Annotated in this window: 838 protein-coding genes, 6 tRNA genes, 3 rRNA genes, 17 pseudogenes and 1 riboswitch (1 of these 865 running past the window's edge); of the genes and pseudogenes, 464 read left to right on the top strand and 400 right to left on the bottom strand. The window is 68.5% G+C overall.

The features are described from left to right. The 3 genes from EDD27_RS38820 to EDD27_RS38810 form a co-directional block, all read right to left on the bottom strand. Entirely contained in the window at window positions 1-192 is a 192-nt protein-coding gene (locus tag EDD27_RS38820) for a hypothetical protein (RefSeq protein WP_127936814.1), read from the bottom strand. Window positions 193-330: 138 nt separating this feature from the next. Then, window positions 331-579 (bottom strand): AAA family ATPase, encoded by a 249-nt coding sequence (locus tag EDD27_RS38815; protein ID WP_127936813.1) that lies wholly within the window; start codon window positions 577-579, stop codon window positions 331-333. Between the two features lie 509 nt (window positions 580-1,088). Then, complete coding sequence (locus EDD27_RS38810; RefSeq protein ID WP_127936812.1) at window positions 1,089-1,496, bottom strand: nuclear transport factor 2 family protein; 408 nt, start codon at window positions 1,494-1,496, stop codon at window positions 1,089-1,091. A 63-nt stretch (window positions 1,497-1,559) separates the two neighbouring features. Between EDD27_RS38810 and EDD27_RS38805 the strand changes: the two genes are divergently transcribed. Further along, window positions 1,560-2,129: a TetR/AcrR family transcriptional regulator gene (locus tag EDD27_RS38805; protein ID WP_164903986.1), complete on the top strand. Its 570-nt coding sequence runs from the start codon at window positions 1,560-1,562 to the stop codon at window positions 2,127-2,129. An 81-nt stretch (window positions 2,130-2,210) separates the two neighbouring features. Continuing rightward, window positions 2,211-2,645, top strand: a complete 435-nt coding sequence (locus EDD27_RS38800; protein ID WP_127936810.1) for a GNAT family N-acetyltransferase — start codon at window positions 2,211-2,213, stop codon at window positions 2,643-2,645. 46 nt (window positions 2,646-2,691) lie between these two features. Here the strand turns inward: EDD27_RS38800 and EDD27_RS38795 are convergent, their stop codons facing one another. From EDD27_RS38795 to EDD27_RS38775, 4 genes are all read right to left on the bottom strand, one after another. Then, entirely contained in the window at window positions 2,692-3,243 is a 552-nt protein-coding gene (locus EDD27_RS38795) for a DinB family protein (RefSeq protein ID WP_127941251.1), read from the bottom strand. 92 nt (window positions 3,244-3,335) lie between these two features. Next, window positions 3,336-4,085 (bottom strand): DUF2071 domain-containing protein, encoded by a 750-nt coding sequence (locus tag EDD27_RS38790; protein WP_164904263.1) that lies wholly within the window; start codon window positions 4,083-4,085, stop codon window positions 3,336-3,338. 199 nt (window positions 4,086-4,284) lie between these two features. Then, a complete protein-coding gene (locus tag EDD27_RS55965; protein WP_206641846.1) occupies window positions 4,285-4,626 on the bottom strand; it encodes a VOC family protein in 342 nt (113 codons plus the stop codon). Window positions 4,627-4,889: 263 nt separating this feature from the next. Further along, window positions 4,890-5,498, bottom strand: coding sequence for a TetR/AcrR family transcriptional regulator (locus tag EDD27_RS38775; protein WP_127936808.1), 609 nt, complete (start codon window positions 5,496-5,498; stop codon window positions 4,890-4,892). Window positions 5,499-5,569: 71 nt separating this feature from the next. Between EDD27_RS38775 and EDD27_RS38770 the strand changes: the two genes are divergently transcribed. Continuing rightward, a complete protein-coding gene (locus EDD27_RS38770; RefSeq protein ID WP_127936807.1) occupies window positions 5,570-6,817 on the top strand; it encodes an FAD-dependent oxidoreductase in 1,248 nt (415 codons plus the stop codon). A 47-nt stretch (window positions 6,818-6,864) separates the two neighbouring features. On the opposite strand, the gene EDD27_RS38765 is transcribed toward EDD27_RS38770, so the two are convergent. Then, window positions 6,865-7,680, bottom strand: coding sequence for a class I SAM-dependent methyltransferase (locus EDD27_RS38765; RefSeq protein WP_127936806.1), 816 nt, complete (start codon window positions 7,678-7,680; stop codon window positions 6,865-6,867). Between the two features lie 844 nt (window positions 7,681-8,524). Here EDD27_RS38765 and EDD27_RS38760 point away from each other — a divergent pair. After that, a complete protein-coding gene (locus EDD27_RS38760; RefSeq protein WP_127936805.1) occupies window positions 8,525-9,370 on the top strand; it encodes an NAD(P)H-binding protein in 846 nt (281 codons plus the stop codon). Window positions 9,371-9,942: 572 nt separating this feature from the next. Here EDD27_RS38760 and EDD27_RS38755 read toward each other — a convergent pair. Next, window positions 9,943-10,920, bottom strand: a complete 978-nt coding sequence (locus EDD27_RS38755) for an L-threonylcarbamoyladenylate synthase (RefSeq protein ID WP_127936804.1) — start codon at window positions 10,918-10,920, stop codon at window positions 9,943-9,945. 316 nt (window positions 10,921-11,236) lie between these two features. Beyond that, window positions 11,237-11,878: a carbonic anhydrase gene (locus EDD27_RS38750; RefSeq protein ID WP_127936803.1), complete on the bottom strand. Its 642-nt coding sequence runs from the start codon at window positions 11,876-11,878 to the stop codon at window positions 11,237-11,239. A 217-nt stretch (window positions 11,879-12,095) separates the two neighbouring features. On the opposite strand from EDD27_RS38750, the gene EDD27_RS38745 reads away from it, so the two are divergent. Continuing rightward, window positions 12,096-12,323 (top strand): hypothetical protein, encoded by a 228-nt coding sequence (locus EDD27_RS38745; protein ID WP_127936802.1) that lies wholly within the window; start codon window positions 12,096-12,098, stop codon window positions 12,321-12,323. Between the two features lie 114 nt (window positions 12,324-12,437). On the opposite strand, the gene EDD27_RS38740 is transcribed toward EDD27_RS38745, so the two are convergent. Next, window positions 12,438-13,385: an NAD(P)-dependent alcohol dehydrogenase gene (locus tag EDD27_RS38740; RefSeq protein ID WP_127936801.1), complete on the bottom strand. Its 948-nt coding sequence runs from the start codon at window positions 13,383-13,385 to the stop codon at window positions 12,438-12,440. Window positions 13,386-13,471: 86 nt separating this feature from the next. Between EDD27_RS38740 and EDD27_RS38735 the strand changes: the two genes are divergently transcribed. Then, the gene (locus EDD27_RS38735) at window positions 13,472-14,143 is read left to right on the top strand and encodes a TetR/AcrR family transcriptional regulator (protein WP_127936800.1); all 672 of its coding nucleotides are present in this window, start codon (window positions 13,472-13,474) and stop codon (window positions 14,141-14,143) included. A 24-nt stretch (window positions 14,144-14,167) separates the two neighbouring features. Here the strand turns inward: EDD27_RS38735 and EDD27_RS54860 are convergent, their stop codons facing one another. Continuing rightward, entirely contained in the window at window positions 14,168-14,575 is a 408-nt protein-coding gene (locus EDD27_RS54860) for a hypothetical protein (protein WP_164903388.1), read from the bottom strand. 195 nt (window positions 14,576-14,770) lie between these two features. Then, window positions 14,771-15,406 carry a TetR/AcrR family transcriptional regulator C-terminal domain-containing protein gene (locus tag EDD27_RS38725; RefSeq protein ID WP_127936799.1) on the bottom strand — a complete coding sequence of 212 codons (636 nt, stop codon included), beginning with the start codon at window positions 15,404-15,406 and terminating at the stop codon, window positions 14,771-14,773. A gap of 178 nt (window positions 15,407-15,584) precedes the next feature. Here EDD27_RS38725 and EDD27_RS38720 point away from each other — a divergent pair, with 178 nt between their 5' ends. The 4 genes from EDD27_RS38720 (at window position 15,585) to EDD27_RS38705 (ending at window position 21,030) form a co-directional block, all read left to right on the top strand. After that, a complete protein-coding gene (locus EDD27_RS38720) occupies window positions 15,585-16,424 on the top strand; it encodes an NAD(P)H-binding protein (RefSeq protein WP_127936798.1) in 840 nt (279 codons plus the stop codon). Between the two features lie 34 nt (window positions 16,425-16,458). Beyond that, the gene (locus EDD27_RS38715) at window positions 16,459-17,259 is read left to right on the top strand and encodes an aminotransferase class IV family protein (RefSeq protein WP_127936797.1); all 801 of its coding nucleotides are present in this window, start codon (window positions 16,459-16,461) and stop codon (window positions 17,257-17,259) included. A gap of 103 nt (window positions 17,260-17,362) precedes the next feature. Further along, window positions 17,363-19,207: an ABC transporter ATP-binding protein gene (locus tag EDD27_RS38710; protein ID WP_164903985.1), complete on the top strand. Its 1,845-nt coding sequence runs from the start codon at window positions 17,363-17,365 to the stop codon at window positions 19,205-19,207. Then, window positions 19,207-21,030 carry an ABC transporter ATP-binding protein gene (locus EDD27_RS38705; protein ID WP_127936796.1) on the top strand — a complete coding sequence of 608 codons (1,824 nt, stop codon included), beginning with the start codon at window positions 19,207-19,209 and terminating at the stop codon, window positions 21,028-21,030. Before EDD27_RS38710 ends, EDD27_RS38705 begins: the two co-directional genes overlap by 1 nt. A 98-nt stretch (window positions 21,031-21,128) precedes the next feature. On the opposite strand, the gene arsM is transcribed toward EDD27_RS38705, so the two are convergent. From arsM to EDD27_RS58435, 3 genes and pseudogenes are all read right to left on the bottom strand, one after another. Continuing rightward, complete coding sequence (arsM, locus tag EDD27_RS38700; RefSeq protein ID WP_127936795.1) at window positions 21,129-22,352, bottom strand: arsenite methyltransferase; 1,224 nt, start codon at window positions 22,350-22,352, stop codon at window positions 21,129-21,131. 11 nt (window positions 22,353-22,363) lie between these two features. Further along, a complete protein-coding gene (locus tag EDD27_RS38695; RefSeq protein ID WP_127936794.1) occupies window positions 22,364-22,699 on the bottom strand; it encodes an ArsR/SmtB family transcription factor in 336 nt (111 codons plus the stop codon). Window positions 22,700-22,753: 54 nt separating this feature from the next. Continuing rightward, a pseudogene (locus EDD27_RS58435) lies at window positions 22,754-24,844 on the bottom strand (NB-ARC domain-containing protein); the annotation flags it as partial. A 216-nt stretch (window positions 24,845-25,060) separates the two neighbouring features. Between EDD27_RS58435 and EDD27_RS38685 the strand changes: the two are divergent. Beyond that, window positions 25,061-25,456 (top strand): YciI family protein, encoded by a 396-nt coding sequence (locus EDD27_RS38685; RefSeq protein WP_241564487.1) that lies wholly within the window; start codon window positions 25,061-25,063, stop codon window positions 25,454-25,456. Beyond that, the gene (locus EDD27_RS38680) at window positions 25,453-26,094 is read left to right on the top strand and encodes a maleylpyruvate isomerase family mycothiol-dependent enzyme (protein WP_127936792.1); all 642 of its coding nucleotides are present in this window, start codon (window positions 25,453-25,455) and stop codon (window positions 26,092-26,094) included. Before EDD27_RS38685 ends, EDD27_RS38680 begins: the two co-directional genes overlap by 4 nt. A 175-nt stretch (window positions 26,095-26,269) precedes the next feature. Here the strand turns inward: EDD27_RS38680 and EDD27_RS38675 are convergent, their stop codons facing one another. The 5 genes from EDD27_RS38675 to EDD27_RS38655 form a co-directional block, all read right to left on the bottom strand. Further along, a complete protein-coding gene (locus tag EDD27_RS38675) occupies window positions 26,270-27,733 on the bottom strand; it encodes a glycoside hydrolase family 6 protein (RefSeq protein ID WP_241564486.1) in 1,464 nt (487 codons plus the stop codon). A 179-nt stretch (window positions 27,734-27,912) separates the two neighbouring features. After that, the gene (locus tag EDD27_RS38670) at window positions 27,913-28,362 is read right to left on the bottom strand and encodes a PIN-like domain-containing protein (protein WP_127936791.1); all 450 of its coding nucleotides are present in this window, start codon (window positions 28,360-28,362) and stop codon (window positions 27,913-27,915) included. Continuing rightward, window positions 28,343-28,996: a DUF433 domain-containing protein gene (locus tag EDD27_RS38665; RefSeq protein ID WP_127936790.1), complete on the bottom strand. Its 654-nt coding sequence runs from the start codon at window positions 28,994-28,996 to the stop codon at window positions 28,343-28,345. Before EDD27_RS38665 ends, EDD27_RS38670 begins: the two co-directional genes overlap by 20 nt. Before the next feature lie 169 nt (window positions 28,997-29,165). Continuing rightward, window positions 29,166-31,253, bottom strand: coding sequence for an NAD-dependent DNA ligase LigA (ligA, locus tag EDD27_RS38660; RefSeq protein ID WP_127936789.1), 2,088 nt, complete (start codon window positions 31,251-31,253; stop codon window positions 29,166-29,168). A 106-nt stretch (window positions 31,254-31,359) separates the two neighbouring features. After that, entirely contained in the window at window positions 31,360-36,840 is a 5,481-nt protein-coding gene (locus EDD27_RS38655; RefSeq protein WP_127936788.1) for an ATP-binding protein, read from the bottom strand. A gap of 298 nt (window positions 36,841-37,138) precedes the next feature. On the opposite strand from EDD27_RS38655, the gene EDD27_RS38650 reads away from it, so the two are divergent. The 4 genes from EDD27_RS38650 (at window position 37,139) to EDD27_RS38635 (ending at window position 41,130) form a co-directional block, all read left to right on the top strand. Beyond that, entirely contained in the window at window positions 37,139-38,581 is a 1,443-nt protein-coding gene (locus EDD27_RS38650) for an ankyrin repeat domain-containing protein (RefSeq protein ID WP_127936787.1), read from the top strand. 148 nt (window positions 38,582-38,729) lie between these two features. Beyond that, window positions 38,730-39,206, top strand: coding sequence for a hypothetical protein (locus EDD27_RS38645; protein ID WP_127936786.1), 477 nt, complete (start codon window positions 38,730-38,732; stop codon window positions 39,204-39,206). A 125-nt stretch (window positions 39,207-39,331) separates the two neighbouring features. After that, window positions 39,332-40,036, top strand: coding sequence for a ThuA domain-containing protein (locus tag EDD27_RS38640; protein WP_127936785.1), 705 nt, complete (start codon window positions 39,332-39,334; stop codon window positions 40,034-40,036). Beyond that, window positions 40,021-41,130 (top strand): Gfo/Idh/MocA family protein, encoded by a 1,110-nt coding sequence (locus EDD27_RS38635; RefSeq protein ID WP_206641845.1) that lies wholly within the window; start codon window positions 40,021-40,023, stop codon window positions 41,128-41,130. The genes EDD27_RS38640 and EDD27_RS38635 overlap by 16 nt, the downstream gene beginning before the upstream one ends. Window positions 41,131-41,138: 8 nt before the next feature. Here the strand turns inward: EDD27_RS38635 and EDD27_RS38630 are convergent, their stop codons facing one another. After that, on the bottom strand, window positions 41,139-42,635 hold the full coding sequence (locus EDD27_RS38630) for an FAD-dependent monooxygenase (protein WP_241564485.1): 1,497 nt from the start codon (window positions 42,633-42,635) through the stop codon (window positions 41,139-41,141). A gap of 322 nt (window positions 42,636-42,957) precedes the next feature. Between EDD27_RS38630 and EDD27_RS38625 the strand changes: the two genes are divergently transcribed. The 3 genes from EDD27_RS38625 to cpt all read left to right on the top strand — a co-directional run bounded on the left by EDD27_RS38625 (window position 42,958) and on the right by cpt (window position 44,402). Continuing rightward, the gene (locus EDD27_RS38625; protein WP_127936784.1) at window positions 42,958-43,254 is read left to right on the top strand and encodes a WHG domain-containing protein; all 297 of its coding nucleotides are present in this window, start codon (window positions 42,958-42,960) and stop codon (window positions 43,252-43,254) included. A 92-nt stretch (window positions 43,255-43,346) separates the two neighbouring features. After that, window positions 43,347-43,751 carry a hypothetical protein gene (locus tag EDD27_RS38620; protein WP_127936783.1) on the top strand — a complete coding sequence of 135 codons (405 nt, stop codon included), beginning with the start codon at window positions 43,347-43,349 and terminating at the stop codon, window positions 43,749-43,751. A 105-nt stretch (window positions 43,752-43,856) separates the two neighbouring features. Further along, window positions 43,857-44,402: a chloramphenicol phosphotransferase CPT gene (gene cpt, locus EDD27_RS38615; protein ID WP_127941244.1), complete on the top strand. Its 546-nt coding sequence runs from the start codon at window positions 43,857-43,859 to the stop codon at window positions 44,400-44,402. A gap of 207 nt (window positions 44,403-44,609) precedes the next feature. Here the strand turns inward: cpt and EDD27_RS38610 are convergent, their stop codons facing one another. Beyond that, entirely contained in the window at window positions 44,610-45,536 is a 927-nt protein-coding gene (locus EDD27_RS38610) for an esterase/lipase family protein (RefSeq protein ID WP_127936782.1), read from the bottom strand. 85 nt (window positions 45,537-45,621) lie between these two features. Next, window positions 45,622-48,276: an AAA family ATPase gene (locus EDD27_RS38605; protein WP_164903984.1), complete on the bottom strand. Its 2,655-nt coding sequence runs from the start codon at window positions 48,274-48,276 to the stop codon at window positions 45,622-45,624. 247 nt (window positions 48,277-48,523) lie between these two features. Between EDD27_RS38605 and EDD27_RS38600 the strand changes: the two genes are divergently transcribed. Beyond that, the gene (locus tag EDD27_RS38600; RefSeq protein WP_206641844.1) at window positions 48,524-48,979 is read left to right on the top strand and encodes a lamin tail domain-containing protein; all 456 of its coding nucleotides are present in this window, start codon (window positions 48,524-48,526) and stop codon (window positions 48,977-48,979) included. Window positions 48,980-49,109: 130 nt separating this feature from the next. Here the strand turns inward: EDD27_RS38600 and EDD27_RS38595 are convergent, their stop codons facing one another. Beyond that, window positions 49,110-49,802 (bottom strand): alpha/beta fold hydrolase, encoded by a 693-nt coding sequence (locus EDD27_RS38595; protein WP_127936780.1) that lies wholly within the window; start codon window positions 49,800-49,802, stop codon window positions 49,110-49,112. Then, on the bottom strand, window positions 49,784-51,043 hold the full coding sequence (locus tag EDD27_RS38590) for an MDR family MFS transporter (protein WP_241564484.1): 1,260 nt from the start codon (window positions 51,041-51,043) through the stop codon (window positions 49,784-49,786). Before EDD27_RS38590 ends, EDD27_RS38595 begins: the two co-directional genes overlap by 19 nt. Window positions 51,044-51,091: 48 nt before the next feature. Here EDD27_RS38590 and EDD27_RS38585 point away from each other — a divergent pair, with 48 nt between their 5' ends. The 3 genes from EDD27_RS38585 (at window position 51,092) to EDD27_RS38575 (ending at window position 52,837) form a co-directional block, all read left to right on the top strand. Continuing rightward, on the top strand, window positions 51,092-52,078 hold the full coding sequence (locus tag EDD27_RS38585) for an ArsR/SmtB family transcription factor (protein WP_127936778.1): 987 nt from the start codon (window positions 51,092-51,094) through the stop codon (window positions 52,076-52,078). A 112-nt stretch (window positions 52,079-52,190) separates the two neighbouring features. Beyond that, the gene (locus EDD27_RS38580) at window positions 52,191-52,439 is read left to right on the top strand and encodes a type II toxin-antitoxin system CcdA family antitoxin (RefSeq protein WP_127936777.1); all 249 of its coding nucleotides are present in this window, start codon (window positions 52,191-52,193) and stop codon (window positions 52,437-52,439) included. After that, window positions 52,436-52,837 (top strand): DNA-binding protein, encoded by a 402-nt coding sequence (locus EDD27_RS38575; RefSeq protein ID WP_127936776.1) that lies wholly within the window; start codon window positions 52,436-52,438, stop codon window positions 52,835-52,837. The genes EDD27_RS38580 and EDD27_RS38575 overlap by 4 nt, the downstream gene beginning before the upstream one ends. Window positions 52,838-52,887: 50 nt before the next feature. On the opposite strand, the gene EDD27_RS38570 is transcribed toward EDD27_RS38575, so the two are convergent. The 9 genes from EDD27_RS38570 to EDD27_RS38530 all read right to left on the bottom strand — a co-directional run bounded on the left by EDD27_RS38570 (window position 52,888) and on the right by EDD27_RS38530 (window position 63,729). After that, window positions 52,888-53,463: a hypothetical protein gene (locus EDD27_RS38570; protein ID WP_127936775.1), complete on the bottom strand. Its 576-nt coding sequence runs from the start codon at window positions 53,461-53,463 to the stop codon at window positions 52,888-52,890. A 113-nt stretch (window positions 53,464-53,576) separates the two neighbouring features. Then, window positions 53,577-54,215, bottom strand: a complete 639-nt coding sequence (locus EDD27_RS38565) for a response regulator (protein ID WP_241564483.1) — start codon at window positions 54,213-54,215, stop codon at window positions 53,577-53,579. After that, window positions 54,212-54,979, bottom strand: coding sequence for a sensor histidine kinase (locus EDD27_RS58990; RefSeq protein ID WP_241564896.1), 768 nt, complete (start codon window positions 54,977-54,979; stop codon window positions 54,212-54,214). The genes EDD27_RS38565 and EDD27_RS58990 overlap by 4 nt, the downstream gene beginning before the upstream one ends. 1,206 nt (window positions 54,980-56,185) lie before the next feature. After that, window positions 56,186-58,051, bottom strand: a complete 1,866-nt coding sequence (locus tag EDD27_RS38555; protein WP_127936773.1) for a hypothetical protein — start codon at window positions 58,049-58,051, stop codon at window positions 56,186-56,188. Between the two features lie 2 nt (window positions 58,052-58,053). After that, complete coding sequence (locus EDD27_RS38550) at window positions 58,054-58,884, bottom strand: carbohydrate ABC transporter permease (protein WP_127936772.1); 831 nt, start codon at window positions 58,882-58,884, stop codon at window positions 58,054-58,056. Then, window positions 58,874-59,815 carry a carbohydrate ABC transporter permease gene (locus EDD27_RS38545; protein ID WP_206641843.1) on the bottom strand — a complete coding sequence of 314 codons (942 nt, stop codon included), beginning with the start codon at window positions 59,813-59,815 and terminating at the stop codon, window positions 58,874-58,876. Before EDD27_RS38545 ends, EDD27_RS38550 begins: the two co-directional genes overlap by 11 nt. Window position 59,816: 1 nt before the next feature. After that, window positions 59,817-61,082 carry an ABC transporter substrate-binding protein gene (locus tag EDD27_RS38540; RefSeq protein ID WP_127936770.1) on the bottom strand — a complete coding sequence of 422 codons (1,266 nt, stop codon included), beginning with the start codon at window positions 61,080-61,082 and terminating at the stop codon, window positions 59,817-59,819. Between the two features lie 20 nt (window positions 61,083-61,102). Continuing rightward, window positions 61,103-62,707 carry an FAD-dependent oxidoreductase gene (locus EDD27_RS38535; protein WP_206641842.1) on the bottom strand — a complete coding sequence of 535 codons (1,605 nt, stop codon included), beginning with the start codon at window positions 62,705-62,707 and terminating at the stop codon, window positions 61,103-61,105. 8 nt (window positions 62,708-62,715) lie between these two features. Continuing rightward, window positions 62,716-63,729 (bottom strand): LacI family DNA-binding transcriptional regulator, encoded by a 1,014-nt coding sequence (locus EDD27_RS38530; RefSeq protein ID WP_127936769.1) that lies wholly within the window; start codon window positions 63,727-63,729, stop codon window positions 62,716-62,718. Window positions 63,730-63,950: 221 nt separating this feature from the next. On the opposite strand from EDD27_RS38530, the gene EDD27_RS57190 reads away from it, so the two are divergent. Continuing rightward, window positions 63,951-64,964, top strand: coding sequence for a glycoside hydrolase family protein (locus tag EDD27_RS57190; protein WP_127936768.1), 1,014 nt, complete (start codon window positions 63,951-63,953; stop codon window positions 64,962-64,964). Window positions 64,965-65,234: 270 nt separating this feature from the next. Here EDD27_RS57190 and EDD27_RS38520 read toward each other — a convergent pair whose 3' ends face one another. Both EDD27_RS38520 and EDD27_RS38515 read right to left on the bottom strand, forming a co-directional pair. Beyond that, entirely contained in the window at window positions 65,235-65,789 is a 555-nt protein-coding gene (locus tag EDD27_RS38520; RefSeq protein ID WP_127936767.1) for a cysteine dioxygenase family protein, read from the bottom strand. A gap of 13 nt (window positions 65,790-65,802) precedes the next feature. Then, window positions 65,803-66,450, bottom strand: a complete 648-nt coding sequence (locus tag EDD27_RS38515) for a dihydrofolate reductase family protein (RefSeq protein WP_127936766.1) — start codon at window positions 66,448-66,450, stop codon at window positions 65,803-65,805. Window positions 66,451-66,557: 107 nt separating this feature from the next. On the opposite strand from EDD27_RS38515, the gene EDD27_RS38510 reads away from it, so the two are divergent. After that, window positions 66,558-67,424, top strand: a complete 867-nt coding sequence (locus EDD27_RS38510) for a LysR family transcriptional regulator (protein ID WP_127936765.1) — start codon at window positions 66,558-66,560, stop codon at window positions 67,422-67,424. 208 nt (window positions 67,425-67,632) lie between these two features. On the opposite strand, the gene EDD27_RS38505 is transcribed toward EDD27_RS38510, so the two are convergent. After that, window positions 67,633-68,088 carry a hypothetical protein gene (locus tag EDD27_RS38505; RefSeq protein WP_127936764.1) on the bottom strand — a complete coding sequence of 152 codons (456 nt, stop codon included), beginning with the start codon at window positions 68,086-68,088 and terminating at the stop codon, window positions 67,633-67,635. Window positions 68,089-68,816: 728 nt separating this feature from the next. On the opposite strand from EDD27_RS38505, the gene EDD27_RS38500 reads away from it, so the two are divergent. Then, window positions 68,817-69,659, top strand: coding sequence for an aminoglycoside adenylyltransferase domain-containing protein (locus EDD27_RS38500; protein ID WP_127936763.1), 843 nt, complete (start codon window positions 68,817-68,819; stop codon window positions 69,657-69,659). 298 nt (window positions 69,660-69,957) lie between these two features. Next, complete coding sequence (locus EDD27_RS55955) at window positions 69,958-70,104, top strand: hypothetical protein (RefSeq protein ID WP_206641841.1); 147 nt, start codon at window positions 69,958-69,960, stop codon at window positions 70,102-70,104. Between the two features lie 626 nt (window positions 70,105-70,730). Here EDD27_RS55955 and EDD27_RS38495 read toward each other — a convergent pair. The 3 genes from EDD27_RS38495 to EDD27_RS38485 are packed head-to-tail and all read right to left on the bottom strand — an operon-like array spanning window position 70,731 to window position 72,119. After that, window positions 70,731-70,946 (bottom strand): hypothetical protein, encoded by a 216-nt coding sequence (locus EDD27_RS38495; RefSeq protein WP_127936762.1) that lies wholly within the window; start codon window positions 70,944-70,946, stop codon window positions 70,731-70,733. A 14-nt stretch (window positions 70,947-70,960) separates the two neighbouring features. After that, window positions 70,961-71,173, bottom strand: coding sequence for a hypothetical protein (locus EDD27_RS38490; RefSeq protein WP_127936761.1), 213 nt, complete (start codon window positions 71,171-71,173; stop codon window positions 70,961-70,963). 10 nt (window positions 71,174-71,183) lie between these two features. Continuing rightward, window positions 71,184-72,119, bottom strand: coding sequence for a YncE family protein (locus EDD27_RS38485; RefSeq protein WP_127936760.1), 936 nt, complete (start codon window positions 72,117-72,119; stop codon window positions 71,184-71,186). 243 nt (window positions 72,120-72,362) lie between these two features. Here EDD27_RS38485 and EDD27_RS38480 point away from each other — a divergent pair, with 243 nt between their 5' ends. Next, on the top strand, window positions 72,363-72,770 hold the full coding sequence (locus EDD27_RS38480) for a hypothetical protein (protein WP_127936759.1): 408 nt from the start codon (window positions 72,363-72,365) through the stop codon (window positions 72,768-72,770). 222 nt (window positions 72,771-72,992) lie between these two features. After that, window positions 72,993-74,489, top strand: a complete 1,497-nt coding sequence (locus tag EDD27_RS38475) for a hypothetical protein (RefSeq protein ID WP_127936758.1) — start codon at window positions 72,993-72,995, stop codon at window positions 74,487-74,489. 33 nt (window positions 74,490-74,522) lie between these two features. Here the strand turns inward: EDD27_RS38475 and EDD27_RS38470 are convergent, their stop codons facing one another. The 3 genes from EDD27_RS38470 to EDD27_RS38460 all read right to left on the bottom strand — a co-directional run bounded on the left by EDD27_RS38470 (window position 74,523) and on the right by EDD27_RS38460 (window position 75,879). Next, window positions 74,523-74,738: a hypothetical protein gene (locus tag EDD27_RS38470; RefSeq protein WP_127936757.1), complete on the bottom strand. Its 216-nt coding sequence runs from the start codon at window positions 74,736-74,738 to the stop codon at window positions 74,523-74,525. A 207-nt stretch (window positions 74,739-74,945) separates the two neighbouring features. Beyond that, window positions 74,946-75,461 (bottom strand): aspartate carbamoyltransferase, encoded by a 516-nt coding sequence (locus EDD27_RS38465; RefSeq protein ID WP_127936756.1) that lies wholly within the window; start codon window positions 75,459-75,461, stop codon window positions 74,946-74,948. Continuing rightward, window positions 75,451-75,879 carry a MarR family winged helix-turn-helix transcriptional regulator gene (locus EDD27_RS38460; RefSeq protein WP_127936755.1) on the bottom strand — a complete coding sequence of 143 codons (429 nt, stop codon included), beginning with the start codon at window positions 75,877-75,879 and terminating at the stop codon, window positions 75,451-75,453. The genes EDD27_RS38465 and EDD27_RS38460 overlap by 11 nt, the downstream gene beginning before the upstream one ends. A 155-nt stretch (window positions 75,880-76,034) precedes the next feature. On the opposite strand from EDD27_RS38460, the gene EDD27_RS38455 reads away from it, so the two are divergent. Beyond that, window positions 76,035-76,868 (top strand): TIGR04222 domain-containing membrane protein, encoded by an 834-nt coding sequence (locus EDD27_RS38455; protein WP_164903983.1) that lies wholly within the window; start codon window positions 76,035-76,037, stop codon window positions 76,866-76,868. A 440-nt stretch (window positions 76,869-77,308) separates the two neighbouring features. Here the strand turns inward: EDD27_RS38455 and EDD27_RS38445 are convergent, their stop codons facing one another. Beyond that, window positions 77,309-78,265, bottom strand: coding sequence for a hypothetical protein (locus EDD27_RS38445; RefSeq protein ID WP_127936753.1), 957 nt, complete (start codon window positions 78,263-78,265; stop codon window positions 77,309-77,311). A gap of 129 nt (window positions 78,266-78,394) precedes the next feature. Here EDD27_RS38445 and EDD27_RS38440 point away from each other — a divergent pair, with 129 nt between their 5' ends. Next, the gene (locus tag EDD27_RS38440) at window positions 78,395-79,495 is read left to right on the top strand and encodes a sensor histidine kinase (RefSeq protein ID WP_241564895.1); all 1,101 of its coding nucleotides are present in this window, start codon (window positions 78,395-78,397) and stop codon (window positions 79,493-79,495) included. Beyond that, entirely contained in the window at window positions 79,435-80,064 is a 630-nt protein-coding gene (locus EDD27_RS38435) for a response regulator (protein ID WP_127936751.1), read from the top strand. The genes EDD27_RS38440 and EDD27_RS38435 overlap by 61 nt, the downstream gene beginning before the upstream one ends. 211 nt (window positions 80,065-80,275) lie before the next feature. Here the strand turns inward: EDD27_RS38435 and EDD27_RS38430 are convergent, their stop codons facing one another. Together EDD27_RS38430 and EDD27_RS38425 are read right to left on the bottom strand one after the other, a co-directional pair. Continuing rightward, window positions 80,276-81,058 (bottom strand): Yae1 family protein, encoded by a 783-nt coding sequence (locus tag EDD27_RS38430; protein WP_241564482.1) that lies wholly within the window; start codon window positions 81,056-81,058, stop codon window positions 80,276-80,278. A gap of 62 nt (window positions 81,059-81,120) precedes the next feature. Continuing rightward, window positions 81,121-81,708 carry a TetR/AcrR family transcriptional regulator gene (locus EDD27_RS38425; protein WP_127936750.1) on the bottom strand — a complete coding sequence of 196 codons (588 nt, stop codon included), beginning with the start codon at window positions 81,706-81,708 and terminating at the stop codon, window positions 81,121-81,123. Between the two features lie 132 nt (window positions 81,709-81,840). On the opposite strand from EDD27_RS38425, the gene EDD27_RS38420 reads away from it, so the two are divergent. Continuing rightward, on the top strand, window positions 81,841-82,818 hold the full coding sequence (locus tag EDD27_RS38420; RefSeq protein WP_241564481.1) for a hypothetical protein: 978 nt from the start codon (window positions 81,841-81,843) through the stop codon (window positions 82,816-82,818). Between the two features lie 37 nt (window positions 82,819-82,855). Here EDD27_RS38420 and EDD27_RS38415 read toward each other — a convergent pair whose 3' ends face one another. Then, window positions 82,856-84,646, bottom strand: coding sequence for an ABC transporter ATP-binding protein (locus tag EDD27_RS38415; RefSeq protein WP_127936748.1), 1,791 nt, complete (start codon window positions 84,644-84,646; stop codon window positions 82,856-82,858). A 43-nt stretch (window positions 84,647-84,689) separates the two neighbouring features. After that, complete coding sequence (locus EDD27_RS38410; RefSeq protein ID WP_241564480.1) at window positions 84,690-86,279, bottom strand: ABC transporter transmembrane domain-containing protein; 1,590 nt, start codon at window positions 86,277-86,279, stop codon at window positions 84,690-84,692. Between the two features lie 276 nt (window positions 86,280-86,555). Here EDD27_RS38410 and EDD27_RS38405 point away from each other — a divergent pair, with 276 nt between their 5' ends. After that, the gene (locus EDD27_RS38405; protein ID WP_206641840.1) at window positions 86,556-89,390 is read left to right on the top strand and encodes a SpoIIE family protein phosphatase; all 2,835 of its coding nucleotides are present in this window, start codon (window positions 86,556-86,558) and stop codon (window positions 89,388-89,390) included. Between the two features lie 164 nt (window positions 89,391-89,554). After that, on the top strand, window positions 89,555-90,175 hold the full coding sequence (locus EDD27_RS38400) for a hypothetical protein (RefSeq protein ID WP_127936746.1): 621 nt from the start codon (window positions 89,555-89,557) through the stop codon (window positions 90,173-90,175). 1 nt (window position 90,176) lies between these two features. Here the strand turns inward: EDD27_RS38400 and EDD27_RS38395 are convergent, their stop codons facing one another. Beyond that, complete coding sequence (locus tag EDD27_RS38395) at window positions 90,177-91,229, bottom strand: BtrH N-terminal domain-containing protein (protein WP_127936745.1); 1,053 nt, start codon at window positions 91,227-91,229, stop codon at window positions 90,177-90,179. Between the two features lie 409 nt (window positions 91,230-91,638). Between EDD27_RS38395 and EDD27_RS38390 the strand changes: the two genes are divergently transcribed. Further along, window positions 91,639-93,810: a DUF6055 domain-containing protein gene (locus EDD27_RS38390; RefSeq protein WP_206641839.1), complete on the top strand. Its 2,172-nt coding sequence runs from the start codon at window positions 91,639-91,641 to the stop codon at window positions 93,808-93,810. Here EDD27_RS38390 and EDD27_RS58030 read toward each other — a convergent pair. Together EDD27_RS58030 and EDD27_RS38380 are read right to left on the bottom strand one after the other, a co-directional pair. Then, window positions 93,807-93,932, bottom strand: coding sequence for a hypothetical protein (locus EDD27_RS58030; RefSeq protein WP_277750785.1), 126 nt, complete (start codon window positions 93,930-93,932; stop codon window positions 93,807-93,809). The two genes, EDD27_RS38390 and EDD27_RS58030, sit on opposite strands and share 4 nt — an antisense overlap. A gap of 177 nt (window positions 93,933-94,109) precedes the next feature. Next, on the bottom strand, window positions 94,110-94,919 hold the full coding sequence (locus EDD27_RS38380) for a hypothetical protein (protein ID WP_127936744.1): 810 nt from the start codon (window positions 94,917-94,919) through the stop codon (window positions 94,110-94,112). 206 nt (window positions 94,920-95,125) lie between these two features. On the opposite strand from EDD27_RS38380, the pseudogene EDD27_RS38375 reads away from it, so the two are divergent. Next, window positions 95,126-95,410 (top strand): annotated as a pseudogene (locus tag EDD27_RS38375) (isocitrate/isopropylmalate family dehydrogenase); the annotation flags it as partial. A gap of 51 nt (window positions 95,411-95,461) precedes the next feature. On the opposite strand, the gene EDD27_RS38370 reads toward EDD27_RS38375, so the two are convergent. The 4 genes from EDD27_RS38370 to EDD27_RS38355 all read right to left on the bottom strand — a co-directional run bounded on the left by EDD27_RS38370 (window position 95,462) and on the right by EDD27_RS38355 (window position 98,493). Further along, the gene (locus EDD27_RS38370; protein WP_127936743.1) at window positions 95,462-96,196 is read right to left on the bottom strand and encodes a WD40 repeat domain-containing protein; all 735 of its coding nucleotides are present in this window, start codon (window positions 96,194-96,196) and stop codon (window positions 95,462-95,464) included. Window positions 96,197-96,317: 121 nt separating this feature from the next. Next, window positions 96,318-96,758, bottom strand: a complete 441-nt coding sequence (locus EDD27_RS38365; RefSeq protein ID WP_127936742.1) for an anthrone oxygenase family protein — start codon at window positions 96,756-96,758, stop codon at window positions 96,318-96,320. A 77-nt stretch (window positions 96,759-96,835) separates the two neighbouring features. Then, window positions 96,836-97,306, bottom strand: coding sequence for a PPOX class F420-dependent oxidoreductase (locus EDD27_RS38360; protein ID WP_127936741.1), 471 nt, complete (start codon window positions 97,304-97,306; stop codon window positions 96,836-96,838). Window positions 97,307-97,377: 71 nt separating this feature from the next. Next, window positions 97,378-98,493, bottom strand: coding sequence for a hypothetical protein (locus EDD27_RS38355; protein WP_127936740.1), 1,116 nt, complete (start codon window positions 98,491-98,493; stop codon window positions 97,378-97,380). 462 nt (window positions 98,494-98,955) lie between these two features. Here EDD27_RS38355 and EDD27_RS38350 point away from each other — a divergent pair, with 462 nt between their 5' ends. The 3 genes from EDD27_RS38350 (at window position 98,956) to EDD27_RS54850 (ending at window position 100,186) form a co-directional block, all read left to right on the top strand. Continuing rightward, entirely contained in the window at window positions 98,956-99,270 is a 315-nt protein-coding gene (locus EDD27_RS38350; protein WP_127936739.1) for a hypothetical protein, read from the top strand. Window positions 99,271-99,369: 99 nt separating this feature from the next. Then, window positions 99,370-99,924: a YceI family protein gene (locus tag EDD27_RS38345; RefSeq protein WP_127936738.1), complete on the top strand. Its 555-nt coding sequence runs from the start codon at window positions 99,370-99,372 to the stop codon at window positions 99,922-99,924. 121 nt (window positions 99,925-100,045) lie between these two features. Further along, window positions 100,046-100,186, top strand: a complete 141-nt coding sequence (locus EDD27_RS54850) for a hypothetical protein (RefSeq protein ID WP_164903982.1) — start codon at window positions 100,046-100,048, stop codon at window positions 100,184-100,186. A gap of 16 nt (window positions 100,187-100,202) precedes the next feature. Here the strand turns inward: EDD27_RS54850 and EDD27_RS38340 are convergent, their stop codons facing one another. Together EDD27_RS38340 and EDD27_RS38330 are read right to left on the bottom strand one after the other, a co-directional pair. Then, on the bottom strand, window positions 100,203-100,658 hold the full coding sequence (locus tag EDD27_RS38340) for a hypothetical protein (RefSeq protein ID WP_127936737.1): 456 nt from the start codon (window positions 100,656-100,658) through the stop codon (window positions 100,203-100,205). 216 nt (window positions 100,659-100,874) lie between these two features. Continuing rightward, window positions 100,875-101,600, bottom strand: coding sequence for a phytanoyl-CoA dioxygenase family protein (locus EDD27_RS38330; protein WP_206641838.1), 726 nt, complete (start codon window positions 101,598-101,600; stop codon window positions 100,875-100,877). Between the two features lie 205 nt (window positions 101,601-101,805). Between EDD27_RS38330 and EDD27_RS38325 the strand changes: the two genes are divergently transcribed. Together EDD27_RS38325 and sigJ are read left to right on the top strand one after the other, a co-directional pair. After that, the gene (locus EDD27_RS38325) at window positions 101,806-102,618 is read left to right on the top strand and encodes a hypothetical protein (protein ID WP_127936734.1); all 813 of its coding nucleotides are present in this window, start codon (window positions 101,806-101,808) and stop codon (window positions 102,616-102,618) included. A gap of 89 nt (window positions 102,619-102,707) precedes the next feature. Continuing rightward, complete coding sequence (sigJ, locus tag EDD27_RS38320) at window positions 102,708-103,601, top strand: RNA polymerase sigma factor SigJ (protein ID WP_127941238.1); 894 nt, start codon at window positions 102,708-102,710, stop codon at window positions 103,599-103,601. A gap of 116 nt (window positions 103,602-103,717) precedes the next feature. Here sigJ and EDD27_RS38315 read toward each other — a convergent pair whose 3' ends face one another. Next, on the bottom strand, window positions 103,718-104,344 hold the full coding sequence (locus EDD27_RS38315; protein WP_127936733.1) for a GNAT family N-acetyltransferase: 627 nt from the start codon (window positions 104,342-104,344) through the stop codon (window positions 103,718-103,720). A 52-nt stretch (window positions 104,345-104,396) separates the two neighbouring features. Beyond that, on the bottom strand, window positions 104,397-105,635 hold the full coding sequence (locus EDD27_RS38310) for an MFS transporter (RefSeq protein WP_127936732.1): 1,239 nt from the start codon (window positions 105,633-105,635) through the stop codon (window positions 104,397-104,399). A gap of 218 nt (window positions 105,636-105,853) precedes the next feature. Here EDD27_RS38310 and EDD27_RS38305 point away from each other — a divergent pair, with 218 nt between their 5' ends. From EDD27_RS38305 to EDD27_RS38295, 3 genes are all read left to right on the top strand, one after another. Next, entirely contained in the window at window positions 105,854-108,358 is a 2,505-nt protein-coding gene (locus tag EDD27_RS38305) for a polysaccharide lyase family 8 super-sandwich domain-containing protein (protein ID WP_127936731.1), read from the top strand. Between the two features lie 22 nt (window positions 108,359-108,380). Then, window positions 108,381-109,748 carry a serine/threonine protein kinase gene (locus tag EDD27_RS38300; RefSeq protein WP_164903981.1) on the top strand — a complete coding sequence of 456 codons (1,368 nt, stop codon included), beginning with the start codon at window positions 108,381-108,383 and terminating at the stop codon, window positions 109,746-109,748. A gap of 125 nt (window positions 109,749-109,873) precedes the next feature. Then, window positions 109,874-111,094: a cytochrome P450 family protein gene (locus EDD27_RS38295; RefSeq protein WP_127936729.1), complete on the top strand. Its 1,221-nt coding sequence runs from the start codon at window positions 109,874-109,876 to the stop codon at window positions 111,092-111,094. A 70-nt stretch (window positions 111,095-111,164) separates the two neighbouring features. Here EDD27_RS38295 and EDD27_RS38290 read toward each other — a convergent pair whose 3' ends face one another. Beyond that, a complete protein-coding gene (locus EDD27_RS38290; protein WP_127936728.1) occupies window positions 111,165-111,578 on the bottom strand; it encodes a hypothetical protein in 414 nt (137 codons plus the stop codon). A 218-nt stretch (window positions 111,579-111,796) separates the two neighbouring features. Between EDD27_RS38290 and EDD27_RS38285 the strand changes: the two genes are divergently transcribed. Further along, window positions 111,797-112,855 (top strand): sigma-70 family RNA polymerase sigma factor, encoded by a 1,059-nt coding sequence (locus EDD27_RS38285; protein WP_127936727.1) that lies wholly within the window; start codon window positions 111,797-111,799, stop codon window positions 112,853-112,855. 67 nt (window positions 112,856-112,922) lie between these two features. Beyond that, a complete protein-coding gene (locus EDD27_RS38280; RefSeq protein ID WP_127936726.1) occupies window positions 112,923-114,341 on the top strand; it encodes an MFS transporter in 1,419 nt (472 codons plus the stop codon). 32 nt (window positions 114,342-114,373) lie between these two features. Here EDD27_RS38280 and EDD27_RS38275 read toward each other — a convergent pair whose 3' ends face one another. Beyond that, window positions 114,374-115,261 carry an NAD(P)-dependent oxidoreductase gene (locus EDD27_RS38275; RefSeq protein ID WP_127936725.1) on the bottom strand — a complete coding sequence of 296 codons (888 nt, stop codon included), beginning with the start codon at window positions 115,259-115,261 and terminating at the stop codon, window positions 114,374-114,376. Window positions 115,262-115,418: 157 nt separating this feature from the next. Here EDD27_RS38275 and EDD27_RS38270 point away from each other — a divergent pair, with 157 nt between their 5' ends. Beyond that, window positions 115,419-115,772: a winged helix-turn-helix transcriptional regulator gene (locus EDD27_RS38270; RefSeq protein WP_127936724.1), complete on the top strand. Its 354-nt coding sequence runs from the start codon at window positions 115,419-115,421 to the stop codon at window positions 115,770-115,772. 61 nt (window positions 115,773-115,833) lie between these two features. Beyond that, on the top strand, window positions 115,834-116,385 hold the full coding sequence (locus EDD27_RS38265; protein ID WP_127936723.1) for a hypothetical protein: 552 nt from the start codon (window positions 115,834-115,836) through the stop codon (window positions 116,383-116,385). On the opposite strand, the gene EDD27_RS38260 is transcribed toward EDD27_RS38265, so the two are convergent. The 6 genes from EDD27_RS38260 to EDD27_RS38235 all read right to left on the bottom strand — a co-directional run bounded on the left by EDD27_RS38260 (window position 116,357) and on the right by EDD27_RS38235 (window position 119,958). Next, entirely contained in the window at window positions 116,357-117,016 is a 660-nt protein-coding gene (locus EDD27_RS38260) for an HAD family hydrolase (protein WP_127936722.1), read from the bottom strand. The two genes, EDD27_RS38265 and EDD27_RS38260, sit on opposite strands and share 29 nt — an antisense overlap. Window positions 117,017-117,093: 77 nt before the next feature. After that, the gene (locus tag EDD27_RS38255) at window positions 117,094-118,056 is read right to left on the bottom strand and encodes an alpha/beta hydrolase (RefSeq protein WP_127936721.1); all 963 of its coding nucleotides are present in this window, start codon (window positions 118,054-118,056) and stop codon (window positions 117,094-117,096) included. Next, window positions 118,053-118,268, bottom strand: coding sequence for a ferritin-like domain-containing protein (locus tag EDD27_RS58985; protein WP_206641837.1), 216 nt, complete (start codon window positions 118,266-118,268; stop codon window positions 118,053-118,055). The genes EDD27_RS38255 and EDD27_RS58985 overlap by 4 nt, the downstream gene beginning before the upstream one ends. Continuing rightward, entirely contained in the window at window positions 118,261-118,500 is a 240-nt protein-coding gene (locus EDD27_RS38245; protein WP_127936720.1) for a hypothetical protein, read from the bottom strand. The genes EDD27_RS58985 and EDD27_RS38245 overlap by 8 nt, the downstream gene beginning before the upstream one ends. Window positions 118,501-118,740: 240 nt before the next feature. Then, the gene (locus tag EDD27_RS38240) at window positions 118,741-119,178 is read right to left on the bottom strand and encodes a cupin domain-containing protein (protein WP_127936719.1); all 438 of its coding nucleotides are present in this window, start codon (window positions 119,176-119,178) and stop codon (window positions 118,741-118,743) included. Window positions 119,179-119,202: 24 nt separating this feature from the next. Then, window positions 119,203-119,958 (bottom strand): SDR family oxidoreductase, encoded by a 756-nt coding sequence (locus EDD27_RS38235; RefSeq protein WP_127936718.1) that lies wholly within the window; start codon window positions 119,956-119,958, stop codon window positions 119,203-119,205. 380 nt (window positions 119,959-120,338) lie between these two features. Between EDD27_RS38235 and EDD27_RS38230 the strand changes: the two genes are divergently transcribed. Further along, window positions 120,339-121,244: an RNA polymerase sigma-70 factor gene (locus EDD27_RS38230; RefSeq protein WP_338324683.1), complete on the top strand. Its 906-nt coding sequence runs from the start codon at window positions 120,339-120,341 to the stop codon at window positions 121,242-121,244. 31 nt (window positions 121,245-121,275) lie between these two features. Here EDD27_RS38230 and EDD27_RS38225 read toward each other — a convergent pair whose 3' ends face one another. Continuing rightward, window positions 121,276-122,490, bottom strand: coding sequence for a low temperature requirement protein A (locus EDD27_RS38225; RefSeq protein ID WP_127936716.1), 1,215 nt, complete (start codon window positions 122,488-122,490; stop codon window positions 121,276-121,278). Between the two features lie 332 nt (window positions 122,491-122,822). Between EDD27_RS38225 and EDD27_RS38220 the strand changes: the two genes are divergently transcribed. From EDD27_RS38220 to EDD27_RS38210, 3 genes are all read left to right on the top strand, one after another. Next, window positions 122,823-123,824, top strand: a complete 1,002-nt coding sequence (locus EDD27_RS38220) for a TIGR04222 domain-containing membrane protein (protein WP_164903980.1) — start codon at window positions 122,823-122,825, stop codon at window positions 123,822-123,824. A gap of 245 nt (window positions 123,825-124,069) precedes the next feature. Next, window positions 124,070-127,522, top strand: coding sequence for a DNA-directed RNA polymerase subunit beta (gene rpoB / locus EDD27_RS38215; RefSeq protein ID WP_127936714.1), 3,453 nt, complete (start codon window positions 124,070-124,072; stop codon window positions 127,520-127,522). 352 nt (window positions 127,523-127,874) lie between these two features. After that, window positions 127,875-129,332 (top strand): MDR family MFS transporter, encoded by a 1,458-nt coding sequence (locus EDD27_RS38210; RefSeq protein ID WP_241564478.1) that lies wholly within the window; start codon window positions 127,875-127,877, stop codon window positions 129,330-129,332. A 141-nt stretch (window positions 129,333-129,473) separates the two neighbouring features. Here EDD27_RS38210 and EDD27_RS38205 read toward each other — a convergent pair whose 3' ends face one another. The 3 genes from EDD27_RS38205 to EDD27_RS38195 form a co-directional block, all read right to left on the bottom strand. Next, the gene (locus tag EDD27_RS38205; protein WP_206641835.1) at window positions 129,474-130,199 is read right to left on the bottom strand and encodes a DUF899 family protein; all 726 of its coding nucleotides are present in this window, start codon (window positions 130,197-130,199) and stop codon (window positions 129,474-129,476) included. 82 nt (window positions 130,200-130,281) lie between these two features. Next, on the bottom strand, window positions 130,282-131,514 hold the full coding sequence (locus EDD27_RS38200) for an RNA polymerase sigma factor (RefSeq protein ID WP_127936712.1): 1,233 nt from the start codon (window positions 131,512-131,514) through the stop codon (window positions 130,282-130,284). Further along, complete coding sequence (locus EDD27_RS38195; RefSeq protein WP_127936711.1) at window positions 131,511-131,846, bottom strand: YciI family protein; 336 nt, start codon at window positions 131,844-131,846, stop codon at window positions 131,511-131,513. The genes EDD27_RS38200 and EDD27_RS38195 overlap by 4 nt, the downstream gene beginning before the upstream one ends. 124 nt (window positions 131,847-131,970) lie before the next feature. Here EDD27_RS38195 and EDD27_RS58025 point away from each other — a divergent pair, with 124 nt between their 5' ends. From EDD27_RS58025 to EDD27_RS38175, 6 genes are all read left to right on the top strand, one after another. Continuing rightward, complete coding sequence (locus EDD27_RS58025) at window positions 131,971-132,105, top strand: hypothetical protein (RefSeq protein ID WP_277750784.1); 135 nt, start codon at window positions 131,971-131,973, stop codon at window positions 132,103-132,105. A gap of 115 nt (window positions 132,106-132,220) precedes the next feature. Then, entirely contained in the window at window positions 132,221-132,487 is a 267-nt protein-coding gene (locus EDD27_RS58980) for an acyl-CoA thioester hydrolase/BAAT C-terminal domain-containing protein (RefSeq protein ID WP_127941236.1), read from the top strand. Window positions 132,488-132,607: 120 nt separating this feature from the next. Further along, a complete protein-coding gene (locus EDD27_RS38185; protein ID WP_127936710.1) occupies window positions 132,608-133,600 on the top strand; it encodes a magnesium and cobalt transport protein CorA in 993 nt (330 codons plus the stop codon). Continuing rightward, window positions 133,597-133,728, top strand: a complete 132-nt coding sequence (locus EDD27_RS58020; protein WP_277750783.1) for a hypothetical protein — start codon at window positions 133,597-133,599, stop codon at window positions 133,726-133,728. The genes EDD27_RS38185 and EDD27_RS58020 overlap by 4 nt, the downstream gene beginning before the upstream one ends. Before the next feature lie 94 nt (window positions 133,729-133,822). Next, the gene (locus EDD27_RS38180; RefSeq protein WP_241564477.1) at window positions 133,823-134,923 is read left to right on the top strand and encodes an ATP-binding cassette domain-containing protein; all 1,101 of its coding nucleotides are present in this window, start codon (window positions 133,823-133,825) and stop codon (window positions 134,921-134,923) included. Further along, the gene (locus EDD27_RS38175) at window positions 134,920-135,756 is read left to right on the top strand and encodes an ABC transporter permease (RefSeq protein ID WP_127936709.1); all 837 of its coding nucleotides are present in this window, start codon (window positions 134,920-134,922) and stop codon (window positions 135,754-135,756) included. The genes EDD27_RS38180 and EDD27_RS38175 overlap by 4 nt, the downstream gene beginning before the upstream one ends. A gap of 2,028 nt (window positions 135,757-137,784) precedes the next feature. On the opposite strand, the pseudogene EDD27_RS57185 reads toward EDD27_RS38175, so the two are convergent. The 3 genes and pseudogenes from EDD27_RS57185 to EDD27_RS38160 form a co-directional block, all read right to left on the bottom strand. Beyond that, window positions 137,785-138,954 (bottom strand): annotated as a pseudogene (locus EDD27_RS57185) (BTAD domain-containing putative transcriptional regulator); the annotation flags it as partial. Beyond that, on the bottom strand, window positions 138,951-139,877 hold the full coding sequence (locus tag EDD27_RS38165; protein WP_127936708.1) for a PrsW family intramembrane metalloprotease: 927 nt from the start codon (window positions 139,875-139,877) through the stop codon (window positions 138,951-138,953). The gene EDD27_RS38165 and the pseudogene EDD27_RS57185, both read right to left, overlap by 4 nt. Window positions 139,878-140,037: 160 nt before the next feature. Then, window positions 140,038-141,417 (bottom strand): CHASE3 domain-containing protein, encoded by a 1,380-nt coding sequence (locus EDD27_RS38160; protein ID WP_164903979.1) that lies wholly within the window; start codon window positions 141,415-141,417, stop codon window positions 140,038-140,040. Window positions 141,418-141,524: 107 nt separating this feature from the next. Between EDD27_RS38160 and EDD27_RS38155 the strand changes: the two genes are divergently transcribed. Next, window positions 141,525-142,178: a response regulator gene (locus EDD27_RS38155; protein ID WP_127936706.1), complete on the top strand. Its 654-nt coding sequence runs from the start codon at window positions 141,525-141,527 to the stop codon at window positions 142,176-142,178. Here EDD27_RS38155 and EDD27_RS38150 read toward each other — a convergent pair. Next, window positions 142,156-142,521, bottom strand: coding sequence for a response regulator (locus EDD27_RS38150; protein ID WP_241564476.1), 366 nt, complete (start codon window positions 142,519-142,521; stop codon window positions 142,156-142,158). The two genes, EDD27_RS38155 and EDD27_RS38150, sit on opposite strands and share 23 nt — an antisense overlap. A 176-nt stretch (window positions 142,522-142,697) precedes the next feature. Between EDD27_RS38150 and EDD27_RS38145 the strand changes: the two genes are divergently transcribed. From EDD27_RS38145 to EDD27_RS38130, 4 genes are all read left to right on the top strand, one after another. Beyond that, window positions 142,698-144,212, top strand: coding sequence for an MFS transporter (locus EDD27_RS38145; RefSeq protein ID WP_127936704.1), 1,515 nt, complete (start codon window positions 142,698-142,700; stop codon window positions 144,210-144,212). A 63-nt stretch (window positions 144,213-144,275) separates the two neighbouring features. Further along, window positions 144,276-144,803 carry a DUF6069 family protein gene (locus EDD27_RS38140; protein WP_206641834.1) on the top strand — a complete coding sequence of 176 codons (528 nt, stop codon included), beginning with the start codon at window positions 144,276-144,278 and terminating at the stop codon, window positions 144,801-144,803. Window positions 144,804-144,937: 134 nt separating this feature from the next. Beyond that, on the top strand, window positions 144,938-146,329 hold the full coding sequence (locus EDD27_RS38135) for a cytochrome b (RefSeq protein WP_127936703.1): 1,392 nt from the start codon (window positions 144,938-144,940) through the stop codon (window positions 146,327-146,329). After that, the gene (locus tag EDD27_RS38130; protein WP_127936702.1) at window positions 146,326-147,429 is read left to right on the top strand and encodes an NAD(P)/FAD-dependent oxidoreductase; all 1,104 of its coding nucleotides are present in this window, start codon (window positions 146,326-146,328) and stop codon (window positions 147,427-147,429) included. The genes EDD27_RS38135 and EDD27_RS38130 overlap by 4 nt, the downstream gene beginning before the upstream one ends. A 173-nt stretch (window positions 147,430-147,602) precedes the next feature. Here EDD27_RS38130 and EDD27_RS38125 read toward each other — a convergent pair whose 3' ends face one another. Further along, window positions 147,603-148,292 carry a DUF899 domain-containing protein gene (locus tag EDD27_RS38125; RefSeq protein ID WP_127936701.1) on the bottom strand — a complete coding sequence of 230 codons (690 nt, stop codon included), beginning with the start codon at window positions 148,290-148,292 and terminating at the stop codon, window positions 147,603-147,605. A gap of 230 nt (window positions 148,293-148,522) precedes the next feature. Between EDD27_RS38125 and EDD27_RS54845 the strand changes: the two genes are divergently transcribed. Then, window positions 148,523-148,690 (top strand): STAS domain-containing protein, encoded by a 168-nt coding sequence (locus EDD27_RS54845; RefSeq protein WP_164903978.1) that lies wholly within the window; start codon window positions 148,523-148,525, stop codon window positions 148,688-148,690. A gap of 162 nt (window positions 148,691-148,852) precedes the next feature. Next, window positions 148,853-149,200, top strand: a complete 348-nt coding sequence (locus EDD27_RS38120) for a hypothetical protein (protein ID WP_127936700.1) — start codon at window positions 148,853-148,855, stop codon at window positions 149,198-149,200. Between the two features lie 184 nt (window positions 149,201-149,384). On the opposite strand, the gene EDD27_RS38115 is transcribed toward EDD27_RS38120, so the two are convergent. From EDD27_RS38115 to EDD27_RS38105, 3 genes are all read right to left on the bottom strand, one after another. Next, the gene (locus EDD27_RS38115) at window positions 149,385-150,386 is read right to left on the bottom strand and encodes an acyl-CoA desaturase (protein WP_127936699.1); all 1,002 of its coding nucleotides are present in this window, start codon (window positions 150,384-150,386) and stop codon (window positions 149,385-149,387) included. A gap of 19 nt (window positions 150,387-150,405) precedes the next feature. Next, on the bottom strand, window positions 150,406-150,717 hold the full coding sequence (locus EDD27_RS38110; RefSeq protein WP_127936698.1) for a UBP-type zinc finger domain-containing protein: 312 nt from the start codon (window positions 150,715-150,717) through the stop codon (window positions 150,406-150,408). A 227-nt stretch (window positions 150,718-150,944) separates the two neighbouring features. Beyond that, on the bottom strand, window positions 150,945-151,850 hold the full coding sequence (locus EDD27_RS38105) for a YhjD/YihY/BrkB family envelope integrity protein (protein ID WP_241564475.1): 906 nt from the start codon (window positions 151,848-151,850) through the stop codon (window positions 150,945-150,947). Window positions 151,851-152,247: 397 nt separating this feature from the next. Here EDD27_RS38105 and EDD27_RS38100 point away from each other — a divergent pair, with 397 nt between their 5' ends. Next, window positions 152,248-153,969, top strand: a complete 1,722-nt coding sequence (locus tag EDD27_RS38100; protein ID WP_206641833.1) for a SpoIIE family protein phosphatase — start codon at window positions 152,248-152,250, stop codon at window positions 153,967-153,969. A gap of 965 nt (window positions 153,970-154,934) precedes the next feature. Here EDD27_RS38100 and EDD27_RS38095 read toward each other — a convergent pair. Further along, window positions 154,935-155,528 carry a DUF5994 family protein gene (locus EDD27_RS38095; protein WP_277750782.1) on the bottom strand — a complete coding sequence of 198 codons (594 nt, stop codon included), beginning with the start codon at window positions 155,526-155,528 and terminating at the stop codon, window positions 154,935-154,937. An 862-nt stretch (window positions 155,529-156,390) separates the two neighbouring features. Between EDD27_RS38095 and EDD27_RS38085 the strand changes: the two genes are divergently transcribed. Further along, on the top strand, window positions 156,391-157,362 hold the full coding sequence (locus EDD27_RS38085; RefSeq protein ID WP_127936694.1) for a LysR family transcriptional regulator: 972 nt from the start codon (window positions 156,391-156,393) through the stop codon (window positions 157,360-157,362). Between the two features lie 271 nt (window positions 157,363-157,633). Here EDD27_RS38085 and EDD27_RS38080 read toward each other — a convergent pair whose 3' ends face one another. Beyond that, window positions 157,634-158,113, bottom strand: coding sequence for a MarR family winged helix-turn-helix transcriptional regulator (locus EDD27_RS38080; protein WP_127936693.1), 480 nt, complete (start codon window positions 158,111-158,113; stop codon window positions 157,634-157,636). A gap of 46 nt (window positions 158,114-158,159) precedes the next feature. Here EDD27_RS38080 and EDD27_RS38075 point away from each other — a divergent pair, with 46 nt between their 5' ends. The 3 genes from EDD27_RS38075 (at window position 158,160) to EDD27_RS38065 (ending at window position 160,902) form a co-directional block, all read left to right on the top strand. Beyond that, window positions 158,160-159,050, top strand: a complete 891-nt coding sequence (locus EDD27_RS38075) for an LLM class flavin-dependent oxidoreductase (RefSeq protein WP_127936692.1) — start codon at window positions 158,160-158,162, stop codon at window positions 159,048-159,050. A 290-nt stretch (window positions 159,051-159,340) separates the two neighbouring features. Continuing rightward, a complete protein-coding gene (locus tag EDD27_RS38070) occupies window positions 159,341-159,484 on the top strand; it encodes a hypothetical protein (RefSeq protein WP_206641832.1) in 144 nt (47 codons plus the stop codon). Between the two features lie 248 nt (window positions 159,485-159,732). Next, window positions 159,733-160,902, top strand: coding sequence for an alpha/beta fold hydrolase (locus EDD27_RS38065; protein ID WP_206641831.1), 1,170 nt, complete (start codon window positions 159,733-159,735; stop codon window positions 160,900-160,902). Between the two features lie 131 nt (window positions 160,903-161,033). On the opposite strand, the gene EDD27_RS58015 is transcribed toward EDD27_RS38065, so the two are convergent. The 4 genes from EDD27_RS58015 to EDD27_RS38050 form a co-directional block, all read right to left on the bottom strand. Beyond that, the gene (locus EDD27_RS58015; protein ID WP_277750781.1) at window positions 161,034-161,159 is read right to left on the bottom strand and encodes a hypothetical protein; all 126 of its coding nucleotides are present in this window, start codon (window positions 161,157-161,159) and stop codon (window positions 161,034-161,036) included. 22 nt (window positions 161,160-161,181) lie between these two features. Further along, window positions 161,182-161,844, bottom strand: a complete 663-nt coding sequence (locus EDD27_RS38060) for a DUF1345 domain-containing protein (RefSeq protein WP_127936691.1) — start codon at window positions 161,842-161,844, stop codon at window positions 161,182-161,184. Between the two features lie 275 nt (window positions 161,845-162,119). Beyond that, a complete protein-coding gene (locus EDD27_RS38055) occupies window positions 162,120-163,331 on the bottom strand; it encodes a M14 family zinc carboxypeptidase (RefSeq protein WP_127936690.1) in 1,212 nt (403 codons plus the stop codon). 8 nt (window positions 163,332-163,339) lie between these two features. Further along, on the bottom strand, window positions 163,340-164,377 hold the full coding sequence (locus tag EDD27_RS38050) for a M14 family zinc carboxypeptidase (protein ID WP_164903977.1): 1,038 nt from the start codon (window positions 164,375-164,377) through the stop codon (window positions 163,340-163,342). Between the two features lie 896 nt (window positions 164,378-165,273). Here EDD27_RS38050 and EDD27_RS38045 point away from each other — a divergent pair. From EDD27_RS38045 to EDD27_RS54840, 10 genes are all read left to right on the top strand, one after another. Then, window positions 165,274-166,479: a M14 family zinc carboxypeptidase gene (locus tag EDD27_RS38045; protein ID WP_127936688.1), complete on the top strand. Its 1,206-nt coding sequence runs from the start codon at window positions 165,274-165,276 to the stop codon at window positions 166,477-166,479. Between the two features lie 199 nt (window positions 166,480-166,678). Beyond that, window positions 166,679-167,176 (top strand): Rossmann-fold NAD(P)-binding domain-containing protein, encoded by a 498-nt coding sequence (locus EDD27_RS38040; RefSeq protein ID WP_206641830.1) that lies wholly within the window; start codon window positions 166,679-166,681, stop codon window positions 167,174-167,176. Window positions 167,177-167,374: 198 nt separating this feature from the next. Further along, a complete protein-coding gene (locus EDD27_RS38035) occupies window positions 167,375-167,596 on the top strand; it encodes a thiomuracin/GE37468 family thiazolyl RiPP peptide (RefSeq protein ID WP_127936687.1) in 222 nt (73 codons plus the stop codon). Window positions 167,597-167,674: 78 nt separating this feature from the next. Beyond that, window positions 167,675-170,224, top strand: a complete 2,550-nt coding sequence (locus EDD27_RS38030) for a lantibiotic dehydratase (RefSeq protein ID WP_127936686.1) — start codon at window positions 167,675-167,677, stop codon at window positions 170,222-170,224. A 1-nt stretch (window position 170,225) separates the two neighbouring features. Continuing rightward, window positions 170,226-171,095 (top strand): thiopeptide-type bacteriocin biosynthesis protein, encoded by an 870-nt coding sequence (locus tag EDD27_RS38025; RefSeq protein ID WP_164903976.1) that lies wholly within the window; start codon window positions 170,226-170,228, stop codon window positions 171,093-171,095. Further along, a complete protein-coding gene (locus EDD27_RS38020; RefSeq protein WP_127936684.1) occupies window positions 171,092-172,438 on the top strand; it encodes a SagB family peptide dehydrogenase in 1,347 nt (448 codons plus the stop codon). The genes EDD27_RS38025 and EDD27_RS38020 overlap by 4 nt, the downstream gene beginning before the upstream one ends. A gap of 20 nt (window positions 172,439-172,458) precedes the next feature. Then, window positions 172,459-174,198: a YcaO-like family protein gene (locus EDD27_RS38015; protein WP_127936683.1), complete on the top strand. Its 1,740-nt coding sequence runs from the start codon at window positions 172,459-172,461 to the stop codon at window positions 174,196-174,198. Between the two features lie 82 nt (window positions 174,199-174,280). Then, window positions 174,281-176,125 (top strand): TOMM precursor leader peptide-binding protein, encoded by a 1,845-nt coding sequence (locus tag EDD27_RS38010; RefSeq protein WP_164903975.1) that lies wholly within the window; start codon window positions 174,281-174,283, stop codon window positions 176,123-176,125. Beyond that, window positions 176,122-177,783 carry an ABC transporter ATP-binding protein gene (locus tag EDD27_RS38005; protein ID WP_127936681.1) on the top strand — a complete coding sequence of 554 codons (1,662 nt, stop codon included), beginning with the start codon at window positions 176,122-176,124 and terminating at the stop codon, window positions 177,781-177,783. Before EDD27_RS38010 ends, EDD27_RS38005 begins: the two co-directional genes overlap by 4 nt. A gap of 147 nt (window positions 177,784-177,930) precedes the next feature. Next, window positions 177,931-178,176, top strand: a complete 246-nt coding sequence (locus EDD27_RS54840) for a hypothetical protein (protein ID WP_164903974.1) — start codon at window positions 177,931-177,933, stop codon at window positions 178,174-178,176. 191 nt (window positions 178,177-178,367) lie between these two features. Here EDD27_RS54840 and EDD27_RS38000 read toward each other — a convergent pair whose 3' ends face one another. The 5 genes from EDD27_RS38000 to EDD27_RS37980 all read right to left on the bottom strand — a co-directional run bounded on the left by EDD27_RS38000 (window position 178,368) and on the right by EDD27_RS37980 (window position 183,005). After that, entirely contained in the window at window positions 178,368-179,354 is a 987-nt protein-coding gene (locus EDD27_RS38000) for a YihY/virulence factor BrkB family protein (protein WP_127936680.1), read from the bottom strand. A gap of 134 nt (window positions 179,355-179,488) precedes the next feature. After that, a complete protein-coding gene (locus EDD27_RS37995; RefSeq protein ID WP_127936679.1) occupies window positions 179,489-180,118 on the bottom strand; it encodes a DUF3618 domain-containing protein in 630 nt (209 codons plus the stop codon). Beyond that, window positions 180,115-180,552 (bottom strand): phage holin family protein, encoded by a 438-nt coding sequence (locus tag EDD27_RS37990; protein ID WP_127936678.1) that lies wholly within the window; start codon window positions 180,550-180,552, stop codon window positions 180,115-180,117. The genes EDD27_RS37995 and EDD27_RS37990 overlap by 4 nt, the downstream gene beginning before the upstream one ends. A 345-nt stretch (window positions 180,553-180,897) precedes the next feature. Further along, complete coding sequence (locus tag EDD27_RS37985; protein ID WP_127936677.1) at window positions 180,898-181,641, bottom strand: hypothetical protein; 744 nt, start codon at window positions 181,639-181,641, stop codon at window positions 180,898-180,900. After that, window positions 181,638-183,005 carry an alpha/beta fold hydrolase gene (locus tag EDD27_RS37980; RefSeq protein ID WP_127936676.1) on the bottom strand — a complete coding sequence of 456 codons (1,368 nt, stop codon included), beginning with the start codon at window positions 183,003-183,005 and terminating at the stop codon, window positions 181,638-181,640. The genes EDD27_RS37985 and EDD27_RS37980 overlap by 4 nt, the downstream gene beginning before the upstream one ends. A gap of 112 nt (window positions 183,006-183,117) precedes the next feature. Between EDD27_RS37980 and EDD27_RS37975 the strand changes: the two genes are divergently transcribed. The 3 genes from EDD27_RS37975 (at window position 183,118) to EDD27_RS37965 (ending at window position 186,842) form a co-directional block, all read left to right on the top strand. After that, the gene (locus EDD27_RS37975; RefSeq protein WP_127936675.1) at window positions 183,118-184,176 is read left to right on the top strand and encodes a sensor histidine kinase; all 1,059 of its coding nucleotides are present in this window, start codon (window positions 183,118-183,120) and stop codon (window positions 184,174-184,176) included. Then, complete coding sequence (locus EDD27_RS37970) at window positions 184,173-184,811, top strand: response regulator (RefSeq protein ID WP_127936674.1); 639 nt, start codon at window positions 184,173-184,175, stop codon at window positions 184,809-184,811. The genes EDD27_RS37975 and EDD27_RS37970 overlap by 4 nt, the downstream gene beginning before the upstream one ends. Window positions 184,812-185,045: 234 nt before the next feature. Then, entirely contained in the window at window positions 185,046-186,842 is a 1,797-nt protein-coding gene (locus EDD27_RS37965; protein WP_241564473.1) for a glycosyltransferase, read from the top strand. A gap of 177 nt (window positions 186,843-187,019) precedes the next feature. Here EDD27_RS37965 and EDD27_RS37960 read toward each other — a convergent pair whose 3' ends face one another. Then, a complete protein-coding gene (locus EDD27_RS37960; protein WP_127936673.1) occupies window positions 187,020-188,501 on the bottom strand; it encodes an alkaline phosphatase PhoX in 1,482 nt (493 codons plus the stop codon). 107 nt (window positions 188,502-188,608) lie between these two features. Here EDD27_RS37960 and EDD27_RS58975 point away from each other — a divergent pair. The 6 genes and pseudogenes from EDD27_RS58975 to EDD27_RS58010 form a co-directional block, all read left to right on the top strand. Beyond that, a pseudogene (locus tag EDD27_RS58975) lies at window positions 188,609-188,728 on the top strand (hypothetical protein); the annotation flags it as partial. A gap of 15 nt (window positions 188,729-188,743) precedes the next feature. Next, a pseudogene (locus EDD27_RS58970) lies at window positions 188,744-189,178 on the top strand (arsenate reductase ArsC). A gap of 78 nt (window positions 189,179-189,256) precedes the next feature. Further along, window positions 189,257-189,598, top strand: coding sequence for an ArsR/SmtB family transcription factor (locus EDD27_RS37950; RefSeq protein ID WP_127936672.1), 342 nt, complete (start codon window positions 189,257-189,259; stop codon window positions 189,596-189,598). 14 nt (window positions 189,599-189,612) lie between these two features. Next, on the top strand, window positions 189,613-190,695 hold the full coding sequence (gene arsB / locus EDD27_RS37945) for an ACR3 family arsenite efflux transporter (protein WP_127936671.1): 1,083 nt from the start codon (window positions 189,613-189,615) through the stop codon (window positions 190,693-190,695). Beyond that, on the top strand, window positions 190,688-191,086 hold the full coding sequence (locus EDD27_RS37940) for an arsenate reductase ArsC (protein WP_127936670.1): 399 nt from the start codon (window positions 190,688-190,690) through the stop codon (window positions 191,084-191,086). Before arsB ends, EDD27_RS37940 begins: the two co-directional genes overlap by 8 nt. 106 nt (window positions 191,087-191,192) lie before the next feature. Next, window positions 191,193-191,318 carry a hypothetical protein gene (locus tag EDD27_RS58010; protein ID WP_277750780.1) on the top strand — a complete coding sequence of 42 codons (126 nt, stop codon included), beginning with the start codon at window positions 191,193-191,195 and terminating at the stop codon, window positions 191,316-191,318. A 507-nt stretch (window positions 191,319-191,825) separates the two neighbouring features. Here EDD27_RS58010 and EDD27_RS37925 read toward each other — a convergent pair. The 6 genes from EDD27_RS37925 to EDD27_RS37905 all read right to left on the bottom strand — a co-directional run bounded on the left by EDD27_RS37925 (window position 191,826) and on the right by EDD27_RS37905 (window position 195,799). Beyond that, window positions 191,826-192,203, bottom strand: a complete 378-nt coding sequence (locus EDD27_RS37925; RefSeq protein WP_127936669.1) for an ArsR/SmtB family transcription factor — start codon at window positions 192,201-192,203, stop codon at window positions 191,826-191,828. 31 nt (window positions 192,204-192,234) lie between these two features. Beyond that, the gene (locus tag EDD27_RS37920) at window positions 192,235-193,461 is read right to left on the bottom strand and encodes an MFS transporter (protein ID WP_127936668.1); all 1,227 of its coding nucleotides are present in this window, start codon (window positions 193,459-193,461) and stop codon (window positions 192,235-192,237) included. After that, entirely contained in the window at window positions 193,458-193,727 is a 270-nt protein-coding gene (locus EDD27_RS37915) for a hypothetical protein (protein WP_127936667.1), read from the bottom strand. Before EDD27_RS37915 ends, EDD27_RS37920 begins: the two co-directional genes overlap by 4 nt. Before the next feature lie 14 nt (window positions 193,728-193,741). Beyond that, window positions 193,742-195,145: an FAD-dependent oxidoreductase gene (locus EDD27_RS37910; protein ID WP_206641829.1), complete on the bottom strand. Its 1,404-nt coding sequence runs from the start codon at window positions 195,143-195,145 to the stop codon at window positions 193,742-193,744. Window positions 195,146-195,177: 32 nt separating this feature from the next. Further along, a complete protein-coding gene (locus tag EDD27_RS54835) occupies window positions 195,178-195,315 on the bottom strand; it encodes a hypothetical protein (RefSeq protein ID WP_164903973.1) in 138 nt (45 codons plus the stop codon). A gap of 142 nt (window positions 195,316-195,457) precedes the next feature. Beyond that, a complete protein-coding gene (locus tag EDD27_RS37905; RefSeq protein WP_241564472.1) occupies window positions 195,458-195,799 on the bottom strand; it encodes an ArsR/SmtB family transcription factor in 342 nt (113 codons plus the stop codon). A 57-nt stretch (window positions 195,800-195,856) separates the two neighbouring features. Between EDD27_RS37905 and EDD27_RS37900 the strand changes: the two genes are divergently transcribed. Further along, entirely contained in the window at window positions 195,857-196,924 is a 1,068-nt protein-coding gene (locus EDD27_RS37900; RefSeq protein ID WP_206641828.1) for a flavin-containing monooxygenase, read from the top strand. 398 nt (window positions 196,925-197,322) lie between these two features. Here the strand turns inward: EDD27_RS37900 and EDD27_RS37895 are convergent, their stop codons facing one another. The 3 genes from EDD27_RS37895 to EDD27_RS37885 form a co-directional block, all read right to left on the bottom strand. Continuing rightward, window positions 197,323-198,243 carry an aminoglycoside phosphotransferase/kinase family protein gene (locus EDD27_RS37895; protein WP_127936665.1) on the bottom strand — a complete coding sequence of 307 codons (921 nt, stop codon included), beginning with the start codon at window positions 198,241-198,243 and terminating at the stop codon, window positions 197,323-197,325. 571 nt (window positions 198,244-198,814) lie between these two features. After that, the gene (locus EDD27_RS37890; protein ID WP_241564894.1) at window positions 198,815-199,600 is read right to left on the bottom strand and encodes a class I SAM-dependent methyltransferase; all 786 of its coding nucleotides are present in this window, start codon (window positions 199,598-199,600) and stop codon (window positions 198,815-198,817) included. After that, window positions 199,600-200,532, bottom strand: coding sequence for an alpha/beta hydrolase (locus tag EDD27_RS37885; RefSeq protein WP_206641826.1), 933 nt, complete (start codon window positions 200,530-200,532; stop codon window positions 199,600-199,602). Before EDD27_RS37885 ends, EDD27_RS37890 begins: the two co-directional genes overlap by 1 nt. Before the next feature lie 613 nt (window positions 200,533-201,145). On the opposite strand from EDD27_RS37885, the gene EDD27_RS37880 reads away from it, so the two are divergent. The 9 genes from EDD27_RS37880 (at window position 201,146) to EDD27_RS37840 (ending at window position 207,121) form a co-directional block, all read left to right on the top strand. Continuing rightward, on the top strand, window positions 201,146-202,147 hold the full coding sequence (locus EDD27_RS37880) for an acyl-CoA desaturase (RefSeq protein WP_127936664.1): 1,002 nt from the start codon (window positions 201,146-201,148) through the stop codon (window positions 202,145-202,147). A 3-nt stretch (window positions 202,148-202,150) separates the two neighbouring features. Next, the gene (locus EDD27_RS37875; protein ID WP_127936663.1) at window positions 202,151-202,447 is read left to right on the top strand and encodes a LysR substrate-binding domain-containing protein; all 297 of its coding nucleotides are present in this window, start codon (window positions 202,151-202,153) and stop codon (window positions 202,445-202,447) included. A gap of 200 nt (window positions 202,448-202,647) precedes the next feature. After that, complete coding sequence (locus EDD27_RS37870) at window positions 202,648-202,932, top strand: GlsB/YeaQ/YmgE family stress response membrane protein (protein ID WP_127936662.1); 285 nt, start codon at window positions 202,648-202,650, stop codon at window positions 202,930-202,932. 55 nt (window positions 202,933-202,987) lie between these two features. Then, the gene (locus EDD27_RS37865) at window positions 202,988-203,239 is read left to right on the top strand and encodes a hypothetical protein (protein WP_127936661.1); all 252 of its coding nucleotides are present in this window, start codon (window positions 202,988-202,990) and stop codon (window positions 203,237-203,239) included. 143 nt (window positions 203,240-203,382) lie between these two features. Further along, window positions 203,383-204,006 (top strand): hypothetical protein, encoded by a 624-nt coding sequence (locus tag EDD27_RS37860; RefSeq protein ID WP_206641825.1) that lies wholly within the window; start codon window positions 203,383-203,385, stop codon window positions 204,004-204,006. A gap of 533 nt (window positions 204,007-204,539) precedes the next feature. Continuing rightward, entirely contained in the window at window positions 204,540-204,953 is a 414-nt protein-coding gene (locus EDD27_RS37855; RefSeq protein WP_127936660.1) for a hypothetical protein, read from the top strand. 296 nt (window positions 204,954-205,249) lie between these two features. Continuing rightward, on the top strand, window positions 205,250-205,510 hold the full coding sequence (locus EDD27_RS37850) for a hypothetical protein (protein WP_127936659.1): 261 nt from the start codon (window positions 205,250-205,252) through the stop codon (window positions 205,508-205,510). 138 nt (window positions 205,511-205,648) lie between these two features. Beyond that, a complete protein-coding gene (locus EDD27_RS37845) occupies window positions 205,649-206,893 on the top strand; it encodes a PP2C family protein-serine/threonine phosphatase (protein WP_127936658.1) in 1,245 nt (414 codons plus the stop codon). Between the two features lie 51 nt (window positions 206,894-206,944). Then, window positions 206,945-207,121: a globin family protein gene (locus tag EDD27_RS37840; RefSeq protein ID WP_206641824.1), complete on the top strand. Its 177-nt coding sequence runs from the start codon at window positions 206,945-206,947 to the stop codon at window positions 207,119-207,121. 130 nt (window positions 207,122-207,251) lie between these two features. Here the strand turns inward: EDD27_RS37840 and prfH are convergent, their stop codons facing one another. The 3 genes from prfH to EDD27_RS55945 form a co-directional block, all read right to left on the bottom strand. After that, entirely contained in the window at window positions 207,252-207,914 is a 663-nt protein-coding gene (gene prfH / locus EDD27_RS37835; protein ID WP_127936657.1) for a peptide chain release factor H, read from the bottom strand. Then, on the bottom strand, window positions 207,911-209,071 hold the full coding sequence (locus tag EDD27_RS37830; protein ID WP_127936656.1) for an RNA ligase RtcB family protein: 1,161 nt from the start codon (window positions 209,069-209,071) through the stop codon (window positions 207,911-207,913). Before EDD27_RS37830 ends, prfH begins: the two co-directional genes overlap by 4 nt. A gap of 284 nt (window positions 209,072-209,355) precedes the next feature. Beyond that, a complete protein-coding gene (locus tag EDD27_RS55945; RefSeq protein ID WP_127936655.1) occupies window positions 209,356-209,760 on the bottom strand; it encodes a hypothetical protein in 405 nt (134 codons plus the stop codon). Window positions 209,761-210,097: 337 nt separating this feature from the next. On the opposite strand from EDD27_RS55945, the pseudogene EDD27_RS58965 reads away from it, so the two are divergent. Further along, a pseudogene (locus EDD27_RS58965) lies at window positions 210,098-210,271 on the top strand (TipAS antibiotic-recognition domain-containing protein); the annotation flags it as partial. A gap of 12 nt (window positions 210,272-210,283) precedes the next feature. On the opposite strand, the gene EDD27_RS37810 reads toward EDD27_RS58965, so the two are convergent. Further along, window positions 210,284-210,679, bottom strand: a complete 396-nt coding sequence (locus EDD27_RS37810) for a MerR family transcriptional regulator (RefSeq protein ID WP_127936654.1) — start codon at window positions 210,677-210,679, stop codon at window positions 210,284-210,286. Window positions 210,680-210,728: 49 nt separating this feature from the next. Here EDD27_RS37810 and EDD27_RS37805 point away from each other — a divergent pair, with 49 nt between their 5' ends. Beyond that, window positions 210,729-211,778, top strand: coding sequence for an aldo/keto reductase (locus tag EDD27_RS37805; protein ID WP_127936653.1), 1,050 nt, complete (start codon window positions 210,729-210,731; stop codon window positions 211,776-211,778). Window positions 211,779-212,339: 561 nt separating this feature from the next. On the opposite strand, the gene EDD27_RS37800 is transcribed toward EDD27_RS37805, so the two are convergent. The 15 genes and pseudogenes from EDD27_RS37800 to EDD27_RS37730 form a co-directional block, all read right to left on the bottom strand. Continuing rightward, entirely contained in the window at window positions 212,340-213,521 is a 1,182-nt protein-coding gene (locus tag EDD27_RS37800; RefSeq protein ID WP_127936652.1) for a M24 family metallopeptidase, read from the bottom strand. A 47-nt stretch (window positions 213,522-213,568) separates the two neighbouring features. After that, window positions 213,569-213,726: pseudogene (locus tag EDD27_RS37795) on the bottom strand (ferredoxin); the annotation flags it as partial. 319 nt (window positions 213,727-214,045) lie between these two features. Further along, window positions 214,046-214,606, bottom strand: coding sequence for a hypothetical protein (locus EDD27_RS37790; protein WP_206641823.1), 561 nt, complete (start codon window positions 214,604-214,606; stop codon window positions 214,046-214,048). 355 nt (window positions 214,607-214,961) lie between these two features. Further along, complete coding sequence (locus EDD27_RS37785) at window positions 214,962-215,852, bottom strand: hypothetical protein (protein WP_127936651.1); 891 nt, start codon at window positions 215,850-215,852, stop codon at window positions 214,962-214,964. Window positions 215,853-216,354: 502 nt separating this feature from the next. After that, window positions 216,355-217,632: an NAD(P)/FAD-dependent oxidoreductase gene (locus tag EDD27_RS37780; RefSeq protein ID WP_127936650.1), complete on the bottom strand. Its 1,278-nt coding sequence runs from the start codon at window positions 217,630-217,632 to the stop codon at window positions 216,355-216,357. Window positions 217,633-217,725: 93 nt separating this feature from the next. Continuing rightward, window positions 217,726-218,670: an RNA polymerase sigma-70 factor gene (locus EDD27_RS37775; RefSeq protein WP_127936649.1), complete on the bottom strand. Its 945-nt coding sequence runs from the start codon at window positions 218,668-218,670 to the stop codon at window positions 217,726-217,728. A 99-nt stretch (window positions 218,671-218,769) separates the two neighbouring features. Then, window positions 218,770-218,952, bottom strand: a complete 183-nt coding sequence (locus EDD27_RS37770; RefSeq protein WP_127936648.1) for a hypothetical protein — start codon at window positions 218,950-218,952, stop codon at window positions 218,770-218,772. Between the two features lie 269 nt (window positions 218,953-219,221). Then, window positions 219,222-219,665, bottom strand: coding sequence for an HIT family protein (locus EDD27_RS37765; protein ID WP_127936647.1), 444 nt, complete (start codon window positions 219,663-219,665; stop codon window positions 219,222-219,224). Between the two features lie 173 nt (window positions 219,666-219,838). After that, complete coding sequence (locus EDD27_RS37760; protein WP_127936646.1) at window positions 219,839-220,258, bottom strand: pyrophosphohydrolase domain-containing protein; 420 nt, start codon at window positions 220,256-220,258, stop codon at window positions 219,839-219,841. A 480-nt stretch (window positions 220,259-220,738) separates the two neighbouring features. Then, window positions 220,739-221,923, bottom strand: a complete 1,185-nt coding sequence (locus EDD27_RS37755; RefSeq protein ID WP_127936645.1) for a glycoside hydrolase family 64 protein — start codon at window positions 221,921-221,923, stop codon at window positions 220,739-220,741. 275 nt (window positions 221,924-222,198) lie between these two features. Further along, window positions 222,199-222,807 (bottom strand): hypothetical protein, encoded by a 609-nt coding sequence (locus EDD27_RS37750; RefSeq protein WP_127936644.1) that lies wholly within the window; start codon window positions 222,805-222,807, stop codon window positions 222,199-222,201. Continuing rightward, window positions 222,800-223,366 (bottom strand): hypothetical protein, encoded by a 567-nt coding sequence (locus tag EDD27_RS37745; protein ID WP_127936643.1) that lies wholly within the window; start codon window positions 223,364-223,366, stop codon window positions 222,800-222,802. Before EDD27_RS37745 ends, EDD27_RS37750 begins: the two co-directional genes overlap by 8 nt. A 132-nt stretch (window positions 223,367-223,498) precedes the next feature. Beyond that, entirely contained in the window at window positions 223,499-224,149 is a 651-nt protein-coding gene (locus EDD27_RS37740) for a LacI family DNA-binding transcriptional regulator (RefSeq protein WP_127936642.1), read from the bottom strand. A gap of 425 nt (window positions 224,150-224,574) precedes the next feature. After that, window positions 224,575-225,264 carry a hypothetical protein gene (locus tag EDD27_RS37735; protein WP_127936641.1) on the bottom strand — a complete coding sequence of 230 codons (690 nt, stop codon included), beginning with the start codon at window positions 225,262-225,264 and terminating at the stop codon, window positions 224,575-224,577. A gap of 1,117 nt (window positions 225,265-226,381) precedes the next feature. After that, a complete protein-coding gene (locus EDD27_RS37730) occupies window positions 226,382-226,999 on the bottom strand; it encodes a hypothetical protein (RefSeq protein ID WP_127936640.1) in 618 nt (205 codons plus the stop codon). 654 nt (window positions 227,000-227,653) lie between these two features. Here EDD27_RS37730 and EDD27_RS37725 point away from each other — a divergent pair. The 4 genes from EDD27_RS37725 to EDD27_RS37705 all read left to right on the top strand — a co-directional run bounded on the left by EDD27_RS37725 (window position 227,654) and on the right by EDD27_RS37705 (window position 233,006). Continuing rightward, a complete protein-coding gene (locus EDD27_RS37725; protein WP_127932211.1) occupies window positions 227,654-228,958 on the top strand; it encodes an IS256 family transposase in 1,305 nt (434 codons plus the stop codon). A gap of 397 nt (window positions 228,959-229,355) precedes the next feature. Then, window positions 229,356-230,549 carry a YVTN family beta-propeller repeat protein gene (locus EDD27_RS37720; RefSeq protein ID WP_127936639.1) on the top strand — a complete coding sequence of 398 codons (1,194 nt, stop codon included), beginning with the start codon at window positions 229,356-229,358 and terminating at the stop codon, window positions 230,547-230,549. Window positions 230,550-231,216: 667 nt separating this feature from the next. Next, window positions 231,217-231,774 (top strand): DUF4365 domain-containing protein, encoded by a 558-nt coding sequence (locus EDD27_RS37710; protein ID WP_164903971.1) that lies wholly within the window; start codon window positions 231,217-231,219, stop codon window positions 231,772-231,774. Beyond that, window positions 231,771-233,006, top strand: a complete 1,236-nt coding sequence (locus tag EDD27_RS37705; RefSeq protein WP_127936637.1) for a hypothetical protein — start codon at window positions 231,771-231,773, stop codon at window positions 233,004-233,006. The genes EDD27_RS37710 and EDD27_RS37705 overlap by 4 nt, the downstream gene beginning before the upstream one ends. Before the next feature lie 611 nt (window positions 233,007-233,617). Here EDD27_RS37705 and EDD27_RS37700 read toward each other — a convergent pair. Further along, a complete protein-coding gene (locus tag EDD27_RS37700; protein ID WP_127936636.1) occupies window positions 233,618-234,223 on the bottom strand; it encodes a hypothetical protein in 606 nt (201 codons plus the stop codon). 257 nt (window positions 234,224-234,480) lie between these two features. Here EDD27_RS37700 and EDD27_RS37695 point away from each other — a divergent pair, with 257 nt between their 5' ends. The 7 genes and pseudogenes from EDD27_RS37695 to EDD27_RS37655 all read left to right on the top strand — a co-directional run bounded on the left by EDD27_RS37695 (window position 234,481) and on the right by EDD27_RS37655 (window position 246,660). Further along, window positions 234,481-235,113 (top strand): hypothetical protein, encoded by a 633-nt coding sequence (locus EDD27_RS37695; protein ID WP_127936635.1) that lies wholly within the window; start codon window positions 234,481-234,483, stop codon window positions 235,111-235,113. A gap of 193 nt (window positions 235,114-235,306) precedes the next feature. Continuing rightward, complete coding sequence (locus EDD27_RS37690) at window positions 235,307-236,773, top strand: ATP-binding protein (protein ID WP_206641821.1); 1,467 nt, start codon at window positions 235,307-235,309, stop codon at window positions 236,771-236,773. 64 nt (window positions 236,774-236,837) lie between these two features. Then, window positions 236,838-239,615 (top strand): Z1 domain-containing protein, encoded by a 2,778-nt coding sequence (locus EDD27_RS37685; RefSeq protein ID WP_206641820.1) that lies wholly within the window; start codon window positions 236,838-236,840, stop codon window positions 239,613-239,615. Next, window positions 239,612-240,622 carry a PD-(D/E)XK motif protein gene (locus EDD27_RS37680; protein WP_127936634.1) on the top strand — a complete coding sequence of 337 codons (1,011 nt, stop codon included), beginning with the start codon at window positions 239,612-239,614 and terminating at the stop codon, window positions 240,620-240,622. Before EDD27_RS37685 ends, EDD27_RS37680 begins: the two co-directional genes overlap by 4 nt. After that, window positions 240,615-242,639 carry an AIPR family protein gene (locus EDD27_RS37675; RefSeq protein WP_127936633.1) on the top strand — a complete coding sequence of 675 codons (2,025 nt, stop codon included), beginning with the start codon at window positions 240,615-240,617 and terminating at the stop codon, window positions 242,637-242,639. The genes EDD27_RS37680 and EDD27_RS37675 overlap by 8 nt, the downstream gene beginning before the upstream one ends. A 318-nt stretch (window positions 242,640-242,957) precedes the next feature. After that, window positions 242,958-244,850, top strand: a complete 1,893-nt coding sequence (locus tag EDD27_RS37670) for a DNA cytosine methyltransferase (protein ID WP_127936632.1) — start codon at window positions 242,958-242,960, stop codon at window positions 244,848-244,850. A 410-nt stretch (window positions 244,851-245,260) separates the two neighbouring features. After that, window positions 245,261-246,660, top strand: a pseudogene (locus tag EDD27_RS37655) (IS3 family transposase). A 12-nt stretch (window positions 246,661-246,672) separates the two neighbouring features. Here EDD27_RS37655 and EDD27_RS58960 read toward each other — a convergent pair. The 4 genes from EDD27_RS58960 to EDD27_RS37635 all read right to left on the bottom strand — a co-directional run bounded on the left by EDD27_RS58960 (window position 246,673) and on the right by EDD27_RS37635 (window position 249,984). Beyond that, window positions 246,673-246,879: a PDDEXK family nuclease gene (locus tag EDD27_RS58960; RefSeq protein WP_127936631.1), complete on the bottom strand. Its 207-nt coding sequence runs from the start codon at window positions 246,877-246,879 to the stop codon at window positions 246,673-246,675. A gap of 241 nt (window positions 246,880-247,120) precedes the next feature. Continuing rightward, window positions 247,121-248,059 carry a protein NO VEIN domain-containing protein gene (locus EDD27_RS37645; RefSeq protein ID WP_127936630.1) on the bottom strand — a complete coding sequence of 313 codons (939 nt, stop codon included), beginning with the start codon at window positions 248,057-248,059 and terminating at the stop codon, window positions 247,121-247,123. A 76-nt stretch (window positions 248,060-248,135) separates the two neighbouring features. Beyond that, window positions 248,136-248,765 (bottom strand): hypothetical protein, encoded by a 630-nt coding sequence (locus EDD27_RS37640; RefSeq protein WP_127936629.1) that lies wholly within the window; start codon window positions 248,763-248,765, stop codon window positions 248,136-248,138. Window positions 248,766-249,249: 484 nt separating this feature from the next. After that, window positions 249,250-249,984: an XRE family transcriptional regulator gene (locus EDD27_RS37635; protein WP_127936628.1), complete on the bottom strand. Its 735-nt coding sequence runs from the start codon at window positions 249,982-249,984 to the stop codon at window positions 249,250-249,252. 143 nt (window positions 249,985-250,127) lie between these two features. On the opposite strand from EDD27_RS37635, the gene EDD27_RS37630 reads away from it, so the two are divergent. The 3 genes from EDD27_RS37630 to EDD27_RS37620 all read left to right on the top strand — a co-directional run bounded on the left by EDD27_RS37630 (window position 250,128) and on the right by EDD27_RS37620 (window position 251,570). Further along, window positions 250,128-250,472 carry a hypothetical protein gene (locus EDD27_RS37630; protein WP_164903970.1) on the top strand — a complete coding sequence of 115 codons (345 nt, stop codon included), beginning with the start codon at window positions 250,128-250,130 and terminating at the stop codon, window positions 250,470-250,472. Window positions 250,473-250,484: 12 nt separating this feature from the next. Then, complete coding sequence (locus EDD27_RS37625; RefSeq protein ID WP_277750779.1) at window positions 250,485-250,937, top strand: GntR family transcriptional regulator; 453 nt, start codon at window positions 250,485-250,487, stop codon at window positions 250,935-250,937. 165 nt (window positions 250,938-251,102) lie between these two features. Continuing rightward, window positions 251,103-251,570, top strand: a complete 468-nt coding sequence (locus EDD27_RS37620) for an HD domain-containing protein (RefSeq protein WP_241564471.1) — start codon at window positions 251,103-251,105, stop codon at window positions 251,568-251,570. Here the strand turns inward: EDD27_RS37620 and EDD27_RS37615 are convergent. Continuing rightward, a complete protein-coding gene (locus EDD27_RS37615) occupies window positions 251,538-252,014 on the bottom strand; it encodes an NUDIX hydrolase (RefSeq protein WP_127936624.1) in 477 nt (158 codons plus the stop codon). The two genes, EDD27_RS37620 and EDD27_RS37615, sit on opposite strands and share 33 nt — an antisense overlap. 3 nt (window positions 252,015-252,017) lie before the next feature. Then, entirely contained in the window at window positions 252,018-252,758 is a 741-nt protein-coding gene (locus tag EDD27_RS37610) for a helix-turn-helix domain-containing protein (RefSeq protein ID WP_127936623.1), read from the bottom strand. A 151-nt stretch (window positions 252,759-252,909) separates the two neighbouring features. On the opposite strand from EDD27_RS37610, the gene EDD27_RS37605 reads away from it, so the two are divergent. Both EDD27_RS37605 and EDD27_RS37600 read left to right on the top strand, forming a co-directional pair. Continuing rightward, window positions 252,910-253,116: a hypothetical protein gene (locus tag EDD27_RS37605; protein WP_127936622.1), complete on the top strand. Its 207-nt coding sequence runs from the start codon at window positions 252,910-252,912 to the stop codon at window positions 253,114-253,116. Further along, window positions 253,113-253,304, top strand: coding sequence for a hypothetical protein (locus EDD27_RS37600; protein ID WP_127936621.1), 192 nt, complete (start codon window positions 253,113-253,115; stop codon window positions 253,302-253,304). Before EDD27_RS37605 ends, EDD27_RS37600 begins: the two co-directional genes overlap by 4 nt. Here the strand turns inward: EDD27_RS37600 and EDD27_RS37595 are convergent. Then, entirely contained in the window at window positions 253,264-253,629 is a 366-nt protein-coding gene (locus EDD27_RS37595; RefSeq protein ID WP_127936620.1) for a GntR family transcriptional regulator, read from the bottom strand. The genes EDD27_RS37600 and EDD27_RS37595 overlap by 41 nt on opposite strands. A gap of 107 nt (window positions 253,630-253,736) precedes the next feature. On the opposite strand from EDD27_RS37595, the gene EDD27_RS37590 reads away from it, so the two are divergent. From EDD27_RS37590 to EDD27_RS37560, 8 genes are all read left to right on the top strand, one after another. Continuing rightward, window positions 253,737-254,066, top strand: coding sequence for an SCO3933 family regulatory protein (locus EDD27_RS37590; protein ID WP_164903969.1), 330 nt, complete (start codon window positions 253,737-253,739; stop codon window positions 254,064-254,066). Beyond that, window positions 254,059-255,378 (top strand): FtsK/SpoIIIE domain-containing protein, encoded by a 1,320-nt coding sequence (locus EDD27_RS37585; protein WP_127936619.1) that lies wholly within the window; start codon window positions 254,059-254,061, stop codon window positions 255,376-255,378. Before EDD27_RS37590 ends, EDD27_RS37585 begins: the two co-directional genes overlap by 8 nt. A gap of 20 nt (window positions 255,379-255,398) precedes the next feature. Then, on the top strand, window positions 255,399-256,061 hold the full coding sequence (locus EDD27_RS37580) for a DUF2637 domain-containing protein (protein ID WP_127936618.1): 663 nt from the start codon (window positions 255,399-255,401) through the stop codon (window positions 256,059-256,061). 20 nt (window positions 256,062-256,081) lie between these two features. Continuing rightward, window positions 256,082-256,423, top strand: coding sequence for a hypothetical protein (locus EDD27_RS37575; RefSeq protein ID WP_127936617.1), 342 nt, complete (start codon window positions 256,082-256,084; stop codon window positions 256,421-256,423). A gap of 18 nt (window positions 256,424-256,441) precedes the next feature. Continuing rightward, window positions 256,442-256,603, top strand: a complete 162-nt coding sequence (locus EDD27_RS54815; protein ID WP_164903968.1) for a hypothetical protein — start codon at window positions 256,442-256,444, stop codon at window positions 256,601-256,603. Window positions 256,604-256,819: 216 nt separating this feature from the next. Then, a complete protein-coding gene (locus EDD27_RS37570; RefSeq protein ID WP_127936616.1) occupies window positions 256,820-258,202 on the top strand; it encodes a replication initiator in 1,383 nt (460 codons plus the stop codon). Then, window positions 258,199-258,390 carry a helix-turn-helix transcriptional regulator gene (locus EDD27_RS37565; RefSeq protein WP_127936615.1) on the top strand — a complete coding sequence of 64 codons (192 nt, stop codon included), beginning with the start codon at window positions 258,199-258,201 and terminating at the stop codon, window positions 258,388-258,390. Before EDD27_RS37570 ends, EDD27_RS37565 begins: the two co-directional genes overlap by 4 nt. 14 nt (window positions 258,391-258,404) lie before the next feature. Then, complete coding sequence (locus EDD27_RS37560) at window positions 258,405-259,751, top strand: tyrosine-type recombinase/integrase (protein ID WP_241564470.1); 1,347 nt, start codon at window positions 258,405-258,407, stop codon at window positions 259,749-259,751. Between the two features lie 816 nt (window positions 259,752-260,567). On the opposite strand, the gene EDD27_RS37555 is transcribed toward EDD27_RS37560, so the two are convergent. From EDD27_RS37555 to EDD27_RS37545, 3 genes are read right to left on the bottom strand one after another with little or no spacing between them, the layout of a single operon-like run. Next, window positions 260,568-261,194, bottom strand: a complete 627-nt coding sequence (locus EDD27_RS37555) for a hypothetical protein (RefSeq protein ID WP_127936613.1) — start codon at window positions 261,192-261,194, stop codon at window positions 260,568-260,570. Further along, window positions 261,166-263,298 carry a hypothetical protein gene (locus tag EDD27_RS37550; RefSeq protein ID WP_127936612.1) on the bottom strand — a complete coding sequence of 711 codons (2,133 nt, stop codon included), beginning with the start codon at window positions 263,296-263,298 and terminating at the stop codon, window positions 261,166-261,168. The genes EDD27_RS37555 and EDD27_RS37550 overlap by 29 nt, the downstream gene beginning before the upstream one ends. Beyond that, window positions 263,295-263,528, bottom strand: coding sequence for a hypothetical protein (locus EDD27_RS37545; protein WP_127936611.1), 234 nt, complete (start codon window positions 263,526-263,528; stop codon window positions 263,295-263,297). The genes EDD27_RS37550 and EDD27_RS37545 overlap by 4 nt, the downstream gene beginning before the upstream one ends. Before the next feature lie 790 nt (window positions 263,529-264,318). On the opposite strand from EDD27_RS37545, the gene EDD27_RS37540 reads away from it, so the two are divergent. Continuing rightward, window positions 264,319-265,386: a hypothetical protein gene (locus tag EDD27_RS37540; RefSeq protein WP_127936610.1), complete on the top strand. Its 1,068-nt coding sequence runs from the start codon at window positions 264,319-264,321 to the stop codon at window positions 265,384-265,386. Window positions 265,387-265,451: 65 nt separating this feature from the next. Here EDD27_RS37540 and EDD27_RS37535 read toward each other — a convergent pair whose 3' ends face one another. After that, window positions 265,452-266,234 (bottom strand): carbohydrate kinase family protein, encoded by a 783-nt coding sequence (locus EDD27_RS37535; protein WP_164903967.1) that lies wholly within the window; start codon window positions 266,232-266,234, stop codon window positions 265,452-265,454. Window positions 266,235-266,438: 204 nt separating this feature from the next. On the opposite strand from EDD27_RS37535, the gene EDD27_RS37530 reads away from it, so the two are divergent. Continuing rightward, the gene (locus tag EDD27_RS37530; protein ID WP_241564469.1) at window positions 266,439-266,669 is read left to right on the top strand and encodes a CopG family transcriptional regulator; all 231 of its coding nucleotides are present in this window, start codon (window positions 266,439-266,441) and stop codon (window positions 266,667-266,669) included. 125 nt (window positions 266,670-266,794) lie between these two features. Here EDD27_RS37530 and EDD27_RS37525 read toward each other — a convergent pair whose 3' ends face one another. From EDD27_RS37525 to EDD27_RS37515, 3 genes are all read right to left on the bottom strand, one after another. Further along, window positions 266,795-267,823 carry a hypothetical protein gene (locus tag EDD27_RS37525; RefSeq protein WP_127936607.1) on the bottom strand — a complete coding sequence of 343 codons (1,029 nt, stop codon included), beginning with the start codon at window positions 267,821-267,823 and terminating at the stop codon, window positions 266,795-266,797. Continuing rightward, window positions 267,820-268,365: a hypothetical protein gene (locus EDD27_RS37520; protein ID WP_127936606.1), complete on the bottom strand. Its 546-nt coding sequence runs from the start codon at window positions 268,363-268,365 to the stop codon at window positions 267,820-267,822. Before EDD27_RS37520 ends, EDD27_RS37525 begins: the two co-directional genes overlap by 4 nt. Before the next feature lie 534 nt (window positions 268,366-268,899). Next, window positions 268,900-268,972: transfer RNA gene (locus EDD27_RS37515), tRNA-Arg, on the bottom strand. Window positions 268,973-269,888: 916 nt separating this feature from the next. Here EDD27_RS37515 and EDD27_RS37510 point away from each other — a divergent pair. Continuing rightward, window positions 269,889-270,950 (top strand): M15 family metallopeptidase, encoded by a 1,062-nt coding sequence (locus tag EDD27_RS37510; RefSeq protein WP_127936605.1) that lies wholly within the window; start codon window positions 269,889-269,891, stop codon window positions 270,948-270,950. A gap of 104 nt (window positions 270,951-271,054) precedes the next feature. On the opposite strand, the gene cpaB is transcribed toward EDD27_RS37510, so the two are convergent. From cpaB to EDD27_RS37495, 3 genes are all read right to left on the bottom strand, one after another. Beyond that, on the bottom strand, window positions 271,055-271,666 hold the full coding sequence (gene cpaB, locus EDD27_RS37505; RefSeq protein WP_127936604.1) for a Flp pilus assembly protein CpaB: 612 nt from the start codon (window positions 271,664-271,666) through the stop codon (window positions 271,055-271,057). Beyond that, window positions 271,663-272,469 carry an S-methyl-5'-thioadenosine phosphorylase gene (locus EDD27_RS37500; RefSeq protein WP_127936603.1) on the bottom strand — a complete coding sequence of 269 codons (807 nt, stop codon included), beginning with the start codon at window positions 272,467-272,469 and terminating at the stop codon, window positions 271,663-271,665. Before EDD27_RS37500 ends, cpaB begins: the two co-directional genes overlap by 4 nt. Before the next feature lie 90 nt (window positions 272,470-272,559). Continuing rightward, a complete protein-coding gene (locus EDD27_RS37495) occupies window positions 272,560-273,108 on the bottom strand; it encodes an alpha/beta hydrolase (RefSeq protein ID WP_127936602.1) in 549 nt (182 codons plus the stop codon). Window positions 273,109-273,149: 41 nt separating this feature from the next. On the opposite strand from EDD27_RS37495, the gene EDD27_RS58955 reads away from it, so the two are divergent. Next, on the top strand, window positions 273,150-273,326 hold the full coding sequence (locus tag EDD27_RS58955) for a hypothetical protein (RefSeq protein ID WP_421917407.1): 177 nt from the start codon (window positions 273,150-273,152) through the stop codon (window positions 273,324-273,326). Between the two features lie 62 nt (window positions 273,327-273,388). Here the strand turns inward: EDD27_RS58955 and EDD27_RS58950 are convergent. The 3 genes and pseudogenes from EDD27_RS58950 to EDD27_RS37480 form a co-directional block, all read right to left on the bottom strand. Further along, a pseudogene (locus EDD27_RS58950) lies at window positions 273,389-273,481 on the bottom strand (FmdB family zinc ribbon protein); the annotation flags it as partial. Between the two features lie 69 nt (window positions 273,482-273,550). Beyond that, window positions 273,551-275,056 carry a potassium/proton antiporter gene (locus tag EDD27_RS37485; RefSeq protein WP_127936600.1) on the bottom strand — a complete coding sequence of 502 codons (1,506 nt, stop codon included), beginning with the start codon at window positions 275,054-275,056 and terminating at the stop codon, window positions 273,551-273,553. Between the two features lie 23 nt (window positions 275,057-275,079). Continuing rightward, window positions 275,080-275,649: a 5-formyltetrahydrofolate cyclo-ligase gene (locus EDD27_RS37480; protein ID WP_164903966.1), complete on the bottom strand. Its 570-nt coding sequence runs from the start codon at window positions 275,647-275,649 to the stop codon at window positions 275,080-275,082. A gap of 24 nt (window positions 275,650-275,673) precedes the next feature. On the opposite strand from EDD27_RS37480, the gene galU reads away from it, so the two are divergent. The 7 genes from galU to EDD27_RS37445 all read left to right on the top strand — a co-directional run bounded on the left by galU (window position 275,674) and on the right by EDD27_RS37445 (window position 280,246). After that, complete coding sequence (galU, locus tag EDD27_RS37475; protein WP_127936598.1) at window positions 275,674-276,576, top strand: UTP--glucose-1-phosphate uridylyltransferase GalU; 903 nt, start codon at window positions 275,674-275,676, stop codon at window positions 276,574-276,576. Continuing rightward, window positions 276,563-277,750: a molybdotransferase-like divisome protein Glp gene (gene glp, locus EDD27_RS37470; protein WP_127936597.1), complete on the top strand. Its 1,188-nt coding sequence runs from the start codon at window positions 276,563-276,565 to the stop codon at window positions 277,748-277,750. The genes galU and glp overlap by 14 nt, the downstream gene beginning before the upstream one ends. Further along, on the top strand, window positions 277,747-278,226 hold the full coding sequence (moaC, locus tag EDD27_RS37465) for a cyclic pyranopterin monophosphate synthase MoaC (RefSeq protein WP_127936596.1): 480 nt from the start codon (window positions 277,747-277,749) through the stop codon (window positions 278,224-278,226). Before glp ends, moaC begins: the two co-directional genes overlap by 4 nt. Then, window positions 278,226-278,705 carry a MogA/MoaB family molybdenum cofactor biosynthesis protein gene (locus tag EDD27_RS37460; RefSeq protein WP_127936595.1) on the top strand — a complete coding sequence of 160 codons (480 nt, stop codon included), beginning with the start codon at window positions 278,226-278,228 and terminating at the stop codon, window positions 278,703-278,705. The genes moaC and EDD27_RS37460 overlap by 1 nt, the downstream gene beginning before the upstream one ends. Before the next feature lie 48 nt (window positions 278,706-278,753). Then, a complete protein-coding gene (locus tag EDD27_RS37455; RefSeq protein WP_127936594.1) occupies window positions 278,754-279,407 on the top strand; it encodes a GNAT family N-acetyltransferase in 654 nt (217 codons plus the stop codon). A gap of 123 nt (window positions 279,408-279,530) precedes the next feature. Then, complete coding sequence (gene sepX, locus EDD27_RS37450; protein ID WP_127936593.1) at window positions 279,531-280,124, top strand: divisome protein SepX/GlpR; 594 nt, start codon at window positions 279,531-279,533, stop codon at window positions 280,122-280,124. Window positions 280,125-280,172: 48 nt separating this feature from the next. Continuing rightward, window positions 280,173-280,246 (top strand) — tRNA-Ala (locus tag EDD27_RS37445). A gap of 134 nt (window positions 280,247-280,380) precedes the next feature. Here EDD27_RS37445 and EDD27_RS37440 read toward each other — a convergent pair. Both EDD27_RS37440 and EDD27_RS37435 read right to left on the bottom strand, forming a co-directional pair. After that, window positions 280,381-281,920: pseudogene (locus EDD27_RS37440) on the bottom strand (ISKra4 family transposase). A 117-nt stretch (window positions 281,921-282,037) separates the two neighbouring features. Continuing rightward, the gene (locus EDD27_RS37435; RefSeq protein WP_127936592.1) at window positions 282,038-282,583 is read right to left on the bottom strand and encodes an ATP-binding cassette domain-containing protein; all 546 of its coding nucleotides are present in this window, start codon (window positions 282,581-282,583) and stop codon (window positions 282,038-282,040) included. Between the two features lie 312 nt (window positions 282,584-282,895). Between EDD27_RS37435 and EDD27_RS37430 the strand changes: the two genes are divergently transcribed. Both EDD27_RS37430 and EDD27_RS37425 read left to right on the top strand, forming a co-directional pair. After that, window positions 282,896-283,489, top strand: coding sequence for a HEAT repeat domain-containing protein (locus EDD27_RS37430; protein WP_127936591.1), 594 nt, complete (start codon window positions 282,896-282,898; stop codon window positions 283,487-283,489). 1,403 nt (window positions 283,490-284,892) lie between these two features. Next, window positions 284,893-285,963: a hypothetical protein gene (locus EDD27_RS37425; RefSeq protein ID WP_127936590.1), complete on the top strand. Its 1,071-nt coding sequence runs from the start codon at window positions 284,893-284,895 to the stop codon at window positions 285,961-285,963. 935 nt (window positions 285,964-286,898) lie between these two features. Here EDD27_RS37425 and EDD27_RS37420 read toward each other — a convergent pair. Next, the gene (locus EDD27_RS37420; RefSeq protein WP_127936589.1) at window positions 286,899-288,257 is read right to left on the bottom strand and encodes a hypothetical protein; all 1,359 of its coding nucleotides are present in this window, start codon (window positions 288,255-288,257) and stop codon (window positions 286,899-286,901) included. A 387-nt stretch (window positions 288,258-288,644) separates the two neighbouring features. Here EDD27_RS37420 and EDD27_RS37415 point away from each other — a divergent pair, with 387 nt between their 5' ends. Both EDD27_RS37415 and EDD27_RS37410 read left to right on the top strand, forming a co-directional pair. After that, window positions 288,645-289,232 carry an RNA polymerase sigma factor gene (locus tag EDD27_RS37415; RefSeq protein ID WP_127936588.1) on the top strand — a complete coding sequence of 196 codons (588 nt, stop codon included), beginning with the start codon at window positions 288,645-288,647 and terminating at the stop codon, window positions 289,230-289,232. Beyond that, a complete protein-coding gene (locus tag EDD27_RS37410) occupies window positions 289,225-289,977 on the top strand; it encodes a hypothetical protein (RefSeq protein ID WP_127936587.1) in 753 nt (250 codons plus the stop codon). The genes EDD27_RS37415 and EDD27_RS37410 overlap by 8 nt, the downstream gene beginning before the upstream one ends. 317 nt (window positions 289,978-290,294) lie before the next feature. Here the strand turns inward: EDD27_RS37410 and EDD27_RS54810 are convergent, their stop codons facing one another. Beyond that, window positions 290,295-290,798 (bottom strand): site-specific integrase, encoded by a 504-nt coding sequence (locus EDD27_RS54810; protein ID WP_164903965.1) that lies wholly within the window; start codon window positions 290,796-290,798, stop codon window positions 290,295-290,297. Between the two features lie 342 nt (window positions 290,799-291,140). Continuing rightward, entirely contained in the window at window positions 291,141-291,587 is a 447-nt protein-coding gene (locus EDD27_RS58945) for a ClpX C4-type zinc finger protein (protein WP_421916400.1), read from the bottom strand. A gap of 100 nt (window positions 291,588-291,687) precedes the next feature. Here EDD27_RS58945 and EDD27_RS54805 point away from each other — a divergent pair, with 100 nt between their 5' ends. The 5 genes from EDD27_RS54805 to EDD27_RS37375 all read left to right on the top strand — a co-directional run bounded on the left by EDD27_RS54805 (window position 291,688) and on the right by EDD27_RS37375 (window position 295,314). Continuing rightward, window positions 291,688-292,689, top strand: a complete 1,002-nt coding sequence (locus EDD27_RS54805; protein WP_164903964.1) for an alpha/beta hydrolase domain-containing protein — start codon at window positions 291,688-291,690, stop codon at window positions 292,687-292,689. Between the two features lie 248 nt (window positions 292,690-292,937). Then, the gene (locus EDD27_RS57160; protein ID WP_421916398.1) at window positions 292,938-293,396 is read left to right on the top strand and encodes a site-specific integrase; all 459 of its coding nucleotides are present in this window, start codon (window positions 292,938-292,940) and stop codon (window positions 293,394-293,396) included. A 108-nt stretch (window positions 293,397-293,504) separates the two neighbouring features. Beyond that, a riboswitch (guanidine-III (ykkC-III) riboswitch) is annotated at window positions 293,505-293,565 on the top strand. 13 nt (window positions 293,566-293,578) lie between these two features. After that, on the top strand, window positions 293,579-294,457 hold the full coding sequence (locus tag EDD27_RS37385; protein WP_127936585.1) for an MBL fold metallo-hydrolase: 879 nt from the start codon (window positions 293,579-293,581) through the stop codon (window positions 294,455-294,457). Next, a complete protein-coding gene (locus EDD27_RS37380; protein ID WP_127936584.1) occupies window positions 294,454-294,774 on the top strand; it encodes a PhzF family phenazine biosynthesis protein in 321 nt (106 codons plus the stop codon). Before EDD27_RS37385 ends, EDD27_RS37380 begins: the two co-directional genes overlap by 4 nt. A gap of 165 nt (window positions 294,775-294,939) precedes the next feature. Continuing rightward, window positions 294,940-295,314 (top strand): hypothetical protein, encoded by a 375-nt coding sequence (locus tag EDD27_RS37375; protein WP_127936583.1) that lies wholly within the window; start codon window positions 294,940-294,942, stop codon window positions 295,312-295,314. A 90-nt stretch (window positions 295,315-295,404) separates the two neighbouring features. Here EDD27_RS37375 and EDD27_RS37370 read toward each other — a convergent pair whose 3' ends face one another. Both EDD27_RS37370 and EDD27_RS37365 read right to left on the bottom strand, forming a co-directional pair. After that, complete coding sequence (locus EDD27_RS37370; RefSeq protein ID WP_206641819.1) at window positions 295,405-295,590, bottom strand: hypothetical protein; 186 nt, start codon at window positions 295,588-295,590, stop codon at window positions 295,405-295,407. 154 nt (window positions 295,591-295,744) lie between these two features. Then, window positions 295,745-296,470: an aminoglycoside phosphotransferase gene (locus tag EDD27_RS37365; RefSeq protein ID WP_127936582.1), complete on the bottom strand. Its 726-nt coding sequence runs from the start codon at window positions 296,468-296,470 to the stop codon at window positions 295,745-295,747. A 266-nt stretch (window positions 296,471-296,736) separates the two neighbouring features. Here EDD27_RS37365 and EDD27_RS37360 point away from each other — a divergent pair, with 266 nt between their 5' ends. Continuing rightward, entirely contained in the window at window positions 296,737-296,949 is a 213-nt protein-coding gene (locus tag EDD27_RS37360) for a hypothetical protein (protein WP_127936581.1), read from the top strand. 175 nt (window positions 296,950-297,124) lie between these two features. Here EDD27_RS37360 and EDD27_RS37355 read toward each other — a convergent pair whose 3' ends face one another. Then, window positions 297,125-297,652, bottom strand: a complete 528-nt coding sequence (locus EDD27_RS37355) for a GNAT family N-acetyltransferase (protein ID WP_164903963.1) — start codon at window positions 297,650-297,652, stop codon at window positions 297,125-297,127. Between the two features lie 252 nt (window positions 297,653-297,904). Here EDD27_RS37355 and EDD27_RS37350 point away from each other — a divergent pair, with 252 nt between their 5' ends. Next, window positions 297,905-299,287 (top strand): hypothetical protein, encoded by a 1,383-nt coding sequence (locus EDD27_RS37350; RefSeq protein ID WP_127936579.1) that lies wholly within the window; start codon window positions 297,905-297,907, stop codon window positions 299,285-299,287. Between the two features lie 318 nt (window positions 299,288-299,605). Here the strand turns inward: EDD27_RS37350 and EDD27_RS54800 are convergent, their stop codons facing one another. Further along, a complete protein-coding gene (locus EDD27_RS54800) occupies window positions 299,606-299,764 on the bottom strand; it encodes a hypothetical protein (protein WP_164903962.1) in 159 nt (52 codons plus the stop codon). Window positions 299,765-299,780: 16 nt separating this feature from the next. After that, a complete protein-coding gene (locus EDD27_RS37345; RefSeq protein WP_127936578.1) occupies window positions 299,781-300,353 on the bottom strand; it encodes a dihydrofolate reductase family protein in 573 nt (190 codons plus the stop codon). A 72-nt stretch (window positions 300,354-300,425) separates the two neighbouring features. Here EDD27_RS37345 and EDD27_RS37340 point away from each other — a divergent pair, with 72 nt between their 5' ends. Next, complete coding sequence (locus tag EDD27_RS37340; RefSeq protein ID WP_127936577.1) at window positions 300,426-300,998, top strand: TetR/AcrR family transcriptional regulator; 573 nt, start codon at window positions 300,426-300,428, stop codon at window positions 300,996-300,998. 186 nt (window positions 300,999-301,184) lie between these two features. On the opposite strand, the gene EDD27_RS37335 is transcribed toward EDD27_RS37340, so the two are convergent. Together EDD27_RS37335 and EDD27_RS37330 are read right to left on the bottom strand one after the other, a co-directional pair. Beyond that, window positions 301,185-301,355: a hypothetical protein gene (locus EDD27_RS37335; RefSeq protein WP_241564468.1), complete on the bottom strand. Its 171-nt coding sequence runs from the start codon at window positions 301,353-301,355 to the stop codon at window positions 301,185-301,187. A gap of 260 nt (window positions 301,356-301,615) precedes the next feature. Next, window positions 301,616-302,044, bottom strand: coding sequence for a hypothetical protein (locus EDD27_RS37330; protein WP_127936575.1), 429 nt, complete (start codon window positions 302,042-302,044; stop codon window positions 301,616-301,618). Between the two features lie 14 nt (window positions 302,045-302,058). Here EDD27_RS37330 and EDD27_RS37325 point away from each other — a divergent pair, with 14 nt between their 5' ends. The 3 genes and pseudogenes from EDD27_RS37325 to EDD27_RS58430 all read left to right on the top strand — a co-directional run. Next, window positions 302,059-302,898 carry a prephenate dehydratase gene (locus tag EDD27_RS37325; RefSeq protein ID WP_127936574.1) on the top strand — a complete coding sequence of 280 codons (840 nt, stop codon included), beginning with the start codon at window positions 302,059-302,061 and terminating at the stop codon, window positions 302,896-302,898. Window positions 302,899-303,105: 207 nt separating this feature from the next. After that, on the top strand, window positions 303,106-303,399 hold the full coding sequence (locus EDD27_RS55935) for a hypothetical protein (RefSeq protein WP_206641818.1): 294 nt from the start codon (window positions 303,106-303,108) through the stop codon (window positions 303,397-303,399). A gap of 525 nt (window positions 303,400-303,924) precedes the next feature. Further along, window positions 303,925-304,383, top strand: a pseudogene (locus EDD27_RS58430) (nSTAND1 domain-containing NTPase); the annotation flags it as partial. Window positions 304,384-305,153: 770 nt separating this feature from the next. Here the strand turns inward: EDD27_RS58430 and EDD27_RS37310 are convergent. Further along, a complete protein-coding gene (locus tag EDD27_RS37310) occupies window positions 305,154-306,074 on the bottom strand; it encodes a cyclase family protein (protein ID WP_241564467.1) in 921 nt (306 codons plus the stop codon). A gap of 312 nt (window positions 306,075-306,386) precedes the next feature. Here EDD27_RS37310 and EDD27_RS57155 point away from each other — a divergent pair. The 5 genes and pseudogenes from EDD27_RS57155 to EDD27_RS37285 all read left to right on the top strand — a co-directional run. After that, window positions 306,387-306,654: pseudogene (locus EDD27_RS57155) on the top strand (transposase family protein); the annotation flags it as partial. Between the two features lie 252 nt (window positions 306,655-306,906). Further along, window positions 306,907-307,554 carry a hypothetical protein gene (locus tag EDD27_RS37305; RefSeq protein ID WP_164903961.1) on the top strand — a complete coding sequence of 216 codons (648 nt, stop codon included), beginning with the start codon at window positions 306,907-306,909 and terminating at the stop codon, window positions 307,552-307,554. A 265-nt stretch (window positions 307,555-307,819) separates the two neighbouring features. Beyond that, window positions 307,820-308,182 carry a WD40 repeat domain-containing protein gene (locus EDD27_RS37300; protein WP_127936573.1) on the top strand — a complete coding sequence of 121 codons (363 nt, stop codon included), beginning with the start codon at window positions 307,820-307,822 and terminating at the stop codon, window positions 308,180-308,182. A gap of 115 nt (window positions 308,183-308,297) precedes the next feature. Then, window positions 308,298-308,741: a hypothetical protein gene (locus tag EDD27_RS37295; RefSeq protein WP_127936572.1), complete on the top strand. Its 444-nt coding sequence runs from the start codon at window positions 308,298-308,300 to the stop codon at window positions 308,739-308,741. A gap of 69 nt (window positions 308,742-308,810) precedes the next feature. Continuing rightward, window positions 308,811-310,210 (top strand): annotated as a pseudogene (locus EDD27_RS37285) (IS3 family transposase). A 465-nt stretch (window positions 310,211-310,675) separates the two neighbouring features. Here the strand turns inward: EDD27_RS37285 and EDD27_RS37280 are convergent. Further along, window positions 310,676-310,924, bottom strand: coding sequence for a hypothetical protein (locus tag EDD27_RS37280; RefSeq protein ID WP_127936571.1), 249 nt, complete (start codon window positions 310,922-310,924; stop codon window positions 310,676-310,678). A 362-nt stretch (window positions 310,925-311,286) separates the two neighbouring features. On the opposite strand from EDD27_RS37280, the gene EDD27_RS37275 reads away from it, so the two are divergent. The 5 genes and pseudogenes from EDD27_RS37275 to EDD27_RS37260 all read left to right on the top strand — a co-directional run bounded on the left by EDD27_RS37275 (window position 311,287) and on the right by EDD27_RS37260 (window position 314,354). Then, a complete protein-coding gene (locus EDD27_RS37275) occupies window positions 311,287-312,051 on the top strand; it encodes a DUF899 domain-containing protein (RefSeq protein WP_127936570.1) in 765 nt (254 codons plus the stop codon). A gap of 221 nt (window positions 312,052-312,272) precedes the next feature. Next, window positions 312,273-312,329: pseudogene (locus EDD27_RS57150) on the top strand (hypothetical protein); the annotation flags it as partial. Window positions 312,330-312,402: 73 nt separating this feature from the next. Then, window positions 312,403-312,783 carry an MmyB family transcriptional regulator gene (locus EDD27_RS37270; RefSeq protein WP_241564890.1) on the top strand — a complete coding sequence of 127 codons (381 nt, stop codon included), beginning with the start codon at window positions 312,403-312,405 and terminating at the stop codon, window positions 312,781-312,783. A 263-nt stretch (window positions 312,784-313,046) separates the two neighbouring features. Further along, window positions 313,047-313,676, top strand: a complete 630-nt coding sequence (locus EDD27_RS54790) for a DUF6069 family protein (protein ID WP_164903960.1) — start codon at window positions 313,047-313,049, stop codon at window positions 313,674-313,676. A 177-nt stretch (window positions 313,677-313,853) separates the two neighbouring features. Next, a complete protein-coding gene (locus EDD27_RS37260; protein ID WP_127936568.1) occupies window positions 313,854-314,354 on the top strand; it encodes an ATP-binding protein in 501 nt (166 codons plus the stop codon). Window positions 314,355-314,381: 27 nt separating this feature from the next. Here EDD27_RS37260 and EDD27_RS37255 read toward each other — a convergent pair whose 3' ends face one another. Together EDD27_RS37255 and EDD27_RS54785 are read right to left on the bottom strand one after the other, a co-directional pair. Beyond that, complete coding sequence (locus tag EDD27_RS37255; RefSeq protein ID WP_127936567.1) at window positions 314,382-315,335, bottom strand: aminoglycoside phosphotransferase family protein; 954 nt, start codon at window positions 315,333-315,335, stop codon at window positions 314,382-314,384. 5 nt (window positions 315,336-315,340) lie between these two features. Then, the gene (locus tag EDD27_RS54785; protein ID WP_164903959.1) at window positions 315,341-315,571 is read right to left on the bottom strand and encodes a hypothetical protein; all 231 of its coding nucleotides are present in this window, start codon (window positions 315,569-315,571) and stop codon (window positions 315,341-315,343) included. Window positions 315,572-315,846: 275 nt separating this feature from the next. Here EDD27_RS54785 and EDD27_RS37245 point away from each other — a divergent pair, with 275 nt between their 5' ends. Both EDD27_RS37245 and EDD27_RS37240 read left to right on the top strand, forming a co-directional pair. Beyond that, the gene (locus tag EDD27_RS37245) at window positions 315,847-316,488 is read left to right on the top strand and encodes a class I SAM-dependent methyltransferase (RefSeq protein WP_127936565.1); all 642 of its coding nucleotides are present in this window, start codon (window positions 315,847-315,849) and stop codon (window positions 316,486-316,488) included. Then, entirely contained in the window at window positions 316,489-317,505 is a 1,017-nt protein-coding gene (locus EDD27_RS37240) for a BUD32 family EKC/KEOPS complex subunit (RefSeq protein ID WP_127936564.1), read from the top strand. It abuts the gene before it with no gap. 15 nt (window positions 317,506-317,520) lie between these two features. Here the strand turns inward: EDD27_RS37240 and EDD27_RS37235 are convergent, their stop codons facing one another. After that, window positions 317,521-318,003 (bottom strand): Lrp/AsnC family transcriptional regulator, encoded by a 483-nt coding sequence (locus EDD27_RS37235; RefSeq protein WP_164903958.1) that lies wholly within the window; start codon window positions 318,001-318,003, stop codon window positions 317,521-317,523. Window positions 318,004-318,095: 92 nt separating this feature from the next. Between EDD27_RS37235 and EDD27_RS37230 the strand changes: the two genes are divergently transcribed. Continuing rightward, complete coding sequence (locus tag EDD27_RS37230) at window positions 318,096-319,124, top strand: alcohol dehydrogenase catalytic domain-containing protein (RefSeq protein WP_127936562.1); 1,029 nt, start codon at window positions 318,096-318,098, stop codon at window positions 319,122-319,124. A 110-nt stretch (window positions 319,125-319,234) separates the two neighbouring features. Here the strand turns inward: EDD27_RS37230 and EDD27_RS37225 are convergent, their stop codons facing one another. Together EDD27_RS37225 and EDD27_RS37220 are read right to left on the bottom strand one after the other, a co-directional pair. Further along, window positions 319,235-319,813, bottom strand: a complete 579-nt coding sequence (locus EDD27_RS37225) for a nitroreductase family deazaflavin-dependent oxidoreductase (RefSeq protein ID WP_241564466.1) — start codon at window positions 319,811-319,813, stop codon at window positions 319,235-319,237. Window positions 319,814-319,826: 13 nt separating this feature from the next. Then, window positions 319,827-320,420, bottom strand: a complete 594-nt coding sequence (locus EDD27_RS37220; protein ID WP_127936560.1) for a DinB family protein — start codon at window positions 320,418-320,420, stop codon at window positions 319,827-319,829. 35 nt (window positions 320,421-320,455) lie between these two features. On the opposite strand from EDD27_RS37220, the gene EDD27_RS37215 reads away from it, so the two are divergent. Then, window positions 320,456-320,959 (top strand): NUDIX hydrolase, encoded by a 504-nt coding sequence (locus EDD27_RS37215; protein ID WP_127936559.1) that lies wholly within the window; start codon window positions 320,456-320,458, stop codon window positions 320,957-320,959. A 33-nt stretch (window positions 320,960-320,992) separates the two neighbouring features. Here the strand turns inward: EDD27_RS37215 and EDD27_RS37210 are convergent, their stop codons facing one another. The 3 genes from EDD27_RS37210 to EDD27_RS37200 form a co-directional block, all read right to left on the bottom strand. Continuing rightward, window positions 320,993-321,583, bottom strand: a complete 591-nt coding sequence (locus EDD27_RS37210; RefSeq protein WP_127936558.1) for a hypothetical protein — start codon at window positions 321,581-321,583, stop codon at window positions 320,993-320,995. Continuing rightward, complete coding sequence (locus EDD27_RS37205; protein WP_127936557.1) at window positions 321,580-321,855, bottom strand: hypothetical protein; 276 nt, start codon at window positions 321,853-321,855, stop codon at window positions 321,580-321,582. Before EDD27_RS37205 ends, EDD27_RS37210 begins: the two co-directional genes overlap by 4 nt. 94 nt (window positions 321,856-321,949) lie before the next feature. Next, complete coding sequence (locus tag EDD27_RS37200; RefSeq protein WP_164903957.1) at window positions 321,950-322,363, bottom strand: MmcQ/YjbR family DNA-binding protein; 414 nt, start codon at window positions 322,361-322,363, stop codon at window positions 321,950-321,952. A gap of 154 nt (window positions 322,364-322,517) precedes the next feature. Between EDD27_RS37200 and EDD27_RS37195 the strand changes: the two genes are divergently transcribed. Then, window positions 322,518-323,243 carry a neutral zinc metallopeptidase gene (locus EDD27_RS37195; RefSeq protein WP_164903956.1) on the top strand — a complete coding sequence of 242 codons (726 nt, stop codon included), beginning with the start codon at window positions 322,518-322,520 and terminating at the stop codon, window positions 323,241-323,243. Window positions 323,244-323,305: 62 nt separating this feature from the next. Further along, entirely contained in the window at window positions 323,306-324,265 is a 960-nt protein-coding gene (pip, locus tag EDD27_RS37190) for a prolyl aminopeptidase (RefSeq protein WP_127936555.1), read from the top strand. A gap of 150 nt (window positions 324,266-324,415) precedes the next feature. Here the strand turns inward: pip and EDD27_RS37185 are convergent, their stop codons facing one another. Beyond that, a complete protein-coding gene (locus EDD27_RS37185; RefSeq protein WP_127936554.1) occupies window positions 324,416-324,910 on the bottom strand; it encodes an Lrp/AsnC family transcriptional regulator in 495 nt (164 codons plus the stop codon). A gap of 113 nt (window positions 324,911-325,023) precedes the next feature. Between EDD27_RS37185 and EDD27_RS37180 the strand changes: the two genes are divergently transcribed. Beyond that, the gene (locus EDD27_RS37180; protein WP_127936553.1) at window positions 325,024-325,476 is read left to right on the top strand and encodes a DUF2000 domain-containing protein; all 453 of its coding nucleotides are present in this window, start codon (window positions 325,024-325,026) and stop codon (window positions 325,474-325,476) included. Window positions 325,477-325,482: 6 nt separating this feature from the next. On the opposite strand, the gene EDD27_RS37175 is transcribed toward EDD27_RS37180, so the two are convergent. Continuing rightward, on the bottom strand, window positions 325,483-326,103 hold the full coding sequence (locus tag EDD27_RS37175) for a LysE family transporter (RefSeq protein ID WP_127936552.1): 621 nt from the start codon (window positions 326,101-326,103) through the stop codon (window positions 325,483-325,485). A 38-nt stretch (window positions 326,104-326,141) separates the two neighbouring features. Beyond that, window positions 326,142-326,921, bottom strand: coding sequence for an AraC family transcriptional regulator (locus EDD27_RS37170; protein WP_127936551.1), 780 nt, complete (start codon window positions 326,919-326,921; stop codon window positions 326,142-326,144). Between the two features lie 229 nt (window positions 326,922-327,150). Between EDD27_RS37170 and EDD27_RS37165 the strand changes: the two genes are divergently transcribed. Both EDD27_RS37165 and EDD27_RS37160 read left to right on the top strand, forming a co-directional pair. Then, entirely contained in the window at window positions 327,151-327,741 is a 591-nt protein-coding gene (locus EDD27_RS37165; RefSeq protein WP_127936550.1) for a TetR/AcrR family transcriptional regulator, read from the top strand. Beyond that, a complete protein-coding gene (locus EDD27_RS37160; protein WP_127936549.1) occupies window positions 327,738-328,385 on the top strand; it encodes a haloacid dehalogenase type II in 648 nt (215 codons plus the stop codon). Before EDD27_RS37165 ends, EDD27_RS37160 begins: the two co-directional genes overlap by 4 nt. 3 nt (window positions 328,386-328,388) lie before the next feature. Here EDD27_RS37160 and EDD27_RS37155 read toward each other — a convergent pair whose 3' ends face one another. Continuing rightward, window positions 328,389-328,874, bottom strand: coding sequence for a VOC family protein (locus EDD27_RS37155; RefSeq protein WP_127936548.1), 486 nt, complete (start codon window positions 328,872-328,874; stop codon window positions 328,389-328,391). 85 nt (window positions 328,875-328,959) lie between these two features. On the opposite strand from EDD27_RS37155, the gene EDD27_RS37150 reads away from it, so the two are divergent. From EDD27_RS37150 to EDD27_RS37135, 3 genes are all read left to right on the top strand, one after another. Then, window positions 328,960-329,919 carry a helix-turn-helix transcriptional regulator gene (locus EDD27_RS37150; RefSeq protein WP_127936547.1) on the top strand — a complete coding sequence of 320 codons (960 nt, stop codon included), beginning with the start codon at window positions 328,960-328,962 and terminating at the stop codon, window positions 329,917-329,919. A 177-nt stretch (window positions 329,920-330,096) separates the two neighbouring features. Then, window positions 330,097-330,513 (top strand): YciI family protein, encoded by a 417-nt coding sequence (locus tag EDD27_RS37140; RefSeq protein ID WP_127936546.1) that lies wholly within the window; start codon window positions 330,097-330,099, stop codon window positions 330,511-330,513. After that, the gene (locus EDD27_RS37135; RefSeq protein WP_479680945.1) at window positions 330,510-331,757 is read left to right on the top strand and encodes an RNA polymerase sigma factor; all 1,248 of its coding nucleotides are present in this window, start codon (window positions 330,510-330,512) and stop codon (window positions 331,755-331,757) included. The genes EDD27_RS37140 and EDD27_RS37135 overlap by 4 nt, the downstream gene beginning before the upstream one ends. On the opposite strand, the gene EDD27_RS37130 is transcribed toward EDD27_RS37135, so the two are convergent. Further along, on the bottom strand, window positions 331,749-332,348 hold the full coding sequence (locus EDD27_RS37130) for a class I SAM-dependent methyltransferase (RefSeq protein WP_127936545.1): 600 nt from the start codon (window positions 332,346-332,348) through the stop codon (window positions 331,749-331,751). The two genes, EDD27_RS37135 and EDD27_RS37130, sit on opposite strands and share 9 nt — an antisense overlap. Before the next feature lie 45 nt (window positions 332,349-332,393). Between EDD27_RS37130 and EDD27_RS37125 the strand changes: the two genes are divergently transcribed. Then, window positions 332,394-332,822: a MerR family transcriptional regulator gene (locus tag EDD27_RS37125; RefSeq protein ID WP_127936544.1), complete on the top strand. Its 429-nt coding sequence runs from the start codon at window positions 332,394-332,396 to the stop codon at window positions 332,820-332,822. A gap of 248 nt (window positions 332,823-333,070) precedes the next feature. Here the strand turns inward: EDD27_RS37125 and EDD27_RS37120 are convergent, their stop codons facing one another. Both EDD27_RS37120 and EDD27_RS37115 read right to left on the bottom strand, forming a co-directional pair. Then, window positions 333,071-334,003 carry a DUF5996 family protein gene (locus EDD27_RS37120; RefSeq protein ID WP_127936543.1) on the bottom strand — a complete coding sequence of 311 codons (933 nt, stop codon included), beginning with the start codon at window positions 334,001-334,003 and terminating at the stop codon, window positions 333,071-333,073. A gap of 13 nt (window positions 334,004-334,016) precedes the next feature. Further along, window positions 334,017-334,808 carry an MBL fold metallo-hydrolase gene (locus EDD27_RS37115; RefSeq protein ID WP_127936542.1) on the bottom strand — a complete coding sequence of 264 codons (792 nt, stop codon included), beginning with the start codon at window positions 334,806-334,808 and terminating at the stop codon, window positions 334,017-334,019. 46 nt (window positions 334,809-334,854) lie between these two features. Between EDD27_RS37115 and EDD27_RS37110 the strand changes: the two genes are divergently transcribed. Then, the gene (locus EDD27_RS37110) at window positions 334,855-335,250 is read left to right on the top strand and encodes a MerR family transcriptional regulator (RefSeq protein ID WP_127936541.1); all 396 of its coding nucleotides are present in this window, start codon (window positions 334,855-334,857) and stop codon (window positions 335,248-335,250) included. Here EDD27_RS37110 and EDD27_RS37105 read toward each other — a convergent pair whose 3' ends face one another. Next, the gene (locus EDD27_RS37105; RefSeq protein ID WP_164903955.1) at window positions 335,251-336,453 is read right to left on the bottom strand and encodes a hypothetical protein; all 1,203 of its coding nucleotides are present in this window, start codon (window positions 336,451-336,453) and stop codon (window positions 335,251-335,253) included. A gap of 113 nt (window positions 336,454-336,566) precedes the next feature. Continuing rightward, window positions 336,567-338,207, bottom strand: coding sequence for a dolichyl-phosphate-mannose--protein mannosyltransferase (locus tag EDD27_RS37100; RefSeq protein WP_127936540.1), 1,641 nt, complete (start codon window positions 338,205-338,207; stop codon window positions 336,567-336,569). Between the two features lie 77 nt (window positions 338,208-338,284). Between EDD27_RS37100 and rsmI the strand changes: the two genes are divergently transcribed. Together rsmI and EDD27_RS37090 are read left to right on the top strand one after the other, a co-directional pair. After that, window positions 338,285-339,124, top strand: a complete 840-nt coding sequence (gene rsmI / locus EDD27_RS37095; RefSeq protein ID WP_241564464.1) for a 16S rRNA (cytidine(1402)-2'-O)-methyltransferase — start codon at window positions 338,285-338,287, stop codon at window positions 339,122-339,124. An 8-nt stretch (window positions 339,125-339,132) separates the two neighbouring features. Beyond that, window positions 339,133-340,722 (top strand): dolichyl-phosphate-mannose--protein mannosyltransferase, encoded by a 1,590-nt coding sequence (locus tag EDD27_RS37090; protein ID WP_127936538.1) that lies wholly within the window; start codon window positions 339,133-339,135, stop codon window positions 340,720-340,722. Here EDD27_RS37090 and EDD27_RS37085 read toward each other — a convergent pair. Further along, window positions 340,658-342,205, bottom strand: coding sequence for a hypothetical protein (locus tag EDD27_RS37085; protein ID WP_241564463.1), 1,548 nt, complete (start codon window positions 342,203-342,205; stop codon window positions 340,658-340,660). The two genes, EDD27_RS37090 and EDD27_RS37085, sit on opposite strands and share 65 nt — an antisense overlap. 99 nt (window positions 342,206-342,304) lie before the next feature. Here EDD27_RS37085 and EDD27_RS37080 point away from each other — a divergent pair, with 99 nt between their 5' ends. The 4 genes from EDD27_RS37080 (at window position 342,305) to EDD27_RS37065 (ending at window position 347,608) form a co-directional block, all read left to right on the top strand. Next, window positions 342,305-343,525, top strand: coding sequence for a glycosyltransferase family 2 protein (locus tag EDD27_RS37080; protein WP_206641817.1), 1,221 nt, complete (start codon window positions 342,305-342,307; stop codon window positions 343,523-343,525). Window positions 343,526-343,979: 454 nt separating this feature from the next. Next, complete coding sequence (gene metG, locus EDD27_RS37075; RefSeq protein ID WP_127936537.1) at window positions 343,980-345,761, top strand: methionine--tRNA ligase; 1,782 nt, start codon at window positions 343,980-343,982, stop codon at window positions 345,759-345,761. 5 nt (window positions 345,762-345,766) lie between these two features. Beyond that, window positions 345,767-346,621 (top strand): TatD family hydrolase, encoded by an 855-nt coding sequence (locus tag EDD27_RS37070; protein WP_127936536.1) that lies wholly within the window; start codon window positions 345,767-345,769, stop codon window positions 346,619-346,621. Between the two features lie 78 nt (window positions 346,622-346,699). Continuing rightward, complete coding sequence (locus EDD27_RS37065) at window positions 346,700-347,608, top strand: resuscitation-promoting factor (RefSeq protein WP_164903954.1); 909 nt, start codon at window positions 346,700-346,702, stop codon at window positions 347,606-347,608. 5 nt (window positions 347,609-347,613) lie between these two features. Here the strand turns inward: EDD27_RS37065 and EDD27_RS37060 are convergent, their stop codons facing one another. Together EDD27_RS37060 and EDD27_RS55925 are read right to left on the bottom strand one after the other, a co-directional pair. Further along, entirely contained in the window at window positions 347,614-348,816 is a 1,203-nt protein-coding gene (locus tag EDD27_RS37060; protein ID WP_164903953.1) for an FG-GAP repeat protein, read from the bottom strand. Next, on the bottom strand, window positions 348,813-350,705 hold the full coding sequence (locus tag EDD27_RS55925; RefSeq protein ID WP_338324681.1) for a serine/threonine-protein kinase: 1,893 nt from the start codon (window positions 350,703-350,705) through the stop codon (window positions 348,813-348,815). Before EDD27_RS55925 ends, EDD27_RS37060 begins: the two co-directional genes overlap by 4 nt. 46 nt (window positions 350,706-350,751) lie before the next feature. On the opposite strand from EDD27_RS55925, the gene rsmA reads away from it, so the two are divergent. Next, window positions 350,752-351,612, top strand: a complete 861-nt coding sequence (gene rsmA / locus EDD27_RS37050) for a 16S rRNA (adenine(1518)-N(6)/adenine(1519)-N(6))-dimethyltransferase RsmA (RefSeq protein WP_206641816.1) — start codon at window positions 350,752-350,754, stop codon at window positions 351,610-351,612. Window positions 351,613-351,857: 245 nt separating this feature from the next. On the opposite strand, the gene EDD27_RS37045 is transcribed toward rsmA, so the two are convergent. After that, window positions 351,858-352,436 carry a TetR/AcrR family transcriptional regulator gene (locus tag EDD27_RS37045; protein WP_127936534.1) on the bottom strand — a complete coding sequence of 193 codons (579 nt, stop codon included), beginning with the start codon at window positions 352,434-352,436 and terminating at the stop codon, window positions 351,858-351,860. 59 nt (window positions 352,437-352,495) lie between these two features. Here EDD27_RS37045 and EDD27_RS37040 point away from each other — a divergent pair, with 59 nt between their 5' ends. Together EDD27_RS37040 and EDD27_RS37035 are read left to right on the top strand one after the other, a co-directional pair. Beyond that, window positions 352,496-353,641, top strand: coding sequence for an FAD-dependent oxidoreductase (locus tag EDD27_RS37040; RefSeq protein ID WP_127936533.1), 1,146 nt, complete (start codon window positions 352,496-352,498; stop codon window positions 353,639-353,641). A 182-nt stretch (window positions 353,642-353,823) separates the two neighbouring features. Then, on the top strand, window positions 353,824-354,615 hold the full coding sequence (locus tag EDD27_RS37035; RefSeq protein ID WP_127936532.1) for a C40 family peptidase: 792 nt from the start codon (window positions 353,824-353,826) through the stop codon (window positions 354,613-354,615). A 312-nt stretch (window positions 354,616-354,927) separates the two neighbouring features. Here the strand turns inward: EDD27_RS37035 and EDD27_RS37030 are convergent, their stop codons facing one another. After that, window positions 354,928-355,146 carry a hypothetical protein gene (locus EDD27_RS37030; protein ID WP_127936531.1) on the bottom strand — a complete coding sequence of 73 codons (219 nt, stop codon included), beginning with the start codon at window positions 355,144-355,146 and terminating at the stop codon, window positions 354,928-354,930. Window positions 355,147-355,691: 545 nt separating this feature from the next. Here EDD27_RS37030 and iscB point away from each other — a divergent pair. From iscB to EDD27_RS37015, 3 genes are all read left to right on the top strand, one after another. Further along, window positions 355,692-356,999: an RNA-guided endonuclease IscB gene (gene iscB, locus EDD27_RS37025; RefSeq protein ID WP_241564462.1), complete on the top strand. Its 1,308-nt coding sequence runs from the start codon at window positions 355,692-355,694 to the stop codon at window positions 356,997-356,999. A gap of 100 nt (window positions 357,000-357,099) precedes the next feature. Continuing rightward, window positions 357,100-358,002 carry a 4-(cytidine 5'-diphospho)-2-C-methyl-D-erythritol kinase gene (locus EDD27_RS37020; RefSeq protein ID WP_127936529.1) on the top strand — a complete coding sequence of 301 codons (903 nt, stop codon included), beginning with the start codon at window positions 357,100-357,102 and terminating at the stop codon, window positions 358,000-358,002. Window positions 358,003-358,816: 814 nt separating this feature from the next. Beyond that, window positions 358,817-360,667 (top strand): ABC-F family ATP-binding cassette domain-containing protein, encoded by a 1,851-nt coding sequence (locus EDD27_RS37015; protein WP_127936528.1) that lies wholly within the window; start codon window positions 358,817-358,819, stop codon window positions 360,665-360,667. Between the two features lie 350 nt (window positions 360,668-361,017). On the opposite strand, the gene EDD27_RS37010 is transcribed toward EDD27_RS37015, so the two are convergent. Continuing rightward, a complete protein-coding gene (locus EDD27_RS37010; protein ID WP_127936527.1) occupies window positions 361,018-361,521 on the bottom strand; it encodes a MarR family winged helix-turn-helix transcriptional regulator in 504 nt (167 codons plus the stop codon). Between the two features lie 57 nt (window positions 361,522-361,578). On the opposite strand from EDD27_RS37010, the gene EDD27_RS37005 reads away from it, so the two are divergent. From EDD27_RS37005 to EDD27_RS36995, 3 genes are read left to right on the top strand one after another with little or no spacing between them, the layout of a single operon-like run. Next, complete coding sequence (locus EDD27_RS37005; protein ID WP_241564461.1) at window positions 361,579-362,349, top strand: trans-aconitate 2-methyltransferase; 771 nt, start codon at window positions 361,579-361,581, stop codon at window positions 362,347-362,349. Further along, a complete protein-coding gene (locus tag EDD27_RS37000; RefSeq protein ID WP_127936526.1) occupies window positions 362,346-362,693 on the top strand; it encodes a VOC family protein in 348 nt (115 codons plus the stop codon). The genes EDD27_RS37005 and EDD27_RS37000 overlap by 4 nt, the downstream gene beginning before the upstream one ends. Window positions 362,694-362,733: 40 nt before the next feature. Continuing rightward, window positions 362,734-364,224, top strand: coding sequence for a CYTH and CHAD domain-containing protein (locus EDD27_RS36995; protein WP_241564460.1), 1,491 nt, complete (start codon window positions 362,734-362,736; stop codon window positions 364,222-364,224). Window positions 364,225-364,379: 155 nt separating this feature from the next. Here EDD27_RS36995 and EDD27_RS36990 read toward each other — a convergent pair whose 3' ends face one another. The 4 genes from EDD27_RS36990 to EDD27_RS36975 form a co-directional block, all read right to left on the bottom strand. Beyond that, entirely contained in the window at window positions 364,380-365,222 is an 843-nt protein-coding gene (locus EDD27_RS36990; protein ID WP_241564459.1) for an NUDIX hydrolase, read from the bottom strand. Further along, complete coding sequence (locus EDD27_RS36985; protein ID WP_127936525.1) at window positions 365,215-367,275, bottom strand: RNA degradosome polyphosphate kinase; 2,061 nt, start codon at window positions 367,273-367,275, stop codon at window positions 365,215-365,217. Before EDD27_RS36985 ends, EDD27_RS36990 begins: the two co-directional genes overlap by 8 nt. A 108-nt stretch (window positions 367,276-367,383) precedes the next feature. After that, window positions 367,384-368,253 carry a TetR/AcrR family transcriptional regulator gene (locus EDD27_RS36980; RefSeq protein ID WP_127936524.1) on the bottom strand — a complete coding sequence of 290 codons (870 nt, stop codon included), beginning with the start codon at window positions 368,251-368,253 and terminating at the stop codon, window positions 367,384-367,386. An 82-nt stretch (window positions 368,254-368,335) separates the two neighbouring features. Beyond that, on the bottom strand, window positions 368,336-369,274 hold the full coding sequence (locus EDD27_RS36975) for an acyl-CoA desaturase (RefSeq protein ID WP_127936523.1): 939 nt from the start codon (window positions 369,272-369,274) through the stop codon (window positions 368,336-368,338). A 277-nt stretch (window positions 369,275-369,551) separates the two neighbouring features. On the opposite strand from EDD27_RS36975, the gene EDD27_RS36970 reads away from it, so the two are divergent. The 12 genes from EDD27_RS36970 (at window position 369,552) to EDD27_RS36915 (ending at window position 380,985) form a co-directional block, all read left to right on the top strand. Continuing rightward, a tRNA-Gln gene (locus EDD27_RS36970) sits at window positions 369,552-369,623 on the top strand. A 124-nt stretch (window positions 369,624-369,747) separates the two neighbouring features. Then, on the top strand, window positions 369,748-371,193 hold the full coding sequence (gene glmU, locus EDD27_RS36965) for a bifunctional UDP-N-acetylglucosamine diphosphorylase/glucosamine-1-phosphate N-acetyltransferase GlmU (protein WP_127936522.1): 1,446 nt from the start codon (window positions 369,748-369,750) through the stop codon (window positions 371,191-371,193). Then, window positions 371,190-372,167, top strand: a complete 978-nt coding sequence (locus tag EDD27_RS36960; protein ID WP_127936521.1) for a ribose-phosphate diphosphokinase — start codon at window positions 371,190-371,192, stop codon at window positions 372,165-372,167. The genes glmU and EDD27_RS36960 overlap by 4 nt, the downstream gene beginning before the upstream one ends. 101 nt (window positions 372,168-372,268) lie before the next feature. Further along, window positions 372,269-372,895: a 50S ribosomal protein L25/general stress protein Ctc gene (locus EDD27_RS36955; RefSeq protein ID WP_127936520.1), complete on the top strand. Its 627-nt coding sequence runs from the start codon at window positions 372,269-372,271 to the stop codon at window positions 372,893-372,895. Between the two features lie 145 nt (window positions 372,896-373,040). Next, entirely contained in the window at window positions 373,041-373,625 is a 585-nt protein-coding gene (pth, locus tag EDD27_RS36950) for an aminoacyl-tRNA hydrolase (protein ID WP_127936519.1), read from the top strand. A gap of 109 nt (window positions 373,626-373,734) precedes the next feature. Beyond that, window positions 373,735-375,174 carry a sugar transferase gene (locus EDD27_RS36945; RefSeq protein ID WP_127941209.1) on the top strand — a complete coding sequence of 480 codons (1,440 nt, stop codon included), beginning with the start codon at window positions 373,735-373,737 and terminating at the stop codon, window positions 375,172-375,174. After that, complete coding sequence (locus EDD27_RS36940; RefSeq protein ID WP_206641815.1) at window positions 375,174-375,938, top strand: 3'(2'),5'-bisphosphate nucleotidase CysQ; 765 nt, start codon at window positions 375,174-375,176, stop codon at window positions 375,936-375,938. The genes EDD27_RS36945 and EDD27_RS36940 overlap by 1 nt, the downstream gene beginning before the upstream one ends. Window positions 375,939-375,957: 19 nt before the next feature. After that, window positions 375,958-376,872, top strand: coding sequence for a sulfate adenylyltransferase subunit CysD (cysD, locus tag EDD27_RS36935; protein WP_127936517.1), 915 nt, complete (start codon window positions 375,958-375,960; stop codon window positions 376,870-376,872). Then, window positions 376,872-378,134 carry a sulfate adenylyltransferase subunit CysN gene (cysN, locus tag EDD27_RS36930; protein WP_127936516.1) on the top strand — a complete coding sequence of 421 codons (1,263 nt, stop codon included), beginning with the start codon at window positions 376,872-376,874 and terminating at the stop codon, window positions 378,132-378,134. The genes cysD and cysN overlap by 1 nt, the downstream gene beginning before the upstream one ends. A gap of 93 nt (window positions 378,135-378,227) precedes the next feature. Further along, complete coding sequence (locus tag EDD27_RS36925; protein ID WP_241564458.1) at window positions 378,228-379,133, top strand: sulfotransferase; 906 nt, start codon at window positions 378,228-378,230, stop codon at window positions 379,131-379,133. After that, the gene (locus EDD27_RS36920) at window positions 379,130-380,107 is read left to right on the top strand and encodes a glycosyltransferase family 2 protein (protein WP_241564457.1); all 978 of its coding nucleotides are present in this window, start codon (window positions 379,130-379,132) and stop codon (window positions 380,105-380,107) included. The genes EDD27_RS36925 and EDD27_RS36920 overlap by 4 nt, the downstream gene beginning before the upstream one ends. A gap of 119 nt (window positions 380,108-380,226) precedes the next feature. Beyond that, window positions 380,227-380,985 carry a WecB/TagA/CpsF family glycosyltransferase gene (locus tag EDD27_RS36915; RefSeq protein WP_127936515.1) on the top strand — a complete coding sequence of 253 codons (759 nt, stop codon included), beginning with the start codon at window positions 380,227-380,229 and terminating at the stop codon, window positions 380,983-380,985. Here the strand turns inward: EDD27_RS36915 and EDD27_RS36910 are convergent. The 6 genes from EDD27_RS36910 to EDD27_RS36885 are packed head-to-tail and all read right to left on the bottom strand — an operon-like array spanning window position 380,969 to window position 387,452. Continuing rightward, complete coding sequence (locus EDD27_RS36910; protein WP_127936514.1) at window positions 380,969-381,868, bottom strand: sulfotransferase; 900 nt, start codon at window positions 381,866-381,868, stop codon at window positions 380,969-380,971. The genes EDD27_RS36915 and EDD27_RS36910 overlap by 17 nt on opposite strands. Next, complete coding sequence (locus EDD27_RS36905) at window positions 381,865-383,142, bottom strand: lipopolysaccharide biosynthesis protein (protein WP_241564456.1); 1,278 nt, start codon at window positions 383,140-383,142, stop codon at window positions 381,865-381,867. Before EDD27_RS36905 ends, EDD27_RS36910 begins: the two co-directional genes overlap by 4 nt. Continuing rightward, window positions 383,130-383,984: a sulfotransferase domain-containing protein gene (locus EDD27_RS36900; RefSeq protein WP_127936512.1), complete on the bottom strand. Its 855-nt coding sequence runs from the start codon at window positions 383,982-383,984 to the stop codon at window positions 383,130-383,132. Before EDD27_RS36900 ends, EDD27_RS36905 begins: the two co-directional genes overlap by 13 nt. After that, a complete protein-coding gene (locus EDD27_RS36895) occupies window positions 383,981-384,877 on the bottom strand; it encodes a hypothetical protein (protein ID WP_127936511.1) in 897 nt (298 codons plus the stop codon). The genes EDD27_RS36900 and EDD27_RS36895 overlap by 4 nt, the downstream gene beginning before the upstream one ends. Continuing rightward, complete coding sequence (locus EDD27_RS36890) at window positions 384,874-386,139, bottom strand: O-antigen ligase family protein (RefSeq protein ID WP_127936510.1); 1,266 nt, start codon at window positions 386,137-386,139, stop codon at window positions 384,874-384,876. The genes EDD27_RS36895 and EDD27_RS36890 overlap by 4 nt, the downstream gene beginning before the upstream one ends. Beyond that, window positions 386,136-387,452, bottom strand: a complete 1,317-nt coding sequence (locus EDD27_RS36885) for a Wzz/FepE/Etk N-terminal domain-containing protein (RefSeq protein WP_127936509.1) — start codon at window positions 387,450-387,452, stop codon at window positions 386,136-386,138. The genes EDD27_RS36890 and EDD27_RS36885 overlap by 4 nt, the downstream gene beginning before the upstream one ends. 374 nt (window positions 387,453-387,826) lie before the next feature. Between EDD27_RS36885 and EDD27_RS36880 the strand changes: the two genes are divergently transcribed. Then, window positions 387,827-388,816, top strand: coding sequence for a glycoside hydrolase family 26 protein (locus EDD27_RS36880; protein WP_241564455.1), 990 nt, complete (start codon window positions 387,827-387,829; stop codon window positions 388,814-388,816). 51 nt (window positions 388,817-388,867) lie between these two features. On the opposite strand, the gene EDD27_RS36875 is transcribed toward EDD27_RS36880, so the two are convergent. From EDD27_RS36875 to EDD27_RS36865, 3 genes are all read right to left on the bottom strand, one after another. Then, window positions 388,868-389,752, bottom strand: coding sequence for a sulfite exporter TauE/SafE family protein (locus tag EDD27_RS36875; RefSeq protein WP_241564454.1), 885 nt, complete (start codon window positions 389,750-389,752; stop codon window positions 388,868-388,870). 85 nt (window positions 389,753-389,837) lie between these two features. Beyond that, on the bottom strand, window positions 389,838-391,052 hold the full coding sequence (gene cysC / locus EDD27_RS36870; protein WP_127936508.1) for an adenylyl-sulfate kinase: 1,215 nt from the start codon (window positions 391,050-391,052) through the stop codon (window positions 389,838-389,840). A gap of 71 nt (window positions 391,053-391,123) precedes the next feature. Then, entirely contained in the window at window positions 391,124-391,843 is a 720-nt protein-coding gene (locus tag EDD27_RS36865; protein WP_127936507.1) for a class I SAM-dependent methyltransferase, read from the bottom strand. Window positions 391,844-391,904: 61 nt separating this feature from the next. Here EDD27_RS36865 and EDD27_RS36860 point away from each other — a divergent pair, with 61 nt between their 5' ends. The 17 genes from EDD27_RS36860 (at window position 391,905) to EDD27_RS36780 (ending at window position 407,565) form a co-directional block, all read left to right on the top strand. Next, a complete protein-coding gene (locus EDD27_RS36860; protein ID WP_127936506.1) occupies window positions 391,905-392,267 on the top strand; it encodes a cupin domain-containing protein in 363 nt (120 codons plus the stop codon). A gap of 94 nt (window positions 392,268-392,361) precedes the next feature. Then, window positions 392,362-395,850, top strand: coding sequence for a transcription-repair coupling factor (gene mfd, locus EDD27_RS36855; protein WP_127936505.1), 3,489 nt, complete (start codon window positions 392,362-392,364; stop codon window positions 395,848-395,850). 30 nt (window positions 395,851-395,880) lie between these two features. Continuing rightward, entirely contained in the window at window positions 395,881-396,483 is a 603-nt protein-coding gene (locus tag EDD27_RS36850; RefSeq protein WP_127936504.1) for a SurA N-terminal domain-containing protein, read from the top strand. A gap of 6 nt (window positions 396,484-396,489) precedes the next feature. Then, window positions 396,490-397,431, top strand: coding sequence for a nucleoside triphosphate pyrophosphohydrolase (locus EDD27_RS36845; RefSeq protein ID WP_127936503.1), 942 nt, complete (start codon window positions 396,490-396,492; stop codon window positions 397,429-397,431). A gap of 126 nt (window positions 397,432-397,557) precedes the next feature. After that, window positions 397,558-398,835, top strand: a complete 1,278-nt coding sequence (eno, locus tag EDD27_RS36840; RefSeq protein ID WP_127936502.1) for a phosphopyruvate hydratase — start codon at window positions 397,558-397,560, stop codon at window positions 398,833-398,835. A 67-nt stretch (window positions 398,836-398,902) separates the two neighbouring features. Next, window positions 398,903-399,319, top strand: coding sequence for an FtsB family cell division protein (locus tag EDD27_RS36835; protein ID WP_127936501.1), 417 nt, complete (start codon window positions 398,903-398,905; stop codon window positions 399,317-399,319). Further along, window positions 399,309-399,797: a DUF501 domain-containing protein gene (locus EDD27_RS36830; protein WP_127936500.1), complete on the top strand. Its 489-nt coding sequence runs from the start codon at window positions 399,309-399,311 to the stop codon at window positions 399,795-399,797. Before EDD27_RS36835 ends, EDD27_RS36830 begins: the two co-directional genes overlap by 11 nt. Then, window positions 399,788-400,735, top strand: a complete 948-nt coding sequence (locus tag EDD27_RS36825) for a Ppx/GppA phosphatase family protein (RefSeq protein WP_127936499.1) — start codon at window positions 399,788-399,790, stop codon at window positions 400,733-400,735. Before EDD27_RS36830 ends, EDD27_RS36825 begins: the two co-directional genes overlap by 10 nt. 172 nt (window positions 400,736-400,907) lie before the next feature. Beyond that, window positions 400,908-402,059 carry a hypothetical protein gene (locus EDD27_RS36820; RefSeq protein ID WP_127936498.1) on the top strand — a complete coding sequence of 384 codons (1,152 nt, stop codon included), beginning with the start codon at window positions 400,908-400,910 and terminating at the stop codon, window positions 402,057-402,059. 112 nt (window positions 402,060-402,171) lie between these two features. Then, window positions 402,172-402,966: a uracil-DNA glycosylase gene (locus EDD27_RS36815; RefSeq protein ID WP_127936497.1), complete on the top strand. Its 795-nt coding sequence runs from the start codon at window positions 402,172-402,174 to the stop codon at window positions 402,964-402,966. Window positions 402,967-403,061: 95 nt separating this feature from the next. After that, window positions 403,062-404,378: an NAD(P)/FAD-dependent oxidoreductase gene (locus tag EDD27_RS36810; RefSeq protein WP_127936496.1), complete on the top strand. Its 1,317-nt coding sequence runs from the start codon at window positions 403,062-403,064 to the stop codon at window positions 404,376-404,378. A gap of 78 nt (window positions 404,379-404,456) precedes the next feature. Further along, on the top strand, window positions 404,457-404,969 hold the full coding sequence (locus EDD27_RS36805; RefSeq protein WP_127936495.1) for a glycine cleavage system transcriptional repressor: 513 nt from the start codon (window positions 404,457-404,459) through the stop codon (window positions 404,967-404,969). Window positions 404,970-405,040: 71 nt separating this feature from the next. Continuing rightward, window positions 405,041-405,616, top strand: coding sequence for a peptide deformylase (locus EDD27_RS36800; RefSeq protein WP_338324680.1), 576 nt, complete (start codon window positions 405,041-405,043; stop codon window positions 405,614-405,616). Window positions 405,617-405,665: 49 nt separating this feature from the next. Continuing rightward, window positions 405,666-405,738, top strand: a tRNA-Leu gene (locus tag EDD27_RS36795). A 171-nt stretch (window positions 405,739-405,909) separates the two neighbouring features. Further along, the gene (locus tag EDD27_RS36790; RefSeq protein WP_127936494.1) at window positions 405,910-406,701 is read left to right on the top strand and encodes a Bax inhibitor-1/YccA family protein; all 792 of its coding nucleotides are present in this window, start codon (window positions 405,910-405,912) and stop codon (window positions 406,699-406,701) included. Between the two features lie 168 nt (window positions 406,702-406,869). After that, the gene (locus EDD27_RS36785; protein WP_127936493.1) at window positions 406,870-407,103 is read left to right on the top strand and encodes a DUF4287 domain-containing protein; all 234 of its coding nucleotides are present in this window, start codon (window positions 406,870-406,872) and stop codon (window positions 407,101-407,103) included. A 54-nt stretch (window positions 407,104-407,157) separates the two neighbouring features. After that, entirely contained in the window at window positions 407,158-407,565 is a 408-nt protein-coding gene (locus EDD27_RS36780; protein ID WP_127936492.1) for a PPOX class F420-dependent oxidoreductase, read from the top strand. Window positions 407,566-408,038: 473 nt separating this feature from the next. Here EDD27_RS36780 and EDD27_RS36775 read toward each other — a convergent pair whose 3' ends face one another. From EDD27_RS36775 to EDD27_RS36765, 3 genes are all read right to left on the bottom strand, one after another. Next, the gene (locus EDD27_RS36775; protein ID WP_127936491.1) at window positions 408,039-409,256 is read right to left on the bottom strand and encodes an acetyl-CoA C-acetyltransferase; all 1,218 of its coding nucleotides are present in this window, start codon (window positions 409,254-409,256) and stop codon (window positions 408,039-408,041) included. A gap of 66 nt (window positions 409,257-409,322) precedes the next feature. Beyond that, on the bottom strand, window positions 409,323-410,669 hold the full coding sequence (locus tag EDD27_RS36770) for an outer membrane protein assembly factor BamB family protein (RefSeq protein WP_127936490.1): 1,347 nt from the start codon (window positions 410,667-410,669) through the stop codon (window positions 409,323-409,325). Window positions 410,670-410,784: 115 nt separating this feature from the next. Further along, window positions 410,785-411,768, bottom strand: coding sequence for an SGNH/GDSL hydrolase family protein (locus EDD27_RS36765; RefSeq protein ID WP_241564453.1), 984 nt, complete (start codon window positions 411,766-411,768; stop codon window positions 410,785-410,787). Between the two features lie 128 nt (window positions 411,769-411,896). Between EDD27_RS36765 and EDD27_RS36760 the strand changes: the two genes are divergently transcribed. Further along, a complete protein-coding gene (locus EDD27_RS36760) occupies window positions 411,897-413,270 on the top strand; it encodes a cystathionine beta-synthase (protein ID WP_127936489.1) in 1,374 nt (457 codons plus the stop codon). A gap of 3 nt (window positions 413,271-413,273) precedes the next feature. Here the strand turns inward: EDD27_RS36760 and EDD27_RS36755 are convergent, their stop codons facing one another. Then, entirely contained in the window at window positions 413,274-414,131 is an 858-nt protein-coding gene (locus EDD27_RS36755) for an NAD(P)-dependent oxidoreductase (protein ID WP_127936488.1), read from the bottom strand. Window positions 414,132-414,193: 62 nt separating this feature from the next. Here EDD27_RS36755 and EDD27_RS36750 point away from each other — a divergent pair, with 62 nt between their 5' ends. Then, entirely contained in the window at window positions 414,194-417,436 is a 3,243-nt protein-coding gene (locus EDD27_RS36750; protein WP_241564452.1) for an ATP-binding protein, read from the top strand. Here EDD27_RS36750 and EDD27_RS58425 read toward each other — a convergent pair. Beyond that, a pseudogene (locus tag EDD27_RS58425) lies at window positions 417,356-417,952 on the bottom strand (sensor histidine kinase); the annotation flags it as partial. The gene EDD27_RS36750 and the pseudogene EDD27_RS58425 sit on opposite strands and share 81 nt — an antisense overlap. A 622-nt stretch (window positions 417,953-418,574) precedes the next feature. On the opposite strand from EDD27_RS58425, the gene EDD27_RS36740 reads away from it, so the two are divergent. Together EDD27_RS36740 and EDD27_RS36735 are read left to right on the top strand one after the other, a co-directional pair. Next, on the top strand, window positions 418,575-418,772 hold the full coding sequence (locus tag EDD27_RS36740; RefSeq protein WP_127936486.1) for a hypothetical protein: 198 nt from the start codon (window positions 418,575-418,577) through the stop codon (window positions 418,770-418,772). A 124-nt stretch (window positions 418,773-418,896) separates the two neighbouring features. Next, window positions 418,897-420,036 (top strand): cystathionine gamma-synthase, encoded by a 1,140-nt coding sequence (locus EDD27_RS36735; RefSeq protein ID WP_127936485.1) that lies wholly within the window; start codon window positions 418,897-418,899, stop codon window positions 420,034-420,036. A gap of 65 nt (window positions 420,037-420,101) precedes the next feature. Here EDD27_RS36735 and EDD27_RS36730 read toward each other — a convergent pair whose 3' ends face one another. Together EDD27_RS36730 and EDD27_RS58005 are read right to left on the bottom strand one after the other, a co-directional pair. Next, entirely contained in the window at window positions 420,102-420,542 is a 441-nt protein-coding gene (locus EDD27_RS36730; protein WP_127936484.1) for a hypothetical protein, read from the bottom strand. A 10-nt stretch (window positions 420,543-420,552) separates the two neighbouring features. Then, a complete protein-coding gene (locus tag EDD27_RS58005; RefSeq protein WP_277750776.1) occupies window positions 420,553-420,678 on the bottom strand; it encodes a hypothetical protein in 126 nt (41 codons plus the stop codon). A gap of 139 nt (window positions 420,679-420,817) precedes the next feature. On the opposite strand from EDD27_RS58005, the gene EDD27_RS36725 reads away from it, so the two are divergent. After that, window positions 420,818-421,234, top strand: a complete 417-nt coding sequence (locus tag EDD27_RS36725) for a DUF6292 family protein (protein WP_241564451.1) — start codon at window positions 420,818-420,820, stop codon at window positions 421,232-421,234. A gap of 187 nt (window positions 421,235-421,421) precedes the next feature. Here the strand turns inward: EDD27_RS36725 and EDD27_RS36720 are convergent, their stop codons facing one another. Continuing rightward, the gene (locus EDD27_RS36720; RefSeq protein WP_127936482.1) at window positions 421,422-421,790 is read right to left on the bottom strand and encodes a transposase; all 369 of its coding nucleotides are present in this window, start codon (window positions 421,788-421,790) and stop codon (window positions 421,422-421,424) included. Between the two features lie 288 nt (window positions 421,791-422,078). After that, window positions 422,079-423,476 (bottom strand): hypothetical protein, encoded by a 1,398-nt coding sequence (locus tag EDD27_RS36715; RefSeq protein ID WP_127936481.1) that lies wholly within the window; start codon window positions 423,474-423,476, stop codon window positions 422,079-422,081. Window positions 423,477-423,790: 314 nt separating this feature from the next. Between EDD27_RS36715 and EDD27_RS36710 the strand changes: the two genes are divergently transcribed. Together EDD27_RS36710 and EDD27_RS36705 are read left to right on the top strand one after the other, a co-directional pair. After that, the gene (locus EDD27_RS36710) at window positions 423,791-424,135 is read left to right on the top strand and encodes a 2'-5' RNA ligase family protein (protein WP_127936480.1); all 345 of its coding nucleotides are present in this window, start codon (window positions 423,791-423,793) and stop codon (window positions 424,133-424,135) included. A gap of 107 nt (window positions 424,136-424,242) precedes the next feature. Further along, window positions 424,243-424,587 carry a YbaB/EbfC family nucleoid-associated protein gene (locus EDD27_RS36705; RefSeq protein ID WP_127936479.1) on the top strand — a complete coding sequence of 115 codons (345 nt, stop codon included), beginning with the start codon at window positions 424,243-424,245 and terminating at the stop codon, window positions 424,585-424,587. A 38-nt stretch (window positions 424,588-424,625) separates the two neighbouring features. On the opposite strand, the gene EDD27_RS36700 is transcribed toward EDD27_RS36705, so the two are convergent. Together EDD27_RS36700 and EDD27_RS36695 are read right to left on the bottom strand one after the other, a co-directional pair. Beyond that, complete coding sequence (locus EDD27_RS36700; RefSeq protein ID WP_127936478.1) at window positions 424,626-425,540, bottom strand: WXG100-like domain-containing protein; 915 nt, start codon at window positions 425,538-425,540, stop codon at window positions 424,626-424,628. Window positions 425,541-425,592: 52 nt separating this feature from the next. Further along, window positions 425,593-425,973 carry a hypothetical protein gene (locus EDD27_RS36695; RefSeq protein ID WP_127936477.1) on the bottom strand — a complete coding sequence of 127 codons (381 nt, stop codon included), beginning with the start codon at window positions 425,971-425,973 and terminating at the stop codon, window positions 425,593-425,595. Window positions 425,974-426,512: 539 nt separating this feature from the next. Between EDD27_RS36695 and EDD27_RS36690 the strand changes: the two genes are divergently transcribed. After that, window positions 426,513-426,818 (top strand): DNA-binding protein, encoded by a 306-nt coding sequence (locus EDD27_RS36690; RefSeq protein ID WP_127936476.1) that lies wholly within the window; start codon window positions 426,513-426,515, stop codon window positions 426,816-426,818. Between the two features lie 6 nt (window positions 426,819-426,824). On the opposite strand, the gene EDD27_RS36685 is transcribed toward EDD27_RS36690, so the two are convergent. From EDD27_RS36685 to EDD27_RS36670, 4 genes are all read right to left on the bottom strand, one after another. Next, window positions 426,825-427,292 (bottom strand): GNAT family N-acetyltransferase, encoded by a 468-nt coding sequence (locus EDD27_RS36685; RefSeq protein WP_127936475.1) that lies wholly within the window; start codon window positions 427,290-427,292, stop codon window positions 426,825-426,827. Window positions 427,293-427,324: 32 nt separating this feature from the next. Further along, window positions 427,325-429,283, bottom strand: coding sequence for a vWA domain-containing protein (locus EDD27_RS36680; protein ID WP_127936474.1), 1,959 nt, complete (start codon window positions 429,281-429,283; stop codon window positions 427,325-427,327). Between the two features lie 94 nt (window positions 429,284-429,377). Beyond that, window positions 429,378-430,130, bottom strand: a complete 753-nt coding sequence (locus EDD27_RS36675) for a hypothetical protein (RefSeq protein WP_127936473.1) — start codon at window positions 430,128-430,130, stop codon at window positions 429,378-429,380. A 62-nt stretch (window positions 430,131-430,192) separates the two neighbouring features. Then, window positions 430,193-431,590 (bottom strand): sigma 54-interacting transcriptional regulator, encoded by a 1,398-nt coding sequence (locus EDD27_RS36670; RefSeq protein ID WP_206641813.1) that lies wholly within the window; start codon window positions 431,588-431,590, stop codon window positions 430,193-430,195. Window positions 431,591-431,761: 171 nt separating this feature from the next. Here EDD27_RS36670 and EDD27_RS36665 point away from each other — a divergent pair, with 171 nt between their 5' ends. Both EDD27_RS36665 and EDD27_RS36660 read left to right on the top strand, forming a co-directional pair. After that, entirely contained in the window at window positions 431,762-432,937 is a 1,176-nt protein-coding gene (locus EDD27_RS36665) for an FIST signal transduction protein (RefSeq protein ID WP_127941201.1), read from the top strand. Between the two features lie 7 nt (window positions 432,938-432,944). Further along, window positions 432,945-433,904 (top strand): ROK family protein, encoded by a 960-nt coding sequence (locus tag EDD27_RS36660; protein WP_127936472.1) that lies wholly within the window; start codon window positions 432,945-432,947, stop codon window positions 433,902-433,904. A 55-nt stretch (window positions 433,905-433,959) separates the two neighbouring features. Here the strand turns inward: EDD27_RS36660 and EDD27_RS36655 are convergent, their stop codons facing one another. The 5 genes from EDD27_RS36655 to hppD form a co-directional block, all read right to left on the bottom strand. Further along, window positions 433,960-434,661, bottom strand: coding sequence for a hypothetical protein (locus tag EDD27_RS36655; protein WP_127936471.1), 702 nt, complete (start codon window positions 434,659-434,661; stop codon window positions 433,960-433,962). After that, the gene (locus EDD27_RS36650; RefSeq protein WP_127936470.1) at window positions 434,658-435,269 is read right to left on the bottom strand and encodes an RNA polymerase sigma factor; all 612 of its coding nucleotides are present in this window, start codon (window positions 435,267-435,269) and stop codon (window positions 434,658-434,660) included. Before EDD27_RS36650 ends, EDD27_RS36655 begins: the two co-directional genes overlap by 4 nt. A 73-nt stretch (window positions 435,270-435,342) precedes the next feature. Beyond that, a complete protein-coding gene (locus EDD27_RS36645) occupies window positions 435,343-436,749 on the bottom strand; it encodes a M1 family metallopeptidase (protein ID WP_206641812.1) in 1,407 nt (468 codons plus the stop codon). 46 nt (window positions 436,750-436,795) lie between these two features. Beyond that, on the bottom strand, window positions 436,796-437,236 hold the full coding sequence (locus EDD27_RS36640) for an RDD family protein (RefSeq protein ID WP_127936469.1): 441 nt from the start codon (window positions 437,234-437,236) through the stop codon (window positions 436,796-436,798). 34 nt (window positions 437,237-437,270) lie between these two features. Then, window positions 437,271-438,380 carry a 4-hydroxyphenylpyruvate dioxygenase gene (hppD, locus tag EDD27_RS36635; protein WP_127936468.1) on the bottom strand — a complete coding sequence of 370 codons (1,110 nt, stop codon included), beginning with the start codon at window positions 438,378-438,380 and terminating at the stop codon, window positions 437,271-437,273. 103 nt (window positions 438,381-438,483) lie between these two features. Here hppD and EDD27_RS36630 point away from each other — a divergent pair, with 103 nt between their 5' ends. Continuing rightward, a complete protein-coding gene (locus EDD27_RS36630) occupies window positions 438,484-438,969 on the top strand; it encodes an Lrp/AsnC family transcriptional regulator (RefSeq protein ID WP_127936467.1) in 486 nt (161 codons plus the stop codon). Window positions 438,970-439,177: 208 nt separating this feature from the next. Then, complete coding sequence (locus tag EDD27_RS36625) at window positions 439,178-441,196, top strand: transglycosylase domain-containing protein (RefSeq protein WP_241564450.1); 2,019 nt, start codon at window positions 439,178-439,180, stop codon at window positions 441,194-441,196. Window positions 441,197-441,231: 35 nt separating this feature from the next. On the opposite strand, the gene EDD27_RS36620 is transcribed toward EDD27_RS36625, so the two are convergent. Then, window positions 441,232-443,232, bottom strand: coding sequence for a thioredoxin domain-containing protein (locus EDD27_RS36620; RefSeq protein ID WP_206641810.1), 2,001 nt, complete (start codon window positions 443,230-443,232; stop codon window positions 441,232-441,234). A 234-nt stretch (window positions 443,233-443,466) separates the two neighbouring features. On the opposite strand from EDD27_RS36620, the gene EDD27_RS36615 reads away from it, so the two are divergent. Further along, complete coding sequence (locus EDD27_RS36615; RefSeq protein WP_127941198.1) at window positions 443,467-444,615, top strand: hypothetical protein; 1,149 nt, start codon at window positions 443,467-443,469, stop codon at window positions 444,613-444,615. On the opposite strand, the gene EDD27_RS36610 is transcribed toward EDD27_RS36615, so the two are convergent. From EDD27_RS36610 to mca, 3 genes are all read right to left on the bottom strand, one after another. Continuing rightward, entirely contained in the window at window positions 444,616-444,903 is a 288-nt protein-coding gene (locus EDD27_RS36610) for a GNAT family N-acetyltransferase (RefSeq protein ID WP_127936465.1), read from the bottom strand. It lies immediately after the preceding gene. Next, the gene (locus EDD27_RS54780) at window positions 444,904-445,068 is read right to left on the bottom strand and encodes a hypothetical protein (protein WP_164903952.1); all 165 of its coding nucleotides are present in this window, start codon (window positions 445,066-445,068) and stop codon (window positions 444,904-444,906) included. It lies immediately after the preceding gene. 67 nt (window positions 445,069-445,135) lie between these two features. After that, complete coding sequence (mca, locus tag EDD27_RS36605; RefSeq protein ID WP_421917347.1) at window positions 445,136-445,999, bottom strand: mycothiol conjugate amidase Mca; 864 nt, start codon at window positions 445,997-445,999, stop codon at window positions 445,136-445,138. 157 nt (window positions 446,000-446,156) lie between these two features. Here mca and EDD27_RS36600 point away from each other — a divergent pair, with 157 nt between their 5' ends. From EDD27_RS36600 to EDD27_RS36545, 12 genes are all read left to right on the top strand, one after another. Next, a complete protein-coding gene (locus EDD27_RS36600) occupies window positions 446,157-446,576 on the top strand; it encodes a DUF4307 domain-containing protein (RefSeq protein WP_127936463.1) in 420 nt (139 codons plus the stop codon). A 108-nt stretch (window positions 446,577-446,684) separates the two neighbouring features. Further along, the gene (gene greA, locus EDD27_RS36595) at window positions 446,685-447,185 is read left to right on the top strand and encodes a transcription elongation factor GreA (protein ID WP_043628806.1); all 501 of its coding nucleotides are present in this window, start codon (window positions 446,685-446,687) and stop codon (window positions 447,183-447,185) included. A gap of 131 nt (window positions 447,186-447,316) precedes the next feature. Then, a complete protein-coding gene (locus tag EDD27_RS36590; RefSeq protein WP_241564449.1) occupies window positions 447,317-448,465 on the top strand; it encodes a C40 family peptidase in 1,149 nt (382 codons plus the stop codon). 71 nt (window positions 448,466-448,536) lie between these two features. Further along, complete coding sequence (locus tag EDD27_RS36585) at window positions 448,537-449,058, top strand: hypothetical protein (RefSeq protein ID WP_127936461.1); 522 nt, start codon at window positions 448,537-448,539, stop codon at window positions 449,056-449,058. A gap of 248 nt (window positions 449,059-449,306) precedes the next feature. Then, window positions 449,307-451,109, top strand: a complete 1,803-nt coding sequence (locus EDD27_RS36580) for a phosphoenolpyruvate carboxykinase (GTP) (RefSeq protein ID WP_127936460.1) — start codon at window positions 449,307-449,309, stop codon at window positions 451,107-451,109. Between the two features lie 147 nt (window positions 451,110-451,256). Then, the gene (locus EDD27_RS36575) at window positions 451,257-452,261 is read left to right on the top strand and encodes a TIGR04222 domain-containing membrane protein (protein ID WP_127936459.1); all 1,005 of its coding nucleotides are present in this window, start codon (window positions 451,257-451,259) and stop codon (window positions 452,259-452,261) included. A 104-nt stretch (window positions 452,262-452,365) separates the two neighbouring features. Continuing rightward, entirely contained in the window at window positions 452,366-453,280 is a 915-nt protein-coding gene (locus EDD27_RS36570) for a TIGR04222 domain-containing membrane protein (protein ID WP_127936458.1), read from the top strand. Window positions 453,281-453,482: 202 nt separating this feature from the next. Next, a complete protein-coding gene (locus EDD27_RS36565) occupies window positions 453,483-454,298 on the top strand; it encodes an MbnB/TglH/ChrH family RiPP precursor modification enzyme (RefSeq protein ID WP_127936457.1) in 816 nt (271 codons plus the stop codon). Beyond that, on the top strand, window positions 454,295-454,750 hold the full coding sequence (locus EDD27_RS36560; RefSeq protein ID WP_206641809.1) for an SCO6045 C-terminal-like domain-containing protein: 456 nt from the start codon (window positions 454,295-454,297) through the stop codon (window positions 454,748-454,750). Before EDD27_RS36565 ends, EDD27_RS36560 begins: the two co-directional genes overlap by 4 nt. A gap of 131 nt (window positions 454,751-454,881) precedes the next feature. Then, window positions 454,882-455,376: a hypothetical protein gene (locus tag EDD27_RS36555; protein ID WP_241564448.1), complete on the top strand. Its 495-nt coding sequence runs from the start codon at window positions 454,882-454,884 to the stop codon at window positions 455,374-455,376. Window positions 455,377-455,431: 55 nt separating this feature from the next. Continuing rightward, the gene (locus EDD27_RS36550; protein WP_127936455.1) at window positions 455,432-456,193 is read left to right on the top strand and encodes an isoprenyl transferase; all 762 of its coding nucleotides are present in this window, start codon (window positions 455,432-455,434) and stop codon (window positions 456,191-456,193) included. A gap of 206 nt (window positions 456,194-456,399) precedes the next feature. Then, complete coding sequence (locus EDD27_RS36545; RefSeq protein ID WP_277750775.1) at window positions 456,400-457,719, top strand: PhoH family protein; 1,320 nt, start codon at window positions 456,400-456,402, stop codon at window positions 457,717-457,719. On the opposite strand, the gene EDD27_RS36540 is transcribed toward EDD27_RS36545, so the two are convergent. From EDD27_RS36540 to EDD27_RS36530, 3 genes are read right to left on the bottom strand one after another with little or no spacing between them, the layout of a single operon-like run. After that, entirely contained in the window at window positions 457,720-458,217 is a 498-nt protein-coding gene (locus EDD27_RS36540; protein WP_127936454.1) for a hypothetical protein, read from the bottom strand. Between the two features lie 5 nt (window positions 458,218-458,222). Continuing rightward, window positions 458,223-459,599, bottom strand: coding sequence for a sensor histidine kinase (locus EDD27_RS36535; protein WP_241564447.1), 1,377 nt, complete (start codon window positions 459,597-459,599; stop codon window positions 458,223-458,225). 32 nt (window positions 459,600-459,631) lie between these two features. Continuing rightward, a complete protein-coding gene (locus EDD27_RS36530; protein WP_127936452.1) occupies window positions 459,632-460,306 on the bottom strand; it encodes a response regulator transcription factor in 675 nt (224 codons plus the stop codon). Window positions 460,307-460,683: 377 nt separating this feature from the next. Between EDD27_RS36530 and EDD27_RS36525 the strand changes: the two genes are divergently transcribed. Next, on the top strand, window positions 460,684-461,292 hold the full coding sequence (locus tag EDD27_RS36525) for an aggregation-promoting factor C-terminal-like domain-containing protein (protein ID WP_127936451.1): 609 nt from the start codon (window positions 460,684-460,686) through the stop codon (window positions 461,290-461,292). 108 nt (window positions 461,293-461,400) lie between these two features. Continuing rightward, a complete protein-coding gene (locus tag EDD27_RS36520; protein ID WP_164903951.1) occupies window positions 461,401-463,371 on the top strand; it encodes a glycosyltransferase family 2 protein in 1,971 nt (656 codons plus the stop codon). Here the strand turns inward: EDD27_RS36520 and EDD27_RS36515 are convergent. From EDD27_RS36515 to EDD27_RS36495, 5 genes are read right to left on the bottom strand one after another with little or no spacing between them, the layout of a single operon-like run. Then, window positions 463,364-464,506, bottom strand: a complete 1,143-nt coding sequence (locus tag EDD27_RS36515) for an alpha/beta hydrolase family protein (RefSeq protein WP_127936449.1) — start codon at window positions 464,504-464,506, stop codon at window positions 463,364-463,366. The two genes, EDD27_RS36520 and EDD27_RS36515, sit on opposite strands and share 8 nt — an antisense overlap. After that, window positions 464,507-465,502, bottom strand: a complete 996-nt coding sequence (locus tag EDD27_RS36510; RefSeq protein ID WP_127936448.1) for an alpha/beta fold hydrolase — start codon at window positions 465,500-465,502, stop codon at window positions 464,507-464,509. It lies immediately after the preceding gene. Beyond that, window positions 465,499-466,773, bottom strand: coding sequence for an MFS transporter (locus EDD27_RS36505; RefSeq protein ID WP_127936447.1), 1,275 nt, complete (start codon window positions 466,771-466,773; stop codon window positions 465,499-465,501). The genes EDD27_RS36510 and EDD27_RS36505 overlap by 4 nt, the downstream gene beginning before the upstream one ends. Window positions 466,774-466,804: 31 nt before the next feature. Further along, a complete protein-coding gene (locus tag EDD27_RS36500; RefSeq protein ID WP_241564446.1) occupies window positions 466,805-468,718 on the bottom strand; it encodes a helix-turn-helix domain-containing protein in 1,914 nt (637 codons plus the stop codon). Then, window positions 468,718-469,470 (bottom strand): 3-hydroxybutyrate dehydrogenase, encoded by a 753-nt coding sequence (locus tag EDD27_RS36495; RefSeq protein WP_127936446.1) that lies wholly within the window; start codon window positions 469,468-469,470, stop codon window positions 468,718-468,720. The genes EDD27_RS36500 and EDD27_RS36495 overlap by 1 nt, the downstream gene beginning before the upstream one ends. A gap of 240 nt (window positions 469,471-469,710) precedes the next feature. Here EDD27_RS36495 and trpD point away from each other — a divergent pair, with 240 nt between their 5' ends. Then, on the top strand, window positions 469,711-470,778 hold the full coding sequence (trpD, locus tag EDD27_RS36490; protein ID WP_164903950.1) for an anthranilate phosphoribosyltransferase: 1,068 nt from the start codon (window positions 469,711-469,713) through the stop codon (window positions 470,776-470,778). A 10-nt stretch (window positions 470,779-470,788) separates the two neighbouring features. Here the strand turns inward: trpD and EDD27_RS36485 are convergent, their stop codons facing one another. From EDD27_RS36485 to EDD27_RS36475, 3 genes are read right to left on the bottom strand one after another with little or no spacing between them, the layout of a single operon-like run. Beyond that, window positions 470,789-472,174, bottom strand: a complete 1,386-nt coding sequence (locus EDD27_RS36485) for a class II fumarate hydratase (protein ID WP_127936444.1) — start codon at window positions 472,172-472,174, stop codon at window positions 470,789-470,791. A 60-nt stretch (window positions 472,175-472,234) separates the two neighbouring features. Continuing rightward, window positions 472,235-474,103: a serine/threonine-protein kinase gene (locus EDD27_RS36480; RefSeq protein ID WP_127936443.1), complete on the bottom strand. Its 1,869-nt coding sequence runs from the start codon at window positions 474,101-474,103 to the stop codon at window positions 472,235-472,237. A 35-nt stretch (window positions 474,104-474,138) separates the two neighbouring features. Beyond that, window positions 474,139-475,248 (bottom strand): serine/threonine-protein kinase, encoded by a 1,110-nt coding sequence (locus EDD27_RS36475; RefSeq protein ID WP_127936442.1) that lies wholly within the window; start codon window positions 475,246-475,248, stop codon window positions 474,139-474,141. Window positions 475,249-475,905: 657 nt separating this feature from the next. On the opposite strand from EDD27_RS36475, the gene EDD27_RS36470 reads away from it, so the two are divergent. After that, window positions 475,906-476,100 (top strand): DUF5999 family protein, encoded by a 195-nt coding sequence (locus tag EDD27_RS36470; protein ID WP_127936441.1) that lies wholly within the window; start codon window positions 475,906-475,908, stop codon window positions 476,098-476,100. Between the two features lie 150 nt (window positions 476,101-476,250). On the opposite strand, the gene EDD27_RS36465 is transcribed toward EDD27_RS36470, so the two are convergent. The 3 genes from EDD27_RS36465 to EDD27_RS36455 all read right to left on the bottom strand — a co-directional run bounded on the left by EDD27_RS36465 (window position 476,251) and on the right by EDD27_RS36455 (window position 480,057). Then, window positions 476,251-477,903 (bottom strand): fumarate hydratase, encoded by a 1,653-nt coding sequence (locus EDD27_RS36465; RefSeq protein ID WP_127936440.1) that lies wholly within the window; start codon window positions 477,901-477,903, stop codon window positions 476,251-476,253. Between the two features lie 73 nt (window positions 477,904-477,976). After that, window positions 477,977-478,774 (bottom strand): AAA family ATPase, encoded by a 798-nt coding sequence (locus EDD27_RS36460; RefSeq protein ID WP_206641808.1) that lies wholly within the window; start codon window positions 478,772-478,774, stop codon window positions 477,977-477,979. Window positions 478,775-479,130: 356 nt separating this feature from the next. Beyond that, the gene (locus EDD27_RS36455; protein WP_127936439.1) at window positions 479,131-480,057 is read right to left on the bottom strand and encodes a DMT family transporter; all 927 of its coding nucleotides are present in this window, start codon (window positions 480,055-480,057) and stop codon (window positions 479,131-479,133) included. Window positions 480,058-480,125: 68 nt separating this feature from the next. Between EDD27_RS36455 and pdxR the strand changes: the two genes are divergently transcribed. Beyond that, on the top strand, window positions 480,126-481,589 hold the full coding sequence (gene pdxR, locus EDD27_RS36450; RefSeq protein WP_127936438.1) for a MocR-like pyridoxine biosynthesis transcription factor PdxR: 1,464 nt from the start codon (window positions 480,126-480,128) through the stop codon (window positions 481,587-481,589). Here pdxR and EDD27_RS36445 read toward each other — a convergent pair. Then, a complete protein-coding gene (locus tag EDD27_RS36445) occupies window positions 481,531-482,697 on the bottom strand; it encodes an MFS transporter (protein ID WP_127936437.1) in 1,167 nt (388 codons plus the stop codon). The genes pdxR and EDD27_RS36445 overlap by 59 nt on opposite strands. Before the next feature lie 108 nt (window positions 482,698-482,805). On the opposite strand from EDD27_RS36445, the gene EDD27_RS36440 reads away from it, so the two are divergent. Next, entirely contained in the window at window positions 482,806-483,390 is a 585-nt protein-coding gene (locus EDD27_RS36440) for a TetR/AcrR family transcriptional regulator (RefSeq protein WP_127936436.1), read from the top strand. A 5-nt stretch (window positions 483,391-483,395) separates the two neighbouring features. Here EDD27_RS36440 and EDD27_RS36435 read toward each other — a convergent pair whose 3' ends face one another. Together EDD27_RS36435 and EDD27_RS36430 are read right to left on the bottom strand one after the other, a co-directional pair. Next, window positions 483,396-484,079: a DUF998 domain-containing protein gene (locus EDD27_RS36435; RefSeq protein WP_127936435.1), complete on the bottom strand. Its 684-nt coding sequence runs from the start codon at window positions 484,077-484,079 to the stop codon at window positions 483,396-483,398. Between the two features lie 57 nt (window positions 484,080-484,136). Next, complete coding sequence (locus EDD27_RS36430; RefSeq protein WP_127936434.1) at window positions 484,137-484,934, bottom strand: SDR family NAD(P)-dependent oxidoreductase; 798 nt, start codon at window positions 484,932-484,934, stop codon at window positions 484,137-484,139. A 74-nt stretch (window positions 484,935-485,008) separates the two neighbouring features. Here EDD27_RS36430 and EDD27_RS36425 point away from each other — a divergent pair, with 74 nt between their 5' ends. After that, a complete protein-coding gene (locus EDD27_RS36425; RefSeq protein WP_127936433.1) occupies window positions 485,009-485,560 on the top strand; it encodes a TetR/AcrR family transcriptional regulator in 552 nt (183 codons plus the stop codon). A gap of 54 nt (window positions 485,561-485,614) precedes the next feature. Continuing rightward, the gene (locus EDD27_RS36420) at window positions 485,615-486,265 is read left to right on the top strand and encodes a DUF1707 SHOCT-like domain-containing protein (RefSeq protein ID WP_127936432.1); all 651 of its coding nucleotides are present in this window, start codon (window positions 485,615-485,617) and stop codon (window positions 486,263-486,265) included. A 53-nt stretch (window positions 486,266-486,318) separates the two neighbouring features. Here the strand turns inward: EDD27_RS36420 and glpX are convergent, their stop codons facing one another. After that, window positions 486,319-487,347 carry a class II fructose-bisphosphatase gene (gene glpX, locus EDD27_RS36415; RefSeq protein WP_206641807.1) on the bottom strand — a complete coding sequence of 343 codons (1,029 nt, stop codon included), beginning with the start codon at window positions 487,345-487,347 and terminating at the stop codon, window positions 486,319-486,321. 218 nt (window positions 487,348-487,565) lie between these two features. On the opposite strand from glpX, the gene EDD27_RS36410 reads away from it, so the two are divergent. Together EDD27_RS36410 and EDD27_RS36405 are read left to right on the top strand one after the other, a co-directional pair. Next, window positions 487,566-488,174 (top strand): TetR/AcrR family transcriptional regulator, encoded by a 609-nt coding sequence (locus EDD27_RS36410; RefSeq protein ID WP_127936430.1) that lies wholly within the window; start codon window positions 487,566-487,568, stop codon window positions 488,172-488,174. 11 nt (window positions 488,175-488,185) lie between these two features. Further along, window positions 488,186-488,716 (top strand): DUF4245 domain-containing protein, encoded by a 531-nt coding sequence (locus tag EDD27_RS36405; protein ID WP_127936429.1) that lies wholly within the window; start codon window positions 488,186-488,188, stop codon window positions 488,714-488,716. 110 nt (window positions 488,717-488,826) lie between these two features. Here the strand turns inward: EDD27_RS36405 and ychF are convergent, their stop codons facing one another. Further along, window positions 488,827-489,903 carry a redox-regulated ATPase YchF gene (ychF, locus tag EDD27_RS36400; protein ID WP_127936428.1) on the bottom strand — a complete coding sequence of 359 codons (1,077 nt, stop codon included), beginning with the start codon at window positions 489,901-489,903 and terminating at the stop codon, window positions 488,827-488,829. A 79-nt stretch (window positions 489,904-489,982) separates the two neighbouring features. Between ychF and EDD27_RS36395 the strand changes: the two genes are divergently transcribed. Further along, window positions 489,983-491,239, top strand: coding sequence for a DNA recombination protein RmuC (locus tag EDD27_RS36395; RefSeq protein WP_127936427.1), 1,257 nt, complete (start codon window positions 489,983-489,985; stop codon window positions 491,237-491,239). Window positions 491,240-491,300: 61 nt separating this feature from the next. Next, a complete protein-coding gene (locus tag EDD27_RS36385) occupies window positions 491,301-491,777 on the top strand; it encodes a DUF6542 domain-containing protein (RefSeq protein ID WP_164903949.1) in 477 nt (158 codons plus the stop codon). Here EDD27_RS36385 and EDD27_RS36380 read toward each other — a convergent pair. Both EDD27_RS36380 and EDD27_RS36375 read right to left on the bottom strand, forming a co-directional pair. Continuing rightward, window positions 491,774-492,217 carry a nuclear transport factor 2 family protein gene (locus tag EDD27_RS36380; RefSeq protein WP_127936424.1) on the bottom strand — a complete coding sequence of 148 codons (444 nt, stop codon included), beginning with the start codon at window positions 492,215-492,217 and terminating at the stop codon, window positions 491,774-491,776. The genes EDD27_RS36385 and EDD27_RS36380 overlap by 4 nt on opposite strands. Window positions 492,218-492,388: 171 nt before the next feature. After that, window positions 492,389-493,357, bottom strand: a complete 969-nt coding sequence (locus tag EDD27_RS36375) for a 4-hydroxy-3-methylbut-2-enyl diphosphate reductase (protein ID WP_127936423.1) — start codon at window positions 493,355-493,357, stop codon at window positions 492,389-492,391. 100 nt (window positions 493,358-493,457) lie between these two features. On the opposite strand from EDD27_RS36375, the gene EDD27_RS36370 reads away from it, so the two are divergent. The 3 genes from EDD27_RS36370 to EDD27_RS36360 are packed head-to-tail and all read left to right on the top strand — an operon-like array spanning window position 493,458 to window position 495,980. Then, window positions 493,458-494,360, top strand: coding sequence for a DUF8129 domain-containing protein (locus EDD27_RS36370; protein WP_127936422.1), 903 nt, complete (start codon window positions 493,458-493,460; stop codon window positions 494,358-494,360). 26 nt (window positions 494,361-494,386) lie between these two features. After that, the gene (gene xseA, locus EDD27_RS36365; protein ID WP_127936421.1) at window positions 494,387-495,598 is read left to right on the top strand and encodes an exodeoxyribonuclease VII large subunit; all 1,212 of its coding nucleotides are present in this window, start codon (window positions 494,387-494,389) and stop codon (window positions 495,596-495,598) included. Between the two features lie 25 nt (window positions 495,599-495,623). Beyond that, entirely contained in the window at window positions 495,624-495,980 is a 357-nt protein-coding gene (locus EDD27_RS36360; RefSeq protein ID WP_127936420.1) for a VOC family protein, read from the top strand. 36 nt (window positions 495,981-496,016) lie between these two features. On the opposite strand, the gene EDD27_RS36355 is transcribed toward EDD27_RS36360, so the two are convergent. After that, window positions 496,017-496,619 (bottom strand): TetR/AcrR family transcriptional regulator, encoded by a 603-nt coding sequence (locus EDD27_RS36355; RefSeq protein WP_127936419.1) that lies wholly within the window; start codon window positions 496,617-496,619, stop codon window positions 496,017-496,019. Between the two features lie 81 nt (window positions 496,620-496,700). Here EDD27_RS36355 and EDD27_RS36350 point away from each other — a divergent pair, with 81 nt between their 5' ends. Then, window positions 496,701-497,114: a nitroreductase family deazaflavin-dependent oxidoreductase gene (locus EDD27_RS36350; protein ID WP_127936418.1), complete on the top strand. Its 414-nt coding sequence runs from the start codon at window positions 496,701-496,703 to the stop codon at window positions 497,112-497,114. A 101-nt stretch (window positions 497,115-497,215) separates the two neighbouring features. Here EDD27_RS36350 and EDD27_RS36345 read toward each other — a convergent pair whose 3' ends face one another. Next, window positions 497,216-497,458 carry an exodeoxyribonuclease VII small subunit gene (locus EDD27_RS36345; RefSeq protein WP_164903948.1) on the bottom strand — a complete coding sequence of 81 codons (243 nt, stop codon included), beginning with the start codon at window positions 497,456-497,458 and terminating at the stop codon, window positions 497,216-497,218. Between the two features lie 229 nt (window positions 497,459-497,687). On the opposite strand from EDD27_RS36345, the gene EDD27_RS36340 reads away from it, so the two are divergent. The 11 genes from EDD27_RS36340 to EDD27_RS54775 all read left to right on the top strand — a co-directional run bounded on the left by EDD27_RS36340 (window position 497,688) and on the right by EDD27_RS54775 (window position 512,680). Next, on the top strand, window positions 497,688-498,014 hold the full coding sequence (locus tag EDD27_RS36340) for a hypothetical protein (protein WP_127936416.1): 327 nt from the start codon (window positions 497,688-497,690) through the stop codon (window positions 498,012-498,014). Window positions 498,015-498,639: 625 nt separating this feature from the next. After that, on the top strand, window positions 498,640-499,359 hold the full coding sequence (locus EDD27_RS36335) for a conjugal transfer protein (protein ID WP_241564445.1): 720 nt from the start codon (window positions 498,640-498,642) through the stop codon (window positions 499,357-499,359). Between the two features lie 81 nt (window positions 499,360-499,440). Next, window positions 499,441-499,686, top strand: a complete 246-nt coding sequence (locus EDD27_RS36330; protein ID WP_241564884.1) for a hypothetical protein — start codon at window positions 499,441-499,443, stop codon at window positions 499,684-499,686. A 55-nt stretch (window positions 499,687-499,741) separates the two neighbouring features. Further along, on the top strand, window positions 499,742-502,834 hold the full coding sequence (locus EDD27_RS36325) for a TcpE family conjugal transfer membrane protein (protein WP_164903947.1): 3,093 nt from the start codon (window positions 499,742-499,744) through the stop codon (window positions 502,832-502,834). A gap of 47 nt (window positions 502,835-502,881) precedes the next feature. Continuing rightward, the gene (locus tag EDD27_RS36320) at window positions 502,882-505,359 is read left to right on the top strand and encodes an ATP-binding protein (RefSeq protein ID WP_127936412.1); all 2,478 of its coding nucleotides are present in this window, start codon (window positions 502,882-502,884) and stop codon (window positions 505,357-505,359) included. After that, the gene (locus EDD27_RS36315) at window positions 505,356-507,590 is read left to right on the top strand and encodes a type IV secretion system protein (protein ID WP_127936411.1); all 2,235 of its coding nucleotides are present in this window, start codon (window positions 505,356-505,358) and stop codon (window positions 507,588-507,590) included. The genes EDD27_RS36320 and EDD27_RS36315 overlap by 4 nt, the downstream gene beginning before the upstream one ends. Before the next feature lie 2 nt (window positions 507,591-507,592). After that, window positions 507,593-508,213, top strand: a complete 621-nt coding sequence (locus EDD27_RS36310; protein WP_127936410.1) for a hypothetical protein — start codon at window positions 507,593-507,595, stop codon at window positions 508,211-508,213. Next, window positions 508,213-509,307 (top strand): C40 family peptidase, encoded by a 1,095-nt coding sequence (locus EDD27_RS36305; protein WP_127936409.1) that lies wholly within the window; start codon window positions 508,213-508,215, stop codon window positions 509,305-509,307. The genes EDD27_RS36310 and EDD27_RS36305 overlap by 1 nt, the downstream gene beginning before the upstream one ends. Window positions 509,308-509,320: 13 nt before the next feature. Continuing rightward, entirely contained in the window at window positions 509,321-509,722 is a 402-nt protein-coding gene (locus tag EDD27_RS36300) for a (deoxy)nucleoside triphosphate pyrophosphohydrolase (RefSeq protein ID WP_127936408.1), read from the top strand. A 79-nt stretch (window positions 509,723-509,801) separates the two neighbouring features. Beyond that, window positions 509,802-511,325, top strand: coding sequence for a hypothetical protein (locus tag EDD27_RS36295; RefSeq protein WP_127936407.1), 1,524 nt, complete (start codon window positions 509,802-509,804; stop codon window positions 511,323-511,325). A gap of 74 nt (window positions 511,326-511,399) precedes the next feature. Continuing rightward, window positions 511,400-512,680 (top strand): hypothetical protein, encoded by a 1,281-nt coding sequence (locus EDD27_RS54775; protein WP_164903946.1) that lies wholly within the window; start codon window positions 511,400-511,402, stop codon window positions 512,678-512,680. A 94-nt stretch (window positions 512,681-512,774) separates the two neighbouring features. Here the strand turns inward: EDD27_RS54775 and EDD27_RS36280 are convergent, their stop codons facing one another. The 7 genes from EDD27_RS36280 to EDD27_RS36250 form a co-directional block, all read right to left on the bottom strand. Beyond that, window positions 512,775-513,527: a succinate dehydrogenase/fumarate reductase iron-sulfur subunit gene (locus EDD27_RS36280; protein ID WP_127936404.1), complete on the bottom strand. Its 753-nt coding sequence runs from the start codon at window positions 513,525-513,527 to the stop codon at window positions 512,775-512,777. After that, window positions 513,524-515,425: a fumarate reductase/succinate dehydrogenase flavoprotein subunit gene (locus tag EDD27_RS36275; RefSeq protein ID WP_127936403.1), complete on the bottom strand. Its 1,902-nt coding sequence runs from the start codon at window positions 515,423-515,425 to the stop codon at window positions 513,524-513,526. Before EDD27_RS36275 ends, EDD27_RS36280 begins: the two co-directional genes overlap by 4 nt. Window positions 515,426-515,437: 12 nt before the next feature. Then, window positions 515,438-516,226 (bottom strand): hypothetical protein, encoded by a 789-nt coding sequence (locus EDD27_RS36270; protein ID WP_127936402.1) that lies wholly within the window; start codon window positions 516,224-516,226, stop codon window positions 515,438-515,440. 191 nt (window positions 516,227-516,417) lie between these two features. Further along, window positions 516,418-516,867 carry a response regulator gene (locus EDD27_RS36265; RefSeq protein WP_127936401.1) on the bottom strand — a complete coding sequence of 150 codons (450 nt, stop codon included), beginning with the start codon at window positions 516,865-516,867 and terminating at the stop codon, window positions 516,418-516,420. Next, on the bottom strand, window positions 516,860-518,005 hold the full coding sequence (locus EDD27_RS36260) for a sensor histidine kinase (protein WP_127936400.1): 1,146 nt from the start codon (window positions 518,003-518,005) through the stop codon (window positions 516,860-516,862). Before EDD27_RS36260 ends, EDD27_RS36265 begins: the two co-directional genes overlap by 8 nt. Further along, complete coding sequence (locus EDD27_RS36255) at window positions 518,002-519,135, bottom strand: PP2C family protein-serine/threonine phosphatase (RefSeq protein ID WP_127936399.1); 1,134 nt, start codon at window positions 519,133-519,135, stop codon at window positions 518,002-518,004. Before EDD27_RS36255 ends, EDD27_RS36260 begins: the two co-directional genes overlap by 4 nt. Before the next feature lie 34 nt (window positions 519,136-519,169). After that, window positions 519,170-520,099: a LysR family transcriptional regulator gene (locus EDD27_RS36250; protein WP_127936398.1), complete on the bottom strand. Its 930-nt coding sequence runs from the start codon at window positions 520,097-520,099 to the stop codon at window positions 519,170-519,172. 133 nt (window positions 520,100-520,232) lie between these two features. Between EDD27_RS36250 and EDD27_RS36245 the strand changes: the two genes are divergently transcribed. From EDD27_RS36245 to EDD27_RS36235, 3 genes are read left to right on the top strand one after another with little or no spacing between them, the layout of a single operon-like run. Next, window positions 520,233-520,982, top strand: a complete 750-nt coding sequence (locus EDD27_RS36245) for a succinate dehydrogenase cytochrome b subunit (protein ID WP_127936397.1) — start codon at window positions 520,233-520,235, stop codon at window positions 520,980-520,982. Next, complete coding sequence (locus EDD27_RS36240; RefSeq protein ID WP_127936396.1) at window positions 520,979-522,901, top strand: fumarate reductase/succinate dehydrogenase flavoprotein subunit; 1,923 nt, start codon at window positions 520,979-520,981, stop codon at window positions 522,899-522,901. Before EDD27_RS36245 ends, EDD27_RS36240 begins: the two co-directional genes overlap by 4 nt. Further along, on the top strand, window positions 522,898-523,638 hold the full coding sequence (locus EDD27_RS36235; RefSeq protein WP_127936395.1) for a succinate dehydrogenase/fumarate reductase iron-sulfur subunit: 741 nt from the start codon (window positions 522,898-522,900) through the stop codon (window positions 523,636-523,638). Before EDD27_RS36240 ends, EDD27_RS36235 begins: the two co-directional genes overlap by 4 nt. A gap of 43 nt (window positions 523,639-523,681) precedes the next feature. On the opposite strand, the gene EDD27_RS36230 is transcribed toward EDD27_RS36235, so the two are convergent. Then, a complete protein-coding gene (locus EDD27_RS36230; protein ID WP_127936394.1) occupies window positions 523,682-524,179 on the bottom strand; it encodes a hypothetical protein in 498 nt (165 codons plus the stop codon). Between the two features lie 362 nt (window positions 524,180-524,541). Here EDD27_RS36230 and EDD27_RS36225 point away from each other — a divergent pair, with 362 nt between their 5' ends. The 3 genes from EDD27_RS36225 (at window position 524,542) to EDD27_RS36215 (ending at window position 526,751) form a co-directional block, all read left to right on the top strand. Next, on the top strand, window positions 524,542-524,886 hold the full coding sequence (locus EDD27_RS36225; protein WP_206641805.1) for a hypothetical protein: 345 nt from the start codon (window positions 524,542-524,544) through the stop codon (window positions 524,884-524,886). Between the two features lie 81 nt (window positions 524,887-524,967). Beyond that, window positions 524,968-525,546: an RNA polymerase sigma factor gene (locus tag EDD27_RS36220; RefSeq protein ID WP_241564444.1), complete on the top strand. Its 579-nt coding sequence runs from the start codon at window positions 524,968-524,970 to the stop codon at window positions 525,544-525,546. Further along, a complete protein-coding gene (locus EDD27_RS36215) occupies window positions 525,543-526,751 on the top strand; it encodes a CU044_5270 family protein (RefSeq protein ID WP_127936393.1) in 1,209 nt (402 codons plus the stop codon). Before EDD27_RS36220 ends, EDD27_RS36215 begins: the two co-directional genes overlap by 4 nt. Before the next feature lie 22 nt (window positions 526,752-526,773). Here the strand turns inward: EDD27_RS36215 and EDD27_RS36210 are convergent, their stop codons facing one another. After that, on the bottom strand, window positions 526,774-527,184 hold the full coding sequence (locus tag EDD27_RS36210) for a hypothetical protein (protein ID WP_127936392.1): 411 nt from the start codon (window positions 527,182-527,184) through the stop codon (window positions 526,774-526,776). A 21-nt stretch (window positions 527,185-527,205) separates the two neighbouring features. After that, window positions 527,206-527,451 (bottom strand): hypothetical protein, encoded by a 246-nt coding sequence (locus tag EDD27_RS36205; protein WP_127936391.1) that lies wholly within the window; start codon window positions 527,449-527,451, stop codon window positions 527,206-527,208. A gap of 342 nt (window positions 527,452-527,793) precedes the next feature. Between EDD27_RS36205 and EDD27_RS36200 the strand changes: the two genes are divergently transcribed. After that, a complete protein-coding gene (locus EDD27_RS36200; protein ID WP_127936390.1) occupies window positions 527,794-528,981 on the top strand; it encodes an RtcB family protein in 1,188 nt (395 codons plus the stop codon). 6 nt (window positions 528,982-528,987) lie between these two features. Here EDD27_RS36200 and EDD27_RS36195 read toward each other — a convergent pair whose 3' ends face one another. Continuing rightward, on the bottom strand, window positions 528,988-529,977 hold the full coding sequence (locus EDD27_RS36195; RefSeq protein WP_206641804.1) for a LacI family DNA-binding transcriptional regulator: 990 nt from the start codon (window positions 529,975-529,977) through the stop codon (window positions 528,988-528,990). Window positions 529,978-530,297: 320 nt separating this feature from the next. On the opposite strand from EDD27_RS36195, the gene EDD27_RS36190 reads away from it, so the two are divergent. From EDD27_RS36190 to EDD27_RS36175, 4 genes are read left to right on the top strand one after another with little or no spacing between them, the layout of a single operon-like run. After that, window positions 530,298-532,016 (top strand): discoidin domain-containing protein, encoded by a 1,719-nt coding sequence (locus EDD27_RS36190; protein WP_241564443.1) that lies wholly within the window; start codon window positions 530,298-530,300, stop codon window positions 532,014-532,016. Window positions 532,017-532,024: 8 nt separating this feature from the next. Beyond that, window positions 532,025-532,843: a DUF1996 domain-containing protein gene (locus EDD27_RS36185; RefSeq protein ID WP_127936388.1), complete on the top strand. Its 819-nt coding sequence runs from the start codon at window positions 532,025-532,027 to the stop codon at window positions 532,841-532,843. A 52-nt stretch (window positions 532,844-532,895) separates the two neighbouring features. Then, window positions 532,896-533,465, top strand: a complete 570-nt coding sequence (locus EDD27_RS36180) for a DUF305 domain-containing protein (RefSeq protein WP_164903945.1) — start codon at window positions 532,896-532,898, stop codon at window positions 533,463-533,465. Beyond that, window positions 533,452-534,132, top strand: a complete 681-nt coding sequence (locus EDD27_RS36175; protein WP_127936386.1) for a phosphotransferase — start codon at window positions 533,452-533,454, stop codon at window positions 534,130-534,132. The genes EDD27_RS36180 and EDD27_RS36175 overlap by 14 nt, the downstream gene beginning before the upstream one ends. Window positions 534,133-534,135: 3 nt before the next feature. Here the strand turns inward: EDD27_RS36175 and EDD27_RS36170 are convergent, their stop codons facing one another. The 6 genes from EDD27_RS36170 to EDD27_RS36145 all read right to left on the bottom strand — a co-directional run bounded on the left by EDD27_RS36170 (window position 534,136) and on the right by EDD27_RS36145 (window position 542,031). Continuing rightward, on the bottom strand, window positions 534,136-534,942 hold the full coding sequence (locus EDD27_RS36170) for an NAD(P)H-binding protein (RefSeq protein ID WP_127936385.1): 807 nt from the start codon (window positions 534,940-534,942) through the stop codon (window positions 534,136-534,138). A 90-nt stretch (window positions 534,943-535,032) separates the two neighbouring features. Next, window positions 535,033-535,653, bottom strand: a complete 621-nt coding sequence (locus tag EDD27_RS36165) for a phosphotransferase (protein ID WP_127936384.1) — start codon at window positions 535,651-535,653, stop codon at window positions 535,033-535,035. Between the two features lie 48 nt (window positions 535,654-535,701). Continuing rightward, window positions 535,702-536,382: a respiratory nitrate reductase subunit gamma gene (gene narI / locus EDD27_RS36160; protein ID WP_127936383.1), complete on the bottom strand. Its 681-nt coding sequence runs from the start codon at window positions 536,380-536,382 to the stop codon at window positions 535,702-535,704. Beyond that, entirely contained in the window at window positions 536,379-536,933 is a 555-nt protein-coding gene (gene narJ / locus EDD27_RS36155; RefSeq protein ID WP_127936382.1) for a nitrate reductase molybdenum cofactor assembly chaperone, read from the bottom strand. The genes narI and narJ overlap by 4 nt, the downstream gene beginning before the upstream one ends. Continuing rightward, a complete protein-coding gene (gene narH, locus EDD27_RS36150) occupies window positions 536,930-538,534 on the bottom strand; it encodes a nitrate reductase subunit beta (protein ID WP_127936381.1) in 1,605 nt (534 codons plus the stop codon). Before narH ends, narJ begins: the two co-directional genes overlap by 4 nt. After that, window positions 538,534-542,031: a nitrate reductase subunit alpha gene (locus tag EDD27_RS36145; RefSeq protein WP_127936380.1), complete on the bottom strand. Its 3,498-nt coding sequence runs from the start codon at window positions 542,029-542,031 to the stop codon at window positions 538,534-538,536. Before EDD27_RS36145 ends, narH begins: the two co-directional genes overlap by 1 nt. A gap of 45 nt (window positions 542,032-542,076) precedes the next feature. On the opposite strand from EDD27_RS36145, the gene EDD27_RS36140 reads away from it, so the two are divergent. The 4 genes from EDD27_RS36140 to EDD27_RS54770 all read left to right on the top strand — a co-directional run bounded on the left by EDD27_RS36140 (window position 542,077) and on the right by EDD27_RS54770 (window position 547,491). Then, window positions 542,077-543,240 (top strand): MFS transporter, encoded by a 1,164-nt coding sequence (locus EDD27_RS36140; protein WP_127936379.1) that lies wholly within the window; start codon window positions 542,077-542,079, stop codon window positions 543,238-543,240. A gap of 86 nt (window positions 543,241-543,326) precedes the next feature. Further along, window positions 543,327-545,195, top strand: coding sequence for an ABC transporter ATP-binding protein (locus EDD27_RS36135; RefSeq protein WP_164903944.1), 1,869 nt, complete (start codon window positions 543,327-543,329; stop codon window positions 545,193-545,195). Window positions 545,196-545,198: 3 nt separating this feature from the next. Next, window positions 545,199-546,956: an ABC transporter ATP-binding protein gene (locus EDD27_RS36130; protein ID WP_127936378.1), complete on the top strand. Its 1,758-nt coding sequence runs from the start codon at window positions 545,199-545,201 to the stop codon at window positions 546,954-546,956. Between the two features lie 46 nt (window positions 546,957-547,002). Continuing rightward, complete coding sequence (locus EDD27_RS54770; RefSeq protein ID WP_164903943.1) at window positions 547,003-547,491, top strand: hypothetical protein; 489 nt, start codon at window positions 547,003-547,005, stop codon at window positions 547,489-547,491. Window positions 547,492-547,506: 15 nt separating this feature from the next. On the opposite strand, the gene EDD27_RS36120 is transcribed toward EDD27_RS54770, so the two are convergent. Continuing rightward, on the bottom strand, window positions 547,507-549,579 hold the full coding sequence (locus EDD27_RS36120; RefSeq protein ID WP_127936377.1) for a S9 family peptidase: 2,073 nt from the start codon (window positions 549,577-549,579) through the stop codon (window positions 547,507-547,509). Window positions 549,580-549,745: 166 nt separating this feature from the next. Here EDD27_RS36120 and mshB point away from each other — a divergent pair, with 166 nt between their 5' ends. From mshB to EDD27_RS36105, 3 genes are read left to right on the top strand one after another with little or no spacing between them, the layout of a single operon-like run. Further along, on the top strand, window positions 549,746-550,651 hold the full coding sequence (gene mshB / locus EDD27_RS36115; RefSeq protein ID WP_127936376.1) for an N-acetyl-1-D-myo-inositol-2-amino-2-deoxy-alpha-D-glucopyranoside deacetylase: 906 nt from the start codon (window positions 549,746-549,748) through the stop codon (window positions 550,649-550,651). Between the two features lie 11 nt (window positions 550,652-550,662). Next, window positions 550,663-551,079 (top strand): DUF6113 family protein, encoded by a 417-nt coding sequence (locus tag EDD27_RS36110; protein WP_127936375.1) that lies wholly within the window; start codon window positions 550,663-550,665, stop codon window positions 551,077-551,079. Window positions 551,080-551,096: 17 nt separating this feature from the next. Beyond that, window positions 551,097-551,591: a flavin reductase family protein gene (locus EDD27_RS36105; RefSeq protein ID WP_241564442.1), complete on the top strand. Its 495-nt coding sequence runs from the start codon at window positions 551,097-551,099 to the stop codon at window positions 551,589-551,591. A gap of 167 nt (window positions 551,592-551,758) precedes the next feature. Here EDD27_RS36105 and EDD27_RS36100 read toward each other — a convergent pair whose 3' ends face one another. Then, window positions 551,759-552,679, bottom strand: a complete 921-nt coding sequence (locus EDD27_RS36100) for a hypothetical protein (RefSeq protein ID WP_127936374.1) — start codon at window positions 552,677-552,679, stop codon at window positions 551,759-551,761. Between the two features lie 75 nt (window positions 552,680-552,754). On the opposite strand from EDD27_RS36100, the gene EDD27_RS36095 reads away from it, so the two are divergent. Then, window positions 552,755-553,180, top strand: a complete 426-nt coding sequence (locus EDD27_RS36095; protein WP_127936373.1) for a hypothetical protein — start codon at window positions 552,755-552,757, stop codon at window positions 553,178-553,180. A gap of 54 nt (window positions 553,181-553,234) precedes the next feature. Here the strand turns inward: EDD27_RS36095 and EDD27_RS36090 are convergent, their stop codons facing one another. The 9 genes from EDD27_RS36090 to EDD27_RS58940 all read right to left on the bottom strand — a co-directional run bounded on the left by EDD27_RS36090 (window position 553,235) and on the right by EDD27_RS58940 (window position 566,566). Continuing rightward, window positions 553,235-554,074: a hypothetical protein gene (locus tag EDD27_RS36090; protein WP_127936372.1), complete on the bottom strand. Its 840-nt coding sequence runs from the start codon at window positions 554,072-554,074 to the stop codon at window positions 553,235-553,237. A gap of 87 nt (window positions 554,075-554,161) precedes the next feature. Then, complete coding sequence (locus tag EDD27_RS36085) at window positions 554,162-556,651, bottom strand: penicillin acylase family protein (protein ID WP_127936371.1); 2,490 nt, start codon at window positions 556,649-556,651, stop codon at window positions 554,162-554,164. A gap of 201 nt (window positions 556,652-556,852) precedes the next feature. Next, entirely contained in the window at window positions 556,853-558,208 is a 1,356-nt protein-coding gene (cysS, locus tag EDD27_RS36080) for a cysteine--tRNA ligase (protein WP_127936370.1), read from the bottom strand. 38 nt (window positions 558,209-558,246) lie between these two features. Next, window positions 558,247-560,097, bottom strand: a complete 1,851-nt coding sequence (locus tag EDD27_RS36075; protein ID WP_127936369.1) for a sigma factor-like helix-turn-helix DNA-binding protein — start codon at window positions 560,095-560,097, stop codon at window positions 558,247-558,249. Window positions 560,098-560,144: 47 nt separating this feature from the next. After that, a complete protein-coding gene (locus tag EDD27_RS36070) occupies window positions 560,145-561,968 on the bottom strand; it encodes a UvrD-helicase domain-containing protein (protein WP_127936368.1) in 1,824 nt (607 codons plus the stop codon). 4 nt (window positions 561,969-561,972) lie between these two features. Further along, window positions 561,973-564,147, bottom strand: coding sequence for a hypothetical protein (locus EDD27_RS54765; RefSeq protein WP_164903942.1), 2,175 nt, complete (start codon window positions 564,145-564,147; stop codon window positions 561,973-561,975). Window positions 564,148-564,372: 225 nt separating this feature from the next. Then, on the bottom strand, window positions 564,373-565,149 hold the full coding sequence (locus EDD27_RS36060) for a class I SAM-dependent methyltransferase (RefSeq protein WP_127936367.1): 777 nt from the start codon (window positions 565,147-565,149) through the stop codon (window positions 564,373-564,375). A gap of 101 nt (window positions 565,150-565,250) precedes the next feature. Continuing rightward, on the bottom strand, window positions 565,251-566,318 hold the full coding sequence (locus tag EDD27_RS36055) for an ABC transporter substrate-binding protein (protein WP_241564441.1): 1,068 nt from the start codon (window positions 566,316-566,318) through the stop codon (window positions 565,251-565,253). 11 nt (window positions 566,319-566,329) lie between these two features. Then, complete coding sequence (locus tag EDD27_RS58940) at window positions 566,330-566,566, bottom strand: putative acetyltransferase (RefSeq protein WP_127936366.1); 237 nt, start codon at window positions 566,564-566,566, stop codon at window positions 566,330-566,332. A 105-nt stretch (window positions 566,567-566,671) separates the two neighbouring features. Between EDD27_RS58940 and fdxA the strand changes: the two genes are divergently transcribed. The 3 genes from fdxA to EDD27_RS36035 all read left to right on the top strand — a co-directional run bounded on the left by fdxA (window position 566,672) and on the right by EDD27_RS36035 (window position 568,901). After that, window positions 566,672-566,998, top strand: coding sequence for a ferredoxin (fdxA, locus tag EDD27_RS36045; RefSeq protein WP_127936365.1), 327 nt, complete (start codon window positions 566,672-566,674; stop codon window positions 566,996-566,998). 92 nt (window positions 566,999-567,090) lie between these two features. Next, on the top strand, window positions 567,091-568,161 hold the full coding sequence (dapC, locus tag EDD27_RS36040) for a succinyldiaminopimelate transaminase (protein WP_127936364.1): 1,071 nt from the start codon (window positions 567,091-567,093) through the stop codon (window positions 568,159-568,161). A gap of 77 nt (window positions 568,162-568,238) precedes the next feature. Continuing rightward, window positions 568,239-568,901: a DUF4178 domain-containing protein gene (locus EDD27_RS36035; RefSeq protein ID WP_164903941.1), complete on the top strand. Its 663-nt coding sequence runs from the start codon at window positions 568,239-568,241 to the stop codon at window positions 568,899-568,901. A 44-nt stretch (window positions 568,902-568,945) separates the two neighbouring features. Here the strand turns inward: EDD27_RS36035 and EDD27_RS36030 are convergent, their stop codons facing one another. Continuing rightward, complete coding sequence (locus EDD27_RS36030) at window positions 568,946-569,755, bottom strand: hypothetical protein (RefSeq protein ID WP_127936363.1); 810 nt, start codon at window positions 569,753-569,755, stop codon at window positions 568,946-568,948. Between the two features lie 44 nt (window positions 569,756-569,799). Between EDD27_RS36030 and EDD27_RS36025 the strand changes: the two genes are divergently transcribed. The 6 genes from EDD27_RS36025 to EDD27_RS36000 all read left to right on the top strand — a co-directional run bounded on the left by EDD27_RS36025 (window position 569,800) and on the right by EDD27_RS36000 (window position 574,928). Further along, window positions 569,800-570,633, top strand: coding sequence for a 2,3,4,5-tetrahydropyridine-2,6-dicarboxylate N-succinyltransferase (locus tag EDD27_RS36025; RefSeq protein WP_127936362.1), 834 nt, complete (start codon window positions 569,800-569,802; stop codon window positions 570,631-570,633). Continuing rightward, on the top strand, window positions 570,633-571,703 hold the full coding sequence (dapE, locus tag EDD27_RS36020) for a succinyl-diaminopimelate desuccinylase (protein WP_127936361.1): 1,071 nt from the start codon (window positions 570,633-570,635) through the stop codon (window positions 571,701-571,703). The genes EDD27_RS36025 and dapE overlap by 1 nt, the downstream gene beginning before the upstream one ends. Before the next feature lie 464 nt (window positions 571,704-572,167). Continuing rightward, window positions 572,168-572,965 carry an LOG family protein gene (locus EDD27_RS36015; protein ID WP_127936360.1) on the top strand — a complete coding sequence of 266 codons (798 nt, stop codon included), beginning with the start codon at window positions 572,168-572,170 and terminating at the stop codon, window positions 572,963-572,965. Between the two features lie 11 nt (window positions 572,966-572,976). Continuing rightward, window positions 572,977-573,561 (top strand): LOG family protein, encoded by a 585-nt coding sequence (locus EDD27_RS36010; protein WP_127936359.1) that lies wholly within the window; start codon window positions 572,977-572,979, stop codon window positions 573,559-573,561. A gap of 81 nt (window positions 573,562-573,642) precedes the next feature. Further along, the gene (locus tag EDD27_RS36005) at window positions 573,643-574,380 is read left to right on the top strand and encodes a hypothetical protein (RefSeq protein ID WP_127936358.1); all 738 of its coding nucleotides are present in this window, start codon (window positions 573,643-573,645) and stop codon (window positions 574,378-574,380) included. A gap of 29 nt (window positions 574,381-574,409) precedes the next feature. Further along, window positions 574,410-574,928, top strand: coding sequence for a DNA-3-methyladenine glycosylase I (locus EDD27_RS36000; protein ID WP_241564882.1), 519 nt, complete (start codon window positions 574,410-574,412; stop codon window positions 574,926-574,928). Here EDD27_RS36000 and EDD27_RS35995 read toward each other — a convergent pair. Genes EDD27_RS35995 through EDD27_RS35985 form a run of 3 tightly spaced genes read right to left on the bottom strand, consistent with a single transcriptional unit; the run spans window position 574,888 to window position 578,663 of the window. Continuing rightward, window positions 574,888-577,101, bottom strand: a complete 2,214-nt coding sequence (locus EDD27_RS35995; RefSeq protein ID WP_127936356.1) for a polysaccharide lyase 8 family protein — start codon at window positions 577,099-577,101, stop codon at window positions 574,888-574,890. The two genes, EDD27_RS36000 and EDD27_RS35995, sit on opposite strands and share 41 nt — an antisense overlap. Window positions 577,102-577,113: 12 nt before the next feature. After that, window positions 577,114-577,890: an enoyl-CoA hydratase-related protein gene (locus tag EDD27_RS35990; protein ID WP_127936355.1), complete on the bottom strand. Its 777-nt coding sequence runs from the start codon at window positions 577,888-577,890 to the stop codon at window positions 577,114-577,116. Beyond that, window positions 577,887-578,663: a PaaX family transcriptional regulator gene (locus tag EDD27_RS35985; RefSeq protein WP_127936354.1), complete on the bottom strand. Its 777-nt coding sequence runs from the start codon at window positions 578,661-578,663 to the stop codon at window positions 577,887-577,889. Before EDD27_RS35985 ends, EDD27_RS35990 begins: the two co-directional genes overlap by 4 nt. A 180-nt stretch (window positions 578,664-578,843) precedes the next feature. On the opposite strand from EDD27_RS35985, the gene EDD27_RS35980 reads away from it, so the two are divergent. Beyond that, window positions 578,844-579,011, top strand: a complete 168-nt coding sequence (locus tag EDD27_RS35980) for a DUF3117 domain-containing protein (RefSeq protein WP_020545024.1) — start codon at window positions 578,844-578,846, stop codon at window positions 579,009-579,011. Window positions 579,012-579,092: 81 nt separating this feature from the next. After that, window positions 579,093-580,505: a leucyl aminopeptidase gene (locus tag EDD27_RS35975; RefSeq protein ID WP_127936353.1), complete on the top strand. Its 1,413-nt coding sequence runs from the start codon at window positions 579,093-579,095 to the stop codon at window positions 580,503-580,505. A 159-nt stretch (window positions 580,506-580,664) separates the two neighbouring features. Here EDD27_RS35975 and EDD27_RS35970 read toward each other — a convergent pair whose 3' ends face one another. Further along, the gene (locus EDD27_RS35970; protein ID WP_127936352.1) at window positions 580,665-581,303 is read right to left on the bottom strand and encodes an O-methyltransferase; all 639 of its coding nucleotides are present in this window, start codon (window positions 581,301-581,303) and stop codon (window positions 580,665-580,667) included. 186 nt (window positions 581,304-581,489) lie between these two features. Here EDD27_RS35970 and sigE point away from each other — a divergent pair, with 186 nt between their 5' ends. The 5 genes from sigE (at window position 581,490) to EDD27_RS35945 (ending at window position 586,032) form a co-directional block, all read left to right on the top strand. Then, window positions 581,490-582,122: an RNA polymerase sigma factor SigE gene (gene sigE / locus EDD27_RS35965; RefSeq protein ID WP_127936351.1), complete on the top strand. Its 633-nt coding sequence runs from the start codon at window positions 581,490-581,492 to the stop codon at window positions 582,120-582,122. A gap of 1 nt (window position 582,123) precedes the next feature. Next, window positions 582,124-582,645, top strand: a complete 522-nt coding sequence (locus tag EDD27_RS35960) for an anti-sigma factor family protein (protein ID WP_127936350.1) — start codon at window positions 582,124-582,126, stop codon at window positions 582,643-582,645. An 861-nt stretch (window positions 582,646-583,506) separates the two neighbouring features. Continuing rightward, on the top strand, window positions 583,507-584,697 hold the full coding sequence (locus tag EDD27_RS54760) for a S1C family serine protease (RefSeq protein WP_164903940.1): 1,191 nt from the start codon (window positions 583,507-583,509) through the stop codon (window positions 584,695-584,697). 554 nt (window positions 584,698-585,251) lie between these two features. Then, window positions 585,252-585,614 carry a sec-independent translocase gene (locus tag EDD27_RS35950; RefSeq protein ID WP_127936348.1) on the top strand — a complete coding sequence of 121 codons (363 nt, stop codon included), beginning with the start codon at window positions 585,252-585,254 and terminating at the stop codon, window positions 585,612-585,614. Between the two features lie 28 nt (window positions 585,615-585,642). Beyond that, on the top strand, window positions 585,643-586,032 hold the full coding sequence (locus tag EDD27_RS35945; RefSeq protein WP_127936347.1) for a hypothetical protein: 390 nt from the start codon (window positions 585,643-585,645) through the stop codon (window positions 586,030-586,032). Here EDD27_RS35945 and EDD27_RS35940 read toward each other — a convergent pair. After that, a complete protein-coding gene (locus EDD27_RS35940; RefSeq protein WP_241564440.1) occupies window positions 586,029-586,919 on the bottom strand; it encodes an EamA family transporter in 891 nt (296 codons plus the stop codon). The two genes, EDD27_RS35945 and EDD27_RS35940, sit on opposite strands and share 4 nt — an antisense overlap. A 159-nt stretch (window positions 586,920-587,078) precedes the next feature. Between EDD27_RS35940 and EDD27_RS35935 the strand changes: the two genes are divergently transcribed. Beyond that, window positions 587,079-588,287: a magnesium transporter MgtE N-terminal domain-containing protein gene (locus tag EDD27_RS35935; protein WP_241564439.1), complete on the top strand. Its 1,209-nt coding sequence runs from the start codon at window positions 587,079-587,081 to the stop codon at window positions 588,285-588,287. Continuing rightward, window positions 588,277-588,747 carry a DUF1003 domain-containing protein gene (locus EDD27_RS35930; protein WP_127936345.1) on the top strand — a complete coding sequence of 157 codons (471 nt, stop codon included), beginning with the start codon at window positions 588,277-588,279 and terminating at the stop codon, window positions 588,745-588,747. Before EDD27_RS35935 ends, EDD27_RS35930 begins: the two co-directional genes overlap by 11 nt. Here the strand turns inward: EDD27_RS35930 and EDD27_RS35925 are convergent. Next, window positions 588,728-589,192, bottom strand: a complete 465-nt coding sequence (locus EDD27_RS35925) for a MarR family winged helix-turn-helix transcriptional regulator (protein ID WP_127936344.1) — start codon at window positions 589,190-589,192, stop codon at window positions 588,728-588,730. The two genes, EDD27_RS35930 and EDD27_RS35925, sit on opposite strands and share 20 nt — an antisense overlap. 162 nt (window positions 589,193-589,354) lie before the next feature. Between EDD27_RS35925 and EDD27_RS35920 the strand changes: the two genes are divergently transcribed. The 3 genes from EDD27_RS35920 to EDD27_RS35910 all read left to right on the top strand — a co-directional run bounded on the left by EDD27_RS35920 (window position 589,355) and on the right by EDD27_RS35910 (window position 593,135). Further along, on the top strand, window positions 589,355-590,491 hold the full coding sequence (locus EDD27_RS35920) for an Mrp/NBP35 family ATP-binding protein (protein WP_127936343.1): 1,137 nt from the start codon (window positions 589,355-589,357) through the stop codon (window positions 590,489-590,491). Between the two features lie 336 nt (window positions 590,492-590,827). After that, complete coding sequence (locus EDD27_RS35915) at window positions 590,828-591,796, top strand: HpcH/HpaI aldolase/citrate lyase family protein (protein WP_127936342.1); 969 nt, start codon at window positions 590,828-590,830, stop codon at window positions 591,794-591,796. 112 nt (window positions 591,797-591,908) lie between these two features. Further along, window positions 591,909-593,135: an RNA-guided endonuclease InsQ/TnpB family protein gene (locus EDD27_RS35910; protein ID WP_127936341.1), complete on the top strand. Its 1,227-nt coding sequence runs from the start codon at window positions 591,909-591,911 to the stop codon at window positions 593,133-593,135. A gap of 33 nt (window positions 593,136-593,168) precedes the next feature. Here the strand turns inward: EDD27_RS35910 and EDD27_RS35905 are convergent, their stop codons facing one another. Both EDD27_RS35905 and EDD27_RS35900 read right to left on the bottom strand, forming a co-directional pair. Continuing rightward, window positions 593,169-593,714 carry a DUF6529 family protein gene (locus EDD27_RS35905; protein WP_127936340.1) on the bottom strand — a complete coding sequence of 182 codons (546 nt, stop codon included), beginning with the start codon at window positions 593,712-593,714 and terminating at the stop codon, window positions 593,169-593,171. Then, window positions 593,711-594,406: a hypothetical protein gene (locus EDD27_RS35900; protein WP_127936339.1), complete on the bottom strand. Its 696-nt coding sequence runs from the start codon at window positions 594,404-594,406 to the stop codon at window positions 593,711-593,713. The genes EDD27_RS35905 and EDD27_RS35900 overlap by 4 nt, the downstream gene beginning before the upstream one ends. 100 nt (window positions 594,407-594,506) lie before the next feature. On the opposite strand from EDD27_RS35900, the gene EDD27_RS35895 reads away from it, so the two are divergent. After that, on the top strand, window positions 594,507-595,484 hold the full coding sequence (locus EDD27_RS35895; RefSeq protein ID WP_164903939.1) for a CPBP family intramembrane glutamic endopeptidase: 978 nt from the start codon (window positions 594,507-594,509) through the stop codon (window positions 595,482-595,484). Window positions 595,485-595,950: 466 nt separating this feature from the next. After that, window positions 595,951-598,923, top strand: coding sequence for a sialidase family protein (locus tag EDD27_RS35890; RefSeq protein WP_164903938.1), 2,973 nt, complete (start codon window positions 595,951-595,953; stop codon window positions 598,921-598,923). A 3-nt stretch (window positions 598,924-598,926) separates the two neighbouring features. On the opposite strand, the gene EDD27_RS35885 is transcribed toward EDD27_RS35890, so the two are convergent. After that, the gene (locus tag EDD27_RS35885) at window positions 598,927-599,322 is read right to left on the bottom strand and encodes an NUDIX hydrolase (protein WP_127936336.1); all 396 of its coding nucleotides are present in this window, start codon (window positions 599,320-599,322) and stop codon (window positions 598,927-598,929) included. A gap of 74 nt (window positions 599,323-599,396) precedes the next feature. Here EDD27_RS35885 and EDD27_RS35880 point away from each other — a divergent pair, with 74 nt between their 5' ends. The 3 genes from EDD27_RS35880 (at window position 599,397) to EDD27_RS35870 (ending at window position 601,838) form a co-directional block, all read left to right on the top strand. Then, window positions 599,397-600,023, top strand: coding sequence for a DUF6758 family protein (locus EDD27_RS35880; RefSeq protein ID WP_164903937.1), 627 nt, complete (start codon window positions 599,397-599,399; stop codon window positions 600,021-600,023). Window positions 600,024-600,063: 40 nt separating this feature from the next. Then, complete coding sequence (locus tag EDD27_RS35875) at window positions 600,064-600,780, top strand: MBL fold metallo-hydrolase (RefSeq protein ID WP_164903936.1); 717 nt, start codon at window positions 600,064-600,066, stop codon at window positions 600,778-600,780. Window positions 600,781-600,932: 152 nt separating this feature from the next. After that, window positions 600,933-601,838 carry a RecB family exonuclease gene (locus tag EDD27_RS35870; RefSeq protein WP_206641802.1) on the top strand — a complete coding sequence of 302 codons (906 nt, stop codon included), beginning with the start codon at window positions 600,933-600,935 and terminating at the stop codon, window positions 601,836-601,838. Window positions 601,839-601,845: 7 nt separating this feature from the next. On the opposite strand, the gene EDD27_RS35865 is transcribed toward EDD27_RS35870, so the two are convergent. Continuing rightward, window positions 601,846-602,757 carry an oxygenase MpaB family protein gene (locus EDD27_RS35865; protein WP_127936335.1) on the bottom strand — a complete coding sequence of 304 codons (912 nt, stop codon included), beginning with the start codon at window positions 602,755-602,757 and terminating at the stop codon, window positions 601,846-601,848. Window positions 602,758-602,770: 13 nt separating this feature from the next. Continuing rightward, window positions 602,771-603,661, bottom strand: a complete 891-nt coding sequence (locus EDD27_RS35860; protein WP_127936334.1) for an alpha/beta fold hydrolase — start codon at window positions 603,659-603,661, stop codon at window positions 602,771-602,773. A 656-nt stretch (window positions 603,662-604,317) separates the two neighbouring features. Between EDD27_RS35860 and EDD27_RS35855 the strand changes: the two genes are divergently transcribed. After that, window positions 604,318-604,692 carry a hypothetical protein gene (locus EDD27_RS35855; protein ID WP_127936333.1) on the top strand — a complete coding sequence of 125 codons (375 nt, stop codon included), beginning with the start codon at window positions 604,318-604,320 and terminating at the stop codon, window positions 604,690-604,692. Between the two features lie 141 nt (window positions 604,693-604,833). Here the strand turns inward: EDD27_RS35855 and ku are convergent, their stop codons facing one another. Next, window positions 604,834-605,715 (bottom strand): non-homologous end joining protein Ku, encoded by an 882-nt coding sequence (gene ku / locus EDD27_RS35850; RefSeq protein ID WP_127936332.1) that lies wholly within the window; start codon window positions 605,713-605,715, stop codon window positions 604,834-604,836. 47 nt (window positions 605,716-605,762) lie between these two features. Here ku and ligD (EDD27_RS35845) point away from each other — a divergent pair, with 47 nt between their 5' ends. From ligD (EDD27_RS35845) to EDD27_RS35825, 5 genes are all read left to right on the top strand, one after another. Next, window positions 605,763-606,677 (top strand): non-homologous end-joining DNA ligase, encoded by a 915-nt coding sequence (ligD, locus tag EDD27_RS35845; RefSeq protein WP_127936331.1) that lies wholly within the window; start codon window positions 605,763-605,765, stop codon window positions 606,675-606,677. A gap of 4 nt (window positions 606,678-606,681) precedes the next feature. Next, window positions 606,682-607,560 carry a non-homologous end-joining DNA ligase gene (gene ligD, locus EDD27_RS35840; protein ID WP_127936330.1) on the top strand — a complete coding sequence of 293 codons (879 nt, stop codon included), beginning with the start codon at window positions 606,682-606,684 and terminating at the stop codon, window positions 607,558-607,560. A 44-nt stretch (window positions 607,561-607,604) separates the two neighbouring features. After that, a complete protein-coding gene (locus EDD27_RS35835) occupies window positions 607,605-607,814 on the top strand; it encodes a hypothetical protein (protein WP_127936329.1) in 210 nt (69 codons plus the stop codon). Between the two features lie 149 nt (window positions 607,815-607,963). Then, window positions 607,964-608,584 carry a TetR/AcrR family transcriptional regulator gene (locus EDD27_RS35830; RefSeq protein ID WP_164903935.1) on the top strand — a complete coding sequence of 207 codons (621 nt, stop codon included), beginning with the start codon at window positions 607,964-607,966 and terminating at the stop codon, window positions 608,582-608,584. A gap of 88 nt (window positions 608,585-608,672) precedes the next feature. Next, the gene (locus tag EDD27_RS35825; RefSeq protein ID WP_127936327.1) at window positions 608,673-608,903 is read left to right on the top strand and encodes a DUF3107 domain-containing protein; all 231 of its coding nucleotides are present in this window, start codon (window positions 608,673-608,675) and stop codon (window positions 608,901-608,903) included. 297 nt (window positions 608,904-609,200) lie between these two features. Here EDD27_RS35825 and EDD27_RS35820 read toward each other — a convergent pair whose 3' ends face one another. After that, complete coding sequence (locus tag EDD27_RS35820; RefSeq protein WP_127936326.1) at window positions 609,201-609,842, bottom strand: ferritin-like fold-containing protein; 642 nt, start codon at window positions 609,840-609,842, stop codon at window positions 609,201-609,203. A 360-nt stretch (window positions 609,843-610,202) separates the two neighbouring features. Between EDD27_RS35820 and EDD27_RS35815 the strand changes: the two genes are divergently transcribed. Continuing rightward, entirely contained in the window at window positions 610,203-612,203 is a 2,001-nt protein-coding gene (locus tag EDD27_RS35815; protein ID WP_206641800.1) for a DEAD/DEAH box helicase, read from the top strand. Window positions 612,204-612,279: 76 nt separating this feature from the next. Here EDD27_RS35815 and EDD27_RS35810 read toward each other — a convergent pair whose 3' ends face one another. After that, window positions 612,280-613,053 carry a dioxygenase family protein gene (locus EDD27_RS35810; protein WP_127936324.1) on the bottom strand — a complete coding sequence of 258 codons (774 nt, stop codon included), beginning with the start codon at window positions 613,051-613,053 and terminating at the stop codon, window positions 612,280-612,282. Window positions 613,054-613,336: 283 nt separating this feature from the next. Then, window positions 613,337-614,557, bottom strand: coding sequence for a S8 family serine peptidase (locus EDD27_RS35805; RefSeq protein ID WP_127936323.1), 1,221 nt, complete (start codon window positions 614,555-614,557; stop codon window positions 613,337-613,339). 708 nt (window positions 614,558-615,265) lie between these two features. Here EDD27_RS35805 and EDD27_RS35800 point away from each other — a divergent pair. Continuing rightward, window positions 615,266-615,679, top strand: coding sequence for a cupin domain-containing protein (locus tag EDD27_RS35800; RefSeq protein ID WP_127936322.1), 414 nt, complete (start codon window positions 615,266-615,268; stop codon window positions 615,677-615,679). A gap of 4 nt (window positions 615,680-615,683) precedes the next feature. Then, a pseudogene (locus EDD27_RS58935) lies at window positions 615,684-615,794 on the top strand (NAD-dependent epimerase/dehydratase family protein); the annotation flags it as partial. 583 nt (window positions 615,795-616,377) lie between these two features. Here EDD27_RS58935 and EDD27_RS57140 read toward each other — a convergent pair. Then, complete coding sequence (locus EDD27_RS57140; RefSeq protein ID WP_164903934.1) at window positions 616,378-617,118, bottom strand: glycosyltransferase; 741 nt, start codon at window positions 617,116-617,118, stop codon at window positions 616,378-616,380. Window positions 617,119-617,175: 57 nt separating this feature from the next. Here EDD27_RS57140 and gmd point away from each other — a divergent pair, with 57 nt between their 5' ends. From gmd to EDD27_RS35770, 4 genes are all read left to right on the top strand, one after another. Then, on the top strand, window positions 617,176-618,198 hold the full coding sequence (gmd, locus tag EDD27_RS35785) for a GDP-mannose 4,6-dehydratase (protein WP_127936319.1): 1,023 nt from the start codon (window positions 617,176-617,178) through the stop codon (window positions 618,196-618,198). Then, window positions 618,195-619,436, top strand: coding sequence for a class I SAM-dependent methyltransferase (locus EDD27_RS35780; protein WP_127936318.1), 1,242 nt, complete (start codon window positions 618,195-618,197; stop codon window positions 619,434-619,436). The genes gmd and EDD27_RS35780 overlap by 4 nt, the downstream gene beginning before the upstream one ends. A 3-nt stretch (window positions 619,437-619,439) precedes the next feature. Then, window positions 619,440-620,372, top strand: coding sequence for a GDP-mannose 4,6-dehydratase (locus tag EDD27_RS35775; protein WP_127936317.1), 933 nt, complete (start codon window positions 619,440-619,442; stop codon window positions 620,370-620,372). 100 nt (window positions 620,373-620,472) lie between these two features. After that, window positions 620,473-621,915 carry a hypothetical protein gene (locus EDD27_RS35770; RefSeq protein WP_127936316.1) on the top strand — a complete coding sequence of 481 codons (1,443 nt, stop codon included), beginning with the start codon at window positions 620,473-620,475 and terminating at the stop codon, window positions 621,913-621,915. Window positions 621,916-621,975: 60 nt separating this feature from the next. Here EDD27_RS35770 and rfbB read toward each other — a convergent pair whose 3' ends face one another. The 3 genes from rfbB to EDD27_RS35755 form a co-directional block, all read right to left on the bottom strand. Beyond that, window positions 621,976-622,977 carry a dTDP-glucose 4,6-dehydratase gene (rfbB, locus tag EDD27_RS35765; RefSeq protein WP_127936315.1) on the bottom strand — a complete coding sequence of 334 codons (1,002 nt, stop codon included), beginning with the start codon at window positions 622,975-622,977 and terminating at the stop codon, window positions 621,976-621,978. Next, complete coding sequence (locus tag EDD27_RS35760; protein WP_127936314.1) at window positions 622,974-624,041, bottom strand: glucose-1-phosphate thymidylyltransferase; 1,068 nt, start codon at window positions 624,039-624,041, stop codon at window positions 622,974-622,976. Before EDD27_RS35760 ends, rfbB begins: the two co-directional genes overlap by 4 nt. A 126-nt stretch (window positions 624,042-624,167) precedes the next feature. Further along, window positions 624,168-624,617, bottom strand: coding sequence for a GtrA family protein (locus EDD27_RS35755; protein WP_127936313.1), 450 nt, complete (start codon window positions 624,615-624,617; stop codon window positions 624,168-624,170). Between the two features lie 89 nt (window positions 624,618-624,706). Between EDD27_RS35755 and EDD27_RS35750 the strand changes: the two genes are divergently transcribed. The 3 genes from EDD27_RS35750 (at window position 624,707) to EDD27_RS35740 (ending at window position 627,948) form a co-directional block, all read left to right on the top strand. After that, complete coding sequence (locus EDD27_RS35750) at window positions 624,707-625,708, top strand: glycosyltransferase family 2 protein (RefSeq protein ID WP_127936312.1); 1,002 nt, start codon at window positions 624,707-624,709, stop codon at window positions 625,706-625,708. A gap of 303 nt (window positions 625,709-626,011) precedes the next feature. Further along, entirely contained in the window at window positions 626,012-627,166 is a 1,155-nt protein-coding gene (gene rffA, locus EDD27_RS35745; RefSeq protein ID WP_127936311.1) for a dTDP-4-amino-4,6-dideoxygalactose transaminase, read from the top strand. After that, entirely contained in the window at window positions 627,166-627,948 is a 783-nt protein-coding gene (locus EDD27_RS35740) for a GNAT family N-acetyltransferase (RefSeq protein ID WP_127936310.1), read from the top strand. Before rffA ends, EDD27_RS35740 begins: the two co-directional genes overlap by 1 nt. A gap of 367 nt (window positions 627,949-628,315) precedes the next feature. Here the strand turns inward: EDD27_RS35740 and EDD27_RS35735 are convergent, their stop codons facing one another. Next, window positions 628,316-628,696 carry a hypothetical protein gene (locus EDD27_RS35735; RefSeq protein WP_127936309.1) on the bottom strand — a complete coding sequence of 127 codons (381 nt, stop codon included), beginning with the start codon at window positions 628,694-628,696 and terminating at the stop codon, window positions 628,316-628,318. Between the two features lie 409 nt (window positions 628,697-629,105). On the opposite strand from EDD27_RS35735, the gene EDD27_RS35730 reads away from it, so the two are divergent. Further along, on the top strand, window positions 629,106-631,454 hold the full coding sequence (locus EDD27_RS35730; RefSeq protein WP_127936308.1) for a hypothetical protein: 2,349 nt from the start codon (window positions 629,106-629,108) through the stop codon (window positions 631,452-631,454). 17 nt (window positions 631,455-631,471) lie between these two features. On the opposite strand, the gene EDD27_RS35725 is transcribed toward EDD27_RS35730, so the two are convergent. Both EDD27_RS35725 and EDD27_RS35720 read right to left on the bottom strand, forming a co-directional pair. Further along, complete coding sequence (locus EDD27_RS35725) at window positions 631,472-633,055, bottom strand: DUF2142 domain-containing protein (protein ID WP_127936307.1); 1,584 nt, start codon at window positions 633,053-633,055, stop codon at window positions 631,472-631,474. A 64-nt stretch (window positions 633,056-633,119) separates the two neighbouring features. Beyond that, window positions 633,120-635,459, bottom strand: coding sequence for a hypothetical protein (locus EDD27_RS35720; protein ID WP_127936306.1), 2,340 nt, complete (start codon window positions 635,457-635,459; stop codon window positions 633,120-633,122). A gap of 240 nt (window positions 635,460-635,699) precedes the next feature. Between EDD27_RS35720 and EDD27_RS35715 the strand changes: the two genes are divergently transcribed. Next, the gene (locus tag EDD27_RS35715; protein WP_127936305.1) at window positions 635,700-638,033 is read left to right on the top strand and encodes a hypothetical protein; all 2,334 of its coding nucleotides are present in this window, start codon (window positions 635,700-635,702) and stop codon (window positions 638,031-638,033) included. Between the two features lie 244 nt (window positions 638,034-638,277). Here the strand turns inward: EDD27_RS35715 and EDD27_RS35710 are convergent, their stop codons facing one another. The 7 genes from EDD27_RS35710 to EDD27_RS35680 all read right to left on the bottom strand — a co-directional run bounded on the left by EDD27_RS35710 (window position 638,278) and on the right by EDD27_RS35680 (window position 647,351). Then, on the bottom strand, window positions 638,278-639,042 hold the full coding sequence (locus EDD27_RS35710; protein ID WP_127936304.1) for a class I SAM-dependent methyltransferase: 765 nt from the start codon (window positions 639,040-639,042) through the stop codon (window positions 638,278-638,280). Between the two features lie 233 nt (window positions 639,043-639,275). After that, window positions 639,276-640,535, bottom strand: coding sequence for a nucleotide sugar dehydrogenase (locus EDD27_RS35705; protein WP_127936303.1), 1,260 nt, complete (start codon window positions 640,533-640,535; stop codon window positions 639,276-639,278). Between the two features lie 214 nt (window positions 640,536-640,749). Beyond that, window positions 640,750-642,015 carry a lipopolysaccharide biosynthesis protein gene (locus EDD27_RS35700; protein WP_164903933.1) on the bottom strand — a complete coding sequence of 422 codons (1,266 nt, stop codon included), beginning with the start codon at window positions 642,013-642,015 and terminating at the stop codon, window positions 640,750-640,752. Then, window positions 642,012-643,901, bottom strand: coding sequence for an asparagine synthase (glutamine-hydrolyzing) (asnB, locus tag EDD27_RS35695; RefSeq protein ID WP_127936301.1), 1,890 nt, complete (start codon window positions 643,899-643,901; stop codon window positions 642,012-642,014). Before asnB ends, EDD27_RS35700 begins: the two co-directional genes overlap by 4 nt. Then, window positions 643,889-645,031: a glycosyltransferase gene (locus tag EDD27_RS35690; protein ID WP_241564881.1), complete on the bottom strand. Its 1,143-nt coding sequence runs from the start codon at window positions 645,029-645,031 to the stop codon at window positions 643,889-643,891. Before EDD27_RS35690 ends, asnB begins: the two co-directional genes overlap by 13 nt. A gap of 191 nt (window positions 645,032-645,222) precedes the next feature. Continuing rightward, entirely contained in the window at window positions 645,223-646,047 is an 825-nt protein-coding gene (locus tag EDD27_RS35685) for a class I SAM-dependent methyltransferase (RefSeq protein ID WP_127936299.1), read from the bottom strand. Further along, on the bottom strand, window positions 646,044-647,351 hold the full coding sequence (locus EDD27_RS35680) for an O-antigen ligase family protein (protein WP_164903931.1): 1,308 nt from the start codon (window positions 647,349-647,351) through the stop codon (window positions 646,044-646,046). Before EDD27_RS35680 ends, EDD27_RS35685 begins: the two co-directional genes overlap by 4 nt. Window positions 647,352-647,859: 508 nt before the next feature. On the opposite strand from EDD27_RS35680, the gene EDD27_RS35675 reads away from it, so the two are divergent. From EDD27_RS35675 to EDD27_RS35655, 5 genes are read left to right on the top strand one after another with little or no spacing between them, the layout of a single operon-like run. After that, window positions 647,860-649,050 carry a glycosyltransferase gene (locus EDD27_RS35675; protein WP_127936297.1) on the top strand — a complete coding sequence of 397 codons (1,191 nt, stop codon included), beginning with the start codon at window positions 647,860-647,862 and terminating at the stop codon, window positions 649,048-649,050. Further along, window positions 649,047-650,042: an NAD-dependent epimerase/dehydratase family protein gene (locus tag EDD27_RS35670; RefSeq protein ID WP_127936296.1), complete on the top strand. Its 996-nt coding sequence runs from the start codon at window positions 649,047-649,049 to the stop codon at window positions 650,040-650,042. Before EDD27_RS35675 ends, EDD27_RS35670 begins: the two co-directional genes overlap by 4 nt. 15 nt (window positions 650,043-650,057) lie before the next feature. Beyond that, window positions 650,058-651,047 (top strand): NAD-dependent epimerase/dehydratase family protein, encoded by a 990-nt coding sequence (locus EDD27_RS35665; RefSeq protein WP_127936295.1) that lies wholly within the window; start codon window positions 650,058-650,060, stop codon window positions 651,045-651,047. After that, window positions 651,044-652,078: a glycosyltransferase family 4 protein gene (locus EDD27_RS35660; RefSeq protein ID WP_127936294.1), complete on the top strand. Its 1,035-nt coding sequence runs from the start codon at window positions 651,044-651,046 to the stop codon at window positions 652,076-652,078. Before EDD27_RS35665 ends, EDD27_RS35660 begins: the two co-directional genes overlap by 4 nt. A 4-nt stretch (window positions 652,079-652,082) precedes the next feature. Beyond that, complete coding sequence (locus EDD27_RS35655) at window positions 652,083-653,453, top strand: tyrosine-protein kinase domain-containing protein (protein ID WP_164903930.1); 1,371 nt, start codon at window positions 652,083-652,085, stop codon at window positions 653,451-653,453. 356 nt (window positions 653,454-653,809) lie between these two features. Here the strand turns inward: EDD27_RS35655 and EDD27_RS35650 are convergent, their stop codons facing one another. Together EDD27_RS35650 and EDD27_RS35645 are read right to left on the bottom strand one after the other, a co-directional pair. After that, window positions 653,810-655,609, bottom strand: a complete 1,800-nt coding sequence (locus EDD27_RS35650; protein ID WP_127936292.1) for a DUF4012 domain-containing protein — start codon at window positions 655,607-655,609, stop codon at window positions 653,810-653,812. Between the two features lie 14 nt (window positions 655,610-655,623). Next, window positions 655,624-655,974: a hypothetical protein gene (locus EDD27_RS35645; protein ID WP_127936291.1), complete on the bottom strand. Its 351-nt coding sequence runs from the start codon at window positions 655,972-655,974 to the stop codon at window positions 655,624-655,626. A gap of 302 nt (window positions 655,975-656,276) precedes the next feature. Between EDD27_RS35645 and EDD27_RS35640 the strand changes: the two genes are divergently transcribed. Beyond that, a complete protein-coding gene (locus tag EDD27_RS35640; RefSeq protein ID WP_127936290.1) occupies window positions 656,277-657,029 on the top strand; it encodes a hypothetical protein in 753 nt (250 codons plus the stop codon). Window positions 657,030-657,360: 331 nt separating this feature from the next. Here the strand turns inward: EDD27_RS35640 and EDD27_RS35635 are convergent, their stop codons facing one another. The 5 genes from EDD27_RS35635 to EDD27_RS35615 form a co-directional block, all read right to left on the bottom strand. Further along, complete coding sequence (locus EDD27_RS35635) at window positions 657,361-657,660, bottom strand: hypothetical protein (RefSeq protein WP_127936289.1); 300 nt, start codon at window positions 657,658-657,660, stop codon at window positions 657,361-657,363. A gap of 526 nt (window positions 657,661-658,186) precedes the next feature. Further along, complete coding sequence (locus EDD27_RS35630; protein ID WP_127936288.1) at window positions 658,187-658,516, bottom strand: hypothetical protein; 330 nt, start codon at window positions 658,514-658,516, stop codon at window positions 658,187-658,189. 348 nt (window positions 658,517-658,864) lie between these two features. After that, window positions 658,865-659,785, bottom strand: coding sequence for a helix-turn-helix transcriptional regulator (locus EDD27_RS35625; protein ID WP_127936287.1), 921 nt, complete (start codon window positions 659,783-659,785; stop codon window positions 658,865-658,867). 394 nt (window positions 659,786-660,179) lie between these two features. Further along, window positions 660,180-660,566: a hypothetical protein gene (locus EDD27_RS35620; RefSeq protein ID WP_127936286.1), complete on the bottom strand. Its 387-nt coding sequence runs from the start codon at window positions 660,564-660,566 to the stop codon at window positions 660,180-660,182. Window positions 660,567-661,058: 492 nt separating this feature from the next. Beyond that, a complete protein-coding gene (locus EDD27_RS35615; RefSeq protein WP_127936285.1) occupies window positions 661,059-661,412 on the bottom strand; it encodes a hypothetical protein in 354 nt (117 codons plus the stop codon). 363 nt (window positions 661,413-661,775) lie between these two features. Between EDD27_RS35615 and EDD27_RS35610 the strand changes: the two genes are divergently transcribed. The 9 genes from EDD27_RS35610 (at window position 661,776) to EDD27_RS35570 (ending at window position 671,738) form a co-directional block, all read left to right on the top strand. Then, complete coding sequence (locus EDD27_RS35610) at window positions 661,776-662,675, top strand: alpha/beta fold hydrolase (protein ID WP_127936284.1); 900 nt, start codon at window positions 661,776-661,778, stop codon at window positions 662,673-662,675. A gap of 47 nt (window positions 662,676-662,722) precedes the next feature. Then, entirely contained in the window at window positions 662,723-663,904 is a 1,182-nt protein-coding gene (gene moeZ, locus EDD27_RS35605; RefSeq protein ID WP_127936283.1) for an adenylyltransferase/sulfurtransferase MoeZ, read from the top strand. A 48-nt stretch (window positions 663,905-663,952) separates the two neighbouring features. After that, the gene (locus EDD27_RS35600; protein WP_241564437.1) at window positions 663,953-664,669 is read left to right on the top strand and encodes a hypothetical protein; all 717 of its coding nucleotides are present in this window, start codon (window positions 663,953-663,955) and stop codon (window positions 664,667-664,669) included. Between the two features lie 20 nt (window positions 664,670-664,689). Then, window positions 664,690-665,898: a S8 family serine peptidase gene (locus EDD27_RS35595; protein WP_241564436.1), complete on the top strand. Its 1,209-nt coding sequence runs from the start codon at window positions 664,690-664,692 to the stop codon at window positions 665,896-665,898. A 56-nt stretch (window positions 665,899-665,954) separates the two neighbouring features. After that, window positions 665,955-666,857, top strand: coding sequence for a hypothetical protein (locus EDD27_RS35590; RefSeq protein WP_241564435.1), 903 nt, complete (start codon window positions 665,955-665,957; stop codon window positions 666,855-666,857). Continuing rightward, window positions 666,833-668,014 (top strand): S8 family peptidase, encoded by a 1,182-nt coding sequence (locus EDD27_RS35585; RefSeq protein WP_241564434.1) that lies wholly within the window; start codon window positions 666,833-666,835, stop codon window positions 668,012-668,014. Before EDD27_RS35590 ends, EDD27_RS35585 begins: the two co-directional genes overlap by 25 nt. A gap of 98 nt (window positions 668,015-668,112) precedes the next feature. Continuing rightward, window positions 668,113-668,472: a hypothetical protein gene (locus EDD27_RS35580; RefSeq protein ID WP_127936282.1), complete on the top strand. Its 360-nt coding sequence runs from the start codon at window positions 668,113-668,115 to the stop codon at window positions 668,470-668,472. Next, entirely contained in the window at window positions 668,460-668,783 is a 324-nt protein-coding gene (locus EDD27_RS35575) for an MGMT family protein (protein WP_127936281.1), read from the top strand. The genes EDD27_RS35580 and EDD27_RS35575 overlap by 13 nt, the downstream gene beginning before the upstream one ends. A 207-nt stretch (window positions 668,784-668,990) precedes the next feature. Further along, on the top strand, window positions 668,991-671,738 hold the full coding sequence (locus EDD27_RS35570; protein WP_127936280.1) for a CDP-glycerol glycerophosphotransferase family protein: 2,748 nt from the start codon (window positions 668,991-668,993) through the stop codon (window positions 671,736-671,738). 201 nt (window positions 671,739-671,939) lie between these two features. Here the strand turns inward: EDD27_RS35570 and EDD27_RS35565 are convergent, their stop codons facing one another. After that, window positions 671,940-672,533, bottom strand: a complete 594-nt coding sequence (locus tag EDD27_RS35565; RefSeq protein WP_127936279.1) for an NUDIX hydrolase — start codon at window positions 672,531-672,533, stop codon at window positions 671,940-671,942. A gap of 178 nt (window positions 672,534-672,711) precedes the next feature. Here EDD27_RS35565 and EDD27_RS35560 point away from each other — a divergent pair, with 178 nt between their 5' ends. Together EDD27_RS35560 and EDD27_RS35555 are read left to right on the top strand one after the other, a co-directional pair. Beyond that, a complete protein-coding gene (locus EDD27_RS35560) occupies window positions 672,712-675,855 on the top strand; it encodes an ATP-dependent helicase (protein WP_127936278.1) in 3,144 nt (1,047 codons plus the stop codon). Next, a complete protein-coding gene (locus EDD27_RS35555) occupies window positions 675,849-679,127 on the top strand; it encodes an ATP-dependent helicase (protein WP_127936277.1) in 3,279 nt (1,092 codons plus the stop codon). The genes EDD27_RS35560 and EDD27_RS35555 overlap by 7 nt, the downstream gene beginning before the upstream one ends. Here the strand turns inward: EDD27_RS35555 and EDD27_RS35550 are convergent. Genes EDD27_RS35550 through EDD27_RS35535 form a run of 4 tightly spaced genes read right to left on the bottom strand, consistent with a single transcriptional unit; the run spans window position 679,087 to window position 684,346 of the window. After that, window positions 679,087-680,157, bottom strand: a complete 1,071-nt coding sequence (locus tag EDD27_RS35550; protein ID WP_127936276.1) for a type III PLP-dependent enzyme domain-containing protein — start codon at window positions 680,155-680,157, stop codon at window positions 679,087-679,089. The genes EDD27_RS35555 and EDD27_RS35550 overlap by 41 nt on opposite strands. Beyond that, the gene (locus EDD27_RS35545; protein WP_127936275.1) at window positions 680,154-681,713 is read right to left on the bottom strand and encodes an IucA/IucC family protein; all 1,560 of its coding nucleotides are present in this window, start codon (window positions 681,711-681,713) and stop codon (window positions 680,154-680,156) included. Before EDD27_RS35545 ends, EDD27_RS35550 begins: the two co-directional genes overlap by 4 nt. Then, complete coding sequence (locus EDD27_RS35540) at window positions 681,714-683,207, bottom strand: IucA/IucC family protein (RefSeq protein ID WP_127936274.1); 1,494 nt, start codon at window positions 683,205-683,207, stop codon at window positions 681,714-681,716. Then, entirely contained in the window at window positions 683,204-684,346 is a 1,143-nt protein-coding gene (locus tag EDD27_RS35535) for an ATP-grasp domain-containing protein (RefSeq protein ID WP_127936273.1), read from the bottom strand. Before EDD27_RS35535 ends, EDD27_RS35540 begins: the two co-directional genes overlap by 4 nt. 150 nt (window positions 684,347-684,496) lie before the next feature. Between EDD27_RS35535 and nudC the strand changes: the two genes are divergently transcribed. Further along, on the top strand, window positions 684,497-685,471 hold the full coding sequence (nudC, locus tag EDD27_RS35530; RefSeq protein ID WP_127941180.1) for an NAD(+) diphosphatase: 975 nt from the start codon (window positions 684,497-684,499) through the stop codon (window positions 685,469-685,471). A gap of 29 nt (window positions 685,472-685,500) precedes the next feature. On the opposite strand, the gene EDD27_RS35525 is transcribed toward nudC, so the two are convergent. Both EDD27_RS35525 and EDD27_RS35520 read right to left on the bottom strand, forming a co-directional pair. Beyond that, entirely contained in the window at window positions 685,501-685,749 is a 249-nt protein-coding gene (locus EDD27_RS35525) for a mycoredoxin (protein ID WP_127936272.1), read from the bottom strand. A gap of 112 nt (window positions 685,750-685,861) precedes the next feature. Beyond that, entirely contained in the window at window positions 685,862-686,767 is a 906-nt protein-coding gene (locus tag EDD27_RS35520) for an alpha/beta hydrolase (RefSeq protein WP_241564433.1), read from the bottom strand. Window positions 686,768-686,910: 143 nt separating this feature from the next. Between EDD27_RS35520 and EDD27_RS35515 the strand changes: the two genes are divergently transcribed. The 5 genes from EDD27_RS35515 to EDD27_RS54755 all read left to right on the top strand — a co-directional run bounded on the left by EDD27_RS35515 (window position 686,911) and on the right by EDD27_RS54755 (window position 690,964). After that, window positions 686,911-688,956, top strand: a complete 2,046-nt coding sequence (locus tag EDD27_RS35515; RefSeq protein WP_206641798.1) for an ATP-dependent DNA helicase UvrD2 — start codon at window positions 686,911-686,913, stop codon at window positions 688,954-688,956. 112 nt (window positions 688,957-689,068) lie between these two features. Further along, the gene (gene tesB / locus EDD27_RS35510) at window positions 689,069-689,938 is read left to right on the top strand and encodes an acyl-CoA thioesterase II (RefSeq protein ID WP_127936271.1); all 870 of its coding nucleotides are present in this window, start codon (window positions 689,069-689,071) and stop codon (window positions 689,936-689,938) included. 127 nt (window positions 689,939-690,065) lie between these two features. Next, a complete protein-coding gene (locus EDD27_RS35505; protein ID WP_127936270.1) occupies window positions 690,066-690,329 on the top strand; it encodes a hypothetical protein in 264 nt (87 codons plus the stop codon). Between the two features lie 127 nt (window positions 690,330-690,456). Continuing rightward, window positions 690,457-690,726 carry a WhiB family transcriptional regulator gene (locus tag EDD27_RS35500; RefSeq protein WP_043630546.1) on the top strand — a complete coding sequence of 90 codons (270 nt, stop codon included), beginning with the start codon at window positions 690,457-690,459 and terminating at the stop codon, window positions 690,724-690,726. A gap of 73 nt (window positions 690,727-690,799) precedes the next feature. After that, window positions 690,800-690,964, top strand: coding sequence for a hypothetical protein (locus EDD27_RS54755; RefSeq protein ID WP_164903929.1), 165 nt, complete (start codon window positions 690,800-690,802; stop codon window positions 690,962-690,964). A 611-nt stretch (window positions 690,965-691,575) separates the two neighbouring features. On the opposite strand, the gene EDD27_RS35495 is transcribed toward EDD27_RS54755, so the two are convergent. Beyond that, on the bottom strand, window positions 691,576-692,178 hold the full coding sequence (locus EDD27_RS35495) for a hypothetical protein (protein WP_127936269.1): 603 nt from the start codon (window positions 692,176-692,178) through the stop codon (window positions 691,576-691,578). A gap of 69 nt (window positions 692,179-692,247) precedes the next feature. Here EDD27_RS35495 and EDD27_RS35490 point away from each other — a divergent pair, with 69 nt between their 5' ends. Continuing rightward, window positions 692,248-692,877, top strand: a complete 630-nt coding sequence (locus tag EDD27_RS35490; RefSeq protein ID WP_164903928.1) for a TetR/AcrR family transcriptional regulator — start codon at window positions 692,248-692,250, stop codon at window positions 692,875-692,877. Between the two features lie 37 nt (window positions 692,878-692,914). On the opposite strand, the gene EDD27_RS35485 is transcribed toward EDD27_RS35490, so the two are convergent. Together EDD27_RS35485 and EDD27_RS57135 are read right to left on the bottom strand one after the other, a co-directional pair. Continuing rightward, a complete protein-coding gene (locus tag EDD27_RS35485) occupies window positions 692,915-694,249 on the bottom strand; it encodes an ABC1 kinase family protein (protein ID WP_127936267.1) in 1,335 nt (444 codons plus the stop codon). A 63-nt stretch (window positions 694,250-694,312) separates the two neighbouring features. Further along, on the bottom strand, window positions 694,313-695,929 hold the full coding sequence (locus EDD27_RS57135) for a ThiF family adenylyltransferase (protein ID WP_241564432.1): 1,617 nt from the start codon (window positions 695,927-695,929) through the stop codon (window positions 694,313-694,315). Window positions 695,930-696,378: 449 nt separating this feature from the next. On the opposite strand from EDD27_RS57135, the gene EDD27_RS35475 reads away from it, so the two are divergent. Further along, window positions 696,379-696,894 (top strand): M48 metallopeptidase family protein, encoded by a 516-nt coding sequence (locus EDD27_RS35475; RefSeq protein ID WP_164903927.1) that lies wholly within the window; start codon window positions 696,379-696,381, stop codon window positions 696,892-696,894. Next, window positions 696,891-697,475 carry a hypothetical protein gene (locus tag EDD27_RS35470; protein ID WP_127936266.1) on the top strand — a complete coding sequence of 195 codons (585 nt, stop codon included), beginning with the start codon at window positions 696,891-696,893 and terminating at the stop codon, window positions 697,473-697,475. Before EDD27_RS35475 ends, EDD27_RS35470 begins: the two co-directional genes overlap by 4 nt. A gap of 130 nt (window positions 697,476-697,605) precedes the next feature. Here EDD27_RS35470 and EDD27_RS35465 read toward each other — a convergent pair whose 3' ends face one another. From EDD27_RS35465 to EDD27_RS35455, 3 genes are read right to left on the bottom strand one after another with little or no spacing between them, the layout of a single operon-like run. After that, window positions 697,606-698,601, bottom strand: coding sequence for an endonuclease/exonuclease/phosphatase family protein (locus EDD27_RS35465; RefSeq protein ID WP_127936265.1), 996 nt, complete (start codon window positions 698,599-698,601; stop codon window positions 697,606-697,608). A 31-nt stretch (window positions 698,602-698,632) separates the two neighbouring features. After that, window positions 698,633-699,193: an NUDIX hydrolase gene (locus EDD27_RS35460; RefSeq protein WP_127936264.1), complete on the bottom strand. Its 561-nt coding sequence runs from the start codon at window positions 699,191-699,193 to the stop codon at window positions 698,633-698,635. Beyond that, window positions 699,190-700,497 (bottom strand): zinc-dependent metalloprotease, encoded by a 1,308-nt coding sequence (locus tag EDD27_RS35455; RefSeq protein ID WP_164903926.1) that lies wholly within the window; start codon window positions 700,495-700,497, stop codon window positions 699,190-699,192. Before EDD27_RS35455 ends, EDD27_RS35460 begins: the two co-directional genes overlap by 4 nt. A gap of 79 nt (window positions 700,498-700,576) precedes the next feature. Here EDD27_RS35455 and EDD27_RS35450 point away from each other — a divergent pair, with 79 nt between their 5' ends. The 10 genes from EDD27_RS35450 (at window position 700,577) to EDD27_RS35405 (ending at window position 712,410) form a co-directional block, all read left to right on the top strand. After that, a complete protein-coding gene (locus EDD27_RS35450) occupies window positions 700,577-701,650 on the top strand; it encodes an NAD-dependent epimerase/dehydratase family protein (RefSeq protein ID WP_127941175.1) in 1,074 nt (357 codons plus the stop codon). A gap of 17 nt (window positions 701,651-701,667) precedes the next feature. Then, the gene (locus EDD27_RS35445; protein ID WP_127936263.1) at window positions 701,668-702,093 is read left to right on the top strand and encodes a molybdenum cofactor biosynthesis protein MoaE; all 426 of its coding nucleotides are present in this window, start codon (window positions 701,668-701,670) and stop codon (window positions 702,091-702,093) included. A gap of 10 nt (window positions 702,094-702,103) precedes the next feature. Then, entirely contained in the window at window positions 702,104-703,147 is a 1,044-nt protein-coding gene (locus EDD27_RS35440) for a YlbL family protein (protein WP_127936262.1), read from the top strand. A gap of 129 nt (window positions 703,148-703,276) precedes the next feature. Beyond that, window positions 703,277-706,207: a UPF0182 family membrane protein gene (locus EDD27_RS35435; protein WP_127936261.1), complete on the top strand. Its 2,931-nt coding sequence runs from the start codon at window positions 703,277-703,279 to the stop codon at window positions 706,205-706,207. A gap of 54 nt (window positions 706,208-706,261) precedes the next feature. Then, window positions 706,262-706,338 (top strand) — tRNA-Met (locus EDD27_RS35430). A gap of 110 nt (window positions 706,339-706,448) precedes the next feature. Beyond that, a tRNA-Met gene (locus EDD27_RS35425) sits at window positions 706,449-706,525 on the top strand. Window positions 706,526-707,156: 631 nt separating this feature from the next. Further along, a complete protein-coding gene (ltrA, locus tag EDD27_RS35420) occupies window positions 707,157-708,407 on the top strand; it encodes a group II intron reverse transcriptase/maturase (protein ID WP_277750825.1) in 1,251 nt (416 codons plus the stop codon). A 296-nt stretch (window positions 708,408-708,703) separates the two neighbouring features. Then, window positions 708,704-709,171, top strand: a complete 468-nt coding sequence (locus EDD27_RS35415) for a group II truncated hemoglobin (protein WP_127936260.1) — start codon at window positions 708,704-708,706, stop codon at window positions 709,169-709,171. A 9-nt stretch (window positions 709,172-709,180) separates the two neighbouring features. Further along, window positions 709,181-711,745, top strand: coding sequence for a sensor histidine kinase (locus EDD27_RS35410; RefSeq protein WP_127936259.1), 2,565 nt, complete (start codon window positions 709,181-709,183; stop codon window positions 711,743-711,745). Continuing rightward, the gene (locus EDD27_RS35405; RefSeq protein WP_127936258.1) at window positions 711,742-712,410 is read left to right on the top strand and encodes a response regulator; all 669 of its coding nucleotides are present in this window, start codon (window positions 711,742-711,744) and stop codon (window positions 712,408-712,410) included. Before EDD27_RS35410 ends, EDD27_RS35405 begins: the two co-directional genes overlap by 4 nt. Before the next feature lie 4 nt (window positions 712,411-712,414). Here EDD27_RS35405 and EDD27_RS35400 read toward each other — a convergent pair whose 3' ends face one another. Together EDD27_RS35400 and EDD27_RS35395 are read right to left on the bottom strand one after the other, a co-directional pair. Further along, complete coding sequence (locus tag EDD27_RS35400; RefSeq protein WP_127936257.1) at window positions 712,415-712,606, bottom strand: hypothetical protein; 192 nt, start codon at window positions 712,604-712,606, stop codon at window positions 712,415-712,417. A 166-nt stretch (window positions 712,607-712,772) separates the two neighbouring features. Then, on the bottom strand, window positions 712,773-713,171 hold the full coding sequence (locus tag EDD27_RS35395; RefSeq protein ID WP_241564431.1) for a hypothetical protein: 399 nt from the start codon (window positions 713,169-713,171) through the stop codon (window positions 712,773-712,775). A 555-nt stretch (window positions 713,172-713,726) separates the two neighbouring features. On the opposite strand from EDD27_RS35395, the gene EDD27_RS35390 reads away from it, so the two are divergent. The 3 genes from EDD27_RS35390 (at window position 713,727) to rrf (ending at window position 718,848) form a co-directional block, all read left to right on the top strand. Next, window positions 713,727-715,248: ribosomal RNA gene (locus EDD27_RS35390) — 16S ribosomal RNA — on the top strand. 298 nt (window positions 715,249-715,546) lie between these two features. Further along, a 23S ribosomal RNA gene (locus tag EDD27_RS35385) occupies window positions 715,547-718,648 on the top strand. An 83-nt stretch (window positions 718,649-718,731) separates the two neighbouring features. Continuing rightward, window positions 718,732-718,848: ribosomal RNA gene (gene rrf, locus EDD27_RS35380) — 5S ribosomal RNA — on the top strand. Together the 16S, 23S and 5S rRNA genes form the textbook arrangement of a ribosomal RNA operon. A 65-nt stretch (window positions 718,849-718,913) precedes the next feature. On the opposite strand, the gene EDD27_RS35375 is transcribed toward rrf, so the two are convergent. Then, on the bottom strand, window positions 718,914-719,366 hold the full coding sequence (locus EDD27_RS35375) for an Lrp/AsnC family transcriptional regulator (protein WP_127936255.1): 453 nt from the start codon (window positions 719,364-719,366) through the stop codon (window positions 718,914-718,916). A gap of 127 nt (window positions 719,367-719,493) precedes the next feature. Between EDD27_RS35375 and EDD27_RS35370 the strand changes: the two genes are divergently transcribed. Both EDD27_RS35370 and EDD27_RS35365 read left to right on the top strand, forming a co-directional pair. Beyond that, window positions 719,494-720,381, top strand: a complete 888-nt coding sequence (locus tag EDD27_RS35370; RefSeq protein WP_127936254.1) for a phenylalanine 4-monooxygenase — start codon at window positions 719,494-719,496, stop codon at window positions 720,379-720,381. A gap of 33 nt (window positions 720,382-720,414) precedes the next feature. Then, the gene (locus EDD27_RS35365) at window positions 720,415-721,329 is read left to right on the top strand and encodes a serine hydrolase (RefSeq protein WP_241564430.1); all 915 of its coding nucleotides are present in this window, start codon (window positions 720,415-720,417) and stop codon (window positions 721,327-721,329) included. Here the strand turns inward: EDD27_RS35365 and EDD27_RS35360 are convergent. Genes EDD27_RS35360 through EDD27_RS35340 form a run of 5 tightly spaced genes read right to left on the bottom strand, consistent with a single transcriptional unit; the run spans window position 721,298 to window position 725,715 of the window. Continuing rightward, complete coding sequence (locus EDD27_RS35360; RefSeq protein ID WP_127936253.1) at window positions 721,298-722,023, bottom strand: response regulator transcription factor; 726 nt, start codon at window positions 722,021-722,023, stop codon at window positions 721,298-721,300. The two genes, EDD27_RS35365 and EDD27_RS35360, sit on opposite strands and share 32 nt — an antisense overlap. Then, window positions 722,023-722,850, bottom strand: a complete 828-nt coding sequence (gene pstB, locus EDD27_RS35355) for a phosphate ABC transporter ATP-binding protein PstB (RefSeq protein WP_206642253.1) — start codon at window positions 722,848-722,850, stop codon at window positions 722,023-722,025. Before pstB ends, EDD27_RS35360 begins: the two co-directional genes overlap by 1 nt. Window positions 722,851-722,882: 32 nt before the next feature. After that, the gene (gene pstA, locus EDD27_RS35350; RefSeq protein WP_127936251.1) at window positions 722,883-723,773 is read right to left on the bottom strand and encodes a phosphate ABC transporter permease PstA; all 891 of its coding nucleotides are present in this window, start codon (window positions 723,771-723,773) and stop codon (window positions 722,883-722,885) included. After that, window positions 723,773-724,711, bottom strand: a complete 939-nt coding sequence (pstC, locus tag EDD27_RS35345) for a phosphate ABC transporter permease subunit PstC (protein ID WP_127936250.1) — start codon at window positions 724,709-724,711, stop codon at window positions 723,773-723,775. The genes pstA and pstC overlap by 1 nt, the downstream gene beginning before the upstream one ends. After that, window positions 724,711-725,715, bottom strand: a complete 1,005-nt coding sequence (locus EDD27_RS35340) for a PstS family phosphate ABC transporter substrate-binding protein (RefSeq protein WP_127936249.1) — start codon at window positions 725,713-725,715, stop codon at window positions 724,711-724,713. Before EDD27_RS35340 ends, pstC begins: the two co-directional genes overlap by 1 nt. Before the next feature lie 146 nt (window positions 725,716-725,861). On the opposite strand from EDD27_RS35340, the gene EDD27_RS35335 reads away from it, so the two are divergent. Then, the gene (locus tag EDD27_RS35335) at window positions 725,862-726,335 is read left to right on the top strand and encodes a low molecular weight protein-tyrosine-phosphatase (protein ID WP_127936248.1); all 474 of its coding nucleotides are present in this window, start codon (window positions 725,862-725,864) and stop codon (window positions 726,333-726,335) included. Then, a complete protein-coding gene (locus EDD27_RS35330) occupies window positions 726,322-727,107 on the top strand; it encodes a fructosamine kinase family protein (protein WP_127936247.1) in 786 nt (261 codons plus the stop codon). The genes EDD27_RS35335 and EDD27_RS35330 overlap by 14 nt, the downstream gene beginning before the upstream one ends. 28 nt (window positions 727,108-727,135) lie before the next feature. Here EDD27_RS35330 and EDD27_RS58420 read toward each other — a convergent pair whose 3' ends face one another. Further along, window positions 727,136-728,179, bottom strand: a complete 1,044-nt coding sequence (locus EDD27_RS58420) for a TetR/AcrR family transcriptional regulator (RefSeq protein WP_206641797.1) — start codon at window positions 728,177-728,179, stop codon at window positions 727,136-727,138. Window positions 728,180-728,242: 63 nt separating this feature from the next. Between EDD27_RS58420 and EDD27_RS35320 the strand changes: the two genes are divergently transcribed. Next, window positions 728,243-730,012: a right-handed parallel beta-helix repeat-containing protein gene (locus EDD27_RS35320; protein WP_127936246.1), complete on the top strand. Its 1,770-nt coding sequence runs from the start codon at window positions 728,243-728,245 to the stop codon at window positions 730,010-730,012. Window positions 730,013-730,085: 73 nt separating this feature from the next. Here the strand turns inward: EDD27_RS35320 and hisN are convergent, their stop codons facing one another. Continuing rightward, window positions 730,086-730,877 (bottom strand): histidinol-phosphatase, encoded by a 792-nt coding sequence (gene hisN / locus EDD27_RS35315; RefSeq protein WP_127936245.1) that lies wholly within the window; start codon window positions 730,875-730,877, stop codon window positions 730,086-730,088. Window positions 730,878-730,967: 90 nt separating this feature from the next. On the opposite strand from hisN, the gene EDD27_RS35310 reads away from it, so the two are divergent. Together EDD27_RS35310 and EDD27_RS35305 are read left to right on the top strand one after the other, a co-directional pair. Continuing rightward, on the top strand, window positions 730,968-731,429 hold the full coding sequence (locus EDD27_RS35310; protein ID WP_127936244.1) for a DUF4442 domain-containing protein: 462 nt from the start codon (window positions 730,968-730,970) through the stop codon (window positions 731,427-731,429). Window positions 731,430-731,497: 68 nt separating this feature from the next. Beyond that, a complete protein-coding gene (locus tag EDD27_RS35305) occupies window positions 731,498-732,274 on the top strand; it encodes a hypothetical protein (RefSeq protein ID WP_127936243.1) in 777 nt (258 codons plus the stop codon). A 2-nt stretch (window positions 732,275-732,276) separates the two neighbouring features. Here the strand turns inward: EDD27_RS35305 and rsgA are convergent, their stop codons facing one another. Next, window positions 732,277-733,353: a ribosome small subunit-dependent GTPase A gene (rsgA, locus tag EDD27_RS35300; RefSeq protein ID WP_127941172.1), complete on the bottom strand. Its 1,077-nt coding sequence runs from the start codon at window positions 733,351-733,353 to the stop codon at window positions 732,277-732,279. A gap of 345 nt (window positions 733,354-733,698) precedes the next feature. Next, a complete protein-coding gene (aroA, locus tag EDD27_RS35295; protein WP_206641796.1) occupies window positions 733,699-734,991 on the bottom strand; it encodes a 3-phosphoshikimate 1-carboxyvinyltransferase in 1,293 nt (430 codons plus the stop codon). A 139-nt stretch (window positions 734,992-735,130) separates the two neighbouring features. On the opposite strand from aroA, the gene EDD27_RS35290 reads away from it, so the two are divergent. Beyond that, the gene (locus tag EDD27_RS35290) at window positions 735,131-735,877 is read left to right on the top strand and encodes an SOS response-associated peptidase (protein WP_127936241.1); all 747 of its coding nucleotides are present in this window, start codon (window positions 735,131-735,133) and stop codon (window positions 735,875-735,877) included. Window positions 735,878-736,033: 156 nt separating this feature from the next. Then, window positions 736,034-736,366 carry a TraR/DksA family transcriptional regulator gene (locus EDD27_RS35285; RefSeq protein ID WP_127936240.1) on the top strand — a complete coding sequence of 111 codons (333 nt, stop codon included), beginning with the start codon at window positions 736,034-736,036 and terminating at the stop codon, window positions 736,364-736,366. A 53-nt stretch (window positions 736,367-736,419) separates the two neighbouring features. Here EDD27_RS35285 and EDD27_RS35280 read toward each other — a convergent pair whose 3' ends face one another. Further along, window positions 736,420-737,160: a class I SAM-dependent methyltransferase gene (locus tag EDD27_RS35280; protein ID WP_127936239.1), complete on the bottom strand. Its 741-nt coding sequence runs from the start codon at window positions 737,158-737,160 to the stop codon at window positions 736,420-736,422. A gap of 233 nt (window positions 737,161-737,393) precedes the next feature. Here EDD27_RS35280 and EDD27_RS35275 point away from each other — a divergent pair, with 233 nt between their 5' ends. From EDD27_RS35275 to EDD27_RS35245, 7 genes are all read left to right on the top strand, one after another. After that, window positions 737,394-737,999: a sigma-70 family RNA polymerase sigma factor gene (locus EDD27_RS35275; RefSeq protein WP_127936238.1), complete on the top strand. Its 606-nt coding sequence runs from the start codon at window positions 737,394-737,396 to the stop codon at window positions 737,997-737,999. Then, the gene (gene rsrA / locus EDD27_RS35270) at window positions 737,996-738,262 is read left to right on the top strand and encodes a mycothiol system anti-sigma-R factor (protein ID WP_127936237.1); all 267 of its coding nucleotides are present in this window, start codon (window positions 737,996-737,998) and stop codon (window positions 738,260-738,262) included. The genes EDD27_RS35275 and rsrA overlap by 4 nt, the downstream gene beginning before the upstream one ends. 10 nt (window positions 738,263-738,272) lie before the next feature. Further along, entirely contained in the window at window positions 738,273-739,214 is a 942-nt protein-coding gene (locus EDD27_RS35265) for an NAD-dependent epimerase/dehydratase family protein (RefSeq protein WP_127936236.1), read from the top strand. A 226-nt stretch (window positions 739,215-739,440) separates the two neighbouring features. Next, window positions 739,441-740,793 carry an HD-GYP domain-containing protein gene (locus EDD27_RS35260; RefSeq protein WP_127936235.1) on the top strand — a complete coding sequence of 451 codons (1,353 nt, stop codon included), beginning with the start codon at window positions 739,441-739,443 and terminating at the stop codon, window positions 740,791-740,793. A gap of 35 nt (window positions 740,794-740,828) precedes the next feature. Next, on the top strand, window positions 740,829-742,082 hold the full coding sequence (locus tag EDD27_RS35255) for an HD-GYP domain-containing protein (RefSeq protein ID WP_241564429.1): 1,254 nt from the start codon (window positions 740,829-740,831) through the stop codon (window positions 742,080-742,082). Window positions 742,083-742,225: 143 nt separating this feature from the next. Further along, window positions 742,226-743,584, top strand: a complete 1,359-nt coding sequence (locus EDD27_RS35250; RefSeq protein ID WP_127936233.1) for an acetyl-CoA carboxylase biotin carboxylase subunit — start codon at window positions 742,226-742,228, stop codon at window positions 743,582-743,584. A 32-nt stretch (window positions 743,585-743,616) separates the two neighbouring features. Further along, a complete protein-coding gene (locus EDD27_RS35245; RefSeq protein ID WP_127936232.1) occupies window positions 743,617-743,829 on the top strand; it encodes a biotin/lipoyl-binding carrier protein in 213 nt (70 codons plus the stop codon). On the opposite strand, the gene EDD27_RS35240 is transcribed toward EDD27_RS35245, so the two are convergent. After that, on the bottom strand, window positions 743,819-744,199 hold the full coding sequence (locus tag EDD27_RS35240) for a thioesterase family protein (RefSeq protein WP_164903925.1): 381 nt from the start codon (window positions 744,197-744,199) through the stop codon (window positions 743,819-743,821). The genes EDD27_RS35245 and EDD27_RS35240 overlap by 11 nt on opposite strands. 266 nt (window positions 744,200-744,465) lie before the next feature. On the opposite strand from EDD27_RS35240, the gene EDD27_RS35235 reads away from it, so the two are divergent. Further along, a complete protein-coding gene (locus EDD27_RS35235) occupies window positions 744,466-746,049 on the top strand; it encodes a serine/threonine-protein kinase (RefSeq protein ID WP_127936231.1) in 1,584 nt (527 codons plus the stop codon). 3 nt (window positions 746,050-746,052) lie between these two features. Here EDD27_RS35235 and EDD27_RS35230 read toward each other — a convergent pair whose 3' ends face one another. From EDD27_RS35230 to EDD27_RS35205, 6 genes are all read right to left on the bottom strand, one after another. After that, window positions 746,053-747,744: an acetolactate synthase gene (locus EDD27_RS35230; RefSeq protein WP_127936230.1), complete on the bottom strand. Its 1,692-nt coding sequence runs from the start codon at window positions 747,742-747,744 to the stop codon at window positions 746,053-746,055. Between the two features lie 41 nt (window positions 747,745-747,785). Further along, on the bottom strand, window positions 747,786-748,562 hold the full coding sequence (locus tag EDD27_RS35225; protein WP_127936229.1) for a DUF4097 family beta strand repeat-containing protein: 777 nt from the start codon (window positions 748,560-748,562) through the stop codon (window positions 747,786-747,788). Further along, window positions 748,559-749,215, bottom strand: a complete 657-nt coding sequence (locus EDD27_RS35220; protein ID WP_127936228.1) for a response regulator transcription factor — start codon at window positions 749,213-749,215, stop codon at window positions 748,559-748,561. The genes EDD27_RS35225 and EDD27_RS35220 overlap by 4 nt, the downstream gene beginning before the upstream one ends. After that, complete coding sequence (locus tag EDD27_RS35215) at window positions 749,206-750,366, bottom strand: sensor histidine kinase (RefSeq protein WP_127936227.1); 1,161 nt, start codon at window positions 750,364-750,366, stop codon at window positions 749,206-749,208. The genes EDD27_RS35220 and EDD27_RS35215 overlap by 10 nt, the downstream gene beginning before the upstream one ends. Window positions 750,367-750,457: 91 nt before the next feature. Next, window positions 750,458-751,171, bottom strand: a complete 714-nt coding sequence (gene bioD / locus EDD27_RS35210) for a dethiobiotin synthase (protein WP_127936226.1) — start codon at window positions 751,169-751,171, stop codon at window positions 750,458-750,460. Between the two features lie 153 nt (window positions 751,172-751,324). Then, entirely contained in the window at window positions 751,325-752,044 is a 720-nt protein-coding gene (locus tag EDD27_RS35205; protein WP_127936225.1) for a GntR family transcriptional regulator, read from the bottom strand. Between the two features lie 541 nt (window positions 752,045-752,585). On the opposite strand from EDD27_RS35205, the gene EDD27_RS35200 reads away from it, so the two are divergent. Beyond that, entirely contained in the window at window positions 752,586-754,064 is a 1,479-nt protein-coding gene (locus tag EDD27_RS35200) for a PAS domain-containing sensor histidine kinase (protein WP_127936224.1), read from the top strand. 37 nt (window positions 754,065-754,101) lie between these two features. Here EDD27_RS35200 and EDD27_RS35195 read toward each other — a convergent pair whose 3' ends face one another. Then, entirely contained in the window at window positions 754,102-754,356 is a 255-nt protein-coding gene (locus tag EDD27_RS35195) for a WhiB family transcriptional regulator (protein ID WP_127936223.1), read from the bottom strand. 278 nt (window positions 754,357-754,634) lie between these two features. Beyond that, window positions 754,635-755,600: a diacylglycerol/lipid kinase family protein gene (locus EDD27_RS35190; RefSeq protein ID WP_127936222.1), complete on the bottom strand. Its 966-nt coding sequence runs from the start codon at window positions 755,598-755,600 to the stop codon at window positions 754,635-754,637. Between the two features lie 135 nt (window positions 755,601-755,735). Between EDD27_RS35190 and EDD27_RS35185 the strand changes: the two genes are divergently transcribed. Both EDD27_RS35185 and EDD27_RS35180 read left to right on the top strand, forming a co-directional pair. Continuing rightward, window positions 755,736-756,119, top strand: a complete 384-nt coding sequence (locus tag EDD27_RS35185; RefSeq protein WP_127936221.1) for a hypothetical protein — start codon at window positions 755,736-755,738, stop codon at window positions 756,117-756,119. Window positions 756,120-756,245: 126 nt separating this feature from the next. Next, window positions 756,246-757,640: an IS4 family transposase gene (locus EDD27_RS35180; RefSeq protein WP_206641400.1), complete on the top strand. Its 1,395-nt coding sequence runs from the start codon at window positions 756,246-756,248 to the stop codon at window positions 757,638-757,640. A gap of 16 nt (window positions 757,641-757,656) precedes the next feature. On the opposite strand, the gene EDD27_RS35175 is transcribed toward EDD27_RS35180, so the two are convergent. The 3 genes from EDD27_RS35175 to sodN form a co-directional block, all read right to left on the bottom strand. Beyond that, window positions 757,657-758,436 carry an RNA polymerase sigma factor SigF gene (locus tag EDD27_RS35175; RefSeq protein ID WP_020544159.1) on the bottom strand — a complete coding sequence of 260 codons (780 nt, stop codon included), beginning with the start codon at window positions 758,434-758,436 and terminating at the stop codon, window positions 757,657-757,659. A gap of 17 nt (window positions 758,437-758,453) precedes the next feature. Then, window positions 758,454-758,879: an ATP-binding protein gene (locus EDD27_RS35170; RefSeq protein ID WP_127936220.1), complete on the bottom strand. Its 426-nt coding sequence runs from the start codon at window positions 758,877-758,879 to the stop codon at window positions 758,454-758,456. A gap of 128 nt (window positions 758,880-759,007) precedes the next feature. Continuing rightward, window positions 759,008-759,409, bottom strand: coding sequence for a superoxide dismutase, Ni (gene sodN / locus EDD27_RS35165; protein ID WP_127936219.1), 402 nt, complete (start codon window positions 759,407-759,409; stop codon window positions 759,008-759,010). Window positions 759,410-759,426: 17 nt separating this feature from the next. On the opposite strand from sodN, the gene EDD27_RS35160 reads away from it, so the two are divergent. Continuing rightward, entirely contained in the window at window positions 759,427-759,801 is a 375-nt protein-coding gene (locus EDD27_RS35160) for a S24 family peptidase (RefSeq protein WP_338324679.1), read from the top strand. Window positions 759,802-759,830: 29 nt separating this feature from the next. On the opposite strand, the gene EDD27_RS35155 is transcribed toward EDD27_RS35160, so the two are convergent. The 4 genes from EDD27_RS35155 to EDD27_RS35140 all read right to left on the bottom strand — a co-directional run bounded on the left by EDD27_RS35155 (window position 759,831) and on the right by EDD27_RS35140 (window position 762,800). Continuing rightward, entirely contained in the window at window positions 759,831-760,256 is a 426-nt protein-coding gene (locus tag EDD27_RS35155) for a CGNR zinc finger domain-containing protein (RefSeq protein WP_127936217.1), read from the bottom strand. 101 nt (window positions 760,257-760,357) lie between these two features. Then, entirely contained in the window at window positions 760,358-761,101 is a 744-nt protein-coding gene (locus EDD27_RS35150) for an amino acid ABC transporter ATP-binding protein (RefSeq protein ID WP_127936216.1), read from the bottom strand. Then, window positions 761,098-761,976 (bottom strand): amino acid ABC transporter permease, encoded by an 879-nt coding sequence (locus tag EDD27_RS35145; protein WP_241564427.1) that lies wholly within the window; start codon window positions 761,974-761,976, stop codon window positions 761,098-761,100. Before EDD27_RS35145 ends, EDD27_RS35150 begins: the two co-directional genes overlap by 4 nt. After that, a complete protein-coding gene (locus tag EDD27_RS35140; protein WP_127936215.1) occupies window positions 761,931-762,800 on the bottom strand; it encodes an ABC transporter substrate-binding protein in 870 nt (289 codons plus the stop codon). The genes EDD27_RS35145 and EDD27_RS35140 overlap by 46 nt, the downstream gene beginning before the upstream one ends. A gap of 272 nt (window positions 762,801-763,072) precedes the next feature. Here EDD27_RS35140 and EDD27_RS35135 point away from each other — a divergent pair, with 272 nt between their 5' ends. Then, window positions 763,073-764,263 (top strand): NAD(P)-dependent malic enzyme, encoded by a 1,191-nt coding sequence (locus tag EDD27_RS35135; protein ID WP_127936214.1) that lies wholly within the window; start codon window positions 763,073-763,075, stop codon window positions 764,261-764,263. Between the two features lie 225 nt (window positions 764,264-764,488). Next, window positions 764,489-765,847, top strand: coding sequence for an NsdA family TPR-like regulatory protein (locus EDD27_RS35130; protein ID WP_127936213.1), 1,359 nt, complete (start codon window positions 764,489-764,491; stop codon window positions 765,845-765,847). Between the two features lie 89 nt (window positions 765,848-765,936). Here the strand turns inward: EDD27_RS35130 and EDD27_RS35125 are convergent, their stop codons facing one another. From EDD27_RS35125 to EDD27_RS35115, 3 genes are all read right to left on the bottom strand, one after another. Next, window positions 765,937-767,430: a trypsin-like serine peptidase gene (locus EDD27_RS35125; RefSeq protein WP_127936212.1), complete on the bottom strand. Its 1,494-nt coding sequence runs from the start codon at window positions 767,428-767,430 to the stop codon at window positions 765,937-765,939. Window positions 767,431-767,606: 176 nt separating this feature from the next. Further along, entirely contained in the window at window positions 767,607-769,118 is a 1,512-nt protein-coding gene (locus EDD27_RS35120; protein ID WP_127936211.1) for a trypsin-like serine peptidase, read from the bottom strand. A gap of 434 nt (window positions 769,119-769,552) precedes the next feature. Then, a complete protein-coding gene (locus EDD27_RS35115; protein ID WP_127936210.1) occupies window positions 769,553-771,079 on the bottom strand; it encodes a trypsin-like serine peptidase in 1,527 nt (508 codons plus the stop codon). A 1,031-nt stretch (window positions 771,080-772,110) separates the two neighbouring features. Here EDD27_RS35115 and EDD27_RS35110 point away from each other — a divergent pair. Further along, the gene (locus EDD27_RS35110) at window positions 772,111-773,667 is read left to right on the top strand and encodes a hypothetical protein (RefSeq protein WP_127936209.1); all 1,557 of its coding nucleotides are present in this window, start codon (window positions 772,111-772,113) and stop codon (window positions 773,665-773,667) included. Window positions 773,668-774,121: 454 nt separating this feature from the next. Here EDD27_RS35110 and EDD27_RS35105 read toward each other — a convergent pair whose 3' ends face one another. Continuing rightward, on the bottom strand, window positions 774,122-774,895 hold the full coding sequence (locus tag EDD27_RS35105; RefSeq protein ID WP_127941169.1) for a transposase family protein: 774 nt from the start codon (window positions 774,893-774,895) through the stop codon (window positions 774,122-774,124). A gap of 1,731 nt (window positions 774,896-776,626) precedes the next feature. After that, window positions 776,627-777,406, bottom strand: a complete 780-nt coding sequence (locus EDD27_RS54750) for a hypothetical protein (protein ID WP_164903924.1) — start codon at window positions 777,404-777,406, stop codon at window positions 776,627-776,629. A 703-nt stretch (window positions 777,407-778,109) separates the two neighbouring features. On the opposite strand from EDD27_RS54750, the gene EDD27_RS35100 reads away from it, so the two are divergent. Both EDD27_RS35100 and EDD27_RS35095 read left to right on the top strand, forming a co-directional pair. Next, a complete protein-coding gene (locus tag EDD27_RS35100) occupies window positions 778,110-785,621 on the top strand; it encodes an RHS repeat-associated core domain-containing protein (RefSeq protein WP_164903923.1) in 7,512 nt (2,503 codons plus the stop codon). 148 nt (window positions 785,622-785,769) lie between these two features. Next, the gene (locus EDD27_RS35095) at window positions 785,770-787,173 is read left to right on the top strand and encodes a WD40 repeat domain-containing protein (RefSeq protein WP_127936207.1); all 1,404 of its coding nucleotides are present in this window, start codon (window positions 785,770-785,772) and stop codon (window positions 787,171-787,173) included. A gap of 170 nt (window positions 787,174-787,343) precedes the next feature. Here the strand turns inward: EDD27_RS35095 and EDD27_RS57115 are convergent. The 7 genes and pseudogenes from EDD27_RS57115 to EDD27_RS35050 form a co-directional block, all read right to left on the bottom strand. After that, window positions 787,344-788,478 (bottom strand): annotated as a pseudogene (locus EDD27_RS57115) (IS1634 family transposase); the annotation flags it as partial. 549 nt (window positions 788,479-789,027) lie between these two features. Further along, on the bottom strand, window positions 789,028-789,285 hold the full coding sequence (locus EDD27_RS35080; protein ID WP_127936204.1) for a hypothetical protein: 258 nt from the start codon (window positions 789,283-789,285) through the stop codon (window positions 789,028-789,030). Next, window positions 789,285-789,605: a DUF6247 family protein gene (locus tag EDD27_RS35075; protein ID WP_127936203.1), complete on the bottom strand. Its 321-nt coding sequence runs from the start codon at window positions 789,603-789,605 to the stop codon at window positions 789,285-789,287. The genes EDD27_RS35080 and EDD27_RS35075 overlap by 1 nt, the downstream gene beginning before the upstream one ends. Further along, a complete protein-coding gene (locus EDD27_RS35070; protein ID WP_127936202.1) occupies window positions 789,602-789,835 on the bottom strand; it encodes a hypothetical protein in 234 nt (77 codons plus the stop codon). The genes EDD27_RS35075 and EDD27_RS35070 overlap by 4 nt, the downstream gene beginning before the upstream one ends. A gap of 791 nt (window positions 789,836-790,626) precedes the next feature. Continuing rightward, window positions 790,627-791,790 (bottom strand): trypsin-like serine peptidase, encoded by a 1,164-nt coding sequence (locus EDD27_RS35060; RefSeq protein WP_127936201.1) that lies wholly within the window; start codon window positions 791,788-791,790, stop codon window positions 790,627-790,629. A gap of 208 nt (window positions 791,791-791,998) precedes the next feature. Continuing rightward, entirely contained in the window at window positions 791,999-793,099 is a 1,101-nt protein-coding gene (locus EDD27_RS35055; protein ID WP_241564879.1) for a trypsin-like serine peptidase, read from the bottom strand. 291 nt (window positions 793,100-793,390) lie between these two features. After that, entirely contained in the window at window positions 793,391-794,512 is a 1,122-nt protein-coding gene (locus EDD27_RS35050) for a trypsin-like serine peptidase (protein ID WP_127936199.1), read from the bottom strand. Window positions 794,513-794,796: 284 nt separating this feature from the next. Here EDD27_RS35050 and EDD27_RS35045 point away from each other — a divergent pair, with 284 nt between their 5' ends. The 6 genes from EDD27_RS35045 (at window position 794,797) to EDD27_RS35020 (ending at window position 799,860) form a co-directional block, all read left to right on the top strand. After that, window positions 794,797-796,236, top strand: coding sequence for an acetyl-CoA synthetase (locus tag EDD27_RS35045; RefSeq protein WP_127936198.1), 1,440 nt, complete (start codon window positions 794,797-794,799; stop codon window positions 796,234-796,236). 81 nt (window positions 796,237-796,317) lie between these two features. Beyond that, window positions 796,318-796,587 (top strand): DUF6364 family protein, encoded by a 270-nt coding sequence (locus tag EDD27_RS35040; protein ID WP_127936197.1) that lies wholly within the window; start codon window positions 796,318-796,320, stop codon window positions 796,585-796,587. Further along, complete coding sequence (locus tag EDD27_RS35035) at window positions 796,574-796,999, top strand: type II toxin-antitoxin system VapC family toxin (RefSeq protein WP_127936196.1); 426 nt, start codon at window positions 796,574-796,576, stop codon at window positions 796,997-796,999. Before EDD27_RS35040 ends, EDD27_RS35035 begins: the two co-directional genes overlap by 14 nt. A 46-nt stretch (window positions 797,000-797,045) precedes the next feature. After that, complete coding sequence (locus EDD27_RS35030; protein ID WP_127936195.1) at window positions 797,046-797,942, top strand: hypothetical protein; 897 nt, start codon at window positions 797,046-797,048, stop codon at window positions 797,940-797,942. Between the two features lie 33 nt (window positions 797,943-797,975). Further along, complete coding sequence (locus EDD27_RS35025) at window positions 797,976-798,932, top strand: zinc-binding dehydrogenase (protein ID WP_127936194.1); 957 nt, start codon at window positions 797,976-797,978, stop codon at window positions 798,930-798,932. 76 nt (window positions 798,933-799,008) lie between these two features. Then, window positions 799,009-799,860 carry an oxygenase MpaB family protein gene (locus EDD27_RS35020; protein ID WP_127936193.1) on the top strand — a complete coding sequence of 284 codons (852 nt, stop codon included), beginning with the start codon at window positions 799,009-799,011 and terminating at the stop codon, window positions 799,858-799,860. Window positions 799,861-799,874: 14 nt separating this feature from the next. On the opposite strand, the gene EDD27_RS35015 is transcribed toward EDD27_RS35020, so the two are convergent. From EDD27_RS35015 to EDD27_RS34995, 5 genes are all read right to left on the bottom strand, one after another. Next, on the bottom strand, window positions 799,875-800,615 hold the full coding sequence (locus EDD27_RS35015; RefSeq protein WP_127936192.1) for a PadR family transcriptional regulator: 741 nt from the start codon (window positions 800,613-800,615) through the stop codon (window positions 799,875-799,877). Continuing rightward, window positions 800,612-801,415, bottom strand: coding sequence for a DUF4097 family beta strand repeat-containing protein (locus EDD27_RS35010; protein WP_127936191.1), 804 nt, complete (start codon window positions 801,413-801,415; stop codon window positions 800,612-800,614). Before EDD27_RS35010 ends, EDD27_RS35015 begins: the two co-directional genes overlap by 4 nt. Window positions 801,416-801,510: 95 nt before the next feature. After that, window positions 801,511-801,690 carry a DUF6104 family protein gene (locus tag EDD27_RS35005; protein WP_127941168.1) on the bottom strand — a complete coding sequence of 60 codons (180 nt, stop codon included), beginning with the start codon at window positions 801,688-801,690 and terminating at the stop codon, window positions 801,511-801,513. A 223-nt stretch (window positions 801,691-801,913) separates the two neighbouring features. Further along, window positions 801,914-805,552: a multifunctional oxoglutarate decarboxylase/oxoglutarate dehydrogenase thiamine pyrophosphate-binding subunit/dihydrolipoyllysine-residue succinyltransferase subunit gene (locus tag EDD27_RS35000; protein WP_127936190.1), complete on the bottom strand. Its 3,639-nt coding sequence runs from the start codon at window positions 805,550-805,552 to the stop codon at window positions 801,914-801,916. A gap of 204 nt (window positions 805,553-805,756) precedes the next feature. Then, entirely contained in the window at window positions 805,757-806,401 is a 645-nt protein-coding gene (locus EDD27_RS34995; protein WP_127936189.1) for a B3/B4 domain-containing protein, read from the bottom strand. 66 nt (window positions 806,402-806,467) lie between these two features. Here EDD27_RS34995 and EDD27_RS34990 point away from each other — a divergent pair, with 66 nt between their 5' ends. Then, the gene (locus EDD27_RS34990; RefSeq protein ID WP_164903922.1) at window positions 806,468-807,034 is read left to right on the top strand and encodes a winged helix-turn-helix domain-containing protein; all 567 of its coding nucleotides are present in this window, start codon (window positions 806,468-806,470) and stop codon (window positions 807,032-807,034) included. Next, a complete protein-coding gene (locus EDD27_RS34985; RefSeq protein WP_127936187.1) occupies window positions 807,031-808,326 on the top strand; it encodes an MFS transporter in 1,296 nt (431 codons plus the stop codon). Before EDD27_RS34990 ends, EDD27_RS34985 begins: the two co-directional genes overlap by 4 nt. Here the strand turns inward: EDD27_RS34985 and EDD27_RS34980 are convergent. After that, window positions 808,262-809,170: a glutathione S-transferase family protein gene (locus EDD27_RS34980; RefSeq protein ID WP_241564426.1), complete on the bottom strand. Its 909-nt coding sequence runs from the start codon at window positions 809,168-809,170 to the stop codon at window positions 808,262-808,264. The two genes, EDD27_RS34985 and EDD27_RS34980, sit on opposite strands and share 65 nt — an antisense overlap. Before the next feature lie 46 nt (window positions 809,171-809,216). On the opposite strand from EDD27_RS34980, the gene EDD27_RS34975 reads away from it, so the two are divergent. The 8 genes from EDD27_RS34975 to EDD27_RS34940 all read left to right on the top strand — a co-directional run bounded on the left by EDD27_RS34975 (window position 809,217) and on the right by EDD27_RS34940 (window position 818,374). Beyond that, window positions 809,217-810,281, top strand: coding sequence for an MBL fold metallo-hydrolase (locus EDD27_RS34975; RefSeq protein WP_241564425.1), 1,065 nt, complete (start codon window positions 809,217-809,219; stop codon window positions 810,279-810,281). Between the two features lie 60 nt (window positions 810,282-810,341). Beyond that, window positions 810,342-811,214, top strand: coding sequence for an SDR family oxidoreductase (locus EDD27_RS34970; RefSeq protein ID WP_127936185.1), 873 nt, complete (start codon window positions 810,342-810,344; stop codon window positions 811,212-811,214). A gap of 276 nt (window positions 811,215-811,490) precedes the next feature. Further along, window positions 811,491-812,648, top strand: coding sequence for an ROK family transcriptional regulator (locus EDD27_RS34965; RefSeq protein ID WP_127936184.1), 1,158 nt, complete (start codon window positions 811,491-811,493; stop codon window positions 812,646-812,648). 17 nt (window positions 812,649-812,665) lie between these two features. Next, window positions 812,666-814,150 (top strand): sugar ABC transporter ATP-binding protein, encoded by a 1,485-nt coding sequence (locus tag EDD27_RS34960; protein ID WP_127936183.1) that lies wholly within the window; start codon window positions 812,666-812,668, stop codon window positions 814,148-814,150. Beyond that, entirely contained in the window at window positions 814,150-815,157 is a 1,008-nt protein-coding gene (locus tag EDD27_RS34955) for an ABC transporter permease (protein WP_127936182.1), read from the top strand. The genes EDD27_RS34960 and EDD27_RS34955 overlap by 1 nt, the downstream gene beginning before the upstream one ends. Further along, on the top strand, window positions 815,154-816,200 hold the full coding sequence (locus tag EDD27_RS34950; protein WP_127936181.1) for an ABC transporter substrate-binding protein: 1,047 nt from the start codon (window positions 815,154-815,156) through the stop codon (window positions 816,198-816,200). Before EDD27_RS34955 ends, EDD27_RS34950 begins: the two co-directional genes overlap by 4 nt. A gap of 11 nt (window positions 816,201-816,211) precedes the next feature. Beyond that, window positions 816,212-817,366, top strand: a complete 1,155-nt coding sequence (locus tag EDD27_RS34945) for a Gfo/Idh/MocA family protein (RefSeq protein WP_127936180.1) — start codon at window positions 816,212-816,214, stop codon at window positions 817,364-817,366. Between the two features lie 3 nt (window positions 817,367-817,369). Next, window positions 817,370-818,374 (top strand): sugar phosphate isomerase/epimerase family protein, encoded by a 1,005-nt coding sequence (locus EDD27_RS34940; RefSeq protein ID WP_127936179.1) that lies wholly within the window; start codon window positions 817,370-817,372, stop codon window positions 818,372-818,374. 66 nt (window positions 818,375-818,440) lie between these two features. Here the strand turns inward: EDD27_RS34940 and EDD27_RS34935 are convergent, their stop codons facing one another. Genes EDD27_RS34935 through EDD27_RS34925 form a run of 3 tightly spaced genes read right to left on the bottom strand, consistent with a single transcriptional unit; the run spans window position 818,441 to window position 820,212 of the window. Further along, on the bottom strand, window positions 818,441-819,529 hold the full coding sequence (locus EDD27_RS34935; protein WP_127936178.1) for a Zn-dependent alcohol dehydrogenase: 1,089 nt from the start codon (window positions 819,527-819,529) through the stop codon (window positions 818,441-818,443). A 42-nt stretch (window positions 819,530-819,571) separates the two neighbouring features. Next, window positions 819,572-819,763, bottom strand: coding sequence for a ferredoxin (locus EDD27_RS34930; RefSeq protein WP_127936177.1), 192 nt, complete (start codon window positions 819,761-819,763; stop codon window positions 819,572-819,574). After that, window positions 819,760-820,212, bottom strand: a complete 453-nt coding sequence (locus tag EDD27_RS34925; protein WP_127936176.1) for a pyridoxamine 5'-phosphate oxidase family protein — start codon at window positions 820,210-820,212, stop codon at window positions 819,760-819,762. The genes EDD27_RS34930 and EDD27_RS34925 overlap by 4 nt, the downstream gene beginning before the upstream one ends. 85 nt (window positions 820,213-820,297) lie before the next feature. On the opposite strand from EDD27_RS34925, the gene EDD27_RS34920 reads away from it, so the two are divergent. Beyond that, entirely contained in the window at window positions 820,298-820,930 is a 633-nt protein-coding gene (locus EDD27_RS34920; protein ID WP_127941167.1) for a class I SAM-dependent methyltransferase, read from the top strand. Window positions 820,931-821,100: 170 nt separating this feature from the next. Here EDD27_RS34920 and EDD27_RS34915 read toward each other — a convergent pair whose 3' ends face one another. From EDD27_RS34915 to EDD27_RS34900, 4 genes are all read right to left on the bottom strand, one after another. Continuing rightward, entirely contained in the window at window positions 821,101-822,057 is a 957-nt protein-coding gene (locus tag EDD27_RS34915) for a DUF1702 family protein (RefSeq protein ID WP_241564878.1), read from the bottom strand. Window positions 822,058-822,211: 154 nt separating this feature from the next. Continuing rightward, a complete protein-coding gene (locus EDD27_RS34910; protein ID WP_164903920.1) occupies window positions 822,212-823,261 on the bottom strand; it encodes a glycoside hydrolase family 15 protein in 1,050 nt (349 codons plus the stop codon). Continuing rightward, complete coding sequence (locus tag EDD27_RS34905) at window positions 823,258-823,968, bottom strand: class I SAM-dependent methyltransferase (protein WP_206641794.1); 711 nt, start codon at window positions 823,966-823,968, stop codon at window positions 823,258-823,260. The genes EDD27_RS34910 and EDD27_RS34905 overlap by 4 nt, the downstream gene beginning before the upstream one ends. Then, on the bottom strand, window positions 823,968-825,215 hold the full coding sequence (locus EDD27_RS34900; protein WP_127941165.1) for a glycosyltransferase family 4 protein: 1,248 nt from the start codon (window positions 825,213-825,215) through the stop codon (window positions 823,968-823,970). The genes EDD27_RS34905 and EDD27_RS34900 overlap by 1 nt, the downstream gene beginning before the upstream one ends. A gap of 232 nt (window positions 825,216-825,447) precedes the next feature. Here EDD27_RS34900 and EDD27_RS34895 point away from each other — a divergent pair, with 232 nt between their 5' ends. Then, complete coding sequence (locus tag EDD27_RS34895) at window positions 825,448-826,473, top strand: GDP-mannose 4,6-dehydratase (RefSeq protein ID WP_127936174.1); 1,026 nt, start codon at window positions 825,448-825,450, stop codon at window positions 826,471-826,473. A 144-nt stretch (window positions 826,474-826,617) separates the two neighbouring features. Here the strand turns inward: EDD27_RS34895 and EDD27_RS34890 are convergent, their stop codons facing one another. After that, window positions 826,618-827,457: an AraC family transcriptional regulator gene (locus tag EDD27_RS34890; protein ID WP_241564424.1), complete on the bottom strand. Its 840-nt coding sequence runs from the start codon at window positions 827,455-827,457 to the stop codon at window positions 826,618-826,620. 239 nt (window positions 827,458-827,696) lie between these two features. On the opposite strand from EDD27_RS34890, the gene EDD27_RS34885 reads away from it, so the two are divergent. From EDD27_RS34885 to EDD27_RS34875, 3 genes are all read left to right on the top strand, one after another. Continuing rightward, on the top strand, window positions 827,697-827,918 hold the full coding sequence (locus tag EDD27_RS34885) for a hypothetical protein (RefSeq protein WP_206641793.1): 222 nt from the start codon (window positions 827,697-827,699) through the stop codon (window positions 827,916-827,918). A 60-nt stretch (window positions 827,919-827,978) separates the two neighbouring features. Next, window positions 827,979-828,389, top strand: a complete 411-nt coding sequence (locus tag EDD27_RS34880; protein ID WP_127936173.1) for a DUF2000 domain-containing protein — start codon at window positions 827,979-827,981, stop codon at window positions 828,387-828,389. 85 nt (window positions 828,390-828,474) lie between these two features. Beyond that, window positions 828,475-829,314, top strand: a complete 840-nt coding sequence (locus tag EDD27_RS34875; RefSeq protein ID WP_127936172.1) for a DUF559 domain-containing protein — start codon at window positions 828,475-828,477, stop codon at window positions 829,312-829,314. A 183-nt stretch (window positions 829,315-829,497) separates the two neighbouring features. On the opposite strand, the gene EDD27_RS34870 is transcribed toward EDD27_RS34875, so the two are convergent. Continuing rightward, window positions 829,498-830,703: a cytochrome P450 gene (locus EDD27_RS34870; RefSeq protein ID WP_241564423.1), complete on the bottom strand. Its 1,206-nt coding sequence runs from the start codon at window positions 830,701-830,703 to the stop codon at window positions 829,498-829,500. Between the two features lie 344 nt (window positions 830,704-831,047). On the opposite strand from EDD27_RS34870, the gene EDD27_RS34865 reads away from it, so the two are divergent. From EDD27_RS34865 to EDD27_RS34835, 7 genes are read left to right on the top strand one after another with little or no spacing between them, the layout of a single operon-like run. Next, the gene (locus EDD27_RS34865) at window positions 831,048-831,893 is read left to right on the top strand and encodes a fumarylacetoacetate hydrolase family protein (RefSeq protein ID WP_127936171.1); all 846 of its coding nucleotides are present in this window, start codon (window positions 831,048-831,050) and stop codon (window positions 831,891-831,893) included. Further along, entirely contained in the window at window positions 831,890-833,191 is a 1,302-nt protein-coding gene (locus tag EDD27_RS34860; RefSeq protein ID WP_127936170.1) for an L-fuconate dehydratase, read from the top strand. Before EDD27_RS34865 ends, EDD27_RS34860 begins: the two co-directional genes overlap by 4 nt. Further along, window positions 833,188-833,922 carry an SDR family NAD(P)-dependent oxidoreductase gene (locus EDD27_RS34855; RefSeq protein WP_241564422.1) on the top strand — a complete coding sequence of 245 codons (735 nt, stop codon included), beginning with the start codon at window positions 833,188-833,190 and terminating at the stop codon, window positions 833,920-833,922. Before EDD27_RS34860 ends, EDD27_RS34855 begins: the two co-directional genes overlap by 4 nt. A 15-nt stretch (window positions 833,923-833,937) precedes the next feature. After that, on the top strand, window positions 833,938-834,966 hold the full coding sequence (locus tag EDD27_RS34850; protein ID WP_127936169.1) for a sugar ABC transporter substrate-binding protein: 1,029 nt from the start codon (window positions 833,938-833,940) through the stop codon (window positions 834,964-834,966). Continuing rightward, the gene (locus EDD27_RS34845) at window positions 834,967-836,448 is read left to right on the top strand and encodes a sugar ABC transporter ATP-binding protein (RefSeq protein ID WP_127936168.1); all 1,482 of its coding nucleotides are present in this window, start codon (window positions 834,967-834,969) and stop codon (window positions 836,446-836,448) included. It begins immediately after the preceding gene. 5 nt (window positions 836,449-836,453) lie between these two features. Then, complete coding sequence (locus EDD27_RS34840) at window positions 836,454-837,434, top strand: ABC transporter permease (protein ID WP_127941160.1); 981 nt, start codon at window positions 836,454-836,456, stop codon at window positions 837,432-837,434. Window positions 837,435-837,480: 46 nt separating this feature from the next. Then, entirely contained in the window at window positions 837,481-838,413 is a 933-nt protein-coding gene (locus EDD27_RS34835) for an aldo/keto reductase (protein ID WP_127936167.1), read from the top strand. A gap of 370 nt (window positions 838,414-838,783) precedes the next feature. On the opposite strand, the gene EDD27_RS34830 is transcribed toward EDD27_RS34835, so the two are convergent. The 7 genes from EDD27_RS34830 to EDD27_RS34800 all read right to left on the bottom strand — a co-directional run bounded on the left by EDD27_RS34830 (window position 838,784) and on the right by EDD27_RS34800 (window position 845,514). Further along, a complete protein-coding gene (locus tag EDD27_RS34830) occupies window positions 838,784-839,242 on the bottom strand; it encodes a GNAT family N-acetyltransferase (protein WP_206641792.1) in 459 nt (152 codons plus the stop codon). 30 nt (window positions 839,243-839,272) lie between these two features. Next, the gene (locus EDD27_RS34825) at window positions 839,273-840,220 is read right to left on the bottom strand and encodes a DNA polymerase ligase N-terminal domain-containing protein (RefSeq protein ID WP_127936166.1); all 948 of its coding nucleotides are present in this window, start codon (window positions 840,218-840,220) and stop codon (window positions 839,273-839,275) included. 60 nt (window positions 840,221-840,280) lie between these two features. Next, complete coding sequence (locus EDD27_RS34820) at window positions 840,281-840,961, bottom strand: FadR/GntR family transcriptional regulator (protein WP_127936165.1); 681 nt, start codon at window positions 840,959-840,961, stop codon at window positions 840,281-840,283. A gap of 25 nt (window positions 840,962-840,986) precedes the next feature. Beyond that, window positions 840,987-842,015, bottom strand: a complete 1,029-nt coding sequence (locus tag EDD27_RS34815; RefSeq protein WP_127936164.1) for an MBL fold metallo-hydrolase — start codon at window positions 842,013-842,015, stop codon at window positions 840,987-840,989. A gap of 37 nt (window positions 842,016-842,052) precedes the next feature. Then, complete coding sequence (locus tag EDD27_RS34810) at window positions 842,053-843,168, bottom strand: steroid 3-ketoacyl-CoA thiolase (RefSeq protein ID WP_127936163.1); 1,116 nt, start codon at window positions 843,166-843,168, stop codon at window positions 842,053-842,055. 43 nt (window positions 843,169-843,211) lie between these two features. Continuing rightward, on the bottom strand, window positions 843,212-844,207 hold the full coding sequence (locus tag EDD27_RS34805) for a sigma-70 family RNA polymerase sigma factor (RefSeq protein WP_127936162.1): 996 nt from the start codon (window positions 844,205-844,207) through the stop codon (window positions 843,212-843,214). A 365-nt stretch (window positions 844,208-844,572) separates the two neighbouring features. Then, window positions 844,573-845,514 (bottom strand): NADP-dependent oxidoreductase, encoded by a 942-nt coding sequence (locus tag EDD27_RS34800; RefSeq protein ID WP_127941158.1) that lies wholly within the window; start codon window positions 845,512-845,514, stop codon window positions 844,573-844,575. A 77-nt stretch (window positions 845,515-845,591) separates the two neighbouring features. Here EDD27_RS34800 and EDD27_RS34795 point away from each other — a divergent pair, with 77 nt between their 5' ends. Next, entirely contained in the window at window positions 845,592-846,554 is a 963-nt protein-coding gene (locus EDD27_RS34795; RefSeq protein WP_127936161.1) for a GlxA family transcriptional regulator, read from the top strand. A 132-nt stretch (window positions 846,555-846,686) separates the two neighbouring features. Here EDD27_RS34795 and EDD27_RS34790 read toward each other — a convergent pair whose 3' ends face one another. Further along, window positions 846,687-847,340 carry a TetR family transcriptional regulator gene (locus EDD27_RS34790; protein WP_127936160.1) on the bottom strand — a complete coding sequence of 218 codons (654 nt, stop codon included), beginning with the start codon at window positions 847,338-847,340 and terminating at the stop codon, window positions 846,687-846,689. 187 nt (window positions 847,341-847,527) lie between these two features. Here EDD27_RS34790 and EDD27_RS34785 point away from each other — a divergent pair, with 187 nt between their 5' ends. From EDD27_RS34785 to EDD27_RS34755, 7 genes are all read left to right on the top strand, one after another. After that, window positions 847,528-849,129, top strand: coding sequence for an AMP-binding protein (locus tag EDD27_RS34785; protein ID WP_127936159.1), 1,602 nt, complete (start codon window positions 847,528-847,530; stop codon window positions 849,127-849,129). After that, window positions 849,129-850,154 carry an acyl-CoA dehydrogenase family protein gene (locus EDD27_RS34780; protein WP_127936158.1) on the top strand — a complete coding sequence of 342 codons (1,026 nt, stop codon included), beginning with the start codon at window positions 849,129-849,131 and terminating at the stop codon, window positions 850,152-850,154. The genes EDD27_RS34785 and EDD27_RS34780 overlap by 1 nt, the downstream gene beginning before the upstream one ends. Then, window positions 850,154-851,308 (top strand): acyl-CoA dehydrogenase family protein, encoded by a 1,155-nt coding sequence (locus EDD27_RS34775; protein ID WP_127936157.1) that lies wholly within the window; start codon window positions 850,154-850,156, stop codon window positions 851,306-851,308. Before EDD27_RS34780 ends, EDD27_RS34775 begins: the two co-directional genes overlap by 1 nt. Beyond that, the gene (locus EDD27_RS34770; protein ID WP_241564421.1) at window positions 851,305-852,246 is read left to right on the top strand and encodes a bifunctional MaoC family dehydratase N-terminal/OB-fold nucleic acid binding domain-containing protein; all 942 of its coding nucleotides are present in this window, start codon (window positions 851,305-851,307) and stop codon (window positions 852,244-852,246) included. Before EDD27_RS34775 ends, EDD27_RS34770 begins: the two co-directional genes overlap by 4 nt. Then, entirely contained in the window at window positions 852,243-852,644 is a 402-nt protein-coding gene (locus EDD27_RS34765; RefSeq protein WP_127936156.1) for a MaoC family dehydratase, read from the top strand. Before EDD27_RS34770 ends, EDD27_RS34765 begins: the two co-directional genes overlap by 4 nt. Continuing rightward, the gene (locus EDD27_RS34760; protein WP_127936155.1) at window positions 852,641-853,804 is read left to right on the top strand and encodes a lipid-transfer protein; all 1,164 of its coding nucleotides are present in this window, start codon (window positions 852,641-852,643) and stop codon (window positions 853,802-853,804) included. The genes EDD27_RS34765 and EDD27_RS34760 overlap by 4 nt, the downstream gene beginning before the upstream one ends. Window positions 853,805-854,011: 207 nt before the next feature. Then, on the top strand, window positions 854,012-854,890 hold the full coding sequence (locus EDD27_RS34755; protein ID WP_127936154.1) for a sigma-70 family RNA polymerase sigma factor: 879 nt from the start codon (window positions 854,012-854,014) through the stop codon (window positions 854,888-854,890). A gap of 5 nt (window positions 854,891-854,895) precedes the next feature. On the opposite strand, the gene EDD27_RS34750 is transcribed toward EDD27_RS34755, so the two are convergent. Continuing rightward, window positions 854,896-856,377 (bottom strand): RNA polymerase sigma factor, encoded by a 1,482-nt coding sequence (locus tag EDD27_RS34750; RefSeq protein WP_127936153.1) that lies wholly within the window; start codon window positions 856,375-856,377, stop codon window positions 854,896-854,898. A 265-nt stretch (window positions 856,378-856,642) separates the two neighbouring features. Here EDD27_RS34750 and EDD27_RS34745 point away from each other — a divergent pair, with 265 nt between their 5' ends. Genes EDD27_RS34745 through EDD27_RS34725 form a run of 5 tightly spaced genes read left to right on the top strand, consistent with a single transcriptional unit; the run spans window position 856,643 to window position 860,586 of the window. After that, a complete protein-coding gene (locus EDD27_RS34745; RefSeq protein WP_127936152.1) occupies window positions 856,643-857,701 on the top strand; it encodes an ABC transporter ATP-binding protein in 1,059 nt (352 codons plus the stop codon). Next, entirely contained in the window at window positions 857,694-858,374 is a 681-nt protein-coding gene (locus EDD27_RS34740) for an ABC transporter permease (RefSeq protein ID WP_127936151.1), read from the top strand. The genes EDD27_RS34745 and EDD27_RS34740 overlap by 8 nt, the downstream gene beginning before the upstream one ends. A gap of 28 nt (window positions 858,375-858,402) precedes the next feature. Next, on the top strand, window positions 858,403-859,095 hold the full coding sequence (locus EDD27_RS34735) for an ABC transporter permease (protein WP_127936150.1): 693 nt from the start codon (window positions 858,403-858,405) through the stop codon (window positions 859,093-859,095). A gap of 38 nt (window positions 859,096-859,133) precedes the next feature. Continuing rightward, window positions 859,134-860,063, top strand: coding sequence for an ABC transporter substrate-binding protein (locus tag EDD27_RS34730; protein WP_127936149.1), 930 nt, complete (start codon window positions 859,134-859,136; stop codon window positions 860,061-860,063). 40 nt (window positions 860,064-860,103) lie between these two features. Next, the gene (locus tag EDD27_RS34725) at window positions 860,104-860,586 is read left to right on the top strand and encodes a flavin reductase family protein (protein ID WP_241564420.1); all 483 of its coding nucleotides are present in this window, start codon (window positions 860,104-860,106) and stop codon (window positions 860,584-860,586) included. Here the strand turns inward: EDD27_RS34725 and EDD27_RS34720 are convergent. Then, window positions 860,565-861,107 carry an SDR family NAD(P)-dependent oxidoreductase gene (locus EDD27_RS34720; RefSeq protein WP_127936147.1) on the bottom strand — a complete coding sequence of 181 codons (543 nt, stop codon included), beginning with the start codon at window positions 861,105-861,107 and terminating at the stop codon, window positions 860,565-860,567. The two genes, EDD27_RS34725 and EDD27_RS34720, sit on opposite strands and share 22 nt — an antisense overlap. Window positions 861,108-861,213: 106 nt before the next feature. On the opposite strand from EDD27_RS34720, the gene EDD27_RS34715 reads away from it, so the two are divergent. Further along, entirely contained in the window at window positions 861,214-863,925 is a 2,712-nt protein-coding gene (locus EDD27_RS34715) for an ATP-binding protein (RefSeq protein WP_127936146.1), read from the top strand. A gap of 85 nt (window positions 863,926-864,010) precedes the next feature. Further along, window positions 864,011-865,807 (top strand): DJ-1/PfpI family protein, encoded by a 1,797-nt coding sequence (locus EDD27_RS34710; RefSeq protein WP_127936145.1) that lies wholly within the window; start codon window positions 864,011-864,013, stop codon window positions 865,805-865,807. On the opposite strand, the gene EDD27_RS34705 is transcribed toward EDD27_RS34710, so the two are convergent. After that, window positions 865,804-866,790, bottom strand: a complete 987-nt coding sequence (locus EDD27_RS34705; RefSeq protein ID WP_164903918.1) for a helix-turn-helix transcriptional regulator — start codon at window positions 866,788-866,790, stop codon at window positions 865,804-865,806. The two genes, EDD27_RS34710 and EDD27_RS34705, sit on opposite strands and share 4 nt — an antisense overlap. 92 nt (window positions 866,791-866,882) lie before the next feature. On the opposite strand from EDD27_RS34705, the gene EDD27_RS34700 reads away from it, so the two are divergent. Further along, window positions 866,883-867,614 carry an SDR family oxidoreductase gene (locus tag EDD27_RS34700; protein WP_127936143.1) on the top strand — a complete coding sequence of 244 codons (732 nt, stop codon included), beginning with the start codon at window positions 866,883-866,885 and terminating at the stop codon, window positions 867,612-867,614. 171 nt (window positions 867,615-867,785) lie between these two features. Here the strand turns inward: EDD27_RS34700 and sppA are convergent, their stop codons facing one another. Continuing rightward, window positions 867,786-869,483 (bottom strand): signal peptide peptidase SppA, encoded by a 1,698-nt coding sequence (sppA, locus tag EDD27_RS34695; protein WP_127936142.1) that lies wholly within the window; start codon window positions 869,481-869,483, stop codon window positions 867,786-867,788. 85 nt (window positions 869,484-869,568) lie between these two features. Between sppA and EDD27_RS34690 the strand changes: the two genes are divergently transcribed. Then, window positions 869,569-871,008, top strand: a complete 1,440-nt coding sequence (locus tag EDD27_RS34690; protein ID WP_241564419.1) for an AAA family ATPase — start codon at window positions 869,569-869,571, stop codon at window positions 871,006-871,008. A 396-nt stretch (window positions 871,009-871,404) separates the two neighbouring features. Here the strand turns inward: EDD27_RS34690 and EDD27_RS34685 are convergent, their stop codons facing one another. Continuing rightward, window positions 871,405-872,763 carry a S8 family peptidase gene (locus EDD27_RS34685; RefSeq protein ID WP_127936140.1) on the bottom strand — a complete coding sequence of 453 codons (1,359 nt, stop codon included), beginning with the start codon at window positions 872,761-872,763 and terminating at the stop codon, window positions 871,405-871,407. 177 nt (window positions 872,764-872,940) lie between these two features. Next, the gene (locus tag EDD27_RS34680; protein ID WP_164903917.1) at window positions 872,941-874,221 is read right to left on the bottom strand and encodes a S8 family peptidase; all 1,281 of its coding nucleotides are present in this window, start codon (window positions 874,219-874,221) and stop codon (window positions 872,941-872,943) included. Between EDD27_RS34680 and EDD27_RS54740 the strand changes: the two genes are divergently transcribed. Beyond that, complete coding sequence (locus EDD27_RS54740) at window positions 874,220-874,531, top strand: hypothetical protein (RefSeq protein WP_164903916.1); 312 nt, start codon at window positions 874,220-874,222, stop codon at window positions 874,529-874,531. The two genes, EDD27_RS34680 and EDD27_RS54740, sit on opposite strands and share 2 nt — an antisense overlap. A gap of 165 nt (window positions 874,532-874,696) precedes the next feature. Here EDD27_RS54740 and EDD27_RS34675 read toward each other — a convergent pair whose 3' ends face one another. Together EDD27_RS34675 and glgB are read right to left on the bottom strand one after the other, a co-directional pair. Next, complete coding sequence (locus tag EDD27_RS34675) at window positions 874,697-876,598, bottom strand: S8 family peptidase (protein ID WP_127936138.1); 1,902 nt, start codon at window positions 876,596-876,598, stop codon at window positions 874,697-874,699. Between the two features lie 98 nt (window positions 876,599-876,696). Next, window positions 876,697-878,850, bottom strand: coding sequence for a 1,4-alpha-glucan branching protein GlgB (gene glgB / locus EDD27_RS34670; protein ID WP_127941156.1), 2,154 nt, complete (start codon window positions 878,848-878,850; stop codon window positions 876,697-876,699). 196 nt (window positions 878,851-879,046) lie between these two features. On the opposite strand from glgB, the gene EDD27_RS34665 reads away from it, so the two are divergent. Further along, window positions 879,047-879,271, top strand: coding sequence for a hypothetical protein (locus tag EDD27_RS34665; RefSeq protein WP_127936137.1), 225 nt, complete (start codon window positions 879,047-879,049; stop codon window positions 879,269-879,271). Here EDD27_RS34665 and EDD27_RS34660 read toward each other — a convergent pair. Next, a complete protein-coding gene (locus EDD27_RS34660; RefSeq protein WP_127936136.1) occupies window positions 879,268-882,357 on the bottom strand; it encodes an AfsR/SARP family transcriptional regulator in 3,090 nt (1,029 codons plus the stop codon). The genes EDD27_RS34665 and EDD27_RS34660 overlap by 4 nt on opposite strands. A gap of 59 nt (window positions 882,358-882,416) precedes the next feature. Here EDD27_RS34660 and EDD27_RS34655 point away from each other — a divergent pair, with 59 nt between their 5' ends. Further along, on the top strand, window positions 882,417-883,274 hold the full coding sequence (locus tag EDD27_RS34655) for an NAD(P)-dependent oxidoreductase (protein ID WP_127936135.1): 858 nt from the start codon (window positions 882,417-882,419) through the stop codon (window positions 883,272-883,274). Here EDD27_RS34655 and EDD27_RS34650 read toward each other — a convergent pair. The 3 genes from EDD27_RS34650 to EDD27_RS34640 all read right to left on the bottom strand — a co-directional run bounded on the left by EDD27_RS34650 (window position 883,265) and on the right by EDD27_RS34640 (window position 888,471). Further along, the gene (locus EDD27_RS34650; RefSeq protein ID WP_127936134.1) at window positions 883,265-884,602 is read right to left on the bottom strand and encodes a maltokinase N-terminal cap-like domain-containing protein; all 1,338 of its coding nucleotides are present in this window, start codon (window positions 884,600-884,602) and stop codon (window positions 883,265-883,267) included. The two genes, EDD27_RS34655 and EDD27_RS34650, sit on opposite strands and share 10 nt — an antisense overlap. Window positions 884,603-884,605: 3 nt before the next feature. Beyond that, entirely contained in the window at window positions 884,606-886,306 is a 1,701-nt protein-coding gene (gene treS / locus EDD27_RS34645) for a maltose alpha-D-glucosyltransferase (RefSeq protein WP_127936133.1), read from the bottom strand. 71 nt (window positions 886,307-886,377) lie between these two features. Next, window positions 886,378-888,471 (bottom strand): alpha-1,4-glucan--maltose-1-phosphate maltosyltransferase, encoded by a 2,094-nt coding sequence (locus EDD27_RS34640; protein WP_127936132.1) that lies wholly within the window; start codon window positions 888,469-888,471, stop codon window positions 886,378-886,380. 244 nt (window positions 888,472-888,715) lie between these two features. On the opposite strand from EDD27_RS34640, the gene glgP reads away from it, so the two are divergent. Continuing rightward, complete coding sequence (gene glgP, locus EDD27_RS34635; RefSeq protein ID WP_127936131.1) at window positions 888,716-891,298, top strand: alpha-glucan family phosphorylase; 2,583 nt, start codon at window positions 888,716-888,718, stop codon at window positions 891,296-891,298. 20 nt (window positions 891,299-891,318) lie between these two features. Beyond that, complete coding sequence (locus tag EDD27_RS34630; RefSeq protein ID WP_127936130.1) at window positions 891,319-892,215, top strand: MurR/RpiR family transcriptional regulator; 897 nt, start codon at window positions 891,319-891,321, stop codon at window positions 892,213-892,215. On the opposite strand, the gene EDD27_RS34625 is transcribed toward EDD27_RS34630, so the two are convergent. The 5 genes from EDD27_RS34625 to EDD27_RS34605 all read right to left on the bottom strand — a co-directional run bounded on the left by EDD27_RS34625 (window position 892,178) and on the right by EDD27_RS34605 (window position 897,747). Then, window positions 892,178-894,094, bottom strand: a complete 1,917-nt coding sequence (locus EDD27_RS34625) for an N-acetylmuramoyl-L-alanine amidase (protein WP_127936129.1) — start codon at window positions 894,092-894,094, stop codon at window positions 892,178-892,180. The genes EDD27_RS34630 and EDD27_RS34625 overlap by 38 nt on opposite strands. Window positions 894,095-894,227: 133 nt before the next feature. After that, window positions 894,228-895,226 (bottom strand): CU044_5270 family protein, encoded by a 999-nt coding sequence (locus EDD27_RS34620; RefSeq protein WP_127936128.1) that lies wholly within the window; start codon window positions 895,224-895,226, stop codon window positions 894,228-894,230. Further along, window positions 895,219-895,725 carry an RNA polymerase sigma factor gene (locus tag EDD27_RS34615; protein ID WP_241564418.1) on the bottom strand — a complete coding sequence of 169 codons (507 nt, stop codon included), beginning with the start codon at window positions 895,723-895,725 and terminating at the stop codon, window positions 895,219-895,221. Before EDD27_RS34615 ends, EDD27_RS34620 begins: the two co-directional genes overlap by 8 nt. 164 nt (window positions 895,726-895,889) lie before the next feature. Further along, window positions 895,890-897,032, bottom strand: coding sequence for a helix-turn-helix domain-containing protein (locus EDD27_RS34610; protein WP_127936126.1), 1,143 nt, complete (start codon window positions 897,030-897,032; stop codon window positions 895,890-895,892). After that, window positions 897,025-897,747 (bottom strand): hypothetical protein, encoded by a 723-nt coding sequence (locus tag EDD27_RS34605; RefSeq protein WP_127936125.1) that lies wholly within the window; start codon window positions 897,745-897,747, stop codon window positions 897,025-897,027. The genes EDD27_RS34610 and EDD27_RS34605 overlap by 8 nt, the downstream gene beginning before the upstream one ends. Window positions 897,748-897,888: 141 nt before the next feature. Between EDD27_RS34605 and EDD27_RS34600 the strand changes: the two genes are divergently transcribed. The 3 genes from EDD27_RS34600 (at window position 897,889) to EDD27_RS34590 (ending at window position 900,201) form a co-directional block, all read left to right on the top strand. Continuing rightward, entirely contained in the window at window positions 897,889-898,701 is an 813-nt protein-coding gene (locus EDD27_RS34600; protein WP_206641790.1) for a hydroxypyruvate isomerase family protein, read from the top strand. A gap of 50 nt (window positions 898,702-898,751) precedes the next feature. Beyond that, the gene (locus tag EDD27_RS34595; protein ID WP_479680935.1) at window positions 898,752-899,678 is read left to right on the top strand and encodes a 2-hydroxy-3-oxopropionate reductase; all 927 of its coding nucleotides are present in this window, start codon (window positions 898,752-898,754) and stop codon (window positions 899,676-899,678) included. Between the two features lie 85 nt (window positions 899,679-899,763). Continuing rightward, window positions 899,764-900,201: a PaaI family thioesterase gene (locus EDD27_RS34590; protein ID WP_127936123.1), complete on the top strand. Its 438-nt coding sequence runs from the start codon at window positions 899,764-899,766 to the stop codon at window positions 900,199-900,201. 117 nt (window positions 900,202-900,318) lie between these two features. Here EDD27_RS34590 and EDD27_RS34585 read toward each other — a convergent pair whose 3' ends face one another. Then, the gene (locus EDD27_RS34585; protein WP_127936122.1) at window positions 900,319-900,726 is read right to left on the bottom strand and encodes a hypothetical protein; all 408 of its coding nucleotides are present in this window, start codon (window positions 900,724-900,726) and stop codon (window positions 900,319-900,321) included. A gap of 86 nt (window positions 900,727-900,812) precedes the next feature. On the opposite strand from EDD27_RS34585, the gene EDD27_RS34580 reads away from it, so the two are divergent. Beyond that, on the top strand, window positions 900,813-901,511 hold the full coding sequence (locus EDD27_RS34580) for a helix-turn-helix transcriptional regulator (protein ID WP_127936121.1): 699 nt from the start codon (window positions 900,813-900,815) through the stop codon (window positions 901,509-901,511). A gap of 58 nt (window positions 901,512-901,569) precedes the next feature. Here EDD27_RS34580 and EDD27_RS34575 read toward each other — a convergent pair whose 3' ends face one another. Next, window positions 901,570-903,585 carry a CehA/McbA family metallohydrolase gene (locus EDD27_RS34575; protein ID WP_241564417.1) on the bottom strand — a complete coding sequence of 672 codons (2,016 nt, stop codon included), beginning with the start codon at window positions 903,583-903,585 and terminating at the stop codon, window positions 901,570-901,572. Window positions 903,586-903,670: 85 nt separating this feature from the next. Here EDD27_RS34575 and EDD27_RS34570 point away from each other — a divergent pair, with 85 nt between their 5' ends. Then, window positions 903,671-904,360 (top strand): rhodanese-like domain-containing protein, encoded by a 690-nt coding sequence (locus EDD27_RS34570; protein ID WP_164903915.1) that lies wholly within the window; start codon window positions 903,671-903,673, stop codon window positions 904,358-904,360. On the opposite strand, the gene EDD27_RS34565 is transcribed toward EDD27_RS34570, so the two are convergent. Further along, a complete protein-coding gene (locus tag EDD27_RS34565) occupies window positions 904,357-904,659 on the bottom strand; it encodes a Fe-S cluster assembly protein HesB (RefSeq protein ID WP_127936119.1) in 303 nt (100 codons plus the stop codon). The genes EDD27_RS34570 and EDD27_RS34565 overlap by 4 nt on opposite strands. A gap of 94 nt (window positions 904,660-904,753) precedes the next feature. Here EDD27_RS34565 and EDD27_RS34560 point away from each other — a divergent pair, with 94 nt between their 5' ends. From EDD27_RS34560 to EDD27_RS55910, 8 genes are all read left to right on the top strand, one after another. After that, a complete protein-coding gene (locus EDD27_RS34560; RefSeq protein ID WP_127936118.1) occupies window positions 904,754-905,410 on the top strand; it encodes a hypothetical protein in 657 nt (218 codons plus the stop codon). A 33-nt stretch (window positions 905,411-905,443) separates the two neighbouring features. After that, window positions 905,444-906,217: an enoyl-CoA hydratase/isomerase family protein gene (locus EDD27_RS34555; protein ID WP_127936117.1), complete on the top strand. Its 774-nt coding sequence runs from the start codon at window positions 905,444-905,446 to the stop codon at window positions 906,215-906,217. 76 nt (window positions 906,218-906,293) lie between these two features. Beyond that, window positions 906,294-906,665: a hypothetical protein gene (locus EDD27_RS34550; RefSeq protein ID WP_206641789.1), complete on the top strand. Its 372-nt coding sequence runs from the start codon at window positions 906,294-906,296 to the stop codon at window positions 906,663-906,665. After that, a complete protein-coding gene (locus EDD27_RS34545; RefSeq protein WP_241564876.1) occupies window positions 906,662-907,861 on the top strand; it encodes a DUF6395 domain-containing protein in 1,200 nt (399 codons plus the stop codon). The genes EDD27_RS34550 and EDD27_RS34545 overlap by 4 nt, the downstream gene beginning before the upstream one ends. A 224-nt stretch (window positions 907,862-908,085) precedes the next feature. Continuing rightward, the gene (locus EDD27_RS34540) at window positions 908,086-908,928 is read left to right on the top strand and encodes a M55 family metallopeptidase (protein ID WP_127936115.1); all 843 of its coding nucleotides are present in this window, start codon (window positions 908,086-908,088) and stop codon (window positions 908,926-908,928) included. A gap of 14 nt (window positions 908,929-908,942) precedes the next feature. Beyond that, window positions 908,943-910,502, top strand: coding sequence for a flavin monoamine oxidase family protein (locus tag EDD27_RS34535; protein ID WP_241564416.1), 1,560 nt, complete (start codon window positions 908,943-908,945; stop codon window positions 910,500-910,502). Window positions 910,503-910,561: 59 nt separating this feature from the next. Further along, window positions 910,562-911,074, top strand: a complete 513-nt coding sequence (locus tag EDD27_RS34530; RefSeq protein WP_127936114.1) for a YbaK/EbsC family protein — start codon at window positions 910,562-910,564, stop codon at window positions 911,072-911,074. Between the two features lie 121 nt (window positions 911,075-911,195). After that, window positions 911,196-911,224, top strand: partial view of a serine/threonine-protein kinase gene (locus tag EDD27_RS55910; protein ID WP_206641788.1) — the 5' portion only. It continues 1,933 nt past the right edge of the window; 29 of the gene's 1,962 nt are visible here — the first part of the coding sequence; its start codon is at window positions 911,196-911,198; the stop codon falls past the right edge of the window.

Raw genomic sequence — 911,224 nt, 5'->3', positions numbered from 1 at the left:
TCAGGCGAGCACCCACGCACGAGCGAGCGCGGCCTTGCCACGCTTGCTCAGCGCGTTGGGCCGAGTCTGGGAGACAAGGCTTTCCTTCGGCCCCTTGAGTCCTTCGCCGGGAAAGGTGAAAGCGTCGCCGGTGTCGGCGTCGCGTTCGAACCAGACCTGGCGACGGGCCTGTCCACCGGGGTATGCATGCAACCACTCTGTCTCGACCTGCTGGTCGGAGACTTCGAAGCCATAGACGTACCGGTCACCGCCGAGAACGATGTCGACCTCAAAGGGGAGGTGTCCGTGCGGGCGCGCGGGTCGAGTTCGTACGGCTCTCGGGGGATGCCGTCAAGGGCGGACCAGCCGTGGACGGGAGTTGAGGACGGCCTGCCGCATCCAGCGGATGGCATGCAGGACGTTTGACTTGCCGGATGCGTTTGAGCCGTAGATCGCGGTCGCCGGCAGGTAGGCGAGGTCCGGGTCTTCAGCGAGACCGGCAGGGCGCCTCGCCCCCTGGTTGAACTTGCTCGCCGCCAGCCAGATCTCGAACTCGTCGCGAAACGATCTGTGGTTGGCTCCTCTGAACCTAAGCAGCATCACTCGCCCTCTAGTCCATAATCTGGATCCGTTCCAGGCGAGTCCATGCAGGTTTTCTACACGGATGGCCCTGCTAGGGCGGTGCCGCTCCCTGGCCGACCTCACGATGCAGAGCGGCTATGAATGCGCCTGAGCAGCCCCGGGCTCTCCGACACCCCGCTTGCGTCCGAGCCCACAAGGGAAAGGGACAACGGCGCAGTCGGCGACCGGCCCGGGCCCGACGTATCCGTCGGCAGCCACGCGTCCACCCGCTCGCGCAACCGCCCGTCATCCCCTGCCACGGCCCGGACCTGCCCGTTCGCCGCCTCACCGTCGCCGCGGAGGGCGGCGCCGGCGCGCGGCTCCGCAGTCCGCGCGAGCTCTTGAATGGCCTCCGCCGGCATCTCGCCGATGCGCTGCCCGTTCTCGTGCACAGTTACCTTTGTCGCACCCTGCGGCCGCGCACCAGCACACCGAGCCGCTTGTCCCTCCTCGTCACCGGGGGATGCGAGGTATCGACATGGTGGCGTTCAACCCGCCATCGGAGCCAGGGCCTCGTGCCAGCGCGCGGTGTCGGTGTACTGGTGCAGCCAAGAGATTCGTCCATCGGTGACGCGCCAGAGGTGGACGAACTCCGCTTGGTACGCACGGCCGGTGGCTCGTGCGGTGCCTCGGTAGTGTCCGGTGACCACGACGATCCCATCGGCGGTCTCGTGCCAGGTCTCATCGAAGGGTGCGGTGTCGTACTCGGCGAACACCGCGCCCCAGACCCGGACGAGCGTCTCCTGCGGCCCCTGGAACGTGCCTCCGGCACCGCACGGCATGCCGGGGGCGGTGTGGGCCTGGAACTGCGGATGGAGGAGGGCGAGGATGCCGGCGCCGTCGCCTGCTTGGGCGGCGCTGTAGAAGCCTTGGACGACCTCGGATGCCGTGCGCATTGTCACCCCTTAATAGAGGCAATATTCTAGAATGCCTTCACTACTATCATAAGGAGGCGTCTGGTGGGAAGGCCGGCCAAGTTCAGCCACGACGAGATCCTCGATGCGGCACTGGCCATCACGGCCGAGGATGGACTCGGCGCTGCCACGATGGCCGCTATCGCCGCCAGAGTCGGTGCTCCGACTGGATCGCTGTATCACCGATTCGGTTCCCATGACCTCTTGCTGGCCGCCTTGTGGACACGCACCGTACGGAGCTTTCAGCGCGGGTTCGTCGACGCCTTGGTCGCCGGTGACGCTGAGATGGCCGCCCTGCACACACCTAAGTGGTGCCGGCAGCATCCCGCCGAGGCCGCGTTGTTGCTGCTTCATCGCCGTCAGGAGTTGGCCGCGAGGTGGCCTGCTGAGCTCGGCGAGGACCTCGACACGGTGAACACACAGGTTTCGGACGCGCTGAGCTCCTTCGCCGCCCGGCCTCCCGGCGTCGATCTCGAAAAGCTGATCTTCGCCACGGTCGATGTCCCCTATGGTGCGGTCCGACGCTATCTGCTGGCGGGGCGCCCGCCGCCGCTGCTGGTCGATGAGCTGATCACATCCGTTTGCCGTGCAGTCCTCCCGCTGTCAGAGGCATGACAGCCGCATTCGAGATCGGAAGATCAGTGGTGAGTGGCGGCTTGATGTCGCTCGGCACGGAGCACGGCCTACGCTTTCCGCATGGAGATCCGCGTCAGGAACCCCGAGGACAAGGAAGCTTGCGTTGAGGCGCTCGCCCAGGTCCAGGCGGCCGACCGCTATCCCGTGGACTGGCCGGACGATCCTTGGGGTTGGCTGACGCCGGCCGACCTGACATCTGCCTGGATCGCGATCGAGCTGGGCACCGTACTTGGCCATGTGGGTCTTACCCGGGACGCCGAGATCGTCCGCCTGTTCGTGACCCCGGCAGCACGAGGGCGCGGTTTGGCCGCTCAACTCCTCGACTCGGTCCGCGCCGCTGTACGCGGGCCACTAAGGCTGGAGGTGTCCTCTGAGGGCAAGGCGGCCATCGCCTGCTACGAACGGTCCGGCTGGCGCAGGGTTGGCAGCAGTCGCGCTGACTGGGTCAACGCGGCAGGGGAGCCCGCTCTGCTGCACCACTACGTGAGCCCGTAGACCCGCGTTCAGACGTCGGTAGAGGCGTGTACCCACATCGAGTGGGCTATTGCCCTACCCGGCCGTCGATGCATTCGCGCAGCAGATCGGCGTGCCCGCAGTGGCGGGCGTACTCCTCGATCCGGTGAACCCACAGCTCCCGGACAGCGATGCCGTCCTTACCCACCCGCGCGCCCAGATCCGCATACTCGGCCAGCGCGGCATCGGTTGCCGCCTGTTCGCGAGCAAGATCGGCGAATGCGCCGTCGACCAGCGCCTGCTCCGCAACGGCTTCCTCGAAGTCGGCATCACGGGCTCCGTACAGCTTCGGTGCTGGCTCTCCTGGCAGAATCCAATTGCGCCAGTCTCGCTCCACCTCGGCAAGATGGCGGAGCAGACCCAGCAAGGACATGGTCGACGGTGGCACCGACCGGCGCGCCAGTTTCTCCGGATCCAACCCCTCGCACTTCATCTGGAGGGTCAGTCGATAGTCCCTCAAGAAGTCCTGCAGCGTCGCCAACTCACCGTCCGGGCTGACTCCCTCTCTGTTGCGAGGATCCTCGTCGGGGTCCGCCCACATGTCGGGGTAGACGCTGGCCTGGCTCCACCGCTCCGGCATGTCGCTCACCGTGCTCACTATGCGGAGCAGTGGCTCGACATGCAAGCGAGTTTCCAGGCCTGCCAGCCGCGCTCCTCGACTCGGGCGGGTCGTTAGGTGTGGTGGAGCGCAAGAGGTCCGGGTTCGGCCGGGCCTGAGTCCATGGCCGGTAGCGGACGCCAGGTGACGGGGACTTCGCGCATGACGAGCGCGCAATCCAGAGTCGCGCTCCCCTTCGGCAGGCTGTCGAAGAACGACGACTGCGCCGACACGATTCGGCAGGCGTCCAGCTGCCAGGCGCTCGCGCGCAACTCCATGCCCTCGAGTGCCCCCGCGGCCGTAGGAGAGTAGCCCTTGGCCCCGCGCTCGAAGAAAATCGATGCCTGTTGCAGGTTGTCGAAGAGCTTGCTGCCACGCAGTTCGGGGGTCACCTCGACGGAGACGTCCACTCGGGTGTCTCCGCTGTGGGTGGTGTAGGCGACGTGCAGCTCGCCGGGTGTCTCACGGACCTCGAACACGGCCCGGCCGTGCTCACCGGGAAAGAGACGTCCGCCGGCCCAGGTGTTGAACAGGGAGGCTGTGTCGCGGCGTGGTATGTAGACGCCGGTCTCGACTCCGTCGGGACCGTCCCACTCGACGGCGATGCGGTGGGCGGCGTTCTCACTGCGCAATCCAACCGCCTTCGGCGCCCAGCTCGGCCGTACGTCTCCCAGGCGCAGCAGGCAGATGCCTGCGACGGCATGGTCGCGCACGAGCTGGGGGCGAAGCCCACCAGGCAGCAGGCGGGCGGCGACCTCCGGCGCCAGCCGGTAATTCACCAGGAGACGGCGCTCGACAACGCTGGACAGACGAGGCTGCCTCATACTTCCGCACCTTCCTAAAAGGCCACGCCCCTTGGTGTGGCGTAGGACGATCTGCTCGGGACAGACAGCGCTGAGGAAACGGCCGACGCAGATGGCCAGCCGCTCCTCGGCTACGGTACCGTCGCGGCGCTCGGTGACCAACGGCTCGCCGCCAAAGGTAGCGTGCTGTGATCACGGGGCCGATGGCCGCCAGGACCGGTCAGCGGTCACAGATCAGGAGGATGTTGCCGTCGGGATCCCGCACCGTGAAGTAGAGACACGTGTCCGGGTCGCCCTCGATGGGGGTGGGTTCCAGCCCGGCGGCAGCGAGCCGCCGCGTGGCTTCGACATCGTCGACATTGAAGTTGTGGGTGCTGAACGGCAGACCGGGTTCGGCTTGGATGCCGCTATCGGGCCCCATCAAGGTCAGTGTCGCGCCGGGCCGGCCGCCGGCTAGGTTCGCCGACCACTCGTTCACACTGACCGTCTCGAAACCGAAGGTGTCCGCGTACCACAGGGCCGCCGCCGCTGGATCGGCGACCGGCAGGAACGCCGTGCCCACGCGCGGCGCGCTGGCGGTGGGCAACTGTACGAGGACGAACTCGTTGTGGCAGAGGTCCTGGACGTGGCACACGCGGGCTCCGTCCGCCTCGTAGGGGGATACCGAGACGTGGACGCCGGCCTTGCGCGGCGTCCCACGCCGCGGCCCTTGGCGGCGATGGGCACACAGCGGGCAACCTGATCCGGAAAGTAGAGCCGCGCGCCGACGGGAGCGTCGGCGGGGACAGTGGCAGGCCCAGAGTCTGCCGTGTCCTCCAGCGCTGATCATTGAGGGGCGGGAGGTGGCTGGCGGTAGCCGGTGACGGTGGCGAGGATCGCGTCGCGCCAGCGGGCCTCCGCTTGGTCGGGCGTGCCGAGGTGGCCTTGGAGTTCGAGGGTGGCCAGGCCGTGGACCAGGCCCCAGAGGTGCTGGCCGACAAGCCGGGGGTCGCGGCCGGGCAGGTGTCCCGCGTCGGCGAAGCGCTGGAGTGCCTGGACGACGCGGGTGAGGCTGCGGCGGGCCAGCCGGGCGTCGTCCCCGATGGGGCGGAAGCCGGGCACGGCGCCGCTCATGAACAGGCCGTAGAGGTTGGGCTCCTCCAAGGCGGCGGCCCGATACGCGAGCGCGAGTGCGGTGATCTCCACGAGCGGGTCCTCGTGCTCGGGAACGGCCTCGTGGTGGCGGCGCATGGTTTCGGCGGCCTGCTGGTAGAGCGCGCGGAGCAGGCCCTCCTTGTCGCCGAAGAGGCTGTAGACCGCCCGCGTGGTGGTCTGGGCCTCCTGGGACACCCGCCGGACGCTCACCCCGGCCGATCCCTCGGTCGCCAGCAGATCGCCGGCCACCGCCAGCAGCGTGCGGCGGGTCTGCTCGTCGTGCGCGCGTGGGCGTCCCATGCTGGACAGCCTATCGCAACGCTGTTACGTTACAGCGTAACGAAACAGCGTGACGAAACCGGGAGAGCGTTATGGACTACGACGTCGTCATCGTGGGAGCGAGCATCGGCGGCTGCACCGCCGCGATCCTGTACGGCCGGGCCGGCCTACGCGTCGCGCTGCTGGAAAAGCACCGCAACATCGGCACTGCGAAGCGGTTATGCGGCCACTTCCTGCTCGGCCGCGCCCAGGCCCCGCTGCAGCGGCTCGGCCTGTGGGACGACATGGTGGCCACCGGCGCGGGCACCGGTGACCTCTCGATCCGGACCGAGTACGGGTGGACGGACCGCTCCCGCGTCGACGCCCCGCCGTTCCTCAACGTCAGGCGTACCACCCTCGACCCGATCCTGCGTGGCCGCGCCGCCGCCAGCGGGGTGGACCTGCTCCTCGGCCGTACGGTCACGGGCCAGCTCACCGAAGGACGCCGCGTGACCGGCGTCCGCGCCAGGCTGCTCGACGGCACCGAGGAAACCCACACCGGCCGCCTGGTGGTCGGTGCCGACGGCTACCGTTCCAAGGTCGCCTCGCTGGCCGGCGTGCCCGAGCGGTTCACGCCGAACGGCCGCGCGTTCTTCTACACCTATTACCGGAACGTCCGGCACACGCTGCCCACCCCCGCCGTCGTGTGGTGGAACGACCGGGACTGGGTGGTGCTCGGCCCCACCGATGGCGGGCTGACCGAGGTGGCGGTCATGCCCGCCAAGGACACCCTGCCCCCGGACCTGACCGACCACGCCGCCTACATCGAGCGCTACGTCGCCTCGCTGCCCGACGCCCCCGACCTGACCCGCGCCGAACGCGCCGCCAAGGTCGTCATCGCCCCCGACTACCCGCTCATCCGCCGCCACCCGGTCCCCGCGCCGGGCCTGGCCCTGATCGGTGACGCGGCACTGACCGCCGACCCCACCCCCGCCCCCGGCTGCACCTGGGCGCTGCTGTCGGGCCAGTGGCTCGCCGACGCCACGGCGCCGGCCCTGCTCGCCGGCGACGACCCGGCGGCGGCACTGCGCCGCTACCGCCGGGCCCACCGCGCCATCGAGCGCGAACACGCGTTCATGCGGGGCGACGCGGAAGCCGGCCCGCCCAGCGCGGTGCAACGCCTGCTCCGCGAGGCCGCGGTCCACGATCCGGAGGTGTCCCGACGCCTGGCGCTGGTCGGGATGCAGGTCGCCCCCACCACGTCCCTGCTCAATCCGGCTCTGGCCGCCCGAGCCCTGCTCGTACGCCATCGCAGCCGCCGACGCTCCGCCGGTCGGGCAGGCCACGCGCCTGCCGTATGACCGATGAACGAAGGCGATCTGTCGTCCATGGGCCCCGTTCCCGTGATTCAGAGGGGCTTGTCGTATGTCGATGAGCGCCCGTACTGCCAGACGAATTCCAGCCACGGCGGGGCCACCCCGGTGAAGTGTGCCCAACTGCCCGGTTCCGCACCGGGGTAGTCACCTCGGACCTCAGAAAGGAGCGTCAGCATGAAGCCTTCCCCGATCAGGCTGTTGACTATCCGGCTCAGTGTCTGCGTGTACTCCCTGGGCTCGTGGATGCGGCGGCCGGCCGGTTCCCGGCCGTAGACCCAGTCCTGGTCGGGATAACAGGTCGCGGCCTCGTCCGTGTAGGGCTGCTTCAGCGTGTACCCTTCCCCATTCCAGGAGTCGTGGGTGAGCCCGGCGAAGAACGGGTTGGCGCACATCAGGTAGTAGTAGCCGTCTTTTTTGACGACTCTCGCTACCTCGCGGAAAACGATCCGGGAGTCCGGGACGAAGGTCAGCGAATACGGATGCCAGACCAGATCGAACGAGGAGTCGTCGAGGGCCGACAGGTCCCGCATGTCTCCTTGGACCGTGCGGATGCCGACGCTGTAGTGCTCGGCGGCCAAGCGGTCCCGCTCCAGCTGCCCGGACGAGATGTCGAGAACCGTCACGTCGGCTCCGAGCAGAGCGAAGGCCGCAGACTGCTGCCCGCCTCCTCCCGCCAGGCAGAGCACCTTTCGGCCCGCCAGGTCGCCGGGGATGCCCAGCCTCTCCAGGCCCAGATAAGCCCGAGCCTCCTCCGCGTCCAGGTCGAGCATGGGACGGGTGAACAACGCGTCCGCCTCCACAAGGGCTTCCCAGCGTTCCACGTTGTAGTGATAGACCTCGTCCTGCATAGCGAACACCCTCTCTGCCGCCCAACGGCCGGGACGAGCCACACGATCTTCCTATCGACTGAGGGAAAGGCTCAACTGATTTGCCGTGGTGAGGAGCGTCGAACATACCGCCGCTATACCGCCGCTCGGCGTGCCCACACCAGCGAACCTTTCTTGGTCACCGCAACGGTGTATCGACGACGTCGACCACCACCGTCGGCACCCCGCATCGGCCAGCAAGCCGGCCAGTCGCCCGGTCCCACCCCGGCATCCAATACCGGAGATGCCGACTCCTCTCCCAGCCGGGCCACGACCATCGGATGCACGTCTCCGGTCCTGCCCCGAACCTGGCCGTCGCCAGCCGATTCGCACCTTACCGACCCGTCATGATCACATTCGTGCTGTGAGCTGGTCTTTCACGTGGCGTGCATGTCCGCGACGAAAGTCAGGTGCAGGCGTTCCCTCACCGGCCAGGAGGTCCAGGCTGACGACCGCTTCTGCACTTGATCCGCAGACCACGCAGCGTCTGGCGTTCATCCGCGTCAAGCGAACTACATAGCTGGTCAGCCGCTTGAAGGTCGTTAATCACCCCGGGCCGCTTCGGCCGATTCCATGGTGGACGTTGGAAAAAATCCTCGAGGATTGTCTCCTTTTTGAGAAAAGCGCATGTCAGAGGATCTGATGGCGCTTTCAGGTCACGGCGCGAGCCGCCGTTGGCCGCCACTTTTTCGCAGGTCACAGCAGAATGTGAACGTAATGTTCGCATTTGCCAGAAAATGAGGTGAATGGCAAGAATGGGGCTGATCCGCGCCGATCCCCGAACAGGGGCTTCCTTGGGGCGCGAAGAATCACAAAGGAGCCGACGATGCCGATTCTGGTCACGGGAGCGACGGGGACGGTCGGGTGCAGCCTCGTCCGGCAACTCCTTGAGGCGGGGCAACAGGTGCGGGCGCTGACCCGAACTCCGGAGAAGGCGGCGCTGCCGCCGGAGGTCGAGCTCGTACGGGGCGACTTCGGCGACCCCGCGAGCCTCGTCCCGGCATTGCGCGGGGTCGAGCGGATGCACCTGGTGGCCATCGACGGCTACGGGCCGCTCACGACCGGCGCAGAGATCATCGAACTGGCGGAGCGGGCCGGGGTGCGACGGCTCACCCACCTAGGCCACAACGACCCCAGCGCTCCCGACGACGACCCGATGGAGGCCGATCACCGGGCACTGCATCGCGTCATCGAGGGCTCCAGCCTGGAATGGACCCACGTGTTCCCGGGCGAGTTCATGGCCAACGCCCTGGACTGGGCGCCCTCCATCCAGGCCGAGAGCGTAGTGCGGGCACCGTTCGGCGGCTGGACCAACGCGATGGTGCACGAGGCCGACATCGCCGCGATCCTGACGGCTGCGCTGCTGGAGGAGGGCCACGCCGGCCACACCTACTGGCCCACCGGGCCGGAGCCCGTACGGAGGGCGGAGGCGGTGCGTCTCATCGGGGAGGCGATCGGGCGGGAGGTCCGCTTCATCGAACTGACCGGGGAACAGGCCCGCGAGGAGTGGAGGGACGCCTACCCGCCCGAGGTGATCGAGTGGTTCCTGCAGCTGGGCGACTCCCTGAACGACGCCGAGGTGCCGATCTCGCCGGATGTGGAGAAGGTGACCGGCCGCCCCGGGCGCACCTTCGCCCAGTGGGCCGTCGACCACGCCGACGACTTCCGGTGAGGCCGCCGTGACCGTCCTGGTGACCGGCGCGCGGGAATATCGGCCGCCATGTCGTGAAGGAACTGCTGGCCCGCCACATCTCCGGGGTGCGCGCCCTGACCCGCCGCCGCCTGGCACCCGCCCTGGACGGGCTCGAGCTGGTGTTTCTGTTCCCAGTGCCCGAGACCGTGGCGGAGATCGTCGATCTGGCGGCAGCGGCGGGCGTACGCCGCATCGATGTGCGCGCCGCCTCGGTGGTTCGCGCTCCCCACGGCCACTTCTGCCACCCGCACGTCCACCCGCCGATGTCGCCGCCGTGGCAGTGTCGGGCCTGCTGGAACGGCGACACGTCGGCGCCATCCACACCGTCTCAGGCCCCGAGGCGCTCACCCAGGTCGAGCAGGCACGTGGCCGGCCCCGCCGTGCACCGGCCGGTGACGGCGGTACTGATCCATCGGCGGGCGGCGGCACTTGTCGTATGCGGCGAGCAGATCGGGGACGTCAACGCGCGGGGACGGCACGCGTGCGCGAGCGGGGTCGGACGCGGATCCGGTGGGCGCTCCGGCAGGAACATCGAACGGCGTCGGTGCTGGTCACTTGGAGGGCCGAGGCCCCGCGGCGCGGCGGAGCCGGTTGGCGATCGCGAGTCCCAGCCCCTCCTCCACCGGCAAGGACGCGACGATGAGGTCGCACCCCCGCTGGTCGAGCTCGCGCAGGAACCCGTACAGCCCGCGCGCGTAGGCGGCCATCGAACCGGGGACCGCCACCAGGGCGTGCGCCTTGACCGCAGCGTCGGCGAGGGAAGGGGGAAGAAGGACGCCCACCTGGTGCCCTAGCTCCTGCGCGAGCTCCGCTTCGGCGACCACCTTCTCCGGCTCGACGAGGACGACCCGCGCACGCGGCGCGTAGTGTGACGGATGCTGGCCCGGCACCCGAACGCGGCTCGTCGAGTGGACCGCAAGCGGACACCCCAGCACCGCTTCGAGGTCCTCGCGCGTCACCCCGCCGGGCCGAAGGACGCTTGGGGCCTCGCCCGTGGCGTCGACGATGGTCGACTCGACGCCGACCTCGCAGGGGCCGCCGTCCAGCACGAAGTCGACGGCATCACCAAGCTCTGCACGGACGTGGTTCGCCGTGGTGGGGCTGACCGAGCCGAAACGGTTGGCGGACGGGGCCGCGACTCCGCCGCCGAAGGCTGACAGCAGCGCGAGTGCGACCGAGTGGTCGGGCACGCGCACGGCCACCGTCTCCAGGCCACCAGTCGCTTCGAGGGGCACCCGGCGGCCGCGCCGCAGGACCAGCGTGAGTGGCCCCGGCCAGAAGCGTTCGGCCAGCAGGCGCGCCGTCGCGGGCACGTTCTCCACCCAGTCGTCCAGGTGCTCCGTGCCGCCGATGTGGACGATCAGCGGGTGGGAGGGCGGGCGCCCCTTGACCTGGAAGACGCGCGCGACGGCGGCGGAGTCCTCGGCGTCGGCGCCCAGACCGTAGACGGTTTCGGTCGGGAAGGCCACCAGGCCTCCGGCGCGCAGCACACCGGCCGCCTTCTCGATGTCAGTGGTTCTTGCCGTCACCCTCGCAATTCTCTCACTGTTCCGCTCTCCACATTTGCGTGGTCTCGTCGGCGCATGACGACGAGACCAAGGCCGACGGCACAGCGTGAGCCCGGACGCACGGAAGCCGGCACGGCGGCACCGAGGGAACACCGCCAGCACGGCCCGGCTCAGCGTAGAACCCGCAGGCCCTACCCCGGCTGGCCGGTCACCGCCGGGCGTCGCCTGGTGCGAGCATGCAGGTCCCCCTCCCGTTCAGGGGCCAGCGCACTGCGGTCTGCTCGTCCAGCAGCGCGCGGGCCGGCTCGTACGACAGGCGGGCGGCCGGCAGCGGGTTTCACCGTGCGGAGGCAGCAGCCCTGCTCAGGCCATGGGAGGCGACCAACTGCGCACTGCCGTCGGCCAGCCGGTAGGACAGGCCCGCTACGGCGAGGCGGCCGGCGCCCACCCGCTCGGCCAGGACGCGGGAGCGGTCCAGCAGCAGGTCGACGGTGTGCCGGATGTGCTCGTGGAGGATCTCCTCGGCCTGGTCGCGTCCGGCGGCGCGGGCCGCCAGCACGCTCGGGGTCACCCGCTCGACGACGTCACGGACGAAGCCGGCGGGTGCCCTGCCGCCGTCGGCGGCGGCGCAGGCAGCCGCGATGGCCCCGCACGAGTCATGGCCCAGGACCACGATCAGCGGGCAGTCCAGCACGCTCACCCCATACTCGATGCTGCCCAGCACCTCCGAACCGACCACATGCCCGGCCGTGCGGACCACGAACAGATCACCCAGTCCCCGGTCAAAGATGATCTCCGCGGCCAGCCGGGAATCGGAGCACCCGAACAGCACCGCGAAGGGACTCTGAGCCGGTGCGGTCTCGGCGCGGCGTGCGGCGTCCTGGTTGGGGTGCTCCAGCGAGCCGGTGACGAACCGCTGGTTGCCGTCCAGCAGCGTCTCGAAGGCATCATCGGGAGTCGACGTCAGTATCCCAGTCATAGCCGCAGGCTATTGGTATCGGGCTACGTCCGGCCGAGTAGAAACGCGCGGCCAGGTCCACGGACGGCGGCCGGCCGCACTCGTCCACCGGCATGCACATGGTCACACGTTCTGGTGTGCAGGGATCTTCATCAGGGATGGCAGAGGCGGGCAGCGGGTAGAACGCTGGGGCGTCGCTCCCCGCTGGCAGTGAACGAGGGATGAGGTCTGTATGGGCATGGCTGCTGTACCGGGCACGCCGGCGGGGGATGAATTGGAAGTCGCGCTGGCGGCGCTGGTTCGCGCTTATACCGACGCGGTCACCGTGGCGACGGGGAGGTCGGCGGCCGTCGATGTGCAGGCCGCTCTCGCCGGCGCGGCGCGGATCGGTGACCTGCTGCGGCAGTTGGAGGCAGATCTCGCCAGGCAGCGCAGGATGCTGGTTTGGGCTTCTGTAAGAACGTGATCTGGTCGGCGGCCGGGTCCGGCGGGGAGCTGAGGGGCATGTGCCAGGTCTGTCGGCTGTACAGCAACCTCGCCGAGACGCTGGTGACGGCCCCAGGGATTGGCATGCCGTGGGCTATGGGCGTACGACGATGTTGCCGACCTTGTGGCCGCTGTCGACCCGGCGGTGAGCTTCTGCGATGTCGTGGAGGCCGTAGACCTTGTCGAGCACGACGGTGATCTTGCCGTCGGCCACCAGTTGCAGCAGAAGCTCGAAGTCCCCGACGCGCTCGGGTGCGGTGCCGGTGACGACGTTGCCGCGGGCGCGGATGTTGTCGCCCAGGCCCGCGACGGCCAGCAGCAACACGCCGTTCGCGGTCAGCAGGTGCCGGCCGGAGGCGATCGAGAGGTTGCCGACGGTGTCCAGCACCACGTCGAACCGGTCGGTGGTGCCGGCCAGATCGTCGTTGGTGTAGTCGATGATCCGTTCGGCTCCCAAGCCGGCCACCAGCGGGACATTCGCCTTGCTGGTCACACCTGTGACCGTCGCGCCAAGGTGCTTCGCCAGCTGGACGGCGTTCGTGCCGATCGCGCCTGACGCACCGTTGACGAGCACGGACGTGCCGGGGCCCACCGACGCCTTGTCCCGTAGGAAGAACAATGCCGTCGAGCCGCCGAACAGCAGCCCGGCCGCATCCTCATGGCTCACTTTGGACGGCTTCCGCGCGAGCTTCTTCGCCGGCGTCGCCACGTATTCGGCGTGCGCGCCCAGCTTCAGACCGGTCATGCCGCATACTTCGTCACCTGGTGCGATGCCACGTACGTGCGGGCCGACGGCCTCGACCTCCCCGGAGAAGGCGCTGCCCAGAACCTTGCGCCGCGGCCGGAAGACGCCGAAGATCAGCCGCGCGAACACCGCGAATCCCGCGGGGAACCGGGCTCCGCGGATGCGGGAGTCGGCCGAGGTGACCGCCACCGCCTTGACATGTACCAGAACCTCGTCGGCACGTGGTGTGGGTTGTGGAATCTGCGCGACGCGTACGACGTCGGGTGGGCCGTACCTGTCGATGACTGCGGCCTGCATGGGCCACTCCTTACATGTGTAAGTTTTCGCTCGAATGATAACCTTACCCCTGTAAGTAAACAAGTCCCATCCGAAGGGCTTCCCGCATGCCTCGGCGCCCAGTGCTCAGCCACGACCGCATCATTGACGCCGCGGTACGGGTCGCGGACCGTGGCGGCCTCGTCCAGGTCAGCATGCGCAACGTGGGCAAGGAGCTCGGCGTCGAGGCGATGTCGCTCTACCACCACCTCGCCGGCAAGGATGCGTTGCTGGACGGGCTGGCGAACTGGATCTTCAGCCAGATCGATCTCCCTGACCCTCGGCAGCCGTGGCGGCAGGCGATGATTGACCGCGCCGCGTCGGCCCGCGCCGTCCTGTCGAAGCACCCGTGGGCACTGGGACTCATCGAGTCGCGTCGCTCTCCGGGGCCGGCTCTGCTCCGGCACCACGACAGCGTGCTCGGCTGCCTGCGCCGCAACGGCTTCTCGATCGCGCTGGCGGCACACGCCTTCTCCGCGATCGACGCCTACATCTACGGCTTCGTGCTGACCGAGCTCAACCTGCCCTTCGACGCCGACGAAGGCGTCGACGAGTTCGCCGGGGAGATGCAGCAGCGGCTGCCGGCTGACGTCTATCCGCATCTGGCAGAGATGCTCGCCGAGCATGTGACGCATCGGGACTACGCCTTCGCCGACGAGTTCGAGTACGGTCTCGACCTCATCCTCGACAGCCTCGAAGCACGCTTGGCCGGCCATGAAGCGCCGAGGAGTCGATACTGACCTCGGTGACGGCGCGGATGAGCGTCAGGGCTCCAGCCAGAAGCGTGCCGCCAATTGGCTCGCCAGGTCGGCAACGGGGATGCTGCCGTCGATCACGATGGTGTCGAGGCCATGGTGAGCAGCTTGCCTGCGTACCTCGTCATCCCAGAGGGCATCCCGCGCCAGGCGTTTGACGAGCATGGTCTCCGGATCGTGGTCTCCCCAGTTGGCCCGCGCGCGGGCGGGGTCCGCGTAACGAGCGGCGAGCGCGTCTCGCCGGAATCGGGGTGTGGGCAGGAGGAAGACGGCTTGTACGGGGTCGCGCAGCAGCGGGCTCTGGGCCGGTCCGCACCGTCCATGCCGCCGCGTCGGCCCGCACCGCGTACGTCCGGTCCGGCGAGCCGGCCAGGATGTCGGTGAAGTACTCGCCCATTCGGCGACCTCGTACGCCACGAAACCTTGAGCAGCTCGTCGATGCCGTCGATGGCGAGGTCGTGCGGGACCGGCGCGACCGGCTCCCCGGTGCCGAGCTCGGCGTCGATGCGGTGGACGACCGTTTCCCGCCATCCGCCGGATCCAGAAGCCGACGGTCTGGTCAGGTGCGTACCAGGTGCCGGCCGCCAATGCTTACGGGTGGTCAGCCCTTATTCAGGGCGCGTAGCCGTGCAGGAAGGCGCGTACGCCCGCGGTGACCGTCTCGTCGATCTCCTCGGCACTGGGCTCGTCCACGCGCGACGTCAGCCCGGCGGCGACCAGCAACATCAGATGCAGCGCCGCCCGCTCCGCATCGGCGATCTCGAGCAGCCCGCGCTCGCCCATGGCCGCCAGATACCCGGCGAGTTCCCGGCGGACCCGCCGCGGCCCGGCCTCCTGCCAGGCCTCGACCGCCTCGTCGGGGATGTGCCCGACCTCGGCGTTGACCTGCCGTACCAGTGCGAAGTGCGCCGCGAACTCCGGCCGCGGCGCCACCCACTCCCGCCCGAACTCGATCAGATCGGCTTCTACGTCCACGACCTTGCGCAGGTGACGCTCGATGATCGTGGAGTCCGCGGCGGCCACCCGGGCGGCGCTCTCATGGATGACGGTCAGGAACAACTCGGCCTTGTCCGTGAAGTGGTTGTAGATCGTACGGGTGGACACCCCGGCCGCGGCGGAGATCGCGTCGATGCTGGCGCGGGTGTAGCCGTCGCGGGCGAACACCGTCAGCGCGCCCTCCAGGATCGCCCGCCGCTTGTCCGCAAGCCCGCCACGCGGACGCCCCGTTGTCCCGGCCTGCCTGCCCATGGCGATCCCCTTGCCATCATTGTTTCACCCATTGCCATGCATGCTTTACTTTACGTGGTTGTCGGTCCACAACAATGCCACAGGGTGAGACCGACGCGATTACAATCGCCGCCGTCGCGGGCGCGCTGGCTACCCTGGCGGTCGGGCTCGTCCGGGCTCCGTGAAGATGGAGGCTCATATGATCTTGGTGTCAGGTGCTACCGGGAACGTCGGATCCGAGCTGGTCGACGCACTGGCCTCGACCGGTCAGCAGGTGCGGGCACTCGTCCGCAACCCGCACGGCCTCGCCCTCCCGACGGGCGCCGAACCCGTCACCGGCGACCTGAACCAGCCAGAGAGCCTGGTCAAAGCGCTCGACGGCGTTGAAGGGTTATTCCTCCTGTCGGGCTACGCGGACATGCCGGGGCTGCTGGCCCGCGCACGTGAGGCCGGGGTGCGTCACGTCGTCCTCATGTCCGGCGGCTCGGCCGCGCTGGAGGACCTGGACAACGCCGTGTCCCGTTACATGACGCTCTCCGAGCGGGCCCTGCGGGAGTCGGGACTGCCCTGGACGATCCTGCGGCCCAGGTCCTTCATGTCGAACGCGTTCCGTTGGCTTCCGCAGCTCGAGGCCGGTGACGTGGTGCGGGTGCCGTTCGCGGACGTGCCGGTCGCGGCCATCGACCCGTATGACATCGCGGCCGTCGCGGCACACGCACTGGTGAACGGCGGGCACGAGGGCCGGATATACGAGCTGACCGGCCCCCGCGCGTTGCTGCCCGCCGACCAGGTCGCGATCCTCGGCCAGGTGCTCGGCAGGGACCTGCGGTGCGAAGGCCTGACGAACAGCGAGGCGCGGGCGGAGATGGAAGCGGGCATGCCGGTCGAGTACGTCGACGCGTTCTTCCAGTTCTTCGTGGACGGCACGCTCGACGAGTCCGAGGTCCACCCGACAGTGCAGGACGTGCTCGGACGGCCGCCGCGGACGTTCGAGGAATGGGCGCACGCACACGCCGACGCGTTCCGCACGGCAGGTTGACCTTCATACCGGTGTGAAGGCTTAGCTTCGCCGCATGACCTATGTTGTGCACCGCAACGGCCGTGCGGCGAGTGCCGAGGAGCTGGGACCGTTCGCCTTCGCGGGCTACGCGCATTTCACCGCCATGCAGGTGCGTGGTGGCCAGGTGCGGGGGCTGGACCTCCACCTGGAGCGGTTGCGATCCGCTTCCGTCGAGTTGTTCGGCCAGGCGTTGCCCGACGATCGGGTGCGGGCATGCCTCCGGGCGGCACTCCAAGCCGGCCCGGCTGATCTCTCGCTGACGGCCACGGTGTACTCCCCAGCGGGTGAGTTCACCGTGGCAGGAAAGGACGTGGAGCCCGAACTGCTCGTACGCACCGGACCGGCCGCCTCCGGCCCGCGCGGGCCGCTCGCGCTGGCGGCGGTCGAGCACGAACGGTTCCTCCCGGCTGTGAAGCACGTCGGAGAGGGGGCCAAGACGTACTTTCTCCGCCAGGCCGTCCTGCAGGGGTACGACGACGCCGCCTTCGTCGACCGCCGGGGCCGGCTCAGCGAGGGATCGATCTGGAACCTTGCCTTCTGGGACGGCGCCGCCGTGATCTGGCCCGACGCCGAGATGCTGGGCGGCACCACGATGGCCATGGTGCGCCGGCAGCTGGATCGCCTCGGCGTGCCCCAGCGCGTCGAGCAGGTCACGCTCGCTGACCTGCCGGCGCTGGCCGGGGCCGTGGTCATGAACTCATGGACGCCGGGAGTGGCGGTCCATCGGATCGGCTCCGTGGCCTTGCCTGATGCGCCGTCTTTCGTACAGCTGCTGCACCGGGCCTACCAGGCCGAACCGCTCACGGCGCCGTAGCGTCGCCGGCCCGAGGCCGGGAGAAAACCGTTGGGAAACTGTCGGTGGGCGGTGATAGAAAGCGGGGTCGAACGTTCGCCTAGCCGCATCGGGGGCGGTACCTGTGACTGCGACGGCCAGCACGTCCGAGTTCTCCGTTTCCGGACCGCCGTACAACCGGCGTGGGCCGGTGCGCTGGCTCTGGTCCCACCTGCGGCGCCATCCGCTCGCCCTGCTCGGGTTCCTCGGCGGGTCGGTGGTCATGACGGTGCTCAACGCCATGGTGCCGCAGCTCACCGGTGACGCCTTCGACGCCGTGCTGGGGGAGCGCGGCGAGCCGATGGACGCGCTCGGGCTCATCGCGCTGGCGCTGCTGGCGATCGTGATCGCCCGGGGCGGGTTCGATCTCGTGGCGCGGATGTCCAGCGAGGTCCTGGCCAAGCGGCTGGAGCGGGACGCGCGTGACGAGCTCTACGTGAGCCTGCTGGGCAAGAGCCAGACGTTCCACAATCGGCAGCGGGTCGGCGATCTGATGGCCCGGGCTGCCAACGACATCCGGCAGTTGTCCATCATGATCACGCCGGGCCTCGATCTGATCGTGGACTCCGGTCTCACCGGGATCGTCCCGCTGTTCTTCATCGCCGCGATCGATCCGCGGTTGCTGCTGGCGCCGGGGGTCTTCGCGGTCTTCTTCGTGATCGCGCTCTGGCACTACATGAGGCAGCTCAACCCCGTGGCGACCCGGATGCGCGAGGAGTTCGGGGATCTCAACGCCGGTCTCAACCAGGCGGTGCGGGGCATCGAGGTGATCAAGGTGACCGCGCAGGAAGGGCAGGAGCGGCTGCGCTTCCGGGCCAACGCACGGCGCTATCGGGACTCGTTCGTACGGAACGGGCTCGTCCAGGCCCGTTACCTGCCGACTCTGCTGTTCTCCCTGGCGATGGCGGGCGCGTTGTGGCACGGGCTCTATCTCCAAGGCATCGGGGCGATCACCCTCGGGGAGCTCGTGGCGTTCATGGGGCTCATGGGCATGCTCGGGTTCCCGACGCAGATGTCGATCTTCACGTTCTCGTTGATCCAGATCGGGATCGTGTCGTCGCGCCGGATCCTCAGCATCATCACCTCAGAGAGCGAGATCGAGCAGCGGGTGGACGGGCATGCCGCGCCGATCACCGGGGAGATCGTCTTCGAGGACGTCACCTTCGGCTACGAGGAGGACGGCGACCCTGTGCTGCGCGGGGTGACGTTCACGGTGCGGCCGGGTGAGACGGTCGCGATCGTCGGCGAGACCGGGTCGGGGAAGAGCACGCTCACCAAGCTGGTTCCGCGCATCTACGACGTCACGGCCGGGCGGATCCTGGTCGACGGGGTCGACGTGCGGGACTGGGACCTGGACTCGCTGCGGTCGCAGATCTCCACGATCGAGCAGGACATCGTGCTGTTCTCGCGGTCCGTGACCGAGAACATCGCCTTCAGCATGGGACAGCGGGCCGATCAGGAGGCGGTGGTCAGGGCCGCGGAGGACGCGCAGGCCGCCGAGTTCATCAACGAGCTCGACGAGGGATACGACACCGTCATCGGGGAGCGGGGCGTCACCCTCTCCGGCGGGCAGCGGCAGCGGCTGGCCATCGCGCGGGCGTTGCTGACCGACCCCGCCATTCTCGTGCTGGACGACTCCACCAGCGCCATCGACTCGGCGACGGAAGACAAGATCCAGCAGGCCATCGGGCGGATTCTCGAAGGGCGGACGACTCTGCTGATCACTCACCGGCTCTCGCAGATCCGGTGGGCGGACAAGGTGCTGCTGCTCAGGCGCGGCCAGGTCGTCGACTTCGGAACGCATGACGAGCTGATCGCGCGAAGCCGGCTCTACCGGCGGGTCTTCGCTCATTACGACGAGGTCGAGCTGGGTGACGAGGTTCAGGAAGCGGAGCCTTCCATGGCCGGTGAGCAGGGAGGGGTGCGCTGATGGGCTTCCTCATGGACGGCCTCGACGCCGAGGACTACGACCGCACGTACAACGACAGGGACCTGCTGCGCCGCATCGTGTCGTACTTCCGGCCGAAGCTGGGGACGATGATCCTCGTCGCCACGATGATCGTGCTGGTGTCGGCCAGTCAGGCGGCCATACCGGCGCTGGGCAGTCTGGCGGTCGACGCCATCGCGGGCGGCACGATCGACCAGGTGGGGTGGATGCTCACCGCGGGGATCCTCCTCACCGGAGCGCTGTCCTGGGTGTTCAACTTCGTCCGGCAGAAGTACAGCGCTCGCGTCACCGGCGATGTCGTGCTGCGTCTGCGGGAGGACGCGTTCGACGCGGTGCTGGAGCGGGACCTGTCGTTCTACGACGAGACGCCGTCCGGGAAGATCGTCAGCCGGGTGACGTCCGACACCGACGACTTCGCCACCGTGTCCACGCTCACGATGGACCTGATCAGCCAGGTGCTGATGGTGGGCTTCGTCACGGCGCTGCTGTTCGCGCGGAGCGTGGAGCTGGCTCTGCTGACGTTGATGATGGTGCCGATCGTGGTGGGCATGGCGCTGGTGTTCCGGCGGATGGCCAGGATCAGCACGCGCAGGGCGCAGCGGTCGCTGAGCCGGGTCAACGCGAACCTGCAGGAGACCATGGGCGGGATCGCGGTGGCCAAGAACTTCCGGCAGGAGCGGCAGGTCTACGAGGAGTTCCGGCCCATCAACCGGCAGAGCTACCAGGTGACCCTCAGACAAGGATTCGTCTTCTCCACCATTTTCCCGGTGTTGTTCACGGTGGCCGGGCTCGCGACGGTCGTCCTGGTTCAGCTGGGTGGCGAACGCGTGCTGGCGCGCGGGCTGACCGCCGGCGACTGGTACCTGTTCCTGCAGGGTGTCGCCCTCTTCTGGTTCCCGTTGACCTCCATTGCCGCGTTCTGGTCGCAGTTCCAGCAGGGATTGTCGGCGTCCGAGCGGGTTTTCGCGCTGATCGACGCGCCGCCCCGGGTGGTGCAGAACGATCCGCAGCCCGCCGGGAGGCTGGCGGGGCGCATCGAGTTCCAGGGCGTCACCTTCGGCTACGATCCCGGCAATCCCGTGCTGCGTGACTTCAACCTCGTCATCAAGGCCGGCGAGACCGTGGCGCTCGTGGGTCACACCGGGGCCGGCAAGTCGACGCTCAGCAAGCTGATCACGCGGTTCTACGAGTTCCAGGAAGGGCGGCTGCTGATCGACGGCCAGGACATCCGCAGCCTGGAGCTGGGCAGCTACCGCCGGCAGATCGGTGCGGTGCCGCAGGCGCCGTTCCTGTTCAGTGGCACGGTCGCCGACAACATCCGCTATCCGCGGGCAGAGGCGACGGATGAGGAAGTACGCGCGGCCGCGGCCGCCGTGGGCGGTGGCGACTGGATCGACGCCCTGCCCAACGGGCTGGAAACAGATGTGGGGGAGCACGGGCGGGCCCTGTCCATGGGGCAGCGGCAGCTCGTCGCGCTGGCGCGGCTGCTCATCCAGGATCCGGCGATCGTGGTGCTGGACGAGGCCACGGCGAGTGTGGACCCGCTGACCGAGGCGCAGATCCAGGAAGGGCTGGACCTGGTGCTGGCCGGGCGGACCTCGATCGTCATCGCGCATCGGCTGTCCACGATCGAGCATGTCGATCGGATCATCGTGCTCGATCACGGGCGGATCGTGGAGGAAGGCGACCACGGGACGTTGCTGGCGCGCGGGGGGCGTTACTGCGAGGTCTACAACACCTACTTCCGGCATCAGTCGCCGAACTACCGGGCCGGGACGGGGTTCGTGTCCGTCGGCGAGGACTGATCGCCGCGGGTCGGCGGCAGAAGGTGGGGTAGGCCCGCAGGCCCGTGATGCGGGCGGCGCAGGAGCAGCGGGACATGCGGTGCCCCACCGACCGCCGGTCAGTGCGATGGGCTGCGTCGTTCCACGAGGATGACGTCGCGCCAGCGGCCGTGGTGGCGGCCGATGCGTTCGCGGGTGCCCACGATGCGAAAGCCCAGTGCCCGGTGGAGCGCGAGGCTGGCCGCGTTCTCCGGGAAGATGCCGGACTGCACGGTCCACACGCCGGCGTCCTCGCACCCGGCGAGGAACGCCGTCAGCAGCGCCTTGCCGATGCCGTGCGCCTGACAACCGGGATGGACGTAGACGCTGTGCTCGACCACCCCCGCGTACACCGGCCGCGCCGACACCGCCGAGCCGGCCACCCACCCCACGACCTGCCCGGTCGCGGTGTCGACCGCCACATATCGCAACTGCGGCAGCCGGGCCGCGGTGAACCCCTCCCAGCTCGGCGCCGTCGTCTCGAAGCTGGCCTGCCCGGTGTCCAGCCCTGCCTGATAGATGGCCAGCACCTGGGAGGCGTCCGCATCCCGCATCGGCCGGATCTCCAGCCCTGGACCGGCGGCCGGTTTGGCGGCGTGGACGATCGCCGAGTGCACGCCGTCCCCGTGATCGGCGGTCAACGTGATCTCCACCCCGACGAACCCGGCCGCGGCCAGCAGCCCTCGATAGTCCGCCACCGACAACGCCCCGGCCACGCAGCCGATACGCCGCTCCGCCGCCTCTCGCCGCTCCGGATCGACCTCGCCGTCAGTGACCACGTCGCTGACGCCGAACCGGCCGCCCGGCCGCAACACCCGGAAAGCCTCGGCCAGGACAGCGGCCTTGTCCCCGGACAGGTTGATCACGCAGTTGGAGATGACCACGTCCACGGATCGGCCGGGCAGCGGCACGTACTCGATGACGCCCTGCAGGAACTCCACGTTGGCCACGCCGGCCTGCTCGGCGTTCCGCCTGGCCAGCGCGAGCATGTCAGGGCTGGCGTCCAGCCCGTACGCCTTCCCGGCCGGGCCGACCCGGCGCGCCGACAACAACACATCGATCCCGCCACCGGAACCCAGGTCCAGCACGGTCTCCCCGGCACGCAGCCCGGCCACGGCGACCGGGTTGCCGCACCCCAGGCTGGCGCGCACCGCGGCCTCAGGCAGGGTGCCGGTGTCGTCATATCCGGCGGCGCCGAAGCAGCCCTGCTCGAAGTCGTCCGGCCCGCAGTCGGCGACGACCCGTCCGGCGGCGGCCGCCCTGGCCAGGCGCGAGTAACGGTCGATGATCTCGTCGTGAGCCATCACGGTCTCCTTCAGTCGCAGGTGGGCGCGGCCGGAACCGGTTTGCCCATGACCACGTCGGCGGCGGTCGGGAAGCAGCTCACGCAGGCTTCGTTGATCCGGTAGAGGCTGGACGTGCCCTGCCGTTCGACCAGCACGAACCGCACTTCGGCCAGGATCTTCAGGTGGTGCGACACGGTGGACTGCCCCACCCCGGAGGCGGCCACGATCTCGCCCACGCTCATCGGCGTGCGCCGCCGCGCCAGCAGCGACACGATCTGGATCCGCGTCGCATCCGCCAGCGCCTTGAACCAGCCCGCGTACTCTTCAGCCTCGGCCCGTGCCAGAGGTCCCTTCTCGGTATCCATCGACAATCGACGATAGTCGATTAATCTGGGAAGGGGAAGAGCGGCTGGGGATCGTCACGGGATCTGCACGGACGGGACTCCCGCGTCGATGTCGGAGTCGAGGGCGCCGATGGCGGCGATGAGCTCGCTCAGCCTGGCCCGCGCGGCGGCGGCCGACGCCTCACAGTCGCGTTCGCTGTGCACCACGGCCACCTGGAGCAAGGCGCGGGCCTCCCAGAGGGGCGCGCCGATGGCCTGCGCCAGCTCCTTGGCTCGCCGGAACCTGTGCAGCGCCACCTCGTAGTCGCCGAGCGACCGGCTTGCCGCGCCGAGCGCCAGCCACGCTTTGACCTCGATCAGCGGCTCACCCATCGCGCTCGACAGCTCGATGGCCTGCTGGAGGTATTCCTCCCCGGCGGCGTGGCGATCCCGCTCGAGGTGCAGATAGCCGAGGCCGTAGCGGGCGTAGGCCTCGGCCCGTAGGTCATCGAGGTCGGTGACGGCGGAGAGCAGGTCGGTGAACGCCTGCTCCGCCTCGTTCAGCCGTCCCGAGGCGAGCAGCAGCTCGCCGATCCGGTAGCCGATCTCCGGATCGTGCTGGTACGGGCGGATGGAGCCGGCGTGGTAGACGTCGAGCAGAAGTTGGCCGAGCTGGCGCAGTACGAAGGTCTCCGCGCCCTCGTCACCTGCCTCGCGTACCGCGTCGAGGGCGTTCTCGCACTGCTCGACCGCCTCGGCGTACAGGCCTCTCATGCCTGCTGTGAAGGCGGCCACCGAGCTCGCCAGTCCCCAGCCGTGCCGGTCGTCGCACCGCTCGAAGAGCTCCAGGGCTTCGTCGACGGCGGCGGCCGCGGGGCCGTAGCGGTGGCGGTAGGCCTCCAGCAGGCCGATCCCGGTGAGCAGGGCCGCGCAGCCGCGGGCGTTGCCGGCGATGCGGGTGGCGACGAGTGCGACCCGATGTGTTTCTTCCCATTCGTCGTAGTGTCCGCGGGTCTGGAACAACGACAGAGCGCTCATGGCCAGGTCCCAGCACAGCTCGTCCAGGCCCAGCGCGGCGGCTTGGCGGACGGCGGCGACGATGTTCGCGCGTTCGACCTCGTACCAGGCCAGGGGTTCGGTGTCGACGATATCGGCACCTGGGGGTTGCCAGCGGGCGGCCGTGCCGTGCAGGACCGCGTAGTCGCCGCCGTAGACGGCCCGTGTGCCCGTTCGACCAGCGCCAGCCAGCCGCCGAGGACGCGGGAGCGCCTCGGGCTCCCCGAGGTCACGCGCGTGATCGCGGACGAGGTCGTGGAAGCGGTAACGCAGGGGCCCGGTCGCCTGGAGGAGCTGGGCCGCGACCAGGCTGTCGAGCAGCTCCGATGTTCCGCCCGCGGCGAGTGCGACCCAGCCGGGGATCTCCGGGGTGTCGGCGTGCGCCAGCGCGCACAGCAGCCGGAACGCGGCCGGGTCGAGCCCTTCGGCGGACAGCGCGACGCAGCTGCGTACCTCCAGGTCGCCGTGCTCGTCGAGTCGCTGCCGCTCGTCCCTGAGCCGCTCCACCATGTCGCCGATCCGCCATTCGGGGCGGGTGGCGAGCCGGGCGCCGGCGATCCTGAGTGCCAGCGGGAGGTTCCCGCAGAGCTGTACGAGCTCGTCCGCGGCCTGCGGCTCGGGCGACAGCCGCTGCGCGCCGGCGACCTTGGCGAGGAGGCGCATGGCCTCGCTCGTCTCCAGCTCCTTCAGGTCCAGGCGGGCGGTGCTGGGCAGGGTGGCCGGCTCGGATCGGCTGGTGACCAGCACGGCGCACTCCACACCGCCGGAGAGCAGGGGACTGACCTGCGCCTCGTCAACCGCGTCATCCAGCACGATCAGCACGCGCCGCCGCGCCAAGCACTCCCTGAACCTGGCCGCGCGTTCGGCCACGCGGTCGGGGAGGTCCTGGGGCGGTTCGCCGAGTGCACGCAGGAACTGGGCGAGCACGTCCCCGGGCGGCACACGGCGATCTCGTACGTCACGCAATGCGGCGAACAGCTGGCCGTCGGGGAAATGTTCCAGCAGGCGGTGGGCGACATGCACGGTGAGGGCGGTCTTGCCCACCCCGGCCGGGCCTGTGACGACGATGACGGGCGTGGCGCGCACGGAACGGGGCGGCAACGCCGCCTCCAGCGTGGATATGGCCTCGTCCCGTCCGGTGCAGTTTCAGCCGGCGGATGGGTCCCAACGTGATCCACACCGTCACGCCGCTGGGCAAGGCTCTGCTGATGGGGATTACCGCGGTACGGGGGCCGTTCACCAAGGGGTAGCGAGCGGGCGGCTGAGTTTTTCTCGCGGGAGGATGTCGAAACCCGGCCTCGGGCTCCGACCACCGGTCAAAGGCACCACGAACGTGAGGGAGCAGCCGTGCGTTACCTGCTGATGATCTACACCAACGCCCAGAGCTGGGGCCATCCCGCGTTCCTGCGTACCCCTGAGGCCCTCGCCATGCAGGAAGACGAGCGCGCCGCACTGACGGCGCAGGCCGAAGCCCTGATCCAGGAGATCGTGGAGTCCGGCGAGCTCGTCGGCGGCGAAGCGCTCGCCGACCCGGCGGACACCAGGACCATACGGGTACGCGGCGGCGCCCCCGTGGCCACGGACGGACCGTTCGTCGAGGCCAAAGAGCACCTCGCCGGCTACTTCGTCGTCGACTGCGAGAGCACCGAACGGGCGGTGGAGATCGCGGCCCGATTCCCCGACGCCCGTTTCGCGGCCGTGGAGGTCCGCCCCGTCATGAGCTCCTCCGGGGAGGAAATGTGAACGAGGACGAGATCTTCGCCGCTGTCACGGCCGAACGACTCAGCCTGGCGGCCTTCCTCGACGATGTGGCGGACGACGAGTGGGCGAAAGCGTCGTTGTGCCCGGGCTGGACCGTGCACGATGTGCTCGCCCACCTGACGGTGGTCACGCACGCGTCGCGTTTCGACGTGTTCAAGGGCATCGTCCGGGCCCGTGGCGACATCAACCGCCTGATCGCCGACCAGGCGCGCCGCCGGGCCGCCAGGTTCGAGCCGGCGGAGCTCGCCGGCCAGCTCCGGGAGGCCGCCGCGTCCCGCCGCCACGCGATCGCCACCACCGTCTGGGAACCGCTCGTGGACATCCTGGTGCACGGGCAGGACGTGGCCCGCCCGCTGGGCCGCGTACGTGAGATGCCGCCCGACCGGGCGGCCCCGGCGCTCACCCACGTCGTCAGGAAGACGTCGTTCTTCGGCGCGCGCGAGCGTTTCGCGGGCCTGCGGCTGATCGCCACCGACGCGGACTGGTCGGAGGGGGAGGGGACGGAGGAGGTCAGGGGGACGGCGGGCGAGTTGCTGCTGGCGGCGACGGGTCGCGCCGCCGCCCTCCAGGGCCTGTCCGGCCCCGGCACCGCCCTCCTCTCCCACCGCCTCCAACCTTGACTGCACGCTTCGCCGTCGATGGGTGCCGAGTCCTCAAGCGCCATCGACCGAGTGGCGCCTGGTTCGTCGGGCGCCATCGACCGAGTGGCGCCCAGTTCCTCGGGAGCCGTCTATCAAGAGGGAGGGGCGCTCGGTCCTCAGGAGCCGTCTATCAAGGGGGAGGGGCGCTCGGTGCTCAGGAGCCGTCGATCAGGCGGATGGCGATGGCCGGGCTGAACTGGCCGGCGGGCGTGTTCGGCGCGATGCCGCAGTTGCCGTCCGAGTCCCCGGGCACCTTCACCCACAACAACATCTCGGTGCCGCCACCGCCGTCCACCTGCGTGGGGGCGCCGAGCTTACGCCCGGCCGGGTTGCACCACTCGCCGTTGGAGCCGTTGCCGTTGCGGCTGGTGTCGATCACCCACTTCGCGCCGCCGCCCAGTGAGGAGCTGACCGACGAGGCATAGGTGGCCGACTGGACGGTCGGGTAGTAGTTGGAGACGTTCACCGCGAAGCCGCGGATGTTGCCGACGCCCGCGTTCTTCAGCCGAGACGCCATCGTCCCTGCCGCCACCCAGCCGGCGTTCCCGGCGTCGAGGTAGGCCCAGGCGTTGGGGGCCTTGTCGCGGAACTGCTGGGTGGCGTACGTCAGCATGCGGTTGCGCGCCTGGATGGCGGTGTCGTCCATGCAGCCGAAATCGCCGAGCGAGTCGGGCTCGATGATGACGACCGCCGGACGGTTGCCGATCCCGGAGGCGAACGCGGAGATCCACGTCTTGTACGCCGACTCGCTGCCCGCCCCGCCCCCGGAGTGCCCGCCGCAGGCGTCGCGGCCCGGGATGTTGTACGCCACCAGGACCGGCAACTTGTCGGCCGAGTCCGCGGCGGCCACGTACGTGGAGACCGCGGCACGGACGTCCCCGCTCCAGCCCCCGAACCAGCGGGCCATCGGCTTGGACGAGATGGACGCCTTGATGCGGGCCGCCCTCGCGTCACCACTGTTGTTCCGCACCCAGATCGCCGGGTTGGAGTCGGGGTCGATGTAGAAGCCGCTGGTCATGGCGAGTGGCCCGGATCCCGGCTTCGGGGTGGTGGTGGCGGTCGGCGTGGGCGACGGGATGGTGGTCTCCGTCAAGGAGACGTTGTCCACGTGGAAGGTGAAGCCGGCGTTCTTGCCGAGCTGGAACGACACTTGCCCGGCGGACGTGCCCAGGCTGGAGGTGAAAGGAAAGCTGAAGCGCTTGCTCGCCGTCGTGAGCGAGATCGTCTTGGTGAGGGTTCGGGTGTACGGGGAGTCCGCGAGCTGCACGGTGGTCACCGCGCTGACCGCAGCGGACGCCGAGGCGTCGAACGAGAGCGTGTACGACTTGCCCTTGGCCAGGGCGATGCCGTTCTGACCGATCATGGCGTCCCACGGGTTGGCGGTGCCGCCCGTCACGTTGACGCGCAGCCGCCCGGCCTCCACGGCCATCGCCGTGTTCGCCGACTTCCACCAGGGCGCGGTGCCGGCGGCGAAGGTACCGTTCACCACGAGCTGGGGCGCCGCGCCGGCGGAGTCCACCGACGTCCGGGGCACCGCGACGGCGGGCCCTGCGGCGGCCGCCGATAACGCTGTCACCGCCGAGGCCGTGATCGCCGCCATGCGGGTTAACGATCGCACGTCATGCGTCCCTTCTGGGCTTCCAAAACCATCCGGGTGATCCAATATCACAGAGATTCGCGGCATTCGCGGTGGTTTGTGGAAACCCAGAGCCTCGGACGTGGCGGTGGCTCGCGTAGGCGTTCGGTGGGCGTCCATGAAAATCTGGCGAGCTGCTGGGCGCGCGTGGTCGCGCACCCTTACAAGATCGAGGGCCAGAACTTCGGAGGTGTTTTAGCCGGATCGATAAAACGCATGCGGCTGACGGTAGTTGGATCAACACCGCGCAGGGTGATCAACCGCTGGCCATCGGACTCCTCCAACAAAGCCAGGGCGCCAGGCAAACCAGCCGAGACGGTTGCGACCGCGACGCCCATCCCGACCAGTCCAGGGTGCTTATGCGGGTACTCGATCCGGTGGATGCCCGAGGCGGCGATGGCCGCCACCTCCCGTGGGCGCTGCATCTGCCGCCCGTCGTTGGTCAGGATCACATCGAATCCATCAGCCGCTGCCAGGGGATAAAGGCTCTCGTCGCGCGTTCCAGACCAGCCGTCGAGTTCGAGCAGGTGCACGATCTCATGGTTGAGGAGGAATGTGGTGAGAATCCGGTGCAGAGGCTTGGGGACGTTCTCATCCAGCAGCAGCCTCACGCGGCTCCTTGGGGGGTTCATAACTGTCGACGTAGTCAGCGAAGTCCTTGGCGTCGAGCGCAGCGGATGGCGTCACACTCGGGAAGTAGTCGGATATCCGCTCGGCCGGTATCCCGTCGCGCAACAACGCGGCGACCTCGTCGTAGGGCACTCGCGTACCTTCGATCACCGGGATTCCGCCCCTGACAGCCGGATCCACGGTGACGTGGTCGCGAGGTCGAAGCAAGTCGGGGATGTGCCGTCCATCGCGGTAAAAGGGGCGTAGGACGTCGACCAACTCGTGAATGACCACGTTGGCCTTTCGGCGCACGAGGTCGATCGCCTGCCCCGGCTCTACGAGATAGATCGTCGAGCCGTCGGCCACCAGACGGTAAGCCGACAGGTGCTCACGCTCCTGCAGACCGTCACGAAGCGTGTCCAGGGCGCGCCGGATCTTCTGCAGTGAGGTGTCATTGCGCAGCTTCACGCAAGTGCGCAACGCCACCACGTCACGGAAGGAGTAGAGAATCGGACGAGTGTGAGAAATTTCCGGCACGAGCACGGCTCCACGACTTGCGCTGGCCTTGCGCCAGTGTGCGAGCTGGCGAAGCGTGGCACCCGACAGCGCCGCAGCAAGCTTCGGACTATAGGACACCGGCTCCGCCCCCCTCCCCTGGTGTGAGAACTCGTCTCGCGGCCATCATCGCAAAGATCTTCCCGCTGTACAGTGCAAATACTCTGCCGCACCGCCACTCGGACACGACCGCGGCCAGCGGCGCCCAGCACCCGAACGCAGCGAACAAGAATCGCGTCGATGGTTTCCGTCAGAGGAATGCGCTGACCTGCGAGGCGAACTCCTCCGGGCTCACGATCCGAACCCCCAGCGTCTCCGCCTTGGTGCGCTTGGAGCCTGCCTTTTCCCCCGCCACCAGCATCGACGTCTTGGCCGACACGCTGGAGGATGCCTTGCCGCCCGCCCGTTCGATCAGCTCGTTGACCTCGTTGCGGGACAACGACGCCAGCGGGCCGGTCATCGCGCCGGTCACCACCACCGACATCGAGGCCAGCGGCAGCCCGATCGGTGCCGGCTCACCCTCGGCCGGCGGCGTGGCACCGGGCTCGGCGGGTGGCATGGCGCCCGGCTCCGTCATGTTGACCCCGGCCTGGACGAGCTTGTCGATGAGCGGGGCGAGCTCGATCAGCTCGGTCACCACGACCGGCGCCTTCTCCGGGCCGATGCCTTCCACCTGCTGGATCGCCTCCGCGTCGGCCGCGCGGATGGCGTCCATCGTGGCGAAGTGGCGGGCGATGCGGCGGCTCATCGAGCGGCCGGTGCCGCGGACGCCGAGTGCCGCGAACACCCTGCTGAGCGGCCTCGCCTTGGCCTGTTCGATGGCCGCCAGCAGGTTGTCCGTGCTGGTCTCGCCCATGCGCTCCAGTCCGAGCAACTGGTCGCGGGTCAGGAAGAACAGGTCGGCGAAGTCGGAGATCAGCCCTGCGTCGAGGAACTGCTTGATGCGGTTTTCTGCCAGTCCTTCGATGTCGAGCTGGTCGCGGCCGACCGCGTAGATGATGGACGCGATCGCGCGGCAGGCGCGGCCGCGTACGCACCGCCAGCGTTCCTGGGAGCTGTCGATCGCGTCCCCGCAGGAGGGGCAGGCCTGGGGGATCGGGATCGGCTGCTCGTCGCCGGTGCGCAGGTGCACGACCGGCGCCTCCACCCGTGGGATCACGTCGCCTGCCTTGTAGACGGTCACGCTGTCGCCCAGCATCAGGCCGCGGCGGGTGATGTCGGCGACGTTGTGCAAGGTGGCGTACGTGACGATGCTGCCGTCCAGCTCGACCGGCTCCAGCACGGCACGCGGGGCGATGACGCCGGTGCGGCCGGTGTTCCACTCCACGCGGAGCAGCTTGGTGATCTTCTCGGTGGCGGGCAGCTTGTAGGCGACCGCCCAGCGCGGCGCCCGCGAGCTGAACCCGGCCTCCGCCTGGTCTGCCGCGAGGTCACACTTGATCACGATGCCGTCGATGCCGAACGGCAGCTCGGGACGGGCCGCCGCGATCTCCCCGATGCGCTCCTGCACCCGCTCCAGGGTGTCGGCGACGATGCCGGCGACCGGTGTGGCGGCGGTGGTCTGCACGCCCTGCCCGGCGACCCAGTCCATGATCTGGCTGTGCGGCAGCTCGCGCAGCGATGTGGCGAGGTCGGACTGGTCGTCCGGCGACGGCACGACGCCGTAGCCGAAGAACGTCAGCTCGCACACGTAGGGCCGCTCCCGCGTGCGCAGCGTGCCCGCGGCGGCGCTGCGCGGGTTGGCGAACGTGGTGCCGTCGTGCGCCTGCCGCTTGGCGCAGGCCTCCTCGAACTGCGAGGCGGTCATCATGACCTCGCCGCGCAGCTCCACCGTGACTGCGTCGGCCAGCCGGTCCGGCAGGCCGACGATGGTGCCGATGGCATGCGAGACGTCCTCGCCCGCGTTGCCGTCGCCGCGCGTGACGAGCTGCGTCAGGCGGCCGTGCCGGTAGCGGGCCGAGATCGCCAGCCCGTCGAGCTTGGGCTCCACACTCCACACCGTGACCGGCCGGCCGAGCCTGCGCTCCAGCCCGGCCGCCCAGTCGGCCAGTTGCTCGGCCCCGAAGACGTTGTCCAGGCTGAGCATCGGCACCGTGTGCGGCACGTCGCCCACGACGGCCCCGCCGGCCACCTTGCCCGTCGGCGAGGACGGCAGCACCGCCTCGGGGTGGGCCTCCTCGTACGCCTGGATGCCGCGGACGAGCCGGTCGTAGGCGTCGTCGTCGAGCGTGGAGGTGCCGTCGGCGTAGTAGGCCGCGGCGGAGTCCACGGCCAGCTGAACGGCCTCGGCGTAGGCCGTGTCGTCGGCCAGGACAGTGATGGGCGGCGTCTCGGTCATGAAGCCATCATGCCGTGAGCCACCGACAATTCCAGCGCCAGCAAAACGGGTCCTGAACTGCGGCGCGAAGGCGCCACGGCGACGTTCTCGCCGTGGCGCCTCGCGGTCAGCGCAAGTGGGACTCGATGGCCTCGATGATCCGTGGCCGCATTTCCGCGGCCCGGATGACGGCGTCCACGGAGCCGACCTCAACAGCGCGCCGGATGTTGTGCACCCGGTCGAACTCCATGGCCACCTCGCCGAGCTTCTCCGCGCGGACCGACGACCGAAGCTCGTCGAGCTCCGCGGTCAACGCTGCGCGGTCGGCGCCCGAGGCGGCCGCGACCCGGGCCTCCAGGTCCACCACACGCGGGTCGGCCGCGGTGCGGGCGTTGACGTCGCCGGAGAACACCACCGCGGCGGCGGGAGCGCCACCGAGCACCGAGGCGAACGAGCCTTCCAACGCGAGCACGGTCATGTTCGGGTTCAGCGCCTTCGAGAACACCACGAACGCTCCGCCGTGGTACCGCGAGATGACGCAGAACACGATGGGCCCACGGAAGTTCACGATCGCGCGCCCGATCTCGGCGCCGTACTCCAGTTGCAGCTTCCGCATCGACTCCGGTGAGCCGTCGAAACCCGAAAGGTTCGCCAGCACCACCAGCGGCCGGTTGCCGCTGGCCGCGTTGATCGCCCGCGCTGCCTTCTTCGACGACCGCGGGAAGAGCGTGCCCGCGGTGTAGGTGTCCGGGCCGTCGGTCGGCGGGAAGCCGCGCCGCGGCACCGACCGTGACTCGATGCCGAGCAGGCACACCGGCATGCCGCCGAGATGCACGTCCTGCACCACCGCGGTCTCCGCGTCGGCCATGCCCTTCCAGCGTTCGAGCACCGGATGGTCCTGGTCGGAGAGCGCCCGCATCACGGTACGGATGTCGAACGGCTTCTTGCGGTCCGGGTTGGCCGTGGCGGAGAAGATCTCGCCGACGGTGGTGAAGTCGCTGCCCTCCATCGCGTGCGGGAAGCCGGAGATGTCGCGGTCGACGGGGTCGGTCGTCGTCGCCCGCCGCGGCGCCTGCTCGCCGGGGGCGACGTACGTGTGGTCGTAGTACGACATCAGCAGGTCCCGCGCGGCGGTGAGGTTCGGCGCCCAGTACTGCGCCTGCCCGTTCGGGCCCATCACCCGGTCGTAGCCGCCGATGCCGAAATTGTCCTCGGCCGACACGCCACCGGAGAAGTCGAGCGACTGCTTGCCGGTGAGCACCATCGCCGAGTCCGGCGTCATGACCAGGATGCCCTTGGTGTGCATGAGCATCGTCGCCTCGGCGTTCCAGTACGGCTGCGCGCCGACGTTGATGCCCGCGACCACGATGTTGATCTCACCACCGCCCTGGGTGAACTCGACGATCCGCTTGAGCGCCGCGGCCACCCAGTCCATGTTCTCCGTGCCCGACGTCATGGAGATCCGGGCGCCGGCGGACAGCGCGTACCACTCCAGCGGCACCCGCATGCGCTCGGCCAGGTCCAGCGCGGCGATCACGCGGCGGCATTCCGGCTCCGACAGCGCGCCGAGCGACTTCGTCGGGTCGCCGAGCAGCACGACCCTGGTGACCCCCTCCGGGTGCCGCCGGGTCGGCGTGGTGACCACGCCCGCGACGATCGCCGCGGTGTTGCGCCCCTTCGGCCGGTCGACCGGCACCAGCGCGTTGTCGTCGTCGAGGTCGTGCTCGGCGAAGTCGCCGAGCAGACCGGTCAGCTCGTACGGGTACACCGTGTTGCGGCTGCTCGCGCGCAGCACCTTCAGCCGGTAGTCGTCGAGCGGCTCGACCGGCTCGTTCGACGGCTCGCCGACGGTCAGCTCGGCTCCGCCGGTGGCGTCGAAGGCGATCCGTACGGCGATCTTGGTCAGCTCGCCGGTCGTCCTGTCCCGCTGCCGCGCGATGAACAGGATCTCCTCCAGCCCGGCGCCCACGGTCGTCGGTCGTACACGCCTGGCGATCATCTCCATCTCCGCGCGGGTGATGACGCTCGGCGGCCAGACGTAGACCACGATCCGGTTGGTGTTGAAGCGTTTGGCCGCCGGCCGCCGCGACTGCGCCCGGCGGATCGAGTCGAGGCAGGAGGCGACGGTGTCCTCGATCGTCGGCAGCGCGACCAGCCTGCCGTCGTGCTCGCGCAGCTCGGTCAGGTCGCGCACCTGCGCGAAGGCGACAAGGCGGTCGTCCGACGGGTTCTCCCGCGCCACGCACTGGAAGAGGTAGACCTCCTCGTCCGACGACGGCAGCCGGGTGAGGTCGAACTTGCTCAGCCGCTCCAGCTGCATCCGCTCTGCGATGAACGGGTGCAGGCCGCGGATCAGCCGCTCCTCCGTCATCCCGGTGGCCGACGGGCGGAACGTGAAGTGGTGGTGCATCACCGCGCCCCGGCTGCCCGCGACGGTGGCGGTGACCCTGCGGACCTGGTCGGGCAGCGGGTGGGCGCTGACGACCTCGTGCAGCGCGGCCGCCATCGCGTCGGAGTCCTCCGGCTGGTTCTCCCAGGCGAGATAGATGTCGGCGACGATGGCGTCGTCACCGTTCGCCAGTCCCGCGAGCCCGCGCAACGCGCTCCCCAGCGCTTCGAAGCTCACCGCGGAGGAGACCACGCAGGAGCCCGCGCGCTCGGCGACCACGAACGTGCAGCCCGCGACCTCGCGGGTACGGACGCCGGTGAGACCCTTGTTGCCGTAGTACCGCCGGGTCAGCACTTCCAGCATGACCGCGTTGTCCAGGTCTTGGCGGACGAGCCGCTGGCCGAGCAGCCGAACCAGCGGCTCCGTGGTACGCACCATCTCGGCGATGAGCTCGGCACGGTCCGGCGCGTCCGGGTGCGCGTCCAGGTGACGCAGATGCTTGCGTACGCGGGCGTAGACGCGGGCGCGGTTGCGGCGCAGCAGCGGCTGCGCGAACCAGGCGAACACCACGCCGCGCGCGAGGTCGGAGACCACGGGGAAGCGGACCTGCGTCGCGGCCAGCAGCCGCTCCAGCGCCAGACCGGCGGGCTCGCGCAGCGTCTCGTCCGGCGGCGGCTCCCGCAGCCACGCGCGCAACAACGTCGCGACGACCATGGCGTCGGCGGACGCGCGTTGCTGGGCGAGGAAGATCCGGAAGACCGCGGCCTCGAGCTCCGGTGAGCGCTCCAGCTCGGTGACGCCGTAGTGGCCGAGCGCCTTGGCGAGCTTGGCCTGGAACGACTCCGGCAGCCCGGCGCGTTCGACGTCGAGGCTCTGCAGGTAGGTGTGGAAGAACTCGCGGGCGCTGTGCACATGCTCGTCACCGCCGCCCTCCTCGCCCGCAGGCCGGTTGCGGCTCAGCTCGGCGAGGTCGGCGAACGCCTCGACGAGTCCGATCTCCTCGGCCAGCGGCCGGTGCCCGTCCTGGTCGGCGGCCCGGCGCGCGGCGAGGTAGTCGTCGAGCACCCGGCGGTCGTCGTGCGGGTCGACGTCGAAGCCCAGCAGCAGGCCGCGCAGGTCCTCCAGGCCGCGCGCGGCGCGCTCCCGCGCCGAGATCCGCCCGTCCGCGGCGGGCAGGTCCAGCTGGACGGACCCCACGGCCGAGGTGTCCTTCGCCGCGGCGTCGCCGTCGGCGAGCGGCTCCAGCCGCAGCAGCGGCGCCCCAGTCTCCACCTGGGTGCCCACGGACACGGCACATTCCTTCAGCCGCGCTTTGAACGGCGCCCGCAGCACCGTCTCCATCTTCATGCTCTCCAGCACCAGCACCGGCGCGCCCGCCTCGACCTCGGCGCCCACCGCCAGCGGCATGGCGACGACCAGCGCGGGCGCCGGTGAGCGGACGACGCCGCCCTCGTCGCGGCTGACCCGGTGCGTGACGCCGTCCACCTCCACCAGATGGATCGGCCCGTGCGTGCCGGTGAGCAGGCGGTACCGGGCGCCGTTGACGGTGATCTGCCCGGTGTGCCGGTCGAAGCGGTCGAGCTCGACGTCGGCGGTACGGACGTCGCCACCCGCTTCGATGCCGACGCGGAAGCGATGCGCGCCGATCCGCGCGACGCGCACGCGGTAGCCGACGCCACGCAGCTTCAGGTCCAGCGGCCGGCCGCTCTTGTGCTGCACCTGCGGGCGCCCGCCGAACGCCGTGGACAGCAGCCGCTGCCGCTCGACGCGTTCCTCCTCCTCGTACGCCTCGATGGCGGCGGCCGCCAGCGCGACGGCGGAGTGCCGGTGCGAGACCAATCTCCGGGCCCCGCCCAAGCCCTGGCCGCGGACGCGGTCGATCCAGCCGGTGTCCGCGCTGGCGTCGATCACCTCGGGCTGGTCGAGCAGGTCGAGCACGAAGCTCTTGTTCGTCGCGCCGCCCTCGATGATCACCGTGGTCTGCGCCATCGCGCGGCGCAGCCTGCCCAGAGCCTCGTCGCGGTCGCGGCCATAGGCGATGATCTTCGCGATCATCGAGTCGAAGTCGGCCGGGATGGTGTCACCCTCGCTGACTCCGGTGTCCACGCGGATGCCCGGTCCGGCGGGCAGGTCCAGCCGCGCGATGCGGCCAGGGGAGGGCGCGAAGTCGCGGTCGGGGTCTTCGGCGTTGAGCCGGGCCTCGATGGCGTGCCCGCGCTCCACCGGAGGCTCCCCTTCGAGCCTGCCGCCGGACGCCACCCACAGCTGCGCCTTGACCAGGTCGAACCCGGTGGTGACCTCGGTGATCGGGTGCTCGACCTGCAGGCGGGTGTTGACCTCGAGGAACGCGAACAGCTTGTCGCCGGGATGGTAGAGGAACTCGACGGTCGCCGCGCCCCGATAGCCGACCGCGACGGCCAGCCGTTCGGCCGACGCCTTGAGCTCGGCCGTCTGTACAGGGCTGAGCACCGGCGACGCCGACTCCTCGATGACCTTCTGGTTGCGTCGCTGCACCGAGCAGTCGCGGACGCCGAGCGCCCACGCGGTGCCCTCGCCGTCGGCGATCACCTGGACCTCGACGTGCCGGGCGCCGGTGACCAGGCGCTCCAGGAACACGATGCCGCTGCCGAACGCCCGCGCGGCCTCCTGGCTGGTGCGCTCGTAGGCGTCGGCGAGCTCGTCGTCGTTCGTGATCACGCGGATGCCGCGCCCGCCGCCGCCCGCGGTCGCCTTCAGCATCAGCGGGTAGCCGATCTCGGCCGCCGCGGCCAGGGCCGCGTCCAGGGTCTCCACCGCGCCGCGGCTCCATGGCGCGACCGGCACGCCGACCTCCTCGGCGATCAGCTTCGCGCCGATCTTGTCGCCGAGCTTGCGCATGGCCTCCGCGCTCGGTCCGACGAAGGTGACCCCGATCTTCTCGCACAGCTCCGCGAACGCCGGATCCTCCGCGACGAAGCCCCAGCCGACCCACGCGGCGTCGGCCCCGGTCTCCACCAGCGCGCGCTCCAGCACCTTCAGATCGAGGTACGGGCGCGCGGAGGCGGGACCGAGATCGTAGGACAGGTCCGCCTCGCGGACGAAGGTGGCCGTGCGGTCCACGTCGGTGTGCAGTGCGACGGTTTCGATCGGTGTCCCGGTCTCCGCGGAGATGTCCCGTACGGCGTGGATGAGCCGCATAGCGGCCTCACCACGGTTGACGATGGCGACACGAGTGAACACCCGACCGAGCCCTCCTGCAGACAACGATGTACGCGCCGCGAGACGGCGGCCCCCCGGCAGTGTCCACTTTTCCGTCTCCGGGGCTTGCGGCGCCATGTCGCAGACCGTGAACGCTACCCGGCTCCAGTTGTGGGAATACCACCAAAACGCCATCGGCGTATGCTTGATGGCGTGCGCCCAGGGCGCCACCGGTCCGCGGGAAGGGCAAAGCCCACCTGACACTCGTCGAACGACGCGCGCTTACCTCTTTTCCGGCCTGATCAATGCGGACGCCAGGCCAGACGGAAAGGAGGCCCTCGTGCCGATCCATCGCCTGCCCGACAACCCCAGCCTCGAACGGCTCCGCAAACAGGCCAAGACACTCCTGCAGTACGTGAAGGCGGGAGTTCCCGAGGCGCTCGGGCTCGTCACCGAGTTCCATCCCCGGCCGCCGGGGACGCTCAAGCTGTCCGACGCGCAGCTCGTCACCGCCCGCATGTACGGCTTCGCGAGCTGGCCCAGGCTGAAAGAGCACATCGGCACCGTCGAGCGCTACTCGCGGTCGCCGCACCGCGTCGCCCCGAGCGAGGAGCTGCCGGAGGAATTCCTGCGGCTCGCCTGCCTCACCTACGGCTCGGACCACCCGGACCGGACCGGGGAGGCCGACCTGCTGCTGGCCCGGCACCCCCAGCTCGCCACCGCGAACGTCTTCACGATGGCGGCCACCGGCTCGGCCGACGCACTGGCTGCCGCGCTGGCCAGTGATCCCGGGCTCGCCCGGGCGCAGGGCGGGCCCTTCGGATGGGAGCCGCTGCTGTACCTGACCTACGCGCGTCTCAAAGCTCCCGGCCGGTACGTGCCGGCGGCCCGGCTCCTCCTCGACCACGGCGCCGATCCGAACGCCGGATTCCTGTGGGACGGGCTGACCTCGCCGTTCACCGCGCTCACCGGCGCCTTCGGCGGAGGAGAGGGCGACCAGCCGCCGCATCCGCAGGGCCTGGCGCTGGCCAGGCTGCTGCTGGAGGCCGGAGCGGACCCCAACGACAGCCAGACCCTCTACAACCTCGGGCTCGGCGGCTCCTTCTCCGACGACACCACTCACCTCGAGCTGCTGCTGGAGTACGGCCTGGGCCGCGGCGAAGGCGGGCCGTGGCATGCCCGGCTGGGTCCGACCCTGCAGTCCCCGCAGCAGCTGATGCGGGAGGAACTGGCCACCGCCGCCCTGCGCGGCGGCCCGCGACGGGCCCGGCTGCTTCTCGCACACGGCGCACCAGCAGACGGACTCGGCGGCCACCCGGCGTTCGGCGGACGCACACCGTACGAGCTCGCCCTGCTGAACGGGCACACCGAGGTCGCGGAGATCCTCGCCGCGGCAGGCGCCTCGGCGGCGCTGGATGAGATGGACGCGTTCAAAGCCGCCTGCATGCGGGCCGACGCGGAAGCGGTGGCCGGGTTCGGCCCGGACGTGCAGGCGCGAGCGCTCGCCCGCTCCCCGGAGCTGATCAACACCGCGGCCGGGCAGCGCAAGCCCGCGGCGGTGCGGCTGCTCGCCGGTCTCGGCTTCGACGTGAACCACCGTCGTCGATCCACTCCGCTGCACGAGGCCGCCTGGAACGACGACGTGGAGACCGCCAGGACATTGATCGAGCTCGGCGCCGACCTGACCATCAAGGACGCCGAGCACGACTCGACCCCGCTCGGCTGGGCCGAGTACGGCGGCAAACACCGCGTGGCCGCATACCTGCGAAACCTCTCGGGGTAGTGCGAGACCGAAATATAGGTAGTTGTCGGCCGAAACCGGTCCCTGTGGTTCTTGTCCGTGAGAACATGACCACGGTTGGCGATCATGCCAACCTGCTGTCATGACCGCGGTCAGGCTCCCGCCCGGCCGCCTTGAGAAGGATGAACGCATGCGAAAGTCAGCGAAGGTCCTTGCCGCGGCCACCCTGTTCGCGGCCGGCACGGTCCTCGCCCACCCCGCCCCCGCCATGGCCGCCGCCTACACTCCAGAGGCCGCGTGCGCCAAGGAATCAGGGCGTGGCGGATGGACGCACGTGAAGGACAACAGGAGGACGCTGAAGAACGGGCGATCCACCTGGGGGTACGTCTATCTGATGTGGAACCGCGGCCTGCAGAAGAACTGCGTCACGGTGATCAAGACCGCCTACGCCGGGACGCCGACGTACACGCAGGCGATTCTCCACGTGCAGGGCGGTGGCGCCTATCGGGATCCGGGCACGCTCACCAAGAAGAAGTACCGCTACTACGCCGCTGCGATCGGTTACGGCAAGGGTGAGTGCGTGGACTTCGAGGGCCACACCACGGACACCCGCAGGGACTACGGGATCGCCTCGGCCAGGCGCGGCAAGTTCATGAACTGCGGCTGACACCAAGATCGTACGGCCCGGATCGAGCCACCCGGCTCGATCCGGGATGGTCTGCCCCGCTTGAGATCCCCTATGCCGGAGATGCGACGATCGGATCCGTTGACTCCTGAGGGATAGGCGAAAGTATGACAGGCGACCAGGGCCGTAAGGCTCTCGTGGTGCGGGGCGGCTGGGAAGGGCACGCCCCGGTGGAGGCCACCGACCTCTTCGTTCCCTTCCTCGAAAAGAACGGGTACGAGGTGCACCGGGCCGACTCCCCGGCACCGTACGCGGACTCCGCGTTCATGTCGGACATCGATCTCATCGTGCAGTGCTACACCATGGGCACGATCGAGGGGGAGGAGCTGCGCGGGCTGGAGGCCGCGATCCGGGCCGGCACGGGAATGGCCGGCTGGCACGGCGGCATCGCCGACTCCTTCCGCAACTCCTCCGACTACCTGCACCTCATCGGCGGACAGTTCGCCTGCCATCCGGGCAAGGACCCGGCCGAGCGGGAGGGCTCGCAGGCCGACAACTTCGTGCCGTACACCGTGAACATGCTGCCCGCGGCGAGCGACCACCCCATCACCGCGGGCATCGGGGACTTCGACCTGGTCACCGAGCAGTACTGGGTGCTGACGGACGACTACATCGACGTGCTGGCGACGACGACGCAGAAGGTCCGCCCGTGGGACCCGTGGCACCGGGAGGTCACCTCGCCGGCGATCTGGACCCGCCGCTGGGGCAGCGGCCGGATCTTCGTCACCACCCCTGGGCACAGCCTGGACGTTCTGCGGAACGACAGCGTACGCACGATCATCGAGAGAGGAATGTTGTGGGCCAGCCGATGAACGTGGGCGTCGTCGGATGCGGCGCCATCTCGGCCCAGTATTTCCAGACCATCGACCGGCTGCCGCAGGTGCGGCTGGTGGCGGTGGCGGACCTGGACCTTGACCGGGCCCGGGAGGCGGTGCGCCCCTACACGGGCGTCGATGTGCTGACCGTGACGGAGCTGATGGCGGATCCGCGCGTCGACGTCGTACTGAACCTCACCGTTCCCGCCGCCCACGCCGAGGTCGCGCTCGCCGCGATCGCCGCGGGCAAGCACGTCTATTGCGAGAAGCCCCTCGCGGCGACGGCCGCGGACGCCGAGCGCATCCTGCGGGCGGCCCAGGACGCCCGGATACGGGTGGGCTGCGCGCCGGACACGGTGTTAGGGACAGGAACGCAGACCGCCCGCAAGGCCATCGACGACGGCCTGATCGGCAGACCCGTCGCGGCGACCGCGACGATGATGACCCCCGGTCACGAGCGCTGGCACCCCAACCCCGACTTCTACTACGTCCCCGGCGGCGGCCCGCTCCTGGACATGGGCCCCTACTACATCACGAGCCTGGTGACCATGCTCGGACCGGTGACGGCGGTCATCGGCGCCGCCAACCGCACACGCGCCAAGCGCACCATCGGCTCGGGCCCGCGTCGCGGCGAGGAGATCCCGGTCACCGTCGACACCCACGTCACCGGAGTGCTCATGCACGCCTCGGGGGCACTGTCCACGCTGGTGATGAGCTTCGACGCGGCCGCCACCAGGGCGCCGCACATCGAGGTGCACGGCGAGCAGGGCTCGCTCGTCGTCCCCAACCCGAACCACTTCGACGGCCCCGTCCAGGTGTCGAGGATCGGAGAAGAGGGCTGGCGCGACCTTCCCGTGTCGGCCGGCTACCTCGAGGCCGGGCGCGGCGTGGGCCTGGCCGACTTCGCCGCGACCCCGGCGGGTCATGAGCCGCGTGCGGGCGGGTCGCTGGCCTTCCACGTGCTCGACGTCATGGAGTCGCTGCTGGCGTCGGCGCACTCGGGGGCGGCGGTGACGATCGCGAGCACCTGTGAACGGCCCCGGCCCGTGCCCGTGCCGACCTCGCCAGGAGACATGTCCTCGTTCACGTAGTGCAGGGATCACACCCGCTGGGAGAGGGGGCCCGCCCAAGTGGTCAGCGCGGCTCGGAGAGCTGCCGCGTCGTCCGGCTTCTCCGTCGCCCAGCAGAAGTAGCCGTCGGGACGGACGAGCGCTGTGGTGCGACGGCGGTCGCTGGTCCAGTGGGCGCGTACGACGTGGTCGGGAAGGGCCGCGTCGGCCTCCTGCCCGGCGGGTGTGATCAGTACGAACTTGCCGCCGCGCTGCAGCTTGTTCAGCCGTCCCTCGGCCAGCCGCACGTCGGGGGCGCGTCGTCCAGTGAGCTTGTGGGCGCCGCGCGGAGTCCGGTAGGCGATGCCGATGCCGGAGATCATGGCGGCCGCCTTGTCGGCCAGCGGGCGGACGTTGCTGAGGATGGTTCCGGCCGCGGCGCGCAGCAGCCGGGCGGCGGGCCCGTGCAGCAGCGCCGTGCGCACCAGCGTCCCGCTCATCCGCAGCACGAGCTTGCCGACGGCGTGCCGTTCGGCTTGGTAGGTGTCCAGCAGCCGGTCATCGGCCCCGTCCCGCAGCACCGCCACCAGTTTCCAGCTCAGGTTGGCGGCGTCCTGCAGTCCGGTGTTCATGCCCATGGCGCCTGCGGGGGAGTGCACGTGCGCGGCGTCACCGGCCAGGAAGACGCGGCCGACGCGGTAGGCGGGCGCCTGCCGCTCGTCGCTGTGGAAGCGGGACTTCCAGCGGACGTCGGTGATGCCGTAGTCGGTGCCGAAGTTGAGTCGCAGCAACTCCTTGATCTCCTCGACGTCCAACGGCGCGTCGTCGGGCAGTTGGTGGTGCCGGTTCCAGCCGGTGAGCCGGTAGGTGTTGTCGCCCATCTCGGTGAGCAGCGCGAACCCGTCGGGGACGGCATTGACGGTGAAGGGCCGGTCCGGTGCCCGGTCGAGCTTGAGGTCGGCCAGGATCAGCGAGCTGAGGATCGATTGGCCGGGGAAGGGCAGGCCGATCGCGTGCCGGATGGTGCTGTGCACGCCGTCGGTCCCGACCAGGTAGGAGGCGCGGTACGTGGAGTGCGGGCCGTCCGGGTCGGCGTCCCTGCCGGCGACCGCGCGGGCCGTGACACCGTTGGTGTCCTGGTCCACGCCGACGACCTTGGCGTCGTAGACGAAGGTGACCCCGGCGTCGCGCGCGCGGCGCTCCAGCACGCGCTCCACTTCGTACTGCGGAATGAACAGGACGTACGGGTAGCGGCTCGGCAGGCGGGAGGGGTCGAGTTGAAGCCGCTCGAACAGGGCCAGCCGGTCGATGGGATGTCCCATCTTGACGACCTCGTCCGCGATCCCGCGGGCGTCGAACTGTTCCAGGGCGCGGGCGTGCACGACCAAGGCGCGGGACAGGTTGCTGATCTTGTGCGGACGGGCCTCGAGAAGGGTCACGGACAGACCTGCCTCCGCGAGGTCCCCGGCGAGCAGCAGCCCGGTGGGGCCGGCTCCTACGACCAGCACGTCGGTGGTGTGCGGGGCGCTGGGCGACATTTCGGCCATGATGGCCTCCTTGCGTGAAGGTCAACGCATGTTGGTCAACGTCTGTAGGCATAACGTAAAACGCCCTCCCGTCGGTGTCAACACGCGTTGGCGTAACTCGCCGGCTCTGGCTGCGTCCGGAGGATGCCGCCGCCATCCCTGACGACGAGTTCCGCGACCTGATCCGCGCCGCCTTGCACGATTGGCACGCAGTCTCGCCGGCAGGCCGGCTCAGTCAGCCTCGGGTCGCGGTGATTCTCAGGGAGGTAGGCGTGATGCGGCGGCGTCCGACCAGGAAGTCGCGGAGGCGTTGCAGGATGCCGTGGCGGCGGAGGAAAGCCGCATGGACCGCCGCGGGGACCTTCTGCCCGACGTCCTCGGCCAGGGCCGGCAGATCGGCTCCTCGCGGGGTGCCGCGGGAGGTGCTGGGGACGACGGCGACCTGGGGATTGCGGTGGACGCTAGCACCCGGCTGGACACGCTGCACCTGGTCGTGCTGGGCTGGGCGGCAGTGCACGGGCTGGCGGTGCTGTGGCGCGACGGCCCGCTGGCCGACCAGAACGAGGGCGCGGACCCGTACGAGCTGAGCCGGGCGGTGCTGGGCACGCTCGCCGCAGCGCTGCAGGCCCGACCCTCCTGAGAGGACGATTTTCCGCGCTGCCTTGAGGACCGATGAGTTTTCCCGCTGGCGGCGGTCTGTAGAGACAACCACTCACCCTGAAGGAGACGGCGATGACCAAAGACCCAGCACTGCAGGCCCTGGACAGGCTCGTCGGCACCTGGAAGATCAGCGGAGGGCACGACGGAACCGTGACCTACCGCTGGCTGAACGACTTCTTCCTCCAGCAGGACGTCCAGCTGGGCGACACGCACGGCTTCGAGATCATCGGCCGGGAACGGACGCTGATGGCCGAGCCCAGCGCCGACATCAAATCCCGCTACTACGGCGACGACGGCAGCACCCTCGACTACACCTATGAACTCGAGGGCGACACCCTCACCATCTGGGCGGGTGAGCGGGGTTCGCCCGCCTACTTCGAGGGCACCACCTTCAGCCCCGACGGCCGCCGCCTCACCGGAGCCTGGGTCTACCCGGGTGAGGGCGGCTACGACTCCAACGCCGAGCGCGTCGAATAGGACTGTCTCCGGCGGCCAGGCACCTCCGAAGACGGCAGGGCGACGCCAGAAGAAAAGCATTTTCCCGGGCTTGGGCACGGCCTCTAGTGTGGTGCGGTGGCTCAAGTGATCGTTCTGAACGGCGGCTCCAGCTCGGGAAAGTCGGGCATCGCCCGCTGTCTGCAGGCCGTCCTGCCGGATCCGTGGCTTGCCGTCGGCGTCGACTCGTTCATCGAGATGATGCCCGCGTCCATGGAGGGGTCAGACGCGGGGATCCAGTTCGCGCCTGATGGCGGGGTGATCGTCGGTCCGGAGTTCCGGAGGCTGGGAGACGCGTGGATGGAGGGCGTCGCCGCAATGGCCCGTGCGGGCGCTCGGATGATCGTGGATGACGTCTTCCTCGGTGGAGCAGCGTCCCAGGAGCGGTGGCAGAAGGTTCTTGCCGGTCTGGACGTGCTGTGGGTCGGTGTCCGGTGCGAGAGCACGGTCGCGGCAGGCCGCGAGATCGCCCGGGGGGATCGGGTCCAGGGCATGGCGGCGTTGCAGGCGGAGGTGGCTCACCAGGGCGTGATCTACGACCTGGAGGTGGACACCACACATACCGAGGCCCTGGTATGCGCGCAGAAGATCGCCGCCCACCTGCGGGGCCAGGCACAGACTCCTCGCCCCTGACCGGCGGCTCCATGTCAGATGTCCGTCCTGGCGTGATCGGATTCGCCGCGCAGGACGCAGAACGAGCTCGTAGGCGTCAGCACAGTCGATGGCCACGTTCTGCACCTGAGAAACCATGGTCATGATCTTGCCCGAACGCGAGTCGGCCCGCCATGGAGAGCCGACCGGCCGGGGCGGGGCGCGTCCCGGCCGGCCGTACGGGCCGCGCTAGTAAAGCATGTGGTTGTAGAGGCCGTACATGCCCTGGACGAGCGGCGGGTTGTAGTAGCCGCTGCCGCGGTCGTCCAGGTTGCGCCACACGGCGTCGAACGCCGTGGCCTTCTCGGTACGCATCTCGGTGTGGGTGATGGTGTCACCGTCGGAGGCCTTGTAGTAGACGGCGGCATGGCTGACGTCGCTGTCCCAGCCCTTCACCGCCGACTCCCCGGAGACCGTGTCGTCATAGCCCGAGCCGAGCAACGTGTAGTCGGTGCCCATCTCCGACGACTTCAGCCCGCCGAGCCACGACAGGAAGCCGCTGCCCTCCCGCATGTCGCTGCACTGCTCGTGCGTGAGCGCACACGCCTCCAGCACGCCGCTGATCCCCTTGTGCGGGGTGCCGAGGGTGACGATGTCCTCGATGTACAGGTACGGCGGCCAGCCGCTGGGCCACGCGGCAGTGCCCACATCGGCGAGCGAGGCCAGCTGGGGCAGGTCGGTGGCGGACACGGCGGCACCATACCTGCGCACTCCCTCGATCGCGGCCCGGGAGACGAGCCCGCCCATCGAGTGGGCCATGATGTCGATCCCGACACCGCGGCCGGACCAGTAGTAATAAACCGTCCAGGCGAGTTGGCGACCGACTTCCTGGATACGGGTGTCGGTGGTGCCGTCGACCTTGACGTCGCAGTTGGTGGCGCCGGTGTAGTAGCCGAAGGTGTAGACATTGGTCCAGCCGTTGGCGGTCAGCAGATCCTTGGCGGACTTCCAGCCGCCGGCGCAGTTGACGTCGGCCTCCCGATCGAAGCCGTGGACCAGCAGGGTGATACGTTTCCCGTCGGCTCTGCCGGGGGCGGCGTGCGCGGGTTGTCCGGTGACGGCCACGACGGAGATGGCGAGAATGAGGGCAATGCCGAGTCTGCGTAACTTGTGCATGCGCACTCCATTCGGTGGGGTGGCTGCACCGTACTTCGCAGACGATCATGCCCGTATCCGCCGGCATGACCTAGATCCGCGTGCGCTACTGGGGTGCCATATCCGTCATCACGCCGGCCAGCTCCTCGCGTGAGCCGATCCCGAGCTTCCGGAACGCGTTCGACAGATGATGACCGACCGTCCGCGGGCTGAGGAACAGCCGCGAGCCGATCTGCCGGTTCGACAACCCGGCGGCTGCCAGCAGCGCGACCTGCCGTTCCTGCCCGGTGAGGAGCTCCGCCCGCCGCCCTCCGGCCAACGGAGCCGCGACACCGGTGGCCTCCAGTTCCGCGCTCGCCCGCGCCCGCCACGCGCCGGCCCCGACCTGGTCGAACAGTTCCAGAGCCATCCGTAGCTGCCGGCGGGCGTCGCCGCGGCGGCGTTCTCGCCTGAGCCACTCGCCATAGAGCAGGCGCGTACGCGCCGTCTGGAACGGCTGATCCGCCGCGAAGCCGAGCGCCTCCTCGAAGTGGAGGGGGCGGTTGGCCGTGATGGCCTTGAGGCGGGCGGCGACGGACGCCGCCCACGGCCGATTCACCGCCGCGGCCCAGTCCTCGAACCCGCCCGCCGACTTCTCGGCGGACTGCCCGCTCCGGACGGCCGCCTCCACCAGGTCAGGCGCCGCGAACAACCCCACGACGGCGTGTTTGGCCGACACCTCCATGAGATGCACGCGGGCCTGCTCCCAATGGCAGGCGGCCAGGTGATGGAGGCCGACGGCCCACGCGGCGATCGCCTGCACGGAAGGCACATCCCGGCTCGCCCGTACGGCAAGATCGAGACAGGACGTGGCATCACCGCGCACGGCGGCCAGCCACGCCAGCACACCGCTGATCTGCCCGGCCCGGTGCTGCTGCTGGGTGTCACCCGAGACGGCCAGCGCCTCCTGCGCCGCCGCGGCCGCTTCCGCGTGCTGGCCACAGAGCATCTGGGCCTGGGCCAGCAACGCCAGCGCGTCCGGCAGCACGCCGATCCACCCGCCGTCACGGCAGCGGGCCACGAACCGCGTGGCCAGGTCGCGGGCCGTACGCTCATCCCCGGCCATCAGGCTCAGCGACGTGGCGAGCGGCAGCATGTCCGGGCCGGCGGCGAGCCGCACGGCCGCCGTACGCAGGTCGGCCAGGTCCGTGACCGGGTCGCCCTCGATGAGCCGGGTGACCGTGGCCATGCCACGCGCCTGGACCCGCAGCATCTCGGAGGCGGGCGGCAGCGCGAGAGCCCGCAGCCCGGCCTCGGCCTCCCGAGCGATCGCCGCGGAACCACCGACGGAGGCGGCGCGGATCGCGTCGCACAGCAGCTGCCCGGCCACCTCCGGGTCGGCCACATGGCGCGCCCCCTCGACCAGACGGCGGGCCGCGTGACTCGGATGGCCGCGTTCGCCAGAGGTCCAGGCGCTGACCCGGGCCAGCCGCGCCGGGTCCGCCGACTCCTCGACACGCGCGGCCATACGTTCCACCCGGGGGAGCTGCCCGGCGTGCATGGCCTGCTCGGCGGCGGACAACAACAGTTCGGTACGCCGGCCGGGCACCGCGGTGAACTCCGCGGCCCGCTCGAACGCGGCGGAGGCAGCCGCCGCATCTTGCTGAAGCTGAGCCCGTACGGCCACGCCCGCCAGCTCTTGGCTGACCTGCTCGTCGGGCGCCGGCCTGCCGGCCGCCCGGTGCCAGGCCCGCCGATCGGTGTGGCTGTCGTCGAGAGCCTCGGCCAGCGCGAGGTGCGCGGCCTGGCGGCGGAAGTAGGGAGCGGCGTGATAGGCGGCGCTGCGGATCAGGGGATGCCGGAAGCTCACCACGCCGTCGGCCGTCACGTGGATCATGGTGGCGCGCTCGGCCGCCGCCAGGTCCGCCGCCTCGCAGCCGAGCTGCTTCGCCGCGCGCAGCAACACGGCCAGCTCCCCGGTGTCATCGGCGGCGACGACCAGCAGCGCGGTCTGGGTGGCCTCGGGAAGCGCGGCGATCTGCTCGTGGAAGGCCCGCTGGACCCTGCGGGTCGGCGCCCCGGCGTCCACGTAGGACGGCAACGCGCCTAATCGGCCCTCCCGCTGCCGCGGCGTGAGCTGCGCCGACAACTCCAGCAGAGCCAGGGGGTTGCCCTGCGCCTCGGCGATGATCCTGCGGCGTACCTGGGGCGGCAGGTTCTCGCCCAGCAGCGCGGCCGCCGCGTCTTCGCCGAGCCCGTCCAACGCCAGCTCCGCGATGCCGTACGCGGGCCCGCCGCCGCGACCGGCGAAGATCATGGCGATGCCCTCGGCATGCAGCCGCCTGGCCGCGAACGTCAACGCGTCCAGCGACGTACGATCCATCCACTGCGTGTCGTCGATCAAGCACAGGACCGGCTCGTCACCCAGCTCCGACAGCAAGGTCAGCGCGGCCAGGCCGACGAGGAACCGGTCGCAGATCGCCGACGTGGCCAACCCGCAGGCACTGCGTAACGCGATCGCCTGCCCGGTGGGAAGCTTCCCGACCTGACTCAGCACCGGGCGGATCAGCACCTGGAGCGCGCCGAACGGGATGGCCGCCTCCGACTCCACTCCGCGCGTGCGCAGCACCCGCCAACCGGTTGCCTGGGACTCCGCGTAGTCGAGCAGCGCCGACTTGCCGATGCCCGCGTCGCCTGTGACGAACAGGGCCCCGCTACGACCGGCCTCCGCACGGCCGAGCACACGATCGATCTCCCGCTGCTCATCGAGCCGCCCAAGCACGACATCCAGTATGGAGGTAGACAACGGTCAAGGCGCTAGTTAGATGCCTCCGCCCGGCGCCACCTGCCCGGATTCGGGGGTGTGGCTGATCCGGCGTTCGATGACGCGACAGCCGGCCCGCGTGACGCCGAGGGCCGCTGGTGAGGCATCTGTGTCCACAGGGACAGTGTCTCCGCGACAACCTGATCTCGGTACAGGTCGTCTCATCTCCTGACATTCCACGCCTTTGGCTCCACAGGAGATCTACGTGCTCAAACGCCTCGTCCCCGCCGCTGCTGCCGGGGCCGCCCTGCTCGCCTCACTACTCGCCGCGCCCGCGCAGGCCGCCGCCACGCCGGTGGTCATGTTCACGAAGGTCTACTTCGACTCCCCCGGCAGTGACCGAGGCGGCAACACATCCCTGAACGGCGAGTACGTGGTGTTGAAGAACACCACAAGCAAGAGCATTCAGATGGAGCGCTGGATCCTCCGCGACAAGACCGGGTACCGCTTCACCTTCCCGCGTTTCACTCTCAAGCCAGGCAAGTCAGTGACCGTCCGGTCGGGCCAGGGCACGAACTCCTCCACCACCCTGTTCTGGCAGCGCAAGTGGTACGTGTGGAACAACACTGGGGACAACGCGGGCATCTACCGGGGCTCCGACCTCAAGAAGATCGACACCTGCTCATGGGGAAGCGCCGGCGACTGGACCAACTGCAAGTAGCCGTACAACACGAAGAAGCCCCCCACCCTCGAAAGGGCGGGGGCCCCTTGGCCGAAGCCGGCGCAGGAGGCGCACTCGACCGCATGACGCCGCCGCTAGAGTCCCCGCGCCGGACGCGCGAGGGCGATGATCACGTGAGACCGGCCGCGAAGTCCGTGAGGGTGCGGGAGAACAGCCCCGGGTGCTCGAGGTTCCACAGGTGGCCGGCGTCGGGCACCAGGCGCAGCTCCGCGCCGGGGACGGCGGCGGCGATCCGCCTGGCGTGGGCGATGTTGGGCCTGTCCTTCTCGCCGCTCAGCACCAGGGTCGGCACGCCGATCTCGCCCAGCCGGGGCAGCAGGTCGAGGCCGCCCAGCTCGCGCAGCCCGGCCAGCAGGGTCTGCTTGCCGGCCCGGCGCAGGTCGTCCACGGCGGTGGCCACGCACTCAGGGCGGCCGCCCGAATACATGCCCTTGAACATCCCGACGAGCACGTCGGCGGGCAGCAGCCCCATGATGGCCCGCTGCACCGCGTCCGCACTGGACGGCCTGGCGGAGGCTCCGGAGACGATCAGCCCGGCCAGCCGTTTTTGGACGGCCAGTGCCGTCAGCAGGGCGATGGTGCCGCCGCCGGAGATGCCGACCAGATGCACGGGCTCGGGCTGCTCGTTGATCACCTCACTGATGGCGGCGGTGGCGCGGTCAAGGGTCAGTGGGCCGGGAGTGTCGCCGTGGCCGGGCAGTTCGGGGGCGATGACCCGATGCTCGGCGCCGAGGGCGTCGATCTGGGGTTGCCAGGCGCGGGGCCCCGATCCGAAAGCATGGATCAGTACGAAGGCCGACATGGCTGCTCCAAGTCTTGAGGTGCGGAAATACGTTGACCGGCGCCGGACATGGTGCGCCTGCGGATCGGGCCCGCGATGAGGAGCGCGCCCACGGCCGAGAGAGTACCGACGAGGCCGATGACGCTCCACAACACCTCCGGCCCCAGCGGGAGCAGCGCGGTGCCGAGCACCGGCGCGACGACCGCGCCCGCCGCCCAGCTCATGCCGGAGACGCCGGCGTAGGTGCCCTGCCGTTCCGCGGGTGCGAGTGCCGCCACGATCGTGGGCCCTGTGCCCGCGATGATGATCTCCCCGGCGGTCCAGATCGCCACCGTGAGCGCGAGCCCGCGCACGTCGTGCACGAGCGCGGTGAGTGCGAAACCCGCCGCCACGAGTGCGGTGCCGGAGGCCAGGACGCGGCAGGGATCCCGCCGCGCCAGCCACGCTCCGGCCAGCGGCTGAACGGCGATGATCAGGATGCCGTTGAGCGCCATGGCCAGGCCGAAGTGTGTACGGCTGATGCCCTGCTCGGCCATGGCCAGCGGAAGGGTGGTGAACGCCTGGGCGTACAGCACGCCGTAGGCCATGGTCACGGCGCAGACGGCGAGCATCAGCCGGTCCCGCCGTACCGCTCGCAGGCCCGCGGCCGGCGTGGGTCCGGCGCTGGGGCGGGACTCCGGCACGGTACGCCACACCACGGCGGCGAAGGCCACCGCGACGGCCGCGTTCACGCCGAAGATCGCGTGCGTGCCCTGATCGGCGAGCCGGCCGCCCACGACCATCGCGACGGAATAGCCGAGGTTCACCGCCCAGAAGAGCAGCCCGTACGCCCGCGGGCGCAGCGCGTACGGGACGAGGTCGGCCACCATCGCCTGCGAGGCCGGACGGTACGACTCGATGGTCAGCCCGAGCAGGAACGCGGTCGCCGCCACGACGGGGAACCCGCTCGCGGCGCCGAGGCCGACCATCGCGGCGGAGGCGGCGAGCATGCCGCCGGTGAGCGTGACCCGGCGGCCGAGCCGGTCGGCCAGCCAGCCGGCGAGCACATGGGACAGCAGCGAGCCGGCGCCGAAGGCCGTCATGACGGCCCCGGCCTGCGTGAGCGTGAAGCCCTGGACCTGGACCAGGTACACCGACAGGAACGGCTGCACGATCGCGCCGGTGCGGTTGATGACGGTGCCGAGCCAGAGCATCCAGAACGGGCGCGGCAACGACAGCGGGCCCGGGGGTGCCGGGGAAGGCCGCGAGGTGAGGACTGCCATGGCGTTCATGGTTGACCCGGGGACCTGGAACCCCTAAATGTTTAATCCGTGGCTGAATCCTCGTCATCCTCGTTCGCCGAGTTCGACTTCACCTCTGTCGACCTCGCCAGGGTGAGGTTCGCCTTCTCGCCGGTGTCGGAGGCGGTCGCGAGCCTGCGCGTGCTGCAGGACCCCAGCCGGCAGGCGATGCACCTGCCGTGGATCCGGGCGGTCCGTCCCCGGCTCGCCGGGCTGGATCTGCGGCTGCTGTTCGCGCTGGTCCCGCTCGGCCCGTACTTCGCCGACTTCCTGACGCCCCCGCCCGCCACCCCGTTGCCGGACATCGCCGCCGAACTGGACCTGATCGGCGCGACCGGCCTGGACGAGGCAGCCTCCGAGGCCCGGCGGCTTCCCGGCGCCGACAGCCCGGTCGTGCGGGAGTTCCTCGACGACCCGGCGGCCGGTGTCGACCGGGCGGTCGCCGAGCTGCGTCTCTACTGGGACGCGGCGATGGACAGGTTCTGGCCGCAGATCCGCGGGCTGTTCGAGTCGGAGGTGCTGCGCCGTTCCCGGCAGCTGGCACGTGACGGCGCCGGGTCGATGTTCAACGACCTGCACGAGAACATCACCTGGACCGAGGGCCGCCTTCGCGTGCGGACCCGTGCGTGGCGGCGCAGCGGGCCGATCAGCGGCGACGGCATGATCCTGATCCCGAGCGTCTTCCACTGGCCGGACACGACCGTGATGGCCGAGCCGTACCAGCCGAACCTGGTCTATCCCGTGCCCGGCGTCGGCACGATCTGGTCGCAGGGGGCCGTGCCCACCCCCGATGCGCTGGACGCCCTCATCGGAAGGACCCGAGCCCGGATCCTCGTCACTCTCAGCGACGCGGCCACGACGACCATCCTCGCGCGGCGGCTGGCCATGGCGCCCGGCGCGGTCAGCCAGCACCTGGCGGTGCTGCGACGCAGCGGCCTGATCACGCGCCGCCGCAGCGGTCGCGAGGTCTTCTATGAACGCTCTCAGCTGGGCGACACACTCTGCGCCTCCTCTTGAGAGCCACCGTCGCATGGGAGTACGGCCCAACCGGAGCCTAGCCATGCAGACTGAGCTCGGCGGCGCTACGGCTGGAGCAGCACCGACGTGCATACCGGAGTATGCTTGCTTCATGGCGGATACGACACGTATCACGGTGACACTGCCGAGTGACCAGGTCGCCGAACTCAGGAAGCTCACTGACAACGTCTCCGCCTATGTCGCAGAGGCGGTGGCACGCCAGCTGCGGCACCAACTCCTCGGCGCCGACCTGCTGCGTCACCAGGAGGAGCACGGGGAGTTCACCGAGGAGGAGCTGGCTCAGGCTCGTTCCAGGATCTTCGGGGCGGCGGATCCCGGGGGTTCGGCGGGTGCGGCGTGATCGCACACGTCGAAACCGTCGTCCTGGATTCCCAGGGGCTCTCCGCCTGGATCGCGCAGGACCGCAAGATTCTCGCGATGTTCCAGGTGTTCCATACCATGGGTGCCGATCTCGTCATCGGCGCCAACACCATCGTGGAAGTCAGCCACGCGCGGGTGAGCATGCCTCGGCTTCAGTGGGTGCTCTCCCGCGTCAAGGTTGAGCCGGTGTCCGAAGTGGCGGCGAGGGTGGCCGCGAGTATGCTCCAGGCCGCAGGTCTGCACGGTCACAAATACGCGATCGACGCGACGGTCGCCGAGGTGGCGCTGCGCCAGCGAGGTCCGGTGGCCATGCTGACCTCCGATGTCGACGACATGGCCCGGCTGTGCGGCGACCGTGTCCGGCTCATCGGCATCTGAGCGAGCAACGCCGCATCCGTCCCGTCGAGCGACCACAGAACCAGACGTGGTCAGCTGTGGTGCTGCCAGTCCGTGGCGTGCGGGGCCGCAGGCTCCGCCGCGCGCATCTGCCTCAGCAGGAACGCGGCCAGCACCGCCCAGGTGACCACCTCCACCAGCACCCCGGGATCGCCCAGCGCCAGGGTCAGCGGCAGCGTGGCAGGCAGGGCGACCGCGACGGCGCGCGGGATCCGCCTGCCCTTGAACGCTCCGACGGCCATCAGCACGAGCCCGAGCAGCCAAGCGACCAGCCCCGGCGTGAACAGGGTGAACAGCACCTCCGGCGGATTGTCCCCGCGAACGAAAGTCACGACGACGGGCACCGCGAGCAGCGCGTGGCCCAGGGCGTAGAGGCCGGCGCCCATGTCGCCGAGCCGCCCCCAGCCGCCGGGCCCCGTGTGGGCGGCTCGCAGGTCAAGCACGGCGAACACCGCCGCGACCAGGTAGAGCGCGTATGAGCCCTCGATCAAGTAGTCGGCGAACGTGACGAACGGGATGTTCTGGTGTCCCGTGGCCAGCTGGGTGACGCCGAGCGTCAGCGCCGCGGCGGCGGCGGTCAGCGGTGCGACAGCACGCGTGGGAAGCATGGGGTTTCCTCTCAGAAACTCAGAAGGAAGTCGTTCGTTGCGACCCCAGAGTGCTGCCGGCGCGTTCCCGTCCAGCAGAGCGTTCGTTCCCGTTGCGCCGGGCTGCCGTCCCGTCAGCCCGGGATCGCACGGCGAGCGGTCGCCACCGCCGCCGCCCGGTCCGGCAGCCCCAGCTTGGCCAGGATCGCCGAGACCGTGTTGGCCACCGTCTTCGGGCTGACGCCCAGGCGCGCCGCGATCGCGTGATTTCCCAGCCCATCGCGGATCAGGCCGAGCATCTCGTACTCCCGGTCCGTGAGCTCGGGGAACGGCCGCGGCGAGGTCCTGGGCGGCGCGTGCAGCAGCCCGATCACCGCCTCGGCGACTCCCGCACCGAACACCGCCTGCCCCCGCGCGGCCGCCCTCACGGCGGCCACCACGTCCTCCTGGCTCGCGTCCTTCAGCAGGTAGCCGCGAGCGCCCGCGCGTACGGCGGCCAGCAGCGACAGGTCGTCATCCGACATGGTCAGCATCACCACGAAGGGGGCAGACGGCTCGGCGGCCAGCCGGCGGGTGGCCTCGATCCCGTCCATCACGGGCATCGCGATGTCCATCAGCACCACGTCGGGGGCATGCTCGCGTACCGCCACGAGCGCCCGCGCCCCGTCCTCGGCCACGGCGACGACCTCCACACCGTCCACCGTCGACATCAGCGCGCGCAGACCGTCCCTGACCAGCGGGTGGTCGTCGGCGATGAGTAGCCGGATGCTCACCAGTCCTCTCTCTCCTGAACAGGGATGACAGCCCTGACGACAGTGCCGCCTCGCGGGCCGGCGCCGATGGAGAAGGCGCCGTCGAGTTCCTCGACTCGTTCGCGCATCGACGTCAGACCGATGCCGGGACCGGTCCGTTCGGGGATGCCCGTGCCGTCGTCGGCCACCTCGATCTCCAGCGTGCCGCCGCAACGGCGGAGCCGTACCGCGCAATGGGCGGCGGAGGCGTGCCGCGCCGCATTGGTGAGCGCCTCACGAACGACGTGGTATGCCGCCACTTCCACGGCCGCGCCCAGTTCCGCAACACCGTCGGCGTCGATCGACACCTCCATGCGCAGCCCCAGCGCGGTCTGCTCCACGGCCTTGACGATGCCGAGCTGCGCCAGCTCGGGCGGACGCAGCCCTCTGACCAGGTGGCGTACCGACTGGCCCGCCTCGCCCACCTGGGCGCGGATCTCGCCGATCAGCGTGAGCGCCCGCCGCGGGTCCTGCTCCAACGCGTTACGCGCGGCGTCAGCGGTGAAGCCGATCCCGGCCAGCACGGGGCCCAGCCCGTCGTGCAGGTCCCTGGTGATCCGCCTGCGCTCCTCCTCCCGCGTGGTGACCAGCTGCAGCCGGGAGTGCTGCAGCGCGGCCGCCCGGTGCGCGGCGGCCAGCGCGGCGCCCGCCTGGAGCGCGATCTGCTCCAGCGCCCGCACGTCGTCGCCTCCTGCCACGTCCAACCGGCCCAGCTCCTCGCCCTGGAAACGTAGCGGCACCGACATGGTGATCTGCGCCGGCTGCCCGCGTTCCACGCTCTTCAGCGGCTCCTGTTCCGGGCCGAGGCGGACTCGCGTGTACGGCGTGCGCAGCGCCTCGGCCGCCGCGTCCGCGACCACGGCCAGGATCTCGCCGGGCGCCGAGGCCTCGGCCAGCCTGCCGGCCAGCCGCGACTGGATCTCAAGGGGATCGCCGTGTCCGCCGTACAACATCCGCCCCGCCGCTCTGGCCAGCCACCGGCGCACCGGCTCCACCGCGATCGCGACGGCGCCGGCGGCCACGGCCGCACTGGGCCCTGCGTCCAGCAGGGCGCTCGCCCCCGCGAGTACGGCGGCGTACAGCCCCACCATGAGAGCGGCGAGCAGGCCGTACGTGAGGAAGCGGCGCAGCAGCGGCCCGGTCTGGTAGAGATCGTGCCTGAGCATGGCCACGGCGATGCTCACCGGCAACGCGAACATCCCCGCCAGCGTCAGCGGCAGCACGTACGGCGGCACCACCGACGGGGCGAACACGCTCGCCACGAAACACACCGCACCGACGCAGATCCACAGGAGCTGCAACCGCCGCTGCCCCCGCGCGCGGACCGTCCGGACGATGAGCCCCACCGCGCAAGCCGCCGCGATCAGCACCAGCACCACCAGGACCGGCGCCAACGCCCCCATGACGGGCCGCAGCGCCCCCAGGCCCAGCGGGTTGCCCTCCTCCGGGGCGAAGGCCACCAGCAGGGTGAACACAGCCGTCGCGACCGCGCTGACGTACACGACGGGACGCCAGCGCCGGCCCGGCAGCTCACCGTCGGGGACGTGGAGCAGCAGCACGGTGCACACCACGAGCAGCGGCGGCGCCCAGACCCACCGGGCGACCCAGACCGCCCACGCGGCAGGATGTGCCTCCGCCGCGTACGCGACGGCACTGAACACCGCCAGCAGGCACAGCGGGCCGACCACGCCGCCCTGCCGCCGCGCAACGAGGTACGCCCCCAGAGGGACGAACCCGAGCGCGATCGCCACGTCCTCCAGGTGCTCGCCCGAGGAGCCGCCCAGGATGATCAGCACGCAGGCCAGCCCGAACACGGCCCAGGCCAGGGCGGCACGCATGGGCCCTCCTCGATCGCCTCAAAGTCGACCCATCATAGGTGCCCCTGATCAGTGCGTTGCCGCTCAGATGTCACGCTCCAGGACCGGTTGTCCGGACCCTGATCCCGGCCCGCGTCATCCCATGATGACCGTGAGGTCGAACGTGCCTTGGTGAGGGATGCGGAGGGCGTGGAAGCGGCGGGCGCCGTCGCGGAAGTAGCGCACGGTGCCGGCCGCCAGGATCGCCTGCAGCGGGGTGCCCCAGCGGAAGCGGATCGTGGTGCCGCCCCGGCGGAGGTCGAAGCCGTCGGCGGTGGCGCTGGTCGAGCCGCCGAACGCCGCCTGTGTGCCGTCGGTGAAGGTGAGGACGTCCGTGGGGTGGAGGACGAGAGGGATCTGCTCGGTGGCGGCGGCGTTCGCCGTGACGGTGCGCCGGATCGTCCGGCGGGCGACGAGGACGTCCGTGGTGACGTTCGCGTTGCCGTAGCGGATGCCGAAGGCGGCGGGGGCCTGACCGCCCGCCCACTCGCTGCCACCGGGGGCGCCGTGGAAGTAGGTGGCGGGCAGGGGGCCGTTGGAGTCGGGCGCCTGGCCGGGGAAGACGGTGGACCAGCAGGCGTGGTTGTTGTCGTTGAGCCCGCAGATGATCGTGCCGGCTTCGGGGTGCCACAGGAAGGTCAGGCCGGTGCGGCTGCGGGAGGCGCGGCGGCCGAAGTAGCCGCCCAGGTACAGGCCGGGCTTGCGGACGTACAGGAAGTCCTGTCCGCTGTCCCTGCGCAGTTCGACGAAGTTGTCGGAGCGCAGGTAGGGCAGGTCCGCGATGGCGTCGGCTCGCTGCTGTCTGCTGGGGAACCGCTCGTCGTAGAGGCCGTGGGTGAGGATGCGCGGCGAGGTGTCCTGCTTGGCGAGCGGCGTCACCGGCTCGGTGGAAGCGGCCCAGGCGGCGCGCGCCTCGGCCAGGTCCTCGCGGGCGGTCATGAACGCCGACAGCAGCGGCACCTGGTGGGTGAACGTCCAGTTGAGCGCGGTCCTGTCGGGATCGGGCCGGACCTCGTCGTACCAGCGGGTGCTGGTGCGGGTGGAGGGGGCGACGTTGACCATGTATCCGGCGCCGTCGGGCTCGCGCAGCAGGTTGTAGGCCAGGAAGCCGGTGAAGGCGCGGGCCATGTCCACCAGGTTCGGGTCCGGGTTGTGGTGGTAGGCGTCGGCCAGTTCGGGGAGCATGACCTCGAAGTTGTAGTTCATGTCGTGGCCGCGCTCCTCGTAGAAGAAGCCGACGGGGCTCACGCCGGTCGCGGCGATCCGGGCGAACGCCTCGGTCAGGCCCGTGGCCAGCGTGGGGTCGGGGTCGAGCTTGAGCGCGAGCGCGGCCCCGGCCAGGCCGGAGGCGGTCTGGTTGGCGAAGTAGAGGGGTTCCTGCCAGACGGTGCGGTTGGCGGGGTTCAGGAACCAGGTCATGGCCGTACGCAACGCGGCGGTGAGCTGGGCCTGCCGGGCGGGCAGCACTCCGGCCGAGCGCAGGATCCGCAGGGTCTTGGCCAGGTAGCCGATGCCGAACCCGGTGGGGGCCAGGCCGTGCTCGTTGCGGCTGTACTCGGGGAAGGAACCGTCGGAGTGCTGGAGCGACAGGTAGTGGCCGAGCGCCGCGTCGAGCGCGGCCAGCAGGCTCGCGTCCCCGGCGTACGGGTTCCACGGGCGGGCGTTGGCGTAGAACCAGGCCAGCGTGAAGACGTGCTCCTGCACGCGGGCGTTGTACGACGCCGACGGCGTACGCCACCAGCCGCCGGCGAAGAAACCGCTGTCGTCCATGTCGTTGACCATGGGCGCGAGGGTGGCCAGGTACGGCGCGAAGCGCTGCTCGTGGGGGGCGAACAAGGCGCGGTTCAGGGTGGGCAGCGGCGCCAGGTCGGGGACTTCGGCGGATGCGGTGCCGGGGAAGAGCACGGGGGCGGCCACCGGGAGCAGGGCGGTGGCGCGGAGCAAGGTGCGGCGGGAGAGCATGGTCAGCCTTTCAGACCGGTGTGCGCGAGCCCCTCGATGAACTGCCGCTGGGCCAGCACGAAGACGACCAGGATGGGCAGGGCGGTCATCGTGGCGGCGGACAGCTGCACGTTCCACAGGGGCGAGCCGTAGGCGTCGACGAACTGGGTGAGCGCCTGCGGCAGGGTGAACTTCGACGGGGTCGACAGGAACACGATCGGTTCGAGATAGAGGTTCCACGAGTGCAGGAACGTGAAGATGGCGACGGCGCCGAGCGCGGGCCTGGCCAGCGGCAACGCCACCCGGCAGAAGGTGCCGAAGCGGCCGAGCCCGTCGACCCTGGCGGCCTCCTCCAGCTCGCCGGGCAGCGTGATGAAGAACTGCCGCATGATGAACGTCGCCAGCACGCCGGGCGCGCCCAGGATCGGCACCAGGATCAGCGGCCAGTGCGTGTCGGTCGTCCCCGCCGTGTGGAACATCTGGAACAGCGGGACGATCGTCACCTCGCTGGGGATCAGCAGGCCGACGAGCACGACCAGGAAGAGCACGTTCTGGCCGGGGAAGCGGATGCGGGCGAAGGCGTAGCCGGCCATCGCGGCCACCGCCATCGTGCCGACGGTCACCACCGCGGCGATGTAGAGACTGTTGAGGTACTGCTGCCCGAACGGCTGCAACTCGAAGACCCGGCCGTAGGTGGAGAAGTCGAACCTGGAGGGCACCAGCGAGGGCGGAAACGCGAAGATGTCGCTGATCGGCTTGACCGACGAGGTGACCATCCACCAGGTCGGGAAGACGAACGGCACGCACAACACGCACAGCAGCGCGTACAACGCGAGCTTGACCCTACGACTCATGGAAGACCCACCTCCGGCGCAGCCGCCACTGCAGCAGCGTCAGCGCCGCGACGATCAGGAACAGCAGGACCGACAGGGTGGCGCCGTAGCCGAGGTGCCGGAACTGGAAGGCCTGCTGGTACAGGTAGTAGACGAGGACGGTGGTGGACATACCGGGTCCGCCCTGGGTGAGCACGGCGATCTGGGCGAACACCTGCAGCGACCCGACCACGGTGATGATCGAGGTGAGCAGGATCGTCGGGCTGATCAGAGGCACCGTGATGCGCAGGAACCGGGTCCAGGCGCCGGCGCCGTCGAGCTGCGCCGCCTCGTACAGCTGGCGCGGCACGCCTTGGAGCGCGGCCAGGAACAGGACCATGTTGAGCCCCACGTTCTTGACGACCTGGACGACGACGACCGACAGCAGGGCGGTGGTCTCGCCGCGCAGCCAGTTGGGGCCGTCCACGCCCGCCACGCCGAGCAGGCCGTTGACGCCGCCGTCCTGCTGGAGCAGGAACTGCCAGACGATGGTCCAGGCGACCAGCGACACCAGCACCGGCGAGAAGAACAGCGTGCGGAAGAACGTGGTGCCGCGCAGCCGCTGGTCGAGCAGGATGGCCAGAGTGAGGGCGAGGGTGAGGTTGAGCACGACCAGGCCGACCGAGAAGAACGCGGTGCTGGTCAGCACCTGTCCCATGTTCGGGTCGGCGAGCAGCTTGGCGTAGTTGTCGCCCCCGACGAACTCGAACGTGCCCGCCAGCACGTTCCACTCCTGGAGGCTGTAGTAGACGACCAGGCCGAGCGGCAGCAGGACGAACAGCGCGCTTCCGGCGAGCTGCGGCGAGATCATCAGGTAACCGACGAGGGCGTCGCGCCGGGGGATGGTCCAGAAGTGGCGGGGCCGGGTGGCGGCGCGCTCGGCCACCCGGTTGCCGAGATCCGTCACCGTCACGTCATCCGCCCAGCAGCGGCTGGATCTTCGCGCACACGCCGTCCAGCACCGCCTTGACGTCGGCATCCGGCTTCCACAGCGGGTCGAGTGCGGCCCTGGCGGTCTGAGCGAGCTCGGCCTGCCCCTTATGGCTGGGCTTGACCACACCCTTCTCGATGCCGTCGATCACCACTTCCTGGAGCTGATCGCCGTTCAGCATGGGGCTGGTCTTGGCCATGGTGTCGGCTGTCAGCAGAGAGCTGCGCGCGGGCGGGAAGTACGCGGCGAGCTTGGCCGAGTTGGCCACGTTGGTGAAGTAGGCGAGGAAGTCGGTGGCCTGCTCGGCCCTCGGCGACTTCTTCAGCACGCCGATCCCGGCCTGGCCGATGACCGCGTACTCGCCCTTCGGCCCAGCGGGCAGCGGCACCAGGTCCCACTTGAACGTCGCGTCCTCCAGCATGGCTGCGCGGGAGATCTGGGCAACGGCCATCGCGGTGTCGCCGGAGAAGAAGTCGACGGCGGTGCCCGGCCCCGGCATGGATTTGTCGGTGAAGATCGCCTTGTGCATGAACGTCATGGCTTCGACCATCTCGGGCGCGTTGAACTGGCACGTGCTGCCGTCGTCGCTCCACGCCTTGGCACCCCAGCCCTGCCAGACGGTGGCGAGGTTGTCCCAGGCCTTGTAGTCGAAGTTGAGGATGGTCAGGCCGTTCTTGCCCTTCGCCGCCACGGCCTTGTTGATCTCGTTGGCGTGCTCCCAGTCCCACTGGCCGGCCTTGATCAGCTCGCGCGGCGTTTTCTGGCCCGCGGCCTTGACCAGGTCGGTGTTGACGAAGACGCCGAAGGGCGAGGTGGAGAACGGGTAGGCGTACAGCTCGCCGTCGCGCTCCCACAGCCGGGTGGCGGCGGGGACCAGCTCGCCGGCGTTCTCGACCTTGCTCTTGAGCGGGACGAGGGCGCCGGAGCCGACGAAGTCGGGGGCGGAGTTCTCGAGGATCCATGCCAGGTCGGGGGCGTTGCCGCCGGCGATCTGCGTGGTCAGCGTGGTGGTGTAGTTCTCGAACGGGATCGGGTCGAAGGTGATCTCGCCGACCTGCGGGTGGGACTTGCGGTATTCGGCGGCGATCTCGTTGAACAGCTTCAGGTGGGCCTCGTTGGAGGTCCAGATCGACATGCGCAGCGGCTGCGGGCCCTGCGCGGCAGGCGCGGCGTCGCCGCCGCCGCCGCAGGCGGTGACCGTGAGGAGGGCGGTCAGCGTGAGGGCCGCCAGCTTCCCGGATGCTTTCATGGGGGGTTCTCCTTCTGGCGTCAGTAGCCGGTGACGTCGGGCCAGCGCAGCTCCACGCCGTCGCGGACGAGCCGGTGCTGGTAGTCGGCCAGGAGCCGGCCGTCCGCGCGCACGGCGTGCGGCGTGGTGGCGCGGTCCAGGCAAAAGGCGGCGAGCGCGCCGGCCGCCTCGCCGACGTTCCACTCCACCGGGTGCAGGCGGTAGGCGCCGTTGGTGATGTGGGTGGTGCCGATGTTCTTGCAGGCGGGCAGCAGGTTGCTCATCCGCTGCGGGATCAGTGCCCCGAGAGGGATCTCGAACGGGGAGCAGGCGACGTCGATGTAGTTGTCGCCGCCGGTCGACGGGTGCAGGTCGATGCGGTACATGCCCACGCCCACGGAGTCGTGATAGGAGACGGCGCCCTTATCGCCGCGTACCGCCACGGACAGGTCCTGTTCGGTGACGGTGGTCAGGGCCCGGACGCGCCGGGACTCGCGGATGTAGGGGGCCTGGGCGAGCCCGTCGGCGCCGCCGGTGACGTCGCCGCGCAGCCGCAGGCCGGGGTAGCCGGTGCCGCCGTCGTGGCGAGGGGCCTCGGTCTGCAGCCAGTACAGCACCGACATCGACAGCTCACGGGCCGCCGCCAGGTGCCGATCGGCGTCCGGCACGTCGATGACCGGCCCCTCCAGGTAGTCGATCATCGGCCAGTTGACCAGCGCGATGTCGCTGTCGTACGCGCTGGGCAGGAAGTTGTCACGGGCGGCGATCCTGCGGAACGTCCACAGGTTGCCGTCGCCCGGGTTGACCCGCTGATCAGCCTCCACCAGGCGGGGGTCGTCACCCGGGTTCGGGGTGAAGGAACGCTCCACGATCTCCAGCGTCCGCGGGTTCGGGCAGCGCCACGACAGCAGCCGGTCGCCCCAGAAGGGCGGCTGGTAGGCGCGCCAGAAGTCGTACGAGGCGGGCTTGTCGACGGTGTGGTCGCCGTCCACGTGGTCGATCGCGAAGCACACGGACACGGCCTGCATGTTCATCGGCTGCGCCGTCGCCGGGGCGCTCGGCTCGCCGGTGTCGCCCTGCGACTCGAACCCGGTCACGTACTCGGCCCCGGTCAGCGGCAGCAACTCGCCGGTCTCGGTGGCGTCCAGCACGTACGGCGCCACCGCGATGACCTCATCGCCCCCGTCGCGGTGCGCTAGCCGCACGGCCGTGACGCGATCGCCGTCCACCTCGGCCCCGACCGGCCGGTACGGCTGGAGCACGCGCAGCCTGCCCGACCCCCGGTACGGGGCCAGCATGGCCTCGATGACCGCGACCGCGACCCTGGGCTCATGGCATAACTTGCTGACGTGCCCGGCGCCCGGGTTCAGCTCCCGCCACGCCCGCGCCCGCTCGGTCAGCGGGTAGTGGTCGCGGTAGTAGCGCCGGATGCCGTCGCGCAGCGCGCGGTAGCTGGCCGTGACGCCGAACCGCTCCACCCAGGTGTGCTCGTCCGGCGGCACCGCCTGGCTGGTGAGCTGGCCGCCCAGCCATTCGTACTCCTCGGTGAGCACCACCGATCGCCCGGCCCGCAGCAGGGCCAGCGCGGCGGCCACGCCGCCCAGCCCGCCGCCGACGACGAGCGCGTCTGCCGATATCTCAACCACGTGGGGGGTTACCTCTCCTCATGTACGGGTGCCAGCGTCGATCCCTCGACCAGCTCGCACACCAGCAGTTCCTGCGGGATGCCGCCGCGTTCCAGCACCCGGGTGAGCAGCTCGACGGCCCTGCGGCCCATCTCCCGCCGGGGGATGCGGAACCCGGCGAAGTCGATGTCGGTCGACACCGGCCTGGTGGGCGCGCCCAGCGCGACGATGGACAGGTCGCGCGGCACGTCCAGCCCGCGGACCTTGGCGGCCTCGGCGATGGCCACGCCGTCGGCCAACTCCTCGGCGAAGACCACGGTGGCGCCACAGTCGAAGAGCCCGTCCGCGGTGGTCAGGTGCAGCCCTTCGACACCGGTCGCGGCCACGCCTTCGGTGAAACCACGCAGCCGGTCGGCGTAGGACTCCGGGCCCTGCCCCGCTCCGACATAGGCCATCCGCCGGTGCCCGAGCGCCGCAGCCCGCTCGACCAGCGCGCGCACCGCCGGCGGGTAGTCCGCTCCGACGTACGGCACCGGCCCGCCCGCGTCGTCGCGGCGGCCGACCGAGACGAACGGAATGCCCTCGGACAGCAGCCTGGACAGATCCTCCCGGTCGATCGTCCGGCCGAGCAGGACGCATCCGTCGGCCAGCCTGATCCGGCTCTCCGCGCTGAAGATCCGCCGCCGCTCCCCCTGCTCCACCTTGGCGCTGGTGAACAGCAGAAGGTCGCAGCCCGCCTCCTCGGCGCACTCCTCGATCCCGACCAGGAACGGGTGGTAGAAGTCGGCGCTTTCCGCGGGGAAGACAGCCTCGTAGGTGAACACGCCGTAGATGCGGTTGCGCCGTTCGACGAGCCGGCGCGCCGCGGGGTCGGCCACGTACCCGGTCTCCCTGATCACCTGAAGCACCCGATCGCGGGTTTCGGGCGAGATCCGCACCTCGCCCTCGGCCCTTCCGTTGAGCACCAGGGACACCGTCGTCTGGCTCACTCCAGCCATGCGCGCGATGTCCTGCTGCGTCAGCCGCCGCCCTGAAGCAGTCACAGTGCGTATCACCCGTCGTGTCGATAATGCGTATTAGTTCGGTCATTGTGTGACCGGAGATAACGGGACGTCAAGAGATAATCGCTGGGTAATTCGTATTAGCAGCGGTATGGCTTGCCCTGGTCATGACGACGTACAGTGACGCCAACGGGCGACGGTGTGTCGAAGGCCTTGCCGGCTCTCACGGTGCCCCATCGCCTTTCGCGACCAGGATCGGAGGCATGTTGACCATCCATCAATCAGGCCGGGACTCACGTCCGCTCACCCGGCGCGGCGTGTTATCCGGCGCCGCGACTCTGGGCGCCGCGACCACCGCCGGACTCGTCGCCCGGCCCGCCCCCGCCGGGGCCGCCGCCCAGCCGGCGGGTCTGCCGGTGTTCCGATACGTGCGGGACGCGCTCGCCCTTCCCCTGCACTACAACCGCACTGGGGAATTCATCTTCCCCTGCATCCGAGGGGTGTACGACAAGCTCAGCAACCCGCGCTCGCGCTACTACCTCTACTACGCCCCTCATGAGAACCCCGGCGGCATCTGCGTGGCCTTCAGCGACACCTTGGAGGGTCCGTTCCGCGACTACAGCGGCAACCCGATCATCGACAACCACCTGCCCACCACCACGGTCAGCCACGTGTCCTCGCCGCACGTCACCTGGGACGGCTCCACCAGGCAGTTCTTCTGCTACTTCCACGGCGAGAACTTCACCACCCGCGTGGCCCGCTCCACCGACGGCATCGCCTTCACCGACGAGACCCCCATCCTGAGCACGCACCTGGTGTCCGGCACCTCCGAGACCTCCTACGCCCGGGTCTTCGAGCATTCCCTTCCTGGCCGCGGCAACAAGTACGTCATGGTCTTCATGGGAGTGAAGAACGGCCGCCGCATCTTCTACGGCTGGTCCCCCAACGGCTGGGACGGCTGGCAGTTCAGCCAGGAGCCGCTGGTCAACCCCGAACCCGACGGCGTGACCGACATCTCCGGCCCGACCCTGGTCAAGCGCAACGGCACCACGTATGTCGCGTACCACGGCAACGACGGCAACATGCGCATCACCGAGGTCGGCAACGCCTTCGACAAGGAGGTCCACCTCGGCGTCCTCCACTCCCCGATCGCCTCGGACAACGGCCGCGTGGCCGCGCCGTCGTTCGGCACCCAGGACGGGATCGAGTACATGTTCTACGAAGCCGGCCCTCGGCTGCAGGCCCGTATCTGCATCGCCCGCGCCGTTCCCGCCTGACCTGTCTGCATGTCCGGCTCGGCTGGCGCCGCCGCCCAGAGAAGAGCAGAACCGGCGAATCCGGCCGGCGGCGCAACCGTGCCCCCACCACGAGACCAGGGCCGCTCGAGGGAGGGCCCTCCCCCGAGATGTGGACACATTGAGTGCCGGATAACGGAGATCCGGAGACAAGCTCGGCAGGTGGGGCCAGACGACGTCCGTAGGTGAGGCCGCTCGCCATCCGTGGAACCAAAGGCTGCCACGCAAACCAAGGGGAAGGGCCGGGCTCCCTCATTCGCCTGCCGGGCTGTCCCAGCCAGAGACGAACCATCGGACTGCTCCAGTGGCTGGATCGTACAACCGCCGGTTGATGGTGCCGATGTTGCCTCCGTAGACGTGGATCCCGACGGTGGGCTCGTCGCCGACGGCCGCGACGGCGTGGACGTCGTCGTCGGTCGTACAGCACACGGTGACCTGCCCGCGTTCCCACACCTGCTCACCGGCAGGCGTCAGGGCTCTGCCCGGCTCAGACGCCGCGGGCTTGACGTAGCGGAACTCCCGTTCGGCCCCCGCGTAGATTCCGACGACACCCCATGTCTCGTGTCCGTGCACGGGTGTGCGTTGACCTACGTTCCAGACGACAGACGCAAGTGACCAACTGTCGTCGGGGGCGATGTAGAGCGGGTACGTGACATGACGCTCGTCCGACGGCCGGGTGACCTCCGGGGGAAGCCGGTAGTCGCTGGCCAACAGAGCGGACAACCGGGCCGCGACCTGCTTCGTGATCTCGTACTCGTCGTCGATGCTGCGGACCAACGACGCCACGTCTTCGATGAAGATATCCAAGGTCTGCCACCCATCACCGGCTCTTGGCCGTGAACGTCAGATGGGTGACACCAGAGGGCGTCGAGACCGCCTCGATGTCGTATGCCTCCTCCAGCGACTCCAGGCCGTCCCAGAGCCGGACACCGCGGCCGAGCACGATCGGGACCTGTACCAGGTGCATGTGATCGACCAGCCCCTCTGCGAGGAAGTCGCGTACCACCGAGGGCCCGCCGCCGAGACGCACGTCCTGGCCACCGGCCGCCTCGCGGGCCCTCTCGAGCGCCTCGGCGGGTGAGGCGTCCAGGAAGTGGAACGTGGTGCCGCCCTCCATCTCGATCGATGGCCGCGGCCGGTGGGTGAGCACGAAGACCGGCGTATGGAACGGCGGGTTGGCGCCCCACGCACCCTTGTAGCCGGGGTCGTCCTGCCAGCCAGGCGGGCCGAACTTGCCGGCGCCCATGATCTCGGCGCCGATGCCGGCACCGTGCATCGCAGCGAACGCGTGGTCGGCGCCGCCACTGCCGCCCCGGCCGCCGCCCATCTCATGCCAGAACCGGGTGGCGAACATCCACTCGTGCAGGCGTTCGCCGGCGTGCCCGAACGGGGCGTCGGGGGCCTGACCGGCGCCGGTAGCGAAGCCATCGAGCGAGATCGCGAAATTGTGAACTCGTACGTCGGACATCAGAGTGCTCCTTCGATGGTGAGCTTCCTGGTGGACACCAGCATGACCCAATAGATTTATGACGTCTAATGCTAATATTTCGGCAATTACATCGATATTCTCGATGAATGCTCAACCTGATCCATCTCAAAGTTCTGGCCGCGGTGGCGCGACATGGGTCCGTGACCGAAGCGGCAAAAGAGCTGCACTACTCGCAATCGTCAGTCAGTCACCACCTGGCGCGTTTGGAAGCGGCCACTGGCGCCAAGCTCGTTCAGCGTGTCGGTCGTGGGATCCGATTGACCCCGGAAGGGCAACTGCTGGCCATCCGGGCCACCGAGATAGTGGGACGGGTCAACGCGGCCGCCAACGAGCTGGCAGCACAGGTCGGCTTGCAGGCCGGGCGAGTCCGACTGGCCGCCAACGCGTCGGCATTGAGCACGATCGTGCCCAAGGCGGCCGCCACGCTGGCCCAGGCACACCCGGGACTCGAGCTGATCCTGATCGACCGGCACCCGGTCGAAGCGCTACAGATGCTGCGACACGGTGAGATCGACATCGCACTCATCTTCCGGCACGCCGACGCCCCATTCGAAGAAGAAGAGGGATTCCGCCTCGTCCACCTCGGCGACGACCCGATCTACCTCGTAAGCCGGCGACCCGACGACAGCATCGCCAACCATCGCCACTCCGCCTGGATCGGCGGTTGCGAACGGTGCCAGAACGAGGTGATCACCGTGTGCCGGCAAGAAGGCTTCACCCCACGCGTCGCATCACTCAGCGACGACATGGTGGTCGTGCAAGCCCTCGTCGCCGCCGGCAAAGGCGTCACCATCCTGCCCGGACTCGCGCTCCAAGCCCACCGCCGGCCCGACATCCACACCACCGAACTCACCGACTTCCCCCGCCGGCTCTACGCCGTCACCTACGGCGAACCACCGGACTCGCCCGCCATCGCCGCCGTGCTGGCGACTCTTACCGAGGCGGCCGCGTGAGCGATGTCGAATGCGCTGACGACGTCCCTCCACTGACGATCAGGGCCCCAACCGTGAGGTCGTCGGAGTGTCCTGCTTCCAGCCGTGCCCCTACTGCCGCTACTTCGCCACCCGCCCCTGGCGATCGGGGAGAGAAGGGAAACCGACCGAGAGCCATCTCGTGATCATCGGCTGATCATGAGATGGCTCTCGGCGCGCACTTGGGTCGTCACATCTTGAAGTGGGTCCAGCCCGCCCGCCACGCTCCGTAAGTCTTGGGACCTGGCGGGTAGCAGCCGCCGGAGTGGCACAGCGCAGTGCTCTTTATCAGACGGCTTACCTTTCCGGATTCGGCGCCGTAGAGGACACTTTGCCATTGCCATTGCTTCGAACCCGTCGAGTACCGTTTCGTGCAGAATTCCTCGACGTGCGCGACGATGAAGGACCGCTCCCGCGAGTAGCTGATCATTCGGTCGGGTGTTGGCTTTACATTCTTGACAAATACCGTGTCGTATTTGCGCCGGGAAATAGCGAGGTTATATGTCCTTGTCTTGGCGCCCTTTGTGCAGGTCTGGCCCTTCCATTTCCAGTACAGGAAGTACGGAGGAGATGCCGCAGCCGACACCGGAGTGGCTGCCGCCACGCCGGTGGCGAGCATAAATGCCGCCAAGCCGATGCCCAGCACTCTCGCCCACTCCTGCCGAACTCGCGTGCTTTGTAACGCGGTTGGCCTCGACATTTTCTTTTCCCTCCTCGTGTGATGTGAATAAAGCTAACTGTAGAGACCGTGAGTATGTTCTGGGTATATCGAAGCATCCGGGGTCGAGGAACGAAGGGACTGTCATTACGGATATCCAGGATCGTCAGGCAGGGACGGTCCTGCGCAAGCCGCGCCCGGCCAGCGGCTCCTCGAACTCGTCGCTCAGAACCACGGCTTGACCGAGCACGACCAGGCAACCGCCACGATCTCAGCACCGACCAAGGACTGATCCTGTGGTTCGACCCGAGCTCAGCCCAGCACGGCGCCTGGGAGGGGAGCATGTGGCCCTTCGCGCGCCGGGAGCGCTGAACGCGGGCCGCAGGACCGTCTTGAATCGCGCGTACCTAAGAATCGCGATCTAGCCCAGTACAGTGTGGCGGGGGGATGGCCTCGTAGAGGTGGACCTGGGACTGGTCCACGCCGAGCAGGTCCTTGCCAACCTCGAAACTCTCCCTCCACTGGCCGGCGCAGACCGGCCGCGGCGATCATGTGGGGCACGATGGGTCCGGCCTGCGGCGTACGGAGCAGCAGTGGAAGGGGCCAGCTCTCCGATGCTTCCAGGACCAGCAGGAAGTGGGCCGGGCTGGCCGAGGCGTTGTGCGGCGCGTCTGATCGGTTCAGCCTCGCCGCTTGGTTCTGGGAGCCTGTGTCGCATGCTTCCAGACGATGTGGCACGCGCGGTTTCCCATTACCTGTCCGTGGCCGATCGGCTGCTGCCCGAGCGGATCCGCGGTTTCTACGTGGTCGGCTCGGTCGCGCTGCGCGCCTGGCGGAAGGGGCGCAGCGATATCGACTTCGTCGCGGTGGTGGACGGCGACCTCGCCGAGCGGGACATGCGTCGGCTGGCGCTCCTGCACAAAGTAGGCAATCTGCCGGCGGCCTGGCAGGCCCTGGTACGGGCCCGGCCGAACATCCCGGGCACGCTGAACGGGGTATTCGTCGCGGCAGGCGACCTGGGCAAGCCGGTCACCCAGATCCGCCCGCTCGCCTCGCACAGCGGGCCGCGGTTCCGGCGGCGCCACGGGTTCGAGGCGAATCCGGTGGTGTGGAAGGTCCTGCTGGAAAAAGGCGTCACGGTACGGGGTCCGGCTCCTGACGACCTGGGCCTGGACCCGGAGCCGGGCAAGCTGCGCGAGTGGAATCTGCGGCAGCTGCATGGGTACTGGGCCACCTGGGCCGACAACGCGCTGTCGGGCAAGCCTCGGCGTAAGCCGCTGCTGCCGGCCCACCGGGTGGCCATAGCCGCCGCGTTGTCTCCTCCCCGGCTGCACCACACGATCGTGACGGGAGAGGTGATCTCCAAGGAGGCCGCGGCCGAGTACGCGCTGGGTACCTTCGAGGCACGCTGGCATCCTTTGATCCGTCTGGCACTGGCCCATCGTCTCGGAGTGCCGGCGTCCGCCGATGCTTCTGTGAGCGATCCGCGCCGGTTGCCTCGCCTGGTGGGCGAGTTCATCCGCGACGTGATCGCGAGCGCGGACCGGCAGCGATCATGACGGGTTCCCATCCCATGGCTGGCCGGCGGTTCCAGGCGATCGTCAGAGCGGACAGGCATCACGCGGCGGGGCAGGTGGTGTCCTCGCCTGGGGTACTTAGGTACCAGGTATACAAGGGAGTGATGGGTACGACCGCTGCTCCGAAGCGGACCGTGCGCGGCTCCTGGTTGCGACGGGCGAGATTGTGGTCCACTCACAGGAATCCCTGGGCGCGGCCCGCGACCGCGTCCCAGGCCTCCGGGACTCCGTGACGGCGGTAGAGCCGTGCGTCTGAGGCAACCGACCGTAGGCTCGCCTCATGACAGAGGAACTCTTCAAGGACGGCAAGCTCTCCGGCGAGGGCGAGGGCGAGGGCGAGGGCGAGGGCGAGGGCGAGGGCGAGGGCGAGGGCGAGGGCGAGGGCGAGGGCGAGGGCGAGGGTTCTACTTCCGGAACGGCCAGGTAAAGGCCAAGGGCAGGCTACCGATCCGGTCAGATTCGAACCCCTGACCCTTCGATGCGAAGCAATGAGGATCGATGCATGACTTCAGCCCCGTTCGCACCCATCCATCCTATACGGCTCCGGATTTGGCTCCCCTTCGGCCTCTCGGTCAATCACGGCTGCTGCGATCGGCAATTTACAGCGGCTCGCGCTTGTAGAAGAGCCAGTACCCCTTGGGTACAAGGGGAATGGCTCGCACGCACTTATAAGTGTTGTAGTAGGTTTTTCCGTGAGCCAGGCAGCTCGATTTAGTCTTGAACCTTATTTTGGACTTGTACCAGGAATCAGCGTGCGCCGTTCCCGACGGTGTGCCCGTGGCTGACGCTGCGCTCGCGGCCGACACTGCGCTCGTGGCCGTGAATATGGCCAGGCCGGCGAGGGCTGCCACCGAAATTCGGCGAAGCATTTGACTCCTCTTGATTCTGAATACTGATGCCGAGCTGCCGGACCGCATGAGCGATGACCGACACAAATGAACATTACAGATGTGCGGTATATCGGCGGTATGTCTGGTCGCCACGAGAGGCTGTGATGCAGCAAAGGAGACCGGGGAGTGGGTGACGTACAGCAAGACGAGGTACGTGCCGAGCTCAGGGCAAGGACAGTGCGATGAGGGCAGCTGCGCCGAAGAGCAGCGTGGCGGGGATCTGCGCGGCTTGGAGTTGCGGTTGGCGCGGTAGATCGCTCACGAACGCGACGACAGTGATGGAGATCGCGCTGGCGACCAGCGCAGGCCACGAGTCCACCTCGAGCAGCTCCAGCAGTTCCATTGCCACCAGGGATACGCCGAGCAGGATCCAGACCACGTTCGGTCTGCCCACTATCGCGTGGCCAGGTAGATGAGGGCGGCGAGGAATACGACAAGGGCCTGGCCGCGGCCGTCCTCCATGCTCAGAACCGACAGCACCATGGCCAGCAGGCGCACCAGGTTGGCCATCGGTGTGCGATGAACGTCAGCACATTGCTCATCGACAACCTGCGTGGCTGCGAGGTCTCGGCAGCGTTGTTGATGGGCGTGGAGGGCGTCTGCCATGACGCTGAGGTTACGGGCGGCGGACGATTGTCGTGTACGTGTCGAGAACGCGCATGCCCTCGTTCACCCTGCGCCAGCGGTAGGTCGCGGCGTTCCTATGGGGTTTGCCGAACACTCTGGTCAGGAGATCGAGGTGATTCGCCCGGTCCCAGACCAGTCGCAGGGCGTATTCGCCGGCCGGGAGCTTTGTGGCGGATCCGGTCGATGCCCCGGTGGCGATGTCCCGGAACCGGACGTAAGACGTGCCGCCGGTGCGGTCGATGTAGGCGACGGTGGTGCCGCCCATGCGCAGTGGGCCGGCCAGGTCTGAGGGCTGTGTACCGCGGCGTACCTCGGCCCAGGTCTCGGCCGAGTAGACCACGACCTGGACTGGATGGCGACTGGCGAGATCGTCCCACTGACAGGCGAGCAGATACTTGTTGTCCGGGCTGAAGGACAGGTGCATCCGCGTGGGGAACGTGTGCTTTTGCCCGGTGACGGTGTCCACCACCCGGGGCTGCGTGCCGGTGGTTTTCCAGGGGTTGGGGGAGATGATGGCGAAGCGGCCACCGGGGGAGAGGCTGAGCCATTGGATGTCGGGCGACCATTTCTCTCCGGGCACGGTGCGGACCTTGCCGGTGGTCACGTCGCGGACGAGGAGGGCGTCGTCGCTCAAACGGTAGTAGGCCACCATTGATCCGTGCGGTGACTGGCCGATCGGTGCGGGGGGCGAGGTGCCGGGCCGGAACATCCTCGCTTCCGGTAGGCGCAGCACCCGGCCGCTTCGCAGCCATAGCCGCCACGGGGCGCAGTGTTCGTATTCGTCGTACTTCCTCTTTCCCGGGCACGTGGAATCGGCATGGCGAAGGTAGTCTTTCCGCGCGACGCCGTACGCTGTCGGCTGCAGCACCGTGACCAGCAGCGGGACCGTGGCGATGAGAAGGGTTAATCGTCGAGCCGGCGTCATCGCAGCCCCTGATTGTCTGAGGACAGATGGGTCTCGATTATGCATGGCAGGTGCCCCCGATCCCGATGTCGCTCCACCTGCGATACCGGATCCAATGGCACGCGATACCGCCCGCACGTATGGCTCCTCCAGCCGAGGACATAGAGCGCGCGCGCCGCAGCCTCGCTCGGCATCGACCCCGACCGCGCCGCCCAACTCCTCGGCGTCACCCAGCACCACGCCGCCTCCTGACGGTCGCCGCCCGTGCCAGCCGCCCACACTTCCGGAGCATTTGGCCGCGTCCTCGACACTTCCGCGCTCGCGCAAGCGACCACCGGCAAAAGCATCTACGCTCGCACCCTCATCGAGCTCGCGCTCGCCTCCGGTGCCAACACGCTCCTCATCCCCGTCACCGCCTACATTCAGGCCCTCGCCGAGATTCCGCAGGATTTGCGTTGGACGCCGATGCTGCTCACCACCAGCCCCGGCGTACACCTCGACCTCATCGAGGACCGCGAGAAAGCACACGAGATCGCCGACCTCGGCGCCTCCGACCCCGCGCTCGCGCACGTAGCCTGGTGCGCCCTCCAATACGGTTGGCCGCTCGTCACCGACCGGGGTCCTGAGCTCCTGCGGATCTCGCCCGATCTGCACATCGAAGCGCTGCCTTGAACCGACCAGGGCATCAGTCATGACTGCCACCATCGTGCCGCACGACTGCAAGCAGTAGCTTCATCCTCCATTGCGGCAAGCCGACGACGCCGGCATCTACCGGCCCCGTCGGGTTCAACCTTTGCAGCGAACATCAACTGGCTGACGTCTTCGACTCACGGTCACAAGCCGATCAGGAAAGTCGCACGACACCGCAGCAAGATCACCACTACAGTGTCGCGAATGGTACGGAAGTGGCGGAAGACCAGCCCCTCGATCTACCAGCACCTGCGTGACGGCGGCGGCGAGGACCTGCCTGACGAGGCCGGGAGGCCGGGGCCGAGGTGGGCGCCGGGCGCGCAGGACGGCGTGCTGATCTACCACTGGGGCGGCCAGGCCGACGAGGAGGAGCTGCGGCGCCTGTCCGCGGCGATCGCGACGCTCAAGCCCGGCACCGTACGCGAGGCGATCGGGGAGGCCCGGATCGTCGCCCTGGTGGACTCCCTGCTGTCCGAGGTCCGTTCCGCCGATCTGGACCCCAACGGAATCTACGACCTCGGGTACGCACTGGCCACCGAGTCGAGCGAGCGGGAAGCCGTCAAGCTGGGGATCGCACTGCTGGGCCTGTTCGACGCCGCCCACCACCGCGACGAGCTCATGACGCTCGGCCGGCACGACGAGTTCACCCTGTTCGCGTTGATCGCCCTGAGCAACACCGAAGGCGACGCGACCGCCGACCTGTGGGCGCTGGCCAGGGAGGTGCACGGGTGGGGGCGCATCCACCTGGTCGAGCGCTTGGCCCAGGCGCCCGATCCGGCCGTGCGCGAGTGGATCGTGCGCCAGGGTTTCCGCAACGCCGTGATGACCGGCTACCTCGCCGGAACGGCCGCCGAAGCCGGCGACCTCGCCGGCAGGCTCGCCGGGGCGCCCGACGACGAGCTGCTGGAGGCAGCGGGCGAGATCCTCACGACACTTACCGAGGAGGGCGGGCCATTCGCCGGCATGGCCGGCTACCAGGAGGGCAGGCGGGCGGCCGAGCTGTATCTCGGCCACATCGACGCCCGCACCCGCGGCTTCGGCCCCGCCGAGCGGCCTGACGTCGGGGGCCTTCGCCACTTTCTGTACGTTCACGCCCTGCGCGGGTACGCCGCCGAGCACTGGCCCGAGCTACTGCCGCAGTGCGAGGAGATCCTGACCCGCCCGGTCTGGGCCGAGCTGGCGCCCAGCGCCCTGGCCACCGCAGATGACGACTTCGCGTTCGGCCGTGCCGTACAGGTGTGCGAACTACTGGGTATCCCGACTTCCGAGGCCCTGCGGGAACGCCTGCGCGCCGAGCCGTACGGCGACGCGCACTGGCACGCCCTGATGCGGCAGGCGACACCGCAGAACGTGGACGAGGTTCTCACGCTGGCCGCAGAGCTCCTTCCACTGGCCGAGATCGCCTCCGGACCGGGAGAGGAGGACGGGTTCGGCCCGCGGTTCCGCGCCCACCGCGCCCTCGACATGCTCCTGCAGAGCCTGGACGCCTGGCCGGGACGCGGCTGGCCGCTGATCGCCGCCGGCCTCGTCAGCCCCGTCGTCCGCAACCGTAACCTGGCCATTCGCGCGCTGGCCGCGTGGGACCACGCCACGCTGCCGCCCGAAGCGCGCGCCGCGGTGGCAGCGGCCCTGCACGCGGAGCCGGATTCCGCGGTACGCGAGCGCCTCGAGCGCCTGCACGAGGGGCGCCCGCAGCCGTAGTCAGGGGATTCGCGCGAGTCGCCGGAGGTCCGTTCAGCCGCGGGAGCCGCGGCGCCGTACGATCGCGTCGCTGATCTGGCGTGCTGCTTCGAGCTCGGGCGCCACCCAGCGCAGGCCGGTGTCACCCACCTCCGCCGGCTCGGCGATGGCCTGAGGCAACGGCTCCTCATCCAGGCCGGCCCGCCACGTCGCCGGGTCCGGTCGCTCCGGCAGGTGCTGGAATCGATGGTTCCGCGCCTTGTCGCTCATGTTAGAGATGACGGCCCTGAGCCTCCTGGAGTTCCTCGCCGGATCATGAATTCCCTCGCACACCCACAAGGCCCAGGTTCGAGGAACTGTTCACCAACCACGTCCTAAACGGTACGGGAGTAAAGTATACCACAGGTTGGCAATGTGCCCCTTTTAGGTATCTTCTGAGGGTGGCCTGCGAGGGCGGACGTGCCCCTCAAGCGGGCTTTATCCGTGTTCGGCGTGCTGCCCGTGGTCGGAGACCTGGGCGTCGAACCAGGCGTGCAGCGCCTTCACCAGGGAAGGTTCGGAGGTCGTGTAGGTGATCTGGGCTCCGGCGGGGTGCTCCGCGTAGCGGATGTCGACCTGGTCGTGGCCCTGTTCGAGCTCGCGCAGGCCGGGCATCTCGCCGCCGTGGATGGACGCCGGGTCGCCGTAGTCGCCCCTGCTGAAGCCCGCGGCCTCCTTGGTCAGGTGCTCGCGAATGAGCTTGACCTGCTGTGCGTCGACGGGGTCGTCGGCGGTGACGGTCTGCAGACCGCCGGTGGCCGACTTGGTGAAGCGGTGTGTGGTGCGCTCCAGGTCGAACGGCATCACTTGCTGACTCTTGGCCGCGATCTCTGCCTGACGGGCGGCCTGTGCCTGCGGCCGGTCCTGGCCGACGAACACGTATCCGGCCGACGCGACGGCGATCGCTGCGACGCCGGCCAGCAGCAGCGGGATGCGTCGATTCTTAAGGGTCATCTATTGCCTCCGTGAGGATTTCCAGGGCGTGCAGGACGCCGGTGCGCTCGTTCTCCGGTACGCGGTCCAAGACCGCGGCAAAGCGGGCCGCTCTCGCCTTGGCCAGTTGCTCCGCGGCGTTCCTTCCGGCGGCGGTGAGCTGGACCAGCACGCCGCGCCCGTCGTCCGGGGCCGGGATGCGCTCGGCCCAGCCTCGGTTGATGAGCTGGGTGACCAGGCGGCTGGTGGTGCTCTTCTCCAGGCGCAGCCGCTGCGTCAGCTCGCTCTGCCGCAGTGCGCCGTCCCTGGCCAGCTCGCCCAGTGCATGCGCTTCCGAGACCGGGATGGGTCGGCCGCAGGGGGTCTGGTCAGGCTGGTGGAGGCCGAAGGCGCGGACGAAACGGCCCACGGCTTCCTGAAGTTCACGCTCATCCGCCATGGTTCGACCATACAACCATCTTGTTGTATGGCACAACTAGATGGCTCCAGTGGAACGGGTTTCTCCACGTGCTCGTCGACCGGGCAGATGGGCAGGGCGCGTGGTCGGGGCAAGGGTGCCGCGCTGACGCCCTCAATGGGTATCAGGGGTGTGTGATGCTCGTCGCTGCCGTTGTGATCGGCTCGTTATTCCTGCTCTTATGGCTGTACGTGGCCGTGCTCTACGCGCAGGGGCTCTGGGCGCTCCGCGGGGCCAAGCGAGCCGCTTCTGCTCCGAATCGGCTTTCCCCGTACGAATTGGCGTGGATGGCCGGGTGGGGCCGTCGGGTCGGCGAAGCCGTGGTGGCCGGTTTGATTGATCGTGGGGCCGTCGGGATCTCTCGGGCTGGAACGGTCACCGCGGTCAGCGGCGCCGTTGTGGACGACCCCATTGAGCGGGCGGTCCTCGGCCTTCTGTCGATGGGGCCCGTTCCGGTATGGGAACTGCTTCCCCAAGTGGCGAAGGCCGAAGAGGTGGTCTCGCTGGGTGCCCGCATGGCGAAGCGAGACCAGGGCCCGCCGGAGAGGATCTTTGACCGGGTGCATCTCCGGGGGAGACGGATCGTTGATCACGTCGAAATGATCAACGCTGTGCTCATGATCGGTCTGGTCCTCGACGTCCTGGTTCTCGTTGCCGGACTGTTCGCTTTGGCGGTGCCTGAGGAACGGGAGACGACGGCAGGGTTCGTCCTTTTTGCCCTAGGCTTCGCGGCTTTGGCTGGAATCTCCTTCTTCTTGCTGGAACGCCTCGATGGCCGTGGCAGGTCGATCGAGCGGAGGGTGAGGGATTGTCGCTACTCGTGGATCCATCAGCATGACAATGGGGAAGGGGGGCCGCGCGTGGCCTATGCCGTGGCGGTCGGCGGGTTCGATCGGATCGAGGATGCCGAGTTGCGCCAGGCGCTGATGGCCGTCCCGCCGCGCCCGCCGTCTCTGCCGCGTTCGCAATAGCCGGTCGACAGCCGCCGTACCTCTGCCAGCTGTTCTCGCGGAGAGAAGGCTCCGCCAGCGAGCGCAGCATCCCAGGCAGGGCCTCAACGAGATGGCCCCGGCGTCGGTGCTGAAGGCTGTCACGTTCACCAGGTGAAAGGACTGCCAGCGCCTGGGCGAGCCGGCCTGCCGCCACTCGCGCCACCCAGTGAGGCGTCGAACAGCGCCCGCTGCTGGAAGGCGATCAGGAAGGTCTCCGCCGCGGCCTGCGGCACCACATTCCGGACCTGCCGTGGTCGCCCATTCCCTCGCTGTGGCCGACGCGGTGCGAAAGGCGGGCGGTTTCGTCGTCGCCGTGCGGGTCGAGCGGCCAGGTGTTGCGGAGCAGCCACCGGGCACATCTTCCCGCGTATCGCTACTGTCTGCACGACCGCCGAGGTCCTCGCAGCCCTGGACTGAGATCAGTGCTTACGGCGCTGGTGGTACGAGACGGCGGCAGTCGCAAGTGCGGCGCCCCAGATCGGCCAGAAGCATTCCGGTAGCCAGGCACCCCATTCGGCCAGCGCGAACCGGCCGGCGATGGTCCACCTGACATAGGTCAGCCCGGCCACGGTGACGATGATCGAGACGAATCCGGCGGGCACGACGGCCAGCAGCGGCGGCACCCGCCGGCCGCTCAGCACTGGCAGCCAGCGCGGGAAGACCTCGCCCCACCGCTGGGTCAGCCCGAGGGTGAGCACGCCGCCGAAGGCGCCGAAGGTCGCCAGGTACGCCCCGAACAGCCACAGGCCGTCCTCGCCCTCGGCCAGGAACTCCTGGCTCACGCCGAGCGGAATGCCCAGTGCCCATGCCCACCGGGTCACGCAGTACAGCAGCGGCACCGCGATTGCCACGTACACGGCCCGGCGTCCTCGCTCAGGGGTGAACCAGTTCCTGTAGCCCCGGCCGCGGGCCAGCGCCGCGGCGGCCAGCAGCAGCCCGCCCACTACGCACACCAACTGGTTGAGCACCGGCCATGGCCAGGCGTCGGCGAAGGTGGCGCCGCCCAGGCTCCAGCCGAAGACCGGCGCGATCAGCAGCAGCGGCGTGTAGGCGACGCCCATCATGAGCCTGGAGTCGGGGATCACCAGGATCAGGATGGCGGCGATCGGCCAGGCCAGGAACAGCGGGACCTTACTGTCCCTCCTGGCCGTCAACGCCGGCGCCGTCACGGCGGTCAGCAGCGCGAAGGCGGCGATCCACCAGCCGAAACGCGGTGCCGTGCCGGCCAGGATGGACAGCACCCGGTCCGGGTCGGGGTCGGAGGGGCCCCAGGGGTAGCCGGGCATGCCCAGCGCCCACGCCGCGCCGAGTACGCCGTAGGCCAGCGCCCACAGCGCCGCCGCATAGCCTCGCAGGTCAGAGGTGATGGTTCTCATGTGATCAGCGTCGCGGGGCGGCGGATTGCCGGGGAGATGCCGTTCGGCACTGCTTGCCGCCGGTGAACGTGCCGTTCGGCACGTGGGGGAGGCTCTGAAGAGGGGCGTATCGTCGCTCGGGTGAGCGTGATGCCGGTCATTGTTGCCGTCGTGTCGGTGGTGGTCGCTGCCGCGGTGGCGGCCACGGCGTTGTTGCGGCCGGGCTTCAGGGCGCGCCTGCCTGTGGCTACTTGGGCGGTCGCGGCTCTGTCGCTGGCCGTCACGTTGGTTCACGTCGTCGGTGGGGCGCCGTTCCAGCCGGGGGTCGACGTGCTCGGGATGGCCGAGAGTGCCGTTCTCATGGTGCTGGTCGGCCTGGTGATCCGGTACGCGCCGCCGCGGTCGGCCGTACCGGCTGCGCTCGTGGCCGGTGTGGCGGCGGCGGTGTGGATGCTCCGCGTCTTCACCCCGGCCTCGCCGTTGGAAGGGGTGGGTGTGTGCGCGTTCTGGGGGCTGGGCGTGCTCCTGGCCGCCGGAGTGGGCGCCTACCTGCGCTTTCTCGACGTACGGCAGGACCGCGCGGTGGCCGATGCCCGCACCGCCCTGCGGTTGCGGCTCGCCAGAGACCTGCATGACTTCGTCGCCCACGACATCAGCGAAATGGTGGCGCACGCCCAGGCAGGCAGCGTCGCCGGCGATCCGCGGCAGGCACTCGAACGTGTCGAAGCCGCAGGTCAGCGGGCCATGTCGATGCTGGACCGTACCCTGGACATGCTCCACCACGAGCAGCCCCGCACTCTCGTCAGTGACCTCGGCAGCGTCCGCGAAGCCGCCGAACGTTTCTCCGCCGCCGGTCCTGCGCGCGTCCACCTGAGCATGGACACGGCTGTGACGGCTCCGGCGGAGACCGCGGCGCTGGCGTACCGGATCCTGATCGAAGGACTGACCAACGTCCGGCGGCACGCCCCTCAGGCCAGTCGAGTGGACGTCGGCATCCGTGACACAGGCGGCGTCCTGGAGGTCGCGATGACGAACAACGGCGTCAGCCGAGCCCGGGGCAGCCGGCGCGGCGGGTCGGGGCTGGCCGGACTGGCGGCGCTCGTCCAGGCGCAGGGCGGCGAGCTCGTCACGCGGGCCGTACCGGACGGGTGGTCGCTGACCGCCCGACTGCCGCTGGCACAATCGCCCGAGTGGTCACCCGAATCCTCATCGCCGACGACCAGGAAGGCATCCGCAGCGCCTTCCGGCTGATCCTCGACGCCCAGCCCGACATGACGGTGGTGGCCGAGGCCGCCGACGGACGTACCGCGATCGACACCGCCAAAGCGATCCGGCCTGACGTCGTGCTCGCCGACATCCGCATGCCCGGAGCCGACGGCATCGAGGTGACCCGCGCTCTCGCCGGGACCGGCATTCGCGTGGTGATCGTCACCACGTTCGGGCTCGACGAGTACGTCCACGCGGCCCTGGGGAACGGCGCCGACGGGTTCATACTCAAACGCTCCGGTCCGACGCTGCTCATCGAGGCCATCCGGGCCGCGATGAACGGTGACATGCTCATCAGCCCACAGCTCACCGTCCGGCTGCTCCGTGAGCGCGGCCTGCCACGCGAGATGCCGAACGTCGTGCTCACCGAGCGCGAAGACGAGATCGTGGCCATGGTCGCGTACGGTCAGACCAACGCCGAGATCGCCGCGGAGCTCTTCCTCTCGCCTGGCACCGTCAAGAACCACATCGCGTCCATCCAGCGCAAGACCGGTGCCCGGAACCGCGTCGCCATCGCCGCATGGGCCTGGGCCACCGGCAGAGCCGAACCATGAACTACGGCCCTGAGGCGGTGAACGCTGTCCAGTCGGCGCGGGTCATGGCGTACATGCGGGCGGGCGAACCGTCGCTCCCAGGGGACCAGCGCCAGACGGGGAAGTGAGCAGCTCTCGCACAGAGCCGGAGCCTGCCGCTTGCACGCGCACGGCTCCGGCCTCAGCGGCGGACGCTGCTCGCCTCCGTCGGCGACGGGGCTCTGGCGTTGCGCTAGTGGGGTTGTCCGTTCGGTTCGTTGAACAGGTCTTGGAGGGTCTCGGCGGTGGCTGCGCGGGTGGCCCAGGTTTCGAGTTGGGCGAGGTTCGTGCAGGTGGTGATCCGGGTGGTCGTGTCGTCCGGGACGTCCAGGCCGCGGGCGGCCAGGACGAGCAGCAGCAGCCTGGCGGCCTCCTCCGCCTTGCCGTCCGCTCTGCCCTCGACCCTGCCTTCCGCTATGCCCTCCGCTCTCCCGATGGTTTGGCCGTCTTCGAAGCCGCGGCCGTAGTGTTCGCGGGCGACGGGGTTGTAGGCCGGCCATGCGGTGGGCGTCATGATCTCCCTGAGGGATCGGATCTCGGGCGCGGACTCGCTGTAGTCGGTGATGGCCGGGATGTTGTCCGTCTCCAGCACCTGGGCCTGGAGGCGGTAGCCGGTCAAGCCTGAATCGATGGGCTGCGCATAGTGGGCGGCTATGGCGCGGTCGGGGCAGATGACCAGGGTCGTGACATCGCAGCCCAGCCGCAGCCACAGGGCGGCGGCATTGCGGGCGAGCTGCCGGGGAGCCTTGGACTTGTCCTGCTGGACCTCCACGATGATGGCGTGTGCGGGGGTCTGCGGTTTTCCCAGGACAATGACCAGGTCTGCGTCGATTTCCCCCGACGGGCGGGCGTTCTGCAGGCAGACGGGTGGGGTGGCGGGGAGTTCGACGCCTAGGAGATCGCGCAGGATGTCCACCGCCAGTCGAGGGCGGTCACGGAACAGCTGGAGGAGGCTGTCGTGTTGAGGGGAGGGCATGCCACTCATTGTCACATGGCGAGTACGGAAAGTGATATTGATTCGACTGCGGAAGGTCGTGTTCAGCTCTGGGTGGGGCCGCGGCCGCGTACCAAGGGCAGGTACACCTCGTCGATGATGTCGACGAGGACGTCGTCGGGTACGGACGGGGCGCCACGGGTGACGTACTCGTTGCGTAGCAGCGCGATCGGGATCGTGGCGACCCTGGGGTGGAGGGCCTCAGGTGGGGCCTCGCCGCGGGCCACCGCTCGGTCCAAGAGCGTCAGCCACATGTCGCTTCCGCCGTCGTTGGCGTGCTCGTGGATCTGTGTTCGCAGGTCGGGGTCGTCGCCGATGCTGGACAGCAGGCTGCGGAGTATCTCCCCGTAGGGGGAGGACCAGGTGCCGTTGGCGCGGCGTAGGAGCTCCAGAGCGTCGTCGCGTAGCCGGCCGGTGTCGGGAAGCTCCACGTGTGTCCGGGCCAGCTGTCGGTAGGCGGCGACGGCCAGGGCGGCGCGGTTGGGCCAGCGGCGGTAGATCGCATTCTTGTTGGTGCCGGCGCGGGCGGCGACCTTGTCCATGGCCAGGCCGGGGTAGCCGGATTCGATGAGCTCGTCGGCCGCGGCCTGAAGGATGGCCTGCTCGACCTCGGCTCCGCGCCGTCTGATCATTCTGCTCCTTCTCCTCTGGGGTACTCATCGTACCGGATTCGGGGTACGGTACGTACCGTACCCGCATTGGAAGGAGGCCTTGCGATGCGAGGCAAAGGGATCGCGTACGACACCGGATTCATCAACGCGGGGGTGAGCACGCGTGAGCACTTCGTCCCCGACGTCGTCCGGCGGGAGATGCGGGTCATCCGCGATGACCTGCACTGCACCGCGGTGCGCATCACCGGCGGGGACCCGGATCGGCTGGAGATCGCCGCCCGGCACGCCGCCGATGCGGGGCTTGAGGTCTGGTATTCGCCGTTCACCTGCGGCTTGACCCCCGACGAACTGCTCGTGCTCATCGCCGACTGTGCCGAACGCGCCGAGCGGCTGCGCCGGGAGGGAGCCGATGTCGTGCTCGTCACCGGGTCCGAGATGAGCCTGTTCAATGTCGGGTTCCTGCCCGGCGAGACCCTGGAGGAGCGGCTTGGCCTGATGGCGGCGCCGGAGCGGCTGCGTGAGGCGCTGCCGCTGGTTCCCGGTCGCGTCAATGACTTCCTCGGCAAGGCTGTCGCGGTGGTGCGCGAGCGGTTCGGCGGGAAGGTCAGTTACGCGTCGCTGCCGTTCGAGGGGGTCGACTGGACGCCCTTCGACATCATCGCGAGTGATGCGGGATATCGGGCCCCTGAGATCGCCCACCGGTTCCGGGATGACATCCGCGCGTTCGTCGCGCAGGGCAAGCCTGCCGCGGTCACCGAGTTCGGCTGCGCCACTTTTCGTGGTGCGGCTGATCTGGGCGGGCGTGGCGCGTCGATCGTCGAATGGGGCGAGGATGGCAGGGCTGTGCGGGTGAACGGTGATTACGTTCGAGATGAGCGCGAGCAAGTCGCCTATCTGCGCGAAGTGCTGGACGTCTTCGAGGCCGAAGGTGTCGACACCGTGTTCTGGACGGCGTTCGCCAGTTATCACCTGCCGCATCGCGATGAGGCCCGCGGGGATCTCGATATGGCCAGCTATGGGGTGGTCAAGGTGCTGGAGGGCCGGCTCGGCGAGGCTTACCCGGACATGCCGTGGGAGCCCAAGGCCGTCTTCGAGGTTCTCGCCGACCGCTACCGGGGAGGTTCGTCGTAATGCTCACCGAGGATGTCGAGATGTCACCCTGACGCCGTCAGCCGGAAGGGTGATTACGCGCTCGATCTGCTCGGTCGGGTACGGCGTGGTCCCCGTGCCAGGATCGCCACAGCGCCGCGTACGTCCCCCCGGCCGCCACCAGCTCCTCATGTCCACCGAGCTCCACCACCCGCCCCTCCTCCATGACGGCGACCCGATCCGCGTCACGAGCCGTCTGCAGCCGGTGCGCGATGGCGATCACCGTCCGGCCCTCCAGGACGGCGGCCAGCGCCCGCTCCGTATGCCGCGCCGTCCGCGGATCCAGCAGCGCGGTCGCCTCGTCCAGCACCAACGTGTGCGGGTCGGCCAGCACCACCCGGGCCAGGGCGAGCTGCTGGGCCTGTGCTCCGTCCAGCCGGAAACCGGCGGCTCCCACCTCCGTGTCGAGGCCGTCCGGGAGCTCGTCGATCCACTCCCAGGCGCCCACGGCGGCGAGTGCCGCCCGCAGTTCGGCGTCGCCGGCCGAGGGGGACGCGATCAGCAGGTTGTCCCGCAGCGTGCCGAGGAACACATGGTGCTCCTGGGTGACGAGGACGATCCGCCGTCGCAGCTCGGCGGGGTCCACGTCGCTGATGGGAACCTGCCCGACCGTCACCGTCCCGGTCCGTGGCTGGTCGATGCCTGCCAGCAGCCGCCCCAGCGTCGTCTTCCCGGCTCCCGACGCCCCCACGATCGCGAGGCGTTCCCCTGGCCGCACCACCAGGTCGACTCCGTGCAGCACATCGTCGCCTCCCTCGTACGCGTACCGCACCCCCGCCACCTCGATCAGATCGCCGTCGGGCACCGGACGGTCCCGGGGAGGGAGCACCGGCGAGGGCACCTGGCCGAGTCCTTCGACGCGGGCGAAGGAGGCGCCGCTGCTCTGTAGCTGGTCGATGCGCAGCAGGATGGTGTCCACTGGCTGGGAGAGTTGCCGGAAGTACAGCGCGGCGGCGATGACCGCGCCCAGGCTCATCAGCCCGCGCTGGTGCAGCACGGCACCGGCCAATAAGACGCCCACCACGGGGATGGTGTAGGACACGTCCACGATCGGGAAGAGCACGCTACGCAGGAACAACGTCCGCGTCCTGGTGCGGCGGCACGTCTCGATCGCAGCGCGGCAGACCGCGATCCGACGCTCCCGCAGCCCCAGCGCCTCCACCGTGCGTGCCCCGGCGGCCGTGGCCGTGAGCTGCTCCGCGAGGGCCGAGTTGGCCTCACCTTCAGCCAGGTACGCCGGCAGCGCCCGCCGCAGATACCACCGCACCGCGAACCAGATCCCCAGCAGCCCCACCAACCCGATCCCGCCGAGCAGCGGGTCGAGCACGAAGACCGCGCCCAGGATGAGCAGCGCCTGCACTCCGGCGATCAGCACGTCGGACCCGGCGTCGCGCACGGTCGTGCCCACCGCCACCACGTCGGTGGTGCCGCGCGCGGTCAGGTCGCCCGTGCCGGCCCGCTCGATCACCGAGGCGGGTACGGCGAGCGCCCGGTCGGCGTACTCCTCCCGCACACGCGCCAACGTGCGCTCCCCGAACCGGTGCCCGACATAGCTGGCAAATCGCGTCAGGAGGAGCTGGGCCAGCGCGAAGACGAGGATCCCGAGCGCCAGCCGATCCACCGTGCCGACCCCCGCACCGGCCTTGACCTCGTCGATGATGCGGCCCAGCAACCACGGCCCGACCAGCCCTGCCCCGGCGGCGAGCGCGTTGAGGGCGAGCATGGCGGCGAAGGCCCGGCCGTCCTGCCGGATCAGCCGCACCATGGCGCGGCGCACCTGGGACGGCGCGGCTACAGGCAGCGCCCTCATGACGCCGCCGACGCGTGGCGCACCTGACCGGCCACGGGCGCTCTCATGACGCCGCCATGCCGCGCGACACCAGCAGCCGGTAGCCGGGATGACCGGCCAGGAGGTCGCGATGGCTGCCTGTCGCCGCGACCGTCCCGTCCACCAGGTAGTAAACGGTGTCCGCCTGGTCGAGCACGAGCGGCGACGTGCTGGTGACGACCGTGGTACGGCCCGATCGTGCGGCGCGGAGCCGGCCCGCGACGGCCGCCTCCGTGTGCGCGTCCACCGCCGACGTGGGCTCGACGGCCAGCAGCGTTTCCGGATCGGCCAGCAGCGCCCGCGCCAGGCGAACGCGCTGCCGCTGGCCGCCCGACAGGTTGCGGCCCTGCGGATCGATGGGGGAGTCGAGCCCGTCCGGCAGCCCGCGCACGATGTCCTGGGCCACCGCCGCGTACAGGGCCCGATCGATGGCCTCGTCGCCGGGGTCGCCCTTCCCTGAGACGACGTCGCGCAGCGTGCCGGCGAACAGGTCCGCCTCATGGTCGGCGACGAGGATGCGTTCCCGCACCCGCGTGAGATCGATCTCGTCGAGGCGGATCCCGCCCCACGTCGCGGCCCGCTCGGCGAAGGCGAAGCGGCCGAGGCGGCCGAGGCGGTCGACCACCGCCGCCGACTCCGCCGGCCGGGCGCTGACCAGCGCGGTCAGCTTTCCTGAGGCGATCTCCACCCCGGACTCCGGATCACACAGCGGGGCCGCCGTCGACGGCCCGTCGGCGTGCCCGCTCGCGGCCGGCGTCAGGGACAGGAACTGGACGACCCGGCGCGCGGCGACGAGTCCGCGGCTGAGGTCGTACCCGCCCTCGATGAAGAACGAGACCGGCACCACCAGCACGGCGGTGTACCCGTAGACCGCGACCAGCTCGCCGACCGTGATGTCGCCCTGGACGGCCATCCGCGCCGCCAGCCACGTCACGGCCCCGATGAACAGGGTGGGCAGGCCGACGCCGAGCGCCTGGATCCAGCTCGTCACCGCCCCGACCCGGTAGCCCTCCGCCCGTAACTCCTGGGAACCGCGGCGGTAGCGCTCGGCGTACACGTCCTTGCCGCCGAGCCCGTTGAGCACGCGCAGCCCTCCGGCGATGTCCACGAAGCGGGCGGCGAGGGCGCCCTGCCGCGTCCGGTATGTCGTCTCCACCTTGCCGAGCCGGCCCAGCAGCGGCCCCGCCAGCAGCACCAGCAGCGGTACGCCGGCCAGCACCACCACGGCGAGCAGCGGCGAGACGGTCAGCAGCAGCACGGCCACGACGATGTACGCCAGGACGGCCCCGACGCCCGGGCCGGTGATGGTCAGCGTCTGGGCGATCACCGTGACGTCGGCGAACCCGATCGTGACGACCTCCCCGGCCGTGACCTTGCGCGACAGCGCCGCGCCCAGCCGGGTGGCGTGCACGACCACGGCCTCGACGGTGCGGAAGGCCGCGTGCATGCGCACCCGGGTCATCGTGCGATGCCGCATGATGCCCAGCCACGCGTTCACCACCCCGACGCCCAACAGCGCCGCCGCCCACCCCGCCAGCGCGGGCCGGCGCCCGGGCGTCAGCCCGTCGTCGATGGCGCGTGACAGCAGGTACGGCGGCAACGTCAGACCCACCATCCACGTGGTCCCCAGCACCGCCCCCGCAGCACACCGGCCACGCTGGGTGCGGACCAACCACCAGAGGTATCGTCCCGCGCTACGAAAGTCCGGTTTGCCCGCCTCCATGATCCGCAGTCTAGTAAGCCGCCCCGCGAGGCCTTCCCGGACAGGGATGTGTCTCCCATCTGGTGATTGACAGCCATTCGCTACCATGAGTCGAGGTTGCTGTTTCGCCGGTGCCGTGATCGGCGCGGACACCGTACTTCTTCTGTCGCGACACGGGGGGCGAAGAGGATGGCGATAGACGACGCCTTCGCAGCCGTGTCGGAAGAGGAACGGCTGCGGATCCTCGCCGCCGCCTGCGCCGGGCTCAGCGACATCGAAGTCCTCCAGTACGCGCTGGACCAAGCGGTCGCCGACCTGCACGCGCTGAGCGGCATGGTGCATTGGCGCGGCCCCGCCGGCAGTCAGGCGTTGCGCCTGGTGGTCGCCGCCGGGTTGCCTCCGATGGACCTGTCGGCGCAGGAGGACATACGTTCTGCGATCTCCCGCGCGCTGGACGACGGGGTGCTGACGTACCTGCCCGTCACGCTCGATACCGGCAGGACCCACACCGTGATGCTGACGGCGGTCCCGCTGAGCGGCACCTCCGACACCTCGCTCGGCGTCCTGTCCGTGCTGACCGACGGGCCGGCCGAACCACCGAGCGAGCGGCGGGCGTTCCTCCAAGCACTGGCCTCCTGGGTGACCGAGCGATGCCGCACTCCTGAGCCGGGCGCGGGCCCGTCCCGCCTGTGGCAACCAGGCCACCTCGAGCAGGCGATGCCGGCGGTCAAGATCGGATCCTGGGAATGGGACATCCGGACCGGTGAGGTGTACTGGGACGGACCCGCGCTGAAGGTGATGGGCATCGACCCCGCCGCCACCCCGCACACCATCGACTCGTGGGCGAACATCGTGCACCCGGAGGACCTGCCCACGGTGATGGCCGCGGTCGAGGAGGCCGTTCGCGCCAAGAGCCTGTACGAGATGGGCTACCGCGCCTGCCGACCGGACGGCACCTTCGGCTGGATGCACGCGCGCGGCCGCGTGATCCTGGACGACGACGGCGAGCCGGTACGCATGGTCGGCACGATCTGGGACACGACGGAGGGCCGCGTCGCCAGAGAATCGGCCGCCCGCGCGCTGCAGTACATGCGCGACGCCTTCGTCATGGTGGACAGCAAATGGCGGATCATCTTCGCCAACCTCGACGGCGAACGCCTCCTGGGCGGCACCGACCTGCACGGCCAGGAGTTGTGGGACCTGGTCGCGGGCGAAGTGCCCGACTTCCGGGCCCGATGCCTCAGAGCCGCCGCCGACCGCACGCCCGCCGGCTTCGACCTGCAGTGGCCGACCGATCAGCGGTGGTACCACGTACGGCTGGTGCCGGTGCCGGACGGCCTGACGTTCTACTTCGCCGACGTCACCGAGGAACGCCTCCGCGACGCGGAACGCGCGGCCGCCGAGCGCGCCACCGCCGAGCGGGCCGCCTGGACTCAGGAGCTGACCCGTACGTTCGGCGAGGCAGTGAGCGCGCGAGACGTGATGCGGGTGATCACCGAGCGGGTCCTGCCGCCCTTCGCCGCCACCGGACTGCTGATCGTCACGGTCGAGCACGATCACCTGCACATCGTCGGAGCCGTCGGCCATCCTCCCGGCTTTCTCCGCCGGATCGAGCAGCACGCGCTCGCCGACCGTTCCGTCCTCACCGACGTGCTCCAAACCGGTGTGCCGGCCTTCATCGAAAGTCGTGACCAGTGTCTGGACACCGACCTCCTCGAGGCCGACGCGGGCATGAACGCCTGGGCGCTGCTCCCGCTCGTGGTTCCCGGGCACCCCGGCGGCTGCTGCGTGATCTCCTTCGAGCGTCCGCACCCGTTCACCGGCGAGGAACGCACGCTGCTCACCGCGCTGAGCGGGCTGATCGCCCAGGCCCTGGCACGGGCCCGCATGTACGACGCGGAGCATGCGCGCGCCGAGGAACTGCAGCGTCTCCTCGTCCCGCACGACCTGCCGTCGCTGCCCGGCGTCACCGCCGCGGTCCGCTACCTGGCGGCCGGCGCCCCGGAGATCGGCGGAGCCTGGTACGACGTCATCTCGCTGTCCGCGGAGCGGGTGGCTCTCGTCATCGGCGACGTCAAAGGGCACGGCGTGCCGCAGACGGCCACCATAGGACGGCTGCGTACGGCCGCGCGCACTCTCGCGGGCCTTGAGCTGCCCCCCGACGATCTCCTCGTCCACCTCAACGACCTGGCCAAAGAGCTGGGCGACCACATCAACGTCACCTGCCTGTACGCCGTGTACGACCCCACCAGCGGCGACTGCGCCCTGGTCAACGCCGGGCATCCACCGCCCGCCGTCGTCCACCCCGACGGCACCGTCCAGGTCCTGGACACCTCGCCCGACCTGCGGCTCGGCACCGCGGAGCCGCCCTTCAGCACGGTGGAGCTTCGCCTGCCCGACGGCGCGCTCTTCGTGCTCTACACCGACGATCTGATCGAGTCCGGGACCCGGGGCATGGACGACGGCATGGCCCGGCTCACGGGGCTCCTGGCCGGTGCTCCCTCTCGATCCCGGAGCGATCTGGATCGGCTGTGCGACGACGTCGCCCACGGCATGCGGCCCGTACGCCAACCGGCCAGCGACGGCGCCGCCCTGCTCATCGCCCGCACCCAACGGCTGGCAGCCGAGGACGTCGCCTCCTGGTTCTTGCCCGAGGACCCGATCGCGGCCGGCCAGGCCCGCGATCACGTACGGGAGCAGCTCGCCGACTGGCACCTGGACGACCTGGTGCCGACCACCGAACTGATCGCCAGCGAGCTGGTCGCCAACGTCATCCGCCACGCCAAGGGCCCGATCCGGCTCCGCCTGCTCCGCAGCCGCACCCTCGTGAGCGAAGTCTCCGACGGCAGCCAGACCACGCCCAGGATCCGCCGCGCCGCCGCGATGGACGAAGGCGGTCGCGGGCTGCAACTCGTCGCCGCCGTCTCCCAGCGATGGGGGACCCGCTTCACCGCCGACGGCAAATGCATCTGGGCCGAACAGCCCCTGCCACCCACTGAACCCGCCGGGCACGCGCAACGTTAACCGGTCATCCGGATGGAGCGCATGCAGGGGGCACGATGTCTCGTAAGGCAGCGGCGGGCTTGATGCTTCTTGCGGCGCTCGGAGCCGCCGGTTGCGGCTCTACCCCGCCCACCGGTACGGCCTCCGCGCCGGCTGATCCGACCGTCAAATGCCATGACCATGACGTGCCGTTACGGGTGCTGGAGAAGCCAAGACCGGCAAGCGAGCTCGGGCCGACCGGCCGGGAGGCGTTGAAGGGGGAGGAGGTCCGGCGCATCGACGATCTGCCCACCTGGACGATCGTCGAGGAGAGCGACACGCGGCTGGCGCTCATCAGGGAGCTCGACGAACCACAGGCGGAACGTCAGGGGCTGGTGTTCACGCACGAGTTCCTGGCCGTCGAGCGGTTCGGCAGTCCCGGCCCGGACGGCCGGCCCGGCTGGCACATGAGGTCGTCGGGCCGCTGCGATCTACGGAAGGATCTCGGAGAGCTGGGCGTGGCGGATGTGACCCTCGACCCCGCCGCGCGGCCCGCCAAGGCGGCGCGGGAGGTCCGGCTGCTGGTCACCGAGCGGGCGTGCGCGAGCGGGCAACGTGCGGACGGCCGCGTACGGCTGGCCGGCATGGAGACGACGGCGACGGAGATCCGCCTGATCATCGGCGTGGCCGAGGCCTCCGGGGCGGTCCGGACCTGCCAGGGCAATCCGCCGACGCCGTTCACCGTGCGACTCGACGAGCCACTCGGCGACCGGGTGCTCGTCGACGCGTCGATCCATCCGCCACGGCGGATCCCCGCAGGCGGGTAGATTACCGCCCGTCCGGGTCGGTCAGTTCGCCCAGCCCTTCGACGGCCACTCGCAGGACCTCCACCCCCGCCTCCTCCAGCCGCACGGCCTCCGCGACGAGCTCGGCCAGTTCGGGGAACGACGTGCGGGCGGCGGCCACCCGCGACCACTGCTTGCCCGCCTCCCGGTAGACGGCCGCGGCCTCGGCGTGGCCGGTCTCGGCCAGGAAGTCGGCATACAGCGGGCGGGTGGCGCCGGGCGCGGTGTACTCGACCTCCAGGCAGTCCCGCAGCCGGTCCAGCACCGGCCCGGGATCGTTGCCGAACCGGCGGGTCCAGCCCTGCTTGCCGGTGGTGTCGGCGAGCTGGGCGGCCAGCTTGCGCATGCCCGACAGCCCGAAGTTGACGTCGAAGCTGTTGCCCAGCACCGGACCGGTCAGCTTGGAGACGGTGTCCCTGATCGCGCCCGTCACGTCGGGCGCCCCGGTCGCGGGACCGGTGACCTCGATGAGATGGTGCTTGGACTTCTTGATGGCCGACCAGGCCGCCATGAAGCCGGCCAGCGGCAGCTCGGCCGGCTCGTCGTCGTGCACGTGAACGGTGTCGCCGCTGAGGCCGGTCACCACGACATCGACCGGGTCGGGGAACGGCAGGTCCGGCCGCCAGGGCAGCTGGAAGCGGCCGACCCGGCAGATCGGCTGCCGGCCGGCGGCGAGCGCGGCCCGCAGGTGACGCTCGGCGACCTTGGGGGAGCCGGTCTGGCGGCTCTCGTACGGGATGCCGGCCCTGTCCAGCGCCCGCGGGATCATCGGCTCGGGATGCGCCTGGGCCACGATCGTCAGCATGGGGGCGTGGCCGGCGTACTCGAAGACGAAGTACATGAACCCGATGCCGCCGCCGAGCCCCAGCAGCATGGCCTCGGAGCAGCCGCCGCCCAGCACGCGCCGCAGCAGCGCCGACTCGTGGTGGTGGCGCTCGGCGCGGCCGGCCACGTGGCGGTGGGCGGTGGTGTAGGACTCGCCGGTCTTGGCCATGCGCTCGCGGACCCGGCGCTTGAGATGCTTGTGGTCGGTCATATCGCTCCCGAGGCGGCCTCGCGCGAAGGACCCACGCTCCGGCTGCGCGACCCGCCGTCCGAAGAGAACCGACACGATCGAAGGTGTCGCCCCGAGGACATCGATCCCCTCTGCCTTCGCGTGCGCCGCGTGGCGTGGGCACGCGGTCAGAAGGTCAGGCGCAGGACGGCGCCGCCTTTACGTTACCGTACGGGCGGGCACGCCGGTGGCGTGTAACTTTCACTCCCGCCGGGCGGTGCCGCACAGCTCACGACGCCGCACATTGACCGGTGAAGCACGCCGCCTTGACATCGCCAGTCGGCGTCTCGACACTCGGAGCCGCCTTGCTATGTGACATACCGATGGCGCAGCGCACAGGCATGTTAGCGCTACCAGAAACCTGGCCTTCCACAGTTGCGGAGGTTCTGCAGTGAGACGATTGCGGGCGGCGACGGTCGCCCTTGTCATGCTCCTCAGCGCGTTATTCCTGGCCCCGCCGCCGGCCTCGGCGACCGGCGCGCTCCTCGCCAAGACGGTCTACATCCCCTCCCGCTGGCAGAGCACCGGCGAGGTGCCGTGGGTGCCCGAGCGTACGAAGGAGTCGGCCAACTTCATCCTTCTGTGGGGCGACCGGTCGGGCACCGACCCGCGCAACGCGCCCACGCAGTACCGCTTCGACCCCGACAACATCCTCAGCCAGCTGGAGAGCCTCTACACCTTCTACGTGAACACCATGAAGTTCACGCCGGAGACCGGCCTCCTGGCCCAGCACAAGATCATCGTCATCATCACGAGGACCTGGTCGAACGCCCCCCTCGACGCGTGGGCGACAGGCGGATCGACCGACGGCAGGGTCGGCGTCATCAACATCGCCCCCGGCGCCGCCCAGCCCGGGTCCTGGGGCCTGGCCCACGAGCTGGCCCACGTGTTCCAGAACTACACGTTCCTCGGCCGGTCCGGATACGGGTTCACGCATCCGAGCGCCGGGACGTTCTGGGAGGCGAGCGCCGAGTTCATGGCGATGCAGGTCTACCCGAAGACGGCCGCGGGCGACCTCACGAGATTCATCCGCACGGAGAACCTCGCCTACAGCAGCAGCCGTCACCACTACGGCGCCTGGATGCTCGCGCAGTACATCAAGGACCGCGACGGCCTGGCCATGTTCAACCGCATGTGGAACGAGGCCAGGAACACCGAGCATCCGCTGGAGACCTACCGCCGCATCGCCGGCATCGACCAGGCCGAGCTCAACCGCCGCCTCGGCGAGTACGCCCAGCGCAACGTGACCTGGGACTACTCCAACCGGGCCGACTTCATGCCGTTCATCAACAGCCTCTATCCGTTCGTCACCGCCTACAACGGCGTCAACGTGGAGGCGGTCAACGCCTCGGCCGGGCACTTCCGCATCTCCGACGCCCTCGCACCCTCCGACTACGGCTACAACAAGATCCGCCTCGTGCCGAGCAGCGACGGCGCCCTCATCCGGATGCGCTTCCGCGGCCACGTCAACTCCACCGCGCAGTCGGGCTGGTCGTACGGGTTCGTCGCGGTCAGGAACGGCGTCCCGCGCTACGGCCCCATCCACAGCTCCTCCAACGGCGAGGTGACCTTCCAGACCCAGCCGGGTGAGAGGGACGTCTATCTCGTGGTGCTCGGCGCCCCGGGGACCGTGCACAAGTACGCCTACCTCGACGGCTACCCGAAGAACTACCGCTACCCGTACCAGTTCCGCCTGCAGGGCGCCACGCCGTGGGGCTTCGAGCCGGGTCATGTGAAGCCGCCCGCGCCGGGCAACGGCCACTGGCACTCCAACGGCGGCGGCTGGGTGGACAATCGGGCCAACGTGGCCGCCACCGCCTATGTCGGTCCGCGTGCCGCCGTGTACGGCAACAGCACGGTCAGCGGCAACGCCCGCATCGAGGACCTGGCCTGGGTGAACAGCGGCGCCACGGTCGGCGGCAGCGCCGTGGTCAAGAACAGCGCCCTGGTCCAGGGCGGGGCCAACCTCAGCGGCAACGTGGTCATCGGCGGCGACGCCGAGCCGGCCACGGCGTGCGGCTCGGGGACGTACCTGATGTTCAACCCCGACCGGCGCTGCGACGGCGGCCCGGGGGAGACGGACGTGAACCCGCCGCACCCGATCTTCAGCGACAACGACCTGGCCTTCGGCACCGGCGGCGGGGATCCCACGCCGACGCCCGTCAACCTGGCCGCGAACGCCACGCCGTCGGCCTCCTACACCTCGCCGTGGGAGACCGTCGCGGCGATCAACGACGGCGCCGTGCCCAGCCCGCGCTGGGGCACCTGGCCCGAGACCGGCACCCAATGGGCCGAGCTGACCTGGTCGTCAGCACAGACGATCAAGTCGGCGGAGGTCTACTTCTTCGACGACGGAGGAGGGGTGCGGGTCCCCGCCTCGTGGAAGCTGCAGTACTGGAACGGCAGCGCGTACGTCGACGTGGCCAACCCGAGCGGATACCCGATCGCGGCCGGGGCCTACAACCCGGTCACGTTCACCGCGGTCAGCACCACCCGGCTCCGGGTCGTGCTGCAGAGTGGCCAGGCCTCGGTCGGGCTGCTGGAGGTACGCGCCTTCGGCTAGGCGAGCCGAAGGCCGGCGGGCCGCATGATCGCGGTGGCGAGGCTCTGGACGAAACGCATGATCAGAGCCTCGAGAAGAACCAGGGCGGCCTTGGCGAGCAGCGAGGCCAGGAACTCGGACAACTCTCTACCTCACGGGGGTGTGAAACTTCTACTTAAGGCATATTTCGGTAGAAAGATGTACATATGGGTATGATCAATATATCTATTTGGTGAACAGTCGGTGACCATTGCGCGCCCGGGCCGCTGAGAATGATCGCGGCCCGGGCGCGTCACATGCACGCGCGGCCGTGTGGCGCGCTACTTCTTGCCAGTGGTGCCACTGGACGCCGACGCGGTCCTGCTCGCGGCGGTCTTGCGCCCACCGGTGGTGCCGGCCTTGCTGCCGCCGGTCGTGCTCGTCTTGCGCCCACCGGTCGAGGCGGTCTTGCTGGTGGTGCTCGTCTTGCGCGCTCCGGTGGTGGCGGCCTTGCTGCCGCCGGCCGTGCTCGTCTTCCGCCCACCGGTTGAGGCGGTCTTGCTGGTCGTGCTCGTCTTCCGCTCGCCGGTCGAGGCGGTCTTGCTGGTGGTGCTCGTCTTGCGCGCTCCGGTGGTGGCGGCCTTGCTCCCGCCGGTCGTGGTCGTCTTCCGCTCGCCGGTGGTGGCGGCCTTGCCGCCGCCCGTTGTGGTGGGCCTGCTCCGTGAGGTCGTCGTCCCTCTCGTGGAGGCGGTGGCCCGGGTGCTCGGTTCCGGCCGGGCGGCCGGTGTGAAGCCCGGGCGCGCGCCGGCCTGCTGCTGGCCCCGCCGTCGTTGCGCGATGATCGTTCCTGCCCCGATGGCGGCCGCGACCGGCCACTCGACCACGCCCAAGACCGCCATGGCGCCGAGCGCCCCGTAGTAGGCGATCTTCTCGGGCGGCGGGAGGAACGTCCGGGCAATGTCAACGTAGTGGCCGAGCTCCTGCCTGCTGACGCGCGGCATCGCCATGTGCGGCATCTGCATACGCGGCATCTCGACGTGTGGCATCCGGAGTTCGGGCGGACGGACCTCGACGCTGAGCATCGGCAGGTCCAGCGTGAGCAGCTGAGGCGCCTTACCGTTGCCGCGTGCTCGCGTCTGGGTGGCGTTCATAATCCCTCCTGCACGATGTAGACCTTCCTGTCCCCCTTTCCGCCGACTGTCCCCTTATTCCGGATTATAGAGATTTGGGGATTTCTGTACGCGGACTCACGGGCCGCCGGCGTCACGGCTTCGGCGGCCGGTCCGCCTCTTCCAGGGCCTCGACAGCCCGGTGCGTTCGGCCGTCGACCTCATGATCGTCCGAGAACACCGAAGGCGCCAACGGCATCGTGCACACGATGCCCTTCTGGGACGAGCTGGTCAGGGAGCGGGCGGCCGCCCATCTGGACGTGCGCTGGGACCAGGAGCACATCGACGCGCTCTGCGCCAAGCTGGTCCTGGAACCGGCGCGGTTCGACGTGATCGTCGGCTCGAACCTGTTCGCCGACATTCTGAGCGACCTGGCCGCCGCGGTCCCGGGCAGCATCGGGATCGCCCCGTCCGCCAACCTCAACCCAGAGCGGGACTTCCCGTCGATGTTCGAGCCCGTGCACGGCTCCGCGCTGATCAAGCACCGCTCCGTCGCGCCGGCCGCGATGGGCGCCGCCCGCACGTCAGCCGCGGGAGCTCAGCGACCAGGCGTTGCCGACCGGGGAGAAGGCCACGTTGTGAATCTGGTAACCGGCCGCGCCGAACTTCTTCATCTGCTGGAAGCATTCCTCGTCGATGTTGCGCGCGTAGAACGCGTTCCCGGCGATGACCGTCCACCCGCCGGTGTAGGGGAAGGCCACCCGCGTGATGCGACGTCCGCCCCGCGACATGGTGCGCATCCGCTGGTAGCACTCCTCGTCGATGTTGCGGGCGAAGAAGCCGTTCGTGGCGACCACGACCCAGCTGTTGCCGCCCCCGGGCGGGAAAGCGACGTGCATGACCTGCTGGCCGCTCTTGTAGTAGGCGAGGATCTTCCGGTAGCACTCGTCGGGGATGTTGCGGGCGTAGAACGTCTTGTCGCCGGTGATCACCCAGCTGTTGCCGCCCCCTGGGGGGAACGCGACGCAGTGGATCCTGTTTCCGGCGGCGATCAGCTGCTTGAGCTTGGAGAAGCACTCGTCCGGGATGTTACGGGCGAAATATCCGCCGTTCTGGGTCACGATGACCCAGCCGTTGGACGGCGTGAACGAGAACGAGGTGATGCCGGCGGACGCCATCTTGCCCATCCGCCGGTGGGCCTCGTCCGGAATGCGGCGGTTGAAGAAGCGGTAGCGGGCGGCCGCCTCCGCCGTACCGGTCAATCCCAGCGTGGCCAGGCCCGCGGCGCCGGTCAGGGTGAAGAACCCCCTCCGGTCCAACGCGGGGCCCTGGCGAAATCGCGAACAGTGCACGCATGGTGTCTCCCAGTGAACGATCAGACATGGGAGCTAGTTTGGCCGAATTTGAGGGATAGCGCCAAGATTTTGGCTGATTTGTACGCTAAACCACAGTCGTCAGGCCGATCGCGACCAGGACGAGGCTGATGAAGGACGCCACGGCACGCAGCGTGTTCCAGGCCGTCCACCTCGGCGAATAGTCCTTCCACGACATGGTTCCGGCGTTGAGCGCGTTGTTCATCGGCACGTTGATCGCCACCGTCACGAGGAACGAGCCGGCGAAGTTGACCGCGGCGGCGGAGAAGAACCACAGGGCGGCCGGAGCCTCCCCGAGTAACCCCGCCACCAGCGCCGCGAGCGGCGCGCCGAGGAACGGGATGTAGAGCCACGGGTTGAGGATCTTCTGATTGACACTCCGCATCGCCTCTTCGGCCTGGGCGGGCGCGATGGCGTTCAGACCCGGCATCACGGACATGGAGAAGGTGTAGAAGAGACCGGCGATGGCGGCGTGCAGGGCGAGCGTGAGCAGAACGAGTATCAGCATGCTCACATGGTGACGCTCAGCGGATGAGACGGTCCATGCACAGCCCGCTCACCCGCATAAGCGACCGTCTACGTGTGTCAGTCCCCCGACACCAGGCGGGCGGGGAAACCGCCGGTCGCGATCGGCCCCCAGCGGTCAATGTGGATGCGGATCAGCGACTTGTCCTGACGCCGCATGGCGGCGCGGTATTCGTCCCAGTCCGGGTGCTCGCCGGCGATGCACCGGTAGTACTCGACGAGCGCGTCAAGGGCCTCCGGCATGTCCAGCACTTCCGCGTGCCCGTCGACCTGCACGTACGGGCCGTTCCAGTCATCGGACAACACGCAGATCGACACCCGGTCGTCGCGGCGGGCGTTGCGTGCCTTGGCGCGGTCGGGATAGGTGGAGACCACGATCCGGCCGCCCTCGTCGACCCCGCAGCTGACCGGCGACAACTGCGGCCGACTGTCCGCACGGGTCGTCGACAGCAGGCCATGGTGCCTGAGGCGGAGAAACTCGAGAAGTTCGGGCAGGTCGACGCGGCGTGCGGTCGCGATGTTCGGAGCCATCTGGTGTGCCTCTCGGTCAGATCCGGTCAGCTCACGACCTTATCGAGCGCGGAGCCGGTCACCGACGTGAGCTACAGCAGATGGCTGCGGCGAGCCGCCGCAGCCCGGCGGACCTCGGTGAGAAACGCTTCGGTGCGACGAAGTCGCGGCGGATCACCGTCCGGTTCCCTGCCGCTGAAGGTGTCCGCATAGTGCGTGTACAACGCCCAGCAACTGTGGATGCCGGTCAGGAGGTTCTCGAGGAGGTCGAGGGCCGGGCGGGTGGGATTGATCGGACTTATGGGCAGATAGACCGACTCGAGACCGAGGTTGAGTTCGGGGTGGTTGTCGTGGGCCTTCGAGATGAGGTCTTCGGCTGCGGAAATACGGTGCTTGGCCTGGGCGACGCCGCGCAGGTGGCCTTCGGCGACGTGCAGGGCGTTGCGGATCATCGGCATGACCGCCTGCCAGGGCGAGGAGCCCGCGTTCATCGCACCGATGATCTCGGCGAGGCTGTCCCTGGCTGCGGCTTTGACCCGGTCGACCTCGGTGAGGAGCCGCGCCGGGTGGAGGCGGCTCTGGCCGGCGATGGTGACGGCCGCGGCGTGCAGCCAATGAGCGGCGGCGACGGCGGCGGCCGTGGGCTCGATCTGCGTGAACAGCTCTTCCGCGCCGAACGGATGCCGGTGGAGTATGGCGTCAGCCTGGGCGACCTGGAGCGGTGAGGCGTCCTCGCGGCTGAGGACGACGGCCTGCCGGGCCCGCGCCCTCAGATCGCCGAGTTCGGCTTGTTCGATGGCGGCCAGTTCGGCGGCGACCTCGGTGATGATACGGGCTGTTACGCGGGGCGCGCCGAGCGCGTGCAGGCTGCGGCCGACGCGGTAGGCGATCTTTTCGACCCCGGTGGCCGAGGAGGCATCGTTGACCGGCCGATGGTGTCTGGTCAGAGCCGGTACGACAACGGTGAAGGCATCACGTTCTCGCCGGCGGTACCAGCCGATGCTGCCCGGCCCGTGCTGGTCGGCGGCACTGGCTGGATGGGTGTAACAGCGCCAGCAGGCCTGTGACAGCTCCGTCAGGCAGGTGGCAAGGCGGAGGGCGTTCGGTCCCGGGGGAAGCTCGGCCACGGTGGTGGCGACCTCGCCGATGCCGGTGCTCCAGTAAGCGATGAGCGCGTTACGGACTTGGTCAACGGCGTACCGGGTCACGCGGGCTCCTTGTGTACAGAGGTGGGGGAGCGTGATGCCCGTGCTCAGGATGCTCGATCCGCCGCAATACTGGAGGCCGTTTTTACGTTTTGCGGATCCCTGATCAGCGCTTTTGCGGGGAAATGCGCCAAAACTTTTGCACAGGGAAAGCGAAGAAGGCGCTCGCCGGCCGAGTGAGGGTGCTGGCCATGGCCCTGGCGCTGGGCCCTGGTCCCAGTCCCGTTCCGGGATGGCTTTCCTCCCCCGAAAAGACGGTCGGGAACGGGACGCAGCGGGATGTTCTCCGACCGATGCACCACTACCGCGGCGAAGAAATCCACACCCGGCCGCTCCGGCGTCGGTGGCGACGAGCGATGATCACTTGCCACCATGTGTTCGCAGACCGTGGGAACCGAGGTCGCCCCCCTCTGGCCCGGACTCCCGTCCAGCAACATCCAAAGGTAGGGGTGCGTGAACGTAGAGGTGGAGATCCTCGACTTGAAGCTCCGGGTGAAAGAGCTCGAGTCGAGCACGGGACCGAACGGCGTCAACACGGCCATCGGGATCGCCGTCGCTCAGGCGATAGCCCAGATCGCGTATACCCGAGCCGAGATCACCCAAGACCTGGCGGCTCTCGGCGACGAGATCGCAGGTCTGCGCCGGCAGGTGAACGAACAGATCACGCCTACTCGGTCCGATGCGCTGGAACAGTACGCCACCCTCCGGAGCGACCTGAACCACCTGAAGCTGAGGCTCGATCGGCTGCTGGACAAGGAAGGCGCTCAGCGCCGGCAGTGAAGCGTTCGCGGGGTCGGGTGACGGGGCGACGCCGGACGACTTCTGACGTCCTGGCGCGCCCAACGGCGGGTCCTCACGACTGATGGCTAGCCTGGAAGAGTGAGCATTACCGCTGGTAGCTACACACTGGGACCCGAGTCCGGCCGGCTCCTCGTCAAGACGACCCGTACCGGGCTCGGCGCGAAGGCCGGCCATGATCTCACTCTCGAGGTCACCCGCTGGCGCGGCGACGCCACGATCGACCCCGCCGCTCCGGCCGAGTCGTCGGTGACCGTCGAGGTCGACGCCGAGTCGATCGAGGTGCGCGAAGGGACCGGCGGTATCAAGCCGCTGACCGGCTCCGATCGTGGCGAGATCGAGAAAATCATCCGGGAGAAGATCCTGCACACCGATCGCCATCCGACGATCAACTTCCGGTCGACCCGGGTGGAGGGAACCGAGGAGTCGTTCCGCCTCGAAGGCGATCTCGCCCTCGTCGGTGTCACGCAGCCCGTCATCGTGCGGGGCTCGCTGACCGACGGCCGTGTCCAGGGCTCGGCGGTCGTCCAGCAGTCCCGATGGGGGATCCGGCCGTACTCGGCGTTGTTCGGCGCGCTCAAACTCAGCGACGACGTCGAGGTCCAGTTCGACCTCGGCCTCATCGGCCCCGCGTGACCGATGCACCCACCCGAACTCCCGTGACGTACGCTAGGCGTACCCCCTGTGAACTGCGCAAACGCCTGCCCTGGCGCGCGGTGCACGGGCGTCCCCGCCGATCCCCCGAAGGAAGGCCCCCATGAGCGAACACGTCCACGTCCGGGTGAACAACGGCCTGGCGGTCACCGAGAGCGGAGAGCTGGTCGAGGAGTACGGCTGCCGGTGCGGCACCACCTGGACCCGCGTCCACCGGGCCGACGAGGGCCGTCCGGAGCACTGACCGGACAACGTCCTCGTCAACGACGTGGACGTGACACCCTTCCCCCAAACCGAGCTCGACCGACTGTGGCCCAGGGATTTCCCGACCGGGGCGCTCTCGAGCCCTCCCAGGCGAAGCGCTCGCTCCAGAAGAAGCCGGGGACCGTCACAGGGCTCAGCTCCAGCACCGTCGTCAGTTCGCCCACCGCGTTGTAGTCGGTCTTCGCGTCGTAGCGGACCGTCCTCCGGTGATGCTCGGCATTTCGGACCGACGGCCGGAAGCGGCGATGGCTCCAAGCACCCATCTGGTAACCGGTGATGCGCAGCTCCAGCATGCCGGTTCGCGGTTCGCGCCAGAAGAACCGGTAGGAATCGAACTCGAAGACGTTGCCGCGCATCCACCAGCCCGCGCCATCATCGCGGATGGCCAACCACTGGGCTTCCATATCGTTCGGGTAGATATGGACGGTGGACCAATACCCCACTGCCTCCATGCCTGCACGGTACGGCCCGCGCCCGGGACGAGGAACCGCCCAACTCGCGACATTCGTCTCTGGTGCCGTGACCGGAAACCTTCCCCGGCACAGGCGTCACCGGCGCAGCGCGAGGCGTTCCATGAGGCGCCGGTAGCGCTGGACGTCGGTTTTGCGTAGATACGTCAGCAGCCGGCGCAACCGGTTTCGGCGCACGCCGGTCACGGCACTGGACGATCAATCGAGGACGGCGCGTGCCAGGGCGGTGCCCTCGCCCGGTGAGACCGGCGCGGTCAGGAACACCGGCGCCTGGGCCATGAACCGCGGCCGCGTCCCGCGGTGCTCGTCCGCCGCGTGCACGGTCAGCGGGTGCACGAGGAAGATGTCACCCGGCTGCCCGGTCGCGTGCGTCACCGGCCGGTCCTTGGAGGCCGTGTCCAGCAGCGGCCCCGCCTCGAACGGGTCGAGCACCTGCTCGCCCAGCACGCGTACGGCGTCACGATGCGAGCCCACCCTGATGCGGGTCGCCGCGTCGTCGTCGCCCACCTCGGACAACAACACGAGCAGCAACATGGTCTCCGGCCGCCCGGACACGGCCCACGATCCGTCGGGCCTGGCCACGGAGGCGTCGATGTGCCAGCCCCGATCGTCGGCCGGCGCAACGCGGGGGAACCGGATCGGCATGTTGCCGAGGGACCCGCGCGGCACCCACCCACCAGGCCCGGCCAGCTCGTCCAGCGCCTGATGCAGCCGCGAGCTGCGCATGAACTCCCCGAAGGGTCCTTGGCCGGTCAGGTCGGCGGCCCACACGACGGGCCGGTCCCAGCTGGAGGGATCGTCGGGCGACAGGCCGATCTGCTGCCACACCAGCGCCCTGGCCGCGTCCCCGACCTCGCGCGGCACGGCGGCCTCCAGCTTGACGAACCCTTCGGCGACGAACCGGTCGACGTCCACGACACTCATGCGAGTCACCATAACGACGCCGTCCACCGGTTTTCGTACGCACCACTTCTCGGTGCGCTCCCTATGACACGTTCGCGGCGACAGTCAGAGAACGGGGGAGTCTGGTCCTCGCGTCCACCCGACGCGATCGTCCAGCGGCGCCTTCGATGGTGCCTGGTCCCGTGATCCTGGACTTCGGTTCGGCTTCTCGGTGACGATTGGCCGTATGGCCCGATTACACGGCGAGGTCGTCGTCGCGGCACTGCCGCGGGGCTGGGTCGAGGAGTACGTACGCGCCATGCTCGACCACGCCGCCAGCTTGACCCTGGACGACGACGGATGGATCCAGGGCGATGAGGACCTCGCCGACGTCACCCTCGTCGAGGGCAACCACCTGACCGCCGGCGCGCGTTACCAGCGGCACACCGACCCGGCGGACGGCGCGGCCGGGAACGGCACGACCAGCGAGATGGTGCTCACCTCGTGGGAGCGCAGGAGAGAGGTGAGCGCGGACATCACCACCTGGCATCCCAGCAACGACAGGACCACCTGGACGGTGCGGCTGCGCAACCCCGACGCGCTGGAGACCGTCGTGGTCGGCGGCGCCCATCACGCCGGCAAGCGCTATCACCGGTTGTCGTGGATCATCCGGATCGATTGCCGCCGATGGTGGCGGCTGGCGGAGGCCCGCGGGTCACGAGGCGAGAACGCCCCGGTGACGGCCCAGCTCCGCCATCGGCTCGCGCAGGGACGACTGGAGGTGAGCCCGGCGGCCGCGGATGGCGGGACGTGGCGGCTCGGCCTCACGCTGGCCGTGCGGGGGCGCGGCTGGCTCCGGCCGTTCGCGGCGGTCGGTCTGCTGTTCGGGCGGCGCGCGCTGGAGAACAAGTTCCGCGAGATGATCGAGGAGGCCGCCGAGGGCTGGAATGAGGAGATCTCCCGGCTGCGGGAGCTCGATCCCCGCGAGGCGGACCTCTGGCTTGCTCAGCTGCAGGCCATGCGATCGCAGCTCGACCGCCGGAACGAGGAAGACGATTGACGTCACGTGCCGCCCGGCGCGCTTCGTGTCACCTTTTCCCGTTGTGATCCGTCAGTGGTATGAGACAGCTGAGGAAAGGGAACGTGACCGTGAAGCCCCATGACTTTCTGGCCGTCGAGTTCGAGAGCCACCGCCCCCATCTCAAGGCGGTCGCGTACCGCATGCTCGGCTCGCTGACGGAGGCGGAGGACGCCGTCCAGGAGGCGTGGCTGCGGCTCGCTCGCTCGAACGCCGACGACATCGACAACCTTGAGGGCTGGCTGACCACCGTGGTCGGCCGCGTGTGCCTGGACATGCTGCGTTCCAGGAAAGTGCGGCGGGAGGACCCGCTGGAGGACCGTCTGCCGGATCCGGTGGTCAGCCGTGATGACGCTTCCGATGCCGGCGATCCGGAGCAGCAGGCGCTGCTGGCCGACTCGGTGGGGCTGGCGCTGCTGGTGGTGCTGGAATCTCTGACGCCGGCGGAACGGCTGGCGTTCGTGTTGCATGACATGTTCGGCCTGCCGTTCGAGGAGATCGCCCCCATCGTGGACCGGACGCCCGCGACGGCCAAGAAGCTCGCCAGCCGGGCGCGGCAGCGCGTCCGTGGTGCCGCCCCGAGCCCCGACCCGGATCTGGCCGATCAGCGCCGGGTGGTGGACGCGTTCATGGCCGCCGCCCGCGGCGGCGACTTCGACGCGTTGCTGGCCGTCCTCGATCCCGACGTGGTGCTGCGCGTCGACGGAGGTACGCTCGCCGGCGGCATGAAGATCGTCCGCGGTGCTGCGGCCGTGGCCGGCGGAGCCAGCACTTTCCACCGCACAACCGCCGTCGTCGGCCACCCCGCGCTGATCAACGGTGTCGCCGGGCTGATCATCACCAGCGACGGTCAGCCGATCTCCGTCATGAGCTTCACCATCGCCGACGGCAAGATCGCCACGATCGACATCCTGTCCGACCTCGACCGCCTGTCCGGCCTGGACCTGGCCGACGTCATCGGCTGACATGGGAGGACTTCCCCGTCGACGGTTGCCCGCCCACGTCGCCCACACCCGAGTTCCCGGATGCCCGCGTCAGGACAGTCGGCAGAGAGATCGGCGCCCGCGCTGGTGATGGAGCCCTAGCCGTGGCGAGAAAGCAGGACTTCGGCTCCCACCGGTACGTATCCGGCTGCGAGGAAGGCCCGGACGCTGGCCGCGTTACCCGGCGCCACCTGCGCCCACACGGGCTCCGGGACCAGGCGACGGGCGGACGCGGCCAGGATCCGGCCCACTCCGCGGCCTCGGTACGCGGGCTCGACCTCGACCGCGACCTCCCACCGGCCCGCCACCCCGCGCCCGATGGTGAGCAGGCCGCCCTGGCCGGACCACACGCGTACGGAATCGCGATACCTGCGGGCACGTGCCACTCGCGGATGATCGCTGCCGGTGATCTCGTCCAGCGGGACCGGGGGAGACCCCGGGAGCGACTCGGCAAGGGCCAGCAGGTCGACGGAGCCGATGCTCCGTCCTGTCTCCTCCGCCAGGGCCTGCAGGAACGGCGGGCCGAGAGGCGCCGACAGGTGGCCGGCGGGGAGCCGATCACGGATCCAGTCCGGATCGACGTCAGCGAAGATCACGGAGTGCGCGGTGAAGGCGATGACTCCGAGGTCGCGGGGGGACGGCTGCGCCAGGATCGTCACGTTGCCGTCGGCGTCGGGCATGCGCCCGAGCTGCACCTCGCTGAGAAGATCCGCCAGCGTTTCCATGCTCACATTCCAGCACGGACCCACACGACCTGGCGCAGCACAAAAGCCGCGGTCACGCGCGCTCAGGGTGCCGCTGCCGTACGGGTGTGGCCAGCGCGACCAGCGCCAGCAGCAGGCAGGACGCTCCGGCGAAGATGAACACCGCCGTCGCGCCATGACGTGCGGCGGCCCAGCCGAGGGCGGCCGCGCCCACCGGCCCGAGTGAGAAGTGGATCGTCCAGAAGGCCGACGTGACCCGGCCCAGCAGGTGTGCGGGTGTCACCTGCTGGCGCAGCGACATGGAGCAGATGCCCGCCAAGCTGACGCACGCCAGATAGAGGGCCATGATGGCGGCCACGCCCCAGACGGAGCCGGCCAGCCCGAGGCCGAGAATGGCCAGCCCCGACACGACCTGCGCCCCGATCCACAACGGCCCGAACCCGAGCATCCGCCGCATCCGGGCCACCAGCATCGAGCCGACCATCGTGCCCGCCGCCCCGACTCCCAGCACGACACCCACCACGGAATCCGGCTGGCCGAGGTCGTGCTTGAGCCGGTAGATGACGATGTCCGTCAGCCCGAGCGTCATGAAGATGAAGAACGACAGCAGGATGGTCAAGGTGCGCAGCACCGGGTGCCGGAACAGGAACTCCGCCCCCGCCAGCAGTTCCCGCCACGGCCGTCGGCCGGGAGTGGGCTCGACGGGCTCGACGACGTATCGGGAGGCGCGGGTCAGCAGGACACCGACCGCGGACAGGCCGAAGCTGGCGGCGTTGAGGGCGATCGCGGCGGTCGGGCCCAGGTGGCCGCTCACCACTCCGGCGAGGCTGGGGCCGAGGATGCCCGCCGCGGCGGCGGTGGCGTAGAGCATGCCGTTGGCCTCGGTGACCCGGGTCTCGCCGGCCAGGCCGCGGACCGCGGCCACGTACGTGACCTGGAAGAGCATGCCTACGGCCGCGGCCATCGGCAGCACCGCGTACAGGAGCCAGACGTGCTGACCGAACACCCAGACCACCGGGATCGTCGCGTACAGGACGAGCCGGATGACGTCGCAGGCGACGAGCAGCCGGCGCCGGTCGAACCGGTCGGCGAGCACGCCCGCGAACACCCCGGCCGCCACCGACGCCGCCCCCGACACGCCGGTGAGCAGCCCCATCTGGGCGACCGAGCCGGTGACGTTGAGGACGAGGAGGGGCACCGCGATGAGCGCGAACGAGTCGCCCGCCACTGACAGCGTCTGCGCGCACCAGAAGACCAGGAAGTCACGGTCCCGCCACAACGAGCCGGTCGCCGGCCGTGTGTCAGCCTTCATCGGCCACGGACAAGATCACGTGGCAAGGCTATCCGTCCCGGTCCACGCCGCGCCTCCCATTTTCCGGCCGCCGCGACGCCAGGCGGGCCACCTTCGCGTCACGGACGCGAAGGGCTCAAGCCGGCGCCGCGGAAACGGGTGCTCCGCGGATCCTGGGCTGACAAAAGTAGATCATGTAGGGTGAGCCCGCGCATATCCCCAACGCCTGGGAGCCCGCCGTGCCGCACTTGTCTCGTCGCCAGGTTCTCTCCCTGCTCCCCGCCGCCGGCCTGCTCGCCGTAGCCTCCCCCGCGCGTGCCGCGGCAGGGGTCGATCACGCGCGGCTGCTCGCCAACACCGTGGCGATCTTCGCGGGAACCGCGGACGTCAACGCCCGGCCCGAGGTCGCGGGCAAGCTTGCCGCCATCGTCAGGACCGCCAGGCAGCGGCTGACCGCCATGGACCAGGCCGGCGACGGCGAGCTGTTCGCCGGCCTGAAGCTCGGCACCGACGACGTCAACCTGCGGCTCGCCTACCAATACCTGTACGAGATCGCGCTCGCGACCCGCACGCCGGGCGGCGAGCTCAACGGCGACACCGCCGCCCAGGGAAGGGTCGTCAACGGCCTGCAGTGGTTGCACGAGCGCTACTTCGCCGACCAGTCGGCGGGCTACTACGGCAACTGGCACAACTGGGAGATCGGCATCCCGACTCACGTCAGCAGAACGCTGGTCCTGCTGGCCGAACGGGTGCGGGAGGAACGGCCCGAGCTGGTGGCGACGTACATCGCCTCCATGGACGCCTACCTGCGCAACGGCAAGGACGGCGACATCGACCTCGACTCCCGCTTCCACACCGGGGCGAACCTGGCCGACATCGCCGCCAACCGGATCCTGCAGGGCGCGCTGACCAGCGACGACGCCCGCGTCGGCAAGGCCATCTCCGACCAGGCCACCGTCTTCGCCACGATCGACCCCTACAACCTCCAGCACGGCGTCACCGACGGCTACTACCGCGACGGCTCCTTCATCCAGCACCACTCGGTCGCCTACACCGGCTCCTACGGTCGGGCCCTGCTGACCCGCGTCGTGCAGACCCTCAAGACGCTCGAAGGCGTGTCGACCGGTGGCGGCTCGGACCTGCCGGGCGTGGTGTACCGCTGGATCGCCGACGGCTTCGCCCCGCTGATCTTCGAGGGCTGGATGATGGAGATCGTCAAGGGGCGGGCGGTCTCGCGTACCACGACCGGCTACGCCGACGTCGGGACGATCGTGGAGGCCATCGCCGACCTGGCCGACCACGTCGAGGACCCCGGCGCTCTCGCCCTGAAGAAATACGTCAAGTTCCTGCCGGCCGCGGACACGGCCGCCTTCGTCTCCCCCGTCAGCATCGCCCGCTATGCGGCCATCCGCGCCGATTCCGCCATCCCGGCCGCCGACCTGAATCCGCCCGAGCGCTGCCTGGCGTACAACGCCATGGACAGGACCGTCCACCGGCGCCCCCGCTACGCCTTCGCCCTGGCGCGCAGCTCGGACCGGATCAGCAAATACGAGTACATGAACGGCGAGAACCTCATGCCCTGGTTCCAGGGCGACGGCGCGTACTACCTCTACCTCGCGGGCGAGGACCAGCGCGAGGTCTTCGGCGTCGACTACTACACGGCCGTCTCGCCGTACCGGCTGGCTGGGGTCACCGCGCCGGTGGAGGAGCGGCGCACGGTGCCCGAGCTGTACGGCCGGTTCTGGTACGAGAACCCGGGCCACCCGCTGAACTTCACCTCCTCCTCGCAGTCCCAGAACACCTACGTGTACTTCCCGCGCGCCGGGAACGCCTTCTCCGGCGGCGCGACGCTCGGCGCGTACGGCGCGGCCGGCATGGTCCAGTCCGACGACGCCGCCTACACCGCCAAACAGGCGGGCATCCTGCCCGACGACTTCGTCGCCTACCGGAACGCCCGCGCGACCAAGTCCTGGTTCCTGCTCGACGACGAGATCGTGGTGCTGGTCGCGGACGTCTCCGGACAGGGCGGCCGCGCCGCGGTGACCACGGTGGACAGCCGCATCGCCGCCCCCGGCGACGCGGTCGTGCTCACCGGCGAGCGTTGGGACGGCGGGGCCTGGCAGGCGGGCGACACCACGCCGCCGCGGTGGCTGCAGTACGCCAACGGCACCCGGCGTACCGCGATCGGCTACGCCTTCCTCACCAGGCAACCCGTCGCGGCCGGGCTGGAGACGGTGACCCGCAGCCGCAGAGTCGTGCGTACGGCCAACCCCGACACCAGCGTGACCAAGAACGTCTTCACCGCCTCGGTCACCCACCCCGCCACCGGCGACCTCCCCGCCCTGGCCTACGCCCTGGTCCCGAACGCGACCGAGGGCCGCCTGCGCGGCTACGCGGACGGCCCGCTGACCGTCCTCGCCAACAACCGGCACGTGCAGGCGATCAAGCACAAGACCCTCGGGATCGTCGCCGCCAACGTCTTCACCGACGGCCCGCGCCACGCCGGGCACCTGCTCGTCGACGGCCCCGCCTCGGTCATCGTCCAGTCAGGCGAGCGCACGGTCGTCGCCCTGTCCGACCCCACGATGAAACGTGACCGCGTCTCCGTCGTCCTGCACGGCACGTCCCTCCGCGTCGACTCAGCCGACGAGGGGGTGACGGTACGGCGCGTACCGGGCGGCACCCTGGTCCAGGCCACGACCCGCCACGCCTACGGCCGCACCTTCACCGCCACCCTCCGCTGAATTCACGATGGTCGGAATCCATATGGACGGGGTGCAAGCGTTAACCGGGGCGGATCCCGCGCAACTGGGGGAGTACGCCCTTGTCGGTGTGCTGAGCCGAGGCCGGCAGTCGGCCGTCTACCTGGGCCGCTCGGCGAACGGATATGCGGCGATCAAGCTGCTGCCCGCGGCCGATGCCGAGACGCAGCGCGCGGTGGCCGCCGCGCAGCAGGTGACGGAGCCGTCAAGCGCGCGTGTGCTGACGGCCGGAATGTACGGTGACCGGCTCTACGTGGTCAGCGAATACGTGCAGGGGGTGCCCCTGGCGCAGGTGATCCGCCAGGAAGGCCCACGTGACGCCGGTCAGCTGCACTGGCTGGCGACCACCACGATGGCCGCGCTGGCGGCGATGCACCGGGCGGGCATCGCCCACCTGGACTTCAGCCCCGCCATGGTGTTACTTGGCCCCGAAGGGCCGAAGGTGATCGGTTTCGGGATCCCGCGGCCGCCGGAGCCGGGCTTTGTGCCCGCGTACCTGTCGCCTGAGCAAGTGGCAGGTCACCCGGCGGGACCGGCGTCCGACCTGTTCTCCTGGGCCGTGACGATGATCTACGCCGGGACCGGGATGTCCGCTTTCGGCGAGGACAGCGTGGCCGCCGTGTCCCATCGGGTCCTGCACACCCCCGTGGACCTGTCGCGGATGCCGCCGCCACTCCAGCCCATCCTGGACCGATGTCTGGCCAAGCAGCCCGAATACCGGCCGACCGCGCAGGAGGTGCTGGCGTTCCTGCACGGAGCAGTGCCGGGCCGGCCCGACTTCGCCGGGCCGCCGCCCGCTTATGCCCCATCGCCCGCTTATGCCCCGCCGCCTGCCTATGCCGGACCTCCTGCTTATGCCGCAGCGCCTGTCCCGTCGAAGAGCTCGACCGGCCTGGTGGTCGGGCTGACCGCCGGGATCGTGATCTTGCTCGCGGCGGGTGCCACCGCTGTGGTGCTCCTGCTCAATCAGCGGCAACCGGAACCGGTCGCGGTCGCCACCCCCAGCGCCGTCGTGGCGACTCCGCCAGCCGGGCGCGTCTCGGTGGCCGGCCGGTGGACCGGCACGTACCTGTGCAACCAGGGCAAGACCGCTCTTGAGCTCACGATCAAGGAGACGTCGTCGGACGAACTGGAGGCCGTCTTCGCCTTCGAGGCCGACCCCAGCAACCCCGGCGTGCCCTCCGGCTCCTTCGCCATGAGCGGCCGGCTGGACGGACGGGTCCTGGAGCTGAAGGGCGAGCGCTGGATCGACCGGCCGGGCGAGTATGTCATGGTCGACCTGCGCGCGACGCTCACCCAGGACCGACCCTCCACCATCAAGGGGACCATCCTGGCCGGGGGTTGCAGCACCTTTGAGGTCGAGCGGTCCTGACGTCCACGGCGAGACCGCATGAACGCCAGGTAGCGATCACATTACTGATCTTCGTGTGGTGTTGATCGAAGATCACAACCGATATGTGATGAGATCACCTACCGGCTTCCTCCCCAAGGGGTCTCATGGCAACGAACCTCCCCTCCTTCCCCGCCGCGGACGAACACCCGCTCGACACCTGCATCCGGATACGGGAGATCGCTCCCGTGGTCGAGGTGGAATTCCCAGGGGGCGTGCCCGCCTACCTGGCGCTGACCCACAAGGCCGTACGCGAGATCCTCGCCGGGGACAACAAGACCTTCCTCAGGGCTCCCGAACACTGGCCTGCTCTCTACGACGGATCGATTCCCGAAGACTGGCCGCTCCGCGCCATCATTCAGGGAGGTCACCTGTCCACCGTGGACGGAGGCGATCACAAGCGGCTGCGCAGCCTGGTCGGCAGGGCGTTCACACCGGCCCGGGTGCAGGCCATGGAGCCGCGGATCCAGCAGATCGTCGATGGGCTGCTGGATGACGTGGTGGCCGCAGGCGACGGCGTCGACCTGGTCCCCGCCTTCACCGAGGCGCTGCCGATGTGGGTGATCTGCGAGTTGTTCGGCGTGTCGGCCGAGGACCGGCTGCGGCTGCGGAACTGGACCTCCACGCTGCTGGCGCACACCACTCCGCCGGAGGTGGCGTTCGCCACGCAGAACGACCTTCAGGCCTTCCTGCACGATCTGGTGGAGCGCAAGCAGCGGGAGCCGGGCGAGGACCTCACCTCCGGCCTGGTTCAGGCCCGCGACGAGGGGGACAAGCTCACCACCGACGAACTGGTCGGCGTGTTGTGGCTCATGCTCGTCGCCGGCCACGAGACCACCGTCCACCTGCTCGGGCACGCCATCGTGGCGCTGGCACAGAACCCCGGCCAGCTCGCGCTGGCCAAGGCCGAGGACCGGTGGGCCGACGTGGTCGAGGAGACCCTGCGCTACCGCCACTCGGTGATGATGACCAGCTTCCGTTTCACGGCCGAGGACGTGACCATCGCCGGGGTGCACATCCCCAAAGGCAAGGCGGTGGGCGTGGTCTACCAGGCGAGTGGCATCGACCCGGCGGAGTACGGCGAGAGCGCGAACCAGTTCGACCTCACCCGCGAGCAGACCGGACATCTCGGCTTCGGCCACGGCCCCCGGTATTGCATCGGGGCGCCGCTGGCCCGGATGGAGAGCCGGTTGGCGCTGGCCTCGCTGTACCGGCGGCTGCCGGGGCTCAGCCTCGCGATCGACCCCGACGACATTGCGTACTCGCCGTCGTTCTTCACGATCGGCCCGCTGACCTTGCCGGTCAACCTCGGTATCGCCAATCCCTGACGTGCAGGCGTCCGGCCCGGCGGCCCCACGGTCGCCGGGCCGCACCTGGGCGCCTACCGCCCGCGGCTCGCTAGCAGCTCTTGACCCGGGTCACGGAATACGGCTTGTAGACGGCGGCGTAGAACTTCTTCTTGCCCTTGGTCTTGGCGTTGACCGTCATGCAGCGGTACTTGGCGGCCTGGTCGCCGACCGAGCCCTTCCTCACGAACTTGATCCGGACACTGACCCTGTGGCTGCAGTGGTTGTTGAAGTAAATGGTCACACTGGTGTTGCCCTCACCCCAGGAGTAGTTGGCGAACTGGTTCCTGGGCTTGGAGCACCTGACGCTGTCACGCTCGACATAGGCTCCTGCCGACGCGGAGGCAGCCTTGGTCACGGTGGTGGCCACACTGGCCTGTGCGGAGGCGGTCGTTGCCGGGGCCAGCAGCAGGCCGGCCGCCGCGGCAGGTACGAGCAGAGCGGATGTGAGCTTCTTGCGTTCCATACTTCAACCTCATGACGCGATTGGATCTTGACGGACCACCATAACGGGCATCCCAATAACGGGTAAAGTTTGGGCCCCAACCATCCCCTTGCACGTCTGAGCCTGGGTCGCCGCTGATCGCGAGCCCATCCACCAGCACAAACACCTCCTGCGACCACTTTCCGGCACCGGTGGTGTCCATCCATGTGAGATGGACCGCAGGAGAGCAAGGAGCCAACATGCGAGGGATCCCGCCGCAAACCGACGCCTCGGCCCCTGCCCAGCGCTCGGCCGAAGATCTGCTGGCTCTGGCGCGGGGAGGAGATGGTGAGGCGTTCCGTGAGATCGTCGAGCCATACCGACGTGAGCTCCAGGTGCACTGTTACCGCATCCTCGGCTCCGTGCAGGACGCCGAGGATCTGCTGCAGGAGACGTTGCTGGCGGCATGGCGCGGGATCGGCGGCTACGAGGAACGCGCGTCGCTGCGGACGTGGCTCTACCGCATCGCGACCAACCGCTGTCTCAACGCACTGCGCGCCGGCGCACGTCGTCCGCATCCGGCCTACCGACCGGAGGTCCCGTTGCCCGAGCCGTCGCACCGCCGAGCGGAACCGAGCTGGCTGGAGCCGTACCCCGATGTGCTGCTCGACGAGATCGCCGACCACATGCCCGGACCGGAGGCGCGATACGAGGTCAGGGAGTCGGTGTCGCTGGCGTTCCTGGCGGCGCTGCAGCAATTGCCGCCGAGGCAACGGGCCGTATTGGTGCTCCGTGACGTCCTGGGGTTCCGGGCCGTCGAGGTGGCGAACATTCTCGACACGACCGAAAACGCGGTGACCAGCGCCCTGAAAAGAGCACGGAGTGCGCTGTCGCATGAGCTCCCGGGTCCCGACCGGGAGAGCGCCCCGCTCCCGAACTCGCCACAAGAGCGTCGGATCGTGGCGGATTTCAGCCGCGCATTCGAGGCCGGAGATGTCGATGCCATCGTGGCCATGCTGACGAACGACGCGTGGCTGACCATGCCGCCACTGCCGCTGGAATACCAGGGCGTGGACGCCATCTGGCATTTCCTGGCTACCGTCGCGCTACGCGACGGCCGCCGACACGTGCTGATCCCGACGCGGGCGAACGGCCAACCGGCATTCGGCTACTACATACGTGACCCGCGGACGCCGATCCTGCACGCACACGGAGTGCTCCTGCTGACCCTGGCCGGCAACCGGATCAACGCATTGACGCGATTCCACGACAACGCACTTCTGACGATATTCGGCCTTCCGCGATCGCTACGCGGCTGATTGTCCGCCCGCTCATCCAGCGACCTTTTGAGCAGAAGGAGAAACCGTGAATACCGACAGAGGGCGGATGACGTCCAAGCAGGCATGGGTGTTAGGGCTTGCTTCGCTCGCGTCGTTCATGATGGCCCTGGACAGCCTGGTCGTGACGACGGCACTGACCACCATCCGGCAGGATCTGACGGCATCGGTCGAATCACTCGAGTGGGTCGTCAACGCCTACAACCTGACGTTCGCGGTCCTGCTCTTGACCGGAGCGGCACTGGGGGACCGGTTCGGCCGCCGCCGAATGTTCGTCGTCGGGCTGGCCGTCTTCACCGTCGCATCGGCGACCTGCGCGCTGTCGCCGGACATCGGCACCCTGATCGCGTCCCGGGCGTTGCAGGGTGTCGGTGCGGCGATGGTGCTGCCGCTGTCGCTGACCCTGATCAGCGCGATGTTCACGCCGCAGCGGCGAGGCAAGGCGATGGGGCTGTACCTGGGCTTCACCGGTCTGGCGACGTTCAGCGGCCCGTTCATCGGCGGCGTCATCGCCGAAGGGCTGGCCTGGGAGTGGATTTTCTGGCTGAACCTGCCGATCGGGATGGTCGCGATCCTGCTCACGACGCGGCGCGTCGACGAGAGCGTCGGACCGAACAACAGGTTCGACCTGGGCGGGGTCGTACTCGTGACCTTGGGCGCGTTCGGCATCGTCTGGGGTCTGGTCCGCGGAAACGCGGCAGGCTGGGGCAGCGCGGAAGTACTGAGCGCGCTGGTGCTCGGTGTCGCGCTGGTAATTGCCTTCGTGCTCTGGGAACGACGGACGCTGGCGCCGATGTTGCCGATGCGGTTCTTCAGGTTGAGGGCGTTCGCCACGGCCAACCCGGCGAACTTCTGCGTATTCGCATCGCTGTACGGCACGCTGTTCTTTCTCGCGCAGTATTTCCAGACTTTGCTCGGTGACGGGCCGCTCGCTGCCGGCCTGCGATTGATGCCGTGGACCGCGACGCTGATGGTGTGCGCGCCGATCGCCGGCAGGCTGGCCGACAAGTACGGCGAACGGACGTTCGTGGTCGGCGGGCTGCTGCTCCAGACCGCCGGCATGGGCTGGATCGCCATGGTCTCCGACGCCGACACGGGCTACCTCGAACTGCTGCCCGCGCTGATCCTCGGCGGGGCCGGACTGACCATGGCCATGCCCGCGGCGCAGAAGGCGGTGGTCGGAGCGGTGCAACCACGAGAGATCGGTCAGGCGTCAGGCGCCTTCATGATGCTACGGATCTTTGGCGGGGTGTTCGGTGTCGCGGTCACGGTTGCCGTCTTCGCGAGTACTGGGGGATACGCGTCAGCCGAGGAGTTCCGTGAGGGGTTCGCGGCGGCGATGGGCGCAGTCACCGCATTCGCGTTCGTCGGCATGCTCGTGGCACTCGGCATACCCGGCAAAAGACCGGCTGCCGTGGCGGCACCGCCGCAGGCGACAAGCGTCGTACATCAGGGTGAAAGTGCCTAGCCCGCTGATCCAGCTCCGCGCGGCTCATCGACTCATATCGATGAGTTGAGCCTGAGCACTTCGGTGAGGGCGGAGATGCTGTGGTCGCCGTGGCCTGCCTCAGCCGCCCGCCTCACCAGGTCGTGCAGGGGCGCCAGCCAGGTCGTGTCGACGTTCGTCTCTGTGGCCAGGTCCGCGTCGTGGGCTGCCCCGGCCAGGAAGAGGTTCACGGAGGAGGCGGCGTCGGTGTAGTCACCGCTGTCGATCTCCTTGGCATACATCGGCAGCAGGGACTTGATCATGTCCAGCCACTTGCCGGCGAACCGCACCATGGAAGCTGCCTCAAGCCCGCGTGCCTGGACGGCGGCGGCGCCCTGGAAGAAGCCGACGAGTGCGGGCAGCAGCATGGCGCCCACCGCCATCTCGTACAGGGCGGCGAGGTCGCTCTCGTCGCCAAGGTGGACGGTGTCGCCGCCCAGCACCTTCAGGGTCGTCTCGAACTCCTCGAAGACCGTCTTGTCGCCGCTGTAGTACAGCAGGGTGTCCGGCGCCCCGACGGCCGAGGGCACGTTCTTGACCGCCCCGGCCAGGAACCGGGCGCCATGACCTATGGCCCAGGCAGCCGTCTCCCGGGCATCGGCCGGGGAACCGCTGTTGAGGGTGACAAGGGCCTGCCCACGCAGCGACGCGACGGCCGGCCGCAGCGCCAGCCGGGTGTCATCGAAGGTGGTCAGGCACGTGATGACCAGCGGACTTGCCGCCACCGCGTCCTCGATGGCCTCCGCATGCTCGGCTCCCATGGCGGTGAGGGGCGCGGCTTTGGCGGCGGTCCTGTTCCAGACAGTGGTCGGGTGTCCGGCCTTGGTGAAGGCCTCGGCCAGTGCCCTGCCCATCGAGCCCAGCCCGATGACGGTCACCGGTGTCGCGTTCTTCCCGGTCATATGCATACTCCAGCCACAGAGATAAGGAGGTGAGCGTGCTGCCGCGCAAACCGTCGTGGTCTTGGCGCGGCGCCTGCTCCATGCTGACTGGAGCACCGACATTCTCTCAAGTACCGACAATTTCGCCATGTACTGACAAAAATGTGAGTATGGGCTGATGAAGAAGACAAGGAAGCGGGCATTCACCTGCGGGCTCGACGCTGCCATCGCCGTCATGGGAGGCAAGTGGAAGGGACTGATCCTGTTCGCGCTCCAGGATGGTCCCCTGCGCTTCGGGGAGTTGCGGCGCGCGGTCCCCGGCATCAGCGAGCGGGTGCTGATCTTGCAGTTGCGGGAGATGGAGGCCACCGGGCTGCTGCATCGTGAGGTGTATCACCAGGTTCCGCCGAAGGTGGAGTACTCGCTCACCGACTTCGGCCATTCGCTCAACACCGCAATGGCGGCGCTGGGGGAGTGGGGTGAGGAGCACATCGAGCGCATCGAGGCCATCGACTGGGACCAGGTCGGGTGAACTGGCGCGTCTACTGCCGGGAAAGCATGGCCGGCAAATGTTTTGTGGTGGAATATGCCGCATGGAGCGGGCGAGGCAGCTGGTCGGCGAGATGCTTCTGTACTATTACGTAGTAGTTGTCCTGCTCACGGGCATATTCCTGGCCTTTTTCTACACGCCCGACGGCCAGATGGTGCCATACACCGGCAGCTACGAGCCGTTGCGGGGGGTGCCGATGAGCGCCGCCTACCAATCCGTCCTGGGGATCAGCTTCGACGTGAGCGGCGGCCTGTTCATCCGGCAACTCCACCACAGCTCCTCGGTCCTGCTTGCGGTGGGCACCCTCATCTGGGCCATGCTCGGCCATTTCCGGTACGTACCCGCCCTGCTCGGCCTGGGCTTGGCCCTGCTCGGCGCACTCGCCGGCTACGGCTCCGCCGACGACCTGCTGTCCGGCACCGTCCTGGGCAAGATCCCCATCGTCCTGTGGTACGGCCTGCACGTGCTGACCGCCCTGGCCCTGGCCGCCACGCTGGTGATCTCTTCGCGCCGGGAGGCCGCTCGCCGGCCCAGAACACCGGCTTTCGTGGCACTGAGCGTCGCTCTCACCGCGCTCGTGTTCTTCTGGCGATGATGGCGATCGCCTCGACAGCGTCGGTGACCACATAATCGGCATGGTGTTCATCGCCGGGCCACGTTCCCCGGTCGATCCAAATGGTTCGTAAGCCTGCCGTACGGGCTCCTTGGATATCGGCGATGAGATTGTCACCGACCATCCAGCCGCCACCGTTCAGAGTGGCGCCACATCGCTGAGCGGCTATCTGGAACAGGCCGAGCTCGGGCTTGCTGACCCCTTCAGCCCCGGACACGGCATAACCGTCGATCACGTTGGCCAGACCGGTTCGCTGCAGCTTCCCGAGTTGGTTGCCGAGTGCGCCGTTCGTGACGATGCCCACCCGCCACCCCCGCGCCCTCAGCTGTGCCAGGCCGGCCAGCACACCTGGGTAGCACTCCACGAGATCCGGCATACGTCTCCGACAGGCGGCCAAGAGCTCTTCCACCGACTCGGCCAGCGAGTAGCGCGCACGCACCTCGGCGAAGAAGAGGTCTCGGCGCGGGTGCACGTGACGATCCAGGGCGGCGAGCCAGGCCACTTCCTCAGGTCCCAACCGCCGCTGCTCGGCGAACTCCGTGGCCCATCGCAGGAAGGCGGCATCGAGGTCAACGAGCGTTCTGTCAAGGTCGAAGAGAGCGAGGGGCTGCACGGTCTCCACCATAAAGATGCGCCAGCCGACCGGGCCGGCCCGCGATCACCCCGGCGGCTGAGGGACGGGCTGCTCGCTCATGAGTTGGCCTTTCCGGTGTTGAGGGCGGTTTTGAGTACCTCGATGGCCTGGGCGGTGGCGGCGCGGGAGGCTTGGGTGTCGCGGACGGGGTTGAGCATCATGAAGTCGTGCAGGGTGCCGTTGTAGCGCACGCTGGTGGTCGGGACGCCGGCCGCGGTGAGCTTGCGGGCGTAGGCCTCGCCCTCGTCGCGCAGCACGTCGTTCTCGTCGACGATGACGAGGGCCGGCGGTAGCCCGGCCAGGTCGTCGAGGGTGGCGCGCAGCGGTGAGGCGGTGATCTCCGCGCGCTGGGCGGGGTCGGTGGTGTAGGCGTCCCAGAACCAGGCCATGGCGTTGGCGGTCAGATGCGGGCCGTTGGCGAACTCGCGGTAGCTGTCGGTGTCCTGGGCGGCGTCGGTGACCGGGTAGTACAGCGACTGGTGCACGAAGGTCACGTCGCCGCGCCGTTTGGCCATGATGGTCAGCGCGGCGGTCATGTTGCCGCCGACCGAGTCGCCGGCCACCGCGAGGCGGGAGGCGTCCAGGCTCTCCTCGGCGCCGTGCTTGGTGATCCACTGCGCGGTGGCGTACGCCTGCTCGATCGCCACCGGGTAGCGGGCCTCGGGCGAGCGGTCGTACTCCACGAAGACCAGCGCCGCGCCCGCGCCGACGGCCAGCTCGCGGACGAGGCGGTCATGGGTGCCGGCGTTGCCGAGGACCCACCCGCCCCCGTGGACGTACAGGACGACGGGCAGCGTCCCGGCCGCCCCTGCGGGCTTGACGATGCGCACCCGCACGTCGCCGACCTCGGCCGGGACTGTGATCCACTTCTCGTCCACCTCGGGCAGGCGATCGGGGGCGGTCTGGACGTCGTCCAGCAGCTTGCGGGCGCCGTCGACGCCCAGCTCGTACAGGAGCGGTGGCTTGGACGTCGCGTCGGCGAACTCCTGTGCCGCCGGCTCCAGGACGTGTCTGCTCATGATGTGCTTCCTTTGTTCGTGGTTTCCGGCCGTTCGATACGGAGGAACGTCTCGAGTGCTTCCGGGCCGAAGGGAACGAGCGACAGCTCCAGGGAGCGGTCGCCGTGGGGCAGGGGGCCGGGGATGTGGCGGCTGCATCTGGCTCGCTTCGGCTCTGGAGACAGGCGAATTCCATGGGCGCGAGGTGGGGTCCGGGCCGGCGTTTCAGGCATTTCCCGTGCGAGGTTCGTCGGGACGGGAGTCGCCCTCCAGCGCCTCGACGGCGTCGAGCAGACCGCGCAGGCCGATCTCCTCGCGTTCGACGTCCGTCGGATCGAACAACCAGTCGGTGATCGGCAGGTCGGCGGCCTCCTCGGGGTGGCTCGACTCGGCCAAGGTGATTTCCGCCTCGACCTCGATCTGGAGTTCGTACAAGGAGTCGTTGTCGCCGGTGGGAGTGCTCATCTTTCCTCCATGCGTGTCTTGGGCGGATGTCCGGCGGGCCGCCGGCTGACCGCGTGGATCGCCCGCAGGCGGATCTGCCCACGTCCAGCAGCCTGATTCCAGGTGACAGCTCGCACGCCTCGGCCAGCCAGGCCAGTGCGGCCGGACTCGCACTGCCGCGACAGGCGGCGGGTATGGCGTGCCGCTCCCCGAGCTCGGCCAATGGCCGTCGTCGCCGTCCCCGTAAGGGGCCGTCCGCGCTCAGGACGCGCGCGGGGCGCGGCGGTCCTTGCGCTGGGCGAGCTCTTCCTCCTCCACCAGGGTGAGCATCGGCTTGCCCGGTTCGCACAGCATCGTGACGGTGAAGCGGAGCGGGATGTCGTCGCGGTTGTTGCCGTCCTGGTAGTGGATGACGTCGCCGCCCGGCTCCCAGAACGCCTCCCCGGCGCGTACGACCCGCTCCGGCTGGCCCTCGATCTCCAGCAGCATCTCGCCTTCCACGACGTAGCCGAAGGCGGGACCGGAGTGCCGGTGCGGCGGCGTGCCGGGGTCGCCGGGCGGGTACTCGATGACGACGGTCATCGCGTGCGCCCCCTCGGGGATGAACGGCGGCTCGGCCTCCTGCAGCATGGTGAGCGCCGTCTGCCAGGCGGTTGATCTCGGCTTGGCCCCCGTGGCCGCCGGGTCGATATCGGGCATGGCACTGCCTTTCGTGAGAGTGCGTTACTTTCCGGCGGCGTTCTGGCTGAGCCAGTCGCGGTAGCGGATCTGCCCGAGGGTGGCGCCGTCACCGGGCACCAGCGTGCGCTCGCTCGGCACGCTGCCGAAGTAGCGCGCCTGCGGGTCGGTGACCACCTCGCGCGGGTCCCCCCAGGCGGCCAGGGCCTCACGGAAGAACTCGTCCATCCTGAACTGCTCCGGCCCGCCCACCTCGACCCTGCCGTTCAGCGGCGACCCCACCGCGACCCGGCCGACCGCCTGAGCCACGTCGTCACCCGCCATGGGCTGGAAGAGCACGGGCGCGATGTGCACCTTGCCGTCGACCGTGGACTGGTCCGCGATGCCGCGGATGAACTCGAAGAACTGCGTCGCGTGCACGAGCGAGAACGGGATGGACGACTTCTCGATCAGCTGTTCCTGAGCGATCTTGGCCGCGAAGTAGTCGTTCTCCGGCAACCGCTCGGTGCCCACCACGGACAGCGCGACATGGTGGCCGACGCCCGCCGCCGACTCTGCCGCGAGCAGATTACGGGTGGAGGTCGTGAAGAACTCCATTACCGCGGCCCGCTCGAACGACGGGGAGTTCGACACGTCGATCACCGTGGACGCACCGGCCAGCACTTCGGCCAGCCCTTCACCGGTGAGCGTGTTGACTCCGGTGTTGGGTGACGCCGCCACCGCCTCGTGACCGTGCTCTCCGAGCTTCGTCACGAGTTTCGACCCGATCAGGCCGGTCCCGCCGATTACCACGATCTTCATGACATAACCTCCTGTCCGCCGGGGCTCTTGGTGGCCAACCGGTCGCCAGCTAAGACAGGGCAGCCTCTCGGCCTGTGACAGCCTCAGCGAAATCTTTTCTGTGAGCCTCTCTTCGGCCTTTCCTCCCCCGGCTTGTCTCTGCTCGCGCACGCCTGCGAGCAAAGGACTCACCTGCGGATACTCGGCAATGACGTCATCTCTTGGCCCCGTACCGCCCCGGTGCCCGCCACCGCGGGAGAACCGGCACTCCTGTGGAGATCTCCCGGGATTGTGACCTGCCGCCGGCCTGTTCTGGCTGCTCAAGGGGTAGGCGGCAGGGGCCGGTCCAGGAGGAGGTCCGGCCGGTGGGATCATCGAGGGGCAGCGGGGACAGGGGGCCAATGGCGATGGCGGTGGCGGATGCCGAATCGGGCGGTCCGGGAGGTCTCGAGCAGGCCGCGGAGGTTTTCGCCGGGATGCGGCCTCGCCTGTTCGGGATCGCGTACCGGATGCTGGGCAGCGCCACCGAGGCCGAGGATCTGGTGCAGGACGTCTGGCTGCGCTGGCAGGGCTATGACCGCACCACGGTGGACAACCCGGCCGCGTTCCTCGCGACGACGATCACGCGTCTGGCCATCAACGCCGCTCAGTCCGCGCGCGCCCGCCGTGAGACCTACGTCGGCCCATGGCTGCCCGAACCCGTCGACACCAGCGCGGATCCGCACCTCGGCGCGGAGCGGGGTGAGGCTCTGGAGTTCGCGGTCCTGCTTCTGCTGGAGAGGCTTTCGCCCACAGAACGGGCGGCGTACGTGTTGCGGGAGGCGTTCGAATACCCCTACCGGCAGATCGCCGACATCATCCAGCTCAACGAGGCGGCCGTACGCCAGCTGGTCAGCAGGGCCCGCAAGCGCGTGCTCGTCGAGCGTCGTGCACCCGTGAGCAGATCGGAACAACGCAGGCTGCTGGCGGCCTTCATCACCGCCGCCCGCTCCGGCGACCTGAAAGCCCTGGAAGAGCTCTTCGCCGAGGACGTGATCAGCTACTCCGACGGCGGCGGCCGCGTGCGCGGCGCCTCCCGCATCCCCGTGGTGGGGGCGTCGCGGCTGGCGAAGGTCATCAGGGCGTTCTCGGGCAGTTTCTGGACCGGGGTCGAGGTGGCGTGGGCGAGCACGAACGGTCAGCCCTCCGCCCTGCTGAGCCGCGACGGAGAGGTGTTCGCGGTCATCACGGTCAACGCCTCGGAGCAGGGCATCGACCAGGTGTTGTGGATGCTGAACCCGGCCAAGCTCACCGCTGTGTCCGTCTGACGGGCCGCAGGGCTGATGCTCGGTCTCGTCCTTACGACTCGCCGGAGCTTTCGGATGCCGCGTCATGACCGCGTATTCCGGCGCGGGCCCCACCGGCATTGGTCGCGATCGTCGCGGCGACCAGCAGGACGCAGATGGCTGCGATCGATGCGACCACCCCGGCCACCCCGATCCAGGGCGACGCGAGCGGCAGCAACAAGATGCCGGTGACGCCGGCCAGAACCGCGCCGGGATGGATGACGCGGTCTGCGACGACGAGCGTGTGCACCGCCCACAGCAGGGTGAGATACAAGCCGACCGGGATCGCGACGGCGTAGCCGAGTGCCGGCGGTGACGCCTCCACCTCGTGCCCACTCTGCTCGACCGCGACTTCGAGCCCGGCGCCGAGCGCCGCGAGGGCCGCGAAGATGCCGTAATGGCCGTACCCCCACAGGTAGGACCGGTGCCGGCGGTCGCTGAGACCTTCGCCTGCCTGTACGAGGAAGTACAGCCACCAGTGGGCGAACAGCAGCACGAGACCGGAGACGGCGATGACGACGAAGGGACTGCTGACCTCCCCTGCTTCGAGCGCTCCCTCGACCCCTCTGCTCACGGCGAGGACGCTCTCGCCGAGCAGGATGATCGTGAACAGTCCGTAGCGCTCGGCGATGTGGTGCGGGTGCCACGTGGTGGGCCTGGCCCGCTCCGCCCACCGTGGTACCGCGAGTTCCAGGACGACCAGGCAGGCGAAGAACGGCAGCGCGGAGGATGAGGGCAGGATCCCCGTCTCTACGAGGAAGAGTCTCAGCACCCATGCCACCTGCGCGATGCTGATGCCGGCGGCGTAACGCAGCGCGGTGCGACGACGCGTCCGATCTTCGAGCCCCGCCCGCAGCCATTGGCCGACGAGCCCGATCCTCATGATGAGGTAGCCCAGCGTGACGACGCCGAAATCAGCGTGGCCGGCCGCCGCGGGCACACCGACGGCGAGCACCAATACGCCGCCCATCTGCACCATGGTCAGCAGCCGGTAGGGGACATCGTCGGTGTCGTAGGAGGAGGCGAACCAGGTGAAGTTCATCCACGCCCACCAGATCGCGAAGAACACCTCCAGGAACGGCACGAGCCCGGCGAGGCCGTGACCGTCGGCGATGCCGTGCGCGAACTCGGCGGTGACGGCCGCGACCGCGACCACGAAGGTGAGGTCGAACAGCAGCTCCAGCTGGCTCGCAACGCGGTGCGGCTCGTCGATGGCACGCGCGCTCATCCGGACTCGGATCTGCATTCTGATGCTGCTGGCTGTCGGCAAGGGTCCCGCTCCTGTCGCTCCGTGAGTCGTTCTTTTCGAAGGACAGGACAGGACTGAGGGCCGACCTGTGACAACGAGGGCCCAAGAAACCCAAATCAGCCGACACAACGCCGCGAGTGCTGATCGCCGACATCCGGCCCAGTCGCGCACGCTCGCCAAGATCAGGGTACGGTCGGGTCGCGGACCGATCCCCGGCGCGTAGCCCTCGGGCGGGTGCCCGGAGCGGTGCGGAACTCACCCCGTGCCGCCGATCGTCCACTGGACATCGGGGGCTTTCGATGGGGGTGCGCATGGCCGAAACGCTGCTGCTGGTGCTGTCCGTCGTCCTGGCCTGGCTCGTGTGGATGACGATCCGGTCCTTCAGCGAAGAACACCGCTGGCTCGCCGAGCTGCCCCACGAGGTGGGTGACGATGAGATCGGCGAGATCGGGCCGTACGAGCTCGCCTATCTGGCCGGCGGTGCGCGCCGGACGGTCCACACGGCCCTGGCCGTGCTGCTGCAGGCCGGCAGGATACGGATCAGCAACACAGGCAGAGTCACCGCGGTGGCCGACGCCGATCTGCCCGCTGCTCCGATCGCCGAGCCGGCCGGCGGCCCGATCATTGAGCCTTCCGGCGGCCTGATCATCGAACCGGTCGAGCGGGCCGTCATGGAAGTGCTCGATCGCGCCGGGAGCTGCTCAGCCGACGATTTGGTCCGGCTCGTTGCCGCAGGCCCGGAAGCGGCCCGCGTCCGCGCCGAACTGGCGCGTCAGGGCCTGCTGATCCCCGAGGGCGCACAGCCCCACATCCGGCGCACGCTGGACCGCATCCGGATCTTCTCGATCGCGGCGATCGCGGGTTGCGTGGTGACCCTGGCGCTGGTCGTCGCCGGGGTCGCGGCCTTCGAGGTGCGTACGATCGGCGCCATAGTGATCGCCGCTGCCGCAGGTGCCATCGGATGGCTCAATCACCCCACTTATCAGCAGGAAGTGCGGAGCCTGCCCTTCGTCCTGCTCACGGAACAGGGCCGCCACCTGCTGTCCTCGGCCCAGCGGCAGCACGGCACTCCCCCCAAGGGACCCTCCAAGCTCGTCGCGGCCGCCACGGCCTTCGCGGTGGCGGTGAACGGCCTGCGCGGGGGCGGAGATCCACGCCTCTCACTGCTGTCGGACTCCGACGGAGACCGGGCATCCGGCTCGGGATCATCGTCCGGCTCCGCCCACGATGGCGGATACAGCTGCTCGAGCAGCGCGTCCAGCTGCTCCAGCGGTGGCGGATCGAGCTGCTCGAGCGGCGGCGGCTCCTTCTGATCCTTCGCGAACCGGAGATCGGAGGACACGCGGGCGGCGTTTGGGGATTGACAAACGGGGCGGCGTACGTCATCATGAAAATGCGACCCGGGGAGATGGGTCTGCGTAAGCGTGGACAAATTCAGTCGGAACGAGTACGCTCGTGCTTCCACGCTGCCTTTTGCGACCCGCGATGCTTGCTCACGTTGCGAGGTTGTCTGGCGTGCGTGTAGTCAGTCCGCCGCGAGCCCTCGGAAGGACATCTGTTGGCAGCCTCGCGCAACGCCTCCGCCGTACCCGCTGGTCCCCGTCGCGTGTCATTTGCGCGCATCCAGGAGCCTCTCGAAGTTCCTGACCTTCTCGCTCTGCAGACCGAGTCTTTCGATTGGCTGCTCGGAAACGAGAAGTGGAAGGCCCGGGTAGAGGCGGCTCGTCAGGCCGGGCGCAAGGACGTCCCGACCCAGTCGGGCCTCGAAGAGATCTTCGAAGAGATCAGTCCGATCGAGGACTTCTCGGGGACCATGTCCTTGTCGTTCCGCGACCACCGCTTCGAGCCGCCGAAGTACTCCGTAGACGAGTGCAAAGACAAGGACATGACCTTCTCCGCCCCGATGTTCGTGACGGCGGAGTTCATCAATAACACCACTGGTGAGATCAAGAGCCAGACGGTGTTCATGGGGGATTTCCCGCTCATGACGCCGAAGGGCACGTTCATCATCAACGGCACCGAGCGTGTCGTGGTCTCGCAGCTGGTCCGTTCGCCTGGCGTCTATTTCGAACGTAATGTCGACAAGACGTCGGACAAGGATCTGTACGGCTGCAAGGTCATCCCGTCGCGCGGTGCGTGGCTGGAGTTCGAGATCGACAAGCGCGACAGCGTCGGTGTGCGCATCGACCGTAAGCGCAAGCAGGCCGTCACCGTGCTTCTTAAGGCACTGGGCTGGACCAGCGATCAGATTCTCGAGCGTTTCGGCCAGTACGAGTCGATGCGGGCCACCCTGGAGAAGGACCACACGGCCGGCCAGGATGACGCGCTGCTGGACATTTATCGCAAGCTGCGGCCGGGTGAGCCGCCGACCAAGGAGTCGGCGCAGACCTTGCTGGAGAATCTCTACTTCAATCCCAAGCGGTATGACCTGGCCAAGGTGGGCCGCTACAAGATCAACAAGAAGCTGGGTGTCGACGCGGAGATCACCCAGGGCACGCTGACCGAAGACGACATCGTCGCGATAGTCGAATATCTGGTGCGGCTGCACGCCGGTGAGGAGTCGGCGGGCCTGCCCCTGGAGGTCGACGACATCGACCACTTCGGCAACCGGCGGGTACGCAGCGTCGGCGAGCTGATCCAGAACCAGGTCCGCCTGGGCCTGGCCCGTATGGAGCGGGTCGTGCGTGAGCGGATGACCACGCAGGACGTCGAGGCGATCACGCCGCAGACCCTGATCAACATCCGCCCGGTCGTGGCGTCCATGAAGGAGTTCTTCGGCACTTCGCAGCTGTCGCAGTTCATGGACCAGACCAACCCGCTGTCCGGTCTGACGCACCGGCGGCGTCTGTCCGCGGTGGGGCCGGGCGGTCTGTCGCGGGAGCGGGCGGGCGTGGAGATGCGTGACGTGCACCCGTCCCACTATGGCCGGATGTGCCCGATCGAGACCCCCGAGGGTCCGAACATCGGCCTCATCGGCTACCTCGCCTGTTTCGCCCGGCTCAACGCTTTCGGGTTCCTCGAGACGCCGTACCGCAAGGTCGTCGACGGCAAGGTGACCGAACAGATCGACTACCTGACCGCCGACGAGGAGGATCTGTACGTGATCGCCCAGGCGAACTCCCCGCTGTCGGCGGACGGCGGGTTCGCCGAGCAGCGGGTGTTGGTCCGCACGAAGGGCGGCGAGTTCGAGTACGTCCGCTCGAACGAAGTGCACTACATGGACGTGTCGCCGCGCCAGATGGTGTCGGCGGCGACCGCGATGATCCCCTTCCTGGAGCACGACGACGCCAACCGGGCACTCATGGGCGCGAACATGATGCGCCAGTCGGTGCCCCTGCTCAGGAGCGAGGCGCCGCTGATCGGCACCGGCATGGAATACCGTGCCGCGACCGACACGGGCGACATGGTCAGCGCCGAGAAGGCGGGCGTGGTGGAAGAGGTCTCCGCCGACTACATCACGATCTCGAACGACGACGGCACGAGCACGACATATCGGCTGGCGAAGTTCAAGCACTCGAACCAGGGCACGAGCTTCAACCAGAAGCCCATCGTGGCCGAGGGCGACCGGGTGGAGGTCAACCAGGTCATCGCCGACGGCCCGTGCACCGACAAGGGTGAGATGGCGCTGGGCAAGAACCTTCTGGTGGCGTTCATGCCGTGGGAGGGCCACAACTACGAAGACGCGATCATCCTGTCGCAGCGGCTGGTGCAGGACGACGTGCTGTCCTCGATCCACATCGAGGAGCACGAGGTCGACGCCCGGGACACCAAGCTGGGCCCGGAGGAGATCACCCGGGACATCCCGAACGTCTCCGAGGAGGTGCTGGCCGACCTGGACGAGCGGGGCATCATCCGCATCGGCGCCGAGGTCGTGCCCGGTGACATCCTGGTCGGCAAGGTCACCCCGAAGGGTGAGACCGAGCTGACGCCGGAGGAGCGGCTGCTGCGTGCGATCTTCGGTGAGAAGGCCCGTGAGGTCCGTGACACCTCGCTGAAGGTGCCGCACGGCGAGCAGGGCAAGGTCATCGGGGTGCGGGTGTTCTCCCGTGAGGAGGGCGATGAGCTTCCTCCGGGCGTCAACGAGCTGGTCCGCGTCTATGTGGCGCAGAAGCGTAAGATCACCGATGGTGACAAGCTGGCCGGCCGGCACGGCAACAAGGGTGTCATCTCCAAGATCCTGCCGGTCGAGGACATGCCGTTCCTGGAGGACGGCACCCCGGTCGACATCATCCTCAACCCGCTGGGCGTGCCCGGCCGGATGAACGTCGGCCAGGTGCTGGAGACCCACCTCGGCTGGATCGCCGCCAGAGGCTGGGACATCTCCGGCATCCAGGAGGCCTGGGCCGACCGGCTGCGCGAGAAGGGCTTCGAGAGGATCGAGCCGCGCACCAACATAGCCACGCCCGTCTTCGACGGCGCCACCGAAGAGGAGATCATCGGGCTGCTCGACAGCACCGTCCCGAACCGTGACGGGGATCGGCTGGTGCAGCGCAGCGGGAAGGCCCGGCTGTTCGACGGTCGCAGTGGTGAGCCGTTCCCCTATCCCATCGCGGTGGGCTACATCTACATCCTCAAGCTGCTCCACCTGGTCGACGACAAGATTCACGCTCGGTCGACCGGCCCCTACTCCATGATCACCCAGCAGCCGCTCGGTGGTAAGGCCCAGTTCGGTGGGCAGCGCTTCGGTGAGATGGAGGTGTGGGCGCTGGAGGGGTACGGCGCCGCCTACGCCCTGCAGGAGCTGCTGACCATCAAGTCCGACGACGTCCTCGGCCGCGTGAAGGTCTACGAGGCCATCGTCAAGGGCGAGAACATCCCCGAGCCCGGCATTCCGGAGTCCTTCAAGGTGCTCATCAAGGAAATGCAGTCGCTGTGCCTGAACGTCGAGGTGCTCTCCAGCGACGGCATGTCCATCGAGATGCGCGACACCGACGAGGACGTCTTCCGCGCCGCGGAGGAGCTCGGTATCGATCTGTCCCGGCGTGAGCCGAGCAGCGTGGAAGAGGTCTGAGCGCGTCAGGCCTTCTGCGCGACGGTCACGATAGCCATCCGGGGCACCTCCGCCAGGAACAGGCCGTCCCGCCGGTACACGACCGGCTGGGACGGCGTGGCGACGTCCACGTGTGGCCGGTGTTCACGCAGGCCAGGTAGCGATACGGGTGCTCCTTCGCATGACCTGGAGGTCGTCGGCCGTCGGCGAAAACCGGGTGACATGTCGCATCGCTTGCCGGAATGCTGGGCTCGGTCGATGAGTTCTGTCGGTGCTGACAGTCAGTATGTGCATGACGAGGACTACTTGCGAGACCGACGGCTGGGATGCCAGCCATGACCACGTTGTACATGACAATCCCGATCGAGGTGCCGTGCCCAGCCCACAGCTTGACTCACCCGCCAAGTCCGAGGCGGCCGTTCCAGGTCGCACCCCGGCCGTGATCCGGCTGCTCGTGCTCGCCACATTCGTGGTCATCCTCAATGAGACGATCATGATCAATGCGATCCCGAGGTTGATGGACGCGCTGCACATCACCGAGCAGACCGCCCAGTGGCTCTCGACCGCCTTCATGCTGACCATGGCCGCGGTCATCCCCATCACCGGGTGGTTCCTCCAGCGCGTGTCCACCCGCAGCGCATACACCACCGCGATGATCCTTTTCCTGCTCGGCACGGCGTTGGCCGCCATCGCGCCGTCGTTCGAGATACTGCTGGGCGCCCGCATCATCCAGGCGTCCGGGACGGCCGTGATGATGCCGCTGCTGATGACCACGCTGATGCAGGTGGTGCCCGAGTCCGACCGGGGCCGGGTGATGGGCAACGTCACGCTGGCCATCTCGGTCGCGCCCGCAATGGGCCCGGCCGTCTCAGGGGTGATCCTCCAGTTCGGGTCCTGGCGGCTGCTGTTCGCCGTGGTGTTCCCCATCGCCGCCCTGATCGCCTGGCGCGGCCTGAAGCAGCTCAAGAACGTCGGAGAGCCCCAGTTCAGCACCATCGACTGGTTCAGCGTGGCAACCGCCGCAGCCGGTTTCGGCGGCCTGGTCTACGGGCTCAGCCAGTTCGAGGGCCGGGACGTCGGCGTTGCCTCGGGAATCGTGGTGGCGGGCCTGATCGCTATCGCCGTCTTCGTGGTCCGCCAGCTGTCGTTGCAGAAGCGCGATGTGCCGCTGATGGACCTGCGCACCCTGCTCCACCGCACCTACACGGTCGCGCTGATCCTGATGTCGGTGGCCTTCATGGCGATGCTCGGCTCGATGATCATGCTGCCGCTGTACCTGCAGAACGTCCGTGGGCTCAGCGCCCTGGAGACCGGACTCCTCGTGATGCCGGGCGGCCTCGCGATGGGACTGCTGGGTCCGACCGTCGGCCGACTGTTCGACAAGTTCGGCGGCCGCGTTCTGGTGATCCCCGGCGCGATCGGGATCATGCTCGCGCTCGTCGGCTTCACCCAGGTCACGATGACCATGCCCTACTGGCAGCTTCTCGGCCTGCACGCGCTGCTGATGGTGAGTCTGGCCGCGACCTTCACCCCGGTGTTCACTCTCGGGCTCGGAGCGGTTCCTCCGCACCTCTACTCCCACGGCAGCTCGATCCTGAGCACGCTGCAGCAGGTCGCCGCGGCCTTCGGCACCGCGCTCGTGATCACCGTGATGGGCGCGCGAGCCGATGCCCTGAGATCCGCAGGAGTCACCGAGGTGGTCGCCAACCTCGACGGCATGCGGCTGGCCTTCATCATCGGCGCGGTGCTGTCCGTGGCTGTGGTCGTCACCGCCCTGCTCCTGCCGGCCCGGGCGGACAACGCCGCCGAGCTCGAGGAAGCCACGGCGTAGCTCGCGTGCTCCCAGCGCACGCGGGGAACGGTCCTCGACGCGCCTCGCAGCGTCAAGCTGAGCCGGGACTGAGCATTCGAAAAGGGCTGGCCGCCGGACGGTGGCCAGCCCTCCGTACTGATGGTCGGTGTGCCCCTTCTGTCAGTGTCCGCCGGTGAGGTCGTCGGAGCGTCCGGCTTCCAGGCGGGACCACTGGGCGGTGGGACGTCCGTTGGTGCGGGAGTAGTCGCCAGTGATCTGCGGCCAGCCGTCGGGCGAGTCCTCCCACGGCTCTTGCCGCCCGTACACGGTCCTGTCCAGCAGGCCGTAGGTCTGGTCCATCACCTCGACGCCGCGGCCGGTGGTCCAGTAGGTCTCGAAGACCCGGTCGCCCTGCCGCAGGTAGCACGCCAGCATGAACGGGCCGCGCCCCGCCATCAGCGCGTCGATGGACTCTGCCGCGGAGTACCACGGCACGTCCCAGCCCATGAAGTCGCGGTAGCGGACGCTCTCCTCGTACGGGCCCTGGCACAACGTCGCGTAGGTGACGCCGCGCGCGTGCAGGTAGGACAGCTCCCGGACCTGGCTGTTGAAGAACGTGCAACCCGCGCACTGCTCAGCGGCCGGGTGGCCGGTGTGCCACATGTGGAAGTACGCGATCAGCTGCCGGCGGCCCTCGAACACCTCGAGCAGCGTGACCGGACCGGTCGGGCCGATCAGCTTGGCGGCGGCGTCGACCTCCACCATCGGCAGCCGACGGCGTGCGGCCGCGATCGCGTCGCCTTCGTGGGTGTGCGCCTTCTCCCGGATCCGCAGTGCGTCCAGTTCGGCCTGGTAACCGGCCCGGTCTGCGATCTTGGGGGCTTGCGCGGTGGTGTCGATGTTCACGATCTTTCCCTTCGACTCCGGTGGACTTTCGCTCCACCGACGAAGGCGGCCGGACCACATCGACATCGGCTGAAGAAAATTCTCAAAGTTCTTCGAGCCGGCTGGTCAGGTAGCGGCGCTCGGTCTCGGTCGGTGCCAGCTTCAGGGCTTCCTCGTACGCCGCCTTGGCTTCCCCTGTACGACCGGCGCGGCGCAGCAGATCGGCCCGGGTCGCGGGGAGCAGGTAGTAGCCGGCGAGCCGGCCGGACGCCGTCAGCCGGTCGACCATGGCCAGACCGGCCGGGATGCCGTCGGCCATCGCGACCGCCACGGCGCGGTTGAGGTCCACGACCGGGGACGGCGCCAGCCGGGCCAACTCGGCGTACAGGCTCGCGATCTGCGGCCAGTCCGTGCCCGCCGCGTCCGGCGCCGTGGCGTGGCAGGCGGCGATCGCGGCCTGCACCTGATAAGGCCCGGTACGCCGCATGACCAGCGCCTGGTCGAGCAGTGCCACCCCCTCGGTGATCAGCGCCTGGTTCCATCGGGATCGGTCCTGGTGCTCCAGGGTGACCAGCACGCCGTGGTCGGTACGCGTCGGACGCCGGGCCTCATGCAGCAACATCAGTGCGAGCAGTCCGCGTGGCTCGGGTTCGTGCGGCATCAGCCGGACCAGGACACGGGCCAGGCGAATGGCCTCCGCCGTCAGCGCCCGGCGTGCGTCCTGCTCGTCGTAGCCCTCATTGAAGATCAGGTAGAGCACCGCGAGGACGCCGGCCAGCCGCTGCGGGAGGAGCTCGGCAGACGGTACGCGGTACGGGATGCCGGCCTCGGCGATCTTGCGCTTGGCGCGGACCAGGCGCTGGGCCATCGCGGGCTCGGCGGTCAGGAAGGCCCGGGCGATCTCGGCGGTGGTCAGGCCGGCCAGCGTACGCAGGGTGAGCGCGACCCGGGCCGCGAACGGCAGCGCCGGATGGCAGCAGGTGAAGATCAGCCGCAGCCGCTCGTCCGGGATCTCCTCCACCGGCGACTCGTCCGGGTCGTCGGCCGGCACGGCGAGCCGGCGCAGCTTGGCCGCACCGGCGGCGTCGCGGCGCAGCCGGTCGATCGCGCGGTTGCGGGCGGTGGTGGTGAGCCAGGCGCCCGGGCGGCGCGGCACACCGTCCCGCGGCCAGGTGACCAGTGCGGCGGCGAACGCGTCCTGCGCGCAGTCCTCGGCCAGGTCCCAGTCGCCCGTCAGCCCGATCAGGGTCGCGACCACCTGACCCCACTCGTCCCGGAACGCCGCATCGACGGCCGCCCGGACCCGATCGTCTGCGCTGTCGTTCGGCGAGGTCATTCCCAGACGGGGCGGATCTCGACGCCGCCCCAGCGTGCGTACGGATGACCCGAGGCGATCGCGATCGCCTCGTCCAGGTCCGCGCACTCGAGGATCACGAGGCCACCGACGAAGTCCTTGGTCTCCGCGAACGGTCCGTCCGAGACCAAGGTCTCACCGTCACGGACCCGGACCGTGGTCGCGTCCACCACGGGACGCAACCGTGCGCCGACGAGCATGCCGCCCCGCCGGTTCACATCCGCCACCCACGCCTGGTGCACCGGATCCGCCTCAAGCTCCTCGTTGCTCGGCGAGACCGTCTCGTCGTCACAGATCAGCAGCACGTACTTCATGCGCTCGATTCTGCCTGACCAGCATTGTCAGCCGGGAGAGCTGCGGAGTCACCTCAGTCGCGCTCGATGCCCAACTCCCGAGGCCCTTGAGGGGCGAGCTGAGGCACAGGCCATAGTCCCTGTGGTGGAGACATACATGGCGGTCTCTCCGGGGGCTGAGGTCGGGGTTCTGGTGCTGACCGGGTCCAGCGGTCGGATCGATGCGGAGCGCTGCGACCTGCTGGCGCAACACGGCGTGACCGCACTGTCCATCCGATGACGGCAAGGCACTTCCCTTCACCTCATATCCGGCGGAATGGCCCGATCACGGACCGCCCACGTCCTTCCGTGCCTTCTACGAGCGCGGTCTCGCTGCCGCTCCACCTGAAGCGGCGATCCCGCTGGAGCGGGCCCGCGCTGACGTCCTGCTGGTCGCGGGTGCGGACGATCAGATGTGGCCGTCATTGGCGTTCGCCGAGGCACTTGCGAAACGTCGCGAGGTCCGCATTGTCAGTCATCCTTCAGCGGGACATCGGCCTCGCTTCCCGGGTGAGCTTCCTGCGCAGCCGTCGCCGTCGTACCTGTACGGAGGGTCTTCTGCGGCTGATGCGGCCTTGGGAGCGGCGGCCTGGCCGCACAACCTCGCCATGCTGAGTTCATGACGGGCTTCCCAAAGCAGACCGGCAGCGCCCGGGTGCCCAACGCCGCTGCGGCAGTGAGTATGGCGTGAGGGCCGGCCGGAGGAAATCAGCAGACTCGCCGGATCCGTCACAATGCCTGATGTGATTGTGGACAAGGCGGTCTACTGCAACGGCGTACGTGAGACCATCACCGGCGACATCAGCGACGCCTTCAACGCAGCCCGCGCCAGAGGCGACTGTTTCCTGTGGATCGGCCTGCACGAGCCCACCCAGGAGGAGTTCGACCTGATCACCAGCGAGGTGAAGCTGCACCCCCTGGCGGTCGAGGACGCCATCCACGCCCACCAGCGGCCCAAGCTCGAACGCTACGACGACACCTTGTTCGTGGTGCTCAAGACGCTGCTGTACGTGGACGAGACCTCCGACATCGAGGTCGGCGAGATCAACCTGTTCCTGGGCGGCGACTTCGTCATCAGCGTCCGCCACGGCCAGGGCAACCCGCTGGCCGGAGTGCGCCGGCGCATCGAATCCGACCCCGACCTGCTGGCGGCCGGACCCGCCGGGGTGCTGTACGCGATCTGTGATCAGGTCGTCGACACCTACTCCCGCATCTCCCATGAGGTCGAGCACGACCTCATCGCGTTGGAGCGGCGCGTGTTCAGCGGGGAGTACGCCGATGTCACCGAAGACATCTACTCCCTCAAGCGGGAGGTGCTGGAGTTCCGCGCCGCCCAAGATCCTCTGGTGCCGGTCCTGGAGGAGATCGTCAAGGGCCGGGTGGAGTTGTGCACGGTCGCTCGTGACCAGTTCCGCGACGTGCTGGACCACCTGCTTCGGGTCGACGCCCAGGTTGACGAGCACAACGAGCTGCTGACCAGCGCCTTGAGCGCGCACCTGGCCCTGGTGGGCCGCGAGCAGAGCGCTGCGGCCATGCAGCAGAACGCCGACATGCGCAAGATTTCCTCGTGGGCCGCCCTCATCGCCGTACCCACCATGATCGCCGGGATCTACGGCATGAACTTCGACTACATGCCCGAACTGCACTGGCTGCTCGGCTATCCCTTAAGCCTGACCGTCATGGTCATCGCCGTGATCATCGTGCACCGGCTGCTGCGCAAGAGCGGGTGGCTGTGAAGACTCCGAAGTCCTCCCGCCGCCGGCCGTCCCTGAACAGGCTTCTGCTGGCCGCAGTCGTGGCCTGGATCGCCGTGCTGACCGTCATCATCCTGCTCGATCCCCGCGGCGCCGGCCCCGCGCCATGAAGATCCGGCCGCCGACGCGAATGCCGGCCCGTCCCGCATAACGACCACCTGGTCGGCGTAGGTCTCGGCCTGGTCGAGGTGGGCGAGCCTTTCGGTGAGCGGTGAAACCGATGCCGAAGTCGTGAAACCAGGTCGAGGGCATCGTGAAACCTCGGCCGCCGAATGTGAAGCCATGAGCATCACAGAACATGACAGCGCCGGGGGCCGGCTCGCACTCTCCGGGCGAGCCGACCTCGCAGTCCGTGCTGAGGCGTTGGTGAAGTCGTTTGGCGATCAGCGTGCCGTCGACGGGATCGACCTGGCTGTGCGCCCTGGTGAGATCTTCGGCGTTCTCGGGCCGAACGGTGCCGGCAAGACCACCACGCTCCGCATGCTGGCCACCCTGCTGAAGATCGACGCCGGTCGTGCCGAGATCTTCGGTGTCGACGTGGCCGGCAATCCGCACGTGATCCGGCAGCTGGTCGGCGTCACCGGACAGTACGCGTCGGTCGATGAGAACCTGACCGCGCGCGAAAACCTCTGGCTCTTCGGCCGGCTGCAAGGGGTCGCCTCTGCGCGCGCCCGGCGGATCGCCACCGAGTTGCTCGGCCGGTTCGGCCTGGAAGAGGCCGCGGACAAACCGATCGCGCAGTTCTCCGGCGGCATGCGGCGGCGCCTCGACCTGGCCGCCAGCTTGATCAGCAAACCACCGCTGATCTTTCTGGACGAGCCCACCACCGGTCTTGATCCGCGCACCCGTGGCCAGATGTGGGAGACCATTCGCGACCTGGTCGCCGACGGCTGCACGGTGCTGCTGACCACGCAGTACCTCGACGAGGCCGACCAGCTCGCCGATCGGATCGCCGTGATCGACCACGGCCGCAAGGTGGCCGAGGGAACCCCTGATCAGCTCAAGACCACGGTCGGCAACTCCACCCTTCAACTGCTGCTCGCCGAACCGGGCGAGGTGCCCGCTGCCGTGGAGGTCGTTCGGCGCGTCCTCCGCTCCGACCCGGTTCTCAGCCCGGAGCAGGGCCGGCTCAACGTCGCTCTCGACCAGGCCGACCTGGCAGCCGACGTACTGATCGCGCTGCGGACCGCCGGGGTCTCGATCTCCTCGGTGAGCGTGGCCAAGCCCAGCCTGGACGAGGTGTTTCTTGCCCTCACCGGCCACGAAGCCGGCGACAACGAGACCGACGCGAAGGAGAACCGATGAGCACCACGATCGCACCTGCCCGCGAGACCGTGCGGGCGGCGGACCGTGTGGAGGCCGCCCGGCCGCATGTCTCCATGCAGGAGACGTTCAGCCAGACCCTCACGATGGCGTGGCGGGCTCTCAGGAAGATGCGCCGCAATCCAGAGCAGTTCTTCGACGTGGCGCTGCAGCCCCTCCTGTTCACCGCGATGTTCGCCTATATCTTCGGCGGCGCCATCGCTGGTGACGTGGAGAGCTATCTGCCGCTGATGATTCCGGGCATCCTCGCCCAGACCGTGCTGACCACGTGCATGGCCACGGGGACGCAACTACGCGAGGACATGGAGAAGGGGGTTTTCGACCGGTTCAAGTCGTTGCCGATCGCCCGGGTCGCGCCGCTGGCCGGTCCGATGGTGGCCGACCTGCTGCGGTACACGATCGCGGCGACCCTGACCTTCGGCATGGGTCTGCTGATGGGTTACCGGCCCGGCGGGGGAGCGCACGGTGTGCTCGCCGCGATCCTGCTGGCGATTTTCACCGGCTGGTCGCTGGCGTGGGTCTTCACCTGGGTCGGCACGATTGCCCGAAGCGCCCAGGCCGTGCAGGGCATCTCCATGATGATCCTGTTCCCGCTGACGTTCCTGTCCAACGCCTTCGTTCCGATCGAGACCCTGCCGGACTGGCTTGCCGGCTTCGTCCGGATCAACCCGGTCTCACACCTGGTCACGGCCGCTCGTGACCTGGCCAACAGCGGTCTCGTCAGCGGAGCGGTGGCCTGGACGCTCGTGGCCTGCCTGGTCGTCATCGCGATCTTCGCGCCGCTGTCGGTGCGCAGCTACAAGCGGCACATCTGACACCTTCTCGACGAGCCTGCGTGCCTCGTCGAGAAGGTCCGCGCCACGCCGATCGCCGTACTGGGCGCGCACGGCGGCGATCATCCCGGGCGCGGCCTCTTCGGCGTACGGTTCGATCCGCTCGAAGGACATGCTGGGCATGTGGTTGTAGGCGAACCGCTCGGCCAGCACCAGCAACCTGACCGCGTCGCCGGGCGCCATGGCACCGCGCAACAGCCCCCAGACGCCGAAGGCGAAAAGCATCGACCCCCACACCGGGTAGTCGAGGGAAGGGCTTCCCGCGGACAGCACGTCGTTGGCACGGACCGAGGCACAGGAGTGAAACAACTCTTCGCCGTACGAGAGGTCTGCCGGCCCGGCGTGGTAGGCGTGCGCCGTCAGGGCGCGTGCCTCGGCGGTGACCACCCACGGCTCGAATCCTGTCTGCGGCATCCCGGGCAGGCGCATGTCACGTGCCCGTTCTACGGCCAAGCGGTATTCCGCCAGAGCGTCGGCGGTCTGGCCGCGGGCGAGGGCGAGTTCGGCGGCGCACAGCGGGACGATCGCCAGCCCGCCGAGGACCGCCTCGCTGTCGCTCATCCGAGAGATCTCCATGAGCTCGGCTTCCGCGGTCGCAAGGTCGCCTTCGGCGAGCGCGGCCACCATCAGCACTGACCGTAGCTGAGTCTCGTCGTCCGTGGCGCCGAACCGGCTCAGAACCGGAAGGGCGGTGCGCGCGTGGCCGACCGCCCGCCGGTGGTCGCCGAGCCGCATGAGCAGGTGCGCCAGTATGGCATGCAAGGTCGCCGCGAACCACGGTCCGTCGTCCTCGCGTATCAGTGCCAGAGCTCGCTCGGCTGCCGCGACTGCCCCTGCCGGGTCGCCCGCGTTCTCCAGGATGTGGGATCTCATCTGCGCCGCCATCAGCGCTACGTCACGGTCGGCGCTCCTGGAGAGTTTCTCGAGCCGGTGGTGGAAATCGGCGCCTTCGGATGGGTCGCATGCGAGCATCACCGTAGCCATTGCCGCGATGCGGGTGTCCGTTGTGTCACGGACGGGCAGCCTGCTGAGCAGGGCGGCCAGTCCCTCGTCGCGATGGTCGGTGAGGACCATGATGTTCATGAGAGCGACCAGCAGGGCCACCCGGGTCACGTCTTCAAGCTCTGGCGGCGGATACCAGTCGGTGACCGCCTGCGTGATCGCCTCTCTGAGGGTGATGATCCTGGGGTGGTCGCCGCGGACTGTCCACAGCGCACCTACTCCGGCCAGCAGTTGGACCGCCGTGGCCGGGTGGGGCTCACCGAGCGCCTGGCGGAGCAGCTCGGCCAGGTTGCTCTCCTCGGCCCGCAGCGCGTCGACGGCCGCGAGCTGGGAAGGGCCGAACAGCACGGCGCCGTTCTCCAGGGCGTAATCCGTTGCCCAAGCCCGTTGCGCCGCCCGCGCTGTCTCATCGTCGCCGGCCTCCAGCAATCGCATCCGGCCGAACTCCCTGACCGTCTCCAGCATCCGGTAGCGAAGGCCGTACCTGGTCTCCCGGACGGTCAGCAGGGACTGCTCGGTCAGTGCCTGTACGGCATGCAGAGCGTCGGCCCCCAGCACGTGCTCGGCAGCGGCCAGCGTGAAGCCGTCGCCGAAGAGCGAGAGCCAGCGCAGGGCCCGCTGTTCCGGATCGTTCAGCAGGTTCCAGGACCAGTCGATGACCGCGAGGAGCGTCTGGTGCCGGTCGGGAGCGCTGCGATTCCCGCCGCGCAGCAGGGCGAACCGGTCCGCCAAGCGCCGCCCGATCTCCTCCACGGACATCACGCGCACCTTGGCCGCGGCCAGCTCGATCGCGAGCGGCAGCCCGTCGAGCCGGGTGACGATCTCGACGGCCGTCTTCTCATCGATCCGCACATCGGGGCGTGCGGCTACGGCGCGCTGCCGGAACAGCTCCACGGCGTCGCCGGGCCGCAGCTCGCCCAGAAGGTAGACCCGCTCGGCGGGGATCGACAAGGGGGCGCGGGAGGTGGTGAGCACCCGCAGGTCACGGGTGGTGGCGGTGAGGAAGGCGACCAGGTCGGCGACGGCCTCGATCACGTGCTCGCAGTTGTCCAGGATGAGCAGTGCCGGCGCCTGGTTGAGGTGCTGGGCGATCCGGGTGCGAACGTCGGCGCGTTGTTCGGGGGTGAGGACGCGCCGCCCGCTGACCGAGTCGCGAACCCCGAGCGCCGAGCCGACCTCGCCGACCACGCCCTCGGGTGAGGAGACACCGACGAGCTCGACGAAGTGGGCGATGGGTTGCGCGGCGTTCCTGCCCACCACGTGGGCCAGCCGCGTCTTGCCCAGCCCACCCGGACCGATGATGGAGAGCACCCGGTTGTTCTGCAACAAGGCCTGGATCGCGCGGATGTCGTCGTCGCGGCCGAGCAGCGAGGAGCCGTCGAACAGGATGCCCTCGCGGACCGGCCGATCTGCGGCCAGCAATCCGGCATGGACGCGGGCGAGCTCGGGCCCGGGATCTGTGCCGAGGCGCTCGGCCAAGCCGGTGCGATAGCGCTCGTAGCGTTCCAGCGCCGCGGCCGCCCCGCGTACCGCGGCCTCGCTGCGCAGCAGGCATGCGAGCAGTTCTTCATCGTACGGTCGTACAGCCACTGCCTGCTCCAGCAGGGGCAACGCGCCTGTGTGGTCGCCGCTGCTGCCTCGCGCGACGGCCAGTACGTGGCGCGCCTCGGCCAGCTGTCCGGCGGCGACGGCCATCAGGTCGGCAAGGGGGCCGGTGGACGTCGCCAGGCCGTTCGCCGCAAGGTCTATCGCCTCTTCGGCGAGACGCTGCGCGACGGCGGCCTCGCCCTCACCCAGCGCTCTACGCGCTCGTTGCACCAGATCGCCGAGCAGAAGCGCGTCCACTTGATCGTCCGGAAGCCCGAGCCGGTAACCGCGCGCCGTCCGCACCACGGCGTCGGCGCAGGTCGCGGCCCGAGTCCGGGAGACCACCACTTGCAACGCCTTCGTGGGGTTGGCCGGCGGTTCGTCACGCCACAGCTCCTCGATCAACCGCCGGTCACTGGTGCCTGATCGTCCGTGCAGCGCGAGCACCGCCAGCAGGGTCTGCGCACGGTCGCCGACCACGCGCGAGCCTCGCCAGCGGACGCCGTCGAGCAGGATCAGCACCGGAGCCACACACCCCAGCTTACGGGGCGGGTTCCGACGGCATGATCGGACAGCATGCCCGCCCGTCATCGGCGGAGCGAGAGCGACCGCAGCAGGAGCAGGGCAAGACCGATCAGCCCGTCCAGCGCCAGCAGGGTCCAGCTCACCACTGTGAACAGGTGCACCTGCGGCTGGGTGACGCCGGGCAGCTCGCCCAGTCGGGTGATCGCCGCCCACTGGGCCTTCGTACCGGTAAGGAACAGCGTCAGCCACACCGCCACGACCTGCGAGGCATCCCACAGGGCGTGCAGCAGGACCACCACGACGTACCAGCCGACGACTGGAGGCCGCAGCCGGGGCCGCCCGCTGCGGCTGCGCGAAGCGGTCGCGAACAGGGCGCCGCCCAGCAGCGCGGTCCACAGGCCGTGCCCGACCGGGGCGAGCACCGCGCGCAACGCCTCGGTCTCGACCAGGTTGAGCAGCGACAGGCCGCTGGAGGTGAACAGCGCGTTGAAGGCGTACCCGGCGCTTTCGAACGCGGCAAAGCCGAAGCCCACGGCCGCGCCGAGCACCATGCCGTCGCGTGCGGTGTAGAAGGGCAGGCGGCGGGCGATCAGCCATAGTGCGGCCAGCTTGACCCCTTCCTCGATCATCCCGATCACGAGGTACGTCCAGCCCGACACGTGCGTCAGCAGGGTCGACTCCAGGAGCGAGGCGCCCAGCACGCCCAGCACGCCGCCGTAGACGAACGCGGAGAAGACGCGCTGGGCGGTGACGACCGCGTCGGCGCGCCGGAAGGCGAAGGTGACGAACGTGACGGGAACCAGGAAGCTGCCGACCAGGATGATGGTCGGAACCAGGTTCTTGTTTTGCGTGACGAACGTGACCACCACGGTCGCCACCCACAGCACCAACCCCCCGAGGAAGATCCGGATCCAGCCGGGGCCGGGCTGTGGTCGCCTGATCCAGGGGTGGGGCGCAACCTCGGTGGAGGTGGTGGGCAAGAGGTTCATGGCGTGCTCCTTTCGGGGGGGTGCCCCGGGGCTTTCACCAGGATGTGCGCCGTCGGCCGGATTGTCGTCCCGGCCAGCGGCCATCCCGGATACCGGCTGGCTGGAATCCTGGCGTCCCGGTCAGCTGCGGGGGACGGGGAGGTCGGCCCTGGTGTCCCGGTCAGCGGCCGGGGACGGGGAGGTCGGCGTGCAGCGTGGTGCCCTGGGTGGGAGGGCTGAGCAGGGTGAACGTGCCGCCCAGCGCCTCGACGCGGTCGGCGAGCCCGATGAGCCCGGATCCTTGGCCGGCTACAGCGCCGCCAACGCCGTCGTCCTGCATCTCCAGCCGCAGAACGCCCTCATCCAGATGCGCCCGAACCATCGCGTACGTCGCGCGGGCGTGTTTGGCCGTGTTGGTGAGCGCCTCGGAGACGACGTAGTAGGCGGCCACCTCCACGGGTTCGGGCAGCCGGTCCGCCACGTTCACCTTGAGCTCGACCGGCACAGGGCTGCGGCGGGCCAGCGCCTTCAACGCCGGGCCCAGTCCGGCCTCGGTCAGGATCGCCGGGTGGATGCCGTGGGAGATCTCGCGCAGTTCGTCGACCGCCTCCCTCAGCCCGTCGGCCAGCTGGTCGAGCGGTTCGCCGAGTTCCGGCCGGTCCGGCGGCAACGTGGCCTGGGCGGCGCGCACGTCCAGCACGAGCGAGACCAGCCGCTGCTGGATGCCGTCGTGCAGGTCGCGTTCGATGCGGCGGCGGGCCTGGTCGGCGGAGGTGACGATACGCGAGCGGGAGGCGGCCAGCTCCTCCCGCTGGCGGGCCAGGGTTTCCGCCATCGTGTTGAAGCCGCGTTCGAGCACGCCGATCTCGCCGACGCCGCGCTCGGGCACGCGTGCCTGGAGCTCGCCGGCCGCCAGCCGCGCGGCGGCTCCGGCAACGCGGCGCACCGGGAAGACCACCGCTCGGGTGAGGTAGCCGGAGTAGGCGCCGATCAGGGCGACCGACGCGATCAGGCCCGCCACTCCCACGGCGATCGCCCGGCGCGCCGCCGCGTCGGTGCGCTGCCGCTCGGTCCTGGTCAGCGACCGCGCGGACGCCACCAGCTCGTCGAAGTCGCCGCGCATCGCGTCCACCCGGCGTTTTCCCTCCAAGGTCGCCGGCACGGTCGCCGCGGCGCCCTCGCTGGAGGAGCCGCGGCGGAGGGCCGCGACCAGAGGGACGGAGTAGTCGTTGATGTAGGAGCTGCCCGCGGCGGTGATCTCCCTGGCCAAGTCCTGCTGGGCGGGGACGTCGGCCACCAGCCGCTCCAGCGCGCTCGCCCGCCCCGGGAAGACCGCGATGGCGTCGCGCCACGGCTGGAGGAACTGTTCCTGGCCGGTGAGGGCGAAGCCGCGCTGGCCCGTCTCCATGTCGATGATCAGACGTTCCAGCCGGTTGGCCATGGTCATGACCTCTGCGGAGCGTTGCTCGCGGAGCTGGGCTTGGCGCAGGTCGGAGATCGAGGCCAGCAGGACGGCGAACGCACCGCCCACGATGAGCGCGAGCACGGCTCCCGTCGCCACGGCACGCAGTGTCAAGCCATGACCGGCGTTGCTCGCCGGCCGCGGTGCCCGGCCGACGCCCATGGCGGGAGTGTACCGGCCGCCGGAGAGGGTCCGATAATGCTGGTGTGACCAGTACTGGAGTGGTTCTCGCCGACGACGACGTATTGCTGCGCGAGGGGCTCGCCAGCCTGCTGCAGCGTTCCGGCCTGGACGTGGTCGGACAGGCCGGCGATGGCGAGCAGCTGCTGGAGCTGGTACGCGAGGCCCAGCCGGCGCTGGCGATCGTGGACATCCGCATGCCGCCGACCAACACGGTCGAAGGGCTGCAGGCGGCCGCCAAGATCCGGGAAGAGCATCCCGAGGTCGGCATCCTGGTGCTGTCCGCGCACGCCGAAGCCGAGCACGCCATGCGCTTGCTGGCCAGCGGCGGCGGCATCGGTTACCTGCTCAAGAGCCGGGTCACCGACGTGGAGGAGTTCGTCGACACAGTACGGCGCATCGCCAGGGGCGGCTCGGTCGTCGACCCGGCCCTCGTCCAAGAGCTCGTGTCGGCCCGGCGCCGCGACGACCCGCTGGACGTGCTCAGCGCCAGGGAGCGAGAGGTGCTGGCTCTGATGGCCGAGGGCCGCTCCAACGCCGGCATCGCACGTCGGTTGTGGGTGACCGAGGGCACGGTGGAGAAGCACGTACGCAGCATCCTCACCAAGCTGGGGCTGACCGAGGCCGACGACGACCACCGGCGGGTGCTGGCCGTCCTCACGTTCCTCGATGCGCGCTGAGCAGTTCACGGATGGCCGGCCCGGACAGCCCGGACTTGGACAGGAACCCGATCGCACGGCTCGCCTCGACCAGGTGCACTAGGTCGTCCGCGTCCCGGGCCGAGATCATGATGACCGGGACGCCGTCCAGCCGGTCCGCAACGTCGAAGCCGCTCTCCTCACCCAGCCCGATGTCGACCAGCGCCACGTCGGGCCGCAACGCCGAGACCAGCGCCCCCGCCTCGGACCCGGTGCTGGCCACGCCGACGACCCGGACGCCCTGCAGCTCCAGCAGCCGGCACGCGGCCTGCAGGAACCGCCGGCTGTCGTCGACGATCAGGCAGTGCAACTCCACGGTTCTCACGCTGCCACCGCACCGCGCGCCGGGCATTCCCGCCAGCAGGTATCCGGGCGGTCAGGCCATCCGGTAGCGGAAGTTGGGTGCTGGCGGTGACGACTCCTTCCGCCTCGCTTGCTGGGATTGGTGACGTCTGGGCGACCGGCACGGACGGTCGCGTGAAGCCGTAGAGGAGTCACATCATGACAGCGACGGCTGATGCTTCATCCGGAGTGATCCGCAGCCTGGTTCCGGCGCGACTGGATCGATTGCCGTGGACGTCGTTCCACACCCGGCTCGTGGTGGCGCTCGGCGTGGCATGGGTGCTCGACGGTCTGGAGATCACCATTGCCAGCTCGGTGACGGGGGTGTTGAGCCAGCCCGGCACGCTGGACATGTCGGCGACCGCCGTCGGGGCCATCGCGACCGTCTACCTTGTCGGCGAAGTGGTGGGCGCCCTGGTCTTCGGACGGCTGTCGGACCGGCTGGGCCGTCGCAACCTGTTCACCGTGACGTTGCTGGTGTACCTGGTCGGCAGCGGTCTGACCGCGTTCACGCTGGGGCACGGCACCGGCTGGATCCTCTACCTGTTCGCCACCCGCTTCATCGCGGGCATGGGCATCGGCGGTGAGTACGCCGCGATCAACTCGGCGATCGACGAGATGATTCCCGCCACGTACCGGGGCCGGGTCGACATCGGCGTCAACGGAACCTACTGGGCCGGCGCCATCCTCGGCACCCTCGGCACGCTGGTGCTCCTGCATTCGCTGTCCCCCGCGATGGGCTGGCGGCTGGCGTTCCTGCTCGGCCCTGTCCTCGCGGTCGTCGTGGTGTACGTGCGGCGCAACCTGCCGGAAAGCCCTCGCTGGCTGCTCATGCACGGCCGCACGGCGGAGGCGGAGCGCACCATGGCCGCCATCGAGGCACAGGCCGGCATGCCCCGCGGCCTGCCGCCGGTGGACGACAGCGGCGCGATTGAGGTCAGGCCGAAGCCGGTCGGCTACCGTGCCCTGCTGCGGGTGCTGTTTGTCGATCACTGGCGGCGCTCCGTGCTGGGCGCCACCTTGATGATCACCCAGTCGTTCCTGTACAACGCGATCTTCTTCACGTACGCGCTGGTGCTGACCCACTTCTACGGGGTGCGCGCCACTGACGCGCCGATCTACCTGATCGGGTTCGCGGCGGGGAACCTGCTCGGCCCGCTCACCATCGGCCGGCTGTTCGACACCATCGGCCGCAAGCAAATGATCGCCGGCACCTACCTCGTGTCCGGCGTGCTGCTCGCGATCACCGCCGTCCTCTTCGACCACGGCGTCCTGACCGCGGCCACCCAGACCGCGGCATGGTGCGTGATCTTCTTCTTCGCGTCGGCCGGCGCCAGCGCCGCCTACCTGTCGGTCAGCGAGATCTTCCCGCTCGAGGTGCGGGGCCAGGCGATCGCGGTGTTCTTCGCCATCGCGCAGTGCTTCGGCGCGGTGGGGCCCGTGCTGTACGGGCACCTCATCGGCACCGGTTCCGACCCGTCCCGGCTGTTCGCCGGCTACCTCATCGGCGGCGCCGTCATGGTGGTCGGTGGTGTCGTCGAGATCCTGCTCGGGGTCCGCGCCGAACGCCGGCCGCTGGAGGCGGTGGCCCGCCCGTTGTCCGCGATCCCCGGCACGGCGGTGCCGAGGGCGGCGGGCGCGACGACCACCTTCTCCCCGCGCCGCGAGGACTAGCCTGCGCCGCCGAAACGAGCCGTGAAGCCGTGTCGGCCACGTGACCTGTGGAAGGAGACCCCGATGACCATGCCCGACCCCACCAACGGCATCGACGGCAACGGCGTCGACTACGCCCCCAGGCCCATCTGGCCGGACGCACGGCTGATGTGGACGGGGGGCGCGGCCACCGCCCTGGTGGCGGCCCTCATCGTGCTGGTCGGCGTGCTGTTCACTCGAGGAGTGCTGGGCATCCCGGTGCTGGCTCCGGAGCGCGCCGGGGTTTTCGGCGACTCCACCACCATCACCTATGCGGTGTCCGCCGCAGCGGCCGCCTTCCTGGCCACGGCGCTGCTGCACCTGCTGCTCATCGCGGTCCCCAGCCCGTTCTCGTTCTTCGGCTGCATCGCGGCGCTGGGCACCCTGGGGGCGGTCATCGGCCCGTTGACCCGGGACGCCCTGCTGGACAGCAAGATCACCGCCGCTGTCATCAACCTCGCCGTGGGCGTCGCGGTCATCTCGCTCCTGTCCGGCGTGGCACATAGCGCGCTCCAGCGTGCCGGTTCCCGCCGCCCGCCCGGCTCGCACGCCGATGGGCGCGGCCGCTGGTGACAAGGCGAGGTCGCATCAGCCCCGGCAAAGGACCCGACGGTAGTGACGCGAATCACCGTCACCAACGCCTCATCGTTGTCACACTCCCCGGCCCGATTCCGTCATGTGAGTGAGGCAACGTTAGGGGGCGCCAAATGCGTTCGTTGTTGGCCAAACGCCGCTCGTTTCAGTTCTCCCACTGGTCGTTCATGTTCGCCGAAATCGCCGTCTGGTCGTTCGTCGTTCTGGCGGTGACCGGGGCGGTGCTGATGGTGTTCTACAACCCCAGCATGTCCCAGGTCACCTATGACGGCTCGTACGGCCCGCTGCGCGGGCTCTTCGTCAGCGAGGCCTTCGACTCGACCATGCATCTGAGCCTGGAGGTGCGCGGCGGACTGCTCATCCGCCAGATGCACCACTGGGCGGCGCTCGTCTTCGTGGCGGCCGTCGTGTTGCAGCTGCTGCGTATGTTCCTCACCGGCGCGTTCCGCCGCCCGCGCACCGGGCAGTGGCTGATCTGGGTCACGCTGCTGGCGCTGGGCATGGCCGCCGGCGAAACCGGCAACGCCCTGCCTGACGACATGCTGTCGGGTGGGAGCCTCTGGCTGATCATGTCGGTCGTGCAGTCCATCCCCGTGGTGGGCACCTGGGCGCTGTCGGTCCTGTTCGGCCCGGACTTCCCCGGTGACCGGGTCATTCCGGTCATGTACGGGGGGCACCTGCTGGTCTCGGCCATCATTGCCGCGCTGCTGATCGCCCGTGAACTGCTGGTGCGGCGGCACGGCCACTCCCGGTTCATCGCCTCGCTGCCGGCGCAGCGGAGCGCGCGCCCGACGATGGCGCTCGCGACGATCGGCATGCTGATCATTCTCGGGTTCGGGTTCCAGATTGCCCCTATATGGCTGTACGGCCCTGCCAAGCCGACGCATATCTCAGCGGGCTCGGTTCCCGACTGGTACATGGGGTTCCTCGACGGCGCTCTCCGGATCATGCCCGCGTGGGAGCTCACCCTCGGGGACTACACGCTCAGCCTCGCGGTCCTCGTTCCCACACTGGTGATACCCGGGGTCTTCTTCACCGCCCTGGCCGCGTACCCGATGGCCGAGCGCTTCCTCCTCTCGCGACGCAGCCGCCGCGACGTGCTGGGCCGGCCCAAGACCACGAGTCGCATGGCCCGCGAGACGCTCGCGCGTGACCTGCTCGATCGGCCACGCGAGACGCCGGTGAAGACGGCCATCGCGGTCGCCGGAGTCACGTTCTACGGCCTGCTGTGGGCGGCCGCGGCCAACGACCAGATCGCCCACCAGTTCCACCTCACCGTCGATGCTGTGACGATCTTCTTCAGGTTCGCCGTGGTCATCGGTCCCCTCATCGCCTTCGTCATCACCCGGTGGATCTGCCTCGCACTTCAGCAGACCGACCACCACGTGGCCGAGCACGGAGTGGAGACCGGGATCATCATGCGGTCCCCGGACGGCGGGTTCCACGAACGGCTGGCGCCGGTGCAGCAAGAGCGCCGGGAGCCGGCGATCACCTCGGGGAGATGACAGTGACACCGAACAGGCCACAGGTTGTGATCGTCGGAGCCGGGGTCGCCGGATACCAGGCGGCGCGTACCCTGTCGCGCAGGGTGGGAGACGGCGCGGAGATCGTGCTGGTCAACCCGACCGGTGTCGCGCTGCATCCGGAGCTGCTCCCGCAGGTGATGATGGGCGTCCTCAGCCCGGATCGGGTGAGCGTGCCGCTGGCCGAGACGCTGCCGGGTGTGCGGGTGGTGCTCGGCACGGTCACCCACATCGACGCCCACGCCCAGCGCGTGCTGTACGACGGCGGCGTGCTGGACTACGACCGGCTGATCGTCGCGGCAGGAGGCGTGAGCGAAGTCGCCCAGGTCTCCGCGGTCTCGGCGCACAGCGTCGGCTTCCACAACGTCGGCCAGGCCCTCCATCTGCGCGATCACATCCACCGGCAGCTTTCCCTGGCCGCCGCGAGCACCGATCCCTTCGAACGCGCGGCGCACTGCACGTTCGTCGTGCTCGGCGCGGGATACGCGGGTACGGCGGCGGCCTCGGCCGGGCAGGCGCTGTCCCAGTCGATCGCCGGCCGCGACCCGCGGTTACGGGAGCAGCCGATCCGCTGGATCCTGGCCGATCCCGCCGAGTGGCTGCTGCCTGACATGCGGCACCGCCTGTCCAGGACCACGGCACGGATGCTGCGGTCGCGGGGCGTGGAGGTCCGGACGCGGACCTCGCTCGGTCAGGTCACCTCCCGGGGGCTGCGGCTCACCGACGGCGAGTTCATCCCCACCCGCACGATCGTGTGGAGCTTCGGGGTCCGCCCCGATCCACTCGTGACCAACCTCGGACTGGCGGCCGAGCAGGGCAGGATCAGGGTGGACGAGCACCTCGCCGTGCCCGGCCATCCCGAGATCTACGCCTGCGGCGACGTGGCCGCCGTGCCCGACCTCACCAGGCCCGGCAAGATCACCCCGATGAGCGGGCAGCATGCCTTGCGCCAAGGCATGCTGGCGGGCAGCAACGTCGCGGCCTCCATCGGGTACGGCTCGCGCCGGCCGTACCAGCACAGGATCCACGACTCCATCGTGGACCTGGTCCGGACGCCGGAGCAGTTGCTGCGTGTGGCATGAGTCGCCAGCCCCTACGGCGGTCACCGGTCTGGGACCGATCCGCGGGAGCGGGCGGCGGTGCGTTACGGACGGCGCTTGGCCGGATGCCGGTCGAGGTGACCGGGGAACATGCGCTCCCAGAGCCCATTGCGGGCATCTTCCTCTGGTCCGCTCGATGAGCCAAACAAAGGTCCCTAGGCGGTATCCGGGCCGTAGAGCGCGGCGATGTCCTTGGAGGTGGCCCACCGGCTGTAGGTGGGCGACTGCGGCCAGCCGTCGGGCGAGTCCTGCCACTCCTCCTGCCGCCCGTACGGCAGCAGGTCGATCAGCGCGAAGGTGTGGCTGAGCTGCTCGGTGCCCCGGCCGTTGGTGTGCCAGGTGCGATACACGGTGTCGCCATCGCGCAGGAACACGTTGACGGCGAAGCCTCCGCCGGGCGGCGCGCCGACGTCGGTGCCGAACGGGCTGTTCGCGGTGGAATACCAGGCCATCTTGTTCCCGACCCGCCGCTTGTAGGCGAGTGCTTCGTCGATCGGACCCTGGGTGACGATGACGAATCGGGCATCGTGGTTGTCCAGGAAGTCCAGCCGGGTGAACTGCGAGGTGAACCCGGTGCAGCCCGGGCACTGCCACTCCTTGCCAGGGAACCACATGTGGTTGTAGACGATCAACTGCCTCCTGCCTTCGAAGATTTCCGCCAGCCGAACCGGTCCGTCCTCGCCCTCGAGGGTGTAGTCCGGCATCCTCACCATTGGCATGCGGCGGCGCTGGGCGGCGATGGCGTCGAGTTCCCGGGTCGCGGCCTTCTCCCGGGCACGCAGTGCTTCGAGCTGACGCTGCCAGGTGTCAGCGTCGACGACGGGTGGTAGCGCGTTTGTGCTCATGGTCCCTCACTGATCATGTGCGCAGCTTGCAGTGCACAGGGGTAGACCCGGCCCGGTCGTCGAATTCATCGGTGGCCGGCCGATCCGATCGCGAAATCCACGGAACGAGAGCGCACACACCGCGGCGGGCAGGTCGGCATGCGTGTCCTCGGCCTCCAGGCCGCCCTGCGGTGCGCGGCTCCTGGGCGACGCGTGCGCGTCCGTTCCTCACTCCTCCGATCGGAGATTTCATGACCATCATCGACGCATCGCCTCTGGGCGTGGCGGGGCCATCGGCTCCCACCACCGTTCATCTGTCGGGCGAGATCGACATCTTTACCAGTGAGGCATTGCGCCGCTGGTGGCGTGAGCCGGCCGAGGTCGACGACGGCCGTTCGGTCACGGCTGCCGGGCAGTGAACTGGCGCGTGTGGGCGCTCAAGCGGCCTCCCGCAGATCGTGTACGCGGGGACGGAACCGGTACGATCGTGAATCCGGGCCACTCAGGCTCCGGGCGTTCTTGTGGCGCAGCCGCCCAGCGGCGTGTGCCGGTCGACGCACTATGTGAGAGCGAGACACAACATGAGTAGTGCTCGCAAAACCGATGACCATGCAGGCGAGGCACCCGCCCGGCAAAGTGGGACCGACGAGCGGGCCGAACACGCGGCCAACGCACAGTGGCTCAAAGACAACCCGAACGCGATGCCGCAGGTGGGCGCAGGGCGTTGGGCCGTGTACGACCGCGCGGGCCACCTGTGCGGCCACCTCGTCGGCGACGGTCCCACCCGCGATACCCGCTTCACGGCGATCGCCGCGGCGAACGAGTGGATGCCCCAAGATGCGCGGGGCGGCTCCGGCATCACCCTGCACGACGCGGGAGCCCACCTCCTCGACGCCGCTGCGCGTGGCAACCTCGATGACGAGACGTGACGCAGAACCTGCTCGGCAGGACCGAGCGCTGCCGATGCGGCTACGCAGCCAGATCTGACGCTCCGGGCCTCGATGCAGGGGGCAGAACCACCGCTTCTACTGCGGCGTACTCGTCATGGAGTCTGGGCCCGCCATTAGGCCAACTGGGACAGTCAGCCTGATGGCGATGGGACAGGGGCATCGGTCAGTCTGCGCCGGGTGCGCGGGCTTGTGATGGCAGGGTGGTGCGGCGGCGTTGGATGCGGTCGGGGTCGGGCCAGTGCACGTCGCTGGCCCAGCCCAGTCGTTCGAACAGGCGGATCGCGGCGGCGGCTGGGTCGGTTTGGCCGTGTTCGAGGCCGTGGCGGGCGCAGGTGGGTTCGCTGTGGTGGCCGTTGTGCCAGCTTTCGCCGAAGGACAGCAGGGCCAGTGGCCACAGGTTGGTGGAGCGGTCGTGGCGGCGGGTTTTGAAGGGTCTGCTGCCGATGAGGTGGCAGAGGGAGTTGACGCTCCAGGTGATGTGCTGGAGCAGCGCGATGCGGATCAATCCGGCCCACAGGAAGGCGGTGAGGCCGCCGTACAGGGTGCTGGTGATCGCCCAGCCGGCGAGGAACGGCAGCGCCAGTGACAGCGTGCACAGCGCGGGGAAGGCGCGGGTGATCCGGGTCATGGCGGGGTCGGCGAGCAGGTCTGGGGCGTAGCGTTCGGCCGGTGTTCGGTCGTCGGTGAACAGCCAGCCGGTGTGGGCGTGGGCAAGCCCCCGAAGCTGCCCGCGCAGGCCGGTGCCGTACCGGTAGGGAGAGTGCGGGTCGCCCGGCTGGTCGGTGAAGGCGTGGTGGCGGCGGTGGGTGGCGACCCAGCCGATGAGGTTGCCTTGGAAGCTCATCGACCCGGCGATGGCCAGGGCCACGCGCAGCCATGGCCGGGCGGTGAAGGAGGCATGGGTGAGCAGCCGGTGGAACCCGACCGTCACGCCCAGCCCGGTCACCACGTAGAAGCCCGCCGCCAGCAGCAGATCGGTGAACGCGACTCCCTGCCCCCACGCCAGGAAGATCGCGACACCGAGCGCGAGGAACGGCAGGATCACGATCGCCGCCGTCAGCGCCACCACGGCCCGGCCGGCCGTCACGTGTTCTTCTGCCCCGGGGAACGGTGAGGTGCCGTCGTAGTCCTGACGGCGTTCTACCTGTTGTACGGAGATAGTCATGAAAGCTCTTTCGTCTCGCTCAGACAAGTCGCTGGTGCACATAGCACCAACGCCAGGTCGAGCCCGGGTCCAGGACGGCGACCACCGGGTGATCGGTTTCCTCGTAGTGAGCCTTGGCGTGGCCGCCCTGCGAATCGTCGGAACAGGCCACCCATCCGCAGGTCAGGCACATCAGCAACCGCGTCCAGGTGCGGCCGAGGGCCAGACACCCCTGGCATTCGGGTAGACCGTGCTCCACGGCCGGAAGCAGGTCGACGTGATTGCATCGCGGTGCCTGACCATTCAGGCCGGCGCGCGCGGTGGTATTTGTCTCTTGTGCGTCCAGGGTCATCACGACCCCCTCACGGTGACAGCGACGCAAGCTGCGCCGACTGGTCATGCACCAGTCAAGGCGATCGGCCAACCGGCGGAAACGCCCAATCACAGCAAGCTCCATCACCAATCGCGATAGCCAGACTCTGGCATGGGGCGTTCTGCGCGATCTGAGGCGTCAGGGGCTCCGGCAAGCGAGGCGCGGGGACCGGCTCGGCACGCCATGGGGTAGGAGATCCCGGAGGTTCAGGGAGAGGCGCGTTGGGCGGCCAGATCGGTGACGTCCCCGGCTGCGCTGGTGGCCGCCAGAGCCGCGGCGAACAAGATGAGCTGATTGACGACTTTGAGAAACAGGAGCATACCGGCGGCGCCGGCGACGACCTGGTATGCCGGGTTGGCCGCGGTGAGATTGACGTAGACCTGGCCGAGGGTTTTGAGGATCTCCATTCCGACGGCGATGACCAGCGCCGGGCCGATCACGCGGCGCAGCGGCAGCCGTAACCGAGGCGGCGCGGTCAGCAACGCCATGGCCAGCAAGGTATTGACGCCGAAGCCCAGCACGAAGACGGCGGCGGTGAGCACCCATTGGGCTGGGAGGGCGTTCACACCCACGGTGAGCACGGCGAACCAGGTCAGCAGCCGCTCGGCGGCGAAGGCGATGGCGAGTGACAGAGCGAGCAGCAGGCCGAGCCCGGCCACCACGCCCAGGTCGATGAGCTGGCGCAGGAAGAAATTGCCCGGATACTCCTCCAACCGCCAGATCGCTCTGCTGGCTGAGCGCAGGGTGTCCATCCAGAACAAACCCGTCAGCGGCAGGACGATGAAGGCCACCACGCCGGCGGTTCCCCTGGCGTCCCGCAACGCCTGGACGTCCAGACGCGGGAAGTTCTCGCTCAGGTAGCGCTGCACCGCTGCCAGCACGGTCGGGTCGTCCAGGACGCGACCGAGCATCGCGAAGGCCAGCAGGGCCAACGCGAACGTGGCGAAGAAGGCGTAATACGTGAGCGCGGCCGACAACCGGCCGCCATCGGCTTGGTCGTAGCGAACCACGGCGCGCACCAGATGGTCCAGCCAACCATGACGCTCGCGGGCGCGCCGCCAGCCCACTGCCATTCTCCTGGCCGACCGCCGGATCGGCCCGGTGGCGCTCATGATGAGATGTCCCCTTTCGCGGCGTTGGCACGGGTATTCAACGGGAAGACACCATCGTGGCGCATACCGCGGTCGCATCAGCCGCCGGTTGTTCACCGCCTACCCGTTCGCCGGTGACTGGTTGCGGATGTCGAGACTGCCCGGACTCAGCCGCAGAGGCTGGCCGTCGCGATCCCCGCCAAGCGTTCCACGTGTTCCGACCGCATCCGGGAAGTACGTTCTGCGCTGGTAGCTTTCATGAGGATGGCGGCAGTCCGGTCGCGCGAGGCCGGACGACGGGCGCATGCGGTGGCAGGGGCATCGCAGCGTCGCCGGACACGGCGGCTCCCCGACGTACGTCGGAGGTCTCCGGTCGGCAGCGCACGCCTACAGCGGAAGGAACGGCATGGTCCGGAACATGGCTGGTGGCCAGGGCCGACGGTGGGCGACGCGGCCAGAGTTCTGGCGGGAGATGTTCGACCACCTGGGCGCAGGGCTGGCCGTGCTGGACCCTTCCGGCCGAATTGTCGCGGTCAACCTCGCAGCCGAAGAACTGCTGGGGCGCACCGCGTCGGCGATGATGGGGAAGGACTTTCACAACCTGCTGCACCGCCACACGGACGGCGCCGCCATTCCGGATGAGTGGTGCCGGCTGCGCATAGCACTCACCCGCCGCAGGTCGTCCTACGCCGAGATGGACAGCTTCCTGAGCGGTGACGGGCATCCCATCCCCGTCACATGGTTCAGCGCTCCTGTGATCAGGAACGGCCGCGTGCTCGGCACGACCGTGCTGTTCGCCGGTGACGCGACCGGGGGTGAGACGGAGGAGGGCCTTACAGCGCATGTGATCGCCCTGGAGGACCTCACGAACCGGCTGACCTTGGCCGCGGAGATCGCCACAGCCCTGGCCCAGACCCTGGACACCGAGGAGGCCATCGCCCGGCTGGGCCCCCTGTTGGTGCCGCGCCTGGCCGACTGGCTCGCCATCGACCTGCGCAGGGACGAGGGAATCCGAAGGGTGGCGGTGGTCGGTCCAGAAGGCCGTGACCTGGATCAGGAAGCGTGGCAGGGCCCGCTCCCGCCATTGGACGAACACTCCCGTTCTGCTCTGGCACGGGTGTTGCGCGGCGGCGAGCCGGTGCTGCTGGGGCCAAGGGAGATCGCCACCCCGCCCGACTCACCGCTGGCGGCCGTCCAAACCGGATTCCTCCAGGCACTCGGCGCCTCCTCGGTGGTCATCGTGCCCTTGGGTACCGTCCGGCAGGTCACGGGCGCCCTCACCCTGGCCCGTACCGACGATGCCCGGCCCTTCGACGCCACGGAAGTGGCCCTGATCGGCGACATCGGCCGCCGCGTCGGTCTGGCCATCGACAACACCCTGCTGTTCGGCCGCCAGCGCGAGATCGCCGAGGCCATGCAGCGCAACCTGCTCATCGCCGTCCCTCAGCCCGGCCGGCTGCGCATGGCCGCCCGTTACCAGCCCGCCGCGCCCGGCTCCCAGGTAGGCGGCGACTGGTACGACGCCTTCCCCCTGCGTGACGGCGCCACCGCGCTGGTCATCGGCGACGTCATCGGCCACGACCTGGCCGCCGCGGCAGGCATGGCCCAACTGCACGGCATGCTGCGTTCCCTGGCCTGGGACCGGATGAAACCGCCCAGCGCCATCATCGACCGCCTCGACGAGGCCGTCCCGGTCATCACCAACGTCGCTCTGGCCACCGCGATCTACGCCCGCGTCGAAGGTCCGGAGGAAGGGCCCTGGCAACTGCTATGGACCAGTGCCGGTCATCCTCCGCCCCTCTTGGTCACCCGCGAGGGACGCGCCGAATACCTGGAACAAGGACAGGGCCTGCTGCTGGGCACCGGCCTGGGGGTCATCGGCCGGCCGGACGCGACGGCGCCCCTGCCTCCCGGTTCCACCCTGCTGCTCTACACCGACGGCCTGGTCGAAGTGCCCGGCACCGATTTGGACACCGGTCTGCATGGGCTCCGCCGCCATGCCGCCGCCCTTGCCCGCCATCCCCTGGAGGACTTCTGCGATCAGATCCTCGCTCGCATGCCCCCTGGAAACACCGATGACATCGCCCTTTTGGCCTTGCGCGTCCCGACCGGGCGCCCGCTTCGGCCTGGTGGATCGTGAGGTCGGGATGGCTGCGCTGGAGCTCGCGCAGGATCAGCGGCATGGTGTCGTAGCCGGCGTCGATGATGCCTGCCCGGAGCGGCGTCCTGGCTCAGCCGCCCCGTGACCGGGCATGACGACTGAACCGTTGATCTTGCCTTGGTGATCAGTCACGGCGGGGCAAGTCGACACACCGGCTGACTGCCTGCTTTCGGATCCTCAGTAGGCGTGTGAGCGACGAAGGCCCTCCACTAACCGGGTAGCCCCGGCCCAGGCGATCGCCGGACTCTTATCGCTGTCAGGGGGACGACCACGAGACTTGTCGCACCCGACAAGGGGCAATAGGATAAAAATGTCTAATTTCCTCCACTTTTAGCCAATATTTCCCCGCAAGGAAGGCGTTGACGTTGCGATGACCGTGGCCGAATGGCTGGAGATTCATGTGGAGGACTAAGTGGCAGATGTAGACGTATGGATGTATGTGCTGTCCAGCGTGGAAGGCAACCAGCAGCGGGTAACGGTTCACCTACGCGGAGGGCAGTCGCTTAAAGGGGCTGTCGTCGAACTGGACCGTTCTCGCAGCACTGTCGTGCTCGACGAGTACGCGCATGGATCCGCTTTGACACGACACGAATCTCCTGTGCACACGATCCTGTTGACAGCGGTTCAAGCTGTCACGGTCCATAAGCAGGAGTAGGCAGTGGACCGGCTCCATATGCGTCCCTGCGGCGAGATGTGCGCCTCGAACTGGACGCGCGGTTGAGCGTCGGCACCCTAGGTTCGCTGGAGCGGGTTCGTGACCCCGCATCGCGGGTCAGGCCCCGATCGCGCCTTGCACCCCGAGCAGCACGCCCAGTCTGCCGGCACTGCAGAAGGTGACCAGGGACAGGTCCAGGATGAGCCGACTGGTGCTGTAGCTAGATCGGTCCGCCGCCAGACCGGGCGGTGCCTGCACCGCCCGGTCCGGCCGGCAGGCGGCACGTGGGTTATGCCGGAGCTGACGGCCGTCTGACGGAGGACGACGGTGCCTCCTGCCCGGTGACCGCCCCTCCCTCGTTCTCCCAGCGGGCCGAGCTGTGGGCGGCCGTCGCGCGGGGAGCGGGGTCAGGCGGCAGGTGCGCGAGGGTGAGGATGGCGTCGACGGTCAAGCCGGTGGTGTCCTGGGCGGTGAGCTTGAGCGTGGCCTCGGCAGGGCCGGCGGCGGTGTCCGGCGGGATGACCAGCAGGACGACCGGCTCGGCGGCCGCGAAGATGAGAGTGATCAGGCGAGGGTCGGCGTGGCGGAACCAGCCGACCCGGACCTGGCGCCCGCGTGCCGGGATACGGCGCGGGATGCGCTGCCACGCGTCCTGGTGCACGCCGATCCGGAGCATGACCCGATCAAGCAGCCGGTCCACGGCGGGGATGAGGCCGGCCAGCTCGGCGGCCGCGTCGCGGGAGTGAGGCCACCAGGCTCCGTCCACCACGGCTCGCCGATCCAGAACCGGGTGGAGACTGAGCCGCAGCGCGGAATCGACCTGAGGGAGCGCGGATGAGGCGGCGCTGAGCGGCGTAGGTGGAGAAAGAAGTGTTGGCGTCATGGTCGCCTGACCTGTCCAGGCCCCTCGAACGGGACCGGTAGCGGTGGTTCGCCGTGGGCGACGCCGACCTGAATGCCAACGCTCGAAAAGTCCTCGGTGCCTTCACCATACCTCGCCACTTCCGAATGGCTTCCGGAAACACAAGCCGGTCGCGAGCCGTGACGCTCTCCACCCCCACGCCGCCGTCCTGTCCGGCTACACCGCCGCGCTCGAGCACGCCTCGCTGGCCGGCTCCACCAAGACCAAGTACGCCTCCCGGCTACGCGGCTGCCTGGCCTGGCCGGCCGACCGGCCAGACAGCCGCCCGCGCCGTGGACAGCGACCCGAGCACCGATCCGGTCGCGACCACCGGCGCGGTGCGCGACTTTCGCCGCCACCTGAAAGCGGCCGCCACGCCCACAACACCATCGACACCTACCTGCCGGCCCTGGATGACGATCCTGGGCAGGTGCCCCTGGTGGACGCCGGCGAAGGGAGCCGGCCGTGTCGGAAAATGTCACACTGCTCATACGATCCCGCCTGGTGGGCGGTGAAGACGTCTCCGTGATGAGCGGCGACTTCGACGGGGAGCCGGAGGCGGTCCGACATACCCTGATATTGGCCAGCAGGACGGTGTCCTCGGCAAACCCCTCCCGGTGTCCGATGATTGTCCGGCTGCGGGTCGCCGATGAAGGCGCAATTCCTCGTGATGACGCAGTTCTACCCCGCCCCGACCGGTGCCGCCCTCCAGGTGTACGAGCGTGGACATCGTGCACGAACGAGTAACGCCAACGCTCCTCCAAGGGCCCGCACTCCACGAGGCACCTAGAGTGGTGGAAGACGGCCTGGTTGGGCGCCGCCCAGGCAGGAAAAGGTGGCAGGCATGGAGTTACGTCAGCTGCGCTATTTCGTGACGCTGGCCGAAGAGTTGCATTTCGGCCGAGCTGCGGCCCGCGAGCACATCGTGCAGTCCGCGCTGAGCCAGCAGATCCAGCGGCTGGAGCGCGAGCTGGGAGTGCGACTGCTGGATCGCAGCACCCACCACGTCGATCTGACCCCGGCGGGCGCCGCTTTCCTCATCGAGGCGCGCCAGATCCTCGATCACGTGGGCCGGGCCGGGCAGGCCGCACGCAACGCCGTCGCGTCAGCGCCCACGCTGCGCGTCGGCATCATCGACGCCGGTTACGACACCATGCCGCAGATCCTGCGCGAACTCCAGCGCAGCCATCCCGACATCACGATCCATCAGGTCGAAGCAGGCACTCCCGAGCAGTACCGGCAACTGGCCGACGGCCGCCTGGACATCGCCATCGGACCTGCTTCTCAGACCCAGGCCGAGGTGGCGTCCAAGCTGATCAGGCTCGATCCGCTCGGTGTGCTGGTGCCCGACGACCACGACTTCGCCGACCTGGACGGCGTACCCGTCGCCGCCCTCGCCGGCGAACCCCTGCTGCTCGGTGAGGAATCCCAGACGCCGGAGCTCAACCAATTCGTCCTCAAGCTGTGCCGTTCGGCAGGGTTCGCGCCCACCATCTACGAGGGAACCGTCGAGAGCACCCGCGCCGCCGCCGACCTCGTCTCCCAGCACCGCTGCGTGCACTGCATCCCCTCCTCCTTCCACACCTCCAGCCGGCCCGGCACCACCTGGCGGCCCCTGATCGAACCTGCCATGCACTACCCATGGTCACTGTTGTGGCACGACGCCAACCCCTCTCCCCACATCACCGCCCTCATCAACAGCGCCGGACAACTCGCCGAGCGACTCGGCTGGTTGGAATCCGTCGCCCTGCCCACCGGACCAACGCCCAGCGAAGGTGCTCCGACAGCCTCCAGTCACAGCGATGAGGCTGTCTGACGCGCCGATTCCAACCGCTGTATGTGCCACGAAGCCCTGCGATCGGTTCTGGAGATGGGTCCTTCCCGGATCGCCTGTTTCCGTACGGCACGCGTAGATGTCGGCTCAAAGTGACCCGGGCGCCGGCCAGTCACGCCCAACCATCCCGCAACTCATCGACCTCCTGGATCTCCTCGACGTCGATCCACAAGACCTTCGCTGAAAATCGCTCATGTGCGAAAACGGGGTTGGCGAGAAGGCCGCCCGCCACCGCCCACCGCGGTATGCGTCGCTACCGCTCCATCCCCGACGCGCCGTCAGGGACCAGGCGGGCCAGCACGCTCTCGGCTATGGTGCCGAGGGCATCGAGCTGCTCGGCGGACAGCATGTCGATGAAATGCCGCCGGACGGACTCCACGTGCAAGGGTGCGGCCTTCTGGATCGTGCGCAGTCCGTCCTGGGTCAGCACGACGACGGCGCCCCTGGCGTCGTTCTCGCACTCCTCGCGGGCGACCAGCCCGCGCTGCTCCATCCGGCTGATGTGGCGCGAGAGCCGGCTCTTGGACCAGAGCATCCGGTCGGCCAACTCGGTGAGCCGTCGCCGGTGCCCCTCTGACGAGGTCAGCGCGGACAGCACGTCGTAGTCGGGCATGGACAGTCCCGAGTCGGCCAGCAGGTCGCGGCCGACCTCGGCGTCCAGCAGCAATCGCATCCGCCGGTAGCCGATCCAGGCGCGAAACTCGGCGTCGTCCAGCCATCTCGGCTCAGGCATGCCTCTACCTTAGCGGATTTAGTTGACATGTAACTAACTTGGCTGCTTGGGTTTACATGTAAACATCCAGGACGAAGGGCCGACGGTTATGCGCATGTTCGGGCTGGGCCTGTCCACTTCGGCCGCGCAAGGCGCGGATCCGGTGGGCGACGCCAGGCTGGCCGAGGAACTCGAGTTCGATTTCGTGTCGGCTTCCGACCATCCCTGCGGCGCCGAGCCGACGTACGAAGTGTGGACGCTGCTCACCTGGGTCGCGGCCGCCACCTCACGCATCCAGGTGGCCACCAGGGTGCTCGGCATGCCGTACCGGCCACCCGCGATGGTGGCGAAGATGGCCGAGAGCCTGCACCGGTTCTCGGGCGGCAGGCTCATCCTGGGCCTCGGCGGCGGCTATTCTGATGACGAATTCCGGGCCTTCGGGCTCGGCGTGCCCTCGCCGGCGGAGAAGGTCGACGGCATGGTGGAGGGCATCCACATCATCCGCGGGCTATGGTCGGAGCCCGCCTTCACCTTCCACGGCAGCCGATATCACACCGAGCGTGCCGACCTGGAGCCCAAACCCGACCGGCCGATCCCCATCTGGCTCGGGACGTACGGCAAGCGCGCTCTGGAGGCCACCGGGCGGCTCGCCGACGGATGGATCCCGTCGTACGGATTCGCGCCGCCGGAGCAGGCCGCAGTCCTGCGAGAGCGGGTCCTAGCCGCTGCCGAGGCGAGCGGAAGGACGGTGACCTGCGTTTACAACGTTCCGGTTCACGTGGGGGAGTCCCAGGTGTCGGAAGGAGTGGTGTCGGGGAGCGCCGAGGAGGTGGCCGAGCGGCTGCTCACGTTCTCCGGGCTGGGGTTCTCCTCGATGAACCTCATGCCTGTGGGGGACTTCAGGCAGCAGGCGGAGCGCCTGGCGTCGGACGTCGTTCCCATCCTCCGCTCGTCATAGCGACTGCCCTGCGCTCCACACTCCTCGCACTTCCGCGGAGGTCCTTTGAGAGGAGAGGAAGGGCTGGGGAGCGCCAGGGACCCATAAGGGCTGACATGCCACGACGCGGCACGTGCGGATAGCGGGGCTAGCGGTGGACGGCATGACCGTGGCCTCGTCCATGTCGAGTCTGCGTGCGAGCCGGTACGGGCGTCGTGGAGGAGTGCTGCCGTGGGTCCTGCTGGTCGTAGCGCGGCCGGGAGGCCGAGCTCGCCGCCGATCCCCAAGCCCTTCAGGACTACCAGGACGACGTGGCACGCGGGGCGATCCCGCCGCTGCCGGTCTGGGCGGGCGAGGCCCTTGACCTCATCACCGACATGCCCTCGGCGGAGGATCTGGTCACCGCGATGGCCACCCAGGCCGAGGGCGCACTGATCCGAGCGGGACGCCGCTGACCCACCAACCGTCAGCGCCGTTCCGGCTCGTACGTCACGTGCCGCGGTGAAACTACGGCGTCGCCCTCGGTCCTGTGCCCCCGCGCCTGCCGGTGATTCGGGCGGGCCTCCAGGGCGGGCGAGGCCGAAATTTGACCGAAAACCTCCGCCCCTAAAGGTAAAAATTTCGGTCTGTCGCTATGCCATGACTCGCATGGACCGTTAACGTTACCGAAACTTTGGTGCGCCTATGACCGAAGTAAGGAGGGATGGGCGAACGCCCTGTCACGATGTTGAACATTCTGTCGTTGTCCTCAGTGGCATCTGCTTTCACCCCCATCACCCGCCTTGGGGCCGGTGTGCTCCAGGCGGGGACGCAGGTCGTCGAGAAGGTCTGCGACTGGGCGGGCGGACTGCCGGCTGCGGTGCTGGCGATGCCCGCACCACTGGTGAACCGTGGCAGGGCCATTCCGCCTGTGGCTCCCTCCGCTACGGGATCTTTTGTGGAAGTACGCCCGCCCGGTCTGGCCACGATGACCGCGGCGTACGAGCGGCGCGGAACCGGTGAGCCGGTGGTCTTGCTGCACGGCCTCGGGTCGAACCGGCAGGCGTGGGACGCGGTGGTGCCGTTGCTGACGGTCGAGCGCGACGTGATCACGGTAGATCTGCCGGGCTTTGGCGAGTCCCCCGATCTGCCCGACGGTCAGCCCCGTGACCTCGCCACCCTGGTGGCTGGGCTGGGCGCGGTGTTCACCGCTCTTGGGCTGGAGCGGCCGCACGTGGTCGGGCATTCCCTGGGCGGGCTGATCGCGTTGCGGCTGGGCCAGGCCGGTCTCGCCCGCAGCGTGACCTCGGTGGCCCCGGCCGGATTCTGGAGCCAGACCGAGCGGTGGTACGCCTTTGCCATACTGACAGCGGCCCGTCAGATAGCGCGCCTGCCGGAGCCGATCACGGCATGGCTCTCGCAGTCGATCCTGGGGCATGCGGTCTTGACCGGCACCCTGTACATGCGTGCTGACCAGTCCGCGCCGGAGGCGGTGGCGGCGTCGTTGCGTGCACTGCGCCAGGCGGTCGCGTTCCAGGCCACCATGCGCGCCGGACGTGCACGGGACCTGTTCGCCGGGGACATTCCCGACGTCCCGGTGACCATTGCCTGGGGCACAGCCGATCGTGTGCTTCCGGCGCGCCAGGCGGCGCGTGCGGCAGCGATGATCCCCATGATGCGGATGGTGTGGCTGCCTGGATGCAGCCATGTGCCGATGAACGACGCGCCCCAGCTGGTCGCGCAGGTCATCCTGCAAGCCACCGCCCCAAGCTCCACCGCCGAGCGGCGTGGCGCGGACTCCAAGCCGGAGATTGCCATCCCCCGCCAGTCGACGGGCATTTCCTCATCGGCCCGCCACGCGCGTTCCGCGGTTGATGGCTACACGGGATCATGAAACTGTGGCATTACCTATGAAAACGCGGATATAGGGCGGGCGCTGGGGCGGCCGATGGCTCGTTCGGCCCGCGACGCGTGCGCACGTCCTGCGCGAATAGGAGGCGGCCGCGGACAGGAAGCGTGCCCACGTCACCCCATCGCGGTCCGCACGTCGGGGTCGGCCAGCCTCGCCGCCTCGAGCGCCTTGGCCACTGTCCAGCCGTCGGTCGGGTCGCGCCGCCGGGTCGCCGGGCCGGACGAGGTCAGCACCCGCATGCCGCAGCCCGCCATCAGCAGATCAGCGGCTCAGACCCGCGATGAGGTTGATGGCAAGGGCGACGATGACCGTGCCGAACAGATACGACAGCAGGGCCTGGCGCAGCACGGCGGAGCGGAACTCGGACGTGCGCAGTTCGGTGTCGGAGACCTGGAAGGTCATCCCGACGGTGAAGGCCAGGTAGGCGAAGTCGGTGAACCGCGGCTGGGTGGCGGGGTCGCTGTGGTGGAAGTCGATGCCCTCACCACCACTGGAGTAGTACAGCAGCGCGTACCGCAGTGTGAAGATCGTGTGCACGACCGCCCACGAGGCGACCACGCTGGCGACTCCAAGCGCCACATGCAGCAGGAGCGCGGTGCGGGTATCGGCCTGCACGATCATGTAGCCGACCGCCGCCAGGCTGGCCACCGCCGAGACGACCACCGCCACGTCCGCACCCGCGCGGGTGGGATCTTCCCGATCGACGTCCGCGGCGGTCGCGGGGCCGTCGAGCCTGGCGATCCGAGTCCACGTGACCGCCAGGAACGCCACTGCCGCCGCGTCCCATCCGATCAACGGCACGTAGTGCAACGGCACGAATGCCGCGGCGACGACCACGGCCAGGAGGCCGGTGGCGGCAGCGGTCAACGCGCTTCGCCGTACCGAGGCGCCGAGCAGCTCTGGTACCCGCCTGTGCAGCATCATCGGGTCGCCCACCCATCCTTCCCACCTGCCGCATTCCACGTTATGCCGTGCCGGAGCGCTCCGTCCGTGCTCGGTGCGGTGGTCGATGAGATGGGACAACGTGGGGAACGACTACAACTTTGCCCTGCCCGCCGGGCACATTCACGGCAAGGACTCGGGGCACCGAGAGCCGCGGCCAGGCCGGCCGCCGACGGTCCGGATCGGTGGTTCCATCGCTGAACGCCGGGCTTCCGTCAACCCGTGGCCGTGTCCACGCGGTGCCCTTCGCTACACGCCTACTCCTGGGTCTCCGGAATGTCGTCGTACCGGACGGGGTCGATCTGGTTCACCGCACCGGTGCCCACGGCCTCGATGATGCCGTCGAGTCCGTTGGCGACCGTCTGAACCAACTGCCCGCGCTGCTTGGCGCCCCAGGTCTGGGTCTGTCCCCGTACCTCGAACAGCACGGTGCCGGAGCCGTTGAGCGCGAACGAGCCCAGCCCGGTGCCCGGCAGGTCGATGTCCTGCGGGTAGAGGGTCAACGAGCCGAACGGCGACTCGCCGCGGACCGACAGGGCGTCGTACGCCGCCAGCGTGAGCTGCTTGGAGTAGTCGAGGCGGTAGCCGCGGTTGTACTCCTGGTGGTTCTCCACGTCGACGAACTTGCCCGACAGCGACATGGTCACCTGATTCTCACCACTCTCGTCGAGGTCACAGGGGCCTTGGTGGTGCAGGTCGAGGTAAGTGTCGACGGCGCCGAACTCCGCCTTCAGCGACTTGTACAGGTCCCTGATGGCCCGCGACTCTGGATGGATGTACCAGCCGGGCTCGGATGAGGAGCCGGGGAAGTCCGCGGCTCGCGGCACGTAGTTCAGGTCCGGGTGGTAGTCCCGGTTGACGTCGAAGCCGGGGCGCGTCGCGTAGTCGTCTCCCGACCGCGGTTCGGTGTAGTAGTTCCAGGCCGGCCGCGCCCCCGCCAGCTGCGGGAAGTCCGCGACGACCTCCGCCCAGGTGCGGTCGTTGCCGCGCCGGTCGAGCTCTGCTCCGTCCGGGTTCATCTTGGGTACGGCGACCAGCGTCACCAGCGACCGCAGGCGCTTGGCCTCCGGCGTGCCGGCTGTCATGGTGCGCAGCAGGGAGAGCACGGCGTCGGTGCCGGTCTTCTCGTTGCCGTGGATCTCGCTGGTGATCAGTACGACCTTGGGCCCGGTGCCGGTCCGCGCGGCCCAGATCTCACGTCCGCGGTTCGACGTACCGACCTGTGTCACGTCAAGGACGTCGGAACGCTGCGACTCGAGCCGCTGGAGCTCTTGGCCCAGCTCGGCGTGGCTCGTCCAGGCGGATGCGCCGGTGTCCCCGGTGGACGTGCCGCAGTGTGCGTTCGCGGGCTGGGCGGCGGCGGGTGGCGCCAGCGGCAGGGTCGAGCCCACCAGGGCCGCCACCGCCAGGCCCACGCCGGCCAGCTTCGGCGCCACGGTGCCGTACGTGGTTCGATTCCTCTTCGTCATGGCGTTGGTCACTCCTCGTCGTCCTGGTCGATCGGCTCGCCGCGGCGCGGAATGGTGTCGGCGACCGCCGGGTCGACGGCGGCGAGGCTGCCGTCGGCGGCGGCCTGGAGCAGGGCGGCCATGGAGGCGTAGGCGGTGCGGATCAGATAGCCACCGGACTTCTGGCCGATGCCGCCGCGCAGCTCGATCAACAGGCTCGCACTGCCTTGCAGGCCGAAGGAGTTGCGCGCGATGCCCGGGAGGGAGTCGCCGGGGTAGAGGCTGACGTTGGCGAAGCCGTACTGCTGCAGCGAGGTGTGCACCACGGCCGCCACCCGCTTGCTGTCGGCGACGACCTGTGGTGCCACCCCGGGGTTGGTGGGCCACAGGACCGAGGTGGTGTCCAGGGAGCCGTCGGGCTGGCGGTAGCTGCCCTGGTGGTGGTAGTCCACGGTGATGTCCGGCCGCCACGAGCGCACCATCCGCTGGATCGCGGCCGCCTCCGGCACCGGGTTGGCCTCGGGGGACATCGCCGGGTCGTGGTAGCGGTTGATGTCGAATCCCACCCCGGGCGCGCAGAAGGCGCCGGAGCAGTCCGGATCGACGTTCTGCCGCTGGAACCGTTCGGTGCCGTCGGGGTTCGCACGCACGACGACGCGAAGCGTCACGTCGTCGAGCACGTCAGTGGCCCATGTGGCCTGTGAAGCGCCGATTCGCTCGAGGAGTTGCAGGGCCGCCTCCGTGCCCAGTGGCTCGTTGCCGTGCTGCTGCGTGATGTAGAGAACCTTGGTCGGTCCGGTGCCGACCGTCGCGGTCCAAATGTCGCGGCGTTCGTGCGTCTTCCCGATCGACTCGACGTCGATCGCGCCCTTGGAGCGCTGTTCCAGGTGTTGCAACGCGGTGGTGAGCTCGTCGTAGGTGTGCAGGCGCTGGAGAGAGACCTGCTGCGCGTCCTGGATCCAGGGACCTCCCGGCGTCGTACGATCGGCGGACGCCGTGGCCGTCCCCCATATCGTGAGGCCCAGGACGGTGGCCAGGACAACTGCTGCCCGTCGTTTCCTTAACACAAAAGGTCTCCTTTTCCGGTGTACGTCTGTCGCGGCGAACACGGTTTCAGGGCGCACTCCACCGCCACTCCAGGTCATGAAGTTCCGGCGCATGAGAAAACCCGATCCCGCCGACATGAAATCGCCCTGGCGGAGGCGAGAGAAAGGGATCAGTGAACGAACACTGCCTGCTCCTTGCGCCGCTGCCGTAGCCGGTGGCCGCTGAATGGATATGGACCCGATAGGGCCGTGAGCGTCGGGGTCACCCCGGCAAGGCGACGCAGAATAAATCGTCCTTCCTTCGTGCTTGCCGCAACACGACCGGCGCCGGTCGCCATGACTCTTGTAACAAACACAAACGAGCATGACAAGTGTCACGCTCGGTGTCCGAATGGGGCCGTACAGTCATCTTCCGGGGCGGCTCTGGGGTGTTCCGCCAGGCGTCGGCACAGGTGAAGGAGGTCGTCTCGGCCGCCACCAACCCCGCCGATCTCCCAACGTCGCGACGCCAGAGAGCTCGGCAAAGGGCAATAACCGTCATGACCATAATGACATTTCGGACATGTCGTTATGGCGTCACCTAGGCCTCCACCTCGCCCATCCGACACAGCCGGCCGACGACGCGCGAGACATGCTGATGAGGCCGCAGCGGCACAGCCGTAATCACCGATCCGATGCCGGCCCACCTCGACGTGCCGAGGACCGCCAAACACCCAGGAAACTGACAGCATTCCAGCCTTGTTCCTGGGCCGGTCGCCGTGGAAACGTCACTGGTGACTTGTCCGCGAGGGATACCGGTTACCCTTGGCGGGCCTGGCTGATTTATGCGAGGAGCAGTAGTGCATCTGCGCAAGCGGTTTCCAGGAAAAGCCGAGGGAAACGCGGGAAGCCCGTCACCGAGATTCATCAGTGCCCGGATGAGCAGGCTGGCCGCCGCTATCGCGGTGGCTTTGACCGCGTCAATCGTCACTATCCCGCCCGCGAGCGCGCTGGCCGCAGAAGGCCCGGGAAACTGCAAGATCCAGGAGGACCCCTCCTGGTCTGGCTGGTCCAGCCATGAGCAGGTCGGCGAAGCGCTGGCGCAGATAGAGCGAACCAGCGGCGGACGCGTCGACGTGGAGGCCGTGGGCCACTCCTCACAAGGGCGGGCGCTGTGGGCGGCCCGCGTCGGGACCGGTGACCGAGTCCTGCTGGTGACGTCGGCGATCCACGGCAACGAGCGCACCGGGACCGAGGCACTTCTCGCGATCCTCAAGGACCTCGGCAGCGGCGGCGACGCGCGGACGAGGCAGCTGCTCGAGGACATCACGCTGGTCGCGATGCCGATGGTCAACCCCGACGGCGGCGAGCTCAACCGGCGCATCAACGTGCTGTCGTGGGCCGACACCGTGGCCGCGTTCCCGCAACTGCAAGGCGCTCCCGCGGCCTGGTACCACAGCCTGCGCGGTGACGGGATCGACCTCCCGGGCTACGACCTCAACCGGGACTTCAACCCCGATCTCGACTACGTGCCGCGGGCCGCGGATCTGCCCGGCAAGGACACCGACGCGGGATTCTTCCTGACTCCGGAATCGCGCGCGATCCGCGATGTGTACGTCGGCCTGCGCCAGGAAAAGGGCGCCGTGGACGCCTACATCGACCTGCACCACATGGGACCGTGCGATCGCCTGACCGGCGGACCCCAGGACGGCGACCTCATCACCTTCTCACTGGACTACCCGCCCCTCGGCGTACAGGACGGCGCCGCCTACAAGGCGCAGTGGCCGGCGCTGGACCAGGACAAGTCACGCCGTTACGCGCTCTCGGTCTACAACGGGCTGATCGAAAAGTACGGCGCGCAGTCGCCCCTCGCAGCCGTCGGCCGCTACTTCCACCCGGACGCGCGCGAGTACGCCGGCCAGGGCCGATCGGCGTTCGCTCTGAACGGCACCGGCACCGTCCTGTTCGAGGTGCGCGGCCAGCAGGACGATCTGGGCCAGAACCACAAGGGCATGTTCGTCGACTCGGTGCGAACCGGGATCGAGTCACTGATGAACGGACTGGCCACCGGCGGCGTCGACACTCTGGACGGTGACGACTTCTTCGGCCTGCCCGACTACGGCTGGGACACCACCGCCGACTGATCCGTCACCCGTTCGGTGCGACACCGCGCAGCCGCAGGACACAATGTGTTCTGCGGCTCCGCCCTTTCGCCGGCCTGCGTAGTAGAGAGGTGTGCGCCTTCCATGTGCCGCGACACGCGAGTGCGGACTCTGCGCGGGCCTTCCCTGGGGGGCTGATCGAGGAGCCGACTTCACCTCGCAAGACCTCGTCATCCTGCTCATGGCCAACGCCGGTGTCATGGCCGCCACCGGCGACGCAGCGGCCAACAGCTGGCGCCGGCTCGTCGGGCACATGTTCCGCGCCTTCGCCTCCGGGGGCGCCCCCATCCCACCGATTCCGGACGCGCCCACGTCTGCCGCCCTCTACCGAGCCGACCTGCGACGGCTGACCGCCGGCACCGCTTCCTACAGCGACAGCAAACTGTGGGTCACCGCTCTCGCGCTCGCCATCGCGTCCCGGTGGAAGGGAACCTCGAGCCATGTGGTCGACCCTGGGTGGGTCCCCACGCGTATGGGCGGCGCCGGCGCACCGGATGACCTGACCGCCGGGCACCAGACACAGGTGTGGCTGGCCACCCACCATGACGTGACCCCGGGCACCGGCGGCTACTGGTACCACCAGCAGGTGCAGACACCACACCCCGCAGCGCAAGACGAAGATTTCCAGGCTCGCCTCATTCAAGTCCTGGAGAGCCACACAGGCGTCCCGCTCGACTGACCGCGACCCTGCACTCAGATCGGAGCGGGTCGTTTGGTCGCCACCTTCGATCTGCGCGCGTGGTCGTCGCGCCAGGACATCGTCGTACGGCGAGCTGGCTGCAACCGCCGCCATAGGCCCGACATACCTCGGACATACCGCCGCGCCCTAACGTCGACAGTGCGTGATGTCGCATTCCGTCAGGAGAAAGGGGTATCGATGCCGCCTACCCAGACACTCGACTTCGATGTGCATGATCTTCCAATGGACGTGTTCGACCTCACCGTCAGCGGGTTGGAGGTGCAAACACTCACGCTGGGCCGCGGCATGGACGTGGTCGCGTCCTGCTGCGGACCCACCCGCTGTTACGTCTGCTGCAGTGGCTGCGGGTGTGCAGATGACCCCTACTCGGTTCCTGACCTCGATGAGGAAGAAGAGTAGCGGATAGTGCCTGCGGGCCGTCTTCGGAGCGAGACGGTCCGCAAGCATGGGCGCGATGGTCATCGAGGGAGGTGAAAGGTGATCGTTCCTCCGTTGATCCGGCTGGCAGGAATGCCGTCGGTCGTTCTACGAGAGCTGCGCTTTCACGAGGTGGGACGGGCCGTGGAGGATCGGCTCGCGCTGCGTCGATGGGTGGAAGCCGAGGGCGGAGCACTGAGCGACGAGCTGTACAAGGTGATCGCAAGCATGGCCGAAGAGCCTGCGAAGCCGCTCCTCGTCGGCCTGCGGCGGGCCTTCTACCAGGTGCGCAAGCCCACCGCGCGCGAGTGGAACCCGGCGACGCGGGAGCTGCTCGGCCGCGACCTCGCCGACCGGGTGCACCGCTGGCTGGCCGCCTGCGACCAGTGGCGCGGCGGCGGGCACAAGCTGGAGGAGCTGATCAGATCGGAGACGGCTGTCAGAGAGTCCCGGCTGCGGGAACTCGCGTCCGCCCCGGCCTTCCGGCGAGCGCTCTTGCAGGCCAGCTCCGCTCTCTCGGCAGACCTGGAGAAATGGCTGGCCGACCCGAGCCGGGACACCCGGCGGCTGGCGCCTGCACTTGCCAAGTACCTGTCCCGGGCCACGGCGAAGACCAGCCCTTTCAGCACGTTCATGGTGGCGGGACTCGGCACATGGACGGATGACGGCGCCGCGGTCCGCCAGTGTGCCGGGGGATTGCGCAGCGCTCGAGGCGTGCTCGAGCTCGGCCATGGCGCGCGGTCAGACCTGCACGCCGCTCTGGTGGCCAGCGAACGGGTACGGCGCGGCATGATCGTCCGCGTCAATCCCAGCGTGGTCGCCGCGGGTGACCGGCTGCGCTTTCTGGGTCATCCCCCGCAGGAGCCGATGATCACGACTGATGGCACACCGGCGATTCGTGCCTGTCTGAAGCTGATCCACGACGAGGGCGTGATCACCTTCGGTGACCTCGCCGGCAAACTGGCGGCGACGGGAAACGCCCAGCCGGCACAGGTCAACGCCTTCCTCGAGCACCTCGTCGAGATCGGCTTGCTGCAGATCGTGCCGCAGCCCGACGGGCAGATCACCACGCCGGGCGAGGTGGGGCACTGGCTGCGGTCGCTGGGTGAGGAGTTCGCGGAGGAGAGTTCACTTCTTCAGGCCGTCAGCGAGGCCGTGCGCTCCGCCGTACCGATCGAGGACGTCGAGCGGCATCAGGGGCGGCTGAGTACGGCACGCCGCGCGCTGGCGAGCCTATCCGTCCATCTGGGGCAGCCGATCGCGCTGAACGGGAGCCTGACCTTCGACGTAGCCGTGACCGCGCGGCCCTTGGCCGAGTGCAGCCGCCGCGCGTGGCGGCCGGTGCTGGCCGACCTGCAGGTCATCCGCCGCTGGCTCGCGTTGTTCAGCGCCGGCCAGGACTTGAAGATCGCTCTGGACACCTGGTGGGGGCAGCGCCCCGGCGCTCATCGACGGATTCCCTTCCTGGACTTCTACCACGAGGTCATGAAAGAGGTCGCCGGCGGTTCTCTGGCGGGGAAGGAGATCGGCCGGCTGTGGCATTCGGCCCGAAGCCGGCGGGCAAGTGCGTTCGGCCGCATCCACGAGTTGCATGCCCTCCGCGATGCCGCCGCCGGTGTTCTGTGGCGGGACGCCGATCCCGATGGGGTCGTCAGCATCGATGCCCGCGAGTTGACCGACGCGGTGGCCGGGTTCCCCCCGTGGCTGGACGATCTGCATTCGGTGGCGGTGTACGGACAACCGCTGATGGACGAGGCCGGCCCCGTGTTCGTGGTCAACAACGTCTTCACCGGATACGGCAAGGGCCACAGCCGCCTGGACCATCTGGTCGGCGATCGCACGGAGCCGTGGGCACAGCCCTCCGGTGACTATCCGGTGTTCGCCGCGCTCGGCGGGTCCCTGGGGACCTCGTTGAATGTCCGGGAGCCCTGTGCGCCGTACGAGATCGCCTATCCGTGGCACGGGGACGTGCGCCCGGGTGTCCGCCGGATCGATCTGCGCGACCTGTGGGTGGAGCGGGATCACGCCCGCGAGCTGCTACGGCTGCGGTCAGGGAGCCTCGACCGGCAGATCTGGCCGCTGCATCTCGGCATGAGCGCCCCGTGGACGCTGCCGCGTGCGGCGCAGTTGCTCGTCAGGGCGTTCGGGGAAGAACCTCCCCTGCCGATCATGAGCATCGCGCCGCGCGGGCACTGGACGGCGCTGCCCGAGGTGAGCGTGATCCCGAGGGCGCGCGTGGGGCGCGTGGTGGTGCGCAGGGCGAGCCGCAAGATGGCGCCGGCGAACGTCCCCGCGCGGCGGGCGGGCGAGCGGATGGCTGAATACATCGTACGGCTGGCCGCATGGCGGAAGGGCTCCGGAATTCCGGAAAGGTGCTTTGTGAAAGGCCTCGCCAGAAAGCGTTCCTTCGCCCGGTCGAGCGAGCACAAGCCGCTCTACATGGATTTCGCCAACCCCTTCCTCCTGCAGGCCTTCACCGAGTTCCTGCGACAGCCGCACGACGCGGTCGTCTTCGAGGAGGCGCTGCCCGATCCGATGTCGGCGCACGAGAACTACGGCGGGGCCCACGTCATGGAGATGGTGATCGATGTCGCGGCGTGGAGCGCTTGACATGGGCCACGACGAGTGGGTGAGCGCGCACATTTTCTACCACGGCGATCAGGATCCCGTGATCGTCTATCTGATTCGCCTGATCGTGGAGGAACTGGCGGACGGGGGAGCTCGCCCGGACTTCTTCTTTCTCCGTTACTGGGAGGGAGGACCGCACGTGCGCCTGCGCGTGCGCGCGGAGCCGCGCGACTACGACCGGGTCCGCCGCGTCATCGAGGCGAGGTGCCGCACCTTCTTCCGCTCCTGCCCGTCTGCCGACGCGATTCGTCAGGAGGAATACGAGAAGACAGCCGCTCTGCTGGCCCGTGGGGAGGGGATGACGGACTTCGCTCGCGAACTGGCGCCGAACAACTCCGTATCGTTCATCCCTTACCGCAGGGAATACCCGCGCTACGGGCGAGCCGCGATGGCGGCGGTGGAAGCGCACTTTGTGGATTCCAGCAGGATCGTCCTGAACATGCTCTCGGAAGGGGCCACCCCCAAACAGCGGGTCACCGCCGTCGTGGCGATGTACCTCATCGCCTGGCTTCGGCTCGGGAGAACAGCTGAGATCGCGCCGCTGGATGCGGATTATGCCGACCTCTTTGCGCGGCAACGTGACGTGCTGCTTCCGCTGGGCCGGCGCATGCGCGCGCTCGTCGACCATACGCATCAGATATCGCTGGACGACGGCCTGGCGGGCTGGTCACGGACGATGGCGAGGCTGCGGGAGGCCTTGGAGGCAGACCGCCGGCGACTACCCGGGGTGATGACGACGTGCGCACACCTCGCGGCGAACCGCCTGGGCGTGGATCTTGTCTCCGAACGGTATGCCTCCTCCTTGGCCGCGCGAACCGTCCTGGAACTGTGTGAGGAAGAGCAGCTGGCATGACGTCACAGATCGAGGAAAGCGTCAGGATTCGACCAGGTGTGGCCGGGGGTGTCGCTCCCGACAAGTCCTACTACCTGCTCAGCTGGCCGTACAGCACGGGGCTTGGCCGCTTGAGCACGGAGCAGCAGGCATTGCTGCATCGGCTGAGTCAAGCGTCCGTCCCCGTGAAAGAGCTGGCGGAGCTGGATTTCGAAGCCCACCTGAGCCTGCTGCGGGTCGGCGGATGGCTGCACGTCACCGTGACCTGCGACGGGCGGGACCTCTACACCGTGGAACCGGAGGGTCCCGAGGACTCCCGCGTCGGCGAGACGCCTGCGGACCTTGCGCTGTCGCGGTTCGCGATCGCCCGCAGGGACGGAACTGGGGTGGTCCTGGAGTCCCCGCGTTCATGGTGTCGTGTGCGGCTGCATGACTCCCGTGCCCTGGCCTGGCTCGGACCGTCGCGGCTGGCCGATGATGACGTCCCGGCCCTCCGCAGACTCCGCCGCGACCTGTGGGCCTGCGGCTTGGCGGTCCTCCAGGCCGACGACGAGGACGATCGGCTGTCGACATCTCAGTGGCAGCCGCACGAGCTGTGGTTTCATCATCGCAGCCGCACCCACCTGCCCGAGGTCCCGCACGGCAAGAGCGCGTGGGCGGCTGGGAGATTCGCCGCGCCGGCGGCGCATCGCGAGCCGTTCGACGGCGAGGTTGTCGATCTCGCCCGGCCTGACCTGAGTCGCCTGCGTGCCGGCGACCCCAGCCTGACCGCCGCGCTGGAGCAGCGGCGCTCGATCCGCAGGCACGACGACGCGAACCCGCTGACCGCAGCGGAACTCGGAGAGTTCCTCTACCGTTGCGCGCGAAACCGGGATGTCTACCGCAGCAACGGCGTCGACCACGTGAGCCGGCCCTATCCCGCCGGCGGAGCCATGCACGAACTGGAGATCTACCCGGTGATCTGGAAGGTCTCCGGGCTCGAGCAGGGGCTTTATCACTACGATCCGCAGCACCATCGGCTGGAACGGATCTGCGGAGCCACACTCGAGGTGCGGCGGCTCCTGCGCGCCGCTGCCGCGTCGGCGGCGGCCGACCAGGAGCCCCAGGTGCTCCTGGTGATCGCGGCGCGGTTCGGGCGGGTCATGTGGAGCTACCAGTCGATGGCCTATTCGCTGATCATGAAGCACGTCGGTGTCCTCTTCCAGACGATGTACCTGGTGGCAACCGCGATGGGGCTGGCGCCCTGTGCGCTGGGCGGAGGGGACGCCGCCGCGTTCGCCGCGGCCACCCGCCTGGACGCAATGGAAGAAGGCACGGTGGGCGAATTCGCGCTCGGCTCCGTTGTCCGGGGGGCAGGACGGTGAGGCTGCGGTTGCGGTTGCGGTTGCGCGACGACGTCTACATGGCCGCGACCGACGACGGCGTTCGTGTTCTCACGCATCGCGGACTGGCGCGCATCGACGGGACATCGATTGGGGAGTGGATCGAACGGCTGACGCCGTTTCTCGATGGCGGGTACACGATTGAGGACCTGACCGCTGGGTTACCGCCCGATAGAGGGGAAGCGGTGAAGCGGGTCATCGAGCTCCTGCGGACCTGTGACGCAGTCCAGGAGGTACCACAGCGGGATGACGACCGGGAAGCCCGCTACCTCGAACGCGCCGTGGTGATCGCGGGCGTCGAGCCGATGCTGGAGCCGCTGGTCCGGGCCGCGTCGGTGTCCGGCTTGCGGAACATCACGGTGATGAGACCGGATGCCTTCGATCCGCCCGAGGGCACCGAAATAGTGTTCTACGCTGGCGACGGGCTGACGGCCCTGCCGCTGCAGCGTGCCTGCGCTCAGCGCGCGATTCCGCTCGCCCTGATGGTGCACACCGGTGATGCCATCTGGCTCCTCCCGCCCGGGACACCGGGGTGGGACCACGCCAGACGCCGCATGGGCGCCGCGGCGGCGCAGGCCGGCACACCACCGGTGGGAGCGGCCGCACTCCTGGTCCATGCCGTCTTCCGCGCGCTGACGGGCGCCATGCCGCCCGCCGAACGCGGACGCCTCGTCCGGATCGAGCAGGGCACGTGGACGCGCACGTCGCACTCATGCCTGCCCCATCCCTTCGCTCGAACGGCATCCGTACGCTCGCGCGAGGAGTTCCTTCAGCAGGTGCGGGACCTCTTGGCGGGCGAGCCCTTCGACCACGCGTCGTTCCTGCGCAGGATCGCACCCTGTAACGACGAGTACCTGGGAGTCTTCACCCTCACCGAGGTAGAAGAGCCGCAGATACCGCTGAACCTCTGCCGTGCCGTACTGCCGGATGGGGAAGCCGAGATCGGCGCCGGGTTCGGCCATGACGCCGCGCGCCGCGACGCCGTGCGCAAGGTGCTGGCCGTCTACGGAGCGCGCACGGTGGATCCCCGGCGGCTGGCCGGATCCGACGGACGTCCGCTGATGGACGCCCAGGCCGATCCCGACGCCCGTCCGAAGCGGTCGCGGACGGCCTTCCAACGCGGTTACGTCTGGGGATACGAGATCGACGACCCGGAGAAGGCGCGGTTGCTGCCGGCCGCCGACGTGTTCGGGAGGGACCGGGCCGGGCTCGCGGCCGGTGATGACTGGGAGCGCGCCGTCGGCCGGGGGCTGGCCGATCAGTGCCTGCAGATGACCATGGCCGGCCTTGCATCGCGATCCGAGCCGTTTCCCCGGATCGACGTCACAGCGGTCGATCTGCACGAGGAGGGCCGGAGATGCCGGGACATCCTCACCCGGCTCGATGGGCTGCCTGAGGTGTACGACCTCACCGGTCCACTCGGTGTCCCGACCTTCGCATGTTGCTCCGGGGAGGTCACGATCGGCTACTTCACCGACCTGGATCCGGCTGAGGCACTCGGGGAGGGGCTGAGGTCCGCGCTACTGCGCCTGCAATCCACCGGGTACGGCGAAGCGGAACCGCTGCCCGATCGGCTCCGTGGCCCATGGCGACGGACCTCGACTCCGGCCACAGACATGACAGCGGTGGTGTCGCGGCTACGTGCCCGGAGGCGTGTGGCGATAGCCATACCTCTCGATCATGATCCGGAAGTAGCCGCGATCATGCCGTATCTGACACGGGTGGTGGTGCGTGATGCGTGAGGTGGCGCTTGTCGGGATCGGGATGATACGCGATGCGATCGCCGCGGAACTCGCGGACGGCTGGCACGTCAGCTGTCACGACATGGCACCGGTATCCGGCCGTCCGTGTCTGCTGATCGCGGCTGACGACAGCTGGAACACCGCTCGCACGGCGGAGATGCGGGCGGCCGCCACCGCACTGGCGGCGCCCTGGCTGCGCGTCCGCGTGGAGCTTGGTCAGGTAGTGATCGGCCCCCTGGAAACCCCGGGCCAGGCGGGATGCGTGTCCTGCGCCGAGCGGCGACGGCGCCGCGTCCGTGCCGACCAGGAGGGGCATCGGGCCATCTGGCGGCGGCATGGCCAGGTGCTGCGTGAGCGCCCGTCGTCATGGCTCACCCGGTTGAGCGCCGCACTAGTGGCGGAACTCGTCGCAGCGGAGGCGGCGCTGCTGTCCGAGGGCGGCTCCCCCCACACCCGCCAGGCATTCTTCCGGGTGAATCTGGAACGCCTCGACGTCAGCTTGCACCCGTTTCTGCCCGATTCGTTCTGCGGCATCTGCGGCGACGCGCCGGCAGACACCGCCCAGCTGGCCGACCTGGTCCTGGAACCCCGGCAGATGTATCGCGAGGGGAGTTTCCGAACGCGAGACGTCGCCGAAGACCTGGAAGAGCTGTACGTCGACGCCGAATGCGGCTTGATCGGCTCGATCTCGGAGTGGACGGCAGGCGGACTGGCCGTCACATCGGCCACGGTGGGTGGGCGCGGCGGGGGCGAGGTGGTCGGCTACGGGCGGGCGGAGACCCGCGCCGCCAGCAGGCGCATCGCCGTGCTGGAAGGGCTCGAGCGGTACGGCGGAGCTCCGGGCGCCCGCAGGCCGACAGTGCGCGCGAGCTTCGCCGAGGTCGCCGATCACGCACTCGATCCGCGAACTCTCGGCCTCTACCCCCCGGAACGGTACCGCTTGCCCGGCTTCCGGTATCGGCCATTCGACGTGAACGAGACCTACACCTGGGTGTGGGGATACTCCTTCGCACGGGAAGCTCCGATCTTGGTGCCAGAGGCCTGCGCCTACTACCAGCACGGGTACGGGCACGAGCACGAGCTGATCTACGAGATCTCCAACGGATGCGCGCTCGGCGGCTCGCTGGAAGAGGCGATCCTGCACGGCATTCTGGAGGTCGCCGAGCGGGATGCCTTCCTGCTGACCTGGTACTGCAGGATGCCCGCTCCGCGCATCGAGCTGGCCGCGGCCGCCGATCACCGGCTGCAGCTGCGGCATGCGTCGCTGGAGGCGGAGACCGGGTATGCCGTCTCCTTCTACGACATCAGCGTCGAGCAGCGGATCCCCTGCGTATGGGCCATGGCCGTGAACCCTCGCGACGACGGCCGTCCGGCGACGATCTCCGCAGCCGGGTCCAGCCCGGATCCCGAACGCGCCATGGCCAACGCGCTGGCGGAAGTCGCGTCCAGCATCGTTCCCGTGGCCGATCTGTACGCCCGGAACGCGGATCGGGCGCGGCAGATGGTGGCCGATCCCCGGCTCGTCGAGGAGATGGACGATCATGCCCTGCTCTACGCGCATCCAGCCGCGGCGCGGCGGCTCAGCTTCCTGACCGAATCGTCCGGACGCCGCAAGCCGGCTGACATCGCAGTCCCGGAAGCCTTCACCGGTACCGATCTGACGGGCGTTCTCACCGATACGGTCCAGCGTTACTTGGACACCGGGCTCGATGTGATCGTGATCGAGCAGACCGGCTCCGAGCACCGGGCCGGCGGGTTCGCCTGCGTGAAGGTACTGATTCCCGGCACTTTGTCTATGACCTTCGGGCACGACAACCGCCGGGTGGACGACCTGCCGCGGCTGCTGACCGTGCCGCGGCTGCTCGGTTACCGCGACCGGGATATGACGCCCGAAGAGCTCAACTCCGACCCGCACCCCTTCCCATGACGGCCGCGTTCGTGGTCCGGCGCATGCTGACGTGGTTTCGTCCCCATCGGTGGCGCGTGGTGACCTCCCTGCTCATCGTGGTGATCTCCGTGCCGTTGGGGGTTGTCAATCCGCTGCTGACCCGCACGGTCATCGATCAAGGCCTGCTCCGCGGCGACGTCACGCTGCTGACGCTGTTGTGCGCGCTCATGGTCGTGCTGGGGATCGCGAACAGCGCTCTGGCCGTCGGCAACGTGGCACTCACCAACAGCATCGGTCAGCGGGTGACAGCCACGCTGCGCGCCTCCGTGTACGGCCGCGCCCAGGCACAGGAGTTGGACTTCTATACCGAGGAAAGCAACGCTGAGGTGCAGGCCCGGCTCGTCAGCGACATCGACGGAGTTGATCGGTTCGTCACCAACACCATGCAGCAGGCGCTGGCCTCTTCGACCGCGCTGGCCGCCGCGGGTATCGCGATGCTGGTGCTGAGCTGGCCGCTGGCCCTGCTCTCCTTCGCCTTGGCGTACGTGCTGGCGCTGCTCAACCACCGCTTCGCAAAGAGGCGACAGGACCTGGCCCGGCAGCGGCAGCGGCACATCACCTCGGTACTGCGTTTCGCCGCCGAGGACCTCAATCTGGGTGGGATCATCCTGGGCAGGACGCTGCACCGCACGAGGTGGCAGCGCGAAAGATTCACCGACGTGTGCCGACAGCTGAGTGAGATCACAGTTCGGCAGCGCGTGGTCGGCGCGACCGCCTATGTGATCACCGGCGTGTCGTTCGCCTGTGTCCCGCCCCTGGTGTTCTGGCTGTCCGGTACATCGGTCACCGGGCTGAGCATCGGAACCGTGATCGTCATGGTGATGCTGCAGCTACAGCTGTCCCAGCCCATCCAAGCGCTGCTCCAGTTGTCCAGCGGCCTCCACGTCTCGCTGGCCAAGTTCGAGCGCGTCATCGAGTACCTGGACATGCCGGCGCCAATGGCCGTGGACGGCGGCTCGGCCGTCCTCGCTCCGAGCGCCGGGGTCAGCGTGACCCTGCGCGATGTGGGCCACTCCTACGGCGCCGGCGGGCGTACCGTGCTCAGCGGGATAGACCTGGAACTGCCTGCCGGATCGGTGACGGTCGTGCGCGGGCGCACGGGATCGGGCAAGAGCACGCTGGGGTTGGTCATGGCCGGCCTCCTCCGTCCGGCCGCGGGAACCGTCCACGTCGATGGCGCCGGCGGTGCGGAACTGCGCGATGTGGCCACGATCGTCCCGCAGCACACCACCCTGTTCGACGCATCGATCCGGGAGAACCTGATGTTCGCCCGCGACGACGTGACGGAGGAGGACATCGCCCGGGCGATCGCCGCCGTCCGGCTGGACGATCTGGTGGCGAAGCTGCCGTGCGGCCTCGACACCCCCATCGGCGTGGAGGGGCATCAACTGTCCGGCGGCGAGCGTCAACGACTGGCGGTGGCCAGGGCGCTGCTTGCCAGGTGGCAAGTACTCATCGTCGACGAGATCACCAGCGCCCTCGACGGCGTCACCTCGGACGAGGTCTACGACGGCCTTCGAGCGTACTGCCAGGGGAGAACTCTGGTGATCATCGCGCACCGGCTTCCGCGCATCCAGCCCACAGACCGCGTGGTGGCGATGGAACAAGGACGCATCATCGAGAGGTGCCGGGCATGAAGGACGTTTCGATCATGAGGTGGTGGCCAGCCGGTCGGAATGCGGGGCTTCTTACAGAAGGACATCTCGAAGAGCTCGGCGGAGGTCTTCAGGCGGTGGCCCCCGTCGCCCTTGATGTTGTTTCACCGCTGACTGAAAGGAAGTAGCGTGAAGATTTTCACCCAAGCAGGCGTGCTCTGCTTCATGCTCGTCGCCACGGTTCTTCCCGTGACCGCGGCCCATGGTGCGACGGCGCCGCCTGCCGCGTCGTCCCTGTCCACGCCGATGTGCCCGGAAGAGGCCCCCGAGGGTGGGGAGTACGTGAGGACCGTCTACGCGTGGCCGCCCTACGATGTCTACCGAGTCCCGGAGCCTGGTGGAACCTATAGAACTGTCAACGTGTACTGCAGATGACCCGTGTGCCGGGGAACGTGTTTCACGCTCCCCGGCACATAATGAGCAGCCACTCCGAAACGGATCGAGCCGCGCGGTGCCGACGGAGTCCGCTCCCAGCATCCGCTGAAGGCCTTTCCAACTGACGGCACCGGAGATCACTACGGCGAAGTTTGTCAACGTTTGTGGCTATTGAGGCGCCTAGTGAGTTCTCACCTTTGGTCGTGGTCGTCGAATTTGCGGGTGTCGCGTGGCTGAACGTAGGGCTCTTGCTCTTCGGGGTGTCCGCCGGCGATGGCGCGGCCGCGTTCGAGTTCGGCGTTGAGTTCGGCGCCCAGCAGGATGGCGATGTTGGTGATCCACAACCACACCAGGAAGATGATCACTCCGGCGAGGCTGCCGTAGGTCTTGTTGTAGGAGCCGAAGTTGGCGACGTAGAAGGCGAAGCCGGCGGAGGCGACCAGCCATATGGCCAAGGCGAGGACGCCGCCGGCGGTGACCCATCGAAATCCGCGCTTGGCGTTGGGTGAGGCCCAGTACAACAGCGCGAACAGGAAGCTGATGACCAGCAGCAGGATCGGCCACTTGGCGATGTTCCATGCGGTGACCGCGGCTGAGCCGAGTCCGAGGATGCCACCGACGCGCTGGGCCAGCGGCCCGGAGATCACGACGGCGATGGCGCTGGCCGACAGCAGCACCAGGGTGAGCAGGGTGACGGCGATCCGCAGCGGGATCGTTTTCCAGACGGGCCGGCCTTCGGGGACGTCGTAGATGGCGTTGGAGGCGCGCATGAACGCCCCCACATATCCCGACGCCGACCACAGGGCGACGGCCAGACCGGCAAGAGCCATCAGGCCCGCGCCGCCCTGCCCGCGCTGCAGTTCTGTGAGCGCGTTGGTGAGCACCTGCTTGACCGCCCCGGGCGCCAGGTCCCCCACGTTGGTGATCAATGATTGCGACACCGACGTGCCGCCCACACCGACCAGGGAAACGACCACCAGCATCGCCGGGAAGATCGACAGCACGCCGTAGTAGGTGAGCGCGGCCGCCCAGTCCGACAGGTTGTCGTCCTTGAACTCGACGAAGGTGCGCTTGACCGCACCCCACCACGAGGTTTTCGGCAGCTCGGTCGGCGTATCCGGGGCGTCGCCGCCGGCCGGTCTGCCCGGCCGGTCGGCGGCGTTGGGGCGCTTGCTCATGACTGTGCGCTTTCGCGGGCTTTACGCCGGTCGTCGCCCGGCCGGCGTCCGGTCGTCTTGCGCACATTAGCTGCGCCGGCGCATTGAACAGCGGCCTTCCCCAGCCCGAAGAGGGTCCCCTGCAGCATGGCGGCTCACCCCACTCCGGCGTGTCGGCGGGCCCGGCGCCGGCGCAGCCGCCCGAGCACGAGCAGGACGATCGCCGCGGCTGCTGCCCCCTGAGCCCTGGGTGTGGCGGCCAGTGACGCGGCGGCATGGCGTGCCTTGGCGGCCAGGTCGGCGGTCATGACCGTGCCGGCGAGGTCGGTGGCCTTGTGGCGCACCTGGGCGCTGCTTTGCCGAGCGGTGTGCACCGCTCGCTGCCAGGGGCTCTGCCGACGGGCGCGGCGGCGGCGCAGCCACGCCGCGCCGGCGACGGCCCCTGCGGCGGCGATGCCGGTGGCGGCGGCACCGCGACGCATCGTCGGCGTGGTGTCGGAGGTGATCGCTCGAGCCTTGGCCGTGAACTCGCCGGCCTTGGTCCGGGCTTGGGTTCCGGCCTGCCGGGCCCGTGCGCCCAGGTTCGCCTTGACCTGCTCGGTCTTGTCCTTGGCGCGGGTCTTGACGTCGGCCTTGGCGGCCAGTGCCTCCACGGTTTCGGCCAGATGCTCGCGCGTCTGGTCGATATCGGTACGCAGTTCCTCGCGGGAGTCGGCCGGCTCATCTTTCTGAAGCGGCCTGGCTGTGGTCGGCTCGCCGGTGATGTGAGATCCGCTGGTGGTCATCGTCGTGCTCTTTCCTTGATCTCAGTCACGTCTTGCCTGGTGCTGTCGATCGCCTGCTCGGGCAGCGGCGGCATCGCGTGGGTGACCTGTGTGCGGCCGGTCAGGCCCAGCACCGCCGCCACGGCCAGCAGCACCACAGCGGCGATCAGCGCCGCCACCCACGCCGGCATGACCAGCGTCAAAGCGGCGATCACCGCAGCCAGCAGGGCGGCCGCGCCGTAGAGCGCGACCAGAGCGGCCGCGCCCAGCAACCCGGCCCCCAGGCCGGCGTACCGGCCCTTGTCCTTCATCTCGGCGGCCGCCAGCCGTATCTCCTGGCGCACCAGCACCGAGACCTGCTCGGAAGCCTGTTTGATCAGCTCACTGACCGGCGGCGACTCCTGCTTCCGGACAGTCCCGGGCCCGCCGTCGGCAGGCGGCTGCACCGTACTCATCGCCGCTCCTCTCCTTGCGGTCGGGATTTGGCGCCTTTTCGCACCACTGCCCTCAATCGCCTACAGCATGTGGCGATCAGGACGACAGCTCCCGCACGCTCATGAGCGCGGATTCAGTGCGGAATCCGAAGCCGATAGGCCCGTCCGTTACCGATCGACTGTCGGCTCCCACGCGATGAGTCCCGGGCGTGGCCAGAGCGCCGGCCAATCCGTCGAAACGCCTTCCTCCTGGCCGCCGCCCTCGCGACAAGGCCATCGTCGACGAGTCCGCCGCCCGCGCCGGTTTTGCCCCGTGCAGGCTGCTGGTGATGGCGATCTTGCAACCGCGGGGTCTGCGGCTGGTATCTAGGTGTGTGGGAAGGCCTGTCCTGTTGAGAGCCGTTCGATGAGGGTTCGTACGGCCTCTTTCCCGCCGTTCGTCCCTACCCAACGACTCACCTGGCAGGCGGCTTTGGCGTACAGCTGAGGATCCGCTGACGCCGCGCGCAGCCAGTCGGCGAGCGTGGCCGGGAGGGGTTCGCGGGAGTCGAGCAGACAGCGGTCGCCGGTTGGGGCGAGGTATCGGGGGTCGTTGCTGACCAGGACGGCGAGGCCCTCATCGAACCACTGCGGGACTTGGCCGTCACCGAGGCGGGCGTGGAGTTCCACGTGGGTCAGCTCGTGTGAGGCGATCACCGGATCGACGCCGCGCGGGGACAGCATCACCGCCCGATTCAGTACGGCGATGCCGCGTTCGCGGCCGCCGCCGATCCTGCGGTAGCAGTCGTCGGTCAGGCACACCAGGACGTCCGGAGAGCTTCTCCGCCCTGCGAAGAAGTCACGCACTCGCTTGTCGGCCTGCTCGATGACCTGGATCACACGCCGGCGTTGGGCCTGCGGCAGGCCCGGTTCCACGTACAGGCCGGGGCGCAGCCGCTCCAGGCCATAGCACCCGGGGCAGGTGGTGGCCACGACGGAAGGGAACGCGATGGCCGTCCCCACCGCGGCGGTGGTGAGGAAGACCACGGTGACGGCGGCCGCGATCCACCAGCGTTTCCTGTGGCGGCGTGGTGGCCTGCGGGGGTTCGTGGCCCGCCTCCGTCGGATCAAGGGCACGTGGTTCCCCGGAGGGGCAGCCGGCGCTCGGTGACGTACCTGCTGACGTGGTCGATGACACAGGGGTTGGCCATCGCGCCGAAGAGGTTGTGGCCGGGGCCGTCGTGTTCGATCACGCGGCTGCCGGGGATCTGCTCGACCACCCGGCGGGTGGAGTCATAGTCCTGCCAAGTGCCTGCGCCCAGGAGCGGCGGCAGCGTACGGGGCATCGGCGTGGGCGGGTTGGTCACCGGGGTCGGCCAGCCGGCGCAGGTGAGTGGCAGGTGCCAGGCGAGGGCGAAGGAGGCGCCGGTGTTTGGGGCGATGGCGCGCAGCCGCTTGACCGTGCGCGCGACGTTCCGCTGCTCGGCGGGGCGCGGGAGGTCCACGCATTCCTTGTACCCACCGCCGGGGGCGCCGGGGTAGGGCTGCCGGCTCGACAGCGCGAAGCCGGAAGCGTCGCCGGCCTCGGCCGCCGTGATGGCCGCCACGAAGTCGCCCCAGCTTGCGGGGCCGGGCCGGAGCTTGAGGAACGCGATCGCCTGCAACTGTGTGCCGTCGAAGCGGGCGTCGGCTTTCGGGGCGGGGATCGGCTCGCGGTTGGCCTTGGCAATGAGCGCCCGCCAGCGTTTCTCCGTCCCGGCGGGCGCCCAGGCGAAGAACCGGTCCATGAACCGCTCGGTCTCGCGCGCCACGGCGTCGAGTTCCCGTTCCCAGTTGCGGAGGCTGTGGTTTCGGGTGCCGTCGATGTAGATCGTGCGCACACGGTCGGGGAACAGCCGGGCGTAGGACTGCGCGATCGTCCCCCCGTAGGACAGGCCGAGGAAGTTCATTTTGTCCTCTCCGAGCGCTTTGCGGATGGCGTCGGCGTCTCGGGCGTCGGCGGAGGAGTCCATATGGTCGAACAGCTCCGGATCGGTGTCGCGGCACTTGTCGCCCCTGGCCTTGTTCGCCGCGGCGAGCCGGTCGAACCCGGCCTGGTCGGCAGGGAACGCCGGGGTGCGCACAAAGCCCCAGTCGCACTGCAGCACCGCGCCGCTGAGCCCGGGATAGCCTCGCGGGTCCCAGGTCACGACATCCATCGACGTACGGATCTTGTCGAAGATCTGGGTGCGTGAGCCCAGCGACGCGATCTGGTACCCCTGAGGGCCGCCGAAGTTGACCAGCACGGATCCCTTCTTGGCACCGGTGGCGGGCAGGCGGGCCACCTTCAGGGGGATCTTGCGGTCGCTCTTGGGCGACAGGGCGACGGGCAGGTCCGCGCACTGGAGCTCGGGCGCACCCGCGATGGGGCAGGCGCTCCACTGGAGAGACGGCTGCGGCGTCGGGGCGCTGACTGGTGTCGTGAGCACGGCCAGCGCCATGAATGTCTTGAGCATGCGCAGAACACTAAGAGCGCGGACAGCCGGGATCTGCCGCCGAAAGTCATCGATGACTGTTCACCAAAGTTGACTATGAGTGCCACGAAACGCAACGAGTAAGGTGAGGCGTATGTCCAGGTATGCGCTTGTCGCCGCGGTCGTGGTCGCGGACACGGCGCTGCTGTGGCTGGACGGGACGGGGGGATGGGCGCTCTCCGCGTACGCCATGGCCGCGGCGCTCACCATGGCGGCGATGAACCGCCTGCCGTTCGTGGCCTTCCTCACGGCGCTGGCGCTCGCGGTGCTCACCGGCGGGTCGCTGGCCTTGCTGATCTGCACCGGCTTTCAGGCCGGGCACCGCATCTCCGCACGCAGAGATGTGGTGGTGACGGCGTGTGCCCTGAGCGCGTACGTGTGCGTTCTCCTGCTGGCCGTGGAGCGCTCACCCGGCGCTCAGGAGGTCTGGATCACCTTGGCCCGCGTCGTCATGCTGACAGCGCTGCCGTTGCTCGCCGGCCGGTACGTGGCCCAGGAGCGCGAGCACCTGCGCCGGGAAAGTGCCCTCATCGCTGAACAGGAGCGGCTACGCGAGCGGCTGCGCATCGCCCATGACATGCATGACTCGCTCGGCCATCTGCTCAGCCTGGTGTCCGTGCAGGCCGCAGCGCTGGAGGTGGGCCCTTTGCCCCTCGACCAGCAGCGGGCGGTGGGCGCCCTGGCGGGCACCGCCCGTGCCGCCGCGGCGGAACTGCACGAGGTGGTCAACGCGCTACGCAGCCATGATGCTCCCGGCCTGGACAACATCGACGATCTCGTCGCACGGTCCCAGGCAGCGGGGGCCATGGTGACGATCGAGACGTCCGGCGAGGCCGTCCCGCTCACCGACCCGAAGGCGTCCCACGCCGCCTACCGGGTCGTGCAGGAAGGGCTGACCAACGCGGTCAAGCACGCGCCCGGCACGCCGATCACCGTGTCGCTCGACTGGCAGCCCGACGCTCTCCTGGTCTCGGTGGCGAACCCGGCGCCCCGCCGTCCCTCCTCCTCCGTCAGCGGCGGTAGCGGCCTGCAGGGGCTCACCGAACGCATCGCCGCGGCTGGGGGTCTGCTTCAGGTCCACCCGGGACCGCGGGAGTTCCGGCTCGTCGCGATGCTCCCGCTGGTGCCGGCCCTCGCGGTGGCCGCCACGTGATCAAGACCTTGATCGCTGATGACGAGCCCCTCATCGCCGCCGGCATCCGCACCGTCCTGGAGTCGGCCGGGGACATCGAGGTGGTGGCCGTCGCGCGCGACGGACGCGAGGCGGTGCAGGCCGCCCGCCGACACCACGTCGACGTCGCCCTCCTGGACATCTCGATGCCGGTGATGGACGGCCTGGCCGCAGCGGCCGAGCTGACAGGGCCGCGGGTGGTGCTGCTCACCGCTTTCGGCAACGAGGACAACGTACGGCGAGCGGTGCGGCAAGGCGTGTCCGGGTTCGTCCTGAAGGCGTGCACCCCCGAGGAGTTGATTCGCGCGGTCCGTGCCGCTCACGCGGGGCAGGCGTACCTCTCGCCGGCCGTGGCGCGCCAGGTGCTCGACATGGCAGCGCCGGGCGGCGACGAGCGCGGACGCGACGCCGTCCGCCGGTTGGCCACCCTCACCGCACGCGAAACCGACATCCTCGCCCTGGTGGCTCAGGGCCTGTCCAACGCCCAGGTCGCCCGGCGCGTCCACATGACCGAGGCCAGCGTCAAGACCTACGTCAGCCGCATCCTCGCCAAACTGAACTGCACGAACCGGGTACAGGCGGCCCTGCTGCTGCGCAATGCGCCATTTTCGAACTGACGCTCATGGCCCCCGCTTCTGGCGCATTCGTGAACGGCCGGACAGTTTCTGCGTGGTTGCCGAGGCTGAAATAGCCGTGATACCTGCGCTGGCACATGCGCGCGTCTGGCGCCGAACCGCCTGACCCGGCACCAGCGATCAACTTCGTCATCGCTGCCGGCTCCGGCGTCGAGCACACGCCCAGCCGTTCGGATCCTCATCAGGATCTCATGTGCCGTTCCCTACCGTGCCTGCATGCGGTCGAGCACAGCGAGGTTCCATGTCCCGATCTCCGTTGCGCTCCTGGCTCTCGGGGTGGTGGTCGGGTTCGCCTCCCGCACGCCCGCGTGGACCGCGGCGGACGCGAGCGTGAGCGGGGCGGTGCAGTCGGTCCGCGGTCCGTGGACCACCGCGGTGGCGCAGGTGCTCGACGTGGCGTTCGGCAACGTCGCGGGTGCGTTCCTGGTGGCCGCTCTCGTCGCGGCGGCCGCCGTCGGACGCTCGCGCGCCGTCCGGCGGGCGCTGGCGGCGATCGTCGCGGGGTGGGGCGTCAGCCTGGTGGTCAAGGTCCTGGTGGACCGGCCCAGGCCGGCGGCGTCGCACGCGCTGGTGCAGGGGCTCGGCCCGGACAGCTTCCCCAGCGGCCACGTGTGCCTCACCCTGTCCGTGGCCGTCGCGATCGCGCTGCTGACCAGGAAGACCCGCTGGCATCGGCCGGTCGTCGCGGCGGGCGGCCTGCTCGTGATCGGGCAGATGCTGGCGAGGGTCTACCTCGGCGCGCACTACCCCACGGACGTCCTCGGCTCGGTCATCGTGACCCCGGCCGCCATCCACCTGGCGACGAACGCCCGCAGGCTGGGCCCGTTCCTGCTCCGGGCGGCCGACCGCCGCAGGGCCCGCCGGGCCGGTCCGCCCAGCACACGGCAGGTGACGATCCTGCTGCTGCACGCGTACGGCATGGGCGGCACCATCAGGACCGCCTTCAACCTCGCGAGCTCCCTGTCGGCCGACCACGACGTGGAGATCGTCAGCGTCGTCAGGGCCAGGGAACGGCCCTTCTTCCCGGTGCCGCCCGGCGTCCGCGTCACGTTCCTGGACGAACGCCCGCCGCGGCGCCGCGTGCCGCGGCTGCTGCGCAGCAGGCTGATCCCGCGGGAGGAGACGGCCTACGACAGGTTCGACCTGCGTACCGACCTCACCCTCCTGCGCTTCCTCCGCGGTCTGCGCACCGGCGTGCTGATCACCACGCGTCCCGGGCTCAACCTGGCCGCCGCCCTGCTGACCCCGCCCGGCGTGATCACCATCGGGCAGGAGCACACCGGCTTCAGGTCGCACAAGCGCGCAGTCCAGAAAATGATCACCCGGAGGTACGGCAGGCTCGACGCGCTCGTCACCTTGACCGAGGCCGACCTCGGCGCCTACCGCGCGGCTCTGGGCTCCCGCGCGCCCCGCCACCTGCTGCGCATCCCCAACGCCGCGCCGCCCGTCAGCGGCGGGCCGTCGCCCCTGACCGCCAAGAACGTCCTCGCCGTCGGCCGCCTCACCAAGGTCAAGGGCCACGACCTCCTCCTGCGGGCGTGGGAGCAGGTCAGCGTCTCACATCCCGGGTGGACGCTGCGCATCGTCGGATCGGGAGCGGAGCGGACCCGCCTCCAGTCGCTCGCTGGGGAGCTCGGGCTGGACTCGGCCGAGCTGCCCGGCTCGTCGCGCGACGTCGGCGCCGAGCTCGACGAGGCCTCCCTCTTCGTGCTCAGCTCCCGCCGCGAGGGCTTCCCGATGGCCGTCCTGGAGGCGCTGAGCAAGGGCGTGCCCGTGGTCGCCTTCGACTGCCCGCACGGTCCCGGCGAGCTCATCACCCACGGGCACGACGGGCTGCTCGTCCCGCCACGGGACGTCGACGCCATGGCCGCGGCGATCGGCCTGCTCCTCGACGACGAACACGAGCGCCACCAGATGGGGGAGGCGGCGCTGCGTACCTCCGAGCGATACGACCGGGAGGTCATCGGGAGACGGTGGGCCGCGCTGCTGGCCGATCTGGAAGCGGGCCGCTGAGCACCGCCGGATCGGAGTTTCACGGTCGCCGCCTGGCTCAGGTGGAGCGACAAGGACGGGAGCTACTCGGTGTTCGAGCAGATGGGCACGCATCAGGCGCCCTTCTTGCTCGGCAACGACCCCGTGTGCGGCTTGGCGGTGGGCCGACCGGCTGGTCGGCCCACCGCCTCGGGCTGCCTACAGCGGTCCGCGCCGCCAAGGGCCGCGGATGGCGTAGGTGCGGCCGGGCGGCTCCAGTGCGGTGGTGCTGCCGAGGGCGTTGACGAACATCGTCGAGCCATCGGGGCTGAAGCAGGCGCCGGCGAACTCGCTGTCGTCGCTGATGTTGACGGCGAACTCGAACGGCTGGCCGCCCGGGTCCAGGCCGATCAGCCGGTTGACGTTCTCCAGACCGGGCGCGAGCGGGTGCGGGTCGGCGTCGGCGTCGGAGGCGTCGTCCTCGCACAGGACGATGCCGCCGCGCGGGCTGAAGGTCAGGTTGTCCGGCGAGTCGAGTTCCTTACGCCCCGGCGACTCATACACCAGCACCAGCGTGCCGCCGTCGCGGCGGCTGGGGATGTACTGCCAGACCTGGCCGTAACCCTCCACGTACCCGTCTGCGCCTGGCGCGTCGCCGTTCTTGGCGTCGCCGCCGCTGGTGGAGTTGAAGAAGATGCTGCCGTCGCCGTACCAGCAGCCTTCGAGGCGGTTGAACTTGGCACCGCCCTTGGCCAGGCCCTGCTGGGTGCAGGTCTTGGCGCCGTTCTCCAGGTCCGGGTCGGGGTCGTCGATACGCACCCATTCGACCGGCAGGCGGGCGCCCATCTTCTGCCCTTCGCGGCAGTCGTAGCCGTCCCGGCCCTTGATCTTGAGCATCTCCAGCACGCCGCCGGCGGCCAGATTGCGCGGGTCCGTGGGGCGGAAGCGGTAGAGCCCGTTGGGCTTGCCGGAGTCGTCCTCGGTCTCGTACACGTAACCGGTGCGCGGGTCGACGGCGACGGCCTCGTGGGAGAAGCGGCCCATGGCCTTGAGGGGCTGGGAGGCGGCGGGCTTGCCGGGCTGCGGGCCGTCCAGCGGCACTTCGTAGATGTAGCCGTGCTTTTGCTTCCAGCCCTGCTTGGGGCCGGCCGTGGTCTCTTCGCAGGTCAGCCAGCCGCGCTGGTGCAGCATCATGCCGCCGGCGCAGTTGACGATGGTGCCGTTGAGGCTGACGAAGTGCCGGAGCACCTCGCCGCTGCGCAGGTCCACCTCCAGTGTGGTGGTGCCGGCGACGCCCAGTTCGTCGTAGCGCTCGGACCCTTCCACGTACACGCGGCCGGTCGGGGAGCCGGGCGTGGTGCGTACTTCGTGGTTGCGGATCAGGCGGACAGTGTCACGGCGGGTGCCGGGGAAGGCGGCCATGCCGTCGTGGGCGATGGGGGTGGCGACGCCGTCGGTCATGGGCGTGCCGGTCTTGCCGAGGACGATGTAGGTGAATCCTTCAGGCAGCGCGAGCAGTTCCTCGCCGGTGTTGCGGGACTTGGTGCGGCGCAGCTCGCCATAGCCGACCTGGCCGGGGTGGAAGTCAGAGCGGCCGGCCTCGGCCCAGGCGGCGTGCGCGCCGAGTGTGTTCATCGCGACGCCGGCGGCCAGCGCGCCGCCTGTCGTGGCCAGGAAGGATCTGCGGTCAACGGAATCCATGATGATTCCCCTTACGAGGGTGCAAAGAGCGACTCGATCCTCCATATATAGACAAATTTCTATGTGTCTGTCTGGTGATCGCCTGATGAACAAGGCTTGATGTCCGGATGTCGTGGTCTGCCGGGCGGTGTTACGCCCGGCGAGCCAGTGGCGGGCCGCACGACCAGTTCGCCACCAAGGCGGCAGTCGCCAACTTCCTGCCGCTGCTCGCCGAACGGTTCGCCCGCCAGCGCCTGCACGCCCTGGCCAGGGTCGAGGGCCATCACGACGGTCGTCCGATCGTGCTGTTCCTGTGCGTACACAACGCCGGGCGCTCCCAGATGGCGCTCGGCTTCTTCACCGAACTGGCCGGCGAGCACGCCGTCGGCTGGTCGGGCGGCTCGGAGTTCGCCTCTGAGGTCAACCCCGCCGCGATCGCCTCGATGGCCGAGCGCGGCATCGACATCTCCCGCGAGTACCCCAAGCCGTGGACCGAGGAGATCGTCCGCGCCGCCGATGTCGTGATCACCATGGGCTGCGGCGATGCCTGCCCGGTCTAACCCGGCAAGCGCTACCTGGACTGGGAGCTGGACGATCCGGCGGGCAAGACGGTGGCGGAGATCCGCCCGATCCGCGACGAGATCGAGCGCCGCGTCCGCGCCCTCCTGGCCGACCTCGAAGTGCCGGCGAGCAGCTGACCCTGTCGCGAGCACGGATAGATGTCTGTCAATATAGACGGTGGCCGACATCGGCCGGTATCTATGCATGGAGCGTGAATGGACCTGCTCGAACTTCTGGAGTGCAGCCCGCCGCTGGCCCGCGAGCCATTCGACGCCGACCAGGCCGCAGGCGTGGCTCGCGTCTTCAAGGCGCTGGGCGATCCTGTACGGCTGCGCATCCTGTCGATCGTGGCCAGCCGCGAAGGCGGCGAGGCCTGCGTGTGCGACATCACCGATGCCTTCGAGCTGTCCCAGCCGACCATCAGTCACCACCTGAAGGTGCTCAAGGACGTCGGCCTGCTCACCTCCGAACGGCGCGCCTCCTGGGTGTACTACCGGCTCGTTCCCGACACGCTCGCCGAACTGTCAGCGCTGCTCAACACGCCCGCCACGGTCTGAGGCTAGGAAGCTGGATGCCGTCCACAACTGTCACGACCAAAAGTTCAGGCGTGATCGGCGGACTGTCCACGCTGGATCGATTCCTGCCGGTGTGGATCGGGCTGGCGATGGCCGCCGGACTGCTCCTCGGACGGCTGGTGCCCGGCCTGGACACGGCGCTGGAAGCGGTGAAGATCGGCGAGATCTCGCTGCCCATCGCGCTGGGCCTGCTGCTGATGATGTATCCGGTGCTGGCCAAGGTCCGCTACGACCGGCTCGACACCGTCACCGGCGACCGCCGCATGCTGCTGGCGTCCCTGGTGTTGAACTGGATCGTCGGCCCGGCCCTGATGTTCGCGCTGGCCTGGGCCCTGCTGCCGGACCTGCCCGAATACCGCACCGGGCTGATCATCGTCGGCCTGGCCCGCTGCATCGCCATGGTCCTCATCTGGAACGACCTGGCCTGCGGCGACCGCGAGGCCGCCGCCGTCCTGGTCGCCCTCAACTCCATCTTCCAGGTCATCGCCTTCGGCGCGCTCGGCTGGTTCTATCTGGAGATCCTGCCCGGCTGGCTCGGCCTTTCCCAAGCGGCGCTGGACGTCTCAATGTGGGACATCGCCCAGTACGTGCTGATCTTCCTGGGAATCCCCCTCGCTGCCGGATACCTGTCCCGCAAGCTGGGCGAGAGGTCCAAGGGCCGGGAATGGTACGAGACCCGCTTCCTGCCGAAGATCGGCCCGATCGCGCTGTACGGGCTGCTGTTCACCATCGTCATCCTGTTCGCCCTGCAAGGGCACACGATCAGCGAGCGTCCATTGGACGTGGCCCGGATCGCGCTGCCGCTGCTGGCGTACTTCTTCCTCATGTGGGGCGGCTCGTTCCTGGCCGGGCGGGCCATCGGCCTTCCCTATGACCGCACCTCCACGCTCGCCTTCACCGCGGCCGGCAACAACTTCGAGCTGGCCATCGCCGTAGCCGTCGGCGTGTTCGGCGTCACTTCGGGGCAGGCGCTGGCCGGAGTGGTCGGCCCGCTCATCGAGGTGCCTGTCCTGGTCGCCCTGGTTTACGTCAGCCTGTGGGGGCGGCGTCTGTTCAGCAAGGAGCCCGCTGATGCCTAGTGTCCTGTTCGTCTGCGTGCACAACGCCGGCCGCTCCCAGATGGCCGCCGGGTGGCTCTCCCACCTGGCCGGCGACCGCATCGAGGTCCGCTCGGCCGGATCCGCGCCCGCCGACCAGATCAACCCCGTCGCGGTGGAGGCCATGCGCGAGGTCGGCATCGACATCACCGCCGAGCGGCCGAAGGTCCTCACCGTCGACGCTGTGCAGGCCTCGGACGTGGTCATCACCATGGGCTGCGGCGACGCCTGCCCGGTCTTCCCCGGCAAGCGCTACGAGGATTGGAAGCTCGACGACCCGGCGGGCCAAGGTATCGAGGCCGTCCGACCGATCCGCGATGAGATCCGTACCCGTATCGAGCAACTGATCAAAGAGCTGCTCCCCTCCGGCTGAGGACGGCGACGAAGGGACAGGCAGGTGGCGTGGCCCCGGCGACCCACGCGATCGCTCCCATCGCCCCGGCCGGGGTCTTCGCGCCGACACCGCCTGCCGCGCCGCCATGACCGCGATCGATGAGGACACCGCCTACACCCACCTGCAGATGGCCGCCTGCTACCTGGGCAAGATGACCGCACTGCAGGAGCATTTCGCCCAGCAGGCCGCCACCCAGTCTGTCGCCTCTTGAAACTGGGCCTTCGTTTGCGGGGAGGCGGTCAGGTCGCACCGGCCGGACAGCAGCCACACGGTGGCCACCAGCAGGCGGGCCGCTGCCACAAGGGTGTCCGGCTGGACGCGGTCGGGGGTTTCGGCGGGGGTCTGGTAGCCGGGCATGCCCATGCCGATGCCGATCGCGGCCAGTCCGGCCCGTCGCTCCAGGCGCTCGCTGTGGTGTGAGGCGGGCGAACATCGGTTCGGCCTTGAGCGCTCCCCGGTCGCGGGCCTCACGTACGGGTGGGACAGCGACGATGTCGCCCAGGTCACCGATGCCGGGTGCGGTTTTCGCCAGTCTGGGCTGCTTTGTGGCGGCGGGTGGCCAGGTCGCACAAGGCGCGGCCGTCTACCTCGTCAGGGAGTAGGCGGGGCGGGCGCAGAGTGGTCCAGGTGGTGTGCGCGCAGGTGCAGGTGGTAGCCGACGGCCAACCCCGCCTGGCCACCGCCGATGACCAGGACCTCGACCACGCGGGTTCATCGGTCATACGGGGGTGAGCTCCAGCTCACCCGGCCTGCCGAGCGCGGACTCGGTGAGCGGCGCGAACAGGGCGCCCAGCTTGTTCACCGCCTCGGGGATGATCCGGTAGTAGACCCAGGTGCCTCGCCGTTCGCCGTCGATCAAGCCCGCTGTACGCAAGACCTTGAGGTGGTGCGAGATCGTGGGCGCCGTCAGGTCGAAGGCGTCGGTGAGGTCGCATACGCAGGCCTCGCCTCCGGCGTGGGAGCCGATCATCGACAGCAGGCGCAGTCGTACCGGATCGGCGACGGCCTTGAGCATGACCGCCAGCTCGGCGGCGTCGGTCTCCGACAGCGGCTCGCGCGCGATCGGCGCGCAGCACTGGATCGTGACGGCGGTCATCCTGCACCCCTTACTTCGACATCTATCGAAATCATACGCGATGGTAGGCGACCAAGGCCAACGCGGCGATCATGCAGGCGGCGGCGACCGCGCCCATCACCCAGACGTAGCCCACCGCTTGGGCGAGCGCGACCGCTCCCAGCGGAGCGAGGGCCTTGTCGGTGACGGAGAAGGCGGCGATACGGCCGGACAACGAGGCGTAGGCGGCGGTGCCGTACCGGCCGACCAGCAGGTGTGGCAGGGTGATGGAGGCGATGCCGAAGCCCAGCCCGAATCCCAGCACGCAGCCGATGGCGCCCTGGACCGTGTGCCCGACCAGCGGTAGCAGCAGGACGGAGACGCCCTGCAGGGCGAAGATCGCGGCAGCGATGAGTGCGGCGGGCAGCCGGCGTTGCAGGCCGGTGGTGAGCAGGCGTCCGGTCACCGACAGCACCCCCAGGAGTCCGGCCAGCGTGGCGGCCAGGACGGGGGAGTGCCCGAGGTGGATGAGGTAGGTGATGAGCAGCACCGCCATGACCGCCGCCGCGCCGCCGTTGGCGGTGAAGGCGAGCACCAGCAGCCAGAACGGCCGTCGGCGGGTGGCGGACTTGACGATGCCGGCCCGCTGTTCTGCTGTGGCGGGCTCGTGCTTGGTGTGGATACGGCGGCGCAGGACGAGCGCGTGCAGCGGGATCGCGGCCACGCCGTAGATCAGCGCCAGGACGACCAGAGCCTGGCGCCAGCCGTACCACTCCACCAGCAGCCCGGTGAGCGGCAGGAAGATCGAGGAGGCGAAACCGGCAACGACAGTGAGCGCGAGCAGGGCGCCTGCCCGGACAGGGCCGTCGAACCAGCTGACGATGACGGCGAAGGCCGACTCGTAGAGCACCATGGCGCAGGCGATGCCCATCGCGGCGAACACCGCGTACAGCTGCCACAGGCTCTCCACTCGCGACCAGGCCAGCACGGCAGCCGTGCCGAGAATCGATCCGGCGGTCATGAGGCCACGGCCGCCGCGGGCATCGAGCCGGCGGCCGACCAGCGGCGCGCACAGGGCGGCGATCAGGATCGACAGGGTGAGCGCCGCGGCGATCTGGGCGTTGGTGGCGTGCAGGTCGCGGGCCATCGGCGCGAGGAAGACGGAGAAGGCGTAGTAGAGCACGCCGTACCCGATGGTCTGGGTGACGGCCAGTGCGGCGACGATCCGCCGGCCGTGGCCGGAACGCGGCTGACCGCCGCCCCTGGTTCCTGGGGCGGCGGTCTCGGTGGTGGAGCTCACTCCGGCTCGCTGGAGCACGAGATCAGGCGGCGGCCGTCCGCGGTCGTCGTCCACTCGTCTCCCGTTTCGGCGATGAAGCCCTGGACCTCCAGCCGCCAGGCCAGGGTGCCGGCCATGCGGGCGATGGCCGGCGCGAAGCCCGGGTTGGTGCTGGATCGCCGGGCGCTGACCAAATGGTGGCCCAGCTCTTCGGTGTGCAACCGGCCGTGGTCACAGATGAGGCGCAAGGCCTCCTTCTGGGCGGCGGTGGGATATCCGTCTGACATGTCCATCCCTGCTTTCAGCCGCAGCAGCTGCCGTCGCTGGAGGCGCCGACGGTGGCCAGCGGCAGCGGGGTGGCCAGCAGGCCACCGCTGATCCCGGTGGCCAGGCCGACACGCTGCTCCTGCGCTTCGGCGAGGTTGGAGGAGCACACGCCGGTCTCCGGCAGGTCGAGCTGTCCGTCGCGGGCCGCCTCCCAGTCGCCCGCGATGGCCGCGACAACCGAGCGGACCTGCTCGTAGCCGGTGGCCATCAGGAACGTCGGGGCACGGCCGTAGCTCTTGACGCCGACGGCGTAGTAGCCCGGTTCGGGGTGGGCCAGCTCATCGACGCCGTGCGCGGGCACGGTGCCGCAGGAGTGCTGATTGGGGTCGATCAGCGGGGCCAGCTGCCGGGTCGAGCCGAGGATCGGGTCCAGGTCCAGACGCAGCTCGGAGGCGATGGAGTGGTCCGGGCGGTAGCCCGTCGCGGCCACGATGCGGTCCACCGTGACGGACTGCTCAGCGCCGGACGGGTCACGGCTGACCACGCTCACGCGGTCACCGCTTCGGGTGATGGAGTGGGTGAAGAAGCCGGTCAGCAGCTGAATGCGCCCTGACTCGACGTGGGCGCGTAGGCGGGTGCCGAGCGCGCCACGGGCGGGCAGCGCGTCGGCCGCGCCGCCGCCATAAGTACGGCTGGCGCTGCCCGCGCGGATCGCCCAGGTGATCTGAGCGTCGTAGAGCTGCGCGAGGGCGAGCAGGGTGGTGGCGGCCGAGTGACCGGCGCCCACGACCAGCGTGTGCTTGCCCTCGTAGGTTTCACGGTCGGCGCCGAGCACGTCGGGCAGGGCGTGGTCGACCAGCTCGCCCGCCTCCGCCTCGCCGTACGCGGGCAGGCCGCTGGCACCCAGGACGTTCGACGTGAAGTAGGTGCCGGAGGCGTCGATGATCGCGCGGGCCTGCAACTCCTCACCGCCGTCGAGACGGATCAGGAACGGGACGTCTTCGCGGCCGTTGGTCCGGACCCGGTCATAGCCGAGGCGGCTGATCGCCGTCACCTTGGTGCTGAGCCGTACCTTGTCCCCGAACAGCTTGGCCAGCGGAGCGAGATAATCAGAGATCAGCTCGGCGCCGGTGGGCAGCCACTCGGGGTCCGGTTCGCTCCAGCCGTCGGCCTCCAGCAGGCGCTTGGCGGCGGCGTCGATGTTGAACTTCCACGGGCTGAACACCCGGACGTGCCCCCACTGCGCGACCGAGGCGGCTATCTGCTCGCCGGCCTCCAGGACCAGGAAGTCCACGCCGCGCTCGGCCAGGTGCGCGGCGGCGGCCAGACCGACCGGGCCCGCGCCGATGACCACCACCGGCAACTCGCCGGCCTCGATCCTGCTCATGGGCTGCTCTGCCTCCAGGGGCGCAGTGGTGCCGCAGCATCCGTCACTCATGGTTGCCTCACTCGCATTCGGTCGTCGGGTGGCTAGCGGAGCATCAGGCTCGTGGTGCGGGCACGATCGAGCGCGGCGCCGGCCCGGCAGGCCGCGTCGCAGACCTCGCCGCGGATCTCGTCGAACGTGACGGTGGTGTCACGGCGGAACCGGCGCAGTAGAGCACGCATCGCACATCTCCTGTTTAGATGATTTTCGAAGTAATAGGCAGCATGCCCCACTGATTAGAGATCTGTCAAATTAGATGGGAGCCTAAGTTGCCGGGACGCCGGGTCGGCGCGAGCCTGATCGAGGGATTGACCTGGTCCGGGCCTATCCGCACCCGCCGGCGAACGGGCCGTCCCCGGGAGGGCAGCACGCCTGCAGGGCATCCTGCAGATCCGTCAGAGCGCGTCGCACGCCGTCGGGATTGGCGCGGTAATGGACGGTCTTCCATTCGCGCCGCGCGGTGAGCACCCCGCCGTCGCGGAGTGTCGCCAGATGGGTGGAGGCGGCCGACTGGGCGAGCGAGAGCCGCTCGGCCACCTCGTTGACCGTCAGCTCCACCCCGCCCTCAAACAGGAAGAGGATCTGCTGGCGGGTGTCGCTGGCCAGCGCCTTGAGAAAGCCGCGGGCCGCGTCCGTCAGCTGGATCCCGTTGGTCGCCATCTCCATAGGATGACTCTACACCATCGTATTGTCATTTCAGGATTTGACGATACGATGCGGCGCATGGACACCATCGTCATCGGCGCGGGCCAGTCCGGCCTCGCTGCCGCCCTCGCGCTGCGCGAACTCGGACGTACCCCCGTCATCCTGGAAGCGGGCGACCAGCCGACCGGCTCCTGGGCGCACTATTACGACAGCCTCGCCCTGTTCTCACCCGCCCGCTACAGCACCATGCCCGGCCTGGACTTCCCCGGCGACCCCGACCACTACCCCCACCGGGACGAGGTCGTCGCCTACCTGAAGCGCTACGCCGACAGCCTGGACGTGGAGATCCGTACCGGCACGCGCGTCAGCGCGGTGGAAGCCGACGGCGCAGGCGGGTTTCTCGTGCACCCCTCAAGCGGTGACACCCTGCAGACCATGGGTGTCGTGGCCGCCAGCGGCTCCTTCGGCAACCCGTACCTGCCCGCTCTGCCCGGCCAGGACGGCTTCACCGGCCAGGCCCTGCACGTGGCCGATTACCGCAACCCCAAGCACTACGCCGGGCAGCGCGTCGTGGTGGTGGGCGGCGGCAACTCCGCCATCCAGGTCGCCTACGAACTCGCCGAGGTGGCCACCGTCACGATCGCCTCCCGGCAGCCGATCCAGTTCATGCCGCAGATCGTCGGCGGCAAGGATGTGCACTACTGGCACACCACCACCGGCTTCGACTCGCTGCCGCCGGAATGGCTGGCCCGTATCGCGACCGGCACGCTGGTGATGGACACCGGCGACTACGCCGCCTCGCTGGAGTCCGGCCGGATGGACCGGCGGCCGATGTTCACCGGCTTCGACGGCGACCGGATCATTTGGGCCGACGGCGAGCGTGAAGCTGTGGACACGGTCATCTACGCCACCGGCTACCGCCCTCACCTGGACTACCTGCAGCCGCTCGGCGCCCTCGACGACACCGGGCTGCCGCTGCACGCCGGCGGCCTCTCCACCACCCACTTGGGGCTGGGTTACGTCGGGCTGGAGTTCCAGCGCTCCTTCGCCTCCAACACCCTGCGCGGGGTGCACCGCGACGCCGCGCACGTTGCCGCGCCGGTCGCCGCGTACGCGAGCAAGGCGCTGGCCGCCTACGGCCTGTGACATGGGATCCCCGCTGGTCACCCTCGCCCTGGTCGTGCTTCTGCTGGCGACCATGCTGACGTCGGCACCTCGCTGACGGCCGCAGGGTTCGCGGTGTTCTGCGCCGCCCGCTCGCCCTTGCCGTGCTGGGCCTGCTCGCGGTGCCCGCCTGGAGCCTGGCCGCACCTTGTTGGGGCTTTGGTCCAGGCGACGGCCCCAACCTGGTCTGTGAAGCATGTGGCCAGGAGATCGTCACCGAGGCGAACGACTGCGGCCTGCCATGGCACGGGGTGAGGCTCTTCCCCGGCACGGTGCTTGGCGCACTTCCGGCTCCCGCCCCCGGACCGCATCCGCCGCAGGCACGATAAACGTCACAAACGCCGGTAGCCTGGGCGGTGGCGCAGGGTTGGGTGATGGTTTCAGGCGTTCGCTCGGCGGAGGCGTTCGGCTGCTTGTGTCCAGAGTGCTTTGCCGGACACTGCGGTGTAGCCGTGGAGCGCTTCCCACCGGATGTCGTGGGCTGCCGGCCACAGGCTGGCCGCCCACGCGATCTGCTGCTCTTCGGCGGTGAACACGCGGGCCCGAGCGTCCTGATAAGCGGCCAGGAACGCCTCGGTACTTTCGATCGGCGGCAGGGTAGCCGGTCCCAGCTTGGGGAACACCGCACTCGCAGCTCCCACCAGGGCAGCCTCCGGTTGCCATGCCAGGCTGTCCCAGTCGTGCACCGTCCACACCTGTTGGTCGTGCCACCGGAGGTTGTGTGCCTCGAAGTCGGCGTGGCCCAGCATGCAGGGCAGGTCAGCGGCTAGCATCCGCCGACGGGCCCTGTCGGCTGTGTCCATGACGTAGGTGGGTACGAATCTCTGGTCCATTCCGTCGAGTGACTCGATCGACGGCCACAGCCCGGGGTCGGTGTGATCCCACCGCACCCAGCGCGGATTCGGCAGCGGCGGCGTGACGGTGAGGTCCGCCAGTGCGGTCATCAGCCGGGCGAAGACCTCTGCGTAGCGCACGGCGATGTCCGGCGCGTCTCCGCGCAACACCTCTCCTCCAGGGCGGAATTCCTCCGCGTGCACGGCCAGGGGACCGACACCGACGACCGGCGTGAGTGGGCGAGCGCAGGGGAACCCGTTCTCGGCCAGCCGGGCCTGCGCTGTAACACATGACCCCGCCCGGCCGTCGTCGCCGCGGGCCTTGACCACGACGTCCGTACCGCCGGCCAACCGGAGACCGAACACCGTCGACATCGATTGTTGCCGGAACAGCACGTCGGCGGGTTGGTCCCCGAGATGGTCCAGACACCACGCCGGTAGCCAGTCCGGCAGATCGTCAAACGGCACAGTGAAACTGTGCCATAGGCGCCTGAACGCGCCGGATGTCGCCTGAGCCGCAGTATTGGGAACCGAACTCGCTCGGTGAAGACGGGTGTCCCGTCTGCCTGTGCGGTGGAGCCCGGAGCCTTCACCGGGGCCCGCCCTCATACGGGGGCCCGGCGGTCGCGACTTCAGCTAATGGCGTGGTCTGCGGCTATCTGACACTATCAGCCGCTAACTTTGTCCTGACATTTCGCTGTACTGAACCTGCGTTCCGGTTTCGGCCCGGGCGAGGCCGCGGGCTGATCGTTTACGAGTCAATGTGCTCGGCGCGTCGGAGGAAATGCCCAATGCCAGCAAGCCCCATCACTAATCGCGATAGCAGACTTGGCATGGGGTTCGCTCCGTCGGCTGGCGAGCCGGCGTGCGCGCCTAGCCTCGTTCCGCACGTCACCACGACTGGCCCGCGTTCCTCCGCCACCTGCCCCACTTCGGCGCAGGTCCCTGAGGGACAGAGCCGGTCGTCGCGGGCAGTGGCGGCGCCGATCAGCCATGGTGCCGGGAGGCCCGTGCCGCGCGACATGCGCGGAATACGGGCCTAGCGGTACCCGCGTACTGCCCAGGCACGAGCCGTGAGGGCGATCGATCCGTCAGGCCGGGCGGGCAACCGTCGGCGCAGCATGTCTCGCAGAGCGGCCTTGCGGTCTTCGGGGAGTGATCCGACGTAGCCGGGCGCCGGAGCCTGTCCGCCGAGGAACGGCGCCCAGTAGTCGTCGAAGTCCCGGAACACGGTCGGCACCTCGATTGCCTCGACGACCACGTCGGCCAAACCCGCGCCGGCCCACAGCTCGCGCAGCGGCTCCGGCCGGCACTGCGGGAACCGCCGCCCCTCGTCCAGCGGCGCTGCCGCGGGGTCGAGGGCGGTGGCGGCATCCCAGAAGTGCCGTAACATCTCCATCCCCTCGGCGTAGTCCCACACATAGGCGGCGACTGTCCCGCGGGACGTCGCGACGCGCGTGAATTCCGCCATGGCACGTGCCGGCTCAGGTACGAAGTTGAGCACCAGCCCGCTGACCACTACGTCGAACCGGCCATCCGGGAAGGGCAACGCCATGGCGTCGCCGGTCTCGAATCGCGTTCGCGGATCGGTGATCTGGGCGCGGGCGTACCCGACGAGACCCTCAGAGGGGTCGACACCCGTCAGCTCGACGGGGTGAGCGGCGGCCAGCACGGTGGCGGACAGCGCGCCGGTGCCGCAGCCCGCGTCCAGCCAGCGTCGTCCGGCCGGAACGGCGAGCCAGGACACGAAGGAGGCGGCGACACGGCGGCTCCACCGGCCCATGAAAGAGTCGTAGGCGTCGCCGCGGGCCCACACCTCGTGCATCACGGCGCAAGAATACGCCCGCCGCCGATGGGAGCGGCCTCAGCGGCGGCTACGTTCGCCAAGACCCCCAGGCCTGTGCCCGTGTCCACGCCTACGGCGTGTCTGCCCGGCTTCTGGTATGTCTGGCGGCGTTTCGGCCGGCCCAGTGGACGGCGTGGTCCGCGACTCGTTCCCATTGGGGGGCGCCGACGGCGAAGTGCGGCATCCGGGCGAACTCCCTGGTAGTCGGTGACCGCGCGGGACCTGCGGTAGCGCTGGTACGTCGCGCGGACCAGCGTGGCGGGGACGGTGTGGTCGGCGCCACCGGCAATCAGGAGCAGCGGGGCGCGGGTGTCATTGCTCACGTCCACCCTGGTTGCGGGATGCCGTCGCAGGTTGGCGGCGGCCGCCTGGAACAGTGGCCGGCCGGGGGCGGGGACGCAGTAGCGCTGGTAGATCACCCCCGACTCGTGTGGGGTCAGGGTGTTGGTGAACGCGTAGTGGAACTGCCTGGGGCTCAGCGCCACGGCTCTGGTGCGGTTGGCGGGGTTGACCAGGGCCGGCAGGGCGGCGCGCAGACTGCTGAGCGGCAGCCGCAGCACACCCTTGATCGGAGCGGGGTGGATCGCGACGCCGGCGGCGCCCAGACCCCGGTCCAGCAGGATCTGGACGATCAATCCGCCGAAGGAGTGGCCGATGATGATGGGCGGCTGGGCCTGCTCGCGGACGACGGTCTCGTAGAAGTCGGCCACCTCGGTGACGCCCAGGCCGTTCATCACCTCAGGATTCTTGCGCAGTGCTTCGACCTCGATCTCCATGCCCGGCCAGGCCGGCGCGAGTACCTGGTGCCCGAGTTGGGTGTAGCGCTCGATCCAGTGCTCCCAGGCGCGTGGGGTCAGCCAGAGTCCGTGGATGAGGATGATGGGAGGCTTGGTGCCGGTGTCTTCGGTCATGGGGTCCTCCTGAGAGGTTCATTGGGCGGGGAGCCGGCAGCCGCGGACGTTGTGGGGGATGCGCCGTGGCGGCCGTAGCGCGGCCCACCGGCGGAGTTTCCCGGTCCGAGCGGGTTCACCCCGGCGTCCCTCCAGCGCACATGAGCCCGCAGTAGAAGGAAACGGGCAGTTTGCGCGCAGCTCATCTCCGTAGCTGATAACCGGACACTCTGCGATTGCTGCCCCGCAACGGGCAGACCGACGTGGCTAGATCGGGACTGAAACAGGGGCCGGCTCTTCGGCCGGGCCGCCCGCGGGTGCTCGGACAGACTAAAGATCGGGAGTGTTCGGCCCGGCAACGCGCCGCCAGGCCTGCTATCGCGGCCGGTGATAAGCCTTGCTGGGATCGCGTGTTTCCGCTGGCTCGCCCAGCACATTGACTAGAGAGTGACCAGCCGGCGCATCTTGCGTCGCTGTCGTCGAGAGGGGTCGTGATGACCCTGGGCGCGGAAGGAACGAAGGCAGGCGCGCGGGGCGGCCACGCCGGCGTTCATCACCGGGCGACCTCCCACCCCTGTGCGGCGTTGGTGCCATGTGCACCGGCGGACCGTACGGATGAGACGAAGGAGGCTTCATGCCTGTTTCTGAACAGCCGGTGAAAGACCGGCAGGACTACGACGGCGCATCGCCGTTCCCCGGGGCAGAAGAACACGTGTCGGCCGGCCGGGCCGTGGTGGCGCTGACGGCGGCGATCGTGATCCTGCCGTTCCTCGCGCTCGGTGTCGCGATCTTCCTGGCGTGGGGGCAGGGAGTCGCGTTCACCGATCTGCTGCTGGCCGCGGGCTTCTACGTGGTGACCGGGCTGGGCGTGACGGTCGGGTTCCACCGGCTGCTCACCCATGCCTCCTTCACCGCCCGGCCATGGCTGCGCGTGGCCCTGGCCATCGCCGGGTCGATGAGCTTCCAAGGCAACCTCATCGGCTGGGTCGCCACCCACCGCCGCCACCACGCCTTCACCGACCAGCCGGGCGACCCGCACTCTCCCTACCGGTACGGCACCGGCCTGCGCGGGCAGCTTCGGGGGCTTGCCCACGCCCACACCGGCTGGCTGTTCACCGACGACCGAACACCGGCCGAACGCTACGCCCCAGACCTGCTCGCCGACCCCGCCATGACCCGGATCACCCGCGCCTTCCCCGCGCTGTGCACGCTGTCACTGGCGCTGCCGTTCCTCGCCGGCTGGGCGATCACCAGCACCCTGTACGGCGGCCTCACCGCCTTCCTGTGGGCCGGATTGATCCGCATCGCGCTGCTCCAGCACATCACCTGGAGCGTCAACTCCCTCTGCCACCTCATCGGCAGCAGACCCTTCAAAACCCGCCGCCACGACCGCTCCACCAACCTGTGGCCACTGGCCCTGCTGTCCTTCGGCGAAAGCTGGCACAACGGCCACCACAGCGAACCCACCTGCGCCCGCCACGGCCTCGAACACGGCCAAACCGACCCAGCCGCCGCCGCGATCCGCCTGTTCGAACGACTGGGCTGGGCCAGCGACGTGCACTGGCCCGACCCCGACCGCATCCAACGCCGCCGCACCACCCTGCCATCACAAGCCCACGCACCCGGCGCAGACTGACCGATGCCCCCCACGCTGCGTGTCGGCATCATCGACGCCGGCTACGACACCATGCCGCAGATCCTGCGCGAACTCCGGCGCAGCCATCCCGAGATCACCATCCATCAGGTCGAAGCGGGCACCCCCGAGCAGTACCGGCAACTGGCCGACGGCCGCCTGGACGTTGTACTCCAGCACCGCTGTGCACTGCGTCCCCTCCTCGTTCCGCACCTCCAATCGGGCGGCTCGGCTGGCTGGAACCCGTCTCGTCGCCCCGGGGCAACGCCCGGGCGAAGGCGCTCCGACAGCCACCAGCCGTAGCGATGATCAACCTCGCTGTCCGCGTCACGAAGCCCTTTGATCGGTTCTGGAGATGGATCCTTCCCGGATCGCCTGTTTCCGTACGGCACGCACGGGTGTCGCCTGGAGGTGAACGAGTTCGACCACACGGCCCCCTGCTTCGACCGGTCCGGAAGACCGATCCCATGCAGACATCGATGCACCGCCAGAGGAGCTCGGCCATGGGCATCATCGCTTGGATCATCCTCGGACTGGTCGCCGGGGCGGTGGCCAGAATGCTGGTCCCCGGCAAGGACCCGCAAGGTATGGTCATCACCTCCGCGCTCGGCATCGCCGGGGCGCTGCTAGGTGGCTTCGTCGCCACCCAGGTGTTGCACGTCTCGGGCATCCAGGGATTCTTCGACCTGTCCACCTGGCTCTGCGCCATCGTCGGCGCGGCAGTCCTGCTGCTCGGCTACCACCTGATCAGCGATCGGCGTTCGAACCGCCAGGCCGGCCGCCGATGACCTCGCCCAGCACTCCCGGGCGTTCACGCTCCTGCCGCGGCAAAGGTGCTGCGTGATGCCCATAGGCGGAGCCCTCACGGTGATCGCCTTCGGTGCCATCCTCGCCTTCGCCCTGGCCGACAGCTCGGTGGGCGGCTTCGACCTGCGCATCATGGGCATCATCCTGATGCTCGGCGGCGCCCTCGGGCTCCTGCTGCCCCTGCTGCTCCGCAACAGACCACGCCCGCGCTGGTCGACCGCCCGCAGCCGCCAGGACGTCATCGACGACCGACCGCCACCCAGTACAGGAGATTCGCCCGGCGACTGACGCCGGGCAAAGGCGCGGCGGCAGGCCTCCCGGCGGCCGCCGGCTCTGACCAGCGCAGGACGTTCAGAGCACAACCCGCTGTTCTCCCGCGCTCCGGCCCTCGGCAGGAGGCGAGAGGGCGGCGCCGACTCGCGGAGGCGGACATGCCCACCATGACCACAATCGTTGCCGTCGCTGCGGCGGCGATCGTGATCGCGGCCATCGGCTTCGTCGTGGTGCAGCAGCGCTGGCAAGGCACTCGCCGGCGCGTCGACCCCCAACCCGCCACGAGCGAACGTGACAACAGCGGCGGGGCCGAGCGGGAACTACCCTCCCGGCAGGGGCGGGCCGCCACCCTCGACATCAAGCCGCTCACCACCGAGTCACAGCAGACCTATGCCCAGGGCTGGACCACGCTCCAGAAGCAGTTCGTCCACGCGCCAGGCCCTGCGGTCACTGAGGCCGATCGGCTGGTCACGGCCGCCATGGCCGAGCGTGGATATCCCACCGAAGACCTCGAACAGCAGCAATCGGACTTGCCGGTGATGCACGGCCGCACGCTGCACCACTACCGCCAGGCCCACGAGATCAGCGGGCGCGTCGCCCAAGGCGATGCCTCTCTCGAGGACCTGCGGCAGGCAATGGTGCACTACCACGTACTGTTCCAGGAACTCCTCGACAACACTGACGAACACCGCCACCCTCGACCGCCGACCGAGCCCGCGACGACCGACCAACATCGCAGGGAGAATCCTGAAACGGCTCGCGAAAAAGGTGACTCGACATGAACACGCGCAACGACGATAAATCCACGGGATTTGAATTTCCGGGATCGCGGTCATATCGAATCCGCTCTCCCCGTGAACACAGCGTGAGAATTTTGGCCACATTGGACCATAATTACGCCATGCGGGTCTGACCTGGTGTAATCCTGTCGTCGCCGATGGGCAAGGGGTTGGAGCGCAAGGTGGTGATGCCGCGGCATAGGGGTTTGGCCGCATGCTGGCATATCTGTTGTCAAAGGTGTATGCATAGAGGGTGCCTTACAAAATACGGGCAGCAAGGCACGCGTTTGGACTCTACGACTGGAATCGATCGGCCTTGCGGGGACGGTAGGTCCCAAAGTCGGGCAGATCCCGATGGTCTGCCGATCCATTTACTGGCTTGGCTCTTGACGGATCAGCTATGCCATCCTTTGCCTGAGGAAGGCCGCCTCGATCAAAGCGGTCCGGGCCCTTAATGGCTTTCCTGAGCTTCCTGCCGGCAAATGGGACACGAGGCTTGACGCTCCAGCCCGGAGGAGGCCGGTATGGCCACGGATGTGAAAATCGTACGACTCTATGTCTCCAGCGTCGCCAACGGCACGGTGGACGACACCCCCAACGAGGTCGGCGGGAACCCGCGTTCACCGTTCCATCTGATGCTGCAGGCCGACGCGAGCGACTCAGCCGGTGACAACAAGGTCAACTACCGGCTCATCATCAGCGCCCGCTCGACCTCGGGCAACACCACCACCTTCGCTACCAGAGTCCTCAACGAGCAGGCCGGCGTCCCCGGCGATGACTGGAGATCGGTGGGCCCGCAGGCGAATAACAACGGCTACGTCAAGCAGTCGACCTACACGATCAACGCCGCCGACTTCCAGGCCAACGGCCTGTACGAGTTCGTCGCCGTACTACGCCTCGGCGACGGCAGCGTATCCACCGCACGCAGCAACGAATTCTTCATCAGCTGACCCAACAGGCGGCGGGCTCTCCGGGGCCCGCCGCTCGCCGCGTAGGTCAGCCCAGCGACCTGCCGCGGCCGTGGCCCTCATCGCGGTCGGCAGGAGCGCGGGCCTGGACGAGAAGCCCGCCGCTCACCTAGGCCGGCACACCTTCGTCGCCCAGCTGGTCCGGCGGTGAAGATCTGATCACCGTGAGTCCGCTTGCAGATCGAAGCCAAGGCGACCGCGGCTCAGAACCCCCCGCTGCCTACATGGTTCGACGCTGGGCAGGTGCTCCTTGCGGATTCTGGCGAAAGGAGCCGGCCGTGTCGGAGAACGTCGCGTTGATCATTCGATTCCGCCTGATGGGCGGTGAAGACGTCTCCGTGATGAGCGGGGACTTCGACGGGGAGCCGGAGGCGGTGGCGGCGATCGCTCGTGCTGTGGACGAGCGGCGCAGCCTGGTGTTGATGCGGGCGAGATACGACCGTGAAGCCGACGTGCACGGCGTGGTCATCAACCTCGCCAATGTGGTGTCGGCCCGTGTGTCGAAGACAGACAGCGCCGAGGCGGGCCAGTACCTGTAGCGGGCGTGCTGCCCCACCATGACCTGACATTGGCCAACCGGACGGTGTCCTCCGCCACCCGCGCAAAAAGGAGGCCGGTGTCGGGTCAAAGCCGGATGCCGGCAGCGAGGGAATCTAGTACGGGGGAACCGATCAGTCATGACGGGACGTGTGCCGGAGAGCCGCAAGGTTGTGGTGGACCGGTCAGAAGGCTTCGGCGAGCGGCTGCTGGGGCAGTTGCTGGACCGGGCTCACGCTATGCCACCACAGCTCATCGCTCCGCTGGTGGCGGAGGAGGTGCGCAGGATCGGTGGCCGGGATGTGTCGATCCTGCTGCAGGACTATGACCAGGTGATGTTGGTGCCGCTGCCGGGCAGGGGGCTCAAGGGCGGCGATCCCCTGCCCATTGACGGGACATGGGCAGGTGAGGCTTTTGTCAGCGAGACGAGGGTGGAACATCCGGTGGCCGACGGCATCCGGATGTTCCTGCCGCTGCTTGACGGCAGTGACGAGGTCGGGGTGATGGCACTGACCCTCAGCAGGGTCGACGACGACGACCGCCGATTGCTGCGACGGCTGGCCGGCCTGGTCGCCGATATGCTCGTCACGAAGAACAGCTATACAGACCAGTTCTTCCGGGCACGGCGCCGCGAGCCGATGAGCGTGTCCGCGGAGATCCAGTGGTCGCTGTTGCCCCCGTTGTCCATGGCCATCCCGCAGGTCGCGGTCGCCGGAATCATGGAGCCCGCCTACGACGTCGCCGGGGACAGCTTGGACTACGCTCTCAACGACGAAATCCTGCACATGGCCGTCATCGACGCGATGGGCCATGGCCTGAACGCCGCCGTGCTGGCGACCGTGGCCATTGGCGCCTACCGGCACGCCAGGCGGGCCAACGTCGGGCTTGCCGAATTGTACGAATTCATGGATACCGCCATCAACGAACAGTTCGGCCCCGACCAGTTCGTCACGGCACAGATGGCGCGTCTGGACATCGGGTCGGGTTCCTTGGAATGGGTCAACGCAGGGCACCCGGCGCCGTTGCTGATCCGCGATAACAGGGTCATCGAGGCGTTGGAGGGTGCGGGCACCCTACCGGTCGGCTTTGGCGGTGCCGCCCCGCAGATCAACACGCGCCAGCTCGTGCGTCACGATCGGGTGCTGTTCTACACCGATGGTCTCGTCGAAGAGCACGAGAGCGGCGGTGAGCAGTTCGGCGAAAAACGTCTGATCAACACCATCGAGCACGTCGGGCCCATGACGAGAACCGTGCAGCAGATGGTACGAAGCCTTTCTCACACACTGATGCGCCAGAGGAAGGGGACGACAACTGATGACGCGAGCATCTTCCTGGTCGAATGGTGCGGCGGGACCGCCGACCACCTCGCCGAGGTCAACATCTGACCGGTTGACGTCCGTCGTGCGCATGCACAGCGGCAACGGCCGCACGAGGAGATGGATCGCCGCGCGATCGCCTGCTTCGACCAGGCTCTCGAGGACGTGGGGCTGACCACGGGGGAGCCGCTCCGGCAGGTGTTGCACGACTCCTTCGCCTGGGCCACCACCCCGGCCATGGCCCGTTGTCCGGAGTCCGCGGACGACGTACCGGAGGGCCTGAGCATCCCCCGGTAGTCATGGGACGGCCTGCGAGGCTGAGTCGCCTGCTTTCTCACACCGGATCGAAGTACATCCGCCGGCTGGGCCGGGAGAACGACCGTCGCGGCGTTTCCGCACGGGCCCGCACTTACGCAAGGGCCGCGACTCACCGCCGTCGCCGGCGCGTCGGCACCTGTGGAGTCTGGTCCTGTTCCGGTGCCTCGGGGCGTTCGACGCGGGTGGGGTTGCCGCGTACGAGTTCGTCATGGATGCGCCGGCGGGCGGCGGTGACGGCGCGCTCCGCCACCTCGTCGCCGTGCTCGATACGCTCTCGCAGCAGCCGCAGGGCGATGCGGCGGTTGAGGCTGAACTGCCGCTCGGTGTCGACCACGATGACGATCCCGGTGGGGCGGTGGGTCGCTCGTACGGCCGTGCTGGCTTTGTTGCGATGCTGGCCGCCGGGGCCGCCGGTGCGGCAGGCGACGATGTCGACGTCTGCTTCCGTGAACGTCGTGCGCGGGGTGTCGACCTGGCACGGTTGGGCGATGACGTACCAGTTCTTGCGGCCGGTGCCGGCACGGTAGGGGCTGGGGGCATGCCAGCACAGGGTTCCGGTCCACGAGGCGGCGAACGCCTCGGCGCCGGCTCCGGTGATGCGAATGAGGACCGACCGGTAGGTGCCCGGCCGGTCGCCGGGAACGGTGTCGGCCCGGTGGGTCTCCAGATCCTGCTGGGTGGCGTCGGCTTCCAGGCGGTGCAGCAGCCGGGCCAGGGCCCAGGCGCACTCCTGCGGGCCGCGCCCGGCGGACAGGAGCAGGTGGACGCTCACGACCGCCCCCGCTTACGGCGGTGCTCCCGGTGGTCTCTCTGGTCAGCGGTCTTGTACGTGACCAGCGGGATCGTGGTGGCCACGGGCGTGGCCAGGTCATGGTGGACGAGGTCGTCGATCACTTGCTCGATGCGTTTGTAGGCCGTGGGCGCCTCCTCGAACAGCAACTGCCGGTCGCCACACACCACCAGCGACCCCATGGGCGTGCGGCGCAGCTCCTCGACCGTGTGCTTGGCCTTTCCCCGGCGCAGGGCGTCCGCACGGGACATCTTGCGGCCCGCGCCGTGGGCCACGGAATGGCCGGCGTCCGGCCCGGCGTGGCCTGCCACGAGGTAGGACGGGGTGCCTCGCGTACCGGCGATGAGCACGTCACGGCCATCACCCGGCGCCGCCCCCTTGCGGTGCAGGTAGATGCCGTCGCGGACCTCGACCAGGTTGTGGCACTGGTCGACGATCGGCTCGGTGGGCTCGGCCCCCAGGGCATGGGCGACCCGGGCGGCCAGCAGCCGCCGGTTGAGCGACCCCCAGCGTACGGCCTGGTCATGCATCGCCAGGTAGGCGCCGGGATCAGGGGCAGGGCCGGCGCCGTGCACCTCGGTGTGCGCCCGCAGGATCCGCTCGCCCAGCCCTCGGGAACCGCTGTGGACGATGAGCACCAGGTCGCCGGCGTCGAGCCCGAGCCGGCTCGCGTGCTCCGGCTCGAAGACGCTCCCGATCCGCGCCAGCTCCACGAAGTGGTTGCCCCGGCCGACCGTCCCGAGACCCTCGACGTGACCTGCGGGGATGTCGCCCTTCACCACGGCCCAGGCGGGATCGTCGGCATCCTGCTCAGGGTCCAGTGCACGATCGAGATCGGGGAAGCGGGCGGCGAGCTTCTCGGGGATGGCGCGCTTGAGCTTGATGGGGAACACGGCGATGCCGCAACCGATGTCGGAGCCCACCAGGAACGGGTAAAGGACGGTCGACGTCATGGCGGCGCCGATGGGGGCGCCCTTGCCGGGGTGCAGGTCGGGCATGGCGGCGACGTGCATCATGCCGTCGAGGGCGGCCACCTGGTGGCACTGCGCGACGGCATCGGACTCGATCCAGCTCGTGGGGGAGGCGAACACGGTGACCGTGGCCGCAGCGGCCGGAGGCGGGGAGTGTTGCTGAGACAAAGACGCTCTCTTCGCTGAACAGGATGTGGGCATGCGGCAGCACGGCGGCGAGTGAGCGCCGTGGCATCTCGAAATGCTCGAAATAGCGGTGCTGTCCGTCAGAGCCTCATGGACACCACATTCCCCGAGCCCACCACGCGAGGCAAACGATTTTCGGCCGGACCCCGATCGAAGAGCCGAACCCCGACCGCGTGAATGGGCCGTCCCGTCACCGTTGATCGTGCGCACGCCGTCGTGTCACAGGGGTTCGAAGCGGACCTCTGTGACACGAGGCTGACATCCCATCAGGCGGCGTCGAGAGCCGCGGTGATCTTGCGGGCCATCTCGGCCATGGTCGGGCTGGGCTCGCTCTTCTGGCCGTGGCCGGCGGCCTCGATGGCGACGAGAACGGTGCGGCGGAAGTTGTCGGCCTCGGCAGCATCCAGCTGCTGGAGCAGGGTCATGGAGGCGGTCAGGGCGGGCAGCACCTGGTCGGCGAGGGCGGCGGTGGTCTTGCTGTCGTACAGGCCCTTGGGCGCCTTGGTGAGCACGTGCCCGACGACGCCGGTGGCGGAGGTCAGGGCGATGGAGGCCTGGGTGGCGGCCTTGTGCGGGGAGCCGGCGGCGCCGGCGGCGGTGATCAGGGAGACGGCGCCCCAGGCGGCGGTGCGGAGGGTGTGCTGGTCCTGCTCGGAGAGGGTGATGGCCATGATGGTGTGCTCCTTTGTGAGAGGTGGGTTCGCTGGTGCCCGGTGGCCCTGGCCTCGTGGCCGTGACCGCCGCGCCGTTCATGGCATTTACGATCGCCGACCCCTCTGATATCGGGCCGTCGCCGTGCTGACGCGGCCGCTGACACGGCACGCATGGCCGGCGCTGGAACCCCACCGTGCCGACGTCAGACCTGGCCGCCTCCGTGGATTTCTGGACCCGCGGGCTCGGCTTCATCGACTTGTTCACGGTCCCCCGGCCACGTCACGCACCTTCGACGGTTGGCGTGGTTGATGCGGTCGATCGCATGATCGAAGCCGCGGGCGCCGTGACCGGTGGGGCGACACACCTCAACGGGTGCAGTACGCCGAACGCGCCCCGGGCATGACCCCCGAGGACTGGCAGCAGATCGCCGACAACATCGCGACGCTCGAGCACGACCTGGCAGCAGCCAAGCGCGCCGGCGTCAGGCCAGGTAGCGCCGAAGCCAACGCTCCGGCGGAACGACACAGGGCCTCCATAGGCTTAGGGCGCACAATCTGTGACGTTGTCCCGCAAACCCAGACGGCCCTCGTAGACGGCCACCTTGTGGGTGATCAGCTTGAGGCACTCGTTGAGTTCATGCATCTGGGCGAGCACCCGTTCCCGATGTTCGCGCAACACCTCCAGCCGTTCCACCTCGTTGCCTTGGCCCGCCCTGACGAGCTCGGTGTAGCGCCGGATGTCGGTCAGGGGCATGCCGGAGGCCCGCAGCCGAATGCAAACGCCCAGCCAGTCGACGTCACCCTCGCTGTAGACCCGGTGCCCTGCGGTTCCCCGCCGTACCGGCTGGGCCAGCAGCCCCTCCCGCTCGTAGAACCGGAGTGTGTGCACGCTGAGCCCGGTGCGCTCGGCGACCTGGCCGATGCTCAAACCCGACATGTGGCCCAGTTTGACCTAGAGTCGGCTCTAGATTCTACGGTTCCGAAGTATGAGATATCGCATCCTCGGCGGCACTGGTATCGAGGTCAGCACCCACTGCCTCGGCACCATGATGTTCGGCTCGGCCGGCAACCCCGACCACGATGACAGCATCCGCATCATCCACACCGCCCTCGACCACGGGATCAACTTCGTCGACACGGCTGACATGTACTCGGCGGGCGAATCCGAGGAGATCGTGGGCAAGGCGCTGCAGGGCCGGCGAGACGAGGTGGTGCTGGCGACGAAGGTGCACTTCCAGATGGGGGAGGGGCCCAACCGCAGCGGCAACTCGCGGCGTTGGATCATGCGCGAGGTCGAGGCGAGTCTCAAGCGGCTGCGCACCGACTGGATCGACCTTTACCAGATCCACCGCCCCGACCACCGGACCGACATCGAGGAGACCCTCTCCGCACTGACCGATCTGGTACGGCAGGGCAAAATCCGGGCCTTCGGCAGCTCGGCCTTCCCGGCGCACGAGACGGTCGAGGCCTACCACGTGGCCCGGCAGCGCGGCTTGTACCGGTTCCGCACCGAGCAGCCGCCGTACAACATCCTGGCCCGCGGCATCGAGGGCGACGTCCTTCCCACGGCGCAGCGGCTCGGCATGGGCGTGCTCACCTACAGCCCGCTGGGCTGGGGGTTCCTGACCGGCCGTTACCGCAGGGGGCAGCAGGTCGACATGTCGCGGGGCCGCGCCGCGCGCGCGCCAGAACGGTTCGACCCGTCTATCCCGGTCAACGCAGCCAAGCTGGAGATCGTCGAGGAGCTGGTGAAGCTGGCGGACGAGCTCGGCTGCACCCTGCCGGCGCTGGCCGTCGCCTTCGCCGCGTCACACCCGGCGGTCACCTCGGTCATCCTCGGCCCGCGCACGATGGAGCAGCTGGACGGCTTGCTGAAGGGCGCCTCGCTGATGCTCGACGACACCGTGCTCGACCGGATCGACGAGCTCGTGCCGCCCGGCACCAACGTCTACCACCCTGTCGGCCTCTGGAGCCCCGCGCCCCTGACCGACCCCGCATTGCGCCGCCGCCCGCTCGGTGACCGTGCCGCGAGCTGACCCAGAAATGAAATATTGGCGGAGGTGACCATCTGCAAACGGGCAGGTGACTTTGTCGGACATCACGATCTTCGGCACTGCGAGTGGCAGAGCACGCGGATCGCTCGGATCGGGAGGCGCGGCCATCCTGCTCCAGGAATACGCAGGGTTCTCCTCCCGACGCTGGCCATATCGACGTGCTGATCGAGTCCATGAGAAGGAATGGGTTCACGCCGGTCGACTGCATCCGTGCGGTCATCGACCTGCTGGGCTGCTCGCTGGCGGAGGCCACGAAGCTGGTCGCCTCCAACCCGGCGTGGAGCGACTTGCACAGACGAGCCGGAGGGCGGAACCGTGTCCTGATGACGCCGGCTTCCCTGGCGGAACTACGGGCTGTCGTGCGCGGCGGCAGGCTTGGGATACGACGCAGATCTGCGATGCCCGGGTCGCCGCCGCCACCGACCTCCGGTCGGGCGCTCAGCTCCGTGGCAACGGGGGAAAGAACCTACAGGCCATCGCCGTGGCTCGATAGACCAGCGGGTGGGGGCGTGGGGCATACGTACGGGATGGTGGTGTACTTGTTCAACGAGGGTCGGAGGTGATCAGCTCGGGACCGGAGTCGGTGATGATGACGTCGTCCTCGTAATTGGCGTCGCCGACCGAAGGCATGGCGATCCTGCGCTCCAGCGCCAGACACATACCGGCCTCGAGTCGCTCGCTCGCGTCAGGTCCGTCCTCGGTCACCCAGGGCGGCTCGAACGACAACCCGAGCCCGTGCCCCCAAGCCCCTCCCATCTCCGATCCGGGAAGCCCGTGATGGGCCACGAACTCCGACCGTTCGAACACCTTCTGGCAGCGCCGCGCCACCTCCCCGATCGGTCGCCCTGGCCGCAGCATCTCGATCCCGGCATGCACGCTGTCGCGCACCGCGTCCAGCAGTCGCCGCTGCTCCGTTGTCGGTTCCGTGCCGACGATCCAGGTACGGGCGAGATCGAACAGGTAACCGTGCACCGACCCGTACAGGTCGATTCTGAGGAGATCGCCTGCGGACAGCCTGCGGTCGGCGGAGTAGGGGGCGGGGCCGGAGGCGGCGAAGGTGTGGGACTCGGCACCCGACGAGATACCCATCCCGTAGTAGGCGCCGCCGGCCCGGACGATCTCGGCGATCGCAGCCGCTGCCACCTCGGCCTCCGTGGTCCCAGGCGTGGCCGCGTCCTGAGCGGCCGCCATCGCCCGCTGGCCGAGTGCTCCCGAGGCGCGCAACAGGCTGAGCTCGGCCGGGCTCTTGATCCTTCGCACCTGCCGGGCCAGATGGTCGGCGTCGACCAGGTCGTGTCCCGGCAGCGTCGAACGCAGCCTGCGCCACCAGGACGCGGCCATCGCCTCGCACCCGATCAGTCCGACCGTGCCCACCGGTATCGAGGCCCTGATCTGTTCGGCGAGCGCGTCCACGAGATCGGGGGCGGTGCGCACCGGGGCGGCTGGGCGCGGCTCCTGGACCGCCCGGACATCGGTCAGCAAGAGCGCGGGGCCGTCCACGGGGAGCACCACGGCCGCGTGCCCCTGCGCCCGCCACCGCCCGGGAGCGTCAGGGACGAACGGCTGGTGCTGGTAGAAGCCCGTGAGGTAATAGACGTCGGCGTAATGGTCCTGCGTCGATCCGCCTCTCGACCAGGCCACGACCCCTTGGAACCCGGCTCGCGCGGCCAGGCGCCGCATCGCGATTTGCCGCTGCTCGTACTCTTCGCCACCGATCCCCAGCACACTGGATCCTTGCCCAGCAGCGCGGCACCGTCACGCGGGCCAGCCGCCTAGTGGCCCTCGCCCTGCGGCAGCAGGAGGGCGACCACCGGGTGGTCCTTGTCGATCCTCCCGACCTTCGAGGCGTCTCCGGGCGAGCCGAGGTCTCGAAGAACTCCACGTTCGGCTTGTAGAAGTCCTTCCACTGCTCGGGAAGATCGTCCTCGTAGGATGTCCAGGACGTCCACGCCAGGCTGCGCGATGACGTAGGTCACCTCGAGCTCCTTCTTCTCCGCACCATGGCATCTCTAGGCACAGATCACGGTTCTGATCAGCGCCCGTGTCCGGCCTCTTGCCCGCGACGGTCCGGGGCCAGGTGTGGGTCAGGGCCGCTGTGCGGGCCGGAGAATCGCCTCCAGGTCTTCGAGGTGGGCCAGGGTATCGGCGAGCTTGTCGCACTCGGCTTCGGAGAGGGGAGCGGTCGTTGTCGGATACCGATGGGAGGAGCGATCGCCTGCGCCCCTCACCGTGCTGTGTCGGAGACCGGCCTACCGTGCCGCCAGTGCGCGAAACTGCTTCTGCGCGTAGAAGACCGATCCGGTCAGCAGGACCATACCCGACAACACGCCGCTCACGAACGGCACCCACTCCACGGCCCGCGTCCACACCATGACGAGGCCGGCGAGGCCCAGCACCGTTAGCCCGATCCCGGGGATCAGGATGCTGACCGCCCGCCAGACTGGCCAGAGCGCGACGAAGTGCACGCCGACGATGAACGCCGTCCAGGCCACGCCCGCCTGCGCCGCCCATCCCAGCAGACGCAGAACCTGGATGCCGCCGAACAGGGCGACCGCTTCAAGCGCGACGATCACCATATATTTGCGGCTGAACATCCCGCCACGAGCCTCTCCGCCGGCCTCGCCGGTGTCCGTCCCGCCCTTGGTCCGCCGCATGGCGATGAACCACATGACGATCACGCCCGCGAGTCCCAGGCCCGCGAGCCAGCGGAGAACCGTACCAGCCACGGGTGCGAGCGGCGCGTTGGCGTTGACGGCCACGAAGACCATTCCGAAGACGGCGCCGATCAGCACTCCGTTCAAACGTTGCATGATCAGAATCGTAGCGGGGGCGCCACCGTGGCCTGTCTCGGGATGACCACCGAGGACTTCTCCCAGGGTGACAATCTTCCGCTTGCCGGCAGCCACTGTCCGACGTCCAGCTGGGCAGGGCGGTGAGTTGACGGGCGCGCTCTGTGCCCGGCATGCGTCATGGTAGAGCTGCCGCTGCAGGGCGACCACGGCTGCACTCGATCAGGAGCGCCGGGCTGAGCGAGGACAACAGCAGAGAATCTGGACGCTGGGCCGCCACCGCCAGCTCGTCGATGAACGCGCCTGATCATCGCTGGCGAAGGCGGTCCGGCGCCAGTTGCCGATCAGGCGGCTTTGTGTGGTGGTAGTGGTGTCGCTATTCAGCCGAACGGAAGCTCAGGTCGATAAGGTCGCTGGGGCGAGGCAGTGTTCCGGTCAGGGATGACGCAGCGGCGACCAGAGCGGGGCGCGGCGCTACGACGCGGCCGGCACGGGCAGCGGTGTGCGAATACTGGCTGAGGACAGCGGCTTGTCGGCCACTGGAGAGTGGCCAGTTGGTGTGGAGCATGAGGGCCTGGCCGAGGTCGTCGAGGCGGAACCTCCAGCTGATCTTCGTGTGGCCGGCGGCTGTGAGGGATCGGCCGCCGATCACCGCACGGAAGGTGGGTGAGACGGCGTGGAGTTCCTTGAACGTGATCGTTCCCTGGTAGTAGGTGGCCTTTTTTCGGGGGCCGTACTTAGAGGGGCGCTTGGCGGTCGCCTTGGCCAGCAGCGTCTTCAGCGTGGCGGGTTCGAACAGATTGATCAGCTGATCCCCGTAGGCGGCCGTCGCGGCGCTTCGCGTGCCCGCCTCTGCCCACGTCTTGCCTTCCGGGATGACCGGCTCGTACAGCTTGCCGGACCGGTAGAGCCGCCCATTGACTGTGATCGAACGGTTGGGCTGCGCCTCTGCGGCGACCTTCTCCGCGTTCCAGTGGCCTTCCGCTATCTGGTCCTGCATGCGGCGGTGAGGGCGCAGGGTGCGGGTCACGTCGGCGGCGCCCACGCCGGCGCCACCGAGGCGAACGGTGCCTCGCTGTTCCACGGCGAAGATCTCCAGATCGTTGGCCAGCAGGCCGCCTAGTTCCACCACCCGTACGGCGTGTTTTTTGGCGATCTGCCCTCTGAGACCCACGAGAGGGTCGACGGCGGCCTGGGCGGGCGCCGACGAGGTGAGCGGTAAGGCGAAGATCGTGCCTGAGGTGGCAAGGGCGGCCCGGAGTCTCATGCGCGCTTTTATCATGATCGGAAAGTATCCTAGGTCCGCGGTACGGCGCGGGGCCGGACCGTGGCGAGCCGCGCCGACGCCGGGCCTGCCGTCAGCCGGCGAGCCACTCCCCGATCCGGTCCCCGTCGTCCTCGCCGCACACGCGCAGCACCCGGAGCAGCAACGCGCGGGAGGCAGTGGGCGGGAGCCCCTGCCTGGCGAACCAGTCGCCGATCGTGTTGTGCGCGCCCCGGCAAGGGCCCGAGCAGCCGAGTCAGAGCCATGTCAGGAACGGCCCGTCACCAGCAGGCGGCACGGCAAAAGGGGGCCGCAGCCGGCAATCGGCCGGTCTTCGATCAAGTGCATGCCCGTCGTCTGGACCAGAAGAGGCCACCCGCTGCGCTCAGAGCGCCGCCACCAGCGTCGCCGGGGTGCGGTGGGTGTACGTCGGCGTAGACGAACAGCCCGTCCGGGTCAGGGCACGGGTGATCTCTGCCAGGCCGGCGGGTACGTGTTTCGTGCTCTACGCCAGCGCCTTGACGGCCGAGCCCGCCGCGGCGTGCTCCCACCTGACGCGCCGGCGCCGGGTCGGCAGCCGGAGCGTCGGGTTGGCGACGCCCCACGCGGCTCCCTTACAGATCAGTTCCTTGTAGACAGCGGCGAGCCGTCCGGTCAGGACCGCCTGCACGGCGCGGTCGTCGGCGGTGACGTACTGGATCAAGCCCTCCTTTCGTCCCAGTGAGATGCACTGGTTGAAGTAGCGGATCGGCGCGTTCGGGAGCTTCCCGCCGGACAGGCGCGCCGCGATCGCGTCGGCGGCCTGCCACGCGGTCGGCATTCCCGAGGCGCACGACATCCGCAGCGGCTTGTCCCCGGGGCCCATCACCATGGCCGCGTCGCCGACGGCGTACACGTCCGGGTGCGAGACCGAGCGCATGGTCCCGTCGACCACGATCTGGCCGGTGTCGGTGACCTGTAGGGCTGTCGCCTTCGCAATCGGGTGGACCGCGAAGCCGGTGGTCCACACGGTGACCGCGGCTGGGATGGCCTTGCCGTCGGCGGTGGCGACGCGGTCGGCTTCGACGCCGGTGACGACGGCGTGCTCGTGCACGGTGATCCCGAGCTTGCCGAAGACCTTCCGCAGGCGCTCGCGGCCCTGGGGCGAGAGCCAGTCGCCGAGGCCGCCGCGGGCAGCGAGGGCGACGTCGAGGTCTGGGCGGGCTTCGGCGATCTCGGTCGCGGCCTCCAGGCCGGTGAGGCCGCCGCCGACGACGACCACGGTCTGCCCGGCGTCGAGGCGGGCCAGGCGCTCGCGCAGCCGGAGTGCTCCGGGGCGGCTGGCGATCTCATAGGCGTGCTCGTCGGTCCCGGGGACGCCTTGGGCGTTCCAGCCGCTGCCGAGGGCGTAGACGAGCGTGTCGTAGGCGAGTTCTTCGGCGCCGGACCCGGGCGCGATCAAGCCGGCGCCGGACCCGGGCGCGATCAAGCCGGCGCCGGACCCGGGCGCGATCAAGCCGGCGCCGTTCGCGTCGATGACGGCGACGGTCTTACGGTCGGCGTCGACGCCGGTGACCTTGGCGTGCCTCAGTACGACGCCGGTGCCTGCGAACATCTCGCTCAATGGCCGGGGCTTGAGGTCCTGGCCGGCCGCCAACTGGTGCATGCGGACGCGCTCGACGAAGTCGGGCTCGGCGTTGACGAGGGTGATGGTGACATCCTCGCGGTGGAGCCGCTTGGCGAGGCGGCCGGCGGCGAAGGCTCCGGTGTATCCGGCTCCGAGGACGACGATGCGGTGCCGCATTTCCTTGCTCCTGTCTTTCGCGGGTTCGCCACTTGAACCGGACGGCCCGTCGTTTCCTGACAGGAACGCGATGTGAAGCACCTCACACAGCGATCAGAAGGCGTGGAACAGGGGCTCCCCGTGGTCGGCGGCCGCCCAGCGCACGGTCGCGCGTTCGAGCTTGTCGGGGTTGACCTGGCTGCGGAACGCGGCGATGCCCTCGGCGGTGACCTCCAGGCACATGACGCCGACGACCCGGCCGTCCACGACGGCCACGACAGCGGGGTCGCCGTTGGCGGTCCAGGCGTATATCGCGGGCGTGCCGCCGGCAATGGCGCGCTTGGCCTCGCCGGGTTTGAACAGGCCCCAAAGGAACCTCGCGACCGCGACAGCGCCCTCGAACGCCTTGGCGCGGGCCGGGACCTTCCCGCCGCCGTCGCCGATCGAGATGGCGTCCTCGGTGAGCAGGCGCACGAGCGGCTCGGTCTGGCCGCTGGTGGCGGCCGCCAGGAACTCCTTGACGATCCGTCGGGCGGCGGCCTCGTCGATTTCGGTGCGGGCCTTGCCGTCCGCGACGTGCTTCTTGGCGCGGTGGAAAATCTGCTGGCTGGCGGCCTCGGTGATGTCGAGGATCTCGGCGATCTCCCGATGCGGGTAGTCGAAGGCCTCCCGCAGCACGTAAACCGCCCGCTCGCTGGGGGAGAGGCGCTCCATGAGGGTAAGGACCGCGTACGAGACCGATTCGCGCTGCTCGGCGGTGTCGGCCGGGCCGAGCATCGGGTCGCCGGCGAGCAGCGGCTCGGGAAGCCATTGGCCGACATAGGTCTCGCGGCGCGCCCGCGCGGAGGTGAGCTCGTTGAGGCACAGGTTGGTGAGGACTTTCGTCAGCCAGGCCTCAGGGACCTCGATGCGGTCGACGTCGGCGGCCTGCCAGCGCAGGAACGTCTCCTGCACGGCGTCCTCGGCCTCCCCGGCGGAGCCGAGCAGGCGATAGGCAATGGCCTCCAGGCGTGGCCTGGAGGCCTCGAACCGGTCGACGTCGTCCGCGGTCAACGGCATGGCCCGATCCTAGCCAGTGCGGCGCATTGGGAAATGATCTGGTCACCCGGATATCTTCCGCCGGCCGACGAAGACGCCATCGGCCCTGTGCCACCGCTCTTACCCGCAGCCCTCGGTTCCGGATCCGAGTTTCTCGAGCCCGTATTCCGACCACAGTCTCAGCTCCCGGATCAGGCACCTCTGGTCGATCACCTGGCTCACCCCCGGCATCCGCGCCAGCCGGCGGCGCGGGGATTCCAAGCCGGCCTTGGGCCGCATCGACAGCCGGTACGACTCGGGCATGTCCCGACACCTTGGTGGCCGAGATGAGCGCTTCGTTGTCCGCGAACGCCTCGACGAAGTTCCGGTACGCCGTCGCCTGGTCTTCGTACTCGTACGATTCGAGCCCGGGGATCCGCTCGATGAGCGCGCGGCGAAGTACGAGGACTATCCGCAGCGCGCCCAGACCAACGTCGATGCCATCGGCGAAGCCGTGGACCGGACAATGACCCGGCAACGAGATCGGACCCGAGGATTAGGGCGAATGGACCATCTGCACGCGCGCCTGCTGGCTAGGGGGTGAGTGCGGCGCGCAGCCGCTCCGCGTAGGCGCGGCGGCGGTCGGCGGGGAGCCAGTCGGGCTGCGGGGGCGTGCCGTAGAGGTCGTCGCCGGGATAGCGGGGGAAGAGGTGCTGGTGGAAGTGCCAGACATCTTGGTTGCCGGCGGGCTCGTTGTGCTGGCGGGTGGAGACGCCCGCGCAGTCGTAGGCGGTGCGCATGGCGCGGGCGAGTAGTCGGGTGGCGTCGAAGATCGCGTGGCCGTCGGCGGCGGGGAGGTCGTAGAGGTTCTCGTGATGGGCGACGGGGATGATCAGCAGATGTCCCGCGTTCCGCGGCCACCAGCGGGGGCAGATCATCGCGAAGACGCGCTCGTCGCGGTAGACCACGTCGGGTTCCCGATCCGGGGTGAGGTGGCAGAACGGGCAGTGGTAGTCGGCGGGTTCGTGGTTGTGCACGGGGCGCCTCCCTGGCTGGTCGTCGGCGTCCGTGGAGTCTAGTTTCGGCGAGGCTCGCTGCGTTTTGCGCCCCGAAGGGGTGTGGGGAACTTCGCGGGTGACCGGCCACGAACCCCGCAGCCGACGACCCCGCGGCACCTCCGCGAACCTTGGTCGGACGTCGCGCCAAGCGCTCAGGAACCGGTCGACGGCCACTCGACGAGGTCATCGAGGATCGGTGGTTGGTAGCTGGGGCCTTTGAGTACCTTGCCGTCGGTTCGGCGGAGGACTCCGCCGTCCGCGTCAAGCTTGCTCATGTTGGACCGATGGACCTCGACGAAGACGGCCGGCAGGTCGATCCCCAGCGCATCTGCGGCGCCGTAGGTGACGTAGAGGACGTCGGCCAGTTCCTTGGCTACCGCCTTGTATGCGGTGAGCGGGTCGTCGCCGGTTTGCAGGGCCTTCGCGAGGTTGGTGAGGGCCTCGGCAGCTTCGCGCGCTTCTTCGACCAGCAATGTCCGGCGGTGTTCCGCCAATTCGGGGCGTTCGGCCTTGGCCTCACCGTCGAACACCTCGCGGAACTCAGCGACTCGTCGCATCGGCTCATGGTCCATGCCCGGACCCTAAGCGCTTCGCGCGACGTCCGATCAAGGTTCGCGGAGGTCCTGGTTGGCCGTGCTGCATGACGACGGTCAACGGGGAGTGCGAGCCAGGGGAAAGGCCGAGGACTTCGCCGCTGCCCTGCTGCTGCTCAAACACCCGCACGGCAACCGGCCCACGCCATCGCGCGGCGACCGAGGCGTCGACGTACGCGTCTGGAATCCCGACGGATCGCCTCAAAGTTGATGATTGCTGCATTTGGTGCAGCCTGGTGTCTGGAAGACGCAGACCATATTCGGTCAATCGGCCAGCCAATCCGCTGGCAGGCGAGGAACACCGGATAGGCCCGCGGCCCGCATACTGGGCTACTTCAGAGCGACCGGCATGCTCGACGCTCCTGTCTGGCAACCCCAGGTCTCGGAAGGCCGGCAGCACGATCGCCGCCGGCCTTCCGAGTTCACCGGATCAAGCGCCGTCACGGAGGTCGCCCTGAATCAGAACGAGGTCAGGGTGACGTACGCCTCGATGGGGTTTCCGTCGTGAACGAGCGACTCGAAGCCGCCGACGTCGTCGAAGGCGAACGCGTATGCCTTGCCGTCCACCATGTGGTTGTGGATCTTCCGCGCGTAGTGGTTGGTCACCACGTCCTGGTAGAACTGGCTCGCATCGGTGCTCGGCTGGGTGGAGATACGGTCCAGGGTCGTCCGGTTGAGGGCTGCGCACAGGGTGCGGGCGATCGGGCCGACGACCTCGTCGTTGGGGGCGTGGAGATTGCCGTCGCAGCCGAAGACGTTGGAAGTGCTCGGCTTCTGGAACGTGGCCACCGTCTGGCCGGCGCCGTTGGTGAACACCATGGCGTTGCCCTGGGTGCGGCCGTAGAAGCGCGTGCTGGGCTGGTTGCTGAACGGGATCACCGTCAGGGTCCTGGTGCGGTAGGCATCCCACGCCTTGGTGATGTAGCTGTCCATGATGGTAGGGCTGAGGACTCCGGCATCGATTCCTTTGCCCGGCGCGAGCGCCCTGATACGCAACCCGTCGGAACGGGTGTGGATGAGGCTGGCCCACCCGCCGGGCTGGTTCTTGATGGCGTCGAGGAGCCGGTTACGTCCATTGCTGACCAGATGGCCGGTGTTCTTCACGGTGCCGTTGGCGCTCTTGACCCCGACCGCGTGCGGCACGCTGAACATGTCCACCTGCGAGCTGTTGAGCCACAGGCCGCCGTCGTTGAGCGTGTACTCGCTCCAGTCGAACAGAATGTTGCGGTTCGGGTCGGACGGATTCCACGGTGCCGGCTGCACCAGCCCCGTCGGAGTCAGGAAGAACCTGATCTTTTCGCCGAACGAGAAGTAGATCCGGCCGGAGAGCTTCGGGATCTGGATGGTCTTGGTCTGCCCGTTGCCCGGTCCCGGAATGGACACGTCAGGAGCGGGGCTCGGCGGGATGCTGCCGCCGCTCCATTCCCGGAACTGGCCGTTGGCGTCCGCGTAGCCGAGCCGGCGGGTGGTGAGGCTCTCCCCGAGCACGTAGATCCATACCGCTTCGCCGCGGCCCGAGGTGTTCTTGATGGTCAACGGGATGGTCTGCGGCACCGCCGCGAGGGCGTCATGCGGGGCGAGGAGCAGTGAGCAGAGGAGCATGAGCGCCACGGCGAGAGCGCGACTCTTCAGGCTGGAGAACATTTCACTCCCGGGGGGTGGAAGAGTGAGAGAGCGCTCTCTCATTGAAACGTCCTGACAGATGAAGTCAAGGCCCAATGCGCGGCCAGACACTTTTCTCGGCGGAAGAGCGCTCTCTAGCCGGAGGCGGTCCTCGGCTGGTCCGGCTCATTGGCAGTGAGAGTCGGCCTTAAGACGCTGAAGGGCTTTGGGTCGCGCACTTCAGCTGGGACACCGCCTGTGCGGCGAACGTCCCGTTCCTGGAAGGAAGGAAGGGGTCGCCGAGGGCGACGTGCTCGCTACATCACCGTCGGCAACGGGACGGTGTAGAGGCTTCTCTTCTCGCCCAGCCATTCGCTGTCGATGAATCGGCCGCTCATGCGCCCGGTGAGGAAAAGATAGATCTCCAGGCAGGTCCGTCCGTGGTACTCCGGTTCGGTGATCCAGGATCCGGAGTGCACGGCCTCCGGCATCGCTGGCCGGCCGACTTCCCGGAGGTAGGGCTCGACCATGGAGCCGGGGTCGGCGATGACCTCTCCGTACCAGCGTTGGGTCGCCCAGGCGGTAGTGACGCCGTCGCCGTAGAGGAGGTCGTGGACCTGGGCGTCCATGGTGTGGATCTGGAGGAAACGCAGGCCCGCTTCCACCAGGCCCGTGGTCACCGGCGGTGGGCCGCTGATGGTGAGGGCGTGGGTCCAGCCGTCGGAGTGAGGGCCGGCCCAGATGCGTTCGGTGAAGGCCATCGGCCGGTAGTGGGCCATGGCGGTGGCGAGGTCGCAGTCCTGGCGGGAGGTGAGATCCGCGCCGAGCAGGGCGGCCACGGCCTCGGTGTCGCCCGACTCTACCCAGGTGCCGGTGAATCCGCGGCCCAGTCCCGCGCAGAGCAGGAACTCCCACTGGTCATTCACGGGGCCATGCCCCGTCCGGGATGCGGCAGAGCAACCCTGGCGTGGTGAACCAGGTGTCGTCGATGAACCTGCCGGTCGTGTATGCCAGCGCGGCGAGGTAGAAGTTCATCTCCCGGGCGATGCCAGAGGAACCGACGAGACCTGCTCCCTCCTGCCTGGGGCGGTCCCAGTGTTCTGCGGGGATGTCCTGCCACTCGCCCCCGTTGACGTAGACCGGTTCGCTGACTTCGCCGAGGTCCTCGTCGTAGGACAGGTAGTAGGCCCGGCCGCCGGGTTGCGGGAGCGAGTCGAGGGCCCACCACAGGGACGATCCGGACAAGGTGAAGATCCTGACCCAGCCGGGGCTCTGGTCGGCCACCCACATGACGTCCTGTTGTGAGTGGGGGTGATGCCATCGCCGCGCCTGGTTCAGGTTGCAGGGGAGTGTCTCCTCCTCCGCTCGCAGCGCGGTGACCACCGCGCGGTGGTCGAGCGCCTCGACCCACGAGCACACGAACGTGCTCGCCAGACCTCGCTCCTCGAAATACGACCACTGGTCGAATTTGTCACGCTCCGTCATCACGCTCCCATTCGATGTACTAGAAGGCCGAGGCGGCCGCCGACCGGGGCCGACGGCCCCCAACTATGCCCTGACCGAGAAACGATTTCCGCAATGTCGCCAGAGATGCACAAGTGCATACCGCCCATACGCTCACAAAACGCCATCTGGCTTCCAGTTGTAGCCGATGACGGCCGTCATCGTCGGCGCGGCGTCCAGGAGCTCCCGGAGTGCGGCCCGGCCTGCGCCGACCGTGTGCTCGCTGGCGACGATGGCGCACTCCACCCCGAGTTCGGTGCAGGATCGTTGGACGGCGTCGGCGAAGCGGACGGCTGCGCCGATCCCGCGCACGCCCTCCTCGTACGGGGCGTTGAGCAGGCCGATGGTCCGGTGTCCCAGGCTTGCGAGATGCTCGACCGCCAGGCGCGCGATCTGATCGAAGTCGGCGTCGACGTAGGGGATCTGGCCGGGCTCGCTGGTTCGGCCGATGAGCCCGACGGGGATGCCGGCCTGTTTGAGGAAGTCCACGCGCTTGTCGGTGAGGGTGACCTGCATCAGCAGGAACCCCTGAATGAGTCCGGCCCGGGCCAGCTGGCGCAGCTCTTCCATGTCGTCTTGCCCCGTTGTCCAGAGGACGACGTGGAAGCCCCGCGCGCGGGCGGCCTCGGTGGCGGCCAGGACGTACTCCAGGTCGGAGCCGACGATCGTCCGAGGCTGCGAGGGGAAGACGATCGCGATGATGCGGCTGCGGCCACCGGCGAGGGCGCTGGCCATGGCGTTGGGGGTGTAGCCGAGCTGCTCCATGGCGTCGAGCACCTTACGGCGTGGTGCCGTTGCCGAACGCGTTCGAGCGAGGTGCTGTTCGGCGGCGCGGCTACGAGCGTGCGCATCTGGAGGCGGGGGCTGCCGGGATCCGTCGCGGCGAGCTGCAGGTGCCGCCGGAGGGTGGCCGCCTGGAGCGTCGCCTGACCCCCACACTCCTCACACGTGGGATCCCACACCCCCCACGTGGGGGCTGTGGGGGTCCCACAGCATGTCGACCTGCGTATTCACCCATCCCGTGGGGTCGTGGGGGTTACGCGGACGCCCGGCTGGGGGAGTCTTGTGGCCCTTCGGACCCCCACGGGGAAAGCCCCACCGGCGAGCCCCCGGGCCGTACCAGACCGCACCGGGCCCCCTACCCGGGACGAGCCGCCGTCGATCATGCTCCTCCGTGCCGTGGCCACCGGTCAAGGGCTGGACTCGACCTTGACCACCTCGCAGTCGCTCACCCGGTCGAGATTGCCGGTGTCCACCGTCACCACGTCCTTGCGCAACTCAATACCCCCACCGCAGTCCACGGTGTCGGCATCGTTCGCATCCCGGATGCTGACGTCGATCGTGTCGGAGTTTAGGCCGCTAAAGACCGTGTCAGGCCCCTGGCCGGGGTTGATGGTGTCGTGACCTGAGCCGCCCTCGACGGTGTCGGCGCCGAATCCGGTGCGGATGATGTCGTCGTTGGTGCCGCCCTCGGCCCGCACGGGCAGCGAGATCGTGCTGGCGTCCAGGAAGTCCTGCTTGTCCCGTAGCAGCGCGGTCACCCGGGTGATGAAGGACTGGCCGGTGGTGGGATTGAATACCTTGCACTGAATGACCTTCCGCGGTGCCGGGAAGGTCTCCTCGATCTGGTCGCACAGCGGGTCGATCGAGGTGGTCATCCGGAACACCACACCGCCCCGCAGCTCGCGGAAGACGATGCTGTTCGCGGCTCCCGGCGTGATCTGGATCTGATTGGTCTGTCCGCTGTCGGCGGTAAAGGTGATCGTGGTCCCGCTGAGCGTCAGCTCCCCGGTTACAGTGATCGCGTGTGCGGGGCTGGCCGTGGCCAGCAGCGTGCCGCCAACAGCGAGTGCGCCGGCCAGCTTGGGAAAGAGCGCCATGATGCCTCCTGCCGTCGAATGAGTTAGAGGGCACGCTCACAGCGATCGCGGGAAACGTCTGCGTACAACTCCACAGCAGCTCGGTCACCTCTAGCACGGCGAACGGGCGCGGGATGTGCGTTGTCACTTGTTCGCCCCCAGGGCCTTGCCCATGTCTTTGACGGCCTGGCGGCCAACGCCGGCGGTCATCTTCATGGCCTCGGCCACTCCGTCGGCAGGCTTCACCGCATATGGCATCGTCGTCGGAAAGGGCGCGCTCGTGGGGCAGACGGGCCTGTACTGCGCGTACAGCCACGTGACGGTGTACCGCGATGCCTCCGGCTACAGGATTTGGAACCGAGAATAGAGGAGCAAGGAGTAGCGTAGAGGGCTTGATCGCGGTCTTATAGGGCGGTCCAGCCATCCCTCGCCAGAAGGGGCTGTCTCCGTGAGACGACTATCGGCAATCGCTGCGATGCTCGTTGCGGCCGTAAGTTTAGTGGCCTGCACCGCAGACGCCCGCCGAAGCGGATCATCCGCGGCCGCTCCGCCTGAACCGTGCCCGTCGGACAAGGTATGCCACGCCATTATTGGCACCGACCCGGCCATCGCTGTATATCAGGGGGAGTTCTACTCCACCTTGATGCCGTTGGCGGCACGGCTTGAGTGGGTGGAAAATGAGTCCTGTCTTGTGGTAACGAGACACGGCGATCACTATCGGCAATTCAGGACGCTAGTTCCTCTATGGCCCGAGGGTACGAAACCGGTCCGAGCACCAGACGGCAGACGAGGCATCGAAATTCCCCACGTTGGACCGATCTTCGAGGGTGCATTATTTACGGCGGGCGGCACAGATTATCCGCCTAATCTCAAACCACCCGTCCCTCGGATCTCTACTCTTACCCAACCGCCTGGCGCGTGTACCGCCCATGACGGATTTTTCGTCATCGAACCGTCTGCGATCAGGCGTTTGGAGAGTTAGTCACGCGGGCCCTTTACGCCAGATGCGGCGCATGGCGCCTCCTGGCCGTAGGAGTACGTGATGCGACCGTCCTGCCGCACGACGACGGCGGGCCCGCTCCCCGGGCGACCCCGGACAAGCCCGCCTGCCATCACCGCTATGCACGAGACCTGCCTCCTACCGGTAGGCGTCGACCAGGTCGTCGCTGTAGGGGTCCCGCCCAGGTCCGGTAACGGCGGGCGCCAAGATGGAGGCCTTCACGTCCCAGCTGTACCGAGTGGCGGCGGTAGCTCCGCGCAGCCGGTACCCGTCGCCTGTCCGCCAGACGGTGATGACCGTCACCGGCACGCCTGTGTGGTTGGTGTGGACGCCCCACATGAAGGAGATCTTGCCGACCTGCGGGTCGAGCCGGCCGCCGAGCATGTCGCGGAACGGTTTGGAAGCGCGGAACAGCGCAGCGAAGGTGGCCGTGCCACGGTAGGCCCAGGTCTTGTTGACCCGACGACCGTCAGCATCGTAGTGCGCGGGGCCGGCCCGGTTGATGGTCGCCGTCCTGACGAGGAACTTCAGGGTGCCGATGTCGAAGGGGTCGATGATCTGGTCGCCGTAGAGCGCCGCGCCGCCGGGTGTCTTGCCGAGCGTGCGCCACCCGGTGCCGCTGCCGTAGGCGGGCCCCGAGACGTAGTAGCGGCCCTGACCGTGCGTGTCCGGTGCGCCGCCGATGCGATCTTGACCTGGTCGGCCGCCCGTTGGTCGCCGTTGGCGGCGTCCTCCTCCAGGAACCGCAGAGCGCATTCGGAGGTGGTCACCTGACGTTTCATGTCGGCGGCCACCACGCCACCGCGGCCCAGCTTGGCCAGACCCGGTCACCACGGGCGCGTCGGCCCGCCGCCCGCACTCCCTCGTCGGTAACGCCTCTACGCGCGGATCCTCCGGCCATCCCGCATCAGTTCGTTGATAGAGCTTCACCGCGGCGCCCTTGCTCTGCAGGCGCTTCACCGCAGCCACCACATCTACCGCAGTTGCCTGCGCAGGGGCAGGCAGCGCGGTCAGTGTGAGCACGATCGCTGATATAGCTTGTCATCTCATGGCTGGCGATCATGCCATACCACTCGATGCGGGCATCTCGGACACCTGTCTGGCAGATAGCGATGGCTCGAAGGCTGGTGGACCGTCGTCATCAAGTCGGTGTTTGACCATGAGCGTCTCGGCCTTAAGGGGCAGGCCGAACGCCGTCGCCGAGAACTGCCGAACCGGTATGGGGCTCATTGTGTGGCCGAGCCACTGCACCTTCGCCTCAGGGCGTCTCCACGCCAGTGTGGCAGTCCACCGGAAGGAGATCCAATACCCGTACCAATGCGCTTGGTGAATGACCAGAATAGGACTCTGCCATGTAACCCGGGACTGTACGGTCTTCGGTGTAACTCCTGATCAAGGAGAACGCACCTGATGAGTACTGTGATCCAGGCATCGACGGAGATCGACCTGGAGGACGCCGCGGTGGCGCGTAAGAAGTCGGAGAGCTCGACGGATCGGGAGCTGGTGGCCAGGCTGGTCGACCAGGCGCGAGCCGAAGGGGTGGAGCTGGTCGGTGAGAACGGGCTGCTGGGCCGGCTGACCAAGCTGGTGCTGGAGTCCGCTCTCGAAGGCGAGATCACCGACCATCTCGGCTACGACAAGCACGAGCGCGCTGGCAGCGAGACAGGCAACTCGCGCAACGGGACCCGGTCCAAGACCGTCATCACCGACGTCGGCCCGGTGGAGATCACCGTCCCGCGGGATCGGGACGGCAGCTTCGAGCCGAAGATCGTGCGTAAGCGGCAGCGGCGCCTGTCCGGCGTCGATGAGATGGTCATCTCGCTGGCCGCCAAGGGCCTGACCACCGGCGAGATCTCCGCGCACCTGGCCGAGGTCTACGGCGCCGAAGTCTCTAAGCAGACCATCTCCACCATCACCGACAAGGTGCTGGACGGCATGGCCGAGTGGCAGAACCGGCCGCTCGACGCCGTCTACCCGGTGATCTTCATCGATGCCATCCATGTGAAGCTGCGGGACGGCCAGGTGGCCAACCGGCCGGTCTACGTGGCGATGGCGGTCACCGTCGATGGCGAGCGCGACATCCTCGGCTTGTGGGCCGGCGACGGCGGCGAGGGCGCCAAGTTCTGGCTGCACGTGCTGACCGAGATTAAGAACCGTGGCGTCGCTGATGCGCTGATGGTGGTCTGCGACGGGCTCAAGGGGCTGCCGCAGGCCATCGAGACCGTCTGGCCGCAGGCCGTCGTCCAAACGTGCGTCGTTCACCTGCTGCGTGCCTCGTTCCGGTATGCCGCCCGCCAGCACTGGGACGCCATCGCCAAGGCGCTCAAGCCGGTCTACACCGCGCCGACCGAGGCGGCGGCGCTCGAGCGGTTCTATGAGTTCGCCGAGGTCTGGGGCGGTAAGTATCCGGCGATCGTGAAGTTGTGGGAGGACGCCTGGGCCGAGTTCGTGCCCTTCCTCAACTTCGACACCGAGATCCGCCGGGTGATCTGCTCGACCAACGCCATCGAGTCGGTCAACGCCCGTATCAGGAGGGCGGTCAAGGCCCGCGGCCACTTCCCGAACGAGCAGGCCGCGCTCAAGTGCGTCTACATGGCGATCATGAGCCTGGACCCGACCGGCAAGGGCCGCAAACGCTGGATCACCCGCTGGAAGGCCGCTCTGAACGCCTTCGCCATCACCTTCGAAGGCCGCCTGACCCCGACCACCCGATAGATCAAGTCAAGATCGAGATACACCGATCACTGGACAGACCCTGTAACCCATCCGACGAGATCACAAGTGCCTTCGCCGTGCTGCCGCCCGTCGCGACAGTGTAGCGATTTCATCCGCAATGCGATTCCCCGGCCGTGGTCAACTCCACATCGATCGCGGCTGCCAAAATGCCGCCAATCCGAGGAATGGATCAAGTTAGCGGATACGAGCACCAAGTCAGCGAGCCGCTGCCTAGAGAGGTCTGCCCTGCGGGTTAAACAGGACCCCTGGTCATCGTTGATAGGGGGGTGCCGTGCTTAGGCGCTTGATGGCAAACATCATGGATCGTCACCATGTCGGAGTACCTGGTCGATCTCATGCGCGCGGGTGGCCTCGTATTCGGCTCATCCTGGTCGCGATGGCCATCGTGGCTGGCCTGGCACCGCCGATGGCGGTGACTACTCCAGCGGCGGCCGTCGCACGGTTCCGGCAGCTCGCCTACGTGTCCAATGTCTTCTCAAATACCGTGTCGGTGATCAATACTGCCACCAACGCCATCATCGCCACCATCCCCGTCAGCGACCAGCCCAAGGGAGTGGCGATCACCTCCAATGGCGCCCGCGTATACGTCACCAACCAGGAGTCCGATGACGTGGCGGTGATCAGTACTGCCACCAACGCCGTCATCGACACCATCCCCGTCGGCGACCGTCCCCAAGGAGTGGCGATCACTCCTGATGGCACCCGCGTCTACGTAGCCAACGCCTTTTCGGATAATGTGTCGGTGATCAGTACCGCCACCAACGCCGTCTCTCACACCATCACCGTCGGCACCACTCCAGTCGCGGTGGCGATTACCCCCGATGGCACCCGTGTCTACGTCACCAACGGCAACTCGGATAATGTGTCGGTGATCAGTACCGCCACCAACACCGTCATCGACACCATCACCGTCGGCGATGGTCCCCAAGGAGTGGCGATTACCCCCGATGGCACCCGCGCCTACGTCACCAACGCCGACTCGGATGATGTGTCGGTGATCGACACCGCCTCCAACACCGTCATCGACACCATTACTGTCGGCGACCATCCCCTAGGAGTGGCGATCACTCCTGATGGCGCTCGCGCCTACGTAGCCAACGCCTTCTCGGATGATGTGTCGGTGATCGATACTGCCTCCAACGCCGTCATCGACACCATCACCTTTGGTGATGGTCCCTTCGCGGTGGCGGCCACCCCCGATGGCACCCGCGTGTACGTCACCAACAACTCCTCGGATGATGTGTCGGTGATCGATACTGCCTCCAACACCGTCATCGACACCATCACTGTTGGGGACGGTCCCGAAGGGGTGGCCATCGGGACCGTCATCGACACCATCACTGTTGGGGACGGTCCCGAAGGGGTGGCCATCGGGCGTGTCGTCAGGGGAGCCAGGCCCGGCCCCAAGATCAAAATTAGGGGGCCAGTGGGCCAGCAGAGCCAAGACCAGCGTCATAGCCAGGGTCATAGCCAGCGTCATAGCCAGCGTCAAAATCAGGACAGTAAGGTGATCATGGTGGTCGGGCAACGTTCGCACGATCGCCATGGCGCCGCTGAGTCACGCTGGTAGGCAGATGGGCGCCGCGCCAAGGTAGTTCGGGACCCCGGCTCAGGGATCGAGTACGAGTGGTCCATGCCCGTGTGCACATCAGGCCGTGCGCACGTATTTGGCACGATCAACCGTAGACGATAAGAGACAGCCGGACAGCACCGGACGCATGAAGAAGCCCTTGACTGGCGTTCCCGCTGGTCAAGGGCGCTTTCCTGCTGGTCGGACCTGGTGCCCCCGGCAGGATTCGAACCTGCGGCACCCGCTTTAGGAGAGCGCGGGTTGTACGGCTCGTCTGCGTTGTCTGACCTGCGAAAACAACTTGTCCAGCCCGCCGGGCAGGAAAGATCATCCCGCGCATGTCCCCCGCAGGGCGGGGTGCAATAAGGACCTCTTGTTCACAAGGGAAAGGCAGGCCCATCTAATAGCTCACCGCCCTGCTCGGGCGGTAGTTGCGAATCGCGGGAATGTGATTGTTGGACAGTGTTGCCGTACAGCATCCATCCGACGTCAGTCTTAGATCGGACCGCGTCGGGACACGGCCCCAGTTCTCCCATGCCAGACATGGACCTCCATCAGGGCCGCTGAACCCTTCGGCCGGCGGCTCTTGTCCAGTTTCGGACAAGATCTCGTTGACCAGCCGGCAAATCTGATACACCTGCAGTTGTCCTCATCTGAAGGGAAGCGGGTGCTTTCGACGTCGGAGCAGTGGGGCGAGCTGTACACCCCCAAGGGAGCTCCCTATGGCTCGATGCATCAGACGCAGTGCAAGGAACAGTTCAGTCTGGCATTCACTCACGCGATCACTGCGGCTGCCCGCTGTAAGATCTCTGACCTGCGGGTGGACGACGAGTGCGTCGACTTCACAGTACGGCAGGTAGCGAACCATCGACGGCACTCGACCGCGATGGTTGACGTGCAGATGAAATGCACCGAACAGGACGTGCTGAAGGACGATGGTATCCATTGGCAGCTCGATCGCGATCACTACGAAGCGTTACGTGACCCCCTTACCTACAACCGCAAGATCCTTGTCGTGCTTCTCGTACCTCACTTGCTACAGAGCTGGCTTGAGATGCGGGAAGACGGCATGCTGCTGCGGAGGATCGCATACTGGGTATGTCTTGAAGGTGCGGAACCCATCGAGACTCAGTCAAAAACCGTGATCCTTCCCAGGGAAAACATCTTCAACGTCGAGCAACTTTTGGAGATACTTCAGCGTGTAGGCGATGGAGGCAGACCATGAACGGCGTGCACGAGTTCGCTGCTCGGCCGTTGGTGCTCACTGAAGATCTGTCGCCCTCAGCGGTCGAAGCCTTTCTCCGGGTCCGCGGCTGGCAGCAGATTCAGCACCGGGATGGCCTCTTTTCGATCTGGGAATCAGTTGCTCAAGACGCGAGCGTCATGCTCCCGTACAACAACTCCTACCGAGACTTCAAGGCCCGCCTACGGGATGCCTTGTACACAATCGCTGACGTGTACAAGATCAAAACCGGCGAGGACCTTGCACTAGAGATCGCAAGCGCCCGTAGCGACATCCTGCTGCTGAGAGCGGACCAGGAAACCTTGGACGGCTCCATCCCCCTGAGTGAAGCGCAGAACCTTCTCGCAGGGGTCAAGCTAATGCTCACGGCAGCCGCGTGCAGTGCCATCAGACCGCGCGCAAGCAACCGAGGCCGTCGGCCATCGGCTGTCAACGAGTTCATGACGGAAGAAGTCCGCATGGGGCATACCATGCGAGGGAGCTTCGTCCTAACCATCTTCGCCCGCCATGACGAATCACGGACAGAGGAACTGCCCGCGCCGGCAAGTAACGGAGATAGGACGATCCAAGCTGGAGCGGCGTCAGCACGGGAACGATCAGATGGGTTGACAGCTTCACAACCTGAAAAGCTGGCACCAACGTCAGCAGAACAAGCCATCCTAGGAACATACACACGACGTGTCATGACAACACTGGCATCTGGGCTGGAGGCGGCCTGCGAACTGCTTGCCGACTCTCCCGAAGTCGAACTCGATGACGCAATTCAACGTGGTGCTAGCGAAGAACTTATACGCTCCCTCGGCACGATGACCGTCCATCCCGGCATACGGGCACTAGACATGTCGTTCCGCTGGTCTCCCATCCAGCCTCGCCCGGATGTCGCAAGCCGTGTAATTGTACGTCGCCCCAACCCTCAACGCATTGAGAGGATCCGCGAAGATCTTCGTGCACAACCAGTTGTGGAACAGGACGACCTACTTGGCCACGTCATCCGTCTTGAGCGGGCGGAAGGCCGGACAGGAGTCGTAGTTATCGATGGCCACCTAGGCAGAACGCGTCGACGGGTCAAGATGCGTTTGTCGGGCCAGGATTACAGGACCGCTATCCGGGCTCACGATGAGCAGCGTGCGATTCTCGCTAGAGGCACAGTCACCCTCGAAAATCGCTCTTGGTGGCTGACTGGAGCGGTAACAGTCCGGCTCCCCCTAGAGTGACGCGTCTTCAAGGGGAGGCGAGCCCGGTCAGCCCGTTAATCCGGCTTGAAGCCAGACTCAATCCGCGCCCAACTCACACTCCGAGCTTCAGGGGCTCCGTTCGACGACCGTCCGAGGCCATCCAGGACCGTTGTTAGCAACCACGTTAGAAAGATCGCCCGGTTCGACACGGCATCCGGTGGCAATGCCCGACGAAGGAGGGCTGCGGCAGCCGATCGCCCTAGCCCGCTACGGCGAGGACCGAAGTTAGCGATCGTAACGGCCTCAGCCGAACACTTCATTACGAGTAAAGCGGAGGACCCTGGTCGAGGGCTGGCGCTGCTGCTCAACAGTGCGGCGCCGTACGGGACGATCAGGTTGCGTGAGACGGCGTTGCTGTACTTCCCTGCTGTAAGGCAGACCACAGCAACCCGCTTATCCGGTGGCCGACCCGGAGCGCAGGGCCGCCCAAGCCCCGAGCACCGGAAGCGGCGCGGCGTGCGCCACGAGGCGCTGTTTGACGGTGCGAAGGTGAAAGCCCTTCGCTGATGGCCCCTAGTAGCGGGTCGTGTGAAGTGGGAAGCAGCCTGATCCCGGAGTCGCGGGTGAGGGTGGGAGCAGCCTCGACGATGTCAGGGCGTGCCGGACTGCCAGACGGTGCCGGCTTGGTCAACGAGCGGAAAAGGTGTACGTGAGGAACCAGTGGTATAACGCCCTTCGAAACCCTTCCCGGGACGTCCGATGAGAGCTGACCCGGCGAGCAGTACGGCTTGGGGTTTGAGGCTGGCGGCTTCGTCAATGAGCTGGTCTGCCTGCGCGACGAAGGGGATGCCGGAATCGTTAACGAAGGCGATCACACCTCCACCCTCATAGGTCTCAAGTCCTTCGGAGTTGAGAACCGAGGCCGTCCCGTCGGACACCACGGCAAGGCGTTCGGAAACCTCCGAATTGCCCACCGCTTCGTTCGCGATGTCCGTTCGCAGGCCCTGAGCGACGGCCAAGGGTTCGCCGAGAGACTTCACATCATCGAGCCTATCGACGTTCCCGCGGGTCGAGGCGCAGTTGCTGAGCTGTACTCGGTCGGCTCTCTCGATGATGGCGCGCCATCCATGGACCAGGGCAGTGCGGTGGTGGGGGAGTTCCACCCACGTGACGGCCTGGCCGTCCCACCTCGATGGGCTGCTCGATGCCGGGCAGCGCTTGGACGTCGTCGACTCCTGCTTCAGGCCGGCGCGCACCTCCACAGGCTGCGTGGCGGTCAGGCCAGCAGCGCATCGATGACCGGTCCGATGCAGGCATGGGTGACCGCGCGAGTGATCCGCTTGGCCTCTTCGCTCCGTGAGGGGACGCGGATGATAGCCCAGAGCATCCATTTGCATGCTCTGAGTTGCCGACGGGGTGGAACCCCCCAAGCTTTCGTCACATTAGGGAAGCCAGGTAATCGGAGGTCCTGGAATGGGTGCCCCAAGCAGGCTCCTTACCCCAAGATATCTCTATGATTCCGCGATACGACGTGGAGCCGATCGTTGAGATCGACATCCAGCAACTCAAGGTTCCCGACGCCGAAGATGTAGCGGACGGATTCGTGTACGTTCACGAGTACGAGCCGTTGGTTCCAGTCGGCTGGGCAGAGGTCTTGGAGTGCTTGGAGTTCGAAGACCACTGGCTGACCACCGCCGACGCGGAAGCGGACAGTCCAGCCGAGTTCGACAAGATCATGGACCAAGCGGAGTCCGGGGACGAAGATGACATTCCCGACGGGCCCCTGCAACTGCTGGACCTAGGTGTTGCCGGATTGTCGTTGGCGCTGTGCGCTGCTGGTTGCGTCACGTTCTGCTCATGTAGGGCTCATAATGACCACCGAATAAATACCTGGACGCATCCACAGGTGGGGTTCGCGGCTGACGCAGACCGAGCGCTGATTGTTGCGAGGCTCGCCCGTGAGATCGGATGCGGGCTCGGAAATGCAGTCGATCGCCGCTACCTCGTTGCTTATGCTTCTTCCCTCTCAGAGACAACGGCGCTCGCAAAGGCGATCTATGACAGTCGAGCCGACTTCGATGCTCTTCCTCCACCGGGTTGGTTCGCCGGGCTGGAGAGAATCAGGAGAGAGCGAGATTGGTACTAACCGGCGAACGAGGTCGGCCATCCGGATAGGCTCCCCGTCATGGACACCTGTCATGTCAGTGAGGGCGCTACTGGAACGTTACAGGAGGGGCAGTGCCGTCTTTGGCTGGTTGGCGGAGCGAGAAATTCGGATGGCTATGGCCGGGTACAGTGCGTCGCGGGAGCCTGCAGCCGGAAAGGTGGCGCGCGGAATCGTGACACCTGATTTCGACATCGCGGCCCCCGATCCGGCTGGAATGGTGGCATCGCTGAGTTCTCTCGGCTATTCAATCGAGGCAGCCGTTGCAGATCTTGTTGACAACAGCATCTCGGCCAAGGCCGGACAGATTGACGTGGTGTTCACCTGGGGCGCTGAGAACTCCTGGGTTGCTGTGATCGACAATGGTGAAGGCATGGCCCTCACTGACTTGATCACCGCGATGACTCCTGCTGCTCGCGGACCCGCCTCGGAGCGAACTGCAGAGGATCTCGGCCGGTTCGGAATGGGGCTGAAGACTGCCTCGTTTTCTCAGGCACGCCAGCTGACCGTGACCAGTGCCAATTACAGTGGTGAATGGCATACGCGCACCTGGGACCTAGACACAGTCGAATCCACGCGGGAGTGGCGCCTACTGCACAACGCTGACCTGAAGACTTTGGAGATCCTTGACCAGCTGCGTGAAGGTCTTGTGGCTGGCACGGTTGTGCTCTGGAGACGACTCAATGGCTACGGGTCCGATGAAATGGACGTCGACCAGACCGCCCAGCAGCAGTTCTACGATGAGGCGACCCGGGTAAAACGACATCTCGAGATGGTGTTTGCCCGGTTCCTTAAGGACGTGGACCTGCGGATCCAGGGACAGAGAGTCCAGCCGTGGGACCCCTTCCTTTCAGGACACCCCTCCGTACAGCGCGTCCCCGCGGAGGCTCTTCCCCTCGCGCACAGCACCGTGAAGGTTGAGGCATTTGTGTTGCCCAGCGCCCAGAAGCTGTCCAAGGAGCAGTACGACGCAGCAGGCGGGCCGAATGGTTGGCTGAACCAGCAGGGCTTCTACGTGTACCGGAGGAACCGACTGATTCTCGCGGGTGATTGGCTCGATCTTCGAGGGCTGCGCCAGGAGGAGAAATACAACCTGGTTCGGATTTCCGTCGACGTCCCTGCTGAACTTGATGCGGAGTGGAGTGTGGACGTCCGCAAGTCGAAGGTCGTACCCCCAGTGGCCCTTCGGCGACATCTACGGCGCATCGCACTGCGCGCCCGCGAGCAGGGAGCGGATGTGATCCGGCACCGGGGACAGATCGCGGCGCGCCAACATGGCAGGACATTCGTCTACCCGTGGAGGGTCGACAAGCTGGACGGAAGAATCAAGTGCCGGATCAATCGTGAGCACCCTCTTGTCCGTGAGACGCTGCGGACTTCCGAGGAGCGCAGCGCAACTGTGAAGGCGTTGCTGACGCTCCTCGAAGAGACCGTACCGGTCGAAGCTCTACGGGTGATACACGAGGCGGATGCGGCCGACGACCCCGAGCCGTTTGGCGGGAAGCCGAACGAGACCCAGGAGGCCGTCGCAAGCGAACTGTTCGCTGCACTGGTCAACCAGGGCAAGAGTCCCGAAGAAGCCAACGCGATGCTCCGAGACATGGATCCGTTCAACCGCCTGTCGGGCTTCTGGAATCAGTGACCCAAAATGTCACCGGCGGCGCCTAGGCTCGCTCCAGACCCGCCGGCTGTGCAAGGAGGAAGTTGTGAGCACCAGTGAGCAGACCCTCACCGATGCGCTTCGCGTGGTCCGAGCTCTCCTGCCGGTTGACCGGCACGCCACGGACGAGGAAGTGATGTCCGCGGTCAGCAAGGTTCACCCGCTCTTCCCTGGTCTCGACCAGCGGGCGCTTTTGCGCAGAGTGGAAGAGCTCGTTGCAATCTTCCAAGAGGACTCAACGGGCATCGCTGATGATGACGACACGCACACGCCGTGGCTCCCTGATGCAAAAGCATCCCGCAACTGGGAGTTCTGGGAGCGGTACAGGGACTACCTGGAGAATGTGGAAGGACTTCCTCCCGAAGTTGTCCGAGTGCTGAATAGATCCACTGACGAGGTCTTGGGCGAACTTGAGGACCCGACTTCAGTAAATGGATGGAAGCGAGCTGGCTTGGTCATCGGCCAAGTGCAATCTGGCAAGACCGGCAATTATATAGGCCTAGCCTGTAAGGGCGCAGATGCTGGCTTCAAGTTGATCATTATCCTGGCAGGTATTCACAACGACCTTCGCAGTCAGACGCAATTGCGGATTGACCAGGGCTTGTTGGGATTCGACACCCAGTTCCAGAAGCGGTACGACGAGGACGCGACCCGGTATATCGGGGCAGGCGCCATGTCGCACACAAAACGTCTGGGAATTGGCTCGCTAACTGATAGTACAGAGAAGGGCGACTTCACTCGGCGCAAAGCGCAACAGCTTAATTTTCCCTTGGGTCACTTCCCGGTAGTGCTAGTGATTAAGAAGCACCGTAGCATCATCGAGAACGTCCGGAAATGGCTGGTCGATGTACACGGGACGAAGGACGAGGCCACGGGTAAGGACGTCATCCGTGAACTGCCGCTCCTATTGATCGACGACGAGGCCGACCACGCGGGGATCGACGTCTCCAAAGACGCCGAGACCGACCCGTCGAAAGTCAACGGTGAGATCCGGAAACTGGTCCACTCTTTCGAGAAGGCGGGCTATGTCGGGTACACCGCGACCCCTTATGCGAACATCATGATTGACCCGGATACGGACCACCCAGAGTTCGGAAAGGATCTGTTCCCCGGAAGTTTCATCCGTGTGCTCCAGCCTCCGTCCAACTATTTCGGACCAGAGCGGGTCTTCGGGCTGACCTCCGACGATCCTGAGGAGGACGGCATTGAGGCGTTGCCCGTGACACGGTCCATCAAGGACTCCCAGACCTGGATGCCGAGCAAGCATAAGTCCAGCTGGCGGGTTCTCGATCAGTTGCCTCCGTCGCTTCGTGAGGCAGTGAACGCCTTCCTGCTCGCATGCGCCGCCCGTCGGGCTAGGGGGATGGAGACTGTGCACAATTCGATGCTTGTGCATGTGACCCGGTTTACTGCCGTCCAGCACCAAGTGCGCGATTTGATCGACGATCATGTTCGGCTTCTCGGCGACAGCATGAAGGATCGCTACAGCGTCGTCGCAGCTCAGCGGCTTACGGAACTTCGTGACTTGTGGGATAGGGACTTCATGAGCACGACCAAGGCTTTCCCCACCGACCAGGTCCAGGACGTCTCCTGGACCGAAGTTGCCGAGCACCTGCTCCCTGCTGCCCAGAAGATCCAGGTGCGCGCCGTCAACGGTGCCGCCAAGGATGCCTTGGAGTACTACGAGAGCCGCAAGACCGGTCTGTCAGTGATTGCTGTGGGCGGTGAGAAGCTGTCTCGCGGCCTAACTCTCGAGGGCCTGAGCGTCAGCTACTACCTTCGTACGGCACAGGCGTACGACACTCTGCTCCAGATGGGCCGGTGGTTCGGCTACCGCCCGGGTTACGAGGATCTGTGCCGGCTTTACACGACCGAGGCGCTGAAGAAGGCCTACATCGAGATCACCCAAGCGACGGACGAGCTTCGCCGAGAGGTCGAGGAGATGTCCGCTCTTCGGGCCAAGCCCAGCGAGTTCGGGCTGAAGGTCAAGTCCTCGTCCCTTGGCCTGACGATCACGAATCGGCCGAAGATGGGAGGTGGCACCCCGGTTAGGTTGAGCTATTCGGGTGACCACCCCGAGACCGTGATGTTCGATCTCAAAAAGGGTGCTCCGGAGAAGAACCTGGCTAACCTTGTGAGCTTCGTTCGCAGGCTAGACGACGTATGTGTCCCCGTCATGGATGGCGGAAGCATCGTGTGGAGAAGTATTTCCGCGGAGGATGTCGCCCTGTTCTTGGATGGTTACCAGCCGGACAAATACGCCCACCGCGTTCGGCCAGGCTATATCTCAAAGTACATTCGCCGGTGTGACCAGGTTGGCGAACTTGGGAACTGGACAGTGCGCCTGGTGGGAAGGGCGGATGCAGAACACGTCGCGCAGATTGGCGGCTATAACATTGGGTTGATCAGCCGGAGTCCATACCCGGGTACCGATCCACTCAACGAAGGCCGTCTGAGGATCCGACGACTCATTAGCCCCGCCGACGAGCACAGAGATCTTACCAAGACGCAGAAAGATAGGGCGCTAGAAAACCACAAGCGCTGGGCAGCAGGGAAACTCGACAAGAAGGGCAATCCGATGAAGGTGCCCACAATTCCTCTTGATGGGTTCGTCCGGGAAGTGCGCACCACGGACCAAGGGCTTCTCCTGATTTATCCAATCGCGTCGGAGTACAAGGATGCCCAAGTGCCTCTCGTGGGTTACGCGTTCAGCTTTCCGAAGTCCCTCAAGCACAGGAAGACTGAGTACGTTGTTAACCCCACCTGGCTTAAGGAACAGTCTCTCCTCGATGACGAGGAAGCTGAAGAGGAGGCTGAGGGTTGAGCATCACCGAAGACGACTGGTTGGGTCTTTCGACTCCGCAGGGCGCTCCTGGCCGTTCAATGCTGAGGCTCCACCCAGAATCTCCGCATGAACTGCACATCGTGGTGACCTATCCGGACCGCCAGCGCATGCTTGTGCTCGATACCAGCGAGGCCGCATACGAACGTGCGGCGAGTGCGTACGGAAAATTACCCCGAACCAAGGGCTTGGAGATCAGCTTTTTTCGATTGAACCGCCAACACTACGAGCTTCGGATCGCATTAACCTCCGATGGGCTCAAGGGTGTATTCACGACGCTGGTGACTGATATCGCCAACGCGATCAGTGTGAATCCTGACAACAATACTGCCGTCATGGCGGCAATCAATCAGTTTGAGCGTTGGCAGAACCTAATGCGGAGCGTCGGAGAGGATGGCCTTAGTGTGGAAGGCCGTCGCGGCCTTTTTGGAGAACTCCTGCTGCTACGCGACTATTTGATCCCCGCACTCGGTCCTGCCGACGCTGTCCTTTCCTGGACAGGGCCCACGGGTACCAATCAGGACTTCCAGCTTTCGGGATGTGCCCTAGAGGTGAAGGCCACATCCGCTCGGGCATCTTCGGAAATCTCGATCGCGAACGAACGGCAGCTGGACGATACCGGCGTCGATTACCTCATCCTGGTCCTCGCGATCCTTGACGAGCGCCGCGGGGGAGTCGGCACTAGCCTCAACGCGATGGTGGAAACTACCAGGCAGGCGATTCCAGGCACGGCAAGTCGGTCAGATTTCGACGATCGTCTGGTTCAGGTAGGGTACTTCCCCCAGCACCGCGATCGCTACGACGAACCGAGATATACCCTCCGAGAGATCAGATTCTGGTCCGTACGAGACGATTTCCCCCGCATTATGGAAGCAGAGCTCAGAGCTGGCGTGAGCACCTGCAGCTATCGGATCCAGACCGCAGGTCTCAACAGCTTTCTTCTCAACACAGACGATGTACGTGCGCTGATCGGACGGACCGATGACTGAGGTCGCCTTGGAGGACTTCGCCCGAGGCTTGGTTGCCAACGTGCTAACCACCGCAGAGGCAGAGGACACCACCGCGCCGGAAATGTTCACGCAGCTGATGTTGGATGACCTTGAGGTGGCCGGAGAGATCGAGAACCAGTTCCTTGCATACCACAAAGCACACGGGCTAGAGATCCACGGCTTTGGCAGCAACAAGACTCTCAGTAGCCTGGACTTGGTGGTCACGGAGTTCAGACAGATTCCGCTGATGGACAAGCTCACCAAGGCCCAGAGTGACGCGGCGTTCAAGCGACCTCTTCAGTTCCTGCGCAAGCACAAGGACATCAAAGAAGCCTTCGATGAAGCCAGTGACGTCCATGATTTGTGTGTGGGGGTTGAGAAGGCGCTTGCCGAAGCATCTAGGATCAGGGTCTTCCTGCTCACTAACTGCATCAGCACGTCAAAGGCCCCGGCTCCGTCGTTGTTCGACGAACTCGAAGTAACCTACGAACTGTGGGACCTGCGCAGGTTCCACCGTTTGGCTAGCTCTGGTGCTCAGAGTGAGCCGGTGGTCGTCGAGTTCGAGCGGCCACTGGCCTGCCTCGCGGCGCCGGCGCCGGCGCCGGACCTGGCAGTGGTGCTCAGCGTCGTCCCAGGCCAGGTGCTGGCTGACCTCTACCACGAGTACGGTACGCGGCTTCTGGAATTGAACGTCCGGTCATTCCTGCAGACTCGCGCCAAGGTCAATGGCGGTATTAGAAAGACGTTGCTAGGATCCCCCAAGTGGTTCCTGGCCTATAACAACGGCATCACAGCCACCGCTTCTCAGGTCGACTTCATTCGTAGTGATGATGGGCATCACGCGATTAAGCGTATTTATGGGCTTCAGATCGTCAACGGCGGTCAGACCACAGCATCGATCTACTACGCGCACTCGCGTGACAAAGCAGACCTTTCCGAAGTTCACGTCCAGATGAAGCTCACGGTACTTCCTGAATCTAGGCTAAGTGAGGTTGTGCCAGAGATATCCAAATACTCCAATACTCAAAATGCAGTCACGCTAGTCGATTTCAGCTCTAATAACCCTTTCCATGTCGCCGTGGAGCGGGTGACCAGGACTCTCTGGGCCCCGGCCGCAGACGGTAGCGGCGTTGAAACCCGCTGGTTCTACGAGCGGGCTCGGGGCCAGTACACTGACGCCGAAGCCAAGGCGCGAACCCCCGCCAACAGGAGGAAGTTCAAGCTGCAGCATCCCACCAAACAGAAGTTCAGCAAAACCGACCTAGCCAAGTACATTCATTGCTGGGAAATGCTTCCTCATTTGGTCAGTCGAGGTGCACAGAAGAACTTCTCGGAGTTCATGATCAAGCTGGAGGTTGCCGTAAAGGCTGACCAAGTGCCTCGTGTCGACGTTCGCTACTGCCAGCGCCTGATAGCAAAAGCGAAGCTGTTCAAGGATATCGACAGGATCGCCCAGCGGCACCAGGCCGGCAGCAACAAGAGTTTCGTCACCGCCTACACTATGTCGCTCCTGGTCAAGGCAACCAACCAGCGTTTGGACCTTGACCGGATCTGGCGTGAACAGGGCGTGTCGCCTGCGCTGGCCGCTGCGGTCGAGGGCCTTGTCGACAGAGTTATGGCAGTTATCAACAACCCCCGTGGTGGCAACCACTCCGGAGAGTGGGCCAAGAAGGCCGAGTGCTGGGAACGCGTGTGTCGGATCCACTGGTCTGTGCCCGCAGATCTTGAGGCTGAACTACTACCAGAACCTGTGATTGACCCGGTCGGACCCTCGCCCGAGTCCACCGATGAGATGGACCTTCCAGAAGAAGTTGTGCTTGTCGGGGAGATCGCCCCGGAGGAGTGGTTCTCCATCCAACGCTGGGCGAAGGAGACCCAAAGCCTCACTCCTGATCAAAGACAGCGGCTCGCGGTGGTTGGTCGCCGCCTTCAGAACGGAGAGCCGATCAGAGTTGATGTCGCGGTCGAGGCCCTCAAGCTGCGTGCCATGGCCATCAGTGCTGGCTTCCACGCGTAGGAGCGGAGGCCGAGCCCTCGCTGGTTGGCTGAGGTGGGCATCCGATATATCTTGAGGCCGACCCGTAGGGTTGACTGAGATCAGGCCTCGGCCTTCGAGGTTCATAACGATGCGCTATCCTGTTCGATCTAGTGCTCGATGGGCAGATACGCTTGATCCAGAGATACCGTTTGGACCTTCACAGCACGGCCGGTACGTTCTGACTTTCCTGTGTTCCAGGAGGCGGAAGTACTGCCTGGTGCGGGAGAATGCTTGCCGCGACTGGGGAGTCTGTGTTCTCCTGGTGGTCATCAGGGGAGTTCGGTGCAAGGAGGTCAGGTGTCGTTCTACGGGGTTAAGCTGCATCGCAGCGATATCCTCCAGCTCCCCGTACCAGAGGACGCCTGTAGCGAGGAAACTTTCGCTGAGTGGTGCGCCAAGCGACTAGCTGCCGGGGAACGACTCGCGGTTGATCTCTTCTCCGGCGCTGGCGGCTTGAGCCTCGGGGTGGAGGAGGCCGGTTGGACCGTTGCCGCTGCCGTCGACTATGACCAGCGCGCGCTTGAAACACACCGCGCGAACTTTCCAGGACTCTCCCTTGCGATCGATCTCTCCGATATTGAGGCGCGAGCGAAGCTCGTCGAGCTACTCAAAAGGACCACTATCGACCTCGTGGCGGGAGGGCCTCCCTGCCAGCCGTTCAGTCGTGCGGGGCGCAGCAAGATCCGCAGCCTGGTAGAGGCAGGGCGCGACCCTCACGACGCGCGTAAGGAACTGTGGCGTGCCTTCCTCGAGGTTGTTATAGCGATCAAACCACGGGCCGTCCTGATGGAAAACGTGCCGGACATGGCCTTGGGCGATGACTTCCAGGTCGTACGCAAGATCGTCGAAGACCTCGAGGACGCAGGATACTACAGCGATGTCCGTTTCGTGGACGCCTGGAAGTACGGCGTCCCTCAACACCGTAAGCGACTCATCGTGCTGGCCCGAAACGATCATCATGAGTTTCCATGGCCAGAGCCAGGGGCCAAGGTAACGGTGCGCGACGCGATTATTGATCTTCCACCGCTACCGGAGGACTATCCTGTTGGCGATCGGCTTATGTCATACGAGGGCGCCGAACGCGCTTCTGGATTCGCTCAGCGAATGCGAAGCAGCCCAGAGTTGGACGCTGGCATAGTTTGGGACCATATGACCAGACCGGTCCGACCTGATGATCTAGAGATCTTCAAGCTGATGGACCATAAGACTCTCTACTCAGCCATTCCCGCAGAGCTTCGTAGATACAAGGCTGACACTTTCAACGACAAGTATAAGCGACTGGATTGGAACGACCTTAGTCGCTCCATCACCGCGCACATTGCAAAGGATGGCTACTGGTACATCCATCCGGAGCAACATAGAACGATTACTGTGCGGGAGGCGGCGCGGATCCAGACGTTTCCTGACCACTTCCGCTTTGCTGGTACCAGAAGCGACGCCTTTCGTCAGATTGGCAACGCCGTGCCCCCTGAGCTGGGAAAGGCGGCAGCCCACGCTATCAACCCTGAAAATACGCAGCAGGCAACACTTTTTTCGTCCCCCAACCGATGGGCTCTTCTTCATAAGGCTTTGTCGGATTGGGCAATGGAGCAACGCCAAGGGGAAAACTGGTTTAATTTCCCAGGCCCAGAGGTAACTCCGGCGGTTGCTGTTGTGGTAACTCTGCTCAGTCTCGGTGGCAGACTGGACATACGGGGCTTGGCTCAAGTTATCGAGCCTTTCAAGGGGTTGAAGAAGCTCACCCAAAAGGAATACCGGACTCTGCTTAAAGCTGTTGATGACCCGCGAGTTGAGCGGCGACTGGAACGCCTTTCTAAGTTGACGGCGATGCGTAACGTCTGGAATGACCCTGCTGACTTGGCGGAGGAGCTAGATTTGCCGCCAGCGGAAGAGTCTCTGCTGACCTTGCTCAGCAACCATGACATTATGCTCACCTCACAGCTCTCTCTACGTGTTGCCGCTAGAGTGGCCGGCAGTAAATCTGATCAGACCAATCGACTTACTGACGGCCGAGTCGACCTAGCCAGGCTAATCGGTGGCGGCGAGGCGGCGCCTCTTCGAATGGCAGCACTTCGTCTCCTGGGTACTACTACATGTCTTCCACAGGAACCGCTATGCATGACATGCCCATTGTTTAATATGTGCGTCTTTGCGAAGCAAGAGCGGCCGGGTACATCAACGCTTTGGTAGTTAGACACTACTCAGTTCAGTCAGGCGAGATATCTGCTCCCCGGGCTTCATGTGCTACACGCTCAGCAGCGAGCGTGACATCTCGCCTGATCTCGCATTCCCATACGCGTAGCACTCGCCATCCCGCCTCTTCGAGGAGGGCGTCGTTGCGGCGGTCTCTAGCGCGGTTCGTTTCGATTTTTTGGTGCCACAGGTCGGCATTTGGTCCTTTGAACTGTGCGGGTGAGTGGTCGGGGCAGCCATGCCAGAAACAACCGTCGACAAACACCGCAAGTCCCTCTCTGTCAGGGTTTGTTGAGACTGATGTGACTACAGTTCATCTGACTGATGAGGGTGAGTAAGGATCTCAACGAACCGTGAGCATGAGACTGGCCGAGCGTTCCCCGGCGTCGATCGCCGATGATGGAGCAATGAGCTCGGGTAAGGGCAAGCAGGGGCCACGCGCGGACCGGCCGCGGCGGCGGACGTTCACGCCCGAGTACAAGCAGGCGATCTTGGCCGAATACGACGCGCTGACCGAACCGGGCGCGCGGGGCGCGCTGCTGCGGCGGGAAGGGCTGTACTCCTCGCATCTCGTGGAGTGGCGGCGGGCGGCCGAGGCGGGAGCGCTGGACGGCCTGGCCAAGGGCGGCAAACGCTCGGGCAAGAGCGGCGAGCAGGCCGAGCTGGAGCGGCTGCGGCGCAAGGTGGAAGCGCTCGAGGCCGAACTGGCCCGAAAAGACGCGGCGTTGGATCTGGTGGGAAAAGCACATGCGCTCTTGGAGACGCTCTCCGAGAGCGCGGCCTCAAAGCCGAGGTCGAACAGGCGATAGGCGAGGTCTTCGCTGACCTGGAAGCCGTCACCTCGACCAGCGCGGCGTGCGCGCTGCTGGGCAAGTCGCGGGCCAGCCTGTATCGCCAACGCGCCCGGGCCAGTGGCCCGCCGCGTAAGCCCGGCCCCGTCGAGCCGCCGCCCAACGCGCTGACGCTCGACGAGCGTGAGCGCGTGCTGGCAGTGCTGACCGAGCCGCGCTTCGCCGACAAGGCAGTCGCGCAGATCTGGGCCGAATTGCTGGACGAAGGGGTCTACCTGGCCTCTCAATCGACCATGTACCGGCTGCTGCGCGAGCAGGGACTGGTGCGCGAGCGGCGTCGGCTGGCCGCGCATCCGGCTTATGTCAAACCCGAGTTGGTGGCCCATCAGCCGAACGACGTGTGGAGCTGGGATATCACCCGCCTGCCCGGCCCGACCCGCGGCACCTTCTACCAGCTGTATGTGATGCTCGATATCTTCAGCCGTTACCCGGTGGGCTGGCGGCTGGAGGCGGCCGAGGACGCCGCCATCGCCGAGCGGTGGATGGCCGGACTGATCACGGCACACGGCCGGCCCAAGGCGATCCACGCCGACCGGGGCAGCGCGATGACGTCCAAGAACGTCGCTCAGTTACTGGTGGACCTGGGGGTGCAGCGCAGCCATTCCCGCCCGCGCGTGTCCAACGACAACCCCTATTCGGAAGCCCAGTTCAAGACGCTGAAGTACCGCTTCGACTTCCCCGAGCAGTTCTCCTCGATCGAGCACGCGCACGCCTGGTGCACCGATTTCTTCGACTACTACCGGCACGAGCACCGTCATGCGGCGCTGGGGCTGCACACCCCGGCCTCGGTCTACTTCGGCACCGCCGGGCAGATCCAGCTCCAGCGAGCTCAGGTTCTGGCCGCGGCCTATGCGGCCAATCCAACGCGGTTCGGCCGACCGCCGACCCCGCCCCCTATGCCCACCGCGGCGTGGATCAATCCACCGACCCCACAAGCGCTCATAGCGTCCACATAGCAAGAGACTGTCTCAAGATCCTTGACAGGTACCGAGTCTCCAGCGTGGGAGAACAAAGTCCGGCTTACATTGCGCAACCAAGCTCGGATGAAGCCTGAACCTCAGTCCGAGAGCGTGTACAGCGCGGCGTAGCGACAACTCTGGTCGTGTGTTACGTGTCTGTCGTCCCCGGAGATGCGCGCCCTTCTCGGTCGCCTTCCATGACCTCTTGCCTGTCATAACACCAATTCTGGCAGCTACGTAATCATTGCGGCGGCTGCCCGCGTCGCTTCGGCCGGCCTGCGCACCAGGCGGCCATCGATCAGGACGACTCGGCTGCCCTGCCCCAGCGGCCTTCTGGGGGTTCGGTCAGGCGCGGCATGGGCATGGGGGCGGCGAGCAGGTCGATGCTGGCGAGCACGGTGCGGAGGCCGTGGTTGAGTATTGAGATGGCCGTTCAGTGGTTGTGTGCGGACCACACTCACTCTGAGTGCGTGGGCATCTCCGCTGGAAGCGTGTACCGATAGCGGGTTGCGCTGAGGTTATCGGCTGCGGGTTGCCAGTTCCACCAGACGCGCAATCGGCCGTCTCTGGGGAGGGGCTGGCTGTCTTCATAGGCGAGATTGATCTTGTCCACCACGACCAGGATCGTGCAGATGCCGTCGGCATTGGCCACCTCGTTGGCGGTGAGCTCGACCGAACCTGGGCTGGTGGTTGATCCCTTCACCTCAACTCGAAGTTCTTTGGATCCCTTGGTGATGTGCAGATCGTACGATCTCTGGGCTCCTACATCTCTCACGGTGTAGCCCAGACTCTCGAAGTGTTGGGTCGCGCGCTCAACAGCATGGCGTTCAACTGCCTGGCGGATCTTAGCGTCCTGCATGAAGTGGTGGTGGCGTGGCGAATCCTGGATGGCTTCGGCCGGCGATCCCGCCATGGCTTTGCCTGAGTCCTCATTGGAGTGGAGGGCGGTTGCTAGCGCGGCTTCGAGTCGGCTTGCGTTTGCCGAAGTAAATCCAGGGACTTCTACCCGAAGGCGGATTCTCTTGCTGTTGTTGCCCTTCTTGACCGTACCGGGCGGTTGCGCGATCGGGCCCTGAGCAGATGTGAGCCGTAGGCGGAGTTTCTGAATGTCTTCGCCAGCGAGAGGTATGGGTACGGCTACGAGCCGGCGATCGCTCTCGGAGAGGCTGAGGCGCTGAGTGTGTCGGCTGTCCACGAACGAGTCCAGGAGCGTGGCGTCGAGACTCTGTAAGCGTGTCAAGAGCAGGGTGAGCCCCTGGATGTAGTCAGGGTTTCTGGCGGGTCGCCCCTGCGCTGCTCCACTGGAGCTACTCAGGATTAGAGCGAGGTGGTGGCCGTCTGGAATCACGAAGTACTCGGCTTCGATCCGGCGTCCTTTGTCGTCGTATGGAATCACGCAGCCACCATGTCAGACGAACACGACAAATGCTGGTGTGCCCGGTTGGCTAACAGCTTACATGAACCCGACCCCATCAGTCCGGGAGGAACTCCTCCAGGCCTTCGCGCCACGTAGGTGCCGGAAGCTCCTCGAATGCCGCCTTTCTCTCGACGATCATTTTGGCGAGTTGGTGGCAGTGATCGACAGAGGGGGCCCCGATGGCGAGATCGCCGTACTCGCTGGTGTAGAGGCAACAGCCAGCGGCGAGCACCAGTTCCGCGAACAAGGAGGCGCGATTACGGTCAAGCACGACCCCGACGTGGGGATGTGGGTGATGGTGCCGAGAACCTGGCACGCGTCCGCGGCAGGAGGTGTAAGTGGTGGCCCCAGCAGCAATGATCGCCATGACTAGGCCTGCCACCCCTAGGTCTAGGCCCTGGATGTATACGAAGTAGCCGTCGTCCTCGTTCTCCCATGCCTCGTCGGTAAATGCTTCCAACGCTGCCTCGAATCCCTCCCCGTCGTCCGCCTGCCCTGCGCGGTCTAGGGCGGTACGTTCGATCTCAAGGGTGTACTCTGCGTCCTCCCATGTCACGTCGAAGAGGGGCGTGTACTCTCTGTTGAAGCCATGAGCGCAGAACGTGGCAACATCCTGTGCGGTGACCTCGGGGAGCCTTTCGGCGTCATAGTCGACGTAGCATCCAACGTCGAATTCGGGGACCACTCCTAGACCTCCACCGTCAAGCACTGCCCAGGGGATGATGGTAGATGCTGTGATCAGCTATATCGAGCTGTTCTATCTCCTTCGAGGGAGTTAATCGCCCACAAGGATTTAATCGCCCAGAAGGCGGGGGTGCGTACGATTTCAGACTGGCGGGTTTGCGCTTGGGACTGTCCGGCTCGTCACGTAAATCTGCGAGTGGTTGGCTGAGGCAAATCGATTCCCACCTCCCCGACCTCGCTAGTCCCAGCACAACCTGGCGTGCACCTGGGCGAACTGCCTGATGGCTGATCATGGAGTGGGTGCACTCGTGAAGTAGCGCGGGCGATGCGGGCCGCGACCGGCCGAAGAGCCGCAGCGCGGCCCGCGATCGCCCGAAGGCGCGGGACGCCGCAAGGCGGCATGCGCCTTGATCACGTACAGATAAGTTGCTTTCTGATCTCGGGCTCCCTGGCGATCTTGGCCCCTCCGTCTGGCTGCTGGCTAATCAGACCCGGTGGTTGGACCTCTTGGCACCGGCCCATACGTGCTCGAAGCTGCCCAGGTAGGTCGATGCGGATGCCTCCTGTTCCGTGGCGTGGAGGTGGAACACAGGGGCTTGGGCTGCCGGTGTGCCGTAAGCGTGGCTATTGACCAGCAGATCGGCATCTGCCCGGTAGATCGAGTTGTAGAGCACGGTTTGGTGGAGGCGGATCTCCACGTTGGCGATGCTCATGAGGGGCCGGTACAGATTCAAGGCGTTTCTGACCCGGGCGGCCATAACGGTGGTGCCGATGGCTTCGTCAACGCCTCGCGCCGCGACTGCGGGGGCGTCAGGATCGCCGAGTAGGACGCGCACTTGGACGCCCGATCGGGCTTGATCGGCCAACAGGCGGATGATGCCGGTGTCCTCGGCGAGGAAGAGGCCGCTGTAAGCGAGGATGCCGATCTCGTGCCTGGCCGACTGGAAGAGCTGCCGCCATGTGGTCCGGGGGACCGTCCAGCGGTGCGGGTAGACGGCCTGGAGCTCGTCATTGAATGGGCGACGTTGGCGGACGATCTCAGGCCAGAGTTCGGTTTCGTCGATATGGAGGAGGTCGGCGATGGCCCAGCGGTGCCGTGGGTACGGTAGGCGGCCCTTGAGCCAGCGGTGCACGGTCTTGGGGTCTACATCGAGGTGTGCGGCGACGTCCGTGGGCTGAAGGCGGGCGTTGATGAGGGCGTGGCGAAGGTTGTCGTTCATGCGCACCTCCCGCGTAACCAGGCGTTCTGCCTGGACGTTAACACGAGACGTCCCTAGACGTCCCTGAGTTGCGGTGTAGAGGTTCCGCCACACGGGCGAATCTCGACCTACACAGTCCGTGACAGCGAAGGGACAGCTCGGTCATGACGAGCATGAGAGAACGGCAGTACGCCTATGCCCAGCGCGCGCTCACCGCGCTGGGGGATGAGCTTACGAAGCGCGACGTCCCGGCGGCCCTCGTCGTGGCCCAGGACGGTCGGCCCGGCCTGGACGTGACCGACAGTCGGTGGCGGGTCCGCCGCGTCTTCGTCCACCCGGAGTTCTGCTGGTTCTACTGGGGCGACCAGAGCGACGAGCGGGTCACCTGCCTGCGCCGCGGCGCGGCCGTCGAGCGGATCGCGCAGGCCGCGCGGGACGGCTGGCACGAGGGCGAGCAAGGCGAACTCCGCATCGACCTGCGCCGCATCGCCGATGCCTACCGGACCTGAGACATATCGACAGTGAAGAGGTGGCTGACCGGTTGGCGGATCTTCACCCAGATCGTTGACCGGCTTCGAGAACGGATCACGATGAGCATGTATCCGAAGGGTTCGATGCTGCCGTCTGAGGCGGCGCTGTGCGCGGAGTTCGGAGTCGCGCGCAACACGGTCCGGCGGGCGCTGGCCGTGCTGGAGGACGAAGGGCTGATTCTGACCATCCCCGCGAAAGGCCGGCTGGTCCTCGGCGGCGACAAACCGAAGGATGAGCCGTACCTATACCAGGCGATCGCACGGGAGCTGCGCGGCGAGATCGAACGCGGAGAGCTGGCGCCCGGCTCGACGCTGCCCAGTGAGTCGCAGCTGCGGCGCACGCATGGAGTGTCGCGAAGCACGGTCCGGCAGGCGCTTGTGGTGCTGGAGCGGGAAGGGCTGATCGTGTCGGAGCACGGGCGAGGGCGGTTCGTGCGCCGGTGAGACGTCCTGGGACGTCCCGGCGGATGCTCTGGATCAAATCCGGCATCCTGTGCCTATCGTGAACATGTGGGACAAGCTGAATGGGCTCATGACCTCGCCAAAGACCTGTTGGAGACGACGTTGCCGCGGCGCTGGGCGCACACCCAGGGGGTAGCCGCCCGCTCCGTGTCACTGGCGGGCATCCTTGGCGACGAGGCCGACACCCTGACCGCCGCCGCCTACCTGCACGACATCGGATACGCCCCTGATCTAGTCGCGACCGGCTTCCATCCCCTCGACGGTGCGCGCTATCTGCGCGATGTCCACCAGGCCGACGACACGCTCTGCCGCCTGGTCGCACATCACTCCTGCGCGGTGAACGAGGCCCTTGAGCGGTCCCTGTTCACGGACCTGACGGAGGAGTTCGACGAGGAACGGCCGGAGCTGGTGCAGGCGCTCACCTACTGCGACATGACAACCGGCCCGGACGGACGGCATCTCGACGTCACAGAGCGCCTAACCGAGATCCATTCCCGCTACGGCCCCGATCATCTGGTCAGCCGGTCCATCACTGCTTCGACGCCGTGCATTTTGTCTGCTGTACGGGCGGTGGAGGCGGCGCTAGCCGATGTGCGGCAGGGCGGTGCCGGCTAGGTAGTGCTCGATGCGCATCCGCATCGAGCGGTCCATCTGCAGTTCGGTGACCTGCTCGCGCGGCATCCAGCGGACCTCGCGAGACTCATCGCTGGGCGTCGGTCTTCCGCTGATGGCCCGGCCCGTCAGAACGATCGAGAACTCCTGGCGGGCCTCGCCGTTGGAGGTGTAGAGGATGACGTGCCGGGGGTCGCTGTACGTGCCGACCAAGCCCGTGATCTCGCAGACGATGCCGCTCTCTTCGCGCGTTTCCCGGATAGCGGCCTGCGGGATGGACTCGCCGAGATCGATCGCTCCGCCGGGAACGGCCCAGTTGCCGTTGTCGCTGCGGCGGATCATCAGGATCTCGTCCGCGGCGTTGGTGACGATGACGTTCACGGACGGGACCAGGCTGTTGGGCGCTGGGGCGTCAGGGTCGTCGTAGTAGTCGATCCGCTTGGCCATGGCTCACGACCCTACCGGCCGCGCGCCGTCCCAGACGCGCTCGAAGCTCTCGGCGTAGGTGGCGACCATGTCTCCGCCGACGACCTTGCGTAGATGGAGGACCGGCGCGTTCCCGGCCGGGACGCCGTAGACGTGGGTGTTGATGAGGAACTGATCGTCGGCGCGATAGATCGAGTTGTACAGCACCGTGGCATGTAGCCGGAACTCGATGTTCGCGCGTCCCTGTAGGGGCCGGTACAGGACGAGGACGTTGCGAATCTTGGCGGCCATGCCGTCGTCGATGCCCTCGTCCTTGCCACGCTGGGCCACCTCGGCGCAGTCCGGATCACCCAACAGGATGCGCACCCGGACCCCGGCGTCTGCTTTCTCGCCGAACATGCGCACCAAGCCCGTGTCGTCAGCGAGGAACAACCCGCTGTAGACCAGCACGCCGATCTCCTCAGACGCACTCGCGAACAGTCGTCCCCACACGTCCCTTGGGACCGCCCAGCGGTGTGGGTAGACAGTGACGATCTCGGACTCTGAGGCTGCCGCGACCTGTTCGCGGGTCAACGCCTCCGGCCAGAGGTAGGTCTCCTCAGTGTCGAGGTAGGAAGCCACCGCAAATCGGTGCTTCCGGTACGGCGCACGGCCCTTGGTGATCCACCGCTCGACCGTTTTGGGGTCAACCTGGATCGCGTTGGCCAGGTCGGTGATGCTCACGCCCTTTTGTAGGAGGGCGGCACGTAGCCGTTCGTTCGCCATCTCACCTGCTCCGGGGACGTCCGGGGACCTGGCCATCGTAGGCCGGACGTCTTGAACATGTCCCGTCGTGTAGTGATCTCGTCCTAACTCTCCGTCGCAATCTTGGTGTCACACAGCAACACCGAAGCGACCGAAAGGAGAGGTGATCACCATGAATCACGACATCTACCCCGAGCCCACCTGCGCGTGCGGGGCACTGCTCAACGAAGGGCGGGAGCTCTGCCGCAAGTGCCGGGCCCGGGACCGCTGGCTCAAGAAGCAGGCGGGCAAGCGCAAGGGTGGTAGGCGGCGTGGCGAGACCCGCCGTCCGCCGCGGGCTCCTCGCGGTCTGGCCGCGGCGGGGGTGATCTGGTCATGACCACGATCCCGCTGATCATCGCCGGAGTCCTTGGCGTCACTCTGCTGGTGGGCTACACCATGGTCCTGGTCGGCATCCGCCGCGAGGACAAGGCTCTGAGCCTGCGTCAGCGTCCGAACGGGGCGTCTGCGTCGCTGGCGCGGAAGGTCACCGGCTGCTACGCCCGGAACGGCGTGTCGTGGACGTAGCCAACTGCTCCTCGACACGTGCCAAGCGTTCCGACAGGTCGCGAACGGCAGAGCGGAGCTCGGTCACCTCGCTCGCCAGGTCGCCGGCGGGTGCCGCGTCGGTGTCGCGGACGAACACTCCCTTGCCCTGCTGGCCGATCACCAGGCCCTCGTTACGCAGGATGCCGACGGCCATCTTCACCACCGACAGCGAAGCGTCGTACTGCTCGGCGAGTTGGGCGGTGGACGGCAAGGGAGTGCCGGGCGCGAGAGAACCGCCGCGGATCTGCGCTCGGAGATCGTCGGCGATCTGGAGGTAGCCGGGCCGCCCGGTTTTCTCGACCATCGCAGTCCATCACACCACGAAATAACAACCAAGCCAACCGAGAGGACGTTGACAACTGAGCTAACTAGGTTAACTATGTTGGCTAGGACGAATAAGGAGGTCAGAGTATGCGTTCCGTTCCCATCCCTGTGGATGTCAGCAAGCTCGCCATCACCTGCGTCAAGGCCCCGCGTCCGCGGGTGCTCAACCGCGACACCGGTGAGATCAAGACCGACAAGAACGGCAACACCGTCTTCGAGGTCACCGTCTCGGTAGAGGACGAGTTCGGCCGGATCGAGCTCGTCAAGATCGCCACCACCGGAGAGCCGCCCATCGGCGTCGGCGATCAGGTCAACCCGGTCGGCCTGCTCGGCTACGTCTGGGAGATCGCCGGCCGGTGGGGCATCAGCTACCGCGCCTCGGCCCTGCTCCCCGTGCGGGAGAGCGCCGATGCGTGACGCGCTCGTCCTGCTCACAGTCCTGGCCGCTGTCGCGGCCGGGCTGTGGGCCTGGCGCCGCTGGCATCCCGGCTCGTTCTGGCTGGTGGTCGGCTACCCGATCACAGCCCTGTCCGTACTCGCCTCCTGGCGACGGGTCGCCCTCGGCTGCGGGCTGACCAAGAAGCGGCAGCGCTTCTGGTTCACCACCGTGCCCGGCATGGTCGCCTCCACCGGCGTCGTACGCGTCAAGCGCCGCTTCCAGCGCATCGCGGTGGACACCAAGCCGTTCATGTGGCTGCCGCTGCCCACCCGGCACGGCTGGCGCGTCACCCTGCACACCCTGGAAGGCCAGACACCCGGCGACTACGCTGACGCCGCCGAACGACTCGCGCACTCCTGGGGCGTGCACGCCATCCGCGCCTCCTCGCCCCGGCCCGGGCGAGTGGTGCTGATGGCCACCATGCATGATCCGCTCGTCAAGGTCGATCACCTGCCCGCCTCGACGGACCTGCTCAAGGTCATCGTGGGACGACTGGAGAACGGCAAGCCGTGGACCATCGACTTCCAGACGGTGCCGCACTGGCTGAACGCGGGCGCGACCCAGTCCGGCAAGTCGAATCTCGCCAACGCTCTGATCGTCGGGCTGGCTCCACAACCCGTGGCCTTGGTCGGCTTCGACCTCAAAGGTGGGGTCGAGTTCACGCCCTACAGCCCGCGCCTGTCCGCGCTGGCCACCTCGCGCGCCGAGACGGTCACACTGCTGGATGACCTCGTCGGCCTGATGGTCGATCGCATGGGGCTATGCCGCCAGGCAGGCGCCCGCAACATCTGGCAGCTCCCGCCCGGCATCCGTCCGATCCCGATCGTGGTCCTGGTCGACGAGCTGGCCGAGCTGTACCTGATGGCCGACAAGAGGGAAAAGGACGAGATCGCCAAGACCTCAACCGCGCTGCTACGGGTGGCACAGCTCGGGCGGGCGTTCGGCATCTACCTGTTCTGCTGCGGCCAGCGGATCGGTTCCGATCTCGGCCCCGGCGTCACCGCGCTCCGGGCTCAGTGCTCGGGCCGGATCTGCCACCGGGTCAACGACCCGGAGACCGCCACCATGACCCTCGGCGACCTCGACCCGGCCGCCCTGGTCTCCGCTCGCGCCATCCCTGCCGAGACACCCGGCGTCGCCATCGTCGCTGGCCAGGACGGTCAGTGGTACCGCGCCCGCTCCTTCTACGTCACCGAGCAGACCGCCGAACACGCCGCCCGTACCTACGCCCATCTCGCCCCGTCGTGGGACGAGATCACCACCCACCTACCCGAATCCGTCAACGCCTGAAGCCTGAAGGGAGGGCAACGATGCGACGCTTGGCCTGCTGGCTGCTGGACACCGGCCCGGTTCTCGTCCTGGCCATCATCGCCGGTGCCGGATCGTTCACCCACATCCGCGACACCGCCGCCGAGCACGGCCAGACCGGCTGGATGTCCTGGGCCGTCGCCGTCTGCATCGACCTGACCTGCGTCATGGCCGCCCGCGAACGCCAACGCGACAAGAAGACCCGCAGAGGCCGGCGCGGTCTCGCCTCATGGCCCGTCCTAGTCCTGGTCGGCGGAATCGTCCTTTCGCTGGCCGCCAACCTCGCCCAAGCCGCCCCAACCGTCTGGGGCTGGATCACCGCCGCCACCCCGGCGGGCGCCTTCCTGCTCGCCGTCTCGATGCTCGAACGCCGCGCATTCTACGCCCGTCCCGAAACAACAGAGATCCCGGAAGTCTCGTCCTCACCCGTCCTGACACCGCCCGCCGTTCCGGAACTCGTCCCCATCGACGAGCAGGACGAGGACGACCGCCAGGACGACCAGCAGGACGGTCCCGCACCGGCACTCGTCGACTACGCCCGCCGTGTCGCCGACGAACACCACGCCAAGCACGGCAAGCCCATCACCCGCGACGCCCTACGCGCCCACCTGGGCGTATCCAATCAACTCGCCTCGGACCTGCTCCGCACGCTACGTACCGCCTAACGCAGAAGGGAGATCACCCTATGACCCGCAACCGCCGCACTGACCTCATCAACGGCCTACTCGACCTGGCCGCCTTCCTGGAGGCTCACCCCGAGGTGCCCGTCTCCTCTCACGTTGCCGTCCACCACTTCCCCGAACACAACAACGACACGGACATGCGCGCCGAGATCGACCAGATCGCCGCCTGTATCGGCTCCCGCATCGAGTTCGAGGACTCCCAGTACGGCCACTACGTCACCTCGGTCTGCTTCGGGCCGGTGGAGTACCGGGCCGTGGCCGTCCCAACCGCCGCCCGCGCTCGCCACGCCGCCGAACGAAGCTACTGGGGCTGCATCGAGCCCGATCCGGCAGCCACCACCTGACCAGCAGGAGAAACGACCATGCGCATCCGCCTCGACGGCACCCGTGCCGAAGTCATCGACGCCCTGTTCCGCCTGCGCCTGAACTTCACCGTCATCGGCGCCTCACGGCTCTATCCCGACCGCGCCAGGCCCTCCCATTGGCGCATCTACCTCACCACGACACCGCGCCCAAGGAGGTGAACAGCCCTTGATCGAACTTAGCCACTACCGCTGCTGCACCTGCACCGGAACCGGCCTGGACAACGACCGCAATCGCTGCCGCGACTGCGACGGCACCGGTATCGACAACCACGGCGCATAACGCGCAGCGCCCCCGGCCTGGCCGCACATCCGCCAAGACACACGCCAGGTCGGGGGCCATCCCCTCACCCGAACGAGTGAAAGGAGGCTTCCATCTTGCCCGCATGCACCACCAACCCGCACGTCCTCGCGGGTGTCATCGCCCGACTCAACGCACCGGACTACGACCGGTGGGCCGCCCAGATCCGCGCCACCGGCGGCTGCCGCCAGCCCATCCACCTACGCGGCAAGGTCGAATACCACGACCGCGCCACCGGCCGGCTCCTGCACCGCTACACCACCCGCCACGAACCCGACGGAATCCTCCGCCTGCCCTGCAAGACCCGCCGCGCCTCCCGCTGCCCGGCCTGTGCCGAGATCTACCGCGCCGACACCTACCACCTCATCCGCGCGGGCCTCATCGGCGGCAAGGGCGTACCCGAGACTGTCACCGCACATCCCACACTGTTCGTCACCCTCACCGCGCCAAGTTTTGGAACGGTCCACTCACGTTGTGAGAAGAACGGCAAGGTCCTGCCCTGCCACGCCCGCCGCAACCCCGAAACCTGCCCACATGGGCGTGTCATGTCCTGCACAGCCAAGCACCGCCCCGACGATCCCCACCTTGGCGAGCCGCTGTGCCCGGCCTGCTACGACTACACCGGTAGCGTTCTGTTCAACGCTCTGGCGCCGCTGCTGTGGAAGCGCTTCGCCGACTCCCTCCGTCGCCGCCTGGCCAAGGTCGGTGGGCTGACCCTGAAGGACCTCCGCGAACACCTCACCGTCTCCTTCGCCAAGGTCGCCGAATACCAGCGCCGCGGCGTTGTCCACTTCCACGCCGTCATCCGTCTCGACGGGCCCGGCGGCCCTGCTGCACCACCACCTCCTTGGGCCACCATCGACGCCCTGACGCAAGCCGTGCGACACGCTGCTCAGGTTGTTAGCGCCCTTGTGCCCGCCATCGAGGACCAACCCGCCCGCCTCCTCAAGTGGGGCCAACAGCTCGACATCCGCCCCATCACCCTGAACGGGGATCTCACCGAGCAGGCCGTCGCCGGCTACATCGCCAAGTACGCCACGAAAGCGGCCGAGTGCGTCGGCACCCTCGACCGCCGCATCAACCCCCTCGACAACCTTGACGCGTTCAAGCTTCGTGAGCATCCCAAACGTCTGATCGCCGAGTGCCTGCGCCTCGCCGCCATCGAGGACCTGGCTGAACTTCGCCTTGCCAACTGGGCCCACATGCTCGGGTTCCGCGGCCACTTCTCCACTCGATCCCGCCGCTACTCCACCACACTGGGCGAACTCCGCGCCGCCCGAGAACAGCACGCCCGCGACCACGAGATCACCACAGGCCGCCTGCCCCTCTTCGAGGAGGACACCGTCCTCGTGATCAGCGAATGGACCTATGCAGGCAAGGGCTACAGCCTCGGAGACCAGATCCTCGCCGCAGCAATAACGGGAACCCCCGTCTCGCACATGGCGGGAGAAGCCCGATGAGTCGCTGTGACGAGCTGCTGACCGTCGCTCAGGTTCTCGACGAGTTGGGTGGGGTTTCCCGTCGCACCTTCTACCGCTGGCGCGAGCTCGGTCGCGCGCCGGTGTGCGTACAGCTGCCCAACCTCGAACTCCGCGTCTGGCGGAGCGACCTCATGGCCTGGCTCGACTCGCGGCGGGAGGCGAAGTGAAGACGACCTACGACGTGAAGCTCGGCCAGATCCAGCAGCGCACCGACCGCGGCACGTCCGCCTACATTGCCCGCTGGCGGGTTGCTGGCAAGCAGAAGTCGAAGAGTTTCCGGACCAAAGGGCTGGCCAACGCCTTCATGTCCGACCTGCGTCAGGCGACAAAGACGGGGGAGGAGTTCGACGTCGCCACCGGCCTGCCGGTATCGATGCTCGCCCCCTCGGCTTCCGGTCCATCGTTCCTCGAGTTCGCTCAGGCGTACGTGCTCCGGCGCTGGAACACCTCAGCGGCCCGGACCCGTGAAACCGACGCGTACGCGCTCCTGACGCTGGTCCCTGCCCTGGTGGCCGCCGCGCCGCGCCGCCCGGCCGCTGAGGAACTGCGTGAGGTCCTCAAGCTTCACGTTCTTCTCCCAGAGAGCAGGCGGGCCGAGCTGACTGCGGCCCAAGCTGCGGCGTTGAGCTGGCTAGAGAGAGCGTCCCTTCCGCTGTCGGCGCTGGGAGAGGCGCAGGTCCTGCGTACGGCGCTCGACGCCATCTCGGTGACCTTCGCTGGTGCTCCGGCGGGCGCGAACACGGTTCGGCGTAAGCGCTCCATCCTGCATCACCTGCTGGAACATGCGGTGGAGCAGAAGGTGTTCAGCAGCAACCCGTTGGACGAGATCAAATGGACGGCACCGAAGGCAGCCACGGTCATCGATCCTCGCACGGTGGTCAACCCGGCCCAAGCACGGCACCTCCTCGACGCTCTGCCCAAGGTGGGCCGCAAGCGAGGTGCGCGGCTGAAGGCGCTGTTCGCCTGCATCTACTACGCCGCCCTTCGCCCGGAGGAAGCGGCCGATTTGCGGCTGCGGAACTGCACGTTGCCCGAGTCGGGTTGGGGCCTGATCGTCTTGGAGAAGGCCCGGCCTCAGGGAACGAAGCGCTGGACCAACTCTGGCGAGACTCACGAGTCGCGCGGCCTGAAGCACCGTGCGGACAAGGAAACACGAGAGATCCCGAGCCCGCCCGTCCTGGTCGCCATGCTCCGCGAGCACATCACCGAGTACGGCACCGCCAAGGACGGCAGGATCTTCCGCACCGGCTCAGGCGGCTCCTACTCAAGCTCGGCCTACTCCTACGTCTGGCAGGAGGCTCGCAAACTCGCCCTCACGCCGGAACAAGTGTCCTCGTCGCTGGCTGCCCGGCCGTACGACCTCCGCCACGCGGCAGTCTCGCTCTGGCTGAACGCAGGCGTCCCGGCCCCCGAGGTCGCCAAGCGCGCCGGTCACAGCGTGGACGTGCTCCTACGCGTCTATGCCAAATGCATCGACGGCCAGCAAGAGCACATCAACGGCAAGATTAACAACGCCTTGGATACATAGGTCACGCTTATCCACCTTCGGCCCTGGCCCGGCCAGGGCCGATTCACTTTCCCCTGCTCACTACGCCGCGTCGATCCCGCTAAACGCCGACACGCTGCGCCACGCTGACATGCACGCGCAGCGAGAAAGGAGGACCATGCACGAAGACCACGACCACCCCACCCCGTCACCGGAAGAGCTCCGCCCGCTGCGGCGACCACCGTATGGCATGCCGCTTCGGTCTCGGCGCCACACCGCATCGGACTCTCTCCCCTGGCGAACGTACTCAACCCCAGCCCCGCCAAAGAGGTCGACTATGCGCAACCGGGATCTTCTGACCCGGCCGGCGCTTATCGCAGGCTTCCTGACGTGCGTAGGCTTCGGCATCTGGTCGAGTGCATGGGGGACAGACAGCGCCTCACCTCGAACAAACGCCGCGATGCCGACGCCACGGTTGAGCGTTGCTGAACAGTCGTTTCTGCTCACGTCGCCGTCGCCGTCTACGCCTCGCACGCCGTCCCCCTCGGCGACGCCCAGCTCAAGTCCCAAGGTGTCGAAGGGCAGGACGATATCATCGGTGAACCGTCATCGGTCAGCGACCTCCGCCGCGCCGCGTAAGCGTCCGGAGAACGTCCCGGCGGCCCCGCGCAAGAAGGCAACCACTCGCGTTGATCGTTTGGAAGAGCCGAGGCGTATCGATCGGGAGGCCAGCGACAGGAAACGAGTGGCGCCGCTGATCGCCGCGAAGTGCGACGAACTGTTCCCGCCTTCCCGCCCTGAGTTCCGCGTCCGTAACCACGCATGCCACCTGTTTTACGGATAGCGCGTTAACGTCTGTCAGTTCGGCTTCGGGGTGCATTTGTGGAGTTCGCCGTACCGGTTGCGGGCGATGCTGAGCAGTTGCGTCAAGTCGCTCACCGGGTCACGTCCCTTGGCCACCTCGGACAGGTCGACGCTGATCCACGGCCGCTGGGCGCCGCACCGGAACAACATCATGGTGTAGTACGGGTTGGTGCGTGGCAAGCGGCCGGTGTACGCGATGAGTCCCGTGCCGAGATCCGCTGGCAGCGCGGCCAGTTGATGCTCGCCGAAGTTCTTGCGTGCCAGGTCCATGGTGCTGTCGCCGTCCCGCACCGACCACACGACGGAGAGCCGGGTGTATTCATTGCGAAGTGTGCATATCCCGTGGGTTGCCGGTACCCCGCTCTTGTCCTCCTGCAGCGGGAGTGTGAGGCCGCTGATCGTGCGGACCGCTTGTTGCGGGAGGAAGTCGCACCAGTAGGGCGGGGCGTCGGTAACCGGACTGGCGATGGTCTTGTTGTCCGGGCTCGGCGATGATGGCGAACCAGTGCCGGTGCAACCGGTCACCATCGCGAAGATAAGGACCAGTCCGGTGCCGGTGCCAGCGATATGCCTGACGGTTGGAGGCTTCATGTCAGTACTTGTTGATTCCCAAATTGCCATGCACGGTGTCCGTTGCCGTGTTCATGGTGTCATGCAAGTTACTTGTGATCTCTTCGATGTCGGTGTACCGTCGTGCCCATTTCATGAACTGATCAAATGTCACCGGATCGGCGACAATTTCCTGTATGGGCTTGATGGTAGGCGGATGACCGCCAGTGACGAAGCGGGTGTTCTCGGCGGCCCTCATGGCGGCGCGAGGCCAATCCCCGGCAGCGATCTTCGCGCTAGTGATGCCGCTCTTCATCAGCCACACGATCATCTCGTTTTGGTTGTTGGCGGTATTCAAGGCCTCGCCTGATGTGACGCCTAGTTTGATCATGCGTTCGGCGGCTAATGCAGCAAGTTTGTCGAACCCTATCTCGGCGCCCTTCTCTGCGACTTGCCCGCCGATCTCTCCCGCTACCTTGGTGCCAAGCTGTCCGGTCGGTCCTACTAGGAAGGCAAATGCAGCATTAATTGTGTCTTTCGCATCTTTTCTGGCCTGCTCATCGCTCCATGCGTTGGCGAGTAAGGCCAGCCTGCGGGCCTCCACCAGGTGTCCGAAGACTCTGGCCTCTGGACGTAGTGCAGAGTCCACCTCTTTCCCGCCGTTCGCCTTGAAGGAGTCGTTGATCGTCTCAAGCATGTGTGCTGCTTCGGCGGCCTGAAGTTCTGTGGCGGCGTCTCTGTCGCCGCTGACCAGTACGAGCAGTCGATCCATGTCGGCCTTGTTGATCTGTCGCTTGTCGGGCCCTAGGAAGCCCCCGCTCTTGGTCTCGTATGTGCCGTAGACCTGATCGATATGGGCCGCCAAGGCGCTGCCCATGGGATGCCTGAGGAAACTCAGCTGATCGAACAGCTTCCGATCGGTAATGGAGAGTTTCCCACTGCTATCCGCTGCGAAGACCTTCTTGGCCTGTTCCTTGAGGGTGTTCACTGCTTCCGTGGTCAAGGCCAGCGAGACGGGGTCCCTTCCGACCAGCGCCTTCCGCAGCGCCTGCCCGAACGGGTCGGTGTTGCCATGGAACTGAAACGCGCCGAGGCGATCGGTCAGCATGTAGGACAGAACCGACTGCTTCCATCCGGCCGGCTTGTGATTCAGCAGGGCCTGTGAGGCCTTCGCGTCGCTAGCCGCCGCATGGAACAGGTCGTCGATGACCGCCGAGCCGAGCCGTTTTCGTGACTCGTCGACAGGCTGCTTCGCGGACCCCATCGAGGGCGTTCCGGGAGTCATCCATTGGGTGACGCCGAGCACGGTGGCGAGGTCCGCCATGGGCATCTGTTTGCTGCCCAGAGCGCTCCCGATTGCGTCTTTGGACGCCTTCCAGCGGTCCTGGAACTTCTCCTTCTCGAAGACGATGGCGTCTCGTCCGACAACCTGCATGAACTTCTCGGAGAACGGCGGCTTGCCCTCGCTTGCCCGCCAGATCAGTGCCTGCGCCTGATATCCGTAGTAGGAGACGCCGTTCACCTTGAACTCACTGCGCCCGTGCTTGACCAACTCGTTGAGGAAGCAGTCGTCCATGTACGCGGGATCGCGGGGATTGGTTCCCTTGGCCAGTGCCGTGGCGAGTAACCGCATCGCCTCCCGGGCTTCCTTGGAGGTCTGACCAGCGTTACCCGCTGAGGCCGCGGCACGCAGTTGAGCGGCGATCGCGGCCGGCACTTCCGTCACCCCCTTGGCGCCGAGCTGGGAAAGGAACGCCTTGACGAACCCGGCGTCTCGCGCCTTCGACGCGTACGCCTGCAACTGCTTCAACGCGTTCTTGTCCCCGGCCGCCGCGGCCTTGGCCGCTTTGGCTGCGGCCGCGCCGTCGAGTATCCCTTGAGCCTGGGGGAGCGAATCCGGGACCGCGATGAGGGTTCCCGTCGCTACGGGCGGCCCGATGGAGATCTTGAGTCGTTCCATCTCCCGGACGATGCGCTGCCGTTTGCGTAGGTCTTCGGCTTCCTGGCCGACCTGCGCCGCGAGTTTCCTGATCCGTTCCGCTGGAGCGGTGTCCAGCCCTGCACCGTTCAGCTCCCCGTATAACAGCGAGGCAAGCTCCTCGATTTGCATGGCGGCAGCCGTGTGACGTGCGACCAGGGTGTCGAACTCCGGCAGTTTGACTCCGGTGAAGCTCATTTCGCCCTCGCCAACTCGTCCTTGGCCATGGTGACGGCCTGGGCCAGCATCGCGCGCAACTCACGCTGGCTTCCGTGAACTGTGTCACCGAAGCGGTTCCCGCTTGGCCCAACCCATGCTTCGGCTTCCATCAGCGTGCTGGAGGCATGCAGGGCCCACCAGTTGTCGTCGGACAACTTCTGGATGCGTAACATCGCTGCCTGCATCGCCTCGCGATCAAGACCAGGCATGCCGATCTCTCCTCGTACGGCTCTCAAGGCCCCCAACCGACGATAACCCCGCCAGAGTCGATTGCAGCGGTAACCAACTAATTCGCGATTCTTCCCGCAAAGTCGACCCAAACGAAGGGTCCCGTACGTACACGCATGAAGAGCTCTGCACGCTGGAGCCGGTTCGGTTTGATGGACGCCTGATCTCTAGAATCTTCACTGCGAGTCGGCGCCTCGCCCAAAGGAACGCGATCTCACCCGCTCTATCGTCGAAGCAAGCGACGACGGGAAGGGAGGGGGCGACGTGAGGACAGTACGTGACCAGCGTCAGCGGGTCGGACGGTCACCGCAAGGCTGAGGTCAAGCCGCCTTCGCCCAGAAACTCGCCTGGCCAACCTTCTGGTTCTCCAAGATGGACAACGGTCGGGCTGCCGCTAGACCAGATAAGAGTGGTGGGGCAACTCGCCGAGGTACTAGGGGTGGAGGTCGCGAGCTGACCGGTCAGCCGCACAGGCGCGAGTCCGAAGAACTTGACTCGGGGTACGCGGCTGTCCCAGCCTGTGCCTCCCGCTGCACAGGCCACCTGCCGAGCGGGGTGATCCTGCCGCCGTCGGGAGAGCCCAGGACGTGGCAGGAACTGGAGGCGAACGTTCGCGGGGCCCAGCAATTTAGCCAGGATGTCAAGTTCATCGCCCCGGGCGAGGTGCAGTCCAGTATCATCACCGACCCCAGTGTGCGTATCCACACATTGGCCCCACGCGTCAGGTAGTGCCGTGGGGCTACAGCATCTTGCCTGCATTCGAGTTCAACGGTGACCGCGAGGTATCTCTTCTACAGCAATCACATATGTGCTAATAAGGATGTCGGCCTTACCGGCTGCAGGAGGAGAGGATGTCATATGCCAACAGGTCGACCCTTCCAGGTCTCGTACAATGCGACAGCCTTCGACGCGAGCGTTTATCCGAGTGGCCTTTTAACGTTTACTGCTGATCATCTCGCCCACGCGTTGTTTGTCACGGGCCGCGCGCCGGGCGATAGAGTCAGGTATGGCTTTGCTTCGGTATGGGAATGGCTTCATCGTACCGCAATCATTCCCGCCTATATCCGTAGGAGAACCGTCAACAGTCGGCTTGTTAGATCCAGCTTGGCTCTCGAATTAGATCGTTCCGAAAAGGGGGCTATCTCGTACGCGCTTGGCCAGGCAATGACGGGCGTTTTTAGCGAACAGGTCCTCCTCGTTCCCTTTCTAATGCACGTCGACCGATATGCGCATCGTTATCGTGCCACCTTCGCCGCAACACGTAAACGCGCTGATCTATTTGGAAGAAGGGCGTCCGGATGGGTAGTTGCAGAGGCGAAGGGAAGGTCGGGAGATATGCCAAGCGACCTCCAGGACAAGCTCGTTGCCCAGAAACGGTCAATCAAATCTATTGGTGGAATTCCCCCAGAAGTGGCTTACGGATGCGTCGCTTCTTTCCCGAAAGGCCAATACAGTCGTGATTCGCTTCGCGTCGACGCGTTCGATCCCATCGACAACGAGGTTGAGGCGATAGACTTAGTCGTAGATCTCAATCAATTCATTCTGACTTACTATGAACCGTTCATGGCAGCACTCGCCTTCGGTGAGACTGGCGAATCTGACGACATCTTTGTGAGTGCTCTCTATAGGCAATTCGGGATTCGTTTAGGGGTGCTGCGCCCGATAGTAAACCGGGTTAGGCAAGCTACTGACGGGGAGCTGTCCGGGCTCTACGACGACATCCTCCAGATCCTCGCAAACAGGGAGGAGTATGCGCCATTTTCTTTTCTCGATGGAACGACAATTGAAACGGATTGGGAAGAGGCTCTTGCCTTGAATGACTGGGAGTATTACCGGTAGCTTACCGTTGGCTTAATCTTCTTGGCGCAAGCCCCTTGTCCGATTGGGCGGAACAGCTCGATCTCTCACTGAAGTTTGGTCGGCATGGACGATCTCTCCTGGACGGATGCGGCGGCCCAGGCCAGCCCGAGATGCACGCCTTCGACCAGCGTCTTTCCGTTGCCGACCTCCCAAAGCAGGCCTGCGGCGAAGGCATCACCCGCACCAGTCGCGTCCACCACATCTGCGGGAATGGCTGGGTAATGAGCGCTCTTGCCGGATGAGTAGACGGTGACCCCGTTTGCGCCTTCCGTCATGATGGCGATGGTCTTGTCGGGGACAGCGGTGAAGTCGTTACGGGATCCGATCAGGTACTGCATGGCGGGGATTGTGCCTGGCGGTACGCTCGTGATCAGCGCTCCTGCAACGGCCATGGCTTGGGCTGCGGCGGTGAACGTGTCGTGCCAGGCGGCAAAGTAGACGATGTCTCCGGGCGCCATGGCTTGTGTGGGGATCGTGATGGTGTGAAGCAGGTCAGGGTGGATGCCGATGATGGTGCGTTCGCCGTTGGGCTCCACGAGCAGAACCACGGTGGACGTGCGTCCCTCCAGGACCTGTACCTGCCCGACATCGACTCCGGCAGCCGTAAGCAAATTGATCATGTTCTGGCCGGCGGTGTCGGTTCCCACGTAGCCGATCATGTGGACGCGTCCGCCGGCCTGGCTAAGCGCGACGGCGACATTGGCTCCGGTTCCGCCTGGGCGCTCGGCAGTCTCGCTGGCTTGAACGAAGTGACCACTTGCGGGGAGGTGGTCAACGTACAGGGCGAGGTCCCACGCGATGGGGCCGATGATCCAGAAGTCAGGCATAGGCTGCCTGACGCAGAGCGCAAGCGCACAGCCTCTCGGCGAGCGCATCCAGCGACACCGGAAACGCGACCTTCGGCGCCCGGATGCTCACCGAGTCTTGGCGGCAGCTCAGGACGCCTGCGACGATTGCAGCCACAGCCTCAGTGTCCCCGGCCAAGGCAGATCACATACCGCACGGCGAGTATGGCGACGAGGACGGTAACGGTGACGATCCCGGAACTCCTTGACGAGATCCGCGCGGAGGTGGGGAAGCGTGGCCTGTCGCGGTACGTCGCCGAGGCGTTGCGTTTCAAGCGTGAGCGGGACCGATTGGTGGAGCTGGTGCACTGGCTTGAGGGAGAATACGGCCCAGTTTCTGATGACGAGCGCGCGGCAGCGATCGAGAAGTTGGAAGAGCTCGATGTTGAGCACGATCGCAGGCGGGTCATCACATGAACCGGAAGAGCAACGAAGTGATGAACGCTCTGCTACGCGCCGACTGGATCGCTCCTCAGGATGTTCGAAACCGTCCGTTGCTCACGGGCGCCAGACCTCGCCGAGCAGGGTTCTGAGCCCTTGATTTACGAGCTGGACGTCGACTGCCAGCGTGAGTACCTATCCGCTCGGCGCGGCTCGCCCGTCCAGTCATCCTTGAAAAGTCGACCGTCGAGAACATCGAGGAACAGGCCCGCTTGATCTTCCTGGAAGTGGATCTTCCCCTCTCCGTCGAGCAAGGAACCGATGTCGATCGTATGAAGGTCCATGACCTTGCCCAGTCGGTTGAGGTCCAACCTGATCTCCGCTAGGCGCTCCTGCAGCCTATAGAGTCGCGCGGCAAAGGAGACTCGCTTCTTGGATGCTGCGAGCAGTGCTGTCTTGGCATCCTCGGTGATGCCGATGCTCTCCTCATCGAGGATCTTGGCGACGGTATCCACATATTTGGGAACGTCTTGCAGAACGATATGCACGTCCGTAAAAAGGGTCTTCAGGTGCTGCCCACTGAACGCGGCAAGCTGATCTGCGGTGAGGATCATGTCGATGAGATCATCGATGACCATCGCAGGGTCCGCGATCCGCTTCAAGGTGTCACCGTAGCCAAGCCATTTCAGGCCGGGCTTGAACACTTGACGTGGGTTTGTCTTACGAATGAAGTGAACCCAGGTGTCATCGGCCTGCTGCCATGCGACCGAGTAGAAGAGGGTGGGGGTGAACTCCGGAAGCTCGTGCGGATCCAGTATGTCTAGGACACCGACATCCCGGAGTGCACGAATAAGAGCAGCCGTTCGATCTTGATTGTCGTCCTCTGGCGTCAGGTCAGCCTTCTTCCCCCTAGAGGGCTTCTCTGGCTGTTCTGGTATCTCATCTAGGTCGAGTAGGAAATATTCCTCTCCCAGCTCAAGCTCGGCATTCGGCTCGTACGAGCGTGCATTACCTGCCCGTACGCGTTCCAGAGCATGCAGGGACAACTCCCAGAGTGGCTCGTGTAGATCTTCATGGATCACGACCCTCCTCGCCTCCATGTCCCGCCGCCCCTTGCGTCGTCCGAGCACCAGGTAGGGGGTGCCATCAAGAGTGATATCGCCAACTGCTCTGGGCTCATCGGGGGTCATTCCCCAATGGTGCCATATGTTGAGACAGTAACGTGCACTCCGAGCGCCACTGCTACATGTACACTTTCTCCGACTTTGACCGGTTTGCGTGATACGAGAAGGGTGTCTCGGCCATTGAGGGCAACGCGAGAGACGCGCCAGCCGAGGACGTAGAGTGTCGGATTTACGACTCCAAGATTCGATTTGAGGAAGATCACGAAGGCGGTGGCAAAGTATAGAAAGTAAGCAATCCCGTCACCCCATCCGCTAGGCAGTTCGGAAAGGAAGGGAAGGAGGTATGTCGCTAGATAGCCCGAGACCGCGTTGCCCTGATCTTCGACGTTGGTCACCTTCATGCGCGCAGTTGAGCGCTTCCGGGCGCTGCGGACCATCCTCCAGCCATCAACGGCGCCCGCTACGGCGAGGATGGACAATGAGGCAGTCCACCACCAATGCGGTGCGCTCCTGGCGGCGAAGATCCCGATGAGTGGGGCGTAGGAGACAATAAATAATCTTGCCTTGGTTCCCCAAAGCCCTTGTCCGTCCGGTCCCTCGATCATCATGAACCTACATTAGAACTTACGTACGACATTTTCGGCCGCGTCCGCCTCTTGTGTCAGAGTGCGTATTTCCGCGCCACTCACCCGTAGCATCCCAGGATCGGTCGTGTCCTCGTGCACCGTGCCTCGGGCAACCGCCAGCCGTAATGTCCTGGCCGTCGGGGACGATATGGGATGTACCGAGCGGTCCTAGGACCTGATGATCTGTTCCACCGTTCCTCCTGGGGGCGCACAGGTGCGTCGCGCAGCGGTCTCGTTGGGTTTCCCAACCGGTGAGCATGCCGCCGACCATGGCAATGGCCATCCCAGCGCGGCTGCGCGGAGTGTCCCTTGGGGTGAGCTTCTCTGACCGCGCCGGACTGGCCCACGAAACCATTGACCTGGGGAAATGCCATCAAGATCATCCCTCATATGTCCCCAGATCATGGTCCTACGGCTGCATGCGGGTGCCCTTGGCGACCTACGAGGGCATGGGAAGCAAAAGACCTGCGGCCGAAAAACCGCAGGCCAGAGGCTGAAATGCCTGGTAGAGAAGAGTGCCCCCGGCAGGATTCGAACCTGCGGCACCCGCTTTAGGAGAGCGGTGCTCTATCCCCTGAGCTACGGAGGCGGACTCCCGTAAGCCTAGCGAAAGTCTGGCACTGCGTGGGACGTAGGTCTGGGATGAGTTTGGCGGGGTGGGTTATGGGTGCTCTGAGCTGCGGTAAAGGCATGACAAGTGATCAGATTCGCTATCGACGACCGCGGATAGCGTCTGCCTGTGACCAGTAGGCGGTACAGGCAGGTGCGGCGGCGGCCCGTCGTGTTGTTCGGGGCGTTGCTGGCGCCGGCGATCCTTGCCGGGGGATTGCTGGTGGGCCAGGTGCAGGGGCTTGAGGATGGTGTCGCGTCCGCTGGCATGGCGGGTGGTGGCGGTGCGGGGAGAGGGGTGGCGTTCGGGCCGAGGCTTGTGCCTGCGCCGGCTCGTCCCGCTAGGGCGTATGAAGGAGCTGTGCCGGCGCCTGTGAGGGTGGTGGCGAAGGGGCCTCGGGGTGGGGAGCCTGAGGTCGCTCCTGAACATGGTCCGCGGCCTGGTGTTGAGGAGCCCTATACGCCTGCTCCTGTGCGGTCTTGGGGCGGGTGTCCGGGGGAGTGGGTGGACACCTGGTTGTGGGAGGTGTGCCGGGAGGAGGAGCAGGAAGGCGTGCTGGGGTTCGCTGAGAGGTTGGTGTCTGGGCTTTGAGGTCGGTGTTCCCGGGACGTGGTGTTGTACGGCCTCGCGGGAGTGAGGGGCGTTTTGGGGGTTGGGTGGTTGGTTGTGCCGGTCGAGAAGCGGGGGCTCCAGGTGATGGGCTGGGGTGACGATGTGGCTGGTTGTGGGGGGTGGCTGTACAAAGTGGGTTGTTTGTCTCATAGCAGCTCTCCGGAGTTCGGTCCAGACACTCAGAGGGCTGTAGTAACGTGCGTGCCTGACCCAGGTAACGAGTTTGCATACGGAGGAGTCGAACGTGCCAGCACCACGATCAGCGGGTCTGATCGCGGTAGTCATGGCGGTGGTGGCTTCTCTGCTGGTGCCTCCCGCAGCGGCCCAGGCTCACGTTCAGGGCCCGATGGATTGGCTGGTCCAGGGCCGGGGGTGGCGGGATCCGGGGAATCTGCGTGAGCTGAGGAAAGAAGCCGAGCGGTCTGCCAAGGAGCTCGAGGAGGCCACCAAGGCCCTTGAGAAGCGGCGGAGCACCATCGCGGCCTCCGAGAAGGAGCTCAAGAGCAAGTTGACGGCGCTGCAGGAGCTGGAGCGGCGGCTTGCGGTGATGCGGCAGCCCGTGTCGCAAATGGTGGAGTTGCTGTACGAGCAGCCGATCGCGGGCGGTGGGGTTTTCCCGTTCATGACCGAGGGAGCGGATCAGCGGACTCTGCGGGCGCTGACCGATGCCACCCAGATCGTGGCGGTACGGCAGCAGGCCGTCGAGCAGACCAGTGCGCTCTACAAGGAAGCGGAGCGGCTGGTGGCCGAGGCTCAGGAGCTTCGGGCGGGGAATCTGCTGGCGGAGGCTCAGATGGCGGCCGAAGTCGATACGTTGCGGCAGCGGTCGGACAAGATCGTGAAGTCGCTGACCGCGGCGCTGGTGAAGCTGGGTATCAAGATTGACAAGGTGGGGCGGGCGGCGCTGGGCTGTGATCCGTTGCGGGCGGCGACGGCCGGCGACTATCCCAACGGGCTCATCCCCAAGGGCATGCTCTGTCCATTGCAGCAGAAGGGGTTCAGCCTGAGGGCCGACGCCACCATCGCCTTCGTCAGCTTGAACGAGGCGTATCGCAAGCGGTTCGGGAAGCCCATGTGCGTGACCGACGCTTACCGGAGTCTGGCTGAGCAGCAGTCCATTTACTATCGGCGGCCGGGGTTCGCCGCCGTGCCGGGGCGGAGCAACCACGGGCTCGGGCTGGCTGTGGACCTGTGCGGCGGGGTGGAGAGAGCCGGTTCCGCCGAGTTCGTGTGGATGGAGAAGAACTCCAAGAAGTATGGATGGTTCCATCCGTCCTGGGCCTACAGCAGCCCGTTCGAGCCGTGGCATTGGGAGTATGACCCCAAGATGGATTCGCTTCTCTGAGCTTTCCGAGCTTTCCGAGCTTTCCCGAGCCTCACTGAATCTCGTCGCGCTTCTCATCAGACGGGGTTACTCGCCTGCTGCACAGAAGGCGCGTAGTTGGACGATTACGGGCTGCCGGAGTCCGCGATTATGGTGATCGATAGGCGGGCGTGTGCTTGGGCGGCTGCTAGTTCGGCCGCCTGGGTTGAGGTTGTGGCCAGGACGATAAGGGTGCCGTTGCTATTGCTGCTGTTCTCGTCGGCTTGACGTTGGGCTGCGGCTGTGATCACGCTTACGTCTTCTGCGATGGTGCGGGCCGGGTGGGCTTCTTCCCAGGCCGCCAGGACGTTGATCCTGGAGCCGGGGGAGAGGAGTCTTGCCGCGGCGGGGTCGGAGATGCGTACGGGGGTCGCGACCATGCCTGGTGGCAGGCGATAGGAGTCCAGGAGGCGGGCGTCTGTCAAGGGCTCGCCTCTGCGCATGGGAGAAGTCAGGTAGCGGCCGGCGGCGGCTGTGGTCGTGCGTACGGCGCCGTCTGGCGGGTGGTTGAGGGGGACGGGGCGGAGGTCCGAGGGGGTCAGCGGGCCGGGGGGCAGGTCGCGGGTCGCCACCAGGACCGTGGTGGGCGGTGGGGACGGGCGGGTGGCGATGTAGGCGGAGATGACGGCTATGGCGGCTAGCGTCGCCGCCACGAGGCGGCGGCGACGGCCGTAGCGACTCAGCCAGGATTGGATCACGGTAGGTCGAAGGGGAGCTTGAGTCCGTCCAGCGCCGAGCCACAGGGGCAGGTGCGCTCTGCGGGCAGGGCTTCTACGGTGTCGGCCACCAGAGTGCGCATGCGGGTGACGTTTTGGGCGAAGAACTCCAGGACCTCGTCATGCGTCACGCCCTGGCCCGCCTCCACCCCGGCGTCGTGGTCGGTCACCAGGCAGAGCGACGTGTAGCACAGAGCCAGCTCGCGGGCCAGGACCGCCTCGGGGAAGCCTGTCATTCCGACGATCGACCAGCCGTTGCCCGCGAACCACTGGGACTCCGCCCTGGTGGAGAACCGTGGGCCTTCGATCACCACGAGCGTGCCGCCGTCGACGGTCTGCCAATCGCCCGATTGGGCCGTTCGTACGGCCACCGCTCGGCCCGACGGGCAGTAGGGGTCGGCGAAAGAGACGTGGACTGCGCCGTCGATGTCGTAATAGGTCTGGACCCGTCCTGAGGTGCGGTCCACCAGTTGGTCCGGGATGACCATGGCGCCCGGGCCGTACTCGGCTTGCAAGGACCCTACGGCGCTCGGCGCTAGCACCTGGCGGACGCCCAGGGAGCGCAGGGCCCAGAGGTTGGCCCGATAGGGGATGCGGTGCGGGGGGAAACGGTGATCGCGGCCGTGCCGGGGAATGAAGGCGACGGAGCGCGAGCCGATGCGTCCGATCGTGACGACGTCGCTCGGTGGACCGTAGGGGGTGGTCAGCTCCATCTCCTCGGCGTCGTCGAGGAGTGAGTAAAAGCCTGAGCCACCGATGACACCTATGTCTGCGCGAATGACCATGGCGCCGAGAGTAGTCGGATCGGCGATGATCGAGAATGGGCCGAATGTCGTTCTGTGGATAAAAGCCGGCTCATTCGCGAACGGTAAGACCTACTGCCACACGACGTCGTCCAGGAAGGTCTCGATGGCCGTCAGCACCTGACCGAGCACGTCGGCGGTGTCGCGTAGCGGTCCAGGCACCATCATGCCGTGGTTGGCATCAGCGACCTCGAGGACGTGCGGCGTCAGCTCGCGTGCGAGGGCCCCGTCCCAGTACCCATCCGCGGTGCCGCCAATGAGGAGGAACGGTTGCGTGGCGCGGCTCAGGGCCTCCGCGCACGCGGGTTTCGTGAGCAGGGGCGTCAGCCAGACGGCCGGAAGGGCACGCGCGGCCGCCACGCCGGCCCCGTACGAGCCGAGTGACTTGCCGATCAGCAGGGGCGTCACCGCGGGCAGCTTCTCCACGACGGACGTCACCTGATCGTGGACCCAGTCCCAGCTCTCCACGACGGGGCGGTCGTCCGGTGGCGTCCACGAGATCAGCTCAAGGTCCGCGCCACGGCGGACTGCGGCAGCGCTCGCGTACGCCAGCAGGCCTGCCTGCGGGCCGTAGTTGCCGCCGGGGATGACGACCGCGTGCCGGTGTGATCCGCCTCCCATGGGGCGAACGCTAGCTCAAACCAGGGCGCACCGAACACCCGGTGCGCCCGAGGGCTCAGCTGGAGGCGGCGGCGGGTGCCGCGGCCGGGGTGGAGGAGCTGGAGGAGTCCGAGGAGGAGGACTTGCTCTCCGAAGACTTCGACGATCCGTCGGAAGACGACCCGTTGGAGGACGACGAAGACGAAGAAGAGGACGACGTGCGGTTGTCGGTCCGGTAGAAGCCGGAGCCCTTGAACACGATGCCGACCGCGGAGAACACCTTCCGCAGGTTACCCTGGCAGCTCGGGCACACCGTCAACGCGTCGTCGCTGAACTTCTGAACGACCTCGAGCTGCTCACCGCAGTCGTTACAGGCGTACTGGTAAGTCGGCACGCGGCTCCTCCTTCAGAATTTGGCACTCGAGCGTTGCGACTGCTAATGGTAACCGATCCGGTCAAATAGCTATTCCAACCCCCGCTCCCCGTACCAACCAGCGAGCTTGCCGCTGCGGCTGACCGCGCGCAAGCGGCGTTCGACCTGGTCGCGGCAGGCGGCGGTGGTGACGATGAGGAGCTGGTCGTCCGCTCTGACCCGGGTGGTGCTGGTGGGCACGAACGATTTGCCGTCGCGCACGATCAAGGTCACCTGGGCGCCCGCGGGGAAGCGCAGCTCGAAGATCTCCACGCCGTGCAGGCGTGACCCGGGCGGCACGCGTACCTGCAGCAGGTCCGCCTTGAGCTCCTCCAGCGGCGCCGCCTCCACCGCGAGGTCGTGTGCCTCGCCTGGAGCGGCGACTCTGAGCAGCCGGGCCACGAACGGCAGCGTCGGGCCCTGGAGCAGGGTGAACACGATGACGATCACGAAGACCTGGTTGAAGATCTCCTTGGAGCCCTCGACGCCGGCCGCCCAGGGAATGGTGGCGAGCACGATCGGGATCGCGCCCCGCAGCCCTGCCCACGACAGGAACGCCTGCTCGCGCCAGTTCGCCCAGCCTTGCCGCAACGCCCACGACAGCAGGGAGCTCACCAGCACGGAGAGCGGGCGGGCCAGGAGCACCAGGACGGTGCCGGTGATCAGGCCGGGTATGACGGCCGACGGCATCTCCTTGGGGCTGGCCAGCAGTCCCAGCATGACGAACAGCCCGATCTGGGCCAGCCACGCGGCGCCCTCCGCGAAGCCCCTGGTCGCCGCCCGGTGCGGCAGCCGCGAGTTGCCCAGGATGAGCGCCGACAGGTAAACGGCCAGGAAGCCGGAGCCGTGCAGCAACACGGCACCGCCGTACGAGACGAAGGTGAGCGCGAGCACGGCGATCGGGTAGAGGCCGGAGGCGGGGAGCGCGACGCGGCGCAGTGCGTACGCGCCGGCCGGGCCGATCGCGAGGCCGACCGCCGCGCCGATGATCAGCTCGACGGAGGTCTCCAGAAGGAACGTTCCGACCGTCGGCGACGAGTTCGCCGCCCCGCTGAGCAGCACCACGGCGATCACGGTCGGCGCGTCGTTGAAGCCCGACTCCGCCTCCAGGACGCCGGCCAGCCGCGGCGGCAGCGGCAGTCGCCGCAGGACGGAGAAGACGGCCGCCGCGTCCGTGGAGGCCAGCACCGCGCCGAGGATCAGCGCCGCGTTCGGGGGGAGCCCGAGCAGTCCCAGTGCGGTCAGTGCCACCACGACGATGCTGACCGTCACGCCCACGGTCGCCAGCACCAGGGCCAAGGGGACCGAACGCCGCACATGGGACCAGTTGGTGGTGAGCCCGCCCTCGGCCAGGATGACGGCCAGTGCGGTGAGGCCGATTTCCCGCGCCACGTGTGGGTTGTCGAAGAGGATCCCGAAGCCGGATTCTCCCAGCAGCACACCGAAGCCCAGGAACACCAAGAGGCTGGGCAGGCCCATACGATGCGCGATGCGTACGGACGCGATGGCCGCGATGACAATGACAGCACCGATAAGGAGCCAGACATCAAGCGTCATCTGGCCCCCTCTCGTACTTTCGTTCACATAAGACTAGTGAGTCCCGCCGGTGTCATGGCATATCGGACTCGTCGATCGTGCGGCTCCGCGGGGATGCCGTCGATCAACTCGCCGTCATGCAGCAGGGCCACCGTGGGAACGTTCGGGCCGACCCTGGCCAGGGCACGATCGTACGAGCCGCCGCCGCGGCCGAGCCGCACCCCCGTACGCCGGTCGACTGCCAGTGCGGGCACGATCACCAGGGCGGCCGTGCGGATGGCGTCGACGCCGCGGCGTGTGTCGATGGGCTCCATGATCCCGAAGCGACCCGGTGCGAGCGTGTCTGGTCCGTCGTAAACTGCCCAATCCAGGTCATAGTCCTCGCGGAGCACGGGAAGGATCACCGTGGCGCCGTGTTTCCAGAGAGCGAACACGAGCCCGTGCGTTTCCGGCTCCACCCCCGTCGACCAGTAGCAGGCCACCAGACCGGCCATCTGAACCCACGGCTGCTCCAGCAGCGTTTCGCGGACCTTGATGGCGTTTGCCCGCAACTGCTCGGGGGAGAGTGAGCTACGCGCCGCGTTCAGCTCGCGGCGCAGGTTGAGCTTGTCCACAGGTCCCTCCACTAGGGTCTACTCATGGCTGACTTCGACCCTGTGACGAAAGCCGTCGTGCCCGCCGCGGGTCTGGGCACCCGGTTCCTCCCGGCGACCAAGGCGACACCCAAGGAGATGTTGCCCATCGTCGACAAGCCCGCGATCCAGTATGTCGTCGAGGAGGCCGCCTCCGCCGGGCTGCTCGACGTGCTCATGGTCACCGGCAAGAACAAACGCTCCATCGAGGACCATTTCGACCGCGCGTTCGAGCTGGAGGAGGCCCTCGAGGCCAAGGGCGACGAGCACCGGTTGTCCCAGGTGCGCGAGCCGGCCTCGCTGGCGACGCTCCACTACGTCCGGCAGGGCGAGCCGAAGGGGCTCGGCCACGCGGTGTTGTGCGCCAAGCAGCACGTCGGCGACCATCCCTTCGCCTGCCTGCTCGGCGACGACCTGATCGACCGGCGCGACGCGCTGCTCAAACGCATGATAGAGGTACGCGACACGTTCGGCGGCAGTGTGATCGCGCTGATGGAGGTGCCCAAGGAACAGGTCTCGCTGTACGGCGTCGCGACCATCGAGGCCACCTCCGAGGATGACGTCGTGCGGGTGACCGATCTGGTGGAGAAGCCGCCGGTCGACGAGGCGCCGTCCAATTGGGCCATCATCGGGCGTTATGTGATCGATCCTGCGGTGTTCGAGGTGCTGGAGAACACTCCGCCTGGGCGCGGGGGCGAGATCCAGCTCACCGACGCGCTGCGCACGCTCGCCGGTCGCGGGTCCGGCGAGGGCGGGCCGGTGCACGGGGTGTTGTTCAGGGGGCGGCGGTACGACACGGGAGACAAGCTCGACTACTTGCGGACCGTGGTGAAGTTCGCGGCGGATCGGGAGGATCTGGCGGGGGAGTTCGTGCCGTGGTTGCGGGAGTTCCTCGATGAAATCGGTTGACGCGCATCTGGCCGAGATCCTGGCCACCGTGCGTCCTCTGGCGCCGCTGGAGCTCGAGCTGGAGCAGGCGCTGGGGGCCACGCTGGCCGAGGAGGTGTCGTCGCCGGTGCCGCTGCCGCCGTTCGACAACTCGGCCATGGATGGCTATGCCGTCCGGGCTTCGGACGTTTCCGAAATTCCGGTTACGTTGCCGGTGATCGACGACGTGGCGGCCGGGTCCGTCGAGCTGCGGGCCGTGGGGCCGGGGCACGCCGTACGCATCATGACCGGGGCTCCCGTTCCGGCCGGCGCCGATGCCGTGGTGCCGGTCGAGTGGACGAACGGAGGGACGGTCTCCGTGACGATCGACCGTCCCGTCCAGAAAGGCAATGCGATCCGCCGGGCGGGCGAAGACGTCCAGGCCGGTGATGTCGTGCTCAAGCCCGGCACGGTGATCGGCGCGGCGCAGCTGGGGATCATCGCCGGGGTGGGACGGCGGCGTGTGTGGGCGCGGCCGCGGCCTCGGGTCGTCGTCATCTCCACGGGCGCCGAGCTGGTGGAGCCGGGCGGGCAGCTCGCTCCCGGACAGATCTGGGATTCCAACAGCTTCACGTTGACGGCCGCGGTGCGGGAGGCGGGCGCTGAGGGCTTCCGTGCGGGCTCCGTGGGGGACGATCCCGCGGTTCTGCTCGACCGGCTCGACACGCACCTGGTGCGGGCCGATGCGATCATCACCAGCGGCGGGGTCTCGATGGGGGCTTACGAGCCGGTCAAGGAGGCTCTGTCGCCGCTGGGCACCGTACGTTTCGAGAAGGTCGCCATGCAGCCGGGGATGCCGCAGGGGTTCGGCGTCCTGGGAGAGGACCAGGTGCCGATCTTCGCCCTGCCCGGCAATCCGGTGTCGTCTTACGTCTCTTTCATGCTGTTCGTACGCCCTGCGCTCGACAAGATGCGCGGGCTGCCCGGCGGCCTGCCGGAGGCGGTGACCGCGTACGTCACGAGTGCGCTGCGCTCGCCCGCGGGGCGGCGGTCGTACCTGAGGGGCGTGCTCGCCTCTGACGGCACCGTCTCGCCGGTGCACGGGCAGGGCTCCCACCAGCTGGCCGCCCTGGCCTCCGCGAACGCGCTGATCGTGGTGCCCGAGGACGTGACCGAGGTCCCCGGCGGCGCCGAGGTGGAGGTGATCCGGCTGTGAGCGAACTGACACATATTGACGAGACGGGTGCCGCGCGCATGGTGGACGTGTCCGCCAAGGACGTATCCGCGCGTAGTGCCGTGGCCACCGGGCGGGTGCTGCTGTCGGCCGAGGTGGTCGCGCTGCTGCGGTCGGGGGAGGTGCCCAAGGGCGACGCGCTCGGGGTGGCGCGCATCGCGGGGATCATGGGGGCGAAGCGTACGCCCGACCTGATCCCGCTCTGCCATCCGATCGCGTTGCACGGGGTGAAGGTCACGCTGGACGTCGAGGACTGGGGCGTGGCGATCACCTGCCGGGTGAAGACGGCCGACCGCACCGGTGTGGAGATGGAGGCGCTGACGGCGGTCTCGGTGGCGGCGCTCGCCCTGATCGACATGGTCAAGGCAGTGGATCCGGCCGCGGTGATCACCGATGTGCGGGTGGAGGAGAAGCTCGGCGGGAAGACCGGCCGCTGGACGAGGGAGCCGGAGGGCTGATGCGGGCACTGGTGATCACCGTGTCGAACCGGGCGTCCGCCGGGGTTTATGCGGATAAATCAGGACCGTTGCTGGTCGAGCTGCTCCGCGACGACGCCGGGTGCGAGACCGTCGACGGCCCACTGGTGGTGCCGGACGGCGAGCCGGTCGAGGCGGCGCTGCGCAAGGGGCTGGCGGACGGCTACGACGTCATCGTGACCACCGGGGGCACCGGACTGACGCCGATGGACCTGACGCCGGAAGTGACCGCCCGGGTGATTTCCCGCGAAATTCCCGGCATCGCCGAAGCGATCAGGATGGCGAACCGGGACAAGGTGCCGGCATCCGTCCTGTCCCGCGGACTGGCTGGGCAGGCAGGCGACACGTTGATCGTGAATTTGCCCGGATCATCCGGTGGCGTACGCGATGGCGTGGCCGTACTCGCCCCGATCCTGCGGCACGCGGTCGACCAGATCCGGGGCGGCGATCACCCACGCTGACGGGGATTCGGAAACGCGCGTGGCGGCATCATGCCCGATGGGGGGATGATGAGAGATGTGGATCGACTTCGTGGCTGGCCGGTGGCCCTCAACGAAGGCCCGGTAGGCCTCCGGCCGCTGCGGCTGAGCGACGTACGCGTGTGGCGTGAGACCAGGCTGCGCAATGCGGACTGGCTGCGCCCTTGGGAGCCGAGCAATCCTGAGACACCGCTGTTCAGGACCGGGCTCGGCCCCTACATCTCTATGGTCGGCACCCTGCGGCGCGAGGCCAGGCAAGGGCTGGCGCTGCCGTGGGTGGTCACGTACGAGGGGCGCTTCGCGGGGCAGCTGACCGTGGGCGCCATCGTGTGGGGATCTGCCCGTTCCGCCCAGGTCGGATACTGGATCGACGGTTCCCTGGCCGGCCGCGGGATCACCCCCACAGCCCTCGCCATGGCCGTCGACCATTGCTTCTTCACCACCGGATTGCATCGTCTGGAGGCGAACATCCGCCCCGAGAACCAAGCCAGCCGTAGGGTGGTTGAGAAACTCGGATTCAGGGAAGAAGGCATTCGGCGTCGCCAACTCCACATTGACGGAGCCTGGCGCGACCACATTTGCTACGCGTTGACCGTCGAGGACGTGCCCGGCGGGCTGCTCGTACAGTGGCGTCGCGCCCGCGAGTCGGCCGCTCGCGGGGGGTCTCCCGTCGAAGAGGTTTGACGATCTCGCGACACACCGCACCGAATGCTCGTCAATCAGAACACGCGGTCTTACGGTGCGTGACGTGAGCAGATTGAAGACGCAACGAAGTCACACGCGTCTTCGTGCTGCCCGGAGGTGGTCGTGAGCAGCGTCCTCCTCTATCTCGCCATCGTCGTGATGTGGTTGTGCGTCCTCATTCCGATGTGGTTGCGCAAGGACAAGACGAACCTCGCCGAGCTGGCCGAGCTCGAGGAGTACTACACCGGTGAGCACCCGCTGCCCGATCTCGACAACCTGGAGCCGTCGAGCTCCTCGGAGGGCTCCGATGAGGACGACGGCGCGCCGCCGGAGGTCGAGAAGGTCGACGTGCGCCAGTTCCGCCTGCGGCGCCGCGCCATCATCGTCGCCCGCCGACGCCGGCTGCTGTTCTTCACCGCGCTGCTGGTGCTCGCCTCGGTCATCACGGCCGCGGTCCAGATGATCCCGTGGTGGGGGGTGGCGCCGTCCGTCGTCATCATGCTGGCGTACATGGGCTTCCTGCGGGTCGCCGTAAGCGTGGACAGGGAACGCCGGGAACGCGCCCGCCAGGCGCGCGCCGAGCGGCTCCGGCGGGCACGCCGGCGCCGCCAGGTCGTCGAAGAACCGCCGGCCGAGGTGATCGACCTCACGTCGCTGCACGGGGACGTCCTGTTCGACCAGTACGCGGAGCCGCCCAAGCGGGCGGTGGGGGATTGATCGGTGGCGCGAGGACCCTCAAAGGTTTGCTAATCTGGTCGAGTCCTTGGGGATGTAGCGCAGTCCGGTAGCGCACTTCGTTCGCATCGAAGGGGTCAGGGGTTCGAATCCCCTCATCTCCACCCAGGGCCGTTCTTGAAACGGCTGGACTGAGGTTGACGGGATCCCGTCTGATCATCGAGATCAGGCGGGATCTTGTCGTTTCAGGCGTTTCCGAATCGGGTTGGGTGCGGCTCTCCTGAAGTGAGCCTGTCGGTCAGGTTGTGAGGGCGTATCCGTCCTGGTAGCGGGTTTGGTGGACACGGTCGTGTTGTTGGGCGAGGTGGTAGCGCCAGTAATCGTCGAGATGACCGTTGGCGGTCAGCGCGCGGAGCTTCAACACCGCTTCGGCTCCGGCTAGGCCCCATCTGGCTCCGGCCAGGTCGAATCTGTCGGCGATCAGATGCCGGCAGGCGCCTTCGATCACGCCGGTCGCGATCGGCCATCCCGCTTCGAGTGCTTGGTCGTAGCGCAGGTGTTCGGCGTTGTTGGTCAGGTAGCGGATGCAGGCGTCGATGCCGTCGCGGCGCCGGGAGGGTAAGGCGGTGGCTTGGGCGGTCAAAGCCGTGACGACATGGTCGGTGTGCCCGGCCAGCAGCGCCAGGGCGTGGGCGGCGACCCAGTCCTCGGCGGCCGGAGCGGCGGGCGGGTGCAGGCTCCAGGCCGCGGCCCACAACTTTTCGATCACATGGACGAAGTCGATGACGATGTGCACGGCTATGCCGCGGCGGGCGGCCTCGGCGGCAATCAGATCGAGCTGGTGCCGGGCTCCGTCGACGAGCACGACCCAGGGACGGGCATAGGCAGGGTCGCGGGCTTCGGCATGGTCGAAGACCTTGGCGATCACCGTACCGGGGCCGGTGATGATGGAGCCGCACAGCCACTTGCGCTCCGCGCGTGGCCTGGGCCGCAGCCGGCGCTGCCCGCCGCGTCCGCCGGGGACGGCGATCACATCATGGGGGCGCCGGGCGGCGGGGTCGGCGTCGTAGACCACGCCGAGGGTGGCCATCCGTTTGCGTGCAGGCTTCTCCCTCGAGGCCAGCCGGGTGCGGAAGGTCGCCCTGGCGCGGGCGGCGGCCTTGGCGGTCGCGGGCCGCAGCGCCTCGGGGCGCATCGCGATGCCCTTGGCGTCCACGCTGATCGCCAGCACCGTGCAGGCGGTGCACGGCAGCAGAGTCTGCGCGGCGTAGAAGGCGTCAACGTCGGCCGCCGCCCCGGCCACGAGCTGCTCGATCTGCCGTTTGCCGATCACCTGGCCGCAGCGCGCGGTGATCGCCGCGTGGGCGGTGTCGAACGAGCCACGCACTGCTTCGATCACCGCCAGTTTCGCCAGCCCGGCCGAGTGCCGCACCGCCGGCAACGACAGCACCGCGTCCGCCGGATAGAGGTTGCCGACGTTCGGGGCGCGCCAGGCGCATCGCGTGACCCTCACCGTTCCCACCACAGTGGCCAGCAGACGGTGATGCCCCATCGCCACCCGCCCTCGCACCACGCCGTCGGCCCCGGTCACCGTCAAGGCCGACCTGTCATGTCGGGTGCGGTGCACCTGCTGCCGCTCGCGCAACGCCCGCAGGTCAAGGTGCGCCTGCAGCAGCTGGCGTTGCAGCTCACGCCCCTGCTCGACGATCGTGTCCTCCAGCTGATCATGCGTCAGCGACGCGCTGCGCAGCGGTGAGCTGTCCGATCAGACAGTTGAACGTGTTCCTCGCCTCCGCAAAGACGTCAGCGGTGACGTCTGTGTCGTACGGTGCCTGCACAGGGCTCTTCTTTCATTCGGGCGCGATTTGGTTGGCACCTTCGAACCTGACGACGGAAGAGCCCCGCCACAATCACCTGCCCGGTGACGAGGTAGACGACGGAGCGATGCCGTCGACTCACCCTCCATCGACCTGCCCGGCCACCTCGCGCGCCACCGATTCGGTCACCGTGAACAGCCCCGGTCCCTCTTCCCGCGCCCACCCGCGTTCCACCAGCCGCTTGAGCTTGGACCGCAACCCTTCCCGCTTGGCGGCCTCATCCGGCAACCCCATCGCCACCGCGATCTGCCCGGCCCGCAACGCTCTACCGGCCTCAACCATGATCTCCACGGCGTCCCGGTACGCACGCGGCAACACCGCCACCGTCATGCCCGCCTGCCACGGCGGCACCGTCACCACCCCCATCGTCGACGGCTGCACCTGCACCGATGCGGCCACGCCGGCCGCATCGACGACCTCGGCGTCGCGGGCGGGCTCGTGGACCAGCTGGGCTGCATCGCCCAAGATCTCCTCCACCGTCTCCCGCGTGATCACCAGGCGTGACAACCGGCCCTGCTCGGCCTCCAGTTGTGACTCCAACGCGGCGATCTGCTCCCGGATCCCCTCGATCCGCTGCCGGGCCACAGCCTCCCGCCGCGCCAACTCCTCCAGCAACGAACCCACCGTCACCACCGCCTTACACGCCTGCACCCACGGTAGAAGGCGGTTCCCCGATCAAACAGTCGTGATCACAAAAGCCCAGCTCAGACACTCGCTGAGGACGAAGTACATGCATACCGGACACGCCCCGGAGGACGCCGAGAACATCGAGAGGGTGGGCAGGATTCGCGGGATCTCCCCGCAAGGTTGGCCACCGCAAGGCTTCTTGTCCTGGTTGACCGATATTGGCGGCGCCAACTAACGTCTAGTTTCGATTTGTGATCTTGAGGCAGGACGGCTGAGGCTGACGCCTTGACGTTGAAGGGTGCTCCTGGGATGTATGAGGGCAATCGCTTGGTGCTTCGCTACATCCCTGGCGTGGAGCAGGCGACAAAGCTGGCGGTGGCCGCGGACTGGACCCTGCTGTGGGACAACGCCGGTAAGCCTTACCGGCGGCACACCCACGAACAAGAGTGGGGCGTTCGCCGTGGCCTTCACGTCAGGCTGTTGTCTGACGAATTGAGCGATATGTGCGCCCTCTCGGTTCTAATGGAAGACCGAGCGGCCGGAGCCGAGTTTGAGAGGCTCCTCATCGAACACCTCAACCCGCTTACGCGCCAAGAACTGTTGGAGCCCATCATCTCGCGGATCGACCCGAGCGAGCGAATGATGAGGCTGATGCGTCTCGTCCTGGGGGCGCCCGCATACTACGACCAAGAGTTCTACGAGCCGATAGCTCAACTGGCCGAGGACCCTGACCCACGCGTGCGCGACGCCGTGGTGCTCGCCTGCGGATATCTCGAGTGGTTCCAACTGCGTGCCATTCTACGACGCATGGCTGACCAAGATCCACACCCTGAGGTGCGGCGAGACGCCATGAACACGCTGGTCATGCGCGACAACACCAACGTCCCTCCAGTCCACCCTTGAATGGACGTTGACCGTGGCGAGTTCGTGGCAATCTGTCGGCCGAGGCGGACAGGCGAGCCAGCGCGGCGAACCCGGACGGGAGAGGTCGCATCCGCGCCCGCGCAACCCGCCGCCAGAGCCGAGACGTGCTCACTTATGATCACTCCGCTCCCTCAAAACGAGCCACACCCAACGAGGACAGGGCCGCTTCCGAGGCGCAGTGCTCTGCTCACGGAGTCGAGCTCGCCAAGCGCAGGCTGAGCCGGTCACGGGGCGGGGTTACGGCATGCCTCCGGCGGGGGTGCTCCGGCTCCGGGGCGGCCAAGATCACGGCGTGCAGCGGTGGAGTGGTTGCGGTGGAAGCCTGCCCGCCTGCCGTCATCCCAGGACAAGCCCTAGCAGACCAGCCGCGGGGCCGCCTCCGCTCCATCACGGCCGTGACACCAGGCGCGCGGCCGGGCAGCCCCGCGGCTGGCCCGCTATCCCTGCGGGTGGGACGACGGCAGACGGGCAGGCCAGAGGGTGTGTTGGGCTCGTAGCAGCCCTATAGATGCCCTTAGTGCTGACAAGGTCATTCCGCAGCCGCCGCAGGCGTCCGGGAGATGGTCTTCGACCTGATCCGGATTCTCGACCATGGCCAGGCCCGCGCCGGGGGCTCCCGGCTGGCGGCCCCGCTTCTTCCCGTTCTTGACCGGCGGCTTCTTGTCCGGCCGGACGAAGGTGTCGCTGGAGGGCGGTAACGAGGAGTTCCCGGGTTGCGGTCCAACCGGCGTGCCAGATTGGCGACCTTCGTGGTCAGCCGGTCGACCGTCTCATCCAGCCGTTCGATCGTCTGTCGCTGGGTCTCGATCGTGGTCATCTGCCGGACCACCAAGGCCGCCAGCTCGTCGTATGACGGGCGGCGATCCGGGGTCTTCGGCACCCGAAGATCATCCCACCTCGTGGGCAGCACCCACGCCATCATGATCTTGAACTTCTGAATGCTTACCAGAAGGCCGCCTTTGTTACTCATCAGCCAACGCGTCGCCGGCACACGGACGATGAATTATGGCCTCGACAGGTAGAGGATTAAGGATATCCTGTTTGTGCGGAAACGTCCGTTGATTGCCCATTGATTCGTCTGCAATCCAAGCATCGGTCTACTCGCTGAGCGGCGACGATGCGTCACCCCCAATCTTCGCCGGGACGCTTGCTGACTCCAAACAGGGCGTACTGACTCCAAAATTCTGATCGAGTGTTGCGTTCTCTTGGAGCCCCTGCTTATGGTTGCCCTCGCATCAGCCCCATGGGCATTACAGACACCAAAACAGGGAGTGGGCGCCTGAATCACGCGCGTAACGTAGTTCCGCAAGCCACGAGCGGGGAGCCGGTCAAGCAAACCCCGCCCGTGGCACATCATCCGATGCAATGAGGAGTCTAGCTTCATGGCGTTAAAACGTCTTCAACTGCTGCTCACAGTCGCATCCGTTCTGCTGACGGTCATCGTCCTCGCTCCCCCCGCAGGTGCTGCGCCTGAGCAATCCGTGGCGCGGATCAAGCTCGACGAGGCGGGCGTCAAGGACATCACCCAGACACCGGAAGGTCAGACGGGAGTCACCTCCTTCCGGCAGCGGGCCACGACGAGTGACGACCCATCGATGAAGAGGGCTGCGCCTAGCATCCAGGCGCAGAGCTTCCGCGTGCTGAAGGTCGACCTACCGCGATGGGCAACAACCGGCAAGAGCGTTTCGACGAATAGCGTGCCGACCATGACCGTGGTCGCTCCGGCCGACGTTCCTCTGTCAGACATGACTGTGGTCGTTGCCAAGGGTGCGGGCTCACCCGTTGCCTCGCACCCTGAGGTGAGTAGCACAAAGCCCGATTCGATCTGGACGGACCTCGAGGTCAACATCACGCCTCCACCAGTGGATTCTGGTGAGGAATCAGGCAAGGCCTCGGTGGCGGCAGATACCTATCCCTACACCTATCATCACAACTGCTTCGGGCGTCAATACGATCCCTCCTGGGGCTCGCTGGCATGGTTCGACGTGTGCTGGGAGTTCACCATCCAGAAATACGACGGGAACCCCGACTGGAATTACTACTCTCGCTACCACTTCGGCACATGCAAGACCGAAACCAACATCCTCATGTATAAGTGTGGAATTGGCGGAGAACGCAACGGTGGCGGCACCATCAGCGGATGGAGAGGCTGGGCGCCAAAGCAGGACACGACCAGTAACTGTCGACAAATCGGCATCAGCGTACCCCTATACGGCGGCCTCTCAATGTCAGGGTCGTACAATCACTGCGAGAGGAGCGACATAATCAAGTACGACGCTCCTGCAACGTTCAGCCACTACTGGACATCCGGCGGCAACGCGATCCATAGCGATGATCGCGCCGTCGAGTATCAGGTTTCATGGTACGTACCCCAGGGCGGCGCAGGAGCCACCTTCCGAGCATGGAGCCCGATGGAGGTCTACCAGAACCCATGCGCCCCCGAGACGTGCTAACGAGGGCTTAGTCGAGCGAGAGAGCAGGCGACACCGGCGATGAAGACAACAGTCATCCTGACACTATTGGCGGCGGTCGTCGCCTGCTCAGCCCCGATGGACCCCGACCTAACTAAGCCTGTGCGCGAAGAGGAGGCAATTCAGCTATTCCACGACATTACTACTGCAGCTGAATCTGAAGATGTCAACGCCCTGTGTGGCTCATTCGCAGCAAGCGACTCCAACTGCAGTAGGTTCGTTGAAATAGCGCGCCGCAACTGCCTTCATCCCGGACGCACACCAAAATGGACTGAGTCCAGGCAAATTCCGCTCAAGAATGGCCCCCATGGCTGGCTACTGGTCCTGAAGGGCACTACGCGAGAAGGAACGCCTTTCACAAGTGACTTTGTCGTAGTTCGAGGACCAGACAGCAGTGTCAAGGCGCTAACCCCGATCTATTGGACCGGGGTTAAGCTGGAGAACAATCCCAACACCCCGTCCCAAGTGCAGGCTCCGGTCCCGTATGCGTGTGGACAGCGTGGGTAGGGCCCGGGCGGAGGCTAGTATCCCGTCATATTTCCGAGCTTCTGAGAGGATGCGGGTCACATGGCTGGCGCACAGCGATCAGAGGTTTGACTAGCCAAAGCACCAGATCACAAGATCGGCAGGTCTGCTTCACACCGAAGCAATCAGAAGGCGCCACGAATCCCCGTGCTGAGTGACAAAGTGAGTGACATCAGAGGTGCTCGGGGAGACCCATGGGTGCACTACGATGCACACGAACGGACGGATTGACCTGGCAATACACAAGGTGGAGCGATCAACTCGAATGCTTCGCATCGAAGGGGTCAGGGGTTCGAATCCCCTCATCTCCACCAGGGGCCGTTCTTGAAACGGCTGGACTGAAGTTGACGGGATCCCGTCTGATCATCGAGATCAGGCGGGATCTTGTCGTTTCAGGAGGTTCCGAATCGGGTTCGTCCTGGTTTGGGAGCCGCGGAGCAGGTGTCCTGGAAGGCGCGGGTGGTGTCAGGGCGCTGGTGGAGGTCGGAGTTCGCGTCGCTGGGCATGGCGATGCCGGCTCCGGGCTGGGTGGTGCGACAAGGTGATCTGAAGTGCGGGTTATGGGACGGGCGGTGGCCTGCTGCGGCCCGTGAGCGGTGTGCGGTCGATGTGCTCTGCTGGGATCTGGAGGATGTCGGCGGGTGTGTCGGGCTCGTCTGGGGGCTGATGGGTGTGGCGCCACTGGTCGAGGAAGTGGTCGTTGGCGACGGTGACGAGCAGGGCGACCAGGATGGTCTGGGCGACGCGGCCGTGGGCGAGCCGGTTCTTGGGATCCCCAGGTCGAGGTCGTGGCCTTTGAGACGGCCGTTCAGCCCCTCCGTCATCGCCCTGGCAGGGGAGTACGTCCCTCGCCACGAGGGGCTGAGGTAGGGCAGATCCTGGCGGAACTTGTCGAGGTGGCCGAGGTCGTCCTTGCGGACGGTGATGGTGTGCTGTTGGCAGATCCTCGGCAGTTCGCCGGTCTTGTGGTCAGGCTGTGGGGGAAGAATGCGAGGTTTGGCCGCGGGGTGGGCGGCTCGTTGCCGGGTGTGGGTGAGGTTGACCGCGGTGGGCCGGTTGGGTCCGTGCTGGTGGAGGCGGTCGAAGCGGGGGCAGGTCAGCGATGGGGAGGTGCCTGCTGCCGGGCACTGGAAGCGGACGGTGCCGTCTGCGTTCGGGCTCTGCTTGAGGCGCAGCAAGTACGGCTCTCGCGCGCTGATGAGCGCGGTGAGTTCGTCCGAGGGTGCGCGGATGGCGGTGTCGGCCAGGCCGGTGGTGGCCTGGGCGAGCCGGTCGGGGATCAGCGGGCAGGCCAGGCCGCCGTCGATGAGCAGGGCGCCGTGGACGCTGCCCTGCACGCCTCGTTGATCCACTTTGTAATCGAGGGCGAGCCGGTAGCCGAGCTCTCGTGCGGGCTGGGCGAAATGGGTGCTCTGTTGGTCGGTGTAGGCACGGTCGACCACGGCGAATGCTGCGGGCAAGCCGAGTGTGGGCAGGGGTTTGAGGGTGGTGATGGCGTTGGCGCCGATGCGTTTGTGTGGAGTGTCGAGGACCAGGCCGAGCGCCAGTTGCGGAAAAGATCCGGAAACCGAGCGGGTGCGGGCGGCGACGGTGAGGGTGGCGCTGTAGCCGTACTCGGGCGGGCCGTCTCCGGCCGAGTGGTGCCAGCCTGCGGTGATCTCGGTGGAGGCGATCAGTTCTCCGGTGGAGCGACGGGTTCGGGGTGGGCGGGCGAAGACCGGGTCCAGCAGCGATGCTTCGCCCAGCGTCATGCCCGACCTCCACATGCTGGCGCCGTGCGTAACCCGCATAATTCTGTGATTGCAAAGAGTCACATGGCGCCTGCAAATCGTAACTGTAGATGGCTTTGCGGCTCGCGTGAAGAGACACATCTGCAATCGGTCCTTCCACCACCGAGCACAGCTCTCCCTGCGCGACTACAGACCCGCCGGATGCCTCGACAACCACTCACTATGTGCTGCCCTGTGTGCCGCCAGGCGTCATGGCATTGCTGACCTCAAAGACTGCAAGATCCCTTCAGTACCTCAGCAACGGCGCCGACGATCAACCAGCGGCAGATGCCCGTGAACACTCAAGCCTCTTGTGACAAGACACAGATGACATCTCGAAGGGGGTCCAGTGCCGAAAATAGATCATCTATGGTGACAGACACGTCACCGCTGGTGGTGGACTCCGAGATCATCACAAGTTCCCTCGATGATCCGGAGCAGTTCGCCGCCCTGTTCGACCGCTACGCCGCAACGCTTTACAGGTACATCTCCTTCCGGCTCGGCCCAGAACTCGCCGAGGACCTCGTCGGAGAGACGTTCCTGATCGCATTCCGCAGGCGCCACGCGTACGACATCTCCTACCGCGATGCCCGGCCCTGGCTGCTGGGCATCGCCACCAAGCTCATCACCGGCCACCGCCGGACCGAGGTCAGCCGCTACCGTGCGCTGGAGCGGCAGAGCCCGGCCCAGCCCGTTGAGGGACCAGAAGAGGCGATCACTCGTGATCTGACCGCTCAAGGGTCGCGGACGGTCCTGCTGAACGCGCTCGCGCTGCTGTCGCGAGGCGACCGGGACGTCCTGCTCATGGTCGCCTGGAGCGACATGACGTACGAGGAAGCGGCCCGCGCGCTCGGCATCCCGGTCGGCACGGTCAAGTCACGGCTCAATCGGGCCCGGCGCAAAGTCCGCCACACCCTGGGTGGAGTCAACCCGTTGGAGGAACACGATCATGGATGAACTGAAGACGCTCATCAAGGAACTGGAGCATGAGCCGCCCCACTCCCTGGCCCGGCAACGACTCCGGCTCGCTCAGGAGGCGACTGCGGCACCGCGCGATCGGCGCTGGAGGAGGCTGCTTCCGTTCGGTCAGCACACTCGGCTGGAACAGCCGCTCCTGAGCGGGCGGCGGCTCGCGATGGGTGCAGCCGTGGCGGCGGCCGTCGCGGCGGGCGTGGCCGTGCCTTCCTTACTCGGTTCCGCCAAGCCGGCCTATGCCCTGACGAAAAACCAGGACGGATCGATCAACCTCAAGATCTACGATTTCCGGGACCCGGAGCACCTCGAGAAGGAGCTGAAGGATTGGGGTGTGCCGGCTGACATCACCTACCTGCCCCTCGGCAAGCGCTGCGGAAACAACCGGGCGCCCTTCCTCAAGGGCGACGACTTCGGCGCGACCAAGGAGGAACTGTCGAGCAGTGATGCCGCCGCGCAAGCCAGGCTTCGGGAGAGACTGCGAAAGTCGATCTCTTACCAGGCGATTCGCCCGCAAGATGGCATCACCATCTACCCCCGCCACATTCAGCCGGGCCAGATCGCGATGATCGAGGTCATGGAAAATCCGGTCACGCCCACGGTAGAGCGTCCCGGGGTCGCCTGGCAGTTCAGCGGGCGGCTGACGACCGGGCCCATTGAGCCGTGCAAGGTCGTGGCGGACCCCTCGGCCAACGACATCGGCCACGCCACACCACCGCCCGGCAGTTGATCCGCACCCCGCGCCGTGGGACCCGGGCGGAAACCCGCCGGCGCGGGAAGCATTTCCGATAGGTACGGCCGTGGGGCGGACCACCCGGCCAAGACACAAGCCGCACTGACTCCGCCCCACTGGTCAGGCCCGGCCCGGGAAACGATCAGCGGCTGTCCGGGAAGCGATCTTCCATGGCCTGCCTCTACCGCAGGTCATGCATACTCGTGAACGCCCCACCAGGAAGATGCAGGTGAGAAGGGTCTTCGGAGGGGGGCCCTTTTCTCATGTCTGGAAGTCGATGGGAGTCAATCGGGGAGCCATCTCACTCGGACTCTCTACCTGTGTCCGCTGTCGCCGAAGATGGTGTTCATGGTCTGGGCATCTTTGGTGATCACCGGCCGGAGCTGGTGCCGGTCGACGGCTTCTGTGACGCTGGTGCCCGCGTGCCCGACGAGATCGGCGATGGTCTCGATGGGTATGCCCTGGTCACTCATGATCGAGACGAACGAGTGACGCAGTTCGCGGGGACTCCAGGCGGTTCCGAGTCCCGCTTGTTTGGTGATCTTGCGGAATGCCCGCCGCACGTTCGAGGCGTCCAGTGGAGTGCCGACGTTCGTGCAGAACACAAGGTTGTGATCTTGCCAAGCCTCGCCCGCCTTGAGCTTCTGAGCGGCTTGGCCTACGTGATGCTGCCGGAGGGCCTGAGCCGCCAGCTTGGGCAGCTCCAGCGTGCGGCGTGACTTGCGGGTCTTGGCACCACCTCCTTCTCGGTCTGGGCGCCACACGTAGATGGCGAACCGCTTGTGCTTGAATCCCCTCCCTCGGTGACTGGTCGCCACTGCTTGAGGTCCGGTATCCAGGCGACGACGTGATCCCAGCGCAGCGCGCGGGCTTCCTCGGTGCGAATCCCCGTGGTGAGGCTGACTACCACGTAGGCGTGGGGTTCGGACGACTCGGCGGCCTGGCGACGCCGGGCGGGCCTTGTGTCCAGGCGCAGCCCGTCGACCGCCACCCTGCCGATCGACGTACCTGGCGGTTCCGGCCACGACGGTGCAGGTGGCCGAGTCCTGGTGGTTGGCCGGATCTGGCTGGCAGGATGGCGCGCTTGCCTCGGTGGTTCGGCCGCTCGCGCGTGTCACCGGCGGCCGCACCGTCGAGTGGCCTCCAGGCGAGTCGGCGCGTCAACCGGCCTGGTCGCCGTCTGCGACGTCGGCCGCGAACCGGTCCCACGCGGCCTGGCGCGACACCCCCAGAGCCTCGCCGATCCTGGCCCATGTCACCCCGCGATCCCGCAGCAGCCGCACCCACGCGCGCAGGTCACGCTCGGCCTGCTCCACCGTGAAAGCCTGGCGGGGGAGCATGGCCAGCATGTCCTCGTCGGACATGCCGGTCAGATACTCGTCCGTGCGGGGATCAGGGCCGCGGTGCACACGCTGCGGGTCACCCTCCGCCGGGGGCGGGGTGGCGGCGATGACCTGGTTGCACAGGTCCACGCAGGCGTCGCAGATGTAGACGCCGGGGCCGGCGACCACCCTGCCGGCCTCGGCATGTGGCTTGCCGCAGAACGAGCAACGGGTCATCAGGTCGTCGGTCGAGCCTACGGGGCGAATACGTCTGCTGCGCGTCACCCAACGATCATCCCATCGGCCAGTTGTCAGCCCAGCCTTGACAGAGATCGTCTGTCAAGGACAGGCTGACACCGAATGATCTCCCCGAGAGGACATGCCCATGCACACCTCCCCGCCCGACCTACGACCCTGCCGCGGTGGCAGCGGCCGACCCTTCGACGCCAGCCGCGCAGCAGACGTCCCCCACGGCTACATCGAGGAAGAACACCTGCTCAGCGGCACAGCCACCGCCTACCGCGACGACCCCGCCGAACCGGGGCAGGTCGGCGTACGCGCCCACGCCCCGTACGTCACCCGCATCCTCACCCGCACCCCCGAGCCACGAGAGCGCTTCAACGGCACCGTCGTGGTGGAATGGTTCAACGTCTCCGGCTTCATGGACGCCGGCGTGGAATGGCTCTACACCCACACCGAACTGATGCGCGGCGGGTACGCCTGGGTCGGCGTCTCGGCCCAGTGCGCCGGCGTCACCGGCAGCGAACTGCCTCCCGATGGAGCGGCGCCGGGAGGACTCAAGGCCTGGGACCCCGACCGGTACGGCACGCTGCACCATCCCGGCGACGACTACTCCTACGACATCTTCTCCCAGGCCGGGCACGCCATTGCCGAACTGTTCCCGGGCGCACGGCTCATCGCCGCAGGCCTGTCACTGGCCGCCTACCAGCTCACCACCTACATCAACAAGATCGACCCCATCGCCCGCGCCTACCACGGCTACCTCGTCCACAGCCGCATCGGCCCTGCCTCTCTGCTCGAGCTCCCCGACCCACCCCAGATGGACCCCCGGCCGGTGCCGTTCCGCGACGACCTCGGCAACGCGCTCGGCGGCATCCGCACCCCCTGGATGGACGCGCCGACCGCCGTACTGACCGGAATCAGCCCCAACGACGGCCTGATCGAAAGACTCTTCGGCCAGACCATCCCCTTCACCGACGCCACCCTGGCCCGGCTCTACCCGGGCGGCGCCGACGACTACCTGGCGGCCTTCGGTACGGCCACCGACGCCGCGGTCGCCAAAGGCTTCCTGCTGGAGGCCGACACCAACGAGATCAAAGCCCTCGCCACCGCCGCGTACCAGGCCGCCCATGGCCGAATCCCGTAAGAGGTTGTTTTCGACCTGACGCAGAAGCTGCGCGAGGGCGGCCGGATCATCAACGTCCACTGCCTGGAAGCAGATGGCCGCTCTCCTGGAGGAGGCGGGCGAGGATGCGCTGGTCTCGGTGGTGACCCCGGCCGGCGGCGGGCGGGCCCGGCTGTCGGTGGAGAAACTCGGCGCTCTGGGCGAGAGCGAGTCTGTTCGAGACCGCCTATGTCTGCGGCGCCTGCGCCTCCGAAGTCTGCGGCCTGTACGTGGAGGACCTCGACCTGCGCCTGGACGACGAACACGTCCGCATCCACGGCAAGGGCGGCAGCGTGCGCACCGTCCTGTTGGACGACCGCGGCTACGTCGCCCTGCTCAAGCGCTACCTGGCCCGCGCCGGTTACACCGCCGGGCCGCTGTTACGCGCCTCGATCAACGGCCGCGGCGGGCCGCTGTCACGGCGGGCGAACCTGTTCCCGGACGCGACGCCGGTGCAGGTCCGCCACCCGCTCGCCGAGGGTGATGAGGATGATGCGTCGTGGCCGTGGTTGCCGGGGCAGGTGCTGGGCATGGTCGCCCAGGGTGAGTGGAAGATCGTGGTGACCGATGACCGCCTGGTGGAGGGGTTGGACGCCGATGGGAACCCGGTCTACCCGGTCTGCCGCCGCGCGGCCGAGGCGATCCGTCTGCGATGGCTCCCGCGTTCAGCCGTTCCCTCGGTGCCTTGACGGGCCCGGCCCGTCAGATCGCGGTCTGCTGGTCGTGGTCGCGGAGCATGCGCAGGACGGTTGCGCGAAGAGTAGTTGATCGCTGTCGTGGTACTGTCGCCGCGGAAGCCTGTAAGCGCTTGCCCCGGACGAGATGTGCGCCGTACCCGGCCTGCTAAGACGACGCACTCGAAGGAGCCGTCATGGATGCAGGCATACCCCTGATCGATTTCACTGGAGTGACTCCACAGCCTTGTGCGCTGGATGTCCGGTGGATTCACGGCTCACCGTCGGCCAAGCACAACACCGATCCGGACATCCAGGTCCACGCGTACGACGAGCACACGTTCATCTTGCGGCAGAACATGGCGATCAACTATGAAGCGCCGTTCTTGTTCCTGCTGTTCGGAAACGCACGGGCGGTGTTGATCGACACCGGCGCCACGGCATCCGCCGAGTTCTTCCCCTTGCGCCGGGTGGTCGATGAGCTCGTCGCCGGCTGGCTCGCCCGCCACCCCCGGGAGGAGTACCACCTGCTGGTGCTGCACACCCACCCGCATGGCGACCACGTCGCCGGCGACGATCAGTTCACCGACCGCCCCGATACCACGGTGGTCGGCGCGGACCTGGTCACCGCCTGGGAGTTCTTCGGGTTCAGCAAGGATCCCGACGCCGTGGCGCAGGTCGACCTGGGAGGCCGTGTGTTGGAGTGCCTGGCCACCCCGGGCCACCACGAGGCGGCGGTTACGTTCTACGACCGATGGACCGGGTTCCTGCTCACTGGCGACACGGTCTACCCGGGCCGTCTCTACATCCAGGACTGGCCGGCCTTCGCCAAGACCATCGACCGCCTGATCGACTTCTCCGACCGCCGACCGGTCACCCATGTGCTCGGCTGCCACATCGAGATGACCCGGCAGCCAGGCGTGGACTACCCGATCCGCACCACCTACCAGCCCGACGAGCCCCCACTGCAGATGACCACCGCGCATCTGCACGAGATCCGTGCGGCGATCAAGGAGATCGGCGGCCGGCCCAGCCGGCGTGCCTACCCCCTCTTCATCCTCTGGCCAAACGCATGAGCCGCACGAACGCATCGGACCTCCTGCCCGATGCCACGTCGTCCCCGGCCGCGATGCCTATGGGCCGGCCGGTGACGCTGCCGCACCGGACCTCCGTCGTGTTCGGCTCGGCCTTCGTCGACGCCCGCGATCCGCATAACGGGCTCGGCAACCCCTTCGCCGTCGTCATGGGCGCGGATGTCGGGGCCTGGGACGTGGGACAGCGCCAGGCGCTGGCCCGCCGCACCGGTACCCCCGAAACCGTGTTCATCGACGCGTCCGCGAACCGTGCGGGCCGGGCGGCCCTTACGGGTACGAGCTCAACCTCACTGTCCTGACCCCGACCGGCAGAGCACTCGGCGTGTGCGCCCACGGCTTCATCGGCGTGGCACACACGCTCGCCGAGGCCGGGCTCACCAAGCCAGGCCAGGACCTCCTGATCACCACGTCGGCCGGAGGCTCCGCACGCGCTTCGCTTCCCGTCACCCAAGCTGACCATCGAGGTGACACCCGCCACCTTCGCGCGACTGCGCCGGGAACTGGACAATCTGAACTACGACCGGTTGATGACCCTGCAGCGCGAGCTGGACATCAACGGAATCCACCTGTTCTGCCGCAACAGAACGACATCGCTGCCCGAACACGTGATCCAGGTGAACGCGTACCTCGGCCGGAGCCTCGTCGTGGACCGGGCCACCGGCGTCTCGAGCGCGGCCCAGGTCAGCGCCGACCCGCACGTCAGCGACGGCCAGGAGCTGCAGATCGCCCAGTACACCCAGGCCGGCCACTCGGCGGTCCTCACCCTGACCAAGGGGAAGAGCCGCAACGTGTACGTGGGTGGCGCCGCGGTCCTAGTCGACCACCGAACGCTGCAGTGAGCTGAGCAGTCAAACCCGTCCGCGTCTATCTCGTAACGAGCTCTCCACCCGGGGCGCCGGCAACGAAGCAGTGCCGGCGCGGGCCAGGTTTCACGGCTCCAGGCGGGTGAGGTCGAGGCGGGCCAGCCGGTCGGGGTCGGACAGGATGTCGATCGCGGCGATCTTGCTGTCGGAGATGGTGAAGCTCATGACTGAGATCAGCTGACCGTCGATGGTGTTGACCAGGCCGGCCAGGCCGTTGACGAGCGCCGGGTGGGTGACGGCGCTGGTGGCCATGCGCGTGGAAGGTGGCGGCCTGTCCGGCCACGGCCGCGGCGCCGCGGATGACCTTCATGCCGCCGGTGAGCAGGCCGCCGTCGGCGCGTGGCACCCCAGATAACGATCGTAACGGTCGACCTCGGCATCCCTACCGCGGGCCCAGTGCCGAGGGTCAGGTGTCGAAGTGATGATCTGCGTGCATTCGCTCCTCTACCAGGTGGATGACACGTGCGAAGCGTGCCAGCTCCTCTTGAGGGATTGTCTTGCCCGGGCCTTCGAAGATGGCCGAGGTGGCCAGCCGGAAGATCAGCGCCCTGACAAGCATCTGGAGCCCATGGCGGCCGGGAAGCACGTTGTCGATGAGTTCTGGCTCCGCATGGTGGTAGAGGAGGCCGTCGGCGACGATGATGGCTTCGGCATACCCAACCGGCCGCCAATACGGCGAGAAGTCGATCACGGCAGGCGGTTGCCCCGGCTGCAACAGCACATTCCCAGTAAGATCCCCGTGCACGAGCTGGCTGGGTGCGTCCACGGGACGCTGGAGCTCCTGCAACGTCGCCAGCAGCCCGTCGGTGTGAGCCAACGCCACCGAACTGACCTCACCCCACGCGATGCGGTCGGCCACCGCCCAGGGATGCTGACGCCGATCAAGCAGGTCGGGCCGGGGCAAATGGCGCAATGCCCGGTGAAAGGCCCTGCCGGCAGCTATCAATGTCGCCCACGCGCCGGCAGGCCCCTCCTGGCCCTCCACGAACTCAAAGGCCGCCCAGCCGGCTACGACATGGTTTCCGTCGTCTGCACGATAGGGCCGGGGAACTCGGAACTCAGTCGAGGAAGTCAGGCCTGCGAACACATCGGCGCACCATTCGGCCTCCTCCGTGTTGTCCACCGGCTTCAAGACCGCGTTCCCGACACGGAAGCTCTCCCCCTGGCCGCCAGCAAGAGGGCGAGGTGCTCCCGTGAGGCGCAAGGCTGCGAGCACGCTTGCCGGGGGCTCGGTCATTCTCAACGTCATAGCGGACAGAGTGTCGGATCGCTAACTCGTCAGGCGCCTGGATTTCTAGTGCACGCCGTGAGCCATCTGGTTGACCAGTTGGGCGAAGTGCAGATAAGCAGCCGCCCCCGGACGCGCCGCCCCCCGGACGAACAGCCAGGAGCCCCGTCATGACCACGCTCGAACGCACCCTTGCCAAAGCCCTCACGGAGATCGTCATCAGGCTTGATCTCAGCGAAGACGACGCCATCGCCGAGGCCTCGATGCAGCTGCTGGAGCCGATGATCGCCCCTCTGCAGGACCTGTCCGAGCAGGACCGGCAAGTCCTCGCCGAACCGATCAACCAGTGCGCGTGGAAGGAAACCGACCCTGGCGGCAGCTGACGGCCTGGGAAACGCCCGAAACCCTGGGTCACCTGGTATGAGGAAACATCTTCAGGGTGATCTTCTGGGGTCGCCCCCGCTCCGGCGGGGTTCGGTCACCTCTGGACGATCCACCCGCGCCGCAGCCGCGGCCACCTACTTGCCTTACGTGCCATAGTGCCGCTGCGGGCGGTCGTTAAAGACGACGCTCCATCCACAGCGAACTGATGTACTGACCGTTCTTGAGGGCGTACTCGTGGAACGTCCCGACCTCTGTGAAGCCGAACTTCCGATGCAACGCGACCGATGCATCGTTGGGCATGGCGATGCCTACGACGGCCACATGGATCGGCTCATCGGCAATGCTTTCAAACAGCGCCCGATACAGCGACGTTCCCACCCCCAAGCCCCGGCAACTGGCATCGATCGCGACGCTGAGCTCGACCGTCTCCCGGAAGGCATCGTGATCCCGGTAGCGCTGACTGCAGGCATAGCCCACCACCTGACCGTCTCGTCGAGCCACGAGCAGTCGGTAAGGGCCAGCGGAGGAGAACCGTTCGAACCAGGCGCGCCGCTCATCCACCTTGGTCGGCCGGGCGTCGAAAGACGCGATCGAATTCGCCGCCACATCGTTGAGGAGGTCGACAATTCCAGGGAGATCAGTCTCATCCCCGATCGCCACCTCAACAGGACCTGAACCGTCAAGCGCGCGCACAATGTTCATGAGCCACATTTCTATCAAACCGGTCTGCCTCGCAACCGCCGGAGTTCAGCCCGCCCGCACACCATCAACGAGAAGGCGGCGGGAATGCTCTCATCTCTCGCAGCTACCGTCTGGGAAACGATCACCTCCCTTCCGGGAAGCGAGGTTCGGGCATGACGTTGTCAGACGGCATACGACCTGGTTCAGGCAGGTCAGGCAAGAGAATCCCACGACAGGGAGAACTCGCGCGCGGAAGATCGCGTCAAAGCAGGAATGAGCTCCTTGCGTGTGTTCGTGGCGGCTGCCCTCATCGTCCTCGGCGCTGGATGCGGCGGCAACGTAGCGAACCCCCGGCAGGCTCATCCGGCGCCCACTCCAGGCCAGGCCTCCGCGGCGCTGCTTCTCCCGGACAGTCCAGGAGATCTCCATCTGGAGCAGCTGGTCACATCGGAGGCCGAGCAGGATCCGGTCACGGCGTACGCGGAAGGCGCCACCCTCGGCGTCAGGACGCTGGCCGTCCTCGTGACAGCGTCGGAGGACTGGGAGCAGCCGTACGGTGGAAAGCCGGTCAAGCTCGACAAGCACGAGGCGACCATGGGCGGATCGGGACAGCACCGCTGGATCACCTGGCCGGTAAGGTCGAGCGAGGACTTCGAGTCGTTCGCGGTGCTGGGCCACGGGTTGTCGGAGGCCGAGCTGATCAGGGCGGCCAACGGAGTGGCAGAGGATCTGCGGCGGCCCCGGATCGACGCCGCGCATCTGCCGCAGGGGCTGGACCTCGTCAAGACCGGTTCGCTGCCGATCGGCAACTGGCAGGCGGAACTCGGCGGAACCGAGCAGGTCTGGACCAACCGGCGGGCGCGAGCCAGGCTCTCCGTCAGCCAGCTGCCCGGCGATGCCGGCATGGGGATTCTCGCCGGCGCCACGGTCTCGGGAGAGCCTCGGGAGATCCGTGGCACCACCGGCCTGGCGGGTGGCGACCTGCTGTCCAGCGGATCGCTCAGGATGGACTGGGTGCACGAGGATCCGGCCCTCATGATGCCCAAGGTCCGGCTCTGGCGGGAGAACGGCATCATCGTCAAGGTGTCCGCGCTGGGTCTGGCCGACGAGGTGGTGGACGCGTTCGTACGAGATCTGCGCCCGGCCGGCCCCGAAGCCGTCGAGCGGGCGCGTGACCAGATCCTGGAGTACCCTCCGGACCTGCTGTTCCCGCCCACCGACGATCAGAACCGTCCCTTGCGTGTCGTCACGCACGGCAGGAACGCCGAACGGGCCTGGGCCATGAGCGCCGGACTGCAGGGAAGAACCTTCACGTGGGACTTCCGCGTGCTCTCCCGCCGAGCCGAGATCGTCGACGGTGGCGGTGGGAGCTTCGAACCGTGGAAGCCGGAGTACGGCCGGGTGCCGCTGATGATCATGCGTGACGTGATGGAGCTCGGCCTGCCCAGCGACAACGTCCTCGTCGGCTTCGCAGGGACCGGGGTGAGGAAGGTGCGCATCAGCTACTCGGACGGCACCTCGGCAGGGCTTCCGCTCGGTCCGGTGGGTCCGGGCGGCGTCCGCTGGTTCTCCGCCGAGGTGAGGTCCCGCTCGTTCAAGCTCTCCGCCGAGATGAAGGACGGCAAGGTCACCGACTCCGTACGGCGCCTCCCTTGAGCTGCCTGATCACAGGTGCAGGACAGGGAGTGCCTCTCCAGCATTCGCCGCGGGAGACGCTCGAGCCCACGCGGCTTTTGATCGCCGTGTGCGTTTCGACCTCGGACTTCGGCTGCGCACAGCTTTCTGTCGGGAAACGATCACTCCCGGCCTGGGAAGCGATCAATCACCCCTCGGTTCATCGGCAGGTCAAGACCACTCGTGAACACCCCGGACCGAGCCGTTCTTGAGACGGCTGGACTGAGATTGACGGGATCCCGTCCGATCGATTGATCGGACGGGATCTTGGTCGTTGTGGTGGGTGGGGCGCCGACTCGCTCAGTACCCGCTGCGGCGAGGGGCGGCGGTCGGACGGCGGGAGGGATTGGTCCGGCCCGTGGGCTTGAGGTCGCGCGCCGGGTGCTCGTGCCGGTGCGGCGATCGGGCCTGGCGGTTGATCTCGGACTGGTTGTTCAAGGCTGAGAGTTTGATATGCATGCTTCCTCCTGCGGTTCTAAGCCCTGGTGAGCCAGGTGACCTGGGCGCCGTTGTCGAAGGACTCGCGCCGGGTGGGGGTGAACAGGGTGGGGCGGAACTGTCCGGAGAACATGGGGATGCCCGTGCCCGCCACCACGGGGTAGCTCTTGAGGATGATCTCGTCGATCTCCGGGAGCAGGGAGGCGGCGAGCTTGCCGCCGCCGCAGAGGTAGATGTCCATGCCGGTGTCCTCGGCCTTCAGCCGCCGGATGAGCTCGATCGGGTCGCCGGTCTCCACCTGCACCGTGGGGTCGTCGATCGTCAGCGTGCTGGAGACGACGTACTGGCGCAGGTGGGAGTACGGGCTGGTGGTGGGGACGTCCAGGGCCGGCTCGTAGGTGCCGCGGCCCATCACCAGCGTGTCGAAGACCTTGTTGGGCACGCCCTCGAGGCCGACAAGCTTGCGGACGTGGGTGGGGAGCGTCTCGGGGTAACGGTCGTTGATCCAGGCGGCCATCTGGTCCGACACGGGGTAGAAGTCGAACTCAGCGTTGGGGCCCGCGATGTAGCCGTCGAGCGAGACGCCGACGTAGTAGACAAGCTTTCGCATACCGATCAACTCCCGATGTAGTACTCTGCTTGGAGTGGTCAAAACGTAGTACTACAGACGGAGTGGTGTCAAGTGCGGAGAAATCCCGAGCGGCGGCAGGCGCTGATCGACGCGGCCATCGAGGTGCTGGCCAGGGAAGGAGCGCGGGGGTTGACCTTCCGGGCTGTCGATGCGGAGGCGGCCGTGCCCCCGGGCACGGCCTCCAACTACTTCGCCAACCGCGACGACCTGTTCACCCAGGTCGGCGGACGCATCTACGAGCGGTTGCTGCCCGACGAGGCCACGATCGCCCGCAGCCGGGAGGGCGTGCAGGACCAAGCCCGCTATGCCGAGCTCATGCACGAACTGGTGGATCGGGTCTCCGCCTTCAACTCCGGCTACCTGGCCCTTCTCGAGCTCCGGCTGGAGTCCACCCGGCGCCCCGAGCTGCGCGCCGTGCTGACCAAGCGCATCCGCGAGGACATCGACGCCAACATCGGCTACCACGCCGCCTCGGGTCTGCCCGGCGACGCGACCTCGGTGGTGCTCCTCTACCTCGCTCTGAACTGGCTCATCGTGGAGCGGCTGACGCTGCCCGACATCTTCACCGAGCAGGAGATCCACGAGTTGGTGGACGCCGCCGTACAAAGATCGCTGAATGCCTGACGTGTAAGGCCACCCGAGGGTTCCGGAAAACGATCATCTCCTGCGCGGGAAGCGATCTTCGGACACTCCTGATCCGCCAGGTCATCCGCTCTCGTGAACACCCCACCCCAGGTCAAAGGCCACGTCCAGTGATCGGAAGTGGCCTTTTTGATCTCTGGGTGACAAACTGGGTGACATGTCGGCGGGCTACGCGTCCGTGATGTCGTCGAAGATGCGGTCCATGGCCAGCGCGCCGGTTTGGATCACGGGCCGGATCTGGCGTCGATAGACAGTCTCGGTCACGGTTGTGCTGGCGTGTCCGCACAGCTTTGCGATTTCGTCTATGGATAGGCCGCCGTCGTCGGAGAGCAGCGACACGAAGCTGTGTCGTAGCTCACGTGATGTCATGCGTCTGCGTAAATGCCCTTGATACCTCTGATGGCGATGCGGAATTCACGCCGTACGTTGTGAACGTCAAGAGGTGTGCCGATACGGCTGGTGAGGACGAGCCCGTGTTCCTTCCAGCGTTGACCAGGCTCAACATTGCAGGAATGGTCCGGGACGCCTAGATCTTCCGCGGCTTTCGACGGTGATGGCGAAGGCGTTCAGGGACGCTTTCCCGCGCGTGGAGATTGGGCTCAAATGCCGAGCAGGTAGCGACAGAGAGCCTCGTCGAACGGGCAGCACCGGTGGTGGTGAAGGGCGGCGAGGAAGGTGCGTTGGGCCTGGGTCAGCACGCTGTGTTCGGCGAGCGGTTGCGGAAAGGCCAGTTCGACGAAGGGGTCCAGGTCGTTGCTGTAGTCCAGGGTGAAAGAGAGGGTGGTCAGGCCTAGCGCGGCGGGCAGGACGGTCTCGAAGTCGTCTGCGCGGTCGGCGAGGGCGAGGGCGAGATCGCGGTGGAGCCAGCCTTCCTGGCCGGGTAGGTGGCCGGAGAACCAATGGTCTGCTTCGTGGGGGTTCTGGAGTGCCGCGACCAGTTCACCGGTGACGACTAGTAGAGGGCGGTGTCCACGCTGACGAGCCTGGGCGGGGACCGGGCCGTCGCCGGCCAGCCGCGCCCGCTGCATGGGAAACTGCTGGGGTGACCGCACGACGTATCGCCTACCAGGGCGAGCCCGGCTCGAACTCGCACCTGGTGTGCAAGCACCACTACCCTGACTGGCACACGGTGCCGTGCGCGTCCTTCGAGGACGTCTTCGCGGTGGTGGAGAACGGGGAGGCCGAGCTGGCGATGATCCCGATCGACAACTCGATCGCCGGCCGGGTCGCCGACATCCACCACTTCCTGCCGACCTCGGACCTGTACATCATCGGCGAGCACTTCCTGCGCATCCAGTTCAACCTGATGGCGCCGCCGGGTGCGACCCTGGACACGATCAAGGCCGTGCACAGCCACGTGCATGCCCTCGGACAGTGCCGCCGGATCATCCGCGAGCACGACTTGGTGCCGGTGATCGCCGGTGACACCGCCGGCGCTGCGCGCGAGGTGGCCGAGGCGGACGACCCGACCCAGGCGGCGATTGCGCCGCCGCTCGCGGCGGAGATCTACGGCCTGCACATCCTCGCCCGCGACGTCGAGGACGAGGAGCACAACACCACCCGGTTCGTGGTGCTCAGCCCGGACTTCGTGCAGGCACCGCGCGGCGAGGGCCCGGTGGTCACCTCGTTCGTCTTCAACGTCCGCAACCTGCCGGCCGCGCTTTACAAGGCGCTCGGCGGATTCGCGACCAACGGCATCAACATGACCAAGCTGGAGAGCTACATGGTCGGCGGCCACTTCGCGGCCACCCAGTTCCTCGCCGAGGTCGACGGCCACCCCGAGGACCCCGGCCTGAAGAACGCGCTGGAGGAGTTGGCGTTCTTCACCACGGACGTGAAGATCCTCGGGGTCTACCCGGCCGACCCGTTCCGCGCCGACTGAGTCTCGAGACGGGCGCCAGGGCGCCCTCCTGAACCACTGTCTCTTCGGCGGGCTGGGCTCTGCAGGATCGGGCCGCATCCGGAGGCGCCACGCCCGTGGCGGGATCCGGTCGCGTACGGCGCCGACCGCCGGATCCTGTGCGGGGCCGGATCGTGTGAGGACGGTGTCTCCGCGCGGAGTCACGGCGTCCAGGTCGCGGCGGATGCCGTGGGTGAAGAAGTGCAGTCCGGGCAGGTCGTCGGCGTCGACGGCGGACAACCACGCGTGCGGGTTCTCGGCCGTGCCGGTCAGCGCGGTCATCAGCTGGGCGAGGGCACCACGTCAGCCTGGTTCGGCGGGCGGGCCGGAATCGGTAACCCGCTGCGGGGCGCGCCCAACACCGTGCTGCTGCCGCACCTCGGGTACGTCACCGAGGCCGGGTATCGCTCGATGTACAAGCAGGTCGTCGTAGACGTCGCGGCCTGGCGGACTGGGTCCCCGATGCGGGTGCTGACGGCCTGAGCGCGCGCTGGAGGGGCGGATTGGGGCTTGCGGGATGTATGCGGGAGGATCGGGCGGTGCACGGGAACGAGGAGAGGCGCCTGCGGGTGACGCTGCTCGGCACCCTCGAGGTGCGCCGCGGCGACGCCGTGGTGGCCGTTCCCGGCGCCCGGCTCCGCGGCCTGATCGCACGGCTGGCGCTGGCCGGCGGCCGGCCGGTCGAACCGGGCGTCCTGGTCGATGCACTGTGGCCGCAGGAGCTCCCGGCCGACCCGGCGAACGCGCTGCATTCGCTGGTCTCCCGGCTGCGCCGGCTGCTCGGCGAGGCCGGCGCGGTCACTCAGTCCGAGGGCGGCTACCGCCTCAGCGTCACGGAGGACGACGTTGACGCGCTGCGGTTCGAGCGGCTGGCCGCGCACGGCCGTGACCGGCTCCGGGCCGGCGATCCCGGGGCGGCGGCCGGGCTGGTGGGCGAGGCGGTCGCGCTCTGCGGCGAACCGTCGGTGATCGCCGCGGTCGCTCCGGCGGTCGCGACGCGGCTGGCCACTGCGCGAGCGCCACCTGCGCCTGCTGCAGTCGCCGGCTCCCGCTCCCGAGGCGCAGCGCGAGGCGCCCGCGAGCAATCTGCCCGCCGCCCTGACCAGCTTCATCGGGCGCGACGACGACCTCGCCCGGATCGACACGCTGCTCGCCCGCGGGCGCCTCGTCACGGTGGTCGGGCCGGGCGGGGCCGGCAAGACCCGGCTCGCGGTCGAGGCGGGCCGCCGCCACCGCCACGAGTACCGCGACGGCACCTGGCTGGTCGATCTGGCCGCGGTCACCGAGCCGGCCAAGGCCGGCGCGGCGGTGCTGGCCGCGATCGGGCTGCGCGGCGCCGCGCTCTTCGAGGCCTCCGGCCGGATGCGAGCCGAGGGCAGCGAGCTGGACGTGCTCGCCGACCAGCTCAACGGCCGGGAGAGCCTGCTCGTGGTGGACAACTGCGAGCATCTGATCGACGCCGTCGCGCACCTGATCGCAGCGCTGCTGCCGCGCTGCGCCGGGCTGCGGGTGCTGGCGACCAGCCGCGAGCCGCTCGCGATCGACGGCGAGGCGCTGGTCCCGCTCGGCCCGCTGGCGCTGCCGGGCCCCGACGACGGCCTCGAGGACATCCGCCGCAGCGCGTCAGTGCGCCTGTTCACCGAACGGGCCGCGGCGGTGCGCCCCGGCTTCGACATCGACGAGCAGACGCGCGCAGACGTGGTCCGGCTGGTGCGCGGCCTGGACGGCATGCCGCTGGCGCTGGAGCTGGCCGCGGCCCGGCTGCGGACCCTGTCGCCGGCCGAGCTCGCCGCCGGGCTGTCCGACCGGTTCCGGCTGCTCATCACGGGCAGCCGGGCCGCGGCACCGCGGCACCGCACGCTGCGCGCGGTCATCGCCTGGAGCTGGGATCTGCTCGGCGAGAACGAGCGTACGGTGGCCGAGCGGGTCTCGGTCCTGCCCGGTGGCGTGACGCTGGAGTCGGCCACTGCGGTCTGCGCCGGCACCGCAGTGCTCCCGGGCGAGGTCCTCCAGCTGCTCGCCGCCCTGATCGACAAGTCGCTGCTGCAACTGGCGCCCGACGCGGGCCGCTACCGGATGCTCGAGCTCGATTGCGAGGAAAAGCCCGACCGGGCCAGCGCCGACGATGACGACACGCCGCCTGGTTCCCGACCAGCACGGCGTGTCCTCACCGACCACGACCGCGTTCCAGGTGCGGGCCGGTCCTTCATGGCGTCGCACCCCCTCGTGAACCGCGGTCAGAATGTGGCGATCGGGTTGACCGGGCTGCCGGACGTACCGGCGAAGCGGACCGGCGCGACTGCGAGGTGGAAGTCCCACTGGCCGAGCTCGGCAGCCGTCGTCGCGCACGCCTCCAGGTCGCAGTTGTCGAGCATCCACAGACCCATAGCGACGAGGCTCACGGCGTGAACCGGCATCAACACGTCTTCGTACCCCGACGGCTGAACGTCCTGGGGGGTGTCAGCGCCGATCAGCGCAACCTCCCGTTCATGCAGCCACGGCAGGCAGGACGCGTGCCAGCCGGCCTGCGTGAAACCGCTGACCGCACCGGTCTCGTGCCGGACGCGGCCATAGCCGGTCCGCAGGAGTACCGCATCGCCGGATCGCACCCGCACACCCTGGCGACGCTCGGCCTCCTCGAGATCGTCGGGAAACACACCCTGCCCCGGTTCCAACCACGGCACATCGCGGACCCTCGCAATGTCCAGCAGGACACCACGCGTGATGATCCCGTTCGCCGCCGCCGTGACGGCCGCCCACGCCGATCCCGTTGCGGCGTCGACCAGCGAGTGGGACCGTCCGTTGTACATCGCGCCGTCCCAGAAGATGTGGCACGGCGAGTCGACGTGGGTGAGGGTGTTGCCGTGGAACGTGATGCCGAGCCGCTCGGACGAAAAGCCCCAGCGCCGGTCGTTGTGGAATCCGGGCACCGGCATGTCCTCGGCACCCGGCATGTCGGCGGCGCACGGGCACGTCGTCGTCGACCGCTCCATGTCTTCCGGTACGGCAACCTCCCATGCGCACGACACGCTCCTGCCGTGGCGCACGGCCCGCGCCGCCGCCAGCCGGACGTCGTCGGTGATGTGGTTCAGAGTGCCGAGCTCGTCGTCGTCGCCCCACCGACCCCAGTTCGACAGCGTGTTGAAGTACCCGAGCACGTCGTCCTGTGTGGGCATCGGTCGCCCTGCCGTCATCCCAGCATCGACTCCTCCGGTCACGTGGTTCGAGGCACCGCAGGCAGGGTATCCCGCCCTCTCCTTTGACATGACCTCGCCGGGGCCGGAGAGACGGTGTGAGCAACCTCATCCAACCCCCGGCGAGGCCCATGTCAATCCCCATCCGCCTCGGCGATCTCCCCACCCGTTACGCGCAGAACTTCTGGGTTGGCGCTGAGAACGGTCTTTGCAAAGAGATCAAGTTCAAGCGAGAGGCTTCACTTGTCGTCCGGTATCGCCCATACCGCTCTGATCACGCTCACCGACCTGGGATACGAGGGTGCCCGGGAGATGTTCAGGATGTCGTTCAAGAAGCCCAAGGGCGGCCGGCTCACCGAGCCGCAGCGCGCGTTCAACCAGCTGCTCCTGCGAGGCATCCATGGAATCGGCGAACGGGCGAACACCCTGCCCAAGACCTCATTCAAAAGCCCTGCGCCGAGTCAGCCCCGACCCGAGCCGGATCACCCAGATCGCCGCCGCAGCCCTCGTCCTGCTTCAACTGGAGTACGGACGGACCGTGTAAGGCAATCACCTACCGCCATGAGCAGTTACAGGGAAAGGTTCATAGTCGATGAGGGAAACTCCGGGGGCCTCGAACCAATGGTCGTGTAGTGGCATCCAACAAGATCACAGCGTCAGAAGGGACTCATGTGATCATCTGGTTGAGCGGCACCTTCGGGGCAGGCAACCATGTCACCGTGGATGGGCCTTTCGCTAGGCGACCGGGCCTGCGCATGACGCAGGGTGCCCTCGCAGCCGTGAGCGTGTCCCAGGCATGGTGATCCGCAAACGCGCCCCACGCTCCACGCAGCGAATCGACGTGACCTGCCTTCCCGAAGACGTCGTGGCGCTCATCGACGCCCTCGAGCCTGGTGAGAACTTGGTCCTCACGCGTGACGGCGCGTCGATCGCGACCATCTCCAGCACCATTGACGTGGTCCAAGGCGCCATCGTCGATCGCGACGCGCCAGATGAGGCCAACGATCAAGCACCGATCGACTACGAGAGCGTGACAGTCGTGGCCACCGCGATGGAGCTGTCGACCGCGGCTCGGGTTGCGCTATCCACCCAGCTCGGGGCGGACTACGTAGTGCTCGATATGCATGCGGCCCCCGCGACGACCGATGTGCTGCTGGTACCTCCAGGCAGCCCGCAGTTGATCGCAGCGCTCCGATCGATGTTCCCGAAAGCTCGCGTCATCGTCACCGAAATCGAGGACCACGAACTCGGAGTTCAGTACCACGGCCCGGTCCGACGACTACTTGACGCCGGCGCTGATGCCTATCTACCTCCGGCGACCCTCCCACTCCTGGCCAGGCAGCTTGACTACACACTGAATCAAGGGCGCGAGATCGCTGGCGGGGCCGCGACACCACTGCAGATCGCACCGACCGTGGAGCCGGCAGATCCAGACGACGAATGACCCGCGCCTCTACGCTGGACCGTCGGGTGGCGGATCACCGAAGCCATAGGAGTTCCGGGCCACCGTGGGTGGCCGGCTTTCAAGCAGCGACGACAGGGCCAAGGCGGGTGGGGCCAAATCTCGTCGGCCGAAGTTTTGGCGATCACGGAGGTAGGGCCACCGCTCGCTGGTATTCGGGGCCAAGAGTCACCCGTGGAATCGGGGCATCACACCTGATGCGTCAAGAGCCCGACCATGAGACGGCCTCCGTCTCACCCGAAGGACGATGCGCAGGCCTCTGGCCCTGCCGCAGATCGCGGACACGGCATCGATCAATGCTCTTGTCCCTTACCCGCGGGGCGAGCTACTTGCCACCGTCGCCAGGGAAGGCGAGTTCGGCATCCAGCTTTGGGACTGGCGGGGATATCAGCGGATCGCCTCACCGATCAGCTTCAACACCCAGTCCGTGCCGGCCGTGGCATTCAACCGGACCGCTCTTCTCCTCTCATCCGCCGACGGGTCCTTACGCGAGATCACCGTCGATCCCGGCACTGCCGCCGCCGTGATCTGTCACCGGGACGGCGGTCTCTCCCCTGCCGAGTGGCAACAACACATCCCAGAAGTGGCCTGTCAAAAGACCTGCCACTGACGATATCCCCGCGAGAAACCGGGACCGTTTCCCAAGGGTTGCGGTCTGCGGGTTAGCTTCACGGCATTGATGGTGGGCCGATGTGCCTGATTCCGTCATAGGGCAAGATCGCCCCATGCGCGTGACTCGCAACCCGCTTGTCCTGCTCTTTACCGGAGCCGTCGGACTCGCCTCGCTTCTGACGTTCGTTGAGGTGAGCACTCCCGGCCTGTCCTACTGGGCATTGGTGCTGGCGCTGTACTGGCTGGCACTCGCCAGCGCCTGGCTCGCACGGGTGTTGGTTCCTGGTGCGGGTCGGCGGGCGTGGGCGCCCTGGATGTTCGTCCCACTCGCACTTGTCCTGGGCACCGTGCTGCTGGTCAAGGTCGACGCGCCCCTTCACGCGCGCTTCGTCCTGTCGGAGCCGAGCCTGGAGCGCTACGCCCGGTCAGTACGCACGGACTATGACAGCAATCGATGGTGGGGCCTGTACTGGGTGGACGACGTGGAGAAGCCCTCTCTGTCAGGGTTTGTTGAGACTGATGTGACTACAGTTCATCTGACTGATGAGGGTGAGTAAGGATCTCAACGAACCGTGAGCATGAGACTGGCCGAGCGTTCCCCGGCGTCGATCGCCGATGATGGAGCAATGAGCTCGGGTAAGGGCAAGCAGGGGCCACGCGCGGACCGGCCGCGGCGGCGGACGTTCACGCCCGAGTACAAGCAGGCGATCTTGGCCGAATACGACGCGCTGACCGAACCGGGCGCGCGGGGCGCGCTGCTGCGGCGGGAAGGGCTGTACTCCTCGCATCTCGTTGAGTGGCGGCGGGCGGCCGAGGCGGGAGCGCTGGACGGCCTGGCCAAGGGCGGCAAACGCTCGGGCAAGAGCGGCGAGCAGGCCGAGCTGGAGCGGCTGCGGCGCAAGGTGGAAGCGCTCGAGGCCGAACTGGCCCGAAAAGACGCGGCGTTGGATCTGGTGGGAAAAGCACATGCGCTCTTGGAGACGCTCTCCGAGAGCGCGGCCTCAAAGCCGAGGTCGAACAGGCGATAGGCGAGGTCTTCGCTGACCTGGAAGCCGTCACCTCGACCAGCGCGGCGTGCGCGCTGCTGGGCAAGTCGCGGGCCAGCCTGTATCGCCAACGCGCCCGGGCCAGTGGCCCGCCGCGTAAGCCCGGCCCCGTCGAGCCGCCGCCCAACGCGCTGACGCTCGACGAGCGTGAGCGCGTGCTGGCAGTGCTGACCGAGCCGCGCTTCGCCGACAAGGCAGTCGCGCAGATCTGGGCCGAATTGCTGGACGAAGGGGTCTACCTGGCCTCTCAATCGACCATGTACCGGCTGCTGCGCGAGCAGGGACTGGTGCGCGAGCGGCGTCGGCTGGCCGCGCATCCGGCTTATGTCAAACCCGAGTTGGTGGCCCATCAGCCGAACGACGTGTGGAGCTGGGATATCACCCGCCTGCCCGGCCCGACCCGCGGCACCTTCTACCAGCTGTATGTGATGCTCGATATCTTCAGCCGTTACCCGGTGGGCTGGCGGCTGGAGGCGGCCGAGGACGCCGCCATCGCCGAGCGGTGGATGGCCGGACTGATCACGGCACACGGCCGGCCCAAGGCGATCCACGCCGACCGGGGCAGCGCGATGACGTCCAAGAACGTCGCTCAGTTACTGGTGGACCTGGGGGTGCAGCGCAGCCATTCCCGCCCGCGCGTGTCCAACGACAACCCCTATTCGGAAGCCCAGTTCAAGACGCTGAAGTACCGCTTCGACTTCCCCGAGCAGTTCTCCTCGATCGAGCACGCGCACGCCTGGTGCACCGATTTCTTCGACTACTACCGGCACGAGCACCGTCATGCGGCGCTGGGGCTGCACACCCCGGCCTCGGTCTACTTCGGCACCGCCGGGCAGATCCAGCTCCAGCGAGCTCAGGTTCTGGCCGCGGCCTATGCGGCCAATCCAACGCGGTTCGGCCGACCGCCGACCCCGCCCCCTATGCCCACCGCGGCGTGGATCAATCCACCGACCCCACAAGCGCTCATAGCGTCCACATAGCAAGAGACTGTCTCAAGATCCTTGACAGGTACCGAAGATCCCCGGGGGAGCGAGGTTCATGGTGACCTCGCTCACGATGGATTGGAAGAGCTACGGCTTCGCCTACATCCCGGATCGGGCACCGGATCCAGAAGAGGGAAGGTATGAGCACTTCAAGGGCCCTTGGTATATCTGGACCGAGGGACCCTGAACCTGTCAGATGCATGACCTCTCGGTTCCACGCCGATGTGTGCCGTGCGCAGAGCGCTGTCAGTACCTTGAAGGTGCTGATCAGCTGGGAAACGCGATAGCGCGCCGCCCTGCATCCGTTCACGCAAGCAGACGGTTGCGAATCTCGATCGCGCCCCGGAAGCAAGCAGAATAGAGCCGGTTTCCGGGGGCGTCGCCGTTGCGCAGCCTGGGGTCAGGTATGGCCAGAAACTGGCACCTCGACAACGACCGCCAGTGCGGGGCCGACGCAGCCCCTCACGGACCGGCTGCATGAGCGTCGGGAGCATGCCCGCGGGCGAAGGCCGCCTGCGGCAGGTTCGCCATGTGCTCGCCGTACTCCTGCGGAGTCCAGCCCCGGTCGACGAGCAGCCGCTCCGATACGGTCCAGGACATCAGGCTCCACAGCATGTCGACTGCGGTCTCCAGGGTCCACGGGGTGGCCAGTCTGCGCTCGTCGGCCAGCCAGGACAGGAGCCGGGTGCAGCCGCGGCGCCAGTTGTCCATCGTGGTCTGATCCACTCGGCGGCGTCGGGGTCGGTGTAGCGGGCTCGTTCCACCGCCGGGGAGACGGCCATGATGCGCGGGTGCATCCCGGCCATGTGGTGGGCCCACTTGCGTAGCGCGGTCACTGCGTCGGGGCTGTTCCACACCTGGTTCAGGAGGAGCCGATGTCCTCGGCGGCGCCCAAAGTGGCGGTACAGCTGGGCCGGCAGGTCGCTGCATGAGGCGAAGTGCAGGTAGAGGGCGCGGGGGAGACGGATCGAGGGTGTCATCAAACGTCCGTGCCACCCGGCGGGATCGTGGTCGGTAGAGCCCGCCACGGGCTCTACCGATGATTTCTTGCGAGCTGCCGGGTCAGTACGGCCATGACTGATGTGAACAAGCCGCCGATCGTCTCCCGCCAGGATTGGCTGGCCGCAATCGACACCCTGCGCGTCCGGGAGAAGGCGCACACCCGCGAGGGCGACGCGATCGCCGCCGCTCGGCGACGGCTGCCGATGACCGAGGTGGACCCATCGGCCCCGGTCGTCGGAGGCAAGGGGCACGTCCCCCTGATCGATGTCTTCGAGGGGCGCAACCAGTTGTTCGTGTCGTATCACATGTGGCACGACGGACACACCGCCGCCGACCAGTGTGAGGGCTGCACCTTCTTCACCGGCCAGGTCCGCGAACTGTCCTATCTGCACCAGCGTGACGTCACCTTCGCCGTCTTCTGCCAGGGCCCCTACGAGGAATCCGACCGCTACCGCCGCTTCATGGGCTGGGACATGCCCTGGTACTCCGTACCCGACGAGTCGCACGAACGACTCGTCGCCGGCCGCCACTTCGGGATGAAGGCGAGCTACCTCCGCGATGGGGACCGCGTCTACGAGACGTACTGGACCACCGGCCGCGGCGTCGAACCCATGGCGCCGTCCTACGGCATCCTCGACATGACCGTCTACGGACGGCAGGAGACTTGGGAGGACTCCCCGTCCGGCTGGCCGCAGCCGTACGAGACACTCGGCCAGCAGTTCCGCAAGGACGGACGGCCGACCGCGCAATGGGCACGGATCGCCGCCGGCCACGACGACGACCTCCACAGCGGACAGCCAAGCACGGGCACGGGCAGCTCAGGCTGCTGCTCGTGAACCCAAGCCCGGACTCAAAGAGCGGCACTCAAGGAGGCGACCACAAGTGAAGCTTTGAAACGCTTGTTGATGGGCTGGTGCCGCCTGCGTGGACGGTGTTCTGTCGGTGCCGTAGGGCATGATGCCTCCGGACACCCGCCGACGCGAAGGACACCATTGGCCCGCCTGCTCCGCTACGGAGGTTGAAAGGTTAAGGTCTCGCGGCGTGGGCGCTTGAGACCATGCTGACGGCGCATGAGCCGTACCCGGCGGTGGTGGTCGACCGCCTCTGGAACGTGCTGCTGGGCAACCGCGCCATGGGGATCCTCATGGACGGCATCCCCGCCGCACCTGCTGGAGCCGCAGCCGAACGTGTTCCGGCTCGCGCTGCACCCCGACGGGCTGGCCGGGCGGCTGGCCAATCTGGGAGAGGTACGGGAGCTCTTCCTCGAACGGCTGTCCCGGCAGGTCAACGCCACCGGGGACGCCGAGCTCCAGGCGCTCCACGAGGAAGTGTCCCGCTACCCCGCCCCCGGCGACGTGCACGACCACTCGTCGCGACACCAGCCGAGCCCGATCCAGGTGCCGTTGAGAATCCGTACACCGTCCGGCGAGCTGGCGATGTTCAGCACCATGGCCACCGTCGGCGCTCCGGCCGACGTGACGCTGTCGGAGCTGGCGATCGAGCTGTTCTATCCCCTCGACGACTTCACCGCCAACGCCCTCCGCGTTATGCCGCTTGATGGTGTTTGAGCCGGTCCTTCACGCAAGGCGCGCGCTGCTGTGGCTTCGGCCTGGACCGTCCACGCAGGTCGAAGCCATCCTCGGTGTTGAGCCCAGTTCGTTCAGCCGTCGACGAGGATCGGGTGGTGGGGTGGGCCGTCGGCGAAACGACCGGCCAGCAGTGGGGGCGGCCTCGGCGGCTGTGGGTGCGCACAACGGCCCTCCCTGCCTCTTGACTGCGCGTGTAAGGTTCTCGGAGTGCCTGACCAGCATTCGCGACAGAGGTGATTCGCATGTCCTATCCCTCCCATGATCGCTATGATCACCGTCCACGATCGGCCAGGCCGTCGGTAAATCCGGCGCGGGTGTGGGGCGGCGGCGTGGCCGCTGCCGTGGTGGCCGCCCTGATCGTGGTGGTCGGGGTCATGATCAGCAAGAGGCTTCTGGGCATCCGCGTCCTCACCCCCGATGGGGCTTCCGCGTACGGCAGCGCGGCGACCACGGGATATGCGATCTCGGCCGCCGCTGCCGCGCTCGTCGCCACGCTGCTGCTCTACATCCTCATGCTGTCGACGCCGGAGCCGACCAAGTTCTTCGGCTGGATCGCCGGGCTCTTCACCGTCCTGATCACGATCCTGCCGTTCATGTACGATGCCGATCTCATCGATCAGATCGCCACGGCAGCCATCAATCTCATCATCGGCATCGCCATCGTCTCGCTCCTGGCGTCGATCGGGCGCACGGCTCTTGAGGAGATACCGGATCCGCAGCCGTACCCGTACGAGCAGCCCCGCGGACATGACGTCCGCGGATACGAGCCCCGTGGGTACGAGGCCCGGGGATATGAGCAGCGCGGATACGAGCGGCCCCGTGAGCACGAGCAGCGCGGGTACGAGCGCCGAGACTACGACCCCTACGACTGAGCAGCAGCAGCATCCTCCGCCGGCGTTCTTGGGTTCGGTCACGCCGGGCCTACGTACGTAGGTCCCCGAAATAGGTACCTATATGGGGAGTTCTCACGTCTCGTCGTGGCAGCTCACCGAGGCACTCTTGAGAGTGAGGGATCAGCCTCACTCGAAGCGAGGGCCTTAAGAACACCCATGTACCAGCATCAGCTCAGCACTCAGCCGGCCGACGATGTCCGCCGCGAGGGCGCCTCCGCCGAGGGCGTGTCCTTCGATGGCCGGAAGGTCTCGTGGTGGCTCTCGACCGACCTCCGCTCGGTGCGCAGGGCGCGCCGGCTGGCTCGGGAGACGCTGGTCGAGTGGGGCTTCGACGACCAGGTGGAGGTCGCCGAACTGCTGGTGAGCGAGCTGGTCGGCAACGCGCTCGATCATGCGCGCGGGCAGGTCGGACTCAGCTTCTCCGCTGATGACGGGCTGCTGCGGTGCGTGGTGGAGGACGAGGATCCGGAGCTGCCGTGCATGCGTACCGTTGACGAGGACGCGGAGAGCGGGCGCGGGTTGTTCCTGGTCGACATGCTCTCCAATCGCTGGGGTGCGGTTCCCACCGCGCAGGGCGGGAAGGCCATCTGGTTCGAGCTGCCGGCATTCGCCGACGCCGAGGTCGAGATGCTGGACGCTCTGGCGGTTGCCGCCTGAGTCCGGGGCTTTCGCGCCGGCTCGCGCTCACCACCGCTCCTGCAGCCAACGCAGCGAGGCCCCGGCGAGGGCGATCATCATGTTCAGCAGATGACGATCCGCCCCTGGCCCTGCCGTGACGGCGGTACGGAACAAGAACCCGGCGTGCAGCACCAACAGCTCGTCGATCTGCCCCTGAGCGAGATGACGGGTGAGCGGATGAGCGTCGGCGAGCGGCTGCGGATCCACACCGCTCAGGCGCGCGCTCGACAACACCGTGACGACGTCGCAGTAGGGCGCTCCCACCCACGCATGCGGCCAATCGACCACGACCACACGGTCCGCGTTCATCACGATGTTGAACGGATACAGGTCCCCGTGAAGCAGGGTGTGCCCGGCGAACGGTGACATCGCCGCCGCCTCCACCGCGATCAGGTCATCGAGATGGTCCGCCGCCCACGGCGCCAGCGCCGCCAAAGCGTCGCGCTCGTGGCGAGGGGTCAAGGCCGGCCATCCACCCAGCCGCGGCCGGTTCAGGACCTCCTCATCGATAGGGGACGGCGTGAGCAGCGACGCCAACTCGCCGACCGTCTCCAGGACCCGCCGCAGTTCCTCGCCGCGCCATGGCTGGGCGGGAAGACGACCGGCGATCTCCTCGAACGCCAGGGCGATCCAGTCGCCGTCGTCGTACGTGCCGAGCAGGCGCGGCACCGGGGCCTGCGGGGGAAGCCGCGCTGAGATCGCCGCTTCCCGGCGGTGAAACCCTGCCACCGCGGGTGCCCGCGCCGACTGCGCGGCCTTGACGAAGGCGCCTCTGCCGTCCGCCAGTCGCACGCGGGCGGCCAACCCTTCCGAGAAGCCGCCCGGCTGGTCGATCGTGGCGATCACCTTGGCGCCGAGCAGCCGCTCGACACCTGCCATCACTTCGGAGGGCAAGGCGTCCCACGCGAGCCTCCGGCCGCCGGTGGCACGCGGCATCTCCATACCCGATGGAACGATCATTCCGTTCACGTCCTTCCCGTTGCGGAGGTCGACGGATTCTGGCCGGAACCGGGCCTGACCCGCCGCCAGATCGGGTAGCCGATCGCGGTGAGCGCGGCGAACAGGGGCGCGGCGTGCCCGAAGCCGACTTCGGCGAGCAGCAGGTCCAGGACCGGCGTCAGCATCGTGAGGCAGATGACGCACCGCGGCGGTGCGGGAACGTCGAGCCGCGCTTTCCCCAGGGGGTACGTTTCCACGGTTTCGCCACCGACAACCCGGCCTGGAAGGCGATCGCCGACGCCATGAGCACCGTGGCGAAGAGCAGACCGGCATCGGCATCTCGTACGCCCTCCGCCGGCGCCGTGAGCCTCGGGCTGAGGAGGAAGATGGCCGCGTAAGTGCGGCCGTCAAGTGTTGATCTTCGTCCAGCCGGAATTGACCTGCGGCTCGTCGCCGGAAATGGCAGCATGATCCGGTGATGACCACGTGGGACGAGGCGTTCGCGAACCGATATGAGGAATGGTCGGCGCACATGACGGCCGACGTCGCGTTCTATGTCGATCTCGCACGCGAGACGGACGGGCCGCTGGTCGAGCTCGCGGTCGGCAACGGGCGGGTCGCGATCCCGGTCGCGCGGGCAACCGGCCGGCGGGTCATCGGCATCGACGTGTCGCCGGCGATGCTCGCCCAAGCCCGTACCCGGGCGGCCGAAGCAGGAGTGGAGCTCGACCTGCGTGCGGCCGACATGCGTGACTTCGCGGTGGACGAGCCGGCGGCGCTGATCTACTGCCCGTTCCGATCGCTGCAGCACCTGCCGACCTGGGCCGACCGCCGCCGCACCTTCGAACGTGTCGCCGCGGCCCTCCGGCCGCGGGGACGCTTCGCCTGGAACGCCATCGCCTTCGACCATCGCATTGCCGCGCGGCTCGACGGTGAGCACCAGGACGAACCCGTACCGCACACGATCCGTCATGCCGTGGGCGACAACCGTATCGACATCGTCCTCGACGACGGCGCGACGAGTTCCTTCTGGTGGGGGACGAAGAACGAGTGGCTCGGGCTGATCGACGTCGCCGGTCTTGAGCTGGAGGCGCTCTATGGCGGCTTCGCGCGCGAGCCGTTCACCGAGGAAAGCCGCGAGTACGTGTTCATAGCCCGCCGCCGGGAGCCGTGAATGTCGCACGCGCTACGCCTGGCCGCTTACCAGGCCGTTTCCACCCGACTGGCGCTGCTCAGCGACCGCCAGATCATCGACCTCGTGAACGCGGCCACGCCGCACGGCGCCGGCATCGGCGGCAGATCGGCGGAGCTGGAGGTCGACGGCAGGCAGGTCTTCGTCAAGCGGGTGCCGCTGACGGACCTTGAAACCCGGCCGGAACATCTCCGCTCGACGGCCAACCTCTTCGACCTGCCCACCTTCTACCAGTACGGCATCGGCTCGGCCGGGTTCGGGGCCTGGCGGGAGCTGGCGACCCACACCATGACCACCAACTGGGTCCTCGGTGACATCTACGACGGCTTCCCGCTGATGTACCACTGGCGGGTCGTGCCCGATTCCCCTCCGGTGGGCTTCGCCGACGAGTTCGGGGGCGTGGAGGGGGCGGTCGAGCACTGGGAAGGCTCCCCGGCCGTGCGCGAGCGGCTTGAGGCCATCGGCCGGTCCTCGCTCAGCTTGGTGCTCTTCCTCGAGCACATCCCGCAGACGCTGGCCGCATGGCTGCGCGACCATCAGGACGGCGACACGTACGCATGGGCAGAGCGGGCTCTGGCCCGCGGGACCGCCTTCATGAGCGCCAACGGGCTCGTCCACTTCGATGCTCATTTCCACAATGTCCTGACCGACGGCCACCGCATCTATTTCGCGGACTTCGGGCTCGCGCTCTCTTCTCGATTCGACCTCTCGGCAGGCGAGGCCACGTTCCTGTCTGATCACCTTGCCTACGATCAGCACTACACCGCGGCTCATCTTCTGCGTTACCACCTCCCTGGTGGCGCTCACGACCAGGCGTTCCTCCGCGACTGGATCGCGGGCGACACGCGGCCCGCGCACGTCCCGTCCGCACTGGCCGCGATCATCGACCGGCACGCCAGGACGGCTCTCGTCATGAACGACTTCCACCAACGCCTCATCACCGAGACCAAGCACACGCCGTATCCGGTCGGCGAACTCAAGCGGGCTGCAGAACAGTGACCATGAACGCTCACGTCACTGTGTGACCCAGGTGGTGACGTCGACGTCGCGCGGGTTGACGAGTTCGGAGAGCACGACAGAGGACGTGGTCTCGCCGAGCGTGCCGAGCTCCTCCAGCACCGTTTCGAGATGGCGGGCGTCGCGTACGGCGATCGTGAGCTCGTAGCAGTTCTGGCCGGTCACATGGACACAGGACAAGACGCACGCTGTGGTCAGCAGGCGTTGGCGTAGGTGATTCGCGTCCTTCGTGGAACGGTAGCGGGGGCGCAACGCGACGCGGACCTGGAGGCCGAGGCCGAGCCGGGCCAGATCGAGATGCGCGGTGTAGCCCTGGATCACGCCGCTGTCCTCGAGCCGGCGGAGTCTCTCGGCGACCGCCGATCGGCTCAGGGACACACGCCGGCCCAGTTCGGCGAGGCTGGTCCGGGCGTCGCGAGTGAGCTCGCGGATGATTTTCATGTCAATGGGGTCGACAACCGGCGGTTCGTCGGTGTTCACGGCTGAAAGTCTCCACATCGATGGTCAAAGGCGCTGTACGCCTTCACTTTGGCATGTCCCGAAGGTGGCTGCGGGGCATAGCGTTCCTGGTCATGAAGGCGACTGTTCTGCAGGGCGTGGGTGACATCCGGCTGGTCGAGGTGCCTGATCCGGTGCTTCGCGAGCCCACTGACGTGCTGGTGCGGGTACGGCTGGCGGCTGTGTGCGGGTCCGATCTGTGGCCGTACCGAGGGCTTGAATCCTTCGCGCCCGGCGATCGGATGGGGCACGAGTGGATCGGGACCGTGGAGGAGATCGGGCCGGAGGTCGTACGGCTGCGGAAGGGGGATCTCGTGGTGGCGCCGTTCGCGTTCGCGGACGGCGGGTGCCCGGCGTGCCGGGACGGCCTGCCCACTTCCTGCCGGCGCGGCGGGTTCTGGGGTGGAGCCGACGACGGGGGGCAGGCAGAGGCGGTACGGGTGCCGTTCGCCGATGCGACCCTGGTCCCCGTCAGGGCCGACGTCGATGACGATCTGGCTCGGAGGTTGTTGCCGTTGACCGACGTCATGGCGACCGGGCACCACGCCACGGTCCTTGCCGGGGTCGTGCGCGGTGGGACGGTCGTGGTGATCGGCGATGGCGCGGTGGGCTTGTGCGCGGTTCTGGCCGCGCGGCGGGCCGGGGCCGAACGCATCATCTCCGTCGGTCGGCATGCCGAGCGTGCGCCGTTGGCCCGGCGCTTCGGCGCCACCGACACCCTCCACGCCGACGATCCGCAGACCGCCCCGCTGATCGTCGAGCGCACCGGCGGCGGCGCCGTTTCGGTGGCCGAGTGTGTCGGCGGGCAGTCGGCGCTCGACCTCGCGCTGGCGGTGGCGCGTCCCGGCGGCACGATCGGCTCGGTCGGGGTGCCCAACGGCGTCACCCGGGTGGATCTCTACCGGTTCTTCCGGGCCAACGTCGCGCTGCGTGCGGGTGTGGCGCCGGTCCGGGTCTATCTCGACGCGCTCATCGATGACGTGCTCGCCGGGCGGCTCGATCCATCGCCCGTCTTCACCGCGGAGGCGGCCTTGGCCGGCATCGCCGACGCTTACCGGGCCATGGACCGACGCCAAGCGATCAAGGTGGCGGCCAGGCCGTGAAGTGTTCCTTGGCGATGACCCCGTGCGCGCCGGTCGTCCGGTCCACGACCTGCGACACCTCGAAATTGGCGGCCGCGGACAGGTGGGCGTGGGCGACGGCGCGGTAATGCTTAGCGGGCGTCCGGAGAGAGGCGGAAGACGCGTAGCTCGCGGCCGGAGCGGTCGGTGTAGCCCTGGTAGAGCGGCCAGAAGCGGATGAGGGTCTGCCAGGCCTGCTCGCGTTCGGCGTCTGTCAGCAGGGCGGCCGTCACGGGGATCACACGGCCCTGGAAACGCACCGTGGCCTGTGGGGTCTTCAGGAGGTTGCCGCTCCAGGCGGGATGGTGCTCCCTGCCGAAGTTGCTGCCCACCACGAGGAACGTGCCACCGTCCTCGGGCCAGCAGGCCAGCGGGGTCTCGCGGGGCTGCCCCGACTTGCTGCCGGTCGTGGTGAGCAGCAGGTGGGGGATCATCTGGTCGCCCATGAGGGCGCGGCCGCCGGTCAGCCGGTTGACGAGGCGGTCCAGGGGCGGCACGATCTTGGGCGCGACCAGGGCGAAGCCCCTCGTGCCCGCGAGCCACTGGAAGAACGGGCGCAGCGCGGTGCTGACGCGTGCCTTGAACCCGCCGCTGGACTGCTGCTGCTCGACCACGGTGACCTCACGTCCGGATCCGGTAGGCGGTGGTGACGGGGCCAGGATAGTGCCCAAGCAAGCGATTGGTCTACCTGGTCTCGCCGGCCTTCCGCGCCGCCTGCTCCAGACGGTTCCGGTACGTCTCCCACCACGTCTCATCCCTGGACGGCAGGTTGCCGTTGTCCGCGCGTAGTCCGGCGGCGCCGTCGATCATCTCTCTGACGATGTCGGCGTGGCCGGCATGGCGGTTGGTCTCGGTGATCACGTGAATGAGGATCCGGTGCAGGGTGGCCTCGCGGCGCTCGGCCGGCCACCAGGCGACTCGACCGACGGCGTCCAGGGGCAGCTCGTTGATCGTGGCGTCCGCGTGCGCCCAGGCCCGGTGGTACAGCGCGATGATCTGCTCGCGGGACTCGTCGGCCGTCGCCCACATGTCCGCGTTGGGCTCCGCGTCCTCCTCGAACCAGGGGAGCGGCTCGCCGGACGGGCGGTCGAAGACGTCGCCGAAGTAGCCGAACTCGACGCTGGCCACGTGCTTGATCAGGCCGAGGAGGTTGGTGCCCGTCGGGGTCATGGGGCGGCGGACGTCGTACTCGGAAAGGCCGTCGAGCTTCCATAGCAGGGCATCGCGGGCGATCTGCAAATAGCGGTGGAGGTCGGCTTTGGGGTCCGATACGGTCATGCGGATCATTGTGTCAGTTCGGGGGATTGGGCTTTATGCGAACGCGACGGGGTGCCCGGATCGTGCTGCTCGATCGTGATGAGCGGGTCCTTCTGATTCAGCACCGGAACGACGGCGCCATCGTGGTGCCGGGCTCGCCCGTACGGGATCTGTTCTGGATCCCGCCCGGTGGAGGTGTCGAAGAAGGAGAGGACTTCCTCGACGCCGCGCGGCGGGAGCTGGTGGAGGAGACCGGGCTGACGGACGTCGAGTGGGGCCCGTGCCTGTGGATTCGGGACGTTCAGGTGACGTGGAACGGGCGGCCGGTGCACAAACAAGATCGGTACTTCCTTGCCCGGTATCGCGGCAGTGCCGATGACGTCAGCCGTGCCCGTTTGGATCCGGGCGAACAGGAACTGATCATTGAGCTGCGATGGTGGTCCCTGGAAGATCTGGCCGGTGCCGACGGGGAGGCGTTGCGGCCTCCAGGGTTGCCCGAGTTGCTCGCCGACGTGCTGGCGGGACGGCTGCCGGATGGGCCACGCGTGCTGCGTGCGTGAGGACGCGGCACGGCAGGCCGCGGTCCCCAGCGGTCAGCGGCGGTGCCACATGGCGTTGAGGCGGTGCGCGGTCGCCTGGTACGCCTCCTCGACCGCCGGCGTGAGCACCACGTCCGCACCCGGCCCCGCGGCGGCCAGGCACTCGCGCAGCACGATGGACTCGGCCGTGTCGGCGAGGTCCAGCAGGCCGCTGATGCTGGCGGCGGCGGCGACCAGATCCGTGCCCGACAGATTCGAGCCGCCGGCCTCCAACGCGTCGCGTACCACGCCCGCGCGCACCGCGCCCATGCCGAGCGCGGCGGCGGCGGCCGACAGCGTCGCCACGTCGAGCGGGTCGACGTCCACCAGGCGCAGCGGGACGTGCTCGGTCCGGCCGCCCGGCGCGTACAGCCGGCCCGCGAGCCTGGAGGCCGCGGCGCGCTGTCCCTGTGTGGGCCCGAGCGCTCGCCACAGTCGGCGCAGTGCGGTCAGCGCCGTGCCGTTCGCCAGCGGGCCGGGCAAGGTGGCGCCGTCGTCCTCGGCGGCCTTCAACGTCAGCAGCAGTCGCTCCAACTCCTCGATCGCGCGGGCCAGGTCCTCGCCCAGGTCGGGCACCAGGACCACGCGCGGGCCCAGAGCTGTCATGCGCCCCTCCGGGTGAGGGCGGGGACGGGCGGGGCGCTACCAGGCCCGGAGGTGGGGGCGGGCGAGTCGCCTCTGGGCTGGGGCGTGCGTGCGGGCCTGACGTCGATGGGCCGGGAGGGAGCGAACCGGAGGTTGCCGGGCAGCGGGGCGTGGGCCGAGTGGGCGTCGCGGGGTGAAGGCGGGGCGAGGCCGGTGGCTAAGTGCGTGCGAGCCTCGACGGCAGCGCCGACCGGCGCGTGCGCCGGGGACAGCGGGTGCTGAAGGGGGGTCACATTCGCGAGGGTACGCCGCACCCCGGGCGTTCGCCGGTTACTGCGATGAAATGTGATTGTTGCTCCTGTTTGGCGCCCGCATCGGAGACCACGCTCAGTGGTCGTGCGCCCGATCCGGGTCTGCGTGCTCGGCGTCGTACGCCGCCACGGCGCGCTTGCCCGCGGTCATCCGCCACGCCTGCTCCAGCAGCGCACCGATCTCCGCCCAGTCGGGCTCGACGTCATGCAGGTCGACGCCGACCCACGACTTGACGTAGGCGGGCCGGAAGTAACGTGCCGGGTCGGCCGCCATCAGCGTCTCCAACTCGCCCGGCGGCGCCTTCACGGCCAGCGTCAGCCGCCCGTCCCCGTGGTGGTCGATGAGCAACCAGGCGATCCGCTTGCGTCCCAGCATGAACCCGACGTGCCCGAACGAGTCCTCGGCGACCACCCCGGGCAGCCCGCCGGCCAGCTCGGCCAGCCGATCACGCACCCGCTCGACGTCCGCATCCGTCCACCCGCCTGCCATGCCAAGCAGCCTAGAACCCGGCACCGACAATACGCTGGCCGAACGGATCGAATTGGACCTGGCACTCTTGACCGCCGGGGCCCTATTCTCACGCGTCGTGAAACTCTTAAAAAGCGCGGCATTGGCGTGCGTCCTGACGGCATCTATCGCGGTCATGGCCCCCACCGCGGCGGCGGCGTACCCCGTGAAAGACCCCAAGCTCACCAAGAACCCGCTCTACGAGGCAGGTGCGCTGCCGACGACCACGTGCGCGGAATCGGAGCTCAAGCGCAACAATCTCACGTTGGCCCGCGCCTATCTGGACGCGGTCGTCGCCTGCCTGGAAACGGCGTGGGAGCAGCATCTCACGAACGCCGGCCTGAGTTACGAGAAGGTCAAGGTCCGGCACATGAACCGGATCCCCAAGAACTACTGCGGTTTCGACGTAGGAAAGGAGGACTCCCAGGCGTGGTACTGCGGCCGTAATGGCACGCTGGTCTTCCAGCTCGGCAAGGGATGGCTCGACAACCCTTACGACCTGTGGCTGTTCAACACGGCGTCCTCCTTGTACGGCTACCACGTGCAGAAGCTCGTCGGCATCTCCGCCGCCTACGACAAATTGCGCTATCGCAACAGGACGGAGTACGACGAGCAGGAGCGTCGCCAGAGCCTGCAGTCCGAATGCCTCGGTGGCGTCTTCATGAAGAGCGTGTGGCCGATCGAGGGCAGGACCACGAACGACTGGAACGAGTTGCTGGACATCGTCCAGGGTGACGAGCCCGGCGAGAGGCGTTGGTTCGGCAAGACGTCCACCGTCAAGTCGTGGATGAGGCGCGGGTTCGCCAGCGGCGATCCGGGCTCCTGCAACACCTGGGCCGCCCCGTCGTCCAAGGTGGCGTGAAGGCGGATCATGTAAGGGCTAATATAAGTGCTGTTATATCCCTGTGGAGAGGAGCCGTCCGCTTGTATCCCCCGATTGAGCCGTACGACCACGGCATGCTCGACGTCGGCGACGGCAACCTCGTCTACTGGGAGGTCTGCGGCAACCCCGAGGGCAAGCCCGCGCTCGTCGTGCACGGCGGGCCGGGCTCGGGCTGCTCGGTCAACATGCGGAAGACGTTCGACCCGGAGCGTTACCGGGCCGTCCTGTTCGACCAGCGCAACTGCGGCCGCAGCCGGCCGCACGCCAGCGACCCGGCGACCGACCTGACGGCCAACACCACGCACCACCTGATCGCCGACATGGAGCTGCTCCGTGAGCACCTCGGCATCGACAAGTGGCTGTTGTACGGAGGCTCGTGGGGCTCGACGCTGATCCTCGCCTACGCGGAGGCGCATCCCGAGCGGGTGTCGGAGATCGTCATTCCCGCCGTGACCACCACCCGCCGCTTCGAGATCGACTGGCTCTACCGCGGCGTCGGCAGGTTCTTTCCCGAGGAATGGGAGCGGTTCAGGCAGGGCGTGCCGGAGGCCGACCGCGGCGGTGACACGTTCGCCTTGCTGGCGGCGTACTCGCGGCTCCTGTCCGATCCCGACCCCGGCGTCCGCGCGAAGGCCGCCCGCGACTGGGTCACCTGGGAGGACGCGGTGATCTCCCTGGAGACCAACGGCAAGCCGAACGCCTACAGCGACCGGCCCGACGACGCCGTGATGGCGATGACGCGGATCTGCTCCCACTACTTCTCCAACGGCGCCTGGCTGGAGGAAGGCGTGCTGCTGCGCGAGGCCGGGCGGCTGGCGGGCATCCCCGGCGTCCTCATCCACGGCCGCCTGGACCTCGGCGGACCGCCCGACACGGCGTGGCACCTGGCCCGGGCGTGGCCGGACGCCCGGCTGATCGTGGTGGACGACTCCGGGCACACCGGCAGCGAGACGATGCGGAAGGAGATCTTCGCGGCGCTGGACGCCTTCGCCGATCGCTGACCATGTGTGGAACTCCGCGGCTCGCGATCATCTGAGGGCTTGAGGACGGCGCCCGGTGACCATCGCCTCGCCGTCGGTCGATGCCGTACGGGAGCCGCGGGTTCGCACGATCATGACCGTAACCGCGCCGCCCATTCGGCCACCACCCATTTAACGTTTCCGGCCCGTACGGCGGCCGGAAGGCGCCTGCGGCGGGAGCACCTCGACCGACGTCTTGCGAATGTGGTCGTAGACCAGCGAGGTGCGCACGTCGGCGATGTTTCGGTGGCGCGCGACGTGGTCGAGCACGAAGTCGCGCAGGTGGCTCGCGTCACGCACGGCCACTTGGATGATGAAGTCGTCGCCGCCCGACACGACGAAGACGGCGAGGGTCTCCGGCAGGGCGGCGACGTAGTCGCGGAAGCCTTCGACGGCCTCGCGGATCTTGGGGTGCAGCCGCACGTTGATCAGCGCCTGGACGGGGCGGCCGATGGCGTCGAGGTTGACCTCGGCGTGAAAGCCCTCGATCACGCCGTTCACGCGGAGCGAGCGGACGCGTTCCAGGCAGGTCGAGGGCGCGATGCCGATGCGCTCGGCGAGCTCGCGGTTGGTCTGGCGGCCGTCGCGCTGCAGCTCGACGAGGATCGCCGTATCAAGTTCGTCCACGAGCCCATCCTCCCACCGATCTCCGAATTTCCTTCGGTATTTGTCATTCTCTGTTGGCGGAATGACGGCGTCGATGTGACTCTTCTGTCAGAACTTCGGAGAAAGGACCGTAGATGAGCGTGCTCGCCGAGCTTGACCGCCGCACCGATCTGCCCACCAAGAAGTTGCCGGTCAAGTGGGTGATCGTCATAGACCGCGACCTGCCGCGCGGGTTGCAGGCCAACGCCGCCGCCTGCCTGGCGGCCTCCGTCGGGGTGGCGGTGCCCGCGATCGTCGGATCGGGCGGCGTGGACGGCTCGGGGGTCCCGCACGCGGGGCTGCCGTGGACCGGGTGCGCGGTGCTGGCCGCCCCGGCCGCGATCGTGCGCCGGATCAGGAACGACGCGGCCGCCGAGGCGGATCTGATCGTCTCCGACATGGCCGACATCGCCCAGCGGGCGGACGTCTACGACGACTATCTGGCCGCGCTGGCCCGTACCGAAGATCTCTCTTACTATGCGGTCAGCCTGTTCGGGCCGCGCCCGGTCGTGGAACGTCTCACCGGGCGGCTCCCGCTCCTGCGCTGATCGCCCTCAGGGCGCGGCCAGGCGGGCGGCCGGCAGGGCGGCGAAGACGATCAGGGACAGCCCGCAGGCCGCCTCCAGGAGGCGTACCGCGAGGGGCGGCAGCGCCCGGCGCAGCAGGGCGATGAGGCCTGCGGAGATGAAGCACCAGGCGAGGGAGGAGGTCATGAAACCGGTGAAGAAGACGGCGAGTCCGGTCAGGTCCGCGTCCTGCCCCAGGACGGCGCTGACCGCCCCGGCCGCCCCCGACCAGTAGACGACGTTCCAGGGGTTGCCGAGCGACATGGCCGCGCCGACCGCGAGCGCTCCTCGCCCTGAACGGTCGCCGGAAGCCGTCTCGGCACGTGGGAACGCGGCGTCACGCAGGGCCGTCACCCCGAGCCAGCCCAGCAGCAGGCACCCGGCCACCGTCAGCGGGACACGCAGTGCAGGCACCGCGAACAGCGCCCCGACGCCGGCCAGCCCGAGCAGCGCCCACACGGCGTCACCCGCCAGCGACCCGACCTGCACCGCGAACGCCGGGCCGAACCCGCCGCGCACGCCGCGCCGCAACGACTCGCTGAAGACCGCACCCGGCGCCGCGTTGAACAACAAGCCGATCCAGAGGGCCAGCACGAAGATCTCGGACATGACAGTCAATCTGGCGGTCGCAGGCCCCTGGAGTCTTGTCAGATGTTGATGCGGCGGTAGCGGCCGGGGGTGACGGCGTACGCGGCCGTGAAGTGCCGGTGGAAATGTGCCTGGTCGGCGAAGCCCAAGGCGTGCGCCACGTCGGCCACGGGCTCGCCGCGCCGCAGCCGCCGGCGCCCCTCCGCCAGCCGCGCCTGCAGGTGCCACGCGTACGGCGGGCAGCCCGTGGCCCGGGTGAACGAGCGTATGAGGTGCTCACGGGACATCCCGGCGTCCTCGGCCAGACCGGCCACCGACGGCGGGCTGGACAGGTCGGCGCGGAGCCGGTCGAGCACGGAGGCGATCCTGGCGTCGTCAAGGGTGCTGTCGCCGGCCCGGCCCGTGCCGGCCAGGTCAAGCAGGCGCAGCAGCACCAGGGTCAGGCGTTCCTCGATCAGTGCCGGATCGCCGCCCGGCAGGTCCCTGACCGCCCGCAGCAGCTCGGCACGGAGCGGGGCGGAGCGGACGACCGGGCGCTCGAAGTCCACCGGCGCGCCGCCGGTCAGCGCGGTGAGCGCGGCAGGCGGAACGTACCAGCTCACGCAGGTGAACGCCGTCCCGTCGGGCGTCCGCGTCGTGCAGGACTGGACCTGGCCGGGGTTGTAGACGGTCACCTCGTCCAGGTCCACCTCGAACGAGGCACGGTCCAGGCGTACCGCCTCGCGGCCGCACAGGTTGGTGCTGATCACGTAGTCGTCGTGGCTGTGCCGGGGGAACCCGCCGGACGCCGGTCTGACGACGGCCAGCTGCGTGCCGTTCACGTCCCTGACCTGCTGCATATCGGAAAGGTTAGGTCATATGCGTACGCGTTCGTCCTGGCTGACCGCGCCCGCCGCGACCTCGTCGAAGGAGGGAGCGGCGACCGGCGAGCGCGGCGACGCCGCCGCACCGGCCGTACGTCGGCGATCCGGCCGCTGACCGTGACCCGGCGACCGGCCCGTCCCCTGGCAGGGGCGGACCGAGGGTTGTGCTATCTTGGAATGGTCGTTCCAAGATAGGAAAATGTCGATGCCGGACGTGAAGCACTTCGACCCCGATGCCGTGCTGGAGCAGGTGGAGCGCCTGTTCTGGCAGCGCGGCGCGGCCTCCACGGGGATCGCGGAGGTCGTGGCGGCCACCGGGCTCAGCCGCTCCAGCCTGTACGCCACCTTCGGCGGCAAGCAGCAGCTCTACGTGCGGGCGCTACGCCGCTACGTCGAGCGGCGCTCGCAGCCGGTCTTCCAAGCCCTGGCAGGCGACGGACGCGGCCTGGAGGCCGTCGAGGGCTTCTTCGGCCGGCTGATCGAGGACCGGTGCTCCGGCGAGCACGCCCGCTGGGGATGCATGGTCTCCAACGCCCACGCGGGCGGGGAAGGCGGCGATCCCGAGGTGCGTGACGTGCTGGACCAGCACCAGCGCCGGCTCCGTACCGCGATGCGCGCGGCGCTGGAGAGCGCGAGCCTCCGCCCGGGGCTGGACCTCGACGCCGCCGCCGAGATGCTCGCCCTGCTGGCCTACGGGGTCAATCTGCGCTCGCGGGCCGGCGCGGACGCGGCCGACCTGCGGCGGGGCGTGTCCGCCGCACTCGACATGCTGAGAAACCACGAGGAGCAAAGATGACCAGACCGCAGGCCGTGATCTTCGATGTGAACGAGACGCTCACCGACATGGAGCCGCTGCGGGCCAGGTTCGAGGACGTCGGACTGCCCGGCCACCTCATGGACACCTGGTTCGCGAGCGTGCTGCGTGACGGCTTCGCGCTGGCGGCGGCCGGCGGGTACGCCGAGTTCGCCAGGATCGCTCATGACGTGCTCAGGGGGATGAGCCTGGAGGACAAGGCGATCGGCCATGTGCTGAGCGGGTTCGCCGAGTTGCGGGTGCATCCCGACGTGCCGGAGGGCATGCGGAAGTTGCGCGAGAGCGGCATCCGGCTGTTCACGATGACCAACGGTGCCGCCGCCATGACCGAGGGCATCCTGCGCCGCGAAGGGCTGCTGGACCTGGTGGAGGCCAGGCTGGACGTGAGCGGCCCAGGGGTGTGGAAGCCCGCCCGCGCGGCCTACGAGTACGCCGTCGGCCAAGCGGGCGTGCGCCCCGAGCAGGCGGCCCTGGTCGCCGTGCACCCCTGGGACATCGACGGCGCCCAGCGGGCCGGGCTCGTGGGGGCGTACCTGGACCGGCGCGGCACGCCGTACCCCAGTGTGCTGAGCGCCCCGACCGTGTCCGCCCCCGATCTGCGGGCCCTGGCCGATCTCTGGAGCTGACCGTCACGGCCTGCCGGGGAAGAAGTCCGCACCCTGGACGTACTCCATCGCCTTCGTGAACTCCGGGTCGCTCATGCGGCGCTCCCACTCCTCCGGCGAGACGTCCTCGATGTGGGTCTGGATCCACCACAGGTTCCCGAACGGGTCCCGGACCCGGCCCACCAGGTCGCCGAAGGCCAGGTGCGTGACCTCCGTGACCGATGTGCCGCCCGCCTCGACGGCCCGGCGGTGGGTGGCGTGGGCGTCGGGCACGTACAGGCGGAGGAAGCCCGGCGTCGGCGGCCAGTCCGGCTTCGCGTCGAACAACATCACGATCGCGTCGCCGATCCGCACCTCCGCGTGCCCGATGCGGCCCTGGTCGTCGGTGACGCGGCCCAGCTCCACGGCGTCGAAGGCGCTCTTGATCCAGTCGATGAGCCCTGCGGTGTCGTGCGAGATGAGCCATGGCGTCACGGTGGTGTAGCCCTCGGGGATCGGCTTGAAAGTCATGTTTTCCTCCCGGAAAGTGCGATGCCATCACGCTATTCCGGATGTAGGTCAGAACCTGACCTACATGGCACGGCATTCTGGATTCATGAGTGAATCCCGCCTCCTCAGCCTCCTCTCGCTGCTCCAGACCCCGCGCGAGTGGTCCGGCGGCGAGCTGGCCGAGCGGCTCGGTGTCAGCCGCCGGACGATCCGGCGCGACATCGAGCGCCTGCGCGACCTCGGCTACCCGGTCGAGGCCAGCATGGGCGCCGACGGCGGCTACCGGCTGGTCGCGGGCAGGGCCATACCGCCGCTGCTGCTGGACGACGAGGAGGCGGTGGCCATCGCGGTCGGCCTGGCCACCGCGGCCAGGCATCCGGTGCAGGGCATCGAGGAAGCGTCGGTACGGGCTCTGGCCAAGCTGGAGCAGGTGTTGCCGTCCCGGCTGCGGCACCGGGTGCGATCCCTGGGCGGCGCGACCGTCCCGCTGCCTGCCGTCGAGACACCCGAGGTCGATCCCGAGCAGCTGACCACGCTGGGGACGGCGGTGGCGAACCGGGAGCGGGTGCGATTCGCATACCGGGCCAACGACGGAGTCACCCGTACGCGCCTGGTGGATCCGCACCGGCTGGTGGTGGCCGGGCGGCGCTGGTACCTGCTCGGGCACGACCACGAGCGCGACGACTGGCGGATCTACCGCATCGACCGCATCACAGACCTGCGCGCGACCGGCGCCAGGATCGTGCCGCGGGAGCCGCCTGCCGAGGACGCCGCCGCGTACGTGCGGGACAAGCTCTACTCGACGGTCCCCACCTACGAGGCCGTCGTCACGCTGCACACGCCCGTCACGGAGGTGATCAGGGGAATGGGCGAGGTCACCCCGGTCGACGAGCGGACCTGCCGGCTACACATGCACGGTGACACCCTGGACTGGCTGGCGTTCCGGCTGCTCGCGCTGGGGTGCGAGTTCGAGGTGCACGAGCCGCCCGAGCTCGTCCCGCACCTGCGCGCGCTGTCCGCCCGCCTCAGCCGAGCGGCCGGTCGGCCAGGAACTCCAGCACCATAGGACTGGCGACCACACGGAACTCCTCGAAGTACGCGCGGCGCACGTCCTGCACGGCCGGCACGTCGGCTACACGCCTACGATCCTGCCAGGCAGGAAAAAAGTTCCGGCATGAGGTCCGGTCCGCCGTCCCGGCTCCGACGTCCCTCGTGAAAGCCACGCAAGAGAGGACCACCAGCCATGAAGTACATGATCCTTTCGTACGCTTCCCAGCGGGACTACGAGGCCATGGCAGGCAAGGACACCGGCCTGCCCGTCTGGTCGGAAAAGGACCTGGCGGCCATGGGCGAGTTCATGACGACCGTCAACAAGGAGCTGGAGGAGTCAGGCGAGCTGGTCGAGACCCGCGGCCTGACCGCGCCCGTCCACACCCGAAGGGTCGGTGCCCGCGACGGTCAGCCGTTCGTCACCGACGGGCCGTACGCCGAGACGCAGGAGGTGCTGGCCGGCTACTGGATCGTGGAGTGCGAGAGCATCGACCGGGCCACCGAGATCGCCGCCCGCCTGGGGCAGTGCCCGTACCCGGGCAACGCCTACGACAACGCCTACGCCGACATCCGGCCCATCGCCGAGGCGGCCGACGACATGGGGTTCTGATCGACGACACACGGGACGAGGACCTGCTGCGCGAGCTGGCGCCGCAGGTCCTCGGCGCGCTCGTCCGGCGTTACGGGCATTTCCCCACCGCCGAGGACGCCATGCAGGAGGCGCTGCTCGCCGCCGCCGCGCAGTGGCCCGAGGAAGGCCGGCCGGAGGACCCGCGCGCCTGGCTGATCACGGTCGCCTCGCGCCGGCTGACCGACCTGCTGCGCAGTGAGCAGGCACGCCGGCGGCGGGAGGACGCCGTGGCGGCGTGGACCTTGCCCGGCGACTGGCTCGCGCCCGCCGCCGACCAGCCGGTCGCCGCTTCGGACGACACGCTCGTGCTGCTGTTCATGTGCTGCCACCCGTCACTGACGCCGTCCTCCCAGATCGCGCTCACGCTCCGCGCGGTCGGCGGCCTCACCACCGCGGAGATCGCCCGGGCGTTCCTGGTGCCCGAGAGCACGATGACGCGCCGCATCACGCGGGCCAAGCAGCGCGTCAAGGACAGCGGCGTGCGCTTCCGGCTGCCGAGCGAGGCCGAGCGCACCGAACGACTCGCCGCCGTGCTGCACGTGCTCTACCTGATCTTCAACGAGGGATACGCCAGCACGTCCGGGCCCGACCTGCAACGTGCCGAGCTGGCCGCCGAGGCGATCAGGCTGGCCCGTATCGTCCACCGGCTGCTGCCCGGCGACGCCGAGGTGGCCGGGCTGCTCGCGCTCATGTTGCTCACCGACGCCCGCCGCCCGGCCCGCACCGGTCCCGACGGCGCGCTGATCCCGATGGCGGAGCAGGATCGCAGCCTGTGGAACACCGCCCAGATCGAGGAGGGGATCGCGCTCGTCACCGGGGCACTTGCTCGGGGGAGGGTGGGGCCGTACCAGCTGCAGGCGGCCATCGCGGCGGTGCACGACGAGGCGCCGAGCGCGGAGGAGACCGATTGGCCGCAGATCGCGGCGCTGTACGAGCTGCTCATGCGCATGTCAGGCAACCCCATGGTGGCGCTCAACCACGCCGTCGCCGTGGCCATGTCCCAGGGGCCGACCGCCGGGCTGGCCCGGCTCGAACGGCTCCGCTCCGACGAGCGCATCGCCGCGGACCACCGGATGTACGCGGTCAGGGCGCACCTGCTGGAGATGAGCGGGGACCACGCGGCCGCGCGGGAGGCGTACGAGGAGGCGGCGCGGCGCGCCATGAGCCTCCCGCAGCAGCGCTACCTCCACGCCAGGGCCGCCCGGCTGAAGGGCTCAGACTGACCCCGCTTGTGCCGTGAACGCCGTCAGGCTCTTCAGTTCGTGCCGCTTCACCTCGGCGAACAGCTCCGACAACCCTTCCTGGATCCGCGCCAGCTTGTCCTCGGGCAGGCGCAGCGTGCGGGCGATCCTGGACGGGTCGCGGCCGCCGTGCCAGGCGATCACCGCCCGGCCGCCCGGACGGGTGACGCGGCGCACCTCCCGCAGGCCGTCCATCAGGTCCGGCCAGAGCGCCACCGTGTTGACCGTGACCACGCAGTCGAAGCTCGCCTCGGGGAAGCCGGTGTCGGACGCGGTGCCCAGCCGCAGGTCGGCGCCGCCCGCCCGGCGAGCCGCCTGCTCCCGCATCTCGGGCGAGGGGTCGACGCCGCAGACCCGCCCGGCGCCGGTGCGGGCCAGCAGCCTGATGAGCGCGCCAGGGCCGTATCCCACCTCCAGGACGTGCTCGCCTGGCCGGATGTCCAGCAGGGACAGGACCTCCTCCTGCCGGTTGGTATAGAGCATGAACCACCCCGCCATCCGGCCGAGCAGACCTGACGGCGAGGCGAAGGGCGAGTTGACGGGGCCGCCCGTGACCCACGATCTGGTAGCCATAGCTCCACCAAAGCGGTTCAAGCCGACTTGAGGTCAAATGGGGACATGGACCTCGTTCCCATCGGTGAAGCTGCCCGCCTCCTCGACATGAATGCCTCCGCGCTGCGTTACTACGAGGAACGCGGCCTGGTCGCCCCCGTCACCCGCAGCGGAGGCCGTCGCATGTACGGCAGGCAAGAGCTGCGGCGGCTGGCCTTCGTCCGGACGATGCAGCAGCTCGGCATCGCGCTGGACACCGCCGGGGCCGTGCTGGACGCGCCGGGGGAGCAGTGGCGCGCGGCCGCCGCCGAACAGATCGACGTGCTGGGGGAGCTCATCAACCGGGCCAAGACCGCGCAGTATGTGTTACGGCACGCGATCGAGTGCCCGGCCGAGCATCCCGCCCAGGAGTGCGAGGTCTGGATCGGCCTGGTGGACCGGCTCGTCGAGGGCGATACGTTCGCGCAGCTCGCCGCGGAGCACAGGCCGGAGTGAGCGCGCACCCCGGGAGACCCTCGCGGATCCCCCGGAAAATTGTGCGGCGCGGCGGGGAATGTTCCGCCGGGGGGTGTGGTTACATAGATCGTGGCCGGTGTGTCCAGTGTCCCCGGGCCTCACCTATTGCCTTCGCGGACTACCGTTCGGCTGGAGCCGCGTTGTGCCTTTCGCCGAGAGGCGACCTGCACACCGGTACGCACTCGTTGAGCGCCCGCCCTCCCCGGAGGGCGGGCGTTCTCGTGTGTTCATGCCTTCGCGTAGTAGGGGTCCGTCACACCCCCGGGGCAGGCCAGTGCCTCCGTGTCGAGGCCGGTCAGCCGGGCCCCAGCCTGGTAGGCGCTGTCCAGGAACTCCAGCACGCTCGCGACCGGGTCACCCATGGCGCGAACGTCGTCGTACCGTAGGACCGCCAGGTGGGTGCCGCGTGAGGTGATCCACTCGGCCTGGGCAGGCCGCAGCGGCTCCCGTTCCAGCCCATCGGGCTCCGGCGCGGTGTAGGAGTAGAACGCCGGCCACGGCCGCTCCTTGTCCCCGAACCAGAACCCCGAGCTGATGACCTCCCAGCTGTAGGCCTCACGCGTCACCGCGTCGGCCTCCGGCGGGACCGGCACCGCCCGCCCGGTGAACCGGGTGACCGCGATGTCGAAGGTGTGCCAGAAGTGGTGCACGGGGCTGGTCTTTCCGGCGAAGTCGGCGGCGAACCGGTCGAGCAACTGCGCGACCTGGGACAGGATCCGCCAATACCGGTTGATCAGCACCGGGTCGTAGCGCGCGTGCACCGTGTCCTCGGGGAAGGGCGTGTCGTCCCCCAGATCGAACGGCACCGCCCAGATGTCCGGCCGGATCCCCAGCTCCGCCAGCGTGTCGAACAACCGCTGGTAGAACCCGGCCACCGACTGCCCGATCAGGCTGAACTCCGCACTGCGGCCGTCGAGCACGTCCACCACCAAGCGGTGCCGTACGAGGTCGAAGTCGATGCTGAACAGCGGTTGCTCGCCCAGCCCGCCCATCGGCCGCGCCGTCAGCCCGCGCCCGGTCGGATGAAACGGCACCTGCCACCAGTGGTTGCGCCGGTTGCTCGACACCAGCCGGATCTTGCCGACGATCTGCGCGAACCGGTGAAAGGTCTCTTTAGCCTCGGCCCACTCCGCGAGCGGCATGGCAGGGAAGAGTTCCATGAGGGCATGGTAGCTACACTGCGTGATCGGCCAGCTCCCAGGGGTCGTGCGCGGACATGACGACCACCCCGTGGTCGTGGACGAGCGAGCGCAGGCGTTCCTGGCTCGACACGCGGCGCTCCGCGTCGACCTGCGAGTCCAGCTGCACGACGTCGAACAACGGATGGGACTGCGGATCCTTGGCCAGCTCACCGTGGTAGAAGTACGCGTCACCGGCGTGCAGCAACCACCGGTCGCCGTCGTGGACCGCCACCCCGGCGTGCCCCTCCGTGTGCCCTTCGAGCGGCACGAGCAGAAACTCCTCCGGCAGGCCTGTGAGAGGCCGCACGCCCTCCACGTCCAGCCACTGGGTGCCCGTGCCGGGGTAGGTGACCCAGCGCGGCCCGTGCGCCCAGTGGCCGGTCCGGTAACGGCGGTTCGGCGCCTGCGCGAGCGCGGCCTTCACCTCCGCCTCCATCACGTGCACCTGCGCATCCGGGAAGTCGGGCAGACCGCCGCTGTGGTCCACGTCCAGGTGAGTGAGCACGATGTGGCGCACGTCGCTGGGGTCGTGGCCGAGCGCGGCCACCTGCCGCACGGCGGTCTCAGCAGGCGCCAGCACCGGCCCGACGAGCTCCGTCCATTCGTGTTCCAGCAACTCGCCGGGGCGGGTCACGTCGTCCATGCCGAGCCCGGCCTCCACCAGCACCAGCCCGGAGGAAGGGGTCTCGATGAGCAGGGCGTGGCAGACCGCCGGCGCGGCCGGGCCGCCGTCGAGGGCGGGGATCTCGCGCATGGAGCCGAGATTGAGATGGTGAATTCGCATGCGGCTAGACTGCGACTTGAAGCGCGGTTCAAGTCAAGGGAGCCGGATGGACACGTTGCTCGACATCGGCGAGGTGGCCAAGCGCAGCGGGCTGGCCGCGTCCGCGTTGCGGTTCTATGAGCGCAAGGGCCTCATTCAGGCAGACGGACGCAACGGGCTGAGGCGGGCATACCGGCCGGAGACGCTGGAGCGGCTGGCACTGATCACCTGCGCTCGCGACGCCGGGTTCACGCTCTCCGAGATCGCCGCCTTCCTGCGCGCCAGGCCGTCGGACACGCGGCTGCGCGAGCACCTGGCGGCCAAGGAACGCGAGGTGGACGCGCGGGTCGCGCAGCTCACCCGGCTGCGCGACAGTCTGCGCCACGCGGCGGTCTGCGAGCACGACCCGCTGGTCGAATGCCCCGAGTTCAAGCGGGCCGTGCGAAGCGTTCCAGAAGGTTGATCAACCAGAGCTCGTGCGCCGGCCCGAGCTGACGTACTTGCGTGGGCGCAGAGCGTGGGTGCGCAAGGCCGCCAGGGCGGCGAGCTGCCCCGGCCGGTCCATGCGCACCACCAGCTCGTCGCTGAACGCCAGCCCGAGGGCAGTCAGCTGGGCGACCAGGTCAGCCACCGGCGCGGCGACGTCCTGCGGGCCCGCGGCCGGATGCCAGCCCTCGCCGCCGACCACCTCCGCGACCCGCTCGTGCAGCTTGGCGGGGGACATCAGGGTGCCGTCGGCGAGCAGCATGAGCGCGGCCTCCCTGGCCGACACCTCGAAATCGTGCTCGCCCTTCGCCAGCAGCAGCCTGGTGACCGCGGACCACATGGCCTCGGGTGACTTCAGCAGCCGCTTGCCGTAGTCGGTGATGACGAGTTTCGCGCCGTCGCGGCTGATCGCGCCGAGCTCCCGCTCGGCCAGCTCGCGCAGCCTGAGGGCCTCCGGCGACGGCGCCAGCCGCAGCGGCAGCGTGCCCTCCCTGGCCGCCAGGGACAACAACCCGTGCAGGGCCGGCAGGGGCTGCGGGGTCACGGGGGCGTGCAGGCGCACCTCGAACGGCTGCGCCAGCTCCCGCCTGGCCGGGCCACGGCCCAGCACCCAGCGGTTGAGCCGCTCACCGTGCACCCGGTTGAGCCAGCTGTCGCCACCCAGCTCGGCGCGCGGCTCGGTGAGCCAGCGACGGGTCAACGCGGCCCGGTCCACCGTCTCGCCGGAGACGATGGCCAGCTCCAGGGCCGCGGAGCAGGCGACGTGCGCGCCGAGCTCCTCCGGCCCCATGATCATGCTCCACTGGAGTTCCGGCACGTCGGGCGGGAGCACGCCCGTGGCGTCGAGCGCCTGCTGGTAGGCGCTGGTGCCCGCGTCCTCGCCCTCACTGGCGTAGGTGCGCAGGATCTGAACGGTCGTCGGGGACACGCACAACGCGGCGTAACGCTCCATCCCACCCAGCTGGAGCAGCCGCCCGAGCGAGCGTGCCAGTCGCTCGTGGTCGCCGCCGACCTTCAGCGGCAACGTGTACCAGAGGAACTCGCAGACATCGAGCTGGGTCACCGTCTCCAGCGGCTCCCCACCCGTCAGCCAGCCGACAGCGGTCCTGGCGTCTTCGGCCAGCTCCGGGTGAGAGCGCTCCAACTCGGCGAGAAGGGCGGTGACATCCGGTGCACTCATGCCTGGAAGTTTGCCGTATCGACCCCTGGCCTGACGATGACCGAATCCGGTCCGTATTGGGTCTAGCACAGTGACTACCCTAAGAAAGCACTATAAGACAGACGGTAACCGGCTCAGATCCATCGTTTTTCGAACAACATGCGGGCCTTCCACTCGACGTAGGGGATCAACTCGGCGGACAGGATCGGGTGCAGCCACCAGAAGTTGATCAACGCTAGCAGGGCGAAGGCGCCGACGACGGCGGCTCCGAACGTACGCCGCGCCGGGACCGCCCACGGCTTCATGGGCGGAGGCGTGGCAGGCCCGATCAGCAGCCCGGCGCACAACGTGATGGCCAGCACCATGAAAGGCACCATCGGGATGGCGTAGAACAGGAACATCGTGCGGTTGTCGGCAAACGCGAAGTAGAACCACGGCAGCCAGCCCATCGCGTAGGCCAGCAACACGGCCCCGGCCCGCCAGTCCCGCGAGGAGACGTAGTAGGCGATCAATGCCACGAGCGCCGCCACCGCACCGAACCAGATCACCGGCGTCCCGACGCCCAGCACCGCCTCCGAGCAGTCCTTGACGCCGCAGGCGTTCTGCTTGCCCTCGTAGTAGAAGGCGACCGGGCGCAGCAGCAGCGGCCACTGCCACGGCTCGGACATGTACGGATGCGAGGTCTCCAGGCCGCTGTGGAAGGTGAAGACCTGCCACTGGTATTGGATCCACGACCGCATCGAGTCGAAGACGAAGAAGAGCGGATTGCCCGCCGAGGTGGCCTGCTCCCAGTTGCGCCCATAGCCCTTGTCCGTCGCGAACCAGCCGATCCAGGTCGCCATGTACGCCACGAACGGCACGATCCCGAACGCCAGGATCCCCTGCGGCAGGTCCTTGTTGAACGCGCCCGCGTACGGATGCCGCAACCCCACGGCCCGCCGCGCCCCGAAGTCCCACAGCAGCGACATGATCGCGAACGCCACCGCGAAGAACAGCCCCGACCACTTGACCGACATCGCGAAGGCCAGGCACACACCGGCCGCGAGGCGCCACGGCCGGGCACCCAGCCACGGCCCCTGCGGCGAGACGGGGGAGTTCTCATACCAGGTGACCAGCCGCTCCCGCGCCTGGTCCCGGTCCACCACCAGGCACGCGAACGCGGCCAGCACCCAGAACATCAGGAAGATGTCCAGCAGCGCCGTCCGCGACAACACGAAGTGCAGCCCGTCCAGCGCCAGCAGGAGCCCGGCGAAGCAGCCCAGCAGCGTCGAGCGGGTCATCCGGCGCGCCACCCTGGCCAGGACGAGGATGGACAGCGTGCCGATCACCGCCGCGCTGACGCGCCAGCCGAACGGGTTGAGCCCGAACACCCACTCGCCCAAGCCGATCATCCACTTGCCCAGCGGCGGGTGCACCACGTAAGAGGCGCATTTGTCGAGCGTCTCCTGCGTGCACGACTGCCAGATGTTCGAGTTCCCGGCCAGGATCGCCTTGTCCGCGTCCTTGATCGTGACGCGCTCGACACCCCACGTGATCAGCGAGAACGAGTCCTTCATGTAGTACGTCTCGTCGAACACCACAGCCTTGGGATGGCCGAGGTTCATGAAACGCAGGACCCCGCCGAACAGGGTGACCAGTAGCGGGCCGATCCATCCCCACATCACGCTGCCACGCATGGGAGGTATGACCCGATCGCGCACGGACCGAGTCGGAGGCAGGCTTTCGCCGGCCTCCGATGTCTCGTAGGCCTGGTACGGGGAATCGGTCACCGCCATTCGGACATCGTACGGGGCCCAAGACGATAGGTAAGTCGAAACACGGTCTAATTCGGGTGCCCTGCCACAATGGGCAGGTGGCAGAAGACGGCAGGTTGGTGCTGGCAGGGGCCCCCATAGGTCAGGCGGGTGACGTCTCGCCGCGGTTGCGCGAGGTGCTCGGGAGCGCCGACGTCGTGGCGGCCGAAGACACCAGGCGGTTGCGCAGGCTCGCGGCCGAGCTGGACGTCGAGATCACCGGCAGGGTGGTGTCCTACTACGACCAGAACGAGGCCGCCCGGGCCCAGGAGCTCCTCGAGACGCTCAAGGAGGGCCGCACGGTCGTGGTGATCACGGACGCGGGCATGCCGGGCGTCTCCGACCCCGGCTACCGGCTGACCCGCCTCGCCGTCGAGGCGGGCATCAGGGTGACCGCGTTGCCCGGGCCGAGCGCCGTCACCACCGCGCTCGCGGTGTCCGGGCTGGCCAGTGACCGGTTCTGCTTCGAGGGGTTCCCGCCGCGCAAGTCCGGCGACCGGGCCCGCCGCCTGGCCGCGCTGGCGGGAGAGGAACGCACGATGGTCTTCTTCGAGGCCCCGCACCGGCTGGCGGACTCGCTGGCGGCCATGGCCGAGGCGTTCGGGGCGGACCGCGAGGCCGCCGTGTGCCGTGAGCTGACCAAGACGTACGAGGAGGTCCGCCGGGGCGCGCTCGGCGAGCTGGCCGGGTGGGCGGCCGCGGGCGTCAAGGGCGAGATCACGATCGTGGTCGCCGGTCACGTGGCCGTCGCGGGGGAGCAGGACCCGGACGAGCTGGTCGCCGAGGTGGACCGCAGGGTCGCGGAGGGCGCGCAGCGCAAGCTGGCCATCGCCGACGTGGCCAAGGAGGCAGGCATCCCCAAACGAGAGCTGTATGACCTGGTTCACAAACGCCTATAGTGCGCATCGTGAAGAACAGGGGGGTTTCCCCGCAGCGGCTTGTCCCGCCGTTCCCGGAATCCGCCTTGCTGGGCTGGTTGGGGCCGCTCGTGGTCGCGCTGTTCGGCGGGATCCTGCGCTTCGTCAGGCTCGGCGAGCCCAAGGCCGTGGTCTTCGACGAGACCTATTACGTCAAGGACGCGTACTCGCTGCTCAGGTACGGCGTCGAGCGGGCCATGCTGGGCGACGCCAAGGACCCTGTCGCCGACAAGCGCCTCATCACCGGCAACCTGGACATCTTCCGGCAGTGTCCTGAGCCCGGCGACTGCGCCTCGTTCGTGGCGCACCCGCCGCTGGGCAAGTGGATGATCGGCGCGGGCGAGTGGGTGTTCGGCATGAACCCGTTCGGCTGGCGCTTCGCCGCCGCCCTCGTGGGCACGCTCTCCATCCTCATCCTGGCCAGGGTGGCGCGCCGGATGACCCGCTCGACGCTGCTGGGCTGCCTGGCCGGGCTGCTGCTGGCCCTGGACGGGCTGCACCTGGTGTTGTCGCGGACGGCGCTGCTGGACATCTTCCTGATGTTCTGGGTGCTGGCCGGCTTCGCGTGCCTGGTGGCCGACCGGGACTGGGCGCGGCGGCGGCTGGTCGACTGGTACGAGAGCGCGCCCATCACCGAGCTCGGCCCGCGGCTCGGGGCCCGGCCGTGGCGCCTCGCGGCCGGGGTGTGCCTGGGCGCGGCCTGCGCGGTCAAATGGTCAGGGATCTTCTTCCTCATCGCGTTCGCGGTGCTCAGCCTCATGTGGGACCTGGGGGCCAGGCGGGCGCTGGGGTTGCGGGAGCCGTACCGGGGGGCGTTGTCGTACGACCTGCCCGGCGGCCTGGCCGCGATGGCCCTGGCGCCGGCCGCGGTGTTCCTGGCGAGCTGGACGGGCTGGTTCGCCACCGCCGGCGGCTGGGGCCGCAACTGGGACCGGGCCACCTCGCCCGGCAACCCGTTCTTCTTCGTCTTCGACTCGATGCGGTCGTGGTTCGCGTACCAGAGCCAGGTGCTCGGCTACCACAGCGGCCTGCACGAATACCACCCCTACATGTCGGAGCCGTGGTCGTGGCCGCTGCTCTTGAGGCCGGTCTCGTTCTACTACCCGTCGAACCTGCCGCCGTCGGCGTGCGGGGCCGACCAGTGCTCCCAGGCCGTGCTCGGCGTCGGCACCCCCGCCCTCTGGTACGGCGCGCTGCTCGCCCTGCTCGGCCTCATCGTCTGGTACGTGTCCTCGCGCGACTGGCGGGCCGGGGCCGTGCTGCTGGCCTTCGGGGCCGGCTGGCTGCCGTGGTTCTACTACGCCATCGCCGACAACCGCACGATGTACCTGTTCTACATGATCCCCGTGGTGCCGTTCATGGTGCTGGCGGTCGTGCTGATGGCGGGACTGGTCCTGGGCAAGGAGAGTGCGCCCCCGGCCCGGCGGGCGGTCGGGGCCGCGGCGGTGGGGGCGTTCGCGCTCATCGTGCTGATCAACTTCTGGTGGCTCTACCCGGTGCTGACCGCCGAGACGATCACACAGGCAGAGTGGTGGTCTCGGATGCTGATGCGCTCTTGGGTGACCGCCGCGCCCAAGTGACGCCCTTGCGCAGCGTGATGGCCGCGGCGATGCAGGCCAGGGGGACGGCCGGAAGCACATAGCGGTAGTCGAACTCGGCCGTCGCCGCCGGAGCCAGCAGCAGGCCGACCGCGCCCAGCCACGGCAGCACCACGGGGCCGCCGAACTTCCGCCAGCGCACGACGATGCCGTACAGGCCGATGAGCAAGATCCCGCCGAGCATGATGCCGCGCAGGTAGAACACCTTCTGGTAGCCGCTCATGATGTCGGCCCACGGGTGCACGATGCGCGTCTCCGGCGGGCCCTGCTCGTAGCTGAACGCGTCGGTGTCGGTCCTGCCGCCGGCGTACGACGACCACTTCGGCAACCGCTTCGGCTGGCCGTTGTCGTCGAGCTCCACATACGGCTTGAACTGGTACATGCCGTACGTCGACGGGTCCGGGAACATCGGCCGCGACCAGTGGAACGAGCGGAAGAAGTCCCGCGCGACCACCTTCAGGTAGTCACCGGGCTGCGACATGATCGCCCGCGTGGCGAACGCGCTGGCGGCGTCGTTGGTGATCTCGCTCCACTTCTTCTGGATGCCCCACCGGTGCAGCACCTCGCCGGTGCCCGTGCCGTCGCCGTTGCCCTGGCCCCACAGGTACCACTGCGCGTAGTCCTTGCGCTGGCTCACCGGGTCGTTGATGCACAGGAGCAGCAGCTGGACCTCTTTGTACTTGTCGATGTTCATCTTGCTGCAGTCGGCGAAGATCGCCGTGCGCATGTAGAGGATGAGGCCGTCGCTGTTGGTCATCGCGAACTTGCCGTACGCCGAGGCGAACCAGCCCATGTACGCCATCACCGGGATCGCGCACGCCGTGATCACCGCCGCGATCGGCCGCCAGCCCGTTCGCTTGACCAGCAGATAGAGCACCACCAACGCCAGGATCGGCAGGCCGATCGAGCGCGTCAGCCAGGTCAGCGCCAGCAGGAAGCCGACGACCGCGCCCGCCTGCCACGACAACCGCCGCTTCCACAACACCAGCGTGATCACGGCCACCACGAGCAGCGTGAACATGCTGTCCGACATCACCAGCTGCTCGAGCTGGATCTGGTAGGCGTCGAACAACACCGGCGCCGCCGCCAGCGTGGCGCCCCACTTCGGCAGGCCGAACTTGATCCGCAGCAGCGCGTAGATCAGGCAGGCCGTGGCCAGGCCCATGAGGTGTTGCGTGAGCGTGACCAGCGCGAAGCTGTGGAACGGCTTCAGCAGCATCAGCCAGAAGCTGTAGCCGTCCGGCCTGATCGGGTGCGGCCGCGGGTGCAGCGCCACAGAGACGTACTCGTAGGAGTCGTTGAACCACATGGCCGGGCCGTAGCCGAGCATGGTGATGAGCCGCAGCACGGCGCCCACGCCGAAGGCCGCGGCGAACACTCGATGCCGGCGCAGGAACGACAGCCAACGTGCTGCCCGGCCAGGAGCGGAGTGGTCCACAGGGGTAATCTCCGCGACGCTCACCATGCTGTAAAGAATGCCAGTCGTTTTTGGGTCTTGACCCGAACACCTCTGGGCACAGGGCATGATGGTTCACTGGAACAGCCTTAACTGAAGGGTAGACACGTGGAACTGACGGTGGTCATGCCCTGCCTCAACGAGGCGGAGACCGTGGAAGTCTGTGTGCGCAAGGCACTGGCGTGCATGGAGGAGCACGGCATCGAGGGCGAGGTCCTGATCGCCGACAACGGCAGCACGGACGGCTCTCAACAGCTTGCCCGCGACGCCGGCGCCCGCGTGGTCCACGTCGAGGAAAAGGGCTACGGCAACGCCCTCATGGGCGGCATCAGGGCAGCACGCGGCAAATTCGTCATCATGGGCGACGCCGACGACTCCTACGACTTCACCTCGCTGCTGCCGTTCGTCGAGCAGCTGCGTGACGGCGCCGACCTGGTCATGGGCAACCGGTTCAAGGGGGGCATCGCGCCGGGCGCCATGCCGCCGCTGCACCGCTACCTGGGCAACCCGGTGTTGTCGTTCGTCGGCCGGCTGTTCTTCCCGTCGGCGATCGGCGACTTCCACTGCGGCCTGCGCGGATTCAGGCGCGACTCGATCCTGAAGCTGCAGCTGCAGACCGGCGGCATGGAGTTCGCCTCCGAGATGGTGGTCCGCTCCACGCTGGCCGGATACGACGTGCGCGAGGTGCCCACGACGCTCTCGCCCGACGGCCGCTCCCGCCCGCCGCACCTGCGCTCCTGGCGCGACGGCTGGCGCCACCTGCGCTTCCTGCTGCTCTACAGCCCGAAGTGGCTGTTCTTCTATCCCGGCGTGCTGATGATGATCATCGGCCTGGTGGCGGGCACCGCGCTGACCTTCGGTCCCGTGGAGATCGGCGAGCTCGCCTTCGACGTCGACACCCTGGTCGGGTCGTCGGCGCTGGTGGTGATCGGCTTCCAGGCGGCGCTGTTCGCGCTGTTCACGAAGGTCTACGCGGCTGAGGAAGGATTCCTTCCGGAATCACCCAGGATCCGGAAGATCATCGACATCGTCACCCTGGAGAAGGGCCTCGTGGTCGGCGGCCTCCTGGCGCTGGCCGGCGTGGTGGGCCTGGTGATGTCGCTGGCGCACTGGCAGGTGCGGAGCTTCGGCGAGCTGAACCCGCGCGAGTCGCTGCGCCTGGTGGTGCCGTCGGCGACAGCCTTGATCATGAGCTTCCAGACGATCTTCGCCTCGCTGTTCGTCAGCATCCTCGGCATCCGGCGCGCCCGCGAAACCCCTACCGACCGGGCGGCCGCCGCCGCCGAGGAGGCCGCTGAAGCGATCTCCCGCGAAAGATCAAAAGCATAACAATCTTTTACGCGGTGCCGTGGCCCGGCCAGTCGCCGCCGGGATCTCGCGAGGAAGATCAAAGGCGTCAACCATCCTTTACGCGCTGCCATGGCCGGCCATCCGCCGTCTCTGGCTCGCGTCTGTCCAGGGAAACGGCCTCTGACCGGTCAGTGGCGCACCACCGTAACGACGCGCCCTGTTGACCGGCTTCCATGGCTCACCCTGGCCGCCGTGGCATCGCGCCGGTCTCCACCGCACGACGTCCCGCCGACGCGGCGCCCGGTGAACCGGTCGTGTGCGTATCGGGCCCACTGGGACCACGGAGTCGGTTAACGTGGGCTCGCGTAACGGCGGGCCACCGGTGAAGGGTCAGAGGCCGTTCCCCTGGAGGGCCATCAGCCGAAGTGCGGCGGGTGGCAAGCCACGGCACCGCGTAAACAATGATGAACTTTGAGTCCCTTAGGCTAAGACCATGTCGCAGCACATTTTGACCGCCGTTGCGTGGCCGTATGCCAACGGCCCCCGTCACATCGGGCACGTTTCCGGGTTCGGCGTGCCGTCCGACGTCTTCAGCCGCTACCAGCGGATGGCGGGCAACAAGGTGCTGATGGTCTCCGGCACCGACGAGCACGGCACGCCCATCCAGGTGCAGGCCGACAAGGAAGGCGTCAGCGCCAAGGAGCTGGCCGACCGCTACAACCGGGTCATCGCCGAGGACCTCACCGGCCTGGGGCTGTCCTACGACCTGTTCACCAGGACCACCACGAAGAACCACTACGCCGTCACGCAGCAGATCTTCAAGGGTCTCTACGACAACGGCTACATCTTCCCGAAGACCACGATGGGCGCGATCTCGCCCTCGACCGGCCGCACGCTGCCCGACCGCTACATCGAGGGCACCTGCCCCATCTGCGGTTACGACGGCGCGCGCGGCGACCAGTGCGACAACTGCGGCAATCAGCTGGACCCGATCCAGCTGATCAACCCGAAGAGCCGCATCAACGGCGAGACGCCGACGTTCGTCGAGACCGAGCACTTCATGCTCGACCTGCCCGCCTTCGCCGAGGTGCTCGGCACCTACCTGCAGTCCAAGCAGGGCGAGTGGCGGCCCAACGTGCTGAAGTTCGCCCTCAACCTGCTCGGCGACCTGCAGCCGCGGGCGATCAGCCGTGACCTCGACTGGGGCGTGCCGATCCCGCTCGACGGCTGGCGCGACCAGCCCAACAAGCGGCTCTACGTGTGGTTCGACGCGGTCATCGGCTACCTGTCGGCCTCCATCGAGTGGGCCAGGCGCTCCGGCGACCCCGACGCCTGGCGCCAGTGGTGGCAGAATCCGGACGCCCGCAGTTACTACTTCATGGGCAAGGACAACATCGTCTTCCACGCCGAGATCTGGCCGGCGATGTTGTTCGGCTACAGCGGGCAGGGCGCCCGCGACGGCTCGCCGGGCTCGCTCGGCGGGCTCAACGTGCCGTCCGAGGTGGTCTCCAGCGAGTTCCTGACGATGGAGGGCAGGAAGTTCTCCTCCTCCCGCCAGATCGTCATCTACGTCCGCGACTTCCTCGCGCGCTACGACGCCGACGCGCTGCGTTACTACATCGCGGTCGCCGGGCCGGAAAACCAGGACACCGACTTCACCTGGCAGGAGTTCGTCAACCGCAACAACGGCGAGCTCGTCGCGGCCTGGGGCAACCTGGTCAACCGGTCGATCTCGATGGCGGCGAAGAACTTCGGCGCCGTGCCCGAGGCGGGCGACCTGACCGACGCCGACCGGGCGCTGCTGGAGCGCTCACGCAACGCGTTCGGCCCGGTGGGCGCGGAGCTCAACAGGTCCAGGTTCAAGAACGCGATCACCGAGGCGTTCGACGTGGTCCGCGAGGCCAACAAATACCTGGCCGACCAGGAGCCGTGGAAGCTCAAGGAGGACCCGGAGCGGCAGAAGTCGATCCTGCACGTCGCGCTTCAGGTGGTCGATGACGCCAAGACGCTGCTCACGCCGTTCCTGCCCAACTCCTCCAACAAGGTCTTCGCCATGCTCGGCGGCGAGGGCGTCTGGTCGGGCATGCCGGAGATCCACGAGGTCGACGAGGACGGCGGCGAGCCGTACCCGGTGATCACCGGCGAGTACGACGGCGCGGCCCGCTGGGAGCACCGGCCGATCAAGCCGGGCACGCAGCTCGCGCCGCCCGTGCCGCTGTTCAAGAAGCTCGACCCGAAGGTCGTGGACGAGGAACTGGCCCGGCTGGCCGAGTGACCCACGTGAGCAAGCTTCCCGCTGCCCCTGAGCCGCTCGCGGCACCTGTGTTCGACAGCCACTGCCATCTCGACGTCATGGTCGGCGACCGGCAGGCCTCGTCGGTCGACCCGGTGGCGCAGGCCGCTCAGGCGGCCGCGGCCACCGTGCGGAGCATCCTGGAGGACGCCAGGGCGGTCGGCGTGACCAGGCTCGTGACGATCGGCTACGACCTGAAGTCCTCCCGGTGGAACGCGGAGACGGCGGCCGCCCAGGAAGGCGTCTACGCGGGGGTGGCGATCCACCCGAACGAGGCGCACGAGGCGACCCCCGAGGTGCTGGCCGAGATCGAGGCGCTGGCCGGGCGGCCCGAGGTCAGGGCGGTGGGGGAGACCGGGCTCGACTACTACCGCGACTGGGCGAGCAAGGACGACCAGCACGCCAGTTTCCGCGCGCACATCGAGATCGCCAAGCGCACCGGCAAGGCCCTGGTCATCCACGACCGGGACGCGCACGACGACGTGCTGAAGGTGCTGGCCGAGGAGGGCGCGCCGGACAAGGTGGTGTTCCACAGCTTCTCCGGCGACGCCGAAATGGCGAAAAAGTGCGTCGAAGCCGGATATTTCATGTCGTTCTCCGGGCCGGTCACCTACAAGAACGCCGCCTACCTCCGCGAGGCCGCCGCCACGGCGCCCCTGGAGCTCATGCTGGTCGAGACCGACGCGCCCTACCTGCCGCCGGTCCCGCACCGCGGCAAGCCCAACGCCCCCTACCTCATCCCCCTCACCCTCCGCTGCCTCGCCGAGGTCAAAGGAATCCATCCGGATCGGTTGTGCGAGGCGATCAACGCCAACGGAGTCACGGTCTTCGGCGCGTGGTGACCCATGTTTCGGTGAAACCGCGGATGCCGGCGTACGGTCACGGTTAGCGTTCGGGCGGTCACTTATCGGAGGTGGTCCGTGCGAGGCAGGAGGCGTGCGCCACGTCCGCCGATCCCGTGGCGTTCCCCGTGGACGCCGGTGGTGTGCCTGGCGGGCGCCCTGGCCGTGGGGACCCTCGTGGCGGTGTCGTACCTGGCCAAGGACGTGACCGTGGTCGTCGACGGGCGGCCGATGGCGGTCCGCGGCTTCGCCGGCTCCGTCCGCGACGTGCTCGACGAGGCCGGCGTCCAGCTGAGCTCCGGCGACGTCGTACGCCCTGGCACGGAGGACGAGGTCGCCGACGGATCCAGGATCGAGGTGCGCCGCGCCCGCCCCCTGGTTCTGACCCTGGACGGCCGCACCACCAAACACCTGGTCACCAGCACGAACGTCGGCGACGCGCTCGCCGAGCTCGACATCTCCCCGGCGGCCGGCAAGATCTCCGCGCCCCGCGACGAGGCGGTGCCGCTGTCGGGGATGTCGCTGACCGTCTACACCAGGCGCAAGGTGTACGTGGTCGCCGGCGCCACCCGCGTCGCCTCCAGCACCACCGCCCGCACGGTACGCGAGGTGCTCCGCAGGAATCGCATCACCCCGAACGACGGTTACGCGGTGAGCCCGCCGCTCGGCAGCTTCCCCAAGGACGGCACGGTCATCACGGTCACCCCGCTCCGAACCACGCCGATCCAGCCGGACGTCCTGAGGCTGAACTGGGCGGCGCTGGCCACATGTCTGTCGGGCGGTGACCCACTCGCCTACAACCCGGACGGGCCGTACTACGGCATGTACCAGTTCAGCCTGCCCGTGTGGAAGGCGGTCGACGGCATGGGCCTGCCGACCGCCTGGCCGGTGGAGGAGCAGACCTACCGGGCCCAGCTTCTCTATCAGCAGGTGGAGGGCAAATGGCGGGGGCCATGGCCGAGCTGCGGCGACCGCCTGCTCACCTGACGCCGCTACCCCGCCACGCTCACCCCGAAGTCGGCCCCCCTCTGCGGCTGGAGCGGCTCAAGGCTCTCGGCGTTCCGCCCGGCCACCGCGACCTTCCCGTACGGTTGCGCGTCCGGCTGTCCCACGAACAGCTTGTTGCCGCTGAAGGCCACCGACCAGCCGAACAACCCGTCGCCGGTCTGCAGCTTCCGGTCCTCGGCGGTGCCCTTCCACGACACGATGCGCACGCCGCCGCCGTACGGGGCGCCGATGGCCAGCCGGCCATCCGCCGAGGCGGCCAGCGAGAACCCGAACGCCTGCCTGCCACCCTGCGTCACCGTCCTGATGGGCTTCCTGGCGGGATCGAGCAGTTGCACGGAGCCGGGTCCAGGGGAGCTGATCGCGTAGCCGGAGCCTTCGGAGTACGCCACCGCGTAGCCGTACCTGTCACCGGAGGCGTTGGTCGGCGAGTCCAGCTTCAGGCTGGTGATCTGGGGTGCGAACACGTCGTCGATGAACACGGCCGAGCCCGAGTCGATCTTGCCCGCCTCGATCTGACGGCCCGCGCCGTCGTCGTTCTCGTACGGCACGCCGACGAGCAGCGCGTTCTTCGGCCCGAACGCCATCGACCAGCCGAACTGGTCGCCCACCTCGCTGTTGCCGCGCACGTCGACGCTCTCCTGGCTGATCCTGCGCAGCTCGCCCGGGCCCCTGCGCACATAGATCGCGCCCACGTCGATGAGCCGTCCCTCGTCCTCGTACGGTGCGCCGATGGCCACCAGGTCGCCTCGGGCCGCCAGCGACCAGCCGAAGTGCGCGAACCGCTGCGGCTGCGCGGCCGTCAGGCGCTGCGGAGGCTTTGCGCCGCCGCCGTAGACCACGTACGCGGCCCCGGCGTCCTCGACGCCGTCCACGTCCGCGTACGGGACGCCGACCACCACGTCGGCGCACGCGTCGCCGTCGACCTTGGCCAGGCGTACCGCCCAGCCGAAGGCGTCGCCCCTGATCAGGCCGGGCACGGCGACCGGGACGACCTTGCCGCCGGACACGACGTGCACGGCACCCTTCTGCTCGTCCGCGAACGGGTCACCCACCACCACGTCGTCGACGCCGTCACCGTCGAAATCGGCGGCCCCGGCGCAGGCAGCCGCGGCGGCCGGAGCGGCGGCGGTGGCCGGCGTCAAGCCGACCGCGAGCACCAGCGCAATGAGCGCCTCCCGGAACCTCACAGCGCCACCTCGATCTGCTTGCCGTTCTCGAGCATGGTCGCCGTCAGCTTCACGGGCTTGCGGTAATTGGCCAGGTCGAACACGAAGGCGCTGTCCACGCGGGCGCCCGGCAGGAGGGCCGGGGGCAGCGTGACGGCGGCAGGGTCGTGCTCGCCGCCGCGGTCGTCGACCATGGTGACCACGGGCTGGATCAGCACCTTGCGCTCGCCGCCCGGGTTGAGCATCGTCCAGCGGATCACGCAGAGCTGGCCCTGCGTCGCGGTCTTGCCCTCGTACTCCTTCAGGCCGCACTCAGGTGCGGCCGCCACGATCGCGATCGGGTCGTCGAAGTTGTCCCCCAGCGGGAACCTCCGGCCCACGTCGTTGGGGCTCGCCGTCGCCGTGGCGCCCTGGGACGGGTTGCCGGCGGTGGTGACCGTGTTCCGGCCGGATGTGACGATCAGGACGGCCACGGTGACGACGATGGCCAGCACGGCCGCCGCGGCGGCGATGAGCCACCGGGTGCCCGAGGTCCTCGTGCCTCCCAGGGTGTCCGGCTCGCTCGGGAGCAGCTCCGGCGTGATGCGGGTCGACCGGTCGCCCGGCTGGGTATCGGTGGCCGGTCGCCCGGGCAACGACCCCCGCGGCTCCTGCGGTCTGGGCTGCGACGCCGCCGCCTGCGCCCCTCGCCCGTGCGCCCCCGGCTGCTGGCCGGGCGCTCCATTCTGGGCTCGACCCTGGGCGGGCCAGCGGGCCAGCTCCTCCTTGGCCGCTTGCTCCTCCCTGCGCGCCAACTCCTCGAACGACGCCGCATCCGGCCGCGCCGCACCGGGCGCCGCACCGGGCGGCGGCCCGCCGGGCACTGCCACACCTGGCCCGCCGACCGCGCCAGGGGCGACGTCGGGCCCGCTGGGCTGCGCCGACTTCCCCATGGTGTCGCTCGGCGGCGGAGTCGTGAACGTCGCCGTGACGTCAGGCTCGTTCACCACGTTCTGCGGCGGCTGCCAGTCGCTGAGCATCTCGGTCGCGACCAGGGTCGGCGGATTGACCGACGGCGGCGGCGTATTGCCTCCCACCAGCGCGATCAGCAGATCCTGCGCGGTCGGACGCGAGGCGGGATCCATCGAGGTGGCCTGTCGTGCCAGCTCGTTCAGCGGCGCGGGCAGCGCACCCAGCTCCGGGGAGGTGTTCAGCACACGGTGGGCCATCGTGATGGGGTCACCGCGCCCGAACGGATGCCGCCCGTTGCCCGCGTACGCCACCAGACAGCCCCATGCGAAGATGTCGGCCGCCGGGCTGACCATCTCCCCGCGTACCTGCTCGGGCGCCCACCACCCTGGACTGCCCAGTAACTCACCGGAAAGCGTGAACCCCGTCTCCCTGTCGAGCGCCCTGGCGATGCCGAAGTCGATCACCCGCGGCCCCGACAGCGAGAGAATCACGTTGGCGGGTTTGAGATCCCGGTGCACCAGACCCGCCACGTGGATCGCGGCCAGCGCCGCCGCGACCCCCAGCGCGACGCCATGGAGCGGTCCCGGGTCCAGAGCCCCATATTTCGCGATCTGATCGGACAGCGGGGTGCCCGCGATGTACTCGGTCACCATGTACGGCCGGCCGTCGCCGGTGTTGCCGTTGTCCAGCACCTGAGCGGTGCAGAACGACGCCACCCGGCGAGCGTTCTCGACCTCCCCATGGAACCTGGCCGCGAACCCCTCCTGGTTGGCGAACTCCGCCTTCACGACCTTGAGCGCGACAAAGCGCCCCGTCGGCGCACGTGCGAGGAAGACAGTCCCCATGCCGCCTTCGCCGAGCCGCCCCAGCAGGCGGTACGGCCCGATCTCCCGCAAGTCCGTCGGGCGGAGCGGCGCGGCGCCCGTTGGCTCCATGAGGGACGTCCCTTCCTGTTCCACGCCATCCTCTCCTTTGGTCTCCCCATCCGCCATCGCAGGTTCTTCGATGCGGGAGACTGATTGGATGATGAGGCTGTTGGGCCCTGCAGAAATACGTATTTTGGCGAACAAGCTAGATCTTCGTCCCACAAAAAAGCTAGGCCAGAACTTCGTGATCGACGCCGGAACGGTCCGGCGCATCGTCCGTGTTGCCGAATTGTCACCGGACGACGTGGTCATCGAGGTCGGGCCGGGGCTCGGCTCGCTCACCCTTGCCCTGCTGCCGTCGGCCGCGCACGTGGTGGCCGTCGAGATCGACCCGGTCCTCGCCACCCAACTCCCCATCACGGTCGCCGACCGCGGCCCGTCCGACAATCTCACGGTCGTCAACGCCGACGCCATGAAGATCTCGCCTGACGACCTGGCCGGTCACGTCCCCACGGCCCTGGTCGCCAACCTCCCGTACAACGTGGCCGTCCCCGTGGTGCTCCATCTCCTGGAGGTGCTCCCGTCCCTGCGCAAGGGCCTGGTGATGGTGCAGTCCGAGGTGGCCGACCGCCTCGCCGCCGGACCGGGATCCAAGGTGTACGGGGTGCCGTCGGTCAAGGCCGCCTGGTACGCGGACGTACGCCGGGCCGGCCCCGTCGGCCGTACCGTCTTCTGGCCCGTCCCCAACGTCGACTCGGGCCTCGTCTCCCTCATTCGCCGCGAACCGCCTGCCACGACGGCTTCGCGCGAGGAGGTCTTCTCCGTGATCGATGCCGCGTTCGCCCAGCGCCGCAAGACCCTGCGCGCGGCTTTGGCGTCGTGGGCGGGCAGTCCGGCCGAGGCGGAGAACGTCCTCAGGGCGGCCGGCGTGGACCCATCGGCCCGCGGCGAACAGCTCGACATCACCGCCTTCGCCCGCATCGCCGAGCACCGCCCCTGAGCCAGGCCGTCGCCCAGAAGATGGCACCCCACACCACCGACCCGCCGGCCTCCCGGCTCTCGCAGAGTCCCGCTGGGAATCACTGCCGCTATGACTGTTCGCGGGCCATACACGGGGGCAAGCGGTCGGGTCCTGCCGGCGGGGCGGTGCCGGATGAGGGCGCCCGGCAGCGGCCGGGATCGCCGATTCAGGAGTGTTCGGGCAGGTAGAGGCGCCGGTTCGGCAGCCCCGGCACGGCAGCCGGGTCAAGGCCGCCGCTGAACGTCTTCGCCACAGCCGTACACGATGACCTGAACCACATTCCGGACAACGTCCCTGCTGACGCTCCCTGGCGGCGCGCTGACCAGAGTGAAAAGCGCACCCCCATAGAGCGCGATCATGGCCGGGATCTTCTCGCCTGGGATGGTGAGGCCGAGTTTGTCGTGGTGCCCAGCGGTGACGTGCAACGCCGTGTCCTGCAGGCCCGCGAGCACCGAGGCGAGCACCGGCCGGCGCGCGGCCTCCAGTTGCAGTTCGAAGATCGCCAGATAGCGGTTGCGCAGGGTGGTCGCCGCGGTGAGCAGCGATTCCGTCAGCAGGTCGACCAGCGTCGAGGGCTGCTCGACGGCCCGGTCGGTGTCGGCGTGATGCAACTCGGCGATGCGCTCCGCGGCGGCCACCAGCAGCGCTTCCCGGCTGCGGAAATAGTTCGAGGCCGTTCCCGGCGGAAGGTCCGCTTGCTTCTCCACCGCGCGGTGGGTCAGCCCATGCACGCCTGAGGACGCCAGCAGCTCGATGGCGGCATCGGTCAGGGCTCGGCGACGGGCCGGATTGGTGGGCGGCATGCGGTCATGCTACCAATAGCCGTACTAGTACGATCGTAGTGAATCAGCGAGGAGGTCTCATGAGGATCGTGGTGGTCGGTGCCGGGCTCGGAGGCGTGGCGGCCGCGGTGGGGCTGCATCGCCTGGGGCATGAGGTGACGCTCTTCGAACGGGGCGCCGAGCTCAGGGAAGCCGGCACGGGGATCGTGGTCATGCCCAACGGGCTTCGCGCGCTGGACGCGCTGGGGCTGGCCGAAGACGTTCGCGGGCACGTCATGCATGCGACCCGCGGGGGATTGCGGGACTGGCGCGGACGGCCGCTGCTGGTCACCGACTTGGTCGAAGCGCAGCAGGAGGTCGGGACGCCCGCCATGATCGACCGACCGGAACTGCACCGCGCGCTACGCACCCCGCTGCCCTCCCACCTGGTCCGGACCGCGACCCCGGTCGAGCGCCTGGAGCCCGACCCTACTGGGGTCACCGTGATCAGCGACGGCAACCCCGTCGCGAGAGCGGACGCCGTGATCGCGGCCGACGGTATCGGCAGCAAGCTGCGCGAACAGCTTTTCCCCGGCCACCCCGGGCTGCGGCGGACCGGTCGGATGGACCTGCGCGGCATGTTGCCCCGCCCTCCCGGCGTGGCAACAGACCTGCTCGCCAGCCAGTTGGTCGACCGCCGCAGCGGGGCGATGTTCGGCCTGTTCCCCGTTGGCGAGGACCGCCTGTACTGGTTCACCGACTCCGATCTGCACGGCACGCCGCCCGGCCCGGAGGAGGCGCGCCGGCAGATGCTGTCGCTGATGGCCGACTGGCACCCCCTCGTCCCAGCGCTGATCGAGGCCACCCCGCCCGCCGACATCTACGTCGACCCGATCAGCCGCCTGGCCGAACCCCTGCCCTCGTTCGCGGCCGGCAGGATCGCGCTCCTCGGCGACGCCGCACACGCCATGTCACCGGACCTCGGCCAGGGTGCCAGCCAGGCCTTCGAAGACGCGGCCGCACTAAGCCGCCACCTGATCGGCGCCGAGCCGGCAGACATCGTCCAGCGGCTCCTGCGCTACGACGCCGAGCGCAGACCCAGTGCCAACCGCATGATGCGGGCGGCTGCCCGGCAATCGCGGCTGACCTCCCAGACCGGCATCGCCGCGTGGCTACGCGACACGTTGCTGCGCGCCATTCCGTCCCGACTGGCCACCCGGCAGCTTGCCGCCCTCTGGCGCGCCTAGTAAGCCGGTGACAACTTCGCGATCACGGCTGGGATTTGGGCTGGTAGCCCCAGATCAACCCGCTGATTGTGGATAAGCGCTCGTTCTCCACAGAATCACGTTCGGCCCCATGACGCCCCGCCTCCCCACACGATTCTGGCCTTCCTCATCCACCCGCTACGGCGGATCCAGGAAGGCTGACCATGACCAACCGTCTTGCTCTTCTCTCGCTCACCTTCACAGGCGGGCTCTTCGTGACCTTTGCGGCGATCCCCACCACAGCGGTCCGCGCCGCGGCCCTGCCCACCCCCGCTGCAACCCCCTCCAAGGACGCACAGCCCGCACTGTGGGGCCCAGGACTCCGGTTGGAGCCGCGGACGTGGCCCCTGACCGCGCTACCACCCATGTGGCCCATGCACGCGGCACCCGCCACGTGGCCCCTCGCCGCACTACCGCTCGCCGAGGCCCAGACCGCCCTGCCCGGCACAGCACCCCAGTCCGCATTCCCCACCGCAGGCCCTCGCATCGCACCGCCCACCACGGCAGCCCAGTCCCCGTTCCTGCAGAAGCCCAAGCGGAAGACCACCAAGGGCCAAATCGCCGCCTCCGCCGCCCTCGACCAACTGGGCGTCTCCTTCTCCTGGGGCGGAGGCTCCGCGAAGGGCCCCACCCTCGGCATAGGCCGAGGCGCGCACACAAGAGGCTTCGACTGCAGCGGCCTGACCCTCTATGCCTGGGCCCAGGCAGGCGTGACCCTGAGCCACTACACGGGCGCCCAGTTCCGCCAGGGCCGCAGGATCGCGCCCGGCTCCCGCCGCGTCGGCGACCTGCTCTTCTTCGGCGGCGGCACAGGCGACCCCACCCACGTGGCGCTCTACTTGGGACGAGGAATCATGATCCACGCCCCCAAGACCGGCGATGTGGTCAAGAAGACAAACTTCCTCAGATCGCCCTACTATCGCGCCACCTTCCGAGGCACCGTACGCCCAGGCTAACCGCCCGCCACCCGGGCACACGCTTTGACAAACCCCGGGACCAGCGCGGCCAGAAGCTCCTGATCTTCGTCGCGGGCGAGGTGGCCCCCACCCGCCATAGCTTCGACGAGCGCCTCCGCATCCACATCCCGCGAGTGGCAGACCACCGCCGCTGTCACGAACGCAGACTCGCTCGGATGGAGATCACGCACCCGGCCAGCACGATCCATCGGGGGTCCACCGGATATTCGGGCACCAGTCCCTCGGTTCCATCACCGGTGAGGTTCCGCAGGCCATCCCGTGAAACGCTCAAAGGCGAGGAGCCCAGCGTATTCAGACCCCCAAGGGCGTCGAAGCAGATGACGACCAGCCGATCCCGTACCGATTACTTGCGGCCGCCGCGGGCTCGAGTTCCACGCCGCAGTCCCGATCGGCGGTGACCGCCAGCCCATCGGGCACGACGGCGATCGCAGCGCGCACCTTGGCGGCCGTGCCGACCAGGCTGCCGTCGTCATCGACGTCGATCCGCCCCCTCCTGCCTGCGTCTGCCATGCCGGCGCGCAGTCGCGCCCTTCGCCAGCCGTTTCCCCGTACGCGACCCTGGGGCCTGCCACTGCGCGACCTCGGCAACTCGCTCGGACAAATGACCGCCAATCTGACTCTCCGTGTTGGGGGATTGATCGTTTCCCACGTCATCCTTCAAGAACACCATGTCAGAGCCGCGTGCCCCGATAACATCACGTCAGAGCCGCGTGCCCCGATAACATCGAGTCACTCGCTCCCCGGCCTGTAGGTCGGGGCCTGTCCCGCTGAACCGGGGCGGACCGGAGTGACCAGATCCAGCCACCATGCATAAGGAGGTGACCTTGGTGGCTACGTTGGACACACGTCAGCAGATCCACTTCGCCGTGCTTCCTCAGCGGCGGACTCTGGAATCCGCGCCTGCAGACACTCCTGGAGCAGGGACGAAACGGGGCGCGGAGGCCTTCGGGCAGCGGAGTGTCCGACATGGTCGAGGGGAGACCCGCCACGCCTCACCTGACGCGGCGAGCGTCACCCCCGCAAGGGGAGAAGCCGGTCGTGAGACCGCACCCCGCGTGTTCGCCCTGGCCTCCGACGGCACGCCGCTGGATCCCTGCCATCCCGCCCGTGCCCGCAGGCTCCTGAAGGCGGGGCGGGCGGTGGTGGCCCGGCACACCCCGTTCGCCATCCGGCTGAAGGACCGCTCCGCCGAGCAGTCCGAGATCCAGGGTGTGGAGGTCTCCCTGGACCCGGGCAGCCGGCACACCGGCATGAGCTTGTTCCGCGCCCACGACGGCACCCGATACGGCCTGTTCGGCATCCGGCTCGATCATCGCGGCGGTAAGATCCGCGACAAGCTCGCGGCTCGGACCGCCTACCGCAGGCGTCGTCGCACCGCGAACCTGCGCTACCGTGCCCCCCGGTTCGCCAACCGCACCCGCCCGGACGGCTGGCTCCCACCGAGCCTGCGGCACCGCGTGGACACCGTCATAAGCTGGGTGCAGCGACTGCGCCGCCTCGCCCCGATTCGGGCGCTCCACGTGGAAACCGTGCGCTTCGACACTCACGCCCTGCCCGCAGGCAGGCCACTGGAGGGCACCGGGTATCAGCACGGCACCCTGCATGGTTATGAGACCCGCGAATACCTGCTGACCAAATGGGGGCGGGCCTGCGCCTACTGCGGAACGACCGGCACCCCACTGAACATCGACCACATCCAGCCCCGCTCCCGAGGCGGCTCGGACCGGATCAGCAACCTGACCGTCGCCTGCATGCCGTGCAACCAGGCAAAGAACAACATGCCGGTCACCGACTTCCTAGCAGGCCGCCCGGCCGTCCTGGCTCGGATACTTGCTCAGGCCAAGGCACCGCTGCGAGACGCCGCCGCCGTGAACACCACCCGCTGGGCGCTGTATACGGCGTTGACGGCGACCGGCCTGCCCGTGCGCTGCGGCAGCGGCGGCCGCACCAAATGGAACCGGCACCGCACCGGCGCCCCCAAATCCCACACCCTGGACGCCCTCCACGTGGCCGATCTCGACCGTGTCGCCTCCTGGCCAGGCCGGGTACTGGTGATTGCCGCCACCGGGCGGGGCTCCTACTGTCGGACAGCCACCGACAGGTTCGGCTTCCCCCGGCTGCGCCTGCCCCGCACGAAGCAGATTTTCGGGTATCAGACCGGCGATCTCGTACGCGCGATCATAAGGAAAGGCAAGCACCCCGGGTCCCACACTGGTCGGGTTGTCATCCGCACCTCCGGTAGCCACACCGTGCAGACCGCCAGCGGCCCTATCAAGACCTCGCACAAGCATCTCCGCCTGCTCCAACGAGCAAACGGCTACGCCTACACCACCAAGAAGGAAGAACACCGGTGCGCATCCTGACGGCGGTTCAGCTGGCAACAAACCGCCTTTCCCTCCCCTGCTACCCGGGAGTCTGTTTCCTCTACGGCCCGAAGGCCGGCGTATTCACGGAGAAGGTCCGATGAGTTCGGTGACCGTACGCGTGCCCGCGAAGGTCAACGTGCAGCTTTCTGTCGGCCCGCTCAGGGAAGATGGCTTTCACGACCTGGTCAACGTCTTCCACGCAGTGTCGATCTTCGATGAGGTGGTGGCGAAGGAGTCCGAGTCGATCACTGTGTCGGTCAAGGGGAAATGGTCCGACCAGGTGCCGGTCGACGACAGCAACCTGGCGATCCGGGCCGCTCGCGCACTTGCCAAACACGCGGGACGCACCTACGGCGCCGAACTGATCATCCAGAAGGACATCCCGGTCGCGGGCGGGATGGCCGGCGGCAGCGCCGACGCCGCCGGGGCTCTCGTCGCCTGCAACGAGCTCTGGGGGCTGGGCCTGCCCTTCGACGATCTCATGGAGATCGCCGGAGACCTCGGCAGCGATGTGCCGTTCTCCCTGCTCGGCGGTACCGCCGTCGGCACCGGACGGGGCGAGCAGCTGAGCGAGCTCCCCACGGGCGGCACGTTCCACTGGGTGTTCGCCCTGGCGAACGGCGGCCTCTCCACGGCCAGCGTCTACGCCGAATGCGACCGGCTCCGCGCCGCCGAGGGCGCCGAGGTCCCGTGGCCCCAACTGAACGACTCGCTCATGGAGGCTCTGGGCACCGGCGACGCGTACGCCCTGGGCGCCCACCTGAGCAACGACCTCCAGCCCGCCGCGCTCAACCTCCGCCCGGAGCTGGCGCCGACCCTGGACGCCGGCCGTCAGCACGGGGCCCTCGGCGCGATCGTCTCCGGGTCGGGTCCCACCTGTGCCTTCCTGGCCATCGACGCCCTCCACGCCCGCGACCTGGCCCTCAGCCTGACCACCACAGGCGCCGCCCACACCGCCGTCCCCGCCCACGGCCCCGTCCGCGGCGCCACCCTCGTCTAACTGGCTCAGCCACTCTCAACGGTCCAACCCACCCGCCTGTTCAACCCATGTCAACCCGGCCTCGTTTCGCCGCGTCAGGGCGCCAGCCGGGCCGCCGTGTACGGGCGCCGCGTCAGGGCTGCCGTGTACGGGCCGCCGCGTTAGGGCGGCTGCGTTAGGGCTGCCGTGTCAGGGCTGCCGTGTCAGGGCTGCCGTGTCAGGACTGCCGTGTACGGGCTGCCGTGTCAGGGCGCCGGTCCGGGCCGTCGTGTCGGGGCGCTGCGTCGGGCCGCTGGGTCAGGGGGCTGCGTCGGGCCGCCGTGTTGGCAGCCGGTGCCGTTTCGGGGCATGTGCTTGGCCTTGTCGGTCTGCCATGCCTACGGGCCCAAGCCGCTGCTCAGCGACGTGTCCCTCGGCTGTCGGCCTGGGATGCCGTTCCGGCGTTGCTGCCTCGGCTGTGTCGGCCTGGGGCGCCGTTTCGGCGTATCTGCCGTGCACTGCGGTGCTGTGCCTGGCGTGCGGTGCCCTGTCGGCGGTGCCGTGCTTGCCGCGATGCGCTGGCCTGCCGCGTCGGTGCGGCAGGGGCTCTTGGCCGTCGGCCCGGTGCGGCTCCCGGCGGTGGAAGCGCTGGGCGGTGCGTTGGCCTGCCGTGTCGGTGCGGCAGGGGCTCTTGGCCGTCGGCCCGGTGCGGCTCCCGGCGGTTCGAAGCGCTGGGCGGCATGTGGGGTGCATGCGGCGTGCGGGCGGCGGACGGGCGGGCGGTGTGCGGCGGGCGTGCGGGGGCGTGCGGCGGGCGGGCGGCGCGTGGACCGGGAGCCTATACCCTGGGTAAGTCATGAATCTGGTCAATCTTGAGTCGGTCTCCCATGCCTACGGGCCCAAGCCGCTCCTCAGTGACGTGTCCCTCGGCGTCGAGGCAGGCGAGCGGATCGGCGTCGTCGGGCGCAACGGGGGCGGCAAGACGACCCTCATGTCGGTCATCGCCGGCGACGTGCGCCCCGACACCGGGCGTGTCACGCACACCCGGGGCCTGCGGGTCGGTTTCCTGTCGCAGCAGGACACGCTCGATCCGGCCGCGGCCGTGCGGGACATCGTCCTGGGCGCGATGGCCGAGCACGAGTGGGCCGGTGACCAGCGGGTCAGGGAGATCCTGGCGAACCTGATCGGGGACCTCGATCTCGACGCCAAGAGCGGCGAACTCTCGGGAGGCGAGCGCAGGCGTACGGCCCTGGCGCAGCTGCTCATCGACGACCATGACCTGATCATGCTGGACGAGCCCACCAACCACCTCGACATCGAGGCGATCGCGTGGCTGGCCGGGCACCTGGCGGCCAGGAAGAGCGCACTGCTGGTGGTGACCCACGATCGGTGGTTCCTCGACGCCGTGTCCACCCGCACCTGGGAGGTCGTGGACGGGCGCGTCGAGCGGTACGAGGGAGGCTACGCCGCCTACGTGCTGGCCAAGGCCGAGCGGGAACGCATCGCCCAGGCCGCCGAGGATCGCCGCCAAAACCTCATGCGCAAGGAGATCGCCTGGTTGCGACGCGGCCCGCCCGCCCGGACATCCAAGCCGAAGTTCCGCATCGACGCCGCCCAGGCGCTGATCGCCAACGAGCCGCCGCCGCGAGAGACCGTCGAGCTGATGAAGTTCGCCGCGGCCCGGCTCGGCAAGACCGTCTACGACCTGGATGACGTCACCCTGCACGCGGGCGGGCCGGCCACCGGGCCGCTGGTGCTCGATCGGTGCACGTGGCAGTTCGGGCCGGGCGACCGCATCGGTCTGATCGGCGTCAACGGGTCAGGGAAGTCGTCGGTGCTGCGGCTGCTCGCTGACACGCTCAAGCCCGACTCCGGCCGCGTGGTCAGAGGCAAGACGGTACGCCTCGCACACCTGTCCCAGGAGCTGACCGACCTCGATCCGACGCGGCGGGTGCTGGAGTCGGTCGAGGAAGTGCGGAAGTACCTCCAACTCGGCAAGAGGGAGTGGACCGCCTCCCAGCTCCTCGAACGCCTGGGCTTTCGCGGCGAGGCGCAGTGGAAGGTCATCGGCGACCTCTCCGGCGGCGAACGGCGCCGGCTTCAGCTGCTCAGGCTGCTCATGGACGACCCGAACGTCCTGCTGCTCGACGAGCCGACCAACGACCTCGACATCGAGACGCTCAACGAGCTGGAAGACCTGCTGGACGGCTGGCCGGGCACGCTCATCCTGGTGAGCCACGACCGCTACTTCCTGGAGCGGGTGGCCGATCGCTGCGTCGCACTGCTGGGCGACGGCAAGCTGTCGCTGCTGCCCGGCGGGGTGGACGAATATCTGGAGCGGCGCGCGGCGGGCACCGCCTTGACCGCACGTCTCGGCACCGCCACGGTGTCTCTCGGCGGCCTGTCCGGTTCCGTCGATGCCGGCAGAGGACCGGGGACGACGTCGACCGGGACCTCAGCGTCCGATCAGGCGCCGTCCGGGTTGTCGGCGAGGGAGGAGCGGGAACTCCGCAAGGAGCTCAACCGCCTGGAACGCCAGCTCGACAAGCTGACCGACCAGGAGGCCCGCCTCCACACGGCCATGGCGGAGGCTGCCAGCGATTACGCCAAGCTGGGCACGCTGGACGCCGAACTACGCGAGATCACGGCCCAGAAGGACACGATCGAGTCGGAGTGGCTCGAGCTGGCCGACCGCCTCGGGGACTGACCATATTTTCGACTTGTCCATGGGTCGCCCAAGCGACCGTCGGCCTGCTCCCGAGGCGGCCAAGCGATCGTCGCCTCGCCTGTGGCGCGCCCAAGCGACGGTCGCTCCAGCAGCCGCCGCTCTGTCAGTGAGCCGCCGGTCAAGTGGCGGGGCCAGTGAGCCGGCGGTCAAGTGGCGGCCCTTACCCCGACGGCCACCGCTTCAGCGAAGACGACGGCCAAGAATGCGCTCGTAACGGTGAGAACCCGTGAGCCTTCACGACCGGCCATGACAGACGGCAACGTTCTACGGCGCGTGCGGTGACGCTGGGCGACCGTAAAAAAAGAAAGACCACACGGGGAAGAAAGAGATCAGGGGGAGTCGAAGGGTGCGAGGAGCGTGCGGAGGAGGGAAGAGAGGGTGCGCTGATCGTCCAGGTCGAGCCCGGACAGGAGATCGTGCTCCCGCCTGAGCAGGTCGGCGAAGGCGGCGTCGACCCGGGCCAGCCCCGTGTCCGTCAGGGACACCAGCACGCCGCGCCGGTCCTCGGGATCGGGACGCCGCCGGACGAGCCCGGCCTGGGCGAGGCGGTCGATGCGGTTGGTCATGGTCCCCGAGGTGACGAGGGTGGCGCGCAGCAGCGCCCCAGGGCTGAGCTCGTACGGCTTCCCGGCCCGCCGCAGCGCCGTCAGCACGTCGAACTCCCATGGCTCCAGACCATGCTCGGCGAACGCGGCTCGCCGGGCACGGTCGAGATGCTTGGCGAGTCGTGACACTCTAGAGAGCACCTGGAGCGGCTCGACGTCAAGGTCGGGGCGTTCCGCTCGCCAAGCCGCGACGAGGCGGTCGACCTCGTCTCTCGGATCCTCCGTCATGACACAGAAGTGTACTGTCTTGACATCGAGATATCTCTCTCGATATCAATTATCTTCATGTCAAGAGATATCTGGGACCCGGTGACCTACGCGGTCTATGCGGACGAGCGGTCGCGGCCGTTCATCGAGCTGATCTCCAGAGTGGGGGCGGTCAATCCCGATTATGTCGTGGACGCCGGCTGCGGCAGCGGTGAACTCACTGTGGAGCTGGGCAATCGCTGGCCCAACGCGACGATCGAGGGCTTCGACTCCTCGCCCGCGATGATCACCAAGGCGCGTCAGCTGAAGTCCTCTGCCAGGTTCGCGGTCGCCGACGTGGCGACCTGGCGGCCGGACCGGCCCATGGACGTGATCGTCTCCAACGCCGTCCTGCAGTGGGTGCCCGCGCACCGAGACGTGCTGGAGCACTGGATGGAGGGGCTGGCCGCGGGCGGCTGGCTGGCTTTCCAGGTGCCGGGCAACTTCGACGCGCCGAGCCACGTCGCGATCCGCGAGCTGTGTGCCTCGCGGGCCTGGTCCGACAAGCTGAGCGACGTCACCAGGGCCAACCCGGTCGATGACGCCGCCGGCTACCTCGATCTGCTCAACCAGGGCGGCACCCAGGTGGACGCCTGGGAGACGACGTACGTGCACGTGCTCCAGGGCGAGAACCCCGTGCTGGACTGGGTGTCCGGCACCGCCCTGCGCCCGATCTTCGACCGGCTCGACCCGGACGAGCAGCGGCGGTTCAAGGCCGATCTGGCCGGGCCGCTCGCCGAGGCGTATCCGGCCAGGCGTTACGGCACTCCGTTCCCGTTCAGGAGGGTCTTCGTGGTGGCCCAGAAATGATCAAAGCGCTGCATCACGTCCAGCTCGCCGCGCCCAAAGGCAGCGAGCCGCTGCTCAGAGACTTCTACGTGGGCGTGCTCGGCCTGCGTGAGGTGGCAAAGCCGCCGAAACTCGCCGAACGCGGCGGCGCCTGGTTCCGGGGCGACGGCGTGGAGGTCCATCTCGGCATCGAGGACGACTTCAGGCCCGCGCGCAAGGCCCATCCGGCCTTTCTGGTGGACGACCTCGACGCGTACGCCGCCAAGCTGCCTGACGCGGTCCCCGATGACCTTTTGCCGGGTTATCGGCGCCTCTATGTCTCTGATCCGGTCGGGAACAGAATCGAACTCCTGCAATTAGTGTGATGTTTACCTTGTGGTGGCATCATTGTCCGAAATCGGACGCATGCGAGGTGCAGTGGGCATCGAGATCGAGGACAAGTTCGACGTTCCTCAGGAATACGTGATCCCGGATCTGAGTGGTCTGGCCGACGTCGTGGGCCCGAAGAGTTACCAGCTCGTGGCCCTTTACTATGACACGCCCGACCTGCGGCTGGCCGCCCGAGGCGTCACGCTCAGGCGACGACGAGGCGGCGACGACGCCGGCTGGCACCTGAAACTGCCCAAGGCCAAGGGCGTGCGCCAGGAGATCACCCATCCGCTCACTCGCAGCACCAAGATCGTGCCTCCGGAACTGGCCGAACTCGTCCGCGCCTACACCAGGGGCGCCGATCTCCAGGTGGTCGCCGAACTGGACACCCGCAGGACCGTCACAGTCCTGCTCGACGGGGAGACCAAGCTGGTCGAGATCGCCGACGACCGCGTCAAGGGCACCGACCACAGGGTCGAGGACAAGGTCGTGCGCTGGCGCGAGGTCGAGGCCGAGCTGCTCGACGACACCCGCCAGGCGCTGCTGACCAAGGTCGGCAAGCGGCTCAGGAAAGCCGGCGCCACGCCGTCCGGCAGCGCCAGCAAGCTGGCCAAGCTGCTCGACCCCACCCCGCCGGCCAGGGCCGCCACCGTGCCGGGCTCGGCCGGCGAGATCGTCGTCAACTACCTGGCGAGCCAGGTGTCCGCACTGCTCTCGCAGGATCCACGGGTACGCAGGGCCGAGGACGACGCCGTGCACCAGATGCGCGTGGCGTGCCGCCGGCTGCGTAGCGCGATGAAGGCGTTCAAAACCGTCGTCGTCGACACCGGCGAGCTCCAGGAGGAGCTGCAGTGGCTCGGCAACGTGCTCGGCGAGGCCCGCGACCTGGAAGTGACCAGGGCCCGCTTCGCCAAACTGCTCGCCGGCGTGGCTCCCGAGCTGATCATCGGCCCGATTCACACCAGGCTCGGCTGGGACCTGCACAAACGCGAAGAAGAGGCGTACGAGCGGATCAAGGAGACGCTCAGCGGCGACCGCTACTACGCCCTGCTCAACGCCCTCGACGAGCTCATCGCCGAGCCGAAGCTGGGCAAGGCGGCGGCCAAGCCGGCGCAGGAGCGGCTCAGCGCCATCGCGGCGGCCGGCTGGAACAGGGTGACCAGGGCATACGACTTCGCCCAGGCCATCGAGGACCTCGAACGCCGTGAGATCGCCATGCACGACGTGCGCAAAGCGGCCAAACGCGCTCGCTACACCGCCGAAGCGCTGCAACCCACCCTCGGCAAGGACATGGCCAGGCTGGCAAAGCTGGCGGCGGGCATCCAGGAAGTACTGGGGACGCACCAGGACGGCGTGGTCGCACAGGAAACGTTGGCGAAGGAGGCGGAGAGCGCCCGTCAGGCAGGTGAGGACACCTTCACGTACGGGCTGCTGGTCGGGATAGAACGCAACATCGCAGACCGGGCACACGCCGACTTCCCCAGGGTATGGGCGGAAACTGTCAAAGCAGCGGGGAAGCTTCTGTAACCGGATCCCCCGTGTAAACGCGGGGGCTTTCACATGTACCGCGGCGCGGTGTACCGCGCCACCTTCGCCTCAAGGAGGGCATCGCCAGGGAACGCAGCCGGTCCGGTACGAGTTCTGGCTGGCCGCCGGATGTGAGCCGGGATCGCTGCGAAGCGTCAGGCCGCGTAGCGCTCCACGCTCACGACCTGCCCGCCCGTCTTGTGCAGCACGGCGAACGCGCCCTTGCGCAGGTGCACGTCCTTGCCGCTCAGCGCATGGATCAGCTCAGGCAGCACCTTGCCGTGACTGCACACGGCGGCGGGCACCGTGATCTCCCTGACCAGGGCCGGCGTCTTGTGCGGGTCCTGGCTCTCCTCGCTGAGCAGCGGCTCGATCCTGATCTCGCCATCGAGCGCGGCACCGTACGGTTCCAGCGTCTGCATGCAGCGGGCGCTGGGGGAGCTCACCAGCACCTCCGGCCGGTACGCGGGCAGCGCGGTGGCCAGGGCGGCCGCCTGGGAGCGGCCGTCGGTGTCCAGCGGCCGCAGCGCGTCGTCGCCGGTCCACTCGTTCCTGGAGCCGGCCGAGCCGTGCCGGACGAGGACGAGAGGAACGGTCTCGAGCGGCGCCACGGCCAGGGCTCGCAGCAGGCCCGCGTCCCATTCGTACGTCAGCAGCGCCTTGGCCTCCTCCAGCGGAAGCCAGCGCAGCTCGTCCACTTCATCCCCGGGTGTAAATCCGTCGTCGGCCACCGCCCGTGCCGTCCAGTAGTCGACCCGCTTGAGCCGGCCCCTGCTGATGTAGTGGACGGGCGGCAGGGCACGGCCGAGCGCGACGGTCATGCCGGTCTCCTCGCGTACCTCGCGGAGGGCGGCGGCGATCACGTGTTCCCCGGTCTTCAGCTTGCCCTTGGGGAAGGTCCAGTCGTCGTAGGTGGGTCGGTGAATGACAGCGACTTCGGGGCTGCTCTCGGCGCCCCTCCAGACCACGGCTCCGGCGGCGCGGAGCAGGTCAGTCATCAACGGTCCTCCAGCGGCGCGTACTGATGAGATGGCTCTGCAGGTCCTCGCCGTGATGGCGGGCCCATGTGCCATCGGAGTTGAGCCACCACGCGTTCGTGGTCTCGGCCATGGCCTGGTCCATCAGCTCGATGAGGTAGGCCTTGTGCTGCTGCGACGTCACCTTGACCAGGGCTTCGACGCGGCGATCGATGTTCCTGCGCATGAGGTCGGCGCTGCCGATCCAGATCTCGGGCCGCCGGCCCAGGCCGAACTCGTACACCCGGGAGTGCTCCAGGAAGCGCCCCAAAATTGACCTTACGCGGATATTTTCGGACAGGTCTGGGATGCCGGGTCTGAGGATGCAGATGCCGCGCACCAGCAAATCCACCGGGACGCCCGCCCGGGACGCCCGGTAGAGCGCGTCGATGATCGGCTCGTCCACCAGCGAGTTGGTCTTGATCCGGATCCTGGCGGGGCGGCCGGCCTGCTGATGGGCGATCTCCCGCTCGATCCTGGCCACCAGCCCGCTGCGCATGGAGTGCGGCGCGACCAGCAGCCTGCGGTAGGCGGAGTGGTTGGAGTAGCCGGTCAGGTGGATGAACAGGTCGGTGACGTCCTCGCCGACCAGCGGGTCCGCCGTGAGCAGGCCGAAGTCCTCGTACTGCCGGGCGGTCTTGGGGTTGTAGTTGCCGGTGCCGATGTGGCAGTAGCGGCGCAGCTCGCCCGAGGGCTCCTGGCGGACGACGAGCGCGAGCTTGCAGTGCGTCTTGAGGCCGACGACGCCGTAGACGACGTGGCAGCCGGCGCGCTCCAGCTTCCTGGCCCAGGAGATGTTGGCGTGCTCGTCGAAGCGGGCCTTGATCTCCACGACCACCACGACCTGCTTGCCCGCTTCGGCCGCGTCGATCAGGGCGTTGACGATGGGGGAGTCGCCGCTGGTCCGGTAGAGGGTCTGCTTGATCGCCAGCACCCTGGGGTCGTCCGCGGCCACCTCGATGAAGCGCTGCACGCTGGTGGCGAACGAGTCGTACGGGTGGTGCAGCAGCACGTCGCGCTCGCGCAGGACCGCGAAGAGGTCGTCCTCGGCGCTGATCACCTCCGCCGGCACGAACGAGCGGTAGCTGAGCTCGCCGCGCTCCAGGTCGGCGATGGCGTGCAGGCCGGACAGGTCGAGCGGCCCGGGCAGGCGGTAGATCTCGTGCGGCGCCAGCTCCAGCTCCTCCACGAGCGGGGCCAGCACCTCGGGCGTGATCGTGTCCTCGACCTCCAGCCGCACGGGCGGGCCGAAACGCCGCTTGAGCAGCTCCTTCTCCAGGGCCTGCATGAGGTTCTCGGTGACGTCCTCGTCGACGTCGAGGTCCTCGTTCCTGGTGACGCGGAACACGTGGTGCTGGAGGATCTCCATGCCCTTGAAGAGCTGGCCCAGGTGGGCCGCGATCACGTCCTCGAGGGGGACGAACCGGTCCTTGGACGCCTGTACGAACCGGGGCAGCTGCGAGGGGACCTTGACCCGCGCGAAGACCGTGTGATCGGTCGCCGGGTTGCGCACCAGCACGGCCAGGTTGAGGCTCAGCCCGGAAATATAGGGAAACGGGTGTGCGGGGTCCACAGCCAACGGCGTAAGGACCGGTCGGATCCGCTCCCTGAACAGCTTGCGCAGCTCCGTGCGCTCCTCGCGGCCCAGATCGTCCCACCGGACGATCTCGATGCCCTCGCCCGCCAGCTCCGGGGAGATCTTGTCGTGGTAGACCGCCGCATGCCGCCTGGCCAGCTCGTCCGCGATCCCCGCGATCCTGACCAGCTCCTCGCGCGGCTTCAATCCGCTCTTGGTGCGCAGCAGCAGGCCCGTCGCCATGCGCCGCTTGAGTCCCGCCACCCGCACGCGGAAGAACTCGTCCAGGTTGCTCGCGAAGATCGCCAGGAACCGCACCCGCTCCAGCAGCGGGAGCGCCGGGTCTTCGGCCAGCTCCAGCACCCGCTCGTTGAACTGGAGCCAACTCTCCTCGCGATTGAGAAAGCGCTCCTGTGGCAGCGGCAGGTCGTTAGGGGATTGCAGCGGTTCGGCGGACATATGACCTATATTGCCCTTATTGGTTGAACAGAACGTTAACGGAGTAGCAACGGCGCGATCCAGTCGGTCATTCCCGTCCGGCCGTCTTCGTCACGTACGTTCAAGATTTCACTCGGGCTGATCCACCTGTTCAAGGCGCGCTGCCCGCTCCGCCAGCCTGGCCTCCCGCTGGCGGATCTTCTCCTCACGCTCACGGGCCTTCTCGGCTTCCTTCAGCAGCCGCTCGCGCTCTTTCAGCTCGCGCACCCGAACCTTCTCGGCCTCCTTCAGCTCGCGCTGGCGGATCTTCTCCGCCTCCTTCGCCTCCTTCTCGCGGACCTTCTCCAGCTCGCGCAGTTCCCTTTCGGTTGGGCGCGGTTTGGGGGGCGCGGCGGAGTGCTCGCGGCTGATCGCGGTGATCGTGGGGTTGGCGTTGAGCCCGGTCAGGCCGTTCCATGCCAGGTTGACGAGGTGGGCGGCCACCTCCTCGCGGCCCGGCTTGCGGACGTCCAGCCACCACTGGCCGGTGAGGGCCACCATGCCCACCAGCATCTGCGCGTACATCGGGGCGAGCTTGGGGTCGTAGCCCCGGGAGGCGAACTCGTCAGCCAGGACGTCCTCGACCTGGCTGGCGATCTCACTGATCAGGCTCGCGAAGGTGCCGGTGCCCGAGGCGGCGTGCGAGTCGCGCACCAGGATGCGGAAGCCCTCGCTGCTCTCCTCGATGTACTGCAGCAGCGCCAGCGCGGCGCGCTCCAGTTTGATGAGGGAATGGGACGCCGCGAGGGCATCAGTGATCATCGTGAGGAGCTTTTGCATCTCGCGGTCGACGACGACCGCGTAGACGCCCTCTTTGCCACCGAAATGCTCATATACCACGGGCTTCGACACCTGTGCGGTAGCTGCGATTTCCTCGATAGAGGTCCCATCGAACCCCTTCTCCGCGAAGAGCGTTCGGCTGATGCGAATCAGTTGCTCTCGTCGCTCGCTCCCGGACATACGCCTGCGAGATCGGGGTTCTTGGGTCACGGTCTCCATAATGACGGCCACGGATCCATGACCGCTCATCGAGCTATTGTCGTCAAGCAACGCGCTTCGCCGCCAGGCGCTCCGGCGTCGGCCAGCGGACGTCGTACGCCCAGCCCAGCTTCTCGAAGATCCGGATGAGGCCGGCGCTCAGGTCGATCTGGCCCTTGAGCGCGCCGTGCCGGGCGCAGGTCGGGTCGGAGTGGTGCAGGTTGTGCCACGACTCGCCGAAGGACGGGATGGCCAGCCACCACACGTTGCGGGACTTGTCGCGCACCTGGAAGTCCTCCTCGCCGAAGACGTGGCAGATGGAGTTGATCGACCAGGTCACGTGGTGCAGCAGGCCGATGCGGACGAGGGTGCCCCAGAACAGCGCGGTCAGCGCGCCCTGCCAGGACCAGGTGATGAGCCCGCCCAGCACGCCGGGCAGCACCATCGAGGCGACCGCGATCGGGCCGAACCACTTGTGCAGCTTCTGGACGTCCGAGTCCTTGCACAGGTCGGGCGCGTACTTCTCCCTGTTGGTACGCTCGCTCTCGAACAGCCAGCCCATGTGGGCATAGAGCAGGCCCTTGGCCATGTTCTTGAAACCAGGGCCGAAGCGCCACGGCGAGTGCGGGTCGCCCTCCTTGTCGGAGAACTTGTGGTGCTTGCGGTGGGTGGCCACCCAGTCGAGCACGGACATCTCCAGCGACAGGCTGCCGGCGATGCCCAGCGCGATCTTCAGCGGCCGCTTGGCCTTGAACGAGCCGTGCGTGAAGTAGCGGTGCAGGCCCACGGTGACGCCGAGGCCGGAGACCATGTAGAAGACGAACGCGATCGCGATGTCCGTCCAGCCGAGCCCCCATCCCCACGCGAGCGGCACGGCGGCGGCGATCGCGATCAGTGGCAGTCCGACGACCAGACCGAAGATGATCAGTTCTGCGCGGGATTTCGGCTCGGGTTCGAAGTCGGGCTTCGGGGTGGGTGCGGATCGCTCGGCGGTAACGGTCATGGGCGACCTCCAACGACATGTATGAGGATGAATGTCCAGTCTACGCAACCGTAACCTACGCCATCGTAAGTAAGGAAGACCTAAGAAGCGATGTGACGAATGTGACGGTTCCCTGAACAAGGTGAGTGGGGTTCATGGCTTGCCCCTTTAAGGTCCGCCTGTTATGGGGAGTGCCCGCTGCCACCTGCGGAGTTCCGGCGTGGCGGTAATTACGGGCGCGCGCCGGGGTCCGGGCTCGGTATCGTAGGGGGGTGTCGGACATCACCTGTCCGATCTGTCCCGGATCGTCTAATCGGCAGGACAAGTGGTTTTGGTCCACTTTGTAGGGGTTCGAGTCCTCTTCCGGGAGCTTTGAGGTTGTCCCTGCGAGAATGTTTCGGGTGCGGCCAGGTATCCTCACGGTGTCGGGAGGGTAGCGGTGCGGTAGCCGCACCAAATGCCCTGATCCGTCCAGTCACAGGGAGCCTCAGTCCGTGAGTGTGCCGCGCCCGGCAGCCGTCGTCGTCCTCGCCGCGGGCGAGGGCACCCGGATGAAGAGCCAGACCCCGAAAGTCCTGCACGAGCTGTGCGGCCGCGCTCTGGTGGACCACATGCTCGCCGCCGCCCGCGACCTGCAGCCCGAGCGGCTCATCGTCGTCATAGGCCACGCGCTCGAGCAGGTCGGCGGACATCTGGCCGCCACCAGCCCGGACGCGCGCGCCGTCGTGCAGCGGGAGCAGCGCGGCACCGGCCACGCGGTCCGCACCGTGCTCGAAGAGGTCGGCACGATCTCCGGCACCGTGCTGGTCACGTACGGCGACGTGCCGCTCCTGCGCACCGAGACCCTCGCCGCGTTGCTCGAACGTCATGCCGCCGACGGCAACGCGGTCACCGTGCTGACCGCCGAAGTGCCCGATCCGACCGGCTACGGGCGGATCATCCGCGACGAGAACGGCGCCGTCCTGGAGATCGTCGAGGAGAAGGACGCCACCGCGGAGCAGCGCGCCGTCAAGGAGATGAACTCCGGCATCTACGCCTTCGACGGAGAGTTGCTCGCCGACGCCGTCAAGCGCGTGTCCACCGACAACGCCCAGGGCGAGGAATACCTCACCGACGTCCTGGCCATCCTGCGCGGCGACGGTCACCGGGTCGGCGCCTGCGTGGCCGGCGACCACGTCGAGGTCGAGGGCGTCAACGACCGCGTGCAGCTCGCCGCCGCCCGCAAGGTCCTCAACCAGCGCCTGCTGGAGGCCCACATGCGGGCCGGCGTCACGATCATCGATCCGGCCGCCACGTGGATCGACGTGGGCGTGCGGATCGCGCCCGACGTCGTCATCCATCCCGGCACGCAGTTGCACGGCGACACCGTCATCGAGACCGGCGCCGAGGTCGGCCCCGCCACCACGCTCACCAGCACGCGCGTCGGCGAGCGGGCCGTCGTGCGCAACGCCGTCTGCGACCACGCCGAGATCGGCCCCGAGGCCAATGTCGGTCCCTACGCCTATCTACGGCCAGGCACCGTGCTCGGGCACAAGTCCAAGGCCGGCACGTTCGTCGAGATGAAGAACGCCAAGGTCGGCGACCGCTCCAAGGTGCCGCACCTGACCTACGCGGGCGACGCCACGATCGGCGAGGACGCCAACATCGGCGCAGCCACCGTCTTCGTCAACTACGACGGGGTCAACAAGCACCACACCACCGTGGGCGACGGCGTGTTCGTCGGCTGCGACACCATGCTCGTCGCTCCGGTGACCGTCAACGACGGCGCCTACACGGCGGCGGGCTCGGTGATCGTGGACGAGGTGCCTCCGGGCGCGATGGGAGTGGCGCGGGCACGGCAGCGCAACATCGAGAAATGGGTCTTGCGCAGGCGCGCGGGCACGAAGTCCGCCGCGGCCGCCGAGCGGGCGCTGGCGCGCAAAGAGGAGAAAGAACAGTGACGAGCATTAAGCAGCCCGGGGAGAAGAACCTCATGCTCTTCTCCGGGCGGGCCCACCCGGAGCTTGCCGAGGAGGTGGCCAGGCACGTCGGCGTCTCCCTCACCCCGACCAAGCTGATCGACTTCGCCAACGGCGAGATCTACGTCCGCTTCATGGAGTCGGTGCGCGGCTGCGACGCCTTCGTGATCCAGAGTCACACCGGCCCCATCAACAAATGGATCATGGAACAGCTCATCATGGTCGACGCGCTGAAGCGGGCCTCCGCCAAGCGCATCACCGTGGTCATGCCGTTCTTCGGCTACGCCCGCCAGGACAAGAAGGGCCGCGGCCGCGAGCCCATCACGGCCCGGCTGATGGCCGACATGTTCAAGACCGCGGGCGCCGACCGGCTCATGTCGATCGACCTGCACACCTCCCAGATCCAAGGCTTCTTCGACGGCCCGGTGGACCACCTGTTCGCCATGCCGGTCCTGGAGAGCTACCTGAAGAACAAGCTCGACCTGGAGAACACGACCGTCGTCTCGCCCGACACCGGTCGCGTGCGCCTGTCGGAGCGCTGGGCCGACACGCTCGGCACGCCGATGGCGTTCATCCACAAGCGCCGCGACCTCGACGTGGCCAACCAGGTGAAGGTCAACGAGGTGGTCGGGGACGTACGCGGGCGTACCTGTGTGGTGATCGACGACATGATCGACACCGCGGGCACCATCTGCAAGGCCGCCGACGCCCTCTACGAGCAGGGCGCCACCAACGTGATCACCGCCGCCACCCACGCGGTCTTCTCCGACCCGGCTGTGGACCGGCTGAAGAACTCCAGGATCTCCGAGGTCATCGTCACCAACACGCTGCCGTTGTCGCAGGCCAACAGGTTCGACAAGCTGACGGTCCTGTCCATCGCGCCGCTCATCGCGCGGGCCATCACCGAGATCTTCAACGACGGCTCGGTGACGAGCTTGTTCGAGGGTGACACCTGACAGCGATAGACTGAACCGGTTGCGCTCGTAACGCCTTCCGCTAGGGCGGGTGAGGGTGAGCGCGCACCGCACCGATCCCCAATGCATCCCTAGGAGATGTCGTGTCTGAAGTACGTATCGCCGCCGAACCGCGCACCGCGTTCGGCAAGGGCGCCGCTCGCAAGATCCGCCGCGCCGACAAGGTGCCCGCCGTTCTCTACGGGCACGGCATCGACCCCAAGCACCTGACCCTGCCCGGCCACGAGGTGCTGCTCGCGCTCCGTACGCCCAACGTGCTGATCCGCCTCAAGGGTGAGGGCGTGGACGAGCTGGCCCTGCCCAAGGGCGTGCAGCGCGACCCGATCAAGGGCTTCGTCGAGCACGTCGACCTGCTCCTGGTCAAGAGTGGCGAGAAGGTCACCGTCGAGATCCCGGTCACCACGGTCGGCGACGTGCACCCCGACGGCCTGCTCGACCTGCAGCTCGTCGCGGTCGCGGTGGAGGCCGAGGCCACGCACATCCCGACCGGCGTCGAGGTCAACGTCGAGGGCCTGGAGGTCGGCACCGCCGTCACCACCGCCCAGCTCCAGCTCCCGCAGGGCGCCACGCTGGCCGCCGACCCCGAGACCGTCGTCGTCCAGATCATCGCCAAGCCGGTCGAGGCTCCCGAGGAGGCCGAGGAGGCCGCCGAGGCCCCGGCCGCCGAGGCTGCCGCCGAGGGCGAGACCGCCGAGGCCGCGGCCGAGTAATGGAAAACCTGCCAGTCGGACTGCCGCTACGGTCGTAACCAGCGACGAGCGTGGAGCGGCAGGCCGACGCGCAGGTTTTTATCACATACCCCGTGCGGGGCGGCCGGCATTCGGCCGCCCCGTTTTCGCGACCGAAGGGGAGCGCATGGAGCGCTGGCTGATCGCCGGACTGGGCAATCCGGGGCCCGAATACGCCGGCAACCGGCACAACGCCGGATTCATGGTGCTCGACGAGCTGGCCGCCAGGGCCGGCGGGCGGTTCAAAGCGCACAAGAGCCGGGCCGAGGTGTGTGAGACCCGAGCCGCCATCCTGGCCAAGCCGCTGACGTACATGAACCTGTCCGGCGGGCCCGTCAAAGCGCTCTCCGACTTCTACAAGATCGGCCCGGAACGGCTGATCGTCGTGCACGACGAGCTCGACGTGCCGTACGGCGCGCTGCGTGCCAAGCTCGGCGGCGGCGACAACGGGCACAACGGCCTCAAGTCGATCACCAAGGTCCTCGGCACCCGTGACTACCTCCGCGTCCGGTTCGGCATCGGGCGCCCGCCCGGCCGCATGGACGCCGCCGGCTTCGTGCTCAGGGACTTCGCCACCGCCGAACGCAAGGACCTGCCTTTCCTCGTCGACCGGGCCGCCGACGTCGTGGAGTCGCTGATGGCCCGCGGCCTGGAAGCCACACAAAACGAGTATCACCGGGCTGATCTGCACATTTCCGGCCCTCCACGCTGATCCCCGCATACGTTCTTTCGCCGGTCGGCCGCTTGACGCATCGCTACCATCGGTGACTGTCCGCTCATGGAAGGTCATCTTGGAGGCGCGTGTGCGCGGTGTGGGACTCATGCCCGTCGGCCATGTGGTCTCGTGGCAGGTCGGGCCACGCACTGCTGCCTGGATCCGTGCCTACCGCCTGCGTGCCGTGGCGGCCGATCTGTGCGGCGCCGGCATCGGGTCCGCCGTGGCCTTTTTGGTGCGGTTCGGCGAGCTGACGCCGTACGCGCTGCCGTACCTGCTGGTCAGCCTGGCGCTGCCGGTGGTGTGGACGTGCGCGGTGGCGCTGAACCGGGCCTATGAGCCGCGCATGATCGGCATCGGCTCCGAGGAGTTCCGCAGGATCCTGCAGTGCGGCGTGGCGCTGACCGCCGGCACCGCCATCGGGTCCTACCTGACCAAGACCGACGTCGCCCGCGGCTACGTCGTGCTCGCGCTGCCCCTCGTCACGCTGCTCACGCTCGTCCTCAGATACGCGCTGCGCCGCTCGCTGCACCGGCGCAGGGCGGCCGGGGCGTGCATGCGCAAGGTCGTCGCGGCCGGTCACACGGCCTCGATCGCCGAGTTGGTCGAGCTGTTCCGCAAGGAACGTCACCATGGCATGGACGTCGTGGCCGCCTGTGTGCCGGAGCTCGTGGAGGCCGCGCTCGGGGAGCGGGTGGCCGGGGTTCCGATCGTCGGCGACCTCAGCGACGTGCCCCTCGCGGTGGCGCAATGCGACGCCGACACCGTGGCCGTGCTGGCCTGCCCCGAGATGGACGGTCAGGCGCTGCGGCGGCTGGCCTGGCGGCTGGAGCGCACGCACACCGAGCTCGTCGTGGCGCCCGCGCTGATGGACGTGGCCGGGCCGCGCACCATGATCAGGCCCGTCGCCGGGCTGCCGCTTCTCCACGTGGAGCATCCTGAGCTGGCCGGGGCCAGGCAACTGGTCAAGAACATCTTCGACCGGCTGGTCGCCGTCGCGCTGCTGGCGCTGCTCGCACCCGTGCTGGCCGCGCTGGCGGTGGCCGTGCGCGTGACGAGCCCCGGACCCGCGTTGTTCCGGCAGACCCGGGTGGGCAGGGACGGCCGGCTGTTCACGATCTTGAAGTTCCGCACCATGAGGCGCGGGTCGGAGCAGCAGAGGATCACTTTGGTCAGTGACCGTGACGGGGTGCTGTTCAAGATCCGGAACGATCCAAGGGTCACGCCGCTCGGCGCGCGGATGCGCCGCCACTCGCTCGATGAGCTGCCTCAGCTCATCAATGTCGTGCTCGGCCACATGTCGCTGGTGGGGCCCAGGCCGCCGTTGCCGGAGGAAGTGGCACAGTACGGTGACGACGTGCGCAGACGGCTGCTCGTACGCCCTGGGCTGACCGGACTGTGGCAGGTCAGTGGTAGATCTGACCTATCTTGGGAGGAATCCGTACGTCTCGACCTGCGTTACGTGGAGAACTGGTCCCTCACGCTGGACTTGCAGATCCTGTGGAAAACCTGGTCGGCCGTCGCCCGCGGGCAAGGAGCATATTGATGACGATTCGCGACGACCACGCGCTCGCCGCAGACCTGGCGAGCGACGCGGGCGAGCGGCTGCTGCGGATCCGGGAGCGCCTGGGGTTCGGCGACGCGCCCGCGCTCAAGGCGGAGGGCGACCGGGCCTCCCACGTCTTCCTCATGGAGGCCCTGGCCCGGCTGAGGCCCTCCGACAGCGTGTTGTCGGAGGAGGCCACCCGCGAGGAGCGGCTCGACCCGCGCAGGCTCACGGCGGACCGGGTGTGGATCGTGGACCCGTTGGACGGCACCCGTGAGTTCTCCGAGGAAGGCCGGGCCGACTGGGCCGTACACGTGGCGTTGTGGGAGCGCGGCAAGCTCAGTGCGGGCGCCGTGGCGCTGCCCGCCCAGGGCCGCACGCTGACCACCGCCGAGCCGCCCAAGCCGCCCGCCCACGCCGGGGGCCGTTTCCGGATCGCGGTCAGCCGCACCAGACCGCCCGAGTTCGTCCAGAAATTGGCCTACCTTGCAGGCGCCGACCTGGTGCCGATCGGCTCCGCCGGGGCGAAGATCTCCGCGGTGCTCACCGGCGAGGTCGAGGCCTACGTACACGCCGGCGGCCAGTACGAATGGGACTCGGCCGCACCCGTCGCCGTCGCCCTTGCCGCAGGGGCGCACGCGAGCCGAATCGACGGCTCAGAGCTCACCTATAACCAAGCCGACCCGTCACTACCAGATATTCTGGTTTCCCTACCGGAGCTGGCGACATCTCTGCTCGCCGGGATTCGGGACCTGCACCGCTGAAACGCCGGAGGAAGCACCCATGCTCCAGCGCGACTACACGACGTCGCAGCTTGACGTGCTCGAAGCCGAGGCCATCCACATCATGCGCGAGGTGGCCGCCGAGTTCGAGCGCCCGTGTCTGCTCTTCTCCGGGGGTAAGGACTCGATCGTCATGCTCCGCATCGCGGAGAAGGCGTTCTGGCCCGCGGCCATCCCGTTCCCCCTCATGCACGTCGACACCGGCCACAACTTCGACGAGGTCATCGAGTTCCGCGACCGCCGCTCGGCGGAGCTGGGCGCCCGCCTGATCGTGGCGAGCGTTCAGGACTCGATCGATCAGGGCCGTGTCGTGGAGGAGACCGGGCGGCGCGCCTCGCGTAACCGGCTGCAGACCACCACGCTGCTGGACGCGATCGAGGAGCACGAGTTCGACGCCGTGTTCGGCGGCGCCCGGCGGGATGAGGAGAAGGCCCGCGCCAAGGAGCGCGTGTTCTCCTTCCGCGACGACTTCGGCCAGTGGGATCCGAAGAACCAGCGCCCGGAGCTGTGGAACCTCTACAACTCGCGCATCCGCAAGGGCGAGCACATCCGCGTCTTCCCGCTGTCCAACTGGACCGAGCTCGACGTCTGGGACTACATCAGGCGCGAGGGCATCGAGATCCCCTCCATCTACTTCGCCCACACCCGCAAGGTGTTCGAGCGTGACGGCATGCTGCTGCCCGACTCCGACGTCGTGCAGCGCGGCGACGACGAGCCGCTGTTCGAGGCCGTCGTCCGTTACCGGACCGTGGGCGACATGACCTGCACCGGCGCCGTGCAGTCCACGGCCGCCACGGTCGAGGAGATCATCGAGGAGATCGCGGCCACCAGGATCACCGAGCGCGGGGCCACCAGGGCCGACGACCGCTCGTCCGAGGCCGCGATGGAAGATCGGAAGCGAGAGGGTTACTTCTAATGGACATTCTTCGCTTTGCCACAGCGGGAAGCGTCGACGACGGCAAGTCCACCCTCATCGGACGGTTGCTCTTCGACTCCAAGGCGATCTTCGAGGATCAGCTCGAAGCCGTTGAGCGCACCTCGCGCGACCGGGGCACCGAATACACCGACCTGTCGCTGCTGACCGACGGGTTGCGGGCCGAGCGGGAGCAGGGGATCACCATCGACGTGGCGTACCGCTATTTCGCGACGCCGCGCCGGAAGTTCATCATCGCCGACACGCCCGGCCACATCCAGTACACCCGCAACATGGTCACCGGCGCCTCCACGGCCGACCTGGCGATCATTCTCATCGACGCCCGCAAGGGCGTGCTGGAGCAGTCGCGCCGGCACGCGTTCCTGACCTCGCTGCTGCGCGTGCCGCACCTGGTGCTGGCCGTCAACAAGATGGACCTGGTGGACTACTCGCGGGAGCGGTTCGAGGAGATCAGGGAGGAGTTCACGGCGTTCGCGTCCAAGCTGAACGTCTCCGACCTGACCTTCATCCCGATCTCCGCGCTCAACGGCGACAACGTGGTCTCCCGTTCGGAGAACATGCCCTGGTATCTGGGCACGTCGCTGCTGCACCACCTGGAGAACGTGCACATCGCCTCCGACCGCAACCTGACCGACGTGCGCTTCCCCGTCCAATACGTCATCCGTCCCCAGCGCGCCACCGACCAGGCCTTCCACGACTACCGGGGCTACGCGGGGCAGGTCGCCGGCGGCGTGCTGAAGCCGGGCGACGAGGTCGTGCACCTGCCGTCGGGCCTGACCACGCGGATCGCCTCGATCGACACGTTCGACGGTCCGGTGGAGGAGGCGTTCGCGCCCATGTCGGTCACGCTGCGCTTCGAGGACGACCTCGACATCTCGCGCGGCGACATGATCGCCCGGCCCAACAACCAGCCGCACGTGGCGCAGGAGCTGGAGGCGATGGTCTGCTGGATGGCCGACGGGGTCAAGCTGACGCCGCGCTCCAAGCTGACCATCAAGCACACCACCCGTACGGCCCGCGCTCTCGTCCGCGACCTGCACTACCGGCTCGACGTCAACACCCTGCACCGGGACGAGGAGGCGAGCTCGCTCGGCCTCAACGAGATCGGCCGGGTGTCGTTGCGGGTCACGCAGCCGTTGTTCGTGGACGACTACGGCCGTAACCGGCTCACGGGCGGCTTCATCTTGGTGGACGAGGCCACGAACGGCACGGTCGGCGCCGGCATGATCATGGATGTCCGCTGAACGGTAGATCTTTTCACTCTTCTCTTACCCGCTGATTACTCTCCGCGATAGGGTCTTCGCGTTCCGTGTTCACGAACGCGAAGGCCCTCTTCTGTGATCGACCGCGTAACCACCACCCGGGTCATCTACCTGGGCGGCTTGGGCCGAAGTGGCACCACGCTGCTCGAGAGGCTCCTCGGCGAGCTGCCCGGCGTGGTCGCGCTCGGAGAGGTGGTGCACCTGTGGGAGAGGGGAGTGCTCGCACAGGAACTTTGCGGGTGCGGTGTGCCCTTCCCCGCCTGCGCCTTCTGGCGACAGGTCGGCGAGCGTGCGTTCGGCGGTTGGGCGAGCGTGACGGCGCACCGGGTCCTGATGCTCAGGCACCGGGTCGACCGCACCCGCCGGATCGTCCGCATCGCACATCGTGACCTGGCCGAATACGCGCAGGCGTACCGGCTGGTCTACGCCGCGACGGGCGCCGCGGTCGTGATCGACTCCAGCAAGCACGCCTCGCTCGCCTGGTGCCTGGTGGCGAGCGGCATGGACGTCCATGTGGTCCACGTGGTCAGGGATCCGCGGGCCGTCGCCTACTCCTGGGGCAAGGCCGTGGCGCGCCCGGAGGACGGGCGGCCCATGACCCGCTGGGGGCCTGCCCGCACGGCGCTGCACTGGACGGCGCAGAATGCCGCGCTGGAGCTGCTCGCGCGCCGCGGGGCCCGCGTGACGACGGTCCGCTACGAGGACCTGCTCGCCGCCCCCGAGCGCACGCTCGCGGCGCTGGTCGGCGAGCTCGGGCTGGCCGCCGCGGTCCCCGGGCTGCCGTTCGTCGACGGCCGGACCGCCTGGCTCGGGCCGTCGCACACGGTCTCCGGCAATCCGATGCGCTTCCACGTGGGGCGGGTGGAGCTGCGGCGGGACGACGCGTGGGCGACGGGGCTGCGTGATGGTGACCGGCGGGTGGTCGACGCGCTGACGTGGCCGCTCAGGCATCGGTACGGATACACGGAGGCGGCCGGGTGACGCGGCTGCCATCGGTGGGCGTGGTGATCCCCACACGCGGCGACCGCCCCGGCCCTTTGCGTGAGGCCGTCGAGGCCGTGCTGGCCCAGGACTATCCGGGGGAGCTGTCGGTGGCCGTCGTGGCGGACGGCACGACGGTGCCCGGCGCGGACGCTTCGGATGCGGTCTGCGAGGGTGCGGCGCGCGCGTGTGCGGCGACGTGCCTGGAGGTGGCGCGGCAAGTGGACGGTGCGGTGGCCGGCGATCGCCATCGCACACGCGTCCTGCCGAACACACGCACCCCTGGGCTTCCAGGGGCCCGCAACACCGGCATCGCCGCCTGCGACACCGACCTCGTCGCCTTCTGCGACGACGATGACGTCTGGCTGCCGGGCAAGCTCACCGCCCAGGTCCGGGCGCTCTGCGACGACGGCGGCGAGTTCGCCAGCTGCGGCATCGCGGTCGAATACGGCAGCCGCCGCGTGGCCAGGCTCGCCGGCGCCTGCTCCATCACCACGGGCGATCTCGTACGGTCGCGCATGGTGATGGTCCACTCGTCGACGTTCCTGTTCGAGCGCGGCGCGCTGTGGGCCGACGAGAGCGCGCCCGCAGGCCAGAACGAGGACTGGGACCTGGCGCTCCGAGCCGCCAAGCGGCGGCCGATCGCGCACGTGGACCGGCCGCTCGTCCGGGTGCGCTGGGGCGGATCCCACTACGTCGCCCGCTGGGCGGATCGCATTGCCGGGCTCGACTGGATGCTCGCCCGGCACCCCGAACTGGCCGTGGACCCGCGCGGCGCGGCACGGGTCTACGGTCAGCTTGCCTTCAGTCATGCCGCACTGGGGCACCGGCGCGAGGCCGCGCGCTGGGCCGTCCGCACGTTCGCGGCCCGGCTGACCGAGCCCCGCGCGCCGATCGCCCTGGCGGTGGCGGCCGGCCTCGTCTCCGCGCCGACCGTGCTCACGATGCTGCACAACCGAGGACACGGCATTTGACCGCCCCGCCTCCAGAGCTTCCCACCTCAGCCCTTCCGTCCGTTGCCACGCACCAGGTCTCGTCGTCGTGGACTGGTCCGGGCGCGGGCGCACCGGCTGGGGCGCCCGCGGGTGGGCGGGTGCAGGTCGGCGGGGTCGGGGTGGACGCGGTCACTGAAGAGCAGGTGGTCCAGTGGGTGGCCGCCGCGCTGGAGGCGGGCAGGGGCGGCCGCATCGTCACCCCGAACATCGACATCTGCCGCATCGCCGCCACCGACCCCGCGCTTCAAGACCTGGTGTGCTCGGCCGACCTCGCGGTGGCCGACGGGATGCCGCTGGTATGGGCGGCACGGCTGCTGGGCACGCCACTGCCCGAGCGCGTCACCGGAGCCGACCTTCTCTGGGCGCTCAGCAGGCTGGCCGCCCGCCGGGACTGGCCCGTCTACGTCCTCGGCGGCGGCCCCGAGGACGTCGCCCAGCGGGCCGTGGGCGCGCTCACGAGCCGCTTTCCGCGGCTGCGGGTCTGCGGCGCCTACGCACCGCCCTACGGCTTCGACGCCAGCCCGGAGGGCCGCGAGCTCGTACGGCGGAGAGTGGTCGCCGCGCGACCGAGACTCGTCTTCGTCGGGCTCGGCTTCCCCCGGCAGGACCGGCTCATCGCGGATCTGCGGAAAGAGCTGCCAGGGACGTGGTTCCTCGGGTGCGGGGCGGCGATCGCCTTCGCGGCGGGCACGGTGCCGCGAGCACCGGAATGGATGCGGCGGACCGGCCTGGAGTGGGCGTTCCGGCTGGCAACCGAGCCGGGCCGGCTGGCGCGCCGCTACTTGGTCGACGATCTGCCGTTCGCGGCGCGCCTGCTGGGCCGCTGCCTGGCTGCCCGCCTCAAGGCCCCGATGTGAGAGCGCGGACGCGCGCCGCGTCCTCATGGCCGAGCCCGCGGGCGCCCGCGTCCAGCGCGCGGCGCGAGTCCATACGCCGGTACGCCGTCCGCGACAACCCGGACCAGGCGAAAGCACCCGTGACCCGCCCGGAGCCCCCGGTGCACGCCCTGGCGATGCGGCGTTCGGCAGCGGGCGTCCATTGCAGGTCCGCGTAGGCGTACAGGCGGCGGAAGCCGGCGATCGGGTCGGCGGCCAGCGACTCGTACGAGGTGAGGAGGATGTCCGGCGTCCGGGCCAGGATCGTGTGGGCGACCCTCCACAACGCGGCGGCCTGGGCGACGCGGTCGCCGGAGCCGGCGAGGGTACGCAGCTCCATCACCTCGGGATGGTCGCGGACCAGCAGCGGCTGCTCGAGAAGCTCCCGGAAGGACACTGCCCAGCCCAGCCGCTGCCAGCTCGCCACGAACGACACCGGATCACGGACCAACGCCACGACCCGGCACCCCAGCCGCCGCGCGAACCACCCCGCGCTCAACACCGCGAACGGGTCGTCGAGCAGCGCACGCCGCCCCGCCACGCGCCCCAGCGCGAAAGCGGTGCCGTAGCGGACCAGGCGGGCCAGATCGTAGGGCGAACGGTTCGCCCGCAATTCGGCCAGCCAGCGATAGCGCAGGGCGACCGTGTCCCGGAAGGCAGGCAGCCAGACGTCGGCGTTGTCGTCGCAGATGTACTGGAACCGGTGCGTCACCTCGGCCCTGAGCACCCCCGGGCAGCGGCCGGGCGGGTGTTGCGGGTTGAGCGGCTCGTTGACGTAGACCAGCCCGCCGCCGGCCACCAGCATCTTGCCCGTCCAGCTGGTGCCGCTGCGGGGCAGCCCGGTCACGAGGACGGGGGCGCTCATGCCGCCGCCCACGCTCGCCACCGCAGCGCCGCCAGGGTGTGGCGGCCGAACGGGTGCAGACCGTAGCGGCGGTGGAGCTGCCACAGCGGCAGCAGGTTCTTGACGAGCACGCCGCCCGACCAGCCGGCGACCGCGCCGAGCGCCCCGTGGGCCGGGATCAGCGCCACGTCCAGCGTCAGGGTGCAGACGACGGCCGCCACCAGATTGCGCAGGCTCGCCCCCGTGTGCCCGGCCGCGGTCAGCACGACGTCGACCATGCCGCAGGCCGTGGCCACCATCATCGTCCCGGCCAGAATCAGCGCCACGGGCGCCGCCGACCCGTACGCGGGGCCGAACACGCCCAGCAGCCAGGGCGCCAGCGCCCCGTATGCCAGCCACACCGGCCACGTCAGCAACACCAGCCACACCGTGGCGGCCTGGTACAGCTCCCTCGCCCGCGCCAGCTCCCCGCGCGCGAGCGCGCCCACCAGCCGAGCCTGTACGGCCTGCGCCAGCCCTTGGTTCGCCAACTGCCCCACGACCTTGAACCGGGTGGCGGCCGTGTAGACGGCGGCCTGCGCCGGACCCGCGAGCAGCGCCACCACCACGACGTCCACCCGCTGGAACACCGCCTGCACGCCCCCGGCCACCGACCGCGGCGCCGTGTGCCGCCACAGATCCCGCCCCGTGCCCGGCAGGTACGGGCCACGCGGCGCCCGCCCCCGCATCCCGGCCGCCGCCAGGGCCAGCACCGGCACGTACGGCAGCCCCCACGCCACCGGCAACCACTCGGCCACCCCGGCCACGGCCACCCCGGCGACGAGCACCAGCTGGGCGGCGGGAAGCACCATCCCGTCCAGGAGCACGGTCGGGCGCATGGTCCCGAACCCCCGCGTCGCGGCCAGCAGGACGTCCCCCAGCACGATGACCGGCAGGACCGCCGCGACCATACCCACATGCGGGTACACCACCACCGCGGCCCCGCACGCCACCACGACGCAGGGCATCAGCGCCGCCCGGATATATCCGGATATGCCGAGATATCCGTACGTCTCCGCACGGGCGATGAAGTACACGAGCCCGTTCCCCGCATCCAGCTTGGCGATCCCCGCCGCCATGAGCACGACGGCGGTCACCGCGAAGAAGCCTCCCGCCTCCTCGGCCGTGAACGCCCTGGTCACCACCACCACGAGGACGAACTGGGCCAGCGTCGAAAAGGCCGCCGCCGCGACACCCGCGGCCCCGGCCCGCCCCGGCCCTTCGACCGCGCCCCGGCGCCGGGTCAGCTCCGCCACGACGGCTCCTCGCCCAGCCACCGCACCAGCCGCGCGTCGTACGGCTCGAAGTGCTCCCGCAGCGCCCGCCCCAGTGCACGGGGCACCGGCCGCGGCAACGCCCGCCCGTTGTGCCGCTCGAACACCGGATACCCCAGATGCGGCACGCGGAGGAACTCCAGAACCCGGTTGTAGACCTGCTCCGGGTCCCGGAAGAACCGGTGGCTGTCCAGCACCAGCATCCGGTCCCGCCCGATCAGCGGCTCCAGCCGCTCGAACTGGTCGGCGTAGCGGCCGCGGGCCACGTAGGCGTGGTGACGGTGCGAGTGGTGCAGCGTGTACGGCGAGGCGCGCAGCGCCTCCTCAGCCCCGGCCAGCCGCCGCTCCTCCAGCTCGATCGCGTGCTCGAAGTGCGACTCCGTCTCGAACCCCCTGGCCAGCTCGTGGGCGTGGGCCGAGCAGGCCCGCTCCACCGGATCGCGTACCAGCACGATCAGCTTCACGCCGGGCAGGTCGGCCGCGATCCGCTCCCCGGCCAGCGGATGGAACAGGTAGTAGGGGGACGACTCGAAGGCGAGAGCGCGGCCGCCGTACCGTCGCTCGATCAGCGCCGCCCCCACCCGCAGCGGGAAATGCCCCTGATACCAGGACAACCCGCGCTGGTAGGCGACGTCGAAGTAGTGCACGCCCTTGTGCAGCACCGGCTTGAGCAGCAGCGGATGTTGCGCGAGCGCCCGGTACAGGGACGTGGTGCCGCACCGCTGCGCCCCGGCGATCAGGAACGACGGCAACACCCGCGCCCCGGACGTGAGCCTGCCCGCGCCCCGCGACAGCGACAGCGCGGACCGCTTCGTGGTTCTCATGTCAGCAGCTCCTCGTGGTCGACGACCGGATTGAGCCAGGAATCCGGCGGCCCGAGCGGCGCGTGCCCGTCCGCGGCGTGCCGGTCGGCCAGGGCGATGAGGTAGCGCAGCGCGGTCTGCTTGGCCGCGGCGGCCGACAGCCCCAGCGGGGCCAGCTCGCGTGCCGCCCTCGCCACGCACGCCCGGGCGGCGACCGGCGGGCGCATCCTGCGCAACGCCCGCTGAAAGAAGTGGTGCACGGCGTCGAACCCGTAGGGCACGCCGACCTCGTAGCGCTCCCAGTCCCACACGAGCAGCCGCCCGTCGGGCGCCGGGCACACGTTCCACGGCGCGAAGTCACCGTGCCAGGCCGGACTGGACCCGCCGGTACCCGCGATCTCCTTGATCGCGGCGAGCAGCAGCGGGCGGGGCGTGCGACGGCGCCGCACCGGCAGCGGCGACAGGGCCAGCACCGTCAGGCCGCGCCAGTCGCCGTGGTGGAGCACCGCGGGAGGGGTCACGGTTTTCAGCCCGAGCCCCGCCAGCCTGCGCAGCGCCGCGGCCTCGGAGGTGATCAGCTCGCGTGCCCGGGGGCTGTCGCCGACCTTCACGAACGCGAGCGGCCGCGCGCCGGAGCGCACCTCCAGGATCGGCTTGCGGTTGGCCCGCAGCGCGGGACGTACGTGGAGGACCGCTTCCACCGGCCGGCCGAAGACCTCGCTCAAATGCGCCGTAATGGATCCCCCACCCGGCACCGTGACCTCGGACCACAGGTGCCACCACCGGCGCGGGGCCAGGCGGCGGGGCACGGCGGCGTGCGGCAGCAGGGTGTAGGCCCGGGGCGACCCAGGCCCCGGATACAGCAGCCGGACGGTCTCGGAGAGGTAATCAAGCCGCGCCGTCGCATCACTCACGAGTTCCTCCAAAGAAGGGCGAAGGAGACGAGGTAGAGGCCGAGCGGCGTGACGAGGCCGTCGTAGACGAACATGTAGAGCAGCACGAGCCCCATCACCAGCACTCCCGCCAGCCCGATGGGGCTGCGGTCGGGCCAGTGGCGGCGGATGGCGCCGACGAAGAACGCCACGTACAGCGCCGCCCCCGTGAACCCCTGCGTGATGATCAGCAGCCAGAGTTGCCCGTCGCTGCCGAGCGGCGGGTGCCCGCAGGTCGTGCACCAGTCGGTCCGGCCCGTGGTGATCGAGCGGTGGTTGCCCATCGCGTTGCGGGTGTTGCCGTAGCCGATCACCGGCGAGTGCCGGGCGGCCGCGAGGGTGGCGGTCACGGTGAAGGCCCTGATGTCGTTCGAGTGTGGTTTGTCCAGCCGCTGCGCGACCAGCGGCGCCAGCGGGCTCAGCACGAACGCCAGCGCCGCCGCCGCCACGGCCCCGCACAACACCACCCTGGTGCGCCCGCCCACCCGGATGATCACGTAGAGGATCGCCAGCCCGAGGCCGATCCACAGGCCGCGGTTGAGCGAGTACACGATGGGGATCGCGGCCAGGGCGATCATGGCGGCCACGAAGAGCTTGTGCCGCCGTCCGCCGTACACCCACCAGCCGACCACGGCCCAGACCAGCAGCACCGACACGTTGTTGCCCCACGCGTTCGCCCACTCGAACGGGGCCTCCGGCCTGGGCATGGCGTAGCCGAGCACCTTCTGCGTCTGGGCGGCCGTGGGATGGATCAGGTTCTGCACGAACGGGTTCTCGCTCAGCCACCGCGGCAGCACCCGCTCCACCGGCGAGGTGTAGGAGAACCCGGGCAGGAACACGCCGAGCAGCCCGCCCGCGACCGTCGTGACGAACAACACGCCGAGCATGCGGACCAGGCGCAGTTGCGGCAGCTCACGCTCGGTCAGGTTGCCGAGGTAGAGGACCATGATCAGGACGGCCGTGTACAGCGCCAGCCGCATGGCGTAGCCGATGATCCGGCCGGGGCCGAACTCGCCGTACGTGCCCGGCGGCGTCTCGGCCAGCATGATGCCGCTCACCAGGTAGCCGGCGAGCAGCAACAACCACAGCGCGAACCCGGGCGGCACCCTGATCGGGCGGCGCCGCCACAGCAGCACCGCCATCGGCACGGCGAGGACGACCACGGACAACCCGCCGAACCCGAGCGCCCACCAGATCGGGTAGCCGATCAGCAACGCCGCGATGGGCCAGGCGGGCCCTCTCACGGCTGCTGGCCGGGAAGGGTCTGGCGAAGTGCCTGCATGGGCGTGGTCTCCGCCGACACGCTCACCCCGAACTCCCCGGTGGCCACGAGCTTGCCGAGCGGCGTGTGCGGGCGCGGCTCCAGCAGCGGCAGGAACGTCGGGACCACGTCGGTGGCCGTCACCACGCCGATGATCGGCAGGTCGTGCCGGCCCAGCCGGACCGCGGCGGCCGTGACCTGCTCCGCCCTGAGCCGCCCGAGCCCGACCAGCAGCAGGGCCGCGTCGGCCCTGGCCAGATCGCGCACGTCGGAGCCGTCGAGCACCGACAGCGGTGCCCGGATCTCCAGTGGCTCCCCGGCGAACGAGGCGGAGAGGCCGGCAGGCAGCATCTTGACCAGCAGCCGCTTGCCCGGGCACGCGGCGACCACGGCGCAGGCCAGATCGTGCTCCACACCGTCCTCGCGCGGGCTCGACAGGTCGCCCAGCACGGGCAGGCCGGTCAGCCGCTCGACGTCGGCGGCCGTACGCAGCCGCGTGTCGAGCCGGTCGCGGGCATAGGCGGCGGCGGAGCCGATGAGAAGGCCCGCCATCAGCCCGGTGCCGAGGTAGAGCGGCAGGCTGGGCGCGCTGGGCCCGGCCGGCGGCGCGGCCCGGCTGATGATCGCGCCGGGGGTCACCGCGACCGTGCGCAACGCGTCGTACTTGAGTGCGAGGCTGGCGGCCTGCCGGTTGAGCACCCCCTGCCGCTGCAGCGCGATCGTCCGCTCGGGACTGCCTTTGGCCAGCCCGGCGAGCTCCTTGATGCCCGCGTCGATGCCCGCGTTGACCTGCTTGAGCTTGGCCAGCACCACCTGCTGCTGCGCCGCGAGCGCGTCCAGCGCGCTCTCGCGCCGATGCGCGAGGTATGCCTCGGCGTACGCGTGCGACTGGGCGGCGGAGACGCGGGGATCGGCGGCGGTGACGGAGATCCACAGGACCGCCGAGTTCGGCGGCACCGTGACCTCGGCAGGTTCGGTCGCCTCGACCCCCAGCTCCCGTGCGGCGCGGGCGGCGACCACGGCCGACTGGGCGACCTGGGCCTCGGTGTCGAGGTTGAGCGCCTCGCGCTGGCGGGCGGTCACCTGATTGCCCGGCTCCTGCGGCCCGACCGGCATGACGTGCACCTGCGTGGTGGCGGTGTAGGCGGGCGGGGTGAGGCGCATCAGCGCGAGCCCGGCCGTGCCGCCGACCACCACGCAGCCCACGAGGAGCAGCCACCGCCTGCGCAGCAGTGAGAGATGCTCGTCCAGGTCCGCGCCGGGGCGGCGGGCCTGGACGTCCGGCGGCTGGCTCATGGGGGAGGTCTCCTGGATGGTGTGCGCGCTGTCATCACTTGAGGACTCTGCGTCACGTGCCGAGGCGTGCGCCCACTATAGGCCCGGACGATCAGAACCCAGGCCGAATATCCAAGATTTTCTCCTGTACGGCAGGAAAGAAGGGCCGTATTAAATCGAAATAGCCGGAAATTTCGGGCGCTCGGTTATGCAGCGTGAACTGCGAAGACTTCCACGTCGGCGGCAATGACATGGCAAGGTTCAGGTGTGACAAGGCGGGGGTCCTTCGACAAGGGGGTTGAGCGGCTTTGCTGCTACGGGGAATTACTCATCGAACGACCGGACTCGTCGTGGTCGCGGCGCTGGCCGCCTGCTCCGGCGCGGAGGGGTCCGACATGCGGACGCCGGTCGCCACAGCCATCAAAGATCAGGACAAGGTCGCGGGGGCGCCGGCCTGCACGGCCACCGCCAGGCTCATTCCGTCGTGCGGCGCGTGGTGGGGCCTGGCGCCAGAGGTCTTCACCGGCGCTCCGATCGAGCAGGCGCTGCACGGGGCGGAGGCCCGCATGGGCGCCACCGCCGACGTGCTGCACGTCTACCACCGGGGCAGCGAATTGTTCCCGACCCAAGCGGAGCTGCGGCTGGCCCGCGATCCCGCGCGGCCGCGGCTGCTCATGATCAACTGGAAGCCGTCGTTCGACCACACGTGGGCAGAGATCGCCGACGGAGCGCTCGACGCCAGGATCGACCGGCTGGCCGAATACCTCAGGAGCACCTTCCCCGAGCGGTTCTTCCTCACCCTCCATCACGAGCCGGAGAACGACGTGGACGCCTCGTCCGGGTCGGGCATGCAGGCCACCGACTACGCCGCGATGTACCGGCACGTGGTGCTCAGGCTGCGCGAGCAGGGCGTGCGGAACGCCGTCACGGTCATGACGTACATGGGGGCGCCGAACTGGGCGGCCGAGCCGTGGTTCGAGGAGCTCTACCCGGGCGACGACGTGGTGGACTGGGTCGCCATGGACCCTTACGCCGACGACCGGGTCCAGGACTTCGACGGGCTGGTGAACAAGACCCGCGAGGAATACGCGCAGTGGCCGGGTTTCTACCGGTGGATGCAGCTGCGCTTCCCCGGCAAACCGGTCATGGTGGCCGAGTGGGGGGTGTTCGAGCGGCCCCGGGACCCGGGGTTCAAGCGGAGGTTCTTCGAGTCGGTGCGCCGGCAGGTCAAGCGGTATCCCCAGATCAAGGCGCTGCTGTACTTCGACTCGCCGCAGGCGCCGCGGGGCGACACCAGCTTCGACTCCAACGCCGAAGCCGACCGGGCCTTCACCCGGCTCGCACGAGATCGGTACTTCCGCTCGACCCCCGTCCCGCGCCCCTAACCCGGGTGGGCGTGGGGCCGTTGAGGGAGGTAAGCGCCGCGGACGGAGCGCCTAGTGCGTGCTCACGGTCTCGCTCGGTGCGGCGGCGCGGTTGCCGGGGAGAAGGCGCCGCCATCTCCAGCCCGCGATGGTGATGGCGGTCGCCGCGGCGAGCGCCCAGACGGTGACGGTGTTGCTCACGTCGAGCAGCTTGAGCGCGGAGGCGAGCAGCACGATCGCCAGCATGGCCCTGATCAGCCCGCCCGGTGCGCGCGAGGAGATCCTGGCGCCGAGATAGACGCCCGGGATCGAGCCGATGAGCAGCGACACCGTGAGATCCATCTGGAAGTCGCCGAACAGCAGGTGGCCGAGCGCGGCCGCGGTGACCAGCGGCACGGCCTGCACCAGGTCGGTGCCCACGAGCTGGTTGGCCTTGAGCGCCGGATAGAGCACGAGCAGGGCCACGATGATCAGTGACCCCGAGCCGACGGAGGAGACGCCGACCACCAGTCCGCCTACCATACCGACCAGTAGGGTCGGAATTGGGCGCACGACGATGTCCTGTGCGCTCGACGTCCCTCCCCGTGTCCCGAGCCACGCCTTGAGCGCCATGCCCGCCACGGCCAGCAGCAGCGCCACGCCCAGGGCGTACTTGACCCCGTCGCTGACCGCGAACGCCCGGGCCAGGAACACCCCGCAGAAAGCGGTCGGCACCGAACCCGCGCACAGCCAGCCCACCAGACGCAGGTTGACCGTGCCGCGGCGCAGGTGTACGACGCTGCCCACCGGCTTCATCACGGCCGAGGCCACCAGGTCGCTGGAGACCGCCGCCAGCGGTGGCACGTTGAAGAACAACATCATCATCGGGGTCATCAGCGCCCCGCCGCCCATGCCGGTCAGCCCGACCACGATAGCGACGAGGAACGACCCGGCGATCAGGGGGAAGTCTGCGCTCACCGGTCGCTCACCAGCTCCTCCTTCGCTTCGCGGAGTGCTTCGTCCCTCAGCCCTCCACTCCGCTCAGTCCGTCGGGTTCGCTCCGTCAACGGATCCAGCCTCCAGACCGCAGCGTCCCCAAGACCTGGGAGACGGCCGCGTCGATCGTGATGTGCGTGGTGTCGATCACCAGGTCGGCGTCGTCCGGCTCCTCGTAGGGGTCGGAGATGCCGGTGAACTCGGGGATGAGGCCGGCGCGGGCCTTGGCGTACAGGCCCTTGCGGTCGCGCCGCTCACACTCCTCCAGCGGCGTCGCGACGTGCACGAGCAGGAAGTCGGCGCCGACCGACTCGACCATCTCCCGCACCTCCGCGCGGGTGGCCGCATAGGGGGCGATGGGCGCGCAGATGGCCAGCCCGCCGTGGCGGGCGGCTTCGGCGGCCACGAAGCCGATGCGCCGGATGTTGAGATCGCGGTCGCTCTTGGAGAACGTCAGGCCCTTGGACAGCAGCTGCCGCACCACGTCCCCGTCGAGGTAGGTCACCGTGCGGGTGCCGAGCTCCAGCAGCGCGTCACGCAGGCCGCGGGCGATCGTGGACTTGCCCGACCCGGACAGGCCGGTGAAGAACACCACGAGCCCGCGCCGATGCGGCGGCCCGGGGATGCTCACCGGCTCGGGCCCGGCGATGTGCTCGGTCGCGCCGTAGGCGGTGGCGACGTGCTCGCGCAGCTCGAGGTCGATCTCGGGTTCGGCGCGCGGGGCCAAGGGCACGGAGACGACGAGCGCGCCATCGGGGAGCTGGTCCTTGGCGCGGAGCGCGGCGCGGACGACCGCGGGGCCGGCCTCGCCGTACGAGAGGGCCAGGAGCAGGATCACCGCGTCGAGTTCCTTCGCGGTGGCGACGATCTCGGAGAGATCGTCGAGAGGTCCCCGCATGGTGACGGCGAGCGCGGGACAACCCCCGAGTTCTTCCTTCACCTGGGCCGGGGTACGCCGCAGGCGGGCGAACGGTCCGTGCTCCGGCGTGCCGAGGGCCTTGACGGGCCCCGAGGTCAGCCCGTCGGCCTCCTGCGCGGTCACCGTGAGCACGGCGAGTGGCAGGCCCTCCGGGTCCAGCAGAGTGATCTCGTCGCGGGGGAAGACCTCGACGGGCAGGTGGAGCGTGACGGGCGCGGGCCATGGCGTCCCGTCGGCGAGTGTGCCTCGCTCGTGCACCGTGTGGACATCGTCGTGGCCCAGGAATCCGGTCAGCGGGTCGAACGCCCCGGAGAGCAGCAGCTCGAGGTCGGCCAGCTCATGCGGCTCGGGGGTCCACTCCACGTTTCCTGCATCCCAACTATTCCGATTGAATTGGTAGGGAAGCGAGTCTACCCACTGATGTCGGTGTGTCGCTAGATGATCCGGGCGAAGTGGTGCTGCGGCTTTCTGATCACCATCGTGATCTCGTCATGGGATGCGGGGTAGCGGCCGCTGGTCAGATTGGCAACAGCTCTGATCGCGGCGCAGGCGATCCTGCTTCCGCGCGCCGGGCCGCTCACGTTCCGCTCGTCGTCGGTGATCATGAGGCCGCGGCTGAGACAGAACGCGTGTATGCCGTCACTCGACGTCAGCGGCTCGTAGATCGTGGGCAGCGGCCCCGGTGTGACCGGGTCGACGAGGGAGCGCCACAGCAGGCGGCGCAACCACGAGGGCGTGATCCGGTCGAGGAGGCCGTAGGCCGACCCGCGGTCGCGCATGCGCAGCAGGATCAGCCCGCCCGGGCGCAGGGACTGCAGGAGCCGGTCGAAGATCAGCTCGGCGTGCTTGACCCTCTCCAGCAGGAACGACAGCTGGATCACGTCGTAGGACCTGGGCGGCAGCGGCACGCTGCGCAGGTCTCCCAGCGTCCAGGCGACCATGTCCGTCCGCTCCTCCAGCGCTACCCTGATCGCCGGGTGGTCCTCGTCGACTCCGGTGGCCCTGGTCTCGATATGCTCCAGCACCGGCGGCTGGGCGTCGGCGCAGCCGGCGACGAGCACGTCGAGCCGTCTGCCGAAGTGGCCGGTCCAGTGCTCACGGAGCCGCTGATGGAAGAGATCGCCTCGATGGGTGACCGATCGAACCTCGCACATGTCACCTACAGTAGTCACTCGATCCGTTTCCGTAAGGGATTTCCCTGCTAGCGTCCGGTCTGTGAGCGATCACATCTACGTGGGGAACGCGGCAGCGGACGCGGCGGGTGACCGTGGCTGGCTGCTCGGCCACTTCAAACCCCCCGGCGATCCGCGGCACAGCGACGAGGTCGAGATCAAGTGGGGCGTGCACCCGCCCGGCGACGAGCGGGCCCAGTGGGTCAAGGGCGAGGAGCGCACCGCTCTGCTCGTGCTCATCAGCGGCCGGTTCCGGGTCGAGCTGCCGGGCCGCAGCGTGCTGCTGTCCGAGCCGGGCGACTACGTGGTGTGGGGCAAGGGCGTCGACCATTCGTGGCGGGCGGAGGAGGCCTCCACCGTCCTGACCGTGCGCTGGCCGTCCGTGCCTGGTTACAGGGTCGGCTGACGCTCGCGGCGAGTACCCTTGAAGGGAAACCCCCGCGACCTGTGACGGCCGGGGGTAATCGTGTTGCCGCAATCTGGGGCTGTGGGCGTATCTGATGAGTCTTTCCGGACTGCTTGACCTTGTTCGCGCTGACCCGAAGCTGACCGCCGCTCTCGAAGAAGGCGGCGACGTCTCGCTGATCGCGCCGTCCGCGCTGCGGCCGTTCGGCGTGGCCGCGCTGGCCGCGCACGACCAGCGGACCGTGCTCGCGATCACCGCGACCGGGCGCGAGGCCGAAGACCTCGCCGCGGCGCTGACCAGCCTCATCGAGCCCAATTCCGTGGCGGTGTTCCCGGCGTGGGAGACGCTGCCGCACGAGCGGCTCTCGCCGCGCAGCGACACCGTGGGGCAGCGGCTGGCCGTGCTCAGGAGGCTGGCGCACCCGGTCAAGGGCGACGCCGCGGCCGGGCCGCTCAGCGTGATCGTGACGCCGGTCAGAGCGCTGCTGCAGCCGATCGTGAAGGGTCTCGGCGACCTGGAGCCGATCAGGTTGCGCGCGGGCGACGACGCCGACCTCGAAGACGTGGTGGACCAGCTCGTCACCAACGGTTACCACCGGGTGGACATGGTGGAGAGGCGCGGCGAGGTGGCCGTGCGCGGCGGGCTGCTCGACGTGTTCCCGCCGACCGAGGAGCATCCGCTGCGGCTGGAGTTCTGGGGCGACTCGGTCGAGGAGATCCGCTGGTTCAAGGTGGCCGACCAGCGCTCGCTGGAGGCGGCCGAGGACGGGTTGTTCGCGCCGCCGTGCCGTGAGCTGCTGCTGACCGACGAGGTCAGGGCCAAGGCGCGGGAGCTGGCCGAGGAGCACCCTGCGCTGGCCGAGGTGCTCGACCAGCTCGCCGACGGCACGTCCGTGGAGGGCATGGAGGCGTTCGCGCCGGTGCTGGCGGGGGAGATGGACCTGCTGCTCGACCACCTGCCGGTCCGGTCCGCCGTGTTCGTGTGCGATCCGGAGCGGATCAGGGGGCGGGCCGAGGAGCTCGTACGCACCTCGCAGGAGTTCCTGGAGGCCTCGTGGATCAACGCGGCGGCCGGCGGCGAGGCGCCGATCGACCTCGGCGCGGCCGCGTTCCGCTCGCTGGAGGAGATCCGCGACCACGCCGACGTGCTCGGGCAGCCGTGGTGGACGATGGCGCCGTTCGGCGGCGGGGTGGAGCTGGACGCGCAGGACTCCGAGGCCTACCGGGGCGACACGGCCAAGGCGCTGGCCGACATCAAGGGCTGGCTGGCCGACGAGAAGGCGGTCGTGCTGCTCAGCGAGGGCCACGGGCCCGCCGAGCGCATGGTGGAGCTGCTCAAGGGCGTGGACGTGCCGGCCAGGCTCCAGCAGTTCCTGGACAAGGCGCCCGAGCCCAAGGTCGTGCACGTCACGACCGGCCTGATCGAGCACGGCTTCATCACACCCAACCTGGCCGTGCTCACCCACCTGGACCTCGTCGGACAGAAGGCGTCCACCAAGGACATGCGGCGTCTGCCCTCACGCCGCCGCAACATGGTCGATCCCCTCCAGCTCAAGGTCGGCGACCACGTCGTGCACGAGCAGCACGGTGTGGGCCGCTACGTCGAGATGGTGCAGCGCACGGTGCAGGGTGCCACCCGCGAATACCTCGTCATCGAGTACGCCAAGGGCGACCGCCTCTACGTGCCCACCGACCAGCTCGACGAGGTCACCCGCTACGTCGGTGGCGAGGCGCCCACACTCAACCGCATGGGCGGCGCCGACTGGGCCAAGGCCAAGTCCCGGGCGAAGAAGGCGGTCAAGGAGATCGCCGGCGAGCTGATCAGGCTCTACTCGGCCCGCATGGCCTCGCCCGGCCACGCGTTCGGCGAGGACTCGCCGTGGCAGCGGGAGATGGAGGACGCCTTCCCGTATGCCGAGACGGGCGACCAGCTCGCGGCCATCGACGAGGTCAAGCGCGACATGGAGCGCGGCGTGCCGATGGACCGCCTGATCTGCGGCGACGTGGGCTACGGCAAGACCGAGATCGCGGTGCGGGCGGCGTTCAAGGCGGTGCAGGACGGCAAGCAGGTCGCGGTGCTGGTGCCGACGACGCTGCTGGTGCAGCAGCACATGTCGACGTTCACCGAGCGGTTCTCCAGCTTCCCCGTCACGCTCAAGCCGGTCTCCCGCTTCCAGACCGACGGCGAGGTCAAGGCCACACTGGAAGGGCTCAGGGCGGGCGCGGTGGACGTGGTGATCGGCACGCACCGGCTGCTCAGCCCCGAGGTGCGCTTCAAGGACCTGGGACTGATCATCATCGACGAGGAGCAGCGGTTCGGCGTCGAGCACAAGGAGGCCATGAAGCACCTGCGCACGCAGGTGGACGTGCTGGCCATGTCGGCCACGCCGATCCCGCGCACGATGGAGATGGGCCTGACCGGCATCCGCGAGATGTCCACGATCCTCACGCCGCCGGAGGAGCGGCACCCGATCCTCACGTTCGTGGGGCCGTACGAGGAGAAGCAGATCGGCGCCGCGATCCGGCGCGAGCTGATGCGCGACGGGCAGATCTTCTTCGTGCACAACCGGGTGGCCTCGATCAACCGCGTCGCCGCGCGGCTGCGCGAGCTGGTCCCCGAGGCGCGCATCGCGGTGGCGCACGGGCAGATGAACGAGCACCAGCTCGAGAAGATCATGGTGGGCTTCTGGGAGCGCGAATACGACCTGCTCGTCTGCACCACGATCGTCGAGTCCGGCCTCGACGTGCCCAACGCCAACACGCTGATCGTGGACCGCGCCGACAGCTACGGCCTGTCGCAGCTGCACCAGCTCAGGGGCCGGGTCGGGCGAGGCAGGGAGCGCGGGTACGCGTACTTCCTCTATCCGCCGGAGAAGCCGCTGACCGAGACCGCGCACGAGCGGCTCGCCACCATTTCGCAGCACACCGAGATGGGTGCGGGCATGTACGTCGCGATGAAGGACCTGGAGATCCGCGGCGCGGGCAACGTGCTCGGCGCCGAGCAGTCCGGCTTCATCGCGGGCGTCGGCTTCGACCTGTACGTCCGGCTGATGGCCGAGGCCGTGCAGGAGCAGAAGGCCAAGCTCGACGGCAAGGAAGTGCACGAAGAGGTGCAGGACGTCAAGGTCGAGCTGCCGATCAACGCCCACATCCCGCACGACTACGTCACCTCGGAGCGGCTGCGGCTGGAGGCGTACAAGCGGATCGCGGCCATCGCCGGGGAGAGCGACATCGACGAGGTGCGCGAGGAGCTCACCGACCGCTACGGCAAGCCGCCGGTGGAGGTGGAAAACCTGCTGGCGGTGGCCAAGTTCCGGATCAAGGCCAGGCGAGCCGGGCTCACGGACGTCACGCTGCAAGGGCAGAACATCAAGTTCGGCCCGGCCAGGCTGAAGGAGTCGCAGCAGGTGCGGCTGGACCGGCTCTACAAGAAGGCCATCTACAAGCAGGCCGCGGAGACGCTGCTGGTGCCGATGCCCAAGACCAAGCCGCTGGGCGGGCAGCCGCTGCGCGATCTCGAACTACTCAAATGGTGCGGCGACCTGGTCGAGGCGATGTTCCTCGAGCCCGCACGGGTAAGCTAGCGGCGGTTTTTCGGTCGGAAAGGGACGTACGTGAAGTCGATACGAGTGGCTGTGGCCGCCGCGGCGGTGGGCATCGCCCTGACCGCCTGCTCTTCCCCCATGCAGGCCGGAGCCGCGGCCGTGGTCGGGAACGAGCGCATCACGACGAGCAAGGTCAACGCGGACTCCGAGGCGTACAAGTCGGCGCTGAAGCAGGCCAAGCTGACCGAGGAGGCCCTCGGCGGCGTGCCGGTCAGCCACGTCGTGCTGCAGCGCCTGATCAACGTCGCCGTCATCAAGCAGCTCATGGCGCGCTACAAGGTGCAGGCGACCGAGACGGAAGTCGACGCCATGCTCAAGGACCCGGGCCAGTACCAGTCGGCCCAGATCAACCTGCTGGCCGCCGGCGTGGCGCCGAGCGACGCGCGGGACTACGGCAGGGCCATGGTCGGGCTGTCCAAACTGCAGAAGCAGTTCGGCAACGACCAGAAGCTGGCCCAGGAGTTCGGCTCGATCAAGCCGGTGCTCAACCCCCGCTACGGCACCTTCAATCCGGAGCGCTCGCAGGAGAACCCGGGGATCTTCATCGACACCGGCAGGTTCGGCAAGCTCACCGTGCAGCCGCAGCAGCCGGCGACACAGGCGCAGGGCTAGCTCGTCGTGCCGCTGATCGTCGTCACCACGTCGCCCAGGATCGCCCCGGGGCTGCTCAGCCATCAGGCCTGGCAGGTCCTGCGCACCGGTCCCGTGCTGACCGCCGCGGCCGATCACCCGCAGCTGCCCTACCTGGCCGAGGCCGGAGTCGAGGTCGAGGTCGTCGAGCCCGACCCGCACGGGCTGGCCAGGCGGGCGGTCGGCGAGACCGTCGTGTGGCTGGCGTCGTCGACGTCCGAGGCGGCCGACGAGGAGTTCATGCGCGCCGTGGGGCACGCCGCGGTCGCGCTCGACGAGCCCCCGTTGATCGAGGTGGTGCCGGGCTCTTACGACCTGCCGGGTGCGCGGGTGCTCGACCTGGTGGCGGTGATGGACCGGCTGCGCACGGAATGCCCGTGGGATCGTAAGCAGACCCACGAGTCGCTGGTGCCGTACCTGCTCGAAGAGGCCTACGAGGTGCTGGAGACCATCGAGCAGGGCGACTATTCCGCGCTCCGCGAGGAGCTCGGCGACCTGCTGCTGCAGGTGGTCTTCCACGCCCGGGTGGCCGACGGCTTCGACATGGACGACGTGGCGGCCGGGATCGTGGAGAAGCTGGTGCGCCGCCACCCGCACGTGTTCGGGTCGGTGCGGGCCGAGAGCGCCGATGAGGTCAACGACAACTGGGAAGCGATCAAGGCGGCCGAGCGGGCGTCCAAGGGACGCGAGTCGGCGCTCGAAGGCGTGCCCATGGGGCAGCCGGCGCTGTCGCTGGCCGCGCAGCTGCTGCGCAGGGCCGAGCGGGCCGGCGCGCCCGAGGCGCTGTCCGCGGGGATCGGCCAGGGCGTGGCGAGGGAGCTGTTCGACCTGGTGCGCCGCGCCGGCGACGCCGGAATCGACGCCGAGGCCGAGCTGCGCGCCGCCGCCCGCGCGTACAGCGCACGAGTGCGCGCCTGGGAGAAGCACTAATACGGCGGGTACCACCGCGACGAAGTCCCCGCGAGGATACGCGAGGCGGTGACCGCGTACGTGCCTGGGAGACGGGGACCGATAGGCTCTGAAGGCATATTGCCTTTCGATTTAGGAGCGCATCCCGTGGCTACCATCGAGGTCGTTTACGCTCGCGAGATCCTCGACTCGCGGGGCAACCCGACCGTCGAGGTCGAAGTGGTCCTCGACGACGGCAGCACCGGCCGCGCGGCCGTGCCGAGCGGGGCGTCCACCGGCCAGTTCGAGGCGGTCGAGCTGCGTGACGGCGGCAAGCGTTACGGCGGCAAGGGCGTGGAGAAGGCCGTGCTCGCCGTGACCGACCAGATCTTCGAGGAGATCAACGGCATCGAGGCCGAGGACCAGCGCATCATCGACCAGATCATGATCGACCTGGACCGCACGCCCAACAAGGCCAACCTCGGCGCCAACGCCATCCTGGGCGTCTCCCTGGCCGTGGCCAAGGCCGCCGCGGACAGCGCCGACCTGCCGCTCTTCCGCTACGTGGGCGGACCCAACGCGCACGTGCTGCCGGTCCCGATGATGAACATCCTCAACGGCGGCGCCCACGCCGACACCAACGTCGACATCCAGGAGTTCATGATCGCGCCGATCGGGGCGGAGACGTTCCGGGAGGCCGTGCGCATGGGGACCGAGGTCTACCATGCGCTCAAGAGCGTGCTCAAGGAGAAGGGCTACGCCACGGGCCTGGGCGACGAGGGTGGCTTCGCGCCCAACCTGCCGTCCAACCGCGACGCGCTCGACCTGATCCTCGTCGCCATCGAGCGGGCCGGCTACGTGCCCGGTGAGGACATCGCGCTCGCGCTCGACGTGGCCGCCTCCGAGTTCCACAACGACGGCGTCTACACGATCGACGGCAAGGGCCTGTCGGCCACCGAGCTCATCGCCTTCTACGAGGACCTGGTCGCCAACTACCCGCTGGTCTCCATCGAGGACCCGCTCAACGAGGAGGACTGGGAGGGCTGGAAGGCCATCACCGCCTCGCTCGGCGACAAGGTGCAGCTCGTCGGTGATGACCTGTTCGTCACCAACCCCGAGCGGCTGGAGCGCGGCATCAAGGAGGGCGCGGCCAACGCCCTGCTGGTCAAGGTCAACCAGATCGGCACGTTGTCGGAGACGCTCGACGCCGTGGACCTGGCCCACCGCAGCGGCTACAAGTGCATGATGAGCCACCGCTCCGGCGAGACCGAGGACACGACGATCGCCGACCTCGCGGTGGCGGTCAACTGCGGCCAGATCAAGACCGGCGCGCCGGCCCGCTCGGACCGCGTGGCGAAGTACAACCAGCTGCTGCGCATCGAGGAGCTCCTCGACGACGCCGCCCGTTACGCGGGTCGCGCCGCTTTCCCGCGTTTCCGGCGCTAGTTTCGAGTACGGGCTCGCGGTTGTCCAAATTCGGCCGTGAGCCCGTACTTGAGGGGGTGTGCAGCACGTGGCGAAGAGACCGCAGCTGACCGGGCGGGCCGCCATCCTGGCCGTCGTGGTGTGCGCGATCGCGATGAGCCTGGCCTACCCGGTGCGCGAGTACATCAGCCTGCGCCGCAGCATCTCCGAGCTGCGGGCGGAGAAGGCCAGGGTCGAGGCGGAGAAGCAGGCGTTGCTGGCGCGCGACCGGCAGAGCAACGACCCCAACTGGATCAAGAAGACGGCCAAGGAGCGGCTGCATTACTGCGGTCCCGGCGAGAAGTGCTTCGTGGTGATGGAGCCCGAGCAGGGCAAGCAGCAGACGGCCGTGAAACAACCGGCGGCGGTGCCGCCGTGGTACCAGACGCTCTGGGAGTCCGTGGAGGCCGCCGACAAGGGCACCGGACGCAGGGCCGTCACGGGGAAGGAAACTGTTGGACAGTAAAGATGTCGAGGTCGTGCGGCAGCAGCTCGGGCGGCCGCCCCGAGGGCTGCGCCGGGTGGCGCACCGCTGCCCGTGCGGCAACCCCGACGTGGTGGAGACCGCGCCGCGACTGCCCGACGGCTCGCCCTTCCCGACCCTCTACTACCTGACCTGCCCCAAGGCGGCCTCGGCCATCGGCACTCTCGAGGGCTCGGGCCTGATGCGGGAGATGCAGGCCAGGCTGGCCACCGAGCCCGACCTGGCCGCCGCCTACCAGGCCGCGCACGACGACTACGTGGCCAGGCGGGACGAGGCGGCGCAGGAGGAGGGCCTGGAGCCGCTGCCGCGTGACATGCAGAGCACGGGCGGCATGCCGCAGCGGGTCAAGTGCCTGCACGCGCTCGTCGCGCACGAGCTGGCGGCGCCCGGGGTCAACCCGTTCGGCAGGGAGGCGCTCGACGCCCTCCCCGATTGGTGGAGTGACGGACCATGCGTGTAGCCGCCGTCGACTGCGGCACCAACTCCGTACGCCTGCTCATCGCCGACGTCGGCGACGAGCTGATCGACGACGTCGAGCGGCGGATGGAGATCGTCCGCCTCGGCCAGGGCGTCGACCGGACCGGCAGGCTCGCCCCTGACGCGCTGGAGCGGACGTTCAAGGCCATGCGGGCCTACCGCGAGCTGATCGAGCGGCACGGCGCCGTCGCGACCCGCGTCGTGGCCACGAGCGCCACCAGGGACGCGGCCAACAGGCACGAGTTCGTGGACGGAGTGCGCGAGATCTTCGGCGTGGAGCCGGAGGTCGTGTCGGGCGCCGAGGAAGCCGAGTTGTCCTTCGTCGGCGCGACCAAGGGCCTGCTCAGGCTCTCGCCCGAGACCGAGGTCCCGCAGGGACCGCTGCCTCCTTACCTGGTGGTGGACATCGGCGGCGGGTCCACGGAGTTCGTGCTCGGCTCTGAGCATGCCGAGGCGGCGTTGTCGGTGGACATCGGCTGCGTACGCCTGACCGAGCGGCACCTCAAGGACGCCGGCGACCCGCCGTCCGCGCCCGCGCTGGAGGCCGTGGTCGCCGACATCGAAGCGGCGCTCGACCGGGTCGAGGCGGAGGTGCCGGTCCAGCGGGCGCACACGCTGGTGGGCCTGGCCGGTTCGGTGACGACCGTCGCGGGAGTGGCGCTGGATCTGCCGGCCTACGACCCGGCGCGCATCCACCACTCCCGCATATCGGCCCAGCAGGTCCACGACGTGACGCGACGGCTCCTGGCGATGACCCATGGTGAGCGCGCCGCCGTTCCGGTCATGCACCCGGGAAGAGTCGATGTGATTGGCGCCGGTGCGCTAATTCTCGACCGGATCGTCCGCCGTTTCGCGTTTTCGCAGGTCGTGGTAAGCGAGCACGACATCCTTGACGGTATTGCCTGGTCGGTGAGCCGATAGCGTCGCTAGATCTGGACATTTCCGATCTAGAGCTGTGTTGAGTGTGCAATCATTATTGTGCTTAGGTAAAGGGGCATTACGGGGGCTTTGCCATATTGCTGTGTACGGAAGGTACCGGCGTGGCGACCGTTCCCGAGCGTGTCTTTTCCCTCACGGAATGGAGCACTCTCACATGAAGTTCGCTGGGTTAGCAGCGCGCAAGGTGGCCGCCTTCGGCGCGTCCGCCGCCGTGCTGGCCGCTCTGACCGCGGGCCTGGTGGCCAGCCCCGCGCAGGCGGCGACCGCGACCAAGGGCGGGCCGAAGGTCTCGGCGACCGCGCCCAAGGCCACCCCGAGCAAGTACGAAGGATCTTGCCCCGTCAAGGTCAACTTCTCGGCCAAGATCAAGGTGTCCGTCAAGGGCAAGACCGAGCTGGCCTACCGCTGGCTGCACGGTGACGGGTCCAAGGGCAAGGTCAACGTGATCAAGCTCAAGGGCAAGGGCACCAAGACGGTGACGGTCAAGCAGTCCATCACCTTCAAGGAAGACGTCAAGGGCTGGGAGGCCGTTCAGGTCCTTGGCCCGAAGAAGTACACGTCGAAGAAGGGCTACTTCTCCGTCTCCTGTGAGAAGCCGGCCGAGGAGCCCAGGGGCGACGACTGGCGTACGCACCTGGACGTGACGGTCTCGGCCCACGCTTGGGCCAGCCCGAGCTCGTACGTCGGTCCCTGCACCCCGGGCGACAAGATCGACTTCGTCGGTCTGATCAAGGTCGACCGGCCGAGCTGGGTCAAGTACCGCTGGGTGCTCAACGGTGACGTGGTCGACTACGGCAAGGTCAAGGTCTACGACGCCCGCAAGGTGGGCTTCGGCATCTCGCCGCGTCACAGCCAGCGCGGGTGGGCGCAGCTCGAGGTCTTCGGCCCCGACAACGCCAGCTCGAACCGGGCCTACTACAAGGTCTGGTGCAAGGACCCGGCTCCCGCTCCGGCTCCTAAGGTCTCGGTTTCCGGAGTGTCGGTCTCCGGCAAGAGGCTCGACATGTGCGCGGACGGCCGCGGCCCCGGCGTGGACTTCAAGGCCACGCTGACCAGCACCGGCCCCACCACCGTGAAGTACTACTGGGTGGTCAACGGCGTCCGTGACCACAACACGCTGGAGCGTACGTTCACCGGCAGTGTCGACGTGCTCTGGGGTGTCGGCGGAACGCACAACTCCAACGAGACGAAGGGCACCATTGAGCTCGTCGTCATCAGCCCGAACGACGCGAGGTCGGGTGTCACCTCCTTCTCGGAGACCTGCCCGGCTCCCGCCTCGACCCCGTCTGCCACGCCGAGCGCGTGACGAGGGTCTGACCGAGTAACAACCGGGTGGCGCTTCAGCGCGTCACCCGGTTTTTTGTTGCCGCGCCACGCCGCGTCCGACGCATTCCGAGCGATCGGGCACCATCGGTGTCATGAGCTTCGTACCTCCTGGCACCGGCTGGCCGGGCGACCCGGCGACCCCTGACACCCCGGTCGCGCTGGACCCCGCGGACGTGCGCCGCCTCGCCGCCGACAGCAGTACGCTCGCGGAGCTCACGGCCAGGCAGTCGGTCTGCCGGGCCTGTCCCCGTCTGGTGGAATGGCGGGAGAAGGTCGCCGACGAGAAGCGGCGCGCGTTCGCTGACGAGACGTACTGGGGCCGTCCGGTTCCCGGCTGGGGCGACGAGCATCCGCGGATCGTGCTGGTCGGCCTCGCCCCGGCCGCGCACGGGGGAAACAGGACCGGGCGCATCTTCACAGGAGACCGCAGCGGCGACTGGTTGTTCGCCTCGCTGTACCGCAGCGGCCTGGCGGCGCAGGAGACCAGCACGCACGCCGACGACGGGCAGAGGCTCCTCGGCGCCCGCGTGCTGGCCTCGGTGCGCTGCGCACCGCCCGCCAACAAACCGACTCCGTCGGAGAAGGGCGCCTGCTTCCCGTGGATGGCCCGCGAGCTGGCGCTGGTCGCGCCGACCGTGCGGGTGGTTGTGGCGCTCGGCGGGTACGCCTGGCAGGCCATGTGGCCGGCGCTGAAGGACGCGGGCTACGAGCTGCCGCGCAGCCGGCCGCCGTTCCGGCACGGCGTCGAGGCCGAGGTCCGGTACGCCGGAGCCCCCGTCACCTTGATCGGCTGCTACCACCCGAGCCAGCAGAACACGTTCACCGGCCGCGTCACCGCCCAAATGCTGGACGACGTCTTCACCAGGGCCAGGTCACTGGCTGTGTGACGCGTTGCACCACGCCCGGATTGGATTCATCGAGAGTGCTTGACGTAAGCTTGTGAATGCTTTCACAAGCATTCCACGAGGGATGGGGCCTCAGGATGAACAAGCACATATTGATCGTCGGCGGCGGATACGTCGGCCTGTACACAGCGCTCCGGCTGCAGCGCAAGCTCCATCGCGAGCTTCGCGGTGGCGAGGTGCGCATCACGATCATCGACCCCCAGTCCTACATGACCTACCAGCCCTTCTTGCCTGAGGCGGCGGCGGGTAACCTGTCCCCCCGGCACCTGGTGGCCCCGCTGCGGCGGATCCTGCCCAAGGCACGCATTCTCAACGGCATGGTCACCAAGATCGACCACGCCGAGCGCACGGTCACCTTCCAGCCGGCCGAGGGTGAGCCGCGCCAGGTGGCCTACGACGTGATCGTGATGGCCGCCGGATCCATCTCCCGGACGCTGCCCATCCCCGGCCTGACCGACATCGGCATCGGCTTCAAGACCGTGGGCGAGGCCATCGCGCTGCGCAACCGCGTGCTGCACCTGCTCGACGTCGCCGAGTCGACCGACGACCCCGAGGTGAAGCGCAGGGCGCTCACCTTTGTCGTGGTCGGCGCGGGCTTCGCCGGCGTGGAGGCGCTCGCCGAGCTCGAGGACATGGCCAAGGACTCGGTGCGCTACTACCGCAACATCGAGCCCTCCGACCTGCGCTGGGTGCTCGTCGAGGCCACGAACCGGGTGCTGCCCGAGGTGGGCCCCGAGATGGGCAAGTGGACGCTGGAGCAGCTGCGCGAGCGCGGCATCGACGTCAAGCTCGAGACCCGGCTCGAGTCGTGCGAAGGCGGGCGCGTGGTGCTCTCCGACGGCTCGGAGTTCGACGCCGAGACCCTCGTGTGGACCGCCGGCGTCAAGCCCAGCCCGGTGGTGAAGGACAGCGACCTGCCTCTCGACGAGCGCGGCCGCATCAAGACCACCACCATGCTCACCGTCGCGGGCACACGCGACGCCTTCGCCGCCGGCGACGCCGCGGGTGTGCCCGACGTGACGAACCCCGGACAATACTGCGCGCCCAACGCCCAGCACGCGGTCCGGCAGGCCAAGGTCCTGGCCGACAACATCATCCGGCACCTGCGCGGGCAGCAACTGGTCGAATACCGGCACAAGTATGTCGGATCGGTTGCCGGATTGGGCCTGCACCAGGGCGTCGCCAATGTCTATGGCGTCAAGCTTCGCGGATTCCCTGCATGGTTCATGCACCGCACCTACCATCTGTCGCGGGTGCCGACGCTGAACCGCAAGGTCCGTGTCGTCGTCGATTGGACCCTGGCTCTGTTCTTCAAGCGAGAGACGATCTCGCTGGGTGAGATGGAGCACCCGCGCGAGGACTTCAGGGCCGCCGTCGCGACGATGCGCCGCTAGCCCGGGTACGGCAGCGCCCCGGTGATCGTCGCCGGGGCGTCTCGGCGCCCCTGGCAGCAAGCGGAAGGGGTAGCACGGGTGGGGCTCTCAGCGGTGACCGTGCTCGGCGTGGACAGGCCCGGCGTGATCGCCGCAGTCACCGGTTCGCTCGCCGACTGCGGGGCGAACATCCAGGACTCGACCATGACGCTGCTCGGCGGCCATGTGGCGATGATGCTCCTGGTCTCCGGCGACCTGGACTCCGCCGAGTTGCTCAAGCGGCTGCGGGCGCCCGATCTGGTGGTGACCGCCTCGGCCATCGAGGCCAGGCGCCACTTCTGCGAGGACGGGGGCGGGCTCGGCTACGTACTGACCGTGCACGGACCCGACCGGCCCGGGATCATCTCCGCCATCAGCGCCGTGCTTGCCGCGGACGGCGGGAACATCACCGGGATGAGCACCAGGCTCACCGGGCGGCTCTATGTGCTCATCGCCGACGTCGAGCTGCCGAAGGAGGTGGACGTGGCGGCGCTCATGCGCAGGCTGGCGGCCGTCGGCGCCAGCCTCGACTCGGAGATCACCTTCCGCCCCGTCGAACCGGACCTGTTGTAAGCGAGTTGAACCGGACCTGTAGTGAGTGAGCCGAACCGGACCTGTAGTGGGTCAGTCGAACCGGGCCTGTTGTGAATGAGCGGAGCAAGCAGACCATCAGACGCAGCAGCGAGCGGAGTGAGCGAGCCATTAGACACGGGACTCCGCGGGAGGTGCTCACCGCTCCGCACCCCCTCCTGTCCTCCGTGGCCGAGCCGGTGGACCCGACGGATCCTGTTGTCGTGGCGGCCGCCGCCGATCTGCTGGCCACCCTTCGCCACGAGTCGTCCACAACCGGCCTGGCGGCCTCTCAGATCGGCCTGAGACTGCGTCTGATCGCCTTTGACACCCGGGTGCACCCTCGGGGCCGATCGTCGGCTGGAGAGCTCGTGGTGGCCAATCCACGCCTCGCGAGAGCGTCCCACTGGGATCACGGCCGGGAGGGGTGCGCGTCGATCCCGGGGCTCACAGCTGACGTCCTGCGAGCTACGCGTATCACCGTACATGGGCATTTGCCAGGCACCGGCGAAGCAGTCACCATCGAGGCTGATGCCTTCGAAGCCCGTTGCATTCAGCACCAACTGGACCATCTGGACGGTCTACTCTTCTTGGACAGAGTGCCAGGAGCCCTATCGCTTCACCGCAGACTTCACAGTTGTGACGCCTGATGCGAAGTTGTGCTCCTCGGAAGCATGGTCCGTTTCGTATGATTGCGGCGCCCCCGTAGCCCAATGGCAGAGGCAAACCCCTTAAAAGGGTTGTAGTGCGGGTTCGAATCCCGCCGGGGGCACCTGCCTTCTACCATTGGAAATGCGTTTTCCGTAGCCTGCATGACCTTGGGAACTCTCCGGTGGCCACGTTCGTTGTCAACGCTGCCGACGTCCCAAATGGACATCGATCTGAGCGCGAGTTGACCAAGGTGCCACCGGGCCCCTTAGGCTCGGTGTCACAGGAGGCAGCGATGGAGAGCAAGAACCCCGTATTCAGCAGGTCACGCCAGCAGGCGGGCGGTTGGGCAGGACCCGCCCCGTCTCCCGACCAGCTGCAGAACATGTACGACGCCCCGTCGTACGCACCCCCGAGCCGGCCCGCATACCGGACCATGACCCTCGACGACGTAGTGGTGCGCGGGTTCCTGACCCTTGGCGCACTCGTGCTGGCTGCCGCGGCGGCATGGGTGCTCAACGTGCCACCCATGGTCGCCATCGGCGCCGCCATCGTCGCGATGATCCTGGGCCTGATCGCCGCGTTCACGCAGAGCACCAACCCCGCGCTGATCCTGGGGTACGCGGTGTTCGAGGGCGTGTTCCTCGGCAAGATCAGCTCTGTCTTCGAAGGCGCAATCAGCGGCATCGTCCTGCAGGCGGTGTTGGGCACGGCCTTCGCCTTCGGCGCCGTGCTGACTGTCTACTCGCTCCGCGTGATCCGCGTCACCCCGAAGCTGGTGAAGTACGGCCTCGCCGCAGCCATCGCGGCGGTCGGGCTCGTGCTCGTCAACGTGGTCGTCGGCCTGTTCAACGGCGTCGGCCTCGGCCTTCGCACCGACAGCCCGATCGGCTGGGTCTTCAGCATCGTGATGATCCTGATCGGCTGCTTCTTCCTGCTGCTCGACTTCGACTCGATCGAGCAGGGGGTCAAGCAGGGCGCTCCGGAGAAGTTCGCGTGGCAGTGCGCGTTCGGGCTGACGCTGAGCCTCGTGTGGATCTACCTCGAGGTGCTCCGCTTCATGAGCTATTTCAGCAATAGTGACTGATCGTTAGCACCAGCGTCACCCGGGTGGGCCTCGCCGTTCAGGCGGGGCCCTCTCTTTGTGCGACCGAAAATCTACGTGCCGTCACGAAATGATGCCTGGTTAGGGGCTTGCTATTCGGACGGACGTGTTGCACTGTCAAGCAAAGGACCGTTATCCGCGGAGGTGCCCATGTCCTTGAACCACTCACCGGAGATGCAGACGAAGCTCATCGCAAGGGTCCCAGCCATCACGGGACGCGAACTCCCAGAGTGGTTTCAAGCACTTGACAACGGCCCGAGCTTCCTACGGTGCGACGAGCGGGCCAACTGGCTTGCCGACGAGCACGGGCTGACCCACGGCTACGCCGCCGCGATCGTCCTCGAGCACGAGCGGCAGCGCCGTAACCGCATGGGCTTCATCTAAAGCCCATCCATCCCCGCGCCCGCGTCCCAAGCGCGGGCGCGTCATCATGAGGGGATGGATCTCGACAAGGCTCTCGCCTTCCTCAGCGCCAACCACAACGCCGTCCTGCTCACCCGGCATCGCGATGGGCGCCCGCAGATGTCGCCGGTGACGGCCGGGGTGGAGGATGGCCACATCGTCATCAGCAGCAGGGAGACGGCGGTCAAGGTTCGCAACGCCCACCGCGACCCACACGTCTCGCTGTGCGCCTTCACGAACGCCTTCTACGGCGACTGGATCCAGGTGGACGGCACGGCCGACATCATCTCCCTGCCCGAGGCCATGGACCACCTGGTTTCCTACTACCGCAACATCTCGGGCGAGCATCCGGACTGGGAGGACTACCGCGCCGCCATGATCCGCGACCGTCGCGTCATCCTCCGCATCACCCCCACCCACGCAGGCCCGGACCACCACGGATAACGCCTCATTCGCGGGTGCCGTCCCTCCGACACGCGCCCACCTCTTCGGGGGGCCGGTCGTGGCGCGCCGCCTTCCAGCGCGACGGCGCCACGACGTCGTGTGCCCCTTCCCACCTGACACCGGGCGCGCGGGCCGGTCCGCGTTCCTTCGTGTGGCGGCCCAGACGGGTCGTCCTGCGGCGCAAGACGGTCGGCGCCCAGAGTGGGGCCACGGAACGGGGTAACGCGTCACCACGGAACTCGGCCAACGGGGGCTCGCGTAACGGCGGGCCACCACTGAAGGGTTCAGAGGCCGTTTCCTGGAGGGCCACCAGCCGGAGTATGGCGGGTGGCCGACCACGGCAACGCGTAAAGGATGGCCCTTAAGACGCCGGAGTATGGCGGGTGGCCGACCACGGCGACGCGTAAAGGATGGCCCTTAAGACGCCGGAGTATGGCGGGTGGCCGACCACGGCGACGCGTAAAGGATGGCCCTTAAGACAGGCGCTCGAGGAGCATCGCCATTCCCTGCCCACCACCCACGCACATCGTCTCGAGCCCGATGCTCTTGTCGTGGTGCTGGAGGCTGTTGACCAGGGTGGATGTGATGCGCGCCCCCGTCATCCCGAACGGATGCCCCACCGCGATCGCCCCTCCGTTCACGTTGAGCCGGTCCAGGTCGATCCCCAGCTCCCGATACGACGGAATGACCTGAGCGGCGAAGGCCTCGTTGATCTCGACGAGGTCGACGTCCTCGATGGCCATCCCGGCCCGCGACAGCGCCTGCCGGCTGGCCTCCACGGGCCCCAGCCCCATGATCTCCGGGGACAGCGCGGACACCCCGGTGGACACGATCCGGGCGAGCGGCGTGATCCCCAGCTCGGCGGCCTTGACGTCGCTCATCACGATCACGGCGGCTGCCCCGTCGTTGAGCGGGCAGCAGTTGCCGGCCGTGACGGTGCCGTCGGGCCGGAAGACCGGCTGAAGTCCGGCGACCTTCTCGTACGTGGTCCCCGCCCTGGGCCCGTCGTCCTTGCTGACCACGGTCCCGTCGGGCATGGTCGCGGGCGTGATGTCCTTGGCCCAGAATCCGTCGGCCAGCGCCTTCTCAGCCAGGTTCTGTGACCGAACCCCGAACTCGTCCTGCTCCTGCCGGCTGACGCCCTTGAGCTGGGCGACGTTCTCCGCGGTCTGCCCCATAGCGATGTAGATGTCCGGAATGGCGTCGTCCTCGCGCGGGTCGTGCCAGGTCTGCCCGCCCTCGGTGAACTTCTTCGTACGGGCCAGCGCGTCCAGGAAGATCGGGTTGTGCGTGTCGGGCAGCGAGTCGGAATTGCCCTTGGTGAAGCGCGAGACGGTCTCCACACCGGCGGACACGAACACGTCGCCCTCGCCGGCCTTGATGGCGTGGAAGGCCATCCTGGTGGTCTGCAGCGACGAGGAGCAGTAGCGCGTCACGGTGGTGCCGGGCACGTCGTCCAGGCCGAGCATGACGGACACCACGCGCGCCATGTTGAAGCCCTGCTCGCCGCCCGGCAGCCCGCAGCCCAGCATGATGTCGTCGATCGTGTGGGGGTCGAGCTGGGGCACCTTGGCCAGCGCCGCCTTGATCATCTGCACGGTCAGGTCGTCGGGCCTGATGTCCTTCAACGATCCTTTGAAGGCTCGTCCGATGGGGGAACGCGCGGTTGCGACGATGACTGCCTCGGGCATGGCCCCTCCTTTGTCGGCGCTTACCGCAGAACTATATTCCAGTCCTGCTCGAAAGCCCCGCGGTGGTCACCCGTACATGCCGGGCGCGGGCGCCGTCTGGTCGTTCACGGCGTGCAGCGCCCCCTTCTCGTCGCGCCACAACCGCCAGCCGTCCTGGCTGCCGGTGAACCAGGGCGGCGGCGTGCTCGCGGGGGAGACGCGCTTGCCGGTGCCCAGGTCGTACTCGCAGATGGCCGCCGTCGAGTAGAAGCCCGGAGGTTGTCCGGGCAGCGGCAGCGGCTTGGGGTCGGTGACGCAGAAGGACCAGCCGCGTTCCTTCTCCGCGGGCACGGCCTTGCCGGAGGTCAGGTCGAAGGCCGTCCCCGTGGTGTTGTGCTTGAGGAAGCCCAGCTTGTCCATCCGGTCGGGGAAGGCCAGCCACCAGCCGGAGCCCGGCACGTCGGAGGCGGTGATCTGCCCGATGACCCGGCCGGACTCGGAGTCGAGCCGGGCGAAGCCGCCGTAGGCGCCCTGCCGGTCGACGGGACGTACGACCGGGGCGTAGCCGGGGCTGCCGCTGGGGTAGACGCGGACGACCGAGGGCCGGATCCAGTTGATCGTCCCATCGGAGATCTTGAGGGAGAACAACCCGAAGGTGGAGATCTTCTTGGTCCGCGGGTTGGTGTACGGGGCGACGTAGCCGATCAGGTTGTCCCCGGTCGCGCCGAACGCCCAGCCCCCCGACAGGTCGACGCCTGGTCCGAGGGCCTGCTCGATCGGCTGCTGCCACTGCAGCTTGCCGGTCTTGACCTCGTACGACTCGATCATGGGGTCGGCGGAGAGCCTGAGCAGCAGCACCCGGGCCGGGTCGGACCATTCGACCTCGGAGATGCCCGGCAGTTTCCACAGCTGTTTGCCCGTGGCCGGGTCGAGGACCACCATGCGGGCCTTGGACAGGGCCGTGTGCTCGGACAGGCAGATGTAGGGGCCGCAGCGTTGCGGCCCGAACGTCGAATGCACCGGCCTGGTCCACTTCTGCACCCCGGAGTGGGCGTCGCGGGCGATGAGGGTGGCGCTCCACTGGGCGTTCTTGGCCGGGTCGAGGGCGACGACCACGCCTTGGCCTCTTGCCGTCTCGACGATCGCGGGGGTGGAGACGCCCATCCCGGGCAGGCGGCCCGCCATCGTGGCCGGATAGGCCCACAGGCGTTTGCCGTCGCGCAGGCCGATCGCGACGGTCTCCAGCGTGCCGTCGGGCTTCATGGAGGTCGTGGCGACGACCCCGCCGGCCACCGCCATGCGGCTGACCGCGTTGACTTGGGTGTTGTGCCAGGTCGGGAACTTGTCGGTGGTGGCCGCGTCGCTGCCGGAGCAGGCGGCGACGGCCAGCGTTCCGGCGAGGGCGATGGACGGTTTCCAGAGGGGCCGGAGCACGGGCAATACCCTCCAAAGGGACGTTTAGCGACGGTCCGGGCGCGGAGGGTGACCGTGGCCGGGCGTCGTCGAGCGCTCGCCAAGCCTGAACCGTGGGTCCCGAGTCTGATGGGGGTCAGGACTCGTTGAGCTGCTCGCCGAGCCGCCGGCGGAACAACGATGCCCACTTCCCGTGCAGGCCCGTCGAACGCCCGTCGACCCGGGTCGCGGTGACCTCGGTGCCGGACTCCTCCGCGGCCGTAGCCGCCGCAAGGTAGATCGGTTGCAATGCCTCGCCGCGCGCGGGGCGCGGCTCAGGCCACAGCCCCAACGCAGCGCACACTGAAGGTAGCACCGCGTAAGCGGCCTGCGCGTAACCTCGGGCAGATGGATGGAAACGATCCGGTCCGAACATTTCTGTCGGGTTTGTCGCGAACTCCGGGCCGAGGACGTCGGCGAACGCCACCGTCCGCCCGCCCGCGTCCACCACTGCCACCGTCTGCGCCGCCGCCAGTTGCCGGCTCCAGCGCCGCGCCACCCAGCGCAGCGGCTGCGAGATGGGGCGGACCGTGCCGAGGTCCGGGCAGGTGCCCACGACCACCTCGACCCCCGCGTCCCGCAGCCGCCGCACGGCCTTGGTCAGATGTCGTACGGCGATCGCGGGCGGCGTCTGCGTGATGATGTCGTTGGCCCCCACGAAGATCACCGCCACGTCGGGAGCCATGGTCAGGGCCTGGTCCACCTGATCGCCCAGCTCGGCCGACGGCGTGCCCGACTTGGCGGCGACGAGCAGGCGCACCGGCCGCTCGGACACCTCAGCCAGGCCGTTGGCCAGCAACACGCCGGGGGTGTCGGCCGGGTCGGTCATGCCGAGGCCGATGGCCGTGGAATCGCCGAGCATGGCCAGCTTGAGCGGCTCGCCGGGGAAGTCGCCGTAGGTGCCGTCGGACGGTGGGCCGTCCAGGCCGTGCGGCTGGCCGATCGCCTTGCGCGCGAGCAGCCCCTCGGCGATCAGCAGTGCGTACGCCGTGGCGCCGAGCGCGGTCAGGCCGCCCCCTCCGAGCGCCGCCGCAGTAGCGATCTTGCGTGCCGCGCGGGCCATCCCAGCTGGCCAGACCATGTCCGTGCCTCCCCGGTCGAACTCGGCGGTAGCGTTTGCTTGAAAAACTAGCCGAGGGCCTGCCACCTCCACGGGATCTCGGCCACAGGCAAGCTGATCAAGCTTTGGCAAAGAAGGTGAACACCTCGGTGCGCGTTTACGATTCCCTGGTCGATCTCATGGGGAACACCCCGCTGGTTCGGCTGCACAAGGTTTCCGCGGGACTGCCCGCCCAGGTGCTCGCCAAGGTCGAGTACTTCAACCCGGGGGGCTCGGTCAAAGACCGCATCGCGATGCGCATGATCGAGGCCGCCGAGAAGTCGGGCGAGCTGCGTCCCGGCGGCGTCATCGTCGAGCCGACGTCCGGCAACACCGGTGTGGGCCTGGCCATCGTGGCACAGCAGAAGGGATACCGGTGCCTGTTCGTGGTGCCGGACAAGGTGGCGCAGGACAAGATCTCGGTGCTGCGCGCTTATGGGGCCGAGGTCGTGGTCTGCCCGACCGCCGTCTCGCCGGAGCACCCGGACTCCTACTACTCGGTCTCCGACCGGCTGGCCCGCGAGGTGCCCAACGCCTGGAAGCCCAACCAATACGCCAACGTCAACAACCCCGACTCCCACTACCACTCGACGGGTCCCGAGGTCTGGGCGGACACCGAGGGCCGGGTCACGCACTTCGTGGCGGGCATCGGCACCGGGGGCACGATCAGCGGTACGGGCCGTTACCTCAAGGACGTCTCCGACGGCCGAGTGAAGATCATCGGTGCGGACCCGGTCGGCTCGGTCTACTCCGGTGGCTCCGGGCGGCCGTACCTGGTGGAGGGCGTCGGCGAGGACATCTGGCCGGCCACGTACGACACCACGATCTGCGACGAGATCATCGCGGTGTCCGACAAGGACTCCTTCAACATGACCCGCCGGCTCGCCCGCGAGGAGGGGCTGCTGGTCGGCGGCTCGTGCGGGATGGCGGTCGTGGCGGCGCTGCAGGTGGCGGCCAGGGCGGGGAAGGACGACGTGGTCGTCGTGCTGCTGCCGGACGGCGGCCGCGGCTACCTGTCGAAGATCTTCAACGACGACTGGATGGCCGACTACGGCTTCCTGACCGAGTCCTCCGAGGAGGGTCTGGTCGGTGACGTGCTGGCGCGCAAGGGGCGGGCGATGCCCGAGTTCGTGCACGCGCACCCGCACGAGTCCGTGAGCACGGCCATCGCGATCATGCGCGAATACTCCGTGTCCCAGCTGCCGGTGATGAAGGAGGAGCCGCCGGTCATGGCGGCCGAGGTCGTGGGCTCCATCGTCGAGCGCGATCTCCTCGAGGCCCTGTACCACGGCAGGCTCTCCTCCGACGACCCGATCGCCGACCATATGTCTGCGCCGCTACCCACGATCGGCAGCGGTGAACCTGTGGCGCGTGCGGTCGAAGCGCTGGAGAAGGCTGATGCGGCCGTCGTGCTGGAAGAGGGCAAGCCCGCCGGGCTGATCACCCGGCAGGACCTGCTCGCCTTCCTCGCGAACCACGCCTAGCCGCTACGGCTTGCTGATCGACTCGATGACGGTGCCGAGGCCTTCGTGGCCGCGCCCCTCGGCGTCGGCGCGTTCGAAGAGCGCCTGCAACGCCCTCGGCACCGTGGTCTCCACACCGGCCTCCTCCAGCGCCTCCACGACGTGGCCCATGCCGACGGCCTGCATGTGCAGCGAGTTCTGCTCGCCCGGGTACGTCCCGGCCGCGACCTCCTCTGCCAGGATCTTCGCGTACCCCATGGGGCCGTCGCCGCCCAGCTGGGTGAAGGTCTCGCGCACGAACGGCAGGAACTCCAGCGGTGACACGCCCGCCGTGCGCAGCATGGCCATGGCGTGCATGTGGCTCGTCAGGCTGGACCAGAAGATCAGCAGCTGGGCCTGGTAGTACATCATCGCCAGGCCCTCGTCCTCGCCTACGTACGTGATCTCGCTCAGGGCCTCGAGCGTCGCCGCATGCCGGTCGAGCACGTCTTTGGGGCCGCTGTAGAAGGTGTACGCCCCGGGCTGCCCGATGCCGGGCGGCGGGACCATGATGCCGCCGGTGACCAGCGTGCCGCCGCGTTCAGAGACCCACCTGGCCGCCGCACGCAGCCGTTCCGGACTGTCGGAGCTGAGGTTGACCACCACTTTCCCGTCCAGCCGGGCGTCGCCGAGGCTGTTGTACATCGCCTCGTAGCTGATCTGGCTGACCACCAGCAGGTCGCCGTCCGCGGCCGTCGCCGCCCGCCCGGCGCCCTTGGCGACCAGCGGCTCTGCCTTGCTCGCCGTACGGTTCCACACCTTGACCTGGTGGCCCGCGGTCAGGAACGTCTCGGCCATCGTCGACCCCATCGGGCCGAGCCCGACCACCGTCACTTCACTCATGGCCCCACCTTGGGACACGCCGCTACGGAAATCCTTCTGGCCGGCTACGGGTTAGCAATGGCATGGTGCGTTTCGGGGTGCTCGGGCCGCTGACGGTGCGGGTGGACGGCCGGTCTGTTCACGTGGCCGAGGCCAAGGTGCGGGCGGTGCTGGCGGACCTGCTGGCCCACGGGGGCGGGCCCGTGCCGGTGGACCGGCTGGTCGAGGACCTCTGGGGCGCGCGGGCCGGCCGCAACCCGGTCGGGACGCTCCAAGCGCGGGTCTCCCAGCTGCGCCGCGCGCTCGGAGACCCCTTGTTGATCACGCACGGGCCTGCCGGATACCGGCTGGCGGCCCATGACTGCGACGCCGCCCGCTTCCGCGCCCTCGTCGAGCGCCGCTCCCCGGATCCCGCCACGCGCGCGGCCGAGCTGGAGGAGGCGCTGGCGCTGTGGCGCGGGCCCGCGTACGCCGACTTCCCCGACGCGGACTTCGCCCGCGCCGAGGCCGCGAACCTGGAGGAGACACGTCTGGCGGCGCTGGAGGAGCAGGCAGAGGTACGGCTGTCGCTCGGCGAACGGGTCGATCTGGCGGAACTGGTCGCCCGGCATCCGCTGCGGGAGCGCCTGCGTGCCTCGCACATGCTGGCCCTGTACCGGGGCGGGCGGCAGAGCGAGGCACTGGCCACGTACGAGGACGTGCGGCGGCGGTTGCGGGACGAGCTCGGGGTGGATCCGTCGGCCGAGCTGGCGGCGCTGCATCAGGCGATCCTGCGCCAGGACCCGGCCCTGGACGTGGTTGCTGTGCGGCCTCGGACCAACCTGCCCGCGCCGTTGAGCCGCCTGATCGGGCGGGAGGAGGCGGTGGCCGAGGTCCGGGCGCTGCTGCGGGCCAACCGGCTGGTCACGCTCACGGGGCCGGGGGGCGTCGGCAAGACGCGCCTGGCCCTGGCGGCTGCGGAGGAGTCTCGGGGGTGCGCTGCCGACGGAGATGTGTGGCTGGTGGAGCTGGCGGCGCTGCGGCCGCACGCCGGGGTCGTCGAGGTGGCGGAGGCGATCGGCGGCGTCCTGGGGTTGCGGGACGACGTGGCGGGGTCCATGGTCGATCGGCTGGCGACGGCGCTGCAGGGCACGCAGGCGTTGCTGGTGCTGGACAACTGCGAGCATGTCGTGGAGCAGGCGGCCGCACTGGCCGCGCGGTTGTTGCGGGCGGCGCCCGGGTTGCGGATCCTTGCCACGAGCCAGGAGTCGTTGCGTATCGAAGGTGAGGCCCTGTGGGGCGTGCCGCCGCTGGCGCCGGAGGCGGCGGTGGAGTTGTTCGCGGCGCGGGCGGGGGTCGAGCCGGATGCGGACGTGGCGGAGATCTGCGCCAGGCTGGACGGCCTCCCGCTGGCGCTGGAGCTGGCCGCGACCCGGGTGCGGGCGTTGGGGGTCCGGGGGCTGGCAGAGCGGCTGGACGACCGGTTCCGCGTGCTGACGGCGGGAATGCGGGACGCGCCGGAGCGGCAGCGTACGTTGCGGGCGATGATCGACTGGAGTTGGGAGCTGCTGGGGGAGCCCGAGCGGGTGGTGTTGCGGCGGCTGGCGGTGCATGCCGGTGGGTGCACGCTGGAGGCGGCCGAGCAGGTGTGCGCCGAGCCGGGGGTGGACGTGCTGGACACGCTGGCCCGGCTGGTGGATCGGTCACTGGTGGTGCGGGCCGCCGGGCCGCGTTACCGGCTGCTGGAGTCGGTCGCCGCCTATTGCCGGGAACGGCTGGCCGAGGCGGGCGAGGACGACCTGATCACGGCGCGGCACGCCCGCTACTACACCGCGCTCGCCGAACGTGCGGACCTCAGAGGGCCGGGGCAGCGGGAATGGTTCGCGCGGCTCGACGCCGAGCGCGCCAATCTCCGGCTCGCGCTCGCGGGGCCGGGGCCGGACGCGTTGCGGCTGGTCAACGCCCTCGCCTGGTATTGGATACTGCGCGGCAGCCTCAGCGAGGCACGCAGGTCGCTGGCGACCGTCCTTGCGGCAGCCCGTTCCCCCAGCGAGACCGGGGACGCGGCGGCTGAGGCCTTGGCAGCTCGGGCGTCCGTCTGGCTGGCCGGGATCGAGGCGCTGCTCGGCGAGCCCGTCTCGCCGGTGCGCCGTGAAGGGCTCGATCGGGCGGGCGCGGCGCTGGCCGACTGGCTGTTGAGCCACGTCCGCTGGGCCTACGGCGACAGGGCGGCGCACGAGGCGGCGGCGGAGCGGGCGTTGGCCGCGTACGAGGAGTTGGGTGACAGGTGGGGCGTCGCGGCGGCGTTGTGTCTGCGTGCCAAGCTCGCCGTCGGCCGGGCCGACCTGGTGGCGATGGAGCGGGACGGGGAGCGGGGGCTCGCTCTGTTCAGGGAACTGGGCGACGAGTGGGGCCAGATCGAGGCGATGGACGTGCTCGATCGGGCGGCCGAGATCCGCGGCGACTACCCGAAGGCCGCCCGGCTGCGTGAGGAGGCACTGCGTCTGGCCGAGGAGCTGGGCTTCGAGGTCTCGTTCCGGCTCGCGGCCATCGGGCGCATCGCGTTGCTTGCGGGGGACTACGAGCGGGCCGACGACTACCACGAGCGGGCCAGGCGGCTGGCGGTCGCCCAGTCCTACCGGGCGGCCGAGGAGAACGCCCTGCTCGGTCTGGCCATGAGCGCCCGGCGGCAGGGCCGGTACGAGGAGGCGGAGGCCCACCTGCGGCCCGTGCTGGACTTCCTGCGGCGGGTGCGGGGGACGCCCGGGATCGCGTTCGTCATGGCGGAGCTGGGCTTCGTCGCCGAGCAGCGGGGTGACGGGGAGACGGCGCTGGACAGGCAGCGGGAGGGGTACGCGGCGGCGCGGGCCACCGGTGACCCCAGGGCGATCGCGCTGGCCCTCGAAGGGCTGGCCGGGGCGCTGTCGCTCAGCGGCGAGGCCGGTCACCTCCAGGCGGACTGCCCGCTGACGGAGGCGGCGCGGATGATCGGGGCGGCCGCCGGCATCAGGCGGGCCGTCGGCGCGCCGCAGCCCTCGCGCGAGCGGCGAGACGTGGACCGGATCACCGTCCGGCTGCGCGCCGCCTTGGGGGACGACGTGTTCGAGCGGGCATTCGCCGAAGGGGAACGAGATCGCGGCTCTGGGTTCTGGGACAGGGGCCGGGGGTTCGGGGAAGGCGGCTCAGGTATCGGGGAAACCGGCTCGGGGCAGGGGGAACTCGGCGACGACCTCCCAAGCGCCCTCCGGGGACGGGCCCGCGTAGAGCCTGCCGCCCAGCGCCTCCACCCGCTCGGCCATGCCGACCAGCCCGAACCCGCCACCAAGGCGGGCAACCCGGGGATCTGAGGCGGAGGACCCGAAGTTCCGCACCCGGAGCACCACGACCTTCTCGTACCTCCGCAGATCCGCCTCCACCCAGGCGGCACCGGACGCGTGCTTGCGTACGTTCGTCAGAGACTCCTGCAGCACTCGGTGCAGGGTGGTCATGACCTCCGGCGGTAACGTGCGGTCGTCCAGGCCCTGCCCGATCTCGAACGCCACCTTGGGCCCGTCGGCGGAGCACCGGTCGGCCAGAATGCGCAGGTCGGCCAGCGTGGTGCCGGGCTTGCGGGCCGCGTCGTCCTCGGTACGCAGCACCGTCACCATGCGCCGCATCGAGGTCAGCGCCTCGGAACCGGCCGTGGCGATGGCGTCGAGCGCGGGCGCCACCGCGTCCGGTCTGGTCTCCGCCACCGTACGCGCGGCCTGCGCCTGGACCACGATGCCGGTGATGTAGTGGGCGACCAGATCGTGCAGTTCCCTGGCCAGCTCCAGCCGCTCCGCCCGCCTTACCGAGTGCACGGCCTCCCTGCGGCGTTCCATCTGGAAGCGCAGGTAGCCGCCGGCTCCCGCGGCCGTCGACCACCCTGCGAACAACACGAACGACAGGATCAGCCCCGCGCTCTGGTAGTCGCGGGCGATGCCCTCGGCCATCAGCACGATCAGCCCGACGCAGGCCAGCACGGCCGCCCGGCGTACCGGCTCGACGTGCCGCAGCACGCCGATGATGAGGATGAGCAGCGCCCCCGTCTCCGCCATGCCGGGCGCGCCGTCGAAGTCGCCGCCGCCGATCGTGAGGGAGATGCCGAACGACAGCGCCAGCATGATGGCGAATCCTTCGACGCGATACCTGCGCCGCAGCACCACGGCGGCGATGCCGCAGCCGCCGCAGAACAGGACGAGCCATTGGAAACCACCGATGCCTACCGCCACCGCGAGGTCGACCAGCAGCATCATGCCCAGCCAGCCGAGCATCGCGATCTCGCTCAGCCGCCGGATCCAGTACACGAGCCGCTTGGAATCACCCACGGCCCCGAGCCTAGGCCGGAAGTCGGACAAGTCGTATCAACCGTTCGGCCGAGCCGGCCCGCCACAGACCCGCCCTTCAGTGGAGGTGCCGGCCAGGGAGATCGCGGATGCTGGATATGTCGGAAAGGGGACAGAGATGGTTGCCATCGGGTTCGCATTACTGGGAATCGGGCTGGTCGTCGGGGTGCTGCTGGCGCTGGCCGATCCGGTGCTGCTCTCCCGCATCAACGGAGAGCCCGCCGAGGGCGGCAGTGGCCGGTTCATCCACGCCGACGTCGTACCGCTGGCGCCCAGGTCGGGCGGGGGAGACCGCGAGGAGCCCAAGGCGGCCTGACGACCCGGCTCGCGCGGGCATGGTGCGCGAGCTGCGCGGGCGGACGTTGGGGGACGCGCCCGCAACGACGGCCCGCGGTCCGGTGGGGACGGACCGCGGGCCGTCGTCCGTTAACGTGGCCTCTATGAGCAACGGTTTTGAGACGCTGGCCATCCACGCAGGTCAAGAGCCCGACCCACTGACCGGTGCGGTCGTGCCGCCGATCTACGCGACATCCACCTACAAGCAGGACGGCGTGGGCGGCCTGCGCTCGGGATATGAGTACAGCCGTTCGGCCAACCCCACCAGGACCGCGCTCGAGCAGGCGCTCGCGGCCGTGGAGGGGGGTGCGCGCGGGCTCGCGTTCGCCTCCGGGCTGGCCGCCGAGGACACCTTCCTGCGTACGGTGTGCAAGCCGCAGGACCACGTCATCATCCCGAACGACGCGTACGGCGGGACGTACCGGCTGTTCGCCAAGGTCCACGAGCGCTGGGACCTGCACTACGACCCGGTCCCGCTGCACGACCTCGACGCCGTGGCCGCGGCCATGACGCAGAAGACCAAGGTGGTCTGGGTCGAGACGCCCACCAACCCGCTGCTCGGCATCGCCGACATCGCGGCGCTCGCGCAGCTGGCCCACGACAACGGGGCGCTGCTGGTGGTCGACAACACGTTCGCGTCGCCGTATCTGCAGCAGCCGTTGGCTCTGGGGGCGGACGTCGTCGTGCACTCCACGACCAAATACGTGGGCGGTCACTCCGACGTGGTCGGCGGGGCGCTCATCGCGGCGGACGCCGGGCTCGGCGAGGAGCTGGCCTACCACCAGAACGCGATGGGCGCGGTGGCCGGGCCGTTCGACGCCTGGCTGACGCTGCGCGGGCTCAAGACCCTGGGCGTGCGCATGGACCGCCACTGCGACAACGCCGAACGCGTCGTCGACCTGCTGCTGGCGCACCCGCGCGTGACCGACGTGCTCTACCCGGGGCTGGCCGAGCACCCGGGGCACGAGGTGGCGGCCAAGCAGATGAAGCGGTTCGGGGGCATGGTGTCGTTCCGTGTCGCCGGGGGCGAGGCGGAGGCCGTGGAGGTGTGCAACCGGGCGAAGCTCTTCACGCTGGGCGAGTCGCTCGGCGGTGTCGAGTCGCTCATCGAGCACCCCGGCAGGATGACCCACGCGTCGGCGGTGGGGTCGCCGCTGGAGGTGCCCGCCGACCTGGTGCGGCTGTCGGTCGGCATCGAGACGGTCGACGACCTGCTCGCCGACCTCAGCCAGGCGCTGGCCTGAGGACCTGGGGGCGCTGAACCGGCCCCGTCACCCGGCGGGGCCGGCGGGGCAGGTGTGTCGCGGTGTCACGCGGTGGGGCCGGGAACCACCATCAGGAAGAGGATCACCAGCCAGATCACCGAGAGCAGCCCGCTGATCGCGGCGATCCGCCCGTTCTGGACCTTGGCGTCGTCGGCCGCGTCCTCGCTCTCCAGCGCACGTACGGCGGTGCGCAGATCGCGGTCGATGATGACGAGCATCACGGCGGCCACGATGAACAGCGTCATGGAGGCGGTCATATACCACCTGCCGAGCACGCCGCCGGGCATGATCGCGCCGAGCGCCAGCCCGAACACGAACACGCCGATCGCGGCAAAGCTGTAGATCCGTGTCGTGCGCTGGATGAACTTCAGGGCGGGCACGTTCTTGTTGCGGATCACACGGGGCGCGGCCATCGTCGCGGCGGTGATGGGGCCGATCGTGAAGATCGCAAATGCGATGTGCAACCAGAGAAGCAGGGGCGCCATGCAGGAGAGACTAGTCCCCGACGATCTCGGTGGGGGACTCGACACTCTCTTTGCTCTCGCCGGAGCACAGCATGCAGAGCTCCGTGGCCGCGACCGCGACGACCATCAGCACGATGAGGAGAATCGTGGCAATCATGGGCTCCCCTCCTTCCCCGTGCCGGACGTAAATATCGTCCGTAATGACTAGACGGCTGTGCAACGGAATAAGTTCGGCGCGGGTATGGTTGTTAGCCGTTCCGTTTTCCTTACCGCTAGGGCACAAGGGGGTGCCGTCCGTGGCCATCAGGCACGTCGAGCCGTACACCGACGAGTGGCTGCAGCAACCGATCAGCTACGTACGTCAGGTCGTCGACCAGCTCGGAGCCGAGGTCGCGGACTGGTGGGAAGGCCCCTGCGACCCGCGCGACGCCACGCTCATGCTGGCCGACGGAAGCGCGCTGGTGTGGGACGAGGAGAGCGGCTGGCGCCTGGGCACATTCGTCTCGGGCGGCCGCGGCCACCACACCGAGCTGACCGGGGTCCGCTACCTGGGCCACGGCCTGCTCCCGAAACCGGAGCGCGTACCGTCTGCCCTGATGGACGCCCGAGCCGGGATCGGTGCCAGCTCGGCCTGGCGCCCCTGCTACCGCTCCCACCGTCAATGCCGCGACGGCTTCGACGTAGCCCTCGCCTTCTACCTCGTCGACGCCTAACCCGGAGCACCGGCCCAACGGCATGGGCCTCCGCCGAGTGCGCGCTACGCGCGAATAAGCTCCGGACTCCTCTTACTGGGGAGCCCAGCTCCCCGAGCCCCCTTGCCGGGGGTCTTCGATCCCCGGACCCCGGCGTTGATCGGGTTCCGCATAGTCCGAGGCAGCACCAGGGTAGCGTCGAGATCATTTACTCCGCGCCCACGGGACCTCGGGCAAAACGCAATGATGGGGCCGCGGCAGCGCAGGCGGCGATGGTCAGGATGCGGCCGCTCTTGGCGGTGGTGCAGCGATCGTGGAGCGGGCAGGCGGCGCACAGGCCGGTGAAGGTGGCGCGGCACTGCTGGTAGCGGCTTGCGGGCGGGGCGAGTGCGACGGTGTGGCCGGCGGGGCAGGCGACCGTGCCGGCGGTGGTGTCGATGGTGAAGTCGTCCAGGGTGAGCCCGCCGGGGACGGCGGGTTTGGGCGCGGGTGGCTTGATCAGCAGCCGGTGTCCGGCGGCGGTCAGGGCGGCGCGCAGCTCGGCGGCGGCGTAGGCGGCATCGGGCAGGATCTGCAAGGGGCAGCTCTCGTCGGCGAGCAGGTCGGGGGCGACGGCAGCCTCGTGGTGATCGACTCCGGCGCCGCGGCGCAGGGCAGCCGCGGTGAATAGGCCGGTCTCCGGTCCGACGGCCAGGTGGGCCTAATAGCCGTCCTCGCGCTGCTGCCCGATCTTGTGAATGTGGCGGGCCTCCGGATCCACGGTGGAGATGATCCGATCGGGAGGGACGCAGCCGTGACGATCGCGGCTGCGCCAGGTACCTGGCGGGCCCCCGGCGGATCGCGTTGCCTACCCAGGACTTCGTGACTATCCAGCCGCGTACATCTTGGCGATGCGCGCACCGAGATCGGCACCGTAGTCCTGGTGGTAGACCTGGGCGGAGCAGTGGACCGGACCGCCTTGGCGGGCTAGCCCAGATGTCCAGGTAACGGCGTTTTCCACACCAGGGTCGCTCATCTGCAGGCCGGTGGTCACGATGTCGTCGACTCGCACGTCGACGGAGTAGTTGCCCACGCCCTTGCGCTCGTACAGCCGCCATTGCAGCGTCGCGCTCGTCGCCCCGGCCAGCTTGGCCGTCAGGTCGATCGTGGCCTGCTGCCACGTGTACGGATCAGCGGCGACGTCCCGCTCCCACACCACCTTGCCGTTGAGGAGAAGCTGTTTCATGTGGTAACCGGCCGGGCTCCCGGTTCCGCGATTGGCCCGGTGCCAGAAGCTCACTGTGCGCCTGGCCGCCCCGGGTGTGAGCTGGACCTTCCGTGTGGCGCTGCACGACATCCCAGCCTTGGTGGCGGTGTTGGCCTCGACGACGAAGCTGAGCCGCCCTTTGCCGGTGCGGGCGAGGTTGTCGGTGGTGGGGCGCGTCCATCCGGGGTCGCGGGACATGTAGGGGAGTTTGTATTGCAGGACTCCGGCGAGTTCTCCTGCGCGAACGTGCTCGAGTGCCTTCTTGGTGATCGTCTCGACGTAGGCCACGGTTGGCTTCAGGGCGGTACGGCTCAGCGGGTGGGCGTACGGCATCAGGTAGATGTCGGTGTCGGGGAGACGCTTGGCGAGATCCTTGACCTGGTAGGACAGGCTCCACGTCCACGCGGTGTTCCGGACCGGCTCATCGCGGAAGGGGAAGATCACTCCGTCCAGCAGCGGGGCCTGCTCGGCGATGAATGCTGCGGTGTACTGGCTGTAGTAGACCGTTGGGATGAACTTGAACGAGGGGTTGATCGCTTTGGCGGCGTCACGCATCTGCTTGACGTACGCCGGGGTGAACGTCTTGAGGTCGAAGCCGTAGTCGTCCACGGTCCAGCCGATCAGGTTCGGGTGGCTCTTCGAGAGAGTGGCGAGCTCGCTGGACCATTTCACGTAGTCGTGACCGTGCGGCCGGGAGAGGGCCGACTGGCTCGGCGCGTAGACCAGGACCCACACGTTGATCCCGGCGTCCGCGGCGGCCGACAGGAACTCGCTACGCAGGTCCTCCCAGTGATCGTAGCCACCGGCCATGGGATAGACGTAGGTGTTTACGTTGAGCGCCTTCAACGCCGTGATCATCGCCGGGGTGTCCATGTGATTGATCCCGTCGGCTCGCGGCTCCACCTCCCGGATGAGGTTCCCCGCCGTTCCCACCACGCCGGCGGCCGTGGCGTGGGACACATTGGGGAGGATCGACAGCAGCAAGGCGACGATCACTAGCAGCACGGCACGGGACACGACATTCCTTCAGCATGGTCCGTAGGTGAGGGCTCCTCAGCGTAGGGAACGTCGGTATGTCGCCGGTATGGCGTGCCGCTTGCTACCGCTTGTCGGATTCCTCAGCGCCCCACTAGGGCATGGCAGTTGTGAGGACGAGAGCCGTGCCACTGATCTAGGAGACCGCATCCGCGCTTTCCAACGCGGTTCCTTGGAGCACAAGGCCGTCACTACATCTGGGGGAGACCGTGCGTGGGACGCCGGAACGGATGACTGACCATTGGTGGTGGCGCCCAGGTGTCCGCCCGGGGCGGGGCCTGCTGGTCTGGCACATCTTGGTTGACGACCAGCCGGCGGTTCGCGACGTCGTCCGGGAGTGTCAGGACAAGCTCGCAGGAGTTGGAGGGCTGGACTTCATTCCAGCCGAATGGCTGCATATGACCACCCAGATCGTCGGCTTCCCTGATGAAATCGCGGAAGCCGAACGCGACGCCATGATTGCCTCTGTGGCCAAGGCATTGCGAGTGTTGGAGCCCGTCACGGCGCAACTGGGGGAGGTCTGCTGGGCGGAAGAGGCCGCACAGCGCGGCCGCTTCGGCACATTCGTCCGGGAGATTGGGTCCTGGTGCTCAGGAGGGTGCTGCGAACCAGGGACGAAACGCCGATCGAGGTCACTGTGATGACAGCGCCGCGACTGACGCTGCACGACCACGGAATCCCGTATGTCAGAAGTCTTGCTGTTTGTGGCCTATTGCAACTTCTGTGACTAATGGGGGAATAATGTCCCATGGCGGAACGCGATCTTCATGCCGGTGACCTCGAACTCGACCGGCTCATGACGGAGTTCCAGGCGAACTCCAGGGAGTTCTCCGATGTCATGGGCATGGTCGGCGAGGTGGTCGGACAGGCGGCGAGTCCGGACGGCAAGATCAAGGTGCAGGTCTCGTCCTCGGGACAACTGACCGCCCTGCATATCGATCCCAGAGCGATGAGGCTGGGCTCGCAGGAACTGGCCGACGCGATCATGGACCTGTCGGGCCGCGCGACCGAGGACGCGGCACGGCGCCTCATGGAGGTGACACGGCCCTACCTCGAGGACGATCGGCAGGGCGAGCCCCGCCGGCCCCGGTAGCCTGCGCGGGGCCCGCGACCGGGTCCAAGTCTCATCGCTCACCTGGCCCTCGGGATGAGGCTGCGCGTCCCGTGGATGAGGAACTTCTGGTACATCTCCTCCTCTGTCAGCCCGTGCTCCGAGCCAGGCAGGGGGTTGTCCCCGTGCTGCGCGTCCAAGACCATCGAGTACGTGGTCGACGCGGCCATCCGGGGGATGAAGTTCCCGGTGTTCAGCGCCATCCCGTTCGGCAGGGGGATGTTGACGGCGACAGTCCGTAGGCCTGGCACCTTCCCCATCAGCGCCGTCCCGCCATCGGCCACCGCGTCGAAGGCCATGTTCGCCACGAAGTGCTCGCGGAACGTGGTGAGGTTGTAGTCGACTGACCTGACGTCGCTGCCGGACAGGTCGGTCTTGATCCCGCCCGCGTAGTTGAGCCCCAGGGGCAGCACCACCTCCCCCGTGGCGTACGCCACGCTGTCGGCTACCCAGTAGGAGAAGGTGGGCAGTAACAGGATGACGAATCGGCGCGCGGTCACCTTGAGCAGTATCGCCTGTCTCTTCATGATCGCCTGAAAGAGCTTCCAGGTGAGCACCTGGTATCCGATGGTGAACATCATGTCCACCGTCATGATCCAGCACAGCACCTTCAGCGCGTGGTTGACCTTCTCGATGACGTCGGCGTAGGCCCGGCAGGCATTGGCCGCGTCCCGGTATTTGAGAGAGACGGCGAGGACCGCCGGGCCGTATTCGTCATTCCAGAACGTCTTGAATTCGTCGACCGCTTCGTCGGAGCTTTTCTGCCAGACGACCTGGGCGGCCGCGTTCGCCTCCTGGAAGTGCTGGTCGATCGCGTCGGCGATTTCGTCCAGGACATCGGCCGCCTCGCGGATCCGGTCCGGATCGCCTTCGAGATAGGAGATGCCGAACAGGAATTCCGGTGCCAGCGCCCCTGCCAGGCCGGCACCGGCCATACCGCCCAGGGCGACCTTGGTCCCAAGCCCGATGGGAATGTCCGCCTCCTCGTCAGCCGCGCTCTACCGGGGTGCTGGGCACGCTGATCTGGTCGTTCTCGCGCTGGGCGAACTCGATCAGTTCCTTCACGATTTTGTTCTTGTCGACCATGCTGGCCCAGTCGGCCGCTTCTACGTTCTTGCTCATCGCCACGACGGAGGAGCCGATCTGCTTGTACGCCTCACTGAGGTTGCGCACGGCCGTGCTCAGGTCCTCGTAAGCACTGTCGAAGCCGGGGTGACCGTCCATGCCCCTGCGGAAGATCTGGGCTGCCTCGTCACTCTCCGGGTTGCCGAAGTAGGGGATGAGGGGTTCCAGCTGCGCGCGGAGTCGGTTGACGCTCCGGCCGAACTCGCCGCCTTCGGTCTGGATGGCCTCGCCGCTGCGTCTCATACTTGAATGGTCGATCTCCAAGAGTGGTCCCCTCCTTCGGGCGTAAGTCGGTGGCCAGTCTCTGTACGCTCTATTTCCAGAAGATGACCATGCAGTTAAGGTCGCGTACTGGGTGGTTCAGGTCCTCGCCGCCTGATAGATCCGTCATTCGCTCGTCAGGCAGTCGCGGGTCCACGGCGTGATCTTCTGGACGTTCTGTTCCTGGAAGCCACCGGGGGATGCCGTTGTGGCCGCGGACTTTGAAACGACGACCTCACCGCTCTGGCGCCGTGCGCCCATACCCGGTGACAGTCGCAACGATCCGCTCTGTCACCTTAGTAACGTCTTCGGGAATGGGTTGCGACTCGGGCGGTCGCCGACGTACTGCTTGGGATCGCTGTCATGCAGGTGCAGCCAAGTTCGTACGGCCGGCGGAAGGCCGGCCCGCCCACGTAGATCACCGGTTCCTGCTGCGTGCTCAATTTGCCCCAGACGTACACCCACGAGCCGGCATCAGCCAATTCACCGCCACGGTGGTTGCGGAGGCCCGTAGTCGCGGAATGGAAGCGGTGATCAGCGCTCTCACGCTCATCGAGGCCGCCCATCGCCGGATGAACAAATCTCGGCTCGCCTGGCTTCTGTCGGGAATGCGTATCGTGCATGTCGGCGAGGAGGAAGCCAAGGCCGCCTCCGCGATGCTGATCGCCGCCGGGCTCCACGGTCAGAAGTACGCGATCGACGCGGTCGTGGCTGAGATGGCGATCCGGCAACCGCGACCGGTTGTCATGTTGACGTCCGACGTCGATGACATGAAGAGGCTCTGTGGCGATCGCGTGCGCCTTGTAGCCGTCCAGCCATGCCCGTGAAAGGAACTATGGTGCCGGGTCGTTGAGCACGAGCAGGATGTGCTCATCGTCTCCGTGCCGCACCGTCCCCGAGCGCTGGAAACCGTGCCGCTCCAGGAGCCGCACCGACGCGGTGTTGCCGTGGAAGGGGTCGGCGTAGAGGGGGCGGGTCTTCTCCCGGAGCAGGAAGAGCCCGAGCGCCTGGGTGCCGAGGCCGCGGCCCCAGAACTCACGCCCCATCCAGTAGCCGATGAAGCGCCGCTCCCCTTCCCACCAGGCCACGAGGTTGCCGGCCACCTCGTCGCCTACCAGGATCGTCTGCACGTGGACGGTGGGGTCGTCGAGGATCCGGGTCCGCCAGTGCGTGAGGAACCGCTCCCGCGGACGCGCCGGGAACCTCGATCTCCGGACGGCCTCCGGGTCGTGCTCCTGCGCCAGGAACACCTCCAGGTCCGTCTCGACCACGTCTCGCAACCGCACGTCCTCACCGCTCATGCCGAGTGAGTCTGGCAGGCCCCACCGACAATTCAGCGCGCCCGGCGCAGCCGGAGGAAGTCGCTGACGACGTACTCGCCCAGGCGCTCGGCGCTCGGGGAGAACACCCGGCCGCCGTTCCTGCGCGCCACCTCGTCCACGAACTCCTTCAGCCGGTCGTCCGCCGCCAGCATGAACACGTTGATCGTGGCGCGGCGCCGGGTCATCTTGTCCACTTCGGCCAGCGTCAGCTCCAGCGTCTCGCTGGAGGGCGGCCACTCGAACGCGGACCGGCCGCTGCGCATGAGGTGGGCGGTGGGCTCCCCGTCCGTGACCACCAGCACCACCGGCTCGAAGTCGGGGTGGCGGTCCAGGTGGCGGCCGGCGATCAGGAGGGCGTGGTGCAGGTTGGTTCCCTGGACCATGTCCCAGTCGAGGCCCGCCAGCTCGTCCGGTTGCAGGACCCGGGCGTAGTTGGAGAAGCCGATGATCTGTACCGCGTCCTGGGGGAACTTGGAGGCCACCAGGGCCTGCAGGGCCAGGGCGGTCTGCTTGGCGGCCGCCCAGGTGCCGCGCAGGGCCATCGAGTACGACAGGTCGACCAGCAGGCAGACGGCCGCAGCGCTGCGGCGCTCGGTCTCGGCCACCTCGAAGTCGTCCACGGACAGCCGCACGGCCGTCCCCGTGCCGGTCCTGACGGCGCCTCGGCGCACGCCGTTGACCAGGGTGCGGACCACGTCGATCGGCTGCTCGTCGCCGAAGCGCCACGGCCGCGACGAGCCGGTGAGCTCCCCGGCGGCGCCGGCGTCGTGCTGGTCATGGTCGCCGCGCCGGCCCGCGTCCAGCGAGGAGAAGACCCGGCGCAGCGCGGTCTCGCCGAGGCGCCGCACCGCCTTGGGGGTCAGCTCCAGCTTGCCGCGGCGGCGCAGCAGGTAACCCTGTTCCTCCAGCTCCCGCTCGATCCGCTTGAGCGCTTCCAGGTCGTCGACCGCGGAGCGGCCGAGCGCGCGGCGTACGGCGGCCTCGTCGATGTCGTCGAGCCTGGCCCCCGGATAGTCCTGGCGCAGGGCGGTTTCCAGCTGGGTGAGGTCGGCCAGCTCCTCCAGGGCGGTGACCGCGTCTCCCATGCCCAGGGGCTCCTCACCGGTGAGGCGTTCGGGGGCGTTCCAGGCGAGATCGGGGCGGCGGGCGTAGAGCGCCTCGCCGAGCCGGCGCATCTGCTCTGACAGCCCTGCCTGGTCGAGCGTCTGGTTGATGAGGCTGCTGAGCTCTTCCCGCTGGCGCGGCGTCATCGAGGCGAGCATGCGCTGCGTGGCGGCGGCGCGGCGGGCCAGGATGTCGACGAGCTCCTCCAGGTTCCGCGGCTTCTCGGGGAACAGGTCGCCGTATTTCTCCATGAAGGCGTCGAAGTCCGCCTGGGTGTGCTGGCCGCGGGCGTCCTTGTCCAGCATGTCGTTCAAGTCCGACATCATCTGGCGGACGCGTTCCATGGCCTCGGGGTCCGGGTTCGCGAGCGCGTCGCGCAGGCCCCTGAACTGGCTGTCGAGGACCTCCCGGCGCAGCAGGTCACGCAGCTCCTCGAAGGTCTGGCGGGCCGCGGCCGAGCGCCAGTCGTACGTGCTGAGCTCCTGGATGGCGCTGGCCGTGTCGTCGGGCAGCGCGTCGAGCTGGGTCTCCCGGAACCGCGCGTCGTCGGAGGGATCGGGGAACAGCTCGGCCCGTTCCTGGCCGATGGCCTTGTCGAGCAGCGCCCGGGCCTTCTCCAGCGTGCCGTCGAGCCGGCCGCGCTCGCGCAGGTCACGGCGGCGCCGGCGGACCTCCCTGAGCATGTCGTCCAGCCCGCGTCGGTCCTGGGCGCCCGGCAGGCCGCGCTTGAGCAGGTCGCGGAGGGCGTGGACCGGCGTCGAGCCCGACAGGATCGCATCGCCCATCTCGTCCAGCGCCGCCCGTACGTCGTAGGGCGGGGCCAGGGGATCGGGGCCGTCGTGGAACTCGCCATAGCGGAAGGCCATCACCAGACCACGCTAACCCGGAATGTCCCCGTCCGCGCTCCCCGAGAAGGCCCAGGGACTCCGGGGTGGCCGGCCCGACGCTTCACGTCCCCTGTCACGCGTCCCCGTAGATCTCCCAGACCTCGTCGATGCCGCCCACCTCGGGTGAGTAATGGAGCTGCACGAGCACGGGGTGCTTCTGGGACTTCAGCACCTTGGTCAGGTCAGCGGCGCCGCAGTGCCTCTTGCCGAGGCCGTTCCTGTCCGCGTTGACCGGGTCGCCGGCCAGCCACCCGTCCCGGCAACGGGCCGTGGTCCGGTAGAAGGCCGCGGCATACGAGTAGCCCAGCTTGATGGTCTTTCCGCCGGTCGCGAACAGGACGGTGGTGTCGTTGACCCGCTTGATCGTCCCCCGGCCGGTCCGGGAGTTCGGCCACTTGCTGACCAGGAACTCATTGACCTTGACGGCCGTGCCGCCCCGATACTCGACCCGTAGCGGCTTGACCCCGCGTTGCAACTCGGCAGCCAGATGCCCGGGCTTGCAGACCGTCCGCCCCAGCCCCCTCCCGTCCACGGCTATCCGGCCCTCGGTCTCCTTGAGATCGCAGGCGACCGTGACCCGGCCGAATGCGAGCTCCGTTGCTTTGGTGTAGTCGAGTCGCACCTCTTTGGCGCCGGAGACGGGCTTGAGCCGGTAGCCCACGAAGCCGCCCTGTCCCTTCACGAAGGACGCCGACTTGGGCACGATCCGCAGGTGTCCCTTGCCGTCGGCCCACGCGTACCCGTACACGACCGTGGTGGCGGCGGCCTCGGCGGGCAGGGCGACGGAGCCCAGGGCAATGACGATGGCTCCGGCCAACACGCGCATGAGTGGTCTCCCCGCCAAAAGTGATGAGCTACTCACTATGACGCGGAAAGCCACGCCGGCGTTCACGTCCGGTAGACGGTCACTCCGTCCAGATCTTCCTTGGACAGGCGCCGCATGAGGTAAAGACCCTCCAGTGCGAACTCCAAGGCCGCCGCGGCGTGGCCCGGCGATTCCTCGCCCGCGCCCATGCCCAACCTGGACATGATCTTCGCCAGCCCGGGTACGGGGCCCATCCGGTGCAGCAGCTCCCCGGCCGGGACCAGCTCGCCGGACTCCACCTGGTTGCCCTCGGCGAACTTGTCGGTCACCGCGGACAGGTCCATGCCGCCCAACCGGTTCCTGAACGTCTCGGCCGTGGCCCGGCGCAGCAGGTGGGCCAGGATCTCGGTCTCCCTGCCCTCCTCGCTGACCTCGAACTCGACCTTGCCCCGCAGGCTGTGCACCACGCTGGACAGGTCCACGACCCGGGTGACCGCCTGCTCCTCGCCCGCGATGGCCGCCCGCCGCACGGCGGAGGCCGAGGCGGTCTCGGCAGCGGCGATGGAGAATCGGGCGGACACGCCGGAACGGGCGTCCACGGCGGTGGATTCGCGGACCAGCCGGGTGAACCTGGCGATCACCTCGACCAGGTGCTCGGGGAGGTCGGCCCCGATGTCCGGCATGGACTCCTGGCGGATGAGCGTGAGCTCGTCCTCGACCGTCAGCGGGTAGTGGGTGCGGATCTCGGCGCCGAACCGGTCCTTCAGCGGCGTGATGATCCGGCCCCTGTTGGTGTAGTCCTCGGGGTTGGCGCTGGCGATGAGCAGGATGTCGAGCGGCAGGCGCAGGTTGTAGCCCCGCACCTGGATGTCGCGCTCCTCCAGGACGTTGAGCAGCGACACCTGGATGCGCTCGGCCAGGTCGGGCAGCTCGTTGACGGAGAAGACGCCGCGGTTGGTGCGCGGCACGAGCCCGTAGTGGACGGTCTCGGGGTCGCCGAGCGTGCGCCCCTCCGCGATCTTGATCGGGTCGACATCGCCGATCAGGTCGCCGACGGAGGTGTCGGGGGTGGCGAGCTTCTCGCCATATCGCTCGTCGCGGTGCTTCCACGCGACCGGCAGCTCGTCGCCCAGCTCCCGCGCCAGCGTCCGGCAGCGCGTGCAGGCCGGCGCGTACGGGTGGTCGTTGATCTCGCAGCCCTCGACCACCGGCGTCCACTCGTCGAGCAGCCCGGTGACGGTGCGGATGAGCCGGGTCTTGCCCTGGCCGCGCTCGCCGAGGAGGACCAGGTCGTGCCCGGCGAGGAGAGCGCGCTCCAGATGGGGCAGGACCGTGTCGTCGAACCCGACGATGCCGGGGAATCTCGGCTCGCCCGCCCGCAGCCTGGCAAGCAGGTTTTCCCGGACCTCGGCTTTGACGGTGCGATGAACGTGGCCGCTCTCTCGCAACTCGCGGACAATTCGTGGCTGTGGCTGATGCACGGGATCGAGACTACGTCCCCTGCGTGGAATGTGGCAGAGAGTTTCGCATCTGGCGGAGATTTCGGATCTTGACTATTGCGTGATGGTTCGTGGGCGTGCTTGTCCTTTTAGTGGGGAGAATCGGGCCTAGGAACGTTGGACATGTCGAGGGAGGCGAGACGCGTGGCCTTGATGACAAGCCGCTTCGCCGACGGCCTCGCCGTGGGTTCCGACCTGGTGGAGGCCGCGCGGAACGCCGTCGGCCAGGCCCTGTCGAGGCTCAGCGGCCAAGCCGACCTGGTCTGCTTCTTCATCTGCGGTGACGATCCCGACGACGTCGCGAGGGCAGGTCAGGCCGCGATGGAGCTCGCGCCCGGAGCACACGTGATCGGATGCAGCGCCACAGGAGTGATCGGCGACGGGCAGGGGGTGGAACTGACGCCTGCCGTGAGCGCGTGGGCGGGCACCTTGGACGGGGCGAGGCTGACCACGTTCGCGTTGGAGACGCTGGCGGCCGAGGACAAGTTCGTGGTGGTCGGGCTGCCCGAGCGCAGCGCGGACGACCACGTGGCGATCCTGCTCGCGGATCCGTACACCTTCCCGACCGACGCCTTCGTGGAGCGCTCGGTCGATGTGCTCGGCGAGCTACCGTTGATCGGCGGGCTGGCCAACGGGCTGCAGGGACGGGGCTCGGTGCGGCTCTTCGCCGACGGCCGGGTCTACACCGAGGGTGCGATCGGCGTGCTGCTCAGCGGCCCGGTGCAGGTCAGCACGGTGGTGAGCCAGGGTTGCCGGCCGATCGGCCCGAGCATGGTCGTCACGGCGTCGGAGGACAACCTGTTGCTGGAGCTGGCCGGCCAGCCCGCGCTGGCCAGGCTGGAGGACATCGTCAGCGAGCTGGACGAGGACGATCGCGAGCTGGTCGCCGCCGGGCTGCAGATCGGTGTGGCCATGGACGAGTACGCCGAGCGCCACGAACGCGGCGACTTCCTCATCCGCGGCGTCATCGGCATCGACCCCGAACGCGAGGCCGTCGCCATCGGGGACATCGTGGAGATCGGCAGGACAGTGCGCTTCCAGGTACGTGACGCGGCGACCGCGGACGAGGACCTGTACGACCTGCTCGACGCCCACCGCGAGCAATTGGGAAAGGTGGACGGGGCGCTGCTGTTCTCGTGCAACGGACGAGGCTCGGCCATGTTCGGCACCGCGGACCACGACCCGGTCGCCTTGCGCGACACTCTGGGACCGATCGGCGTGGCGGGCTTCTTCGCGGCCGGCGAGGTCGGTCCCGTGGCCGGGCACAACCACGTGCACGGCTTCACCGCCTCCGTGCTCGTCTTCTCCAGCACGGCAGGTGCTCCATGAGGCGCCCGTGATCCTCGCGATCGACGTCGGCGGCACCAAGATGGCCGCCGGCCTGGTGGCCGGCGACGGGACGGTGACGGCCTCCGCGCGGGTCCCCACGCCGCAGGGCGCGGACGCCACGACCCTGTGGAAGACGCTCGTCGAGCTGATCGAGCCCCTGACGGAGGGGGTCAAGGGCGTCGAAGGGGTGGGGGTGGGCTGCGGCGGGCCCATGGCCTGGCCGGACGGGGAGGTCTCACCGCTCAACATGCCCGGCTGGCGCGGCTTCCCGCTGCGCGCCCGGCTCGCCGGACGCTTCCCCGGTTCACCGGTACGTCTCCACAACGACGCCATCTGCCTGGCCGCGGCCGAGCACTGGAAGGGCGCGGGACAGGGCAGCGCGGACATGCTGGGCATGGTGGTCTCCACGGGCGTGGGCGGCGGGCTGATCCTGAACGGGCGCCTGATCAACGGCGGGACCGGCAACGCCGGGCACATCGGGCACGTGGTGGTCGAGCCGGACGGCGGCCCCCGCTGCGGCTGCGGCGGCCACGGCTGCCTGGAGGCCATCGCCCGCGGCCCGGCCCTGACCGCCTGGGCGGTGGAGCAGGGATGGGAGCCGAAGCACCCCGGAACAGGCGTGTATCTGGAGGATCGGGCGGTCACAGCGCGGGCGCTGGCCGCCGACGCGCGGGCCGGCGACCCGGTCGCGGTGCGGGCCATGCGCAGGGCCGGGCGGGCGCTCGGCATCGCCATCGCCTCCGCCACGCACCTGTGCGATCTGGACCTGGTCACGATCGGCGGCGGGTTGTCGCAGGCGGGAGTGCCGCTGTTCGGCCCGCTGGAGGAGGCGCTGCGCGAGCACGCCAGGGTGGAATTCGCCCGGCGGGTCAAGGTCATGCCCGCCTCCCTAGGGCAGGAGGCCGGCTTGATCGGCGCCGCCGCCCTGCTCCTGGCGGGCGAAAGTTACTGGACCGAGCGCCGGTGAAGGCCCGGCGGCCCCGCTGCTCGGGAGGGGCCGCCGGGCTTGCCTGGAAGGGGTGCTACTCGGTTTCCTGGTTCAGGCCGGGGCCCTCGTCCTTGCCCCCGGTCTCGAAGTCGAAGCCGGCCCCGCCGTCGTTCTTCGTGTCCACCTTGACGCCGCCGTCGCCGCCGTCGCCGGCGGGCGGGACGGGCATCGAAGTGGGCTCGCAGTCCGAGACGGCGCCCTTCACCACGGTCAGCGACACACCCATCGGCGGCTTGTCGTCGCCGTCCTTGCTCTTGGACACCGCCAGGACGAGCGTCTCGCCCGCGGGCACCTTCCCCTTCTCGATCTTGAAGGAGACCCCGGAGCCCTTAGAGCCGACACTCACCGAGAACGGCCCGCTGACGCTGCCCTGCTCGCCGCGAGGCTCCTTGCAGGTCTGTCCCGCCGGCAGGTAGTCGACGACCGACTTGACGCCGGCGTCGGCCAGCTCCGCCTCCAGGCCCTCGGGGTCGGTGAACGCGCTGATCTGCACGTCGACCGTGCCGTCCGTGCCCTTGGTGACGGCGTACGCCGGGCTGCCGGCGATCCCCGTCATGACCACCACCACCGCGGTGGCGGCCGCCGCGACCCCCGCCACCGCGGCGGACAGCCCCACGAAGCGCCGCCGCGAGCCGCGCTCCACCGGTGTCACCGTTGTCGTCATCCTGTCCTCCGCCGTCCTCGTCGTGATCTCTTCCTTGAGTGCACTGAGAAGGCGCTCTTCGAAATTGCTCATGCCTGTCCTTCCACGTACACAGCTGCTGGCGGGCTCTCTTGCCGAGCTCCGCTCGGAGGGCTGAGATGGATGTCCTCGCTTCGCTGCGGATCCATCTCAGCGACGTTCTCCAGTGCCTTTCTGGCCCGGTGTAACCGGACTCGGGCGGTCACCTGCCTGATGCCCAGGACCTTGGCGGCCTCGGCGACGGTGAGCTGATCGATCGCCACGAGCTCCAGCACCTCGCGCTCGCCCTCCGGCAGCCCGGCCATGGCTTCCAGAGCGCTGCGCATCCGGCGCTCGGCGTCGATCCGCTCCTCCATCCGGACGAGATCGTCGTCGTCCATCAGCTGGCGACCGGCGACACGGCCGGTGGCCCGCGCCTCCCTGGCCGCCTTGCGATGCTGGGCCGACACGACGTTGCGCGCCACGCCGTACAGCCATGCGATCTCGCTGCCCCGGCCGGGCACGTAGGTGTGAGCCGAGTCCAGGACCGCCAGGAAGATGTCCGCCGTGAGGTCCGCGGCGAGATGAGGATCACTCACCCGCCGGGCCACGAATCTCAGCACGGCATCCACGTGGCGGCGATAGAAGGCCTCAAAGGCCGCAGGGTCTTCGTTGAGGCGCATCGCCCGCAATCCCTTTCGTCGTTCGCCTTACACCCGTACTTGGACCGAGCGACGAAAAGCGTTTCCGGCCGGGTCAGGCCGGCCTGCGGGGCTGGAAGAGCCAGGCGTCGAAGAGTGCGCTGAGTTCCTTGCCCGACATCTGTTCGGCGAGCTCGATGAACTGGTCCGTCGTCACATGACCGTAGCGATGGTCGGCGGCCCACTTCTTCAGCAGCGCGAAGAACGTCTGGTCGCCGACGGCCTTGCGCAGGGCATGCAACGTCGCGGCGCCGCGCGAGTAGACCGACTGGTTGAACAGGTCGTCGGGCCGGGCCCGCCCCGGCGGGTATTTCCAGATCGGGGCGGTGGCGGGGCGGTTGTGGAGCTCCCTGAACGCGGCCTCAGCGGTCCTCGTGCCCTTGTGCTCGGCCCACAACCATTCCGCGTACGTGGCGAACCCCTCGTTGAGCCAGAGGTCCTTCCACCGCGTGATGCTCAGGCTGTTGCCGAACCACTGGTGTGCCAGCTCGTGCGCGATGATGTTCTCGCCCGGGTGGAAACCGCCGTAGAGCGGCTTGGTCTGGTTTTCCAGCGCGTATCCGGCGGCGAAGTCGTCGACCACGCCGCCGGTCGAGCCGAACGGGTAGGGCCCGAAGACCGTGGCCCAGTGGTCGGTGAGGGTGCCGGAGGTCGTGTAGAGGCCGTCGAGCGCACTCCTGAACCTGGGGTCGGTGGCCGCCAGGTTGGGGATGCCGCCGGGCGTGCGGCCCTGGCGCAGGTCGAACTTGCCCAGCGTGGCCGTGGCCAGGTAGGTCGCCATCGGGTACCGCTCGCGCCACCGGTAGGTGGTCTTGCCGCCCGCAGTCGTGGGCTGCCCGACCATCTCGCCGTTGGCCAGAGCCGTCACCCCGGCCGGCACGGTGATCGTGAAGTCGAAGGGGGCCTTGTCGGCGGGGTGGTCGTTGGCGGGGAACCAGGTCTTGGCGCCGTTGGGCTCGGCGGCCACGAACGCGCCGTCCGGTGTCGGAATGAACCCGTACGTGCCCAGGGTGGTGCCGCTCCGCGGCGTCGGGACGCCCGAATAGGACACCTTCACGGTGAACCTGGCGCCGTTGTCGACCGGGCGGGCGGGACGCACGGTCAGCTCGTCGCCGTTGCGGCTGAAGGTGGCCGGCGCATTGTTCACGGTGACCGCGCTCACGTCGAACCCGGCCAGGTCGAGGTTGAAGCTGGACAGGCCCTGCGTCGCGGTGGCCGTGACGGTGGTCACGCCGACGAGCCGCCTGCCGGCCGGTGTGTAGTCGATGGCGATGGCGTAGTGGCCGACGTCGTAGCCGCCGTTGCCGTCCTTGGGGAAGTCCGTGTCGCCGATGCCGGGCGCGCCCGCCCGGTGGTCGCTCACTTGGTGGCCGTTCGCCGGTGACGGCTCGTCGGCGGGTGCGCAGGCCAGAATGCCGACCAGCGCCGCCACCAGTGCCACCCCGCGCTGGTTGTAACGCATTGACGAACGAGCCCCCTTCGTATCGTGACGAGAATGTTACGCTGAGTCAGGCATTCATGACGAGCGTCCTGGCTGCCTTGTCATGGAGTGCCTGTTTGCGGGGGTCGAAGAGGATCCAGGCGAGGTCGACCACGAGGCCGACGCAGCACAACCATTCGAGCGCGGTCATCACGCCCTGCCGGACCGCGACCTGCCCCACGCCCAGCTTGCCGCCGGTGTCCGGGACCACCCTGATCCCGAACAGCCGCTTGCCCAGCGTCTGACCGTTCCAGAAGGAATGCAGCAGCCAGAAGTACAGGAAGGCCACGAGTCCTGCCAGGAAGGTGTGCTCCACCGGGTATCGTTCCCAGACGCCTCTCGCGCTGTCCCAGACGTCGTCCCAGCTCGTCCAGGCGAAAGGGGTCGAGATGATGTTGACGATGACCCAGTCGAGGACGCCGGCGAACAATCGTCGCCAGCGTCCCGCCAGCCCCGGTGGCGATCCCATAATGTCCTGATCGCCCCCACTAAGTCGGGACAAACTAAAGGTTGCCCCTGCGTTCCTGCTCGCGCTCGATGGCCTCGAACAGGGCTTTGAAGTTGCCCTTGCCGAATCCGAGCGAGCCGTGCCGCTCGATCAACTCGAAGAAGACAGTGGGCCGGTCCTGCACCGGCTTCGTGAAGATCTGCAGCAGGTAGCCGTCCTCGTCCCGGTCGACGAGGATCTTGCGCTTCTTCAGCTCCTCGATCGGCGCCCGCACCTGCCCGATGCGCGCGCGCAGCTCCGGGTCGTCGTAGTACGAGTCCGGCGTGTCCAGGAACTGGACCCCCGCCGCCCGCATGTGGTCGACCGTGGTCAGGATGTCGTTGGTGGCCAGCGCGATGTGCTGCACGCCGGGACCGCAGTAGTACTCGAGGTACTCGTCGATCTGCGACTTCCGCCTGCTGACGGCCGGCTCGTTGAGCGGGAACTTGACCTTGCGCGTGCCGTCGGCCACGACCTTGGACATGAGCGCCGAGTACTCCGTCGCGATGTCGTCGCCGATGAACTCGGCCATGTTGGTGAAGCCCATGACGTTGCGGTAGAACTCCACCCACTCGTCCATCTTGCCCAGCTCGACGTTGCCGACGCAGTGGTCGATGGCCTGGAACAGCCGGCCGTTCTTGGTGGCGGGCGGCGCGACCAGCGGCTCGGCGGCGACGTACCCGGGCAGGTAGGGGCCGCCGTAGTTGGACCTGTCGACCAGCGTGTGGCGGGTCTCGCCGTACGTGGCGATGGCGGCGAGCTGCACCTTGCCGTGCTCGTCCTCCATCGTGCGCGGCTCTGCCAGGCCCTTCGCCCCGTGGGCGACGGCGTGCGCGTACGCCGCCTCCACGTCGGGCACCTGGATGGCCAGGTCGATCACGCCGTCACCGTGCTCGGCGACGTGCCGCGCCACCTTCGTCCCTGGCCGGATCGAGGCCCGGAACTCGAACGTGGCGCTGCCCGACGTCAGCACGTACGCGGCCAGGTCGCGGCTGCCCGTCTCGGGGCCGCGGTAGGCCACCAGCCTCATGCCGAACGCGGTGGAGTAGTAGTGGGCCGCCTGCTTGGCGTTGCCCACCGCGAACACCACGGCATCCATCCCATTAACCGGAAAGACATCACTCATACCATCAACTTTCGATTTTCCTGGACGAGTTGCGCAAGAGTTACTTCAAGCAGTGCACAATCTGCCTAGCCATGACGCGAAATATCGGGTAGATCTGTACAGCATGACGATCGATGCTCTCGACGCCCGGCTGATCGCCCTGCTGACCGCCGAGCCCCGGCTGGGAGTGCTCGAGTGCTCGCGGCGGCTCGGCGTCGCCCGCGGCACCGTGCAGGCCAGGCTCGACCGGCTCGCCGCCCGGGGCGTGATCACCGGATTCGGCCCTGAGGTGTCGCCCGCGGCGCTCGGCTACGACGTCACCGCGTTCGTCAGCATGGAGATCAGGCAGGTCGCCGGGCACGACCCGGTCGCGCATCAGCTGGCCCGCATTCCCGAGGTGCTGGAGGTGCACACGATCACCGGTGACAGCGATCTGCTCTGCCGCGTGGTCGCCCGCACCAATGCCGATTTACAACGGGTCATCGACCAGATCGTCGAGGTTCCAGGCGTACTCAGGACCAATTCGATCATTGCCCTCGACACCCCGGTTCCATACCGTGTGCTGCCTTTGGTGGCCGATGTTCCGCGCCGGGAACGGCGCTCGCCGTAGTATCGCGAAGGGATGGGGCACCATCATCGATCGTTTACTCTAGGCATTCGCCCAGGTTGCGGGGGTGGCGCGAGGCTTGACGAGGGGGTCGAGGGTGCGAAGCGGTGGAGGAGACGGGATGCGAAAGCGGCGGATTCTCCGACTTCTTCTGATCTCTTTTGGCACGGGAATCCTGGTATTGCTCGGCCTTTTCGCGGTCGCGTGGGCCATGACTCCGATTCCCGACACCACCCAGAAACAGGCCACCGCGCAGGGTTCGGTGATCTATTACCGCGACGGCAAGTCAGTGCTGGCCCGCCAGGGCATCGACCGCAGGCTGGTCGAGCTCGCGAAGGTGCCCCCGCACGTGCGCCAGGCCGTCATCGCGGCCGAGAACCGCTCGTTCTACGAGGACGCCGGGGTCTCGATCAAGGGCACCGGCCGCGCCATCTGGTCCACGGTCACCGGGCAGCAGCTCCAAGGCGGCTCCACGATCACCCAGCAGCTCGTCCGCAACTACTACAGCGGCCTCAGCCAGGAACGCTCCGTCACCCGCAAGTTCAAAGAGATCCTCATCGCGATGAAGGTCGACCAGTCCAAGTCGAAGGACTGGGTGCTGGAGCAGTACCTCAACACGATCTACTTCGGCCGCGGCGCCAACGGCATCCAGTCGGCCGCCCGCGCCTACTTCGGCAAGGACGTCGGCGAGCTCACCGTGTCCGAGGGCGCCTATTTGGCGGCGGTGATCCAGCAGCCGAGCCGCTTCGCCGACCCCAAGGGGGCCGACCTGGCCGCGGCCGAGGCCCGCTGGCGGTGGGTGATCAACGCCATGGGGCAGACCGGCGCGCTGACGCCGCAGCAGGTGGCGGCCGAGAAGTTCCCCGCGCTGGCGGCGCCGAAGAAGCCGTTCCAGCTCAAGGGCCAGGCTCGATACATGCTGCAGCAGGTGACCGACGAGCTCAACCGGCGTGGCTACAGCGACGAGGAGATCAACAGCGGCGGGCTGAAGATCGTCAGCACCTTCGACAAGAAGCTCATGGCGGCGGCCGAGCGGGCGGTCAAGGACGTGCTGCCGGACAACACGCCGAAGAAGGTGCGCACCGGGCTCGCGGCCGTCGATCCCAAGACGGGCGAGGTGGTGGCCTTCTACGGCGGCGACCCCAAACGCTACGACTACGACAACGCCTTCTCCGCCAAGGTGATGGCCGGATCGACGTTCAAGCCGTACACGCTGGCCGCCGCGCTCAACAACGGCTTCGACCTGTCCACCAGGGTCAACGGCAACTCGCCGCTGCGCGTGGCCTCCGCGGAAGAGCCGATACCCAACGACAGCGGGCGCTCGTACGGGCAGATCGACCTCGTACGGGCCACCCAGAACTCCGTCAACACCGCGTTCGTGGACCTCGGGCAGAAGGTCGGGCTGGACAAGGTGGCCGAGACCGCGGAGGCCGCGGGCATCCCCGCCGACCAGCTCGAGCAGCAGAAGACGGCTGCCTCGTTCCCGCTCGGCGTGTCCTCCATCAGCGCCGTCCAGAACGCCTCCGGCTTCGCGACCTTCGCCAACAAGGGCGTGCACATGGAGACCCACGTGCTCAAGTCGGTCACCGACAGCACGGGGCGCAAGGACGTCGTCAATCCGATCTCGACACGGGTGATCAGCGAGCAGGCCGCGGCCGACACGACGTACGCGATGGAGCAGGTCGTCAAGTACGGCACCGGCACCGCCGCCCGCCTCTACGACCGCCCGGTGGCCGGCAAGACGGGCACCACGGACGAGTCGAAGTCGGTGTGGTTCAACGGCTACACGCCGCAGCTCGCGGTGGCGGTCAACATGTTCCGCGACGACAACGAGACCGTGACGATCCCCGGATACGGCACGCAGTTCGGCGGGTCGCTTCCGGCGCAGATCTGGCGGGCGTTCATGACCGAGGCCATGGCGGGCAAGCCGGTCGAGGAGTTCCCCGAGCCGTCCGACTACGGCTACTCCTACGACTACTCGGTCCCCGACCGAGGCGATGACGTGCCCCAGCAGGAGTACACGCCGCCGGTGAACCCGGACGCGTCGAGCTCGCCCGAGCCCGAGTTCAGCCAGCCGCCGAGCACCGACCCGCCGGCCACGCAGGCCCCTGACGACCGGCTGGACGACCAGCCGGAGCAGACCGCCCCACCGGTCACGCAGGCGCCCGAACAGCCGTCCACGGACGCGGACACCGGCACCGGGGACAACAGAGGCCGGCCGACGGGCTGAGGCCCTTCCTCAGCCGGTGGTGAGCTCGGCGGCCCTCAGCCGGTGGTCAGTTCGGCCCGGAGCGCGTCGACCGTCGTCACCGGCATCCGGCAGGTGAACCCTCTGCACACGTACGCCGCGGGCGCTTCACCGACCGTTCCGCGGCCCTCGAGCAGCGCCGGGAACACCTCGCCATCGTGGACCAGCGGATCGCCAGAGGCGCCTCTCATGGCCGAGTCGCCGGCGCCGAGCGCGACCACCAGACCGGGCACATCCGCCAGCAGCGCCTCCCGGTGCAGCGCCGCCGTCCGCGGGTCGTCCGGTGGACCGACGACGGCCACCTCGACCGGCCCGTCCAGTGCCGCCCGCGCCACGGCCAGCCCCCAGCCGGCGAACCTGGCATGCCCTCTGGCCAGCACGGAAACGGTGCCGAGCGCGGCGTGGGCGGCCTCGCGGTGGCGGGCAGAGCCGGTCAGCGCGCCGTAGGCGAGCAAGGCGCCCGCGGCCGCGTACTGGCCTGAGGGGGTGGCGTTGTCGGTCGGATCCTGCGGCCGCTGGAACAGCCGCTCGGCGTCGTCCGCCGTGTCGTAGAAGCCGCCCGCCTTGTCGGCGAACCTGTCCAGCACGACGTCGAGCAGCGATCCCGCCAGCCGCAGCCACCTGGCCTCGCCGGTCACGCCGTAGAGGGCGATCCAGCCCTCCGCCAGGTTCGCGTAGTCCTCCAGCACGCCGGCGTTCGTGCCCGCCCGGCCGTCGCGTGACGTGCGCAGCAGCCTCCCGTCCACCAGGTGCGTGCCGGCCAGCAGCTCCGCCGCCGTCGTGGCCGCCGCCACGAGGTCGGGCCGCTCGAACACCACGCCGGTCTCGGCCAGAGCCGCGATGGCAAGGCCGTTCCACGAGGCCACGACCTTGTCGTCACGCCCGGGACGTACCCGCTGCGCCCTGGCGGCGAGCAGCCGCTCGCGGACGCTCGCGTAGCGCTCGGGATCCTCCGGGTCGCGCGGCAGCTGCAGCACGGACGTGCCGTGCTCGAACGTGCCGGTGACGTCGAACAGGCCGGTCGCCCACCGGCCGTCGTCCTCGCCCAGCACCTCGCCCAGCTGCTCGGGCGTCCAGACGTAGAACTTGCCCTCGACGCCCTCACTGTCGGCGTCCAGCGCCGAGGCGAACCCGCCCTCGGGTGTCCGCATCTCGCGCAGCAGCCAGTCGGCCGTCTCCAGCGCCACCCGCCGCGCCAGGTCGCCGCCGCCCGCCTTCCACCAGTGGGTGTAGACCCGCAGCAGGAGCGCGTTGTCGTACAACATCTTCTCGAAGTGCGGCACGACCCATTCCGCGTCCACGCTGTAGCGGGCGAAGCCGCCGCCGAGCTGGTCGTACATGCCGCCGCGGGCCATCGCGTCGAGCGTCTTGCCGCTCATCTCGCGCTCACCGGAGCGCAGCAGGAACTCCAGCACCATGGACGGCGGGAACTTGGGCGCCCCGCCGAACCCGCCGTTCACCGGGTCGTACGACTCCCGCAGGTTCCGCACGGCCAGCGCGAGCGTCTCCTCGCCCGGCACCGCCCCGCCGGGCAGCGTGGTGCTCGAGTTGAGCGCCTGCACCACCTTCGCGCCCTGCTTCAAAACCGACTCCCTGTCGCCCGTCCACACGTTGTGGACTTCGTTGAGCAGGCGCTGGAAATGCGGGCGTGGGAAGTAGGTGCCGCAGTAGAACGGGTGGCCCTCAGGCGTCGCGAACACCGTCATCGGCCAGCCGCCCTGATGCGTCATGGCCTGGGTGGCGCCCATGTACACCGCGTCCACGTCGGGGCGTTCCTCGCGGTCCACCTTGATGTTGACGAAATGCTCGTTCATGAGGCGCGCGGTCTCGGCGTCCTCGAAGCTCTCGTGGGCCATGACGTGGCACCAGTGGCAAGCTGAGTAGCCCACGCTGATGAGCAGCGGCACGTCGCGGCGCCGGGCCTCCGCGAACGCCTCCTCGCCCCAGGGGTGCCAGTCCACCGGGTTGTCCGCGTGCTGCAGCAGGTAAGGGCTGGTGGCGTCTTTCAAGCGGTTCATCACGACCTCCTAGCCTCAGCCTAATCTGCCCGCTCCTCCCGTCTCCTGACCAGCGGCCCGCCCCCACCCGGCCCTTGGTCCCCGGTCCCGCGGTCGGCCTCGCCCATGGCCCCCGGGTTGGGCGGTGGGGTGGGGGCAGTGAGACGTTGCTCACGATCAGGCCGGGTGTGAGGGGATCAGCGGGACAGACGCTGACTAGACAGGGCAGGACGGCGTAGGTTACGGAGCGTGGATATGGACTTCGTCTGCGGCCACGCCGGCCGCCCGGTGACCGCGCTCACACACAGGGACGTGGCCAGGGCACTGCTCGCCGTGCCCTCAGGCGTGGCGCTGGTGGCGATGCCCGACCTACGGCGCGCGATGATGGCGGCGGGCAACCCGCTCTCGCGCGCGTTCTGGGACTCGGCCAAGGCGACGCTGAGCTCCATCGAGTCGGGCGTCGCGACGGTGGGCGACGTGCAGCGCTGGATCGAGTCCACCGGCACCGAGCCGATCCTCATGACACCCAGCTATTTCGTCTGGCCGGAGGAGGACGAGCGAGGGCCGGTGGCCGCGGAAATGTACGCCAAGCTCGTCGCCTACCTGGAGGAACGGGTCGAGTCCGGGGAGATCGACCCCGACGCGCTGGCGGCCGGCGACCCGGAGGCCCGCAGGGCCTACGAGGAGCTGCAGGAGCACTGGCTCAGCACGCCGCTGCCGGACGGCCGGGTGCCCGGTCACGCGGTCAGCGACGAGCAGGACGAGGAGCTGTTCGCGGCCTGGGACGAGGAGGAGGCGTTCGCCCTGTCCGAGCTGCGGCGCATCGTCGGCGAGCTGCCCAAGCAGCCCGAGATGCCCGCCGCCGAGCTGGAGACCGCCGCGGCCCGTCTGCGCCAGTTGCTCGCGATGCCCGGCTATCCCGCCAGCGTGCTGCGCGCCTGCGCCGGGTACGACGACCGGCCGATGCCGGACGATGACAGAGAATTGTGGCTGGCGGTGGCTGCAGGCATCGCGGGGCCGGTCTCCGATCTGGCGGAGAGCGGGGACGTGCTGGAGGAATTCGCCGATCTCGCCGGGGAGCTGAGCGACGAGGACGCCGCCCTGGCCAACCTGTGCGCGATCCAGCATGCCGACTGGCTGGCCGGGGTCGCCGCGCTGACCAGGATGGGACCGGGCGTGCTGGCCTCGCCCGAGCGGCTCGCGCGGCTCATCGCCGAGTCCGAGGACATCGACATCGACGAGCAGGACGACGACGATCTCGACGCGACCGAGGGGTTGTTCGAGTCGGTGGTCGCGCTGTGGCGCTATCTCGGCATCGTGGACGAGGACGAGGTGCTCACGCCGCTGGGCTGGTGGGGGCTGCCGAAGGCGCTGGAGCTGGCCTGGTCGCCCACGCCCGAATGATCACTCGTGCTGATCGACGAGGTCCTGGAACTCCGCATGGCGTTCGATGTATTTGCGGACGTAAGGGCAGAGCGGCACGACACGAAGGCCGGTGTCGGCGCTGGCCTGCAGCGCGTGCCCGACCAGCTTGCTCGCCAGCCCCTGCCCCTCGAACTCCGGCAGCACCTCGGTGTGCGTGAACACGATCTTGCTGGGCAGGAGCCGATAGTCGGCGAACCCGGCGACCTCGCCGTCCACGAGAACCTCGAAGCGGCTCTCCGTCGAGTTGTCGACTATTTCGATCGGCATCTACTCGGCTTTCTTGTCGTCCACGTCGCGCTCGTGCGGCACCTGGATCTTCGACATCTGCTTGTTCATCGACTTGATCAACATATACAGGGCCAGCCCAATGAGGGCAACGACGACGAAGCCCAGCAAACCCGGACTCACATCACCAGCGGCTAGAACGGTCACACTTCCAGTGTGCCATCGAGGGCGGACGGTCCCGAACCCGAGGTGAGGGGCCAATGAGCACGTCCCGTCAGTGGCAGGCGGGGGAGACGTCCTCGGCGTGGATGCCCACGAACAGGTCGTCCTCGGGCAGCTCGGTGTCCACCAGTGAGCGCGCCAGGTGGTAGTCCTCGGTCGGCCAGATCTCCTGCTGCAGCTCGCGCGGGCAGACGAACCACCAGCTGTCGGGGTCGACCTGGGTGGCGTGCGCCTTCAGCGCCTCGTCGCGGATGTCGAAGTATTCGCCGCAGGGCACCCGCGTGGTCACCGGCCACTTGGCCGGGCGGTCCTCCCAGCGGGAGATCCAGTCGGCGTACGGGGAGCCGAGACCGCGCTCGGTCATGGCCTCGTGCAGGGCCTCGAAGCGCTCCTTGGTGAACCCCATCTGGTAGTAGAGCTTCAGCGGCTGCCACGGGTCGCCGGTGCCCGGGTAGCGGTCAGGGTCGCCGGCCGCCTCGAACGCCTCGACGGACACCCGGTTGGTCATGATGTGGTCGGGGTGCGGGTAGCCGCCGTCGTCGTCGTACGTGATGATGACGTGCGGCCGGAACTCGCGCACGGCCGCCACGAGCGGGCGTGAGGCGTCTTCGAGCTTCTGGAGGGCGAAGCAGCCCTCGGGCAGCTCCTCGTCCTCGTTCTCCGGCAGGCCGGAGTCGATGAAGCCCATGAAACGCTGCTGCACGCCGAGGATCTCGCGCGCCCGGTCCATCTCGGCCCTGCGCACCTCTGCGATGTTGGCCACGATTTCCGGCCGGTCCATCTTCGGGTTCAGTACGGATCCGCGCTCCCCGCCCGTGAGCGTACAGACCAGCACTTCCACGCCTTCGCGCACATAACGCGCCATCGTGGCGGCGCCCTTGCTCGACTCGTCGTCGGGGTGGGCGTGGACAGCCATCAGCCTCAGCGGTGCAGTCACGGGCGCGATGTCTCCTCAGTCGGGCCGATCACTTAGTTTGTCTGCGGGCGGTCGTGCAGGGGCAGGTCTTGTACCGGGACCCCCGCAGGCGACAATTGTCTCGGATAACGCTGAGGGAGTGCAGGGAGATTCCGCCATGGTCACCAGAGATGTCGAGGACGGGCCCGTTCTCGGCACACCCGACGACTTGCCCGATCGTCCCAGACGCGGCGGCAGGCTCGTCATCCACGTCGTGATCGGCGTCCTGGTGGCCATCATCGCCGGTGGCTGGGGCTACGTGATGTGGTCGATGACCGCCGGCGGTTCTGAGGCGCCGGCGCAGGTGGTGACGTTCAGCGTCGAGAGCCCGACACGGGCCGAGATCACCTTTGAGGTGTACAAGGCAGACGATAGGGTGGCCGTCTGCCGCATCAGGGCTCTGGACGTCAATCACGCGGAAGTGGGCAGCAAGGAAGTAAGAATCCCGGCTGGTGGGGGTACTAAGCAGCTCAAGGAAAGCCTGGACACCAGTGGACAGGCGACTTCCGTGCACGTCCAGTACTGCAATCTCGTATAGTGAGACATTTGGGGAAGCGTACGACCGGTTAAGTTGTTAGCCTTTCGCAATTCAACCGTTGGAAACCTCAAGTGATCTCAGGGCCCCCTAGGCAAGCAAGGAGAACCCGTGGCCGACTCTCGCGATGAGAACGTCACATGGCTGACGCAGGAGGCGTACGACCGCCTGAAGGCGGAGTACGAATATCTCTCTGGCCCCGGGCGCGTCGACATCGCCAAGAAGATCGAGGCCGCCCGTGAAGAGGGCGACCTGCGTGAGAACGGCGGCTACCACGCCGCCAAGGACGAGCAGGGCAAGATGGAGGCCCGGATCTTCCACCTCCGGCAGATCCTCGACAACGCCCAGGTGGGCGAGGCGCCCAAGGCCGAAGGGGTTGTCGGCCCCGGTATGACCGTGACCATCCGGTTCGTCGGCGACGACGACGAGGTGACCTTCCTGCTCGCCTCCCGCGAGGAGAGCGGAGCGCCGATCGACGTCTACTCGCCCAAGTCCCCGCTCGGGGCGGCGATCAACGGCAAGAAGATCGGGGAGAAGGCGACCTACTCGCTTCCCAACGGTCGCCAGAACACCGTCGAGATCCTCGAGGCAGTGCCGTACATCGGCAACTGACCCCCCCGGAGAACAACCGCCGGGCCCACGCCGGCCCGGCGGGTTTTTCGCATGTCTCCACCGGCTCAGTAATCCGGCAGGATCTCAGCTTTCTGGTCAAGTCGCGTAGGCGGCGCAATACGTACAGGCTTGTGCCGTTCATCGTGGTGGCGCTGGTCGCGGTCCTGACCGCGGACGTGCTGCTGCTCGCGCAGCAAGGCGAGCAGACCGAGCCGGTGGCGGCACGCCAGCAGCCCGCGCTGAAACAGCCGAAGCAGACGCTGATGGCCGGCCAGAAGCCGCAGCAGCCGCAGGCCACCACGCCCCTCGTGGCGCCGTTGAAGAAGCTGCACAAGCCCAACCTCTTCGTGCTCACCCGCAAGCCGTTCACCAACGAGCTGTTAGGGAAGGTGGCCAAGTTGCCCGGCGTGCGGGCAATGGAACTGGCCGACGCGGCGTCGATCAGGCTCGACGACAAGCGGGTGCAGACACTCGGGGTCGACCCGTCCTCGTTCCGCGCTTACACGCCCAAGGTGACCGCCTCCTCCGACGCGCTGTGGCGCAACGTGGCGGCCGGTGACGTGGCGGTCTCGTTCGTGCTGGGCAATGACGGCGGTCTTTCGCTCCACCGCCAGGTGGCGGGGCCGGCCGGGCCGCTGCGGATCGGCGCGTACGCCACCACCGGCTTCGGTGCGGTGGACGCCGTCGTGTCCAAAGAGGTCGGGCGCAGGCTGGGCCTGCCACACGACAACGCGCTCATCGTCAGCGCCCCCGACGTGAACTCCGCCACCCTCCGCACCAAGATCCTCAAGGCGCTGCCCAAGGGCACGCAGGTCGCCATGGTCAACCCGGTCCTGCCTCAGCCCCAGACCCTCAAGCAGAACTGGCCGGCAGGCTCGTTCATGAGCGCCGACCAGATCACCGTGGCCCTGAAGGCCGCCGCCTCCAAGCTCGGCAGGCCGTACGTGTGGGGGGCCGAGGGGCCCGACACCTTCGACTGCTCGGGCCTGGTCCAGTGGGCCTTCGCCCAGGCCGGGGTACGGATGCCGCGGGTGACGCACCAGCAGTGGGTGACCGGACCGCAGGTTCCCCTGTCACAGGCGCAGCCGGGCGACCTCATCTTCTGGCGCCTCGACCCCACGAATCCGGGCTACATCTCGCATGTGGCGATTTACTGGGGTGACGGAAAGATGATCCAGGCGCCTCGCACCGGCGACGTGGTCAAGATCTCTCCGGTGCACACCCGCGGCTTCGCCGGCGTCGTCAGGGTCAGCCCCGTCGCCGCCGTCAGAGTTCGCTGACCTATCCCTCTTTCGCGACACCCTTCTTTCCTTCGGGTGCCTGCGCGCCGCAACGATGTAATGTTGATTACATGACAACGGACGATGCGACGGCGCAGGTACGCGGCTGGTTCACCGGACGGCTCCCCGAGGGGTGGTTCACCGGGGCTCCCGAGATCATCAGGGACCGCGAGGAGATCGCGGTTCTGGGCACGCTGCCCGACCCGCCCGAGGACACGCCTGAGGCCGAACGGTCCGCCCTGATCGAGGGACTGGCCCGGAGGTTCAGGGAGGAGACGCGCGAGCGGCGCATCGAGATCGCCAGGGAGGCCGAGCGCAGATTCCGGCAGAAGGTCTCCTGGGGCGTGGTCTGCGGGGGCGAGACCGTGATGTTCACCACACTCTCCGTGCCCGTGATGACCCGGTTGCGGCAGTCGGAGCGGCAGGTCCTGGACACGCTCGTGGCCGCCGGCGTGGCCAGGAGCCGCAGTGACGCGCTCGCCTGGTGCGTGCGCCTGGTCGGCAAGCACACCGACACGTGGCTCGCCGAGCTTCGCGACGCTCTCCAACACGTCGACAGAGTTCGCTCCGCCGGGCCGGACGTCAATTCCTGAGACCACGCAGCGGAAACGGTCCGCGCAATGGACTAAACCACTCGGGAAATTGGTTTAGACCAGCTGAATTGGACTGGACCAGTGTGAGTTAATTCTCTTTTAAATCCGCTCCGGTTGGGTAGGCTCCCCCAATCGTCAGGGCCGCTGCCTGCGACGACGTCCACAGCAATAGGTCTATGCCAATTGGCTTTCCGGGCGCTTCGTCGTTAATGATGACTGGGCCCTGAGAGAGTGGAGGAGTCACCGTCGTGTCCGTTTCCGTGGAAGTACCCGCACCGACGAGCAATAGCGAATTGGCCGCCTGGGTCAACGAGATCGCAGCCCTGACCCAGCCAGACCGGATCGAGTGGTGCGACGGGTCCGAGGAGGAGTGGACGCGCCTGACCAACCTCCTCGTCGAGCAGGGGACGTTCACGCGGCTGGCCGCCCGTCCCAACAGCTTCTACGCCAAGTCCGACCCCAGCGACGTCGCCAGGGTCGAGGACCGCACCTTCATCTGCTCCGAGCGTGAGGAGGACGCGGGCCCGACGAACAACTGGATCCACCCGGCGGAGATGCGCCGGACGTTCGGCCAGCTGTTCAAGGGCTCCATGCGCGGCCGGACCATGTACGTCGTGCCGTTCTGCATGGGCCCGCTCGGCGGCGAGATCTCCCAGCTCGGGGTCGAGATCACCGACTCGCCGTACGTCGCCGTCTCGATGCGGATCATGACCCGCATGGGGGAGCGGGCGCTGCGCCTCATCGAAGAGCGCGGCGACTTCGTCCGCTGCGTGCACTCCGTGGGCGCCCCGCTGGAGCACGGCCAGGCGGACGTGCCGTGGCCGTGCAGCTCGACCAAATACATCAGCCACTTCCCCGAGACCCGCGAGATCTGGTCCTACGGCTCCGGGTACGGCGGCAACGCGCTGCTCGGCAAGAAGTGCTACGCCCTGCGCATCGCCAGCGTCATGGCCCGCGACGAGGGCTGGCTGGCCGAGCACATGCTGATTCTCAAGCTCACGCCGCCCACCGGTGAGACCCGCTACATCGCCGCCGCGTTCCCGAGCGCCTGCGGCAAGACCAATCTCGCCATGCTCCAGCCCACGATTCCCGGCTGGAAGGTCGAGACGGTCGGTGACGACATCGCCTGGATGCGCTTCGGCGAGGACGGCCGCCTCTACGCGATCAACCCGGAGGCCGGCTTCTTCGGCGTCGCGCCCGGCACCGGCCAGGTCACCAACGCCAACGCGATCAGGACGCTCTGGGGCAACAGCATCTTCACCAACGTCGCGCTCACCGACGACGGCGACGTGTGGTGGGAGGGCCTGACCGACGAGCCGCCGGCGCACCTGACCGACTGGAAGGGCCGCTCCTGGACGCCGGACAGCGGCGAGCCCGCCGCCCACCCGAACGCCCGCTTCACCACCCCCGCCTCCCAGTGCCCCACGATCGCACCCGAGTGGCAGGACCCCAAGGGCGTGCCCATCTCAGCCATCTTGTTCGGCGGTCGCCGCGCCACCGCCGTGCCTCTGGTGACAGAGTCGCTGAGCTGGGAGCACGGCGTCTTCCTCGGAGCCAACGTCGCCTCCGAGAAGACCGCCGCGGCCGAGGGCAAGGTCGGCGAGCTGCGCCACGACCCCTTCGCCATGTTGCCGTTCTGCGGCTACAACATGGGCGACTACTTCGGCCACTGGCTGAAGATCGGCCGTCGCGAGGGCGCCGTGCTCCCTCGGATCTACTACGTCAACTGGTTCCGCAAGAACGCCGACGGCCAGTTCATCTGGCCCGGCTACGGGGAGAACAGCCGCGTGCTCAAGTGGATCGTGGACCGGCTCAACGGCGAGGCCAAGGCCGTGCCGACCCCGATCGGGCTGCTGCCTGCCGAGCTCGACACCGAGGGCCTGGACCTGTCCCAGGATGAGATGCGCACGCTGCTGTCGGTCGACCGTGACGTGTGGCGTGAGGAGGCGGCGCTGATCCCGGCCCACTTCGAGAAGTTCGGCGACCACCTGCCGAAGGAGCTGTGGGACGAGTACCAGGCCCTCCTCGACCGCCTCGGAGCGGCGCGATAGGCCGGAGAGAGCGAGGGACGAGCCAACCGAGGCCGCAGCAAGCGCGACCATAGGCGCTGAGAGGGGTAACCAGAGAAACCTCTTGTGCGGTACGGCGGCGCGGTCTTTAACTGATCGGGCCGCCGTGTCGCGAGGGAGGGGACCACTGTGGAGTTCGTGCTGCTCTTAGCCGCGCTCGGTGTGGCGTTATTGGTCAACGCCGCCGTGCGGCGCGTCGAGAAGGAGCGGCGGCGAGTCAGCGACGCCACGCTCAGCGGGCCAGGACACGCCCTGTCCCACTACGAGCTCGCGTACCTGTCCGGTGGGCCCCGCAGAGCGATCAACACGGCGCTGGCCGTCCTCGCGACGGCCGGCGCCGTCCGCGTGTCACGGGGATCGCAGGTCACCCCGGTGCACGGCGCGCCGCCCTCGCCCGTGCCGATCGAGCAGGCCGTGCTCGCCACGCTGGCCGCCAGGCCGGGCGGCTACCGCGCGAGTGAGCTGCGCCGGGTGCTGGCGGCGCATCCGGCGCTGGCCGAGCTGGCCGCCGGGCTCGAACGACGCGGGCTGATCGTGCCCGAGCAAGCGTTCGCCGAGGCGTGGCGGCGCAGGGACCACCTGCAGATGGTCACGACCGGAGCGGTCGGCTTCGCGGTGGGCGCGCTCGTGGTGTCCGCGTTCATCGACATGAGCGCGCTCACCTTCGTGGCCCTGTTGATCTTCATCGGGATCGCGCTCTGCACCGGGGCCGCCGGGCTCGCCAGGCACCGCCGCAGCCTGCGGAACGTCGTCACCCGGGAGGGCCGCGAGGTCCTGCGCTCGGCCCGTGACCATCACCCGCGTGGCCTGCGCGACCAGAGCTCGCTGGCGCTGGCGGTGGGTGTGCCCGTCGCCCTGTACGGTCTGGCCGACGCCGGCGACCAGACGCTCTGCGACGAGTTGTCGGCGGGCGACCCCGGCGGCGACTGCGTGGGCTCCTGCGGCACCCACGGCGGCGGCGACGGGGCCACCTTCGGCACCGACTCCCACGGCGGCCTGGACTTCGGCGGCGGCTCGTCGAGCTGCGGTAGTGGCTCCTCCAGCTGCGGTAGTGGCTCGTCAAGCTGTAGCAGCTCGTCGAGTGGCGGGTCGAGCTGTGGTGGAGGCGGCGGCTGCGGTGGAGGCGGCAGCTGACCGAACGGCCCCAGAACTGTATCCGTGCTGACGGAACCTTTAACTTGGCTTTATACGTCTTCCCGGTACCCAGCCCCGTCGGGCTGCACGGAGGGGAGGCCTGAATGGACCTGATCCTGCTGATCGTCTCGGTGGCGCTGGCGGCGCTCGCCCTCACCACCGCCTCCGCTGTCAAACGTGAGCATGCCGCCGCCCGCGAGGCCGGCACGGGCCGTCGCCTCCGCGAGCTCGGCCACTACGAGCTCGCTTTCCTGGCGGGAGGCGCGTACCGCGTGGCGGACACCGCCATCGCGCTGCTGGCGGAGGCGGGTGACCTGCGGGTGTCGCGCGGGGGTCGCGTGCATCAGGTGCACTCCAGCGTCGTCTCGAGCGAGCCCATCGAGGAAGCGGTGCTGGGCGTGGTCGCCTCCCGCTCGGGACTGCCGATGAGCGCGCTGCGCATCGAGACCACGCGGACGCTGGCCATGGGCGCGCTCGATCGCCACATCGAGGGCCTGGGGCTGGTCCTGGCCGATGACGTCCTTGCCCGGGCCGGCCGGCTGAGCGTCCGGTTACGGGCCCTGTCGGGGGTGGCGTTCGCCGGATTCCTGGTCGGGGCGGTGCTGGTCGCGATCGAGGGGGTGAGCCTGCTGTCGTCGCTCGCGCTGGCCCTCCTGGCCGTCACGGGGGTGATGGCGGCGATCGGCGTCTGGAGGCACCGGCGGGTCACGCGGATCACGCTGACGCCGTCGGGACAGGAGACTCTCGAGGCCGCCCTGCGGGACAACCCCCGGGGCGCCGCTGAGGGGCCCGTCGCGATCGCGCTGTACGGCCTCGGCGAGGTGCGCGATCCCGACCTCCAGGCCGAGCTGGCCCTGAGCAGGGGCCGGCGCCGTCGCAGGGGTGGCGGCGGCGCGTACGTGGCCGGGGGCGGAGGCTTCGCGGGTGGAGGCGACAGCTCACCGTCGAGCGGGTCGAGCTGCGCAAGCGGATCGTCCGGCTGCGGTGGTGGTGGATGCGGCGGTTGCGGCGGGGGCTGATGGCCCGGCTGTAAGGGGGCGAATGACCATCAAGGGGACTGATATGACGGGGACGGCGATGTCGGGGGCTGGAGCGCAAGGCGAGGGGACGGCGATGTCGGGGGCTGGAGCGCAAGGCGAGGGGACGGCAGTGTCGGGGGCTGGAGCGCAAGGCGAAGGGACTGTGGTGTCGGGGGCTGGAACGCGAGGAGAAAGGGCCGGGATGGCGCAGCTGGGTGTGGGGATCGGCTGGCGGGCTGAGCTGGACCTGACGATCGAGCGGATGGACGGCGTCGACTTCGTCGAGGTGATCGCCGAGAACCTCAAACCCGCCCACCTGCCCGAGTCGCTGCGTGTGCTGCGGGCCAAGGGAGTGCCGGTGATCCCGCACGGGGTGTCGCTCGGCGTCGGCGCGGCCGAGCCGCCCTCCCCGGCCCGGCTCGCCCATCTGGCCGCCTGCGCCCAGGCGCTGGACGCGCCGCTGGTCAGCGAGCACCTGGCCTTCGTACGGGGCGGCGGCCTGGAGGCGGGCCACCTGCTGCCCGTGCCGCGTACCCGCGAGTCGTTGCGGGTCATCACGGAGAACGTGCGCCGTGCCCAGGACGCGTTGCCCGTCCCGCTGGCCCTGGAGAACGTCGCGGCCATCTTCGGCTGGCCCGACGACGAGCTGACCGAGGGCCAGTTCCTCGCCGAGTTGGTGGATCGCACCGGGGTCGGGCTGCTGATCGACGTGGCCAACCTCTACACCAACCAGTTCAACCTGGGCCTGTCGGCGGTGGACGCGCTCGACGCGCTCCCGCTGGAGCACCTCGCCTACGTCCACGTGGCCGGCGGGTACGAGCACCACGGCATCTGGCACGACACGCACACCACCACCGCGCCTCAGCCGGTGCTCGACATCCTCACCGAGCTGTGTGCCCGGGCCACCCCGCCGGGCGTGCTGCTGGAGTGGGACGACGACTTCCCGAGCGACGCGGCGCTGGGCAACGAGTTGTCCAAGATCAGGGCCGCGATGTCCCTGGCAGGGGAGGCCCGGTGACGCCCGAGCCGGCACGGGCGCCTGCCGAAGCTCATGCGCCGCCGGCCGAGGCTCCCGCGCCGCTGACCGATGCGCAGGCGCCGCTGGCGGACGCGCAGGCGCCGCTAGCGGACGCGCAGGCGCGGCTGGCGGACGCTCAGGCGCGGGTGGTCGCGGCACTGATCGCCGGGGGCGACATTCCTGATGGCTTCGACCGGGAGCGCATGCGGGCGCAGGCGGCGAGCCTGATCGCCAAACGTCGCGGCATCGTGGCCAGGATCCGCCCCGACGCCGCCATCGCCGCCGGACCCGACCTCGCGTCGGAGTTCGCCGCCTATGCACGCTCCCGCACCGCGCCGCCGCCCAACTACCGTACCGATGCCGACGACTTCGCCGCCTGGCTGCGTGACCGCGGCCGGATGCCGGAACCGCCCGGTCGCAAGCCTCGCTGGTGGTCCCGTCTCCTGCCTTGACACCATGTCCAACCGAGGGCGGCGCGTCCGGTTTTAGGTGGCTTTTGGGGGGAAATTCTGGGGGAATGGGGGGACTGCGCTGCGTTGATGGATCTTATCTGAGCGTCACACCCGTCGCGTGCACGGACAGCGTGGGCACACCGTACGAGGTCACCTTGGAGCTGCACCGCGACGGCACTCCGTACGGCAGCGTGGGCGAGCGCTGCGGCTGGCTGCTCGCGCGCCTGGCGCGCGGCGTCGACGAGGCCCGTCAGGGCCAGGGCGAGGCCAGGCGGTGGGCCGACCCCGACGACAGGTTCCCCGGCGAGGAGCCGGACGGCGAGCTGTTCACCTTCCGCTACCGCAGCAGGACGTGCCTTGTAGGCGGCGGGGAGCTCAGCTGCCGGCTCCGCACGATTCCGCTCTGGGTGCCGGGGCGGCGGGGCAGGCGCGGCGAGTGGCGGCTGACCAGGAGGGCGTACGTGGAGGCGTGGAGCACCACGGGCGTCGGCATGCGGGCGGTGCTGACCTCGGCCGAGCTGTCGGCGTTCGTCCGCGGCCTCGTCGAGGAGGCCGAGGGGTGTCTGAAAGGAAGAGATCTGGTAAGGAATCCAGTACGGGGACCAGGCACGGCCGAAACGCGGTGATAATTGCCTGTTAGGTCATTGGACCGAAGGCACAGCACCGCCAGGGAGGCACTTCGTGGGCCTGCGCGACCTGGCCTACCGGCTGTATGAGCGCCGGCTGGAGGCCAAGCTGTCGAAGGACAGCATCCCCCGGCATGTGGGGGTCATCATCGACGGCAATCGTCGCTGGGCGCGTGCCATGGGCATGCGGGACGTGGCCACCGGCCACCGCAAGGGCGCGGACAAGATATCCGAGCTGCTCAGCTGGTGCCGGGAGACCGGAGTCGAGGTCGTCACCGTCTGGATGCTCTCCAACGACAATCTCAACCGCCCGCGGGAGGAGCTGGAGCCGCTCCTGCGCATCATCGAGGACGTCACGCAGGAGCTCGTGGATGAGGGCTGGCGGATCATCCCGGTCGGCGCGCTCGACTTGCTTCCCGACAGGACGGCGAATGTCCTAAAAAATGCAAAGGAAGCGTCATCACACCGTCCAGGCCTGATTGTGAACGTTGCAGTTGGGTATGGAGGAAGACGTGAGATTGCCGATGCGGTGCGCTCACTGCTCCAGGAGCATGCGAGCAAGGGAGCGAGCATCGAGGACCTCGTCGAGGTGCTCGATGTCGAGCACATCGCGGAGCATCTCTACACTCGCGGCCAGCCTGACCCGGACCTCCTCATCCGGACATCGGGCGAGCAGCGCTTGTCCGGCTTCATGTTGTGGCAGAGCGCTCATTCCGAGTTCTACTTCCACGAGGCCTACTGGCCGGACTTCCGCAGGGTCGACTTCCTGCGGGCGCTGCGCGACTACGCTGCGAGACACCGACGTTACGGTTCTTAGCACGACAATCGGGCATCAAGGACGTAACGTAAGAAGTGTCCGACCACAGGCCGGACACTCCGGAGAGGGCCCGCCTTTGCACCAACACTTGCCGAGGGGGCCGGAACCCGGCACCGACGGCATTTGGCGGTCGGGGGAGCGGGTCCGGTCCGATTCCCGCCTCGTCTGCAGGGTGCCCGAACGCCTGGGCGCCCGGGGGAGAACGTGTGGCAGTGTCCTCGAGCAACCCTTCGACCAAGCCGACCAAGCGTACGTACGTGCTGGACACGTCGGTCTTGCTGGCCGACCCGGCGGCGATGACCCGCTTCGCCGAGCACGACGTCGTCCTTCCGATCGTGGTCATCACGGAGCTGGAAGGGAAGCGGCACCATCCTGAGCTCGGCTACTTCGCGAGGAAGGCTCTACGCTACCTCGACGACCTGCGCGTGCAGTACGGCAGGCTCGACGAGCCGATGCCCACGGGGGATGGCACGATCAGGGTTGAGCTCAATCACAGCGATCCGTCCATCCTGCCCGTCGGGTTCCGCCTGGGCGACAACGACACCCGCATCCTGACCGTGGCGCGCTCGCTGGCCGCCGAGGGGTGCGACGTCGTCCTGGTGTCCAAGGACCTGCCCCTGCGGGTCAAGGCGGCCTCGATCGGCCTGGTGGCCGAGGAGTACCGGGCCGAGCTCGTACATGAGTCGGGCTGGACCGGGATGGCCGAGATCCAGGTGACCACCGAAGACGTCGAAGTGCTCTTCGAAAAGGGCACCGCGGACATGGAGGAGACCAGGGACCTGCCGACGCACACCGGGCTGCGGCTGCTGTCGGCCAAGGGCTCGGCGCTCGGCCGGGTGCTGCCGGACAAGTCCGTACGACTGGTCCGCGGCGACCGGGAGGTGTTCGGCCTGCACGGCCGCTCCGCCGAGCAGCGCATCGCCCTCGACCTGCTGATGGACCCCGAGATCGGCATCGTCTCGCTCGGCGGCCGGGCCGGCACGGGCAAGTCGGCCTTGGCGCTCTGCGCGGGCCTGGAGGCGGTCCTGGAGCGCCGCCAGCACCGCAAGGTCGTCGTCTTCCGCCCGCTGTACGCCGTGGGCGGCCAGGAGCTCGGCTACCTGCCCGGCACCGAGGGCGAGAAGATGGGCCCGTGGGCGCAGGCCGTCTACGACACGCTGGGCGCCGTCACCACGCCAGAGGTGATCGACGAGGTGCTCGACAGGGGCATGCTGGAGGTGCTCCCGCTGACGCACATCCGCGGCCGCTCGCTGCACGACGCGTTCGTGATCGTGGACGAGGCCCAGTCGCTCGAACGCGGCGTGCTCCTGACCGTGCTCAGCCGGATCGGCGCCAACTCGCGGGTCGTGCTCACCCACGACATCGCCCAGCGCGACAATCTGCGGGTGGGCAGGCACGACGGCGTGGTGGCGGTGGTGGAGAAGCTGAAGGGGCATCCGCTGTTCGCGCACGTCACGCTGACCAGGTCCGAGCGCTCTCCGATCGCCGCGCTGGTGACGGAGATGCTCGAGGACATCACCATGTGATCATTCCAGATCGGGACACGTGTGCCGCCCCTCGTCCTTCGGGGGGCGGTCCTCGTTGTCCCGGATGATCCTGACCTGCTCGAAGGCCGCGTCCTGCTGTGCCGTGCAGACGATCTGCGCCATGCCGAGCCTGCTCAACCGGCCCTCGCCCCGGATGTACACGGTCAGTGTCGAGGTGCGCGGGAGGGTCACCTCGTCCCGCCGCACGGGGTTGAGCGAGTCCTTGACCCTCAGGTACGTGAACCCGCGCAGCTCGGTGTCCCGGTCGCCGAGCGGCTGCGTGGAGGCCGCGAACAACGCGCCGAGCAGGCTCTCGACGGTGTCGTTCGCCACGTCGGCCGGTTCCAGCGTGAGCTTGCCGTCCCTGATCAGGTAGATCGTCTTGGACGGCGGCGGGATCCTGGTGGTGGGCGCGTGCTCCCGGTCCAGGACGTCGGTGGGCGAGATGCCGCACGAGGCCACCACCATGAGCGCGGCGGCGAGTAACAGAGCCCGCATCTTCATCATGCGTGGGGCAGCCAGACCGTGAAGAGGGTGCCGGGGTTCTGGGTGCGCACCGAGATCGTGCCGCCGTGCAGGTGCACGTTGGCCCTGGCGATGGCCAGGCCCAGGCCGCTGCCCTGGCTGCGGGACCGGCCGGCCCCCGCCTTGAAGAAGCGGTCGAAGACGTGAGGCAACGCCTCCCGCGGGATGCCCTTGCCGTGGTCGCGCACCTTCACCTCCAGGCCGTTCTCCGTGCTCCTGGCGTTGACCACCACCGGGGGCAGGCCGTGCTTGAGCGCGTTGCCGACGAGATTGGCCACGATGACGTCGAACCTCCTCGGATCGAGGTTGCCGGTCAAGCCCTGGGAGGCGTTCACCTTCACCTGGTCGGTCCAGCCGCGCGTCTCCAGGCAGTCGGCGATGGCGTCGGCCACGTTGACGGGCTCCAGGTTGAGCGTGGCCGTGCCCGCGTCGAAACGGCTGATCTCGATGAGGTGCTCGACCAGCTCACGCAGGCGCTCCACCTCCCTGAGCACCAGCCGCACGGCCTCCGCAGGCGCTTCGGGCAGCCGGTTGGCCTCCTCGGAGAGCATGTCGGCCACGGCCGTCATGGCGGTCAGCGGCGTGCGCAGCTCGTGCGAGACGTCCGCCACGAACCTGCGTGACATGGCCTCGAGCGAGCGCAGCTCCGACACGCTCAGCTCCAGCGCGGCCGCCGCGTCGTTGAACCTGGCGGTGAGCCCGGCCAGCTCGTCCTGCCCGTGCACGGGCAGCCGCGTGTCCAGCTTGCCCTCGCCGAGCGCCTTCGCGGCGGCGCTGAGCCGTCGCACGGGGAGTAACACCTGCCGCGCCGACAGCAGCGACACGACCACGGCGATCAGCACAATGGCGACGCCGCCCTCGAAGAGCCTGGCCCTCAGCGCGTTGAGCTGGTTCACGTCGGCATGCATGGGGAAGAACACGAACGCCCGCAGGCCGGTGGCCTCGGGCACGCCGGAGTCGTCCCGGTAGACCTCTGCGCCGACGATGAACCACAGCTCGTTGCGGATCACCCTGCGCTGGGTGACGACGCTCTGCTTGGCCCGGCCGTACAACTCGTTGGGCACGTCGCTCATGGCCATCGGGCCGTTGACGGCGACCAGGTCGCCGTACTCGATGATGACGCCGCGGCCCGGCGCGGCAAGCGTCTGGGCCAGGCGGTCCAGTTCCTTGTTCGTCGGCGCGGCCTCGCCGGGACGCAGCTTGCCGACGGGGAAGTCGATGCTGCTCAGCTCTCTGGTCACCAGATCGAGCGACGTGGTCTCGGTCCTGGTCACGAGTGCCGTCTTGGCCAGCTCGAAGCCGATCGTGGCGACCAGAATGGAGGCGGTGGCGGCCACGAGCGTGAACGTGATCACCAGACGCGCCCGCAAGCCGGTCGGCAACGGGATCACGGAGGGCTGAACCGGTAGCCGAACCCGCGCACGGTGTGGATGAACACGGGCTCGGCGGGCTTGGGCTCGATCTTGGCGCGGACGCGCTGCACGCACGCGTCCACCAGCCGGGAGTCGGCGATGTGCGTGTGGTCCCAGACGGCCCGCAGCAGGTAGCGGCGGTTGAGCACCTGGCCGGGGTGGCGGACCAGCTCCAGCAGCAGCCGCAGCTCGGTGGGCGTCAGGTGGATCTCCTTGCCGGCCAGCGTGACCTTGAGGGCGCCGCGGTCGATCACGAGGTCGCCGAACGTGATGCGATCGGAGGCGGCCGACTCGGCCCTGCGCAGGATGGCGCGGATCCGTGCGTCGAGCACCCGCGGCTCGACCGGCTTGACCACGTAGTCGTCGGCGCCGGCCTCCAGGCCGACCACCACGTCGAGGTCGTCGCCTCTGGCGGTGAGCAGGATGACGGGCAGTTGGTCGAGCTTGCGCACGCGGCGGCACACTTCGACCCCGTCGATCCCCGGCAGCATGACGTCCAGGATCGCGATCTCGGGGCGACGGGACCTGATGTGCTCGAGAGCCTCCTCACCCGTCGCGTAGGACGTGACGGAATGCCCCTGCCGGGTCAGCGCCAGTTCGAGCGCCGTACGGACGGAGGGGTCGTCTTCAACCAGGAGGATGCCAGCCACGCGCACATTATTATTCCATGTCCCGAATGCCCGAACTAAGTCATCAAACTGTGACATGCCAACTACGGGATCCGTAAGAACGAGGGAAATCATGAGAGCGGCTTCCCTTCGGCTACGGGGGCGTCCGAAGGGAAGCCGATATGCTGTGACCAAAATCACAGTATTCCGAAATGCCACGCTAACGTGCTGGTTGGCCAAGGTATCCCCAAACGATTCCCGCGTTTCGGTTGCGGACCACCCCCCCGGACAGGGCAAGCTCATGGATCGTGAGCCCCGGTCCGCGTTTGAGTGAGCGCCCCCCGAGAGAAGACGTCCCCTCGGCGCGCCGGCCTTCGCGTTTCACGCCGAAGCGCGTCGCCATCACCGTCCTGGCCTGTGTGATCGTCTTCGGTGGCGGTGGGTTCGTCGCCTACCGTGCCGTCCAGAACGCCAACGAGCCGCCAGGCGGCGGGCTCACCCTCGAGGACATGGGCAGGCTCGCCAGCGGCGACCTGTCCGGGCCCGACCCCGAGACCGACGCGCTCAAGGCCGCGGCCGAGCAGGCCTACCGGGCCGACAAGCTCAAGAAGGACCGCTCCGGGGCCGGGGACAGCCCGGACGACCTCGACTGGGTCGTGCCGAAGCAGGCGCCGCCCGGCGACGGGTTCCCCGCCGTGAACTTCCCGCCGGGCAGCGACCCCTCGCCGGGCAGCAACAAGGCCACCGCCAAGGCCATGCTCGGCGACTTCGGCTTCGGCGAGGACCAGTGGGGCTGCCTGGAACGGCTCTGGCACAAGGAGAGCGGCTGGAACGAGCGGGCGATGAACCGCTACTCCGGCGCGTACGGCATCCCGCAGTCCCTGCCCGGCAGCAAGATGGCCAGCGCGGGCGCCGACTGGCAGACCAACGCCGCCACCCAGATCAAGTGGGGCCTGGGCTACATCAAGGGCCGCTACGGCACGCCATGCGCCGCCTGGGGGCACTCGCAGCGGGTCGGCTGGTACTAGTCCTAAGGGGGCACAGCTACAAGTCAACTTTCCACCTGTAATCGGCAAGCCGCCGCGCCCGCATCGTGGAGACGGGCGGAGGCTGACCGCATGGGTGTAAGGGTCAGTGTGATCGTCAATGTCCACAATCCGGGTGACACCGCCGACGCGTGCCTCCGCTCCGTGCTGGAGCAGACGATGCCCGCTGCCGACTACGAAGTGATCCTCGTGGACGACGGGTCCACCGACGGGATCTCGGAGCGGCTCGACGCCATCGCGACGGCCCGCGACAACGTACGCACGTTCCACCTGCCGTTCACGGGCTCGCCGATGCACGGCCGCAACGTCGGCCTGGCCGCCGCGACCGGCGACTACATCTACTTCCTCGACCAGCGCGACCGGCTCGAACGGGACGCGCTCGCACGCATGCACGAGCGCGCCGTGGAGACCGACGCGGACGTGCTGATCGGCCGCCTGGTGCGCGATCACGGCTCGCCCCTGATCGCCTTCGCGCGCAGTACCGCTCGGGCCGACATCCTCCGCGACCGCCTGCTCTGCCTGCTCGGGCCTCAGCAGCTCTATCGCCGCGCCTTCCTGGAGGAGCACGAGCTGGGCTTCAGCGTGCCCGGCGGGCGGCTGGCCGAGCAGGCGTTCGTGATGCGGGCCTACCTGCACGCCAAGGTCATCACCGTGCTCGCCGAGCACGTGTGCTGCCACCTCGGCGAGCGCCCCAGGATCGAAGAGGACCCGCGGGCGATGGCGAAAGAGCTCAGGGGGCTGCTGAACGACGTCGACACCTATGTCGGGGAAGGGCGGCAGCGCGACCGCATCTACGGCTACTGGTATCGCTATGCCGTCCTCCGCCCGCTGCTGACGACCAGGTTCGCCGACTCCTCCATCGACAGGGGCATGCACTTCCGCCTCGTGCAGGAGCTCATGTCCGAGCACTTTCCCGAGCGGCTCGACCGATACCTGCCCTGCCAGCTGCGCGCGGTGGCCGCGTTCGTCAGGGAGGGCCGCCTCGACCAGGTCGTGTTGCTGGCCAACGCCTCCAAGCGCACCGGGCTCCACGCCGAGCTCACCGAGGTGCGCTGGGACGCCCAAGTCCTGGTGCTAGGGCTCACGGTGGAGGTCAAGGGCAGCGATGGCCGGCCCGATCGCTACCGTACGGACGGCCAGCGCCTGCACTGGATCCCGCCGCGGGCCATCGACGCCAAACTGCTCGGCGGGAGCGTCACCGACGTGAGCGAGGCCGTCGAGCGGGCCCGCATCGAGGTCTACGTACGCCACGCCGAGACCGGCGTCGTGCACTTCCTGCCGCTGGCCCAGCGGGTGGAGGTGGTCGGGGACGGTCGCCGCCGCGTGGGCGTGCAGATCAAGGGCGAGACCAGGATCGACGTGAGCACCGCCGCGCTCGGCGAGCCGCTCGCAGCGGGCCACTGGGAGGTGCACGTCCGCATGTTCGGCGGCGTCCATCAGGCCAGGAGCCGGGTCAGCCACCCCGACGGCCCGCTGAACTGCCTGGGGGTGCTGGCGCAGCGCCCCCGGATGCGGCTCGTGGTGCCGTGCTGGACGGACCGGGGCGAGCTGGGCCTGGCTGTCGAGCCGCGCTCGTTCGCCGAGTCGATCGCGCTGGTGTCGCCGGGGGCGGAGGTCAAGCAGGCGGACGGGCACGCGTACGTCGTGATGCCGGTGCCGTACGTGCCGCCGAGCGGCGGCCCGCCGCTGGAGCTGGTGCTGCGCAGCAGCGGCCTCAGGGCACGCGAGGTGTGCGCGCCCGCGCTGGTCGAGGCGGGGGTGCCGGGCAAGCTCGCCGGGCAGCTCGTGGCCAAGCTGCCGGTCAGCCGGCTGTCGGCGGCCGACCACGTGGGCCCCGGCCGCTGGCTGACGTCGCTGCGCTCGCCGGACGAGGAGGTTGGGCTGCGCTTCGCACTGGAGGTACGCAAGGGCAGGGCCGAGGTCCACCCAGCCACCCCGGTGGACCCTGAGCGCTCCCTCAGGGGCAGGGACACCGTGCTGCACCGGATGGGCCGGCGGCTGCCCGTCGTGCGGCACTTCGTGCGCCTGGCGCGCGCGGCCGGGCACCGCTACCTCAACTGACCCAGGTCTCCAGCTCCTCGAAGGCGCTCCTGAAGACCGGCAACATCGGCTTCAGCCGATCGGGATAGACGTCCACCAGGCTGTCCAGGTGGTTGCCCCCCTCGACCCGGTAGTACTTGAACGGCCGGTGCGGCCCGACCATCTGGGCGTAGACGTCGGAGTCGCGGGAGATCGGCAGCAGCGTGTCGAGCGTGCCGTGAAGGGTGATCAGCGGCTTGGTGATGCGGCCGGTCAGCGCGATCTTCGCCACGGCGGCGTAGGGCTTGCGGGCGTCGTAGTCGTAGTCGGCCGCCGTGCCCTGGTAGGACGGGTCCAGCTCCTTCTGGTAGAGCTGCTGGGTGAGCTCCCAGTAGTACTGCCGGTGGAACGGCCACAGGAACTCCGAGCCTGCCGCGAACCCGGCCGCCCGTACTCCGGCCTCGTCCGGGTACGCCTTCAGCGCGGGCGGCAGGAAGTTCAGCAGGTTGTCGCCCTTGACCCGCCAGAGCGTGCCTTCCCAGTCCACGCCGGCGTCGTAGAGCCAGCCGCGGTTCTCCAGCTGCCACCTGACGAGGTAGCCGCCGTTGGAGATGCCGGCGACGAAGGTGCGCTCGGGCTTCTTGCCGTACCGCTGTCTGACCACGGTCTTGGCGGCCACGGTGAGCTGGGTGACGCGGTGGTTCCACTCGGCGATGGCGTCGCCAGGGTTGCGGCCGTCCTTGTGGAAGTTCACGCCGACGTTGCCCTTGTCGGTGGCGGCGAAGGCGTACCCCTTGGACAGGACCCAGTCGGAGATCGTGTAGTCGTTGGCGTACTGCTCCCTGTTGCCCGGGGTGCCGCTGACGACCAGGCCGCCGTTCCAGTTGTCGGGGAGCCTGATCACGAACTGGGAGTCGTGGTTCCAGCCGTGCGTGGCGTTGGTGGTGGAGGTGTCGGGGAAGTAGCCGTCGATCTGCGTGCCGGACACGCCGGTCGGGTTGACGGTGGCGGCCGAGTGCAGCCCGGCCCAGTCGGCGGGGTCGGTGTGGCCGGTCTTCACGGTGCCGGCCGTGGTGAGGTCGTCCAGGGTGGCGACGACCGATCGTTCGGCGCCGGGCACCGTGAGCTGCTGGGGCGCCGTTAACAGGCTCGCGACCAGGGTGAGCGCGACGATCATCTATGCCTCTCTCAGGTGGCCGGCCAGCAGGCGCTGGAACTCTTCGGGGTGCTCCAGGTGCGGGCTGTGGCCGCAGTCCTGGAGCACGGCCTCGCGGTAAGGGCCGTACCGCTCCAGGACCGCCCGGGTCTGGGCCACCATCGGCTGGGCGGGAGTGCCGGGGGAGCCGGGCACCACGCCGAGCGCGCCCAGGTGCGCCAGGTCGAACAGGGACGTGTCAGAGACGATCACGTCGTCGGCCCCCCTGATCCACAGGATGGGCGGCTTGGGGTCGATCTCGTGGAGGTCGTCCAGGCGGAAGTGGGTGGGGGCGATCGCGTTGAGCACGCCGAGTTTGCCCGGGGCGATGCCCGGCCAGGCGGCGGACGTGGCCCCGTCGCCCGGGTAGTGGGTCTCGCCCACCCGGGTGGTGAGCATCGAGCGCAGGTAGAAGTCCTCGTCGGGGACCTCGCGGTTGTTCACGTACGCCGAGCGGAAGACGTTGCGCGGCGACGTGGGGGATTCATCCGACATGTCGCCCGCCTTCAACCGCGCGACGAAGTCCGGATTCGCCGCCCCCGCTCCCGACCCGGCGCCGTCGGGGTGGGTCAGCCGGCCGTCGGCGCCTTCCGTGCCGCCGAAGCCGTACGGGGAGATGGGGTTGACCAGGGTGACGCTCCTGACGGCGGCCGGGCGGTCGCGCAGGGCCTGCAGGACGACGCCGCCGCCCATGCTCCAGCCCACGAGGTGGACCCCCTCCAGACCCAGTTCCTGGATCAGCTCCAGCACGTCGTCGGAGTAGTCGCGCAGGCCCCGGGTGGCGTCCACCGGCTCGGGATCGGTCTCGCCGAAGCCCCGGAGGTCGACCGCGAGCGGTCGGTAGCCCTCCGGCAGCGCCGCCATGCTGTCGCGCCAGAACGCGGCCGAGGAGACGTTGCCGTGCACGAACAGCACCGGCTCGCCGGCGTCCCTGCCGGTCAGGACATGCTGGGTGAGGCGCGGGGTAGTGACCTTCATTGCGCGTGGATCCTTTCGGCCAGGTCGCGACCCTGGGTCTCGCGTGCGGCGTAGACCGCGACCAGGGTGAGCACCGCAGCCAGACCAAGGTAGATGGAGATGGGCACGCTGCTCGAGTAGCTCCTCAGCAACGCCACGGCGATGATCGGGGCCAGCGCGCCGGCCACGATCGCCGACAGCTGAGCGCCGATCGACACGCCGGTGTAGCGCATCCTGGTGCCGAACAACTCGGAGAAGAACGCCGCCTGCGGGCCGTACATCATGCCGTGGAACAGCAGGCCGACGGTGACGGCGAGGGTGATCGCCAGGAAGTTGCCCGTGTCGACGAGCGGGAAGAACGCGAAGATCCACACCCCGATGCCGGCGGCGCCGGCCAGGTAGATCGGGCGGCGGCCGACACGGTCGGACAGCGCGCCCCACATCGGGATCGTGACGAAGTGGATGGCCGAGGCGATCAGTACCGCGTTGAGGACGGTCGAGTTCGGGATGTTGTTGGACTTGGCGTAGGTGATGACGAAGACGGTCAGCAGGTAGAAGGAGATGTTCTCGGCCATGCGCGCGCCGATGGCGGTGAGCACGTCCTTCCAGTGGTCGCGCAGCACGCCGACGATCGGCGCCCGCGGCTCGGGCGGGGCCTGCTGAAAGACCGGCGACTCGCTGATCGACAGGCGGATCCACAGGCCGATCAGCACCAGCACGCCCGACAGCAGGAAGGGCACCCGCCAGCCCCACGACAGGAACGCCTCGTCCGGCTGCCAGGCGGCCAGCGCTGCCAGCACGCCCGTGGCCAGGAGGTTCCCGCCCGGGGCGCCGGCCTGCGGCCAGGAGGCCCAGAAGCCGCGCCGTGCGTTGTCGCCGTGCTCGGAGACGATGAGCACCGCGCCGCCCCACTCGCCGCCGAGCGCGAAGCCCTGCACCAGCCTGAGCGCCGTCAGCAGCAGCGCCGCCGACGGGCCGAGCGTCTCGTACGTCGGCAGGCAGCCGATGAGGAACGTCGCGACGCCCATCATCAGCAGGCTGACGACCAGCAGCGTCTTGCGGCCCACCCGGTCGCCGAAGTGACCGAAGACCAGGCCGCCGAGCGGGCGGGCGACGAATCCGACCGCGTAGGTGAGGAACGACAGCAGCGTGCCGGTCAGCGGGTCGGAGTCGGGGAAGAAGAGGGTGTTGAACACGAGAGCGGCTGCCGAGCCGTACAGGAAGAAGTCGTACCACTCGATGGTGGTGCCGATCAGGCTCGCGGCGACGATCTTCTTGATGGAAGTGGCCATGCCGGTCACGCTAAAGAGTGACCGGCATCACTCATATGGAGTCCGGGCCCACAGTCTGTGGGGTGGATGTGTGGCCGAGCCGGTGCAGACGAAGCGCCAGCTGGATCTCCAGCGCCCGCTCCGGCTCCAGCCAGCCGTCGCCGAGCAACTTGCCGATCCGGTCGAGCCGCTGCGTGACGGTGTTGACGTGGATGTGCATGGCCTCGGCCGTACGGGAGGGCGAGCCGCCGGTACCGAAGTACGCGCTCAGCGTGTCGGCCAGCGCGGTACCCCGGCGCGTGTCGTAGTCGATCACCGCGCCGAGCACCCGGTCCACGAAGCCGTGTACGTCGCGGCCGTCGCCCACGAGCAGGCCGACGAAGCCCAGCTCGGCCGCGCTCGCCCCGTCGCCGGCCCGGCCCAATGCGATGAGCGCCTCGGCGCACCGCCGCGCCTCCAGGTAGGCCGCGGCCACGTCGCCCGGGCCACCGCGGACGCCCGCCGGGCCGCCGCGCGCGCTCTCTGGGCCGCCGCGCACGCCGCACGCGCCTGCCGTGGCCGGGCTGTGCAACGACGCGCTCAGCTCGCCCGCCACCCGTTGTGCGACGGCGCCCGCCTTGTCGCCGGGGACCAGCAGCACCACCTCGTCCCCGCGCCCCGCGGCCAGCCCGTGCCGCAGGGTCGCCTGCGACGACGCCCAGAACGCCGCGCGCTCGCGCTGCCCGCCGTGCTTGACCACCACCACGACATGGGGCGCCCCCAGATCGACCCCGAGCCTGCGTGCCCGGTCGGCGAGGCCAGGGGAGTCCGGCCGCGCGATCAGGTCGTCCAGCAACTCGCCCCTGACCCGCCCCTCGGCCTCGGCCACGCTTCTCCTGAACAGCAGCAGCAGCGCGCACACCAGCGCCGCCCGCTCCAGGATGCGCTCGTCGGCGTCGTCGCTGCGCAGGATGAGCGTGCACAACGGCTCCCCGCCGACGTCCACCGACGCGATCAGCAGATCGCCCCTGCGTACGGTGCGGCCCAGCGCCCGTGACGCCTGCGCCGCCTCGAACACCCCGGAGTCGAGCTCCCCGACGTCCCCGGTGATCGCCCGGCCGAGGTCGTCCAGCACCGCCAGTGACCCGCCGAGCACGTCGGTCACCACGGCTGCCACGTCCTCGATCCCGCCGCCGCGCAGCACGAGCGAGGTCATCCGATCGTGGGCGAGCGCCGCCCGCTCCACCGCCTCGCCGTGCTCCCTGGCCGTCCTGTGGGCCTGGGACAACTCCTCCAGCGCGTTCCTGGTCTCCTGCAGCAGCCTGGCGTTGTCGATCGCGACGGCGGCGTGCGCGGCCAGGCTGGCCAGCAGCGACACCTCCTCCTGGTGGAACGGCCGCGCGCTGCGGTTGGCCGCCATCAGCACGCCGATCACCCGCTTGCCCAGCCGCAGCGGCACGCCGAGGATCGCGACCAGGCCCTCCTCCTTGACGGCCTCGTCGATGTCGTCCTTGTGGCGGAACCGGGCGTCGGCGAAATAGTCGGCCGTCGAGTACGGCACCGCCGTCTGCGCCACCAGCCCGCCCAGACCCGCCCCCATGGCCAGCCGCAACGCTCGGAACTTCGCCGAGATCGACCCGTCGGTGACCCGCATGTACGTGTCGCCCCGCTCCGGGTCGTGCAGCGTCATGTACGCGATGTCGGTGGCCAGCAACTGCCTGGCCCGGTGCACGATGGCCTCCAGCACGGCGTCCAGGTCACGCAGCGCCGCCAGGTCGCCGGCCGTGTCGTACAGGGCCGACAACTCGGCCTCGCGCCTGGCCCGCCGCTTGAGCAGGTCACGCACCTTCAGCGCGGCGACCTTGGCCTGCTCCAGCTCCTCGATCTCGGCCGGGTCCGCACCCCGCGCCCTGGCCTCGATGATCGGCCCTTCGAACTCGACCGCCGACGCCTCCCTGGCCAGAAGCTCGAGAAATTGTTTGCTCACTACCTCGCCGTCCAGCCACCGTCCACAGGCAGCGACACGCCGGTGATGAACGCGCCGCTCGGCCCGCACAGGTAGGCGACCAGCTCGGCCACCTCCTCCGGCTCGATCAGCCGCTTGATCGCGGCGGGCTGCAACATGATGGTCTCGACGACCTCGTCGGGCTCGATGCCGTGCACCGTGGCCTGGTCGGCGATCTGCGCCTCCACCAGGCCGGTGCGCACGTACGCGGGGCACACGCAGGTCGAGGTCACGCCATGGGGCGCCCCTTCGAGCGCCACGACCTTGGAAAACCCTTCCAGAGCGTGTTTGGCCGTCGTGTACGCCGACTTGTACGGAGAGGCCCGCAACCCGTGCACCGACGAGATGTTCACGAACCTTCCCCACCCGCCCGCGTACATGCCGGGCAACACCCGCCGCGCGATCAGGAACGGCGCCTCCACCATGACACGCAGCATCGTGGCGAACACCTCGGGCGGGAACTCCTCGATCGGCGCGACGTGCTGGAACCCGGCGTTGTTCACCACGATATCGATGGGCTCGTCCGGCAGCGCCGCCACGAACCCCGGGTCGCTCAGATCGGCCACCACGGCCGTGCCGCCCAGCTCGGCGGCCACCTTCTCGGCGGGCTCGGCCCGCAGGTCAAGGACCAGCACCCTGGCCCCCTCCGCGGCCAGCCGGCGGGCGCAGGCCGCCCCGATGCCGCTCCCCGCCCCCGTCACCAGCGCGGTCCGCCCAGTCAGCTCCTTCGCCATACTCCGCACCCTAGGCGCTCGCCGCGCCGGGACGCATGGGTGCCGACGACATAGATCAGTGCCGCGCTATGTGGATCAACGGGTCTGCTATCTTTGGACACATGATCGCGTATTCGCTGCAGTGGTGGCCCGCCTCCTAGGCGGACCTCCTAGCGCATACGCATACGGCCGCCTCGACGAGGCGGCCGTCGGCATCTGCACACGCGCCCCCGTCGAGCTCTGAAGAAAGGGGCGCTCACCGTGACCGGCACCACCACCATCACTTGGCCCGACCTGTTCGCCTTGCTCCTCGACGGCGTGTCGCTCACCGCCCGCCAGGCCGCCTGGGCCATGGAGCAGATCGTGTCGGGGGACGCCACGAACGCCCAGATCGCCGCCTTCGCCGTCGCCCTGCGTGCCAAGGGCGAGAGCGTGGAGGAGGTGTCCGGGCTGGCCGACGGCCTGCTGTCCAGATCGGCCGCGATCCGCATCCCCGGCGATCCCGTGGACCTCGTCGGCACCGGCGGCGACCGGGCCAACACCGTCAACATCTCCACCATGGCCGCCATCGTGGCCGCCGCCACTGGCGTGAGGGTGGCCAAGCACGGCGGCCGGGCGGCCTCGTCCAAGACAGGCGCCGCCGACCTGCTCGAGGAACTGGGCGTGGTCATCGACCTGCCGCCCGCCGCGGTGGTCCAGGTCGCCGACGAGATCGGCATCACGTTCTGCTTCGCGCCCGCGTTCAACCCGGCCATGCGGCGCACCGCGGGGCCACGCCGCGAGCTGGGCATCCCCACCGTCTTCAACTTCCTGGCCCCGCTCACCAACCCCGCCCTGCCCGCGGCGCAGGCGGTCGGTGTCTACCACCCGGAGATGGCTCCCGTCATCGCGGGCGTCCTGGCCCAGCGCGGCGGCTCCTCGCTCGTCTTCCGCGGCGACGACGGGCTCGACGAGCTGACCACCTGCGGCCCCTCGACGATCTGGGTGGTACGCCGCGGCACGGTGACGCGTACCGCGTTCGACGCCGCCGAGCTGTCGATCCCCCGCGCCCGCCCCGACGACCTGCGCGGCGACGACGCCAAGCACAACGCCGCCGTGGCGCGGGCCGTCCTTATGGGCGAGCGGGGACCGGTGCGCGACGTGGTCCTGCTGAACGCGGCCGCCGCCGTCGTGGCCGCCGAGGGCACGCCGCCGGCGGACGAGCTCATGACCGCCATGGCCGGGGCCTACAAACGTGCCGCCGACGCCGTCGACTCCGGCGCCGCCCTGTCCCTGCTCACCCGCTGGGGGCACGCCACGCGGGCGCTCGCGCCAGCATCTGATCATTAGGGCCTGATCCTTAATGTCTGGTCATGGACAAGACATCGAGCGCGGCGTCGAGCTGGTCCTCGGTCAGGGTGCCGTCGGCCACGTGGCCGCGCTCGATGACGACCTCCCGGATGGTCTTGCGCTCGGCGAGCGCCTGCTTGGCGATCCTGGCGGCCTCCTCGTAGCCGACGTACTTGTTGAGCGGCGTGACGATCGACGGGGACGACTCGGCGTACTCGCGCAGGCGTTGCGTGTTCGCCGTGATGCCGGCGACGCAGCGATCGGCGAGCAGGCGTGAGACGTTGGCCAGCAACCTGATCGACTCCAGGATGTTGCGGGCGATGATCGGCAGCTGCACGTTCAGCTCGAAGTTGCCGGACGCGCCGGCGAAGGTGATCGCCGCGTCATTGCCGATCACCTGGGCCGCCACCATGGCCGTGGCCTCAGGGATCACCGGGTTGACCTTGCCGGGCATGATCGAGGAGCCGGGCTGCAGGTCGGGCAGGTTGATCTCGCCCAGTCCGGCTCGCGGCCCGGAGCCCATCCAGCGGAGGTCGTTGGCGATCTTGGTGAGGGAGACCGCGACCACCTTGAGCTGCCCCGACAACTCGACGATGGAGTCCTGCGCGCTCTGGGCCTCGAAGTGGTCGGGCGCCTCGACGAACTTGATGCCGGTCGCCTCGCTGAGCTTGGCGACGGCCTTCTCGGCGAAGCCGGGCGGCGTGTTGATGCCGGTGCCCACGGCGGTGCCGCCGAGTGGCAGCTCCACCACGTGGGCCAGCGCGCCTTTGACCCGGTTGACGCCGTGCTCGATCTGCGCGGCGTAGCCGCCGAACTCCTGGCCGAGCGTGACCGGCGTGGCGTCCATCAGGTGCGTGCGTCCTGACTTGACGACCTCGTCGAACTCCATCGCCTTCGCGCGCAGCGCGGTCGCCAGATGCTGCAGCGACGGCACCAGGTGGTAGATGACTTCGGTGGCGGCGGCCACGTGAATGGAGGTGGGGAACACGTCGTTGGACGACTGCGAGGCGTTGACGTGGTCGTTGGGGTGGACCGGGCGTCCCAGACGCTCTTCGGCCAGCGTGGCGATGACCTCGTTGACGTTCATGTTCGACGAGGTGCCCGAGCCGGTCTGGAACACGTCGATGGGGAACTGGTCGTCGTGCTCGTTGTCGGCCACGTCGGCGGCCGCCTGCGCGATCGACTCCGCCATGTCCTTGTCGATCACGCCCAGCTCGCCGTTGACCTCGGCGGCGACCGCCTTGATCAGGCCCAGCGCCGCTATGTGGGACGGCTCCAAGGGCCGTCCCGAGATGGGGAAGTTCTCCACCGCCCGCTGGGTCTGCGCGCGCCACTTGGCGCCCGCGGGCACGCGAACCTCGCCCATCGAGTCATGCTCGATCCTGAACTCGCTCATGACTCCCAGTCTTACCCACGGCCCTCGACACCTGCGGAGGACGCCGGTGGTCAGCTGTGCTCAGCTGGAGAAGAGCGCCACGATGAGCACGGCGATCACCACGGCGGCCGCGGCGGCCACCGCCATGAGCACCAGCATGCCGCTGCGGTTGCCCGAGGGCTTCTGCTCCGGCTGCCCGGCGATGGCGAACAGGTCCGTCCCTAGGCCCTTGCTCTGATGCGGTCCCTGCTGCCCCGCCTGCTGCGGCATCGGCGGCTGGGGCATCCCGTGCGGCTGTGGCGCGGGCTGCGGCCGGCCCGCCGAAGGCGCGGGCGGGTACACCTGCTGGCCAGGTGAGCCGCTCGGCGGTGTCTGGATACGCATGGTGGAGATGGCGCCCTCGTCGCCTGGCTGCTGCGGCGGCCGCCCCTGCTGTGGCGCCGTGGGCCCCTTGGGGCGCGCGATGTTGACCGTCCGCTCGGGATCGAACTCCGCCTCGGAGGACGCCGCCTGAGGCCCACCACTCCCGGGCCCGCCGGCCTGAGCACCAGGCCCGCTGCCCTGGGCTCCCGGCCCGCCGGTCCGCATCCCCGGCCCGCCGGCTCGCGGCCCGCCCGTCTGCGAGCCGGGACCCTGCGGGGCCGGTTGCCGGCCCTGCGGATAGCCGGTGCTCTGCGGCGCGGTAGGCACGTTCGGGCCGCGCATCGGCCCCTGAGGCCCCTGGGGTCCCGACGCCGGCCCTCGCCCGCCTCCGGGCCCCTGAGGCCCGGACACAGGCTGCGGTCCCGGGCCGCCCGCACCGGGGCCGCCGGTGTGCGGCACCCCTGGCCCGCCCGCGCCCGGCCCGCCTGGACCTCCCCGTCCTGCGGGGCCGTGGCCGGGGGCGCCTGCACCCGGCCCGCCCGGACCGGCGGGGCCCTGCATGCCGGCGGGGCCGTGCACGCCGGGGCCGACCGGGCCGTGTCCACGACCGGCGGCGCCTGGGCCGCCGGGTCCTTGAGCTCCGGGGCCACCCTGCGCGCCCGGGGCTCCCGAGCCGGCGGGGGGCTTCGAAGCGGCGAACGGATCGGGCAAGGGTGCCTCCTGCGCCATGAGAGCCTCGGCCGTCAACACCGGCATCTCGCTCGTCGGGGTGTCGGCGACCATGCGCAGCAGGGTCTCCGCCTTGGCGGCGTTGAGCCGCTGCCGGTAGTCCTTGTTCAGCAGCCCGTTGAGCACGGGTCGTAGCTGCCCGGCCTGCGTGGGCGGGTCAGCGCTCTCGGTGAGCAGCGCCGCCAGCGTCTCCGCGATCGTGGACCGCTCGTACGCAGGCCGTCCCTCCACCGCGAAGTAGAGCGTCGCGCCGAGCGACCAGATGTCCGACTCCGGCCCGGTGTACTCACCCCTGGCACGTTCCGGGGCCGTGTAGCCGGGCGAGCCGATCACCATGCCCGTCTTCGTCAGCCGTGAGTCACCCTCGGCCTTGGCGATCCCGAAGTCGGTCAGCACCACGCGGCCGTTCTCGGTGATGAGCACGTTGCCCGGCTTGACGTCGCGGTGCGTGATGCCCTGGGCGTGCGCCGCCCGCAGCGCGCCGAGCAGATCGACGCCGATCTCGGCCACCAGCCGCGGCGGCAGCGGTCCCTCCTCCTCGATGACCTGCTCCAGCGAGCGGGCCTCGATGAGCTCCATGATGATCCACGGGCTGTTGTCGTGGATCAGCACGTCGTGGATGGAGGCGACGGACGGGTGGTTGATCCGCGAGGCGATGCGGCCTTCGCGGACCATACGTTCGCGCAGCTCGGTCCGCTGTTCCTCGGTGAGTCCCGGGTCCTGGCGGATTTCCTTGACCGCCACCTCGCGCCCGAGCGCGCGGTCGCGGGCGCGCCACACGGTGCCCATGGTTCCCCGACCGAGCGGGGCGATGAGCTCGTAGCGCTCCGCGAGCAGGCGTGTCTGCTGTTCCGGCATGAGAAGAAGATATCGATTCTCGCTTGGGAAGTGCTTTACCCTCGCTTGCGAAGTTCTCTTGGCCAGAACCGCCGAGGAAGGCACAACTTTATCACCGTCGCTTTGAAACGGGCATAAGCGGACGGTGTGGGCCGCGGTTCAACACGCTTCCTGTGCACGCCCTCGCCGGGTTTGCGTTCTTGCCGCGGTACGGGAACGGACGGCGCCGCCGTAAGGACGTCGGCCCGGTGCAGCCCGCGGTGCGCGGGCCTGCGGGTGAAAGACGGCGATGTGATCCCTGGTCCGGAACGTGCCGGATTGCGCGGCGTCAGCGGCTCCTCGGCCGAGCCGCCCGCGGCCACCCTGGCCAGCATGAGCGAGGCGCGTACGGAGTCGAGCCTGGTCTGCGGGTCGATCCTGAGCAGCGCGTCGAGCACGGGGGCGAGCGGGCCCGCCTTGGACATCGGGATGGGCTCACCGCTGGTGAGCGCCGCGAGCGCGGCGGCGGCCGTACGCCGGCCGTGCAGGCCCCTGCCCTCGACGGCGGTGTAGAGGGTCGCCCCGAGCGACCACAGATCGCCTGCCGGGCTGGCCTTCGAGCCGAGCACCCGCTCCGGTGCGATGTATCCCGCGGACCCGAGGACGATCCCCGCCTGGGTGATGGAAACGTCACCTTCGAGTGCGGCCAGACCGAAGTCGGTGAGCACCGCCCGGTCCTCGGTCACCAGCACGTTGCTCGGCTTGACGTCGCGGTGCAGGATCCCCTTGGCGTGCACGGCCCGCAACGCGCCGAGGATCTGCCTGCCGATCTCGGCGACCCTGCGCGGCTCGAGCGCGCCCTCCTCCTGGATGAGCTGCTCCAGCGACTTGGCCCTGAGCAACTCCATCACGATCCACGGCCGGTCGTCCTCGGTGACCACGTCGAAGACGGTGATCACCGAGGGGTGCGCGACCATCGCGGTCGCGCGGCCCTCGCGCTCGGTGCGAGCGCACAGCTCGGCACGCAGCTCCTCGTCGAGCACGGTGGGCAGCCGCACCTCCTTGACCGCCACGTGGCGGTTGAGCAGCTCGTCGTGTGCCCGCCAAACGGTGCCCATGCCACCGCGCCCGACAGGCTCCATGAGCCGATAGCGCGCCGCGAGTAGGTAACCGGAGGGCGCACGCATGCCTGGCAGCTTACCTATTTGTGTAAACCGACCAGTAGAGGCGCGGCCGATAAATTGTTGCGAACTTAAGTCAACTGGCCTGACTCGCCCCGTCAGCAAACCTGGCGGCCGACAGTGCGGTGTTCATCCCCCGGCGCCATCGTGATCGTGAACTCGCTCGGCGACGAGACCGCGCTCGGATCGCCTCTCAGGACGGCCGTCAGGGACCGTCGTCGTGACAGCGGCCGGCCGCCTCCGCATCGTCCCAGCTCACCGAGGGTGTGTCGGGAGGCACACACGCCGGGCGCAGAAAGATGCATGATGCCTACCAGGGGACTTTCATGTACGGGGAAGGCCGGCGGACAGGAACTCGGGAGCCGTTCGTCAGTGAGTTGTAAGGGTGTCGTAAGGGGGCGGGGGCATGGTTAAGCCAAGAGAGAAGGCGATCTCCCAGAGACGGCCGAAAGTGTCAGTGCCGAACGTCACACTGGGGGGTGAAACCGGAGTTCGACAACACTAACCGCAGACCGTTGAGGGACGTGATGAAGATGCGCCAGACACAGGTTCGCCGCCGGCCGAGGAAGCCGAGCGGAGCCGCGCTGGACCTTCGCACGCCGTCGGGGCGCAAGCTCCCCTTTTGAAGACCCGGAATCCGCAGCGCAATATGAGAGGTGCGCGATGTGCAGTCATTACCCCCCGTGCCCCAGTGCCGACGCGCCCGACCGTGAGGCGTCGCATGTGATCTCGGCCCACCCCGACCAGGGCTGGAGCCTGCTGTGCAACGGTGTCGTGCTGTTCGAGGACACTGGTCTGCTGCTGCCCGACGGCACCGTCGTCGCGCCGCACCGGGCGCCGCTGCAACTGGCCGCCTGACCGCCCTGGCTCACCCGACCCCCCAGCTCAGCGACCCCTAGCTCGCCCCAATCCCCAGCTCACCCGACTCCCCGCTCAGAGGCCTCTAGCTCACCTGACGCCGGTGCCGAGCGATGTGACCACCCGGCACCCCGCGGCGTCGGCCTCCGCTCAGCGACGTCCGATCGTCATGACGGGCCCTGTGCGATCGGTGAAGAAGTCCTCGCCCTTGTCGTCGACGACGATGAACGCCGGGAAGTCCACCACCTCGATCTTCCAGACCGCTTCCATGCCCAGCTCGGGATATTCGAGCACCTCCACCTTCTTGATGCAGTCCTGGGCCAGCCTGGCCGCCGGACCGCCGATGGAGCCCAGGTAGAAACCGCCGTACTTCTGGCAGGCCTCCGTCACCTGCTTGGACCTGTTGCCCTTCGCCAGCATCACCATCGAGCCGCCCGCCGCCTGGAAGCGCTCGACGTACGAGTCCATCCGGCCGGCCGTCGTGGGTCCGAACGAGCCGGACGCGTAGCCTTCCGGCGTCTTGGCCGGCCCCGCGTAGTAGACGGCGTGGTCCTTCAGGTATTGCGGCATCTCGCCGCCGTTGTCCAGCAGTTCGGCGATCTTCGCGTGGGCGATGTCGCGGGCGACCACGAGAGGGCCGGTGAGGGACAGCCGGGTCTTGACCGGATATTTGGTCAACTCGGCGAGGATCTCCGGCATCGGCCGGTTGAGGTCAATATGCACGACATCGTCGGACAGGTGCTCGTCGGTCGTCTCCGGCAGGAAGCGCGCCGGATCGGTCTCCAACTGCTCCAGGAACACGCCCTCCGGCGTGATCTTCGCCAGCGCCTGGCGGTCGGCCGAACACGACACGGCGATGGCCACCGGGCAGGACGCCCCGTGCCGGGGCAGGCGGATGACGCGGACGTCGTGGCAGAAGTATTTCCCGCCGAACTGCGCCCCGATGCCCAGCTTCTGCGTCAGCTCGAAGACCTTCGCCTCCATCTCCAGGTCACGGAAGCCGTGCCCGGACGGCGACCCCTCGGTGGGGATCGAGTCGAGGTAGCGGGCGCTGGCGTACTTGGCGGTCTTGAGCGCGTACTCGGCGGAGGTGCCGCCCACGACGACCGCCAGGTGATACGGCGGGCAGGCCGCGGTGCCCAGCGAGCGGATCTTCTCCTCCAGGAAGGCCATCATGCGCTTCTCGTTGAGGACGGCCTTGGTCTCCTGGTACAGGAACGACTTGTTGGCCGAGCCGCCGCCCTTGGCCATGAACAACAACTTGTACTCGTCCGGATGGCCGTGCGGGTCCTCGGCGTAGAGCTCGATCTGGGCCGGGAGGTTGTTGCCGGTGTTCTTCTCCTCCCACATGGTGAGGGGAGCCATCTGCGAGTAGCGCAGGTTGAGCCGCGTGTAGGCGTCGTACACGCCGTGGGTGATGTGCTCGGCGTCGCGCCCGTCGGTCAGCACGTGGCGGCCGCGCTTGCCCATGACGATCGCCGTGCCGGTGTCCTGGCACATCGGCAACACGCCGCCAGCCGAGATGGAGGCGTTCTTCAGCAGGTCGAGCGCCACGAAACGGTCGTTGCCGCTGGACTCGGGGTCATCGACGATCTTCCTGAGCTGGGCGAGGTGGGACGCCCGGAGGTAGTGGGAGATGTCATGGACGGCCGTCTCGGTGAGCAGCCGCAACGCCTCCGGCTCGACCTCGAGGAACGTACGCCCAGCCGCCTCGACCTTCCGCACCCCCTCCGTTGTGATCAGCCGATACTCGGTCTCATCGGCTCCCAGCGGCAGCAGGTCGGTGTAGTCGAACTCGCCCATGTCCATCCTTTCGCGTTGCCTAGAGATTACGCGCCCCGTCGCCGCATTCGTGCTGGGCCCTTGTGCGGTGGCGTCATGCGCCGTTGTAGAGCCGCCAGGGGTCGACGCCCGTTCCGTGAACAGCGACGCCGACTTCATGGCTCCTACGGGCGGTCGGATCGCTCACCGTGCCGGAGGCGACGCGGCCCGGGTGGCCTCCAAGGGTCTCGAAGGCCGCGTGCCAGCGTGTCCAGTCACGGCAGACCTGTTCGAAGTGAGGGCCGAGGACTTTGCTGCGGAAGGTGCTCTGGACGCGGTGCCAGACCGCCGGGGCGCGGCCAGGGCGTTCCAGGTCGCCCCAGTAGGGGCGCATGACGGAGTGGTAGAAGGTCACCAGTGGTTCGGCGATGCGGTATCGGGAGCGGTTGCGGCGGAAGGCGTCGGTCTCGTGTGTGATCATGCCGACGTCCTGCAGAACGCCGAGCGGGTGGGCAAGGTCGGTCGACTTACGGCCCAGATAGTCCGCGATCCCGCCACGGGCGCCGTTGCCGTGGGCAATCGCGGCGAGCACCGAGTGATACAGGGCGGTGTCGTGGAGTTCAGGCTCCTCAGCCAGGAGGTAGCGGCCCTCGCGGAAGAGCGGGCGCGCGGGATTGAGTACGGCACGCGCCACCCAGGCGTCGAAGTCGTGGGGGTCGGCAGGGACGTCGCCGTGGGTGAACTCCTGGCGGTAGGCAGGGGTGCCGCCGACGATCGCGTGGGTGAGCAGGGCGGTGCGCGGGTCGCTGAGCTCCCAGAATTCCGCGGCGAGCCGGAAGTCCAGCGTGGGTACGAGCAGTTCGAGTCCGGCGCGTCCGCGCAATGGTGCGCTGCCGGAGAGCAAACGGCTCATGAAGGACACGGCGGAGCCGCACAGCAGGAGCCGTACCGGGGTGTTGGTGTGCTGTGCGGTGGGGTCCAGAGCGCGCTGGATGACGGACGGGAGCGAGGGGGATGCCTCGGCGAGAAAGGGAACTCATCGATCACCGCGGTGACCGGCCGGCCCTGATCCGCCAGGCGCATCAGCTCAGTGACCGCTTCGTTCCAGCTGGTGAAACGGAAGGGGGTGGGCTGGCCGCGGTGGCGCGCCAGAGCCGCCCCGAACTCGTGGAGTGCGTCGGCTTCCGTGCTTTCCGTGGCGGTGAACATGAAACCGCCGGTGGCGCGGGTGAGGGCATGCCCGCTGGTCAGTCTGCCCGGCGACACCGGCTATGGGGCATCGGCTGCCGGAGCATGATCCCGGTGGCGTTCGGCCGGCACGGCCGTAATCGTGTTGGCGGCCCCGGCATCCCTTCGATCCTGGCCGGCGGTGAGGCCCACGACGATGCCCGCGATCACCAGGCCGGCTCCGAGCAGGTCGTACGCGGATGGCGTGGCGATCCCCAGCACCACCCCCGTGACGATCGCACCCACCGGGATGAGCCCCGCGAACAGTCCGGCCAATCCGGGACCGAGCTTGGGAAGCGCGGTGTACCAGAGGAAGAAGGCCAGCACCGTGATGACCACGGCCAGGTAGGCGAATCCGAGCGCCTCCGCTGCCGTGGGCGTCCTGAACATCGCGGCGCCCTCGCTGAGCAGCCCGACCGCCACCAGCATGGGCACCGACAGCGCCGTCGAGTACGCCGACAGCCTGATCGCCCCCAGCTTCGGCAGCAGCGGGATGGCCAGCACGGAGAAGCTCACCTCGCCCACCAGCGCGCCCAGCGCCCACAGCAGGCTGGTCAGGTTCCCGCTGCCGAGCCCCGTGGCCAGCGTCGCCCCGGCCACCACCACGCTCGCCCCGATCAGCAGCCGGGGCGCGGGGCGCCCGCCCGCCAGCGCCAGCCACAGCGGCACGGTGCCGAGGACGGTCCCGACCAGGGCCGGGCCCGAGGCGCGCGTCGACTCGATCACGCACACGTTGAAGAGCACCAGGCCGAGCAGGGTGAGCCCGCCGAGGCAGAGGAGCTCGCGCAGCGTCAGCCGTACGAACCGAAGGCCGAGAACTCGGGTTATGAGGACAAGGATGACGGCCGCGACGAGATACCGGACGGCTTGCCCGCCGTATATGGGGTATGCGCCGACGAGCCCTGACACCCCGGCCAGCGTCCCCACCAGGAACATGGCCGAGGCGGCGCCCAGTATGCCGTTTCTCATGTGAAGGATGCTAAGGAGACAATGGTTCGCGCAAACAGTCCAATGTCCGGCCGGAAGACGGGACCAATATGGCTGACCTCCATATCCATATAAATCGCGATAAGGGGGGCATAGCTGGGCAGATCGCGTCCGAGTTGCGCGACTCCATCCGCGGCGGCCGGCTGGCCCCGGGCACCCGCCTGCCCGCCACCCGCGACCTCGCCACCGACCTCCAGGTCTCCAGGGGCGTGGTGGTGGAGGCGTACGAGCAGCTCGTCGCCGAGGGGTTCCTGGTCTCCAGGGTGGGCGTCGGCACCCAGGTCACCCCCAAGAACTCCCCGGTGACCACCCGCAGGCCGCCCCTGGCCGTGCCCCTGCGAGCCGAGCCGGTGGGCCGCTCCACGGCCAGCCCCTACTACGGACACCGCCCCACCTCGCCCGACCTGGGCCACTTCCCCAGGGAGCGCTGGCTGGCGGCGGTACGGCACGTCCTGGCCACCGTGCCGTCCGACGCCCTCGACTACGGGGACCCGGGCGGCGTGCCGGAGCTGCGCGAGGAACTGGCCGGGTATCTCAGGAGGGTCAGGGCGGCCGACGTGCGGCCGGAGAACGTCGTCATCGTCGGTGGCGTGGCCCAGGGGCTCAGTCTGGTGCTGCACGTGTTGTCCCAGCACCGCGCGCCGCGCCTGGCCGTCGAGGACCCCACCAGTCACCGCCAGGTCCCGCTGCTCAGGCGGGCGGGCGCGCACCTGGTGCGGGTGCCCGTGGACGAGGAGGGCCTGGACGTCCGGCGGCTGAGCGGGGACGCGGTCCTCGTCACACCGGCGCACCAGTACCCGACCGGCGTGGTCCTGTCCCCGTCCCGCCGCGCCGCCCTGATGGAGTGGGCGGCCGCGGGCAACCGCGTGATCCTGGAGGACGACTACGACGCCGAGTTCCGGTTCGACCGCGACCCGGTCGGCTGCCTGCAGGGCCTCGCCCCGGACCGGGTGATCCTCTCCGGCAGCGTCAGCAAGGCTCTCGCTCCGGGGCTGCGCATGGGCTGGGTGGCGGCGCCTGCCGAACTGGCCGGGGCGATCCGGCGGGCGCGGGGCGAGCAGGACCTGGGCTCGCCGGTCATCGACCAGTACGCGTTGGCCCATTTCCTGCGTACCGGCGGCTATGACAAGCACCTGAGGCGGATGCGCAGAGAGTATCGGCGCCGCCGGGACGCCCTGGTCGCGGCGCTGGCGGCGGAGTTGCCCGAGGTGCAGGTCAAGGGCATCGAGGCGGGCCTGCACGCGTACCTGGAGCTGCCGGGCGGCTGGGACGAGCATGAGGTGGCGCGGATCGCGCAGGCCATCGGCGTGTCCGCCGAGCCGGTGGGACCCATGCGGGAGGCGCCGGGGCCGCCGGCCGTGGTGGTGGGTTTCGCGCGACTGCCGGCGCACAAGGCCGCCGAGGCCGTTCGGGGGATAAAGAGCAGACTGTCAGGACAAAGCGCAGGCATGCCCCTCAGGCCTTGTACGGCTCCGCGGCCTGCTTCGGCTGGAACCCGGGGGCCAGTGCGATGATCGCGGCGGCCAGCACCAGCGGCGCGACGAACGCCACCCGCATGTCCGTGGCGTCCGCGATGCCGCCCACGAGAGCCGCGCCCACGATGAAGCCGACGTAGTTGAAGAGGTTCACCCTGGCGATGGCCACCCCGGTCCCGGCGGGGTCGAGCTTGCCCGCCGCCGAGAACGACTGCGGCGCCACCACCGCGAGCCCCATTCCGGTGAGGCCGAACGCGATGATGGCGAGCGGCTGGTTCGGGGCCAGCACGACGCCGAGGAAACCGAGCGTGGCGATCACGCCGCCGATCCTGACGATGGCGGCGGCGCCGTATCGCCTGGCCGCGACGTCGCCGCCGAGCCGGACGGCCAGCGTGGTGGCCTGGTACGCCGCGTAGGCGAGCGGGATCACCGCCGGTCCCGCAGCCAGGACGTCCTTCATGAACAGGGTGTTGAAGTTGGAGACGGCGGCGTCGCCGATGTACAGGAAGGCCATGGCCAGGCACAGCGGGAGGATCGGGCGCCACGGGAACCGGCCGTCGGCCTGGACGGAGGTGCTCTCGACCTTCTCCTCGTCGATCGTGCACAGGTTCGGCCCGGCGTAGAGGGAGCCGGCCACGGCGAAGACCATGGGGATCCCCATGACGACCGGCAGCGGCAGCCCGGCGGCGACCGACGCCCACAGGGCTCCGGCCAGGCTGAACACGCTCCACACGCAGTGGAAGCCGTTCAGCACCTGCATGCCGTACCTGCGCTCGACCGCGACGCCCTGCATGTTCATGCCCGCGTCCACCGCGCCGACCGCCACCCCGAACACCAGCAGCACCGGCACCAGCAGCGGCACGCTGGGAGCGAGCCCCGCCAGCACCACGGCCGCGGCGACCACAGGCTGGGCGATGCGCAGCAGCAGCTTGCTGCCCAGCCGGGCGGCGAACGCGCCGGCCGCCACACTGCCGACGCCCGCGAACACGGGCACGATCAGCAGCAGCACCGTCAGCGTGCCCTCGTCGAGCCCGTGTTTGGCCTGCAGGTTGGCGACCTGGATGAGCAACGAGGCGAAGGACAGGCCTTGTACGGCGTAGACGGCGTACGTGGCGAGGCGGGCCTGGCGATCACGCGGGGACGGCACGGCGGCCTCCTGATTGGGGGAGATCAAACGTGAGCCGGGGTCAGGTTAGCGGCAGGCCTGGCCGCAGCGCCAGCACGAGATCACAAGATCACGAGATAGGGTGCCGGGGTGAATCGGGGAGAGGCGCGAAGGGACCGCATCCTGGCCGCCGCTCTCCTGGAGTTCGCCGAGAACGGCTACCGTGGGGCGTCGCTGGCCCGCATCGCCGAGCGGGTGGAGCTCTCCCAGGCCGGGCTGCTGCACCACTTCAAGAGCAAGGAGCGCCTGCTCGTCGCGGTGCTGGACTACCGGGACGAGCTGGACGCGAGCAAGTTCGACATGACCTCGGCCGGCGGGATCGACGCGTTGCGGGCCCTGGTCGGCGTGGTGGAGCACAACGCCCGGATGCCCGGGCTGGTGCAGCTGTTCTCCGTGATCAGTGGCGAGGCCGTGACGCCGGACCACCCTGGGCACGAGTGGGCCAGGCGGCGCTACCGGCGGTTGCGCGCGGACATGGCGGCGGCGCTGCGGCGCGGCGTCGAGCGCGGAGAGTTCCGTGCGGACCTCGACGCCGAGGCGCACGCCGACCGGCTGATCGCCATGATGGACGGCCTGCAGACGCAGTGGCTGATCGACCCTGACCGGGTGGACATGGCGGCCGTCTTCCGAGGCTACGTGGACGACCTCATCGCCCTCCTGCGCCCGCCGATGTGACAACGTCATTGTCTGGCTACGTCCGGCGCCGTGATGACGTCGTCGGCTTTCTCGGCGGCCGCTCCTTCGCCGCTCAGTTGCTTGGCCGCGGCCCACACCCCCAGGGCGAGCAGCGCGGCGACCTCCGTGACCGCGAGGCCCCGCTCCACCAGCCCGAGCGGCATGACACGCCACCACGGCATCCCGGTCTCCGCGGCGATCAGGATCATCGCGCCGATGAACAGGACCCACAACACCGAGCAGATCCCGAGCCCGAACGCCACGAGCGTGGCTCTCGATCGTTCCCGGTGCCGCCATGGCCGGGCGATGATCGTGACCGCCAGCGGCAGGCATACGAACGCGATGATGCTGCCCACGCGGTGGATGCTGCCACTCGTGCTCGGCCCGACCGACCAGTCATGCTTCTCGAACCAGGCCGTGAGGAACAACCCCACGCTCCACCCCATGAGCGCCACGGTGCCGAAGATCCCGGCGATCTTCTTGCGTGCCAATGACACGCCGATGGCCACCGACCCGGCGGCCAGCAGGCCCACCGCGAGCCCGAAGATCCAGCCGTCAGGGCCGAGGCCGTGCTCGCTGATGGTCCGCCTGATCGGGTTCATCTCGTCGAGGCTCGTCAGCTCCAGGCCCAGGATCACCGTGACGCCCGCGCCTGCCGCACCAAGTCCCCATCGCGCCGGTTGATGCACGCACACCTCCCTTTGTCTGGATCAACGGGATGAGTGTGCGCGGAGATTCCAAAAATTTCATGAGAGTGCGCGCCGGATGAGGTCCTCGCTCAGCTCGCGCAGCCGCTTCCTGGCCTCGAGATCGTACGCCTGCGCGTCGGCCCGGCTCTCCCGCTGCTGGTCGAAGTAGCGCCCGGTGACGCCGTCGAGCTCGTTCACCAGCCGCAGCGTGGCCTCGGCGCCCTGGCCGACGCTGCTGATCGGCGGGACCAGGGCCTCGCGGACCATCGAGGTGTTCATGAACGTCGCGGGGTGGAGGGCGTTGACCGTCACGCCGCTGCCCGCCAGTTCCTCGGCCAGATCGAAGGTGAACATGATCTGCGCCAGCTTGCTCTGGCTGTAGGCGCGCTGACGGCCGTACCCCTGGGTCAGCATCGGGTCGGCGAAGTCGATGGCCTGCTGGCCCGCGGAGGCCACGTTCACCACGCGGGCCGGCGCCGAGGCCGTCAGCAGCGGGACCAGCCGCCGCGTCAGGTGGTATCCGGCCAGGTAGTTGACCGCGAAGCGCAACTCGATGCCGTCGGCGCTCAGCTGCCGACCGGAGAACGGCTTGCCGCCGCCGACCCCGGCGTTGTTGACCAGCACGTCCAGCCGGTCGAACCGCTCCAGCACCTCCGCGGCCATCCGCTCGACCTGGCGCAGCTCGGCGAGGTCGGCCTGGATGCCCTCGGTCCGGCCGCCGGCCCGCTCGCGTGCCCGGCGTATCCGCTCGGGGTCGCGGCCGTGCACGATCACGAGCTCGCCTGCTGTCGCGAGCCTGCGGGCCAGCTCCCTGCCGAGGCCGTCGGTGGCGCCGGTGATCAGGATCGTCCTCATGCTTCCACCCCCATAATACGAGACATCGTGACTCGAATATAAACGAGGCACGGTGTCTTGTAAAGTGAGGCGGCATGGCAGGCAGACCGCGCAGCGAAGTGGCCAGGAAGGCGATCCTCCGGGCGGCGCTCGACCTGTGCGCCCGCGACGGGTACCAGAGCGTGACCATGAAAGGCATCGCCCAAGCCGCGGGCAGCGGCCGCCAGACCGTCTACCGCTGGTGGCAGACCAAGGCCCAGGTGCTGCTCGAAGGGTTGACGGAGATCCTGGCCGCGGAGGTCCCGCCCATTCCGGAGACCGGCGACGCGCGGGCCGACCTCGTGGCGTTCCTGCGGCAGGCGTTCGCACTGGCGAGGGGTGTCGCGGGGCAGGTCGTCGTGGGGCTCATGGCCGACGCCCAGTACGACCAGGCGCTGGCCGCCGAGCTGCGCTCCAAGATCATCATGCCGCGCCGGCGCGCCCTGCGCTCGGTGCTCGAACGCGGCGCCCTGCCCGCCGGTGTGGACCCGGAGCTGGCCGTCGATCTCATTTACGGCGCCATGTGGTACCGCCTGCTCAATCGCCACGCCGACGTGAACGGTGAACTCGCCGAGGAGATCGCCGGGCTGCTCGCGCGAATCCGTTAGGAGTGGCCGATTCGGGACGAGCGAATCGCGCGGGCGCCGGATATCGTCATATGTGTGAACGAACGCGCGGGATCCTGGTTGCCGAAGCTGCAGGAAGTCGGAGAGCGGCTGGCCGAGGAGTTCGTCTCCGCGCGCCGCCTGCCGGCCGCGGGCGACGTGCCGCCGCCGCACGAGCTGCGCGCCTCCGACGCCGACCGCGAGCGCATCGCGCAGGTGCTCCAGGACGCGCACGCCGACGGCCGGCTCACCCTGGAGGAGCTGGAGGAGCGGCTCGGCGTGCTCTACGCCGCGCGCACGCTGGGCGAGCTGGCGCAGCTCACCGGCGATCTCCTGCCCGCCGACCAGCAACCGCTCAACCTGGACGGCCGTCCCGTGTCGGCCATCTTCAAACAGGAGCAGCGCGGCGGGCGCTGGGTCGTGCCCGCCGAGCTCACGGTGACGGCCATGTTCGGCACCACCAAGCTGGACCTCCGCGACGCGATCCTGCAGAACCGGCGGATCATCATCAACGCCACGCTCGTCTTCGGCGGGCTGGAGATCCACGTGCCCGAGGACCTCGAGGTCATCAGGGTCGCCAAGGGCAAGACCGTCCGGCTGAACAAGCAGCCGACCGAGCCGGGCGCGCCCGTGGTCGAGGTCCGCACCACCAACTTCGCCGGCGACGTCAAGGTCAAGGAGCCGCCCCGCCGCAAGCGCCGCCGCTGACGGGGCCGCCCCGCCGCAAGCGCCGCCATTGACGGGGCCGCTCCTTTGAGGGCTCAGCCCGCCGTGTCGAAGTTGATCGCGCTGTACGCGCGCAGCTTCCAGAGCTGGTGCTCACTCTCGATCTTGCGGATCGTGCCGGAACGGCCGCGCATCACCAGCGACTCCGTCACCGCGGAGCCGGCGCGGAACCGTACACCCTGCATGAGCTCGCCGTGCGTGATGCCGGTCGCCGCGAAGAACACGTCGTCGGACCTGACCAGGTCGTTGGTCGTGAGCACCTGGCTGAGGTCGTGTCCCGCGTCGATGGCCTTGCCACGCTCGGCGTCGTCGCGCGGCCACAGCTTGCCCTGGATCACCCCGCCGAGGCACTTGAGCGCGCACGCGGCCACGATGCCCTCAGGCGTGCCGCCGATCCCGAGCATCAGGTCGATCCCGGTGCCCGTGCGGGCCGCCATGATCGCGCCGGCCACGTCGCCGTCGGTGATGAACTTGATGCGCGCGCCCGTCTCCCTGATCTCCTTGACCAGCCGCTCGTGCCTGGGCCGGTCCAGCACGACCACCGTCACGTCGGACGGGGAGCAGTGCTTGGCCCTGGCGACCGCGTTGATGTTGGCGGACACGGGGGCCTCGATGTCGACCAGGTCGGCCGCCTCCGGGCCGGTGACCAGCTTCTCCATGTAGAACACGGCCGAGGGGTCGTACATGGAGCCGCGCTCGCTCACCGCGATGACCGACACGGCGTCGGGCATGCCGAGTGCGGTCAGCCGGGTGCCGTCGATGGGGTCCACGGCCACGTCGCAGTCAGGGCCGCTGCCGTCACCCACGTGCTCGCCGTTGAACAACATCGGGGCGTGGTCCTTCTCGCCCTCGCCGATGACCACCACGCCGTTCATCGAGACCGTGTTGATCAGCTGGCGCATGGCGTTCACCGCCGCGCCGTCGGCGCCGTTCTTGTCACCGCGGCCTACCCACCGGGCCGCGGCCATCGCCGCCGCCTCGGTGACGCGGACGAGCTCCAGCGCCAGGTTTCGATCGGGCGCGTGCTCGCTCGTGGCGAGCGCGGGCGGTACGGAATCGGACATCATTGGCCTCCTCGCAGACAACTCTCTCGATCGTAGTTGCCCTTCTCTTCCCGCCCAGAGGGGGATAATCTGCCTGGTCCGGCTTAGTCCTGTGCCTGCGGCGGGCTGCGGAGGCATCGGTAAGCTCGAGTTGGGAACGGATTTTGCGCCATACCCTGTGCGCGTCAGGGATCTTGCCTTCACCATGGAGCATGGCGCCGCGCCGTGGAGGAGGGCGAATGAGCGATGTGGAAAACGTGGTGGCTCAGCCGCGCACGTCCGAGCGGGGAGCGGCGACACGAACCTCGCTGCTCGCCGCCGCGCGGGAGGTCTTCGTCTCCAAAGGTTTCGCCGAAGCAGGCGTGACCGACGTGGTGGCGCGGGCCGACGCCAGCGTGGGCAGCCTCTACCATCACTTCTCCGGCAAGGCCGACCTCTACCTGACGCTGTTCGAGGAGTGGCAGGCCCGGCAGACCCAGCGGACCAAGCAGGCGGCCAGAGCGGCCCGCGCCGACGGCGAGAGCGACCCCATGCGGGTGTTCCTCAGCGCCGCCCGCGCCTACCTCGACGGCTGCCTGGAGGAACGCGAGGTGGCCGCGCTGTTCCTGCGTGGCGACGGCCCGCCCGGCTTCGACGTGGTCATGCGCGACCGGCTGCGCATGTGGGCGCAGCGCAATGCGGCGTTGTTCGAGGACCAGCCCGCACTCGTCGTGGTGATCACCGGCGCGCTGGCCGCGGCCGTCTCCGAAGTCGTGCGCACCGGCGACCGCGGGCTGGCCGAGGAGGTCCTCGCGATCATCGGGCAGATCCGCCCGACCGGGTCCGCGACCGCCTCCTCCAGCGGGTAACCTCGCCAACTGTGCGACGGTTCACCGAAGGTTTCTATGGCTACGTGGTAGCGCTCTGCGTCTGCCTCGCGGGGGCGGGGTTGTTCCTGCTGGCCGCCCCACAGGGGCGCGAGGCGCACATCCCGCGGCGCGACTACTCGATCACCGTCGCCAACTTCGGCCACTCCGTGCCGTACGCGGTGTGGGCGCCGCGACAGGACCCGCAGGACTGGGTGCCCAACAGCAACAGGATCGCCAAGGGCGAGAACGGCGCGCAGGTCCTCTACCTCGGCTACGCCACGGCCAAGCTGCAGCATGCGATGTTCGCGCAGAGCAACGAGCAGCCCGCCGCCGGCTTCGCCAGCCGCATGGCCAACTCCGACAAGGCCGTCGGCACGCAGCAGGTCGGCGGGGTCACGTGGGAGCAGCGCTACCGCGAGGACAAGAACCAGCGCACGCTGGTCCGCTTCCTGCCCGACGTGACCCTCGTGATCACCGGCACGGCCGACTGGCCGGAGCTGGCGCAGCTGGCGTCCGTCCTGCAGGAGCGCCCCAAGGACTGATCGAGTCAGGCGCTCTCGGCGTCGCACGCGATGCGTCGAAGCCGGAAAAGCAGCGTGCTGGACAGCGCCTGTCGCAGGCGCGAGCAGCGAGGCCGCTCAGACGTTGCCGCTCAGACGTTGAAGCGGAACTCGACCACGTCGCCGTCGCGCATCACGTAGTCCTTGCCCTCGACGCGGGCCTTGCCGGCGGCGCGGGCGTTGGCGATCGAGCCGGCCTCGACCAGGTCGTCGAAGGAGACGACCTCGGCCTTGATGAACCCGCGCTGGAAGTCGGTGTGGATCACACCGGCCGCCTCCGGCGCGGTGGCGCCCTTGCGGATCGTCCAGGCCCTGGTCTCCTTCGGCCCGGCCGTCAGGTAGGTCTGCAGGCCGAGCGTCTCGAAGCCGACCCTGGCCAGCTGGCGCAGCCCCGACTCCTCCTGGCCGACCGACTGCAGCAGCTCCAGCGCCTCCTCCTCGTCGAGCTCGACCAGCTCGGACTCGATCTTGGCGTCGAGGAAGACCGCCTCGGCCGGGGCGACCAGCGACGACAGCTGCTCCCTGAGCGCGGTGTCGGTCAGCTCGTCGGCGTCGAGATTGAAGACGTACAGGAACGGCTTGGCCGTCAGCAGGTGCAGCTCGCGCAGCTCGGTGCCGTCCAGGCCGCTCTCGAAGATGGTCTTGCCGGTCTCCAGGACCGCCTTGGCGGCCTCGGCGGCCTCCAGCGCGGGCTTCTTGTCCTTGACGTTGCGCGCCTCCTTCTGCAGGCGCGGGATGGCCTTCTCGACCGTCTGCAGGTCGGCCATGACCAGCTCGAAGTTGATCGTCTCGATGTCGCGCTTGGGGGCGATCTCGCCGTCCACGTGCGTGACGTCCGGGTCGCTGAAGACACGGATGACCTGGCAGATCGCGTCGGTGTTGCGGATGTTGGAGAGGAACTGGTTGCCCCTGCCCTGCCCCTCCGAAGCCCCCTTGACCAGGCCCGCGATGTCGACGAACTCGACCTTGGCGGGCAGGATGCGCGCCGAGCCGAAGATCTCGGCCAGCACGGGCAGGCGGTCGTCAGGCACGCCCACGATGCCCACGTTGGGCTCGATGGTGGCGAACGGGTAGTTCGCGGCGAGCGCGTTGCCGGTCTTGGTCAGCGCATTGAACAGCGTGGACTTACCGACGTTGGGCAGGCCGACGATGCCTATAGAGAGACTCACGGAGCCCAAGTTTACGTGCTGAGCGTAACGAGCGTGTCGGGCGGGAACGGCGTGCCGAAGTCCTGCAATCATCGATGGAGTGGACGTGGTCTCGGTTCTCATCGGTCTCGCCGTCGGGTTGCTCATCGGGTTCCTGGTCGCCAGGACGCGAGCGGCGGTGCGGGTGGCCGAGGCCGACGCGCGGGCCAAGAGCGCCGCCGAAAAGCTGGTCTACGTCGAGGAGCAGCTGGCCGAGCGCTTCCAGGCGCTGTCCACGCGCGCGCTCGACGTCAACAACATCCGGTTCCTGGAGCTGGCCGAGACCAGGCTGGCGGCCAGCCGCGCGGAGGCCGCGGGCGAGCTGGAGCAGCGCAAGCAGGCCGTCGAGCACCTGGTCGAGCCGCTGAAGGACGCGCTGTCGCGGGTCGAGGCGCAACTGCGCGACACCGAGTCGGGCCAGCGCGCGGCGCGGGCGGAGCTGGCCCAGCAGATGGAGTTCATGCGCCAGAGCCACGAGCAGCTGCGTTCCCAGACCACCGCCCTCGTGAGAGCGTTGCAGCGGCCGGAGGCCCGCGGCCGGTGGGGCGAGCTGCAACTGCGCAGGGTCGCCGAGATCGCCGGCATGCAGCGTCACTGCGACTTCGACGAGCAGGTCACGGAGGGCTCCATGCGGCCCGACATGGTCGTGCGGCTCGCCGGCGGCAAGAACATCGTGGTTGACTCCAAGGTCTCGCTGGCGGCCTATCTGGAGGCCGCGGAGGCGTCGGACGAGTCGCTGGCCACGGTCCGGCTCGACGCGCACGCCAGGCACGTGCGCGAGCACATCGACCGGCTGGCCGCCAAGTCCTACTGGCAGGCGTTCAACCCGTCGCCGGAGTTCGTGGTGCTGTTCATCCCCGGCGAGGCGTTCCTGGCGCCGGCGCTCGAACGCGATCCCGGGCTGCTGGAGTACGCCATGGCGCGGCGTGTGCACATCGCCACGCCGACGACGCTGATCACAATGCTGCGCACCGCTCATTACGCCTGGCAGCAGGCCGCGCTGAGCGAGAACGCGCGAGCGGTGTTCGAGCTGGGCAAGGAGCTGTACGACCGGCTGTCGTCGCTGGGCAGGAACGTCGATGCGCTGGGCAAGGCGTTGACCCGGGCCGTGGAGGCGTACAACAAGTCGGTCGGATCGCTCGAAAGCCGCGTCCTGGTCACCGCACGCAAGCTGCACGATCTGGGCGTTGTGGACGGCGATCTGGACTCACCTGGGATGCTCGACGGGCTCCCGAGACCCCTGTCATCCCCCGAACTACTCGAAACGTCGCCTCTGATTTCCAGCTCGAACGGTAAGTTGGCCCACGGGTCGCAGTAAACGGGGCCAATGAATGGGGGGCGGTCCAGTGGGGGAGAAAGGCAGGCGTTCGGCTGTCAGGTTGACCGCTCGAGGCGCCATCGCGCTCGCCCTGGTCGCCACCCTGGCGGGCTATGTGGTGGCGGCGCTGACGGACGTCCAGGAGGTGGTGGGGGCGGCCTTCGTCCTGGCCAGCCTGCTGGGGGCGCTCCTGGTCAACCGCCGTGAGCTGCTGTCGCTGGTGGTGACGCCGCCGCTGGTGTTCTTCTGCGCCACGTTGTTCGTCGAGCTCGGGCGGGCGTTCGGCTCGGTGTCGATCGTGCAGTCGCTGGCGCTCGGCCTCTACACGTCGCTGACACGGGGCGCGCCGTGGTTGTTCGCCGGGTCGGCCATCGTGCTGGGCGTGGCGTGGCGGCGTGGGCTGCGCGACAACGTACGTGAGCTGCGGGAGGAGCTGAAGGCGGGCGCCGAGGTGCCGCGCCCGCGCCAGCCGTTCGTGCCGGAGCCGGAGGGCTATTTCGAGCCCAAGATCTACGGGACGCCGCGCGGCGAGGACTAGCCGCCTGCGGCTGCCGTGGCACCTGCGGGACCTTCCGGAGGAGGCGGGACGAGGACGTCGTTGATCAGCTGGGTGTCGGTGTACTCGGTGATTTCCGCGATCTTGCCGTCGCGCATGCGCATGATCCAGCAGTACCGGTTGGGGTAGCGGCGGCCGGAGCGGGTGGTGCTGTGGTTGCGGCCCTCGACGACGACCAGGTCGCCCTCGGCGATGATGCGCTCGGCGCTGACCGTGTTGGGGCCGGTGAGCTGCGCCGCCAGCGGGGCCAGGAGTTCGTCGAGCACGGCACGTTTGCCCTGGTAGATGCGCGACCATGCAGTGGATCCGATGATCGTCCACCGGACGTCGTCGGCCAGCGCGTCAACGAACGGTCGGCCGTTGCCCCGAGCGGTCTCGGTGAAGACGTGCCACAGGAGTTGCTTGTGATCCTCGACGGTCATGCCGCGAACCTATTGGATGTGGATCATGATGGGATAGAGCTGCCTTGAAGCGCATCAGCCGCTGAACGACCTAGGGCCAATGGGCACACCGGCTCCGGGCGGCCACCGCGGTGGTCTTGTCCTCCTGGAGCCGTTCCTTGTCCAAGAACGGCTCCAGGGGGACGGCGAGGACTAGGAGACGGTCCTGAGGTCCTTGCGCAGCTCATGGGGCAGCGCGAAACGCATGCTCTCCTGCACCGGCTCGACCTCGGTCACGTCGCCGAACCCGTGCTCGGCCAGGTACGCGAGCACCTCCTCGACCAGCTCCTCAGGGACCGAGGCGCCGCTGGTCACGCCGACCGTGGTGACGCCCTCCAGCCACTCGTCCCGGATGAAGCCCGCATTGTCGACCAGGTAGGAGGCGTCGGCGCCGTAGTCCATGGCCACTTCGACCAGGCGCTTGGAGTTGGAGGAGTTTTCCGAGCCCACCACGATCACCAGTTGCGCCTCGGCGGCGATCTCCTTGACCGCGATCTGCCGGTTCTGGGTGGCGTAGCAGATGTCGTCGCTCGGCGGGTCGAGCAGGTTGGGGAAACGTTGCTTGAGTTTGGCGACGGTCTCGGTGGTCTCGTCGACCGACAGCGTGGTCTGCGACAACCAGATCAGCTTGCTCGGGTCCTTCACCTGCACCCGGTCGACCGAGTCGAGCCCGTCGACGAGCTGGATGTGCTCGGGAGCCTCGCCGGAGGTGCCCTCGACCTCCTCATGGCCTTCGTGGCCGATCAGCAGGATCTCGTAGTCCTGCCCCGCGAACCGCTTGGCCTCGTTGTGCACCTTGGTGACCAGCGGGCAGGTGGCATCGATGGTGCGCAGATTGCGCTGCTTCGCCGCGGAATGCACGGCCGGGGAGACGCCATGGGCGGAGAAGACCACGATCGCGCCCTCGGGGACCTCCTCGGTCTCCTCGACGAAGATGGCGCCCCTGGCCTCGAGCGTCTTGACGACGTGGGTGTTGTGGACGATCTGCTTGCGTACGTAGATCGGGGCGCCGTACTGCTCCAGAGCCTTCTCGACCGCTACCACGGCTCGATCGACTCCGGCACAGTAGCCCCGTGGCTTGGCTACCAGGACTCGGCGGGATGTAGGGGTCTGGGGCTCCATACTTTCTATGCTACGTGGAGCGGCCATCAAGCCCGCGCGTGCGTGGTCGTCCGCGGTTTGCCAGACTGGCCGTCCACTACAGACCTCCCAGGGAGACGTCATGTCCCTCAGCGACGTGATACGCAACATCGCCAAAACCATTACCAACAAGGACGAGATGAAGGAGAAGGTCAAGGACCTTCCGCTCATGGTCGTCCAGTCCACGCTCAGCGCCGCCGGACAGGCGCTGCTGCTGGTGGACCGGGTGAAGAACTCCATCAAGGGCCTTGGCAACAAGGAAGAGCGCCAGGAGGAGCAGGCTGCCCGCCCCTCCGCCGCCGGCCAGGTGGCCGCGCCGCCGGCCGAGGAAGAGCCCGCCGAAGCTCGCCGTAAGGAGCCGGTCATCTTCGCGCCGCGGCCCGGCGCAGCCGAGCCGAACGGTGCCGCGAAGACCAAGCCCGACCCGGTCATCTTCGCGCCGGCGGGCAAGAAGGAGCCGGTCGCCACCGCCGAGCCCGAGGCTCCCGCCACCGAGCCGGCCGCCAAGACGGAGCCGGCCGCCAAGACGGAGCCGGCCGCCAAGACGGAGCCGGCCGCCAAGACGGAGCCGGCCGCCAAGACCGAGACGGCGCCCAAGCGTGCCGCCAAGAAGGAGGCGGCGCCCAAGCCCGCAGCCAAGACGAAGGTCGTGGACGAGCCCGCGCCCGCCGCCGAGCCGAAGGCCGCGCCCGCCGTCCCCAGGGCCGTCACCGAGCCCGTCGTCGAGGAGCCCTCCGCTCCGGAGGCCGTCACCGAGCCGGCCGTCGCGGAAGCGCCCGCTGCCGCGCCTGAGCAGGTCGCGAAGCCTGCCGAGCCGCTGCCGGGCTACGACGAGCTGACCGTCGCCTCCCTGCGCGCCAGGATGCGTGGCAAGACCGCCGAGCAGATCGGCGACTTCCTGGCCTACGAGCGGGCCACGCAGGGCCGCCCCGAGGTCGTGCGGATGTTCGAGAACCGCCTCGCCAAGCTGCAGGCCGGAGAGTAGTCGGAGCGAGCCCGTAGTCTTCCGCTATGCCCGAGAAGACCTCACCCGAGTCCCCGCTCCCCATCCGCACGGTCCTGCAGATGGTGGGCGGCTGGATCGCCAGGCTCGGCACGGTCTGGGTCGAGGGCCAGATCACGGATCTGAGCGCCCGCGGCGGCACGGTGTTCCTGACCCTGCGCGACCCGGTCGCCAACGTGTCCGCCAGGGTCACCGCTCCGCGCGGCGTCTACGAGGCTGCCGTGCCGCGACCGGCCGACGGCGCCAGGGTCGTCATGCAGGTGAAGCCGGACTTCTGGGTCAACAAGGGCTCATTCGCCTTCACCGCCCTGGAGATCCGCCCGGTCGGCGTGGGTGAGCTGCTGGCGAGGCTGGAGCGGCTCAGGCAGCTGCTGGCCGCCGAAGGGCTCTTCGGCGCCGAGAGGAAGCGGCGGCTGCCGTTCCTGCCGGGCACGATCGGGCTCATCTGCGGCCGCGACTCCGCGGCCGAGCGGGACGTGCTGGAAAACTCCCGCCGGCGCTGGCCCGCCGTGCGGTTCAAGGTCGAGGAGGTGGCCGTCCAGGGGCCTTACGCGGTGGGCGAGGTGACCGAGGCGCTCCGCAAGCTGGACGCGGACGCCGACGTCGATGTGATCGTCGTCGCCCGCGGCGGCGGCTCTCTGGAGGACCTTCTGCCGTTCTCCGATGAGACGCTCGTCCGCGCGGTGGCCGCCTGCCGCACGCCCGTCGTGAGCGCCATCGGTCACGAACAGGACAGCCCGCTGCTCGACCTGGTGGCGGACGTACGCGCGTCCACCCCCACCGACGCCGCCAAGAAGGTCGTGCCCGACGTCGGGGAGCAGCTCACGCTGGTGCGCCAGCTCCGCGACCGGGGCCGCAGGGTGGTGAGCGGCTGGCTCGACCGCGAGATGTCCTGGCTGACATCCGTACGCTCCCGGCCCTCACTGGCCGATCCCGTACGCGAGCTCGAGCGCAGGGCCGAGCAGGTGGAGTCGTTGCGTGACCGGGCCAGGCGCTCCTTGTCCGGCTCGCTCGACCGGGCCGCCGACGACCTGGTCCACCTCAGGGCCCGCCTGATCGCGCTGTCCCCGGCGGCCACGCTGGAGCGCGGGTACGCCATCGTCCAGCACCCTTCCGGCGAGGTGGTGCGCCTGGCCAAGGACGTGGCGCCCGGCTCGTTGCTGACGGTCCGCCTGTCCGACGACAGACTGACCGTTCGAGTGGAAAACGAGGGCGCATAGCGGGTCCGAGGTCTACGTTCGGGACATGAGAGGACTCGTGCAGGTCGCCCAGCACGCCGACGACCTCGACAGGGCCACGGCTTTCTACCGCGATGTGCTCGGCCTGCGGCACCTCGCCACCTACCGGCCGCCCGGGCTGGCCTTCTTCGACCTCGACGGCGTACGGCTGCTGATCGAGAAGGGCGCGCCGTCCGCGGTGCTGTACCTCGCCTCCGACGACCTCGACGCGGATGTGGCGCGACTGCGGGCCCATGACGTCGTGATCGTCGAGGAGCCGCATCTGATCTTCACCGACGACGGCACGTTCGGCACGCCGGGCAAGGAGATCCGCATGGCCGCGTTCAGGGATTCCGAGGGCAACCTGCTCTGCCTCATGACCTGAGCACGCGCATGCTGGGCTTCATGCTCTGAGCCGCAGCTATGGGCGGGTGACGGCCGCGACGAGCGCCGTCAGGCCCGATTTGATCGCGTCGATCGTCATGCCGCGCTCCTCGGTCTGCACGGCGATCAGGCGGGCGTTGACCGGCGCGAGCAACGCGTCGGCCAGGAACGCCGTGTCGGCGAGCGGGCAAGCCTCGGCGACCAGCGTGGCCAGGTGGATGTGGTGCACCTTGTAGGGCCCGCTGAACCCACCTCGCTTGCCGCCCTGCTCCAGCAGCAGGAACAGCTCCTGCTGCGCCGCGATACGGTCGACCAGCGCGTGCAGGAACGCCGTGATCCGCTCGGCCGCCGGGGCGCCCGGGCCGAGCGGCGGAGGGCCGGCGAAGAACGCCGACTGGAACTGCCGCTCCCGCTCGTCGAGCAGCGCGTAGACCAGCCCGGACCGGTCGCCGAAGCGGCGGTAGACGGTGCCTACGCCGACGCCGGCCACTCGGGCCACTTCGTCGAGCGACAGCTCGGCGGCGCCGCGCTCGGCGATCATCCGGCCCGCCACTTCGATGATCTTCTGCCGGTTGCGCGCGGCGTCTGCCCGTTCCGGCTGAGGTTGCCCGACCAGGGGCAAGGAACGACGTCCGCGCACGTGTGGAGCATACAGCTTGTAACCGGAGAGTCCTCCGATTAGTCTCGAACCGGAGATTTCTCCAATTTTGAGGAGCTGACTATGCCCAACGAGTTCAACCAGCAGGTCATCGATGAGTTCCGTGCCAACGAAGGACGTGTCGGCGGCATGTTCGAGGGCGCGCCGCTGGTGCTGCTCACCACCACGGGAGCCAAGAGCGGCAGGCCGGTCACCACGCCCGTGATGTATCTCGCGGACGGCGAGCGCTACGTCGTCATCGCCTCCAACGCCGGCGCGGACCACCACCCCGCCTGGTATCACAACCTGCGGGCGACGCCCTCGGCCACCGTGGAGGTCGGCACGGAGACGTTCGAGGCCAAGCCCGTCTTCATCGAGGGTGAGGAGCGTGACCGGCTCTACGCCAGGATGGTCGCGCAGGCGCCCGGCTTCGCCGAGTACGAGGCCAAGACGAGCCGCCGGATCCCAGTGGTGGCGCTGCTGCCCCAGGCCGCCTGAGCATCCCTCGACGCCAGGGCGTCCGGTCGTCGGAGCACGGCGCCGGCGAGGGGATGCCGTCGGGTGTGGTGCCCGCAAGGGCGGGCCGTCGGGTGTGGCGGTCAGAAGGGCGCGTCGTCGGCGCCTGAGGTGGGCTCGGAGCGGCGGGCCATGGCGGCGGCCAGCTTGACCCTGGCCCCCTGGAGCCACTCCTCGCAGACCGCCGCCAGTTTCTCCCCGCGCTCCCAGAGCTCGATCGACTGCTCCAGGGTGAGACCGCCCGTCTCCAGGCGGCGCACCACCTCGGTCAACTCCTCGCGGGCCTGCTCGTATGAGGGCGCCTTCTCGTCTGCTGCCACGGTCATCAGCCTAGACGGGCCGGACGACATCCGGCGCGCAGCGTTCAATCCGTTTACTCAGAGTCGTCATTCGCTACGCTAGGTCGCCGTCGATGGATGGCGGCCAACGCCCACTACGGCGTCTGACTCCCGGGAGCGCTCTGATGTCTGATCCCGGGACAAGTGATGCGTCAACCACTATGGGCCCCCGCGCGTCGAATCGTCACGGCGTTCACGCTGACTCGGGAGGCCCCTCATGATCCGTCGCATCATCCGGAAACGACGCTCCGCGCCCACCCTGGCGGGCATCAGCCTCGAGGAGGAGCTCGCCCTGATCAGGGTCGAGCTCATGTACGGCCTCCGTGTCAACCGGGAGGCCTACCTCCGCAGGAAGGTCGACGAGCGCAACGAGATGGCCAGCCGCATGCGCGAGAGCGACACCGCGGACATGCTGGCTGACCTGCGCGGCTCGCTGGAGCGGGCAGTGCGCCCCACCGTGGTGGACCTCCAGAGCCGGACGACGGTCGTGGACCTGCAGAGCAGGCGGCAGGGGCAGTCCACCCAGGACCCAGAGCCCGCCTGACGCACCCCTCCGCTCGCGCTCCATGCCGAATGCGTAAGGCGTGAGAGTCCATGCCTATTTTGGTCAGGAATCCATGGCGGCCAGGCTAGGCGATTTTAGGCGTCTGGCCTGGTCAATAGGCGATTCGACTGGGAAGTGACAGGAATCGGCACTGGAGCCTGTCATCGTGCCCCGGTTTGCCGTGAGGGCTGTCGTGCCTGCAGCATGGGCGTGGCTTTCCTGGAAGAATGGCGGAGACCGGATAGGGTGACTACTTCACCGCGGATGATGGGGATCGGCAACGGACGACACCGCGCCAGCCGGGGGGATCGGCGCGAGCGGAGGCGTGATGGCTCGTAGGTCTACCGTCCAGCACGATCCTCGGATCGCTGACGGGCCCGGGCTTTCCGCAACCCTGGACACGGCTGACTTCGACGCGCCGCCACCCCGCAGGCCGCGCCGTGGAGGCTGGTCCGGTGGCGGCGGGCGGTGGCTGGTGTGGACCGGTCGCATCATTCTTTGGGCGCTTATCGTGGTTATCGTGGTGAATGGGATCCGTGCCCCATTTGAGCGGTTTACCCAGCAAGAAGCGGTAACACCCAATGGCGCCGCAGTGGCGAACAACGGATTCCCGGTGGATCGTGGCATGGCTTTCGCCGCCCAGTTCGCCGGGGTCTATCTCAATTTCAGCCCAGAGGACGACGTCAGCAGGTCACGCAAGCTGGCGGCGTTCCTGCCCGACGCCTCGGACCCGCGCATGGGCTGGGACGGCCTGGGCAAGCTGGCGGCCGTCGCCATCCAGCCGTACGACATCGAGACCACCGACGCCCAGAACGCGGTGGTCAGCGTGGCCTTCCAGTCCGGCCCCCGCAGGCTGATGTTGTCGGTGCCGATCTACTACGCCGGCGACGAAGGGGGCAAGAGGTTCGTCGTCTCCGGCCGCCCGGCCATCCTCCCCGCGCCCGCTCCTGCCGAGCTGCCTCAGGTGGCGCCGCCGGAGACCGACGACGCGGCCGCCGCCGAGCTGAAACCACAACTGGAGGGCTTCTTCAAGGACTACGCGTCCGGCGACGCCGCCGGGCTGCAGCGTTACGTGGCCGCCGGCAAGAGCCTGCCGAGCTTCGGCGGCGCCTTCACCTTCGCAGAGCTCAAGAAAGTCGTGGTGCCTGTGGGGGGTGCCACCCGAGAGATCCAGGCGGTCGTCGTGTGGGTCGTGCCGAACGGCGAGGCCCAGGCCACCCCGAACGCCACCGACCCCGCCACGGTCGGCGCGCGCTTGGAGCAGGCCTACCGGCTTACCGTCGAGAAGCAGGGCGACAAGTGGTTCGTCGCCGACATCCGCGGCGCCGGCCGGGTCGTTGACTAGAGGCTCGGCCGCGCTGCCGATCGGTACCCCCCGGGAGGACGAGAAGTGATCTTGAAGACCCTAACGCTCACCTTGATCGAAATGTCGCCGACCCCCACGTCGACCGGCATCGACACCGGAGGGCTCGCCGACTTCCTGCGCGCGTTCTTCGCTCCGCTGTTCCTCGTCGTCGTGTCCGTGGTCGCGCTCTTCTTCCTCTTCACCCGCGAGATCACGCGATTCGTGCAATTCCTGATCTTGGCCGTGGCCATCGGAGTGATCTTCTACGTTCCCAACATCATCGAGGTGACGGCGAAGGCAATCGCGGGCGCACTGGGCATCAGATAAGTGGTTGAGACCGTCCCGCGGCGGTCATACACGAGCGGGTGGAGAGGAGGACCGGGTGGACCTGCCCACGTATACGAACATCTGGCGGATAGAGAAGCGGCTCTACAAGCTGTACGACCTACGGCTGCCGATGCCGCTGCCTATCGTCTGGATCGGCGTCTTCGTCGGGGTGTTCATCCCGTGGTCCCTCCTGCTGATCCTCGTAGGCGTGCCGGTGGCGATGCCGTGGCACGTGCTGTTCCTGGTGCCGCCCGGAATCGTGACGTGGTTGTCGACCCGCCCCGTCATCGAGGGGAAGCGGCTCACCGAGCTCCTCGAGTCCCACTTGCGTTACCTGGGCGAGCCGAAGGCGTGGTACCGCCTCAAGCCCGTGGGCGAACCCGAGACGATCACCTTTGCCGCGCGCGTGTGGCGTACCTCCCCAGCGCGGGCCAAGGCCAAGCGGCCGGGCAAGAGCCGTCACCCGCAGCGCAGGCGCGAGGAGCAGCGGATCGCCGGGCCCCGCCAGGTGCGCCCCGCCGTCGCGGCCGCTGCCGCCGCGGCCGGCCACGCTCCGGTCGCCGAGCCGGCGGCCACGCGCACCGGCTGGGGCGCCCGCCGCGGCGCCGCCGCGCCCGCGCTCAAGGCTCAGGCGCGCCAGCCCGCTCCTGCCCCGGCACGACGCGATGAGGGGCTCTCCGGCGGTCCTGGGCACCGCCAGGACCTGCCCGTGGTGGTCATGCCCGGGGACGACTCCGGTACGACGTCGCCGCCGTCGCCCGCACGGGTCGAGCGCGAGCCGTCGACTCCGCGCACCAGCGGCAGGACGGACAGCGGCCAGAGAGTTCGTGGTCGGTCGGACGGCGGTCCGTCGGACAGCGGCCGCTCAGACGGCGCTCGGACGGACAGTAGGCGGACGGACGGCGCTCGGAAGGGCGGCGGGAAGTGGACCGGCGGTCGGCGGTTCTCCGCCCGGGAGGGTGCGATCAGGCAGGCCGCGAGCCAACAGGCCGCGCTCCGGGATGCGGCACTCCGGGAAGCGGCCATCCGGGATGCGGCGCTTCGCGAGCCCTCCGGTCCGGAACCCTCCGGCCGTGAGACTACGGACCGGGCCGCGGCGACTCCCCAGACTGCGTCTCCTGCGGCCGCGGGTCCTGAGCCCTGGGCCCGTGAGGTCACCGGTCCTGAGGCCGCGGCCCGTGAGGTCGGAGCCCCTGAAGCCGCCGGCCATGAGAGCGATGACCCCGAGACGGCGGCCCATGTTGCCGCAGCTCCTGAGATCGGGGCCCATGCGACCACACCCCCCGAGATCGCCGGCCATGAGAGCGATGACCGGGAGACGGCGGGCCACGAGAGCCGGCCCGATGGTGACGATGGCCGGGGAAGCGGGGTCCACGAGCGGACGGGCGATTCCGGAGCTCACGGTGAGGCGGAGGACGTGCCTGGGGCGGTCGTGCCGATCAGGACGGCGCAGAGTCGCAGGCCTGCCGCGGGCAAGCCGATCGACACCGAGGCCCTCCGGCGGCTGAGGAAGCTCGCGGCCAGCGCCGACGCGCCCGCCGAACCGGCGGCCGACCGCGGGGAGAGGGCCGGCCCGGTCGAGGGCGACCGCCCCGAGGACGAGGTCGCGCGAGACCAGCACAGGAAGGGACAGCCGCCCAAGCTGGGCCCTGCGCTGGCGGTGCAGGGCAGCCAACGGGTCTGGCCGCCGCTCAACCCGAACGCCAAGCCGTTGCCCCGTCCCGGCGTCTCCCGCCCCGGCCACGCAGGCGAGCAAGAGCCGGGCCGGCGCGATGTGCCAGGCCAGGACGCCACGGCGGCAGACGAGCCCGTCACGCACAGCACGGCGGGCGACGCGCCGTCCGAGGGCGCCGGAACGCGCCCGCCACGTGGGGTCGCCGACACGCCGACCGGCCCCTCGGCGCCGGCCGGAGCGGGGAACCGGCCCAGGCTGACGCCGGTCCCGTCCGATGACCCCGCCGTGACGGGGGAGGGAACGACCGGCGATCGCGGGGCCTCGGCGCCGGGCGTGCCGGACGATCGCTCTGCGGCGGCCGCGCGCGGTCGGCCCGCACCGGCTGAGCACGATCGGCCTGCCGCTGCGGCGTGGGAGCAGTCTGCGGGGGCGGAAGGCTCGATCGGTGGCCCGGCCAGAGGCGGGCCTGGGGCGGTTGAGGGGCTTGTGGGGCCGGTGCCGAGCCCCGGTGAGACGCGGGTGCGCAGGGTCGAGTCCGTGATCGGGCGGGACTCCGGCGGCTGGCGGCGGATCGCTCAGGTGGTCGTCGGCGGCAACAACGTACGGACCGACGGGTCCGAGATCGACGAGGCCAGGGCCAGGGCCGTGTTCAGCGGCAGCCGCAGGATCGTGGTCCTCGGCTGCACCGGCGGCGCCGGGCAGAGCACCACGGCCCTCATGCTCGGCCACACCTTCGCCACCTACCGCGACGACAGGGTCGTGGCCGTCGACGCCAACACCGGCGGCACCACTCTGACCAGCAGGATCCAGCCGGAAACCCCGGAAACTCTCACGTCGCTGCTGTCCGGGCTGGACCGGGTCAGCGGTTACCTCACCATGCGCGGATACACCACACGGACGGCCTCCGGGCTCGAAGTGATCAGCGCGGACACCGACGCGGGCGCCGAGCAGCGCCTCGCGGACCGGTCCTTCTTCTCCGACCACCGGCTGGGCGAGTCCATGCGCCTGCTGGACCGCCATTACAAGCTGGCCGTGATCGATCCGGCCGCCGCCCTGGCGGCCCGGCTCCTGCCGTACGCGGACCAGCTCGTCCTCGTGGTCCCGGCGAGCGAGGAGGCGTCCGAGGCGGTGGCGATGACGTACGAGTGGCTCGACGGGCACGGCTGCGCGGAGCTGCGCAGGCGTGCGGTGATGGTCGTCAACGGCGTGAGCAGGCGTTCGATGGCCGACGTCGAGCAGGCGGAGTCGGTGGCCAGGGGCAGATGCCGGGCCATCGTCAGGGTCCCCTGGGAGGACGATCTGGCGCCCGGCGGGGCCGAGATCGTCGATCCCGGGCAGTTGCGCGCGGCCGGGCGGCGGGCCTATCTCGCCCTTGCCGGTGTCGTGGTCGCGGGCTTCGCGGCACAGACCGTACGACCGAGCGAAGAGGAGTTGGCGAGTGACCCCCCGGGCACGAGAATCGGTGAGCGTTAAGTGAACAAGCGAGCAGGCCTGGCCCGGTCATGCGCCGAGGGGGCGGCATGACCAGGGCGTCCCGAGCGCACCAGCGCCTCGCGGTCCGCTACTTCGACGACCGCATCCTGCTCACAGACACCTGCGCATGGGCATACTTCCGCCTCCCGACGGTCAGCTACGAGTTCGTCACGCCAGAGGAGCGTGAGGCGCTGGCCACCAACATCACGATCGCGCTGGCCGCGATCAGGATGCCCGACGCCGAGGTCCATCTGAGGGTCGCGCACCGCACGTACCCCGCCGCGGAGTGGGCCATGGCGCTCAACGCCACGTCCGACGAGGGGCCCGGCTGGCGCGACTACCTCGAGGAGATGTACCGGCACGTCTGGGCCAAGGACTTCTGGACCAAGGAGGTCTACCTCGGCGTGCGGTTGGGCCCGCGGGGCAAACAACTCGGCAGCGGCGTGCTCGCCCAGCTGTTCGGCTTCTACCAGAAGACCGAGAAGGCGCTCGGCATGGCGGACGACCACGTACCCGACAGCGAGATAGGGCGGTGGACCGAACAGGCCGAACGCCTGGGCCGAGCCCTCGCATCGAGCGCTCTCTACGCCCGGCACGCCACCTCCGTCGAGGTGGCGTGGTTGTTCCAGCACGCGGCCGCGGGTGCGCTCGGCGACCCGCCGCCGTCGGCCAGCCCGCGGCGGCGCTGGGGCAGGGGCGAGATCGAGTCGCTGGTCGAGGGCGAGATCCACAATGGCAGGTCGCTGCTGCGCATCGTGCAGCCGCAGGGCGACTCGTACGTGGCCAACCTGTCGTTCGCCCGTTTCCCGGACCTGATGCCGTTCCCCGACGGCGAGCCGTGGCTGCACTTCGCCGACCAGTTGCCGTTCCCGGTGGAGATCTCGTCGCGGATGCGGCTGATCCCGCCGGTCAAGGCGTCGAAGGACGTGGCGCGCAAGCTGGCGCACGCCCGCGACATGGACCACCACATCCGCGAGGCCGGCGCGGAGGCGCCGCTGGCGCTGGCCGAGCAGATCGACGCGGCCCGCATGCTGGAGCACGGCATCACGAAGGAGCGGCTGCCCTTCGTGTACGGCTGGCACCGACTGATCGTGTCCGCCCCGACCGAGGAGATCTGCGTGCAGCGGGTCGAGGCGGTCGTCGAGCACTACCGGGACATGGGCATCGATGTGGTCAACTCCACCGGCGACCAGTTCTCGCTGTTCTGCGAGTCGCTGCCGGGCGAGAGGGTACGCGTCAACGCCTACGCCCAGCGCCAGCCGCTGCGTACGATCGCGGGCGGCATGGCCACGGCCACCGTGGACCTCGGCGACCGGCTGGGCGAGGGCAGCGAGGGCTGGCTAGGCCCGTACATCGGCGAGACCGTCGGCCGCGCCCGCAGCATCGTGCACTTCGATCCGCTGGTGGCGGCCACCCGCAACCGGCCGACCGCCATCGCGATCACCGGCGAGCCGGGCGGCGGCAAGACCACGCTCGCCCTGCTGATGATCTACCAGATGGCGTTGCGCGGCGTGACGGTCGCGGTGATCGACCCGAAGGGCGACGCCGAGTCCCTGGTGAAGCTGCTGGAGAGGCGGGGCCGCAAGGCGAGGATCATCCCGCTCGGCTCGGCGGCGCCCGGCCTGCTGGACCCGTTCTCCTTCGGCGACGACATCGCGGCGAAGAAGACCATGGCCACCGAGACGTTGCGGCTGCTGCTGCCGCGGATGTCGGAGGAGCGCGAGTCGGCGATGATCCAGGCGGTGGCCGCCGTCTCCAACCAGCCCGACCCGTCGCTCGGCAAGGTCGTGGACCACCTGGAGGCGGCCGACGACCCGGCGTCGAAGAACCTGGGCGCCGTCTTGCGCTCGATGTCGGAGATGCACCTGGCCAGGCTCTGCTTCGACCCCTCGGGCGGCGACCAGATCGACACCGAGGGGTGGACCACCGTGTTCACGCTCGGCGGGCTGACGTTGCCCGACGTGGCGACGAGCAGGGAGGACTACTCCTATGAGCAGCGGTTGTCGGTCGCCCTGCTCTACCTGGTGTCCCAGTTCGCCCGCCGGCTCATGAACGGCCTGGACCGGCGTGCCCCGAAGGCGATCTTCCTGGACGAGGCGTGGGCGATCACCTCCACGCCCGAGGGCGCCAAGCTGGTGCCGGAGGTCAGCAGGATGGGCCGCTCCCGCAACACCGCGCTCGTGCTGGTCTCGCAGAACGCGGGAGACCTGCTGAACGAGCAGGTGACCAACTGTCTGTCGTCCGTCTTCGCGTTCCGGTCCACCGAACGGGTGGAGGTGGACCACGTCATGTCCCTGCTCGGGGTGGAATCGTCGGAAGAGCACAAGGCCGTGCTGCGCTCGCTCGGAAACGGCGAATGCGTATTCCGCGATCTGGATGGCAGGGCAGGCCGGATCGGAGTAGACCTGATCTCCGAGGAACTTCTCCGTTGGCTCGACACCAACCCGACGCACGACAAACCCGACGGCAACGGGCATGATGATCTTCAAGGGGGCGTGGGCAGGGCGCAGGAGGTACGGTCATGAAGATCCGGCTATCCCGACGAATCGCGCTGGCTCTTGCGCTGGTCGCCGGCATCCTCCTGGTGCCGCTGGTCATCGGAGGCGTGTCCGCGCCGGCCGCCGCGGCCCCCTGTGACCTGTCGGGCCCGCTCACCCCCGAGGTGGTGGGCGGCGGCACCGACGGCCTGATGCAGGCGCCGATCCCGCCGACCGGGGCGCCGACCACGAACTACGGGCAGTTCGGCATGAGTGGCCAGTTCTGGCACACGCACGAGCTGGGCTGCGCCGACTACGTCGCCGTGCTCGGCAACATGTGGGCCAACGGCATCTTCACCGCGGCCAAGGCCATCGACCGGCTGACGATCACGACATACCAGGCGGCGGCCACCGAAGGGCCGCTCCAGGCGATCAAGGACGTCGTCGACGACATCGTCACCAGACTCGCCGACGCCATGTACTGGCAATTCCTCCAGCCGATCGTGATCCTCGGCGCGATCTGGCTGGCCTGGTACGGCCTGATCCGCAAGCGCGCCACCACGACCACCGAGGGCGTGATCTGGATGGTGCTCGCGGTCACCGTGGCGGTCTGGTTCTTCAGCCGGCCCGGCGACTTCACGGGCCTGGGCAAGGTCGTCACCGACAAGACCGGCGAGGTCGTCAACTCGGCCTTCTCCGGCCTGCCCGGCGCGGGCGGCGCCTCTTGCCTGCCCTCGCCCGGTCAGACCACCCCTGAGGTCAAGGCCGGCGGGTACGCCCAGACCGGCACGCCGGGCGTCGACCAGAACGCCGACGCGCTGTGGTCCACGCTGGTCTGCAAGCCGTGGCTGGTGGGCCTGTTCGGCACCGCCGACCCGCAGCAGCCCATCGTGCGCGACTGGGGACGCAAGGTCCTGGAGATGCAGTCGATCCCGCCGGCCGTGGCCGGCCAACCGGCCCCCGACGTGGGGGCCCGCCAGCAGGAATACGCCGCGCTGGCCGACAAGCTCAGGAACGACCCCCGCTACACGGTCTTCTCCGGCCGCGACTGGTCCAACCGGCTCGGCGTCGCGGTCGGCGCGTTCATCGCCGCCATAGTGGCCGGGCTGCTCATCTTCCTGGTGGCGGTCTCGCTGCTGGTGCTGAAGGTCGGCTTCCTGCTGCTGCTGATCCTGGGACCGATATTCTTGCTGATCGGCGTGCATCCGGGCAGCGGCCGCATCGTCGCCCTGCGCTGGGTGGAGATGCTCATCGGCACCCTGCTCAGGCAGGCTGTGCTGACGATCGTGCTCAGCGTGCTCGTTTACGGGTACGCCCTGATCATCTCCACCGCCATGCCGTGGGGCATGCAGGTGTTGTTCATGGCTCTGCTGACGATCGCGGTGTTCTTCTACCGGCGCCCGTTCCAGCATCTGTTCGCCTCGATCAACGGCCACACGGTCGCCACCCGCATGCTGGGCGAGGCGGCGAGCTCGCCCGTGCTCGAACGGTCGGCGGGCGCGTTGCCGCCGGTCGCGTCGGCCAGGATCGGCCGCTGGGGGCTGCGTAAGGCCGAGCCCCTCATCAGAGCGGCGACCGCGGCCAACCCGGCCGGAGCGGCGGCCACGACGGCCGCGGCGGCAGGACAGGCCAGGGTACGCGCCGAGGAAGGCGAAGGCGCCGCCTCCGGCACCAGGATCCCGGCGACCGCCGCTCCGCTCGACACCGACCAGCAGGGCGGCAAGACAGGCGGCCGGGCCGCGACGGAGCCGCGCAAGGGCACCGCACCGCCGCTCAACCTGGGCACGACCGGCCCCCGAGGCCCCGCCGTCGGCGGGCCGCGCGTGGGCGGCACGGGCGGCCCGCGGCTGGGCGGCGCCGGCGGCGCTTCGTCGGGCGGCGGCTCGTCCTCCGGCGGCGGCTCGTCTTCGGGCGGCGGCTGGTTCAGCAGCCGGTCGGGTGGCGGCTGGGCGTCACGCGGCGGGTCGGCGAACGGCTCCCGTACCGGCTCCACCCGCGGGTCGCGGAGCTCGAGGTTCAGCGGCGGCACGCGCGCACCCGGCTCCGGAGGCGGCGGCCTGTTCGGCGGCTCGGGCGGCGGCGGGTCCCGCTCCGGTGGGGCGAGGCCGAACGGCGGCGCCCCCAGAGCCGGAGGCCCCCGGATCTTCGGCGGCTCCGACCAGCCGGCCCCCCGCGCGTCCGAGGCGCCGCCGCTGTGGCTGCGCAGCAGCCGTAACGGCGGCTCTGACGACCCCTCCGTGCCCTTCTGGCTCAAGCCGAACAACCCGGACAAGGACTGACCATGGCGCAGCCAGGTGACAGGCGCGGGCTGGCCTTCGCCGCCATCGTCGTGGTCATCGCCGCGGTCGGCGTCTACCTCACGTGGGCGGGCACGGAGGACCCGGCCCAGCCCGTGGCGCAGGCCACCACCCGCGCTACGAGCGTGCCGGGGCCGTCCAGCACGCCGCTGGCCACCGCGAGCTCCGCGCCGTTCGACGTCTACAACTACCTGCCGATGAAGAAGGAGCAGCTGGCCGCGGCGGCGGACCTGGCCCAACGGTTCACCGCCGCGTACGGCACCTTCAGGTACGACGAGGACCCGGCCGCCTACGCCGACCGGCTGAAGGCGTACACCACTCCTGAACTCGGCAACATCCTGACCCGCACGATGACGTCGGCGGGCACCGTCGAGCAGAACCGCAACGACCAGATCATCTCCACTGCCACGGCCAGACTGAAGGAGATCAGGCAGATCGAGAAGAACTCCATCGTCTTCGTCGTCGCCGGGACCAGGCAGGTCGCCGCGAAGAGCGGCGACAAGCAGCTCGCCGAGGAGTACGCGGTCACGGTGAGCCAGTCCGGGACCGACTGGCGGATCTTCGACATCATGCCGGCGACCGAGGGCCAGTTCGGGGACGAGTGATGAACGTCTCCCGAACGCGCCTCGCCCTGCTGATCGGCCTGGCAGGGGGGTTGCTGCTGGCCCTGGTCGTGGTGTCGCCGATGTTGCTGATCTCGATGCCGTCGTTCTTGAGCGAGGGGCGCACCTCCATCGACTGCGCGGACACGGCGCAGGTGGAAGAGGCCTCCGACTCGGCCACCGCCGACATCCCCGCCAATTACCTGGAGCTGTACAAGGAGCACGGCGACAAGATCGGCGTCCAGTGGAACATCCTGGCCGCCGTGGGCAAACGCGAGACCGACCACGGCCGCTCCAAGCTGCCCGGCGTCAGGAGCGGCACCAACTCCGCGGGCGCCGCCGGGCCGATGCAGTTCCTGATCTCCACGTGGGGCGGCAAGGCCAGGATCCCGGTGTCGTCGACGTTCAACGGATACGCCTCCGACGGAGACGGTGACGGCATCGGCGACGTGTACAACCCGGCCGACGCGATCCTCGGCGCCGCGAGGATGCTCAAGCGCAACGGGGCGCCCGAGAACGTGCGGCAGGCGTTGTTCGTCTACAACCGCGCCTGGTGGTACGTGGACCAGGTCGAGGAGATCGCCAGGAAGTACGCCAAGTCCGGGGACGTGAAGGTGCCGCCGCAGGCCGAGGAGGAATGCGACGACTCGCTGGTCGAGGCGGCGCCGAGCGATGTCGTGGCCAAGATATTGCAGTTCGCGCTGGCGCAGCGCGGGAAGCCGTATCTGTGGGGTGGCACGGGGCCCGACGCGTTCGACTGCTCGGGTGTCATTTACGCGGCGTACCGGTCGGCGGGGTTGTCGATCCCGCGGACGACGTTCGGGCAGTGGCCGTTCGGGGTGAAGGTGTTAGAGGGCGAAGAGCAGCCGGGCGACCTGGTGTTCTTCAACTCCGGGCCGGGCACCTCGGCCAACAATCCCGGACACGTCGGGCTGGTGGTGTCGAAGGGCAAGATGCTCGAGGCCCGGTGCCGGCTGTGCGGGCCGATCAAGGTCACCAGCTACGAAGCCCGTGGCAATCGCGTCGGGTTCACCCGCCCCCTGCAGAACCCCGACGTGCTCGAACAGCTGAAGAAGCTGCAGAATCCTTCCCTGTGAGGAATCGCAACGCATGAGCGAAGTCGTGGTGGTCGTGGCGGCGGTGATCGTCGCCGAGGGCGGCCGGGTGCTGGCCGCCCAGCGCGCGGCGCCGGCGGCGGTGGCGGGCGGCTGGGAGTTTCCCGGTGGCAAGGTCGACCCGGGGGAGAGCGAGTCCGAGGCGCTGATCCGGGAGTGCCGGGAGGAGCTCGGGGTCGAGATCGCGGTGGGCGAGCGTGTGGGCGGTGACTGGCCGCTGTCCGAGGGGTACCTGCTGCGTGTCTGGCTGGCCTCGATCGCCGCGGGGACGCCGGAGCCGAGGGAACACCTGGCGTTGCGGTGGCTGGGGCCCGGGGAGTACTTCGATGTGGAGTGGCTCGGGGCCGACCTGCCGATCATGAAGACCGTGGAGGGTCTGATCCTGCCTCCCCCGTGATGACGTCGTCACCTTCTGTGACATGATGCTTACTACACGTGACTAACGGGTGATCTGTCGCAGCGGGGGAGTGGGAGTGATGCGTCGTGGCTGGATCTTTGCTGGTGTGCTGATCCTGGCGGCGGTGCCCTCCGTGCCCATGGCCGCGACCGGGGTCTCACTGGTGTTCGAGCGGGTGAGCCGGGACGACGGCGGCGTGGGGAAGTGGGTCAGGACGGGGGACGTTCAGCGGTTCAGAGTGCGGCTGAACGGGATGGGCAAGGGGGCCAGGGTGGCCGTGGCCGCCAGCCCGGTGGATGCGCTGTCCCAGGTGGCCTGCCCCTCGTCAGGCTCCCACCCGACTCCCGACCCTGCCGCCTCCGCCCCGGCGACCGGTAGCTTCGCCGGCGGAGGTCTGGGGATCCCCGGCTCGGCGACCGGAGGCGTGGCGTCCTCGGCGACCGCCGGCACGCAAGGCCCGCCCTGGGGTGGGGCTGTCGCGAATGGAGGCTCTACGGCGGGGGCGCCTGCGACCCCGATGCTGCCCGCACGGGTGCTGGCCGCGCGGGCGCTGGACGCCGCGGGGACCACCGCCCTCCCGGACGGGGCGCTGCCCGGCACGCACGTGTGCCGGCTCGGGAGGGTCTCCGGCGAACGATCCCTGGACGTGACGCTCACGACGCCTGAGGGCGCCAGGAAGGTGGTGCTGGCGGCGGTGGCCAGCGTGCGTGCCGAGCCAGGGGCCGACCCGACGACCGCACGCGGAACCGTCGCCACGCGGGTCATGGGCACCGCACCGCCGGTCAGCGGTCAGGCGGCCCAACTCGCCGACCCCACCCCGCCGGCCACCGGGAGTGCCTCCGGCGGGACCGACACCCAGTCGCCTCAGACGGCCGAGCCCAACGCTTTGACGTCCGCCGCGACCGACACCAGGTTGCCCCAGACGGCCGAGCCCGACGCTTTGGCGTCCGCCGGGACCGACACCAGGTTGCCCCAGACGGCCGAGCCCGACGCTTTGGCGTCCGCCGGGACCGGCGCCGAATCGCACCTGACGGACGAGGTCGACGTGTGGGCGCGCTGGACGCCCGAGGTCCGCGCGCAGGTTCCCCACGCGCCTGAGGCCGGTACGCAGGTGCCCGGGACCGGGAGGGCTGAAGCTCCGGTGCTCCGGACGGGGAGGGCTTATGTGCGGGTGCCTCGGACAGGGAAGGCCGATGTGCGGGTGCCCCGGACAGCCGCGTCCGCGCAGGCGCCGCCCACGGCGTCCGGGCTGACGTTCCCTACCGCGTCCCCGCACGCCGTTCCGAGCACGTCCGCACAAGCCCTTCCCGACCTGTCGCAGCAGGGCCTCGGCGCCGTGCCCAATACCGGGGCCTCGCCCGCGCCCGGCGCCACCCCATCCCCCCAGATCGCCCCGTCCGGGACGGAGGCCGCGCCGGGGACGGTGCCTCTTCCGTGGGAGATGGTCGCCGCGAGGAAGCCCACCCGGCCCGCCGAACACGGCAACCCGTTGAAAGGTCCTTTGGGGCACACGATGGCCATCGGCGGCATCGGGGCGCTGCTCGGATCCCTGTGGCTCATTGTCACGGTACAAAAGCACCGGAAGCGTAGAATGGTGTTGTAATCCCGTCTTTACTGTTACTTTGACCGGACTAGTATTCCCTTGACCATGGTTCCGGGACTACGCGGAGGGCACCGGTGCAACGCAGGCGAGCGACGGCCGTGTCCGCGATCGTCCTGGCGCTGGGACTGACCGGCGCCGGAGCGACGCCGTTCATCGTGCAGAGCGCGAGCGCGTCCGTGACATCGTACGATCCGCCCGTCGAGCCGTGTGATGTCGGCGATCCGTCGTGCGAGTCCGATCCTCAGACCACGGTCACGGTGACCACGACCTTAAGCACGCCGACGCCCGAGGGCGACCCGGAGACGACGGTCACCAAGACCGTCACGGCGTCTCCGAAGAAGCCCACCAAGACCGCGTCGCCGACGACGTCGTCCGCACCTCCGCCCTCGCCCCCGCAGACCACCCCCACGCAGAACCCGCAGCCGGTTCCCTCGCAGAACGTCGAGCCCCCGCCGACCGCGTCGGCCACGTCCGAGCCGCCCGTCGAGATGCCGACCGCCGCTCCTCCGACGACCTCTCCTCCCGTGGTGCCGACCGACACGCAGTCCGCCGCCTCTGAGGAGGTGCCGCTGGAGCTGCGTAACGCGGCGCCGGAGTTCGACCAGCGGACGTTGACGCAGAAGCTCAGCATCCCGGCGCTGGTTCTCGTCCTGCTCGCGCTCTTCGCCGTGCTGATCTTCGAGGGCCGGCTGCGCCGCATGGCCCACGCCGCCGCCGTACGTAAGGCGGGTCCACCGCTGGGCGGTGGGCGTCCGGACATGCCGCCCGGTGGCTACCCGCCCGGCGGTTACCCGGCCGGTCCCGGCTACGCGGCGGGTTACCCGCCCCCCGGACACCCCGGCTCCACGGCGTACGCGCCGATCATCAGTTTCGTGCCGGTGCAGACCTACCCGAGCGGACAGGTCTACCAGGACGTCGCTCACCCGTACCCGCCGCAGGGTTACGCGCAGGAGCCGCCGCCGCCCGCGGCGCCGTCCGACCCGCCTCCCGTGGTGCTGCACCCGGACGAGTTCGACTCCTACAGCCACGAGCCGCCCAAGGCCAAGGAGAAGGAGTACCGCGACCTGTTCGAGCCGCTGGTGCCGCCGACCGACATCCCGCCGGGCGGCAGCGGCCCGCTCGACGACGGTCGCGAGCACCCGTTCGGCCCGGCTTCCTCGGCCGAGTCCGGCGACTCCGAGCCGTGGGAGCAGGGGACGTCGCTGTTCGAGCCGAGGCGGCCCGCGCACGACTACGAGCCGCCACCGTACCTGCCTGCCGACGAGGACGTGACAGCCGTGCAGCCGCTGCCGCGGCAGGAGCCGACCAAGGAGATGCCGGACTCCGAGCGCGAGCGTTTCCGCCGCTCCGAGTAGCCGTCCGAAACGTTGGTTCCCCTGCTCCGAGCAGCCGCCGGAAACGTTGAGGGGGGCTGGACACCCGTCCAGCCCCCCTCGATCGTGTGCCGGCCTACTTGGCGCGCTTGAAGATCTTGTTGCCCAGCCACACCAGCGGGTCGTACTTACGGTCCACCACGCGCTCCTTCATCGGGATCAGCGCGTTGTCGGTGATCTTGATGTGCTCGGGGCAGACCTCGGTGCAGCACTTGGTGATGTTGCAGTAGCCCAGCCCGTGCTCCTCCTGGGCCGCCTCCTGCCGGTCCGCCACGTCATACGGGTGCATGTCCAGCTCGGCGATCCGCATGAGGAAACGGGGACCGGAGAAGTTGGCCTTGTTCTCCTCGTGGTCGCGGATCACGTGGCAGACGTTGTTGCACATGAAGCACTCGATGCACTTGCGGAACTCCTGGGACCGCTCGACGTCGACCTGCTTCATCCGGTATTCGCCGGGCCGCACGCCGGCCGGCGGCGTGAAGGAGGGGACCTCCCTGGCCTTCTGGTAGTTGTACGAGACGTCGGTGACGAGGTCCTTGATGACGGGGAACGTCCGCATCGGCGTGACCGTGATCGTCTCGTCCTCCTCGAAGGTGGACATGCGGGTCATGCAGCCCAGCCGCGGCTTGCCGTTGATCTCCATGCTGCACGAGCCGCACTTGCCCGCCTTGCAGTTCCACCGCACCGCCAGATCGGGCGCCTGCGTGGCCTGCAGCCGGTGGATGATGTCGAGAACGACCTCGCCCTCGTTGACCTCCACGGTGAAGTCCTCGAGCCTGCCCTCGCCGCCCTCACCACGCCAGACCTTGAACTTTGCCTTGTAGCTCATGCCTTCGCTATCCCGTCGAACTCGGTCATCTCTTCGTCGGTGAGGTATTTGCTCAGCTCGCCCCGGTCGAACAGGGTGATCAGATCGTCGCGCATAGGCGGCTGGACCTTCTCCTCGACCTTGATCGTCGAGCCGTCCTCGGTGGAGCAGACGAGCAGCTTGCGGCGCCAGTCCGGGTTCATCCCCGGGAAGTCGTCGCGGGTGTGACCGCCGCGGCTCTCCTCGCGCAGCAACGCGGCCTTGGCCACGCACTCCGACACCAGCACCATGTTGCGCAGGTCGATCGCCAGGTGCCAACCGGGGTTGTAGATGCGCGAGCCCGCCGCCCCGACCACGCGCACGCGCTCCTTGATCTTCTCCACGACCTGGAGGGCCTCGGAGACCTCCTCGGCCTTGCGGATGATGCCGACCAGGTCGTTCATCGTGCGCTGAAGCTCGTGGTGGACCTCGTAGGGGTTCTCGCCGTTGCGGCCCAGCGGCGCCACCGCCTCGGCGTGCGCCTCGTCGACCTGCTCGGGAGCGATCTTGGGCCGGGCGGGGAGCCCGTCCACGTACGCCGCCGCGCCCGCGCCCGCCCGGCGCCCGAACACCAGCAGGTCGGACAGCGAGTTGCCGCCGAGCCGGTTGGAGCCGTGCATGCCGCCGGACACCTCGCCGGCCGCGAACAGCCCGGGCACGGCCGCCGCGCCGGTGTCGGCGTCCACCTCGACGCCACCCATGATGTAGTGGCAGGTCGGGCCCACCTGCATGGGCTCGGCGGTGATGTCGACGTCGGCCAGCTCCTTGAACTGGTGGTGCATCGACGGCAGCCGTTTCTTGATCTCCTCGGCCGGGAGCCGGGTGGAGACGTCGAGGAACACGCCGCCCTGCGGGGATCCCCGCCCGGCCTTCACCTCGGCGTTGATCGCGCGGGCCACCTCGTCACGCGGCAGCAGCTCCGGCGGGCGCCGGTTGTTGGCCTGGTCGGTGTACCAGCGGTCGGCTTCCTCCTCGGTGGTGGCGTACTTGTCCTTGAACACCTCGGGGATGTAGTCGAACATGAAGCGCTTGCCCTCGGAGTTGCGCAGCACGCCGCCGTCGCCGCGGACGGACTCGGTGACGAGGATGCCGCGCACCGACGGCGGCCAGACCATCCCGGTGGGGTGGAACTGGATGAACTCCATGTTGATCAGCTTCGCGCCGGCCAGCAGGGCCAGGGCGTGGCCGTCACCGGTGTACTCCCAGGAGTTGGAGGTGACGACGTACGACTTGCCGATGCCGCCGGTGGCCAGCACCACGGCCGGCGCGTCGAAGAGGATGAAATTTCCGGACTCGCGCCAGTAGCCGAACGCGCCCGAGATCCGGTCGCCGTCCTTGAGCAGCCGGGTGACCGTGCACTCGGCGAAGACCTTGATGTAGGCCTCGTAGTCGCCGTGGTTCTCGTAGTCCTCCTGCTGGAGCGCGACGACGCGCTGCTGCAGGGTGCGGATCAGCTCCAGCCCGGTACGGTCGCCCACGTGTGCGAGCCGTGGGTACTCGTGCCCGCCGAAGTTGCGCTGGCTGATCTTGCCGTCTTTGGTGCGGTCGAACAGCGCGCCCCAGGCCTCCAGCTCCCACACCCGGTCGGGCGCCTCCTTGGCGTGCAGTTCGGCCATCCGCCAGTTGTTGAGGAACTTGCCGCCCCGCATGGTGTCGCGGAAGTGCACCATCCAGTTGTCGGCGGAGTTGACGTTGCCCATGGCGGCGGCCGCGCCGCCCTCGGCCATGACCGTGTGCGCCTTGCCGAACAGCGACTTGCAGACGATGGCCGTCCGCTTGCCCTGCTGACGGGCCTCGATCGCGGCGCGTAGTCCCGCGCCGCCCGCGCCGATGACGACGACGTCGTATTCGTGACGCTCTGTGTTAAGCGAGTTGTCCACTGAAAGCTGTCCTTACGCGTACGGGAAGGCGATGATGCCCTTGGCCACCAGGCGGACATAGAGGTCGGCGCCCATGACGGAGAACATCGAGGCCCACGCGAGGGGTTGGTGCTTGGCGTTGAGCTTGGAGACGAACGTCCAGGCCCGGTAACGCAGCGGGTGACGGGAGAAGTGGTTGAGCCGGCCCGCCGTGATGTGCCGGCAGGAGTGGCACGAAAGCGTGTACAGGTTGATCAGGACGGCGTTGGCGACCAGGATCCAGGTGCCCAGGCCGAGCGGCTTGTGGACGAGCGCCAGGACGGCGTCGTAGGCCAGGATGAGGCCGATCAGGATGGCCGCGTAGAAGAAGTACCTGTGCACGTTCTGCAGGATCAGCGGGAAGCGCCGCTCACCGGTGTACTTGCCGTGCGGCTCCTGCACCGCGCACGCGGGCGGCGACAACCAGAACGAGCGGTAGTACGACTTTCGGTAGTAATAGCACGTCAACCGGAATCCGCCCGGGAGGCCGAGGATGAGCAGCCCCGGCGGGAGGGCGTACCAGTCGCCGATCGGCGCCCATCCGAACAGCCTCGCGCCGTCACACACCGCCTGGGTCGTCAGACAGGGTGAGGCGAAGGGGGCGACGTACGGCTCGACGAAGTTGCTCGTGTCGATGATCGCCCATACACCGTACACAAGGAAGGAACTGAGCCCGAGGAATGTCAGCAGCGGGGTCAGCCACCATCTGTCCGTGCGCAGGGTGCGCACCTTGACTTGCGCACGCTGCCTTCGGAGCGGGGCTTCGGGCGTCGTCTGGGTCATCGCGGACCTCTCCACCTCCCGCGGACCCTTTCGCGCGGCGGGTCCGTGGTTTCGTTTCGCTGGGCGCGCGTACGTGCGGTATCGCTCAAGCGCGCGTTGGTGGGGGATACGTTACGACGCTCGCATCCATATTTGTGAGCGGGGTCACTCACTTTTTCGATGACCGCCTGTGATTCCTGTCACGTAGGTCGTCAGGGGCGCTGCCCCTGGGCCGGCAACTTAACCACAGTCACGAAAAAATCATCGATCTGCCGGACAACCCGGATAAATTGCTCAAAGTCCACCGGTTTCGACACATAGGCGTTGGCGTGCAGCTGGTAGCTGTGGATGATGTCCTCCTCCGCCTCTGACGTCGTCAGTATCACCACAGGGATCATCCGCAACGTGCTGTCGGCCTTGACCTCCCGCAGCACCTCCATGCCGCTCATCCGCGGCAGGTTGAGGTCCAGCAGGATGAGGTCCGGGCGTGGCGCGTCGGCGTAGCCGTCCTCCTGGCGCAGGTACGCCATCGCCTGCTCGCCGTCGTTCACCACGTTGAGGCGGTTGCGTACCTTGTTGTAGTCGAAGGCCTCCTTGGTGAGCAGGATGTCCCCTTGGTCGTCCTCCACCAGGAGCACCTCGATCGGGCGCCATTCAGTCATCGTCGTCTCCAGCCGCGGGTAGCGTCCAGCGGAACGTCGCACCCTGGCCCTCATCGCTGTTGTCGAGCCACATCTGTCCGCCGTGGTACTCGACGATCTTGCGACACAGTGCCAGGCCGATGCCAGTCCCTGGATACACGTCCCGGGGGTGGAGACGCTGGAAGATGAGGAAGATACGGTCGGCGTACTTGGGTTCGACCCCGATGCCGTTGTCGGAGCAGCTGAACTCCCACATGTCGCCGGATCGCTTGACCCCGATGTGGATGCGCGGGGGCGCCTCGGAGCGGAACTTGATCGCGTTCTCGATGAGGTTCTGGAACAGCTGAGTGAGCTGCAGCCGGTTGCCCTTGACCTTGGGCAGGTCGTCCCTGGTGACCGTGGTCTCGGTGTCCTCGACCGTGGCCGACAGGTTGTCCAGCGCCTGGTTCAGCGCCTCGCCGGAGTCGGTCACGGTGCGCTCACCGGTGACCCGGCCGACCCTGGAGAAGTCCAGCAGGTCGTTGATCAGCAGCTGCATCCGTTTGGCGCCGTCGACCGCATAGTGGATGTATTGCCTGGCCCGCTCGTCGAGCTCGGAGCCGTAGCGCTGCTCCAGCATCTGGGTGAAGCTGGCGACCTTGCGCAGCGGCTCCTGCAGGTCGTGGCTGGCCACGTACGCGAACTGCTCCAGCTCGCCGTTCGACCGGCGCAGCTCCTCGGCCTGGTCGGCGGCCACCCGCCAGGCCGACACGATGCGGTCGCGCATGGCGTCGATGTGGCTGGACAACTCGGCGAGCTCCGCCGGGCGGTCCACGTGCAGGGTGTGGTCGAAGTCGCCGGCGGCGACCTGACGGACCTGGTCGGTGAGCTGGTCGATGGGCTTCAGCACGGCGTAACGCACGATGACCGCCAGCCCGGCGCCGCAGGCGAGCAACACCGCGAACAACACGATCAACGCCGCGTGCACCCGCCCCATCTGCGCGGCCACGCCGGGCGGCGGGTTCAGCGCCTGGGCCTCGGCGAGCATCAGCATGGTGACCACGGCGCCGGCCACGAAGGCCACCCCTGCCACCGCGCCGGTGAACAGGAACCAGCGGGCCACCGGGAGCCTGCCCAGCCCCACAGGCTCCTTGGGCGGCGGCAGCGGATGGATGCTCATTCTCTCCTCCTGCTCACCAGGACCACGGCCAGGTCGTCGCTCAGCGTGCCCACATGCCTGATCAGCCGGTCGAGGTCGATCGCGCCGTGCCGGCGGACCAGGTCGACCAGGCCCTCTACCCCCAGCAGCTCGTTGTGCTCGCCCACGGCCGCCTCGATCAGGCCGTCGGTGTAGAGCATCATCGACCATTCCTCACCCAGCGGCACGTCGATCACCGACCATTCGGCGTCCGGGAAGATCCCGAGCGGCGGGCCAGACGGGGTGTCGGCGACCACCTCGACGGCGCCGTCGCGCACCAGCACCGGGGGTGGGTGCCCGACCACGCGCATCCTGGCGTAGCGCAGATCAGGGCTGATCGTCGCCATGCACAGGGTCGTGAAGATCTCCGGCGCCTTGCGCTCGGCCCGCAGCAGGGCGTCGAGCGTACGCAGGAGCGTGTCATCGGTCTGCCCGGCCAGCACCAGGGTCCGCCAGGCGATGCGCATCGCCACGCCGAGCGCGGCCTCGTCGGGGCCGTGCCCGCACACGTCGCCCACCACGATGTGCACCGCGCCGTCCGGGGTCTGCACCGCGTCCAGGAAGTCCCCGGCCAGCGTGCCACCACTGCCCGGCAGGTAACGCGTGGTGTGCTCGATCGCGTTGGTGTGCAGCAGCGCGACGGGCAGCAGGCCCCGCTGCATCCTGGCGTTCTCCTTCGCGATCAGCTCCGCCTGCACGAGCCTCAGCTGAGTCTGGTCGGCCCGTTTGCGTTCCATGGCGTACCTGATGGACCTGGCCAGCAGCCGTGCGTCGATGTCCTGCTTGACCAGGTAGTCCTGCGCCCCGGCCTGGACGGCGGCGACGCCCACGTGGACGTCCCGCAGCCCGGTGAGCACCAGCACGGCCGCGTGCGGCGCCAGCGCCAGCACCTCCTCCAGCGCCTCCAGCCGGGAGGCGTCGGGCAACGAGAGGTCGACGAGCACACACTGGATCTTGGAGGTCAGCTTGGCCTTGGCCTCCTGGAGGCTGCGCGCCCGGAAGATCTTCGGCGGCGCGACAGCCTGCTGCAGCAACTCCTCGACGAGGAATGCGTCGCCGTCGTCGTCCTCGAGGAGGAGCAGCGTCAGCGTTTCCGAGAGATTTGCTGTCACCAAATCGCCTCACCGGGACATTGGAGATGTTGCTTCATTCTGCGATGAGCTCTACCCCTTGCGGAAGCATGCCTTCATGTCCAGCTTCCACCACAAACGTGAGCAGCGTCTCCCTGAAGGCCTGCGCGGCGGTGGTCGGTTCCACGTCCTTGCGGTGGGCCAGCGCGATCGTCCGGCTGAGCCCCGGCGGCACGAGCGGCGTACCGGAAAGACCGGGCCGCCCGTCGAGCACCATGGAGGGCACCACGGCCACCCCCAGCCCCGCCTCCACGAACCGCAACACCGCGTCCATCTCGCCGCCCTGCACCGCGAACCTGGGCTCGAACCCGGCCTGCCGGCACGCCGCCAGCGTCGCCTCCCGCAGGTCGTAGCCGCGCCGGAACATCACCATCGGCCGCCCGCGCAGGTCCTCGATCTCCATGTACGGGCCCTTGGACGGCTCATGCGAGTTCGAGACGACCACGAGGTTCTCCCGCAGGATCTCCTCAGTCACCAGTGAAGGGTCGTCGCTCTGCAGCGGCATGATGACCAGCGACAGGTCGAGCTGCCCCCGCGCCAGCGCCCTGACCAGGTCGCGCGAGCCGCCCTCCTCGACCAGCAGCTCGATCCCCGGGTACGCCCGATGGAAGCGGGCCAGCACGTCCGCCAGCAGCCCCGCGCACAGCGACGGCGTGGCCCCGAGCCGCACCCGCCCCCTTCTGAGCCCTGCCAGCTGGGCCACCTCCTGCCTGGCGGTGTCGGCGTCGGCGAGGATGCGGCGCGCCAGCGGCAGCAGCGCCTCCCCGGCCGGGGTCAGCGTGACATTGCCCCGCGCCCGGGAGAACAGGGGCGCCCCGAGGTCACTCTCCAGTGCCTTGATCTGCTTGCTCAGCGACGGCTGGGCGACCCGCATGCGCTCGGCGGCCTGAGTGAAGTGCCTGGTCTCCGCGACGGCCACGAAGGACGCTAGTTGTTGCAACTGCATGTGATTTTCCTCGCATCGGCCCACCTGATCGTCCGGAAAAGGCCGCACATACCAGCATCATAGCCTCCGGCTATGGAAACCAGGCACATCATGACTTGGACGGATCATCGCTGCGTACTTAGCTTGTGGAAACGTGACTGCGACGATTGAGCGCGGCGCCGCGACTGCGCCGGTTCCCGCTCCCAAGAGCACTCCAAAGCGTAAGAAAGCCGGCGGGTTCCTCGGCTCGTCGAACGGCAAGAAGGTCGTGATGGCCGTCACGGGCGCCGTGATGGTCCTCTTCCTTGTCCTCCACATGCTCGGCAACCTCAAGATTTTCCTGGGCAAGGACTCCTTCAACGACTACGCGCACGCGCTGCGCACGCTGCTCGAGCCGCTGCTGCCGTACCGGACGCTGCTGACGATCTTGGAAGCCGTCCTCGTCGCGTCGGTCGTCCTGCACATGTGGGCCGCGATCTCCCTCGCCCGGCGGGCCGGCAAGGCCAGGCCGGTCAAGTACGTCGCCAAGAAGCCGCAGGCGAACGGCTACACCACGCACATCATGCGGTTCGGCGGCCTGACGATCGCGCTCTTCGTGGTCTGGCACCTGCTCGACCTGACCTTCGGCGTCGTCAACCCCAAGGGCTTCGACTCCTCCCCGGCCGACCGGATGATCGCCGGCTTCGAGCCGTCCCGGTGGTGGGTGACGCTGATCTACTTCGTGGCCGTGGTCATGGTCGGCCTGCACCTGCGGCACGGCATCTGGAGCGCCGTGCAGACGCTCGGCTGGGCCAATCGCAGCCGCTACCGGGTGCTGAAGGCTTCGGCCGCACTGGTCTCCGCGGTCCTGGTGATCGGCTTCCTGGCCCCGCCCCTCGCGATCACGTTCGGAGTTGTGAAGTGAACTACACGGAAGGTCCGGAGATCCGCGACACGAAGGCTCCTGCCGGCCCCATCGAGGAGCGGTGGGAGAAGCGGAAGTTCTCCGCGAAGCTGGTCAACCCGGCCAACAAGCGCAAGCTCACCGTGATCGTGGTCGGCACCGGCCTCGCGGGCGGCTCGGCCGCGGCGACGCTGGGCGAGCTGGGCTACAACGTCAAGTCGTTCTGCTATCAGGACACGCCGCGCCGCGCCCACTCCATCGCCGCGCAGGGCGGCATCAACGCCGCCAAGAACTACCGCGGCGACGGCGACAGCATCTACCGGCTCTTCTACGACACCGTGAAGGGCGGCGACTTCCGCGCCCGCGAGTCGAACGTCTACCGCCTCGCCCAGGTGTCGGTGAACATCATCGACCAGGCGGTCGCCCAGGGCGTGCCGTTCGCCCGCGAGTACGGCGGCCTGCTCGACACCCGCTCGTTCGGCGGCGCGCAGGTGTCGCGTACGTTCTACGCCCGCGGCCAGACGGGCCAGCAGCTGCTGCTGGGCGCCTACCAGGCGCTGGAGCGGCAGATCGCGGCCGGGACCGTGACCATGCACACCCGCCACGAGATGCTCGACCTGATCGTCGCCGACGGCCGGGCGCGCGGCATCATCGTGCGCGACATGGTGACCGGCGAGATCGAGCGCCACCTGGCCGACGCCGTGGTGCTGGCCACCGGCGGCTACGGCAACGTGTTCTTCCTGTCCACGAACGCCAAGGGCTGCAACACGACGGCGATCTGGCGGGCGCACGAGCGCGGCGCGTACTTCGCCAACCCCTGCTACACGCAGATCCACCCGACCTGCATCCCGGTGTCGGGCGAGTACCAGTCGAAGCTGACGTTGATGTCGGAGTCGCTGCGTAACGACGGCCGCGTGTGGGTGCCGCTGCGCAAGAACGACACCCGCGCCCCCGGCGACATCCCCGAGGACGAGCGCGACTACTACCTGGAGCGGATCTACCCCGCCTTCGGCAACCTCGTCCCCCGCGACATCGCCTCCCGCGCCGCCAAGAACGTCTGCGACGAGGGCCGCGGCGTCGGCCCCGGCGGCCTTGGCGTCTACCTGGACTTCCGCGACGCCATCAACCGCCTCGGCCGCGACGCCGTCGAGAAGAAGTACGGCAACCTCTTCGAGATGTACGAGCGCATCACGGGCGAGAACCCGTACGAGGTGCCGATGCGCATCTACCCGGCGGTCCACTACACCATGGGCGGCCTGTGGGTGGACTACGACCTGCAGTCCACGATCCCCGGCCTGTTCGTCATCGGGGAGGCGAACTTCTCCGACCACGGCGCGAACCGCCTCGGCGCCTCCGCGCTGATGCAGGGCCTGGCCGACGGATATTTCGTCCTTCCGACCACCCTCGGCGACTACCTGGCCGCCGGCCCGTTCGGTGACGTCGACGACGCGGCCATCGCCGAGGCCGAGATCAAGGTCCGGTCGAAGATCGAGCGTCTGCTGTCCGTGAACGGCACCCGTACCCCGGACTCCTTCCACCGTGAGCTGGGCAAGCTCATGTGGGACTACTGCGGCATGGAGCGCACCGAGGAGTCGCTGCGCAAGGCCCTGGAGCGCATCCCCGAGCTGCGCGCGGAGTTCTGGCAGAACGTCAAGGTCAGCGGCACCGCCGAGGAGCTCAACCAGGTGCTGGAGCGGGCCGGGCGGGTCGCCGACTTCTTCGACCTGGCCGAGCTCATGTGCCTGGACGCCCTGGTGCGTACGGAGTCCTGCGGCGGCCACTTCCGCGCCGAGTCCCAGGACGCCGACGGCGAGGCCCTGCGTGACGACGAGAACTTCGCGCACGTCTCCGCCTGGGAGTGGGGCGACAACGGCCCCATCCTGCACAAGGAAACGCTCGAGTACGAGTACGTCAAGATGACCCAGCGGAGCTACAAGTGAACCTGACCCTGAAGGTCTGGCGTCAGAACGGTCCGGACGACGCCGGCCGCATGGTGACGTACAAGGTGGAGGACGTGTCCCCGGACATGTCCTTCCTGGAGATGCTCGACGTCCTCAACGAGCGCCTCATCCTCGAGGGCGACGACCCGATCGCTTTCGACCACGACTGCCGCGAAGGAATCTGCGGCATGTGCGGCATGGTCATCAACGGCGTGGCGCACGGCGAGCAGCGCGCCACCACGACCTGTCAGCTTCACATGCGCCACTTCGAGGACGGCGCCACGGTCACCATCGAGCCGTGGCGCGCGGCCCCGTTCCCGGTCGTCAAGGACCTGGTCGTGGATCGCAGCGCCTTCGATCGCATCATCCAGGCAGGCGGTTTCGTCTCGGTCCCGGCCGGCTCCGCCCCTGACGCCCACAGCGTCCCGGTGCGGAAGGAAGACGCCGACGCCGCGTTCGACGCGGCCACCTGCATCGGCTGCGGCGCCTGCGTCGCCGCCTGCCCGAACGGGTCGGCCTCGTTGTTCACCGCCGCCAAGATCACCCACCTGAGCCTGCTCCCGCAGGGCCAGCCGGAACGCCTGTCCCGCGCCAAGGCCATGGTGGACCAGATGGACGCGGAGGGCTTCGGCGGCTGCACGAACACGGGCGAATGCACGGCCGTGTGCCCGAAGGGCATCCCGCTGGAGACGATCGCCCGCATGAACGCCGACTACCTGAAGGCGAACGCCAAGTAGGCCGCCACCGGCCCGGGAGATCAGCCCGGGCCGGACGGCCGGTTCAATGAGCGGCCACCAAGGTCTTGAGCGCGATGATGGCCAGCCCCAGCACGAGGTTGGCGGCCCCGGAAAGGACCACGCCCCGCGCGGAAAAGCGGGCCGTGGCGGCGGCTGTGACAGCCCAGGCGACCTGGCCCGCCACCGCGACGATCAACGCCACCCAGGTCGCCACCACGTCGGACAGGCCCAGCGCCGAGGCGAAGGCGGCCCCTATGGCAGGTGGGAAAGAGGCCTGGGCCACCGGCCAGTCCTGACGCGCGGCTACGCGCAGGCGCCGCCAGATCAGGGGAAAGGTCCCGCGGGCCACGACCAAGGCGTAGGCGTGGGCGACCCAGAACACCACACCGGTGCAGATCAACACGACCACGAGGTCGTCCGCCGAGAGCGGCGTGCCGTCCACCGCGCTGCCGGCCACGACCGAGGCGGCCAGCAGCGAGCCGTACACGCCCCCCGCGAACTCGACCCGCTCCGGGGTTTCCTCGGTGTCACGCGCGTTCATGGCAGCAGTGTCGTCGGGAGCCTTCCGGAGTCGAGGGGTCGGCGTGCGGGAGGATGCCTAGTTTTGGGCTGTTCGAGGGTCAGGAACACTCCCGCATGATGCGTACGAGCTCGTCAGGCGTCATGGGGGGCTCCGGCAGCGGATGAGCGGCCGAAGCCCGGAACCCGTCCAGCATCAACGCCAAATGCCGCCGACACGCCTGCGGTCGCACCGTCCCCGTGAGCCTGAGCTCGTCATCGGTCAGGCCGCCCGGGTCGCGACCTGCATTCGTCGCTCGCGTTCTGGGACCTCACTTCGAGAGCTGTGCCAGAGCGTGGCTCCGTGGACAGGCAGACACCGCTCTGCGAGGACACGCCGGCGTTGTGACGGGAACCGTCGTCAACGGCCGGAAGGGACAGGCCAAGAACGAGATCGACGTCGTGGCACTGGACAAGCGGGCGGGAAGGGCGGAGATCCGGCTCATCGGAGGGGCGAAGGCGACGGTGACCCGGCGGAGTGCGGCCGATCTCGACCGTCTCGACCGGCTCAAAGAGTTGCTGGCCGAGCACGGGCATGACACCGGGTCGGCGGTCCTGGCCCTGTTCTCGATGGAGGGTTTCCAGCCGGACCTGGTCAGCACGGCACGGCGCAGAGGGGATGTTCTGCTGGCCGGCTTGCCCGCCCTCGTCGATGCCGGCGATCCCATGGTCGTTCCTGGCGCTCGATGAACGGAGAAGTGGCGTAACAACGAGGGGGCTCAGACCACTTCCTGGTGTCAGAAGAACGCAGCCGAACGAAGGGGCTGGGCGGTGGCGGATGATGCGGACCGGTTCACCGGCATGTACGACGAATGCCGACAACGTGTGTGGGCCTACGTGGTCAGTCGCTCGGGGCGGCAGGTTGCCGACGAGGTGGTGAGCGAGACGTTCGCGATCGCCTGGCGGCGGCTCGACGATGTGCCGGAGCCGGCTCTGCCGTGGTTGCTCGGCGTGGCCAGGAACGTCCTGCGCGACAACGTCCGTGCCGAGGCACGCAGAGAGGCGCTGGCTGCCGAGCTGCGGGCCTGGACCGAGGGCGATGTGGCCGATCAGGTGACCGAGCGGATCGGGGTGTTGCGGGCGCTGGCCACGCTGGCGGAGGACGATCGAGAGATTCTCGTGCTCGTCGCGTGGCACGGTCTGTCGCCGAAGGAGGCCGCCCGCGTGATCGGGTGCTCGTCCGCGGCATTCCGGGTCCGCCTGCATCGGGCTCGTAAGCGGCTCAAGCAGGCGATGGAGGACGTCGCCGAATCGGCCGGCGGCCACGTACCGGTCCACGGACGGGACCGCGGTCTGGCGGCGCGGCCGTCCCTGCCTCACGTTCGGAGCTACAACGAGGAGTGGTCGTGAATCCCATTGACGAGCTTCGTGCCGCCCGGCCTGCGCATCTCGGCGATCGGCCGGTGGACGAGCGCACCAGGGCCGCAGAGCTCTCCTACGCGATGTCCGGGCCGAGGCAGGCGGGACGGCGGCGCAAGGTCGTACGGCCGGTGTGGGGGCTCGGGCTGGCCGGCGCCGCGGCGGCCGTGACGGCGGTGGTCGTGGTCATGGCGGGGAACGGCGCGGCACCGACCCCGCGGGCGCCTGACGGGGGCGGCGCCATCGCCACCGCCACGGGCGCTCCGGACGGCAGCGGTTCGACGGCGAATCCGGACGGCACGGCCGCGCCGCGCGTCACGTTGTCGGCGCGGGAGGTGCTGCTGGCCGCCGCGGAGAAGGCGGACCGGCAGGACGAGCGCACCGGTGACTACTGGCACACCGCGACGGTGAGCCGGACCCTGCTCACCGTGGCAGAAGGCGGCTACCGCATGGTGATGCAGAACCGGAACGAGATGTGGACGCCCAGCGCCACCGGCGGCGAGCAGTGGAGCCGTAACCAGTCGCTCGGGGCGCGCCCGGCCACCGAGGAGGACAGGAAGGCATGGGAGGCGGCCGGCTCCCCGGCCAAGGTGGAGGTGGCGGTGCCGGGCAAACAGGGTTCGCCGACGCTGGGCAAGCGCGGCGCGCTGGTTGCGGATACCGCGCCGGGCAAGGTGAGGACCAGCCACAGCCCGCTGGTGGACGGGGACAAGGTGTTCTGGCTGGGCCGCAACGTGACCATGAAGGAATTGCGCGGGCTGCCGAGCGATCCTGACGACCTCAAGAAGTGGTTGCTTCGCTCGTACGAGGGACATGACACCGAGTCGTCCAGCACCCCGATGGCGTCCGACGTGTGGCTGTTCAAGGTCAGCGCGGGCCTGATCACCGACATGCCGGTGACGCCGCAGGTGCGGGGGGCGGCGTTCCGCATGCTGGCCGAGCTCGACACCGTCAAGGTCGTCGAGAACGTCACCGACGCCGAGGGCCGCCAGGGCACCGCCGTCTCGATCGAGGAGCGGGTCAAGGGCGGCGCCGTCCTGGAGGACCGGCTGATCTTCGACGAGTCGACCGGCCGAGCCTTGGCCGGCGAGAACGTCGTGGTCAGGCCTGGTGGCCTGCAGGCGGGTCTGGAGCCGGGCGAGGTGTTCCACTCGACCGCGATGCTGGAGGCGGGCTGGACCGACGAGAAGCCGTGACGGCAGGGCCCGCCGGACGGACCTACCCGGTCTGGCGGGCCTCGTCGTTGGCGTTGGTGCGGATCTGCTGGATGCGCTGCTTGGTCAGGCCGAGCAGCTCACCGATGTCCCCGTCCGACAGGCCCAGCTCGTGCATGTGCTTGACCCGTTTCTTGAGCGTGCGCGTGTAGTCCTCGGCGATGGCGGCGGCCTGGCGCTGGAGTGCGGCGAAGTCGTCGAGGTCCTGCTCGGACAGGCCGGGCAGCGTGTAGTGGTAGACGGGCGTCGGCGGCTGGGCGCGGTCGGCGAACAGGAACGGGAGCCCGGCGGCGACGTCCCCCTGGAGCTCCTTCAGCGTACGTGCCGACATGCCGCCGGCCACGCCGTCCACCTGGGCCAGCCAGAGGTTGCCGGCCATGGTGACGTGGACGTCGACGCGGTCTGCGGCGGTCATCGGTTTCTCCAACCCAGGTCGTCAGCCCTCTAGCCAGTCGTCGCCGAACAGGTGCGCGAGCCCTTGTTCGAGGGAGTCCACCAGTTGCGGGGTCTCCCGAGGGTACAGCGGGACGATCGCGCGGGCCGCCACGCGGCCCTCGGCATCCCATAGCAAGAGGAATCGCTGCCGCTTCGTCGTTTCCGCCCAGTCGCAGCGCAAGCCATGGAGGTGGGAGAGCCCGATGATCCGATCGCGGATGGCCGCGTAGTCGTCTCGTTCCACCACACGCGGCAGACTATATCCCTTGCCTACCATCGACAATAGGTCTTGTCGCCATGATTGCTCAGGCGTGTTGGGTATGCCGTGGTTGCATTGATTGGTCCGAGAAGTGGTCCAATTCCGGATTATTGGCTTCTGGGAACAGGCCGATGGTGGATGAGCCCGCGCACGTGCTGCTGGTGGAGCCGACGGAGACGAGCAGTACGGCAACCGGCACTGAAGGCGCGATCCGCCCTCACCGCTTTCGCGGGCTTCGGCAACCAGCGTTATTCGGTTGCGATGGGTATGGGACCTCTGGCCTGATAGATCATGTTCGCGATTCGTTGATCGGGAAGGAGGCGACACGCGATGACGTACCACGAGGTGACCGGGACGCGGCATCCGATCAGGATGTGGGCCGAGCCGGAGACGGTTGATCCGCAGGCGATGCAGCAGCTGCGTAATGTGGCGAACCTGCCGTGGGTGCACGGTGTCGCCGTCATGCCCGACGTGCATCACGGCAAGGGTGCGACAGTGGGGTCGGTCATCGCGATGCGGGACGCCGTGTCGCCGGCCGCGGTCGGTGTGGACATCGGCTGCGGGATGACGGCCGTGAAGACGTCCTACAAGGCTTCGCAGCTTCCGGACAACCTGGCCTACCTGCGGGGGAAGCTGGAGCAGGCGGTGCCGGTCGGGTTCCATCACCACAAGCGGCCGGTCGATCCCGGGAAGATCTTCGGGATGAAGACGGCCGGGTGGGCGGAGTTCTGGGCGGGCTTCGACAGTCTGGCGCCTACCGTGCGGCGGTTGCGGGAACGGGCCGAGGTGCAGATGGGCACGCTCGGCGGCGGCAACCACTTCCTGGAGGTGTGTGCCGACGACGAGGGTGCGGTGTGGGTCGTGCTGCACTCCGGGTCGCGCAACATCGGCAAGGAGCTGGCAGAGCATCACATCGACGTCGCTCACGGGTTGTCGCACAACCAGGGGCTGGTGGATCGGGATCTGGCCGTCTTCGTCGCGCACACGCCGCAGATGGACGCCTACCGGCGGGACCTGTTCTGGGCGCAGGACTACGCGCGGCGCAACCGGGCTCTCATGATGGGGCTGGTCTGCGACGTGCTGCGCCGGCACCTGCCGAACATCACGTTCGAGCAGCCGATCTCCTGCCACCACAACTACGTGGCGGAGGAGCGGTACGACGGCGTGGACGTGCTCGTCACCAGGAAGGGCGCCATCCGGGCGGGCGGCGGTGAGCTGGGCATCATCCCGGGTTCGATGGCCACCGGCACCTACATCGTCAAGGGCCTGGGCAACAGCCTGGCGTTCAACTCGGCCTCGCACGGGGCCGGGCGGAAGATGAGCAGGACCAAGGCCAAGAAGACGTTCACGGTCAAGGACCTGGAGCAGCAGACGCTGGGCGTGGAGTGCCGCAAGGACCCGGGAGTGATCGACGAGATTCCGGGTGCGTACAAGGACCTGGAGTCCGTGATGGCCGCCCAGACCGACCTGGTGGAGGTCGTGGCCCACTTGCGGCAGCTCATCTGCGTCAAGGGGTAGGACGGGTCAGGCGGACTCCCGGACGATCAGTTCGGCGGGCAGCGTGACCGGGGTGTCGGGGCCGCCGTCGAAGAGGCCGAGGAGGAGGTCGGCAGTGGCGCTCGCCCAATCCGTCATCGAGCTGTGGATCGTGGTCAGGGGCGGCGTCGTGTAGAGGGCGGCCTCGATGTCGTCGAAGCCGATCACCGCGACGTCGTCCGGCACCCTGCGGCCCGATTCGCGCAAGGTGCGCAGGGCGCCGACGGCCATGAGGTCGTTGGCGGCGAAGACCGCGTCGAGGCCGGGGTCGTCCTGGAGGAGCTGGCGCATGGCCTCGGCGCCGGAGATCCTCGTGAAGTCGCCGATGGCGACGATGGCGCGGTGACCGGTCTCGCGCAGGACGGCGTGGTAGCCGGTGAGCCGCTCCTGGGCGGCGATCATGTCCAGCGGGCCCGTGATCGTGGCGACCCGGCGTCGTCCCTGCCCGAGGAGGTGGCGGACGGCGAGGTCGGCGCCGCCGAGGTTGTCGTTGTCGACGTACGGGACCGCCGGGTTGGTCCTGCCCAGGGAGACGATCGGCAGCCCCCTGCGGGCCAGGGTGGCGGGCAGGGAGTCGGCTCCGTGCATGGAGACGAGCATGACGCCGTCGACGTGGCCCGCCGCCACGTAGCCGGCCACGCGGGCGCGGCTCTCGTCCGAACCGGCCAGCATGAGGACCACCTGCTTGCCGGCCGCCTCCAGCGTCCTGCTGGCCTGGCGGACGACGGCCGAGAACATCGGGTCGTCGGAGACCAGGCCCTTGGGCGGGTCGGAGACGACCAGGGCGACGGCGTTGGTGCGGCGGGTGGCCAGGTTGCGCGCGGCGGCATGCGGCACGTAGCCCAGCTCCCTGACCGTCCGCAGCACGACGTCGCGGATCGAGGGGCTCACGCTCGTCGCGCCGTTGATCACACGGGAGACGCTGGACTTGGAGACGCCGGCGCGCGCGGCGACGGCCTCGAGAGTGGGTCGGTCCACAGCCCTCCTTCGTACCGGGGTGAGAGAGCGCTCCCTCACGAGATTGGAGTGTCGGGGGTGTCGCGTCAAGGCGTGAAGAATTTCCCGTGTTTCTTGCCAGTGGGTCTGCCGGGAAAGCGTTCTCTTGCATGATGTCGCTGCGGCGCTGGTCATGGCCCATGAAAAGCACATCCAGCGGCTCTGAGAGAGCGCTCTCTAATGAGTCTCCGGGGTTTCGCCCGGGTTAACAGGGTCCTTGACACACGTTTAGGGCGCGAGCAGTCTCCTTCTCAGGGAGCGCTCCCCGACCTATCGCCCCCCTCATTCCTGATGGAGACGTCGTGAGTCCACCCCTCAGCCCAGGCGTCCGGCGCCTGGGGACACTCCTCGCCCTGATGATCACTCTGTCGCTCCTCGCGGTGCTGCCCGCGGCCGCGGCCGACCCGCTGCTGTCCCAGGGCAAGCCCGCCACCGCCTCCTCCACCGAGAGCGCCGCCTTCCCCGCCTCCGCCGCCGTGGACGGGAATCCCGGCACCCGCTGGTCCAGCGCGTTCGCCGACCCCCAGTGGATCCAGGTGGACCTCGGCGCGACCGCGTCCATCAGCCAGGTGGAGCTCAGCTGGGAGGCGGCGTACGCCACCGCCTTCCAGGTCCAGGTTTCCGCGAACGGCACATCGTGGACGACCCTGCACTCCACGACCACCGCCACAGGCGGCAACCAAACGCTCAGCGTGAGCGGCAGCGGCCGCTACGTCCGCGTGTACGGCACCCAGCGCGCCACCCAGTGGGGCTACAGCCTCTGGGAGTTCAAGGTGTACGGCACCGGAGGAAGCTCTGGCGGCGAGCGGCTGCTGTCGTACAACAAGCCCGGCGTCGCGTCCTCCTCCCAGCACGACGGCAACTGCTGGGAGTGCACCCCGGCCAGGGCGTTCGACCTCGACCCCGCCAGCAGGTGGGCGACCAGCTCCACCACCGGCTGGGTGGACCCGGGCTGGATCTACGTGGACCTGGGAGCGACCGCCCAGATCAGCAGGGTCGTGCTGCAATGGGACCCGGCTCACGCCAGGTCGTACCAGATCCAGGTCTCACCCGACGCGAACAACTGGACGACCATCTACAGCACCACGTCGGGCACGGGGTTCAAGCAGACGCTCACCGTGAGCGGCAGCGGCCGCTACGTGCGCATGTACGGCACGCAGCGGGCCACCGCCTACGGCTACAGCCTGTGGGAGTTCCAGGTGTACGGCACCGGAGGCGACCCCACGGACCCGCCGGCCCCGCCGAAGGACCCGGCCAACCCGCCGGCCTTGGTGTGGAGCGACGAGTTCAACGGCCCGGCGGGCAGCAAGCCCGACGCCGCCAAGTGGCGGGCCGACCCGGGCACCGGACCGAACAACGAGCTGGAGTACTACACCAACCATGACAACGCCTCTATGGACGGCCAGGGGCACCTGGTCATGGAGGCCCGCAAGCAGGCCACGCCGGGCTCCAGCTGTCCGCCGGACCCGCTCACCGGGAGCACCACCTGCCAGTACACGTCCGCCCGGATGAACACCGGCACGAAGTTCCACTTCACGTACGGCCGGGTCGAGGCCAGGATCAAGGTGCCCAAGGGCAACGGGTTGTGGCCGGCGTTCTGGATGATGGGGGCCGACTTCCTGACCGGGCGCCCGTGGCCGTACAACGGCGAGATCGACATCATGGAGGTCCTGGGCAAGGACGTGAAGACGTCCTACTCGACCGTCCACGCGCCGGCGTACAACGGCGGCGGTGGGATCGGGGCGCCCTACACCCTGCCCAACGGGGCCGACTACTCCGACGACTTCCACGTCTGGGCCGCCCACTGGGACAGCAAGGGCATTGTCTACTCGCTCGACGGCCGGACCGTCCTCACGCTGAGCAAGGACCAAGTGGAGCAGACCCGCGGTCCGTGGGTCTTCGACCACCCGTTCTACATCATCCTCAACCTCGCGGTCGGCGGCGACTGGCCGGGGCCGACCGACGCCTCCACGCCGTTCCCGTCCCGGATGCTCGTCGATTACGTGCGGGTGTACCAATGATCGCCAGAATGCTCGCCCTCTTTTCGCTGCTGTTCGTCGCCGTCCCGCAGCCCGCGGCGGCCGAGCCCGTACGGGTGGCGGAGTTCCTCGCCGACTGCCCGTTCAGCCACCGGCTGCCGGACGACCCGATCGTGTTTCCCGGGCTGCCCGGAGCCTCGCACATGCACAGCTTCTTCGGCAGCCGGGTCACGAACGCCCACACCACGCTGGCCGACCTGCAGAACGGCGCGACCAACTGCAACCCGGCCGTCGACACGTCGTCGTACTGGGTGCCGACCCTCTACCGGGACGGCGTGCCGGTGGAGCCGGCCATCGTCACCTTCTACTACCTCGGCGAGGGCGTGCGGGACGACGTCATCGCCAGGATCCAGCCGCTGCCGCTGGGGTTGCGGATCGTGGCGGGGAACGCCAAGGCCACCGGTCCCGACGACACGACGATCTCGCGCTGGTCGTGCCTGCACGCGGGGCATGTGGGCGCGTCGAAGGACTTCGTCACCTGTCCGGCCGGGACGATGCTGGAGTCCTACCTGGACTTCCCGCAGTGCTGGAACGGGCGGGACCTGGACTCCGCCGACCACAAGAGCCACATGGCGTACCCGGTGGGGGGCGCCTGCCCCAGCACCCATCCGGTGCCGGTGCCGAAGTTGCGGCAGGTGATCCGTTATCCGGTGAGCGGTGATCCATCGCGCCTCCGGCTGTCGTCCGGTGGCGGTTACACGATGCATGGCGACTTCTTCAACGCCTGGCCGGTGGCGGAGATGGAGCGCCGGGTACGCGACTGCATCCGCCCGATCATCAAGTGCGGCGCCGACGGCCGCCCATCGTAGAGATCCCCGGGCGGGCGTTCTCCGCCCGCCCGGGCCCGAAAGGCGGGGAAACGTGGCGTTACTCCGGGTCTTGGCATCATGGATGGCCGCCGCGGTGCTGGCCGGGTGCGCGCAGCAGGGCCAGACTTTTGACGCCGCGCCGCCGTCGGTCGCCGCGGGGTTCAGCGCCACCGACGTGGCCTGGCTGCAACTCGCCGACGCGCTGCACACCCGGGCGCTGCCGCTGCTCGCGCTCGCACGCGAGCGCTCAGGGGACCGGTCGCTTGCCGACCTGGCGGTGCGGCTCGCGGACAAGCACGAGACGGTACGCGGACGGCTGCGTGCGCTGCTCCTCCGGGCCGGAATGAGAGGGGAGAACCCGCATGTTCAGCATGACATGCCCGGCATGCCGACTTCGGATGATCTGGAGGCGCTGGAGGGGATGCGAGGGGACGTCTTCGACCGGCGGTTCGCGGCGTTGCTCCGGGCGTACCTCGATCAGCTGGTGCTGGTCGCCGACGGTGAGCGGCGGTCGGGCGGGGCCGCGGAGGTGCGGGAGCTGGCGGCGGCGATGGGGCGCGCACACGCGGCCGAGCTGGCAGAGCTCGACCGCTCGGTAGGTTGGGCGCATGGAGATCGGTGAGTTGGTGGGATCGGGGCGCAGCGCGGACGTGTACGCGATCGACGGTGACCGGGTGCTGCGCCGCTACCGTGCCACGGTCGACACCCGGCGGGAGGTGGCCGTCATGGCGCACGTGGCGCGGCACGGGTTCCCGGTCCCGGATGTCTGTCCCGGCGTCGGCCAAGGGCGTGCCACTGATCTGGTGATGCGGCGGCTGTCGGGGCCGACGATGTTACGGGCGGTGATCGACGGGGAGATCGCGCCGGCGGAGGGGGGCCGGGTCACGGGGCGGCTGCTGCGGCGGCTGCACACGATCCCGGCCCGGGTGTCGGATGATCCACGTGATCGGGTGCTGCACATGGACCTGCATCCGGACAACGTCATGCTGACGCCGGGCGGGCCCTTCGTGATCGACTGGTGCAACAGCCTGGAGGGGCCGCCCGGGCTGGACTGCGCGATGTCGGCGGTGATCATCGCGCAGGTCGCGGCGGACGAGGAGAGCGAGCTCGTGGTGCCGGCGCGCGAGATGCTCGTCGCGTTGCTCGGCGAGCTCGGCGCCGCCATGGACTATGGCGATGGGCTGGACCGGGCCATGACCACGCGGGGCGCGAACCGGTCGCTCTCGGCGCACGAGGTGGGCCTGATCGACGCGGCGGGGAGCCTGATCAGGGAACTGCGGGCCGGTTGAGCTTCAAGGGCGCCAGGCGCCCTGGGCGGCGGCTTCCGTGGCGTAGGTCTCGAAGGTTTTGGGCGGGCGGCCCGTCACCTGGCGCACTGCTTCCGAGACCGGCTGGTCGCCGAGACCGCGGAGTGCGGCGAACGCCTTGACCTCGGCCATCGCCTGCTCCGAGAAGCCCATCGCCGTCAGGTAGTCCTCGTCGCCTCCCCGGTAGCGGACCTCCCGGCCGGCCGCCCGGGCGATGATCTCCACGGCCTCCCCGAGCGTCAGCGAGCTCGGCCCGGTGATCTCGTAGGTCCGCCCCGCGTGGCCGTCCTCCGTGAGCGCCGCGGCGGCGACGGCCGCGATGTCGCCGGCGTCCACGAACGCCTGCCGCACATCCCCCAGCGGCACCACCACCTCGCCCGCCATGATCGCGGGCTGGAAGAAACCCTCGTCGAAGTTCTGGTCGAACCAGCTCGGCCGCAGGATCGTCCACTCGGCGCCCGACTCGCGCACGGTGCGCTCCGCGGACATCAGGCGCTCGTCGCCCATGGCCTCGATCGCCCCGCTGGAAAGCAGCACGATGCGCCGGGCGCCTCGCGCGACGGCCAGGGACACGAACTGCGGATCGATCGGGATGCCGTCGGGCGCCATGAGGTAGACGGCAGAAGCGCCGGCCACCGCGGGCTCCCAGGTGTCCGGCCGGGACCAGTCGAATGTGGTCTCGCCGCTCCTGGACGCCGCCCGCACGTTGTGCCCGGAGGCACGCAGCAGGCCGGCCACCCGCCGGCCGGTGGAGCCGGTCGCGCCGAGAACAAGAATCACGTGCTGAGCCATGCCCCCGAGTCAAGCAAACGGGACCGACAGAACCCACGACGCCCGGACGGAGACGGGACGATCCAGGAGGGGACGTCGCAGAACGGATCGTCACTCCGTCCAGGAGGCCGTGGTGTCGAGGCGGCGGTGCCAGAGCTTCTCGCCGTCCCCGCCCGGCTCCCAGCGGGCGCAGAAATCGAGCAGGTCGCGGCAGCGGGCCAGCATGGCCGCCTGGCGTTCCGGCCATTCGGGGACGGTGCCGTCGTAGGCGGCGAAGAAGTGCGGGAGCAGCCCCACGTGCTCGGGGTGGTGGCTGCGGATGATCCACTCGCACCACGCGAGGTCCTCCACCGGCCGCCCGGGATGGGCCCACTCCCAGTCCAGGATGGCGGTCGTCCTGAACGTGGCCGGGTCGAACAACATGTTCTGGGGGCCGAAGTCCCCGTGCACGATGCCCAGCCGGTGAATGCCGCCCAGGACCCGGCCGCACTCCGTCAGCACCTCCACCGCATGTCCTTCGTCCAGGAGGTCCTGGCCGTGGGAGCCGGAGACGAAGCGGGTGGTCAGGCTCGTCCCGGTGACCTGGTGAACGCGCGGGACCGGCACGCGGCCGCGTAGCCGGCGCAGGTATCTGCTCTCCGTACGCAGCCTGAACGCCGCCTCAGGACCCTGGTAACACTTCACGACCAAGGCGCCGTCGCCGACTGTGCTGTTGGTGTACCCGTGCTTCACAAGGGTCGATTCTGGCGCACGAAGACCCCTCCCGGGAGCCGTGGGGGGCTACCTCGGCCGCCTCCGATACACGATGTAAGGACGGAACAAATAGCCCAACGGGGCGGAAAGCGCATGCACCAGGCGGCTGAACGGGAAAAGCATGATGAGCACCATCCCGATCAAGGTGTGCACCTTGTAAAGGCCGCTCGCGTGCGCCATCGCGTACACGTCCGGCTGCAGCGTGATCAGGCTCCGGAACCAGGGACCGACCGTGGTGCGGTAGCTCACCTCGCTCGGCACGAACCCCGCCACCGTCGTCACCACGCCGGAGAGGATCGCCAATGCCAGTACCGCGTACATGGTCTTGTCGTTGTTCGTGGTCGACATGAACACCGGGCCGGTGGTGCGCCTGCGGTAGATCAGCAGGCCCACCGCCACGAGCGTGCCGACGCCGGCGATGCCGCCCCAGGCGAGCGCGTTCACGTGGTAGACGTGGTTGTTCACGCCGATGGCGTCGGTCCAGGACGTCGGGATGAGCAGCCCGGTGATGTGGCCGATGATGACGAACAGCAGCGCGTAGTGGAACAGCGGGCTGGCCACGCGGAGCAGCCGGCTCTCGTAGAGCTGGGAGGAGCGGGTGGTCCAGCCGAATTTGTCATACCGGTAACGCCAGATCAGGCCGCCGAGGAAGATCACGATCGTGATGTAGGGCGTGACGATCCACATCACGCTCTCGCCCCAGCTCATGCGTACCTCCCCACGGTCTCGACCGGAGGCCCGCCCGCGGCCAGCCGGCCGGCCGCGGCCCGCTGGGCGGCGGTGAGCGGCGGGAGCGCGGCGCACACGGCGCCGATCACGTGCGCGTACGGCGACTCGCGTGCCGCCAGGGCGGCGAGCAGCAGCTCAAGCCCCACGCGGTGCTCGGCGAGCAGGGCGGCCCCCGTGGGGTCGACCGCGGCGAACTCCAGCACGACCGGCAGGAAGTCCGGCAGCTCGTCGTCCATCAGCTCCCACCCCGCGGCGCGGTAGCGGCGTTTCAGCGCGGCCAGCGACTCGCCCCGGCGGCGGGTGTCGCCGTCGGTGTAGTAGGTCAGGTAGAGGCAGCAGCGCCGGTTCAGGTCGAACGTCTCCACGTAGTGCGCGGCCAGCTCGCCGGGACCCAGCTCGGCGGCTCGGGCGAGGAACTCGGCGAAGTACGGCTCCGCCGCCTCCTCGATCAGCGGCAGCCGGCGCCAGAAACGTTCGTCGGGGTAGGCCAGCAGATGCGCGGCTGCCTGCCAGAGCACGGGGTCGCTCATGCCTTCTTCCTCCGCGGCGGGAACAGGCCGGCCGGGATGCCTCGGCCGTCCCAGTTGAGGAGATTCACCCGGTCGTGGGTGATCTCGTCGCTGGTCTGGCGCTCCTTCAGTCCGTGAAAGTTCTCGATCGAGACCGGCACAGGACGGCCCGACGCCTCGCCGAACGGCGGCTGCATGCCGGGTCCGCCGTCGTAGTCCAGGCTGCACTCGCCCTCGTCCACGATCCCCGGCGGGTTGCCGTACGCGGTCGGGATCACGTATCGCTCGTCGTATTTGGCCAGCGCCAGCAGCCGGTACATGGCGCGCAGCTCGTCTTCCGAGAGGCCCGCGTCGGGCGGGACCGGGTGCGGCTCGCCCAGGTTGACCGCCCGCATGTACGAGCGCATCGCGGCCAGGCGGCGCAGCGCCGTGTTCACCGGCGCGGGGTCGCCCGCGGTGAACAGCTCGGCCAAGTAACCGATGGGGATGCGCAACGCCTCGATGGCGGCGAACAGGTTCACCGCGTCCTCGCCGTCGTGGCCGGTGCCGGCGAGCGCGTCCACGACGGGGGAGAGCGGCGGGACGTACCAGACCATGGGCAGGGTCCGGTACTCCGGGTGCAGGGGGAGCGCGATCCGATATTTCTTGATCAGCTGGTACACGGGCGATCTGCGGGCGGCCTCCAGCCAGTCAGGGGGCAGGCCGGAAGCGGCGACGGCCGGGTCGTCGGGGTCGAGGAAGAGGTCGAGCTGGGCCTCGTACAGGTCCCGCTCGTCGGGCACCGAGGCCGCCGCCTCGACGCGGTCGGCGTCGTACAGCAGGACCCCGAGGTAGCGGAGGCGGCCGACGCACGTCTCCGAGCAGACCGTCGGCAGGCCGACCTCGACCCGGGGGTAGCAGAACGTGCACTTCTCGGCCTTGCCGGTCTTGTGGTTGAAGTACACCTTCTTGTACGGGCAGCCCGTCACGCACATGCGCCAGCCCCGGCAGCGGTCCTGGTCCACCAGCACGATGCCGTCCTCCTCGCGCTTGTACAGCGCGCCCGACGGGCAGGAGGCCACGCACGACGGGTTGAGGCAGTGCTCGCAGATGCGCGGCAGGTAGAACATGAACGCCTCTTCGAACGACAGCTTGACCTTCTCGGACACCTGGGCCAGCACAGGGTCGGGCGACGGGTCGCCGCCGAGGCTGTCGTCCCAGTTGGCGCTCCAGCGGATCTTCGTGGGTTCGCCGCTGATCAGCGACCTGGGCGGTGCGACGGGGACGTCGTCGGACAGGGGCGCGTTCGTGAGGTTCTCGTAGTCGTAGGTCCAGGGCTCGTAGTAGTCCTGGATGGACGGCATGATCGGGTTGGCGAAGATGGTGAGCAGCTTGCGCAGGCGGCCGCCCGCCCGGAGCTCGAGCTTGCCCTTGCGGTTCACGGTCCAGCCGCCGCGCCAGCGGTCCTGGTCCTCGTAGCGTCTGGGGTAGCCCTGGCCGGGGCGGGTCTCGACGTTCTGCCACCAGACGTACTCGACGCCGGGCCGGTTGGTCCAGGTCTGCTTGCACGTGACCGAGCAGGTGTGGCACCCGATGCACTTGTCCAGGTTCATCACCATGGCGATCTGAGCCATGATCCGCATCAGTACTGCACCTCCTGGGATCTCCGCCGGATGGTCGTGAGCTCGTCGCGCTGGTTGCCGGTGGGGCCCAGGTAGTTGAAGGCGTACGAGAGCTGGGCGTAGCCGCCGATCATGTGGGTGGGCTTGATGAGGATTCTCGTGAGGGCGTTGTGGATGCCGCCGCGACGGCCGGTCGCCTCCGACTTCGGCACGTCGATCAGGCGGTCCTGGGCGTGGTGCATGAAGACCGTGCCCGGCGGCATGCGGTGGGAGACGATCGCCCGCGCCACGACGACGCCGTTGCGGTTGACCGCCTCGACCCAGTCGTTGTCGGCCACTCCGATCCTGGCCGCGTCCTCCACGGACATCCAGATCGTGGGGCCGCCGCGGGACAGGGACAACATGAGCAGGTTGTCCTGGTACTCGGAGTGGATCGACCACTTGCTGTGCGGGGTCAGGTACCGCAGCGTGCCGGTCTCGCCCAGCAGCGCGGCCAGGTCCAGCGGCGGGCGGTAGACCGGCAGCGCCTCGCCGTACTCGTGCATCCAGTCGTGATCGAGGAAGAAGTGCATGCGGCCGGTGAGGGTGTGCCAGGGTTTGCCGTTCTCGACGTTGATCGTGAAGGGGGCGTAGCGGCGGTCGTGCGACTCCTTGCCCGACCACTCGGGGCTGGCGGCCACGTGCACCGGCCCGGCCTGGGTGTCGGAGAAGACGATGCGGTGACCCTCGTGGGCCAGGCCGTCGAGGTCGGCGCCCGTGCGCGCGGCGAGTTGCCGGAAACCCTGGGCGGCCAGGCGGCCGTTGCTCACGCCCGACAGCGCGAGAATCGCCTCGCAGGCCTTGACGTCGGTGTCCAGCTCGGGCCTGCCCTTGGCCACGCCACGCGGGACGAGCCCGCAACGCTGGCCCAGCCAGGCGACCTCCTTGTCGGGCAGGAAGGTCACGCCCTTGACCGGGAGGCCGAGCTTCTCCGTGAGCGGGCCGAGCGCGGCCAGTTTCTCGGCGATCGCGCCGTAGTCGCGTTCGACGAGCTTGAGGTCCGGTCCGGCGTCGCGGGCCAGCTCGCCTGGGGTGTCGTGCTGGTGCGCCGTCGCGACCACGTCGCGGCGCACGCCCAGGTGCTCCTTGGCGAGGTCGCTGAAGGCGCGGGCGATGAGGTGGAAGGCGGTGAAATCCGTCTTCGTCTGCCATGGCGGCGTGATCGCCGGGTTGAACGAGTTCACGAACGGGTGCATGTCCGTGGTCGACAGGTCGTGCTTCTCGTACCAGGTGGCGGCCGGGAGCACGATGTCGGAGAAGATCGTCGAGGACGTCATCCGGAAGTCGAGGGTGAGGAGCAGGTCCAGCTTGCCCGTCGGCGCCTCCTCGTCCGGGTGCTCAAGGTTGGAGGTCGTGCCGAGAAGGTGGTGCAGGAAGTACTCGTCGCCCTTGGCCGAGGAGCCGAGGAGGTTCGAACGCCAGAGCGTGAGCACCCGTGGCCAGTTACGCGGGTCGTCCGGGTGCTCGACGGCGTACCCGAGCCTGCCCGCCCGCAGCTCGGCTTGGGTGTGGGCGATGGGGTCCGGCGCGTCGCCGAGCTCCAGCGGGTTGCGGTCGAACATCGGGGACATCGGCATCCAGCCGTTGCGCACGGCCTCCGTGACGAGGTCGGCGGTGTGCTTGCCGCGGAAGGTGCCGCGGGCCAGGGGCGAGGTCAGCTCGCCGGCGTCGAAGCGGTCGTAGCGCCACTGGTCGGTGTGCAGGTACCAGAACGGGGTGCCCGGGGTCTGCCGGGGCGGCCGCGACCAGTCCGTGGCGCTCGCCAGCACCGCCCAGCCGGTCTGCGGGCGGCATTTCTCCTGGCCCACGTAGTGCGCCCAGCCGCCGCCGTTGCGGCCCTGGCAGCCGGTCAGCAGGAGCAGCGACAGGAACGCCCGGTAGATCGTGTCGCCGTGGAACCACTGCGTGGTGCCCGCCCCGAGGATGATCATGCAGCGGCCCCTCGAGGCCTCCGCCGTCCTGGCGAACTCCCTGGCGATCCTGGCGGCGCGGTCGGCGGGTACGCCGGTGATCGGCTCCTGCCAGGCCGGCGTGTACGGCTCCGCGGCGTCCTCGTAGCCGGTCGGCCAGTCGCCGGGGAGGCCTTCCCGCTGGATGCCGTACTGGGCGAGCAGCAGGTCGAACACCGTGGTGACGAGGTGGTCCCCGACCCGCGACGCCGGCACGCCCCGATGGACCGCGCCGCCGCCGTCGAAGCGGGGCAGCAGCACCTCCGCCGGCTCGCTCGCGGCTTTGTGGAGCGTGAGCACCGGATCGGTGTCGAGGTTGAGGTTCCAGCGGCCCATGCCTGACTCCGTCCAGCGGAAGCCGACCGAGCCGTTCGGCACCACCGGCACGCCCTCCGGCGACATGAGCACGGTCTTCCACTCGGCCGCCTCCTCCTGCGAGCCGAGGTCGCGTGCCGTGAGGAACGTGCCGGGGACATAGGCGTTCTCGTGTTTCTCCAGCCGGACCAGGAAGGGCAGGTCGGTGAAACGTTTGACGTAGTCGGTGAAGAACGGCGTCTCGCGGTCGAGGAAGAACTCCTTGAGAATGACGTGCCCCATGGCCATGGCCAGCGCGCCGTCCGTGCCCGGCCGCACGCTCAGGAACTCGTCGGCGAACGTGGCCGCGTCGTTGTAGTCGGGGCTCACGACCACGACCTTCTGGCCCCGGTAGCGGGCCTCGGCCATCCAGTGGGTGTCGGGGGTGCGGGTGACCGGCACGTTCGCGCCCCACATCATCAGGTACGCGGCATCCCACCAGTCCGCCGACTCCGGCACGTCGGTCTGGTCGCCGAACACCTGAGGGGAGGCCACCGGCAGGTCGGCGTACCAGTCGTAGAAGGAGAGCATGGTGCCGCCGATCAGCGACACGAACCTGGAGCCGATCGCGTGGGAGACCATCGACATGGCGGGGATGGGGGAGAAGCCGGCGATGCGGTCGGGGCCGTAGGCCTTGATGGTGTGGACGTGGGCGGCGGCGATCATCTCGGTCGCCAGGTCCCAGGTGACGCGGATGAGGCCGCCGTGGCCGCGAGCCTTTTGGTATTTTTCCCGTTTTTCTGGATTTGTCGTGATTTCGGCCCAGGCGGCTACGGGGTCACCGAGGCGTTGCCGCGCCTCCACGTACATCTCGAGCAGGACGCGTCGCGCGTACGGGTAGCGGATCCGGGTCGGCGAGTAGGTGTACCAGGAGAAGGCGGCCCCGCGCGGGCAGCCGCGCGGCTCGTACTCGGGGCGGTCGGGGCCCATGCTCGGGTAGTCGGTCTGCTGTGCCTCCCACGTGATGATGCCGTCCTTGACGTAGACCTTCCACGAGCACGATCCCGTGCAGTTCACGCCGTGCGTGGAGCGGACCACCTTGTCGTGGCTCCATCGGTCCCGGTAGAAGGCGTCGCCTTCGAGGCCGCCCGTCAGGTAGAGGGCCCGCAGGTCTGGGCTCGTGGGCGACCTGCGTAGGAACCGGCCCATCTTCAGCAAGACGTCCTCCGCGCTCATACCCCCACTTCATCACAGAAAGTAGCTCTCTGTTACACAGGGTACATGTCTGAGCTTCGTAAAGGTCAGGTGCGGAACCTGGCGCTGGCCACGACGGCGTTCGCGGTCACGTTCTGGGCCTGGAACCTGATCGGGCCTCTGGCTGGGAGCTACAGCAGGCGGCTCGGGCTGTCGCCGACGCAGACATCGCTGCTGGTCGCGATCCCGGTCCTGGTGGGCGCTCTGGGACGGATCCCCGTGGGGATGCTGGCCGACCGGCTCGGCGGGCGGCGCATGTTCGCCGTCGTCTGCTTCGTCTCGATCGTGCCCGTGTTGTTCGTCGGGTGGTCGGACTCGTACGGGTGGCTGCTGTTCTGGGGATTCCTGCTGGGCATTCCCGGCACGTCCTTCGCGATCGGCATCCCGTTCGTGAACGCCTGGTACGAGCCGGCCCGCAGGGGCTTCGCCACCGGCGTGTTCGGGGCGGGCATGGGCGGCACCGCGCTGTCGGCGTTCTGCACGCCGCGCCTGGTGGAGGCCTTCGGGCGGGGGCCGGCGCACGTGCTGCTGGCGGCGGTGCTGGCGCTGACCGGCGTGATCATGCTGGGCGCGAGCCGTGACTCGCCCCGCTGGTCACCCACCACCGCCTCCGGCCCGGCCGCCCGGGAGGCGCTGCGCATCAAGGCGACCTGGCAGTGCGCCTTCCTGTACGCGGTCGCGTTCGGCGGGTTCGTGGCGTTCTCCACGTACCTGCCGACGTTGCTGGAGAACGTCTACCGGTTCGCTCAGACGGATGCGGGGCTGCGTACGGCGGGATTCTCGATCGCGGCCGTGTTGTCCAGGCCGCTGGGCGGCACGCTCTCCGACCGGATCGGGGCCGTGCGGGTGTTGCTGATCGCGTTCGCCGGGATCGCGGTCATGGCGCTCGTGCTGGCGTTGCGGCTGCCGGCCGAGGCGCCGGCCGGGACGAGCTTCGTGCTCATGGCCTTCTTCCTGGGGCTCGGGACGGGTGGCGTGTTCGCGCTGGTGGCCAAGCTGGTGGAGACGTCGAAAGTGGGTACGGTGACCGGGCTCGTGGGCGCGGCCGGCGGGCTCGGCGGATACTTCCCGCCGCTCGTCATGGGGGCCGTCTTCTCCGCCACGGGGGCGTACACGATCGGGTACGTGCTGCTGACGGTCACGGCCTTGGTCGCGCTGGCGTACACATGGCGGGCCTTCCGTGCGGTCTGATCAAGGGACGGATGCCGGCGGCAGCCTTCTGGCGGCGCGAAAATCGTTTGCCGGGCCAGGGCGCGCCTTGTCAACCTTGACTCCCTATGCGCTCCCTTCCTGAGGCCGATCCCGGCGTGCCCGACATTCGCAGCCCGCTCCGCTTTCTGTGGTGGAACGCGCGGCGGCAGTCCCGTGCCCTGCTCGCGGGCATCGGATACGCGACCCTGTGGTGGCTGGTGCAGGCATTGATGCCGGCGGTGCTCGGGAAGGGCATCGAGGCCGTCACCGCCAAGGACACCAGGGCGCTTGTGACCTGGGCGTCCATCCTGTTCGGGCTGGGGCTGCTGCAGGCGTTCGGCGGGGTCATGCGGCACCGGCTGGCCGTCTACAACTGGCTGGCCGCCGCATACCGCACCGTGCAACTCACCGCCAGGCAGGCCGCCAGGCTCGGCGCCACGCTGCCGAAGCGGCTCTCGACCGGCGAGGTCGTCAGCGTCGGCAACTCCGACATCGCCCACATCGGCAACTCCATGGACATCCTGCTGCGCGGCACCGGCTCGGTCGTGGCGATCATCACGGTCACCGTGATCCTCATCTCGACCTCGCTGCCGCTCGGGCTGCTCGTGCTGTTCGGCGTGCCGCTCATGGCCGTCGCCGTAGGGCCGCTGCTCAAGCCCCTGCACCGGCGGCAGGCCAGGCAGCGCGAGCTGAGTGGCGAGCTGTCCACCAGGGCCGCCGACATCGTGGCCGGGCTGCGGGTGCTGCGTGGCATCGGCGGTGAGCAGGTCTTCGCCGGGCGTTATCGGGAGGAGTCGCAGCAGGTGCGGCAGGCCGGCGTACGCGTGGTGCGTGTCGAGTCGGTGCTGGAAGGCGCTCAGATCGTGCTGCCCGGTGTGCTGATCGCGATCGTCACGGGCATCGGCGCCTCCTTCGCCGTGGCCGGGGAGATCCCCACCGGGCAACTCGTCGCGTTCTACCTGTATGCGGTGTTCCTCATCGGGCCCATGCGCACCCTCACCGAGATGGCGGACAAGCTCACCAAGGGACATGTGGCGGCCGGGCGGGTGATCCGCATCCTGGCCATGGAGCCCGAGGTCAAGGGCGGCCGGGGAAGCAGCGAGGGCGGGGTGCTGCGGGACTCGTACAGCGGGGTCACGGTGCAGCCGGGCATGCTCACAGCGGTGGCCGCGAACGCGCCCGAGGACGCCATCGCCATCGCCGACCGGCTTGGCCGCTACACGAACGGGGACGTCACGTTCGGGGCGGCCGACCTCAGCAGCCTGCCGCTGGACGAGGTCCGCCACCGCATCCTCGTCGCCGACAACGCCGCCCGCCTCTTCACCGGCCGCCTCCGCGACGAACTGACCGTCCGCACCAGCCTCCTGCCCTCTCACACCGACCACGCTCCAAGCCCGGACGCCGACGGCGACTGTCGGCCGGGCGGCCGCGACACCGCTCCCGGGCGGATGCGGGCGCTCGTCCAGGCCGGCCTCCCTGGGCGGCGCGGCGGCCAGCCGGGCGGCGGTGGGTTCGAGGGCGGCATCGGCCTCATCGACGGGGCCGACGACGAGCGGATGCGCGAGGCGCTCTACACCGCCTGTGCGGAGGACATCATCGAGGCCCTGCCCGACGGGCTCGACACGTGGGTGGCCGAGGCGGGGCGGGAGTTCTCCGGCGGGCAGCAGCAGCGCCTGCGGCTGGTCAGGGCGCTGCTGGCCGACCCGGAAGTGCTCATCCTGGTCGAGCCCACCAGCGCCGTGGACGCCCACAGCGAGGCCCGCATCGCCGAGCGGCTGACCAGGAGCCGCATCGGGAAGACCACGCTGATCTGCACCACCAGCCCGCTGGTGCTCGACCGCACGGACCACGTCATCTACGTCGAGGGCGGCCGGGTCCTCGCCGAGGGCACGCACCGGCAGTTGCTGGACAGCTCGCCCGAATACGCGGCGACCGTCACTCGTGGAGAGGACTGACCTGTGGCACGGGAAATCCTGCCGGTCGCCGACCGGAAACAGGTGCGCGCCTACGCCAGGCGGCTGACGCTCAAATACCCGCGCCGGCTCACGGTGGCCCTCCTCCTGCACGGGCTGGCCGCCGTCGCCGGGCTGGTCGTGCCGTGGCAACTCGGCGGCCTGGTCGAGAACGTCGAGCGCGGCGCCGAGGTCGACATCGCCTTCGTGGCCGCCGCCATCGGCGGGTTCCTGCTGCTGCAGGGCGTGCTCATGCGGTACGCCGTGCTGGCCTCCGCCAAGCTCGGCGAGAAGGTGCTGGCCGAGCTGCGTGAGGAATTCGTGGAGCAGGTGCTCGCCCTCCCGCTGTCCACGGTCGAGCGGGCCGGCTCCGGCGACCTGATCACCAGAACCTCGCGCGACGTGGACTCCTTGTCGCGCACCGTACGACACGCCGTGCCGGAGACGCTGATCGCGATGGTCACGTTCCTGATCACCGTGGGCGCGCTGGTGCTGGTCAGCCCGCTGCTCATGCTGCCGATGCTGCTCGCGGGACCGGTGCTCGGGGTGGCCACCCGCTGGTACCTGCGGCGGGCACGCGACGGCTACCTGCGCGAGAACGCCGCCTACGCCGACATGACCGAGGGGCTGGCCGAGACCGTCGAAGGCGCCAGGGCCGTGGAGGCACTGGGCCTCCACGAGCGCCGCCGGGAGCGCACCGACGGGGACATCCGGCGCTCGTACGCGGCCGAGCGGTACACGCTCGGGCTGCGCGTCAGGTGGTACCCCGCCGTCGAGCTGGGCTACGTCATCCCCGTGGTGAGCGCGCTGCTGGTCGGCGGGCTGTTCTACATCAACGGCTGGGTGACGCTCCTCCAGGTGACCGCCGCCGCGCTCTACGCCCAGCAGCTGATCGACCCGCTCGACAGGTTCCTGATGTGGATCGACGAGCTTCAGGTGGGCGGCGCCGCCATGGCGCGGCTCCTCGGCGTGGCCAACGTGCCCGACGACCGCGCGGCCTCCTCCGCGCGCCCCTCCGGCGAGTTGCTGGAGGCCTCCGACGTCCGGTACGCCTACCGCGAAGGCCGCGACGTGCTGCACGGTGTGTCGCTGACCGTTCAGCCCGGCGAACGGCTGGCCATGGTGGGACCGTCCGGGGCCGGCAAGTCCACGCTGGGACGGTTGCTGGCGGGCATCCACGGCCCCCGCACCGGCACGGTGACCGTGGGCGGCGTGCCGCTCGTGGACCTGCCGCTGAACGATCTGCGGGGACACGTCGCGCTGGTCACCCAGGAACATCACGTGTTCAAGGGCACCATGCGCGACAACCTCCTGATCGCCCGGCCCGACGCCGACGACGCGGCCGTGCGCAAGGCGCTGGAGGCCGTGGACGCGCTCGACTGGGTGCAGGAGCTGCCGTCCGGGCTGGAGACCCAGGTCGGCTCCGGCGGCCTCGCCGTCTCACCCGCCCAGGCCCAGCAACTCGCGCTGGCCCGGCTGGTGCTCGCCGACCCGCACACCCTCGTGCTGGACGAGGCCACCTCGCTCATCGACCCCCGGGCGGCCAGACACCTGGAGCGTTCCCTGGCCGCCGTGCTGGACGGGCGGACGGTGATCGCGATCGCGCACCGGCTGTACACGGCGCACGACGCGGATCGGGTGGCGGTCGTGGAGGACGGGCGGATCAGCGAGCTCGGGTCGCATGACGAGCTGGTCGCCGAGGGCGGCTCCTACGCCGCCCTCTGGGCCAGCTGGCACGGCACTCCGGCAAGCACCCGATCCTGAGCCGACCCCGGGAAACGGCTGTGGACCGGGACACGATATCCAAGGCGTGGGGCGCTTCCGCAGGATCGTGATGGTGCTGAGCGGGCTACTGCCGGTCCTGCTCTGCCCAGGGACAGCCGCCGGCACAACGTCCCTGGCGGCTTCTTCGGCGAGGTTCTTCTGGGAGGGACTGGACCACGCGGCCGAACGCACGGCAACGGCCGACGCCACCGGGCTCGACCTCTTGGTCGGCGTCTTCGTGCTGGTCGTCCTGGAAGCAGTGGTGTTCGCTCTGCTGCCCATCCCGATGCTGGACGGCGCGAAACTGTTCAACTGGAACAAGGCCCTGTGGGCCTTGACGTTCATCCCGATCGCCGGGTTCTTCGTCTACCTGCTGTTCACCGAGACCGCCGGCCCGTTGGACTGGGGCGAGGTGGGCATGATGCTGGGGCTGTTCGCCCTGTTCGGAGCCCTCTCCACGCTCATGTGGTACCTGGTGTGGCGGCGGATACGGGCGGAGCAGCAGGCGTACGACCACGCCGGTGCCGCCGAGTGAACCGGCGGCGGCCGGTCAGGAGGCCACGCCCAGCGCCTTCTTCAGGAAGTCCACCTGGAGCAGCAGTAGGTTCTCCGCCACGACCTCCTGGGGCGTCATGTGCGTGACGCCGGAGAGCGGAAGCACATTGTGCTGGCGGCCGGCCGCGAGCAGGGCCGACGACAGGCGGAGCGTGTGCGCGGCCACGACGTTGTCGTCGGCCAGGCCGTGGATCAGCAGCAACGGCCGATCGAGCTTGGCGGCGTCCGCGAACAACGAGGACTTCTCGTATACCTCGGGCTGCTCATCCGGATGGCCCAGGTATCGCTCGGTGTAGCACGTGTCGTACAGCCGCCAGTCCGTCACCGGCGCCCCCGCCACGGCCGCGTGGAACACGTCAGGGCGTCGCAACACCGCGAGCGCGGCCAGGAAGCCGCCGAACGACCAGCCGCGAATGGCCACCTTCGTCAGGTCGAGGTCGTCGCCGTATTGCTCGGCCACGCCCTGCAGGGCGTCGATCTGGTCCTCGAGCGCCGGGGTCGCCAGATCGCCGAGCACTGCCCGCTCGAAGGCGGTGCCCCGGCCCGGGGTGCCGCGGCCGTCGGCCACGACGACGGCGAAGCCCTGCTCGGCGAACCACTGGCTCTCCAGGAACGCGCCGCGCCGGTTGAGCACCCGCTGCGCGTGCGGGCCGCCGTACGGGTCCATGAGGACGGGCAGCTTGCCCGAGCCCTGCTCGTGCCACGAGGGCAGCACCACGGCGGTGGCGAGCTCCCTGCGGCCCGAGCGGCCGATCGAGACCCGCAGGTCGAGTCCGGGGCGCTCGGCGACGGACGGGATCGGCACGGCCATGCCGTCGCGGCGTACGACAGTGGTCGACACACCCTCGGTCTCGAGGCTCTGCTCGGTGAGCACACCCACCCCGCCCGCCATCCGACCCGAGAACACCCCAGAACGGGTCGAGACCGGCAGCAGTGAGTGCCCGTCCCACGTCCACAGCTGGATCTCGGTCGGGTCGCCGCTCGCGCTGAACAACACGCTGTCGTGATCGACGTCGAGCACGGCCCGCACCTGGAGCGTCGGCGGCGTGACGGCGCGGTCGCCCACGAAGAGGCGGTGGCCGCCGTCGCCGTTGGCCACCCAGACCAGCGAACCGTCGTCGAGGTGGGCGGGCACGCCGGTGACGATGTCGACCCAGGCCGGGTCGGTGTCCTCGCGGACGAGGGTGGAGGCGCCTGTCGCCGGGTCGACCGTGAACAGCCGCATCGTCTTCTGGTCGCGGGTCAGCGTCACGATCGACAGCGCGTGAGTGTCCCAGGCGGCCGTGGCCAGGTATTCCTCCGCGTACGGCACCGCGACCCGCGACCCGTCGAGCCCCAGCACGTAGAGCTCGGTCAGTGCGTTGGGCGTGCCGGCGGCGGGGTAGCGCTGGGCGGTCGCGGGCCGGTCCGGGTTGGCCGGGTCGGCGATGTGCCAGGTGTGGACCGGGGCTTCGTCCGCCCGCTCCACCAGCAGCGCGTCGCCTGACGGCGCCCACCAGTAGCCGCGCATCCTGTCCATCTCCTCAGCGGCGATGAACTCGGCCAGCCCGTACGTCACCGTCTCCGACTCCGGCCTGGCCAGCGCCCGGTCCTCACCCGTTGCCAGGTCCTGGACGTGGAGGGCGCCTCCCGTCACATAAGCGACATGTCGCCCGCCGGGGGACAGCCGGGGGTCGATGACCGCGCCCGGCGTCTCCAGCTTGCGCGCCTGGCCGGTGGCGAGGTCGACGACGTAGAGGCCGCCGGACAGGGCGAAGCAGGCCCTCGTCACGTCGGTGTCAGTGGCGTAAGCGACCACGCCGCCCGCCGCCTCGCGGCTGCGCTCGCGCCTGGCCCGCTCCTCTGGCGGCAGATCCTCCTCGTCGCCGTGGAGCGTACGCGGATCGACGACCAGCCGTTCGACGTGCGTGTCCGTGTCGAGCTCCCACAGGCACGTCACCGGGTCGGTGCCCGAACGCGTCCGCAGGAACACCACCCGGCCGCCGTCCGGCGAGATCGTGAAGCCTCTGGGCACCCCGAGGGTGAACCGGCGGGTCCTGGCAGACAGACGCGGGAAGCTCTCGCTCATGGCCCCAATCCTGCCATCGCCGATGAGAAACCTGCTAAATGACCGCCGCTACGGCCTTCTGCGGGCATGACAGGGGGGCGGCGGTCTATGAGCAGGTTTCTTGTCGGTACGGCCATCGCCGGGCCGGGGTCTGATGAGCAGGTTTCTTGTCGGTACGCTCATGACCATGACGGATCGACGGCTCCTGCTCGTGCACGCCCACCCGGACGACGAGTCGATCGGCACCGGCGCGACCATGGCGAAATACGTCGCCGAGGGCGCCCACGTCACGCTGGTGACCTGCACGCTGGGCGAGGAAGGGGAGATCATCCCCAGCGATCTCGCCCACCTGGCCGCCGACCAGGACGACGCGCTCGGCCCGTACCGGATCGGCGAGCTCGACGCCGCCTGCCAGGCGCTCGGCGTCGAGGACCACCGTTTCCTCGGCGGGCGCGGTCGGTGGCGGGACTCGGGGATGATGGGAGCCGCGTCCAACGATCACCCCCGCGCGTTCTGGCGCGCCGACCTCGACGAGGCGGCGGGTGAGCTCGTCAAGGTCATCCGCGAGGTACGCCCGCAGGTGCTGGTCACGTACGACGACAACGGCTTCTACGGCCACCCCGACCACATCCAGGCCCATCGCGTTTCGCGCAGGGCGTTCGAGTTGGCCGCGAAACCGGACTTCGGCGACGGCGAAGCGTGGCAGATCGCGAAGTTCTACCACACGGCCTTGCCCAGGTCCGTCATGCGGCGCACGGCCGAGGCGCTGCGCGAGGCCGACGTCGACTTCATCACCGAGAGCGTCGACGACCTGCCCTTCGGCAACCGGGACGAGGACATCACCACCGAGATCGACGCACGCCCGTGGATCGGCAACAAGATCGAGGCGATGCGCGCGCACGCCACCCAGATCAGCGTCCAGGACCCTTGGTTCGCCCTGTCCAACAACATCGGCCAGGAGGTGCTGGGCGTGGAGCACTACATTCTGGCCATCGGGGTGCCCGGCCGGCCCGTGCCCGGACCGCCGATCGAGGCAGGCGGCCTCGGTGAGCCGCACAACCGGGAGAACGATCTCTTCGCGGGCATCCACTAACCTCAGTCGACATGGAGCATCGCAGCCAGGCCGAGTCGGCGCTGGGTGGGGCGGCCTACGGCATGCTGTTCGTGCTGGGGATCGTCATAGGGGTCGTGGGCGGGTTCACGCATCCGGTGTGGCAGGTCGGCCCGATCCCGGTCGGAGCCGTCGTCTGGGTGCTGGCGCTGTTCGGGGTGTCCCTGGGGGCGGGCAAGCTGATGCGCGCGCGGCTCGGGGCCGCCGCGGCGGCGGGCGGGTGGTTGCTGGTGACGTTGCCGTTCACGGTGGAGCTGGGATCCGGGGACCTCGTCATCGCGCAGGGGACGGCCGGCTACATCTACCTGTACGGGGGGCTTGCGGCCCTTGTCATGGCCTACTTGCTTTCACCCTCTTCGGGTGGGGAATCGTGGCTTCTGCGGGGGTATTCTCCGAAGAATCCGATGTAGCGGCATAAAGTAACTTCGTGCATTGGACAGAGCGGCATGTGGACCCGGGAGCGTATCGCAAGGTCGTCGGCCGCTTCGCCACCGGAGTCGCGATCGTCACGACCAGGCTCGGCGGCACTGATCACGCCATGACGGTGAACTCCTTCACCTCCGTCTCGCTCGAACCGCTGCTCGTGCTCTTCTGCGCAGAGAAGGTGGCCCGCTTCCACGACGCGGTGCTCGAGGCGGGCGTGTGGGGGGTGTCCGTGCTGCCTGCCTCGATGGAGGAGGCCTCGCGGTTCTTCGCGCACCGGGGACGGCCGTTGAACGGGCAACTCGCCCGGTGGCCGCACCATCGTGGGGAGTCGGGGGTGGCCTTGTTCGACGCGGCGATCGCCACGCTGGAGTGCACGACGACGGATGTCCACGAGGGCGGGGACCACTCGATCGTGGTGGGTGCGGTGACCTCGATGGGGATGCCGTCCGAGGAGGCGCCGCTCATGTACCACGAGGGCCGGTACCGGCGCCTCTAGGCGGCCCCGCCGCACGAAACCCCGCGCACAGGCGCGGCGCCCTGTGGACGTGCGGGCATGGGCCAGCGGGCTGTTCGGGCGTGCCGGGTTGGATTGTGGTTTCCGGACATGAGTCGGGCCAGGCGCGATGGCCTGGCCCGATCAGACGGTCGGTCGTTGTCCCACTGTCACTGGGTGGGAGTGGTGGCCGTTTCCGTCGGTGTCGTGGTGGGGGTTTCGGTCGGGGTCGGCGGCACTGCGTCCGTCGGCGGTGCCGTTTCCGCCGGGGGTTCCGAGGGTTGCTCCGGCGCCGGGCAGACGGGGATCTCCGTGGGAGGCGCCGTCGGCGACACCGTGTCCGTCGGGGTCCCTGTCGGGGTTTCGGTCGGCGTTCCGGTAGGTGTGTCCGTCGGAGTCGCGGTCTGGGTCGGCGTCGGGGTCTCGGTCGGTGTGGTCGTGGGCGTCTCGGTCGGGGTCACCGTCGCCGTCGGCGTCTGCGTGGGGACGTCGGTCGGCGTGACGGTTTCCGTCGGTGCGGGCTGACAGGTGACCGTCACCGTCGGGCCGGGCTCGGTGACCGTGACCGTGGGGCCTGGCACCGTGACCGTCACGGTCGGCAGAGGTGTCACGGTGACGGCGGGCTCACCACGCTTCTTGTACGTGCCCCAGCCCAGTCTCTTGATGGATTGTCCTGTTCCTTCGGTTACGGGGATGTCCGCGCTCGCGGTCTTGCACGACCTGCGCTTGCACACCCTCTGCTTGACGCTGAAGATGGCGGCCCCGGTGTACTCGATGGAGACGTCCAGGAAGGACGTGCCTCTCCTCTTGACCACCGTCGTCGTGACGACATAGTCCTCGGCGGGCGGTGAGTCCGTGGGAGTGGCGGTCGGCGTCTCCGGGGGAGTCGGGACCGGCGTCTCTGGGGCGGTGGGGGGCGGCGTCTCCGTGGGAGAACCGGTCGGAGTCGCGACGGCTAAAGCCACCCGCCCGTTGACGGAGCTGTCGGACAATCGTAGGGGATCGGACGCTGACGTCTGGGTGATCGCAACTCCGCCGGCTCCTGCCAGTGCGACGGTGCCGAGCAGCGCGCCCAGGATGGAGAATCTCATAATCCTGTTCTTCTGGGAGATTTCAGGACCCTGGTCATTATTCCGACATGTCAAGATTGGTCAAGACTGAGACGCATGGACAGGCGCTTTCGGTTCCGGCGCGTGGCGAACTACCTCAACCTCGCCACTCCGCTCGGATTGCTGATCTCGATCATCGGTGGCGCCACCCGGCGACCCGGCCCCAACGGGCTCATCCTCGCCTTCGGCTACCGCTACCGCTTCCCCATCGCGGGGGCGTTCACCGTGGGAAACGTCGTCCTGACCAGGTGGGATTCGCTGAGCGACCGGCTTCTCCTGCACGAAGGGCGGCACGCCACCCAGTGGGCCTGGTGCGTCGGATTGCCCATGTTGCCGCTCTACCTGCTGGCCATGCTGGTGTCGGTCATGTTGTGCGGGCACCAGGCGACGTACAACATTTTCGAGCGGCTGGCCGATCTGGAGGACGGCGGGTACCCCCGCGCGCCGCTGTGGTGGAGGAGGGGCGGCGGCAGCCAAGGTTGACAGCCTTCAGTCAAGATGATGGCTTCGATTCCCTGAGATCGGAGGCGGAACGGATCACTGAGGGTGGACACCTGCGGGCCGCAGGCGCTTGAGGCGCCCAAGGGCGAGGACGCCGATGGCCAGGCCGGAGATCGCCCCGGCGCAGAGCATCGAGGCGGTCGACGGGCTCACGAGCGTGACGCCGGCCAGGGCGAGGGCCGACACGGCCGCGGCGAACACGACGTAGGTCCAGGTCGCCAGGCGCACCAGACGCAGACGCTGGGCCTCCGCGTATGGTGTGCGGGCCAGGAGCCAGGCCAGCGCGGGCATGAGCAGGACACCGTGCATGAACACGGCATGTGCCGGCTTCAGCGTGACGGCCACCGTGTAGGCGAGCTGCTGGTCGCCCGATATCACCTCGACGATCCCACGGGCGATCATGACGGCGCCGAAGACCATGGCTGCCAGTAAGGTGGCGAAGCCCGCCCGCACGGCCAGACGCATGCTGGGTGCGAGGCCGGCGCCCGCGCGGAAGGCGGCGACAGTCATGGCGATCGCGACGGCGACGAGCACCCCGCCGCCCGCCGCCAGGGTCCTCGCGATGGCCGCGTCGACGGCGGTCTCCATATTGAAGTGCGACGGGACGCCGCGCCACGCCTGAAGGGTGATCAGGGCGACCTCCACCGTGGAGGCGATCGCGAAAGCGCCGACCCAGAGGGGGCGGGCGCGGATCCGTACGAACTGGGAGACCCAGGTCAGGGTCAGGACGCTCAGCCCGAACGACACGCCGAACGTGAACGGCTTGCGCCACGACACCGCGCCCTCCCAGGGCCCGCCGTCCACGACGAACACGCCCAGGTGGACCAGGCCCGCGAGCACGAGCAGGACTCCGATGAGATACCACAGGCGATGCATGCGGAAAGCCTGGCAGGCCGGGCCGGTCCCGCGCGTCGGCCTGGGGTTTGGATCGCGACTACGACGCTGGTCGTACGCGCCCCCGGCTCAGCGGGTCAACCTCAGGGTGTGCACGGCGGCCTTCTTGACCGACTCCGGTTTGGAGTGCATCGGCAGCAGGCCGCCCCTCGACCACACCTCCGCCTGGTCGAAGTAGTTGTCGTGGAAGGCATGCCCGGAGGCGCCCGTCAGGTTGATCCATTGGGAGGCGTCCACGTCGGACAGGTCGACGATCATGCGCATCGACGGCACGGCGGTGACCGTGTAGTCCCTCTGAACGTTCCAACCCGTGGCGTTCAGCGCGTCCTTGCTTCCCGCCACGGCGAGCGGGCCGCGGTTGAACAACCGCTCGATCGGCGCGATCCCCGAGGTCCCGAGCGAGCCGTTGACCAGATCGAGCTGGTGCAGGTCGCCCCACCGCCACGCACCCGTGTCCTCTCCGAGCCGCTCCGACAGTTCGTGGTACGCCGACGCCATCGCCTGCCGCAGGATGTCGTCACGCGTCTCCGTACGGTTCTTCGTGGTCACGTCATCCCAGAAGGGGTCGTCCGGAAGTTCGAGCAGGCGCCTGATCACCTCATACCAGCGGTCGCCTCCGGCCGGCCTGGCGCCCTCCGGCAGCTCGTCGTTGAACGTCAGCACGAGCAACTGCCGCCAGACCGCGTTGAAGAACGCGGCGGGCGCCGAATCGGCGGTCTGCGTGCCGTCCCACGACTTCAGCAGCTCCCTGGCCTGGACGCTCGGGCCCGCCAGGTCCACCTCCATCAGCGCGGGCACCAAGGTCTCGGCGAAGCCGTTGCGGGTGTCCTGCTGGATCCGCGACATGGCCGCCGCGTCGACCTTGCCCTTCTCGATCGCGTCCTTGACGAGGTCGCGGATGCGCTCGGAGCGGTAGCCGTACGCCCAGTCCTCGGTCAGCAGCGGCCGGTACCGTCTGGGGTCGATGACCGCGTTGTTCGCCGTCACGATGAAACCGTCCGCCGGGTCCTCCACTGACGGCAGCTGGTCGTACGGGATGGGCGCCGGCCTCCAGTCGTACTCGCCCGTCCACCCGGGGACCGGCCAGGTGCCGTCGCCTTGCAGGCGTACGGGGATACGTCCGGGCGCCTGGTAGCCGATCTTGCCTGTGGTGTCGGCGTACACCAGGTTCTGGGCGGGCACCTCGAACAGCGCCGCCGCGGCTTTGAACTCCTGCCAGTCCGCGGCCTTGTTCAACGCGAAGATCGCATCGGCGCTTCTGCCGGGGGTCAGCGCCGTCCACTGCAGCGCCACCGCGTTGGCCTCGCCGGTGGGCTTGGCGTCGCCGATCACCTCGTTGATCAGCGGGCCGTGCACGGTGCTCTTCACGGTGATCGTGACAGGCGAGGCGCCGGCCACCTTGATCTGCTCCTGCCGGGTCTCCAGCTTCACCTGCGCGCCCTTGTACAGGTACGTGTCGCCGTCCACCTTCTCCAGGAACAAGTCGGCCACGTCGGGACCCAGGTTCGTGAAACCCCACGCGATCTTGTCCGTGTGCCCGATGATCACGCCGGGAACGCCGGAGAAGGTGAAGCCCGTGACGTCGTACGGGCACTCCTCCGACACCGTCCTGCAGTGCAGCCCCGCCTGGTACCAGACGGACGGCATCTGCGGCGACAGGTGCGGGTCGTTGGCCAGCAGCGGCTTGCCGCTGACGGTGTGCTCGCCGGAGATCACCCACGAGTTCGACCCGACGCCTTCGCGGTCCTCGGTGCCCATCGTGCTCGGCACGGCGTCGAGCGTCTTGGCCGCCTGGGTCAGCGCGCCGACGCCGGCGCGTAACCGCGGCTCGGCCCGCTGGTCGAAGCGGTCCTCGTTGATGGTGCCCTCGGTGACGATCGGGGAGTGGCGGTCGTACGGGTAGCCGGGGTAGAGCTGCTCGACCCGCTCCCTGGGCAGCTTGGCGGCGATGAGGGCGCGGTCGATCTCGTCCTCCATGTTGGAGCGCAGGTCCCAGGCCATGGCCTTCAACCAGGCGAGCGAGTCGACCGCGGTCCACGGCTCGGGCTTGTAGTCGCCGTTCTGGAGCTTGAGTATCGAGTATTCGAGGCTGCGGTCGGAGGCGTTGGGGTTGGCGCTGAGCCAGGCGTTCACGCCTTTGGCGTACGCGTCCAGATAGGCCCGGGTCTGGTCTGCCAGCTCGGGCAGTTCGCGCTCGGCGACCCTGCGCCAGCCCATGGTCCTGAGCGCCTTGTCGGTGCCGAGAGTGGCCTTGCCGAAGAGCTCCGAGAGGCGGCCGGCGGTCATGTGGCGGCGGAAGTCCATCTCGTAGAAGCGGTCCTGGGCGTGGACGAACCCTTGAGCCATGAAGAGGTCGGCGCCGCTGTCAGCATAGATATGCGGGATTCCCCATTTATCGCGATAAATCTCGACATCTTGGGATAAGCCGGGTAGCCGCAACGATCCATCAACCTGCGGGAACGACTTCCGCACGGTGTAGACGAGGACCCCTGCCACCACGAGGGCCAGGGCGAGAAGAACGGTCAACACCCGAGCGAACCACCGCAAAGGACGCGGCATCCACGCATAGGGCCTCACCGACACCTCCAACTTGCCGAACTGGCATCAAGTGTGGCAGTTCGCGATCACTCCTCCGGCCGACTTCGCAGTCCTTGGCAGGAGACTTTGAGCCGGCCGATCACAGGCGGCGGTCAAGGTTTCACCGCTGGTAGGCGGCTGGGGTTCCGGAGTCATGGCAGCGGGACAGGTGGTGTGCGAGGGCTACGTCCAGGTCTGGCCTTCGGGGGTGTCGGAGACGCGGACGCCCAGGGCGGCCAGTTCGTCCCGAAGGCGGTCCGCCTCCTTCCAGTCCTTCGCCTCGCGCGCCCGGTCCCGCGCCTCCAAGAGCTCGCCGGCCCCCGCCGGCAGCACGGGCACCTTGCCCACATCCGTGGAGAGATCCAGCGCGAGCACCTGGTCCAGGTGCAGGAAGGACTCGAACTTGGCCCCTGGCGCCACCGACTCGTCCCGCTCCAGCTCGCGCAGCACCCGCAACGCCCCGGGAGTGTCCAGGTCGTCGGCGAAGGCGGCCTCCACCCGCTCCACGTACGCGGACGCCATCGGCGCGCTGGGCGACTCGGCCCACTCGGCCACGCGCGCCCGCCACCGCCGCACCGTGCGGTCGGCCGCCCGCAGCGTGTCCCACGTCAGGTTCATCTGCTGCCGGTATCGATGCTCCAGGAACGCCATCCGCACGGCCAGCGGATCGAGCCCGGCCGCCACCACGTCCGAAAGCAGCACCACGTTGCCCGTGGACTTCGCCATCTTGCGCCCGTCGAACAGCAGGTGCTCCCCGTGCACCCAGTGCCGCACCACCTCCTGCCCCGCCGCCGCGTTGGACTGGGCCCGCTCGTCCTCGTGGTGGGGGAAGCGCAGATCGATCCCGCCGGTGTGCAGGTCGAAGGGAGCTCCGAGGAACCGCAACGACATGGCCGAGCACTCCACGTGCCATCCCGGGAAGCCCCGGCCCCACGGCGTCTCCCAAGTGAGCTCGCCTTCGGCGGGTTTCCACAGGGCCCAGTCCGCGTGGAAGCGCTTGCGCGGGTCGACGGATTCGACGCGGTGGGCCGGCCTCAAGGCATCCAGGCGATTTCCGGAAATTTCGCCGTAGGTGGGAAAGGTCCGTACGTCGAAGAACACCGACCCGTCCGGCACCACATACGCGTGCCCCTTCTCGATCAGCTTGGCGATCAGCTCGATCATCAGCTCGATCGTCTCGCTCGCGCGCGGCATGTGCTCCGGCGGACGGAGGTTGAGTGCGGCGGTGTCGTTCCTGAAGGCGTCCTCGTAGAAGCGCGCCAGCTCCCGCACGGAGCGCCCCTCCGCCTGCGCCTGCTCCACCACCTTGTCGACCCCGGCGTCGGTCAGGTGGCCGACGTCGGTGATGTTCTGGCAGGCCAGCACGCGCGTCCGCCGCCGCTCCAGGACCCGTCTGATCAGGTCGGACAGCAGGTAGGTGCGCAGATTGCCCACGTGCGCGTAGCGGTAGACCGTCGGCCCGCAGGTGTACATCCGCACCGCCCGCCCGGGAGCGAGCTCCTCGACCTGCCTGGTCCGCGTGTCGTAGATCCGCAACATCTCCCGAGCTTAGCCCGGCGCGACGACTCCCAGGAAAGTCACCCGCCCAGGAACCCGAGGATGTCCCGGTCGCCGCGCTCGCGCAGCCGGCCCAGGATCTCCTCGCGCGTGGCCGTGTCCGGCAGCCCGATCCTGGCCCCGATCAACCGCAGGCCCTCCATCTCGGAGCTGACCGGAGCGGTGTAGCCGAGCAGGTAGAGCGCCCGGTTCACGGGCGGCATCCCGACGGGCGCGGCCGGCAGGTAGCGGGTCAGCAACTCGCCGCCGTCCGACACGGTGAGGAAGACGTGGTCGCCCTCGCTCGCCTTGGACTCGGCCAGCACGTTCCTGATCGACCCCATGGTGGGCTGGTTGTGCCAGCTGATCACCACGTCACCGGACGGCGCCGACGCGGTCAGCTGCCCGCCGGGCGCCATGCCCAGGTACGCCGCGAACCCCGTCGGCAGCGGCGACCCCGACCCCCGCAGGTGCTCGGCATTGATGTCCACCCGGTGCCACCAGCGCCCGTCACGCGAGCGGAAGCTGCGGCGGGTCAGCGAGACGTCCTTACGCGGCTGGTACGGCTCCGCCTCCCCGCTCGGCGAGGTGCCCGCCACCCGGATCCAGCCCCGCTGCGTGCGCTCGAACCCGGGCCCGCCCGAGTATGCGCGTACGGAGCTCTCGCTGACGTCGTACCGGGAGGTCAGGTTCGTCACGATCGTGCTCACCGAGGCCTCGCCGCCGGCCCGCTCGATCTCCCTGGCGATCATCTCCCTGATCCCCAGGTATTCCTCGCCGCCCCACCGGGTCAGCCCGTACTTGTTCCGGTCCACGCGCAGGAAGCGGTCGTCGGCGGTGAGCTGGTTGCGGATGCCGACCAGGCTGTAGTCCTCGCCGATGCGCTCCTGGATCTCTTCCGGCGACAGCGGAGTGCCGGCCACCGCCAGCACCGCCTCGGCCTTCTCGTTGATGCTGCGCGGCCACGGCACCACGTGCTGGCCGAGCACGCGGAGCTGCGGCACGGCGAGGATCCACCGCTCGGCCACGTCCTCGCGCACCCCGAGCTGGGCCACCATGGACACGGCCTCGCCGAGCGGGCGCGGCCCGTCGGCGAACAGCTGGCGCGTCTTCTCGCGCAGCTCGTCCGCCCCGCCCGCGACCAGCCAGCCGTCGGACTGCTCGTAGCCGGTGAGCAGCGTGCGCACGAACCGCCAGGCGGGGATCCCGAGCGTACGCAGCTCGGTCCCGTGCCACGGCACGGCGGCCTGCAGGTCGTCGGCCGGTACGGCGGAGCCCAGCCGGGCACGCAGCCACGCCACGTGCGCCACCAGCGCCACCGCGTCGGGACCGCTGAGCCAGGCCTCCACGTGGTCGCGCAGGTCGCGCTCGATCTGCCTGATCCGCTCGCGCGTCACCGAGAACCGCTGCGCCAGCTCGTCCAGCGTGGCGCGCTGCGCCGCGTACAGCCGGTCGCGGGCGATGGCCCGCTGCCGGTCGTCCAGCGCTCCGAACAAGGTGTCGATCACCTCGGGCAGCGGCCTGTCCGGCCGGGACGCCATGGGCACCGGCTCGGCGGCCTCCGGCGGCTCGAGCAGCCGCTCGAACACGCCGGTGAACAACTTCTGCACGACGTCCTTGCCCAGCGACTCCGGCGTGCGCTCGGCCTCGGCGGGATCGGAGAAGCGCACCAGCGGGAGGATGTCGCCGAGCAGCAGGTGTCCCCAGCAGGCCACGGCCAGGTCGGCCAGGTGGCCCGCCACGGTCTGGGTGCCCACGATGGCGCACGCGCGGTCGAGGGGGATCGCTTGCCACCAGGCCTCGGGCAGCTGGGGCTCCTCCACGATCGGCGCGATTTGACCAGGGGAGGTCCAGCGCACGGGTGGCGCGAGGTCGCTCAGACTGAGGTTCATTGAGGTCCAACCGGCAATGGGAAGTATCCGCAGTTCAGACTATGTGATCAGAGGGGTATAAAGGGGCTGCCTCTTCCGGAATGGGAGATATAGAGCATCGCCCGCGCTCGCGTGCAGGCGACGAACAGTATGCTCCGCTCGCGCTGCAGGGCTCGAGCCCTTGCACCAGGTTCTTGCGGCGGCGGCTCGGGCACCACGCCCTCCGCCACGCCGATGAGAGCGACGCGCTCGAACTCCAGCCCCTTCAGATGCTGGAAGGTCGCGGCACGCACGTCCAGACCTTCCAGCGCCTTCTTGGCCTGCCGGACGAGCCGGGTGGTGCGGGCGCCGACGGCGATCTCGCCGGCCGGCACGCCGTCGGCCAGCCACGACTCGATCGTGGCCCGCAGCCCGGCCAGCTCCGACTCGGGCGAGTCGTACGCCCTGATCATCGGGCGTTCGCCGTTGTGCGTGGCGCGGTAGCCGTACATCTCGGTCGCGCCCCTGACCAGGCCGGCCACGGGGCCGCCGCCGCGCAGCCGCACCACGAAGGACAGCAGCTCCTGCGGAAGCCGGTAGGAGACCTTCAACGTGTGCTGGACGACGGGGATGCCGACGGCGCCCAGCGTCACCCGCGTGTCGGTGACCCGCTGGTGCGGATCGCCCACGATGAACAGGTCGTCGTACGCGCGCGGCGCCGCCGCCCGCAGCAGCCGCCACTGCGCCGCGCTGATGTCCTGCGCCTCGTCCACCACGATGTGACGGTACGGCTTGCGCTCCGGCTCCACGTCGTCGAGCAGGTCGCCGGTCGTGAGCGACAACAGCCTGAGCGCCTCGTCCGTCAGCTGGGCCAGCGACCGCGCCCCGGGGCCGACCAGCGCCGGCCGGCGGCCCTCCGCGCCGGCCACGATGCGCATGGCCAGGCGCTCGGCGTTGTCCACTTCGACCCGCTTGCGGATGACCTCGTCCTCGATCAGCACGTCCAGCCTGGCCGACAACTCCTCGGCCAGGCTCTGCGAGAACGTGATGAGCAGGACCGGGCCGCGGCCGTTCGCCGCCAGGTGGGCGGCGCGGTGCAGGGCGATGACGGTCTTGCCGGTGCCCGCGCCGCCGATCACCAGCACCGGATGCTCGTAGCGGGCCGCCCTGGCCAGCCGGTGCTGCGTCGGATGGGGGAAGGTGCACCACTCCGGCGCTCCCAGCACCCGGTCGAGCGTCACCTTGTCGGGCGCGAACGCCGCCTGGTCGGGGCTGCGCCGCAGCGCCGCGTGCAGGTCGTCGGGGTCGATCGGCCCGGTGTCGGCGTCCGAGTAGCGCCAGGCGTCCAGCTCGCGCCAGGCCTCCGCGAGCGAGCCGCCGCGGGCCAGCACGGCGAGCGGCAGGTGCTGGGTGGGCGGCAGCAGGGGTTCGAGCGCGGCCACGTCGGCCTCTGTCGTGATGAGCCGGAACAGCGGCATGGCGTGCCCGTCCAGGCCGAGCGCCAGCAGGTCGCCGTCGCAGATCGCGTCGAACAGCCGCGACGACCGCCTGCCCGACCTGCGTAACGCGGGCTCCACCCGTTCCAGGGCCTCGGCGTCCCACTCCTCGACGACGCCGACCACGGGGTTGACGCCGTACCTGTGGCGTTGCGCGTACGACCAGGCCTCGGGGTCGGGCAGGACCGTACGCAGCCAATAAACGTCCCGCTGGCGTACCACCACCCCGCGATGCCCCGCGGCCAGCCGCAGCGTGGCGACCCGCGGATCCCTGGCGCCCCGCACCCGCTCGGGGTGCGGGGCGCCGGACACGTTCAGCAGGAACCGGCGCAGCGCGACCACGGCGTCCCTGCGCACCGGCTGAGCCAGTGCGCTGAGCTCCCTGGGAAACTCAGGGCCGATCGCGAGCCGCGGCACCGGCTCAGTCCAAGAGGGCTAGCAGATCGCGGTCCCCGCGTTCGCGGAGCCTGACGAGCAGGTCCGGCAGGCTCACCGGTCCCGTCATGCCGATCCTGGTGGCGATCACCCTGGCTGCCTGATCCCGGGTGCCTCCCGGGGCTGTGTACCCGACCAGGCGCAGCGCCTTGGTGATCTTCTCGGCGCCCTGCGCGGCGACCGGCAGGTGCCTGGCCCGCAGCACGCCCTCGTCCGACAGCGTCAGGAACAGGTGCCCGCCCTCGCGGGCGCCGACGTCCACGAGGAGGCGTTCGACGGACTCCAGCACCGGCCTGCCGTGCCAGGTCATGGTCAGCTCGCCCGCGGCGCTCCTGACCGTCCTGCTCTCACCCGGTGACAGGCCCAGGTACGAGGCGAAGCCCGTCGGCAACGCGCACTCCCCGCCCGCGAGCTGCTCGGCGGTCACGTCGATGCGCAACCACCAGCGGCCGTCCGGCTGCCGGAAGCAGCGCCTGGTCTGGGAGACGTCCTTCAGCGGCTGGTACGGCTTCTGCTCGCCCGGCGTGCCGTTGGACTCGCCAGGCGGAGGCGTGGGCGGGGTGAACGCCTGGAACTGCGGCGGGCCGGGCGGGGGCGGCACCGGCACGGGGCCGAACGCCGAGTGCGCCGGCAGGTCCATCAGCGGCTGCGGCCTCGGCGGGGGCGGCAGGTCGACCTGGGGCTGTGCCTGGGGCTGCGCTTGGCCCGGCAGGGTCGCCAGCACGAACTGCCAGGCAGGCACCTCCAGCGCGCGGATCTCCACCCGGTGCCAGTCTGCCGCGCCGATCAGCTGCTCCTTGGGCGCCGCGGGGCCCAGCGTCCTGCGCAGCTCGTCCAGATGCGCCCGGTACGGGGCCGCCTCCTCGCTGGCCAGCCAGCGGTTCAGGCGGCCGCGGAACTCGTCCTCCGTGGCGGAGATCTCGGACGGCGGGACGGCGAACAGCTTGGCGAGCTGATCCACGGCCGACGGCTCGTCGGTGAACACCCGGTTCTGCGCCACGGCCCAGCTCTTGTCGTCCAGCCCGGCGAACGCGGCCTCGATGAGCTGGGGCAGCTCCTGTTCGTGAGCGGCCGCCTCCTCGGCTCCGCTTTCCGCCAGAGCCGCCGCCTCCTCGGCCGCCTGCTCCGGGGCGGGCTCCTCGGCGGCGTCCAGGACGGGGTCGGGCCCGTCCCCCTCCTCGACGACGGGTTCGGCGTCGGCGTCCAGCACCGGCTCGGCGAGCCCGCCTTCCCCGGCCACGTCCTCCTGGGGTGTCGCACCCTCAGGACCGCCTTCGCCCGCGGGCTCGAGGTCGCTTTCGTCCGTCGCGGCGGCCTCGTCCCCGCCCGTCGCGGCGTCCGGCTGAACGGGGACGCCCTCGTGAAGCTCGGGCTGCTCGGCACCGGCCTCAGGCTGCTCGGCCTCCGCGTCCTCCGTCGCCTGGGCGGCCTCGGCGGCGCCCATGGCGTGCGCGGCCTGCTCGGACTCCTCGGCCTGCTCGGACTCCTCGGAGGCAGGCTCCTGCCCGGCCTCGTCGGCTGCCCCAGCGGCGGGGGAGGGGTGCGCGGGCTCGGCGATCGGCTCAGACGCGTGCTCCGCCGCGACCGCCTCGGCGCTCGGCTCCTCCGCCGCGGGCACGGGCTCCGGCCCGCCAGCGACGGCCTCAGGCTCGTCCGCGCCCCGCGAGGGCTCGCCTGCCCCGCGCGAGGGGGTGTCCGCGCCGTCCGAGTGATCGTCCGCGGCCGGCGAAGGGCCGTCGATGGTGATCGGTCCCGGCATGGGTGCGGACTCGGCCGGCCCGGACGGCTCGACCCGGGGGGCCGGGACCGCCGGGGTCGAGGCGACCGCCGACGCCGCCGGCGCCCTCGATGCCGCGCTCTGCACCGGCTGCGGCGACGTCAAGCGGGCGAACACGGCCGAGAACAAGGTGTTCAACACCGGGCGCGCCTGGATGAAGGGCTGATCGACCAGCTCCCGGCTGGTCAACGCGAGCAGCCCCGGCCACGAGCCGGCACGGTCGAGCGCGATCGCGACGGCGGGCTCGTCGGCCTCGTCCGGGTCGAGCACGTGCAGCGCGGGCAGCACGTCACCCAGAGCCGCCGCCGGCCACTGCTCCAGGGCGATCTCCGTCAGCAGTTCGCCCAGGGACTCCGGGCCGATGGCGGCGAGGACATGCGGCATGGGCAGACTGCGCCACCACGCATCCGGCAGGTCCGGCTGCCCGGTGAGTAGCGTGATCGTCGACGCGTCGCTCCACCTCAACGGTGGTACGAGGTCGCTCAGGCAGAAATTCATCCCGTTCCGTTCACCAGCCCCTCACGCCGCCGCAGCGGTGCAGCCATAATCTCGCCGCCCAGGAACAGACCATAGTCCGGCAAAACAGCCCTACGCATCATGCACTACGCATCAGCGCCGAACAGCGGCAAAGCGCAAACGTACGTAATCGGCCATCCAGCCAGTCTCCCTGCGAAGCGCGGGCGCTGCCAGCTCATTGACCCGACGAAGCAGGGGCTCCACGATGTCCGGCGCGAGCCCCTTGAGCGCCCCGGCGGCGAACATGCGTACCCAATCGGCCGCGCCGCCAGGGCATTCGTCAAGAGGGGTCGGCCGGTCGAAGTATTCGAGCAACCTGACGACGAACCCTTCCTGCTCCAGCCGGCGGGCGTACTCGGCAGGCGTGGGGAAATACCACGGCAGGTCGGGTTCCTGCAGGCCGTACTCGCGCCAGGCGGTCAGCATCGCCGCGGTCAGCTCGGCGCAGTTGCCCGCGCCGCCCATCTCGGCGACGAAGCGCCCGCCGGGTGTGAGCGCCTCGCGCACGTTGGCGATCACGATGGCCGGATCCCGGCTCATCCAGTGCAGCGCCGCGTTGGAGAAGACCGCGTCGTACCGGTTCACGACGGTGAAGTCGTGCCCGTCCCCGACGATGAAGTTGATGCCCGGGTACTGCGCCAGCGCCTTCTCGATCATGGCGGACGAGCCGTCGATGCCCAGGACCTCCGCGCCCCTGAAGGCGATCTGCGCGGTGAGCACGCCCGTGCCGCACCCGAGGTCGAGCACGCGCTCGCCGGGCCGCGGATCCAGCAGGTCGACCAGCGGTGCGCCCTGCGTGGAGACGTAGCCGAAGCTGCTGTCGTAGGCGCGACTGTTCCACCGCTCCAAACTCGGTGTGTCGTATCGCAAGACGATCAGCTCTCATTCGTCAGACATCGGGCCCCCGTGGCCGTGCTGTCCGTTCACTTTAGAGCCTGAACGTCCCTACGACATATCAAGTCACTTCGGACTCATCCCACACTCTTCGTCCATTCCTTCTTGAGGTACGCCTTCGCCGCGTCTGCCTGGGGAATCGTCATGAGGACGGGCGGCCCCGGCGCCTTGGGCATCTTGGCCGCCTGCGTGGTGTCGAGCGTGCCCTTCATGAGCATGGCCTCGCCGCGCGCCGGCCGGGCCCAGCCCTTCTGCAGCAGGTTCTGGCCCTCGTCGGAGAACAGGAACTCCTGCCACAGGCGAGCGGCGGCCGGGTGCGGGGCGGCCTTGTTGATCGCCTGCACGTGGTAGCCGCCGAGCGCCGCGTCCCGCGGGATCGTCACCTGCCACGTGTCGGGATGGCCGGCGCTGCGGGCGGCGTTCAGGTGGTCCCAGGCGACGATCGTGTTGGCCTTGGCCAGGTCGGTGAGCCGGCCGGCCTTCTTGAGCTCGGCGAACAGCTTCACCCCTTGATCAGGTCGCGGCACCCCGGCCCGCATGGAGGCCGCCATCACGCCACTGAACGCCGACGCCGAGCGCAGCGGGTCCCCGTCGAGCGCGACCTGGTAGCCGGGCTTGAGCAGGTCGGCGAAGGAGGCGGGGGCCTTGACCGCGCGCGGGTCGTACCCGATGGACATGTAGCCGCCATAGGCGGCGTACCAGGCGCCGGACGGATCCTTCACGTCGTCGGGCAGGTCCTGCCAGCCCTGCACCTTGTACGGCGCGAACTTGGCCGCCTCGCGCACCGCGACGTCCAGGGTCAGGTCGAACACGTCGGGCTTGAGCTGCGCGGCCGCCTCGATCTGGCGCCGGCTGCTCGCGCCGGGCTCGAGCTGGTTGACCTTGAGGCCGTACTTGTCGGCGAAGGTGTCGATCACCTCGCCGAAGTTGACCCAGTCGCGGGGCAGCGCGATCACGTTGAGCTCGCCCTCGCGCTTGGCGGCTTCGGCGAGGCGCTCCATGGTGGTGAAGCCGGACTTCAGCGAGCCCGCCTGCACGTTGACCGGCGGCAGGTTCTCAGCCGGCGTTGACGATTCTGTGGACGACGCGCCGCATCCGGCGCTGGCGAGGATGGCTGCTGCGGCGGCGCAGATACGTACGGTCACACACCGAATACTTATGGTTGCGACTGCCCAGGTCGAGGAGGCGCGGCCGGAACGACCTTGGCTGCTACCAGCGTCTCCTCAAAGATCTCCACAAGTGTGCCGTCCCTTTTACGAACTTTCAGCACACCGTTCTCCCAGGACTCGAGTGTCCCCACCGCGTCGCGATACCCTCCTGGTACGCGCCTGCGCGTGGTGATCCGTTGGCCGATGTTCTGTGTTGTGATCGCGATGACGAGGCGTGCGGCCACGAGTTTGCCACCCTCCGTTTCGGCCAGCTGGCAAGCACGGCAATACTAGGGCGTAGCAAACCGCGGTCAGACTCATGCCATGGTGCGGAGAAGAAGGAGCTCGAGGTGACCTACGTCATCGCGCAGCCTTGCGTGGACGTCCTGGACAAGGCGTGCATCGAGGAGTGCCCCGTCGATTGCATCTACGAGGGCGAGCGCATGCTTTACATCCACCCCGACGAGTGCGTGGACTGCGGCGCGTGCGAGCCTGTGTGCCCCGTCGAGGCCATTTTCTACGAGGACGACCTTCCCGAGCAGTGGAAGGACTTCTATAAGGCGAACGTGGAGTTCTTCGAGGAGCTCGGCTCGCCGGGCGGAGCCTCCAAGGTCGGCAAGATCGACAAGGACCACCCGGTGGTGTCCGTCCTGCCGCCGCAGGGCGAGGACCACTAACCGGTTCTGATACGCCTCATGAGGGAGCATCCGTGCCGGATGCGCCCTCTTGGCGCGCGCTTTCGTACGGCAACGCAACACCCTGGAGAACCGTGAACAAGCTGCCCGACTTCCCCTGGGACCGGCTGGAGCCATACAAGGAGCGCGCGCTCGCACATCCCGACGGCATCGTCGACCTCTCGGTCGGCACGCCCGTCGACTCCGTGCCCGAGGTCGTCAGGAACGCCCTCGTCCAGGCCGCCGACAGCCCCGGCTACCCCTTCACCCACGGCACCAAGGCGCTGCGCGAGGCCGCGGCCGGGTGGCTGCGGCGCAGGCACGGCGTCACCGTCGACCAGCAGGACGTGCTCCCGCTGGTCGGCTCCAAGGAGTTCGTCGCCTGGCTGCCCAGCTACCTCGGCGCCAGGCGCGTGGTCTTCCCCGAGCTGGCCTACCCCACCTACGACGTGGGCGCCCGGCTCGCCGGGGCCGTGGCCACGGCCTCCGACAGCACGCTCGCGCTCGGCCCCGAGCAGGTGGACCTGCTCTGGGTCAACTCGCCCGGCAACCCGACCGGGCGGGTGCTGCCCGCCGAGCATCTGCGCAAGGTCGTCTCCTGGGCGCGTGAGCGCGGCACGATCGTCGCCTCCGACGAGTGCTACATCGAGCTCGGCTGGGAAGAGGAGCCGGTCTCGATCCTCCACCCCGACGTCTGCGGCGGCTCCCACGAAGGGCTGCTCGCGGTTCACTCGCTCTCCAAGCGCTCCAACCTGGCCGGCTACCGCGCCGGGTTCGTGACGGGCGATCCCGTCCTGGTCAAGCGGCTGCTGGAAACCCGCAAACACGCGGGCATGATGATGCCGGCCCCCGTACAGGCGGCGATGACGGCGGCGCTCGCGGACGACGCGCACGCCGACGCCCAGCGCGAGCTCTACGCCGCCCGCCGCACCATGCTGCGGCCCGCGCTGGAGCAGGCGGGCTGGCGCATCGACCATTCCACGGCAGGGCTGTACTTCTGGGCATCGAACGGGCAGAACGCCTGGGACCAGGTAAGCAAGCTTTCCGAAATCGGCATTTTGGTCGCGCCCGGCGAGTTCTACGGAGTGGCAGGTGAGCGGCACATCCGCATCGCCGTCACCGCCACTGACGAACGCATCGGTGCGGCGGTGCGCCGGCTCCAGTAGGATCGCCCGTCAAAAGCAAGCCAATAAATCGATAAGGGCTTACGCCGAGGCAGGCCGCGAGTGGAGCGAGCTGATCGATGAGCGTGACCTCCATGGTCGTACTCGGGCTGAGCATCGCCCTGGTCCTTCTGCTGCTGGGAGCCTTCTGGGCCACCTTGCGGCAAGACAGGAAGGGCCGCACGAGCACGCCGCCGCCGGCGGTCGAGGTCGCTCCCATGGAGACCCCCATGCCGGCTCCGGTCAGCGTGCCGGGGCATGCCGGCACCGACTACACCGACCCGCGCACGATCCGGGTGGGGGATCGGATCGAGGTGCACGGGTCACCCGCGCGTGTCCTGGGTGCCATGCACATTTCGTGGCAGGGGCACCAGTGGACCGAATACCTGCTGCGGGACGGCACCCGGCGCCTCCAGTGGCTCTCGGTCGAGGTGCGTGCCGGGGACCCGCCGCATTTGGAAGTGTTGCTCTGGAACGACGTGCCCACCCAGGGCATGGTGCCGGCGAAGAGCATGCTGATCATGGAGGGTGTGGAGTTCTTCCCGATCGAACGGGGGACGGCGGCGTTCCGGAGTGAAGGGGACACCGGTTATCCCGATCGCGGGTTACTCGACTTCGCCGACTACCGCGCCTCCGACGGACGGTTGCTGTCCTTCGAACGCCTCCAGGGAGGCGCCTGGAAGGCCAACTACGCCCAGCCCTTGCCGCCGGGCTCGATCTCCATCGTCCGCCGCGCCTCCTGACACCGCCGCTTGCGGAGGAGCCCGGGGACTCGTGGGAAAAGGGGCTAGGAGAGCTCGACCTGGGCGGCGCCGGACGCGCCGCCCGTCTTCCAGCCCTCCACCTCGAAGTCGTTGGACCAGGTGGCGCCGCTGTAGCGGACCTGGCTCAGCGCGTACTTCTCGGCGTGCGCCACCGACCAGGCGGCGATCAGCCACCCGCGTTTCTTGCTGATGATCGCGGTGCTGCCCAGCGCCCGGGCGAGCTGCTTACGTGCCTCGGCCGTCTTGGGCCGCGGCGCCGCGGTCTTGGTCGTCGGGTACCAGCAGTGCACGGCCTGCGGCACCCGCCCGGTGAAGGCGGCGGCGAGGATCTTGGCCTCCCCCTCGTGCGGCGCGTACGCGTAGCCGCCCGCCGAGCGCTGCACCGCCTGGGCCGCCTCCGCCAGCGGGATCTTCCGATAGTTCTTCACCTTGACCAGGGCGGCGAAGAACTTGTTCGTGGCGTAGACGGGATCCATGATCTGCTTCTTGGTCCCCCAGCCCTGCGACTCGCGCTGCTGGAACACGCCCACCGAGTCACGGTCGCCGTGATTGAGGTTGAAGAGCTTCGACTCCTGGATCGCGGTCGCGTACGCGATGACCACGGCCCGCTCGGGCAGCTTCCTGCGTGCCGCCACGGCGGCGATCGTGGCGGAGATCTGCGCCTGCTCCGGGTGAAGCTCACGGACGCCGTCGGGGGTGTTGACAACGCAGTAGGAATCTTGCACCGCCAGCGGCGTCGCCTTCTTCAGCAGGTGGTAGACGCCCACGGAAATGCCCACGGCAAGCACGATCACGATGATCGCGATGGTGATGACTCCACGGGAGAAGCGCATGCGCACCCTGAAAAACCTACCCGGCCTGGATAAGCTCCGTGGCCATGAGTGACGTGAGCACGTCCACACCGATATCCCCAGCCATAGACGAGCTGTGGGAGCGCCGCGCGGAGTTGTCGCCTGCCGACGTCGACGCGCGCCACCTGGTCGTGGGCGCGGTGGACCAGCTCGACAAAGGCGAGGCCAGGGCGGCCCGCCTGGTCGACGGCGAGGTGGCGGTGGACGAGCGCGCCAAACGGGCGATCCTGCTCGCCTTCAAGGTGCTGGGCATGGCGCGCTCGCAGGTGGGGGACTTCCACCACCACGACAGGATCCCGCTGAAGAGCTCGTTCGACGGGGTGCGGGTGGTGCCGGGCGCGATCGCCCGCTGGGGCGCGTACCTGGCGCCCGGGGTGGTGCTGATGCCGTCGTTCACGAACATCGGCGCGTACGTCGACGCCGGGACCATGGTCGACACCTGGGCAACGGTCGGCTCCTGCGCCCAGATCGGGCAGAACGTGCACCTGTCGGGCGGCGTCGGCATCGGCGGCGTGCTCGAGCCGCCCAACGCCGTGCCGGTCGTCATCGAGGACGAGGCGCTCATCGGCAGCCGCGCGATGATCGTCGAGGGCGCCCGGGTGGGCCGGGGCGCGGTCGTCGGGGCCGGAACGATCCTGTCGGGCACCATCCCGGTGATCGACGTGGAGACGGGTGAGGAGCTGGCCCGCGGCCGCATCCCCGACTGGTGCGTGGCGGTCGGGGGCACCAGGCAGAAGGAATATCCCGGAGGCACGTTCGGGCTGCCGTGCGTGCTGGTGATCAAGCGGCTGGAGCCGGGGCAGCGGCACGACAAGGCGGCGCTCAACGAGGCGCTGCGGGAACACGGAGTGAATGCCTGATGCTGGACCTGACGCAGGACGTACGCACGCTCACGGCCGCGATCGTGGACATCGAGTCGGTGAGCGGCGACGAGCGGGCGCTGGCGAACATCGTCGAGCGGGCCCTGTCCGCGCTGCCGCATCTGAAGGTGGAGCGGTCGGGGGAGACCGTCGTGGCCCGCACCCAGCTGGGGCGCGGCGAGCGCGTGCTGATCGCCGGCCACCTCGACACCGTGCCCGTGGCCGCCAACCTGCCCAGCCGCGTGGAGGGCGACCTGCTCTACGGGTGCGGCACCTCCGACATGAAGGCCGGTGTGGCGGTCGCGCTCAAGCTGGCGGCCACCGTGCCCGCGCCCAACAAGGACGTGACGTACGTCTTCTACGACTGCGAGGAGGTCGAGGCCGAGCGCAACGGCCTCACCCGCGTGGCCAGGGATCACGCCGACTGGCTCGCCGCCGACTTCGCGGTGCTGATGGAGCCGACCGACGGCGTGATCGAGGGCGGCTGCCAGGGCACGCTGCGTGCCGACGTCAGGGTGACGGGCAAGCGGGCGCACAGCGCCAGGTCGTGGTTCGGGGTCAACGCCATCCACGGGATCGAGCCGGTGCTGGCCCGGCTGAACGCGTACGAGCCGCGGCGGCCGGTGGTGGACGGGCTCGAATACCACGAAGGGCTGAACGCGGTCGGCGTGCGGGGCGGCGTGGCCGGCAACGTCATCCCCGACCTGTGCGTGGTGACGGTGAACTACCGGTTCGCGCCCGACCTGTCGATCGAGCAGGCGCAGGAGCACGTACGTGAGGTCTTCGACGGGTTCGAGGTGGACTTCGTGGACGCGGCGCCCGGAGCCAGGCCGGGGCTGACGCATCCGGTGGCGGCGGCGTTCACCGCGGCCGTCGGCGGCACGCCGCGGGCCAAGCTGGGGTGGACGGACGTCGCCCGGTTCTCCGCGCTGGACGTGCCGGCCGTGAACTACGGCCCCGGCGATCCGAACCTGGCGCACCAGCAGGGCGAGTACGTCTCGCTCTCGAAGATCGTCGAGAGCGAGACCGCCATGTGGAACTGGCTTGCAAAGTCAACTGCACCTGCCTGAAGGAAGGGCTTGCTCTCGAAACGTCCGGCCGGCTGCCGGACGACCGTAGCGTCCGGGCGGTTGACGACGCCCCGGGCGGCGCGCCGCCCGCGATGGGATGATGGCCGATTGCAGGCCAGGAGCCGTTTCCCGGTCGCCCGGTGCCTTCGACCCCGTCCATCACCCGTGCGTAACCATAGCAACACGCATCGCCACTCCGCGAGTCCTGGAAAGGGAACAAAATGAAAGTGGCCCTCCTCGCCGGCCATTTGGCGGGGAAGACCACTTTCAGTCCCGAGCAGCACCCTCGACGATTAGACGCGGGCTAGCCGAAATCCGGTTCCCTGGTTTCTTCAAGATTTTTTCCGCGTCTGTTCGACCCCGCTTACCTGGGGTTTTGCCCGCGGGAGGCAGTCTAGGCCGCCGAACGGGTAGGGGCGCGGGCTCGGAAGCGGCCGCATGCGAGAGGGACTAGCGTGATCCACATGGAACAAATACGTCGAGAACGCCGCCAGGGCCAGGCCGTCGTCCGCGGCAACCTCGTCCCCAGCTCCACCCACGACGAGCGCCTGCTCGCCCGCCAGGGACCCTCCGACTGGGTGCACATGGACCCGTGGCGGGTGCTGCGCATCCAGGCCGAGTTCGTCGAAGGATTCGGGCAGCTGGCCGAGCTGCCGCCGGCGGTCACGGTCTTCGGCTCCGCACGCACCGGCCCCGACGCGCCGGACTACGAGATGGGCCGGGCGCTCGGCCGGTCGCTGGCACATGCCGGCTACGCGGTGATCACGGGCGGCGGGCCCGGTGTCATGGAGGCGGCCAACCGGGGCGCGAAAGACGTGGACAGTGCGATCTCGGTCGGGCTCGGCATCGAGCTGCCCTTCGAGCAGCGCATGAACGACTACGTGGACCTCGGCATCGAGTTCCGCTACTTCTTCGTGCGCAAGACGATGTTCGTGAAGTACTCGTGCGGCTTCATCGCCCTGCCCGGCGGCTTCGGCACGCTGGACGAGCTGTTCGAGGCGCTGACGCTGGTGCAGACCGCCAAGGTCACGTCCTTCCCCGTGGTGCTCATGGGCTCCGAGTTCTGGGGCGGGCTGCTGGAGTGGATCAAGGGCACCCTGCTCGGCACCGGCAAGATCGCCTCCCACGACCTCGACCTGATCAGCGTCACCGACGACCCCGACGAGGCCGTGCGCATCATCGTGGAGGCCGACCTGGCCCGCTCCCAGCAGCGCGGAGAAGAACTGGAGGCCGCCGCCGCACAGTCCGCGGAGCCCCAATAAGCTTCCTCCCCGTGAACATCTGCGTCTTCTGCGCCTCCAGCCTCCGCATCGACGACAAGTACATCGAGCTGGCCGGGCAGGTGGGCACCGAACTCGCCAAGCGCGGGCACACCCTCGTGAGCGGCGGCGCCACCGTCTCCTGCATGGGCGCCGTCACCTCGGCCGCCCGCGCGGCCGGCGGGCGCACGATCGGCGTGATCCCCCAGGTCCTCGTGGACATCGAGATCGCCGACGAGGAGTCGGACGAGCTGATCGTCACCACCGACATGCGCGAGCGCAAGGGCCTCATGGACGCCCGCTCCGACGCGTTCCTCGTGCTGCCCGGCGGCATCGGCACGCTGGAGGAGCTGTTCGAGATCTGGACCGCGCGCACCCTCGGCATCCACGACCGCCCGCTGGTGGTCCTCGACCCCTGGGGTCTGTACGAGCCGCTCAGGCAGCTGATCAGCAACATGTACGACGAGGGCTTCACCAGGGCCGCGGTCTTCGACGCGATCTCCTGGACGACCACGGTGGAGGAGGCGTTGTCCCGCCTGGAGTCCCGCCCCCGCCCGGTCCGGCCCAGCGTGGCCGAGCTCGGCGAGTCCACCGGCTGACCTGGGCGCTCTCCGCCCGGAGAGACACTGGCTGAGGCAAGTGCGGACCTCATGCCCCGATGGTATGAGTACGATGCCAATGTGCTGGTCATACTCGCCATCGCCGCCATCGCCATCCTGGCCTGTGTGGTCCTGGTCTCCCTCGGCAAGGGCGGTGAGCTGACCGAGTTCCCGCCGGACGTGCCGCCCCTCGACCTGCCGGAGCCGGGGCAGCTCACGGCGGTCGACTTCATGGCGCTCCAACTGCCGGTCAACCTCGTCGGCTATCACACGGCGAGCGTCGATGAGACCCTGCGCCGGGCCGCCAACGCGATCAGCGCGCGCGACACCAGGATCGCGGTGCTGGAGCAGCGGGTCTCCGAGCTGCTGTCGAGTCGGCTGCACGCGCGTCAGGAGGTGTACGCGGCGCCGGGAGGCGGCCTGCGTACCGACCACTCGCCCGAGGCGCCGGCCGCCGCCAGGGAGTTGCCTGAGTCGGGCGATCCCGTGTCGGCGAGCGGGACGGCGGTGTCCTGGGACGGGGGAGTGACGCAGGCGCATGCGCCGGAGGGCGCGGAGTGGCGACTGCCGGCGAGCAACGGCGCGGCCACGTCCTCCGAAGAGTCGTCCGCCGGGGACGACGCCGCAGATCGGTCGTCCGTCGGGGAAGCGGCCGCGGACCGGCCGGACGACGTCGACGAGAAGCCGGACGAGGCGGCCGACGAGGCCGGGGCCGGGGATGCGGCCGGCGCATCGGACGATCCGGAGGGCGAGGCAACCGGAGCCGCCGAGGAGCCGGTGCGTGCGACGCTGGGCAAGGACCGGGACGAGCGTCCGTGACCGAACCCATCCGCTGCAGCTGGGCGGGCATGTCGGACCCGATGTACCTCACCTACCACGACGAGGAGTGGGGCCGTCCGCTCAGGGGTGACGACGCGGTCTTCGAGCGGGTCGCGCTCGAAGCGTTCCAGTCGGGCCTGTCGTGGCTGACGATCCTGCGCAAACGGGAGAACTTCCGCGCCGCCTTCGACGACTTCTCCCTCCCCAAGGTGGCCGCCTACACCGAGCGGGACGTGGAGCGCCTGCTCGGCGACGCGGGCATCGTCCGCAACCGCGCCAAGATCGAGGCGGCGATCAACAACGCCAGGGCCGCGCTCGACCTGCCCGACGGCCTGTCGGAGCTGGTGTGGCGCTTCGCCGACCCCGACGCGCCCGTGCCCAAGACGATGGCCGACGTGCCCGCTGCCACGCCGGGCTCCAAGGCGCTGGCCAAGGAGCTGAAGAAGCACGGCTTCAGGTTCGTCGGCCCGACCACGGCCTACGCGCTGATGCAGGCCATCGGCCTGGTCAACGACCATCTCGAGGACTGCGTGGCGCGTACACGCTGAGCTCGGCCGTGTGCGTGCGCCCGAGCGAGCCGCCGAGCGCGACGGTGACGGTGGGATGTGCTCCGGCGCGCACCGAGACGGTGTCGTCGGCGCGGACGACGCCGCGCGCCGGCCGGTCGAGCGTCACGGTCACGACGTCCGCCGTCCGGCTCGGATCGGCCACGGCGAGGAAGATCCGCCCGCCCGCCCGCCGCACGAGCAGCGCGCAGGGGGCGTCCACGCGGACGCCGTCGGCCTCGCCCGCCGCCCAGAACGTGGCCGCCAGCAGCCCGCGCGTCCGCACGGCCTGCACCAGCGGCGTGTTGGCCACCACCCGCACGGGACGCGACCCGCGGAAGGCCCTCGTGCGCTCGCGCGAGGCGTTGGGCAGCAGCACGTAGGCGTAGGACGCGTCCAGGGGGTCGACGCCGTGGTCGAACCAGATGGTCACGTAGCGCCGCGTGACGGGACGTGCAGTGCCGTGCGTGTCCTCGCCCTTGTTGATGTCGCGCCACGTGGCCGTGCGCCTCTCCACCAGGGTCCGCGCCCCGTCCATCACGTAGCCGCCGACCCCCGGCAGGTGCGCCCAGCCGTCCCCCAGGTACGGCTCCGCGTCCGTGGCGCGGTTCTCCACCACGGTCTCGACGGAGTGGCCGCCGGCGCCGGTGATGCCGCTGCCCAGCGCCACCACGGCCGTGTCCAGGCAGAACCAGGACTTGCGTGCCCGCGGACCCACCCCGTCGCAGCCCAACTCCATGGCGGCGGCGCCGTACCGGCCGTCGAGGACCGCGCCGCCGGCCCACACGTTGCCGGGGCAGTAGGCGCGGAACGACAGGTCCTCGCGCTCGCGGGTGTCGACCGTGGTGCCCGGCAGCCGGTACGGGTTCACCGTCGGCCAGAAGTCCTCGCCGAACTGGCCCAGGTCGCCCGTGTAGAGGTAGGTCATGCCGTCGCCGGCGTACCAGCCGTGCAGGTTCTCCTCGTTGATCGCTTCGTAGGCGGCGACCCGCCGCGACGACAGGCTGATCGCGAACGACCAGCCGGGCCGCCGATGCACCACCCGGTCCATGGACGGGAACACGAAGTGCCCCATCGGCCCCGGCGTGGCGTCGATGGTCTTGTCGCCCAGCACCGCGACCGCCCGCCGCGTCTCCGGCACGTCCGCCTGCTCCAGGTAGGAGTGGCTGCCGCCGCGCTCGATCCACCCCTTGGCGAGCCCGGCGAACCGGCGACGGTACGGCTCCGGCGCGCACCGCGCGAGCAGCAACACGGCGCCGATCGCGGCGTGCCCGGCCACGCGGTCGGAGAATCTCTGGCGGGTGGCCGCCCGGCCCCGCACGGTGTCCATGAGCAGCCCATCGTGCACGAACGGGGCGAAGGACCGCTCGACCGCGTCCAGCACCACCTGCCGCCCGGGATCGGTCACCTCCCAAGGCGACCCGTCGAGCAGCGCCAGCGTGCCGGCGACCGCGATGAGCAGGGACAGCCCGTACGAGCCCGTGTAGGCGACGTTCCCGTGCTGGATGAACGACCCGTCGCGGTAGAACCCGTCGCCGGACTCGACGTAGTGGAACACGCCGCCCCGCACGTCCGACAGCCCGTCGCGGGCCGCGGCCAGCTTGGCGGCGCTGCGCCCGGCCACGCCGCGTAACGCGACGATGAAGGCCTTGTCCGCCCGGTTCGCCCCGGCCTCGCATATCGCGGGGTTGCCGGCGCGGCGGCCGGCGTCCGGGCAGAACCGGTCGATCGCCCCCAGGTACGCCTCCAGCCTGCCGGCGTCGAGCCGGTCCCCGAGCAGCACGCATGTCCGGCTCAGCTCCATGGGCGTGCCGATCTCCCAGAACCACCAGTTGCCCGTCTCCGGGAGCCGCTCGTGGTAGTGGCGCTCGTAGAGCAGGTCGAGCGCCGCCACCACGCGTGCCGCGACGGCGTCGTCGCCGTGCTGCGCGGTGCCCGGCGTGGCCCACGCCGTGGCGATCCGCCGCAGGCGGCCGTAGCTGCCGGTCACGTTGCCCGGGCTGCCGTCCAGGGGCAGGTCGGGCCAGGTCAGCTCCGGCGACATCGCGGCCAGCCGCCGGCCTGCCGTCTCGCTCAGCCTGGCCAGCGGTGCGGCGAGGACGGGGTCGGAGACGTCGATGTCGCCGCCGGTGAGCAGGTCGAGCGCGGTCGTACGGAGCGTGTCGCAGTCGTGCATCCGCCGGCCGCGTCACTCGGCGTGGAACGTGGGGCGTTCCTTGGCGAGGAAGGCGCGGGTGGCGTTCAGATGGTCCTGGGTGGCGGCGCATGCGTCCTGGAGCTCGGCTTCCAGGGCCAGCGAGTCGGGCAGCGAGTGCGTCGCGGAGTAGGCCAGCGCCCGTTTGGTCGCCGCGTACGCGAGGGTCGGGCCCTGCGCGAGGCGTACCGCCAGCTCGTGGGCCGTCTTCAGCACCTCGTCGGCGGGGACCACGCGCGTGACCAGCCCGAGCTGCAGCGCGCGGGGTGCGTCGAGCGGCTCGCCCAGCAACATCAGCTCGGCGGCGCGGCCCTGGCCGATCAGGCGCTGCAGGGTCCACGACGCGCCCGAGTCCGGCGCCAGGCCGATGCCGGCGAACGCCAGCGCGAACTTGGCCTTCTCCGAGGCGACCCGCAGGTCGCAGGCGAACGCCAGGGACGCGCCCGCGCCGGCGGCCACGCCGTTGACCGCGGCCACCACCGGCTTGGGCATGGTGGTGATCAGCTCCACGATCGGGTTGTAGTGCCGGTGAACGGTGCCGGCCAGGCCGCGGCCCGCCTCCAGGTTGTCGGCGTGCTCGCGCAGGTCCTGGCCCGCGCAGAAGGCCCGTCCTGCCCCGGTGAGCAGAACGGCCCTGATCGCGGGGTCGCCCGCGGCCCGGCGCACCGCGTCGAGCAGGGCGTCCTTGAGCTCGGCGGTGAGTGAGTTCATCGCGTCGGGGCGGTCGAGCGTGATGGCGGCGACGGCGTCGGCCACGTCATAGCGGATCAAATCAACTCCCTGTCGACGAACGCGGCGGCTGCGGGCAGCAGCCGGGCGGCCTCCTGCTCGAAGTAGGCCCTGGCCTTCTCGCCCGGCCAGCCGGCGGGCAACAGCTCGGGCGGCAGCCCAGGGTCACGGAACAGGAAGTTGCGCCATCCGTGCACGAGCCTGCTCCTGGTCGCGAACACCTGGTCGTCCGGGGCCGACTCGGGCAGCGTGCTGATCAGCGTGACAGCCTCGGCGTGCCACTGCTCGTACGCCTCGCCGATGGCCGTCAGATCCCACGCCCGCGCCACCAGCTCGCGAGGGTCGCCCTCCAGCGCCGCGTCGAACCTGTCGGCCCGCACGCCCTCGCCTTCCAGCAGATTGTCCAGCTCGATCGACGAGCGTGGACCGATCCAGGTGGTCTCCGACAGCGCCGCGTAGCCGAGGAACGTCAGGTCGGCCCGCAGCCGCTCCCTGCGCGGCCGCTCCTTGACCGGCTCCAGGACGATCAGGTGCCAGCGGCCGTGCCAGGTGAAAGTCCCGGCTCGGTAAATTCTGAGCGCCGCCTCATCCAGCCGCCTGACGCACTTCGGCGTCAGCGCGTAGCCGGCGCCGTGCGGAAGCCTGATCGGCCGCAGCCAGCCCTGCCGCACCATGCGTGAGACGGCCGTGCGAACGGCGGGAGCCGCTATTTCCAGGGGCTTCATGAGCCGGACGAGCGCCGCGACGGACGCCTGTCCACCGCGCGAGCGCAGGTGGTCTCCGTAGAGATCGAAGAGGGCGGCGCGAGCGTGCACGCAGTCCAGTTTGGACGTCCTTGCACTCCGCGACAACGCATTCTGGGAGGAGATCGTTACCCATGAGCGCTCTCGATGCGGGAGAATGGGACATCACAGAAGACGTGAATGCGCCGACCACCCCCTCGGGAGGTCGGAAATCGCGGGCCGCGGGAGCCCAAGGCAGGAAGGGATGCACGCATGGCGGCGATGAAGCCGCGGACCGGCGATGGTCCGCTCGAGGTCACCAAGGAAGGGCGCGGCATTGTCATGCGGGTCCCCCTGGAGGGTGGCGGCCGGCTCGTCGTGGAGATCTCCGCCGACGAGGCGAAGGCGCTCGGTGAGGCGTTGAAGAACGTCGTCGGCTGAGCGCTCCCCAGAGACCACCTGATTCCACGACCCTGGCGTAATCCGGCGCCAGGGTCGCTGACGTTCGAGGAGAGATCGTCCGTGCCCATTGAGACCACTGCCTCGGTGGTCGCCGAGGTTCCCGACGACGCCGACCTGCTGGCCGTCCCCTACACCTCCGACCTCGCCCCCGCGCAGGTAGTCGAGCTGCACCTGCCGGTAGGCGACCTGCTGTCGCACTACGAGGCCAAGGGGGAGGCCGGGGAGATCGTCGAGGTGCCGGTGCCCCGGGCCGGCGGCGGGGTGGGCCGGGTCCTGTTCTACGGCGTCGGCGACGGGTCGCCGCGCGCCCTGCGCAAGGCCGGGGCCGCGCTGGCGCGCAGGGTCAAGGGCAAGGACACGCTGACGGTGGTGGCGCCCGGCGGCGACGTGGGGGCGTTCGCCGAGGCGGCGCTGCTGGCCTCGTACTCGTTCAAGATCGGGAACGCGGGCAAGAAGCCCGTGCGTGAGCTGGCGTTGGCGGGGGCTGACGAGGGCGCCGTGCAGCGTGCGCAGATCGTGGCCCAGGCGGTGGCGCTGGCCCGTGACCTCGCCAACACGCCGTCCTCGGTCAAGAACCCCGCCTGGCTCGCCGAGCGGGCCGCCGAGAGCGGGCTGCCGGTGCGGGTCTGGGACGAGGAGCAACTGCAGGCCGACGGGTTCGGCGGCATCGTGGCCGTCGGGCGGGGATCGGCCAGCCCGCCCAGGCTCATCCAGATCTCCTACACGCCTTCCGAGCCCGTCGACCGGCACGTGGTGCTGGTAGGCAAGGGCATCACGTTCGACTCGGGCGGGTTGTCGCTCAAGCCCACCGACAACATGAAGACCCAGAAGACCGACATGGCGGGCGGGGCCGTCGTGATCGCCGTGCTCCGCGCGCTGGCGCGGCTGGGCGCGCCCGTACGGGTCACCGGGCTGATCGCCGCCGCCGAGAACATGCCCTCAGGCACCGCCCAGCGGCCCAGTGACGTCATCAAGCACTACGGCGGCCGCACGGTCGAGGTGCTCAACACCGACGCCGAGGGGCGGCTCGTGCTGGCCGACGCGCTCGCCTACGCCGACTCCGTCCTCGACCCCGACGCGGTCGTGGACATCGCCACGCTCACCGGGGCGATCAGCGTGGCGCTCGGCCGCAACGTGGGCGCCGTCTACGCGTCCGACGACGTGCTGGCCAAGCAGCTCGTGGACGCCGGGCAGGCCAGTGACGACCGGCTGTGGCGGATGCCGCTGATCGAGGACTACACGCCCGCGCTGGAGTCGTCGGTCGCCGACCTGGCCAACGTGGAGGCGGGGTCGAGGTTCGGGGCCGGGTCGATCACGGCGGCGTTGTTCCTGCGGGAGTTCGCGGGCCGGCGGCCGTGGGCGCACCTCGACATCGCTGGGGTCGGGCGCAGCACGGTGGACGAGGGCACGCTCAGCAAGGGCGCCACGGGGTTCGGCGTGCGCGTCCTCCTGGAGTGGCTCACCCGCTCCTGACGATCGGCCCTCCCGAAGGGACCGCCCCGCTCCTTTTCATCCCTTCTCCCGAAGGGACCGCCCCGCTTCTTCTCGCCCCTTCCCCCGAAGGGGCCTGTGCCGAAGTGCGGTGGGTGGCGGTGGACGGTGCCGCTCAGCCCTTCTCCCTGGACGGCCGGTTCAGTCCGACACCTTGACGGCGGCCAGGAGGCCGTCGCCCAAGGGCATGAGCACCGAGCGCAAGCGATCATCCGACTGCACCAGCTTGCCCACCTCGCGCAGCGTCACCGTGTCCGGGTCGCGCTGCGCGGGATCGGCCACCCGGTTGTGCCACAACATGTTGTCGAAAGCCACGATGCCGCCCACGCGCAGCAGCCGGACCGCCTCGGAGAGGTAGTCGGCGTACTCCTGCTTCGCGCCGTCGGCGAACACCATGTCATAGCCGCCGTCCGACAGCCGCGGCAGCACGTCGAGCGCCCGCCCCGAGATCAGCCGCACCCGTCCGCCGGAGAACCCCGCCTCCGCGAACGCCTGCCGGGCCAGCCTCTGGTGCTCAGGCTCGACGTCGACGCTCGTCAGCGTGCCGTCGGCGCGCATGCCGCGCAGCAGCCACAGGCCGGAGACGCCGCATCCCGTGCCGACCTCCACGACCGACTTGGCGTTGACGGCGGTGGCGAGGAAGCACAACGCCGCCCCGCCGCCGGGAAGGATGGGTATGGCCCCCATCTCCAGCCCGCGCTGCCGCGCCGCGCGCAGGACCTCATCCTCGTGATGAAACTGCTCCGCATAGGCCAGAGTGGCCTCCACCTGACTGGTCATCGGCCGCCTCCCCCCACTTTCGTGCGATTGGTCGCAAAGGGTCAAACAGGTGATTGGCACCGATCGCAGCCTAGGGGAGACACGCCGGGACGGGAACTCAGGAGGGTCCCGAGGCGTTGCAGGTTTAAACGGGCTTTGCCGGTCCGGAAGGCAGGCAGTGCGCACGAAGGGACGAAACCAGGCACTATGACGGTAGCGGTGGTCCCACAGAGAGGAGTTCTGGTGGACGAAAGCGACCACCAGACCGATACTCCGGTGTCGTCTGAGTGGACTCCTCCCACCTGGGAGGAAGTCGTACGGACGCACTCCGCACGCGTGTATCGGCTTGCATACCGGCTGACCGGCAACGTGCACGATGCCGAGGACCTCACACAAGAGGTCTTCGTCCGGGTTTTCAGGTCGCTGTCGAGCTACACCCCCGGCACGTTCGAGGGGTGGCTGCACCGGATCACGACGAACCTGTTCCTCGACATGGCGCGGCGCAAGCAGCGCATCAGATTCGAGGGGCTGGCCGACGACGCCGCCGAGCGGCTGCGCGGCCGGGAGCCGTCGCCGGCGCAGGCGTTCGACGACGCCCACCTGGAGCCCGACATTCAGGCCGCTCTCGACGCGCTCGCACCTGAGTTCCGGGCCGCGATCGTGCTGTGCGACATCGAGGGTCTGTCTTATGAGGAGATCGCGGCCACGCTCGGCGTCAAGCTGGGTACGGTCCGAAGCCGTATTCACCGTGGCCGGGCGCAGTTGCGGGAGGCGCTCGACCACCGGGCCCCGCGCAACTCTCAACTCCCCCCGACCGTGATCCGTGGGGAGGAAGTCTGACATGGCTCATCTTGGAGAACGTGTTTCCGCGCTCGTCGACGGAGAGCTCAACCACCACGAACGCGAGCGCGCGCTGGCGCATCTGACCTTCTGCGCTGACTGCCGGCGCGAGGTGGAGTCGATGCGGGCGCTGAAGTCGCGCCTGCGTTCGCTCGACACCCCGGCGATGCCGGCCGACCTCACGATGTCCCTGCTCCGGATGGCGGAGCCGGGTGGGCCGCTGCCGCCGAGGGAGCGCCCTTTCCCCGCGCGTACGTTCGGGGGAGTGCCCATCCCTGGGCCGCACAGCATCGCTCCCCTGGACAACCGCCCGCGCAGGGGCGCCAGTGGCGGGGCTTCGGGTCCTGGACGCCCTGGTAGGCGGCGGAGCGGATACGTCGCGGTGGGCGTGGTCTCGGCCGCTGTGGCGCTCGGGACGTTCTTCGCCGTCTCCGGCGCGGGGCAGGGTCCGACGACGCCGCCGGTCGAGTTGTGGAAGGTGCAGCAGTCGCCGACCAACTCGCCGTCGATTGCCACACCCTGACGTCCGGATATGCCGGGGATGGCCCGTGGTGGCGTAGTTGCCCACTCTAAGGGCATACGATCTGGGTTCGGGATTGAACGATCTGCCTTATAACCCTCGTATGCCGCAAGAGTGAGGATTGCGGTGGCCGAGCCAGGGAGTGGTGAGACTTAGATGACCGACGAGACGCGCCCCACCGAAGGACGCACGCCGTCGGACTCCCCCGAACCACTGGGGCGGCCGGAGTTCCTGCCCGCTGAGCATCCGGCCGATCAGCCGGGCCAGCGGCCGGAGCCACCGGCCTCGTTCGGCGCTCTGTGGGGCGACCCGTCGGGGCGTTCCGAGGTCGCCGGCACGCCACCGTACGAGAGCCGCTCGTACGACGCCGCGCCCCCGTCCCCGTACGGCGCCCCATCCTTCTCCAGCGACAACCCGTACGGCGGGACGTCTTCTTATGGCGGGCCGGACAACGGCACGCGGTCGTACGAGAGCCCGTCCTACGGCGGGGCCTCGGACAGCGGCACCCGCTCCTACGACAGCCCTTCGTTCGGCCCCCCTGACAGTGGTCCTTCGTTCGGCGGACCTTCGCACGGCGGGCCGGACAGTGGTCCTTCGTTCGGCCGTCCGGACAGTGGTGGGTCTTCGTTCGGTGGGCCGGATAGCGGTCCTTCGTTTGGCCCTCCGGACAGTGGTGGGTCTTCGTTCGGTGGGCCGGATAGCGGTCCTTCGTTTGGCCGTTCGGACAGTGGTCCTTCGTTTGGCCGTCCGGACAGTGGTGGGCCTTCGTTCGGTGGGCCGGACAGCGGTGGGCGGTCTTATGAAGGCCCGCCGTTCGGTGGCGGTGGGACTCCGCCTCCGCCTCCGCCGCCGCGGGCGCTCGGGATGGGTGCCGGGTGGGCGCCGCCGCCTCCGGGCGGGCACGGACCGCCCGCGACGGGCCGTCGCGGGCCGGGTCTCGGCGCCCTGGTCACGATCGCCGTGGCCATCGCCGTGGTGGCCTCCATGCTCGGCAGCGTCGGGACATACCTGCTCACCAAGCCCAGCAGCAGCAACGACCCCTCCTACAGCCTTGGCCCGGTGCCGACGGGCGCCACCAACCGGGCGCCGGACTCGGTGGCGGGCGTGGCCGCGCGGGTGCTGCCCAGCGTCGTCTCGCTCGAGGTCGGCAACGGCTCCAGCACCGAAGGGGCGTCCGGGTCCGGGTTCCTGATCAAGAACGGCTACGTGGTGACGAACAACCACGTGGTCTCCCTGGCCGCGCGGGGTGGCGAGATCCGGATCATGTTCAACAACCGGAAGACCACCTCGGCCCGTATCGTCGGCCGCGACCCGGGCTCCGACCTGGCCGTGGTCAAGCCGGAGGAGACGTTCGGGACTCCCGAGATCACTCTGGGCAACTCCGACCAGGTGGTGGTGGGTGACCCGGTGATCGCCATCGGCTCGCCGCTCGGCCTGACGGGCACGGTCACGACGGGCATCGTCAGCTCGCTCAACCGCCCGGTCATCGCCGGCGACGAAACCGGGGCCGGCAACGAGGAGCCCGCGTACATCAGCGCCATCCAGACGGACGCGGCCATCAACCCCGGCAACTCGGGCGGGCCGCTGGTCAACAGCCGGGGCGAGGTCGTCGGCGTGAACTCGGCCATCGCCACCCTCAGCCGGTCGGTGAACAGCCAGAGCGGCAGCATCGGGCTCGGCTTCGCGATCCCGGTCAACCAGACGCGGCGGGTGGCGGAGGAACTGATCAGCACCGGTCGGGCCAAGCGGCCGAAGATCGGCATCGTGCTGGACAAGGACTACCGGGGACAGGGCGTGAAGATCGCGTCCGAGCCTGCCGCGGGGCGGCAGCCTGTGGACGCCGGCGGGCCCGCCGACAAGGCCGGGCTGAAGGCCGGTGACATCATCCTCGAGATCGACGGGCTGACGTTGCAGGACGGGAACGAGCTGATCGCGCTGATCCGGAGCAAGACGCCGGGGTCCAAGATCACCATCAAGTACCAACGCGACGGCCAGGAACGCACCGCCACGCTCGTGGTGGTTGCTGAGGACGGGCCGACGCCGTCGCCATCTTAAGGACCAAGGACCAAGGACCAAGGACCTTCAGTTTCTTTTACGGCGGGGCCACGTGGGCTCCAACCGCCGACGCCGGTGACCGGCCCTCCAGGGGGACGGTTACCGGCTTCACCGGCGGGCCGCCGTTACGGCGTCCGGGCACTGGCGTCTTCGGGCCCACCCCGGGCTCCGTCCCTTTGCGCCGAGCCCCGCCGCACACCGTCCCGCCGACGCGGCGCCGGGGAGTGCCGAGGTCCCGTCCGGCCCTGACACGACCGGCCGTTCCGCCCACCGTGACCGCCCGTTCCGCGCACCTCGACCGTGGTGGCCCTATTTCTCGCCGCTGTGGTCTATGGGCGGGAGTAGCCGTCCTCGTGCGGCTGCTTGGGTCTGTCCAGGCACGACGGGGACGGTGGTGGGCCTGATGCGCGGCGTGGCTGTGTCGTCGGCTGAGGCCGTTGGGTGGGGAAGGTGAAGGAAGCGGGTGGGGCGGTCGAGTCATGGCGCGGAGCCTTTAGTCTGTGGGTAGGCCGGGGTTGTCCCCGGTATGAATGGGACGGCGGTAGGAGCTCACGGTGTTCGGACTCGGGTGGGCGGAGATCGGGGCGCTGATCGTTCTGGCGCTGCTCGTCTTCGGACCTGACAAACTGCCTCAGGCCGCCGCGCAGGCCGGTCGGACGCTGCGCAATCTGCGCCGCATGGCCAACAACGCCCGCGACGATCTCCGTGCCGGCCTGGGCCCGGAGTTCCAGAACTTCGACCCGACCGATCTCAACCCGCGCAACTTCGTCCGCAAGCATCTCCTCGACGACCTCGAGGAGGACTGGAACGACAAGCCGAAGGAGCTCGAGCCCGCCACCACGGCCCCGTACACGGATCCGGTCGTGGACGAGCTGGGTTACGGCGAGATCCCGCCCTACGACTCGGAAGCGACCTGACGGCCGGCCCCGAGTACAGTTCTGAAGTGTGAGCGACATCACCGCGGCCATCGAGGAAGGCGCCAAGAAGTCCAGCATCCTCTGGCTCACCCTCGACCGGCCCCGCCTGGCCTGGCACGCCTGGCACGACGGGGCGATCTACCTGGTGACCGGCGGTGAGGAGCAGCGGCTGCCGGGCCTGGAGGCTCTCGAGCGGGTTCACGTGACGCTGCGGAGCAAGGACAACGGCGCCCGGCTCGTGGAGTTCGACGCGGCCGTGTCGGTGGTCGATCAGGCCGCGGCGGCCGACGCCGTGGCGGTGCTGGCCAAGGAGCGGCTCAACGCCCGTGACAGCGAGCACCTCACCGAGCGCTGGGCCCGCGAGTCCGTCGTCCTGCGACTCAGCCCCGAGACGGCCGAGAGCTCGCAGACGGGTTAGACCTGGACGGCCTCGGGTTGCCCGGCCGTCGTCGCCGGGGACGGGTCGGGAGCGGCCGTGGCGGTCTGGGCCAGGAGGGCGCCGGACAGGACGATCAGGCCGCCGATGATCTGGAAGACGCCGAGCGTCTCGCCGAGCAGCGCCCAGGCCACCAGCGCGCCGCCGATGACCTCCAGGGACGCCACCGTGGCGCCCACCGCGGCCGACAACCGCCGCACGGCGTTCACCCCCAGGATGTACGCGGTCACGGTGGCGATCAGCACCATCCACAGGTACGCGGCGAGCACCGGCAAGGTCAGCCCGGCCTCTGACGGCGTGGCGGAGGTGGTGAAGGCGTCCCACGGGATGTTCCAGGGACGGGCGAACGGGATGAGCACCACCGCCGCCCCCGTCATCCCCCAAGCGATCAGCCCGAGCGGGTCCACGTCGTCGCCGAAGGCATCGTTCATGAGGAAATATCCGGCGCAGCACGCCCCGGCCACCAGCCCCAGCAGCAGCCCCAGCGCGTCCAGCCGCAACCCCTGCCACACCTCGACGACGATCCCGAGGCCCACGACCGCGACGACCGCGCCCACGTAGGCGGCCCGCGCGAGCCGGATCTTGCGCACGACGCGCACCCAGGCCACCACCATCACCGGAGCCATGAACTCCAGCAGCAGCGCCACCCCGACGGGCAGCCGCGTGATCGCGACGAAGTACAGAGACTGCACCCCGGCCACGGCCATGACCGCGTACAGCCCGAAGAACGGCAACCTCGACCGCGGGATCCGCAGCGCCTGCGGCCGGACCACGGCAAGGACGGCGAGCAGCAGCAGCCCCGCGCCCGCCATCCGCGTCCAGACGGCCTCGATCGGCGCCAGGCCGGCGGTGATGAGGTATTTGGCCATGGGACCCGAGAACGCGAAACACCACGAAGACACGAATGCGAGCGCGAGCCCCGCATACCTCATCGCACACCACCAGTTACGTAATGACCGTTAAGCGGCTTTGATACTGACACGCCGGGCGTCCCGGGCGCAACGGGGCGGCACTGTTAGCCTGGCCACGTGAAGATCTTCGTGGCCCGGCTGCCGGGGACCCCGGTCTTCGACCCGGCAGGGGATCAGATCGGCCGGGTCAGGGACGTCGTGGTCGGCCTGCGCATCGGCCGCCGGCCCACTGTGCACGGCCTCGTGGTGGAGGTGCAGCCGCGCCGCCGGGTGTTTCTGCCCATCACCCGCGTACGCCGCATCGAGCCGGGCGCCGTCGTCTTCACCGGCCGCATCAACATGCGCAGGTTCGAGCAGCGCGCCACCGAGACGCTGGTGGTCGGCGAGATGCTGGACCTGGCCGTCACCGTCGCCGGCGAGCCCATGACCGTCTACGACGTGGCCATGGACGAGTTCAAGCCGTCCACCTGGGAGATCACCCAGGTCGCCGTCTACAAGGGGAGGCGTCGGGATCCGCGCATCGTGGACTGGAACGAGGTGTCGGGGTTCGACAAACTCCAGAAGGACCAGGGGGCGGCCGGGCTGATCGCGGCGTTCGAGTCGATGCGCGCCGCCGACATGGCCAGCGCCCTGCACGAGCTGCCGAGCAAGCGGCGCGTCGAGATCGCCCGCGCGCTCAACGACGACCGGCTGGCCGACGTTCTGGAGGAGCTGCCGCCCGACGACCAGATCGGCATCCTCGGCACGCTGGACCCGGAGCGGGCGGCCGACGTCCTGGAGGAGATGGGCCCCGACGACGCCGCCGACCTGCTGCACGACCTGCCCGACGAGCAGGCGGCCAAGCTGCTGGCGCTGATGGAGCCGGATGAGGCGGACCCCGTGCGGCGGCTGCTGACCTACCCGGAGGACAGCGCGGGCGGCGTGATGACGAGCGAGCCGGTGATCCTGCCGCCCACCGCCACGGTGGCCGAGGCGCTCGCGCACATCAGGCTGCAGGACCTGACGCCCGCGGTCGCGGCGCAGGTCTACGTGACCCGGCCGCCCACCGAGACGCCGACGGGGACGTACCTGGGGGTCTCGCACTTCCAGCGGCTGCTGCGCGAGCCGCCGTCCACGCTGCTCGGCGCGGTGATGGACCCGTCGATCGACCCGATCAGGCCGGCGTTCACGCTGATCGAGGTCACCGCCTACCTGGCGCACTACAACCTCGTCGCGGCCCCGGTCGTGGACGAGCTGGGCAGGCTCGTCGGTGCGGTGACCGTGGACGACGTCCTGGACCACCTGCTTCCCGAGGACTGGCGCGAGGGGGCCGCCCATGACCGCTGAACGACTTGACCAGCCTCGTGCGCTGCGGCGCTCGCTGCGGCCGCACTACGATCCTGAGGTGTTCGGCCGCATGTCGGAGCGGATAGCCCGCTTCATCGGCACGGCCAGGTTCCTCGTCTACATGACCGTTTTCGTGATGGTCTGGGTCAGCTGGAACGTCTTCGCGCCCCCCCACCTCAAGTTCGACCCTTATCCGTTCATCTTTCTCACGCTGATGCTGTCGCTGCAGGCCAGCTATGCCGCGCCGCTGATCCTGCTGGCCCAGAACCGGCAGGACGACCGTGACCGCATCCAGTACGAGCACGACCGCGAGGCCGCCGCGCGCAACCAGGCCGAGATCGAATACCTGACCCGCGAGATCGCCGGGCTGCGCATGGCGATCAACGAGGTCGCCACCCGCGACTACCTGCGCGTGGAGCTCGGCCGCCTGCTCGACGAGATCAAGGAGCCCCGCCGCTGATCTTCAGCTTGCCGAGCATGGCCCGGATCTGGGCGATCTCGCCGCCGCCGAGCATGTCGAGGAACTGGGTCCTGATGCCGCGCAGGTAGGTGGGGGTCGCCTCGGCCAGCCGGGCGGCGCCGGCGTCGGTCAGCACCGCGAACAGCCCGCGGGCGTCGTCCGCGCACGCTTCACGCGACACCAGCCCGTCACGTTGCAGCCGGTCGATGAGCCTGGTCAGGCCGCTGCGGGAGAGCAGCACGCGGTCGGCGAGATCGTTCATGCGCAGCCGCCGCTCGGGCGCCTCGGCCAGCTGCATGAGCACCTCGTACGAGGCCAGCGGCAGATCGTGGGCGACGAGCAGCTCCGCCTCCAGATGACGGGTGATGCGCACCTGGGCACGCTGCAGAAGCCGCCAGACTGTCAACTCCTCGGCGGTCAGGCCGTCGTCGCGCAGGAGGGTCACGGAGTAACCTTAAGACGTTGTTGCACAGACATCTAACAGCGGTGGATTAACCCAGCGGGACCTCCGGTTCATACCATGGAGGGGCATCCTCGCTGGAGTCCTCATACATATACCGACATAGCCGACTAAGGAGGTACGGCACTCCCTCGTGCCGAGACTTCGATGGCACCAACCCAGGAACTGGTGACGGCGGCACTCGCCACCGTCATCGACCCCGAGATCCGTCGCCCGATCACGGATCTCGACATGGTCAAGAGCATCGATATCGCTCCCGACGGGGCGGTGCGCGTGGGGGTCTACCTCACCGTGTCCGGGTGCCCGCTGAAGGACACCATCCGGCGCGACGTGACGAACGCCGTCTCCAAGGTCGAAGGCGTGACCGGCGTCCAGATCGAACTGGACGTCATGAGCACCGAGCAGCGCAAGAAGCTGCAGACCAAGCTGCGCGGTGACCGTGGTCCCGAGAAGGAGATCCCGTTCAACCAGCCGGGCTCGCTGACCCGCGTGTTCGCGGTGGCCAGCGGCAAGGGCGGGGTCGGCAAGTCGTCGGTGACGGTCAACCTGGCCGCCGCCATGGCCGCGAGCGGCCTCAAGGTCGGCATCGTGGACGCCGACATCTACGGCCACAGCGTTCCTCGCATGCTGGGCGCGGCCGAGCGGCCCACCAAGGTCGAGGACATGATCATGCCGCCGGTGGCGCATGACATCAAGGTCATCTCGGTCGGCATGTTCAAGCCCGAGGGCAACACGCCGGTGGTCTGGCGCGGGCCGATGCTGGACCGGGCGCTCCACCAGTTCCTCGCCGACGTCTACTGGGGCGACCTGGACATTCTGCTGCTCGACCTGCCCCCGGGCACCGGCGACATCGCCATCTCCGTGGCGCAGCGGCTGCCGGGGGCGGAGATCCTGGTCGTGACGACGCCGCAGATGGCCGCCGCCGAGGTGGCCGAGCGGGCCGGGTCCATCGCGGCCCAGACCCACCAGCAGATCGCCGGCGTCATCGAGAACATGGCGTGGCTGCCCTGCCCCCACTGCGACGAGCGCATCCCGGTGTTCGGCGAGGGCGGCGGCCAGATCGTGGCCGACGCGCTGACCCGCACGCTGGGCGCCCGGGTGCCGCTGCTCGGCCAGGTGCCGATCGACCTGCGGCTGCGCGAGGGCGGCGACGAGGGCAAGCCGTTGGTCCTGACGGACCCCGACTCGCCGGCGGCGGCCGAGCTCCTCAAGATCGCCTCCGGGCTGAGCAAGCGTTCTTCCAGCCTGAAGGGACTCCAGCTGGGCCTGGCACCCCGCCGCTGAGCCGCCTGGGGCCGACCCCGGGCCACAGGCGCTCCTCGTGGGCGCCGCAGCCACCGTCCTGGCGCCGCCAGACGGCGCCCGCGCCGGCGCAAGGCCTCCGGGAGCCTCCTGCCACGGCACGCCTCTGGGCGGCGCCCGCGCAAGGCCTCCGGGACCCTCCTGCCACGGCACGCCTCTGGATGGCGCCCGCGCCGCCGGGACGTGCCGCACCAGGGTGGAGTCTCACGTGGAAAGTGGGAGCGGCCGTCGAGTCGAGGCGCCGAGCCGGGTGCCCGCGGGCGGCGCCTGGCGGGAGGTGGGTGAACGGCGTGGGCGGGCGGACAGTAGCGTGTGCGCATGCGTTCACGTCGTTCGGTGCTCGCGGTGCCCGGCAGCAACCCGCGTTTCCTGGAGAAGGCCCAGACCCTGCCCGTCGACGAGGTCTTCCTCGACCTGGAGGACTCCGTCGCGCCGGCGGCCAAGGACGAGGCGCGGCGGAACGTCGTGGCGGCGCTGCGCGAGGGGGACTGGACCGGCAAGACGCGGGTGGTCAGGGTCAACGATCTCGCGACGCAGTGGACGTACCGGGACGTGATCGAGACCGTCGAGGGCGCCGGCGAGTTCCTCGACTGCGTCATGTTGCCCAAGGTCCAGGACCCCACGGAGGTCATCTGGCTCGACACGCTGCTCACGCAGATCGAGAAGGCCATGGGCTACGAGGTCGGCCGCATCGGCATCGAGGCGCAGATCGAGAACGCCCGCGGCCTGGTGAACGCCGACGCCATCGCCGGGTCGTCCCCACGTCTGGAGACGCTGGTGTTCGGCCCCGCGGACTTCATGGCCTCGATCAACATGCGCACGCTCGTCGTCGGCGAGCAGCCACCCGGCTATGACGAGGGCGACGCGTACCACTACATCCTCATGCGGCTGCTCATGGCGGCCAGGACGCACGACCTACAGGTGATCGACGGGCCCTACCTGCAGATCAAGGATGTCGACGGCTTCAGGCGGGTGGCCAGGAGGTCGGCGGCGCTCGGCTACGACGGCAAGTGGGTGCTGCATCCCTCCCAGGTGGACGCGGCCAACGAGGTGTTCTCGCCGGCGCAGGAGGACTATGACCACGCCGAGCTCATCCTGGAGGCGTACGAGTACTACACCACCGTGGAGAAGCGCGGCGCGGTCATGCTGGGTGACGAGATGATCGACGAGGCCTCGCGCAAGATGGCGCTCGTCGTGGCCGCCAAGGGACGGGCGGCCGGGCTGGTACGTACGAAGAGCTTCACAGAATCTCTCCGAAGAAGTCCCGGCTTTCAACCCGGGAAGTAATCGGGCTCCTGCGCAGCAGGACAGGGATAACCTGATCGCCGTCCAGGCGATCAGGTGTGCGGCCACGACGAACGCTCAAAATTGTCGTACCTTCTCGATAGATTGCACGATCATGAGTGCGGCAGCGAATCCGGGCGAGGGCGCCGGGCACACCCGCTACACCTACCGGCTTCGCGTGTCGCGCACGGCAAGCCGCGCCTTGCTGGGTGAGTGGGATCGCTGCCGTTGGGTGTGGAACCAGTGCGTGGCAACGTCCAAGACGGTGTACCTGCACAACAAGACCCACCCAGACGACAAGCAGACCTGTGGCCCGGCCCAGCTCGACAAGATGCTGACCGGCTGGCGGGCTGAGTACGAATGGCTTGCGGCGGGGGCGTCGGTGCCGCAGCAGCAGATCATCCGCGACTTCGCCAGGTCCCGCGCCAAGGCAGTCAAGGACATCACCGGCCGGCTGCCCGTCCGGCAGCGGGCCGGGATGCCCCGCTTCAAGAAGAAGGACCTGGCCGACCCGAGCCTGAACTACACGCGGCGCGGCTTCCGCCTCAAGGACAGACGCCTGCACCTGGCCGGGAACATCATCCTGACCGTGGTGTGGTCCCGCGACCTGCCCGCCGACCCGTCCAGCGTGCGTGTTTACCGGGACAGCCTCGGCCACTGGTATTGCTCGTTCGTCGTCCCCGCCCAGGCCGAGCCGCTGCCCGCCACCGGGCAGGCGATAGGCATCGACTGGGGCGTGACAGAGGTCGCCACCACCACCAGCGACGACCATGACCTGCCGCACGCCGAGTACGGCAAGCAGGCCGCGAAGAAGCTGGCCCGCTACGACCGGATGATGGCCCGCCGAAAACCCGCCCCGGGACAGCCGGGCTCGAAGGGCTACCGCACGGCGAAGAAGCTGCGCGCCAAGCAGTACAAGAAGATCGCCCGCCAGCGCCAGGACAGCGGCCGCAAGTGGGCCAAGAAGGTCGTCCGCGACCATGACGTGATCGCGGCAGAGGACTTCCGCCCGAAGTTCCTGGCCAAGTCCAGCATGGCGCGTAAGGCCGCCGACGCGGCCATCGGTGCGACCAAGCGCGCCCTGGTCGAGATGGCCCGCAAGCACCGCCGTGACCTGCGGCTCGTCAGCCCCGCTCATACCACCATGGACTGCGCACAGTGCGGAGCGAGAACCAAGCACGCACTACCTCTTTCCGAACGTACCTACACCTGCGCCGCGTGCGGAGCCGTCTCCCCGAGAGACAAGAACTCCGCACGCGTGATGCTGGTCCGGGCTGGTCTGAACCCGGCTGGTGCTGATCGCATAAGACCCGACTGTCCGCTGGACCGTCAGGCAGCGTGAGCCAGGAATCCCCACCTTCAGGCGTGGGAGCAGTCAAACCTTGAAGCCGATCGCGGTGAAGAACCAGAACGACGACGTGAGCCAGAGCCCCACCAGCGCGGTGAACGCCAGCCCGCCGAGCACCGGCAGCGTCCAGCCGGGCGCGTCCCGCTTGGGCAGGGCCAGCATCTTCGCGGTGAACACCCCGTAAAAGAAGCAGCCGAGGAGCGAGTGCGCCAGCACGCGCGGCACGTCGTACTGCAGGCCGAGGGCGTAGAGGCAGTGGAAGGCGACCGGGATCGTCAGCACGAACGCCAGCCGTCCCGACCAGCGGTGCACGGCGGGCGGGATGGTGATCCCGAGCTTGCCCCACATCGACAGGGCCGAGACGACCTGCACGATCGCCAGCACGAACGCGCCCGTCGTCAGCCACACCTTCATGGGCAGCGCGGCGGAGAAGCCGGCCACGCCGACCGCGAAGCCGGTGGGCGTGTGCACCCGGCCGTAGACGCCGAGCGCGAGCGCCACGAGGCCGCCGATCAGCAGCGGTACCAGCAACGGGGTCAGGCTGCGCGAGGGGCGCTGGTGAATGGCGGTCATTGCATCTCCTCGATGAAGCCGTCGACGTCCTTGGGGTAGATCGTGGTGTCGCCAACCGTCAGCGGCGCGGTCGGCTGGTCGCCGTTCAGCTCGGGGACCGGCACGGGGCTCCCGCCCTCGGAGGCGGCGCCGACCGTGGTGTAGCCGCCGTTCGGGTTCTTCACCCTGATCCAGCCTGCCCGGAACTGGGCTCCCCGGACGAGGGCGGTGGCCCGGTACAGGCCGGACGGCTTGACCGCCGTGGGAGCGGCGAAGCTCCACTGCTTGCCGGCGACGGAGACGCGGCCCTTGGCCTGGCCGTCGCCCAGCTCCGCGGTCAGCTGGCCGCCGCCGACGCCCTTCAGGCTCACGCCGTCGGCGGACTGGCCGCCCTTGAACCAGGCCTCGGTGCGGCCGTCGCAGAAGTAGCCGACGGCCTTGCCGTCCCTGATCGAGATCGCGATAAGGGCGCCGTTGCCCTTGACCCGCCCGGCGTAGTCGGCCTTCTCGATCCGCTTCTCCTCCGACTGCGTCGGTGAGGGGGACGGCTGTGCGGTGTTCTCCTCCGCCGCGGGGGCTTGCGCGGCAGGGTTGTTCTCGGGGGCGGCGGCCGTGGTGTTCGCCGCCGGTGTCGCGATGATGCTGGCGACACCGAGCCCCCCGGCGAGCACAGCTCCCGCCGCGAGGGTGATGACAGGTCCCAGCCTTGACATGGATTGCTCCCAGGGTCGAAATGCCTATGGCCCAGAGCATCCGCCTAAAAGGGCGGCCCGTCTGTGAACTAATGCGCACCAGATGGGACAGAATGACGGAATGCACCAGAACCCTGGGCCGCCGCATCTTCCCTACGGCACGCCGTACACCGCTCCGCCGCGGTCCTGGTATCTGCCGACGCCCCAGGGGGCGCGTTACGACCACCTCGCCAGGAACGGGGTCGCCAGGCCGTGGCGGGGGATCGTCGGCACGATCGCGATCGCCGCCCTGTTCATTGTCGTCACGGCGGTGGTGTTGTCCGCCGGCGCCGTGGTGGCGACGTTGCTCGGCATCTCGATCTCGCTCGACCCCGAAGGGGGCTTGTTCGGCGATCCTATGTTCGAGCTGACCGTGACGTTGCTGGGGCTCGCCCTCGTGCTTCCCTTCGTGTTCGGCGCGGCGGCGCTCCTGCAGCGGCGCCGGCCGGGGACGCTCTCGTCGGTGGCCGGGCGGCTGCGCTGGACATGGCTGATGAGCTGCGTCGGGCTGGCCGTCCTTGCGCTCGTGCTCGGGCAGGTCGTGACGGTCATCGCGCTCGTGGTGACCGGCGAGCAGCAAGGCGACATGTTCGGGTGGGTCGGGTGGGAACGTTTCCTGCCCGCGCTCATCGTGATCGTGCTGCTGGTGCCGTTCCAGTCGGCCGCCGAGGAGTACGTCTTCCGCGGCTGGTTCCTGCAGGCCGTCGGGGCGCACGTGCGCAATCCGGTCTGGGGCATCCTGATCGGCGCCGCGTTGTTCGCGTCGGTGCACGGGTACTCGTGGGCGGGGCTGGCCGATGTGTTCGCCTTCGGCGCCGTCGTGGGGTGGCTGGCGGTGCGGACCGGAGGGCTGGAGGCCGGGATCGCGCTGCACGTCATGAACAACATGGTGGCGTTCGGGATGAGCGCGGCCGCGGGGAGCCTCGAAGACGCCTTGATCCAGAGCAAGGTCGTGGTGCCGTGGCAGGCGATCGTGGGCGTGGTGGTGCAGTTGGGCGCCTACGCCTTCGGGGTCGTGTATCTAGCCAAGAAGCGGTCAATAAGCACTGTTTCTGGATAAATCGGGCTGGAGGTTCGGGGAATCTCGCTAGAGAGGTCTCGCTATTCCGGCTCATTCATGCTGCTCTGGATCCTGTGGGACGGTGAGGCTCTCCCGGAGGTGATCGTTTCGGTCCGGCGGGGTAAGGGTTGGCGCGTGTGATACTTCGTCGGGTGAGGACAACACGTTCGAAATGATGTGGAACGGTCCCCGTGTGTGACCGTTTTCGTCCGACTAGTCCGACTAGGAGGTACGACGCGTGGCCTCCGGCCCCAGCGAACCGCCACGGCGACCGCCGGGTGACGACGACCCGCGTTCCGAGAGCACGTCGGAACCGCACTCTTCCCCAGAGCCCAGGATCAGCCATTCCCCGCCCGGCCCCACGGACGATCGGGCCAGGGGCTTACCCCTGACTTCCCCGTGGGGCATGCCGCCCTTCGCCGCGCCTGTGCCGGGGGAGGAGCCGCCGGAGGCGCCCAAGGGGCGAATGCCGTACAGCTCACCGACGGCGGAGCCCGAGGCCGAGCCGCGCCGCCGCCCGCGTCGCATCGTCAACCGCCCGGACAAGCTCGTGGCCGGCGGCCCGCCGGGACCGCCCGCCGAAGCGGGACCGCCCCCGGCGCCCGAGCCTGCGGCGCACGAGCCCGGCCGCGACAAGTCTGTGGCGCACGAGCGCGCCACCCACGAGCCCGCGGCCCGTGAGGCTGCCGCGCCTGAGCCTGCCGCGCGTGAGCTCGCGGCACACGACTCCGGGCCGCCCGAGACCGCTGGGCGGGACGCCGCCGCGCAGCCGCCTGCCGGGCGGGAGTCCGCGGAGCGGGAGGGCGCGGAACGGGAGCGCGCCCCGGAGGAGCCGGAGGCGGCGCCGCGGCGGGACCCGCGCACGATCCCGTACCGGCTGGTGGTCCCCGCCAAAGAGCCCGGCGGGCAGCCTGCGGCGGCCGAGGAGCCCGCCTGGGCCGAGGAGCGCCCCGAGCGGCGTGCCGATGCCGAACAGCATGCCGGCGCCGAAGAAGCCGCCACGGCGGGGGAGCGCGGGACGGGGCACGAGGACGAGGACGAGGTGCGGCGGGTCGGTCGGCCGCCGGCCGGGCGGCCGACGCGGCCCGACCTCCTGGTCGCCACCGGACCGCCGCGCCCCCAGGGGGCGAGCGGCCGCCACCACCGAGGCCCGGCCCCCGCCGCCGTACGCAGGTCCAGCCCGGTACGCCGGGGCAACCGCGCCGCCCCGATCGTCCTGGCCCTGGCCGCCGTCGTCCTCGTGGCCACCGGTGTGCTCGTGTGGCAGTGGACCGGCGAGGAGGCCCCCGGCCTGCGCCTGGCGGCGGGCACCGGCCGCTCGGGAGACGAGCTGTTCACCGTCCCCGCCTCGGGCGACGGCACCAACCAGAAGCTCAACGACATGACGTCCGTCGGCCGCGCCGTGGTGGCGGTCGGCAGCGACACGACCGGCCCGACGCCGCGCCCGCTGTTCCTGTTCTCCCCGGACGGCGGCAAGAACTGGCAACTGGGTCAGGTGAGCGGCGCCTCCACCCCCACCGTCCAGCGGGTGGTCGGCGGCAACGGACGCTGGCTGGCCAGCGGCGGCGACGGCCAGTCGGGTGAGCGCGGCCTGTGGACCAGCACCGACGGCTACAGCTGGCAGGCCGTGGAGGCGCAGGGGACGGCCGCCTTCCGGCCCGGCGACCAGATCCACGACATCGTCAGGACGGCGTCTGGGTTCGTCGCGGTCGGGCGCACGACCGGGGACGACGGCGCGACCGGGCCGGCGGTCTGGCGTTCCGATGACGGCCGCACGTGGGAGCGGGCCGACAGCACAGGGCTGGAGGTACGGGAGTTCAAGGCCGTGGTCGCCAGGGGCGACACCGTCGTGGCTATCGGGCTCCCCGCGGAGGGCGAGGGTTCGCGGGTGGTCCGGTCGGCCGACGGCGGGCGCACCTGGCAGGCCACCGGTTTCCAGTTGCCCGAGGCCGTGCCGCGTACCGGCACGCTTGCGGTGCTGCCCAAGCGGTTCGTCCTGGTGCCGACGCGGCAGCGCACGGTCACGGGGGACGTACGCGTCTACTGCTCTCCGAACGGGGCGGAGTGGTCGCAGTGCGGCGCCATCGGTGACCTGAGCGGCGAGAGCGTCGGCGTGGAGTCGCTGATCTCCTACCCGGGAGGCGTCGCGGCGATCACGCAGGCCGGCCTCAGCCGGTACTCGGTGCTGACCACCACGGACGGGCGTGCCTGGGCCAAGCGGACCGACCTCGGCAACCTGCCGGGCGCGACGTTGCGCGGGTTCACGATCTCCGACCGCGGCACCCTGTTCGCCGGCGGCGACCAGGCGGTCACCGACGTCGACAACCAACTGGTGCTCATGTCCGCGCCGCCGCGCGGTCAGGCCTCGCGCGTGCCCCTGGGCGAGGTGGAGGGCCTGACCCGCATCGCCCGCGAGACCACCGGCATCACCAGCTACGCCGGCCGGTACGTGGCCGTCGGCTCGGCCTCGGGCGACGCCGGCCTGTGGACGATCAAGAACTGGCAGAGCTGGAAGTCCATGAGCCTCGGAGGTCCAGGACGGCAGCGGCTGGAGGACGTGGCGCACGGCGCCCGCGGCTGGCTGGCCGTCGGCGGCACCGAGACCAACGTGTCCATCACCGACCCCCTGCTCGTCACCTCCACCGACGGTGAAAGCTGGAAGAAGGTGGCCGTCTCGGGCGATCTGACCCGCCGGCCCGACCACCCGTACCTGGGGACCCATGTGGTGGCCGCGGGGGAGAAGGGCTACGTGCTGGCCGGCGAGGACCGCGACCAGGCCGGCGCGGTGAACGCGGCCATGTGGTTCACCTCCGACCTGCGCAAGTACACCCGATCGAAGAAGCTGCCGCAGGGCGGCTCGGGCGTGCGCATCCACGACGTGGTCGCCACCGCGGACGGGTTCGTGGCGGTGGGCGGCTCGGGAACGGCCGCCGAGGAGAGCAGCGTGGTGTGGCACTCCGAGGACGGTGTCAACTGGAGCGCGCGCCCCCGCGTCGCCCCGCCGGACGCCACGTCGGCCGGGCTCCGCCAGATCGCCACCTATCAGGACAAGCTGGTGGCCATCGGCACCGCTATGACGGCCGGATCGCGGCGGGCTTTCGCCGCCGTCTCCGACGACGACGGCTCGACGTGGCAGACGGCCTGGCTGCCCGCGGACCAGGCGGCCGCCGTGCACGACCTGGCCGCGGCGAAGGAGGGCCTGGTGGCGGTCGGCTGGCACGGCGTCGCGGGCGAGGGCGACAGCGCGGCTTGGACGTCCCAGGACGGGTTGTCGTGGAACCGCATGGCGCTCACCAAGGACAGGCTGGCGGGACAGGGCATGCAGTGGCTGACGGCGGTGGCCGTGTCGGGGACGGAGGTCGTGGCGCTCGGGCGGTCCACGACCTACAACGCCGACCACCTCATCCTGTGGAGTTCGAGTCTCACGTCAAGCAGGTAGGTCTCAAGCCGGCAGCACGCCCCAGCCGGTCAAGGCATCGAGCAGGCCCGCGGAGAGCGGCAGGCGGGCCAGCTCGTCCGCCGTGCACCAGCGCACCTCGGCGGCGTCGTCCCCGGCCGTCGGCACGCCGTCGGCCACGGTGGCCAGGTAGTCGCGGATCACGTACGTGACGCGGCCGGGGCCGGGGCGCTCGACCGTGCCGGCCAGGCGGCCCACCTCCACCCACAGTCCCGTCTCCTCCAGGACCTCGCGCCGCACGCCGTCGGCGTCGCTCTCGCCGGGTTCCAGGCGGCCGCCGGGGATCGACCACAGGCCCATGCCGGGCGGGTGTCCCCGCTTGATCAGGAGAATCCGGCCGGCGTCGTCGACGATGATCGCGCCAACACAATTTACGCGCACATGGCCAAGATTACGACGGGATAACGAGATGCGGCCTTGACGGGGCCCTGCCAGAGAACGCACCGTGGGTAGTTGTGAGAGCGGCTCCAACCTGCCCACGGTGTTTTGGCCCGCTTCACGGGCCGAGCGCCTGGTCGAGTGCGTATCGATGCGACACGCACGGTGATGTCCTGCCCTATCAGCCCCCGTGGCCGCCGACCAGCACGGCGCTCGAGGCGATGCGGAAGAATTCCGTGGTGCCTGTGTGGCTGCCGTGGCCGTTGCCGGCAGGCTGGCTGGTGACCGGCTTCGCGGAGGTGGGTGACCAGCGCACCGGCGCGCGCGCCAGCGTGGTCGCGCTGACCGGGCCGTCGCTGATGGAGGGGCCGGCCGACATGCTCGTGGTCGCCGAAGAACCGGGAATCGGGCTGGGCGCGGCCTTCGCAGGGCTGGGCGGTCCCGATCCCGGCGAGGGGTTCGACGCCGGCCCGCCGAACGCCAAGATCGAGGTGCTCGGGCACCCCACCCCGCTGTGGGTGGTGGACGGGCAGAGCGACCGTGCCGTCTATGCGGGGGAGGCGCTGGGCAATTGGCTGTGGACGATTTGCTGGCCGGCCGATGCCGGTTGCATGATCGCCCTTGCCGAGCTCTCACTGATTGACGCCCGGGATCACGAGCTTGACGTACCCTTTGGCGCGTTCTCCCCCAGACTGGAGGATTAGCGAGTCGCGTTGTCAGGCAGACCGACTAGAGTTCGGAGGCGTGACAGCGCGTATCGAGCGAGTGGTGACCGAGGGCGTCGTCGACATCGACGGCACCGAGCACAAGGTCGAGAACAACACCTGGATCGTGGGCGACGACGACGAAGTGATCGTCATCGACCCGGCCCGCGACTCCGAGAAGATCATGGAGCAGGTGGGCGAGCGTGAAGTGCTGGCCGTCATCTGCACGGCGGGCCTGCCCGACCACGTCGGGGCCGCCATCGAGGTGGCCAGCAGGGACGAGGCCGTGGTGGCCCTGCACCCCAAGGACAAGCCCCTGTGGCGGGAAACCTGGTCGGAGACCTGGCCCGACATCGACATGGAGGACGACGGCATCTTCGAGGTGGCCGAAGTCCAGCTCGACGTCATGGAGACGCCGGGCGTGACCCCTGGGGGCGTGTCGCTCTACTGCGAGGGGCTCGGGGCCGTGTTCACGGGCAAGGCCCTGCAGGCCGACGGCCCCGGCAAGCTGGGCGGCGAATACCCGGCGCTGGCGGACCAGCTGACCTCGATCGGCGGGCGGCTGTTCACGCTGCCCCACGAGACGCGGGTGCTGGCCGTCCACGGCGACGAGGTCACCATCGGCGACCTCGAGCCGCACTTCGACGACTGGGTCTCGGGTTCGCTGACCCGCGTCGACGCCGGCGCCGAGGACGAGGGCCCGCTCCCCAACGCCACCAAGACCTCCGGCATCAAGCTCAACCCGGACGAGGATTAGGCGAGGGAGTGCCGTCGTCTGGAGGAGCGGCGGGAGCGCAGCGACCAGAGCGGGGGAAGGCGGCGGCATATGGCGACCGAGCCTGCCTCACGGAGTGAGGCCAATAGGCAGGGCGAGGGAGTGCCGTCGTCTGGAGGAGCGGCGGGGGTCCAATGAGCAGCGCAGTGCAGGGGCAGCTTCCGCTGGAGGGCATGCCGCGGCGGCTCTACTCGTGCACGCCGTCGCGGCTGAACACCTGGCTGGACTGCCGCCGCCGCTACCGGTTCACCTACCTCGACCGGCCGGCGCCGTCCAAAGGACCTGCCTGGGCGCACAACAGCGTCGGGGCGAGCGTGCACAACGCGCTGGCGGGCTGGTGGCGGGAGCCGTACGAGCGTAGGACGCCGCTGACGGCGGCCATCCTGCTCACGAACGGGTGGATCACCGAGGGTTTCCGGGACGCCGAGCAGTCCGGGCGGTGGCTGGCGCGCGCCCGCGACCTCGTGTCTGGATATGTCGCGACCTTGGATCCGTCCGATGATCCGGTCGGCGTCGAGCGCACGGTCGCCACCCGCACCAAGGTCATCGCCGTGTCCGGCCGCATCGACCGGCTTGACCGGCGCGGAGATGAGCTCGTCGTGGTCGACTACAAGACCGGGCGCCGGCCGCTCACCCAGGACGACGCCCGCTCGTCGCTCGCACTGGCCGTGTACGCCGTCGCGGCGTCCACAATGATGCGCACCCCTTGCCGGACCGTCGAGCTGCACCACCTGCCGACCGGTGAGATCGTGGAGTGGCGGCACACCGACGAGTCCCTTGTCCGGCACCTGCGACGCGCGGAGGATCTCGCGACGGAGGCGGCCGCGGCTGACGAACGCTACCGGGAGGTCGTTGCCGCGCCACCGCCCCGCGGCGCTGCCCGGGAGGGTGGCGGGCCCGCGACGGTGCCTGCCGAGATCGATGAGCTGTTCGCGCCCAACCCCGGCCCGATCTGCTCCTGGTGCGACTTCCGCCGCCACTGCCCGGAAGGCCGGGCGGCCGGGCCCGAGCGCCGCCCCTGGGACGGACTCGCGGAGTAGCAGCCCGTCAGGCGGCCAGCGCCTTCGGCCACCGGCGGGGATCGGTCAGACCCTTGAGTCCCTTGCTGACGTCATAGCCGGCCGCGCCCAGCCGCTCTCTGGCCGCCTGCAACATCTCCCGCGTGGCCGGCATGAAGGCGTGGTCGTGCACGGGCTCCGGCAACGCGTTCATGCCCAGCCGGAAGGCCTTCAGCGCCGCGGTGACGGTCGCCTGGGGCACCTCGGGCAGTGCGCCGTACATGCGCCTGGCCCAGTCCGGCAGCGTGTAGTAGCAGAGCGCGCCGAAGGGGAAGTACGCGGGCTTGCCGGCCGACAGCAGCCTGAGCTCGTGCGGCAACCGAGGCCACATCAGGAACCGCACGGTCGCGGCCGCCTCCTCCGTCACGCGCAGACGGGGGCGTACCTGCTTGAAGTACGCCTCCATCTCCGCGCACGAGCCCGGCACGTCCTCGGGATGCAGTCCGACATACGTCGCGCTCTTGCGCTGCTCGGACAGGTAGCGATCGGCCTGGCGCTCGGTCAGGCCGAGCCCGCCCCGCCTGGACACCTCCAGGTATGACGACACCTCAGCGCAGTGCACCCACAACAGCAGCTCGGGATCGTCCACCCGGTGCGTGCGCCCGGTGTCGGGATCGTGGATGCGCAGTGCCTTGTGGATGCCGCGCACCCGCCGCCCGATCTCGTCGGCCTCCTCGGGGCTGCCGAACGTCACCCGGCCCACGAAGTCCGCGGTGCGCCGCAGCCGGCCGAACGGGTCCTGCTGGAAGTCGGAGTTCTGCCAGACGCCGCGCATGGCCAGCGGGTGCAGTGCCTGGAGCATGAGGCCGCGTACCCCGCCCACCCACATCGAGCGGTCGAGATGCACCTGCCAGGTCGCGCTCTGCGGCGGCTGGACGACGATTTCTGCAGTGCTCGCCATAGTAAGTGCATAATTACATGACATTGGACCTTGTGTCCAAGAAGTGCTTTTCGGCGGCGTTCCAGAACCGGATCAGGGCCGCCGCGGTCGTCTCCGGCGCCTCCACGTTGGGGGAGTGCACCGCGCCCGGCACGACCACGCACTCGGCCCCGAGCCTGGCGGCCATCTCCGACTGGGTCTCGGGGGACCAGCCGTCGTCGTGCTCGCCGTACAGCACCAGCGTGGGAACCTCGATCTGCCGCAGCTCGTCGGTACGGTCCCCCATGGACAGCACCTGCTCCGCCATGCACACCAGGGCCGTCGGCGAGTTGCTCATCAGGCGCCTGTGCAGGAACGCCACGATCTCGTCGGACACGTCGTTGGCCAGCGCGTCCGGCTCGAACCTGTGGTGCCACACGTGCTCGAGCCCCAGCGTGGGCACCTCTTCGAGGATCTTCCTGCCGTTGATCGCCCGCGGGCCCTCGATGGCGGAGGGGCCCGAGCTCATCAGCGTGAACGAGGCGAACCTCGTCCGCCCGTCGATCACCGCCTCGCGCGCCACCAGCCCGCCGAACGAGTGGCCCACCAGGTGCACGGGATCGCCGCCGCCGATCACCTGGGCGAGCATGTCGACGTCTGCGCCGAGCGCGGGGCAGGTGTAGGCCTCGCGGTCGTCGGGGCCCGGGGTCTCGAACTGGCCGCGCAGATCCACGGCCACCACCCGGCGGCCCGAATGGGCGAGGGTCATCAGGACCGCGATGAAGTCTTCCTTGCTGCCGGTCAGGCCGGGCACGAGGAGCGCGGGCCAGCGCTCGATCACACCACTGACCGGAAGCGCCTCCAGGGCCGCGAACGTGCCCAGTGGCGTTTCGATCTTCTGTGGTGCGACGCCAGGAGGCAGGTCGAGGAATCGCGGCGTACTCACGTGGGGCAACAATACCCCGAGGTCAGCGCATCGACACCGGCAAGGCCCTTACGCTGGTGGGACTTACGCGGGAGATGCGACGAATGCGACGTGAAGATCCGGCCGGCGCGCTCGTGGGACGATGTCCAAGCGGTTTTCGGGCCTAATGGTGCTTGTTCGGGCTGCTGGTGCATGTGGTTCCGGGTCGGCCGGGGCGGCGTTCCAGGAGATGGGCGCCGAGGGCCGGCGGGGGCGGCTGCAGGCACTCGTGGAGGGCTCTGAGCGCGCGCCTGGGGTCCTGGCGTATCTCGATGGCGTGCCGGTGGGGTGGTGCGCCGTGGAGCCGCGTGAGGAGCACACGCGGCTGCTCCGCTCGCCCGTCACCAAGCCGGCGTCCCCCGAACCCGTCCCGCGCCCAGACGGGGGTGAAGCGGTTGGATGCATTTCTCCATAGGACAAATCGGACAAAAGCAGGCTATTTCATCCATAAGTCTGCGCGAAATGGCGATAAGAGCACTAAAGCAGAAAAAGACATCACAAAGGCCGTTTATGTGATGCTCACTCCGGCAATATGTCGCATGGATGGACTTATCAACCATCATCTGTGATGTTTTCCAGTCAATCCGGAAAATATCGAGAACTGGAGCAACCGAATTATCGGGGGAAATTCAATGCCCATGTTCAAGAGCATCTCAGCGCTCGCCGTCATCACCGCAGCGTCCGGCGCCGTTGCCGCGCTGACGGGTTCCTCGACCGCCAATGCCGCCACGGGCTCCGCGGTCACCTCGGTAGCCAACGGCTTCGTGGCCGGCCACGGCTGGGGCGACCGCAACCGTCACCACCACAAGACGAAGATCCGCATCCGGATCCACAACAACAACCAGCAGGACCAGAAGCAGTTCAACGACCAGGACCAGGACCAGGACCAGTGCCAGTTCGGTTTCTCGGCCAACGCCGCATCCCAGGACGAGGGCTTTGACGGGCTGATCGGCGACGGGTTCCTGTGCGCTGCCGTGAGTGAGGAAAAAGACGAAGAAGAGGAAGACGACTGATCTGCTCCGCCCTACATGGCAACCCGGCTTCACCGGAGCCCATGCTGATACGCCCTCGGCAGCCTCTTGCCGAGGGCGTATTCACGCGGTTTTCGCTTTGCCCCGGCCCGGCGAAAGGTCCGTCGGGGGCTGCAGCGCGGCTCAGGCGGACTTGCGCGCCTTGCGCTTGGCGGCGGGCTTCTCTTCTTCCTTTTCCTTGGACTTGTCCGAGGCGGCCTTCTTCGGTCGCTTGGCGGGGGCGGCGCCTTCGCGTTCCCGCTTCGCCGCCTCCACGCTCGCCCGCAACGCCGCCATCAGGTCCACGGCCGGACCTGCCTCCTCCTCGACGGGCGGGGTGACGACCTCCTTGCCCGCCACCTTGGCCTCGATCACCGACTGCAGGGCCTCGCGGTAGCTGTCGCGGTATTCGCTCGGGTCGAAGTCGGCCTCCATCGTGGTGATGAGGGACTCGGCCATCTTCAGCTCCTGGGGGCGTACCTCGATGTCCTCTTCCAGGAACTCGAAGTCGGGCGTGCGGATCTCGTCCGGCCAGAGCATGGTCTCCAGCACGAAGACGCCGTCCCTGACCCGCAGGGTGGCCAGCGACTCCCGCTGGCGCAGGGCCACCTTGACCACCGCCACCTGGCCCGAGGTCTCCAGCGCGTTGCGCAGCAGCACGTACGACTTCGCCCCCTGCGCGTCGGGCTCCAGATAGTACGACTTGGCGAAGTAAATGGGGTCGATCTGCTCGACGGGCGTGAACTGTAGGACGTCGATCCTGCGGGACGTGCTCAGCGGCAGGTCCTCGAAGTCCTCGTCGGTCAGCACGACCATCTCGCCCGTGGCCAGCTCGTAGCCCTTGGCGATGTCGGAGTAGGGGACCTCCTCGCCGTCGATCGTGCACACGCGCTTGTAGCGGATGCGGCCGCCGTCCTCGCGATGCACCTGGTGGAAGGCCACGTCCTTCTGCTCGGTCGCCGAGTAGAGCTTGACGGGGATCGTGACCAGGCCAAAGGAGATCGCACCCTTCCAGATGCTGCGCATGGTCACTCCTCCGCTCTCAACGGCTCGCCAATGGGCACATACCCGGCATGGGCCAACCAATGCCATACCCGGTCGAACCAATGCTGGCCGTACCTGGGGAACTACCCTCCGATCGCGAGCGGTATGGCCTTGAGGTGAAGTGGGATGGCATCCGCGCCATCATCCACGTCGACGGCGGGATGAGGGTGACGGGGCGGCACGGGGTGGAGTACACGCGGCGGTATCCGGAAATTTCGGGATTCGGGCTCAAGAACGCGATCATCGACGGTGAGGTCGTGGCGCTCGACCAGCATGGCCGGCCCAGCTTCGTCCGCCTGCAGCACCGTATGCACCTGACCGACCCCGAGCCGGTCATGCTGGAGCTGTACCCGGTCACGTACATGCCGTTCGACCTGCTCTACCTCGACGGGATGCCGCTCTTCGACCTGCCCTACCGGGACCGGCGGGCGCTGCTCGACGAGCTGGACATCGGCGCGCCGCCCTCCTTCCCCGGCGACTCCGACCTCCTCTCCGCCACGTACGAGCAGGGCCTGGAGGGCGTGGTCGCCAAGCGGCTCGACTCGCCCTACCGGCCGGGCACGCGCTCGCCGTGGTGGATCAAGGTGAAGAACCTCAACACCAGGGACGTCGTGATCGGCGGCTGGAAGCCGGGCAAGGGGCGCCGGGCCGGCGGGATCGGGTCGCTGATCATGGGAGTGTTCACGAGTGAAGGGCTGATGTACGTCGGCCACGTCGGCACCGGCTTCACCGACGCGGTGCTCGACCAGCTCTACCAGGTGCTCCGGCCGCTGGAGATCCCGAGCAGCCCGTTCAGCAACGAGGTCCCGTGGCGGAATCGCTGGGTTAGGCCCGATCTGGTCGGGGAGGTGGCTTATACGATGTGGACCGACGATCAGCGGCTGCGGCACCCCGTGTGGAGAGGGCTTCGACCCGACAAGATCCCCGCGGAGGTGTGGAGGTGACGCCATGGCCAAGAAGGTTCCCGTCAAGGTCGAAGGGCGCGAGCTGACCCTGAGCAACCTGGACAAGGTGCTCTACCCGGACTACCGCTTCACCAAGGCCGAGGTCATCGACTACTACAGCCGCATCGCCCCCGTGCTCCTCCCTCACATCGAAGGCCGCCCCCTGACCGTCAAGCGCTTCCCGGACGGCGTCACCGGCCAGTCGTTCTTCGAGAAGAACGCGCCCGAGCACACCCCTGACTGGGTCAAGCGGGTCAACCTGCCCGTCCCCGGCAGCACCAAGAACCGCGAGACGATCAACTTCGCCGTCGTCGAGGACCTGCCCACGCTCGTCTACTACGCGAACCTCGCCGCGCTGGAGCTCCACGTACCCCAGTGGCGCGTCGACGACGACGGCGAGGCGCTGCCACCCGACCTGCTCGTGTTCGACCTGGACCCGGGGCCGCCGGCGACGATCGTCGAGTGCTGCGAGGTGGCGCTCATGCTGCGTGAGGTGCTCAAGGCCGAAGGGCTCTCCGCCCGGCCGAAGACCAGCGGCCGCAAGGGCATGCAGTTGTACGCGGACTGGGACTGCCGCGAGGAGCCCTCCGCGTACGCCAAGAGGCTGGCCCAGGTCCTCGCCAAGGAACATCCCCAGCACGTCGTCAGCATCATGACCAAGAAGGCCAGGCCGGGCAAGGTGTTCATCGACTGGAGCCAGAACAATCCGGCCAAGACCACCGTGGCGGCGTACTCGCTGCGGGCGAGCGAGCAGCCGACCGTCTCCACACCGCTGACCTGGAAAGAGGTCGAGGACTGCGAACGTCCGGAGGACCTGGTCTTCACAGCGCCGGACGTACTCGCCAGAGTGGAGAAACGCGGCGACCTTTTCGGCCGGGCGTAGGCTGGTGCCGTCCGCACCTAGAGGGGGACCAAAAGATGTCGGAGATGGACATTCGCGGAGACGAAGGCCCTTTCGACGAGGAGGAGACCGAGTTTCCGCTCGAGACGCCCGAGGCTGACGTGGCCGAGCAGCACCGGGAGATACGCCAGAACAACGGCACGCTGCGCCGTGAGCTGCCCCTCGACGTCGACCCCGGTGACGCGACCGAGCAGGACCGCGTGGTCGACCTCGACGAGGACGACGAATATCGATGACCAGTCCGATGCCTGTGACGGGACCGACTCCGGAGGCGGGCCATCGGCGCCGTCTGCTGTCTGTGTTTTTGATGGCCGTCACCAAGGTACGGACATCTACGCGCACGTAGGATGGCCGCACGACCCGCTGAGAGACCATGGAGATCCGCGTGACCGCAACCCCGGACGCCAAGCCCCGGGGCACCCGGCTGCCCCGACTCGCCCGCCGCCGGCAGCTGCTGAGCGCCGCGCAGGAAGTGTTCGTGGAAAACGGCTATCACGCGGCCGCCATGGACGAGATCGCCGACCGGGCGGGGGTCAGCAAACCCGTGCTCTACCAGCACTTCCCCGGCAAGCTGGAGCTCTACCTGGCGCTGCTGGACCTGCACGTGGACGACATGGTCAACCGCGTCAGGGAGGCGCTGGCCTCCACGCACGAAAACAAGCTGCGCGTGCAGGCCACCTTCCAGGCGTTCTTCGACTTCGTCTCCAGCCAGGGCGAGGCCTTCCGGCTCGTCTTCGAGTCGGATCTGCGCAACGTGGCGCCGGTGCGGCAACGGGTGGAGCGGTCACTGCAGGAGTGCGCCGAGATGGTGAGCGCTCTCATCCAGGAGGACACCGGCTGCACCAGCGACGAGGCACACCTGCTCGGCGTGGGTCTGGTCGGCATGGCCGAGGTGAGCGCCCGCTACTGGGTGACCACGCACGGCTCGATTCCGAAGGACGCGGCGGAGCAACTCCTGGCCAGGCTCGCCTGGCGCGGCATCAGCGGTTTTCCGCGTACGGCATAACCCGTTCGCTGGGCGCGATCATTTGCGTTTCCCGGGGTGTGAGCGGCCACGATGGAGGTGAGCCAGCCCCGTCGACTAGGGAGCCACGATGGAAATCAAGATCGGCGTACGCTCCGTACACCGCGAACTCATTGTCGAGACCGACCTCACTGCCGAGCAGGTCGAGGAGGAGATCAGGAACGCGCTGTCGGTCGATCGCGGGATCTTCGCCATCACCGACGTGAAGGGCAGGCGCATCGTCGTGCCGGTGGCCGCGCTCGGGTTCGTCGAGATCGGCGAGGATGAGTCCAGGCCGGTCGGCTTTGGGGGCACGCTCTAAAGGCTCGGGACGGGGGGTACGGGGCAACACGGGCATTCGCCTTGGCGGAGCCCCGTACCACTCAGCCCTGTGACCCTCTCCCGAGCACGCATCCGCGAGGGGATTGGCGACGGCGCACGACGTGGCGTCGGCTCGCGTCGGTGGCCGGACAGCCCGCGCTGCCCCTTCGCAGGACGGCGCGTGAGGTCCAGTGGTTCGGCCCGCATCGTGTCAAAGAACTGTCGTAGCGGCGCGAGGTCCTCATACCAGGCACGGTACAACCGTTTCGCGCACTCGCGCCGCCCAATGAACAGACGATCAGAGGCCCATGGCGGCCATCCGCTTGCCGTGCTCCTCCGTCAGTTTCGCGAAGAGTCGGGAAATATCGGCCTGGCCACCGCCGGCCTCCACCAGCAGCAGTGCCAGCTCCGGCCGCGCCGCCGCCACCTGCTGAGCCTGGCTCAGCGCCTCGCCCACGAGCCGCCGAGCCCACAGCGCCAGCCGTGCCGCCGCCTTCGGATCGGCCTCGATCCCCGCCCTGACCCGTTCCACCGCGAACTGCGACCGGCCCTCGTCCACCAGCACCTCGTCCACCAGGTCGGCGATCGAGGGATCGAGGTGCCTGGCCCCCTCGCGGTAGAAGTCGTGCGCGATGCCGTCCCCCACATACGTCTTGACCAGCGCCTGCAGCCAGTCGGCCGGCCGGGTCTGGGCGTGCCAGGCGTCCAGTGCCGCGACGTACGGCGACATCGCCTCGGCGGGATCGGCGCCCAGCTCGGCCAGGCGGTCCCGTAGCAGGCGGAAATGGGCGTACTCGGTGACGGCCAGCTCGCTCAAGGCCATCCGGTCGGCCAGCGAGGGCGCCAGCGTGGTGGCGTCCTCGGTCATCCTGGCGTAGGCGCTGAGCTCCGCGTACGCTAGAAGGCCGAGTAGGTCGACGACTCCTGGAGACTCCTTCATGAGGGGCAGCGTACTTCGCGGAGCTTGGTGAATCTTCGGGAACATAAGCGAGCTCGGTCCGCGTTGTGGTATCGAGTACACTGCTCTGAGAAAGTGCGACCGCACTGTGTCAATTCGGGGACTTCCCTCCGGATACCTCCGCTCCCCGGAGGTCTGCGGTCGCGATGACGCGAGAGGGCTGGCTCTACCGCGAGGACCCACGAAACGGGGGCATTTTCCGCCCGTTGGTCCCGGCAGGCCCGCCTTCATTTGAGATTGAGGCAGGCCACGCTGACGACTTTCCGAGACCTCGGAGTCACACCAGAGATCGCCGATGCCCTCGAGACCGAGGGCATCGTCACACCGTTCCCCATCCAGGAGATGGCGCTTCCGCTCGCGCTGAGCGGCCAGGACCTGATCGGCCAGGCCCGCACGGGCACGGGCAAGACCTACGCGTTCGGCATCGCGATGCTGCAGAGCATCGGCAAGCCCCGCAAGAACCGTAAGAAGCCCCGCGGGCTGGTCGTCGTGCCGACCCGCGAGCTCGCCGTACAGGTCAGCGAGGACCTCGTGACCGCCGCGGGCAAGCTCGGGTCCCGAGTCCTGACCGTTTACGGCGGTCGTGCGTACGAGCCCCAGGTCGAGGCGCTCAAGGCAGGCGTCGACGTCATCGTCGGCACCCCGGGCCGTCTGCTCGACCTGGTCAAGCAGAAGCACCTGGACCTGAGCCAGGTCAACTCCCTCGTCCTCGACGAGGCCGACCGCATGCTCGACCTGGGCTTCCTGCCCGACATCGAGCGCATCTTCAAGCTGATCCCCGCGGAGCGGCAGACGATGTTGTTCTCGGCCACGATGCCGGGCGAGATCGTCACGCTGTCCCGCAAATACCTCAACCGTCCGACGCACGTACGCGCTGAGCACGAGAGCGGCGAGGGCGAGGCCACGCCGCTGACCCGCCAGCTCGTGTGGCGGGTCCACCGGATGGACAAGATCGAGATCGTCGGGCGGCTGCTGCAGGCCGAGGGCCGTGGGCTCACCATGGTCTTCTGCGAGACCAAGCGGGCCTGCGACATGGTCGCCGAGCAGCTCGACACCCGCGGCTTCGCGGTCGCGGCCGTCCACGGCGACCTCGGCCAGGGCCAGCGGGAGCAGGCGCTGCGGGCGTTCCGCAACGGCAAGATCGACGTGCTCGTGGCCACCGATGTGGCGGCCCGCGGCATCGACATCGACGACGTCACTCACGTGGTCAACTACGACTGCCCCACGGACGACAAGACGTACGTGCACCGCATCGGCCGCACCGGCCGGGCCGGCAAAACCGGCATCTCGGTCACGTTCGTGGAGTGGGAGGAGCTGACCCGCTGGAAGATGATCAACCAGATGCTCGGGCTCGACTTCGCCGAGCCTGAGGAGAGCTACTCCACCTCGCCGCACGTCTACGCCGAGCTCAACATCCCCGAGGGCACCAAGGGCGTCCTGCCGCACGCGAGCCGCTCGCGTGCCGGACTGTCCGCGGAGCGCATCGAGGACCTCGGTGAGACCGGCAGGATCCGTGGGCGTGGCGGTCGCCGCCGTGACGAGCGTGAGGAGCGGGAGCGTCCTGCCCGCACGCCGCGCCAGCGCCGCCGGACCCGCGGCGGCAGGGAGCTGGAGGAGACCACACCCGATCTGGTGGAAACCGCACCCGATCTGGTGAAGACCGCACCCGTCGAGACCTCGGAGGTCGAGCTCGTGGATGCCAAGACGGAGGAGACTCCCGCGATCTTCTCAACGGACGAGATCAAGGCCGCGACCTCGGAGCCGAGGCGGACGCGTACGCGGAGGGGGGCGGCCACGTCGGCGATCGAGCACGCGCTGGCCGATGCTCCTGAGGCGCCCGTCAAGGCCACGCGCTCGCGCAAGGCCGCAGACGAGGCCGGTGTCGCCGTGGCTGAGGCCGAGGCACCCGTGGCCGAGGCTCCGGCGAAGAGCACGCGCTCCCGCAGGGCGACCGCTGACGAGGCGGAGGCCGAGGGCACCCGCTCCCGCAGGGCGACCACGGAGGCGGAGCCCGAGGGCACCCGCTCCCGCAGGTCCACCACGGAAGCGCTGACGGAGGGCACGCGGTCTCGCCGCGCCGCCGCCGCACCGGCTGCCGAGGTGCCCGCACCCTTCGTCGTGGAGGAGCCAGCCCAAGACCGGGGCTTCCTCTCCACGCCGCCGCCTCCGGCGCGCACGGAGCCGGAGCGGATCATCCCGCCCAGCCCGTTCGCGGTGATCTTCCAGTCGCCCGACCTGGCGACGGACGACGACGACATCGCCCCGTCCGCAGCGAGCGAGCGCAAGCAACAGCGCCGCCAGCCTCGCGGCAACGGCAACGGCAACCGCCGCCGGGCAGGCTGAGACCCGTCAAGAGACGCGCATCCCACCAGGGATGCGCGTCTCTGCGTTTTACGGGAAAGCAAGGGGTGCGGCGGGCCTAACGGCCGTCCTTGTCGGAGTCGACGGACAGGACGATGGCGCCCCAGTAGCCGTCGCCGTCTTCGACCACCGTCAGCAGCAGGCGGCGATCGTAATAAAAGTCGCCGGCGTTGTACGTGTCCCGCCCTATGTGCTGGGCGTACGGAGGCTGGGACAGGACCTTCGCGTTGAGCGTCTCTTCGAACATCAGCTGTGTGGTCAGCACGCGCGAGTCGCCGATGTACACCATGGCATGGATGTGCACCGTGCGCCCCGGATACCATCCCGGCCATATCGTCGTGAACTCCACGACTCCCTCGGCGTCCGCTACCTGCGCGCCCCGCAGGTAGCGCTTGTCGTCGGTAGGAGTCATGTCGGGCCAGGGCCTGTCGCGGGTGATCTGGCGCGACTCGACGTGCTGGATCATGGATCCCCGCTCGCCTCCCGAGTAGAGCCCGGAGGCGTCGCACTGCCAGATGTCCACCACCACGCCCGGCAGCGGCTGGCACGTCTCGCTGTCCTGCACCTTGATGGCGAGGCGCAGGCGTACGCCGGGCTTGTTGTCGCGGATGTCGCTGCGAATCATGTCCGCGTCGAGGTAGAAGGGCCCTTTGGACCTGGCGGGCGTGAGCGTGCAGGTGCCGGCCTCGCGGAAAAGGTCGCTGTAGTCCGTGACCGCCGTGGCGCCGGCGCTGCGGACGGCAAGGAGGCCACTGAGCCCGAGCGAGCTGATGCCGACGTTGGTGATCAGACGCCGACGGCTGACCCGCTGCCCTTCATGATCGTGTGTCACTGGGATCGTTCTCCGGCAGGTCGGGAGGAGCCCCCCGATGTCTCCTCCGCTCCAACCGAAACTCTCATGAGATGTAGGGATTTCTGTGGAGGCACGACGCGATCACCTGAAAGGCAGATCAAACCTGGTCGGTGATAGGAGCTCCGACCAACTGCTCACCGGCTGATCAAGGGTCGTGTGTGAGCCGGGGCGTGACGTGCGGCGGCACCGCACGGAGGCGGGTGGGGGACTGGGCGAGCCCTCGTGGACACCGCCTACGCGGGCCCGCTTTCCCGCGTGCCGCTCAGAGCGTGGCGACGTTCAGCAGCGGCTCCTGCACACCGTCAGGGTCGCCCGCCGGCCATGTCCAGTTCAGCGTGCCCGCGTTCTGCAGGGCAGACTTCACCTGGGCAGGCGAGGCGGCCGGGTTCGTGACCTTGTAGAGTGCGGCGCCTCCTGCCACGTGAGGGCTGGCCATCGAGGTCCCGGAGATGGTGGCGTACCTGCCCCCTCTCCAGGTGGACAGGATGCACGTGCCGGGGGCGATGAGGTCGATGTCAGCGCCGAAGTTGGAGAAGTCGGCAATCGTGTCGTCGACGTCGCGCCGACAGGTGGGCCTGCCGCTGCCACCGGGGAAGCCGTCGAAGTCCGCGAGCGCGCTGACGGTGATGACCTCGTCGTACGCGGCCGGGATGTGATTCGCGGCGTGGTCGCGCTCGTTGCCGGCGGCGACCACGTACGTGACCCCAGCTGCGACAGAGGCGCAGATCGCCTGATGCATGGCATCCCGGTTGACCGTGCCGCAGGCGCCGTCGTCGTTCCCGAAGCCGCCGAGACTCATGTTCGCGACCTCTATCTGATCGGCATTCGCGGTTACGAAGTCAATGCCGCAGATGATCTGAGAGAACAGGCCGAAGCCCCTGTTGTTGAGCACCCGGACCGGCCAGATCCGAGCGCCGGGCGCCACCCCGACGACGCCGTGGAGGTTGTCCTTCGCGGCGACCGTGCCAGCGACGTGAGTACCGTGGCCGTTGCCGTCGTCTGCGCTGATGCCGTCGGAGCAGTTCTTTGCGCCGCCGAAGTAGACGTTCAGATCGGGGTGGTCCAAGTCGACGCCCGTGTCGATGACCGCCACGTCGACGGCCATCGGCTCGTTCACGCCGTTGATTCTCGCGGTCGGGCTGGCATCAGCGTCGACCCGGTTGATCCCGGTGGGAAAAGTCCGGCTGATCTTCGCCACGCCGTCCGGTTGCACCCACCGCACGCGATCGTCGGCTGCCACGGTCTCCGCCTGTGACTTGGTCATCCGCGCGGCGTAACCCGTAAGGGCATGGCTGTACACGTGCCCGACGGACGCGGCATGCGCTTGGGTGTGGTCGCTGGCGACGGCCTGCGCGTTCTGGTTGCTATCTAGTACGACGATGTAATCGCCGACCGGATCGGATTTCGTAGCGGCCGATACGGGCGAGACGTTCGTGAGAACGGGACAGCTGGCGAACAGGACAGCGAGGAGTGCCTTACGCACGGTGGTTCCCTCCGCTCTGAAAGTAGATCATCGCCATGCCGGTCGTCGGAACGTGTTTCTCCAGGTCATGGCGCTGTCGTTCTAACAGAGGAGGGCCGCCCCGCCGTGCAGACGCGCCCATGGTGGGCTTCCTCGACGATGGCTTTGGCCGTTCATGGAACGGCGAGGTGCAATTGAGATATGTGGGATTTCGCTAGAGGCGCGCCGCGATCACCTGAGGATGAGCGTCCTACGCGATTGAACCGACCCTGGATGCCACCCCGACCCGGCCACCGTCTGACGCCTACGCCGGATGTGCATATTGATATCTGCGGAATCCAAGGTTATTGGATGCAAAGATATAACAAACTTCATCTTTTGGGCGACCTATTCTAGGGCAAGGACATGGCAATGCCGCGCCGGCGGTGCTCGCCTCGACCATCGCATATGTGGTGACGTGTGTCGACAAGGAACTCGGAGCGATTCAGGGGCGAAAGCAGCAGTCGCCTGCAAGGGAGGTCCGTGTATCCGTATATCGATACCTGCTTCCTTTGATCGTGCTGAAGTGGGTGCAAGGCAGGCCGACTGGTGGAGACGCCAGGAGTGAGACTTTTCGGGGCTATCACGAATAATCCGGGGTGTCGCACCGGCAACTTGGGCTGTACGGGTCCCGATGGCGAATCATTTGTTGGCCGGCGAAGGTGACGGTGACCAACGGCGGAGGTAACTTTGAAGATTGATGTTCTTACGCCCTCCTGTAATCTGTCCACCATTCGAGACGGGCGAGGTGGCATCTTCACCTGGGTGCCGCCCGAGCCGATCGTGGAGTTCAATCTCCTGGTGATGCACCCCGGAAAAGTGCGGGGACTGCACTATCACCCGCATTTCGTGGAGTATCTGCTGTTCATCGATGGCCAAGGTGCCTTGGTGACCAAGGACGACTTCGACGATCCCGACTGCCCTGAGGAATTCATCCATGTCTCGCGCGGGGTGTGCACGCGGACTCCCGCCGGGGTCATGCACACCGTCTATGCCGTCACGACTCTCACCTTCGTGGCCATGCTGACCCGGCAGTGGGACCACTGTGATCCGCCGCTGGTTCAGGTCGAGCCGCTGCCGCACACCCTCGAAGAAAAGAGGTGAGTCGATGGCACGGATCGCCGTGCTCGGTGCACGCGGCTTTGTAGGCGCGGCGCTCACCCATGCACTACGTGACGCCGGTCACGAGGTGACGGCGGTGACCCGGAGCACCTATGCGGACGATCAGCGGGCGGGGCCGTACGACGTGCTGGTCAACGCCGCCTGCCCGTCGCGGAGGTATTGGGCTGAGCACAATCCAGCGGACGATCACAAGGAGACCGTACGCAAAACTGAGGAACTCCTCCGAGGCTGGGGCTGGGTGTCGTTCGTCCAGATCAGCAGCATGTCGGCAAGGGTTCAGACAGATACCGTCTACGGCCGCAACCGGGCGCTCGCGGAGCAGGCGTGCGAGTCGGCCGGGGCACTGATCGTACGGCTCGGCCCGATGTACGGTTCCGGGCTCGAGAAGGGCTCTCTGATCGACATGCTGCATCACCGGCCGGTGTATGCAAGCGGGGATTCCCTGCAGAGTTTCGCGCCGGTGGAGTGGTGTGCGAAATGGGTAGCGGACCACCTCGACCAGCAAGGCGTGTGGGAAATCGGCGCCCGGACCACGATCGCACTGCGCGAGATTCGGGACGCGATCGGCTCTCGGTCCGACTTCGCCGCGGACAGACGGGATGACCAATTCCCCGCGTTGAACATTGCCGAGCCCGACTGGCCAGTGGCCGCCGATGTGGTGCCCTGGCTGCGGGCGAAGCTTACCGGCGGATCCGCAGCCGGCGAGGAGTCAACAACTTGCGGCCCAACAGCTGGATCAGGAAGCGCACGCTGGTGGCCACCTCGCGCGAGTCCATCTTCGAGGCTCCGAACGTACGGCCAGGCAGGTGCATCGGGATCTGGCGGATCGGGAAGCGGTTGACGTGCAGGACGAAGAGACTCTCGAAGAAGAACGAGTAGCCCTGGGAACGTACCAGCGCGAAGGTCTCCTGCGGGATGTCGCCGAGCCGGTAGAGGCGGAACGCGGTGGTGGCGTCGTACGGCATGCCGAGCAACGCGACCGTGACGGCATGCCCAAGATGAGTCAGCATCTTCCGACCGGCACTCCAGCCTGGAAGGCTGCCCCGCTTGAGATAACGCGAGCCGACCACCACGGCCGCGCCCTCGCCGGCGGCTTCAAGAAGTTTCGGAAGGTACTCGGGCGGATGGGCGAAGTCCGAGTCCATCGTGATCAGCCATTCGTATCCGTGTTCGTACGCCCAGGCGATACCGGCTTGGTGTGCGGAGCCGATGCCTGCCTTGCCCTCTCGATGGATCACCGTCATCCGGGGGTGCCGCTCGGCGAGTTTGTCCAGCACGCTGCCGGTGCCGTCGGGGGAGTCGTCGTCCAGGAAGAGCAGATCGCAGTCAAGTCCTTGATCGAGGATGGCCTCCGTGAGCGGCTCGACGTTCTCTCGCTCGTTATAGGTGGGAATGAAGATCAGACAGCTTACTGGATTCACGGTCTTAGCTTTCACTCAGTCCGGTCTGTGCAAAAAGCATGAATTATTGGGAAAGAAATGAAAAAGGCTCTGATCACCGGAATTACCGGTCAAGACGGATCGTATCTCACCGAACTACTCGTAGAGCAAGGATATGAAGTACATGGAATAGTACGGCGCGCGTCAAATTTCAATACCCATAGAATTGATCATATATATCATGATTCGGACAGCAACCGGTACCTGCATCTGTACTACGGCGATCTGACCGACTCGAGCAGCCTCAACCGGATCCTGGAACAAGTCGCTCCGGACGAGATATACAACCTGGGCGCTCAATCCCACGTGCACATTTCCTTCCAGATGCCGGACTTCACCACTGAGGCCAATGCGGTGGGCACCCTGCGGATCCTGGACGCCATCAAGGAGGTGGGAATATCGCCGCGCTTCTATCAGGCGTCATCCTCGGAGCTCTTCGGCGGGCTGGGCAACACCATGCAATCCGAGAGCACGCCGTTCTACCCGCGTTCCCCGTATGCGTGCGCCAAGCTGTACGCGTACTGGATCACCGTGAACTACCGTGAGGCGTACGGATTGTTCGCCTGCAACGGCATCCTGTTCAATCATGAGTCGCCGCGCCGCGGGGAGATCTTCATCACCCGCAAGGTCAGCCGGGCGGTGGCCAGGGTCAGTCGCGGAAAGCAGGAGCGGCTCTACGTCGGCAATCTGAACGCGCGCCGCGACTGGGGTTACGCCAAAGAGTACGTCCACGCCATGTGGCTCATGCTCCAGCAACCTGCGCCCGACGACTATGTCGTGGCCACCGGTGAGACGCACTCGGTCCGCGAACTGTGCGAGGCCGCGTTCGAGCACGTCGGGATCGACCTCGTGTGGAAGGGCGAGGGCGTCGATGAACGGGGGATCGACCGCCGGACCGGCAAGGTCTTGGTCGAGGTCGATCCGAAATACTTCCGCCCCACCGAAGTGGACTTCCTCGCGGGGGACGCGAGCAAGGCACGCAAGAAGCTCAACTGGGAGCCCAAGACTCGCTTCAAGGAGCTAGTCAGCCTGATGGTGGAACACGATTTGAGGCAAGAATGACTCACCACGCAATCGGCCAGTGCCGCATCTGCGGCAACCGGGAACTGGTTCCGGTACTCGACCTGGGCCGGCAGGCCCTTACCGGGGCTTTTCCCCGCACCAGGGAGGAGCACGTTCCGGCGGTTCCCCTGGAATTGATCGTCTGCTCACCCGCGGGATGTGGCCTGGTCCAGCTCCGGCACACCACTGACCTCGGACTCATGTACGGCGACCAATACGGCTACAGGTCCGGCCTGAACCAGTCGATGGTGCGGCACCTGCGCCAGAAAGTCGACGCGATCACCTCGATGGTCGAACTCGGCCCCGGCGACCTGGTGCTCGACATCGGCAGTAACGATTCCACTCTGCTGCGCGCGTACCCGGCGGACGGCCCAGAGCTCGTGGGGATCGACCCGACGGGCACCAAATTCCGCCCGTGGTACCCCCCACATGTGGGACTGATCACCGAGTTCTTCACCAAGGAGGTTTTCACCCGCGCGTACGGTTCCCGGCGTGCCAAGGTGGTCACCTCGATCGCGATGTTCTATGACCTGCCGGACCCTCTCCGCTTCATGAGCGATGTGAGGGACGTGCTGGCCGAGGACGGCATTTGGCTGATGGAGCAGAGCTATCTGCCCGCGATGTTGTCGAGCACCGCCTACGACGTGGTCTGCCACGAGCATCTGAACTACTACGCCCTGCGCCAGATCGAGTGGATGGCCCAACGGGTCGGGCTGACGGTGGTACGTGGCGAGATCACCGACATTTACGGGGGAAGCCTCAGCCTCATCCTCACGCCGAACCCGTCCCGATATCCGGTGGACGAAGCCGGACTGGCGCGCATCCGCGCGAGCGAGGCCGAACTCGGCCTCGGCACCCTGGCTCCGTACCAGAACTTCGCACGTCGTGCTCGCGACCACCGCGAGGTGCTGCGCGACTTCCTCGACGCCTCCCGCAAGGACGACAAGCTGACCCTCGGATACGGTGCATCCACCAAGGGCAACGTCGTCCTCCAGTTCTGCGGCTTGAGCGAGGCGGACCTGCCCTGCATAGCGGAGGTCAACGAGGACAAATTCGGCCGCTTCACCCCGGGCACCGCAATCCCCATCGTCTCGGAGAGCGAGGCCCGAGATCGACGCCCCGATCAGTTCCTGGTCCTTCCATGGATCTACCGCGACAACATCGTCGAGCGGGAGCGTGACTTCGTGGCGACCGGTGGGCGGTTGGTGTTCCCATTGCCTGAGTTGACGGTGGTGTGATCCGTGTCCAGGTCGGTCGTCATCGGGGCAGAAGGGCAGGACGGCACGCTCTTGTGCGAGTTGCTCGCGGCACGCGGCGACGATGTCACTCCGGTCGGCCGTCAGGGCCCCGATATCACCTCCCCGGAGGAGGTGACCGACCTGGTGCGCAAGGAGGAGCCGGACGAGATCTACCTGCTGGCGGCGGTGCAGCACTCCTCGCAAGGAGTTCCGGGCGACCCCGCCGGGCTCGCCCGGCGATCGTACGAGGTCAACACCTTGCCTGTGGTGTTCTTCGCCGAGGCGATCCGCCGGCACTCGCCGCACACCCGGCTGTTCTATGCCGCCTCGTCGCACGTGTTCGGCGAGCCGACGGAGCCGATACAGGACGAGTCCACCCCGTTGCGGCCGGCCTCGGTGTACGGCATCACCAAGGCCGCCGGTCTGCTCCATTGCCGCGCTTACCGGGAGAGCGGGTTCTTCGTCTCGGCGGGGATTCTCTATAACCATGAGTCGCCCCTGCGGCGCCCGGAGTTCGTGACCCGCAAGATCGTACAAGCGGTTGCCCGGATCCAGCGCGAGGGCGACGGCCAGGTGACGCTGGGCCGGCTCTCCGCGGTGGTGGACTGGGGGTACGCCCCCGACTATGTGGCGGCGATGACCGCGATCCTCGCAGCCTCGGAGCCTGGTGACTTCATCGTCGCCTCCGGCCAGGGCCACACGGTCGGCGATTTCGCGCAGACCGCGTTCGCGCTGGCCGGGCTCGACTGGTCGCGGCACGTGCGCGAGGACCCGGGTGTGCTCACGCGCGGCGGCACCACACTGATCGGCAATCCGGCGAAGCTCCGTCGGCTCACCGGCTGGCGGCCGACCGTGGACTTCACCGGGATGATCCGCAAGCTGCTCGAAGCGGAGGGAGTGACCCTCGCCTCTCAGTTGATCTTCGACGCCGGTTGAGAGAAGACCCCTCCTAGTTGTGGATGGCTGATTGCGCCGCTACGCACTGATCGATCTTCCGAGTACGTCAGTCGGGGGCAAGGGAAGAATGGACACGTCCATGAAGCTGAATGTTGTGCGCGGCACGGGGCTCGATGGCTCTGCTGCCGCCTCTCGTAAATCATTCCTGCTCACTGCGGTGCGTACACCGATCGTCCTTGCTGTCGCCGCCGCCGTACTGCTGCGGTCGGTAGTCATGCTCGGTCACCAGCGAGCATTCTGGTATGGCGATTCAGGCGATTTCGCGGCCTATGCACTGCAGATCGCTCCTGGCGCCCTGAGGCCTTTTGGCTATTCATTCTTCCTCCGCATGCTCTTGCCTTTTCACAGCAATGTCCTCGTAGGTGCTATCCAGCACGCCATGGGGCTCGGCATCGGCATCATGGTCTATGTCTTGCTCCGCCGATGGCAAGTGCGCCCGATGCTGGCAGTGGCGGCTGCCCTTCCGGTCCTCCTCGAGCCTCGCCAACTTGCGATGGAGCATTCCCTGCTCAGCGAGACGCTGTTCACCTGCTGTTTGATCGGGGTTGTCGTCGTCACTCTTTGGCGGTACCGGCTCACAGTGCCGGCAGCAGTATTGGCAGGGCTGCTTCTCGCCGCCGCCACCCTCACCAGATCGATAGCGCTGCCGCTGGTGCTCCTGTATCCGCTGCTCCTGCTGCTGCACCGAGTCAGGCTCCGTGCGCTGCTCGCGGCCATGGCGGCTTGTCTCGCACCGCTCTTCGCCTATGGTCTTTGGTTTCAGTCGCACCACGGCGTGCTCGCCCTCACCACGAGCGACGGGCTGATCCTCTGGTCGCGCACCATGTCGTTTGCCGACTGCGCGAAGATACGTCCCCCGGCGGCTCTTGTCCCGCTCTGCCCGCCGAAATCGCTCCAAGCCATAGGCGCTCGGCCAGGAGTTTACATAACAAGGCCAGATGCCTGGTTGTTCGCCACAAAGGAGCCTGCGGCCAGTCCGGACAACAATGCCCTCGCGCGACAGTTCGCCCAGCGCGCCATCGTTGCTCAGCCTGTGGATTATGCCCTGGTAGTGGTGCGTGACCTGGCCAACGTCTTCCGCAAGACGGACCCGCCTTCCTCCTTCCGGTCCACCGGCTCTGGCATCGAGGGAGTCCCGCCGCAGCATGCGCACTTGGCGGCACCGTATGGATATGGGGATGCGCCAACCGAGATAGCGCTTTTCGCAAGATTTCTCAGATGGTACGAGAGCCGGATCTATCTGCCGGAGCCGGTCCTGGCCATGGTGATGGCGGCGCCCCTGGTTCTCGCACTGCGCTACAGACGTCTGCCGATCCGGTCGCTGGTGCCGTGGACGATGGCGGTCACACTCGTGGTGCTCGCGACTGCAACGAACCAGGGTGACTACCGCTATGTTCAACCCGCGATTCCACTGGCGTGCATAGCAATGGCCCACGCTGTGGCCCGCACCAAAGCCTTGCGCACCGCCACCACCAGTGGCACGACGTCTGGCATCGGCACTCCCGCAGGGGTCGCCTCGTGATCCTCCGCTCTGAGCAAGATCGCACTGCCGCCGGACCGCGTGCCACGCGTGCCGGCGGCCTCAGGCGGTAGGCGCTCCGGCCCTGCCGGCGCCCGCCCGCGTCAGCGGTCGCCACCACTCTTGGTGGTCGCGGTACCACCGCACGACAGCGGCCAGGCCCTCATCGAATTCCACACGTGGCTGGTAGCCAATCGCGCGGATCTTGCCGTCGTCCAAGGAGTAGCGTCGGTCGTGGCCAGGTCGGTCGGGCACCTGCTCGACCATCTCCCACCTCGTGCCAAGAGCGTCGAGCAGGCGGCCGGTCAACTCCCGATTGGTCAGCTCGGTCCCGCCGCTGATGTTGTAGATCTCCCCGGGTGAGCCCTTCTCCAAAACTAGCTGGATTCCTCGGCAATGGTCGTCGACGTGCAGCCATTCCCGCACGTTGAGGCCGTCTCCGTAGAGGGGGACCTTCCGGCCCTCGAGGAGATTGGTCACGAAGAGCGGGATGAGCTTCTCGGGATATTGGTAGGGGCCGTAGTTGTTGGAGCAGCGCGTGACTCGGATGTCACAGCCGTACGTGCTGTGATAGGCGCGGCAAAGGAGGTCTGCGCCGGCCTTGGCGGCCGAGTACGGGGAGTTCGGAAGCAGCGGCTCGTCCTCGTTCCAGGATCCGCCGTCGATCGATCCGTACACCTCGTCGGTGGAGACGTGGACGACCGTCGGAACGTCAGCCTCCAGAGCTGCCTGCAGAAGCCGCTGGGTGCCCACAACATTCGTGGTCACAAAGTCGGCGGCGCCGGTGATGGAGCGGTCGACGTGGGTCTCTGCCGCGAAGTTCACTATCACGTCGTGCCCGGGGACGACCTCCGCGAGCGCGTGTGCATCGGTGATGTCTGCCTGGAGGAAGGCATAACCGGGGTGGTCCGCCACAGGGGCGAGGTTGGCCAGGTTTCCTGCATACGTGAGCTTGTCCAGAACCGTGACCCGCACGTTCTCGTACCCGGGATATGAGCCGGACAGGAGTGAACGGACGTAGTGGGAGCCGATGAATCCGGCGCCTCCGGTGACGAGAAACCTCATGAGCTCACCTGTATTTTGCTGTGGTCGCCGACCATGAGCTGGTGGGTGTTGGGCAGCCGGGATGTGCGGTTCACCTCGACGTTCCTGCCAATGAGCGAGCGCGCGATACGCGAAACGCCATGGATGGAGGAGCCGTCCAGAATGATCGAGTTTTCGATCTCCGAATCCTGCAGCATGCAATTAGGCCCTATGGACGTGAAGGGACCGACATACGATGAGATGATCTTGGTGTCGGGTCCGATGACGACCGGTCCATGGACGATGGAGTTCTCCACCACCGCGCCCTGCTCGATAACGACCCGCCCAGTGGTCTGGCTCAGCCGGTCCACTGTGCCCATGACCCCGGGCTCGATGCGCTCGAGGACGATGCGGTTGCACTCCAGCAGGTCCTGCAGGCGCCCGGTGTCCCTCCAGTAGCCGTTGACAAAGTGGGAGTGGACGCGATGCCCGGTGTCGATCAGCCATTTGATCGCGTCCGTGATCTCCAGTTCGCCCCGCGCAGAGGGCTTGATCGCCTGGACTGCCTCGTGGATGGCAGGAGAGAAGGTGTAGACGCCGACGATCGCGAGATCGCTGCGCGGGTGCTCCGGTTTCTCTTCCAGCCGGACGATCTGCCCATCGGGGCCGAGCTCCGCGACTCCGTAGAACTGCGGTTCTGCGACCTTGGTCAGCAGTATCTGGGCGTCGTGGTCGGCGGCGTCGAAGGCGTCGACCAGATCGGTGATGCCGTCGATGAGGAAGTTGTCGCCCAGGTACATCACGAACGGGTCGTCTTCCAGGAAGTCCCTCGCGATCAGGACACAGTGGGCGAGTCCGAGCGGAGCCTCCTGGGGAATGTAGGTGACGTCGAGGCCGAACATCGAGCCGTCGCCGACAGCGTCCCGAACCTCGTGGCCGGTGTCGCCGATGATGACGCCCACACGGGTGATGCCCGCGTTCCGAATCGCCTCAAGCCCGTAGTAGAGCACCGGTTTGTTGGCGACGGGAACCAACTGCTTCGCCGAGGTGTGCGTCAGCGGACGCAGCCTCGTCCCCTTGCCGCCGGCTAGAACGAGCGCTTTCATCGCTTGATCCTTCCAAACAGACCGGGGCCCAGTGGCCGCTCTCGGCTCGAATCTAGGCGCTGTCCGGACCCGGCCCTCTTCGCCGCACTTCATATTTGTCAAAGACCTTGAGAGACGTTGCCCGTACTAGATGCTGCGGTGATCCCGAAATGTCCACCTTCGATTGATTGTGTAGCTTAGTGGCAGGCTGGCGCATATTATGACGCCTTGTGCAACAAGGATGGGTATGCTGGCCAATTCCACTAGTATGGGGAGTCCGATCAGGGATGCGGCCAGGAAGCTCAGTCCCACGACATAGAGCCGTACGTACCCGGTCAGCCAGGATTCCGCGGTGTCAGGAAAGACGACGAGTCTATACCAAGGGTAAACGATCACCACGGTTGTCAAATGGCTGGCCACCACCAGGAGAAGGTAGGGGGCAGTGCTTCCAAAGACGGCTAGCGCCAGGGCCACGATTCCGTAATAAATCGCTGCGGTCATGGCGCCGCCTATGGGGTACGTGACGCGGCGTTCGCGAAGCAGCGAGATGAGGCGCCGGTGTTCAACGTGGACTGATGGATTCTTTACGTCACTCATGTGTTCGGCCTCCTTAGTCGTGGCCCGATAAGCGGTATTACGGTGGTAGTCGTGTGAAACGCAAGAATGCTGGCAGCCGGAGGCAAACTATGTCAGTTTCGGTGGTCATCCCCTGTTATCTATCCGCGCGGACCCTCCCGGAGTTGGTGACACGGCTTGTGTCGGTCCTCTCTGGGATGTCCGGCCCTCATGAGGTGATCCTCGTCGTCGACGGAAGTCCGGACGACACCTGGGAAACGGCCGCTGACCTGGCTCGCCGGGTCGATGGCGTGCGCGCCATCAATCTTTCCCGCAACTACGGTCAGCACAACGCGCTCGTGGCGGGTATCAGAGATGCGGAATACGAGCTGATTGTCACCATGGATGATGATTTGCAGCATTTGCCGGAGCAGATTCCCCTTTTGCTGGCCGCCTTGGCGGGCGATCGCCTCGACCTGGTTTACGGCGTCCCGCATGAGGAGGAACACGGGGTGCTCCGGAGCTTGGCGTCCCGATCCGTGAAAACCGCCATGGCCGGTGTGTTGGGCGTCCGGGCTGCGCGGACAATCAGTGCTTTCCGCGCCTTCCGGACACGGCTGCGTGAGGGATTCGACGGATTGTCAGGACCCCATGCATCCGTGGACGTGGCTCTGTCCTGGGCCACCTCTCGGGTGGGTTCAGTGCGGGTGCACATGAGCGAACGGCAACAGGGGCGCTCCAACTACACAGCGCGGCTGCTGACACGGCACGCGGTGAACATGCTGTTCGGCTACAGCACCACCCCCCTGCGGATGGCGAGCTACCTGGGATTCTTCGTGGGGATCATCGGTATCATGCTGGCCGGCACGGTTCTGTGGCGGTTCACTTCGGGCGACACGACCGTAGCGGGGTTCACCACCATCGCGTCAACAGTCGCGATCTTCTCGGCGGCGCAGCTGATCTCCATTGGAGTCCTCGGAGAGTACGTGGGCCGCATTCACGGCAGCGGAATGGGGCGCCCCACCTATGTGGTCTCCGAACGCGTCGGGGCGCGCCCCGTAGTCGAGACCCCCACGACAGCCGCCCAGTATCAGCCGACTTCCGCCCACATCAACGGAATCCGCACCGGATAAGCCGTGACCAATGCCGGCTGCCCAGCGATCGACCTCACAAGGGATGGCAAGAACATCGCCACGCCCGTGCGTCCACGACGGCTACCACGGGCCACGTCGTCAGACTGGCGCGCATGACCACGACTCCTGCTGACGCGGGTACAGCGCGGCATCCTTGCCCTGCCGGCCATCCTTCGGCGGATCGAGGCGGCATGCTCCCTGCCCCACCGCACCCTTCGAAGACCGTTCGCAGCAGAGGACGCATCGATGGTTGACTCGTACGAGCCCGCGCGTCAACGGAATGGTTTCGCTTCACGCTCAGCGATGGAAACTCCCCACGCCACGAGCATTCCCTTCAACCGGCCTCATTCGTCGGAACATGAGCTGGACTACCTCGCGGAGGCCATAGGGCAGGGACGTACCGCCGGCGACGGGCCGTTCACCCGGCGGGCGTCCCAGCTGCTCAAGGAGCTCACCGGGGCTGGTTGCGTGCTGCTGACCACCTCGTGCACGGACGCGCTGGAGATGTCGGCGGTCCTTCTCGATATCCAGCCGGGGGACGAGGTCATCATGCCCTCGTTCACCTTCATGTCGGCGGCCAACGCCTTCGTCCTGCGCGGGGGCGTCCCGGTGTTCGTCGACTGCCGAGCTGACACGTTGAACCTGGACGAGCGGCTGGTAGAAGGAGCGATCACCGCGCGGACGCGGGCGATAGTGGTCGTCCACTACGGGGGTGTCGGCTGTGAGATGGAGGCCATAACGGGGCTGGCGGAACGGTACGGCCTCGCCCTCATCGAGGACAACGCCCACGGTCTGGGCGGTTCCTACCGCGGACGGCCTCTGGGCTCATTCGGCTGCATGGCCACCCAGAGCTTCCACGAAACGAAGAACATCCAGTGCGGCGAGGGCGGCGCGCTGCTCGTGAACGACACGGAGCTCCTCGCGCGGGCTGAGGTCATCCGGGAGAAGGGTACCGACCGGAGCCGGTTCTTCCGCGGCCAGGTGGACAAGTACCGGTGGATCGACGTCGGCTCGAGCTACCTGCTGTCGGACGTGCTCGCGGCCCTGCTGACCTCCCAGCTGGAGTCGTTCGACAAGATCCAGGCCCGGCGGCAGGCCATCTGGCACAGATACCACGGGGAGCTGGCGGACTGGGCGGCGGAGAACGGCGTCTCGCAGCCGATGGTCCCGGACGGCTGCATGCAGCCGGCGCACCTCTACTATCTCTTGCTCCCGGACATGCGGAACCGCCAAGCGCTCATCGGCCATCTCGCCGAGGAAGGAGTGCAGGCGACGTTCCACTACCAGCCCCTGCACACGGCGCCCGCAGGCGTGCGGTACGGCCGCGTGGCCGCGGGCGGATGTCCCGTCAGTGAGCAGATCGCCGAACGCCTCATACGGCTCCCGCTCTTCGCAGGCCTGGCCGAAATGGATGTGGCACGCGTGATCGAGGCCGTTCGAGCCTTCGAGGTGAGCTGATGGCGGTACAGGAGGCGACCGGGATCCCGGCCCTGGTGAGCCGCGAGTCACCATTGGAGTCGGCCCGGTTCGGCCGCTCGATCGAGCGCCTGACCGTCCCCGAGGGAGCCGACGATTCCCTGTCCGAGGTCCGCGACGCCGCCAGCGGGTCGGCCGCGGACATCGTCATCCTGCGATACCCGGCTGATCGCGTCGACTGGTTCGCGAGGCTCTTGGCCACACCTGGTCGCGACGCGATATTCGCGGACTGTCTCATGTACTGGCGGCTGCGCGCCGGGGCGGGGCGCCGGCCGGAACCGGCTGCGCTGCGGACATCGGGAGTCACCGGCACCGACGTGGTGAGGTCGCTGGTCGCCGACATCTTCCACGCATACGGCAACCATTACCTGGCGAATCCCTTGCTGGACCCCGCCGACGCCCTTGCCGGTTACCAAGAGTGGGCGCTGCGGTTCGTGCGGGAGGACAGCTGTGTGACCCTCAGGGATGAGGAGACGGATGACATCCTCGGGCTGGCGACGCTGGACGAAACGGAATTCCGGACCGAGATCCTGCTCGCCGGAGTGGTCTCCCGGGCGCAGGGGCGAGGCCTGTACGCCCACCTGCTGAAGGGCATCGAGGATCGTACACTGGCCCGCGGCGCGGCAGAGATCGAGATCTCCACCCAGGCGCATAATGTGCGGGTCCAGCGGGCGTGGGCGAGGTACGGCTTCGAGCCCCTACGGGCATTGATCACGGTTCATCTTGTGCAGACTTCGTTGATGTGCGCGGACGTCGGCTGTTGATCGTCCGGGACCTGCTCTGCAGGCTGCCGGAAAAGGAAGACCGTCCCTACTCCGACGTCGTGAAGCTGTCCGAGCGGGGCGACGCCATGCCCTTGCTGCTGGGGGAGGACCTCTACCCGACTATGCACGGGATCATCATCAGAAGATCAGGTGCAGGCGTGGCGGCTGGTAGTGAAACTAGGAGGTGGCTTCGGCCAGGGTCTCGATCGGCACCATCCGCAGACACCGGCTGCCCTCAATCCGTGTGGCGAACCTGTTGCGACACCCACGAGTCCTCGGTTCGAGGACTCGTAGGTTATTTTCGCGAATCGGGCCGTGGATACTGCGCCGCCGCGTCGACGCTAGAGGAGGGACGCGGGCAGAGAACTCACGGATTGTCGATGCCGATCCAGTTGACGTACCAGCTGAGATGGTCTTTGTTCCATGCTCCCTTGTCTAGGTCCATCACGTCATCGGACCCGTTTGGTTTGTAGTTCCACTCCTGAGTTGCCTGCAGATACATCCTGAACCCGGGCCCCTGAGGATCTTTTGGACCGCCGCCGGGGAAGATCGAGCTGGTGCCGGTCACTTTATGCTGATAGCCGTTTCCTTCCACTGAGGCGATATAGGTTGGGTTATCGCTCTGAAAATGACCAGAGCTGGTGTCCACCCATATAGTGATGGTGTGTGGCCCCATCTCTTTCGAGGCGTCTTCCCACTTCTCGCCGGGTGGCGTGCTTCCGGATGCGATCCGTTGGGTGGTGGGCATGTGTACTCCTTCGGTCGGCGTCCTCGGCATTCATGATCTTGAAGGGGTGCTCTCTCAGCTGCGAGCATGACCCCCCTCGCGCCGAAGACTCGCTGATCACTCAGAGTAATCGGCTGTAGTTCATCATCGTTGGAGCGACACATCCTCCGTATGGGCATATCGCCAGCCTCGCCTCGGTGAGCCGTGGCCGCTTTGACCGGCCCGGCGTGCTGGTGGAGGGCCACTCGGCAGTTGCGGGATTTTCAAGCCCGAAACGCGGTCAGTCTTCGCTCAGCATTCCGTCAAGGCGATACATAGGGATCGTGGGCTCCGGAACTGTTGACTCGACCCCAAAAGAGCTGGCAAACATCTCGTGGGGGTTGCGCGTCTGGGGTCTGTCGGGCTTGGTGGCCTGTTCAGGATGGGGTGCATGACCGCAACTCCGCCAGTTCCTGGTTCGGTGTCGAGTACGCCGGGTTTCGTCTCGGATGTCGAGGCGGGCGCGGCGCGTGGTGGGTTGGTGTCGGGGGCTGGCCGTGTGCGGCGTGTGCTGGTTTCGGGGTGGCCGCCGGTGGTGCTGGTGGTGGTCGGCACTGTGGCGGTCTTGTGGTCGTATGGCGTCTCGGTATCTGATCTGGTGTTGTTCGGGGTGTATCTGGCGTTGGGGCTGGCGCTGCCGGGCGTGCTGTTGATCCGGGTGCTGTACCCGGGGATCCGCACGGTGGCGGAGGAGATCGCTCTGGGGCTGGCGCTGGGTTATGCCGTGGAGGTGTTGGTCTACATCGCCGTGCGTGCGGCGGGGGCGCCGTTGCTGGTTGCGGTCTGGCCGATCGCCGTCTATCTGGTTTTCCTGGTCGTTCCCCGGCTGCGGCGGCATTGGCGGAGTCCTGTTCGCGCGCGGACGCCGATCTGGTGGTCGTGGTGTCTGGCGTTGCTGTTTGCGTTGCTCGTTGTCTGGAGCGCCGTCGTCTTTTTTCGGGCCAACTCCCTCACCTGGCCCGATTTGGTGATGCCCATTTATGACATGCCGTTCCATCTGGCTCTGATCGGTGAGCTGAAGCACCATGTGCCGCCTACGGTCCCCTGGATCGCCGGCGATCCTCTTTACTACCACTGGTTCGTCTACGCGCATCAGGCGGCGAGCAGCTGGATCACCGGGATCGAGCCGGTGGTGTTGCTGTGCCGGTTGTCGATGCTGCCCATGCTGGCGGCCTTCCTGATCGTCATCGCGATGACCGGGCACCGTGTGACAGGCTCACGACCCGCGGCACTGGTGATCGCCGCGGGGGCGATCTTCGTGGGGGCGCCGAGCCTGTTTCTGGGCCAGAGTCCTTACCCGTTCGCGTGGGGTGGCCTTCTCGACAACTCATGGAACAGTCCCAGTCAGACGTTCGGGGGTTTGCTGTTCGCGCTGGTGGTTGTTCTTCTCCTGGACGTCTTCCGCCGCCGCCGTGGTGCGGGCCTATGGGTGCTGCTGGGGATCTTCCTCGTGGTGGTCATGGGTGCCAAAGCTGTCTATCTGCCGATGCTGGGCGTGGGGTTGGCGGCCGTGGCCGTTGTCGAGGTGGTCCGGCGGCGGCCTCCTTGGTCGATCCTCATCGCGCTGGCGATGACGGCAGCATGTCTGGTGTTCGCACAACTCGTGCTCTTCGGCGGGGTGCGCAACGGGATGACGTTCTACCCGTTGTGGGCCATGCGCAGGTCCTGGGCCGATATGACAGGGCGTGTCTACACGGCCAGCCCACCGCTGGACTCACTGCTCGGTGTCACCTTGCTCTATACGCTGTGCTGGGCCATCGCCTTGTGCGGAATCGTCGGCCTGCTCAGCCGGCCGCGGTCACTCACACGCTCTGACACGGTCCTCATGCTCGGCATCGGCGCAGCCGGGTTCATCCCGGTGTTCCTGCTCGGACACGCCGGCCATAGCCACTTCTTCTTTCTCTGGAGCGCCTTCCCCTCCCTGGTGACGGTGGCGGTGCAGGGCATCCTGATTCTGCTGCGGCGAGCGCGCGTGTCACCGACCGCGACTGTCGTCGCGGTCGGCGCCGGAATGCTCGCCGCTTGTCTGATTCCGGTCGTTTGCAGGGTCAGAGTCCCTCTGCCCGCGGGTGCCCCGGAGGCCCTGGTGTATCTGCCGTACGTCACACTGCTCGTCATCGGCGTGCTGACGGCCGTGGCACTGACCACCACGATGGGCACACTCCGCACCTGGGCCCTCATGACCGTCGCGCTCAGCGCAATCGGCCTGCCCGCCTGCTGGTACGCGATCGTGGGCAAGTTTGCACAGAAGGGCATCGACAAGGTCTCGATTCATGGCCGGGGGATAGTCCCTGAAATCCCACAAGGCACGCTGACGGCCGCTCGGTGGTTGCGCGCCCATGCGGATCCCGATGATGTGGTCGCCACCAACACACATTGCCGCTGGGGACGCGAGAACCCATGTGACACAGTGCTGTTCTGGCTGTCCGCGCTTTCCGAACGGCATGTTTTGGTCGAGGGGTGGGGATACGCGCCGACTCGTCGGCCGATACCGCAGCATCCCGACCAAATTATCGAAGACATTCCTTTCTGGGATAAGGAACGACTCAGGGCGAACGACGCCGTCTTCAATGCGCCATCGGCCGCTGCCGTTCAACGCCTTCGGGATCGGTACGGGGTTCGCTGGCTGGTTGCGGACCAGCGCCTGAGCCCACATCCCATGATCGGGCAGTTCGCCGATCTCACGTTCCGCTCCGGCGCGTACTCCATTTACCGTTTGCGGGACAATTCACGTCCCTGAGGATCACGAACTGTACGTCAGTCCTCCCGAAGGTACAGGTTGCCTTTCGCGGTTGTCGTGAGGAGTCGGAGCCGGTCTTCGCCGAGGCTCCTCGCGGCTTGCTTGGTGATGAGGAGATACCGAGAACGGATCGGGTGATCGAGCCCGGCGTACAGGTTCAGCCCCACTCCGGCGGGGACGTTCACGAGTCCGGGAACGAAATTCGTAAAGTCGAACAGGATCGTGTTCTCCCACACCGATGCATGCGGCTTGTATTCGATGTAGCGACCCAGCGCGGTGGTTTTAGGGTCCGTGGCCGGTAGGAAGTGTTGTTGGTGGAGCTCGAGGAAACCTGCTCTGAAGGCACCTGCAAGGGCCAGGTTGGCAGCCAGCGCAATGATGACGATGGCGTGCTCCGAGCGGGCCAGAGCAAGGAGCGCCGACAGCAGCACGTGTGGGGCGAGGAAACGGTAGTCGCACGAGTCGACGGTGTCGTACATCCCTATGACCAGGACGGTCACCGGCAGCAGGTTGAGCAAATGGAACGCACCGGCGGCGCAGTTTTCATCGTGATCGATGGTGCCCTGCCGAAGGTGGCGCACAACACGGACGACAGCCGCCGCGACGATGGCCAGTAGCGCGGCCCACAGCCCCAGCTCGAGCCAGTCGCTCTCGGCCAGACGCTGGACATTTAGCCAGAAATTCTGCAGGAGCAGTTTCACCCCGGTCAGTGGCGAGTTGAGGGTCAACTCGATCAGTTCTGAGTAGAGCTTCGGATACGGCGTTGACACGAGGCTGAAGAGTCCGGACGCGGCGACAACGATGAAGCCTCCCTTGAGCGCCGCCCGCACGAGTTGCCGGCCCGTGAGCGTCGCGCCACGCAGGAAGAACAGCGGCACGAACAGCAGCGCCCACGTCGGCCGAAGGAGGCAGGCCAGGGTGAGCACGACAACACTGGCGATGAACGGCGTGCGGCTCGCGGTCGGACCGCGGCGGATGAGCAGGAAGAACAATCCGGCCAGGACAATGGCCATCCCCTGGTGAATGGTTTCAGGCATGGTGGTCGCCAGGTACAACATCACAGGCCAGAAAGTGAGCACGAGCGCGCCCGTCAGCGCGGCCCGCACCCACCCCACCCTGATCAGTGCGAGGTAGCCGAAGATCGCCGCACCCATGACGGCCAGATTGATGAGCGGAACGGAGAAGGGACGCCAACCGGCAATCGCACTGATGCCCGCCAAGAGCATCGGAAACGCAGGGCCATGGGAGCCGAAGCGGAGGAAGGCCAATTTCGCTTCCGCCTCGTTGACGCCGTAGGCGCCACCCGCGAAGCCAACTGCCCGGAAGGTCGCAACCTGATGCCAGTAGTCGACCTCATCCGTCCACACGGGCACATAGGCGAGCAGGCTTCGGTCGAAGTAGTGCCACACCAGAAACGTGACGGCGAGCGCCGGAGATATCGCTATGATCGCCCAGAGAATCGCATTTATCGGCCAGCCTCCCATAAGCTGACGGCAACGGCGGTGAACTGATCCTGTCAGCGGTCGATTGACACCAGTCCGCTGATCGTTGTTCGGAGGTGAAACCCTTGTAGAAAGTTCGGCCGACGCCGGATCGCTCATGACAAGAATGATAACTGGACTGCTAATAGAGAGGCTGGACCTGAGAGCTGAACAGGAACGTGTCTCATTCTATGCGGTAAATAGAATATCCGTCGGAATGAAAGAGAAGGTTCGCGAACTTCTTGAGCGTGGGGTCTGGGCTCAGGCGCTCGTCGGCGACCAGCCAGCGCACACCATATTGTTCGCGCAGGCGTCGGATAGTGGAGGCAGATGACGCATAGAAGACGCTGTCGTTCGCGCTGAGTCGTTCCTTGTCCCAATAGGGAAGGTACATGATCAATTGATAGGGATTTGACACCACTGCTCGGCGGACAGGCGCGCACGGTGCCCATCCTTCTACCAGAACGTGCCGTTCGGAGAGCGCGGACAGCCAGTATTGCTGAGCGTTGCAGGGGTTTTCGAATCCCCAGCGGCAATGGGTGTTGGTGGCGACCACATCATCGGGATCCGCATGGGCGCGCAACCACCGCGCGGCCTTCACGGTGCCGGGTGGGATCACCTCGTTCGGCACGGGGGCGTTGGGAGGGATGACTCCATAGACCCCTTTCTGCGTGAACGCGCCGACAAACGCGTGCCAGCGGGCCGGCAGGCCGATTGCGCTGAGCGCGACGGTCATGAGGGCCCAGGTGCGGAGTGTGCCCATCGTGGTGGTCAGTGCCACGGCCGTCAGCACGCCGATGACGAGCAGTGTGACGTACGGCAGATACACCAGGGCCTCCGGGGCACCCGCGGGCAGAGGGACTCTGATCCCGCATAGGACGGGGATCACAGAAGCGGCGAGCATTCCGGCGCCGACCGCGACGACAGTCGCGGTCGGTGACACGCGCGCTCGCCGCAGCACGATCAGGATGCCGTGCACCGCCGCCACGACTAGGTAGGGGTAGCAGCCGAAGAGGAAAAAGAACTGGCTGTGGCCGTGATGTCCGAGCAGGAACACCGGGACGAGACCGGCTGCGCCGATGCCGAGCATGAGGACCGTGTCGGAGCGTGTGAGTGAGCGCGGCCGGCTGAGCAGGCCGAGGATTCCGCACAAGGCGATGGCCCAGCACAGCGTATAGAGCAAGGTGACACCGAGCAGTGAGTCCAGCGGTGGGCTGGCCGTGTAGACACGCCCTGTCATATCGGCCCAGGACCTGCGCATGGCCCACAACGGGTAGAACGTCATCCCGTTGCGCACCCCGCCGAAGAGCACGAGTTGTGCGAACACCAGACATGCTGCCGTCATCGCCAGCGCGATGAGGATCGACCAAGGAGGCCGCCGCCGGACCACCTCGACAACGGCCACGGCCGCCAACCCCACGCCCAGCATCGGCAGATAGACAGCTTTGGCACCCATGACCACCACGAGGAAGATCCCCAGCAGCACCCATAGGCCCGCACCACGGCGGCGGCGGAAGACGTCCAGGAGAAGAACAACCACCAGCGCGAACAGCAAACCCCCGAACGTCTGACTGGGACTGTTCCAGGCGCTTTGAAGAACACCGCCCCACGCGAACGGGTAAGGACTCCGGCCCAGAAACAGGCTCGGCGCCCCCACGAAGATCGCCCCCGCGGCGATCACCAGTGCCGCGGGTCGTGAGCCTGTCACACGATGCCCGGTCATCGCGATGACGATCAGGAAGGCCGCCAGCATGGGCAGCATCGACAACCGGCACAGCAACACCACCGGCTCGATCCCGGTGATCCAGCTGCTCGCCGCCTGATGCGCGTAGACGAACCAGTGGTAGTAAAGAGGATCGCCGGCGATCCAGGGGACCGTAGGCGGCACATGGTGCTTCAGCTCACCGATCAGAGCCAGATGGAACGGCACATCGGTGTCTCGTATGCCCGTTGGGGGCCAGGTCACGGTGTTGGCCCGAAAAAAGACGACGGCGCTCCAGACAACGAGCAACGCAAACAGCAACGCCAGACACCACGACCACCAGATCGGCGTCCGCGCGCGAACAGGACTCCGCCAATGCCGCCGCAGCCGGGGAACGACCAGGAAAACCAGATAGACGGCGATCGGCCAGACCGCAACCAGCAACGGCGCCCCCGCCGCACGCACGGCGATGTAGACCAACACCTCCACGGCATAACCCAGCGCCAGCCCCAGAGCGATCTCCTCCGCCACCGTGCGGATCCCCGGGTACAGCACCCGGATCAACAGCACGCCCGGCAGCGCCAGCCCCAACGCCAGATACACCCCGAACAACACCAGATCAGATACCGAGACGCCATACGACCACAAGACCGCCACAGTGCCGACCACCACCAGCACCACCGGCGGCCACCCCGAAACCAGCACACGCCGCACACGGCCAGCCCCCGACACCAACCCACCACGCGCCGCGCCCGCCTCGACATCCGAGACGAAACCCGGCGTACTCGACACCGAACCAGGAACTGGCGGAGTTGCGGTCATGCACCCCATCCTGAACAGGCCACCAAGCCCGACAGACCCCAGACGCGCAACCCCCACGAGATGATTTACGAGCCTTTGTCAAGTCAAGCCAGCCGGAGGCCGCTGCCATCGGCCGCTTGAATTCCTGAGGTTGTGCCAAGAGCCCTGATTGCTCATGGCCTTGCTAGGGAACGGCAAGGACTCTGCCCAGTGACGGGTGGCTGGTCTCATGATGATTGTCAGTACGGCCAGACTCAGTTCATGGCCATTTCTCGACAAGGCTATGTGCGCGGATCGCTGAAAAGCATTCGACCGATCTGGCTCCCTGGCCGACAGCGATATTCCGTTCGCTCCGACGGCTGGAAAGGGCGCGCGTTCGCGTGGCTGCCAGGAGCCCTCACGGCCGGCTTCACTGCGGCCGTGTTGACTCGCTATGGGGTATCCGTCTCAGATCTGGCTTTCTACGGCGCGTATCTTGCGCTGTGCCTGGTGCTTCCGGGCCTGCTGTTGATTCGTGCTCTCTATGGCGGCAGGCGCACTTTGGCAGAGGACTTGTCGCTCGGGTTGACGCTCGGACTCGCCGTGGAAGTGGCGGCCTACACCGTGGCCAGGGCAGCAGGGTTTCCGCTGCTCGTCCTGGCGTGGCCGATCGCCACGTTCGCCATCTTCCTCATGGTGCCCCGGCTCCGCGCGCATTGGAAAGCCGACCCTAGGCCGTCCGCACCGGCCTGGTGGTCATGGGCCCTCGCTCTGATCTTCTGCTATTTTGTCGCCCAGAGTGCCTACAGCAGCTTCAGTGGCAGACCGCTCAGCTGGCCGGCATTGGCGAAGTATTCTCCCATCGACACGCCTTTCCATCTTGGCCTTATCGGTGAATTGAAACACCATATGCCGCCGATGAATCCCCCTGTCGCCGGCGAATCGCTCCTCTACCACTGGTTCGTCTATGCGCACTGGGCGGCCGCGAGCTGGGTCAGTGGAGTGGAACCGCTGGTGCTGCTGCTTCGGTTGGGCGTGCTGCCTATGATGGCCGCCTTCGTTGTCCTGGTCGCGATGCTCGCACGGCGGGTGATGGACTCGTGGAAGGGCGCCCTGGTCGCTGTCGTGGTCACGTTCGGCTTGGGCGCTCCCTGCTTGTTCGTCAGCTCGTTCGCGACGTTCACCTATGGTGGAATTCACGATGCCGCATGGGGTAGCCCCACATTCACCTTTGCGTCGCTGTTGTTCGTGCCGGTTGTCCTCATCTTGATGGACCTGTTCGGGCAGCACAGGTATGACCTCATGGTGTGGTTTCTCTTGGGCGTCTTCCTCATGGCGGTGATGGGCGCCAAGGCCACGTGTCTGCCCATGCTCGTCGTGGGATTGGCCGCCGTGGCGGCGGTGGCGGTGTGGAGGCGGCGCCGACTGCTGTGGCCGGCGCTCGCCGCGCTATTGATGGCCGGGGCGTGCCTGCTCTTCTCGCAGTTCGTGCTCTACGGCGGTGCCCGGCTGGCGCTGGTTATCGCGCCCTTCTCTTACATGGGCACCGTGTGGCGAGACCTGACTCGGACACCCATGGACGTCGATCCACCGCTGATGTCTTTGCTCGGCGTCGCAGCGGTGTACCTGCTGGCCTGGGCTGTCGTATGGAGTCCCGTCCTTGGACTGCTGAGTCGGCCGAGATTGTTCATCCGCTGCGACGTGGTGCTCATGCTCGGCATGGCCGCTGCGGGCCTCGGCTCCGTGGTCATGCTCGATCATCCGGGGAGGAGCCAGGTCTACTTCCTGTGGGGGTCCTTCCCCTTCCTTGCGATCGTCGCGGTGTTCGGGGCTCTCGTCATTGTGCGGCGCGCACGCGTGCCGCGACGCATGGCGCTGTGCGCGATCGCGGCAGGACTGGTCGGCGCCTACGCCATGCCCGTCCTGTGGAGCGGCCGACTGCCGATCGCTCCTGGCCGGTTGGACAATGTCCTCTACCTGCCGTACATCATGCTGGTGGTCCTCGTCGGGCTGGCGGCCACCGTCATGGTTGTCGCAAGGTCAGGACTGCGCGGATGGTCTCTCGTGATCTTGGCGATGGCTGCCCTTGGGCTGCCTGCTGCCCACCACGCACGTCTCCTGTCCTTCGTGTCACGCGGTGGCGAGAGGCCGCTCGTCTCGTTGATGGAGGCGTCGGCGATTCCCCAAGGCGTGCTCTCAGCGGCACGATGGCTACGCGCCCATTCGGCCCCCGATGATTTGGTGGCCACGAACGTGCACTGCCGCTGGGGCTTCGAGAATCCGTGCGACAGCCACCAGCCCTGGCTGTCCGCCCTGGCCGAGCGGCGCATGCTCGTCGAAGGGTGGGGATACACGCCGAAGAATTTGGATCGCTGGAAGATAGGACAGTCGGAGGCGCATCAGCCTTTCTGGGATCGGGAACGATTTGAGGCGAATGAAGCGGTCTTTTTGTCGCCGTCGCCGGCCACGGTCCAGCGGCTGCGAGAACAGTACGGGGTGCAGTGGCTCCTCGCGGACGAACGCCGTCTGCCCTCGTCCTCCCGGCTCGGGGAGTTCGCCGAACTGCAGTATCGTGCCGGCGACTTCGCCACTTACAGGCTCTCCGCACCAGCATGAGCGGTCGTACGTAACGTTTGAGTCCACTGAGAAGAGCGTGTGGGCTTCCAGCGTGGTGGAGTGCGGAGCCAGCGCCGGATGGTCGTCCACGTCATACGGTGCCGTGAAGGGATTCGCGTCACGTAATTCTTCAGCGCGTCACGATTTCTTGCCCTCTCCGGGGCCATCGTCCGTTCGGCCACCAACGTAGGAATGGCGTGCCGCTTCACCTCAGGAACCTCGCTTGACGACAATCGTCCTCGGCTTATTTGCGCGCAAGCACGACCCGAGTGTGAAACCCTCGATACAGCCTTCCGATGGCTGGCCACGATATTGCGGGCGCAACGAGGCCTGACACGCGACTTACGTCACGGGTCGCCGCAACGAATTCTCGCTCCACAAAAGTGACATATCTAAAGTGTCGGCTGAACGCTCGGACTATCTCCTGTTGCGTGGGATAGTTGATCCCGGTCCGACTGTAATCGATGTTGCGAGTGGCTGTCTCTTTGGCGCCGAGTCCTTTTTGCCATGAGTTGCGAATGCCGAGTCTGGCCCAAAGAGAGATCAGCGCCGGATGCTGAAACCGTCCACCGAACGGGGTGAAGATGTGCGGCTCAATCGGCCGCCAGCGGGCAGGGAAGACGTGCAATGTCCATGCGTCGGGCTTCAGCACCCGGGCGATCTCCGCGATTGGCTTGTCATAGTGCATGACGTGCTCAAAAACGGACGTCGAAAAACAGAAGTCGAAGTACGATGAATCGAATGGAAAATTTCCTGTTTCATCAGAGAAGTAGAGATTCTCGCCGCCCTCCGGGAGGTCCGGCCAGCCTTTTGTCAGCTCTGGGACAGGTTGATCGAGACCTACCGCATCATAACCGGCAGCCCGGAATTCGCGGACGTGTCGGCCCAGTCCGCAACCGAAGTCGAGGACACGACCGCCGGGGGGAATTCCACCGCGCCGGGCCATGATGGCATGGCTGACCAGCGTCATCGATTGGTTGCCGGTTGCTGCCTCGAGGGTGTCGCTCATCGGCGTCAGCTCCTATGCCTGGCTGGGAACGCTTTCGTAGAACCTATATCTTCGCGAATCCCCGACCGTGGGGCGCAACGCTGCTGGTGTGAGCCAATTAACTGATTCAGCCCAATTTTTACCGTGATAATCGCTCGTAAGTGAGTTGAGAAGCTGCGGCGTGACGGCCGGTGTAGAGGCCGCCAGGGGGCCCGATGCCACCTGTCCCTGGAGCTGGTTTGCGGCGGTCGGCGTCAGATCCGTTCGACGTTGGGCCCCCGGCAGCGGTTACGCGTGTCGAAGATGAAGGGGCTCACCTGCTCGGCCAGTTCGTAGTCAAAGCAGTCGTGGTCGGTGAGGATGACGACAGCGTCAGACTGCTCGAACTCCTGACGGCTTGCCTCGATGAGCTCGATGTTCGGCGGGGCCAGGAACCCCTTCACGTACGGGTCGGCGGCTCGGACGCGGGCGCCCAGCTTAGAGAGAGACCTGGCCACTTCGATCGAGGGGGACTCGCGGCAGTCTCCTGCGTTCTTCTTGTAGGCGAGTCCGAGCAGAACCAGCCGGCTGCCCTTGATCGGCTTGGCGCGCCTGTTCAGCGCCATGGCCAGCCGCCGGATGACATGCTCCGGCATGCCCCTGTTGATGTCGTTGGCCAGCTCGACGAACCGGAAGTTGTGTCCCAGACCGCGCTTGACGGCCCACGACAGGTACGACGGGTCGATCGGCAGGCAGTGCCCGCCGACGCCGGGGCCCGGCGTGAAGCGCATGAAACCGAAGGGTTTGGTGGAGGCGGCGTCGATCGCCTCCCAGACGTCGATCCCGAGCTGCTGCGCGAAGATGGACAGCTCATTCACCAAGGCGATGTTGACGTGCCTGAAGGTGTTCTCCAGGAGCTTGCACAGTTCGGCCACCTGGGGAGAGGAGACAGGAACGACGTCCCGGACGATCTGCCGGTAGAAGGTCTCGATCTTCTTAAGCGAATATTCGTCGATGCCCGACACGACCTTCGGCGTGTTCTCCAGTCGCCACCGTGAGTTCCCCGGGTCGATGCGTTCGGGGCTGTAGCCGAGGAAGAAGCCCTCGGGCGCGCGCAGTCCGGAGCCCTTCTCGAGGATCGGGAGAAGATACTCCTCGGTGGTGCCTGGGTAGGTCGTCGACTCCAGAACCACCGTGGATCCTCGCTTGATCAGCGGCGCGATGGAATGGCCGGCCGAGGCGATATGACGCAGATCCGGAGCTCCCTCGAGAAGAGGAGTCGGAACAGTGATGAGGCAGATGTCGAAGTCCTTGGCGGCGGCGTAGTCGGTGCTGGCCATGTAACGGCCCCAGCGCAGAGCGGCCTTCACTTGATCGTCAACGATGTCCTCGACGTAGGACTCGCCGGCGTTCAACCGCTTGACGCGCCACTCGTCGACGTCGATGCCCACGACGTCGAACCCCGCATCGACCCCACGCATCGCCAGCGGCAGGCCCACGTAACCTTGACCGACGACCACCAGTTTCTCTCTCATACCGGACCCCCGTCACTCGAGATGAGATATCACTGACTGTAAGCGCACGGTGTCCTCATATCGCCCATTTCAGCGCCACCTTTTGCGTGTCGTGTCCAAACCGCCCCAATGAGCAGACCAATGTGCAGGCGCGACACACCTACAAGATCCGTGCCGGAGTAGACGGAGGCGGCAGTTACGGACAGTCACATCGCTCCATCTCGGGTGGCGCGGCTCAGACGCGGTCCTCGAGCGGGGAATCCGTGGAAGAAGGAAGCGCCCGGGCGAAACGAATGAACTGGGCCAGAGCGAGCAAGCCATAGGCCACGGTCGACGACAACGCGGCTCCTACGGCGCCCCACCGGGGAATCCACATGAGATTGAGAGCAACGTTGATGGCGAGCGCTCCCATGCAGAGCCCCGCCATGGACAGTGGCCGTTGGAGCCGTATCAGATATTGCTCCATCAGGCGGACCATGGAGAGCGCGGCTATCCCGGGCGCCAGCACCATGAGGGCGGCGATGCTGTCCTCATACGCGTCGCCGTACATCAGGGGGACCACGACCGGCGAGGCGGCGGCGAGCACGCCTACGCAGGCCAAGGAAGACGGAATGGTCCACCGAAGTGCTCGGACGGTGGCGGACCGGGAGTTCGTCATGTCCTGTGCTGCCTGCCGCGGGAGGACAACCTGAAGGATGGCGTCCGCGGGCACATTCGCGAGAGAGAGCACGGACACCGCCACGGTGTAGATCCCGACCTCTGCCGATGACGTCATGGCGTTGAGCAGCAGGACGTCGATCGTCATCAACAGGTGCAAGGAGATCAGCCCGACGTGATAGCGATACGACAGATTGAGCTGCCGTAGGGCCAGGCCCCGATCGGCGTGGACGACGGCGGGGCGGAGTTTCCAGACGTACAGGCCCAGCGGCAGGACCGTCGAGGCGCACCACAGAACGATGACGGTCGCGATGGTCACATTGCCTGTCGCCGCCAGCACCGCGGTCGGGACGCATTGGATCAGGGCCGAGAGGAGGATGCCGTGGTTGGCGGTGCTCACCTGAGCCTTAAGCAGAAGGACGCGCTGCAAGTTGACCGCCGCAACGCCCAAGGGCGCCGCCACCAGCACGGCCGCCACGAGGAGACCTGCCTCATGGGGAAGGATCAGCGGTGTCAAGGCGACAGTGCAGACAGCGGCTACGGATCCGGAGACCAGGCCGAGTATGAGGCCGTTCGCGGTCAGGGCTCGGTTCACCAGGCGGTCGCCCCAGAACGCGATCTGTGAGTGCGGAACCGAAAGGTGTCCGATGATGATCGCTGTCGAGGCTGTGGTGGTGATCACGGCGTACACGCCGCGACCGTCGGGCTGCAGAGTACGGGCGAGAATCGCGCCAGTCGTCGCGGCCAGGATCAGCCGGAGGGCTTGGGCGGCGGCGGTCAGGAAGACTTTCGTTCGGTCGGACGTCTGTGATGGGGCGTCGGGAAGTTCTTGTGAGGTGGTCACGGCACGGGGCATCCGGGTGCCGTCGTGACATGGGCGCGGTGCCACAGTTCGAGCTGGAGGAGCGCCCAGATCTGCCGGCTGTGATCGGCGCCCCGCTGGTGGTTCTGAAGGAGGTGGAGTACGGCCTCCGGCCGGAAGTAGCCCCGGCTGCGTGCGGAATGGTCGGTAAGGGTGTCGAAGGCGAGTTCTCGCAGTTCACCGCGGAGCCACGCGGCAAGCGGGACGCCAAAGCCCTGCTTCGGCCGAGTGACGAGCGTGTCCGGCAGCCATGGTGCTACGGCCTGGCGAAAAATCCGCTTCGTCTCTTTTCCGCGGATCTTGAGACCTATGGGCAGTCCGGCAGCCCACTCCATCAGCTTGTGATCGAGCAACGGCGACCGTGCTTCCAGCGAGTGCGCCATCGTGGTGATGTCGACCTTCACAAGAAGGTCCCCGGGAAGGTATGTGCTGATGTCGGCTTGCAAGATCCGCCCCAGGCCGGTGTCGGCATTCGAGGCCAGATAGGCGTCGTCGAGGAGGCTGTAGCTGTCGATCTCTCCCAACCGTGCGCGAAGAGCATCGGTATAGACCCATGTCTTCTGCTCCGGAGTGAAGTACGACATCATGAGCGCGTGGCGCCGGGATTGGGGCTGGCTCGCGTACTGGAGAGCTCTTCCCGCCCGCCGCAACAAGGTGCGTGAGTCGCGTCGGATCAGCATGGTGCCGAGGCGTGACAACCCGGGTGCGAGAAAAGACGGGCAGACCGGAATCTTCGAGAGTCGAGCCGCGAGGACGTAGCGCAGGTAGCCGCCGAAGCACTCGTCGCCGCCGTCGCCGTTCAGGGCGACTGTCACATGCTGCCGGCTGAGCTGGGCGACGTAATAGCTCGGGATGGCGGAGGAGTCGGCGAACGGTTCGTCGAAGCACCACGCGATTTGCGGAAGCACGTCGAGAAGGGCGGGGGTGACCACCAGTTCGTGGTGGTCGGTGTCATAGCGCTGGGCCACCAGCCGCGCATGACTGCGCTCGTCGAAGCGAGCGTCCTCGAAACCGATGCTGAAGGTCCTGACGCGCTCACTCGTCTGCATCGCCATCGCGGCCACGACGGCGGACGAGTCGATTCCCCCGGAGAGAAACGCCCCGAGGGGGCGCTCGCTCATCATGCGGATGCGTGTGGCTTCGAGCAGCAATTCCCGTAGGCGTTCCTCCTCGTCATGCTCGTTGAGTACGGTACGCGGCGACGCATTGAGCTGCCAGTACTGACGTACGGACTCGACACCTCGTTCCCAGACGAGCAGGTGCCCGGGCGGAAGTTTCTGAACGTTCTGGATGATCGACCAGGGGGCGGGGACGTATTGGTAGGTCAGGTAATGATGCAGGGCCACCAGGTCCACTTCTCGTGGAACGCTCTGGTCCCGCAGGAGCGACTTCAGCTCCGATGCGAATCGGATGGACTGGTGGTCGCGGCACCAGTAAAGAGGCTTCTTCCCCACACGGTCTCGGGCGAGGAGGAGACGCTGCCTGGCGCGATCCCAGATGGCGAAGGCGAACATCCCCCTGAGTCGATGGACGAGATCGTCACCGTATTCCTCATAGAGATGCACCAGGCATTCCGAGTCGCCTTCGGACTTCAGGAGGTGACCGCGGTCCAGGAGATCCCGGCGTAGCTCGGGAAAGTTGTAGATCTCCCCGTTGAAGACCGCGACGACAGTGCCGTCCTCGTTGGAGACGGGCTGCTGCCCGCCGGCGACATCGATGATCGCCAAGCGGCGCATCCCCATGACGGCGGTGGGCTCGACGTGGTAACCCTCACCATCCGGGCCTCTGTGGCGAATGGCCTGACACATGTCCCGTACCAGGTCGGGGTTGACGCCGGCCGACGAGATGACGCCCGCTATGCCACACATCGTCTCTCCATGAGCCGCAGGTAGAGGTCGACGTGCTGGTCGACCATGGTGTCGAGATCCAGGTTCTTCATCGCCCAGGACTTGGCGGCCATCCCCAGTTCCGCGGCCTGCTCTCGGTCCTGCAGCAGGCGATCGAGGGCCGCGGCGAGAGCGTCCGGGTCCTTGGGAGGTACGAGCAGCCCGCGTCCTTCCAGCAGTTCGACGTTTCCTCCCACCGCGGTGGCGACGATGGGCCGGGCTGCAGCCATTGCCTCCATGATCGCGTTGCTCATTCCCTCATGCAGCGAGGGAAGTACGACGACGTCCGCGCTGAAGAGAAGTGGGGTGACGTCCGATTGGGAGCCGAGCAGCTCGACCTCCACCCCGAGGCGGGAGGCCTGCTGGGCGATCTGATCGTGCGTGGGCCCGGCGCCGACGAGGACCAACGTGAAGGGCGTCCTTGCCCGGGCGGCGGCTTCGACAAGGTATTCGTGGCCTTTGCCGGGCTTGAGGTTCGCCACGCAGAGGACGACCGGCTTTGAGGCAGAAAGGCATGTCGTGGCCGGCTGGACGAATGCGGAGGGCCTCAGGCCGTTGTAGATCACGCTGATCTTGTCGTGTGGCACCCCCTCCAGTGTCCGCGCGTCCTCCGCCACGGCGATCGCGTTGGCGACGATGTGATGCGTGATCCTCGTGGCCGCCCGCTCCAATGCGAAGACCCAGCGCCGCCCTCGTTTGAAGTCGCTCAAACTACGGCGGCCGGCGACGACGACAGGAACCCGAGTGATGTACGCCGCCGGAGCGCCCAAGACGTAGCTGTGATAGAGGAATGCGTGCACGACGTGAGGCCGGATCTTCCGGAACAGGTCGCACAGGCGCCCGAAGGCCATCAGGTTGTGCACAACGGAGTTCCCGCGGCGCAGATGCAGGTGGTGGACGGGAATCCCGGCGGACACCAGGTCATCTTCCAGCGGCCCGCCCTCGAAGAGGAGGGCGACGTGTACGACAAAGCCTCGTGCGCGTAGCCCCTGAGCAAGCAGGACAACCTGTTTCTCCGTGCCACCGATTCTCAGCTGGCCCAGGAGGAGGAGGACACGCCGATCTCGCAATGTCAGGCTGTCTGCCGCTACCTCACCCTGGTCACGATTCACGCATAAGATGTTACGTTGCGTGTTCACCGTAGCGACCCATTGACAGGGGTGTGTCTTTCGACTGGTGACCCTGCTGGTCAGCTCAAGTCCCGAGCACCCCGCCGGGATGCTGCCGACTGCCTCGGTGCCGCGTCCTACGGCGGGGTGTTCCTCCTGGGCCTGATGGCAGGAGAGCGCTGCCGATTGAACGATCAGCCCGGCAGGGCGAAGACGTACTCGTTGCAACCCAGACCGCCGCGGCAGGTCTTGAGAAAGCTGAGTTCGTAGCCTCGTTCCCGGAGAAGGTTGAAGACCTCTTCGGGTGTCGCGTACTCGAACGGGAAACCGCCGATCCAGTCCACGAGGTCATGCCGAGTTGACATGCCTCGGGCGCGGGTGGTCCGGACGACCGGTTGGCCACACATCCGCCTCGCGGCGACAGCCGCGAAGCGGCGGGTGTTGAAGTACAGGCCGCCGGCCAGGACGAGTGCGCGGCGTCCGAGCGGTCCTGAACGCACATAGCGCCGTTTCACCCGCCACCACAGTTGGCTGGCCAGGCCCTGGTCGTTGTAGATGGAGATGAACAGCGATCCCCCGGGGGCGACCAGTGTGGACGTGGCGATGATGGCCTGCCGCATGGCGCCTGTGTGGTGCAGGACCCCCCACGAATACACAATGTCGTGCACTCCCAGCCCTGCTACGTAGGCCTCATCCAGTATCGACCCCTGCTCGATTTTCCAGTCGCTGTCCGGCGCGAATCTACGCCGCAACTCCTGGGTGGCGGCGACCGAGTTCTGATCGTAGTCAAAGGAATGGACCTTGGCGCCGAGCAGGTGCGCGGCCAGTGAGAACAGCCCGCTGCCGCATCCGATGTCGAGGAACGAGCGGCCCGTCAGGTCGTCCTGCCGGAGCGCGTCCGTCAGCGACTTCTTCGCCATCTCGATGCGTGATTCGTCCACGACGTGAAGGTAGTCCTGCCAGTTGGTGCCGAATGCGAAGCGGTCCTTGTTCGGCTGCTCAACGGAATTCTTTGTCATTTTCTGCTTCCGATCTCCATGCTGCTGAGGTGACGTGGCTTCCGGAGGTGTGCATCGGTAAGGGTCCTGCGGCCGCCCGCGAGCCCATGGGCGAATGCATGTTCGTGCGCCTCCTCCGTGGCGGGATGATCAGCGGGCCATGGGGATGCGTGTGCCGTCTCATTGGCAGGTCGTGTGGCCAGTAGGCAACCGAGCGAAAGCCAGAACGGCACGCTGACAATCGGCGTCGTGAGAACATTGACGAAGACCAGTACTGTCATATACGTGAATAGGAGCCCTCGCAGTATTGCCAAGTCATCGGACCTTCGACCCCTGATTCCCAGCCATATCAAAGCCAGGAAGGCCGCCAAGGAGATGACGCCGGACTCCGCGGCCAGGCGGAGATAATCGTTGTGCGTGGCCATGTATATTCCGAAGTCTGGAGACTCCGCCGCGTACGAGGGAAACAGTCCATATCCGATGCCTCTGACAGGATGCTCGGCTATCACCCGAACGGCGAACTCCGCGACGGCTTTCCGGGTGGCGGTGTTGTGGCTCAACTCGCTCGCGGAGCGGTCAGCCGCCAGGACATCTGCAAAATTGGCGAGGGTTCCGGGAAGGAGGGCTGTGACCGCGATGGCTATGACGGTGAGGAACACCTGCACCAGACGAGGACGAGACTGGACGAAGACGATGAAGATACCTACTGCTGTGGCGAGGAACGCTCCTCGTGACTGCGTTTCGAAGATGGCGACGAGGCATATTCCAGCGGGAATGAGCCACGCTGGCTTCCGTCTGCCCATGGCAACCGCGGCAACGCATGGAATCGCGAGCAACGCCCCCAAGTAGTTGCAATTAATCCCGAGGCCCTCGAGTCGCCCGGACGCGTAGTCGCCGGCGATCAGGACGTATGTGGCGGTTATTCCACCGGTCAACGCGATCACGTTCACAAGTTTCCGGGGTTGCAGGGGTGATGCGATTGCTGCTGCGAGAACGCCCAGCCCTATGAGCATTTCCGTGAGACCTGTTGACTGGATAGGCGGCGCGAATGTCGTCACGGAGGGAAACGCGTAGCTATAGAGAAGCAGGCAGGCCAGCAAGCCGACCCAGTAATGAGACGGCCGGAGTGGACGAGCGCCTACGGCAACCTGCGCCGCGACGAAGAGCATGAGCGAAAAGGCGGCCCAGAACGCGGGACTCGAGCTCCCTGTCACGGCCGCTCCCAGTTGGCCGATAGGTATCACGAGGAGTGCCATCGGGAAGTACGGTGCACTATTTGATCTGCTGCCGGTTATACCGGGAAGATCTTTTATCATCTTGTCCATAAGTGTACCAATTTGTAATGAAGTCTCATAAAATCGTATTGAAGTCTCATTTTGGGGCATCGTGCAGCGATAGTGCCGATGTTGTGCCTATCCATGTACGGCTACCGTGAAACGCTGTTCACTCTGGCCGTATCCACGAAGCGTAATCAAGTATGGAGGTTTTGTCCGGCATCAACGCCCTGGGAGTGCCTGCGTGTCACAGCTCGCCGTATCCGTTTCATGCGAAATAGTTGTTTTTGGATTAATATCCGTTTCTTCTGGTTTTGTGCAGGCATACGGTTGCGCAGGCTCAGCCCAATCGAGCCAGGCCTCGCTGTATCTCCACGCTTCGGACAGGTGGCCCCATCCGTGGCGTGTCGTGGAGCAGTCGAGGCGGAAGGGGGCAATGGGCCATGTACAGGTAGGGAATGAGGAAACATTTCGCCGCTATAGCGACGTGATGAGTGGAGTGGCATGAACGCCGGGTTAGCTTCGCAGCATTGATCAGGACACTTGCTGAGGAGCCCGCATGAAACCGGACGGCCGGATCCGCGTGATGGAGATCATCGCCCGGTTGAACGTGGGCGGCCCCGCCACACAGGTCACGGGACTGTGTGAGCGTCTGAACCAGGCCGAGTTCGACCATCGGCTCTATACGGGGCACGTGGACGCCGATGAAGGGGATCACCTCGACCTGAATGCATCGGCGGTTCGCGTTCGCCGGGTGGCGGGTCTGGGCCGAGCGGTCAAGCCTTTGGATGACTATCGCGCCCTCAGCGGGTTGATCGGCGCCATGCGTGAGTTCCGTCCGCACGTTGTGCACACCCGGACAGCCAAGGCCGGCGCGCTCGGGCGAGTGGCGTCGTTGCTGTCCGGTGTGGGCGCCGCCCGGGTCCACGTGTTCCACGGGCACCTTCTCCACGGCTATTTCTCGCCGGTGAAGCGTGCGCTCTACGTGCGGTCGGAACGGTTGCTGGCCTCCAGATCCGATCGGCTGGTGACCGTCGGGTCGCGCGTTCGCGACGATCTACTAGAGGCAGGGATCGGACGTCCCGAGCAGTATGTGGTGATCCGGCCGGGCGTTCAGATCGCTACCGTTCCCGACCGCACGACAGCTCGTCTTGCCCTGGGTCTGCCGCCAGACGTACCGGTCGTCGCCTTTGTGGGGCGGCTGACTCAGATCAAGCGGCCTGACCGATTTGTCGAGGCGGCAAGAGCTGTACTCCAACGGGTGCCTGACTGCCATTTCGTGATCTGTGGTGGAGGGGAACTCCAGGAAGAGGTTGAACGGAGCATCCAGGCCCTGCGGCAGTCCTTCCACCTGCTCGGCTGGCGAAAGGACGTGGAGACCGTCTACGCCGCGACCGACGTGGTGTTGCTGACCTCCGACAACGAGGGCACGCCGCTCACCTTGATCGAGGCGGGAATGGCGGGTACGCCGAGCGTCTCCACCCGGGTGGGAAGCGTCGCGGAGATCGTCAAGGACGGCGAGACCGGCCTGTTGGCCTCGAATGACGCAGACGAGCTGGCCGAAATGACAGTGAGGCTGCTCACTGACCCCATGCTCGCCCGTCGGATGGGCGAGGCTGCCCGTCACTGGACGAATGCCTCCTTCTCGGTGGAACGCCTCGTCGCGGATACCGAAGCCCTTTATCGATCGCTGGTCCAGGAGCGCGGAATCGACGCGTCGCGGCCCGAGCACGAAGGAGTGAGCAGATGAGAGTGCTGGTAACCGGCGGCGCGGGCTTCATCGGCGCGAACCTGTGCCGCGCGCTTGTGGCGCGGCAGGAAGTCGAGAAGATCACCGTCCTGGACGACCTGAGCAGTGGAGATCTGGCCAATCTCGACGGCGTCGAGGTGGATTTCGTGAAGGGCAGCATCCTGGAGGAGGCTCTCCTGAACGAGCTCGTGGCCGACGCCGGCGCGGTGGTCCACCTGGCAGCCCGGCCTTCGGTGCCGCGATCGCTGGCAGATCCGATGGCCTCGCACACTGTGAACGCCACGGGCACCCTCAACGTGCTCCAGGCGTGCCGTCCGACGAAGCCTCACCTGGTCCTCGCGTCGTCATCCTCCGTCTACGGCGACTGCCAGGAGACGTACAAGCACGAGGATCTTCCACCCCGGCCGCTCAGCCCTTATGGCGCGAGCAAGCTGGCGACCGAGGCTTATGCGCTGGCGTACGCGGAGAGCTTCGGCCTGCCCGTCCTGGCCTTCAGGTTCTTCAACGTGTATGGCCCGCTGCAGCCGGCGGACCACGCCTACGCCGCGGTCGTGCCGACGTTCGTGTCGATGGCTCTGCGCGGTCGACCGGTGCCCATCTACGGCGACGGAAACCAGGCGCGGGACTTCACCTTTGTGGGGTCGGTCGCGGAGGTGGTCGTCGAGGCGATCGTTCGCCAGGTCACCCATGCCAAACCGGTGAACCTCGCCTTCGGCACCCGTGTGACCTTGCGGCACCTCAAGGACGCCCTGAGTGAGGTGCTCGGTCGGCCGATCGACGCGACCTTCCTGCCTCCCCGGATCGGCGACATCCGGGAATCACAGGCCTCGCCCCTTCTGCTGCGCCGGCTGTTCCCGTCAGTGCGTCCGGTGGAACTCGACGAAGGACTCCGCATGACGGTGGCCTGGTTCGAGAACGCCGCCCTGCCCAGCCCCGGTGCCCCTGCCTGCTCGCCACTTCCCCCCGGAAATAACACCTCTTCGCATATGTGACCCAAGGGGAATCCTGTGAGCAAGGCAGCAAAGAGTACCTACCTGATAACAGGCGGCAGCGGATTCGTCGGGTCGCACCTGGCCGATGCGTTGCTCGCCCGCGGTGACTCCGTCGTGGTGCTGGACAACCTGTCGACCGGGCGGCTGCACAACCTCCGGCCGCATCCCAACCTCGGCTTCGTGCATGGATCCGTCCTGGACGAGCTCATGGTCGACGAGCTGACCCGCCAGTGCGACGTCGTCGTCCATCTCGCGGCGGCGGTCGGTGTCAAGCTGATCGTCGAACAGCCGCTGCGGTGCCTGACGACCAATATCCGCGGGTCGGAGATCGTTATCGAGGCCGCGTACCGTCACCGGAAAAAGGTCCTGATCACCAGCACCAGCGAGATCTACGGCAAGAACTCCTCAGGACCGCTGCGGGAGGACGCGGACCGCATTCTCGGGAGCCCGTCCGTCGTGAGGTGGGCCTACAGTACGGCGAAGGCAGTCGACGAGATCCTGGCCAACGCCTACCACCGGGAGCGGGGCCTTCCGACGATCGTGGTGAGGCTGTTCAACACCGTGGGACCGCGGCAGAGCCCGGCCTACGGCATGGTCATCCCTCGCCTGGTACGGCAGGCGGTCAACGGCGAACCCCTCACGGTCTTCGGTGATGGGCGGCAGACCCGTTGCTTCGCGCACGTCACGGACGTCGTCGATGCGTTGCTCATGCTCCTGGATCGCGAGGCGGCGGTGGGGCAGACCTTCAACATCGGCTCGGACAAGGAGGTGAGCATCCTGGAACTGGCGAAGCTCATCATCCAGCACACCGGGTCCACGTCCGGGATCGAACTCATCCCGTATCACGAGGCGTACATACAGGGCTTCGAGGACATGACGCGCCGGGTGCCCGATACGACCAAGCTTCGCGAGCTCACCGGCTGGGTTCCACGGCGCACTCTGGACGAGATCCTCATCGAGGTCGTCAAGGAGGCGCGCAAAGACCTTCTGGCGTCCGTCCGATGAATGCCGCGACGGCCTGGTCCGTAGGCCTGGCCGCGTTCCTGATCAGTGTCGTGGCCGTCGTGCCGCTGAAGCGCTGCGCGCTGCGCTGGGGCCTGACCGATCACCCCAGCGCGAACAAAGCGCACGCTCTGCCGACTCCTTATCTCGGTGGCATCGCGATAATGCTGGGCGCGCTCGTCACCACGATCATTGTGATCGGCTTCACAGATCAGCGGATCACCGCCTTGCTGTGGGCCGCTGGGGTGATGGCCCTCGTCGGCCTGATCGACGACGTCAGGCCGTTGCAGCCCTTCACCAAACTGACCGCGGGGACCGTGGCGGCGAGTGGAGTCGTCTCCTCTGAAGTCCACATCACCCTGTTCGGCGGATGGCTGGACGGTGTTCTCACGGTGCTGTGGATCGTCGTGGTCGCCAATTCCTTCAACCTGCTGGACAACATGGACGGTGCGCTGGGAGCCGTCGCCACCGTCACCGCGGCCTTCCTCGCGGTCACGGCTTTCGTATCCGGCGAGCCGTCGCTGGCGGTCCTGCTGCTCGCACTCGCCGGCGCCAGCCTCGGCTTCCTGCCGCACAACTGGGCGCCCGCGAAGATATTCATGGGCGACTCCGGATCTCTGTTCATCGGATTCGTGCTTGCCGGGTCCTCCGTCCTGCTGGTGTCGGGGAAAGACCCGGACACCATGGTCGCCGGGCTCCTCCTCCCGACCTTCGTGGCGACCGTCGACACAGGCGTCGTGTTCTTCTCGCGGCTGCGGGTGGGGCGCTCTCCTCTGCTGGGCGGCACCGACCACGTGTCCCACCGGCTGCGACGGATGGGTCTCCGCACGAGAGCGGTCGCCGTGGTGCTCGGCCTGACGGCGGCCGTGCCCGGCGCCTGCTGCCTGGCGATGGCGCTGACGTGGCTGTCGCCGCCGGTCACGGCGATGATCGCGGCTGGAGCGGCCATCCTCCTCATCAATTTGCTCCAGGGCGTGAGCGTGTACGCGCCGGCAGCACAGCCCATGCGCGCAAACCGTGAAAGGCGAGGTTGATCCAGTGGATCTGGCGTATTTCCTGAGGCTCTTGTTTCGTAACTGGTTGCTCATCCTCATCTCGCTGATCATCGGAGTCGCAGCAGCGGTCCTGGTCACTGCGAATACGCCGCCGAAATACGCGGCGGCGATCACCATGATGGCCAAGACCACTAAGGTCAACAAGCTCGATGTGGTCACGCCAGTGTCGCTGCAGCAGGTGAAGTCCTATGCCAACCTGCTCTCCAGCCGACGCCTGATCAGCCGGATCGTGGACACCGAGGCGGAGATCTCAGCCGTTCAGCAGAACATTGCGGCGCAAGCCATACCGGACACCCTGCTCCTGCAGGCGACCGTCAGCAACGCTGATCCGGTCCGCGCGAAGCAGCTCGCGGGTGCCCTGGGCGTCGAGTTCGCCAAGATGGTGGACGAAATGGAGCGGCTGAACCCCAAAAAGCCCTCCGGCGTTACGGTGATGGTGGTTGATCAGCCGACAGTGCCCAGCGCACCGGTCAGCCCCAGGCCACTGGTGAACGTCGCGTACGGTGCGCTGATCGCGCTGTTCGTCGGCGTCGGATCGATTTTCCTCCGTGACCGTCTGGACACCACTGTCAAGAGCTCCGAGATGCTCCAGCGGTTGTCTCAAAGCTACACGCTGGGACTGATCGGGTACGAGAAGGCTGCCCGCCGTCGCCCCCTGATAGCCGGTGATGGGGCGAGTTCGCCGAGGTCCGAGGCGTATCGCTCGCTGAGCGCGAATCTGCGGTTCATCGATATCGACCGGCAACGCAAGTCGCTTGTGATCACGAGTTGTCTCCCGCACGAGGGAAAATCCTCGACCGCGGCCAATCTTGCGATCACCCTCGCGCAGGCGGGACGGCGGGTGATTGTGATCGACGGCAACCTCCGCCGTCCGCGAATGCAGGATTACTTTGGCATCGAGGACATGGTAGGCCTGACGGATGTGCTCCTCGGCAAGGTAGGACTGGGTGAAGCGATACATCGGCGTGTGGACCTCGGCCTGCACGTACTGCCAAGTGGCCAGATCCCGCCTAACCCCAGCGAGCTACTTGGTTCGCGTCGCATGGGGCACGTGCTCGAGGAACTCGCCAAGAGCTTCGACATGGTGATCATTGACACGCCGCCGCTGCCGGCCGGCACCGACGCGGCGACGCTCGCAGCGGCATGCGACGGCGCGATCCTCGTCGTGCGGTACGGCAAGACCCGGCACGAGCACGTCCTTCACGCCAAGGAACTGCTGTCATCGGTTGGCGCCCGCATGGTTGGGACTGTCCTGAACGCCGTGCCGGCAAGAGCGCGTCGCTGCGACGACGGCTACGGTCATGGGGCAGAGTCCCAGACCAAGCGAGAGGCCATGGTGCCGGTGTCCGGCTGAATCTCCTCGACAAGGACACAGGCCCGCCGCACGGCACCATCTCATGTACGGCGGGCCTTCGCCATGGCCGAGTTGACGCCAGAACGGCAGCCGCTGCGACCGGTCCACCGTGCCGCGACACCTGCCCGCCGCTTCGGCTTTCTTCCCGAGCTGGTGCCCACGGTCGGCCTCGTGGCACGGGAAGCGCAGCTCCGTAAATCGCCGCCGAGACGGCGCGGCTCTCGCTCCCGTGCGCTGGATCATCCGCATGCACGGCCCCGCGTCGGACGCAAGAAACGGCTGGGCCGAAAGCAACTCGGCCCAGCCGTTTCTTGCGGCAAGAACGGCAGCGCTCTCGACACGGCCGGTCTTGCTTCCTATTGCACGTCGGGGTTGGACGGCTGCACTGGGCAGCCCGTGCGGTCGTCGCTGATGTGGGTGTGCTGGGGACGGACCAGCGGTTGCACGGGAACCTCCGGTGACGCCGCCGAGTAGGGTTCGAGCAGGTCGAACTCAATCGTCCTCGACTGCCTGGGAGCGAACTCCAGCAGGTTGTTGTAGACAGGGTGGGATCGCTCGGTCTGCCTGACGATTCGAGCCGGCTTGCCGTCGACCCGCATGGCCTCGACCTTGGCCCCGACCCCGGTGTAGAACGACACCCACAGCAGGTTGGACCCGTTGGGTTTGGCGGCGCGGCGCTCCGCGGGGAGGTCGAGCCGGGCGGAGACGTATGTGGGCAAGGGCTGCGGCGGCACGTTGTTGGTGAGCTGGATCCGAACCTTGGTGGTACGCATCCCGTCAGCACGGCATGGGCCCAGCGCGTAGTCGAGCGAGCGGTCCAGGTAGTAGTCGAGCTTGGTGCCGGCCGAATTGATGATCATGAGCCCGGCGAACGGCCCTGGTCTCCGGGGGAGTACGCCGCCGAGCGGGGTCGCCGCCAAGCGGCGCTGTTCATAGCCCTTGTGGCTCCAGATCTGGATTCTCCTCTCCTCCACCATCTGTGACAGAGCGGAGACCAGGGCCAGGGGGTCCGGGTGGGCACTGGTGATCGCCTTGCTGACGGCACTGGCGATCGTGATGAGATATTTCTTGCGCTCGCGGGCATCCGCGTACCGCGCATATGCTTCCCGTTCGGTGAGGTCCACCACGTTCTCCGCGGTCACTTTCTCACCGTTGGCCAGTGTGACGGGTCCGATCACCTTCAGCAGATAGGAGAGGGCGACCGGGTCGGTCGCGATCGCGCCGTCCAGCTGTTCACCGGTCTGACGTTTCCACAGAGCCGCCCACGTCTTCGCGGCGTACGGGAAATGCGGGGAGAGATTGGAATTGGCCAGCAGGCCGGTCGGACTCGGGCCGTAACGCTCATGGAAGGCACGGCCATGGTGGGTGACCTGGACGGAACCCGACTCCAGGCCGTTGTTGGGAGAGAGCCGCTCGATGTTGAGGTGGCCACGGTCGGCTTTCAGGATGCCGAACGCGCCGACCAGCCCTCCGGTACCGCGTGCCTCGGCATTGGTCTGGAACGCCAGGAAGTAGCGGCGCGGCCCGTTATAGCCCAGCATCTCTGGCAGCATGGCGGCGGTGTCGCGCACCACGGGGTCGTTGGCCACCTCCAGCCAGCCCCGTAGCTTGTCCAGTTCGCTCAGCGCCGTGGCACGGGCCTGGTTCAGCGCGTCCAGGCCGCTGTCGGCCGGGGTGGCGGCGAGGCCGGACCGGATCCGCTCGATCCGGCCGGCGGCGTCGCGCAGCACCGGCGTTGCCGTTTCCAGGCTGGCCGGGAGCGTTTCCACGTTGTCGAGGGAGAGCCCCTTCACCGAGATCAGCTTCGTCACGACGCCGTGGACGTCCGTCAGCACGCCGGTCAGATCAGCGGCGGCGACGGCGAGCCCGCGGACGGTCGCCGCACCCTCTTCCATCGGTGGGATGCGGCCGATCAACGACCATTCCTCGCCGCTGGTGATCCGGCGCGCTTCTTCGGCATGGCGCTGCGCGTCAGCGAGCGCGGCGGCTGCCCCTGACCGGTCGCTCGCGCGCAGCCGCTCCAGTGCGTCCTCGGCCGCCTCCAGGTGACTCCGCACGCTCAAGCCGAGGTACGCAGTCCAACCCGCGGCCAGCGTGAGGCCTGCCGCAGGGCAGAGCAGCCCCATGACGACGAGCCGACGCTTCCTGCTTGTCACTTGTCGATCAGCTCCTACTTCGCACCGGCAGTTTCGCGACGCCGCCTGGCGATCGCCGCGCCGGCGGCTCCGGCGAACAGCGCGCCCGCACCGGTGACGGTCGCGGCCTCCCCGGTCGGCTCGTGTCCGTGAACGTAGGGGCGATCGTTGACGCGGACGTCAACCGTTGAGTTGCTTCTCTGGTGCCCTGCCTGGCGCCGCTTCGCCTTCTGCTTGGCGTCCTGGAACTGTGTCGCCTGCTCGTGCGGCGGATACGGCGGGTACGGCTTGCCGTACGCGGCGGTCGCCGATCCGATGGTTGCCCATGCGATTCCGCCCCCGAGCAACGCCGCGAGCAAAACAGATCTCGTGATCTCCCGTGCCATTTCGGCCCACCATAACGCTTCGTTGACTGTTCGAACATTTCGCCGGGAATGTCAGCGGCATGTTCACTACGAGACGGTTATATGCGGCCAGACGGTAGATGTGCGTTTCGCCGGTTGGTCCTTACCGAATGCTCACTGATCGTTCTCCGAATGTTGACGATTCATCGTGACACGGATGGCCTGCTCGGCCCATCGATCGTGCGCCGTGATGCCTGTGCCGCGCCGCGTGATGCGCTCCGAGGGGCGGTTGTCGTACTAATAGTGAGATATTAGCCCGTGTGTCGATACGTGGGGCAAGTTGGGTGGCCAAAGCGGAAAAGGTGGGTGTTGCTCGGACATCTTTTGTATCGCCATTCCGCTTCTTTTGCCATCATTGCATGTTTGTCCATGCGTTCGCGTTTATGCGGTCGGGTATCTTCGCAATGCATCGCAGGGCAACGCGGTGTCCCGAAAAACCATTTCTCGCAATGGAGGGAAATCAATTGGTTTCTCGTATGAGCAGCGCGGCCTCACGCGCGGGCGCCACCGGCCGTCTGCTGACGTGGGCGGTCGCGACGACGATGGCCTGCGGGGCCGTGGGACTCTCAGGTGCGACGACGTCCGCCCACGCAGCCACCGGCTCGAAGGGGGACGCTGTCCACCAGCAGGTCTATCGGGAGAGCGGGCCATGGCTCGACTCGGCGTTCGTGGCGCTCAGCGGCGGTACCACGGGCTCGTATGAAGGCCAACTGTTCGCGGTCACGTCCGACCGCGGTGTCGCGTGGGTCTACGATCCTCGCCTGCCTGCCGGGCAGCGATGGCAAAGCCTCCGGCGAGTGCCAGGAAGCCAGGGCGGCTACGTGTTCAACGTCTCCGTCGCGGGTGATCACGGGAGCCTCGATGGTAGCGGGGATGTCCAGCTGGTGATCAGGGCGCGGACCGCCAGCGGCACCTTCGAGACGCGTTGCGATGTCCAGGCCAAAGGAATTGGCCCAGCGGCTCCTGAGGTGCCGGTGCTGTTCCCGACCAGCGGCCTCCTGAACAATTGCACCCAATGGGCGGTTGTCCGTCCGTGAGGCAACTATCAGGGCGGGTGGTTCTCGGTGTCGTTGACATCGAGAACCACCCGCCCTGATTGACCTGGATCTCATCACGAGATCGCCTCGGCGCCCACAGCGCATAACCTCAGCTGTTTAGTTAGGACGGCGCCTGGCCAGGTGCACGACTGGCCGGGCGCCTGGTGAGGTCAAGGTGCCTGTGTTCCGTTTCGGCATCGTCCCGCCGGAGCGCGATCTTTCTGCCGGCGCAGGCACCTCGGCTGCGGTTCACGCCGATCGGGATTCGGTGACGTGACCCGCCCTTCGGCCGCTCAGCATGCTGCTGCGGAGCCTTGCGGAATCAGTTCTGTTACTCGTCCTCGAGGACGTTGAACGGGAACTGCTTCTGGAACTGGTCCTGGTCTTGGTCCTGCTTGTTGAACTGCTTCTGGTGCTGCTGGTTGTTGTTGTGGATCCAGATGCGGACCTTCTGCTTGTTGCGGTGGCGGTTGTGGTCGCCCCAGCCGTGGCCAGCCACGAAGCCGTTGGCTACCGAGGTGACCGCGGATCCCGTGGCGGCATTGGCGGTCGAGGAACCCGCCAGCGCGGCAACGGCGCCGGACACGGCGGTGATGACGGCGAGAGCTGAGATGCTCTTGAACTTGGGCATTGTTTCCCCCCAAAGGTTCTGTTGCCCCTGTTCTTAATATTTTCCGGACTACGTTGGAAAATATCGTGGATGACGGCTAATGTGCCATCTGTCCAATTTGTTTCCCGGGGTGATTTGGGCTAAACGGGCTTCGTGATAGTTTGCCCTACTTAAACGCTCTCATCGCCTTTTTTGGGCGTTGCGGGCTTGGACGGCTGGTTCGTGTCGCTGCGCGGTGCGCTGAAGCGGTCCTGTACACAAATAAATGCGCCCTCGGCACAAAGTGTCGAGAGCGCATATTGGGTGATATGGATCCTATGGAGAAGCTTGCTCGAGCGTCTCTCAGCGGGCGCCGGCGTAGCGGAGTGCCTGGGTTCCGCCTCGGCTCATCGCTTCGGTGAAGCGGATGATGCCGCTGCGGGACACAGGCACTCTGGTGCCGCTCGCGACGACCGGGATGATGTCGCCTGATCGCCACTCGACCGTTCAACGCCGCTCATGCCGGGCGCTACTTGCTAGGGGAGTCCCGTCAGGGTTCCCTTAGAAGTCACGGCGTCGGTGGGTACAGCTGGAGCAGCTTGTTCTTGGCCTTCTGGTCCTGGTCCTGGTCCTGGTCCTGGTCCTGCCTTTCGGCCTGGTTCTGCGTCTGGTGGTTGTTGTTGTGGATCCAGATGCGGACCTTCTGCTTGTTCTTGTGGCGGTGCTTGCCGTGGCCGCCCCAGCCGCCGTTGCCCCAGCCCCAGCCTCCGTGCCCGCCAGCGACGAAGTCACTGCCCGGCGTGGCGTTGGCAGGTGCGGAGGTGGTCAGCGCGGCAGCGCCGGTCATGGCCGTGCTGGCTGCAAAGAGCGCCGCGATGGCAGTCTTGAACTTGGGCATTGAATTTCCCCCCAAAGGTTCTGTTGCCCCTGTTCTAAATATTTTCCGGAACTGCGTGGAAAATATCGCGGATGTTGGCTATTGCGCCATCCGTTGCATCTCATATTTCCTGGCCGAGTGTCAGGTAAACGGGCTTCGTGGCGTTTTGCTCGATTCTGACGCTCTCATTGCTCTCATTAAGCATTTATGAAATGGGTTGATATGATTTGTCCGAATTGCTCTTGATGTGGCGAACTGCTCCGCCGTTGAGAGGGGTAAATGCGCTCTCTGTGGCGAATGCGTCAGGGCCGGGCCTCGTCGGGTTCCACGATTCCGTGTATTACCGGCAAGCTGTACTTATTGATCTTGCTACGCATAGCCCCGAGGTGAGGAGCGCGTGGGCACAGCGTCCGCCTGGGGATGGCTCGGCCGGAGTCGTTGCCGGTGGGCCCAGGCGTCCAGTCGTTTGATCGCTTCGTGATCGGGACTGCCGTGTGGAGCGGTGAGCAGCACAATGACGTGTTCCTGATCGTCGATGCTGGTCAGGGCCTGCCAGTCGACGCTGAACTCTCCGACGACGGGGTGGCGGAGGCGGCTGCGGCCGGAGGTGTGCACGGTCACCAGGTGGTCGGCCCACCAGGTGCGGAAGTCCTCATCCCGTAGCGACAGCTCGCCCACGAGTTCTCGCAGCCGGGGTTGATCAGGGTACGCTCCTGCGGCCATGCGCAAGCTGGAGACCGCCTCCTGCGCGCGGGCGCGCCAATCGGCTTGCAGAGACCGGACGTGATCGTCGAGGAAGACCATGCGCACGTAGTTGCGGTGGGCCGGCTTCGTGGCGGCCAGGTCGCCCAGTAGTGCGGTGCCCAGCCGGTTCCAGGCGAGGATGTCCAGGTAGCGGCCCAATACCAGGGCGGGGGTGTCGACGAGGTTGATCAGCAGCCGGGCCGTCTGCGGTGTGATGTGCTGGTCCGCCTCGCCGGGATGCTCCAGCACGTCGGGGTAGGCCAGCTGGAACAGATGCCGGTGCTGGTCGTCGTTGAGACGGAGGGCGCGGCCGATGGCGCTCAGGACCGAACGGGAGGCGGTGCGCACCCGGCCCTGCTCCAGGCGGGTGTAGTAGTCGGTGCTGATCCCGGCCAGCTGGGCCACCTCTTCCCGGCGCAGGCCGGGGACACGTCGGCGGTATGGCGGCTCGGGCAGGCCATGCTCGGCCGCGCTGACGGCGGCGCGCCGGGCGGTCAGGAAATCGGCCAGCGGTCCCCTGGAAGGGGCAACCTCGATGCTGTCCATACCCGCTGATCATTGCACCGGTGCGGAGAAATTTCCTGGGAAGCGGCTTCCTAGGAATAACCGATCCTTCCAGGTCAGCGGCGTGATATGTGAGGGTGGCTGCGGAGGGAAGAGTCGACCTTGCGGTGCTGGAGGGGACCGTGAGGCCGCCTTCCCTCCTTTTGCGGGTGGATTTCGACGGTCATTCTCGGAAATGGGCCCATGCCCTCGCCGAGAGCCTGACATCGGATGACGGTGATGTGCTTCCTGACCGCAATGAGCGAAGCAGAGTGCCTGTGCATCCGCGTCGCTCATCGCTCGTCGGAGCTGATGATGTCGCTGGGTGACACAGACACTCGGCTGCGGATTTCACGGTGCTCGGGAGGCGGTCGCAAGACCCCGCTGTGCGCTCGCCCTAGGGGCTGAGGCTCGGAATGCTGTCCAGGACTTGATCCTGCTCTTCGTCCTCGCTCGTCTGATCTTGGTCTTCGTCCTGGCGGAGCTTCTGATCCTGGTCTTCGTCCTGGTCTTCGTCCTGGCGGCCCGCCTGTTCCTGGCTCTGCTGGTTCTTGTTGTGGATGTGGATGTAGATCTTCAGCCGGTAGCGGCCGTGGCGAATCCATCCGCTCCATCCACATTTCTTGCGGCAGCCGGCGAGGAAGCCCGAAGCGGCGGCGGAGGCAGCGGAGGCGGTCGTCGCGCCGGCCGCCGAGGTGGTGGTCAGCGCGTCCAGTCCGACGACGGAGCCCGTTGTGGCGGCGCTGAGGGCGAGGCCTGCGACGACACTCTTGAACTTGGGCATTGGAATCCCCCCAAAGGTTCGGTTGCCCTGTTCTTGACGTTTTCCGAATGATCGGCAAACGCGGTGGATGGCTGGCTAATGCGTCATCCGGTGCTCATTCTTGTTTCCGCGTCCTAATGGCGCGTAACGGGCCTCGTGAGGTTTTGCGACTCACAAACACTCTCGTTGCTATTATTGGGCATTTGTCGCGTGGATTGAGAGGATTTGTCCTTTGCGTGCGGCAGCTCATGCGGCCCTGGGAACACGTGAATGCGCCCTCGGCGGCGAATTGCCGAGGGCGCATGTGGTGCGATCCGGTGGCCCGAGCGCTCGGTGCGCGTTTTTCCTGGTCCGGCCCTTGAGTCAGTGCCGGTGCTCCGTGTCGGGTGCTGCGTCGGCTCATGACTTCGACGCTGTGCGATCACTCTTACGGACTTCGGTCACGGCTCACGTCAACCGGGATGTCTTCCCAGGACTGCCTTCCGATCGCTCCACGCTCACTGCCTGGAGTTGTCAGTCGTCATCTTCCTCGTCTTTGAGGACGCTCCACGGGAACTGGTCCTGGTCCTGGTCCTGACGCTGAGCCTGGTTCTGGCTCTGCTGGTTGTTGTTGTGGATGTTGATCTTGATCTTCTGCTTGTGGCGACCGTGGTGGCGGCCCCAGCCACCGCCTCCGCCCCATCCCCATCCGCAGCGCTTGCGGCATCCGGCGAGGAAGCCGGCCGTGGTGGTGGTGGCGCCGGAGGCTGCGGAGGCGGTCGTCGCGCTGGCGGCCGAGGTGGTGGTCAGCGCGCCCATGCTGACGGCGCCGCCGGTCGCTGCTGTGCTGATCGCCAGCCCTGCGACGATTGTCTTGAACGTGGGCATTGAGTTCCCCCCCAAAGGATCGATTGCCCTGGTTCCTGACATTTTCTAGATGATCGGAAAATGTCCTGGATGGCGACAATGCGTCATCTGTCCCTTTGATGTCCGATGTTCCGGTGTCGCAAACAGGCGTCGAACTGTTTTGCTATACACGAACGGTCCTATTGCTCCTATTAAACTTAAATGAAGTGAATTGAGGTGATTTGCCCGTTTTCCTCATGAGGCGGTCACGAGACAAGCGCGCCATATGCCCTATTAAATGGCGATAAGTCCGAAATGTCCGATATGGGGCCGCATGGTGGCGTGGCATGGCTATCGTGGGGTTAACGACACGCAGAGTGGGAGTGAACGCTAGGAGGAGGAGGCATGGCAGCTGAGCCGATCCCGCACTGGCCAGGACGCATGCTGGGCTCAGTGCACGTCAGGTCCACCCCGCAGGGGCCCGCCGACCAGGCGGTGTTCGTCCACGGATTGGCCGGCTCGGCCACCAACTGGACCGACCTCATGGACGAGCTCAAGGACACGGTCACCGGCCACGCGCTCGACCTGCCCGGCGCCGGATACTCGCCCGCGCCCGCCGACGGCGACTACACGGTCCCCGCGCACGCCAGGGCCGTGATCAGCCTCATGGAGGAGACGGGCCCGGCCCACCTGTTCGGCAACTCGCTGGGCGGCGCGATCGCCGTCAGGGTCGCCGCCACCCGGCCCGACCTGGTCCGCTCGCTCACGCTCATCTCGCCCGCCCTCCCGGACCTGCTCCCCAGGTACGGCCCCATCCGCGTGGCCGCAGCCGCGATACCCATGATCGGCGAGTGGGTGGCGGGCAAGATGCGCCTGATCCCGGCCGAGCAGCGCGTCAACGCCACCGTGTCCATGGTCTGGGCCGACGTGAACGCCGTCCACCCGGTACGCCTGCGCGACGCGATCAACGAGCTCCGCAGACGCGACGACCTCCCGTACGCCGACCAGGCGATGATCTGCTCGGCCCGGGGGATCGTGGCCGAATACTTCCGACGTGGCGAGGCCAACCTCTGGCGCCAGGCGGCCAGGGTCCAGGCGCCGACCCTGATCATGCACGGCCGGCGCGACCGTCTCGTCCGCCCGGCCACGGCCGCGAAGGCCCTGCGTACGTTCGGGAACGCCAGGATCGTGCTGCTGCCGACGGCGGGTCATGTGGCGATGATGGAGATACCGCAGGTGGTGGCGGCCGAAGCACGCCGTCTGATCGGTGAGACTCGATTGGGGAATGCCCCACTCGCCAGCTAGGTTTCAAGGTGAGGACAGGGGTCCCCTGGATAACGGGAGCGTAGAAAGTGTCGTTGCCACCGCTGGTCGAGCCGGCCGCAGAGCTGACCGTCGACGAAGTGCGCCGCTACTCGCGTCACCTGATCATTCCCGATGTGGGCATGGCGGGGCAGAAGCGGCTGAAGAACGCCAAGGTGCTGTGTGTGGGCGCCGGGGGCTTGGGCTCGCCCGCGCTGATGTACCTCGCGGCGGCCGGCGTCGGCACCCTCGGCATCATCGACTTCGACGTGGTCGATGAGTCCAACCTGCAGCGCCAGATCATCCACGGCCAGTCCGACGTGGGCAGGCTGAAGGCCGAGAGCGCCGCGGCGTCGGTCCGCGAGATCAACCCGCTGGTCGACGTCGTCATCCACAACACGGCGCTGACCACGGAAAACGTCATGGAGATCTTCTCCGGCTACGACCTCATCGTCGACGGCACCGACAACTTCGCCACGCGCTACATGGTGAACGACGCCGCAGTGCTGCTCGGCAAGCCGTACGTCTGGGGCTCGATCTACCGCTTCGACGGCCAGGCCAGCGTGTTCTGGGCCGAGCACGGCCCCTGCTACCGCTGCCTCTACCCGGAGCCCCCGCCTCCCGGCATGGTGCCGTCGTGCGCCGAGGGTGGCGTGCTCGGCGTGCTCTGCGCGTCGATCGGCTCCATCCAGGTCAACGAGGCCATCAAGCTGCTGACCGGCATCGGTGACCCGCTGGTCGGGCGGCTGATGATCTACGACGCCCTGGAGATGAAGTACCGCGACGTCAAGGTCCGCAAGGACCCCGAGTGCGTCCTGTGCGGCAAGAACCCGACGGTCACCGAGCTGCTCGAGGACTACGAGGCGTTCTGCGGCGCGATCTCCGACGAGGCCGCCGAGGCCGCCAGCGGCTCCACGATCACCGCGCTGGAGCTCAAGGACATGCAGGACCGCGGCGACAACATCTTCCTCGTGGACGTCCGCGAGCCGAACGAGTACGAGATCGTCTCGATCCCCGGCGCCACGCTGATCCCCAAGGGCGAGTTCCTCAACGGCTCGGCCCTGGAGAAGCTGCCGCAGGACAAGCGCATCGTCCTGCACTGCAAGTCGGGTGCGCGCTCGGCGGAAGCCCTGGCGGTCGTCAAGAACGCCGGGTTCTCCGACGCCGTCCACGTGGGCGGCGGCGTGCTCAGCTGGGTCAAGACCGTCGACCCCAGCCTGCCCAGCTATTAAGGATTTTCCGGCGGGGCTCCGCACGACGCCCCGGTTAAGGTCGATGGCGTGAACTCAGCCCGCCCCTGGCCGACCCTGGTGGTGGCCTCCGCGCTGACCCTGGTCTGCGCGGTGGCCGCCGGGGTCGCCGGCAGCGCGGCGGGCACCGAGCTCACCCGCGGCCCCAGCACCGCCGAATTGCACGCGGCCGCCAAGCGGGAGGTCGCCGAACGCTGGCGCACCTGGCCCGCGGGACGTATCTTCCCCGCCACATTGCCGTACTCCGCGGAGCAGGGCGGGCAGGAACGGGCCAGGAGAATCGGCATCTCGCCGCACACCTCGTGCGACTCCGTGGACGCCAAGGCCGCCAAGGCGCTGCGCAAGGCGGGCTGCCGGGGCCTGCTGCGCGCCACCTACATCGACGCGCTGCGCGGCGTGCTCGTCACCGTCGGCGTGGCGGCCCTGCGTGACGAGCTGGGCGCCGTACGCGCCAAGTCCGCGTTCGCAGAGAGCGGCGAGCCCGTGCCGGGGCTGCGCCCGCTGGCCTTCGCCAACACGATCGCGCACCGGTTCACCCCTGCCGTGCGCCAGGCCGGGTCGGTCCGGCAGGCGGGACCATATCTGGTGCTGACCACGGCCGGGGAGGTGGACGGCCGGCCGGGGAGCGCGGTCGGCGAGCCGCGCCCGGCCATCTTCGCCTTCGCCACCGAGATCTCCGAGCGCGTGCTGACCGGTCTGAGCACGCCGAGGATGCCTGATTGCGCGGCCGAGGAATGGCAGTGCTGAGCCAGGGCACTCCAGCAAGCGTGCTGAGACGTGTGGCGTCGGTGGCGGCGGCCGGGATGTTGTTGTTCACGGCGCCGCCGGCGCAGGCCGACGACGTGCGCGGCGGGCAGCGGCAGGTGATCAAGACGCTGGAGCTCACCCAGGCGTGGCGGGTCAGCAAGGGCGCCGGGGTCACGGTGGCGGTGCTCGACTCCGGCGTCGATCCACGTCACCGGGATCTCACCGGCTCCGTACGGGTGGGCAAGGATTTCACCGCAGGCGCGAACCCGCCCGGCGTGGCTCCGCGCAGGTTGCACGGCACGTACATGGCCTCGTTGATCGCCGGGCACGGTCACGGCCCCGAAGGAAAGCTGGGGATCATCGGCGTCGCGCCCGAAGCGGACGTACTGTCAGTAAGGGTCATCCTTGAGGACGAGGAGCCGGGGTTCCGCGAGTTCAACTCCGCCGAGCGCTTCGAGAACGTCGTGGCCCGAGGCATCAGATACGCGGTCGACGAGGGGGCGGACGTGATCAACATGTCGATCTCCAAGGAGCTGGCGACCCGGGAGGAGCGCGCGGCCATCCGCTACGCGATCTCCAAGGGCGTCGTGCTCGTCGCCGCCGCGGGCAACGACGGCGACCGGAAGATCGACGGAGACTTCGCGCCCTACTCCTACCCGGCCGCGTTCCCCGGGGTGGTCTCCGTGGGGGCGACGGACCGGCGGTTGCGGCGGGCCACGTTCTCCAACTGGAACTCCTCGGTGCAGGTGGCCGCGCCCGGCGTGGACATCATGGGGGCAGGTCCCGGCGACGAATACTGGGTCGGCAGGGGGACCTCGCAGGCGACGGCACTCGTGTCCGGCGTCGCCGCCCTCATTAAGGCGAAATATCCCGATATGTTGCCGCCGGTCGTCGCGCAGGCCCTCACCGCCAGCGCCACCGACCGCCCGCCCGGCGGCTACGACACGGCCACCGGCTTCGGCGTCGTGCATGCCGCCCGCGCCCTGGCCGAGGCGGGCCGGCTGGCGGGGCACACCGAGACCGCGACCGGTCCCGAGGCCCAGGACCCCGCCAAGCCGCTGGCCGGCGGTCAGACCGGTCCGATCAAGGTCATCGTCAGGGATGACAGGCGCGTCACGGTCTATGCGGCCATCGCCGCCGCCGCGGCCGTCGGCGCGCTCGCGTCCTTGACCGTCATATTCACGCTGGTCAGACGCGTACGCCGGGCGCACATCTCGCAAGACGCATGATCTCCCCACTTAGGGGGACGAAATAGACACCGAGCGAATATGGGAACGAGGCGGTGGTGAGGGCACGTAGGTCGATCCAAGGGCTGCCGCGCGCCGGGGGTGAATCCACGCCGGGACAGAGGAACCCGCTCGGCGCCACCACCGGCCGCCGGTCACGCGTGCGTGCCTGGCCGGCCGCGAACTCCAGCAGGCGCACGGCCGCCAAGCAGCGCGCCGAACTCGACGCGCTCCAGCAGGGGATCCGCTACCGGCGCATCTTCGTGGCGCTGCTCGGCGTCATCATCACCATGTCGGCGGCCGTCGTGCTGCTCGGCACGATCGGGCTGCTCGACGAGACGCGGGCACGCCCGCTGACCCCCGCCGAGCAGACCAAGTACAAGCAGGAGGAGATCGCCAGGCGCTGGCAGGCATGGCCGGCGACGGGCGTCTTCCCCGAAGAGGTGAAATACCTCGGGCTCGACCGCGCCCAGCAGTATGCCAGGCGCGTCGGCATCGCCCCCGAGACCGAGTGCGGCAAGGGCGTGGACGCCTCCGTGGCCGGCGTGCTGGACGACCACGGCTGCGTCACCATGCTGCGGGCCACCTACATCGACCAGACGGCGTCGTTCGTCTTCACGGTGGGCGTGGCCGTGCTCAAGGACGAGGCGTCCAGGGTGTCGGCCACCGGGGAGCTCACCCAGGACGACCGGGTGGGCGTGCTGCCCGTGGCCTTCCCCGGCACCGTGAGCGAGCGGTTCGGGCCCGACCAGCGGCAGCGTACGAGCTGGGTCGGCGCCGGGCCGTACATCGTCTTCTCGACCGCGGGCTACGCCGACGGGCGCACCAGGGCCTCGATCCCGCCCGAGGAGATCTTGCATCCTGAGTTGTGGCCGGCGGCCAAGTCGATCGGTCACCAGATCGCTTACTTCCTCGCGGACCCCCCGAAGGTGCCGCCTTGCACGCAGGGGAACGTGTGCTGACCGCCATCCGCGCGATCGCGGCCGCGCTGCTCGTCTTCACGGGATCGAGCGCCGACCCGGTCAGAGAGCAGCAGCAGTGGGTGCTCGACGCGCTCAACGTCGAGCAGGCATGGACCGTCACCAAGGGGGCGGGCGTCACCGTCGCCGTCGTGGACAGCGGCGTGGACGGCGAGATCAAGGAGCTGAAGGGGCGCGTCACCGCAGGCCCCGACATGACCTCGGGCTCGGTCGTGCGCGGCATGCCGCCCGGCAAGCACGGCACCGCCATGGCCGGTCTGATCGCCGCCTCCGGGGAGGACGACGGGCTGATCGGCGTCGCGCCTGAGGCCCGCATCCTGTCGCTGCCCATGGTCACGGACGATGACCCGGGGATCGAGTTCGGCGTTCCGCCGATGCAGGACGAGGAGATGGCCTCCGAGAGCCCGCTCGCCCGCGCCCTGCGGTACGCGGCCAACCACGGCGCCAAGGTCGTCAGCATGTCGATCGGCTCCTACGGGCCGCTCAAGTCCGAGCGCGAGGCCGTCTCGTACGCGCTCGGCAAGGGCGTCGTGCTGGTCGCCGCCGTCGGAAACGACGGCCAGAGCGGTTACGCCAGGGACAAGGGCACCTCCTACTGGAGTTTCCCGGCCGGCTACCCCGGGGTGATCGGCGTGGCGGCCACCGACAAGCAGGGCAAGAAGGCCCCGTTCAGCAGCGACAACCTGTCGGTGCTCGTGGCCGCGCCCGGCGTGGGCGTGCCCGTGGTCAAGCGCAAGAGCGGCTACGAGCTGTCGCAGGGCACCAGCTCGGCCGCCGCGCTCGTGGCAGGCGTGGCCGCGCTCGTCAAGTCCCGCTACCCGGCTCTGCCGCCCGAGCAGGTCGCCCAGGCGCTGTCCATGAGCGCGAGAGGCCGGCCCGCCACCGGATACGACGACCAGACCGGCTTCGGCGTGGTCGACGCCGCCGCCGCGCTCAACGCCGCCGAGCGGCTGACCGGCGTGCAACGCAGCGTGCCGGCGTCCGGCAAGGAACACTTCGGTCAGGGCGAGGACTCGCCCGTGCCGGCCCGGCCGGGACCCGACCCGTGGCACCTCTGGGTGTACGGAGGCGGTGTGCTGATCGCGCTCATCACGTTCTGCGGCGCCATCATCGTGCTCCACCAGCGAAAGGAAGAGTGAGCGGCTTCCCCATGCGGGCCTCGACCAGGCACAACGGCAGACCGGCGGTGCGCAGCGCAGGTTTCTCGTTGGTAAAAGATCCGCTAGGGTCCCGCGTCATGGGATACGAGCTGCGGGTGGTGCGCGAGTCGCCGCTCGCCTACGCCGAGTTGGCGAGGGCCATCGCGCCGGCCGGTTTCGAGCTGCGCGGATCTGACGAGATCGTGACCGGCCACCGGGGTAGCGCGTACACGGTGGCGCGCTGGCACGGCCAGGTGGTCGGCGAGCCCGGCTCCGACTGGCAGGTGGCACAACTCCTGAGGCTGTCGACCGCGCTCGGCGCCCGGCTCGTCGGCGAGGACGGCGAGGTCTACAGGCTGCGTGACGGTGTCATGGAGGTCGAGACCGGCGGTGACGTGGCCGAGATCGGCAAGTTCGACGAGATCATCGACGCCGGTCCCGCGGCATGGAGCCCCTGAGCCCCTTCGCCGAGCGGGTGCTCGACCTCGTCGAGCGCATCCCGCCCGGCAAGGTCATGGCGTACGGGGACATCGCCGAATACCTGGGCGAAGGCGGCCCGCGCCAGGTCGGCAAGGTGATGTCCACGTGGGGCGGCGGCGTCCCCTGGTGGCGCGTCGTCCACGCCGACGGCAGCGGCGCAGCCCCTGACCACCTGCAACGTTGCCTGACCCACTGGCGCGAGGAAGGCACTCCACTGCGCGCGGGCTCCGGTGAACGCGTCGACATGCGCCTGGCACGCTGGGACGGGCGTTCAGGCGATTTTCAGTAAGCGGGTTGACCTGCGGTTTCGCCGAACGGGCGAATCTGTGACATGTGACTCCCATTACCATGGGCAGAACACTGATGGCGGCCCGAAAGGCGGTGCCTCCCTATGGCCACCGGCGTCACAGCCCAGAGCCAGGGCGGTAATTCGCTTGCCGACCGCCTGAAGGCTGTCCAGGATCTTTGCGATCGTGGCGAGCCTCTGGAAGCGGTCATGCGAGCGGTCGGCTCCGGCGGACGCGACGCGGCGTTCGACACCGAGGTGCTCAGCGGTCCCCTGGGGACCCGCATCGATCTCGCGGTCAAACGCGGCGCCGCGCGGCGACGCGAGATGCTCGCGCTCGTGCGCCCGTATCTCGCGGGCGTTGACGCACGCGTCAAACACGACCTGCCGGTCGCCAGGCGGGTGATCGTGCACCTGATCGAGCACCGCCCCGACGAGGAGCTCATCGAGGGGGAGACGCTCAGCAAGGTCGTGGCCGCGGCGGCCGAGCCGTCCAAGCGCATCCGCAAGGGCCTGCGCTGGTACGCCGACCTGCCCTTCCAGGACGAGCTGCCGTCCGACCTCTATCGCCTGCGCCGGGCCGACATGGTGCCGGTGACCCACATCGACGACATCAACTGGGTCGACGGCAGGCTCCGCGTCACCGGCTTCGCCTACCTCGCGGGTCTGTCGGTGCGTAGCCGCAGGTTCAACTGGGCGACCGTGGTGCTGCGCGGGCCGCGCTGGCTGCCGCCCATCCGCATGCGCACGAAGCGCGTGTACGAGCCGGAGGCCACGCACGGGGCACGCGAGCCCGGCTGCAACTACGACTGGTCCGGTTTCACCGCGGAGCTGAGCCCTTGGCCGCTGCGCTGGCGCGGCGCCGTGCGCGGCGTGGTCTCCGCCGTGCGCCGCCGGATGCGGCACCGGCCGTCCGTGCCCGACACCACGACGTGGCGGGCCGAGATCGTGTTCTGGAGCCGTGGCGCGCGGGCCACCGGTCTGCTGCGCGGTTCGTCGCTCGGCCGGCCCGAGCGTCCCGCCGGGCTGAAGGTGAAGCCCGGCTGGTGGATCAGGCCGGTCTGGACGTCCGACCGGGCGCTGCAGGTCGTGCTCCAGCCCAACCGGGCCGAACTGACCGGCGTGTCACTCGACGGCGACCGCCTCGAGCTCAAGGTCTTCCTCCCGGGGCGCACGGTCACCAAGGGCCACGCCAGGCTGGGCGGTCACCGCATCGCCGCCGACTTCACGCCGTCGGGCGACGGCACGCAGGTGGTGGTCGCGCTGGCCGTGCCGTCCCTGCTGCAGGAGAAGGACGGGCGGCGGCTCTGGGTGGAGCCCAAGGGCGACCCGGCGGCCTCTGTCATGCTCGCCGACCTCGTGGAGACCCGCACGGTCGTGGGGGACCGCGAGATCACCGTGCTCGGCGACCGCCGTGACCGCGTCGTGGTCTCCGCCCACCGCATCCGTCCCGTGATCACATCGGCGGTCTGGGAAGGATCCGCGCTCCTGCTGCGCGGCAACTACCCGGACGCGGACGGCCCCCGCGCGCTCACGCTGCGACACCGGTCCGGGCTGTCCTATCTGCTTCCGATGGAGCGCTCCGGCGAGGACTTCTCCGTACGCGTCGAACCCGCCGCCATGGACCGCTTCGGCGAGCCGGTGCCGCTGGCGTCCGGCACCTGGAACATGTCGGTACGCCACCCGTCCGGCGAGATCGTGCCGCTGCGCATGGACCACGCCGCCCTGGCGGGACTCGACGAGAAACCGCGCACGTTCGACGGGCGCACGTACCGGATGATCTCGACGCGTTTCGACGTGCCCGTCGTGGCCGTCGAAGAGGCCCGTCCGGCGGACGAGCGCGGCGTCGCGGGCACCCACGTGTTGCGGCGGGTCTTCTACCCGGCGCAGCGTACGGAGCCGCTGACCGACGCGACCGTCTACGTCGTCAACGACGGGCGGCTCTACGCCGACAGCGTGCGCGCCATCTACGAGGAGCGGCTGCGGCGCGGCGACGATCGCGAGCACATCTGGATCGTCAAGGACGGCGCCTTCGTGCCGCCCGGCCCGGCGACCGTCGTACGCGCCGGCAGCCGCGAACACCACGCCGCCCTGGCCAGGTCCCGCCACATCGTGACCAACGCGTTCCTGCCCGCCTGGTTCCGCGCCCGCGAGGACCAGGTGGTGGTGCAGACCTGGCACGGCACCCCTGCCAAGATCATCGGCAACGACCAGCCCCACATGAACCGCGACCCCAAGCCGCCGATCTGGCACCGCCAGGCGGCGGAGGTGCGCGGCTGGGACCTGCTGCTGTCGCAGTCGCCGTGGGCGACGCCCGTGTTGCGCAAGGCGTTCGGCTACAAGGGCGAGATCCTGGAGAGCGGCCTGCCCCGCAACGACGTGCTCAACTCGCCGGACCGTGACGCTCTGGCGGCCGCGGTGCGCGAGCGGCTCGGGCTGGCGGAGGGCAAGCGGGTGGTCCTGTACGCGCCGACGTGGCGTGATTACGACCGCAAGAACGCCATGGTGAAGCTGGACCTGGCCAAGGCCCGCGAGGCGCTGGGCGCCGACCACGAGATCCTGGTCCGTGCGCATCCTATGCAGGCCATCCCCGCCGTTCCCGACATCGCCCACGACGTCACCACTTATCCCGACATGGCGGAGTTGTTGCTGGTGGCGGACGTCCTGGTGACGGACTATTCGTCGGTGATGTTCGACTTCGCCTGCACCGGCCGCCCGATCGTGATCTACGGCTACGACATGGCCAAGTACAAGTCCAAGCGGGGCCTGTACATCGACCTGGCCGAGCAGGCGCCGGGCCCGGTGCTGTCCACGTCGGCCGAGGTGATCGAGGCTCTCCGGTCGATCGACTCGGTGGCAGCGTCCCACGCCGACCGCTACGACGCGTTCCGCGCGACGTTTGCTCCCCGTGACGATGGCAAAGCGACCGCTCGGGTGGTCGATCACCTGTTTTCATGACCATCCTTTATGGTCGCCCGGCGTCACCGGCTCTTAAGACCATCCTTTACGGTCGCCCGGCGTCACCGGCTCTTAAGACCATCCTTTACGGTCGCCCGGCGTCACCGCACGCGCCGTAACCCCTTGCCGTCTGTCATGGCCGGTCGTGAAGGCTCACGGGTTGCTCGCCGTGACGGAGCGTCTTGTTGACCGGCTCCGTGGTCAGAGCTGGAGGCCGGGGAAGTCGCGGAGGAGGAGTGGGCGGTTGGGGTCGAACGTCGTCTTGCGGCCTTCGACCCCCAGACAGTCGAGCGCCACGTAGAGCAGCGACGACAACGTGGTGCCGCAGACGACGTCGCCGTTGTCGAACAGCTTGCGGATGCCGGACAAGGGGATCCAGTCAATGCGATCGGCCTCCCCGGGCGGGCCGACGTGCGTTGCCGACTCGGCGCGGTAGACGTGATGCAGGCTGTCGGTGAGGCGGTTGTCGGGTTGGACGGCGAGCAGCGGGCGCAGGAGGCCCGGACGCCAGCCGGTCTTCTGCTCGACCTCCCGCGCCGCGGCTGCCTGCGGCATCTCGCCCTCGCCGACCTTCCCCAGCGGGATCTCCCACCCCCAGCTGTCAGTGATGAAGCGGTGCCGCCAGATCAGCAGGACCCGGTCCTGCTCGTCGGTGACGACCGCCCCGGCCGCGGGTGCGGTGCGGACGAGGTGATGATCCCGATGCCGCCCGTCCGGCAACTCCACGTCCGCGATCCGCACGTCCACCAGCGGGGTGGCGTACACGGTCTTCTCGGAGTGGACCTGCCAGAACATGACCCTACGTTACAAGGACGCACGCTCCGTACGCACTCCCTTTCGTAGCTGGTCGTAGCGCTCCGTGCGGCGTGTCGCCGGAAAAGGTGGGATTCGCCCAGGTACGGTGGGCGGATCGCGAGGGGAGACCGGGCAAGTCGGCACGATCTACCTCTGTGGTCTGGTGGAATCTAGGGTTGTGAGTGGTCAGACCTGGCGGTTGGTACGACGCGGCAACGGCGGCCCTGTTGTGCCCCCTGTGCTCGACGAGCACCAGCGTGCCGTGGTCGAACACCAGAGCGGGCCTCTCCTCGTCCTCGCAGGTCCCGGCACCGGCAAGACCACCACGATCGTGGAGAGCGTGGTGGACAGGATCGAGCGCCGTGGCCTCGACCCCGAGCGCGTGCTCATCCTCACCTACAGCCGCAAGGCCGCCGAGGAGCTGCGCCAGCGGGTCACCGCACGCCTGCGCCGCACCACCCGCACCCCGCTCGCCCTGACCTTCCACTCCTACGCCTACGCGCTCCTGCGCCGCGAGTCGATCGGTGCGGGCAAGGCCCCACCCCGCTTGCTGACGGGCCCTGAGCAGCTGCTGGAGATCAGGCGGCTGCTCCACGGCGAGCTGGAGAACGGCGCGCTCGACTGGCCGGTGGCGCTCCGCGAGCCGCTCAAGACCCGCGGCTTCGCCGAGGAGCTGCGGGACTTCCTGTCGCGGGCCAACGAGCGCGGGCTCGACGCCGAACGGCTGGTCGAGCTCGGCCGGCGGCACGGAAGGAGCGACTGGGTGGCGGCCGGCCGGTTCGCCGAGCGCTACCAGGACAGGTTCGACCTCGACCCGGAGGAGACCTACGACTACGCCGAGCTGATCGGGGCCGCCTCGGCGTTACTGGCCCGGCCGGACGTGCGCGAGCGGGAGCGGGCGGCGCACGACGTGGTGTTCGTGGACGAATACCAGGACACCGACCCGGCGCAGGAGTCGCTGCTGGCCCAGCTCGCCGGCGACGGGCGTGACCTGGTGGCGGTGGGGGATCCCGATCAGTCGATCTACGGGTTCAGGGGCGCGGACGTCCAGGGGATCATGAAGTTTCCCCAGCGGTTCAGGACCCGCGACGGCCGCGACGCGCCGGTGCTGACGCTGCGGGTGTGCCGCAGGAGCGGGGCCGGCCTGCTGGAGGCCTCGCGCCGGGTCGCCGCCCGCCTTCCCGCGGGGCCGGGCGCCGGTCACCGCGACCTGGTCCCGTTGCCGGACACACCGGACGGCGACGTACGCGTGCTGCTGGCCGACAGCACCAGCCAGGAGGCCGCGATCGTCGCGGACACGCTGCGGCGGGCCCACCTGATCGACGGTGTGCCGTGGCACCGGATGGCGGTGCTGGTGCGCTCGGCCAGGCGGCAGGTGCCGCTGCTGCGCCGGGCGCTGACCAACGCCGGGGTGCCGACGATGATCGCGGGCGACGAGGTTCCGATCGCTCAGGAGCCGGGGGTCCGCCCGCTGCTCACCCTCATGAAAGTGGCGCTCGACCCCGCTCTGCTCGATGAGGGTGTGGCGGAGGAGTTGCTGACGGGGCCGCTCGGCGGCACCGACATGATCGGCGTGCGCCGGCTCCGGCGCGCGCTCAAGATCGCCGAGAACGAGGCGTCGGACGCCGGCGAGGCACGTTCGTCGGGTGAGTTGCTCGTCGCGGCCGTGCAGGACGTTCGCGAGCTCACCAGGATCGAGCCCCACGTCGCCGTCCCGGCCGAGCGCGTGGCCAAGCTGCTGGCGGTTGCCAGGGAGGCCCAGGGGACGGCGGAAGACCTGCTGTGGGCCGTGTGGCACGCCAGCGGGCTGGCCGAGCGCTGGACCGAGCTGAGCATGTCAGGCGGCCCCAGGGGCGCGCAGGCCGACCGGGATCTGGACGCCGTCGTGGCGTTGTTCGACCACGCGGCGAGATTCGTGGACCGGATGCCGAAGGCGGGCCCCGAGGTGTTCATCGACGACCTGGCCGCCCAGGAGATCCCCGGCGACACGCTGGCCGACCGGGCCCCCGACGGCGACGCCGTACGCGTGCTGACCGCCCACCGCTCCAAAGGCCTCGAATGGGACGTGGTGGTGGTCGCGGGCGTGCAGGAGGGGGTCTGGCCGGACCTGCGGCTGCGCGGGTCGATGCTCGGCGTCGAGGACCTCGTCGAGGTGGTCGAGGGCGCTCAGCCGAATGCCGCCTCGCTGGCCTCCAAACTGCTCGCCGAGGAGCGCAGGCTGTTCTACGTGGCCGCCACCAGAGCCAGGCGCAGGCTGGTGGTGACGGCCGTGGGCGGCGAGGACACCGACGAGCGCGCGTCCAGGTTCCTGTCGGAGCTGCTGCCGGGCGCGGTGGAGACGGCCACGGTGGACGACCGCGCCCGCTGGTTGAACATGTCCGCCCTGGTGGCGGACCTGCGCAGCGCGGTGACCGACCCTACCAAGCCCCGGAAGATCCGGCAGAACGCGGCACGGCAACTCGCCCGCCTCGCCGCCGCCGGCGTCCAGGGCGCCCACCCCAACGACTGGTACGCCCTCACGCCGATCTCCGACGACCGCGCCCTGAGCTGGCCCGACGACATCGTGAGCATCTCGCCGTCGGCTGTGGAGAGCTTCACCAAATGCGGCCTGCGCTGGCTCCTGGAGACCGCCGTCGGCGCGGCCGGCACCAGCACCGCGCAGGGCCTGGGCAATGTCATCCACGCCCTGGCCGTGCTGGCGAACACCGACCTGCCCAGCGAGGACCTCCTGGGCGAACGCCTCGACCAGGTCTGGCACGAGCTGGACTTCGGCGGCACCTGGTACAACCGCAAGCAGCGCCAGGTCGCCGAGCAGATGATCGGCAAGTTCCTGCGCTGGCAGAAGGACAACCCGCGCGAGCTGAAGGCCATGGAGGAGTCGTTCACCGCCGTGGTCTCCGACGGCGTGCAGATCAAGGGCCGGGTCGACCGGGTGGAGGCCGACGACCACGGCCGTGCCGTGATCATCGACCTCAAGACCGGCGGATCCAAGCCGAAGGCGGGCGAGCTCGACCGCCACCCCCAGCTCGGCGTCTACCAGCTGGCCGCGTTGCTGGGCGCGTTCGCCCGGCACGGCATGACCGAGCCGGGGGGCGCCGCGCTGGTCCAGCTGGGCAAGGCGGGCGGCAAGAACGACGCCCTGGAGCAGCGGCAGGACGCGCTGAGCGAGGACAAGAACCCGGGGTGGGCCGCTGAGCTGGTGGACACCGTCGCCACCGGCATGTCGGGCCCGTTCTTCCAGGCCAAGGTCAACGACGGCTGCCGCACGTGCGCGGCCAGGGCGAGCTGCCCGGTCAACGACAACGGGGGCCAGGTGTGCTGACCCCCGCAGAGCTCGCCGGCAAGCTCGGCATCCTTCCCCCCACCAGCGAGCAGGCCACGGTCATCGAGGCCCCGCTGGAGCCGATGGTGGTCATGGCCGGCGCGGGCTCCGGCAAGAGCGAGACCATGGCCGGGCGCGTGGTCTGGCTGGTCGCCAACGGCCTGGTCAAACCCGAGAACGTGCTGGGCCTGACCTTCACCCGCAAGGCCGCCGCCGAGCTGGCCACCAGGGTCAGGGAGCGCCTGACCGGACTGGCGGAGGCCGGGCTGGTCGAGCCGGGCGCGCTCGACAACGAGCCGACGGTCTCGACCTACCACGCCTACGCCGCCCGCCTGGTCACCGACCACGCGCTGCGCGAGGGCCTGGAGCCGACCATGCGGCTGGTCACGCCGGCCGTGTCGTGGCAGCTCGCCTCGCGGGTGGTCGCCATGTACGACGGGCCGATGGACAAGATCGAGCTGGGCCCGCCGTCGGTCACCGCCGCCGTGCTGGAGCTGGCCGGCGAGCTGTCGGAGCACCTGCGCAGACCGGCCGACGTGCGGCGGGTGGGGGAGTGGCTGCGCGAACGCCACGACACGCTGCCGGGCAGGAAGACGGTCGCCCAGCGCAAGCCGCTGGACGTCCAGGCCGCGAGGGAGCAGCTGCTGCCGCTGGTGGAGGCGTACGAGCGGCTGAAGCGCAGCCGGGAGGTCATCGACTACGGCGACCAGATGGCGCTGGCCGCCAGGATCGCCGCCAACCACAAAGAAGTAGGGCAGATCGAGCGCGAGCGTTACGCGGTGGTCCTGCTCGACGAATACCAGGACACCAGCCACGCGCAGCTGGTCCTGCTGCGCTCGCTGTTCGGCGGCGGCCACGCGGTCACCGCCGTCGGCGACCCCTGCCAGTCGATTTACGGCTGGCGCGGCGCCTCCTCAGGCAACCTTCGCCGCTTTTCACGAGATTTCCGGACAAGCGCGGGGGATCTGGCGCCCGTTCGCCAGCTCAGCGTCAGCTTCCGCAACGGCGACCGCGTGCTCGACGTGGCCGCCCGCGTCCAGCTCCCGCTCCGCATGGAGGCCCGTGAGGTCCCCGTCCTCGTCCCCGGCCCCAACCGGGTCGAGCGGGGCCGCGTGACCTGCGCCTTCCACGAGACCGCCGAGGACGAGGCGAAGTGGATCGCCGACGGCATCGCCAAGATCCTCGGCCAGGAGGTCGCCCCGGACGGGCTGCCGTGGGGCGAGAAGGAACGCAAGAAGACCGTCGCCATCCAGCCGCAGGACGTCGCGATCCTGGCCAGGAAACGTTCGCAGTTCCCGGCGCTGCGCCGGGCCCTGGAGGAACGTGACATCCCGGTCGAGGTGGTCGGCCTCGGCGGCCTGCTGACCGTGCCCGAGGTGAACGACATCGTCGCCACCCTGCGGGTGCTGTACGACGCCACCGCCGGCGACGCGCTGGCCAGGCTGCTGGCCGGCCCCCGCTGGCGGATCGGCCCCGCCGACCTGCGGGTGCTGGGCGAGCACGCCAGGGAGCTCGCCCGCGAGCTGAGCGAGAGCACCCGCGCCGAGGACCCGCTCGACCAGGTGGTGGCCGACCTGGCCGGGGAACGCGGCAGCCTGGTGGACGCCCTGGACGAGCTGCCGGACCGGGAGGAATGGCTGGAGTCGTTCTCGCCGCTGGCCCGCACCAGGCTTATCGCCCTCGCCCACGAGCTGCGCCAGCTCAGGGCGCACACCGCGCAGCCGCTGCCCGATCTGATCACGGAGGTGGAGCGCAAGCTCGGCCTGGACGTCGAGGTCGCCGCGCGCAGCGGCACGGTGAGCGCGTTCGCGGCGCGGGCGGATCTCGACGCGTTCCTCGACGCGGCGTCCAGGTTCGCGGGCGATGCCGAGGACCCGACGCTCGGGGCGTTCCTGGCGTACCTGCAGGCGGCCGAGAGCGAGGAGTTCGGGCTGGAGGCCGGCCGGGTCGGGGAGAGCAACAGCGTCAAGCTGATGACCGTGCACGCCTCCAAGGGCCTGGAATGGCCGATCGTGGTCGTGCCGGGGCTGTCGCAGCTGGTCAGCTCGAAGGGCACGATCACGACGGGCAGCATCTTCCCCGCCACGCCGGTGATGAACAGCCGGTGGACCGAGAACCCCCGCAAGCTCCCGTACGCGCTGCGCGGCGACGCCGCCGACCTGCCCAGGCTGGGCGGGCTCAGCAAGGAGGAGCTGGCCGTCTTCGACGAGCACTGCCGCGAGCGCGACCTGATGGAGGAGCGCAGGCTGGCGTACGTGGCTGTGACCCGCGCCCATTACCACCTGATCGCCTCCGGTTACCGCTGGGGCACCGCCACCAAGCCGCTGGCGCCGTCGGACTTCCTGCTGGAGATCCGCGACACCGCCGACCGCGTCTCGTTCTGGGCCGGGGACGTGGCGGAGGGCGCGACGAACCCGCTGCTGGCCGAGCCTGCCGAGGCCGTCTGGCCGGTCACGCCCGAGGGCCTGCGGTACGAGTCCGTGCTCGACGGCGCCCGGCTGGTCGAGGACGCGCTGGCCGGCACGCTGGCCGAGGCCGAGGACGACGAGCCGCTGCGGGCGTACGAGGAGGAGCGGCTGCGGGCCTGGGAACGCGACACCGAGCTGCTGCTGCGCGAGCGGGAGCGGCACATGCGCCGGCCCGCCACGATCGTCGAGCTGCCGTCGAAGCTGACCGTGTCGTCGCTGGTGACGCTGGCCACCGACCCGCGCGAGCTGGCCCGCAGGATCCGCCGTCCGGTGCCGGTCAAGCCCGCGCCGCTGGCCCGGCGCGGCACGTCGTTCCACAAGTGGCTGGAGACCCGGTGGGACCAGCAGCGGTTGATCGACGACCTCGAGCTGTACGACGAGCTGGAAGAGGCGGACGTGCGCCTGGCCGAGCTGCAGGAGCGGTTCGAGCAGAGCGAATGGGCCGATCGGCGGCCGGTCGACATGGAGGTGCCGTTCGAGACCATGATCGGCGACCGGCTGGTGCGCGGGCGGATGGACGCCGTGTTCGAGCTCCCCGACGGCGGTTACGAGGTCGTGGACTGGAAGACCGGTCAGCCGCCCAAGGGCAAAGCGGCCAAGAGCGCGTCGGTGCAGCTGGCGGCGTACCGGCTGGCCTGGTCGCACCTGGCCGGCGTGCCCCTGGAGAAGGTGGCCGCGGCCTTCCACTACGTCCGCGCGAACCGCACCGTGCGGCCTGTGAACCTGCTCGACGAGGCCGGCCTGGTCGCGCTCATCGAGAGCGTCAGGCTCGTAGATAGTGAAACGCCGGCTTCGGGTGCATGAGGAAGTCGTGGTGTGAGATGTTCCAGGCGTAGGCCCCGGCCATCTCGAACACCACCGTGTCGCCCACTCGCGCAGAGGTCACGATTTTTCGTGCGAAAACGTCCTTTGGCGTGCACAGCTGACCGACGAACGTGATCGGCTCGTCGCCGACGCCCGGTCCCTCGCCCGTGGGCAGGATCGTGCAGGGCTGGTCGTGGCCCTTGGTCACCGGAGTGCGCAGGTGGTGGGTGCCGCCGAGGAGGATCGCGTACGCCTCGCCGCGCACCCGCTTCACGTCCACGACCCTGGTCACGTAGTAGCCGCAGTACGCGGTCAGCGCCCGGCCCGGCTCGATCCGCACCCGCCGCCCGCGCCGCAGCTCGTGCAGCCCGCAGCCGTAGGCGGCCCAGTCGAACCTGTCGTCCGGGGCCGTATAGGACACCGCCATGCCGCCGCCCAGGTTGACCTCCTCGTAGGAGTCGTCCAGCAGCGTCCGCGCCAGGTCCAGCAGTTGAGCCGCCTGGAGGCCGCTGGCGACGTGGGTGTGCAGTCCGCGTAGCCGTACCCGCTCGTCGAACAGCGGCAGGCACTCCGCCACACCGGTGTCGTCCATCCCGAACGGCCCGCTCATCGTGAGCGCGGCGCCCTCGACCGGCAGGTCGGGGTTGAGCCTGAGGAGCACGTCGGCCTCCAGACCCGCGGCGAGGAGGCGGCGCAGCTCGTTCGGTGACTCGACGTGGATGCGGTGGTGCGGCAGGCGCAACTCGGCGTCGGTCTTGCCGGGACCGCCGAGCGCCACCCGCGCGCCCGGGAACAGGCTCGTGACGTGCGCGTGCTCGCCCGCCGACGACACCTCGAACCCGTCGACATGCCCCGCCAGCACGCGCAGCAGTTCGGGGTCCGGATTGGCCTTGACCGCGTAGTACAGCTCGATGCCCGGCAGCGCCTGCCGCACGGCCGCCACGTGCTCCTCCAGCCCCGGCAGGTCGTAGAGGTAGGCGGGGGCCTCGGCGAGGCTCAGTGCGGCGTCCTGGACGCGGGCGGGGATCATGCGAGCGGGTTCGCGATCGGGACGTAGCCGGCCGCGCGGTCGGCCGCTCTGGCCCAGCGCACGCCCAGGTTGGCCTTGGCCGGCAGCGGGGCGCCGGCCAGCAGGTCGGACAGCGGCAGCGGCCAGCCGAGGTCGGCGGCGAGTTTGGCGAGCAGGTCGCGGGCGATCCGCCACAACGCGCGCAGCAGCGCGTCGTCGTGCCCGGCCACGGCGGCGGCGATCTCGGTGAGGTGGTTGACCAGCAGGCAGTAGACGACGCGGGCCCAGCCGCGCTCGGCGTCGTAGGTGAGCGCCCGGGCGACCTCGGGGTGCAGCCCGCCGAGGTCATGGCGTCCGGCGACGAGCTTGGTGCCCTCCAGGTCGCGGAAGACGGCCTGCGCGGGCCTTCCGGCCGCGTCGAGGCCGACCAGGACGTTCTGCAGGTGGGGCTCGAGTACGACACCGTGGGCGAAGTACAACTCCACCACCGGCAGCGCCACCGCCGACACGTACGCCGACCACCACGTCAGCGGTTCCCGCGCCGGGGCGTCCAGGGCGAGTGCGGCGGCCAGGACCGGGGTCACGCCGGGGTCGCAGGCGGCCCACGGGCTGTGCCGGACGATCACGCCGAGGCCCTCGTGGAGCCGGGCGCCGAGGGCGGCCGAGCGGTAGCCGGGCTCGGGGAGCCAGCGGGTGGCGGGGTGCTTGGCCGATATTTCGTCAAATATGGGCTTGAGGTGGGATGTGAGCTCTACGGCTCCGGCCAGCTCGTACCAGGCGTTCTTGCGGACACAGTTCGTGATCCGCACGTTCAGCGAGAACTTCAGGCAGGCCTCCGCTTCCGCGGCGTACACGGTGCGCACCGACGAGGTCGGCGACACGACCGGCCCCGGCCCGAGATCGATCAGCTCGGCTCCGAACGCGGGCCGCAGGAGGTCGAGCTGCCACGGGTGCGCCGGCAGCAGCCGGTAACCGTCCGGCGCCCGGCCCATGCTCTCCAGCGCCGACACGTCGCCCTCCTCCGCCAGCACGTCCTCGCGCACGCCGAGCAGGCGGACGGGGAACGCGGCGTGTGCTTCGGGGGCGTACCGCAGCCAGCCGTCCCCGCCGCGGCTCTTGGGGCTCGGGTGGAACGGGTGCCCGTACACCAGGGCCTGCTCCGAGGCCAGCCACGGATCGGCGGGCGGCTCGGCCAGCGCCCGGGCCCGCAGGATCGCCGCCACGCTCTCCCTGCTGGCGGCGACCTGTTCGGCGAACTCGGTGTTGTGCCCCTGCAAGTCGGACTCGACCAGCCCGACCAGCTCGTCCACTGTCAGCGGCCGCCAGGCGCCCTGCCGGAGACGCTCGGGCGGGCCGTCGAAGCGCAGTGCGGCGCCGCCGTACGTGCGGGCCCGCAGCAGCGTGCCCGCCACCCGCAGCAGCAGGTACGGCGGCGCCGGCCACACCAGGCCGCGCGGCCCGGCCACCTCCCGCACGCAGCAGCGCAGCAGGGCCGCCAGCGTCGCCTCCTCTGCCAGGGCGGAGGGCGCGTCGATGGCCAGTGCGTCGGAGCTCGCGGAGCTCGCGGAGCTCGGCATTCAAGCTCTCCTCAGGTAGTTGGGGCCACTGGTGCCGTAGTACTTGTTGATGTCGCGCGCGCCGGAACGTTCCTTGGCCACCAGCGTCCCGGCCGTGACCATGGACTTTCCGGTCAGCCGGGCGGCGTCCACAGTCCTGGCGCGCAGGAGTCTGGCCATGGGGTCGTCGCCGTACTCGTCGAGCGCGTCGGCGAGCGTGTCACGCAGCAGGGTCGCGGCCTGGGCGTGCGGCAGCGCCCCGAACGCCACGGCGGCGGCGGCCAGGTGCAGCGTGATGGTCACGAACACGTCGGCGAGAGCGTGCGGGTCGTCGTTCAGCATGCGCTCGTCGGCGAACGCCGGCGGCTCGATCCCGGCCGCCCTCAGCCTCGCCGGGGAGGCCAGCAGCCCGTCGTTGTCCTTGACCAGCAGTTTCATGCGGTCACCCTGGAAGACCAGGGCGAGGTTCTGCTGATGGGCCTCCAGCGCGACGCCGTACCGGACGAACAGCCGCACGTTCCAGAGCAGCAGCAGCCGCAGGTACGCGGGGATGACGTCGCCGACCTCTCGGAGCTCGGCGAGCACACCGGGCGCGTTGAGCGCGGCCACCGGCACGATCTTTCCCTCCGGCAGGCGCCTGACCATCCACGCCAGATACTCGTGGCCGGCGTGCGCATAGGTCTGCTCGTCGGCCAGGAGCACGTCGGGGTCGGCCAGCTCCCGCAGCAGCAGCTCGGCCTTCGCCCCGTCGCCCAGCGTCCCGGGCTTGATCGAGCGCCGGTTCCGCACGCCGAGGGTGCTGATCGGCAGCGGCAGCTTGAGGTGTGTGCGGGGGTCGAGTTCGACGGTCCGCATCGACAGGGTCGGCCGCACCGTGACCCGCGCCTCCTCCAGCACCCGCACCCCGTCGACCTTCCGCACCTCGCCGACGGTGAGCGGATGCACCGGAAAGAGCACCTCGTCGGGGGCGACGTCCCACGGCGCCGTGCCGGCGGGAAGTCGTGCGGCGGAGCCCGGCGCAAGTGCACGGCGGGGCACCGCCGCCCATCGCAGCTCGAAGGAAGGCGCAAATTCCGGCGCGTAGGCCGGCAAGTCGCGCTCCGACACCCCCAGCCGCGCCCGCGACGTCGGATAAACCGGGTGATCCACGAAGGCCGCCAGCGCCTCGTACGACGGCCCCCGCCGAAGCACCTCGACCGCGTGCGCGTCGTGCAGCTCAAGCGCCGACAACGCCGCCAGGCACTCCTCGAAGAAGGCCGCGACCCCCTCGGAGTCCGCCGGGTCGGCCACCTCCACGAGGGTCTCCAGCACCTGCTCCAGCCCCAGCCGCTCGTCCTCCGCCACCACGAAGTCCTGGAACAGCGCCCCGGGCGCAAGCCGCACCCACCGCCCGTCCGCCAGCAACATCCCCACGCCGTCCTTGGTCCTGGTGACGCGGGCGGCCAGCCCCCCGTAGTCCTCGCGCAGCAGCGCGTTCAGCACCCGGGCGGCCAGATATGCCTCCCGATCGCTCATTCGATCACCCAAGGCCGCGCGGCCCGGTACGCCTCCACGGCCGTGTCCACGCGTACCCGGTCGGGTCCCACCGCCCGGATCACGCCCAGGTAGTCCCGGTTCGTATGGGTGAGCGAAATCACGTCGCCCACCTCCCGCAACGGCCGATGCCACAGCCGCACGTCACCGCGCTCCACGAAGTCGCTCTCCGGCGCGGCCTTGATCGTCCCCGCCCGGTCGGCGACGACACTGACCGCACACCCGTGACGGGCCACGGCAGGCATGGCCGGCAGCCGCTCGCCGAGATGCACCCGCAGGATCCACTCGAACAACGGCACCCCGAGCACGTCCGCCATCAGGAAATCGCAGTGATCCCCGATCACCCGGTAATTCATCTCGATGACGCGGGGCCCGTCGGCAGTGAGCACGTACTCGGTGTGACACGCCCCGAATCCGATCCCCAGAGCGCTCAGCGCCGCCAGCACATGGGCGTCATCCGGCGACGACGGCGGGGACCAGTCGAGCCGCTCCTCGATGAAGTACGGCAACGCCCCCAGGGTCGTCCCGAACCCCCCGAGCACCCGCACCTCGTCCCCGTCGCCCAGCGTTTCGAGCGTCCGCAACGGCCCTTCGAGGTATTCCTCCACGACCAGCGCCTGGCCCGGCCGCCGCCTCCTGACCGCGGCCACCGCACCGGCCAGGTCGCGCTCGACGAGCATGACGTCCTCGCTGGCCACACCCTCCCGGGGTTTCAGCACGACGGGGTAGGGCAGACCGTCGGGCACCGGGTCGCCGGGCGCGAGCCGTGCCGACCTGACCTGCTCGACCCCCGCCTGGAGGAGCTTGCGACGCATCAGGAACTTGTTCTTGGCGGCCACGCACGCCCGCCAGTCCTTGCCAGGCAGTCCGAAATAGGCCGCGGCCAGCGCGGTCTCCGCCTGCAGGTGGTCGGAGTTGGAGAAGATCACGTCGGGTTTGCCGAGCTGCTCGATCGTGTCGATGACGGCACGCGGGTCACGTACGTCGCACGCCACCGCATCGGGATGCCGCTCCGGCCGATCCGTCAGGATCGTCACCTCGCAGCCCAGCGCGCGGGCCGCGGGCAGGAAGCCGTCCGTCACGGAGTCGGTCGGCTTGAGCGCGGTCAGGTAGAGCCGCAACGCGAAGGCACCCCCGTGGATCAGGTAAGGCTAACCTAACTGCTCGATCCTAGCCGTACGGAGATCGTTCCGGGGCCTGGATTCCCTAATCAGGGGCTAACCGCAAGGTCATAGGATGACATGGGATTTGGGAGGGGGCGGCCAGTGGAGATGACCGCGGAAGAGCAACTCATCGGACCGCTGCTTCTCGCGCGCGGCACCATTGACAGATCCTCGGCGCTGCGTGGCGATGAGCAGTGGGTGGAGCAGGCATGGTCCGACCCCACGACCAGGGTGCTGGTGATCGACGACGGTCACACGCTGGTGCGGCGGGCCGGTGACGAGGTGAGCGCGGTGCTCTTGAGCCCCGCGGACGCGCCACGGGGACAGCGTTACCTGCTGGGGGTGGAGGACGGAGTCTCCTATTTCGCGGTGGCCGCGCCACTGCCCGGCGTGCCCAAGGGCGAGCTCAACGGCCGCGTCACGATCCCGATGAAGCTGCGCGACACCCCCGACGGCGAGCCGGTGGCGGCCGGACTGCGCCAGGTCGGGGGCCTGTTGGGCGATCGGGACGCGGGCCTGCTGGTCTACGCCGTGGCGCTGGAGGCCTGGCATGCGACTCACGAGCACTGCCCGCGCTGCGGCGCCCGCACCACCATCCAGGCAGGCGGCCACATCCGCGTCTGCCCGCAGGACGGCAGCCAGCACTTCCCGCGCGTCGACCCCGCCGTGATCATGCTGGTCCGCGACAAGGCGGACCGTTGCCTGCTCGCTCGCGGTCCTCAGTGGCCGAAGGGACGCCTGTCGATCCTGGCGGGGTTCGTCGAGCCGGGGGAGTCGCTGGAGCACGCCGTCGTACGCGAGGTCGCGGAGGAGGTCGGCATCACCGTCGTCAACCCCCGCTACCTCGGCAGCCAGCCCTGGCCGTTCCCGCGCAGCCTCATGCTCGGCTTCTTCGCCGAGGCGACCTCGACGACGCTCACGCCGGACGCGGAGGAGATCGCCGAGGCACGCTGGTACTCACGTGAGGAGCTTGCGGCGGCGCTGGAGTCGGGCGAGCTGCGCCTGCCGCCGCCCGTGTCGATCGCCCGCCGCCTCATCGAGACGTGGTACGGCGGCGAGCTGATCGACGACCACGCCTGGTAAGGCGGCGACCAGGCTGGTGAGGCGGGGGATCAGGCCGCTTCGAGGAGGGCCTTGACCTCGAGTGCGGACGGGTTCGTCCGCACGACGCGGCCGTTCGGGGTCTCGATCACCACGGTCGGCACGGTCTGGTTGCCGTTGTTGACGCTCATCACGAACTCGGCCGCCGACTGGTCGCGCTCGATGTCGACCTCGCGGAAGCTGATGCCCTCACGGGTCAGCTGGGCCTTGAGCCGCTTGCATGGGCCGCACCAAGTGGTGCTGTAGACGGTGAGCGCCATGTTGGGTGATCCCTCCAAGGGTCAGGAAAACAGACGCTCCGTGCAACAACACGCAGCGCCCGGTTAATCCTCAAGCTCCGCGAGCTCCGCGAGCTCCGCGAGCTCCGTAGAGTTAGCCGATGCGCTCGGCGATCCATGCCTGCACGCGCTCGGCCACACCGGGCTCGCGGTAGAGGGGTGCGCTGTGGTTGGTCCCCGGCTGGGTGATCACCGTCACCGGCACGCCCACTTGGCCGAGCATCTGCTTGGCCAGCATGCTCTGCACCGGCGGCACGAACTCGTCCTGCGAGTGCACGGACAACATCGGCGCGTCGTGGCGGCTGGCGTGCCAGGCCACCTCCATGCTCGCCCAGACCCGCGAGCACTTGCCCTTGGGCGCGCAGCCGCCGGCCAGGCGGATCGCCGACTGGCGGAGCTTGCGCTTGCTGGGGTCGGTGGTGTTTTCCCCGTCGGAGTAGGCCCGCAGCGGCGAGATGATCGGCGACAGGCCCACGACGCCCTTGAGCCCGCCGATGCCGTCGCCGTACGTGCCGACGGCCGCCGCGATGTGGCCGCCCGCGGAGAAGCCGACGAGCACGTAATTGTTCGGGTCGAACGCCCACCGGTCGGCCTGCTTGCGCGCCGCGGCGATCGCGGCCAGCGCGTCGGTGCGCTGCGCGGGCCAGGGCGCGTCGCCGGACAGCCGGTAGTTGAGGTTGAAGACCGTGTAGCCGAGCTCGGCGTAGCTACGGGTGATCTCCTTCATGTACCTCTTGTCGCCGCTCGACCACCAGCCGCCGTGGATCAGGAAGACGCCGGGCCGCTTCATGCCGTCGGGCGTCCACCAGACGTCCATCTGCTGGCGCCGGTGGCTGCCGTACGCGACCGTCTCCACGCTGAGGCCGCCGATCCCGTCGGAGTTGACCGGGTTGCTCACGACAGGGGCGGGTGTGGGCTCCTTTGTCGTCGCGGTCGCGGCGACGGGTGTGAGCACAACGGCAGCGAGCGCGAGAGCGCCCACGTAAACCGCAGTTCGCACGGCCTTCCTTTCCCCCATGAAGATGGTCGGCCCCATTGTGGGGGAAGAGACCAGTTCTTTGCATCTCGTTGACTGGGAACATAACCCGGCAGGCATGTTGCCAGAATAAGGTCCTAGGCCGCCAGTACTGGGAAGATGAATGGGTGACGAATGTGGTGGACGACGTCCTGACGGGCCTGGATCCCGAGCAGCGCGCGGTGGCCGAGGCCGTGCGCGGGCCCGTGTGCGTGCTCGCGGGCGCGGGCACGGGCAAGACCAGGGCGATCACCCATAGGATCGCGCACGCGGTACGCAGCGGGGTCGTCGACGCGCAGGGCGTGCTGGCTGTGACGTTCACCACTCGGGCGGCGGGCGAGTTGCGCCAGCGGTTGCGCGCACTGGGGGCGCCCGGCGTGCAGGCCCGCACCTTCCACGCCGCCGCGCTGCGCCAGTTGACCTACTTCTGGCCCCGGGTGATCGGCGGCGAGGCGCCGTCGGTCATCGAGTCGAAGTTGCCGGTGCTGGCAGAGGCATGCCGCCAGATCCGGAAAAATCCCGACCGATCCGAGTTGCGGGACATCGCCTCCGAGATCGAGTGGGCCAAGGTGACGCAGGTCGGCCCGGAGGACTACGTCGCCGCCGCGGCCAAGCAGCACCGCACGCCGCCCGTGGCGGCCGAGGAGATCGCCCGGCTCTACGAGGCGTACGAGCATCTCCGGCGCGAGCGTCACCTGGTGGACTTCGAGACCATCCTGGAGCTGACCGCGGCCGTGATGACCGAGCACCAGGAGGTGGCGGCGCAGATCCGCCAGCAATACCGCTATTTCGTGGTCGACGAATATCAGGACGTCAACCCGCTGCAGAAGCTCCTGCTCGACACCTGGCTCGGCGGACGTGACGACATCTGCGTGGTCGGCGACCCCAATCAGACGATCTACTCCTTCACCGGCGCCAGCCCGCGCTACCTGACCGGGTTCGCGGTGGAGCACCCGCATGCCGCCGTCATCAAGCTGGTCCGCGACTACCGCTCCACTCCGCAGGTGGTGGACCTCGCCAACCTGGTCATCGCCAAGAGCAAGTCGCCGCACCGCATGGAGTTGCTCGCGCAGCGCCCGGACGGACCGAAGCCGGTGTTCGCCGATTATGACGACGAGCCCGCCGAGGCCGCAGGCGTCGCCCGGGCCATCAGGAAACTGCTCGACAAGGGGGTGCCGTCGCGCGAGATCGCGGTCCTGTTCCGGGTCAACTCCCAGTCGGAGGCGTACGAGGAGGCGCTGTCCAAGGCCGAGATCCCGTACGTCGTGCGCGGCGCCGAGCGGTTTTTCGAGCGCCCCGAGGTCCGGCAGGCGGTCGTGCTGCTGCGCGGCGCCGCCCGCTCGGCCTCCGGAGAGCCGCTGGCCTCGGAGGTGCACCACATCCTCGCCGGCGTCGGCCTGACCCCGTCACCGCCCGGGGGAGGCAAGGCCAGGGAGAAGTGGGAGTCGCTGAAGGCCCTGGCCGACCTGGCGGAGGACATGGCCGCGGAGGGCGGCGACCTGCCCACGTACGTCGCCGAGCTCGAACGCCGGGCCTCCGAGCAGCACGCCCCGCCGGTGGAAGGCGTCACCTTGGCTTCGCTGCACGCCGCCAAGGGCCTGGAGTGGGACGCCGTGTTCCTCGTCGGCCTCACCGACGGCATGCTCCCGATCATCTACGCCGAGACTCCGGAGCAGATCGAGGAGGAACGCCGCCTCCTCTATGTCGGCATCACGCGGGCCCGCGAGCACCTGTCGCTCTCCTGGGCACTTGCCCGCGCACCTGGCGGGCGCAAGAGCCGCCGCCCGTCCCGGTTCCTCGACGGACTCACCGGCCGCGCAACCGCTCCGCCGCGCCTGGCGCCGGCCGCTCGCGAGCGTCGTACGGTGGCCGCGCCCGTCAGTTGCCGGGTCTGCGCCAAGACGCTCGTGGCGGCGGCGGAGCAGAAGCTGGGCCGGTGCGCGACCTGCCCGGCGGACTACGACGAGGCCCTGCTGGAGCGGCTCAAGGCGTGGCGCACGGCCACGGCCAAGGAGTCCAAGGTCCCGCCGTACGTCGTCTTCACGGACGTGACGCTGCAGGCGATCGCGGAGCGGGCGCCGACGACGGAGCAGGAGTTGCTGTCGATCGCGGGCATCGGCCGCGTCAAGGTCGAGCGTTACGGCGCGGCCGTCCTGTCCCTGTGCCGCTCGTAACGGTTCCGAAATCCCGGCACGGAATCATCGGACAAGCCAGGCCGCGTTTGGGATGAAATGGGCGGCACGTCAGACTTGTCCAAGAACCGGACGGCACAAGGGGGACGGCGACGTGAACGAGGCGCTCAAGGAGCTGCTCGATCTGCTCGACCTGGAACAGATCGAGCTGGACATCTTCCGGGGAAGGAGCCCCGAGGAGCGCATCCAACGCGTCTTCGGCGGGCAGGTGGCGGCGCAGGCCCTGGTCGCGGCAGGCCGTACCGTCCCCGACGACCGCTACGTGCACTCGCTCCACGCCTACTTCATCCGCCCCGGCGACCCGTCGATCCCGATCGTCTACAACGTGGAGCGCGTGCGCGACGGGCGCTCGTTCACCACTCGCAGGGTGGTCGCGGTCCAGCATGGCAAGGCGATCTTCACGATGTCGGCGTCGTTCCACATCCCCGAGGAAGGCGCCGAGCACCAGGCGTCCGTGATGCCCGTCGTTCCGGAGCCTGAGACGCTGCCCACCTTTCAGGAGCGCATGTTCGAGCTGGTCGGCGACCACCCGGAATTCCGTGACTGGCTGTCGCGGCCCCGGCCGGTGGACTCCCGGCACGCCACGCCGCTGACCTGGGAGGCGTACGACAAGCCCGAGTTGCGCAGCGCCAAGACCAACGTGTGGTTCCGCTACGACGCCGAGTTGCCGGACGACCCGCTCCTGCACGTGGTGCTGGCCGCGTACGCCTCCGACTTCACGCTGGTCGACACGATCCTGCTGGCGCACGGCATGGCCTGGGGCGTCTCGAACATCATGGGCGCCTCGCTGGATCACGCCATGTGGTTCCACCGCCCGTTCCGCGCCGACGACTGGCTGCTCTATGCGCAGGAGTCGCCGTGGTCGGCTGGCGCGAGAGGGCTGGCTCGTGGTGAGATGTTCACCGCGTCGGGCGATCTCGTGGTCTCCGTCGTCCAGGAGGCCATGATCCGGCCACTGAAATAGGGCGACGAAGTTACAAAATCGCAGGTCGAAAATATGTTGCCCCTTCCCGGGTTCCCGGTTTAGGGTCATGGTCAAGCGAGTCGGACACTCCTGTTCCGACGATCTCAGAGAGTGGAGGTGAGCCCCGGTGATCAGCATTCAGATGTCGGCCACGCAGTGGCTCGCTTCCGCGTGCCGTGACTCGGTGAGGCTCGTCGATGGGCCGGCCAAGCTGCGGCAGGAGAAGTCTGTCCGTAGCCAGGCCGCCGCCTTCTACGCGCACGCCCACTTCGGTGCCGCTGTGAAGGGCGCTCCCGTCTACGCAGCGCGTATCGAACTGCCGGCCAACCAGCTCACCAACGGTGGACTGTGCGGTCCGCAACCCTGGAGGGATACACCGGTCATAACCTGACCGGCGAAAGTAGCCCCCAGGCCGCGGATCCACAGACGGATCCGCGGCCTATTTGTTTGTCCGTGATCCCGACCCACCTACGAGGTGCCCGACCAAGATCAAAAAGATCGACCAAAAGGAGAAGCAGATGGGGGCCAAGACGATCATGGACCTGATCGACGAAGCCAAGATCCCCTGTCGTACCGACCCTGACCTGTGGTTCGCCGAGTCGCCGGAGGACGTGGAGTTCGCGAAGGCGCTCTGCGGCGGCTGCCCGATCCAGAAGGCCTGCCTGGACCGCGCGCTCGAGCGCGAGGAGCCGTGGGGCGTCTGGGGCGGCGAACTGATCCTCAGGGGGACCGTCGTTCCCCGCAAGCGTCCGCGCGGGCGTCCCCGCAAGCACCCGGTCGCTGCCTGAACACCGCACCATCGAGACCTTCGAGCAAGAAAGCGAAAAGCAAATGAGAGTTCAACCGACGAGGAGCCTCACAGTGTCTGATCTCATCCATGACCTGGTCAATGACCGAATACAAACCCTCCACCGGGAGGCGGCGGAGCAACGTCTCGCCCTGCACGTCAGCCGGGTGGAGCGGGCGCGGCGAGAGGTCAAGAAGGCCAACGACCGCCTCCGCAAGGCCCTGAGCCAGCAGATCTGACGCGGAGATCCTGCCGCCGGCGCAGGATCTCCCCGTGAGGCCAGGTAGTCGAAGAGCCGGGCGCAACCCAGCGCCCGGCTCTTCCCATTCCGTGACAACCCGCCCCCTCGCCTCGCCTCGAACCTCCCTGTCCTCGACGATGGACGCCTCCATCGCGCCCCCTCTTGAGCCGAATCCAAGCCCCCACCCGGACGCTGCCGCCTTGGACGCTGCCGGCCCGGACGCTGCCGCCTCGGACGCTGCCGCCCCGGATGCCCCCGGCCCGGACGCTCCCGCCCCGGATGCCCCGGCCGCACGCCCGTGCCCGGATGCCCCCGCCCCGCACGTCCCCGGCCGCACGCCCGCACCCGGACGCCCCCGCCTCGGACGCTCCCGCCGGGCGCCCTCTCGGTCCCGCCCAAGACGGATGCTTCACGTTGGGCGGACGTTCAACCGGCTACCACCGGCACTGCTGAAGATGGCGCGCCCAGCGAACATCAACCCGCCATTACCCACATGTCTGAAGCGGCGCGCCGGCTGGACGTTCGCCCGTCACCGTCCACACGTTTGCGGGTAAGCTCCCGGAGCCGGCCGCCGCCTTGAGTCCGCTTGAGTGTGCTTCAGCGCGAGGCCTAAGCGGTGGGCCGTACGCCCCTCCTCACGCCATGGGCGGGCGCGACGGACTCTTCCTGCGCGGACCAGAGGTGCGCCGCCATCCATGCGACCCCGATCGCCGCCACCACCAGCCCACCCAGATAGACGGGCAGCGGCACCACGTTCCGAAGCGAGCCGGGAATCATGCCCGCGGCGTACAGGCCCACGGCCACGACCGGCATCGCCCGGCTGCGGACCGCCGCGACGCTGAACGTCAGCACCCCGATCACCAGAACGACCGACGTGACCAGAAACGCCCGCCCGGTGCTCCCGGCCAGCAGAGCGCTCACCGTGCCGCCGCCCAAGTAGGGGAAGACGAAATGAAGGATGTACTCGATGGCGAACGCCCCAGCCAGCCCCGCCGAGTTGAGCACGTAGCCGCCGAGCCCGAGACCGCCAGCCGTACTCCGAATGTGCAGATAGATCCCGGTGATCGCGAGTAAGCCGGTGAGCGCCGCGAACGGTGCGATGGCGTGCGTGAGAGCCGTCTCCGGCACGAACCCGGCCCGCCTGGCCGAATTGACCACGAGCAGCAGGGCGCAGACGAACCCCGCCGCCCCGGTGACCCGATAAACCCGCATCTCGAAATGCCCCTTCTCTCGGTGATAACGCTCGTTATGATGCTCGTTATCGCCCGATATGGTGAGACCGTGCCGAGAGACGTAAGCACCCCGAAAGAACTCGGCGCACTGCGCCAGGACCTCCTCGACGCCGCCATGCGCGTGCTTCGCGAACAAGGGGCGCTCCACCTCACCCTCCGCCGCGTGGCGGACGCCGCGGGCACTTCCACCATGGGCATCTACACCTGCTTCGGCGGCCGCGCCGGCCTGCTGGAGGCGATCTACCGGTACGGTTTCAGCATCCTCCACCAGGACATGACCACGTCGCTGAACGGCCACACGGACCCGCTTGCCCGGATCATGGCGGTGGCCTACGGCTACAGGCGGTTCGCCCTGTCCGATCCCGCGCTGTACGCCCTGATGTTCGAGCGCCCGCTGCCCGATTTCGACCCCTCGCCCGAACAGCGCCACGACGCCCTGAGCCTGACCTTCACCCTGCTCACCGAGGCCACCTCCGCCGCGGCCGACGCCGACCTCATCCGCTCCATCGACCCCGTGCGCGCGGCGTACCTGGTGTGGACCACGATCCACGGCATCGTCAGCATCGAGCTCACCTGCTCACTCCGCAGCCCGCTCCCGGGCTGGTTCCTGGATTCGCGCGAGGAAGGCGAACGCGTCCTCACCGACGGCGTCAACGCCCTCCTCTCAGGCCTCGCCTGACACCTGCGCGTACGAGGGAAGGAGTGTGCCGGGCCGGTCAGCCGATGGCCAGGGGTTGGTCGTCGGGGTCGTCGGCGAAGCCGGGAACCCAGCGGATCACCTCGTCGCGGAAGCGGGCCGTGGTGCCCAGTTGGCAGAGCACGCCCACGCCTGCCGCATGAACCCGGTGGATGAGCACATACGAGGCCGGCAGGTTGAGCTGCCGCACCACGTTGCCGGGGCGCAGGTCCGTGACGCTGGCCGCCTGGGCCTGGAGCCACTCCCGGCTGAAGGAGAACTCCTCCACCGCCGTCGGCTCCACGTACGGCGCGAGGAAGGCACGCAGTGCGTCGGGGTCGATCTCGATGTCGGGACGGATGAAGCCCTCCTGGCGCAGCCCCGCCACGACGGTTTCCATGTCGCCCTGGTTGAAGATGCGCATTAACTGCCCGAAGACCCTGGGGTAGCCGTCAGGCAGGCGGTTGACCGCGCCGAAGTCCAGGACGCCGAGCTTCCCGTTGGCCAGCATGCGGAAGTTGCCCGGGTGCGGATCGGCGTGGAGCATCCCCACCCGCGCCGGCGAGCAGAACAGGAAACGTACGAAGAGCAGGCCGGCGTGGTCGCGTTCCTCTTGGGCGCCCTCGGCGATGATGCGTGACAGCGGGGTGCCGTCCATCCATTCGGTCACCAGGACCATTTCGTTGGCCGCGATCACATCGGGGACGTGGAAGTCGGGGTCGCCGTGGAACTCGAGAGCGAAGGCGTGCTGGGCCTCGGCCTCGCGGAAATAGTCGAGCTCCTCCGCGATGTGCTCACGCAGCTCCGACAGCACTGCCTTCATGTCGAGGCCGGGCAGTAAGACGCCGAACAACTTGCCCAGGCGGGCCAGCTGGGCGAAGTCGCCGAGCAGTGCCTTGCCCGCCCCCGGGTATTGGATCTTGACGGCCACCTCCCGGCCGTCGTGCCATACGGCCTTGTGCACCTGGCCGATCGAGGCCGCGGCGGTCGGCTGGTCGTCGAACGAGCGGAAATTCTCCCGCCAGTCGTCGCCCAGCTGCTCCGTCAGCACCTTGTGGACGGTGGACACGGGGAGCGGGGGAGCGGCGTCCTGCAGTTTGGTCAGCGTGGCGCGGTAAGGGCCGACGATCTCCTGCGGCAGCGCCGCCTCGAAGATCGACAGCGCCTGCCCGAGCTTCATCGCGCCGCCCTTGAGCTCGCCGAGCACCTTGAAGACCTGCTCGGCCGTACGCTGTTGGACCTCCTGCGCCACGATCTCAGCGGACTTGCCGCCGAGGCGCTTGCCCAGTCCGAGGGCGGCACGACCGGCGAACCCTAAGGGGAGCGTGGCCAGCTTGGCAGAACGCGTGACAGCACGGCGCGGAAGATCGCTCACACTGATGCGCGGAACCTCGGCAGAGATGCCGCTTCCCCCCTTCGTGGTCGTCCCCGGATCACGTCAGTCGCGCTTGGGCGACATGACCATTCTTAGCGAATAAGGATTGTTTCGCATACAACGACATTGCGGATGTACCCGCCAGGCCTGCCGATTCCAGCGCCAATCAGGTGATACATCCATTGTGCCGTTGGTCACACTGGACTCTTTGCCATCCAGGTGAGCAAGCGCATGCCCGGTCGCTTCCGCCGCGACCAGGGTCGCGAGAGTCGTGTCGCAGGCGATCTCGCCTGGCGGGTAGCCGCCCAGCCGGGCGGTGACGATCGGCCAGGCCGGGTCGTCGTCGCGGCGTGTCAGGTCGAGGCAGTGCAGGCATGCCGTCTCACCGGGCAGCACGAGCGGGCCGACCGTGCCGTGGCCTTCGAAGGCGGACGCGAGCAGGTGAGGGATGCCCAGGCAGGTCAGCTCGTTGACGAGCACGCCGTCCATCGGGCCGACGGGCGCGAGGATGACGAGGTCGGGGCGGTCCGACCTGTCTCCCAGGTACGTCCCTCCGGCCAGCACCTCAACCGCCGGCCGGACCAACTCCTGCCCGTCGATCCGCCTGCCTGTTCGTTTCCTGCGGGGGGCCGGTTGAGCTCCTTCTCCTTCTTCTCGTCCTCCTCCTCGCCGACCGGCGTTTCCCTGCACTGCCTCGGTGTCCCGCAGATCCGCGGTGTGGGATGTCTCCGGAGGCCGGTGGGTTGCGGACCGGCGTTGGCCTGCGCTGCCCTCCTGACGGGTGCGTGCGCCTGACGCGGGCATGGCGGTGGCCGGGGTACGGACGGCGCGGTCGGATGGGGGCGTGGTGGTGGCCGGGGTTCCGACGGCGCGGTCGGGTGGGGGTGTGGTGGTGGTCGGGGTCCGGATGGCGCGGTCGGGTGGGGGTGTGGCGGTGGTCGGGGTGCGGGTGGCGCGGTCGGGCGCGGGGACCGGGATGGCCGGCGAAGGGATCGGCCTGGGTGTGCGGGCAGCGGATCGGGGGTTGCCCTGCGGTTGGTCGCTGTGCCGCTGGTCGGCCGCCATGTCATCGCCGCCTCCGACTGCGCGCCCGCCTGATGTCAGCCGGAGGGCCGCCGCCACGGCCCCTTCCTCCCGCGTCAGGCCCAGCTCCGCCCACGTCAACCCGCCTGGGGTGATGTCGCTCGCCCGGACCCGGCCCGAGTCGATCACCCGGATGTGCCCCACACCGGCGGCCGCCAGGAGCACCACGATCTGTGCCCCGACCCGCCCGGCCCCATAGACCCGCACCCGAGCCGCGCGTCGTCGCGCCAGGAGACCGATCCCGCCATCAGGCGCGGTCGAGGACAGATCGAGGGCTTCGAGGTCGGGTCTCAGGCGGTCCCGCTCGGCCAGCGTGAGGTCGCGGAGGGGCGCGGGGCTGGTGGCGGCGTCGTGGAGGGCGCCTTGCGCGGTGAGCTGGTCGAGCAGGGAACGGGCGTGACATTCGTCGAGCCCGGCGGCGCTCGCCGCGGCCAGGACGCGCGCCAGGTCACGGGTCCCGTCGAGGCCCGCGATCCACTGCTGAACGGATCGGGCCAGGCCGGACAGCTTGATGGCGCGCAGGGGATGCACGCCGTATTGCAGGGTGTGCTCATCGCGGATGATGCGCCGGAGGGCGGGCTTCACACGTGGCCTCATGGCGGGAAAGGTTCGCACGCCACAGCAAGATCCCGAGCCGGTTCCGCCCGGCCTGTGGATAACTTCTCCCTCCCGCCGCGGTCCGGCCGAGAGGGCCGCAGGGAGCGTCGAGCATGCGGCCACGGATAAAGATCAGGTAAATCAATCTTTCCCAAACAATGACCCATCCTCGACGTACGAACCATCGCCCGGAAGATCGCCTAGTAACCACCTCGATTGCCGCAAGTCCCCCCAAAGTTGCCCAAAACCAAGACCATCAAGACCCGGAACCCTCGCTGCGCTGGGAATCCTCGCCCCACCCACCACCACGACGCAGTCAGACCTGCTGGAGAGCCTGGCCGGGCATCGGGAAAGCCGCGTGCCCAAATTCACCGGCTCTTAATCATCTGACCAGCAGAAACAACGTCCACCCTCTGTGGAATTTCGTCAGTCTCGGCTACCGTGCATATGTGCCCCCCGAGACAGTCGAGGTTCGTCGCAGTTCTCGTCGCCGGCGTACGGTTTCCGCTTACCGCGACGGCGACAAGACGATCGTGCTCCTGCCCGCCTGGCTGAGCGGTGAAGACGCGGATGAATGGGTGAGCCGGATGCTGGATCGGCTGGCCGCGAAGGAACGCAGGCGAAGGCCGACCGACGAGGGCCTGCTGGAGCGGGCGAGGGAGCTGTCGTCGAAATATCTCGACGGCAAGGCCGAGCCAGTGAGCGTGCGCTGGGTCGACAACCAGCAGCACCGCTGGGGCTCCTGCACCCCGGAGAACGGAACGATCCGGATCTCCACCCGTCTCAAGGGCCTGCCCGAGTGGGTCATCAACTACGTGATCATCCACGAGCTCGTGCACCTGCTCGTGCCCAGCCACGGCCCCAAGTTCTGGGCGCTGGTGGAACAGTATCCGAAAGCGGAGCGTGCCCGCGGGTTCTTGGAGGGGTTCTCCGCCGCAGCCCACACGGCGCCGGAGGAGTGTTGACGCGCATCGCCGCGGTCCTCGTACGTCAGCACATGGCGCAGGCGGCGCCGCCGGGTGTCGACCCGAGGGAGTTCCTCGAGGCGGTGGCCGAGGACACCTACGAGATGGTCGCGGGACTCGAGCTCGTCACCCCGGTCCTGATCACCAGCGTTCCCGGCCTGGACGAGATCGTCTGGCCCGGCACCGAGGTCGTCACGATAGCGGAGGACGAGCCGGTACGGGCCGTGCTCGGCCGGCTCAAGGCCGATCAGGCCGCCGTGATCTGCGGCGACGCGCCCGATCTGCCGCCCCTGCTCGTCGGCAAGCTGTTCAGGGAGCTCGGCAGGGCCGAGATCACCGTCTGCCCGGCGGAGAACGGCGGCGCCGTGGCTCTGGCCTGCGCGCTCCCCGCCCCCGCCTGGGCCGATCCTGACCTGGACGACGAGAACGTGGTGGCCGCGCTGCGCGCCCAGGCGCCCGGACCGCGGAAGGTAGCCACCACCCCCGGCTGGCACCGCCTGCGCACGCCGCACGACGTCGCACGCCTGGACCCCGGCCTGGAGGGTTGGGACAACACCAGGGCGCTGATCACCGCACGATGAGCGGCGCGGCTCACCGCACGATGAGCGACACGCCTCAGGGCATGACGAGTGACCCTGCTCAGGGCACGGTGAGCGACACGACTCACGGCATGACGAGTGACCCTGCTCACGGCACGGTGAGCGACACGACTCAGGGCACGGTGAGCTCGGCCAGCACGGCGCGGTGGTCGGTGCCCGGCACGTCGCGCACACTCACCTCGCGCACCCCCACCCGCTGATCCACCAGCACGTGGTCGATCGTGATGATCGGCGGCATCCGCCTGTTCGCCGGCCAGGTCGGGATCAGCCCGGCCCCCACCTGATCGGCGGCGTCCTTGTAGCCCCTGGCCAGCAGCTTGCGCATGGCGGCGTGGTCGAGGGAAGCGTTGAAGTCGCCCGCCAGGATCCGCACCCGGTCGGGGGAGGCGGACGGCAGCGCGGCCAGCGCGTCGTTCCACTGGACGACGTTCGGGCCGATCGGCGGGTAGGGATGCACGTCGACGAACTCGATCGGGTTCCCGCCCGGCAGCGAGACCAGCGCGGCCGGCATCTTGTGCCCGACCGGCGGCGCCACGTCAGGCAACTGCGCCATGGGGTGCTTGGAGTAGAGCCCGCTGCCGCCGGCGCTCCACTCGTCCTCCAGCACGCGGTGCGGCATCAGCTCTTTGAGCCCGGCCGCGTCCAGGTCGGAGACCGCTCCGGGCGTCAACTCCTGCGTGCTCAGCACGTCGGGGTCGAACTCCCGGACCAGCTTCATGATCGCTTCGATGTCCGCCCGGCCGAACAGCATGTTGATCGTCATGACCTTGAACGGCCGGCCGGCCGTCGCCTCGGCCGTGCCGAGCGCCCTGGGCAGCACGCTGAAACCGAGCGCGGTGGTGGCGAGTAACGCCACCGCGGTGGCGGCGCGCTTGCGCCCGACCGCGGCGATCAGGAGGGGGACCAGCGAGCCGGCCGCCGCGTACGGGGTCGCGGTCATGATCTGCGTGGGCAGCGATCCCCGCTCCAGCCCCGCCACCCTGGCGACCGCCCACGCCGCGAACGGCGTCACGGCCATCCACGTCAGTGCCGACCCGGTGAACCTCCGGCGTCTGCGTACGGGCGTCACGATCGTGCCGCCGACGGGCGACTCAGCCGAAGTGCTCACCAAACCCCCCTCTGGAACGACGCCATGGACTCTAACCAACAGCGCGCGAACCAGAGCCGAGCGCGGCCTGTCCACGTTTGGCCAATCGCCGCGTGGCCTCGTCCGACAGGTCGGGGATCTCGTCGACGGGGAACCAGCGCAGGTCCAGCGACTCCTCGCTGATCACCGCCTCGGCGCCGGGAGGCGCCACGGCGGCGTACTCGACGTCGAGGTGCCAGCTGGTCGGCGGGTGGCACCACACCACGTGCTTGTCCACCGCCAGCGGACCAGGCAGCAGCTCAAGTCCAGAAATGCCGGACTCCTCCCAGGCTTCCCGCAGCGCCGCGGCCGCGAGCGAGGTGTCGGAGACCTCGCAGTGCCCGCCCATCGGCAACCACATCCCTGCCTTCGGATGCAGCGTGAGCAGCACCTGCGTGCCGTCGTGCGACAACACCGCCGTCGTCGCCGTCAGATGCCCCGGCACGCACGCGCGCAGCATCGCGTCGTCGTGCGCCCGCAAGTGGTCGAGGAACTCCTGGCGCAGAGCCTCTTCCTCGGGCGTGGGCGCGGTCCAGGCGGACAGCACCGCCACCGCATCGCGGTGCAGGCTCAACTCTTGTCGCCCTCGCCCTCGCCCTCGCCCGGCTCACCCTCGCCCTGCTCACCCTCGGGCTCGGAGCCGCCAGGCTTTCGCTCCAGCTCGGAGATGTCCCAGGCGGCCTCGCCGCGGACGAACGCGTCGGGGTCATCGAGGTCGTCGGCCGTCGGCATGAGATCCGGGTGGCCCCAGAGCGCGTCGCGGCCGTCGATCCCGCGCTCGCTCTCCAGCGCCCGCCACAGCGTCGCCGCCTCGCGCAGCCGCCTGGGCCGCAGCTCCAGCCCCACCAGCGTGCCGAACGTCAGCTCGGCCGGGCCGCCGGTGGCCCGGCGCCGGCGTACGGTCTCGGCCAGGGCGACGGCGGAGGGCAGCTTGCCCTCGGCGCTCCGGTCGACCACCGTGGCGACCCAGCCCTCGACCAGGGCGAGCATCGTCTCCAGACGCGCCAGGGCGGCCTTCTGCCGTTCGGTCTCCTCGGGCTTGAGCAGCTTGCCGCCGCTCAGCGCCTCTTGGATCGCCTCGGGGTTGTTGATGTCGAGCCCGCGGATCTGCTCTTCGAGCGCCGAGGTGTCGAGCGTGATGCCCTTGGCGTATTCCTCGACCGCGCCCAGCAGGTGCGAGCGCAGCCACGGCACGTGCTGGAACAGCCGGTGGTGCGCGGCCTCGCGCAGCGCCAGGTAGATCCTGATCTCCTCGGAGGAGATCTCCAGGCCTTCGCTGAAGGAGGCGATGCCGCCGGGCAGGAGCGCCGCCGTGTCCGACAGCGGCAGGCCGATGTCGGTCGTGCCGACCACCTCGCGGGCGAGTGAGCCGATGGCCTGGCCGATCTGCTGGCCGACCATCATGCCGCCCATCTGCTTGAGCATGCCCATGAGAGGGCCTGCCATCTGCTGGGCCTCGGGCGGCAGCCCGGAGCCGCCGAGCGCGCCGCCCATGGTCTCGACCATGCGCTCGGCGATGGGCTCGCAAAGTTTTCGCCAGATCGGGATGGTGTTCTCGATCCATTCGGACCGGCTCCAGGCCTGCGGGTTGGCCACGCCGCTGGGCAGCGCGGTCGCCTCGTTAAGCCACAGGTCGGCCAGGCTCAGCGCCTCCACGATCTGGCGGCGCTCGCCTTCCATGACGCTCGGGTCGCCCTGGGCGACCACGGCGTGGCGGGCGATGTTCTTGGCCATGTCCCAGTTGACAGGGCCTGAACCCTGCGGCGCCGACAGCATGTCGGCGAACTGGCGCATCGCCTGAGCCATCTGCTCAGGGTTGCCGAACATGGCGAACGGGTTCTCATTGGGGTCGTTTTCGCGACCTGGCAGGTCAGTCACCGCTCTACCTCGTGCAGGATGGAGGAGTCCACATCCGCCACGTTAGTCGTCCTACGGCGGATCAGTGCAAAGTGAGGACCTGGTGCCTACCTCGAAACGCCCGCGCCAACCCGTCGTCGCCGTCACCGGCGCGGCCTCCGGCATCGGCCGCGAGCTGCTCGCAAGGCTCGTATCCTCCGCGGATTTCCGCAGGGTGGTGGCCATCGACGAGCAGCGCGGCGACGTCCAGGAAGCCACGTGGAGAGTGATCGACGTACGGGATCCGCTCTTGGCGAACCGCATCGCGGACATCGACGTGCTGGTCCATCTGGCCGGCGACTACGCGGTCGACTCCGACCCGGGGAAGCGGCGGGCGTACAACCTGCGAGCCGCTCAGACGGTGCTGACGGCGAGCGCCGCGGCGCGCGTGCGCCGTGTGGTGTTGGTCACGAGCGCGATGGTGTACGGCGCCGCGCCCGACAACGAGGTGCCGCTGCCCGAGGACGCCCCGGTGGCGGCCGAGCCCGACACCGGTGTCGTGGGGGATTACCTGGAGATCGAGTCCCTGGTGCGCCGGTCGCTGCGCAGCCATCCCGGGCTCGAGGTGACCGTGCTGCGCCCGGCGGCGGTGGTCGGCCCGGGCGTCGACACCGTGATCACCCGCCACTTCGAGTCGCCCAGGCTCCTGACCGTCAAGGGCTGCACCCCGCACTGGCAGTTCTGCCACGTCGAGGACCTGCTGTCGGCGCTGGAGCTGGCCGCGCGCGGCGTCGTCACCGGGGTGGTGGCGGTCGGCTCCGACGGGTGGCTGGAGCAGGAGCAGGTCGAGGAGCTGTCCGGCATCCGCAGATTCGAGCTGCCCGCGGGTCTCACGTTCGGCACGGCGCAGCGGCTCCACAGGCTCGGCATCACCCCGGCGCCCGCGACCGACCTGCACTACGTCGTCTACCCGTGGGTGGTGGACTGCGCGGCGCTGCGGGAGGCGGGCTGGAAACCTTCGTGGACCAACGAGGCCGCGCTCGAGCAGCAACTGGAGCTGCTGGAGAACCGGACGACCGTGGTCGGCAGGCGGCTTCCCGTCAAGGAGGCCACGCTCACCGCGGCCGGCGCCACCGTCGCCGTCATCGGCACCGCCGCGATCGTCCGCCAGGTACGCAAAAAGCGGCGTCAGTAAAGGTTAGGCTCTTTACCGTGGACGTCATCCGATTGCTTGGCATTCGCGACACACCGCTGTCCGTGGACGAGGTGCTGGCCGCCGTGGGCGACCACGCCGCGGGCGGCACCACGATCTTCGTGGGCACCGTGCGGGAGCAGGACCACGGCAAGCCCGTGACCAGGCTCTCCTACTCCGCGCACCCCACGGCGGAGGCCGAGCTGCGCGCGGTGGCGGAAAAGGTCGTCGCCGACTTCCCCGTGACGGCGCTGGCCGCCGTGCATCGGGTGGGCGACCTGGAGCTGGGTGACACGGCCGTCATCGTCGCGGTGGCCGCGCCGCACCGGGACGAGGCGTTCAAGGCCTCCCGCCGGCTGATCGACGACCTCAAGGCACAGGTCCCCATCTGGAAACACCAGGTGTTCGCCGACGGCGAGACCGAATGGGTCGGCGCCTGCGAATAAGCTCATCATCATGTCACGACGCGCCCTGACCCTGCTGCTGGCGGGATTCCTCGTGCTCGCGCTCGGGGTGGTGGGCGCGTTCCGGCCGGTGCCGTATGTGGTGCTGAGCCCCGGCCCGACCGAGAACACCATCGGCGAGGTCGACAAGAAGCCCGTCATCGCGATCAAGGGCCGGCAGACCTATCCCACCAGTGGCGCGCTGAGCCTGGTGACCGTGGCCTACCAGGGCGGCCCGGCCGCCCAGATCGACCTGCTGACGGCGTTGCGCGGCTGGATCGATCCCACCGTGGCGGTGGTCCCGCAGGAGACCATCTTCGCTCCCAACCGCGACCCCAAGGACGTCGAGGAGGAGAACACGGTCGAGATGACCAACTCCCAAGACTCCGCCACCGCCGCCGCGCTCAGCGAGCTCAAGATCCCCTTCAGCATGGTCGTGACCGTCTTGTCCACGGAGAAGGGCAAGCCCGCCGACGGCAAGTTGCAGAAGGGCGACGAGATCAACTCCGTCGACGGCAAAGCAGCCACGGACGTCAACGTGGTGAGCAACGCGGTCAAGGCGCACAAGCCCGGCGAGAGCGTGGTCTTCAACGTCACCAGGGGCAAGGAGAAGCACGACGTCACCGTGCCGACGGTGGATGCCAAGGGGCAGCCCCAGGTGGGCGTGGTCATGCAGGCGAAGTACAAGTTCCCGTTCGAGGTCGACATCAACGTGGGCGACGTCGGCGGGCCCAGCGCCGGGCTGATGTTCTCGCTCGGCATACTCGACAAGCTCACGCCCGGAGAGCTCACCGGCGGCAAGAAGATCGCCGGCACCGGCACCATCCAGCCGACGGGCGAGGTCGGCGCGATCGGCGGCATCCAGCAGAAGATGGTGGGCGCGAAGAACTCGGGCGCGACCATATTCTTGACACCGGCCGACAACTGCGCCGAGGCGATGAAGGCGGTGCCCGACGGCCTTCGCCTGGTCAGAGCGGATACGCTGCATAACACAGTGCTGGCACTGGACGCACTGCGCACGGGCAAAGGAAACGTGCCCGCGTGCGAGGCTGGGTGAAACTTCTGGCGATCGCCGTGCGTTAGCCGTATGGCTGGCCTAGCGGTGTAGGTTGCCAGACACGGACCGTTTCTTCATTACGACGAGGGGTTGGCATTGAGCTTCCGGACCCCAGGAGCCGGCAGGGCCATGCGTATGCCCCGCCGGCCACGACTGCTTCTGCCTGTGGCGATCGCTCTCGTGGCGATCGTGGCATTGTTCTTCCTGTTTTCCGGCATCTATACCGATTATTTGTGGTTTGACGCTGTCGACTACTCGTCGGTGTTCACCGGGGTGGTGCTGACCGAGATCGTGCTGTTCTTGGTCGGGGCGCTGTTGATGGTCGCCATCGTCGGCGGCAACATGCTGCTGGCGTTCCGCATGCGGCCGATGTTCGGGCCGGCGATGTTCGGCGGCGCCAGCGGCGCCGACCGCTACCGCATGGCGCTCGACCCCCACCGCAAGCTGATCTTCATCGTCGGCATGGGACTGCTCGCGCTCTTCTCCGGCTCCTCGTTCGCGGGGCAGTGGCAGACGTGGCTGAAGTTCATCAACGGTGTGCCGGTCGGCAAGCAGGACAGCCTCCACCGGTTCGACATCTCGTTCTACATGTTCGACCTGCCGTTCATCCGGATGGCACTGAACTTCCTGTTCACAGCCGTGATCATCTCGGCCGTCCTGGCGGCGATCACGCACTACCTGTACGGCGGGTTCCGCCTGCAGTCGCCGGGCGTGCACGCCTCCAAGGCGGCGCGGGTGCACCTGTCCGTGCTGCTCGGCATCTTCGTGCTGCTCAAGGCCGTCGCCTACTGGGTCGACCGCTACAGCCTGGTCTTCTCCGACCGCGGCTTCGTGCACGGCGCGTCCTACACCGACGTCAACGCGGTCCTGCCGGCCAAGACCATTCTCGCGATCATCGCGCTGATCTGCGCCGTGTTGTTCTTCGCCGGCGTGGTGCGGCCGGGCGGCATGCTGCCCGGGGTCTCCTTCGGCCTCCTGGTGCTCTCGGCCATCCTGATCGGCGGCGTCTACCCGGCGCTGGTCGAGCAGTTCCAGGTCAAGCCCAACCAGCAGGGCAAGGAAGCGCCTTATATCCAGCGCAACATCGAGGCCACGCGGGAGGCGTACAACGTCGACAAGACCGAGGTCGAGACCTACAACGCCCAGGCCGACCCGACCAAGGTCCAGGCCGGCGGCGACACCTCGGTCTCCGGCGTGCGGTTGCTCGACCCGGCGCTGGTGTCGTCGACGTACGAGCAGACCCAGCGCATCCGAGGCTTCTACAACTTCGCCGAGCCGCTCGACGTCGACCGCTACCCCGACAGCACCGGCAAGATGATCGACCACATCGTCGGCGTGCGGGAGCTGACCGGACCGGATGCGGGCCAGAACAACTGGATCAACCGGCACCTGGTCTACACCCACGGCTACGGCTTCGTCGCCGCGCCCGGCAACAAGGTCGACTCCCAGGGCCTCCCTGACTACGACGCCAAGGACATGCCGGTCACCGGCCCGCTGGTCACCAGCACCGGGCTCAAGGAGCCACGGGTCTACTACGGCGAGGACGACACCGGCGCCAGCTATGTCATCGCCGGCGGCAACCCGAACAACCCGCAGGAGCTCGACTACCCGAAGACGGGTGGCACGGGGCAGGAGAACACCACGTACACCGGCAACGGCGTGCCCGTCGGATCGTTCTTCAACAGGCTTCTCTACGCCGCCAAGTACGGCGAGGCGAACATCCTGCTCTCGGGCGACATCAACGACAACTCCAAGATCCTGTACGAGCGCAACCCGCGTGACAGGGTCCAGAAGGTCGCCCCGTTCCTCACGCTCGACGGCAACCCTTACCCGGCGATCGTCGACGGCCGCATCGTCTGGATCGTGGACGGTTACACGACGTCCAACGACTACCCGTACGCGCAGAGCGAGAGCCTCGACGACATGACGCGCGACACGACCACCGACCGGCGCGTGATCGCCCAGCAGCCGAGCGACAAGATCAACTACATTCGCAACTCGGTGAAGGCCACGGTCGACGCCTACAACGGCACGGTCAAGCTCTATGGCTGGGACACCAACGACCCGGTGCTGAAGACCTGGAGCGCCGCCTTCCCCGGCATCATCCGCCCGGCCTCGGAGATGAGCGCCGATCTGCGCAGCCACGTGCGCTACCCGGAGGACCTGTTCAAGGTGCAGCGCTACACCCTGTCGCGCTACCACATCACCAACCCGGCCGCCTTCTACAGCGGTCAGGACTTCTGGAACGTCCCGGGTGACCCCACGCAGGGCGACAGGAACATCAAGCAGCCGCCCTACTACCTGACCACCACCATGCCGGGCAGCACGCCGACGTTCTCGCTGACGACGACGTTCGTGCCGCGGCAGGGGCCCAACCTGGCGGCGTTCATGGCCGTCGACTCGTCGGCCGGCTCCGGTTACGGGCGCATCCGCATCCTGCGGATGCCGTCGAGCACACCCATCCCCGGCCCCGGACAGGCGCAAAACTCCTTCCAGAGCCGGTTCGCGGGTGAGCTCAACCTGTTGGGCGTCGGCGCCTCGTCGGTCCGCTACGGCAACCTGCTGACGCTCCCGTACGCGGGCGGCCTGGTCTACATCGAGCCGGTGTACATCCAGGTGGCCGCGGGCGGCGGGCAGGAGCCGTACCCGATCCTGCAGCGCGTGCTGGTGTCGTACGGCGCCAAGATCGGTGTGGGCCGCACGCTGGACGAGGCCCTGAAGGAGGTCTTCGGCGACCAAGAGCAACAACAGCAGCAGCCCAACCAGCAGGAGCAGGCCCAGCCCAACCAGACCAACGCGGCGCTCAACACGGCGATCGCCAACGCCAGGAAGGCCTACGAGGACGCCCAGAAGGCGCTGCAGGCCAGCCCGCCGGACTGGGACGCCTACGGCGAGGCGCAGAAGCGGCTGGAAGAGGCGCTGAAGGCGCTGCAGAGCGCCAACGCGCAGCAGCCGGCACCCACGGCCAGTCCGACGGTCTCGCCGACGGCCACGCCCACCACGGCGCCGACGGGATCGCCGTCGCCCACGGCATCACCACAGGCGCAAGGCACGTCTTAGCCACTCGGTTTGCGCCAGACCCGCGCCGCCGTCTAGTCTTAAGGCACAACGCGACGCGGGGTGGAGCAGTTCGGTAGCTCGCTGGGCTCATAACCCAGAGGTCGCAGGTTCAAATCCTGCCCCCGCTACCACGTCGAAAGGCCCGGGAAACCGGGCCTTTCGTGCGTTCTGTGGCGGGCGGTATGCGTTTATGGCGCGAGCACTCGCTCGGGGCTGTATAGTTATTTACGTAAGACAGCGACGCGGGGTGGAGCAGTTCGGTAGCTCGCTGGGCTCATAACCCAGAGGTCGCAGGTTCAAATCCTGTCCCCGCTACCAAAACGAAGTCCCCGGCCATTCGGCCGGGGACTTCGTCATGTACGCCCGGCATGGGCGATTGCTTGGGGGTGAAAGTCCCCTGGAGGAAGAGGTAGTGCTAACTCCGAGCCGGAGGCAACTGCGTCGTCGTGAGGCGAGGTGGGGAGGAAGCCCGAGGCGAAACCCTGCACCGAGGAACGCGAACCGCGTATGAGGCATGCCAGCTGGGGTGAGCCTGCATGCTACGGCGAAGCCCGTCACTGCCAAGACGGCTGGTGTGTAAACGCGGCGGTTGCAGGGGGAAAGTGATCGTTCTTATCCGGGGAGGTCTGTCCGGGTGTCGGTTGTGCTGTCGTTGTCGCCGCGCCGACGGTGGTCATCGTGAGGTGGGCACTGACCGGGCAGAAGTCAGCAGAGGTCGTAGTACCGGTGAGGGGAACGGACAATCAGCCGGGAAGGACCGAACGTCAGGTAGAGCGGGTGAGGGTGAGGTGCTCGTGCCGGTCGCGGTGATCGCAGCCATCTCGCGTGTGCGGGCCCGTGGTGGGAGGGGCCGGTGCATCCGGTGAGTACCACGACGGAGCGTAGCGGCAGGTCGGCGCCCTTACCGGAGTCCGTGATCCCGGGCCTGGGGGTCTCGTTGTGGGAGCAGATGCTTTCGCCGGGGAATCTGGGCCGGGCGTTGAGGCGTGTGGAGGCCAACCGGGGCGCGCCTGGCGTGGACGGAATGAGCACGGAAGAACTTCGTCCGTGGATCCGCGAGCACTGGGCGAGCGTGCGGGAGGCGTTGGATGCGGGCACGTATCGGCCGTTGCCGGTCCGCCGGGTGGTGATCCCCAAACCCGGGGGCGGTCAGCGGATGCTGGGAGTGCCCACTGTGCTGGACAGGTTGATCCAGCAGGCGATTGCGCAAGTGCTCGTGCCGATCTTCGACCCGTTCTTTTCCGGTTCCAGCTTCGGGTTTCGCCCTGGCAAGTCCGCCCATCAGGCGGTGCGGGTCGCGCGGCGATGTGTGGAGGATGGGCTGCGATGGGTGGTAGATGTCGATCTTGAACGGTTCTTTGACCGGGTCCAGTTCGACGTGCTGATGGCACGGGTGGCGCGCAAGGTCGACGACCGCAAGATCCTCAAACTCATCCGGGCGTATCTGGAGGCCGGAGTGATGGTCGATGGGATCGTCCAGGCCACGGTGGAGGGGACTCCTCAGGGTTCCCCGCTGTCGCCGATCTTGTCGAACATCATGCTGGATGATCTGGACCGGGAGTTGTGGAAACGCGGTCACCGGTTCGTCCGCTTCGCTGATGACATCCGTGTCTTCGTGCGCAGCAGACGGGCCGCGCACCGGGTGCTCGACTCGGTGACCACGATGATCGAGCAGCGGTTGAAACTCAAGGTCAACACCGAGAAGTCCTCGGTCCGGCACGCTCGCGAGGCGACGTTGCTGGGGTTCGGGTTCTTCTTCACTCGGTCCGGGGTCAAGATCCGGGTCGATCCAAAGGCGGTCAGCCGCCTGAAGGACCGCATCCGGGAGTTGACCAGTCGCAGGTGGAGCGTGTCGATGCCCTGCAGGATCGGCAAGCTCAACGCCTATGTCACCGGGTGGATGGCCTACTTCCATCTGGCCGACACCCCCAGGGTGTTCAAGGATCTGGATGAGTGGTTTCGCCGTCGGATGCGGCAGATCCGCTGGAAAGAATGGAAGAAGCCCAAGACCCGACGCCGCAACCTGCGCAAGCTCGGCATCCCTGACCACAAGGCCAGGGAATGGGCATCGAGCGGCAAGGGCTACTGGCGCATCGCGGGCTCACCCATCCTGGCGCGGGCACTGCCCAACATCCACTGGACCGACCTTGGCCTGAAGGGTCTCTATCCGACCTGGCACAGGCTCAAAACCACGGCCTGACGAACCGCCGGATGCGGGCCCGCATGTCCGGTGGTGTGAGAGGGGACGGGTCAACCCCGTCCCCTACTCGATTTCCGGGGGGTTGTGGTGCCCGTCTGCGTCGCCGACTTTGGCTCTCCCACCGCATCCCGCAACGTGCGCACCCGGATCGATACCGAGGGGCGGTCCTGTCCACGTCAGCAGGACGTTGATCGCCGCCCACGAGTCCGGGACAATCGATCCCCTGCATTGCCTGGTCTGCGCGACCTCGCGGGCGGACCCTTGCTCCCCAAGACCGCGACTGATTACATCATTACATGACTGAGAAGGCAGTGCCGACGCTCTACGAGTGGGCGGGGGGCACCGAGGCGTTCGAGCGGCTGACCGAGGTGTTCTACCGCACCGTGGTCAAGGACGACCTGATCGGGCCGTTGTTCGCGCACATGGATCCGGATCATCCCAAACACGTGGCCATGTGGTTGAGCGAGGTGTTCGGCGGCCCCGACCGCTACACCAAGGAACGCGGCGGCTACCCCAACATGCTCCGTCACCACCTCGGCAAGGCGATCAGCGAGCAGCAGCGCCGCAGGTGGGTGAGCCTGCTCATGGATGCCGCCGACGAAGTGGGGCTGCCCGACGATCCCGAGTTCAGGGCGGCGTTCGCCGGTTACATCGAATGGGGCACCCGGCTGGCCAAGCACAACTCGCAACCAGGCGCGACGCCTCCGCCGGAGGCGCCGGTGCCGCACTGGGGCTGGGGAGTCGCTCCGCCGTACCAGCCTTAACCTGGAGGGATGGGAGACACGGCCCGCGGGCGGCTGCGCGTCTACCTGGGCGCGGCGCCGGGGGTGGGCAAGACGTTCGCCATGCTGAGCGAGGCGCGCCGCGCCCGCGAACGTGGCAAGGACGTGGTCGTGGGTTTCGTCGAGACCCACGGCCGTGCCCGCACCGCCCGCCTGCTCGACGGCCTGGAGATCCTTCCGAGGAAGACCATGGCCCACGGGGGCGCGAGATTCACCGAGCTCGATCCCGCCGCCGTCATCGCCCGCGCGCCCGCGGTCGCGCTGATCGATGAGCTGGCCCACACCAACGTCCCCGGCTCCCGCAACCCCAAACGATGGCAGGACGTCGACGAGATTCTCGACGCCGGCATCGACGTCATCTCCACCGTCAACATCCAGCACCTCGAATCGCTGAAGGACGTGGTCGAGGAGATCACCGGCGTGCCGCAACGCGAGACCGTGCCGGATGAGGTGGTGCGGCGGGCCGACCAGATCGAGCTGGTCGACATGGCGCCCGAGGCGCTGCTCCGCCGCATGGCCCACGGCAACGTCTACCCGCCCGAACGGGTGGACGCCGCCCTCGCCAACTACTTCCGCGTCGGCAACCTGACCGCCCTGCGGGAGCTGGCGCTGCTCTGGGTGGCGGGCAAAGTCGACGAACAACTCGACCGCTACCGTACGGAACACTCCATCCGAGGGACCTGGGAGACCCGCGAGCGGGTCGTCGTCGCGCTCACCGGAGGCCCCGAAGGGGACACGCTCGTACGCCGGGCCGCGCGCATCGCGGCCCGCACCAAAGGCTCCGATCTGCTGGCCGTGCACGTCACCCGGGCCGACGGCCTGTCCTCCCGCAGCGACCCGGCGCACCTGGCCCGCCAGCGCACGCTCGTCGAGGACCTGGGCGGGACCTATCACCAGGTGATCGGCGAGGACGTGGCGCGGACGCTGGTCGAGTTCGCGCGCGGCGTGAACGCCACCCAGCTCGTTCTCGGCGCGTCGAGGCGAGGGCGGCTGGCGCAGATCCTCTCGCGTGGCGTCGGAGTGACGACGACGGCGTTGGCCGGAACCATCGACGTGCACATGGTCACGCACGAGACGACCAGGCAGGGTCGCGACCGGCCGCGGTCGAGGGCGGCGCTGACCCGTACCAGGCGGGCGTGCGGCTGGGGGCTGACGGTGCTCGGGATGCCGCTGCTCACGGCCGTACTCCGGCCGCTGGACCTGACACTGCCCAGCGAGATCCTGCTCTTCCTGCTGCTCGTCGTGGGCGTGGCCCTGGTGGGCGGCATGTGGCCGGCGCTGGCGGCGGCGCTGGTCGGGTTCGGACTGCTCAACTGGTTCTTCACGCCGCCGCTGCACACGCTGGCGATCGACCGGCCAGAGGACTTGCTCGCGCTGGCCATCTTCATGCTCGTCGCCGTCATGGTCAGCACGGTCGTGGACGTGGCGGCCAGGCGGAGCAGGGAGGCGGCGCGATCGCGGGCCGATGCGGAGGTCCTCGCCACGCTCGCGGGCCATGTGCTGCGGGGTGAGGCGGCGTTGCCGTCGCTGCTGGCGAGGATGCGGGAGACGTTCGGCCTGACTTCGGTGACCCTGCTCGAACGTGCGGACGGCTCCAAGCCCGGCCCGGCCGGTCCGACCGGCTCGACGCATACGACCCGCCGCACCAGCCGGGACGACGGCTGGCGGATCGTCTCCACCTCGGGAGGTCCGCCGATCACCTCCCCCGGCAAGGGAGACGTCGACGTCGTGATCGACGACCGGCTGGTGCTGGCCGCCGACGGGCGGCTGCTCGACGCCAGTGATCGGCGGGTGTTGGAGGCGTTCGCGGCCGAGGCGGCGATCGCGCTGCGGCAGCAGAGATTGCGGGAGGAGGCGGAGCGGGCCCGGCCGCTGGCCGAGGCCGACAGGATGCGTACCGCGTTGCTCGCCGCCGTCGGCCACGACCTCCGTACACCCCTCGCCTCGGCCATAGCGGCGGTCGAGAGCCTGCGTGCCACCGAGATCGTGTGGTCCGAAGAGGACCGCGCCGAGCTGCTCGCCACCGCCGGCGAGTCGCTGATCAAGCTCAACCGCCTGATCTCGAACCTCCTCGACATGAGCCGCCTCCAAGCAGGCGCCCTCGGCGTGACACTCGAACCGGTGGCGATCGAGGACGTCCTGCCGCGCGCCATCGACGACCTCGGCCCCTTGACCGCTCCCATCAAGAGCGACATCCCCACGGACCTCCCCGAGATCCTGGCCGACGCCGCGCTGCTGGAACGTGTCCTCGTCAACCTCATGGCGAACGCCGTCCGTTACACCCCCGAGAGCGACCACGTGCTCGTCACCGTGAGCAGGCATGCTGAAAACGTCGAGATCCGCATCGTCGACCGAGGCCCCGGCATTCCGCCTGAGGCCCATGCAAGGGTGTTCCTGCCGTTCCAGCGGCTCGGCGACCGCGACAACCACACGGGGGTCGGGCTCGGCCTGGCACTCTCGCGCGGCCTCACCGAGGCGATGGGCGGCACACTCGTCCTTGAGGACACACCGGGAGGGGGACTCACCATGGCCGTCTCGCTGCGGAGAGCCGCATGACCCGGGTGCTCGTCGTGGACGACGAACCGCAGATCCTGCGTGCCCTACGCGTCAACCTCGCCGCCAGGCAGTACGAGGTCGAGGTCGCGACCGACGGCGGCACAGCGTTGCGCCAGGCCGCCGACTGGCATCCCGACCTGGTCATTCTCGACCTGGGCTTGCCCGATCTGGACGGCGTCGAGGTCATCCAGGGACTGCGGGGCTGGACCTCCGTACCGATCATCGTCCTGTCAGGGCGGTCGGACAGCTCCGACAAGGTGGACGCGCTCGACGCGGGTGCCGACGATTACGTCACGAAACCGTTCGGCATCGATGAGCTGCTGGCCCGCATCCGCGCGGTGACCCGCCGCACGAGCCAGCCGGAAGAGGAGCTCTCCTCGGTTCAGCTGGGCGACCACGTGATCGACCTGTCCAGCAAGACGATCTCGGGAGGGGTACGGCTGACGCCGACGGAATGGCACTTCCTGGAGATCCTGCTGCGCAATCCGGGCAAGCTGATCAGCCAGCGCCAGCTCCTGACCGAGGTGTGGGGCGCCTCCTACCTCAAGGAGACGCACTACCTACGCCAGTACATGGCGCAGTTGCGCCGCAAGCTCGAACGTGACCCGGCCCACCCGGTGCACCTGCTGACGGAACCCGGCATGGGATACCGGTTCCAGCCGTGATCCTTCACGTCTTTCCGACGATCAGCGCGATGGCCTTCTGCACGGCCCAGCCGAGCAGCAGAAGGGCGAAGATCACCTGTGAGACGCGTATCCACGGCGCGGAAGACTCGTCCGCATAAATCACGACACCAATCCACATCAGGCCAAATGTCCCGACGAGGATGACTGCCGCCCAGTTCAGCCCCCGCTGCCACATACGCGCAGTCTCGCAGTCGGGGGTGCAAGAGCGAGTATGTCCGCAGTCGTCATCCGGTCACTGACAAGGCAACATGTGCCGGTTGTACGCGGCCTGCCGGCCACCCGCTCCTACGCCCACCTGCCACCCGTCACCGCTGCCTGCTGCTACGTGCTCGTGCTCCTTGCTACTTGCGCAGGGTCCTGTGCGTTCCGATGCAGCGGCGCAGGCGCATGCCGCGCGGGCGCTGAGGAACGCCCTCCTCCATGGCGGCCAGCAGTGCGGACGACGCACGTGCGTCGGACAGGATGCGCTGGACGGCCTCGTCGTCCTCGGGCAGCTGGCCCTGCTCGTCCAGCTCGCGCTTGAGGAACATCAAGGGGTCCGGCGCGTCCACGGACTCGGCCGCCACCGAAGCGCGCGCCGCCGTGAGAAGGTGCAGGTATCGGGCCCGCAGGACGGCCTCACGCATGCGAGCGTGTTCGAGATCGTCGATCAGAGTCCTGGCTACTCTCAGCAGGTCCTCGGAAGGGGTCGCCTCGTCGGCGAGGAAGGCGCGGATGTCGTCGAACTCCGAGCGGGTCATGGCGGACACCTCCGAGAGCGCAGTCTGCTCGTGAGTACTTCGTACCTGGAGGCGATTGCGGATGACTTGCCGTCCGCTTGCGCTGGTGGCGCCGCGAGAGTGCATGGCAGAGGTTTGAGGGTCAGGTGGTGAGGGAAGGACCTCATGATTACCTGAGTTGCGCGAAGTGGGTGCCGCGGGCTGCTAGAGTTGCTTCGCGCAGGGCGGCCCTGGGGTTCATGGAACCTCCGGAGGTGCCCGGCAAATCCCACTTCCTCCAGCGCCATCCGGGACGATTCGCATCACTCCGGAAGAGCTGGTAAGTTAGAGGGGTTGTCCCGGAAACGGGGCGCGACTTAATTCCCGCAGTTCTCGCGAGTCCGGTCAATTTGACAGGGATTCGGGCGGCTGAAAGAATTAAGACATAACGCAAGACGCAAGACCGAAACGAAGCGCTGGAAAACGCGTCCGTTTCTTGAGAACTCAACAGTGTGTTAAAAGCCAGTGCATGTGCATCACATGTATGACCCCGTCATATTTGACGGTTTTGCTTGGATGATTCATCCGGACAGACATTGTTTGGAGAGTTTGATCCTGGCTCAGGACGAACGCTGGCGGCGTGCTTAACACATGCAAGTCGAGCGGAAAGGCCCTTCGGGGTACTCGAGCGGCGAACGGGTGAGTAACACGTGAGCAACCTGCCCCTGACTCTGGGATAAGCCCGGGAAACTGGGTCTAATACCGGATATGACCGCCTTCGGCATCGGATGGTGGTGGAAAGTTTTTCGGTTGGGGATGGGCTCGCGGCCTATCAGCTTGTTGGTGGGGTAGTGGCCTACCAAGGCGACGACGGGTAGCCGGCCTGAGAGGGCGACCGGCCACACTGGGACTGAGACACGGCCCAGACTCCTACGGGAGGCAGCAGTGGGGAATATTGCGCAATGGGCGGAAGCCTGACGCAGCGACGCCGCGTGGGGGATGACGGCCTTCGGGTTGTAAACCTCTTTCAGCAGGGACGAAGTTGACGTGTACCTGCAGAAGAAGCGCCGGCTAACTACGTGCCAGCAGCCGCGGTAATACGTAGGGCGCAAGCGTTGTCCGGAATTATTGGGCGTAAAGAGCTCGTAGGTGGCTGGTCGCGTCTGCCGTGAAAGCCCGCAGCTTAACTGCGGGTCTGCGGTGGATACGGGCCGGCTAGAGGTAGGCAGGGGCAAGTGGAATTCCTGGTGTAGCGGTGAAATGCGCAGATATCAGGAGGAACACCGGTGGCGAAGGCGGCTTGCTGGGCCTTACCTGACGCTGAGGAGCGAAAGCGTGGGGAGCGAACAGGATTAGATACCCTGGTAGTCCACGCTGTAAACGTTGGGCGCTAGGTGTGGGGGTCTTCCACGATCTCCGTGCCGGAGCTAACGCATTAAGCGCCCCGCCTGGGGAGTACGGCCGCAAGGCTAAAACTCAAAGGAATTGACGGGGGCCCGCACAAGCGGCGGAGCATGTTGCTTAATTCGACGCAACGCGAAGAACCTTACCAAGGTTTGACATCACCCGGACACTCCCAGAGATGGGGGCTTCTTCGGACTGGGTGACAGGTGGTGCATGGCTGTCGTCAGCTCGTGTCGTGAGATGTTGGGTTAAGTCCCGCAACGAGCGCAACCCTTGCTCCATGTTGCCAGCACGCCTCTTCGGGGGTGGTGGGGACTCATGGGGGACTGCCGGGGTCAACTCGGAGGAAGGTGGGGATGACGTCAAGTCATCATGCCCCTTATGTCTTGGGCTGCAAACATGCTACAATGGCCGGTACAGAGGGTTGCGATACCGTGAGGTGGAGCGAATCCCTAAAAGCCGGTCTCAGTTCGGATTGGGGTCTGCAACTCGACCCCATGAAGTCGGAGTCGCTAGTAATCGCAGATCAGCAACGCTGCGGTGAATACGTTCCCGGGCCTTGTACACACCGCCCGTCACGTCACGAAAGTCGGCAACACCCGAAGCCCGTGGCCCAACCCGTAAGGGGGGGGAGCGGTCGAAGGTGGGGCTGGCGATTGGGACGAAGTCGTAACAAGGTAGCCGTACCGGAAGGTGCGGCTGGATCACCTCCTTTCTAAGGAGCATTTTCACGCGGTCTCGGCGAACGCCCGGGACGCGTGACAGCTCACTAGTGGAGCACTGGCTACTCAGCAGGGATGCATTGCCTGTCCGTTAGTACCGCCGCTGGTGACAGCGGAGTGGGAACGGGGATTGTGGGAGTGCGTGCCGGTTGGACACACTGTTGGGTCCTGAAGGAACGGGCATGGCTCGTCTTCTTCGGACACAGGACCGGTGAACAGCTCGCGTTGGGGGCTGGGATCCGGTTGCTGTTTGTTGTTTGAGATTTGCATAGTGGACGCGAGCATCTTTGTGGCCAAGTTTTTTAGGGCACACGGTGGATGCCTTGGCATCAGGAGCCGATGAAGGACGTGGGAGGCTGCGTTAAGCCTCGGGGAGTCGCCAACCAGACGTTGATCCGGGGATGTCCGAATGGGGAAACCTAGCACCAGTCATGTGGTGTTGCCTCCGCCTGAATGTATAGGGCGGTTGGTGGTAACGCGGGGAAGTGAAACATCTCAGTACCCGTAGGAAGAGAAAACAAGAGTGATTCCGTGAGTAGTGGTGAGCGAAAGCGGATGAGGCTAAACCGGGCGTGTGTGATAGCCGGCAGGCGTTGCACGTTCGGGGTTGTGGGACCCTCTTGAGATAGCTGCCGCTGTCTCGGGGAGTGATAAATCTGTCTGATAGTTGAAGCCTCTGGGAAGGGGCGCCGTAGACCGTGAGAGCCGGGTAGACGAAATCGGATGGACTCCTGGAGGGGATCCCAAGTAGCACGGGGCCCGAGAAATCCTGTGTGAATCTGCCAGGACCACCTGGTAAGCCTAAATACTCCCTGGTGACCGATAGTGCACGAGTACCGTGAGGGAAAGGTGAAAAGTGCCCCGGTGAGGGGTCGTGAAATAGTACCTGAAACCGTGTGCCTACAAGCCGTAGGAGCTTAGCCGTTCTTCGGGACGGCTGTGATGTGACTGCGTGCCTTTTGAAGAATGAGCCTGCGAGTTATGGTGTGTGGCGAGGTTAACCCGTGTGGGGTAGCCGTAGCGAAAGCGAGTCTGAAGAGGGCGTTTGAGTCGCATGCTGTAGACCCGAAGCGGAGTGATCTACGCATGGGCAGGTTGAAGCTCAGGTAAGACTGGGTGGAGGACCGAACCCACCAGGGTTGAAAACCTGGGGGATGATCTGTGTGTAGGGGTGAAAGGCCAATCAAACTCCGTGATAGCTGGTTCTCCCCGAAATGCATTTAGGTGCAGCGTTGCGTGTTTCTTGCCGGAGGTAGAGCACTGGATGGCCGATGGGCCCGACAAGGTTACTGACGTCAGCCAAACTCCGAATGCCGGTAAGTGAGAGCGTGGCAGTGAGACTGCGGGCGATAAGGTTCGTAGTCGAGAGGGAAACAGCCCAGATCACCGACTAAGGCCCCTAAGCGTGTGCTAAGTGGGAAAGGATGTGGAGTCGCAGAGACAACCAGGAGGTTGGCTTAGAAGCAGCCACCCTTGAAAGAGTGCGTAATAGCTCACTGGTCAAGTGATTCCGCGCCGACAATGTAGCGGGGCTCAAGCACACCGCCGAAGTCGTGGCACTCAGACCTAGTCTGGGTGGGTAGGGGAGCGTCGTGCAGCCGGCGAAGCAGCAGAGTGATCTAGTTGTGGAGGCTGTGCGAGTGAGAATGCAGGCATGAGTAGCGAATCGAGGGTGAGAAACCCTCGCGCCGGATGACCAAGGGTTCCTGGGGCAGGCTAATCCGCCCAGGGTAAGTCGGGACCTAAGGCGAGGCCGACAGGCGTAGTCGATGGACAACGGGTTGATATTCCCGTACCCGCTTCAACGCGCCCATATCGAACCCCTTGATACTAAGAGTCCTTAAGTCCGCTGGTCCTTCGGGACTGGTGTGAGGCTGAACGCTCGACCTGATGGGGTAGTAGGTAAGCGATGGGGTGACGCAGGAAGGTAGTCCAGCCCAGGCGATGGTTGTCCTGGGGTAAGCATGTAGCCCGTGTTGTAGGCAAATCCGCAACACGTTGAGGGTGAGATGTGATGCCGAGCCGATTGTGGTGAAGTGGATGATCCTATGCTGCCGAGAAAAGCCTCTAGCGAGTGTTGTGGCGGCCCGTACCCTAAACCGACTCAGGTGGTCAGGTAGAGAATACTAAGGCGATCGGGTGAACTGTGGTTAAGGAACTCGGCAAATTGCCCCCGTAACTTCGGGAGAAGGGGGACCTCTGCTGGTGATCAGGCTAGCTCTGTGAGCTGGTGGGGGTCGCAGTGGCCAGGGGGAAGCGACTGTTTACTAAAAACACAGGTCCGTGCGAAGTCGTAAGACGATGTATACGGACTGACGCCTGCCCGGTGCCGGAACGTTAAGGGGACCGCTTAGCCAGCTTCGGTTGGCGAAGGTGAGAACTTAAGCGCCGGTAAACGGCGGTGGTAACTATAACCATCCTAAGGTAGCGAAATTCCTTGTCGGGTAAGTTCCGACCTGCACGAATGGCGTAACGACTTCCCCGCTGTCTCAACCACAGACCCGGCGAAATTGCACTACGAGTAAAGATGCTCGTTACGCGCAGCAGGACGGAAAGACCCCGGGACCTTCACTACAGCTTGACATTGGCGTTTGGAGCGTCTTGTGTAGGATAGGTGGGAGACTGGGAAGCTCGGACGCTAGTTCGGGTGGAGTCATTGGTGAAATACCACTCTGGTCGTTTTGAACGTCTAACCCTGGTCCGTGATCCGGATCGGGGACAGTGTCTGGTGGGTAGTTTAACTGGGGCGGTTGCCTCCTAAAGGGTAACGGAGGCGCCCAAAGGTTCCCTCAGCCTGGTTGGCAATCAGGTGTCGAGTGTAAGTGCACAAGGGAGCTTGACTGTGAGACTGACGGGTCGAGCAGGAGCGAAAGCTGGGACTAGTGATCCGGCATCGGCATGTGGAAGCGGTGTCGCTCAACGGCTAAAAGGTACCCCGGGGATAACAGGCTGATCTTCCCCAAGAGTCCATATCGACGGGATGGTTTGGCACCTCGATGTCGGCTCGTCGCATCCTGGGGCTGGAGTAGGTCCCAAGGGTTGGGCTGTTCGCCCATTAAAGCGGTACGCGAGCTGGGTTTAGAACGTCGCGAGACAGTTCGGTCCCTATCCGCTGCGCGCGCAGGAGACTTGAAAGGGGCTGTCCCTAGTACGAGAGGACCGGGACGGACGAACCTCTGGTGTGCCAGTTGTATCGCCAGATGCACGGCTGGTTGGCTACGTTCGGAAGGGATAACCGCTGAAAGCATCTAAGCGGGAAGCTCGCCTTGAGATGAGGTCTCCCTCCCTGTGAAGGGGTAAGGCTCCCGGTAGACGACCGGGTTGATAGGCCGGAGGTGGAAGCGCGGTAACGCGTGGAGCTGACCGGTACTAATAGGCCGAGGACTTGACCACAAAGCAGACTTTTCTTGAAGTCGTTGCTCGCGTCCATTATGTGATTCTGAGACAGCAAACGACTGTGTGCTGTTTCTCAGGGTTACGGCGGTTATGGCGGGAAGGAAACACCCGGTTACATTCCGAACCCGGAAGTTAAGCTTCCCAGCGCCGATGGTACTGCACTCGGGAGGGTGTGGGAGAGTAGGTCACCGCCGGACAATCTTTATAGAAGGGGCTCCGACCATTTGGTCGGGGCCCTTTCTTGCGTTGTGGGGCCGGCGCGTCAGCCCCGTTCGAGCAGGGGTTCGATGCGGTACGGGATCTGGGTGGACAGCGCGATCGTGGTGTCCGTGCGCTGCACCGCGGGCGAGGCCAGGATGCGGGCGATGACCTCCTGCAGGTGATCGGTGCTCCGGGCGACCACCCGGCACAGCAGGTCGTGCTGACCGCTCGTCCCGTGCACTTCCAGGATCTGCGGTACGGCATGCAGCGCCGCCACCGCCTCCTCCAGCCGGCCCTGGGCGATCTGCAGCCACACGAACGCCAGGATCGGATGCCCGGCCGCGGCCGGTGACACCGTGGGCCCGAAGTCCTCGATCACCCCGCGCGCGGTCAGTTTCTCCACTCTGGCCTGCACCGTGCCCCGGGCGACGCCGAGGAGGCGGGCGAGCTCCGTCAGGCCGACGCGCGGGTTGGCCCGCATGGTCACGAGCAACCTGGTGTCCAGCTCGTCCATATCGAGACCCTCCGAGGACTGTGCGATTCGACCAGAATATTGCGCTTTGGGGATGCGGAAGTAAGCGTATCGCGCAGAGAAACTGCCCGCTCTTGCCAGGAAAAGCGAACTTTGCTGTTATCTGGGCATGTTTGAGGAAGCGCAGTACTTCGCCCCGGTCGCGGCACAGGACGACGGATCGGTGGTGGTCGAGCTCTCGGCGTCGCATCCCGGGTTCGCCGACCCGGTCTACCGGGCGCGGCGTAACGCGATCGCGAAGCTCGCGGTCGATTACCGTCCGGGCACTCCCATTCCCGCGGCCGAGTACACCGAGCAAGAGCACGAGGTGTGGGCGATGGTCAGCAGGGAGCTGGCGGTCAAGCACGCCAAGTACGCCACGGCGGAGTACCTCGACGGCGTGGACCGGCTGGGGCTGCCGACCGAGCGCATCCCGCAGCTGGAGGAGGTCTCGCGGCTGCTGGAGCCGCTGACCGGGTTCCGGTATCTGCCGGCGGCGGGGCTGGTGCCGCTGCGGGACTTCTACGGGGTGCTCGCGGACGGGCTCTTCCACTCCACGCAGTACATCCGCCACCACTCCGTGCCCTTCTACACGCCGGAGCCGGACGTCATCCACGAGGTGATCGGGCATGCCAACGCGCTCGCCAGTGCCCGGTACGCCGCCCTCTACCGCCTCGCCGGGCAGGCCGCACGGCGCGTCGAGGGGGAGGAGGCGCTGGAGTTCGTGTCGAAGGTGTTCTGGTTCACGCTGGAGTTCGGGGTGATGGAGGAGCGGGGGGAGCTCCGGACGTACGGAGCGGGGATCCTGTCGTCGTACGGGGAGATCGAGGAGTTCCGCGGCATGGACATCCGGCCGCTGGATCTGGCGGCCATGGGCACGACGCACTACGACATCACGAAATATCAGGACGTACTGTTCCGGGCCGAGTCCTTGGATCACCTGGAGGACGTCGTGGGCGGCTTCTGGGAGACCTGTGACGACGACTCGATCGCGAAACTGACCGGCGCGACTGTCTAGCGGCGCCTGGCGCTTCTTCGTGATAATGCCCGGGTGATCAGGGGCCGCGGGCACGTGCCGGCACGGGTGACGATGGCCCTCGCCCTGGTGCAGTCGCTGATCACGGTGCCCGTGGAGCCGCGTCCCGTGCCTCATCCCGTGTGGCGGGTGACCGAGGCCGGGGAGGCGGCGCTGGCGTGGATGGAGAGTATCGCGGCGGAGCAGGCCCTGGCGCCGATCTCGGCCAAGCGGATCACCAAGCGGCTCGACCGTTTCCTGGCCGGCCGTCCTGGGATGGTGACCGCCATGGTCAAGGATCTGGCGACCGGGCAGGTCTACCGGTATCACCCGGGCGAGCGGCTGATCACGGCGAGCACCGCCAAGGTTCAGATCCTCATGGCGCTGCTGCTCATGACGCCGTGGAAGAAGTTACCCGAGGCCGTCAGGCGAGACGCCGACCTGATGATCCGCTACAGCGACAACCACGCAGCCGACCGGCTGTGGCTGCGCATCGGCGGGGCGCCGGGGTTCACGAAGGCCGGGAAGCGGTTCGGGCTGAAGCACACGCAGGGTGTCCCCGGGGACTGTCTGGACCTGTATTGCTGGGGAATCACCCGGACGTCCGCGGACGATCAGATCCGGCTGATGAGCGCGCTCGTGTCAGGCAAGAGCCCGCTCAAGGACCGCGAACGGGTCCTGGGGCTCATGGGCAAGGTCGTCGACGGCCAGAACTGGGGCATCAGCGCCGCCGCGTGCCGCGGCGACCGGGTGGCGCTGAAGAACGGCTGGCTCAAGCGGGTCTCGACCAAGCGCTGGGCCATGATCAGCGTGGGCCTGATCAGGGGCGACGGCCACGACTACGCCGTGGCCGTGCTCACCGAGGGCAGCTCCGATGTCGGGTACGGCATCGCGACGGTCGAAGGCGTCGCCAAGAGGATCATGCAGGATTTCCGGGCATGCCCGGAGTGACCAGCCGGTAGCCCACGCCGCGCACGGTCTGGATGAGCTGGTCGTCCTCGTCGCCCAGCCGCGCGCGCAGCCGTTTGACGTGGACGGCGATGGTGTTCGTCGAGGTGGTGGAGGCGGTGTGCCACACGTTCCGCATGATCTGCTCCCGGGTGACCGTACGGTCGGCGTTGCGCATGAGGTACTGCAGCAACTCGAACTCCCGCAGCGGCAGGTGCACGACACGCCCGCCCACGCGTACCTGATAGGCCTGCACATCCAGCTCGACCCCGCCCACGGTCAGCACCTTGCGCGACTCGGGCGAGGACGCCTGGATGAACGGCAGCAGCTCCGGCACCCGGTAGGGCCGGGCCACGCAGGCGGCCGCGCCGGCCGCGAGAGCGCGTACCGCTTGCTCGGCGTGCCCCTCACCGACGCCGAGCAGCACCGGTACGGCTCGCGCGAGCCGCACGGCGCGTACGAACTCCACCGCGTCGATGACCGGGAGCGTGGCCGAGACGAGCACCACGTCCGGCTGCAGGGCCCCCGCCTGCAGCAGCCCCTGAGCCCCGTCAGGTGCGCCTGTGACGGCCACGCCCTCGCGTTCGAGGGCGGTGGCCAGGCTCTCGACCACGGCGCTGTCGGGGTCGGCGATGAGCAGTACGGGCTTGGTCCTCGCGTCCCCGTTCATCGTGGATGCCGCCTGCTGTTGGGTCATCAGCCGAAGCGTCCCGTGATGTAGTCCTCGGTGCGCTTGTCGGACGGGTTGGTGAAGATGCGGCTGGTCTCGTCGTACTCCACGAGGCGGCCGTGCCGCACGCCCTTGTCGTCGACCTCGGCGGTGAAGAACGCGGTGCGGTGGGAGACGCGGGCGGCCTGCTGCATGTTGTGCGTGACGATCACGATCGTGTAATCGCGCGCCAGCTCCTGCATCAGGTCCTCGATCTTGGTGGTGGCGATCGGGTCGAGGGCCGAGCACGGCTCGTCCATGAGGATGACCTCGGGCTTGACCGCGATGGCCCGTGCGATGCACAGGCGCTGCTGCTGACCGCCGGACAGGGACAGGGCGTTCTGCTTGAGCTTGTCCTTGACCTCGTCCCACAGGGCCGCCTGGGTGAGCGCCTGCTCGACCAGGTCGTCCATCTTGCCCTTCATGCCGTTGACGCGGGGGCCGTAGGCGATGTTGTCGTAGATCGACTTGGGGAAGGGGTTGGGCTTCTGGAAGACCATGCCGATGCGGCGGCGTACCTCGATGGGGTCGACGTGGTCGCCGTAGAGGTCCTCGCCGTGGTAAAGGATCTTGCCGGCCGGGCGGGCACCCGGGATGAGGTCGTTCATCCGGTTGAAGCACCGCAGGACCGTGCTCTTGCCGCAACCGGAGGGGCCGATCATGGCGGTGATCTCGCGGTTGCCGATCAGCATGTCGACCTCGCGCACGGCCTCGTAGTCGCCGTAGAAGACGCTGAGGTCGGAGACGCTGAAGACCGGATCCAAGGCCTCGAGGTTACGGGGCGCCTCGGGGCCACGGACGGTGACGTTCGCCATGGGGGAGCTTCCTATCTCAGTCATATCTTCCTTCACCAGCGCTTCTGGTAGCGGTTGCGGAGCCAGATCGCGATCGAGTTCATCAGCAGGAGGATCACCAGAAGGATCACGATCGCGGCGGCGGCCAGGATGTGGAACCCCTCGCGCGACTGCGAGATCCAGTTGAAGATCTGGATCGGGAGGACGGTGTAACTGGCGAAGATGCCGTCCGGGTTGAAGCGGATGAAGGAGACGGCGCCCAGCATGATCAGGGGAGCGGCCTCGCCGATGGCCCGGGAGAGGGCCAGGATCGAGCCGGTCGCGATGCCGGGGACCGACGCGGGCAACACCTGGCGGTAGATCGTCTGCCACTGCGTGGCGCCCAGTGCCAGCGACCCCTCGCGGATGGACGGCGGCACTGCCCGGATCGCCTCGCGCGAAGCGATGATCACGATGGGGAGGACCAGCAGGCCGAGGGTGATCGACGCGGTGATCACACTGAAGCCGAGTCCGATCGTGCGGGCGATGATGCCCAGGCCGAGGATGCCGTACACGATCGAAGGGATGCCGGCGAGGTTCTGGATGTTGAGCTCGATGACGCGGTTGTACCAGCGGGTCCGGTCCGCGTACTCCTCGAGATAGATCGCCGCGGCGATACCGGTCGGGAGCGTGAAGACCGCGGTCAGCGAGATGACCCAGAGCGTGCCCATGATGGCGGACTGGGCGCCGGCGATCTCCGGGTTGCGGATCGACGGCATGTTCTCCCAGAGCCGGGCGTCGAGCCGCGGCCACCCCTGCGTCAGGACGAAGACGAGGAGGGTGACCAGGAAGATGAGCGCCAGCGCCAGGCTGGCGAGCAGGAGCGTCCGGAACAAGATCTCCTTGACCGGGCGTCCCTGGCTCGCCAATTGCACGGCGGAGCGTGGCGTCGAGAGAACAGCCATTACTCGTACACCTCACGATATTTCCGCACCAGGCGGGCGCTGACGTAGTTCATCGCGAACGTCATCACGAAGAGCAGGGCGCCGACCGCGAAGATGGTGTCGTAGTCCACCGTGCCCACCGGAACGTCGCCGGATCCCGCCGCGGCGATGAACGCGGCCATGGTCTGCATCGCCATGCCCAGGTCGAGCGTGAAATTGGGCTGACCGCCACCGGCGATATAGACGATCAGCGTCTCGCCCGCGGCCCGCGAGATCGCCAGGATGACGGCCGCGACGATGCCGGAGAAGGCCGCGGGCAGCACGACGCGGAGCGAGGTGACCATCCTGGAGGCGCCCAGGGCGAAGGAGCCCTCGCGCAGGCTGTTCGGCACCGACGACATCGCGTCCTCGGACAACGACGCGACGATCGGAATGATCATGAATCCGACCACAAGGCCCGCGCTGAGCGCGTTGAAGATCTCGATCTCGAACGGGAGGACGTCCCGCAGCAGCGGGGTCACGAAGCTCAGGGCGAAGAACCCGAACACCACGGTCGGGATGCCCGCCAGCACCTCGAGTACCGGCTTGAAGAACTTCCTGACGCGTGGCTTGGCGTACTCCGACAGGTAGATCGCCGAGGCCAGGCCGAGCGGCACGGCCACCACGATCGCGATGGCGGTCGTGATGAGGGTCGCGCTGACCAGCGGCAGCACGCCGTAGTGCGGGGGTTCGAACAGCGGTCCCCAGTTGGTGGAGGTGAAGAACTCCACCGCGCTGACTTCCCCGAAGAACCGGATCGTGGGCTCCAAAAGGGAGATCACGATGCCGACAGTGGTGGCGATGGAGACCAAGGCGGCCAGCATGAGGACCGCCTTGATGGCCATCTCGCCGTAACGCGGGCGCGACCGCGCCAGGGACTGGGGAGTCCCCGGCACGGTCGCGGTGTCTCCGGCCGCCATCAGCCCGCCTGGGTCTTCAGCGAGGCCAGGTCGGTCTTGAGCTTGCTCTCCTGCTCGGCGTTGAGCGGGATGTACTTGGCGTCGGTCACGATCTTTTCGATGTTGGCGACGTAGTAGTCGAGGAAGGCCGCGACCTCCGGCCGCTTCACCGCGGCGCTGGACGGGTAGATGAACAGCGGCCTGGCCAGCGGGGTGTAGGTGCCGTCCTGGGCCGTCTCCTTGCTGGGCGCGACGCAGCCGTTGCCGGAGTCGATCTGGACCGCCTTGAGCTTGGCGGCGTTCTCCTCGAAGTAGGTGTAGCCGAAGTAGCCGAGGCCGCCCTTGGTGCCCTCGACGCCCTGGACGGTGACGTTGTCGTCCTCGCTGGGGCTGTAGTCCTTGCGGCTGGCGCCCTCTTCACCGTTGATCTCGTCGGTGAAGTAGTCGAAGGTGCCGGAGTCGGTGCCCGGGCCGAAGAGCTTCAGCGGCTCGTTCGGGAACTTGGGGTCGACCTGGTTCCAGCTGGTGATCTTCTTCTCCGCGCCCGGCTCCCACATCTTCTTGAGCTGGTCGACGGTGAGGCACGTGGCCCAGGTGTTCTCTTTGTTCACCACGACGGTCAGCGCGTCCGTCGCCACGGTGAGCTCGGTGTACTTGATGCCCTTGGCGTCGCACGCGGCCTTCTCCTCGTCCTTGATCGGACGGGAGGCGTCGGCGATGTCGGTCTCGCCGTTGCAGAACTTCTCGAAACCACCGCCGGTGCCGGAGGTGCCCACGGTCACGTTGACCTTGGCCTGCTCCTCGCTGAAGAACTCCGCGGCGGCGCTGGTCAGCGGGGCTACCGTGCTGGAGCCGTCAACCTTGACCTGCCCGGCCAGTTCGGCGCCGGCGCCCGTGCCGGCGGAAGCGGAAGCTGTGCCCTCCCCGGCGGGCGTAGTGGTGTTGGTGCCGCCGCATGCGGCGGAAAGGCCCACAACGATGGCGGCCGTCGCCACCGCGCTGAGGCGGCGCTGTCCACGGGTCACGGTGTTTCCTCGTCCCTAGTGAGATCTTTACTTCGACACCTCCGATAACACCGGGTGAAAGTGAACGGGAGTAGAACGACCCGTGACCGAGGTACAAAGAGGTGTTCCTGGTCGTATGAATAGCGTGTAAGGGTCATCCTGGTGACATGAGCTATCGCGTATGTCTGGTGTGCATGGGGAACATCTGCAGGTCACCGATGGCGGAGGTGGTCCTGCGGAAGGCCCTCGCCGACCGGGGGCTGGCCGATCGGGTCGTCGTCGAGAGCGCCGGGACCGGCGGCTGGCACGAGGGTGACCCCATGGACGAACGGGCGCTGCGGATCCTGTCCGACCACGGTTACGACGGCTCCATGCACCGGGCCAGGCAGTTCACCAAAGACTGGTTCGACAGGCATGACCTGGTGCTTGCCATGGATCTCGACAACCTTGCCAATCTACGGCGGATCGCGCCTGCCGGGGTGGAGGTGCGGCTGTTCCGCTCGTTCGATCCCGCGGCGCCTGCCAATGCCGAGGTGCCGGACCCCTACTACGGGGGCCGGGAAGGGTTCGAGGAAGTGCTCGCGCTGGTCGAGTCGGCCGCCGAAGGGGTGGCCAAGCACGTCGCCGATGAGATCGACTGAGGACCTGGGCTCGTCGCACGGGTGGCGCCTGCAGCGGGGCGTGCTCGACGACGGGCGGCAGGTGTTCGCGAAGACCGGTGTCGTTTCCGAAGTGTTCACTTCGGAGGCGGCCGGGCTGCGGTGGCTCGGCGAGGCGATCGCCGTTCCTGAGGTGATCGAGGCCGGGCCCGACCGGCTCGTATTGTCGTGGGTGGAGCAGGAACGGCCGAGCGTGGCGGCGGCCGAGCGGTTCGGCCGGGCACTGGCCCGCCTGCATCGCTCGGGAGCGCCGGGCTTCGGTGCGCCGTGGCCTGGGTTCATCGCCGAGTTGCCGATGGACAATTCGCCGTGTGACGACTGGCCGGCCTTCTACGCGGAGCGGCGGGTCCTGCCCTTCCTGCGGGAGGCGCGGCTGCCCGCGTCGGACGTGGCCGCCGTCGAGCGGGCCGTGGAGCGGTTCGCGGAGGTCGCCGGGCCGGCCGAGCCGCCGTCGCGGATCCATGGGGATCTGTGGAGCGGGAACGTGTTGTGGTCCGGCGGGTCCGCGGTGCTGATCGATCCGGCGGCGCACGGCGGGCATCGGGAGACGGATCTGGCCATGATGGCGTTGTTCGGGCTGCCGTACCTGGATCGGGTGCTGGGGGCGTACCGGGAGGAGTGGCCGCCGGCGGACGGGTGGCGGGAGCGGGTGCCGCTGCACCAGTTGCATCCGCTGCTCGTCCACGTGGTGTTGTTCGGCGAGTCCTATCGGGACAGTTTGATGGAGGCGGTACGGCGGGTGCTCGCGCTCTAACGGCGTCTACGGGCGCCCGCAGTGTGTCTCAGACTGATTTGCGTCTGCGGTAGGCGCGTTGCTGGCAGGCGCGCGAGCAGTAGACGCGAGGCCGACCGGACGCCGTGGGCTCCAGCGGCCTGCCGCACTCCTCACAGGACTGCGTTTCGTCACGCCTTTCGTCACGCTCGTTGATGAGGGCCTCGATGCCGTCCAGGAGGCGGCGCAGGCCGAAATCGAAGGAGTCCTCGGGGGCGTCCCAGCCGCCCGCCGACCACAGGTACGAGATCGTGGGGTAGCGGTCGAGCCTGTTGTAGAGCGTGTCGCGCGCGCCCCACCAGTCCTCCTCCGACACGCCGCTGCGCCGCTCCTCGTGCCGGGTTTCGAGCAGGTGCAGGGCTTCGGCGTCGATGAAGCGACCCACCAGTCCGACAGCGGCGATCACCTCGGCGGGGGTGAGCGCGGTGCCGGTGAGGGTGCTCAGCATGTAGTCGTAGTGCGCGACGCCGTTGGGGCCGGGGAGGTGGCGGGTGCCGCGTACCTCGGCCAGCCAGGGGTGCCGCCTGCGGATTCGCCACGCCTGCCGGGCGACGTCCTCCAGCCGTACCCGCCACCCGTCCGGCCCGGTGTCGGACATGATCGGCGCTGGGGCGGACATCGGCCCGGCGTTCCCGGCCGGCTCGCCGTCGGACGGGGCGGTGGCGACGCCGATGTCCGTGGGGCCGGTGCGCGTGGGTTCGGTGCTTGTCGCCGGGTCGGTGTGGAGGGCTTCGCCGTGCGGGGGAGTGGTCTCCGAGGGCGTGGTGTGCGCGGTGGCGGAGGGGACATCGGGGTGCTCGCCCAGGACCTCGTCCACCATCAGGTCGACGAGCTGATCCCGGCCGGGCACGTGACGGTAGAGGGACATGGTCGTGAAGCCGAGCCGGTCGGCCACCTTGCGCATCGACAGCCCGGTCAGCCCTTCGGCGTCGGCCAGCTCGATGGCGGCCTGGACGATCCGCCCCACGCTGAGGCCAGGCCGCGGCTCCCCGTCCCGCGTCCGCCACAACAACTCCAGCCCGTGATCCGGGTCCCCGGCTCTGCCGCGCGTCATTGGCGCCCTCCTTGTTTATGGTGTAATACTACGTGTACGCCATAAACAGCAAAGGGGTTCTCAATGTTCCACTTCCACGTCGCGCCTTCGGGTGACGACACCGGGGCAGGCTCCGCCGAGCAGCCCTTCGCCACGCTCGAACGCGCCCGGTCCGCGGCGCGCCAAGCGGCCGGAGACGTCATCGTCCACCTCAGGGCGGGCACCCACGTACTGACCGAGACCTTAGAGCTCACCGACGCCGATTCGGGACGGGACGGCCATCGGATCGTCTACCAGGCACACGGCTACGGCACGCCTGATCACGAGGAAGTCGTGATCAGTGGCGGCCGCCGCGTCACGGGCTGGCGGGAGCGGGACGGCGTGTGGACGGCCGACGTCGGCGACCTCGACACCCGGCAGCTCTACGTGGACGGCCGCCGGGTCCTCCGCGCCGGCATCCCGGGCCTTCCCGGCGCCGCCCGTGCGACCGTCACGGGTTACGTCACGGACAGCGTGGATCCACGCAGGTGGCACAGCCCGGGCGATGTCGAGTTCGTTTACCAGGGCGTTTACCCCTGGACCGAGGCTCGGTGCGGGGTGGCGACGGTCTCCGCGGACGGCGACGCGACAGTGGTCACCATGGCGCAGCCCGCGTTCGGCTGGGCGGCCGAGCTCTACAACTCCACCTGGGAGGGCCAGACCTCCAGCGGGCTCGGGCTGCCTACGCGGATCGAGAACGACGCCGCCTTCCTGAGCGAGCCGGGAACGTTCGTGCTCGACCGCTCCGTTCCCGGGCGGCACGTCCTGCTCTATCTGCCTCGTCCGGGCGAAGACCCTGAGCGCACACAGGTGGTCGCGCCGGTGCTCGAGACGCTTCTGAGCGTCGCGGGGGCGCGGAACGTGTCGTTCCGTGGGCTGGTGTTCGCCGATGCCACCTGGCTGCGTCCCAGCCGTCCCGAGGGGTTCCTGCACTACCACGGCAGCGGCTACTACGAGGGCGGCGGCGTGGAGACGGCGGTTCTGGGGGAAGGGGCGTCGGTGACGTACCCGGCCGCGTCCGCGTCCATTCCAGCGTGCGTGACGTTCCAGGACGTGGCGGCAGTGGAGATCGAGGGGTGCCGGTTCACCCGGTTGGGGGCGTTCGGGCTGGGCGTGTCGGGCGGCGCGGGGGTCGCCGTGCGCGGCTGTGACTTCGACACACTGTCGGGCGGTGGCATCTCCGTGTCGGACGGGCAGGATGTCACGATCGAGGACACCTGGGTGCACGATGTCGGGCTCGAATACAGCGGGTCGCCGGGGATCGCCGTGTCGGGCGCGCGGGGGTGTGTTGTCGCGAACAACGAGATCGCGGACGTACCGCACTGCGGGATCGTCATCAGTCCCGGCGAAGGGGCGCGTGTGCTGCGCAACCTCACCGTGGACACCATGAAAGTGCTGGCCGACGGCGGCGGGATCTACCTCGCCGGGGCACAGGGGGTGTCGCACGAGAACGGTGCACTGGTGCAGGGCAACGTCATCGAGGACACGCGCACGCCGTACAACTTCGGGCTCTACACCGACTACGGGGCCGCGTGGGTGACGGTGGAGGAGAACGTCGTCACGCGGGCGGACAACACGGCCGTATTGGCGGTGGCGCCGCCCCTGGAGAACGTCATCTATCGGGGGAACGTCTGGGACGCCGACCCGGTGGGGCACGACAGTCCGCCTCGTGGGGTGACGTACGAGGGGAATGTCACGTTCAAGGATGAACGGGAACTGAACGCGGCCACAGTCGGCATCCGGTCACGGGCGGGGCTGCTGCGTCCGCGGCCGGGGTCGCGTACGTGGAGGGCGGGTCCGGGCGCGTCTGAGTGAGTGAGGTGCGCGCGTCGCCCGCGCGTGCGCAGACCCAGGGGTGTCGTGGTGGTCGGCTGGGCGATTCGGGTCGCTAGCGTACGGTGCTGTTGAGGCGGTGGATGACCTCGTCGTGCAGGACGCCGTTGCTGCAGACCAGGCTGCCGCCCTCCAACCCCCTCACTCCGGCCACGTCCGTCCAGACGCCACCGGCCTCCTCGACGATCACCGTGAGCGCGGCCATGTCCCATGGCGACAGCTCGGGCTCGGCGGAGAAGTCCACCGAGCCCTCGGCGACCATCATGTGCGACCAGAAATCGCCGTACGCCCTGGTCCGCCAGCAGGCGCGCCCGAGGTCGAGGAAGTTGTCCAGCTTGCCGGTCTTCTCCCAGCCGCCGAAGCTCGAGTACGAGAACGACGCGTCCTCCAGGCGGGACACCGAGGACACGTTCATTCTGGACGCCTTCGTCAGGCTCTTGCCGGTCCACGCGCCGCCCTCGATCGCCGCCCACCATCGCCGGCCGATCGCCGGGGCGGACACCAGGCCGACGACGACCTTGCCGTACTCCATGAGCGCGATGAGCGTCGCCCACACGGGCACGCCGCGTACGTAGTTCTTGGTGCCGTCGATAGGGTCGATGATCCACGACCGGGCGCCCCACCCGGTCTTGCCGAACTCCTCTCCTACGACCGCGTCACGCGGCCTGGCACGACGCAACGTGCCGCGGATCGCCTCCTCCACGGCGCGGTCGGCGTCGCTGACCGGCGTGAGATCGGGCTTGGTGTCGACCTTGAGGTCGACCGCCTTGAACCGCCGCATGGTCAGGTCATCGGCGGCGTCCGCCATGACATGCGCGAGGCGTAGATCATCGTTATAACCCTGCACGATCGCCCACGCTACCGTGTCGGGTATAGAGAACATCAGCCACAGACGGCTCTTTTCTGGTAACTCCCGTTTCTATTACTGGTCAGTAATATGTCCACCATGTCGCTAGATGTCGGTGCCTTGCTGCTCCAGACCGTCCCTTTTGCCCGAACGCTGGGCATCACCTTCGACTCCGTCGGAGACGGCCAGGCCGTTTCCCGCCTGCCCGATCGTCAGGACCTGCACAACCACGTGTCGGGTCCACATGCCGGGGCGCTTTTCACGCTGGCCGAGTCGGCGTCGGGAGCGGCGATGCTTTCCGCCCTCGGTGATCAGCTCGAGCGGGCGGTTCCGCTGGCCGTATCGGCGAGGGTCGAGTACCGGAAGCTGGCCATGGGCGAGGTTCACGCCGAGGCTCGGCTGCTGGTGGCGCGCGAGGAGGTGGTGGCCAAGCTGGACGCGGGGGAGCGGCCGGTGTTCGACGTGGCGGTCGACATCAAGAACGCCGACGGCGCCGTGGTGTCCACCCTCACCGTCACCTGGACCCTCCGCCCCAACCGGCCTGCGGCTTGACAGCCGGCGCCGATCATGGCCCGTGATCGGGCATGAACGCCTTAATCCGCGCAGCTCTGGTCGGGGCCGTGATCGGGCTCGCGGAGGCCGCCCTGGCCGATTACATGGTCGAAACCGATGACCCTCGCGTGTTCTTGCTGATGGTGCTCGGGGCCTTTCCTGCGAGCATGCTGCTGTGCCTCTGGGGCAGGCTGCCGCATGGGTGGCTGATATCGGTCCTAGGACCCGTCAGCGTCATCGCATGTTTCGCCGCCGCCCAGATACCGGGCATGCACTACGAGGTGTTGGGTGAGTGGGGCAGCCGCCTGTTCTACATGTCCATCGGCGCGGGCGCCTTCGCGTTCGCCGCTGCCCTGATGACCCCGATGCGCCTGGCGAGGCGCCTGTCCGCACTCGCGATGATCGCGGTCATCGGCGCCACCGCCTGGATGGGGCGGAGCAACGTTGCGGCGCTCTTCGGCGCGCAGGCGATGGCCGCTGAGGGAGTGCCGCTCATCGCGCCCGATCTTCCGGAGTATCGTCTCGCCGACGTCACCACCGGGGACCAAACGATCGCTCTGTGGTACGAGCGGCGGCGTGACCGCGCTGACCTACTGGTCTCCATCGACCAGAGAAACGATTGGACGACTCCTGAGCGGGATTGCCAGAGCTCTTCGGAGCTGCGCGTGTGCCGAGAAGTATCGGCCGAGGTCTGGATCGGCACCGGGGAGGCGCGCACATCGATGATCGCAACACGTGGTGACGCCCTGGTGGAGGTCTCGAGCGGCACGGCGACGGAGGCGGAGCTCCTGGCCGTGTTGCCGACCTTCCGCCCGGTCGAGATCTGGGAGCTGGCCTGGCACTGACGTCAGGGTGTGTCGTCGGAGACCGGTTCCCGGCGGGACGCCGCCGATTCGTCGAGAGTGCCCTCGCGGCTGGACAGGAGGCGGCGCAGGGATTCCAGGCGGGTCGGGTCGGCGTTGCCCGCGGCCGCCCAGGCGTCCAGCGCGCACCCGTCGCCCAGGTGCGTGCAGCCCTTGGGGCAGTTGACCGTGCCCTCCACCAGGTCAGGGAACGCGGCCAGGACCGTTTCCACGGATACGTGCGCCAGGCCGAAGCTGCGCACCCCGGGCGTGTCGATGATCCATCCGCCGTCCGGCAACTCCAGGGCAACGGCGGAGGTGGAGGTGTGGCGGCCGCGGCCGGTCACCGCGTTGACCTGGGCCACGGCTCGGTTGGCGTCCGGGACCAAAGCGTTGACCAGGGTGGACTTGCCGACGCCGGAGTGGCCCACCATGACGCTGATGCGGCCGTTGAGGTGCTCCCGGAGCTCGTCCAGCGGGCCGCCCTTGCGGACGACGACGTGCGGTACGCCCAGCGGTTCGTACAGCCCGATCAGCTCGTCCGGCGGGGCGAGGTCGGACTTGGTGAGGCAGAGCAGGGTGTCGATCTCCGCGTCGAAAGCCGCCACCAGAATCCTGTCGATCATGCGCGGCCGGGGCGGCGGATCGGCCAGGGCGGTCACGATGACGAGTTGGTCGGCATTGGCCACGACCGGGCGTTCGATGCCGTCCGTGTCCTCCGTGTCGTCGGCCGAGCGGCGCAACATCGAGGTGCGCGGCTCCACGCGTACGACCCTGGCCAGGGTGTCGGGACGGCCCGACACGTCACCCACCAGGGCGACCCGATCGCCTACGACGATGCCCTTGCGGCCCAGCTCGCGGGCCTTCATGGCGACGACGAGCCGGCTCTGCTGCTGCTTGCGCTTCTGGGCCGAACCCTTGGGTCGTTCGGGCTCGACCAGCGTCGTGTAACGGCCGCGGTCGACGGCGACCACGAAACCTTCTACGGCGTCCTCGTGCGCAGGGCGAAGACGAGTCCGCGGCCGGGAACCCTTGCCTGGCCTGACTCGTACGTCGTCCTCGTCGTACTCCCGCTTCTTCAGCGGTCCGCTCCCATACGCTCGCTTCCCTTCCGTGGAGTGGTGGCATGTGCTTGCCGGCGCAGTCGTCGGCGGCCCGAGGCGGCTGCTGACGTCGCCCCCAGGCCGTGGCGACCGGGATCGCCGGGGACGTGGTCCGTGATCGTGTCCTGGTGTGTCTTGTGGGCGCCGCCCGGGACTGGCCGGGCGGCGGTGGAGTGGGTGGATCCTCGCGTCGGCATGCGGAGAACGGCGTGCCAGCACGTGTCACCCTTGTCCGACGTGCCCGGAGCTTTGGTGGCGAAACCAGCCGAGGCCTGGGGTCCGGTCATCGGGCGACCGGCACATGTTTCAGTCGTCGGGTGCCGGTCATCGCGCTCCCAGCATCGCCGTCCACATCTGGACGAACTCGGGGAGGGTCTTGGCGGTCGTCGCGATGTTTTCCACCTCCACGCCGGGCACCCGCAGGCCGATCACGGCGCCGGCCGTGGCCATGCGGTGGTCGTCGTAGCTGTGGAAGGTGCCGCCGTGGAGCGGGCGGGGGCGGATGACGAGGCCGTCCTCGGTCTCCTCCACGTCGCCGCCGAGGCGGTTGATCTCGGTGGCGAGCGCGGCGAGGCGGTCGGTCTCGTGGCCGCGCAGGTGGCTCACGCCGCGGATGCGGCTCGGCGTGGTCGCGAGCGCGGCCAGGGCGGCGATCGTCGGGGTCAGCTCCCCCACCTCGTGGAGGTCGGCGTCGATGCCGGAGATCTCGCCCGTCCCCGAGACGACCAGGTCGGTCACGTCCGCGCCGGGCGCCTCGGCCCTGGTGACCGTGCCGCCCATGGCGGTCAGCAGGCCGCGCAGGGCGTCGCCCGGCTGCGTGGTCTGCAGCGGCCAGTCGGGGATGGTGATCGTGCCGCCCGTGACGAGGGCCGCCGCCAGGAACGGGGCCGCGTTGGACAGGTCGGGCTCCACCGTCATGTCCCTGGCCGCGATCGGCCCGGGCTCGACCCGCCAGACGTCGTGCTCGCTGTCGTCGACCGTGACGCCGGCCGCCCTGAGCATCTGCACGGTCATCTCGATGTGCGGCTGAGAAGGCACCGGCGGCCCCACGTGGCGGATCGTGACGCCCTTCTCGAAACGCGCCGCCGTCAGCAGCAGGCCCGAGACGAACTGCGACGATCCCGACGCGTCCAGCATCACCTCGCCGCCCGCCAGCGGGCCGCTGATCGTGAACGGCAGCGCGTCGTTGTCCACCCGCGCCCCCAGCGCGCGCAGGGCGTCGAGGATGGGGCCCATCGGGCGTTTGCGGGCGTGCGGGTCGCCGTCGAAGGAGACGGGGCCGTCGGCCAGGGCAGCGATCGGAGGGACGAAACGCATGACCGTGCCCGCCAGGCCTGCGTCGATGGCGGCGCCGCCGCGGATCGGGCCGGGCGTCACGTGCCAGTCCACGCCCGCGGTGCTCTCGTCGCCGGCCACCAGCGTGGCGCCCAGCGCCCGCAGCGCCGCCACCATGAGATCCGCGTCGCGGCTGCGCAGCGCCTGGCGCACGAGGCCCGGGCCGTCGGCGAGCGCGGCGAGGACGAGCGCCCGGTTGGTCACCGACTTGGAGCCAGGCAGCGAAACGGTGGCGGTGACAGGGGCGGTCGCGGTGGGTGCGGGCCAGTGCGGAGCGGGCATGGTCAAAGAGTACTGGGGCGTGGCAAGGCGAGGTCACAGCCTGTGGATAACGACTGCGCGGCGGCTCGGCCCAGGCACGTCAGGGCGCGGCGTGGGAAGCAAACATGCGATCGAAAGCCGTACGTGGCAGGGTGGGGTCATGTGCGGTAGATACGCATCGGCGCGCAAGAAGCACGAGCTGCTCGAGGAGTTCCAGGTCGAGCAGGACGCCGAGCCCGACAAAGAGCTCAACGCCGACTACAACGTCGCCCCCACCAAGAACGTCTACGCCGTGCTGAGCCGGGTCCCCCAGGAAGCCGAGCGGGCGGTGCGGCAGCTCAGGATCGTGAAGTGGGGCCTCGTGCCCGCCTGGGCGAAGGACCCGTCCATCGGGTCGCGGCTGATCAACGCCAGAATCGAGACGGTGGCCGAGAAGCCGTCGTTCCGTCAGGCGTTCGCCAAGCGCAGGTGCCTGCTCCCGGCCGACGGCTACTTCGAATGGATGCCGGTCGAGGGCGAGAAAAAGAAGAAGCAGCCGTACTTCATCCATCCCGAGGACGGCGGAGTGCTGGCGATGGCGGGCCTGTACGAATTCTGGAAGGACCCCTCGCGGGACGACGACGACCCGCTCAAATGGCTCGTCACCTGCACCGTCATCACCACCAACGCCGAGGACCACCTGGGCCGCATCCACGACAGGATGCCCATGATGATCGAGCCCGAGCGCTGGCAGGAGTGGCTCGACCCCAAGGTGACCGACATCGAGCAGGCTTCGCGGCTGCTGGTCCCGGCCGACCAGGGACGGCTCACGGCATACCCGGTCTCGACCGATGTCAACAACGTCAGAAACAACGGGCCGGACCTCATCAAACCTTTGGCAGATGAGGAGGAAACGGCGCTTTTCTAAAGGTGTAAGAAGCTCGGTAAGTGGGCATCCGGTGAGGAAAGCGATGCATCCGTTTACTCGGTGTCACCGCCACAAAAGCCCCTAATTGCCACCGGGCGGGACATCCGGGGAGTCCTCGCTACGGGTTGCCCTCTTTTTACCCGGAGGTGCGGATTCGTGGACGTCACGACCGCTCGTGAGCGGCTGGAAAAGATGCTCGCTGAGCTGGATCGCTCGATCGGGGTGCTCAAGGGCGACCCTGTCGCGGTACGCGAGCACTCGGCGGCCGACGCAGGCTCGGACCTGACCGACGCCGATCGCGCCCAGGCCATGCTGACCGTGGCCACCGCGCAGCGGCGCGCCGTGATCGAGGCGCTCAAGCGCATCGAGGAAGGCGCGTACGGCAGGTGCGTCGACTGCGGCAAGCCTGTGCCCGAAGGCCGCCTCGAGGCGCGGCCCGAGGCGGCGCGCTGCGTCCAGTGCCAGTCCAAGCAGGAGCGCCGCCACTGATCCGCCACTGAGCCGACGCCAGGAACCGGCCGCCGGGCACGAAGGCCGGCGGGTCAGCTCTTGCGGGCGCTGGCCACCAGGTGAATGCCGACCGTGTCGTCGTCGTCCGGGTGGGCTTCGAGCTCCGTGCGCACGAGCCAGGCCAGGGACCGCGCGTCGGAGCCGAGCACATGGTCCACCGTGGACGGCGACAGCACCGTGCGCGGCCGCATCCACTCGACCTCCAGGCCGGCGCCGACGAGCAGCTCGCGCAGCTGCCCGCTGCTGAAGCAGCGCGTGATGCTGCCGTCCGGCCAGGGCACGAGCATGACCTCGCCGGTCTGCCGCAGGTGCTGCCAGTGCTCCTGCTCCGCCAGGATCGCCATGCCGAGGACCAGCGAGTCGACGCACACCAGCGCCCGCCCGCCCGGCCGCAGCACTCTGGCCACGTCGTTCATCGCCGACTCCGCCATGAGCTCGATCGACATCACCCGCTCCTCGGCGAGCACCGCGTCCACGCTCGCGTCCGGCAGGAACGCCAGATCGTCGGCGCGAATATGGCGGACGCGGTCGGCGTCCCGCAACCGGGACTGCCCGTCGACAGCACGGCGGAAGTCGAGCAGCTCGATCACCCGATGCCCCGCCCTGGCCGCCTGGCCGGACCATCGCCCGCGGCCGCCGGACAGATCGAGGATCACGGAGGGTTCGGCGGGAAGCCATCGGTTGAGTTGTTCGGCGGCGACGGCGCGGTAGAACGTCCAGTACGGCCCGAGCGTCCCTGAGCCGTTGAGTTCCTCGGCCGGAATGGGCAGCACACGCGACTCCTGGGTTCCGGAAAAAGGGCTACCAGCCGGTACGTATGACGTTCCCCGCACCGGGTCCTTCGTACCTTCTATCTTGCGGGAACAGACAACGGCGCGGGGGTGTTGCGACGAGCATGCTCACATTGGTCGACCCCCTCCCCGATGCCCGGCCGGCACCGGCACAGCGGGTATCCTCCCCTGAGTACGGTGTCCTGCCACAGCCGGTCACCGGTGATCTTAGGGGGGTGGGTCCGGTGCCCGCGACAAACGCGGAGACGCTGGAGCAGCGCAGCGAGCGGTTCGAGCGAGACGTCATGCCATATCTCGAGCAGCTCTACTCCGCCGCGCTCCGGATGACCCGGAATCCCGCGGACGCGGAGGACCTCCTGCAGGAGACCTTCGCCAAGGCGTTCGCCTCGTTCCATCAGTTCCAGCAGGGCACCAACCTCAAGGCGTGGCTCTACCGGATCTTGACGAACACGTTCATCAACAGCTATCGCAAGAAGCAGCGTGAGCCGAAGCAGTCAGGCACGGAGGAGATCGAGGACTGGCAGCTCGCCCGGGCCGAGTCGCACACCTCGAGCGGCCTGAAGTCCGCCGAGGTCGAGGCGCTCGAGCACCTGCCCGACGGCGACATCAAGCAGGCGCTGGCGGCGCTGCCCGAGGAGTTCAGGATCGCGGTCTATCTGGCCGACGTCGAAGGCTTCCCCTACAAGGAGATCGCCGACATCATGGGCACGCCGATCGGCACCGTGATGTCGAGGCTGCACAGGGGACGCAGGCAGCTGCGGGGCCTCCTTGAGGACTATGCTCGCGAGCGTGGCCTGGTCCCGGCGGAGGGATCGAAATGAGCTGTGGCAACCCGCACGACACCGACTGTCGCGAAGTGCTGGACAAGGTCTACGCCTATCTCGACGGCGAGCTGACGGAGAGTGACGTCGTCGAGATCCGCGTGCACCTCGACGAATGCAGCCCGTGCCTGAAGGAATACGACCTCGACAAGGCGATCAAGCAGCTCGTGCACAAACACTGCGGCTGCGACCCCGTCCCGGCTGACCTGCGCTCCAAGGTGTTGGCCCGCATCGCTCAGGTGAGGGCTGAGCTGGCCGACTAAGATTCACCCCATGCGCGCGTTGGTCACCGGGGGTGCCGGGTTCATCGGTTCGAATCTCGTCGATCGTCTGATCGCTGACGGTCACGAGGTCGTGGTGGTGGACGATCTGTCGTCCGGGAGCAGGGACAACCTGGCCCAGGCGGTCACCAGCGACCGGTTCCGCCTGCACGAGCTCGACGTGCGCGATCCGGCCCTGGTCGATCTCGCGACCGAGCTGCAGCCCGAGGTGATCTGCCACCTGGCGGCGCAGATCAGCGTGCGCAAGAGCGTCGCCGACCCGGCGCACGACGCCTCTGTCAACGTCGAGGGCACCGCGCGCGTGCTGGCGGCCGCCCACGCCGGACACACGCGCAAGGTGGTGTTCGCCTCCTCCGTGGCCGTCTACGGGCGGCCGAGCACGATTCCCGTGCCCGGCGACGCGCCCACCGACCCGCGCTCGCCGTACGCGGCCTCCAAGCTGAGCGGCGAGATCTACCTCGCGACGTTCCGCGCGCTCTACGGCCTCGAATACACCACGCTGGTGCTCTCCAACGTCTACGGCCCGCGCCAGTCGCCGGAAGGCGAGGCAGGAGTCGTGTCGATCTTCACCGACGGTCTGCTCAACGGCGTCCCCACGGTCGTCTACGGCGACGGCAGCCAGACCCGCGACTACATCTACGTCGATGACGTGGTCGACGGCTTCGTCCGGGCCTGCGGCCAGGCCGGTGACGGGCGCAGGTTCAACCTCGGCACCGGCATCCAGACCACCGACCGGCGGCTGCACTCGCTGATCGCCGACGCCGCGGGCGCGGCCGACAAGCCGGGGTTCGCCCCGCCGCGCCTGGGTGACCTGCCTGCCATGGCGGTCGACCCGGTGCCGGCTCACGAGGGGCTCGGCTGGCAGCCGCGCACCGATCTCGGGACCGGCATCAAAAACACCGTGGAGTGGGCTAGATCACGTCGCCGCTCGTAGTGGCTTGATTACGCTTTGCTTGCGATTTCCCGCTCCGCCGGTGCAGCCACGTCGTCTTCTGTAGCGTGAACCCCACAGAGTCGACGTGGGAGGCATGTGGATGATGAAGGTTATGGTCGCCAGGCTGTTCACCGCCCTCGTGCTGATCACCCCGGTGGTGATGGCCATCGGCGGAGCGGTGCCTCCTGGGGTGTCCTGGACCTGATCACGCCGGAGGGGGGCCGCAATGCGTGACCTGCCATGGCCGGCGCGCGTCTATCTGGTCGCCGTGATCGGCGCGGCGGCCGCTCTCGCCGTACGCGGCGTGATCACGTCCGGCGCTCCAGTGGCTACGGAGGATCTCGACGTCCTGCTGGTGCTCGCCCTGCTCTTCCTGGTCTGCGAGTCGATGCCGACCTTGCTCAACGTGGAGCAGTTCGCGGTGTCGGTCAGCTTCTCCGCCTCGCTGGCCGCCGTGGTGCTGATCGGCCCGGAGGGCGCCGCGCTCGTGGGGCTCACGGCCGTGGTGAGCGTGCGGCCCGGGCTGCCGCTCATCAAACGGCTTTTCAACGGCGCGCAGTTCGCCATCTGCGGCTACGTCGCCGGACGGGTCTACGTGGCGCTCGACGGCCAGGTCGGCGTGCCGCAGGTCAACGCGTTCGACGACCTCATCGGCCCCTACGCGGCGGCCACGGCCGTGTTCGTGCCGCTCAACATCGCGCTGACGCTCACCATGGTCGGGCTCGCCACCAGGGTGCGGGCCACCGAGGTGCCCATGCGCGGCATGGTCCAGTTCCTGCTGTCCTACCTGGGATACGGCACGTTCGGGCTGCTCGTGGCCGGGCTCTGGGCGACCGTGCAGTCGATCTCGGCGGTGCTGGTGCTGGTGCCGCTGTTCGTGGCGCGATGGGCGTTCGGGCAATACCACGCGCAGCAGCGCTCGTACGACGCCACCATCGCCGCGCTCTGCCAGGCAGTGGAGACCAAGGACTACTACACGCGCGGTCACTGCACCCGGGTCTCGCTCGCCTCGTCCATGATCGCCCAGGAGATCGGCATGAGGCTGGAGCGCGTGCGGGCGATCCGATACGCCGGCATGCTCCACGACGTGGGCAAGCTCGGCGTGCCCACCAAGGTGCTGCAGAAGGACGGGCCGCTCACCGAGGAGGAGTTCGCCGCGATCCAGCTGCACCCGATGCGCGGGCTGGAGATCGTCCGCGGCATCGGCTTCCTCGACGAGGCTTACGCCGGGATCATGCACCACCACGAGAAACACGACGGCACGGGCTACCCGATGGGGCTGGCCGGCGACGAGATCCCCGAGTTCGCCAAGGTCATCGCGGTGGCCGACGCGTTCGACTCGATGACCTCCGACCGCTCCTACCGCGGCGCCAGGCCCGTGCCCGAGGCCATCGAGGAGCTGCGCAAGAGCGCCGGCACCCACTTCGACCCCGTCATGGTCGCGGCCTTCATCCGCGCGCTGGAGCGAGAGCCGTGGCAGCCGCCACGGCGGGTCGAGCCGCCGCCCGACCCGGCCGAGGCGCCGATCAAGGACCACGACGACCCGACCATGCCGATCCAGGTCGTGACCGGGTCATGATCACCACGGAACGCGCAGGGCGCACAGACCGGTCGATGAACACGGTGCTGCGCCGGCTCGACTCGGGACAGCTCCTGCTCATCTGCGCCGCCGGCCTCGTCGCGGTCGCGGGCGTCGCGCACACGGCCGCCGTCGGGCTCGACCGCGCGGAGATCGCCGTCGGGTTCGGCGCGCTGATCGCGGTCGGCGAGCTGGCCAGGCTCACCATGCCGGGCAACAGGGAGGTCGCGCCCATCGGCGCCGCCGCCGCGCTCGGTTACACGCTGCTGCTCGACCTCAGCCAGCATCAGCTGCACCACTCCGCCCTGCAGGTCGTGGCCGTGATCGCGGTCGGCATGCTGGCGGGCGCGCTGCCGCACCTGGCGGTGGGCCGCCCGCCGCGCCTGGACGCGATGGCCCGGCGCCTGCTCACCGGCGCGCTGCTGGCCTTCGCCTTCCGCCCGCTGGCCGACCCCCTCTACAAGCTGACCGAGCCGCCCACCAACACCTGGTGGCCGGCGCTCGCCGTCATGGTCGCGCTCATCGGCGTCAGCATCCTGATCGACGTGCTCATCGCGGCCGGGCTCAGGTCCGAGCAGGTGCGCACCGCGTTCCGGGTGGCCGTGCGCGACGAGATCAACATGGCTCTGCCGCTCGGCGCCGCCGTGGGCTCCTCCGGGGTGCTGCTCGCGCTGGCCACGCACAGCATGGACCTGGTGGCCCTGCTGGTGTTCGCGGCGCCGCTGCTGGTCACGCAGGTGGCCTTCCGCAAGTACGCCGGGATCCGCGCCACCTACCTGCAGACCGTGCGCGCGTTGTCCCGGGTCACCGAGGTCGGCGGCTATGTCGAGCCCGGCCACTCGCGCCGGGTGAGCCGCCTGGCCGTGGCGATCGGCAGGGAGCTGGGCATGGCCGAGCCCGAGCTGCTGGAGCTGGAATACGCCGCGCTCATGCACGACATCGGGCAACTGTCGCTGCGTGACCCCATCCCCGGCGGCGCCACCGTGCTCAGCGACCCCGATCAGGCCCGGCGCATCGCCGAGCTGGGCGCCGAGGTGATCAAGCAGACGGGCGTGCTGGACCGGGTGGCGGAGGTGGTCAGACGCCAGTGCGACCCGATCGCCGCGGATCCGCCGCTGTCGAGCCGCATCATCAAGGTCGCCAACGCCTACGACGACCTGGTGGGGCCCTCGACCGACCGCGACCGCGCGGGCGCGGCGTTGGAACGCATCAGGCTCGCCCCCGGCGGCGCGTACGATCCGCACGCGCTGGAGGCGCTGGCCCGCGTCATCGATCGGGGCCGTCTCTAAGCAGTTGTGGCTCTCCCGCAGTCCAGCAGGCACCGAGCGTGTTTCCTTCCGCTCACTTTTGTCTGTTTCCTACAGAACGCCGTCGCCGGATCGGTGGTGTCGGAGGAAAGGGGTCAAGCCGGTCGCGGTCATAAAGTAGGCGCGTGCTTACTGATTCGCTCGGACCCGTTCTGATCGCCAACCGGGGAGAGATCGCGCGGCGGATCATCCGCACGGTCAAGCGGATGGGCCTGCGCGCCGTCGCCGTTCACTCCGAGGCCGATGCGGACCTGCCGTTCGTCCGCGAGGCGGACGAGGCCGTGGCGATCGGCCCGGCCAACCCCGCGCAGAGCTACCTGGACATCGCGAAGGTGCTGGAGGCGGCCCGTGCGACCGGCGCGCGCTCGGTGCACCCCGGCTACGGGTTCCTGGCGGAGAACGCCGCGTTCGCCAGGGCCGTGATCGACGCCGGGATGGTGTGGATCGGGCCCGCGCCCGAGGCGATCGACCGCATGGGCGACAAGATCAACGCCAGGAACCTCATGGAGGCCGCGGGCGTGCCGGTCGCCGCGGGCACCCGCGAGCCGGTCACCGACCTGTCGCTGGCGCTGCGGGCGGCCGAGTCCATCGGCTACCCGGTCATGGTCAAGACCGCGGGCGGCGGCGGTGGCATCGGCATGAGCGTGGCCCACGACGAGGAGGACCTGGGAAAGGCGTACGAGCAGGCGGCGCGGGCGGCCGCCAGGTTCACCGGGGGCGACGCGCTGGACGGGCCCGCGGTGCTGCTCGAGCGGTACATCGAGCGGGCCCGTCACGTCGAGGTGCAGATCCTCGGCCTGCCCGACGGCCGGGTCGTGGCCCTGGGCGAGCGCGACTGCTCGGTGCAGCGCCGCCACCAGAAGGTCGTCGAGGAGTCCCCGTCCCCCGGCATCACGGCCGAGCTGCGCGAGCGTATGCTGGCCGCCGCTGTGCGCGCCGGCGAGGCGGTCGGCTATCTCGGGGCGGGCACCGTCGAGTGCCTGGTCGACGCCGACAAGCAGGACTTCGTGTTCCTCGAGATGAACACCAGGCTGCAGGTGGAGCACCCGGTCACCGAGCTGGTCACCGGGCTGGACCTGGTCGAGTTGCAACTGCGCGTCGCCGCGGGCGACAGCCCCGACGTGCGGGCCGGGACCCATGGCCACGCGATCGAGTTCCGCGTCTATGCCGAGGATCCCAAGCGGTTCTTCCCCGGACCTGGCAAGATCACGGAATGGGAGGAGCCCGTCTTCGACGGTGTCCGCGTGGACTCCGGTTACACGGCGGGCAACACGGTCACGCCGTTCTACGACCCGCTGATGGCCAAGCTCTGCGTGTACGGCGAGGACAGGGCCGACGCGCTGGAGAAGGGCCGCAAGGCGGTCGGGGCGTTCGTGGTCGTGGGTCCCAAGAACAACCTGCCGTTCTGCGCGGAGCTGCTGGACAACCCCGAGTTCGTCAGCGGCGACTACGACACGGGCTTGGTCGCGCGGATGCGGGCCTAAGGTGAGGACATCGATGAAGAGAAGAGGGCGCAGTGGCTGAGGTACGCGCTGAGATGGTGGCGAACGTGTGGAAGATCCTCGTCAGCGAGGGCGACACCGTCTCGGACGGCGACACGCTGGTCATCCTCGAGTCCATGAAGATGGAGATCCCGGTGCTCGCCGAGGACGATGGCGTGGTGGCGCAGCTGAAGGTGGCCGAGGGCGACGTCATCCAGGAAGGCGACCTGATCGCCGTCATCGACTGACGCGGGCGAGGAACTTCGCACGATCGACCACGACGCGCTCGATCCTGCCGCGGCCCACGACGGTGCGCTTGTCGTGGGCCTCGAAGGAGAAGACCAGCCGCCGGCCGTCGACCTCGACGAGCTCGACTCCCACCTGCACGTGCGTGCGCAGCGGGCTGGCGGCCAGGTGCTCGAGCTCGACCCGGGTGCCGACGGACGTCTCGCCGGGCGCGAGGTGCTGCTCGACCGCGCGAACGGTGGCCGCCTCAGCCAGAGCGAGCAGCCGGGGCGTGGCCAGCACGGGCACGTCACCGCTGCCGATCCTCTTCGCGGTGTCCTCCATCTCGACCATGATGAGCAACTGGGAGCGGAGACCCGGAGCGAGCGTCATGGGATCAGCCTACGGTGGGTCGCGTACCTCCAGACGCGCACCTTCCAATAGGCGCCTTGACTTCCCGGAAACGCATACAAGTGCCGCCATAAGGCCGCAGGATAGGCTTTGTACGGCTTGAGACATATGAGTGGCATGTGAGACTGGTGAGTCGTACACTCTCTGAGTTCCGTGACCGCTGTGTTACCTCACCGCGACAAAGGTTCGCTTTGTTGGAGAACCGCGGGGTGGAAGAGGTTACAGAGGTAGGGGGTTAGCGGGGGATCATGGTGGCCCAAGGGACAACACTGGCGGGGCGGTATCGGCTCGATACCCGCATCGGCGCCGGTGGCATGGGCGAGGTGTGGCGGGGCGAGGATGTCGTCCTGGCCCGCACCGTCGCTGTCAAGGTGCTGCTTCCGGGCCGCATGGAGGATCCTGGGTTCGTCGCCCGCTTTCAGGGGGAAGCGCGCGCGATGGCCACGATCAACCACGCCGGCGTCGTCGACGTCTACGACTACGGAATCAGTGGCGACACCGTCTACCTGGTGATGAAGTTCGTCGACGGCGAGCCGCTCGACCGGCTGCTGTCCAGGCTGGGCAGGATCTCGCCGCAGGCGGCCATGGAGCTGATCGCGCAGGCCGCGTCGGCGCTTCAGGCCGTGCACGACCAGGGCATCGTGCACCGCGACGTCAAGCCGGGCAACCTGCTCGTGCAGCGCGACGGCACGCTGGTGCTCACCGACTTCGGCATCGCCCGCTCCGACATGGCGGGCAAGCTCACCGACGTCGGCATGGTGCTGGGCACCGCCGCCTATTGCGCGCCCGAGCAGGCCGAGGGCGCCCCCGTCACGCCGGCCGTCGACATCTACGCGCTCGGCGTGGTCGCGTACGAGTGCCTCGTGGGACAGCGGCCGTTCGACGGCGACAGCGCGGTCACGATCGCGCTCAAGCACATCCGCGAGGCCCCGCCGCCACTGCCGCCCGACATCCCGCCCGCCGTGCGCACCCTGGTCGAGATCGCCCTGTCGAAGGACCCGGCCAGGCGATACCCGACGGCCAAGGCCATGAGCGAGGCGGCCCGAGCGATCGCCAGCGGTCAGGCTCCTGAGCCGGTGCACCCGCCGGTCACCGGGGCCACGATGATCCCGCCGGGGGAGTATCCGGCGCAGCAGACCGGACAGCACGCCGCGAGCCCGTACCAGACGGGCGTACGCGCTGCCCGTCCCGAGGAGACGACGGTGGCCGAGCGGCGTGGCCGCCGCGCCGCCAAGGCTCCGCGCAGGACCGGGCTGATCGCCGGAATCGCCGCGGTGGTGGTGCTCGGCGCGGGCGCCACGGCGGTCGCGTTGACCGGCATGACCACCGGCGACCCGACGCCGACAAGCACCGCGTCCAATCTCGGCGACGCCACGGAGACGCCCACGACGAAACCCCCCACCAAGAGGACGACCAAGCCCCCTACGAAGGACCCGACGCCGGACCCGGAGCCGACGATCACCCGGTCCAGGCCCACGAAGACCGAGAAAGAGGAGACCACGGCGACCCCCACGCCGACGAAGACGCCTACTTCGACACCCTCGAAGACGCCGTCGAGCACCCCCACGCCGTCCGTCAAGAAGGTGCTCGTGCCCAAGGTCGTCGGCATGGCGTTCCTGCAAGGCCAGGAGATGGTGGAGGCGGCCGGCTTCGACACACGCGTGATCGACAACACCACCACCACCAACGGCATGCGCTGCGGCAAGATCGAGAAGACCAATCCGGCCGGCGGCACCCCGCACGACGTGACCAAGCCGGTCACGCTGGTCGTCATCGACGGCGTCTGCTCGACGCCGTCGGCGACTCCCGGCGCCACCGCCACGCAGAAGTAGCGGCTAGACGCCGGTGGTGCTGCGCGGGTAGGCGACCTGCGGGTCGGTGGCGACGTTCACCATGTACGGGACGCCCGAGTCGAACGCCCTGCGCAGCGCCGGGCCGATCTCCGACGGCTTGGTGACCAGCTCGCCGCCGCCGCCGAGGGCGGTCACGACCTGGTCGTAGCGGCACTGCGGTTGCAGGTCCGCGGCCACGTCGTAGCCGTACAGCAGCCGCATGGGGTGCTTCTCCAGGCCCCACATGCCGTTGTTGCCGCAGATCATGACGACCGGCAGCTTGTGGCGTACGAGGGTGTCGACGTCCATCAGGGAAAAGCCGGCCGCGCCGTCGCCGAGCAGCAGCACCACCTGGGAGGACGGCCGGGCCAGGCGGGCGGCGATGGAGTAGCCGAGGCCGGTGCCCAGGCAGCCGTACGGGCCCGGATCGAGCCAGTTGCCCGGCTGCTTGGGCTCGACGTATTTGCCCGCGTACGAGACGAAGTCGCCGCCGTCGCCGATCACCACGGCGTCGTCGGCCAGCACCTTGCCCAGCTCGCCGTAGATGCGCATGGGGTGGATCGGGTCGGAGCCGGAGGCCAGCAGGTCGGCGTCGCCCGCGATCGCCGCGGCGGCCGCGTCGGACAGCTTCGACACCCACGAGGCGTACGCGTCCGGCTTGACCCCCGCGTCGCCGCAGGCCGTGCCGAGGCTCCAGAACACCACCGACAGGTCGCCGGCGGCGGACGCGGCCGGCTGCATGTGCGTGGCCAGCTGCGACGGCGCGTCCGCGATGTGCACCACTCGCGTCGGCTTCGCCGCCGCGAGGCCCTCCTTACCACCACTGTGTCCACTGGGGGGAAACCCCCCAGACCCCCCGAAGGACCCATAGCCCAGGCGGAAGTCGAGCGGGGTGCCGACCACGATCACCAGGTCAGCCTGGGCGAAGGCCTGCCCGCGGGCCCGGGTGACCAGCAGCTCGTGCCCCGAAGGCAGGATGCCGCGGCCCTGGCCGTTGGGGATGACCGGCAGCCGCCACGTCTCGGCGAAGTCGCGAGCGGCCTCCTCGGCCCGGTCCATCCACACGTCCGAGCCGTACACCAACACGGGGCGTTCGGCCTCGGCCAGCAGTCGCGCGATCGCGGCCACGTCGTCGGGGTCCGGCTCCAGCGGGGACGGCGTCTGCGTCTGCACGTCGTGCGCCGGCGAGGGGGAGAAGAGGTGGTCCATGTAGAAGTCGAGGAAGACCGGGCCGCGGTGGGGCGCGACAGCCGTGCGGAAGGCCGACTCCACGTCCTGGCCGACGGACTCGGCGCCGCTCGAAGTGAACGACAGCTTGGTGATCGGGCCCAGCAGCGGCGGGTGGTCCATTTCCTGCAGAGCGCCGCTGCCCCAGCGCGACTGCGGTGCGCGCCCGCCCATGACGACCACCGGCGAGCCGTTGAAGTGAGCGGTCGCGATGCCGCTGACACCGTTGGTGATGCCGGGGCCGGCGGTCAGCACGGCCAGTCCCGGCCTCCTGGTCAGCCTGGCCGTCGCCTCGGCGGCGAACACCGCGCTCTGCTCGTGTCGTACGTCGAGGATGCGCATGTCCTCGTGCACGGCCCCGTCGTAGAGCGGGAAGACGTGACCTCCGGACAGGGTGAACATGGTCTCGACGCCATAGGCCTTGGACACGGCGACGGCGGCGTCACCGGCGTGCTTCGCAGACTCCATGCCGGGGAACTTACCAACGAGTCACACTGGTAAACAGTCCTTCAACGGCAGCACAAGGACACCGAGCCGGACGGGGCCTCCGCGACGATCTTCCGCGGGGCCCCCTTGACCATTTTGATGTCGAAGGTCGTGTCGGCGGCCTCCACGTTCACGTCGTACGAGCCGGGCGGCACGGTCACGCTGACGTCCCCCGTGGTCCTGACGACCGCCCTGACCGACTTCGGCGGGCGGGAGAACGACAGGTCCACCTCTCCCGAGCCCACCTCGACGTCGGCCTGCTCGCCGTCCAGCCGCTCCCCCTCGATGGTGCCGGTGCCGGTCCTGGCCCAGACGGGGCCCGCGACACCGCTGAGGTGGATGTCGCCGGAGACCGAGGTCAGGCGGAGGCTGCCGAAGAGTTCGTTCACGATCAACCGGCCGCTCGTCGTCCCGGCCACGATGTCGGTCTCCGGCGGTACGAAGATGACATAGTCCGCCTGGCAGAGGGGGCCGTCCGGCTGGTCGTCGCGCGGGCAGGACGCCTCCAGCCGCAGGGTCGAGGAGGCGGCGTCCCAGTCCTCGGTGACGTCCGGCCGGTCCCTGGACCAGCGCAGCGTCCTGTTGATCAGCAGCTCGCCCGCTTGGCCGAACATGATGACCAGGTCCACCTGGCCGGCGACCGCCTTGATCTCGACCTTGTCCTTCGTGAACGGGATGGAGCGCCGCTCGATGTCCACCGGCGTCCTGGCCCTGGCGAAGCCGCGCCAGAGCAGCGTCGTGGACACCAGCAGCGCGATCACCGTCGCCACGGCGCCGGCCGTCAGCCAGACGGCTCTCATGGCAGGCTCCTGATCTTCAGGAACTGCAGCACGGCGAGCACCCGCCGGTGGTCGCCCTCGGCCGGGGACAGGTCGAGCTTGGCGAAGATGTTGCCGATGTGCTTGCCGACCGCGCCCTCGCTGAGGACGAGTGCCTGGCCGATGCCGGCGTTGGAACGGCCTTCCGCCATCAGCCTGAGCACCTCGTGCTCTCGGGGTGTCAGCCGCTCCAGCGGATCGCTGTTGCCGCGCAGCAGCAACTGGGCGACCACCTCGGGGTCGAGCGCGGTGCCGCCGGAGGCGACCCTGCGCAGCGCGTCGATGAACTCGGCCACGTCCGCCACCCGGTCCTTCAGCAGGTAGCCGACGCCGCCGTTCGCGGCCGAGGCCAGCAGCTGGGCGGCGTAGCGCTCCTCGACGTACTGCGAGAGCACCAGCACCGGCAGGCCGGGCTGCTGGCGGCGCAGCACGAGCGCGGCCCGCAGCCCTTCGTCGGTGTGCGTGGGCGGCATCCGCACGTCGGTGATGACGAGCTCCGGCCGGTGCTCCTGGGCAGCCCGCAGCAGTCCCTCGGCCTCGTCCACGGCCGCCACGACCTCCATGCCGGAGGCGTCCAGCAGCCGGATCAGCCCCTCGCGCAGGAGCACGGAATCCTCGGCGAGCACTACTCGCACGGCAGGTCCACCTCGATCGTCGTCGGGCCGCCGAGCGGGCTGGACAGCCGGAGCGTCCCGTCGACGGCGTCGATCCGCTGGGCCAGGCCGCGCAGCCCGGTGCCGCCGTCCAGCCGGGCGCCGCCGCAGCCGTCGTCCCAGACGTACACGTGCAGCCGGTGGTGCTCGCGCCGCACGTGCACTTCGGCCTTGGTGGCCGCGGCGTGCTTGGCGATGTTGGTCAGTGCTTCGGACACGATGAAGAAGGCCACCGCCTCGATGGTCGGAGTGGCACGCCGTTCGATGTCGACGTGCAACCTCACGGGGAAGGGGGCGCGGGCGGCGACGCCGGACAGCGCCGCGTCCAGGCCCTGGTCGTTGAGCACGGCCGGGTGCAGGCCGCGGACGAAGTCCCGCAGCTCCTTGAGCGCCTGCTTGGCCTCCTCGTGCGCCTGCGCGATGGCCTCCTTGGCCGGCTCGGGGAGGTCGGTCAGGGTGACCCTGGCCAGGCCCAGGTTCATGGCGAGGGAGACCAGCCGCTGCTGGGCGCCGTCGTGCAGGTCCCGCTCGATTCTGCGGCGCTCGGCGTCGGCCGCGTCGATCACGCCTGCCCGGCTCTCGGTGAGCGTCTCGATCCGCTGTCCCAGCTCGGATCGGCTGGGTCCGAGCAGCGTACGCGCCACCGACAGGTCCAGCGCCGCCATGCCGCGCGCCAGGACCGGGGCGAGCAGCAGCAGCGCCAGCCCGATCACGATGAAGACCATCACGACCCGGTTGTCCCTGAGGTCGATCGCGAACTCCAGCGGCGGGCCCTGCAGCTTCGCCGGCAGGAACGACAACAACCCCACGATCGCCCCGCCCCACGCCGCCGCCACCAGGGCCGCGGCCGCCATGCCCACGAACGGGGACAGCAGATGGTAGCCGATCTGCCGCCACGTGGCCGGGCTGCGCCACTGGCTGGGCGTGCGCACGGGTGCGATGTGCGCGCCCAGGAACGCCTCGAACCGGGAGCGCTGCACCCGGGTGAACCACGGCAGCGCGCGCCGCAGCAGGGGAGGCGCCACGATCAGCACGAGCGTCAGCCCACCGAGCACCATGGCGACCGGCAGGCCGATCATCACGTGCGCCGTGTCGAGCCAGGCTCGTGCCGACCACGGACGGGGGACTTTCATGCCCCAACGGTATTGAGCCGTGCGGACGACGCGAAATAGGTCTGGTGTGCGGATGGATGGTGGGGCTAGCTCTACCTCGACCTGCCGGGGGCTAACGAACATGGTGCCGGAAGGCCGCGGGATCGAACGTGCCACCCAGCATGGGGCCCAGCCCTCTGCGCGCCACCTGCGCGAAGGCGTCCCTGTCGAGGCGACCCGCGCGCTCTGGCAACGCGCCCGCCAGCGGCCGGGCCGCCAGCATCTCCAGATCCGCCACGTTGCTCCGCTCGACGAGCCCGGGCTCGTCCGGCCACCGCCCGATGACGAGCCCGGCAAGGTCGAGGCCACGATGTGCGAGGGCCTCCAGCGTGAGCGCCGTCTGATTGACGCTCCCGCCCCCGGCCCCCACCACCACGAGCACCTGCGCGCCCAACGACCGTGCCAGGTCGGCGATGGTCGCGCCGTCCTCGTCGTACCGCTCCAGCAGCCCTCCGGTGCCCTCCACGAGCACCAGCCGGTTGCTCTCCCGCAGCTCCCGCACCAGCCGCACGACATCGACCATGGACACGGGCGAAACGCCGGCAACCCGAGCCGCCGCCGCAGGCGACAACGGCTCGGCAAACCGGCACAACTCAAAGGTCGTGGTAACCCCGCCCAGCCGGATGACCGCGTCAAGATCCCCGGCCGTGCCGGGAAGAACACCCGTCTGAGCTGGCTTGACGACAGCCACGGAAGCCCCACGCCCCCTGGCAAGCGCCGCCACCGCAGCCGTCACGACCGTCTTGCCGACCCCGGTATCGGTCCCTGTGACGACGAGGATGCTCATAACGCCAGCGTAGGCCCCAGGAAACCACTTAGGCGGCCCACAAGACGCTCGTAACGGCGAGCACCACGTGAGCGTTCACGACCGGCGCCTGAATGTCGCGCGCCAACGTCGGCGAGGCGGTCAAGCCGGCCCCGCCGTAAAACCAAAAGGGTTTTAGGGACGACGCAGCCGCGTGACGAACTTGTAGCGGTCACCGCGATACAGAGACTGCGCCCACTCAACCGGGTTGCCGTCGGCGTCGAAGGCGTGGCGGGTGAGGAGGAGCATGGGGAGGCCGACGTCCACGCCGAGGGCTTTGGCGTCGTACGGGGTGGCCAGCACGGTCTCGATGATCTCTTCCGCGTCCGTGAGCCGCACGTTGTAGGCGTTGTGCAGCGTCTCGTACAACGACGAGTGCACTTCCAGCTCGCGCCGCAGCCGCGGGAAACGCCGCGCCGACAGGTGGGTGGTGTCGATGGAGACGGGTTCGCCGTTGGCCAGCCGGAGCCGGTGGATGCGCAGGACGCGGCCGCCCGGGTTGATGGCCAGCCGCCGTGCCAGGGCCTCGTCCGCGGTGATGTAGCCCATCTCGAGGATCTTGGTGTCCGGTTCCAGCCCGGCGGTGCGCAGGTCGCCGATGTACGAGGTCAGCTGGAGCACCTGCGCGACCTTCGGCTGCGCCACGAACGTGCCCTTGCCCTGGATGCGCAGCAGCCGTCCCTCGACCACCAGCTCGGTGAGCGCCTGGCGGACGGTGGTCCGCGAGGTCTCGAACCGCACAGCCAGCGTGCGCTCGGGCGGCAGCGCCGTGCCCGGCGGCAGGCTCTTGGTGAGCTCGAGCAGGCTGCGTTTGACGTCGTAGTACTTCGGTACGCGGGGGCTGTCGTCTGTCACGCGCTCACCTTCACTTCTGCCACGGCGGTGAGGCGTGTCTGATCACCGCGAGATCATCGGAACTCACATTGGCCCGAACGGTCAACCGCGGGCGACAGCGGCCGACCGGCACCGAGCGCGTACGGTGCCTGGCTCGCGCGAATCCGGGCTGCTCAGGCTGATGGTGAAGGATATCCACTGCGGCGCGCGCGCTCGCAACCGAGGCCCGTGCGGTGGCCGCCGCCAGCGGCCCGCCGCAGGTCCCCGCACGTACGCGACGCATGTCGCGGTGGTGCCACGTGCCCGTGGAGATCACCTCCGGCTTCCCCCGCGCAATCCCGTCCCGGGAGCTGAGCGACTTCGGCTGTGTGACTGTTCTCACACTATGAGATTTCGTGAAAAGGCCGGTCGCGTGAACGATGCCGTATCGGTGTTCACAGCGCGAGTGGGCGGGTGTGCGGCGGTCTACTGCGGAGTATTGCCCGCTCATCGGCCTGCTGATTCCCCAGGGCCGCACCGGCCCGGTTTGGTTCTGGCGGGCGGGAGCACGCATGATGCATTCGTGCCGACTCTCAGTGACCTCGTCGCCCGTCACACCGCACTCGACGAGGCGGACCTCGATTGGCTGCACTCGCTGGTCTCCGACTGGCAGTTGCTGGCCGACCTGTCGTTCGCCGACCTCATCCTGTGGGCGCCCTTGCTGGGGGAGAACGGTTGGATCGCGATCGCCCAGATGCGCCCCACGACCGGCCCGACCGTCTACCACGACGACATCGTCGGCTCCGTGGTGGCCAAGGGCGAGCGCCAGCTCATCGACACCGCCTGGAACGAGCGCCGCATCTGCCGCGAGGGCGACCCCGACTGGTCCACGGGTGTTCCGGTCAGGGAAGAGACCATCCCGGTCCGGCGCGCGGTCGAGGGCGGTGAGGGCCGCTTCCTGGCGGTGATCCAGCGCTCCACGAACCTGTCCTCCGCCCGTACACCGTCCCGCCTGGAGCTGACCTACCTGCAGAGCGCCTCCGACCTGGCGCAGATGGTGGCCGAGGGCCGCTTCCCGTTCTCCGGCGAGGAGCCGATCCTCGTCCGCTCGCCCCGCGTCGGCGACGGCCTGCTCCGGCTCGACCGGGCCGGGCGCGTCACGTACGCCTCCCCGAACGCCCTGTCCGCCTACCGCCGGCTGGGCCTGCACGCCGACCTGGTGGGCGCGGAGCTGGGCCGGGTCACCGCCACCCTGTGCTACTCCGACGAGCCGATCAACGAGGATCTCATGATCGTGGCCAGCGGGCGTGCGGCGAAAGAGACCGAGGTCGAGTCCGGCGGCACGATCGTGCAGCTCAGAGCCATCCCGCTGATCGTCGGCGGCGGCCGCATCGGCGCGCTGGTGCTCATCAGGGACGTCACGGAGTTGCGGCGCCGCGAGCGCGAGCTGATGACCAAGGACGCCACCATCCGCGAGATCCACCACCGGGTGAAGAACAACCTGCAGACCGTGGCCGCGCTGCTCCGCCTGCAGGCGCGGCGCCTGCAGGTCCCGGAGGGCCGGGAGGCGCTGGAGGAGGCGGTACGCCGGGTGGGGTCGATCGCCATCGTGCACGAGACGTTGTCGCACGCCCCCGAGGAGTTCGTGAACTTCGACGAGATCGCCGACCGGGTGATCGCGATGGCGGGGGAGGTGTCGTCGCCGGAGGTGGCGGTCATGCCGCGGCGTGTCGGCGGGTTCGGCGTGCTGCCGTCGCTGATCGCCACACCGCTCGCCATGGCGCTGACCGAGCTGTTGCAGAACGCGCTGCAGCATGGGCGGCCCAAGCGGCTGGAGGTGGTGGTGGAGCCGGCGCTCGACCGGCTCAACGTCACCGTGTGGGACGACGGGCAAGGCCTGCCCGAGGGCTTCGACCTCGACAGCTCCACCAGCCTCGGCCTGCAGATCGTCCGCACGCTCGTCGAGGGGGAGCTGTCGGGCAGGATCTGCATCCAGCCGCGCCTTGAGGGCGGCACGGAGGCCGTGCTCTCGATCCCACTACCGACGGGCGCGACCCCCTGAGTTCCGGAGAGGAGCCGGGGCAGCTGACGGTGGTGGGTCAGGCGGTGGCGCGGGCGCGGGCTCGGGCGCTGCGGCGCTTGAGCGCGCGGCGCTCGTCCTCGCTCAGGCCGCCCCACACGCCGGCGTCCTGGCCGGACTCCAGGGCCCACTTCAGGCAGGCGTCGACGGCCGAGCACGACCGGCAGACCTGCTTGGCCTCCTCGATCTGCATGAGGGCAGGGCCGGTGTTCCCGATCGGGAAGAACAGCTCGGGGTCCACGTCACGGCAGGCAGCTCGGTGGCGCCAGTCCATGCGTCCACTCCTTAGTAGATGAAGCCTTGTCGGGCTCCGTGCGGCCACTACTTTGTGAAGAGTTTCACTAACTCGCGCGAACAAGTACCCCTGATCCTGATCAGGACCCGGGGTCTGCCCGCTGACGCCCTGGTAGGACCCCTGGGGTTGTTAAAGGTCCTACGTTCCGACGTCAGTAGTGAGCCTCTCAGCCACGGAGAGTGCACGCAAGGGGGTTGGAGCGAAGTTTTGGCCGTTATGGATGTCGGATGCGTCACACAATGACCGAATGTAACCGACTAGACCAGAACTTGTAACGCGTTCGGGGTAGACCGGAATGTTACGGTTTCGCGTTCTCCTAGGTAGTCCCCGTCCAGCTGAAAGGCCACGGGACGGTCCGCGGTGAGCGTGAACTCGGGCTCGTCATGCAGCTGAACGAGGTGCCGGCCGGACGGAAGGGCTTCACTCTCCGTGAGGATGTGCCGGATGACCGAACCGAGCGAGATCAACCCCATGCGCCGCAGCCCCAGCAGGTCGAGGCCCGTCTCGAAACTCGCCCACGGGGTCGGCCGCACGGGTCTGCTGCCGACGTATGTCCATGGTGAGGTGTTCGAAACGATCGCCATGAACACGCCCTCGGCGGTCGGGATCCCCCGGCCGGTCAGCGTCATCGCTGGATGCCGCTTGTCCGTGGCCAGATAGTGCCGTAGAGCCGTGTTCACATACCGGGTCGGGGTAGCTTTACGGCCGGTGCCTCTCAGGCCCTCTACGGCCCGTACAACCTCGGCGTCGTACCCCATGCCCGAGCAGAACGTGAAGTATCTGCTCTGCCCCTCCCAGAGGGCCTGGCCCAGGCCCACGGTCCTGCGCCGGCCCTCCCTGAGCGCCTCCAGCACCGCGCCCGTGGACTCCACCGGGTCGTTGGGCAGGCCGAGCGCGCGGGCGAACACGTTCGCGCTGCCGCCGGGGATGACGATCAGCGCGGGCCGGCCGGCGCTGGGATCGTCGAGAAGTGGGGCGTCGTCGCCGTTGATCGGGTTGAGCAGGCCGTTGACGGTCTCGTTGATCGTCCCGTCACCGCCCAGCACCGCCACCACGTCGTATCCCTTGGCCCGGGCGGTGGCGGCGAGCGACGCCGCGTGCCCCCGGTAGCGGGTCTCCTCGACGGTGAGCTCCACGGCCGCGCCGAGCGCACGGATCAGCACGTCCCGCGTACGGGCGTTCGTCGTCGTGGCCTTGGGGTTCACCAGCAGCATCGCGCGCATAGCGCCAGGGTAGCCCGCGAACGCCACCTGCTTTCATCGGCCGAATGTCCCATTTCTCCCGGATGCGCGGGAGGCCCGCCGAACCAGACCGGCCGCGGAAAAGCGACCGCTCAGTTCATTGGGTACGGTACGGGCGTGAACCGTCGTCCGCTCACCCTCGTGATCGCCGCAGCCGTTGTCGCCCTGGAGGGCCTCATCGCCCTCGGGCTGGGCCTCTTCGTCGCGGTGGAGGCTCTGACCGGGAAGCCAGGCGACATGACCACGGCCCTGGCCGAGGCGGCGTTCGGCGTGCTGATCGGAGCCGGACTGCTCTGGGTGGCCTGGGGCGGACTGTTCAAGATGGAGCGGTGGGGGCGCTCGCCCGGCGTGCTGACCCAGATCTTCGTGATGCCCGTCGCCGTCACGCTCATCCAGTCGGACCAGCCGCAGCTCGGGATCCCGCTGATCGTGGTCGCCCTGGCCGGACTGGTGACGCTGCTGCTACCCCCCACCACCCGCGCGCTCTACGGCGACGGCTAGTCCCAATGCCGGTTAGTTAACGCTTGAGGTGTGACGTCAAGGGTTCACGGAAAACTGGGACAGAAGAACGGAGATCCAGTAGAACGGGTGATCTTCCACAACCATCCGTAACAGACTGGATCTCCGTTGAGCCGACAGTCTGCCAGGTCTGTCCTGGCGTGCGCCATCAGCACGGTCACATCGACCACCCGGACCGCGGCGGGGGTGTTCGCGCCGGGTCATCTGGGCGAGCTGACCCAGCTCATTCCCTTTGAGATGGTCGATGAGGCGCTGGCGGAAACGGGTGCGGTCGAGCGGAGGTTGCGGGACCTGCCCTCGCGGGTGGTGGTGTATCTGCTGCTGGCGGCGGGGCTGTTCGCCGGGCTGGGATATCGGCAGGTATGGGCTCGGCTGGTGTCGGGCCTGGCCGACCCGGGCTCGCTGCCGTCGTCCTCGGCCTTGGCCCAGGCGCGACGCCGGGTCGGGGTAGCGCCGTTGAAGGCGCTGTTCGACCTGCTGGCGGGCCCGCCCGCGGGTGCGCTGCGGTGGCGGGGGCTGCTGGTTTGTGCGATAGACGGCACCACGATGTCGGTGCCCGACAGCCCGGCGAATCTGACCCGATACGGGCATCAAAGCGGTTCACATGGCGGGTCGGGCTATCCCCTCGTCCGGCTGCTGGCCGTGGTGGTCTGCGGCACTCGGACCCTGCTCGCGGTGACCTTCGGCCCGTTCAAGACCGGCGAGACCAGCTATGCGCCCGCCTTGTTCGGCTGCCTGCGGCGGGGAATGGTGCTGCTGGCCGACCGGAACTTCGCGGTCAAGGACCTCGTCACAGCGATCGCCGACACAGGAGCGGACCTGGTGATCCGCTGCAAGAACAACCGGGCCCTACCCCGGCTGGCCACCCTGACAGACGGGTCGTGGACCAGCGTGCTGGGCGGGGTGCCCATTCGCGTCATCGACGCCCACATCACCGTCACCCTGTCTGGCACCCACCGGCGGGCCATCCACTATCGGCTGATCACCACCCTGCTCGATCCGCACCGCTACCCGGCCCGGGACCTCGTCGTCCTCTACCACCAGCGCTGGGAAATCGAAACGATCTACCTCGAGCTGAAGGCGACCATTCTGGGCGGGCGGGTCCTGCGCGCCCGCACCCCGGCAGGCGTGGACCAGGAGATCTACGCCCTGCTCACCACCTACCAGGTCCTGCGGCTGGCGATGGCTGAGGCCACCGCCATCCATCCCGGCATCAGCGATGACCGGGCCAGCTTCACCATCGCCCTGCTGACCGCCCGCGATCAAGTGATCCACGCCGCCGGCATCCTCGCCGACACCACCATCGACCTGCTGGGACGTATCGGCCGCGCCCTCCTTGAAGATCCCCTGCCACAGCGCCGCGAACGCATCAGCCCACGCATCGTCAAACGCGCGATCTCCAAACACCGAGCCAAAGGACAAGTCGACCGCACCAACCACCGCGCGAGCACCACCATCGACGTCCTCACCGAACACCAGTTGACAGCAGCCCAAAGCCCTTAACTTCACGGCATTGCGGCTAGTCCTCGGCCGTCAGTCCCTCGCGCAGCTGTGCCAGCGTGCGGGCCAGCAGGCGCGAGACGTGCATCTGCGAGATGCCCAGTTCGGTGGCGATCTGCGACTGCGTCATGTTGCCGAAGAACCTCAGCAGCAAGATGCGCTTCTCCCGCGGCGGCAACCGCTCGAGCAGCGGTTTGAGCGACTCGCGGTATTCGACGCCCTCGAGCGACTCGTCCACGATGCCGAGCGAGTCGGACACCGCAGGGGCGTCGTCGTCGCCGGAGTCCGGCGCGTCGAGCGACACGGTGGAGTAGGCGTTGGCCGACTCCAGGCCCTCGAGCACCTCCTCCTCGGTCATCTTCAGGTAGGAGGCCAGCTCGGCCACCGTCGGGGCGCGCCCTTCGCGCTGCGACAGATCGCTGATGGCCTTGGTCAGCGAGAGCTTGAGCTCCTGCAGGCGGCGCGGCACGCGCACCGCCCAGCCCTTGTCGCGGAAGTGCCGCTTGATCTCGCCGACGATGGTGGGCGTGGCGTAGGTGGAGAACTCCACGCCGCGGTTGAGGTCGAATCGGTCGATGGACTTGATCAGACCGATGGTGGCGACCTGCGTGAGGTCGTCGAGCCACTCGCCCCTGTTGCGGAAGCGGCGAGCGAGGTATTCGACCAGGGGAAGGTGAAGCTCGACAAGCTCGTCCCTGATGCGTTGGCGGCGAGGCTCCTCGGGTCCCAGCTCGGCCAGCTCGGCGAAGAGCTGGCGGGCGCGCACCCTGTCGGGCACGGCGTGTTCGCTGGTGGCCATGGCTCCAGTCCTTTCCGTCACGCCGGCCTCGCCGCGCCTCTGCGCTTACGCAGGACGATCGCCATGCGATCGGGGGAGTCGGTCACCGCGTCGACATCGTCGGCCAGGGCGGTCAGAACCATCCAGGCGAAGTCGTCGCGCTTGGGGGCGGAGCTCCCGACCGTTGCCACTTCGACTCTGACCTGCATCTCGTGCCCGGTCAGCTCGAATTCGGCAGTCAGGTCGGTGCCGGGCACCGCCTCACTCAGCAGCATGGCGCACGCCTCGTCGACCGCGATCCGCAGATCCTCGATCTCGTCCAGCGTGAAGTCCAGCCGCGCCGCCAGCCCGGCGGTGGCCGTACGCAACACAGACAGGTAGGCGCTCGCGGCGGGGAGCCTGATGCTCACCACGTCGCGGATGCCGGCCACGCCTTCCGCGCGCGTCTCGGTTTCCTCGGTCACGTTCCTCCTCGCGAATCCGACGCCAACTGCAACTTACCGCCCCGGAGAGGTGCTTGGACGATTCAGACTCGCCATCGACCGAAAAGGCTCTGCGCGGCATGCGACCGCACAGAGCCTTATGTGCCGTTTTAGGCGGCCTTGGTCTCCCAGAAGATCTTGGAGATTTCGTCGATCTTGCCCAGCAGGTCCTCGGCCTTGGCGACGTCGACCGTGCCCTTGGCGCCGGCGGCGCCCGCGAGCTTCGTGGCGTCCCAGAAGAGCTGGTGAAGCTGGGGGTACTGCTCGAGGTGCGGTGGCTTGAAGTAGTCGGTCCACAACACCCACAGGTGGTGCTTGACGAGCTCGGCGCGCTCCTCCTTGATCGTCAGCGCGCGGGCGCGGAAGACCGGGTCCTCGTTGGCCGCGTACTTTTCCATGATCGCCTTGACCGACTCCGCTTCGATGCGGGCCTGGGCGGGGTCGTAGACCCCACAGGGCAGGTCGCAGTGTGCGGAAGCGACATGCTTGGGTCGTAGCAGTCGTGCGAGCATCAGAAAGTCCTTCCTGGATGCTGAATCAGCTTGGTCCACAACCGACCATACTCGGGTCGGAACGCCTGCGGAGTGGGGGGTCAGCGCGTATGCGAGTGCGTGTCGAGGGGGATTCCATGCGCCCCGGGCTGGTTCCCGGTGATTGGCTGCTGGTGCGCAGGAACGTCACTGTGCACCCGGGCGACCTCGTGGTGGCCAGGCTCCCCGGCGACCCTGATCAGCTGATCGTGAAACGGGCGCAGTGGCACGGGGCGGACGGGTGGTGGCTGGAGAGCGACAACCAGCGGGCCAGCGGGCGGCGCGACAGCTGGGACTTCGGGCCGGTCCACGACATCGTGGGACGCGTCGTGCTGCGTTACTGGCCCCTGATGAGAAGGCGACGACGGCGCTAGGACACGTTCTTGCGGGGGCGACGACGCCGTCAGGACGCGTTCTTGCGGCGGGCGCGGAAGGCGGCGACGTTGGCGCGGCTGGCGCAGCGGGCCGAGCAATAACGCCGGGATCGGTTGGAGGACGTGTCGAGGAAGGCCTGCCCGCAGTGCGGCTCACGGCAGCGGCCCAGCCGGTCCACGCCCAGCTCCGCCACGACCGCGGCCAGGCCCATGACGGCAGTGGCGGCGGGGTCGTCGGCCAGGTGCAGGTGCCAGTGGCCGCCGTCGTGATCGGTCAGCTGCGGACGTACGGGATAACGCACGAGCAGGGCGTTGAGCAGCTCCGCCACGGCACGCTCGTCACCGGCCGCGTCGAAGACCGCGACCAACTCGTCCCGCAGCCGCACCAGGCCGGGCGGCGGAGCGGGGTCATTGGCCAGGCGGACCGCCCACTCGGCGTAAGAGGTCAGGTCCATGCCGGAGTATTACACGAGCGGCGGGATGCCGGAGCACCCCGCCCGCTCGGTGCCACCCCGCCGGGCGGTTCGCCTCACCCGGCGGTCTGTCCTCTAGAGGGTCAGCCCTCTGGGTGCAGGACGCGGTGCAGGAAGGCGCGGGTGCGCTCGTGACTGGGGTTGCCGATCACCTTGGCCGGCTCGCCCTCCTCGACGATCACGCCGCCGTCCATGAACACCACGCGGTCGGCCACCTCCCGCGCGAACCCCATCTCGTGGGTCACCACGAGCATGGTCATGCCCTCCTCCGCCAGCTTGCGCATGACGGTGAGCACGTCGCCGACCAGTTCTGGGTCGAGCGCCGAGGTCGGCTCGTCGAACAACATGAGGTCCGGGTTCATGGCCAGCGCCCTGGCGATCGCCACCCGCTGCTGCTGACCGCCGGACAGCTGGCCGGGGTAGGCGTCGCTCTTCTCGGCGACACCGACCTTGTTCAGGTTCTCCCTGGCGATGATCTCCGCCTCGTTCTTGCGCCTCCCCAGGACCCGCTGCTGGGCGATCATCACGTTCTGCAGCACGGTCAGGTGGGGGAACAGGTTGAACTGCTGGAACACCATGCCGACGTGGCGCCGTGCGGCGTCGATGTCGGCGTCGGGGTCGGTCAGCTCCATCCCGTTCACGAAGACCTGGCCCTTGGTGGGGGTCTCCAGCAGGTTCACGCACCGCAGCAGCGTGGACTTGCCCGATCCCGAGGGCCCGATGACGCAGACGACCTGCCCGGGGTCGACCGTGAAGTCGATGCCCTTGAGCACCTCGTTGTCGCCGAAGTACTTGTGCAGGTCCCTGATCTCTACGGCGTGCGTCACCGCTTCCTCCCCTGACGCGCTTCGAGGCGGCGGACCACGATGCCGAGCGGAATCGTGATGAGCAGGTAGGTAGCGCCCGCCACGATAAGCGGCGTGCTGTTGGCCTGCTCGATCGTCGTGTCGGAGCCGAACTTGGTCAGCTCGGTGGTCGCCGCCGTGACGCCCAGCGTGAAGACCAGCGAGGAGTCCTTGAACAGCAGGATCAGCTCGTTGGTCAGCGGCGGGATCACGATCCTGATGGCCTGCGGCAGGATGATCGACAACATCGCCCGGCCCGGCTTCATGCCGAGCGACCTGGCCGCCTCCATCTGCCCCTTGGGCACCGCCTGGATGCCCGCGCGGAACGACTCGGCCATGTACGCCGCGGCGACCAGGCCGAGGGCCAGCGCCACCGTCCCGTAGATGTCCCCGGGCAGAGCGAAGCCGGGGAACGCGATCGGCAGACCGAACCCGAGCAGCAGGAAGATGATCAGCGCGGGCAGGCCGCGGAAGATCTCGATGTAGACCAGCGCCACCACCCGGTACGGCATCACGGACGACAGCCGCATGAGCGCCAGCACCAGGCCGAGCACGAAGCCGATCAGGTAGCCGGCGAGGGTGAAGATCAGCGTGTTCTTCAGCGCGACCGTGAAGAGCGAGGGGAACATCCCCGCGGCGACGGGGCCGTTGAAGAAGTTCTCCGCGATCTTCGGCCAGTCGGCCAGCAGAGCCACCGCCACCAGGACGGCGACGAAGAGGGCGTACTGGACGGCGAGGCTGATCTGTCGTCGTTTCCTGGGGCTGAGCCCGCTGGGCGCGGGCTCAGCCGTGATGGGCGTGTCCGCCATGATCAGGAAGTGGGCGTCGGGGTCGTGGCCGGAGCGGCGCCCATCCACTGCTCGTAGAGCTTGGTCCAGGTGCCGTCCTTGATCGCCGCGGCCAGGCTCTCGTTGACGGCCGTGAGCAGCGCGGTGTTGCCCTTCTTGACCGCGAAGCCGTACTGGGCCTTGGTCGGGGTCTGGCCGGACAGCTCGTACGCCGAGGAGACGTTGGGCTTCTTCATCCACTCGACGACGACGGGCAGGTCCTGCACCACCAGATCGACCTGGCCGGACTGGAGGGCGAGCAGCAGCTTGCCGGAGTCCTTGAACTCCTTGGGCTCGATGCCCTTGGACTTGGCCAGGTCGAGGGCCGTCGTGCCGGCCTGCACGCCGACGCTCAGGCCCTTGGCCTTGGCGTCCTCGAGCGTGGGGACGCCCGCGCCCTTCTTGGTGACGAGGCCGAGCACCTCGTCGAAGTACGGCGAGGAGAAGTCGAGGTTCTGCTTGCGCTCCTCGGTGATGGTCATGCCGGCGGCTGCGACGTCGCACTTGCCGGCGTTCAGCGCGGCGCCACCCTTGATGGAGTCGAAGTCGATGTCGACGATCTCCTGGGTCACGCCAAGCTTCTTGGCCACCAAGTCGATCATGTCAACGTCGAAGCCCACGACCTTGCCGCTGGCGTCCTTCGACTGGAACGGCGGGTACGGCAGGTTCGTGCACGTGGTCAGCTTGCCGGGGGAGACCAGCTGGACGCCGCCCGCGGCCGTGGCGCCCGCGGTCGCCGTAGCGCCGGACTGCGTGCTCGGTGACTCGCTCCCGCATGCGGACAGGGCGAGAACGGCGGTTAGCGCGAGCACGCCGGCGGCGTAGCCACGGCGGCCCTTAAGGCTCAGGGCCATGTACGGCCTCCTAGAAGTGAATCTGGGGTTTTGTGCAGTTTAAGTGCGGTTTTGCACCGCTCCGTCATCGGGGGTTTAACAATGCGTCAACGGATCGGCGACGGCACCGACACCGAACCCCATCTCACCATGTGGCACTATGGGGTGACGGGTGACCCCCGAACCCCCTCACGACGATGATCGCCGAGGGGATCCTGGCAGCTACCGAAGCCAGACCGCTCGCGCTCGTTCGCCGAAGGTTTCTTCCGCTTCCAACGATTACAGGGGTCGCTGTGGCTTCCACGCCCGCTTCCGCATCCGTCGAAAAACTCGATCTCGATCCCGCCTTCGCCCTGCACCGCGGCGGCAAGATCGAGATTCGCTCCACCGTTCCCGTCCGCGACGCGGACGACCTGTCGCTCGCCTACACGCCCGGCGTCGCCCGGGTCTGCACCGCCATCGCCGAGACGCCCGCGCTGGTCCACGACTACACCTGGGTCTCCAGGGTGGTCGCCGTCGTCTCCGACGGCACCGCTGTGCTCGGCCTGGGCGACATAGGCCCTTCGGCCGCCATGCCGGTCATGGAGGGCAAGGCGCTGCTGTTCAAGGAGTTCGCGAACGTCGACGCCGTCCCCCTCTGCCTCGACTGCACCGACGTGGACGCCCTCGTCGAGACCGTCGTGCGGCTGGCGCCGTCGTTCGGCGGCATCAACCTCGAGGACATCAGCGCGCCCCGCTGCTTCGAGATCGAGGCCCGCCTGCGCGACCTGCTCGACATCCCCGTCTTCCACGACGACCAGCACGGCACCGCCATCGTCGTGCTCGCCGCGCTGCAGAACGCCGCCCGCCTGACCGGCCGCCCGCTCGGCGACCTGCGCGCGGTCGTGGCCGGCGCGGGGGCCTCCGGCGTCGCGGTCACCCGGATCCTCCTGGAGGCGGGCATCGGCGACATCGCGGTCTCGGACTCCAAGGGCATGATCTACGAGGGCAGGGAGGGCCTCAACCCGTTCAAGGAGGCGCTGGCCCGCGACACCAACCGAGCCGGCCACACCGGCTCCACGGAGGAGGCCCTGGCGGACGCCGACGTGTTCGTGGGGCTGTCCGGGTCCACCGTGTCCGAGCAGGCGATCGCGTCCATGGCCAAGGACGCCATCGTGTTCGCCCTGTCCAACCCCACCCCGGAGGTCCACCCCGAGGTCGCCGCCAGGCACGCCTCGGTCGTCGCCACCGGCCGCTCCGACTTCCCCAACCAGATCAACAACGTGCTGGCGTTTCCCGGCGTGTTCAGGGGCGCGCTGGACGTGCGGGCCTCGACCATCACCGAGAACATGAAGGTGGCCGCGGCCGGCGCCCTGGCCGGCGTCGTCGGCGACGACCTCGCGCCCGCGTACGTCATCCCCAGCCCGTTCGACGACCGCGTGGCCCCCGCCGTCACCGCAGCCGTCGCGGCCCAGGCCCGCGCGGACGGTGTCGCCCGCATCTAGGCAGGTCAAGGCCGCTTTACGATTGCCCGGCATTCCCTTGGGTAAGTGAGGTACTCGCCCGAGACCGAGCCGCCGCCGGCCCCCGTGGCGCATTCGCGGAGCCGGCGGCGCAACCGAAGCGAGTGTGGACGTCCTTTGGGAATTGCCATTAATCCTTTACGCAAGGTGCTATAACTGTTGCTCGCTGTAATGATGTGGGCGCCGGCTCCTGCGACAAGGAGAGCGATGGTACGCGAGCCGAATCGACTGCTGCAGCAGCTCATCGCGGAGGCGGGCTTTTCCCACAAGGGACTGGCCAGGCGCCTCAACGATCTGGGAGCCGCGCGCGGCACCCCGGGTCTGAAGTACGACCACAGCTCGGTGTTGCGCTGGATCGGTGGCCAGCGCCCGAGGGACCCGGTGCCCTGCCTGCTGACGGAGATCTTCGCCGTCCGCCTCGGCAGGCAGGTCACCTCAGAAGACCTCGGAATGCCGGCCATCATTACACCCCTCGATCTCGGGCAAGAGTTCATGCACACGTGGCAGGAGGGGGTCGCGACTGTGACCGCGCTGTGGCGGGCCGACGTGGAGAGACGGAGGTTTCTGATCGACTCGACGTTCGCTATAGGAGCAGGCTCCATCGGAGCCATGCGCTGGTTGACGTCCCCGGCAGAGGGACGCCCGAGCGGCGGGGGGACGCGGCGCGTGGGCCGCGCCGAGATCGCCGCCATCCACGAGGTCACCCGGTCCTTCGGTGAGCTCGACAATCGCTTCGGCAGTGGCCGGGTGCGCACGTCGGTGGTCAAATACCTCGACAGCGCCGTCTCGCCCCTGCTCAAGGACGGCTCGTACAGCGAGGCCACCGGCCGCAGGCTGGCCGCCGCGGCCGCCGAGCTGACCCGGCTGGCCGGCTGGATGGCCTACGACATGGAGCAGCACGGCCTGGCCCAGCGCTACCTCATCCAGGCACTCCGCCTGGCCAGAGGCGCCGACGACCACACGCTCGGCGGCGAGATCCTGGCCGGCATGGCCCACCAGGCCATCTACGTGGGCCAGCCCGCCCACGCCTTGGACCTGGCCAGGGCCGCCCAGCTCGCGGCCCGCAGCGGGGGCGTCAACACCCTGCTGGCCTCCGCCCATGTCCTGGAGGCCCACGCCCACGCAGGCCGCGGCGACGCCCGCTCCTGCGGCGTCTCACTCCACGCGGCCGAACGCGCCTTCGACGCCCGCAAACCCGCCGAGGAACCCCGGTGGCTGAGCTACTTCGACGAGGCGTACCTGTCCGCGAAGTTCGCGCACTGCTTCCGTGACCTGGGGGAGGGGGAGCGGGCCGTACGGTACGCGCGGCGCTCGCTCGACATGGACTCCCGGTACGTGCGGGGACGGATGTTCAACCTGTCGCTGCTGGCCGCGGGGCTGGTGCAGTGCGGGGAGCTGGAGGAGGCGTGCGCCACGGCCGGCAAGGCCATGGCGATGGCGGGGGAGCTGCAGTCGGTGCGGTCGCGGTCGTACGCGGCGGATCTGCGCAAGCGGCTGCAGCCGTACAAGAACGAGAGGGTGGTGAAGGTGCTGCGGGAGCGGACGCGAGAGCTCACTCCCGCGTGAATCGGCTGACCTCCGCTTGAATCGAGCATCGGACACGGGAACGGCCCGGAGCTTCTTCTCCCCGCTCCGGGCCGCTCTCGCTGGGGCGTCTACTTGAGGAGCTCGCCCTTGGGGCCGACGATCGCCTTCGTCTGCGCGTAGTTGGCCTTGTTGTAGACCGCGGCGACCTCGCCGTCGAAGTACGCCGAGCTGATGAAGTCGATGCGGCCGTTGCCGTCCTGGTCGTGGAACATGCTCGTCACGCCGTTGACGTAACCGGTGCGCTTGTTGTTGTCGTACCGCATGAGCCAGGGGCCGCCGTCGGCACCGGGCGTCATGGAGCACTTGAGCACCTGGTGCGTGTCGACCCTGAACGTGTTGACCTGGTACGTCTTGGTGCCGGTCTTGCCGGCGCACCACTTGGGCGTCACGCCGGAGAAGGGGCGGTCGCCGTCGGGGTGCGGGGCGGACGGGTAGCCGAACGCGACCACGTTCTGACCCATGGGCTGGTTCCAGGCCACACCCTGACCACCGACCACGTCACCGAGGCGGCCCATGTCCTTGGCGATGCCGATGATGTAGCGGGCTTCGTAGTACTTGCGCGTGGTGCCGGGCTTGACCCACTTCTGGGTGTAGTAGTGGGTGATGGTGTAGTTGCCGAACTTGTCGGGGCCGCTGCCCTTGTCGCCCGGTCCGCTGTAGGCGTCCCACTTGGCCTTGTCGACCTGCTCCACGACCGGGTCGCCGAACTTGAAGCCCTGACCCCTGCCGATCTTGGCGTCGTCGTAGGTCTGCTTGGAAACTTCCACCTTCTCCAGGACCGCGCCGGGGTAGTCCGGGCCTACAAGGTCTGCGGGCTTGTCCTCGCCCTCGGACCAGCATTCACCGAGGTTGATCTGGCACTTGCGGAATTCCTCGGCGCTGATCTGGCGCGGCTTGATCCACTTGTCGCCCGCCCACTCCTTGAACTCCTTGTGCGACACCTCCTTCTCGCCGGCCAGCGCGAAGCCGTTGTGCACCGCCACGAAGGCGAAGTCGCCGTCGTAGTCGTCGTAGGTGTCGAGGTCGAAAGCGGTGAACGCGTATGCGCCCGCGTAGACGCCCCACGGGGCCCTGCCCTGGTAGTAACCGGGCACGAACACCCACTTGTCGTAGACGTCGTCCTTGCCGTTCGCGAACACACAGTGGCCGGCCGTGGCCACGAGGTTGCGGTGCTGGGACTGGATGGACGTGGCCGAGCACCAGCGGTAGTTGCCGGCGCGGTCCAGGAAGAAGACCTTGCCGATGGTCTTGGGCAGGTTGACGTTCTTGCTGACGGTGGGCTTGGCGGTTCCGGTCGGGCCGGTCATGCCGGGCTTGCCGTCAGGAGCGCCCTTGCTTCCCGAGGAGACCAGCTTGGGCACGTTCTTGGTGTCCAGGCGGTACTGAGTGGCCTTGCGCAGGGCGGCTCCGTTGGCGTCAAGCCAGAAGTAGGCGACGCCGTACGCGTCCGCGGGCTTGGGCTGGAGGTTGTCAGAGGCCCAGTGCGGCTCGGCGGTGGCGGGGAAGGCAAGGGTGGCGGCGCTCAGGCCGACGACGGCGAGGGGAACGAGCAGGCGCTTCAACGGGGGGCTCCACTACGGGGTGTCAAGAAACTGTGTAAAGACCCTATCGACCCATTAGTCACTCTGGTAAGGGTTCTTCTCAGATTTCCCAAAAAAGGCCAAAGGGCCCGGCTGGAGGCCGAGCCCTTTGGTACTGCTACTGAACGAGACCAGGTCTACGTTCCGATCCCAGCGAACTACGGGATGAGCTTGCCGGACCACGTGGCCGCAGCGGCCTTGTAGATCGCGGCGGTCTCACCGTCGAAGTAAGCAGAGGTCATCGTGTCGTAGCGGTTGTTGCCGTCGGTGTCGGCGATGATGCTGGTGACACCGTTGACGTAGCCGAGACGCTTGGCGTTGCTGTACTTGTACAGCCACGGGCCACCGGCGTAGCCACCGGTGACGGCGCACTTCAGCGCCACGTGCTCCTCGATCTTGTACTTCGCGATCTGGGAGGCCTTGGAGCCGGTCTTGCCGTAGCACCACTTCGGCGTGACACCCGTGTAGGGCTTGTTGCCGTCGGGGTGCGCACCCTGCGGGTAACCGAAGGTACGGACGTACTTACCGGTCGGCTGGTTCCACGCGAAGCCCTGCCCACCAACGTTGTCGCCGAGGCGGCCAACGCTCTTGAGCTTGTGGGAGATCACGAAGAAGTCGAGACGGTAGTACTTGGTGTCCTTGCCGGGCACGTACCACTTCTGGATGTAGTAGTGCGTGATGAAGTAGTTCCCGGCAGCGTCCGTACGCTTCTTGCCATCCCAGGCGTCGTGCTTGGCCTTGTCGACCTGCTCCTCGAGCGGGTCGCCCCAGATGAAGCCCTGGCCGCGGCCAGTGCCCTTCAGCTTGGCGGCCTCGTACTCCTTCTCGGTGACCTCGACCCGCTCGACGACAGCACCCGGGTAGTCGGGACCGACTTCCTTCGCGGCCTCGCCCGGCTTGCTGGTGTAGTACACCGCGTTCGGGGTGTTCTGGGCCTTGTCGTACTCGGGCTTGCCAACCTCGGTGGCCTTGACGTCAGTCTTCAGGCCCTTCTTGTTGGCGTCGACGTACTCCTCGTACGTGACCTTGTCCGCGGCGTTGAGCACGCCACCGATGCCGTCGTAGACGGTGACGAAGGCGTAGTCGCGGTCGAAGTCCTCGTACACGTCGAAGTCGTAGTGGGTGAAGGCCTGCTTACCCACGTAGAGGCCGAACGGAGTCTTGCCCTGGTAGTAACCGGGGACGAAGACCCAGCGGGACACGACCTCGTCGTTGCCGGCGATGTCGTACACGCAGTGACCGGCCGTGGCGACCAGGTTGCGGTACTGCGACTGGATCGAGGTGCCCGAGCACCAGTACAGGTTGCCGTCACGACCCTCGAAGAAAACCTTACCGATGGTCTTCGGCAGGTTCACGTTCTGGACCTTGGCGGTGGTCTTCTTCTCCTCGCCGATGGGAGCGGTGGAACCCGGCTTGGTGTCCGAGCTATAGCCACCCCCGCTCTTGATCTTGGAGACCTCGAGGGCGTCGGGGCTGAAGGCCTTGGCGCTGCGGAGCGCCTCGTTGTTCGACTTGGTCCAGAACTCGACGGTCTCGGCCGCCTTGGCCGCGGACGCGACGAGCGGGTCGCTCGCCATCGTCGGGTCGGCCTGGGCGGTGCTGGCCAGACCAGCAGCCAGCAGACCAGTGGCCAGAATGGCGCCACCGGCCGGGAGGAGGATGCGCTTCACAGGTAACTCCTTGCGCTGTCGTGGAACGCCTCTTGCGTCCCATGCGTCAGTAAAGGGATAGCCAGGAACATACAGTGTCGATCTTGAACTCGGGTAGTCGCTTTGGTGGGAAAAGATGCGACAAGCCGGGCGTGATCGTTCTGTGATGTTTAAGTGGCTGATGCGCAGGAGCTGAGAGAGGATCGCCCCATGACCGTTTGCCCTGATCAACATAAGGAAGTTGTCAATGTGGCGAACGAGGCGGAGGCATCCTCTTGATCCGGCCTTGCGGATGTATGTGACGCAGATCACATCTGATTGATGGCACCGTCTGGGCGTGGCGTGCGTCCAAGCGCCTTCACTTTGAGGGCGGAAAGCAGAAGGGCCCGGCGGATGCCGGGCCCTTTGCTAGCAACGGTTGCACGAACGGTTCATGACCGATCGCTGTACGTCACTCAGACAATCTTGCCGGACCAGACGTTGGCCGCAGCCTTGTAGACCGTGTTCGTCTCACCGTCGAAGTACGGCGAGGAGATGTAGTCCACGCGGCCGTTGCCGTCCTGGTCGTTGAAGGTGCTGGTGACACCGTTGAGGTAGCCCAGACGCTTGGTGTTGCTGTACTTGTACAGCCACGGGCCACCGTCGGCGCCCTCGGTCATGGCGCACTTGAGGGCGAGGTGCTCCTCGATCTTCTTGGCCGCGGAACCCTGCAGCTTCGAGGAGGTCTTGCCGTAGCACCACTTCGGCGTGATACCGGTGTAGTTCTTGTTGCCGTCGGGGTGCGGGGCAGCCGGGTAGCCGAACACGCGGACGTACTTGCCGGTGGGCTGGTTCCAGGCGAAGCCCTGCCCGCCGACGTTGTCACCGAGGCGACCCGCGTCCTTGGCGAATTCCTCGATCACGTAGTAGTCGACACGGTAGTACTTGGTGCTCGTGCCGGGGACGAACCACTGCTGGACGTAGTAGTGCGTGATGTAGTAGTTCCCGAACTTGTCCGGGCCGTCGCCCTTCTCGCCCGGGCCCTCGTACTTCGTCCAGGTGGCCTTGTCCACGTTCTCGACGATCGGGTCACCATAGATGAAGCCCTGGCCCCTGCCGGTGCCCTTGGCCTTGGCGGCCTCGTAGGCCTCCTTGGTGACTTCCTTCTTGTCGACGACGGCGCCGGGGTAGTCCGGACCCACGATCTTCGGGTCGGTCCCGGGCTTGGTGTCGTAGTACGGGTACTTGTTCGGGTCCTTGATGGCCGACTCGTACTCGTCCTTGCTGACCTCGGTCGCCTTGACATCGGTGACCTGGCCCTTGGCCTGAGCGGCCTTGTACTCGTTGATGGTCACCTTGGTGGCCTTGCCCGGACCGAGCTTGACGCCGTTGTACACGGTCACGAACGCGTAGTCGCGGTCGTAGTCCTCGTACACGTCGAAGTCGTAGTGCGTGAAGGCCTGCTTGCCGACGTAGATGCCCCACGGGGACTTGCCCTGGTAGTAGCCGGGGACGAAGACCCACTTGGACATGACGTCGGTGTTGTTGGCGGTGTCGTACACGCAGTGGCCGGCCGTGGCGACCAGGTTGCGGTACTTCGACTGGATCGAAGTGGCGGAGCACCACTTCTTCTCGCCCTTGCTGTTGATGAAGAAGACCTTGCCGATGGTCTTCGGCATGTTGACGTTCTGGACCTTGGCGGTGGTCTTCTTCTCCTGCCCGATCGGGGCGGTCGAGCCCGGCTTGGTGTCCGAGCTGTAGCCACCCTTGCTCTGCAGCTTGGCGACGTCGCCCTTGTCCCAGACGTTGGACTCGGTCGCGGCCTTAAGGGCAGCACCATTGTTGTCCGCCCAGAACTCGGCGATGGCCTTGGCGTTGGCCGCGCTCGTCGCCATCGGGTCGGCGGCGGTCGTCGGGTCAGCCTGGGCGGAGCCGGCCAGACCGGCAGCCAGAAGACCGGTAGCCATGATGGCGCCACCGGCGGGGATGAGGATGCGCTTCAAGGGAACTGCTCCTTGGTCTGTCGTGGGTCGCAACATGCGTCCCATGCGTCAGTAAAGGGATAGCAAGGAACATAGCCTGGTGATCTCCGCAGGTGAAACCCGGTTTGTGGCATCTGGTAGCCGCTGTTACCGCCGTTATCTCAGCGTTATCTGTCAGAGGCCGTTCCGTGTCGTTATCTGAAAGAGACGTTTTTGCAGGGTGTGTAGGGGATGCGGCATGTGGGACGGATGTTCCGTTAGCGTGATGTTGCACAGAGTAGTTACTTGAATGTGACTCAGATCACAGGAACCAGATTTGGGCCTGCTCCGTCTAACTAGGCCAAGTCCTCACAGGTGATCTTCAGGTATCGACCAGGAATGTCTATCTACATCCCATATGAGCATGTATGTCGGGATTTTTGGGCCGAGGGGTGCTTCTGGATGTGTCCCTAGGCCGTGTGCGGCACCTCTGTGTCGGGACGGTTCTTATCGCGGTCCGGCCAGAGTGCGGGCGATTCGTCGTGGGCCGGCGCGGCGCCCCGGCGTTCTTGGCTCTTGTAAGTGAGCTTGGGGCTTCGTGTTGACGTGTTCGTCTGTGCTTGGGGTTGTCGTGTTCAAGGTCGCGGCGAACTGGAGTCGCCGACAGAGCTGAGGCTGCTCGCCTTCGAAGCGACGCTCGGCCATGGGGTGACGCTCGCTCGTGTCACCAAGATCCAAGGAGAACGGCGATCACCGCCGACTCGAGCCCAGGGCCATTCCGAAGCGGCTACCCGGACTGGCTGCTGAGGCGGCGCGGTCGGGTCGTGCAGAGGCTCACCGGTGTGGCCCTCACGTTCCACCTGCTCGGCGTCTCGACGCGCTGGTCCTGACAGTGCGCTCCGGCCGGGCCGCGTCCACGGGCCGCACGCTGACGGGCAGGGCGTCGATTCAGTCAATGGGTCCGGATGGCACCCGAAGTTACTCATTCGTCGCCGTAATGGTTCCCGCCGCGTTGCCTCCCCGGGCGACCGTGATCGCTAAGGGGGTCCGTACCGTCAACGGGGAGAACCATAGTGAAACGCGTCTTGGCGCTGTTATGCGCCTTCATCGTCACGCTCGTCATGATGCCGCCGGCGCAGGCACACGCGTCGGCGTCCACCAGCACCCTCAAGCTCGCCTGGACCTACGTCGCCCTGGCCGACCCCAAGGCCTCCCACTGGAACAGCGCGGACGACGCGCTCGTGGGGACGGGCGTCCAGCCTCCCGGCGTGTTCCGCTCCTTCTTCCGCATGGACATCAGCCCGATGCACGGCAAGAAGCTGCTCCACGCCACCTTCCAGGGCTATCTCAACAGCGGCGCCTGCGACCCGAGCATCGAGCTCTGGCTGACCGGGGAGATCAGCCCGGAGACCACCTGGCTCAACCAGCCCGCCTGGACGCGGAACCTCGGCACCGGGACGGTCGCCGACGGCTTCGACTCCTGCTTCTTCAACTGGCGGATCAGTGACCTTGTGCGGGAAGCCGCCGCACGCGGCGAGCGGCACCTGACCTTCGGACTGCGTGCTGCCAGTGAGGTCGGGCCGCGCAATCTGCGAGTCTTCGAGACCGATCAGGTCAACCACCCGTACTGGGGCCGCTTCAGCACGCCGGTGCTGCGCTTCTTCTACAACACCGTGCCTGAGGTGCCCACCGATCCGGCCATCAACCTCAACGACTCCTGCGGGCCGGAACCGCGCCCGGCGACGAGGTTCGTCTCCACCACGACGCCCACCCTCGGCGCCGAACTCGTCAACCCCGATCGGGTGCATGGCGACCGCGTGTCGGCGCGCTTCGAGTGGGCTGACTCCTCCGGCACTGTCCTGGGCTCGGCGACCTCCGCTTCCGGCTCGGAGGGCAGGCACTGCACCGAGATCCCCGAAGGGCTGCTCGCCGATGGCCAGACCTACCAGTGGCGGGTGCGCGCCGAGGATCACTACCAGGAGCCGGAGACCCTGGAGATGCTCAGCGACGCCAGTGACTGGACGGCCTGGCAGGAGTTCACTGTCGACGTCACCCGGCCCACGCTGCCGGCGATCGCCTCCGAGACCTATCCGGAGAACGCGACGGGCGGGCTGGTCGGCACGCCCGGTGTGTTCACCTTCTCTCCCGGCGAGTCCACCGACGTCGTGTCCTTCAGGTATCGGCTCGTACCGGCCAGCCTCCCACCCCAGCAGGTGACGGCCGACGCCGAGGGGAGGGCCAGCGTGACCCTCACCCCGACGTCCACCTTCCGCAACACCCTGTACGTCAGAGCGGAAGACCGGGCCGGCAACGTCGGGCCGGAGCGGGCCTACTCCTTCACCCCGAGGCGGAACCCGGCGCCGCTGATCACCTCGACCGTCTACCCGGAGAACGCGTCCGGCGGCGGCGCCGGCGTGCCCGGCGAGTTCACCTTCTCGCCCAACGGCGCGCAGGACGTCGTCGCGTACGGCTATCGCCTGGGCTCCGGCGAGACGCTCCGGACCCCCGCCGACACACCCACCGTGACCATCACGCCCGGCACCGCCGGTCCTCACACGCTGTCGGTGTGGAGCATCGATGCCCGCGGCTACCTGAGCTGGACACGTAACTACTCCTTCACTGTGAATTAGCGCCTTCACCATGAACTAGCGCTCGACCAGCACGACCACCACATCCCGCCGCACGCGCGTCCGCCGCTTGGCCCTTGTCAGGGCGAGCACGATGCCGTGGCGCGGCGGGTTGTGTGGGCTGCCGTTTCCCGACTGGGCTAGGACTGGGGCTGCGGGCGGCGTCCGACATTCGCGGATGGCCAACTGGACCTCGTTGATCATCGTCGCGCGGATCCAGCTTGCCTCGCCTGTGGGCCGACGGTCTCTGCACCGGCCCTGAGAGGAACCAGCATGCCGGGTAGCGGGTCCCCGGCGTGGTTACGGCAGCAGGGGTAGGCCGCTCAGAGGCGGCTTTGGGGAGAGCGAATCCTTCCGGCCCAAGCGGGCTGTTTCCGTCCGGTGATGAGGCCGTGATCCCTTCATAGGAAACGGATCGCTCTCTCGTTGGTAATGCCCTAGTGAACCCTTTTCATCTCTATACGGTCTGCGCGACGCGGTGGTTTTGAAGGACGGCGATGGCCTTGCAGAGGTGGCTGGCCTTGGACGGGCTGCAACGTTGCTTGCGGAGGATTTTCCAGCTCTTCAGCTGGGCGTTCGCGCGTTCGCCGGGACCGCGGAGCTTGGCGTGGGAGCGGTTGGCCTGCTTTTGTGACTCGGGCTTGTCCTTGCCCTTGTAGGGCGTGAGGACCGGGTCCTCGGCCCTCTGATATGCCTTGTCCGCCAGGGTGATGATCCCTGCCTTTTCCAGCGCGCGCAGGATGCCCCAGATGCGGGCGGCGCTCAGCTCATGCGTCTTGCCGGGCAGCGCGCCCGAGGTCCACAGGATGGTCCCGTCTGGTGGGGCGATGACCTGCACGTTCATCCCGTGCACGCGATGCTTGCCGGAGAAGTAGGGCCGGTCGGCCTTGATCCGGTCGGTACGGATCAGCGTGCCGTCCAGCACCAGATAGTGCAGCCCGTTCCGCTTCGCCTTCCGTAACGCCTGCCCGAGCTTGGATGAGCGCGCCGACAACAGCGCCACCGTCTCCTCCACGTACCGCCAGGTGGTGCACGTTGAGACTCCGAAACCGGCCGCAAGGTCGGTGTACGTCTCACCTTTGCGCAGGTAGACCAGCACCAGCAGGGCCTGCTGGCCGGGGTTGAGTATCCGCCAGAGCGATCCGATCGCCTTACGGTGGCGCCGGATCATCCCGGCGACATAGTTGAGCATTGAGCGCGACAAATCGACGGCAGCACGATAGAACAGCACCCGAAGCTCCTGGTGATGACGGCGATGATTGTGGTGATCAACCCCTCTACCAGGAGCTTCTTCACGTCTCCAGCCGAACCACCGCATCGCGATCATGCTGTGACCAGGGCACGCCTCCAGGAGGTTGGAAAAGGTTCAGTGATCCGTCAGCGCCTGGTCGGCCTGTGCCTGCTCCTGCTAGCCCTGACCGCTGGCTGCGGGCTGGCCGACCTGGCTAACGCCTGTGCGGCGCGTTGGTTGAGAGGCGCCGTTGAGTATCCCCTATGTCCGCCTGTGACCAGGTCAAACTCGTGCACCACTCCCGTGGACGCAACCCTGCGGCGGGGTGCTCCAGGCAGGGTGCGAGCTATCGACGCTCTCGTTCTGATCAGGCACAACGGCTTACCAGTGTGACGTTAGTCACAGACGTGAAAGACGTGCGTTCCTGCAAGCTGCGCCGATATCGCGTTGCATTTGTTCCGTTCCAAGCAGTAGGGGGCCAGCGTTCGCGGAGGGATCTATGCACCGATTGACTGCTGGGCTATACAAGGGGTGATCTTCTTTATGTCGATCTTACGGTGGGCATCGGAGCGCATTCGCCTCTCGTTTCGGCTGCGCCCCTTCACGGCAGGAGCAGTGACGCATGCGTGCGCGAAATCGGTCGAGTGGCGTGATGGGGCGCAGCGGTTTTGGGCTGAATCGGAAGGGCCGCCTGCGAGCCAGGATCACCGTAGTCCTAGTGGCCGCGCTCATTCCGAGCCTGATCCAGTTACAGATAGAGCCTGCGGTGGCCGATCCGGTCGGCGCGCGCCTCGATATTCCGCAGTCGCCCACCAAGGGTGCGTCGAGTAGCGTCCCCGTTCAGCAGACGGGCACCGCCAAGAACCTGCCCCACTTGGTCGGCCCCGAGGCCACCCAGACCAGCATTGACACCGCCACCGTGAAAGCCGGCAAGCGCCCCAAGGGGGTGTTACCGCTGGACGAGCCGCACGAACTCGCCGATTCGTCCAGCGAAGGCCTGAAGACCCCACCACCTCTCCCTGAGGAGTTCGAGCCGGAGCTCGCCGCTCCCATCGGGAACGCGCCAGCCGCTGTCCCTCCCGCCCCGAACGCATCGTCCGCCGCTCCGCTGCCTCGCCCGGCCGCGGCCCGGTCCGGTGTCAAAGAACGAACCCGAGATGCACAAGTGGCGATTACCTTGGCGGAGCCGACGGTGGGGGCTCCGGGGTCGTCGGGGCAGTTGGCGTCGGGCTTGTGGACGTTTTCGTCGTTGACGCCGCGGTTTTGGGCGCCGGTTAGGGATCCTGAGTGTCGTGGGATGGCGCTGGCGGTGGAGGTGGAGCATGATCCGTCGGCTGCGGGTCAGGGTAGTGGTCTGATTTGGTCGGCTCAGAGTGACTTCGTTACTGGGTGGTGCGAGACGACGATTGATAGTCCGGTGATGCCTTCGGGCAAGCTGCAGGACGGGTGGTTGATTCGGTGGCGTATCCGAGGGCTGGCGGGAAGTTCGGCGTCTTCGGTTGCTGGGCCTTGGTCGGAGTGGCAGGCAGGCAAGGTCGACACTAGTAAGCCGACGGTGGGGGGCGTGTCGTCGTCGGGGCAGTTGGCGTCGGGCTTGTGGACGTTTTCGTCGTTGACGCCGCGGTTTTGGGCGCCGGTTAGGGATCCTGAGTGTCGTGGGATGGCGCTGGCGGTGGAGGTGGAGCATGATCCGTCGGCTGCGGGTCAGGGTAGTGGTCTGATTTGGTCGGCTCAGAGTGACTTCGTTACTGGGTGGTGCGAGACGACGATTGATAGTCCGGTGATGCCTTCGGGCAAGCTGCAGGACGGGTGGTTGATTCGGTGGCGTATCCGAGGGCTGGCGGGAAGTTCGGCGTCTTCGGTTGCTGGGCCTTGGTCGGAGTGGCAGGCAGGCAAGGTCGACACTAGTAAGCCGACGGTGGGGGGCGTGTCGTCGTCGGGGCAGTTGGCGTCGGGGTTGTGGACTTTCTCATCGCTGACGCCGGCGTTTTCGGCGAGTGTCTCCGATCCTGAGTGTCGGGGTATGGCCGTGGCTGTCGAGGTTGAGCATGATCCATCAGCTGCTGGGCAAGGCAGTGGTCTGATCTGGTCGGCCCAAAGCTCTTTCGTCACCGGATACTGCTCAACAAGCATCGGCACTTCGGCCATGCCTTCGGGCAAGCTGCAGGACGGGTGGTTGATTCGGTGGCGTATCCGAGGGCTGGCGGGAAGTTCGGCGTCTTCGGTTGCTGGGCCTTGGTCGGAGTGGCAGGCAGGCAAGGTCGACACTAGTAAGCCGACGGTGGGGGGCGTGTCGTCGTCGGGGCAGTTGGCGTCGGGGTTGTGGACTCTCTCATCGCTGACGCCGGCGTTTTCGGCGAGTGTCTCCGATCCTGAGTGTCGGGGTATGGCCGTGGCTGTCGAGGTTGAGCATGATCCATCAGCTGCTGGGCAAGGCAGTGGTCTGATCTGGTCGGCCCAAAGCTCTTTCGTCACCGGATACTGCTCAACAAGCATCGGCACTTCGGCCATGCCTTCGGGCAAGCTGCAGGACGGGTGGTTGATTCGGTGGCGTATCCGAGGGCTGGCGGGAAGTTCGGCGTCTTCGGTTGCTGGGCCTTGGTCGGAGTGGCAGGCAGGAAAAGTGGAGGTGAACAGGCCAGCAGGAAATGGGCTCGGGGCCTTGCCCGCGACTCAAGGCTCAAGCGGATGGGTTCTTTCCTCGCTGACTCCTTGGCTGTACATGAAGGTCACTGATCCCGGAGGCTCTGCTTCGTACCTTGCCGCGGAGATTGAGCATGATCCATTGTCGTCGGGGCAGGGCAGTGGGCTTATCTGGGCAGGTACAGGAGGGACCTCGTATGCGTCGGGCTCCAACGCATGGGTGCAAGTGCCTGCTGGGAAGCTCGCAGATGGGTGGCTAATCCGCTGGCGCGTGCGTGGAGTCACCACGACGGGAACCAGTGGCGTGTGGTCGGAGTGGCAGTCGGCCACAGTTGACCTGAAGAAACCCTCTGTCGCTGGGCTGGGAGTCACGCCAGGTACGCAAGGCGCAGGTGCATGGACGATCCCCTCGCTGACGCCGTGGGTGTACGCAAAGGTTAGCGATCCCGAGTCGCGTGGTTCATATCTGAGCGTTGAGATCGAGCACGATCCCGCAGCGACCGGCCAGGGCACTGGGCAAATCTGGGCAGGCAAGGGGTCGAAGGCGTACGACTCAGGCTCAAATGCGTGGGTGCAGATTCCCGCCGGCAAGCTGAATGATGGCTGGCTGGTGCGATGGCGGGTCCGCGGTGAGACCGCCTCTGGCGTCGCAGGACCGTGGTCAGATTGGCAGCCGACAAGGGTTGACCTGAACAAGCCGTCGATCGAGGGACTCGGGATGGACCCAGCGGTACGAGGTACGGCATCGTGGACGGCTGCCACCTTGACGCCATGGCTCTACGCGAAAGTCACCGACCCGGAAAATCGTAGGTCCGTCCTCAACGTCGAGGTCGAACATGATCCGACCGTGGCGGAGCAGGGATCGGGCTTGATCTGGGCAGGCTCGTCGTCGACGTCGTATGCATCTGGTACGAACGCGTGGGCCGTGATGCCAGCCGATAAGTTGAAGGACGGCTGGCTGATTCGCTGGCGGGTTCGGGCTACCACGACCTCGGGCATGAGCAGCCCATGGTCGGACTGGGTGTATGCCAAGATCAGTGCCCTGCCGTTCGAGACGTTCTCGCCGGCGAACAATAGCCAGGTTGACACGTTGACGCCGGTGCTGTCGGCGAACGCCCGCCCGTTGAACGAAGCGCCGGTGAAGTACTGGTTCCAGGTGTGTGAGGGCTCGGCGCCGAATTGGACGTGGTGCGAGGACTCCAAGGAGTGGACCACCTCGGGTGCATGGCGGGTGCCGGACAAGAAGTTGGCCTGGGGTAAGACGTACTCGTGGATGGCCAAGGCCGCCACGACCTACACAACGGTGACGTCGGCTTGGCGCACCTTCACCCCGTCTCCGGAGCAGGGCAGCATCAACGCGCTACTCGCCGGGGGCACGCAGGGCCGGGACTTCAACCACACTTCGGGCAACTACGCCCACACGGCGACCGACGCCACGGTGGCGGTGGTGGGTCCACCGCTGTCAGTGACCCGTACCTACAACAGCCTGGACCTGCGCACTGACGGTGTGTTCGGTGCGGGCTGGACCACCCGGTGGGACATGCGGATCGAGGTCGAGCCGCAGGGCAACCTGCTGGTGACCTACCCCTCGGGTGAGCAACTACGGTTTGCGCCCAAGGGCGACGGCAGCTTCGCCGCCCCAGCGGGCACGTTCGCCACTCTGGCCGCGGAGACGGCGGGCGGTTGGCGGCTGATGGACAAGTCCGCCACGTCCTACTGGTTCGACGCCTCCGGCCGTCTCTCCAAGATCAGTGACCATCGGGGACGGTCTCAGGACCTCACCCGCGACGCAGACGGCAAACTAACCAAGGTGACCGCGACAGGGGGCCGGTCGCTGACGTTCACCTGGACGGGCAGCCACGTGAACAGCGTGTCCACTGACCCGGTCGACGGCAAGGCGCTGACCTGGACCTACGCCTATGAAGGCGACCAGCTCATCAAGGTGTGCCCGCCGACCTCGGACACCGCATGCACCACCTACGCCTACACGCCGGCTTCGCGGTACAAGAGCGTCGTGCTGGACTCGGCGCCGGAGTACTACTACCGGCTGAACGAGACTGCCACCACGACCGGGACGAAGGTCGCCTCCTCGGCGGGCTGGAACATCACCGAGGAGCAGGCCAAGCTCACCGGCACCACCCCAGCCGACCTGGGCGTGGGCGTGACAGGTGCGTTGGGCGGGTCGCCGGATCCGGCGATGCGGTTCAAGGGCGCGGCCACCTCTACCTTCGTCCAGTTGCCCCGCTCGACGATCAGTGGGCAGGGTGGCGAGTTGGCGGTAGAAGCCTGGTTCAAGACCACTGCCTCCGGCACGATCATCGGGATGCAGAACTCGGCCGACAACACCCCGTCGGCGTTCACCCCGGTGGTGTATGTCGGCACTGACGGCAAGCTGCGCGGCCAGTTCTACACCGGTGCGCACACTCCGATCATCTCCACCGCGGCCGTGAACGACGGCACCTGGCATCACGTGGTGCTGTCGGGCCGCAAGGACACCCAGACCCTGTTCCTGGACGGCGCCCAGATCGGCACCCTGTCCGGCGAGATCAAGCACGGTGATCAGTGGGAGACCCGGATCGGGTCTGGCTACGGCAGTACGGCGTGGCCCTCCACGACCACCTCGACCAAGGTGTTCCCGTTCAACGGCGACATTGATGAGGTCGCGGTGTACGGCAAGGCGCTCGGCACGCCGACGGTGCAACGGCACTACGCCGCACGCAACGCCCAGGCGCAGCTGACCAAGGTCACGATGCCGTCGGGCCGGGTAGACGCGGACAACGCCTACGCTGCTGACGGCGGACGCCTGGTGACCCATGTCGATGCCAACGGCGGCAAGTGGACATTGTCCGAGCGGGTTTATGCCAAGCAGACCACCATCTCCACCTTCGCCACCGTGACGGTGACGGATCCGCACAACCGCGTCGTCACGTATGTCAGCGATGCGCAGCGCGGCAACCGGCCAGTATCGGAGACCGACCAGGTGGGGGCGACCACGAAGTGGGCCTACGACGTCGGCGGATATCCGGCCAAGGTGTTCGACGCCAATAACAACGTGGTCGAGCTGGCCTACAACGCGCGCGGGAACCTGCTGTCGAAGAAGACTTGTCGTACGGCTGGCGCCAACTGTTCGACGGAGCACTACAGCTACTTCATCGACGCCGACAAGCCGTTCGATCCACGTAATGATGTGAAGATTGCTGAGCGTGACGGGCGGTCGGCTTCGGCGACGGACGAGACGTATATGACCTCTTGGGCGTACAACGCTTTCGGTGAGGAGATCAAGGCCACCACCCCGGCGACAGAGGACTTCCCGGTCGGCCGTACCGCGACCAAGACCTACACCGACGGCACGGAAGCGGCGGCCAATGGCGGCACCATGCCCGCCGGTTTGGTGAAGTCGGCCAAGGACTACAAGGGCAACGAGACCGTCTACGCCTACACCGCCGCGGGTGATCTCGCGGCCGAGACCACCCCGTCGGGGCTGGTGAAGAGGTACGCTCACGACGCGATCGGCCGGGTGATCTCCACCACCGAGATCTCCACGGCGCACCCGGAGGGCGTCACCACCGCGGTCACCTATGACGGCCTGGGCAGGGTGCTGACCAAGACCGGGCCGGGCGTGAAGAACGAGGTCACCGGCAAGACGCACACGTTGCGCTGGTCTGCCACCTACGACGCCGACGGCCTGGTATTGACCGAGACCAGCGAGGATCTGACCGGCGGCGATGAGGCCCGCACCACGACCTACACCTACGACACCTACGGTCGGCAGGAGACGGTCACTGGCCCGGGGGGCGGGATACAGCGCTTCGCCTACGACCACAAGGGTCAGAAGGTCAGCTCCACCGACGCGCGCGGAACGACGTTGCACTACACCTACACGCCGCGCGGCGAGCTGGCCACCACGGTGCTGAAGGGGTGGACCGGCAGCCCGGTCGACCCCCAACCCGCGGCGGACGTGGTGATGGAGTCCAAGGCCTACGACCCGGCGGGCCGACTGGCGTCCACGACTGATGCGATGGGTCGTACGACCGCCTACACCTACTACACCGACAACCTGCCGTTCGAGGCCATCGCCAAGGGCGCCAAACTGAACGGCTCCACCACTGGCCGGGATGTCGTGCTGGACTCGAGGGTGTATGACGCCGCCGGTCAGCTCACCCGGCAAACCGCCAGTGGCGGCACGCTGCGTATCGACGCCGTCTACGACGCGGCGGGACGCATCAGTTCGCGGGTGGTCGACCCCGACGTGCTGGCTCGCAAGTCGGCCTTCGCCTATGACGCCAACGGCAACGTGATCAGGGCGACGCAGACCGGAGCGGGAACCAGCCGCAGTGAGGTAACCGAGTACGCCTACGATGCGCTGAACAAGCCGATTCGGCAGACGGTGCGCAACGATGGCGCGGACCTGGTCACCACGTTGACGACTGATGATCGTGGCCTGGTGGTTGGCATGACAGATCCGCGCGGCAACGGGGGCGGGGCCAACGCGGCAGACTTCACCACGCACGTGTCCTACAACGCGCTCGGGCTGCCGGTCCGGATGCAATTGCCGGCCGTACAGGTGGAACGGAATGGCGGGGCCCCGGCAAGTGAGAGACCCACCTCGAAGATCGGCTACAACACTTTTGGTGAGCGCACCCACCAGATCGATCCGGAGGGCCGCACCACCACAGCCACTTACGACCGAGCGGGCCGCGTCACGGCGCAGACCCTCCCGTCCTACACGCCGCCAGGCGGGCAACTGATCACCCCGACCGCGACCGCTGAATACGACACGGCCGGTCAGCTGATCAAGGCCACCAGCTCGCGCGGGAAGACCACCACCGCCACCTACGACGCTTTGGGCCGCAAGGTGCAGGTGATCGACCCGCCCGCCGCTGGTGCGGCGGCCGGAACGTGGACGTTCGGCTACGACCTGCTCGGCGAGGCGCTGTGGACGGTGGACCCGACCGGAGCCCGGTCGGAATCGACCTACGATGACCTCGGTCGGCAGATCACGCTGAGCACGATCGAGCGCAAGCCCACACCGGGCATCTACGTCACCAAGCTGGAATACGACGATGCCGGCCGGCTGATCAAGACCACCCGCCCCACCGGCGACTCGTCCACGCGGGCCTATGACGCGACTGGAGGGCTGGCCAAGCACACCGACGCGCTCGGCAACGCCACCACCTTCGGCTACGACCTGGCCGGACGCGCCACCACGACCACCAACGCACTCGGGCTCACCTCCCAGGCCCTTTACGACCTGGCCGGCCGCAAGATCGAGACCCGCGAACTGGACGCCAACGGCACGGTGCTGCGTACCCGGAAGATCGGTTACGACCTGGCTGGCAACCCGATCAGCAACACCTCAGGTGAGGGGCACACCGTCACCCGCTCCTTCGACGCGGCCAACCGCATGACCCACCTGGTTGAGCCAGTCTCCGCGACAGAGCAGATTACCAGCACCTTCGGCTACGACGCCGCCGGCGCGCAGACCCGGGGGACCAACGGGCGCGGGCACTCCACCTACACCGCCTACAACAGCCTCGGCCTCGTGGAGACGGTGATCGAGCCGGCCACCGCGCAGCACCCGGATCTGAAGGACCGCACCTGGACCGCCACCTACGACGCGGGCGGCAACCCGACTGTCACCCTGGCCCCCGGCGGGGTGCGCGTCGAGCGCACCTTCGACGAGCTCAACCGGCTCATCAAGCAGACGGGGACCGGCGCTGAGGCCGAGACCGAGGCCAAGACGTTTGGCTACGACCAGGCCGGACGCCTGATCACCGCGAATGATCTGACCTTCACCCTCAACGACCGCGGCCAGTTGCTTAAGTCCAGCAGCGCCGTCGCTGGCGATCTTAACGTGTACGCCTACGATGCCAACAGCCGACTCGTGCAGCGCGTCGACGGCACTGGTACCTCCACCTTTACGTGGGACAACGGCGACCGGCTCACCCAATCGGTGGACCCAGTCTCCGGAACCACCATTGACTACAGCTACGACAAGGCCAACCGCCTGACCGGCATGGCCTACGGCGCGGGCGGTGCCCGCCGCACCTACAGCTATGACGATTTGAACCGGCTCACCAAGGACACGCTGACCACGTCAGCTGCGGCACCAATCGCGTCCATCGAGTACGGCTACGACCTGGACGACAACATGACGTCCAAGACCACCGCCGGAACCGCTGGTGGCGGGAAGAACACCTATACCTATGACTGGGCCAACCGGCTCACCTCCTGGACGGGGCCCGACAGGGTCAAGACCGATTACGGCTGGGACGCAGCCGGCAACCGGATCAAGGCGGGCGACAAGACTTATGCCTACGACGAACGCAACAGGCTGACCGCGGGCGATGGGCGTACCTACATCTACACCGCTCGCGGGACCCTTGCCGAAGAAGGCGGCGGCATGGTCCGCATTACCAAGTTCGACGCCTTCGAACGCATGGTCAGTGACGACAGCGTGCAGTATGACTATGACGCCCTCGACCGGGTCGAAACCCGCACTCAAAGCGGCAAGACCCAGCGCATGACCTACGACGGCACCACCAACAACCTCGTCACCGTCACCGACGGCGCCACAGGTACCAAGACCGCAATGTTCGGCCGGGACGCCCTCGGCCGCACCCTCGGCCTGTCGGACGGCGCCGGCGCCCAGCTCGCGTTCTGTGACCTGCGCGGCGACCTCATCGGAGCCTTTACCGCCACCGGCACCTCACTAATCGACTCGGTCGCCTACAACCCCTTCGGGGAGGTCATCACGCGCACCGGAGCAGCCCACACCCTCGGATACCAGGGCGGCTACACCGACCCCAGCACCGGCAAGATCAACATGGCCGCTCGCTGGTACCAGCCCACCACCGGCAGCTTCATCAGCCGCGACACCCTCACCCAAAACCCCGACCCCTCCGTCCAAATCAATCGCTACACCTACACCAACGACAATCCCCTCACCAATATCGACCCTGACGGCCACAAGAAGCAGACAGCAAAGAAAGTGACATGTCCTGCAGGCTCGAAGAAGGGTAAGGGTCTTATATGTGCCGATGCGGTAGTTGAATATAACGATTGCCGTGATGCGGGCAACAAGAAAAAGCACTGTCAGGACATGAAGGTTGACTACGTCGAATGTCGCAATGAGAAGAAGACGGGGAAAGTCCTGTGCTCTGAGTATGCCGACAATTATATTGACTGCCGCATCGGCAGTAACGGTAATCATCCTGCGACACCGCGGAGTCACGGCACCTGCTCAGGCGCCAACAGGGAACAACGTCGATGCTCCCTGGAACGGGACCGCAACAGTGGATACGGCGCCAGCAACAGCGACTGTGAGATCGCTCGAAATGACTACATCTCGTGCAGGGGTGACAAGAAGAATCGCGATGATCACAAGATATGTAGCGAATATGCTGAGCTGAACAACAAATGCAGAAAGCATGACGCCAGTATTTGCGGTGACAACCTGAACAACATGCTTAAGTGCTACGCGAGAGGGCTGTCGGAAAACGAATGTGCCTTCGGTGCGAACGTTAACTATCACTGTCGGGGAAGTGTAAAAGCTGGCGACCTTAATAATGCAAGCATTTGTGAAGCGACATGGAATACGTTCCTTGAAGAATGTGTGGGTATATCAGGACTTGAGAAGTCCGGCTGCACGAAGGGCAGGGATTGGCAGGATGTGTCTTACACTATCTGTGAGAAGCCGGCAAATAATTACAACTGCGTCGGCTATATTAGCGGTAAGGATGCAGCTGCCATTCTGGAGAACAAAGAGAACGTAGACCTCCTTGTTTTCGCGGCTGGCATGGATCTCTGTGCAGCAGTGCTAGGCCCCGGACAGCCCTACATTGGCGGTATCTGTGGGGCGGCTAAAGTCCTTGCCGATTCGGTCGCCAAGGTAATCGACCAGATCAAGAAGGATGCCATTGCCGAGGCTCTGGCCGGCAGTGCTAAGCACGGTGAGGCGGGAGGGATTCAGCTCGTCATGAATATGAGTATTTGCACCCCGGTTGCGTATGAAGCGGCAGTGGAATCTCATTGCGATCCAAAATCCCCATACGCCAAGAAAACGACATACAAGCCCCTATGACGGCGAGGTAGACGATGCGAAGGAGAATGGCCAACAGTTTCGCGGGAGGAGATGATTCTGTGGCCCCCCTTGTCCCCTCTCAAGTCATCATCACCGATATCCTGGAGCCCAGCGACATTGGCAATTAGCAGGAGATGAGTGTACCGCCATGAACGTCCGTCCTAGTGTGAAAGCCTTTGTAATCATTGGCCTGGTCATGCTGGGTATCATAGCTGCGATCGGCTCCTTGTTGGTCTACGCACAGCAGGAAGCATTCACGAATGAGCGGACCCTTCTGGCTCGCTCTCTCGCCCTCCAGGCGAGTGAACTGAGAGATGTGGATCCATATACATCCCTCAAACTCAGCGTAGCTGCGGTACATATCAACGCGGACGCCGCAAGCCGCAAGGTATTGCTTGAAAGCCTCTTGGTGCTGCGTCGCGAAGATCTCTTCTCTCTGAATCCAAGAGGTGCTCGCAGTGTGGCGCTGAGCCAGGACGGTCACGTGGCGCTCATAGAGGACGCAGACGAGATCGGCGTCTGGGATCTGAGCGGCATGCTCGACCCGAATATAGAAGGTGAAGTCGAAAAGCGAGCTAAACTGGAAGGTGATTATGGAGATGTAGACGTCCTTGCACTCTCCTCTGACGGTCGAACCGCGTTGGTTAGCCAAGATAACGGTACGGCGGTGCTATGGGATCTGAACAACCTTGCACAGCCTACTCGCCTAGGAGCTATCAATGCGGGTGCCGCAAGTGACGCCGATCGGCGGATAGAGGCGCTCGCGTTGTCACGTGATGGCCGCACGGCATGCGTCGGTGACCTCGACGGAAATTTTTCCATCTGGGATCTCAGTGTAAAAACGAAACCGATTAGGCGCTCACATGTTCGGCTCCTGGGTGGCCGCATCAGTAGCATCTCTCTTGACGCTGATGCCCGTCTTGCTGCCATCCTGACAAAGGAACGAGACGTGGCAATCTGGGACCTCGGTCGCCACGATAACCCAATCCAGCTCAGTAGACTGGACCTGCCATTTAAGACTGCAGGTCCAATATCTATTAGTGCAGACGGACGTGAAATCCTCGTCGGAAGCTCGCACCGGGCGGATCTATGGTCACTGGCAGACCCTGCTAAGCCGGTTCATGCTGCCACTCTGGATATGCCCAATAAGGATCTCTACGATATCGCCCTCTCCGACTCTGGGAAGATTTCACTTTTTGCGGGAGATGGCGGCAGTGTGCCGCTCTGGGATCTGTCGAGCCAAACTCGGCCGACAAACATCTCCTCCCTGAAGAATTACTCTCAAGAAGTCAGCTATATCGCTGTCAGTGCTAATGGAGAGGTGGCGCTGACTGCTAGTCCCGATCGCGGAGCGACGATGTGGGACCTGAGGGACTTGCCGGAGATGCTGGAGGATCCCATTGGTGTCGCTTGTGATGCTCCAGACCGTCTGAAGATTACTCGCGAAGAGTGGACTCGATACGCTGGCGGTGCTGATTGGACGCGATACGGCGGCGGCCTACTGGGTGAAGATACCTTGGCAGCGTGCTCGATCGATTGGGCGCTAAGCTGAATCCACCGGCGTGAATCTTCAGGTTAGGCCGGGAAATTAATGTGAGGTGCCCTCTGAGATGGGAGGATGGGAGTTCTCTGCGCTGCCATCGGCCCATTCAAAAAGAGCACCTCGTAAGTGCGATCCTCCGTCCCGAGTCTTATCAAATTGGTGCGCACGGAAGAGCCGGTGTAGGCGTCGATCACGAACTCGGGCGTGGCGCCCGGCAGGTTGGTGATGTAGCCCTTGAGCCCGGCCAGTTCGCGGGCCTTGGCCTCCAGGTCCCGGTTCACGCTCTTGAGCGCACGGTCGAGCCGGATGAACCTGTTGCGCTTGACCGGCGCCTGGCCTTCGACGGCGCGGTCGGCCTTGGCGACCTGCTCGTCGATCCCGCGCAGGGCACGCCGGGCCCGGTCGGCCCGATACTGATAGTAGATCATCTGCTCCCGGCGGGACTGGCTTGCTGCGGCGGGCCAGGGCTGGATGAAGATGTACCCGTCAGGGATGTCGGTGTCCGGGTGTTCGCGCCGCCACTGCTTGACCACGTAGGGGACCTCAGGGATCTTCATGCCGAGGATGAACGACAGGCCTTGTTGTTCGATGGCCTGCTTGTTGCCTCGGAGATCATCCCAGCGTCCGCGACGATTGTGACGTCGGCGAGCCGGTGGGCGGTCATGAACGCCTGGATCACCGCGAGCATGGTGTGCGTCTCGGCCTTGTTTCCCTCGAAGGCCTCCACCATCAGCGGGAACCCGCCGGCGTCGGTCAGCAGCCCGATGGTGATCTGCGGGTCCAGCCGCCGCTCCTTGCTGAACCCGGGTTCGCGGAAGCCGTCCCCGGCGTCGGCGGTCTCGAAGTACAGCGTGGAGACGTCGTACAGCACCAGTGAGGCCGGTCCCAGCCGGGCGTGTGCGGCGCACGCGGCGGCCGGCGCGCCATTCGGGCTGGGCGTAGGCGGGCAGGCGGCGGTTGACCGTCGGATAGGACGGCGGATCGATGCCGGCTTCGTCCAGGACCCGCAGGCTGTCCTGTTTGCTGGTCGGCTCGATGATCCGTGCCATGACCAGCGCGCGGAACACCTCATCTTCCCCGGTCGCTTCGCCGAATCCCAGCTGGTCATAGGCCCGGGATAACGCGTCGTGCAGGTGGCCCATCCGGGAGCCGGTGATCTCCAGCGGGCCGCCCGCCTGCGGGCTGTCGTCCAGCCCGAGAGTCATGCGCGGATCCGATGTGCTCGATATCCCGCGAGCCCCGGTGGGAGGAGTGCACGATCTGCACGGCTCTGGCGCCTGACGCCGTCTTCACCGTACGAACGTAGGGAGACACGCCGACAGCTTAGAAGGACCCGTTAATGCGCACCTTGCGAACTGAAACCCCAGGTCACAGCTCTGCAGCCGGGCTAGGAACGCCAGAGTGATAAAAGTCGGGTCGTAAGTGCGATCCTCCGTCGCCGCCAGCCGTACGCAGGCGATCTTCGATGGTGTATGTGATCTCATACGCCGGGTTGTCCACACGCGGGCCCAGGGCCGAAGCGTTCTCATGTTGTAAGACCGAGTAGCTGAAGGCCGTCGGCGGGGTGGCTGCGGTAGTGGTCGGTGGCGGCGGCGATGTTGGTTCAGCCGATCAGGCGGGCCAGGCGATGGCCAGGTTGCGGAGGCTGGCCATGATGCGGGGTGCGGTGCCGATGCGGGTCTTCGAGGTGCGGTGACGATATCAACGACGCCAGCTTCGCACGCACGGGATCCGTGTCTCTGCTGTCTGCGCCCGCAATAGGGTGCCGATACGGGAGATCAGGTTGAGCAGCTCTTATACCTTTCAATCCGGTCACGGTCAGGCAGCGTTGATCTTCAGGATGTGCTGCTGGCGTGGCACGTCTCAGGTCGGGAACCGGTTGACGCGAATGATCACAACCTCAACGGCGTGACCGACGATGTGGTAGATCACCTCGATGCCCCGATGCGTGATCATGCGTATCGCCGAACCGTCCGGGGCCTCCCTCTTCAGCTTTTCGCCATTCTCGGGCACCAATCGCAGCGTTTCGTACACCTCCATCAGCGCGGCGAACTCGCTGTCGGTGAGGCTGTCAACCTGCTCCTCGGCGATCTTGCTTCCGAGGATGATCGTGAAGGCCACTACTCGGCAACCTCGTAACCACGCTCGCGCGCTACGTCGGCAAGGTTGCGTCCCGTGGGCCGCTCGCCGTTGCGCAGGCGCTCGACAGTCTCTAGGACGCTGTGCCAGTCATCACGGTCACGGTTGGCCACGATCGCTGTACGCCACCAGCGAGCGAGGAACTCGTCCAGGGCAGCCATGGGCACGACAGGGGTGCTGGTCAGCTCGGCATACTCGGCATCGAATTCAGCGATGTCGTCAGGATGGAAGAGGGCTGTCCGAACGCCGGTGAAGGTCTTGTCCGGCGTGTGCGGGGCGGGGGCGTGTGGCTGTGCGCTCATGCTGCAGTTCCCTTCGCGTTGGGACCCTTGCCAAGCCAGGTTCGGACCGTCATTCGGTCCACCCCGGCGCGGCGGGCCAAGGTGGCTTCCTTGCCACCGTTGGCCACTTCTTCGATGATTCGGAGCCTGATCTGTTCGGTCAGTTCCCGGGCGGTGCGCAGGGCGTCGGCGCGCATCTTGCCGAGGGTTTCCAGGTCTACGACAGCGGGTCGGATCTGCTCGTCTGCCATGTAGGCGACTCTACATCAGTCCACCGCAATCTGTAGAGTCTCCTACATCATAGCCATGCTCAACACCGGCGAGAGCGAAACCGAATCGCCCTGTCGCGGCGAGACCGATCCGCGCGACAAGTTCGTGCAACGGCTCCATTGAAGCTATGCGACCCGTCGTAGCGTTGGGAAGCTTCTTTCCCACGCCTGCCTCGCCTCGACCGGCAAGTAAAGGCGAGGCCAGATCTGGACCAGCGTTTCGTGGTTCAGGTACGTTCGCAGGTCGTCAAAGTGGGCCGCTTCGCGGATCACGCGTTCATACATCAGAACCAAGTCGCTGCTGTCCGACAAGTCGTAAACTCGCTGCTCTGACCAGTCCAACCGAGTTGGTGCTCTACGACACCGGTGGCCGGCCCCATCAGTTCCTCGAGGTCGGAGGGCACCAGGTATACGCGATGGCTGGCGTAGCGGGGTCGCGAGTTCATGCTTCTAGTGTGCCCGTAAACGAGCAGGTCTTGCACCCGGGGAGCGGGAGGGGCGGAGCCCCTCGCCCGGGCGAAGCCCTATGAGAACAGTCCGAGCGATAGCGAGGCCCGCTCGGGGTGGGCTCCCGTCAGCCCACTTGGTAATCGGGCAACGGGTGGGTGCTTGTCGGGGTTCGAAAGGGGGCGGAGCCCCCTTGGGAGGCGCTGTCTGGAGCTCCTCAAGGCGCGAAGCGCCCCGTGAGCGGAAGGCCTTGCTGCGGCGGGCGGGAAGCCAAGACGAGGGCCCGGCCTGTGCCGCCGGGCCCTCGCCTCTTCCCCTGGCAGGGCTTACTTGTACAGTTCGCCGTTCGGGCCGACGATCTTGCCGGACCACACGTTCTTGGCCGCGTTGTACACGGCGGCCGTCTCGCCGTCGAAGTACGGCGACGTGATGTAGTCCACGCGGTCGTTCCCGTCCTGGTCGGCGAACGTGCTGGTCACGCCGTTGACGTAGCCCAGGCGCTTGCCGTTGCTGTAGTTCATGAGCCAAGGGCCGCCGTCGTAACCGGGGGTCACGGCGCACTTGAGACCGATGTGCTCCTGGATCTTGAGCCAGGGGGCGCCGACCATCTTGGCGGTGGTCGTGCCGTAGCAGTGCTTCGGCGTGACGCCGCTGTACGGCTTGTCGCCGTCGGGGTGCGGGGCCGCCGGGTAGCCGAAGGCGCGGACCGGCTTGCCGGTGGGCTGGTTCCAGGCGAAGCCCTGGCCGCCGACATTGTCGCCCAGACGCCCGGCGTCCTTCGACAGAAGGATGTAGTAGTGGCCGCCCCAGCGGCGCTTGGGGCCGGTGAAGCGCTGGTAGTCCCGGCGGTCCACCTGCTTGACGCCGTTGAAGAGGATGCCGTTGTAGACGGTGACGAACGCGTAGTCGCGGTCGTAGTCCTCGTAGACGTCGAAGTCGTAGTGGGTGAAGGCCTGCTTGCCCACGTAGATGCCCCAGGGGGCCCTGCCCTGGTAGTAGCCGGGCACGAAGACCCAGTTGTCCAGGAGCGCCGTGTCCTTGTCCGTGTCGTACACGCAGTGGCCGGCGGTGGCGACCAGGTTGCGGTAGTTCGACTGGATGGAGGTGGCCGAGCACCAGCGGAACTTGCCGGCGGCGTCGACGAAGAAGACCTTGCCGATGGTCTTCGGCAGATTGACGTTCTGAGCGCGGCCGGTGGACTTCGTCTCACCGGTGGGGGCCGTGGTGCCGGGCCGGCCGTCGGGGTCGGCGCCGCCCTTGGAAACGACCTTCCGCACCTCGTTCGAGTCCCAGGTGTACTGCGTCGCGGCGCGAAGAGCGGCGCCGTTCGACGCCAGCCAGAAGGAGGCGACGGAGGCGGCTTCGGACGTGTTGCGGGCCATCGGGTCACGGGCGACGTCAGGCTCGGCCTGCGCGGTTCCGGTCAGGCCGGCCGCGAGCAGGCCGGTGACCAGAATGGCGCCACCAGCGGGGAGAAGGATTCGCTTCAAGGTAACTCCAGGTTGCGCTGACCTGAGGCGCCTTTCGCACCCCACAACTCAGCAAAGCGAGAGTAAACAGTCAGCCTGGAACTTACAGGTTTGACTCAGGAAATGTGAATTCCCGGTCGGGCGTGTCAACGCCCAAGCGGTCGCCGTGACCTTTCCGAGATCAAGATCCGCGCTGATCGCTTGCAGTGACCGGACGGTTGCTTATGACTTAGGTCACATTTCCCGGAGTGGTCTGTGAAGCGGCGCGTCGGTAGACCTCACCCGTGACGCTGTCGAAGTACGGGGATGACACCGCGTCGTACAGATCCTTGGCGTCCCGGTTCCAGGTCAGGCTGTTGACGCCGTTGAGGCTGCCGATCCTGCGGTCCTTGTCGTAGCCGATCACCCAGGGGCCGCCGCTCGCGCCGGGGCTGAAGTCGCACGCTTGGAGCTGCACGCCCTTCTGCAGGTCGAGGCTGGGGGCCACGGTCCAGCGCGTCGGGCCTTCGCGGCACCCGCGCAGCTGCGTGCCGTCGTACGGCTTGGTGCCGTTCGGCTGGGTGCCGGCCGGGTAGCCCCACGCGGACACCGTGTACGTGGCCGGCTTCTTGTTCAGCTCGAGCCCCAGGCCGCCCACGTTGTCCTGGAGCCTGCCCACATCCTGCATCACGTACTGGCCGTTCTTGGCCGCCCAGGTGAAGCCCCGGTGCACGGTCACGAACGCGTAGTCGTAGTCGTAGTCGCCCTTGCCCGCCCAGTCCTCGTGCATGCTGATCGACGAGCCCACGTAGATGCCGGCCGGCGTCTCGCCGTTGGGACCGGGGTTGGGAACGAAGATCCAGAATTCGGCCGGCTTGGCCTGTCGTGGGTCGTACACGCAATGCCCGGCGGTGGAGACCACGCTGCGGTTCTTGGCGGCGACCGCGCTGGCGGAGCACCAATATTGCTTGTCCCCGAAGCGGAAGTAGACCTTGCCCATGGTGCTGGCGACCTTGCTCTTGCGCGGCATCGCGGGGGCGGCGGCCTGCGCGGTCGAGATCCGCCTGGCGGCCGTGGAGCCGGGCGCGGCGGGACCGGCGGCGCCCGAGGCGGCCGAACTGGTCGGGGTGGCGGCGGCGCCGGGCGTGGCGGGGCTGTAGCTGTCGGCCTTCTTGAGCGTCTCGGGCTTCCAGTACTCGGCGACCTTCTTGACGTCATCCGCGGTCTTGGCCAGCGGGACGGTGGAGACCACGGCGGCGGGTGCGGCCTGGGCGACTCCCGTGAAGGCAGGCAGTATCAGCAGCGCGCTGCTCAGTGCAGCCACCGCCGCGTGCCTGGCCCGGGAGATCATCAAACGCCTTTCTTAGGGTCGTAAGGGTGGATTTTTCCAGATGTGCAGAGGGTATTGCAGCTCGGATAGAGATTCGTTACCTGATCTACGGTCCCTTGTGCACTATAAGCGCACCGTCAGCCAACTACTCCGGATACCCTCAAACGATCAGTAAAGATCGACATCACCGCAGGTCACCGAGGGTGCGCGCGGAGTTGAATTGTGCGCGCCATTCACCGGTGAACTGGAGAACTGGTGAAGGGGGAAGGCCCCGGATCCCGTACGGGATCCGAGGCCCAGGGTGCCAACTCGTCACGGCATGTTGCCGGTCCACCGGTTGGCGGCGGCCTTGTAGACCTTGTACGTGTCGCCGTTGAAGTAAGGCGACGAGATGTGGTCGTAACGGTCGTTGCCGTCGGTGTCCCACGCGACGCTGTTCACGCCGACCAGGTAGCCGGTGCGCGACGCGCTCTTGTAGTTGTAGAGGAACGGTCCGCCGCTGGCTCCGGCGGTGAAGGAGCACTTGAACCCGATGTGCTCCTGCAGGTTGTACTTCCTGGCCTCGGGCATCGGCTTGGTCTTGCCGTAGCAGAACTTCATCGTGCGGCCGGTGTACGGCTTGTCGCCGTCGGGGTGCTCGCCCGCCGGGTAGCCGAAGGAGAACACGTTCAGCTTGGTGCTCCGGTTCCAGGTGAAGCCCTGGCCGCCGACGTTGTCACCGAGCCGGCCGGCGTTCTTGACCGTCCACTGCCACCGGCCGTTGACCTTCTCCCACTTGACCTTGATGCCGTTGTAGACGTTGACGAACGCGTAGTCGAAGTCGTAGTCCTCCTTCACGACGAAGTCGTCGTGCGCGTTGAACGTCTTGGCGGCGTAAATGCCGTAGGGGGCCTTGCCCTCCCAGACCTTGTCGCCGTCCCAGTACGAAGGAATGAAGATCCAGTTGTCGTAGAAGGTGTTCTTGCTGGTGTCGTACACGCAGTGGGCGGAGGTCGCCACGAGGTTGCGGTACTTGCCCTGCACCGAACTGGCCGAGCAGTAGCGCCAGTTCTTCGGATTACGCGGGTCGGCCTTCGGCAGCGTGAAGAAAACGCGGCCGACGGTGTTCGGCAGGTTGACGTGCTTGCTCTTCTTGGCCTTCGTCTTCTCCTCGCCGATCGGCGGCACGGAGCCGGGCGGGCCGTCGGGGGTGTCATTGCTGCCCTTGACGCCCTTCGACGTCAGGTCCAGGCCGTCGTTGTGGTCGGTGGCCAGCTTGATGCGGTCCGGCGTCCAGAACTGGATCGCCTGCTCGGCGGGGGTGGCGGCGTTCTTGGAGATGACGTCGGAGGGTGCCGTCGCGCTCGCCGCGGCGCCGCTGACCATTCCCGCGGCCAGCCCGATGGCCACCAGGCCGGCGAGCGGGATCGCGATGCGCCTTGCTCGGGAATACATGGAGCTCCTCTCAGTTCTCGGCGGCCCAGAGCGGGGTACTGCGCCCCGGTGGGCCAGGAAAACGATCGGAACGTTAATGAATGGCGCGAGCGGGCGGCCAGGAAACGACGTGAAAAAGCATGGCCCGGTTCCATTCCGTTATAGAGATAGCGAAATCGCATGTATGACGAGAAAGCATTTCCGCAGGTCGTCCGGGGTGCTTAATTGTCCCCCGTAACAGCGGCAACGGTAATTATCAAAAGCCACTTCTTACCAACCGAATGTTGTTCTGGTTGAATGGGCTCATGGATCCGCGCACCCCCTGTCTCATCGGCATCGCGCAACGCACCATTCGCGAGCAGCCCGGCCCCGAACCGCTTGCCCTGTGGGAGGAGGTCGCCCGTGAGGCCGCTGCCGACGCCCGGCTCCCCGTCGAGCGGCTCGACTCGATCCAGATCGTCTACACCGACTCCTGGCAGTACGACTCGCCGGTCGGCCGGCTCGCCGAGCGCCTCGGCGCCGCGCCTCGTCACCGGGCGTACTCCAAGGTCAGCGGTACGGCCCCGCACCTGCTCGTCGGCGCGGCGGCGGCCGGGATCGCGGCGGGGGAGTTCGACTCCGCGCTCGTGGCGGGCGCCGAGGCGCTGGCCACGCGGCGGGCGTACCGGCTGGCGGGCGAGCACGTGCCGTGGAGCCACCCTGCCCACCCCAAACCCCCGTACGGGTGGGAACGCCCGCCGCATCCCGCGGAGCTGGCGCACGGGCTGTTCCTGCCGGTGCACACGTACGCGATCATGGAGACGGCGCGGCGGGCGGCGCTCGGACTGTCCATCGAAGAGGAGATACGCGACCGGGCGCGGATGATGGCGCCGATGACCGAGGTGGCCGCCGCGAACCCGTACGCGTGGCGCAGGACCGCCCGCACCGCCGAGGAGCTCGTGACCGGCGATCGTTTCGTCGGCTGGCCCTACACCAGGAACACCGTGGCCGTGCTGGAGGTGGACCAGGCGGCCGCCGTCGTCCTGGCGAGCACGCGGCTGGCCGACGGGCTCGGCGTGCCCGCGGAGCAGCGGGTGTACCTGCGGGGGTGGGCGTACGGCGAGGACACGTGGGAGGTGGCCGCCCGGCCCGCGCTCGGCGCGTCCCAGGCCATCCCGCGGGTCGCCGCCGCCGCCTTCGAGCGGGCGGGGCTGGAGCTCGGTGACATGGACGCGATCGACCTCTACAGCTGTTTCGCGATCGCGCTGCGGCAGGCGTGCGACGCGCTCGGGCTCGATCCGCTGGAGCGGCGCGGGCTGACGGTGACCGGCGGGCTGCCGTACGCGGGCGGGCCGGCCAGCGACTACGTCCTGCACTCGACCGCCACCATGGCGGGGCTGCTGCGGGCGCAGTCGGGGCACGGGCTGGTGACCGGGGTGGGGATGCACCTGACCAAGCACACGTACGCGGTGTGGTCGAGCGAGCCGGGCGGGCGGCTGGGGGATGCGGCGCCGGTGTTCGTGGCCAAAGGGGTGCCGATCGTGGGCGCCTACGAGGGGCCTGCCGTGGTCGCGGGGTACACGGTGGCGCACGGTCGGGACGGGAGTGCCGAGAGGGGGGTTCTCGTGGTGGATCTGCCGGGTGGCGGGCGGGCGCATGCGGTGGTGGAGCGGTCTGAGCTGCTGGCGGATGCCGAATGCCGGGAGTTGGTGGGCGAGGAGGTGCGGCTGACGACGGACGGGAAGGTCAATGTGGCCGCGTGGTGACGTAAAGTAGTCGTCAATCGAGTGACCGTTCGACTACGCTGCGGTGTTGACATTTATATGTCACGCGCGGACGCTGGAGTCATGCGGAGGACAACGGTGCGCATCGACGAGCAGCTCCTCAACGAGGCGAAGGCGTACGCGGCGCGAAAAGGACGCAGTCTCAACTCAGTGATGGAGGACGCCTTGCGGCAACTCATTCACCGCTCCGCCGATGTCGCGGAACGGCCCCCGATCAAGCTCCCGCTCTCCGGGGACCCCCACGGTCCCAAGCTGATCTGGGCCGACATCAAGGAGCTCCTCTACCAGGACGACGTCGAGCATGTGCTGAGGGCCGGCCATGAGGATGCTTGACACGAACGTGTTCGTCAACGCGCAGCGGCGGGACGCCGATCATCACGAGCAGTGCCTTGCCGTGGTCATGAAGCTCCTGCAGGGCGATGAGGCCTACGCCGTCAGCGACTTCGCGCTCAACGGCTTCATCCGCGTGGCCACCGATCCCCGCATTCCCGGGGCCACCTCGTTCGACGACGCACGGGAGTTCGCCGACACCGTCCGGCACCAGCCGCACGCCGTCGTGGTGCACGCCGGTCCGCGCCACTGGGAGATCTTCGTCAAGCTGTGCCGCAAGGCCGACGCGCGCGGCAAGCTCATCCCTGACGCCTACCTCGCCGCCCTCGCGATCGAGCACGGTTGTGAATTCGTAACCTGCGACAAGGACTTCGCCAGGTTCGAGGGCTTGCGCTGGCGGTCGCCGCTCAACTGAACTGGAGGCGAGGGGCGCAAGCCGCACTACTCGGCAAGGAACGCCGATGGCTGACCAGTTCGACGTCATCGAGGCGGGCCAGCGCGGCCGCCGCCGGTGGATCGGGCTGGTCGTGGTGGTGGCGGTCCTGGCGGTCCCCGTCATCGGGTTGATCGCCAGCCGGGACCCCGAGCCGCTCCTCCCGGCTACTCGACCCACCCCCGAGCCGATCAGGTCCCTGACCAGGCTCGAAAGCCCGCCGAACGTCCTGCAGGTCCCGTCAAGGGCGGCCAAGGGCGGCGACGAGGTGATCGAGGTGGTGTTCCCGCACGGCGTCAAGGCCGAGGTGCGCTATCCGGCCGAGCTGGATCTGGCCGGGATGGGGTCGCGGCCGTTCCAGGGCGTGTGGATCGACGGGGTCTACCGCCAGTTCGTGGCCCCGTACGGCGGGGAGATCGAGATCACCCGGGGTGGGCAGCCGATCAGGAACTACGCGCCCAACGTCACGCTCTGGCCACGTCAGGCAGGCAGCGGCTCGTACGGGCAGGTGCTGCTGTTCGCGTTCGAGAAGTGGCGGCTGGCGATGTACGACCGGGGCCAGGGGCTGACGTTCGAGCAGCGGCTCGCCGTCGCGCGGAGCTTGAAGGGGACGGTGACCAAGGACGGTTATCTGGTGTTGTCGGCCGGCGGGACGGTGCGGCTGCTCGAGCCAGGCGAGATCGCTGAAGGGAATCCGGTCGGGCCGCAGCTGTGGTTCGGCGGCGCCAGGGAGATGATCGCGCTCGTGCCCACTCCCGGATGCGCGAAGAAGGCCAGGATGCCGTTCATCATCGACGGGCGTGGGCGGCCGGCCGAGTCGGTGTGCCGGGGTGACGTGCTGGTCGCCGTCACGGGGCCGGGGCGGTTCAGAGAGATGGCGATCGATGGGATTCGGGTCACGGTAAAGGGACGGGCCTCACAGTAAGGCGCGGCCACGTTCGCTTAGTAAGGTGCGGCCATGTTCGCCGTTACCGCCACACAGACCGATCCCGACAACCCGCTCGCCGGACTCACGCTCGGGGAGCACCCGGAGCCGAAGGCGCCGGACGGATGGACGACCGTCTCCGTGCGGGCGGCCGCACTCAACCACCACGACCTGTGGACGCTCAAGGGCGTCGGCATCAAGCAGGACCGGCTGCCGATCGTGCTCGGCTGCGACGCCGCCGGGGTGGACGAGGACGGCAACGAGGTCATCGTGCACTCCGTGATCGGCACGGGCGCGGACGAGACCCTCGATCCCAAGCGCACGCTGCTGTCGGAGGTGTACGACGGCACGTTCGCCGAGCGCGTGGCCGTGCCGCGCCGCAACCTCGTGCCCAAGCCGTCCGCGCTCAGCTTCGAGGAGGCCGCCTGCCTGCCGACGGCGTGGCTGACCGCGTACCGCATGTTGTTCGACAAGGCCGATCTCGAGCCGGGCTCCACCGTGCTGGTGCAGGGCGCCGGCGGGGGCGTCGCCACCGCGCTGATCGCGCTCGGCCGGGCCGGCGGCTACCGGGTCTGGGCCACCAGCCGCTCCGAGGCCAAGCGCGATCGTGCCCGCCAACTCGGCGCCGACCAGGTGTTCGAGACCGGCGCGCGGCTGCCGGAGCGGGTGGACGCGGTCATGGAGACCGTCGGCCAGGCCACCTGGGACCACTCGCTCAAGTCGCTCAAACCCGGCGGGCGCATCGTCGTCAGCGGCGCCACCAGCGGCGCGGTCCCGCCCGCGGACCTCAACCGGGTCTTCTTCCTGCAGTTGTCCGTGGTCGGGTCCACGATGGGGACCCGCGACCAGCTCCAGCGCCTGGCCGTGTTCATGGAGCAGACCGGCCTGCGGCCGCAGATCGACAGGACGTTGCCGCTGGCGCAGGCGCGGGACGGGTTCGCCGCGATGGCGGAAGGGGAGATCTTCGGAAAGATCGTTTTTGCGGTGTGAATAAGTGAAGGGTTACTTCTGTGCCTCCTGGGTGATACAAGGAAAATGAGGTTGTATCAACCGGGAGGCGGTAACCATGGACATTGAGCCCTTCGGTCCGGGTTCGATGCACTGGGACACCGCGGGGGAATATCGCAATCTACTGGTCGCGGGCAGCGCGCTGGTGCTGCAGACCATGCATCCGGCGGTCGGCGCGGCCGTGGCCGAATACTCCGTGTACAAGGACGACCCATGGGGCCGGCTCACCCGCACGCTCGAGTCCGTGCAGAAGTGGGTGTACGCCGACGGACCGGCCGAGGGCGAGCGCCTCCGGCAGGTGCACCGGTCGATCGGCGGCGTCGACGAGCAGGGCCGGCCCTACCACGCGCTGAACGGCGAGGCGTGGGCGTGGGTGCACCTGTCGTTGTTCGAGCGCTTCATCGCACTCAACCGTTACTTCGGCACGCCGCTCACCGTCGAGCAGGAGCGCCGCTTCTACGCCGAGTCACGGCAGCTCGGCGCCATCCTCAGGGTGCCCGAGCGGGAGATGCCCGCCGACCTGGAGGCGTTCTGGCGATACTTCGACAGCATGGTGGCCGACCGGCTGGAGGCACACCCGACCGCGCTGGACGTGTTGGCGGTTCTGCGCGGCACCCCGGCGCCTCCAGGGCTCCCCAGGCCGCTGCGGCGGCTGTGGACGCCGGTGGGGGTGGGCTCGGGGGAGTTCAACCACTTCGTGACCGTCGGCACGCTGCCGGCCGCCGTACGCAGGAAGCTGGGGCTGCGGTGGACGGCACGGGAGGAGCGGCGGTTGCGGCATCTCGGGCACGCGGTGGCGGTGTTGACGCCCCGCCTGCCCGAACGCCTGCGTTACATGCCCATCGCCTACCACGCGCGCAAGGCCGCACGGATCTCCCGCCGCATCGAGCGCCAGCTCCGCTCCGCGTAGCGGGCGGTGTCAGGTCAGGACTCGAGGATGTCGCGGATGCGACGGCTCGCGTCGTCGAGAGTCGTACGCAGCTCGGCCAGCTTCTCCGGCGTCAGCCGGGCCTGCGACGCCTCCTGCCGGGCCTGGCCGACGAAGTCGGCGAGCAGCTCGCCCAGCTCGGCATCGAGATCGGCGCGGCTGGGCGCCTCGCTGCCGAGCGTGGACCAGATCTCCGTCCAGATCCTGCGCCACTCGCCGGCCAGCCGCTCACCCTGCCCCTGCCACTGGTAGGCGTGCTCCGTCCACTGCCGCTTCTGCTGCTCCCGCAGCCGTTTGAGGTCCTCCCTCTGCCGCTCCCTGAGCCGCGTGGTGTCCTCCTTGCCGCCGGTGCGCACGTCCTTGGCCATCCGCGTCAGCTCGTCACGCAGGGACCTGACCGTGTCGCGGACGTCCTCCTTGACCTCACGGGCGATGTCGCGTACCGAGGCGGAGATCTCCTGCTCCAGGTCGTCGAGCTCGTCGAGGCGGGCGTTCAGCTCCTCGCGGCCTTTGTCGGTGATGGAGAACACCTTCTTGCCCTCGACCACCTCGTGCGTCACCAGGCCCTCCTCCTCCAGGCGGGCGAGGCGGGGGTAGATCGTGCCGGGGGAGGGCGAGTAGACGCCGAGGAAGCGGTCCTGGAGCAGCCTGATCACCTCGTAACCGTGGCGCGGGCTCTCCTCCAGCAGCTTGAGCAGGTACAGCCGGAGCCGGCCGTGACCGAAGACAGGGCTCATTCCTTCTCTCCCTTGAGCAGCGCGACCTCGCCGGAGACCGTGATCGCCGACAGCGAGGCCATGCCGCCGCCCAGCCGCCCTGACATCGTCTTCGTGCCCGGGCTGCTCGTGTTGAACAATTCCTCGAACGTGCTCACTAGCCTGCCGGACGTGGACCTCACGCTGACGTCGGCGTCCACGTTCTCCGGCAGTCTGACCAGGATGTCACCGGAAACGCTGTTGAGCGTGACATGACCCGTGGGTCGCAGGGCCAGATCGGCGGTGATGCGGCCGGAGACCGTGTTCGCCTTCAGCCGGCGCGGCGTGCCGTCGGCCACGGTCAGGTCTCCCGAGACGCTCTTGAACGCGAGATCGCCGTCCATGGCCCGGCTCTCGACCGGCCCCGAGACGGTGGTGGCGCTGACGTCGCCGCTGACCCCGTCCAGCACGATCTCGGCGTTCACGCTCCGCACCTGGGTCATCCTCTCGAACCCGGCCACCACGGCGGGAGCGGACACCACCCCGGCGTTGACACGACAGCCCTTCGGCACGGTGATCGTCAGGACCGTCCTGCGACGGTCGCGCCGCAGCCAGCCGAGCAGACCGTCCCAGCTGAGATCCTTGTACGTGACGGAGAGCTCCCTGGCGTCCTCGTCATAGGTCACCATCAGCGGCGAGGCCGACTCGAACTCGGCCACCTCGAGTGTGGGCGGGCCCTCGCTGGCGAGCACGGCCAGCCGCCCGGCGACGATGCGCACGTCGAGCGACTCCACTGGGCCGAACGTCAGCTGCTCCGGTGCCTCGATCGTCCACTGCTGCATGATCTCCGCCCTCCTGGCGACACATCTCTATATAAGACACGATATGTCGCGTCTCTCCAAAACTCAAGATGTATCGCGTTTGGAGGGGTGTGGAGCTAGTCCTCGTCCTCGTCGTCGAGCCGCGCCAGCCACGTGGCCAGCCGCTCGATCGGGATCTCGAACTCGGGGTTGAGGTCCACGAACTCGCGCAGCCGCTCACCCAGCCACAGCAGGCTGACCTCTTCCTCGCCGCGTCGTTCGACCAGCTCCTCGATCCCCCGATCGGTGAAGTACATCATTCTCCATTCAATCCGTACGCAGCCGTGACGCGAGGTCGCCGACCGGAAACCCAGGCATCGGCGCGCCCTCGTCTGACTTTAGTGAGTAGCCCGCGATGCTCCAGCTCGCGCAGGTCGTCTTCTGAGGCCGGCGCACGGAGCCACCTACTGAAAATGGCAGTTGTCAGCAGCTGATCAGCTGCTGACAACTGCCCATTCAGGAGCAGGTCGGGCTGGCTCGTCAGCCGTACACCTGGTGGAGGATCTCCTCCAGCTCGGTGTCGTGGCCGTGGTGCGAGCCCGTCGCCGGCGAGCTGTTGGGCGTGCGCGACACCCGCCGCACCGGCCGGCCGGCCAGCGCCTGCGGGTCCTCGGCCAGCTTCAGCGTCAGGTAAGGCCACGGCCCCATGTTGGCCGGCTCATCCTGGGCCCACACCAGCTCCACCTGCGCGTCGTACCGGCCCAGCTCGGCCTGCAGCTCCTCGGCCGGGAACGGGTAGAGCCGCTCCAGCCGGACGAGGGCGACGTCGTCCCGGCCCGTCTTGTCACGCTGCGCGGCCAGCTCGTAGTAGAGCTTGCCGGAGGTGAGGACGACCTTGGTCACCTTGGCCGGGTCGACGGTGGTGTCGCCGAGGACCGGCTGGAAGGTGCCCGAGGTGAAGTCGGACGCCTTGGAGGTGGCCGCCTTGTGGCGCAGCAGCCACTTCGGCGTGAAGACCACGAGCGGCTTGTGCCGCTGCGACTCCACCTGCCAGCGCAGCAGGTGGAAGTAGTTGGCCGGGGTGGTGGGCTGCGCGACCGTCATGTTGTCGAGCGCGCAGACCTGCAGGAACCGCTCGATGCGGGCCGAGGAGTGGTCCGGGCCCTGGCCCTCGTAGCCGTGCGGCAGCAGCAGCACGACCGAGGACTTCTGGCCCCACTTCTGCTCGCCCGACGAGATGAACTCGTCGATGATCGTCTGGGCGCCGTTGACGAAGTCGCCGAACTGCGCCTCCCAGGCGACCAGGGCGTCTGGGCGCACGACGCTGTAGCCGTACTCGAAGCCCAGCGCCGCGAACTCGCTCAGCAGCGAGTCATAGACGTAGAACTTCGTGGTGCCCTGGTTGAAGGCCTTGAGCGGCGTGTGGTCGGCGCCGGTCATCCGGTCCACCAGCACGGCGTGGCGCTGGGTGAACGTGCCGCGACGCGAGTCCTGGCCGACCAGCCGCACCGGGTGGCCGTCCAGCAGCAGCGAGCCGAACGCCAGCGTCTCGCCCATCGCCCAGTCGATCGCGTCCTGCTCCACCATCTGACCGCGGCGCTGCAGCACCGGCGCCAGGCGCGGGTGCGGCGTGAAGCCGTCGGGCAGGTTGAGCTGGGTGTCGACGATGCGCTTGAGCGTCTCGTGGGTGATCGCGGTCGGCGTGTCGTCGTGCGACCACTTGACGACCTCGGTCGGCGGCACCCGCATCGCGGCCGCCTCCTGCGGCTTCTTGGCCGCCTCCCGCACCTCGGTGAACGCCTGCTCCAGCTTGGCCTGGTAGTCGCGCAGCGCGGACTCGGCCTCCTCCACCGTGATGTCGCCCCGGCCGATCAGCGCCTCGGTGTAGAGCTTGCGGGTCGAGCGCTTGGCGTCGATCAGGTCGTACATCAGCGGCTGGGTGAAGGCGGGGTTGTCGCCCTCGTTGTGGCCGCGGCGGCGGTAGCAGATCAGGTCGATGACCACGTCCTTGCGGAACGCCTGGCGGTATTCGTAGGCCAGCTGACCCACGCGGACCACCTGCTCGGGGTCGTCGCCGTTGACATGGAAGATCGGAGCCTGGATCATCCGGGCCACGTCGGTGGCGTACACCGACGAGCGGGACGAGGCGGGCGAGGTCGTGAAGCCGACCTGGTTGTTGACCACCACGTGCACGGTGCCGCCGGTGCGGTAGCCGCGCAGCTGCGACAGGTTGAGCGTCTCGGCCACGACGCCCTGGCCGGCGAAGGCCGCGTCACCGTGGATGAGCACGGGCAGGACGGTGAAGCCCTCCTCGCCACGCTCGATGAGGTCCTGCTTGGCGCGGACGACACCCTCCAGCACCGGGTCGACCGCCTCCAGGTGGGAGGGGTTGGCGACCACGGACGCGGTGATGGTGTTGCCGCTCGGCGCCGTGAACGTTCCAGTGGCGCCCAGGTGGTATTTCACGTCGCCCGAGCCGTGCGCGGTGCGCGGGTCGATGTTGCCCTCGAACTCGCCGAAGATCTGGGCGTAGGACTTGCCCACGATGTTGGCCAGCACGTTGAGCCGGCCGCGGTGGGCCATGCCGATGACGACCTCGTCGAGGTGCTCGTCGGCGGCATCGCTGAGGACGGAGTCGAGCAGCGGGATCAGGGACTCGCCGCCCTCCAGCGAGAAGCGCTTCTGGCCGACGAACTTCGTCTGCAGGAACGTCTCGAACGCCTCGGCGGTGTTGAGCCGCGACAGGATGTTGAGCTGCTCGTCGCGCTCCGGCGACTTGTGCGCCTTCTCCACCCGCGCCTGGATCCAGGCCCGCTCCTCGGGGTTCTGGATGTGCATGTACTCGATGCCGACCGTGCGGCAGTAGGAGTCACGCAGCACGCCCAGGATGTCGCGCAGCTTCATCAGCGGCTTGCCGCCGAAGCCGCCGGTGGCGAACTCGCGCTCCAGGTCCCACAGCGTCAGCCCGTGCGACTGGATGTCGAGGTCGGGGTGCTTGCGCTGCTTGTACTCCAGCGGGTCGGTCTCGGCCATCAGGTGGCCGCGGACACGGTAGGCGTGGATCAGCTCGATCACACGAGCGGACTTGGCCACGTCGTCGTCGTGGGTGGCCGAGATGTCCTGCACCCAGCGGACCGGCTCGTACGGGATCCGCAGCGCCTCGAAGATCTCGTCGTAGAAGCCGTCCTCACCGAGCAGCAGCCGGTGGATCTGGCGCAGGAAGTCACCCGACTGGGCGCCCTGGATGATCCGGTGGTCGTAGGTGCTGGTCAGCGTCATGACCTTGGAGACGGCCAGCCGCGACAGCGTGTCGGGCGAGGCGCCCTGGTATTCCGCCGGGTATTCCATCGCGCCGACGCCGATGATCGTGCCCTGGCCGGGCATCAGGCGCGGCACGGAGTGCACCGTGCCGATCGTGCCGGGGTTGGTCAGCGAGATCGTGGTGCCGGAGAAGTCGTCGACGCCCAGCTTGCCGGCGCGGGCCTTGCGGACGACCTCCTCGTACGCCATCCAGAACTGCCGGAAGTCCATCTCCTCGGCGCCCTTGATCGAGGGCACGAGCAGCTGGCGCTCGCCGTTGCTCTTCTGCACGTCGATCGCCAGACCGAAGCCCACGTGCGCGGGCTTGACCAGCGTCGGCTTGCCCTCGACCTCCGCGTAGGAGTAGTTCATCTCCGGCATGGCCTTCAACGCCTTGACGATCGCAAAGCCGATCAGGTGCGTGAAGGAGACCTTGCCGCCGCGACCCCGCTTGAGGTGATTGTTGATCACAATGCGGTTGTCGATGAGCAGCTTGGCCGGGATGGCACGCACGCTCGTCGCCGTCGGCACCGACAGCGACAGGTCCATGTTGGCCGCCGTGCGGGCCGCGGCGCCGCGCAGCTTGACCTCTTCGGCGTCCTTGGGCACCGGAGTGGCCGGCTGCTTCGGCTTCTCGGCCGCCGGTGGCGCCTTGGGAGGCGCCGGGGTGGGAGCGGGGGCGGTCACAGTGCCGTTCGCCGCTTCTTTGACCGGGGTACGGCCCGGTCCGTAATCAGGGTTGTAGTCAGCGAAAAAGTTCCACCAGGCCTTGTCGACCGACTCGGGGTCCTGGAGGTACTTCTGATACAGCTCGTCGACAAGCCACTCGTTCTGACCAAAGCTTGCCAGCGGGTTTGTCCGCGACGACTCAGACGACACGGCGGAAATCGCCCTCTTCCGCAGATCGGCGTTGATGTTAGAGAACCTGTCCAAGGCTACTCGCCCGGACCGGCAGCGCGCGCCGGGGTACCCGTGCCGCCTCGCACGATCCTCTCAAGACCATGCAAAGAGGTCACGACCCCCTCGTCAATCCGGGTGGTGCCGCGTTTATTGCTGTTTGGTATCAACACTAGGACGTCGGGTTTATTTCCTGCTGGACAGCAATCTGCTAGCGATCCGCACGTCAGGGGACAGCTGCGACAGGAGATCGGCGAGCTCCTCGCCTGCCTCCTTGAGCTCTTCCAGCGACATCGGCTCCAGCCGCTCCAGCAGGAAGATCGCGTTCGTGGTGTCCTCGGTGAGGCGCGTGCGCACCACCTGGCGCCAGTTCCACCGGCGGCAGGTGACGCCGACGTCGTCGCGCCAGATCACCTCGCCGGGCTCCGGCGTGCCGAGCGCCTCCTCCGACGCCTCGTCGCCGGCCGCCCTGACCAGCCGCGGCGGGCCGACGTAGCGGTCGAGGTCCTCGCCGCCGATCGGCAGCGCGTGCTTCACGCTGATCGAGTTGTACGCGTCCACGGCCTGGTTGATCTCGGGCAACGGCATGCGCCGGGTGAGGGCGTCGACCGAGGGCCTGGTCCGCTGCGGCTTGGCCCCGAACGCACGGTAGGCGTCCTTCCACGCGTCGATCTTCACGGTCTGCACCTCCACCTCGGAGGCCGCCGCCAGCCAGGCGCGGGAGCGGTCGTCGGTCGGCCCGTTGCGCAGGCCGTGGGCGGTCATGATCAGCACCGCGAAGTCCGGTCGTAGGTCGAAGACCGCGTCGTCCACCCGAATGTCATCAAGCATGAGGCCTAGCCTACAATCCGCAAAATTCCCTTTGCAAAATTGTCTTTGCGATCTATGGTGGGGGTTGTGGAGGAGCAATACAAGATCAGCGATCCGCAGGTGCTGAAGGTGGTCGCCCACCCGTTGCGGGTGCGCCTGCTCGGCCTGCTGCGCGCCGACGGCCCGGCCACGGCCAGCGAGCTGGCCCGCAAGGTCGGTGAGAGCTCCGGCTCGACCAGTTACCACCTGCGCGAGCTGTTCAAGTACGGCTTCATCGAGGAGGACGACGAGCAGCGGGACGGCCGTGAACGCCGCTGGCGCCCCCGCCACCGCTACACCTCGTGGGACGCCGTCGAGATGACCGCCACCGCCGAGGGGCGTGAGGCCGTCAGGATCATGCATTTGCGGCAGGTGGAGTTCGTCGGACGGGTGATGGAGGAGTTCGACCTGGCTGACTGGCCGCGCGAGTGGGTGGACGTGTCGGGGATGAGCGATCACATGCTCCATCTGCCGCCGGACGCGCTGCGCGAGTTCCACGACAAGGCCGAGGCGCTGCTGCGCGACGTCGTCGCCCGATACGCCGACGACCCCGAGGCCAAGCTGGTCCACGTCTGGATGGGGTCCGTTCCGCGCACCCGACAGGAGGACCGATGACCGCCCGCCGCGCCTTACGCCGCTACATGCTCGTGTGCTTCCTGACCTGGCTGCCGCTGGGGCTCATGATTCCCTCCGGGGTGCTGCTGATGACCGAGAGAGGTCTCGGCCTGGCGCAGATCGGCCTGGCGGTGACCGTGTTCTCGATCGTGACCGTCTGCCTGGAGCTCCCCACCGGCGGCTTGGCCGACGTCGTGGGGCGACGCGTGGTGCTGGCCGCGTCCGCCGCGTTCCTCGTGGTGGCGCTCGCGCTGATGAGCGTGTCCACGACGTTCTGGATGTTCCTGGTGAGCGAGGTGCTCAAGGGCGTGGCCAGGGCACTGTCCAGCGGACCCGCCGCCTCCTGGTACGTCGACACGCTGCACCGCGTCGAAGGCCCAGGTGCCGACCTCAAGCCGGGGCTGGCCCGCGGCGGCGCCATGGAGTCGGTGGCGTTGTGCGTGGGCGTGCTGGCCGGCGGCGGTCTGCCGCTCCTCACGCCGCCGGAGCTGATGTTCCCGCTGGCCGCGCCGACCCTGGTGGGCGCGGTGGCGGCGGCGGTTCTCCTGGTCGTGGTGCTGTTCGCCCTGCCCGAACCGCCTCACGGCCGCAGGTCCCTGGCGGGCGTGCTGCGCGATGTGCCCGCCACGGTCGTCTCGGGGTTGCGGCTGGCGGCCGGCGGAGCCGTGTTGCGCCGCCTGATGCTGGCATCGGCGAGCAGCGGCGTGCTGCTGATGTCCATCGAACTGCTCACCCCGGGCCGCCTTGCGGAGCTGGCCGGCACGGCAGAGCTGGGCAGCATGGCCTACGCCGTCGTCGCGGCGCTCGGGTTCGCCGGCAGCGCCGCGGGCAGTGCCCTGGCTCCCCGCGTGGCGCGCCTGGCGGGCGGCTCTGCCGGAGGCGCGATCGTGGGCCGCGTGGTGGCCGCCATGTCGGTCGGCGCGCTGGCCGCGACGGCCGGGCTGGGCGGTGCCGCCGGGCTCGTGACCGCCGGCGCCTCCTACGTCGTCCTGTTCATCGGCGGCTCCGTGACCGGCCTGCTATGCCTGGAGATGACGCACAACGCGGTCACCGCCGCGGAGCGCACGACCGTGTCCTCGACGTCCTCGTTGTCCCTGCAGTCCGGCGGGGTCCTGGGCACCCTCACGCTCGGCGCCCTGGCCGCCCAGGCAGGCGTGGCCGCCTCCTGGGCCGTCGCCGCGACCGTGATGCTGGCCTCGGCCCTGCTGTTCGTCCGGATGCCGGCGGCTACGGTGTTGAATGGTCGCGCTCACTCGGCCCTCGCTGGTCACGCGAGCTACCGCTCTCCCTGACCGTTCGCCAGTCGAGTTCCGGCCCCACTGGCACGATCCGGGTCGGATTGATGTTCGGCTGGGTCATGTAGTAGTGGCGCTTGATGTGGTCGAAGTCGGTGGTCTCGTGGAAGGCCGGGATGGCGTAGAGCCTGCGTGCGTACGCCCACAGCGCCGGATAGTCGGTCAACCGCCGGACCGAGCACTTGAAGTGCGCGTAGTAGACGCTGTCGAACCTGGCCAGCGTCGTGTAGAGGCGCACGTCGCTCTCGGTGAGGGTGTCGAAGAGGTAGTCCGACTCCGCCAGGCGCACCTCGAGGAAGTCGAGCGTGGTGAAGACCCGCGCGACCGCCTCCTCGTACGCCTGCTGGTCGCGAGCGAAGCCCGCCTCGTACACCGCGTTGTTGAGTCCGTGGTAGAGACGGTCGTTCATGATGTCGATGTCGGGGCGCAGACGCTCGGGATAGAGGTTGGGGAAGGTGCCCCAGGACATCTCCAGATCGAGGGTGATCTGCGGGAAGTCGTTGGTGACGATGCGCTTGTCCTTGGTGTCCCAGACGCAGGGGACGGTGTAGCGGCCCGTGTAACCCGGGTCGGTCGCGTGATAGAGCTCCGACAGGTACTCGGGATCGCCGTCGGGGATGCGCCAGCCCTTCTCGTCCCTGATGGGGTCGACGATCGTGACGTCCAGCAGGTCCTCCAGGCCCAGCAGTTTCCGTACGATCAGCACGCGTTGCGCCCACGGACAGGCGTAGGAGGCGTAGACCCGGTACCGGCCGGGCTCGGGAGGGCCGAGCCGTTCCGTGAAGCGGTTCGGCTGCCGGACGAAGCGGCCATCGTCTGAGATCTCGCGGCTCAGCTTCATGACTCCCAGTAGAACACGGTTCGGATCCAGAACTATATTCGGGCCTGTGTCGAAATTCGTGGTGACGCCTGCCAGCGAGGCGCAGCGGGAAGCGTGGACCGGCGGGACGATCCCAGGAGTCGAGCGGGTGCGCCCCGGACTGTGGTCCATCCCGGTGCCGATCCCGGTCAACCCGCTGCGGTACGTCCTGGTCTACGCCCTGGAACTGCCCGGCGGCGTGGCCGTCATCGACGCCGGATGGAACACCGACGAGGCGTACGACGCGCTCGTCGCCGGCCTCGGCGTGGCCGGGTACGCGATCACCGACGTCCAGGCCGTGCTCGTCACCCACATCCATCCCGACCACTACGGCCTGGCCGGGCGCGTCCGCGAGGCGTCGGGCGCCTGGATCGCCCTGCATCCGGCCGACGCGCGCCTGGTCCGCGAGCGTTACGACGACGAGGCCATCGACTCCCTGGTCCAGCGGGAGCGGGCGCTGCTGGCCCGGTGCGGAGTGCCGCCGCTGACGCTGGACGAGCTGGCCGGCGCGTCGATGATGATCAGGCACATGGTCTCCATGGCTTCGCCCGACCGGCTGGTGGAGGACGGCGACGAGCTCGGCCTGCCCGGCTGGGACCTGCGGGCGGTCTGGACGCCCGGCCACTCGCCGGGCCATCTGTGCTTCGTCTCGCCCGAGCGCAAGCTGCTTTTCTCCGGCGACCACGTGCTGGCCAAGATCACGCCCATCGTGGCCGTGCACCCGCAGTCCGCGCCGAACCCGCTGGCCGACTACCTCGACGCGCTGGCCGCCGTGCGCAAGCTGGACGTCGAGGAGGTGCTGCCCGCACACGAGTACCGGTTCCTGGAGCTGGCCGAGCGGGTCGACCACGTCCTGGCCCACCATGATGCGCGGCTGGCCGAGATCGAGCGGGTCGTCGCCGCCGGCGACGGCGTGACGTGCTGGGACGTGGCGACCCGGCTGAGCTGGTCGCGGCCGTGGGAGACGATCCCGCCGTTCATGCGGCGCGCGGCCAACAACGAGACCCTGGCCCACCTGGTCTGGCTGGCCGCCAAGGGGCGCGTGGTGCGGGTCCCCGGCGATCCGGAATCGTGGCGCCTCGCTGACCGGTGACCCCGAGCGGGGGTTATGGTAACTCGTACTAGAACGTTGTTCTCCTGCGCTGGAGGTTCGATGCTTCGGTTCGATGACAGGGTCGCGATCGTCACAGGGGCCGGGCACGGTCTCGGCAGGTCGCACGCGCTCCTGCTGGCCGAGCGGGGCGCCAAGGTCGTGGTCAACGACCTCGGGGGCGCGCTCGACGGCACGGGGGCATCCACCGGGCCCGCCGCCGAGGTGGCCGAGCTCATTACGAAGAACGGCGGGCATGCCATCGCCAACGCCGACAACGTCGCCACGCCCGAGGGCGCCAGGGCCATCGTGCAGGCCGCGGTGGACGCGTTCGGCACGGTCGACATCGTCGTCAACAACGCGGGCATCCTGCGGGACAAATCGTTCGGGAAGATGACGGTGGAGGAGTTCGACGCCGTCATGGCGGTGCACGTACGCGGGTCTTATCTGGTCAGCCAGGCCGCCTACCCGATCATGAAGGCGGCCGGTTACGGGCGCGTGGTCAACACCTCCAGCCCGGCCGGGCTCTTCGGCAACTTCGGCCAGGCCAACTACTCCACCGCCAAGATGGGGCTGGTCGGGCTGACCAAGACATTGGGGATCGAGGGCGCCCGTAACGGCATCAAGGCCAACGCCATCGCACCGGTGGCCTGGACGAGAATGACCGAGTCGCTGCTGCCGGCCGAGTTCGAGGCCAAGTTCACGCCGGAGCGGGTGAGCGCGCTGGTGGCGTACCTGGTGCACGAGTCGTGCGAGGTCAGCGGCGAGGTGTTCACCGTCGGCGGGGGCCGGGTGGCGCGGGTGTTCGTGGCCGAGGGGCCGGGCTGGAAGGACGACGACGTCACGCCCGAGTCGATCGCGGGCAACTGGGAGTCGATCATGGCTGAGCAGCCGTACGTGCTGACGGCCGGCGACTCGATGAAGGCGATGATCTAGCGCCCCGCCCCGCCGCGCCCCGCAGGCCGGCCGCCGCCGCACGACGCGGGCTGAAGGCGCCGGCGTGAACGTGCCGCCTCGAGCGCGGCGATCTCGAACGCGCCGATTCGAACGTGCCGGTCCCCGTTGTAGGTGGGGGCCGGCGCGTGCGTATGTGGGGACAGATCCCGAAATGTCCGAGTAGACCGGCCTTTGTTCGATCTTCGGCGGAAGTTGGAGGAGTTTGGTCGATTCTCACTCTTGATTTGCCCCATCGGTGATCTTATTGTCGGCGGCATGACCCCCCAGCCGGGTTCCGCCGGCGACGTGCTGACGCTGATAAGCGCCGGTTCGGCGACGACCCGTTCCGATCTCGCGAGGCTCACCGGCCTGGCCAGGTCCACGATCTCCCAGCGCGTCGATGCGCTGATCGAGCGCGGCCTGGTCGAGGAGACCGAGAGCGGCGAGTCCACCGGCGGCCGGCCGCCGCGCCAGTTGCGCCTGCACACCGAGGACCACGCGTTCGCGGGCGTCGACCTGGGCGCCACCCACTGCCGGGTGGCGTTGATGGACATTTCGGGCAACGTGCTCGCCGAGTGCGAGGACTCCTTGCTGATCAGCGAGGGCCCCGAGAAGGTGCTCGCCCACGTGGACCAGCGGCTCGACCAGTTGCTGGCCCAGGCCAGGCGGTCGCGGACGATGTTGCGCGCAGTCGGGATCGGGGTGCCCGGACCTGTGGAGTTCGCCACCGGGCGGCCGAACAATCCGCCGATCATGCCGGGCTGGAACGACTACCCCGTCCCGGACTACTTCGGCGGCGTCAGTGTGCTGGTCGACAACGACGTCAACGTGATGGCGCTGGGCGAGCACCGCAACGCCTTCCCCCGCATCAACCACCTGCTGTTCGTCAAGGTCGGCACCGGCATCGGCTGCGGCATCGTGGCCGACGGCAAGCTGCACCGGGGCGCCCAGGGCTCTGCGGGGGACATCGGGCACATCAGGGTCAGCGGGCATGAGAACGCCGGCTGCCGGTGCGGCAACAGCGCCTGCCTGGAAGCGGTGGCCGGCGGGGCCGCGATCGCGCGGCGGCTGACCGAGCTGGGCCTCCCGGCCGAGTCCGGCGCCGACGTGGTGGCGCTCGTGCAGTCGGGCAACACGCAGGCGCTGCGCCTGGTCAGGGAGGCGGGCCGGCTCATCGGCGAGGTGCTGGCCAGTCTCGTCAACTTCTTCAACCCCGAGGTCATCGTCATCGGGGGCGCCCTGTCGCGGGTGCACGAGCACCTCCTGGCCGGCATCAGAGAGACCGTCTACCGCAGGTCGCTCCCGCTGGCCACGCATCACCTGTCGATCACGCCGAGCCGTACGGGCATCAACGCGGCCACGCTCGGGGCGGGGCTGCTCGCCATCGAGCACTATCTGTCACCGGACAACATCAACCGCATCGTCAACGCCTGAAGGATAGGGACCTCCCGATGCTGGTCATGAAGGGCATCGTCAAGCAGTTCCCCGGCGTGCGCGCGCTGGACGGCGTCGATCTGGACGTGCGAGCAGGCGAAGTCCACTGCCTGCTCGGCCAGAACGGCGCCGGCAAATCCACTCTGATCAAAGTTCTGGCCGGCGTGCACCAGCCGGACGAGGGCACCATCGTCTTCAACGGTGAGCAGGTGCGGCCGAGCAGCCCGATCGACGCCATCAAGCTCGGCTTCGCCACCATCTACCAGGAGCTGGACCTGGTCGACGGGCTCAGCGTGGCGGAGAACATCTTCCTCGGCCACGAGCACGCCACCTTCGGCTTCGTCAACCGGGCGGCGGCCAGGAAGGCCGCCCGCGAGGTGCTGGAACGGCTCGGGCACGCGGAGATCCGGCCGTCGGCCGAGGTCGGGCGGTTGTCGCCGGCGGCCAAGCAAGTCGTCTCGATGGCCAGGGCGCTCTCCCACGACGCCCGCCTGATCATCATGGACGAGCCGTCCGCCGCCCTCGCCCACGACGAGGTCGCCAACCTCTTCCGCATCATCCGCGAGCTCACCGCCCAAGGCGTGGCCGTGGTCTACATCTCCCACCGTCTGGAGGAGATCCGCGAGATCGGCGACCGGGTCACCGTGCTGAAGGACGGCCGTACGGTCGCCGTGGGCCTGTCCGCCCGCGACACCCCCACCACCCAGATCGTCTCCCTCATGACGGGCAGGAACGTCGAGTACGTCTTCCCGCCCCGCGGGGGGCGCACGCTGGGCGAGGAGGTGCTCCGCGTCGAGGGCCTGAGCGCGCCGGGCGTCTTCCGCGATGTGTCGTTCTCCGTGCGGGCGGGTGAGATCGTCGGGCTGGCCGGGCTGGTCGGCTCGGGCCGCTCGGAGATCCTGGAGGCGGTGTACGGCGCCCGCCACGCCGCCGGCCGCGTCCTGCTCGACGGGCGGCCGGTGCGCCGCGGCGTCGTCGGCACCGTACGGCACGGCATGGGCCTGGCGCCCGAGGAACGCAAAGCTCAGGCGTTGATCCTCGACCAGAGCGTCACCGCCAACATCACGCTGGGCACCCTGCCGGAGTTCGCGAGGTTCGGCTGGATCGACCGCAAACGCGAGCGCAGCGAGGCCAAGCGGCTGTCGGAGATGCTGGACATCCGCCCGCCCGACCCCGAACGCGCGATCAGGACCCTGTCGGGCGGCAACCAGCAGAAGGCCGTGCTCGCCCGCTGGCTGCTCGGCGGCCGCAAGCTGCTCCTGCTCGACGAGCCCACCAGAGGCGTGGACGTGGGCGCCAGGGCCGAGCTGTACGCGGTCATCCACGACCTGGCCGAGCGGGGCATCGGCGTGCTGCTGGTCTCCAGCGAGGTGCCGGAGGTGCTGGGGCTGGCCGACCGTGTCCTGGTGCTGCGCGAGGGGGCGGTCATCCACGAGGGTGACGCGGCGGAGCTCGACGAGCACGCCGTACTCGACATGATCATGAATGGGAGGGCGGCCTGATGAGCGAGCCCACGACGAAACGGCCTCTCGCCGGATCGGCCCTGCCCTCGGCGGCGCGCCGGCTCGGCCTCGGTGAGATGCGACATCTCGGCCTGCTGGCGGCGCTGGCGATCCTGGTGGTGGTCGGCCTGGTCACCAGGCCCGACAACTTCGCCACCGCCTCCAACCTCGTCAGCATCCTGTCGCTGGCCGCCACGATCGGCGTGATCACGGTCGGGGCCACGTTCGTGATCATCGGTGGCGGCATCGACCTGTCGGTGGGCGCGATCATGGCGCTCGCCTCGGTCTGGGCGACGACGCTGGCCACGCAGTCGTACGGGCCCTGGGTCATGGCGTTGTGCGCGATCCTCGTCGGCACAGGGGCGGGACTGGTCAACGGGTTGCTGATCGCGTACGGCCGGCTGGTGCCGTTCATCGCCACGCTCGCCATGCTGGTGGCGGCGCGCGGGCTGGCGCAGCGGATGTCCGACCGCAAGACGCAGCTCATCCAGACCGACAACAGCGCCATCGTGGACCTGTCGACCACGCGGCTGCTCGGCGTCCCGCTGCTGGTCTACATTTTCGCCCTGGTCGTGGTGCTGGGGTGGATCATGCTCAACCGCACGACGTTCGGGCGGCGGACGTACGCGGTCGGAGGCAACCCCGAGGCGGCCCGGCTGGCCGGCATCGACGTCCGCAGGCACACGATGCTGCTCTACGCCCTGTCCGGGCTGTGCTGCGGCATCGCCGCCATCCTCATCATGGCCAGGACCACGACAGGCTCGTCCACACACGGCGACCTGTACGAGCTCGACGCCATCGCCGCCGTGATCATCGGCGGCACCCTGCTCACGGGAGGCCGGGGCACGATCATCGGCTCGATCCTGGGCCTGCTGATCTTCACCCTCATCACGAACCTGTTCATCCTCAACGGCCTCAACACCAGCGACCAGCTGATCGCCAAGGGCCTGATCATCGTCGTCGCCGTTCTTCTCCAGCGGCGGAACTTGAAGGAGAGAGCACCATGAGTGAGAACGTCGCGCGCAGGGGATTCCTCGTCGGCGGGGCCGTGCTCCTGGCGGCCGGCTGCACCAGCAACGAGCCTGAGGCCTCGCCCACCACCGCCGCCCCCGCCCCGGCCCCCGCGGCGAGCGGCAACGACCAGCCCGGCCAGAAGGTCACGATCGGCTTCTCCGCGCCGGCTGCCGACCACGGGTGGATCGCGGCTATCGCCAAGAACGCCGAGGCCACCGCGAAGCAGTACTCCGACATCGATTTCAAGCCCGTCGAACCCACGAACGACATCAACCAGCAGATCTCGGCCGTCGAGTCCTTAATAGCGGCCAAGGTCAACGCGCTGGTGATCCTGCCGAACGACGGCCAGCAGCTGAACCAGGTCGCCCTCCAGGCCACGCAGGCGGGCATCCCGGTCATCAACCTCGACCGAATCTTCCCCGACAAATTGGCCTATCGGACCTGGGTCGGCGGCGACAACTACGGCATGGGCGTCGCGGCCGGGCATTTCATCGGCAAGCAGCTCAAGGACAAGGGTGTGTCCAACCCCGTGATCGTCGAGATCCAGGGCATCGCCACCCTGCCGCTGACGCAGGACCGCAGCAAGGGCTTCGCCGACGCGCTCAAGACGTACGGGTTCAGCGTCACGGCCAAGCAGGACGCCAAGTTCACGGTGGAGACGGGCAACCAGGTGGCCACGTCGTTGCTCCAGGCGCACAAGAAGATCGACGCGCTGTGGAACCACGACGACGACCAGGGCGTCGGCGTGCTCGCCGCGATCAGGGAGGCCAGCCGCGACGAGTTCATCATGGTCGGCGGGGCGGGCTCGCTCAACGCGATGAAGGAGATCCAGTCGGGCACGTCGGTGCTGAAGGCCACCGTCACCTACAGCCCCACCATGGCCTCCTCGGCGATCAAACTGGCCCGCTTGGTCGCGCAGGGGAAGGGCATGAGTGATCTGGTGGAAAAACAGGTGCCCCAGTCCATCACGCTCGCATCAGAGACCATTACCAAGGATAACGTCGAGAAATACCTGGAACTCGGCTTCGAATCCTGATCGGGGGTTGCATGTCAGACAAGACCACCATCGGCGTGGGCATGGTCGGCTACGCGTTCATGGGCCGCGTCCACTCCCAAGCCTGGCGGAGCGTGGGGGCCTTCTTCGATCTGCCGCTGTCGCCGCGTATGGCGGTGATCGCCGGCAGGTCGAAGGAGCGCACGGAGGCGTCCGCCGCGCAACTCGGCTGGGACGCGGCCGAGACGGACTGGAGGGCGCTGATCGAGCGCGACGACGTGCAGATCGTCGACATCTGCACGCCCGGCGACTCGCACGCCGAGATCGCCATCGCCGCGCTGGCGGCCGGCAAGCACGTGATCTGCGAGAAGCCGCTGGCCAACACCGTCGCCGAGGCCGAGGCCATGGTGCGTGCCGCAGCGGCCGCGCCCGCCTCGGTCAAGAGCATGGTGGCCTTCAACTACCGGAGGGTGCCCGCGGTCGCGCTCGCCCGCCGGTTCGTGGAGGAGGGCAGGCTCGGCGAGATCAGGCACGTGCGGGCGCAATACCTGCAGGACTGGATCGTCGATCCGGAGTTCCCGCTGGTGTGGCGGCTGCAGAAGGACAAGGCCGGTGCCGGGGCGCTCGGCGACATCGGCTCGCACATCGTGGACGCGGCCGAGTTCATCACCGGGCAGCACGTCGTCGGCGTGTCCGGGCTGACCGAGACCTTCATCAAGGAACGTCCGCTGGCGGGCGAGTCGGCCGGGCTGGGCGCCTCCCGTACGGACGCCATGGGTGAGGTCACCGTCGACGACGCCGCGTTGTTCTTCGGCCGGATGTCGGGCGGGGCGCTGGCCTCGTTCGAGGCCACACGGTTCGCCACCGGCCGCAAGAACGCCATGCGCATCGAGATCAACGGCCAGCTCGGCAGCCTGGCGTTCGACTTCGAGGCGATGAACGAGCTGTGGTTCAGCTCCGGCGGCGGCTTCGAGCGGATCCTGGTCACCGAGCCCGATCATCCGTACGTGGGCGCCTGGTGGCCGCCCGGGCACGGGCTGGGCTACGAGCACACCTTCACCCACGAGATCAAGGACTTCCTGGAGGCGATCGCCACCGGAGCCGACCCGTCGCCGTCGTTCGCGGACGGCCTGCGGGTGCAGCGGGTGCTGGAGGCGGTCGAGCGCAGCGCGGCTGACGGCAGCCGCTACACGAACGTGGAGGAATGACTCATGCGACCAGTCACACTGTTCACCGGACAGTGGGCGGACCTGCCGTTCGAGGAGGTGTGCCGGCTGGCGGCCGAATGGGGCTACGACGGGCTCGAGATCGCCTGCTCCGGTGACCACTTCGACGTGGCCCAGGCCATGGCGGACCCGTCGTACGTGGAGCAGAAGCACGCCCAGCTCGACAAGCACGGCTTGAAGGTGTGGACGATCTCCAACCACCTGGTCGGCCAGGCCGTCTGCGACCACCCGATCGACGAGCGCCACAAGGCCATCCTGCCCGCCCGCATCTGGGGCGACGGCGAGCCCGAGGGCGTGCGGCAGCGTGCCGCCGAGGAGATGAAGAACACCGCCAGGGCCGCGTCACTGCTGGGCGTGAACACGGTCGTGGGCTTCACCGGCTCGTCGATCTGGCACACGGTCGCCATGTTCCCGCCCGTGCCCGCATCGGCGATCGACGCCGGCTACCAGGACTTCGCCGACCGGTGGAATCCCATCCTCGACGTCTTCGACGAGGTCGGCGTACGTTTCGCGCACGAGGTCCACCCCAGCGAGATCGCCTACGACTACCACACGACCGTCCGCGCCTTGGAGGCCATCGACCACCGGCTGGCGTTCGGCCTCAACTGGGACCCCTCGCACATGGTCTGGCAGGATCTGGACCCGGTGGGCTTCATCCTGGACTTCAAGGACCGCATCTACCACGTGGACTGCAAGGACACCCGCATGCGCGTCGGCGACGGCCGCCGTGGCCGCCTGTCCTCGCACCTGCCGTGGGCCGACATGCGCCGCGGCTGGGACTTCGTCTCGACCGGACGCGGCGACGTGCCGTGGGAGGACTGCTTCCGCGCCCTGAACTCGATCGGGTACGAAGGCCCGATCTCGATCGAGTGGGAGGACGCGGGCATGGACCGGCTGGACGGGGCGAAGGAGGCGCTGGGCTACATCCGCAGGCTCAACTCCATCACCCCGCCCACCACGGCCTTCGACGCCGCCTTCTCCACGGAGTAAGGACCCGAAGGACGGCGCCGGAACGCCAGGCGTCCGGCGCCGCTCCTTGGTGGCTGCGTCTCAGTCTCAGTCCATGAGGACGATCTGGCGCAGGACCTCGCCCGCACGCAGCGCCTCGACCGCGTCGTTCAGGTCGGCGAGGCGGATGCGGGCGCTGATCATCGATTCGAGGTCCAGCTGGCCGGCCTTGTGGAGCTTGGCGAAGTACGGGAAGTCGTGCCGCACGTCCGCCTCGCCGTACAGGCTGGAGAGCAGGTTCTTGCCCTCGAACAGCAGGCTGAACGCCGAGATCGACACCATGTCGTCCATCGCGCCCGCGCCGACCACGATGACGTCGCCGCCCTGGCGGGTGACCTGCCACGCGCTCTGGATGGTGGCCGACTTGCCGACCACCTCGAAGCCGTAGTCGAAGCCGGAGCCGCCGGTGAGCTCGTTGAGCGCCTCCGGCACCTGCTCGGGCGTGACCGCGTGCGTCGCCCCGACCTTCTTGGCCAGCTCGTGCTTTGACTCCAACGGGTCAACCGCGAGGATCATCCGGGCGCCGGAGACACGCGCGCCCTGGATCACCGACAGGCCCACGCCGCCGCAGCCGATCACCGCGACCGTGGATCCCGGGCGCACCTTCGCGGTGTTGAGCGCCGCCCCCACGCCGGTCGTGATGCCGCAGCCGATCAGGGCCGCCGCCTCCCACGACACGTCCGGGTCGATCTTGATCGCGCCCTGCCAGGGGACGACGATCTCTTCGGCCCACGTGCCGCAGCCCGCCATCCCGAACGCCGTCGCCCCGTCGCCCCCGAAGCGGAAGTTGCCCTTGGTGAAGCCCTCGATCACGTACTTCATGCACAGGTACGGCTGCCCGCCCAGGCACAGGTCGCACTCCTGGCAGGCCGGCCGCCAGTTGATCACCACGTGGTCGCCGGGCTGCAGGGAGGTGACGTGCTCGCCCACCTCGACCACCTCGCCCGACCCCTCATGGCCGGGGACGAGCGGAACGGGCTGCGGCAGCACGCCCGACATGGCCGACAGGTCCGAGTGGCAGACGCCGGTCGCCTTGATCCGCACGCGGACGTCGGTCGGGCCCACCGGGGCCAGCGTGACGTCGTCGCGGATCTCGAGCTTGTCGTTGCCTACGGCGTGCAGGATCGCGGCGCGCATGGGGGGTTCCTCCTCCGGCTCGAAGGCTGGGTCCTCGAGGGGCTAGTCCTCGATGGACAGAGCGGCTTTGGGGCAGGACCTGACCGCGTGGCGGACGCGGTCCTGCATCTCGGGGGGTGGTTCTGGAAGAAGGATGTGCAGCTGGTCGTCGTCGTCCACCTCGAACACCTCGGGCGCGAGCCCCATGCACACCGCGTTGGCCTCACAGACCAGGTAGTCCACCTTGACTTTCATGACAGCCTCCTGTGGTCCCATGAGACCACTTTGGTGCGCTCGACGACGAACGCAACCCGCTTGCGCCCGGTCTGCTCCACGTAAGGGCGCAGCAGCTCGTCAGGCACGCCGGGGGTCATCCTCCGGGCGACCAACATGCCTATGGCCATGACGTCGTCCCGGTCGGCAATAGGCTCGGCCTTGCCGTACACCAGGACGCCGCGCAGCTCGTTGTAGTCGTCGCCGGCCTCGATGAGGCAGCTCACCCGGGGATCGCGGGCCAGGTTGCGGGCCTTCTGCGCCTTCGTGTACGTCCAGAAGGCGATCCGCCCGGCGTCCAGGCCGTAGAACATCGTGACCAGGTGTGGTGTGCCATCCGGGTTGATGGTCGCCAGTTGCAGCTTGCGTGAGCTCTCCAGGAAGGCGGAGACCTCGTCGTCCGACATCGCGATGCGAGCGCGCTGGTTCACGTGCCAAGTAGAACAGGTTCCAGAAGTGGGCTGCAAGAGTTCCCTGGAATGTTGTTCGGTTCGGCTAGGGTGCAGTCCTATGACGATGCCGTCAGAGCTGCTCTATGCAGCGAAACATGCCAAAGGGTTCATGCCGGACGACGAAGGGCTGGCCCTGTTCGCGGCGGCCTGCCAGTACGGCAAGCTCGGACCCATCTGTGAGATCGGGACCTACTGTGGCAAGTCCGCGATCTACCTCGGCGCGGCAGCGCGGCAGGCCGGGTCCGTGGTCGTCACCGTGGACCACCACCGCGGCTCCGAGGAGATCCAGCCCGGGTGGGCGCACCACGATCCGACGTTGGTGGACGTCCGGTTCGGCAAGATGGACTCGCTGCCGACCTTTCGCGCCACGATCGCCGCGGCGGGCCTGGAGGACGAGGTGATCGCCGTCGTCGGCAGGTCGGAACAGGTGGCCGGGCTCTGGAACACGCCGCTGGGCATGGTGTTCATCGACGGCGGCCACTCCGAGGAGCCGGTCACCCGCGACTACGAGGGCTGGGCGCCGCACGTCATGGCGGGCGGCGCGCTGATCTTCCACGACGTCTACCCCGACCCCTCCGATGGCGGCCAGGCGCCATACCGGGTCTACCAGCGCGCCCTGGAGTCAGGCGCATTCAAGGAGGTCGCGGCAGAGGGCTCCCTGCGCGTCCTCGAACGCGTCAAACCGGACGCCATCTAACGAAGCCCACACACCCGCGCCCCGGAGCCGGTCAACGAACGGCCCCGGAGCGGGGCAACGTGGGCTCGCGTAACGGCGGGCGACTTGTGAAGGGTCAGAGGCCGTTTCCTGGAGGGCCATCAGCCGAAGTGCGGCGGGTGGCAAGCCACGGCAACGCGTAACAGATGGGCTTAAACCCGGCGGCGGGTCCAAGAATGACGGGTTTGTGCCTGCCAGGTGCGGAAGTCTTCGTGCGTGCGGGCCTGGTGGCCGAGCGCGATGAGCGCGCGATCGGTCCAGGCGGCCGCTTCCTCCGGCTCGGCCCCGGCCAGAATCGGCACGGCCTGCGCCGTGTGCTCCGGCAGCATGCCCGACCGCAGCCGGGCGGACACGGCGAAAGCGCACCCCTGCGCCAGATGGGCACGGAACCCGTCGGCCCCCGCGTGCTCGGTCAGCCACCACAGCTCGTCGGCCTCGGCGCCGCCCGTGTACGTGGCCGCGAACCCGACCCCGCTCCACAGGTCGGCCCGCCGCGCCGCGGGAAAGTCCCCGATCTTGGCCGCGACGTCGTCGGGCGAGGCACAGTCGTGGTACCAGAGCAGCCGCCCCAGCCCTTGGTCGAACACGGCGCAGTGGGCCCTGGTGAGCAGGTCTGGCATGGTCCGCTCGCCGATCATGCGGTCGGCCCTGGCCAGGCTCCACTGGAAGCCGAACCCGTCCACCGCCAGCCATCGCAGCAGCGGGTGGGCCTGCCGCGCGCCCCGCATCGGACGCAGGCGCACCAGCGCGTAGCCGCGGCCGGCGCCGACGTAGGCGGCGTGCCGGTGGTGTTGGGCGGGGCCGGCAAGTAGCTCGTGAAGGCGCCGGCCCCGGGTCAGGGTGAGCAGGTCGAGTACGGTGCAGGCGGCGGCCGCCCCTTCATAGCCGAAGGGACGCTGCTCGGCCGGGAGCTCCTCGACCTTCTCTACTTCTTTCGACATCACCGCATTGAAGCCGAAAATGTATGACTTTTCGGCGTTCGCGAAGGCCGTCCGAGAAGCTCCGGGTCTAAGCCTGAACCTGCGTCGGCGCAGATCGCACTCCTGCGGATCCTTGATCAGAAACCTCCGCAGCCCCTTCGCCGGGGTCAGTGTCGGCTCGGTTCCCACCTGGTCCAAGAACGATGTTGTGCCCGTGTTGCCCACGCTTCCCCCGAAGACGCATCGTACGGCCACTACGAAGCTAGTGACCCCATTGCGCCCGTCATCGGCGACGCACCGGATTTCCCCGGCAAAGAACCGGCAAAAGCCCTTGCGGCGCTGATCAGTGGACCTGCGGGGGCAGCACCGGGGCCGAGCATCCGCACACGTCCGGGTCGAACACCGCCGTCCCCGCGATGTCGCGGAACAGCCCGGCCCCGGGCGACGCCTCAAGCAACGCGTCCGCCGCCAGGACCACGGCCGCCGCCGTGTAGCCGGAGCGCTCGTACGGGAAGTGCTTGCGGTTGGCGAACTGCCACCCCGTCCAGTACGAACCGTCCTCGTGCCGCAGATGTTGCATGTCGGCGAACAGCCGGGCCGCCCGTTCCCGATCTCCCAGCGCGTCCAGCGCCAGCACCAGCTCGCACGTCTCGGCGCCGGTCACCCACGGCTGGTCCGACACGCACCTGATCCCGAGCCCCGGCACCACGAACGTCGCCCACTCCCGCTCCAGCAGCTCCAACGCCTGCCGGCCGCGTACCGCGCCGCCGAGCACCGGGTAGTACCAGTCCATCGAGAAGCGGCTCTTGTCGGCGAACGCCTCGGGATGGGCCGCCAGGACGTGTGCCAGCCGGTCGGCGGCCAGTTCCCAGTGCGGCTGCGGGTCACCCAGGTGGTCGGCCAGCCGGACGCCGCAACGCAGCCCCTGGTGGATCGAGGAGCATCCGGTGAGCAGCGCGTACGTGGCATCTCTGCCCTGCGCGTCCCGTTCCCAGACGATCTCGCCCCGCTCGGTCTGGAGCCCGGCCACGTAGTCGAGCGCCGCCTTGACCATGGGCCAGTGCGCCTCGGTGAAGCCCTGGTCGCCGGTGACGAGATGGTGGTGCCAGAGGCCGACGGCGATGTAGGCGGCGTGGTTGCTCTCCCCGCCCAGCTCCGTCGGGACGCCGTCGACCAGCTTCATCGGCCAGGAGCCGTCGGCGCGCTGGTGCCGGGCCAGGTACGCGTACCCGCGCCGCACCGGCTCCTCGAGACCCGCGACGGACATGGCCATCAGGCACTCGATGTGGTTCCACGCGTCGACGTGACCCTCCGGCCACGGGACGCCGCCGTCCTCCTGCTGCATCGCCGCGATGCTCTCGGCCGTTCGCACGACCTCGGCGTGGGAGATCATGGCTTCCGGACGTACAGGACCACGCTCTTGCCGATGATGGGATTGAGCACGGCCTCGGCGATCCTGGTCGCGGCGGGGCGTTTCATGATGTCCCAGACCAGCAGTTCGTGGTACGCCTTCGCGAGCGGATGGTCGTCGTTGTTGACCCCGACCGCGCACTTGATCCACCAGTAGGGGGCGTGCAGTCCGTGGGCGTGGTGGTGCGGGCCGATCTCGAAGCCGGTGGACTTCAGCTTGGCCGACAGCTCCGCCAGCGTGTAGATCCGCACGTGCCCGCCGGGGGCGGTGTGGTAGTCCTCGTCCAGCGCCCAGCAGATCCGCTCCGGCAGGAAGCTCGGCACGGTGATCGCGGCCGTGCCGCCGGGCTTGAGCACGCGGAAGATCTCCCGCATGGCCGTCATGTCGTCCGGGATGTGCTCCAGCACCTCGGCCGCGATGACCCTGTCGAAGCCGCCGTCCTCGAACGGCATGTCGAGCGCCGTGCCCTGAACGGTCTGCCCGGTGGCGCCGGGCGGCACCTCGCCCGCCTTGTCCATCGCCGCGAACATGGCCGCCACGTTGTCCAGCTCCGACTGGTCCATGTCGAACGCGATCACGTCCGCCCCGCGGCGCAGCACTTCGAAGGCGTGCCGGCCGCCGCCGCAACCCAGGTCCAGCACGCGCGTGCCGGGGCCGACGGGAAGCCGGGCGAAGTCCACAGTCAGCACTATTTCTCCTTGTGAGCCTGGATGGCCTCGAGGTATGCCTCAACGGTCTTCTTGGCCACGACGTGCCAGGTGTAGCGCTCCATGACGCGGTCGTATCCCGCCTTGCCCACCCGCTCGCGTTCCTCGGGGGAGTCGTGCAGGCGGCGCAGCACAGCGGCCAGCTCCTCGGGGTCGCCCGGCGGCACCTGGACGGCGGCGTCGCCCACGACCTCGGGGAGCGCGCCCGTGCGGCTGGCCACGAGCGGCGTGCCGCAGGCCATGTGCTCGACAGCGGGCAGCGAGAACCCCTCGTACAGCGACGGCACGACCGAGATCTCCGAGGTGGCGATCAGCTCGCCCAGCTCCTCGTCGGAGATCCCGTGCACGAAACGCACCCGGTCCTGCAGCGACAACTCCTGCACGAGCTGCTCGGTGGGGCCGCCGGGGGTGGGCTTGCTGACGACGGTGAGGTGCACGTCGCGTTCGGTGGCCAGCTTGGCCACGGCGCGCAGCAGCGTCGCGACGCCCTTCATGGGGGAGTCGGCGCTGGCGACGGCCACGATCGAGCCCTTGCGCCGCGGCTTGTCCGGGCGCGGGTGGAAATAGCGGGTGTCCACGCCGAGCGGGATCAGCCGCATGTTGGCCTGCGGGACGTTGAAGTCGCGGTGGATGTCGGCCAGCGAGGACTCGCTGACGGTCAGGATCGGGCTGAGGCGGGGTGCGACGCGCGACTGCATCTTCACGAACCCGTACCAGCGGCGCATGGTCAGCCGCTTCGCGCCGGTGGCGGCCTCGAGCTCGATGCGGCGGTCCACGCTGATGGGGTGGTGGATGGTGCCGACCACGGGGAAGAGCTTCTGGATGCCGAGCAGGCCGTACCCGAGTGTCTGGTTGTCCTGCACGACGTCGAAGTCGCCCACCCGCTTCTTCAGCTCGCGGTAGGCGCGCAGGGTGAAGGTCAGCGGCTCGGGGAACCCGGCCGTCCACATCGTGCCGACCTCGAGCCAGTCGATCCAGTCGCGGTATTCGTGCAGCTTCGGCGTCCTGAACGGATCCTCGTCGCGGTAGAGGTCGAGGCTGGGCACCTCGCGCAGGATGACGCCCTCGTCGAGCTCGGGGTAGGGCTGGCCGGAGAACACCTCGACGTGGTGCCCCAGCGCGACCAGCTCGCGGCTCAGGTGGCGGAGATAGACACCCTGGCCACCACAGGTGGGCTTGCTGCGGTAGGACAGCAGCGCGATCCGCAGCCTTCGCTCCGGCACGGACACCCCTTTCACCGCTGATTAGATCATGAATGATGACCTTAGCCCGAGAAGGCTACCATTCGGTAGGTCATCTGGAATTGTTCACAATGCGTGCCATACGCCGTGCGAACTGCGACGTTGCTGTAACCGAGCGCCGTTCGGTGGAACACGTTCTAGGAGCTTGATGCCCTTTCCAGCTGCTTAGCTGTACATTCCCGTCCCAAAGGGATACCCGTCGCGATCATTGGAGGACCCCTTGGCCAGGCGCGCTCTGATCACCGGCATCACCGGCCAGGACGGTTCCTACTTGGCGGAGCACCTGCTCGAGCAGGGGTATGAGGTCTGGGGACTGGCCCGGGGGCAGGCGAACCCACGGGTGTCCCGGATGCGCAAGCTGCTGTCCGACGTGCAGGTGGTGCGCGGTGATCTGCTGGACCAGGGATCGCTGATCTCGGCTGTGGAACGGGTTCAGCCGGACGAGGTGTACAACCTGGGCGCGATCTCGTTCGTGCCCATGTCGTGGGAGCAGGCCGAGCTCACGGCCGAGGTGACCGGGATGGGCGTGCTGCGCATGCTGGAGGCGATCCGGGTGTGCTCGGGCGTGTCGCGGGGAGCTTCAACCGGCTCGGGGCAGATCCGCTTTTATCAGGCTTCGTCGTCTGAGATGTTCGGCCAGGTCAGCGAGACCCCGCAGAACGAGCGCACCGCCTTCCACCCGCGCTCGCCGTACGGCGTGGCCAAGGCCTACGGGCACTTTCTCACCCAGAACTATCGCGAGTCGTACGGCATGTTCGCCGTGTCCGGGATCCTGTTCAACCACGAGTCGCCGCGCCGGGGCGCGGAGTTCGTGACCAGGAAGGTGTCGCTCGGGGTGGCCAGGATCAAGCTCGGGCTGGCCACGGAGCTGCGGCTGGGCAACCTGGAGGCGCGGCGGGACTGGGGGTTCGCGGGGGACTATGTGAAGGCCATGCATCTGATGCTGCGGGCCGGCGCCCCGGAGGACTACGTGATCGGCACCGGGCGGATGAAGTCCGTCAGGGAGCTGGTGGAGGCGGCCTTCAGCGCGGCGGGGCTGGACTGGGAACGGTACGTGGTGACCGACCAGACGTTGCACCGGCCGGCGGAGGTGGATCTGCTGTGCGCGGATCCGAAGAAGGCGCGCGTCCAACTCGGCTGGGAGCCAAAAGTGGCCTTCGACGAACTCGTCGCGCTGATGGTCGAGTCGGATCTGAGGCTCCTCTCGAACGGCGGCGACCCCGATCAGGACAGCTCCTGGCCCTGACGCCGACCCCGAACCCCTCATTTCTTTACGCGGTGCCGTGGTCGGCCGACCGCCGTCGCTGGCTTGGGTCTGTCCAGGGGAACGGCCTCTGACCGGTCAGTGGCGCGCCGCCGTTACGGCGCGCACGGGCACCGGGTTCCGTGGTCATGGCTTGGCCACGGCCGCCTGGCGGTAGGCGCCTGGGGTGAGGCCGAAGTAGCGGGTGAACCAGCGGGTCAGGTGGCTCTGGTCGGCGAAGCCCGTTGCGGAGGCCGCTTCAATGATCGGCGTTCCCGCGGCTATCAACGTCCGGGCCCTTCTGAGGCGGAGCTGGCGGTGGTAGTCGCTCGGTGGGAGGCCGTACTCCGCCTGGAAGGCGCGGTAGACCACGTAGCGGCTGGTGCCGGTGGATCTTGCCAGGTCGTCGATGGAGAGGTCGTCCGTCATGCGGTCGTGAAGGAGTTGTCTGGCGTGCTGGGCGACCGTTGTTGACCTGGTCGGTCTGGTCGGGGCGGGGAGTGGCTTCGTTGACGCTCGGTGGACGATGCGGGCGATCGCGGCCGTGAGGAGTTCGTCACGACGCAGGGCCGTGGCGCTCGGGTCCAGGAGTGCCACGTGGAGGGCGCGCAGGGTGGTCGCCAGGGCCGGGTCGGACGCTACGGGGGCCACGAAGAGGGGGAGGCCCGTACGGCGCCCTGTCGCGTCCTGGAGGGCGTCGGCGACTAGGTCCGGGGCTATGTGGATGATCCGGTAGGTGAAGCCGAGGGTGTTCGCGGCGTGGCCGTCGTGGGGGTCGTCGGGGTTGAAGGTCATGACCATGCCCGCCGCGCTCGTGTGCGCCGAACCCCGGCACGTGAACGACTGCGCCCCGGTCTCCGTCACGCCGAAGGAGTAGGCCTCGTGGCTGTGGCGGTGGTAGACGTGCCGCTCGAAGTGGGCGTGCATGGCCTCGATCGGCCGATCGGGCGACCGCCAGTATCTGGACCAGTCGTGTGCCATACCCATGTGCCCATTGTCCCTGGCGTCGTTGACAAACACTCGCCGAGCGGGCCGGACAGACGCCGCAGCGGATCTACCAGTATGCGGACCAGTGCTCCCGCCTTTAGGCGGGAGATGAAGGCCCTCGGGGGAAGGCCCTCAGGGCCTGAGCGTGCACTAATTCGCGCTCTTTGCGGTCGAGCCTCACCACGTCTGCTGGTCTTCATTGTCGGGGTCGGTCCTGGGACTGAAGGTAGGTGCGGACTGTGGCCAGGTTCGCGCCGCCGGTCGAGCCACTGGTCTGGTCTTCCGGGGTCGGCAGGTGGGAGCTGGAGGGGTCCGGCGGGAAGACGCGGCTGACGTTGGTGCAGAGCGGGTTCGACGCCCAGCGGCAACCGTACGCGGCGTGGGGCGGCATCCTGGCGGGGGTGTCCGAGCTGCGGCGCTATCACGAGGTGCCGGACTGGCAGCCGGTCATCCCCGAGTAGTCCGCTCCCGCCGCACGAGCGTTCAAGACGGGCGGGGGCGGCGTGTGGAGACTTGCTGCCATGCGTTTCGACACCAAGATCGGCATTGTGGTCCGCGGGGACCTGGCCGCATGGCAGCAGCTCAACGTCACCGCCTTCCTGGCCAGTGCGGTGGCGGGCGGGGTGCCGGAGACCATCGGGGAGCCATACGAGGACGGGTCGGGCAACTCGTACCTGCCAATGTTCCGGCAGCCTGTGCTGGTTTACGTAGCGTCCCTGGAGGAGTTGCGGGTCGTCCGGGAGAAGGCGGTGGGGCGGGGGATCGATGTGGCCGTTTACATCGAGGAGATGTTCAAGACGGGGCACGATGCGGACAACCGGGCGGCCGTGCGCGCTATGGAGGCCGATGAGCTGGGGCTAGTGGGGGTGGCGGTCCATGGGCCGCGCAACGGCGTGGACAAGGTCCTGAAGGGCCTCACCCTGCATCCCTGAGGCGTGAAGGTGGACGACGCACGGTCGTCCACAGAACCGCGTTCGCTTCTCTGTCGAACTTCTGTTCGATGGCACTCTCGTCGCCGTGAACCACCGAGACCCCCAGCCCGCCACTCACGCCATGGACACCATTCGATCAACCGTGATCGATCGCGCCAGGCGGATCACCCGCACCGTCCCGCAGGCCGTCGTCTGCCGCCAGAGCGCCGCGTGCATCTGGGGCGTCAGCGTCCTGTCGCCGCCGCAGGGCGACTGGCCGATCGAGCTGACCGCCCCCGGCCATCTGGCGGTCCCCGGCTGTGTCACCTACGTCGCGCCCTTGCCCGACGAGGACGTCACGACACATGGCGGCGTGCGCGTCACCACCATGGAACGCACGGCGCTCGACTGTGCCCGCTGGTTGCCGCGCGTCGAGGGTGTGGCGATTCTCGACCAGTTCGCCCGCCAGGGAGTCGACCTCGACGCGCTGTGGCGCCGGCCGCTCAACACCTGGCGTGTGCGCGACACCCTCAGCCTGGCCGACCCCGGATCCGCCTCGCCGAGGGAGAGCTGGCTCAGGGTGATCCTCGTGGAGGGTGGCCTTCCCAAACCGTCCACTCAGATCAGAGTCGAGCTGGACAACGACAGGCACGCCTATCTCGACATGGGCTGGGAGGACTTCAAGGTCGCGGTCGAATACGACGGCCAGGAGCACCACACCTCGGCCGCGGATCAACAGCGCGACGCCGACCGGCGGGAGGAGCTACGACGACGCGGCTGGCGGGTGATCGCCGTCCGGAGGGACGTCATCCCCGGCCAGATCGCCGGCCTCCTCCACCATGTGGCCAACGCCTTGATGGAGCGCGGCTGGCAGCCCGGCCCTGAGGGCACCACCCGCATCCTCCGCCGCATCCGCGCGGCTCGCCGCGGACGCCGCTGGAGGTGACGACCAAGGGCTCGCAAGAGCACTCGGTCACGCCTGGGCAGGAAGCAGGATGGCCGCTCCCCTCCGGGGTCGCGCTCACTGCATGGCGATGTCGCGGGCGCATGTCGCGGGCGCATGACGCGCGGCCGAACCTGAACGCGAGACGACGGCCGCCCACGCCGACGCGCCCGCGGCGACGGGCGGTCAGCCGATGGTGACGGGGAGTTCCTTGATGCCGTTGATGAAGTTCGAGCGCAGCCGGCGGGCCGGGCCTGATTGGCGCAGGCGGGGGCGGCGGCGGGCCAGTTGTTCGAACAGGATGCGGAGCTCCAGCTTGGCGAGGTGGTTGCCCAGGCAGAAATGGGCGCCTCCGCCTCCGAAGCCGATGTGCGGGTTGGGGTCGCGGGCGATGTCGAAGACGTCGGCGTCGGGGAAGACGGCGGTGTCGCGGTTGGCGGCGGCGTAGAAGACCACGACCTTGTCGTCGGCCTTGATGTGCTGCCCGCCCAGTTCCTGATCCTTCGTGGAGGTGCGGCGGAACAGGTTGACCGGGGAGATCCAGCGGACGATCTCGTCGGCGGCCGTCTTGGCCAGCGTGGGGTCGGCGACGAGGCGGTCCCACTGGTCCGGGTGGTCGAAGAGGGTGAGCATGCCGCCCGAGGCGGCGTTGCGGGTGGTCTCGTTGCCGGCGACCACGAGGAGGAGGACGAAGAGGTCGAATTCGTGCTCGTCGAGAGTTTCGCCGTTCTCGTCCGGCTGCAGGAGCTTGGTGACGATGTCGTTCTTGGGGTTGGCTCTGCGCTGTGCCGCCAGTTGGTTGGCCCAGGCGTAGACCTCCATGGCGGCGGCCGAGCCCTCCTCCGGGTTGGCGGCGTAGTCGGAGTCCTGCGCGCCGATCATGCGGTTGGACCAGGCGAAGACCTTGTCGCGGTCGGACACGGGCGCGCCGAGCAACTCGCAGATCACGTAAAGGGGCAGCGGTGCGGCGATCTCGGTGACGAAGTCGATCTCGCCCGTGCACTTGTCGAGGAGGTCGTCGCAGATGTCGCGGATGTGTTGTTCGAGGGCTCCGATCGTGCGCGGGGTGAAGCCCCGGTTGACCAGCGAACGGCGTCTGGTGTGCTCAGGCGGGTCCTGGTTGAGCATCATCAGCCGCTGGAGGGCGATCTGCTCCTCCGTCAGTTCCTCGATGAGCGCGAGCCTGCGAGACGACGAGAACAGGTCGGAGTGGCGTGAGACGTGCACGACGTCCTCGTAGCGGGTGACGGCCCAGAAGCCCGGCTCGCCCTCATGCCAGTGGACGGGAGAGTTCGCGCGCAGCCAGGCGAACTGGTCGTGCGGTGGTCCAGAGGTCGCGTAGCGGTCCCTGTCGACGAGGTCGATGTGCACCTGGGTCACCCTCTTGATCAAGCGCTTGGTTACATCGTACTGAAACGTGTTCTATTACGGCCCTGTACGGCCGTCAAGGAGAGTCAATGGTGGCCTCGGCGTTCCGGCTTCATCCCGTCGCCGCCCCGCACGTCCTCACGGGGTGGTCATCGCTCGACCTCCGATGTCTCTTCGCGCTGGTATTTCGGCGGCGTGGACGGGGTCCTCCGGACGGTAAACCGTGTTCACAGATCGGGGTTGACTCTTTATGAAGAATCTCCAGGTCACGGATCGGATGTTTCCGACTCATCACCCTTGACACATGCCGTTCGCGCGCACGAGCATCGGGAGACGAGACATCCGATGTATATGGTGAAGGATGCGGTGTGAAGCTGCTGCGAGTAGGACCTGTCGGGCAGGAGCGGCCGGCGGTGCTGGATGAGGCCGGAAACCTGCGCGACATCGGCGAGCCTGAGATCGATGGCGCCTTTCTCGCCTCCGGGGGAGTGGCACGCGTCCGCGAGGCGCTCGAGCGTGGTGACCTGCCGGCCATCGACACCGAAGGGCTACGCGTCGGCGCGCCGATCGCGCGACCGGGCAAGATCGTCTGCATCGGCTTGAACTACAGCGACCACGCCGCCGAGTCAGGCTTGGAGGCGCCCGCCGAGCCGGTCGTGTTCATGAAGGCTCCCAACACCATGGTCGGCCCGTACGACGAGGTGCTCGTCCCGCGGGGGAGCGTGAAGACCGACTGGGAGGTCGAGCTGGCCGTGGTCATCGGCCGGCAGGCGCGTTATCTGGAGAGCAGGGAGGAGGCGCTCGGCGTGATCGCCGGGTACGCGGTCTCCAACGACGTGTCCGAGCGGGAGTTCCAGCTCGAGCGTGGAGGGCAGTGGGACAAGGGAAAGTCGTGCGAGACGTTCAACCCGCTCGGCCCTTGGCTCGTGACCGCTGACGAGGTCGGCGACCCGCAGAACCTGCCGATGCGACTCTGGGTCAACGGTGAGCGCCGCCAGGACGGCGACACCAAGAACATGATCTTCGATGTGGCGGAGATCGTGCGGTATCTCAGCCAGTTCATGGTGCTGGAGCCGGGTGACGTCATCAACACGGGCACGCCGGCCGGTGTGGCCTTGGGGATGCCTGGGCAGCCGTACCTGAAGGCCGGTGACGTGATGGAGCTGGAGATCGAGGGGCTGGGACGTCAGCGGCAGACGGTGGGGCAGGCATGACCGGAGCGGTGGCCACGTACAAGATCGTCGGGATGGAGACGCACGACGTGCGGTTCCCGACCTCCCGTGAGCTGGACGGCTCCGACGCGATGAATCCGGACCCCGACTACTCCGCGGCCTATGTCGTGCTGAAGACCGACGACGGGTTCGAGGGGCACGGGTTCGCGTTCACCATCGGGCGCGGCAACGACATCCAGACGACCGCCATCAGCGCGCTCAAGCCGTACGTGCTGGGCCAGGACGTCGAGGACCTCGGCGCCCTGTACAAGGACATGGTCAACGACTCGCAGCTGCGCTGGCTGGGGCCGGAGAAGGGCGTCATGCACATGGCGATCTCCGCCGTGGTCAACGCCCTGTGGGACCTCAAGGCCAAGCGGGCGGGCAAGCCGTTGTGGCGGCTGCTGTCCGAGATGTCGCCCGAGGAGATCGTCGATCTCATCGACTTCCGCTACCTGAGTGACGCACTGACTCCAGACGAAGCCCTACAAATCCTGAGAAATGCGGAAGACGGTAAGGAAGAGCGGATAAATCAGCTCATCGAGGTCGGTTACCCCGCTTACACGACCTCGCCGGGGTGGCTGGGATACGACGACGAGAAGTTGCGGCGGCTCTGCAAGGAGGCCATCGAGCAGGGGTTCGGGCAGATCAAGCTCAAGGTCGGCGCGGATCTCGACGACGACAGGCGCCGTTTCCGGGTGGCCAGGGAGGTGTGCGGCCCCGATTTCCCGATCGCGATCGACGCCAACCAGCGCTGGGACGTCGGCTCGGCCATCGAGTGGGTCAACGCGTTGCGCGAGTTCAACCCCCACTGGGTCGAGGAGCCGACCAGTCCCGACGACGTGCTCGGCCACGCCGCCATCGCCAGGGGCATCGAGCCCATCCCGGTGGCCACCGGCGAGCACGTGCAGAACCGCATTGTCTTCAAGCAACTGCTGCAGGCGGGTGCGATCGCCTACCTGCAGATCGACTCCGCCCGTGTCGGCGGGGTCAACGAGAACCTGGCGATCCTGCTGCTCGCGGCCAAGTTCGGGATCCCGGTGTGCCCGCACGCCGGCGGTGTCGGGCTGTGCGAGCTGGTGCAGCACCTGTCGATGTTCGACTACGTGGCGATCACCGGGACCATGGACGGCCGCGTGATCGAATACGTCGACCACCTGCACGAGCATTTCGTGGACCCGGTCGTGATCCGTGACGGCCGGTACGTCGCCCCGGCCGCCCCGGGCTTCAGCGCGGAGATGCACCCCGAATCGATCGCCGCGCACACCTTCCCCGGCGGCGAGGTCTGGAGGGACGCGTGACCCTGAAAGCGATCGTGACCGGCGGCGGTTCCGGCATCGGACTGGCCGCGGCCACCCTGTTCGCCGAGCGCGGCATGAAGGTGGCCTGCCTGGACCTCACTCCGCCGGGCGAGCCGTTCATCGGGATCAAGGTGGACGTCACGGACGACGCCGGGGTACGCGCCGCGGTGGCCGAGGCCGCCGAACGGCTCGGCGGCGTCGACGTGCTCGTCAACAACGCGGGCATCGGCGCGCAGGGCACGATCGAGGACAACCCGGACAGCGAGTGGCAGCGGGTGTTCGACGTCAACGTGCTCGGCATGGTCCGGGTGGCGCGGGCGACGCTGCCGTACCTCAGGAAGTCCCGGCACGCCGTCATCGTCAACACCTGCTCGATCGCCGCGACGGCGGGCCTGCCCAAGCGGGCACTCTACAGCGCGACGAAGGGCGCGGTGCTGTCGCTGACGCTGGCGATGGCCGCGGACCACATCCACGAGGGCATCCGGGTCAACTGCGTCAATCCAGGGACCGCGGACACCCCGTGGGTCAGCAGGCTGCTCGATTCGGCCCCCGATCCGGAGGCGGAGCGGGTGGCGCTCAACGCCAGGCAGCCGATGGGCCGCCTGGTCAGTGCGGAAGAGGTCGCCGCGGCCATCGCCTACCTCGCCAGCCCCGAGGCCGGTTCGACCACCGGGACCGCTCTCGCGGTCGACGGCGGCATGCAGGGGCTCCGGCTCCGGCCCATCAATTAAGGAAGGTACCCCCCAATGAACTTCGGACGGGTGATCGCGGGCGCGGCTCTCCTAGCGGTCGTCACCGCATGCGGCTCAGGGACGTCGACGACCGCAGAAGGCGGAAGCGGCGGCGGGAAGGTCGGCATCGACCATCCCCGCGCCGACTCCGACTTCTGGAACTCCTACATCAAATACGTCCCCCAGATGGCCGGCGAGCTCAAGGTGGACCTCATGCCCGCCACGAACTCGCAGAACGACGTGGCCAAGCTGGTCAACAACGTGCAGGCGCTGATCGGTCAGGGCGCCAAGGCGATCGTCATGGCCCCGCAGGACACCGGCGCCATCGCCAACACGCTGCAGCAACTGGAGAACAAGAAGATTCCCGTCGTGACCGTCGACACCCGGCCGGACAAGGGCAAGGTCTTCATGGTCGTACGCGCCGACAACCGCGCGTACGGGACCAAGGCCTGCGAGTTCCTCGGTGAGAAGCTCGGCGGCAAGGGCAAGGTCGTCCAGCTCCAGGGTGCGCTCAGCTCCATCAACGGCCGTGACAGGTCGGAGGCGTTCCTGGAGTGCATGAAGACCAAGTTCCCCGGGATCACGGTCTTCAGCGAGCCGACCGAGTGGGAGGGCAGCAAGGCCGCGTCCATGCTGCAGACCCGCCTGGAGCAAAACCCTGACATCAAGGGCATCTACATGCACGCCGGCGGCGTCCACCTCGCGCCGACGCTGCAGACGCTCAAGCAGAAGGGGCTGCTCGTACCGACGGCTGACCCCAAGCACATCTTCGTCGTCTCCAACGACGGGATCCCGCAGGAGTACGAGGCGATCAGGAAGGGCGAGATCGACGCCACGGTGTCGCAGCCGGCCGACCTGTATGCGAAGTACGCGCTCTACTACGCCAAGGCCGCGTTGGAGGGCAAGACGTTCAAGCCGGGCCCGACGGACCACGACAGCACGATCATCCAGCTTCCGAACGGCCTGGAGGACCAGCTCCCCGCGCCGCTCGTCACGAAGGACAACGTGGATGACAAGAGCCTCTGGGGTAACCAGGTCAAGTAGATGAACATTCACGTTGAAGCCCGAAACGTCGTCAAGCGCTTCGGCCCCACCGTCGCGCTCAACGGCGCGAAGATCGCCATCGCCGAGGGCGAGACTCACGCGCTCGTCGGCAGGAACGGCGCGGGAAAATCCACCCTGGTGTCGATCCTCACCGGGCTCCAGCGGCCTGACGAGGGCGAGGTGCTGTTCTCCGGAGAGGCGGCGCCCGCCCTCGCCGACCGTGACGCCTGGCGGCAGCGCGTCGCCTGCGTTTACCAGAAGTCCACGATCATCCCGGCGCTGACGGTGGCGGAAAACCTCTTCCTCAACCGCCAGACCGACAGAGGCGGAGTGATCAACTGGGGCGGGCTGCAGGTCAGGGCCCGCGAGCTGCTGGACACGTACGAGGTGGACGTGGACGCGCAGGCGCTGGCCGGGGATCTGAGCGTGGAGCAGCGCCAGCTCGTGGAGATCGCTCGCGCGCTGTCGTTCGGCGCCAGGTTCATCATTCTCGACGAGCCCACCGCCAGGCTGGACGGGCCGGCCATCGAGCGGTTGTTCGCGCGGATGCGGTCGCTGCGCGAGCAGGGCGTCACGATGATGTACATCTCCCACCACCTCGACGAGGTCTACGAGATCTGCCAGCGCGTCACGGTCTTCCGCGACGCCCGGCACATCGTGACCAAGCCGGTCGCCGACCTGCCGCACGACGAGCTGGTCGCCGCGATGACGGGGGAGGCCACGGTGGCGTACGAGGCCCGCTCCCGCACGCCCGGCCGGCGGGTGGTGTTGTCGGGGGAGGGTCTGTCGCTGGCCGGCCGCTACGCAAATATTGATATTTCGGTGAAATCCGGCGAGGTCGTCGGCCTCGCCGGCTCCGCGAGCAGTGGCAAGGTCGGCCTGGCCGAGACCTTGGTGGGGCTCCGCAAGGCGGACGCCGGCACGGTCACGGTCAACGGCACCCGGGTCAAGCCGGGCGACGTGCCGGCGGCCATGAAGGCCGGGCTCGGGTTCGTGCCCGAGGACCGGCACCACGAAGGCTTCATCCCGTTCCTGTCCGTGGGGGAGAACGCCACGTTCCCGATCGCACGCAAGCTCGGCCGGTACGGCATCGTGTCGCCGGTGCGCCGCCGGGCGAAGGCCGAGCAGATGATCGAAACGCTGGACATCAAGACCGAGGGCCCTGATCAGCCCGTCGGCGACCTGTCCGGGGGTAACGCGCAGAAGGTCGTGTTCGCGCGGGCGCTCGTGGACGATCCGACGGTGCTGGTCGTGATCAACCCGACGGCCGGCGTCGACGTCAAGGCCAAACAGGCCCTGCTCGGCGCTGTCGAGAACGCGGTCGAGCGGGGCGCTGGGGCCGTCGTGGTCTCCGACGAGCTCGACGACCTGCGGATCTGCGACCGGGTGCTGGTGATGTTCCACGGCAGGGTCGTGAAGGAAGTGCCGCGTGGCTGGACCGACCACGAGCTCGTGGCCGTGATGGAAGGCATAGAAGATTGATCACTTTGTCCCCACCGGTTCCCCGGGTGAAGCTGGCCAGGTTTCGTGACCTGACGCTCGTACCGGTGATCGTGATCCTGCTCATCGTGGGCTCGTTCCTGGATCCGGTCTTCCTGACCCTCGGCAACCTGACGAACGTGCTGCAGCAGCAGGCGGCGATCTCGCTCCTCGTGCTGGCCGAGGCCATGATCCTCATCGCCGGCAAGTTCGACCTGTCACTGGAGTCCACGGTCGGCACCGCGCCCGCGATCGCGGTGATGCTGGTGATCCCCACATCGGCCGGCGGGTTCGGCATCGGGTTGCCCGGCGCGCTGGCGATCCCGCTCACGTTGCTCGTCGGCGCGGCCATCGGCGCGTTCAACGGTTTCCTGATCATCAGGTTCCAGCTGTCCGCGTTCATCGTCACGCTGGCCATGTTGATCATCGTGCATGGGCTGCTGCAGGGGCCGACCGAGGGCAAGACCCTGTTCCAGCTGCCCGACTCGATCCTCTACCTGGGCAGCGCCACCTGGCTCGGCCTGCCCGCGGCCATCTGGATCGCCGCGCTGCTGTTCGCCGCCGGGATCTTCGGCCTCGGTTACCTCAGGCTCGGCCGCGCGCTCTACGCCATCGGCGGCAACACCGACGCCGCCCGCGCCGCCGGCATCCGGGTGGACCGGGTGTTGTACGGGGTGTTCATCCTGGGCGGGACGCTGGCGGCGCTGGCCGGCATCCTGGAGACCGGCCGCCTCGGCGCGATCGGCAACAACATGGGCGTGGGCTGGATCTTCATGGTGTTCGCCGCGGCCGTCATCGGCGGCGTCAGCATGGACGGCGGCAAGGGCACGATCCTCGGCGCGCTCACCGGCGTGCTGGTGATCGGCCTGGTGCAGAACATCCTGACCCTCATCGGCGTCTCCGGTTTCTGGCAGCCGGTGATCTACGGCGGCATCATCCTCATCGCGCTGATGATCAGCCGGATCGCGGGCGGAAAGGCACAAGATTGATGCAAAGGCTGAGCTGCGGCGTTCCGACGTGGCCGGGAGGTGCGGCGTGATCGGCCTGCCCCGCCATGGGTTCGGCGGCGCTCCGATCGGCAACCTGTTCGAGGAGGTCACGGACGAGCAGGCGCGTGCCACCGTGGACGCGGCGTGGGACCGCGGCGTCCGGCTCTTCGACACGGCCCCGCACTACGGGCTCGGCCTGTCGGAGCGCCGCCTCGGCGCGGCGCTCGCCGGCCGCTCCGGCTACGTCCTGTCGACGAAGGTCGGCCGCCTGCTTGTGCCCGCGCGGTCCGGATCGGGCCGGGACGACGAGGGCTTCGACGTTTCGGCGGAGCTGAAGCGGGTGTGGGACTTCTCGCGCGACGGCGTACGCCGATCGCTGGAGGAGTCCCTGGAACGGCTGGCCCTGCCCGCCGTCCACATCGCGCTCATCCATGACCCGGACGATCACGTGGAGCAGGCGCTCGCCGAGGCGTACCCGGCGCTGGCCGAGCTGCGGTCCGAGGGCATGGTGCAGGCGATCGGCGTCGGCATGAACCAGTGGCCGGTTCCGCTGCGCTTCGTCCAGGAGACCGATATCGACGTGGTCATGCTCGCCGGCCGCTACACGTTGCTCGACCAGTCGGGCCTCCCGTTGCTGGAGGAGTGCGTGAAACGCGGCGTCAGGGTGCTGGCGGCCGGCGTCTTCAACAGCGGCATCCTGGCCACGCCCAAGCCTGCGGGCACGTACAACTACCAGCCGGCGCCGGCGGCGCTGGTGGAGCGGGCCACCAGGATCGCCGGGGTCTGCGAGCGCCACGGCGTCTCGCTGCCCCAGGCCGCCATGGCGTTCCCCCTGCGCCACCCGGCTATCGCCACCGTCGTCCTGGGCGCCCGAACTCCGGAGGAGGTCACCACGAACGCCGCCCTGTGGTCGCGGCCGGTGCCGGAGGAACTGTGGGAGGAGCTGGAGTCGGAGGGGCTGCTGTCCCAGGAGCGCTAGGGCCCTGAGGCATTGCGCCGTACAGGCCGGCCCTCAGCGGTTGCCTACGCGGGTTGCGCGGACAGGCGCCCTCGCGCGTGGGCGGGAACGGGACGCCGCTCCCGCCCTCGTGCGTGGGCGGGAACGGGACGCCGCTCCCGCCCTCGTGCGTGGGCGGGAGCGGAGGCCCCGTTGCCCTACGCGGCGGCGCCTGCCCTGCGGCGCGGTGCGTGCCCTGCGGCGCGGTGCGTGCCTTACGGGGTGCGTGCCTTTGGGCGGCGGCGCCTGCCTTGCGGACTGCGGCGCGGCGCGTGCCATGCGGGCCCGTGCCTTGGGCGGCGGTGCGTGCTGTGCGGGGCTTGCGCGGGTAGGGCGGTTGGTGGCTGCCGGTTCAGGCCGGGAGGAGGGCGTAGTTGGCGATCCACAGGCCGGGGATCACCTCGACCTCTCCGGCCAACGCGAACCCGAGCCCCTCGTACAGCCTCCGCGCAGGCGAATTGTCCCGCCCGGTGGCCACCACGACCCGCCGCGCCCCTGCCCGTACCAGGGCCTCCTTGACCAGCGCCCGCCCGATCCCGCGCCGAACCGCACTGGGATGCACGACCAGCCGGTTGACGTCCACTTCGTCGCCGGTCTCCTCCCACGCCACGGCGCCGACCAGCCGACCGTCCTCGTCCACGGCCCCTAGCCACCGCAGCGGCTGCGCCCGCAGCTCCTCCAGGCTCTCGTGCAGGGGCGGGATCCGATCATCTCCGATGAGCTCCGCCTCGACGGCGTAGGCGGCCTTCTGCAGCGCGAGCAGCTCAACCCCGAGCGGATGGTCGACGGGCGAAATCTCCGTAATGAGCACCGGACGAGTATTTCGTGACCTGGTCGCTCGTCAAGCTGGAATGAACAGCCAGGCCTTGGACAGGCCCGGCTCGTACGGCGAGTCCAGGCGTTTGGCCACCACCCCCGGCAACCCCTGCTCCCGAGCCGCCTGCCGCACCGGCCCCGCATCCCCGGGCCAGGACGGGGCCGTCTGCCAGTGACCGCCCGACAACCCGAGGGACTCCAGGGCCGACCTGCGGGCCGTATAGGGCTCCGTGACGAGGGAGTGCCCGTCGTCGTACAGGAGGTCGTAGAAGACCAGGATCTCCGCGCCGCCGAGCGTGGCGAGCTCGCCGTCCAGCACCGCCGTGCGACTGCCGAACGACTCGGCCAGCCCGCGCAGCCAGGGATGCTCGCGGGCGGCGTCGGTCCGGCCGCCCTCGATGGGGACCAGGAGGCGGCGTCCGCCCCACGCGAACTCGAACGCGTACGCGGAGCTGTCCTTCGGGGGCTTGGCCCGCTCCGTGGGAAGCATCGGTTCGAGCGGCGGGAACGGGTCGCGGGCGGGACCGTCCATGCGGTGGATCATCCAGTTCTTGCCCCGCGTCTGGAACAGCACGAACCGGCCGGAGGACCGATTGCCGTGCAGGACCACCTTGACCTCGCGGTCCGACCACTTCTCCGTCTCGTACGTCCCGGTGTCCCAGACGGTCATGGTGCCGCCGCCGTACTCGCCTTTGGGGATCTCGCCGTGGAAGGTGAGGTACTCCATCGGGTGGTCCTCGGTCTGCACGGCGAGGTGGTTGGTCTTCGGGTCGGCGGGCAGCCCCTTGGGGACGGCCCAGGAGACGAGGACGCCGTCGCGTTCCAGCCGCAGGTCCCAGTGCAGCGACCGGGCGTGGTGCTCCTGGATGACGAACGCGTTGCCGTCCCCGCCGGGTGGGGCCTCGGCGGGGATCGGCTCAGGGGTACGGGTGCGGTCGCGCTTGCTCCGGTATCGCTCAAGTTTGTCCGGCACGCCCAGGGTTCTACCCGCCGGTCCCGTCCCTCACCATGAGCCGGGACGACATCCGCCCCGTCAGTCCAGCTCCAGTGCCTTGCGCAACCACGACTCCACGCCCGCCACGTGCACGGTCGCCCAGGAGCGGGCGACGTCGGCCTGGCGGGCCGCGATGGCCTCGTAGATCGCGGTGTGCTGCTCGCGCGTCTTGTCCATCGCGCCCTCCTGCGTGAGCCCGCGCCAGATCCTGGCCCGAGTGGTCGGACCTGACAGGCTCTCGATGAACGAGCAAAGCACGCTGTTGCCGGATCCCTGCGCGATCCGCTGGTGGAAGCGCAGGTCGTTGGCCACGAGCTCCTCGACCGTGGGCTCGGCGGGCAGCGACTCCAGGATCACCCGCAGTTCCTCGATCTCCTGGTCGCTCATCAGCTTGGTCGCCATCGCCGTCGCGGCCGGCTCCAGGATGCGGCGTACCTCGAAGAACTGCAGCACCGTGTCGTCGCGGTGCAGGTCGAGCACGAACGACATGGTGTCGAGGAGCAGTCGCGGCTCCAGGCTGGTGACGTACGTGCCGTCGCCCTGGCGCACGTCCAGCACGTTGATCAGGGACAGCGCGCGCACCGCCTCGCGTAGCGAGTTGCGCGAGAGGCCGAGCCGCTCGGCCAGGTCGGCCTCCTTCGGCAGCCGGTCGCCCGGGGCCAGCTCCCCGGAGACGATCATCTGCTTGATCTTGTCGATGGCTGCGTCGGTGACCGCCACACTTTTCTCCCTAGACATCGGATGTCTACGAGTCTAGAGCCTGGAAGCGGACAGGATCGACCCCTGAGACCCTCGAGCTCCGGCGTACTGCGCCCCTGGCCTCCAGGGTGCGCAGATGGGCCGCGGCCTCGCCGGCCGCCATGCCCCGGAGCATGGGGGACAACTCGTCCCAGGGCCTGTTCCACGTCATCATCGCGGCGACCTCCCAGATGGTCAGCGGTTCCGGCCGCTGAGCCAGGAGGGCGCGCAGCCGTGCGAGCTTCTCCTCGTGATGGTGGCGGATCTCGGCGGCACGTGCGGCCACATCCTGAAATATCCACTCATGGGCGGGGAGCGCGTCGAGTGGGCCGAGCTCGCCGACCCGGTCCAAGGACTCCAGGAAATCCCCCAACGGATCGACATCGTCGCGGTCAAAGGGATAAATGCCGATGTGTGGGGTGATGTCGGGTAGGACGTGGTCGCCGGTGAACAGCCGGTCGGCGTCCTCCAGGTGCAGGCAGATGTGCCCAGGGGTGTGGCCGGGCGTGTGCACGGCCCGCAGCTTGCGCCCCGGCAGGTCCACCAGGTCGCCGTCACGTAGCTCGCGGTCGGGCCTGGCCGGCGGTGTCGGCCGGCTCACCGCCTCCATGGCCTCCCCTGGGTCGGCGCCCGCCCGTCTCAGCATGTCGGTCTGGAAGCTCGCATGCTCGCTCTCGGGCAGCTCGTGCATGAGCGTGACCAGTGCCGCGTCGCTCTCGTGCATGGCGATCCACCCGCCGGACACCTCCCTGACCTGACCGGCGAGCCCGGCGTGGTCGGGATGGAAATGAGTGACGACCACCCCGCTCACCGCACGCACGTCGATCCCGAGCGCCGCGAGGCCGCCGCTGAGCGCCTCCCACGCGTCCGGGTGATTCCACCCGGCGTCGACCAGCACCGGGCCCTTCGGCGACTCGATGGCGTAGACGAGCGTGTAACCGAGCGGGTTGCCGGGGATCGGCACTGGCACGCTCCACACCCCGCCGCCGAGGTCCTGCGGCCGCTGCTGCGCGTACGGCCTGCGTCTGCTCTTCATGCGCCCCCCGATCGGTACTGAGCGAATGGAAACGTGATCAGTTGATCCGCTCCAGGATCGTGGCCGTGGCGAGGGCGCCGCCCGCGCACATCGTGACCAGCGCGGTCGCCGAGTCCGACCGCTCCAGTTCGTGCAGGGCCGTGGTGATCAGCCGGGCGCCCGTGGCGCCGACGGGGTGGCCGAGCGCGATCGCGCCGCCGTTCACGTTGACCCGGTCGAGGTCGGGCTCGTGCACGCTCGCCCACGACAACACCACGGACGCGAACGCCTCGTTCACCTCGAACCTGTCGATGTCGCCGATCGTCATGCCGGCCGCCGCCAGCACCTTGGCGGTCGCGTCCACCGGGCCGTCCAGGTGGTAGTACGGCTCCGCGCCGACCAGCGCCTGCGCCAGGATCCTGGCCCGCGGCCGCAGCCCGTGCCGCCGCGCCGCCTGCTCGCTCATGACCAGCACCGCGGCGGCGCCGTCGGAGACCTGCGACGAGGTGCCGGCGGTGTGCATCCCGCCCTCCATCACCGGCTTGAGCTTGGCCAGCCCGTCCACGGTGGTCTCGCGCAGCCCCTGGTCCCTGCGGACGTCGCCGACCGGCACGATCTCTCGCTCGAACCGCCCGTCGGCCCAGGCCTTGGCCGCCAGGTGCTGCGAGCGCGCCCCGAACCAGTCGAGCCGCTCGCGGGTCAGCCCGCGCCGCTTCGCGATCCGCTCGGCAGCCGTGAACTGGTCGGGCAGGTCGATGTTCCAGTCGTCGGGCTTGGGCTTGGCGGGCAGGACGTTGCTGCCGAGCGGGGCCCGGCTCATCACCTCGACGCCGCATCCGACGCCGGCCTCGATCACGCCGGCGCTGATCATCGCCGCCGCCAGGTGCACGGCCTGCTGTGAGGACCCGCACTGCGCGTCCACGGTGGTGACGCCCGTCTGGTACGGCAGCCCCGCGTACAGCCACGCGTGCCGGCCGACGTGCCCGCCCTGCTCGCCCGCCTGGGTCACGCACCCGGCGAACGCCTGCTCGACGGCGGCCGGATCGACGCCGGAGCGCTGGATGAGCCCGTTGAGCGCGGTGGCCAGGACCTGTTGCGGCTTGAGCTCGGCCAGCCAGCCCGCCCGCTTGCCGATGGGGGTGCGAACGGCCTCGACGATCACAGGTGTGCCCATACGTCGCCTCCAGAACGATGCTCTGGCGCGACTGTAACGCGTTCTACTTTGTCGCGGAAGCCTCGCTCTCCAAAGTCGAAGGAAGCCCGAAGGTCTCGAACAGCCTCTGCTCGTGGAACATGCCGACGTGGCTGATGCTGTCTCCGGAGAACGTCACCACCATGATGGCGAACTGGTGGTAGACGCCGTTCTCGCGCAGATACATGGCGAAGGCCGGCTGCCCGTTGGCGGCGACGGGGACCAGCTTGAGGTCGCCGGAGCGCTTGGCCGGGCACTGATTCTTGGTGAGCTCGACGATCGTCTGCGGCCCCTGGTACCAGCCGATGAACGGCGGCATCTCCCAGATCGCGTCCTTGGTGAACAGGTCCACCAGGCTGTCGATGTCGTAGCTCTGGAACGCGGCGACGTATCGGTCCAGCTTGGCCCGCTGCTCCTCGTTCAGCGGCTCCACCGGGTCGTCCAGGCTGGGCGACACCTCGCTGAGCTGGGCACGGGCCCGCTGCAGGATGCTGTTGACGGCCGCCGTGGACACGCCGACCGCCTCGGCCACCTCGGCGGCCTTCCACCTGAGCACGTCACGCAGGATCAGGACCGCACGCTGCCGGGGCGGCAGATGCTGCAGCGCGGCGATCAGCGCGAGCCGGATGCTCTCGCGCGAGGTGACGATCGAGGCCGGGTCGTCGGCGCCCGCGCCGGTCAGCGCGTCGGGCGCCGGCTCCAGCCACGGCACCTCGTTGTCCTGCACCAAGGGCGCCGTCGGCTCGGTGCTGGGCGCGCCCAGGCCGGTCGGCAGCGGTCGCCTGTTGCGGCTGTCCAGCGCGGTCAGGCACGCGGTGGTGGCGATGCGGTAGAGCCACGTACGCAACGAGGAACGCCCCTCGAAACCGTCGTAGGCCCGCCATGCCCGAAGGTACGTCTCCTGGACGAGATCCTCGGCGTCGTGGACCGATCCCATCATGCGGTAGCAGTGCGCCAGCAGCTCGCGCCGCATCGGATCGGCCAGCCGGAGGAAGTCCTCGTTGGTCGGCTTGTCGCTCATACCTCCCTGTATAGACCTCGCCACCGACAGACCGATGACTTTTTCGCCACTGACAGGTCAATTGAGTCGATCCCAGTAACGAAAGGCAAAGAAATCACCATGAAAACCGATCGCTGAGCTCCGTCGCGCTGGGTGGCGCCGGCCTGTTGCTGCTCGCCGGACGGCTCCGGGATCTCCTCTCGTGCCGGGGCGTCTTCCTGGCCGGGCCGGCGGTGTTCGTGACGGCCTCGCCGGCGGTCCTGTGAGCCGTTGACGTGGGGCCGGGAGAACGGCCTCCTCCGGGAGCCGCGGGGGCGTCCCGGGGGAGGCGAAGGGCGGCCGTGTCGTTCCCGCGCGAGGGACGGGGACGCCACGGCATCTCATTCTCAGTGGGGGACCGTGAGGACGATCTTGCCGGTGGTGCGGTTGGTCTCGCCGAGTTCGTGCGCCTTGGCCGCATCGGCCAGCGGCAGGGCGGCCGCCACCTCCACCCGCAGCCGGCCGGCCTCGGCCAGCGCCGCGATCGCGCGCATACCGGCCTGGTCCGGCTCCACCAGCATGGTCTCCGAACGCAGGCCCAGCTCCGCCGCCACCTGGTGCACGCTCCGGTCGAACAACGAGAGCGCGAGCGAGACGATGGTGCCGCCTCTGCGCATGGTGCGCAGCGACCGCGGCCCATAGTCGCCGCAGATCGTGTCGAGCACCACGTCCACATCCCGCACGATCTCGGAGAAGTCCTCGTTGCGGTAGTCAATGAGCTCGTCGACGCCGAGACCGCGCAGGAAGTCGTGCTTGGCGGCGCTGGCCGTGCCGATCACGTACGCCCCACGGGCCTTGGCGATCTGCACCGCCAGATGTCCGACCCCGCCGGCCGCGGCGTGAATGAGCACCCGCTGGCCGCCTTTCAGCCCGGCCACGTCCACGAGCGCCTGGTAGGCGGTCAGCGCCGCCAGCGGGATCGCCGCCGCCTGCACGTGGTCGAGATCGGCGGGCTTGCGGACGAAATGCCGGGACGGCGCGGTCACGTACTCGGCGAAGGCGCCGTGCCCGTCCGGGTAGCGCAGCATGCCGAACACCTCGTCACCGGGCTTGTAGAGCGCCTGCCCGATTCCCGACGCCTCGACGACGCCCGAGACGTCATATCCCAGCACGAACGGCGGCGGTGAGCTCAGCAGCCCGCCGCTCGCGCGGGTCTTCCAGTCGGTCGGGTTGAGCCCGGCCGCCTCCACGCGTACCAGGATCTCGGTCGGGCCCGGTTCCGGCCGGTCCACCTCCACCATCTTCAGCACTTCGGGGCCGCCCAGGGCATCCTGGCTGATCGCCTTCATTTTCATGTCGTCCAGCCTCCTCCGCCGCCGCGCCGCTCGCGAGTGGCCCGAAGGACATGATGTGTAAAAATCGGGCCATGCATCGTGTGGTCGTCCTGGCCGTTGACGGCGTGATCCCTTTCGAGCTGAGCGTGCCGTCCCGGATCTTCTGCGTCGCCAAGGGGGCCGGCGGCGAGCCGCTCTATGACGTCGTCACCTGCACGATCGACGGCCGTCCCGTGGCCACGGCCGCCGACTACTCCGTGGCCGTCGAGCACGACGCGAGCGCGCTGGCCGGCGCCGACACGGTGGTGGTGCCCGCGGCCGAGTGGTTCTCGGAGATCACCGGCAGGGAGTCGCTGCCCGGCGGGCTCGCCGAGGCGCTGGCGGGGATACGGCCGGGGACGCGGGTGGTGTCCATCTGCATCGGCACCTACGTGCTCGCCGCCGCAGGGCTGCTCGACGGCCGGCCGGCGACCACCCACTGGCGGCACGCCAGGCGATTCGCCACGCGGTTCCCCAAGGTGCGGATGGACGCGGACGTGCTGTTCGTGGACGACGGTGACGTCCTCACCTCCGCGGGCGCGTCGGCCGGTGTGGACCTCTGCCTGCACCTCGTACGGCGCGATCATGGCAGCGAGATCGCCAACCAGGTCGCCAGGCTGTGCGTCGTGCCGCCGTGGCGGGACGGCGGCCAGGCCCAATACGTCGAGCAGCCCGTGCCCGAGCCGTCCAGCGTCGGCACCGCTCCCACCAGGGCCTGGGCCATGGAACGGTTGGGGACGCCGCTCAAGCTCGACGACCTGGCCGGCCACGCGGGCATGAGCCGCCGCACGTTCACCAGGCACTTCAGGCGGGAGGTCGGCATGAGCCCCGGCCAATGGCTGACGCACCAGAGGATCGCCCTCGCCAGGCATCTGCTGGAGAGCAGCGACCTGCCGGTGGACCGCATCGCCGACCGCGCAGGATTCGGAACGGCGGCCTCGCTCAGGCAGCACATCCAAGCGTCGCTGGGCGTCTCGCCCCACGTCTACCGCCGTACATTCCGCGCGTTTGAGTAGGGCCCACTGGCCGTCGGACCGTTCCAGATCCGCAACCTCTACAACAACCGCTGCCTGGACACCGCTGCCCAGCCGGGCGGCGTGGCGGCTCCCAACGGCACCCGCCTACAGCTTGCCTACTGGTATTGACGGTCAGATGTCGGCGAGAAGACGGGCGGCGGCGGTTTCGATGCGGCGCTGGATCTGGTCGTAGGTGCGCCGGCCACGCAGCATCTCCAGCAGCTCCTGCACCCACACGCTGGCCAGCGACCCGGCCAGGTCGCGCTGCTCCTCGCTGGCCTGCTCGAGCGTCAGGCCGTCGGCCGAGACCCGCAGCAGCAGCCCCGCCATGCGGTCGCCGAAGGGCGTCTGCACCTCCGCCATGATCAGGGAGCGGATGAGGGCGTCGGCCAGCTCGGGCTCGCGCATGAGGCCGCGGGTGGCGCGCATCAGCACGTCCACCGCGCGGCTCGACGGTGTGGCGGCGCCGGGCGGCCGGCGCTCGATGCTGCTCTCCAGGAGGTCGATCTCCTCGCCGACCACCGCCACGACCAGGTCCATCTTCGAGGGGAAGTACCGATAGAGCGTGCCAAGGGCAACGCCCGCGCGCTCGGCCACCGTACGCATCTGCATGGCTTCGACCCCGCCGCGTGAGGCCAGGGCGGCCGCGGCCTGGACGATGCGCTTGCGGCGCTGGTGCTGACTGCGCGTGCGGACGCCGTGCCCGCCCGTGGCGGGCCGGCTGTCCATGGTCCCCTCGGTGTCGCTCGAGGAGGGCGCGGCGATGGTGCCATGCGAGGTGCGCATAAGAACACGTTATCTGATTTCTCGCAGGCGCGGCTTGTTACTGGCGAGTCACAAAGAAGCCTTGTCGGGCCATGTCTACCACGTTACGGGGAGGTATCCAGAGTTATCGGCATGGACGGCCTCTGGACAGATATTAGAATCTGTTCTAGTTTGCGATTCGGCTGACCGAGCGCTTGGTGGAGGCGGCATGACCGCGAACACCCTCGCGGCCCTGCTTCGGGCACGGGCCGAGGATGACCGACCTGGGTTGATGTTCGAGGACGCGGTGTGGTCCTGGCGTGCGTACGTCGCCGCCTGCCGCGCGGCCGGGGCGTGGTTGTCGGCGCGAGGCCCGCGGGTGCACGTGGGGGTGCTGAGCGAGAACGTTCCAGAGCTGGTCTTCCTGCTGGGCGGGGCGGCGCTGGCAGGCCACGTGGTCGTGGCGCTGAACCCCACGCGGTCGCCTGACGAGCTGATCCGCGACGCCCGTGCCACGGACGTCGAGCTGCTCCTGTGGGACGGCCCGTACGAGGAGGCGGCCCGGCTGGTGTCCGCGGCCCTGAACGTGGACTCCCTTCCCCTGCTCGGCATCGGGTCGCGTGCGGTGGGCGGTTCCCATGCCGAGCCGGCGCCCGGGGACCTCGTGATGCTGATCTTCACGTCCGGCACCTCCGGCCGGCCGCGGGCCGTCCGGATCACCCAGCGGAAGATCGCCGTGCCCGGGATGAGCCTCGGAGCGTTGCTCACGCCCGAGGACGTCGTCTACTGCTCGATGCCGCTGTTCCACTCCGGCGCCCTGATGGCCGCCTACGCCCCCGCCGTCGCCTCGGGGGCGGCGCTGGTGTTGCGGCGGCGCTTCTCGGCCTCGGGGCTGCTGCCCGACGTCAGGCGGTACGGCGCCACGTACCTGCACTACGTCGGCAAGGCGCTCTCCTACGTCCTGGCCACCCCCGAACATCCGGACGACGCACGCAACCCGCTCAAGATCGCCTTCGGGAACGAGGGCAGCGCGGTCGCGATCAAGCGGTTCGGGGAACGGTTCGGCTGTCACGTGATCGACGCGTTCGGCTCCACGGAGACGGCCATCTCGCTCACTCCGGACCCCTCGGGCCCGCCGGGTTGCCTCGGCAGGCTGCCCGAGGGCGTCGCGATACTGAACCCCTTCACCGGGCGGCCCTGCCCCCCGGCCCGCGTCGAGGACGGCCGCCTGCTCAACCCCGACGAGGCCGTCGGCGAACTGGTCAACATGTCGGGGCTGGGGCTGTTCGAGGGCTACTACAACGACCCGGACGCCGACGCCGAGCGGGTCAGGGACGGCGCGTTCTGGTCGGGCGACCTCGCGTACATGGACGCGGAGGGGTACGTGTTCTTCGCCGGGCGCGGCACCGAGCGGCTGCGGGTGGACGGCGAGAACCTGGCCGTCGCGCCCATCGAGGCCGCGTTACGGGAGTTCGCCGGGGTGATCGAGGCCGCTGTTTACCCGGTGCCCGACGTGGCGGCCGGAGATCAGGTCATGGCGGCGCTGGTGCTGGAGGGGACGTTCAACCCGGAGGCGTTCACCGCGTTCCTGGAATCCCGCCGGGATCTGGGCGTCAAGTCCTTACCCCGCTATATCCGCGTTTCTGATCACCTGCCCCAGACGCCTTCCCACAAGGTCCTCAAACGGGTCCTCGCCCGGGAGGGCTGGCGCACCGGCGACCCGGTCTGGTGGCGGACGCCTGCCGGGCTCCGGCCGCTGACCGACGCGGACGCCAAGGGCATCGAGGAGGAGTTCGTACGGCACGGCAGGCAACACCTCTTGGAGACGTAGTGGATTTCAACCTGGACGAAACCCAGCAGGACTTGAAGAAGCTGGCGGCCGAGGTCCTCGCCAGGGAAGAGGACGAGGAGCGGCTGTGGCAGGCCGGGCTGATGAGCGTGTGCGTGCCCGAGGAGGCGGGCGGCGCCGGGCTCGGACCGGTGGAGATGGCCGTGGTGCTGCGGGAGGTGGGAGCGCGGGCGGCGGCGGTCCCGGCCCTCCCGACGCTGGCGAGCACGCTGGCCCTGGCCCGATACGGCACCCTCGACCAGCAACGACGCTTCAGCGGCACGAGCGGCGAGGGTGGTGCGGCGGCTGGAGCCCGGGCCGGGCGTGCGGGCCGGACGGCGCTCGCGTTGCGGGAGCCGGGCCGCGCCCTGGCCGAGCCGCCTTCGACGGTCGCGCGGCCGTCCGGTGACGGCTGGGCGTTGACGGGGCGCAAGGTCTCCGTGCTCCACCCCGCGTCCGCAGTGCTGGTCAGCGCCGATGAGGGCCTGTTCCTGGTCGAGGAGCCGGCGACGACGGCGGAGTTCACGTCCACCGGCGAGCCCGCCGCGACGGTCGTGCTCGAGGACACCCCCGCGGAGCGGCTGGCGGGACCGGAGGCGGTCACCGGCGTCCGGCAGCTCTTCACCGCCGCGGTCGCCGCGCAGGCCAGTGGCGTGCTGGCCGGGGCGCTGGAGCTGACCACCTCCTACATCAGGACCAGGAGACAGTTCGGCCGGTCGCTGGCCGAGTTCCAGGCCGTGACCATGCAGATCGCCGACGTCTACATCGCCGGCCGGGCACTGGACGTGGCCATGTGGTCGGCGGTCTGGCGGCTGGGCGAGGGCCTGCCGGCCGAGCAGGACCTGGCGCTGGCCGCGTACCACGTGAGCGAGGCCTTCACCGCCCTCTACACCTGCCAGCACCTGCACGGGGGACTCGGGCTGGACGTGACGTACCCGCTGCACCGCTACTTCGCCCAGGCCAAGCACCTGTCCCACCTGCTCGGCGGCGCCGACGCCCAGCTGGACCTGATCGGAGCGCTCGTCTGATGCTGATCGATCTGACCCCCGAGCAACGGAAACTGCGCGACGAGCTCCGCGAGTACTTCCAGGGCTGCCTCACCGACGAGGACCGCAGGAAGATCGCCGAGGACCCGTTCGGCGATGTGTACATGGAGCACTGCCGCCGCCTCGGCCGCGACGGCAAGCTCGGCCTCGGCTGGCCCGAGCAGTACGGCGGCGGTGGCTACGGCCCGCTGGAGCAGCAGATCTTCGCCAACGAGATAGCCCGGGCAGGCGTCCCCTATCCGATCATCACGGTCCAGACGGTCGGTCCCACGCTCATGCAGTACGGCACCCAGGAGCAGAAGGACCTCTTCCTGCCGCGCATTCTCGCCGGCGAATGCCACTTCGCGATCGGCTACAGCGAGCCGGAGGCCGGCACCGACCTGGCGTCCCTGCGGACCACGGCGGTCCTCGACGGCGACCACTACGTCGTCAACGGCCAGAAGATCTTCACCAGCGGCGCACACTACGCCCAGTACATCTGGCTGGCAGCCCGGACGAACCCCGAGGCCAAGAAGCACAAGGGCATCACCATGATGATCGCCTCCACGGACGACCCCGGCTTCTCGTGGACCCCGATCGTGACCATGGACGGCCGCCACCACACCAACGCCACCTACTACAGCGACGTCCGCGTGCCGGTGAACATGGTGGTCGGCGAGGTGGACCGCGGCTGGGACCTGATCGTCAACCAGCTCAACCACGAACGCGTCACGCTCGGCCCCGCCGGGAACATCGGCCAGACCTACGACCGCTTCCTCGCCTGGGCCAGGCGCACGGGCCGGATGGACATCCCGGACGTGCGGCGGGCGCTGGCCAGGGTGTGGGTGGCGTTACGGACGAACGAGCTGCTCAACTGGCAGGTGGCCGCGAACATGGACCTGGGCTGGCTGGGCGCCCCCGACGCGTCCGCCACCAAGATCTACGGCTCCGAGCGGGTGCAGGAGGTCGGCAGGATCATCGGCGACATCCTGGCCAGGTACGGCGACCCCGCCGACCCGGAGACGGCCGAGCTGCTCGAACGCCACGACCACGGAGTGAAGGGCGCCGTGGTCCTGACGTTCGGCGGCGGGGTCAACGAGGTGCAGCGCGAGCTGATCGCGATGCTCGGCCTGAGTCTGCCGAGGCCGCCCCGATGAGCGAGGCGAAGCCGATGACGGACGAGGAGCTGCACGAGCTCGCGGACAAACAGGCGGCGCTGGGTGAGGTACGCGGCACTCCGGCGCCCGACCCGGTGAACGTCCCCATGATCAGGCACTGGCTGGCAGCCATGGGCGACGAGAACCCGGTCTACCTGGACAAGGGCGTCGCCCCGCCCGCGATGGCCCAGGTGTGGACCATGCAGGGGCTGCGGCCCACGGCCAAGGACCGCTCGCCGGTGGACGACATCATGGCCGCGCTCAACGCCGGCGGCTACACGGGCGTGGTGGCGACCAACTGCGAGCAGACCTACCACCGCTACGCCCGCCTGGGCGAGCGCCTCACCCCCGCGACCAGGTTCACGGGCCTGGCGGGGCCCAAGAAGACCGCTCTGGGCGTGGGCTTCTTCGCCACGTGGAACGTCACCTGGTATGCCGAGGACGACGAGCCAGTGGCGGAAATGCTCTTCCGTGTCCTGAAATTTCGCCCGCCTGCCGCCAAAGCCCCCGCCAAAGCCCCCGCCGAAGCCCTCAAGGAGCCGTATCCGCTCCGGCCCGCGATCAACCAGGACACCGCGTTCTTCTGGGAAGGCGTGCAGAAGGGCGAGCTGCGCATTCAGAGCTGCGCCGACTGCGGCCTGCTGCGCCACCCGCCGGGCCCGCTGTGCCCTCACTGCCGCTCGGCCGGCCGCTCCTACACGGTCGCGAGCGGCGAGGGGACCCTCTACAGCTACGTCGTGCACCACCACCCTCCGGTGCCGGGCCGTGAGCCACCGTTCGTGGTGGGCGTGGTGGAGCTGCCGGAGGGCGTACGGATCGTCGGGAACGTCGTGGACTGCCCGCTGGACGAGGTGCGGATCGGCATGCCGTTGCGCGTGACGTATCGCCCGATGGACGACGAGCTCGTCCTGCCGATGTGGACACCGGGGGAGTCATGACCGAGATCGGAGCCGTGCTGCCGGAGTTGTCCATCGACCTCACGCCCACCGTGGTCGTCTCCACGGCCCTCGCCACCATGGACTTCACCCCGGTCCACCACGACACTCAGCTCGCCCGCGCCCAGGGCTCGAAGGACATCTTCCTCAACATCCTGACCACCATGGGCCTGGTCGAACGTTACGTCACCGACTGGGCCGGCCCCGAGTCCGTCATCAAGCGCATCAACGTCAAGCTGGGCGTCCCGGCGTACGCGGGGGACCGCCTGAGCTTCAACGGGACCGTCGTGTCGCACGAGGACGGCCAGGTCACGGTGGAGGTACGCGGCAAGGTCAGCCTCGGCGACCACGCCACAGGCACGGTAACCCTCATGCTTCCCGAGGAGAACGCACGTTGTTGAGCGGACGCACCGCCATCGCGGGCATCGGCGCCACCGAGTTCAGCAAGAAGTCCGGGCGGTCCGAGCTGCGGCTGGCCGCCGAGGCCGTGTTGTCGGCGCTGGACGACGCCGGATTGTCACCCGGCGACGTGGACGGCATGGTGACCTACAGCCAGGACTCCAACCAGGAGATCGCCGTCGCCAGGGAGACGGGGATCGGCGACCTGACCTTCTTCTCCCGCGTCGAGTACGGTGGCGGCGCGGCCTGCGGCACCGTGGCGCACGCCGCCATGGCCGTGGCCACGGGGATGGCGCGGACGGTGGTCTGCTACCGGGCGTTCAACGAGCGCTCCGGCCGCCGCTTCGGCCAGCCGAACGCCCGCCTGACCGGCGAGCCGACCTCCCAGGGCCTGGAGATGAGCTGGCACGTCCCGTTCGGGTTGATGACCCCGGCGGCCTGGGTGGCCATGTTCGCGCGCCGCTACATGCATGCCTGCAACGCGACCTCGGAGGACTTCGGCCGGGTGGCCGTGGCCATGCGGCGGCACGCGGCCACCAACCCGGCCGCCTGGTTCTACCAGCGGCCCATCACGCTGGAGGAGCACCAGGCGTCCCGATGGATCGTGGAGCCGCTGCACCTGCTCGACTGCTGCCAGGAAAGCGACGGCGCGGTGGCCCTGGTCGTGACCTCGGCCGAGCGGGCCCGCGACCTGCGCAGGTCCCCCGCGGTGATCACGGCCGCCGCGCAGGGCTCCGGCGCCGGCCAGATGATGATGACCAGCTACTACCGCGATGACATGAGTGGCCTGCCGGAGATGTCGCTCGTCGGGAGGCAACTCTGGGAAATGTCCGGGTTGTCGCCGCGGGACATCCAGACCGCCATCCTGTACGACCACTTCACCCCGTTCGTGCTGGCCCAGCTGGAGGAGCTGGGGTTCTGCGGCCGGGGCGAGGCGCCTGAGTTGCTCAGGGACGGCGGGATCGAGCTGGACGGACGCCTCCCCGTCAACCCGCACGGCGGGCAGCTCGGGGAGGCGTACATCCACGGCATGAACGGCATCGCCGAGGCGGTGCGCCAGGTCCGCGGCACGGCCGCCAACCAGGTGCCCGGCGTCGCCCACGTCCTGGTCACGGCCGGGACCGGCGTGCCGACGAGCGGGCTGATCCTCTCGGCGGGCTAGCCCCGTTTCCGCAGGTCACCGCTACGGCCCGCAGGGAGACGAGGTCGAGCAGCTGCCTCGGCACGCCGGCGCGCTCGATGACCTCGCCGAGCGCGAGCAGCGCCCGCATGCCGCCGGGTGGTTCATCCGTGCTTCCATGGTGTCTCCAGTGCGTTCGTGAGTCGGTCGGTCACCGCAATGACGTGGCGGCGGGGGAGAATGTGACCGATGGACGACAAAGATGTGGTGACCAGCCTCTTCGAGGCTCACCGGGAACATTTGCGGGCGGTGGCGTACCGGATGCTCGGTTCGCTGAGCGAGGCCGACGACGCGGTGCAGGAGACCTGGCTCCGGCTCAGCCGCACCGACACCAGCGACGTGGAGAACATGGGGGGCTGGCTCACCACGGTCGTGGGCCGTGTCTGCCTCAACATGCTGCGCTCCCGACGCACACGCGGCGAGCAGCCCCTGGAGACGCGGATGCCGGACCCGGTGGTGAGCCCGGAGGACGGCGTCGATCCCGAGCACGAGGCGCTTCTGTCCGACTCGGTGGGGCTGGCGCTGCTCGTGGTGCTCCAGACGCTGGAGCCGGCGGAGCGGCTGGCGTTCGTGCTGCACGACATGTTCGCCGTGCCCTTCGACGAGATCGCCCCCATCGTGGACCGCACCCCGGCCGCGACCCGTCAGCTCGCCAGCCGCGCCCGGCGCCGGGTGCGCGGCGCGACCGCGGAGCCGGACACGGACCTGTCGCGGCAGCGCGTGGTGGTGGACGCCTTCATGACGGCCGCGCGGGCCGGCGACTTCGACGCCCTGGTGGCGGTGCTGGACCCGGACATCGTTCTGCGGGTGGACCAGGGAGCCCTGGCGACCGGCCGCTGGCTGGAGCTGCGCGGGGCCCTGGCGGTGGCCAAGCAGGCGCTCATGTTCCAGCGGATGGCTCAGGTCGCTCAGCCGGTCCTGGTCAACGGCGTGCCCGGCCTGATCAACACGGTCGGCGGCCAGGTGGTGTCGGTCGGGGCCTTCACCATCGCCGGAGGCAAGGTGGTGGCCATGGACATCCTGGCCGACGCGGACCGACTGAGCACGCTCGACCTGAAAGCCGTCTAGCGCTCTTAGGGCTCGACGAACATCGGGACGGAGAAGAACACGATCATCGCGATCGCCACGCAGATCAGGAAGCCGATCAGCTCCCAGGCCCAGTCGTAGTGGCGTTCCCCGCGGCGGCGTGCCTTCTCCGGCCGGGGCTTGTCCGGGCGTCGTTTGGGCACGGGCCTGGCCCGGACCGGGCGCGGGGCGAGCAGGGACTCCTTCGGTTCCGCGGCCGGCTCGTCCTCCCAGGGCAGCGGCATCCGGTAGACCGGCTCCGTGGCCTTGGGACGCGGCTTGAACAGCGGCGCCGTGTCGCGTACCGGATCTTCGGGCTCTGTCTGGAGCGGGCGGGCCGGGCCCTTGTGGACCAGCACGTCCTCGGCCGGGGAAGGCTTCGACCGACGCGCCGGCCTGGGCCTGCGGAGCTCCCGGCGGGACTCGCCCGCGGGTGGCCGCAGGTCAGGGGGCGCCTCGCCGCCGGGCGCGAGCAGGTCGCCCGCCTCGAACGGCGGCTGGGGCTGCGTCTCGGTGGGCACGAGCACGTCGCCCGTCGCGAACGGCTCGGGCGAGTCCTTGGGCAGCAGCACGTCCCCCGTGGCGAACGGCTGCGGCCCGTCCGCCGGCGCCGCCATGAAGAACGGCCGCTCCTCGAAGGGACGGGAGGAGTCCAGGGCGCCCAGCGGATCCCTGAGGGGACGGCCGAGGGAAGGCGGCGGGCTCAGCGAGTCGCGGACCTTGGGCATCGGGGCCGTGGTGGCCTCGTGATGGGAGACCTGGGACGGCGCCGGCGGCGTCAGCAGCTCCTTGGGGAAGATCAGCGTGCTGGTCGCCGGGTCGGAATCGGCCAGCGGCTGCGGCCACATCGGCGGGCTGGGCCAGCGCGGCCTGACGAACAGCGGCGCGGGACTGGCCGTACGCGAGCCGGCGAAGTGAATGCGCAGCGCCCCCGGGGGCTGTGGCCACGGCAGGCGGCCGAGCACGTCACGCAGCGGCGCGACCCCCAGGGCGCCGTAGATGTCGGCGATCGGCTTGGGCACGCGTACCCCGGTGGAGGCCAGCGCCGCCCCCAGAGCCTGCCTGAACCGATGCCCTGCCCCCACGGCCAGCTCGTCGGCCGTGTCGGGCGCCACGTCGAGCACCCAGGCCAGCTCGGCCTTGCTCAGCCCGCAGACCGCGCAGAGCACGAGCACCTCCCGCTGGTGCGGGCGCAGCTCCCGCAGGCTCCGCTCGACGAGGGCCGTGGCCGGGTCCATGAGCGGGTCCACCAGGGGCGGCGCGTAGACGACGTCGCGCCGGTGGATCTGGCGGCGGGCGAAGGCGTAGAGAGCGGCGCGGGGTGGCTCCGTGGCGGGCACACCGGAGAGCACCGACATCAGGACGTCGGCGGCGGAGCCGAGGTCGCCGAGCTGGTCAGCGCAGTACGCGAACAGCCCGGCGGCATGACGGTCGTAGAGCTCGGCGATCAGTTCTGCGCGTGGGCGCTGATCCGTGAGCGGCTGGGACACGGGGCCGGATCCTCTTGCTCTGTGCGGACGCTGAGAGTGGTGGTTGAGGGGTGCGCGTCAGGTGATTGTGGAGGTAATCATGCCAACACAGACAGGTTCGGCGCACTACCAGATCCAGATTTAGGTAAATATGCCTGGTCAGTGAAACGCTTAAGCCGGGCCCAAGGGGACAGAGCGGGCAGGATCGCCGTAGTCTGTGGTTCCTGGAGATCATGCGGCGGTCGTGGCGGGGGGTCGCGGCCCTGCCACGAGCGAGAGGTCACGCGTGATCACATTCGACGCTGTCACCAAACGCTACCCGGACGGCACGGTCGCCGTGGACCGCCTCAGCCTGGAGGCGCCCACCGGCGAGATCACGGTGCTCGTCGGCCCCTCCGGCTGCGGGAAGACGACGTCCCTTCGGATGATCAACCGCATGATCGACGCCTCCGAGGGCCGCATCCTCCTCGACGGCGTGCCGGTGCAGGGCATCGACCCGCCGACGCTGCGGCGCGGCATCGGGTACGTCATCCAGCAAGCAGGGCTGTTCCCGCACCGGAAGATCGTCGACAACATCGCCACCGTCCCCTACCTGCTCGGCTGGGACCGGAAAAAGGCCCGCGGGCGGGCCATGGAGCTGCTGGAGCGCGTCGGCCTCGATCCGGCGCTCGCCGGGCGTTACCCGTTCCAGCTGTCCGGCGGGCAGCAGCAGCGGGTGGGCGTGGCCAGGGCGCTGGCCGCCGACCCGCCCGTGTTGCTCATGGACGAGCCGTTCAGCGCCGTCGACCCCATCGTGCGCACGAGCCTCCAGGACGAGCTGCTCAGGCTCCAGGCGGAGCTCAACAAGACCATCGTCTTCGTCACGCACGACATCGACGAGGCGATCAAGCTCGGCGACCGCGTGGCCGTCCTGCGGGTGGGCGGCACGCTGGCGCAGCTCGCCGACCCGAAGACGTTGTTGTCCGAGCCGGCCGACGACTTCGTGCGCGAGTTCCTGGGGCACGACAGGGGGATCAGGCGGCTGCAGTTCGTCTCCACGGGAGCGTTGCGGCTGCGTACCGACCTGACCGTCGAGGAGGGCGCCGAGCGCGGCACGTCCGAGCCGTGGTTGCTGGTGGTGGACGCCGAGGGGCGGCCGGTCGGGTGGGCCTCCGGGGCGCGGCCCGGCGAGGTGGAGCCGTACGGGACGTTCGTGGCGGGCCGGGACTCGATGCGCTCCGCGCTCGACGCGGCGCTGTTGTCGCCGTCCGGTTGCGCCGTCGCCGTGGACGAACAGGGCAAGGTCGTCGGCGTGGCCACCAGGGAGGCGCTCGACCAGGCGCTCGCGGAGGCCGCAGATGGGTGACGGTCCTCCCTCCATCTGGGAGTGGATCGCCCGCAACTGGGACACCGGGCGGGTCGACAGCATCAGGAACCTGCTCACCGACCACCTGACCATGTCCCTCGTGCCGATCCTGCTCGCGCTGGTCATGGCGCTCCCGCTGGGTCTGGCGTGCGTGCGCTGGCGCTGGCTCTACCAGCCCACCGCGGGCTTCATGAACGTCGTCTACGCGCTGCCCTCGCTGCCCGTCTTCATGCTGCTGATCTCCGTGACCGGGCTGTCGCAGACCACCGTGATCATCCCGCTGACCTTCTACGGCATGGCCGTGCTGATACCGGCCGTGGTGGACGGGCTGGGCTCGGTGCCCGACCACGTCCGCCAGTCGGCGGTCGCGATGGGGTTCACGCCGCTGCGCCGCCTGCTGCTGGTCGAGCTGCCGATCGCGGTGCCGGTGGTGCTGGCCGGGCTGCGGGTGGTCGCGGTGTCCAGCATCAGCCTGGTCAGCGTGGGCGCGCTGATCGGGCAGGGCGGGCTCGGCGGGTTGTTCACGCGGGCGTACCAGAATCCGTTCATGCCGCCGGTCATCGTCGGCATCGTGCTGATCGTGGCGCTGGCACTGATCGCCGACGGGCTGATCGTGCTGGCGCAGCGGTTGCTCACCCCATGGGTGCGGGCGCGGAAGGGGCAGGGGACGTGAGCGTTGGCTTGGGCGGGGAGGTCGCGTCGTGAGCTGGCTGACTGCCTTCTTCTCGTGGCTGGGGGAGTTCTTCGGGAATCCGGAGAACTGGTCGGGGCCCGGTGGCATCCCCATGCGGCTGCTGGAGCACCTGGAGTTCTCCGCGCTCGCCCTGGCACTGGCGGCGCTGATCGCGGTGCCGCTCGGCCTGCTGATCGGCCACACCGGCCGGGGCGAGGTGCTCGTGGTCGTCTCGGCGAACCTGGCCAGGGCGCTGCCCACGCTGGGCCTGCTGGTGATGTTCGTGCTGTTGCTCGGCACGGCCTCGATCTGGCCCGTGATCATCCCGCTGGTGTTGTTGTCGGTGCCGCCGATCCTGGTGAACACGTTCGAGGGCATCAAGGGGGTCGATCCCGAGTTGCGCGACGCGGCGTACGGGATGGGCCTGCGTGGGGGGCAGGTGCTCCTGCGGGTGCTGGTGCCGGTCGCGATGCCGCTGATCCTGCTGGGCTGCCGGCTCTCGGCGATCCAGGTCGTGGCCACCACCACGGTCGCCGCGTACACAGGACTGGGTGGGCTCGGCCGGTACGTGATCGACGGGTTCGCGACCAAGGATTACGCGAGCGTCGTCGGCGGTTCAGTACTGATTGTGCTGTTCGCGCTAGTGGTGCAGATCTTGTTCACGCTCGCCCAGAGGGTGACGGTCTCGCCGGGGGTGAGCCAGCGACTTAAGGTGCGATAATTTCCTATTTCACCTCCCGTTTAGAAGGGAAATGCAAGATGAGACGCACGTACGGCATCGCGGGGGTGCTGATCTCGGCGATGCTCGCGCTGGCCGCCTGCGGTGGTGGCGGTGGCGGCACCGGGGGAAACCCGCTCGACACCTCGAGCGCGGCGCCCAGCGGCACGGCCACTGGCGGGGGTGGTAAGGCCATCATCGGATCCGCGGACTTCGACGAGAATGTGCTGCTCGCGTCGATCTACGCCCAGGCGCTGGAGGCCAAGGGCGTGCAGGTCGAGGAGAAGCCACGCATCGGCAGCCGGGAGGCGCTGTACGACCAGGTCAAGAGCGGCGGTCTGACCATCGTGCCCGAATACAACGGCAACCTGCTGGCCTTCATCGACCAGCAGACCACCGCGGCCACCACCGAAGAGGTCAACGCCGAACTGAAGCAGAAGCTGCCTGCCGAGCTGGAGGTGCTGGACTCCTCGCCGGCCGAGGACAAGGACAGTCTGTCCATCACCAAGGACGCCCAGACCAAGCAGTCGCTCAACACCATGGAGGACCTGGCCAAGGTCTCCAAGACCATGACCGTCGGCGGCCCGCCGGAGTTCAAGAAGCGGTGGGAGGCGCGGTTCAAGGAGGTCTACGGGCTCGAGTTCAAGGCGTGGGAGCCCACGGGACCGACCACCGCGGACGCGATCAAGGACGGCACGATCCAGGTCGGCAACGTGTTCACCACTGACCCCAAGATGACGGCCAACAACCTGGTGCCGCTGCAGGACCCCAAGAACATCTTCCCCGCCCAGAACGTGACGCCGCTGCTCAACAAGGCGGCCGCCACCGACACGATCAGGACTACGCTGAACTCCATCTCGGCGAAACTCACCACCCAGTCCCTGCTGGACATGATGCAGAAGATCTCCGTCAACAAGGACGAGCCCGCCACGGTGGCCAAGGAATGGCTGACGACGAACGGCCTCGGCTGACGACTCCGCGCGCCGCGGGGGTGTCATGGAGGCCCCCGCGGTGAGCGAGTTCACGGAGGCGATGGCGCAGCTCGCGGCGGGGGTTGCGGTGGTGACCGTACGCGATGGGCGCGACGACGTCGGCACCACGGTGTCGGCGCTGATGTCCGTCTCGCTGGAGCCGCCGCTGGTGCTGGTCAGCCTGGCCAGCCGCGGCTACCTCAACGAGGTCCTGCTCCGGCAGGACCGCTGGGCCGCCTCCCTGCTGTCCTCCGGCCAGGCCGCCATCGCCAGCCGCTTCGCCACCCCCGGCCGGCCCAGCGCCCGCCTCCTGGTGGCCGGCGTCCCGCACCGCCGGGGGGAGCACACGGAGGCGCTGGTGGTGGAGGGCGGGGTGGCCGCACTCGAAGCCGAGACCACGAAGGTGGTCGCGGCCGGCGACCACACGCTCTTCATCGCCACCGTCCTGGCCGTCCCCTACGTCAACCCGGCCCTCCAACCCTTGGTACGCCTCCGCGGCCGCTACCGCCCGATGGGAACTTGACGCGTGATGCGCCACACGACTGTGTCGGCGACGTCCTCCTCGCTGTCCTGCGGCCCCGCGGCCACGGCGTCGATTCGGACACCGCAGCAGCCTGAGTCCCGTGCCGCCGCGCGGGTCAGCTCCGTCATGGCGGCTTGCGCGTCGGCGCTCGATGCCAGGTTGACGATGCGGCCGCCGGGCCGCATCGACGGGATCTCGTACTTCATCGCCAGCGCCACCTCACCCACCTCTCCGTGGTTGACGGCGGCGTCGAGCCGGCCGAACGCGCCGAGGATCTGCTCGACCAGCCGCCGCACCGACCTCGGGTCGGTGAGATCCGTCGGGACGGCGACGGCTTGGCCGCCCGCCGCGCTGATGTGCGCGGCCAGCACCTCCAGAGCCTGACCGTCGCGGGCGGCGAGAACCACACTCGCGCCGGCCCTGCACAGCGCGCAGGACACGGCGGCGCCGATGCCGTGGCCGGCGCCGGTCACGAGCGCGGTGCGACCGCTCAAGGCGCCGCGCGTCATATGGCTGCTCACGTGGTTGACGCTAGGAGCCTCGCCATCCTGGCCGCATCAGTGAAGTCGCCAGTCTCGGGGCTTCGAGTGCGTTGTCACCGGTGCGGAGGCTTTCTATGCTCGGCGTGTGCTGGGGAGAGACGCCGAGGCGGAGCTGCTCGAGTCGTTACTGCGGCAGGCCGCCGAGGGGCACGGCGGCGGGGTCGTCCTGCACGGTGAGCCGGGGATCGGCAAGACAGCGCTGCTGTCGTACGCCGCGGAGCGTGCCACCGGCTTCCAGGTGCTTCGCGCGGTCGGCGTCGAGCCGGAGGCCGATCTCGCCTACGCGACGTTGCACCAGCTCCTGTTCCCCGTGCTCGGGTCGGTCGACGAGTTGCCCGGTCCGCAGGCGCAGGCCCTGCACGTCCTGTTCGGGCGCGCGCACGGCGCCCCGCCCGACGCGTTCCTGGTGGCCTTGTCGGCTCTGTCGCTGCTGTCCCTGCTCGCCGGCGAGAAGCCGGTGTTGTGCGTGGTCGACGACGCGCACTGGGCGGATCAGCCGACGCTGAAGACGCTGGCGTTCGTCGCTCGCCGGCTGGACAACGAGCCCGTCGTGCTGGCGCTGGCCGCGCGGGCCGACGAGGGCCACGCCACCGACCTGCCCCACCTGCGGCGTGTCCCGCTCATGGGCCTCAACCCGGACGCGGCCAGGGCACTGCTCGCCGAGCACGGCGGCGGGCGGCGGCTGAGCGACGTCGAGCAGAACCACCTGCTGGCCGCCACCGGCGGCAACCCCCTGGCCCTGCTCGAACTCGCGGGTAAGGAGATGCCGCCGGAGGGCACGCAGGAGCCGCCGGCCATGACCGACGAGCTGCGACGCTCGTTCCTGACCAAGATCCAGGCGCGGCACGCCGCATCGGTGCCGCTGCTCCAGCTGATCGCCGCCGACGGCTCGGGCAGCGTCGACACCATCGAGAAGGCGGCCGCGTCCCTGCGCATCGGCACCGACCCTCTGCACCGCGCCGAGCTCGACGAGCTGCTGACGTACGACGGGGCGCGGCTGGTGTTCCGGCACCCGCTGATCCGGTCCGCGGTCTATCACAGCGCCACGGCCGACCGGCGTGCGGCGATGCATCGTGCTTTCGCCTCCGCCCTCGACACCCCGGCCGATCAGCACCGCCGTGCCTGGCATCTCGGGCAGGCCGCCGCCGGCCATGACGAGCAGGCCGCCGAGCAACTCGAGCGCTCGGCCGAGCAGGCGGCCCTGCGCGGCGGCCCGGCCGCGGCCATGGCCGCGTTGTCCCGGGCGGCCGAGCTCACCGCCGACGGTCCGCGCCGGGGCCGGCGCTTGTGGAACGCCGCGCTCGCCGCCATCGGAGGCGGATTCACCGCCGCCGCCGTGGACCTGCTCGACCGCGCCGAACGCGAGCCTCACCTGGAGGAGGCGGACCGGATCGCCCTGGCCGCGATCCGCGCCACCGTGGCCGAGTTCGCCGGCTCGCCCGAGGACGCGATGGACCTCATCAGGCCGTGGATCCCGCGAGCGCTGCGGATCGACCGGCGCCTCTTCACCCCGACCATCGTGATGTACGCCGACCTCGGTCTTCGCGTCAACCGGCCCCAGGCGTGGGCCGACCTGGCCGGCTGGCTCGACGACGTCTCGCTGGCCCCGGACGACCCGCGGGACGCGACGCTGCGGCTGCTGCACGGCGCCTGCCTGGCCCACGCCGGACGTGATCCCGGACCGCGCGACTGGGCCGCGGTCGAGTCGCTCACCGACCCGGTCACGATGACCCTGGCCGGGGCGATCGCTCGCCGGGTCGGCGACTACGAGCTGAGCAGGCGCCTGTGCCGCCAGGCGGGGCAGCTGGCGCGGGCCGGCGGATCACTCGGTGCGCTGGCCTGGAACCTCGAGTACCAAGCCGCCGATGAGATCGCGCGTGGCAGGTTCGGGCTCGCCGAGGCCTACGCCGAGGAGGGCGGCCAGTTCGCCGCCGAGGTCGGCCAGCCGAACACGGCCTGCCGCCACCAGGGCCTGCTGGCCCTGTGCGCGGCCATCCGCGGCCGGCCCGAAGCCGCCGACCTGGCCACCGACGTGCTGGCCGAGGCGAGCGGCCGTAACCTGGCCGATGCCATGGCGTACGCCAGGCGCGCACTCGGGCTGATCGACCTGGTCGCGGGCCGGCACCGTGAGGCCGCACGGCACTTCGAGGCGATCGGCGGCTGGGACACCGACATGCCCTCGGACCTGGCCATGGCCGTCGTCCCCGACCTCGTCGAGGCCCTGGTCCGCGCCGGCGAGCACGACCGGGCCGCCGCGGCCACGGCCCGCTACGTCCGGTGGACCGAGCGCACCGCCGCACCGGAAGCGGCCGCGCTCACGGCGCGCTGCCGCGCGCTGGTCAGCGCCGATGGCGACGCCGGCGTCCACTACGCGGAGAGCCTGCGCCTGCACGCCATGTCCGGCGCTCCGCTGGAGCACGCCCGTACCGAACTGCTGCTCGGCGAGCAGCTGCGGCGCGACCGGCGGCGCTCCGAGGCCCAGCGGCACCTGCGTGGCGCGGCGGACGACTTCCGCCGCATCGGCGCGATCGCCTGGGCCGATCGTGCGCTGGGCGAGCTGCGCGCCACCGGGGAGTCGGCGCGCACCGCCGAGACCGGCGTGTTGAGCACGCTCACCCCGCAGGAGCTGCGCATCACGCTGGCCGTCGGTGAAGGGCTGACCAACCGGGAGATCGCCGCGCAGCTGTTCCTCAGCCCGCGAACCGTGGACTACCACCTGCGCAAGGTCTTCCAGAAGGCCGCCATCACCTCACGAGCCGAGCTCATGAGGCTGGTCCTCGCCGAACGCCCCGCATGAAGGACCGGCGACTTCACTGATTCGGCGGGCGGCCCTCATTCCTAGCGTTAGCGACGTCACGTTCCGCGCGTTAGGAGTCCTCCTCATGACGATCCACCCCAGTAAGAGGCGCATGGTCGGCCGCTTCGTCTGGCACTACATCGAGATGGTCATCGCGATGAGCCTCGGGATGATGCTGCTCGGTCCGCTGTGGAGCGCGGTCCTGCCGGGCGTCGACCGGGTCGACGTCGGCACCCTCACCATGGCCGCCGACATGACCATCGGCATGGCGGCCTGGATGCTGGTCCGCCGTCACAGCCTGCCCGCCATCGCCGAGATGAGCCTCGCCATGGCCGGGCCGTTCATCGTCCTGCTCGTTCCGTACTGGTTCGGGGTGTTACCAGGCCATCTGGTCACGGAGATCGGGCACGTGCTCATGTTCGTCTTCATGGCCCTGGCCATGCTGCGGCGGCGCCACGAGTACACGCACCACCAGCACCGGATCCGCCTCCGCATCCCGCGGAAGTGGATCGGGCGGGGTGCCGTCGTGCTGGTCGCGTTGCTGGTCCCGGGTGCGGTCTCCGCGGTGAACACGGTCGGGAAGTTCGGCGCCCAGTACAAGGCGCGCTCGGACGCGGTGGCGGCGGTCCAGCCGGTGTCAAAGGGACACGACGCGGCCAAGCCCACGGTGGCCTTCCTGGTCAACGGCAGCGGCACCAACGTGGCCGACCTGCTCGGGCCGTACGAGGTGCTGGCGGGCACCGGGCGGGTCAACGCCTACGTCGTCTCGCCGGGTTCCCGGCTGGTGCCGCTGACCGGTGGGCTGGACCTCGTACCTGACCTGACCTTCGACGAGCTGGCGCGGCTGCTGGGCGAGCGGCGCGACACCCTCGACGCCGTGGTGATCCCGGCACTGAACAAGACGGCTCCCGCGGAGCTCGGCTCCATCACCGCGTGGTTGCGGCAGCAGTCGGCGGCCGGCGCGATCACTGTCAGCGTCTGCAACGGGGCGCGTACGCTCGCGGCCAGCGGGCTGCTGGACGGCCGGCCCGCGACCTCCCACTGGTGGCGGCTGCCCGGACTGCGCGCCGACTTCGGCGACGTCCGATGGGTGAGCGGGCAGCGGTACGTCGACGACGGAAACATGATCACTACCGCCGGTGTGTTGTCCGGGATCGACGGCGCCCTCCGGATCATCGAGCGGCTGATCGACGTGGACACTGCACGCGAGGCGGCGCGCAAGGTCCACTGGCGCCACTACTCTCCCGGCGTCGCCGCGCGGATCCCCGAGTCCAGCTTCGAGGCCAAGGACGTGGCCGTCGTCTCGCTCACCTCTTCCTACCAGCCCGGGCCGTCGACCATCGGCGTACGGCTCATCGAGGGCACCGGCGAGCTGGAGTTGGCCTCCGCGTTCATCACCTACACCGAGCAGTCCATGATCGGGCGTACGGTCGCGGTCGGGGACGGCGCGGTGCGCTCCAGGCACGGCCTGACGTTCGTTCCCCGCTCGGCGGACGCGGACGGCCTCGACCGTCTGCTCGTTCCCGGCGTGGACGCCGCACGGCGCCAGGCGGCGGGCACCGGACCGTCGGCGGCCACCGGAGGGCTCGAGCCCGAGTACCTGCACGCCGGCGAGGAGTTCGCGTTCGATCCCGTGCTGCGTGACATCGCGCGCACGTACGACGTCCCGACGGCGCGGTGGGCGGCGAAGACGCTGGAGTACCCGGTGATGGACGTCAAGCTGGCCGGCAGCGCCTGGCCGTGGGCGCCCACCATCGTCCTCGTGGTGCTCGTGCTGCTGGGGGCCGGCGTCGCCATCGCCACCGGCATGGTGGTCCGCCGGATTCGCGCCAGGTCCCGTGCGGCCGGCGGGGCGCCCGGCCCCGCCGATGTGGTCCGCTAGCGCTCTGGAACGGCGGCACCGCCTGCCGATGCGGCGGCGGTGCAGTGCCGTGCCACCTGGCGCAGCGCCTCCAGCAACTCGGCGGGTCCGTCCACGGTGAAGGGCAGCCCGAGGGCCGCGAGGTAGACGGCCAGCGTCAGCGGCGTGGCGGCGCCGATGTGCAGGAGGCACCGGGCGTCGTCGAGGTGCTCGACCCGGGCCACCGGCGGCACCCGCTCGCTGACGGCCGCGGCCGGTGCGTGCACGGTCGCGACCGTACGGCAGGGCCCCAGCGTCGAGGCGACGCCCTTGGTGACGAAGTCGATCGCGTCCCCCGGCGGCATCCACCGGCCGGGGAAGGACGGCCCCATCGGGGTTCGGGGCGTGAGCCGGTCGATCCGGAACGTGCGCCAGTCGTCGCGGTCGACGTCCCACGCCACCAGGTACCAGCGGCGCCCGGTCGACACCAGCCGGTGCGGCTCGGTGTCGCGCACGGTGGCGTTGCCGTCGTGATCGCGGTAGTCGAACCGCAGCCGTCGCCGGTCCCGGCAGGCCGAAGCCAGCGCGGCCAGCACATCGGAGTCCACGGCCGGGCCGCCGCCCGCCGGCACGGGCACGGTGTACGCGGTCAGCGCGGCCAGGCGCGGGCGCAGCCGGGCGGGCAGGACCTGTTCGAGCTTGGCCAGGGCACGCAGCGACGTCTCCTCGATCCCGCCCACCGTCTGGGCCGCCGCCGTACGCAGGCCGACCGCGACCGCGACGGCCTCCTCGTCGTCCAGCAGCAGAGGCGGCAGCCTGGCCCCGGGGCCGAGCCGGTAGCCGCCCGCCGTCCCGGAGGTGGCCGAGACCGGATAGCCCAGGTCGCGGAGGCGTTCGACGTCGGAGCGGATGGTCCTCGTGCTGACGCCGAGCCGGTCCGCCAGCTCGGGGCCCGGCCAGTCGGTACGCGACTGGAGCAACGACAGCAGCCGCAGCAGCCGCGCGGCGGGGTCTCTCGTGGTCACGTCATCCACCTTTTCTCACCTCGCGGAAGTTCTGCTTCCGCGACCGGTGCCATGGTGGTCCTCCGTTCGAAACAGAAGGGATGGGCTTGGTCATGCATGCCGCAGTGGTGACAGGTGGATCGCGCGGGATCGGTCGTGCCGTGGTGGAACGGCTGGCGGGCGACGGCGCCACCGTCGTGTTCAGCTACGTGGCCGACGAGCGGGCGGCCCGGCAGGTGGAGGAGGCGTGCGGCGGGCGGGCGAGCGCCGTACGTGCGGACGCGGCCGACCCCGGCCAGGTGGAGCGGCTGTTCGCCGCGGCGGACGAGGTGTTCGCCGGCAAGGCCGCGGGGCCGCTGTCGGTGCTGGTCAACAACGCGGGCGTGATCGACCACACGCCGATCGACGGGCTGACCCAGGAGGTGTTCGAGCGGGTGATGGCGGTCAACGTACGCGGCGCGTTCTTCGCGGTGCAGGCGGCGGCGCGCAGGATGGCCGACGGCGGCCGGATCGTGACCGTCTCCTCCACCGGCACCGCGTGGCCCAGCGCGGGGGAGTCGGTCTACGCCGCGAGCAAGGCGGCGATCGAGCAGCTCACCCGGGTGGCCTCCCGCGAGCTCGGGCGGCGGGGGATCACGGTGAACGCGGTCTCGCCCGGGCCGACCGACACCGACATGCTGCGCGCCAACGTTCCGCCGGAGGCGACGGCCGCGGTCGCGCACATGACGGCTCTGGGCCGGATGGGCACACCCGCCGACATCGCGGCCGTGGTCGCACTGCTGGTCAGCCCGGACGCGGCCTGGCTGACCGGCCAGAACCTGACAGCGGACGGCGGCCTGGTGTGACGGCCGCCGCCCGGCGCCGGCATGTCGCGGCCCGACGTGCGACGCCGGGGTCGGGCCGGCGGATCGTGTGCCACTTGGGCAGGATCAGCGGATCGTGTGCCCCTCGGGCAGGATCAGCGGATCGTGTGCCCCTCGGGCAGGATCAGCGGATCGTGTACCACTCGGGCGGGATCAGCGGATCGTGTACCACTCGGGCAGGATCAGCGGGCCCACGGCGGGCAGGCCCAGCTCGGCGGACAGGCGGGCGAGCGGTCCCCAGGCGTCCAGCCGGATCCTGGTCAGCGCGGCCGACTTGTCCTCACTGGATTCCGGCCCGCGCAGCCGCTCCAGCGGGTTGAGCCGCGGGTACGTGCGGACGGGCGCGTCGTCGCCGAGCCCGGCTCGCTTCCTGGCCAGCGCCAGCGCGTCCTCCAGCCCGCCCAGCTCGTCCACCAGGCCCCTCGACTGCGCGTCGGCTCCGGTCCACACCCGGCCGCGGGCCAGCTCGTGGGTACGCTCCCGGGTCAGGTTGCGGCTCTTGGCGACCTTGCCCAGGAAGTCGTCGTAGATCCGGTCCAGCCAGGCGTTGATCCGTTCCCACTGCTCGGGGGAGAAGCTGCGGGACGTGGAGAACATCCCCGCGTTGGCCCCCTCAGCCACCAATTCCGAATTTATCCCCATTTTGTGGAGCAATTCGGAAAAGACGGGCTTGCCGCCGTACACGCCGATGGAGCCCGTCAGCGTGCCCGGCTGGGCCATGATCACGTCTGCGGCCATCGACACGAAGTAACCGCCGGACGCGGCCAGGTCGCCCATGGAGACGATCACCGGCTTCACCTTGCGCGTCAACGACACCTCGCGCCAAATGGTGTCGGAGGCCACGTAAGAGCCGCCGGGGCTGTCGACCCGGAAGACGACGGCCTTGATGTGCTCGTCGCGCCGGGCCGCCCGCAGCGAGGCGCTGATCGTGTCGGAGCCCATCGCCCCACCGCCGCCGAGCGGGCTCCGGCCACTCCGGCCCGTTTTGATCATGCCGGTGCCGTGGACGAGCGCGATCCCGTCGGCCATGGGATGCGGCAGCTTCCGCACGGCCGCGGCCCTGGCGTACCTGGACACGTACAGCAAGTGCGATTCGCCGCCCGCGGCCTGCTTGATCTCGTCGTACACCTCGTCCCGGTACGCCAGCCCGTCGACCAGCCCGGCATCCCGCGCCTCCGCGGCCGTGAACGGGCCCCGGTCGATCAGCTCGCGTACCTTGCCCGCGTCCAGCCGGCGGCCGTCGGCGATGCCGGCGATCATCGTCTCGGTGACCGACTCCACGATGCGGGCCGTGGACTCGCGGTGCGGCTCGGTCATGTGGTCCTGGGTGAAGGTGTTGACGGCGGTCTTGTACTCGTGCCGCTGCCCGGCCTCGAAACCCACTCCCAGCTTGGTCAGCGCCCCCTTGAGGAACCGCTGCTCCAGTGCCACGCCGGTCAGCCCGACGTCGCCGCTCGGCTGCAGGTAGACCCGCTCGAACGCGCTGGCCAGGTAGTAAGGGACGGTGCCGCCGCCGAACTCGCCGAACGTCTCGGCGAAGGCCACCGTCAGCTTGCCGGAGGCCCGGAACTGGATCACGGCCTGGCGCAGCTCCTGCACCATGGCCAGGCCCAGAGGGGCGGTCCCGATCTTCACGATCAGCGCCTTGACCCTGGAGTCCTGCCTGGCCCTGCGCAGCCCGGACAGGACGTCGGAAAGGCGCGTCTTCCGCATGGACAGCACCGCGGCGAGCGGGTCCGTCGGCGGGCCTTCCGTAATGCCTTCGGTGAGATCGAGCTCCAGCACCAGCGGGGCCGTGCGCCGCTGGCGAAGCTTGTCGACGGTTTCGAAGATCGCCTTGCCTGCGTCCATAGAAGCCACCCTAAGCGACACATTTCGAAATGCCGTTTAGAACTATACAGCTAAGGTGTATGGACCTTAGGGGTATAGTTCTACTGTGGATCCGGTGATCAAGCCTGAATACGTCTTCGACCGCGACGAGGAGTGGGCCGCCCTGGTGAGGTTCGCCACGTCGCCTAGCGCTGACGTGCGGCTCGGCATCGTGAGTGGCAGGCGCCGTCAGGGCAAGACGTTCCTTCTCGACGCTCTGGTCCAGGAAGCAGGCGGGTTCTACTTCACTGGGTTGGAAGAGACGGAGGCCGAGGCGCTTGCCCGATTCGGTCAGAGGCTGGCAGCGCGGACAGGAGGCGGCCGTTACGCGTTCGCCAACTGGGACGAGGCGCTGGAGCGGCTTTTCGCCGTCGTCCAAGAGGGGATCATCGTGATCGACGAGTTTCCCTACCTGACCAAGGCGTCGCCTTCGCTGCCCTCATTGATCCAGCACGCTCTCGATCCCAGGGGATACATCCGTCGAGGAAATGCTCGCTTGCTGCTGTGTGGCTCGGCGATGGGGGTGATGGGCAAGCTCCTGGCGGGCAACGCGCCGCTGCGCGGGCGGGCCAGCCTGGAAATGGTCGTCAAGCCGCTGGACTATCGGGCGTCCGCCGAGTTCTGGGGAACCGACGATCCGCGTCTCGCGGTGCTGGTCCACTCCATCGTGGGTGGAACGCCGGCATATCGGCGCGAGTTCGTGGCCGGCGACGCTCCGGCCTCGATGGATGACTTCGACGCGTGGGTCCTGCGCACCGTGCTCAACCGGCAGATGCCGCTGTTCCGCGAGGCGCGCTATCTGCTGGCCGAGGAGGCCGACATCCGTGACATGGCTTTGTATCACGCCGTCCTCGGCGCCATCGCCGCCGGGAACGCGACGCGGGGCGGGATCGCCAACCACATCGGCCGGAAATCTCCGGACATCGGGCATCCGCTGGCGGTGCTCGAGGACTCCCATCTGATCGCCCGTGAAGCCGACGCGTTCAGGAAGGGCAAATCCCTCTTCCGCATCTGCGAGCCCTTGATCGTCTTCTACGAGGCTGTGATGCGGAGCGAATGGCCGCGGCTGGAACGTGGCAGGTCCGAGGCCGCCTGGCACGACTCTCGAGCCAGGTTCCTGTCTCAGGTGGTCGGACCGCATTTCGAAGGACTGTGCAGGGAGTGGGCGATGCTCGCCGAGGCTGAGGTGTTCGGCGACTTCCCTGGTGAGGTGGCCGCGGGCACTGTCGCGGATCCGGTCAACCGGACGCAGATCGAGGTCGACGTGGCGGTTCTCGCCCCGGAGGAGCACGGCCGTCCGCGGCGCGTGCTGTCCCTCGGTGAGGTCAAGTGGGACAAGGTGATGACCTCAGGGCATGTGGACCGGTTGCGGCGAGCCCGCGACCTGCTGTCCGCCAAGGGCTACGACACCAGAGGCACGGTGCTCGCCTGCTACAGCGGGGCCGGATTTCAGGAGGACATTCCACGGGACGTCCGCCTGATTGGCCTGGAGAGCCTCTACTCGTAGTCGGAGACTCAGGCCGCGCCTGGCAGTCTTCTCGCCGAAGAAGGCCCTTTCCATGAAGACGCTGATCATGCAGCGCACACGGTCCCACATCAGCGCCTCCGTCATCTCACCCACTACCTACAGCCCTCACCTCGTCTTGTGCGCGGGCGGTCGGCACCAAGACATAGATGATCTTCCCCTGGTGTGGGCCCTCGGCGGCGGAGGCTTGATGCCATTTCCCCCACGCGGCCGTTACAGGGCGTGGCGGGTGTTCTGGCCTTCATCCGGGGTTAGCGGTAAACAGCAAGGGACAGCCCGAGCGGAGCGAGGACCGCTCGGGGCAGGCTCCCGTCAGGCAACCACGTAACCGGGCAAGGGGTGGGTACGCGAAGGCAACCTACCCCTTGCGTTCGTTGGTCAGAGGCGGCTGCGGAGGGCGGCGTAGACGTTGATCCGCGGGGTGGTCACCTCGGTGCCCGCGCTCGTGTAGGCGATCGGCTTGCCCGTACGCGTCAAAGCTCCCAGCAACTGGTCCACCCCTGCGCGGCGGTGCTTCTGGTGCAGCAGGGCGAAGGCGCCCGCGACGTGAGGGGTGGCCATCGACGTGCCGTTCAGGGCCGCGTACGAGTCGTCCACGATCGCCGCCGTGATGGCCACGCCCGGCGCGAAGACGTCCAGGAGCGGGCCGCGGTTGGAGAAGGCGGCCACGGCGTCCTGCTTGTCCGTGGCGCCCACCGCGACCGTGTTGGAGACGCACGCCGGCCAGGACACCGCGGCGTCGTAGCCGTTGTTGCCCGAGGCCACCACGGTCGCCACGCCCTTGGCCAGGAGCTTGTCCACCTCGGCCTTGAAGTCCGCACCGTCGCCGGTGTCGCAGGCCGTGTCGTACTGGCCGCCGCCCAGGCTCAGGTTCACCGAGGCCAGGTTGTACTGATCGGCCAGCAGGTCGGCGTACGCCATGCCGGTCAGGACCGAGGAGTCGTACGCCAGGACGCAGACGGGGCGGCCCGCGCAGTACGGCGAGTTCTCGAAGCGGCTGAATACCTGGACCGGGATGATCTTGGCCTGCGGGGCGACGCCATTGGCCGCGAGGCCGCTCGTGGCCTGGCCCGCCGCGATGCCGGCGACATGCGTGCCGTGATAGCACAGGCCGTACTGCGGCTGCGGTGCACCCGTCATGCACGCGTCCGTCTCGGCGTCCGCGGCGCCGTCGCCGATCTGGAACTGGCTGCCGTTCGGGCACAGCGGCTTGGAGCCGTCGACGGGGTCGGCGGCCGAGAAGCAGGCCTGGGCGACAATGCGGCCGCCGAAGGCGGGGTGATCCTTGTCGATGCCCGTGTCGAGGATGGCGACGGCGGTGCCCCTGCCCGTGAACCCCTGCCGGTGCGCCTTGTCGGCCCCGATCAGCGGGATGCTCTGCACCAGCGTGGGCTCGTTGAGCTTGTCCTTGCGGATGGAGACGACGTCGGACTGCTCGGCGATCTTCTCGAGTTCGGCGCGGGTGCCGCGGTAGACGAAGAAGTCCAGCTTGCCGGCGACCTCGGTGGGCGGCTGCGTGGAGACGTTCTTCCTGTCCTGCTTGACCTGCTCGGCGCTGGCCTGCGCGGAGCCGACCTGGGCGGGCTGCTGGACGCGGACGATGGCGCGGTGCTCGCCGGTCGCCGTGATCTCAGGGTCGATCTTGGATTCCGGGTCGGCGAACGCGGGTGTGGCGACGAATGTTGCCGAGGTTGCGGCTAACACGATGGCGCCGGCCAGCAGAGACGGGAGTCTCAACTGCTCCTCCGGGGATCAGGGGGCATTTGTCCACCGAAGTGTAGTAATTGGACAGGTGGTGTCAGAGGGGCTGCTGGGTTCCGTTACCGGTTCTTGTTGTATGCGCAGCCGTTTCCCGGCATGCGGAAGGGCCGGAAGCGCCCACCCGGCTCCGGCCCCGCACGTTTCTCCGTAGCGTCACACGGCGGCGCGTCCGCCGGTGATGGCACGCTCGGCGTCGATCCGCGACGTGGTCGTCGGGATGCCGCCGGCGTTGTACTGGATCCCCCGTCCCGTCCTCTGCAACCGCTGCAGGTTCTGTGCGACCGAGTCGCGAGGGAAGGCCTGCTTCAGCAGCGCGAACACGCCCGCCACGTGCGGCGCGGACATCGACGTGCCGCTCGCCTCGCCGTACCTCCCGCTCGGCACCGCCGACCTGATGCGCACGCCCGGCGCGAAGAGGTCGAGCAGCGGCCCGCGGTTGGTGAACGTGGCCAGCCTGTCGACGTCGTCGGTGGCGCCCACCGCGACGGCGGTGGAGATGCAGGCAGGGGAGGAGACGCCGTTCGCGGAGCCGTTGTTGCCGGCCGCCACCACCGGCGCCACTCCAAGGCTCACCAGCGCGTCGAACTCCGGCTTGACCGCGGCGGCACTCGGGTTGCTGTCACAGGCCCTGGTGTACGGGCCGCCCCCGCCCAGGCTCATGTTCACAGCGGCGATGTTGTACGTGCTGACCACCCTGGCGACGTACTCGAGCGCCAGCTTCTGATCCGAGGTGTAGCTCAGGAGGCACGGAGACATCCTGCCGCCCCCGCAGAGCTGGGGGTTGTCCACGCGGCTGAAGACCTGGATCGCCACGATGCCGGCCTCGGGCGCGACCCCGTTGGCCGGGGCGCCAGGGGCCATCCTGCCCGCCGCGATGCCGGCCACGTGGGAGCCGTGGTCGCAGATGCTCGCCCTGTTGACCATGCACTGCGCGGTCTCGGCGTCCGCCGCGCCGGGGCCGGTCTGGCTGGGCTGGTTGTTCGGGCAGAGTGAGACCGTGCGGTCGCTGGCGTCGGAGGAGGAGAAACACGCCTCGTTCACCAGCCGGCGAGTGAAGAAGCCGTGGTCACGGTCGATCCCCGTGTCGAGTACGGCGATCGCCGTGCCCCTGCCGGTCCAGCCTGCGGCGTTCGCCCGGTTCGAGCGGATCACGACGGTGCTGGTGTCGAGGGTGGGCCGGTGCAGCTCGTCCTTGTAGACCGACTGGACGCGGGCGTCCTTCTGGAGCTTGGCGAGCGTCGCCTGGTCCACTTCGGCGACGAAGAAGTTCGGCGACACCGCCGACTCCAGGACCCGGCTGCCCTCGGAGGCCTGTTCGATGTCGCCGGCGACGGCGTCGACGCTCTGGCCTGGCTTGACCTGGATGATGGAGCGGACGCTGGTCTTGGACTGGATCTCCTCGATGAGCTCGGGGCTGACGAGCGGAGCGCTCATGTCGGCGCTGTTGGGTGCGATGGGCGTGCCGCCCGAGCTCGGCGTGCCTGTTGTATCCGGCTCGCCGGTGTCGGCGGAGTTCGGCGCGACCGGCGCGACCGGCGCGACCGGCGCGCCCGGCTCGCCGGTGTTGGCTGAGCTCGGGGTGTTCGGTGTGCTGGGCGGGTCGGTGGTCTCGGCATGGAGCGCAGGGGTCGTGCAGAGCACGGCGGACATGGCGGCCAGCGTGGTGGCGCTGGCCAGCAAGGACCGTAGCCTCACTGTTTCCTCCGATGAAGCGGCTGTGACGTGGCTGAGGCTGGAGCCGTGAAGCTCTTCCGGCTCCCGGCTTGCTTACGGCCGCATACATCCCCACCTGCGACAACTGTGATGTCAGTGACCTATGGGGCACAGATAAGCGTTGGAGGTCTTTTTGCATTGACGAGGCATACGAGAAAAGGCCGGCCATAGCTGACCGGCCTTTTCTGAAATTCAGTTATTTGACGGTTTTGAGGATGTTTTTCGTCGCCTTCGTCAGCGCCGCCGCGGAAGGCTTGCTGCTCAGCCGCACCTTCTCCGCCGCGGTCAGCGTCGTGGTGCCGTTCGTGCCGTGCGCCCAGTTCAGCCAGGCCGTCAGCAGCGCGCTGTCGAGCTTGGCCTTACCGGTCTTGGCGTTCTTCAGCACCCGGTAGGCCTTGCCCAGCGACGACGCCTTCGTCAGCTCGGGGAACACCTTGCTCGACTTGCTGATCAGCTTCAGGTAGCAGGTGAGCGTGGCGTCGGGGATCGTGCCGCTGCTGCGGTGGATCTCCACGGCCCAGGCCTTGGCCGACATCTTCGTGGCGGCCGTGCCGCGTGTGCACACCGCCGCCGTGGTCGCCGGCGTCGGCGTGACGGTCACCGTGACCGTGACGGTCGGCAGCGGGACCGGCGAGGTGGACGACGAAGGCTCATCCGAAGGCTCGTCCGACGGGGTGTCCGAGGGAGTGTCGTCCGAAGGCTCGGGGCTCGGGCCGCTCTCCGTGGGACCGGGCTCCGGCGGAGCGACCGGGGTCTGCGTGATGGGCGGCTGCGGCGTCGCGCCGGCCAGCGCCGCCGCCAGGTCCAGGCGCGGGGTTTTGACCTCCGCACCGTTGGCCTGGTACACGTACGGCCGGCCGGTCGCCTTCAGCGTCTCGATGAGTTCGGTCATCGGCGCCTGCGGCTTGGCCTGCTTCATCAGCGCCAGTGCCCCGGCCACGTGCGGCGTGGCCATCGACGTGCCGCTGTAGACGGTCGTCACGTTGTCCGGCACCGACGACTCGATGTCCACACCCGGCGCGAACAGGTCCACCAGCGCGCCCCGGTTGGAGAAGTTCGCGATGGCGTCGCTCCCGTCGTTCGCCCCGACGGCCACCGCCGAGGAGATGCAGGCCGGGTACGACGCCCCATCGAAGAACTCGTTCCCCGCTGCCACCACGGTTGCGACGCCCTTGGCCAGCAGCGCGTCGATCTTCGGCTTGAAGATCGCGCCCTCTTCGCTCGCGTCGCAGTCGGTCTCCGACACCATGCCGCCCAGGCTCAGGTTCACCGCGGCGACCGGCTGGTTCAACCCCGCCACGTAGTCCATGGCCAGCCGCAGCGACGACTCGAACGCCAGCAGGCACGACGGTTCGCCGCAGACGTCCTCGTCGTTGACCCGGCTGAACACCTGCACCGCCACGATCCCGGCGCCCGGCGCCACGCCTCCCGTTCCGGCCGCGATGCCCGCGACGTGCGTCCCGTGATCGCACAGGTTCACACCATTGGCCAGGCACTTCGCCGTCATGGCGTCGGCCGCGCCCGGCCCGGTCTGCTCCGGCTGCCCGTTCGGGCAGAGCGACTCCACGCCGCTCTCCACGGCCGAGAAGCATGCCTCGGCCACGATCCGGTTGCCGAACCACGGGTGGTCGCGGTCAATACCGGTGTCCAGCACGGCCACCGCCTGGCCGGTCCCGGTGAAGCCCTTGCCGTGCGCCTGGTCGGCGCCGATCAGCTTGAGGCTGGGGGAGACGTCGGCAGGCGTGTACGTCCTGTCCCGGTGGATCGAGGTGACCCGCGGGTCCTCGGCCAGCTTGGCCAGCTCCTCCGCGGTGCCCTCGACGACCATGAACGACTGGTTCTGCGGACGCAGCAGCACGTCCACGCTCTGGGCCGCCGCCTGGCCGGCCACGGGCTCGTTCTGCCCGGGGTCGGTCAGCTCGACGATGGCCCGCTCGGCTCCGCCGTCGGTGGCTAAGCCATCCTCGACCTTGTCCTGAGCGGGGGTGCTGCTGGGCGCGGGGGTCGGTGTCGGTGTCGGGTCGTCTGCGTAGGCCGGACCCGATAACGGGAGCACGGCCAGCACGATCGAGCACACGATCAGGTGGCGAAGTCGCACGCGTTCTTCCTCCGAGGGGATGATCTCGGAGTTTATGGCGATTTGCCCGGCAGGCACAGGCCTGGGGGCCGGTTTCCCACCGAACTTTCAGCGGATGTTCAGAGCGTGCCCTCGTGCGTGAGCCACACCGCGCCCATCGGCGGCACCCGCAGCGTGGTGGAGTAGGGCAGTCCGTGGTACGCCTCCACGGTCGCCTCGACCTCCCCCATGTTGCCCACACCGCTGCCCCAGTAGTCGTAGGCGTCGGTGTTGACCACCTCCACCCACCGCCCGGCGTACGGCAGCCCGAGCCGGTAGTTCTCGTGCGGCGCGCCGCTGAAGTTCACCACGCACGCCACCGCCGACCCGTCGTTCGCGTAGCGGACGAACGAGAACGTGTTCCCGGAAGCGTCGTCGGCGTCGATCCACCGGAACCCTTCCGGTGAGGAGTCCTGCTCCCACAACGCCGGGGTCTCCTTGTAGATCCGGTTCAGGTCCCGGACCAGCCGCTGCACGCCCTGGTGCCCGTCGAACTCCAGCACCCACCAGTCCAGCCCGCGTTCCTCCGACCACTCGGAGCCCTGGCCGAACTCGCCGCCCATGAACAGCAGCTGCTTGCCCGGATGTGCCCACATGAACGCCAGCAGCGCCCGCAGCTGAGCGAAGCGCTGCCACTCGTCGCCGGGCATCTTGCCGAGCAACGACCCCTTGCCGTGCACGACCTCGTCGTGCGACAGCGGCAGCACGTAGTGCTCGGAGTACGCGTACAGCAGCGAGAACGTCATCTGATGGTGGTGATACTGGCGGAAGATCGGCTCGTGGCGCAGGTACTCCAGGGTGTCGTGCATCCACCCCATGTTCCACTTGAACCCGAACCCGAGCCCGCCCAGGTGCACCGGCCGCGACACCCCCGGCCAGGCCGTCGACTCCTCCGCCACGGTCGAGATGCCGGGCTCCTCGCGGTAGCAGACAGCGTTCATCTCCTTGAGGAAGTCGACCGCGTCGAGGTTTTCCCTGCCGCCGTAGACGTTCGGCGTCCACTCGCCCTCGCGGCGCGAGTAGTCCAGATAGAGCATCGACGCCACCGCGTCCACCCGCAGGCCGTCGATGTGGAACTCCTTGAGCCAGTAGAGCGCGTTGGCGACCAGGAAGTTACGCACCTCTCTGCGGCCGAAGTCGAAGACGTACGTGCCCCAGTCCGGGTGCTCGCCCCTGGCCGGGTCCGCGTGCTCGTACAGCGGCGTGCCGTCGAACCGCGCCAGCGCCCAGTCGTCCATCGGGAAGTGCGCGGGCACCCAGTCCAGCAACACGCCGATGCCGTGCTGGTGCATGCGGTCCACGAAATGACGGAACTCGTCGGGGGTGCCGAACCTGGCCGTGGGCGCGTAGTAGGACGTCACCTGGTAGCCCCACGACCCACCGAACGGGTGCTCGGCCACCGGCAGCAGCTCCACGTGCGTGAAGCCCAGGTCGGCGACGTACTCCGACAGCTGGTCGGCCAGCTCCACGTACGTCAACCCGGGCCGCCACGACCCCAGATGCACCTCGTAGACGCTCATCGGCTCCGCCTGCGGGGGCTTCTCCCGCCGGCTGGTCATCCAGGAGTCGTCCGCCCAGCTGTAGGCGGACTTGTCCACCACGGAGGCCGTCATCGGCGGCACCTCTGTCCGCCTGGCCATCGGGTCGGCCTTGTCCCGCCATATCCCGTCAGCGCCGAGGATCTGGTACTTGTACCGCTCGCCCGGCCCGAGCCCGGGGATGAACAGCTCCCACACCCCCGACCGGCCCAGCGACCGCATCGGGTAGGCGGTGCCGTCCCAATGGTTGAAGTCGCCGACGACCCTGATGCCGCGCGCGTTCGGCGCCCAGACGGCGAACGCGGTGCCCTCGACGTCCTCATGCTTCATGACGCGCGCGCCGAGCGCCTCCCACAGCCGCTCGTGCCGCCCCTCCCCGATGAGGTGCAGGTCCACTTCGCCCAGCGTGGGCCAGTGCCGGTACGGGTCGCGGAAGGTGTGCGGCTCGGCGCCCGCGTACTTGACGCTGAGCGTGTAGTCGGGCACCTTGTCCAGGCCCGGGACCGTGACCTCGAACACCCCGTGAGCCTGGTGCTTCATGTCATGGGCCGAACCGTCCTCCATCACCACCCTGACCCGCTCGGCGAGTGGGCGCAGCGCCCGGAAGACCACCCCGCCGGCGACCGGGTGCGCCCCGAGCACAGAGTGGGGATCATGGTGCGCTCCGCCCGCCAGGCGGTCGAGCTCTGTCCTCATCGGCATGCTCCCAACCTTGCCCTATGATGACCGTCCATCCCAGGCACTGCCCGCTTTCACCAAGACAATCACAGAAAGTGCAAAATCCCGGCTTCATCACGAGGGCCTGCCGGGAAGGGATAACCGATCCTTTCCGACTTCTTGACTCGACATACTGGTGCGCTGCTCGGTCAACCCCTCACGAAAGGATCGAGCCATGCACCCGCCACCGCCCCAGCCGTTGCGCCCGGTCCGCGGCTTAGCGATCTTCACGGTAGTGGCGCTGGTGTGCGACTCACTCCTCGGCATCGTCGTCGCCGTGATCGACCTGTGGCACGCGGCCGGCTGGTGGGCGGTCGTCCGCAAGATCACTGACGTGCAGGAGGAACAGCGGTACGCGGCCGCCGTTCCCAGTGTCCCTGGCGCGTATCCGGCGTATTAGCTGTACTCGACCAGGAGGTCCTCGAGCGGCAGGGTGCCGCCCCGGGACACTGCCGCCGCGGCCTGCTCCCTCCCGAGGGCCGCCTCCACCGCCGCAGTGATCCTGTCCACGTCGCCCCGCTCGCCGGCCGGCAGCGGGGCGCCCACGGACGACCTGAGGGCCGCCGCCTGGCCCAGCAGCAATCCCGCCTCCTCGTGCCGTCCGGCGAGTGCCCGTGCGCCTGCCAGGCCCTCCAGCGCCAGCGCCGTGGCCCGCGGGTCGCCGACCTTGCGGGCCGCGGCCAGCCCCTGCAGCTGCAGCTCCAGCGCCGCCGCCGGGTCGCCCCGCTGCTCGGCGGCGAAGCCCAGCTCGGCCAGGATCAGCGCGGCTCCTGGCTCGCCCGCCACGTCCCTGACCCAGTCCAGCCACGTGCGCAGCCGCCGCTCGGCCTCCTCCAGCCGGCCCTGCCGCCTGGCCGACAGCGCGAGCCCGAGCTCGGCGAACTCCTCGGCGGGACGGTTGGACTGCGCTGCCGCGAGCCGCCTGGCCCGCTCGTGGTAGTCGTCGGCCGCCGCGTAGTCGCCGGTCAGCAGGGCGATCCTGCCCAGCCGCGACAGCGCGTCAGATACCGAGCTCCACAGTCCCAGCTCCTCGGCCATCCGCAGGCCGTCCGTACGCAGCGCGGCGGCCCGCTCGTAGTCACCGGTGATCTCGGCGAGCGTGCCGAGGTTCTCCGCGGCCCGCATCTCGCCCCACTGGTCGCCGATCTCCCGGAACAACCTCAGCCCCTGCTCGCCGTCCCGTCGCAGTGCCTCCAGGTCACCCCGCATGGCGGCGTACCTGGCGAGCACGTTGAGCGCCGCGGCCGTGCCCCACCGGTCGCCCAGCTCCCTGAAATCCTCCAACGCCGCGCGCACCATGCTCTCGCTCGCCGACAGGTCGTCGTATCCGAACATCGCGAACCCGGCGAACCACCTCGCCCTGGCCCTGGCGAGCGGATCCTCGATGGCCTCGAACAACGCCGTCTCCAGAACCTGCGGCTGCCCTGCCAGCATGCGCAGTCCCGCGAGCCACACCTGGGTCTCGGCCGCGTCGCCGCAGACGGACAGGGCGCTCTCCAGGGCCCGCAGGGCCTCGCTGAGCCGGCCGCGCAGCACCCAGTACCAGGCCATGGCGTTCACCAGCCGGACGGCCACCTCGGCGGCGCGCTGCCGCACCGCTGTGTCCAGCGCGGCCCTCAGGTTGGCGCCCTCGGTGTCGAGCCGGGCGAGCCACTCCCGCTGTCCGGCTCCTCTGAGGTCGGCGCGTTCGGCGAGGGCGGTGTAGTAGCGGCTGTGCCGTGCCATGATCAGGTCGCGCTCGCCCGCCTCGGCCAGCCGTTCGTGGCAGTAGGCGGCGACCGACTCCAGCAGCCGGAACCGGGGCCCGGGGGTCCGCACCACCAGCGACCGGTCCACCAGCCTGGCCAGCAGGTCGAGCACGTCCACACCCGGCTCGGCGCACACCTGCTCGGCCGCCTCCAGCGTGCATCCGTCGGCGTGCACGGCCAGCCGCCGCAGCACCGTTCGCTCTTGCCCGGACAGCAGCTCCCAGCTCCAGTCGATCATCGCCCGCAGGGTCTGCTGCCTGGCCGGGGCGTCGCGCACCCCTGAGGCGAGCAGCCGGAACCGGTCGTCAAGCCGCTCGGCGAGCTGCCGCGGAGTCAGCACCCGCATCCTGGTCGCGGCCAGCTCCAGCGCCAGTGGGAGGCCGTCCAGCCTGGCGCAGATCTCCGCCACGTCCGCATCCGGCTCGACCCCCGCCCGCGCCGCGAACAACTCCACCGCCGCCTCCGGCGCCAGCGGTGGCACGCCCCACAGGGCCTCACCTTCGATACGCAACGACTCCTGGCTGGTGGCCAGGATCCGCAGCCCGGGCACGGCTCGCAGCAGCCGGGCCACCAGCGCGGCGACCTGCTCCACGACGTGCTCGCAGTTGTCCAGCACGAGCAGTGTGCGCTTGCCCTGGAACGCGGCCGCCAGCCGATCGACCATGGACCCCGCCACGTCGTCCCGCAACCCCAGGACGCCGCCGATCGCCTCCGCCACCTCGACGACCCCGGCGTGCGGCCGCAGCGCCGCCAGCTCCACCAGCCACACATCTCCGTCGGTGGCGTGCCCTCCAGACTCCGCGGCGCCTGCCATCGGGACGGGGGCACTCGGGGCCGCCGCGGCCGCCAGGGCCAGGCGCGTCTTGCCGACGCCCCCCGGCCCCGTGAGCGTGACCAGCCGGTTGGCCCGCAGCAGCGCCCGGACCTCGGCCACCGCCTCCTCCCGCCCGATCAGGCGGCTCAAAGGCGCGGGCAGGTTGGTCCGAGGCCGCACAGCAACCACGTCCAGGGCCGGGTCCTGGCGCAGGATCGCCTGATGCAGCGCCGCCAGCTCGGATGACGGGTCCGCCCCGAACTCGTCCCGCAGCCTGCGCCGCAGATCCTGGTAAGCCGCCAGCGCTTCACTCTGCCGCCCCGCCAGGTAGAGCGCCCGCACGTGCACGCCCCTCAGCCGCTCGCGCAGCGGGTGCGCGGCCACCAGCTCGCCCAGGTCTGCGGCGACGAGCGCGTGCTCGCCCAGTTCCAGCCGCGCCTCCGCCAGGTGCTCAACCGCCACCAGCCGCTGCTCCTCCAGCCGCGCCACGGCGGCCTGCGCGAACGGCTCGTCGGCGAACTCGGCATAGGCCCCGCCCCGCCACAGATCGAGCGCCTCCCGCAGAAGGGAGAGCCGTTCGCGGACGTCATCGGCGTGTTGGGCACGCTCCAGCAGCGTCTCGAACCGGCCGGCGTCCACCGCGTCCGGCTCCACGCGCAGCACGTAGCCGGGCGCCCGGTAGACCACCAGCTCCCGGTCCCCGAGCACCCTGCGCAACTGCGACACCTTCACCCGGAGCGCGGCAGGCGCGTTGGCGGGCGGGCGCTCGCCCCACAGGTCTTCGATCAGCCGGTCGGCCGAGACTGTCCGGCCGGCGTGGATCAGCAGATCGGCGAGGAGCGCCCGGACCTTGGTCTCCACCACCCGGACCGGCTCCCCGCCCGCCCCCCGCACCACGAGCGGCCCCAGCACCCCGAACCGCATCCCGCCCCCCGTAACCGACTCCGAACCAGACCATAACGTCGCCCTCCGACACTTTCCGCATGACAGAAAACATCAGCGTTCTCGGCCTCGGCCTCATGGGCTCCGCGCTCGCCGACGCCCTGTTGTCCGCCGGTCACCACGTCACCGTTTGGAACCGCACGCCTGCCAAGGCCGACCCGTTGATCGCCAAGGGCGCCGTCCGCGCCGCCACCCCGGCGGAGGCCGTGGAGGCGAGCCCCCTGGTGATCGCCTGCCTGCTCGACTACCCGTCCGTCCACGAGGTCCTCCAGGACACCCCGCTGGCCGGGAAGACGGTCGCCAACCTCACGACCGGCCGCCCCGGCGAGGCACGCGAGGCCGCCTCCTGGGCGGCCGAGCGCGGGGCCGACTACGTGGACGGCGGCATCATGGCCGTGCCCCACATGATCGCCAAGCCCGGCGCCCTGATCCTCTACAGCGGCTCCAGCGCCGCATTCGAGCGCCACGAGCAGGCGTTCGCCGTCATGGCCGAGGCCCGGTACGTGGGGGAGGACGCCGGTATGGCGCCGCTGCTCGACCTGGCCATGCTGACCGGCATGTACGGCCAGATGGCCGGCTTCCTGGAGGCGGCGGCCATGGTCACGTCGGCGAAATACCCGTTGAAGGAGTTCACCACGGACTTGCTTATTCCCTGGCTCAACGCCATGGCCGCTCTCCAGCCGGACTGGGCCGAGAAGATCGAGACGGGCGACCACAGCACGGAGGTGTCCAACCTGGAGATCAACCGGGCAGGCATGGAGAACCTCGTCCGGGCCTTCCGTGAGCAGGGCGTCAAGCCGGACCTGCTGCTGCCCATGAAGACCGTCATCGACCAGCGCACGGCCAGGGGGCTCGCGCACGAAGGCCTGTCGGGACTGGTCGAAGAGCTCTACAACTGAGCTCGCGGGCGGAAGGCGGCCAGCGGGATGGAGACCCACGTGGGCCGGTTCCTGGCCTCGTACACCACCTCGTACACCGCCTTCGACAGCTCGAACGCCCGCAGCAGCGCCGCGTCCGCCCGGTTGATCACACCGCCGCCCTCCATGTAGCCGTCCAGGAAGGCGTGCCGGTTGCGGTCCGCCCACTCCTGGGCCCTGGGCTCCAGTTCGTCGGCTTCCGGGCGGCCGGCGAGCAGGTGCCTGGCTGCGTAGTCGAACGAGCGCAGCATCCCCGCCACGTCGCGCAGCGGCGACGACAGCGCCCTGCGCTCGGCCAGCGGCTGCCCCGGCTCGCCCTCGAAGTCCAGCACCACCCAGTCGGTCGGGGTGCGCATGACCTGGCCCAGGTGGTAGTCACCGTGAACCCGCTGCACAGGCACCTCGGTGGTGAGCAGCTCCATCTCGTGGTAGACGTGCTCAACCGCGCTCACGTGCGGACGCAGCTCCGGCACCTCGGCCACGGCCCGCCCCAGCCGCCGCCTGAAGGTCTCCGCCATGCGTTTGACCTCGTGCGTCTCGATGACCTCGATGGGGAAGGCGGCGGCCAGCTCCCGGTGCACCTGGGCGGTGGCGATGCCGAGCCGCTCCGACTCGCCCGCGAAGTCGCCGCCCGCCTCGGCGGCCTTGATCTCGGGCGGGCTGGCGTACAGGTCGCGCACGCTGGTCAGCGCCAGGTCCCAGCCGTCGTTGGCGTTGGACAGGAACTCCTGCATGAACGCCAACGTGGTGTCCGTGCCGTCGAGGTCGGTCTCGATCCACCCGTACGGCTGCGCGATGTGCGGGGCGTTCCCGGCGGCCAGGGCGGTGATGATCTCCAGCTCCGGGTTGACCCCCGGAATGAGGCGACGGAAGAGCTTGCAGATGTAGGCGTCGCCGTACACGAGAGAGGTGTTGGACTGCTCCGCCCCGAGCACGAGGCTGCGCTGCGTCGTGTCGATCTCGGTGCCGGCGACGTGGCGCATGCGCAGGCCGCTGCGGGTCTCGTCGCGGGCCATGCCTTCGAGCAGCCAGCCGGTGCGGTCGGAGTCGTGGGCGGCGTCGTACAGGTAGGTGTCGTCGACCGTGGCGATCAGGGCGTGGGTCAGGCGGTCGGGGAGCTGATGACTGCGCTCGCCCAGCAGGAGCTGGTACCGGTCGCGCGAGCCGTCCTGCCAGACGGCCACGATCAAGTGTCTGAGCCCGGGCGTCAGCTCGACGTCCGAGTCGATCGACAGCTCGTCGATCGGGCGCCCCTTGCCGCCGAACCACCGTTGACGTCCGATCCATGCGGCAAGGAGCTCAGCAAGCACGTCCTACTCCTCCTGGATTATGGCCGGCGGGAGTGTGAACCAGTAGAACCCATGCCCAGGTAGCGTCAAAAGATACGGAAGTTCGCCAATTGCCGGAAATGGCACGCCTCCCATGGTTTCAACGGGGGAGACGCCGACGAATCGCCGCAGGTCCAGCTCGACCGGCTGGGGAAAGCGTGACAAGTTGTTCACGCAGAGCATCCGGTCGTCGCCCAGTTCCCTGACGAAGGCGAGCACGCTCGGGTTGGAGGAGTTGAGCTCGATGTATTCGCCCAGGCCGAACACGGGATGCCGCTTGCGGATCTCGATCATCCGCTTCGTCCAGTGCAGCAGCGAGCCGGCGTTCTTCTGCTGGGCCTCGACGTTGATGGCCTGGTAGCCGTAGATCGGATCCATGATCACCGGCAGGTAGAGCCGCCCAGGATCGCAGTCGGAGAAGCCCGCGTTGCGGTCCGGATCCCACTGCATGGGCGTGCGCACGCCGTCGCGGTCGCCGAGCCAGATGTTGTCGCCCATGCCGATCTCGTCGCCGTAGTAGAGCACCGGGGAGCCGGGCAGCGACAGGAGCAGCGCGGTGAACAACTCGATCTGGTTGCGGTCGTTCTCCAGCAGGGGCGCCAGGCGGCGGCGGATGCCGACGTTCGCCCGCATGCGCGGGTCCTTGGCGTATTCGGTGTACATGTAGTCGCGTTCCTCGTCCGTGACCATCTCGAGCGTGAGCTCGTCATGGTTACGGAGGAAGATCCCCCACTGGCAGTTCTCCGGAATCTTCGGTGTTTGGGCCAAGATTTCGGAGATGGGGTAACGGGACTCCCGGCGTACGGCCATGAAGATGCGGGGCATCAGCGGGAAGTGGAAGGCCATGTGGCACTCGTCGCCGCCGCCCACCGGGTCGCCGAAGTACTCCACCACGTCCGACGGCCACTGGTTGGCCTCGGCCAGCAGCACCCGGTCCGGGAAGAGCCGGTCCACCTCGGTGCGGATGCGCTTGAGGTATTCGTGGGTCCGCGGGAGGTTTTCGCAGTTGGTGCCCTCTTCCTCGAAGAGGTAGGGGACCGCGTCCAGCCGGAAGCCGTCGATGCCCAGGTCCAGCCAGAAGCGCAGCACCTCCAGCATGGCTTCTTGAACGTCCGGGTTCTCGTAGTTGAGGTCCGGCTGGTGGTGGAAGAAGCGGTGCCAGTAGTACTGGCCGCGCACCGGGTCGTAGGTCCAGTTGGACGTCTCGGTGTCGATGAAGATGATCCGGGCGTCCTGGTACTTCTCATCGGTGTCGGACCACACGTAGAAATCGCCGAACGGCCCCTCCGGATCGTGCCGCGAGGCCTGGAACCACGGGTGCGCGTCGCTGGTGTGGTTCATCACCAGGTCGGCGATAACGCGCATGCCGCGCTTGTGTGCCTCCTCGACGAGCCGCACGAAGTCTCCCAGATCCCCGAACTCGGGCAGGATCTTCATGAAGTCGGCGATGTCGTAGCCGCCGTCACGCAGCGGCGACTCGTACAACGGCAGCAGCCACAAGCAGTCGACGCCCAGCCACTGCAGGTAGTCGAGCTTGCTGATGAGGCCACGGATGTCCCCCGTGCCGTCACCGTTGGAGTCGGCGAAGCCCCTGATCAGGACCTCGTAGAAGACCGCGTGCTTGTACCAGTAAGGATCGCGCGGCTTTTCCTCGTCAAAGGTGTTGGGAATGGGTGCGGAGCTCATGAGCGCCCTCGCCGGGTGCTCATGAGGGAGGCGCTTTCACACACGTTGAAGACTCCCCGCTGAATTCTGTTCTACCGTGGCGCGGCTCGGACGGTGAGAATGTGGGCAGGCTGGATGTGAGGGTCGAGGCGTACATAGTTGCTCTGCCTCCAGCGGTATGACTCGCCTGAGAGCTCGTCGTCGACGACGAACTCGGCGCCCCAGTCGAGGCCGAGCGCGGGCAGGTCAAGATCAACAGTTGCCTCGTGGGTGTGGTGCGGATCCAGGTTGACGACCGCCAGAACGACGTCGCCCATCCCGTGCCTTCGTGTGGCCGTGTCATAGGCGCCCGGAAGCCGCTTCGAGAAGCAGACGATGTCCGGTTGGTCGACCCTGTGGAACCGTAGATTACGCAATTCCTGCAGTGCCGGATGCGCTCTTCGGAACAAATTCAGGTGCGTGATGAACGGGGCAAGGCTTCGTCCCTCACGTTCGGCCGTAATCCAATCGCGGGGCTTGTACTGATATTTCTCACTATCTAGATATTCCTCGCTGCCTGGGCGAACCGGGATATTTTCTCCGAGTTCGTACCCTGAATAGACCCCCCAGGTCGGCGACGTGAGCGCGGCCAGCACCGCCCTGATCTTGAACGCCGGGATCCCGCCGTGCTGCAGGAACTCGTGCAGGATGTCCGGCGTGTTCACGAACAGGTTCGGCCGCAGGTAGGCGGAGGTCTCGTGGGAGAGCTCCGCGAGGTAGCTCTCCACGTCGTGCTTGGAGTTCTTCCACGTGTAGTACGTGTACGACTGGTGAAAGCCGATCTTGGCGAGCGTGCGCAACATCGCCGGCCGGGTGAACGCCTCCGACAGGAAGATCACGTCCGGGTCGGTCGTGTGGATGTCGGCCAGCAGCCGCTCCCAGAACCCCACCGGCTTGGTGTGTGGATTGTCCACCCGGAAGATCCGCACCCCGTGGTCCATCCAGTGCCGCACCACCCGCCTGACCTCGGTGTAGATGCCCTCGGGGTCCTTGTCGAAGTTGATCGGATAGATGTCCTGGTATTTCTTCGGCGGGTTCTCGGCGTACGCGATGGAGCCGTCGGCCCTGATCGTGAACCACTCGGGGTGCTCCTTGACCCACGGGTGGTCGGGCGAGCACTGCAGCGCGAGGTCCAGCGCCACCTCCATGCCCAGCTCGCGCGTGTGCGCCACGAACTCGTCGAAGTCCTCGATCGTGCCCAGGTCCGGGTGCACCGCGTCGTGGCCGCCGTCCTCCGACCCGATCGCCCAGGGCGAGCCCGGGTCGTCCGGCTCCGGGCTCAGCGTGTTGTTACGCCCCTTGCGGAACGTGGTGCCGATGGGGTGGACGGGCGGCAGGTAGACGACGTCGAACCCCATCTTGGCGATCGCGGGCAACCTTTTGGCCGCCGTCTGGAAGTTTCCGGACTTGGAGATGCCCTGGTCGCTGACGATCGCCCCCTCCGATCGAGGGAAGAACTCGTACCACGAGCCGTAGAGCGCCCGGCGCCGGTCCACCCTGATCTTGTGGGACTTGGACCGGGTCACCAGCTCCCGGAACGGATGCGCCTCCAGCAGGGCGGCGGTCTCGGGCAACTGCGCGATCGACAGCCGGGCCCTGGGGTCCAGGTTCTCGTCACGCAGGGTGGCCGCGACGGACAGCAGCGCCGCCCGGTGCCCGCAGGTGCTCTCGCCGTTCCCGTTGTTCTTCTGCCCGTTCGCGCCGTTGTTGCCGTCCTTGCCATGCTTGGGGGTGCCGTTGGCGCAGTCCGCGGTGCGTACGGCCTTGGCGGCCCGCTCGAAGAGCCGTGCGCCTTCCTCGCACATGAGATCGACGTCCATGCCGCGCGGGATCTTGATCTCCGCGTCGTGCAGCCAGGTGTGGATCGGGTCGCTCCACGCCTCCACGCGGAACAACCAGTCGCCTTCCGCGGGCAGGGACACGTCCACGCCCCACCGGTCGGTGCCGGGCGCGAGCTCGCGCATCGGTCTCAAACGGCCACGCTGCCCGTCGGGCGCGGTCAGCACCACGCCCGCGGCCACAGAGTCGTGGCCCTCTCTGAACACGGTCGCCGAGACCTGGAAGGTCTCGCCGGCGACCGCCTTCGCGGGCCACTGCCCGCAGTCGACGACGGGGGAGATGTCCGTGATGGGAATTCGTCCGATCATCGCATTTCAAGGGTTTGCGGCGGCGCACCCGGTGCCGCCGGAGGCTTTCCTCGGCAGGATCGATCCTCGCACGTAAATTGTGGACAGCAGTGGATAGACCTCCCGACTGGTGTCCCGGGAGAGCCCAACAATAGGGAAAGTTGCCCCAATGCTCCCTCTTCATGCTTGTTCTCGGAAGGGGTTTGAACAGGCTTCATGGGGGTGAAGGACTGACTGGTCCCTCCTAGCCCGTAGGGTGCACATCGTGAGAGCTATTCGCCGGTTCACCGTCCGCACCGTCCTGCCCGCGGAGCTGGCCGCCCTCGGCGAGCTTGTCCACAACCTCCGCTGGTCATGGCACCCGGAGACGATAGATCTTTTCGCCGAGGTCGACGCGGAGCTCTGGGAGCAGGTCGGCCACGATCCCGTGGCCCTGCTCGGCGCCGTCACGCCGGACAGGCTGACCGAGCTGGCCGCCGACCGCCGCTTCCTGCGCCGTCTCGCCGACGCCGCCGACGACCTGCGTGAATACATGACCTCGCCGCGCTGGTATCAGACGTTGCCCGACGGCGCGCGCGCCATCGCGTACTTCTCGCCTGAATACGGCATCGCGGCCGCGTTGCCGCAGTATTCCGGCGGTCTCGGCATCCTGGCCGGCGACCACCTCAAGGCGGCCAGTGACCTGGGCGTGCCGATCCTCGCGGTCGGCCTGCTCTACCGGCACGGCTACTTCACGCAGTCGCTGTCGCCCGAGGGCTGGCAGCTGGAGCACTACCCGTCGCTCGACGCGGGCGGCCTGCCGCTGAGCCTGCTCAAGGAGGCCGACGGCAGCGCCGTCAAGATCCGCCTCGCCCTGCCGGACGAGCGCGTGCTGCACGCGCAGGTGTGGGTCGCGCAGGTGGGCCGGGTGCCGCTGCTGCTGCTCGACTCCGACGTGGCCGAGAACGACAACTCCGCCCGCGACATCACCGACCGCCTCTACGGCGGCGGCACCGACCACCGGCTCATGCAGGAGCTGCTGCTGGGCGTCGGCGGCGTGCGCGCCATCAGGGCATACTGCCGCATCACCGGGCATGCCGAGCCCGAGGTGTTCCACACCAACGAGGGCCACGCCGGCTTCCTCGGACTGGAGCGCATCCGCGAGCTGACCGAGTCCCGCCTCTCCTTCGACGAGGCGCTGGAGGCCGTGCGGGCGGGCACGGTGTTCACCACGCACACGCCCGTGCCCGCGGGCATCGACCGGTTCCCCGTCGACATGATCGCGCGCCACTTCGGCGGCTCGGCCGCCTGGCCGACCGTGCCGGTGGAGCGCATCCTGGCGCTGGGCGCCGAGTCCGACCCCGGCCGGTTCAACATGGCCGTCATGGGCATGCGGCTGGCCCAGCGGGTCAACGGCGTGTCCAAGCTGCACGGCCAGGTCAGCCGGGACATGTTCAAGGGGCTCTGGCCGGGATTCGACGTGGACGAGGTCCCGATCGGGTCGATCACCAACGGCGTGCACGCGCCGACCTGGGTCGGCCGCGAGTTCATGGAGCTGGCCGGCCGCGAGCTGCCCTCGCTGCTGGAGCGGGCCCGCGGCTGGGAGGGCATCCAGAAGATCTCCGACAGCGACATCTGGCAGATCAGGGGCACGCTGCGCCGTCGCCTGGTCGAGGGTGCCAGGGTCCGTCTCCGCAAGGCCTGGCGCGAGCGCGGCGCCTCCGACGCCGAGCTGGGATGGATCGACGACGCGCTCGACCCCGACGTGCTGACGATCGGCTTCGCCCGGCGCGTGCCGTCCTACAAGCGGCTCACGCTCATGCTGCGCGACCCCCAGCGGCTGGCCGAGCTGCTGCTCGACCCGGCGAAGCCGGTCCAGATCGTGATCGCCGGCAAGGCCCACCCCGCCGACGAGGGCGGCAAGAAGCTGATCCAGCAGATCGTCAAGTTCGCCGACCAGCAGCACGTCAGGCACCGGATCGTGTTCCTGCCGGACTACGACATGACGCTGGGCCAGCTCATGGTCCAGGGCTGCGACGTGTGGCTCAACAACCCGCTGCGGCCCCTGGAGGCCTCCGGCACCTCCGGCATGAAGTCCGCGCTGAACGGCGGGCTCAACCTGTCCATCCGCGACGGCTGGTGGGACGAGTGGTACGACAGCACCAACGGCTGGGCCATCCCCACCGCCGACGGCGTGAGCGACCAGGATCGGCGTGACGAGCTGGAGGCCGCCGCCCTGTACGACCTGATCGAGCACGAGGTGTCCGACCGGTTCTACGACCGCCCCGGCGACGGGCTGCCGCGGCGCTGGATGGAGATGGTCAAGCACACCCTGGCCTCGCTCGGGCCCAAGGTGCTCGCCGGGCGCATGCTCCGGGACTATGTCGTGGACCTCTACACCCCGGCCGCGAAGGCCGCCAGGGCGCTGTCGGCGGACTCGTACGCGCCGGCGAAGGCGTTCGCCGCCTGGCGGGTCCGCGTCACCAGGGCCTGGCCCGGCATCCGGGTGGAGCACGTCGAAGCCTCGGGCGTGGGGGACACGCCGGAGGTCGGGGCCACCGTCGAACTGCACGCCACGATCGCGCTCGGTGACCTGGAAACGGACGACGTGCTGGTCGAGGCGGCCTATGGGAAGGTCGGGCCACACGACGAGCTGATGCATCCCTCGTACGCGAAGCTGACCGTGGGGTCGGTGGACGACGACGGGAGGGCTCACTACACGGGCACGGTGCCGCTCGACCGCACGGGTGCTTTCGGGTACACCGTGCGCGTTGTCCCGTACCACCCGCTCGTCGCCACTCCGGCCGAATTGGGGCTGATCGCGGTTCCTGAGGAGCCCGCGGGCATGACAAACGGCACGTTGCGTTAAACGAGCGGCATAATCGTCACGTGGACGACAGCGGCAACGGCCTGCGGGCCGACACTCTGGTGGCCACGGTTCGCGGTGTGCTGCCGTCCCTGACGCCGGCCGCCCAGACCGTCGCCCGGCTCATCTTGGAAGACCCCGCCACGGTGGCCAGGAGCACCATCACGGAGCTCTCGGCCGCCTCGGGCACCAGCGAGGCCACGATCGTGCGGACGGCCCGCCTGCTCGGGTTCGCCGGATATCCGCAGCTGCGCCTGGCCCTGGCGGCCGCCGCCGCGCAGCCGGACCGGCTCGTGCCCGGCGACCTCGCGCCCGACGACCCGCTGTCGGAGGTGATCCAGAAGGTCGCGCGGGCCGAATCCGAGGCGATCAACGACACGGTGGCCCAGTTGACCTCGGAGCGGCTCGGCCTGGTCGTCGACGCGATCGTCGCGGCCCGGCGGATCGACGCCTACGGGGTCGGCGCGTCCGGGCTGGTGGCCGAGGACGTCGCACAGAAGCTGCTGCGCATCGGCCTGTCCAGCCACGCCTTCCAGGACGCGCACCTGGCGCTGACCAGCGCGGTCCTGCTCAGGGAAGGCGACGTGGCGATCGGGATCAGCACGTCGGGGGAGACCCCGGACGTGATCGAGCCGCTGTCGCGGGCGAAGGAGGCGGGCGCGACCACGGTCGCGATCACCAACAACCCGCGCTCGTCCATCGCGGAGCTGGCCGAACACGTGCTGATCTCGGCCGGGCGCGAGACGGAGTTCCGCCCCGGCGCCCTGGCCAGCCGGATCAGCCAGCTCCTCGTCGTCGACTGCGTGTTCGTCGGCGTCGCCCAGCGCACGTACGACTCCTCTCAGGAGGCGCTCGCGAGCACCAGGCGCGCCGTCAAGGAGTTCACCCGGAGAAACTCACCTGCACGTCGTCAGCCTTGACGAACATCACGCGGTGGCCGAACTGGATCTCCAGATACTTGGTCTTCCCCCGGACCACCTGGTGGTCCTCCAGGTTGAAGGTGACCGCCCGGTAGTACTCCGTGGCCGCCGGGCCGCCGAGAGTGTACTTCTCGCCTGCCGAGAACGTGTACTGCAGCGGTGTCACGGCCTGGTAGGGAACGCCCGCCGGGTACGCCTCCTGCTCCGGGTACGCCCGGCCGTACACCGGCACGGTCGCCTTGCCCGGCTTCGGGGTCACGACCAGGCCCATGGACGGGATGGCGGTCGGGGCGTCGGCCGGGTTGTGGAACCACGCCTTCTGGCCGAGATACCAGATCGCCGTCCAGTCACCCTGGCGGTCGGCCACCGCGAAGCGCTGGCCGGTGCTGGCGCGGGCGCTGTGGTCGTACACGCTGTAGAGGGACCCGCCGGTGGGGTGCTTGCCGATGTCCTTGACCAGCGGGGCGTCGGCACGCGGCTCGGTACGCAGCCAGACAGTGCCGGCCGGCAGCGGCGGGCAGGCCGCTGACGGGTTCTTGCGGTCGCACCCGTAGAAGTACGGCTTGTTCGTGGCGAAGTCCGGCCTGATCATGATCGATCCGGCCTGCGGCCCGCCGAACTGGTGCAGCGGCGCCCCCATCAGCTGGAAATAGTGCGCCCAGTCCCAGAACGGGCCGGGGTCCTCATGCATGCCCCTGACCGTCGACGGCAGGGTGCCGGGGACGTTGTCGTGGCCCAGGATGTGGGCGCGGTCCAGCGGCACGCCGTGCCTGAGCGCCAGGTAGCGGACCAGGCGGGCCGAGGAGCGGTACATCGCCTCGGTGTACCAGGTGCTGCCCTCGGCCAGGAAACCCTCGTGCTCGATGCCGATGGACTTGGCGTTGATGTACCAGTTGCCGGCCTGCCAGGCGACGTCTTTGGACTTGATGTGCTGGGCGATGTGGCCGTCGGTGGAGCGGATGGAGTACTGCCAGCTCGCGCGGTAGTTCGGGTCCTGGTTGAGGCGGATGGAGGGCAGGAAATAGCCCTCCATGTCGTGAATGATGATGTAGTCGATCTTCTGGCTGTACGGCCGGTTCGCCAGGTCGTAGTGCCCGTAGTTGCCATTGGGCAGCTGCTGGTAAGCCGACGGAATCCACTCGCAGGAGACCGAGGCGGGACACTCGACGCCGTCAGGGCGCGTCGGGCGCAGGCCGAGCTTCTCCAGCCACTTCTCGATCTTCACGAGGTCGGGCACAGCCGGCAGCCGGACCCGCTCCCCATCGTGGGTGGTCCGCTCGGCGCCCTCCTTGATCGTGTTGAAGACCTCGTCGGCGAAGAACTTGGCGGCGCCGGCCTCCTCGGCGCCCGAATACTTGGCGACGGCGCCGTACCATTCGCCAGGGCTGTCGCTCAGCGGTGCGCCGAGCGCCTTCTGGTAGTCGGCCAGCAGCGCCGCGCCGCCCCGGATGTTGGCGGCGTCGTCCGTGCGCAGCCGCTCGTGGCTCTCGCCGGTGAGCTCGGCCGCCCGCTCCATGGTGCGCAGGGAGGCGGGGATCTCGGTGGGAGTGGGCTCCTCCGGTTCGGGTGCGGGCAGGGGCCGGCTCTCGTCCCCGCGGGCGTCTTCCTCGCCCTCGTGATGATGATTGGACCCGCTGTACGCGGCCGCGTCGGTCAGGTGCATGGGCCCGAACCCGGCGTCGCTGGACGGCTGGCCCGCGTGGGCGTCCCACCGGGACTCCAGGTAGGAGACGCCGAGCAGCACGCTCTCCGGCACCTGGAACTCCTCGGCGGCCGCGGCGAAGGCCTGCTGCCGGTCGGCGGGCTCTTGGGCGCGGGCGGCGGTCACGTTGGTTAAGGGGAGGATGGCGACCAGGCCGATCGCCAGTAGTCTGCGCATGAACCACTCCTCAGGGCTGGGGGCGCTGTGGTGCAGTCAGCGTCTCAACATTTTCCTTCGCTGGCGAGATCTTTGCGAAGGTATTTTTCATCCCTTAACAGTCCGCCGGGCGGCCCAGGCCGCTGAGGCTTCGTCAGGGACGCTCACCGGGCCGGTCGACGACCCCGGAGGCGATCAGGCTGCCCCAGCCGAACATCTGGCCCTTCTTGATGAACTCGTACACGCGGGGATTCTCGTGGTCCCGGACCGCGATCATCCGGTAGCCGAGGTACGCGTACGTGTCCGGGTCGATGAAGATCTCGTCGCGCAGGTATCCCTCGTGGATCCGGTAGAGGGTCACCCCCGGCCGCTTGGCGAGGTCCGTGGCGCGGGCCTCGTAGCGGACACCCGGGATGTCGGCCAGGGCGCCGTACATGGCCGACCGGAGCGCGCGGGGCAGCACGGCGTCCCGCATGCCCTGCACGATGTGCTGGAACGCGTACGTGTGCCGCTGTTCGGCGGTCAACGGCGGCACCGTGGCCTGGCCCCTTCTCCGCTGGGCCTGCCGCTTTACGTGCTCGGCGTCCATCTCCTCGTAGACGCGGGCCAGCAGGGCGGCGGGCTCGGTCGGCAGCGAGAGGAGATAAGGGTAGGTCACCTCGAACTCCGAGCCGTCGAGCACTTTGAGCTTTCCGTCCTCGATGAAGGCGAACTGCTTCTCGTTCGCCCGCCGCCACATCTCGTGGGTCCTCGTCCCCTTCCCCCGGGCCTCCTTGGTCTTGATGTACGCCCACTGATCGGGCTCGGGCACGGGGTCCGGGTGGGCGGCGGCCAGCGCGGCGGCGTTGGCCGCCAGGTCCTCGGCCGTGGCGACCTTGCGCAGCCGGAGCGGGGTGCTCGACGGCTGGGAGCTGGACGGACGGGCCTGAGGCCTCTCGGAGCCGTCCCGGACGCCGGGAACGATCACGACCGCAGCGACCAGCGCGGCAGCCCCCGCCAGGCCGATCGCCCAGGTGACACGGAGCGGGCGTCGCCTGCTCCGCGGCCTTTCGCGCATGTGGGAGAGCAGGCGGGATCGGGCCTCGGTGACGGCGCGCTCGTCCGGGTCGGGCAGCGCGTCATGGCGCTCCTTCAGCAGCCGCAGCTCATCCATGGTCGTCTACCTCCAGTGCGGGGAAGCCAAGTGTGGTGCGCAGCCGGCGTCTGGCCCGGGTGACGCGGGAGCCGACGGTGCCGGTCGGGATGTGCAGGGCGCGCGCGACCTCCGCGTAGCTGAGCTGGGCGCAGGCGACGAGCAGCAGCGCGTCGCGATCGCCCGCGGACAGCGCGGCCAGGCCCTTGGCCAGCGCGGGGTTCAGTTGCTCCGCGCTCACCCGGTCCGCCACCCGGTCGGCGTGGTTCTCGACGTCGTCGCGGCCCGCGGCGCGGCCGAGGGCCCGGTAGAGCCGGATCTCGGCGCGGCGATGGCGGCCGATCAGGTTGGTGGCGATCCCGTAGAGCCAGGGCCGTGCACTCGGACAGGTCAGGTCATAGCGGTTGCGCTGGTCGAACGCGGCGAGGAAGGTCTCGGAGGCGACGTCGTCGGCGGTGCCGGGATCTAACCGGGCGGCCGCGTACCGGTGGATGGCGGTGAAGTACCGATCGAAGATCACCGAGAACCACTCGGGCTCGTGGCGGGACCTCGCGATGATCGACGCGTCTGTCGTCCCCTCAAGCATTCGTACCGGAGGGAGATGGGTCAGGGGCATGCACCGGGAGCCTTTCTCGAGCGGTCATCGGCACTGATTGCCCGAACCCGGCTTTCTTCTTCGCGCCCCTACAGGACAAGTCTCAGCGACGGGCGCTGGTCGGGCAGGCCGATGAGCTCGCGTACGCGGGCGATGGGCCAGGCCAGCTCCTGGGCCAGGGTGGCGGCGGTCAGGTCCGCCTCCCGGGTGGCCAGGTCGAAGGCGTGGGCCAGCAGGACGGGCTGCTCGCCCGGGTAGCCGGAGACGGGCTCGTTGGTGAAGCCGGGCTGGTCCCGCAGCGCGGCCAGGCGCTGGTAGGCGCGGCTCGCCGCCGAGTCGGAGATCAGCCCCGTCTCGCGGCACCGGTAGAGCAGCGAGTCGACCGACACGCCCCACGTGCGCCGCAACTCGGCGAGCTTGCGCAGGTCGGCGCGGAGCGGCAACTGGGGCAGGATGCTCTCGCGCGGCGTCAGGAACTCGGCGGCGAACGCGTCGGCCTCGCGCTCCTGATGGGTGTCCCCGGCGGCGGTGTCGCCGTGCAGGACGAGGTGGCCCAGCTCGTGCGCGGCGGTGAAGCGGTGGCGGTAGATGTCGTCGAACCTGTTGGGGGTCAGCACGACGATCGGCCTGGGCAGGCTGGAGGTGGAGAAGGCGTCGACGGTGACCGCGTCGGGGTCGTGCCGGGGGAAGGCGACGACGATGCCGTGCGCCTCCATGCGGCGTACGAGGTGGCTGATCGGCCCCGCGCCCAGCCCCCAGTGGGCGCGTAGCGCCCGGGCGGCGCCGGCCGGGTCGCGGGGCAGCGCCGAGTGCATCTCGCCGCCCGCGAACCCGGGCAGGTCCACGGCGGGCAGCTGGATCCGCTTCTCCAGGGCGTAGGTCAGCTCCCACACCTGCTCGACGAACGCGACGGCCTTGGCCCGCTGGTAGGCACGGGTGGAGCGCAGGCTGCGGAAATGCGCCATGGAGCCGTCGAGCTTGCCGTGGGGGCGCCCGGGCAGGAAGAACGCCATCGGCACGCCCAGCACCTCGGCCAGCAGCGGGATCAGGTCGGGGCGCGGCCGGGTGACACCTGCCTCGTATTGGCCGACCGCGGCGGGGGAGACGCCGAGGTGCTCGGCGACCTCCTTCTTGGTCAGCGCCGCCAGGTGGCGGGCCTGGGTGAGACGGGTGGCGTCGAACGCGTCGGCGACGGCCTGCGGGGTCGGCGCCCCGGGTCGGAGACTACTCACCGCTCGCGGCTTCTGCCCTGAACGCGTGTGACACACGGGGGTTGAGCGCGGGCGTCGGCACGGCGCCCTGGTCGAAGGCGGCCGCGGGCAGCGACGTCTGCGTGGCCCCGGTGTCCTTGGCCAGTGGGATCTCCTCGCAGTGGTGCCAGCGCAGGCTGCCGGTGCGATCCAGCAACTCGGCCTCGCCCCACCAGGCGTCGAGCAGCCCGGCGTGCGCGTTGCACGCGTAGGCGATCAGCACCAGGCTGGTGTCCTCGGGCAGGTCGCTGAGCGCCTCGGCCACCGGCACCGCGTGCGGCGCCACGTCGGCCAGCGCGAGCTGCCGCATCATCGGCTCCGGCCCGAACCGGTTGAACAGCGCCTGCACCAGGGCCGACGGCCGGCCCTCGCCGATGCGCGCGCTCATCACGCTCACCGAGCGGTCCTTGGCGTAGCGGAACGGGAACAGCAGCTTGCCGTCCAGCACCACCAGCTCGTGCGGCGACCCCGCGGGCTTGACGATCCGCACGTCGCCCATGTCCTCGAACGCCTCGGCCAGCGCCTCGAACTTGCGGGACATGAGCGTGAACCCGAACGGATGCGTGTGATCGGTCTGCGCCGCCGTCTGCGCGTCGCGGGCGTTGTCCAGCGCGACCGACAGCGCCTCGGCGATCCCCTGTCTGATCACCGGCGCACGCTGCCCGAACGTCTCCTGGGCCCACCGCGACACCAGCATGCGCGCACCTCCGCAACGCTTTGCCCAGCAGCAACCGCACACCGGAGCCGCTTTAATTTCCAACATCATAGTCCCGGCCGCGCTTCACGAAGCCCCTTCCCCTGAGGGCGTGTCGTGTCGCACTCGCTAAGATGCCGGTCTGTGCGCGTGATCAGGTGGACCGTCAACTGCTCCATCCTCTACACGGACCTGCCCCCGCTCGAGCGCCCGGCCGCGGCGGCGGCCGACGGGTTCGCGGCGGTGGAGTTCTGGTGGCCGTGGCCGGTCGCGGTGCCCGCCGACCGGGACGTGGAGGCGTTCGTCCGCGCCATTGAGGACGCCGGGGTGCTGCTGACCGGGCTCAACTTCTTCGCCGGCGACATGCCGGGCGGCGACCGCGGCGTGGTGTCGTGGCCCGGGCGCTCCCGCGAGCTGCTGGACAACATCCCGGTGGTGGCCGCCATCGGGCAGCGGCTGGGGTGCCGGGCGTTCAACGCCCTGTACGGCAACCGCATCGACGGCGTCGCGGCCCAGGAGCAGGACGAGCTGGCTCTCGAGATGCTGGCGGCCTGCGCGCGTGGCGTCGACGGCACCGTGCTGCTCGAGCCGCTCAGCGCGGGCTCCCGCGCGCCGGAGCCCGCGCACTACCCGCTGCGGACCGCCGCCGACACCGTGGCCGTGCTCGACCGGCTCGGCGACGTGCCGAACGTGGGCTTGCTCGCCGACCTCTACCATCTGGCGGTCAACGGCGACGACGTGCCTGCCGCCATCGCGCGGCACGCGGAGCGCATCGCTCATGTGCAGATCGCCGACGCCCCGGGCAGGGGAGCGCCGGGAACAGGCGCGCTGCCGATCCGGGAGTGGATCGACCAGCTGCGCGCCACCGGCTATGACGGATATTTCGGACTTGAATACCGCTCCGAAGGCCCCGGCGCCTTCGACTGGCTACCACGCGAGCAACGCGCGGGACGATGACCGTGGGCCCGGCGCAACGCGCGGGACGATGACCGTAGGCCCGGCCCAACGTGCGGGAGGATGACCGTGAGCCCCACCCAACGCGCGGGAGGACGAACGTGAGCACCATCGCCTTCATCGGCCTCGGCATCATGGGCAGCCCCATGGCCGTGCACCTGGTCAACGCCGGGCACAGCGTGGTCGGCTACAACCGCTCGCCGGCGAAGGCCAAGGCCCTGGCCGAGGCCGGGGGCCGGGTCGCCGCCTCGATCGCCGACGCCGTGACCGGTGCCGAGATCGTCGCCCTCATGGTTCCGGACTCCCCCGACGTGCGGGACGTGCTGACCGGCGACGACGGCGTGTTCGCGCACGCCGCCCCCGGCACGCTGATCATCGACTTCTCCTCGATCCGCCCCGACGTCACCCGCGAGCTGGCCGAGGAGGCGGGCCTCCGTGAGCTGCGCTACCTGGACGCTCCGGTCTCGGGCGGCGAGGCCGGAGCCAGGAACGCAGCGCTGTCGATCATGGTGGGCGGCGCGGCTGATGACTACGAGGCCGCCAAGCCGATCTTCGACGTGGTCGGCAAGACCGTGGTCCACGTGGGACCGAGCGGCGCGGGCCAGACGGTCAAGGCGGCCAACCAGCTCGTCGTGGCCGCCAACATCGAGGCGCTGGCCGAGGCCGTGGTGTTCCTGCGTGCCTACGGCGTGGACCTTGAGGCGGCGCTGGAGGTGCTCGGCGGCGGCCTGGCCGGCTCGGCCGTGCTGGCGCAGAAACGCGCGAACATGCTGAACCACTCCTTCGAGCCCGGCTTCCGCATCGCCCTGCACCACAAGGACATGGGCATTGTGACCTCCGCGGCCCGCGAGGCCGGCGTCGTGCTGCCCCTGGGGGCGCTGGTGGCCCAGCTCGTGGCCGCCGCCGACGCCAACGGCGACGGCGGGCTCGACCACTCGGCCCTGCTCCGCGGCGTCGAACGCCTCTCCGGCACCCTGTGACGCCACTCCGGTGCCCGCAGCCGGTCGGTGCGGGTCCGGCCTCACGTCCCGGGAACTGTCGGTGGCGTCGGGTTCAATCGGCGGAATGGAGACGCACACACGCCAAGGGCCGTTCTGGGACGTGGTCGCGGGCCGGGCGGCGCCGCCCGCCGCGGCGGAGACCCTGGGCTGGGAGCTCCTGCACGTGGACCCCGACCAGGGGACCATCGAGGTGGCGTTCGAGGCGGGTGATCGGTTCACCAATCCCGTCGGCGTGATCCAGGGCGGTTTCCTGGCCGCGATGCTCGACGACACCCTCGGTCCCGCGCTGGTCGCGACGTTGCCTCCGGGCCGGTTCGCGCCGACCCTTGACCTGCACGTGCAGTTCCTGCGCCCAGCCCGCCCGGGCAGGCTCGTGGGCCGGGGACGCGTGGTGCGGCGCGGCAGGCAAGTGTGCTTCATGTCCGGTGAGCTCCTCGGTCCGGACGGCGAGCCCGTGGCCGTGGCCACCGCGACCGCCCACATCCAGTCCATCGAGCCGTGACGCGCGTTCAGGCGGTCACCGGGCGCGAGGGCAGGAGGCGTGCCGACCTCGGGCTGCTGGAGGACGCGAGCCGCCACCGGCACGACCCCCCGCGCGAGCCACGCGGCCGTGCCAGGACTAGGTGACCCCGTCCCCGGCGTGCGCCTGCGCGAGCCTGGCCAGCGCCAGCGCCCCGATCATGAGGCCGAAGTCGCGTAGCGCGATGTCGTAGAACCCGGGGAACGTCAGCAGGTTGACGATGATCCCGGCGAGCCAGAGGGCGACGATGTAGGCCCCGATCCTGGGTGCGAAGCCGACCAGCAGGCCCGCCAGTATCTCGATCACGCCGACGATCCTCATGGCCGTCATGGCGTCGCCGGGGACCAGGTTGTCGATCCACGGCGCCAGGTACGCCGTCCACTCGGTGAGGATGTTGGTGAACTTGTCGAGCCCGAACAGGATCGGCGCGACCGTGAATCCGGTGCGCAGCAGTGCGAATGCCTGATAAGAGGGATTCTTCAGGCGAGTCGATAAATCGGTGCTCATGAGTGGGCTCCTAACGGATGATACTTTGTACGTTAGAAGACCACGCCTGTAACGTCAATGGCTTTCTCCGTTAGAAAGGCCGGCCGGTGCGCGGAGTCGATCAGAACATCACGGGCATCGGCGCCCTCGCCGACCCCGTACGCCAGGAGCTGTACCTGTTCGTCTGCGCACAGCCCGGACCCGTGAGCCGCGACCAGGCCGCCGAGGCGATAGGGATCGCCCGCCACAAGGCCAAGTTCCATCTCGACAAGCTGGAGTCCGAAGGGCTCCTCGAGGCGGTCTACGCCCGGCTCACCGGCAGGACGGGGCCGGGCGCGGGACGCAGCTCGAAGTTGTATCGCCGGGCGGCCCGCGAGTTCGCCGTGTCGTTGCCCAGCCGCGACTACCTGCTCGCCGGCCGGCTCATGGCCGACGCGATCGCCGAGTCGGCCAGGACCGGGGCGCCCGTCCTGGAGGTGCTCCGGCGAGTGGCGGCCGAGCAGGGCGCCGCGATCGGCGGAGGGGCGCTCACCGACGAAGGCCGGCCGGCCACCCCGCAGGCGGCGCTGGATCTCGCGGTCGGGGCGCTCAGCGAGCACGGATACGAGCCGCGGCGCGAGCGCACCCGCGTCATCATGGCCAACTGCCCCTTCCACGCCCTCGCCGAGGCGCAGCGGGAGCTGGTCTGCCACATGAACCACGCCCTGATCACCGGCCTGGTGGAGAGCCTCGCGCCGCCCAAGGTGGAGGCCAGGCTGGAACCCGGCGACAACCGGTGCTGCGTGAGCCTGGCCCTCGGAGGCTAGGAGACGAGCCTGGCCTTGGCAGGTCAGGCGACCGGCCCCCGAGCCTGGCTCTCGGAGACTAGGGAAGCCGCCCCCGGTAGACGGCTCTCGCCCGCTCGTACAGCTCCAGGTGATCCCGCAACTGGTGCTCGGTCTCGAACGTGCCGAACTCGCGCACCACCGTCTCCAGCCGGTCCAGCCACGCCAGGCACCACCGCACGTCCGCCTCCCTGGCCACGTGCTCGCCCGCGACGTCCAGGTACACCGGGCTGGTGTGCGCGTAGGCGCCGCGCCGATGGAAGGCACGCGGATGCGGCCCGCCCGAGGCGACGGCCACCACGTACGTCGGCTCGCTCACCACCATCGACATGGTCAGGTGCCCGGGCGGCCCCTGCGCCAGCACGCCCTGCGCGGTGCGGATCTCCAGCTGCTCGACCTCGGGCCCGATCGAGGCCACCACGATCTCGACCCGCTGCCCGGGCGCCAGCTCCAGCGTGTCCCCGGGCCCGTGCCCGTTCACGGTGAGCTCCAGCCACGGCCCGGTGGTGGCGAACGTGCGGCCGAGCAGGATCGCCTCGGCGAAGGACTCGGCGGTGAGCGGGCCGGCGACGTTGGCGTACACGCGCTCCCACCCCGGAGGGCCGGAAGCGGTGCCGCGGCGGCAGAAGGAGAGCACGGCGTCGGTGCCCGCGGTGACCGTCAGCCGGTTGCCCGCGCCGATCAGGCGGCGGTAGACGGCGGCGGTGGCGGCGATCGAGGAGTGGTTGAGCACGTCCAGGGTGTCGATCAGGCAGAGGGCGGCGTCGGCGACGATCTCCCTGGCCGAGCAGTTGCGCCCGCGGGAGAGCACCACGTCGGGCGGGTCGTCGTCGTCGAACGGGGTGTGGAACGGATGCCCGTACCCGGTGATCGCACCGAGCGCGCGCAGCTCTTCGAGCGCGGCCGCGTTGGGCGGCCAGTCCACCGTGTGGAGGAAGCCGGTGTGGTAGCGCTTGGGCAGGCCGCGCAGGCCGAACGCGCTGAAGTGCCCGACCAGGTCGTTGCGGTATTCCACCCCGATCCTGGCCAGGTGCCGCTCGTCCGACCACGGCAGGTCCTCGCCCACCCAGTGCTCCAGCGCCTCCACGTCGTAGACCCGCTCGCTCGCGACGTTGCCCGCCACGAGGTTGAGCACGTGCAGGTCCTCGCCGTGCTGCGCGGCCGCGGCCAGTGCGGGCGCGGCGGGCTCCTCGCCCATCCAGTTGAGGTGCACGTGCAGGTCGCCGCCGTACCAGCCGCGGGCGGCGGCGTCGTACAACCGTTCGGGCGTCAGCTCCACCAACGTCTCCCGGCCCGCGTCAGGGGTCACCACGACTTCGGCGGAGGTGTACTCCATGCCCCTGGTCACCGTCACCGTGATCGGCTCGGCGGGCACGGTGACCACGAGGTCGTCACCGTGGAAGAACGGCCTGCGGTGGGCGTCCAGCTTGGGCGGGGCGCCCTCGGGATACCAGCCCTGCCCGTTCGCGCCCGTCACGCCCCACCGGCACGGGAACCCGGCCCGCACCCGGATCGTGGCCGCGGCGGCCCGCCTGGCCAGCGGCGACAGGTCCACCGGCCGGCCGCCGACGGTGACCTCCCGCACGAGCTCGACAACTTTGGCGCCGCGGGGCGGCACCACGTACGCCGTGCCGTCCACGACGACCTCGACCGGCTCGTCCGTGCTGGAGTCCAGCAACAACGCCGTGCGGAAGGGGCCGTCGTCCAGCACCACCCGCGTCTCGGCCGCCAGCGTGGCCCCCTCGGGTGTGAGGCGCAGCGCCGGCAGGTTGTCCGGCACGTCGCCGCCGAGAGCGTCGCGGAGCAGCCGGTCCAGGTCCACCTCCCCCATGTGGTCCTCGAGCTCCTCGGGGGGAACGTCGGGGTAGCGCTCGGCCAGCTGGCTCAGGGCCGTGCCCCAGTAGTCGTGGCGGGAGTCGAGGAAGACCGTGGCCCACGCCTGGTCGACGTAGGAGATGGGCGGCTCGCCCCAGCACGGCCCGTGGGCGTCACGCAGGGAACAGTAGTCGGACCACGCGCGGGCGACGGAGTCGGGTAGCAGCGGATCGTCACACATCGGATACCCCCTGAATAGGCCGCGCCGTCATCGTGACACGGAGGAAGAGCCCATGCGAGCGAAATCTGGGGGTACGGGAGAACGCATGACGCACATCATCGATCGCGAAGCCGTACAGGACCTGGTCGCGGCCCGCCAGGCCCAGCTGGTCGAGGTGCTGCCGAAGGAGGAGTACGCGTGGGCGCACCTGCCCCGGGCCGTGAACCTGCCGCTCGGCGCCCTCGACGAGGGCTCCTCGGCGCTGGACCGGGCGCGGCCGGTCGTCGTCTACTGCCACGACGCGCTGTGCGATCTGAGCCCGCGCGCCGCCCACCGGCTCGAACGGCTGGGGTTCGGCGAGGTGCACGACTACGGGGCGGGCAAGATGGACTGGCTGGCGGCCGACCTGCCGTACGAGGGGGAGGCCCATCTGGTGTCGCAGAACGTGCGCCGCGACCCCGTGACCGCCGGCCTGGACGACCCGCTGGAGGAGCTCACCGAACGCATCCTCGGCGACCCCGCGGGGCTGGCGGTGGTCGTCGACGCCGACGACGTGGTCCAGGGCGTCGTCGGGCCGCGCGAGCTCAAGGGCGCCGACATGGCGGGCACCGCCGAGCAGGCCATGCGGGTCGGGGTGACCACGGTGCGCCCGAGCGAGCAGCTGGAGCCGCTGATCCAGCGGATGGATCGGGCGAAGGTGGACCACGTCGTCGTCACGCAGGCGGACGGCACGCTGGTGGGTCTGTTCGGGCTCGGAGACGTCCGCCCGCAGGCGTCGGAGTCCGATCTGGGTTAGGGGGCCGGCCTCGGTGAGGTCCGCCGGTCCAGGCGGAACGTCGGCTGCCCCGGGGTGCCGGGCTGGGCGTCGAGCGACTTGTCGTCCAGGAGCGCCACGGTGTCCTCGGCCACGAAGACGCGTACGTCCTCGGTCTCGATGATCTGGTCGCCGGCCTGCGGCTGGCTGGCCAGGGCGAGTTCGAGCGCGCCGGCCTCGTCGGCCTTCGCGGAGATGCGCAGGCCGGCGTCGGCGGGTACGTCCACGCCGGCCATCACGTCGCGGATCGCGACCACGGCGTTGTGAGTCAATGTCAGCACAGCAAGCTCCTTCACCATCGAGAACCTCCGCCTCCCCAGCAGTGAAATGCCCAAACGCGGCATGCCGGGTCGGCCGCCGGGTAGCGGGATCGACATGAGCAAGAGCGACAAAGCGCTCCTCGACGTCCTGCTCGACCGCTACGGCAGCACGTTCGCGGGCGAGGCCGGCATCAAGCTGTCCGACCAGCCGAGGCCGCTGTACCAGCTGCTCGTCCTGGCCACCCTGCTCAGCGCGCGGATCTCGTCCGGCGTGGCGGTCGCGGCCGCCAAGGAGCTGTTCAAGGCCGGGTACGGCACGCCCAAGGGCATGCGGGACGCGAGCTGGCAGGACCGGGTGGACGCGCTGGGCCGCGGCCACTACCGCCGCTACGACGAACGGACCGCCACCATGCTCGGGGACGGCGCCGAACTGCTGCTCGACCGCTGGAAGGGCGACCTGCGGCGGCTGCGTGACGAGGCCAAGGGCGACGACAAAAGGATCGCCTCGCTGCTGATGGAGTTCCCCGGCATCGGGCCGACCGGGGCGGACATCTTCCTGCGCGAGGTCCAGGCCGTGTGGCCCCAGGTCGCGCCGCACCTGGACAAGCGCGTGCTGGACGGCGCGGGCAAGCTGGGGCTGCCGCGCCAGGCCCGTCCGCTTGCGGAGATGGCCCACTCGGGCGAGGAACTGGCCCGTTTGTCGGCGGCACTCGTCCGGGTGTCGCGCAGCAAGAAGACGGTTGATGAGGTGAAGTCTGCGGCTGTCCAATGAGGACGGCAGGTTCCCCATTGGTAGGTTCGGACCATGGGTGAGTTTGTAAGCGTCGAGGTAGCCGACCAGATCGCCACCATCCGTCTAGACCGTCCGAAGATGAACGCACTCAACGGCCAGGTCCAGCTGGAGATAGCCGAAGCAGCGCGCCTCGTGGACGCCGACCCGCAGGTGCAGGCGGTGATTCTGTACGGCGGCGCGAAGGTCTTCGCCGCGGGCGCCGACATCAAGGAGATGGCCGACATGTCCTACGCGGACATGGCCACTCATTCCCGCACGCTCCAGGCATGTTTCACCGCGGTCGCCCAGATCGGCAAGCCGGTCATCGCCGCGATCACCGGTTACGCCCTGGGCGGCGGCTGCGAGCTCGCCCTGTGCGCCGACTTCCGGGTCGCCGGCGAGTCGGCCAAGCTGGGGCAGCCGGAGATCCTGCTGGGCATCATCCCCGGCGCCGGCGGCACGCAGCGCCTGCCCCGCCTCATCGGCCCGGCCCGGGCCAAGGACCTGATCTTCACCGGCCGCCATGTGCCCGCCGCCGAGGCGCGGGAGATGGGCCTGGTGGACCGGGTGGTGCCGGACGAGCAGGTCTACACGGCCGCGCTCGAATGGGCCGCCACGTTCGTGGGCGGGCCCGCGGTCGCGCTGCGCGCCGCCAAGCAGGCCGTCGACCAGGGTCTTGAGGCGGATCTCGACACGGGCCTGGAGATCGAGCGGCTGCAGTTCTCCGCGCTCTTCGCCACGGACGACGCCAAGATCGGCATGAGCGCGTTCGCCGAGAAGACCAAGCCCAAGTTCACCGGCCGATAGGGACCGCTGCGCACGGCCGGACCCGTTCCTGTAGGTCGTCCATTTGGCCGTGGGTTTGCCAGTATGGTGGCGTTTCATGATGCGCGTCCTGGTCCCTGCGCGGCTTCGCAAGGCCGTGCGCACGTGGTTCGACTCCCGCTACATCTCGATCGCCGACCACCGTCAGGACATCAAAGACGCGCTTTGGGAGGTGCAGACGCTCCGGCGGGAAGTGGCTACCCTCCAGGGCGAGGTGGCGAGGCTCAGGAACGCCAAGCCGCCGGCCGCGGCCGACAAGGCGAAGATCGACGACACGTACCGGCTCGCCCAGGAGACGGCGAAGGCGCTGGACGGGGTGCTGCAGAACGAGGTCCTCGTCTGGCAGGCCATCGACGAGCTGCGGGGCGAGCTCCGCCGCGCCGGAGCTCGCGGGAGCTCGGCCGAGCCGGGGGAGCGGCCTTGCGTGTGACCTGGACCGGCGGGGACCTGAGCTTCCGGCTCGACCCCGAGGACGAGATCATCGGACGCGCCTCCGACGAATACCCGGTCAAGCTGGCCACCAACTCCTGCTCCGTCGGCGGCGTCCCCGGCGACGCCCACCCCGACCTGTTCGCGGTCGCGGCCTGGACGATCGTCGCCCCCTGGACCCGGCGGCGGGTCTGCTTCGACCGGGCCATCTCGCCCGAGGTCGCCGCCGCGCTCCACGACGGCTGGGGCGTCGAGGCCGGCCCCGTGGGAGCGCAGCCGCGGCGGGCCGGGCGCACGCTCGCGATCTCCTACAGCGGCGGCGCGGACTCCGTGGCCGCGGCCACGATCTACCCTGAGGCGCCCTTCGTGCACTTCCGGCGGGTGCCGCACCGGCGCGTGCCCAACCGTTGGCCGCATTACCAGTCCGATGTGCTCGCCAAACTGGCCACGGCGACCGGGCGGGAGGTGACCGTCGTCACCTCAGACCTCGAGTTCACGCTGGCCGAACCCCGCCCCGGCTACCCGGAGCACCACGCGGTGGCGGCCGGGGCGTTGCTCCTCGCCGACCGGCTGGACCTCGGCGGGCTCGGCTTCGGCTACGAGCTGGGCTCGCGCTGGCTGGGGGGCGACCGCTACCTGCACCGGTACACACCCGACAACCCCATGTGGGCGCCGCACGGCGCTTGGGGCCGCCTGTTCGCCGCCGCGGGCGTGCACATCGTGCTGCCCGTCGGCGGGGTGAGCGAGGCGGTCACCATGCGTGTGGCCCTGAACTCCGGGCTCAGGGGCCAGGTCCGCTGGTGCCTGCGCGGCACCGACGGCCCGTGCCGCACGTGCGGGAAGTGCCTGTACAAGGAGCTCATCCAGGCCGCCGTCGAACGCCGGCCCCTCGACACGCCCGTCACCGCCGACCGGCCCGTCGCCCGCAAGTGGCTCGCGAAACCGCCGTACGGCGGACAGGAGATGATCGAGTACGCGCTCGCTCGCATACCGGGCATCGAAGACACACTGTTCGCTCCCGCGCTCGACTACTTCGAGGCCACCGAGGAGTCCACGAGCTGGCTCGACCACTGCTACCCGAAGGCGATCGACGAGATCCCGGCGCGGTGGCGGGAGCAGGCGGCCGCTTTCATGACGGCCGAGGTCGGGTTCATGACCGAGAACGAGGCACGCCGGGTGGAAACATGGGGCTCCTGACCCGGCCGGTTCCCGCCGCCCGTTCCGGCCCCGCCCGTGCGCGGCGCTTGCCGGCCCCGGACCAAGGCCCACGCGACCGGCCGGATCGGCATGCGTACCGTGTGGCTGCGGCGGCCGGCCGGATGCGGTGGCCAACGGGCCGGCCGGGAGGGCAGGCCGCCACCAGGGGCGGTGGAGGCATGGGACGGTGCCGTGTGGGAGCGGCCAGGTGAGGAGCTGACTGCGTGAAGGTTTACTTGTCGGTGGACATGGAGGGCGTGACGGGGCTGACCGACCCCGAGGAGATGCACGCCGGCAAACGCGGCTACGAGCGTGGTTGCGAGTTGATGACCGCCGACGCCAACGCCGCCGTCGAGGGCGCGTACGAGGCCGGGGCGACGAGCGTGCTGGTCAACGACGCCCACGGCTCCACCAAGAACCTGAGGATCGACCTGCTGGACCCGAGGGCGTCCCTGATCCGGGGACCGGGCAAGGCGCAGCGCATGGCCCAGGGGCTCGACGGCTCGTTCCAGGCCGCCGGCTTCGTCGGCTACCACGCCCGCGCCGGCGTGCCGGACGGCGTGCTCAACCACACCTGGATGGGCAAGGAGATCCAGAACGTCTACCTCAACGGCGAGTTGTGCGGGGAGACGCGGCTCGTCGCGGCGTGCGCGGGGTTCCACGGTGTGCCGGTGGTGCTGGTCACCGGGGACGAGGCGGTCGGTGCGGAGGCGCGCGAGCTGCTCGGCGACGTCGAGACGGTGGCGGTGAAGAAGGGGATCGACAAGTTCTCGGCCGAGCTGCTGCCGCCGAGCGTCGCCCAGGCTCGCATCCGTGAGGCCATGGCTCGGGCGCTGGGGCGGTTGAGCGACTTCACGCCGTACCATGTGGCGGCGCCGTACACGCTCGGGGTGGAGTGGAACTCCACCGCCATCGCGGCGGCCGTCGCGCTGGTCCCCGGCGTGAAGGTGGTCGGGGCGCGGCACACCGAGTTCACCACCGATGATTTCACCCAGATCATGGCGCTGTTCGGCATCTTCGCCACCATCGGTGGCCAGGTCGCCTGCGGCAGCGGACCCTACGGCTGAGGAAGGGGAGCGGCTTGGAAGGCGGGAGCTCCGCGGCGCTGACCCGGCGGGGACTGCTCGTCGGGATCGGGGCGGTGGGCGGCGCGGGCGCCATGTACGCCGCCATGGGCGCCCTCGGCCTGGCGCCGGCGGGGCAGGACAAGCAGTTCGCCGCCCCCCGGCCGGGCGACTTCGCCCTGCGCGGGAAGGCCGCGGCCAAGGTGGTGATCCTGGGCGCGGGCGTCGCCGGCCTGACCGCCGCGTACGAGCTCGGCAAAGCCGGCTACGACTGCACCCTCCTGGAGGCCAGGGAGAAGGCGGGCGGCAGGAACCTGACGTTGCGCGGCGGTGACCGGCTGACGGAGCTGACCGGCCCGGCCCAGGAGGTGACGTTCGGCGAGGGCGTGTACTTCAATGCCGGCCCCGGCCGCATCGCCCCCTGGATGGTGACCCTCGACTACTGCCGCGAGCTGGGCATCCCCATCGAGACGTTCGTGAACAACAACGCCTCCGCCTACGTGCACACCAACGGCCAGACGAGGCGGGCCCGCACTGCCCGAGCCGACATGTACGGATATGTCGCCGAATTACTCGCCAAGGCCACCAACCTCGGCGCCCTCGACAAGGCCATCACCAGGGACGACCAGGAACGCCTGCTCGAATTCCTCAGAAGGTTCGGCGACCTCGGCCCCAAGCTGGAGTACGAGGGCTCGCCTCGCCGCGGTTTCGTGAAATATCCCGCCATCAACCGCGGCACCCCCCTCGACGCCCCCGGCACCCTCCGCCAGGTCCTCGCCGCCGGCACCGGCCGCGCGATCACCAACGACTTCGGCTACGACCAGGCCACCCCCATGTTCCAGCCCGTCGGCGGCATGGACATGATCGTCACCAAGCTCACCGAGGCGGTCGGCCAGGACCGCATCATCACGGGCGCCAAGGTCACCAAGATCACCGCTCTGGACGACGGCGTGGAGGTCGTCTACGACGGCGGCACGATCAAGGCCGACTACTGCGTCGCCACCCTCCCGCCCCACATCCTCGCCAAGATCCCGCACAACCTCGGCGCCGAGGTCACCGCCGCGCTCAAGACCCCGGTCCCCGTCGCCGCCGGCAAGATCGGCCTGGAGTACGGCAGACGCTGGTGGGAGCTGGAGGACCGCATCTACGGCGGCGTGACGGAGACCGACCTCGACATCACGCACATCTGGTATCCGTCCCACGACTACCACTCCGACCGTGGCGTCATCGTCGGCTACTACAACACCGAGCGCCACGCCGAGCTCTACGGCGCCCTCACCCCGGAGGACAGAAGGCGCAGGGCGCTCACCCAGGGCAAGAAGATCCACGGCGAGAAGTACCGCCAGAACCTCCTGTCCAGCGTCTCCATCGCCTGGGAACGTCAGCCCCACATCCAGGGCGGCTGGGTACGCTGGCCGGCCTTTGATTCGTCCTTCACTCTTCTGCAACGCCCCGCGGGAAGGGTTTACTTCGCGGGCGACTGGCTCACCCACCTGATCGCCTGGCAGGCGGGGGCCATGGAGTCCGCCCGCGGCGCCGTCACCCAGCTGCACCAGCGCGTGTTGCAGTCTCCGTGACGGCACGCTGCTCCGCGGACCGGCGTAAGGTCCGAGGAGATGGCGATCGAGGAGATGGGATGGCATTGCACTGGGTCCCCGCGACCGAACGGACCGACCTTCTGGCCGATCCCGTGGCTCACGCCGTGGCCGGCATGGAGGGCGTCGAGGTGGCCGAGATCGACCCCGACCTCGCCGACACCGCGGCGTTCTGCGAGCGGTATGGCGTACGGCTCGACGAGTCGGCCAACTGCGTGGTCGTGGCGGCCAAACGGGGCGGCGAGACGCGCTACGCCGCCTGCATGGTGCTGGCGACCATGCGTGTCGACGTGAACGGCGTCGTACGCAGGCATCTCGACACCCGCAAGGCGAGCTTCGCGCCGATGGCCGACGCGGTGGAGCTGACCGGGATGGAGTACGGCGGCATCACGCCGCTCGGCCTGCCCGACGACTGGCCGATCCTGGTGGACGCGCACGTCGCCGAGCATCCGAGGGTGGTGATCGGCAGCGGCGTGCGCAGGTCGAAGCTCGCCGTGTCCGGCGCCGCGCTGTCCGGGCTGAAGCGGGCCGAAGTCCTGGCCTTGGCAAACTGAAGCCGATTCGAGACCGTTGGATGGGAAACCGATGAGGCCATTGCGGACGTTGTACGAGTGGGAATGTGGCCTCATGGTTCATCTCGTGGGCGGGGATTAAGCCGGTATGGTGCTTCATGCCATGAACGATGACCGACTTGGCCCTTACCG

The organism is Nonomuraea polychroma (genome assembly GCF_004011505.1).
In the GTDB taxonomy this organism is placed as follows: Bacteria; Actinomycetota; Actinomycetes; order Streptosporangiales; family Streptosporangiaceae; genus Nonomuraea; species Nonomuraea polychroma.
The sequence above is the reverse complement of the archived record's forward strand: the minus strand, read 5'-3'. Positions and strand labels throughout refer to the sequence as shown.

What these genes read in the sequence shown, in the direction of transcription:
- EDD27_RS36140 (WP_127936379.1), top strand. Translation starts at nt 542,077, where the DNA reads ATGTCTGAGCTTCGTAAAGGTCAGGTGCGGAACCTGGCGCTGGCCACG.
- EDD27_RS34765 (WP_127936156.1), top strand. Translation starts at nt 852,243, where the DNA reads ATGACCGAGATCGGAGCCGTGCTGCCGGAGTTGTCCATCGACCTCACG.
- EDD27_RS38540 (WP_127936770.1), bottom strand. Translation starts at nt 61,082, where the DNA reads ATGAAAGCATCCGGGAAGCTGGCGGCCCTCACGCTGACCGCCCTCCTC.
- EDD27_RS38510 (WP_127936765.1), top strand. Translation starts at nt 66,558, where the DNA reads ATGCTCAACCTGATCCATCTCAAAGTTCTGGCCGCGGTGGCGCGACAT.
- EDD27_RS55945 (WP_127936655.1), bottom strand. Translation starts at nt 209,760, where the DNA reads ATGGCCATCACCCTCTCCGAGCAGGACCAGCACACCCTCCGCACCGCC.
- EDD27_RS38300 (WP_164903981.1), top strand. Translation starts at nt 108,381, where the DNA reads ATGGACGGGGTGCAAGCGTTAACCGGGGCGGATCCCGCGCAACTGGGG.
- EDD27_RS38415 (WP_127936748.1), bottom strand. Translation starts at nt 84,646, where the DNA reads ATGAGGGCGCTGCCTGTAGCCGCGCCGTCCCAGGTGCGCCGCGCCATG.
- EDD27_RS38625 (WP_127936784.1), top strand. Translation starts at nt 42,958, where the DNA reads ATGGACCGCCGCGGGGACCTTCTGCCCGACGTCCTCGGCCAGGGCCGG.
- EDD27_RS38080 (WP_127936693.1), bottom strand. Translation starts at nt 158,113, where the DNA reads ATGCCTGAGCCGAGATGGCTGGACGACGCCGAGTTTCGCGCCTGGATC.
- EDD27_RS38285 (WP_127936727.1), top strand. Translation starts at nt 111,797, where the DNA reads ATGCGAGGGATCCCGCCGCAAACCGACGCCTCGGCCCCTGCCCAGCGC.
- EDD27_RS38040 (WP_206641830.1), top strand. Translation starts at nt 166,679, where the DNA reads ATGGCCAACGCCGGTGTCATGGCCGCCACCGGCGACGCAGCGGCCAAC.
- EDD27_RS36305 (WP_127936409.1), top strand. Translation starts at nt 508,213, where the DNA reads ATGAACGTCTCCCGAACGCGCCTCGCCCTGCTGATCGGCCTGGCAGGG.
- EDD27_RS35725 (WP_127936307.1), bottom strand. Translation starts at nt 633,055, where the DNA reads ATGAGCGATCCGGCGTCGGCCGAACTTTCTACAAGGGTTTCACCTCCG.
- EDD27_RS38810 (WP_127936812.1), bottom strand. Translation starts at nt 1,496, where the DNA reads ATGCGCACGGCATCCGAGGTCGTCCAAGGCTTCTACAGCGCCGCCCAA.
- mca (WP_421917347.1), bottom strand. Translation starts at nt 445,999, where the DNA reads ATGGCTGTCCACGCCCACCCCGACGACGAGTCGAGCAAGGGCGCCGCC.
- EDD27_RS34920 (WP_127941167.1), top strand. Translation starts at nt 820,298, where the DNA reads ATGCCGTCAGAGCTGCTCTATGCAGCGAAACATGCCAAAGGGTTCATG.
- EDD27_RS36630 (WP_127936467.1), top strand. Translation starts at nt 438,484, where the DNA reads ATGACGATCGATGCTCTCGACGCCCGGCTGATCGCCCTGCTGACCGCC.
- EDD27_RS35980 (WP_020545024.1), top strand. Translation starts at nt 578,844, where the DNA reads ATGGCGGCGATGAAGCCGCGGACCGGCGATGGTCCGCTCGAGGTCACC.
- EDD27_RS35020 (WP_127936193.1), top strand. Translation starts at nt 799,009, where the DNA reads ATGGACATTGAGCCCTTCGGTCCGGGTTCGATGCACTGGGACACCGCG.
- EDD27_RS34710 (WP_127936145.1), top strand. Translation starts at nt 864,011, where the DNA reads ATGACGATCCACCCCAGTAAGAGGCGCATGGTCGGCCGCTTCGTCTGG.
- EDD27_RS36335 (WP_241564445.1), top strand. Translation starts at nt 498,640, where the DNA reads ATGGCTTTCGCCGCCCAGTTCGCCGGGGTCTATCTCAATTTCAGCCCA.
- EDD27_RS36230 (WP_127936394.1), bottom strand. Translation starts at nt 524,179, where the DNA reads ATGAACGCGCGTGACACCGAGGAAACCCCGGAGCGGGTCGAGTTCGCG.
- EDD27_RS37035 (WP_127936532.1), top strand. Translation starts at nt 353,824, where the DNA reads ATGACCAACCGTCTTGCTCTTCTCTCGCTCACCTTCACAGGCGGGCTC.
- EDD27_RS38395 (WP_127936745.1), bottom strand. Translation starts at nt 91,229, where the DNA reads ATGACCGACCACAAGCATCTCAAGCGCCGGGTCCGCGAGCGCATGGCC.
- EDD27_RS36990 (WP_241564459.1), bottom strand. Translation starts at nt 365,222, where the DNA reads ATGACTGACCTGCTCCGCGCCGCCGGAGCCGTGGTCTGGAGGGGCGCC.
- EDD27_RS35415 (WP_127936260.1), top strand. Translation starts at nt 708,704, where the DNA reads ATGACTGAGAAGGCAGTGCCGACGCTCTACGAGTGGGCGGGGGGCACC.
- EDD27_RS35710 (WP_127936304.1), bottom strand. Translation starts at nt 639,042, where the DNA reads ATGAGCGACACCCTCGAGGCAGCAACCGGCAACCAATCGATGACGCTG.
- EDD27_RS38165 (WP_127936708.1), bottom strand. Translation starts at nt 139,877, where the DNA reads ATGAACCTCTTGCCCACCACCTCCACCGAGGTTGCGCCCCACCCCTGG.
- EDD27_RS36780 (WP_127936492.1), top strand. Translation starts at nt 407,158, where the DNA reads ATGGATCTCGACAAGGCTCTCGCCTTCCTCAGCGCCAACCACAACGCC.
- EDD27_RS34980 (WP_241564426.1), bottom strand. Translation starts at nt 809,170, where the DNA reads ATGAAGCTGAGCCGCGAGATCTCAGACGATGGCCGCTTCGTCCGGCAG.
- EDD27_RS36510 (WP_127936448.1), bottom strand. Translation starts at nt 465,502, where the DNA reads ATGAAGGTCACTACCCCGCGCCTCACCCAGCATGTCCTGACCGGCAGG.
- EDD27_RS37430 (WP_127936591.1), top strand. Translation starts at nt 282,896, where the DNA reads ATGTATGAGGGCAATCGCTTGGTGCTTCGCTACATCCCTGGCGTGGAG.
- EDD27_RS37275 (WP_127936570.1), top strand. Translation starts at nt 311,287, where the DNA reads ATGACTGATGTGAACAAGCCGCCGATCGTCTCCCGCCAGGATTGGCTG.
- EDD27_RS34790 (WP_127936160.1), bottom strand. Translation starts at nt 847,340, where the DNA reads ATGCGCACCTCGCATGGCACCATCGCCGCGCCCTCCTCGAGCGACACC.
- EDD27_RS36330 (WP_241564884.1), top strand. Translation starts at nt 499,441, where the DNA reads ATGTCGCCGACCCCCACGTCGACCGGCATCGACACCGGAGGGCTCGCC.
- EDD27_RS34655 (WP_127936135.1), top strand. Translation starts at nt 882,417, where the DNA reads ATGACAGAAAACATCAGCGTTCTCGGCCTCGGCCTCATGGGCTCCGCG.
- EDD27_RS36485 (WP_127936444.1), bottom strand. Translation starts at nt 472,174, where the DNA reads ATGAGCGAGTTCAGGATCGAGCATGACTCGATGGGCGAGGTTCGCGTG.
- EDD27_RS34945 (WP_127936180.1), top strand. Translation starts at nt 816,212, where the DNA reads ATGTCAGACAAGACCACCATCGGCGTGGGCATGGTCGGCTACGCGTTC.
- hppD (WP_127936468.1), bottom strand. Translation starts at nt 438,380, where the DNA reads ATGAGTGATGTCTTTCCGGTTAATGGGATGGATGCCGTGGTGTTCGCG.
- sodN (WP_127936219.1), bottom strand. Translation starts at nt 759,409, where the DNA reads ATGCTCGCACGACTGCTACGACCCAAGCATGTCGCTTCCGCACACTGC.
- nudC (WP_127941180.1), top strand. Translation starts at nt 684,497, where the DNA reads ATGACCGCGGAAGAGCAACTCATCGGACCGCTGCTTCTCGCGCGCGGC.
- EDD27_RS38010 (WP_164903975.1), top strand. Translation starts at nt 174,281, where the DNA reads ATGGCACCGGTATCCGGCCGTCCGTGTCTGCTGATCGCGGCTGACGAC.
- EDD27_RS38145 (WP_127936704.1), top strand. Translation starts at nt 142,698, where the DNA reads ATGACAGCGACGGCTGATGCTTCATCCGGAGTGATCCGCAGCCTGGTT.
- EDD27_RS35735 (WP_127936309.1), bottom strand. Translation starts at nt 628,696, where the DNA reads ATGCCCACCACCCAACGGATCGCATCCGGAAGCACGCCACCCGGCGAG.
- EDD27_RS38195 (WP_127936711.1), bottom strand. Translation starts at nt 131,846, where the DNA reads ATGAAGTACGTGCTGCTGATCTGTGACGACGAGACGGTCTCGCCGAGC.
- EDD27_RS36645 (WP_206641812.1), bottom strand. Translation starts at nt 436,749, where the DNA reads ATGCGTTACAACCAGCGCGGGGTGGCACTGGTGGCGGCGCTGGTCGGC.
- EDD27_RS38515 (WP_127936766.1), bottom strand. Translation starts at nt 66,450, where the DNA reads ATGTCCGACGTACGAGTTCACAATTTCGCGATCTCGCTCGATGGCTTC.
- EDD27_RS36775 (WP_127936491.1), bottom strand. Translation starts at nt 409,256, where the DNA reads ATGCCCGAGGCAGTCATCGTCGCAACCGCGCGTTCCCCCATCGGACGA.
- EDD27_RS35050 (WP_127936199.1), bottom strand. Translation starts at nt 794,512, where the DNA reads ATGTATTCCCGAGCAAGGCGCATCGCGATCCCGCTCGCCGGCCTGGTG.
- EDD27_RS36690 (WP_127936476.1), top strand. Translation starts at nt 426,513, where the DNA reads ATGGAAGCGGTGATCAGCGCTCTCACGCTCATCGAGGCCGCCCATCGC.
- EDD27_RS37745 (WP_127936643.1), bottom strand. Translation starts at nt 223,366, where the DNA reads ATGACGGAGCGTGACAAATTCGACCAGTGGTCGTATTTCGAGGAGCGA.
- EDD27_RS37195 (WP_164903956.1), top strand. Translation starts at nt 322,518, where the DNA reads ATGGCCCCCACCGCGGCGGCGGCGTACCCCGTGAAAGACCCCAAGCTC.
- EDD27_RS35055 (WP_241564879.1), bottom strand. Translation starts at nt 793,099, where the DNA reads ATGATCTCCCGGGCCAGGCACGCGGCGGTGGCTGCACTGAGCAGCGCG.
- EDD27_RS38815 (WP_127936813.1), bottom strand. Translation starts at nt 579, where the DNA reads ATGCTGCTTAGGTTCAGAGGAGCCAACCACAGATCGTTTCGCGACGAG.
- EDD27_RS37790 (WP_206641823.1), bottom strand. Translation starts at nt 214,606, where the DNA reads ATGCAACGTTTGAACGGAGTGCTGATCGGCGCCGTCTTCGGAATGGTC.
- EDD27_RS37170 (WP_127936551.1), bottom strand. Translation starts at nt 326,921, where the DNA reads ATGCAGCAGGTCAGGGACGTGAACGGCACGCAGCTGGCCGTCGTCAGA.
- EDD27_RS34700 (WP_127936143.1), top strand. Translation starts at nt 866,883, where the DNA reads ATGCATGCCGCAGTGGTGACAGGTGGATCGCGCGGGATCGGTCGTGCC.
- EDD27_RS34640 (WP_127936132.1), bottom strand. Translation starts at nt 888,471, where the DNA reads ATGATCGGACGAATTCCCATCACGGACATCTCCCCCGTCGTCGACTGC.
- EDD27_RS37240 (WP_127936564.1), top strand. Translation starts at nt 316,489, where the DNA reads ATGTCGCACGCGCTACGCCTGGCCGCTTACCAGGCCGTTTCCACCCGA.
- EDD27_RS37580 (WP_127936618.1), top strand. Translation starts at nt 255,399, where the DNA reads ATGCGACGCTTGGCCTGCTGGCTGCTGGACACCGGCCCGGTTCTCGTC.
- EDD27_RS36620 (WP_206641810.1), bottom strand. Translation starts at nt 443,232, where the DNA reads ATGAACCGCTTGAAAGACGCCACCAGCCCTTACCTGCTGCAGCACGCG.
- EDD27_RS37635 (WP_127936628.1), bottom strand. Translation starts at nt 249,984, where the DNA reads ATGAACGACAACCTTCGCCACGCCCTCATCAACGCCCGCCTTCAGCCC.
- EDD27_RS36110 (WP_127936375.1), top strand. Translation starts at nt 550,663, where the DNA reads ATGGAGCATCGCAGCCAGGCCGAGTCGGCGCTGGGTGGGGCGGCCTAC.
- EDD27_RS35910 (WP_127936341.1), top strand. Translation starts at nt 591,909, where the DNA reads ATGAGTGCGGCAGCGAATCCGGGCGAGGGCGCCGGGCACACCCGCTAC.
- EDD27_RS35440 (WP_127936262.1), top strand. Translation starts at nt 702,104, where the DNA reads ATGTCACGACGCGCCCTGACCCTGCTGCTGGCGGGATTCCTCGTGCTC.
- EDD27_RS35675 (WP_127936297.1), top strand. Translation starts at nt 647,860, where the DNA reads ATGAAACCGGACGGCCGGATCCGCGTGATGGAGATCATCGCCCGGTTG.
- EDD27_RS34995 (WP_127936189.1), bottom strand. Translation starts at nt 806,401, where the DNA reads ATGCTTGATGACATTCGGGTGGACGACGCGGTCTTCGACCTACGACCG.
- EDD27_RS37280 (WP_127936571.1), bottom strand. Translation starts at nt 310,924, where the DNA reads ATGGACAACTGGCGCCGCGGCTGCACCCGGCTCCTGTCCTGGCTGGCC.
- EDD27_RS37415 (WP_127936588.1), top strand. Translation starts at nt 288,645, where the DNA reads ATGGTGACAGACACGTCACCGCTGGTGGTGGACTCCGAGATCATCACA.
- EDD27_RS36315 (WP_127936411.1), top strand. Translation starts at nt 505,356, where the DNA reads ATGAAGATCCGGCTATCCCGACGAATCGCGCTGGCTCTTGCGCTGGTC.
- EDD27_RS35750 (WP_127936312.1), top strand. Translation starts at nt 624,707, where the DNA reads ATGTCAGTTTCGGTGGTCATCCCCTGTTATCTATCCGCGCGGACCCTC.
- EDD27_RS36170 (WP_127936385.1), bottom strand. Translation starts at nt 534,942, where the DNA reads ATGGCTCAGCACGTGATTCTTGTTCTCGGCGCGACCGGCTCCACCGGC.
- EDD27_RS37760 (WP_127936646.1), bottom strand. Translation starts at nt 220,258, where the DNA reads ATGGACCATGAGCCGATGCGACGAGTCGCTGAGTTCCGCGAGGTGTTC.
- EDD27_RS37110 (WP_127936541.1), top strand. Translation starts at nt 334,855, where the DNA reads ATGGACACGTTGCTCGACATCGGCGAGGTGGCCAAGCGCAGCGGGCTG.
- EDD27_RS37725 (WP_127932211.1), top strand. Translation starts at nt 227,654, where the DNA reads ATGAGTACTGTGATCCAGGCATCGACGGAGATCGACCTGGAGGACGCC.
- EDD27_RS36295 (WP_127936407.1), top strand. Translation starts at nt 509,802, where the DNA reads ATGCGTCGTGGCTGGATCTTTGCTGGTGTGCTGATCCTGGCGGCGGTG.
- ltrA (WP_277750825.1), top strand. Translation starts at nt 707,157, where the DNA reads ATGCTTTCGCCGGGGAATCTGGGCCGGGCGTTGAGGCGTGTGGAGGCC.
- EDD27_RS36120 (WP_127936377.1), bottom strand. Translation starts at nt 549,579, where the DNA reads ATGAGCGAGAGCTTCCCGCGTCTGTCTGCCAGGACCCGCCGGTTCACC.
- EDD27_RS38695 (WP_127936794.1), bottom strand. Translation starts at nt 22,699, where the DNA reads ATGGATACCGAGAAGGGACCTCTGGCACGGGCCGAGGCTGAAGAGTAC.
- EDD27_RS38200 (WP_127936712.1), bottom strand. Translation starts at nt 131,514, where the DNA reads ATGACCTCGCCGAACGACAGCGCAGACGATCGGGTCCGGGCGGCCGTC.
- EDD27_RS38405 (WP_206641840.1), top strand. Translation starts at nt 86,556, where the DNA reads ATGGCGATAGACGACGCCTTCGCAGCCGTGTCGGAAGAGGAACGGCTG.
- EDD27_RS36475 (WP_127936442.1), bottom strand. Translation starts at nt 475,248, where the DNA reads ATGCGTGCGCCCTCCGGTTACCTACTCGCGGCGCGCTATCGGCTCATG.
- EDD27_RS34810 (WP_127936163.1), bottom strand. Translation starts at nt 843,168, where the DNA reads ATGGGCACACCTGTGATCGTCGAGGCCGTTCGCACCCCCATCGGCAAG.
- EDD27_RS36650 (WP_127936470.1), bottom strand. Translation starts at nt 435,269, where the DNA reads ATGCGCCTCAACGAAGACCCTGCGGCCTTTGAGGCCTTCTATCGCCGC.
- glpX (WP_206641807.1), bottom strand. Translation starts at nt 487,347, where the DNA reads ATGTCCGATTCCGTACCGCCCGCGCTCGCCACGAGCGAGCACGCGCCC.
- EDD27_RS37770 (WP_127936648.1), bottom strand. Translation starts at nt 218,952, where the DNA reads ATGCCCGAGTCGTACCGGCTGTCGATGCGGCCCAAGGCCGGCTTGGAA.
- EDD27_RS34665 (WP_127936137.1), top strand. Translation starts at nt 879,047, where the DNA reads ATGCACCCGCCACCGCCCCAGCCGTTGCGCCCGGTCCGCGGCTTAGCG.
- EDD27_RS37005 (WP_241564461.1), top strand. Translation starts at nt 361,579, where the DNA reads ATGTCAAGAGATATCTGGGACCCGGTGACCTACGCGGTCTATGCGGAC.
- EDD27_RS38055 (WP_127936690.1), bottom strand. Translation starts at nt 163,331, where the DNA reads ATGACGAAGAGGAATCGAACCACGTACGGCACCGTGGCGCCGAAGCTG.
- EDD27_RS36345 (WP_164903948.1), bottom strand. Translation starts at nt 497,458, where the DNA reads ATGACCGTGGCAGCAGACGAGAAGGCGCCCTCATACGAGCAGGCCCGC.
- EDD27_RS36370 (WP_127936422.1), top strand. Translation starts at nt 493,458, where the DNA reads ATGTCCCTCAGCGACGTGATACGCAACATCGCCAAAACCATTACCAAC.
- EDD27_RS38725 (WP_127936799.1), bottom strand. Translation starts at nt 15,406, where the DNA reads ATGGGCAGGCAGGCCGGGACAACGGGGCGTCCGCGTGGCGGGCTTGCG.
- EDD27_RS38465 (WP_127936756.1), bottom strand. Translation starts at nt 75,461, where the DNA reads ATGACCCTTAAGAATCGACGCATCCCGCTGCTGCTGGCCGGCGTCGCA.
- EDD27_RS38550 (WP_127936772.1), bottom strand. Translation starts at nt 58,884, where the DNA reads ATGAGTCGTAGGGTCAAGCTCGCGTTGTACGCGCTGCTGTGCGTGTTG.
- EDD27_RS37535 (WP_164903967.1), bottom strand. Translation starts at nt 266,234, where the DNA reads ATGCCTGACTTCTGGATCATCGGCCCCATCGCGTGGGACCTCGCCCTG.
- EDD27_RS38290 (WP_127936728.1), bottom strand. Translation starts at nt 111,578, where the DNA reads ATGGAACGCAAGAAGCTCACATCCGCTCTGCTCGTACCTGCCGCGGCG.
- EDD27_RS36280 (WP_127936404.1), bottom strand. Translation starts at nt 513,527, where the DNA reads ATGAGCTACAAGGCAAAGTTCAAGGTCTGGCGTGGTGAGGGCGGCGAG.
- EDD27_RS36090 (WP_127936372.1), bottom strand. Translation starts at nt 554,074, where the DNA reads ATGCATCGCCTGTGGTATCTCATCGGAGTCCTGCTCGTGCTCGCGGGC.
- EDD27_RS34775 (WP_127936157.1), top strand. Translation starts at nt 850,154, where the DNA reads ATGCTGATCGATCTGACCCCCGAGCAACGGAAACTGCGCGACGAGCTC.
- EDD27_RS58990 (WP_241564896.1), bottom strand. Translation starts at nt 54,979, where the DNA reads ATGTCGGTGCCGCTACGTTTCCAGGGCGAGGAGCTGGGCCGGTTGGAC.
- EDD27_RS36910 (WP_127936514.1), bottom strand. Translation starts at nt 381,868, where the DNA reads ATGAGCGCCCCCGTCCTCGTGACCGGGCTGCCCCGCAGCGGCACCAGC.
- EDD27_RS54790 (WP_164903960.1), top strand. Translation starts at nt 313,047, where the DNA reads ATGTCCTATCCCTCCCATGATCGCTATGATCACCGTCCACGATCGGCC.
- EDD27_RS36430 (WP_127936434.1), bottom strand. Translation starts at nt 484,934, where the DNA reads ATGAGGACGATCCTGATCACCGGCGCCACCGACGGCCTCGGCAGGGAG.
- EDD27_RS36210 (WP_127936392.1), bottom strand. Translation starts at nt 527,184, where the DNA reads ATGACCGCCGCAGACCGCGTCGACGTCCACGTCACCATGGCCGGCAAC.
- EDD27_RS38230 (WP_338324683.1), top strand. Translation starts at nt 120,339, where the DNA reads ATGGCGATGGCGGTGGCGGATGCCGAATCGGGCGGTCCGGGAGGTCTC.
- EDD27_RS36665 (WP_127941201.1), top strand. Translation starts at nt 431,762, where the DNA reads ATGACAAGCCGCTTCGCCGACGGCCTCGCCGTGGGTTCCGACCTGGTG.
- EDD27_RS35310 (WP_127936244.1), top strand. Translation starts at nt 730,968, where the DNA reads ATGTCCACCATGTCGCTAGATGTCGGTGCCTTGCTGCTCCAGACCGTC.
- EDD27_RS38800 (WP_127936810.1), top strand. Translation starts at nt 2,211, where the DNA reads ATGGAGATCCGCGTCAGGAACCCCGAGGACAAGGAAGCTTGCGTTGAG.
- EDD27_RS37085 (WP_241564463.1), bottom strand. Translation starts at nt 342,205, where the DNA reads ATGGTGAGCGTCGCGGAGATTACCCCTGTGGACCACTCCGCTCCTGGC.
- EDD27_RS36135 (WP_164903944.1), top strand. Translation starts at nt 543,327, where the DNA reads ATGCGCTCCCTTCCTGAGGCCGATCCCGGCGTGCCCGACATTCGCAGC.
- EDD27_RS58010 (WP_277750780.1), top strand. Translation starts at nt 191,193, where the DNA reads ATGACCGCGATCGATGAGGACACCGCCTACACCCACCTGCAGATGGCC.
- EDD27_RS37220 (WP_127936560.1), bottom strand. Translation starts at nt 320,420, where the DNA reads ATGACCGTATCGGACCCCAAAGCCGACCTCCACCGCTATTTGCAGATC.
- EDD27_RS38360 (WP_127936741.1), bottom strand. Translation starts at nt 97,306, where the DNA reads ATGGCTCCGAACATCGCGACCGCACGCCGCGTCGACCTGCCCGAACTT.
- EDD27_RS37940 (WP_127936670.1), top strand. Translation starts at nt 190,688, where the DNA reads ATGCCTAGTGTCCTGTTCGTCTGCGTGCACAACGCCGGCCGCTCCCAG.
- EDD27_RS38220 (WP_164903980.1), top strand. Translation starts at nt 122,823, where the DNA reads ATGGCCGAAACGCTGCTGCTGGTGCTGTCCGTCGTCCTGGCCTGGCTC.
- EDD27_RS38770 (WP_127936807.1), top strand. Translation starts at nt 5,570, where the DNA reads ATGGACTACGACGTCGTCATCGTGGGAGCGAGCATCGGCGGCTGCACC.
- EDD27_RS35575 (WP_127936281.1), top strand. Translation starts at nt 668,460, where the DNA reads ATGGAGCCCCTGAGCCCCTTCGCCGAGCGGGTGCTCGACCTCGTCGAG.
- EDD27_RS36340 (WP_127936416.1), top strand. Translation starts at nt 497,688, where the DNA reads ATGATCCGTCGCATCATCCGGAAACGACGCTCCGCGCCCACCCTGGCG.
- EDD27_RS38045 (WP_127936688.1), top strand. Translation starts at nt 165,274, where the DNA reads ATGAGCAGGCTGGCCGCCGCTATCGCGGTGGCTTTGACCGCGTCAATC.
- EDD27_RS36940 (WP_206641815.1), top strand. Translation starts at nt 375,174, where the DNA reads ATGACGATTCGCGACGACCACGCGCTCGCCGCAGACCTGGCGAGCGAC.
- EDD27_RS34845 (WP_127936168.1), top strand. Translation starts at nt 834,967, where the DNA reads ATGAACATTCACGTTGAAGCCCGAAACGTCGTCAAGCGCTTCGGCCCC.
- EDD27_RS55955 (WP_206641841.1), top strand. Translation starts at nt 69,958, where the DNA reads ATGACAGAGGAACTCTTCAAGGACGGCAAGCTCTCCGGCGAGGGCGAG.
- EDD27_RS37215 (WP_127936559.1), top strand. Translation starts at nt 320,456, where the DNA reads ATGCGAACGCGACGGGGTGCCCGGATCGTGCTGCTCGATCGTGATGAG.
- EDD27_RS37605 (WP_127936622.1), top strand. Translation starts at nt 252,910, where the DNA reads ATGAATCACGACATCTACCCCGAGCCCACCTGCGCGTGCGGGGCACTG.
- EDD27_RS38410 (WP_241564480.1), bottom strand. Translation starts at nt 86,279, where the DNA reads ATGGTGGGTCTGACGTTGCCGCCGTACCTGCTGTCACGCGCCATCGAC.
- EDD27_RS36200 (WP_127936390.1), top strand. Translation starts at nt 527,794, where the DNA reads ATGACGTACCACGAGGTGACCGGGACGCGGCATCCGATCAGGATGTGG.
- EDD27_RS37115 (WP_127936542.1), bottom strand. Translation starts at nt 334,808, where the DNA reads ATGCGAATTCACCATCTCAATCTCGGCTCCATGCGCGAGATCCCCGCC.
- EDD27_RS38630 (WP_241564485.1), bottom strand. Translation starts at nt 42,635, where the DNA reads ATGGCCGAAATGTCGCCCAGCGCCCCGCACACCACCGACGTGCTGGTC.
- EDD27_RS38620 (WP_127936783.1), top strand. Translation starts at nt 43,347, where the DNA reads ATGACCAAAGACCCAGCACTGCAGGCCCTGGACAGGCTCGTCGGCACC.
- EDD27_RS36260 (WP_127936400.1), bottom strand. Translation starts at nt 518,005, where the DNA reads ATGAGCATCCATCCGCTGCCGCCGCCCAAGGAGCCTGTGGGGCTGGGC.
- EDD27_RS36585 (WP_127936461.1), top strand. Translation starts at nt 448,537, where the DNA reads ATGACAACGGACGATGCGACGGCGCAGGTACGCGGCTGGTTCACCGGA.
- EDD27_RS37585 (WP_127936619.1), top strand. Translation starts at nt 254,059, where the DNA reads ATGCGTGACGCGCTCGTCCTGCTCACAGTCCTGGCCGCTGTCGCGGCC.
- EDD27_RS37875 (WP_127936663.1), top strand. Translation starts at nt 202,151, where the DNA reads ATGCCCCCCACGCTGCGTGTCGGCATCATCGACGCCGGCTACGACACC.
- ligD (WP_127936331.1), top strand. Translation starts at nt 605,763, where the DNA reads ATGGGCCAACCAATGCCATACCCGGTCGAACCAATGCTGGCCGTACCT.
- EDD27_RS36880 (WP_241564455.1), top strand. Translation starts at nt 387,827, where the DNA reads ATGCGGACGCCGGTCGCCACAGCCATCAAAGATCAGGACAAGGTCGCG.
- EDD27_RS35625 (WP_127936287.1), bottom strand. Translation starts at nt 659,785, where the DNA reads ATGGACAGCATCGAGGTTGCCCCTTCCAGGGGACCGCTGGCCGATTTC.
- EDD27_RS37360 (WP_127936581.1), top strand. Translation starts at nt 296,737, where the DNA reads ATGACCACGCTCGAACGCACCCTTGCCAAAGCCCTCACGGAGATCGTC.
- EDD27_RS37845 (WP_127936658.1), top strand. Translation starts at nt 205,649, where the DNA reads ATGACGGGACGTGTGCCGGAGAGCCGCAAGGTTGTGGTGGACCGGTCA.
- EDD27_RS37545 (WP_127936611.1), bottom strand. Translation starts at nt 263,528, where the DNA reads ATGCCTGGTCTTGATCGCGAGGCGATGCAGGCAGCGATGTTACGCATC.
- EDD27_RS38580 (WP_127936777.1), top strand. Translation starts at nt 52,191, where the DNA reads ATGGCGGATACGACACGTATCACGGTGACACTGCCGAGTGACCAGGTC.
- EDD27_RS35545 (WP_127936275.1), bottom strand. Translation starts at nt 681,713, where the DNA reads ATGCCGAGCTCCGCGAGCTCCGCGAGCTCCGACGCACTGGCCATCGAC.
- EDD27_RS37175 (WP_127936552.1), bottom strand. Translation starts at nt 326,103, where the DNA reads ATGTCCGAGATCTTCGTGCTGGCCCTCTGGATCGGCTTGTTGTTCAAC.
- EDD27_RS37305 (WP_164903961.1), top strand. Translation starts at nt 306,907, where the DNA reads ATGGTGATCCGCAAACGCGCCCCACGCTCCACGCAGCGAATCGACGTG.
- EDD27_RS36300 (WP_127936408.1), top strand. Translation starts at nt 509,321, where the DNA reads ATGAGCGAAGTCGTGGTGGTCGTGGCGGCGGTGATCGTCGCCGAGGGC.
- EDD27_RS37120 (WP_127936543.1), bottom strand. Translation starts at nt 334,003, where the DNA reads ATGGAACTCTTCCCTGCCATGCCGCTCGCGGAGTGGGCCGAGGCTAAA.
- EDD27_RS37350 (WP_127936579.1), top strand. Translation starts at nt 297,905, where the DNA reads ATGAGCTCCTTGCGTGTGTTCGTGGCGGCTGCCCTCATCGTCCTCGGC.
- EDD27_RS37425 (WP_127936590.1), top strand. Translation starts at nt 284,893, where the DNA reads ATGGCGTTAAAACGTCTTCAACTGCTGCTCACAGTCGCATCCGTTCTG.
- EDD27_RS37330 (WP_127936575.1), bottom strand. Translation starts at nt 302,044, where the DNA reads ATGCAGCGGGCGCGGCTGGCCGGCGACGGCCCGGTCCCCGCCCAGGCT.
- EDD27_RS36785 (WP_127936493.1), top strand. Translation starts at nt 406,870, where the DNA reads ATGTCCTTGAACCACTCACCGGAGATGCAGACGAAGCTCATCGCAAGG.
- dapE (WP_127936361.1), top strand. Translation starts at nt 570,633, where the DNA reads ATGCTGGACCTGACGCAGGACGTACGCACGCTCACGGCCGCGATCGTG.
- EDD27_RS35730 (WP_127936308.1), top strand. Translation starts at nt 629,106, where the DNA reads ATGACCGCAACTCCGCCAGTTCCTGGTTCGGTGTCGAGTACGCCGGGT.
- EDD27_RS54805 (WP_164903964.1), top strand. Translation starts at nt 291,688, where the DNA reads ATGCACACCTCCCCGCCCGACCTACGACCCTGCCGCGGTGGCAGCGGC.
- EDD27_RS37740 (WP_127936642.1), bottom strand. Translation starts at nt 224,149, where the DNA reads ATGGAGCAGCTCGGCTACACCCCCAACGCCATGGCCAGCGCCCTCGCC.
- EDD27_RS37140 (WP_127936546.1), top strand. Translation starts at nt 330,097, where the DNA reads ATGAAGTACATGATCCTTTCGTACGCTTCCCAGCGGGACTACGAGGCC.
- EDD27_RS35240 (WP_164903925.1), bottom strand. Translation starts at nt 744,199, where the DNA reads ATGACGCTCGCTCCGGGTCTCCGCTCCCAGTTGCTCATCATGGTCGAG.
- EDD27_RS38225 (WP_127936716.1), bottom strand. Translation starts at nt 122,490, where the DNA reads ATGAGCGCGCGTGCCATCGACGAGCCGCACCGCGTTGCGAGCCAGCTG.
- EDD27_RS35620 (WP_127936286.1), bottom strand. Translation starts at nt 660,566, where the DNA reads ATGCCCAAGTTCAAGAGTGTCGTCGCAGGCCTCGCCCTCAGCGCCGCC.
- EDD27_RS38500 (WP_127936763.1), top strand. Translation starts at nt 68,817, where the DNA reads ATGCTTCCAGACGATGTGGCACGCGCGGTTTCCCATTACCTGTCCGTG.
- EDD27_RS38270 (WP_127936724.1), top strand. Translation starts at nt 115,419, where the DNA reads ATGAAGAAGACAAGGAAGCGGGCATTCACCTGCGGGCTCGACGCTGCC.
- EDD27_RS37385 (WP_127936585.1), top strand. Translation starts at nt 293,579, where the DNA reads ATGGATGCAGGCATACCCCTGATCGATTTCACTGGAGTGACTCCACAG.
- EDD27_RS38640 (WP_127936785.1), top strand. Translation starts at nt 39,332, where the DNA reads ATGACAGGCGACCAGGGCCGTAAGGCTCTCGTGGTGCGGGGCGGCTGG.
- EDD27_RS37860 (WP_206641825.1), top strand. Translation starts at nt 203,383, where the DNA reads ATGCCCACCATGACCACAATCGTTGCCGTCGCTGCGGCGGCGATCGTG.
- EDD27_RS37910 (WP_206641829.1), bottom strand. Translation starts at nt 195,145, where the DNA reads ATGAGTGACGGATGCTGCGGCACCACTGCGCCCCTGGAGGCAGAGCAG.
- pstA (WP_127936251.1), bottom strand. Translation starts at nt 723,773, where the DNA reads ATGGCTGTTCTCTCGACGCCACGCTCCGCCGTGCAATTGGCGAGCCAG.
- EDD27_RS37165 (WP_127936550.1), top strand. Translation starts at nt 327,151, where the DNA reads ATGCCGGACGTGAAGCACTTCGACCCCGATGCCGTGCTGGAGCAGGTG.
- EDD27_RS35410 (WP_127936259.1), top strand. Translation starts at nt 709,181, where the DNA reads ATGGGAGACACGGCCCGCGGGCGGCTGCGCGTCTACCTGGGCGCGGCG.
- EDD27_RS34555 (WP_127936117.1), top strand. Translation starts at nt 905,444, where the DNA reads ATGGGTGAGTTTGTAAGCGTCGAGGTAGCCGACCAGATCGCCACCATC.
- EDD27_RS38240 (WP_127936719.1), bottom strand. Translation starts at nt 119,178, where the DNA reads ATGCCCGATATCGACCCGGCGGCCACGGGGGCCAAGCCGAGATCAACC.
- EDD27_RS38315 (WP_127936733.1), bottom strand. Translation starts at nt 104,344, where the DNA reads ATGGAAACGCTGGCGGATCTTCTCAGCGAGGTGCAGCTCGGGCGCATG.
- EDD27_RS37995 (WP_127936679.1), bottom strand. Translation starts at nt 180,118, where the DNA reads ATGACCACCAGCGGATCTCACATCACCGGCGAGCCGACCACAGCCAGG.
- EDD27_RS36825 (WP_127936499.1), top strand. Translation starts at nt 399,788, where the DNA reads ATGCGTGTAGCCGCCGTCGACTGCGGCACCAACTCCGTACGCCTGCTC.
- EDD27_RS36820 (WP_127936498.1), top strand. Translation starts at nt 400,908, where the DNA reads ATGAAGTTCGCTGGGTTAGCAGCGCGCAAGGTGGCCGCCTTCGGCGCG.
- EDD27_RS37730 (WP_127936640.1), bottom strand. Translation starts at nt 226,999, where the DNA reads ATGCGCTCTGCGGTTCCTGGAGGAGGACGCCGCCAACGGCGACCAACG.
- EDD27_RS37965 (WP_241564473.1), top strand. Translation starts at nt 185,046, where the DNA reads ATGCGGTCGAGCACAGCGAGGTTCCATGTCCCGATCTCCGTTGCGCTC.
- EDD27_RS37355 (WP_164903963.1), bottom strand. Translation starts at nt 297,652, where the DNA reads ATGAACATTGTGCGCGCGCTTGACGGTTCAGGTCCTGTTGAGGTGGCG.
- EDD27_RS38025 (WP_164903976.1), top strand. Translation starts at nt 170,226, where the DNA reads ATGGGCCACGACGAGTGGGTGAGCGCGCACATTTTCTACCACGGCGAT.
- EDD27_RS36455 (WP_127936439.1), bottom strand. Translation starts at nt 480,057, where the DNA reads ATGAGAAACGGCATACTGGGCGCCGCCTCGGCCATGTTCCTGGTGGGG.
- EDD27_RS38440 (WP_241564895.1), top strand. Translation starts at nt 78,395, where the DNA reads ATGCCGGTCATTGTTGCCGTCGTGTCGGTGGTGGTCGCTGCCGCGGTG.
- EDD27_RS37210 (WP_127936558.1), bottom strand. Translation starts at nt 321,583, where the DNA reads ATGACAGCTCTGGGCCCGCGCGTGGTCCTGGTGCCCGACCTGGGCGAG.
- EDD27_RS37705 (WP_127936637.1), top strand. Translation starts at nt 231,771, where the DNA reads ATGAACGGCGTGCACGAGTTCGCTGCTCGGCCGTTGGTGCTCACTGAA.
- EDD27_RS35235 (WP_127936231.1), top strand. Translation starts at nt 744,466, where the DNA reads ATGGTGGCCCAAGGGACAACACTGGCGGGGCGGTATCGGCTCGATACC.
- EDD27_RS37180 (WP_127936553.1), top strand. Translation starts at nt 325,024, where the DNA reads ATGAGCGTGCTCGCCGAGCTTGACCGCCGCACCGATCTGCCCACCAAG.
- EDD27_RS35970 (WP_127936352.1), bottom strand. Translation starts at nt 581,303, where the DNA reads ATGACCAGTCAGGTGGAGGCCACTCTGGCCTATGCGGAGCAGTTTCAT.
- EDD27_RS37460 (WP_127936595.1), top strand. Translation starts at nt 278,226, where the DNA reads ATGCGGGCACTGGTGATCACCGTGTCGAACCGGGCGTCCGCCGGGGTT.
- EDD27_RS37000 (WP_127936526.1), top strand. Translation starts at nt 362,346, where the DNA reads ATGATCAAAGCGCTGCATCACGTCCAGCTCGCCGCGCCCAAAGGCAGC.
- EDD27_RS37880 (WP_127936664.1), top strand. Translation starts at nt 201,146, where the DNA reads ATGCCTGTTTCTGAACAGCCGGTGAAAGACCGGCAGGACTACGACGGC.
- EDD27_RS36680 (WP_127936474.1), bottom strand. Translation starts at nt 429,283, where the DNA reads ATGGCCTTCCGCTATGGCGAGTTCCACGACGGCCCCGATCCCCTGGCC.
- EDD27_RS38765 (WP_127936806.1), bottom strand. Translation starts at nt 7,680, where the DNA reads ATGCAGGACGAGGTCTATCACTACAACGTGGAACGCTGGGAAGCCCTT.
- EDD27_RS36730 (WP_127936484.1), bottom strand. Translation starts at nt 420,542, where the DNA reads ATGGCGCCCCTGCTTCTCTGGTTGCACATCGCATTTGCGATCTTCACG.
- EDD27_RS35130 (WP_127936213.1), top strand. Translation starts at nt 764,489, where the DNA reads ATGGTACGCGAGCCGAATCGACTGCTGCAGCAGCTCATCGCGGAGGCG.
- EDD27_RS37885 (WP_206641826.1), bottom strand. Translation starts at nt 200,532, where the DNA reads ATGACCGAAGACACCGGCACCAAGCCTCCCATCATCCTCATCCACGGA.
- EDD27_RS38295 (WP_127936729.1), top strand. Translation starts at nt 109,874, where the DNA reads ATGGCAACGAACCTCCCCTCCTTCCCCGCCGCGGACGAACACCCGCTC.
- EDD27_RS38235 (WP_127936718.1), bottom strand. Translation starts at nt 119,958, where the DNA reads ATGAAGATCGTGGTAATCGGCGGGACCGGCCTGATCGGGTCGAAACTC.
- EDD27_RS36625 (WP_241564450.1), top strand. Translation starts at nt 439,178, where the DNA reads ATGACTCCGATTCCCGACACCACCCAGAAACAGGCCACCGCGCAGGGT.
- EDD27_RS34850 (WP_127936169.1), top strand. Translation starts at nt 833,938, where the DNA reads ATGAACTTCGGACGGGTGATCGCGGGCGCGGCTCTCCTAGCGGTCGTC.
- EDD27_RS35215 (WP_127936227.1), bottom strand. Translation starts at nt 750,366, where the DNA reads ATGAAAGTCCCCCGTCCGTGGTCGGCACGAGCCTGGCTCGACACGGCG.
- treS (WP_127936133.1), bottom strand. Translation starts at nt 886,306, where the DNA reads ATGAGCTCCGCACCCATTCCCAACACCTTTGACGAGGAAAAGCCGCGC.
- EDD27_RS35045 (WP_127936198.1), top strand. Translation starts at nt 794,797, where the DNA reads ATGGATCCGCGCACCCCCTGTCTCATCGGCATCGCGCAACGCACCATT.
- EDD27_RS34935 (WP_127936178.1), bottom strand. Translation starts at nt 819,529, where the DNA reads ATGCGCGCCGCGATCCTGCACGCCGTAGGCAACGACAAGCTCGAGATC.
- EDD27_RS58420 (WP_206641797.1), bottom strand. Translation starts at nt 728,179, where the DNA reads ATGACGCGCGGCAGAGCCGGGGACCCGGATCACGGGCTGGAGTTGTTG.
- EDD27_RS58960 (WP_127936631.1), bottom strand. Translation starts at nt 246,879, where the DNA reads ATGACAGGCAAGAGGTCATGGAAGGCGACCGAGAAGGGCGCGCATCTC.
- EDD27_RS37565 (WP_127936615.1), top strand. Translation starts at nt 258,199, where the DNA reads ATGAGTCGCTGTGACGAGCTGCTGACCGTCGCTCAGGTTCTCGACGAG.
- EDD27_RS34550 (WP_206641789.1), top strand. Translation starts at nt 906,294, where the DNA reads ATGATGCGCGTCCTGGTCCCTGCGCGGCTTCGCAAGGCCGTGCGCACG.
- EDD27_RS37525 (WP_127936607.1), bottom strand. Translation starts at nt 267,823, where the DNA reads ATGACCCCCGATGAGCCCAGAGCAGTTGGCGATATCACTCTTGATGGC.
- EDD27_RS36865 (WP_127936507.1), bottom strand. Translation starts at nt 391,843, where the DNA reads ATGTGCGAGGTTCGATCGGTCACCCATCGAGGCGATCTCTTCCATCAG.
- EDD27_RS35705 (WP_127936303.1), bottom strand. Translation starts at nt 640,535, where the DNA reads ATGAGAGAGAAACTGGTGGTCGTCGGTCAAGGTTACGTGGGCCTGCCG.
- cysS (WP_127936370.1), bottom strand. Translation starts at nt 558,208, where the DNA reads ATGTTGCGGATCTACGACACGCGGACCAGGCAGGTCGAGGAGCTCGCT.
- EDD27_RS35815 (WP_206641800.1), top strand. Translation starts at nt 610,203, where the DNA reads ATGGCGCTTCCGCTCGCGCTGAGCGGCCAGGACCTGATCGGCCAGGCC.
- EDD27_RS38085 (WP_127936694.1), top strand. Translation starts at nt 156,391, where the DNA reads ATGGAGTTACGTCAGCTGCGCTATTTCGTGACGCTGGCCGAAGAGTTG.
- EDD27_RS35630 (WP_127936288.1), bottom strand. Translation starts at nt 658,516, where the DNA reads ATGCCCAAGTTCAAGACTGCCATCGCGGCGCTCTTTGCAGCCAGCACG.
- EDD27_RS35360 (WP_127936253.1), bottom strand. Translation starts at nt 722,023, where the DNA reads ATGACCCAACAGCAGGCGGCATCCACGATGAACGGGGACGCGAGGACC.
- EDD27_RS35920 (WP_127936343.1), top strand. Translation starts at nt 589,355, where the DNA reads ATGGCACCAACCCAGGAACTGGTGACGGCGGCACTCGCCACCGTCATC.
- EDD27_RS57190 (WP_127936768.1), top strand. Translation starts at nt 63,951, where the DNA reads ATGTTGACCATCCATCAATCAGGCCGGGACTCACGTCCGCTCACCCGG.
- EDD27_RS37575 (WP_127936617.1), top strand. Translation starts at nt 256,082, where the DNA reads ATGACCCGCAACCGCCGCACTGACCTCATCAACGGCCTACTCGACCTG.
- EDD27_RS35550 (WP_127936276.1), bottom strand. Translation starts at nt 680,157, where the DNA reads ATGATCCCCGCCCGCGTCCAGGACGCCGCACTGAGCCTCGCCGAGGCC.
- EDD27_RS36675 (WP_127936473.1), bottom strand. Translation starts at nt 430,130, where the DNA reads ATGCGCGTGTTGGCCGGAGCCATCGTCATTGCCCTGGGCTCCGTCGCC.
- EDD27_RS34740 (WP_127936151.1), top strand. Translation starts at nt 857,694, where the DNA reads ATGGGTGACGGTCCTCCCTCCATCTGGGAGTGGATCGCCCGCAACTGG.
- EDD27_RS34950 (WP_127936181.1), top strand. Translation starts at nt 815,154, where the DNA reads ATGAGTGAGAACGTCGCGCGCAGGGGATTCCTCGTCGGCGGGGCCGTG.
- narI (WP_127936383.1), bottom strand. Translation starts at nt 536,382, where the DNA reads ATGAGCTGGGGCGAGAGCGTGATGTGGATCGTCACGCCCTACATCACG.
- EDD27_RS38035 (WP_127936687.1), top strand. Translation starts at nt 167,375, where the DNA reads ATGCCGCCTACCCAGACACTCGACTTCGATGTGCATGATCTTCCAATG.
- EDD27_RS37255 (WP_127936567.1), bottom strand. Translation starts at nt 315,335, where the DNA reads ATGATCGTTCCATCGGGTATGGAGATGCCGCGTGCCACCGGCGGCCGG.
- EDD27_RS37495 (WP_127936602.1), bottom strand. Translation starts at nt 273,108, where the DNA reads ATGGGAGGCGGATCACACCGGCACGCGGTCGTCATCCCCGGCGGCAAC.
- EDD27_RS35030 (WP_127936195.1), top strand. Translation starts at nt 797,046, where the DNA reads ATGGCTGACCAGTTCGACGTCATCGAGGCGGGCCAGCGCGGCCGCCGC.
- EDD27_RS37380 (WP_127936584.1), top strand. Translation starts at nt 294,454, where the DNA reads ATGAGCCGCACGAACGCATCGGACCTCCTGCCCGATGCCACGTCGTCC.
- EDD27_RS37510 (WP_127936605.1), top strand. Translation starts at nt 269,889, where the DNA reads ATGGCGGTGGTGGCTTCTCTGCTGGTGCCTCCCGCAGCGGCCCAGGCT.
- EDD27_RS35615 (WP_127936285.1), bottom strand. Translation starts at nt 661,412, where the DNA reads ATGCCCACGTTCAAGACAATCGTCGCAGGGCTGGCGATCAGCACAGCA.
- EDD27_RS34795 (WP_127936161.1), top strand. Translation starts at nt 845,592, where the DNA reads ATGCATCGTGTGGTCGTCCTGGCCGTTGACGGCGTGATCCCTTTCGAG.
- EDD27_RS37810 (WP_127936654.1), bottom strand. Translation starts at nt 210,679, where the DNA reads ATGTCGGGTTTGAGCATCGGCCAGGTCGCCGAGCGCACCGGGCTCAGC.
- EDD27_RS38470 (WP_127936757.1), bottom strand. Translation starts at nt 74,738, where the DNA reads ATGAGCGACAAGGCGCGGAACCATCGATTCCAGCACCTGCCGGAGCGA.
- EDD27_RS35760 (WP_127936314.1), bottom strand. Translation starts at nt 624,041, where the DNA reads ATGAAAGCGCTCGTTCTAGCCGGCGGCAAGGGGACGAGGCTGCGTCCG.
- EDD27_RS35645 (WP_127936291.1), bottom strand. Translation starts at nt 655,974, where the DNA reads ATGGCACGGGAGATCACGAGATCTGTTTTGCTCGCGGCGTTGCTCGGG.
- EDD27_RS36095 (WP_127936373.1), top strand. Translation starts at nt 552,755, where the DNA reads ATGGACAGGCGCTTTCGGTTCCGGCGCGTGGCGAACTACCTCAACCTC.
- EDD27_RS37785 (WP_127936651.1), bottom strand. Translation starts at nt 215,852, where the DNA reads ATGAGACTCCGGGCCGCCCTTGCCACCTCAGGCACGATCTTCGCCTTA.
- EDD27_RS36765 (WP_241564453.1), bottom strand. Translation starts at nt 411,768, where the DNA reads ATGGTCTGGCCAGCTGGGATGGCCCGCGCGGCACGCAAGATCGCTACT.
- EDD27_RS35320 (WP_127936246.1), top strand. Translation starts at nt 728,243, where the DNA reads ATGTTCCACTTCCACGTCGCGCCTTCGGGTGACGACACCGGGGCAGGC.
- EDD27_RS34660 (WP_127936136.1), bottom strand. Translation starts at nt 882,357, where the DNA reads ATGCGGTTCGGGGTGCTGGGGCCGCTCGTGGTGCGGGGGGCGGGCGGG.
- xseA (WP_127936421.1), top strand. Translation starts at nt 494,387, where the DNA reads ATGCCCGAGAAGACCTCACCCGAGTCCCCGCTCCCCATCCGCACGGTC.
- EDD27_RS35960 (WP_127936350.1), top strand. Translation starts at nt 582,124, where the DNA reads ATGGCTCATCTTGGAGAACGTGTTTCCGCGCTCGTCGACGGAGAGCTC.
- EDD27_RS35580 (WP_127936282.1), top strand. Translation starts at nt 668,113, where the DNA reads ATGGGATACGAGCTGCGGGTGGTGCGCGAGTCGCCGCTCGCCTACGCC.
- EDD27_RS35175 (WP_020544159.1), bottom strand. Translation starts at nt 758,436, where the DNA reads ATGGCCACCAGCGAACACGCCGTGCCCGACAGGGTGCGCGCCCGCCAG.
- EDD27_RS34560 (WP_127936118.1), top strand. Translation starts at nt 904,754, where the DNA reads ATGAGCAAGAGCGACAAAGCGCTCCTCGACGTCCTGCTCGACCGCTAC.
- EDD27_RS37925 (WP_127936669.1), bottom strand. Translation starts at nt 192,203, where the DNA reads ATGACCGCCGTCACGATCCAGTGCTGCGCGCCGATCGCGCGCGAGCCG.
- EDD27_RS58005 (WP_277750776.1), bottom strand. Translation starts at nt 420,678, where the DNA reads ATGATTGCCACGATTCTCCTCATCGTGCTGATGGTCGTCGCGGTCGCG.
- EDD27_RS36480 (WP_127936443.1), bottom strand. Translation starts at nt 474,103, where the DNA reads ATGCCGGAACAGCAGACACGCCTGCTCGCGGAGCGCTACGAGCTCATC.
- EDD27_RS37125 (WP_127936544.1), top strand. Translation starts at nt 332,394, where the DNA reads ATGGACCTCGTTCCCATCGGTGAAGCTGCCCGCCTCCTCGACATGAAT.
- EDD27_RS35500 (WP_043630546.1), top strand. Translation starts at nt 690,457, where the DNA reads ATGGGGGCCAAGACGATCATGGACCTGATCGACGAAGCCAAGATCCCC.
- EDD27_RS38245 (WP_127936720.1), bottom strand. Translation starts at nt 118,500, where the DNA reads ATGAGCACTCCCACCGGCGACAACGACTCCTTGTACGAACTCCAGATC.
- EDD27_RS35865 (WP_127936335.1), bottom strand. Translation starts at nt 602,757, where the DNA reads ATGGCGAGCACTGCAGAAATCGTCGTCCAGCCGCCGCAGAGCGCGACC.
- cysD (WP_127936517.1), top strand. Translation starts at nt 375,958, where the DNA reads ATGCTCCAGCGCGACTACACGACGTCGCAGCTTGACGTGCTCGAAGCC.
- EDD27_RS37555 (WP_127936613.1), bottom strand. Translation starts at nt 261,194, where the DNA reads ATGGCAATTTGGGAATCAACAAGTACTGACATGAAGCCTCCAACCGTC.
- EDD27_RS35905 (WP_127936340.1), bottom strand. Translation starts at nt 593,714, where the DNA reads ATGACCGCCATTCACCAGCGCCCCTCGCGCAGCCTGACCCCGTTGCTG.
- EDD27_RS35070 (WP_127936202.1), bottom strand. Translation starts at nt 789,835, where the DNA reads ATGGCAGACGAGCAGATCCGACCCGCTGTCGTAGACCTGGAAACCCTC.
- EDD27_RS34620 (WP_127936128.1), bottom strand. Translation starts at nt 895,226, where the DNA reads ATGGATGAGCTGCGGCTGCTGAAGGAGCGCCATGACGCGCTGCCCGAC.
- EDD27_RS35855 (WP_127936333.1), top strand. Translation starts at nt 604,318, where the DNA reads ATGTTCAAGAGCATCTCAGCGCTCGCCGTCATCACCGCAGCGTCCGGC.
- EDD27_RS37010 (WP_127936527.1), bottom strand. Translation starts at nt 361,521, where the DNA reads ATGACGGAGGATCCGAGAGACGAGGTCGACCGCCTCGTCGCGGCTTGG.
- EDD27_RS35680 (WP_164903931.1), bottom strand. Translation starts at nt 647,351, where the DNA reads ATGGACAAGATGATAAAAGATCTTCCCGGTATAACCGGCAGCAGATCA.
- EDD27_RS35395 (WP_241564431.1), bottom strand. Translation starts at nt 713,171, where the DNA reads ATGACCCGCTCGGAGTTCGACGACATCCGCGCCTTCCTCGCCGACGAG.
- EDD27_RS38485 (WP_127936760.1), bottom strand. Translation starts at nt 72,119, where the DNA reads ATGACGCCGGCTCGACGATTAACCCTTCTCATCGCCACGGTCCCGCTG.
- EDD27_RS36975 (WP_127936523.1), bottom strand. Translation starts at nt 369,274, where the DNA reads ATGACCGTTACCGCCGAGCGATCCGCACCCACCCCGAAGCCCGACTTC.
- EDD27_RS35755 (WP_127936313.1), bottom strand. Translation starts at nt 624,617, where the DNA reads ATGAGTGACGTAAAGAATCCATCAGTCCACGTTGAACACCGGCGCCTC.
- pstC (WP_127936250.1), bottom strand. Translation starts at nt 724,711, where the DNA reads ATGGCGGCCGGAGACACCGCGACCGTGCCGGGGACTCCCCAGTCCCTG.
- EDD27_RS38020 (WP_127936684.1), top strand. Translation starts at nt 171,092, where the DNA reads ATGACGTCACAGATCGAGGAAAGCGTCAGGATTCGACCAGGTGTGGCC.
- EDD27_RS36265 (WP_127936401.1), bottom strand. Translation starts at nt 516,867, where the DNA reads ATGACTGAATGGCGCCCGATCGAGGTGCTCCTGGTGGAGGACGACCAA.
- pth (WP_127936519.1), top strand. Translation starts at nt 373,041, where the DNA reads ATGGAGCGCTGGCTGATCGCCGGACTGGGCAATCCGGGGCCCGAATAC.
- EDD27_RS36410 (WP_127936430.1), top strand. Translation starts at nt 487,566, where the DNA reads ATGAGCGATGTGGAAAACGTGGTGGCTCAGCCGCGCACGTCCGAGCGG.
- EDD27_RS36100 (WP_127936374.1), bottom strand. Translation starts at nt 552,679, where the DNA reads ATGAGATTCTCCATCCTGGGCGCGCTGCTCGGCACCGTCGCACTGGCA.
- EDD27_RS38120 (WP_127936700.1), top strand. Translation starts at nt 148,853, where the DNA reads ATGAGTAGTGCTCGCAAAACCGATGACCATGCAGGCGAGGCACCCGCC.
- EDD27_RS36035 (WP_164903941.1), top strand. Translation starts at nt 568,239, where the DNA reads ATGAGCGTGACCTCCATGGTCGTACTCGGGCTGAGCATCGCCCTGGTC.
- EDD27_RS36465 (WP_127936440.1), bottom strand. Translation starts at nt 477,903, where the DNA reads ATGGGCGAGTTCGACTACACCGACCTGCTGCCGCTGGGAGCCGATGAG.
- ku (WP_127936332.1), bottom strand. Translation starts at nt 605,715, where the DNA reads ATGCGCAGCATCTGGAAGGGTGCGATCTCCTTTGGCCTGGTCACGATC.
- EDD27_RS35495 (WP_127936269.1), bottom strand. Translation starts at nt 692,178, where the DNA reads ATGCGGGTTTATCGGGTCACCGGGGCGGCGGGGTTCGTCTGCGCCCTG.
- EDD27_RS36735 (WP_127936485.1), top strand. Translation starts at nt 418,897, where the DNA reads ATGAGCAACGGTTTTGAGACGCTGGCCATCCACGCAGGTCAAGAGCCC.
- EDD27_RS38795 (WP_127941251.1), bottom strand. Translation starts at nt 3,243, where the DNA reads ATGCCGGAGCGGTGGAGCCAGGCCAGCGTCTACCCCGACATGTGGGCG.
- EDD27_RS36700 (WP_127936478.1), bottom strand. Translation starts at nt 425,540, where the DNA reads ATGGCCGGTGCCGGCCTGGCAGGGGCGCTGGCACCGGAATTCCTGTTC.
- EDD27_RS37865 (WP_127936661.1), top strand. Translation starts at nt 202,988, where the DNA reads ATGCCCATAGGCGGAGCCCTCACGGTGATCGCCTTCGGTGCCATCCTC.
- EDD27_RS37610 (WP_127936623.1), bottom strand. Translation starts at nt 252,758, where the DNA reads ATGGCGAACGAACGGCTACGTGCCGCCCTCCTACAAAAGGGCGTGAGC.
- EDD27_RS36085 (WP_127936371.1), bottom strand. Translation starts at nt 556,651, where the DNA reads ATGCCGCGTCCTTTGCGGTGGTTCGCTCGGGTGTTGACCGTTCTTCTC.
- galU (WP_127936598.1), top strand. Translation starts at nt 275,674, where the DNA reads ATGGCTGACTTCGACCCTGTGACGAAAGCCGTCGTGCCCGCCGCGGGT.
- EDD27_RS35715 (WP_127936305.1), top strand. Translation starts at nt 635,700, where the DNA reads ATGGCCATTTCTCGACAAGGCTATGTGCGCGGATCGCTGAAAAGCATT.
- EDD27_RS37550 (WP_127936612.1), bottom strand. Translation starts at nt 263,298, where the DNA reads ATGAGCTTCACCGGAGTCAAACTGCCGGAGTTCGACACCCTGGTCGCA.
- EDD27_RS37370 (WP_206641819.1), bottom strand. Translation starts at nt 295,590, where the DNA reads ATGGCCACCAGCGCCGTCACCCACCCGGCGCTCGTCAACGGCCTGGCC.
- EDD27_RS37890 (WP_241564894.1), bottom strand. Translation starts at nt 199,600, where the DNA reads ATGCACGAGGTGTGGGCCCGCGGCGACGCCTACGACTCTTTCATGGGC.
- EDD27_RS34585 (WP_127936122.1), bottom strand. Translation starts at nt 900,726, where the DNA reads ATGAGCACCGATTTATCGACTCGCCTGAAGAATCCCTCTTATCAGGCA.
- EDD27_RS35895 (WP_164903939.1), top strand. Translation starts at nt 594,507, where the DNA reads ATGCACCAGAACCCTGGGCCGCCGCATCTTCCCTACGGCACGCCGTAC.
- EDD27_RS38705 (WP_127936796.1), top strand. Translation starts at nt 19,207, where the DNA reads ATGGGCTTCCTCATGGACGGCCTCGACGCCGAGGACTACGACCGCACG.
- EDD27_RS37485 (WP_127936600.1), bottom strand. Translation starts at nt 275,056, where the DNA reads ATGACGCTTGATGTCTGGCTCCTTATCGGTGCTGTCATTGTCATCGCG.
- EDD27_RS37960 (WP_127936673.1), bottom strand. Translation starts at nt 188,501, where the DNA reads ATGGATTCCGTTGACCGCAGATCCTTCCTGGCCACGACAGGCGGCGCG.
- EDD27_RS38110 (WP_127936698.1), bottom strand. Translation starts at nt 150,717, where the DNA reads ATGACCCTGGACGCACAAGAGACAAATACCACCGCGCGCGCCGGCCTG.
- EDD27_RS36310 (WP_127936410.1), top strand. Translation starts at nt 507,593, where the DNA reads ATGGCGCAGCCAGGTGACAGGCGCGGGCTGGCCTTCGCCGCCATCGTC.
- EDD27_RS37735 (WP_127936641.1), bottom strand. Translation starts at nt 225,264, where the DNA reads ATGGCGCTCTTTCCCAAGCTGGCCGGCGCACTCGCTGTTGGCGGCACG.
- EDD27_RS35610 (WP_127936284.1), top strand. Translation starts at nt 661,776, where the DNA reads ATGGCAGCTGAGCCGATCCCGCACTGGCCAGGACGCATGCTGGGCTCA.
- EDD27_RS34960 (WP_127936183.1), top strand. Translation starts at nt 812,666, where the DNA reads ATGCTGGTCATGAAGGGCATCGTCAAGCAGTTCCCCGGCGTGCGCGCG.
- EDD27_RS34605 (WP_127936125.1), bottom strand. Translation starts at nt 897,747, where the DNA reads ATGCTGGTGTCGCGGTGGGCCCAGGAGACGTTCGGGCAGCGTGCGCCG.
- EDD27_RS37780 (WP_127936650.1), bottom strand. Translation starts at nt 217,632, where the DNA reads ATGCGGCACCGCATCGTCGTCCTCGGAGCCGGATACACCGGAGCCTTC.
- EDD27_RS36980 (WP_127936524.1), bottom strand. Translation starts at nt 368,253, where the DNA reads ATGTCCGGGAGCGAGCGACGAGAGCAACTGATTCGCATCAGCCGAACG.
- EDD27_RS34940 (WP_127936179.1), top strand. Translation starts at nt 817,370, where the DNA reads ATGCGACCAGTCACACTGTTCACCGGACAGTGGGCGGACCTGCCGTTC.
- EDD27_RS34755 (WP_127936154.1), top strand. Translation starts at nt 854,012, where the DNA reads ATGGACGACAAAGATGTGGTGACCAGCCTCTTCGAGGCTCACCGGGAA.
- EDD27_RS36885 (WP_127936509.1), bottom strand. Translation starts at nt 387,452, where the DNA reads ATGAGCCAGCCGCCGGACGTCCAGGCCCGCCGCCCCGGCGCGGACCTG.
- EDD27_RS38330 (WP_206641838.1), bottom strand. Translation starts at nt 101,600, where the DNA reads ATGAGTGTCGTGGACGTCGACCGGTTCGTCGCCGAAGGGTTCGTCAAG.
- glgB (WP_127941156.1), bottom strand. Translation starts at nt 878,850, where the DNA reads ATGAGGACAGAGCTCGACCGCCTGGCGGGCGGAGCGCACCATGATCCC.
- glp (WP_127936597.1), top strand. Translation starts at nt 276,563, where the DNA reads ATGAAATCGGTTGACGCGCATCTGGCCGAGATCCTGGCCACCGTGCGT.
- EDD27_RS38100 (WP_206641833.1), top strand. Translation starts at nt 152,248, where the DNA reads ATGGCTGGTGGCCAGGGCCGACGGTGGGCGACGCGGCCAGAGTTCTGG.
- EDD27_RS35330 (WP_127936247.1), top strand. Translation starts at nt 726,322, where the DNA reads ATGAGATCGACTGAGGACCTGGGCTCGTCGCACGGGTGGCGCCTGCAG.
- EDD27_RS36375 (WP_127936423.1), bottom strand. Translation starts at nt 493,357, where the DNA reads ATGGAGCCCCAGACCCCTACATCCCGCCGAGTCCTGGTAGCCAAGCCA.
- EDD27_RS36030 (WP_127936363.1), bottom strand. Translation starts at nt 569,755, where the DNA reads ATGCGCTTCTCCCGTGGAGTCATCACCATCGCGATCATCGTGATCGTG.
- EDD27_RS34890 (WP_241564424.1), bottom strand. Translation starts at nt 827,457, where the DNA reads ATGGGTATGGCACACGACTGGTCCAGATACTGGCGGTCGCCCGATCGG.
- EDD27_RS36600 (WP_127936463.1), top strand. Translation starts at nt 446,157, where the DNA reads ATGGTCACCAGAGATGTCGAGGACGGGCCCGTTCTCGGCACACCCGAC.
- gmd (WP_127936319.1), top strand. Translation starts at nt 617,176, where the DNA reads ATGAAAAAGGCTCTGATCACCGGAATTACCGGTCAAGACGGATCGTAT.
- EDD27_RS34965 (WP_127936184.1), top strand. Translation starts at nt 811,491, where the DNA reads ATGACCCCCCAGCCGGGTTCCGCCGGCGACGTGCTGACGCTGATAAGC.
- EDD27_RS36185 (WP_127936388.1), top strand. Translation starts at nt 532,025, where the DNA reads ATGCTCGCCCTCTTTTCGCTGCTGTTCGTCGCCGTCCCGCAGCCCGCG.
- EDD27_RS54845 (WP_164903978.1), top strand. Translation starts at nt 148,523, where the DNA reads ATGACCATCATCGACGCATCGCCTCTGGGCGTGGCGGGGCCATCGGCT.
- EDD27_RS36540 (WP_127936454.1), bottom strand. Translation starts at nt 458,217, where the DNA reads ATGCGGGCTCTGTTACTCGCCGCCGCGCTCATGGTGGTGGCCTCGTGC.
- EDD27_RS36685 (WP_127936475.1), bottom strand. Translation starts at nt 427,292, where the DNA reads ATGAGCGGTGAGGACGTGCGGTTGCGAGACGTGGTCGAGACGGACCTG.
- EDD27_RS34860 (WP_127936170.1), top strand. Translation starts at nt 831,890, where the DNA reads ATGACCGGAGCGGTGGCCACGTACAAGATCGTCGGGATGGAGACGCAC.
- EDD27_RS37030 (WP_127936531.1), bottom strand. Translation starts at nt 355,146, where the DNA reads ATGGCAGACGCAGGCAGGAGGGGGCGGATCGACGTCGATGACGACGGC.
- EDD27_RS35040 (WP_127936197.1), top strand. Translation starts at nt 796,318, where the DNA reads ATGCGGAGGACAACGGTGCGCATCGACGAGCAGCTCCTCAACGAGGCG.
- EDD27_RS38745 (WP_127936802.1), top strand. Translation starts at nt 12,096, where the DNA reads ATGGCTGCTGTACCGGGCACGCCGGCGGGGGATGAATTGGAAGTCGCG.
- EDD27_RS37980 (WP_127936676.1), bottom strand. Translation starts at nt 183,005, where the DNA reads ATGCTCAAGACATTCATGGCGCTGGCCGTGCTCACGACACCAGTCAGC.
- EDD27_RS36505 (WP_127936447.1), bottom strand. Translation starts at nt 466,773, where the DNA reads ATGGCCACTTCCATCAAGAAGATCGTCGCCGCGAGCCTGATCGGCACC.
- EDD27_RS35635 (WP_127936289.1), bottom strand. Translation starts at nt 657,660, where the DNA reads ATGCCCAAGTTCAAGAGCATCTCAGCTCTCGCCGTCATCACCGCCGTG.
- EDD27_RS36655 (WP_127936471.1), bottom strand. Translation starts at nt 434,661, where the DNA reads ATGAGCAATTTCGAAGAGCGCCTTCTCAGTGCACTCAAGGAAGAGATC.
- EDD27_RS36640 (WP_127936469.1), bottom strand. Translation starts at nt 437,236, where the DNA reads ATGGGATCGCCACCGGGGCTGGCGGGACGCTGGCGACGATTGTTCGCC.
- EDD27_RS36470 (WP_127936441.1), top strand. Translation starts at nt 475,906, where the DNA reads ATGTGCAGTCATTACCCCCCGTGCCCCAGTGCCGACGCGCCCGACCGT.
- EDD27_RS35825 (WP_127936327.1), top strand. Translation starts at nt 608,673, where the DNA reads ATGGAAATCAAGATCGGCGTACGCTCCGTACACCGCGAACTCATTGTC.
- EDD27_RS37975 (WP_127936675.1), top strand. Translation starts at nt 183,118, where the DNA reads ATGTCCAGGTATGCGCTTGTCGCCGCGGTCGTGGTCGCGGACACGGCG.
- EDD27_RS35260 (WP_127936235.1), top strand. Translation starts at nt 739,441, where the DNA reads ATGCGTGACCTGCCATGGCCGGCGCGCGTCTATCTGGTCGCCGTGATC.
- EDD27_RS38365 (WP_127936742.1), bottom strand. Translation starts at nt 96,758, where the DNA reads ATGCTGATACTCGTTCTGCTCACGCTCGCCCTGCACGCCGCCATCGCC.
- EDD27_RS34930 (WP_127936177.1), bottom strand. Translation starts at nt 819,763, where the DNA reads ATGAAAGTCAAGGTGGACTACCTGGTCTGTGAGGCCAACGCGGTGTGC.
- EDD27_RS36175 (WP_127936386.1), top strand. Translation starts at nt 533,452, where the DNA reads ATGGAGATCGGTGAGTTGGTGGGATCGGGGCGCAGCGCGGACGTGTAC.
- EDD27_RS35835 (WP_127936329.1), top strand. Translation starts at nt 607,605, where the DNA reads ATGGACATTCGCGGAGACGAAGGCCCTTTCGACGAGGAGGAGACCGAG.
- EDD27_RS35195 (WP_127936223.1), bottom strand. Translation starts at nt 754,356, where the DNA reads ATGGACTGGCGCCACCGAGCTGCCTGCCGTGACGTGGACCCCGAGCTG.
- EDD27_RS37905 (WP_241564472.1), bottom strand. Translation starts at nt 195,799, where the DNA reads ATGGAGATGGCGACCAACGGGATCCAGCTGACGGACGCGGCCCGCGGC.
- EDD27_RS35740 (WP_127936310.1), top strand. Translation starts at nt 627,166, where the DNA reads ATGGCGGTACAGGAGGCGACCGGGATCCCGGCCCTGGTGAGCCGCGAG.
- EDD27_RS35870 (WP_206641802.1), top strand. Translation starts at nt 600,933, where the DNA reads ATGAGCAGCGCAGTGCAGGGGCAGCTTCCGCTGGAGGGCATGCCGCGG.
- EDD27_RS36360 (WP_127936420.1), top strand. Translation starts at nt 495,624, where the DNA reads ATGAGAGGACTCGTGCAGGTCGCCCAGCACGCCGACGACCTCGACAGG.
- EDD27_RS38105 (WP_241564475.1), bottom strand. Translation starts at nt 151,850, where the DNA reads ATGAGCGCCACCGGGCCGATCCGGCGGTCGGCCAGGAGAATGGCAGTG.
- EDD27_RS36610 (WP_127936465.1), bottom strand. Translation starts at nt 444,903, where the DNA reads ATGCCGATCGAAATAGTCGACAACTCGACGGAGAGCCGCTTCGAGGTT.
- EDD27_RS35685 (WP_127936299.1), bottom strand. Translation starts at nt 646,047, where the DNA reads ATGACAAAGAATTCCGTTGAGCAGCCGAACAAGGACCGCTTCGCATTC.
- EDD27_RS37410 (WP_127936587.1), top strand. Translation starts at nt 289,225, where the DNA reads ATGGATGAACTGAAGACGCTCATCAAGGAACTGGAGCATGAGCCGCCC.
- EDD27_RS38380 (WP_127936744.1), bottom strand. Translation starts at nt 94,919, where the DNA reads ATGAACGCCACCCAGACGCGAGCACGCGGCAACGGTAAGGCGCCTCAG.
- EDD27_RS37805 (WP_127936653.1), top strand. Translation starts at nt 210,729, where the DNA reads ATGAGATATCGCATCCTCGGCGGCACTGGTATCGAGGTCAGCACCCAC.
- EDD27_RS36320 (WP_127936412.1), top strand. Translation starts at nt 502,882, where the DNA reads ATGACCAGGGCGTCCCGAGCGCACCAGCGCCTCGCGGTCCGCTACTTC.
- EDD27_RS36985 (WP_127936525.1), bottom strand. Translation starts at nt 367,275, where the DNA reads ATGTCCGCCGAACCGCTGCAATCCCCTAACGACCTGCCGCTGCCACAG.
- EDD27_RS36025 (WP_127936362.1), top strand. Translation starts at nt 569,800, where the DNA reads ATGAGTGACGTGAGCACGTCCACACCGATATCCCCAGCCATAGACGAG.
- EDD27_RS35155 (WP_127936217.1), bottom strand. Translation starts at nt 760,256, where the DNA reads ATGGACCTGACCTCTTACGCCGAGTGGGCGGTCCGCCTGGCCAATGAC.
- EDD27_RS37200 (WP_164903957.1), bottom strand. Translation starts at nt 322,363, where the DNA reads ATGGCAGGCGGGTGGACGGATGCGGACGTCGAGCGGGTGCGTGATCGG.
- EDD27_RS37345 (WP_127936578.1), bottom strand. Translation starts at nt 300,353, where the DNA reads ATGCGAAAGCTTGTCTACTACGTCGGCGTCTCGCTCGACGGCTACATC.
- EDD27_RS35075 (WP_127936203.1), bottom strand. Translation starts at nt 789,605, where the DNA reads ATGAGCGCACAGCCACACGCCCCCGCCCCGCACACGCCGGACAAGACC.
- EDD27_RS38595 (WP_127936780.1), bottom strand. Translation starts at nt 49,802, where the DNA reads ATGTCGGCCTTCGTACTGATCCATGCTTTCGGATCGGGGCCCCGCGCC.
- EDD27_RS37590 (WP_164903969.1), top strand. Translation starts at nt 253,737, where the DNA reads ATGCGTTCCGTTCCCATCCCTGTGGATGTCAGCAAGCTCGCCATCACC.
- EDD27_RS57135 (WP_241564432.1), bottom strand. Translation starts at nt 695,929, where the DNA reads ATGAGGCCACGTGTGAAGCCCGCCCTCCGGCGCATCATCCGCGATGAG.
- EDD27_RS38135 (WP_127936703.1), top strand. Translation starts at nt 144,938, where the DNA reads ATGCGTTCGTTGTTGGCCAAACGCCGCTCGTTTCAGTTCTCCCACTGG.
- EDD27_RS37775 (WP_127936649.1), bottom strand. Translation starts at nt 218,670, where the DNA reads ATGCCGTTGACCGCGGACGACGTCGACCGGTTCGAGGCCTCCAGGCCA.
- EDD27_RS38130 (WP_127936702.1), top strand. Translation starts at nt 146,326, where the DNA reads ATGACAGTGACACCGAACAGGCCACAGGTTGTGATCGTCGGAGCCGGG.
- EDD27_RS36460 (WP_206641808.1), bottom strand. Translation starts at nt 478,774, where the DNA reads ATGAGCCGTTTGCTCTCCGGCAGCGCACCATTGCGCGGACGCGCCGGA.
- EDD27_RS38140 (WP_206641834.1), top strand. Translation starts at nt 144,276, where the DNA reads ATGACCATGCCCGACCCCACCAACGGCATCGACGGCAACGGCGTCGAC.
- EDD27_RS34880 (WP_127936173.1), top strand. Translation starts at nt 827,979, where the DNA reads ATGCGTTTCGACACCAAGATCGGCATTGTGGTCCGCGGGGACCTGGCC.
- mshB (WP_127936376.1), top strand. Translation starts at nt 549,746, where the DNA reads ATGACGGATCGACGGCTCCTGCTCGTGCACGCCCACCCGGACGACGAG.
- EDD27_RS36755 (WP_127936488.1), bottom strand. Translation starts at nt 414,131, where the DNA reads ATGAGTGAAGTGACGGTGGTCGGGCTCGGCCCGATGGGGTCGACGATG.
- EDD27_RS58015 (WP_277750781.1), bottom strand. Translation starts at nt 161,159, where the DNA reads ATGCGGGTGCTGACCTCGTCCGGCCCGGCGACCCGGCGGCGCGACCCG.
- EDD27_RS36790 (WP_127936494.1), top strand. Translation starts at nt 405,910, where the DNA reads ATGGAGAGCAAGAACCCCGTATTCAGCAGGTCACGCCAGCAGGCGGGC.
- EDD27_RS38735 (WP_127936800.1), top strand. Translation starts at nt 13,472, where the DNA reads ATGCCTCGGCGCCCAGTGCTCAGCCACGACCGCATCATTGACGCCGCG.
- EDD27_RS38720 (WP_127936798.1), top strand. Translation starts at nt 15,585, where the DNA reads ATGATCTTGGTGTCAGGTGCTACCGGGAACGTCGGATCCGAGCTGGTC.
- EDD27_RS37245 (WP_127936565.1), top strand. Translation starts at nt 315,847, where the DNA reads ATGACGGCCGACGTCGCGTTCTATGTCGATCTCGCACGCGAGACGGAC.
- rffA (WP_127936311.1), top strand. Translation starts at nt 626,012, where the DNA reads ATGGAAACTCCCCACGCCACGAGCATTCCCTTCAACCGGCCTCATTCG.
- EDD27_RS38325 (WP_127936734.1), top strand. Translation starts at nt 101,806, where the DNA reads ATGGCCCGATTACACGGCGAGGTCGTCGTCGCGGCACTGCCGCGGGGC.
- EDD27_RS38645 (WP_127936786.1), top strand. Translation starts at nt 38,730, where the DNA reads ATGCGAAAGTCAGCGAAGGTCCTTGCCGCGGCCACCCTGTTCGCGGCC.
- EDD27_RS37300 (WP_127936573.1), top strand. Translation starts at nt 307,820, where the DNA reads ATGCGCAGGCCTCTGGCCCTGCCGCAGATCGCGGACACGGCATCGATC.
- EDD27_RS36270 (WP_127936402.1), bottom strand. Translation starts at nt 516,226, where the DNA reads ATGACCCAGACGACGCCCGAAGCCCCGCTCCGAAGGCAGCGTGCGCAA.
- narJ (WP_127936382.1), bottom strand. Translation starts at nt 536,933, where the DNA reads ATGAGCGACCCCGTGCTCTGGCAGGCAGCCGCGCATCTGCTGGCCTAC.
- EDD27_RS34970 (WP_127936185.1), top strand. Translation starts at nt 810,342, where the DNA reads ATGCTTCGGTTCGATGACAGGGTCGCGATCGTCACAGGGGCCGGGCAC.
- EDD27_RS38115 (WP_127936699.1), bottom strand. Translation starts at nt 150,386, where the DNA reads ATGACTATCTCCGTACAACAGGTAGAACGCCGTCAGGACTACGACGGC.
- EDD27_RS36495 (WP_127936446.1), bottom strand. Translation starts at nt 469,470, where the DNA reads ATGGCGAAGGAGCTGACTGGGCGGACCGCGCTGGTGACGGGGGCGGGG.
- EDD27_RS38455 (WP_164903983.1), top strand. Translation starts at nt 76,035, where the DNA reads ATGCTCGTCGCTGCCGTTGTGATCGGCTCGTTATTCCTGCTCTTATGG.
- EDD27_RS38275 (WP_127936725.1), bottom strand. Translation starts at nt 115,261, where the DNA reads ATGACCGGGAAGAACGCGACACCGGTGACCGTCATCGGGCTGGGCTCG.
- EDD27_RS38760 (WP_127936805.1), top strand. Translation starts at nt 8,525, where the DNA reads ATGCCGATTCTGGTCACGGGAGCGACGGGGACGGTCGGGTGCAGCCTC.
- EDD27_RS38265 (WP_127936723.1), top strand. Translation starts at nt 115,834, where the DNA reads ATGGAGCGGGCGAGGCAGCTGGTCGGCGAGATGCTTCTGTACTATTAC.
- EDD27_RS34530 (WP_127936114.1), top strand. Translation starts at nt 910,562, where the DNA reads ATGGCATTGCACTGGGTCCCCGCGACCGAACGGACCGACCTTCTGGCC.
- EDD27_RS38060 (WP_127936691.1), bottom strand. Translation starts at nt 161,844, where the DNA reads ATGATGCTGCACAGGCGGGTACCAGAGCTGCTCGGCGCCTCGGTACGG.
- EDD27_RS37040 (WP_127936533.1), top strand. Translation starts at nt 352,496, where the DNA reads ATGAGGATCGTGGTGGTCGGTGCCGGGCTCGGAGGCGTGGCGGCCGCG.
- EDD27_RS35525 (WP_127936272.1), bottom strand. Translation starts at nt 685,749, where the DNA reads ATGGCGCTCACCGTCTACAGCACCACTTGGTGCGGCCCATGCAAGCGG.
- EDD27_RS35290 (WP_127936241.1), top strand. Translation starts at nt 735,131, where the DNA reads ATGTGCGGTAGATACGCATCGGCGCGCAAGAAGCACGAGCTGCTCGAG.
- EDD27_RS34805 (WP_127936162.1), bottom strand. Translation starts at nt 844,207, where the DNA reads ATGAGCGACAAGCCGACCAACGAGGACTTCCTCCGGCTGGCCGATCCG.
- EDD27_RS38490 (WP_127936761.1), bottom strand. Translation starts at nt 71,173, where the DNA reads ATGGCAGACGCCCTCCACGCCCATCAACAACGCTGCCGAGACCTCGCA.
- EDD27_RS54835 (WP_164903973.1), bottom strand. Translation starts at nt 195,315, where the DNA reads ATGCGTGCTCTACTGCGCCGGTTCCGCCGTGACACCACCGTCACGTTC.
- EDD27_RS38340 (WP_127936737.1), bottom strand. Translation starts at nt 100,658, where the DNA reads ATGGAGGCAGTGGGGTATTGGTCCACCGTCCATATCTACCCGAACGAT.
- EDD27_RS54750 (WP_164903924.1), bottom strand. Translation starts at nt 777,406, where the DNA reads ATGGCCGAAGTGCCGATGCTTGTTGAGCAGTATCCGGTGACGAAAGAG.
- EDD27_RS38430 (WP_241564482.1), bottom strand. Translation starts at nt 81,058, where the DNA reads ATGCCCTCCCCTCAACACGACAGCCTCCTCCAGCTGTTCCGTGACCGC.
- EDD27_RS36570 (WP_127936458.1), top strand. Translation starts at nt 452,366, where the DNA reads ATGGACCTGATCCTGCTGATCGTCTCGGTGGCGCTGGCGGCGCTCGCC.
- EDD27_RS37900 (WP_206641828.1), top strand. Translation starts at nt 195,857, where the DNA reads ATGGACACCATCGTCATCGGCGCGGGCCAGTCCGGCCTCGCTGCCGCC.
- EDD27_RS36145 (WP_127936380.1), bottom strand. Translation starts at nt 542,031, where the DNA reads ATGAGCGCGGAGGACGTCTTGCTGAAGATGGGCCGGTTCCTACGCAGG.
- EDD27_RS34910 (WP_164903920.1), bottom strand. Translation starts at nt 823,261, where the DNA reads ATGATCTCCCACGCCGAGGTCGTGCGAACGGCCGAGAGCATCGCGGCG.
- EDD27_RS37615 (WP_127936624.1), bottom strand. Translation starts at nt 252,014, where the DNA reads ATGGCCAAGCGGATCGACTACTACGACGACCCTGACGCCCCAGCGCCC.
- EDD27_RS37595 (WP_127936620.1), bottom strand. Translation starts at nt 253,629, where the DNA reads ATGGTCGAGAAAACCGGGCGGCCCGGCTACCTCCAGATCGCCGACGAT.
- EDD27_RS35140 (WP_127936215.1), bottom strand. Translation starts at nt 762,800, where the DNA reads ATGGCCCTGAGCCTTAAGGGCCGCCGTGGCTACGCCGCCGGCGTGCTC.
- EDD27_RS35255 (WP_241564429.1), top strand. Translation starts at nt 740,829, where the DNA reads ATGAACACGGTGCTGCGCCGGCTCGACTCGGGACAGCTCCTGCTCATC.
- EDD27_RS35780 (WP_127936318.1), top strand. Translation starts at nt 618,195, where the DNA reads ATGACTCACCACGCAATCGGCCAGTGCCGCATCTGCGGCAACCGGGAA.
- EDD27_RS35010 (WP_127936191.1), bottom strand. Translation starts at nt 801,415, where the DNA reads ATGCAGCAGTGGACGATCGAGGCACCGGAGCAGCTGACGTTCGGCCCA.
- ligA (WP_127936789.1), bottom strand. Translation starts at nt 31,253, where the DNA reads ATGACCGAGACGCCGCCCATCACTGTCCTGGCCGACGACACGGCCTAC.
- EDD27_RS35190 (WP_127936222.1), bottom strand. Translation starts at nt 755,600, where the DNA reads ATGCGCGCGATGCTGCTGGTGAACCCCAAGGCCACGACGACGAACGCC.
- EDD27_RS37520 (WP_127936606.1), bottom strand. Translation starts at nt 268,365, where the DNA reads ATGATGATCGAGGGACCGGACGGACAAGGGCTTTGGGGAACCAAGGCA.
- EDD27_RS37695 (WP_127936635.1), top strand. Translation starts at nt 234,481, where the DNA reads ATGATTCCGCGATACGACGTGGAGCCGATCGTTGAGATCGACATCCAG.
- pdxR (WP_127936438.1), top strand. Translation starts at nt 480,126, where the DNA reads ATGGCTGACCTCCATATCCATATAAATCGCGATAAGGGGGGCATAGCT.
- EDD27_RS35915 (WP_127936342.1), top strand. Translation starts at nt 590,828, where the DNA reads ATGCGTTCACGTCGTTCGGTGCTCGCGGTGCCCGGCAGCAACCCGCGT.
- mfd (WP_127936505.1), top strand. Translation starts at nt 392,362, where the DNA reads ATGAGTCTTTCCGGACTGCTTGACCTTGTTCGCGCTGACCCGAAGCTG.
- EDD27_RS38095 (WP_277750782.1), bottom strand. Translation starts at nt 155,528, where the DNA reads ATGACGCCAACACTTCTTTCTCCACCTACGCCGCTCAGCGCCGCCTCA.
- EDD27_RS38775 (WP_127936808.1), bottom strand. Translation starts at nt 5,498, where the DNA reads ATGGGACGCCCACGCGCGCACGACGAGCAGACCCGCCGCACGCTGCTG.
- EDD27_RS54760 (WP_164903940.1), top strand. Translation starts at nt 583,507, where the DNA reads ATGGGTGCCGGGTGGGCGCCGCCGCCTCCGGGCGGGCACGGACCGCCC.
- EDD27_RS34575 (WP_241564417.1), bottom strand. Translation starts at nt 903,585, where the DNA reads ATGTGTGACGATCCGCTGCTACCCGACTCCGTCGCCCGCGCGTGGTCC.
- pstB (WP_206642253.1), bottom strand. Translation starts at nt 722,850, where the DNA reads ATGGCGAACGTCACCGTCCGTGGCCCCGAGGCGCCCCGTAACCTCGAG.
- EDD27_RS38475 (WP_127936758.1), top strand. Translation starts at nt 72,993, where the DNA reads ATGGTACGGAAGTGGCGGAAGACCAGCCCCTCGATCTACCAGCACCTG.
- EDD27_RS35820 (WP_127936326.1), bottom strand. Translation starts at nt 609,842, where the DNA reads ATGAAGGAGTCTCCAGGAGTCGTCGACCTACTCGGCCTTCTAGCGTAC.
- EDD27_RS38175 (WP_127936709.1), top strand. Translation starts at nt 134,920, where the DNA reads ATGAGCACCACGATCGCACCTGCCCGCGAGACCGTGCGGGCGGCGGAC.
- EDD27_RS35995 (WP_127936356.1), bottom strand. Translation starts at nt 577,101, where the DNA reads ATGCACGACTGCGACACGCTCCGTACGACCGCGCTCGACCTGCTCACC.
- EDD27_RS38790 (WP_164904263.1), bottom strand. Translation starts at nt 4,085, where the DNA reads ATGAGGCAGCCTCGTCTGTCCAGCGTTGTCGAGCGCCGTCTCCTGGTG.
- EDD27_RS34770 (WP_241564421.1), top strand. Translation starts at nt 851,305, where the DNA reads ATGAGCGAGGCGAAGCCGATGACGGACGAGGAGCTGCACGAGCTCGCG.
- sppA (WP_127936142.1), bottom strand. Translation starts at nt 869,483, where the DNA reads ATGGACGCAGGCAAGGCGATCTTCGAAACCGTCGACAAGCTTCGCCAG.
- EDD27_RS38065 (WP_206641831.1), top strand. Translation starts at nt 159,733, where the DNA reads ATGGGCGAACGCCCTGTCACGATGTTGAACATTCTGTCGTTGTCCTCA.
- EDD27_RS37155 (WP_127936548.1), bottom strand. Translation starts at nt 328,874, where the DNA reads ATGACTTTCAAGCCGATCCCCGAGGGCTACACCACCGTGACGCCATGG.
- EDD27_RS37230 (WP_127936562.1), top strand. Translation starts at nt 318,096, where the DNA reads ATGAAGGCGACTGTTCTGCAGGGCGTGGGTGACATCCGGCTGGTCGAG.
- EDD27_RS37455 (WP_127936594.1), top strand. Translation starts at nt 278,754, where the DNA reads ATGAGAGATGTGGATCGACTTCGTGGCTGGCCGGTGGCCCTCAACGAA.
- EDD27_RS36075 (WP_127936369.1), bottom strand. Translation starts at nt 560,097, where the DNA reads ATGAACCTCAGTCTGAGCGACCTCGCGCCACCCGTGCGCTGGACCTCC.
- rsmA (WP_206641816.1), top strand. Translation starts at nt 350,752, where the DNA reads ATGCGGGAGACTGATTGGATGATGAGGCTGTTGGGCCCTGCAGAAATA.
- EDD27_RS37160 (WP_127936549.1), top strand. Translation starts at nt 327,738, where the DNA reads ATGACCAGACCGCAGGCCGTGATCTTCGATGTGAACGAGACGCTCACC.
- rfbB (WP_127936315.1), bottom strand. Translation starts at nt 622,977, where the DNA reads ATGAGGTTTCTCGTCACCGGAGGCGCCGGATTCATCGGCTCCCACTAC.
- EDD27_RS36705 (WP_127936479.1), top strand. Translation starts at nt 424,243, where the DNA reads ATGGCGGAACGCGATCTTCATGCCGGTGACCTCGAACTCGACCGGCTC.
- EDD27_RS37870 (WP_127936662.1), top strand. Translation starts at nt 202,648, where the DNA reads ATGGGCATCATCGCTTGGATCATCCTCGGACTGGTCGCCGGGGCGGTG.
- EDD27_RS37150 (WP_127936547.1), top strand. Translation starts at nt 328,960, where the DNA reads ATGAGTGAATCCCGCCTCCTCAGCCTCCTCTCGCTGCTCCAGACCCCG.
- EDD27_RS37915 (WP_127936667.1), bottom strand. Translation starts at nt 193,727, where the DNA reads ATGTCAGACGGATATCCCACCGCCGCCCAGAAGGAGGCCTTGCGCCTC.
- rsrA (WP_127936237.1), top strand. Translation starts at nt 737,996, where the DNA reads ATGAGCTGTGGCAACCCGCACGACACCGACTGTCGCGAAGTGCTGGAC.
- EDD27_RS34800 (WP_127941158.1), bottom strand. Translation starts at nt 845,514, where the DNA reads ATGAAGGCGATCAGCCAGGATGCCCTGGGCGGCCCCGAAGTGCTGAAG.
- EDD27_RS38555 (WP_127936773.1), bottom strand. Translation starts at nt 58,051, where the DNA reads ATGCTCTCCCGCCGCACCTTGCTCCGCGCCACCGCCCTGCTCCCGGTG.
- EDD27_RS35940 (WP_241564440.1), bottom strand. Translation starts at nt 586,919, where the DNA reads ATGGCCAAATACCTCATCACCGCCGGCCTGGCGCCGATCGAGGCCGTC.
- EDD27_RS35015 (WP_127936192.1), bottom strand. Translation starts at nt 800,615, where the DNA reads ATGAGCCCTGTCTTCGGTCACGGCCGGCTCCGGCTGTACCTGCTCAAG.
- EDD27_RS36695 (WP_127936477.1), bottom strand. Translation starts at nt 425,973, where the DNA reads ATGAGACGCAGCGGCGAGGCCATCCAGACCGAAGGCGGCGAGTTCGGC.
- EDD27_RS35035 (WP_127936196.1), top strand. Translation starts at nt 796,574, where the DNA reads ATGAGGATGCTTGACACGAACGTGTTCGTCAACGCGCAGCGGCGGGAC.
- EDD27_RS37100 (WP_127936540.1), bottom strand. Translation starts at nt 338,207, where the DNA reads ATGGCGGTGACCGATTCCCCGTACCAGGCCTACGAGACATCGGAGGCC.
- EDD27_RS35335 (WP_127936248.1), top strand. Translation starts at nt 725,862, where the DNA reads ATGAGCTATCGCGTATGTCTGGTGTGCATGGGGAACATCTGCAGGTCA.
- EDD27_RS35160 (WP_338324679.1), top strand. Translation starts at nt 759,427, where the DNA reads ATGCTGAATCAGCTTGGTCCACAACCGACCATACTCGGGTCGGAACGC.
- EDD27_RS38125 (WP_127936701.1), bottom strand. Translation starts at nt 148,292, where the DNA reads ATGAGCACAAACGCGCTACCACCCGTCGTCGACGCTGACACCTGGCAG.
- EDD27_RS35225 (WP_127936229.1), bottom strand. Translation starts at nt 748,562, where the DNA reads ATGAGAGCCGTCTGGCTGACGGCCGGCGCCGTGGCGACGGTGATCGCG.
- EDD27_RS35405 (WP_127936258.1), top strand. Translation starts at nt 711,742, where the DNA reads ATGACCCGGGTGCTCGTCGTGGACGACGAACCGCAGATCCTGCGTGCC.
- EDD27_RS36740 (WP_127936486.1), top strand. Translation starts at nt 418,575, where the DNA reads ATGGTTGCCATCGGGTTCGCATTACTGGGAATCGGGCTGGTCGTCGGG.
- EDD27_RS35570 (WP_127936280.1), top strand. Translation starts at nt 668,991, where the DNA reads ATGCGAGCGGTCGGCTCCGGCGGACGCGACGCGGCGTTCGACACCGAG.
- EDD27_RS37130 (WP_127936545.1), bottom strand. Translation starts at nt 332,348, where the DNA reads ATGGCTACCAGATCGTGGGTCACGGGCGGCCCCGTCAACTCGCCCTTC.
- EDD27_RS37755 (WP_127936645.1), bottom strand. Translation starts at nt 221,923, where the DNA reads ATGTTCTCCAGCCTGAAGAGTCGCGCTCTCGCCGTGGCGCTCATGCTC.
- EDD27_RS38445 (WP_127936753.1), bottom strand. Translation starts at nt 78,265, where the DNA reads ATGAGAACCATCACCTCTGACCTGCGAGGCTATGCGGCGGCGCTGTGG.
- EDD27_RS38310 (WP_127936732.1), bottom strand. Translation starts at nt 105,635, where the DNA reads ATGAAGGCTGACACACGGCCGGCGACCGGCTCGTTGTGGCGGGACCGT.
- EDD27_RS35435 (WP_127936261.1), top strand. Translation starts at nt 703,277, where the DNA reads ATGCGTATGCCCCGCCGGCCACGACTGCTTCTGCCTGTGGCGATCGCT.
- EDD27_RS37675 (WP_127936633.1), top strand. Translation starts at nt 240,615, where the DNA reads ATGACTGAGGTCGCCTTGGAGGACTTCGCCCGAGGCTTGGTTGCCAAC.
- EDD27_RS54850 (WP_164903982.1), top strand. Translation starts at nt 100,046, where the DNA reads ATGAGCGAACACGTCCACGTCCGGGTGAACAACGGCCTGGCGGTCACC.
- EDD27_RS38610 (WP_127936782.1), bottom strand. Translation starts at nt 45,536, where the DNA reads ATGCACAAGTTACGCAGACTCGGCATTGCCCTCATTCTCGCCATCTCC.
- EDD27_RS35890 (WP_164903938.1), top strand. Translation starts at nt 595,951, where the DNA reads ATGCCGTACAGCTCACCGACGGCGGAGCCCGAGGCCGAGCCGCGCCGC.
- EDD27_RS36015 (WP_127936360.1), top strand. Translation starts at nt 572,168, where the DNA reads ATGGAACAAATACGTCGAGAACGCCGCCAGGGCCAGGCCGTCGTCCGC.
- EDD27_RS35720 (WP_127936306.1), bottom strand. Translation starts at nt 635,459, where the DNA reads ATGACCGCAACTCCGCCAGTTCCTGGTTCGGTGTCGAGTACGCCGGGT.
- EDD27_RS36000 (WP_241564882.1), top strand. Translation starts at nt 574,410, where the DNA reads ATGTCGGACCCGATGTACCTCACCTACCACGACGAGGAGTGGGGCCGT.
- aroA (WP_206641796.1), bottom strand. Translation starts at nt 734,991, where the DNA reads ATGCCCGCTCCGCACTGGCCCGCACCCACCGCGACCGCCCCTGTCACC.
- EDD27_RS37600 (WP_127936621.1), top strand. Translation starts at nt 253,113, where the DNA reads ATGACCACGATCCCGCTGATCATCGCCGGAGTCCTTGGCGTCACTCTG.
- EDD27_RS37630 (WP_164903970.1), top strand. Translation starts at nt 250,128, where the DNA reads ATGACGAGCATGAGAGAACGGCAGTACGCCTATGCCCAGCGCGCGCTC.
- ligD (WP_127936330.1), top strand. Translation starts at nt 606,682, where the DNA reads ATGGCCAAGAAGGTTCCCGTCAAGGTCGAAGGGCGCGAGCTGACCCTG.
- EDD27_RS54815 (WP_164903968.1), top strand. Translation starts at nt 256,442, where the DNA reads ATGCGCATCCGCCTCGACGGCACCCGTGCCGAAGTCATCGACGCCCTG.
- EDD27_RS36995 (WP_241564460.1), top strand. Translation starts at nt 362,734, where the DNA reads ATGCGAGGTGCAGTGGGCATCGAGATCGAGGACAAGTTCGACGTTCCT.
- EDD27_RS35930 (WP_127936345.1), top strand. Translation starts at nt 588,277, where the DNA reads ATGACCGCTGAACGACTTGACCAGCCTCGTGCGCTGCGGCGCTCGCTG.
- EDD27_RS35670 (WP_127936296.1), top strand. Translation starts at nt 649,047, where the DNA reads ATGAGAGTGCTGGTAACCGGCGGCGCGGGCTTCATCGGCGCGAACCTG.
- EDD27_RS37045 (WP_127936534.1), bottom strand. Translation starts at nt 352,436, where the DNA reads ATGCCGCCCACCAATCCGGCCCGTCGCCGAGCCCTGACCGATGCCGCC.
- EDD27_RS34730 (WP_127936149.1), top strand. Translation starts at nt 859,134, where the DNA reads ATGAGACGCACGTACGGCATCGCGGGGGTGCTGATCTCGGCGATGCTC.
- EDD27_RS37990 (WP_127936678.1), bottom strand. Translation starts at nt 180,552, where the DNA reads ATGAGTACGGTGCAGCCGCCTGCCGACGGCGGGCCCGGGACTGTCCGG.
- EDD27_RS37420 (WP_127936589.1), bottom strand. Translation starts at nt 288,257, where the DNA reads ATGACGCTGGGCGAAGCATCGCTGCTGGACCCGGTCTTCGCCCGCCCA.
- EDD27_RS37720 (WP_127936639.1), top strand. Translation starts at nt 229,356, where the DNA reads ATGGCCATCGTGGCTGGCCTGGCACCGCCGATGGCGGTGACTACTCCA.
- EDD27_RS36900 (WP_127936512.1), bottom strand. Translation starts at nt 383,984, where the DNA reads ATGAGAACCACGAAGCGGTCCGCGCTGTCGCTGTCGCGGGGCGCGGGC.
- EDD27_RS37500 (WP_127936603.1), bottom strand. Translation starts at nt 272,469, where the DNA reads ATGGTCATTCGCGCAGACATAGGTGTCATCGGTGGCTCAGGCTTTTAC.
- EDD27_RS34815 (WP_127936164.1), bottom strand. Translation starts at nt 842,015, where the DNA reads ATGAAGAGCAGACGCAGGCCGTACGCGCAGCAGCGGCCGCAGGACCTC.
- EDD27_RS37015 (WP_127936528.1), top strand. Translation starts at nt 358,817, where the DNA reads ATGAATCTGGTCAATCTTGAGTCGGTCTCCCATGCCTACGGGCCCAAG.
- EDD27_RS37260 (WP_127936568.1), top strand. Translation starts at nt 313,854, where the DNA reads ATGTACCAGCATCAGCTCAGCACTCAGCCGGCCGACGATGTCCGCCGC.
- EDD27_RS38715 (WP_127936797.1), top strand. Translation starts at nt 16,459, where the DNA reads ATGACCTATGTTGTGCACCGCAACGGCCGTGCGGCGAGTGCCGAGGAG.
- EDD27_RS36250 (WP_127936398.1), bottom strand. Translation starts at nt 520,099, where the DNA reads ATGCAGTTGCAACAACTAGCGTCCTTCGTGGCCGTCGCGGAGACCAGG.
- metG (WP_127936537.1), top strand. Translation starts at nt 343,980, where the DNA reads ATGTCGCAGCACATTTTGACCGCCGTTGCGTGGCCGTATGCCAACGGC.
- cysN (WP_127936516.1), top strand. Translation starts at nt 376,872, where the DNA reads ATGGACATTCTTCGCTTTGCCACAGCGGGAAGCGTCGACGACGGCAAG.
- EDD27_RS36810 (WP_127936496.1), top strand. Translation starts at nt 403,062, where the DNA reads ATGAACAAGCACATATTGATCGTCGGCGGCGGATACGTCGGCCTGTAC.
- EDD27_RS38280 (WP_127936726.1), top strand. Translation starts at nt 112,923, where the DNA reads ATGACGTCCAAGCAGGCATGGGTGTTAGGGCTTGCTTCGCTCGCGTCG.
- EDD27_RS38005 (WP_127936681.1), top strand. Translation starts at nt 176,122, where the DNA reads ATGACGGCCGCGTTCGTGGTCCGGCGCATGCTGACGTGGTTTCGTCCC.
- EDD27_RS35005 (WP_127941168.1), bottom strand. Translation starts at nt 801,690, where the DNA reads ATGTACTTCACCGATCGGGGGATCGAGGAGCTGGTCGAACGACGCGGC.
- asnB (WP_127936301.1), bottom strand. Translation starts at nt 643,901, where the DNA reads ATGTGTGGCATAGCGGGCGTCATCTCGTCGGCCGGCGTCAACCCCGAC.
- arsB (WP_127936671.1), top strand. Translation starts at nt 189,613, where the DNA reads ATGCCGTCCACAACTGTCACGACCAAAAGTTCAGGCGTGATCGGCGGA.
- EDD27_RS36945 (WP_127941209.1), top strand. Translation starts at nt 373,735, where the DNA reads ATGCCCGTCGGCCATGTGGTCTCGTGGCAGGTCGGGCCACGCACTGCT.
- EDD27_RS38570 (WP_127936775.1), bottom strand. Translation starts at nt 53,463, where the DNA reads ATGCTTCCCACGCGTGCTGTCGCACCGCTGACCGCCGCCGCCGCGGCG.
- EDD27_RS34985 (WP_127936187.1), top strand. Translation starts at nt 807,031, where the DNA reads ATGACCGCCCGCCGCGCCTTACGCCGCTACATGCTCGTGTGCTTCCTG.
- EDD27_RS36750 (WP_241564452.1), top strand. Translation starts at nt 414,194, where the DNA reads ATGGTGCGTTTCGGGGTGCTCGGGCCGCTGACGGTGCGGGTGGACGGC.
- EDD27_RS36615 (WP_127941198.1), top strand. Translation starts at nt 443,467, where the DNA reads ATGGACTTCGTCTGCGGCCACGCCGGCCGCCCGGTGACCGCGCTCACA.
- bioD (WP_127936226.1), bottom strand. Translation starts at nt 751,171, where the DNA reads ATGAGCATCCTCGTCGTCACAGGGACCGATACCGGGGTCGGCAAGACG.
- EDD27_RS34785 (WP_127936159.1), top strand. Translation starts at nt 847,528, where the DNA reads ATGACCGCGAACACCCTCGCGGCCCTGCTTCGGGCACGGGCCGAGGAT.
- EDD27_RS37840 (WP_206641824.1), top strand. Translation starts at nt 206,945, where the DNA reads ATGGATCGCCGCGCGATCGCCTGCTTCGACCAGGCTCTCGAGGACGTG.
- EDD27_RS34590 (WP_127936123.1), top strand. Translation starts at nt 899,764, where the DNA reads ATGGAGACGCACACACGCCAAGGGCCGTTCTGGGACGTGGTCGCGGGC.
- narH (WP_127936381.1), bottom strand. Translation starts at nt 538,534, where the DNA reads ATGCGGATCATGGCTCAGATCGCCATGGTGATGAACCTGGACAAGTGC.
- EDD27_RS37105 (WP_164903955.1), bottom strand. Translation starts at nt 336,453, where the DNA reads ATGAGTGCACCGGATGTCACCGCCCTTCTCGCCGAGTTGGAGCGCTCT.
- EDD27_RS37020 (WP_127936529.1), top strand. Translation starts at nt 357,100, where the DNA reads ATGAGTTCGGTGACCGTACGCGTGCCCGCGAAGGTCAACGTGCAGCTT.
- EDD27_RS35770 (WP_127936316.1), top strand. Translation starts at nt 620,473, where the DNA reads ATGAAGCTGAATGTTGTGCGCGGCACGGGGCTCGATGGCTCTGCTGCC.
- EDD27_RS54765 (WP_164903942.1), bottom strand. Translation starts at nt 564,147, where the DNA reads ATGCCGCATGTCCTCGCCGCCATCGGCCCGGAGTCCCTGGGCGAACTG.
- EDD27_RS54800 (WP_164903962.1), bottom strand. Translation starts at nt 299,764, where the DNA reads ATGCATATCAAACTCTCAGCCTTGAACAACCAGTCCGAGATCAACCGC.
- EDD27_RS35900 (WP_127936339.1), bottom strand. Translation starts at nt 594,406, where the DNA reads ATGTCAAGGCTGGGACCTGTCATCACCCTCGCGGCGGGAGCTGTGCTC.
- EDD27_RS38425 (WP_127936750.1), bottom strand. Translation starts at nt 81,708, where the DNA reads ATGATCAGACGGCGCGGAGCCGAGGTCGAGCAGGCCATCCTTCAGGCC.
- EDD27_RS36425 (WP_127936433.1), top strand. Translation starts at nt 485,009, where the DNA reads ATGGCAGGCAGACCGCGCAGCGAAGTGGCCAGGAAGGCGATCCTCCGG.
- EDD27_RS35230 (WP_127936230.1), bottom strand. Translation starts at nt 747,744, where the DNA reads ATGGAGTCTGCGAAGCACGCCGGTGACGCCGCCGTCGCCGTGTCCAAG.
- EDD27_RS37950 (WP_127936672.1), top strand. Translation starts at nt 189,257, where the DNA reads ATGGACCTGCTCGAACTTCTGGAGTGCAGCCCGCCGCTGGCCCGCGAG.
- EDD27_RS36565 (WP_127936457.1), top strand. Translation starts at nt 453,483, where the DNA reads ATGGCGCAGCTGGGTGTGGGGATCGGCTGGCGGGCTGAGCTGGACCTG.
- EDD27_RS36380 (WP_127936424.1), bottom strand. Translation starts at nt 492,217, where the DNA reads ATGACCGTCGAGGATCACAAGCAACTCCTGTGGCACGTCTTCACCGAG.
- EDD27_RS36350 (WP_127936418.1), top strand. Translation starts at nt 496,701, where the DNA reads ATGCCCAACGAGTTCAACCAGCAGGTCATCGATGAGTTCCGTGCCAAC.
- EDD27_RS34625 (WP_127936129.1), bottom strand. Translation starts at nt 894,094, where the DNA reads ATGCGCAGACTACTGGCGATCGGCCTGGTCGCCATCCTCCCCTTAACC.
- EDD27_RS35400 (WP_127936257.1), bottom strand. Translation starts at nt 712,606, where the DNA reads ATGTGGCAGCGGGGGCTGAACTGGGCGGCAGTCATCCTCGTCGGGACA.
- EDD27_RS35370 (WP_127936254.1), top strand. Translation starts at nt 719,494, where the DNA reads ATGTTTGAGGAAGCGCAGTACTTCGCCCCGGTCGCGGCACAGGACGAC.
- sigE (WP_127936351.1), top strand. Translation starts at nt 581,490, where the DNA reads ATGACGGTAGCGGTGGTCCCACAGAGAGGAGTTCTGGTGGACGAAAGC.
- EDD27_RS35375 (WP_127936255.1), bottom strand. Translation starts at nt 719,366, where the DNA reads ATGGACGAGCTGGACACCAGGTTGCTCGTGACCATGCGGGCCAACCCG.
- EDD27_RS36815 (WP_127936497.1), top strand. Translation starts at nt 402,172, where the DNA reads ATGAGCTTCGTACCTCCTGGCACCGGCTGGCCGGGCGACCCGGCGACC.
- EDD27_RS34955 (WP_127936182.1), top strand. Translation starts at nt 814,150, where the DNA reads ATGAGCGAGCCCACGACGAAACGGCCTCTCGCCGGATCGGCCCTGCCC.
- EDD27_RS37295 (WP_127936572.1), top strand. Translation starts at nt 308,298, where the DNA reads ATGCGCGTGACTCGCAACCCGCTTGTCCTGCTCTTTACCGGAGCCGTC.
- EDD27_RS38750 (WP_127936803.1), bottom strand. Translation starts at nt 11,878, where the DNA reads ATGACTGGGATACTGACGTCGACTCCCGATGATGCCTTCGAGACGCTG.
- EDD27_RS36515 (WP_127936449.1), bottom strand. Translation starts at nt 464,506, where the DNA reads ATGATCGTCGCGCTCACCCTGGTCGCGAGCCTGTTAACGGCGCCCCAG.
- EDD27_RS38000 (WP_127936680.1), bottom strand. Translation starts at nt 179,354, where the DNA reads ATGAGCAAGCGCCCCAACGCCGCCGACCGGCCGGGCAGACCGGCCGGC.
- EDD27_RS35095 (WP_127936207.1), top strand. Translation starts at nt 785,770, where the DNA reads ATGAACGTCCGTCCTAGTGTGAAAGCCTTTGTAATCATTGGCCTGGTC.
- EDD27_RS38740 (WP_127936801.1), bottom strand. Translation starts at nt 13,385, where the DNA reads ATGCAGGCCGCAGTCATCGACAGGTACGGCCCACCCGACGTCGTACGC.
- EDD27_RS35265 (WP_127936236.1), top strand. Translation starts at nt 738,273, where the DNA reads ATGCGCGCGTTGGTCACCGGGGGTGCCGGGTTCATCGGTTCGAATCTC.
- EDD27_RS34680 (WP_164903917.1), bottom strand. Translation starts at nt 874,221, where the DNA reads ATGAGCGCTCCGCTCGTCAGCCCCGAGCTCATCGAGGAGATCCAGTCC.
- EDD27_RS58985 (WP_206641837.1), bottom strand. Translation starts at nt 118,268, where the DNA reads ATGCCTGAAACGCCGGCCCGGACCCCACCTCGCGCCCATGGAATTCGC.
- EDD27_RS54740 (WP_164903916.1), top strand. Translation starts at nt 874,220, where the DNA reads ATGTCGGCGCTGTTGGGTGCGATGGGCGTGCCGCCCGAGCTCGGCGTG.
- EDD27_RS35660 (WP_127936294.1), top strand. Translation starts at nt 651,044, where the DNA reads ATGAATGCCGCGACGGCCTGGTCCGTAGGCCTGGCCGCGTTCCTGATC.
- EDD27_RS35540 (WP_127936274.1), bottom strand. Translation starts at nt 683,207, where the DNA reads ATGAGCGATCGGGAGGCATATCTGGCCGCCCGGGTGCTGAACGCGCTG.
- EDD27_RS35565 (WP_127936279.1), bottom strand. Translation starts at nt 672,533, where the DNA reads ATGTTCTGGCAGGTCCACTCCGAGAAGACCGTGTACGCCACCCCGCTG.
- EDD27_RS38590 (WP_241564484.1), bottom strand. Translation starts at nt 51,043, where the DNA reads ATGGCAGTCCTCACCTCGCGGCCTTCCCCGGCACCCCCGGGCCCGCTG.
- EDD27_RS35025 (WP_127936194.1), top strand. Translation starts at nt 797,976, where the DNA reads ATGTTCGCCGTTACCGCCACACAGACCGATCCCGACAACCCGCTCGCC.
- EDD27_RS38460 (WP_127936755.1), bottom strand. Translation starts at nt 75,879, where the DNA reads ATGGCGGATGAGCGTGAACTTCAGGAAGCCGTGGGCCGTTTCGTCCGC.
- arsM (WP_127936795.1), bottom strand. Translation starts at nt 22,352, where the DNA reads ATGGCTCACGACGAGATCATCGACCGTTACTCGCGCCTGGCCAGGGCG.
- EDD27_RS38255 (WP_127936721.1), bottom strand. Translation starts at nt 118,056, where the DNA reads ATGAGCAGACACGTCCTGGAGCCGGCGGCACAGGAGTTCGCCGACGCG.
- EDD27_RS34570 (WP_164903915.1), top strand. Translation starts at nt 903,671, where the DNA reads ATGACGCACATCATCGATCGCGAAGCCGTACAGGACCTGGTCGCGGCC.